The following is a 737014-nucleotide window of genomic DNA, read 5'->3' as shown; positions in this document are numbered from 1 at the left end:
CGCTCACGCGGAGCGTGAGCGCTGGCGGGTGGCTGCGCCACCCGCACAACCCTGGCGCTGCGCGCCAGGGTTGACGCTCCGTCCGCTGCGCTCCCGGAGCGGTGGGGCTACGCCCCAAAACTCCTGACTTCCGCTGCGCTCCAGTCAGGAGCCGGCGGGTCCGCTACGCTCCCCGCCCCCAACGGTCCTTCCGGCTGCGCCTCCAGAACCTGAAGGCCCGTTACACGGGCCTGGCTGGCTACGAGGGGAGGGGGTGCTCGTTCGTGTCGAGTTCCAGTGTAGCGGCTGCATCAGGCTGATGCAGCATGTAGCGTTGGCAGAAACATGGTAGAGGGTGGAGCGATGGCGATCAACAATGGTATTCCTGGAGGGATCACCCGCAGAGCTAGGTACTTTATTGGCTGCCATGGCTACTGGACTGGTCGTGGTGATATAGAGCGGTACAGGAGTCGATGGATGGAGCGCGGGGTCCCCGAAGCTCAGATCGATCGGGTGTCCGCCTTCGAGGCTGTCTGGGGTGGCCTGGTCCTTCCTCCTTCTCCTCACTACGACGGGGGGCCTCGGGCGTTCAGCGGAGATGTACCCGAGGGACCGGACCCTGACTGGCGCTTCGGAGCCGGCGCGCAGCGTACGGCTCTTCCCTACTCCTTCATGATCGGTCCGAACGGGGAGTTCGGGCTTCATGCCGGGAAGTGGGTGCCCTTGCACGCCAGCGTCGAAGGGTGGGTGGAAGCCCTCGCCCTGGCAGATCACGCCCGCAGGAGTGCGCGTACGACCACGACGTATACGGGTGCTGCTGTGGAGGACCTCGAACTGGACGGCTTCGAGGCCGTGCCAGAGATTGCCGGCCTCGCGGACACCTGGTGGCGCGGCGGCGACTCGCTGATCGCCATCTATCGAGGCGAAGCCGAGGTCATGGATGCGCCACAGTGCCTGACCGCCACTGTCTACGCCGGACTCGACGAATGGGGACTTCGAGGACGTGACGACGTAGACCATCTTTCGTCATAATCTCGCCCCCCTGAGAACCAGCACTGGAAAGGAAGCCGTAAATGCAGGGAATCTCACTCAGAGAACACCAGGTCGACCAGAAGTCGGCCTTCCGTGAATGGGTCAGATTCCCTGCAAGATCTTCTGTTCCCCCGGAGGGGGCACGGGGCACGATCGTGTCCGCGACCGGGTCGGGCAAGACGATCACAGCGGCCGCGTGCGCGCTGGAGTGCTTCTCCGGCCGGCGGATCCTGGTGACGGTGCCGACCCTGGACCTGCTCGTGCAGACCGCCCAGGCCTGGCGCCTGGTGGGCCACCGGGCGCCGATGGTCGCGGTGTGCTCGCTGGAGAACGACCCGGTGCTCAACTCGCTGAGGGTGCGCACCACCACCAACCCGATCCAGCTCGCCCTGTGGGCCGCGCACGGGCCGATCGTCGTGTTCGCCACATACGCCTCCCTAGTGGACCGCGAGGACCTCGACGCACCCGCGGGCCAGCGGAAGGTCCGCGGGCCGCTGGAGGCCGCTCTGGCGGGCGGCGAGCGGCTGTACGGGCAGCGCATGGACGGCTTCGACCTCGCGATCGTGGACGAGGCCCACGGAACCGCCGGTGATCTTGGTCGTCCGTGGGCGGCGATCCACGACAACCAGCGGATCCCCGCCGACTTCCGGCTCTATCTCACCGCCACCCCCCGCATCCTCGCCTCTCCCCAGCCGCGAAGGGGCGCGGACGGCCAGGAGCTGGAGCTCGCCAGCATGGCCGACGACCCGGACGGCACGTACGGGCCGTGGCTGGCCGAGCTCGGGCTCTCAGAGGCCATCGAGCGCGGCATCCTCGCCGGATTCGAGATCGACGTCCTGGAAATCCGCGACCCCACCCCCGCCCTCGGGGAATCCGAGGAGGCGCAGCGGGGCCGGCGCCTGGCCCTGTTGCAGACGGCGCTGCTGGAGCACGCGGCGAGGTGGAACCTGCGCACTGTGATGACGTTCCACCAGAAGGTCGAGGAGGCGGCGGCCTTTGCGGAGAAGCTGCCAGAGACAGCTGCGGAGCTGTACGCAGGCGACGCCTCCGGCGGGGCCCTGGCGGCTGCGGACCGGTTGCCGAAATCGTCGATCGACGCGGAGTTCTACGAGCTGGAGGCCGGCCGCCACGTCCCCCCGGACCGGGTGTGGTCAGCCTGGTTGTGCGGCGACCACCTCGTCTCCGAGCGGCGCGAGGTGCTGCGGCAGTTCGCCAATGGGATCAACGCGGCCGGGCGCCGGGTGCACCGGGCGTTCCTGGCGAGCGTTCGGGTGCTCGGGGAGGGCGTGGACATCACCGGCGAGCGCGGCGTGGAAGCAGTGTGCTTCGCCGACACCCGCGGCTCCCAGGTCGAGATCGTGCAGAACATCGGCCGGGCGCTCCGGCTCAACCGCGACGGCAGCACGAAGGTCGCCAGGATCATTGTGCCGGTGTTCCTGGAGCCCGGCGAGGACCCCACCGACATGGTCGCCAGCGCCTCGTTTCGCCCCCTTGTGGCCGTTCTCCAGGGCCTGCGCTCACATTCGGAACGCCTCGTCGAACAGCTTGCCAGCCGGGCGCTGAGCAGCGGGCAGCGGCACGTGCACGTGAAGCGGGACGAGGACGGGCGGATCATCGGCACCACGGCCGGAGGCGAGGGCGGGCAGGACGAGACCGAGGGCGCGGTGGAGTCGGCGCTGCTGCACTTCTCCACCCCGCGCGACGCCGCCACCATCGCTGCGTTCCTGCGCACCCGGGTCTACCGGCCGGAATCCCTGGTGTGGCTCGAGGGCTACCAAGCCCTCCTGCGTTGGCGCCAAGAGAACGGGATTACCGGCCTGTACGCGGTGCCGTACGACACCGAGACGACGGTGGGCGTCACCAAGGCGTTCCCTCTGGGGCGGTGGGTCCACCAGCAGCGGCGCGTGTACCGTGCGGGCGAACTCGGCGACCACCGCAAGACGCTGCTCGACGAAGCCGGAATGGTGTGGGAGCCCGGCGACGAAGCCTGGGAGAGCAAACTCGCCGCGCTGCGCTCCTTCCACCGCGCCCACGGCCACCTCGCCCCTAGGCGGCACGCTGTATGGGGCGACGCCGACAGTGAGCTGGTCCCGGTCGGGGAGCACATGGCCAACCTCCGCCGCAAGGACGGCCTCGGCAAGAACCCACAGCGTGCGGCAGCCCGTGCCGCCCAGCTCACCCAGATCGACCCGGACTGGAACTGCCTCTGGCCGCTGGACTGGCAACGCCACTACCGCGTCCTCGCCGACCTGGTCGACGCCGACGGGGCCGGCGTCCTTGCCGAAATCCAGCGCGGAGTGCTCTTCGAGGGGGATGACCTGGGCAGGTGGCTGCAGCGGCAGAAGCAGCCGAGTACGTGGGCGCAGCTGACCACCGAGCAGCAGGAGCGGCTGACAGCGCTGGGCGTACAGCCCGATGAAGCGCCGGCTCCCGCCCCGACGGCCAAGGGTACCGGGAAGGCATCAGCCTTCCAGCGAGGACTTGCGGCCCTCGCGCAATGGGTGGAGCGGGAGGGCGCGGACCGGCCGGTACCAAGGGGTCACGCCGAAGAAATCGCGGTCGTTGGCGAGGCCGAGCCGGTGCTTGTGAAGCTGGGCGTGTGGGTCTCGAACACGAAATCGAGGCGCGACAAGCTCACTCACGACCAGCTGAATGCACTGCGGGAGCTGGGCGTGAAGTGGGCATAGCCGCCCTGTCGCCGACGCAGGGGCCCTCTAGCCGATGCCAGCTACTGCTGTTCCGGGAATGCCGCAATCGGCGGTGAGGGGCGGGGAGTGTGGGAGAACTGACGTCATGGCCGCAGGGTGCCGGCCTTATCGGCTGGCCACTTGGAGGAGGCGGGCGTGGGGCATATCGAGCAGGGGCTGGAGCACGCGTTACGCACCTGGCCCGTTCCCTTGAGCACCGAGGCTCGCCTGCGGTTTCTGCTGGCAACGAATCGGTATTCCACCCGGAGGGTGGCCGTCGTGCTGGGGGTGTCGCAGCGCACTGTGCAGCGGTGGGTGACGAAGAAGCCCGGAGCGCGCCGCCTGCCGGGGGGCGATGCAGGACCGGGCGATCGAGGAAGCGGTCTTGGCGCGGTGGCAGCCCCGGATACGGGCTCGTCGGCGTGCCCAGGCCGAAGCGGAGGGCTTCGTCTTCCATACCCGGGCGCGATTCGGGTTCGCCGCGCCAGCAGGGTCCTCGGACGATCCGCGGGTGCGGTGCATCACCCAGTACCTGCCGGGAGAGGTAGCCCGGGAGTTGTTCGCCGCCCGGGACGCCGGCGCGGGCGAGCAGCAGCAGACGGTGATCCTGGCCCGCGCGCTGGGACATGCCTACTTTCGCGAATGGGGCCGCCGCGCCCACGGCTTACGCATCGCCTTCAGCGACATCGAGTTCGCCGACTTCTCGATCGGATGAGCTTGCACCTTCGAGCGAACACGTCAGGTGTTCAGCGTCGCGTGGTGGGCCTGGCGCGTCTGGCCGGCATCGCTTCGTACCTCTCAGCTTCCTGCCGCTCCTGCCAGTCCCACTCGACACGGCCGGCCGGGCCTTGGCGGCGGGCCGTGGGTGGCTGGGGTGGGCGCAGCCTGGCCGTCTCGGCCAGGCGCAGCAGGTGCGCACGGTCACCTGGCGCGGCGAGCAGTTCCTGGCCCTCGCCGGGTACGAGCCGGGCGAAGCAGGCCGCGGCCCGCAGGAAGATGCCCGCCCAGGGCGGTACGGGGTGGGTGGCGCAGCCGTCGGTGTAGCGGGCGCGGTCGTGCAGGGCGAGTGTGGCCGCAGCGTCGTCGTAGTCGCGGGGGCGGGCGGTGGCGAGTTGCTGGAGGGAGGCGCCGGTGAACAGCGCGGCGGCGACGGCCGCGGCCAGGCGAGGATGTGCGGTTGCTGTGCGAAGCCGGTGGGTGACTCGCTGGGCGGTGTGCGGGGTGAGTGGAGCGGGCGGTGGGCGGTGCCGGAAGACGATCGGGGGCGGCGTGCACGGGGCAGTGCAGGGGCGGGGCTGTCGTAGGAGATGAGGCGGTCCAGTGCGGGCAGGGTGAGCCACCGGCTGGCCGGCCAGGCGGGCTCGTCTGCCGGCGGGGGTTCGGCGATAGGCGTGCCGTAGTAGTGGCGGCGGGGCGGCTTCGAAGTCGGCGGTGACGGAGTAGTCGGCCGTGCGCAGGGCCTGGTGCAGAGCGGCGGGAAGGTGAGAGCGGTGGCAGATCGGGGTCAGGTGGATATCGGTGAGGGCTTGTAGCTGCAGGGGGCGCATCGTGCGGCGGGCGGGGGGGGTGAGGCGGTGGGCGCGCAGGACGGTCAGCCGGGTCACGGGCAGGGCGGCCATCCAGGCAGTGGCTGCCTGCCGGGCTGGCTGACGGCCGCCGGGAAAGCGGCCCGGGAGTAGGGGCGGTTTGCCTAGGGCGGCGAGAAGGTCGTGGGCGAGGCCGGTCTCGCTGGTGGTGCCCGGGCCGGGGTGCAGGGTGATCCGGCCGGACGGCGGATGGTGGGCGGCCAGGGCGGTGTGCGTGTAGATCACATCGTTGCCCGGGTCGATGACCACAGTGACGGGCGGCGGCGCGGCGAGGTGCGTGGCGGTGTGGTGTTCAGGCGAGGCGACTGAAGGCCCAGCGCAGCAGCTCCTGGTTCACGCGGGCGCGGCCGGTGCGGGTCAGGGCGGTGCGGGTGTGGGCGGTCAGTTGGGCCCAGGCGCGGAAGTTGCCGTGCGCGGCGTGGCTGTCAGCGAAGGTGATGTCCTCGGGATCGGCATCGGCCCGGATCGGGTGGAACAGGGGGATGACGTCGAGGACCTCGTTGGGGGTGAGGCGGGTGAAGTGCTGCCGGATGAAGATGCGGGAGGAGAGCATCGGTTCGCGGCGCAGCACGGTGTGGCAGCCTTCGCCGCCGACGAAGATGATCGCGAGCTGGGTGGCTGGTTCGTCCCATAGGTAGCGGAAGTATTCGAAGGCCTCGCCGCCCGCCCAGCCATCAGATCCTCTCAGGTTGCGATTCATGATCAGTTCACCATCCGCTGTCAAGCCTCTTAGGTGGCAGCCTGTTGTCTCCAGCTGCCCCCGATGCTGAGCGGCTTCGACCGCCTCACCGACGCCTGACTCGCCATCGTCGGTGGGGCCGACGCATCGTGGTCAGGGCGTGTCGCCGGAGTAGTAGAAGCGGCAGCTCACTCCAGGGCCCGGTGTGCGCGGCTCGCCGGGGCGCGGGTCGTACAGGGCGCGGCCGCCGGGCCACCGCGACAGCTCGGTGGACAGGGCCGCGCCGTCCTCGGCTTCCCCCGGCCGCCAGCCGGTGATGCCCAGCAGGAACCCGTCCAGCGGCCCGCCGACAGCACCGCGTACGTCCGGTGCGGCAGCGGGCCGGGGCCGGGGTGTCGTGGTCGTGGCCGTAGCCCCGGCCGCGCAGCAGCTGCTCATCGCCGTTCATCCCCAGCCTTGCAGCCACCACCGGCAACGCGGCCGGACGGCAGAGGCCCGGCACCTGGATGGAGGCCGGGCCCGCTGCCGTGCTCAGCGCGGCGTCGGCAGCGCGGCCAGGTTCCGGCGGTCCTCGCCGTGGCCGACGCCCCGCCACACCGGACGGTCGGGCCTCTACCGGGTCAGCAGGGCCGGGTCGTGGTCGCCACCATAATCCGGTAGTTCACACTCACCACGCGGCGAGCGCGGTCGCAGAACGCGGCCTCCCTCGTTGCCGGGGCGGCGCGCCGCCGGGCCGGGGCGAAGACGAACAGCACCGGCGGGAAGGGGCGGTGCAGGGTCGGTCCGGCGTAGGTCTCCTGCCAGTGGCTGCGCGGGACACGGGCGGCGTTGCCTCATCCGCTCGCCGGCGCGCCGCGGTAGGCGTCGTAGCGCTCCAGCTTGGCGAGCAGGCGAGCGTAGGACATCGTGCGGTCGATCTCCACGAACGCGTGGGAGCCATCGCTCAGGAGCACCGCGCCGTCGGGTATCAGGGGGCCGGCCGGCGTGGGATGGGCGACTTCTACCTGCCAGTCGGCAGGTCGGCCGTCTGCGCCTGGTGGAAGCAATGCCGGTGCCGACCAGGGCGAGGGCGTGCTCACGCAAGCCGGTCCGCGCGGCTGTGGCCACCCGCCGCCGCCAGCCGCGCGCATCCCGGGTGGCCCAGCCGGCCCTCGGCGGCAGCTCGCCGGAGGCGGCAGCTTCGGCCAGGCCCGCCGGGACGCAGTACCAGAAGCTGTGCTGGGCGCGGTGGACCCGAGCAACCAGGGCGTCCGCGCGGAGGTTGCGCAGCGCGCGGCGGAGATAGTCCGTTGCCTGGTGGTCGGCAGCAGCAACATCTTGAGCTGGCGGGGCATGGCCAGGCGCAGCCGGGCCATGATGCTGTACGCCTGATCGGCGTCGAGCGGAGTGATGGCGGCGCAGGAGCCGACGGCTACAGTCAGGCCGCCTGACTGCCCCGCCGCACGACTCGGACACCTCACCGCCACGTCATCCGGCGGAACCGCTGACAACCCGGGCCTACGGGCCGTGGCCACCGAAGACATACTGCCTGATGCGGCGCTAGACCGCGGTGAAGCCGCCGTCAGCGGCGACCACGGCTCCTGTGATGAAGCTGGAGCGCGGGGACGCCAGGAAGCACAGCACCTCGGCGATCTCTTCGGGCTGCGCAACTCGTCCCAGGGGCTGCGCCTCAGCGAAGGACGCCAGGTATGAGCGGCTGTCGGGGCGGATCGTGTCGAGGAAATCGGTCTCGATGACGCCTGCGGCAACGAGATTAGCGCGGATGCCCAGTGGCCCGCCCTCGACGGCGAGCACCTTGGTCAGTTGAGCCAGAGCGCCCTTCGACGCGCTGTAGGCGACGCCTTCGGGCAGGGCGACGGCGCCGGCGTAGGACCCGGTACTGACGATGGCACCGCCGCCGCGGTTCTTCATGACCCGAAATGCTTCACGGGCGCAGAAGAACGAGCCGCGGGCGTTGACCGCCATCACAGCGTCCCAGTCCTCGGCGGTGGTTTCGGTGATGGGCTTGTTCACAGTGCGTCCGGCGTTGTTCACCAGGATGTCCAGCCCTCCGAAGGTGTCCAGGGCCGATTGCACCGCGCGGGCGGCGGTCTCTTCCCGCGTGATGTCGCCGCGCATCGCGAATACGCCGGGAAACTCGTCCGGCAGCCTCATGATGTCGGGGCGTAGGTCCACGGCTACGACGCGGGCGCCGCGGACGTGGAGAAGCGCCACGGTCTCCTTGCCCACGCCGCGCGCGGCCCCGGTGACGAGAGCGGTCATCCCAGCGAACTCGGCGGATTCGGATGCTTCGGCGGACGCAGTTGCAGGTGTCATGGTGCGGTCCCTGGAGAAGGTGAGGTGAGTGCAGGCGCCGGTGCGGGCGGACCTGAGGTGCTGTGCAGTGGCGCGGTGAGCGGGCCAGGTAGGCCAGGCGGGCCAGGTAGGCCAGGTAGGCCAGGACGTTGACGCGGTCACGGGGTGCGGCGTTCACGGCAGGCCGTCGTGGCCGTCGTGGCCGTCGTGGCCGTCCTACGGCCGGGCTGTTCAGTGCGCGGTGAGGCCGCCGTCGACCACCAGCTCCGAGCCGGTGACGAACGAGGAGTCGTCGCAGGCCAGGAAGAGGATCGCGGAGGCAACCTCGTCGGCGCGGCCGGCTCGGCGCATGGGGGTGCGCCGGATGTCCGGCTGCCGGTCGCCCTGGTCGTCCAGGAGGTCCTGGATCATCGGCGTGGCGATCACCCCGGGATGCACCGAGTTGACCCGTACTCCCTGCCGGGCGTACTCGACCGCGGCGGTCTTGCTCAGCAGGCGCACGGCCCCCTTGGACGCCTGGTAGGCCGCAGCCGCGCCGCTTCCCACCAGGCCGAGTACGGACGAGGTATTGATCACCGAGGCGTTGCCGCTCGCACGCAGGAGCGGCATCGCCGCCTTCATGCCGAGCCAGGTGCCCTTCTGGTTCACGTCGATGACGCGGTCCCACGCCTCTTCCCGCGTGTCCTCGACACCTGGCCAGTCCAGGATGCCGGCGAGATTCACGAGCACGTCCAGCGTTCCGAACCGGTCGCGTACGACGGTGATCACTTCGTCCCACTCCCGCGCGGAGGAGACATCGAGGCGGGCAGCGACGACCTCTGCGCCGCGTGCCCCGATCCGCTGGGACAGGTCCCGCAGGGCCTTCGGCGACATCGGTGACCACCAGCCGGGCGCCTTCGCGGGCGAAGAGTTCGGCGGTCGCTGTGCCGAGGCCGCCGGTCGCGCCCGTGATCAGCGCGACCTTGCCGTCAAGTCGTTGTCCTGTCATGGATGTGATCCTTGGTTCTCATTGATGCTGACTGGCTGACTGGCTGACTGCTGTGCCGGGCTTCTTGGTCCGCCGACGGCGGCTTCGCCCCGGTGACCAGGGCGGCCGCGGCCCGGCCTCCTCTACGACGACTTCTGCTCCCGGTAGAGCACGAGGTGCTCGTGATAAAGCACTCCGTCCCGGATGTCGTCGGTGGCGGTGAACCCGGTGTCGTCGACGTAGTCCAGGTGGCTGCCGGTCACCGTGTACCGGCCGGTGTACGCGCTGCGCCGCTCGCCGCGGGCCTCTTCGTAGCGGCCGTCCCGCAGTAGCTCCTGACGGATGTGCCCGTCCGCGGTCACCCACGTTCCGACCACGCCGACCGTTCCGACCACGTCGACGTGGTCGCTCTCCACGGTCCCGGCCACGGCAAACTCCTCTCCTCGAACGGTGCGGTCCCTCCCGCTCCACCGAGTCTGGGCAGGTCAGCGGCCACCGACCAGGGCGCGTGCTGCCTGGGTGTGCCACACCCAGGCAGCACACCGGGCCGCCGCCTAGCCTGACCACATGGACGACAACCACCTGGGAGACTTCCTGCGCGCACGCCGCGCCGGCCTGCAGCCGCAGGACGTCGGCATGACCAGCTACGGAGCCCGCCGAGTCGCCGGCCTGCGCCGCGAGGAGGTCGCCGTCCTGGCCGGCGTGAACGCCGACTACTACACCCGCCTCGAACAAGGCCGCGAACGCAACCCCTCACCCCAGGTGGTCGACGCGCTCAGCCGCGCGCTGCGCCTCGACGCGGACGCCCGCGCGCACCTGTACCGGCTGGCCGGGGCCACGCCAGGCGAACGGCCCTCCGTCCACGCCGCCGAGCGGGTCAGCCCGGCACTGCGACAGCTGATGGACGGCTACCCGAACACTCCAGCGTTCGTCATGAGCCGGACCCTGGACCTCCTCGCCGTCAACGCCTTGGCCGATGCCCTCTACGCCCCGTTCGAGCCGGCGGACAACTTGGCCCGCATGACCTTCCTCGACCCCGCGGGCCGCACCTTCTACACGGACTGGGACCGGGCAGCACAGGCCACCGTCGCCAACCTTCGCGAGGCAACCGGATTCGACCCGGACAATCCACGGCTGCGCGAACTCGTCCGCACCCTCATCGAGCACAGCGCGGACTTCACCCGCCTCTGGCAGTCCCACACCGTGCGAGGCAAGACCCAGGACGCCAAACACTTCCTCCACCCAGAGGTCGGCCCGCTCACCCTCACCTACCAAGCATTCGACGTACGCGAGACGCCCGGCCAGCAGCTCGTCATCTACCACGCCGAACCAGGCAGCCCCAGCGCCCAGTCCCTCAATCTGCTCGGTTCCCTCCACGCCACCCGGCGCCGGCCCGACTCCGGCCCCATCGCTGACCAGCCGACGGAACGTGGAGACCAACGGCGATAGATCGGCTTCGCCGCCGCCTGTTTCCCAGGTGCCGACGCCGACAGCCGCCCGGAGCTGGAGGCCGCTGCGAAGCTCGCCGGGAGATCCGCTCCTGCGGCGTCGCCGTGACCCTCGCCGTCCACGAGCACAAGCGACCCGGCTGCGGGATCGAACTCGCCATGCTCGCCCTGCTCGCCCAGGAGCTGACGGCGAGTGATGTCGGGCTGGACTTCCTCGCCGAGGAGCTGAAGGGTCCGCACCACCCGTCCGGCATCGTGCTCACCGCGCTCGCCGCCATGTCCGGCCCCGTCACCCATCACCCGTCACCCGTCACCCGTCATGCGGACGCTCCCCGAACACCACGAGCAGACCGCCACCAAGGCGAGCCCGCCCCCCACTACCCTGCGGCTGGTGTCAGAGCTGGGACTTCAGAGCCTACTGGCGCAGGGTGTCCCGTTCGGTGCGGTCGGCGGTCAGCTCCCAGCGCAGCTTGGTGCCACCCAGTCGGCTACCTGGCGGACTCTACGTCGCAGGCGTCTTCCTCTGGTCCGCACGCTGATCCAACATGAAACCGCCTAGTACGCGAGCTGCCCGATGCCCCCGTCAACGCGCAGCACGGTCCCTGCGGTGTAGGCGGATTCGTCCGAGGCGAGATAGACCGCTGCCTTCGCCAGTTCGGTGGCGGTTCCCAGGCGATGGAGAGGCACGGTCCGCCGGAGTTCCTCGTAGAGGGCGGCCTGGCGCTCGGGGCCGAGGGGCGCGAACGCGTTGGTGATCGTCGGGCCCGGGCTCAGTCCGTTGACGCGGATCCCTCGGTCCTTCAGTTCATGGGTCAGCCCGCGCGTGTAGGAGAGCAGGCCCGCCTTGGCCGCGCCGTAGACCGTCGCGTTCTCGTGTCCGATGTACGCGGAGACCGAGCCGACGAGGATGACCGAGGACTGCTGGGAGAAAAGCGGTAACAGGTCCCTGATCAGGAAGAACGGCGACTTAAGATTGGTCGCGAGGAGCCTGTCGAACGCCTCCTCGGTCCATGCCTCGATCGGGAGGTGGGTGACGTCGGCGGCGTTGCTCATCAGGATGTCGAGCTTCGGCCATTCCTCCTGGAGCCGCGCCGCGAGCGCCGCCTGGCCGGGTACGTCGCCGGCGTCACTGGCGATGGTCAGCAGCGGGCCGTCCAATTGCCGGGCCGCCTCGTCCAGCTTTTCCTGAGAGCGGCCGGTGATGGCGACAGTCGCTCCCTCGGCGAGGAACTCGCGGGCCGTTTCGAGGCCGATGCCGCTCGTCCCCCCTGTGATCAGCGCGTGCTTTCCCGTAAGACGATCCATGGTTCTGTCCCTCCTCGGATCTCCTCGGATTGCGGTGCGGCCACCGTCAGCGGCCACGATCGCCCCTGTCATGCAACTGGCCCGGCCACTGACGACAAACGCGATCACGTGCGGCACCTCGGCCGGGTCGGAGATGCGCTCGAGTGCGGCGGCCAGGCTCATACCACCGATGTCCGGTCCCACCGCCGCGACCACCTTCGAGGTGCGCATCGGGCCCGGAGCGACGGCGCTGACCCGCACGTTCGACTCGGCGAATTCCGCCGCCCAGGTGCGGGTCAGCGATTCGAGCACCGCCTTGGTCGCGCCGTAGACGGTCATGCCCGGCATGCCGAGACCGGCCGCGGTGGATTGGACGTTGACGATGCTGCCACCGCCCGCGGCCATCTTCTCCGCGAGCAGAGCGGTGAGCAGGACGGGGCACGCACATTGACCGCGAAGGTGGCGTCGTAACTCGCGAAATCCTGCCCGGTGGCCGGGGAGAACGTCATGACGCTCGCGTTGTTGAGCAAGATGTCGACGGCTTCGGCAGCCGCGGCCAGCTGTCGCACGCCCGCCGAATCGGACACATCGGCAGCGACGAAACGCACCGTCCCGGCGGACTCGCCACCGACTGCGCGGAAGCCTTTTACGACCTGGGCACCGCGCTTCGGACCGGTGCCGGTCAGGGCCAGGTCGGCGCCGCCCGCGGCCAGCACCTTGGCCGTCGCGTGCCCGAGTCCGCCGATCGCGCCGGATCCGGTGACGAGTGCCGTCTTGCCTGCACATTCTTGCTTGCCTGCACATTCCATTGCTTCGCCCTTCGTGCCGGCCGGTGAGCGACTGACTTCTGTGCATCTGTTCAAGAAGTGATGCAACGGAAGCTACGACTTCTTGAACGCCAAGTCAAGAAGTCGTAGCATCGAGCGCGTGGCACGAACCGGACGCCCCCGCGAGTTCGACAAGGAACAGACGCTGGAGCGCGCACTCAGACTGTTCTGGTCCCGGGGATACGGGGCGACGTCGATCCAGGACCTGGTCGACGCGCTGGCGGTCGAGCGCGGCAGTCTCTACGGCGCATTCGGCGACAAGCGCCGCTTCTACCTCGAAGCCGTCAGGCTCTACTGGGAGGTGTACGAGCGGCACCTGATCGCCACGCTCGACACCAGTCCGCTCCTGCCTGCCCTGCGCAAGATCCTGACCCATCCCGCGCGGCTGGACGAACTGATCTCCGACGTGGGCGTGCCGCAGGGCTGCCTGGTCGGCAACACGACCGCCGAACTCGTCCCCCAGGACAGCGAAGCCACGGAGATCGTCACGCGCTCGTACCGCCGGTTCACCGAGATCGCCACCGACGCGCTCGGCCGCGCTCAGGCTGCCGGAGAGGTCACGGACAAGGCCCACCCCGCGGCCCAGGCCCAGATGCTGCTCTATCTGGTCCAAGGGCTCTCGCTCGTATCGAGGGCGGGGCTCGACAGAGCCTCGGCCCTGGCAGCGATCGATGCGGCGGTGGACGGGTTGCGGGCGTGACCGGACCTCGTGCGCGGCTGCAGCAGTCCAAGCGCCTGCACATCCGCTACGAGATACCCGCCGACCTGCGCCAGGAACTCCTCCAACTCGCCTGAACCATCACCTGCTTCCGATGGCTGCGCAGCGCCTTCTGAAACGATCAGTGAAGCCCCCGCCGGAGTAAGGAAGCTTTCCACGGTTCGATGAGCATCGGCCCTGACGCTACGCGACCCGTGCGGCTGCGACGCGAACAGCCTGCGCTTGTACGAGCACCACATGCCGCATTCCCGTTCATCACCGGCGACGGCGGAGCGCGACCGGTCGCCGACGCGTCGACGCAAGCGGGCGTTGACTCCAGACATCCCAGCGGCAATACCCCGGAGGCGTCGGGCCATGAAGGCGACGAGCCATGAGGCTCCCCCCGCAGCGCCCCCCCCTGTCCAGACCCCGCAGCGCCAACCCTGTCCAGGCCATCGGTCGCCTCGCGTCCGACCTGCTCAGGGCCGAGGCCCCGGACAACTCGGTTGACCGTCGAATTAACTGCAACTAGCTTGGTGACAGTTAGTCCGCGGCGACAGGAGCCGGAGATGGCGGGGCTCAGCAGCAGGAGCACGGTCGCGATTCACGCGCTTGCGATGCTGGCGCACCGGCGTGGAGGCTCGCTGACTTCAGCGGAGATCGCGGACAGTCTCGAAAGCAATCCCGTTCTCGTGCGGCGCATCCTCGGCCGCTTGCGAGACGCTCACCTGGTGCGGTCCGCCGAGGGGCGGGGCGGTGGCTGGTCCCTTGCCCGCAACCCGCGGGACATCACGCTTTATGACGCGTACGCCGCCGTGGAAGGGGCGCGGATCTTCTCGAGGCACCCCCATCCACCCAGTGGGGCATGCGTGATCGGCCGCAACATCGGCGATCTGCTCGACGTCGAGTTCCAGAACGCGGAGCGGGCTCTGGAGGAACAGCTCGGCCGGACGACGATCGCCGCCCTGCTGCAGCAGATACTGGCCTTCGACAACGAAGTGAGGGACCACTCCACAACGAAGCGAAGGACCACTCGACAACGAAGCGAGGGACCGCTGATTCAGCCGTGACGCATACACGCCCCGCGTCATGACGCACCCCTGACTGTAACTAGTGCAGTTGCAGTTCGTTCCGGGGTGTGGGACTTCAGGGCCTCCGGCTCCCGATGTCAGCGGCCGCACGATCCCTCTGCATGCACCCGGACTCGACCACCTACTCACAACGTGCCAGGAGTGAGAGCGATGCAAGCGATGCAGCAGAAAGCCGAAGCGATCGCGAGCGCCGAGGCTCGCAGTCCTGCGACCTACGACCTCGTGATCCGTCGCGCACGTGTCTTCGACGGCCGCCAGGCGCTCACCGGTCTGTACGACGTCGCCATCGACGGCGCAGAGATCGCTTCCGTCTCGGCCGAGCCGCTCAGAGGCAGACAGGAGGTGGATGCGGCCGGAGGATGGGTCATCCCGGGACTGATCGACACTCATGTCCACTTCTACGACGTGCGCGCGGTCTCCGATCCCGATTCGATGCGGACCTTCGAGGAGAACGAGCTTCCCGGAAGGCTCGGGCTGTTCCTCGACCACGGGGTCACCACCATCAAGTCGGTGGGCGATCCCACGGACGGAATCCTGGACACCCGGGCCAGAATCGCCGCAGGCACGCTGCGGGGCCCGCGGCTGTTGGCGACCGGTTGCGGTATCACCGGACGCGACGGGCATCCCGCCGCCACTGTCTTCAACGGCAACCCCTGGGCGCGCGAGCGCTTCACGGGAGAGGTCGACAGCGTGCAGGAGATCCGCGACCTGGTGCACCGTCTCGCTGACCGCAAGGTGGACGCGATCAAACTCCTGTCGGAAGGCGCGTGCGCACACTCCGGCGAGCCGAAATACTTCTGGCAGAATCCTGCCTTTACGGATGGTGTCGAGTTGGAACGGCTTCCCCTCGATCTCCTTCGGGCGGGTATCGAGACCGGGCACGAGCGGGGCCTTCGGGTCACCGTCCACACCACCCAGCAAGCCGCGGCACGCGAGGCGGTCGAGGCCGGGGCGGACGGCCTGGAGCACGGTGTCACCGTCGAACCCCTCACCGATCGCTCGCTCATCGACCTGATGCTCGAACACGGCATCACCTACACACCCACGCTCTGGATCGACGACGCCCACCCGGACGCCCGTGGCAATCTCCAGAAGGTCGCTGAGGCCGGCGTGCACATCGCGCTGGGCAGCGACACCTTCAGCGGCCGGGGCCTGTTCGGAGCCAACACTCTGGAAGAAGCCGAACTCATGGTGGCGGCCGGGATGACGCCCACCCAGGTGCTGGCCGCAGGCACCAGCGGCGCGGCGCGCCAGTGTGTCCGCCCCGACCTCGGCACGGTGGCCCCCGGCAAGCGCGCCGACCTGCTCGTGCTGAATGCCGATCCCACTGCGGACATCGGCAACCTTCGCGCCCTCCGCATGGTGATCCAGAACGGCGAGCTAGCCGTCGACAGGCGCCAGGCAGCGTCGTCCGGAATCACCGGGCGGGCCGAGAAAGGCGCCGCCCCGATATGAAGCCCGGCCAGGCGGGTGGTGGCGGTCTTCTCCTGGCGGCGGCGATGCCTCACCACTGTTTCAGCGGCTACCGCGTGGCGCCAGTTCTCGTTTCGGATGTCTCAGATCAGGCCCCGGTTCTCCTCTCAACGGCCCACCGCCTCACAGCGGATGACGGTCCCATGCGCTGACGTCATTTCTCGTGAACATTCGCAGGGCCGTCGGCCTCCAGCTGCTGCCCCAAGTGCCGGACACACGCTGCTGCGGAAAGTGAACGAAGCCGGCCGCCGGGAGCGATCGGCGGCGGCCCTCGGTTCCAAGGTGCTGTCCTGGCCGAATGACGGCCGGTGGGTGCGGTCAGGCGTCGCCGGTGTCGGTCGGTGTCGTCTCACCGAGCATGGCCAGGGTCAGCACGTTGCCGGAGATGCCCCAGCCGCCGTCGGCGACCTCTTCGACCAGCACCATGGTGTTGTTGCGGGCGCGCTCGCCGTAGATCTCGACGTACAGCTCGGTGGTGCGGGTGACGATCTCCTCCTTCTGCTCCGGGGTGAGGGTCTTCTCGGGGACCTTGAAGTTCGCGAAAGGCATGGCTGGTTGTTCCTTCTCTCAGTGGGGCGCTACAGGGAGCTGCCTGCGGTGAGCAGGCTGTCCAGTCCGATGCGGCGGAGGCAGTCGGCGCGGAGCCAGTCGGCGCGGAGGCGGTCGGCGACCCCGGAGACGACTTCGCTGCCGTCTCGGCCGGGGTCTGAGTGGGTGAGCAGCGGCCGAGTGCCTTACGCCATCGCGACCAGCCGCGCCTCGGCTTCAGCGACCTCGGTCACATCGGCGTCCGAAGGGATGAGCGCGGCCAGGCACTTGCCCGGATCGCCCCTCAGAGGTCGGTGACGCTGGTCGTGGACTTCCGCACGGTCGATGTCGGCGGGGCGTCTGCGTCGGCGAAGTGGTTGGTGTCGGTGGTGAACGCACCGAGCACCACGATCGTGGTCGATGCCGAACGGGAGCACCTCGGCGGCGTAGCTGACGACCAGGGCGTCCATCACGGCCTTGCCGGCGAAGTACGGGGCCAGGAACGGGGGCAGCCGCCGCGGGTGCTGGAGCTGCCGATCCACACCAGCAGCCCCGAGCCCTGCTCACACGACGACTTCGGCAGGGCAGCGCGCTTGGCGCGCGGGGCACCCAGGACGGGACGTTCACGTCGTACAGGTCCGCGAACTGCTCGGCAGTGAACGCCGCCTCGGCGGCGCCCAGGACCACGTGTCCGGCGTTGTGCTCGACCACGTCCAGCCGGTCGCGCTCGGCGACGATCCGGTCGACCGCGGCGTCGGCGGAGTCCTGGCAGGTGACGTCCAGCTCCACGGTATGCGCCTCGACCTGGTGGTCGGTGCCGTAGTGCGCCAGGCCGGCCACCGCGGTCACGTCACGGGTCGTGGTCCGGCGGATGCCCGCGTACACGGTGTGACCGGCGGGGGCCCGGACACGCACGGACAACGCCGCGATTCCGCTGGCGGCCTTGGTGACCAGGACGACCTTTCCGGCGTCGTCGTTCCTCATGACGGGGCCTCTCGTTGATCGATGGGGTGGCTGTGGGCGGTTCAGTACCGACTCCTGTCGTGAATGCGATCAGGCCGCGGTCTCGCCGTCGCCCTGCTGCGTCCTCAACGATCGGCCGGTCCCCCACCCCTAGCCAGGGCTGCGTTCACCCAGGGGATGCCACCCCCTGGCTACGGCCTGGCGCACGCGCGACCATGAAGGGGTGAACCTTCCAGAACTCGGCGCCTTCCTCAGGACACGCCGCGACCGCATCCGCCCCGCGGAAGTCGGTCTCCCCCAAGGCCCGCGCCGGCGCGTCCCCGGACTGCGCCGCGAAGAAGTCGCCCAGCTGGCAGGGCTGTCAGCCGACTACTACACCGAGCTGGAACGCGGCAGCGCACAGCACGGCGTGCAGCCCTCGGCCCAGACCCTGGCCGCCCTCGCCCGAGCCCTGCGCCTGACCGGCGACGAGCGCGACCATCTGTTTCACCTGGCCGAACGGCCGATCCCCCCGTCGGCACACGGACCGTCGGCACACGTGCAGCCCGCGCTTCTCGGACTCCTGGACCGGCTGTCCAACACCCCCGCGCGCGTCATCACCGACCTGCACGAAACCCTGGTGGAAAACGACCTGGCCCGGAACCTGCTCGGCACGTCCCCGGCACACCGCGGCCCGGCGGCGAGCTTCGTGTACCGCTGGTTCACCGACCCGCGAGCACGTGAGAGGTACCCGCCCGAGGACCACCCGCACCACTCCCGGGTGTTCGTGGCCGACCTCCAGGCAGCGGCCGCCCGGCGCGGCCGGGACGCGGAGGTCACGAAGATGATCGCTGTGCTACGCCGCCGCAGCCAGGAATTCGCAGCCCTCTGGGACACCCACGACGTCGCGGTGCGCCGCATGGACCACAAGAAGATCGTCCACCCCACGCTCGGCATCATCGAACTCGACTGCTACAACCTGCTCAGCGAGGACGGACGCCAACGCCTGCTGTGGTTCACCGCACCGCCCGGAAGCCCGGGAGCCGAGCAACTGGAACTGCTGTCCGTCATAGGAACCCAGGACCTGAGCGTCACCGAGGGCACGGCACCGGAGAGGCTGCCCGCGGCGGAATCCGGATCGCAGCGCTGACCCGCGCCGCCGAGGGCGGGCTGTCTTCCCGGCAAGGCGAGTGAGGTCGTCGATCGGGATCATGGGGTTGAGCTCAGGGGCGGTCGTCGTGACTGAAGCTGCCGCCCTCGCCGAGAACGCCAGTCTCCTTCCATCTGCAGTTTCTGCTCTCGCGGCGGCCTCTCAGCGGACCTGATCCAACTGCCTGAGTTCACCATCGATCCTGCGGGGCATCACGCCGGAGATCAGATTTTCCAGGGCATGCGGCATTGGTCCGAAGCTGGCGACCCAGGCCTCGACAAGGTAAATCTCACTGCCCTCATCGATACCGAGAAAGCATCGGCCGTGATCGAGCTCGCCGAGCGGGAAGAGACGTCTTCCCAAGGCGTCGCTCCACTCGGAGAACCGGTCGTCCTCTCCCCGAGCCAACTCCGGGTCCAGTACGAATGGCTCCCGGGCGCAGTTGATGCCCGGACCGCCGATGCTCACGGTCAGCCCCCCGAACTCCTGGAGAAACCTCTCCGCGGCGTCGTGCATGACGATACCGACCCCTTCGAACAGGGATCGCCAGTCGGCCGTGTCGACCCGCCTGCCCGCCATCCATCCCGAAGCCTCCAAGTCCTTACGCACCGCCGGCGGCCATTCGCTCATGACAGGCCCAGCTCTTCCACCTTGACCCACCAGGCGATCATCCCAGCTGGCAGCCCAGGAGAGAAGCGTGTGACCGCGGACCAGGTCCGGTACTCAAGGACCAAGCCAAGCCGCAGGGCAACACAGGGAGACCGGCTTATGCTCCTGGGATGCAGCTGCGGACCACGGCGGAGATCGACGGTGTTCTGACGGCGGCGTTCCCTCCTCGCTGGCCGATGAGGTGCGGGACGTCCTGGCGGTGATGCCGAGAAGTCGGTACCCGCACATACGGCCGTTCCGGGTCGAGGTGTCCGGGGAGACGGTCACCATCCCGTACCGGATCTACCACGACGAGCCGGTCTCCGGTGCGCAACGCTCGCTCACGGCGACCCAGCGGCTGATCCTGCACTGCCTGTACTCGCGCGACGGGGACGGGCGGGTCCGCCAGCGTCACCTGGAGCAGATCCTCGGCTCCAGCGAACCGTGGGCCGCCCCGTTCGTGGTGCAACTGGTCGGCGAGTACGTCCTGGAGATCCTGGAGGCGATCCGGTACGGCCTGCCCGACCTCGCCACTCCATGGTCTGCTTCGTGGAAGCTGTACGGGGATTTCCTCGCGCGCAACCCGGCCTTCTTCCGGCGGACCGAGCGTCGGGTGGTGAGCTACTGGTCCTGCCATCACCGACGTCAGTACCCGGTGTTCGGCGCGTACCCAGGCTGCCTGCTGCTGGAGGCGCTGCATGCCGCCGCTGCCGATCGCAGCGCCAGGCCGTGGCCCCGTCACGCGCCGCACCCGCTCACCGGACCGGGCCGGAGTTCGCCCTGTTCGCTTCAGAGCCAGTTCGACGTACTTGCGGACGTTCTGGGCGTTCTGGGGGTACGCGCGGTACTGCTCGGCGCTGGCGCGGTGCTCCTCGGCCAGGGACGGTTCGGCGGTCAACAACTCCTCGTACACCCCGGCCAGAGCGTCCTGGAGATCGGCGGCGGCGGTGTGGTTGGCGGCCAGCCGGAGCCAGCCGGAGTGGCCGGACGGGCCCTTGAGGGCCTCGTACTGCTCGTCAGCGCACCGGTCGTCGTCCCTCAGCTTCTCCCGGAGGACGTGCAACTCGCGGCCGCGGGTGCGCTGGTGCTCCTCGTAGGCGGTGGAGCCGGGGTGGCGGGCGGCGTCCAGACCGGCGGAGACCGCGTCGGGGGTGTCGAGGCTGAGCTTGGCGTACTGCCGGCCCATGCGTGTGCGGGGGTGGAGGAAGGCGGTGCCGTCGCAGACCTTCAGCTGCGGGAGCGTTCCGCGAGCTGTGCTGTCAGGACGAGGCTGACGGATTCGAGGGTCCGGGCGCGGCACCGCACCTCGGCGTAGACGACGGTCGCGGATTTCGCCGCGTCGTACGCGGTGGCTTTCAGGCCGTTCGCGCGCAGTCGTTCCCAGTGGGGGCTGCCGCAGTCGCGTCCCCGCTCCGAAAGTTTTCGAACTTCCTGTGCATGCTTGCATTATGCTCCTCCCTCATCTCATTCCACTCCTCGCAACGGTTAGCGTGAGGAGAGGCTTGACCAGCGAATACATACTCGCCAAGACCTCTTCTGGCTATAAAAGAGTTTCCGAAAGAATGTCGAAAGTGTTGACAGGCTCATGGCGCTTTACGAAAACTGTGGCCACCGAGCGACAGGAGGCCGTCGTTCCCTTCGCGTCATGTGACCGGGGATGGCGGTCGGTCGTTGCGGCACGACGACGGGTGACCCCCGCCGTGTTCCATGCAAGGCCGCGGGCAGCAGAAGCCGCCCCGCCCCACCAGCCTTCATCGGGAGGACGCATGCAGCAGGACAGCACGCAGCAGGACCAGATCCAGCAGAACCCCGCTCCCTTCAGCGGCTTGAGCCGACGAGGCTTCCTCGGCGGCGCCGGCGCCGTCGCGCTCGCCACCGCGTCCGGACTGCTGCTGCCCGGCACCGCCCACGCCGCCACCACCATCACCACCAACCAGACCGGCTACGACGGCATGTACTACTCGTTCTGGACCGACGGCGGCGGCTCCGTCTCCATGACGCTCAACGGCGGCGGCAGTTACAGCACCCGGTGGACCAACTGCGGCAACTTCGTCGCCGGCAAGGGCTGGAACACCGGCGGGCGCAGGACGGTCCGCTACACCGGCTACTTCAACCCGTCGGGCAACGGCTACGGCTGCCTCTACGGCTGGACGTCGAACCCGCTGGTGGAGTACTACATCGTCGACAACTGGGGCAGCTACCGACCCACCGGCGAGTACAGAGGCACTGTCTACAGCGACGGCGGCACGTACGACATCTACAAGACGACGCGGTACAACGCCCCCTCCGTCGAGGGCACCCGCACCTTCGACCAGTACTGGAGCGTCCGGCAGTCGAAGGTGACCAGCGGCTCCGGCACCATCACCACCGGCAACCACTTCGACGCCTGGGCGCGCGCGGGCATGAACATGGGCCAGTTCAAGTACTACATGATCATGGCCACCGAGGGTTACCAGAGCAGCGGAAGCTCCAACATCACGGTCAGCGGCTGACCTCTGTCCGGCGAACAACCGGCTGCGGGCCCGTCCTCGTGGCGGGTCCCGCAACCGTGGCGAACTCGCCACCGCGGGATGGGGTCGACCGGTTCGGCAACCAGCACCTCCACACAGCGATCGGCGACATCCCACCCCACGAGCACACGCCTTGTCCGCGATGTGGGTGCGGCTCTTCTGCAGTGATGATCGTGTAGTGAGGGCGGGCCTCTTCTATGGTGTGCACCGCGTGTTCAGTGATCCGGCTCGGAGGTGCCATGTCTCTGCAGATGAAGTTGTGTGCGATAACACTTGATTGCCCTGACCCGCTGGTTTTGGCCGCGTTCTATCAGCAGGCCACCGGGCTTGAGCCTCATCCGAAGTCCGACGCCGAGTTCGCCGGCTTGAATCGTGCGGACGGACTGTTTCTCGGCTTTCAGCGGGTCGACAACTTCCGAGCTCCTTGCTGGCCCGGTCAGACCGCTCCGCAGCAGATGCATATCGACTTCGAGGTCGAGGACCTGGACGGGGCCGAGTCCCGGCTGCTCGAGCTGGGCGCGAGCAAGCCGGATCATCAACCGGACGAGGGCAGGTTCCGTGTTCTCCTCGATCCGGCCGGTCATCCTTTCTGCCTGGTCAGACGCTGATGGATGCCGGCTTCGACACGTGCGTCGGCAGCAACGGCACCGCTGTGAAGCCTCCGGGCTCAGGCGGACAGGGGGTAACTGTCCTGGTCGGCGGAGCCGTGGTTGCGGTGGTGTTCGCGCGCGAGGTGACGGCGCCAGTACTGGGACTACCACCTCACCACCCGCAAGCATCACCGTGTCCACGAAGCCGCTGACCGGGGCCAGTACGCCTTCCTTGATCGTTCCAGTCGCTGAGAACGAGCCACACCCCGTGAGGAGTACGCCGACACATCCGGAACCGGGCCAGTCGGGACTCCTGATCTGCGCGCGGCTCGGCCTGCCTTACCGAGCGGGTCCGGCCCGGACGCTCCCGGAGATTCCGGGACCTTCTCTTCCGCCTCCGCCTCCGCCTCCGCCTCGCCCGTCCGGAGGTGACCGTTGCCTGGGCCGACTACACCTACGGTGGTGAACTCATCCCCTGGACGAAGTCCTTCCTCGGCATCGCGCTGCACACCGTCCCTCGCCGCGAGGACCAGGACGGCTTCGCCGTCCTGGCAAAGCGGTGGCGCGTCGAGCGCGCGATTTCGTGGATCATTTTGCGGGCCCGCCGACACGTGAGGGACCACGAACGGCTGATCTCCCACAGCGAGGCTCACCTCATCTGGACCATGATCACCCTCCTGGTCCGCCGTCATATCCGGCCGCCCCGGCCCCCCGCGCATCACCTCCCGACCTGCCGAGCGCACGACGGTAACCGTCAAGCCATCCCCGTTCGCCTTCGGACACGTCCGCAGTCGCACACGGTCCGCCTCGTCTCCGTCGCCCTGCCCTGACCCTGGTGCGGACGCCGCCGATTACTGCGACGGCGCCCGTGCTTCTGTCCGGTCACTCGTCTGATGTCACCACGGCCTACGGCGACGCCGCTCGCTGAGCAGTACTACGCAGGACGCCGTGGTCAGCAGCCCGCCGGCAAGGAAGGCGGCCCGTACGCCGACCAGTGCCAGGAGCAGTCCCCCGAGCGCGGCGCCGGCTGCGATACCGGCGTTGTAGGAAGCGGAGTTCGCCGCGAGAGCGATATCCGTACGGCCTGGCGCACAGTGCAGCATCTCGTTCTGGGTGGCCATGAACACCGGTCCGAGTGCGCCGCCCATCAGCACCAGGGACACCACCGCCGCCACCGGGTCGGCACCGACCATGTACAGGCCGAGCAGTCCCCCGGCCTGCGTGGCCACGGCCGCGACCAGGGCCGCGTGCGGAAAGCGGTCGAGCAGCGCCCCGGTGAGGGACACCCCGGCCAGACAGGTGACGCCGAAAGCCACGAGCAGGGCGTTGACCGTATTCGGGGAGAACCCACTCACGTCGCCCAGGAACTTCACGAGGTAGGTGAATCCCGCGAATGCCCCGGTGGCGGACAGGGCGCCGGCCACGAGCACGGTAGCGAACCGGCGGGCGTCGGGAGCGGTCCCGAAGGCGGCGCGCGACTTCTCCGGGCGTGTGGTCGGCAGGAGAGCGGCGATGATCACGAGCGAGACGGACCCCAGGCCCGCCGGCGTGGCGATCGGTACCGGCCAGGCGCTCTGCCGCCCCAGCCAGGCCCCGGCGGGCACACCGAGCACGAGGGCGAGCGATCCGGCGACGGACAGTGCCCCCACCACACGCCCCCGGACCTGGGGTGCGAACAGCCCTACCGCCACCGGGCCCATCACGGCCCAGAACAGGGCCTGCGCCAGCGCGGTCAGCAGCCGCGCCCCAAGAAGCAGCGGATAAGAGGGGGACAGCGCCGCGATCAGACTGGACACGACCAGCCCGGCCAACAGGCCGGTGAGGACATGACGCCGGGGCAACGACTGCGTGGCCCGAGCAAGCGGCAGAGACGCCACGGCCACCGTCACGCCGTAACCGGTGACCAGGAGACCGACCGCGGACGCGGACACCGCCATGTCCTCGGAGATGAGCTCCAGAAGGCCGACCGGCAGGTTCTCCGCGGTGTTGAAGGTGAAGGCGGCCAGCATCAGGGCCAGGAGCACCGCCCATCGGTGCCATGGAGCCGACGGTCCAGTGCTCCTGCGGTCCTGACCCGCCCCCACCCGTTGCCCTCGCCGCTTGGCACCGCTCATGGAGGTACCTCATCGGGATCGCCGGTTTCGCCGCAACCGGATTGATCCCGGGTTCAGACTCGCTCATGTGGCCGTGGTTGGTGTGATCATGGCGTCGGAGCCGTCTTGGACAGCCCCGTTCACCGGGCTGAGTCGGACTCGGCCCAGGCCCGGCAGTCGTTACGGTTGCCCGGCAGTGGCCGGTCGACCACGACCACCGGTCGGCTGTCGGCAGCGACGACTACCTGATGGTTCGTCAAATGCCGATCGGCGCGAAGGACGCCGTCGGCGAGACCGTGACGATCGCCGACGGCGGCTACCGCGGAACGGGGCTGGTCATCCCTCACCGCCGTCGCACGGGCGCGGAACTCCCCGGCTGGAGGCAGGCGCACAACAAGAGCCATTGACACGTCCGGGTCCGCGTCGAGCACGTCTTCGCCCGCATGAAGGCCTGGAAGACCTTGCGCGATCGCAGGCTCCGCGGTGACGGCGGTCCAGCACGCGATGCGCGGCATTGCCCGCCTGCACAACCTCAATCTCGCCGGATGAGCGAATCGGCCGCCGCGCGGTCGCTGCCATGAGCTGCCGGTGAACGAGTCGGTCCACACCGGTCCCAAGGTCACTTCACCTGCCTCCGGGCCTGCTTCACCTCGCGGTCAATGGCCCAGGCGTCGGCGACCGGCCCGAGGTGGCCGAGCTTGTCTGGATTGATCACTGAGCGAATGGTCCGGATCCGTCCGTCGAGCACCTCGAGGGCCAGGACGTGGAGCACCTTGCCGTCCCGGTCGCGGAAGACCGCGCCGGGCTGCCCGTTGATTTCGTGCGGCTCGAACGTCACGTCGATCCGGGCGAGCAGGGGGAAGACGGAGGCGAGCAGCCGGGCCACGTTCTCGGTGCCGCTGACGGCCTTGGCGAGCTGCGGGGCCTTGCCGCCGCCGTCCCCAACCAGCTGGACGTCGGCGGCCAGCAGCTTCCGCAGCCCGCCCACGTCACCATCTTTCAGTGCCTCGAAGAACCGCGCCGCCAGCTCCTGCCGCTCCTGACGGTCCGCCTCGAACCGTGGCCGCCCGGCCTGCATGTGCCGCCGTGCCCGTACCAGCAACTGCCGGCACGCCGCCTCCGAGCGCCCCACCGCCGCGGCCACCTCGTTGAACCCGAAACCGAACACCTCACGCAGCACGAACACCGACCGCTCCAGCGGGCTGAGCCGCTCCAGGAGCAGCAGCGCCGCCATCGACACCGAGTCGGCCAGCTCCGCCGAACGCACCGGATCCTGATACGGATCGCTGAGCAGCGGCTCGGGGAACCACGGGCCCACGTACTCCTCCCGCCTCACCCGCGCGGAGCGCAGCACGTCGATCGAGATCCGCGTCACCGTGGCCGACAGAAACGCCTTGGCCGACGCGACCTGGGTCGCCGAGCCGTCGAAGCGCAGCCACGTCTCCTGCACCGCGTCCTCGGCCTCCCCCACGCTGCCCAGAATCCGGTAGGCGATCGAGAACAGCAGCGGCCGCAGCTCCTCGAACTCCTCGACCTTGTTCACGACGAAACCCCTCCCCTGTGCCTTCCGGCCCAGCGCCACTCCCCGGCGCAGACATCCTCTGTGATCATCCGGACCACCGGTGGTCACGCCAACGCCACCGGGCCCAGGCTGCGGACCCGGGCTGCGGACCCGGGCCCGGAGTCCGCAGCCGGACCCCGAGCCAGTCGCTGATGCCGTTCAGTGGAACTGTCCGGGCTGATAGTTGCCGGCCGGCTGCTGGGTGATGATGTTCAGCCGGTTCACCGCATTCATGAAGGAGACCAGGACCACCAGGGCGGTGAGCTGTTCCTCGTCGTAGTGCTCGGCGGCGTACGACCACACCTCATCGCTGACGCCCCTGGCCGCATCCGCGACCCGGGTCCCTTCCTCCGCCAGTTCCAGCGCGGCACGCTCGGCCTCGGTGAAGACCGTGGCCTCCCGCCACGCCGCGACCAGGTTCAGCCGCACCGTGGTCTCGCCGGCAGCGGCGGCCTCCTTGGTGTGCATGTCCATGCAGACGGCGCAGCCGTTGATCTGACTCACGCGCAGTGCCACCAGCTCCTGCGTCGCGGCCGGCAGCGGCGAGTCCTTGAGCGCCTTGCCCGCCGACATGAAGTACTTCAGGGCCTTGCCGGCGGTCGGGTCGGCGAAGTAGTCCAGCCTCGCGTCCATGGTGTGCTCCTCTGTGGTCGTCAATGGCTACACCCCTGAGACGAGGTGGCCCGACGTCCTGTGACACGGACGGATGTGACCCGCGTCTCCCCGCCGTCGACGCCCGTCGGATGGCGAAGGACTCGCCGTCCACGGAGCTTCCATGGCTCGACCACGGCCGACGCACCGACGCACCAACGCACCGACTCACCGACTCACCGACATTCGAACGGTGCAGTTGAGCCCTCGGGCAGTGGCTGGGGCGAGGACATCGGGATGGCTGACGGGGCATCACTTGGAACGCTCAGTCACACCATCGATCTCCGCGGATACGCGAGCGAGCCCGGACCACATCGGTCCGGGCTCGCCGGCTGCTCGGGGCGCGGCTCCTACAGGTCGAACTCCAGGTGCTCGATGTCCGTGAACCGGACTTCTTCCAGGCTGCCGGCGCGGCGGCCGCTGTCCTGGAAGTACACCTCTTTGAGCGCTTCGGCCGCGATCTCCTTGAGCTGCTGCTCGCCGGCGCCGGCCTCCTGTGCGTCGAAGAGGCGGGCGGCGTACTGCGGCGGTAGGGCGACGGTCAGGTGGCGGATGCGGTCCTGGTCGGTGGTGCCGATGGGTGCGGTGTAGCCGAGGCGGGCGCGGGTGTCGATGACGATGCCGCCGGTGGTTGCCGCCTTTTGCCGGGCCTTGGCCCGGATCTGGGGCTGCCACCGCTTCTTCACCTCGCGCTCCAGGCGCGCGGCGAGGTCCGGGCGGGGCTTTTTGATCTGGTCCTTCACATACCGCTCCACGGTGCGCTGGGAGATCCGCAGCATCTGGGCGACCGCGCGGGTGCCCTTGAGCTGCTTGACCAGGTACCGCATCTGGGCGCCGGCCGACTTCGGCGCCGGGCGGGTGAACGCCTTCTGCACCGCCTGGTCCAGGCCGTCCCCGAATTCCTTGGCCATCGCCTACCTACTCCCCGTTGTCGACATTGGTGACGGTGCCGTCCTTGATGTACCGGGCGAGGTTGAGCTCGGGGGCGTTGAACTGCTCCCGTACGCCCTCGCCCCACAGCGTGGTCTGCGTGCCCTCGTGCTTGACCAGGCCGGGGTTCACGCCGAGCTTGAAGCCGCCGGGCAGCGGCTTGCCCTCGCGGTAGGGCAGGAAGTCCAGCGGCGATTCGCCGTTGACCGCGTACACGACGCAGTCGGAGAGGACCGCGACCGGGTACTGGCCGGTGAACGCCGCGTGCTTGACGATCTTGCGGTGGAGGTTGATCCGGGTACGGGAGATGACCGCCGCGCGGATGTCAGGGCGCCAGGTGGGCCGGGACAGCGCCCGCCACGGCTCACCCGGCCGCCAGCCCTCCCCGCGCGGGCGCTCGCGCAGCTTGCCCAGGCCGCCCTTGACCGTCGCCTTGATCGCGGACACCACGATCGCCAGCTCCGGGTCGCGGCCGCGGTAGCCCTCCATCGCCGCCAGGAAGTCCTCCGGCGACAGGTTCGCGTCGACGCCGAGGTCGGCCATCGTGGCGAGGTAGGCGTCGCGCAGCCGGGTGTACCAGCCGTCCAGGTAGCGGCCGTTCTCGTACCGGACGTACGCCTCCAGCGGGCGCACCTCATAACCCAGCTCCACCGCATAGGCGACGGTCGGGGTCGCGTACCAGGCCGGGCCCTCGGGGCGCTCGCCCTTCGGCGTGAACGGGCTGGGCAGCAGCGCGCTGTCCAGCTCTGCCCACTTGTCCTTGGCGACCTTCACGCGGGAGAGGTCGACGTGGGAGAGGTCGACCAGCCAGGAGCCGGGCAGCTTCGCATCGAAGACCGGGTTCGTGACGTGCGTGGGCGCGCCGAGGCCGACGGGCAGTCCGTTGGCGCCGGCGGCGAAGGCGAGGTTCACGTCGATGCCGACCAGGTTGCGGTGCAGGCATTCGTCGTCGGTCATCGGGCGCGCCCAGTCGTACGCCTCCTCGAAGAGCTTCTCGTCGGGGCCGCGGACGTGGAAGCGCGGCAGGGCCGCCAGGAGCGGGTGTCCGTCGGGGGCCTCGCACGGTGCGCAGTCCACCGGGTCCTTCCCCAGCGAGCCGGGGTTGTGCTCGGAGTGGCGGCGGCCGTCGGCATCCGGCTCGGAGGCGCGGGTCGGCGGGTGCAGCGCGGTCATCAGCTCCAGGCCGGTGACGGCGGTGGAGCCGCGCGGCGTCATCACCCGGGAGGCGTACGTCCCCAGGACGCGGGCGAGGTCGGCCGGCGGCAGCTGCCCGGCCTCGCCCCAGTGCCGGGAGTCCAGCGCGTGCCAGGAGGGAATGCACAGCTGCACACAGGCCCGCTCCGAGCCCTTGGCCGGGCGGTAGATCCGTGCCCACGGCCCGAACCCGCGCTTGGTCAGCTGCCACTCGGCGCGGGCCAGCTGCTTGATGACCTTGTGGCCTTCCGGGATCCGCCCAGCGAGCCGCTCCTCTTCGCTGAGGGCGGCCGGCAGGCCGTAGCGCTCCAGGGCGGACTCGGTGAGGACCAGCAGCGGATCGGCGTCCTTGCCCGGGCCGGACAGCTTGGGCTGCCCCAGCTTCGCCTCCTTGAGCGTCCAGTCGATCAGTGCCGGGAGGGATTTGGCGGGCACGTCCAGGACCAGGCCGCCGACGCAGTACGCCAGTACCTTCCCGTCCTCGACGTCGACGACCGCCAACGGCCCGTTCTCGAAGCGCGGGTCGGTGCTCGCCGGGGTGCTGACGGTGCTGGCCGGGGCCGCTTTCCGCGTCCCTGGGCGGCGGGAGGCCGACGTGCTCCTGGCGGTGCGCGCCGGACGCGCTGCGGCCTGCGGAGCAGCGGCAACGGGAGCGGGGGTGGAAGTGGAAGTGGGGGCGGAAGTGGGGGTGGGGGCGCTCTGGGCGGCCTCCTGTGCAGACTCGGCCGCGACCTCGGGGGCCGTGCCGGTGAACGACTCCGGTACCGCGGCCGCAGCGGCCGGCTCCTCCGTCGGGCCGGGGGCGGGGTAGAGCTCCGCGAGCTGCCTGAGCAGTCGCGCGTACGCCTCACGTTCCGGACCGCGCGGCTCGGTCGGCTTCTTGGCCGACTCCCAGCCGGACACCGTGGCCCGGCGCACATTCAGCGCACCGGCCACCTCGTCCAGCGTCAGGCCATGCGCCTGGCGCAGCCGCTTGCGCTCCGCCGCCGGCGGCAGCGGAGCGCGGGACGCGACCAGCGCGTCGACCGCGTCGAACAACTCGGACATGGAACACCTCCTGCTCCCACCCTATCTCAAGAAGCGTACCGTTCGCGCACGTTCACCGTACAGAAGGCGTACTAATCGCGTACGCACGAATGGGGAGTGGGCGCGGGAGCACATCACCGCCTTCGGAGGAGATCCGGAGCAGGTCACCGTCTTCGGCGAGTCGGCCGGCGCCGGATCCATCGCCGCCCTCATGGCCATGCCCCGGGCCCGGTCGCTGTTCCATAGGGCCATCGCCCAGAGCGTGCCAGGACCCTTCTTCTCGGTTGCGTTGGCCAAGGACGTCGCCGAGACCCTGGCCGGCGGGATCGGACCGCGTCCGACGGTGGCCGACTTGGCCGGCGTGGATCCGCGCAAGCTGGCCGAGGCCGGGGCCGCACTCGGCCCCGGATGCGTGAGTACGTCCACCGCTGGTCCCGTCGCCTGCACACCGACCGCGTTCTCCCCCGCCGACGACGGTGCGCTCGGCGCCTGCCACGGCCTGGACGTGCCTCTGACCTTCGGTGTTTATGGCGGCATCGGGGAAATGCTGATCGGTCCCACGCCGTCGCCCGAGGCCGGGGCATTGTCCGCCCGCTTCCGGTCCGCCTGGACCGCCTTCGCCACCACGGGAGATCCGGGCTGGCCCGCCTACAACAGCGGCCAGCGCCGCGTCCAACTCTTCGACACCGCGCCGACGGTCGCCACCTATCCGGAGGAGGCGTCGCGTCGGCTGTGGGAGCGACACGTCTTCGCCCCGCTTCCCTTGGTGACTCCGTAGCGGCGCGCGGCGGAACGTTCTGGGCAGAGCCGATATCACCGGAGGAAACGGCTGCGCGACGATGGATGCCCCGTACGGACCGGACGAAGTCGGCGAAGAGAAGCCTCACCAGCTCCAGGCGACTCCCGCAGATCACGCGATCACTCAGTGTGCCGAAACCCGTAGACTCATGAGAAGTGCCTCTGCCCTCGGTACCACCGGACCGTGCGCCCCGGAGTTGCCTGGACCAGCCGATCCAGCGGGACCGATCGCCACGCCAGGCCCTCGACGCATTCACCGTCCCGGCATCGGTAACTCACCAGAGCCCCTGCGTCGTCCATCACGCCCACCCCCAGCAACCCCCTGATGACCGAGGTGCCAGGGCGGTTTCCACGTCGGTGCCGGCCGCGCGCGGAGTCACGCGCTCGACCTGCAGATCTCGGATGAATCGGCAGGTGGACCGCGTCGAGGTGGGCCGGAGCCGTTGCGTGCCGGGGGTGAGCGGGGTGCCTGTGCACCGCCTACGATCCCTTCCTCAGCAACTCCGTCACCCGGGTCCTGCACACCAGCCGTACCCGGCCCGCCCCGAGTTGACGCGCCACCGCTTGTACCGGGCGGGGGCCTCGTCCTGGAGCGCCCCGAAGCATGCGCACCAGCTCCGCAGACACCAGCGCGCCCTCGGCGAACTGCGGGCCCCTTGGGTATAGGGCGTACCAGTTCCCGGCTGATGGACGTCATCTCCGACCCCGCCCACCACACCCGCAGTGCCGGCTTGTCCCGGGTGGGGGGTTTCGGGTACGGCAGCGGCTCCCCGTGCGCCGACGACAGCGCCTGAGCCTCGAGCGGGCATCCCCAACTCTGCTAGAGAGAGGGGGAGTTGAGCCGTGCAAGCAGCTGCGCGGCGGTGTTCTTGCCCGCGCTGCACCCCAATGGAGACCAGCGCGTACCCGCTGCCGGACCGACAGCGGTAGCTGGGCGGCGAACCGGTGCACCGCGGTGAGCAGCAGCTCATCCCCGCGGCGCTGCTGGGCGCCGGCGCGGAGGAATGTCCGGGATGATGAAAGGCTCCCGCAGCACAGCGAGGCACACATCAACTGGACCATCATCACCCTCGTGACCCGCCGCTTGACCCGTCCCACACCAGAGCCCCGATCGGCTCAGGTCGGCCCCGCCGATGCGGCCGGGCCGCCCCGGCCGATGAGGATCCGTCCGCGGTCCGACGCCATCCGGCTCGCTCCGACAGCCCTCAGCTGAGCACGACCCGGGGTTACGCCGCGCCACGTGCGCCATCCGGTCGCACTGACGGCTGTGGTGGCCGTCAGGTGCGGCTCGGTGTCGGCTCCGGCTTGGACAGAGGCGCTGCCGTGCGACGGGGGAGCAGGAACGGGGTCGCCAGTAGCAGCACGCCGGCCAGACCGATGGCCGTACGCGGGCCGAGCAGGCTCCCCAGCACGCCCCAGAGGGCCGTCAGTAGCGCGGTCGAGGCCTTGGTCGTCACCGTCCAAGCCGACAGCGTGCGGGCAACCCGGTGGGTTGCGGTGCACTCCAGACGGTAGGTGGCGTAGACGGGATTGAAGACCCCACAGCAGAAGATGAGCCCGAGCTCGACGCCGATCACCAGCAGCAGTCCACCGGTGCCCGGTCCCAGGAAGGCCAGGCCGATGGGCCAGATCGCGCGCAGGGCCCCGGTGACGACCAGGACCTGGTGCTGTCCGAACCGGCTGACGAGCGGGCGGGCCAGCCGCGAACCGAGCAGCCCACCGATCGAGGGCGCGGCGAAGGCAAGACCGTACTGCCACGGTGTGAACCCGAGTGGGCCGAGCATCAGCACGGCCAGCAGCGGCTGAGTGGCCATCACCAGCCCTTGAAAGAGGGCGGTGTGGAAAAAGAGCGGACGCAGCGTCGCGTCGGCGAGGATGTAGCGCCAGCCGTCGAGCAGAGTCCGGGCCCGCATGCGCGTGGCCTCCTGACGCTCGGGCCGCGGCTCGTGCCCGCCGATCGCGCGGATGCCCAGAGCCGAGAGCAGGTAGCTGACCGCGTCGGCCAGCACCGTCACCACCGGGCCGAAGAGCCCGATCGCCGCGCCACCCAGTGGCGGTCCAATGATCGTGGTCGTCCAAGTCGTGGACTCGAAGCGGGCATTGGCCACGAGCAGGTCCTCGGCCGGCAGCAGCGTCTTCAGGTACGCGCCGGAGGCTGCGCGGAAGGTGATGTCGGCCGCCGCGACGACGACCGAGACCAGCAGGAGCTGGAAGAAGGTGAGCGCGCCGAGCGTGTACGCGACGGGGATCGTCAGCAGCGCCGCGAACCGCATCAGGTCCATCGTGATCAGTACCGGCCGCTTGCGGCGGAACTCCACCCATGGGCCGAGCGGCACCGCTACGGCCGCGCCCACCGCAGCCCCCACGGAGGAGAGCACGGCGACCTCGGCCGGTCCGGCGTGCAGGACCTGGATGGCGATCAGCGGGAACGCGCCGAAAGCGAGCCAGGTGCCGAGCGCACTGGTCCCATACGCTCCCCACAGCCACCCGAACCGCCGCCCCAGCCGATGTCCCAGCAGACGTTTCATCCGGTGCCCGCTCGTCATGCCCGCCGCCCCTCGCCACTCACTCGCACAACCGATCCACGTCCGGAAGCATCAAAGCGAGCACCACGCCGGGGAGCAAACAACGGTAGGGCCGCCACCCACAACCCCGTGCTCTCGCTAACCAGCACACAGGGTCACTGATCAGGGGGTATGACACAGACTCCTACGTACGCCCAACGCTCGCGCGCACAGCCAGGCGCCCGCCGCAGAACAGCCACGCACGCAGCCACCTCCCCCAGAGCAACCGCACACGCAGCCAGGCAGCGCCCTGCTCCGGGTGATAGCCACCGGTACCCCACCGGCACCGGCCGGGTTGGTCAGGCACCGGTGACGACCCGCATGAAGACGACCGGTTCGGCCTGCTCGTTGAGGTAGGCGTACTTCTGGTCGCTGGCGATGACGGCGCTCTGTCCGGACGCCAGCACCTGCGGCCCGGCCTCCAGTGCCAGGGTCAGACGCCCGGCGAGAACGTGGTGGATCTCCTGTGCGCCGGGCCGGTCGGGCTCGGCGTCGTACTGCCCCCCGGGCGCCAGGGTCCAGCGCCACAGCTCAGCCCGTGGCTTCTGCGTCGCCCCCAGCAGGAGCGCCTGACTGCCGTCCGGAGCCTGCCACACGAGCGTCCCCGCCACCTCCGAACCAGCGCCGCCCGCACCCCTCCCCTCGCCCGCGCTCTCGGGCAGGGCCAGGGCGGCGAAGTCGGTGTCCAGAGCCTGGGCGACCCGGTCGACGGTGGCGAGGCTGGGATTCGCCTGGCCCAGCTCGATATCGGTGAGCATCCTGCGGCTGATTCCGCCGGCCTCGGCCAGCTGCTGCACGCTCCAGCCGCGCTGCTTGCGCAGCGCCCGGATGCGTCCGCCGATGCGGGTGACGAACTGCTGAGTGGTACTGCTGCCGGCCGACGCCTCACTGCCCATGGTGAGCAGTATAGTGCGCAGAAAACTTGCCCAAGGCGCCGGGTGAGCAATATATTGCTCGCCATGCGAGCGAGTGGTCAGCTCTCTCGAGGTCCCCGAACGCGCCCGTGCGCGGTGACCTCTCCGGCCTCGTCACACGGCGGTTCCCTCAGCCGCCCACCACAAGGAGATTCACCACGAGGAGATTCACCACGAGGAGATTCACCACGAGGAGATTCACCGCGAGGAGATTCACCGCAACGACATCCACCGCGACGAAACCCACCAGGTGACGTCTCCCGCGGCGATACCTGCCGCTGCCACGTCCACCACGACCACGACACGAAGGGGCAGCCCCGTTGAAGATCCGCGAGTTCGCAGTCGAGCAGTGGATGAACCAGTACGAGGAGACCTGCCGGTACAACCTGGCCGAGACCTGCGTCCGCTCCCTCACCACCGGCGAACTGCTGGAACTGTCCGGCCGGCGCGAGCAGGTGCTGGCCGAGCTGGCGGCCACCCCGCTCACCTACGGGCCGATCCCCGGCAGCCCGCGCCTGCGTGCGCTGGTCGCGGACCTTTATTCGGACCAGAGTCCGGACAACGTCCTGGTCACCCATGGTGCGATCGGCGCGAACGCGCTGGTGCACGCCGCCCTCGTCGGCCCCGGCGACCACGTGGTGACCGTGGTCCCCACCTACCAGCAGCACTACTCCATCCCGGACAGCTACGGCGCCCGCGTCGAGCACCTGCCACTGCGCGAGGGCAACGGATGGCTGCCCGACCTCGACGAGCTCGACCGCCTGGTCACCCCCGACACCAGACTCATCGCGGTCAACAATCCCAACAACCCCACCGGTGCGCTCATCGGCGAGGCCGGTCTGACCCGCATCGCCGAGATCGCCCGCCGGGCCGGTGCGTGGGTGCTGTGCGACGAGGTGTACCGGGGCGTCGACCAGGCCGGCGACGGGTTCACCGCCTCGATCGCCGATCTGTACGAACGCGGCATCTCCACCGGCAGCATGTCCAAGCCGTACTCCTTGGCCGGGCTGCGCCTGGGCTGGCTCGTCGGCCCCGCCGGCCTGCTGGAATCCGTCGCCGCACACCGCGACTACACCACCATCAGCGTCGGACGCATCGATGACCTGCTGGCCTGCGTCGCCCTGGAGAACAAGGACACCATCCTGGCCCGCTCCCACCGGATCACCCGCACCAACCTAGCCATCCTCGACGAGTGGGTCGGCAGCCGCACCGACATCCACTACGTGAAGCCGGCCTCCGGTACCACCGCACTCCTCCGCTACGACGCCCCCATCGGCTCCTACGAGTTCTGCACCCGCCTGCTCAAGGAGACCGGCGTCATGTTCACCCCCGGCGCCGCGTTCGACATCGAACACACCGTACGCATCGGTTTCGCCGACGACACCGACACCCTGCGCACCGGCCTCCACCTGACCGGCCAGTACCTCGACCAGCTATGACGCAGCTGTCCCTACAGCCAGCCCCGCTCGCGGGCGATCCGGGCGGCGACGTGGCGGTTCGCCGCGCCGAGTTTCATCGCGGCGGACGAGAGGTAGTTGCGGACCGTTCCGGCGGACAGCGAGGCCCGCGCGGCGATGTCGCCGACCGGTGCTCCGTTCTCGGCGTACGCCAGCAGTTCCGCCTCGCGGGGCGTCAGCGGGGACTCGCCGGCGGCGATGGCGTCGGCGGCCAGTTCCTGGTCGACGTAGCGGCCGCCCGCGCACACCGTGCGGATGATCTCCGCCAGCTGCTGTGCCGACACCGTCTTGGGTACGAAACCGCGCACGCCCGCGCTCAGCGCGCGTTTCAGCGCTCCGGGGTCCGCGTGGCTGGTGACGATCATCGAGGAGCACTCGGGGACGGCGTCGCGCAGCTGCGCGGCGACCGTGATGCCGTCCAGCCCCGGCATCTGGAGGTCGAGCACGGCCACGTCGGGGCGGTGCGCCCGGGCCATTGCCAGCGCTTCGTCGCCCGTTCCCGCCTCCGCGACGACGCTGACGTCGTCCTCCAGGGCGAGGAGGGAGGCGAGCGCGCCCCGGATGAGATGCTCGTCCTCCGCCAGCAGGACCCTGATCATTGGCCTTCCTCCAACGGGATGTGTGCAATCAGGCGGAAGTCGCCACCGGGAAGCCTCTCCGTGGTCAGTGTCCCGTTCAGCGCGGTCAGGCGTTCCTGCAGTCCGGACAGGCCCGTACCGGCACCGCCGCCGACGACAGGCGCGGCGTCGTTCTCCATCACCAGCGTCACCGCGCCCGTGCCTTCAGTGCCCGTGCCTTCAGTGCCCGTGCCTTCAGTGCCCGTGCCTTCGGTGCCCATGCCTTCGGTGCGCAGCGACACGGTGCAGCGCGAGGCGCCCTGCGCGTGGCGGAGCACGTTCGTGGTGCCCTCTCGCACCACCCAGCCGAGTGCGGCCTGTACGTCGTCGGGCAGCCGGGCTGCCGGCCCCTCCTCGATGCGGCAGGTGATGCCGGCCGCCTCCAGTACGGAGCGGGCGCCGACGAGCTCGGTGTGCAGGTCGGCGGTGCGGTACCCCCGTACCACCGATCGGATCTCCCGTTGGGATTCCTGCGCGATGCGCTGCACTTCCACCATCTGGTCGACCGCTTCGGGCCGGCCGCGCTGCGCCAGCTGCACCGCGAGTTCGCTCTTCAGGGCCACGACCGCGAGGTTGCGGCCCAGTACGTCATGGAGGTCGCGGCCGAAGCGCAGCCGCTCCTCCGCGACGGCCAGGCGTGCCTGCGTCTCGCGTGCCGCGGCCAGTTTCTCCACCAGCTGGACGCTCCAGCCGGTGAGCCGGAACGCCACGGCCATGAACGGCGCCATGAACACGGCGGCGCCGAGCACGAGCGCCAGCTCCGTTCCGGTGAGCCCCGCCGCCAGGCTGCCCGCCGCGGCGGAGACCGAGAACACCGCGATCAGCGTCGCTCCGGCGCGGACCGGCAGGGCCAGCGCGACAGGGCCGGCGTAGAACATCAGCAGCCACAACATGTAGGGCGCCAGACTCTTGCCGCCGATACGGCCGGTGGCCAGCAGCGCACATCCCAGGGCGGCCATGGCCACGGTCACGATCGTGTACAGCACCACCAGCCGGTCCGGCCGCGGACCCGCGGCGAGATAGTGGCGCAGGGCGGCGCGGGAGAGCAGCAACTGGGTCACGATGTGGGCCGCGGCCAGCACCGTCACGGATACGAGCGTGGCCGCCGCGGCATCCGTCTGCCCCACCCAGAGCGCCCACATGCCGACCCCGAAGACGGCGAAGTAGGCGAGGCTGCCGAGTGCGTAGCGGCGGTAGCGGTCGGGGCCGTCCGGGCCGCCGAGCCGTTCCACCCAGTCGTTCACGCTCATGGTCCCCATCCCTCGTCCCGGGACCGCTGTACTGTACTCAATGGCGCGGGCCCCAGCGGAACCACTGCCGCACGGCGAGCGCCGTCACACCTGTCCAGGCCAGTGCGGTGAGTACCGGACGGGCCTGGTCCGCGACGTCCAGGCCTCCGGTCCAGCCGCCCCGCAGAAGATCCATGACGGGCGAGAACGGCAGCCAGGCGCTGATGTCGGCCGCCACACCTGGCAGCACCTCACGCGGCAGGAACAGCCCCGAGCCGGCCATGCTCACCAGCATGAACGGTAGGAACGTCAGCTGCGCGCTCTCCGCCGTCCGGGTGAAGGACGCCGTCAGCGCAGCCCCGACCACGAGCATCGCCGCACCGGCCAGCAGGCCGAGGACCACCAGGTGCGGGGCCGCCGGTGCGGGGGCGTCCAGGACCGCCGTCAGGCCGACGGACAGAAGTACACACTGCACCAGCGCCAGCAGCAACGCCGGGAGCGCACCGCCGGCGAAGATCTCCCAGTCGCGCACCTCACCCGTGCGCAACCGCTTGAGTACGAGGCTCTCGCGCCGCGTGACGTACACGCCGACGAGGTTGGTGTAGACGGCGAAGAACAGCGCCATTCCCAGCGAGCCGGGCAACAGGACGGTCGCGAACGACAGGCCGGTACCGCCGAGGTCGAGGCTCTTGACCATGCCCCGCATCGAAACGGCCATGACGGCCGGCAGCAGCAGCGCGGTGAACAGCGCGGCCCGGCTGCGCACCAGCAGCGTCAGTTCCGCGCGGCCGAGGGCGCCCAGGCGCGCTACGAGGCCGCGCCGCGTGGACGAGGTGGCGGCGTTCCCGGCGGTGGGGGCGTCGGCCGCGCGAGTGGGGGCGGTCGTCATCATCGCGCCTCCTCGTTCTCCAGGCCCTGGGCGATCTCCATGAAGGCCTCCTCCAGTGATGCGGACCGGGCGTCGAGGGCGTGCAGTACGACCCCGGTGCGGCGGGCCCAGGTGAGCAGTTCGGTCGCGGTGCGCTGCAGGTCCCGGGTCTCCAGCCGCACCGTCCGGCCCACCGTCTCGTGCCGGGTCACACCCATCGGCGGCAGCGGCGGCAGGTCCCCCGGGAAGCGGCCGGCGGGCAGCGCGAAACTGATCCGGGACGGCCGTTCGGCCACCACGTCGGCGACCCGCCCGGTCGTGGCGATCAGTCCCTTATGCATGATCGCCAACCGGTCGGCGAGCTGCTCGGCCTCCTCCAGGTAGTGCGTCGTGAGCAGCACGGTCGTGCCCTGGCTCTTGAGCTCGCGGATCAGGTCCCACGTGTCGCGGCGGGACCGGGCGTCGAGGCCGGTGGTCGGCTCGTCGAGGAACAGCACCTCGGGCCGCCCGAGCAGCGCGAGCGAGAGATCGAGGCGGCGGCGTTCACCGCCGGAGAGCTGCTTGACCCGTACCTTGCGCCGGTCGCTCAGCCTGGTCAGTTCCAGGGCTTCGTCGGCGGGCCGGGCGCCACTGGTGCAGCCCGCCCACATCCGTACGGTCTCCAGGACCGTCAGTTCCGTCGGGAAGCCGCCTTCCTGGAGCATCACTCCGATACGAGGGCGGACCGCGGCGCGGTCGTGGAACGGGTCACGCCCCAGCACCCGGACGGTGCCGTCCGTGGGGAGGGCCTGGCCTTCCAGGAGTTCGAGTGTCGAGGTCTTACCGGCCCCGTTGGTTCCCAGGAGGGCGAACAGCTCCCCTGCGGCTACGGTGAAGTCGATGCCGCGCACGGCGTCGAAGCCCCCGTAGCTCCGCCTCAGGCCGACGGTTTCGATGACTGGGTCCATGTCCTCCACACTCCCGGCGGTGCAAAGATCGCGGCAGTGCGGTCTGTCATGCGTCCGCATGACATCTGTCATGGACTCGGGTGAACTCAGGTGGATTCGGGTGGCTCCTGCCACACGATCAGCAATCAGTGATCGGCAATCAGCGACCTGCGACCAGCGATCAGCGATCAGCGATCAGGACCAGCAGATCGCGGCAGTTCAGCGAGCAGCAGTCAGTAGCCGGCGGCCAGCAGTCAGCAGTCAGCAGGGAAGATTCACGGACAGGGTCACTGTGGCACCGTTCGCGCTGGCGGAGACCGAGAGACGGTCGGTGAGCCGGCTGACAAGCCCGAAGCCGCATCCCCACAGGCTTTTCCCGCACTCGTTCGCCCGGGAGGAAACGTTCTCCACGGCGCATACGGGACCTGAATCGCCGACCTGGCACTCAAGACGTCCATCGCTTTGCCGAAGGCGCAGCGTGCCACCGTCCCCGTGCTCGATGGCACTGGTGGCGACAGCATCCACGGCTACGACGAATTCTGCTCGCATCAGTTCGGCAAGCCCCGATTGCGCAGCGAAGAATTCGATGAGCAGCCGCAGGTGAGGCAGGTCGTCCAGAGTGAAGGACGTCGTGAAGAGGAGGTGGGAGGGGGGATCGCCGGGGGCGGGCGGTGTCATTTAGCTGCTCACCTCGTTCAGTACCAGGTGCGACAGGTGCTCGGCACCGACACGCCGTAGAAGATTCGCCTGCTGCGGCCGGCAGAGAATGCGAACAGGTTCGTGTCTGGATGCACTGCACGTCAGTCGCAGCAGGTCCTCAGCGCACGCCGCACTGAGGAACACCAGCCGGGACAGGTCGATGCCGATGCTCACCTGCCGGGGTTCAGCATCGCTGGGCAGTGCCTCGCGAAGGGCGATGTTGAACTGTTCTCGCGTGGCAACATCCGCCTCGCCCACCAGTCGTACGCCGTGCGGGGACGCGTCGGCGTGCAGCGTGCCCAGCCCCGGGAGGAGGCTGGTGGGGTGTGCGTGATGCATCGCCTCCAGCACTTCGGGGGCGAACCACCGCGTGTCATAGGCGCAGATCTCGGTGTACGGGCGATCGGTGAAGAGGTGATCGGCGTGGGTTTCGCGGTGCATCATCACATCGACATCGGCGCTCAGGTCGGGCACCCAGTGCATGTCGATGTACGTGCGCAGGCCCCGGTATCCCTCGTCGAGTGCCTGCTCGGTCTCTTCCTCGATGCGTTGCCACTGGCGCGCTGCGGTGAACTGTCCGTGGGGGTGGATGAGTGCCCGCATGCTGCTGACACTCAGTTGCCCACTTTTACGCGCCTCGGCCAGCAGTCGGCCCGGGGCCTCGATACGGGCCCACACCTCTTCCTCATCCAGCTGTGGAGCCGCGAAGATCACCACTTTCTCCTGCTGGGCCAGTCCCATCCACGCGAAGGTGGTGACGATGTCGCGGGCTGCATGATCGCTGCCGTAGCTGACGAAGGCGTGATCACCGGCGCTGAGCTGCTGCACCGGCAGCATGCCTGGATGCCCCCTGAGACCACCAGACATCTGTCGCCTCTCTGTCCTGTTTGCTGCACTGCTTCTCGGGCTGTCTCTCGAGCTGTTTCTCGGACTGTTTCTTGAGCTGCTTCTCGGTGGATGCGGTGGACAGTAGCGCCTGTTGCGCGGGGTGAGCGCGACGCGTCCATTTAGTTGGAGAATGGCAGCCAGTTCTATCCATCGACGTCTGAGGCGTGCACTGATGTGACCACAAACCTGACCGATCACGTACTGCCGGTCTGTCTCTGCTGACTGGGTGCGGTAGGGGCGACCCCGCGGCCGTGTACAACCGCGGTCGTGTACATGAGTACCGGATTGCCGTACTTCTCGCATGGATGCACAAGCCGCAGAAGAGGCACGACGCCGGCTGGCAGGGCGGGGTGCCGTCGAGGCCGGTGACGGGTGGGTCGACGCGAGCGAGCCAGGCCAGGGCCAACACCTCACCCACAACGAGATCGCACACTCCTGGGCCGGCGAGGTGTTCACCGACAAGTCCCTGGAGGCGGCCGAGCAGGTGCGGTTGGCCTTCGGGCTGGTAGATCTCCTCGACGAATACTGGGTGACGGCCGAGATCCGGCACGCGAGCCGCGGCGCGCAGGGGTCTTTCCCCGCCGACGTCCTGTGGGACTGCTACCGGCAACGGCTGGAGGCGGAGCAGGTCGCCGAGGCCATCACCTACTCGCTCCGGGTGGACTGGTTCGAGGACCGCGACACCGCGGGGACGGCCTTCGCCGAGGTGCTCGGGAACGGCGTCGACCACATCGTGGCGAAGGGGGCAGGTGCCTCGCTCCGCCGTGCCGACCGGGTTCTGGCGTGCTCGGGCCCTGTGCCCTGGCCCGTCAAGCGGCAGGCGTACGACACCGCCGCTCGGCTCCCGGCTCTGCACGAACCGCTGTTCAAGGGCTTGCTGACCAGCTACCACGATGTCTACGGCGACTTGGAGCCGGCAGCCGCACTCGCTCTCCTCGATCGCCTGCGCCTCCCGGCGGGCACCCCACACCTTGCGGAACTCCGCTTCGTACTCGCCGCAGGCCACACCAATCACCACCGCAGCCCCCGTGCCTGGGACGAAGCGGCGCAGGCCGCGACGGACTGAACGCGAACGGCGTCCGGACGGCAGAAGACGGCAGAGGACGGCAGAGGACGGCAGAGGACGGCAGAAGAGAATCAGTATCGCTCCCGCCTCGAACGCATGATCTCTATGCTGACGACATGGTCGACGTCGACGTACCTCTTTCAGCTCTCGAAGTCGCGATGGTGCAAGCAGGCACCCGTGCCGTGGACACCCTGCGCGACACCGCGGCCTTCGCACAGGGACTGGAGCGGCTGGGCTATCGCCGTATCTGGTACGCCGAGCATCATCACTCGCCCGCGATCGGCGCGTTCCCACCGGTGGTGCTGACCGCGCACGCTGCCGCTCTGACCTCGGTCATCCGTCTGGGGTCCGGCGGAGTACTGGCCCCCAACCACTCCCCCTCGCGCTGGCGGAGCAGTTCGGGACGCTGGCGGCCTTGCACGAGGACCGCATCGACCTGGGCATCGGTCGCGGCCCTGGCACCTTCGACGAAGCCACCGCACGGGCGCTTCGCCGTGGTGCCGGGCCGGCGACGGATGAGGAGTACCAGGGCGACGTGGCGGCGGTCCTGTCCTTTCTGGCCGACGACGTCGCGCTCGGTTCGCTGCCGGAGCCTTGGCTGCTGGCCTCCAGCACCGCGGGGGCGGCGCTCGCCGCGGAGCTCGGCCTGCCGGTCGCCGTCGCACACCACATCCGGCCGGACAACACCCTCGCGGTTCTGGAGCGTTACCGCGCCGCGTTCACCCCGTCCCGTTGGTGCGAGCGGCCCCGGGTGCTGCTGTGCGTGGAGGCGGTGTGTGCCGAGACGGAAGAGGAAGCCGTGTGGCGGGCCGGACCGATGAACGTCGTCAAAGCCGGGCTGCTCAAGGGGTTGAGTGAGACGCCCTTCCCCACGCCTGCGGACGCGGCCGCGCATCCCTTCACGGCGCGAGAGCGGAAGGCGCTGGCCGCCTTCCGTGCACAGCAGGCCGTCGGTACGCCCCAGTTCGTGGTCGGCCGGCTCAACGAACTGGTTGCGCAGACCGGAGCGGACGAACTGATGCTGACCACCCCCGTCCACGACCTCCGCGACCGCATTCGGTCCTACGCACTCATCAAGGCGCACGCTGAGTGCGAACCTCTCCCGTGAAGGCGCACCTCTCCCGGTGAAAAGGCCCGCCATCAGTAATGCGATGGGCTGTTGAACGCCCCGCCCAGGCGGCTGAACGGCTGAACTTGGTGCATTGGAGTGTTGGGCGTTCTTCGACACGCAACCGCTCGCAGCCGGTTCGTCCTTGGCAGGCACCGCCACGTGTGCCGAAATGGCCAGTGCCTTACAAGATCGAGGGACGGACAGCCATGCGTGCACAGCCCGGCAGCGCAGGACCCGGTGTCGCAGGAACTGGCAGCGCAGAACCGGGTGTCACGGAGCCGCTCGGTATCGCGGAGCCTGGTACCGCGGAATCGGGAGCGGGGCAGGACGAGCCGGTCGCGGTTGTCGGGGCTGCCTGCCGGTTCCCGGGGGAGGTCAGTTCGCTCACCTCGTTGTGGCGGTTGCTGATGGCACGTCGGGACACGGCGCGCGCGGTTCCCACGGAGCGGTGGGAGCAGGCGGAACTGGCCGGGCTGCCCGAGCAGGTGGCGTCCCGGCTGCGGTACGGATGTTTCCTCGACGACGACGTCTACGCCTACGAGCCGGAGTTCTTCGGGATCAATGCCCAGGAAGCACCCTGGGTGGATCCCGAGCACCGGTTGCTGTCCGAAGTGGTCTGGGAGGCCATCGAGCACGCCGGGATTCCGGCCCAGCGGCTGTCGGGCACGCCGACGGGCATGTTCTTCGGGATTTATCAGAAGGATTACCTGCTCCGCGTGCAGCGGCCCCTGGAAGAGGTCAACGCCTACGCCATGTACACGGGTTTCGACAGCATCGGCCCCGGGCGGGTGGGGTTCATGCTCGACCTGAAGGGCCCTCAGGTCGTCGTGGAGAGCGCCTGTGCCTCGGGGCTGGTCGCGGTGCACACCGCCTGTCAGAGCCTGCGGACCGGCGAGACGGACGTCGCACTGGCCGGGGCTTCGATGCTGACTCTGGGCCCGGAGGGGGTCACCGCTCCCGCGCTGTGGGGCGTGTTCTCCCCCACCGGCCGTTGTCACGCCTTCGACGCCGCCGCGGACGGCTACGTACGCGGCGAAGGCTGCGGTGTGGTCGTACTCAAGCGGTTGTCGGACGCGGTACGGCAGGGTGATCGGGTACTGGCCGTACTGCGCGGCACGGCGGTCAACCAGAACGGCCGGGGCACGCGGCTGAGCGCTCCGTCGGAGCCCGCGCAGATCGACCTCTACCGTCTGGCGCTGGAGCGCGCGGGCGTCGAGGCCGGTGACATCGGCATGGTGGAGGCGCACGGCCCGGGCACGGCGGTGGGTGACCCCATCGAGTTCAATGCGGTGGCAGCGGTGTACGGCAAGGGCCGGGACCGGTGCGCGCTGGGTTCGGTGAAGACGAACATCGGTCACACCGAACCGGTGTCGGGCGTGGCGGGCCTGCTGAAGGCCATCGCGTCCCTGCGGGAAGGCCTGGTGCCGGCGAGTCTGCACTTCCGCGACTGGAATCCGCAGATCGACCCCAGCGGCACCCGGCTGTTCGTGCCCACCGACACCACCGAGTGGCCGGTACGGAGCGGCGCCCGGCTGGCCGCCGTGTCCTCCTTCGGCATCAGCGGTACCAACGCCCATGTCGTCGTCGAGCAGCCTCCCGCCTCGCCTGCCGTACGGCGCCGCGCCACCCGCCCGGCGCCGTACGGCGGGCCGGCCCCGGTGCGCAACGATGACGCCGAGGAGTCGTTGCGCGTCTTCCCGCTGTCCGCCGGTACTCCGGTGGCGTTGCGGTCCGCGGCCGGCCGGCTGGCGCAGTGGCTGCGCGGGGAAGGGACGCGGGTCCCGTTGGGCGACGTGGCGCACACACTGGCGGTACGCCGTTCGCCCGCCCGGGAACGCGCCGCTGTCGTCGCGGCCGACCGTACGGAGCTGGTGGCGCGGCTGGAAGAGCTGGCGGCCGGAAGCGCGTCGCCTGCCGGGGTGGCGACCGGCCGGGCGGTGCCGGACGCCGGGCAGGGCGTGGTGTGGGTCTTCTCGGGGCACGGCTCGCAGTGGGCGGGTATGTGCCAGGGACTGCTGGACCGCGACCCGGAGTTCACCCGGGTCATCGACGCACTCGAACCGCTGGTCGCCGAGGAGTCCGGCTTCTCCCTGCGGGAGACCCTGTGCCGGCCGGAGGTGGTGACCGGGTTCGACCGGGTGCAGCCGGTGATCTTCGCCGTTCAGCTGGGTCTGGCGGCGATGTGGCGGTCCCACGGCGTCGAGCCGGCGGCCGTCATCGGCCACTCCATGGGTGAGGTGGCCGCCGCGGTGGCATCGGGCGCGCTGAGCGTCCGGGACGGGGTACGGGTCATCTGCCGGCGGTCGCGGCTGATCCTGCGGACCGCCGGGCAGGGCCTGATGGCCTCGGTCGCCCTGAGCCGTGCCGAGGTGGAACGGCTGCTGACCGAACAGGAAGTGCGGGGAGTGACCGTCGCGGTCGTCGCGTCTCCGGAGAACACCGTCATCGGCGGCGACGCCGACCGTATCCGCCGGCTCGCCGAGGAGTGGGACGCGCGCGGCGTGGGCATCCGCGTGGTCGAGGTGGACGTGGCCTCGCACACCGCGCACATGGATCCCGTCCTGCCCGACCTCGCCGACGCGCTCGCCGGTGTCACCGGAAGGACACCGGGCACGGCGTTCTACAGCACCGTCACCGACGATCCGCGCGACCACACCGCCTTCGACGCCGCGTACTGGTCGGACAATCTCCGCCGGGAGGTGCGCTTCGCCGACGCGGTGCAGGCAGCGGCCGAGGACGGGCACCGGCTGTTCGTGGAGATCGGTCCGCACCCGGTGCTGGCCCATCCGGTGCAGGCCACGCTCGCCGCGCACGGCCACGGCGACAGTGCGGTGGTGCCCTCCCTGCTGCGCGACACCGACGACGCGCCGGCGTTCCACACCCACGTGGCGGCGTTGCACTGCGCCGGCCACCCGCTGGACTGGGCCGAACGCTACGGCGACGGCTCCCTGGCCGACGTTCCGCCGACCACCTGGGAACGTACGCGGTACGTCGTCGACCCCTCCCCGCTGCGGCAGTCGGCCGGGACACCTCCCCTGCCCGGCTCCGGTGCGCACCCGCTCACCGGTCCGCACACCGCTGACCCCGACGGCGCGGGCCGGCACCTGTGGCAGACCCGTATCACCCCGACGACGCTGCCCTGGCTGGACACGCACCGCGTCAACGACGTCGTGGTGGTACCCGGCGCCGCGCTGTGCGAGATGGCCGTCGCCGCGGCCGCCGACCTGTACGCCTCCGGACCGCAGCGGCTGCGCGTCACCGGCATCGACCTGGAACGGCTGCTGCTGCCGGCCGGCGACGGCACGTCCGTCACCGCCACCGCCGAGGCGACAGGCCCGGACTCCGCCCGCTGGCGGGTGGTCAGCACGGCGTCCGACGGTACGAGCGTGCAACACGCTCAGGCGAGCCTGCACAGAACGCCCCGGGAGGAGTCCGTCCCGGAGGGCTGCGACCCGCGGTCCCTGCTGGCGCAGTTCCCGCACGCCGTGGACGCGGCCGACGTCTACCGGCAGATGCGCGAGGAGCGCGGCGTGCACCACGGCTCGCCGTTCCTCGGCCTCCAGGCTCTGTTCACGGACGGGGCAGCGGAGCAGTCGGCGACAGCGGAGCAGCCGGCGAAGGGCCCTGGCAGCCGGCTCCTGGCGCGCGTCCGCGTTCCCGACGAGGGGCGGGCCGGTGCGCAGGCGCTGCACTGCCACCCCGTCGCGCTGGACACCTGCCTCCAGGCCGTCGCCGGTGTCGTACTGCGTACCGGCACGGTGCCCGCCGGAGGCATCCTGCCACGGCGTATCGAGGCGCTACGGCTGTACGGAACGGTCCCGCTGAGCGGGTACTGCCTGGTCACCCTCCAGTGTGCGGACCGCGACCGGTACATCGCCGACTTCCGGCTGTGGGACGACGACGGGACGGTGGTCGCGGACGCCACCGGAGTGGAGTTCCACCACGTACCCGCCGAGAGCGCCGAGGAACGCTTCGCCCGCCGACTGCTCCGGACCTGCTGGGAGCCCTGTGAGCCCGGTGAGCCCGGTGAGCGTCCGGCGTCGACGGCGGTGACCGGTGGCTCATGGACGCTGCTGGTGGAGCCCGGACGTGAGGCGTACGCGACCGCGCTGAGCGAGGCGCTCGAGCAGCGGGGCGCCGCGGTGGACGTCCGGACGCTCCCCCTGGGCGAAGCCTCGGAGGACGCCCCCGCAACATCGGTGCCGCCCGAGCCCGGCGGACCGGCACCGCAGGCCGTGGTCTACCTGCCCGCGCCGGGCACGGCACCCGACGTCGCCTCGCCCGACGTCGCCTCGCCCGAGCGCCGGGCACGGGAGCAGGTCGCCCGCCTCGTGGAGACGGCCCGCCGGCTGGCGGGCGCGGGCGGCCCGGCGGCACCGCGCCTGTGGACCGTCACCTGCACCGCACAGCAGGTGGTGCCCGAGGACCGGCCGGACCTGGGACAGGCCGGTCTGCGCGGACTGGTACGGGTGCTGAGCTACGAGCACCCCGAACTGCACCCCAGCGTCCTGGACGTCGATACCGGTGCGCAGACGTCGGTCACCGATGGGCGGACGTCGGTTGAAGCAGTCGCTGCCGAGCTGCTGTCCTGCCCCGAGGAGCAGGACGAGATCGCCTACCGGTGCGGGACGCGCTACCTGGCCCGGCTGCGCAGCGCCCCGCTGGAGGAGCGGGAACGCCGCCGGAGCACGGTGGACCGCGGGCGCGACAGAGTGGCACTGCATCTCGCACGCGCCGGTGACCTGGACTCCTTCGAGCTCGTCGGCCGGCCACGCCGACGGCCCGGAGCGGGCGAGATCGAGGTCCGGGTCGACGCCACGAGCGTCAACTTCATCAACGTGCTCCAGGCCATGGGCGTCTACCAGCGCTTCGACGCCGGCGACGAGCACCAGGGCGGCACGGATGTCTGCGCGTTCGACGGTGCGGGCGTCGTCACCGCCGTCGGAGAGGGCGTCCGAGGAGTACGGGAGGGCGACCGCGTTGCCGCGATGTTCGTGGAGGGGGGCGAAGACGGGACCGGGAAGGGGACCGGGGCCGGGGCCCGGCCTGTTCTCATGTCCTCTTTCGCGACCGTCCGCGCCGACTGTGTCCTGCCGGTGCCGGACGCGGTGAGCACACACGACGCCGCCGCCCTGCCGTGCGCCTACCTCACGGCGTGGTACGGCCTGCGGCACCTGGCCCGGCTCCGGCCGGGAGAGAAGGTGCTCATCCACTCGGCGAGCGGCGGCACCGGACTGGCCGCACTGCACCTCGCGCGGGCGTGCGGCGCGGAGGTCCTGGCCACCGCGGGCACGGAGGCCAAGCGGGAGTACCTGCGCGGCCTCGGCGTCCGCCATGTCATGGACTCCCGCACCCTGGACTTCGCCGACCAGGTACGCGACCTCACCGACGGCCGTGGCGTCGACGTCGTACTCAATTCCCTCACCGGCCCGGCACAGGCCGCCGGCCTCGACCTGCTGGCACACCGGGGCCGGTTCCTCGAACTCGGCAAGCGGGACATCTACGCCAACACCCGCCTGGGTCTGCTGCCCTTCCGCCGCAACGTCACCTTCGCCGGCATCGACGTGCTGATGATGCTGCGGCAGGACCCTGACTTGCTCGCCGAGGGTTACCGTGAACTCACCGGCATGCTCGCGGACGGCACCCTGCCGCTGCTGCCTGTCACCGGCCACCCCGTCACCGAGGCGTCGTCGGCCTTTCACACCATGGCCTCCGCCCGGCACACCGGCAAACTCGTCCTCACCTGGCCCACCGAGGGCACCGACACTTTTCCCGTACGCCCCGAGGACGTCCCCGTCGTACGGCCTGACGCGAGTTACCTGGTCACCGGCGGGCTCGGCGGACTGGGACTGCTGGTCGCCCGGTGGCTGGCCGAACGCGGCGCCGCAGCCGTGGTACTCACCTCCCGCAGCTCCCCCACCGCGGCCGTCCGTACCGCCCTCGACACCCTCACCGCCGCCTTCGGTACCCGTGTCGAGGTCGTCAACGGCGACCTCGCCGAGCCCGGCGTCGCCGACACGCTCGTACGTGCCGCCGCGGACACGGGCCACCCGCTGCGCGGTGTCGTGCACGCCGCGGCGGTGGTCGAGGACGCCACCGTCGCCAATCTCTCCGCAGACCTTCTGGAGAAGGTCTGGCGCCCCAAGGTGACGGGGGCCTGGCTGCTCCACCACGCCGTCGCCCGGGCCGCCGGCGGAGCGGAGCTGGACTGGTGGGTCACCTTCTCCTCCGCCGCCTCCCTGCTGGGCAACCCCGGGCAGGGCGCGTACGCGGCCGCCAACGCCTGGCTGGACGAGTTCACTTCCTGGCGTCGGTCCCAGGGCCTCCCGGCCACCTGCATCAACTGGGGGCCGTGGGCGGAGGCCGGCCGCGGCACCGGGATGGCGGAACGCGGTTACGCCATGATCGCTCCCCAGGAGGGCATCACCGCCCTGGAACGCCTCCTCTCCCACGACCGCGACCGCACCGCCTACACTCCCCTCGACCTGTCGCGGTGGCTCGACTCCTATCCCGACACCGCCCGCACCTCCTTCTTCGCCGAACTGGCCGCTGCGACAGGGGGTGGTGCCGACTCCACCGGGGGCGCCGCCCGTAGTGCCCTGCTGGAGTCCCTGCGGGAGACCGACGATCCCCAGCGGCGTCAGCAACTGCTGCTGCCCCAGGTCGTCGAACACATCGCCGCGGTACTGCGGCTGGCAACCGACCGTTTCGACGCCAACACGTCCCTGGTCACGCTCGGCCTGGACTCGCTGATGGCCATCGCCCTGCGCAACCGCCTGCAGCGCGAACTGACCCTGGACATCCCCACCACGGTGATGTGGACCCACCCGACGGCCTCCGCCCTCACCCGCTACCTGCTGAACCGCCTGCACCCCGAGCGAACCGAGCAGGTCCGGCCGGCTGGGCAGGTCCAGCCGGCCGGGCAGGTCCAGCCGGCCGGGCAGGTCCAGCCGGCCGGGCGAGTTCAGCCGGCCGAGCAATCGGCCACCAGCAGCTGACAGTCCACACTCACCCGACCCACTCCCCCGTTTCACGCCCCCGTTTCGCCCGACCGCTAGGTGACCACCGTATGCCGCCTCCTGCCACCCACACCCCCACTCCCAGCCGTACGCCCCGCACATGGGACGTGATCGTCGTCGGCGCCGGCCCGGCCGGCGCCACCGCCGCTCGCGTCGCAGCCGAGAAGGGCAGCGAGACGCTGCTCCTGGAACGCGCCACCATCCCCCGCTACAAGGCCTGCGGCGGCGGCCTCATCGGGGCGGCCCTCGCCGCCCTGCCGCCCGGCCTGCCCCTGAAGGTGTACGACACGGCCGGACAGTTCACCTTCGCCCTCAACGGCCGCAAGGAACGCACCCTCACCTCCGCGTCTCCGACCTGCGCCATGGTCTACCGCAGCGAACTCGACGCGGCTCTCACCGAAGCCGCCTCCGCCGCGGGTGCCACGGTCCGGGACGACACCGCACTGGCCTCCCTGGAACAACAAGGTGACACCGTCATCGTACGGACCAACCGCGGCGACACCTTCCGTGCCCGGGCCGTCGTCGGCGCCGACGGCAGCGCCAGCAGGGTCGCCCGGTACGTGGGAGTGGAGTGCGCACAGGTCGACCTCGCCCTCGAGGTGGAAGCACCGATCGACGCACGGACGGCCGACCGGTGGCGGGGCCGTGTGCTGATGGAGTGGGGACCGCTGCCGGGCTCCTTCGCCTGGATCTTCCCCAAGGGGGACGTCCTCACCGCCGGAGTGGTGGCCGCCCGCGGCAACCCCGATGCCCTGCGCGCGTACAAGGAGGACTTCCTCACGCGCCATGAACTGCTCGCGCCCCGTCCTCTTCACGACACCGGTCACCTGACCCGGTGCCGCCGCCCCGACTCCCCACTGGCCCGCGGGCGCGTGCTGGTCGCCGGCGACGCCGCGGCTCTCGTCGACCACTGGTCCCGAGAAGGCATTTCCTACGCCCTGCGGTCGGGCGACCTCGCGGGACAGGCCGCCGCCCGCATCGTCTGCGCCGCCGGCAGGGAGGAAGCGAACACCGTCGCCGACCACTACGGACAGCAGATCAAGGACATCCTCGGCGTCGAGATGCGCGCCAGTGGCGCCCTGATGAACCTCTTCTCCCGCAACCCCGGCCTGGTACACACCGCTCTGACCCGGCTGCCCCCGGCGTGGCGTCGGCTCGACTCCTACATCGCCGGCCACACCAGCGTCGCCGGCATCATGACCACACCCCTCGCACGCACCGCCGCCGCACTGGGCAACCGGCTTCCGCACCGGTCGGCGCGACCCGTCGCGTGTGACACGCTCCCGGCCTGAGAGAAGCGGAGCGATTCAGTGGACAGCGGCCTGTTCGGGCTCCTCGGCGCCGGTGCGGAGCCCCCCGGTACTCGCTCGGCGCCGCGGAGCCCGGCGCTTCGGGGCCGTTCGTGACGGCATGGTGAGTACGGCGAGGCAGCCGACGACCAGGGCGATGCCGCCCCATCCCAGCAGGGGCAGCCGTTCACCGACGACCAGCACGGCCAGTACGGCGGCGACGGCGGGTTCCAGCAGGGAGAGCGTGGTCGCGGTGCTCGCGGGGACGTGCGCCGGCCCCCGGCCGAACAGGACGTAGCCGAGGAACATGGGCACCAGGGCCATGTACGCACCGACGGCCGTGTCCGACCAGGAGTCGAGGAGCGGGGCACCGGTGATCAGCAGTACGGGCACCAGCAGCACACCGCCCAGCCCGAAGACGCTGCCCATGGCCGCGCCGGCGGAGACACCGCGGCTGATCAGCCGGTGCGCCGCCCATGAGTACAAGGCGTACGTCAGCCCGGCTACCGGGCCCAGCCCCACACCGAACACGGTCGCCCATACGGAGCCGGAGCCGGGCGCCGCCGGAGTGTGCCGTGGCCGCTTCGGCCACGCACAACAGCACCGTCCCGGACGGTCCCAGGGCGGCGCCGAACATCCAACGGCGCGTCAGGCGGCGTCCTCCACGACACGTTCGATGAGGACCGAGGCGAGCGGGGCCGAGCCGATCGACACCACCGCGCCGGCAGCGACTCCGGCCAGGTGCATGGAGCTGTAGAACGCCAGGGGGTGGACCCCCACGGCCACCGCGCCGAGCAGCACCGCACCGCGTTGCGCGCGCAGCCTGGACGCTTCCCGTGCGATACGAGGGGCCGCTGCCAGGGCCTGCAGCAGCCCGCCCACTCCCATGGCGACGGCCCCGATGGCGAGGGGGCCCACCGCCCGCGCGAAGGTCGCCGCGGTACCGGTGGTACCCCACAGCACCGACGCCAGGGGGACACACAGCGATCCCGTGCCCACCGAGCCGGCCGCGTGACCGGAGGAGCGTCCGGAAGGCCGCGTCACAGCCGGTCCACCAGGTCCGCCGCCATCGCCCGCGCATGCTCCGGACGCGTACCCGTACCTTCGAGTCCGGCGCGCACCATCGCGCTGGGCAGCTCGGCAGCCGAGCCGGGAGGACGCACGTGCCGGCAGCTTCGGACTCCTGGCGAGCCCGCGTGCATGGAAAATCGAACACGTGGTCTAATTCGGGCCATGGCGCGAACCACCCCCTTCCTCCAGGACCTGATCGAGGCACAACGCGAGTGGAACCGCACCTACCAGGCACTCGCCGCGCGGCCGACGCACACCGCGGCGCTGCGCCACCGCCTGCAGCTGCTCTCCGCCCGCATCGCCGGCCATCCGTTCTGGACGGCCACCGAGCGGCGGTCGGCCGCCACCCGGGCGGAGCTGCGCCGCCAGGCCCGCGCGGCTGAGGAGCGGGAGGCGTAGCGGTGCGGGAGGAGATGAGCGAGCGGCAGGAGCGGGTGCTGGCGTGCATCCGGGGGTGGATCGTCGAGCACGGCGAGGCGCCGACGGTCCGGGAGATCGGCCGCCGGGTGGGGCTGTCGAGCCCGTCGTCGGTGCTGTACCAGCTGCGGCAACTGGAGGCCCGCGGCATGATCACGCGCACCGGACACAGCTGGCGCTCCTGCCGGCTGCGGTGACCGCCCGACACAGGCTCTCCACGCCCGTCCGACGCCTCCCCGAGGTGCGTATCCGCGACCAGCAGGTCAGCCGGCTGCGGGGCCGGGCGGCAGGTGGACGGTCATGATGAGGTGGCAGGTTTCCGCGCCCGTTCCGCGGTAGGCGTGGGAGGCGTCGCCGTCGAAGGTGGCGGTCTGCCCGGCTTCGACGATGTGCTCGGCGCCGTCGACGACCAGCACCATCCGGCCGGAGGTGACGCTGACGGTCTCCACCACTCCGGCCTGGTGAGGATGGCTGGGATATTCCTCGCCCGGCTCCAGTCGCCAGCGCCAGACCTCGACGGGGGCCGGGCCCGAGGTCGTCAGCATGAGCCGGGCCTCACTGCCGCCTTCGCCGGTCCAGAGCGGAGCCACGGTGTCGCCGGACACCACGCGGACGCGCCCTTCGGGCGGCCCCTGCATCAGGGCGGACACCGAGATGCCAAGGGTGTCGGCCAGCCGTACCAGGGTGGCCAGGTTGGGGTTGCCCTGGGCCTTCTCCAGCCCCACCAGCGCACCCTTGCTGACCTGGGCGCGCCGGCTGAGCTCGTCCAGGGACAGGCCCGCGCGGGCGCGGGCGGCCCTGACGTTGTTCGCGACCGTCCGCAGGGCTGCGGCTGCCTCGGCCACCTGATCACCTTCCTCGTTCCTCGCCACTGCACCGAACCATTCGAATGCACCACACGGTCGATCGGTTGATTCGTTCGGTCATTTCAATGTACCGTGCGGTCGTTCCGTTGAATGGTAAGGGATTGTGCTGTGATCGCTCTACTGCTGGCCCTCGGTAGCTCGCTCGCCTACGGGTGTGCCGATTTCCTCGGCGGGCTCGGCGCCCGGAAAGCCCACGTGCTGCGTACCGTGATGGTCGCCGCCCCTGCCAGCCTCGCGGTCGAACTGCTGCTGTGGCCCGTACTCGGCGCCTCCTTCAGCACCGCGGCCCTGAGCTGGGGCGCGGCATCCGGGGTCGCCTCGGCCGCCGCGTTCGCGCTGCTCTACAAGACGCTGGCGATCGGCCCGATGAACGTACTGTCGCCGGTGACCGCGCTGGTGTCCGCCGCGCTGCCCGTCGGGGTGGGCCTGCTGCAAGGTGAGCACCTCGCCACCGCCGGACTGGTGGGGCTGCCCCTCGCCCTGGTGGCGGTGGTACTGGTCAGCGCCGGGCACGGCGCGGGCTCCGCGCGGCCCTCCCGTACGGCGCTGCTGCTGGCCTTCGGCGCGGGCGCCGCCATCGCCCTCCAGCTCGTCTTCCTGCACCAGGCACCGTCCGACAGCGGAGTGGCCCCGCTGATCATCGGCAGGGCGGTCTCCTCTGCCGTCACGCTGGCCGCGGCGGGGCTGATGCGCCGCAAGCTGGGCCCCGAGCGGCCCGCGTACGCGATGTCGGCCGCCGCGGGTGTGCTGGACTCGGTGGCGAACCTGCTGTTCCTGCTCGCCGCCCGCAGCGGCGACCTCACCGTCGTCGCCGTGATCACGGCTCTCTACCCGGCCGGTACGGTCCTGCTCGCCCGCGGTGTACTCGCCGAACGCATCCACCGCGGCCAGCTCGTCGGCCTCGGCACCGCCGCGGTCGCCGTCAGCCTCCTGGCGTTGACCTGAGCGGTCCGCGCAGCATGCGGCCCACCCCGCAGCCGACCACCCGACCACCCGACCGCGTAAGGAGACCGACCAACATGTTCGTCCAGCCCCCGGAAGCCGGTCTCGACGAAGCCGAATGGCAGGCCTGGATCGCCGACGGCCACGACTCCGGACAGCTGACCGTCAATGGCCTGCCCGGCCACCCGCCCACCGACGGCCGGATGCTGCCCGGCAGCCGCGGTCCGTGCCTGGAGGTCACCGGCGCGGTGGCCAAGTTCACGTACGACGACCACGAACCCGTCGAGCACCGCACCACCGCCGCTGACCACCTCACCGCCCGCGGTCAGGGCCTCGACGTACCCACCGCACGCCGGCAACACCGCCGCCCGGACCGCACAGGCCCGTGGAAGTCCTGACCCCCGTACTCACACTCACGCGTCTCGACCTCCCGTACTCGCCAGAGCCCTCTCGTCCCCGCGCACTCATCAAGAAAGTGGACCGCCCCTATGTCCATCCCCCTCCCGATGCCCACCGTCCGCCTCACCCCCCGCCGTCGCAGACGCCTTCCCCCGACACCCTCATCGCCCTGGTCACCGCCACCGGCCTGCGTGGCCACGAACCCTGGCCCGACACCGTCACCGCCCTCCAGGACCTGGAGCAGCAACTCGCCGACGGCGCGTGGCATCCCGCCGACGAGACGGACCCCCGCATCGAGGCGTGGCACACCGCGTACCGCTCCTTCGGCACCAATCCCCGCCGCATCCGCCCCAGCGTCGACGCCCTCGGCCGTCGCTTCGCCAAGAAAGGCACGCTGCCGCGCATCAATCCGGCCGTCGACTCCTACAACGCCGTCTCCGTACGCCACGGCCTGCCCGCCGGCGCCTTCGACCTCGACCACGTCACCGGCGACATCGAGATCCGTCACGCGGACGGCACTGAATCCTTCACCCCACTCGGCGAACCCGAGACCACCGAGAACCCCAAGCACGGCGAGATCATCTACGCGGACACCACCGGCGTACTGACCCGCCACTGGAACCACCGCGACGCCCATCGCACCCGCGTCACCGAGGACTCCACTCATGTCGTCTTCGCCCTCGAGACCCTCCGCGCCACCCACGACGGCCACCTCCTCAAGTCCGCCGCGCACGACCTCCGGAGCCTGCTCACCCCGCACACCGACCGGACCACCGTGCACTACCTCAGCCCGGCCCACCCCCGAACCACCGCCTGAGCCCTCCGCAGTGCGTAGGGCAGTACACCGCGGGCGGTCGCGGCCGCCGTCACCGGCCTCCTGCTCAGCGGTTGCTCGAGCAGCGGCAGCACCGGCGCGGCGGAAGCGAAGGGCAGCGCAGCGGACAAGCAGTCGCCGAGTGCGAAGCCCGCGGGCGAGCAGCCGCTGATCGACCGTGCCGCCGGGTCCTGGAAGTCCCTCATCGAAGCCAAGGACGCCGACGACCTGGCCACCCTGCCCATCGAGGACGGCAAGGTGACCACCAAGGGACCGGAACTGGACTGCACGGGCACTCTGAAGCCGGACAAGAAGAAGGGCAAGGAGAAGGGCGAGGAGAAGAGCGGGGAAGCCGTTTCACTGACGCTCTCGTGCGAGGGTGGCAGCGATGGCGGGCGTGGCGTGGCGTGGCCTGGGCACCGTCGGGATGAAGGGCGAGGGCGCGCCGGCCATCAGCTGGGAAGGCCCTGAGGGAGGCTGGGGCGGCCCCATCGACTCCTTCCGCAGGGCCGGCTGAGACTCCCCCGCCCACACACATGCAGCAGCCGACGAAGTCGCCCCTGCGCGGGCGGCTTCGTCGGCTGTGGCGGACCGCCGTTCCTACGGGTCACCGTCGGCCCGTGTCTTCGCGCCCGAGGACGGAACGAACGCCGGCGGCCTCAGTCGACGACGAAGACGTCGAGTCCGACGCTGTCGGGGCGGCGTTCGCCGCGGGCGACGAAGATCCGCTCGTTGAGCCAGGCGAGCCGAGGCGCGGCTGTGGCGAAGGCGGGGACGCTGCGGAAGTAGACGCGTTCGGGCGGTACCGGCTCACCCCGGACGATCGCCGCGATGTCCTCGGGGGTGCCGGAGCGGATCCCGGTGTTACGGATCGAGATCCGCTCCCCCTGGTCGGTTTCCAGCGCGTACTGGGCGTCCAGTTCGGTCAGCGTCGCGCTGTGCAGTACCTGGTTGTCGGCGCCACCGGCCAGGACCCGGCCGTGCATCCGGGGCCCGTGGAAGGAGCCCCCGACGATGGGGACGAGTCGCCGGTGGCCGGTGGGCGCCGCACCGAGGTCGACCGGCGGGCCGACGGCGATCGACACATGGGCGAAGAAGGAGAGCGTCGGGGGCGCCGGTGTGGCGGTCACGGCGTCCTCAGTTGATGCGGTCGGCGAAGCCGGCGGGCAGATCGGCCGGGCCCACGGCGACGACGCCCTCGTCGTTCTCCCCGACGTACTCGAACAGGGTGATCTTCGCGAACTCCGGTACGACGTAGATCGGGTAGGTCGGGCCGGCGTCGCGGAAGGCGCGCATTTCGTCCAGGTGCTCGTTCTGGTACAGGACGGTCTTGCTGCCGTCCTCCTCGATCCAGTGCGGGAAGAAGATCGTGCCGTGCAGGACGCGCCGGCGGGGCAGCACGTTCACGACGACCGAGGTGCCCGTCGGCTCGTTCCACGAGACCTTGTAGGTGTCGTCGGCCAGCTGCACCAGGTCGACCTCCTGATCCTTGACCCAGCGGCCGCCGACCATGCCGGTGTGGATGCGGTAGTCGATCGTGGTGGCGTTCTTCACGTACATCTCGTACTTCCAGCCGTTGGCGTACGTGTAGATGAACCGGTGCCCCACGATGCCGGCCAGGTCCTGCGGCGGTACGGGGTTCTCGACGGTGGTGGTCATGGGGTCCTCCTCAGTGGTACGCGGCGGTCGCCCGTACGGCTCCCGCCGCTTTCGATTTTGCCACAAAACAGTTTTGCTGCAAAAGCATGCCGCGCGGCGGGCAGAATAGGACCATGGACAACAGCGCAGCAGACACCGGCCACGTCGCCATCGAACTCGGCAGGCTCCTCGGGCCCCTACGGCGCGCCGTACTGCGCGCCACCCGGAACGCCGAAGGCCTGCCCGACCTGCCCGAGGCGCAGATCGAACTGCTGCGCGCGCTGGCAGCGGCCCCCGAGGGGCTGGCTCCGCGCGAGGCGGCGGCCCGGCTGCGGATCGCACCGTCCACGGTGAGCAACCTGGTGCGCGCCATGACGGCGGCCGGCCTGGTGCAGCGGGTACCGCATCCGCACAACCTGCGCACCGTGACGCTCACGGCCTCCGCCGAAGCGCTCCGCCTGCTGGAGCGCTACGACAGCGCGAGCACGGCGACGCTGGCCCGGGCGAGCGACGAGCTACCGCCGACGGACCGGGCAGCGCTGACCGCGGCCCTGCCCGCCCTGAGCCGTCTGCTCCTGACTTTGCAGCAACAGGACCCGTCGGTGGCCCGACAGCCCGCCGCACGGGAAGGGCATGACATATCCACCGATTGACCTACGGGTTACCAGCAAATACGTGTGCGGCGACGGATGAGGAGCATGCTGTGGTTGTCGACTTGCCGGCGGAGTTACGCGAGCGCGGCACGAAGCTGGGAAAGGGTGTGGGATACGCCCTGAAGGTGCTGTGCGGGCAGCTCGCGGACAATCCCCTGCTGGGCAGCCCACTGGAAGACCCTTCCCACTATGTCGCGCACATCGACGGCGAGGTTTTCGAGGACTGCCCGCAGCTGGACGTGTTCTACGCCTACGGCCCTCCCGTGCTGGAGGCAGGGCGGGTACGGATTCAGCGCATCGAAGCGGCGCAGCCGAGCCGACTGCCCCAGCGGCACGAGGAGCACGAGAAGCACGAGGAGCACGAGAAGGAGCCGGGGTTCGATGCCCAGCAGGAAGAGCTGCAGGCACGCCAGGTGGCTGCTGCGTGGCACCGGATCGAGTGCCGGCTGCGGGAAAACGCCCCCGCTTCGTACGCTTCGCTCGAGCCGGGCGCGTCCGAGAGCGAGATCACGGCACTGGAAGAAGCGCTTGGCGTCCGGGTCCCGGCTGCGCTACGGGCGCTGTGGCGGCTGCGTGCGGGAGCGGCAGGGCCTGGACTGAGTGCAGTGTTCATGCTGGGGAATTGGGCGCCCATGCGGCTCGGCAGTGTGGCCGAGGTGTACCGACGTCAGATGGACTTTCAGCGGCACGAGGAAATGCTGGCCCAGCGGCGGGAGAACGGCGACGAGTTCACGCTGTGGAAGGCTGATTGGTTTCCCGTCTGCTCTTCGAGTGCGGAGGACTGTACGTACGGGCTGTATCTCAACGCCCGCACGGGTGAGGTATGCATGTGGGGGAAGTTCGGAGAACGTGATCCCGAGTACGCCTCACTGACCACCTACCTGGAAGAGATGGCAGACGCTCTTGAGGCCCCCTCTCTTGCCGGCCTCCCCCAGCCCGGACTGGTGAACGGCACCGCCCTGACGTGGGGACGGCCGTCCGCTCCTCTCGCAGGAGCGCTGTGGGAACCGCTGAGCGGCTGAAGCGCCCGCGCGGTGCCGCCCGTACACCCGCGTGGAGGGCAGCCAGGAGCACGCTTCAGGACGCGGTGCCCTTGGCGCGGAGGCGGAAGGCGGCCGGGGTTTCACCGGTTCGGCTTCTGAAGAACTTGGTGAAAACGGTCGGGTCAGGGAAACCGAGGCGTTCGCCGACGGCGGATGCGGTCAGCGTCGTGTGCACGAGCAGCCGTTTGGCTTCGAGCAGTACGCGGTCGTCGATGAACCGCTTCGCTCCGCAACCGGCGGCCACGCGAGTGGCGCGGGTGAGGGTGCGGACACTGTAGCCGAGCTGCCGTGCGTAGTCCTCCACCCGGTGTGTGCGGGCGAAGTCCCGTTCGACGGCCTGTTGGAAGCGGCGGAACGCATCGCTGTCGCTGCCCGATTCCTCGTCCTGGCCGTGCTGCAGGTGGGCCAGGCGCAGGAGGAGGACGGAGAGGAGATGACGTACGACCTCGATGTGCATCTCCAAGGGCAGCTCGGCCAGCCGTCCGTACTCGCTCTCCAGCAGGTCCAGTGTGCGTTGCAGGACATCCTGTGCGGCCTCCGGGGGATGCAACGGCTCGGTCCGCAGTGCGGGCCGGTCCACGCGGGCGGCTCCCGTGGCGGCCGCGCCGAGGAACCCGGGCTGGAAGAGGACGACGGTGCCTTCGGTCGTCGTCAGACCGGAGCGGAACTGGAGGATCTGCCCTGGACGTACCCACAGCCAGTCACCGTCGGTCACAGCATGGTCGGTGAAGTCCACGGAGCAGGTCAGCCGTCCGGAGCGCACGGCGATCAGGTGGTGGAAGGCCGGCCGCATGGGTGAGTAGGCGTCCACGTCATGGCCCCGGGCGCGGTTCGCCAGCGCGGCCAGGGCGAGGACCTCCGCTCCGGGCGGGGCTCCCGCGGTGGCGCGGAAGGGCACTTCCGTGATGCTTGCGTGTCTGTTTCTGTCCATAACGTGTCTTCAGGATACGGCTCGACATCGGGCAGAGGCACCTAGCGTGAAGTGCAGCGGAACCGGCCAGAGGGACTGAGGGAAGTCAGGGACTCGATTGCCTTCCGGAAAGGGAAGACCGAATCGGTCCACCTTTCCAGTCGACTTTCCCAGTCGACCTTTCCAGTCGGCCTTCCCAGTCGACCTTTCCTTTCCGTACCTCGGAGCCCCCGCACCGCAACGCACCGCGTCGCGCCGCAACGCGCCGCGTCGCAAGAGGCTTCATGGAGCCCCATGAGGCCCCATGAGGCCCCATACCGCTGAAGAGCTGAAGAAAGGCGCCACCCCATGGCCTATGACGACCTTCGCAGTTTCCTGGACACCCTGGACGAGGAAGGGCAGCTCCTTCGTGTCACCGAGGAGGTGATGCCGGAGCCGGACATCGCCGCGGCCGCGAACGCCGCGCCGCGTCTGGGCGACGCCGCCCCCGCCCTGTACTTCGACAACGTCAAGGGTTTCACCGACGCCCGCATCGCGATGAACGTGCACGGCTCCTGGGCCAATCACGCCCTCGCCCTGGGACTCCCGAAGGGCACCGGGACCAAGGAGCAGGTCGCCGAGTTCATCCGCCGCTGGGCCGACTTCCCGGTCGCGCCGGAGTGGCGGGCAGACCCGCTGTGGGCGGAGAACAGCCAGGAGGGCGATGACGTCGACATCTTCCAGGTGCTGCCGCTGATCCGCCTCAACGACGGTGACGGCGGCTTCTACATCGACAAGGCCGCGGTCGTCTCCAAGGATCCCGAGGACCCGGAGAACAGCGGCAAGCAGAACGTCGGCATCTACCGCATCGAGGTCAAGGGCAAGCGCAAGCTCGCCCTCCAGCCCGTGCCCATGCACGACATCGCCCAGCACCTGCGCAAGGCCGAGGAGCAGGGCGAGGACCTGCCCATCGCCATCACGCTCGGCAATGACCCGGTCATCTCCATCGTCGCGTCCACGCCCATGAAGTACGACCAGAACGAGTACGAGCTGGCCGGCGCGCTGCGCGGCGCCCCCGCCCCGATCGCCGAATCGCCACTGCACGGCCTGCCGGTGCCGTGGGGCTCCGAGGTGGTCATCGAGGGTGTCATCGAAGGCCGCAAGCGCGAGATCGAGGGCCCGTTCGGCGAGTTCACCGGCCACTACTCGGGCGGACGCAACATGACGGTGATCCGCATCGACAAGATTTCCTACCGCACGAACCCGATCTTCGAGCATCTGTACCTCGGTATGCCGTGGACCGAGATCGACTACCTGATGGCCGCCAACACCTGCGTGCCGCTGTACGAGCAGCTGAAGGCCGAGTTCCCCGAGGTGCAGGCGGTCAACGCCATGTACACCCACGGGCTGGTCGTCATCGTGTCGACGAAGAAGCGGTACGGGGGCTTCGCGAAGGCGGTCGGCATGCGCGTCCTGACTCTGCCGCACGGGCTCGGGTACGCGGCCACGGTGATCGTGGTGGACGAGGACGTCGACCCGTTCAACCTGCCCCAGGTGATGTGGGCGCTGTCCACGAAGATGAACCCGTCCGGAGACCTGATCACAGTCCCGAACCTCTCCGTCCTCGAACTCGCTCCGCAGGCCCAGTCCCCCGGCATCGTCGACAAGCTCGTCATCGACGCCACCACCCCTGTCGCGCCGGACAGGCGCGGCAACTACGGGAACCAGGTCCGTGACCTGCCCGAGGCCGCCGCATGGCTCACCAAGCTCCAGCAGCTCACCGCCAACCGCTGACCCGGCACCAGCTACTGATCCACCGTCACCCGTACCGAGGAACTCGAGGAACGACAACCGCCATGGCCGACATCACGATGTGCCCGCGCTGCGCCCACGAGACGATCGAGCAGCTCTTCGCCTCGCCCGTCCCCGGAGTGTGGGAGGTACTGCAATGCCGGCAGTGCCTCTACTGCTGGCGCACCAGCGAACCCGCCCGCCGCACCCGGCGCGAGGCCTACCCCGACAGCTTCAGGATGACCGCCGAGGACATCGACAACGCCTCCGAAGTACCGACCGTCCCACCGCTGCTCAAGCAGGTGTGACCCACTGGCGGAGGCAGGGAGAGAGACTCCCCGGAGTGCCGGTGGTCGGCCCCCGTCAGGAACACTCCCGTGTCACTCGTCGAGGGCCTCGCCCCATGGCGTCCGAATTGCGTACTCGCACAGCAGCAGAACCCCCACACCGTCGTCGTCCACCGTCGCCGTCGGCACCGCCGGTCACCCGTTGATTCCCTCCTCTCGGTACGGCTGCGGCTCCGTGACCCAGCCGGCCGCGAGGACGAGGCCTGAGAGGCGGTGTACGGCCAGGAAGCCGAAGGGGCGGTCGAAGGTGGCGTACACCTCGGTGGTCACGTACTTCTCCTCCGGGAGCCGGGCGCTGCCTGCCATCAGCGCCATGGCGGTCACCGCTGCGGACTTGAAGCCCTTCTCGGTGAAGGCCGCGGTGGCCGCCTGTCTGGCGGAGCCGATCGCCGTCGGCCGGTCGCTGATGCCGGGGAAGTGGCCCGCGGACCGGTCGGTCGCCGCGCTCAGCCCGAAGAGGCCGGCGTGGCTCGTCAGGTCGTGCTCGCCGAAGATGTCGAAGGCGACGGTGTTGACGTGGAGCTTCGGCGGAGTGGGGCGGAAGTGGCGCGCCTCGTGCACGGTGACGCCGGGTCCGGCCGTGCCGTACGGGAGTCGGCCGCCCGGTACGACGTGGTGCCGCCCGGCGAGGATGCCGACGCCTGCCTTCAGTACCTGGCCCGGGGGCATGGTCTCGTCACCGAGGAGCAGGTGCACGTCCATGCCGGCGGTGCCCACCACTCTGAGGTCGGTCACGTGTCCGGCAGGGGTGTCCGCCACGCCGACGCGGTCCAGCAGCGAGGTGGTGCGGTGCAGCCCGGCCAGCTCGCGGTCTTCCCACGGGCCCGAACGGGGACAGGCGTAACCGGCGGCGAAGGGACGTATCCACTCGGTCTCCATGACGAGCGCGCTCGCCAGTACCAGTTCGGTGTCCCTGCGCAAGGCGACCGGCATCTGCTTGACCAGCCCGCGGGTCCGTTCCGCCGCCCACCTGTCGAGCGCCTTCCGGTCGGACCTGAGCCAACCGGTCAAGTTGCGGTGGGCGTGCGGCGGCAGCCCCGCGAGCCATTCCGCTCGCGCCTTCAGCTTCCGGCTGGTCCACAGCCCCAGCGCCGCGTCCACTCCCCGGAGTTCGTCGAGCGCGACAAGGAACGTCCGCGCGGTGTGTGCCGCACGGTCGGCGGGCAGACCGACGGCCTCCGCCAACTGGTCGCGCGCCGTGCCGCTCGCGCCGTCGGCGAGGAAGGCGAGCAGCGGCCACACACCGGCCGCGGAGAGCACCGTGCCGCTCGCGACCGTCTCCGCCCATCGTGTTGTCAGGCCGTTGACCGCGCCGACGGTCTCGTCGATCACCTGCTTGTCCGCGTGTGTTGCCCGCACTCCGCCCCCGTTTCACACTGCGCCTGCCAGCTTGATCTCGATCCACACTAGCCGGGTACGAGGGCGGGGTCGGCAGCCGGACCCCGCCCGGTGGCGGGGGGGTGGCGGGGGGGCACGGGTGGTGCAGAAACCAGGACTTCCGCCTGCCTGACCCCGCCGGCGCGGCGGCCCCAGGCAGGCACCGTGTCAGGAACACCAGGTCAGGAGCACCGGATCAGGGACACCGAGTCAGGAAGCGGATGACGAGTCGGTGGTCACGTTGTCGCGTACGCGGAGGCGTTCGCCCAGGAGGCCGCCCAGCGCGGTGAGCAGGGCGATGGCCATCAGGAGAACGGCCGCGGGCCAGGAGGTGGCGCCGCCGGCAGCGTCCAGGAGGGCGGTGGCGAGGAAGGGCAGGAAGCCCGTCAGCGCGCCCGCGAGGTTGTAGGCCAGGGCCACGCCGCTGTAGCGCAGGTGCGGTGCGCCGGGAACACGTGCGGTCACCTGCGGCCGGTCGGCGGGTGGGGGATGTGCGTTCCGGGGATGTCCGGGTGCCGGGGCGTGGGCGCTGTGCGGAGCCGCCTGGGCCAGAAGGCGGGGGTGCGTGCGGCGTAGGCGCTCCACTCTTCACCGAATCGCCGTGCCACCTCACGTTCCTCGTTGCGGGCCAACCGGAGGTAAACGCCGACGAGGACCGGGAACATGATCAGGGTGGGGATGGTGGGCCACTGCAGCAGGAAGCCGGTCATGATGAGCAGGAAGCCGTCGTACTGGGGGTGCCGGACCTTGGCGTACGGGCCGGTGGTGGCCAGTTCGCCATTCCGGGCGGCGGTGTGCAGTACTTTCCAGGAGGCGGCGATCAGCCAGAATCCGCCGCCGATCGCGACATAGCTGGCCAGGTGGAAGGGGCTCAGGTGGGGGTCGCCGGTCCAGCCGACCAGGTCGTTCCACAGGTGTCCGCCGGCGTGTGTGTCCTCAAGGAGCGGGAAACGGTTGCCGAGCCAGCTGCCCAGCAGGTAGATGGTCAGCGGAGTGCCGTACATCTCGGTGAACAGTGCCGCCAGAAAGGCGGTGTAGGCGCCCATGGCCCGCCAGTCCCGCCTGGTCTTCGGGTGGAAGAAGCCGGCCGCGAACACCACGAACAGCAGGGTGTTGAACACCACCAGAGGCCACAGCCCGTATGCGGCATCGGCCATCATGTCCTCCTCGAACGAGCCGCGGACCGGCGGCGCCCGGGCGATGCGCGATGCCGATGAAGATCGCTCGCTGATCTCTCACGGGAGGGCTGCCGGAGGGCTGCCGGACGCTCGCCTGCGGTCGTTACAGATGCCTGGACCCTGCGGTCGCTACGGACGCCTGGCTTCGGGGCGCTGGTGCCGCCGGTCGGATTCACCCAGCGGATCGCTCCGGTCTCGGTCGACGTTGCGGGAGCTGCCGCCCTGGTCCTGATGGCCGTGCATGCCGCGCATCATGAGCAGCATCATCAGCGGGCAGACCAGGACGATGGCCAACACTGCGAGTGTGCTTGCGGGCACGCCGAGAGCGAGGGCTCCGACCATGAAGATGGCGAGTGCGATTGCGTACAAGCCGTAGGGCTTCTTGTTCTGCATCGTGGGCCTCCATCGTGGGCCTCCATCGTGGGCCTCCTCTGCGCAAGGGCGGCTGGTCCGGGGACCTGTGGGCCTTGCGTCCGGCTCCGTGGTCAGGTTTTGGTGAAGGGGCCGCCGGCGTGCCCGGAACGCAGCGTGGCCAGGCTGCGTTGGTACTGCTCTTCATCTATCTCGCCGCGGGCGAACCGCTCGGCGAGCAGCTGTTCGGGCGAAGGGGCAGCGGGGGCATGTGTGTGCTCGTGCGGCCGACTGAGAGCGCGGATGGCCAGGACAGCGACTGTGATGATCACTGCCCAGAAGACCAGCATGCCGGCCGACATCGCGAACCAGCCCCACCCGCTGACGTTGTGGTCGTACCAGAACATCATGGTGTGCCACCTCCTCCGGAGCACGAGCGCCTCGTTCCGGCCTGCTGCCGGTGGACGGGGCTCTTGCCACTCACGGTCTCTTACGCGCGGGCGCGCGCCCAGGGCCTGAGCGGTCCTGAGTGCCAGGCCGTTCGGCCCCTGCCAGGTAGGGGTAGCGGCGGACGAGGATGGGCAGCCACGCAGGGAGGCGGTCGCCGTGAGTGTCCCCGATCTTGTCGTCGTTGCCGCTGCGGTCGGCGCGGTCGCCGGCCTGGCATGGTTCTTCTTCGGACCGCGCCCTGCCCACACAGCTCTGGTGGCGGGCGGGGTGCAGCGCGTGGCCGTGACCGTGCGGGGCGGTTACCGCCCCGATCTCATCCGCGTCCGGCAGGGAATGCCGGTGGAGCTGGTCTTCGACCGGCAGGAGTCCGGGGAGTGCACCTCCCGGGTGGTCTTCCCCGACCTGCGCGTGAGCGCGGGGCTGCCCGCGTACGAGCGCACCACCGTGCGCCTGAGTCCCGATACGGCGGGGTCCTACGGCTTCGCGTGCGGAATGAACATGGTCCACGGCACGCTGCTGGTCGAACCGGAATCGACAGCACGAGCGCCGGCGCCTGCACCTGAACCGGTACCGGACGCCACCAGGGGCCGTTGCCGGCGGTGGCGGGGACCGGGTCCTCGCCGGGGACCGTACGCCGGACCGGCCCTCGGGCGGCGAGAACGCGGCCCAGGCGGAGGCGGCGGAAGCCGCCGAGCGCCGTGCCGAGATCCAAGACCTGGGCCGTCGGGTCACCATGGGAGCGGTGCTGACGCTGCCGGTGCTCTTCGCCGTCATGACGCACGAGCTGTTCGGTGCCGACTGGGTGCCCGGTTGGCTGCTGAACCACTGGCTGCAGCTGGCGCTGATCACCCCGGTGATGTTCTACACCGGCCGGCCGATCCACTCGACCGGCTGGCTGGCCCTACGGCATCGCGGCGCCGACATGAACTCCCTCATCACGCTTGGCACATCGGCCGCGTACGGATACAGCCTGCTGGTCACCCTCGCCCCCGGGCTGCTGCCGAGCGAGGTGCGTAAGGTGTACTTTCGAGGCGGTCGGGGTGATCCTCACCCTGATCCTGTTGGGCCGGTTGCTGGAGGCCCGTGCCGAGGCCGGTACCGGTGAGGCGATCCGCGCCCTGCTGGGGCTGCAGGCCCGCACCGCCCGGGTGGTCCGTGACGGTACCCAGGAGGAGATTCCGGTCGAGGACGTCGTGGTCGGCGACGAACTGGTGATCCGGCCCGGTGAGAAGGTGCCGGTCGTCGCCGCCGTGCTCTCCGGGTCCTCGCCGGTGGACGAGTCGATGGTCACCGGCGAGCCGATGCCGGTCATCAAGCGCGCCGGGGACACCGTCATCGGCGCGACCGTCAACGGCAGCGGTGCGCTGCGCGTGCGCGCGAGCAAGGTCGGTGCCGACACGATGCTGGCCCAGATCATCCGCCTCGTGCGGCAGGCGCAGGCGTCCAAAGCTCCCATCCAGCGGCTCGCCGACGCCGTGTCCGGCTACTTCGTGCCCGTCGTGATCGCCATCGCCGTCGCTGCTTTCGCTCTCTGGTACACCCTCGGCCCGCCGCCGGCCCTGACCCTCGCGCTGGTCTCCGCCGTCGCGGTGCTGATCATCGCCTGTCCGTGTGCGCTCGGACTCGCCACACCGCTGTCGGTGATGGTCGGCACCGGGAAGGGCGCCCGCGCCGGCATCCTCATCCGCTCCGCCGAGGCGCTGGAGACCGCCCACAAGCTGGACACCGTGGTCCTGGACAAGACCGGCACCGTCACCGCAGGGACCCCCGCGCTCACCGATGTGCACCCCGTCGACGGCTTCGGGAAGGACGAATTGCTGGCGCTGGTCGCCGCGGTCGAGGAGATGAGTGAGCACCCCCTCGCGACGGCGATCGTCGCCGGTGCACGGCAGCGGGGCCTGGCCCTGCCCGAGGCCGACGGGTTCGACTCCGTCACCGGCAAAGGGGTCAAGGCCACGGTGGACGGCCGTACCGTCCTGGTCGGCACCGCCCGACTGCTCGGCGACGCCGGGATCGCCCCTGGCGGCCTCGCCCCCGTCGCCAGCGGCCTGTCGGCCCAGGGCAAGACTCCGGTGTTCGCCGCTGTCGACGGCACACCGGCCGGAGTGCTGGCCGTGGCCGACACCGTCAAGGAGGACTCCGCCGCGGCCATCGCCGCACTGCGCCGGCTCGGCCTGGAGGTCGTCATCCTCACCGGTGACACCGCTCGCACCGCCGAGGCCATCGCCCGGCAGGTGGGCGTGGCACACGTGCTGGCCGAGGTGCTGCCACAGCACAAGGCGGACGAGATCCGCCGGCTGCAGCGCGAGGGCCGTACGGTGGGCATGGTCGGCGACGGCATCAACGACGCCCCGGCGCTGGCCGCCGCCGATGTCGGCCTCGCCATCGGCACCGGGACCGACGTCGCCGTTGAAGCCGCCGACATCACCCTCATCTCCGGCTCGTTGACCGGCGTGGTCACCGCCGTCCGGCTGTCGCGCGCCACCATGCGCAACATTCGCCAGAATCTGTTCTTCGCGCTCGCCTACAACGCCGTCGGCGTACCCGTCGCCGCCGGTGCCCTCTACCCGCTGTGGGGGATTCGCCTCAGCCCGATCCTCGCCGCCGCCGCGATGGCGCTCTCCTCGCTGTCGGTGGTCACCAACGCCTCCCGCCTGCGCCGCCGGCGCATCACCCAGCCGCCACCGGCGAACGGTGCCGATCAGGGAGGCGGCCCGCGCTGAACTCCGATCCGGCTCGGACCCGGTGCCGGCTCGGAGCCCACCGCGGGCCACACGGCCGATCTGCCGGCCCGGTCGCACCGGCTTGGCGGAGAAGTCCGGCGCCCTCTCCGCCGCACTGCCCCGCGCCATGCCTGTGACTGGTAACCACACGGATGACCGCACCGACCAACGTCGAAAACCGATGCAAGTGCCCGACTCGGTCGGCCATCCTCACCGCACCCTCGGTGCCCGATCGTCATGGTCAGGAACATGGCGTCGGAGTCCTGCCCAGAGGACTTCTCGAGTTTCTCCATGTCTTCCGTGCCGGTCAGCGGGCCGCCCAGGACGCGGAGGTCCCGGCACCGACTACTCGACCGCAACACAAACCTTCCGCACCTGCCTTGTGTCCGCCTTGCGCAACGGCCCGGTCGGCACTTGGTGGTTCCTCCGGAAGTACCCGTGCTGGAGACTCCGCCTCCGTCCAGGCCCACAGGCGACCCGGGAGAACGCCATCGCCCACATCACCGAAGCGCTCGAAGGTTCCGTCGCCCCAGAGCACAACGGCGGGTAAGGCGCTGCCGCGGCGGCTGAACCACGCCGCGGCAGCAGGACCTGTCAGTGATCGCCGCCGGATACCACGGCGAGACGCCTGGTGAAGGTTTCACCGCCGTCCTTCGATTCGTGGACCCCGCTCTGGGTGGCGGCGACGACGTGCTTGGCGTCGACGGCGGTGAGAGCCTGCGGCTGCCCGCCGGGGACCGTCGAGACCTTCTTCCAGGAGCGGCCCTCATCACGGCTGAGGCTGAGCGCACCGGAGGGGTCGATGCCGTACAGGGTGTCCGGGGCGGGCCAGGACACGAACGCCATGACGGGGGCCTTGCCATGGCGGAAGGTCTTACCGCCGTCGGTGCTCCTGGCCACCCCCTGCTCCGTGGTGGCCAGGACCGTGTCGGTGTCCTTGGGAGCAACCGCGATGTCGAGGGCCTGAAGGGTGCCGCGCTTCTCCCAGTTCACGCCGTCCTTGCTGGCACGCAGGAGGCCGCTCATGCTGTCGTAGCCGTAGAGGGTGCCGTCGGCGTAGTCGAGGGCGTGGAAGTCGACGTCGCCGCTGAGCGACGTGTCCTTCCAGGTCTTGCCGGCATCGGTGCTCTCGATGAGGCCGAGGTTGCCGGGTGCGTCGTCTCCGGGGGCCGGATGACCGCTGGCCACGAAGGTGCCGGCCTTGGTCACGGTGAAGCCCATGAAGTCGTCCTTGCGGTCGCCGACGAGTTGCGGGGCACCGTCCTTGCCCGGGGTGTAGATGCCTTGGTGAGTGGCGACGTGGAGCTTGCCGTCGGCCGGGTCGATGCCGAGGCCGTGGATGTGGCTGATCACGGTGGCGGAGGGCTCGTCTCCGCCGCTGTCAGCGCTGTCGTCGGAGCAGGCGCTGAGGGTGAGCGCGAGAGCCGCAGCGAATGCGGCCAGGGCAACAGGGCGCTTGTTCGGGCGCATGTTCATGGGAGGGTCCTGATGATCGTGTGGCCGCACCGGGTCGATGTGCGGCGAACCGGTGTCGGCAGGGGCGATGGGCCGGTGTCGGCGGAGCTGATGGCAAGAGCGACGGGTCGACCGCGGGCCGTCTCTGCAGAGGCCCGCGGTCGACTCGTGAACCGCTTGGTCAGAGCCGGTCGAGGATCTTGTTCAGCTGGTCGACCTCGGTGGACTGGGCCTTGACCACGTCACCGGCGAGCTTCTTCGCCGTGGTGTTCTTGCCGTTCTTCTGCTCGTCCTTGGCCATGTCGATCGCACCGTTGTGGTGGTCGATCATCATCTTGGCGAACATCTTGTCGAAGTCCGTGCCCTTGGCGGCCTTGAGCTCCTTCATGTCCTTGTCGGACATCATCCCGGACATGCCGGAGCCCTCGGAGCTCCCGGAGCCGTGGTCCATCCCGGGCATGCCGCTGTGATCCATGCCGCCGCTGGGCGACGTGGGCTCGCCCCACGCCTTGAGCCAGGACTTCATCTTCTCGATCTCGGGGCCCTGGGCCTTCTCGATCTCCCCGGCGAGGTCCTTGACCTCGGCGTCCTTGGCTCGGCCGTCGGCGAGCTGCGACATCTTCACGGCCTGCTCGTGATGGGGGATCATCATCTGCGCGAACATCACGTCCGCGTCGTTGAACGCGCCCGGTGCCGGGTTGCTCCCGGAGGTGACACTCGCCGAGGGGCTCTTGCTCCCGTGATCCATGCCGCTCATGTCGTCGTTGCCGCCACAGGCGGCGAGGAGCAACCCCGCGGCGGCAACGGTGCCGACCAGGGCGATACGGCGGGTTCGCGGACGGTGGATGCTTCGCTTGATGGCGTTCATGACAGGAAACCTCGTGCTTGTCTGTCGTTGCGAAATGGGTGGCGAACAGGCAATGCGGGCAGCGGAAAGCGCCCGCGATGGTGTTCGGCCTATATCCGCAGGACTGACAGGCGAGCGAGGACGGGTCTGCGCGGTGGCGGCTCGGGACGCAGGGCGGCCAGGAGACCGGCACGAAGCCGTACCAGCCAGTCCGTCCTGCGGCGGAGCGCCGCCCAGAGGAGGCCGGCCAGGACCCACGTGCCGAGCACGGCCACGCACAGCGAGGTCATGTCCATCGCCATGCCGGGGGTGTGCGAAGACGCCTTCGCGTCGTGGTCCGCGGCCTGCGGGGCAACGACGACTGTCGGTGTCGTAGCCGCATCCATGCCATGGTCCGGGTGGGCGCTCGCGACAACACCGTGCGCGGCCGCTCCCCTCTCCATGGGCGTACCGGTCCCGGAGGTGTCCTTCGGGTGACCCAGCGTGTGCATCACGAAGATCCCCAGCGCGAGCACGACGACGAGCAGCAGGTGCCCCCAGGCACCGGCCGCTTGCATCTTCCGGCTCACACGCACAGATATGACCTCCGGACCCGACCATACCGAAGGACTCCGGCCGGCTCCCTGCTGGTCGCCAGGTGTGCCGGCGGAAGAGGGCCAGGAGGCGGTCGAGGGGCTGGTCGAGAGTGGGGACGAGCAAGGCAGCTGGACGCGCCGGTCCAGGGGGGGAAGGAGGTCCAGGGGGGAAGGAGGTGCGGGCGCCTCCGTGATCCTCGGCATCGCGGGCGGCCAGGTGCTCGACCTGCTCGGCGGGCCGCTCGTCCGCTGGCTGGGGCGCCTCCCCGCCCGAACCGCGTACTACGCTCGCATAGTAGGCACCGGCTCGGGAAGGTGATCACGGTGACCCTGGGGGCACTGGAGAACGACGTCATGCAGGCGTGCTGGCGCGAGAAGCGCCCGATGTCCGTGCGTGAGGTGCTGGACGTGCTGAACGAAAGTCGTCCGCGGCCGCTCGCGTACACGACGGTGATGACCGTCATGACTCGCCTTGCCGAGAAGGGCATGCTCGACCGGTCGCGTCACGGCCGCGGGTACGAGTACACACCGGCCGTCGCCGACGAGGCTGCGCTCGCCGTACGAGAGGTGTTGCGCACGCACGGGGAGAGCGCGGTCGCGCACTTCGCGGCCGAGGCTTCCCTCGATCCGGAGCTGCGTGAGCGGCTGCGTCGGTTGCTGGCGGAGGCCCCATGACGGATACACCGCCGGTGCGCTGCGGCGGGGACAGGGCGTTCTGGCTGCTGGTCGTCTTCACCGTCGGGCTCTGCGCTGCGGTCACGTTCGTCACATGCTGTCTCGGGATGGCTCTCGCCTGGCAGATCGCGCACCGCGGAGTGGATACGCTGCAGCTCCGGACCGTTCTGGGCGGGAGCGGCGCTGCTCGCCCTGTCCGTCGGTGGCGCCGCCCGTTCGACCGGACGGCTGTGGCACGGGCTGCGCGCAAGCCGGCAACTGCGGCGCGCAGTGCAGGAACGGGTCGCGGCGCGCTCGCCGGACGAAGCCAGGGCGCTCGAGGCTGCGGCTCTCCGAGCGGGGCTGCAGAGTGAAGTGGACGTGTTCGACACCGCGGCGCCGTGCGCGTTCACGTATGGCCTGTTGCGTCCCAGGGTGGCCGTCAGCACCGGCACGCTGAGACACACCACGGTCCAGGAGCTGAGCTCGGTGCTCTGCCCCCTGACACAGTGGCTGCGCCCATGGCGTGTCACAAGCGCACGAAGCTCACCACGAGTACGGCCAGGGAGAGCAGGAGCATGCCGAGGCAGTTGATCCAGAACGCGGAGTTCAGGGCTCTCGCACGAAGGTGGGCGACGGCGGCCGCGAGGAAGTACACCACGATGGCCGCGGTGGTCGTCATGGCGACGCCGGGCACCCAGAGCCCGGCGAGGAGCCCCGCGACCGAGGCCAGCTTGGCCGTGGTCAGGGCCCACCACCAGTCGCGCGGGAACCGTACGCCTTCCAGGCAGTCGACTATGAACTTCGGCGGGCGCAGCATCATCACGGCGTCGCCGGCTTGCGTCACGAGCAGGACCAGGACCGGCCAGACCGGAGAGGGAAGTTCGGAGAGAGACATCGGGGATTACCTTTCCTGCGCGGTGGCGAACTCGGCTCGCACGCGCTCACGCGGTGACGAACTCAGCGGTGTGCCGGATTCTGGTTGCCGTCTGCTGGTGATCGGTGGTTCCCGCAGCGAGCAGCATCAGCTCGCCCAGGTAGCTGGTGAACATCACCTGCGCGCCGAGCCGGGCGCGGGCTTCCGGCATGCCCGCGTTCACCATCGCGGCGGTGAGATTGCCCTCGGTCAGCGTGCGCAGACCGCCGAGGGCCGCGTTCTCGGGTCGGCCTCGGGTCAGGGCCCGGAAGTACGCGCGCGCCAGTTCTTCGTGCTCGACGAACAGGTCGATGAACGGGTGGAAGTAACGGGACAGGTAATCGACCGCAGGAGTGGTGGACCCGGCCTCCGGGGGCGCGGGGATGCGGGCGGCGATGGCCTGGTCGTACACCAGGCTCAGCAGTGACTCCTTGTCCCCCACCGCCATCACGGCACCTACGGAGACGCCTGCCGCCGTGGCGATCTGACGCACCGTTGTGCCGTGGAAGCCGTGCTCCTGGAAGAGTCGTGCGGCAGCCTCTGTGACGCGGGCCGTAGTACGTCGTTTCTGTTCAGCACGAGTTGGCTGAACGCGTTCACCGAACATGTTCAGGATAGTAGAAGGCGCGGGTACGGCAACGCAACGGTGTGGGCTGGGCGGTTGCAGCGAACAGTCACGGCATGGTGGACCGTCTGCGAACGGCAAACGCGAATCGGGGGCCGGGCGTTCGAGGAGGGGCGTCGAATATCGGGTGCCGTGCCGTCGGCGGGGGTGCAGACTCGCTCCATGGCGGATATGGGTGCGTTCCGGGACGCGGTGAGTGACTGGGCGGCCGGTGGTCCCGGCGGGCCGGCGAGTGAACTGGCCGTGCGGCTGGGGGTGCGGACGGCGGTGCTGCTGGAAGGGCCGAGCGACCTCGCGGCCGTCGAGACACTGGCCGCACGGCGTGGCCGGGACCTGGCCACCGAGGGAGTGTGCGTCGTACCGATGGGCGGAGCGATGAGCGTCGGCCGTTACGCCTGCCTCCTCGGGCCGCCGGGCCTTGGCCTCCGCCTGGCCGGACTGTGCGACAAGGGAGAGCAGCGCTTCTACGAACGCGGCCTGGAGCGGGCAAGAGCGCCGCACCGGGACTTCTTCGTGTGCGTGGCGGACCTGGAGGACGAGCTCATCCGCGCACTGGGCACGGCAGGAGTCGAGGAGATCGTCCGGGCCGAGGGTGACCTCCGCCCCTGGCAGACCTTCCTGAACCAGCCCGCACAACACGGCCGATCCCGGCAACAGCAGTTGCGGCGCTTCCTCGGCACGAAGAAGGGCCGCAAGATCCGCTACGGCAGTCTTCTCGTCGAAGCCCTCGATCTCGACGACGTGCCGGACCCGCTCGACGATCTCCTCACGAGCCTGTGACCAGCAGAGATGCGAGGGTACGGATGGGGTGCGGGGAGTGGTGACGTGACGGCGCCCGGGCCGGGCCCCTGTTCCTGAGGGGCCCGGCCCGAGCGAACTGCTGTGCCCCGTAGGGGTGTTACTACGGCCGCACGAGGAGGATCGAGTTGATCGGCGTCAGGTCCTTGTCCACGTAGTACCCGGGCTGGATGTAGCCCTGGCAGTCCCCCGTGCCGTTGTAGCCCGTGCAGGTGCGAGCCGTCGCTCCCCCGGTCTGGTTGTTCAGGACGTAATGCTGCCCGACCTGGTTGCTCAGGTTGTGGGCCCCGTAGCTGTAGAAGACGAGCGACGGGCGGTCGCCGTTCCACCCGGCGTTCTGCGGGTAGACGCACACGGCTCCAGAAGGACAGCCGTGCAGGCTGGCGGCCGGGGCTGCGGTGGCGTTGGCCGCACCCACCGTGGCGAGTGCTCCCACGGCGAACGTCAGCGCAGCGGCCTTGGCGATCTTTCGCATTCTTCTCCCCCTTGTTCTCCCATGGCACGACATGCCGCAGAGACCGCCGATACACCGCCCGACGGGCTGCGTCACTGTCGCAACAAGAATGCTCCACGACATACCGCGCTCACATCATCCTTTTCCACCTTGAGCGAAATACCGGGCATAAGGGTTCGACTCGTGGTATTGCCGCGCTCCTCGCGAGCAAGAGTGCCGGGCGCAAGAGCGCCGGGCGCGATCACGAGGCGGGCTCCACCAGGCCCATCTCGTACGCGCGGATCACCGCCTGGGCGCGGTCGGCCAGCCGGAGCTTGGTGAAGATGCGGTTGATGTGGGTCTTCACCGTGTGGTTGCTGATCGTCAGGCGCTGGGCGATGTCCGCGTTGGACAGACCACGGGCGATGAGCGTCAGCACCTCGGCCTCCCGGGTGGTGAGCTCACCGGCGTCGCAGTGCGGCCGGGCCGCCGACGGGCGCTGGCGGACGAACTCCGTGATGAGGCGTTTGGTCACTTCAGGTGCCAGCAGGGCGTTGCCGGCAGCCACCACCCGTACCGCGTGCAGGAGTTCGGGAAAGGTGGCGTCCTTGAGCAGGAACCCGCTGGCTCCCGCGGACAGTGCGTCGTAGACGTAGGCGTCGAGATCGAAGGTGGTCAGCATCAGCGCCTTCGTCGCGGTGCCGGGCCGGGAGAGGATGATGCGGGCGGCCTCGATGCCGTTCATCGTGGGCATGCGGATGTCGAGCAGCGCGACGTCCGGCCGCAGCTCGTCGGCGAGCCGTACCGCCTCCGCGCCGTCCTCCGCCTCGCCGACGACCTCGATCTCCTCCTGCGTCGACAGCAGGTTGGCGATGGCCGTACGGACTATGGCCTGGTCGTCGGCGATGAGGACGCGGATCATGACGCGCCTCCGCTCGCCGCGCCGGCGGGCCGCCGTACGGGCAGCTCGGCGGCGACACGGAAACCGCCGCCCGGCTCCTGGCCCACGGTGAGCCGGCCGCCCAGGAGCGCGGCGCGCTCGCGCATGCCGGCGAGGCCGTGGCCCGGCACCGCCTCCGGGCGGGGCGCGGGCGCCGGCGCGCTGCCGTCGTCGGCGACGGACAGGTCCAGCCGGCCTGGGCGGTACTCCACGTCCACCATCGCGTGCGCGCCAGGGGCATGGCGGCGGACGTTGGTGAGCGCCTCCTGCACGATCCGATAGGCCGTCAGCTCCAGCGTCCCCGGCAGGTCACCGCGCGCCCCCGCGGTCCGCAGGGTGACGCTGCCGCCCGCCGCGCGGTGCTGCGCCATGAGGTGCTCCAGGTCGGCGAGTGACGGCTGCGGGGCGAGTTCCGCGCCACCGGCCAGGGACGCACCACCGGCCGGCTCCACGCCACCGCCTCGCTCCACGCCGCCGGCGAGTTCCGCGCCACCGCCCAGCCTCGCGCCACCGGCCAGGGACGCACCACCGGCCGGCTCCACACCGCCGCTTAGCCCTACGCCACCGGGGAGTTCCGCGGCACCGCCCAGCTTCGCACCGCCGGGAACTTGCGCGCCGCTGGCCAGGGCCGTACCGCTGGCCAGGTCCGCGCCGCCAGGCAGCTGCGGTTGCGCGGCACCGTACACGGCGGTGCCCGAGCGCAGGACGCCCAGCAGTTGTCGCAGCTCGGTCAGCGAGGAACGGGCCGAGGCGGCGATCTGCTGGAAGCCGTCGCGCGCCTGCGGGGAGAGGTCAGGCGTGGTGTAGGTGGCGCTCTCCGCCTGCAGCGCGATCACCGAGACGGAGTGGGCGACCACGTCGTGCAGTTCGCGGGCGATGACGGCACGTTCCTCGGCCACCGCCCGGCGGCGTTCCTCGGCGATCAGCCGGGCCTGTGCGGTGTCGCGTACCTTACGGGTCTCCTCCCGGCTGCGCAGCGCGTCGCCGAGGCTGACCGTGGCAACGATGGCCACCGCGATCATGAAGCCGTCGACGAAGTGCGTCGCGGTGAGGGCTTCCGGCCCGTACTGCCCGTAGTAGCCGCGCAGTATGCGCAGCCAGTTGACCAGGAACGCACCGGCCGCTCCGCACGCAGCGAGGACGAACGGGGCGGTCACCCGGTGCCTGGCGAGTGTGAAGAAGCCCAGGGAACCGGCCACGCACGCGGTCACCCACAGCTGGCCCCAGGTCAGCCAGCTCGCGAAGGAGCCGGCCACGGACACGTACGCGACGGCCGGGTGCGAGCGGCGCCATATCAACGGGACGGTGGCCGCGAAGGTGGCGGCCAGGATGACCGGTGACATGGCGTCCATGCGCCGGATCTCGGGGACGGCGAGGACGGTCAGCACCCCGCCCGTGACCCACGGGAAGAACGGGGAGGCGAACCATGCGCGCGGGGAGAGCCTCATGCCTCCATCCTCGGGCCGGCCGCCCGAGGCCGCGTCGTCGTCGAGGATGATCCAACGACACCGTGTAGTACCACGGGTTGACCGCAGAGAGCGGAGCCTGCTCCGACGCGCCGGACCCCCTCCGATCCCTAACGTCCTGGTCATGTTCTCCGCTTTCCGCCACCCGCCCCTTCCCACCGAGCGCCGCTGTTGGGCGCTGTGCGCGGGGTGCGCGCTGCTCATGGGCGCGGTGACCGACCTCGGACCGCACCGCGTATGGGCGTTCACGGCCGGCGCCGGCTACGCGGCCGCCGCGCTCGCCGCCGGCCGGTCCCGGCGCTCCGGAAGCGCGGTACCGGCGGCCCTGGCGGTGGTGGGGGCGGTGCTGCTGCCACTCGTCGTACTGGTCGCGGCGGACCGGGCACAACCGGAGGTCGCGGTCGTCGAACGCTCGGCGCGGCTGCTGCTGCACACCGGCAGCCCGTATCTCGCGAACGCCACCGACGTCGCCGACTACAACCCGTACCTGCCAGGCATGTCCGTCTTCGGCCTGCCCGCCGCGCTGCTGGGCCCCGGCCCGGCGACCGACGCCCGCTGGTACTTCACCGCCGTCTTCGCCGTGACCATGGCGGCTGCCCTGCGCATCGCCCGGCGCTCGGCGCCCGTCCCCGTACTCCTCATGTCCGCCTGCCCGCTCGTGGCGCTGCCGCTGGCCACGGGCGGCATAGACCTGCCGGTCGCTGCCCTGGCCTGCCTGGGACCGGCATTCGCCGGGCGAGGTGACGGCGGGCGCGCGGGCCTGGTCGTGGGCGCCGCGGCGGCCCTGAAGTGGACGGCCTGGCCGGCGGTACCGGTGGCGCTCGCGCTGCTCTCCGTACGGTACGGCCGGCGCCCCGCGCTGCACTGCGCAGGCAGCTGCCTCATCGTCCTGGCGGCCACGGTGGTGCCTGTCGCCCTCGCCGATCCAGCGGGACTGGCCGCCAACGCCGTGGCTTTCCCACTCGGCCTGACCGACGCGGTCTCCCCCGCCGCCAGCCCGCTCCCGGGCCATCTCCTCGCGGCCCACCTGCCCGGCGGCCGGCTCGTCGCGGTCGCCGCGCTCGTCGCCGCGGCGGTAGCCATGGCCGCCTCACTGGCCGTCGCCCCGCCACTCTCCACCCGAGCGGCGGCCGACCGGCTCGCGGTCGGCCTCGGCCTCGCCATCTGTCTCTTGCCTGCGACCCGGTTCGGCTATCTCCTCCTCCCCTTCGTCCTCGTGGCGTGGCTGCGGCTCGCGCAGCCGTCGTCGCCGTCGTCGCCGTCGCCGTCGCCGTCGCCGTCGCCGGAGCGGAACCGCCGGACGAAGCCCGTCCAGACCGCCGCTTCGACCTCCCGAAAGGCCTACGCGCATGCCCCGTACGCTCATCGTCACCAATGACTTCCCGCCCCGGCAGGGCGGCATCGAAACCTTCGTGCACGCCATGGCCGCCCGGTTCCCGCCCGGCGAGGTGCTCGTCTACGCCTCCGACGCACCCGGCAGCGCCGCCTTCGACGCCCGGCAGGCGTTCCCCGTCGCCCGCGACCGGTCGCGCACGCTGCTGCCGACGCCTCGCGTGGCGCGCAGAGCGGTGGCCCTGGCAAGGAAGTTCGACTGCGACAGTGTGTGGTTCGGGGCCGCGGCCCCGCTCGGGTTGCTGGCCGGTCGGCTGCGCCGCGAGACGGACGTACGGCGGATCGTCGCCACGACACACGGACACGAAGTGTGGTGGGCGCGCGCACCAGGGGCGCGAACGGCGCTGCGCCGCATAGCGGACACGGTCGACACCGTCACCTACCTCGGCCCCGCCACCCGCGGTCCCATCGCCGCCGCGCTCGGCCCACGCGTCGCGGACCGGATGGCGCGCCTGGCACCCGGCGTGGACGCGTCGGCATTCCACCCCGTCTCCGGCGGACACGAGCCCCCGGAAACCGGCATTGCTCCCCGACGCCCGGTCATTCTCTGCGCGGCCCGCCTGGTGCCGCGCAAGGGCCAGGACACCCTGATCCGCGCATTGCCGCAGGTCCGGCGAGCGATACCCGGCGCCGTCCTGCGCCTGGTAGGCGACGGCCCGTACGCCGAAGGGCTTCGCGAGCTGGCCGCCGTGGAGGGCGTCGCCGACGCCGTACTCATCGAAGGCGGCCGCGCACACGCCGAGATGCCCGCCACCTACGCGAGTGCGGACGTGTTCGCCATGCCGTGCCGCACCCGCCGCTTCGGCCTCGAGGTCGAAGGGCTCGGCATCGTGTTCCTGGAGGCAGCCGCCGCCGGTCTGCCGGTGCTCGCGGGCGACTCGGGCGGCGCGCCCGAGGCCGTACAGGACGGCGAGACCGGTTACGTCGTCAACGGCCGCGACGTCGATGCGGTCGCACAGCGCCTGACCCAGCTGCTCCAGGACCCGGAAACCGCCCGTGAAATGGGCGCGAAGGGCCGCGCCTGGGTACAGCGCCAATGGAGCTGGGACCATACGTACACCCAACTGTCGACGCTGCTCGGCCGAAAGTGAGAGGCCGTTCGATGTGGCCAGGAACGAACCAGGGAGTGAACATCGCCGATCCACGTGCGTGGCAGAACACCTTGTGGCGCGCATACGATACGCGCCGGCCGGGCGCACCTCGTTTCTCGCCCTGTGGCGGCCCGTATCACGCACGACGCTCACGGAAAACGAAATACGGGCATACGGCCATAAGGACTCACGGGCTTACGGGCTTACGGGCGCGCACGGACTCACGCAGGCACGGACGGACGGCCGCCGCTTCACCTTCCGTCGCCCCTGATGGCTCACGCGCGTCTGCCGGCGGGGCTGCCCGCAGACGGCATGATGGAATCATGCGAACTCGGCCTGTGCTGGTTTTTGATGGGGACTGTAGTTTCTGCACCTCCTCGGTGAGATTCATCGAGCGGCATCTTCGCCCCCGTTGCGCATCGATTCCGTGGCAGCGGGCTCCCTTGGCCTCCTTCGGTGTGCCACGTCGGCGGGCTGAGCACGAGGTGCTGTGGGTGACACCCACCAACGAGGTGCACGGTGGCGCGCAGGCCGTCGCCAAACTGCTGATGAGCGCGGGAAAAGGGTGGGCTGTGCTGGGAGCGACGCTCACCTTCCCACCGATGCGCTGGCTCGCTCGTGCCCTCTATCAGCTCATCGCGCACAACCGTCATCGGCTCCCAGGAGGTACTCCGGCCTGCGCCCTGCCCGCCGACCGGCGGTAGTACGCCGGCCGGAGTCGGACGGCACGGCAACGCCCTTCACGACAGCTCCTTGAGGAAGTACACGTCCTCGTGCCCGCCCGGAATGCCCGGAAGACGGCCGGTCTCGCGATAACCCTGCCGGGCGTAGAAATCTGGCGCCTGGAAGGAATACGAGGATACGGTCATCCGCGCGCAGCCGCGCCGACGGGCCTCGTCCTCCGCCGCCTGAAGCAGACGGGCGCCCCAACCTGCGTGCCGGTGGTCCTCATGGACCCACAGCAATTCGATGCTCCCCAGGTCTCCCCAAGTGCTGCCGGTAAGGCCGCCGATGGTCTCGCCGTCTGCAGCCGTGACCCGGACACTGAACTCCGTCTCCTCGACCACCCCCGTGACAGCGCTGTTGAACTCGGTCAGCCGCTCATCCAGCAGATCTTCCAATTCCTTGTCGGCATCGCCGGTGCGCAGGACGGGCTCATCGTTGGTCATTCCGCCAGTGTGGACCACGGACGGCGGCCAGGTCAGCTTGTTTACGTCACGCAGCGGTGCGGCCGCCACCACGTACCGGCCCTATGGGCGGGCGGAGCTCCCTCGTACACCGAATATGCGATGGGCGGGAGCCTAGGCGTTGACGAGTTGTTCGGCCTGGTCGGCCAGGTCGGCCAGGTGGTCTGCGTACAGGTCGAACCGGTCCGAGGGGGTGGGCGGGTCGCCGACCGGGCGAGCGACGTAGGCGGTGCGCAGGCCGAGGTGCTGCGCCGCGCGCAGGTCCCAGGCGTGGGCGGCGACCATCAGCAGCCGCTCCGGCGGTCGTCCCGAGACGGTCACGGCCAGCTGGTAGACAGCTGGGTCCGGCTTGTACGTTCGGACGTCTTCGGCGGACAGGGCCTGGTGCCAGCGCAGTCCGGCGTGGGCGTTGATCCCCAGCAGCGCCGTCCGGCTCGCGTTGGACAGTCCGATCAGCGGGAAGCGTCCGGCGAGCCGGGCGAGCCCGGCCACGGTGTCGGGCCACGGCGCGAGCCGGCGACCCGACGAAGCCAGCGCCGTCACGGCGGCCGGGTCGTCGATGCCGACGGCCTCAGCGACAAGCCGGGCGGCTTCCAGGTCAAGTCCGTCGCTGGGGAGAAAGGGCCGGGCGCCGTCGAGGATGCGGCGCTGCTCGCGGTCGATGTGCTGCTGCCACAGCGCCAGAAGTTGCTCGATCCTGGGATCGTCGAGCGAGGGGGCGAGTTCACGAATGCCGGCGCGGATCCCGGCCGGTTCGTCGACGAGCGTGCCGAGCACGTCGAACACCACGGCGTCGATGGCTACCTCTGGCATGGGAAGAGTCTCCTGTACGAAGCAGGCGTGAATGTAGCTGCTGGCTCAACGCGGCGGGAAGCGACCTGATTCCCGTCCCGCGCACGAGAACCACATGCGCTGGTCGCCCCGCTATCGGGCTCGGCCGATGTACTGCCCGGGTGTGGCGCACCCAGGCAGCACACGTCCTGGTCGGCGGTCTTCGACCTGCTCAGACTCGAAGCTCTGCCGGGCTCCATCGGAGCTGTACCAGCGCTCTCCTGGAAGGAAAAGCAGGCATGACACACGCAGCCAAGGTCGTGGCAGTAACCGGAGCAAGCAGTGGTATCGGAGAGGCGACCGCTCGTCGCCTTGCCGCCGATGGACACCGGCTGTTTCTCGGAGCGCGGCGCGCGGAGCGTCTTGAGGCGCTGGTCAAGGAGATCACCACGGCGGACGGCACTGCGGCGTTCCGGCGGCTGGATGTCACGGATGCCGCTGATGTACGGGACTTCGTGTCCGCTGCCCGCGAGCGCTACGGCCGGGTGGACGTGGTGGTCAACAACGCCGGAGTGATGCCGCTCTCGCCGCTGGAAGCGCTGAGGGTCGACGAGTGGAACCGGATGATCGACGTGAACGTGCGGGGTGTTCTGAACGGTATCGCGGCCGCTCTGCCCTCGATGCGCGCTCAGGGCGGCGGGCACTTCGTGAACATCGCCTCCGTCGGCGCGTACGAGGTGTCGCCCACCGCCGCTGTCTACTGCGCCACCAAGTTCGCCGTCCGCGCGATCTCCGAAGGGCTGCGCCAGGAGTCCGCCGGGGACATCCGGGTCACCCTCGTCTCCCCGGGGGTGACCGAGTCCGAGCTCGCCGACGGCATCTCCGACCCTGTGGCCGGTGAGGCCATGAAGACCTACCGCGCCGTAGCGCTGCCTGCCGCTGCCATCGCGGAGGCCATTGCGTACGCCGTTTCCCAGCCTCCGCAGGTCGATGTCAACGAGATCGTCGTCCGTCCCGCCGCAAGCGCGCAGTGACCGCGGTAGCGCCCACGTTTCCAGCAGCATGAGGCCGGAGCCGGTTCGACGTACCGTACGGGGCCGTCGCGTGCGTCGACGGCGTCGTGCCGCCTCGCATGCGGGAAGCGCGCCCTCACATATGGGCCCTCGCATGCGGGAGGCGCGCCTCTCATATGGGCCCTCACATATGGGCCCTCACATGTGGGCCCTCACATGTGGGAAGCGCGCCACAGGGTGTGTTCGCGCGAGACGGCGTCCTCGGCGTTCGCCACGAAGGTCGCCCATTCCGCCTCGGTGACCGGCCGTTGGGCGCGGAAGGCGATCGTCGCCAGCTCGTGCCGGGCGACGGCGTACGCGACGGCGAGGGTCTTGTGCTGCTTGGTCTGCACCCACGCGGTGCCGCCCGCGGCGACGGCCGCGCACACGCCGAGGAGGTCCACGTCGATGACGCCCGTCACCTTCGCGACACCTGCGCAGACCCCGAGCAGTTCGAGCACCGTGAGGGTGAGCGCCCAGGTGGTGCTTCTGCGCTCGTTCCACCGCGACTTGGTGCCGTACCACTCACGCTGGTTCTCGATACGCTCCCGCAGGTAGATCGCCCGGCGTTCGTCCAGGGACAGTTGTCGCACCCGCGTCATCTCCGTGGTGACCTGCTCAGGGGTGCCCTCGACGGGGACGAGCCAGGCGGCCTCGACGTCGGCCTCGATCTCCGTGAACCGGGTCAGCAGCAGCTCGGCAGCGGTTTCGGTCGGGGTCTCCTCGGTGCCCATCGGACTACCGCCGACCATGTAGCGCCAGGTGAGCGTCTTCGCCGACTCGGCGACCGCGCGCCCCTCGTACCAGATGCGGTCCGGGCGTTCCTTGAGCAGGTACACCTCGGTGACGACGGCCGCGCAGAAGGCCACCACTGACGCGGCGGCGGCGAGGTCAGCTCCGTTGACCTGCCAGCTGAACACGCCCAGCGCGGCCGCGGCGACCAGCGCCCCCAGCTGGCACTTGGTCGCACGCAGGTAACGCCGTTGCCCTTTGAGGGAGTTGGCGTCTGCTGCTCTGAAGAGCGCTGGAAAGTCCTGGTACTCAGGCATTGCTCCCCCGTTCGGTGGATTCACCGGTCCACCCGCTCGGCCGCCGAAGCCACATGATCGCAGACGGTGCACCTGCTGGGTGTCCGTGTCTGGGTGTCCCTGTCCCGCGAACTCTTCCAGTAGCGGGTCGAGGCGCGTCTTACGGCTTCGCCTCTCGTTCGAACTTTTCGCCGTTCCAGGTGAAGGTGCGCTCCAGCCGCAAGGAGGGGCAGCAGAAGGCGTCGTCAGGGGTGTAGGCGGCAAGGCTCAGGGTGACGGACCTGCCGGAGAAGGAGATGTCGCCCACCCTCGGTCCAGGGCCGTTCGCCTTCTCCTCGGCGCTGAGGAGTACCGCGATACGCTCGGGCGCTTCCGGGGACGAAGAGCCGTCGTACACCTCCAACTGCTGCGGGAACGTGGACGCTTGGTGGCGGCAGGTGAACGAGACGAAGGCGTCGGGCACTCCCGTACCGCGGACATCGGCGAACCAGGTGTTGAGGATCTCGATCCCTTCGTTGCCCGCGCCGGTGCAGTCGATGTCGTCGATGGCGGCGGCCCAGTCCGTGTCCGCCAGTGGTGTTCCCTCCGGCGTACCGGGCTCGTCCGGTGAGGTTTCCTTGCCCGGGGCCGTCGCGGAGCTCTGGCCGGAGCGGTTGCCGGCCTTCGAGGCGTCGCTCTCCTCGGAGCTGCCGCATCCGGCGATGAGCAGGCTTGCGAGGAGCGGGAGAAGTACGGAGAGGCACAACGGGAGTGAACGGCCCGGGGGCCGCCGGGCACTGGGGGCGTAGCGCGTCATGGTCTGCTCACCTCGATCGTGTGCGGCTGGATCGGTAGGACCGGATGGTCGCGGATGCGTGACGGGTCGGCGCAGGTTCGGACGGCGACACCGGTGGCGCCGGTCAGGGCAGGGGTGCTCCGGGTGCGGTGCAGTGCCGCGTCGACCAGTCGGCACAGGTCCCGTTCGGTGCTTCCCTGCCAGAGCCGTACCTCCCCGTCCGCGCCGCCGCTGACCAGCCGGGTGCCGTCCGGGGACCAGCTCAGCGACGTGACAGTCCCGTCGTGCGCCTTCTCCCGCAGCTGCGGTGGTACGTTGCGGCGCGGTTCCCACCAGCGGATCGTCCCTGCGCCGTCGCCCGCGGCCAGCCGCGTGGAGTCCGGGGACCAGGCGAGCGCCTCGACGGAGGCGTCACCGGACGTGCGGACGCCCGGCAGTGGAGTACCGGTCTCGCCGTTCCACAGACGGATGGTGCCGTCCACCCCGCCGACGGCGATCAGCTTGCCGTCCGGCGACCAGGCCATGCTGCGTGCCAGATGCCGGGAGGCCTTCGGGGCGGCGCCCCAGGGCTGTCCGCTCGCCGCGTCCCAGAGGTGCAGCGAGCCGTCCGGCAGTACGGCGGCCACGTGTCGGCTGTCGTGGGACCACGCCACGGAACGTACCGTCTGCTCAGTGTCCTCCGCCTCACCGTTCGCCTGTTCCCCGCCGCTCGACTGCGCGCCGCCGCTCGACTGCGCGCCGCCGCTCGTTCGTGTCTCGCTGCTCGACTGCGTGCCGCTGCTCGCCTGTGTCTCGCTGCTTGTCTGTGCCTCGCTGCTTGTCTGTGTCTCGCTGCCTGTCTGTGTCTCGCTGCTCGCGGTGGCGTCCCGCGGTTGTCGGCGCGTCGGTTTTCCGGTGGCGGCGTCCCAGATCCGGACCGTGCCGCGGCGCGTTCCCGAAGCGACGCGCGTACCGTCCGGGGACCAGGCGGCGGCGAGCGCGCCTCCGCTGCCCCACCAGTGCCCGTCGGTGGTCGCACCGCGGCCGTCGGCGCGTACGCCGCGGCGCGCCTCGGACACCGAACGTGGCAGCAGCCCGTCCTGACCGACCCTCAGCAGCTGGCGGCCTTTCGGATCCCATACGACGGCCATGACGTCGTCCCCCGGCCGCCGCGGCCGTTCCGGGCTGTCGAGGACGGGTCTGCCCGTACGGGGATCCCAGACCCACACGGTGCCGTCACCGCTGCCGCCGGCGATATGGCGGCCGTCCGGTGACCAGGCCACGGAGCGGATGGCCTCGGTGGGCCCGGACAGCCGGGCCTGGTCGGGCGACGGGGGCGCGACCTCCCATAGCCGCACCACTGACCTGGCCGGTCCGTTCCGGCCGTCCGAAGCGTCGCTGACGAACACGCCCGCCAGGGACCGGCCGTCGGGAGACCAGGCGAGCCCACCGGTGAGCAGGCGGTTGCTGTCCCGGCCGAGCGCCTCACCGACTGCTTCACCCGTGCCCGCATCCCACAGCCGGACGGTCCCGGCGAAGTCGGCCGCGGCCACCCGGGTGCCGTCGGGCGACCAGCTGATCTCCTTGACGCCGTCGCCGAGCCGCTCGGACGACGATGCCAGGACCTCGCCCGTCCGCCCGTCCCGCCACGTGATACGCCCGTCCCTGGTGCCGATGGCGATCCGGCGGCTGTCCGGCGACCAGGACGGCGCCAAGAGGTCGCGCCCCGCCCGCTCGGACCACAGGAGCCTGCCCCGCCGGACGTCCCGTATCTCGAAAGACTCCCAGGTACGGGAGTACAGGAACCGGCCGTCGGGCGACCAGGTCAGATCGTGGATCCTCTCCTCGGAGCGCGACGGGGGGCGCAGCCCCTTCTGGAGCAGTCGGCCGGTCCTGACGTTCCACAGGCTGATGCCCTCCCGTTGCGAGGCCACGGCAAGCGTGTCTCCCCGGGGTGAGAGCTGCATGTCGGAGACCGTGTGCTGCGGGGACTCCTCCGGCAGCACGTGCGGGCCCGCGGTGACTTCGCCGGAGACGTTGTCGCGTACGGCGTAGGCGGGCGGGCCCTCCACGGACCCTTTATGGGTCAGCAGCAGTGACCGGCCGTTCCCGCTCCACTGGACGGACAGGGGAGTCATCCGGTCGATCCTGAGCTCGGAGGGTTCCCGGTACGTGACGACGCTCCTGCCCTCCCGCACGTTCCAGTGGGCCACTCCCCCGGTCTCGTCGGCCAGCCACAGCCGCCTACCGTCCGGGGACCACCGCAGCGCGGGTTCGAAGACGGACCTCACGGGAACTTCGCCGACCAGTCGCGCCCGCCACGAGCCGAGGTCCCGTACGGCTGCCGTGAACGCGGCACGAGCCTCGGCGAGGGGCGGGGTGATGCGCTGTTCGGCCGCGATGGCGTAGGCGAGTGCCGTGTAGGGGTCGGTGGCGTTGCTGGACTGCGCCGCGTACTGGCGGACTTCGGCGAGCGCTGTCTGGTTCCGCGCCGTGTTCCGCTGCTGCACAGCGGTCACGGCGGCGAGTGCGGCGATCACGGCGAGTGCGGCCAGGACGGCGGTCGTCAGCAGCACGTGGCGCCGCGTCCTGCGGTGCTGGCGTACGTCCTCGCCGATCAGCCTGTCCTTGGCGACACCGTGCAGCGGGGCCGCCAGGGCAGCTACAGCGCTGCGGAACTCCGGGTCCCGCAGCGACAGTTCCGGCCTGGTACGGGCCCACCCCAGGAGTACCGCGTTGGGCTCCTCCCGGAAGCGGCCCGACAGACATCTCGGCAGCGCTGTCGTGCGCCGCCAGTCGAAATCGCCCTGGGCAGCGTCCCAGGCCATACCGGGCGGCTGACGGCTGCCGTCGGGCGGCGGGTCGGTGAGGACGATGACGAGGTTGTCGACGCCCCGGTGGGTGCACCAGTACTCGACCTCCTGCTCGACCCAGGGCGCCCGGGCCGACTGTTCGCAGGCCAGGAGGATGAAGAAGCGCGAATCGTCCATCGCTTCCTGGAGGGAGGTCCACAGCTGGGAGCTCGCGGCCAGGCTGCCCTCGTCCCGGAACACCCGCAGGGCACGCAGCCGGTACCACGGCTTGGCGAACGCGTGCAGACCGTGCTGGATACCGCGGGCCAGTTCACCGTCGGCGGCCCTGCTGTACGAGATGAAGGCGTCGTACGCGTACCGGCCGTCGGCCTCCCCCGGCACGGCAGGAAGCCGGTCGTCGGCGCCACGGCGTCCGTCGTCGGCGCCACGGCGTCCCTCGGCGACCACGGGACGTCCCTCGCCGGAGACAGGAAGTCCGTCGCTGGGTAATCGGCGTGGGACCAGGAAACGAGGTGCCTTCACCACGGTGCCGGACTCCCGGAAGCTGCTGTGTCCACCGATCAGTCAGGTGCTGCCGACAGATTGGCAGAGCGGGGCTGGAGGGGGAAGAGGCCGGCCTGAGGAGGCGGGCCCGAAAAAGCCCGCCTGCGGAGTTGCGGTGGAGGGCAGAGGCCGGGTCAGATCACGCGGAAGAGGTCGGCGGCGGCGTGGACATCGGTGAAGTCCTCGATGGAGCGGAGGTTGTCGCACAGGGCCTCCAGGACCGAGCCGGCTTCGGCGGCCCTCGGGGCTCCGATGGCCACGCCGAAGACGCGGAAGCCCAGCCGGTGCTTGGCGTCGTTCCAGCCGCGCATCCATTCCTCGGTGACGTCGCATTCGTCGTCGGTGAGCATCACGATGTCGCCGCGCGTGCGGGCGGCGTTGTCGTACTCCTCCTCCAGCAGATCCGCGGCGGCTGTCAGGGGCCTCTGGTAGCTGGTGCCGCCGCCGAGGAAGGCCTCCGCGAAGTCGAGGGTCCGGGCGATGCCGGCAGGTCCGTCGGCCGGGTGGGGCGGATGGGCCGGGTCGGCCGGGAAGCGGTGGATCTGGATCTTGTCGGCGGCGGAGAAGAGGATGCCGATGAAGTCGCGCCGCGCGTGGCGGGCCTGATCCAGCAGTGCCAGGGCACACGCCTTGGCCCACGCTTCCCGGGTGACTCCGCCGGGACCTGCCTCGTACATGGAATGCGAGGTGTCGACGCACGCGATGATGGCGCCCTGACCGGTGGTCTGCTCCCCCTGACTGTCGTAGAGCATCAGCTCTCCGGCGGCGTAGCGCGCGGCGAACACCGCACGCGTCTCGGGCAGGCCGAGGTTGGCCAGCTCGGAGGGGATCACGCGGGAGAGGTCATCGCCGAGCGTGACCCCGACCAGCTCGCCGGCGGCGTTCTCCACCTTACGGGCGCGCTCACCACTGGCCATCTGCCGGAAACGGCCGATCAGCTCGGCCCACTGAGCGAGTCGGCCGGTCCGCAGCCGTTCCGCGAGCCGGGCGCGCCGGTCGAACGGCATCCGCTCCAGCTCGCCGGAACCAACGCCCCATGCGCGCATCAGCGCGGCCTCTTCCCGCACGGTCCCGGCGGCCTTCGCCACCGCGTTCCGCGCGGTGGCACGGATACCGGGGGCCAACGCCGCGAGGGCCTGCGCGGCACCCTGAGCGGCCTGCTGCGCTGCGGCCTCGGCGCGCTCGGCGGCGGTGCCGTTCTCGTCGGCCGGGGGCGGCGCGGTGCCGTCCTTGTCGGATGCGTCGGACGCGTCGGCCGCGTCGGCCGCGTCGGCGGTCAGCTGGAGCGCCTCGCCTACGACGGTCGCCGCGCGGTCGGCGGCCTGCTGAGCCTTCTTCGCCTGCTCGGCCCGTTCCTGGGCGTCTCGGAAGCGTTCCAGCATCCGACGCAGCGCGGGGGCCTGGGCGAGTACGGCCATGGCGGCGGCGTAAGGGTCGCCGGCTGTCTCCCGGTGCAGTTCGGCGAATTCCGGTGACTCCACCAGCGCGGTGACGATCTCGTGGCTGACCAGCCGGGCGGGGTCCATCTCGGCGCGCCCGCGCAACCGTGGGGCGGCCTTGTAGGCGGCCAGGAACACATCGGTCAGAAGGTCGGTGGCGCAGGCGTACCGAGCGTTCAGCTCCTCGGCCAGCTCGCGCAGCCCGGCCGACTGCTCGTAGGTGTCGCGCCACGTGAGCTGGTCGAACCGGTCCGCGACCACGGCCGAGGCGTGCCGCTCGGGCGCGCCGGCGGCCGGCCCCAGCCACTTCCCTGCCCGGCCCGCCGGCTCGTCGAGCCCGCTCGGTGTCTTACGCATGGTCATGGTCATGCTCCCCCGGTGTTCAGAGCTGGGCCTGCACCGTGCTCGCGTCCACGCCGAGGGCCTCGGTGAGCACGCGGGCACGGACGGCGCGGTGGCGGCCGGTGACGCGGTCGATGGCGGCGGTGGAGCGGCCGGCGCCCGCTGCCTCCGCGCGCAGTTTCTCCAGCCGCTGCCCGGCCTTGGCGAGCTTACTGTGGGCATTCTTGATGACCCACTCGCTCAGCGCCTCGCGGGACTGCCCCGCCATGGCGTCGAGCTGGGCCTCCAGCTCCTCGATGGCGTCGGCCAGGTCGAGCGCCTCCTTGGCGTCGGGATTGACCAGTTGCAGCACCTCGCGTTCGACGGTGGGGCGTTCGGCGGGGGAATTCCACAGGACGTGGGTCAGCACCGACAGGTCGGACTCGGCGACCGCCGGACGGCCGTCGAGGTACGCGGACGCCTGGAGCAGGCCCACCGCCTGTCTCCAGCGGCGGTCGGAGGCGACGAGTTCCTTGCGCCGCAGGGCGGCCCGCAGCGTACACACCGCATCCACGATCGCGTCGGGGACGTCCACGGCCGGGACGGCGTCCGTCACGGCGTACTGCAACGCGGCCAGCTCGACGGTGGTCCGTGCCGGTGGCGCGGGGCGGCTGACGGCGGAGCGGACGAGCGCGGCGAAGTTCGACGGATCTTCCAGGTAGCCGACCTCGATCCGGACCAGCAGCCGGTCGTAGATCGCGGCCGAATCCTCCCCGCTGGGCAGTTCGTTGCTCGCCGTGATGGCTCCGATCAGGGGGCAGCGGATCGGCTCACCGCCGCTCTCGGGGTGGTAGATCCGCTCGTTGAGGTAACCCAGCGTCTCGTTCAGTGCCGCCGTGGAGCACTTGAAGATCTCGTCGATGAACGCGACGTGCGCGGTCGTGGCACGGCCGTCGTAGACCTGCCGGTACTCACCCCGGGCCAGCGCGGCGACGTCGACGGGGCCGAACATCCTCGTCGGCGCGGTGAACTTCGACAGCAGGATCTCCCAGTAGGCCGCCCCCTCGATCCGGCCCGTGAGCTCCCGGGCCATCTCGGACTTCGCCGTACCGGGCGGGCCGAGCACCAGCGAGTGCTGCCCTGCCAGGAGGGTCACCACCAGCGTCCGTATCACGTCGGCCCGCTCGTAGAAGCGGTCCGACAGCTCGTCGGTGATCATTCGCAGCCTCTTGGCCGTGTCCTGCGTGTGTGCGCCCATGTGTGACTCCTCCCCTGGTGTTCTGCTGAGTGGTCATCGACGGAGAACGGGTGACGTGGCGGGCCGCACTGCATAGGCTCGTGGTGTGCAGTGGCACCAGGTACTCGGCTTCGTCGCCGCAGTCACACCCCTCACGTTGATTCCCGGCACCAGTTTCACCCTCGTCACGCAGCAGGTGATCGCTGGGTCGCGGTCCGACGGTGTACGCGCCGCATTCGGCTCGGCGTGCGGGCTCCTGGTACACGCGGCGTTCGCCGCGATCGGCTTGTCAGCCGTGGTCATGTCGTCGGCTCAGGCGTTGACGGTAGTGAAGCTCCTGGGCGGCATCTATCTCATCTGGCTGGGCGTGACCACGTGGCGCTCGACGCGTCGAGACGCTGACCGAGGCGCTGACCGAGACGCTGACCGAGACGTTGGTAAAAGCGCTGAACGGACGGTACGGGGACGATGGCGCCTGCCCTGGACGCAGCTCGGGGGCTTCAGCCAGGGGCTGTGGTCCAACGTCCTCAACCCCAAGGCGGCTTCGGTCCATCTCACCCTGGTACCGCAGTTCCTCACGGCCGGCCGTCCCGTCGCACCGCAGATCGCGACGCTTGCGGTCGCGCACGTGGTCGTCGTCCTGGTGTGGTTGCTGTTCTGGACGTCTGTGGTCGCCGCCGCGCGCCCAACGATCGGCACTCCTCGGTTCCGCCGGGGGATGTGCCGTCTGGCGGGAGCCGTACTGATCGCCCTGGGTATCCGCACCGCGATCGCGAGCTGAGCGCGGCTCCCTGATCAATCAGGGTCCCTGCACGCCGCACGCCGCACGCCGCACGCCGCACGCCAGCGACGCGTTAGTCACGAGTTAGTCGATCATCAGCGGCGGCGGACAGAGTTGTCTCACACACGTCAACCACCCGCCCTTGGAGGAATGAATGTCGCGCAAGACCGCTCTCCGTCGCACTCGCACCGTTGCCGCCGCCTCACTGGTCGCCGCTGCCGCGTTCTCGCTCACCGCCTGCGGAGGCGGCGGGACCGGCACCGACGCCAAGGGAGGCTCGTCTCCGGCCGCCTCGACCAGCGACTCGGGCGGTTCCTCCGGCGGCTCCGGTGGTTCCTCCAGTGGCTCCGGCGGGTCCACGGAAGGAACCGGCGGATCCACGGGCGGCTCCAGCAAGGCCGTCGACACCAAGACGGGCAGCACCTCCGACAACTCTTCGTCGACGTCGGCGAGCCACTGCACCAGCGACCACCTCAAGGCCGCGTGGTCGAACTTCGAGGGCGGCCCGGACATGGAGTACGACGGGCAGCAGACCGCCCGGGTGGTGCTCACGAACACCGGCACCAGCGACTGCACCATGGCCGGCTTCCCCGGCGTCCAACTCCGGACCGCCCACGGCGAAACCTGGGACCTGCGGCGTACCAACGGCAAGCCGAAGCCGGTCCGGCTCGACGCCGGCGGGAAGGCCGTCGTCGACATCACCTTCCTGGCGTCGACCCGCGACGACGACCGGAAGTTCGCACCGGACCAGGTGGTCATCACCCCGCCGAACGAGCGCCGGAACATCGTGCTGGACTGGCCGTACGGCGGCGCGCTGCTGGACCAGTCGGCCGCCACCCGCCCGGGAACCTTCGTCGGCCCGGTCAACGCGCCGGAGGAGTGAGCGCGGGGCAGGCATCAGCGGGCGGGTCGGACCGGGCGGAAGCGGTGCCGCCGCCACCCCCTTGCTCTGTTATTACGTAATAACGTAATGTCAGAGGCCTGGCTGGCGAGCTCCTTCGAGAAGTCCGGGACCGGAGGGACTCGGCCGACACTACGACGGGGGAACCACCGCTCATGAACCGACGGGCCTTTCTCATCACAGCGACAGCGGCAGCGGCAGCGGGCCTGCCGCTGCTGCCCACACCCGCCGCCGCGCGCGGCGGTCTGCCCAGCCGGGTGCGGCATTACCTGGCCCGGGCGCTGGCCGCCGGCAGTCCGGGCGTGGTCTGCGGAGTGATACAGGGCGGGCGCAGGTACGTCGCGGGCGCCGGAAAGAGGAGCGCGGACGGCCCGGCGCCGGACAGCAGGACGGTGTTCCAGCTCGGGTCCATCAGCAAGACGCTCACCGCCACCGCCCTCGCGCATGCCGTATGCGCGGGTACGGCCCGCCTCGATGCGCCGCTCGTCCTGCCTGCCCGGTTCCGCATCCCGCGCAAGGGTCCCCGGCGGATCACACTGGGCGATCTGGCGACCCACACCTCCGGCCTGCCCTCGCTGCCGCCGAACCTTCTCAAGGGCGCGGATCCGCAGGACCCCTACGCTCACTACACGCTGGACGACCTGGCTGCCGGTCTGCGCGAGACCCAACTGAGCACCGAGCCGGGCAGCGTGTACGCGTACTCGAACCTGGGTTTCGGGCTGCTCGGCCAGGCGCTGGCGTTCGACGACGTCGACTCGATGCTGCGGCGGGACGTGGCGTCGCCGCTCCGGCTGACGGACACCACGACGAAGCTGCGGCCGGACATGGCGGCGCGTAAGGCCGTCGGTCATCTCGCCGGGGAGCCCGCGCCCGACTGGCACGACCACGTGCTCAGCGCCGCCGGCACCTCGATGTACAGCACCGCCGACGACATGCTGAGGTTTCTGGGGGCACAACTGCGCCCGAAGCACTCGCCGTTGCAGGCCGCGATCGAATTGACCCAGCGCCCCCGCTTCACCGACTCCGGCAGCGGACTGCGGATCGGGCTCGGCTGGCACCTCGCCCCACTGCCCACGGGCCGCACCATGACCTGGCACAACGGCGGCACCGGCGGATTCAGCAGCTGCGCCGCGTTCAGCCGGGAAAGCGGAACGGCGGTGGTGATGATGGTGAACACCTTCAGCCAGGAGAGTGCGACCGAAGCACGCCCGGTCGACGCGCTCACCTTCGAGCTGCTGAAGGAGCTCGACGCAGCCTGAGCCGCGCTGACGTACGTACTCATCGCGTCGTGGACGGCCACGGGGCCCAGCTCCTCGGCCGGAATCGGTACCCGGACGGTGGTCACGGTGCCGCTCTTGACGCTCATGCCTGCCCTTACGTGTCCGGGGTGGCGTGCAGAACACCCTGTGGCTGCCGTCACGGCACCCGTTCGCTTCACCCGGTGTCAATGAACCGAACACAGCGACAAGGCGAACACAGTGACAGGGCGCCGCGGTAAGGCGGCGCATGGAGGGCTGGCGGACAAAGGGAGACAGGCTGATTCGCGGCTTCGTGGTCGCCGGATGACACGTGTCCGTGCCCGATCCGGCGACCACGATCGCGTTGGTTCCCGTAGTCAGCAGTCAGGTGAAGAGCGCCGAGAGGTCGCCCCCGCAGTCGGCGTTCCGCTCGTCGCGGCTGCTACTTGATGTACTTGTAGCGGTAGGGCTCGAACTTCCCGTTGCCCGCGAAGTAGGGGTAGGGAACGGTGCGGTTCTTGACGCGCGGCGGGGTCTGCTCGTACGTCCAGTACCTGGTCTTGGCCGGGTTTGCCCACCCCGCGAAGATCACGACGTGCTTGCTCTTGTTGAGGAGCAGGTCGCCGATCTGGAGCTGGTCCTTGGTGATCTTCTCGGTGACAGCCGGGGAGGCCAGACCCTGGGTGTTGAAACCGGGCGTGGGCAGCTTCAGAGCCATCGAGGCGTAGCCGCTGGAGTCGGTGCGGTACTGCCTGCCCTGCGGGTCGGGGTAGGTGCGCTTCTGGCTGTAGGGCACCTGGCGATCGAACCAGAACTTCGTACGGGCCAGCACTTCGGCGCGGGTGATGGTGGGCGCCGCAGTAGGCAGGGACGTGTCGGGGGCGTCGGCGGCGTGCGCGCTGGGTGCGGCGAGCGTGGCGGCAGCCACGGCCAGCGCGACGAGCGCGGCCGAACGTCGGGTGATCAACAGATGCTCCCTGGGTCGGTGGACGAAAATTGTCGGTGGTCGATGACGAACCTTGGTGCTCAATGACGAACGCTGGTGCTCGGACAACGCTGGTGCTCGATGACGAGCGCTGGTGCTTGATGATGAACGCTGGTGCTCGAAGAACAGTTACGGACGGAGAACGGCGGGGCCCGGTGCATGACGGCCCGGCGGCCCCTGCCAGACGTGATCCTTCCTGTCTGCCGGACGCCACGTCAGTCAGAAATCCGTCATTCCGCCCCAGGCGCCGAGGCACGGAGCAAGGGGCTGAATACGGCTAACCTGTCACCTCGTGACCCGGATTCACCAACTCGTCGGCGCGGTCGGTTCGGCCGCGTGGGACGCGTCATGCGCTGCGTACTACGCGTCGATCGCGCAGGCCGACGAGAGCAGCGACAGCGGCGGCACCGTCCGGTATCGGCTCCGGCCGGAGGTCGGTGACGGCACGATCGAGGTGACGTCCTTGCGGAGCGGGTTCCACATCGTCCGTTACGACGTCGCGTTCGCCGGGGCCGGTGGGCACCAGGTCGGGTACGCCTTTCCGAGCGACCACTTCGAACTGGAGCACTGCGTGGACGGGCGCATGCACATCAGCGAGGCCCGTTCCGGCGACGGCGAGCTGCACGCCCGCTCGGTGTCGCTGAGCCCCCGGTGCGCCACCGAAGGCGTCGTCACACACGGCGACGGCGAGCGGTACCGAGCGGTGTCAATCAGCGGGACCTGGGCCAGGCTGGAGTCCTACCTCGGCGGTCTCGGTGTGGACGCTCTCCCCGGCAACCGACCGGATGGCGTCGCCCGCGAGCAGTATCTGGGCCGGTCCGCCGCGTTGCGTCCGGTGGCCGGCCCGCTGGCGGAGATTTTCCTGCACCGGCGATCGTCCCCGGGGCGCCCGCTGTTCCTGGAATCGCGGCTCGTGGCAGCGCTGGCCGCACTGGTCGACGGACTCGCGGTCAGCGCCCCGGCCGCAGAGGGCCGGGGCCCTGCTGACCGGGGCCCTGCTGACCGGGGCCCTGCTCTGGAGGACCACGAGGTGGCCGCGTTGCGCCGGGTCCCCGAGCTGCTCTGGCAGGAACGCCACGCGCCGCCGACGCTGGCCGATCTGGCCCGTGCGTCGTCGATGTCGGTCCGGCGGCTCGCCACCGGGTTCCGTGCCCTCTACGGGACGTCGGTGATGGATCACCACCGGCGTCGCTGCTTGGACCGGGCTGCCGCGTTGCTCGTCGAGACGGACTGGCCGGTGGCCCGGATCGGGCACGAGGTCGGCTACGCCTCGCCCAGCAACTTCGGCTACGCGTTCCGGCGCGACCGGGGCATCACCCCCGCCCGGTTCCGGCGGGCGCACTCCTGACGTGACGCCCGCCGCCCCGCGGCCTGACACTTGGTGTCTGTCATCCACCGCCCGTCGGCGAGAGCACCGCGCTCCACATTCCCGGGCCCGTCCCTCCACACCACAACGCGGCCCGGTCGCCCACGATGTGACGAGTTACAGGCACGCTCAGACGGAGACCGATGACCCGCACCGGAACGGGGCGACTCGTGGTCGTCCTCGGTGGGCTTTCGGCGGTATCGCCGTTCGCCACCGACATGTACATCCCTGGCTTTCCCGAGATCGTCACCTCGTTCGGCACCACGGGAACGGCTGTCCAGCTTTCCCTGACCGCCTGCCTCGTCGGGCTCGCCGTCGGTCAGGTCGTGCTCGGCCCGGTCAGCGACGCGGCAGGGCGAAGGCGCCTGCTCCTGGCCGGTTCCGGCACGTTCACCGTGTTGTCCTTGCTCTGTGCGCTCGCCCCGTCCATCGTCGTGTTCGACGTCGCCCGACTGCTGCAAGGGATCGCCGGCAGCGCGGGGCTCGTCATCGGACGGGCCGTCATCAGCGACCGCTTCAGCGGCAGCCACGCGGCCCGCCAACTGACGACGCTGAGCGTGATCGCGATGACCGCCCCGGTTCTGGCGCCGGTGACCGGAGGGCTCCTGCTCGGTATCGGCTCGTGGCGGCTGGTGTTCGTGGCACTGGCCGTGACCGGGCTGTTGTTGACGACCGCGGTCAGGGCGTGGGTCCCCGAATCGCTGCCTGCCGAGCGGCGCCGGACCGGTGGCCTGCGGGCCGTACTCGCCGCGACGGGCGGACTGCTGCGGCGGCGCGAACTGATCGGCTATCTGCTCGTCCTGGGCTGTGGACTGGCCGCCCTGTTCGCCTACATCACCGGCTCGCCCTTCGTCTTCCGGAACGTCTACGGCCTGTCCCCCGCCGGCTACGGCCTCGTCTTCGCCACGAACGCCGTCGGCACCGTAGCGGCCGGCGCGGTCTTCGGACGGCTGGCCGCGCGGGTACGTCTCAACTCGCTGCTCGTCATCGGCGTCATCGTGACCGTCGCCTCAGTGCTCACACTGGTGACTCTGCTCGTCCTCGGCATCAGCACGCTCCCCACCACCTGGGCCTGCCTGTTCGGCCTGACGACCGGATTCGGCATCCTGCTGCCTGCGTCGACCACCCTCGTACTCGCGGTCGGCAGGGATGCCCCCGGAGCCGCTTCCGGCCTGCTCGGCGGCGCCCAATTCGCGCTCGGTGCCGCGGCCGCACCGCTGCCCGGCGTCCTGGGTCCTACCACCGCCATGTCGACGGCCGTCGTCGTACTCGGCTTCGTGCTGCTCTCCGCGGCAGTGCTGATCATCCTCGCCCGGCCGTGGCAAGGACACGGCGAGCCGGCCGCCCCCGGGCCCGGGCGTCCGGCCGGAAACGATGCGGCGTGCCGCCACCGGGGGGAGCCGATGTGAGGGATCCTGTATGTACGTACAAGAGGTCCTGCATGTCCTGCATGCATCGTAAGAACCGTCCGAGGAGGCCCCGTGGCATTGACCCGTGAAGAACGCGAGCAGTTCCTGGCCGAGCCGCACGTCGGTGCTCTGTCGGTAGCGGCCGAGGAGGGACGCGCACCGCTCACCGTCCCGATCTGGTACCACTACGAGCCAGGTGGTGAGCTCTGGATCCTCACGGGACGGGACTCGCGCAAAGCGCAGCTGATCGGCGCCGCCGGCCGCTTCAGCATGATGGTGGACCGGGTGGCGCCCACCGTCCGGTACGTCTCCGTCGAAGGTCCGGTCGCCGCGGTGCAGCCGGGCACCCGTGAGGAGCACCTCAGGCTGGCTGCCCGGTACCTCCCCAAGGACAAGGCCGAGGCCTTCGTCGACTACGCGGAGCGGGAGCTGGGGCCCCACGTGATCATCCGCATGCGCCCCCACCACTGGGTCAGCTCCGACCTGGGCCAGGTGTAGGACCGGACCGGGTCAGGCGTAGGACCGTAGGACCGGGCCGGCGGAGGACCGTACGTCCGAACACGGCCCGGTCCCCCTCATCCGGCGTCGAAAAGCCGTTGCGCGTCGATGCGTTGCTGTGGGCCGATCCGTTGCTGTGCGGCGAGGGCCGCTGCCGGGAAGCGGGGGTCCGGGCGCAGTGCGTGCTCGCGCAGGCAGGCCTCGGTGAACTTGATGACGTGTTCGTCGCCGTGTGCCACCGCGCGTGCGGTCAGGTCGTCGAAGGGCGGCGCCTCGGTCTCCGTCGCCCTTCGTACGGCGTCGTCCTCTCCCCTGCGGTCCCTGGTGAAGGCCAGCAGAAGGGCGGTGTGCACCTGCCACAGCGCCGCGACGGACGGCTCGTGCTGTTCGAGCGGCAGATGCGGGAGGACGAGACGGACGGCCGCGGGCGCGGTGACGGCGTGGATCAGCGGTACGGGGAAGATCTCGTCATGGGCCAGGTAGACACCGGCGAACTCCGTGGTCATCTCGCTGAGCAGCCACTGCACATGGTCCGGTGCCACGAGTCCCAGGCCCTCGGAGTAGCCGGGCAGGGTGTCGAGCCGCTGCAAGCGTTCCTTCGCCACCGGCGGGGTCACCGCGACCTCACCGCGGAACCGCGGCAGCGCGGCGACCGCGCCGGCGATGTCGAGCTCACCACGTAGGTGCGGCCGTCCCGGCAACTGGGTGAACCGGGCGGCCCAGTAGGCCAGCCCCCGTGCCAGTTCGGCCAGTTGCAGGTGGGTGGGCTCCGGTACGGCAGCGAGACTGCGGACGGCGTGTGCCGTGCGGATGGCGCCATGCGTCAGGCCGGCGAGCAGCCCCGGCAGCAGCCTCGGCCACCAGCGGGCGAGCACGGTACGCCACGGAGCGTCGTCCAGTTCGCGGAGGAAGAGCTGTTCCCAGTCCCCCGCCCTGCCGAAGGCACCCAACGCCGGTCGCCAGGAGGCCTCGTCATGGGCGTCGAGGGCGAACCGGGGCGCAGGGGGCTCATGGTGCGGCATGGCGACGCGGTAGCTCTCGACCCAGGCCGCCACCTCGTCCGCGTGTCCGAGGGTGGCCAGCGCCTCGGCTCCCATCGGGCCGTGGTTGGCCAGGTCGCCCTGGGCTCCGCGTTCGTACCCGAGGTCGTCCATGCGCTCCAGCGCATCGTTCATCGCGTCTTCATAGCCGACTTTGGTCACGCCTGCTCGCCCTCCCGCCTGGCCGACACCTCAGCGGCCATGGACGCCACCTGGTCGCCCGCCGCGTCGAAGAGGCGGGACACACCGGAGCTGGTGAAGGACGCCTTCCGTTGCACCGCGTCCTGTTCGATGTCCACCCAGCCGGTCAGGCCGCTCTCGGCGCTGAAGACTTCGCGCGCCCGGTAGCTGAAGCGCGCCTCACCGGTCCGCGTCCAGGTGCCCTGACCGGTACTCACGGGGGTGGACAGCCGCATCGCTCCAGCCGTCTCGAAAACGAGCTGGGTCTCGACCGTCCTGCCCGCGAAGGTTACGGTGGCCGCCCACACGCCGTCCGGGACAACCGTTGCTTCTTCACTTGCTGGCATTCCCATGGCAATGAAGCTAACCGCGCGCCCGCTGCCCTGACATCCCCTGGAGCGCGCAGTTGACCGACTTCTGACATTTCTCTGACAGTCGCCTGAGAAAACGGCGATCTCTCTTGCGGAAACTGACGGAGGCGTGGGGTGTTCGGCGTTGCTGATGTCGGTTTTCCCGGGCAGGGTGAATTCTCATCAACGCTCCCGTCACCGCCGTCGGCACCGGTCGCGTGACGTGAAAGGAAATCATCATGCATACCCCAGGCCACTCCCGTACGACGCGTCCTGAGGATCCGCGTTCGTCGACGCGGGAACTTGAGGAATTACGTCGCACCATCCGCGAGGGCGATCCGGTCGCCACGGAGCGGCAGCGCGCGAAGGGAAAACTGACCGCCCGGGAGCGGATAGACCTCCTCCTCGACGAAGGGTCGTTCAACGAGGTGGAGCCGCTTCGACGGCACCGGGCGACCGGCTTCGGACTCGAACGGAAGAGGCCGCACACGGACGGCGTCATCACCGGATGGGGCACGGTGCACGGCCGGACGGTGTTCGTGTACGCGCACGACTTCCGTATTTTCGGTGGCGCGCTCGGCGAGGCACACGCCCAGAAGATTCACAAAATCATGGACCGGGCTCTCGCCGCGGGCGCGCCCCTGGTCTCCCTCAACGACGGTGCCGGCGCTCGCATCCAGGAGGGTGTCACGGCCCTGGCCGGCTACGGCGGGATCTTCCAGCGCAACACACGTGCTTCCGGCGTCATCCCGCAGATCAGCGTCATGCTCGGCCCGTGCGCCGGTGGCGCCGCCTACTCCCCCGCACTGACCGACTTCGTCTTCATGGTCCGCGAGACCGCGCAGATGTTCATCACGGGCCCGGACGTCGTCCAGGCCGTGACCGGCGAGAAGATCAGCCATAACGGTCTGGGCGGCGCCGATGTGCACTCCGAGACGTCGGGGGTATGCCACTTCGCGTACAACGAAGAGGAACAATGCCTCGAAGAGGTGCGTTACCTCCTCTCCCTGCTGCCGCAGAACAACCGGGAGAATCCTCCTGTGGCGCCGGCCGAATATCCGCCGGGCCGGAAGTGCGCGCAGCTCGCGGACATCGTCCCGGCCGACGGCAGCCGCCCGTACGACATGCGCAAGGTCATCGAGGAGATCGTCGACGACGGTGAGCACCTTGAGGTGCACGAACGCTGGGCGACCAACATCCTGTGCTCGCTCGCCCGGCTCGACGGCGAGACCGTCGGCATCGTCGCCAACCAGCCCCAGTCCCTCGCGGGCGTCCTCGACATCAACGCTTCGGAAAAGGCCGCGCGTTTCATTCAGATGTGTGACGCTTTCAACATTCCGCTCGTCACGCTGCTGGACGTGCCCGGTTTCCTCCCCGGCGTCGACCAGGAGCACGGCGGAATCATCCGGCGCGGCGCCAAGCTGCTCTACGCCTATTGCAACGCCACCGTGCCGCGTATCTCGGTCATCCTCCGCAAGGCGTACGGCGGTGCGTACATCGTCATGGACTCGCAGTCCGTCGGCGCCGACCTCACCTACGCCTGGCCGACCAACGAGATCGCCGTGATGGGTGCCGAAGGCGCGGCGAACGTGATTTTCCGCAAGCAGGTGGCGGAATCCGCCGACCCGGAAGCCACCCGCGCCCGCCTGGTCGAGGAGTACAAGGCGGAGTTGATGCATCCTTACTACGCCGCCGAACGCGGCTTGGTGGATGACGTCATCGCCCCGGCGGACACCCGCGACACCCTCGTCCGGGCCCTCGCCATGCTGCGGGAGAAACACGCCGAGCTGCCGGCGCGCAAGCACGGGAATCCGCCGCAGTGAGCGGGGGGACGACAGAAGAGGCCGCCCTCTGCGCCCTGTTCCGCATCGAGCGGGGCAGCGCGGATGACCATGAGCTGGCCGCCCTGGCCGTAGTTCTGCTGGCTCGCGTACGGGCGCGAGACAGCGCCCAGGGGGCACTGTTCGGGTCCGCCGGGACCTCCGGATCGTCCGAGTCCGCCGGGTCCGCCGGTGCGGCCCGTTGGCGTGCGCACGGTTTCACCGGCGCACGCAGCTGGCGATAGGCCCGCGTTCAACGGGCCTTCGCACCCTCCGGAGCTGCGCGTTTAACAGTGGCCTGACACTCAGCTGAAATGCACGGCAAAGGAACCGAGCCGTAGCTTGCACAACGTGTCCCAAACCTGAAATTCCTCGCCTTGTCCGTGTCCGGTGAGCCGCAGATGATGGAAACTCCGCCGACGCATCGCCGGGAATACCGAGCCCGCGTATCGGCGCCCCCGTCGTACGGTCAATTCGGGAAATCCCGGAGAAGAGGATTTATGCACAGCACATTGATCGTTGCCAGGATGAACGCCGACGCCGGTCCTGCCGTCGCCGAACTGTTCACCGGATTCGATGCGACCGAAATGCCGCACCGGATGGGCACCCGCCGGCGCCAGCTCTTCTCGTACCGGGGTCTCTACTTCCATCTGCAGGACTTCGACGGCGACAACGGCGGCGAGCTGATCGAACGGGCCAAGGCCGACCCCCGCTTCGTGCGGATCAGCGACGACCTCAAGCCGTACATCGAGGCGTACGACCCTGCGACGTGGCGCTCACCGGCCGATGCGATGGCCACCCGCTTCTACCACTGGGAGGCCGCCGAATGACCGGCCGGCGAGTCGTCATCACCGGGCTGGAGGTCCTCGCTCCCGGCGGGGCCGGTGCGAAGGCCTTCTGGCATCTGCTCAGCGAGGGACGTACGGCGACCCGGCGGATCACCTTCTTCGATCCCTCCCCCTTTCGGTCCCAGGTGGCTGCGGAGATCGACTTCGACCCCGAGGCGTACGGCCTGTCACCGCAGGAGATCCGGCGGATGGACCGGGCCGCTCAGTTCGCCGTGATCACGGCGCGCAGTGCAGTGCTCGACAGCGGAGCCGATCTCGATGCCTTCGACCCGTACCGCATCGGTGTCAGCATCGGGACGGCGGTCGGCGCCACCATGGGACTCGACGAGGAGTACCGGGTGGTCAGCGATGGCGGCCGGCGGCATCTGGTCGACCATGAGTACGCCGTTCCGCATCTGTACCACTACATGGTCCCCAGTTCCTTCGCGGCAGAAGTGGCGAGGACCGTCGGCGCTGAGGGGCCGAGCACCGTGGTGTCCACCGGCTGCACGTCCGGGATCGACTCGGTCGGCTACGCGGTGGAACTCCTCCGCGAGGGGAGTGCGGACCTCATGGTCGCGGGCTCCTCCGACGCCCCGATCTCCCCGATCACCATGGCCTGCTTCGACGCCATCAAGGCGACCACCCCGCGCAACGACGATCCCGGTACCGCCTCGCGGCCGTTCGACGGCACCCGCAACGGATTCGTCCTGGGCGAAGGGGCCGCCGTCTTCGTCCTGGAGGAGCTGGAGAGCGCCGTGCGGCGCGGTGCGCACATCTACGCCGAGATCGCGGGCTACGCCACGCGCAGCAACGCGTACCACATGACGGGGCTGCGTCCGGACGGGGTCGAGATGGCCGAGGCGATCCGTCTCGCCCTCGACGAAGCCCGGCTCGACGGCGAGGACATCGACTACATCAACGCGCACGGCTCGGGCACCAAGCAGAATGACCGCCACGAGACCGCGGCCTTCAAGAAGAGCCTGGGCGAGCACGCCTACGCCACGCCGGTGAGCTCCATCAAGTCGATGGTCGGTCACTCCCTCGGAGCGATCGGTTCCATCGAGATCGCGGCATCGGTGCTGGCCATGGAGAACAACGTCGTACCGCCCACGGCGAACCTGCACACGCCCGACCCGGAGTGCGATCTGGACTACGTGCCGGTCACCGCGCGGCCGCACGCCACCGATGCGGTACTGACCGTCGGCAGTGGTTTCGGTGGGTTCCAGAGCGCCATGGTGCTGACCCGGCCGGACAGGAGGACGAAGTGAGCGCCGTAGCGGTCGTGACGGGGCTGGGCACCGCCGCCCCCAACGGGCTGGGCACGTCGGACTACTGGTCCGCCACCCGGGCGGGGAAGAGCGGCATCGGCCGGGTGACACGCTTCGATCCGGACCGGTACCCGGCGAAGCTCGCCGGGGAGGTCCCCGGGTTCACGGCGGAGTCGTACCTGCCGGGCAAGCTGCTGCCCCAGACGGACCGGATGACCAGGCTGGCTCTGGTGGCCACGGACTGGGCACTCGCCGACGCGGGCATCCGGCCGAAAGATCTGCCCGCCTTCGACATGGGCGTCATCACCGCGAGTTCCGCCGGCGGCTTCGAGTTCGGCCAGGGTGAGCTGCAGAACCTGTGGAGCCGGGGCAGCCAGTACGTCAGCGCCTACCAGTCCTTCGCGTGGTTCTACGCGGTGAACAGCGGCCAGATCTCCATACGCAACGGCATGAAGGGGCCCAGCGGCGTCCTCGTCAGCGACCAGGCAGGCGGTCTGGACGCCGTCGCGCAGGCCCGTCGGCAGATCCGCAAGGGCACCGACCTCATCGTCAGCGGCTCCGTCGACGCCTCGATCTGCCCGTGGGGCTGGGTGGCCCAGTACACCTGCGGCCGGCTCAGTACGAGCGACGACCCCGCCACCGCGTACCGTCCCTTCGCCGCCACGGCGGCGGGGCACGTCGCCGGTGAGGGCGGGGCCATCCTCATCGTGGAACGCCTTGAAGCGGCACGCGACCGTGGGGCGGACATCTACGGCGCGATCGCCGGATACGGCGCCACGTTCGACCCGCGGCCGGACAGCGGCCGGGAGCCGGGGCTGCGCAAGGCGATCGGCCTGGCCCTGGCCGACGCACGGATCCGGCCCGAGGAGGTCGATGTGGTGTTCGCGGACGCCGCCGGGGTGCGCGAACTCGACCGCGTCGAGGCCGAGGCGATCACCAGTGTGTTCGGCCCGTACGGAGTCCCGGTCACCGCGCCCAAGACCATGACCGGCCGGCTCTGCTCCGGCGCCGCGCCGCTCGACATGGCGGCCGCTTTCCTCGCCATGTCGGACGGGCTGATACCACCGACCGTCAACGTCCGGCCCGCGGCCGAGTACCGCCTCGACCTGGTCGTCGACCGGCCCCGTGCCGCCGCGGTCCGCACCGCGCTGGTCCTGGCCCGCGGCTACGGCGGCTTCAACTCCGCCATGGTCCTGCGTGACCTCGACAGCCGGAACGGCCGTACCTGACCTCACATGACCGGACGCCGCCGGTCCCGGCGGACCCGTCCCGGTCCAGTACGAGAAAGGCGCCCTACGTGGCCACCACACAGTTCACCATCGGCGACCTCGAAGCCATCCTGCTGGCCGCGGCCGGCGACGAAGGCATCGAACTGTCCGCCAGCCTCGACGTGCTCTTCGAGGAACTCGGCTACGACTCGCTCGCGCTGCTGGAAGTGAGCAGCCGGATCGAGCGCGAGTACCACATCTCACTCGACGACACTCCGGTGACCGACATGGACACACCGCGCATGTTGATCGAGGCCGTCAACAGCCGGCTGACCGCAACGGCCTGAGCCGCCTCAGTACGTATACCGCTCCTGTTCCTCGCTCATCGGAAAGGACCACCATGTCGCAGCAGAACCAGCAGGTCGCACTCGTCACCGGCGCCACCAGCGGTATCGGCCTCGCCGTCGCCAGGCTCCTGGCCGGCCGGCACCATCAGGTGTTCATCGGGGCGCGCAGCGCGGAAGGCGTGGCCGCGACCGTGAAGCAGTTACGGGAGGAGGAGGGGCTCGACGTCGACGGCACCACCGTGGACGTCAGGTCCGACGACAGGGTCGACGACTTCGTGAAGGCCGCGGTCGAACGGTTCGGCACCATCGACGTACTGGTCAACAACGCCGGCCGCAGTGGCGGCGGCGTCACGGCCGACATCACCGGGGAGCTGTGGAACGACGTCATCGACACCAACCTCAACAGCGTCTTCCGGGTGACGCGAGCGGTGCTGAACACCGGGGGTATGCGGACCAAGGACCGCGGCCGCATCGTCAACATCGCTTCCACGGCAGGTAAGCAGGGCGTTGTCCTCGGTGCACCGTACTCGGCGTCGAAGCACGGTGTCGTCGGCTTCACCAAGGCGCTGGGCAATGAGCTGGCGCCGAGCGGGATCACCGTGAACGCCGTGTGCCCGGGGTACGTCGAGACGCCGATGGCGCAGCGTGTCCGGCGGGGTTACGCGGACGCGTACGGCGCGACCGAGGAAGCCATTCTGGAGAAGTTCCAGGCGAAGATCCCCCTCGGCCGTTATTCCACTCCCGAAGAGGTCGCGGGGCTCGTCGGCTATCTGGTGTCCGACACCGCCGCCTCCATCACCGCCCAGGCGCTGAACGTCTGCGGTGGTCTCGGCAACTTCTGACATTCGACCGATCCGACGACCGATCCGACCCAGGAGATTCACATGTCCGAGTCCACGCAGCGTGAGGTCGAGCACGACATTCACATCTCGGCCCCGGCGGCGGCCGTCTACCGTCTGCTGTCCGAGGTGGAGAACTGGCCGCGGATCTTCCCGCCGACCCTCTACGTCGACCACCTCGCCAAGGGCGACCGGCAGGAACGCATCCGTATCTGGGCCACCGCCAACGGCGAGGCCAAGAACTGGACGTCCCGCCGGACCCTGGACCCCGAGCACTTCCGCATCACCTTCCGCCAGGAGGTCTCCGCACCGCCGGTCGCTTCGATGGGCGGCATGTGGGTGATCGAGCCGGTGTCGGACGGCGAGTCGCGGGTGCGGCTGCTGCACTTCTACCGTGCGACGGACGACGACCCGCAAGGTCTGGCCTGGATCGACGAGGCCGTGGACCGCAACTCCCGCTCCGAACTCGCGGCGTTGAAGAGCAACGTCGAGTTCGTGCACAACGCCGAAGCCCTGACCTTCTCCTTCGAGGACACCCTGCGGATCAACGGCTCGGGGAAGGACGTCTACGACTTCCTCAACGAGGCGCACCTGTGGTCCGAGCGGCTGCCGCACGTGGCGAAGGTGCACCTGAAGGAGGACGTGCCCGGCCTCCAGCTCCTCGAGATGGAGACCCGGGCGAAGGACGGCTCCACCCACACCACCACCTCGTACCGCGTGACCTTCCCGTACCACAGGATCGTCTACAAGCAGGTGACGCTGCCCGCCCTGATGACGCTGCACACCGGCTGCTGGGAGATACGGGAGACCCCGGACGGTGTCACGACGTCGTCCCAGCACACCGTGATGCTCAACGCGGACAACATCGAGCGGGTCCTGGGAGCCGGGGCCACCGTCGACGACGCCCGGGACTACGTCCGCAACGCGCTGAGCACCAACAGCCGGGCGACTCTCGGGCACGCCAAGGAGTACGCCGAGAGCCGGCGCTGACGATGACGAAGACGACGGAACGCCTGGACACTCAAGTGATCGTCGTCGGAGCCGGGCCCGTGGGGCTCATGCTCGCCGGCGAGCTGCGCCTCGGGGGCGCCGACGTGACCGTACTGGAGCGGCGCCCCCGCATCACCGAGGAGTCGCGCGCCTCCACCCTGCACGCGCGCACCATGGAGATCTTCGACAGCCGTGGACTGCTGACGGCGCTCGGCACACCGCCGAACGAACGCCGGGGGCACTACGGCGGCATTCCGATGGACCTGACACTGCCCAGTACGTACCCCGGGCAGTGGAAGGTGCCGCAGTACCGGACCGAACGGCTGCTGCAGAACTGGGCGCTGACCCTCGGCGCCGACATCCGGCGCCGGTGGGAGGTGCGGGAGCTGACCGACGACGGCGACAGCGTCCAGGTCACCGCGGACACTCCGCAGGGCACCGCCCGGGTCCGCGGCGCCTACCTCGTCGCGTGCGACGGTGAGGACAGCACGGTGCGTACGCGTACCGGCGTCGGGTTCCCCGGCCGGAGCACCGCCCGTGAGCTGCTGCGCGCGGACGTGACCGGCCTGGACGTACCCGACCGGCGGTTCGAGCGCCTGCCGCACGGGCTGGCCATCGCCGCGCGCAACGCCGAAGGCGTCACCCGGATCATGGTGCACGAGTTCGGCCGTGGGCGGGCACCCCGCACCCACGCACCGGATTTCGCGGAAGTGTGTGACGTGTGGCACCGGGTCACCGGGGAGGACATCAGCCACGGCAAGGCGATCTGGGTGAACGCCTTCGGTGACGCCAACCGTCAGGTGACCGCTTACCGCCACGGGCGGGTGCTGTTCGCCGGAGACGCGGCCCACCAGCAGATGCCGGTGGGCGGCCAGGCACTGAACCTCGGCCTCCAGGACGCCGTCAACCTCGGCTGGAAACTGGCACTGCACGTGAACCACCGGGCACCGGTCGGCCTGCTCGACACGTACCACGACGAACGCCACGCGGTCGGCGCGCGGGTGCTGGCGAACGTCAGGGCGCAGTCCCTGCTGCTGCTCGGCGGCGCGAACGTGGCACCGCTCCGCACGCTGATGAGCGAGATGGTGTCCGTCGAGCGCAGCCGCACCCGCCTGGCGGGCCTGATCAGTGGCCTCGACATCCGCTACCCGGTCGGTGCCGGTGACGACCCCCTGCTCGGTGCCCGGCTGCCGGACACGGTCCTGACCGCGCCGAACGGGACCACCACCACGACAACGCTGCTCCGTACCGGCCGGGGCCTGCTCATCGGTTTCACGGGGGACCTGACGGCGCCGCTGTACGAGATCGCCGGCCGGTGGGCCGACCGCGTCATGACGGTACCGGCCCGTCCGGTGGCGGACGCCCCGCTGGCCGGGCGGGGTGCGGTGCTGGTCCGGCCGGACGGCCATGTGGCGTGGAGCGGCTCGGACCATGACGTCAGCCTCGCCACCGCCCTGCGACGCTGGTTCGGCCCGCCGGGCCGGGCCGCCGAGAACCAGACCCGAGGAGAGGTCTCGTGGACACGGATGTGATCGTCGTCGGTGCCGGGCCCACCGGGCTCATGCTCGCCGGCGAACTGCGCCTGGGTGGAGCCCGCGTGATCGTGATCGAGCGGCTGATCGAGCCCACCGGTCAGTCGCGCGGGCTGGGTTTCACGGCCCGCGCCATGGAGGTCTTCGACCAACGCGGCCTCCTGGCCCGCTTCGAGGGGCTGGAGACGAGCCCGCTCGGCCATTTCGGCGGGATCCGGTTCGACTACAGCGTGCTGGCGGACTCGCACTTCGGCGCCCGCGGAATTCCGCAGTCCAGAACGGAGGCGGTGCTGGAGAAGTGGGCGACCGAGCTGGGCGCGGAGCTCCGCCGCGGCTGGGAACTGCGGGAGCTGGCCGAGGAGGCCGACGGCATACGGGTCTCCGTGCGTACGCCCGGCGGCGAACGGTCGTTGCGCGCCGCCTACCTGGTGGGATGCGACGGCGGCCACAGCACCGTACGGAAGGCGGCCGGCTTCGACTTCCCGGGCACGCCCGCGACGCGTGCCATGTACCTCGCCGATGTCACCGGATGTGCCCTGCGCCCCCGGCCGCTCGGCGAGCGCCTGCCCAACGGCATGGTGATGGCGGCGCCCCTGGAGGAAGGGGTGGACCGCATCATCGTCTGCGAGCACGGCACTCCGGCCACCACCCACGACGAGTCGCCGGGCTTCGGCCATGTCGCCGACGCGTGGTACCGGATCACGGGTGAATCCCTCGCGGGCGGTGACACGCTGTGGGTCAGTTCGTTCACCGACACCACCCGCCAGGTCACCGCGTACCGGCGCGGGCGCGTCCTGCTCGCGGGGGACGCCGCGCACGTCCACCTTCCCGCGGGCGGCCAGGGCCTGAGCGTCGGGGTGCAGGACGCCGTCAACCTCGGCTGGAAGCTCGCCGCCGTCGTACGGGGCGGAGCGCCGGACGGACTGCTGGACAGCTACCACAGCGAACGGCACCCGGTCGGGAAGCGGCTCCTGATGAACACGCGTGCGCAGGGCATCGTGTTCCTGGGCGGAGCGGAGAGCGAGCCGCTGCGCGAACTGTTCACCGAGCTGCTGGCCCACGACGAGGTGAAACGGCATCTGTCCGGTGCCGTGAGCGGCCTGGACATCCGCTACGACGTCGGCTCCCGGCACCACGCACTGTCCGGCAGGCGGCTGCCTCCCCGCAGGCTCCGGACCCCTGGCGGCACTGTCACCACCACCGAACTGCTGCACACGGCGCACGGCGTGCTGCTCGACCTCACCGACGACCCGGAGCTGCGCGCGGCCGCCGACGGCTGGCGGGACCGCGTGAACGTCACGGTCGCCGTTCCCGAGGGCGGTGAGGCGTTCGCCGATGCCACAGCCGTCCTGGTCCGGCCCGACGGCTACATCGCATGGGCCGACGACGGCACGGACACCATCGGGGCGCTGACCGGCTCACTGCGCCGCTGGTTCGGCGCACCGGCCACCGTTGGAACGGTGCCGCAGCCGTGAGAGCCACCGCGCCCGGGCCGTCCCGGGGAGTACGCCGGATCAGCCTGGACGCCGGTGGAATCCGGCTGTCCGCGATGCTGAGCCGGCCGCCCGGCGCGCCGCGCGCGACCGTCGTCGCCCTGCACGGTGCCGGCATGACCTCCGGTTACTTCGACGGCCAGGCGCTCCCGGAGCTCTCCCTGCTGACTCTGGGAGCGCGCCTCGGCTTCGCGGTCCTCGCCGTGGACCGGCCCGGCTACGGCCGGACCGCGCCCCACTGTCCCGAAGGGCGGTCGCTGCACGAGCAGGCGGCCACCCTGGCGGCAGCGCTCCGGGATTTCCGCCGGCGGTTCCCGGCGGGCGAGGGCCACTTCCTCCTCGCCCATTCCTTCGGCGGGAAGCCGGCGCTGCTCATGGCCGCTGAGCACCCGGAGCCCGGACTGCTCGGCATCGACATCTCCGGGTGCGGCAGTCGGTACGCACCCGGAGCCCTCGACGCGGCGGGCGCCCGCGAGGGTTGGAGGCGGAGCTGGGGACCGCTACGTTTGTACCCACCGAACACCTTCACGGCCGGGCACGGCACCCTCGTCACCACCCCGGCGCGGGAACGGGCGGACCTCGCCCACTGGCCCGACGTGTTCCGCGCTGTCACGGCCCGCGTCCGGGTTCCCGTCCGTTTCACCTTCGCCGAACACGAGCCGTGGTGGTGCCACGACGAAGACACCCTTGCCGACCTGCGGTCACGGTTCAGCGCCGCACCGCACGTCCGCACCGAGCGGCAGTGGGGCGCGGGCCACAACATCAGTCTCGGTTTCGCGGCCCGCTCCTACCACCTGCGGTGCCTCGGGTTCGCAGAGGAATGCCTGATGCGCCGCACCGAGGCCGCGTGACGGCGTACGGCCTCTTCGCACCCGCTTCTGAGAACCGCATACAGGACGGAACCGCATACATGCCGACCGACACAGAACGGACACGGGTCGAACCCAGTGGGAAACGGGTGCGCGTGTACCTCCGCGGCCATCCGGTGGCCGACAGCATCCACCCGCTGCTGGTGTGGGAGAACCCCCACTACCCCACCTACTACTTCCCCCTCGCCGATGTCGCCCAGGACTCACTGAGCCCGGACGGGGACAGTACACACTCCTCCGGCCGTGGCGACGCCCAGGTCTGCACCGTCCATGCCGGCCCGGCCCGGGCACCGGGCGCCGCACGGCTCTACGGGAGCGCCTCGGACGAGCAGCTGCGCGACCACGTCCGCTTCGAGTGGGACGCCATGGGCGCATGGTTCGAGGAGGACGAAGAGGTCTTCGTCCATGCCCGGGACCCCTACACCCGGATCGACGTGCTGGCCAGCTCACGCCACCTGCGCGTCGAGGTCGACGGCAGCGTCGTTGCCGAGTCCACCCACGCCAGGCTGCTGTTCGAGACCGGGCTGCCGACCCGGTACTACCTGCCGAAGCCCGACATCCGGATGGACCTCCTCGAACCCACCGACACCGTCACCCGCTGCCCCTACAAAGGCACCGCCGAGTACTGGTCGATCCGCGTCGGTGACCAGCTCCGTACCGACCGCGCCTGGTCGTACCGGTCACCGCTGCCCGAGAGCCAGAAGGTCGCCGGCCTCGTCTCGTTCCACGGCGTGGACGTCTACGTCGACGGTGTACTGCAGGACCAGAGGCACCACCGGCCGGGTCCCTGACTCCCCCGCCCGGCGCCGGACGGCATTTCCGCGCCACTTCATACCGGTCCGTCGACAGCCGACGGTGGTTTGCGGCACCGTCGGCGTGCGGGCGAGAGGAAGGAGCATGCCATGACAGTGGTCGAATACCGGAGCAATGCGATCGTCGAGCTGATGCAGGTCAGTGAGCAGGACTGCGACGAACGCTGGCTGAAGAAGGCACTGCAGGCAGCAATCATGGTGGAACTGGCCACTATTCCTCCCTATGCCTGCGGACTGTGGTCGATCAAGGACCCGGCGAAGGACAGGAATGTCTTCAGCGCGATCCGGGAAATCCTCTTCGACGAGATGACCCACCTCGGACGGGTCGGCAACATCCTCAGCGCTCTCGGAGAGCAGCCCGTACTGGCGGACCCGAAGTCCGTACCGGAGTACCCCGGTGCGTTACCCGGTGGCGTACGGCCCGAGCTGACCGTCCAGCTCAGCGGGCTCGACAAGCCGGCACTGCGGATGTTCTCGGAGATCGAGAAGCCCGACCGGCCGCTCGCCGAGGCAGCCGCCATGGAGACCTACACGTCGATCGGCGCTTTCTACAGCAGGATCCGGGACGTCCTGCGCGCGAACAAGGACCTGTTCCGGGAGCCCGGGCCGCAGATCGACTACGACATGTCCGCCCGTGGCCTGGAGAATTCCGTGGAGCCCATCCGCGGCTGGGAACAGGCGGACCGCGCCATCGAAGCCATCATGCAGCAGGGCGAAGGCACGACCGCCTCACCCGAGAACCCGTTCCCCGGAAAGAAAGGGGAACTGGCGCACTACTACGTGTTCCTCGAGATCCACCAAGGCCGACGGCTGATCAACGTCGGGGAGAAGTGGGAATTCCGCGGCGAGGAGATTCCCATGCCCTCGGTGTATCCCATGGCCAAGGTGCCGAAGGGCGGCTGGGCGACGGACCGGAAGAACGCTCCCACCGGAGCCGTCAAGCTCATGGTCGAGGCGTTCAACGCGCACTACGGCGTGCTGCTGCGCTCGTTGGAGGCCGCCTGGCGCGAGCAGAACGACAGGGAACGGAACAGTCTGGTGCTGCGCGCCATCGCGTCCATGAGCAGCATGCGTGCCCTGGCACGCGTCCTGATGCAGCTGCCGCTGCCCGGCAACGCCAAGGCCACGTACGGCCCGGAGTTCCGCTACTCGACGCAGAATCCGTGAGGTGATGCCTCGGCCGGCCCCGCGCCGGCCGGGTCATTTCTTGATCTCGCAGATCACGGCGCCGGAGGTGAGGGAGGCGCCGACCTCGGCGGTCAGCCCCTTGACGGTGCCGGAGCGGTGCGCGTTCAGCGGCTGCTCCATCTTCATGGCCTCCAGGACGACGACCAGGTCGCCCTCCTTGACCTCCTGGCCCTCCTCCACCGCGACCTTGACGATGGTGCCCTGCATGGGGGAGGCGAGGGTGTCGCCGGAGGCGGCGGAGCCGGACTTCTTGGCGGCCTTGCGCTTGGGCTTGGCGCCGGCGGCGAGGCCGGTACGGGCCAGCGACATGCCGAGCGAGGAGGGCAGGGAGACCTCCAGGCGCTTGCCGCCGACCTCGACGACGACGGTCTCGCGGCCGCTCTCTTCCTCGGCCTCGTCCGCGCCCGGCGCCGCGAACGGCTTGATGTCGTTGACGAACTCGGTCTCGATCCAGCGGGTGTGGACCTGGAACGGGTCGGTGGAGCCGGTCAGCTCCGGCGCGAAGGCCGGGTCCTTGACCACCGTGCGGTGGAAGGGGAGGGCGGTGGCCATGCCCTCGACGGTGAACTCGTTCAGCGCGCGGGCGGCACGCTGCAGCGCCTGCTGCCGGGTGGCGCCGGTGACGATGAGCTTGGCCAGCAGGGAGTCCCAGGCCGGGCCGATCACGCTGCCGGACTCCACGCCGGCGTCCAGGCGGACGCCCGGGCCGGCCGGGGCCTCGAACTTCGTCACCGTGCCGGGGGCGGGCAGGAAGTTGCGGCCCGGGTCCTCGCCGTTGATGCGGAATTCGAAGGAGTGGCCGCGCACCGGCGGGTCGTCGTAGCCCAGTTCCTCGCCGTCGGCGATGCGGAACATCTCCCGCACCAGGTCCAGCCCGGTGACCTCCTCGGTGACCGGGTGCTCGACCTGCAGGCGGGTGTTGACCTCCAGGAAGGAGATGGTGCCGTCCTGGCCGACCAGGAACTCACAGGTGCCGGCGCCCTCGTAGCCGGCCTCCTTCAGGATCGCCTTGGAGGCGCGGTAGAGCTCGGCGTTCTGCTCGGCGGTCAGGAACGGCGCGGGGGCCTCCTCCACCAGCTTCTGGTGGCGGCGCTGCAGGGAGCAGTCGCGGGTGGAGACCACGACCACGTTGCCGTGCTTGTCGGCCAGGCACTGGGTCTCCACATGCCGCGGGCGGTCCAGGTAGCGCTCCACGAAGCACTCCCCGCGGCCGAAGGCGGCCACCGCCTCGCGGACGGCGGAGTCGTACAGCTCGGGGACCTCCTCCAGGGTGCGGGCGACCTTCAGGCCGCGGCCGCCGCCGCCGAAGGCGGCCTTGATGGCGATGGGCAGGCCGTGTTCCTCGGCGAAGGCCACGACCTCCTCGGCGCCGGAGACCGGGTCCTTGGTGCCGGCCACCAGCGGGGCGCCGGCGCGCTGGGCGATGTGCCGGGCGGCGACCTTGTCGCCCAGGTCGCGGATGGCCTGCGGCGGCGGGCCGATCCAGATCAGTCCCGCGTCCAGCACCGCCTGGGCGAACTCGGCGTTCTCGGAGAGGAAGCCGTAGCCGGGGTGGACGGCGTCCGCGCCGGAATCGGCCGCGGCCTGCAGGACCTTGGCGATGTCCAGGTAGCTGGTGGCAGGAGTGTCACCGCCCAGGGCGTATGCCTCATCCGCCGCGCGGACGTGCAGAGCGTCCCGGTCCGGGTCGGCGTAGACGGCTACGCTCCCGATCCCGGCGTCCTGGCATGCACGGGCGACGCGGACAGCGATTTCGCCACGGTTGGCGATGAGCACCTTGCGCACGATGGCTCCCTCCTGAGCGATGCGCACCTACGAGTTCCTCTCCGGCGCCCTCTGGGCACCGTGCCGTCACGCGAGGCGCAGGCGGAAGCCCACGCCTCGCACAGTGGTGATCCAGTCACTGCCGCCGAGCTTGCTGCGCAGGCTGCTCACATGGGTGTCCAAGGTCCGGCGGGACCACGAGCCGTGCCACACCGCCTGCATGAGCTGCTTCCGCGACACAACGGTGTGGGGGTGGCTGGCAAGGACGTGGAGCAGTTCGAACTCCTTGCACGTGAGCTCGACGGCCACGCCGTGCAGGGTCACCTGGCGCGCGTCCGCGTCGATGCGCAACGGTCCGTGGTGGATGACCCGGGTACTGGGCGGCCGCGGGCGCGCACGTCGCATGACGGCATCGATGCGCGCCATCAGTTCCAGGAAGTCGTACGGCTTGACCAGGTAGTCGTCCGCGCCTGCCCGAAGGCCGAGAACGCGGTCCAGGCCGCTCCCCCGTGCCGTGACGGCTATCACGGGGATGTCGTGCTGCGTACGGATGATGCGGCAGACCTCCAGGCCGTCCAGGTCAGGGAGTTCGAGGTCGAGCAGCAGCAGATCGGCCTCGTCGTAGACCCGCAGGGTCTCCGCCCCCGTACCGACGGTGCTGACCTCGTGTCCGTGTCGTTGGAGCCCTGTGACCAGGTGCTCCGCGTCTTGTTTGCGGTTCTCCGCGACGAGCACCCGCCATCGCCCGGCGGCGGTCGCCTGGTCGGACGGGTGCGGTGCTTCGTGGTCGATCTGGTGTACTGAACTCGGCATCGGATGTCCCCCTCATCCTTGATCTACCGGTACCGGCGGGCCCGCGGATAGGCGGCCCGTACCTGCCGCAGGGCCCATCGCATCCGGGGCACAGCCGTCTCCGGGTACTCCCCGTAGGCGCCGGCGAGCACGACGGCACAACCACGGGTGCCGTGGTGCTGACGGACCGCCTGCCGTATGGCTGTCTCCACCTCGTCCTTGGTCGGCTGGGAATCCACTGCCAACGCGCTGCTGAAGAGCGCCTCCGCCCTGGCGGCCGAAAGGAGGTCGTATGAGTCGGTCATCATGGTACTGCTCGCCCTCTTACGCGGTGCGAACGCGGTCCGGGCCACCGGCGGCCCGGCGCTGCGACGTCCTTGCCCCATCGTGCGTTCCGGCGTTGCAGAACCCGTTGCAGTGATCGTTACAGCGGCCGCTGAGCGGCCCGGCACGACATCGGACTCGCGTCACGAAGCCAGCACCCGCGGACTCTTCCGCCCGGTTCGGCAGGACGCCAAGTGGCTGATGACCGTATCCGCCAGCAGCGGAGTGTCGATGATGTTCAGGTGCCCACTGACCGGAATGCTGGCGGAAGCGACGTGCCCACCGGCCGTCGCACTGGAGATCGGTACCACGAGATCGGCTTTCCCCCCGATGAGCAGCCAGCGGACGCGGCCACCGGAATCGATGGGAGGCAGCTCGTCCAGGAGTGCGGACTTGAGGCGCATCTGCTTGGCGGCCGGGCCGAGACCGGCATACGCGAGCGGAGCACCGTGGTGCGGTGTCGCGATGGTGATGGCGCTCAACGCATCGGCGTCCGGACCGAGGAACTGCAACGCGTAGCGTATCGCCAGCCCGCCGAGGCTGTAACCGATGAGATGCACCCCACGCGTTCCGCTGCGCCGGGCGGCTGCGGACGCTTCCTCCGCGACCGTCTCGGCGATTTCCGGGACCCCCATCCTCAGCGAGTTGTACTGCACGACGGTGATGTTGTGATAACCGCGTTGCCGCAGGCGTACCAGCAGGCTCTCCCAGCACGCTGTGGTGGAGAGGTACCCCGGAACGAGCACGATCGGTGTCTGCCGGCTGTCCTCGGGCGGCCATGCGAGGTCACCGTCCTCCGGCCGGTCCGAGGGCCGGTTGTTCCGGCGCCGCCACGGTGCGGCTTTCAGTGTGGTCTGGAAGGCCGACGCCAGTGCCAGCACCGCCGCCTCGGCGGGCATCGATACCACGGCACGCACGCTCTGCTGCAAAAGCCCCGTTGCTTTCATACTGCTGTCCCCGTGCTCTGGTGCCAACATGTCGCCGGTCACCGCACTGCGGCTGCGGCGCCTTCATCCTGCTCCCGCGTGTTGCACCGTTCGCTGCAGTCGCCGCTGCAGCGAACGGTGCAGCGAGTACTGCAACCCGGAACGGCACCGTGGAATCCGCAAGCTTTCGCAGCGAGCACGAGCCACCGGCGAGCGCCGATGAGCCAGAGAGGAAGTGCCATGCGTGTCATCGGTCAGCAGCGGGACACCGAGCGTCGGTGGCTGCCCGCGGGCGATCCCCGGTCGTTGCCGAGGTTGGACTCCGAGGCGGCAGGCCGGAACGCGGCAGGCGAGGACGTGCAGGTCGTGTACAGCGCACGCGGCGACAAGTTCATGATCGTCCCCCGGTCGGAGGTGGCGGCATGACCGAGGGCAGGACCTCCGCTGAGCGCCAGGCGGTACTGCGCGCCTACGAACTCATCGTCGACGCGGGCGAAACGATGTCCCGGCACGGGGTGCCCGGGCACCGGTCGGCGGAAGTGAAAGCCGCGGCAGCCCGGATCGAGACCTTGGACGAGGCCCTGAGCAGAATCCGTGAGATCGGGAAGATGGCGGCGGCGGTGATCGCGGCTCAGGCGTAGCCGTCCGCCGGCAGCAGCACCGGTTCAGGCGTAGCCGCCCGCCGGCAGCAGGACCGGCTCAGGCCTCGCCCGGCATCTTCCCCGGCTGCGGAGGCTGGTCGCTGCTCTGTGTGCCGCGGCCGGGCTCCTCACCGGGCATCAGCCCCTTCGCCACGCCCTCGCCGGGCATGAGGCCGCTGCCGGCCTGTTCCCCGGGCATCGGTGTGGTGCTCTGCCCTTCGTCCGGCCCCGTGTCGGCGGGCGGTACCGGCGGGCTCTGCGGCCTTTCCCGTACCCGGCCGGTCAGCGCCGCTCGTTCTTCCTCGGGGGCTGCTGACAGGGCCGTTTTCCGGACGCCGGGGTCAGGGTCCTCGAGCAGGCCGGTGAGGACGGTGACGGCGGACCCGGCAGGCAGGTTCACCGCGGCGCTCGCTGCCGCCACCCGAACCGCCGGATCACCGCTCCGGGTGGCGGCCACGATGGCGTCCTGCCCCGCGTCGCCCTCCAGCAGACCGGCCGCGTACGCCGCCTTCGAGGCGAGCATCAGGTCATCGCCGTCGATCAGTGCTCGCAGATGGGGAAGGCTGTTGCCGCCGAGCCGTGCGGCGGCCTCGTAGTCCGGCTCCTCGGAGCTGAGGATCTTGCGCACGTCCTCCATGGAAACGCTCATCGCAGCCTCTCAGACGTACTGAATGAACGGGCTGTCCAGCATTATCTTGACCTCGTCGGCGACGAGGTCGGGAGGCGGGTTGGTGATGTCTATCGTCCCTTTGCCCATCATGAGGCGATTCTTGTTACTGACGTGGTAGAGGCCCAGCAGATGGCCGATCTCATGGGCGAGCGTCCATGGTGTCGCCTTCTGGACGACCACGGCACTGGGACGATTGGCGGGATGCGCCGCGCAGCCGTTGAACGGTGGTTTCGTGGAACGTACGAAGTAGACCACCATGTCTTTGCTGCTCGCGTCGGCGCGGTGGGCGAACAGCTTCTTCTGCTCGGCCGTGACCTCCGCCTCCCGGCACTTCCCGATGTCGATGTCGTCCAGCTCCGGCAGGGTGAGGTTCTCCGTCGTCACCAGTTGCACCGCGATCCCCACGGTCGCGAACACTTCCCGCGCCCGCGCGACGGCGTCGGCGACGGAGACGTCCGGCGCGGTGAGGACCTTGGCGTGCAGCCGCACCGTGGGCAGCGGCTGCCACCACTTGTGCCACACCGTGCTGTCGATGCCCGTGGCGCACACGTCGATGCGGTTCGCCCCCCAGCAGACGGCCGCGGGAGCGCTCGCGAGGAGACCTTTGCGGCTTTCCCATTCGGACCAGCCGTTCTTGAACGACTTGTGCCACAGCGCCGAATCAGCACCCCGCGCGAAAACGTCCAGCCGCCCGGACGACCAACTCGCCGCGGCAGGCGCACTCGTCAGCACCCCGCCCAGACTCTCCCACCCCGACCAACCGTCCTCGAACGACTTGTGCCACAGCGCCGAATCAGCACCCCGCGCGAAAACGTCCAGCCGCCCGGACGACCAACTCGCCGCGGCAGGCGCACTCGTCAGCACCCCGCCCAGACTCTCCCACCCCGACCAACCGTCTCCGTACGACTTGTGCCATATCGCCGAATCCGTGCCCCGCACAAATACGTCCAGCCGTCCGCTCTTCCTGCTCGCCACGGCAGGGCCGGAGGTAAGGACGCCACCGAGGCTCTCCCAGCCGGACCATTCGTTGTCGAACCACTTGTGCCACAACGCGAGGTCGGCGCCCCGGGCGAAAACGTCGATACGGTCGCGTCCCCAGGAAACCACCGCGGGCGCCGACGTCAGGACGCCACCCAGGCTTTCCCAGTCCGACCAGTCGCTGTCGAAGCATTTGTGCCACAGCGCCGCGTCCGTCCCCCGCGCGAAGACGTCGAGCCGCTCAGGGCCCCAGGACGACACTCCCGGGCCGCTTGTCAGTTTCCCTTCGAGGCTCTCCCAGCCCAGCCATGTCATGGCATTCTCCCTTGCTGAAGCGACCTCATGACGGGAGGCAGGAAAACGCTACTGGCCCGCCCCTCGGCGGATAACCACGGAATCAAGCCAGAGGCAGCAGATACGCCGGAAGAGCGGCGGCACATGAGCGTGTGGCGTCCGGTTCCCGTACGTACGAGCGCTGCGCCGCCATCGGCGCAGGAGGCGCGCCGGGCGCTACGCCTGCGACCGTATGGACCGGTCAGGCGGGCACCCATAACATGAGTTCTCCGAGGCTGAATCCGCGTGCGTCCCTCAACGTGTTGCTCTCAACTCGTTGCCTTTCAACTCGTTGCCTTTCAACTTGTCGCCTTTCAAGCTGTGCCACCGCCGCTGCCTTTTCTTCGTGCCGGATTCTCTTCTCGCCCAGGGGGACTTATGCGAGTAATTGTTCAGATGCGGCCCGAGCTGGATGTCATGCAAGCCGTCGTCGACCCCGCGGTCACCACTCCGCCGGCCGTTGACGTGGCGGGGTCGGTTCCCGGTTTCGCCGTGGATCCGGCCTTCGTGCCGGTGCCGATCGCCCGGCCGAAGCCCGCCACGCCTGGTGGTGATCCCCTGTCACTGGACCAGCCACTCGTGTTCTCCATGGCTCCGGAAGACGCGAGTGTCCTGGTGCGTGGCGAGATCCAGGACTACGACACCACCAGTCGCGTCGCCATGCTCGCGACGGCCCGGCCGGACATCGTCGGCCTGTCCTCCGACCCCGTCATCGCAACGATGCCGACATGTGGTGGGACTCCCCCGGTCGGCAACTGGCAGGACGTACAGCACGCCGTCGCCGAGCCCCTCAGGAAGGAAGGCCTGGACGGCCGGGACGTCCCCCTTGCCATCGTCGACAGCGGCATCAACGTCGCGCAGGTGGGCGAGGTGCTGGGCTCCCCCGTGACCGTCGACGCCGAGCACAGCTGGAAGCCGGCCGGGCTCGACGGAGACTTCGGCCGGTTCGCCGTGGACCACGGCACCATGTGTGCATTCGACTCGCTGGTGGTCGCGCCGCACGTCGACCTGCTCGACATTCCGGTGCTCTTCCCCCGGCGCCGGGGCGCCACCGCCATGGAAGGCCTGCTCTCCGACGCGATCGCGGCCTACGCGCACCTGCGGACGCTGCTGGAGGAGATGCCGCCCGAACAGCGCATGCTGGTCGTCAGCAACAGCTGGGGCTCCTACGACCCGAGCTGGGACTTCCCACCGGGTCACCCGGGCAACTACTCCGACAACCCCGCCCACCCGTTCAACCTCGCGGTGGCCGCCCTGGAGCAGGCCGGCGCCGACATCCTGTTCGCCGCGGGCAACTGCGGACGCGACTGCCCCGACCCGCGCTGCAAGTACGCCGACCGCCCCATCGGCGGCGCCAACTCGCACCCCGCCGTACTGTCCGTAGCGGGCGTGGACACCCGGAAGGCACGGGTCGGCTACTCCTCCCAAGGCCCCGGCCGGCTCACCCCGCGCAAGCCCGACGTCGCCACGTACACCCACTTCGCGGGCTCGCAGGCATTCGGCGCCACCAGTCCCGACTCGGGGACCTCGGCGGCCTGCCCGGTGGCCGCGGGCATCATCGCGGCCGTGCGCACCCAGTGGTCGGCCAAGAAGATCCCGCCCTCCCGGATGCGCACGCTGCTGCGCCGCACGGCCGACGATCTGGGCGTTGCGGGCTTCGACTACGAATGCGGCTACGGCATCATCAACACCACCGCCGTCACGGAGGCACTGCGCCGCCGCAGCCTGAGCAACGAGCGTTCGTAGGAGGCCCATGACTCCGGGAAGCCCTACCGTTCTCGTCACTGTGGCACTCCCGCCGCACACGACGCTCCATGGTGCCCAGCAGCGCTTCGGACTCGCCGACGCCGAGGTCGACCGGCAATACGGGCTGGTGTCCGTCGACCCGTCCCAGCAGCTCTACGCCCTGCTGGTCACCGAGGAGGCCGCGGAGCGGATCAGGGGGATGCCCGGCTTCCACGGCCCGTACGCCAATCCCAGGATCGAGCCCTTCGGCCCCTTCTCGTCCGATGCCGAGGAGCACAGTTCCGATGCCGAAGAACGCAACGGCGAGTGAGAGTATTCAGGGTACGGATCGCCGTGGCGAGGCGGGTAAGGCAAGTGCCACGGCCGTTTTCCCGTCGAGGAACACCAGCCCCATTTCCTGAAGGTCGCGCAGCATCATCTGGACGACTGCGGCGGAACGGTTGATGCCGAGGGCGCGCTGCGCGCCCGCCGCGGTGACGGGCCGGCGGCTGCAGGCCAGGTAGAGGTCGGCCATCGTGCCTTCGAAGGTGTACGTCCCCTCGTGCCCTTCATGCCTGCCGTCATAGATCTGGACGAAGTGCGGTGCCGACCAGTACGTCAGTACGGGCGGCCGTTCGCCCTGCCAGGCCGCGTTCCAAGCATCGACTTCCTGCCGGACTGCGGCATAGTCGGCGTCCGGCAGGGCGTCGGCCAGCTCGTAGTCGAAGAAGTAGGCGATCCGGTGGAGGTCGGCGTCCGGAGGATAGACGTACCGGTAGCTCTTCTCCGGCTGGTAATGGGACAGGAGCTCGTCCCGCTCTTCGTAGAGCGGGCTGAAGCGCTCCAGCCAGATCCGGCCGGCCCCTGATGGCGGCTGAAGGTGCAACAGGCGGGGTATGAGCGCCGCTTGGTCCTCGTAGTCCTTGCGTGTTTCGCCGGGGAACCCCCAGAGGAGATTCCAGGTCACTTCGATTCCGTAGTGCTGTGCCCAGCGCAGCAGGTTGATGTTCTGCGCGGCGCTGACTCCCTTGTGCATGAGCCGCAGCACGTGCGAGCTCAATGACTCCAGTCCGGGCTGGATGAGGGTCACACCGGCATCCGCCAGCAACTTGAGCTGAGACCGGTTCAGATTGGCCTTCACCTCGTAGAAGAGGTCGTAGCTCGCTCCGCTGTCGACGAGGGCAGGAAAGACCGTTCTCAGGTAATTCATGTCCAGGATGTTGTCCACGGCGTCGAAGCAGAAGCTGTGATGGCGACGCGCCAACTGAGCGAATTCGTCGAGTACCCGTTCCGGGGATTTCGCTCTGAACCGCATGCTCGTCGCGTTCAGCCCGCAGAACGTGCAGTGATGTTTTGCGCCCCACCAGCAGCCTCTGGCCGTCTCGACGGGTATGCGTACGCTTCGGCGGGCGGAGCGACGAAGCAGGCCCGTCTCCTCGGCGTGGCGGAAGTACTCGTCGTAGTCCGGCACCGGCAGGTCATCGAGCCGGTGCGTCGGGGGCAGCGGCGGCACGACGACGACATCGCCGCCGCCCTCCTTCCGGTAGGCCAGACCGGGGACGGTGCCGAGGTCGCCGCCGGCGGCGAGAGTATCCATCAGCTGGGGGAACGCGATGTCGCCTTCCCCGATGACGGCGGCGTCGACACAGCCTGCGGTCCGTACGAGTTCCGGTCCCATCTCCCCGTCGAAGTTCGCCCCGCCGAACAGGATGAACAACTCCGGATACCGGCTCTTCAGCCGTCGTGCCAGCGCGAAGGAGGCCGTGTTCTGCTGGAACGTCGAGGTGAATCCCACGAGGCGCATCTCGCCCCAGGGGAAGGCATCGACGAGCGAGTCGAGATAGTCCGGCACGTCCCGGTCTCGCGTCCGCAGCAGCTGCTCTCGCCAGTCCTTCTCCGCTTCACCACTCAGGGCGGCGAGTTCGGGACCGAACTCATCGAGCAGCTGGGCATCCGGGTCCGGGGCCGCATCGCCGAAAGCGGCGCGGGAGAAGAGCCATTCACCGATCATGCAGCCGCGATGCCCGGCGAGGGCACGGTAACGGTCCACACCGATGCGCGCGGCAAAATCGAGGTTGGCGTGGAAGGTGTGTACGGGGAAACCGTGTGCGTCGCCTATCGCCTTGAGCAGGCCGAGTTGGATCGACGGACAGTGGATGTCCATGAAGGGCATGGAGACGAGGACGGCAGGCCAAGGCGAACGCTGTACCCCTTCGCTGCCGCCGGTGCGGCCGGCCCTGTGCGGGTCGAGCATTCCGTCAAGGCGTCCGGTCGGTGGGCTCGTTCTTGCCTGCCGCCCGCATCCGGATAGGATCACCGATCTTGCTGTGACGCCTCGGCTTTTTCTTCCGCCCTCGCGAAGCCGGATCGAAGGCCTCGCCGGACTCGTCGACGGCGTTCGTCGCTTCCGCTTCGGCACCCGCGGTGAAGCTGCCTTCCTCCCGGACGTCCGCCGCTTCCGCGGCAAGATCGAGGACGTCGGCGAGCAGCATTTGCTTCTCAGCGGGAAGGCCGGCCGATATCGCCTCCAATTCATTGGCGATTAATTCTATGTCCGCACGGCTCACTGAACCTTCTGACATGATGACCTCCCGATGAACGACCTGTCACAGGTAGGCACTATCAGCGCCAGCTATTCTGCCGGGGACCCCTCCACGCGTCAAGAAGGGAATTTCTCTACGGCTTCGGACGCGCCAACTCAACGTACCGGGAATAGTACGGAATTTTTTGCGCCGGATGATTATCGATTATCCGCCGAGTTCATCCAGCTTGGTGCGCACCTGGGCGCCCTCCGGATGACCGAGTTCCTCCAGGATCACCAGAGCGCGCTGCCACGCGGCGCGGGCCGATGCGGCGTCTCCGACCTCGCTGTGGGCATCGCCCAGTGCGGACAGGGTGTCGGCCTCGTTGTACCGGTCACCCAATTCACGGTAGAGGTCGAGAGCGTGCTGATAGCACACGATTCCCTCTTGTGAGTGCCCGAGGTGATGGTGAATGTAGCCGAGGCTGTCCCAGGTCTCGGCCCGGCCGAGCCGGTCACCGATCACCTTCTGCAGGTCCAGCGCGCGCCGGCAGTACGTCAGAGCCTGCTCGCGGTCCCCCAGGTGGGCGTGGAACCAGCCGACCGCATTGAGCGCCTTGGCCTCGCCGGTGCGGTAGCCCGCGGCCTGGAACAACTCGAGGGACCGCTGCGCATGAATGAGCCCGTCGCGGTAGCTCGCCTGCCGGTCGAGGAGCAGGGCGAGGCTTCGGTAGGCGTACGCCTGGCCCGTGTAGTCGCCGAGTTCCCGGAACAACTCGACGGCCTGCCGGGCGTGGTCACGTGCTTCGTCGTGCCGGAGGAGCCGCGCATGGGCCATCACAAGGCTTCCGTGCGCGATCGCCTGCCCCTCCACGCTCACCTCGCGGCCGGCGGCCACCAGCGCCGTTTCCTGCACCATGGCTGCGTCGTGCCAGTGTCCCAGTCGGTCGAAGAACGGCATCAGAGCCCAGGCCAGCTGCCAGACGTGGGTGTCGAAGCCGCTGCTCTCGGCCTGACGGAGCACCGCGAGGAGGACGGGATGCTCGGTCACGAACCAGTCCAGCGCCTCGTGATGGTCCGCGAACCGCTCCGTGGTGACGGTGCCCCGCGCGGACAGCTTCAGGTAATCCTCCCGGTGCGGGTCGAGCAGCCAGCTTCCCTTGTAAGCGGTGTGCAGGTAGTAGTCGAAGACGCGGCGGAGCGCCGCCCTCCTGTCGTCTTCCGCGTCGTGGGTGCGGGTGAGGTCCGCGGCGTAGGCGCGCAGCAGATCGTGCAGGGTGAACCGGCCCAGCGTCCGCTCCGTGATCAGCTGGGCGCCGGCCAGTTCGGCCAGCAGCGGCCGTACCTTCCTGACCGGTACACCGGCCAAGTGGGCGGCCGGCAAGGGCGCGATGTCCGGACCCGGGTGCAGCCCGAGCAACCGGAAGAGCCGGGCTGCCGGTGCGGTGAGCTTCTCGTACGACCACGAGAACACGGCCCGGATGTTGGTGACGTCGTCCCCGCCGTCGAGGGAGTCCAGCCGGCCTTCGACGGCCTTGAGCTCCTTGGCCAGCGCGGCGAGCGGAAACTGAGGATGCATGGCGGCACGCGAGGCGACGATGGCCAGGGCGAGCGGTAATCGCGCGGTGAACGTGATGATGTCGTTCACCGCTTCCGGCTCCGCGGCGACCTGCTGCCGGCCGATGCGGTGGGCTAGCATGTCGCGCGCTTCCGCCGAGGACAGCAGATCGATGGTCACCGGGCGGGCGCCGTCCGTGGCCACCAGACTGGTGAGCTGGTTCCGGCTCGTCACCACGACGAAGCAGGACGAGGAGCCGGGGAGCAGGGGACGTACCTGTTCGGCGTCGTGAGCGTTCTCAAGAACGATCAGCATCCGCCGCCCCGCCAGCAGACTGCGGTAGAGCGCCGCCTGCCCGTCGGTGTCGATCGGCAGGCGCTTCGGGGGTACGGCCAGTGCGTCCAGGAATCCCCGGACCGCCTCAGCCGGTTTCATGGGCGTACCGGTCGGGTCGAAGCCCCGCAGATTCACGTACAGCTGCCCGTCAGGGAACCGGTCGCGGATCTCATGGGCCCAATAGTTGGCCAGGGCGGTCTTGCCGACTCCGGCGGCCCCTCCGATGGCGGTGATGACCACTGCGCCCGCGGTGTCGGCTCCTTCCTCCGGCAAGAGGGAGTTCAGGCGCGCCAGTACGTCGGTACGGCCGATGAAGTCCACGGTGCGGTGCGGTAACTGGGCCGGTACGACCGGCGCGTGCACCGTTTCCGCGGCGTGTGGTTCCGGTTCGGCTTCGACGGCCGGCGCGGGCTGCGGTTGCGGGGCGTCCAGGGCCGGGTCGGCCGTCAGCACCTGCTCGTGCAGGCCTTGCAGATAATTGCTGGGTTCGATGCCGAGTTCGTCCCTCAGCATGCGGCGTGCCTGCCGGAAGACGCTCAGGGCGTCCGCCCGGCTTCCGGACCGGTAGAGCGCCAGCATGAGCAGGCCGTGCGGTTTTTCCCGCAGTGGGTGGTCGGCGACGAGCTGCCGTAATTCACCGATCAGGTCGTGGTTGCTGCCGAGCGTCAGGTCCAGTTCGATGCGTTCCTCCAGCACACTGAGGTGCCGCTCGTCCAGTCGCTGACGCTCGGTGTCGAGCAGCGGGCTGACGAGTCCTTCGCACACGCGCCCCTGCCACAGTCGCAGCGCTCCGTGGAGTGCTTCGGCTGCCGCCGGCACGTCGCCTGCGGTGGCGGCGGCATGTGCATGCGTGACCTGTTGTTCGAACTGGTGCAGATCCAGTCGGCCGGCCGGCACGGACAGCTGGTAGCCGGCATCGGTCCAGGCGAGAAGGCGGGACGGCTCGCGAGGCGGGCGGTCGGGTTCGAGCACTCGCCGTAGTCCGGATGCGTGCCGCTGCAGTAGGTTCACTGCGTGCGCCGGCGGATCGGAACCCCAGACCGCATCCATCAGTTGGCCGTAATCCAACGGTCGGTTCGCGTTCAGCAGCAACACCGCGAGGACCACCCGCTGCTGCATCTGGCCAAGTCTCAGTTCGGTCCCGCCCCGCCGCACGCGCAGCGGGCCGAGCACCTCGAATCGCAGTGTGTCCGGCTCTGTCAGCTCGCTCATTCCCGCCCCCTGGACGCGAGACGACCCTGATCAGAAACGCGTCGGCCGAATCCGCTGCGCCTCGCCGGGCCGAAGCCCCTGCTACGCCCATCATGCTTCGCCCATCGTCCGCTGCGGTGGATTCTGCGCGTCCGCACGCACGGTGGAATGCGTGCATGAGCTTCGCAGCGGCCGGCCCGACCGGCCCCGCGAGCCTTCCGGGACGGCAAGCGAGAGATATGGTGGCCAATTCAACCGGTTTTCTGTCGCCTCTTCGGCCAGCTTCACCGTTCAGCGGCTGGCTGTCGACAGGTTTAAGGACGCATTCGGCTGTTTCGTCCGTACCGACCAACAAGTGTCGGCCATAGTGGTCAGTTGGCGATGTCTGGGCGCAAGCTACTCGGGAAGGTCACCGGCGGCTCACCAGGCCCGCCGGAGAGTCGAGCGCGTGGCCGAACGAGCAGAGGGGCGGACGCATGGCGGACGGCAGGGACGCGGTGGCAGCGGCGAAGCGGCCACGGTCGAGCGCGTCTTCGGGGGCGGGGGGACGTTCGCGTCATGCGGTGGTGATCGGGGGTGGCCTGGCGGGCCTGTTGTCCGCCCACGTCCTCACGCGTCACGCGGCGGAAGTCACCCTCGTCGAGCGCGACCGCTTGCCGGCGCAGGCGCCGGACCACCGCCCCGGCGTGCCGCAGGGCCGGCACCCCCACATCCTCCTCGAAAGCGGCCAGCAGGCGCTGGACAGCCTGCTGCCCGGGTTCTCCGGCCAGCTGCGGGCCGCGGGCTCGCCTCGCGTGGGGCTGCCCGCCGACATGGTGCAGTGGCAGGAACGCTGGTTCGCGCGACTGCCTGCCATGCAGACCATCTTCACCGGCTCGCGTGCCCAGCTGGAGCAGTTGGTGCGGGAGCGGGTGTTCGCCGACGCCGCGCTCCGCGTGCTCGACGGCACGGACGTCGTCGGTCTGACGGGAGATGCCGCGCGGGTCCACGGTGTCGTACTGCGCGAGCGCGGCAACGGCGCTCGGCGGGTGCTCGACGCTGACCTGGTGGTGGACGCCTCCGGGCGCGGCTCGCACGCCGACCGCTGGCTGACCGGGATCGGCGCTGAGCCTGCCGCGGAGGAGCGGCTGGACACCGGGCTCGCGTACGCCTCCCGCCTCTACCGCGACACCCGTGGTGAGCTCACGCGTGACGGCGTCGCGGGCCGGGAGGGCGGACGGAGCACCGACGCGTTGGCCTATTACGTGTTCCCCAGTCCGGCGCACCCCAACGGCGGCGGCATCCTGCCGGTGGAGGACGGCCGCCACCTGGCCATTCTCTTCGGGCTGCGCGGTGACGAACCGCCCACTGACGGGGAGGGGTTCCTCCGGTACGCCGCATCGCGTCTCCCGCACCCCTTCATCCATGACTGGCTGACGCATTCCGAACCGCTCTCCCCCGTTCACGGTTTCCGCAAGACCGCCAACGTCCGACGCCGCTACGACCGGCCGGGCCGTCGCCCGGCCGGTTTCCTCGCCGTCGGCGATGCGCTGTGCACCTTCAACCCGATCTACGGCCAGGGCATGGCCGTCGCCGCCCTGACCGCCGTGGCCCTGCGCGATGCCCTGGCGGACCCCCGCCGCACGCCGACGACGCTGCGCGTCCAGCGCGCACTGCTGAACGCCTCGCGGCAGGCGTGGGACATCTCGGCCGGGGCGGACAAGTCGATGCCGGGAGCGGTCGGAGACAGGGCCATGACCAGGACGCCGCTGGCTCAGCGCCCCGGCAACTGGTACCTCGGCCGAGTGCAGAGGCATTACGCCACCGAGCCCGTGGCCGCGGCCGCCTTCCGCTCGGTGCTCGACCTCTCGTCCCCGTTCACCGCGCTGTTCGCGCCCAGGGTCGCCCGTGCGGTGCTCCTGCGTCCGGCCCCTCCCGCACCGGCGGACCCACCACTGCACCGGCCCTCCGAGGACACCGGCTGAGCCCTCAGAGTCTGTGTCACAGTTCACCGACGTCACAGTTCACCGACGAGGACGAGGCAGTGCGCCCGCCGCGCCAACGACGTCCCGTTCGGCCTCGCCGCCTCCGTCCGGACCGAGAACGCGCGCCGCAGCCACCGCGTCGCCGCCCGTCTGGACTTCGGCACCGTCTGGGTCAACTCGCACCTCACACTGGCCGACGAGGTCCCCTGGGGCGGCTTCAAGGGTGCCGGCTACGGCCGTGACCTGTCGCCGTACGCCCTGGAGGACTACTCCCGCACCAAGCACGTGAGGCACCACCACGGCCGCTGACGCCGGCCGCCCGACCGCCCGACCGTCCGGCCGTCCGACCGTCCGACCGTCCGACCGCCAGGGCTCGGCACTGAGACGCGGGCCTGGTGGCCATGCATGCATGTGCCGGGGCCGGCCAGACGTACCACTGGACGTACGACGTCGTTGCGCACGACTACCGTGGTGCCATGGCGTTGCTGTCCCACCTCCACCACTTCAACCAGCGGCACCCATGGAGCCACAACGACCACTACGGCCCCTGGGTCGCCGCGCAGGTGACCGCGTCCGGGGCCCGCCACGTCCTCGACGTCGGGTGCGGCGCGGGGAATCTCGCCGCGTTGCTCCGCCGTCGCGTCGGCACCGTCACCGGGCTCGAACCCGACCCCCGGATGGCCCGCGCCGCGGCGGAACGCTTCGCGGACGATCCTGCCGTCACCATCGTCGAAGCCGGATTCACGGCACGCCCGCCTCAGCGGCGCTGGGACGCGGTCACCCTGGTCGCGGTCCTGCACCACCTGCCGCTCGTGCCCACCCTGCGGGAGCTGCGGGGCTGTCTCGTCCCGTGCGGGCGCCTCGTGATCGTCGGCTGCTACCGGGAGAACGGGCCGGCAGACCGGCTCGCCGCCCTGCCGGCCGCCCTCGCGAATCCCGTCATGGGGCTGGTCAAGCACCCCGCCCGCGCCGCTGCGCCACCCCTGCACATGACGGCGCCGGCCGCCGAACCGCAAGAGACCCTGAGCGACATCCGGGCCGCGGCCGCGCAGGAGCTGCCCGGCGCCCGGATTCGCCGTCGCCTGTTCTGGCGGTACACGCTGGTCTACGACGCGCCCGCCGCACACGGCCCGGCCGCCTCGGCCTGATCCCCGCTGGCACGGTCATCGGCCCGTCCGGCATCCCTAGCTCCCGGCCCCGGGGCATCGCCGTCTCCGTATCGGCTCTCTTTCTGCTGATCCTGCTGACGGTGCTGGTCCTCCTGATCGTGAGGTAACGCGGTACCGGCCGTACGGAGCCGGGGAACCACTCCGGCAATGCCGGTGATCAAGGCGGCCACCCCGTGCGTTAACGTGCTGTCGCATGGCCATGACGCACGCCGGGCCCACGGGGGACCCTCGCACGGAAGAAGCGGACCGTTGGGTGCCTCCCACCTCGGTCGAACACGCACTGCTGGCGGCCAAGTCGCGCGGCGACTGGTGGACATACCTCAAGGTGCTGATGACGGAGGAACTGTTCACCGTGCTCTTCAAGGAGGAGTACGACCAGTTGGGCGATGACGCCGCGACGCTGCTCCTCGGCGACCCGGCCGGCGGGCAGTCCGTACCGCTCTACACCCGCGGAATGCTGCCGAGGGAGGACGACCTCGTCGTCTGCAAAATGCCGTTCCCCATCTCGGCGACGGAGACCGCGGACGGTGCGTTCGCCGGGGTGTTCGTGAACCCGGGCAGCCCCTGTTCCCTGCACATCCCGTACCACGCCGAGAAGTTCCGCGAGTGGCGCCGCCTGATGCGCCGCGCCGAGGGCCGCGGCCATGACGACGACGAACTGTTCACCAAGCACACCGGTCCGCTGGCCGGCCCCTGGCGCACGGCCTCGCCTGCGGCGGCCATCTCGCCGTGCACAACCAGGTGCTGTGGAACGAGGTCGGCGAGGTCTACGACGACTACACCTGGGACGTCGAGTGCCTACGGGACTCCTGGGGCGTCACGGACCGGGACGGCTGGCAGGAGCAGCTCACGTACCTGCTGCGCGGTGAGAACAGCCCGCCGCACCCGGAGTTCGCGCTGCGGGTCCGCAACGCGCTCCTCGCACACCGGCCCGGCCGTCCGGTGGACCCGGAGGAGTGGCGCGGACTGGCCGTCGCCGAAGTGCGGGACAGGGGCGGCGACGAACGGGACGCCGCCGAAGTACGGGACGCCGTCGGCCGGATCCTCCGCTACGAGGGCCGTTTCCGGGCCGACGGCCTGCTCACGCCCGACGGTCCCGGCAGCGTCGTCACCTCGGCGCTCGCCTACGACTACGGGCGCGCGGTCAACTTCGCCCGCTGGGGCCTGGGGGCGCGCTACGCCGGACAGGAGGAGACCGAACAGGCGGTGATCCGTGCGGGCGAGCTGTCCCGCGCCGTGTACTCCTCCTGGGAGGGCTTCTCCGCCGGCTACATCCTCGGCCGCGCCCTCCGCTTCGACGAGGAGTCCTTCGGCCACATGTACGCCTCAGCGCTCAGTCCCCACGAAATCCTCACCACCCACCCCGAAAGCCCGTGGCGCAGCATCCCCTTCCGTCAGCCGTGATCCCCTTGCTGTGCCGCGATGCCCCGAGCGCCCAGCAACTGGTCGTGCTGACGAGCTCCTGACGAGGTCCTGACGAGGTCGTCTAGAAGATCAGGACCGGCTTGATGACCTGGCCGGTGGCGGCCGCCCGCGCGGCTTTCTCGATGTCGGCGAAGGGGAACCGCGTGATGAGCCGGTCGATCGGGAGCTTGCCTTCCTGATACAGGGCGGCCAGTTGCGGGACGGCCGTGGCGGGGTCGGCGTCGCCCTCGGTCACGCCGTGCAGGCGCAGCCCCTTCGTCATCACGGGGAGGGTGGGGAAGTCGGCGGTGCCGATGCCGACCAGGGCCAGCTCGCCCCGTCGGCGCAAGGAGGCGATGGCGTGGGAGATGACGGACGGTCGTCCGGTGGTGTCGATGGCGTGGTCCGGGTCCCCGTCGTTGGCCGCGCGCACGGCCGCCGCCACGTCTTCGCTCGCAGCGGGGTCGACGGATGCCGTGGCGCCCAGCTCCTCCGCCAGGGCGCGCCGTGCGGCGAGCGGTTCGACGACGGTCACATGGCAGCCCGCGGCGACGGCGGCCATGACGGCGCTCAAGCCGACGCTTCCGGCACCGAAGACGACGAGTGACGTGCCGGCCTCGGGCCGGAGGACATTGGTGACGGTACCGACACCGGTCTGCACACTGCACCCGAGGGGTGCCGCCACGGCGGGCGGCAGGTCGGCGGGGACCTTGACGGTGTTGCTCTCGTCGGTGAGTACGTAGGTCGCGAAGCTCGACTGTCCGAAGAAGCTGCCGAAGACCGGGCCGCCCTGGCCGGCGAGTGGGGTGCTGCCATCGGCCCGGGTGCCAGCGGCGTTCAGGGCGCCCGCGCTCAGGCAGTAGGCCGGGGCGCCTGCGTCGCACTGCGGGCAGGCACCGCAGCTGCGGTAGCTGAGACATACCGTGTCACCGGGCCGCACGGCGGTCACCGCTTCGCCCACGGCCTCGACGACCCCGGTGCCTTCGTGCCCGAAGACCATGGGCAAGCGCTGCTCGGGCCATATCTGCCGCATGCTCAGGTCGGTGTGACAGATGCCCGCGGCAGTGATCCTGACCAGGATCTCCTCCGGGCGGGGGCCTTCGAGGTCGAGATCGCGGACGGTGAAAGGACCGCCTTGGGTCTCCACTACTGCTGCCTGTATACGCACGTGCTTCCTTCGGTCGTGGGCCGGGTGTGGGGGTGTGGAGGGAGTGGGGACGGGGCGTGTTCGGGGAGGAATCGGCCGGCACTGCCACCAGCGTATTCGGATCATGAGCTGACCAGCGGCCGTTGATGTGGTTCCGCCGCTCCACGCGAGCCGGTTATCCGCTTGATCAAACGATCACGGGAGCCGTATGTTGCCGCCACAGTGCCGACGAACGCGACACCAGGGGGCCCGATGAACCGCGTGACGGTGAACGACGCCACGCTTTCCTACGACGACTTGGGCCCGGCGGACGGCATGCCGTTCGTACTGGTCCACGGGCATCCGTTCAACCGCACGCTGTGGACCCCGCAGGCCGAGGCGCTCGCGGCGGCCGGGTACCGGGTGATCACCCCCGATCTGCGCGGTTACGGGGACAGCAGTGTCACGCCCGGCAAGGTGCTCCTCTCCTGCTTCGCGGACGACATCGCCGGCCTCCTGGACCATCTCGGCATCGAGCGCGTGGTCATCGGCGGCGTGTCCATGGGAGGCCAGATCACCATGGAGTTCCACCGCCGCTACCCGCGACGGGTACGCGCGCTCCTCCTGTCCGACACCTCGTACTCCGCCGAGACGGCCGAGGGCAAGGAGTTCCGCAACAGCCTCGCCGACCGGCTGCTCGCCGAGGGCATGGACGGTTACGCGGGCGAGGTCATCGACAAGATGCTCGCCTCGTACAACGTCGCCGCCCTCCCCGACGTGGCCGCACGCGTGCTCGGCATGATGCGTGCCACCGATCCCCGGGGCGCCGCGGCCGCACTGCGTGGGCGGGCGGAGCGGCCCGACTATCGGGAGACCCTCGCCGCCGTCGTGGTTCCCACACTGATCGTGGTCGGCGCGGACGACGTCTACACTCCGGTCGCCGAGGCGGAGGCCATCGGCCGTCTCGTTCCGCACGCCACGCTCAGTGTCATCGAGGGCGCCGGGCACCTGCCCGGGGCCGAGCAGCCCGAGCGTTTCAACACCGTCCTGCTGGACTTCCTTCGTACGCGGGTGTCCACCCTGCACTGAGCGCCTGTGACAAACCGCGACCGGCCGCCGCGTGCGGACACTCGCATGCGGTGCCGCGCGTCGTTCGCGATCATGCCGAGATGGTGCACCCTCTCGAATCCCTGGTCATCCGGCACACGCACCGCCTGCCCGCCCCTTGCGGGCCAGCCGGGCAAGGTGATGTCGCGGCGCTGCGGTTCGACGCCGCGCTGATGTCCGTGGGCTTCCAGCTCTCGGCGGATCTGCTGGAGCGGCTGTCGGGGCTCTCCGAGGCGGCCGTCGCCGACACCGCCGTACGCACGCTGGACAGCGTCCGCGAGACCGTCGGCGACCACGTTGAGCACAACGTCTACTTCCTCGGCTTCCCGGCCGACGTGCCGGACACGTTCGACTTCTGGACGCGGTGCATCGCCGAGGCGCTCGCCGACGACGCCTCGCGTGAGGGCACCCTCGCGCAGCTCCGTACCGGTGTGGCCGACCTGCTGACCCTGCCCTCGTACGGCACGTATCCGCACACGTACGCCGAGATGCCGGCCGCGCACGAGGAGTTCGCGGAGCGGAAGCGCCGCATCGACGTCCTGGACGCCGAGACGCGGCGCCGCCTCCCGGAGCCGGGGCACCTGCTCATCGACCCCGGCATCCTCGATGTCGCGCTCCCGCTGAGCGGCCGGGCGACGACCGGCGGGTTCGGCGTACTGCCCCGTGGTTCCCTCTCCCCCGTCGACGGTGAACTGCTGCGCTTCTTCGTCCACTGGAAGCAGCGGAGCTGCCGCACCGACTACGACCTGTCGGCGGTGCTGCTCGACGCCGATCACGCGGCCGTCTGCCGGCTGTCGTACACCGCCCTGACGGAGGTCGGCGGCGAGCACTCCGGCGACGTCACGGAGGCGCCCGACGGCGCCTCGGAGTTCATCGACCCGCGGCTGGACACCGTGCGCGGCACCTTCATCGTGCCGCAGGTCAACATCTACGCGGGCGAGGGCTTCGAGGCGGTCGAGGAGTCGTTCTTCGGTTTCATGCTGCGCGATGCCGCGTAGCGGGGCCGTCCTTTCGAGGCCGCGCACCGTGCGGATGAAGTCGGAGTTGCGCGGGCCGGGCAGGGTCGCACTGCCATTGGCTTTCCTGCGCGGGAGCGACGGCCGTTGGCGTGCCAGGTGGCTCCCTCTGTACCTGCGGGGCGATCCGCACGCCAACCGGGTCGAGGAGAACCGGGTGTCGGTCGCCACGCTGCTGCGTGGCATCGTCGAGCGCGAGTACCGCACGGTCCGCCGCCTCACCGGTCTGCTGGCCGAGCGCGCCACGGCCACCACGCTGTGGGACGGTGTGACGGTGCCGGACGGCCCCGTCACGTACATCGGCATGCAGCGCCCGGACGGGCTGCACCCGGACTCCGTGACGGTCACCCCGGAGCATCCGCGTGCTCTGATCCCCGGCTGACCGTTGACGTTGTGTCTGGCGAGGCCATGGAAGGACTTCCTTCTCATTCCTCTTTGAACTAGTCCCTCCGCTCTCCTCGCCCTCGAGGTCACGCCGGGGTGCCGAGCGGTTTCGGCACCCCGGCGTCGTCGTTCCTTCCGCTCCTCGGGGCTGTCAGCTCGACTTCGGCAGAGCGTGTGCGAGGAGGATCTCCGCGGCTGCCCGTGCGTGCCGGCCGTAGTCCGCCTCACCGAGCACCATCGCGCGGCTGGCCGCTCCGTCCGCGAGGGTGACCAGTTGCTCGGCGAGTGCGGTGGGGTCGGCGGCGCCCAGTTCCGTCACCAGCGCGGTGACGAGGTGCACCATCAGCAGTTTCTGCTCGCGCGCGTACGAGTGGATCGCACTGTCCGGGTCGGGGAATTCCGCCGCGGCGTCGACGAACGGGCACCCGCGTACGGGACTCGCCTCCGGCGCCGGATGGTCGAACAGCCGGAGCAGGCGCTCCCGCGGGGGCAGGTCGTCGCGGGTGAGTACGCCCTCCAGTGTCCGTCCGGCGGCGGACAGCTCCCGCAAGTGGGCGATGACCAGGTCGCTCTTGGTCCGGAAATGGGCGTAGAGGGTGCGTTTGGACACCGGCGCCGCCTCCGCGACCTGCTCCATGCCGGTGGCGTTGATGCCCTGCTGCGCGAACAGCTGGGCGGCCGCCGCCAGGATGCGTTCGCGTCCGCCGCGTCCGCCGCGCCCTCGTCGTTCGGTCTCCGTAGTCGTCGCACTCACAGGGCAAGTATACGCGGGCGTTTACTTCCGGCGGGCCGGACGTTAGGGTCGGGACTCAAGTAAACGCTCTCGTTTACTTGACGTGCTGTCGTCGAGGAGTGATCCATGAGCCTGTGCCCGTCCCACCCCACTGAGCTGAGTGGCCATGCGGAGAAGCTGATCCGTGGCCGTCGAGCGACGCGTGCGTTCCGGCCCGAGGCCGTCCCCGAGGAGACGATGCGTGCGGTCTTCTCGCTGGCCGGCGCGGCACCGTCCAATTCCAACGCGCAGCCGTGGCAGGTCGAGGTGGTGAGCGGGGCGGTGCGTGACCGGCTGGCGGACGCGCTGGAGGCGGCACACGCCGAGGGGCGCACGTCGGTCGACTACGCGTACAGCGAGGACATGTACGCGGAGGTGCACCAGGACCGACGGGCCGCGTTCGGCGCCGAGCTCTACGGGGCGCTGGGCATCGGCCGCGACGACCGTGCGGCCCGTGCGGCCTACGATGCCGAGAGCCTGCGGTTCTACGGGGCACCGCACGTCGCGTTCCTGTTCGCCCCCGACAATGCCGGGGCCCGGCTGGCCGCGGATGTCGGCGCCTACATGCAGACACTGCTGCTGGCGATGACCGCGTACGGCGTGGACAGCTGCCCGCAGGGACTGCTGAGCTTCTATGCCGACACGGTACGCGGTGAACTCGGTGTCACCGGAGGAAAGCTACTGGTGGGGGTCTCCTTCGGCTACGCCGAAGCGACCGCTGCGGTCAACCGCCTCACGACCGGGCGGGCCACGCTGGAGGCGACCACGACGTTCCACGGCTGAGAGCCTGTGTCATCGCCCCGGCCTCGGCAGCCTCTTCCGGCCGACCTGTCCCGTATCAGTGGCAGTCCCCCGGAGCAATGACCGGAGCGGCCGTGGTCAGGTCGATCTCCGAGGGGAGTCCATGGCGTGAGGCGTGGCAGGGCCAAGGCGGAGCGGGCCGTCTCGGATGCGGCCGAACGGTTGCCGGCGGCCGGGACGTTGTTGCGGCGGCTGCCGGCGACCTCGGACGGCCGGGCGGCCTTCCGCACCGACCAGCATGGCAACGACCGGCCGTACCGCGAGCGTTGGGCGCACGACAAGGTGGTGCGCTGCACGCACGGAGTGAACTGCACCGGGTCGTGTTCGTGACAGGTGTACGTCAAGGACGGGCTGATCACCTGGGAGACGCAGGCGACCGACTACCCTTCGGCGGGCCCGGACCGGCCGGACTACGAGCCGCGCGGCTGTCCGCGCGGCGCGTCGTTCTCCTGGTACACGTACTCGCCGACCCGCGTGCGCTGTCCGCATGCCCGCGGTGTGCTGGTGGAGATGTTCCGGGAGGCGAAGCAGCGGCTGGGCGGCGACCCGGTGGCCGCCTGGACGGAGATCACCGGCGATCCGGACAAGCGGCGCCGGTACCAGGCGGCGCGCGGCAAGGGCGGCCTGGTACGGATCGGCTGGGACGAGGCGTGGGAGATCGCGGCGGCGGCCCATGTGCACACGCTGCGCGAGTACGGGCCCGACCGGATCGCGGGCTTCTCCCCCTTCCGGCGATGTCGATGGCCTCGCACGCCGTCGGGGCGCGGTTCCACGCGCTGATCGGCGCGCCTCGGCTTCCCCGTCCCACTTCGGCTCCGCCGCCCAGTTCGTCGGCAGGGCGAAGGTGCCGACGGGCTGTCCGAGCATCGGTTCGGCGGGCATCCGCAGCATCGTGAGTCACAATGCGCCGTCGCCTGACGTCAGGCGACCCACTACCACGGGATCCAGCCGGAACCACCCTGATGGGGGCATCTGTACCTGGGCAGGTCCCGCCAGGCAGTTCAGGTGGACAGCTTCCACGGGGTCCCGTTCCTCACCTGCCTGCGGTCCGCGCCGACCGACCCATCCGAGACGGAGCCGGCAACGGCTCGGCCATTACCCACGCCTGATCAGTCAACTCATGACGTCGCGCCACGAAGAGGCCGGGGCGACGCGGTCGTCGCGGCCGTGGATGAGCAGGGTGGGCGCGTCCGAACGCGCCTGGCACAGTTCGTGGCGAACACCGCCCTTGAGCCCCTGCGAGTGGCCGCCGCCGGGGCCGAAGGCCGTCGGCATCCGCCGGGCCGGTCGGAGTACGGTGCCTCGCCGCGCGGCCGGAACGGTCACCTTTTCCGCCCCGAACGGTCCCCAAAGACGGCCGGAACGGTCACCTCCCCCGGGTCGGAACGGTCACGGCCCTGGACCGAACAGTCACCCCCAACCGGAACGGTCCCGGCCGGAATGGGCCCCACCTCAGCTGGAAAGGTCGCCACGCCCGGTCGGAATGGCCTTCCGTTCCGGACCGAACAGTTTCCCGTACCGGGCCGAACAGTCCTCCGCCCCAGCCGGAACGGTCACCATAATCGGCACGAACGGTCGTCCGTGCCCGGACCGGACACCGGGCGGGATACCGGTGACGGCCATGAGCGAACAGAGGCACGAACCTTTCGTCGTCGGGTGTCCCGTTGCCTGCCGAATAATGCGCCGTGACCGCGTGTTCGCTTCAGTGCAATCCTTCGGTGCCCCGGCAGGTCACTGACCTTGTGCGGGAACTCGACCGCGGAGCAGGGGCGTTGGGGAGGCCGGAGGCCGCGTCATGCCTTCGGGAACCGTGAGGAGTCGGGAGGGCGGCGAGAGCGTGTACGCAGGCTCCAGGGGCAGCACCGGGTGGGCCCCGCGGTCGTCGTCGCCCTGCTCGCGCTTCCTTTTCCCGCGACAACCGCGGGGAGGGCTCCAACTGTTAGGTATCCTTCCGGATGCTGTGACCGGGTTGTACAGTATCCGCGGTTCCGACCGCCGGCATTCTTCCCGAAGTTCTTCCCCGACTGTCGAGCGCCACCCCCCGCTGCACAACGGAATACCTCCGGAGATTTCTTCGATCCGGACAAGGGAGGCTTTATGATGGGCGAAGCCTTGAGTCAAACGGATTGCATAACGGTCAGCCCCGACACGGAAAACATTCCCATCGCCCAATTACTACCTGGCGATTCCCCCAGACTCGGAGGTGAGGACAGGGAACGCATACTGCTCCTCGCCGAATCACCGGATCCGTTCCCTCCCGTCGTCGTCCATCGGCAGACGATGCGGGTCATCGACGGCATGCACCGGCTCAGAGCCACCGCCCTACGCGGTGACACGGTCATCGCTGTCCGCTTCTTCGAGGGCACGGAGCACGACGCGTTCGTGCTCGCTGTCCGGCTCAACGCCCGACACGGCCTGCCGTTGTCCCGCGGCGACCGCACGGCCGCGGCGACCCGCATCCTCACCACGCATCCGCAGTGGTCGGACCGGTCCATCGCGGCGGCCACCGGACTGGCGACGAAGACGGTCGCCCGCATCCGCCACCGTTCAACTGGGGACGTTCCCCAGTCGAACGCCCGTGTCGGCCGGGACGGCCGAGTGCGTCCGGTCGATCCGGCCGAAGGCAGAAGACGCGCCGCCCGAGTGATCGCCGCTCATCCCGGCGCCTCCCTGCGCCAGATATCCCGCGAAGCGGGCGTCTCCCTGGGTACCGCACGCGACGTGCGCAGACGCCTCGACAGCAATCAGGATCCGGTGCCTGAGCGGCGACGAGGACGCCCCGCGGAGGCCGCGCCGCGTCCGGTGAGCCCCGCTTCGCCGCTCGTCACCCATCGCTCACCCCTTTCCACCGCGGTACCGAACCGGGAGGAGCTCCCGGCGGGAACGTGCGAACGCACGGAGGTCGTACGGTCCACGCGGCCGGCCGGTCCGGGACGGCCTCCCGCAATCCCCATCTCGACCCTGGAGAAGCTGCGCAGGGACCCGTCGCTGCGCCACAGCGAGGTGGGGCGCGTGCTGTTGCGGCTTCTTGACACCAATTGCTCCGGCGCCACGGAACTGGACCGGGCGGCGGCCAGCGTACCCACCCATTGCGCGGAGGCCATTGCCGAGGCCGCCCGCGCGTGCGCGGCCGTCTGGAGCGAATTCGCCACGCAGGTGGAGGCCCGCGGCGACGTGGCGGATTGACCCGCCGCGGCCGACAGTACCGCCGCGCCGACGCCTTGAGTTCCTGCCTGCCCACGCGGCGGAAACGGGGCGTCGGCGCGGCGGGCGCTTTTTGGCGTACTGCGCACCCCGACCGGTTCTCGGCCGCCCATTCCTGTCCTGCCGTCGCGCCTTTGCCGCGCGAGGTGGAGGAAACGCACCGGCCCGCGTGCGGTCACCCGGCGGCCGGCCTCTCGTCGCCCGGAACACCGGGCGCGCCTCGGCGCGAGGTGGCGTCCTCCGCACCCACGGCATCTCCGCACACCCTGCTACCAGGCGAAATGACGCGGTTCACGTGGCGTTCCCTTGCTCCGCGCGCCGCCTTCCCCAGCGCGCACCCGGGCCTTCGACGCCGCGTACCGCAGCGGAGATGAGCGTCGCCCGCTGTTCAGATTCGTTTGCTTGACAGCTCTTTTGGGGCCACACCATGATGATTTCTGTTCGGAAACCATCCCGCTTGCCAGGGCGCCTCCGCCGAGGCACGGGCACTTTTTCCGCTTCTTACACCAACGGGGGACCACGCTCGCCGTTCCTCGTACGGGTCAATGGAGGGCGTCTTGCATGTCCGCAGATGAAGCGCTGGAACCGCTCGAATCGCTGCCCACGCTGTTCGAGCGAATCGTCTCACGACACGGTGACCGTACCGCGCTCGCCGAGGGACCGCCGAAGGGTGACTCGCTGACGTACGCGCGCCTGAACTCCCTGGCGAACCAAGCCGCCCGCGAACTGGCGCGCCGCGGCGTGGCACCGGGTGCGGCCGTCGGCCTGCATCTCGACCGGTCGGCCGGGCTGTACGTGGCCATGCTCGCGGTCCTCAAGGCGGGCGGCCACGTCGTGCCGCTCAACCCCTCGCATCCGCGCCAGATGATCGACCACATCGTCACCGAGGCCCGCGTCCGCCTGGTTGTCCACCAGGGTCCGGCAGCCGGCGACCGGGCACCCGACCCGTCCCGTTGGCCCGGCGTGGACGCTGTCACCGACGACGAACTACTGCGGTGCGCCGCGCAGTTGGCCGCACACAACCCTGAACCCGTAGCGGACCCGGAGGACACCGCCTTCGTGCTGTACACCTCCGGTTCCACCGGCAGGCCGAAGGGCACGCGCCTCGCGCACCGGGGACTTACGCGTCTCGCCCTCCCGGTGCCGGGCCTCTCCCTCACCGAGGAGGACTGCCTGCTGCAACAGGCCGCACCTTCCTTCGCCGCCTCGATGAACGAGGTCTGGCTGACGTTCCTCAACGGCGCGAAGCTCGCTGTCCTGCCGCCCGGCCTGCCCTCCCTCAGCGGCGTCCGGCAGGCCGTCGAGGAGCACGGCGTCACGGTGCTGAGCCTGCCGGGCGGACTGTTCAACCTGCTGGTCGACAACGAGCTGGAGGCGCTGGCGAAATTGCGGGCGGTATTCGTCAGCGGTGACTTCCCGTCACCGCGCCACCTGCGGCGCGCCGCCCGCGACACGTCCGCGAAGATCTTCAACGGTTACGGCTGCACGGAGAACTCCGCCATTTCGGCGCTGTTCCCGGTGGACCCCGAAGCCCTCAGCGACACCGGACCGGTGCCCGTGGGCAAGCCCCTGCCTCTCGTGGAGATGGCGGTGGTGGACGAACGGCTGGCACCCTGCGCGCCCGGTGAGCCCGGTGAACTGGTCATCTCCGGTGCGGGACTCGCCCTGGGGTACGTGGACGCCGCGCTCGGCGAGGGCAGGTTCCTCACCTCCCCGGACACCGGGGCGAGGCTGTACCGGACCGGGGACCGCGCCCGTACGACGCCCGAGGGCGACATCGTCGTGACCGGCCGGGGCGACGGCCAGGTCAAGGTGCGCGGTTACCGGGTGGAGACCGGTGCGGTGGAACTGGCGCTCAGGACGGTCGACGCGATCGACCAGGCCGTGGTCAAGCCGTTCCGCGACGACGACGGCGAGGCGCGCCTCGTCGCCTTCTACACCACCCGCACCGGCAAGGCCCTGGACGCCGTCACGCTGACCACGGCGCTCATGGCCGAACTGCCGGACTACATGGTCCCGTCGGCGTACCACCACCTCGACCGGATGCCGACCACCGTGAACGGAAAAACCGACCGTTCCGCGCTCAGCGAGCCGGACGACGTCAAGGAAAGGAAGCGTGCGAACCCCATGGCGAACCCGTTGGAAGGCGTGGTCCTGCAGGTCTGGCGGGACATCATCGGTGACTCGGAGGTGGCGGCGGATGACCCCTTCCTCGGCCACGGCGGCAACTCACTGCACTTCGTGCAACTCGCCTCGACCCTGGAGAAGGTGCTCGCCGTCAAGGTGAGCGCCGAGGAGATCTTCCGGCACGGGGACGTGCGCAAGCTCGCCGCTTACATCGAGGAGAAGCGCGCCTCCGGCCTGCCTCACTGACCGAGCGCACGCCCGGTCGCCCGGTTGCCCCGGCCGGCCGAGCGCTGCCCCGCCGCATTCCCGCTTCACTCAGACACCTGGAAGGCGCGACTTGATGGACACCATCCTGGAGGGTGTGGTCCTGCGGATCTGGCAGGACGTCACGGGCGATGCCGACAGCACGGTGGCCGCCCCCTTCACCGGGCACTCCTCCGCCTCGCCCGAGATCGTCCGGTTCGCGGAGACGCTGAGGGCGGTGTTCGCCCTCGACGTGACGCCGCACGAGGTGTTGCGCCACGGCGACGTGCGGGGGGTCGCGGCGCTCATCGAGCGGGAGCGCGCGGCACACGAGGCAGACACCACCGAGGTGGCGAACGGTGCCGACGGGGACACGGCCGCGACACCGGACGTGGCGTACGGGCCGGAGGGCTCGCTCCCTGCCTCGCACGGTCAGGCGGGCATCTGGTTCCTCGACCAGTTCTCCGCCAACCCCGCGGCGTACAACGCGCCCTTCGTGGTGCGGTTCAACGGCCCGGTGGACACCGAGCTCCTGCGGCAGAGCCTGCGCACGGTGGTGTCGCGGCACGAGGCCCTGCGTACGACCTTCGCCGTCGAGGACGGTGCTGTGCGCCAACACATCGCGGACACCGCCCGGTTCGACTTCTCGGTACGGGAGAGCCGGGACGAGGAGCGGTTGCGGGAACTGGTCCGCGAGGTCGCACGGACCCGGTTCGACCTGACGCAAGGGCCCCTGCTGCGGGTCTGCTGCGTACGCCATCACGACGGGACCACCCATGTAGTGTGCAACGTCCACCACATCGTCTTCGACGCGGCCTCGGCGGGCGTCTTCCTCACCGACTGGCTCAGTGCCTACCAGGAGGCGGCAACCGGTGCAGCGCCCGGCCCCACTCCGGAGCCCGCACAGTACCGGGAATTCGTCCGCCGGCAGCAGGCGACGCTCACCCCGGCCGTGCTGGAGGACCACCTCTCCTACTGGGAGGAACGGCTGCGTGGTCCGCTGCCCCTGCTGGACCTGCCGCTGGACCGGCCGCGGCCGGCCGTCGCCTCCCACGACGGCGAGGTGCTGCGGTTCGGCATCCCCCCACAGCTGTGCCGGCGGCTCCAGGCCCGGGCGGCGGAGGAGGGCGTCACACCGTTCATGCTGCTGATGAGCGCGTACTGCGTCTTCCTGCACGCATACACGCGGCAGGAGGACATCTGCATCGGCACGCCGGTCTCGCTGCGCGACACCGACGAGACCCGGCACGCCATCGGCTACTACGTCAACATGGTGCCCACCCGGCACCGGCTGGCCGACGGCATGACCGGCAGTGAGCTGTTCCGGCAGGTCGCGCGGGAGGTCACCGGGGCACTCGCGCACCGGGACGCGCCGTTCGACAAGGTGGTGGAGCGGGCGGACCCACAGCGCAGCCAGAGCTACTCCCCGCTGTTCCAGACGACGTTCGTCATGCCGAGTTCCGGTACCGGTTCCCTCGAGCGGCTCGGGCTCGACGTCGACCTGGACCTGTACGTGAGTCACAGCGCCAAGTACGACCTGACGCTGGTCGTGGAGCAGGACGGCGCGACCCTGCAGGGCATCTTCGAATTCGACACCGCGTTGTTCGACCGGGACACCGTGCGTGCGATGAGCCGTCACTTCCTGCACGTCCTCGACGCGCTGGTGGAGCGCCCCGGTGCCGCGATCGGCGGGATCGGGCTGCTCGACGAGGCCGACCGCCGGCAGCTGCTGGGCTGGTGCGACCGCACCGCCGAGACACGGGCCGACCGGACGGTGACCGAACTCTTCGAGGCCCAGGTGGCCCGTACGCCGGATGCGACGGCACTGGAGTGCGGAGGCACGTCACTGACGTACCGTCAGCTCAATGCGCGCGCCAATCGGACAGCCCGTGCACTGATCGCTCGTGGCGCCCGGCCCGGGCAGCGCGTCGCCCTCCATCTCGACCGTTCCGTCGACCAGATCGCCGGACTGCTGGGCGTGCTCAAGACCGGCGCCTCCTACGTGCCGCTCGACCCCCATTACCCCGCCGACCGCGTCACCTTCATGCTCCATGACGCCGACGTGCGGCTGGTGGTGACCGACGACGACGCGCCTCACCTGCCCGCGGAGGCGGACCGGTTCGTGATGGGCCGCGACGTGCCCTCCGGTCCGGAGCGACCCGAGGACGACCAGGACCTCGGCCGCCGCAAAGGCACCGACGACGAGATCTACGTCATCTACACCTCCGGCTCGACCGGCCTGCCCAAGGGCGTCGTCATCAACGACGGCACCATCGCCAACCTCGTCGCCGCGCAGACGGCGCTGTCCCCCTGCGGTGCGTGGACGCGGACGCTGCAGTACATGTCGCTGTCGTTCGACGTCTCGCTGATGGAAATCCTCGGCACCCTGTGCGCGGGCGGGACGCTCGTGCTGATACCGGAGGAACTGCGCACCGACCTGGACCGGCTGGCGGACTTCATCGCCCGCGAACGCATCGGCCGGATGTACCTGCCGTACATCGCCGTGCACCAGCTCGCGGCGGTCACCGCCAGGTCGGACCGGGTGCTCGACGGGCTGGTCGAGGTCGCCTCGGTGGGCGAACAGCTCACCGTGACACCGCAGATCCGCGAGTTCTTCACCCGTCATCCCCGCGCCCGGCTGCTCAACATGTACGGGCCCTCGGAAACCCACCTCGCCACCTCCCACACACTCTCCCGGCAGCCGGCGGACTGGCCGGACGCGCCGCCCATCGGCGCCGGCATCCCGGGCCTGAAGCTGCTCTGCCTGGACCAGCGGATGAATCTCGTGCCCGAAGGCGTTCCCGGTGAGCTGTACATCGGTGGTGACGTCATCTCTCCCGGGTACCACAACCGTCCCGAGGAGACCGAGGCCCGCTACCTTCCCGACCCCTTCGACCCGTCAGGGCGCGGCAGGCTGTACCGGACCGGCGACCTGGTGCGCGTCACGCGGAACCGGGAGTTCGAGTACCTGGGCAGGACGGACGGGCAGATCAAGATCCGCGGGTACCGCATCGAACCGGCCGAGGTCGAGTCGGCGCTCACCGCGCTCCCGTCCGTCACCGCTTCAGCCGTCGCCCCCATCGCCTACGGCCCCGGCGACACCCGGCTGGTGGGATTCGTGGTGACCGAAGAGCCCCTGGACGTCGCCACCGTGCGGCGTGGGCTCGGCGGCCGCCTGCCGGACTACATGCTCCCCTCCGCGCTGGTGCGTCTGGACCGCATTCCCAAGACCCCGAGCGGCAAGATCGACCGCAAGGCGCTCCCGTCGCTGTTCGTCACGGACGAGCCGTCCTCCACCCGGCGCGAACCGGCCACGGAGCGCGAGCGGGAGATCGCCCGCGTATGGGCGGACGTCCTCAAGACGGGCCAGGTCGGCGCGGACGACGACTTCTTCGCCCTCGGCGGGCACTCCATCCTCGCCACCGCGCTCATCTACCGTCTGCGGCAGGCCTACGGGGTCGATGTGCCGATGCGCACGCTCTTCGAAGACCCCACTGTCTCCGGCATGGCCGCCAGGATCGACCGGCTGCTGAACGGCGACGACGACGCGGGCCCGGCACTGTCCGTACCCGATCTCCTTTCCGATGCGATCCTGCCCGGTCATATCGGCGCCTCGGCGACGGCGGGTGCCCACGACACCATCGCGACGAGCGGGCCCCGGGAGGTCCTGCTGACCGGTGCCACCGGTTTCCTCGGCGGCTATCTGCTGCGCGAGCTGCTCACCGCCACGCCGTGCCGCGTGCACTGTCTGGTGCGCGCCACGGACGAACACGCCGCCTGGCAGCGCCTGCGGGCCACCGCGACGGCGTACGGCTTCGCGGACACCCTGACCCCGGACCGGGTGACGGCCGTCCCCGGTGACGTGTCCCGTACGCGGTTCGGTCTGGCCGACGACGCCTACGACGCCCTGGCGGCCGGCGTCGACACCGTCTACCACGCCGCGGCGCGCATCAACTTCGTAGCGCCCTACGCCTCGGTGAAGCCGGACAACGTGGGTGGCGTACTGAACGTACTGGAGTTCGCGACGCGCGGCGTGGTCAAGCCCGTGCACCACATGTCCACCCTGGCCGTGTTCTCCCCCGCCGGGCACCCGGGCGTCATCACCGAGGACTGCGTGCCGGAGGAGCACCAGGCACTGAGCATCGGCTACACCCAGAGCAAGTGGGTCGCCGAACGCCTCGCCCTGACCGCCGCCGAACGCGGTCTGCCGGTCACCGTTTACCGCATCGGACGCATCGGCGCCGACAGCGCCACCGGTGCCTGCCAGGCCGAAGACTTCCTGTGGCGCCAGATCAAGAGCTTCATCCAACTGGGCCGCGCCCCCGAACCCAAGAACGTCACCAGCGAACTGCTGCCGGTGGACTTCGTGGCGAAGGCGGTCGTCGCCCTCTCCCGGGACCACACCGCCACCGGCGGCGTACGGCACCTGTTCCACCCGGACGGTGTGCCGTTCGAGGTGATTCACACCGCGATCCGGGACAGTGGGTATCCGCTGCTGGACGTGGCAGCCGGCGAATGGGTGCGCGCCCTGGAGGACGCGGCGCTCACCACCGGCGACAACGCCCTGGCCGCCGCCGTACCGCTCCTGCGCGAAGGCGCGCTGGAACTCGGCGAGAACGTGTACGACAACGCGCACACCACGGCGCTGCTTCAGCGCGCCGGGCTGTGCTATCCGGAGATCTCGGCCGGCTACTTCCGGGCGATGATCTCGTACTTCCAGGTCACGGGTGAGCTGAGCAGCTGAGCGACGTGCTCGCGCCGCCCCCGCGCCCGGCTCATCCCCTACGACAAAGGCCCGTCATGGAAGCATTCCCTTATTTTCCCACCGCCGGTGCCGCCGTCCTGGACGCCACCGAGCGGCCGGCCGCGCAACAGCCGCAGTGGCCGGATCCCCTACAGCTGGCCGCGGCGCGGGAGGAGGTGCGGGCCGGCCCCGCCCTCGTCGGCTGGGACGGTGTGCGCCACCTCGGCGACCTGCTGGCCCGCGCCGCGACCGGAGAGTTCTGCATCCTCCAGGCGGGAGACTGCGCGGAGGACCCGGCCGAATGCGGCGCGGACGACGTGGTCCGCAAGGTCGAGATGCTCGACGTCCTGGCCGACATCATGCGGGTCGGGTCCGGGCGGCCGATGCTCACCGTGGGTCGCATGGCCGGGCAGTTCGCCAAGCCCCGCTCCCAGCCCTACGAGGAACACCGGGGCCACACGCTGCCGGTGTACCGCGGCACGATGGTCAACAGTCCCGAGCCCTACGCCGCGGCCAGGGTCCCCGATCCCCGCCGTCTCGTGCGCTGCCGCGACCTCGCCCGCAGTGTGCTGTCCGCCGTCGACGACCTCGGGCGCGGCGACGGGGCCGCGGACACCGAACGGATCTGGACGAGCCACGAGGCACTGGTTCTGGACTACGAGGTACCGCTGGTGCGGCCGGCCGGGGACGGCGGACACTACCTGGCTTCCACGCACTGGCCGTGGATCGGCGAGCGCACCCGGCAGCCCGACGGCGCGCACGTGCGGTTGCTCGCCTCGCTGCGTAACCCCGTGGCCTGCAAGGTGAGCGCCGACGCCACCGTGGACGAGGTGCTGCGGTTGTGCTCGGTGCTCGACCCCGGCCGCGCGCCGGGCCGGCTCACGTTCGTCGCCCGCTTCGGCGCGCGCAGGATCGAACGGCTGGAGCCGCTGGTACGGGCCGTGCGCGAGGCAGGGTATCCGGTGCTGTGGATGTGCGACCCCATGCACGGCAACACCACGCGCGGCGAGAACGGCCTGAAGGTCCGCAGGCTGGACGAAATCATGGACGAGATCCGGCTGTTCGTGTCCGTGGTCCAGGCGGGCGGCGGGGTCTGCGCCGGGCTGCACCTGGAGACCTCGCCGAACGAGATATCCGAGTGCGACGGCGCGGGCATCGTGCCCGGCCAGGGCGGCGCCTACCAGACCTTGTGCGATCCGCGGCTGAACCTCATGCAGGCCGTCGCCGCCTGCGCCCACTGGCAGCCCAGGAAATCCGCAGCGGAAACAGCGAAGGAGGACCGACTGTGCGACACCAAGCTCGACACGATGGGGTGACGCTCGTGACCGGTGCGGCCGGTGGTATGGGCGCCGCCGTGGCCGCCCGTCTGGCCGAGCGCGGTGACCGGGTGGCCCTGCTCGACCGCGACCACAAGGCGCTGGAGCCGGTCGCCGAGAAACTCGCCCATGGTGCGGCGCCCCGGCCCGGCCGCACCACACCGGACGGCGCCTGCTCTCTCCACGTCGCCGACGTCGCCTCGCGCGACCAGGTGGAGGAGGCCGTCCGCGCGGTGGAGGAGCACCAGGGACCGATCTCCGCACTGGTCAACGCGGCCGGCGTCCTGCACACCGGTGAGCTGACCGACTACGACGACGAGGCCTGGCACCACACCCTTGCGGTGAACACCACCGGCGTCTTCTACACCGGCCGCGCCGTGGCTCGCCGTATGAAGGAGCGCCGGTCCGGAGCCATCGTCACCATCGCCTCGAACGCCGCGCGGGTGCCACGGGCCCACATGGGGGCCTACGCGGCCTCCAAGGCGGCCTCGCAGATGCTGACTCTCTCCCTGGGGCTGGAGCTCGGCCCGCTGGGGATCCGCTGCAACGTGGTCGCCCCCGGGTCCACCGACACCCCGATGCTGCGTTCGATGTGGTCCGGTGACCAGGACCGCGCGGCCACGCTGGAAGGCGACCCTGCGGCCTTTCGGGTCGGCATACCGCTGGGCAAAGTGGCAGTGCCGGACGACATCGCCCACACGGTGGCGTTCCTGCTCTCACCTCAGGCGAGCCACATCACGCTCGCGACGGTGGCCGTCGACGGTGGCGCGGCGCTGGGTGCGGCATGACCACGACCACCGCCTCACAGGCCATCTCCGTGCAGTCGTACGCCATGCCCATGCCGGAACAGCTGCCCGCCGGCCGCGCGCACTGGCGGGTCAGCCCCGACCGCGCCGCGCTGCTCGTCCACGACATGCAGCGCTACTTCCTCGGCTTCTACGACCACACGACCGATCCCTACCGCTCCCTGCTGGCCAACACCACCGCGCTCAAGGCCGCCGCGGCCCGGCACCGGATGCCGGTGTTCTACACAGCGCAGCCCGGCTCGATGTCCGCGCGTGACCGCGGACTGCTGGCGGACGTGTGGGGCCCCGGCATGGACGCCACGCCGGAGCAGCGCTCCGTCGTGGCGGAACTGGCGCCTTCCCCCGGCGACACGGTACTGACCAAGTGGCGTTACAGCGCGTTCTTCCGCAGCGACCTGCTGGACCGGCTGCGCGCGGCGGGCCGCGACCAACTGGTGATCTGCGGGGTGTACGCGCACGTGGGCTGTCTCGCCACCGCGGTGGAGGCGTTCAGCCACGACATCGAGGTGTTCCTCGTCGGCGACGCGGTGGCCGACTTCGGCCCGGAGGAGCACCGCACGGCGCTGCGGCAGGCCGCGCGCACCTGCGCCGTGGTCCCGCCGGCCGGTGCGGTGCTGGACGCCCTGGAAAGCGGGGAGAGGACATGACCACTGCGTCGAGCCTCCCGGGCCCGGGCACTCCCTACGCGCTGCTGCACCGTCCCGGGAGCGGTGCCGGCGACCGGGTCGAGGTGCTGGTGGGTCCGATGCACGAGGCCCGGAGTCTGGATGAAGTGACGCTGGAAGGCGACGGCTGCGAACGGCTCGTGCTGATGCCGTACCGCCAGATCGCCGAACGCGGCTACGCCTGCCCGGACGACGGCGAACCACTGCTGGTGATGCAGGTGGCCGAGCACACCTCGGTCCCGCTCGCGGCACTGCTGGAGGACCTGCCCGGCCGGCCGCCCGCCCTCGGCCCGGTGGACTTCGACCGTGACGACGACGCCTACGCGCATACCGTCCAGCGGATCGTGGAGAACGAGATCGGCACGGGCGAGGGCGCCAACTTCGTGCTGGCCCGCAGCCTCAGGGCCCGCCTCGACGGGTTCGGCGACGGCACCGCTCGTGCCGTGCTGGGGCGGCTGCTGACCGGCGAGAGGGGCGCGTACTGGACCTTCCTCGTGTACACCGGCGACCGTTACCTGATCGGGAGCACCCCGGAACAGCACGTGCGTGTCGACGGCGACACCGTGCGGATGAATCCCATCAGCGGCACCTATCGCTACGGGGAGCAGGGGCCGGACGAGGACGGGCTGCTGACCTTCCTGAAGGACCCCAAGGAGGCCGACGAGCTGTACATGGTGGTCGACGAGGAACTGAAAATGATGGCCGAGCTGTGCCACGGCGGAGTGCGGGTGTCGGGACCCGCGCTGCGGCGGATGTCACGCGTCGCGCACACCGAGTACTTCCTCGAAGGCCGCTCCCGTCGCTCGTTCACCGACATCCTGCGCACGACGATGTTCGCCCCGACGGTGACGGGCAGCCCGCTGGAGAACGCCTGCCGGGTCATCTCTCGGTACGAGCCGGACGGGCGCGGTTACTACAGCGGCGTCATCGCGCTGGCCTCCACCGGCGAGGGCGGGGAACGCAGGCTCGACTCCGCCATCCTCATCAGGACCGCCGACATCCGCGCCGACGGAACGATGCGGCTGACGGCCGGGGCGACCGTGGTACGCGACTCCCGCCCGCACGCGGAGACCGCCGAGACCTCGGCCAAGGCGGCCTCCCTGCTGAGCCGGTTCACCGGTGTCGGCCAGGCCGGTCGCACGAGTCCCGTCGAGGCCCCGGTCGCGGGCACGGAGGTGTCCCCGGCGGTGGCGGAGGAGTTGCGCGCCAGGAACGCCGGCATGTCCGCCTTCTGGCTCGGCTCGCACGAGGGCCGACGCCGCGTGACGGACGACGACCCGCGCTCGGTGCTGATCGTCGACGGCGAGGACGCCTTCACCGCCATGCTGGGCTACCAGTTGCGCGCCCTGGGCAATCGGGTGTCGGTCGTCCCCTGGCATGCGGCCGCGGAACTGGCCGCCGGGCCGGCCACGGAGACCGGCCACGACCTCGTGCTGCTCGGCCCCGGGCCGGGCGATCCCACCGATGTGCGCGGGGAGAAGATCACCCGCCTGCGGGAGACCGCCCGTGCCCTGCTCGGCCGCCCCGGTCTGCCTGTGGCCGCCGTCTGCCTCGGGCACCAGTTGGTGTGCCACCTCCTGGGGGTCCCCCTCGTGCGGTTGCCGCGGCCCAACCAGGGCCGCAGACGCAAGGTGTGGCTGCACGGACGGTGGTACAGCGCGGGGTTCTACAACAGCTACACCGCCGTCACACCACAGGACGTCGTCGAAGAGACGGCCTTCGGCCGGGGCCCTGTGCGCATCGTGCACGGTACCGACGAGGAAGTGATCGGCCTGCGGGGCCGGAACCTGGCGACGCTCCAGTTCCATCCCGAGTCCTTCCTGACCGACGACGGGCCGGCCATCCTCCGCGCCCTGCTGGCCGACGCGCTGTCCACGGCCGACGACGCACCGCACCACACGTACGAGGAAGAGTTCGCCCATGGCAGCCGCTAGCAGCACGAGCACCGCGCACGGCACAGCACGGGAGGCGGTCTCCCCGCGCGCGCTCCGCACGTTTCTGGGCAATTTCGCCACCGGCGTCACGGTGGTGACCTACCGGCGGGGCGACTTCCTCAACGGCGCGACCGTCAACTCCTTCACCTCGGTCTCGCTGGACCCCCCGCTGGTCCTCGTCGCTCTGGACCGCCGTAGCCGCAGCGCCGCCCACGTGGCAGCGGGCCCGTACACCATCAACATCCTGGCCCACGGCCAGCGGGACCTGGCGATGCACTTCGCCGGCTCGACGGCTCCCGCCACCGTTCCGTGGATCGACGAGGACACCGAAGCCCCCCGGCTGGGCGGCGGCGTGGGACACCTGCGCTGCGAGCCGTGGCGCACCTATGACGGCGGCGACCACCTGCTGGTCGTGGGGCGGGTGCGGGAGTTCGCTGCCCACCGGGGCCGGCCGCTGTTGTTCTTCCGTGGCGCGTTCCCCGACCTCGCCGGACAGCCCACCGACACCGCCTGGGCCTGGTCGCTGGATGACCCCACCAGCGGACCGCAGTTCGCCGCCAACGACTAGACAGACCATGGAAAGGCAGACATGACAGCCGAACAGGTCCGACCCCAGGGGCCCCAGGCGGAGCAGCAGCCGCACGCCCCCGCCCGGATGCCGTACACGGGCGACGAGTACCTGGAGAGCATCCGCGACGGCCGGGAGATCTGGGCGTACGGCGAGCGGGTGGACGATGTGACCAAGCATGCGGCATTCCGCAACACCGCGCGCATGACGGCCCGCCTGTACGACGCCCTGCACGACCCGCAGCGCGCCTCCGTGCTCACCGCGCCGACCGACACCGGAAACGGCGGCTTCACCCACCGTTTCTTCCGGGTGCCACGCTCCGCGGCGGATCTGGTCGGCGACCGCGACGCCATTGCGGCCTGGGCGCGCATGAGTTACGGGTGGCTGGGCCGCAGCCCCGACTACAAGGCGGGATTCCTCGCCACCCTCGGCGTCGACCCCGACTACTACGGTGATTTCGCGGACAACGCCCGCCGCTGGTACACCGAGGCGCAGGAGCGGGTCAGTTACTGGAACCACGCGATCATCAATCCTCCGGTCGACCGTGGCAAGGCGCCCGACGAGGTGGGCGATGTGTTCGTGCACGTCGAGCAGGAGCGCGACGACGGCCTGATCGTCAGCGGCGCCAAGGTGGTCGCCACCGGGTCGGCCCTGACCCACTACAACTTCCTGGCGCACTACGGACTTCCCGTGCGCAAGCGGGAGTTCGCGCTGGTGTGCACGTTGCCCATGGATGCGCCGGGGGTGAAGCTCATCTGCCGGCCGTCGTACGCCATGGCGGCGGACCGGGTCGGCAGCCCCTTCGACTACCCGCTGTCGAGCAGGCTGGACGAGAACGACGCGATCTTCATCCTGGACAAGGTGAAGGTGCCGTGGGAGAACGTGTTCATCTACGGTGACCAGGCCAAGGCGGCGACGTTCCTGTCGGCGTCCGGGTTCATGCACCGGTCCACCTTCCACGGCGTCACCCGGCTCGCGGTCAAGCTGGACTTCCTGGCCGGGCTCCTGCTCAAGGGCGTCGAGATGACCGGCACCAAGGACTTCCGCGGCATCCAGACTCGGGTCGGCGAGGTGCTGGCCTGGCGGAACCTCTTCTGGGGACTGAGCGACGCCATGGCGCACAATCCCGACACCTGGCGGAACGGCTCGGTGATGCCCAACCTCGACTACGGCATGGCGTACCGCTGGTTCATGACCCTGGGGTATCCGCGGGTACGCGAAATCATCCACCAAGACCTGGGAAGTGCGCTGATCTATCTCAATTCGCACGCCAAGGATTTCCAGGAACCGGAACTGCGCCCGTATCTGGACAAGTATGTGCGGGGCTCCTCCGGTTCCGATGCGGTGGAGCGGGTCAAGCTGATGAAGCTGATCTGGGACTCCGTCGGGACGGAGTTCGCGGGCCGGCACGAGCTGTACGAGCGGAATTACTCGGGGAATCACGAGAATGTCCGCACGGAATTGCTGGTCGCCCAGCAGGCGTCCGGCCTCGTCGACCACTACAAGGGCTTCGCGGAGGAATGCATGGAGGAATACGACCTGAACGGCTGGCGGGTCGGCGATCTGCTCGACCCCGACGCCTGAGTGGCCGGGGCGAGCAAGCCGGAGGCGGTGCGGGTACCGGTTGCGGTACCCGCACCGCCTCCGGCGGTGTGCTGGTTCAGCCCGTGACGAGCACGTAGGTGAACCCGTCGTGCCCACGTACGCCCACCGTCTGCAGGGTCGTCGCGCTGACCCGCGGCTCAGCGGCGACCATCTCGTGGAACCGCCGCACTCCCTGCACGGCCGGGTTCGCACTGGCGGCGTCGGTCACCGCGCCCTCCAGGACGACGTTGTCCACGATGATCACGGTGCCCGGCCGGGACAACCGCAGTGACCAGGCGAAGTAGTCCGGAACGCCGGCCTTGTCGGCGTCGATGAAGACCATGTCGAACGGGCCGAGCCCCTCGGCCTCCAGGGCAGGCAGGGTGTCCAGAGCCTTGCCGGTCCTCAGGTCGACGCGGTCGGCCACCCCGGCGGCCTGGATGCGGGCCCACGCCTTCTTGGCGAAGTCCTCCTCGCGTTCGCAGGTCACCAGCAGCCCGTCCGGCGGCAGCGCCCGCGCCAGCCAGATGGTGCTGTAGCCGCCGAAGGTCCCGATCTCCAGGATCTTCGCCGCCTTGCCGGTACGCGCCAGCAGATGCAGGAATTTGCCCTGCGCGGGTGAGACAGCGATTTCCGGAAGCCCGGCCTCACGGCTGGCCCCGGCGGCGTCGCGCAGCGCCTCGTCCTGTGGCACCAAAAGGTCACTCGCGTAGATGTCGATGGCGGTCCACTGCTCTTCCATCGCAGCCCTCTCTTCGATCAGCTCCGGTGGTCAAATGGTCTACCGGACGGTGCCGTACGGATGCAATATGGACGCTTGAACCCCCTTGATTAACGAATGGAAATCACCGTAGTCTCCCCGTAGCCTTCCACCCCCTCGCAAGAGCGTTTCCTCGGCAAGCGAATCCCGGCAGGTGAATTCTTCCCTGCGATCCGACGAACGAGAGGACGAAAGTGCGGAACACCATCACGCGCGAGGCGTCGCCCGGCGCATCGCCCGAGCACGCCTTCCGGTTCCACCACATCGGCGTGCAGACCTCCGACCTGGAGAACTCGCTGGGCTGGTACCGGGAGTTCTTCGGCTGCGAGCAGAACTGGTCGCTGGAGAAGTTCTCCGACCTCACACGCAGCCGCCTTCCCGGCATCACCCGCCTCGTCGAACTGGCCGCGGGCGACCTGCGCATCCATGTCTTCGAGCGCGCCGCCGACGCCACGCCCGCCCCTGTGGCCGAGGTGCCGCAGTTCCAGCACCTGTGCCTGGCCACGAGGTCTCCGGAGGAGATGACGGAGTGGCGCGACCGCTGGCTGGAGCTGTACGAGTCCGGCCGCTACACGTTCGTGCGCGACGAGGGGCCGACCGACATCGTGGTGGACGAGGACGGCGTGCTGAGCCTCTACGTGCTGGACGTCAACGGCCTGGAGTACGAGTTCACCTACCTTCCGGAGGGTGTGGAATGAACACCGGAACCGGCACCGTCCTCACCGAACTGCCGGACCACGGGCGCTGGGACTTCGGGGACTTCCCCTATGGACTGGAGCCCCTGACCCTGCCGGAGCCCGGCAGCCTGGAGGCAGCGGACTCCGGCTCGGTACCGGCCGAGTTCACACTCACCTGCCGCCACATCGCCGCCATCGCCGCGGGCGGCGGGCCGGCGGAACGCGTCCAGCCCGCCGATTCCTCGGACCGTCTCTACTGGTTCCGCTGGATCACCGGCCACCAGGTGACGTTCATCCTGTGGCAGCTGCTCTCCCGCGAACTGGCGCGCCTGCCCGAGGAGGGACCGGAAAGGGACGCCGCGCTGAAGGCCATGACGCGGTACGTCCGGGGCTACTGTGCGATGCTGCTCTACACCGGCTCGATGCCCCGCACCGTCTACGGTGATGTCATCCGGCCCAGCATGTTCCTCCAGCACCCCGGATTCAGCGGCACCTGGGCGCCGGACCACAAGCCGGTCCAGGCCCTGTTCCGCGGCAAGAAGCTGCCGTGCGTGCGCGACTCCGCGGACCTGGCGCAGGCCGTCCACGTCTACCAGGTCATCCACGCCGGCATCGCCGCGCGCATGGTGCCCAGCGGCCGCTCCCTGCTCCAGGAAGCCTCGGTGCCCAGCGGAGTGCAGCACCCGGATGTCCTGGGCGTCGTCTACGACAACTACTTCCTGACGCTGCGCTCGCGCCCCTCCTCCCGCGACGTGGTGGCTCAACTGCTGCGCCGCCTGACCGCCATTGCCCTGGACGTCAAGGACAATGCTCTGTACCCGGACGGCCGGGAGGCGGGGTCCGAGTTGCCCGAAGAGCTGACCCGCCCCGAAGTCACCGGTCACGAACGTGACTTCTTGGCCATCCTCTCCGAGGTGGCCGAGGAGGCGACGGGTTCCCCGGCGCTGGCCTCGGACCGGTGACGATGCGTCACGGAATCGTCATCCTGCCCGAGAACCGGTGGCGGGACGCCGCCCCGAAGTGGCGTCTGGCGGAGGAGTACGGCTTTGACCACGCCTGGACCTACGACCATCTGATGTGGCGGTGGCTGCGCGAGGAGACCTGGTTCGGCTGCGTGCCGACACTGACCGCCGCCGCCACGGTCACCTCGCGCATCATGCTGGGCACCCTGGTCGCCACCCCCGCGTTCCGCCACCCGGTGACGCTGGCCAAGGAACTGATGGCGCTGGACGACGTGTCCGGGGGCCGGGTCATCTGCGGTACGGGGGCAGGGGCCGGCGGCTACGACGAACCGGCGCTGGGCGGACCGTCGTTGACGCCGGGCGAGCGAGCCGGCCGCTTCGCGGAGTTCGTGGAGCTGATTGACCTGCTGCTCCGGCAGCCGGAGACCACCTATCACGGCCACCACTACACCGCCGAGGCCGTGCACATGCGGCCGGGCTGCGTGCGGCAGCCCCGGATGCCACTGGCGGTGGCCGCCACCGGCCCGCGTGCGATGCGGCTCGCGGCCCGCTTCGCCGACACCTGGATCACCGCTGGACCGCCCGGACGCTTCGAGGCGACGCGCTACGACCGCATGCTTCCCGCACTCGAAAAGCAGGTCGACGGGTGGGAGAAGGCGTGCGCCGCGACCGGCCGCGATCCCGCCACTGCCCGCCGGCTGCTGGTCACGGGAGCGGCGGTCGGTGGCGTGCTGGACTCCGTCGAGGCGTTCCGGGACGCCACCGGAACCTTCGAGGAACTGGGTTTCACCGACATGGTGGTGCACTGGCCTCGCCCGTCGTTCCCGTACGAGGGAAGGCCGGAGGTACTGGAGGAGATCGCCCGGACCGTCCTGCTGCCGGGCCGCGACACGCCTGCCGGCGGACGTTCCCTGCCCCTGGGAGGGCCGCGTGCCTGACGTCGAGATCGTGAGTATGTTCGCCGACGGCCCCTCCTCCGGCGGGCTCCTGGCCGTCGTACCGGAGGCGACCGGGCTGACCGATCACCGGATGCAGTCGCTGGCGGCACGGACCGGCACGCCGGAAACGGTGTTCGTGCTGCCCGCCACCCACCCCTCGGCCGACTACCGCATCCGCGTGTTCACTCCGCAGGCGGAGTCCCCCTTCGGGGGGCATCCGAGCCTGGGCACCGCGGTGACGCTGGTCCGCCTCGGCCTCCTCGCGTCCGGCCCCGTGGTGCAGCAGTGCGGGGAGAAGCTGCTGTCCCTCACGGTGGACGACCACCACGGCACCATCGCCGCCGGGAACCCGCTGGAGAGCGCGGCCGTCGCCCCCGCCCCCCTGCTGGCCGCCGCCGGACTGCCCCGCTCCGCGCTGGCCGACGAGGGGCCGGGCCGTGCGGGCCGGGCGGGATTCGGCCCCCGCTTCCACTTCCTGCCCGTCCGCCCCGAGGCGCTGCACGAGGCCTCCCCCCACCCGGAGGCGCTGCTCGGCGCCGGGCTGAAGGACGTCTTCCTCCTGCACTGGGACGCCCGCCGACGACAGGCGGACGCCCGCATGTTCGCACCCGGGTACGGCATCCCCGAGGACCCGGCCTGCTCCTCCGCCGCGCTCGCGCTGGGCCTGTGGCTGCTGCACAACGGGCTGCTTCCGGCGGAGCCGGCGACGCACGAGTTCCAGGTGCGGCAGGGCGTAGGGACGGCGCGCCAGGCCCTGCTGACGTGCACGCTCACCACGTACGACGACGACGATCCGACGGCCACCGTCTCCGGCCAGGTCGTTCCCCTCGCACAAGGCACCGTCCCGTCCGCCGGCCGGAACCCTGCCGCCGACGCGGCCTCCTCCCACTGACCGAGGCACGGACGTACCGTCCGCACGCCGACCCGAGGAAAGGAACCTCATGCTCAGCCGACCCGAACTCAAGGGTGCCCGCGGAGCCGTCGCCGCCACCCACTGGCTCGCCGCCGCGGCCGGTATGGACATGCTGTCGCAGGGAGGGAATGCCTTCGACGCGGCCGTCGCCGCTGCCTTCGTCACCCAGGTGGTCGAGCCCCATCTCAACGGCCCGGCCGGGGACGTGCCGATCCTGGCCTACGATGCCCGCACCGCCCGTGTGGACGTGATCTGCGGGCAGGGACCGATGCCCCGGGCCGCCACCATCGAGGCGTTCCGCGACCAGGGGCTGGCGGCGATACCGGGCTCCGGGCTCCTGGCTGCCTGCGTGCCCGGCGCCTTCGGGGCGTGGATGCGGCTGCTGCGGGACCACGGACGGCTGACACCGGCGCAGGTGCTGGCCCCGGCCATCGGGTACGCCGAGAAGGGTTTCCCGATCCTGCCGAAGGCCGCGCAGATGATCGACGTGCTGGCGCCGCTGTTCCGCGAGGAGTGGACCGAGTCCGGCCGTACCTACCTGCGAGGCGGGAAGCCTCCCGCCGCCGGAGCGCGGACGACCAACCCCGAACTGGCCCGTACCTTCCGGCTGCTGGCCGAGGAGTCCCAGGCGGCAGGCGGTGGCCGTGAACGGCAGATCGAGGCCGCCGAGACCGCCTTCTACGAGGGCTTCGTGGCCGAGGCGATCGACAAGTTCGTCACCGGCACCCCGATGCTCGACGCCACCGGGCAGCGCCACGCCGGCCTGCTCACCGGTGACGACATGGCATCGTGGCGGGCGACGGTCGAAGCCCCCCTGGTCGGCGAGTACCGCGGCCACACGGTCCACAAGAGCGGCCCGTGGTCTCAGGGTCCTGTCTTCCTCCAACAACTCGCCCTGCTGGAGGGCTTCGACCTCTCCCGCACGGAGCCGGGGAGCGCCGACCACCTGCACACCGTGGTGGAGTGCGCGAAGCTGGCGTTCGCCGACCGGGAGGCGTGGTACGGCGACCCGGACCACACGGACGTACCGGTGGACATCCTGCTGAGTGCCGAGTACGCGGCCGCGCGCCGTGCGCTGGTCGAGGAACGGGCGTCGCTGGAGCTGCGGCCCGGCTCGCCCGGCGGCCGGATACCGGTCATGCCGCCGGTGTCGGGCCCCGCCGTGGCCGACGGCCCTGAGTGGCTGCGGCAGTTGGGCGACGGCATTCCCGCAATCGTCCAGTTGACCCAGGCCAAGGGCGACACCTGCTGCGTCAGCGCGACCGACAGCGAGGGCAACATGGTGGTCGCCACGCCCAGCGGCGGCTGGCTCAAGAGCTCCCCCGTAGTGCCGGGGCTGGGCTTTCCGCTGGGCACCCGGGGGCAGATGGCGAACCTGGTCCCCGGCCACCCCAACGCCGTCGCTCCCGGCAAGCGCCCACGCACCACTCTCTCCCCCACCCTGGTGCTGCGCGACGGTGAACCGTACATGGCGTTCGGCACGCCCGGTGGCGACCAGCAGGACCAGTGGACGCTGAACTTCTTCCTGCAGCACGTGGACTTCGGCTCGGGCGTACAGGAGGCGGTGGAGGCGCCGGCGTTCCACACCGACGCGGTGCCCTCCTCCTTCACCCCGCACGTCGCCACTCCGGGCAGCGTGGTGGTGGAGCACGGCTGCCCCGAGCGCGTCGTGGAAGAGCTGCGCTGGCGCGGCCACGTCGTGCGGATCGCCCCGGCGCGGTCGCTGGGCAAGGTCTGCGCAACCGGACGGGCGGCCGACGGGCTGGTCTTCGGTGCCGCGAGTCCGCGTGGCGAACAGGCGTACGCGGTAGCTCGCTGAACCAGCGGATGTTAACTTGGTTTCCAAAAAGAAACCATAGGGGTTCGCGGTCGGGCGGACGACCGCTCTCGGCAGGAGGACGATTTCATGGCGGGCCAGCGGAAGCGGCACACCGAAGACTGCATCATTCTCCAAGGTGCCCGGCAGAACAATCTCAAGAACGTGTCGCTCACCATTCCCAAAGGAGAGCTGACCGTCTTCACCGGGGTGTCCGGCTCCGGGAAGTCCTCCATCGTCTTCGGTACCGTCGCGGTGGAGTCCCAGCGCCAGCTCAACGAGACCTACAGCTGGTTCATCCGCAACCGCCTGCCGAAGTACGAGCGCCCGGATGCGGCCGTCATCAAGAATCTGTCCACCGCGATCGTGGTGGACCAGCGTCCGGTGGGCGGCAACTCGCGGTCCACGGTCGGCACGATGACCGAGGTCAACCCGGCACTGCGGGTGCTCTTCTCCCGCCACGGCAAGCCCTCGGCCGGAGAGTCCAGCGCCTATTCGTTCAATGACCCGCACGGTATGTGCCCGGAGTGCGAGGGCCTGGGCCGGGTCGCCCGGCTCGACCTCGGCCGGCTGCTGGACGAAGACCTGTCGCTCAACGAGGGGGCGATCCGCTCGCCGCTGTTCGCGGTGGGCGGCTTCCAGTGGCAGCTGTACGCGCAGTCGGGACTGTTCGACCCGGACAAACCGTTGCGGGAATTCAGCCAGCAGGACCGAGAGCTCCTGCTGTACGGCGAGGGATTCAAGGTCGAACGCCAGGGACGCAAACTCACCTACTCCAACGAGTACGAGGGAATCGTCGTCCGCTTCAACCGCCGTTATCTCAAAGGCGGCCTGGAAAGGCTCAAGGACAAGGAGCGGCAGGCGGTCGAAGCGGTCGTCGCGGCCGGAGCCTGCGAGGCGTGTGGAGGCGCCCGTCTCAACGAAGCGGCACGCGCATCGAAGATCAACGGGAAGAACATCGCCGACTACGCCGCGATGGAGATCGCCGACCTCATCCCGGAGCTGGAGAGCATCGACGTCCCGGCCGCCAAGCCCGTGGTGGACGCCGCGCTGTCCGTGCTGCGGCGTATCGAGTCGGTGGGCCTCGGCTACCTGAGCCTCGCCCGCGAGACCTCCACACTGTCCGGTGGTGAGGGCCAGCGGCTGAAAATCGTCCGCCACCTGGGCAGCAGCCTCACCGACCTGACGTACATCTTCGACGAGCCCAGCGTCGGGCTCCACCCACGCGACGTGCACCGGCTGAACGAACTGCTTCTCGCGCTCCGGGACAAAGGCAACACCGTGCTGGTCGTGGAGCACTCCCGCGACGTGATCGGCATCGCCGACCACGTGGTGGACATGGGGCCGGGCGCCGGCACCCACGGCGGCGAGGTGGTCTTCGAAGGCACCGCGGCCCAGCTGAGCAAGGCCGACACCATGACCGGACGCTGGCTGAGCCGCGAGACCGGGCTCAAGGAACGCGTCCGCACGCCGCGCGGCACACTCGCCACGAGGCGAACAAGCCTGCACAACCTCCAGGACCTGTCGGTGGACATCCCCGAAGGCGTCCTGACCGTGGTGACGGGCGTCGCCGGATCGGGCAAGAGTTCCTTCGTCCACGGCGCGCTGGTCCCGCAGTTCCCCGATGCCATCGTGATCGACCAGGAGGCGATCGGTTCCTCCTCCCGCTCGACGCCCGCCACCTACGTCAACATCATGGACACCGTGCGGAAGCTCTTCGCCAAGGCCACGCACACCGAACCGGGCATGTTCAGCTTCAACTCCGACGGGGCCTGCCCGGCCTGCCAGGGCCGGGGCGAGATCCAGAACGACCTGGCCTACATGGAGCCGGTGACCACCGTCTGCGAGCGGTGCGAGGGACGCCGCTACCGTGACGAGGTGTTGGACCTGCGCTTCAACGGCAAGAACATCGTGGAGACCCTCGCCCTGACCGTCGAGGAGGCGCTGGACTTCTTCACCGAGAAGCCCGTGGTCCGCCGGCTTGCGACCCTCAGCGACGTCGGCCTTCCCTACCTCACCCTCGGACAGCCGCTGTCCACGCTGTCCGGCGGTGAACGCCAGCGCATCAAACTCGCCGACCGGCTCAGGGAGACCTCAGGGCTGTTCGTCTTCGACGAGCCCACCACCGGTCTGCACATGGCCGACGTGGACCGGCTGATCGACCTCATCGACACCCTCGTCGACAAGGGCAACACGGTCGTCGTGGTCGAGCACGACCTCGACGTCGTCAAACGCGCGGACTGGATCATCGACATCGGACCCGGCGCGGGACGCGACGGCGGCCGCCTTGTCTTCGAGGGCACCCCGCGCCGGCTCCTCGACGCAGCGGACTCCCTCACCGCTGCCTACCTGAAGAAGGACCTCAGCCGAGCCGGCAGGTGACCGGATGGGCCGCTGCCGGCGTACGCATGCCGGCAGCGGCCCGGGAGCCACCTCGCGCTCGGCATCCGCTCATGCGCCGCACCGGCTCATACCCACACCGGTGCACGATTCGAAAGGACACCCACGAGAATGCCCCGAGGCACGCTCAAGCCGCGTCTGGCCGATGACCGGATGCGGTTCGGACTGATGTGGCTCAGCTCTCCCACGCCCACCACCACCTCCAAGGAGGTGGCGGACCGCAACCCCGACCCGTTCGACGTCGACGCCCAGATGGACCTGGCCCGCCGGGTGGAGGACGCCGGTTTCGACTACGTCTTCTTCGCGGACGGCTACATACCCCACGGCGAGAACAGCTGGCGCATCGGCCACGCCGAGCCCCACATGTCGGCGCCCGTCTTCGCACCGGTCGTCATGGCCGCCACCCGGCACATCGGCGTGGTCACCACCTTCCACACGCGCTACTTCCCCCCGGCGGTCATCGCGCGTATGGGCGCCAACCTCGATGTGCTCAGCGGAGGCCGCTGGGGCTGGAACATCGTCCCCGGCTGGAAACCCGACGAGCTGTCGCTGCTGGGCATCACCGTCCCCGACGCCAGCCACGAGACCCGCTACGCCACCACGGCCGAGGCGGTGGAGGCGGTCAAGCAGCTGTGGGCCGCACGCGGCGGGCAGGTCGACTTCGAGGGCGAGTACTTCCGGTTCAGCGGCAAGATGATCAGTCCGCATCCGCTGCAGGACCCGCCATGCCTGTTCAACGCGGGCGTCTCACCGGTGGCGCAGGAACTCATCGCCGACACCTGCGACTTCGCCTTCACTCCGCTGCCGGACGACTACGCCAAGATGCGGGCCATGGTGGAGGGCCTGGCGGAACGTACCGAGCGGCACGGCCGGTCCCCCCTGGAAGTCAACATGGCCGGAGCCACGGGCATCATCCTGGGCAGGTCCGACCGCGAGGCGCAGGAGAAGTACGACTGGGTGCGCGACTCCCTCGACATGGACTGCGCCCGCGACATCGCCACCGAGCTGATGGGCGGCAGCGAGACCTACAAGGCGAACTACGGAGGGGAATTCGACGACATCGCTCGCACCCTGGGCATCGCCTGCGGCAGCAAGGTGCTGGTGGGCTCACCGTCAACGGTGGCGGAACAGATCCTCGACATGCACCGGCAGACCGGCATCCGCGGCTTCATGTTCCTGCCGTCGCTGTACGCGGCGGAGGACATCGAACTGATCGGTCAGGTCTTCCCCTACCTGGAGAAGGCCGACGTCTGGACGCCGCCCGCGGAACGGGGCTGGAGCTGGTAGGAGACGCCGCCGGCACGTCCGGAGAAAGGCGGTGTGTTCGCCGGCTCCGCGCCGGGCTGCGCGCACACCGCCTCGGCGCGGCAGGTGCGGGACGGCTCGGCGGCCGGCCGCCGGCTCACAGATCGCGCAGCGGAAACGGCGGAGGCGCGGCGTTCAGGGCATTCGCCACCTTGCCGCACAGTTCGACGAAAGCGGCCTGCTCCGCCGCCGACAGGACATCTTCGACGACCCTGGCGTTCTCCCGTCGCCCTCGGGCGGCGCGGGCCAGAAACTGGTGGCCACAAAGCGTGATCGAGGTGGTCTGCTCGCGTTTGTCCTCGCTCTGAGCTGACTGCTCCACCAGTTCCTGGTCCTTGAGAATGCGCAGCGCTTTGGACATGGTCTGCCGGGAGACTCCGAGGGACTCACTCAACACCGAGGGCGTCATCGGCCCGCGGAGTCGCAGGAGTTCCAGCACGTCGTACTGCTGCCATGTCACGCGTTCGGGCGTGGCACGCGTCCTGCGGGCGACCAGCGAACACGTCAGGTAGGCCAGGGTGTCCTCGATCTCCGCCCGCAGACCGGGCCGCTGGACGGACGACTCGCCACTGGTCGTCATTCGCCTCACCTCTGATCTGCTCGATAACACGGAAACGGTGAATCGGGGTAAACGTATCACGATTTACTGGTTAGTTGAACGCGAGACGACGTCCCGCAGGAAACCACCTTGCCGGGGAGAGACCATGCGTCTTCCGGCCACCTCGCCTTGCGCCCTCGCTACACGGGCCAGATCTTGACGGAATTACGCCGTGGATGCAATGTGCTTTCCCAACAGAAATCATCGCTGCCTTTCCACGGGCAGCCGCACCGACCCGACGAATCCGAGCGAGGAGACCGCGTATGTGTCTCACTGCCACGCGGAGCCATGACCGATCACCGCACTACGCCCGGGCCGGTCGGTTCCGGCACGGGCGCGACGGGCGGAGGAGCACCGATGCGTGAACCCACACAGAGCGAGGTGCGCCACGCCCTGGACCAAGGGTTCGACGGACTCCGGCTGCCCGAGAAGGTCATCGTGGTGGGCGCGGGACTGGCCGGCCTGGGCAGCGCCTATGAACTGGCGCGGCAGGGCTGCGACGTCACGGTGCTGGAAGCCACCACCCGGGCGGGCGGACGCGCCTACACCGTGCGCGAGCCGTTCGCCGACGGCCTGTACGCCGAAGCGGGCGCCATGACGGTGACCCCGCACTGCCACTACGCGATGCACTACCTCAGTGAACTCGGTGTCGAGCTGGAGCCGTCCGACCTGCTCAACGCCAATTTCTCCTACTTCCTCCGTTCCCGGTTCATCCAGCCGGAGGCCGCCGACCTCGCGCGAAGCGGCCTGCCGCTCAGCGACAAGGAGAAGGGCCTGGACGTCGGCGCGATGATGGAGCGCTACGTGCGCTCGCTCAGCCGCGAACTCCAGCCGGACCTGGGCAGACCCCAGTGGACGCTCACGGACAGACTCGCCCCCTTCGACCGCCGCTCGGTGACGGAGGTACTGAAGGAACGCGGCGCCTCGGACGCGGCCATCACTCTGCTGGAACCGATGTTCCTGGAGATGCGGGGCGGCGACCTGGACACCGCATCCGCACTGTCCTGGCTTCGGTACGAGTCCAGCCCGCGCTCTCTCACCCTGGCCGACGAACGCTGGGCCAAGATCAAGGGCGGCACCGACCGCTTCCCCGCCGCGTTCGCGGAACACCTCAAGGGGCGCATCCACTACGCCAAGCCCGTCGTCCGGGTCACCCAGGACGACACCGCCGCGCGGGTGACGTTCGCCGACAACGGCGGCTTCCACACGATGACGGCCGACAGGGTCGTACTGACCGTACCGTTCAGCGCGATGCGGCGCATCGACCTGTCCAACGCCAGGCTCTCGCAGGCCAAGCACGCGGCCATCCGGCAGCTGCGGTACGCATCGATAGTGCGTGTCTACCTCCAGATGCGCAAACGCTTCTGGACCTCCGCGCGCACCAGCGTCTCCACTGACCTGCCCATCCGCTGGGTACGCGACGCCACCCCCCAGCTTCCCGGCCCGCGGGCCATACTGGAGGCTTTGATGTCGGGCTGGCGAGCGAAGGCGGTCACCGCGATGTCGCAGGAGGAGCGGCTGCGCTTCACCCTCGAAGAGGTCGACCGGATCTTCCCTGGTGCCAAGGACCACTTCGAGGTCGGCACCTCGGTGGCCTGGGACCAGGAACCCTTCGTCGAGGGCGCCTATCTCCTGCCGGAGGTGGGACACACCGCACTCATGCCCGCCATACGACGGCCGGAGGGACGGATCCACTTCGCCGGCGAGCACACCGCGTACGAGCCCAACGGTGGCTCCATGACCTACGCACTGGAATCCGCCGTCCGGGCCGTCCTCGAACTCAGCGCACCGGACACCCCGTGACGCGCCCCCCTGCGTCGTTCCTTTCGCGCCCGCCCTGGTTCCTGCGCCTGCGTCTACGCCGCCTGAGCAAGCACACCGGCACGCCCCGCCCGCAGCCCGGACGCCCCACATCAGACACCACCCCGTGGCTGGCCCTCAACGAGGCGTGGGAGCGCCGCCGGGGCCTGTGACCCGGCGCCGAACCGACGTTGCGGCCCGCCGCACGTCGGTCGGCCCGCGCCCCCTGTGGAGGCTCCGGCTCTCACGGGACACCGATCACCCGGAGCTCGGCTCGTTCAGTTGGGAGTTCGGGCAGTACGGCGGTGGTGCGCGCGGATGACCCCGTGGGGCCTGCCGCGCGCTCAGCCGCACGTGTCTCAGGCCAGGTGGAAGACCTCGGTCAGGGGGCGCATCGCCTGGTCCGGGCCGCCACCGTCCAGGTCCTCGAAGAAGCCGGCCATCTCGTGCTGCCAGCGGGCGTTGACCTCGGTGGCCTGCATGGCCCGCTGAGCGGCGGCGAAGTCCTCGGTCTCCAGGTAGCCGACGAGGAGGCCGTCCTCGCGGAGGAAGAGCGAGTAGTTGTGCCAGCCGGAAGCGGTGAGAGCCGCGAGCATGTCCGGCCAGACCTCCTCGTGCCGTCGCCGGTACTCCTCCAGACGGTCGGACCGGACTTTGAGCAGGAAACACACGCGCTGCATGGCCGCCACTCCCGTTTGAAAGGTTTCAGAACCGAGGGAACGGTAGGCCCTACCACTCAGGGCGTCAATCACTCGCCGCCACCTATGCCCGGATGAGGGCGTAACGGCTACTTCGCGCCACTCGTCGGCGCATCTCCATGTGACGTGCCTCTCACGGTCGCTTCCTGCTCACCCCTTGACGCCGTCCGGCATCGAGCCCATGTTCTTAATACGTTTCAAAGGCGGCGGTGCCTGGTGCCGGTCATCGCCGTCGGCCCCGCCCCTGGGACGAAGGAGTCCGCATGTCAGCCACGGAATCCCGTGAGAGACCACCTGTCGGTGACGACAGCAAGGTGACCAGGCAGCAGTGGAAGTGGACAGCGCTGGCCGGCATGGCCTCCTACCTGGACGCGGGTTCCATCGTCGCTCTCGGCTCGGGTCTCGCCCTCTTCAGGGAGGAGATGGGGCTCTCCGGCAGCGCGGTCGGCGTCCTCGCCGCCATCGGCCCGAACGCCATCGGCGCCGCGATCGGAGCCCTGATCGGCGGCCGGCTGGGCGACAAGCTGGGCCGCAAGCGGATCTACCAGTACGACCTGCTGGTCTACGCGGCGGCGATCCTGCTGATCGCCTTCGCGGTGAACCCGGTGATGCTCTTCGCCGGTACCTTCGTCGTCGGTGTCGCGGTCGGCGCCGACGTCCCCACGTCGCTCGCGCTGGTGGGCGAGCTCTCCCCGGCCAGGGCCCGGGGGAAGCTGATGGGGCTGACCCAGGTCACCTGGAACCTCGGCCCGGTGGTCGTCCTGCTGCTGGCCTTCGCGCTGGCTCCGCTGGGGCTGCTCGGCATCCGCATCGTCTTCCTGCACCTGTTCCTGGTCGCTCTCGTCACGTACGCCCTGAGGCGCGGCATGCGCGAGTCGGTCGCCTGGCAGGCCGCCGCCGAGAAGGCCAAGACCGTCCGGGTACGGGCCCGCGACCTGCTCACCGGCCGGCACCTCAAGGCGCTGCTGTGGACCGGCGGCATCTACCTGACCTGGAACCTGATGGCCGGCACCAACGGCATCTTCACCCCGTACATGGTGAAGACCCTCGGCGCCGGCAGCCAGGCCACCAGCGTCGCGCTGCAGTGCGGCGGCTTCCTGCTCGCCTGCGTCGGTACCGTCGCCCTCTACATGCGCTTCGCCGACCGCGGCCACCGGCACCGCAAGGTGATGTGGGTGACCGGCGCGCTCATGCAGATCGTCGCCTGGGGACTCTTCCTGGTCCTGCCGTTCACCGTGCCGGTGATCCTCCTGAACGTGCTGCTCTTCGGCATCGGCCAGACCATGGCGGGCGAGGGCTTCTACAAGACCGTCAGCCAGGAGCTGTTCCCGACCATGCTGCGCGGCACCGCGCAGGGCATCACCTTCGGCGTGGCCCGGGTCGCGCTCGGCATCTGGTCCTTCTTCGTGCCGGTACTGGCGGAGACCGGCATCGGTGTGGTGGCCGGGTTCCTCACCGCCTGCCTCGTCGTCTGCGGCGTCCTCGGTGTCTTCATGCCGAACACCACCGGCAAGTCCCTCGACGAGATCGAGGCCGAACGGGCCACCGTCCGCGGTTGACGCACCGCTCCGGCCGGTCCCCAGTCCATTCCGACCCTCGGAGGTACCATGTCCGACTCCGCCCTCGCGGCCGTGAAGGAAACCCTCAAGTCCCAGGTGATCGAGACCCCTTCGTGGGGCTACGGCAACTCCGGCACCCGCTTCAAGGTGTTCGCCCAGCCCGGCGTCCCGCGCGATCCGTACGAGAAGCTGGACGACGCGGCGCAGGTCCACCGGTACACCGGGATCGCCCCGGTCGTCTCGCTGCACATCCCGTGGGACCGTGTCGAGGACTATCAACGGCTCGCCGACCACGCCAGGGAACGCGGCGTGCGCATCGGCATGATCAACGCCAATGTCTTCCAGGACGACGACTACAAGCTGGGCTCGGTCACCCACCCGGACCCGAAGGTGCGCCGCAAGGCCACCGACCACCTGCTGGAGTGCGTCGACGTCATGGACGCGACCGGCTCCGACGCGCTGAAGCTGTGGTTCTCCGACGGCACCAACTACCCGGGCCAGGACGACATCACCGCCCGCCAGGACCGCCTCGCCGAGGCCCTGGCGGAGGTGTACGGGCGGCTCGGGGACGGGCAGCGGATGGTGCTGGAGTACAAGTTCTTCGAGCCCGCCTTCTACGCCACCGACGTGCCGGACTGGGGCACCTCCTACGCGCACTGCCTCAAGCTCGGTGAGAAGGCCACGGTCTGCGTCGACACCGGGCACCACGCACCGGGCACCAACATCGAGTTCATCGTCGCGTTCCTGCTGCGCGAGAAGAAGCTCGGCGCGTTCGACTTCAACTCCCGCTTCTTCGCGGACGACGACCTGATGGTGGGTGCCGCCGACCCGTTCCAGCTCTTCCGCATCCTGCACGAGGTCACCAAGAACGGCGGCCTCGACCCGGCCCGCGACGTACGGTTCATGCTCGACCAGTGCCACAACATCGAGGCCAAGATCCCGGCCGTGATCCGGTCCGTGATGAACGTGCAGGAGGCCACCGCGAAGGCCCTGCTGGTCGATCTGGAGGCGCTCTCCGCCGCCCAGCGCGAGGGCGATGTGCTGGCCGCCAACGCCGCCCTGATGGACGCGTACAACACCGACGTCCGTCCGCTGCTCGCCGAGGTGCGCGAGGAGATGGGCCTGGACGCCGACCCGTACCGCGCCTACCTCGCCTCCGGCAACCAGAAGCGCATCGCCGCCGAGCGCGTCGGCGGACAGCAGGCGGGCTGGGGCGCCTGACCCGCCCCGCCCGTACTCGCCCCACCCGCAGCCACCTCCCAGAAGCCCGCCAGAAGCCTCCCCGAAGGATCCGCAATGCCCGCTGCACACCCCGCAGTCGACGCCCTGCTGAAGCGCGCCCACACGCTCGGCTCGGACCCCCGCAACACCAACTACGCCGGCGGCAACGCCTCCGCCAAGGGCACCGTGACGGACCCGGTCACCGGCCGGGACGCGGAGCTCATGTGGGTCAAGGGGTCCGGCGGTGACCTCGGCACCCTCACCGAGTCCGGCCTCGCCGTGCTCCGCCTCGACCGGCTGCGCGCACTGACCGAGGTGTACCCGGGGGTGGCCCGCGAGGACGAGATGGTCGCCGCGTTCGACTACTGCCTGCACGGCAAGGGCGGCGCCGCACCGTCCATCGACACCGCCATGCACGGCCTCGTCGACGCCCCGCACGTCGACCACCTGCACCCGGACTCCGGTATCGCGCTGGCCTGCGCGGCGGACGGCGAGAAGCTGACCGCCGAGTGTTTCGGCGAGAAGGTCGTGTGGGTGCCGTGGCGCCGCCCCGGCTTCCAGCTCGGCCTGGACATCGCCGCCGTGAAGGAAGCCAACCCGCAGGCCGTCGGCGTCATCCTGGGCGGCCACGGCATCACCGCGTGGGGCGAGACCTCCGAGGAGTGCGAGACCAACGCACTGTGGATGATCCGCACCGCCGAGACGTTCCTCGCCGAGCGCGGCAGGCCCGAGCCCTTCGGCCCGCTGCTCGACGGTTACGGCCCGCTGCCCGAGGCCGAGCGCCGTGCCAAGGCCGCCGCACTCGCCCCGGTCGTCCGCGGCCTCACCTCGACCGACGCGCCGCAGGTCGGGCACTTCACCGACGCCGGTCCGGTGCTGGATTTCCTGGCCCGCGCCGAGCACCCGCGCCTGGCGGCGCTGGGCACCTCCTGCCCCGACCACTTCCTGCGCACCAAGGTCCGCCCGCTCGTCGTCGACCTGCCCGCCGACGCACCCGTCGACGACGTCGTCGCGCGGCTGACCGAGCTGCACGCGGCGTACCGCGAGGAGTACGCGGCCTACTACGCGCGGCACGCCGACGCCGGCTCCCCCGCGATGCGCGGCGCCGACCCGGCCATCGTGCTGGTGCCGGGCGTCGGCATGTTCTCGTTCGGCAGGAACAAGCAGACCGCCCGGGTCGCCGGCGAGTTCTACCTCAACGCCGTCAACGTGATGCGCGGCGCCGAGGCCGTCTCCTCCTACGCCCCCATCGAGGAGTCGGAGAAGTTCCGCATCGAGTACTGGGCGCTGGAGGAGGCCAAGCTCCAGCGGATGCCGAAGCCCAAGCCGCTCGCCACCCGTGTCGCGCTGGTGACCGGCGGCGGCTCCGGTATCGGCAAGGCCACCGCGCGCCGGCTGGCCGCCGAGGGCGCCTGTGTGGTCGTCGCCGACCTGAACGCCGAGGCGGCCGCGGCCGTCGCCGAGGAGCTGGGCGGCCCGGACACCGCGGTGGCGGTCACCGTCGACGTGACCGACGAGGAGCAGATCGTCGCCGCCTTCGCCGCGTCCGCGCTGGCCTTCGGCGGCGTGGACCTGGTCGTCAACAACGCGGGCATCTCACTGTCCAAGCCCCTGCTGGAGACCACGGCCCGCGACTGGGACCTCCAGCACGACATCATGGCCCGCGGCTCCTTCCTGGTCTCCCGCGAGGCGGCCCGCACCATGAAGGCGCAGGGCATGGGCGGTGACATCGTCTACATCGTGTCGAAGAACGGTGTGTTCGCCGGGCCGAACAACATCGCCTACTCGGCCACCAAGGCCGACCAGGCCCACCAGGTCCGGCTGCTCGCCGCCGAGCTGGGTGCGGACGGCATCCGGGTCAACGGCGTCAACCCCGACGGCGTCGTCCGCGGCTCCGGCATCTTCGCCGGCGGCTGGGGCGCGAAGCGCGCCGCGGTGTACGGGGTGGAGGAGGAGAAGCTCGGCGAGTACTACGCCCAGCGCACCCTGCTCAAGCGCGAGGTGCTCCCGGAGCACGTGGCCAACGCCGTCTTCGCGCTCACCGGCGGCGACCTCACCCACACCACCGGTCTGCACGTCCCGGTCGACGCCGGCGTCGCCGCCGCCTTCCTGCGCTGACCGACGACACGCCGGCCGACGACACGCTGACCGGGCGACACCGTTCCGCCGGCGACACCGTTCCGCCGGTGCCCCGTCGCGACGGGGCACCGGCGCCCTCTTATCGGAGATCCACCATGTCCGCCACCTTCGCCGCCGTCGACCTGGGCGCCACCAGCGGCCGGGTCATCACCGGCACCGTCGGCCCCGGAACCCTCGGCCTCACCGAGGTCCACCGCTTCTCCCACGCCCCGCTCCGCCTGCCCGACGGGCTGCACTGGGACATCACCGGCCTCTACGCGAACGTCCTCGCCGGTCTGCGCAAGGCGGGGCCGGGTATCGCCTCGATCGGCGTGGACACCTGGGCGGTGGACTACGGACTCCTGGACGCCGCGGGCGAGTTGCTCGGCCTGCCGTACAGCTACCGGGACGGGCGCACCGCGTCCGCCGTGGCGACGGTGCACTCGGTGGTTCCGCCGGCCGAGCTGTACGCCCGTACCGGGCTGCAGCACCTGCCGTTCAACACCGTCTTCCAGCTGGCGGCCGAGCGCGGCACGAGCCGCTGGTCCGCGGCACGGAAACTGCTGCTCCTGCCGGACCTGCTGACGTACTGGCTGACCGGCACGGTGGGCGCGGAGGAGACCAACGCCTCCACCACCGGCCTTTTCGACGCCGCCGCCGGCACCTGGTCCGATCCGCTCATCTCCCGCCTGGGGCTGGACCGTTCGCTCTTCCCGCCGCTGCGCCGGCCCGGTGACCGGGCCGGTACGCTGCTGCCGCACGTCGCGGAGGCGACCGGGCTCCCGGAGAGCACCCCGGTGGTGTCCGTCGCCTCGCACGACACGGCCTCCGCGGTGGCGGCCGTCCCGATCCAGGAGGACGGGGCCGCCTTCATCTCCTGCGGTACCTGGTCACTGGCCGGGCTGGAACTCGACGCGCCGGTGCTGACCGAGGAGTCCCGGGCCGCCAACTTCACCAACGAGCGCGGCGTCGACGGCACCACCCGCTACCTGCGCAACATCATGGGCATGTGGCTGCTGGAGGAGTGCCGCCGCGAGTGGGGCGGCACCGGCCTCGCCGCGCTGCTCGACGCGGCCGCCGAGGCCACGCCGTTCACCGCCCTGATCGATCCCGACGACCCGGTGTTCCTCGCCCCCGGCGACATGCCCGCACGGATCGCCGCCGCTCTGGAACGCACCGGGCAGCCGGTACCCCGGACGCGCGGCGGGATCGTGCGCTGCGTCCTGGAAAGCCTCGCCCTCGCCCACCGCCGTACGCTCCGGGAGGCCGCCGCCCTGGCCGGACGGCCGTTGCGCCGCATCCACCTGGTGGGCGGCGCGGCACGCAACGCGCTGTTGTGCCAGTGGACCGCCGATGCCACCGGGCTGCCGGTCACCGCGGGCCCGGCCGAGGCAACGGCGCTGGGCAACCTCCTCCTCCAGGCCCGGGCGCACGGTGTCGTCGACAGCCTCTCCGAGATGCGAGCCCTCGTCGCCGAGAACCTGTCGCCCGTGCGTTACGAGCCGCGCGACACCACCGCATGGGACCGCGCCGCCGAACGGCTCCCCCGTACCGCCTAGCCGAGTCCGTCGGCGGTCTTGCCGATCCACGCCCCGGGCGTCAGGATGCGGAGTCCGGCGAGCCCACGGCTCACTCGCCGTCCGTCCGCCCCGGAGGCCCCATGCGTCTGCGCCGCGCCGCCCTGACCCTGCTGTCCTTCTTCCTCGCGCTCGGTACGGCCCTCCTCCCGGAGACTCCGGCGTCGGCCGAGGCCCGGGCGGAGGCGGTCGCCGTGCCGTCCGGCACGGTGACCACCCCGGACGGCCGCGTCCGGTTCGCCGACCGGCAGGGGCGCATCCGCACGCTGCGCGGGCTCAACCTCGGCAAGACCGACACCGTGACGGAGAGGCGCGTCGCACGCCTGGCGGCCGAAGGGTTCACGCTGCTGCGGCTCAACATCCAATGGGAGAAGGTGGAGCCGCACCGCGGCCGTTACGACACCGCCTACCTCCGCTACCTGGACCGGGTGCTGGACCGGGCCGACCGGCACGGCGTGCTGGTGCTCGTCGACTGGCACCAGGACGTGTTCGGGCCGGCCTTCGGGCACAACGGCATTCCCGCCTGGGCCACCCGCACCGACGGCCTGCCCTTCGAGCCCGACCCCGACGACTGGTTCTCCGACTACTTCCAGCCCGCCGTCCAGGCCGCCTTCACCCACCTGTACGACGACCCGGACCTGCGTGCCGCGCAGGCCGAGGCGTACGCCCGGGTCGCCGCCACGCTGCGCGGGCACCGTTCGCTGCTGGGGTACGACCTGTTCAACGAGCCCTTCGGCCCGGTACCCGGCGACCCGACCGATCCGGCGAACCAGCTGGCCGCGTCCGTCGCGCTCGAGCAGGGCCGGCTGCCGGCGATGTACCGGCGGCTGATCCAGGCCGTACGGACCGTCGACCGCGACGCGTGGCTGTTCGTCGAGCCGACCGTCCTGGTCGGCCAGGGTGTGCCGACGAGCCTGCCCGGCTTCGCCGATCCGCGGCCCGGTGCCGGCCGCATCGGTTACGCCCCGCACTTCTACGACACGGCCGTGGAGTCCGGGGCGGACTGGGACCCGTCCGGCGGCTTCGTCGAACGGTACGAGGCGGCCGTCGGCGCCTACCCGGCGGCGCACCGGCTGCCCGTCCTGGTGGGCGAGTGGGGGCCGCCCCGGGCCACCACTCCCGGGAACGCTGAACTGATAAGGCGTCAGGTGAAGTCGATGCCGGGCTTCGCGTCGGGGTGGGCCATGTGGTACGACTGCGACGCGCCCGAAGGGGGCGGCTACTGCGTGCGCGGCACCGACGGCCGCCCGGCACCAGGAAAGGAGCCGGCGTTCGAGCCGTACGCACGGGCCGTCGCGGGGACCCCGGGGACCGAGTCGTACGACCCGGCGACCGGCGCGTACCGCCTCGCGCTCACCACCGGCCGGGTGACGCACCGGGCGTGGACGGAGATCACCCTGCCTGCCACGGCGTACCCGGACGGCGCCCGGGTCGCGGCGGACGGAGTACCGGGCGCCGTGGTACGCATCGCGGACGGCATCGCCCGGGTACGGCTGCCCGCCACGCGCCCGGGCACCCAGGTCACGGTCGTCGTGACACCCCGGCAGTGACCCTGCTCGGCGTCAGCGGAGACCGGCCGACGGGGGCTCCTCCGGGGCGGCGAGGACGACGGTGACGCCACGGTCCCTGAGGCCGGCGAGGACGGCCGGGTCCGCGCTGCTGTCGGTGATCAGGGTCCAGCCCGGCGGCAGGACGGCCCAGGCGTGGAACGGGCGGCGGCCCAGTTTTGCCGCGTGCGCGAGCACGTAGACATGGTCGGCGCGGCCCGCCATCAGCTCCTTGAGGCGGGTCTGCCGCAGGTCGGCCTCGCAGATGCCGTGGTCGGGCGAGACCCCGTCGGTGCCGAGGAAGACCCGGTCGAACGTCATGCGTTCCAGGGCCGCTTCGGTCAGCGGCCCGACGAAGCCCTGGCTGAGCGGGCGCAGCGTGCCGCCGAGGCATTCGACGTGCACCGTCTCGACGTCGGCCAGCTCCTGGAGCGCGGTCAGGCCGGTGGTGGCGACGGTCAGGTCCTTGGCGGTGCGCAGCTCGTGGGCGAAGGCGCCGACCGTCGACCCGGCGTCCAGCAGCAGGGTCTCGCCGGGGCGCACCTCCGCGGCGGCCCGGCGCGCGATGGCCCGCTTGGCCTCGAAGGCCTCGCCGGTGCGCTGCCGCAGCGACGCCTCGGGGTGCGCGGTCAGGGCCATCGCACCGCCGTACGTACGGGCGAGCCGGCCGTCGGCGGTCAGCTTCGCCAGGTCGCGGCGGATGGTGGACGCCGTCACCCCGAACAGCTGGGAGAGCTCTTCGACGCTGGCCAGCCCGGTGGTGGTGGCGAGGTGGACGATCCGGTCACGCCGGGCCGTCGATCCGATCGCAGACATCGGTCGTGTGTCCTTCGGTGTCCGTGGGGGGTTCGCGGGCCGGCCGGTCAGCGGGCCGGTGCGGATGACAGCTCGGCGGCCTGGCGCAGGGCCTCGACCATGCTACCGGGCTCCGCCCGGCCGGTGCCCGCGATGTCGAACGCGGTGCCGTGGTCGACGGAGGTGCGGATGACGGGGAGCCCGACGGTGATGTTGACGCCGGTTTCGATGCCGAGCACCTTGACCGGGCCGTGGCCCTGGTCGTGGTACATGGCGACGATCAGGTCGTAGTCGCCGCGCGAGGCGAGGAAGAAGGCGGTGTCGGCGGGGAGCGGGCCGCGCGCGTCGATGCCGTCGGCACGTACGGCCGCCAGCGCCGGGACGATCTTCGACTCCTCCTCGCCGTACCCGAAGAGGCCGTTCTCGCCCGCGTGCGGGTTGATGCCGCACACGCCGATGACCGGCTCGGCGATGCCGGAGCGCACCATGGCGTCGTGGCCGCGGCGTACGGTCCGCTCGACCAGGCCCGGCTCGATGCGGTGCACCGCGTCGATCAGCCCGATGTGGGTGGTGACGTGGATGACCTTCACCTTGGGCGTGGACAGCATCATCGACACCTCTTCGGTGCCGGTGAGGTGCGCGAGGAGTTCGGTGTGACCGGGGTAGAGGTGTCCGGCGGCGTGCAGGGCCTCCTTGTTCAGCGGTGCGGTGCAGATGCCGTGCACGTCGCCGCGGAGCGCGAGGTCGGCGGCGGTACGGACGTACTCGTAGGCCGCGTTGCCCGCTACGGCGGACAGCTTGCCCCAGGGCAGGTCGGCGGGGAGCAGACCGGGGTCGATGACGTGGAGGCGGCCGGGGGCGAAGTCGGCTTCGGCCGGGGTGTCGACGGTGACGATGTCGCAGGTGACGCCGAGGATGCCGGCCGCCAGGCGGAGGCGGCCCGCGTCGCCGACGACTACGGGGCGGCAGTCGCGCAGGGTGTCGGGGTGCAGCAGCGCCGGGACGATGACCTCCGGGCCGATGCCGGCACCGTCGCCCATGGTCACCGCGATGATCGGTAGCGGCCGGGCGGCGGCGCCGGTCTGCTCGGCGGGGGCGGCGGCGGGGCTTGCGTTCACGAGGGCTCTCCTTGCGGTACGGGCGGGGTGTGCGGCACGGTCCCGGCGGGAGGCCGGGCGACGGCGTGGTCCTGGTGCGGGGGCCGGGTGGCGGCGTGGCCGTGGTGGGGCCGGAGCGCGCGGGCTATCCGGAGCAGGGAGTCGGTACCGCCGTAGCTGCCGGGGCGGGTGACGACGGACCGGCCGTCGGCGGTGCGGGAGTGCACCGCGCCGTGATGGATCCGGCCGACGGGGCGGAGCAGGTCGATGCCGAGCGCGTCGAGGACCCGGCGAGCGGTCTCGCCACCGGTGAGGACGAGGTCGGCCGGGTGCGGTACGGCGGCCACGGCGCGGGCGAGAGCGGTGACGAGCCGGCGGGACGCGTCGTGGTGCAGGCCGCCGGACGGGTCGATGCCGACGACGGTGATGCCGTACGGGTCGACGCCGAGGGGCGGCGGGCCGCCGGGCCGGACGAGCGCGTCGGCGGACAACGCGAGGTGGCGCGCGCCGAGCGCCGTCAGTTGCGCGATCTGCGCACGCGCGGTGGGTTCGGCGGTACCGACGACGACGAGCAGGGGGCGGCCGGGGGTCGGGGCGGGTGTGGCGGGCGGCCGGTCCGTCACCCGGCCGCCGACCTGCCGCCCCACCGCCGCCGCGAGACCGCCGGTGCCCACCAGCCGTACGCCGGGCCCGAGTTGGATGGCGGCCGCGGCGATCGCGTCGAGGTCGGCGTCCGTCCCGGCGTCGCAGACGGGGTGGCGGCCGGCCGCGAGGACCGTACGGAGCCGGTCGGCCAGGTGCGGAAGGGGGGCGCGGACGTCGGCGAGGGGCACGACCGCGGTAGGGAGAGCGCCGAGCGCGTCCGCGACCGAGCGCGGGGCGGGCCGGGGCTCCGCGCGCCAGGCGTCCGTGCGGTGCAGCGGTACGCCGTCCAGGTGGACGATCCCGCCGCGCACCGTGCGGCCGTTGACCGGCAGGGCCGGTGCGATCACGGCGCCCGCTGCGCCCGCGGCGAACGCGGCCGTCTCGGCGGCGAGGTTGCCGCGCAGCAGGGAGTCGGTCTTCTTCAGCAGCACGCCGTCCGCGGGAAGCAGGACGGTGCGCAGGGCTTCGGTCACCGTGCGGGCGGCGTCCGCCGGGGGCAGCTGCCGGGTGTCGAGGTCGAGGACGGCCGCCTCGCCGTCGGCGGGCGGCCGGGCGCCGGCGGTGGTCAGGGCGATCCGGGCGCGCAGCCGCAGGACGGACGCGACCTCGGCGGCGCCGGACAGGTCGTCGGCGAGAGCGAGTACGCGGCACGGTGCCCGCCCGCGGCGGGAGTTGAGGGACACGGGGACCTCCTCGGGCGGCCCGGTGCGGGCGGCCTCGGTCGCCGATGATGGCACACGGTGCGCGAAATGCGCGAGACCCCTTGCGCGCAATGCGCAGCCGTGCCACCTTTCTCGGCGCGACACCTGTCGCCGCCCGTCGGACCGGGCGGCGGCACGAGCCGGTCGCCTCCCGCACGCGAGAAGGTCGAAGATGACCCGAACTCCCTTGAGTGCCCCCGTACCTACGGCGCTCGGCCGCCGCCTTCCCCCCAGCCGCCGCGCCGTGCTGCGCTGGGGCGCCCTCGGCGGCGCCGGCCTCGCCCTCGGCCCGCTGACCGCCTGCGCCGGGCCGACCGGCTCACCCGGGCCCGGCACCCTCACGCTCGGCCTCAACCGCTCGCTGGTGAGCCTGGACAACAAGCTCAACCAGTTCGACGCCGCGGTCACCGTCCAGCGCGCGGTCCGCCAGGCGCTCACCCGCATCGGTCCAGGGCTGAAACCGGAGCTCGTGCTCGCCGACCGGTTCGAGATGACCGGCCCGACGGCCTGGACCGTGCGGCTGCGCGAGGGCATCCGGTACTCGGACGGCAGCCCGGTCACGGTCCAGGACGTCGCCACGGCCCTGCGCATGTACGGCGAGGTCAACGGCTCCTTCCTGCGCACGCTCTTCCCCGAGCTGCCGACCGTCGAGGCGACCGGCGAGCGCACCTTCCGGCTGCACACCGAGCAGCCGCTGCCCGTACTGGACCGGCTGATGGCCAACATCCACATCACCCCGGCCCGCGCCAACCGCCCGGAGGAACTGCGGAGCGGCCTCGGCACCGGCCCGTACCGCGTGACCGCCGCCAACAGCGGCGCCGGCGAGTACACCCTCGCCCGCAACACCCGGTACTGGGGCAAGCGGCCGCCCGTCGACCAGGTCCGGGTCCGCTTCGTCCCCGAGGAGTCCGGCCGGGTGGTGGCCCTGCGCAGCGGCGAACTGGACGTCGTCGACACCCTCGCGCCCGACTCCGCCGAACAGCTCGCAGGCCTCCCCGGCGTGCACGTCGAGGAGAGCCCGGGCGTCCGCATGTGCCAGCTCTTCTTCAACTTCCGCAAGCCGAGGGGGCATCCGCTCGCCGACGCCCGGGTGCGGCACGCGCTCACCTACGCCGTCGACGGCGACTCGCTCGTCCGGGACGTTCTCACCGGCTCGGCGGAAGAGGCCGGCGGCGTCGTGCCGCTCGCGCTCGAAGGCGCGGTGCGCACCGGCTCGTACGTGCACGACCCCGGCAAGGCGCGGCAGCTGCTGCGGTCGCTGGGCGCCGAGGACCTGAGCATCAGGATCATCTGGGAGTCCGGGGAGTTCGCGGCCGACACCTCCGTCATGGAGGCGGTCCTGGACATGCTGCGGGACATCGGCGTACGGGCGTCCCTCCAGCAGTTCGAGCCCGGCGGCGACATCCTGAAGTGGCGCCAGGGCCGGGCCGGCGACTGGGACGTCATCGGCAACGGCTACGGCAGCCCCACCGGCCAGGCCCTCACCACCCTCCAGGGCATGTACGGCGGCACGGCCGAGGACGAGCGCACCCGCGACGCGTTCATGGGCTACGTCGTGCCGCGCGTCGAGCGGCAGCTGTCGGCCGCCGCCACCGAGGTCGACGCCACCGAGCGCACGCGCAAGCTCGCCACCGTCCAGCACGCGATCTGGGACACCTGGCCCGCGCTGTGGGGCTTCGCGCCGAAGACGCTGCTCGCCCGCCGGTCCCGGGTCCGTGGCCTGGCCGTCCAGCCGATCAACTCCTACGACCTGTCCGCCGTACGGCTGGAGGGCTGAGCCGTGCCGAAGTACCTCGCCCGCCGCATCGGGCAGAGCCTGCTCACCGTCTTCCTCACCCTGACCACCGTGTTCCTGCTCGTCCGGCTCGCACCCGGCGACCCCGCTTCCGCGTACGCCGGACCGAACGTCGCCACCGCCGACCTCGCCCGCATCCGCGCGCAGTTCGGGCTCGACGAGCCGCTGCTGCTCCAGTACGGCACCTTCCTGCGGGACCTGGTCACCGGGCAGCTCGGCACCAGTTACTCCTTCCACGCCCCCGCGCTGGACGTGGTCCTGGACCGCATGCCGTACACCGTCACGCTCGCGGTCGCCGCGATCTCCGTCACCGCCCTGACGGCCGTGCCGCTCGGCGTGTGGATGGCGCGCCGCGCCGACACCAAGCGCGAACTGGGCGCCAACGTCCTCACCGTCGCCGGGCAGTCCATGCCGGACTTCTGGACCGGCGTGATGCTGCTGACCGTCTTCGCCGTACTGCTGCCGGTGCTGCCCGCCTCCGGATTCACCACCTGGAGCGGTCTCGTCCTGCCCACGGTGACCGTCGCGGTCCTGCAACTGGCGCTGATATCCCGGCTGGTGCGCCGCGAGATGAGTACCGCGCTGGCCTCCCCGTACGTCACCGTGGCCCGCTCCCGCGGCGTCTCCGAACGCGCCCTCACGTGGCGGTACGCCCTGGCCAACTCCGGTGTGCCGCTGCTCACCGCGCTCGGCACCCGATTCGCCGCGCTGCTCAACGGCGTCGTGGTGGTCGAGGTCGTCTTCGGCTGGCCGGGCGTCGGCTCCCTCGTCGTCCGCGCCCTGGAGACCCGGGACTACCCGCTCATCCAGGCCACCGTCCTGGTCACCGCGAGCCTCGCAGTCCTCGTCCAACTCCTCGTCGACCTCGCCTACCCGCTGCTCGACCCGCGGGTACGCCTCGGAAAGGCAGCCTGAGCCATGACCACCGCCCTCGCCACGGGCCGTGCGGAAGAGCGGCCGAGCGCCGTCACCGCGCGCGACCTCGCCCGGGCCACCGCCACCCGGCAACGGCGCGGCGCCCGCGTCAAGCTGTGGGCCGGTGCCGTGTGCACCGCGCTCGTCGTGCTGCCCATCGTCCTCGCGGGCCTGCTGCCGCTGCCTGACGCCAACGCCCAGGACCTGACGGCGCGCCGGCTGCCGCCGCTCGCCGACGGGCACCTGTTCGGCACCGACCAGTTGGGCCGGGACCTGCTCTCACGGGTGCTGCACGGCGGACAGGTCTCGCTCGCGGTCGGCCTCCTCGCGGTCCTGGTCTCCGGCGTGATCGGCGTCGTGGCGGGCGCGGCGGCCGGGTACTTCGGCGGGCTGCTCGACACGGTGGTCTCGCGGCTGCTGGAGGCCCAGCTCGCACTGCCGCTGCTGATGATGCTCCTGCTGGTGGTCGCCCTGTTCGGGCCGTCGGTCACCGTCATCACCTGCGTCATCGCGGTCGCGCAGTGGCCGGAGGTGGCCCGGCTGACCCGCTCGCTGGTCCTCGTCGAACGCGAGAAACCGTACGTCGCCGCCGCCAAGGTCCTCGGGCTGCGCGGCCGTGCGGTACTCGCCCGGCACGTCCTGCCCAACATCGTCCGCCCGGCGAGCCTGGTGGTCCTGCTGCTGCTCGCGCAGGCCGTGCTGCTGGAGAGCGCCCTCAGCTTCCTCGGCGCCGGACCGCAGCGGCCGTTCGCGACGTGGGGCCGGATCATCTCCGACGGCCAGGACTACCTCACCACCTCGTGGTGGCTGGTCACGCTGCCGGGCCTGGTCATCGCACTGCTGGTGGTCGGGGTGAACCTGCTGGGCGACGGGCTGCGGGACCGGACGGGTGCGCCGCGCGCCCGCCGCGCGGGAAAGGAGGCCTGAGTGAGGCAAGCGGATACTCCCCTCCTCGACGTCGAGGAGCTCCAGATCGAACTGCTCACCGCGCGTGGCGTGGTGCGCGCCGTGGACGGGGTGAGCTTCACCGTCGGGCAGGGCGAGACCGTCACACTGATCGGCGAATCGGGGTCGGGGAAGTCCACCACCGCCATGGGCCTGCTGCGGCTGCTGCCCGAGGGGCTCGCGGTGCTGTCCGGCGGCGCCCGGATCGACGGCCGGGACGTGGTGGCCGATCCGGACGCGGCCCGCGCGGTGCGCGGCCGGACCGTGTCGCTGATCCCGCAGGACCCGATGACGGCACTCAGCCCGGTCCACACCATCGGCCGCCAGCTCGGCGACGCGCTGCGGCTGCGCCACCCGGGGCTGTCCCGTACCGAGGCCCGGGAGCGGGGCGTGGAGCTGCTGGAACGGGTGCGGATCGCCCGTCCGGAGACCCGCTGGAAGGCGTACCCGCACCAGTTCTCCGGCGGCATGCTGCAGCGCATCCTCATCGCGACGGCGCTCGCCGCCGAGCCGCGGCTGCTGGTCGCCGACGAGCCGACCTCCGCGCTGGACGCCACGGTGCAGGCGAGCGTGCTGGACCTGCTGCTGGAGCTCCAGGAGCGCACCGGCATCGGGATGCTGATGATCACCCATGACCTGGGGGTGGCGCGGATCGTCTCCGACCGCATCCACGTCATGAAGGCGGGCCGGTTCGTCGAGTCGGGCAGCGCCGAGCGGATCGCCACCCGGCCGGCCCATCCGTACACCCGCGACCTGCTCGCCGCCGTGCCCTCGCCCGGCCCGTGGGACGAGGACGGCGACGGCCGCACCGCATCCGACGCACTGGGAGTGGCCCCGTGAGCCCCGCGAGCCCCATGAACCCGGCGAGCCCCGTGACCGACCGCCCCCTGCTCTCCGTCGAGAACCTGGTCGTCGAGTACGCCACGCCGCGGGGCCCGTACCGGGCGGTGGACGACGTGAGCTTCGGCCTGCCGCGCGGCGGGTCGCTCGCGCTGGTCGGCGAGTCCGGCAGCGGCAAGTCCACCATCGCCCGCGCCCTCGTCCGCCTCCTGAAACCGGCGGCCGGGCGGATCGTCCTGGACGGCACCGACCTCGCGGCCCTGCCCGAACGCCGGCTGCGGCCGCTGCGCCGCCGGGTGCAGATGGTCTTCCAGGACCCGTACGGCTCGCTCGACCCGCACCTGACGGCCCAGCAGATCGTGGCCGAGCCACTGCGCCTCGCGGGCGTCACCGGCCGGGCCGAACGGGACCGCCAGGCCGCGGAGCTGCTGGACCGGGTGGGGCTGCCGTCCTCCGCGCTGCACCGCCGCCCGGCCGAGTTCTCCGGCGGCCAGCGCCAGCGCATCGGCATCGCGCGCGCCCTCGCCTCCCGCCCCGACCTGCTGGTGTGCGACGAGGCTACGTCCGCGCTCGACGTCTCCGTACAGGCCCAGGTGCTGCAACTGCTGCGCGACCTGCAGGCCGAGACCGGCATCGGCTACCTCGTCATCGCCCACCACCTCGGCGTCGTCCGCGAGATCAGCACCGACGTCGTCGTGCTGCGCGCCGGGCGGATCGAGGAGCGCGGCCGCACCGCCGACGTACTCGCCTCGCCCGCACAGCCCTACACCCGAGCGCTGCGCCGTGCCGCGCTCGACCCGCTCGCGATCCGCGGCGTCAAGCCCCGGGCACTGCTGGCTCCCGTACCGGAAGGAACCCGCCCGTGACCACCGGCACCACCCTGCCGAACGTTCCCGTCCCGCTGTCCCGGCTGGTGCTCGGCACCATGACCTTCGGCGACACCGTCGACCGCGCGGGCGCCGCCGCCATGCTGGACGCCGCACTCGACGCGGGCCTCACCGGCGTCGACACCGCCAACGGCTACGCGGGCGGGGAGAGCGAGCGCCTCCTCGGCGAGCTGCTGCCCGGCCGCCGCGACCGCATCGTCCTCGCGACCAAGGCCGGCATCCCGCACCCGGACCAGGGCGACCACCCGCCGCTGTCCGCCGCCGGGCTGCGGGCCGCGCTGGAGGGCAGCCTCAAGCGCCTCGGCACCGACCACGTCGACCTCTTCTACCTGCACCAGCCCGACCGTACGACGCCGCTCGCCGAAACCCTCGCCACCGTCGCGGAGTTCGCCGCCGAGGGGAAGATCCGCGCACTGGGCGTCTCCAACTACGCGGCGTGGCAGATCGCCGAGGTGTCCCGTACGGCCGACGCGGTGGGCGCGCCGCGCCCGGTCGTCGCGCAGCAGCTGCACAACCTCCTCGCCCGCCGTATCGAGGAGGAGTACGTCGAGTACGCGGCCACGACCGGGCTGCGCACCATGGTCTACAACCCGCTCGGCGGCGGGCTGCTCACCGGCCGCCACCGCTTCGAACAGCCCCCGGACTCCGGGCGGTTCGGCGACTCCCGGCTGGCCGCGATGTACCGGCAGCGGTACTGGGACGAGCGCCTCTTCGCCGCCGTGGCGCGGCTCACCCGCATCGCCGACGACGCCGGGCTGCCGCTCACCGAGCTCGCCCTGCGCTGGCTGCTCGCCCGCGACTCCACCGACGCACTGCTGCTCGGCGGCTCGAAAACCGAGCACCTGCGCGCCAACATCACCGCCGCCCAGGCCGGGCCGCTGCCCGCGGAGGTGGCGGCCGCCTGCGACGAGGTCGGCGCCGAACTGCGCGGCCCGATGCCCGCTTACCACCGCTGAATCCGACTGCCACCTGCACGAAGGAGCACCCATGACCACGCCCGGCACGCCCGCCGCCTTCGCCGCCGCCCTGCGCGCCCGCGCACAGCTCGTCGGCTACTGGTCCGTCCTGGACTCGCCGGTCTCCACCGAACGCCTCGCCCGCCTCGGCTACGACTACGTGGCCCTGGACGCCCAGCACGGCCTGATCGAGTACTCCGGGCTGCTTGCCTCCCTCACCGCCATCGACACCAAGGGCAGCAGCGCCGTCGGCCTGGTGCGCGTCGAGGCCAACGACCCCTCCGCCATCGGCAAGGCGCTCGACGCGGGCGCCGCCGGTGTCATCGTCCCGCTGATCGACACCGCGCAGGACGCCGCGGACGCGGTGAGCGCCGTGCGCTACCCCCCGCTGGGCGTCCGCTCGTACGGCCCGATGCGCTCCGGGCTGCGGATCGGCCCGAACCCGGCCGACGCGCACGAGCAGACCGTCGTCCTGGCGATGATCGAGACGGCCGACGGCCTCGCCGACGTCGCCGAGATCTGCGCCACGCCCGGCCTCGACGGTGTCTACATCGGACCGTCCGACCTGCGCATCGCGATCGGCGGTGCCACCTCGACCGACCCGTCGGTGGCCGACGAGTTCGAGGCCGCGCTGGTCACCGTGCGGGAGGCGGCCGCCGCTGCCGGGATCGCGGCGGGCATCCACACCCCGGACGGCGCGAGCACGGCCAAGCGGCTGGCCGAGGGCTTCACCTTCGCCACCGTCGCCTGCGACCTGGTGCACCTGGAGCAGATCGCGGGGCAGCACCTGGCGGCGGCGCGCTCCGCCGCGGAGACCCGGTGAGCGCCGCGAGCCCGGCCGGCCCGGCGCAGACGTCCCCGCCCGGCGCCGACGGCGTACTGCGCCCGGATCCCGCCGAGCCGGGCCGCGACGTGGCGCACCTGGCCGCGCCCGCCGCGCAGAACCACGCCGCGAACCTGACGGTGCTGCCCGGCGGCGACCTCGCCTGTGTGTGGTTCGGCGGTACGCAGGAGGGCGTCGCGGACATCTCGGTGTGGTGCGCCCGGCTGCGGCCCGGCGCCGACGCCTGGTCCGCGCCGGTACGGCTGTCCGACGACGCCACCCGCTCCGAGCAGAACCCGCTGCTCTTCCCCGCCCCGGGCGGCGAGCTGTGGCTGCTGCACACCGCCCAGCGGTCCGGTCATCAGGACACCGCCGAAGTACGGCTGCGGGTGAGCGGCGACGGCGGTACCACCTGGAGCCCGCCGCGCGTGCTGTTCCCGGCGACGGCCGAGGGCGGCGTCTTCGTCCGCCAGCCGGTGACCGTACTGCCGTCGGGGCGCTGGCTGCTGCCCGTGTTCCGCTGCGCCGCCGTACCGGGCCGCGCCTGGTCGGGTGACCGGGACACCAGCGCGGTGATGGTCAGCGACGACGGCGGGGCGAGCTGGCGGGAGCGGCCGGTGCCGGGCTCGACCGGCCTGGTCCACATGAACGTGCACCGGCTGCCGGACGGTTCGCTGCTCGGGCTGTTCCGCAGCCGACGCGCCGACGCCGTGCACCGGTCCGTCTCGTACGACGACGGCGAGACCTGGTCGCAGCCGGAGCCGCTGGCCGTACCCAACAACAACTCCTCGATCCAGTACCTGCCGCTGGCGGACGGGCGCCTCGCCCTCGTCCACAACCACAGCAGCGCGGCCGACGCCACCGCGCGGCGGGTGTCGCTGTACGACGAGATCGACGACGGCGGCGTACGGGCGCAGGCGCCGGACCAGGACGGCGGCGAGGCCACCGGGGACGCCTTCTGGGGCGCGCCCCGCGCGCCGCTCACCCTGAGCCTCTCCGCCGACGGCGGCCGCACCTGGCCCGTACGCCGCGACCTGGAGACCGGCGACGGCCACTGCCTCACCAACAACTCCCGCGACGGCCGCAACCGCGAGCTGTCCTATCCGTCGATCGCCCAGAAGCCCGACGGCACCCTGCACGTCGCCTACACCCACCACCGCCGCACCATCAAGCACCTGCGCCTGCGCCCCGTCTGGGCGGACCGGGAGATCCCCGTATGACCACCACACTCGTCACCACACCGACGTTCGCGCGCTACTCCCGCGAGCCGTGGGACCTCCTCGAAGCGGCCGGGGCCGGCCCGGTCCGCCCGTACGAGGACCGGGCCCTGCCCGCCGCCGAACTGCTCCGCCGCCTGCCCGAGGCCGACGCGCTCGTCGTCGGCATGGACGCCGTCACGGCGGAAGCCCTCGAAGCGGCCGGCGACCGGCTCAAGGTCGTCGCCAAGCACGGCGTCGGCACCGACACCATCGACGTGGCCGCCGCCCGCGCCCGCGGCATCGAGGTGGTCTGCGCGCCCGGCAGCAACTCCCGCGCCGTCGCGGAGTTCACCTTCGGCCTGATCCTGGCCGCGACGCGCGCCATCGTCCGCTCCCACCAGGGCGTGGCCGACGGGGAGTGGCCGAAGGTCTTCGGGCCCGAACTGTACGGGCGCACCCTGGCGGTCATCGGCTTCGGCCGCATCGGGCGGCTGCTCGCCGGTTACGCGGGCGCCTTCGGCATGACCGTGCTCGCCCACGATCCGTACGTGAGCGCGGCGGACATCACCGCGCGGGGCGCCACCCCGGCGGGTCTCGACGACTGCCTCGCCCGCGCGGACGTCGTCAGCCTGCACCTGCCCGCCGACCCGGACGCCGGGCCGCTCCTGGACCGGCGCGGGATCGCCGCCATGAAGCCGGGCGCGCTGCTGGTCAACGCCGCGCGGGGCGGGCTCGTCGACGAGGACGCGCTCGCCGTGGCACTCGAGGACGGGCGGCTCGGCGGGGCGGCGCTCGACGCCTTCGTGCACGAACCGCTGGCCGACAGCCCGTTGCGGGACGCGCCGAACGTACTGCTCACCTCGCACATGGCGGCCTGCGGCCACGAGGCCAACCGAGCCATGGGCCGCATGATCGCCGAGGACGTGGTCCGCGTCCTGGCGGGCGAGCCGGCCCTCCGTCCCGCCCCCTGATCTCCTTCCTCTCCTCTCTCCTCTCCCTTCCTCCCTCTCCCCTCTCCCCTCTCCCCTCTCCCCTCTCCCTCCCGGCCCGGTGCCGCTCCCGGGCCGCCTCACACGCTTAGGGACCCGTCATGTCGAAGACGACGACGCAGCCCCCGCCCGGGAACGCCTCCGCCGCGACCGCGCTCCCGGATCCGTACGCCCTGCGGGCCGAGGACGCCCGCGAGGCGCCGCGGTCCTTCACCGGCCGGCTGCGCCACCTCGGCCCCGGCTTCGTCCTGTCGGCCGCCGTGGTCGGCTCGGGCGAGCTCATCGTCACCACCTCGCTCGGCGCCAAGGCGGGCTTCGCACTGCTCTGGCTGGTGATCATCAGTACCGGTGTGAAGGTGTGGGTCCAGATGGAGCTGGCCCGCTGGACGATACTCAACGGCCGTACCGCGCTGGACGGCTTCCGGGACGTCGGTCCGCGCATCGGCCGGGTGAGCTGGATCAACTGGCTCTGGATCGGCATGGACTTCGCCAAGATGTTCCAGCGCGGCGGCATCATCGGCGGCACAGCGGCCGCCTGCTCCATCCTGTGGCCGATCACCGGCGAGGCCCTGAGCCTTCCCTCCCTCACCGCGTGGACGGTCCTCGTCACCGCGCTCTCGGTGACCCTGCTCAGCACCGGCAAGTACAGCATGGTCGAGCGGCTGTGCGTCGCCTCGGTCGTGGTCTTCACCCTCGCCACCGTCTCGCTGGCGCTCGGCCTGCCGCTCACCGAATTCGGTTACGGCGGGGACGAGTTGGCCACCGGCCTGAGCTTCCTCATCCCGGCCGGCACGGTAGGTGTGGCGCTCGCGATGTTCGGCATCACCGGCGTCGGCGCGGACGAGATGACGACGTACACCTACTGGTGCCTGGAGAAGGGGTACGCCCGCTGGACCGGCCCGGACGACGGCACCGAGGAGCGGGCGCGGCGCGCCGAGGGCTGGCTGAAGGTGATGCGGCTCGACGTGGCGGCGGGCTGGCTGGTGTGCACCCTGTGCACGCTGTCGTTCTACGTGATCGGCGCGGCCGTGCTGCATCCGCAGGGCCTGGTGCCCGAGGGCAACTCGATGATCACCACGCTGTCGCGCAGCTACACGGACACGATGGGCCCGTGGGCGGAGTACCTCTTCCTCGTCGGTGCCATCGCGGTCCTGCTCTCCACCCTGTTCGGCTCGACCGCCAGCGTGCCGCGGCTGTGGACCAACACACTCGGCCTGCTGGGCGTGCTCGACTGGCACGACGTGCGCGTACGCCGTCGCACCATCCGCGTCCTCACCTGCTGCCTGCCGCCGGTCTGGGCCGCGTCCTTCCTGTTCGTCCAGTCGCCGGTGCTGATGGTGCAGATCGGCGGGGTCGGCGGCGGGATCTTCCTGCTCGCGGTGGTGACCGCCGTCTGGCGGCTGCGGGCCACCGGCGTCGACCGGCGGTTCCGCGGCAGCGTCCGGCTGACGGTCGCGCTCGCCGTCAGCAGCGCGGCGATCGCCTTCCTCGGTGTGTACGGAGTCCTGGACACCCTCGGTATCGGCATCACCGGAGACTGACGAGCGGTGTGCCGGAACGGAGGCGGTCCATTTCGGCCTGCGTGACCGGCAGGACGGTGCCGTGCCGGGGGCGGGCGGGAAGGGCGTAGTCCTCGGACACGGTCCACCTGCCGGAGCCGAGGTCCGTGGTCTCGAAAGGCACGTAGCCGCGACCCCCGAACTCGTCGATGAACAGGTACCACTTGTCCTCGGTGTTGGACTTGAAAACGGTCGGTCCCTCACCACGGGAGACCCCGGGCTTCCCTTCCGCGCCCTTACCGATGCACTCGGCTACGAATTCCCAGTCCAGGTCCAGCAGACGGGTCGCTTTCTCCGCGATGAGGAACTTGCTGCACGGGCTCGACGAGCTGCTGTCCCGCTCGTCCTTGGTGAACCGGTGGAACGAACCGCCGTCCTTGATCACCGTGGAATCGATGACCGAATACCCCGGGTCCTTCCACACCTTCGGCTCGCTGAAGGTGTGGAAGTCCCGCGTGGTGGCGTACATCATCCGGTGGTAGGAGCTGCCCACGTGATCGCGATCGGCCTCGTCGTACAACTTCGAAGCCCAGAACACCACATAGGCGCCGATACCGTCGTCGTAGTACGCCTCCGGCGCCCAGGTGTTCCCGGCGGTGTCGGGCGAGACGCGGACGTGCCGCTGATCGGACCAGTGCACCAGATCGGTGGACTCCCACACCTCGATGTACTTGCTCCCGTGGCGCTGCGCCTCGTCCCAGTTCCCGTTGCCGTGCATCTTCAGGTCCGTGGCGATCAGGTAGAACTTGTCGCCCTCAGGGGACCGGATGATGAAGGGGTCCCGTACGCCCTTGTCGCCTTCCGTCGAAAAGAGGGCCGGCTTACCGCCGTTCAGCTCTTCCCAGTGGAGCGGATCATTGCCCTTACTGGCGGCGAAGTAGACCTGCTCCCCTTGTGCGGTGCCCTCACCGGTGAAATAGCTGAACATATAGCCCTTGAGCGGCTCCTTCGCCGGCAACGGCCGTACGGTCAGGTCGAAGCGGCGCTTGGTCTGCACGTGGCCGAGCCGGACCGTCGCCGTGAGCCGTACCTCCGCCGGCTCGTCGCCGTTGGCCGGCCGGGTGACCTCGCCGGTGGGCGTCACGGTCTTCCTGTCGGTCGACTGCCAGGACACTCTCGTCCGGTGCAGCCCCTCGGTCGGCAGATGCACATTGCCGCGTACGTCGTTCGCGTCCCGGACGAGCAGGGCGTCGGCGGCATCGGCCACTTTCCGCCGGTCGGCAGCCGGCCCCTGGGCATTTTCGGACACGTCCTGAGCATGGGACGTACCGTGCAGAGACATCGAACTGAGGAGAAGCATCGCGCAGCCGAATGCCACGGCAAGACGCCCTCCGTTCTCGGTCCGGCGGTGGGGCATGGCAATTCCTCTCGTCGCGGTCGGCCGACTGCCCTCACAGCCGGTTTCAAGAAGTGCGCTTTCGGCTCACCGTCGTCGTGCCTGAGCCGACCGGTCCGATGCGCAGCACATGTCCCGTGAGATCGCTCGACGGCGTCACGTTCACCCGCCCCCGGCCTCCGGGGGCCGTCGCCTCGGTCCGGTACGCCCCGGAGTCGGCAGCGCCGATTTCCACCTCCACCACGGCCGCGCTGTTCGGTGGCACGGTCACGCGCGTCTCATGAAGGGCACCCGCCCGGCGGACGGAAACCGAAACGGGACCTCGCACCGACGGAACCGTTCCCTCGGCCTCGGTCAGGGCGCCGGTCCGCGGCCGGATGCGGAACTCCGCTGCGCCCGGCCTGCTGACCTGGACGCCGAGCACATGGCGGGCGACCGCGTTGGCGGGCGCGGAAGCCCACGCGTGGGAGAAGGTCATATGGGGTTTCAGAGCGGGGTCCCACGCCTCGGTCACGATGGTGCTGGCGACGTACTGCCGGGACGGATCGGGCGAGGTGGCCGCCACGTAGAGGACGGCGGCGGCGATCTTCTTCTTGCCCGGGACGTACTCCTTGCGCAGAAGCGCCCAGGTGTCGTCGTCGGGCAGGGTGGCGCCGTCCGTCATGGTCTTCCCGGCAGGCGCCCAGATGAGCCGCGCCGCCCACTCGTCCTCGACCGATGTCGCGAGCAGCGCGGGCTGCGGCCAGGCGGACCGCTGGCCACCCCAACTGCGCACCCGCCACCAGTAGGCGGTCCGGGCCCTCAGCGGCGGACCGCCGTACGGCACGGCGGTGGAATCGGCGGCCGTCACCTTTCCCGAGTCCCACAGCACGTGGCCGTCGTCGAAGCCGTCCGGAGTGGTGGCGAGCTGCAGCCGGTAGGCGCGTTGTACGGTCCCGGCGCCGAGGTCCGGTACCTGCCAGCTGAAGCGCAGGTCATCCCCCGCGCTCACGCCGAGCCCCTGCGGCAGCAGATCGGCCAGCATGCCGGTGGGCGCGGACGGCTTACCACCTGCGGCATGGGTGACGCCCGCAGCCTGCGCGGGCCGGGACAGAACGGCCGAGGCGGCTGCGGCACCGCCCGGCTGAAGCAGTCGCCGTCGCGGCAGGTCTCGGGACATGAGGCACTCGCAACCGTGAAAGGTTTCAGTGGAGTTCTCGGGAGATTAGGTTCCGGCGATCGACCGGTCAAGATGTCGACCAGAATTTGGCGCGAGGAGAGAGCCTGGAGGGCAAGGGAGAGCATGGGAGGGCTAGCGACGGCCTGAAAGGTTTCACTCAAGGGTCGCGACTAAGGCGCGCACGCCGCCGGCCGGGTGCCGCAGGACTCCCGTACCACCACGTTCGGCCAGAGCTCGACCCGGTGCACCGGCCACTCCGTACCGACATCCGCGATCTTGGCCAACGCGAGTTGGGCGGCAAGCTTGCCGAGACGGTGCTTCTGCGGCCGCAACGCCGTCAGCGGAGGGTCGGACGCCGCTCCGATCTCGTCGTCGTAGGTCACTACGGCCAGGTCCCGCGGTACGTCGATACCGAGCTCCCGGCCCCGCTCGATCAGCCCGATGGCCTCACGGTCGGAATGCACCAGCAGCGCCCGTACGCCGAGCTCGCGGCAGCTCTCCAGGATGCCGGTGTACGTCTCGCCCCAGCCCGCGGCGCCGTAAGAAGGCACCTCAAGATCGAGACCCGCGTGAGAGGGCAGCCCCAGTACCTCCACCGCCTCCCGCCAGCCTGCCCGCAGCGCTGTGCTCGTCGGGCTCTGCCGGGTGGTGATCAACCCGATGCGGCCGTGCCCCAGCGCGACCAGGTGGCGTACGGCCAGGCCGGCGCCGAGGGCGTGGGCGGTCGTGGCGGCGTCCAGTGCGAGCGTGGCGAGTTCTTGAGGAGGCCGGCGCTCGACGAGGACGACCGGCAGGGCGAGCGACCCCAGCCGGCGCAACAGTTCCATGGCCGCGTCGCCGGTGGTCGTGGGCGCCACGAGCAGCGCCTGCACTCCGCGCTCCAGGAGTGCGTTGACCTGCCGCCTGTCCTCGGCCGGGTCGTCCCATCGCGAGGTCCGCATGACGAGCCGGCCGTCGGCGGCGGCCACGGCTGCGTGAGCGCCCTGGATGACCGGGGGCCAGTAGTACTCGACCGAGGGCACCACCATGCCCACCAGGGCGCCCGTCGCCATCGGCCCGTAGGCGCCGGGTACTTCCTCCCGCGCCTGCTGTGGCTGCGCCCGGTTCGGCAGGGCGATGCCGCCGTGCACCCGCTGCACCAGACCACGGTCGGCCAGCAGCGTCACGTCCCGGCGGACCGTCACCGCTGTGACACCCAGCTGCTCCACCAGATCCGCGAGCCGGACCATGCCGTGCTTCCGGACCGCGGCGAGGATGCGTTCGTGGCGCTGCGCTGCCAGCGGCATCGTTCGGGCCCTCCTCAACGCCTTGCCTCCCACGAGGCCCGGCAGTCACCTTCACATTATCGTTCCCGATCGAAAGGAGAGGTCTCGTCACACCTCGACAGGTTTCGTAGTTGATCGCTTCTGATCGATTCCTGCGGCGTCGATTCCCCTCCGGATCGCTCCCCTGATCCAATCCACTGAAGCAGTGAAGCAGTGAAGCGTGTCAGCACCCCGCTGAGGAGGAGTCGGAGCCGGATGGGTACGCAGCGAAGACTCGGACGGATGTCGCTCGCCGCGGCAGTCACCACGGCGCTGGCGGCCGGAGTGATCACCGCGCCCGCCGCCCACCCCGCGGACGATCCCGTGGAGATCGTGGTCAACGGCGACGACATACGCGCGGACAACGTGCACGGCTTGACCTACAAGGGCCTCGGCCTGCTCAGCTGCAACAGCACGAGCAACCTGCTGATGGACTACAAGGCGCAGCACCCGGACCGGTACTGGCAGCTCGTCAAGGTCCTGTTCGGCGGGAAGAACCCCCTGATCAACCACGTCAAGGTCGAGATGGGTTCAGACACGAACACCTCGACCGGCGCCGACCCGGCGACCATGCGCACGCCGGACGAACTCGCCGACGCGTCCCGTTCCCCGGGCTTTCAACTGGCCGCGGACGCCAAGACGGTGAACCCGGAACTCAAGGTCTCGATTCTCCGCTGGGTCATGCCCGAATGGGTCCAGAAGGAATGGGACAAGGGCACCGGCACCGACGAGATGTACCGGTGGTACAAGGAGACGATCCTCGACGCCTACGAGAAGTACGGGTACCTGGTCGACTACGTCGACCCGGACACGAACGAGACGCGGAATCCGGACGAGTCCTTCATCAAGTGGTACAAGAACGCGGTGCTGTCCGACACGGACTTCGCCGATCCGCGCTACAACATTCCACCGCACAAGCGGAAGCAGGTCGAGAAGGCGTACCACAGCATCAAAATCATCGCGTCCGACGAGAACAACACCCACCACATCGGACCGTCGGTGCTCAGCGACGAGGAACTCTTCGGCATCGTCGACGCGGTCGGCTACCACTACACCACCGAAGACCGGCGTGAGGGTGCCGAAGACAGCGACACGCACCTGCCCTACACCAAGCTGGCGACCGGTGCGAACAAGTACGAGCAGGACAAGGAGGTCTGGTACAGCGAAGGAACCGCCTCGTTCGGCTACACCGAATACCGCGTCAACAACACCGAAGGCCCGGAGGGAACCAGTACCGGCATCGGCGGCGTCCAGAGCGCGCTGGACCTCGCGAACCGCCTCGTCAAGGGCTACGCGAACTCGAAGAGGACGCACTACGTCTTCCAGCCGGCGGTCGGGTCCTTCTACGAAGGCGCGCAATACAGCCACAAGGAACTCGTCAGCGCCCGCGACCCGTGGTCGGGATACCTCCACTACGACGCGGCCATTCATGTCATGCAGCACTTCACCCAGTTCGCGAAGACCGGCTGGGAGAACGGCACGAACACCGCCGGGATCTGGCGCACCGTGCCGGAAGCCGGCTACAGCGGGGTGAGCGGTACCGTCGACATCGACGGCTCGAACGGGGCGCCCAGCTACATGACGCTCGCGGATCCGCGTAAGAAGGACTTCTCGACGGTCGTCGTCAACGACAGCGACCGGTCCAGGACCTACCGGATCAGAACCGAGAACATGCGGCTCGGGAACCCGGCCATGGAGATCTGGGAAACGCGTGGCACGGACGCGGGGAAGCCCTACGACGCCAACTTCAAGCACCTCGTCGACGAGATCCGCCCCGGCAGAGACGGCTACTACACCTACACGGTCAAGCCGAGATCGATCGTGACCCTGACGACGCTCGACAAGAGCCACGACAAGGCGGTGAAGCAGCGTCTGCCGAAGTCCGGCGAGCGCACGGTGCTCGACACCGACGGGACCGGGAAGACGCACCACACCCGCGACGATTTCCTCTACGCCGACGACTTCGGATACGAGGAGGAAGGCAAGGTCCGGGTCGGGACCGGCAACGGCACACGTCAGGTATCCCAGTCCTATCTGGCATCGCGTGGCGCTCAGCCCCGCTACATGGTCGACCGGACGGGCGCCTGGGAAGTCGGGAAGAACGCGAGCGGCGACAATGTGCTGTACCAGTACATGGACCAGTCCATGAAGGACACCGGCGCCTGGAACCGGAACACCCCGAACACGACGGTCGGCGACTTCCGCTGGCAGAACTACAAGGCCACGGTCGACGTCTCGTTCCCGGACCCGGCCGGCGGACTCGCGACCCTGGGCGTCCGCCAGCAGAAGGGCATGGCGACCAGCGACGCCGCCTACAGCGTCCGCATCGCCCCGAACGGCTCATGGACGTTTTCCGAGTACGGCAAGGCGATCAGAACAGGGCAGGTCGCAGCGTCCGATTCCTACCGCCTCGCCATCGAGGCGAAAGGCGCGACGATCACGGCCTACATCGACGGAAAACCCGTCCACACCTACCAGGACCCGACTCCGGAAACCGAAGGCCGCGTCACACTCGGGACCGACTTCCACAGAACCGCGTTCGACAACCTCAAGGTGGAGAAGGTCGACGGTTACACACCGTACTCCAGCGTCCAGTTCGACGACATGGACAGCTCGCTCACCTACGACGGAGCGTGGAGCAGGAAGAACGCATTCGGCGACGCGATGGACTGGTACCGCTCCACGTCGACGAGCAACGACGCCGGTGCGTCGGTCACCGTCCCGTTCACCGGCACCGGCATCGACGTCATCGGCGGCAACGACGGCAGCGCCGTCCTCGACATCCACGTCGACGGAAAGCTGCTCGCCAAGGACGCGAAAACCACCGCCACCGACAAGCGGCTCGCGACGTGTACGCTCCGCGGCCTGCCCGACGGCCCCCACACCGCGAAGTTCGTCCTCAAGTCCGGGAAACTCGTCCTCGACGCCTTCCACGCCACCTCCGCCGAGGTGTCCGGCACCGTGGACAGGACACCGATCCGCAGCCTTCTGAAGAAGATCGGCAACCCGTCGCGGGCCGACTACACGGCCGGCTCATGGGCCCTCTTCGCTCCCGCACTCTCCGCGGCGAAGGCCGCCGCAGCCGGACAGAGAGGCCTCGACACCATCGGCGTCGAGCACATCACCGCCAGGCTCAGCACGGCCTACGACCAGCTGGTCCCCAAGGGTGTCACCGCGAAGCCGTAGCGTCCCGACGGCGGCCGCCGGCACAAGGCGTGACCGGTCGCGCACGACACGCGACGGCCCGGGGAATCGGTAGCCGGCCCGGGCGGCGGCCACCGTGGCGTGACGGGGAGGCAGGTGTGCGGGTGGTTCGGGCGCGGGAGTACCGTCGGGTATGCCCCCCGGGCCGCGAAGTGAGGAGTTTGTTCACATCATGCCGTCATCCCCGACGCCGTTGCCGATGCCGTCCCCCGTGCCGTCTCGGCGGAGCCCGTCCCCACAGCAGGACCTGCAGGGACACCCGAACCGGACCGCACTGGTCGAGGACCTGATGCAGCGCTTCCCGCACATCCCGCGGGAAGCGGTGATCAAGGAGGATCTGCTCCGGGGCGGGATGGCCTTCGACGACTCGGCGCTCAGCGAGACCACCGACGAGGCGACCGGCGAGGTCAAGCCGAAGTCGTACTTCATCTTCTCCTTCGACCACCGGACCCTGCCCGAGCTGGGCGAGGCCGCGCTCCGGCGGCCGCCGGAGGAGGTCGTGCTCACCGGTGGCCCGTACGACCTGCGCCGCACCGTGGTCTCGGTACGGGTGAACCCGGACTCGCCCTACCGGGTCCAGGCGGGCGAGGACGGCGCCCTCGGGCTCTACCTGGACGGGAAGCGGATCGCGGACGTCGGCCTGCCGCCGATGCCGGACTACTACCGGCACACGCTGGCCAACGGCAAGTCCGTGATGGAGGTGGCGCCCACCATCCAGTGGGGCTACCTGATCTACCTGACGGTCTTCCGGGTCTGCCAGTACTTCGGCGCCAAGGAGGAGTGCCAGTACTGCGACATCAATCACAACTGGCGTCAGCACAAGGCCGCCGGGCGCCCGTACACGGGGGTGAAGCCCGTGGAGGAGGTGCTGGAGGCGCTCCAGATCATCTCCGACCACGACACCCTCGGCGCCTCCAGCGCCTACACCCTCACCGGTGGTTCGATCACCTCGAAGGTGCAGGGCATGGACGAGGCGGACTTCTACGGGATGTACGCCAAGGCCATCGAGGAGCGGTTCCCCGGCCGCTGGACCGGCAAGGTCGTCGCGCAGGCGCTGCCCAAGGACGACGTGAAGCGCTTCCACGACTACGGCATCCGCATCTACCACCCGAACTTCGAGGTGTGGGACAAGCGCCTCTTCGAGCTGTACTGCCCCGGCAAGGAACGGTACGTCGGCCGCGAGGAGTGGCACCGCCGCATCCTGGACTCGGCGGACGTCTTCGGGCCGCGCAACGTGATCCCGAACTTCGTCGCCGGCGTCGAGATGGCGGCACCGTACGGCTTCGACTCGGTGGACCAGGCGATCGCCTCCACTACCGAGGGCCTGGACTTCTTCATGTCCAACGGCATCACCCCGCGGTTCACCACCTGGTGCCCGGAGCCGACGACGCCCCTGGGCCGGAGCAACCCGCAGGGCGCGCCGCTGGAGTACCACATCCGGCTGCTGGACGCCTACCGCTCGGCGATGCAGCGGCACGGGCTGTCCTCGCCCCCCGGCTACGGACCGGCGGGCGCGGGCCGGGCGGTCTTCTCGGTCAGCTCCTTCATGGACACACTGCCCCCGGAGGAAGGCGCGCCGGTCTCCGGCGAATGATCTTCCGGTGATGGTCCGGACGGGCAGGCGCCAGGCAGGGCCGCTCCTACTGGTCGGCCGATGCCGGTACCAGTCCGTCCGCGACCAGGCCCGCGAGTACGGCTTCGCCGAGGGCGTGCACGGCGGACCGGGGCCGGACCATCACCGTGAACTCCTTGATGCGACCGTCCTCGGCGAAGTGCAGCAGGTCGATGCCGTGGATCTCCTTGCCGCCCGCCTTGGCGCGGAACAGCAGCACCTCCGACGGGGCGGTCGTGCCGTCGCTGCTGGTCTGCGCGGCGCCGGTGTACTCGCCGATGTAGCGGAATTCCTCGAACGTGCGCAGCAGAACGCCGAAGAGGCCCAGCACCATCGGCTTGCCGTCGAACGGTGTGAACTTCACCGGACTGTAGAACCTGACGTCGTCGGTGAACAGGTCGTCGAGAGCCGCAAGGTCGCGGTTGTCGACAGCGGCCCGGAAGCGGTCTGCGGTGGACGTGCTCATGCCCCACCCCTCCAGTCAGTAGCCAGTCATGGATATGACTATTCATTTTCATGACTACCATGGGTGGTGCACTCGGCAACAGAGGCACCGAGGCACGAAGGAGGCGGTCCGATGGCGCTGCGGCATGCCGTGCTGGCGGCACTGCTCGACGGCGAGCTCAGCGGTTACCAGCTGGCCAAGGCGTTCGACCTGGGCGTGGCGAACTTCTGGCACGCCCAGCCGCAGCAGCTGTACGCCGAACTGAACCGGCTGGAGAAGGACGGATCCATCGCGGGCCGCGAGGTCGTACAGGAATCCCGCCCCAACAAGCGCCTGTTCCACGTCACCGACGACGGTCTCGCGGAGCTGGAGCGCTTCGCCGCTGCCTCGGCGAAGCCGGCCTTCATCCGTGACGACCTGCTCGTCAAGGTCCAGGCGGCCGACCACGTCGACACCCAGACCCTGATCGCGCAGCTCACCGAGCGAGCCGCCTTCGCCCAGGCCAAGGCCGACCTGTTCGAGAAGATGCTGCGCACCATGCGGGGCGATGACCGCACGGAGGAGGAGTTCCTGCGCCACGGCGAGCGCATCGGCCCGTACCTGACCTGCTCCCGCGGCCTGGCCTTCGAACGGGGCAACCGCGACTGGTGCGCGCACACGATCGAGATCCTCCGACGGAGACAACAGGCCGACGCCCGGCACTGACCCGGCACTGATGCGGCACTGACCCGGCGGCCTGATTCGCCGCCGGGACGCGGGGCAAGCTTCTGGGCCAGGTCACGCTGGCTCGGCGGGCCGTGCGTCATCTCCGGGACGGCGGTTCCATCACCCTGACCGGAGGCACCTTCTCCGCTCCGCTGCCCGGCGGGTCGCTGGGAGCGCTCGTCAACGCTGGTCTGGAGGGATTCGTACGCAACGCGGCTGCTGAGCTCCCACGGGGGCTGCGTATCAACGTCATCAGTCCTGGGTGGATCAGGGAAACGCTGGAAAGCATGGGCGCGGACTCGGCGGACGGTACTCCCGTCTCCGAGGTGGCCCATGCGTACGTGGAGGCCGTGGAAGGCACCGCACAGGGGCAGACCATCCGCCCATGACCGCCGGACAGGACGGATCCGCCGACGGCGGACCGTCGTGTCGCGGAAGACCGCCTCGCCCACGGCCGCGTCCTGAACACGGCGGCCTGGCCGCGAAGCTACCCCTGTCTAGTCGGCCGGTGCCGGCGCTGCGCAGGCATCCACGATCGCCGCGGTGTCCCAGTAGAACGGGCGGACCTCGGTGATCCGCCCGTCCTTGATCCTGATCGTCTGCAGGATGGGGAAGGCGAGCTCCCGGCCGCTGGACCGGGCGCGCGCACGGACCTGCGTGAGAACCACCGAAGTCCCGCCGGTGGCGAGGAACTCCTGCGCCACCATCTCGAACGATTCCCACGCCGCACTCATCGCGAGGAAGAACCGCTCCATGCCCCCGTGCCCGTGCCAGGTCCCGCCGTAGGGCAGAGCGTCGGCCTGATGCAGCACGACGTCCGGCGCGAAGAACGGAGCAAGCAGGTCGAAGGAAGCCTCGCCGGGGCCGCCGGCCGCCAAGTACGCCGTCTCAGCCGCGTACATGCCGGTGAGGACGGTGACTGCATCGGTTGAGGAAGTAGTTGAGGAAATAGTTGAGGAAGTAGCTGGCATGCCGCCAGTGTGATCGCCGGTGACGCGTCACACTGGCGGCTATCGGACAGCGGCCTGGGACAGGGCAGCATCCTGCAGTGGCCCGCCGTCCGCCACCGCTTCCGGAGGGTCAGCGGCGGCTCCCGGAGGGCACTGTGAACTTCGCGGGGCCCGGCGGCAGTTCGACCGTGTACTGCCGCAGGTAGGTGTCCAGGTACGGTGAGCGGTCGCCGGCGGTGGGGATGTCGTCGGCCGGGTCGTCCAGGGCCAGTTCGAGTCGCGCGCCCTTGACCTTGATCGTCTCGCCGGAGGGCGTGTCGCGCCAGGAGCCGGTCTGGATGGAGCCGATCTCCACGGCCAGGACGTGCCCGGCCGCCAGGGTCCAGTCGGTCGCCTTCAGGTCGACGGACAGCCGGCCCGAGTCCAGGAGGGAGACCTGCTCGTCGAACATGACGGCGGTACCGTCCGGGGCGACGTCGTAGAGCTTGAGCATGACGTTGCCCTCGCCCCGGGCGGTCAGGGAGACTTCCGGGGTGCCGGTGACGCGCACGGCGTGTTCGAGCGGCCTGGACCACACGAAGAAGCTGGACGTGACCTCACCGGCCTTCTGACGCTCGGCCTGCTCCCTGGCCAGGCCCTTCGGGGCGGTCCTGTCGGTACGGGGCGCGTTCTCCATGTCCCACTCGCCGGACGGCGGTGCGAGGTGCTGCGGCACCGGCGCACCGGAGGCGGCCAGGGCCGCGTTCGCGGAGGCGCCGCCGTCGTCCACGTACGAGCCGCCGCCGAGCGGGAGTGTGACGTTCCGCTCCACGACCGGCCAGGTCTTCTGGGCGCGCCAGGCGCCGGTGGAGTCCTCGACGGAGTAGGCCGGGTAGCGGACCTTCGGCCTGGCGCCCTTCAGGTACTGGTCGTAGAAGGAGAGGGTTTCGTCGTACCAGCCCTCACGGCCCATGGACAGGCGCCCGTCGGGGGCGCGGTCGCCGCCGCGTACGTGCTCCCACTGGCCGACCCAGCCGCGCTCAGGCCCCTTGTGGTTGTCGAGGTATTCCTGCATCTCCTCGGGCTTGGTGTTGTTCTCGATGAAGCCCTGGGTGACGAACAGCGGGGTGTCGGTGCCCTCGGCCATCTTCGCCAGGTCACGGGAGGTCCAGTGCTCGTCCCACTGGTCGGCTATTCGGTACCCGGCCGAGTTCTCGGTCAGGCACTCGGGGTGGGCCTTCTCGTACTGGGAGTTGGCCAGGTAGCGCGCGTCGTCATCGGCCATCTGGCGGATCGTGGCGATGGAGTTGTAGGCGTTGGCGGTGCCGGTGACGTTCGGCCGCGGCACGCCGTTGGAGTAGATGTACTGGTACATGTCCCACACGGGCTCCTGCGCGACGACGGCCTTGAGCGCGCGCTGGTCCAGGTTGTTCCCGATGAGACCGGTCACGGCGTCGTAGGACTTGCCGTACATGCCCACCGCGCCGGTGGACCACGGCTGCTTCGCCGCCCAGTCGATCGCGGCCTTGACGTCGGCCTGCTCGCCGGGGCCTGCCCAGTCGAGGCAGCCGGTGGAGCCGCCGAAGCCGCGCAGGTCCACCATGACGAATGCGTAGCCGCGGTCGAAGAGGTCGGTGCCCTCGATGAAGTCCTGGAAGCGGGACGAGGGGCCGGTGTGCGTCCAGTCCTCGACATCGGTCTGTCCGGAGTGCCCGAAGTACGGGCCGACGGACAGGATGACGGGAACCTTCTGGCCCTTGCGCAGCCCCTCGGGCAGCAGGGCGTCGGCGTGCAGCTCGGTGCCGGAGTGGTCCGCCGACGGGAAGTAGTGCTGCGTCCAGACCGAGCCCTCCGGGACCCGGTCGTTCTCCTCGTGCGTGACGGGATCGGTGGCCGTGGCGACCGCCGCCGTCCGGGCCTGCGCTGTGGCCGGGGCGGTGAGAAGGCCGGTCATGGTGAGGGTGGTGACGAGTACCGAAGCGGCCCAGGTGGCCGCGTGACGTCTTTTCACATGCTCCTCCCGGAGTGGGCGGTACGGGATGGTGCAGGTGGTGCCGATCGGGCAGCGTGACGTGGCCGAGTGACCTGGCCGAGTGACCTGGCCGACGACGAGGGATCTTATGACCATCGTCAGGATTCGTCAGCAGAATCGGTCAGCTCGAACCGGCCCACCGGTCGGCTCCGATCAGCACACCGGTCAGCTCGGACCGGCCCTTCAGCATTCGATGACGTTGACGGCGAGTCCGCCCCGCGCCGTCTCCTTGTACTTGACCTTCATGTCGGCGCCGGTGTCCTTCATGGTCTTGATGACCTTGTCGAGGGAGACGTGGTGGCGGCCGTCGCCGCGCAGGGCCATGCGGGCGGCGGTGACGGCCTTGACCGAGGCCATGCCGTTGCGCTCGATGCACGGGATCTGCACCAGGCCGCCGACCGGGTCGCAGGTCAGGCCCAGGTTGTGTTCCATACCGATCTCCGCGGCGTTCTCCACCTGCTCGGGGGAGCCGCCCAGTACCTCCGCCAGGCCGCCGGCCGCCATCGAGCAGGCCGAGCCCACCTCGCCCTGGCAGCCGACCTCGGCGCCGGAGATGGAGGCGTTCTCCTTGAAGAGCATGCCGATGGCGCCCGCGGCCAGCAGGAAGCGGATCACGCCCTCCTCGTCCGCGCCGGGCACGAAGTTCCTGTAGTAGTGCAGGACGGCGGGGATGATGCCGGCCGCGCCGTTGGTGGGCGCGGTCACCACCCGGCCGCCGGCGGCGTTCTCCTCGTTCACCGCCATCGCGTACAGCGTGATCCACTCCATGGCGCGGGCCTGCGGGTCGCCTTCGGCGCGCAGTGCGCGGGCGGCGTTGGCGGCCCGGCGGCGGACCTTCAGCCCGCCGGGCAGGATGCCCTCGCGGCTGGTGCCGCGGGCCACGCAGGCCTGCATGACCTGCCAGATCTCCAGCAGTCCGGCGCGGATCTCTTCCTCGGTGCGCCAGGCTTTCTCGTTCTCCAGCATCAGCGCGGAGATGGACAGGCCGGTGTCGTGGGAGAGCCGCAGCAGTTCGTCGCCGGTGCGGAAGGGGTACTTCAGCACGGTGTCGTCGAGCTTGATGCGGTCGGCGCCGACCGCGTCCTCGTCCACGACGAAGCCGCCGCCGACGGAGTAGTAGGTCTTCTCCAGCAGCGGCGCGCCGTGCTCGTCGTAGGCGAACAGCGTCATGCCGTTGGCGTGGTACGGCAGCGAGCGGCGGCGGTGCAGGATCAGCTCGGTGGACTCGTCGAAGCCGATCTCGTGCGCATCGCCTATCTCGGCGTCCAGCAGCCGCAGCCGCTTGGTGCTGCGGATGCGCTCGACGTCCAGATCGGCCCGGACCACATCGACCGTGTGCGGCTCATTGCCCTCCAGGCCGAGCAGCACGGCCTTGGGGGTGCCGTGGCCGTGGCCGGTGGCGCCGAGCGAGCCGAACAGCTCGGCCCGCACCGATGTCGTCTGCGCGAGGAGGCCGTCCTGTTTCAGGCGGCCGACGAACATCCGTGCCGCGCGCATCGGGCCGACCGTGTGCGAGGACGACGGGCCGATGCCGATGGAGAACAGGTCGAAGACGCTGATTGCCACGCCATGCTCCGTGAGATTGAAGGGGCGTGCCGCCGTGTCACGGGCACGCTCCCGCGGGCGGGGGTGTCGGTTGCGGGCCGGGGTGACGGTCCGGGCCGCGGGGGCGAACCACACCGCCCGCTCCCCCAGCAGCCACTGGACCGCGAGGTCCTCGTACTCGTCCGCGTCGCCGAGCGCGACCACGTCGGCTTCGAGGGCGCCCTGGAGGAATGCCTGGGACAACGGCGGGCGGTCGTAAGGGAGATGGCGTTTTCCCCACGGCGTGGAGGTCGCCGCCACAGCCTGCTCCGCGCAGGGCGCGGAGCGGGCTCAGGCCGGCCGGCGAGGCCCCGGCCACGGTGATGCTCCTCATGCCGGCTCCGCGACCTCGACGTGGAGCAGCACGTGGCCGTCGGCCACGGAGACCTGGTGGGTGCGGACCGGCGCCTTCGCGGGCGGACAGGTCGGGAAGCCGGTCCGCAGGTCGAAGGAGGCCGTGTGCAGCGGGCATTCGACGAAGCAGCCCTCCAGCCAGCCGTCGGCCAGTGAGGCGTCCTGGTGCGTGCACGTGTCGTCGACGGCGTAGAACTCGCCCTCCTCGGTGTGGAACACCGCGATGGGAGCGGGCACGCCGTCGGTGACGCGCACGGACTCGCCGCGTGGCAGGTCTTCGATCCGGCACACCGTGATCATGGGGAACCTCCGGGGTGAGTGCGCCCGACAGGGATGAGGTCGTCGTCCGGGAGGGACTCCCGTTGGACCGTCGCGACCGTGTGGAAGCGAGAAGGGAGTACGCATCGCATCGCGCAACCGAACTCGCTATACGCAACATCGTTTCTCTCCTCGAGAGGTCTTGTCAAGCGAAATCCCCGTCCTCGACTCCTCGGCGCGCGACGGGATTTCACCCTCCGGTCCGGCCTTGACACAGAGCCGCGCTCACGTTTCCCTGTTGCGCATTAAGAGATGGGTAGCTCAATACGCAACATGGCACCAGGTCCCCACACAGTGGAGCGCCATCGATGACCTGCAAAGTTCTGATCGAGGACCTCGAAACGCAGCTGACCGGCCTCCGAAGAGGCCGGTCAGCTGCGCATCTCCGCCGTGCGGCGGCCAGGACGCCGTCAGGAACGGTCGGCACTGCCTCCCGTCACGTCGGCACGGCGCTCCCCGCCGGACCGCGCGGTCTGCTGGGGCTGCACACCGGGGAGGGCACTGGTCTCCGCCAGGGTGCGGCCTCGCGTCTCCTCGGCCCAGAGCACGGAGACCAGCCAGCCCACCAGGGTGATGCCGGCGCCGATCAGCATGGTCGGGCCGATACCCAGCCGGCTGAGGGAGATCGGCAGCAGATAGGTGCCGGCGGCGGCGCCCAGGCGGCTGATCGAGGTGGCCACACCGCCGGCGGTGGCCCGGATGCCGGTCGGGAAGAGCTCGTTGGGGTACGTCCACTCCAGCACCGTGGGCCCGCCGGAGAACAGGGCGTAGGCACAGAAACAGACGATGACCAGCGCGAACGGCACGGAGGAACCGCCGCCGAGCACTGCCAGCGGAACCGCCATCAGAGCGAACGACCAGATGATGACGGGACGGCGGCCGATGCGGTCCACCATGCGCAGCGCGGGGATACAGCCCAGGACGAACACGATGCTGATCAAGGCCGAGCCCAGGTTACCGGCGTTGCCCTCGCTCAGGCCGAAGGAGCCCAGGATGGTGGGGCCGAAGGTGAGCAGGGCGAACATCGGCGTGATCTGACACATGTAGAACAGTCCGCAGAACAGCGTCCGCCGCAGGTAGGTGCCCTGGAACAGGTCGCGGAACCGCTGCTGGACCACGGACTGCTCGGCCGCTGAGGCCGCGAGCAGTTCATCGACCGGAACGGTGTGGCCCAGCGCGCGTTTGATCGCTTTCTGGGCGTCGTCGGTACGGCCCTTGTTCACCAGCCACAGTGGCGATTCGGGCGTGCCGACGCGCAACAGCAGGATCAGGGCGCTGAGTACGGCACCGGAGGCGAGCATCCAGCGCCAGGTGCCGGCGCCGCCGAGCTCGGCCATGACGTAACCGACCACGTAGGCGGCCGCCGCGCCGACGTACCAGGCGAGGATGAGGACGCCGAGCAGCCGGCCGCGGTGTTTGTTCGGCACCCATTCGGCCAGCAAGGACGTGGCGATCGGATAGTCGGCGCCGATGGCGATGCCGAGGATGAAGCGCAGGATGACGAACTGCCAGGTCTCGGTGGCGAACACCGACAGTACGGATCCGCCGACCAGCACCGCCAGGTCGATGGTGTACATCGCCTCGCGGCCGAGTTTGTCGGTGACGGCACCGAAGCACAGGCCGCCGATGAAGATACCGACCAGGGCGGCCGCGCCGATGAGGCTCTCGTCAGCCGTGGTCAGGTGCAGCTCGTTACTCATGCCGATCAGCGCGACGCCGATGATGCTGAGCAGGTAGCCGTCCAGGAAAGGCCCGCCGGCGCAGGCCCAGGTGAGTTTTCGGTGGAACCGGTTCAGTGGCGCCTCGTCGATGGCACGGATCGACATGTGACCTCCCGGGCTGGGGGACTGTGGGCCGCGCGGCACGCACTCCGGGACAGCACCAGGCGGTGGATGCGTCCCCAGCACTGCTGAGGGGCATCCACCGTTCGCGGCACGGCATGGCACAGCGCCGTGCCGCGGTGACACGGGCTGACGAGCTGACCGAAGGCCGTCCTGGTGGCGCCGTCACGGGACGGGCTCACGCCTAAGCGTTCTGTTGCGCTCTGAGAACTCCGTTTCTGCCTACGCAACGGAACACTGAGACTTCGCCGTCGTCAAGACCGACCGCGGAAGCTCGTGCAACTCTCCCGTCGCCCCCTTGACAGCCCTTCCCGGCCATCCCATCCTGTTGCGCATTACGATGGAGGTTGCCTCATATGAAACAAGGAGGTGCGCGACGTCGTCGCCTTGAAGAAAGGTGCTCCCGTGTGAGGCCAGGACCGTCTGCCCCGCACGGGAGAATGGTGCCGACGGACCGGAGCAACATGAGGGGATCGATCGGCATGGAGCCAGCGAAGACACCGTTCCGCGGCAGTGGCGATCTGTTGGCCAGGATGGAGCGGAACCTGGCCGAGCACGCGTGTCACCTGCACCGGCCCATGCAGGGCGCGAGCGTCCTGGAGACCGACGATCTCCTGGTCGCCGACAGCGGCCTCGCCGACGACACGTTCAACATCGTCGCGGCGGCCCGGTTCACACCGGGCACCGCCCGGACTCGGATCGCCGAGACGGTACGCACGCTGGCCGCCACCGGCCGCCCCTTCTCCTGGTGGGTGGGGCCGGCCTCCGCACCGGCGGAGCTGTCCGCCCGCCTGGTGGCTGCCGGCCTGCCGGCCTCGGAACAAGAGACGGCCATGTGGGCCGAACTGCCGGACACCCTTCCCCCACCGCACGCGGACGGGCTGGAGATCCGCCCGGTGTCCACACCGCAGGAACTCTCCGACTACGCCACCGTGCTCGCGGCCAACTGGGATCCGCCCGCCGAAACCGTACGCCGCTTCTTCCGCCAGGCCGCTCCGCAGGCTCTCGCCCCCGACTGCCCGGCCCGCTACCTGGTCGGCTACGTCGCGGGCAGCGCGGTCTGCTCGGCCGAGGTCTTCCTCCACGCACAGGTCGCCGGGGTCTACAACATTTCCACCCTGACCACCCACCGCCGACGCGGCTACGGCGGTGCCATGACCCTCGCCGCCCTGCACACCGCCCGTCGCCGGAACCACCGCATCGCGGTCCTGCAGGCGTCAGCGGACGGCGAACCCGTCTACCACCGCCTGGGCTTCCGCTCCTGCGGCCGGTTCACCGAACACGCCGTCAATTCGTGACCGTGCGCACGCACAACCGCCCGCCGGCCACCTCCCCGGGCGGCCGGCGGGACGGGCGTAGTGCGGGATCAGCAGCTGAGGTTGCCGCCTGGTTCGACACCCAGGGCCTGGGTGAAGCGCCGGTAGTTGTCGATCCGGCTCTGGACCTGCCCCGGGTTCCCGCCGTTGCACTCCAGGCTGCCGTTGATGGCGCGGATGGTCTCGCCGAATCCGGCGCCGTTGACGATGGCGTCGTGCGGCGTCATGGTGCCGGGCCCCTTCTGGGTGTTCCAGTACCACAGGCCGGTCTTCCAGGCGACGGCCGCGTCGTTCTGCACCAGGTCGGGGTTGTTGAGCAGGTCGATGCCGAGGGCGTCGCCCGCCGTCTTGTAGTTGAAGTTCCAGCTGAGCTGGATGGGACCGCGGCCGTAGTACTTGTCGTTGCCGGCCGGGCAGCCGTAGGGCTGCGTGGTGTCGCAGTAGTGCGGGTAATTGGCCTCGTTCTGCTCGACGATGTGGACCAGCCCGCCGGTCTCGTGACTGACGTTGGCGAGGAAGGCGGCGGCCTCCTGCTTCTTCACCGTGTCGCTGCCGGTGTTGCTGAAGCCGGGGTACGCGCTGAGCGCGGCGGTGAGGCCGCTGTACGTGTAGAAGGGGTTCCGGTTCGGGAACATCTGGTTGAACTGGGCCTCGCTGACCACGAATTCCGCGGCAGCGACGGCCTTGTCGGTCTTGTCGGCCTTCTGGGCGGAGGCCGTCGGGGCGAGTGTCAGGGTGCAGAGAGCGGCGGCCGCGCTGGTGGCGGTCAGCAGTCCGAGTATGCGGCGATGCACGGTGTGACTCCTGCGGGGGTGAGGTGGGGGTGGCGGCGCACAGCGCCTGTCAGCCGCCGACGTTGACGTCGATGCAGGCGTAGAAGGCGTTGTCGGTGTCGGCCACGTTCCAGACGGCCAGCACCTTCTGCTTGCCGCTGAGGCCGCCGAAGTCGACCTGGTGGTTCACGACCTCGCCCGGCTTGGCGCCGCCGTCGTCGAACAGGGCGATCCGCCGGCCGCCGACGTAGTACTCCCAGGTGCTGGTCGAGTGGCGCGCGGTGAGCTTCCACGAGAACGTCGTGTTCTTCGGCACAGGCGTGACGGTCCAGCCCTTGCTGTCGTCGTCCAGCTCGGCGAACCGGCTGTTGCCGCCGCTGCAGCTGGTCAGGCCCTTGGGGCCCTCGACGCTCTGCGGCTCGTACGTGATGTCCCCGCAGGACACCGTGCCCGCGGCACACTGCGCCTGACGGCTGGGCGGGTCGGAGATGTAGCCGTGGGCACTCGCCGATCCGGCGGGGAGGCTCACGGCGAGGACGGGGGCGAGGGCGGCACCGATGAAGGCAGCCGTCTTCCTGGTGGCGTGCATGCGGAACTCCTTCACATCAGGCCTTCCCGGACACGCACGGCCGTGTGGGGAGACCGCATGCGACGGGCCGGCCTCTCGTTGGGTGGGGCCAAGAGGCGCGAAGGTAACGCGCTCTCACCGTCCACGCAGGTCAGGAGCGCTCCCAGGAACGGGAGCAACTCCCCTTTCGGAACGGCGAGTTCTTTGGACTAGACCATACAAGCGTCGGTCATGAGCGTGTCAAGGGTGTGACACGGCGGCGCCCGCGAGGCGGCGCGCCCCGGACGATAAGCGGCCCCTTATGAATGCCATGGCCATACGAATCAATGAACTCTGGCCGCGGGTTGCGGCGCCTGCCGATACTGAGGACGCAGCACCTCGGCTGTCATGCACACCCTCAGCCGGCATGCGCACTCTCAGCTGTCATGCCCACTCAAAGAAACGGGGAGAATCGTGAGCACGCGTAAGCGCCTCCACAGTCTGCTGGTCGCCGGTTTCCTGACCGGCGCGACCACACTCGTCACGGCCGCTGCCGCCGCCCCCGCCCAGGCGGCACCGCGCTTCGACTGCATGACCGAGACGCAGCTCAACGGCACCCGCGGCGCGGGCCGGTGCACCAACACCGGTACCGCGCCGGGCGATTTCCGCGTCCACGTCGTATGCGGCCTGGCCGTGGACCAGTACTCGAGCTGGGTGACCCTCGTGCCCGGCGAGCGGGCGCAGACCCAGGCCGACTGCCCGAGCAACCTCCCCGGGCAGGGGGTCGGACGGGTCACCGTCGAGTTCAGGTGACCACTGGCCCGAGCGCCTCCGGAGTGGTCGGTATCCTTGCTCCGACACCACCCGGAGGTGAAGGGACCCATGGCACGGCGACCGACCGTCACGAGCGTGCAGATCGCCCGTGAGGCGGGTGTGGCCCAGTCGACCGTGTCCCGCGTCCTCAACGGCGGGAGCGTGGCCCCCGAGACCCGGCGGCGGGTGCTCGAAGTGGTGGCCAAGTACGACTTCCAGCCCAGCCAGGCGGCGCGCAGCCTGGTGGGCGCCCGCTCGGGGCTCATCGGAGTGGTCATCCGGGATCTGACGAACCCGTTCTACCCGGTGATGGTCAAGGCGATGGAGCGGGTACTGCACGGGCAGGGCCTGCGCCTGTCGCTGGTGACGGACGTGATGACCGCCGAGGAGGGCCTGGCGCTGCTGCGGCGCGAGGGCGTGGACGGCGTGGTGTTCACCTCGGCCGTGCGGGACGACCCGCTGGCGCACCGCATCCGGGGACACGGGATTCCCCTCGTACTGTGCCACCGCACCCTCGAAGGTTTCCAGGCCGACCAGGTGGAGGCCGACAACGTCACGGCCGGCCGGCTGGCGGCCCAGCACCTGCTGGACCTGGGACACCGCCGCATCGCGATGGTGTGCGGCCTGTCGGGGGCGAGTACGGCGGAGCAACGCGGCCACGGCTTCCGGGAACGGGTGCGGGCCGGCGAGGACGTGACCCTGACCGAGACGGACGGGGCGTACGACTACGACACCGCCTACGACGCGGTGCGTGCACTGCTCTCCCGCGCCGAACCGCCCACCGCACTGTTCTGCCAGAACGACGTCATGGCGTACGCGGCGCTCAACGCTGCGGCGGCGGCGGGCGTGGCGGTGCCGCGCGAGCTGAGCGTGGTGGGCTGTGACGACGTGCCGCTGTCGGCGTGGGAACGCATCGACCTGACGACGGTGCGCCAGCCGCTGGAGCGCATCGCGCAGGTCGGCGTGGAACTGCTGCTGGAACGGCTGGCCGACCCGGACGCGGCGCCCCGCCACGAGATCCTGCCGGTGGAGTTCGTCGGGCGTTCCACCACCGCCCGGGCCTGATTCCCGAGGCCCGCAGCCCGCCTCCCCGGCCCGAAGAGCCGGAAACGGCCCTGGTCCGAAGAGCCGGACACCCACCCCTTGACCGCTCAGCGGTCCGTCTCGCATTCTTTGGATACGCATCCATTGGATACGTATCCAACGCGAGCAAGCGAGCAAAGGAGCTGGGCGTGTCCCGCACCATCAAGGCCGCCACCACCCCGTCCACCGCGCCCTCGGGTGACGACACCGTCGGGCGGACCGTCCGCGAGCTGATCGCCGACGTCCGGCGGCGCGGCGACGCAGCAGTGCGCGAGCTGTCGGCGCGCTTCGACCGCTGGGAGCCGGAGTCCTTCCGGCTCGGCGACGCGCAGATCGCCGAGCTCATCGGCACGCTCGACCCGCAGGTCATCGAGGACATCAAGACCGTCCAGGCCAACGTCCGCGGCTTCGCCGAGGCGCAGCGGGAGTCGATGTCGGAGATCGAGGTCGAGACCTCCCCCGGCGTGTTCCTCGGCCACCGGCACGTGCCGGTCCAGTCCGTCGGCGCGTACATCCCCGGCGGCCGGTACCCCCTCACCGCCTCCGCGCACATGACGATCGTGACCGCCAAGGCCGCCGGCGTGCCCCGCGTCGTCGCCTGCACCCCGCCGATCCGCGGCGAGATCCCCGCCGCCACCGTCGCCGCGATGCACCTGGCCGGCGCGGACGAGATCTACATCCTCGGCGGTGTCCAGGCGATCGCCGCGATGAGCGTCGGGACCGAGACGGTGGCGCCCGTCGACATGCTGGCGGGGCCGGGCAACGCCTACGTGGCGGAGGCCAAGCGCCAGCTGTTCGGTGAGGTCGGCATCGACCTGTTCGCCGGTCCCACGGAGATCCTGGTCGTGGCCGACGACTCCGCCGACCCGTTCGTCGTCGCCGTCGACCTGCTCTCGCAGGCCGAGCACGGTCCCGACTCCCCCGCCGTACTGGTGACCACCAGCGAGCGCGTGGCCACCGAGACGGCGCGGCACATCGAGGAGATCCTGCCCGGCATGCCGACCGGCGACATCGCCGGCCCGGCCTGGCGGGACCACGGCCAGATCATCCTGGCCGACGACCTCGACGAGGCGTACCGGGTCGCCGACGGCTTCGCCTACGAGCACGTGCAGATCCTCACCGAGAACCCGCGCGAGGCGCTGGACAAGATGCACGCCTACGGAGCGCTGTTCCTCGGCGAGGGCACCTGCGTCTCCTACGGTGACAAGGTGATCGGCACCAACCACGTGCTGCCGACGCGCGGCGCCGCCCGTTACACCGGCGGGCTGTGGGTGGGCATGTACCTGCGCACCGTCACCTACCAGGAGGTGCGCGACCCGCAGGCGTCGGCCGACCTCGGGGTGCTGTGCGGACGGGCGGCCCGCGTCGAGCTGTTCGAAGGCCATGCCCGCTCCGGCGATGTCCGGGCCGCCAAGTACGCCGGTGTCCCGCTGGACTGGACCGGCCACTTCCAGGCCGTCCGCGCCTGACGCCGCCGCCTCGCCCCACTCCCCCGATCAACGGAGATCCCATGGCCACCGCCGCCCACCTGACGCCGGAGCAGGTCCGCCGTCGCTCACTGCAGTCCGGCACCATCGGCGCGATCGTCGAGTGGTACGAGTACACGGTCTACGGAGTCACCGCCGCGCTCGTGTTCGGGCAGCTGTTCTTCCCGAACCTGCCGCCCGGCATCGGGCAGATCGTCTCGCTCGCCTCGTTCGGCGTGGGCTTCCTGGCCCGCCCGGCCGGCGCGTTCGTCGCCGGGCATCTCGGGGACCGGATCGGACGCAAGTCCACACTGATCCTGACGTTCTCGATCATGACGGTGGCGACCACGGCGATCGGTGTCATGCCGACCTATCAGCACATCGGCGTGACGGCACCGCTGCTGCTGTGCGCGCTGCGGCTGGCACAGGGCTTCGCGGTCGGCGGCGAGTGGGGCGGGGCGGCCGTCGTCGCCGTGGAGAACGCACCACGGGCCCGGCGCGGGTACTTCGGTTCCTGGCCGCAGATCGGGGTGTCGGCGGGCCTCCTCCTGGGCACGGCCGCGGTGTCCTTCGCGTCGTGGATCTCCGGCGACGCGTTCGAGGAGTGGGGCTGGCGGGTGCCGTTCCTGCTCAGCTTCCTGCTCGCGTCCGTCGGGTTCTTCATCCGGCTGCGTGCCTCCGAGAGTCCGGCCTTCCTCGCCGAGAAGGCCAAGAGGGAAGCCGAGCTGGAACGCCGTAAGGCACCCGCGGCGATCCTGTTCCGCGACCACCGCAAGCCCCTGCTGATCACCATCTTCGGCCGGTTCGCCGAGGCCGGGAACTACTACCTGTTCACCACCTTCATCCTGTCCTACGTCACCACCACGCTCGGCGCGCCGAAGAGTTACGGCCTGACGGCGTCGATGGTCGGCGCGGCGGTGAACATCGCGATGATCCCGGTGTTCGGAGCGCTGTCCGACCGCATCGGACGGGTACGGACCTTCCTCGCCGGCGGTGCGCTGATCGTGGTCACCACCTGGCCGGTCTTCGCGCTGGTGCACACCGGTCAGCTGTGGGCGATCGTGGCCGGGGTGGTGCTGTTCCTGGCCCTCGGGCACGCCATGGTCTACGCCCCGCTGCCCGCCCTGTACTGCGAGATGTTCCCCACCGCCGTGCGGTTCTCGGGCATCTCGATCGGGTACCAGATGGCGTCGGTCCTGCTTGCCGGCTTCACTCCGGCGCTGGCCGGCGCGATGGTCCTGTGGGCCGACGGCAGCCTGTGGATGGTGATCGCCTTCGCGATCGTGACCACGCTGATCGCGATGGCGGCGATCGCCTTCGCCCCCGACCGCCGCGACCGCGAACTCGACGAGATCGGCACCGCGCACGAGCGGAGTGCCGACACACTGGTCCGTGCCGGCTGATGCGCAGCGTACGACGAGGCCCGTAAGCTGCCGGACTTCACGGCACTGGACGCGGTGAAGACGAAGCACGCCTCGTGGCAGCACACCGTCGTGAGCGAAGGCTCGGCGTGGCACAGCTCCGCGGACCGATCGCCGCACGGACGGTACTCGACGACGTCACGCAGGCCCTCGTGGGCTGACCCCCGTGACGTGACCTGACCTGCGCGCTCGGGGCCGCGCACCGCGGTCCCGAGCGCGCAGGCACGCCGCGAACCCTGGTCAGGACGCGGCGATGAGCAGGTCGGAAGCCTTCTCGCCGACCATGATCGACGGGGCGTTGGTATTGCCCGAGGGAACGGACGGCATGATCGAGGCGTCCGCCACGCGCAGTCCCCGCACGCCGTGGACGCGCAGCTCGGGGTCCACGACGGCGAGGGTGTCCTGGCCCATCCGGCAGGTGCCGACCTGATGGTGGTACGTGCCGACCGCGCGCCGCACGTACTCCCGCAGGTCCTCCCGTGTGCGGGCCTCGGGGCCCGGGGCCACCTCCGCCTTGCGCCAGGCGTCGAAGGCGTGCTGGCCGCCGATCTCGCGGCACAGCTCCACGGCGTCGACCAGCGCTTCGAGGTCGTACCGGGCGGCGAGTACGTTCGGGTCCAGCAGCGGCGCCGCCTCCGGGTCGGCCGAGGCGAGCCGGAGCGTGCCGCGGGACAGCGGCCTGACGATGCCCGGGGCGATGGTGTAGCCGTGCTCCGGCACGGGGTACGACTCGGCGGGGTAGACCAGGTGCAGGAACAGCGGTTGCAGGTCGGGGCCAGGGCGGCGCGGGTCGGTCGAGGTGAACAGCTGGCTCTCCAGCAGGTTGCCCTTTCCGGGCGGCAGCGGGCGGGACGCCTCGTAGACGTTGCTGACGAGCAGGTGGTCGTGCAGGTTCTCGCCGACGCCCGGCAGGTCGACGGCGACGTCGACGCCGACCTCCCGCAGGTGTCCGGCGGGGCCTATGCCGGACAGCAGCAGGATCTGCGCCGAACCGATGACGCCACCGCTGAGCACGACCTCGGCGGCGGCGTGGGCGCGGTGCAGGCGGCCCTCCGCCGCGTACTCCACGCCGACCGCCCGGCCGCCGTCGAGCAGGACCCGGTGCACACGGGCGCCGGTGGTCACGGTCAGCGACGGGTGGTCCCTGACCGGTACGACGAAGCTCTGCCAGGCGCTCATGCGGCGGCCGTCACGGACGGTCGCGTGGTTGAAGCCGACGCCGGTCATCTTGTCGCCGTTGAAGTCGTCCGTCCGCTCGTGCCCGAGGGCGGTGGCCGCCTCCACGAAGGCGGTCGCGGTCGGGTGCGGCTCGGTGATCCTGCTGACGGGCAGCGGGCCGCCCTTGCCGTGCCACTCGCTCTCGCCGTCGACGTGGTCCTCGGAACGCTTGAACAGGGGCAGCACGCTGTCCCAGTCCCAGCCGGTGCACCCCTCGTAGGCCCATGCGTCGTAGTCGCTGCGGTGACCGCGGATGTAGATCATGCCGTTGAGCGAGCTCGATCCGCCCAGTACCTTGCCGCGCGGCCAGAACAGCGACCGGTTGTTCGCGTGCCGCTGCGGTACGGTCATCGCCGCCCAGTCCAGCGGTGACTGCAGCAGCAGCGGCCAGCCCTGCGGGCTGTGCACGCGCTCGTCGTCGTCGACCGGCCCGGCCTCCAGGACGTGGACCGAGCGGCCCGCGTCCAGCAGGCGCCGGACGATGACACTTCCTGCCGATCCGGCCCCGACGACCACGTAGTCGTGCTCGGTGCGCGGCTCCACCATGGCAATCCCCTCCCACCACGTCGTTGTCACTGCGGGAAACGGTAGAAGCAATCGCGCCGTGTGTGTCCCCAACCGGCGCATGAGCAACCGCCGTTGACCGCACGAGCGGTCGCCGCCCTGCGCCGCGGGCCGGTTCGGCGGGCGCCGGTCCGGCTCGGGCCGGGAATGCGGGCACCCTTCCTGTACCCGCTCCGGCCTGCGAGTCCTGCGGAAAGGTGCCCCGTGTGTTATGCATGAGTCATGCATGATGCAGCGCGTACGGCCAATCTCCTGGGGGCAGTGGCGCTCGCCGTCACCGACCGGGCGCTGACGGGTGCGACACGCGGTGCCGGCATGAGCAGCAGTGCCGCCGCCGCTCTGATCGTGCTGAAGACGGCGCCGGGGCTCGGCGTCACCGAACTCGGCCGGCGGGTGGGACTGACCCAGTCCGCCGCCGCGCGCATGGTCGACTCGCTCGAAGCGGACCGGCTCGTCGAGCGGCGGCCCGGTGCCGGACGCGTGGTGACGGTGACGCTCACCGCCGGCGGGCGGCGGGTCGCGCGGCAGCTGCTGGACGCGCGCGGCGCCCCGCTCGCCGGTGTCGTCGCCGCCCTGGACGAGGACGAGCAGGCGGCGCTGGCCCAGCTGCTCGGCAAGCTCCTCACCCGCCTGTACCAGGAGTCCGGCGACGCGGACCGGCTGTGCCGCCTGTGTGACCGCGCGAGCTGCGTGAAGGGGGCCGTCTGCCCCGTCGGACAGGCGGAACGGGACGCGCGCGAGGGCGGGTGAGCAGCGATGGGCGCCCTCCTCGCACTCGCCTCGGCGGTGTGTTACGGCATCGCCGACTTCACCGGCGGCCTGCTCTCCCGGCGCACGCACTTCGTCACGGTCGCCCTCGTCGGCCAGGCCGGCGGCCTGCTGCTCAGCGCGGTCGCCGCGGCGCTGGTACCGGCCACTTCCCCGCACCCGGCCGATCTGGCGTGGGGTGCGCTGTCCGGCGTCGGGACCGGCCTGGGCATGCTCTTCCTCTACCGCGGACTGGCCCGCGGGGCGATGAGCGTCGTGGTGCCGGTCAGCGCGGTCGGCGGGGTGGCCCTGCCGGTCCTCGTGGGCGTGGCCGTCCTGAACGACCGTCCCTCCGCCGTCTCCTGGCTCGGGACAGCCGTCGCCCTGCCCGCACTGTGGCTGGTGGGCCGTGCCCGCCCCGGGGACGGGCCGGTCGCACCCGCCGCGTCCGCCGCGGGGCTGGCCGCCGGCTGCGGTATCGCGTTGCAGTACCTCGCGCTGGCGCAGGCGGGCGACGGCAGCGGGCTCTGGCCCGTGGTGGCGGGGCGCGCCGCTGCCGTCGTCACCATCGCGCCGCTGGCCGCGGCCGCACCCGCACGGCTGCGTACGACCGTCCGCCGTGCTGCCGGAGCCGCCGCCACCGGCATGACCGCGAGCGCCGCGCTGGTCTTCTACCTGCTGGCCCTGCGCGAGCAGCTCGTCAGCATCGCCGTCGTCCTCTCCTCGCTCTACCCCGCGATCCCCGTGCTGCTCGGCGTCACCGTCCTGCGCGAACGGCTGACCCGTGCCCAGCTGACGGGCGTCACCGCGGCCGGCGCCGCCGTCGCCCTGCTCGCACTGGGCTGACTCCGGCACCCGCCACCCGGTCTTCCGTGTGGTCCGGGCCGCGTCTAGATTCACGCGCGTAAGTCCCACAGCCCCCTGACCATGGCGGAGGACCGGAACGATGACAGTGATCGCGCACCTCAGCGACATCCACGTGGACGGCGACGAGCGGAGTGTCCGGCGGACCCGTGCCGTCATGGCGTACCTGGAAGAGCTGCCGTACGACCTGGACGCGGTGCTGGTGACGGGGGACATCGCCGATCACGGGCTGCCGGACGAGTACGAGCGGGCGCGCGAGGCGCTGGTCTCCCGGCATCCGGTCATGGTCTGTCCCGGGAACCATGACGAACGCGCCGCGTTCCGGCAGTTCCTGCTCGGCCGCCCCGGGACGGCGGGGCCGGTCAACGAGGTGCGCCAGCTGCCCGGGGCCGTGATCGCCCTGTGCGACTCATCGGTCCCCGGCAAGGCCGAGGGATACCTCGAGGACGAGACCCTGACGTGGCTGGAGGACGTCCTGGACCGGGCACCCGACGGCGTACCCGTACTGGTCGGCTTCCACCACCCGCCCGTCCCGCTGCACGTCCCGTACGTCGACGGCATCCGGCAGTTCGGGGCCGGGCGGCTGGCCGCGGTAGCCGAACGCCACCCCGGACTGACGGCGTTCCTCTGCGGTCACGCGCACACCCCGGCAGCGACCACCTTCGCCGGACGGCCGCTGCTCGTGGCACCCGGGGTGACCTCCAGCATCCGGCTGCCGTGGGAGCGTCAGGACCACCCCGGGCACCACGTCCACCTGGACCAGCCGCCCGCGCTCGCCTTCCATGTGCTGGGCGAGGACGGGCGGCTGACGACGCATCACCGATGGGTCAGTGCGTGAGCGGTTGTTCCTGGGTGCCGGTGGTGCGGCCCAGGCCGCGCAGGGCGCGGTTGGTGAGGGCGTAGAGGATCAGGAGGCAGTAGAGCCCGCCGAAGATCGTGAGGGTGGCGGTCAGGCCCGCGTGGTCCGCCAGCCAGCCGGTGAGGAAGATGCCGAGCGGCGCGACGGCGAAGGCCATGGCCATCACGGCACCCCACACCCGGCCGAGCAGCGACTCCGGCGTGACCGCCGTGACGACCCCGGTGACCAGGGGGTTGATCGGGCCGCTGGCCAGGCCGATGGCGAAGGACACCAGCAGCATCAGCCAGAGCCCCGGTTGCGCGATCATGCACAGCCGGGCCAGGCACACCAGGCCGAAGCAGCCGACGAACGTGGCCCAGCGGTTGGTGAGCAGCCGGCGGCTGGCCGGGGCGTAGCCGAAGGAACCGGCGACCGCGCCGATGCCGTTGGCCGCGAGCAGCCATCCGACGAGGTCCGCGTCGTGCAGCACCTCACGGCTGTAGACCGGCAGCAGGACCGGGGTCAGGGCGTCGTCGAGGAAGTTGGTGACGACGACGACGCTGATGATGGCGCCCAGTACGGGGGTGCGCAGGATGAAGCGGCCGCCGTCCGTGACCTCACGCAGGAAGCCCGGACGCGGAGCCGGTTCCGCCCCGGCCTCCGGAGCCGGCTCCGCGCCTTCGGCCGGCTTCCCCCGCCCTCGGGGTACGGCCACGACGATGAGGAGTGCCGAGACCAGGAACGTCGCGGCGTCCACGTACAGCACCGCGGCCGGGCCGGTGAGCCCGGCCATCAGCGCGGCCGCCGGCGGGCCCACGACGTAGGCGACGCGCTGGGCGGAGTGGAAGAGGGAGTTGGCCGTCTCGGGGCGGGTCCCCGCGGCGTTCGTCACCTGCGGCAGCAGGGCGAGCCGCGCCGCGGCACCCGGGGCGTCGGCGAGGGTGCGCAGGAACAGCAGGGCCATCAGGACGGGCAGGGCGAGGCCGACCGAGCCGTGCAGTGCCGGGACCGCTGCCATGCACACACCGGCGGCCAGGTCGGCCGCCACGCTGGTGCGGCGGGGGCCGACCCGGTCGGTGACGACCCCGCCGGCCAGCCCCGCGATGATCATCGGCAGGGCGTTGGCGAACCCGGCGGCGCCCGCCTGGGTGGCGCTGCCGGAGATGTCCAGTACGTAGAGCGGCACCGCGACCAGGGTCATGGTGTTGCCGATCCAGGACAGGTAGTTCGCCGCCACCAGCGCGGTCAGCGGGCGCTTGGAGCCCGTCACGGGGTGTCCGGTGTCCGTGCTCATGCGGGACGTGCTCATACGGGACGTGCATCCTTCCGGCCGCGGGTGAGATCGGCGAGCATCTGGTTCACCGCGTCCAGCGGCATGCCGGCGGTGGTGGACGGCGCGCTTCCGCGGTGCCGCGCGAGCCGGCCGAATTCCTCCGCCGCCACTGCCGCCGCGGCGCGTACCGCATCGGCGTCGACCGCGTCGGGGCTGAACTTCCAGGTGAACGCGGCTTCATGAGCGTCCGTCTCGCAGACGACGGACACCGCGTGGTAGCGCGGGGCGTCCGCGTTCCCCGAAGGACCGACCTGCTCCTCGACGGCCAGCAGCGCTTCGCCGTCCCCCCGGTTCTCCCCGTCCGCCGCGCCGCTGAGCAGCGTGCCGACGTGGTTGAAGGACACCTCAGGGCGTCCCAGGGCGGCGACCTCGGCGCGTACCTCCGGGTCGTCGGACCAGCGCAGCGCCAAGTAGCCCGTGCCGCCTTCCGGTACGGCGTCCAGCGCCCGGCCCACCGCGTGGACGTGGCTCGCGGCGTCGCCGCCGAGGGGCAGCCGGACCGGGTGCACGGTGGCGTAGAAGCCGACGGACCGCAGCGGGTCCCAGCCGGCCACGGGCGGCAGTTCGCGGCCGGGGCCGATCACGTCGACGACGGCGTCCGCACCGCCGAACCAGGGGTGTACGGCACGGCCGACCGCGGTCAGCGCCTCGGTGTACCAGCCCGGTCCGTCCGCTCCGCCCGGCCCGGCGTCGCGCGGCGGGAGCGGGACCCGCACCCGGTGGGCGGTCTCCGCGCCGATCAGATCGGGGCCGCCGGTGCGGCAGCCCAGCGGCTTCAGGTCACGCAACTGCTCGCGCCAGTAGGGCAGTTGTTGGCGTACGTCGCGGGCCCGCTGGGCGGCGGCGACGGCGGAGGGGTGCCGCTCCTCCGGTACCGGGCGCTCCCCGCGGTAGGCCAGGGCGAGTTCCGTGGCCAGTACGTGCCAGGAGAGACCGTCGACGACCAGGTGGTGGGCGGTGAGGACCAGCCGGTCGGGCCGGCCGGGGATCAGGGAGACGGCGAAGAGCGGCCCGTCGCCCAGGTCGAACGCCTCGCGGTGGGCGGCGGCCACGTCGGCGGGCGCGGTGTCCGGTTCCTCGACGCGCCAGAGCCAGCGGTCCGCCGGTGCAGCGCGCCAGCCGCCGTCGTGGCGGTGGAAGACGGTGCACAGCCCGGGATGGGCCGCGACGACCCGCTTGGTCACGATCTTCATCCACTCCGGGTCCAGGCCACGGGCCGCGGTGAGGACCAGGCTGTGCGACCACAGTTCGGTGCGCGGCAGCCCGCCTTCGAGCAGGTCCTCCTGCTGGGGGCTGACCGCGCCGACGGCGTGCGCCGCGTCGTCCGGCGTGCCCGGGTCCCGGCGGGCGAGGCCGAGCTGGCCGCGGATGGTGGGGGCGTGGAAGATCTGCCGGGGGCCGATGTCGAAGCCGGCCGCGCGCAACGCGTGCGACAGCTGGATCACCTTCAGGGACGTGCCGCCGCTGTGGAAGAAGTTGTCGTCCGGGCCCACTTCCGTGCCGAGTACGTCGGCCCAGACGGCGGTGAGGGTACGCAGCTCCTCTGTCGGCGGTTCAGGCAGCGCCGCGGTGCGGTCCGCGGGCGCGGTGGCGGTGGCGGTGACGGCGGGCCGGGGCGCCTCCCGTACGCGCAGCGGCTCGTCGGGACGCTCGGTGAAGAGCTGGACGAGCGTGAGCAGGCGCCGGGTGAGCCGCTCCACGGTGGCGTCGGTGAACAGCTCGGTCCGGTACTCCAGCCGCCCGTACAGCCGGTCCCCAGCACGCCACCAGCCGACGGTGATGTCCATCGGCGAGACGCCGTCCTCGACCTCCGTACCGATCACCTCGGCGCCCGGCGCTTCGAGGACGGTGTCGTCGAAGTCGAGGACGAGGTGCATGGTCTGCAGCAGCGGGTAGTGGTCGAGGCTGCGTTCCGGCGAGGCCGCCTCGACGATCTCGCTGAAGGGCGTCTCGCGGTGGTCGGCGACGGCCGCCGACGCCTCCCGCACGGCCGCGAGGACCTGCGCCGGCGTCGGCTCCTGCGGCAGGCGGGCGCGGACCGGCACGTTGGTGAGCAGGAAGCCGATCAGGTCACTGGTCTCGGGTCTGCCGCGGGTGGCGCTGGGCAGCCCGACGACGATGTCGTGCAGCCCGGTCTCCTCGTGCAGCAGCGCGACGTACGCGGACAGCAGGGCGTCCGACAGGGTCACCCGCTGCTTGCGGCAGGCGGCGAGGAAGGCCGTGCTCACGTCCGGGTCGAGCAGGAAGTAGTGGTGCTTGCCCTCGTGCCCCGCGCCCGCCGGGGAGGCGTCGTAGGGCAGCGGGAGCCGCTCGGGCGCGCCGTCGAGGTGGTCCCGCCAGAACCGCCGGCAGCGGTCACGGTGGGGTCCCGTGAAACGGTCCCGCTGCCATTCGGCGAAGTCCCCGAACTGTACGGGGAGTTCGGGCACTCGGGCGGGCCGTCCTTCGAGTGCGGCCCGGTAGTGCTCCAGTAGTTCCCGGTTGAGGCGTACGTAGGACCACTGGTCGGTCGCCGAGTGGTGCATGGTTTCCACGATCTGGTACTCGTCGTCGGCGGTCCGCAGGACGAAGATGCGCAGCAGCCCGCCGCTCGCGAGATCGAAGGGCCGGCGCACCAGCGTACGGATGGTCTCGTGCAGCCGCTCGGGCTCCGCGCGCAGGTCGAAAGTGCGGACGGGCGAGCCGACGTCCTCGTGGACGCGCAGCAGGGGGGTGCCGTCGTGCACCTCGACGCTGGAGCGCAGCAGGTCGTGCCGGCGTACGACCGCCTCGGCAGCGGCCCGGAACGCGTCCTCGTCGAAGGCGCCCTTGAAGCGCATGCCGGCGCTGATGTTGTAGGTGTGCCGGCCCGGGTCGAGCTGGTCCAGGATCCAGATGCGCTCCTGGTCCAGGCCGAGTCGGGAGACGGTGCGGTCGCCGGTGCGCCGGGTGAGCGGCGGTTCCGGCTCGGGCCGGTCCTGGCCGCGTCCGCCGAGTCGCTGCCGGAGTGCCGCGCGCTGCTGCGGGGTCAGCCGGGCGAGGCGCTGGGACACCGAGTCCGGTGAGGTCATGGTCACGCGCTCCTGTCGCCGGAGTCGGAAGCGGGGTCGGGGCGGACGGCGGCTGCGGGCCCGGTGGGTGCGGGCCGTGCGGCGGACGCGGGCCCGGCGGCTTCGGGCAGCAGTCCGGCGAGTGCGGGCAGGCCTGCCAGTACGTCCTGGGCCGGCAGCCCGAAGTCGATCAGGCAGCCCACCTCGTCGGCGCCCGCCTCGGCCAGCCTGGCCAGTACGGCACGGGCCTTGTCCGGGCCGCCCAGCAGTGACGGGCCCGCCAGGTAGTCCTGGAAGGCCGCCTCCAGCAGTACCTCCTCCTCTCCCCCGCCCGTCTGGGAGCGGTAGGAGGAGAGGTAGGCGTGGAGGGCGGGCCGCAGCCGCTCCTCCAGGTCCGGCGCGTCGCTGACGTACGCGTGGGTCATCACGACCACGTCACCGTCGCCGGGGTGGCCTGCCGTGCGCCGGGCCTCCCGGTAGCGCAGGATGTTCTCCCGCAGCTGGTTGAGGGTCTGGCCGAGGAGCGCGGTCATCACTCCGTGGCCCGCGGTGCCGGCCGCCACGAAGGTGTCCGGGTTGCCGGCCGCGGTGATCCAGACGGGGAGTTCGGGCTGTACGGGCCGGGGCTGCGCGAGGACCTTCGCGGGTTCGCCGGCCGTGCTCGGGAACTCCACCGCCTCGCCCGCCCACAGCCGGCGCACCTGGTCAGCGGTGCGCAGCAGGACGTCCTTGCGCTCGTCGTACGGCGTGCGGGCGAGCACGAAGTCGTCGGGGTGCCAGCCGCTGGCGAAGGAGATGCCGGTCCGCCCGCCGGAGAGGTTGTCCACCACCGCCCATTCCTCGGCGATGCGCACCGGGTGGTGCAGCGGAGCGGCGACGCTGCCGGCCCGGATGCCCAGCCGGCGGGTCCGTACGGCGGCAGCGGCGGCGAGGACGGACGGGTTGGGGTGGGAGCCCCCGAAGTCGACGAAATGCCGTTCGGGGAACCACGCGGCGTGGAAGCCCTGCTCGTCGGCGAACTCGCAGGCCCGCAGCATCATGTCGTAGTAGTCGGGTGCGGCCAGCGCGCGGGCCTGCGGGAAGAAGTACAGGCTGAGCCGGGCGGGCGGGCCTTCGTACGTCTCCTGCGGTACGGCCTGGGCGCTGCCGCGCGCCCGCTCCTTCATGCGCCGCCGCAGCAGCTCGCGCTGCTCGGGGGTGAGCTGTCCGAGTCGTGCGTCGATCCCGCTCACGCGTTCCCCTCCTGCCGGCCGTCCGCCTCGATCTCCGCGAGCAGTTCCAGCAGCCCGCTGTCGTCACGTTCGTCGAGCAGTTCCTGCACCCGTGCGGCGAAGTCGCGGAAGGTGGAGTGCTCGTAGAGGTCCTGGAGGCGGACGTCGAGCAGCAGCTGGTCGCCGATGACCGTGATGAGCTGCGCGGCTTGCAGGGACGTGCCGCCCAGCTCGAAGAAGTTGTCCTCGGGGCGGATCGCGGGACCGCCGAAGGACTCCTGCCACAGGGCGGCGAGCAGCTCCGCCGCGCCTTGCGGAGCGCTTTCCGCGGCGGGCTCAGCAGCAGCCTCGGGAGCGGCGTCCGCGGCCGGCCCTGTGGGATCCGCGCCCGCCCAGTACGTGGTGTCGGCGAAGACGTACCCCGGTACCGGGCGGCCCGTGACCGGGGGCGCCACGAGGTCCGGCACGTCGCACCCCGCCGTCCATGCCGCGCCGAGCGCCGCCAGGTGCACGGCGGCCTCGTCACGCGAGCCGTCGCCGAGCAGTTCGGCGAGTACCGGTGCGTGCTCGGCGCCGCGGGTGGCCCGGCGCAGCTGGGCGGTGAAGGTGCGCCCCGGCCCGGCTTCGAGCACGAGGTCGGGAGCCGTGCCGAGGAGGGTGTCGACGGCGTCGGCGAACCGTACGGTGCTGCCCAGCTGCCGGCCCCAGTACGCGGGGTCGGTGGCCTCGGCGGCGGTCAGCGCCTTGCCCGTGACGTTGGAGAGCACCGTCGCACGGGGCGCGTGGCGGGTCAGCCGGCGGAGGAACGCGGTGAAGGACTCGGCCGCGTCCGCCATGGACCGGGAGTGGAAGGCGTGCGCGGTGGGCAGCCGCCGGGTCTTGACGCCGCGCTCGGCGCAGCGCCGTTCCGCCTCGGTGACGTGCTCGGCCGCGCCGCCGAGCACCACCGTGTCGGCGGCGTTGACGGCGCAGACGTCCACCGGCAGGCCCGCGCTGATCTCCCGTACCTGGTCCTCGCCGGCCCGGGCCGCGGTCATCACGCCGGCCGGTGCCTGGCCCATGAGGCGGCCGCGCTCGACGACGGCGGCCGCGCCGTCCGCCTCGGAGAAGACGCCGGCCCAGGTGGCGGCGGCGAGTTCGCCGACGCTGTGGCCGAGCAGGACCGAGGGCGTCACGCCGTGCCGTTGGAGGCCGCGCAGCAGGGCCAGTTCGAGGGTGAACAGCAGCGGCTGGACGACCGCGGTCCGCAGCCACCGCGGGTCGTCGGACGGCCAGTTCCAGCAGTCCTCCAGGTCCGGTCCGCCCTGCGCGCGGACGAGGTCGCGCAGCTCGCGCCAGTCCTGGGCGAATGCGGGGTCGGCGGCCTGGAGCGTACGGCCGGTACCGGCGAGGGAGACGCCCTGTCCCGGCAGGAGTACGGCGACGGACGGGCCGGTCACCGCCCGGCGGGTTGCCGCGGCCTTGTCCAGGGCGTCCGCCAGCGCGGCGCGCGCCGTGGCCTCGTCGCCGCCCTCGACGGCGGCTGCCCAGCGGTACGGGAGCCGGCGGCGGCCGTGCCACAGCGTGCCCAGGGTCTCGGTCAGCGGTGTTCCGCCGTCGCGTACCGCCGTGGCCAGCGCGGCCGCGGTGCGCCGCAGTGCGTCGGGGCTCGCGGCCGAGAGCACGGCCGGCCCCCGTCCCGGCCAGGCGGCGGGCTCGTCGGCGCGTGCCGGTTCGGCCAGGATCACGTGGGCGTTGGTGCCGCCCAGGCCGAAGGAGCTGACCGCGGCGTACCGGGGGCGGTCGGCGGGCCAGGGGGTGGCCTGGCGGGGCAGCCGGAAGCGTGCCGCGCCCAGGGCGGCGTCGGGGCCGTCCCCCGGCTGCTGGGGTACGGGCGGGATCGTCCCGTGCTGGACGGCGAGGGTGGCCTTGATCAGGCCGATGACGCCGGCCGCCGTGTCGGTGTGGCCGATGTTCGCCTTCACCGCGCCGAGCGCGCAGGGTCCGTCGCCGTCGCCGTAGGCCTGGGCCAGTGCGGAGAGCTCGACGCGGTCGCCCAGTTCCGTGCCGGTGCCGTGCGTCTCCACGTAGCCGATGTCGCCGGGCTTGCAGCCGGCGACGTCCAGTGCCTCCTGGATGCAGGCCGCCTGGCCGGCCGGGCTGGGTGCGACGAGGCTCATCCGGTCCGCGCCGTCGTTGTTGAGGGCGCTGCCCAGCAGTACAGCGCGGGTGCCGCGGGTTGCTTCCTCGGCCCTGCGGAGCACCACCACTCCGGCCCCGCTGGCGGGTACGGTGCCGCGGCTGCCCTCGGTGAACGGGCGGCAGCGGCCGTCGGGCGAGAGCACGTCGCCCTCCCGGAAGGTGTACCCCTCGTCCAGCGGCAGCTGGAGGGTGACGCCGCCGGCGAGGGCGATGTCGCATTCGTAGGTGAGCAGGCTGCGCATGGCGACGTGCACCGCGACCAGGGAGGTGGAGCACGCGGTCTGCACGGTCAGGGCCGGTCCGGTGAGGCCCAGCCGGAAGGCGAGCGAGGTGGCGAGGAAGTCCTTCTCGTTGCCCAGGGAGATCTGCTGGCGGCCGGCGGCGCGGCTCAGTGCGGGGTCGGTGTCGACGTAGCGGTGGCGGTAGCCGCTGTCCCCGCCGCCGAGGAAGACCCCGACCCGGCCCGGGTCGCGTTCGGTGTCGAGGCCCGCGTCCTCCAGGGCCTGCCAGGCGAGTTCGGTGATGATGCGCTGCTGCGGGTCGGTGACCGCCGCCTGAGTGGGCGTCAGGCCGAACAGTTCGGCGTCGAACTCGGCGGCCCGGTCGATCCGGCCCACTCCCAGGGTGCCGTCGTCGCGGACCCCCGGGAGGGCCACCCGGCCCTGCACGAGGTTGTCCCAGAAGGTGTGTGCGTCGGCGGCTCCGGGCACCCGGAGGGCGACTCCCACCACGGCGATGGCGCTGTCGAGTGCGTGCATGTGCTTCTGCCTCAATTCGTGGCGCGTGACGTGGCGGACGGTCCTGCGGGCTGCCGTCTCGCGCGCCAGGTGCTCAGGGCGCGGGAGCGGTCGCGGCCACGGGTGTCCCCCGTGGGCCGGGTGTCAGCGGCGGCCGTGCCGTGGCCGTCGAGGTGTGCCGCCAGGGTCCGCAGTGTGGTGTGTCGGAAGAGGTCCCCCACGGTCAGTCCGGGGTGGTCGGTCCGCAGTGCGGCCAGCACCCTGAGCATGCCGTTCGAGGTACCGCCCAGGTCGAAGAAGGTGGCGTCGGGGTCGGACACGGGAGCGCCGAGCACCCGCTCCCAGACCTGCCGCAGGCGCGTTCCGGTGCTGCCGGTCCGGGCCGTGGCCCCGCCGGGCGCGCCGGGCTGCGGCTCGGCCGCCCAGCGGGCCAGTGTGCCGCGGTCGAGCTTGCCGTTGGGCAGCTGCGGCAGCGCGGGCACGTGGTACCAGGCGACCGGCACCATGACCGGCGGGAGCCAGTCCTCGGCGTGGGCCCGCAGCGTGTCGAGCAGGTCGTGGGGCACGGGCCGCAGCGAAGCCTGCGGGGAGCCGGACTCCGGGGAGGCGGGTGCCCGGTCCGCGGCCTGACCGTCCGGCAGGAACGCCACGAGCTGGGTCGCCGCCGCGTTCGGGGCGACGGCGAGGTCGGGGACGCCGGGCGCGGAGCGCAAGGCCGCCTCGGCCTCCTCCAGTTCGACGCGCTGGCCCAGGATCTTGCACTGGCCGTCGCGCCGCCCCAGGAAGCGCAGCCCTCCGGGGTCGTCGAGCACGGCCAGGTCCCCGGTGTCGTAACCGCGCAGGCCGGCGTCGCCTCCGGTGGCGACGAACCGCTCCTCGGTGAGCTGCGGCCGCCGCCAGTACCCTTCGGCGACCCCGGCGCCGCCGATCACCAGCCGGCCGGGGCAGCCCGGCGGGAGCGCCCGGCCGAGCGCGTCCACCACGTGGCAGGACTCGCCGGGCAGCGGCAGACCGATGCGTACGGGGTCGCCGGACCGCACGCGCGAGACGGTGGACCAGACCGTGGTCTCGGTGGGGCCGTAGCAGTTGACCACGGGTCCGGGCACGAGCGCGGCCAGGTCGTCGGCGAGGTCCTGCGGGAGGGGTTCGCCGCCCACGAGCAGACCGCCGAGCCGGCCCAGCAGGGCGCGGCCGTCCGGGTCGCCGGTGAGGAGCCGGGCGACGGTGGGCGTGCACTGGTACAGCGCGCCGTCCGGCACTCCGGCGCCGGTCACCTGCCGGTGGCCGGTCACCAGCACCGTCCGGCCGCGCGTCAGGGGCCAGAAGAGTTCGAGCGCGCTGATGTCGAAGGAGAGGCTGGTACCCGCAACGGTGACCGCGGCGCCGGGCAGTTCCCGGTCGCAGGCGTCGAACAGGGCCGTCAGCTGCGCATGACCCACGACGACGCCCTTGGGCCGTCCCGTGGAGCCGGACGTGTAGATCAGGTATGCCCGGCCGGGTCCCGCGGCACCGGCAGCCGGCGGCTCCCCGGGCGGCCGGGAGCCGGTGAGCGCGGCCATGTCGAGCGCGGGGCGGCCCGGGAGGTCCCGCAGCGCCTGCGGCAGCGCGCGGTCCCCGAGGAGCGCTGCCAGGTCCGCGTCCTCGGCGACGTACCGCAGGCGTTCCTGCGGGTATTCCGGGTCCAGCGGCACGTACACGCCGCCGGCCTGCCATACGCCCAGGACCGCCGCGACGAGGTCCGTGCCGCGGGGCAGGCAGATGCCCACCCGGTCGCCGGACCGTACGCCGCTCCCGGCCAGCGCCCCGGCGACCGTGCCCGCGCGCTCCGCCAGCTCCGCGTAGCTCAGCGAGCCGTCGGCGCCGGTCACCGCGACCGCGTCCGGGGTGTCGCGGGCGTGCCGGAACACCAGCTCGTGCACGGGCGGATGCGACACCGGAGCGAGTTCCTGCCCCGCCAGGACGGACAGCTCGCGGCGCTCCTCATCGCCGAGCAGGTCGAGCGCGGCGAGCGGGCGTCCGGGGTCCCCGGCGGCCTGCTCCAGGAAGCGGACGACGTGGTCCAGCATGTGCGCCGCGCGGTCGGGCGGCAGGGCGCCGGACCGGTAGGCCACCTCCAGCCGCATGCGGCCGTCGGGGAGGTGGCACAGCGCCAGCCCGCAGTCGTACTCGGCCTCCTCGGCCAGCTGCTCGTTCACGCGCCAGCGCACGCCGCCCGCGGTCGTCTCCGGTACGGGGACGATCTCGGTGCACAGGACCTGCGCCAGCGGCTTGCGGTCCGGCCGGCGTACGGCACCCACGCTGTCGAGGATGTCCTCGAAGGGCAGCTCGGCCATCTCCAGCGCGTCCAGGAGCGCGTCGACGGTCCGGTCCACCGCCGTCGCGGTGTCCGCGCCGGAGAGGCGGAGGCGTACCGGGACGGTGTTCTGGAGACAGCCGATCCGCTGGTCGCCGCCGGTGCCCCGGCCGCTGACCGGGACGGCCACCACGACGTCGTCGCGGTCCAGGTACCAGCTCAGGACGGCGCACACCGCGGTGAGGAACTGGGCGAACGGGCCCGCCCCGGTCAGCTCGGCGCGCTCCTTGAGCCGGCCGGACAGCGCTTCCGGGAGGATGCGGTCGCGGATCTCCCGGCGGCGCCCGGAGCCGCGGACCGTCCACGGCGGTTCGGTGGTCTGCGGGCAGCCGTCCAGGTACTCCCGCCAGGCGGCCCGCAGTTCCTCGCGACGCGCCTCGCCGAGCGGCGCCGGGCCCTCGGCCGGAACGGGCGGTGCGGCGTCGGTGCCGTGGGCGTCCGTACCGTGGGCGTCCGGAACTTCGGCCGCGGCTTTCTCGTACGCGGTGCCCAGCGCGGTCAGCAGGATCGCCGTCGAATCGTCGTCGAAGACGGCGTGGTGCACGGCGATCAGGCAGTGGGTGCGGCCGGGACCGACGAACGCCCTGATCCGGCAGAGCGGGCCACGGCCGTGCACGAACGGTACGGCGAGCGCCGCGCGCTCCTTCTCGGCGAGGGCTTCGGGCTCCTCGGTCTCGACGACGGCCGTCTCGACCTCGTCGGCGTCGTGGACGTGCTGGACGAGTCCGTCGTCCTCCAGGTGCAGCGAGGTACGCAGCGCGGGGTGGGCCACCACGACGTGGCGCAGGGCGCGCCGCAGCCGTCCGGCGGCCACCGGCCCCTCGGCGGTGAGGTGTTTGACGAGGGTGCGGGCGGCGCCGCCGTCGGCCCCGTCGAGCAGGTAGAAGCGCAGCTGTCCCGGAGTGGCGGGGCGGCTCATACGGCGCCCTCCCGCGTGCGGGAGCGGACCAGTTCCGCCATCGCCGCCGGGGTCGCGTGGCGGACGATCTCGCGGAGCCGGAGGTCGGGGAGGCCGGCGTCGCGCAGCGCCGTCTTGAGGCGCAGGGCGACCAGCGAGGTGCCGCCCAGGGCGAAGAAGTTGTCGCCGGGGCCGACCGGTACGCCGAGCACCTGCTGCCAGACCTCGGTGATCCGGTCGAGTACGGCACCGTCGTCCGGCTCCTCGGGAGCCGCGTCCGTTTCCGGTCCGGCGGGGCTGCCGCCGGTACTCCCGGCGGTCCCCGGTGCGGGCAGCGCCGCCGTGTCGAGCTTGCCGTTGCCGGTGAGCGGGAGGGCCGGCAACGCGGTCAGCGTCGCGGGGACCATGTGCTCGGGCAGCCGGGCCGCCGCGCGGCGCAGGACGTCCTCGGCGGTGCCGCCGGGGGCGAGGACGGCGTAGGCGTCGAGCCGGGCCTCGGCCGTGCCCGCGCCGCCGACGACGACCGCGGCGGAGTGCACGGCGGGGTCTTCGAGGAGGACGCCGCGGATCTCGCCGAGTTCGATGCGGAAGCCACGGATCTTGACCTGGGCGTCGAGCCGGCCCAGGTGTTCCAGGGTCCCGTCGGGGAGGTAGCGGCCCCGGTCGCCGCTGCGGTACAGGCGTCCGCCGGGGCCGGTGGCGGGGTCGCCGGTGGTGAACCGTTCGGCCGTCAGCTCGGGCCGGCCGAGGTAGCCGAGCGCGACGCCCGCCCCGCCCACGTGGATCTCCCCCGGCACGCCGGGCGGCACCGGGCGTCCGGCGGGGTCCAGGACGTACAGGTCCCAGCCGGGCAGCGGCCGGCCGACCGCGCGGCTGCCGGCGAGGGCGTCCTCGCGGGTCATGGTGTGGCTGGTGCAGTGCACGGTCGTCTCCGTGATGCCGTACATGTTCTCCACCCGGGCGGTGGGGTAGCGGTCGAACCACGGCAGCAGTGCCGCGCTGTCCAGCGGCTCACCGCCGAAGACGAGGAGCCGTACGGTGAGTCCGCCGCGTGTCATGCGGTCGGTGGCCAGCAGCAGCCCGAACGCGGTCGGGGTCTGGCTGAGTACGGTGACCTCCTCCTCTTCCAGCAGCCGGTGGAACTCCTCCGGGTTGCGGGAGACCTCGTAGGGCACGACCACCAGCCGCCCGCCGGTCAGCAGGCAGCCCCAGATCTCCCAGACCGAGAAGTCGAAGGCGAAGGAGTGGAAGAGGGTCCACACGTCCGCCGGCCCCAGGTCCAGCGGTCCGCGGGTGGCGGTCAGCAGGGCCACGACGTTGCGGTGCGCGACGAGGACGCCCTTGGGCCGCCCCGTCGAGCCGGAGGTGTAGATCACGTAGGCCGGCGCTCCGGGGTCGACGGCGGGCAGCGCCACGTCCTCGTCCGGCGCGGTCCCGTGCACGCAGACCCATGTCGCGTACGGCCGCTCCCCCGGCGGCGGTTCCGCCGTGTCGCCGAGCACGACGGAGATCCCGGCGTCCTCGGTCATGAAGGCGAGCCGGGCCTCGGGGTAGGCCGGGTCCAGCGGGACGTACGCGGCGCCGGTCTTGAGCACCGCCAGCAGGGCGACCACCAGGTCGGCCGAGCGCGCCATGCGCACCCCGACCCGGTCCCCCGACGCCACCCCGGACGCGAGGAGCCGGCGGGCCACGGTGTCGGAGCGCGCGTCCAGTTCGGCGTAGCTGAGCGCCGTCTTCTCGTCGGTGACGGCGATGCGGTCGGGTGTCTGCGCCGCGCGCCGGGCGAACAGCTCGGGTACCGATACGGCTTCGGGCGCGAGGCGGGCGCCGCGTGCGGTTTCCAGGGCGGCACGCCGGTCGTCCGGGGCGAGGGTGTCCACCGACCCCAGGGGCGCGTCGGGGTGGTCGGCGAAGGCTTCGAGCACGGCGACGACCTGGCGGGCGAAGCGGGCGGCGGTGTCCGGGGAGAACCACCGGTGCTGGTACTGGATGAGCCCGCGGGCCTCGTCCGTCGCCTCCAGGTCGAGGGAGAGCAGCATCGGGAACTTGGCCACGCCGAGGTCGGGGGACGGATGCGGCACGGCGGTGAGGCCGGCGGCGTGCAACACCTGGGGCTGCCAGTACGGCGCGACGGCGACGTTGAGCGCGGCTGCCGCCGGTCCCGTGTCCCCGGCCGGGAGGACGTCGAAGAGCGGCAGGTCGGCGGTGCGGTAGGCGCCGAGTGCCCGGCGGTGGACCGCGCGCAGGTGGTCACCGACCGTGTGGTCGTCCGTGTGGTGGACGGGGACGGCGACGGTGGAGCTGAAGTAGCCGATGGTGTGCTGCTCGCGGACGGGCCGGCGGCTGACGAACGCGCCCACCAGCGCAGCCGGGGCCTGGCCGTTGTGGGCCCAGACCAGGCCGACGGCCGCGGTGAGCGCGGAGTAGCGGGTGACGCCGAGGCTCCGGGCCGTGGCGGTGAGCCGCTGCCACACGGCGGCGGGGACGGTGAACTCCGTCTGCGCGCCGTCGGCGTCGGCCGCGTCGCTGTCCCCGCAGCCCCACTCGGGTGCGCCCGCCGCCTCAAGGGCCGCGAGTTCCGCGCGCAGGTGCGCGGCGCGCCGGGCGCCGTCCCCGGCCGTTGCGGCGGCCGCCGTCGCCCATGCCGGGTAGTCGCCGGTCTGCGGGGTGCCGCCGTCGGAGAGCAGTGCGGCGACGAGTTCGTCCATGGACCTGTCGTCGACCGCGAGGTGGCTTGCGGTCAGGACGAGGTCGGCGCTGTCGTCGGCGCGGCGGAGGAGCGCGGCCCTGATGAGCGGTCCGCGCGTGAGGTCCAGGGGGCGCCGGCCCTCCTCGCGGATCATCCGCGTGGTGTCGGCTTCGGTGGCGTCGTCCGGTACCTTCTCGTCACGCCAGTCCGGCGCGGCGTCCGTGCGGGCCATGCGCAGCCCGGACGGGTCCTCGACGATGCGTGCGGAGAGCGCCGGGTGGGTGCGGACGAGCGTGCCGAAGCGGTCTCTGAGGCGCTCGGCGTCCCAGGCTCCGGTCAGGCGGTGGGCGACGACCACACTGTGCAGCTCGGGCCGTTCCGCGACGGAGTCGGCGAGGTGGATGCCCGTCTGGTGCGGGGTCAGCGGCCAGGAGGCCGGTGCGGGGCCCGTGCTCATCCGGCCACCCCCACCTGTTCGGTGACGCGTGCCCGGTACCGTGCGTAGCGCTCGGCGATCTCCGCGGCCCGGTCCTCCGCCTCGGCCAGCGGCAGTACGTCGCACGCGTAGCCCAGTTCCTCGGTCAGTACGCCCATCGAAGCGCTCTCGAAGACCACCGTGCCGTCCGGGCGGATCTCGGAGATGCCGTCGTGGCGCTGGCCCGAGAGGTTGATGGCGACGGCCTCCTCCTCGGTCATGCCGTCGGGCAGCAGTGTGCGGAAGGTGCCGGACTCGATGGCTACGGGGTAGCCGCCGACGAGACCGCCGGGGCCGGGGGCGTGCACCTCGGCGTCGCGTCCGTCGATGAGCGGTTCGAGGACGCTGAGCGCGGACGCCGCCGTCATCGCCTGCCCGGGCAGGCCTCCGGTACGGCGGTACTCGCCGGGCAGCCGCCGCAGCAGGTCGGGCACGTCCACCGTCGCGGTGACGTCGCGGCCCTCGCACAGGACGGCGAGCCCCATGCGCGCGGGGCCGCTGTCGCCGCGGCGCGAGAGGCGGTGCGAGACGTAGTGGTGCGCGACCAGGCGTACGTCCACGTCGGCGACGTGCCGGCCGAGCTGGGCAGCGGCCGCGGTGCGGATGCCCGGCACGTTGTTGGCGACGTTGCCGATGCCGAGGTGGGGCGAGAGGCCGACGGCGAAGAGCACCGGGTGCACGGCGTCGGGGTAGGAGGCGTTGACGACGACCGCTTCGCTGTCCGCCATCCGCACGGCTTCCATGGCCTTGAGCGTCGGCACCAGGTGCATGGGCAGCCAGGGCCCGTAGTTGGCGGCGTACAGCCGCTGGAAGGCGGCCTCGGGCAGCGCCGATATCTGCCACCACGACTGGTAGCTCGCCGCGAGGAAGAGCACGTCGGGGCGGAAGGCCGCGATCTGTTCGGCGGTGCGGGCCACGTCGGTCAGGTCGGTGAGGGCGTGGTCGACCCGGGGCGTGCGGCCGCGTTGCAGGCCGCAGAAGCGTGCCAGGTTGGCGGCGCGCAGGGTGACTTCCGCGTTCCTGCCGACGAGCCGGACGTGGCGTTCGCCCGTGGCGTGGGCGAGCTCGTGGAAGACCCGCCGTCCCAGGTCGCCGGCGCCCAGGACCATGATCTTGCGCATGTCGTTCACGCTGTGCCTCTGCTCTCTGCGAATCCGGTCCGGGACGGTGTGTGCCGCGCGGCGCGGACGAGGTCCGGCAGCGCCCGCATCTCGGAGAAGGTGACGACGCCTTCGCGGTGCGGACGTCCCGAGGGGTCGGCGGTGTACTGGAGTACGCGCATCCCCGCGGCCAGGGCCGCGTCGACGCCCACCCGGCTGTCCTCGATCACGACGCAGTCCGCCGGCCCCGCGCCGCACCGGGCCGCGGCCCACAGGAACAGCCGCGGGTCGGGCTTCCAGGCCCCCGCGTCGTAGGCGGAGAAGAGCCGGTCGCCGAAGTGGTGCAGCACCCCGGCGCCGCTGAGCCGCTTCTCGATGAGGTCGCGCGGGCTGTTGGAGGCCACGCACAGGGGGGCGTCCAGTGAGGTGAGCGCGTCGGCGACCCCGTCGATGGGGTCGAGCCGGTCCCCGATCAGCTCCTCGCAGCGGGCCCGTGCGAGGGTCATGGCGTCCGGTGGCGGCGGGGCTGACGCGAGGTCCGCCATGAGGTCGATGCACTCCTGCATCTTCTTGCCCGCGAAGAGTGCGTCGGCCTGGTCGGCGGAGATGCGGAGCCCCATCAGCTCGCCGACGTACGCCAGTCCGCCGTTCTCCGCGTACTGGGTGTCGACGAGGACCCCGTCCAGGTCGAAGACGACGAGTTCACTCATAGTCGATCCAGTCCACGTCCTCGATCGCGGCCACGGTGGCCGCCAGCTCCGCGTGGTCGGCGACGGTGCCGATGACGGCGGCCGCGTTGCTGCGCGAGCCGATGCGCCAGTCGACGGACTCGCCCGGTTCGGCGAGTACGGTCACGCGGTCCACGTGGGGCAGCTCACGCAGGGCCCGTACGTTGTGCACCGCCTTCACGCGGCGCGCTCCCATGGGCGGCACGATCAGGTAGTGGAAGGCGACGGGGTGCTCGGGGACCGTCGCGGTGACGGTGTACGGGCGGCCCAGGGCGGCCTTCACGGCGATGTCCGCCGGGTCCGTGGTGCCCGACCGCACCGCGAGGTCGTCGACCCAGGCGCCCAGCCGTCCGTTGACCTCGATGACGCGGGGCCCCTCTGCGGTCAGCTTGATCTCGACGTCGGCGACGCCGTGGATGTTGAGGGCGCGTACGGCACGGCAGGCGAGGTCGCGTACCGCCTGCACCTCCACTTCCGGGACGACGGAGTGGCCGCCGTAGCCGCCGCGTTCGCGGAACGGCGGGGCCAGGGCGAACTTGCTGGTCACGAAGACCGGCCGGACGTCGTCGCCGTCGGCGACGCAGTCCACGGCGATGTAGTCGCCCCACGGCGCCGCGGTGTCCCTGCCGATCAGCAGCTCTTCGAGCATGACGGCGGTCTCGGCGGGCCCGTCGTCGCGGCCTTCCAGTACGGCGGTCAGCATCGCCCGGCATTCGTCGGCGTCCGAGACGGCGACGGTGTTACGGCTGGATGCGCCGAGCACCGGTTTGACGATCGCCGGCAGGCCGACGTGCGCGATCGCGTCGTCCACGTCCTCCGGAGCCGTGACGGTACGGAAGCGGACACCGTCGATGCCCGCGCGCGCGAACCGTTCGCGCTGGCGGTCCTTCCGGGTGATGGCCGGGAGGTCGGCGGTCGGGTGGTAACGGAGTCCGAGTGCCGCCGCCAGCCGGGCGGTGTCGGCGATCCGGAATTCGCTGAAGGTGAGTATTCCGGCCGGTCGCAGACCGCGGAGTTCTTCGATGACCTCGCTCTCCGGGCGGCCGGCGGCGTTGACCACCGAACCCAGCCTTTCGAGTACCGGGATCATCTCCTGTGCATGGTCGGTATCTGCTGTGACGAATACGAGTCGGCAGTCGTTCCGGCGGGCCACCGCCGCCATTCGAAGTGGGGCGAGACTTCCTACGTCGTAGACGACGACAAGCGTGGATGCGTCGCTCAAGCGGTCAACCCTTCGGGAATTGTGGAGCTGCGGACAGTCACTCATGAGAAGAGCCGACGAAAAGGAGGCTGGAGCAGACCTTGCCTTGAGTCAACACCTCCGGACAACCGTCGATTTCCAGCCAGCAGGCCAAGTGTCCGGTCTGTCGCGGATTCCCACCGGCCCCCTACGGGAATGACACCCCACACCCCTTGTGACGTGCATCACATTGCACGAACGATCTCGCCCTGGCTACTGTCACCTCCGAAATCCGCGCTGCTCAGGGGAAGTTACGAGCTTCAACTACCCCACCACCGGCCCCGGAGCGCCTTGCGTTCCAGGCCTCACGAGCACGCCGGACTTCGCCGCTCACGCATGCAGTCATCGACAATGCATTCCTTGGGGGAAACTGCGGTGGTGTCTGAACATCCCCGGTCCGGCGGCGACGCCGACCCGGTCCTGGAGACCTGGAACGAAGCCCTCGGCGCGGGCGCCGACCCCGAATTGAGTTTCCTGGAGAACGGCGGGGACTCCTTTCTCGCGGTGAAACTCTCCACCGCCCTGTTCCAGGCGACCGGAGTCGAAATCGACTTCATCGACATCCTGGAAACAGACGGAGTCGACGGACTCCGGCGACTGCTCGACACAAAGGCCGAAGCCTCCTGAACCCGACGGCCCCCCGGCCCGGTGACACGGACGGCCGCTCGCCGCTGCGCATGATGTGTCTCCCCTATGCGGGCGCGGGCGCGGGCGTTTACCGGCACTGGCAGCAATCGTCACCGGCCGGACTCACCATCGTCCCCATTCAACTGCCCGGCCGTGAAGAGGAATTCACCCGGCCCTTCTACCGCTCCGTCCCGGAGGCGGCCGACGGAATCGCGGAGCGGATCCGGCAGGCCGCGGGCGCCGGCCCCTTCATCGTCTTCGGGCACAGCCTCGGCTCCCTACTCGCCTACGAAGCGACCCGGCGGCTCCTGGAGACCGGCGGACCCGTACCGCACCACCTCGTCGTGAGCGGCTCGGTCAGCCCGCGCCGGCGCCGCGCCCCGTGGCCGGCGACCGGCTCCGACGCCATGACGGTGGCGCGGCTGCGCGAGTTCACCGGGCAGCCCCTCGAAGCCCTGGACCACCCGGAGCTGCGCGAACTCCTGCTCCCCGCACTACGCGCCGACATCGCGCTGCTCACCGGGTACGCCCCCGCGGACCGGCCGCCCCTGCCGGTACCCCTCACCGCGCTCCGCGGCAGCGAGGACGCGACCGTACCGGTCGCCGACTGGCAGGACTGGCAGGCCTGCACCTCGGCGGAGTACCGGGCGGTGGAACTGCCCGGCGGTCATATGTACCTCAACGAATCCTGGCCGCTCGTCCTGCGGACCGTCTCAGACGTGCTGTGACGGTCCGCCGGGACGCAACGAAAGGAACCCTTCCGTGGCTGCGCCGGCTCCCTCGACCCTCCATGAGCTCTACGCCTCATCGGCCGCCCGCCATCCGCACCGCACCGCGCTGGAGGTGGGCGACGAGACCCTGACCTACGCGGAACTGGACCGGCTGGCGGACCGGCTGGCCGCGGAGATCGTCCGCAGCCACGGCGGCCGCCCGGCGACGGTGGGCCTGCTGGCCGCCCGCAGCCTCACGGCGTACGCGGGCTACCTCGCCGCCCTCCGCCTGGGGGCCGCCGCCGTCCCCATGAACCCCGCACACCCGCCCGCCCGGCTGCTGACCATCGTCAAGGACGGTGCCCTGGACATCGTCCTCACCGACGGCACCAGCGCACGCAAAGGCTCCTCGCAACCGGCGGACCTCGGCGTCCCCGTACTGACCGCGGACGGCGACCTCCTCACCCGCCTCCGCACGGAGACCAACACGCCCCCCGCCGGCTCGCAGGGCCGGCCGCCCCGCCCCGCCGACATCGCGTACATCCTCTACACCTCCGGCTCGACCGGGACCCCCCGTGGCGTCCCCATCCGGCACGCCAACATCGTGCCGTTCATCGACTGGGCGATATCCGACTGCGGATTCGGCCCGCAGGACCGCACCTCCCAGAACGTCGAGCTCACCTTCGACGTCGCCGTCTACGAACTCTTCGTCACCTGGGGAGCAGGCGGTGCGCTCGTCGTGCCCCGCCCCAACGACGTGGTCCAGCCCTCACGGTTCGTCACCGCGAAGCGCATCACGCACTGGTTCTGCGTACCGTCCGTCGGCAGCATCGCCGCCCGCACCGGATCGCTCGAACCGGATTCGATGCCGACCCTCACCAAGGTCATGTTCGGCGGGGAACGGCTCATCGCCACCCAGGCCGAGCAGTGGGCCGAGGCCGCGCCCCACGCCGAACTGCGCAACCTGTACGGGCCGACCGAGGTGAGCGTGGTCTGCGTCCAGAAGAACCTGGGCCGGCGGGGCGCACTGACGGCCGCGGGCGAGAACGGCACGATGCCCATCGGCGAGGTACTCCCCCACCTCGAACACGTCGTCCTCGGGGACGACGGCCGCCCGGCACCGACCGGAGAGCTGTGCGTCCGCGGCCCCCAGCGGTTCTCCGGATACCTCGACCCCGCCCACAACGCCGCCCGGTTCCTGGACTGGGCCCCCGACCGCGTCGCGACCGTACTGCCGGACGGTACGGCGCCCACCGACCGGCACTGGTACCGGACCGGCGACCTGGTCCACGAGGGGGACGGCGGCATCGTCTTCCTCGGCCGCATCGACGACCAGGTCAAGGTGCGCGGCCACCGCATCGAGGTGGGCGAGATCGAGTCCCAGCTCACCCGCCACCCGCACGTGACCGAGGCGGTCGTCGTGGCCCACGAGACGGCGGACAAATCCACCCTGGTCGCCTTCTACACAGGCACCGCCACCTCCCCCGCCGACCTGACGAAGTTCCTCCGCGACCGGCTCCCCGTCTACATGCTGCCCAGCCGCTTCCACCACCGCGCGGCCTTCCCCCTCAACACGAACGGCAAGATCGACCGCAGATCACTCCTCTGACGCCGGTCCCGCTGGAGGTCCTGGGACACGTGCTCCTGCTCCTCGGCGGACACGACACCACCGCCAACATGATCACCCTGGGCACGCTCCTCCTGCTGGAGCACCCGGACCAGCTCGCCGTCATCCGGGACACCGACGACCCCAAGGTGATCGCCGACGCGGTGACCGTCCGCGCCGGGGAGGGTGTCATCCTCCTCAGCGAACTCGCCAACCGGGACCCCCAGGCCTTCCCCGGCCCCGACACCCTGGACATCACTCGCAACGCCCGCGCCCACCTGGCCTTCGGCGCCGGCACCCACCACTGCGTAGGCCAGCCGCTGGCCCGGATGGAACTCCAGGTCCGCTACCCCACCCTCTTCCGCCGCGTCCCCACCCTGCGCCCCGCAGTCGACGTGGAGCAGATTCCCTTCAAGCACGACGCGGTCATCTACGGGGTGCACGAGCTGCCGGTTACCTGGTAGCGGCCGCCGCGTCCCAGAGGTCGCACAGGTGCTCGCTGTGGAGTGCCGAGGTCGGCGCGTTGCCGCCTGCCGAAGCGGTGCGCAGCGACAGGACGGTCCCGGGGCGGGTGCGCTGATCGGGCAGGTCCGGCTGACCGGCGGCGTGCGGGATGCCGGTGCGGATGAAGGACGTCCAGTAGGCAGTCATCTGGTCGGACAGAGCTCGCTGTTCGGCATTGAGCGGCGCGTCGTGGCCGAAGTGCTTGAACAGGTACTGCACCTCGTTGACATGGGTCGCGCCGAAGGCGAAGTCGGTGCCGAGGTCACGCAGCGACTCGAAGGGCGGCGACGTCCGGTCGGCGAACTCGTAGGCGTACACCGGGATACGTGTCCGGAGGCGTGCGTCGAGACGCAGGGCCGGGCAGGCCATCAGCTGGTCACCGACCGACGCACCGTACGCGAGCGTCGGCGTGGAGTACCGGTCCAGCGGGTACCGGGCGAGGGCCTTCTCGCCGGTCTCGGCCCCGAACGCCTTGCGCAGGGCCTGCGGGTACTGGGCCGCGGTGAGCGGTGTGCCGTTGGCGTCGTACGCACCGAAGGCGAAGAGCGTTCCTTCGTCACTGTTCGCCCCGTTGAGTACCGGGACCTGGGCGTAACGACCGTGCGCGAAGGCGGAAGCCGGCTGTTCGGGCAGGAAGGAACCGCCCGTCACGGGCCCCCAGTCGTGGCCTGCCTGAGCCTCGACGATCTCTTTCGCGGGCTTGCCTCGCAGGCATGCCACTGCGGTCGCCGGGTCATCGCAGCCGAGAGAAGCGGCGAAGGCCGTGCCGTCGGCGTTGGCGGCCCGGCGGTCACGGGCACCGCAGTCACCGTACGCACCGCTTTGGATGATCGCGCGGTGGAACAGTCCGCGGGCGGTGGGCGAGGCGAGATGGGTACAGACGGAGCGGCCGCCGGCCGACTCGCCCGCGATCGTCACCTGGTCCGGATCGCCGCCGAACCGGGCGATGTTGGCCCGCACCCAGCGCAGGGCTGCCTGCTGGTCCTGCATACCGAAGTTGCCGGAGGTCCGGTCCGCGGCCTCCCGGCCCAGGCCGGGCGTGGCGAGGAATCCCATGGCGCCGAGGCGGTAGTTGATGGTGACCGCGACGAGCCCGCCCTTGGCGGCGAAGGTGTCGGGGACGACGTCGGCGCCCGCGCCGCCGGTGAGCCCACCACCGTGGAACCACACCATGACCGGCAGCTTCCGCCCTTCGCGGGCTTCGTGGCCTTCGTGGCCTTCGTGGCCTTCGTGGCCTTCATGGGCGGAAGCGGTCGGTGTGTAGACGTTCAGGTTGAGGCAGTCCTCGGTGTACGTCGGGTCTTCGTAACCCGGGTCCCAGCTGCTGCTCTGGGCACAGCGGTGGCCGAACTCGGTGGCGTCGCGGACACCCGGCCAGGGCGTCACCGGCTTCGGGGCGCGCCACCGCAGTGGCCCGACGGGCGGGGCGGCGTACGGGATGCCGAGGAACTGGCGCCCGTCCGCGGTGGTTCTGCCCCGTACCGAACCCTGCTCGGTACGGACGACGCTGTCCGGTTGCCGTGCCGAGGCCGGGACCGCACCGGCCAGGGGCGCGGCACCGACGAGCATGGCGCCGGCCAGCAGCGGGGCCAATGCCCTGAGCATACGGATGGCTCTCACGTGTCCTCCTCGGTGGACCGTGGCGGCAACAGCCAGCCGCCCCTCTTCACTTCACGTCACTTCACGCCGCTTCACGTCACCACTCGTCACCAACTAGTGCGTCGACAAGCTATGAACACACCCCAGTCCAGTCAATAAGTTGAACGCAATCACCTTCCCTTCCACATTGCCCACAGGACTGCCCGAACGGCTCTCGACCGGCCACGGCTCACCGTGCGGGAATGACCGACTGTCACGGCACGCGCCAAGAGGGAGTCAACGTGATGGGACCTCAACACGGACAACCCGTCCACCCCGCAGCCCGGGGTGGCCGCGCTCCGGTCGCCGCGAGACCACAGCACGTCGCGAGGCCACAGCGTTCCGTCCCCTCGCCCCGCCCGGCGCTGCCCATCACGGTGACCACCGAAGGCGCCGGGAGCCACCTGGACACGGCTCAGATGGACGCGGCTCAGATGCTCGCCCTCCAACGCAGCGCGGGCAACGCCGCCGTGACGCAGCTGCTCAACCGCCGGCCGGAGACCGGCGCACTCGCTCTCCAGCGGGCCGGCGAGAACGACGCGGGCAGTCCCACCTACCGGCTCCACATTCAGGTCCGCAAGACGAGCAGGACCCATCGGGCGCAATACGTAGCGGGCGGCTTCGGACACGCGTGGGTGACCCTGTACACGAAATCAGGGGACGACACCTCGTACAAGACCTACGGATTCTTCCCGACGGAAGAAGTCAACGCCCGCAATGCCTTCAGGACGGTGCGCGGCGCGGTCCGCAAGAACTACGACAGTCCGGACGACGCCACCAGCAGGCTCGATGTGGAACTGACGGCCGCCCAGGTGGAGAAGTTCAAGGAGTACGTCACCCACAACTCCAATCACCCCTACAGCCTCGCATCGTACAACTGCACCACTTTTGCCCGCGGCGCCTTCAAGGCAGCCACCGGGAAGGAAGCACCCGGGATCGGACTTCCCCTGCTGGAGAACCCGAATGCCCTGCAGGACGCGATAAAGCGGATCAACCAGAAGCAAGGAAAACCCAGAAAGGGCGAAAGCATCTCGGATGCCACCCAGGCACCGAACAGCAGCGACAGCGAATCCGACTTCGACTCCGACCTGAACTGGGTCGGCGCGAGCGCCTTGGAAGGGAACCAGGCCCTGGAGCCGGCCCAGGCGCCCGCAGCGGCACCGGCGGTGCCCACCCCAGGACGGTTCGAGATCGACTGACCCGGCGGCCGACCGGACCGGCGGACTCGCTCCCGACGGGCCGTGGGACCACATGCGTTGCCGCGCCATCGCGACGGTAGGCATGCTCGGGGCTGTGAACACCACACACGCCCCCAGCAAGGCCACCGCCGACGCCACCATCGTCATGCCCGTCAGCGTGCGCGACCTGCTGCCCCGGGACCTGCCCGCGTGCACCTGGTCCGGCTCGGCAACCCACCTGCGCCACGTGGAGCGTGAGTTGGCCCGCGCTTCGGCGGGCGAGGTGGACTACCTGGCCGTCTGCACTCCTACGGACCTACCGGTGGCGATCGGCGGCATCGACTACCAGGTCACCGAAGGGGCCGGAACCTTGTGGCAGCTCGCCGTGCTCCCGGCACTCCAGTCCTGTGGCCTGGGATCACTGCTGATCCGAGCCGCCGAACAGCGGATCAGGAACCGCGGCCTGCGAAGGGCCGAATTGGCGGTGGAGGAGAACAACCCGCGGGCTCGCGCCCTGTACGAGCGCCTGGGCTACGTCGAGTACAGCCGCAGGCCGGATGCGTGGGACGAGGAAGCACCCGACGGGACGGTCCATCGCTACGAAACGATGTGTGCCCTCCTGCGAAAGGACCTGTGAGCGGAGCGGCAGAGCGGCACCCGCCACGCTCATCGGGCCGGTACCGAGCCGACGAGGCCGCCGTCGACGACGAGGTCCTGGCCCGTGATGTACGCGGCGTCGTCGGAAGCGAGGAAGGCGACGGCCGCGGCGACTTCGTCCGGATGACCGAGCGCGCCCAGTGCCACCTCGGCGGAGTTGCGGGCTTCCGCTTCCGGGTGGGTGTTGGCCCCGCGCCACATCGGTGTGTCGATGTAGCCGGGGCTGACGGAGTTGACGCGGATGCCGCGGGCGGCCAGGTCGGAGCCCATGGTGCGGGCGAGGTTGTGTACCGCCGCCTTGCTGGCGGAATAGACAGAGGCGACGGGCAGTCCGCGGTACAGGGTCCAGGAGGCGTTGATGACGACGGCGCCGCCCCGCGGCATCAGCCGCAACGCCTTCTGCACGGTGAAGAAGACACCTTTGAAGTTGACGTCGACCGTCCGGTCGAAGTCCTCCTCGGTGATCTCCGCGGTCGGCTTGAAGACGCCGACCCCGGCGTTGGCGAAGACCGCGTCCAGCGTGCCTCGCCAGGTCTCGATACGGCGCATCAGTGTGTCGAGGTCGGACAGGGAGGCCGCGTCGGCCCGCACGGCCAGGACGCGGTCCTCCACCGCGTCGAGCTGGGCGACCGCCGCGTCGAGGCGTGCGGTGTCGCGGCCGGTGATGACGACGTAGGCGCCCTCGTCCAGGAGCCGCCGCGCGGTGGCGAGCCCCATACCGCTGGTGCCGCCGGTGACCAGGACCGTCTTGTTCGTGAATCGCTGCATGCCAACGATCCTGAGGCGGTACGGGGAATGCCGGCAGTGTCACCTGATCCTGGGTCTGTCACCACCACCCTCGGCACTGACCAGCGACCGCGCGGCCGGTCGACGACACCACAGAGCCGTGCCGCGCCGTGCCGCGCCATGGCGCGTGGTGGTACGGCCTCACACGGCCTTACGAGGCGGTGACCGTGACCAGCTCGTCAGCGTCCAGCAGGTCGACCACGCGGCTCTCGGTCGGTGTCCCGCCCGCCGGTGTGTACAGCAGCAGCCGAGCGCCCGGCAGATCGGAGACGGGCAGCATCGTGTAGTCGAATGTCAGCTCTCCCGCTGAGGGGTGCACCAGTGACTTGGTGCCCTCGGTCGCGGCGCCCACCGGATGTTCTGCCCAGACGGCGGCGAAGGCGGGACTGACGGCACACATGTCCTCCGCGAGCCGGCCGAACTCCGGATCGTCCGGGTAGCGCGCGGCATCCGCGCGGAACAGGCCGACGATCTGCCGCGCCGCGTCCTCCCAGCCGCACAGCACGGCGCGGAAGTGCGCACCGGTGAAGAAGCTGACCAGACAACTGTGGTCGAACTCCCCGTACCCGAATACCAGTTGGGCCGCCCGGTTGACGGCGACCAGCTTCCAGTGCCGGTCGATGACGTACGCGGGCCGCGGCAGCCACCCGTCGACGACCCGGCGGATCCCCGCCGGGACGGCGCGGTCCGCTGGCGCGGCCTGGGGCGGATTCAGTCCGGCCAGCAGGTACAGGTGCTCGCGCTCGGCGGCGGCCAGGCGCAGTACTCGGGCGATGGCGTCCAGCACTTCGGCCGACACGTTGATGTCGCGCCCCTGCTCCAGCCACGTGTACCAGGAGACACCCACTCCCGCGAGTACCGCCACTTCCTCGCGCCGCAGCCCCGGTGTACGTCGACCGCTGCCCGCCGCCATACCCACGTCCGCGGGCGTCAGCCGCGCCCGCCGCGAGCGCAGAAACGCCCGTATCTCAGCACTACGCCGCTGCCGCGCCTCGGCGGACAGCTTCGATATCTCCATGCGGCCATGCTAAAACGCATGCCCCACTCCAGTTCGAGTCCGGCGGCCGGGTGGTCAGGTGGTCAGGCGGTCGGGCGGCCGGGCGGCCGGGCGGACGGTTGGGCAGTCGGTCGGGCGGCCGGTTGGGGCGGTCGGGCGGTTGCTCAGAGTGCGGCCGGTGCGGGGGCGGTGTCGGTCTCCCGCACGGAGACTGACGCAGCGGGCGGGGTGGGCGAGGCGGACAGAAAGCAATGTCCGAGCGGCCCGCCTCCGCCGTCCGATCGTGCACCGACCTCTGCCCTGGCGCCCCTGACCTGCCGGCTGCCGACCGCGTATGCAGGAGGGACGTCATCACTCGCGGAGAGGACCCCATGCGCGCCCGGGACACCAGCAAAGACCCTGACAGCAACACGTTCCGTCCCGTCAACCGGGCGCCGGACCGCACCAGCGCGTCGGGAACGGGTCGGTCCAGGCTCGGAGCCACGCCCTCGCAGTCGCTCCTCGCCCTGCAGCGGTCCGCCGGCAACGCTGCCGTCGCCCGCATGCTCCAGCGGGCGAACGAGGAGGAACACCACGAGCACAGCGCCGGCTGCGGTCACCAGCAGACCGAGTCGGCCCCCGCTCCCGTACAGCGCTCCGCCGTCCACGACGTACTCAGCAGCGGCGGACAGCCCATGGACCAAGCGGTACGCCAGGAGATGGAAGCCCGTCTCGGCGCCGACTTCTCCGATGTCCGCCTCCACACCGACAGCACTGCCCGGGCTTCCGCCGCCGAAGTGGGTGCCCGCGCCTACACCTCGGGCAATCACGTCGTCATCGGTGACGGCGGCGCCGACAAGCACACGCTCGCCCACGAGCTGACACACGTCATCCAGCAGCGCCAGGGGCCCGTTGCCGGTACCGACAACGGGGCCGGACTCAAGGTCTCCGACCCCTCCGACCGTTTCGAGCGCGAGGCCGAAGCCAACGCCACCCGGGTCATGGCCGCCCCCGTCCAGCGTGCCGTGGACAGCCGGCAACCCGGGGAATCGGCAGCGGACGGCCCGCAACACGCCGTTTCCCCTTCAGCTCAGTCGGCCGACGTTCAGCGCGCACCGAAGAACACCGGCTCATCGAAGCAGGGAGAGCACATCTTCAACGCGCTCAATTCGCTGGCTGACAATGTTCACAGCAAATTGAAGAGCATGCGGGATCAGCGGATCAAGGAACTCAACGATCAAGGCCGGAGTCTGAGCAAGGAGCAGCGGGGCCGGGCGCTTGCCCAGCAAGGGGCGAAGGGGAAGCTGGAAAGGCTGAAGGAGGAAGCGGCGAAGGCGGGGGTCAAGCGGGAGCACCCCCGGTTCCGTTCCGCGATGCAAGGAGCCGCGAAGGACGCGAGCGGTTCCGACCCCAACTCACTGAGGTACTCGGAACTGTCCCGCAACGTGCTGGCCGCCGTGGACACGTGCGGTACGAGGGACTGGAACGGCGGCGCGGCGATCAGGGCCTACAGTGGCGACGTGCTGGAGTCGATAATCATCGACCAGGATGCTCGAAGGCAGGCGCGGGACAATGAACTCCCGCCGAGCGACCGCAAGGAATTCGACAAGTGGTTCGCGGACACCAGGGCCTCGATGCATGCCCTGTTCGACGAAATCATCACCACGGCGGACGCCATGCACGACATGCTCCGCGTCACCCGCCGAGGCGCGGGCGGCTACCCCGACAGGGGGAAGCCGGGAGCGGAGGAGCTTTCCGACACGGACCTCGAGACAACAGCCAACTGAGCCGGCCATGAGGCTCTACCAGGACCTGATCAAGCGGGTTCGCCATGCGTCATTGACGTGTGAGGCTGCGTGTGGCGCCGGCTGCCACGGTGGTGGCGAACACCCAGCCCGCCGCCGTGAGGAGGAAGGCCAGCCACTGGTACGGCCCGGTGGGCGCGAACGCCTTCTCCTGGCCGAAGTCGACGACCGGGAGCAGCAGGTCGGCCGCGTACATCACAGCATTGAATTGCGGCGGTCACCAAGGGTAGGGGGTCGTCCCGTAACCGATCTTCTTTGCGGCGGGAGGCGGATGGCCACCGGCCGAGTTGTTCGCTCGGTCCGTGAGGGCGAGGTTGTGCGGGTGCGCGATGCCAAGCATCGCGTGGTGCACGCCATCGTCCTTGAGGCGGCCGTCACGCAGGCTCTTCCACCCCTTCATGCGGGCGAAGACGTGCTCCACTCGGAACCGTACCTGCTCGTGGAAGCAATTGTGTTCCTGTTTCCAGCCCGGGAGTGCGGCCTGACCCTGCGCCCGGCGGTGCGGCATCACGGCCCTCCGGGGAACAGGCCCCATGGCCGTCCGCGCACCGGCTCGTTGGTGACTTCTCGGCGTACCACCGTCATCAACGTGCGTGAGCAGCGCGGGCTCAGCCCGGTGAACGGGGCCGCCCAGGACGGCTCCGACACCGAGATCACGCCCACCACACCAAGATCATCTCATTCGTGAACAGGCGATCCGAAGGGGTGCGCTCCCGACGCGGTCCAACATCAACTCATCAGCCACCAGCTGATCATCAGTGTTTGACCTGGTTACAGTCCTTTCATGGCAAGCCACTCCCGGGACAGTAACGGCCACGACACGGCCGTGGTCGTCGCCCACGAGATATACGGGGTCAACGAGCACATCAGCGGCGTCGCCAAGATGCTCCGCCCGTACCGCTGCGATGTCTTCACACCCGGTTTCCTTCCATCGGGCGTCGTGTACGCCCGCGAAGACGAGTCCGAGGCATACCGACAATTCACGCGAACCCCAGGCGTGGCAGGCATGGGCAACGCACTCGCGCAGTACGCCGAGGGCCTTCGTGAGCGCTATCGCAGAGTGCTCTGCATCGGTTTCAGCGTCGGAGCCACCAGCACCTGGCTCGCCTCCGGGACCGGCGCCGTGGACGGCGCAGTGTGCTTCTACGGATCCCGGATCCGTGACCACCTGGACATTCAACCGACCGCCCCGTGCCTCGTGATCTTCGCCGAGCAGGAGCCCAGCTTCTCGGTGCCGGCAATCACCGAACGCCTGGTGGACCGGAAGGGTGTCGTGACGGAGGTGCACCCCTGTCGCCATGGCTTCTGCGATCCCGGCAGTCCTCACTACTCCGCCGTGCACAGCCGTCAGGCGTGGACCTCGGCCACCCGGTTCCTGGGACTATCTCGCTGACGAGGCAGACGCTCCTCCGGAAGACCCGCCCCGCACGACGCCGAACGGCCTGCAACAACTCAAGGATCAGTTATGGGACGACCCTTGATCACAGGGTCTCCAGTACCAGTCACAGGGGTTCTCCGGTCCGGATGACCTCATGTGCCAGTGCCACCAGGTCCGGAATGGCAGGGTGGCCTGGTCCGTCGCGCCAGACGATGACGACGGGGACAGCCGGTGCGTCCGAGAGCGGGCGGTGGACCAATGACGGGGGGTGTGGTTCCGCGGGGTGGCCGTCGTGGAGATGCCCACCGCGCGGTCCGCGGCGCTCGCGATGAGCCACTCGTCGGTGTTGGACACCTCGATGGCCGCGACCGGGCGGGCTGTCGCGCACGTGCGGGGGCCCGCTTCCCACGGCTGGACGGCCTGACGATCGCGATGGCAGTCGCCGCGCTGGTCAGTCTGCCGCTGGGCATCGGAACGTCGGTCGCGACGCTGTTCGGACCGGAGGTGCTCGGCCTGGGGCCGGCCATCGCGGTCATGAGCTCGGGGGTGCCCTACGCTCTGGAACTGCTCGCCCTGCGCCGACTGCCCGCGGCGACGATCGCCGTACTCACGAGTCTGGCGCCGGCCGTTGCTGCCCTGGCCGGTTTCCTGGTGCTGGGCCAGGGGCTGTCGCTGCCGCAGTGCGCCGCGGTCGCCATGGTGGTCGCGGCGAGCGCGGGAGCGGTACGCACGGGCAAGCGCTGAACCGTGGGGATGCGCCTGCACGCGCCGGTCGCCGCCAAAGAAATCCCGCCGAAGAAGTCGCCGCCGAGGAAGTCACCGCCTAGGAAGTCACCGCCGGAAAAGAAGAAGCGGGGCCGGAGCGTCCTTGGCAGGATGACTGCGCTTGGTTGTACCTGACCGACCAACCGACCGGAGGAGACCGAATGACCACGGGCCGTGCCATCACCTTGATCCGCTCCGACTCCCTGTCCGATGTCGCCGAGTATGCCTACGCGGCCACCGCCCCCGCCGGTTCGCGGCTCATCTTTCTTGCCGGCGCATGCCCGCTGAACGAGGACGGTTCGACAGCGGCGATCGGAGACTATGCGGGCCAAGCCGCGAAGGCCGTCGAGAACATGCAGACCGCCCTCGCCGCGGCCGGCGCGTCGATGTACGACGTCATCAGCACCCGGGTCCTCGTCGCGTCCTCCCGGCAGGAAGACCTGGTCAGCGCGTGGGAAGTGGTCCGCGACGCCTTCGGTGAACACGACGTACCCAGCACGTTGATGGGTGTCACCGTCCTCGGCTACGACGACCAGCTCGTCGAGATCGAAGCCGTCGCCGCCGTCCTCGATTCATAGCCGGATGAAGGGGGTGGTGAGGTGGGGTCTGGTGTGAGGGCTCACGCGTGCTCAGCCTGACGGAGATTGCCGAAGACCCAGTGATTCTGACGCGCCGTCTGAAGCCGCCTGGTGGCCGCGTGCTCGTCTTCCGGCCCCTCACGTGTGCCGACGCGGAGCGGCTGGCGGCCTTCCTCACGGCGTTGTCTCCCGAAACGCGGCGGCTCAGCACGTTCGACGGGTACGACCTCGCGGCGGCCCGGGAACTGTGCGACGCGATCGCGCGCTACGACAAACTCAGGTTGGTACTCGAGGAAGTACCGGCCCTCAAAGGTGCGTACGCGCCTGCCGGCAGGATCGTCGGCCTGCTGGAATTCAGCCTCGCGCTCACTGCGGCAGACATCGCGCGTTATCGGAAAGCGGGCATCCGCCTCACCGAGCGGACCGACTGCCGCTTCGGCCCCACTCTGGCCGACGACTACCAGGACAGGGGCGTCGGAACGCTCCTCCTCCCGCTCATCACGGAGGTCGCGCAGCTGCTCGGCAGGACGAGGATCATCCTCTGGGGCGGCGTCCTCACCCATAACCCCCGCGCCATTCGCTACTACGAGAAGAACGGCTTCCAGCCGGTCGGCTGCTTCAGCGGGGCTGACGGCTCTCCGTCACTCGACATGATCCTGGACCTGCGTTCGTCTCCGTAACCGGTCAACATCCCACGGCGACGCCAGCTGGTGACGGGCCGGTGAGGTACGGCTGCCAGCCAGACGCGTCAGAGGTCCCTGCGCATGCAGACACGGGGCCAGCGGTCCAGTCCGTGGGCGGCTTCCCGTCGCCGGATCTCCCGCAGGCCGGGGCCGATCCTGCTGTCGTCGAGGGGGTGGAAGCCGCAGCGCGTGTAGTAGGGCGCGTTCCACGGTACGTGGGTGAAGGTGGTGAGGGTCAGGGCAGGCACTCCGCCGGCCACAGCGTGACTGCCGAGATGGTCGAGCAGTGAGCGGCCGATGCCGCGGCGCGCGCTGTCCGGGTGCACCGAGACCTGCTCGACGTGAAGGTTGCCGTCGACGTGTTCGGCGATGAGATAGGCCACCGGAGTACCGGTCTCATCGGTGGCGACCCACGCCAGCCCTGCTCTCTCGTACCGAGCGAGTTCGTCGAGCGGGAGCGGCTGGTCATCGGCGATCTCCGGCATACCGATGTCACGGAAGCACCGCCCAGCGGCTCGCTCGATGTCTTGGAGGAGCGGCAGTTCGTCGATGTGGGCTGCTCGGATTCGCATCGGTCCATTGTCGTCGGTGAGTGAGTGAATGAGGGGGGGCGGGTGAGTGTGGTGAGTGTGAGTGGGTGAGTGTGGGCGGGTGAGTGGGGTGAGTGTGGGCGGGTGAGTGGGGGTGGGCGTTGGGCGGGGCTTCTCCATCTCTGGTTAGAGACGGTGATCGCCCTGTGGCCTGATGTCCGGGGTCCGGGCGTGACCATAGCCTGGATCCATCATGGAACGAACTGACGACCGGTTGTTCCCGGTCCTGCTGCTCGGTGCCCAGGTCGCGGTGTGGCCCGGGACTGCACTGGTGCTCGGTGCCACGCCGACCGCTGCGGAACTGCTCGCCGCCGCCTTGGTGGCAGGCCTGGTGACCGTCGTGCTCACGGCCCGCCGTACCCACCCCGTGCCGGTCCTCATCCTGGTCACCGCCGCCTGCGCGGTCGGCGCGGAGCCGCTGCCCGCGGGCGCGGTGGCCGTACTCGGTACGGCGGGGGTCACGTTGGCGCTGTTCTCGGTGGCCGCCGAGAGGGACACGACCACCGGATTGCTGTGCGTGGCAACGCTCGCCGTCTGGCAGCTCGTGCACGGCCTCACCCTGCACGGACTCGGCGGCGGCCAGGGTCTCGACCTCGTCCTCACCACTCTTCTCTACGCGGCTGCCACCGGTACGGGACTGTACCTGCGCCGAGTACGGGCCTCCCGACGAGCCGCCGAGCGGCGTCTGCGCCGGGCGGAGACCGACCGGCACCGGCTCCCGGCGGCTGAACGGCAGCGTATGGAGAGGGAGTTGCACGACGTCAGCGCCCATCACCTCACGGCGGTGGTCGTGACGGCGGAGGCGGCGCTCGGTCTGCGCGATCGCCGTCCCGAGCTGGCCGACGAGGCGGTGCGGTTCGCCGCCGAGACCGGCCGCGAGGTGACCAGGGCACTGAGCGCGGTCAGGTCCCCGGCGCCCTCCGCTGACGACCTTCCGGCGCCGGAAGAACGGCTCCGGGAACTCGTGGCCGGCTTCCGCGCCCTCGGCCAACCGGTAACTTTCGACATCCAGTCCCCACGGGACGGAACGGGCACGCCGAACGGAGGCGAACTGGAACAACAGGCCCAGCTGGAACAACAGGCCTGGCCGGAGCAACAGGCCCAGCCGGAGGAACAGGCCCGGCCGGAACAGCGGAAACGGCCGGTACATCGGGATCCGCTCGACAGCTCGGTTCTCAACAGCTCCGTCCTCAACAGCTCCGTCCTCAACAGCTCGGTCCTCGACAGCTCGGTCCTCGACAGCTCGGTCGGTGACGCCGTTTACGGCATCGTCCGCGAAGCGCTGACCAACGTGGTCCGCCACGCCTCCGGTGCGCCCACCGCCGTGCGATGCACCTACGACGACGCCCACACCGAAATCGTGGTGCGCAACGCAGCGCCGGACGCGTCCGCCGGCACCACCGGCACGCCACCGCGCGGTCAGGGCCTCGGCGGCGGGCGCGGCCAGAACTTCCTGCGCAGCCGGGCGCGGGAGCTGGGCGGCACGCTGACCAGCGGCCCGACGCCGGATGGCGGGTGGGAGGTGCGTGCGGTCCTGCCGACGCGGAGCGGGGCGTCGGCGGCACCGTTCGTGTCGCGGACGTACCGCCTCGCACAGTTCGTCGCGGCCGTAGGACTGTGCTTTCAGCCGCTGCTGCCGTTCCTCGTCATCCGGGAGAGTACGACACCCACCGGCCCCGGTGTCTCCGCGGGCGCGCTCTTCGCGCTGCTCGCAGCGGCGCAGGCGGTGATGCTGCTGTGCCTCCGCCGGGCCCCGTGGTCGGCACTGAGCGTGCTGCTGGTCCTCGCCGGGCTCTGGCCTGCGGCGATGGCCGTGAGCGGGTACGCGGGGCCGGTCGTCCTGCCACCGGCGCTGAGCATGCTCGCCACATGCGTGGGCCTCGCCATGGTGGCGGCCGGCACACCGAGTTTCGCCCTCGCCGCCGGCGTGGGCAGCGGCATGCAGCGGTGGGCCGTGCCGGTGGTGGCCGCCGCCGTACACGCGGCCGCGCTGCTCATCGCCGTACTCACTCGTGGTGTCGCCTTGCCCACCTGGGTGGCCGCCGGGGCGGCGCTGTCGGCCATGGCCGCCTGGGCTGTCGGCACCTGGTACGAGAAGAGGCGGCGAGCTGCCCTGGACACGCATGAGGGTCTTGTCGCAGCGTGGACGGAGGAGGCGGTACGGGACGCATGGGCCGAGCGTCGCCGTATCACCGTCGGGCTGGAGACCACCGTGCTGGCACGCACCGCCGAAGTGGTCGAGGAGGCAGAAGCGGGCCGGCTCGCGCAGACGGCGGAACGGGCGCGCGACGCCTTGGCCGCGATGCGGGCTCTGCTCGAAACGGTACGGCACGGAGAGCAGGCCGCCGAGCTCCGGCCGCAGCCCACGCTCCAGGCCCTTGACCTGCTGGTCGGCCAGTGGCGGGCCACCGGCCGCCAGGTGGAGGTGCGGCTCACGGACCGGGTGCCGCAGCGGCTGCCGACGGAGGTGGACATCGCCGCGTACCGTGCCGCCGAGACCGTGCTGGAGACGGGCGGCAACGACCAGCCCACCGTGCTTGTCATCGACGCCACGGACCACGTACTGACCCTCACCGCGACCGGAGTTTCCCAAGCCACCCGTCTCGCGGCACGCCGGCGCCTGGTGACGCGGGCCGCCGCCCTTGGCGGCACCTTGGCCACCGGGCAGCCGGGCACGGTCGTGTTGCGTCTGCCCCTGTCTCTCCCCGCGCCCCTCGGCCCCACCCCTCCCCCGCGTCCGTGCCTCTGACCTGCCGCCCCTGCACACCTACGCCCGTACCCGCCGCAACACCAGGAGAAGTCCCCATGTCCCTCACCGTGTTGGTAGTCGACGACCAGGCGGTCGTCCGGGCGGGGTTCGCCGCCGTCATCGACGCCGAGCCGGACATGACGGTCGTCGGAGAGGCCGGCGATGGCGCGGCCGCGGTGAGCCTTGCCGAACAGCTCGCACCGGACGTGATCGTCATGGACGTACGGATGCCGGGACTCGACGGCATCACCGCCACCCGGATTCTCACCGGACGCGACAGCCCTCCTCGGGTTCTCGTACTGACCACGTTCGACCTCGACGCCTACGTCTTCGACGCGTTGCGCGCCGGTGCGTCAGGGTTCCTGCTCAAGGACGTGCAGGCAGCCGAACTGCTGCACGGCATCCGGGTGGTGGCCGCTGGGGAGAGCGTCCTCGCCCCCTCCGCCACCCGTCGGCTCATCGGCCATTACGCCGCCGGCCGGCCCACCGGCCCGCGGGCCGGGAACGCCGCCGCGGTCCTGGACCAACTGACCGCACGGGAGCGCTCCGTCCTCACCCTGATCGCATCGGGCCTGAACAACGCCGAGATCGCCGCCGACCTCGACATCACCGTCGGCACCGTCAAATCCCATGTGAACGCGCTGTTGCGCAAGCTGGAGGTACGCGACCGGGTACAGGCGACGATCCTCGCGTACGACTTGGGCCTCGTCCACGTGACTCCACCGGAGACGTCCACGTGACTCCACCGGAGACGTCCACGTGACTCCACCGGAGACGTCCACCTGATCCACCCAACGCCCCGACGACCCAACGACCCAACGACCCGAGCAGATCAACCGACATTCGTCAGGACAGTGAATTCATGAACATGGACACGAATATGAACAACCCCAAGTCCGCATCCACCCACCCCGTCCTTCGCACGGTGCACGGTGCGCTCAGCAGCACTCTCGCCCGCGTCTACCTCGCCGTATGTGCGGTACTGCTCATCTGGGCCGTCGTGGTGAGTTACGGCGACAACCCCGACGCGTCCTTCGCCGGCGTCGTACCGCTCATCGCCACCGCACCGGTCAGCCTCATCCTGCTCGCGCTGCCGGACCACATCGCCATGGTGTTCCTCGCCGTCGGTCTCGGTGCGGTGGTGAACGCCGTGCTCATCGGTTGGTGCGCCCGCGCCCTGCGCCAGGGCCGCGGCGGCTCGAAGCCGAAGGCCTGAAGGCCGCGACAGGTCCGACAGGTCGACAGGTCCGATAGGCCTGACAGATCTCACAGATACAGATCTGCAGATCTGACAGAACTGACAGGACTGACAGAACTGACTGGCCGACCGCTCATCCCTGATCCTGCTCGACAAGGTCAAGCGTCCAGTTCTGTCCGATGAGATCATGACCGAAACTGTGATGGGGCTGCTCGTCGGCGAGGGTGAAACCGAAGCTCTGGTAGATCTTGCGCGCAGACGTCAGCACGTCGTTGGTCCACAACGTCACCTGCCGGTAGCCGGCCCGGCGTGCGAAGGTCAGGCACTCCTCGACGAGGCGAGTGCCGAGACCAAGGCCTCGGCCGGCCGGGGTGACGAGCAGAATGCGCAGCTTGGCCACTCTCGCCTCGTCGCCGGCCGTCACCAGGAAGATGCAGCCCACGCGCTCGCCGTCGACCTCGGCGATCCAGGCCGCTTCCCTGGCCGGGTCGTGTTTGGTGGCGTAGTCGGCCACGATCTCGGCCACGAGGGCCTCGAAGTCGGTGTTCCAGCCGTACTGCCGGTCGTACACCTCACCGTGGGCCATCACCACCCAGCCCAGGTCACCGGGGCGGTCGGCGCGGCGCACGGTCACCTGCCGCCGGGGTTCGTGCTGGGTCACGGTTACCTCCCCGCGATGCTGGTCCAGAAACACTGACACAAGTGTTTCAGTACCGTTAGGCTAGCTCCATGCCCCAGGAAGCGACAGTCCCGTCCGCACGGCAGGTCGAGCTGCTGGAGGCCGCGTACCGGTACGCACTCGACCACGGCCTTGCCGACCTGTCGCTGCGTCCGCTGGCCACGGCCATCGGCTCCAGCCCGCGGGTACTGATGTTCCTGTTCGGCAACAAGGACGGACTGGTGCGGGCGCTGCTGGCGCGTGCCCGCACCGATGAGCTGGCGATCCTGGACCGCCTCAGGGAGGCCGACCGGCCCATCGGCCTGGTTCCGGCGGTCGAGCAGGTCTGGACGTGGCTCGCTGCCGACGAGCATCGCCCGCTGCTGCGGCTGTGGGCCGAGGCGTACGCTCGCTCACTCGTCGAGCCCGGCGGCGCGTGGGCCGGCTTCGCCCGCTCGACCGTTGACGACTGGCTCGACGTCCTGGCCGCCTGTCAGCCGCAGCCCGAGAGGGACAGCGCGGCCGGCAGTACCCGCCGCACCCTGGCGCTGGCGGTACTCCGCGGCGCTCTGCTCGACCTGCTCGCCACCGACGACGAGCGTCGGACCACCGCCGCCGTCCGACACCAACTCACTCTGCTGAGCGCCTGTGTCATAACCCCTGATCAGTGACTATGTGTGACGGGTGGGCAAGTCCGGTCACTGATGGGTCAGTGCGGGGCGTGTTCGAATGCGGTGGGATGGTTCGGGCCCGTACGTGGGAGCTTCCGGTCGGCTCTGGTGGTCATGGGAGGTGAGGCGGAGCCTGGCGCTTTGTAGAGGCCGGACGCCTCCTTCCGTCGGCAAGGCGCCGGTCCGTGCTGAGGGTGAGTTCCGTGACCAGACGGTGGGAGGCGTGGCCTCGCTACGGCTCTTCACCGAAGAGGTCGCCCTGTCCTTCCACACCACCCGCGCGGGAGAAGGTGGTGGCCATCCACGACCTGGCCCAGGACGAGACGGTCGCGGCCCAGGTGACCTGCGACTTCCTGCGCCGGCCCGAGGTGGCGTCCAAGGCGATGCGCGCCCCGCAGGCCCGGGAGATGGTCAACGAAGCTCAGTTCGGCCAGGCCGAGCTCGTCGAGGACGACGAGAACAACGAGGACGACGAGGACGACGAGGACGACGAGGACGACGAGGACGACTTCGGCAACCCAGAAGAGGAGGGCCTGCTCGATGACCCGGCCACCATCGTCCGCGGGTTCCGCCGCTCGATCGAGTTCACCGGCGTGATCGGCATCTGCCAGGACTTCGTCGCCGGCGCCTGCCGTCTGGTTCCGCGGCTGCGCGGTCAGAAGTTCAGTTCAGAGAACGTCGCCCTGACCTGGTCGAGGTTCTTGTGAACGGTAGCCCGTTCATCATCTGAGAGTCGGCGGTCCCGCAGGCTGGGCACGATCCGGCCGGACGCGGCCACGAACCGCTGGCAGGTACCGACCAAGCCCAAGGCCCCATCACGTGCCCGAAGTGCTTGACCGCCGGCGCGATAGGCGACTCGCGCTCAGAGGGCTCCCGGGCCTGCCCGACCTGAGCGTGGTTGACCTGATGGCGGGCGGTGTCGTCCGTCATCGCCTGGAAGGCCACGTCCGGCCGACGCAGCAGGTCCGTGGCCACCAGCGTGGCCACCTGCTCGTCGGCGACCAGGTCGTGGACCGCGTCGACCTTCTCCTGCACCGTCTCCGGCTCAGGACCGTGGTAGCCCACTCGCCGCCGAACGGTCTCCGGCGTCCACCGACGAGAGCCGGTGCGCTCGTCCAGCGGCGGCTTGCGATCGCCTCGAAACGTTCCTACTCGCATGGGGAGAAAACACCCTCTGAGGCCGTATGGCTCTGCCTCGCCATACGTTCGAGGGATTTTCCGTATGGCAGGAGGGCGGGTGGTGGAAGCGGTGAAGGGCAACGGCGACGAAAAAACCTGCACTTTCAGAAGGAGCGACCAGGACCATGTTGTCTCGCCGGCTGGCGGGCTTGGCGGCCCTCAGCGTCTTTCCCTTCCGCCCCCCTGTCGGGGAACGCCCCGGCCCCCTCCGGTGAATCCTCTGGCTGCTTACTGCTGGGTGAACTACTACTGCGTGATCGAATGCGCCCCGGACAACGCCATTCCCCGTAGCAGTGATGCGGAGCCGCCCGGCAGAAACACTCGCCAGCCGGCTCGCGCGGGTGGTGGCTCCATGTTGAGGAACAAGCTAATGTCGCCCGTTCCGGCGGCACTTTTCCGGGACAAGTGATGCAGCCGTCAATCGGAGCAGCGCAGCAAGGCCCGTCAGCCAATCCCTACGTCGATTACCTGTGTCTGTCGGGACTGCTGGCGCTGCAAAGGCCGCTGTCTCCTGCCGCGCAGGGAGCGCAGTGGCGAGATGAGCACCTGTTCATCGTGGTGCACCAAACTGCGGAGTTGCTGCTCTCGCATGCCCTGATTGAACTGGCGTGGGTCCGTGATGAGGCCGACCGGGCCGACGGGCGGCAGTACGGCGTCGTCGTCGCTCTGGAGCGGGTGCGGGATGTGCTGGGACAGCTCGAGAGTCTCCTCGGGCTTTTCGACAGCCTCACGCCTGAAGGATTCCAAGCCTTTCGCCCCCTGCTCGGAGAGGCGAGCGCCGGTCAGTCCCTGCAATTCGCTGCGCTCCTTCAGCAGATCGACGCGCCGAACTGCGGCTTGGCCGCGCATGCCCTTACGACGGAAGTCACAGGCCTCTTGGAGCAACTACGCACGTCAACGACGCGCTGGAGGCTGCGGCATCTGCAACTTGTGGAGCGAATGATCGGCGATGCGCCAGGCACCGGCGGAACAACCGGTCTGGCCTACCTGCGCTCACGCATCAACACATAGCTGCTGGATCACCGCCTCAGGGACGGGTGAGTCAGCGGAACGGAAAGATTGCCCTCAGAACAGGAGATGTTATCGATGCGGCTGTGTATCGGTGTCGTGGCACCGTTGACAGGTCGGCTGGCACCGCTGGGCAAGCCCCTGTCCTTCGTTCTGCGGGCGCTGAAACCCCAACTGCGGCACATCTGTAACGGCGGCCACCGCTACGAGGTGTCCGTGGTCGTACGTGACAGCCGCTCCACCCCCGAAGCCGCCCGACAGGCCGTGCGCGACCTGGCCACTGTCGACGAGGCGCACATCGTGCTCTCCATGGCCGGAACCAAGGTGCTGCCGGCCGTCGCCGACACCTGTGAGGAGGTACAGGTGCCGTGCCTCTCGACGACGTTTCCCTGGCAGGCGTACGTCCACGCACGCGGCGCCGACCGCACACACCGCTTCAGATGGACCTACCACTTCGCCTGGGGCCTGGACGACATCGCCACCGTCTTCGCCCGCATGTGGGAGGGGATCGACGGCCGGCACGTGATCGGGTGTCTGTGGAACGACGATCTGCAGGGCCGGCTGCTGCGCAACGACCAGTACGGCTTCCGCCCGGTGACGTCCCCGCGCGGCCACACACTGGTCGACCTCGGCCCCTACCACGAACCGGCTGAGGACTTCCGGACGCAGGTGGACCGCATGCGAGAGCACGGCGCCGACGTGATCACCAGCGCCGCCACCGCCGCCGACCTGGCTCTCTTCCACCACCAGGCCCGCCTGGCGGGGCTGCGGCCCAAGCTGGTCACCTGCTCGCGCTGGCTGACCTACCCCCACACCCACACCACCCCCACCCAGGACGTACACGCCGAACTCGCCGACGCCCGTGTGGCCACCCTCGTCTATTGGAGTCCGGACCACCCCTACCACTCCAGTCTGAACGGCAGCACCTGCGCCGACCTCGCCCACGCCTACCAACAGGACACCGGCGAAGCCTGGCTGCAACCCCTCGGCCTCGCCCACGCTCTTGTCGAGACCGCCCACCACGCCCTCACCACCGCGGACGACCCCACCGACCGCGCAGCCATCGCCCGAGCCATCGCTACCACCCGCCTCGCCACCATTGCCGGAACCCTCGACTGGACACAGGGCCCGACGCCCAACATCGCTCTCCTGCCACTGACCGGCGGGCAGTGGCACGCGGACCCGCAAGGCCCCCGCCTGGTCATCGTCACCAACGCCGCGAACCCCGACATCCCGCTGACGGGCGACCTCACACCAACCTGGTAGGAGAACGTTCACCGATCCGCTGTCGAGCATGGCTTCCGCTCGTGAGCTTCCCACTCACCACAAGGAGGGCATGAAAGCGCGTCGGACTGGATGAGCGACAAGCCCAGTCATGAAGCCACTCGTACGCCCATACGCGCGAACAATGCACCTGGTGGGGTGAGAACGCGCGGTGTCCCTTCCCCTCTGCACAGCCCGACCGCTATCAAGGGACGGTGATCACGGCGGTGTCAGCCTCCCGACCTGCGACGTTCTATACAGCCAGTGGCACGGGCGCCCCCGCGTGACCTCTCCCGAACCCACGATTCTCATGGCGTTCAGATCCCCCTTACCACGACGATGCAACGACGTATCCGGGTCAGCAGAGCGAGGAGAGCATGCCTCCGTCCAAGCCGGAATCCCCCCGACCCCTGCACCCCACCACTGCCCTGGAGACCTTCGCGCGCTACGCCGATCGCGTCGCCTTCATCCACCGGGGCCGCGCGACTACGTATGGGGACGCCTTGAGCGAGGTCTACCGGCTGGCGCGGGCTCTGCGTGGCGTGGGCCTGCATCGCGGTGACTGCGTAGTCCTGCTGGCGGACAACCGGCCGCAGGCGGTGCTCTCCTCCCTGGCCTTCGCTCTGCTGGGATGCCGGCAGGTCCTCTTGGAGGCGGGGCTGGCCGTGGCTGAGCAGGTACACATGGTGCGTGACGCCCGTGCCGGCGCTCTGGTGTTCACGCCGGACTACGCGGCACGGGCCTCGGAGGTGGCGCGGCGAACGGAGCTCTCCCTGCTCCTCGGCTTGGGGCCGTCGAAAGAAGGGGCGGACCTCTTGGCCCAGTGCGCGTCCCTCTCCTCGATGCCGCTGCCCGCCGGCGGACGAGCCAGTGACATCGCACGCCTGGCCTACACGGGCGGCAGCACCGGTCGCTCGAAGGGCTGTTGCCACACTTTCCGCGCACTGAGCAGCCATTGGGTGTGGCAGCCCAGGTGCTGGTCTCCCCTCGTCTCGGCCGTGGCTGCCGCCGCGGAGCGGTATCTCGTCGTAAAACCTGGCACCGCTCCCGTCCGGACCGACTTCATGGCACTGCCTCTCTTGAGTGGCGGCACCGTCCACCTGCTCGACGCTTTCGAGCCGGGAGTGGTGCTGGGGGCTGTTGAGGAGCACCGCATCACCGCGATGCTCCTCAACACCGGTCAGCTGAACGAGCTGCTCGACCACCCACGGTCGGCCAGGACGGACCTGAGCAGTCTGCGCGCCGTCGTCGTCGCCGGTTCTGCCATCACGGCCCGCCGCATGCGGCAGGCGCTGGAGCGCTTCGGCCCAGCGCTGTATCAGGCATACGGGATGACCGAGGCAGGCCTGATCTCCATGATCGGCCCCGGTGAGCTCCTGGAAGGCCCCGGGGAACGGCTGCTGTCCGCCGGCCGCCCGCAACCGGGGGTCGCCCTTGAGATCCGGTCCGGTGACGGCAAGCGGCTGCCGGTGGGAGAGGCCGGCCACGTCTGGGTGCGCACGCCACAACTCATGACTGGCTATTGGCTGCACCCTGAGCTGGATGCCGAGGCGCTGCACGACGGCTGGTTGCGCACAGGGGACATCGGCCGCCTGGACGATGACGGATACCTGTTCCTGCTCGACCGGGACAAGGACATGGTCAACATCCGGGGAGTCAACTGCTACTCCCGCGAAGTCGAGGAGATCCTCACCCGTCACCCGGCGGTCCGGTCCGTAGCCGTCATCGGCGTGCCACATGAGCGGGACGGGGAGGCCGTCCACGCGGTGGTGGTGCTCGCCCCTGGCACCACCTGCCAGAAAGCCGAGTTGCGGAAACTCGTCGAGACGGAACTCGGCGCCCCTTATGCCCCTACGTCTGTGACCTTTGCCGGGACACTGCCCCTGACCCCAGCCGGAAAAGTGGACAAGAAGAAACTGCGGGCACCTTTCTGGACGGGACGGGAACGCCAGATCCACTGAAGCGTCCTCCAGGTTTCTCCCGAAGGTCCGACCGTCACCGCAGCGCGAGCCGGGGAGCAGAAACAGGCGCCCCGGTGGTGCCGGAGGGCGCGGCCCGAGGCGAGGGTCACGTTGCGATGGCGGGAAGGTGGCGATTCCCCCCTCTCGCCGAACAGCAACCGCAGGCAAGAACACCGCCCATCAGACATCCTTCCACCCACCGAATCGAGGCAGGCCAATGCCCGAGAGCACAGCTCCTCCGTGGTACCAGTTCGTGGATGAAGACATCAGGCACCGCACCCGGGCGACCGTCGGATTCACCAATGAGATCGCCAGCCGTCCCTACCCCATGGATGAACCGACCCTGCAAGGCTTTCGCGACCGTCACGCGCTGATCAGGAAATTTTACGAGACCACCCGTGACGTTTTCATGGCGAGCCTGCGTGACGAGGCCGATCCCGCCATCGCCGACTCGGTACTGTCCGGCCAGCCTTCTTGCCGCGGCAGGGAACACCATCTACGTCTTGCCGACAGCCAGTTGAGCACGCCACTCTTCTTCCGCACCGACGAAGCGGCCCCGGGAGCCATCATTGAGGTCCAGTGCCCGGGGTCCGGCTGGGAGATGGCGGAACAGCTTCACCGTGTGTACCAAGAGTTTCCCGGGGACTTCGGGAAGCCCAAGCACTTCCGCGGCCCGCTCCTCGGCCAGGTCGCCGAGTCCATGCGCCATCAGCTGGGCAGAGAACCGATCGTCCACCACCTCACGAACAACGCTTCACGCCCCCACGGAGTCGTCTACACCATCCAGGGCCTCAGGGAACGGGGAATTGACCACTTCGGCTGGGATTCCGTGCACTCAAGGGACTGCAATTTCGTTCGTGGTCACGACTTCTACGACGTGCGTTACAACAATTTCTTCGACCAGTGGTTGGAGGCCTGCGAGGGCGGAGCCTTGACGTTCGACCACCCGCCCACCCCGCTCTACGACAGCAAAGTCATCATGGCATGGCCCTTCTGGGCGACCACCCGCCAGTACTACCCGGATGAGGTTCGGGCACTGTTCCCTCACACGCACATCGTGACCCCGGAGGGTTTCCGCCTTGCGGACGGGACGTGGATCAGCGTTGAGGAATATTGCGCGATGGGGCGGAGCGCACGTGCCTACTACTTGAAATTCGCCGGCCATGACCCGAACCTCAACTGGGGAAGTCGTGCGGTCTTCCACTCGGGGAGCCAGTCCGGTGTTGCCGCCCGGCACTTGTTCGAACGGATCCTTGCCGACAGCAGGAAAGGCCGCCCTTGGGTGATCCAGGAGGCCCGTATGTATCCAGAATCGGCCACCGCCGTCACCCGTGCCGGGACCGAGCGGTCTCTCACCGCGTACACCAAGTTCAGCGGCTTCTATACCCCTGGCGGGCTCGCCGCCGTGATGGCCCTGCAGGCGCATTCGCGTAAGGTGCACGGCGCCGACCAGACAGTGGTCAGCATCGTCCACTGATGTGGCGGGCCAGTGGTCTTGTGGTGGTGGACCCGGGCTTTCAGCTCTGCCTCGATCACTGCTACCTGCCTTTCACACGGTGCGTCAGTTTCGGCGGCGAATGCGTCGAACATCCGTTGAAAGCCCCGGTACAGCGGGCCGTGCGGCATCTCCATCACCTTGTACGTCGCCGACTCGTGCCCTTTCCACCCGGCGTCGAAAGCGGAGACGAACAGGGTGGAGGCCAACCGCAGGATGCGCCAGGTCGGCAGCGTCCGGTGCCGATACACGCGCACCTCGCACGCCCCGGCCAGCTCGCGCAGCCGCGCCTCGGCCAGCCAGACACCGCCGGCCAGCGCCTCTCGGGGACTCCCCGATCTCCGCGGCCCGCATCGCCGGCGCGGGCGCCTCGGGGCTGAGCAGCAGCACCCGGATCCGCCGCTTCGGTGCGGCGGGGCGTGTCAGGGCCGGCCGGAGCAGGTGCTGCGTGGATCGCGGGCCGGAGCCGCGCGCGGTGAAGGAGCTCCACCGCTGCGCGTCAAACAGCGGACTGACCCTGAGCGAACTCAGCGACCGGCTCCGCTTCGCCACATCAGCTTGTCCTACCGTTCTGCTACCGGCTACCGGCTACCGGCTACCGGCTACCGGCTCAGTATGCGGCGTAGCCAGTTGACTCGGGCCTGGCGTGCGTCGCGGGAGACGGCGGCGCCGGGAACCATCTGGTCGAAGCCGTGGAACCCGCCCGCCCAGATGTGCAGTTCGGCGTCCCCGCCGGCCTGCCAGATGCGGGTGGCGTAGGTGACCGCCTCGTCGCGGAAGGTCTCGCCCGCGCCCGCGTCGATGAAGGCGGGGGCGAGGCCTGACAGGTCCGTTGACCGGGCAGGCGCGGCGTACGCGGGCACGTCTGCCGCCTCGTACGCCGTACCGAGCAGGCAAGCCCATCCGACGCCGTTGTCGTGCTGGTCCCACAGTCCGGTGCCCGCCATCTGCCGGGCGGACGGAGTGTCGTTACGGTCGTCGAGCATCGGGCACATCGCCAGCTGGCCGATGATCCTCGGGCCCTCGCGGTCACGCGTCATCAGCGCGAGGGCGGCGGTGAGGCCGCCACCCGCACTACCGCCGGCCACGACGATGCGTTCCGGGTCCCCACCGAGGTCCGCGGCGTGCCGGGCGACCCACAGCAGACCGGCGTAGCAGTCCTCGACACCGGCCGGGTAAGGGTGCTCGGGCGCGAGACGGTACTCGACGGAGACCACGACGAGCCCGAGCGGCTCGGCCCACTCGCGCAGGATGCCCTCCATGCCGGCGCGGTTACTGCCACCGATCATCCCGCCCCCGTGCAGGTGGTAGACGACTGGCGCACCGTCCGCCAGGCCGGTGGGGCGGGCGATGAGGAGGGAGACGTCCGGCGCCCCTTCGGGCCCGGGCACGCTCCGCTCGTACATCTCGAAGGCCCCGTCGGCGCGCAACTGGTCCAGGGTGGGGTCCGGAACCATCTCGGCCAGCCGCGCACGCCACCGGGGAACCATGGCGGGGGCCGACGGGAATGCGTCGCGCAGGTCGCCCATGCCGTCCAGCGCGGCGGAAAGTTCCGGGTCGAAGGGCGTGGGTGGCAGCTCGGTCGGCGGCAGCTCGGTCGGCGGCAGCTCGGTCGTTGGCAGTTCGGTCGGCGGTAGTTCGGTCGGCGGCAGCTCCTGCGGGGCGGTGTCGCGGGCGGTGTCGCGGTCGGTGGGTGGGGTGGTGCTCACGTACGTATCTCCTCTGGCGTCTCGGGGCGGACGGGCGGTGATGTGGGCTGACTGGGGTCAGGGAACGGTGTTGTACGAGTAGGGCGTAGGGGCAGGGCGTACAAGCAGGGCGCCCTGGCAGGGCGTCCGGGCAGGCGGCTCAGTCGGCGGCCGGCGGTGCCGTTTCCCATATCTCGCGGACCATGTCCGAGCTGATCTCCTCCAGTCGGTCGCCGACCAGCAACCAGCGGGTGATCCCCGCCGCTTCCAGGAACGGCAGGTCATGGCTGGCGATCACCAGCGCCCCTTCGAAGGACTGCAGGGCGCTGGTCAGTTGCCGCACGCTGGCCACGTCGAGGTTGTTCGTCGGCTCGTCGAGGAGCAGGAGCTGTGGGGCCGGGGCCGCAAGCATGGTCGCCGCCAGGGCGGCCCGGAAGCGTTCGCCGCCGGACAGGGTGCCCGCCGGCTGTTCGGCGCGTGCCCCCTTGAAGAGGAAGCGGGCGAGCTGGGAGCGGATGTGGTTGTCGGTGACGCCGGGTGCCGTACGGGCCACGTTCGCGGCGACGCTCAGCCCGTCGTCCAGTACGTCCAAACGCTGTGGCAGGAACCGCAAGGGTACGTGCGCTTTCGCCGTACCGGACAGCGGGGCGAGCTCGCCGGTGAGGGTGCGGAGCAGGGTGGTCTTTCCGGCTCCGTTGCGCCCGACGAGGGCGATGCGTTCGGGTCCGTGCACTTCGAGGGTGCCGGTGCGGAGCCTGCCGAACCGGGGCTGCAGCTCGTGCAGGCTCAGGACGGTCCGGCCGGCCGGTACCGCGGTGTGGGGCAGGTTCACCCGGATCTCGGCATCGTCGCGGAGTGCGTCCGCGGCCGCCTCGCGGCGTTCGCGTGCTTCCTGGAGGCGGTCTTCGTGCAGGTTGCAGAGCTTGTCGGCGGACTCCTGCGCCGACCGTTTGCGTTCCCCGGCCACGATCCTGGGGGCGCGTCGCCGGGCGTCCAGTTTCTTGCTCTGCCGCTGGCGGCGGGCCGCCTTGATCCGGGTCTCTTCCAGTTCGCGCTGCTGCCGGCGTACGTCCGCCTCGGCCGCCCGCAGTGTCCGCCCGGCCGCCTCCTGCTGGGTGGCCAGCGCCTCCTGGTACGCGGACCAGCCGCCCCCGTACCAGCTGACCGAGCCCGACCGCAGTTCGGCGGTACGGTCGACGCGTTCCAGCAGATCACGGTCGTGGCTGACCACGATCAGGGCGCCGGAGCGCCAGGAGTCCACGGCGTCGTAGAGGCGACGGCGCGCGAGCAGGTCGAGGTTGTTGGTCGGCTCGTCGAGCAGGAGGACGTCGGGTCGCTGCAGCAACAGGGCGGCCAGGCGGAGCAGTACGGTCTCGCCGCCGGACATCTCCCCCACCGTACGGTCCAGGTCGAGGTCGCTGAGCCCGAGTGAACCGAGTGTCGCCAGGGCTCGCTCCTCGACGTCCCAGTCGTCCCCGATCTTCTCGAAGTGTTCCTCGTCGACCTCGCCCGCCTCGATGGCGCGCAGGGCGGCACGCCGCTCGGCGATGCCCAGGGCCTGGTCGACGCGGAGTGCCGTGTCCAGGGTGATGTTCTGCGGCAGGTGAGCGAGGCGGCCGCCGACGGTCACCGTTCCCCGGGACGGGCGCAGCTCGCCGGCCAGCAGCCGCAGCAGTGTGGACTTGCCGGCGCCGTTGGCGCCGACGAGTCCGGTGCGGCCCCGGCCGACGGTGAGGGAAAGTCCGTCGAAGACGGTCGTGCCGTCCGGCCACTGGAAGGACAGGGCGGAGCAGGTGACGGCGGCTGCGTGGGGCGTAGTCGGTCCGGACATGTTGATTCTCGCAGTCGTACGCAGTGGATGGGGGCTACGTATGCGAGCACCACGCGGCGACCGAACCGGCGGGACGAGGGTGGGTACGGCTCTCCAGGTCCCGGGGGACTCCCCGAAGGGCGTCTCTCCCCGAAGGAGGTCTCTCTCCGAAGGACGTCTCTCCGAAGGGTGAGGGACAGCTCATGCACCGAGGTCGCATGCACGCGGGGTCACGGGCGGCGGGAAGGCCGACTACGGCGTGACGGCGTACGGCCGATGCCGTACCGCGTGATGATCGCGAACCTCAGATGCGCAACGTCCACCTCTATCGGAGACAACAGGACTCTGAAACTGTACATCACCTCTCGGCGAGACGTCGGTGTGTTCGGCGGCACGTCGGTGTGTTCGGCGAGACGTCGGCGTGCTGCCTCTCTCCCTCCCCCCGGTCGCCGCTGGGCGGAACCACCCGATCGTACGCATCTGTTCCCGATGGACCCGGGTACGCGCTCATTGCACGGGTCGGCTGCGCCTCAAGCGCTCGGGGGTCGACACGCCGTGCACGAGAGGATGACGACGGGGCCCGGTCCTCCCAGCCGGTGCCCCTTCGTCGTCCGATCGTCGGTCAATCGCGGGTCATACGAATGCGCCGTACACGGCCGAGGACATGACGGACGATGCCGTCGCGGTCATGGCGCCCTGAGGTGGTGGTCGGCACATCTGCTGGGCGTCTCGCTCGGCGGCGCCGTGGCGCAGCGCCTGGTCCTACGGCACCCCGACGCGTCCGGACGCTCACCACCATGGCCGCCGTACCCGGAAACGTGGCGGGCCTGCGCACCCTGCGCTACATACGCATGAGCACACTGGCGAAGTTCACGCGCCTGAGGTTTCCCGACACACGTGACGGAGCCATCGCGGCCGGCATCGCCGCCTCCCGTCTTCTCGCTTCGCCTCACCGCTCGTTCGACGAGACGGCGGCCCGCGAAGCCGCGGTGCGCAACGCCGACAGCGGCATGCACGGCAGGGAGGCCCAGCGCCGTCGGATCGGGGCGCAGTGGTACGGCCCGCCGATCAGTGCCATCACCCGGCCCACGCTCGTCCTTCACGGAGAGGACGACCCTCTCATCAAGCCCAGCGCGGGGAAGGCGATCGCATCCCGGGTCCACGACCAGTGTGCATGGCACAGCGTCGTCACCGAGATACGCGGCTTGGCGGACGACTCTCAGCAGAGGCATTGACCAGCTGTCGCCACGCGGCTACGTTGCCGAACGTATCGCTCGTTAGCAGACTGGTTGTTCAGTTATCGCCACGTCTCTCAGCGAGTGCCTCCTTCCGATCGCAGGAGCGCCTCTCATGCCTTCGCCCCCTTCGCTCCCTTCACGCTCCTCGCCCTCTTCCTCTGCCTCTGCCTCTTCCTCTTCGTCTTCGTCTCCGCATTCACCGCCGTCGTCGGCGTCGGCGCTCGACGGGGCCGGCGGCGGCCTCGAGGAGCCCGCGTTCGATCGGCGTCGCGCCTGGCTCGTCACCGCGCTGATCGTCACGTTCATGATCGTCAACTTCGCGGACAAGTCGGTACTGGGTCTGGCCGCCATCCCGATCATGGAAGAGCTGGACATCAGCAACAGCACATACGGGCTGATCTCCAGTTCCTACTCGATCCTGTTCAGCCTCTCGGGTCTGGTCGTCGGCTTCTTCTCCTCCCGTATCTCCAGCCGAGTCCTGCTGTTCACGATGTGCCTGGTCTGGGGGCTGGCGCAGCTGCCCGTCCTGATCGTGGCGGCCGTACCGGCACTGGTCGCCGGCCGCGTGCTGCTCGGCGCGGCCGAGGGCCCGGCGACGTCGATGTCGATGCACGCCCTGTACAAGTGGTTTCCGGCGGGGCGCCGCGGTCTGCCGTCGGCGCTGCAGATCAGTGGTGCCGCGCTCGGCACACTGATAGCCGCACCTGTGGTCACGTGGCTGATCACGGAGTTCGGGTGGCGCTCGGCCTTCGCCGTACTGGCGGCGACGAGCGTCGTCTGGAGCGCGGCATGGTGGTTCGCCGGACATGACGGGCCCTACGACCAGCCGCCTGCGCGCCAGCAAGGCAAGACCGCCGAGGCCGGAGCCAGAGCCGAAGCCGGAGCCAGAACCGACGCCAGAGCCAGAACCGAAACCGGAACCGCAGCCATGACCACGACCGGGGCCGGGGCCGGAATCGGGGCCGGAGTCGGGGCCGCTCGGGTCCCCTACCGGCGTCTTCTGCTGTGCGGCACGGTGGTGGGGAGCGTGGCCAGCGCGTTCGGGGCGTCATGGGCGCTGGGACTCAGCCATGCGTGGCTGCCGCCGTACCTCAGGACGGAACTGACGATGAGTCCGGCCACGGCGGCCTCGGTCATCAGCGCCGTGGCCGCTTTCAGCCTTGTGCTACTGCTGGTGCTGTCCCCCGTCGTCGACCGGCTGACCCGGCGGGGAGTGTCGCTTCGCTGGTCGAGCGGTGTGCCGCAGGGTGCGGCGGTGATCTGTGCCGGGGTCGCCATGGCGGTGTTCCCGTTCGTGGGGGTGCAGCAGGTGCAGTTGCTGCTCCTCGCGATCGCCTTCGGGGCGCACTCCATCGCTTTCCCACTGCACTACATGACGGTCGCAGCGGTGGTTCCCGCTCCCCAGCGGGGCGCGCTCTTCGGCATCGTCGCGGCCACCGGAACACTTCCCGGGCTGCTGGCCCCCTCCGTCACCGGCCACCTCCTGGACGGCGCGTCATCGGCGAGCGCCGGCTACACGCAGGCCTTCCTCCTGACGGCGGCCGTCATGGTGGTGTGCGGAGTGGTGGCCGTCTGCTGCATTCGGCCCGCACGCGACGCGCGACGCCTCAGGACCGAGGACTCAAACGGAGGACTCAAACGCAGGACTCAGGGCTGAGAACTGAGGATTCGAGGGCCACACCGCGTACCGCGCACCGCGCACCGCGCACGCGTACCCGTAAAGGTCATCCCTCCTGGCCAGGCGCAGGGAAGCCGCTGGCCCAGTAGCGGCCGCGCAGGGCCAGGTCCAGGAGCATGCGTACCACCTCTTCGGCGGGCATCGGCGGCGTGTCCTGTTCGGCCCACCACCGCAGCACGGCGACCTGCTCGCCCACCCAGACCCGGGCGAGGAGGTCGGCGTCGATACGGGGCTGGACACCGTTGCGCTCGGCACGGCCCTTGAACTCCTCCGCCGTCACCCGGGCGCAGGTGTCCATGAACATCTGCAGCGGCTTCCCGTCCCCTTCGCCCCGCAGGACGACGCGGTACAGATCACGTTCGTCGGCCGCGTGCCGCAGCATCTCCAGCAGCGGCTTGCCGGTGAAGCCGACCGCACTGTCCGAGATCACCGGCGCCAGGCGCTCGCCCAGCTGCTCCAGCAGGTCGGCGGTCACCCGGGCGAACAGGTCCTCCTTGCCCTTGAAGTGCGCATAGAAGGTGGCTCGCGCCACATCGGCACGCTCGGTGATGTCCTCCACGGTGAGGGCGTTGAATCCCCGTTCCAGCACCAGTTCCACCAATGCGGCACCGAGCGCCTTGCGGGTGCGCCTGGTCCGCCTGTCCTCGGCCATGTGGCCCCCTTCGCCGCACTGTCTCACCACGCTGTCGCACTGCACTGCCGTACAGCGCCGTCGCACTGCGCTGTCGTTCCGCGCGCACAGTCTAGATGGCTCTTGACAGCCAAGAAGATACAAAACAGTGTGTCCATTAACGGATGAGCTGTTTACCAATTGCCTGCGTGGCAAGGCTGGAGATCGCTGATGAACCTCGGCACCTACCTCACCCGAAGCGCCCGTTACTGGCCCGACGCCACCGCCCTCGTCTGCGGCGACCGCTCCTGGACGTACGAAGAGCTGGACGCCTCCACCGATCGGCTCGCCTCCGCGCTGATCGCACGCGGTCTCCGCCCCGGCGACGCGGTCGCCTCACTGGCGTGGAACCGGGGCGAGCTGGTCGAGGTCGAGTTCGCCCTCTACAAGGCCGGACTGATCCGCGCTCCGATCAACGCCCGTCTCGGGCGAAGCGAGATCGAGCACATCCTGCGCTACGCGCCCGTACGAGTCCTCGTGTTCGACGCGGCACACCGCGAGGACGCACTCGCCGCCATCGCGGCCGCGGGCACCGGCTGCCTGCCGGTGCTGCTGGACGAAACCACGGCTGACGGTGCGTTGCATACCGCCGTCACCGCATACGGGACCCTGCTCGCCGAAGCGGCCCCCTACCCGGCCGGCTCTGAGGCCGCACAGGGCACTGAGGGCGTGGCAGCCGCCGAGGCCGTCGATGTCGCGGAGGACTCCCCCTGCGTGCTGAACTTCACCTCCGGCTCGACCGGCGCCCTCAAGGCGGCGGTGCAGACCGTCGGCAACCGTCTGGCGAACATGCGCAAGTTGCTGATGAGTGACGAATCGCGCCCGCGGCCCGGTACGCGCTATCTGGCCTGCGGCCCGATCACACACGCCACGGGCATGTCCCTGCTGGCCGGTGTGTTCGGCGGATCGACGACGTACGTCCTGCCGTCCTGGAGCGCCGAGGCGTTCCTGGACACGGTGGAGAAGGAACGCATCACCACCACGTTCCTGGTGCCGGCCATGCTCAACATGGTGCTCGCCCACCCGGACGCCGCCGACCGGGACCTGTCCAGTCTCACCAGCGTGCGCGTGGGCGGAGCCCCCATTTCACCCCAACGGCTGCGGGACGCCGTGGAGTTCTTCGGCCCGGTCGTAGCACAGGGCTACGGGCTCGGGGAAACCACCAGCGTCGTGGCGGGCCTGAGCAGTCAGGAGATCGCGCATGCGGTGGCGCACGACCCCGAACTGCTGCAGTCCTGCGGGCGAGCCACGTACGACACCGAGATACGCGTGGTCGACGAGTCCGGCCGGCCGCTGCCGCCCCGTGAGGTCGGCGAGGTCATCGTACGCGGTCCCGACTGCGTGCGTGAGTACTGGCAGGAGCCGGAGCTGTCGGCGCAGACGTTCCGCAACGGCTGGGTCCACACCGGCGATCTCACCTGGATGCGCGAGGACGGCTACCTGTTCCTCGTCGACCGCAAGAAGGACATGATCATTTCCGGTGGGTTCAACATCTACTGCACCGAGGTCGAAGCCGCCCTGTACGAGCATCCCGGCGTCGAGGAGGTCTGCGTCATCGGCGTGCCCGACGAGAAGTGGGGTGAGGCCGTCAAGGCCGTCATCGTGCCCCGGCCCGGCAGCGCCCTGACCGCGGACGAGATCACCGCCTTCTGCGCCGAACGCCTCGACCGCTTCAAGAAGCCCAGGACCGTGGATTTCGTCGGCGAACTGCCCCACAACCGCAACGGCAAGCTCGACCGCAAGGCCGTCCGCGAACCGTTCTGGGCGGCCACCGCCCGCCGGGTGAACTGACCCACCACCCGCCGGGTGAACCGACCCGCCGAACGCCGGGTGAACCGACCCGCCGAACGCCGGGTGAACCGACCCGCCGAACGCCGTCTGACCGGGCCTCGCGCACCCACACCACACACGCGCGCGGGAAACCAGAACCACACTCCGCCGCTGTCTCGCCCTCCCCGCCCCTGCCTCGCCCCGCCCCGCCCACCAAGGAACCACCTCCATGACCTTCTCCCTGCGCCCCTCCTACGACGACCCACAGGTGGCCGCCCTCGTCGACCGGCTGCGCGACTACCTCGACGGCGAACTGGCCGACTACGAGCGCGAGCGCGGCATCACCCACGAAAGCCGCCTCACCCGCTCCGACCTCGAACCGGTCTGGCAGCGCAGCCGCGAACTGGGCTTCTACGGCATCCACCTGCCCGAGGAGTACGGCGGGCAGAACCTCTCCTACACCGCACTGGCCGCCCTCAAGGAAGAAATCGGTGCCGGGGGACGCGTGCTCGGCCACAGCGTGCTGGGCGACATGGGCGGACCGCTGCGTGCCGGGGACATCCTCCGGCACGCCACCGTGTACCAACTGGACGAGTACTTGCTGCCGTTGGTACGCGGCGAGCGCGCGTGCTGCTTCTCACTGACCGAGACCGACGCCGGCTCCGACGTACGCTCCATGCGCACCACGGCCGTCCGCGACGGCGACGGCTACCGTCTCACCGGGCACAAGGTCTTCAGCTCGGCGGGCCCCTTCGCGGACTTCGCCATCGTGGTGGCGCGGATGGCCGGCCAAGCAGGCGAGGAGGAAGTCGGTGGCGGTACCGCGACCGACGAGAAGGCGGGGGGCAAACCGTCCTTCTCCGCCTTCCTCGTCGACCTCGACAGTCCTGGATGCCGCGTCGTGGACGGTGCCACCCCCATGTCCGGCGAGCACATCGAGAGCGACATCGTCCTCGACAACTGCCACGTCCCGGCCCGGAACCTGCTCGGCGCGGAGGGCGAAGGCATGCGGATCGCGCTCGGCCGCGTCACCACCAACCGGCTCCTGCACTGCCCCACCGTCATCGGCGCCACCCGCCGCGCCCTCGCCCTCACACTCGACCGCACCCGCCACCGTCCGGTCGCCGGGGGCCGGCCGCTGCTGACACTGCAGGCCATTCAGCACAAGGTCGCCGACATGGCCACCGACCTCTACGCCGCCCGCGCCATGACCTACACCGCACTCGCCGCCCTCGACCAGGGCAACGACGTACGTACCGAGGCGTTCATGTGCAAGCTCTTCGTCGCCGAGGCCGCCTTCCGCATCCTCGACCAGGCCGTACAGATACACGGCAAGGAAGGTCTCACTCAGGGCAACGAGATCGAGTTCCTCTTCCGCAAGATCCGCATGTTCCGCGTCCTGACCGGCACCTCGGAAATCCAGCGCAATGGCATCGCCCACGGTCTCGCCGCCATGACGCCATAACATGACCGTCGCGTCCGCATCCCCGTCCGCCTGCCCATCCCTGTCCGCCTGCCCATCCCCGTCCGCCGCATCCCGGGGCCGCTCACACCTCGGTGCGCTCCACGGGAATCCACAGCTCGGCGTCCGCCTCGGTCGCGTCCTGCGAGAGGCGCGTACGCAGAATCTCGGGTCCCGGTCTGCTCCGGTACGGATTGGACGGGAACCACTCCGTGAACACGTCCCGCCACAGGTACTGGAGCGCCTGCGGGAACGGTCCGGAGCTCTCGAAGACCGCCCAGGTGCCCGCCGGAACGGTGAGTGCGTCAAGCCCCTCGGGCACGGCGGCTCCGGTCACCACGCCGTGGTAGTAGTCGAGTTCGGTGCCCTCCGCGCGGCTCGGGTCGAGGTTGTCGCTCACCCCGACGATCCCCTCCGGCTCCTGGTCCGACAGCGCGGCGACACTCCGTATCGTCTCCTTGTCGATGCTGCGGATGAAGTCCGCGATCGCCGGGTTCACCCCCTCGTGGACGAGGGGAACCCGGATCTTCTTCCCGACCACACGGAACTCCGGCTTCGCCACGACCCGGTACCGCATATCGCTACTCCCTTCCACGATGAGACGGAAGGACATCCGCGGCTGGGAGCGCAGCGTCGCACCGGCCTGCTCCCGCCGGGCCTCACCCGGTCCCACACCGTGCATGGATCGGAAGGCACGTGCGAACGCCTCCCCCGAGCCGTAGCCGTACCGCATGGCGATCTCCAGCAGCGTGCGCTCTCCGGCGAGCACCTCGGCACCCGCGACGGTGAGCCGCCTCCGCCGGATGTACTCCGACAGCGAGATCCCCGCCAGCGCGGAGAACAGCCGACGGAAGTGGTACTCCGACGTCACCGCGATCCGCGCCAGCTCGGCCACCTCGATCCGCTGATCGAGATGCGACTCGATGTGTTCCAGGGCCTCGTTCAGCCGCTCCAGCACCTCGGTCTCGCCTCCTTCCCTTACGTCCCTCACGGTAGGAACGCCGCCCGTGGTCGGACCCGACATCTCGTGCCCGGTTCGGTCAGGTCCTACAGTGATCGTAGCTAAACAACATAGCTACTTGCCTAATACTTTTAGGGAGGTGCATAATCGCTATCGGTACCGGTGCTGGTGCCGGCACCGGTACCAGCACCAGAGCCGATGTCGGTGTCGGTGTCGGTATGGCATTGCTGGATGAGAGGGCGGCTATGGTGCGTGCAGGACTGACCACGGAACGCCTGGCCCGGGCGGGTGCGGAACTGGCCGACGAGGTCGGCTTCGACCAGGTGACCGTCTCGGCGGTCGCCAGGCGGTTCGACGTCAAGGTCGCGAGTCTGTACTCGCATGTGAAGAACTCCCAGGACCTCAAGACCAAGATCGCTCTGCTCGCCCTGGAAGAGCTCGCCGACCGGGCCTCCGACGCGCTGGCCGGGCGGGCCGGCAAGGACGCGCTGATCGCCTTGGCCAATGTCTACCGCGACTACGCCCGGGAGCACCCCGGGCGCTATGCCGCGGCCCAGCTGAGGCTCGACCCGGCGACGGCCGCGGCCAGTGCCGGCGGACGGCATGCGCAGATGACGCGGGCGATCCTGCGCGGCTACGACCTGACGGAACCGGACCAGACGCACGCGGTACGACTGCTGGGCAGCGTCTTCCACGGCTACGTCACCCTGGAGCTGGGCGGCGGGTTCGATCACAGCGCTCCCGACTCGCAGGAGACCTGGACGCGCGTCCTGGACGGCCTCGACGCCCTGCTCCGCAACTGGCCGGCGGCCTGAAACAGGCCCCACACCCAGCACGCCAGTTCCCCGGTCCGGCCGCACCGCGTCCCCAGTAACCGGAACACGTCGATCAGTAAGCCGAACACATCGATCAACAGGTTGAGGCAATGCACTTCAAGGACCACTCCGAGGGCCACTCCGGGGACCATTCCAGGGACCACTCCGAGGGCCACGAGAATCACTCCGAGGGCCACTCCGAGAACAACTGGATCACCACACCCGTCACCGCTGACTTCCTGCGCGGCGCCATCGATGTGGAGCGCACCGAGCACGGCGTACTGCCGCACCGGCTGCCCGCCTGGGCCCGTGCCCAGAACACCGACGGGCAGTTGGCCATGGCCGAGACCCAGCCCTCGGGCGTACGGCTCGCCTTCCGTACCAGGGCCACCACCATCGAACTGGACGCGCTGCCCACCAAGCGGGCCTACGTGGGTGTCCCGGCCCGGCCCGACGGTGTGTACGAACTGCTCGTGGACGGCCGACCGGCCGGACGGGCCGGCGTGGCGGGCGGCAACATCCTGACCATCGACATGTCGGCCGGAACCGCGGAGACGAGGCCGGGGCCGGCCGGCAGCCTCCGCTTCGCCGGCCTGTCCGACGGCGCCAAGGACGTCGAGATCTGGCTGCCGCACAACGAGACCACCGAACTCATCGCGCTCCGCACCGACGCCCCCGTCGAGCCGGCGACGGACCGGGTGCGCAAGGTGTGGCTGCACCACGGCAGCTCGATCAGCCATGGCTCCGACGCCGCCGGCCCCACCACCACCTGGCCCGCACTCGCGGCGTCCCTCGGCGGTGTGGAACTGATCAACCTCGGGCTGGCCGGCAGCGCCATGCTCGACCCGTTCACGGCCCGCACGCTCCGGGACACCGCCGCCGACCTGATCAGCATCAAGATCGGCATCAACCTCGTCAACGCCGACGTGATGCGTCTGCGCGCCTTCGGCCCTGCCGTACACGGCTTCCTCGACACCGTCCGCGAAGGCCACCCCACCACACCGCTGCTGGTCGTCTCGCCCCTCCTGTGCCCCATCCACGAGGACACACCCGGCCCCAGCGTCCCGGACTTCAGCTCCGTCAGCGACGGGCGGCTGCGGTTCCGGGCGATGGGGGACCCGGCGGAGCGGGCGAGCGGGAAGCTGACCCTGGGCGTCATCCGGGACGAGCTGGCCCGGATCGTCGCGCAACGGGCGGCCGACGATCCGCACCTGTACTACCTCGACGGCCGTGACCTCTACGGTGCGGCCGACTTCGCCGAGCTGCCACTGCCCGACGACCTGCACCCGGACGCCGCCACGCACCGCCGCATCGGCGAACGCTTCGCCAAGCTCGCCTTCAGCGGCGACGGCGCGTTCGCGGACCGGAACCGAGGCCAGGACCAGGACCGGGACCAGGACCGGGACCAGGACCGGGACCGGAGCCGGACGTCCGCATCATGAGGCGCATCATGAGGCGCGGCGGTTGAGTACGGGACGGTTGAGTACGGGCAAGTTACCCGTACGGGCCAGTGTCTCCAGCTCGTCCAGCGCGCGGCGGGCCGCGGCCGCCGCGGCGGGATCGCGTTCCTCGATGCCGCTCGCCGCGAATTCGTCCTCGTCGAGGCGGAGTACGGTCGCACCGTCCGCCGACAGCCACAGGTCGAGGTCCAGGTCCTCGACCACGATGCCGTCCGGCCCGACGTGGGCGGGGCGGGTCACATCGCAGTACCAGCCCTTCACCGCACCCTCGCCGGTCCGCACCTCCTTGACGGCGTACCAGCGGTCGCGCCAGTAGTGCTCGGTGAAGACGTCTCCCGGCTCGAACCGTACGAAGCCGAAGTCCCTGACCCCCGCTCCTGCCCACGGCGCGCGCACGACGACACGCGTACCGTCATCGCTCACCACGGTGGCGGGGTAGCGCACCTTGGTCCGCTCCCCCTTCACCAGCCTGACCGACACTTCCCCGCCCACAGTCAACGTTCCGCCGCTCATAGTGCCTCCGCGCATGGTGCCTTCGTTCCGCCGCACAATCACACTCCGGCCGCAGTCTCTCCCGGAGACGGACCGGCGGACAGTGATTTCCGGGAGTGCCGGATAACGGGCCGCCCGTCGTGGCATCGCGCACGACCACCCCTCCACGGCCATAATCGGGCGGGGGTGAAGGCGAACGACCGGGCGGGTACGCAGGCGACGGGCGAGTCCGTGGTCCGTGGAAGGGAGACGGCCGTGCACGCGGGCGGAACGCAGGACACCGGTGGGCTGCGCTGCCTGGTGACCGGGGCCAGCGGGTACATCGGCGGGCGGCTCGTCCCCGAGCTGCTGGAAGCCGGTCATCAGGTGCGGTGCCTGGCCCGTACCCCGGGCAAGCTGCGCGACCACCCCTGGGCGCCCGACGCCGAGGTGGTCAAGGGCGATGTCACCGACCCGGCGTCGGTCGCCGCGGCGATGGAGGGCGTCGATGTCGCCTACTACCTGGTCCACTCGCTCGGCACCGGCTCCGAGTTCGAGGAGAAGGACCGGCGCGCGGCGCAGATCTTCGCGGAGCAGGCGCACACCGCTGGGATCCGGCGCATCGTCTACCTGGGCGGCCTGACGCCGCACGGTGTCCCGGAACACGAGCTGTCCCGGCATCTGCGCTCCCGCGCCCAGGTGGGCCGGATCTTCCTCGACGCACCGGTGCCCGCCACGGTGCTGCGGGCCGCGGTGATCATCGGGTCGGGGTCCGCCTCCTTCGAGATGCTGCGGTACCTGACCGAGCGGCTGCCGGCGATGGTCACCCCGAGCTGGGTGCGTACCCGCATCCAGCCGATCGGCGTCCGTGACGTGCTGCGCTACCTGGTGGGCTCGGCCCGGATGCCGGCCGAGGTGAACCGTACGTTCGACATCGGCGGCCCGGACGTCGTCACGTACCGGGAGATGATGCGCCGGTACGCCGCCGTGGCGAAACTGCGCCGCCGGCTGATCGTGCCCGTACCCATGCTCACTCCGCGCCTGTCCAGCCTGTGGGTCGGCATCGTCACCCCTGTGCCCGCCTCGATCGCGCGCCCGCTCACCGAGTCGCTGCGCCATGAGGTGGTGTGCCACGAGCACGACATCGCTCAGTACGTTCCGGACGTTCCCGATGGTCCTCCGGACGTTTCCGATGGTCCAGGGCAGCCGCTGCCGTTGCCGCTGCCACTGCCGTTCGACGAGGCGCTGGCGCTCGCGCTGCGGCGCGTGCGGGAGGCACAGGTCGTCACCCGCTGGTCGTCGGCCGCGGTGCCCGGCGCGCCGAGCGATCCGCTGCCCACCGACCCCGAGTGGGCGGGCGGCAGCCTCTACAAGGACGAGCGACAACTGGCCGTGGACGCACCGCGCGAAGCGCTGTGGCGGGTGATCGAGAGCATCGGCGGTGACAACGGCTGGTATTCCTTCCCCCTCGCCTGGGCGGTACGGGGATGGCTGGACCGTTTCGTCGGCGGCGTCGGCCTGCGGCGCGGGCGCCGCGACGCCGAACGGCTGCGTGCCGGTGACTCCCTCGACTTCTGGCGGGTGGAGGAGATCGAACCGGGACATCTGCTGCGCCTGCGCGCCGAAATGCGCCTCCCGGGGCTGGCCTGGCTGGAGATGTACGCCGAGGAGGGCGGCGACGGCCGTACGCGTTACCGGCAGCGCGCCCTGTTCCACCCCCGCGGCCTCTCCGGCCATGCGTACTGGTGGAGCGTGGCCCCCTTCCACTCCATCGTCTTCGGCGGCATGGCCCGCAACATCACCCAGGCCGCGGCCAAGGGCATGGGCGCTCGTAAAAAGGCGTGAGTGCGCGCGGAGGATGTAGTCGTCGCCTCTCGTGAGCAGGCCGCCCGCCGTTCGGTGAAGATCGCCAGGGGTGCAGAATGGGCCGCGTGCCGATGACGAACACGCCGGAGACGGCAACGATCGACGACGCCCGACCGGTCAGCCGTAGCCTGGCCCGCGCCTTCGTCGACGACCCGATGATGTGCTGGTTCTTCCTCGACGACTCCTCTCGCGAGGAGCAGTTGGGCCGTTACTTCACCACGCTCTTCACCCGGCAGTACGTGCGCCACGGCGTGTGCGAGCGCACCGGTGCGGCGGCCGCTTTCTGGGTTCCGCCGGAGGGGCAGGCGAATGCCGTACCTGACGCGGAGACCGTGCAGGAGCTGCAGGACATCCTCGGCGAGCGGGCGCTGCTGTTCCGTGACGCCGTCGAGACGGCGGCCGAACACACGCCGACGGAGCCGCACTGGTACCTGGCAGTGATCGGTGCCGACCCGGCCGCCCGGGGCCGGGGGCACGGGGCCGCCCTGCTGCGCTCGGGGCTGGCCAAGGCCGATGCGGCGGGACTGCCCGTCGCTCTGGAGTCTTCCACACCGGCCAATCTCCCCTTCTACGAACACTTCGGCTTCACCGTGCGCGAGGAGTTCCCACTGCCGGGAGGCGGTCCGGTGCTGTGGGCCATGCGGCGCGAGCCCCACACCCCGGCCGGCGCCTGAGCACCAGCCGGCGGGCCGCTGACACAGCCGGCCGGTCCCGTCAGAGCCGACGGGACCGGCCGTGTTTCACCGGGACGTCGGTACCGCGTCGAGGATCGTGTCGAGCATGGCGCGGGACTCCTGGAGGCTTTCGATCTGGCGTGTGATGCGGTCGCGTTCCTCGTCCAACTGGCCGATGAGGGTGGGGCAGGTCGGTACGAGACGGTCGTCGTGTTCCGTGATGCAGGGCAGTACCTGGGCGATGACCGAGGTGGGCAGGCCGGCGGCGAGCAGGCAGCGGATGCGGCGTACGGTCCCGACGTCCGCTTCGGCGTATTCCCGGTACCCACTGGGCAGCCGCCGGGGCGCCAGCAGGCCTTGCTGCTCGTAGTAGCGCAGCAGCCGTTCATGGACGCCGGTGCGGCGCACCATCTCCTTCATCTTCACCGGAAGGTGCCTCTCTCGCCGCGGCTGCGCTCTCCACACCGAGCCGGGAACTTGACTCTGACACTGATGTCGGAGTTTAGCGTCCTGGGCATGGCTTCTGAGCACGCAGTTATCGACCAAGTCATTGACCAGGACCTTGATGTGTACGTGCAGGGCGACGGGCCCGCCCTGTTGCTCGCCCACGGTGCGGGCGGTGGGATCGAAGGCAACTTCGGGCTCGTTCTGGACGATCTCGCCCGTGACCACACTCTCATCGGCCCCCACTACCCCGGGGCCGGCCGTTCCCCTGTCGCGACCGCACCGCTGGACCTGGACGATCTCGCCGACCGGCTGGTGGCCGCAGCGGTCTCGCGTGGGCACGAGAGGTTCGCCGTACTCGGTGAGTCGTTGGGCACCACGGTGGCCGTCCGGGCGGCGACCCGGCATCCGCACCGGGTGACCGCTCTCGTCCTCACCGCCGGGTTCCCTGTCGCCGATCCCGTACTGGCCTTCGCAGCCCAGTTGGTGAAAACACTCTGGACCGCGGGCGAACGGGAGGCCCTCGCGCGGTTCGCGTTCCTGGCGTGCGCTGCGGAGAGCCAACTCCAGGGGCTCTCCCCTGAGGATGTCGACGCCGCAGCCGCACAGGTGCTGGCCGCGATGCCGCCGGGGATGCGGGACCACTTCGACCTGGTGTCCCGCGTCGACGTACGTGCCGACCTGCCCCAGGTGCAGGCGCCCACCCTCGTGGTCGCGCCGCTCGGGGACCGGCTGGTGCTGCCCGGCAGTTCGCGGCGGCTGGCCGACGGGATTCCGGACGCCAGGCTCGTGGAGCTGCCGGGCGCGGGCCACATCCTGGCCGCCGAGGACCGGGTGACGTGGCTGCGGCACACGCGGGAACTCCTCGCCACTGTCGCGTCCCGCGGGTAGAAGGGCCATGCCCGGCCCCGGGAGGCGACGGCGGGTCCGGGCCCGCGGTCGCCTCCCGGGCAATCGGTGGTACGGCATCGGCGCGCGGCCTCGAACGGCCTCACGCGGGGGACGGTTCCTTGCGGCGGTCGCGTCGCAGGGAGTGGAGCGCGATGGCGAGGCCCGTCAGGGTGAGGGCCGCGCCGACGAGGGGAAGCGTGTGCACCCCGCCCGGTGCGGTGTCAATGACGCGGCCGCCGAGCCAGCCGGCGAACGCGGCGGCGACCTGGAAGGCGGAGGCGTTGACCGCTATGGCGAGCGTCGGTGCCGAGGTGGCCGTCGAGAGGACACGCGTCTGCATGCCGGGGGTGATCGCGAACGCCAGGGCGCCGACGGCGAAGGTCAGTACCGCCGCGAAGAACCGTACGTCGCCGGCCAGCCAGAACAGTGCCAAGCCGGCTGCCAGTGCGGCGAGCAGCCCGGCCAGCGACGGCATCAGGGCACGGTCCGAGAGCCAGCCGCCGAAGAAGTTACCGGCGACCGCGCCGACGCCGTAGACCAGGAGCAGCACGGGGATCGCGGCGTCGGCGAACCCGCTGACGTCGGTGAGCAAGGGTGCGATGAAGGTGAAGACGGCGACGACCCCGACGTTGCCCAACACGGTGAGGGCGATGGCGAGTTGGACGTCGCGCTGGGTGAACACCCGCAGTTCGCCGAGGACCGGTCCGGTGGCGGTGGCGGGCTGCGCGGGTACGAAGCGCCGGACGAGCAGCAGGGCGGCGGCGCTGCCGGCGGCGATGGCCAGGAAGGGCGCCCGCCAGTCGAAGTGCTGACCGATGAAGGTGCCGATCGGTGTGCCGAGGATCATTCCCAGGTTCATGCCCAGGGTCAGCTTCGCGACCATCGATGCCGCTCTGCCCGCGGCGGCCATGGTCACCGCGGTGGTGATGGCGACCGCGAAGAACGTCGCCACGACCAGGCCCGCGAGGAACCGCGACACGAGGAGGAGCGAGTAGTCCGGTGCGACGGACGACCCGAGGTTGCCGATGACCGAGACGACGATCAGGCCGAGCAGCAGTGGCTTGCGGGCGAACCGGGCGGTCAGCGCGGTCACGACCGGGCCGCCGACGATCATGCCGGCGGCGTAGGCGGTCACCAGCAGACCCGCCTCGGATATCGACACCGACAGGTCGGCGGCCACCTCCGGCAGGATGCCGGCGATCACGAACTCCCCCGTGGTGAAGCTGAAGACCACCAGCATGAGGGACACAACGGAAAGCGGCATGACGCACCCCCCAGTTGCATTTGATTCCAGCTCGAATAATGAAGGCTAGAACTACCATGACTCGAAGCACGGCCGCTACACTGGGCGCGTGACCAGCCAGCCGCACCGGACCAGCCGGCCGAACCGTCCGACAGACGTCCAGCTCGACCGCGACGTGTGCAAGCTGGTCCACCAGTTCGCACAGCGACTCGACACCCACGTCCGCCGCGTCGCCGGGAATTTGGACATCACGGCCACCCAGGTCGTCGCCCTCCGGGAACTGACCGAGCCGATCACCGCGCGCGAACTGGCCAACCGGATGGTCTGCGAGCCGTCCAACGTGACGTTCGTCCTCGACCGGCTGGAGCAGCAGGGCCTGCTGCGGCGCGAGCCGCACCCCTCGGACCGGCGCGCGAAGCAGATCGTCCTCACACCGGCGGGGCAGCGCTACCGGGAAGAGATCCTGCGACGGCTCAGCGACCACTCGCCGCTGGCCTCACTCACCGCGCCTCAGCAGGACACGTTGCGCGAGCTGCTCCGTACGCTCGTCACGCAGTCCTGAAACACCGGCGAGGACACCGCCGACCGGAGTTCGCGGATCATCGCCCGTACCGCCGCCGTCCCGGCGAGCTCGGGCGTGGTCACATAGCCGACGCCCCGGCGGGGCGGATGCGGTGCGAGGGAGGTGAGGGCGACCTCGGCGGGCGCGCCGGCCAGGGTCATCATGGGCATGATCGACATCCCCATGCCGCGCGCGATCATCGACAGCACCACGGTGTCGTCCTCGACCCGGATCGTGGCCGGCGGTATCCAGTCCTGCCCGGCCCACCACTCGCGGGTGTAGGAACCGCAGTTCTCGTCCCAGTCGATCAGCGGCAGCGTCCGGGGATCGGCGTCCGGGCGGCCCACCGGATGCGCCAGCGCGTACGGCTCCTCGAAGAGGCGGGCGCCGGAGAGGCCGAGCGGCGGGCCCGACGTGTCCAGAGTGGCGAGGCCCAGGTCGGCTCGCCCGTCGGCGACCTCGCCGGCCGTTCCCCGGCCGATCTCCCGTACGATCCGCACCTCGGGGGCGAGCCCGGGGTGGCGGGCCGCCAGTTTCTCCAGCACCGCGGGCAGCAGGTGGGCCGCCGCGCTGCGGAACGCCGCGATGCGCAGCGGGCCGGTGACTTCCCCGTCCCGCGTACCGCGCACCTCCTCCCCCATCGCCTCCATCAGCCGCACGATCCGCCGGGCGTAGGCGACCGCCCGCGTACCGGCGGCGGTGGCGCGGGCGCCGTGGCGGCCACGGTCGAAGAGGACGGCGCCGACCTTGCGCTCGCAGGTCCGTACGGCGTGGGAGACGGCGGACTGGGTCATGCCCAGGCTCGCGGCCGCGGCGGTGAAGCCGCCCGCACGATCGACGGCGATCAGGATGCGCAGCTCGTGCGGCGCGAGGTCGCTCATGCCGGGAGTATTCCATGAACAGCTTTCATGGAAGGTGTCGTTCCATCGATGCCGCCCCCTGCCGGGCGCGGCCACGGCTCCTTACGGTGAGCGCACCGCGGCCGATGACCACACATCCCGGTCCCTGCCGCTCCCCACCCACTCAGGAGTACGCGTGACCGGCACGACAGCCCGCTTCGTCCACCAGGTCTCCCGCCCCGACGGCTTCCCCATGCGGGAGGACTTCGCCTTCGTCGAGGAGCCCGTGCCCGCCCCCGCCCCCGGCGAGGCCCTGGTGGAGAACCTCTACCTCTCCGTCGACCCCTACATGCGAGAGCTCATGGACGGCGGCTGGGACCTGCACACGCCCCTGGAAGGCCGCTCCGTAGGACGCGTGGCCGTCTCCCGCGCCCCGGGTCTGGAGGAGGGCGCTCTCGTCTTCCACCGCCGGGGATGGCGTACCCATGCGCTGGTGACGCCGGGTGACGTACGCGTCCTGCCCAGCCACCGAGGCGTCCCCGCCCACACCTACCTGGGCCTTCTGGGCGGTACGGGCCTGACCGCCTACGTCGCGCTGACTCGTACGGTGCGGCTGCAGCCGGGCGAGAGCGTGTTCATCTCCGCGGCGGCGGGCGGGGTGGGCAGCGCGGCGGGCCAACTCGCCCGGCTGATGGGCGCGGGCCGGGTCATCGGCAGCGCCGGCTCGCCCGCCAAGGTCCGGCGGCTGACCGAGGAGTGGGGGTTCGACGCGGCCTTCGACTACCACGACGGGCCGGTCGGGGACCTGCTGGGCAAGGCCGCCCCGGACGGCATCGACGTCTACCTCGACAACGTCGGCGGCGATCACCTCGAAGGCGCCATCCAGGGGCTCCGTGAGTTCGGGCGGATAGCCTGGATCGGCGCGATCGCCCAGTACCACAACAGTGCCCAGCCGCCCGCCGCGCCGCGCAACCTCTACGACATCGTCGAGAAGAGCCTCCGCCTGGAGGGTGTCCTGGTACGCAACCACCGTGACGCACAAGGCGAGTTGGAGGAGTTCCTCGTACCGCACCTGCGGTCGGGACGCGTTGCGGACGTCCAGACCATGTCCCACGGCTTCGACAGCGTGGTGGATGCGTTCCTCGGCATGCTGGGCGGCGCCAACACGGGGAAGATGCTGGTGCGGGTGGCCGCGGAGTAGTGGAGCGGGGCAGGGCGCAGGGACTCTCCCGGCCTTCGCGCGGAACGGCTTGGAGTGGTCCGATGCCACTCGTCGAAGTCACCTACGCGCCGCACGTCCCTGAAGCAACGCTCCGCGAACTCGGCGCCGTACTGCCGCACCTGGTGTCCGTGGCGGTGGAGTGCCCGGAGGAGCCGTACGACGGCGACTTGCGGCCGGGCGATGTGGAGATCCGGTTCCGGCAGCTGGGGCCGCTGGACCGCAGTGGGCTGGACGTGGTGGTCGAGGTGCGGTCGAAGTGGTTCGAGAGCAGGGCCGCCGACCGCCAGCAGCGCACGGACCAGTTGCACGAGGGCATCGAAGCCGCGACAGGGCTCCGCGACTTCGGTGTCTATCTCTCGCTTCCCGTGGCCGCGTGGTCGCAGGGTGACTGAGGCGTCCGGGTACGGCGGATGCGCACTCGCGCCTTCATGCCGTCACTGTCCCCCCGCGCCGCCTGCGTCGACCTCGTACCGCTGACCGGTGCGGCAACGGCCCCACCGGCCGCCGGTATGCCCGGTGCGCCCGCCGGGAGCCGGGTGCCGGCGCCGAGGAGCGCCGGCTGCGCCAGGGCAACGCCCGCGCGAAGCTCTGGTGAGCACAGTGTCCGTGTGATCGCCGTGTGTCGCCGTATGTCGTCGTGCGAGGATTCGGCGAGCGTACGCGACCACTGCGGAGGGTGAGATGTTCGCGATTTCCCTGGGTGACGGAGCCGAGTTGCGGCCGCTGGAGCCGTGGCAGGCGGAAGAGTTCCTCGCCCATATGGACCGCGGTCGCGCATTCATCGGTCAGCACGTCGGGCTCCCGGACGCCGTGACCGACCTCGACTCCGCCCGGCGCTGGCTCCAGTCGTACGCCGACAAGGCCGCGGCCGACACCGGCCGGCTGTACGGCATCCGGCTCGACGGGCTGCTCGTCGGCGGCGTCCTCTTCCGGGTGTTCGACACCAACACCGGTACGTGCGAGGCCGGCTGCTGGCTGGAACCGGACGCCGCCGGGCGCGGACTGGTCACCCGCGCGGCACGCGTCATCATCGACTGGGCGGTCCGGGAGCGCGGGATGTACCGCGTGGAGTGGCACGTGTCCGCCGCGAACACACCGAGCATCAACGTGGCCAGGCGGCTCGGCATGAGCCGCGACGGAGTCCTGCGCGCGAACGACACCTACCGGGGAATGCGGCAGGACACCGAGGTGTGGTCGGTGCTGGCCCCCGAGTGGTGTGCCGCGTCCGGCTCCCGCTAGGGGACGTTGTCGGTGGGGCCGGTGCAGTTGGTGCCGTGCCACCGCTCGTAGGTGTGGGCGGCGTCGCACATTTTTCCGCCCGTACCGGTCGATGGTGGCCCGATCGTTTCCCTTCCAGGACACGTTCCGCGACGAGCGTGCCTCGGTCAGTGCATCGATGCGTAGTCTCTCGGGAACTCGCCATCGTTACACAACACCACGGCAGCCCCGTAGGCTGCTTGCAGCACCATCGCGAAATGGCCATGGTGGCCGGAAAGAAAGGCAGCGTCATGACTTCTACCGTCAGCACGCCGGGCAGCATCGAGAACACCACGGCTCTCCTGGAGGAGGAACTCCCCCGCCTGGAAGCACAGCAGCAGACACTGGAGCAGGAACTGGCGGCCGTCACCACGCGGTTGGACTCCGTGCGCACCGCACTGCAGGCCCTCCAGGCCCTGTCGTCCACCGGGGCCGTGCAGGCGCCGGCGTCGGCCACGGCCGGTACGGCAGCTGAGGACACGCCTGCGCCAGCGCCCCGCGAGGAGCCCGCCGCGGCCCCTCGTAAGGAGACCGAAGCGGCCGGTGAGCAGCCGGCGGAGCCCGCGGAGCCGACCGCTTCGCAGGCGGCGGAGGAGAAGGCCGCCCCCGCGACTCCCACCGTGCCGAAGGCGCGCAAGGCTCCCGGCAGCACCAGCCGGAAGAAGGCCGCGAAGGCACCGGCCGGGCAGGAGCGCAAGCGCCGTGCCGCCGGGAAGACCACGGCGGCTCAGCCCACCAAGGCCGCCGCGAAGGCCAAGGCGAAGGACACCGACACCACCGACGCCAAGGCCGCCGACGCGAAGACCGCCGACGCCAAGGCCGAGGGCAAGGCGAAGAAGAAGACGGCGGGCGCCTCGGCCAAGGACAACGGCGGGCTCACCGAGCAGGTCGTCAGCGCCCTCGCCGAGAGCGGCAGCAACCCCGTTCGCGCCCGGGACGTCGCCCAGGCCGTGGGCCGCGCCGACACCCCCGCCGCGATCAACGCCGTACGCAGCACCCTGGACCGCCTCGTCGCCACCTCCCGGGCCCAGCGCGCCGGCCGGGGCCTCTACAAGGCGGCCGGTAACTGAGTTCGCCCGGGAGGCACCTCTGAGGTCGCTTGTCACCGAACGCGCGGATCACACTGAACCGCGCGTTCAGGCATGAGCCGAAGGAGGTGTGACGGTCGCGCACGTGCCGGTGCGTGGCCTGCCGTCCGGGCTGCCGTCCGGGCTGTCGTCCGGGGAGGCGAAACTCCGTTGTCGCGCGGCGAGTGTGCGGCTTACGGTCCTGCTCATGCCGCCTCCGGTGGAAACAGATGAACAGTGGGACGCGGTGGTTCCGGACGAGACGGTGATGCGGGCCGGAGCGGCGGACCTCTGCGCACGCCTCGGACCGGCCGGTGCACTGCACCACTGGCGCGGACCGCACACCGCAGGCCGACCGTGACCGGCGCGTCGCGGAGATCGGCGAGGTCCTCGCCGTGCTTCCACTCCCTCGATGCGGCTCCTCCCCTCCGCGCCGTTCCCTGTTGCACACCGAGGTCATGCGGGAGCACTTTCTGGTCGATCCCGACGGATGGCGCCTGACCGGACTTCTCGACTTCGAACCGGCCATGATCGGTGACCGCGCGTACGGTTCGTCGGCTCGGCCTTCGAACCGGCCGTACTGCTCGCGTACACACTGCTGCACGTGTACCGCAACCTCCTGAGTGAGTGCTGTGCCTGAGCCAGTGCTGTCACCGCACGGCGCGGGAGGCCACCAGCTGGCGGACGCCCGAGCGGACCGCCCAGAAGAAGACGGTGGCGGCCACGGCGGCGACGGCGAGGGAGTCGTACGGGGCGGGGAGCAGCGCCGAGCCCTCGAAGGTGCCGAGCCAGGAGAGCACCGTCAGCGCGGCGAGGTAGGTGACCAGCCAGGCGCCGGAGCGGAGTTCGGTGGTGAGCGGGCGGTGGTGCGGCCCGGTGTCCTCGCTCCCCCGCACTCCCGTGCGGTGCATGGCCAGGAAGATGAGCAGACCGCCGAGTACCAGTGGCAGTGCCAGGCGGAGGTCGCCCCACCCCGACCAGTAGATGAACTCGGTGGCCACGACGAAGCTGAGCGGGGCGATCCAGCGCAGCCCGGGGACCCAGCCCGCGGCCCGGCCGCCCGGTTCGGCCCGGAAGACGGCGACGGCGACGGCGGACGCGGCGTAGATCAGCAGGTACATGTCCCCCATGACGCTGACGATGTCCTGCCAGCCGCCGAACGGCAGCAGGAACACCATGATGACGACCAGGTTGGCCGCCAGGGCGCGGCGTGGCACACCGAACCGCTTGTTGACCTTCATGAAGTACCGGGGGATGGTGCCGTTCTTGGCGAGCGCGTAGGTGTGCCGGGCGTCGAGCGCCACGCCCACGTAGGCCGAGCCGCCGGGTGAGAGCACCGCGTCGGCGTAGAGGAGGCTGGACAGCCAGTGCAGGTTGAGGATCAGGGCGAGCTGGCCGAACGGTGAGTCGAAGGACACCCCCTGCCAGCCGTCCCCGAGCAGCCGTTCGGGGACGGTGAAGAGGAAGGCCACTTGGAGGACCAGGTACATCAGGACGGCCAGGCCGATGCCGGTGAGTACCGCGGCGGGGATGGTGCGGCGCGGGTTGCGGGTCTCGCCCGAGAAGTCCAGCGGGGCCTGGAAGCCGTTGACGGAGTAGACGATGCCGCCGCCGGCCAGCGCGGTCAGGCAGGCGACGTAGCCGTACGGTGCGAAGCCGCCGTGGCCGGTGAGACGGCCTTCGTGCCAGCCGGAGGCGATCAGCGCGATGACGGTGACGACCGGCACGGCGATCTTGAACACCGAGACGAGGGTGTTGAGCCGGGCGAACAGGCGGACGGCGAACCAGTTCCCCGCCGTCAGCAGGACGCTGAGCCCGCCGGCCAGGGCCAGGCCGGAGAGGGTGAGGGTGTGGCCGTTGTAGATGCCCGGGAGGTAGTGCGCGGCGTACTGCATGATGGCGCTGATCTCGGCCGCGGTGCCGCCGACGGAGAGGAGCACCGACCAGCCGATGAGGGTGCCGACGAGGCGCCCGCCGGCGAACAGCGGCCAGCGCACCGTGCCGCCGCCCTCCGGCTGCGACGCGCCGAGCTCGATCATGACCAGTGCGACCAGTCCGCACAGCAGCCCGGCCAGCACCCAGGACAGCAGGGCCGCCGGGCCGGCCGTCTGTGCCGCGTACATCGCGGCGAACAGCCAGCCGGAGCCGACGATGTTGGAGAAGCCGATGCCGGTCAGCCCCCAGAAGCCCAGGTCGCGCCGTAGGCGGCGCTCCTGCGCCTGGACGCCCGTCGCGTCCTCCGCTGCGGCCCCGCCGGCTCCGCCCGCGGGAACCTGATGCCCCGTCACGCCCCTGGCCTCCTTGATCCGCACTGCTCGTGCGCCGGACCCTACTCGACACACGCCGAAGCGGAAGCATCCACTCCGACGCGCTGGCGCAGTAACGGCCCGGCAGACACGCGGGAGATCGCGGGGTGGCTACGGGCGCACCCGGGTTCGTACCCTCGGCTCATGCTCAGACTTGGATTCCCGGTCATCGGCGTGGTGGACCTGCCCCGCGCCGTGGAGTTCTGGACGTCGGCGCTGGACCTGGTGCCGACCGAGGAATGGGCGAGCGACACCTGGCGCACGCTGAACCACGCCGACGGGTCCGGCCACGCACTGGCACTGATGCGCAGCGAATCACCCGCCGAGCCCTACCCCCGGCTCCACCTCGACCTGTTCGTGGACACCGCCGCCGAGCAGAAGGCCGAGGTCGAAAGACTCATCGGGCTGGGAGCGACCAGGGTGGCCTGGGACCGGTACCCGCCCGATCCCGACTTCGTCGTCCTCGCCGATCCGGACGGCAACGCCTTCTGCGTCGTCGACCTGAGCAACGCGCCGAGCGGCGGTCACCTGCCGGACGAGTAGCCGGCCCGGCCGACGAAGGCAAGGGCGAGCGCCGCCGTGAGGAGTACCGCCGACAGCGTGGCCGAGGTGAAGAACGCCGCGGTGACCCACGAGGCGTTCGCTCCGGTGACCGTGCCGTCCTCGGCCACGCACGCCTTCTCCGGCGGGAAGCTCTGCGTGTGCAGGTCGGCGCAGAAGTTCTGCAGGTCCTCGTTCACCACGTTCGCGTTGAACCAGCACAGGGCCCAGGTGAGGAGGAAGAGGGCGAGCGCGATGGCGAACGCGCCCCACGGCCACATCGGACGCTCGCCCGGTAACGGCTGTATGTTCGGCATGGACGGGGAGCGTACAGGGTGGTCCCCTCACACCGGCTTCGTGGCCGCGTGGTCCACGGCCGCCGCGGCCAGCGCGCGGATGACCGGGTGCGGACGGGTACCGTCGCCCGCGAGTTCGGGCTGGAAGAGGGTGGCGAGGAAAAAGGGGTGTCCGGGAAGCTCGGCCATCCGCACTTCGCTCGTCCCGGCGCCTTTCCCCCGTCCGCCGCTCTCGTCGACACCACTCTCGTCGACATCGCTCTCGTCGACACCGCTCTCGTCGACACCGCTTACGTCGACGCCGCTTACGTCGACGCCGCTGAAGCGGAGGCCGTGCGCGCGGAGCGCGTCGAGGTAGGACGGGCTGGGCCCGTACGAGCAGCTGTACCGTTCGACGGTGCGCTCGGCCCCCAGGACGCGCTCGGCCAGCGATCCCGCCGCCACCTGGACCGCACCTTCGTGGCCCCGCAGGGAACAGGTCAGGGGGACGATCAGCAGGTCGTCGGCCTCGGGGTGGTTCTCCGCATGGCTGACGCCGGCGAGTCCGCAGACGTTCCGCGCGAATTCCAGCAGTGCGTGTTGGAAGCCGCCGCAGGTGCCCAGGAAAGGTATCCCCTGTTCACGTGCGGTGCGGACCGCCGCCAGCGCGCCGGCTTCACTGCGGTACGGGCTGCCGGGCACCAGCCAGACGGCGTCGAATCCGGCGAGCGCTTCGGTGGCTTCCGCGTCCGGGGTGGGGATCCAGTACGCGTCCAGGACGAGTTGGTCGCGCCGGGCCAGCGCGTCGAGGAGTGCGGGGATGCGGGTGTGGGCCAGGACACCGGCCGAGCGGTCACCCACCAGCGCGATGCGAGGTGTCGAAAAGGGCATGGCGACATCCTGGCCCAGGAGCCGAGTTCAGCACCAACGATGATCTCTGGTTCTTCCATCAGGAATACTGATGGCCATGGACCCGCACCTGCTCCGTACGTTCGTGACCGTTGCCCGCTGCGGGTCCTTCTCCGCGGCGGCCCGCGAGCTGGGGTACACCCAGTCGGCGGTCTCGCAGCACATCGCCGCGCTGGAGAGCGACCTCGGGGCGGTGCTGCTGGGGCGGCGGCCGGTCGCTCCGACCGGTGCCGGTGTCCGGTTGCTGGAGCACGCCGGGCCGTTGCTGCTGCGGCTGGACGCCGCCCGCGCGGACATCGCGCGGCTGACCGCCGCCCCCGCCGCCCGCATCGTCGTCGGTGTCTCGCCGCTCGCCATGACGTCGCGGCTCACCGAAGCACTGGCGACCGTGCGCCGACGGCACCCGCTGCTGGAGGTGACGGTGCGGGTGCTCGGCCGCGAGGCCGTCACCCGTGACGTGGCGACCGGGAGTGCGGACCTCGGCCTGGTCGACGGTGCGGCCGCGCCCAACGACCCACTGTTCCTCGCCGATGTCGGCCCGCTCGCGGCGGAGGTGGTCGCCGAAGAACCGTTGGCCGTCGCGCTGACCACGCGGCATCCGCTGGCCGGCCGCGACGGGCTGCGGCTGGCCGATCTCGCCGAGGCACGGTGGATCGACGCGCCCGACACCGCCGTGCCGCTCACACGGTTGCGCACCGCGAGCGGAACCGACGGCTACCGCGCGTCCCTGCGCTACGACGGTACGGACGTACGCGGGCTCCTGGACCTCACCGCCGGCGGACACGGTCTCGCGTTGCTGCCCCGGTCGGCGCTCGACGGCGTACCCGGCATCCGTGCGGTGCCGTTGTCGGTACCGCGCCTCCGCCACCGTGTGGAGGTCCTGCACAACGACGCGCCGGAAGGACCCGCCGCACTCCTCGCGACGGCCCTCCCCGCCGCGCTCACGCCGGCCGGCCAGGCCGGCCGAGCCGAAGCGCGCGGCGGGGAAGCGGGCTGATGACTCATACGGCCTCGGCGGGTACTGGCACGCGCGGGGTGCTCGGGGCGACCTCCAGAGTCAGGCCTCGTCCGTCGGGGGCGGGAGGAAGTCGTCGACGAAGTCCTCGCCGGCGAGTGCCGCGTCCACGCGGGAGCTGACGTACGCGCCGGTCAGCGGGCACTCCAGCGCATGGTCGGTGCGGCAGCCCAGCATGTGTTCCAGTACGGCGGCGGCCCGGGTGAGGCTGCGGATGCGGGCGAGCATGATGTCGCGCTGGGCGCTGATCATGGTGCTGCGGTCCGCCACACTGTCGCTCCCGACGACGGCGGCGGTGTCGGCCACCGACATCAGGCCGTCCTCGCGCCAGAGCTGTACGTAGGCGAGCCGTTCCAGGGCCGCCCGGTCGTAGTACCGCACGCGGCCGCGCCGCTCGGTGGAGTGCACCAGCCCGCACTCCTCGTAGTACCGCAGCGCGGAAACCGACAGGCCGAAAGCCTTTGCGACTTCGCTGATCGACCACGGTCCGGCGGACATCACCGCTCCCTTCGTCCGGTTGCCTTCACGGCTTGCGCTCACAGGCTGCACTCACAGCCTGCGCTCACAGCTTGCACTCAAGTGCGCTTGAGCGTGAACACTGAACCTTCGCCGGCTGCCGGCTGCCGGCTGCTGCTGAGTCGCTTCCGCCATCGCTCTCGTCGCTCAAGGGGTGCCCATGGCTGTTCCCTCCACCTCCTCCGCCGCCTCCTCCGCCGCCACCTCCTCCGCCGCCTCCTCAGTCACCGCGCAGTCCGGCGTACGTACCTCCGGCGTGCTGCTCGTGGTCGGCTTCGTGCTGCTCAGCCTCAATACGCGGGTCGCCTTCGGGCAGGTCGGCCCGCTCGCACCGGTCGCCGGGTTCAGCAGCGGAACCGTCACACTGCTCGGGCTGCTGCCACCCCTGTGCATGGGAGTCTTCGCCCCGCTCGGCGCGTGCGCCCGCCGGCGGTACGGAGCGGAGCGCGGGCTGTTGTGGGCGAGTGTCGTGCTGGTGGCCGGAGCGGCGCTGCGGATGGCGGGGCTGCCGGGGCTGATCGCCGGTACGGTCCTGGTCAGCGCCGCCACCGCCGTGGTGAACGTCCTGGTACCGGTGTGGGTGCACGCACGGTTCTCGCCTCGGCGCGTCGGCACGATGATGGGCGTCTACGCGCTGTCGATGGGCATCGGTTCGGCGGTGGTCGCCGCGCTCGTGGCACCGGTCGCGCAGGCCAGTGGCGCCTGGCAGCCGGCGATCGGGCTCGCCGTCGTACCCGCGCTGCTCGCGCTGGCCGGTATCGCCCCGCAGGCGCTGCGGCGTGCCCCCCGGCCCGCCCCCACGGCCGCGGCCCCCGGCGGCTCTCCGCGGCGGCCCGTCGCCCGCACCGCGCTCGGCTGGAGCCTGACGGCCTTCTTCGGCCTGCAGACGCTGATGTTCTACACGACCCTCGCCTGGCTCCCGTCCGTCCTGGTGGCGGCGGGCGTGAGCCGGACGGCCGCCGGAACCCACCAGGCCGTCTTCATCCTCGGCATCGCGGCGGGCGGATTCGCCGCCCCGGCGCTGGCCGCCCGCCGCGCGGACCAGCGGCCGCACATCGCCGGGGCCATCGCCGTGCCGCTCGCGGGTTTCGCCGGGTTGCTGCTGGCCCCGGTCGCCGCTCCCGCCCTGTGGGCGGCCGTCCTCGGTGTCGGGCTGGGCGCGGCGCAGTCCCTCGCCGGCGTGCTCTACGTACGCCGGGGCGTCGACCAGCAGCACGTCACCGCGCTCTCGGCCATGGCGCAGACCTGTGGGTACCTCGTGGCGGCCACCGGTCCCGCGCTCGCCGCCTGGCTGCACACCGCAACCGGCTCCTGGCAGGCGCTGCTCAGCGCGTTCCTCGGCGTACTGCTGCTGAACGCCGTGCTGAGCATGCGGGCCGGGCACGACCCCCTCTGAGCGGCGTGCGGTTGCCGACGGTCATGTCGCCCCCGACGTCAGCCCGTTGATCATGCGGTCGAGGAGCCGGTCGAAGACGGCGTCCGGGGACGCATCCGGGGTCGGGGCGTCGTGCGGGGCCGCGAGGGCGCGGGCGAGGCGGGGGGTACTTGCCTCCGGCGGTGACGCTCCTGAGGTGACGGGTCTGCGCGTCGAGGAGTTCGCCGGCGGTGCGGCCCGCGTCCTCGACCGCCCGCTCCTGGGCGAGTTCGTAGGAGACATGGCTGGCCACGAAGCCGGTGAGCAGGCTGAAGGTCTCCAGGCCCGTCCGGGCCTCCGGGTCGACGGGGGCGAGCACGGCGAGCGCGTACTCGATCACCGCGAGGGAGTTGGGGCCGAGCGTCCGGCGTACCGGGAGCGCCGCGGGCAGCCAGGGGTGACGGTGCATGAGCGCGCGTTGTTCGTGGGCGAGTCGCCGCAGGTCGGCGCGCCAGTCGCCGGACGGCTCCGGTGGCAGGCGATGGTCGCCGCTCACGTGGTCGATCATCAGCTCCAGCAGTGTCTCCTTGTTGGGGACATAGCTGTAGAGGGACATCGTTCCGGCCCCGATCCGGGCCGCGACGGCGCGCATCGTGACGGCGGCGAGCCCCTCGGCGTCGGCGAGGGCGACGGCCTCCGCGGTGATCGCGGTGCGGCTGTGCGCCGGCGGCCGTCCGCGGCGCGGGCGTTCGGCCTGCGACCAGAGCAGCTCCGGATCCACACCGGTACTGCGACCGGATGAGCCTGTACGGACCACGGCAATCTCCCCTTCCTGCTGGCGGCCATCCAATCATCGTCGCGGCACGCTGCTCTCCGCTATTCTCGTACGTAGTACGGGAATAGAAGTGAACACCGGCTCCTGCCACGGGAAACGAGGCCACGTGACACCGACCACGACGTACCGCCGCCCCGCCGCCGCCAAGAGACCTCCGCTGTCCGCCCGTGCGCTGCGGCGCACCATGAAGGGCCTGCCTCCGAAGCTGTACGACGTCGCGTACGAGCCCGGGCTCACCGTCCCGGCGGCCGACGGCAGCCCGCTGCTGACCGACCATTACTTCCCGCTCGCCGACGGGGACTTCCCCACCCTCCTGGTCCGCTCGCCGTACGGGCGGGGCCTGCCCTGGGCACCGATGTACGGCGTGCTCTTCGCCGAACAGGGCTTCCACGTCGTCCTGCAGAGCTGCCGCGGCACCGGCGGCTCGGGCGGCGAGGCCGCACTGTGGCAGCACGAGGCGGCCGACGGCCTGGCCACCGTCGAGTGGCTGCGCCGGCAGCCGTGGTTCTCCGGCGTCCTGGGGACGACCGGCCCCAGCTTCCTCGGCTACGTCCAGTGGGCGCTGGCCCTCGATCCGCCGCCGGAGCTGCGCGCGATGGTGGTGCAGGTCGGGCAGCACGACATGCACGGCTTCTACTACCCGTCGGGCACGTTCGCCCTGGAGAGCGCCCTCGTCTCCGCCGTGGGCCGGGTCTACAACCACCGCGGCGTGCCGAGCTTCACCCGTGCCGTCCTGCGGCTGGGGCGCCGGATCGGGAAGGTCGGCCGGGCCCTGCCCCTCGGGCAGGCGTACGTACCCGGGCTGGGCTGCCGGGTGCCGTTCCTGGAGGCGGCGATGGAGCATCCCGAGGCGGCCGACGCGCACTGGGCAGGGGCGGACGCGGGTGTCGCCGCCGAGCGGCTGACCGTGCCGACCGGCCTGATCACCGGCTGGCACGACGTGTTCCTCGACCAGACACTGCAGCAGTACGACAGGCTGCGCCGTGCCGGCTGCGACACCGCGCTCCTCATCGGGCCCTGGACGCACACCTCCGCGTTGCAGCGGGGCTGGCCCGAGGTCTTCGCCGAAAGCCTCGGCTGGCTGCGGGCCCATCTGTGCGACGACCCGTCCGGCCTGCGGTCGGCGGAAGTGCGCGTCCACGAGGGCGGTGCGCGGCGGACATGGCACGACCTGCCCGTCTGGCCCCCGGCCGCGACGGGCCGCCGCTGGCACCTCGGCGGCGACGGCACACTGACCGGCCCCGCCCCCGCGACGAGCAGCGGCGCAGGCGCCGAGGGCGACGCGTCGGCGTTGGCGTCCTTCCGTTACGACCCGGACGACCCGACGCCCTCGGTCGGCGGGCAGCTGCTGTCCGCGAAGGCCGGCTGTCAGGACAACACCGCACTGGAGGCGAGGGACGACGTACTGACCTTCACCACCGCACCGCTCACCGAGCCGCTGCGCATCATGGGCCCGGTCGGCGCGGAGCTCCGGGTGAGTACGGACACCGGTCACACCGACGTCTTCGCCCGGCTCTGCGACGTCGACGAGCGGGGCCGCTCGGCCAACGTCTGCGACGGACTGCGCCGGCTGTCACCGACCGGGGCCGAACCGGCCGACCGCACGGGCCCGGTGACCGTCACCGTTCCGATGAGTTCCACCGCGTACCGCTTCGCCGTCGGGCACCGGATACGCCTGCAGGTCAGCGGGGGCGCGCACCCCCGCTTCGCCCGCAACACCGGAACCGGTGAACCCCTGCCGACAGCCACCCGGCTCGTGCCGTCGGAGGTCACGCTCCACCGCCCCTCGGCGCTGCTGCTTCCCGTCACCGAGGACGAGGTGAGCCCCGATCACCGATAGCCGTACGCCGCCCAGTTGTCGAGGACGTGCTGTTGCACGCTTGCGGGGAAGGAGGTGCGGAACGAGGCGGTGGTGCCGTGGTGGGTGCCGCGGAACTGTTCCGGCCGGAGACAGCTGATCACCGCTTTGCCGCCGCGGCCCGAGGCCGCCTCCTCAGGGGTGAGGTAGGGCACCATGGGGATGCCGGGGGTCTCGGGGAAGCAGTACTCGTTCTCGCCGGGGCGGTAGCGGGTGGCCAGCGCCCAGACGACCTGGTCGATGTCGGTGATGTCGATGTCGTCGGCGACCAGGATCACCTTGGGCACCAGCCAGCCCGCGTGCGAGCCGAACAGCACCTCGGCCACCTCCGCCACCAGTTCGCGTTCGCCGATGCGCAGCCGTCCCAGCCGTTCGATGTCGACGGAGAGCACGATCCAGCAGGTGGCGGCCTCGTACGAGCACCAGGCGAGGTCGATGGGCAGGCCGGCCGAGCGGAGTACGTCGAGGGCGGCGGCCGAGATCATCGTGCCCCAGACGGTGTGGTTCTCCTCAGGGGGCAGACCGGCCGCGCAGACGGGCAGGACCGGGTCGTCGCGGTAGGTGACCGCCTCGACGTGGAAGACCGGCTGCTGCTTGCTCCGGCCGAAGGAGTAGCCGTGGTACTCCCCCATCGGCCCCTCGGGCGCCGTCTCCTCCGGGTCGATCCAGCCCTCCAGGACGATCTCGGCGTTGGCCGGGACGTACAGGTCGTGGGTCTCGGCCTTGACCACCTCCACCGGGCTGCCGGTCAGCGCGCCGACGTAACCGTCCTCGCTGACCCGCGCCGGCAGCGGCATCCCGGCGGCGGCGAGCGCAGCGGGCGGCGCGCCGAGGACCATGGCCCACGGCGTGCGCCGGCCCTGCTTCCGCCACATGTCGTGGACCATTCCGATGTGCTGCTGCGGCATCGCCGGACCGACCAGGGTGGTGCGGTCGTGCAGCATCGTGCGGGCGACCGACCAGCTGGTCCACGTCCCGTCGGGGCTGCGTACGACGTGGAACCCGTAGGTGCCGAAGTACCGGCCGCCGTCCTCCTGGTGCAGCAGTGGAACGGGGAACTGCTCAAGGTCGACGGCGTCGCCGGTGCGGACGTTCTCCTTGCACGGGCCGTCCTGCACGACGACCGGCGGCAGCGGGTCAGCGTGCATCGCGCCGATCAGTTTCTCCAGGATGTCGCGCGGTGTGCTGTCGCGCTCCAGGCCGAAGTGTGCCGCGAGCCTGCCGTACGCGCCCCGGCCTGCGCCGTCGCCCCGGCCGTGCGCGCTCAGGCCCGCCGGCGCGCCGAGGATGCGGAAGCCGGGCGCGGCCCCGGTGAGGTTGGTGAACAAGGGGGCGGGGGCCTTCGTCTCGTAGACCCGCCGGGTCACCGCGCCCACTTCGAGCACCGGGTCGACGGGCTGGTCGATCGATACGGCGTCGCCTGCCGCCAGCAGGCCGTCGAGGAAGTCGCGGAAGTTCAGCGCCGGGCCGTGTTGTGTCATGAACGGGGCCTTTCCGGTGGGTGATCGGATGTGGCTCCGACGCTAGGTACGGAAAATGCACTGGTCGGCACGGACTGAGGACAGAACATGAGCAGAAGCGGACACCTTGCCATCACGGAAGTCCGGTTCCCGGCCACCCCGGGCGGCCCGCCGGGGGTGGAGGTACTCGGCTTCTCCGAACTCGTCACCGCTGCCCGCAGCCGCGGGCTGGACGAGTACGCGCCCCTCCGGCCGGTCTTCCACCAGCTGATCACCGTGAAGTCCGGTGTGCTCCTGTGTTCCGTGGACTTCACGGAGTGCGTGGTGGAGGAGGGCGGCTGGGTGTGGGTGCGGCCGGGGCAGGTCCTGCAGTTCCGTTCCGACCTCGGGGCGGCGGACGGCACGGTCGTCCTCTTCCAGCCCAGCTTCCTCAGTACGGCCACGGCGGACACCGCCCGCGTCGACCAGCGCCCCTGGCAGCTGCCGCTGGTGCCCACGGGCGTCGCGAGCGGTCCCGTGCGGCAGACCCTGGAGATGCTGGAGAGCGAGTACCGCCGGCTGACGGACCTGCCGCTGGAGGTCCACGTCGAGGTGGTCCGGCACCTGCTGTCGATCCTCGTCCTGCGCCTGTCGCACCTGCCCGGCCACCGGCCTGCCCCGACGGCGGCCGGTACCGCGTTCCGCGACTTCCAGCAGGCCGTGGAACGCGACTTCACCCGCAGCCACCATGTGGCGGACTACGCGGCCGGGCTGGGCTACAGCGTGCGTACCCTCACCCGCGCCACCCGCGCCGCCGTCGGGTGCGGCGCGAAGCGGTTCATCGACGACCGCATCGTGCTGGAGGCCAAACGGCTGCTGCTGCACACCGATCTGTCCGCCGCCGCGGTGGGCGAACGGCTCGGCTTCCCGGGCGCCACGGTGTTCACCCGGTTCTTCCGGCAGCGGGCGGGCGAGACACCGGCGGCCTTCCGCCTGCGCGCTGCCGGGACACGGCCGACGACCGGCTGACGGGCACCGCTCACGCGGCCGTCGCCAGCCGGTGGAGGTGTTCCAGGGCGTCGAGGACGACGGTGCGCTGGTGCCAGGCCAGCCACCGGCCGGCCTGGTCGCCGATGCGGTCCAGGGCGCGGGCCTGGGCCGGGCCCAGCAGCTGGTGGGGACGCTCGTGATGACTGGACACCATGCCGAGACAGACCCCCCGGGCGGTGGTCAGCGGTGTGCTGTGCGCAGAGCGGCTGCCGGCCTGCATGATCTTGTAACGCGCCTCGTCGGAGAAGACCGGATCGGTGGCGACATCGGTGACCGTGACCCGTGTGACGTTGCGTGCCGCCAGTGCGCAGGAGGTGCCTTCCCTGCCCACGACGTCGAAGTAGTCGACGAACTCCTCGTTCAGGCCGTGGTGCTTCTCGATGCGCAGCCCTCCGGCGTGGCGGTCGGCGAGCTGCACGTTGCCCATCGGCGTGTCCGAGATCGTCAGGGTCTGGTGCAGCACGGCCGAGATCACCGCACTGCGGTTGGCGGACTCGGAGTTCACCTGCGGCAGCGCCGTCAGCTTCGGCGGGCGGGTCTTGATGCGGTCGGGGAACCAGCGCGCCGAGCCGTGCTCGGGCCGGGGCGCTTCGAGCAGCGCGGAGGCCAGGGAGCGCAGCTTGACGTTGTGCTGCTGCGAGGCGGCCTGGAGCAGCCTGAACGCCGCCTGCCCGTCGCGCAGCCGGTAGCGCTCCTGCAGCACCCCCTGCGCCTGCGCGATCAGTGGATGCGTACGCACCTTGGCCTGGAGGTCCCGCACCGTTCTGCGCAGCCGGTCGACCTCCTGCTGGGAAGGCTCCGCCGGCTCCGGGGCCTGCAAGGGGTCGCCGACGCCGGGTACGTGCTCCGGGAGATCGGGCACGCAGGCGGTGATGAGGTCGCGCACGGCCGGCAGCACGATCAGGCCGGAGTCGGCGGCTTCGTCGGCGGCCAGGGCCAGGGCGGCCTGCTCGGACGGGGCCACCACCATGAGGCGGATGCCCCGGTGGCCCAGTTCCCCCGCACACGTGGCCAGGGCGCGGGCCGCGCCGAGGGACATCTGCCGTACCTCCGAGAGATCGACCGCGACCGCCTCCGGCCCGCCGCTGGTCTCCCGGATCGCAGTGAAGAGGGGGTGGTCGGCGGATTCCAGGACGCCGTCGGCGCCCAGCATCTGGAGCCACCCCACGGCGGCGGGCAGGCGCACCACACCGGACCAGATCTCCCGTGCTGCCTCGCTCATACCGCCTCCAGATGCGACCGCCCGTTTCCTGCACGGCCTGGGGGCCGCCGACCCCAGTGGAACATCTCTCGCCGGAAACGTCGCCACCGGGCCGGAACCGGCATCGGCGCCGACGCACTTGTCACCGCCCGGCGTCCGGCCGCAGACTGTGCCACCGGACGGCCGGCACACGCGTCGGACCAGCGAAAACCACACAGAACAGCAAGTCCTGGAAGAAGCGCGCCAAGCACAGCGACCGTACCGCAGCAAGAGAAAACGGAGCACCGTGACGACGTCGATCACCGAAATAGAGACCCACGGCGTCGAGCGGATACCGGACGAGGACCGGTCAGCGCGTCCGCTGGACCTCTTCCGGCTGGCCTTCGGCGGCGCCAACACCTTCGCCACCTGTGTCCTCGGCGCCTTCCCCGTCCTCTTCGGCCTGTCGTTCCTGCAAGGGCTCGCGGCGACCGTGCTCGGCCTGGTCGCCGGGGCCGCACTGCTCGCCCCCATGGCACTGTTCGGCCCGGCCAACGGGACGAACAACGCCGTCTCCTCCTCCGCCCACCTGGGGGTGCACGGCCGGATCGTGGGCTCCTTCCTCTCCCTCCTCACCGCCGTCGCGTTCTTCTCGATCTCGGTGTGGTCCTCCGGTGACGCGCTCGTCGGCGGTGCGCACCGGCTCGCCGGCATCCCCGAGTCGGGGGTGAGCCACGGCCTGGCGTACGCGCTCTTCGGCGGGCTCGTCCTGGTGGTGTGCCTCTACGGCTTCCGCTTCATGCTGCTGGTCAACAAGGTTGCGGTGGTGGCGGCCTCGGCGATGTTCGTGCTCGGTGCCCTCGCGTTCGCCGGGGACTTCGATCCCGGTTACGCGGGTTCCTTCGCCTCGACCGCCGATCCGCTGTTCTGGCCCTCGTTCATCGGCGCCGCACTGATCGTGCTGTCCAACCCGGTCTCCTTCGGCGCGTTCCTCGGCGACTGGTCGCGTTACCTCCCCGCCGGCGTGCCGCGCCGCCGGGTCATGGGCGCGGCGTTCCTCGCCCAGCTGGCGACGCTGCTGCCCTTCGTCTTCGGCCTGGCCACCGCCTCCGTCATCGCCGAGCGGGCCGCGCGGTACGTCGACCCGGCGGCCCCCAACTACGTGGGCGGTCTGCTGGCCGTCTCGCCCGGCTGGTACTTCCTGCCGGTCTGCCTGATCGCCCTGATCGGCGGCCTGTCCACCGGTACCACCGCGCTCTACGGGACGGGGCTGGACTTCTCCAGTGTCTTCCCGCGCTTCAGCCGCGTGCAGGCCACGCTGTTCATCGGGGTGCTGTCGATCGCGTTCATCTTCGCCGGGCGCTTCGCGCTGAACCTCACCCGGTCCATCTCCACGTTCTCGACGCTGATCATCACCTGCACGGCGCCCTGGATGGTCGTGATGCTCCTCGGCTACGTCACCCGCCGTGGCTGGTACGACGCGGACGCCATCCAGGTCTTCAACCGCCGTCAGCGGGGCGGCCGTTACTGGTTCACGCACGGCTGGAACTGGCGCGCCATGTCCGCGTGGCTGGTGTCGGCGACCGTGGGGCTGCTCTTCACCGATCTGCCCGGTCAGTTCGTCGGCCCGCTCGGCGGCCTCGCCGGCGGCGCCGACATCTCCCTGCCGGTGGGTCTGGTCCTCGCCGCGGTGGTCTACCTCACCCTGCTCGCCGTCTTCCCCGAGCCGCGTGCGGTGTACGGGCCGGCCGGACCCCGGTTCGTCCGCGCGTCGGCCGCCGAGGTGCCGCCGATCACCGGCGGTCCGAAGGCGCCCGCCGACGTGCCGGCAACTGCCCGCTGAGCGGCCGCCGTACGGGATCGCGGCCGGACCGTGCCGGCGTACGGCGCGGCCCCTACACTCGGCGCCCATGATCACAACCACGACCACAGCGCCCGCCACTCCGACCGCCGGTCAACCGGCGCTGTTCGACACGATGTCGACCATGCGCGCCATGCGCCGGCTCAAGCCCGATCCCGTGCCCGACGAGCTGCTGGACCAGCTGATACAGGCGGCCGTCTGGGGCCCCAGCGGCGGCAACATGCAGCGTTACGAGTACGTCGTCGTGACCGATCCCGCCGTCATGGCACGGCTGGCACCACTGTGGAAGCGCTGTGTCGACGCCTATCTGGCCACCACGGGCAAGCACGCGCCCGAGGGGATGCCGGAGGCGGCGTACGGGCGGATGGTCGCCGCGATCGAGTACCAGCGCGACCACTTCGCCGAGACACCCGCGCTGATCATCCCCTGCTACCGCATGCCGGAGCTGCAGTCGGACGAGGCCGGGGTGCGGGCCTACGTGGCGGCGCTGGGCACGACCGCGGCGGCGGAGCTGGCGCAGACACAGGAGCGCTTCACGGCGCTCGCGGAGGGCTCATGCGTCTACCCGGGGATGCAGAACCTGCTGCTCGCCGCGCGCGGCCTGGGCCTGGCCGCCAACGTCACCATCTGGCACCTGATGCTGGAGGCGGAGTGGAAGCAGGCGCTGGGCATCCCCGAGGAGATGCGGACCTTCGCCGCGATCCCCGTGGGGTGGCCGAGGGGCAATTTCGGTCCGGTGCGGCGGCGCCCCGTCCCGGAGGTCGTCCACCGCAACGGCTGGTGAGGTGATCAGGCGCAGCTGCGAGCCGTCATGAGGGTGGCCCGGTTCACCCTCCGGCGGCTCGCACACCCTCCACTATTAGGTGTAGTATGCATCTATATGAGTGAGGTCAAGGCATGGTGCTCCGCCCTCCAGCACAGCTTCCGAGCGGCGCTGAAGGTGGAACGCGTACTTTCGGATCCCTGGGCGATCGGCCGGGCCGTGCTCGCGGTCGTCGCGGCATCGGTCATCGGATGGCTGCTGGACGACCCGCTGGCCTGGGCCATGATGACCGTCGGGACGTTCATCTGCGGCATCGGCACGCTGCTGGCCCCGATCCGGCACCGGGCGGTGAACGCGCTCGCCCTCGGCGCCGGGTTCACCCTCGCCACGCTGATCGGGGTGTACCTCCACCCGATGGGCTGGTGGTTCCTGATCGTGCTCGCCGTCGCGGCCTACGTCGCCGGCCTGTGGCGCGCCCTGGGCGTGGCCCCCGGCATCCGCGCCTGCCTGGTCACGATCGGCCTCATGATCACCGCGGACCTCTCCCCCGGCATCCCGGCCGGGCTGACGATGGTCCAGTGGATCGCGGCCGGCGCCGGCCTGGTGGTCCTCGTCCAGCTGCTGCCGCCGTACGGCCGGCGGCACCCGGCGCAGCGCAAGGCCGTGGCGGCCGTCTACCGGACCCTGGCGGACAGCGCCCGGGCCGGCGAGCCAGCGCCGTACCGCTCGTCGGCGCCCTTCACGGCGGCCCGCGCGGCCCTGGACCTGCTCCCCTCCTTCGCCCGCCCCGCCGCAGCGCCGCTCTACGGCCTCCTCGCCGAGGCGGAGGGCATCCGGCGCGCACTGCTGCTCATGCCGCGTGCGGGGCGCAAGGACAGCCTGCCGCGCGCGGCGATCGCCGACGCGCTCGACGCGGTCGCCCGTACGGTGCAGACCGCCCGGCGGCAGGACGCCGACGCGGAGGCCACGCGGCTGCCGGCCTCCTGGAGCGGCCCCGAGGCCGAGGCGCTGCGCGCCCGCCTCCGGGAGGCGGCGCGGCTGGCCGACCACTGGCTGGAGGCCCGCGGGCCCGAGGGTCTCGACCAGGTCCTGGACGCCTTTCCCGCCGAGAACGCGGTGCGTTCCGGGTGGCGCCGGCTGCGGGCCGAGCTGCGGCCCGGTGCCCCGCTGTTCCTGCACGCCATCCGGATCGCGGTCGGCACGGCCGCCGGTGAGGCGGCGGGCCGCGCGTTCGGCGACTTCTGGGGGCACGCCCTGCCCGACCACGGCTTCTGGGCGGCGCTCACCACGATGCTGGTGCTCTTCCCCGACTACGGGCACACCTTCGCCCGCGGCTGGGCCCGGCCGATCGGCTCGATCCTCGGCGGGCTCGCCGCATGGGTGGTACTGCTGCCCGGCGGCTGGAACGCCGGCTGGATCGTGGTGGTGGCGACGGTCCTCGCGGCGTGCGTCTTCCTCACCCTGCGGGTCGGCCAGCTCGTACTGAACTTCTTCATCACGGCGTGGATCGTCTTCCTGATCACCCGCCTCGGCTCGGCCGCCCACCTGGTCGAGTGGGGCCGCCCCGCCGACACCGTCGTGGGCGCGCTGCTTGGTCTGGTGGTCTTCCTGGCGATCCCGACGTACCACCACCACCGCACGCACGACCTGCTCGCCGACTGGCTGCGGGTGCAGCGGCGGCTGCTGCCGGCGCTGGTGACCGGGTACGCCGAGGCCGGCGCCGTGGACCCGGCGGAGATCGACGTGCTGCGCCGGCAGGCCCGGCAGGCCCGGGAACGGCTGGACGGGGCGATCACCAGCCTCGGCCACGAGCCGCGCAGCCACCGCTCCCGGTGGACCGCCGCCGAGCTGACCGGGATCCAGCGGTCGGTCTACGAGATCACCCAGTGCGCTTCGGTGCTCTACGACCGGCAGCCCGCCCGCACCGCCGACGCGGTACCGGAAACCGCCGAGTTCGCCGCCGTCCTCGACCACCATCTGGCCGGGCTGGCCGCGGTGGTCGCCGCGAAGGGCCGCCCGCACGAGGGTGAGCTGCGCGCCGCCTTCGACGCGACGGCCACCCGCAGCGGCCTCGCCGACCTGGTCGACCACGCCGCACCGGACGGGGTCGCGCACGCCCGCGGCCGGGCCCTCACGCTGTGCCTGCGTACCGTGACCGCCGTCGAGGAGCTCGTCTCCCGGCTGGCCGCGGACGGGGAGTCCGGCCGGGCGGCCGCTCCCCCGGCCGCCGGGCACGAAGGGCAGGCCCGCCTCCAGGGCGGCCGATTCCGGCCGATCTCACAGATGCAATCTGCCACTACAGCACGCGGCACAAGGAGCTGACCGACCGATGACCACCGGGCACGCACAGGAGCTCACCCAGCGGATCCAGGCCGCCGTCGCCGCACCGGCGACCGACGACGCCTTCGACGTCGAGGCCGCCTTCGCCGAGGTGCTGGCAGGCATCGGCATGAGCCCGGAGGACACCGGGGGCAAGGTCACCTTCCTCGGCGCCGACCCGGTCGTACCGAGCACCCTGCGGCTGGGCGGGGCCGCCGCCCTCGCGCTCGCGGCCAAGTCCGCCGCGATCGCCAAGCTGTGGCGGCTGCGCGGCGGTGCCGGGCAGGACATCGCCGTCGACCTGCGCAGCGCCCCGCACCGGCTGTGCCCGTTCTACGACCGCCGCTGGGAGCTGCTGAACGGCTATCCGCCGGCCTCCACCTCCAATGTGAACCAGGCGCTCGGCTTCTCCTTCTACCCCACCGCCGACGGGCGCTGGGTGATGCCGCTGAACCCCTACCCCGGCATCAAGACGGCCGCCCAGAAGCTGCTCGGCACCCCGGACGACCCGGACGCCGTGGCCGCGGCCATCGCCAAGTGGAACGCCGCCGACCTGGAGCAGGCCGCCGTCGAAGCCGGAGTCGTGCTGCCGGTGCTGCGCTCCCCGCTGGAGATGCTCGACGAGCCGCAGTACCGCGATCACCTCGCACACCTGCCGCTGGTCCAGATCGAGAAGATCGGCGACAGCCCGGCCGAGCCCCTGCCGGCGGGCGCCGAACAGCCCCTGTCGGGCATCCGGGCGCTGGGCATGGGGCATGTGATCGCCGGTGCGGGCGCGGGCCGCGCGCTGGCCCTGCACGGCGCCGACGTACTGAACATCTGGCGCCCGGGCGAGCACGAGCACGACGCGACGTACGCCACGGCGAACGTCGGCGTCCGCTCCGCCACCCTCGACCCGCGCTCCCCCGACGGCTCGGCGCGGCTGCGCGAACTGCTGGGCGGGGCCGACGTGTTCTACGCCAACCGCCGCCCCGGCTACCTGGAGAGCATCGGGCTGGGCCCGGAGCAGGCCGCGGCCGTCCGGCCCGGCATCGTGCACGCGACGGCCACCCTCAACGGGCCCACCGGGCCCTGGGCGGACCGGGTCGGCTTCGACCAGACGGCGGGCAGCCTGGTCGGCATGATGAACCTGGAGGGCGACGGCGAGCGGCCGGGCCTGCCGCCGATCCTGGTGGTCAACGACTACATCGTCTCCTGGCTGATGGCCGCCGGGGTCAGCGAGGCGCTGGCCCGCCGGGCACGCGAGGGCGGCAGCTACCGGGTGCACGTCTCGCTGACCCGCGCCGCGCTGTGGATCCTCAGCCTCGGCGTCTTCGACAAGGCGTACGCGACCGAGGTCGCCGGCACCGGCGAGCGCCATGCCTACCTCGACCCCGAGACGTTCACGGACGAGACCCCGCTCGGTACCTATCAGGGCGTCACCGATCAGGTCCGGATGTCCGGCACGCCGGGCCGCTACCCGTTCACCCTGGTGGCCCGGGGCTCGTGCCCTCCCGAGTGGGCCTGAGGCCCTTGGCGAGAACCGGTCCCAGCCGGAACGCACCGGGCTTCGCTCGCCTCCCAGTCGGTGAGCGGGGACCGGGCCGCCCGCCGTAGAGGCGTTGCCGGGCGGCCCGGCCCCGGACGTCTCGACGTGTGGGAGTGATGGGTGCATGGGGCTGACCAGCCAAGCGCTCGTATCCGCGGTGGCGGTGGCCGCCGTGCTCTGTGTGGTCCTCACGGTGTGGGGCTGGCCTCGGCTGGCCGGGCGCGGGCTCCGGCCCGTGCTGGGCCGGCTCGCCTCGATCGCCGTCACCCAGCTCGCGATCGTCTGCGCGCTGGCCCTGGGCGTCAACTCCGCTTTCGAGTTCTACGGCTCGTGGGACGAGCTGCTCGGACGCAACGAGCAGGCGCCGGTGTCGGTCATCCGGCACCACGGCCGGGACGTGGCCGCCGGGGTGCGGGGCGGGCTGGTGCAAGCGGCCGGGCCGCAGGGCCTGGACCGGGTGACGGGGCTGCCCGCGGGCCCGCCGGAGAAGGCCGGCAAGGTGGAGTCCGTACGGATCATGGGGCGCCGTACCAGGGTGGCGAATCCGGCCTTCGTCTATCTGCCGCCGCAGTACTTCCAACGCCAGTTCCACCGGCAGCGGTTCCCCGTCATCGTCGCGATCAGCGGCTATCCCGGCGGCATCATGAATCTCGCGCAGTACCTCCAGGTGCCGCAGACCGCGGGGCGGCTGATCGCGCGGCACGCGATGCAGCCGACCGTCGTGGTGATGATCCGACCGACCATCGCGCCGCCGCGGGACACCCAGTGCGTGGACGTGCCCGGCGGGCCGCAGGCCGAGACGTTCTTCACCAAGGACCTGCCGGACGCGCTGAAGTCGGCCTACCGCGTCGGCCACGACCCGAGCGCCTGGGGAGCCCTCGGCTACTCCTCCGGTGGCACCTGCGCCCTCGAACTCGCCCTGCGCAACCCCGGTGTCTACACCTCTGCGGTCGCCCTCTCCGCCGACTACCGGATCCGGGACGACCTGACCACCGGCAGTCTCTTCGGGTCCGGGCCGCGGGCGGCCCAGCGGCAGCGCGAGCACGACCTGTTCTGGCGGCTGGCGCACCGGCCGGTGCCGCGGATCTCCGTGCTGGTGGCCAGCAGCAGGCGGGGCGAGCCCGGTTACGCCGACACGATGCGGTTCGTGCGTGCGGCGAAACCGCCGATGACCGTGGACTCCATCGTCCTGCCCCGGGGCAGCCACCACTTCACGACCTGGCGGCAGGAGATCACTCCGGCGATGCGGTGGATGGGCGGCGAGCTGACCTTCCCGCAGGACGTGGCGCCCCGGCCGCGGAAGAGCGACCGGCCCTCGCGGTGACCCTTGACAACAGCATTGGTCTGAACCATTTTTAGCGCAGACACGGTGGCCGCCGTCTCCTGAACCGTCCCGGGACGCCTCCCGCGGACGCCTCCCTTTCCTGCAGCGGAGACAGCCATGCCCCGTACCGCAAGAGTCAGACCCGCCCGGCACAGACGGTGGCGCACCACCGTGCTCGCGGCCCTCGCGGCCGCCGCGTTCGCGGCGGGCGGCGTCCAGGCGGCCGCAGCGCCGGCGGCCGACGTCAACGTCGCCAAGAACTCCGGCTACGAGTCGGGCCTGACCAACTGGACCTGCTCGAACGGCAGCGGCACGACCGTCACGAGCCCCGTGCACGGTGGTACGAGCGCCCTGAAGGCCACCCCGGCCGGCTCCGACAACGCCAGGTGCTCCCAGACCGTGGCGGTCAAGCCCGGCTCGACGTACAAGCTCAGCGCGTACGTCCAGGGCGCGTACGTCTACCTCGGCGCATCGGGCACCGGTACCACCGACGTGTCGACCTGGACGCAGGGCGGTTCCGACTGGCAGCAGCTGAACACGAGCTTCACCACCGGGCCGAACACCACGTCCGTGACCGTCTACACGCACGGCTGGTACGGGCAGGCCGCCTACTTCGCCGACGACCTCAGCGTCTTCGGGCCCGACGGCGGAGGCGGCACCGACCCGGTGCCCGGCGTGCCCGCCACCCCGGCCGGCCTCACCGTCACCACCGTGACCTCCTCCTCGGTCGCGCTCTCCTGGAACGCCGCCAAGGACGCCACCGGCTACACCGTCTACCGCGACGGCACCAAGGTGCAGGCCGTCAGCGGCACCTCGGCGACGGTCACCGGCCTCAGCCCGGCCACCGCGTACCGCTTCCAGGTGGCGGCCACCAACGCGGCCGGTGAATCCGCCAAGTCGGCCCAGGTCACCGCCACCACGGCACCCGACGGCGGCTCCGGCGGCAACCCGGCGGTGCCCAAGCACGCGGTCACCGGCTACTGGCAGAACTTCAACAACGGCGCCGCCGTCCAGAAGATCAGCGACGTACCGGGCCAGTACGACATCATCGCCGTCTCCTTCGCCGACGCCACCAGCACGCCCGGTGCCGTCACCTTCAACCTCGACACCGCGGGCCTGAACGGCTACACCGTCGAGCAGTTCAAGGCCGACATCAAGGCCAAGCAGGCGGCCGGCAAGACGGTCGTCATCTCGGTCGGCGGCGAGAAGGGCACCGTCTCCGTCAACGACGCGGCCTCCGCCACGAACTTCGCGAACAGTGTGTACGCGCTGATGCGGGAGTACGGCTTCAACGGCGTCGACATCGACCTGGAGAACGGCCTCAACCCCACCTACATGACGCAGGCACTGCGCTCCCTGTCGCAGAAGGCGGGCAGCGGCCTCGTCATCACCATGGCACCGCAGACCATCGACATGCAGTCCACATCGGGCAGCTACTTCAGGACGGCGCTGAACATCAAGGACATCCTGACCGTCGTCAACATGCAGTACTACAACAGCGGCTCGATGCTCGGCTGCGACGGCAAGGTCTACAGCCAGGGCTCGGTGGACTTCCTGACCGCGCTGGCCTGCATCCAGCTCGAAGGCGGGCTGGACCCCTCGCAGGTCGGGATCGGCGTGCCCGCCTCCACGCGCGGGGCCGGCAGCGGCTACGTGGCACCGAGCGTCGTCAACGCCGCGCTGGACTGCCTCACCAAGGGCACCGGCTGCGGTACCTTCAAGCCCGCCAAGACCTACCCCACCCTGCGCGGCGCGATGACCTGGTCCACCAACTGGGACGCGACCAGCGGCAACGCCTGGTCCAACGCGGTCGGGCCGCACGTGCACGCACTGCCGTAGCGGCAGCCCGCACGGCGCCCGTACGAGAGCGGGCGAGGCGCCGTTCACCTGACCGTGACCCAGAGATCACCTTCCGTTCGCCCGGACGACACTCACCCCGTACGAAAGATCGGCGAGCATTCATGCGCAGTTCGTTGTGTCGAGGTGAGTGTCGCGTGTGGCGCCGTGAGGGGAACAGAAGTGCAGAGCCGACGTCGGGTCCGTAGGGCGCGTACGAGCCGATGGAGCACTCTGCTCGCCGGGGCCTGCGCGGGCACCCTGCTGCTCGCCGGGTGCGGGGCGCAGGCCACCGGTGACGCGGACGGCAGCCGCCGGGAAGCGGAGCCGGTGGCCGCCGACATCGACTGCGTGGGCCAGGGCAAGGTACGCGGCTCCGGCTCGACGGCGCAGCAGAACGCGATGGAGCACTGGATCGACGAGTACCAACGGGCCTGCCGCGGCACCCGGATCGCCTACAACCCGCTGGGGTCGGGGGCGGGCGTCGCGCAGTTCCAGCGGCGGGCGACGGCGTTCGGCGGCACCGACGGCGTGCTGAGCGACCAGGAGATCAAGTGGTCGCGGGACACCTGCCAGGGCGGCCGGGCCATCCATCTCCCGATGGTCGGCGGCCCGATCGCCATCGGGTTCAACCTGCCCGGCGTGGACCATCTGGTGCTGGACGCGCCGACCCTCGCGAAGATCTTCGATGCGCGCATCACCACCTGGGACGACCCGGCCGTCAAGAAGCTGAACCCCGGTACGGAGCTGCCCTCCCTGCCGATCCGGCCGATGCACCGCTCGGACGACTCCGGCACCACCCAGAACTTCCAGGACTACCTGGCCGGCGCGGCGCCCGGTGCCTGGCCGCACCCCGTCGACAAGTCGTGGCAGGGCAAGGGCGGCGGAGCCGGGAGCGGGTCCTCCCGCATCGCGTCGGAGGTGTCCTCCTCGCCCGGCACCATCGGCTACTTCGAGCTGTCCTTCGCCGCCTCCCGGAAGATCACCACGGTCAGCATCGGCACGGGCGCGGGCGAGCCGGTGGCACCCACCACGGAGACCGCCTCGGCCGGCATCGGCGCCGCGGAGATCGTCGGGGAGGGCAACGACAAGACGCTCGCCTTCGACTACGACGCGCCGAAGGCCGGCGCGTACCCCATCGTCCTGATGACCTACGAGATCGTCTGCGACAAGGGGAACCAGGCCGCTTCGCTGCCTGCGCTGAAGTCGTTCCTGAGCTACACCGCGGGCGCCGAGGGGCAGAAGCACCTCGCCGCGCTCCACTACGCCCCGCTCCCGGCCGCGGTCGCCAAGGAGGTCCGCCGGGCCGTCCGTACGCTGTCCTGAGACACCAGCTGTTCTGAGACATCAGCTGTCCTGGAACACCAGCTGTTCCGAAACACCAGGGGCGGCCCCGGCGGAGCCGCCCCTGGCAGTACTGTGCGGTGCGGTCGGACCGCGTGTGATCAGAAGCCGCAGTACACGCTGGAGCCGTAGTCGCTCAGCAGGTCATCGCGGACCCAGCCGGAGGTCCCCGTGCTGTCGTTTCTGAGGTACGTCCAGGTGTAGTCGCCGGCAACGGTGTAGCAGTGGTAGTCGAGGCGGTGTCCGGAGTAGGCGATGCCGCGGACGGCACAGCTGGTGCTGGAGCCGCTGCGCTGGTTGGCTCCGTCGGCCGTGGCGTTCCAGGCGCTGCTGTCCTTGTCGGCGGCGGTCTTGCCGCAGGAAGCGGCGGCGGTCGCCGGGGTGGCGAGGGTCATCGGGATGCAGGCGGCCACCGCCGCGATCACGGGCAGGGCGGCGGCGATTCGGCGCTTCATTCTTCCCCCAGAGATGTTTTGTTGTCGGCACCGTCCCGCGTGCCGGGTGGCTTCCGGGCGAGAGCAGTGACCACTGCATCGTGTGGGATGCACGTGGCGTTAGTACGATCCTGTTCTGAACATGGCGAAGAAAGCATTCCGCCCCGGAGCGTCCGATTTCGGGTGTCTGCGCGGCTGAAAACGCGCTACGGGAAGACAAATAGGCACAAGGCGTGAGGAGAGGCTTGTTGAGCGCTCGCATACTGGTCGCCGAGGACGACGTGAAACAGGCGCGCCTGATCCGGATCTACCTGGAGCGGGAGGGGAACGAGGTACAGACGGTCGGGGACGGCCGCGCCGCCATCGACCGGGCCCGCTCCTCCCGGCCCGACCTCATCGTGCTCGACGTGATGATGCCGGGCGTCGACGGGCTCGACGTCTGCCGCATTCTGCGGGCCGAGTCCCAGGTGCCCATCCTGCTCCTCACCGCGCGCACCACCGAGGAGGACATGCTGCTGGGCCTGGACCTCGGGGCCGACGACTACCTGACCAAGCCGTACAGCCCGCGGGAACTGACCGCCCGGGTCCGGGCGTTGTTACGGCGGGCGAAGGCGGCCGGGCATACGGAGCCCACCGTGCTGACGGTCGGGGACCTGGAGGTCGACACCGCCCGCTTCGAGGTGCGGATCTCCGGCGAGCCGGTGGTGCTGACCGGCAAGGAGTTCGCCATTCTGACCGTGCTCGCGGGCGAGCCCGGACGCGCTTTCACCCGGGCCCAGATCATCGACCGGGTCTTCGGCTTCGACCAGAACGTGCTGGAACGCACCGTCGACGCGCATGTGATGAACCTGCGGCGGAAGCTGGAGAAGGGCGGCCGCGAGGGCGCGCGGTACGTCGAGACCGTGTACGGACGGGGATACCGGCTGGCCGTGCCGCAGGGTGAGGAGCGGTGAGCTTCCGGCTGCGGGCGCTCGCCCTGCTGATGCTCGTCGCGATGGCCGCCACGGCCGCGACCGCCTGGCTGACCTGGCGTCAGGCGACCCGCCAGGCAGCCGATTCCGTCACCGCGGGACGGCAGGTGGTGTCCCGGATCACCGGTGAACTCCACGCGTACGGGTACGCGCACGGCACCTGGGAAGGGCTCTCCCCCACGGTGAGCCGGCTGGCGAAGGAGACCGGCCAGCGCATCTGGGTGGCCACGGAGGCCGACGAACTGCTCGCCGACTCCGACGCGCTCACCGGCCACGAGCCCCGCGCGGTGAGCCGGCAGCCCCCAGTCCTGGTCGACCCGCGCCCCACGCTGCGGCTGCCGACGGACAAGGTGCCACTGGCCTCCGTCAAGCGCACGGTCACCGCGATCGGCGAGTACCGGGCGGCCGCGGCCTACGCGGCCTGCCTGACCCGGGCCGGGGCGAAGGTGACGGCCCGGCCGGACAGCACCGGCGTCCCCCGGATCAGCACGGACCGGCCGCCGCCCGCGCAGTGCGAGGAGCCGGCCGCGGCCTCGGACCCGAAGGCGGCCCAGGACCATGCGGCGGTCCGCCCGTGCGAGTCCGAGCGGCGGTTCGCCGGCTGTCTGCAGCGGACCTTCGACGAGCGGGTCGGCACGGCGGCGCCGCCCCGGCTCCAGGTCCGCCTGGGCGTACGCGACGAGTCCCCGCCCACCCTGGCCGCCGCACCCACCGTCGCCGTCGCGGCCGGCGTGGCCCTCGCCGCCATCCTCGGCGCCCTCCTGCTCAGCAGGGCCGTCCTGCGTCCGGTCCGCGCCCTGACGCTGGCGGCCCGGGGCCTGGGGGAAGGCGAGCTGGGGCGACGCGTCCCGGTCTCCGGGCGGGACGAGATCGCCGAGCTGGGGCGTGCGTTCAACCGGATGGCCGACTCCCTCCAGGCCGGCGAGGCCCGCCAGCGCCGGATGACCGGCGACATCGCGCACGAGCTGCGCACCCCGCTCGCCAATCTGCGCGGCTACCTGGAGGCCCTGCGGGACGGCGTCGTGGAGCCGACGCCCGAACTCCTGGAATCCCTGCACGAGGAGGCGATGCTCCAGCAGCGCATCGTGGACGACCTGCAAGACCTGGCGCTGGCCGAGGCCGGTGCGCTCACCTACCACCGCACCGACGTCGAACTGGGCGAGCTGCTGGAGACCTGCCGTACCGCGCACCGCACGCAGGCCGAGAACGCCGGTGTCGCGCTGGAACTGGCGGCGCCGGAACGGGTGTACGCGGTCGCCGACGCCGACCGGCTGCGCCAGGTCGTCGGCAATCTCGTCGGGAACGCGCTGCGGGCCACGCCGCCGGGCGGCACCGTGACGCTGAGCGTGACCGGGCGCGGCGGTACGGCGGTCATCGAGGTGCGGGACACCGGGACGGGCATCCCCGCCGAGGACCTGCCGCACCTCTTCGACCGTTTCTGGCGCGCCGACGCGGCGCGGGGCCGCGCCACCGGCGGCAGTGGGCTGGGGCTGTCCATCGCCCGGCAGATCGTGACCGACCACGGGGGGACGATCGAGGTGGCGAGCACGGTCGGGGCCGGGACGGTCTTCACGGTCACGCTCGGCGGGGTGCCGGCGGTACCGGCGGACGCGGGCTGACGGGGGCCGGTGCGGCTCGGGGTCCGGCCCCCGTGTCAGGCGGCCGGACCCCGGCTCAGGACCCCGCGAGCGCGGTGGTGGGAGCGAGCCGGCCGGCCCGTACGGCCGGGTAGAGGCCGGCGATCGCCCCGATCAGCAGCGTGACGGCGATACCCGCGCCCGCTGCCCACACCGGTACCTCGGTCGGCCAGCCCCGTACGTACGCGTAGCCGGCGGTGATGACCGTGCCCAGCACCGTTCCGCCGAGGCCGCCCAGCGCGGACAGCAGCAGCGACTCGGCGACGAACTGGCCCCTGATCTGGCCGCTGGTGGCGCCCAGCGCCCGGCGCAGGCCGATCTCCGGGCGGCGTTCCAGCACCGAGATCACCATGGTGTTGCCGACCCCGACCCCGCCCACGAGCAGCGCGACCCCGCCGAGGCCGAGCAGCAGCCCGGTCAGCGCGGACTCGGTGGCCTCGCGCGCCGCGAGCGCGTCGGAGGGCCGGGAGACCAGCACCTCGTTCGGCTTCGCCGGGTTCGCGGTCGCCGCGAGGACGTCCCGCACCGCCGCCACCCGGTCGTCCCGGGCGCGTACGTAGACGGTCGACGGGTGGCCGTCGAAACGCAGGTACGTCCGTGCCGCCTGCCGGCCGACCAGCGCCGAGCTGTCGATCTCGGGCGCGAGCGGCGCCGGTTCCAACACGCCGACCAGCGAGAACCACGTGCCGCCCAGCCACAGCCGGGTGCCCGGGGTGTACGCGTCCAGCCGCCGGGCCGCCTGGGCGCCGAGCACCACCGCCGGGTACTCCTCGGTCGCCGACGCGAGCCACCGGCCCGTACGGACCTTCCCCCCGATCGCCGGCAGCAGTTCCGGCTCGGCGGCGGCCACCTGGACGCTGCTGGTCCGCCCCGGCGGCATGTGCTCATTGCGGTAGACCGCGGCACCGTCGACCGTGCCGACCGCCGCCACCTGCCGCACCGGGCCGATCCGCCGGATCATCGGTACCGCCTCCTCCGGCAGCCGGGTCTTCTTGCCGTCGGGGGTCTGTCCGGGCGCGACGCGCAGCATGTTGGTGCCGAGCGCGTCGAGCCTGCGGTCGACCTCCGCCCGGCTGGAGCTGGAGATGCCGACGACGGCGACCATCGCGGCCACTCCGATCGCGATGCCCAGCGCGGAGAGGAACACCCGCAGCGGGCGGGTACGCAGTCCGGTGCCGCCGAGCCGGAGGAGGTCGGCGGGGCTCAGCCGGGCGGGCCGCAGCGACGCGGCATGCCGGGCGCGGCTCATCGCGGCACCTCGCCGTGGGGAGCCGTACGTCCGCTGTCCGCGACGATCCGGCCGTCGCGCATCTCCACCCTCCGGTCGAACACCGCCGCCATCTCCCGGTCGTGCGTGATGACCACCACCGTCGTGCCGGCGGCGTGCAGGTCCCGCAGCAGCTCCAGCACCGCGGCTCCGGAGGCCGAGTCGAGGTTGCCGGTGGGCTCGTCGGCGAGCAGCAGGGCCGGTGCGCCGATCACCGCGCGGGCGACCGCGGCCCGCTGCCGCTCACCGCCGGAGAGCTGGTGCGGAAGGTGCCCGGTACGGTGGTCGAGCCCGACCCGGGCCAGCGCCTCCGCCGCCCTGCGCCGCCGCTCCCGCAGCGGCACGCCCGCGTACAGCAGCCCGTCGGCGACGGTGTCCAGTACGGGCACCCCCACGGCCAGGTGGAACTGCTGGAAGACGAAGCCGATGCGCTGCGCCCGTAGTGCGGAGACCTCCCGGTCGGACAGTTCGGCGACCGGGTGGCCGTCCACGGTGACCCGGCCGCCGGACGGCCGGTCGAGCGTGCCCATCAGATGCAGCATGGTCGACTTGCCCGAGCCGGAGTGGCCGACGACGCAGACCAGTTCGCCGTACTCGATGACCAGGTCCACGCCGTCGACGGCGGTGACGTGGCCGGGGTAGGTCTTCGAGACGGCGTCGAACTCGACGACGGGGGTACGGAGCCGGGCTTCGGCCGCGGCCGGTGTGCGGGTTGCCGAGGTCATTCGGGAATCCTCACCTTCATGCCCTCATGGACCTCGGGTCCGCTCACCTCGACCCGGCCGTCGGCGAACAGGCCGGTCTTGACGGGGACGAACCGGCCGGAGCCATCGGCGCCGTCCTCCGCACCGCCGCCGTCCGCGAGCTCCAGGCCGTGGCCGCCCTCGGCCAGGGCCACCAGCGCGGCGACCGGTACGGTCAGCACCCCCTTGCGCTGCTCGGCCACATAGCGGACGGTGACGGGGCCGCTCTCCATCCTGCCCAGCCCGTCCTGGTCCGCGAAGGTGATCACGACGGAGACGGTGGCCGCCTTGGCGCCCGAGCCGCCGCCGTCCGCGCCTTCGGCGTCGCCCTCGCCCGCGCCGGGCGCCGACGCGTCCTTGCCCACGCTGGCGACCTTGCCCTTCACGGCATGCCCGTCCGGCAGGTCCACCGTGACCTCGCTGCCGCGTTGCGCCCAGCCCGTCTCTGCGGCGGGGGCCTCCACCGTGACCATGCGGGAAGTACTGGTGTAGCTCAGCGGACTGCCGCCCGCCTCGGCCCCGACCCGTACGCCCGTGCCCGCGATCCGCACCGGGCCGGGCGCGTAGACGATGTCCCCGGCGGCGACCTTGCCGGTCTGCGGCACGCCGAGGTCCCGCTGCCAGCGCCGTACCGCGTCGGCGGTCAGCTGTGTGTACGTCTCGTCCACGGTGAAGCCCGCGTAGCCCAGTGCCCGCAGGTTGGTCTCGAACTGCTTGACGTCCATGCCGTGCAGGGGCGCCGGCTGACGCGCGGACGGGGGCCGGGGCAGCGTCGTGGGCTGCCGCTGGGCACCGCCCGCCTGGCCGGCCGCGGTGCCGGTGGGATCCTCGGGGTCGACGGCGCCGCCACCGCCGCCGTCGATGCTGTCACCGGCCGCGCCGCCGGTTCCCGTGCCGCCGCTGTCGTCGCTCGTGGCACCGCCGTCCTTGCCACTGCCGCCGGCCGGTTCCGCCGGCTCCGTCATGCCCAGGTCGCGGTACATGGGCAGGCTGCCGTAGAGGAGGGTGACCGGGCGGTCGTCGACGCGCAGCACCGACTCGCCGCGGCGTACCGTGCGGTCCGTCTCGGGCAGCCAGGTCACCGTGCCCTCCGCCTTGACCGGGAACGGCACCTCAGGCCCGTGGCCGAGCTGCCCGTCGATCTCGGTCTGGTCGGTGAGGGTGCCCCGGGTGACCGGTACGGTCCGGCCGCTCCTGCCCCGGTCCGCCTGACCGGCGTCCGGTCCGCCGCCGCCCAGCCCCAGGGCACCGACCGCGGTGACCCCGGCGACCAGGAGGATTCCGGCGCCCACGAGGACGGGGCCGCGTGCGCGCCGTCCGGTTCTCGGGCCGTCGGCACCGGCCGCCGCCTGCTCCTCGTCCGTGGCGGGCCGCTCCCCCGCCGCTTCCGTCTCTTCCTCGACGTTCACGGTTCGATGTCCCGTCAGCCCTTGGGGGTGGGTGCGTCGGACGGGATACCGATGATCGAGCCGCACTGCCGCGCGGCCCGCTTGGCGCCCGCCGACGTCGAGTCCCACTGGACGTCCCGGAAGTGGCCGTCCTCGCCCGTGTCGGGGAAGTCCGCGGCGCCGTGCTCCTGCATGCACGTGGCGTAGCGCCGGTTCTTCTCGATCTCTTCCTCGGAGAGCTCGGGCTGCTGTTCCTTCTGGACGCTCTCGGGAACGGGCAGGCTGAGGTCAGCACACTTCTCCTGTGCCTTCAGCGCCTTCTGGTCGCGCTTCCACTTGGCGTTGTCACCGAAGTCGACCTGCCCCTTGGCGTCGGGGTCCGGTACGTCGAGCCCTTCCTTCCGCAGGCACGCGACCCACTTGCGCTGTCCTTCGACGTACTCGGCCAGCTCGCTCGTGCCGCCCTTCGAAGTGCCGGCGCTGGGCTTGCCGTTCCCGGCGGACGCGATCTCGTCCCCCTCGTCCCCGCCGCCTCCGCACCCGGTCACCGTCAGCGCCACCACCGACACCGCACCGACCAGCAACCGTCCCCCGAACCACCGACGCGACGCCATCCCTGCGCTCCTCACCCCTCGGTCACGCCCGGCACACCGCGGCCGGACGCCGACGAAGGTAGAGCGGCACCTATGAAGGACCGATGAAGAAGCCGTCAAGAACTTCTCCGGTCCCCGCCGCCCTTCCGCCGGCCGCGGGGGCGGCTCGACAGCGGTACGGGGGCCGGCCAGGCGGTTGATGAGGAAGCCCGGGGCCGTGAGGACGGGCACCGCGAGCATGATGGTGGCGAGTTCGGCGGGGGTGCGGAGCAGTCCGAGGCCGACGGTGAGGGTGGGGGCGCCGGCGGTCAGGACCCGCCGCCGGTCGACGTGCGTGACCTGGGGCCGCATCCTGCGGTACGCACTGCCCGTGCGCTGACGCCGCCCGGGCGCCGCCCGCTCGCCCGTCCGCCTTCGGATGCATCGGCCATCTATTGAGCTATGCTGAAGAAATGTCCTACGGCGAAGAGGGCTCCCACGGTGAAGGGCTCGATCACGCAGCCGTCGAGCTGCGCAACAGCCTGATGCGCATCGCGCGCCGCCTCCGGGCGCAGCGTCCGCCCGGCGAGCTGACGCTCGGCGCGATGGCCGTACTGGGGCGGCTGGACCGCGACGGGCCGGCGACCGCGAGCGAGCTGGCCGCGGCGGAGCGCGTCACCCCGCAGTCGATGGCGCGCCCGGTGGCCAGACTCGTGGACCTGGGGCTGGTCGAGCGGCGCCCCGACCCGGCCGACGGGCGGCAGACGCTGCTGCACCCGACCGGCCGCGGCGTGGAGTTCCTCCGGGCCGACCGGGAGCGCCGGGACGTCTGGCTGGCCCGCGCGATGGCGACGCACCTGAACGACGTGGAACGCGACCTGCTCCGGCTGACCACCCGTCTGCTGGACCGCCTGGCCACCGCCCCCGACGACGCGGAGCCCGAGCCCCCGGACCGAAGCAGCGGCCCTCCGCCCCCCTCCCCCACGCGCCCCGAGAAGGACCACCCCGGTGCCCCCCTCCAGTGAGAAGTCCCCCGCTCCCCGTTCGTCGCGCGACGAGGTAGCCAGCACTGCTGAAGACCAGCCCGGCCGAGGCGGAGACAGCACCGCATCCCGGGCCCGGCCGCAGCTGCCGCAGCGCATGGTCGGCCCCATCGCCTTCGGCACGATCCTGCAGCCGCTGAACTCCTCGATGATCGCGGTGGCCCTGGTCGGCATCCAGGCGCACTTCGGAGCCGGGCACGCCACCGCCTGGCTGGTCTCCGGCCTCTACCTCGCCACCGCCGTGGCAGCTCCCGCCGCCGGCCGGCTCGCCGACACGCTCGGCCCGCGCAAGGTGTCGCTCGCCGGGCTCGTGCTGGTCGCGCTCGCCTCGCTCGCCGCCCCCTTCGCCCCGTCCGTCGGCGTACTGGTCGCCTGCCGCGTCGTCATCGGCATCGGCACCGCGGCCCAGTACCCGTGCGGGCTGGCCATGGTCCGCCGCGCCGCCGACCGGATGCGCGCGGATTCGCACAACGCGCTGGCGGCGCTGACGGTCTGCTCCCAGGTGATGGTCGCGCTCGGCCCGACGTTGGGCGGTGTACTGGTCGGCGGCTTCGGCTGGTCCGGCATCTTCTGGGCCAACGTGCCGCTGACGGTGATCGGCGCGACCGCCATCCTGCTGTGGGCCCCCGCCGACCCCGTACGCGGGACCAAGGCGCTGCGGCGCACCGTGGCGGAGCTGGACCTGCCCGGGATGCTGCTCTTCGTGGCCGCGATGGGCCTGCTGATGTACTGGCTGCTGTCGCTCGCGGAGACGCCGTACTGGTGGGCGCTGGGCGGGGCGGTGCTCGCCGGGCTGTGCACGGTGTGGCGCTCGCTGCGCGCGCCGGTGCCCTTCCTGGATCTGCGGCTGCTCTCGAACCGCGCGCTGTCCTTCACCTACGTACGGACCATCGCCACCTACACCGCGTACTACGGCATCTTCTACGGCCTGCCGCAGTGGCTGGAGGAGTCCCGGGATTTGGGCGCGTCCGGGACCGGCTTGGTGATGCTGCCGCTCGCGCTGATGGGCATCGTCTCCACGCTCACCGCCACGCGGGTGCAGAAGCGGCGCGGGCCCGGTCCGCTGCTGCTCATCGGTTCGGTGGTGCTCGCGGTGGGCGGGCTGCTGCTGACGCTGCCCACGCACGCCTCCCCGGTCTGGCTGCTGGTGGTGCTGTGCCTGGTGCTCGGCATCCCCAACGGATACAACTCGATGGCCAACCAGAACGCGGTCTACGAGGCCGCGCCCGCCGGACAGGCCGGCGCGGCGGGCGGGCTGTACCGCACCGCGCAGTACGTCGGCGCCAACCTCGCCTCGGCGATGCTCGCGCTGCTCATCGGCGCCCACTCCACCGACGGCGGGCTGCACCACACCGGGCTGGCGATCGCCGCGATCAGCGCCTGCCTCGCCGTCGCCGCGCTGGTGCGGATGCGGCGCGGCCGGGCGGGGCGCGTCAGTCCAGCGGCAGGCGCATGATCGTCAGGTCCAGCCAGCGGCCGAACTTGATACCGACCTCGCGCACCGTGCCGACGGTCTCGAAGCCGAACCGTTCGTGCAGGCGGATCGAGGCGGCGTTGCCGGCCTCGATGTCGGCGATCATGACGTGGTAGCCGGCCTGCCGCGCCGCCGGGACGAGGACGGTCAGCAGTGCGGAGCCGATCCCCAGGCCGTGCCGGTCCGTGCGGACGTAGACGGAGTTCTCCGCCGAGTGCCGGTAGCCCTCCAGCGCGCGCCAGGGCCCGTACACCGCGAACCCGACGACCTCGCCCGCGTACTCGGCCACGAACGCCGCGCCCCGCTCCAGGTACGCGGCGAACCAGGCGGCGCCCTCCGCCGTCGTCAGGGGCGTCTCGGTCCACAGGGCGGTCGAGTTCTTGACCGCGTCGTTACGGATGCCGAGCACGGCCTCCAGATCGCCGGGCCGCGCCGCGCGTACCGCCGCCGCGGCGGGCGCCGCTCCCGTCCCCGGTACCGCCACCCCGTTCTCATATATTGGATCCATGTCCAATATGGTAGATCCACTGGTGGCACGCATCGGAGCGCGGGTTCGCGGCGAACGGGAACGGCGCGGGTGGACGCTGGCCCAGCTGGCCGACGCCTCCGGCGTCTCACGGGCGATGATCAACCGGATCGAGCGCGGCGAGAGCAGCCCGACCGCCGTCGTCCTCGGCAAGCTGTCCGGCGCCTTCCGGATCAGCGTCTCGTCGCTGATGGCGATGGCGGAGGGGACGGCGGACGGACCGGACGGCGGTACGGACGGGGGCGCGGCGGCCGAGGGGGCGGGCGGCCGTACGGGCGGCATCGCCGAGTGGCGCGACCCGGCCACCGGGTACGGCCGGCGGCAGATCTCCGGGCCCCGGTTCCCCGCCGACATCGCGGAGATCCGGCTGCCCGCCGGCGCCCGCATCCCGTACCCGGCCGAGACGTTCGCCTTCGTCCGGCAGATCGTCTGGGTGCTCGACGGCCGGCTGACGTTCCACGAGGGCGACGCGGTGCACGGGCTCGAAGCCGGCGACCGGCTCGAACTCGGCGCCCCGGCACCGTGCGCCTTCGTCAACGACAGCGCGGAGGAGTGCCGTTACGCGGTGATCCGGGTGCGTTCCGAGGAGCCCTGAGCCGAGGCCGGCGTGGCACTCGGCGTGCGCCCGGCCGAGAGGAGCACGCGCGTGAGGACGCCCGCGAGCAGGCCCCAGAAGGCCGATCCGATGCCCAGCAGGGTCACGCCGGACGCCGTGGCGAGGAAGGTGACCACGGCCGCTTCCCGCGCCGCCGGGTCGGCGACGGCGGTGGACAGCGAGCTGGTGACGGTGCCGAGCAGTCCGATGCCGGCGATGCCGAGCACCAGGGCGTGCGGCATGGCGGCGAGCAGGGACGCCACCGTGGCACCGAGGACGCCGACGCAGAGGTAGAAGATGCCGGCCCAGACGCCGGCGACGTAGCGCCTGCGGCGGTCGGGGTGCGCCTCCTCGCCGGCGCAGATGGCCGCGGTGATCGCCGCGAGGTTGAGGCCGTACGCGCCGAACGGCGCCAGCAGGAAGTTCGCGGTACCGGTCCAGGTCATGAGCGGCGAGACCGGTACGTCGTAGCCCGCACCGCGGAGGACCGCGACGCCGGGCAGGTTCTGCGAGGCCATGGTGACCACGAACAGCGGGACGCCGACGCTGACGAGGACCTTCCAGTCGAAGTCCGGCGTGACGAACACGGGCGTGGCCACGGAGAGCCGTATCCGGCCGGGGTGCCAGCCGCCCGTGAAGAGCGTGGCGACGACGCCGGCGGCCAGGGCGAGCAGTACGGCGTAGCGGGGCAGCAGCCGGCGGCCCAGCAGGTACGCGACGAACATCGGGAAGGCCACGGCGAAGCTGCTGTGCATGGTGGTGAAGAGGCCGGTGCCGAACTGGAAGAGCACTCCGGCCAGCAGCGCCGCCGCCAGCGGTACGGGGATGCGGTTCATGGCGCGCGCGAACCAGCCGGTGACCCCGCTGACCAGGATGAGCAGTGCGGAGAAGAGGAAGGCGCCGACGGCCTGCGCCATGGAGACCCCGCTGAGGCCGGTGGTCAGGAGCGCGGCGCCCGGGGTGGACCAGGCGGTCACCACGGGCGCGCGGTAGCGCACGGACAGGCCGATGCAGGTGCAGGCGAGCCCCACGCCGAGGGCGAGCATCCAGGAGGAGATCTCGCGGGAGTCGGCGCCGGCCGCCTTGGCCGCGGTGAAGACGAGAGCGGCCGAGCTGGTGACGCCGACCAGCACCGCGATCAGTCCGGCGACCACTGCCGAGGGCGGGGCGGCAGCGCGTATTCGAGCCATCAGGGACATCGCTTCCAGGGTTCTGTGCCAGGCTGTTCTGTTTACGGAACGTTCTGTTCACGGAACAGTAGAGAGTAGGCTGGTCACCCGTCAACGGCCTCCCGGACACGGGCGCCGGCACGGGTGAAGAGGAGCGGAGGGTATGGGCCTGAACGACGAGGTGGGGCGCCGGCTCCGGGAGCTCCGCCAGCAGCAACGCCTGTCCCTCTCCGAACTGGCCCGGCGCTCCGGCGTCGGCAAGGGAACGCTCTCCGAACTGGAGGGCGGGCAGCGCAACCCCACCCTGGAGACCCTCTACGCCCTCACCACCGCACTGAACAGCCCGCTCAGCGCCGTCCTCAGCGACCACCCCCGGCACGCCTTCCAGGCACAGGACGAGGGCGTCTCGGGCAGCGCCGTCACCGCGGCCCTCATCGAGCGCTTCGAGGAGCCTCCGGCCGCCACCGACATCTTCCGCATCCGCATCGCCGCCGGCAGCGTCCAGGAGTCGGCCGCGCACATCACGGACACGTCGGAGAGCCTGATGGTGCTGACCGGTACGGCGGTGGTGGGCGACCCGGCGGAGCCGCAGACGGCGGGGCCGGGCGAGTACGCGCACTGGCGCGCCGACACCCCGCACCTCTACAGCGCCCCGGACGGCGACGTGCACGGCATCCTCTTCGTCCGCTACCCGCACGCGGCGCCGGTCCGCAGCACCTGACCTGCGGTACCGCGGCCCCGCCGCAGAGCGGTGGGGCGTGCGCGGTTAACGTGACGGCATGGAACTCATAGGTGAGATAACCGCCGACCGCCCGCTGCTCGTCGTCGCCCTCAAGGAGGAGGCGCAGTTCCTCGGGGCCGGTCTTCCGGTCCTGCTCACCGGCATGGGCAAGGTCAACGCGGCGACCGCGCTGGCCACCGTACTGGCACGCGGCACCCTCCCCTCGGGCATCGTCAACCTGGGCACGGCCGGCGCGCTGCGCCCGGGGCTGCGGGGCACCCACGTCATCAGCTCCGTGATCCAGCACGACCTGGACAGCGAACTGCTGGCCACGCTGACGGGCGAGATCACGGGCGCGCCCCTGGACCTGGCCGACGCGGGCGGACCGGTGCTCGCCACGGGCGACTCCTTCATCGCCGACGACGCGGCCCGTGACCGGCTGGCGGCGCGGGCCGCGCTGGTGGACATGGAGGGATACGCGCTGGCGCACGTCGCGCTCCAGGCCGACGTGCCGGTGCGCCTCGTCAAGCACGTCAGCGACGAGGCGGGGGACGGCGCCGACCGGACGTGGCAGGAAACGGTGGCGGCCTGCGCCCGCGAACTGGCCGCCTGGGCGGCGGAGAACATCCCGGCACACACCTGAGGCGCCCCGGCGCGCCTTCCCGGGCGGATGTGACGAAGGCCACGCAAGAAAGCGGATGGTGACTCCGGTTCGCCGTTGTTCCGGACTGTGGAACGTCGCCTGCCTGCGGCGTTCTGCCACCGCTTCCCGACCGAGGAGAACCGACGTGACATCCAGTGACCCCGCCGCCCGGGCGGCTCAGGTGCTCTCCCGCCCCTTCGCACTGGGCGGGCTCACCGTGCCCAACCGCATCGCCATGGCGCCGATGACCCGCGAGTTCTCGCCGGGCGGCGTCCCGGGCGCCGACGTCGCTGACTACTACGCGCGCCGGGCCGCCGGCGGCGTCGGCCTGATCATCACCGAGGGTACGTACGTCGACCACCCGGCCGCCGGCACCAGCGGCGCCGTCCCCCGCTTCCACGGCGAGGACGCGCTCGGCGGCTGGCAGCGGGTGGTGGAGTCGGTGCACGCGGCGGGCGGCACGATCATGCCGCAGCTGTGGCACGTCGGCATGGCCCGGGAAGCGGGCGCACCGCCCTTCCCCGACGCCCCGCCGTCCGGCCCGTCCGGCCTCGCCCTCGACGGCACGCCGTCCGGGCACACCATGACGCAGCAGGACCTCGACGACGTGATCGCGGCGTTCGCCGAGGCGGCGCGCGCGGCCGAGCGCATCGGCTTCGACGGGATCGAGCTGCACGGTGCGCACGGCTACCTCATCGACCAGTTCCTGTGGGCGGGCACCAACCGGCGCACCGACGCCTACGGCGGCGACCTGGTGGCGCGTACCCGTTTCGCCGCCGAGATCGTCGCGGCCTGCCGGGAAGCGGTCTCGGCCGACTTCCCGATCCTCTTCCGGATGTCGCAGTGGAAGATGAACAACTACGAGGCCCGCCTCGCCGACACCCCGGAGGAGCTGGACTCCGTCGTCGCGCCGCTCACCGCCGCCGGCGTGAGCGCCTTCCACGCCTCGACGCGCCGCTACTGGCTGCCGGAGTTCGAGGACTCCGACCTCAACCTCGCCGGGTGGGTCAAGAAGCTCTCCGGCCGCCCGACGGTGACCGTCGGCTCCGTCGGCCTCGACAACGAGTTCATCCAGGCGTTCAAGGGCGAGCAGGCCGGCGTCACCGGCATCGACCGCCTGCTGGACCGCATGGAGCGCGACGAGTTCGACCTCGTGGCCGTGGGCCGGGCGCTCCTCGGCGACCCGGAGTGGGCCGCCAAGATCTTCGAAGGCCGTACCGACGAGCTCGTACCGTTCGACGCCTCGATGCTGCGCACGCTGAGCTGAGCGCCTGCGATGGAGCCTTCGGGCCCGTCCCCTCACCGGTCGGCGAGCGATGCCCCGGCGGGGACGGGCAGGGAGGCGAGCAGGTGGCGGCGGGCCTGGTGGCCCTCGGTGGTGGGCCACAGCGGGTAGACGTGGATCTGCCCCTCGGCCTCGGCGAGGTCCACCTCGACGCCCTCGGCCGTCGCCCGGTCACGGAAGCGGCGGGCGTCGGCGATGAGGATGTCGCGGGTACCGGCGAACACCGTCGTACGCGGCAGGTCCGCCAGGCTGCCGTTCAGCGGGCTCACCCAGGGGTGGGCGAGTTCCAGGTCGCCGGCCCACAGCGAGCCGCAGTACCGCAGCGCCTCGGTCGCCAGCATGGGATCGTGCGGCTGCACCTCCGCGATGTCCGGGTTGCCCGTCGCGGCGTCCAGCCAGGGCGAGATCAGCACCAGCTCGTCCGGCGGGGTGCCGCCGGTGTCCCGCAGCCGCTGCGCCAGCGTCACGGCCAGCCCGCCGCCCGCCGAGTCGCCCATGAAGACGGTGGGGAGCCCGCCGTCCGCGGTGAGCCGGCCCGCCAGTGCGGTGAGGTCGGGGATGACCGTGGAGGCCGTACCGCGCGGCGCGAGCGGGTGCACCGGGACGGTCACGCGTGCCGCCCCGCTGGTCGCGAGCTGCTCGATCAGGTTCCAGTGGTTGTCGCCGATCTCCTCGATGTAGGCACCGCCGTGGAGGTACATGACCTGGACACGCGCGGCGCCGTCCCGCGGGACGACCTCGTAGCAGGGCCATCCGTGCCGGAAGTGGGCGGTCACCCGGCAGTGCCGGTCCAGCCGCTTGGGCGGCCCGAAGGCGGCGGGCCGGCGCTGCTGCCGCTCGACCTTCCGCCGGACCTCGTCCACATCGCGGTACCCCATCTTGTGCCCCAACGCCGACGCGACGAGCAGCAGGGCTCGGCTGCTCAAGCTGGGCACGGCGCCACCTCCCTCTTCACGTGTGACTCGCGATCCTTCGTGCACAGACGCGTTCCACACAGCGCGGCCGGGAAACCGGTCGCCGGGGGCCTGGCATCCGTTCAGGACTCCAGAGGCTCCTCGGTCCGGGTGTCCTCCGGGAGGGTCACCAGCCAGTGGGTGTCCTGACGGGGGCGGAGGTAGCAGGCCCAGTACAGGGTCGCCGCGGCCATGATGCCGCCGGTCCACAGCAGGTACTGCGTCTCCTGCCGGCTGAGGATGTAGACGAGGACCACGATCAGCAGCAGCGGCACCGCCGGCCACAGCGGCATCCGCCAGGCGGCCGTCTTCTGGTGCACCCCGCGCCGGGCGGCGAGCGCCGCGACCGCGACGAGCAGGTACATGCCCGAGACGGAGACACCGGTGACGCCGTAGAGCGTGTCGAGGTCGACGAAGCACAGGGCCGCGCCAGGCAGGCCGACGACCAGGGTCGCGACCCATGGGGAGCCGAAGCGGCCGAGCCGGGACAGCGCGTCGTTGACCGGCTGGGGCCAGGCCTTGTCACGCGCTGAGGCGAACAGCACCCGGGAATTCTGGATGACCATGACAATCCCGGCGTTGATGATCGCCAGGGCGACACACAGGCTGACGAAGGTGCCGACCGCCGAGTTGCTCCACGCGGTGACCATGGTGCTGATGTCGCCGGAGGTCAGCGCCTCGATGTCCGGGGCGCCGAGGGTGATGGCGATGACCGGTACGAGGATGACGGCGGCCGATATCGCCAGCGTGGCCAGCACGGTGCGGGCGACGTTGCGGCGCGGGTCCGCCAGCTCCTCCGAGAGGTAGACCGCGGTGGAGAAGCCCTGGGTCACGAAGAGGGCGATGGCCAGGCCGGAGACGACGAGCAGGGCGGTGACGGGGCCCGGGGCGCCGTCCGGCCCTGCGACGGTGCCGTGCAGCAGGGCGGCGCCGCCGCGCTCGGTGTGCGCGAAGCCGAGGACCGCGACGACACCCGCCGCGATGACTTCGAGGACCAGGAAGATGCCGGTGATCCAGGCGTTCGCGCGCAGGTCGAGCAGGCCGGCGAGGGTGGCGAGCAGCATCACCGCGGCACCGGCGACCGGGGCCGGGACGTGCACCACGGGGGCGAGGTAGTCGGCCGTACCCATGGCGATCACCGGCGGCACGATCATCACGACCAGCAGCGACAGGACGAACACCAGCCAGCCGGCCAGCCGCCCGGTCAGCGTCGAGACCATGGCGTACTCGCCGCCCGCACTCGGGATCAGGGTGCCCAGCTCGGAGTAGCAGAACGCCACCGCGATGCAGAGAACGGAACCGATCGCGATGGTCAGGGCGGTGGCCGTGCCCAGATCGGCGAAGAGGTCGGGCACCACGACGAAGAGCGTGGAGGCGGGCGTGACGCAGGACAGGGTCAGCAGCGTGCCGCCGACGACGCCGATCGAACGCTTGAGGGTACGCGCACCGTCCGGGGCGGAGGCGTCGGCGGGCGGGCCCGCGGCACCGGCGTTGCCGGCAGCGGGTGCGTCGAGGCGGTCGCCTGCGGGTGGCTGGCTGAGGATGTCGGTCATGGAGCGGTTCCGATCGACTGGGCGTGGCGTGTGCTGGCGGGAGCGTTATCGCCTCCGTGGACGGCTGTGTCGTGCGTTCGCCGGGCTCCCGGCGGACATGGAAGCCCGACGAGATCCGGAGCGTCAACCCTCTTTCGCGTGCGGAATTCGTCGCCCACTGGAGACCTGGTTGCGCTTTCCGCAATACGCGACAGCGGCTGACGTTTGCGGTGTCGACAGCGGAGCCGCACGGCAACCTTCGAATCTGCGGCCACTCCGACCAGAATTCCTGAGATACGCAGGCAATCCGCGGTCCAAGACGTGCTTGGACCGCGCCCGGACACACGACTACGGGAACCGCAGACCGGCCACCCCGATCAATTCCCCAGGTCAGGCACGTTCCCCGCGCATGGCCATGACCGCCCCGCCCGCCGTCAGGAGATGCCGCTCAGCTTGTCGCGGACCCTGTCCATGATCTTGGCGGGGAGGGTGGCGTAGCCCTGGAAGGAGAGGTCCTGCTGGCCCTCGGCGCCGGCGCTGTACGTGAGGAAGGCTTTGGTGGCCGGCCAGGTCGCCGCCTTGTTTCCCTTGTCGCAGACGATCTCGTACGTGACCATCGCGATCGGGTACGCGCCTGCGGCCTTGGTCGTGTGGTCCAGGGCGAGGACCAGGTCGCCTCCGGAGCCGGTGGTCTTCGCGCCCGCGAGCGCCTTCGACGCGTTGACGACGGTGGCGTGGACCGGCGCGGAAGCGCCGGTGTCGATCGCGGCGGTGGAGAGCGACCGCTGGATCGCGGAGGCGAGTTCCACGTACCCGATGGCGCCGCGGGTCTTCTTCACCTCGGCGGCCAGCTCCGACGAACCGTCGGCGGACGCCCCGCCCTTGGCCGGCCACCGCTGGCTGTGCGGGTGCGGCCAGGCGTCCGGAGTGGCGGCGTGCAGGTAAGCGGTGAGGTTGTCGGTCGTACCGGAGGCGTCGGAGCGGTGCACCGTCTTGATCGGGGTGGCGGGCAGGTCGGCCTTCGGGTTCAGCTCGGCGATCGCCGGATCGTTCCACTTCGTGATCTTCGCGTCGAAGATCCGGGCGAGGGTGGGGGCATCCAGTACGAGCTCGTCGACGCCCGGCAGGTGGTATCCGATCGCGATCGGGCCGCCGAGCATCGGCAGGTGGACCGCGCGGCCGCCGTCCGCACAGGTCTTCTTGGAGCGGGCGAGCTGCGCGGGGCGCAGCGCGGAGTCCGAGCCGGCGAAAGCGGTGCGGCCGGCCAGGAAGTCGGCCTGTCCGGCGCCGGACCCGGAGTCCTCGTAGTCGATCCGGGTGTCCTTGCAGGCCTTCTGGTAGTTCCTGATCCAGAACCGCATGGCGTTGTGCTGCGCGGTCGAGCCGGAGGCCCGCACCGTGGCGGCCTTGCCGCACCGCACGGCGCCGCCGGACGAGGCGGTACGGGAGCCGGCAGCGCTGGGCCCTGACGCGCTGGAGGACTCACCGGATGCCGGGGAGTCGTCGGAACCGCAGGACGCGAGGGCCAGTACACCCGAGAGGGCCGCCACTCCGGCGGCGAGGGGGCGCAGGCCCCGGTGGCGCTGTGCTGTCACGGTCGTGCACTCCTAGGGAGCTCGGCGAGGCATTGCGGTGGGGAACGGCGGGAACGGCGGCATCGGGCCGGGCGCGGGAGCTGGCCCGGCGGGATGAGTACGGCGGGGTCAGGACGGCGGGGCCGGGAGGGGGTGCGCGGCGAGGGCGCGGGCCGTGTGGACCAGGTTGGCGGCCATGGCGCGGGCGGTGGAGGCGGACCAGTCGTGGCCGCGGGCCTCGTCGAGGTAGTCGGGGCCCGGACCGGGGCCGAGGTGCCAGTAGGTCCAGCTCTGGCCGGGGATCGTGTAGCCGATGTCGACCAGCGCGCCGTTGATCTCGCTGATGACGTGGTGGGCGCCGTCCTCGTTACCCGTCACGACGACGCCGGCCACGCGGTTGAAGGCGACGGGGCGGTCCTGCTCGTCGGTCTCGCCGAGCATCGCGTCCATGCGTTCCAGCACCCGCTGCGCCACGGAGGAGGGGCGGCCCAGCCAGGTCGGCGAGGCGATGATCAGGATCTGTGCGTCCACGATCTTCTCGCGCACCGAGGGCCAGTCGTCGCCCTCCCCCATGTCGCTCTCGACGCCGGGGCGGAGGTCCAGGTCGACGGCCCGGACCGTGCGCGAGGTGACGCCGTACGTGTCCAGGGCCTTGACCACGACGTCGGCGAGGGCTTCGGTGTTCGACGGCTGAGGGGAGGGTTTGAGGGTGCAGTTGATCACAAGGGCGCGCATGGTGCGTCTGTACCCCGGTGCGGCGCCGGCCTCCGGGGCGGGGCGGGGTCTTCACCCGCACGGCCCGTGCCCGGATCTTGACATTCGGGATAACCGGAAGCAGCATTTCCCCGTTGAGTGAACGAAAGTTCACTCTGCGAACGACTCGAACGAGGGCGATCCGCACCGCCCGCCCCCACTTCCCCCGCCCGCCGGCAATAAAGGATCATTGACCCCATGGCCAGCACCCGTGAACTGTTCATCGGCGGCAAGGACGTGCCCGCCGCCTCCGGACGTACCGCCGAGGACATCAGCCCCTTCACCGGCGAGGTGTACGCGACCGTCGCCGCCGGCGGACCCGAGGACGTCACGCGGGCCGTGGACGCCGCGGAGGCGGCCTTCCCCGCGTGGGCCGCGCTGGCGCCGTTCGCCCGCCGGGCGATCTTCCTCAAGGCGGCCGACCTGCTCGACGCCAAGGGCGAGCAGGCCGTGGAGCTGATGGCGGAGGAGGTCGGCGGCACCGCCCCCTGGGCCCACTTCAACGTCGCGCTCGCCGCCAACGTACTGCGCGAGGCCGCCGCCGCGATCACCGCGCCGCGCGGCGAGGTGCTCAGCACCCAGGAGACCGGCGCGCTCGGCATGGCGATACGCGAACCGCTCGGCGTCGTCGCGGCGTTCGCCCCCTGGAACGCGCCGCTGATCCTCGGCGTCCGCGCGGTCGCCGCGCCGCTCGCCGCCGGCAACACCGTCGTGGTCAAGCCGAGCGAGGACGCGCCGCTGGCCTGCGGGCTGTTCGTCGCCGACGTACTGCGCGAGGCGGGGCTCCCGGACGGGGTGCTGAACGTGGTCACCAACGCGCCCGAGGACGCGGCCGTCGTCGCCGAGACGCTGATCGCCGACACCCGCGTACGGGCCGTCAACTTCACCGGTTCGACCGGCGTCGGCCGGATCATCGGCACCCACGCGGCCCGGCACCTCAAGCCGGCCGTGCTGGAGCTCGGCGGCAAGAACGCGATCCTCGTCCTGGACGACGCGGACGTGGACTACGCGGTCGACGCCGTCACCTTCGGCGTGTTCATGAACGCGGGGCAGATCTGCATGTCCGGCGACCGCATCCTGGTGCACGAGAGCCTCGCCGAGGAGTTCACGCGGAAGTTCACGGCGAAGGTCGCGGCGCTTCCCACGGGTGACCCGCGCGAGCCGCACACCGTCGTCGGGCCGCTGGTCAGCGCGGCCGCGGCGGAGCGCGTCGCGGCGCTGGTGAAGGACGCGGCCGACAAGGGCGCGACGGTGCTGACGGGCGGCGGGGCGCCGGACGGCGCGGTGCACCCGGCGACCGTGCTGACCGGCGTCACCAAGGACATGGACCTCTACTACGGCGAGGCGTTCGGGCCGGTCTGCGTCATCGAGACGTTCGCCGACGACGCGGCGGCCATCGCCCTCGCCAACGACACCGAGAACGGCCTGACCTGCGGCATCATCACCGAGAACGCCACGCACGGGCTGACCGTCGCGCGCGGCATCCGCACCGGCATCGTGCACGTCAACGACCAGTCCGTCGGCGACGAGCCGCAGGCACCGTTCGGCGGCGTCAAGGACTCCGGCTACGGCCGGTTCGGCGGCCGCTGGGGCATCGAGGCCTTCTCCAGCACCCGCTGGGTCACCGTCGCGACGCAGCAGGCGCACTACCCCTTCTGACCTGGGGTCGACGTTTCCGGGCCGGCAGCCGACACCTAGGGCCGCGCTGTCGGGACCGGCTGGAGTGCGGGCCAGCGAGCGAGCATGCGTCGGCGCATGCCGGTGCTGAGGCGGCCCAGGCCGCTGAGGGAGGTGTGGTCGGCGGTCATCCGGCTGACGACGCCGAGCCGGTGGACGAGTCGTTGCCGGGCCGTCGCCGTGCCCCATTTCCAGTCCCGGTCCGGAATGCGTGCCAGGTGGTCCGTGCTCTCGCGGCGTGCCCGCTCGACCAGCGCGTCACCGCGGAGCAGCCAGCCGGCGCACGCGTCGGTGAGGCTGCCCTGCGCCTCGGCACCGGTCGCGGTGCGCCATGCCGTGCGGTACGCGTGCTCCGCCCGTTCCAGCAGCGGGGCCGGTGCCGAAGTGACACACCAGCAGGTCGGGAAGCCGATGCGCAGGTAGGCCAGCTCCGTCACACCGCTGCCCAGTGAAGCCTGCTCCAAGTCGATGAATCCGACTCCCGTGGTGGTGTGGAGGTCGTTTCCGGGACAGGGGTCACCGTGGAGGAGGGCGGCACGGCCGGGTACCTGGGCGAGCCGGTTCACGAGGGCATGGAGTTCGTCGGTGACACCGGGCTTGACGGGAACCTGGAGTGCCGCGGCCAGCCCGAGGAAAGAGGCGATGTCGGCCTGGTTCGGGCCCTGCCACCGGGGCAGTACGCCGGCGTCCTCCGGGCGGGCCGTGGCATGCAGCCGCGCCAGTGCGGCTGCATAGTCGACGATCCAGTCGCCGGCCGGGCGCCGGTGATCCAGATGCTCCAGCACCAGCACCCGCTCGCCGGGATCGGTGGCGAGCAGGGCCGGTACGACGGGCGTTTCGGCGCGGGCGGCGATCCGCAGGGCGGCCACCTCGCGGGCATATCGCTCGTCGGCATCGGGGCCGTCGACGATCTGTTTCACCACCGCCGTCGTCTCCGGCAGCTCGACACGCCACACACGCGAGCGCGGGCTGCTGTCCAGTCTGCGAGCGCGCCGGGGCAGCCCCAGCTCGGCCCGTAACTTCTCCCCGAACCTCGGTCGCAACCACATGGGCTCATCGTTCCATGCGGCGGCACGGGCTCGGGGGTCCGTCACCGTCAGGCCCGTACCCCGGGGGAGCTGTCGAGGGGTGCGGGGCGGTCGCCGCCCCGCACCCCTCGCGCGAGCGGGACCAGCGCGATGGCCGCGGCGCCGAGGAGGCCGGCCGCGGCGAAGGCGGTGAAGCCCCAGGTCTGGCTGCCGGTGGTGGCGAGGATGCCGATGAGCCAGGGGCCGAAGGCGGCGCCCGTCCGGCCGACACCGGTGACCATGCCGAGCCCTGCGGCGCGTTCGCTGTCGCGGTAGACGGTGTCGGTGACGGCGTAGACCATGACCTGCGCGCTGAAGAGCCAGACACCGGTGAGGGCGACGACGGCGTACGTGACGCCGAGCGGCAGGTGCGACTTCAGGAGCAGCGCGCCGGCCGCGGTGAGGGCGAACCAGAGCGCGGAGATCCGTACGGCGCCGAAGCGGTCGGCGGCGCGGCCCGCGACGAACATGCCGACGATGCCGCCGCCGTTGATCACCATCAGGAAGGTGACGGAGGAGCTGAGGCCGTAGCCGGAGTCGCGCATCATCTGGGGCAGCCAGGTGGACACGCCGTACACCAGGACCAGGCCGCAGAAGGAGGCCAGCCACAGCAGGAGGGTGGCCCAGCGGGATTCCGGGCGGAAGAGGGCACGGACGGCGGCCAGCCGCCCCTTGGCGCCGGCGGCCGGGGCCTGGACGGCGGTGGGCCGCGGCAGGCGGTAGCGGTCGGCGACGGCGTCGGCGCGTGCGCGGTCGCCGCGGGCGAGGAGCACGCCGGGCGACTCGGGGAGGTACTTCAGGAGCAGGGGCACGGCGATGACGGCGGGCAGCACCCCGGCCCAGAAGACGGCCCGCCAGCCCGCCGCGGGGGCGAGCCCGAGGCCGATGCCGGTCGCCGCCATGCCGCCCGCGTGGTACGAGGACATCAGCAGGCCGGTGGTGAGGGCCGCGCGGCCCGGCGGCGCGAACTCCAGGACCATGGCGAGGGCGAGCGGCGTGAGGCCGCCGAGGCCGATGCCCGCGACGAACCGGCCGGCGCCGAAGACGGCCGGGCCCGCGGCGACGGCGCAGACCGCGGAGCCGAGGGAGAAGAGCACGACGCTGGCGACGAGCGTGGGGCGGCGGCCGAGCCAGTCGGTGACGTTGCCGGCGGCGAGCGCGCCGAAGAACATGCCGAAGGCCGTCCAGCTGCCGATCGAGCCGGCGCTCGCCGGGGTGAGGCCGAGACCGGGGTCGTCCAGCATGTGCGGCATGACGGCGCCGTAGATGTTGACGTCCATCCCGTCGAAGAAGACCGCCAGCCAGCAGAGCGCCAGGACCGGGAAGACCGTGCGGAAGGTGTGCGGCGGGCGGTCGGAGGACGGGCGGCCTGGCCCGGACATGCCGGAGGAAGTCATGGGTGTCCCTGGAGTCTGTGCGGCTCTGGCGTCCGCAGCAACGCGGTCGTTCCGTACGGCTCGTGCAGGGCGTGCACACCGGCACGCCGTTCGCCAGGTGAAATCTCATTCACCAGGTGAGTGGCATGAGTGTCAGGGCCCGCCCGGCGGCTGTCAATGGCCGGCCGTGAGCAGACCGGCGACCGTGGCGCGCAGCCACTCCACCGCGGGCGCGGGAAGCGTCCTGCGGTACGTGTAGAGCGCGACCTCGGCGGTGGGGATGCCGAAGGGCAGGGTGAAGGTACGCACCGGCGCCGCACGGGTGAAGGAGCGTACGGCGCGGCTCGGCACGACCGCCAGGTACCCGGTACGCGCGACCAGTTCGGGCAGCACGGCGAAGTGCGGTACGTGGGCCACGATGTCGCGCGGGTGGCCGAGCCGGGCCAGCACCTGGTCGGCGTCGGCATGGCCGGCCGCGGCCGCGACGGCGATGTGCCGCTCGGCCAGGTACTCCCCCAACTCCGGCCGGTCGCCGATGCGCGGGTGGTCCTCCGCGCACAGCCCGACGTAGCGCTCCTGGAACAGCGGGTCGCGGCGGAGGTCGGCCGCGTCGATGCGGGGTGTGCAGATCACCGCGTCGGCCCGGCCCTGGCGCAGCTCCTGGGCGGCGGCTGCAAAGTCCAGCGGGGCGACCTCCATCCGGCAGTGCGGCGCGCGGGTCTCCAGCTCCGCGAGCACGGCCGGGAGCAGGATCAGTTCGCCGAGGTCGGTGGCGCAGAGCCGGAAGGTGCGCCGGGAGGTCAGCGGGTCGAAGGCGGCCGTGCCGGACACGGTCTCCGTGATCACCTCCAGCGCCTGGCGCAGCCGTGGGTACATCCGCTCCGCGGTCTCCGTCGGGCGCAGTCCGTCGGCGGACCGGACGAACAGCTCGTCACCGAAGTGCCGGCGCAGCCGCCGCAGGGCGTGGCTGGCCGAGGGCTGGGTGAGGAAGAGGGCCTGCGCGGTCCGGGTGACGCTCCGGGTCTCGTAGAGCAGCACGAAGGTCTTCACGAGGTTGAGGTCCAGGTCCGTCACGGCGCAGACCCTAGGGCACGGCAGCGGCCCCGCATAGATGCCGTCTATGCGGGCATCGACAGCAGTCATTGGACCTATGGGGTACGGCCTCCCTACCGTGCGGCGGGTCACCCCCGCAGGAACGGAGAACCGATGGCCACGGTGAGCGAAGCGACGTACGCGCTGCTGAGGGCGCACGGACTGACGACGGTCTTCGGCAATCCGGGGTCGAACGAGCTGCCGTTCCTCGCCGGCATGCCGGCGGACTTCCGGTACGTCCTCGGACTGCACGAGGGAGCGGTGCTGGCGATGGCCGACGGGTACGCGCAGGCCAGCGGCGCGGCGGCGTTCGTGAACCTGCACGCGGCGGCCGGTACCGGCAACGCGATGGGCATGCTCACCAACTCCGTGTACGCGCACAGCCCGTTGGTGATCACCGCGGGCCAGCAGGTCCGCTCGACGATCGGCCAGGAAGTCATGCTGGCCAGCGTGGACGCGGCGGCGCTGCCGAAGCCGCTGGTGAAGTGGGCGTGCGAGCCGTCCTGCGCGGCGGACGTGCCGCGTGCCCTGAGCCAGGCGATCCATCTGGCGAACCTGCCGGCCAAGGGCCCGGTGTACGTGTCGGTGCCGTACGACGACTGGGCACAGGAAGCTCCTGAAGGAGTCGCCCACCTGACGGGGCGTCGGACAGCCGCGGCCGGGGCGCTGAGCGGCGCGCAGTTCGACGGACTTGTGGCGGCCCTGGACGGCGCTGCGGACCCGGTGCTGGTGCTGGGCCCCGAGGTCGACGCGGAGGAGGCCAACGCCGACGCCGTACGGCTGGCGGAGCAGCTGAGCGCCCCGGTCTGGATCGCGCCCTCGGCGTCCCGCTGCCCGTTCCCCACCCGGCATCCCGCCTTCCGGGGCGTGCTGCCCGCGGCCGTGCGGGGCGTCAGCGACGCGCTGGCGGGGCACGACGTGATCCTGGTGGCCGGGGCGCCGGTGTTCCGGTACCACCAGTTCGTGCCCGGTGCCTACCTGCCCGCGGGCGCCCGGCTGATCCAGCTGACCGGCGACCCGGGCGAGGCCGCGCGGGCGCCGATGGGCGAGGCTCTGGTGGGCGGGGTGCGGGACGCGCTGGCGCGGCTGGCCGGCGCGGTGACCGGCGGGCGGCGCCCGGCGCTGCCGCCGCTGCCGGACTTCCGGCCCGCGCCCACGGCCGTCTCCGGGGACCGGCTGCACCCGGAGGAGCTGTTCGCGCTGTTGCGCCGGACCGCTCCCGAGGACGCGGTGTACGTGACGGAGTCCACCTCCACCACCGGGGCCTTCTGGGCCCAGATGGACCTGTCCCGGCCGGGCAGTTACTTCTTCCCGGCCTCCGGCGGCCTGGGCTTCGGGCTGCCGGCCGCCGTCGGCGCCCAACTGGCGCACGCCGAGCGGCAGGTGATCGGGCTGATCGGGGACGGCTCCGCGAACTACGGCATCACGGCGCTGTGGACCGCGGCCCGGTACGGCATCCCGGTGATCATCGTGATCCTCAACAACGGGACGTACGGAGCGCTGCGCTGGTTCTCCAAGGTGCTGGACTCCGGCGAGACACCGGGCATGGACGTGCCCGGCATCGACTTCGTCCAGCTCGCCGGGGGTTACGGCGTCGCCGCGACCGCGGTGCGGACCGGCGACGCCTTCGTACGCGCCCTGAAGGACGCGCTCGGCAGCCGCCGGCCCGCGGTGATCGAGGTGGCGACCGAACTCACCGAGCCGTGAGACCGGCCGCCACGGTGGGGCTCACGCCGTGACCGTCGCCGGGGCGGTTTCCTCCTTCCGCCGGCTCGCCAGTGCCTCCATGCGGGTGATCAGCGGCGGCAGGAGCGACGAGCCCGCCGTCGCCGCGCCGGCGGCGGACAGTGCGATCGTCCAGGCGACCGGCCCGAGCGGGGTGCAGCCGAAGAAGTGGCTGAGGCCCGGGGTCTGCACGACGGCCGCGAGCGCGGCCATCGAGCCGACGGCGGACGCCACGACCGACCGGTCCCGGCCGCCGATCATCAGGGTCTGGCCGAGCTGGGTGGCGACCAGCGCCGTGAGCGCGACCGTACGGGCCCGGGCCTGGCGGCCGGTGAGACGCGCCGCGAGCCAGCCGGCGGCGGCGCCGGTCGCCGTGGCGAGCGCCCGCTGCGCCGTCTCGTCGGTCAGCGCCGCGCCCAGCGACGCCTCCGGCCCCTCGCGCAGGAGCCGCACGGCGGCATCGGGGTGCGGCGCCCGGACGGCCAGGGCGATGGCCGGGAGCAGGTCGGTGAAGAGGTTGACCAGCAGGAGTTGACGCGCCGTCAGTGGCGAGGTGCCGGAGACGGTGGCGCCGAGGACGGTGAAGGCGATCTCGCCGAGGTTGCCGCCGACGAGCATGGCGAGCGACTGCCGTACCGAGGCCCACATGGCGCGGCCCTCGATCAGCACGGCGAGGATGGTCTCCAGCCGGTCGTCGGTGACCACCAGGTCGGCCGCGGCCCGCGCCGCCGGGGTGCCCCGGCCGCCGAGCGCGATGCCGACGTCGGCGATCCGGATGGCGGGCGCGTCGTTGGCGCCGTCCCCGGTCATGGCGACCGTACGGCCCAGGCGCTGGAAGGCCTGGACGACGCGTACCTTGTGCACCGGTGTGCTGCGGGCGACGACGCCCACGTCCGGCAGCACCTTGTCCAGCGCCGCGTCGTCCAGTCCGTCCAGTTCGGCGCCGGTGACCACACGGTGGCCGTTGATGAGGCCGAGTTCCTTGGCGATGGACTCGGCGGTCTGCGGGTGGTCACCGGTGATCATGACGATGTGCACCCCGGCGTCCGCGAGTTCGCGCACGGAGTCGGCGGCGGTGCCGCGCACCTGGTCGGAGAAGGCGAGGAAGCCCAGGAAGCCGAGCTTGCCGACGGTCTCGTCGGTGAGCTTCCCTTCCTCCGTGGGGTCCTTGCGCAGGCGGCGCTCGGCGACCGCGAGGACGCGGTGTCCCTCGGCGGCCAGCTTCTCGCCCTCGGCGAGGAGTTCCTCGCGGTCGGCGGGGTCCAGTTTGCGCCCCGCCTGGCTCGTGCACCGCTGGATCACCTCCTCGGGCGCGCCCTTCACCGACAGCACCCACTCCTTGCCGCTCCGGCCGACCGCCGCGTGGTAACCGCGGCTCGGCTCGAACTGCAACTGCGCGGAGCGCTTCCAGCCGGGCGCCGAGCGGGTGCGGTGCACGCCGGCCTCCTCGGCGCCGGCGACCACCGCGTTGTCGGTGACATGGGCCAGCGGCTGCTTACGGCGCCGCCGGGGCGTGGCGCGCAGCCCGGCCGCCAGGACGTCCTGCTGCTCGGTGCCGAGGCGTTCCACGGCGAGGCTGCGCCCTGCCGCCGAGACGGCGGTGAGCGAGATCTGCCCGTGGGTCAGGGTGCCGGTCTTGTCGAAGCACAGCACGTCCGTACGGCCGACCGCCTCGATGGTGCGGGGGTCGCGGACGAGGACGCCTTGGGCCGACAGCCGCCGCGCTGCGGCCAGTTGGGCGGCCGAGACCAGGAAGGGCAGCCCCTCGGGCACGCTGGCCACCGCGAGGCCGACACCGGCACCGACGGTCTCGCGTGCCGGGCGGCCGCGCATCAGGCCGACGGCCATCAGGGTGCCGGCCGCGCCGAGCGCCACCGGCATGGTGGTGCGGGTGATCTGCGCGAGGCGGCGCTCCACGCCGACCGGCGCGGCGGCGCCCCGCCCGGCCTGCGCGCCGCGGCCCGCCTCGGTGGCCGCGCCGGTGGCGACGACCACGGCACGCGCCCGCCCCGCCGCCACGGTGGTCCCCTCGTACGCCATGGACGTACGGTCGGCCAGGTCAGCGGCGAGGACGGGGGCGACGTCCTTGGCCACCGGCAGCGACTCGCCGGTCAGCGCCGACTCGTCCGCCTCCATGCCGCGGGCGGTGAGGAGCCGGCAGTCGGCGGGTACGACGTCGCCGGCGGTCAGCGCGACCACGTCACCGGCCACCAGTTCCTCGGAGGGCAGCTGGCGTTCCTCACCGTCCCGCAGTGCGGTGGCCATCACGGCGGAGCGCCGGTGCAGGTCGGCGACGGCCCGGTCGGCCAGGTGCCGCTGGACGCCGCCGATGCAGCCGGACAGCAGGGTGACGCCGACGATGATGTACGCGTCCAGCAGTGCCCCGACCCCGGCCGACAGGGCGGCGCCGCCGAGCAGTACCGGCGTGAGCGGATTGGCGGTCTCGGTGGCGACCGCCCGGAGCAGCGAGGGCTGCTGGACATGTTCGTCCGTCGTCCTGGTGCGGCTGCGGACCTGACGGCTGGTCAGGCCGTCCTCGGTGCCACCGGTCATGCCCAGCACGGTGTCCGGGGTCATGGCGTGCCAGGGGCGGCGCGCCGGTATCCGGGGGCCGTTGACGCGCAGGGCCTGCGCCGCCGACCACACGCCCTGTGCCATGCCGAGCGTCGCGGCCACGTTGACGGCGAGCAGGCTGCGCGCGGTCATCCCCCGCTTCCGGCGTCCGGCGAGCGTCGTCACCATGCCGACCACGGCCGCCGCCTGGGCCAGCCGGACGCCGCGCTGCGAGACCGGACGTGCGGCGCCGCACGCCGCCAGCACCACACCGACCTGCGTGAGGTCGTCCCCCACGTACACGTCGGCGCCCCACGGGAGCACCCCGTCCCGGCCGGTGACGCCGACGCCCACGTCGGCGGCGGTGAGTGCGGACCGGTCCCCGGAGGCCAGCAGGACGCCCGTACCGTCGCGCTGCAGGTCCCGGACGGAGGCGGCCAGCCGGTCGCCGCCGGGCACCGTGCCGTGCGCGTCGGAGAGCGCGACGTGGGAGGTGTGCGGGCCCGCGGTCATGAGGGTCAGGCCGTGCCGGCGGGCCGCCGTGACCAGGCCCTCGGCGGCCTCGTGCAGTTCGGGCACCACGGCGACCAGCGCGCAGAGCCGGCCCTGGTGGGCGAGCGCCAGGATGTGCTCGGCGCCGCCGCGGCGCAGCCGTTGCGCCGCGTCCGCCACGGCCGCCACGTCCGGCCCGTCCTTCTCCTCGCGGTCCTTCGGCAGGTGCGGCGCCAGCGTCCAGTCGTCCTCCTCGTGCGCCGCCGTGGGCCGGCGGCCGTCGAAGAGCCGGTACGCGGTCGCCGCGAGGTCGCCGGTGGAGCGCTCCTCGTCCAGCGGTACGAGGTCGGCGAGGAGGTGGCCGCCCGTCAGCAGGGCCTCGGTGTCCAGGACGACGGTGTGCACCCGGTCCAGGCGGCGCAGCGCCCCGGGGTCGGCCACGAGGCTGCCGCGCTGGGACAGGCCCCGGCCGAGGGTGCTTGCGAAGGCCTCCCGGGCCGTCCAGGGCGGCTTGGGCAGGGCGGCCACGGCCGCGCTCGCCGCGGGCGTGGCCTTGCGGGTCACCGCGAACGTGCCGGTGAAGACCGTGCCGGCCACCCAGCCGGCCCGGCGCGCGTACCGCTCGACCGGCCCCTCCCGCAGCGCCACCTCGCGCGGCGCGGTGGGCACCGCTGCGGCGCGGGCGTGCTGCTCGGTCCCGGTGACGCGGGGCTCCGCCGCCTGCCACGCCTCGCGGTGGGCGACCGTCTCGGCCAGCCGCAGGGTGTGCCGTACGGCGTCCACGCCCAGTCCGGTGAAGCCTCCGGAGCCGGCCTGGGCGAGCGCGCTCAGCCCGGCGAGCACCACGTCGACGTTGCGGGAGCCGACCACGGCCGTCACCTTGCGGCGCAGCGCCGGCTGGGTGTCGATGACGGTGACCAGCGCGGAGAGGCCGACCGGCAGCGGGGTGCGCTGCGAGAGCCGGACGGCGGTCGCGACCGGTACCGCGGCCGCCTGGAGGGCGAGGGAGAGGGCGGCGCGCTGGATGTCGCCGGGCGCCGCCGGATGCTCGGGCAGCGGGCCGGTCAGCCCGTGCTCCTCCTCGACCGCCTCGGCCGCTTCGGCCAGCGCCTGTGCCGTGCCGAGGTCGGCTGCGCCCTCCGCCACCAGTTCCACCACGGCGTGTCCCAGTGCGGCGTTGACCGCGGCCCACCTGACGGCGGGCAGCGCGGCGAGCCGCTGTTCGAGGGCGGCCGTCGCCGCCGTTGCCGTTGCCTCTTCCGCCTCCCGCAGTCCGCGTACCGCGATGTGTGCCCGTTCACCGTTGATCCGCGTGCGTGGCCGCGCCGTCGCGCCGAGCGCGCTCACCGCGGTCCCCACCACCGTCCGCGCGATGCCGATCCCCGGAACCTTCACCGTCCGCCACCCGCCTCCTGGCACCCGGTCCCCCGAAGCCGGTGCCCGCCCGCTTCGTTCCGATGCCCCGTCGCGTCCTCGACGCGCGAGAATGGAGTACGCACAGCACACCGTACTCGGGCCAAACGAGGAGTTGGGATGCCCAGTACAGCTGAAAGCACGCGGAAAACCGCTGCGAAACGGACGGCACCGCAAGAGCCCACCGAGGATACGCACGTGCACCGCAGCAAGCAGGGCCTGAGCGTGCACACCCTCGATGTCCGCGCACCGCTGCACGTCCCGTACTTCACACCCGGGGACGTGGTGAACAACGCGCGGACGGCCACCGAATGGCTGCCGCCCCTGCCACCTGCCAGGGAGTTCTGGTACTACGGCGGTCTGGGCGCGCTCGCCATCGCCGGCGCGCTGGAGTGGCCGGTCGCGCTCGCCGTCGGCGGCGCCACCGTCCTGTTACGGCGCTCCGGACAGCAGGAATCGGCCGAACGGCGGGAGCCGGTGGAGGAAAGTGCCTCCGAGCAGGCCGCACAGTCCGCCAAGAAGCGGGACTGACAACGGAGAAAGGGGGAGGGAAAGAGCCGCCGGACAGACCGGCGCCGGGCCCGGTTCCGCAGGGAGCCGGGCCCGGCACCGTCTCCCGGCGGAGTGGGTGCCGCGCGGGGTGCGTAGCCGCCGGCCGCCTCACATCTTGCGGGTGTCGCGCGGTTCGGCGTACGGCTCCTCGTCCCGCGGATGACCGGCTTCCATGGCGCGGCTCCGCTCCATCTCGGCGTTGAACTCCAGGCCGAGCAGGATGGCGAGGTTGGAGATCCACAGCCAGACCAGGAAGATGATGATCCCGGCGAGGCTGCCGTAGGTCTTGTTGTAGCTGGCGAAGTTGGCGACGTAGAGGGCGAAGAGCGCCGAGGCGACCAGCCAGAGCAGAATGGCCAGCAGGCTGCCGGGGGTGACCCAGCGGAACCGGCGCCGGACGTTGGGCGCCGCCCAGTACAGCAGCGCGATGATGAAGCTGATCAGAATCACCATCACCGGCCACTTGGCGATGTTCCAGACCGTGACGGCCGTGCTGCCGAGCCCCAGGACGTCACCCGCCTTCTGGGCCAGCGATCCGGTGAACACCACGGCCACGCTGATGACCGCGAGCAGGACGACGGTCACGACGGTGATCAGGAAGCGGGTCGGCAGGATCTTCCAGGCCGGCCGGCCCTCCTCGATGTCGTACACGGCGTTCGCGGCGCGCATGAAGGCGGCGATGTAGCCGGAGGCCGACCACAGGGCGATCACGATGCCGATGACCAGGGCGATGCCGGCCTTGCCGCCGCTGCCCTGCATCTGCTTGAGCATGCTCGTGATGACGTCGCGGGCGGCGCCCGGGGCGAACTTGCCGACGTTGTCGATCATCGGCTGGATCGTCCCGCTGCCCATCAGGCCCAGGATCGACACCAGCGCCAGCGCGGCCGGGAAGATCGCGAGCACGCCGTAGTAGGTGAGGGCGGCGGCCAGGTCGGTGAGGTTGTCCTTCTTGAATTCCTTCGCGGTGCGTTTGAACACCGCCTTGTACGACTGTTTGGGCAGGTCACCGGGTCCCTTGGGCACCCCGGCGCTCGCCCCGCCGCCGTCGTTCGCGTCTCCCTGAGGCCCTCGCATGGGTCCAGCACCTTCCGAAGCGGATGATCGGACCCCCAGCCTCACCCGGCCCACCGGGGGCACGCGCGGCGGACTGGTCCGTATGGAGCCCCGGCGCACGGCCCGTGCGGGACGGCTCAGGGCAGGATCGAGTCGACGTACCCGCCGTCCACCCGGACCGCGCCGCCGGTGGTCGCCGACGCCTGGTCCGAGCTGAGGTAGACGACCATGTGGGCGATCTCCTCGGGCTCGATCAGCCGCTGGAGCAGCGACTGCGGACGGTGCTCGCGCATGAAGACCCGCTGCGCCTCGTCCCACGGGAGGTCGCGGTCGACCAGCTCGTACACGAAGTCCTCGACGCCGCCGGTGTGCGTCGGCCCGGCGATGACGGAGTTGACCGTGACGCCCGTGCCGGCCGCCTGTTTCGCGAAGCCGCGGCTCACCGCGAGGATCGCGGTCTTCGACATGCCGTAGTGGATCATCTCGGCGGGGATCACCACGGCCGAGTCGCTGGCGATGTACTGGATACGGCCCCAGCCGCGCCCGGTCATCCCGGGCAGGTACGTACGGGTGAGCCGGACCGCCGCCAGGACGTTCACCTCGAAGTAGCGCCGCCACTCCGCGTCGCTGATCTCCATCGGGTCCTTCGCGCCGAAGATGCCGAGATTGTTGACGAGGATGTCCACGTCCGGCAGCGTGTCCGCCAACCGGGCGGTGCCCTCCTCCGTCGTCACATCGGCGGCGGCCGCGGCGAACCGGCCGCCGGGCACCTCCTGGCCGAGCCGGGCGACGGCCTCGTCGACCCGGGCGGCGTTCCGCCCGTTGACCCCGACCAGGGCGCCCGCGCGGGCGAGCCCCGCGGCGATCGCCGCGCCGATTCCCTGGGTCGAGCCGGTGACCAGCGCCGTCCGTCCTGACAGGTCGAGCTGCATCGCATTCGCTCCGTTTCCTGGCCCGTCTCCACAGCTGCCGCCCCCGGCCAGCAGGCTGCCACGTACCACCCCCGCCCACACGCAACGGCACGAAAGGTGTTTCCCCATGTCTTCGGCATCCGCGCCCGTCCCCGGCGCCCCGCACTCCGGCCGCTTCGTCGTCGTCACCGGCGGGCCCGGCGCCGGGAAGAGCACGCTCATCGACCGGCTGGCGGAACGCGGGTACGCCCGGTCGGAAGAGGCGGGGCGCGGCGTGATCCGGGACCAGACGGCCATCGGCGGGCGTGGCCTGCCCTGGACCGACCCGGCGCTCTTCGCCGAGCTGATGCTCGGCTGGGAGCTGCGTTCGTACCGGCTCGCCGCGGCGCACGGGGCACCGTCCGCCGGGCCCGTCTTCTTCGACCGCGGAGTGCCCGACATCGTCGGCTACCTGCGTGTGCAGGGGCTTCCCGTACCGGCCCACGTGCACGCCGCCGCGCGGACGTACCGGTACCACCACCGGGTGTTCCTCGCGCCCTTCTGGCCGGAGATCTACGCGGCGGACGCGGAGCGCAAGCAGTCCCCCGAGGAGGCCGAGCGGACGTACCTGGCCATGGTCGAGGCGTACACGGAGTACGGGTACGAGCTGGTCGAACTGGAGCGGGCGCCGGTCGAGGAGCGGGTGCGGTCCGTGCTGCGGTCGGTGGAGGACGCCCGGAAGGGCGCGTGACACAGGGCCGCTGCCGGGAACCGGTACGGGGACCGGGACACGGAGCCCGGCACCCACCAGGAAGGAGCGACCGCATGGCCACCACGGGCGAGGTACGGGCAGGGCCTGCGCCGAGGAGCCTCCGGCTGCCGGGGATCGTACTGGGCGTGGGCCTCGGCGGATTCGTCGACGGCATCCTGCTGCATCAGCTCCTGCAGTGGCACCACATGCTGACCAGCACCAACACCGACCGGATCGGCCTGAAGTACTACTCGCCGCACTCGGTGTCCGGGCTGGAGATGAACACCGTGTGGGACGGCATCTTCCACACCGTCTGCTGGCTCGCGGTGCTCATCGGCCTGGCACTGCTGTACTCCCGCGTCACGCACGGCCGGCGGCGCGTGTGGACGTCGCGGGTGCTGTGGGGCTGGATCCTGGCGGGCTGGGGCATCTTCAACCTCGTCGAAGGGCTGCTGGACCACCAGATCCTCGGCATCCACCACGTGCACGGCGGGCCCTACCAGGTCTGGTGGGACATCGGCTTCCTGGTCCTGGGGGCGCTGCTGCTCCTCGGGGGCTGGGCGCTCCAGCGCGGCGGCCGGGCCTTCGACCCCGAGCGGGGCGCCTGATGGGTGGTCACGAGCACCTGATGCACGAGCACCGCACCGGGGGCGCGCATCCGCTGCCGGGCGGCCCGCTGCCGACCGTGCTCGCCGTCGCCCTGCTGGCCGTGCTCGCCGCCGGCTATCTGCTGCTCGTACGGCGGGCCGCCCGGCGGCACCCCGGCAGGACCTGGAGCCGTTGGCGCACCGCGAGCTTCCTCACCGGGTGCGCACTGGCGGCCGGGGCGCTGCTGCCGCCGCTGGGGGCCTTCGCGCACGGGGACTTCCGCGGCCACATGGCCCAGCACCTGCTGATCGGCATGTACGCGCCGCTCGCACTGGTCCTCGGCGCGCCGGTGACGCTGCTGCTGCGGACGCTGCCGCCCGCCCGTGCCCGGCGGCTGACCGGCCTGCTGCACAGCCGCCCGCTCCGGTTCCTCGCCCATCCGGTCACCGCGCTGCTGCTGAGCACCGGCTCGCTCGCCGTCCTGTACGGCACGCCGCTGTACGACGTGACCGCGGCGCACCCCGCGCTGCACTGGCTGGTGCACACGCACTTCCTGCTCTCCGGGTGCCTGTTCGCCTGGGTCGTCGCGGGGCCCGACCCCGCTCCGGCACGGCCGGGGGTACCGGCCCGGCTGGTCCTCCTGGGCGTGGCGGTCGCCCTCCACGCGACGTTCTCCCAACTCCTCTACGGCGGCTTCCTCATCGGCGTGCACGCACCGGTCGACCAGGTGCGGGGCGGCGCGCAGCTCATGTACTACGGCGGCGACATCGCCGAGCTGCTGCTGGCCGGCGCGCTGGTCGCCACCTGGCGCCCGGCCCGCGGCCCACACCGGCGGACCGCCGCACGCCTTAGCCCGACCGAGTCACTTTCCTCACCGTAGCCGGCGGTCCTTCGGTGCGCCCCGCCGTCCGCCGCGTCCGACTCTGGACCATGGTGCGGGTCCAGGCCCAGGCGTACGCCCCGGGACTCCGGGGAGCGAGGAGATCAGCAGATGGCTGACCTGTACATCGACGGTGAGTGGACGGGGGCGGCGGCGGGCGGCCGGCGTGACGTGGTCAATCCGTTCGACGCCTCCGTGGTGCGGACCGTCGACGACGCGGACGGGACGGACGTCGACCGGGCGGTGCGGGCGGCCCGGCGGGCGTTCGACGACGGCGAGTGGGCGAGCGCCCCGACCCGGCTCCGCGCCGACGTGCTGCACCGCGTGTACGAGCTGCTGCTGCGCGACCTGGAGGACATCGCCCGCACCGAGACCCAGGACACCGGCAAGACCATCGCCGAGTCCCGGCTCGACATCGAGGACATCGCGAACGCCTTCCGCTACTTCGCCGAGATCGCCGACAAGGACGGCGGGCGGGTGGTGGACGTCGGCCCGGACGTGCTGAGCCGGGTGGTGTACCAGCCGGTCGGGGTGTGCGCGCTGATCGCGCCGTGGAACTACCCGCTGCTCCAGGCCACCTGGAAGGTGGCTCCGGCGCTCGCGGCGGGCAACACCTTCGTGCTGAAGCCGAGCGAGACGACGCCGCTGACGACCGTCACCCTCTTCCGGCTGCTGGAGGAGGCGGGGACGCCGCCCGGGGTGGCCAACCTCGTCCTCGGCCCCGGCGCCACGGTGGGTGCGGCGATGACCCAGCACCCGGACGTGGACATGGTGTCCTTCACCGGCGGGCTGGCGACCGGCCGTACGATCATGGCGGGCGCCGCGGCCGACGTGAAGAACGTGGCGCTGGAGCTGGGCGGCAAGAACCCCAATGTGATCTTCGAGGACGCCGACTTCGACGCGGCGGTGGACTACGCGCTGGACGGGGCCTTCCTCCACTCCGGCCAGGTCTGTTCGGCCGGGTCGCGGCTCATCGTGCAGGAGGGCCTGCACGACCGGTTCGTCGAGGCCCTGGCCGACCGGGCGCGGCGCATCCGGCTCGGCAACGGCATGGACGAGGAGACCGAGAGCGGTCCGCTCAGCTCCCCCGAGCACCGCGAGAAGGTCGAGGGCTACCTGGAGGTCGCGCGCTCCGAGGGCGCGCGGCTGGTGTGCGGCGGACGCCGCCCCGACGCCCCCGAGCTCTCCCGCGGCTTCTTCGTGCTGCCGACGATCTACGCCGACTGCGACCGGTCGATGCGGATCGTGCAGGAGGAGGTGTTCGGCCCGGTGGTGACGGTCGAGCGGTTCCGCGACGAGGAGGACGCGGTACGGCTCGCCAACGACACCAAGTACGGGCTGGCGGGCGCGGTGTGGACCAGTGACGCGAGCCGGGCGCAGCGGGTGGCGCAGCGGCTGCGGCACGGCACGGTGTGGATCAACGATTTCCATCCGTACGTGCCGCAGGCCGAGTGGGGCGGCTTCGGTCACTCCGGCGTCGGGCGCGAGCTGGGACCGACGGGGCTGCGCGAGTACCAGGAGGCCAAGCACATCTACCAGAACCTCCGGCCGGCTCCCTCCGGCTGGTTCAAGGGCTGAGGCGGACGCGGTGACCGGAGGGACCGAGGAGCGGGGCATGGGAGACGGTACGGAGTTCGACTACGTCATCGTGGGCGGCGGAACGGCGGGCTGTGTCCTGGCGGCGCGGCTGACCGAGGACCCGGACTGCCGGGTGTGCGTGGTCGAGGGCGGGCCCAGTGACGTGGGCGACGAGAAGATCCTGCGGCTGCGCAACTGGATCAATCTGCTGGACTCGGAGTACGACTACGGCTACACGACCGTGGAGCAGCCGCGCGGCAACTCGCACATCCTGCACTCGCGTGCGCGCGTCCTCGGCGGCTGTTCCTCGCACAACACCCTGATCAGCTTCCTGCCGCTGCCGGAGGACATGGACGAGTGGGCGGCGCTGGGCTGTACCGGCTGGGACGCCGCGACGGTCCTGCCGTACCGCGACCGGCTCCAGAACCGCATCGTCCCGGTGGCCGAACAGGACCGCAATCCGATCGCGAAGGACTTCGTGACGGCGGCGGCGTCGGCGCTGGGCGTGCCGGTGGTCGACGACTTCAACGCCCGGCCGTTCGCCGACGGGGTGGGGTTCTTCTCGCTGGCGTACGAGGCGGAGAACAACAAGCGCTCGTCGGCGTCGGTGGCGTACCTGCACCCGGTCCTGGACCGGCCGAACCTCACGCTGAAGCTGGAGACCTGGGCGTACGAGGTGGTACCGGCCGGGAACGGCCGGATGACCTGCGTGCGGGTGCGGTCCGCCGACGGCACGGAGACGACGCTGCGGGCGCAGCGCGAGCTGCTGCTGTGCGCGGGCGCGATCGACACGCCGCGGCTGCTGATGCTGTCCGGCATCGGCCCGGCGGACCAGCTGCGCGAGCTGGGCATCGAGGTACGGGCCGACCTCCCCGGTGTGGGCCAGAACCTGCTGGACCACCCGGAGTCGGTGATCATCTGGGAGACGGCGGGGCCGCTGCCGCCCAACTCGGCGATGGACTCCGATGCCGGGCTCTTCCTCCGCCGCGACCCGGACGGCGGACCACGGCCCGACCTGATGTTCCACTTCTACCAGGTGCCGTTCAGTGTCAACACGGAGCGGCTGGGCTATCCGCCGGTCGAGCACGGCGTGTGCATGACGCCGAACGTGCCGCGCGCCCGGTCGGTGGGCCGGATGTGGCTGCGCAGCGCGGACCCGGCGGAGAAGCCCGCCCTGGACTTCCGGTACTTCACCGACCCGGAGGGCCATGACGAGAAGACGATCGTGGACGGGCTGAAGGTGGCGCGCGAGGTGGCGGCGACGGCGCCGCTGCGGGACTGGCTGAAGCGGGAGGTGGCGCCGGGTCCGGACGTGACGTCGGACGCGGAGCTGTCGGAGTACGGGCGGCGTGCCGCGCACACCGTCTACCACCCGGCGGGCACCTGCAAGATGGGCGGCGACGGCGATCCGGCGGCCGTACTCGATCCACAGCTGCGGGTGCGCGGCGTGGACGGCCTCCGGGTCGTGGACGCCTCCCTCTTCCCGACGATGCCGACGATCAACCCGATGGTGACGGTGCTGCTGGCGGCCGAGCGGGCCGCCGACCTGATCCGGGTCGCGGGCGGAGGCGGCCGGTGATGGCCTCGGCGAGCACACCGGCGGGCGGCGCCGACGGCAGCCGCGGCGGGAACGGGGCGTCGGACGGGCACCCGGCGGAGACCGCCGACGGCTCCGTCGCCGGCTCGGAGTTCCGCAAGGACATGGGCCCGTGGGCGAACTTCGCGCTCGGTTTCACGTACCTCTCCCCCGTCGTCAGTACGTACACCCTCTTCGCCACCGCGCTCGGCGAGGGCGGCCCGCCGATGGTGTGGGCGTTCGTCCTGGCCGGCTGCGGACAGTTCCTGGTCGCGCTGGTCTTCGGCGAGGTCGTGGCGCAGTTCCCCATCGCGGGCGGGGTCTATCCGTGGGCCCGGCACCTGTGGGGCAAGCGCTGGGCGTGGATGACCGGCTGGGTCTACATGTGGGCGCTGCTGGTCACGATCACCTCGGTGGCGTACGGCGCGGGCCCCTACATCGCCCTGCTCATCGGCTTCGAACCCACGGTCCACACCACCGTCCTGTGCACGGTGGTCCTCATCATCATCGCCGTACTCATCAACTACGCCGGCACGAAGGCCCTCTCGGCGGCTGCCGTGATCGGCTTCGGCGCCGAGCTGATCGGCGCGCTGATCGTCGGCATCTACCTGCTGGCCACCCACCGCGAGCACAACCTCGGCGTCCTCTTCGACACGTACGGCACCGAGGGCGACGGCAGCTACCTGCCGGTCTTCCTCGCGGCCGCGATCATCGGCTTCTACCAGTACTACGGCTTCGAGGCGTGCGGCGACACCGCCGAGGAGGTCGCGCACCCGGGCCGGGTGATCCCCAAGGCGATGCGCCGCACGATCTACGTGGGCGGCGCGGCGGCCACGTTCACGTGCCTGTCCCTGCTGCTCTCCGTCACCGACTACCGCGCGGTGATCTCCGGCAAGGACACCGACCCCGTCGTCCACCTGCTGTACGACGCGCTGGGCGAATTCGGCGCCCGCCTCGTGATGGCCGTGGTCCTCATCTCCTTCCTCTCCTGCACGATCAGCCTGCAGGCGGCGGCCGGCCGCCTCATCTACTCGTACGCCCGCGACCAGATGATCGTGGGGCACCGGCTGCTGCGGAAGTTCTCGCACGCCAGGGCCGTGCCGGGCTGGGCGCTGCTGGTGTCGGCCGTCATTCCGACGATCATCGCCTTCGGGTCACTGGTGTCGGCGGACGCGCTCACCAAGATCGTGTCCTTCGCGATCCTGGGCATCTACGGTGCGTTCCAGATGGTGGTGCTCGCCGCCCTGCGCGCCCGCCTGAAGGGCTGGAAGCCCTCCGGCGAGTACCGGCTCGGCCGCTGGGGCCTGCTGGTGAACGCCGGAGCGCTGGCCTACGGCATCTTCGCCATCGTCAACATCTGCTGGGCCCGCACGCCGGAGGCCCCCTGGTACGACAACTACATCGTGCTGCTCTGCGGCGGCATCGTCGTCCTGGCCGGCGTCCTCTACATGTTCACCACCCACCACTACGGCCGCAGCGACGCGCCGTGCGGGGACGCGATCCCCGAGTCGCGGCGCTGATCCGGCTACGGCGCCGCGCCGGCGCCGTAGTCGGGCAGCCCGACCGTACTGCTGGCCCTCTGCCCCGCCCTGAGCATCCGGTCCATCAGGAAGCGCCGGGAGAGCAGGGCGTTACGGAGCCGCAGCCCGGTGGCGGTACGCGGCGCGAGGAACGGCCCGGTGCGGTCACCGCCCTTCTGGCACCCTTCCGCGTACGGCCGCATCCGGCGCTCGTACCGCGCGAAGGCGGCGCGGTGATCGCCACCGGCCCGGGCCAGCTCGCCGGCAAGGACGTACGCGGCGACCAGTGCGGTGCCCGTGCCCATGCCGCCGAGCGTGGCACCGCACGCGGCGTCCCCGACGAGCCCGACGCGCCCCTTGGACCAGGTGGGCACATCAGCCCGGCTGACGGAGTCGAAGTACAGCTCGGGCGCGGCGCGCAGGGACGCCAGCAGCCGCGGCACGTGCCAGCCGAGGCCGGTGAAGGCGTCGGTGACCAGTGCCTTCTGCTGCTCGGCCGAGTGCCGGTCGTAGGGCAGCTCGGGCGCGGCGAAGACGAACATCGCACCGGCCCGCGCCGGGTCGCGGTGGTCGGCGCCGACCGAGGCGAGCCGCCCCGGGACGTTGTGACCAACCACCCCCTCCCCGGCCGCCGGCCCCAGGTCGTTGGGGAGTTGCCAGCTGGCGGCGTAATACCCGAGATGCCGCACATACCGCCCCTCCGGGCCGAAGGCGAGCCGCCGGACGGTCGAGTGCAGCCCGTCGGCGCCGATCACCAGGCCGAACTCGCGGGCCGGACCGTTGCGGAAGGTCACCCGTACACCCGGGCCGGTCTCGTCGATCCCGGTGATCGTGTCGCCGAAGACGTACTCCGTCCCGGGAGCACTGCGTTCGTACAGCACTCGGGCCAGGTCCCCACGCAGCACCTCCAGCTCGCCGCCCATGAACTCGGCAGGCAGGCGCAGCAGTTGACGCCCCCGTTCGTCGACGAAGCGGATCGGGGTGCCGCCCGTCCGCAGCCGCCGCAACTCGGGCAGCAGCCCCATGCGGCGAAGCACGGTCAGCTGCGTCTCCCCGCGGAAGTCCACGGGCTGCCCGCCCGCACGCAGGGCGGGGGCTACTTCGACGACGGTGGGCCGGAAACCGTGGCGGGCCAGCCAGTAGGCCAGCGCGGGCCCGGCGACGCTCGCACCGGAGATCAGGACGGTTCCGTGGTGCGGCATCGGCGACATGACTCTCCCCGTTCATCATCCGTGTCCGTCGGACACAGTTCTTACTGTGTACCATGGACGCAATTACACGGGAAGCAGCGGGACGAGCCACGGGAGCGGGGACGCGCATGTCCGAGGGCACACACGGCGGCGACGGCGACGGCCGAGAAGCCCGGCACACCGCGACCGCGCGGCTGCTGTGGGCACCCCGGCCGCAGCCCGCGCGGGGGCCGCGGCCGACGCTGGACCTGCCGGGCATCGCGCGGGCCGGCGTCGCGGTCGCCGATGCCGAAGGCCTGGCCGCCGTGTCCATGCAACGGGTCGCCGCGCAGCTGGGCGTGACGAAGATGGCGCTCTACCGGTACGTGCCGGGCAAGGCCGAGCTGATCGCGCTGATGGTCGACGCGGCGCTCGCACCGCTGCCGGCCGAGGACGAGCCGCGCCCCGGCTGGCGGGGGCGGCTGACCGCCTGGGCGCACCACCTGCTCGACGGCTTCGGCCGGCATCCCTGGCTGCTGGAGGCGACGGTCGGACCGCGGGTGCTGGGCCCGGCGGAACTGGCCTGGACGGAACGGGCGGTCGCCGCGCTGGACGGCACACCGCTCACCGGTGCCGAACGCTTGGACGCCGCCGTCCTGCTGACGGGCCACGTCCGCACCCTCGCCCAACAAGGCCGCGCCGCGGGCCCGGAGGGCAACGCCGAAGCACAACTGCACGCCCTGCTGGGCGGCATACTCCGCGACCACGCCGCACGCTTCCCCGCGGTGACCGCCGCCTTCAGCGCCGCGGCGGCCGAACCGGCCACGGCCCAGGACCAGGCCTGGGAATTCGGCCTCCACCGCATCTTGGACGGCCTGGAGAAACTGATCGCGGAACGGTCGTGAGGGAACGCGGGGCGGCCGCGGGGTTCAGCCGACCCCGTCGCCGGGTGCCACCGGGTGCGCCTCCAGCCCCGGAGCGGCCAGCAGCTCGGCGATCAACGCCCGGGACCCGCCGACGTAGGTGCTGACCAGGTCCACATCGCCGCCCAGGCACCAGGCGCGGTCCTGCGGCCACCACAGGTCGGGCAGCTCGTCGAACGCGTCGCACGACACCGGTGAGACGGCATCGGCGAGCGTCCCCGAGAGCAGCACCTCCCGCCTGCCCGGCGTCTCGAAGCAACGGACCCGGCTGAAGTCCCGCCGCCCGTACCCCTCCCACAAACCGAACCAGCACCGCTCCGGGGTCTCGGTGTGCCGGGCGAGTATCGGGATCAGGGTCCGGGCCACGTCCGGTGGGGTCGGGCCCTCTGCCGGATGCTCGTCCCAGACATCGGGCAGGCCGTACTCGGAGGCGTTCTGGTAGAAGGGCTCCGCCCCGATCAGCTCGTGCCACTTCGTGCCCGGCGCCACCTCGCGCCCGTAGGCGGCAGCCACCGCCGCCCACCGCACCGGCCGTTCGTACAGCGACGCCGGATGCAGCACCCTGGCGTAGCCGGCGAATCCAGGTGCGGCGACGCCCGCCACCGTCCCGAAGTCGCCGTGGCCCGGGGCACGCTCGGTGAGCCAGCGGGCCGGCCCGAGGTCAGCGGCCTGCACGCGCAGGCGTCCGTACCGTTCGGGAGCAGGTGTCCGGAGCGACGGGCGGAAGTCATTCATCCCGCACAGTCTGCCCGAGCCGCTACCGTGGGCGCATGCCGCACGCCTCCGCGCTCCTCGTCATCGACATGCAGAACGCCCTGATGCCCCTCGCGTACCGGGCCGCCGAAACCGTCGCCACGATCGCGGGGCTCCGCGAGCGGGCCAGGGCCGCGGGCGTACCGGTCGTGACGGTCCAGCACCAGGGCGGCGGGATGGAGGCGGGCACCGAGGGATGGCGCATCGTGCCTGAACTCGCGTTCGGTGCCGACGATTCGGTGGTCCATAAGAACAGTGCTGACGGGTTCCTCGACACCGATCTCGACAAGACACTGCGCGCGCTGGGCGCCACCGAGGTGGTCGTCACCGGATTCGCGACCGAGATCTGCGTGGACACCACGGCACGGCAGGCGCTGAGCCACCGCTACGACCTGGTGCTGGTCGCGGACGGGCACACCACGTCCGAACGGCCTGCCACCACCGGCGCGTTCGCCGCGTCGGCACAGTCGATCGCGCACCACAACGAGATCTTCCGGCACCTGGACTTCCCCGGGCGGCGCATCCGGGTGCTGCCCGCGTCCGAAGTCGACTTCGCCGCGCCGTAGGCAGCAACCGGTCACCGCGGGCCTGGCGACAGCGACGAACGACAAGCGGTGAGCGGTGACCGGTGACGGTGATGATTCGCCTGACTCAGCCGGAACTGCTTCTCTTCCGGACCCACGCGCGCCGTCATCTCATCGCCCGCAGCCCCGTGCGCGGTCGCACGGTGACTGCCGGCCGCACACCGCCCTCGCCACCGCGTATCCCACGCCCGCGGCCAGCGTTGCCGTCAAAAGGCGGCGGCCCGCGGTGCGGCGGGCGCCGGACCAGCCGCCGTGGACGGCGCCGCCGGGCAGCGGGTGGGGGACGGTGCCCGCGGTGTCGGGGGCCGGGTCGGTGCGGGAGAGGTGGGCGCGGTTCATCTGGTAGGCCAGGGCCTTCTCCGTCAGGCGGGGGAAGAGCTTGGTCTGGCAGGCCAGGACTGCGGCGGCGGGGCCGACGTAGGCCTCGCGGCGGGGGGAGCGGGCCAGGCGGAGGATGGTGCGGGCCGCCCGTTCGGGGGTGTAGACCGGGGCCATCGGAAGGACCTTGCGGCCGGAGTAGTTGGCGGCGCTCCGGAAGAACGGCGTGTCCATGGTGGCGGGCAGCACCGTGCAGACGTGGACGTCCCGGTGGCCCTCCAGCCACAGTTCCTGGCGGAGACTGGCGCTCAGCGACCGGACGGCGGCCTTCGCCAGCGCGTACGGCGCGTTGTAGGGGACCGGGGAGACGCCGACGACGGAGGAGACGTTGATCAGGGTGCCGCTGCCCTGCCGGCGCATCGCGGTGAGCGCGGCGCGGGCCCCGTACACGTAACCCATCACATCGGTGTCGATCACCTTGCGGCAGACGTCCGCCGGGATCTCGTCGAGCGCGCCGAAGGCGGCGACGGCGGCGTTGTTGAGCCAGACGTCGATCCGGCCGAAGGCGGCGACGGCCTCTTCGGCCAGCCGGTCCACGGCGGCGGCGTCGGTCACGTCGGTGGGGACGGGGAGGGCGCGGCCCTTGCCGTGCTCGCGGCACCGGCGGGCGACCTCGTTCAGTTCCTCGGCGCGCCGGGCGGCCAGCACGACGTGCCAGCCGCGGGCGGCGAACGCCTCGGCGCTCGCCCGGCCGACGCCGCTGGACGCCCCGGTGATCACCACGACGCCGCCCTCACCCTGGGCCACCATGGCCGCCTCCTCCATACGTACGGCCGCGGACCGAGCCGCGGTGGTTGTCGGGGCCATCAAGTACCCGGATGGTCATAATGCACACATAACGGGGCACCCGTCAGCGTGAGCAGCGAGCTGTCACCGCCGGCCCCGCCGGCTGATCCGGATGGAGTACCCATGGCCGTACGGCACCAGCTCATCGCCCGGAAGCCGCCCGCCGTGTGGGCGGTGCTGTCGGACTGCCGCCGTTACGGCGAATGGGTCGTCGGCCCCTCCGACTCCGAAGCGCTGGACGGCAGCTGGCCGGAGGTCGGCGCGGCCATCCGCTACAAGCTCCGGCTGGGCCTCCTGGAGCTGGACGGGCAGACGGTCGTGCGGCGGCACGAGCCACCCCGGGCGCTGGAGCTGGAGGCGCTCTGCGACCCGTTCGGCTCGGCCCGGATCGCGCTGGACATCCGCCCCTGGGGTGAGGAGACGCTGGTCATCGTCGACGAGCACCCGCTGCGCGGCTTCGGCGGGCTGGTGCACAACTTCGCCCTGGACGCACTGCTGCAGCTGCGCCACCGCAACATGCTCAAGCGGCTGGCGAAGGTGGTCGAGGACCTGCCGCCGGATGCCGACTCCGGGGATGCCGGGCTCGGTCCGGGCTCCGAGTGCCCGGCGGGGCGGTGACATGACCGACGCGGTGGTGATCGGGGCGGGGCCCAACGGGCTGGTGGCCGCCAATCTTCTCGCCGACGCGGGGTGGAGCGTCACGGTGCTGGAGGCGCAGCCGGAGCCCGGCGGCGCCGTCCGCAGCGACCACGGCGTCCATCCCGAGTACGTCAGCGACGTCTTCAGCGCGTTCTACCCGCTCGCGGCGGCCTCGCCGATCGTGCGCGGACTGGAGCTGCAGCGGGACGGCCTGCGCTGGAGCCATGCCCCGCACGTCCTCGCGCATCCGCTGCCCGACGGGCGGTGCGCCGTCCTCGACCGGAACCGGGCGGTGACCGCGGACGGCCTGGAGGACTTCGGGACCGGGGACGGCGAGGCGTGGGTGCACCTATGCCGCATCTGGGACCGGCTGGGCCAGGACATCATGCACGCGCTGTTCACGCCGTTCCCGCCGGTACGCGCCACGGCCCGGCTGGCGGTCCGGCTGCGCGGCGCGGGCGGGCTGCGGCTGGCCCGCAGTCTGGTGCTGCCGGTACGCCGACTGGGTGAGGAGGAGTTCCGGGGCGAGGGGGGCGGCTGCTGCTGGCGGGCAACGCGCTCCACGCGGACCTGGCCCCGGAGGCGGCGGGCAGCGGCGGGTACGGCTGGCTGCTGACGATGCTGGGCCAGGCGGTCGGCTTCCCGGTGCCGGTCGGCGGGGCGGGCGCGCTGACGGAGGCGCTGGTGAGACGGCTGGCCAGGCGGGGCGTCACCGTACGGTGCGGGGAGCCGGTGACCGAGGTCGTGGTGCGCGGCGGCCGGGCGGTGGGGGTCCGGACGGCGGGCGGCGACCGGGTCCGTGCGGACCGGGCGGTACTGGCGGACGTGCCCGCGCCGGTCCTCTACCGCGAACTGGTCGGCGCGGGACACCTCCCGGCGCGGATCTTCGACGATCTGCGCCGTTTCCAGTGGGACTTCGGTACGTTCAAGGTCGACTGGGCGCTGGACGGCCGGGTGCCGTGGTCGGCACCGGAGGCCGCGCGGGCCGGCACGGTCCATGTGGCGGACGATGTGGACGCGCTGACCCGGTTCGCCGCGCAGCTCGCCATGGGGTTGGTGCCGGACCGGCCGTTCGCGCTGCTGGGGCAGATGACGACGGCGGACGCCAGCCGCTCACCGGCCGGTACGGAGTCGGCGTGGGCGTACACGCACGTACCGCAGACGGTGAAGGGTGACGCCGGTCCTGACGGTCTGACGGGCAGTTGGGACGCGGGCGAGCGGGAGAAGCTGGCCGACCGCATCGAGGAGCAGGTGGAGCGGTTCGCACCGGGTTTCCGCGGCCGGATCCGGGCCCGCCGCATCCTCGCCCCGCCCACGCTCCAGGCGGCGGACGCCAATCTGCACGGCGGTGCGATCAACGGCGGTACGGCCAGCATGCACCAGCAGCTGTTCTTCCGGCCGCTGCCCGGGACCGGCCGCCCGGAGACCCCGGTACCCGGCCTCTACCTGGCCTCCGCCTCGGCGCACCCCGGCGGCGGCGTCCACGGCGCCCCCGGCGCGAACGCGGCCCGCGCCGCCCTCCGCGCGGGCGGCCGCGCCCGCGTACTGGCCACCGCGCAGAGCGCCTTGTCCCGGCGGGGCCGCGGGGGGTGAGAAGGGGCGTACGTAACGGCGTCCCGGATGCCGTGCCGGATACCGGACGCCGTTCGTGCTGGAGAACTCCGTTGCTGCAGGGGTCTTGTCCCGGCGCGCGGGCGGGCCTAGTGTCGCCAGCCGGTAAGCGCTTTCTATCCGAGGGAGCTCTCACGGCATGCCCGTTGCGGAACCGGCCTCCGAGCCGTCACCCACCGGCACCACCCCCTCCTTTCCCGTCCGTGCCGCGGTCGTCGGCACCGGCGGCATCGTCACCGGGAGCCATCTGCCCGCACTGCGCGCGCTGCACGGCCGCGTACGGCTGGTGGCCGCCGTCGACACCGATCCGGCGCGGCTCGCCGCCTTCCGCGACCAGGCGGGCGACGACGTGAACGGCTACGGCGGCCTCGACGAGATGCTCGCCGCCGAACGCCCGGGGCTCGTCCTCCTCGGCACCCCGCCCGCCCTGCACGCCGGACAGACCCGGGCCGCGCTGCGGGCCGGTGCCTGGGTGCTGTGCGAGAAGCCGCTGTGCCTGTCGCTCGCCGAGTACGACGCGATCGCGGCGGCGGAGGGGGCCGAGGAGGACGGCCCCGGGGGCCCGTACGCCTCCGTCGTCTTCCAGCACCGGTACGGGTCGGGCGCGGTGCACGCGCGCGAGCTGCTGCGCTCCGGGGAGCTGGGGCGGCCGCTGGTCGCGCACTGCCAGACCACCTGGTACCGGGACCGGGCGTACTACTCCGTTCCCTGGCGCGGCCGGTGGGCCACCGAGGGCGGCGGACCGACCATGGGCCACGGCATCCACCAGATGGACCTGCTGCTGCACCTGCTGGGCGACTGGGCCGAGGTACGTGCGATGGCGGGCCGGCTGGTGCACGACGTGGAGAGCGAGGACGTCTCCACGGCGCTGGTCCGCTTCGCCGACGGGACGATGGCGACGGTGGTGAACAGCGTGCTCAGCCCCGACGAGGTGAGCCGCATCCGTATCGACTGCGCCGACGCCACGGTGGAGCTGACGCACCTGTACGGGCACTCCAACGACGACTGGGCGTACACCGCGGCACCACACGCCCGCGAGGACGCGCAGCGCACCACCCACTGGCGCACCCCCGCCGCCGACGTGCCCAGCTCGCACGCCGCGCAGCTCGAAGGGTTCCTCGACGCCATGGAGAAGGGCGTACGCCCGCCCGGCAGTGGCACCGAGGCCCGCCGCACGCTGGAATTCCTCGCCGCGCTCTACAAGTCGGCGTTCACCGGGCGGCCGGTGCGCGCGGGCGAGATCGGCCCGGACGACCCGTACTACCACGCCATGCACGGCAACCACCCCGACTGGGCACCGAAGGAGCAGTGACCGCAGCATGAGCGCAGTACCGAGCACCACGACGACACCGCTCACCGTCACCCACACCCACGGCGAGCGCGTCCGGGTGGCCGCCGGTGGGACCGAGCTGTTGTCCTACGTCTACGCCCCGGACCCGGAGGCCTTCGAGTCCCGCAAGCCGTACGTACACCCGCTGCGTACCCTTTCCGGTCGGCTGGTCAGCGGCTACCGGCCGCACGACCACCGCTGGCACAAGGGCCTGCAGATGACCGCCAGCCATCTCTCCGGGCAGAACTTCTGGGGCGGCAACTCCTACGTCCACGGCCAGGGTTACCTGCCGCTGCACGAGCGCGTCGGGTCGATGCGGCACGACGGCTTCGACTCCTTCGAGGCGGACGCGGACCGGCTGACCTTCGGCGAGTCGCTGACCTGGGTGGAGAACGGGGGTGCCGAGTGGGCGCGGGAGCGGCGTACGGTCGCGGTGCACTCGGCCGACGCCGAGGCGGGCGCGTACGCGATCGACTGGTCGATCCACCTCACCAACATCCGTGACGAGGCACTGCACTTCGGGTCGCCGACGACGGCGGGCCGGGAGATGGCGGGCTACACCGGGCTGCACTGGCGGGGGCCGCGCGACTTCACGGGCGGGCAGGTGCTCACCCCGGCCGGGCCCAGCACGGACGAGGAGACGATGGGTACGCCCGCGGCCGAGCAGCCGTGGATCGCCTTCGTCGGCACGCACGACGACGTGGACGCGCAGTCCACGCTGGTCTTCGCGCACGCGCCGGAGAACGCGGACGCGGTGCACGCCTCGCACTGGTTCGTCCGTTCCGAGCCGACGCCGACGGTGGCGTTCTCCTGGGCGTTCTTCGAGGAGTTCGCGCTGGAGCCGGGCGAGTCCTTCGCGTACCGGTACCGGGTGCTGGTGGCCGACGGCGCGTGGGACCCGCACCGCATCGAGGGCCGTCTGAAGTCGCTGGCCTGGTGAGGGAGGGAGCCGGTCATGGTCATGGACGCACCGCTGCCGGGCGGCATCGGTCTGTCGCACATCGGCGCCTATGAGTGGGAGGCCGCCGACGGCGTGTGCGGGGGCAGCCCGCATCTGCACCTCGCCTGCACGGAGGCGTACGTCGTCACCGGCGGCCGGGGCGCCGTCCAGACGCTGAGCGTCGCGGACGGCTACCGGGAGACGCCGCTGGAGCCCGGTGTCCTCGCGTGGTTCACACCGGGGACGGTGCACCGCATGGTCAACGAGGACGGGCTGCGGGTGACGGTCCTGATGCAGAACGGCGGGCTGCCGGAGGCGGGGGACGCGGTCTTCACCTTCCCTGCCGAGGTGCTGGCCGACGCCGAGACGTACGCCGCGGCCGCCGCGCTGCCCGCGAAGGAGGGGCCCGCGGCGGAGGCGGCGGCCCGGAAGCGGCGGGACCTCGCCGTCGAGGGGTACCGGACGCTGCGTACGGCCCTGGCGGACGGTGACGACGGGCCGCTGCGCGCCTTCCACGAGGCGGCGGCCCGGCTCGTCGCGCCGAAGATCGCGGACTGGCGGGCCCGGTGGCGCGAAGGGGCGCTGGCCGCGGCCGAGCGCACCGGGACGCAGCTCGACGCCCTCGCGAAGGGGGACGCGGCGCACCTGGCTGACGGCGGGGTGCGGGCCGCGGGCCCGACCCGGCGCGGCGGCTACGGCATGTGCGGCCGCCGCGACGAGTACGAACTGCCCGGCACGACGCTCCCCTACTACGGGGAGTGAGCCGTGCGGCGTCCCAGAACTCTCGCGGCCGTTGCGCTCGCCCTCTGTCTGGCCCTCGCGGGCTGCGGCGGCGGTGGTGGTTCCGCCACCGCCGCCGGCGGCAAGGTCACGCTCCGCTTCACCTGGTGGGGCAACGCGGACCGGGCAGCCCGTACCGAGAAGGCCGTCGCCGCCTTCGAGAAGGCGCACCCCGACATCGACATCCAGACGTCCTACTCCACCTACGAGTCCTACAAGCAGAAGCTCGCCACCCAGGCGGCGGGCGGCGACGTGCCCGACCTGATCCAGCTGGACTACCGGCAGATCAGCCAGTACGCGGGCTCCGAGGTGCTGCTGGACCTCGGCACCCAGCGCAAGACCCTGCCCACGAAGGAGATGGATTCCGGGCTGCTGAAGACCGGGCAGGTGGACGGTGTGCAGTACGCGCTGCCGATGGGCGTCGGCACCCAGGCCATGGCGTACGACAAGGAGGCCTGGAAGAAGGCCGGGCTGCACACCCCGAAGGCGGGCTGGACCTGGGACGACTGGGCGGAGGCGCTGCGGAGGCTGAAGGCCGCCGGGTACGAGCGGCCCATGACGGACCCCGGTTCGATGGAGGACTGGTTCGAGGTCTGGCTGCGCGGGCAGGGCAAACGGCTGTACGGCACCGACGGGCAGGCCGCTTTCCGTGCGGCGGACCTGGCGCGCTTCTGGTCCTTCACCTCGAAGCTGCGCAAGGAGGGGCTGGTCAGCAGGGCCGAGGACACCACGCAGATGGCGGGCTCGGTCGAGGACTCCCCGATGGGACGCAAGCGGGCGGTCGCCGAGTTCAACTGGGACGCGCCGTCCGCCGGTTACGAGGCGCTGTACGGGGACCGGCTGGCGCTCGCGCCGATGCCCGCGGGCCCGGACGGCACCCCCGGCCAGTACTACAAGCCGTCGATGCTCCTCGGGATCGCGGCGGACAGCGCGCATCCGCGCGAGGCGGCCCGCTTCATCGACTTCCTGCTCAACTCCGACCAGGCCGCCGACATCCTCGGCGTGGACCGCGGCACCCCGGTCAACGGCCGCCAGCGGACCCGCGTCCTGCCGGCGGTCACCGGCTTCCAGCAGCAGGTCGCCGGGCTCCAGGAGTCCCTGCAGGGCAAGCTGAAGGACCCGCCGGCCGCGCCGCCGCGCGGCGACAACGGCCTGCAGTCGACCTTCCAGCGCGACTACGACCAGGTGTCCTTCGAGCAGGCGGCACCCCGGGAGGTCGCCGAGGACTTCCTGACCGAGGCACGGACGGAGCTGAGGCCGTGAGCACGCGAGCGATGGACCGGGCCGCGGTCCCACTCCCCCGGCAGCGCACGGCCCCCACCGGGCAGGCGCGGAAACGGCGGCCGAAGCGGGAACGGGAGGGCGCCGCCTGGGTGTTCCTCTCCCCCTGGGTACTGGGCGCCGCCGTCCTCACCCTCCTCCCCATGGCGGTCTCCCTCTACCTCTCCTTCACCGACTACGACCTCTTCGACCCGCCGTCCTGGGTGGGCCTGCGCAACTACACGCAGATGTTCACCGAGGACCCGCGGCTGCTCCGCTCGGTCCTGAACACCCTGCTGTACGTCGTGGTGGCCGTACCGCTGCAACTCGCGCTGGCGCTGGCGGTGGCGGTCGCACTGAAGTCGATGAAACGCGGCAAGGGCTTCTACCGGTCGGCGTTCTACGCCCCGTCGCTGCTCGGCGCGTCCATGAGCATCGCGCTGGTGTGGCGGGCGCTCTTCAACGACGGCGGCACCGTCGACAACCTCCTCGGCTCCCTCGGCATCCACACCGGCGGCTGGGTCAACCGGCCCGGCTGGGCGCTGCTGTCCGTGGCGCTGCTGACGGTGTGGCAGTTCGGCGCGCCCATGGTCATCTTCCTGGCCGGGCTGCAGCAGATACCGAAGGAGCTGTACGAGGCGGCGTCGGTGGACGGCGCGGGCCGGTGGCGGCAGTTCCTCTCGATCACCCTGCCGATGCTGTCCCCGGTGCTCTTCTTCAACCTGGTGCTGCAGACCATCCAGGCGTTCCAGGTGTTCACCCCGGCGTTCGCGGTGAGCGGCGGCCGGGGCGGCCCCGCCGACTCGACCCTCTTCTACACGCTCTACCTCTACGACCGCGGCTTCACCGCCTCGCACATGGGCTACGCCTCCGCGATGGCGTGGGTGCTGCTGATCGCCATCGCAATCGTCACCGCGGTGCTCTTCCGCACCTCGCGCTCCTGGGTCTTCTACGCGAACGAGGAGGGCCGCTGATGACCTTCGCGCCTGCCGTTGTGCGCGCCAACCGGCCGCGCATCGCGCTCCACATCGCCTGTCTCCTCGTCCTGCTCGTGATGCTCTACCCGCTGGGCTGGCTGGTCGCGACGTCCTTCAAACCGGCCGACGAGGTGCTCGCCAGCCTCGCGCTGCTGCCGTCCCGGCTGGCCACCGAGAACTACACGACGGCCGCGGCCGGCATCCAGGGCGTGAGCCTGCTGAAGCTCTTCGGCAACTCGCTGACCATCTCGATCGGTGCCGTGCTGGGCAACGTCCTCAGCTGCTCGCTCGCCGCGTACGCCTTCGCGCGGCTGCGGTTCCGGATGCGCGGGCCGCTGTTCGCCTTCATGATCGCCACGATCATGCTGCCGCACCACGCGGTGCTCATCCCGCAGTACATCGTCTTCAACCAGCTCGGCATGGTGAACACCTTCTGGCCGATGGTGCTGCCGAAGTTCCTGGCCACGGACGCGTTCTTCGTCTTCCTCATCGTGCAGTTCATGCGGGGGCTGCCGCGCGAGCTGGAGGAGGCGGCGAAGATCGACGGCTGCGGTCCGTTCCGTACGTTCGCCCGGGTGGTGCTGCCGCTCACCCGGCCCGCGCTGATCACCACCGCGATCTTCACCTTCATCTGGGCCTGGAACGACTTCTTCACCCAGCTCATCTACCTCTTCGAGCCGGGCAAGTACACGCTCACGCTCGCGCTGCGCACCTTCGTGGACACCTCCAGCCAGTCCGCTTACGGCCCGATGTTCGCGATGTCGGTCTTCGCGCTGCTCCCGATCGTGCTGTTCTTCCTCGCCTTCCAGCGGTTCCTGGTGGAAGGCATGGCCAACTCGGGGGTCAAGGGATGAGCGTCCCGACGGACACGGTGTCCGGGCGGCGGGAGCCCGGCGAGCTGTTCGGCCCGCGCTTCGAGCTGTTCGCCGACGTCCTCGCGCTCGGGCTCTGCACGGCGGTGGCCTGTCTGCCACTGGTGACCGTACCGGCCGCGCTGGCCACGGCCTGCACGCTGCTGCGGCGGCGCCAGCGGTACGCCGAACCGTGCACGGCGGGGCGCTACGTCCGCGCCCTGCGCGCCCGGCGGTGGCGCGCCGACCTGACCGCCGGCGGGCTGCTCCTCGCCTTCGGCGCGCTGTTCGCGGCGGACGCGGCGCTGGCCGCCGCGGGGCTGCCGGGGGCCGTACCGTTCGCGCTGTTCCTGGCGGCCGTGGGCACGGCACTGGCGGTGGCCGGGCTGCGCGCCAGCGCGCGGGAGGAGGCGGCCGCCGACTGGCGCGCGGCGCTACGGGCCGCCGCCCTGCGCACCGTGCGCGACCTGCCCGGTTCCGCCCTGGTCCTGCTCGCGCTGGCGACGGCCGCCGTCTGTGCCTGGGTGCTGCCGCCGCTCCTCTTCCTGGTCCCGGGGCCGCTGGCGGCGGCGCTGACGGCGGTGGAGCGCCGGTCGGGCGGCTGAGCCGCGTGCCCCGCGCCGTCAGGGCACCGGTACGTGTTCCGGCAGCAGGCCCGCGGCCCGTAGTTCCGCCCACAAGGCGGACGGTACCGGGCGGCGCAGCAGGTCAGCGGCGTCGGCGGCCTCGGCCGGAGAGCGGGCGCCGACGAGGACGCTCGCGACGGCCGGGTGGCCGAAGGGGAAGCGCAGGGCCGCGGCCCGCAGCGGTACGCCGTGCCGTTCGGTGACGGCCTTCAGGCACAGGGCGCGGTCCAGTACGGGGCGGGCCGCGGGCGCGTAGTCGTAGGTCGCGCCGGGGCGCGGGTCGGCGAGCAGGCCCGAGTTGAAGACGCCGCCGATGACGACGCTCCGGCCGCGTGCCGCCGCTTCCGGGAGCACCGCGTCCAGGCCCGAGTGGTCGAGCAGGGTGTAGCGGCCCGCGAGCAGTACCGCGTCGACGTCGGTGTCGCGGAGGAAGCGGGTGAGCATGGCGGTCTGGTTCATGCCCGCGCCGATCGCCCCCACGACGCCCTCGGCGCGGAGCCGTTCCAGCGCCGGGTAGCCTTCCCCGAACGCCTGCTCCGCGTGCTCGTCGGGGTCGTGCAGATAGGCGATGTCGATCCGGTCCAGGCCGAGCCGGCACAGACTCTCCTCGATGCTGCGCCGGACGCCGTCCGCACTGAAGTCCCAGACGCGGTGGTGCGTGGCGGGCACGGCGAACCCGTTGCCGAGGTCGTCACCGTCCGCGCTGCCGGGGCGCAGCAGCCTGCCGACCTTGGTGGAGAGCACGTACTCCGCGCGCGGCCGGCCGCGCAGCGCGGCACCGAGCCGTCGCTCGGAGAGGCCGAGTCCGTAGTGCGGGGCGGTGTCGAAGGCGCGGATGCCGGCCTCCCAGGCGGCGTCCACGGTGGCGGCGGCCTGGTCGGGACCGACGGCGGTGTAGAGGTTGCCGAGGGGCGCCGCGCCGAAGGACAGCGCGGTGACGGGGACGCCGCTGCGGCCGAGGGGGCGGCGGTGTTCCGGTGGCACCTCCCCCGGTCGGCCGGTCACCGCTGTGCTTCCGGGCGCAGCCGCAGGCCCGCCATGCCGCCGTCGACGGCGAGCGCTGTACCGGTGACGGATGCGGCGGCGGGTGACGCCAGGTAGGCGATGGCGGCGGCGACTTCCTCGGCGGTGACCAGGCGGCCCATGGGCTGGCGGGCGTTGAGCGCGGCGCGTTCGGCCTCCGGGTCGTCGGCCGCGTCCAGCAGCCGCCCGACCCACGGGGTGTCGGCGGTGCCGGGGTTGACGCAGTTGACGCGGATGCCCTCGCGGACGTGGTCGGCGGCCATGGCGAGGGTGAGTGAGAGCACGGCGCCCTTGGAGGCCGAGTACAGGGCACGCTGCGGCAGGCCCGCGGTGGCGGCGATGGAGCAGGTGTTGACGATCGCGGCGTGCGCCGACTCCCGGAGGTACGGGAGGGCCGCACGGCTGGTGCGGACGATCCCGAGCACGTTGACGTCCAGGACGCGGTGCCACTCGGCGTCGGTGTGGTCCTCGACCGTGCCGGCGGCGCCGATGCCGGCGTTGTTGACCAGGATGTCGAGGCCGCCCAGGTCGCTCGCCGCCGCCCGGACGGCCTCGCGTACCGAGTCGTCGTCGCTGACGTCGGCGCGATGGCCGGTCAGCGGTTCCCCGATCTTGTCGGGGGTGAGGTCCAGTACGGCCACGCGGGCGCCGCGCGCGGCGAGCAGCTGGGCGGTGGCCAGGCCGATGCCCGAGGCACCGCCGGTGACCAGTGCCGAGAGGCCGCTCATGTCGTTCATGCCTGCTGCTCCTTGGGGTCGTCGGGTGTGCTGTGGTGCGTGCCGCGCGGTCGGGATACATCGGATGTCTAGGTCCGGCGACGTGAACATACGGCCCCGCCGAGCCGCCACACAAGAGGTCATCCGGGGTGCAGGCCGTACACGCGCCGGGCGGTGCCGCCGAGTACGGCCTCGCGTTCGGTGGTGGTGCAGCCGGCGAGGAGCTCGTCGGTGAGGGCGCGGACCGCGGCGTAGCCGCCGGCGAGTTCGCACACCGGCCAGTCCGAGCCGAACAGCACCCGGTCGGCGCCGAAGGCCGCGAGTACGTGGTCGGCGTACGGCCGCAGCTGCTCCGCCGTCCAGGTGTGCCACGGCGCCTCGGTGACCAGTCCGGACAGCTTGCACACGGTGTTCGGGCAGGCCGCGGCCTCGGTGATCCAGGCGGCCCAGGGGTCCCACTCCCCCGCCGCGATGCCCGGCTTCCCGGCGTGGTCGAGCACGAACCGCACCTCGTCCAGCCCGCGCACGCACTCCAGCGCGGCCTGCCGCTGCGGCGCCCGTACCAGGACGTCGTAGGCCAGGCCGCGGGCGCCGAGGGCGGCGAGCGAGCGCCGGACGTCGGCGCGTACCAGCCAGCGCGGGTCGGGCTCGTCCTCGGCCTGGTGCCGCACGCCGACCAGCAACGGGTCCTCGGGCAGCGGGAGTTCGGGTGCGGTGAGGTCGGCCCAGCCGACGACGCCCGCGATCAGGCCGTCCGACGCGCGTGCCGTGGCGAGGAAGGCGGCGGTCTCCTCGGCGGTGGCCACGGTCTGCACGAGGACGGTGGCGGTCACGCCGTGCGCCGTCGTCTCCTTCCGGAGGTCGTCCAGGGCGTAGGGGCGGTGGATCGGCGCGTGGGCTGTCGGGTCCAGCCAGGGATAGGCACGTACGGCCGGATCCCAGAGGTGGTGGTGCGCGTCGATCACTGCTTCCTCCCGGAACGGGCCGGTGCCACGTGCCTCGTGCGGCCGGTGAACTCGTCCTGCGGTACGGGGATACCGGATACCTCCGGGGAGCCCGGATGACAATAGGTCGGACCTCTTGACGATGGATGGGGTGCACACCATTGTCGCCCTCGGACCCGGCCCGTCCGTGTCCTTCCCGTCGGCCGCCACTCTCGGAGGTCACCCGTGGCACAGGTCCAGTCCCCCACCGGAGCCGCCCCGCAGGGCGGCGAGAAGGTGCCCCGGCGGGTGCACCGGATCGCCGTGCTCGGCGGCCTCTCCGGCCTCCTGTACGGCTACGACTCCGGGGCCATGTCCGGGGCGCTGCAGCCGCTGACCGACCGCTTCGGCCTGGACGCCACCGGCCAGGGCCTGGTCACCAGCCTCCTGTTGCTCGGCGCGCTGCCCGCCATCGTCGGCGGCTCGCTCGCGGCCCGCCGCTTCGACCGCCGCCATCTGCTGGTCCTGGCGGGCGTCATCTTCGTCGCCGGCTCGGTCGCCTGCGGCCTGGCGCCCGACGCCGGGACGCTGATGGCCGCGCGGTTCGTGCTCGGCTTCGCCGTCGGCCTGGCCAACATGTTCGGCCTGATCTACCTCAGCGAACTGGCGCCCAAGCACCTGCGCGGCCGGATCACCGCGCTCTACCAGCTCGCCGTCAACGTCGGCATCCTCCTCGCCTACGCGGTCGGTGACGCCCTGTCGGCGGCCGCCGCGTGGGAGTGGATGCTCGGCCTGGGCGCGGTGCCCGCCGTGGTCTTCCTCGTCGGGATGGTCCTCAGCCCGGCCGGCCCGCGCTGGCTGATGACGCACGGGCGGGAGGCGGAGGCCCGCGGCGTGCTGCGGCGGCTGCGCGCGACGCCGGAGAGCGCGGAGGCCGAGGTCACCGAGATCCGCGAGAGCCTGGCTCAGCAGCACGCCGGGCTCCGGGAACTGGCCGGTACCTACCGCCCCGCGCTGCGCATCACCCTGATCCTGACCTTCTTCCAGGTCTTCACCGGCATCAACGCGGTCGTCTACTACGCGCCCGTCATCTTCTCCCACCTCACCGACGGCAACGGCGCCCAGGCGGGGACGATCGCCAACTACGGCGTCGGCGCCGCGCTGGTCCTCTCCACCGCGGCGTCGCTGCCCTTCATCGAACGCCTGGGCAGGGTGAAGCTGCTGACCGTCTCACTGGCGGCGCAGGTGCCTCCCATGGTGGCGCTCGCCCTCTTCCCCGACGTGTCCGTCCTCGCCGTCGTCTGCGTCTTCGTCTACACCTTCGCGTTCGGGTCCGGGCTCGGGCCGGTGTTCTGGCTGTACTGCCCCGAGGTGCTGCCGCTGCGCGCCCGCGCGCTCGGCATGGGTGTGATCACCTTCACCCAGTACCTGCTCAACTTCGCCTTCGCGCTGACCTTCCCCGACGTGCTGAAGGCCATCGGCAGCACCGTCTTCGGCATCTTCGCCGTGCTGTCCGCGCTCGCCACGTGGTACGTCGCCCGGCGCGTCCCCGAGACCGCGGGGCGTTCCCTGGAGGAGATCGAGCAGTACTGGCAGCGCCGCCCGGCCTGAACCGCTCGCGCACGTCCGTCCACCACACCCCCCACGGAGGACCACGATGAGCCCGTCCCGGAGAACGATCCTCGCCATGGGCGCCGCGCTGCCCGCCTCCGCGTTCCTCTCCCGGGCCGCGGTGGCGGCCGGCACCACGGGCACCGCCGCGGCCGGCGGCAGCACGCCCGCGCCGGTCATTCCCGTCTCGCCCGGTGACAGCGCCGAACAGATCCTCGCCAAGGCAGCACACGTCGTCCCCACACCCCACCAGCTCGCCTGGCAGCGCCACGAGCTGACCGTCTTCACGCACTACGGCATGAACACCTTCACGGACCGCGAGTGGGGTTCGGGGTGCGAGGACCCGGCGTGGTTCGCACCGGAGCGGGTGGACGTGGCGCAGTGGATGCGCGCGTACCGCGCGGCGGGGGCGCAGCTCGTGATGCTCACCGCCAAGCACCACGACGGCTTCGTCCTCTACCCGACGCGCTACACCCGGCACTCCGTCGCGGCGAGCCCCTGGCGGGGCGACATCCTCGGCGCGTACGTCCGCGAGGCACGCGCCGCCGGGCTGAAGGTCGGCGTCTACCTCTCCCCCGCCGACGGCGCCGAGCTGCCGCACGCCTGGCACGCCGGCTGGGTGACGAAGATCCGCGCCAAACAGCAGGCCGGCGAGCCGCTCAGCATCGAGGAGCAGGCCACCCTGGAGGACGGCGACCGCAGCCCGAGCGGGCACGGCCGGTACGGCAACGGCAGCGCCCGCACCCCACGCACCCTCCCCACCCTCGTCGACGGCGACGACCGTGCCCGGGCCGTCGCCAGGGGCGAGCTGCCGACGTTCGACGTCACGGTCGACGACTACGCCGCGTACTACCTCAACCAGGTCTACGAACTCTTCACCCAGTACGGCCCGATCGACGAACTCTGGCTGGACGGTGCCAACCCGTGGGCCGACGCCGGTATCAGCCAGGAGTACGACTTCGCCACCTTCTACGAGATCATCGGGAAGCTCTCCCCGGAGACCGTGGTCTTCAAGGCACCGTGCGGCATCCGCTGGATCGGCAACGAGCAGGGCGTCGCCCGCGAGTCGGAGTGGAGCGTACTGCCCGTCACCGGCGACGGCATCCGCATGCAGATACCCGGCGGTGAGTCCGGCGACGACCTCGGCTCCCGCGAACGGCTCACCGGCAATCCGGACGTGACGTCGCTGCGGTGGTCCCCCGGCGAGGCGGACGTCTCGCTCCGTCCCGGCTGGTACCACCACCCCGAGCAGCGCCCCAAGACCGCGAGCCAGCTGGTCTCGCTGTACGAGAAGTCCGTCGGACGCAACGCCGTCCTGCTGCTCAACGTGCCGCCCGCCAAGGACGGCCGGGTGGACGCCGCCGACGTCACCGCGCTGACGTCCTTCCGCCGCGCGCTGGACCGTACGTACGGCACCAACCTGCTCGCCGGGGCGCGCGGCCGGACCGCCGCCGCGCTCACCGACCCCGGCCTCACCTCGGGCTGGTCGCCGGCCGGCGGCGCGGTCACCGGCTCGCTGGAACTGACGCTGCCGCAGGCCGCCGCGTTCGACCGCGTCCGGCTGGGCGAGGACATCACCCGGGGGCAGCGCGTCGAGGAGTGCGCCGTCGACGTGTGGGGCGGCACGGGCTGGCGGGAGGCGGCGGCTGCCACCACGATCGGGTACAGCCGCATTCTTGTCCTGTCCTCGCCGGTGACGGCCCGGCGCATACGGGTACGCATCACGGCGGCGCGGGCCACGCCACGGCTGGCGTTCCTGGGCCTCTACCGGAGCGGCGGGACGGACTGACGGCCCGTCGGCCGACGACGAGACGGAGGGCCGGGATGGACGGGACGACGCCTGCCGAGCTGGCCGAGCGGTACGGTCTGCGGCCACTGCCCACCGAGGGCGGACTGTTCCGCCGTACGTGGGCGGGGCCCCCGGACGCCACCGGGCGTCCGGCCGGCACGGCCATCATGGTGCTGCTCACCACGGCGGACGACGGCTTCTCCGCGATGCACCGGCTGCCCCTCGACGAGGTCTGGCACTGCTACCGGGGCGACCCCGCCGAGCTGCTGCTCCTCGGCCCCGACGGCGCCGATCAGGTGGTGCGGCTCGGCGGGGACGGCGGCGAGGTGCAGACCGTGGTGCCCGCGGGTACATGGATGGGCGCCCGGGTGATCCCGGGCGGGCGCTGGTCGCTGTGCGGTACGACGATGGCGCCCGGTTTCCTGCCCAGCGATTACGAAGGCGGCGACGTGGACGTCCTCACCAGGCAGTACCCCCGGCAGGCGGACCGGATCCGGGCCCTGTGCCGGCCCGGCGCCCCGCTGCGGATGCCGGACGGCACGCGGGATGCGGCCGACGATGCCTGAGGCAGAGGCAGAGGCAGAGACGGAGGCGACGGGGGCGGGCTGTCTGGCCGGGCGGGTCGCCCTGGTCACCGGGGCCGGCGGGCTGATCGGCGGCGGGATCGCCCGGCGGCTCGCGCGGGCCGGCGCGGCCGTGGTGGCCCACTTCCACCGGAGCGCGCGGCAGGCCGAGGAGCTGGTCGAGGAGATCACCGGAGCGGGCGGCAGCGCCCTCGCCGTACCGGCCGACCTGACGCGGGAGGAGGAGTGCCACCGGCTGGTCGGCGCGGCGGCCTCCTGGCGCGGGCGGCTGGACGTCCTGGTCAACAACGCCGGGATCCAGCCGGTGCAGCCACTCGCGGAGCTGACGGCGGCCGACTGGCGGCGGGTCTCCGAGGCCGACATGACAAGCGCGTTCTGCTGCACCCAGGCCGCGGTGGCGGCGATGACGCGGGGCGGCTCGGTCGTCCACATCGCCTCGATCGAGGGGTCCCGGCCCGCGCCGGGCCATGCGCACTACAGCGCGGCGAAGGCCGCCCTGATCATGTTCGCCCGCTCGGCCGCGCTGGAGTACGGTCCGCTCGGCATCCGTGTGAACACCGTCTCGCCCGGTCTGATCGACCGTCCGGGTCTCGCCGCCGACTGGCCCGAGGGCGTCGACCGGTGGACCCGCGCGGCACCGCTCACGCGGCTGGGCCGTCCTGAGGACATCGGCGACGCCTGCGTGTTCCTCGCCTCGGACGCGGCCTCCTGGATCAGCGGCACCGATCTGGTCGTGGACGGCGGCGTCAGTGCCCGTCCGACGTGGTGACGCCCTCCTTGGCCGCCCCGTCCTCCTCCGGCTCGTCGAGGTCGCAGCCGTGATCGCAGATCAGGTCGACGACGGAGCTCAGCAGTTCGGATGTGTTGTCCGAGCGCCAGACCAGGTGGAAGCGGTGTTCGGGGCCCGGTTCGGCCAGCGGCAGTACGGCGACGCCGGGGCAGGCCACGTTGGCGGGGTCGGAGACGTCGGCGGGGTGGGCGTGCACCAGCCCCGATGCCGTGCCGGCCGCCACCAGTGAGAGCAGCTGCTCCTGTTCGCGCAGCCGGTGGTGCTGCCACACCGGGGCGACTCCGTGGTCGGCGAAGAAGCGTACGGTCGCGTCGTGCACGCCGGGCGCGGTGTCCCGCTCGTTGATCAGGAAGGGCATGCCTTCGAAGGCACCGAGCGGCACGGGGACCTGCTTGGTGAGCGGGCCGGGTGCGGGGACCGCCACGTGGTCGTCGCGGTACCTGCCGACGATCAGGGACGACGTGCCCTGCGGCGGCAGCGGGTCGCGGACCAGGGCCAGGCCGAGGTCGCCCCGTACGACCGCGTCCAGGGCCTGGAGGCTCCACATCGGGACGGCCACCACGGCCACGTCGGCCCGTTCCCGCGCCACCTTGCCGATCAGCGCGTCGACGAGCCGGGCCGCGCCCGGTGCGCAGCCGACGCGCAGCTCGCCCAGGCGGGCGGCGCGCAGGTCCCGCGCGGTGTCCGTGACGTCGGCCGCCGCGGCGAGGGCGCGGCGGGCGGCGGGCAGCAGCTCGGCGCCCGCTGCGGCGAGCGTGACCCGGCCGCTCGTCCGGTCGAACAGTACGAGGCCCAGTTCACGCTCCAGGTCCCGGATCCGCCGGCGTACGGCGGCGGGTGCCACATGCAGCCGGGCCGCCGCGCGGCCGTAGTGCAAGTCCTCGGCCACCAGGGCGAAATACCGCAGATCGCACAGTTCCACGTGCCGCTCCTCACCTCGTCGGGCCAACGGGTACCCGCGCCGGTCCGGTGTGCACCGGACCGGCCGCGGCAGAGCTGACTGGAAGCGCTGATCAGTCGTCGTCCTCGTCGTCCCACTCACCGGTCTGGACGAGCGAGGCGTGCGTGCCCGCGCCGGTGCTCTGCGCGCCGTGGTGGCTCGACGTCGCGTTCTGGTAGCCGGAGTCGGTGGACGCGATCTTGCTGTTCAGGAATTCGTCGCTGTCCGCGGCGGCGGTGCCACCGGCCATCAGCACGAGAGCAGCGACCGGGCCGACGACAGCGGTCACGCGCTTCACAGTGCGGTTCATCTTCGATGCCTCCATTGGATTCCACGGAGAGGCGACTCCTTCCGCCGCCTCGCGATCGATGAGTAACCGCACGTATTCAGTTGCACACCTTGCGTCACCTGAATGGCACGCACCAGTTTCCGGAGGCACCCCATTGTGCTAATCGCGCTGCTGCATGCTCTGCAGCGAAGCGACCAGTGCATCCACCTCCCGCGGTGTGTTGTAGAGGGCGAGCGAGGCACGTACCGCGCTCTCCAGGCCGTAGTGGCGCAGGGCGGGCTGGGCGCAGTGGTGGCCGGCGCGGACGGCGATGCCGTCCTGGTCCAGGCACTCGGCGACCGTCGCCGGGTCGTACCCGGCGACCGTGAAGGTGAGGACGGAGATCCGCTCCGGGGCCGAGCCGAGCAGCCGCAGTCCGGGGACGGTGGCCAGGGACCGTACGGCGTACTCCGTCAGGGCCTTCTCGTACGCCTCGACGGCGGGGCGGTCCAGGGACGTGAGCCAGTCGATCGCGGCGTGCAGGCCGATGGCGCCGGCGATGTTGCCGGTGCCGGCCTCGAGAAGGTGCGGCACGGCGGCGAAGGTCGTCCGGCCGAAGTCGACCGAGTCGATCATGTTGCCGCCGCCCTGCCACGGCCGCATGGCCGTCAGCACCTCCGGCTTGCCGTACAGCGCGCCGATGCCGGTGGGGCCGAACAGCTTGTGCCCCGAGAAGGCGTAGAAGTCGGCGTCCAGCGCCTGGACGTCCACCGGGAAGTGCGCGACCGACTGGGCGCCGTCGACCAGCACCCTGGCGCCGTAGCGGTGGGCCAGGGCGGTCATCTCCCGTACCGCGGGAATGGTGCCGAGCACGTTCGACGCGTGGCTCAGCGCCACGAGCTGGGTGCGGTAGGAGAGCAGGTCCGCGAAGGCGTCCTGGTCGATCCGGCCGTCCGGCAGCAGCGGTACGGGGACCACCCGGGCGCGCCGCTCCTTGGCGATCAGCTGCCAGGGCACGATGTTGGAGTGGTGCTCCAGGGCGGGGACCAGGATCTCGTCGCCGGCGCCGAGGTTGGCCCGGCCCCAGGTCTGCGCGACGAGGTTGACCGCCTCGGTCGTGCCGCGGACGAAGACGATGCTGTCCGGGGAGGCCGCGCCGAGGAACGCGGCGACGGCCGCGCGGCTCCCCTCGTACGCCTCGGTCGCCTCGCGGGCCATGGAGTGGGCGCCGCGGTGGATGTTGGAGTTGGCGGAGGCGTAGTAGGCGGCGAGCGTCTCGATGACCTGGCGCGGCTTCTGAGTGGTGGCGCCGTTGTCGAGCCAGACCAGCGGATGGCCGTTGACCGTCCGGTGCAGCACCGGGAAGTCCCGCCGCACGGTCTCGGGATCGAAGCCGGCCCCCGTGGGCATCTCGGGGGGCGGCAGGGTCTCAGGAGTAGTCATGGTACTTGGACACCTCGACGTTCTGGAGCACGGCGATGGCGTCCTCCACCAGGACCGCGGTGTTGAAGTAGGCGGTCATCAGGTAGGAGGTGATCGCCCGCTTGTCGGTGCCCATGTTCCGCATGGACAGGCCCGGTTCGACCTCGTCGGGCACCTCCGAGGGGCGCAGCCCGACCACGCCCTGCTCGGCCTCCCCCGCCCTGATGAGCAGGATCTCGGTGGTGCCGGCCGCCGCGCCGGCCCCGTTGCCGAACCCGACCTTGTCCGAGGGCAGCAGCGGTACGCCGCGCCAGGTCAGCAGCGGGCTGCCGAAGCGGGTGTCCATGACCGGGGGCACGCCCCGGCGGGTACATTCCCGGCCGAACGCCGCGATCGCCTTGGGGTGGGCGATGAAGTAACCCGGCTGCTTCCAGACCTTGGTGAGGAGTTCGTCGAGGTCGTCGGGGGTGGGCGCGCCGGTCCGCGTCTGGACCCGCTGGCCCGGGCTGACGTTGTGGAACAGACCGAACTCGGGGTGGTTGAGCATCAGGGCCTCCTGGCGCTCGCGCAGCGCCTGGATGGTCAGGTCGGCCTGGGCCCGCACCTGGTCGTTGGGTTCGTTGTAGAGGTCGGAGACCCGGGTGTGGACGCGCAGCACGGTCTGGGCGACGGTCATGTGGTATTCGCGCGGCGCGTCCTCGTACTCCACGTACGTGCCGGGCAGTTCGGGCTCGCCCACGTGGCCGCCGGAGAGCTGGATGGGGGCCTCCTTGCCCGCGAGGGGCGCGCCTCCCTCGCTGTACGCGGTGACGGCGGCGCACAGCGCTTCGTCACGGTCGGACAGGCGCCCGAGGACGGCCCGGTCGAGGCACAGCGCGACGCCCGGGGTGAGCGCCTTGACCTGGTACGGCATGGGCTCGCCGCGGGTCCAGGCGTCGAGGTCGAAGAACTGCCCGTCGCCGATCACCTCCAGGACGGTCTCGTCGCCGTAGCGGGTGGTCACGCGCTTCTCGGCGCGGCCGAGCGCGAGCACCCACAGACGGTCGCAGGAGGCTCCCTCGTCGACGAGTGACTGGCCCGCTTCGAAGGTGACTTCGGTGAACCCGCGGGCCAGCTCCTCCAGCAGGGCCGGGTCGGACTCGCGCAGGTAGGGGACTTCCCGCAGGTCCTCGCTGAGCACGTGGCGGTTGCCCTCGTGGTCCGTGTCGACGGTGATCCGGTCGTCACCGAGCAGGAAGGTGCGGCGCCGGTTGACGCGGAAGACACCGGAGTCGACGTCCACCCAGGGCAGGGCGCGGAGCAGGTAGCGCGGGGTGATCCCGCGCATCTGGGGCCTGGTCTTGGTCGTCGTGGCGAGTTGCCGTGCGGCATCCGGGCTGAGGCTGAGGCGGTCGTTCATGGGGACTCCTGGAAGTCGGAAGTCGGTGGGGGGTTGCCCCGAACGGAAGTCCCGGCCTCCGATCCGGCTCCGACCGGGACGGGGCGATCGTCACGGTGGACACTCGCCGCCCACAAGAAGGCACCGCACCCGCCCGGTCCGGAAACGATCGGCCAGCTCTTTATGCCGATTGGTCCGGAATGCAACTATTATTCGGAGAGCGCCGCGTGACCTGCGCACCGGCCCACGTACCGGCCCGGACCGCACCCCGTCGGCGCCCCGCGCGCCCACGCCCCCGGCCGCCGGGAACGGCTTGATGACGTCCGTACGGCCGTCCTCACCAGTCGGCGTCGTCGAGCACCAGACGGCCCGCCTTGCGGTACTCGCGGCGGGCGCCGTCCAGCAGGTCGGCGTTGCTCACCGGGCCGCCGCGCCCGGCCGCCGCGTAGGCCGCGGTGACGACCGCGCTGCGGATCGCGCCGCCGGCCAGCTCGAACTCCGCGGCGCACGGGCCCGGGTCGATGTCCTCGGCGCAGGGGACGTGCGAGAGGCTGTGCCGCCACAGGGCGAGACGCTGGTCAGGGGCGGGGAACGGGAAGTCGACGATCAGGTCCAGCCGGCGGGTGAACGCCTCGTCGATGTTGGCGCGCAGGTTGGTGGTGAGCAGCGCGATGCCGTCGAAGGACTCCAGCCGCTGGAGCAGGTAGGCGCTCTCCATGTTCGCGTACCGGTCGCCGGCCTCCTTGACCTCCGACCGCTTGCCGAACACGGCGTCGGCCTCGTCGAAGAGCAGCACGGCGTCGGTACGGTCGGCCTCGGCGAAGATCCGTTCCAGGTTCTTCTCGGTCTCCCCTACGTACTTGTCGACGACGGAGGAGAGCTGGACGACGTAGAGGTCCAGCCCCAGGTCGGCGGCGACCACCTCGGCGGAGAGCGTCTTGCCGGTACCGGAGTCACCCGCGAACAGCGCCAGTACGCCGCGGCCTCGGCCGCCGCCCGCGCTCAGCCGCCAGTCGCCGAGCACCCGGTCGCGGTGGCGGGCCCGCCGGGTCAGTTCGTGCAGGGCGGCCAGCTGGGTGCCGGGGAGGACGAGATCGTCCCAGCCGACGTCGGGACGGATGCGGCGGGCGTGCTGCTCCAGCCCCGAGGCGGACTGCCGGCGGGCGGCGAGCCGCAGGTGCTCCGCGGTCAGCGGGGTGCCGTCGAACTCCGCCAGCGCCAGCGCCGCCCGCGCGGCCCGGCGGACACCGGCGTCGCCGAGCCGGTAGGCGGCGACGACCGGTGCGAGGTCGAAGTCCGGTCCGGCGGCCGGGCTGTCGGACGCGGCGGCGTCGGAGGCGGCGTCGGATGCGGGGTCTTCCGGTGCGGCGCCCGACGCGGCGGCGAGGGCGGCCGTCCAGGCCGCCACGTCACCCGCGCGCTGCCGGGGCACGTCCAGGACGAGCGGGTCACGGCCGCCCTCGGACCACCGGGGGTCGTACGGCCGGGTGTCGGCCAGGAGCACGGTGACGTCGTCCGCCGCCAGCGCGCGCAGCAGGGCGCGCGGCTGCTCGGGCAGGGGGGACACGACGATCGCGTGGCCGGTCAGCCGCGCCTCCCGCAGCAGTTCCGGATACGGCGCCCCCTCCCCCGGCGTGAGGTGGAGCGCGCCGAGCCCGGCGGCGCGCAGCGCGGCAGCGGCACAGGCCGGCCCGTCGCCGCCGCGGTGTTCACGCAGGTACACCGTGAGCGGACCGCGCGCCAGCCGCTCGGCCAGCTTGCGGGAGAACGGTCCGGGACCGGGCCCGGCGACGGACGTCCGTACGCTGCCCGCGAGTTCCGCGTCCGGTGTGCCGTCGCCCAGGAGATGGGCCAGGACCCGGTCGGGGACGCGCAGGCCGCGGCTGAGGAAGGGCCGTTCCGGCTCCTCCACGGTGAGCAGGCCCAGGGCCTGGAGCGGCGCGGACGGGTGGAAGCGGGCGCGTGCCGCCGCGGTGTGCACGGGCACCCCGCACAGCTCCAGCGCCAGCCCGGTGGTGGCCCGGCGGCGGCTCACGTCGTCGTTGAGGTAGCCGTAGAGCGGCTCGAAGGCGCGGTCGAGGTCGGGGGCGAGGGCGATGAGCAGGATGCGGGTGTCCAGGGCGGTCAGGCCCAGGCGTTCGGCCAGCTCCCGCAGGCTGTCACCGGCCCCGGTCTCCTCGGGGTCCAGGGCTCCCGCCGGGGCCTGCGGGTCCGGTTCGGTGCCCCGCTCCGGCGCCGGTTCCGCTCCGGCGCTCAGCAGCCGCCGTACCGACTCCTCGGACAGGTACAGCCCGCGCAGCGGGTCGTCGGCGGTCGGGTCGGCGGCGCGACGCCGGTCGACGAGGAGTGCCACCCGCTCGCGCAGCCGGGCGAGCCGGGCGAGCAGCGGATCGGCGGACGGGCCCGGCGCCGTACCGGGCGAGAGGTCGGGCGTGCTCACTGTGCGGCCCCTCCGGTGGCCAGGTGGCCGGGGCGGTGCCGGCGTTCGGCGTTGTCGTCGAGGGTGCCGTCGACGGCACGGACGCGTACCCCGGCGCCTTCGGTGACCGGCGGTCCGGCGTCGTACTCGGGGTACGCGGGGAACGGCACGGTGATGACGACGTCGAGGGACGGCTTCAGTTCACCGCCGAGCGCGGACCAGACGTCGGCGAGCGAACGGGCCTCGGTGTGCGGGCCCGCGACGGTGAGGGGGACGGTCAGGCCGAGGTTCGCGAGCGAGCCGGTCAGCTGGCCGGGGGCGAGCGTCTCGTGCGGCAGGAGGGTGGCCAGCACCGCGGAGAGCAGCCGGTGTTCGTCCTCCGGGCGCTTGGTCCAGGCGGTGACGAGGTAGGCGAGCCGGAACCAGCGCGGCGGCTGCCGCCGGGTGCGTACCACTCCCTGGTCGTCGCGGACCGGTACCGTGCCGCGCTGCCGCCGGCCGACGTCCTCGCGGATGTCGTAGAGGTAGGCGTCGACGGCCGGGGCGTTGCGCCGCGCCGCCCATTCCCGGGTCGGCGCGTCGAAGGCGATCTCGACGCCGGAACCGGCCAGCGCACCCCCGTTCAGCAGCCCCTTGAGTACCTCGTCCACCTCGTGGATCACGGTCGTGCCCTTCACTTGCCGCGTGTCGTCGTACTCGGCTCATCCTCGCCCGCGCGGGGCGGTCCCGGGAGCCGTTCCGGTGCCGCTCACGGGGCACCCAACGGTGCCCCGGGGGCCCTTGACGGGCGTCCGATCCGTCAGATGTAGCCTTCACGGAGAGCAAATGCCACGGCATGGGCCCGATTGCGAAGGTGCAGCCGGGTCGTCAGGCCGTGCATCACGTTTTTGACGGTGCGTTCGGAGTACGAGAGCTTGCCAGCGATCTCACCGGTGCCCAGGCCCTCGGCGACCAGCCGGAGCACGTCGACCTCACGCGCGGTGAGGCCGGAAGCGGGGAAGTCGGCCGGTCCTGCCGTGCTGCGCTGCATGCTGCCTATCTGGGTGATCAGCCGTCCGAGCAGGTCGGACGGGAGGTCACCCTCGCCACGGGAAGCGGCGAGTATCGCCTTGAGGAGCCGGTGCCCGGTGGCCTCACGCCGCCAGACGATCGTGCCGACACCGCACTCGATCACCTGGAGCAGCTCCGCTTCCCGGATCAACTCGGTAACCAGAACGGCCCGGGAGCCGTCTGTCCGTATGAGCCTGCGCAACCGCGTCAGTGCCGTTTCGTCCAGTTTCTCGGTGAGCAGTACCGCCACCGTGCCGTCCGGAGGGGGAGCCGTCGTGTCGTCGAGGAGTTCGACTTCCGGTTGCGCTCGCAACTGGCTCACGGCTCCCGCGTGGGAGAGCGGATCCGATGCGTGGACGACGACCGGCACCCGGGTCCGAACGTGCACAACGATTCCCTTACGTGCTTGTCCTGCGGTACGTACGCGACTTCGGGTACGCGGCGTTCTGTGTGCGTACGCCCTCCGGCCGCCTGTCCTTCCGCGAAGGGCACGCTCCGTGAGCGGCACGCACACCCGACAGCCTTCCGCCGGCACTGTCCGGGCCGCAATCGTGGCTGACCACGAGAGGAACCACGAGATCAGCGGCGGTCGGTGCCCGTGACCACGCTCCTCGAACGCGAAACCGCGCTCGCCCTGCTATCGGCCGAGGCCGAGCGCGCCCGGGCCGGAAGCGGACGGCTGGTGCTGTTCCGGGGGCCCACCGGGACCGGCCGCAGTGCCTTACTGGACGCCGCCGCCCGGCACGGTGCGGGCAACGGGATGCGGGTGCTGCGGGCCGACTGTTCCGCCGAGGGCGCCGGCACCGCGTTCGGCACCGTACTGCGCCTGCTCGATCCGCCGCCGTGCGCGGGGCTGGACGACGACGTCCACCGGCCGTCGCGCCACGACGGGCTGCCGGCCCGGCTGTGGCGGCTGCTCCGCTCGTACGCGGCCGCTTCGCCGCTGCTGCTGACCGTGGACGACGTGCACCTCGCCGACTCCGCCTCCCGGCGCTGGCTGGCCGAGGCCGCCCGCCGGCTCTCCGAACTGCCCGTACTGCTGGTGGCGAGCGAGCGGGTCCAGTACGACATCGCGCCGCCCGGCCACGGCCTGGCCCACGCCCTGTCGCCCGCACTGGTACGGGCGCACGCACCCGCCCCGCTGAGCCCCGCCGCCGCGGCGGCACTGGTCCGCGAGGCCTTCGGCGCCGACGCGTCGGACGCCTGGGTCGACGGCTGTGTCCGCGCGGGGGCCGGCCTGCCGCTGCTGCTGCGCGCCCTGCTGGACGACCTGCGCGCCGTGGTGCCGGACGGCGGCCGGGACGGGGTGGCGCTGCCCGAAAGCTGTGCCGACCTCTACCCGGGCGCGTACGCCGCCGCCGTGCTGTGGTGGCTGGACAGCGCCGGTCCCGAGACCGCCGCCGTGGCCCGCGCCCTGGCCGAGCTGGAGGCGACGGGCGAGGCGCACACGCAGGTCACCGACGAGCTGCTGGCCGAGGTGAGCGGCGCCGGGGTGGCCCGGGTGTCCGGCTGGATCACCGCGATGACCCGGCTGGGTCTGCTGCGCCGCGATCCCGGGCACGGCGGCCCGGTCTTCGCCCACCCCCTGCTGCGCGGGGCGCTGCTGGACGGCCGGCCGGAGGAGGACCGGCTCGCGGTGCACCGCCGGGCGGCGGCGTACCGGTACCGCCGTGGCGACCGCGCCGAGGCGGTCGCCAGGCACCTGCTGCGGGCGCACCCGCCCGGCGTGGAGTGGGTCACCGACGTGCTGCTGGACGCGGCCCAGGAGGCGGCCGGCGCGGGCCGGGACGGTGACGCCGCCGCCTACCTGCGCGGCGCGCTGGACACGCCGATGCCCCGCGAGCGCCGCGCCGCGGTGCTCACCCGCCTCGGCGCGCTGGAGTTCACCACCGTACGGTCGGCGGGGATTCCGCGGCTGACCGAGGCGCTGCGCCTCCAGCAGGGGCCGAAGGACCGGGTGCTGACGGCGCTCGGGCTCGGCACCGCGCTCGTCCACCGGGGCGAGGCACGGGCCGCCTTCGACGTACTGCGGGGCCTGGACGACCAGGACGACCCGGTGCTGGCCCGTACGGTGCAGACGGCTGCCGCGCTCCTCTCCGACCACGACCGGGACATCCGGCGCGAGGTCCACCAGCGGCTGCGGGAGACCGCCGAGCGGCGGCCCGGACTGCTCAGCCCGGCCGTGCGGACGCTGCTGGTGCGGTACGAGGCCGCCGCGGGGCTGCTGTCGGCCGAGGCGGCCATGCGGCAGGTGCGGGAGCTCGTCGCCGTGCCCGAGGACCGGCTGCTGCTGCCGTACCGGATGAGCGCGGCCTCCACCGTCGCGCAGTGGGCGGACGCGCTGGAGGACGCCGACCGGTTCGTACGGGACGGCCTGACCGAACGCCTCTCGCCGCTGCACCCGGCCCACCACGCCCTCCTCAACACCCGTGCCGACACCGCCGCAGCGCGCGGCCGGTTCACGACGGCGGAGTTCCCCGACCGACGGCCGGCCGGGGTGCCGGCGGGCCGCGCCGCGCCGACCAACTACCGGGCGCACGCCGTCATCTCGCTCGTGCGCGCCGGGCGGACGGCCGACGCCCGGCGGATCGTGTCCGACGTCCACGTCGACGAGGAGACCGACGGCTGGCAGCTGAACCGCTTCCTCTACGCCCGTGGCGTGCTGCGCGCCGCCGAGGGGGATCATATGGCGGCGCTGGACGACTTCCTCGACTGCGGGCGGCGGCAGACCGCCCGGGACATCCTCAGCCCGTCCGTCTCCGCCTGGCGTTCGGCCGCCGCCGAGTGCCACCTCGCGCTCGGCCGGCCGCAGGAGGCGCTGCCGCTCGCCGAGGAGGAGTACCGGCTGGCCGCCGTATGGGGCACCCCCCGCGTACTGGGCCGGGCACTGCGCGTCCTGGGCGCCGCCACCGGCGGGCGGCACGGCCTGGAACTGACCGGACAGGCCGTCACCGTGCTGCGGGACGGCGCTCCGGAGCCCGACCCGGACGCCGGGTACGCGGCGGCGGACGGCGCGCCCGCCCGCGCCCTGGACATCGAGCTCGTCCCGGCGCTGATCACGCACGGCCGGCAGCTCGCTGCCGCCGGGCAGCCGCGCCGGGCCCGCTCATTGCTGCGGGAGGCCGCCGCCACCGCCGACCGGATGGGGGCCGGCCGGCCCCTCGCCGAGGCCGAACAGGCCCTGCGCGACAGCGGCGCCCGCCGCGGGCCCGCCCGGCACACCGGCGCCGACGCCCTCACCGACAGCGAACGCCGCATCGCGACGCTGGCCGCCGACGGCCGCTCCAACGCCGAGATCGGCGCACTGCTGCACCTCGCCCGCCGGACCGTGGAGACCCACCTGACCAGCACCTACCGCAAACTGGGCATACGGCGCCGCACAGAACTCCGGGCGGCGCTGGACGGCGACGGCACCGACCCCTCCGACGACCGGCACGCGGGCTAGGGTCTTTCGTTCGGATCAGGCCGGATCAGGGAGCGGGGTCCGGGGCCGTGCATCGCAAGGCGGCGGAGGGCGTCATGGCGGAGCCATGGCAACCGACGACAACGCGGCGAGGTGCGGTGCCAGGGCCCGCGAGCCCTGCGCGATCCGAACGAGCGGCCCTGGGGCCCCTGGGGGCTCCCCCGGCCTCAGGACACCGACTGGTGGGACCGCCCGAAGAACTCGATCTCGGCGAAGGTGACCTGCTTGTCCGAGGCGACGTTGTACGAGGAGCGCACGACGAACCGGACGGAGCTGACCTCGCCGACGCGGAACGGGATCTGCTGCGGGCCGCTGGACTGGTCCAGGACGAGGTGACGGGTGAAGTGGTGCCCCTTCGACGTGGTCACGAGCGCGTCGACCCGGTGCGGGAGGGCCTGCTTGGTCAGGTCGGCGGGGCGCGCCGAGACGCCGGGGGTGATCATCAGGTCGAGCAGCCGGACCGGCTGGTCGAACCGGGCCTCGATCCACTCCCCCTCGCCCGACTGCGAGACGCCCGGTCCCCACCAGGTGTTGTTGAACTTGTCGAACGCCAGCTTCTCGCTGTGGCCGTCGAAGGACCGGGACGCGGCGTACGCGTCCGGGGCGACCTGCGCCCGCTTGGCGAAGTGGTCACGTACGGCGTCCACCGCGGTACCGATGTTGAAGAGCGCGGTGACCACCAGGCCGACCACGATCAGGCCGACGAGCCAGCTCAGGACGCGGCCCAGGTCCCGGCGGAGGCGCGGCCGGGAACCGGCCCACGGCGCCGGCCGGTTGTGGCGGTCGAACATCCGGCGCCACCAGGGCAGCCGGGCCGGGCCCTCCTGGCGGGCGGCGAGCGACATGGCGCAGCGGCGGCAGAAGTGGCGGTCGGGGCGGTTGCCGGTGGAGCACCACGGGCAGGGCGTGCCGCCCTCCTCGCCGGGTTCGGTGAGCGGGCCCTGCGCCACGGGGCGGGCCGCTTCCGGCCGGCCGGGCAGCACCGGCGCCACGGACGGCGCCGACACCCGCTGCTCGGGGTCGGCGACCGGTACGAGCAGCGCCCTGGCCCGCTCGTCGGCCGTTGCGGCGTCCGCCTGCGCGCGGTCGACCGGGACGGTCGGGGCGGTGTCGGGGTTCGCGGTGCCGGGTGTCGCGGGGTTCGCGGCCGCGGCGCCCTCGGGGGTTGCGGTGTTCTCGGGCGCCGTGCTCTCCCGGGAGGCGGCGGCCGCGGGCGCGGCGGTGTCCCCGGCCGGGACCGGGTTCTGCGGGGCCGTCGTCTCCTCGGGTCCGGCGGTGTCCCGGGGCACGGCGGTGTCCCGGGGCGCGGCGGTGCCGGCGCTCCCGGCGGGGGCGGCGGACGGGCCCGCGGTGCCCGTGTCGATCTTCGGCGGCTTCCAGCCCAGTACCGTGCCGCAGCCGTCGCAGAAGGTCTGGCCCGGCGCCGTACGCGTACCGCACTCGGGGCAGCCCGCCGGCCGGCCGCCGTCGGCGGAGGAGGCGGAGTTGTGGTCGGTCACCTGTCGGATGTCCTTTCGGCTGCGGTCACCTGGACCGTGTAGGGCATGTGCGCGGGGCGGGCGGCGGCGACGAGCCGCTCCAGCCGGTGTTCGTCGTGCGGTCCCGGGTCGGGGAGCCGGAGTTTCACGTGCAGGCTCGGGCGGCGTCCGCCGGGGAACGGGCCGAGGGGCCGGGCGTCCCAGGTGGCGCCACCGCTCTCGGCGATCTCCGGTGTGACGCCGAAGGTGAGCCGGACCGCCTCCTCCAGGCCGCGGCGGGTGCCGCGGATACGGTGCAGGCGTACGGCGGCGGCGACCGCGGCACGCAGCTGTGCCGGGTCCTCGGGCAGGTCCGGGCCGCCGTCGGGCGCGGCGCCGACCCACTCACCGAGCCAGCGGGTGAAGTCGGCCGGCGCGAGCGAGGGCGTGAAGTAGGCGTCCAGGCAGTCCAGGACGTTGTGGATGGGGGCGAGCACCTCGTCCAGCCCGGCGACGAAGCGCTGGGCGAGGTCGTCCTCGGCGAAGACGGCGGGCAGCATGGCGCCCAGCGGCGCGGACGAGCCGAGCCCGTCGACCGACCCCCTCATGACGCGTCCCCGATCACCCGGACGCGGTGGTCGAAGGAGAAGACCAGCGCGGACGGCTCCAGCGGGATGCGGTCGGTGGCGTCGCCGCGCTTGCCGGTGAGCGGGTCGGCGGGGTGCAGCAGCACCTCGTCGACGAGTTCGACGCCGGGCACCCGCTGGAGGACCGCGAAGACCTCGCCGGCCTGCACCGGCCGCCCGAAGGGCCAGCCGGTGCCGTGCGCGCCGCCGGTCAGCGGGTCCAGGTGGCGGTAGAGCGCGTCGTGGGCCTCGCGCCGGACCCGGTCGGTGTCGGTGCCGCGGAAGGCGTGCAGCGTCGCGACGACGGTGACGCCCTGGTAGTACGGCGGGCCCACGGCGAGCCGGGTGCCGATCAGCCGCCGGTCGTCGAGGTACCGGGTGATCCTGCTGAGCAGCGCGTCGTTGGGCACGAGCTGCTCGAAGCGGAGCCGGCCGCCCGGGTCGGGCACGGCCTGCGGGATGACCAGGACGCGTACGGCGTGTGCGCCGTGCTCGTCCGGTTCGGCGGCCAGGCAGGTGATGCGGGCGGTCTCGGGCGCGGCGCGGCGGGCCAGTTCCTCGTAGTCGCGCAGGGTGACCGCGCGGTCCTGGGCGCTCAGCGCGATGGGCGCGCGGACCTTCGCCTCCTCCACGGTCTCGCCCTCGACGCCGCCGCTCGCCGCCTCGCGGTTGGTGACCTCGGCGACGTACGGGACGGAGTCGCGCAGCACCTGGATGGCGCCGCGGGCCACGTTGCCGGCCTTGCCGCCGCCGGTGCGGTAGCGGCGGGCGCGGATGACGGCTCCCTTGGGCGGCACGGCGCCGTACTGGCGGAGGCTGCCGTCGGGTTCGCGTACGGCGGGGCCGAAGGCGATCTCGCCGGTGGCGGCGTCGAGGGTGACGTGCCGGTCGTCCGGGCCTGAGGCGGCGAAGTGGCCGACGACCTGCCAGTCGGTCCAGCCGTCGCGCTCGGCGATCTGGAGGTGCAGCGGGGGTACGTCGCCGACGACGGGCGCGTGGGCGAGCCGCAGCCGCTGGCCGGGCAGCCCGGTGGCCTCGCCGAGGAGTTCGTCGCGGACGGTGTCGGCGTGCACGGCGCGGGTGGTGCCGCCGATGGTGAACGCCTCGGCGGCGCGGATGGTGGGCGAGACGGTGTAGAAGGGCTGTCCTGCGGCGGGGTCGGTGACCCGGCAGCGCAGCCAGCCGGCCTCGCGCCGGGCGGTGCGGGACAGTACGTGGCCGCCGGGGACGTGCAGGACGACCTCGCCGGGGCGGTTCAGACCGCCGGTGGTGTCCCGCTCGACCTCGCAGGCCGCCCAGCCGTCCGCGGTCCACGCCTCCCAGACCAGCGGGGGCTGCCGGGGGTCGACGCCGACGCCGTCGACCCGGCTCTCCAGGGCCAGCACGACGGCGCAGTGGGGTACGGCGGCGCTGAGCCCGAACAGCATCCGGTCGCCGGGCTGCGGGGCCTCGGCGAAGCAGTTCACGTCCTTGGCCTCGACGAGATCGGTGGTCCGCTCGGTCACCTCACCGCCCTGCGGATGGACCACGAGGTGCGACAACTCGCTCGGTACGACGATGAGGTCACGCTCGGTGGCGAAGACGGCCGCCTCCTCGCTCTCGGTACGCGCGGTGGCGACCTCGGTCCCGGCGGCCAGCCGTACGGGCTGCTCCTGGGGCGCCGAGAGCCAGAACGTCACGTCGGCCCGCGCGGCGGACGGCGGGAAGAGCGTGATGCCGAGCAGGTCCAGGAAGGCCAGGTGGTTCTTCTCCGGTACCCGGTTGAGCCGGTAGACGACCTGGTCGGCCATGTGCGCGACCGTCTCCACGAGCGTCACGCCGGGGTCGGAGACGTTGTGGTCGGTCCACTCCGGGGCGCGCTGCTGGATGTAGCGCTTGGCGTCGTCGACGAACTGCTGGAAGCGGCGGTCGTCGAGGTTCGGGGAGGGCAGGGCCATCAGCGGTCGCTTCCAATGTGCTCGTCGGACGTACGGGGGAGGTTGCCGGGCGCGCCGGCCGGGTCGGCGGAGCCGGCACCGGCCGGCTCGTCGTGCGAGGGGATGACGTAGAACGGGAAGACCAGGCTGCGCGGGTTGTTGGTGCCGCGGATCGAATACCGCACGTCGATGTAGAGCACGCCCTGGTCGTCGCCCGCCGTCACGGTGACGTCGTCCACCTCGATGCGCGGCTCCCAGCGGTCCAGGGTGGCGTACACCTCGTGCTGGATGCGGCCCGCCGTGGCCTCGTTGACCGGTGCGAAGACCATGTCGTGGATGGCGCAGCCGAATTCGGGCCGCATCGGGCGCTCGCCCGGCGCGGTGGCCAGTACGAGCCGCATGGCCTCCTCGATCTCGCGCTCGCCGCTGACCAGGGCGATACCGCCCGTGGGGCTGATGCGCAGCGGGAACGACCAGCCGGACCCGACGAACTGATCGGCCATCAGTGGGCCACCTGCCTTCTCTCTTCCGCGACGTTCCCGGTGATCCGCTCGGCCGTCACGGGAGCGGATACGGCTTGTTGTTGACCAGCACGACGCCCTGGAGCAGGAGCGTGGCGGCACGGATGCCGACGTTGGCGACGGAGTTGACCTGGATGGTGCCGCCGGCGCTGACCGTCGCGGCGCCCAGCGCCTTGAGGCTCAGCGCGCCCATCGCGTCCACGTTGACCGCCCCGGCGAGGGACTTGAGGTTGACCAGTCCCCGGCCCTGCATGGTGAGCATGCCGCCGCTCTTGATGGTCAGATTGCGGCGGGCGCTCAGGTCCAGGTCGGTGCCCGCCTCCACGGACACCGACCGGCTGCCCTTGATGGTGACGTTGCCGGAGCTGTTGATGGTGATCTCGGTGTTCGTACGGTCCAGGTTGACCGTCAGCTTGTCGTCGCCGGTGCTCAGCCGTACGCCGCGCTTGCCGCCGGTGCGCTGGTCGAGCAGGTCGATGCGGTTGCCGCTGCGGTCGGCGACGGTACGCCGGGTGATGGTGCCCTTCGTGCCGTCGTACAGCGGCACGTCCACCGGGTCCGGCTTGTCCCGCCCGTTGTAGAGCCCGCCGATCACATACGGATGGTCCAGGGTCCCCCGGTCGAACGCGACCAGCACCTCGTCCCCCACGTCGGGCGTGATGACGCCCCCGCCCTTCACGCCGCCGAACTGCACGGTCCGCGCCCAGTCGCTGGTGTACTTGTCGTCCAGCCAGGGGAAACGCAGCTTGACCCGTCCCTGCTTGAGCGGGTCCTTCACGTCCGTGACCAGGGCGTTGGCGACGCTGGGCAGCCGGGCCTGCATGCTCGTGCCGCCGGACGCGAGGCCGTACAGGGACCGCCACTGCCGGCCGCTGACGGTCAGCAGCGTCTCGTAGTGCCGGCCGTCGCCGAAGGAGTGGCGGGCCGCGGTCACCGTGTACTTGCCCTCGAAGGGCTCCCCCACGTCGGCCAGCGCGACCGGCTCACCGGGCCGCAGCTTGGGATTGCCGCGCACCGTCACCTCCAGCTCGGCGAAGGCCCCGGTCACGTCGTCGGCGACGGCCTGCGCGGCGAACCGGACCTGGGCCTGGGTGTCGAGCGGCGTGTCGGTCTCCACGAGCGTGGCGGCGCCGAACGCCGAGGCGGCCCGGCCCGGGGTGGTCCCGATCGCCACGCCGGGAGTGGTGGCGGCGGTCGCCCGCCCGACCAGGTCACGCTTGGTCGTCACGTCCCACCCCCGCGCCTCCACCGAACTGACCTGGTCGGCGGAGGTGACCGCGGCCCGGCAGCGCAGGATGTCCACGCCCGCCTCCAGCACGAACGGGCTCTTCTCGCTCGGCGTGCTCACCGGAGGCGCGCCGGACGCCGGGTCGGCCTTGACGAACTGCAGCTCGCCCTTGGAGCTCAGCGACAGCACCCGCTCGCTCTCGTCCGCCAGCCGGCACGCGAAGTCCCAGTCGGTGACGTTGGCCTGGGTGAGGAACTCGTACTTGGCGGTGGTGGCGTCGATCCGGCCGACCGGCACCCGGTCCTGGCCCGCCAGCTTGCGGACGATGTCGGAAGCCGTCATGGAGCGGTAGCCGGCCACCCGGCGCTGCCGCAGCATCCGGTGCCCGAGGTCGTAACCGCGTACGACGGTGAAGGTGCCGGTCCCGTCGTAATCCGACTCCAGCCCCGTCACCTCGCCCGTGAGCAGCACGGACTGCGCGCCCTGCCCGTCGGCGACCGGCGCCAGCTCGACCTCGGTACCGATCTTGATGCCCGCCTCGCCGAGCAGCTTCCGCTTCGGGTCGCGGAACGTCAGCTGGAAGGCGCCGGGCACCCCGGCCCCGAAGTCGACCCAGCCCGCGACGAGCAGCCGGGCGTGCTGGGGCTGCAGCGGCGCGCCGCCGACCTTGACGTGGAAGACGTTGGAGTAACCGATCTGGGTCATCAGGAGCCGACCTCTTCAGCGGCGGGAAGCACCAGTTCGGTCCCCGGCCGCAGCTGTGCGGGATTGTCGATGTCGTTGGCCTCGGCGATGATGCGCCAGGCGGTGGCGTCCCCGTACTCGCGGAAGGCGAGGAACTGCAGCGAGTCGCCCGCCACCACGCGGTGCACGCGGCGCGCGGTGAGCGCGCCGGAGGTGGGGTTCTGGCCCGCCGTCCGGCTCGGGATCTCGTGCAGCTGCACCTGGCAGGTGGCGCGGATCGGCACACCGGTGGTCCCGAAGAGGGTGTACTGCGCCTCCACGGCACTCACGTACGCGGTGAACCGGGCCGTGGAGAACGACCCCCACTCGAACACCACCCACGGCGTCGACGGCTGCTTCGCCGCGATGCTCGCCGCGGTCACCTCACAGCACGAGAACAGCGCCTCCACGTTCTTCCGCACCTCGTTGCTGTCCGGCTCCCCCGACCGGTCCAGGAACACCTCCACCGTCATCTCGCGCGGCGCGGCCCCCATGAACTCCGGGAGCGCACCGTCACGTACGGCGGCGGTCGGCGTCGTCTTCCACTCGGCGCGGCGGCTGAGCGCGAGCTGCGCCGGGTTGAAGTCGAAGTGGAAGGTGGTGATCAGCCCGCCGGGCTTGGTGCTGTACCCGAGCGGCGGCTGGTGGATGGCGAGCGTCGCCCGCACCAGGCTCTTGCCCGCACCGCCCTTTCCCCTGCCCGCCATCTACGCCGCCCCCGCGTCCGTGAAGCCGTGGTGCGCGATCTCCAGCGTCTCGGTCGCGACGGCCGGGCTGGCCGGGTCCAGGGACGGCCCCCGCCAGCTCACGGGCAGCACGTCGAGCAGCCCCCAGCGCGCGACGACCGAACCGTCCGCGCGCAGCGCGGCGATCTGCGCGGTGGGCCGCACCACGCCGCTGGTGACGGAGGAGACCCAGGCGGCCACCTTCGCGGTGTCCGGCGTGAGCGGCCGGGTCAGCGTGATGTGCGAGAAGCTCACGCGCGAGGGCAGTTGCCAGACGAACCCGTTGTTGCCGCCCTCCTGCCGCTGCTCGATCTCCACCTCGGAGGAAAGCCCCTCGCACCCGTTGAAGTCGCCCAGGCTCTCACCGTCGATGGTCAGGTTGAAGAAGATCGTTGAACCGGGGTCCTGGTCCTGAGGCATCGGGGTGGGCCTTCCTGGTGCTGCTCATCGGGTTCTGCGGGTCGGGTGGGGACGGTTGTCGGGTATCGGGTTCCGGGAGGGGACGGTCAGCGTCGGGGGTCGCGCAGCCTCCCGATCCGCTCGCGGTCCATACGCAGTTCGGTACGCAGGAGCCGGGTCAGCGGCCCGATGAGCCGGTGCGTCAGCTCATCGACCTGCCCGTCCGTCAGCTCCCGGGCATCGAACCCGCCACCTTCCTGCCGCGGCTCACCAGCCGGCTGCCCCGCGGCGCCGCCTCCCTGACGGCCGCCCACCTGACGCGACGTGCTGCCGCCCCGCTGCTGCCGCGACGTACCGCCACCACGCCGCGACGACCCGCCGCCGGGGCGGTGCCCTCCGGCTCGCTGGATGGCGGGGGTAGAGGCGGAATTGGACGCGGGGGCGGGCGTGGACGATGGCTGGGGTGTGGGGGGTGCCGGTGCCTGTGCCGATGCCTGTGCGTGTGCCGGTGGCGGTGGTGCCGGCGATGCCTGCGCCGTCCCTGCCGTATGCGTCGTCCGCACCGTCTGCGCCGTACGTGCCGTACGTGCCGTACGTGCCGTACGTGCCGTACGTGCCGTCCGCTGGACCGGCTGCGCCGGACCGGCGGGGGGTACGGGCGCCGCGGTGGCGGACGGCGCCGCGGACGGCGTACGGAACGGCGGCCCGGCCGGAGGCGTCGTCGGTCGCGGGACGGCGACCGGTGCCACGTGGGGTGCCGTGGGAGGCGTCGCGGAGGCACGCTGCACCGGGAGCTGCATCGGCAGCGACGGCACCGGCTTCGCCAGCGGTACGGCTCGTTCGCCCACCTGCTGCGCCGCCGATGGCCGAGGTACGGTCAGGCGTTGGGCCGCTGCGGAAGCCGGGCCAGAGCTCTCCTCGGCAGCGGCAGTCGCAGCCGCAGCCGGAACGGCACGCTGGACCGCGGTGCCTGTGCCTACCTCGCCGCCCACTGCCTTGACCACCTTCCTCGGTTCGCTCCCCCTCGTCCCCGCCGTACCGCTCCCCGTGGGGATACGGCGCAGCGCGACCGGCGCGGCCGGGGCGGGAGTCGGGGTCAGGGCCGGGGCCGGGGCCGGGCCCGCGGGGCGTACCGGCTGAGACGCGGAAGTAGTGGGCAGCGGGCCGGCGGGCCCCGCCCCCAGGAGCGGAGCCTCCGCCATCGCCCGCTGGACGGCCGGAGCGTCAGCCGCGTCCGCCGTCACCGCTGAGCGCGGGGCAGCCACTGGGTGCGTCCCGGTCACCGGAGCCGTCACAGGAGCCGTCACCGGAGCCCCGAGTCCCGGCCGACGCGCGGGTACGGGAGCCGATACGGGCTCAGGGCCGGGTGCAGCGGACGCCGCGGGCCGCGTGGGACGCGGGCCGGCGGGCGGCGTGGCGGCCGCGTTCGAAGCCGCTCCCCCGCTCCGCTTGACCGGACTGCCGAGCCCGGCGCTCCGCTGCACGGCAGGCGTGCTCGGCTCGCTCGGCGTGCTCGGCGCGCTCGGCGTGCCGGCCGACTGTACGCCGGTCTCGTTCACCGGCACGGAGCCGGAAGCCTGCTCGCTCCGCGCAGCCGGTCGCCGCTCCGACGTACCGTCCGTCGCCGACCGCTGCACCGCTGCCTTGCCGGACACCAATGGCCGCTGCTGCTCCGGGCCCTGGGCCGACTCGCGCCGCGCCTCGGCCGTGGGTACCGGCCGGGGCACGGTCCCGCTTCCGTCGTCCGACACCGACCGCCGCACAGCCGCGCCCTTGGCCTCGGCCGCTCGCTGCACCGCTGCGCCCTCCGGCGCCGCCGACCGCCGCCGCACGGTCGCGCTCTTCTCCGCCCCGGACGACCGCTGAACCGCTCCAGACTCCGACGCTGACGGCTGCTGAACCGCTCCAGACTCCGACGCTGACGGCTGCTGAACCGCTCCACGCTCCGACCCGGACGACCGCTGGACCACTCCAGACTCCGACCCGGACGACCGCTGGGCCGTTCCACGCTCAGCTGTGGACGGTCGCTGGGCCGTTCCACGCTCAGCCGTGGACGGCCGCCCGACGTCCGATGTACCGCCCGACGCCGACGACGGCCCGCTGGCCGGCGCACCGCCCGATTCCGACGACCGGAGCGGCTCACCGATCGGCACCGCCCGTCGCTGCACAGCAGGACCGGACGCCGGCTCACTCCGCGTCTCACCCGAACGCACCGGCCGAGCCGCAGGCCCGCTCCCAGCCTCCGGCATCCCCCGCTGCACCACGGTGCTTTCCGGCGCCGCCGACCGCTGCGCCGCTCCCCGCTCAGTCGCGGACGACCGACCGCTGACCGGTGCGTCATCCGAGGCCGACGGGCGGCCGATCGGTGCGCCGCCCGAAGCCGACGGCCGGGCCGGGCCGCTGTCCGACACCGACGGCCGCTGCACAGCAGGGCCGGACGCCGGCTCATGCCGTGCCCCGGCCGTGGGGGCCGGGCCAGGCACAGGCCCGCTCTCCGGGACCGGGCCGGACACCGGCTCCGGCGCCCGCCCGGAAGTCGGAGTCGGCTCCGTGCCGGGCCCGCCGCCCGAGGCCGGCTTCCGCTCACTCGGGGCGGTCCGGGACGATGCCGCGGCCGGTACGTCCGTCGGTACGGCGGCCGGTACAGCGGCCGGTGCCGCTGACGGCAGTACCCGCCGCTGTACGGGGCCGGGCGTCGCCGCCTTGGTCAGTGACGCCGTGCCACGTACCGGGACCGACACGGGAGTCGGAGCCGACGCCGGAATCGGGCCCCCGGCGCTCGCGCCCCCCGCAGGCCTCACGACCGGCACTGCCGGACCGGTCCCTCGGGTCGACCCAACCTCCCCAACCGCAGGCGCACCCAGCGCCGGACTCGCTACAGGCCGCGCCGGACTCGCTACAGGCCGCGCCGAACTCGCGTCAGGTCCCGTAGGCCTGACCGGCACCACCCGCGGGCCCCTGGCCCGCTGGACCGAGGGCGGCGTGGCGGTGGGGGCGAGCGCAGGTGCCGGGGAGGCGAAGGCGCCGCCGCCCGGGGCGCCGGCCTCCGGGTTCTGCGCCCCCTGGGGCCACTGCGGCCCCTCCGGTTCGGGGCGGGCGACCGGAAGGGACAGCGCCGGATCGCCCAGGCCGGGGACGGACCGGACCGCGGGGGTCAGGGCGTCCCGGATCAGACCGGTCGGCGCGCTGTCCAGGACGGCGTGCGAGAGCGTGCCCATGAAGCCGGGGTTCTGGAAGGACGCCAGCGTGCCGGCGAAGTCCGGCGCCGACACCGTGTGGCGGTCCGGGCGCGACAGGGCACGCTGGATCGGCGGCAGGCCGGAGGGGCCCGTCGCCCCCACGGCCTCACCGGCAGCGGCCGGACCCCCGCCCCGCACATCGGCGGCAGGCGCCGGACCGGCCGTGGCCGCACCCGCGCCCGCGTCCGCCGCGTCGCCCCCGGCGGCACCCGTGCCGTCCTCCCGGCTCCGCCGGAACCGGTCGAGCATTCCCATCAGCGTTCCGCCTCCGCGCGCGTCACCAGCATGGCGATCTGCTCGACGTAACGGCGGCGGTCCCGGTGTTCGAGGTCCAGGATCTCCTCCAGGCTCCAGTGGAAGTGGTAGGCGATGTACGCGATCTCCTCATGCATGCGGTCGGTCGCGTACGTCACGATTCCCCCAGGCGGCTCCCGCCGAGTTCGACCTCGAACGGCTGCTCGCAGTGCGGGCAGGACACCCCGGCCCGGGTGTGGCCCTCGGCGTTGATCTGCCGGTAGAAGTCCTGCAGGAAGGCGAGGTCGGAGGCGAACATGTTCTCCACCACCCCGTCGTGCACCAGCGGCAGCGTCCCCAGCCGGGTGATGACCCGGCCGAGCAGTACCACCGAGAGGTAGGCGGGGTTCTCCTGCACCCGCAGGTCCCGCAGCGGTACGAGTTCGTCCTTGGCGGTCGCCAGGCGCATCACTCCGTGCCGGTGCACGGTCCCGGACTCGTCGACGTAGCCGCGCGGCAGCTCGAAGGCGAACTCGGTGCTCAGGGCGGGCTGTGGGGCCACCGCGGGGGCGGCCGGGGCCGCCGGAGCGGCGACCGCGGCCCCGGCCGCCTCCGCCGCGGCTTCCGGCCCGGCCTCGGGGCCGGAAGCCACCGGTACCGCCGCGGCCGGCGGCCTGGGAGCGGTACGGCGCATTACTCGATGACCAGTTCTTCGAACGTGATGGTCACGGTCTCGGTGAGCGCGGACGCCTCGCCGGCCTTGACGGTGCTGGTGTCGACCTTGCTGCACCAGGCGTTGCGCATGTTGTACCGCTTGACCGGGTTGTTCTGGTAATCCATCACCATGATCGTGGCGTTCTTGCGGGCCGTGGCCATGACGCCCGCCACGGACTCGGTGATCCACTGGTTGAACGCCGCCGACTGGGTCATGCCGCGCACGACCGTGCAGGTGCCCGCCTTCTTCACGCCGGGCAGCTTCTTCGTGACGGGCTTGCCCTGCGCGGAGACCTGCTGGTACTCGATGACGTCCTGCTCGATGGTCAGGCCGCTGACCTCCTGGAGGTACTCGACCATCACACCGTCGATCTGGAGGCCGAAATTGTGTGAGGTGAGCGCGTCACCTGGCTGGAGACTCATGAACTGTCGGGTGTCCTTTGCTGATTACTGACCGACGGGAGAGAAGGCGAGGGAGGGGAGGGCGACCGGCGGCCGCCCTCGCCGCTACTCCTCCAGCTCGCCGCTGCCGCTGGAGAACTGGGCCAGGCGGAAGATCACGAATTCCGCCGGCTTGACGGGCGCGATGCCGATCTCGCAGATGACCCGGCCGAGGTCCACCGACTCCTGCGGGTTGGTCTCGGCGTCACACTTGACGTAGAACGCCTCCTCCGGCCGGGAGCCGAAGAGGGCGCCCTCGCGCCACTCCGTGACGAGGAAGGCGGAGACGTTACGCCGGATGCGGGCCCACAGCTGCTGGTCGTTCGGCTCGAACACCACCCACTGGGTGCCGATCAGGATCGACTCCTCCAGGTAGTTGAAGTACCGGCGGATGTTCAGGTAGCGCCAGGCCGGGTCGGAGGAGAGGGTGCGGGCGCCCCAGACGCGGATGCCGCGGCCGGGGAAGGCGCGGATGCAGTTGACGCCGATCGGGTTGAGCAGGTCCTGCTCGCCGCGGGTGATCTGCATCTCCAGGTCGACGGCGCCGCGGACGATCTCGTTGGCGGGTGCCTTGTGCACGCCGCGCTCGGAGTCGTTGCGGGCCCAGATGCCGGAGATGTGGCCGCTCGGCGGGACGATCTTCGACTCGCCGGTGGCCGGGTCGAAGACCTTGATCCACGGGTAGTAGAGCGCCGCGTACTTGGAGTCGTAGCCGGCGGTCTCCTGGCGCCAGACGCGGATGCCGCGGGCGTTCAGGCCGGGCGGCGGGTCGATGACGGCGACCCGGTCGCCCATCAGCTCGCAGTGCGCGATCAGGCCGAGCTGGACGGCCTTGACGGCCTCCAGGTCGATCGCGCCGCGCTGGTAGGCGGCCATCAGGTCGGGCACGGCCACCATCGAGATCTCGTCGACCGCTTCCAGGCCGCCGAAGCCGGTGCGGTCGGCGGAGTCGCCGAGGTACTCGGCGGGGCCCGGGTGGCCGGCGGGCGCGGTGGCGGGGGCCGGGGCTGCGGGCGCGGGAGCCGGGGCCGGCAGGGCCACGGTCTGGTTCTCGGGCCGGGCCAGCTGCGCCGCGGGCGCCGCCTCCTGGACGGAGATCAGCTTGGAGCGGTCCTTGACCTGCGTGACGACGTAGTTGCGGCCGCCCTTCTTGGCGGTGACGTCGAAGGTCTCGGCGGCCTTGCCGCCGTCCTTGACGACCAGCCGGAAGCGCTCGGCCGGGCCCTCGCCCTCGGCGTCCGTGACCTCGACGGAGAGTCCGTCGCCGCTGCCGGGCGCCAGGGCCGCGACCTTGAACGTGCCGAGCTGCTGCGGCTCGCCGGGCGGCAGCGCCGCGGGGGCCGCGGCCTCCTGGCCGGCGGCGGGCGCCTGGCCGTTCTCGCCGCCCGGAGCCCCGCCCACGCGCACGACGTAGGCGGCGCTGCCGCCGTTGTTGAAGAAGCCGTAGACGGAATGCGCGAGGTAGTACCCGTCGGTGAACTCACCGAACTCGGCGACGTACTGGGTCCAGTTGGTGACCAGCGTCGGCTTGTTCAGCGGTCCGCTCGGCGCGAGTCCGACGAAGGCCGCGACGGAGGTGCCCACTCCCTCGATCGGGCGAGAGCCGCCGGCCACCTCCTCGACATAAACGCCTGGTGACAGGTACGACGACATGCTTCGCTCTCCTCGGGGTACTGGACACAGGATCCGGAATTCACCCTCCGGGACCACTGACGGCCAGGTGAACGTCCTCCGGTACCTACCTCGGGGCATCCCGCGTGCCCGAGGGGGCAACCGTGCGCACCCCGGCGGTGCGCCTCCGTGCCGCTCCCGGCGCCCCGGGACGCCCGGCCGCCGGGCCGATGGGGCAGCCGACGCCGCGCGTTCGGGCACCACCCCTGCCCTCTGGCCTCATGACCTGCGGCGGGTCCTCCCGTAGCGTCGCGGGCGTGAGCATCTGGACCTCCCTCGAGCCCTCGTCCGCCACCGTGGATCCCGGCAGCACCGCCTCTGTACGGCTGAGACTCCGCAACACCGGAGACGTGGTCGACGAGTACCGCTTCGTGCCGGTCGGTGACATCGCGCCGTACGTGACCGTGGAACCAGCGTCGGTACGGCTGTACCCGGGGACCACAGGGACGGTGGAACTGACGTTCGCCCCGCCGCGCACCCCCGACGCCACCGCGGGGCCGAACCCGTTCGGTGTGCAGGTCATACCCACCGAACACCCCGACGCCACCACCGTCATCGAGGGCAACCTCACCATCACGCCCTTCACGGAGATCCGGGCCGAGATGGTCCCGCACACCGTCAAGGGCCGGTTCCGGGGCCGCCCGAAGCTGGCCGTGGACAACCTCGGCAACACCAAGCTCACCGCGTCGATCACGGGCGCCGACCGCAGCGACGAGCTGTCGTACGAGATCCGGCCGTCGAACGTGCAGATCGAGCCCGGCCGCGCCGCCTTCGTGGACGCCGTGCTCAAGCCCCGGCAGATCACCTGGGGCGGACACAAGCAGCAGCGGCCGTTCAGCCTGGCGGTGCGGCGCTCGGGCAGCGAGCCGGTGGAGGTCGACGGCACGTACGTACAGCGCAGCGTCTTCCCCTACTGGCTGATGACGGTGCTCGGGCTGCTGCTCGCGCTCACCATCACCGGGCTCATCCTCTGGTTCGCCTACAAGCCTTCCGTCACCAGCCTCGCCCAGGAGAAGCCGCAGGACGCCGCCGCCACCCTGCCGAAGGAGACACCGGCCCAGCCCACGCAGGAGCCGTCCCAGGAGCCGGAGAAGCCGGCGGAGGAGGGGCAGCCGGAGAAGCCCGCACAGCAGGAGCCGGAGAACAAGCCCGCGGGCGGGGGCGGGGGCGGCGACCAGAACAACGGCATGCCGGCGAACACCGTGCGGGTGCTCATCAAGAACTGGACGAACCACACCTGCGCCGACATCCCCACCGCCCAGGGCCGCGTCGACGGCCCCGTGCACCAGGCGGCGTGCAACAGCTCCACCAACGACAACCAGCTGTGGAACCTCGACAAGAGGAGTGACGACGGCGGTCCGAACGGCGCGCCCCTGTTCCTCATCCGGAACGACAAGGACGGGCTCTGCATGGACCTGCCCGACTACGGCGGCGCCCGTCCCGCGACGCGGGTGACGGAGTACAAGTGCAACGGCACGAACGACGACAACCAGCTGTGGTGGGTGGAGAAGAAGGGCGACAACCGCTTCTGGGTCCGCAACTTCAAGAGCGACAACATGTGCCTGGACTCGCAGGTGGCGGACAGTGACGACCGGAACCTGAGCATCTTCCCGTGCCAGGACGAGGCCCGGAACAACCACCAGTGGGCCTTCACGCTCAACTGACCGCGCGCCCCGGCACCACGTACGGCTACACGTGGTGCCGGGTGTAGTGCTCCGCGATCTCGTCGCTGGTCGTCAGCCAGACGCCGGGGTGACCGGCGACGTGTTCCAGCGCCTGGTCCAGGTACTTGTGCCGGAACGGCTGGCCGATGACGAAGGGGTGCAGCGCCAGCGCCATCACCCGGCCGCTGTCCGCCGAGTCCTCGTACAGCTGGTCCAGCTGGTCCTTGACGATCTGCACGAAGTCCGGCCCGCTGAGGCTCTTCCCGACGAACAGGCTGATGTCGTTCAGCTCGACGGAGTACGGCACGCTCAGCATCCCCGGCACGTTCAGCCGGTACGGCTGGTCGTCGTTGGTCCAGTCGAGCACATAGCCGAGACCGAGCTCGGCCAGCAGCTCCGGGGTCCGGAAGGTCTCGGTGAGGGCCGGCCCCATCCAGCCGCGCGGACGCCGCCCGGTGGCCTTCTCGATGGTGGTCACCACCTCGGTGAGGTAGGCGCGTTCTTCTTCCGGGCTCATGCCGGCCTGGAAGATGGAGTTGTTCCTGCCGTGCGCCAGCCAGGCCCAGTTCCGGTCCAGGCCTGCCCGCACGATCTGCGGGTAGCGGTCCGTCACATCGGAGTTGAGCAGCACGCTGGCCCGCAGCCCGTGCCGGTCAAGGCTCTTCAGCAGCCGCCAGAACCCCACCCGGGGGCCGTAGTCGCGCCAGCCGTAGTTGAGCGGGTCCGGCGTCAGCCCCGCGGTACCCGCAAAGGTACTCGTCGAGGGCCGGTCCACCTGGTAGTGCTCGATGTTCAGCCCCACGTAGAAGGCGACCCGCGCACCTCCCGGCCAGCGGATCGGCTCCCGCTCGACGATCGGACTGTAGTCGTACAGCTGGTTGTCCATCACTCGCTCCTCGTCTCCCCGGCCTTCGATGGCCCGTGACCATGCTCGAACCTGACACTGATGTCAGGTCAAGGGAGACAGGCATGTGAGGTGGGACATGACTCAGCGGACCGCCACGAGGACGTAGTCCGTGCTGCACTGCCAGACCGTGCCCGTCTCCTGGAAGCCTGCCTCGCGGAGGAGGGTGCGGTGGCGGGGCAGGGTGAGGCCGTTGTGGCGGTTGCGCGGCGGGCGGTGCTCGCGGCGGCGGGCGGCGAACAGGCCCGCCAGCTCGGGGTCCCGGGCGGCCGCCGTCCACCAGGAGTCCCACTCCTCGTGGGCCGTCGTGCCCAGCCGTTCGGCCCTGCGCCGCCCGACGTGCCGGGCGATCCGGGCCGTCGTGCTGCCGTCCGGGTGGAGCATGTCGCTGTTGACGAGGACGCCGCCCGGCCGCAGCAGCGCGGCCAGGTCCTCGTACGTGCGCCGCAGCGCGTCCTCGGAGAGGCAGTGCAGGGCGGTGGTGGAGACGGCGGCGTCCAGCGGTCCCGGCAGTGCCAGCGCTCCGGTCCAGCCGGGTTCGCCGAGGGCCGCCCGGACGAAGCGGGCGGCGTGCGCGTGGTGGGTGCGGCCCAGTTCGAGCAGCAGCGGGTCGCTGTCCACGGCCACGACATCGGCGTACGGCAGCCGTCCCGCCAGCCGTGCGGCCAGTGATCCCGGGCCGCAGCCGAGGTCCGCGACGACCGGCCGGGGCCGCCCGGCGAGTACGTGCTCGACCACGTCGGCGACCACCGTGAACCGCTCCTCGCGGTCGATCGCGTACCGCTGTTGCTGGCGCTCCCAGCGCTCCACCCATCGCTCGGCCGTCGCCGTGCCCAGTCCCATCGGGGCCGTGCCACCTTCACCGTCTCGCACCGTCTTCCGGACCGGTCCGAAGATACAGGTGAAAATGGTTCCCCTTGGCGCAACTCACTGGAGGGTGGTCAGGACCGCGAGCAGCCGGTCGATCTCCTCCGGGGTGTTGTAGACGTGCAGGCTCACCCGTACCGCGTGTTCGCGCTCGCCCGCGCTGCCCTGGCAGAGGCTGTCGGAGCGGACCATGAAGCCGTGGCTGAAGAGGACGAAGCCCAGGTCGCCGGAGCCGATGCCGCGGTGGCGGAAGGTGACGATGCCGTGCCGTCCCGGTACGTCCGAGTCGGCCGCCAGGCTGCGCCGGCAGCCGAGCACCTCGTACGCGGGCAGTCGGCGCAGGCCGTCGGTGAGCCGGGCGGCCAGCGCGCGGGTCCACCGCGCGATGCGGTCCGTGCCCGCGGCGTCCAGCCAGTCCAGCGCCGCCCGCAGGCTCGCGGCCCCGGTGGTGTCGGGGCTGCCGTCCCAGCCGCCGGGGGCGAAGCGGGGGCCGCGTGCGTTACGGGCCCAGACCGCCCCCGAGCCCGGCAGCGCCAGGGCCTTGTGGCCGGAGAAGGCCAGGAAGTCCACGTCGAGTTCGGCGAGGGAGACGGGGAGGTGGCCGACGCTCTGCGCGGCGTCCAGGCAGATCACCGCGTCCGGGCCCACCGCCCGGCGGATCCGGTGGACGTTCATGTCGCCGCCGTAGACGTGGTGGACGTGGGTGGCCGCGATGAAGCGGGTGCGCGGCGTGACCAGTTCGGCGAGGGCCGCCGGGTCGTAGTCGCCGGAGCCCGCCTGGTACGGCATCGGGCGGACGCGGACGCGGGTGCCCTGCCGGGCCAGCAGGTCGCGGGCCTCCAGCCAGGGCGCGATGTTTGCCTGGTGGTCGGCGAACGGCACGACGATCTCGTCCTGGTCGGCGAGCAGTCCGGTGAGCCAGTCGCGGGCGACGGTGCGCAGCCCTTCGGTGGTACCGCTGACCAGATGCACGCCGGAGCGGTCCGGCTCCGGGTCGGCCAGGAACTCCTTGATCCGGTCCCGGGTCTCCCGCATGAGCGCGGTCGTGCGGTTGGCCCACGTGTAGGTGGCCCGCCCGGCGTTGGCGTTGCTGGTGGTGAGGTAGGTGTGGACGGCGTCCAGGACGGCGCGCGGCTTCTGCGCGGTCGCCGCGCTGTCCAGGTACACCAGCTCCGGGTGCCCGGTGAGGATCGGGAACTGGACGCGGAGCGCGGCGTGCCACTCGCGCAGCTCTTCCAGGGCCGCGGAGGCCGGTGCGCCGGTGGCGGTCACGGCGCCCTCACTCCCGTACGAGCGGGGCGCCCGCGTCGCGCCAGGCGATGATGCCGCCGGCCAGGCTGCGTACGTCGGGGTGGCCCATGCGGGTCAGCAGCGCGGCGTACCGGGCTGACTGCTCCCCCACCGGGCAGGCCAGCAGCACGGGCCGGCTCTTGCTGAACGGCAGGCCGCCCTGGAGGAGTTCGGCGAACAGCTCGTCGACGATGTTCACCGAGCCGTCGATGTGCAGCGCGGCGTACGAGAAGGGGCTGCGCAGGTCGACGACGAGGGGCTCGTCCTGGGCGATCCACCGCTCGGCGTCCTCGGTGCCGATGCCGGTGGCGGCCGCGGCCTCCGCTTCGGTGAGGGTGGCGAGGGAGTTGCGGTGGGCCGGGCGGCCCAGGAGGTCGGGCCGCCGCTGGCGTACGTAGCTCAGGTAGCTCTCGATCCGGTCGCACACGATGAACACCGCGGTCCGGCGCTCCGTCAGCTCCGCGTCGAGGGTGCGCAGGTGGCGTACGGCCCCGGTGTAGGCGGCGCCGCCGGTCGGCCCGGCCGGCATCCCGCACCGCCGGGCCAGCGTCACCATGCCCTCGATGGCTTCGTCCGCGGTGACGGTCTCGATCGTGTCGTACGTGGCCGGGTCGAACAGACCGACTCCCTGGACCTCGTCGATGGTGCGGATGCCGGGGATGAAGTCGGCCTTGTGCGCCACGAGCCCGAGGACGTGCACGCCGGGGTCGTGCTCGCGCAGCACGCGGGCGACGCCGCTGGAGGAGCCCGCGGTGCCCACGCACGCGACGAAGTGGTCCGGTGCCCGGCCGTCCAGGTCGGCGACGATCTCGGGGCCGGTACCGGCCGCGTGGGCCTCGGTGTTGCGCGCGTTGTAGTACTGGTCGGTGTAGACGTAGCCGTCGGCCGACCCGGTGAGCTCCTGGTGGAAGAGGGTCAGCGGGTCGTCGGTACTGGTGGGGTCGAGGCACTCCGTCTGTCCGGGCAGTTCCTCGACCTCGGCGCCGAGCAACAGCAGCAGGTCCCTCATCTCGGGGACCCTGATCCGGTTGGTGACGGTCTTGAACGGGACGCCGTACAGCCCGGCGAGCAGGGACAGGGCCTTTGCGGTGTTCCCGCTGGACAGTTCCACGACGGTGCGGTGGCCGTCCGCCGCGGCCGTCAGTCCGGGCCGGACCATGTGCCATGCGGCCCGGTCCTTGACCGATCCGAAGGGGTTCAGCATCTCCAGCTTGGCGTACAGGTCGATGTGGCGCAGGCCGTGCACGGCCGGATCGACGCGTACCAGCGGGGTGTCGCCGATGGCGTCGGTGATGCTGTCGAGTCTCATGCGCCTCCTCCTGCCGGTGTGCCGTGGTGTCGCGGGTGGTGTGCCTGCTGGGCGACCGGCCAGTACTCCTCGTCCAGGCACCAGCGCCACGGAACCTCGCCGTGCCCGTCGTCCTGCCCGTCCTGCCGTTCCCGGCCGTCCCGCCGCTCCCGCGCGCCGTCCCGGCCGTCCTGCCAGACGGCGGCCTTGCGGGCGACGGGCTGCCGCTGCGCCTCCCCGGCCCGGAAGTCCATGCAGTACCCGGCGGTGTTCGCGAAGGCCAGCAGGTCGCCGGGGCACGGCGGGTACGGCAGGAAGACCGTCCGCCGCGTGATCATGTCGGCTTCCAGGCACAGGTTGCCGGCGAGGTGGACCCCGACCGGTCCGCCCGCGGCCGGCGCCCGCCTGCCGTCGGCCGGTACGACGACCGGGTCCATCAGGACGCCGTGCTCCTCCAGTGCCACGTCGGTGGCGTTGGCCGCCAGCCGCACCACCCGCTCACCCGCCCCCGTCCGGCGCACCTCCAGGACCCGCGCCAGCGTGAGCCCGCACTGGTCGGCCAGGGCCCGCCCCGGTTCGACGTACAGGTCGCACAGGCCCTCCAGGAGCAGCGTGGCGAGCCGCGTGCCCAGGGCGGGCGCGGGCTGGGTCAGCAGCGCGTCGAGGTACTTCTCAGCGGCGACGGGGCGGTGCGCCGGGTAGAGGGCGAGGGACCCGCGCAGCGTTCCGGCCTCGTGCCACAGGCCGTAGCCGTGCCGGCGCCAGGTCAGGGCTGGGCGCCGGCCCATGACCGCCCGGGTCAGCTCGGTCGTGTACCGCTCCCACTGCTCGCCGTCCGCGAGGTAGCTGACGCCGAAGCCGCCCCCGATGTCGATGATCCGGGGGTTCAGCCCGCGGCCTCGGCACTCGTCCATCGCCCGGACGCAGCCTTCGAGGGCCACGGCCTTCTCGGCGAGGCTGGTGGTGTCGAGGTGGTAGCCGACGCCGGCCAGGCGTAACTCGTCCGGGTACCGCTCCAGTGTGGTGAGCAGTCCGCCCAGCTCCCCCGCCGGTGTTCCGAACCTGCTCGGCCGGGTGAGCAGCCGGGTGCCCTCGGAGGCGAACCCCGAGAGCCGGAGCAGCACCCCGGCGGGCGGCAGGCCGTACTGCCGGACCAGGGCGGCGAGTTCGTCCAGCTCCGCCTGTCCGTCGACGTGCACGAGGACGCCGGTCCGGGCGGCCAGCCACAGGAACTCGGGGTCCTTCGGACCGGTGGCCATGATCCGGTCCGGGGTGAAGCCGGCGCCGAGCGCGTGCTGCAGTTCGCCGAGCGAGGCGGCGTCCAGTCCGGCGTCCGTGGCGGCGAGCCGCCGCACCAGGGCGCTGGAGCGGTTGGCCTTGTGCGCGAAGAAGACCTGGCCGGACAGCCGGTGCGTGCGGTAGACGTCGCGGAAGTGGGTGAGGTTGTCGGCGATCTGGTCCGGCAGCACCACGTTGAGCGGCGATCCCAGCCCGCCGACGAGCGCGTGCAGGAACCGGCCGGACCGCAGCAACGACGTGAGTCGAGGCGTCAGCCGTGGCTCCAGGTACAAGGGGACGCCCATCCCGAGGCTCCTCCTGATGCGGACCGCTACGCGCCCGCTCCGTCCGGCGGCAGCGGGCCGCCGGCAGCAACTGCGACAGTTTTCCGCCGAACCCATTTCCCGGCTGCGCTCGCCCTACGCCCCTCGCCGGGCCGGGCCCCGCGCACGACTACCGCGTCCACGCGGCCGGGCCGCCGCCCGGTCCCCGGCCCGGCCGTACCGCCCGCCCTGGGTGCGATGTGCCGGCCGTCCTCCGTCGCCGCGCCGCGGGGCCGGCCGGGCGGTCAGCGCGATCTCATGCCCGGCCTGGACGCGGCGGCGGCGTCCGGCGTACCGGTCCTACCGCCGCCCGCCGACGGGCGCTCCCCCGCGCCGGGCATTCGCGGCTGGGCCTGGGCGCCACACACTCCGACGGAACGGACATCAGCGGTAAAATGTGGTGACTGATCTAGCATTCTGGACAGATTGCGCTCTGCTTATCAAATGGCGCAAAAGTCACCACACAGCACGGCGGATCAGGAGGAAGTCATGGCGACGGCCACGCACACCACCCACCAGGGCCACACCCACCAGCACGGAGCCGGCTGCGGGCATGTCGCCGTCCCGCACGGCGACCACACCGACTACGTGCACGACGGCTGTCTGCACCGCACCCACCAGGACCACGTCGACGAGTGCGAGCCCGCCGGGCACACCGAGCACCAGGAACACACCCACCAGCACCAGGAGGGCTGCGGCCACGTCGCGGTCCCGCACGGCGACCACATGGACTACATCCACGACGGCCACCGGCACGCCCCGCACAACGGTCACTGGGACGACCACTGACCGTCCGCCCCCGGTGCGGGAGCCGGGAGCGGGCGGCCGGTCAGGTCAGGTCACCGTCAGCTCGACCTTGGCATCGGCGGCCGAGCTGGTGCCCACGTAGAGATCGAAGGCGCCCGGCTCCAGCGTGAACCGGCCCCGGGTGTCGTTGGTCCAGAAGCCCAGGTCCTCGGCCCCGAGACGGAAGCGCACGGTGGTGTGCCCGCCCGGCTCCAGGGTCACCCGGCGGAAGCCGCGGAGCTTGCGTACCGGCTGGGTGAGGGAGGCGGCCTTGTCGTGGACGTACAGCTGCACGACCTCGTCACCGGCCCGCTTCCCGGTGTTCCGCACGGAGACGGAGACCTCCAGCGTGTCGCCCTTGCGCAGGGCCTGCGCCGCGACGCGTGAACGGCTGAGCTTCGGCTCGCCCAGGGCGAAGTCCGTGTAACTGAGTCCGAAGCCGAACGGGAACTGCGGCCCGTCGGGCAGGTCAAGGTACTTCGAGGTGTACTTGTTGTCCGGGTCGTACGGGCGTCCCGTGGACTCGTGGTTGTAGTGGATCGGGATCTGGCCGACCGTACGGGGGAAGGAGACCGGGAGCTTCCCGCCGGGATTCACGGTGCCGAAGAGGACGTCCGCGATCGCGTGCCCGGCCTCGGTGCCCGGGTGCCAGGCCTCCAGCACGGCGGGGGCCTTGTCCAGCCAGCTGCCCACGGTCAGCGGGCGGCCGTTGACGAGCACCACCACGAACGGTCTGCCGGTGGCCGCGACCGCCTCGATCAGCTTCTCCTGCGCGCCCGGCAGCGAGATGTCGCTGCGGGCCGCCGCCTCGCCGCTGATCGACGGGGGTTCGCCGACCACGACCACGGTCACGTCGGCGGCCTTGGCGGCGGCGGCCGCCTCGGCGATGCCGCTGGTGTCCTCGCCCTCGGCGTCCACGCCCTGCGCGTACGTGACCTTCGCCTGCGGGGCGGCTTTCTTCACCGCGTCCAGCACCTTCACGGCGGGGAACTTCTTCTGCGAGGCCGGGATCACCCAGGTGCCCAGGAGATCGCCCGAGTCCGCGAACGGGCCGACCACCGCGATCGAGGAGGCCTTGGCCGACAGCGGCAGCACCGACTTCTCGTTCTTGAGCAGCACCATGGAACGGGCCGCTGCCGCACGGGCCGCCTTGCGGGCCGCGGCGGACGGCTCCGCGATCTCGTCCCGCTGCTCGACGTACGGGCGGTCGAAGAGGCCGAGCTGGAACTTCAGCTGCAGCACACGGTAGACGGCGTCGTCCAGCCGGCTCTGCTCGATCTTCCCGGCGCGCAGCAGCTTCTTGCCGTTCTCGACGAAGTGGGTGCTGGTCATCTCCATGTCGACGCCGGCGTTCAGCGACAGCCGCGCCGCGTCCGCGCCGTCCTCGGCGAAGCCGTGCGCGATCAGCTCCTGGACGCCGGTGAAGTCACTGACCACCAGCCCGTCGAAGCCCCACTCCCGCTTGAGGATCTCGGTGAGGGTGTGGGTGTTGCCGTGCGCGGGGACGCCGCTGATGGTGTTGAAGGACGCCATCACGGTCACCGCGCCGGCGTCCAGCGCGGCCTTGAACGGCGGCAGGTAGAGGTTGCGCAGCCGGGACTCGGAGACGTCGACCGTGTTGTAGTCGCGGCCGCCCTCCGCTCCGCCGTACGCGACGAAGTGCTTGGCGCAGGCGGCCAGCCGGTCCTTGTCCTTGAGGCTGTCGCGCCTGCGGTCCTTGCCGTCGCCGCCCTGGTACGCCCGTACCTTGGCCGCGGCGAAGTGCGAGGTGAGGTACGGGTCCTCGCCGCAGCCCTCCGCGATGCGGCCCCAGCGCGGCTCGTGGGTGACGTCCATCATGGGCGCGAAGGTCCAGTGCACGCCGTTGGAGCGGGCTTCCTTGGCGGAGACCTCGGCGTCCGACGCGGTGACCTCCGGGTCGAAGCTCGCCGCCTGGCCGAGCGGGACCGGGAAGTTGGTCCACATGCCGTGGATCACGTCGAGGCCGAAGACCAGCGGGATGCCGAGCCGGGACTCCTCCACGGCGATCTTCTGCAGTGCGTTGGTGGTCTTCGCGCCGAAGATGCTGAAGACGGAGCCGAGCATGCCCTTGCGGGCGGCGTCCTCGACCGCCTTGGTCTCGCCGCCGCCGGGCCCGGTGTCCCAGGTCCAGGGCAGCTGCTGAAGCTGGCCGAACTTCTCGTCGACGGTCATCCGGCCCAGCAGTTCCCTGATCTTCCGGTCGTACGGTCCCGAGGCGCGGGGGCCGTCCGCCGCGGCGGCCGTCCCTCCTGCGGCCGGAGCGGCGGCCTGCGCGCTCCCCGCCCCGAGGAGCCCGCCGGCAACGGCCGTCCCGCCGGCCGCACTCAGAAGCGTGCGTCGTCGCATCCCCTGCATGAGTTCACCTTTTCGGCAACGGGCAGGCTCCATCGCCCGCCCTGAATTCAGAAGGTGAATGGACGTTAAAATCTGGTGACGGACGGGTCAAGGGTTGCGACAGAGGCGGCCGTGGCGTGTCAGAAGTCGAACAGACTCAGGTCCTCGGCAGCCGAGCGGAAGACCCGCGCCGGATCCCCCACGAGCCGCCGGTCCGCAAGGTCCAGCACGCCGCACACACTGGCCACCTCGGCGGCCACCTCGCCGTCGGCCCGCACGATCCGCTGCTCGATCCGGTAGGTCTTCCCCTCGCCCCAGACGAATGCGCAGTCCACCGTCACCTCGTCCCCGGCGCGCAGCTCACGCCGGAACCGCACGGTGGTCTCCAGGTTCACCGGGCCGACGCCCTGGTCGAGCAGGTCGGACTGGCGGATGCCGGCCGCCTGGAGCAAGGACCACCGGGCGTGCTCGGCGTACTGCATGTACACGCTGGAGTTGAGGTGCCCCTGCGCATCGGTCTCGTACCCGCGCACGGTGATCTCCACGGCGAACGGCGTTCCCATCGTCTCCCCCATCCTCTGCCGGCCGGTCCGGCCGGACCGGCAGAGGAGCCTACCGCTCCGTCACTCGTCGGACAGTTCGAGGTTCGGGACGCGCCAGGCCGCGATCACGAAAGCGAGCAGGGTCACCGCCGCGCCCGTCAGGAAGACGACGCGCATGGCGGCGACGTAGCCCTCCAGGAAGGGCAGCGCCAGGCGCGGGTCCAGGGTGTGGAGGAAGGCGGAGTCCTCCAGGTCGAGGCCGCCGTGCGGGCGCAGTACGCCGCTCAGCGCGCGGGCGTTGTCGGGCTCCTCGGCCAGTCGGCGCAGGGCCGGGTGGCGGAACGCCTCGTCGAGCCGTTCGCCGATCCGCGAGCCGGCCAGCGAGAAGAGGACCGACAGGAACGCGGCGGCGCCGACCGTGCCGCCGTTGGAGCGGAAGAAGTTCACCGAGGCGGTCGCGGCGCCCATGTCCGTACGGGGCACCTCGGACTGGGCCAGCGTGGTCATGGTCTGCATCGCCGCGCCCAGTCCCGCACCCATGAAGAGCATGCCGATCGCGACGTACCAGAGCGGGCTGTCGGCCTGGAGCGTGGCGTAGACGAGCATGGCGGCGGTGAAGCAGCCGACGCCCGTCACCAGGTGCACCTTCAGGCGTCCGGTACGGGAGATCAGCCGGCCGACGGTGAGGGTGACGGCGACGTTGGCGACCGTGGTGGGCAGCATCGCCAGGCCCGCCGCCATCGGGCTCATGCCCTGGGCGAGCTGGAGGTACAGCGGCAGCGTCGTCATCGCACCGAACATGCCGATGCCGACGATGAAGTGGAGGAGCGTGCCGAGGCGGAAGCTGCGGACGCGGAAGAGGCGGAGCGGCAGCAGCGCCGCCTCGCCCATGCGCCGCTCGATCAGTACGAAGGCGGCGAGTCCGGCCGCGCCGGTGACGTACAGGGCGAGGGCCGGCGGTGAGGCCCAGCCCCAGCTGCGGCCCTGCTCGGCGACGACGAGCAGGGGGACGACGCCGAGGGCCAGGGTCAGGGCGCCGCCGTAGTCCAGTCGGTGCCGTACCGGCCGGTGCGGCACCCGGCGCAGCACGCGCGTGATGACGGCGAGGGCGAGCGCGGCCAGCGGCACGTTGACCAGGAAGATCCAGCGCCAGCCGGTGATGCCGAGCAGGCTGCCGCTGCCCGCGAAGACGCCGCCGACGACGGGCCCGACGATGCTGGACCCGGCGAAGACGGCCATGAACCAGCCCTGGTAACGGCCCCGTTCGCGCGGCGAGGTGATATCCGCGATCACGGTCATGGCGAGGGACATCAGTCCGCCGCCGCCCAGCCCCTGGACCGCCCGGAACACGGCGAGCTGGTGGATGGACGCGGCGCAGCCGCACAGCAGTGATCCGGCGGCGAAGAGCACGATCGCGACGAGGTAGACCGGCCGCCGGCCGTGGATGTCGGACAGCTTGCCGTACAGCGGGGTGGCGATGGTGCCGGTGACGAGGTAAGCCGTGGTCACCCAGGCCTGGGCGGTGAGTCCGTGCAGGTCGTCGGCGATGGTGCGGAGCGCTGAGGAGACCACGGTCTGGTCCAGCGCGCCGAGGAACATCCCGAGCATCAGGCCGGACAGGACGATGACGACCTCGCGGTGCGACAGCCGCGCGGGCGGACCGGCCTCGTCGGCCGGTCCGTCCGCGGGCCGCGGCTCCTGCTTGCGGAGCGCGTCCGAAGAACTCACGCGTGGTCTCCGACGAGCCTCTCCAGGTCGGCCACCGCGTGCTCGATCTCCGGCAGGGTCAGCATCGCCAGCCGTGCCCGGCGGGCCGTGGCGGCGGCACCGGAGTCGGCCAGCACCGCGCGGCAGACCGCGGCGATGCCGTCCGGGGTGCGGTCGGTGATCTCCCGGCCGAGCCCCAGCTCCTCGACGCGCTGCGCGTTGGGGCCCTGGTCGCCGAACTGCGGCAGCACCGCCAGCGGCGTACCGGTACGCATCGCCTCACGGATGCTGTTGAAGCCGCCGTGGGTGAGGAACAGGTCGACGCACTCCAGCAGCAGCGGCTGCGGCAGCCGCTCGGTGAGGTGGACGTGCGGGGGCAGCTCCGTGGTGTCCACCGGTATGCCCGAGGTCGCGACGACCACGGTGCACTCGTCCAGCTTCGCCGCCGCCTCGACGATGCTCTGCAGCGTCTTGACGGGGTCCGGGAACTCGAACGGCAGCTCCGGGGGCTGCTCCTCGCCCTGCTCCTTCCGCTGCTGGAGCATCGGCAGCGCCGTGCCGATGGCGGCCCACACCAGCGGCCGGTCGGTGGGCAGCTCGGCGACCCACGGGGGCAGGACGGAGCTCCGGTCGACCTCCACCGTCTGCCGGTACGACCAGGGTCCTGGCAGGTGCCGGGCGAAGGAGAAGGAGGCCGGCACGTAGTCGATGCGCCCGTGCGGGACGACCGACAGCGGGCTCTCCTGGGCGGGCAGCCCGAACTCTTCGCGCAGCGTGTTGAGGCCGGGGTGGATCTCCTCCGGGTTCAGCATGTTGCTGGATCCGGAGGGGGTGGGCAGCTGGGGGATGCCCAGTTCTTCGGCGATGAGCACCGAGCCGAGGTCCATGCCGTCGCGCAGGATGAGCTGGGGTGCGAACTCGCGGACCAGGGGCAGCATGATCTCCCGGAGCTTCCTGGCCATCGGCCCGGAGAGCACCTGGACCATGAAGCGCATCATGGCGGCCTGCTGCTGCTCGGGGTCGGGCTCCCCGGCCCCGGCGCCGGGCGCGTCCCCGCCCAGGTCGAACTCCTCGTCCATGAACAGCTGCGGCGTGAAGGTCGGCATGCAGGTGATGACGGTGAGGTCGTCATCGCGGAAGAGCGGCGCGACCTCCTCGGTGGTCGCCACCCGTACCTCGTGTCCGGCGGCGGCGAGGGCCCGCAGCAGGGGCAGCTGGGCGCGTCCGTGTGAGGGACTGCCGATGGTGGTGCACAGGACTCGCATCAAGAGACCTTTCGGGTCGGTCTGTCGTGGGGTGGGGGCCGGGCGCGCTGCGGTGGTCAGCCCGCCATCGTGTACGGGCTGCCGATGCTCTGCCGGACGAGCCCGGCGCGGTCCAGCCGGTCCTGGTCGAGGAAGTTGCGGAAGTCGTGGACGATGCGGCCGTCGAGGCGTTCGGCGACCTTGTCCCAGTCCAGTTCCAGGAACTCCGGCCACTCGGTGAGCACGAGGCAGGCGTCGGCCCCGTCCGCGGCGGCCAGCGGGTCGTCGGTGAGGGTGAGCAGGTCGCTGAGGTCGGGCCGGGTCTCGCACAGTGCGGGGTCGTAGGCGTACAGCTCGGCGCCGCGCTCCCGCAGCTGCCGCGCGATGGCCAGCGCCGGCGAGTCCCGCAGGTCGGAGGTGCCGGCCTTGAAGGCCAGGCCGTACAGGGCCAGCCGCACGCCCGCCAGCGAGCCGTCGCCGCGTGAGGACTGTGCCGCGACGCGCTCGACGAGGCGCCGCTGGTGCTCGACGTTGGTCTCGATGGTGGCGCGCAGCAGCGGGAAGTCGATCCCGGCCGCCTCGCAGACGGACAGCAGGGCGTGGGTGTCCTTGGGCAGGCAGGAGCCGCCCCAGCCGGGTCCGGGCTGGAGGAAGGCGCTGCCGATGCGCGGATCGTGGCCGATGCCCGCGGTCACGTCGCCGATGTCGGCGCCGAAGCGCTCGCACAGCGTCGCCAGGTTGTTGGCGAAGGACAGCTTCATGGCGAGGAAGAAGTTCGCCGCGTACTTGGCGAGTTCGGCGCTGGCGGCGTCGGTGACCACCAGCGGCGCTTCCAGGTCGGCGTACAGCTCGGCGACCCGCCGCGCGGCCTCGGCCTCCGCTCCCCCGACCACGATGCGGTCCGGGTGCAGGAAGTCGTGCACGGCGCGGCCCTCGCGGAGGAACTCCGGGTTGCTGACCACGGTCACGTCCGGCCGGCCGAGCAGCGCGGCGACCCGTTCCGACGTGCCCACCGGCACCGTCGACTTGTTGACGACGACCGCGCCGTGCGGCAGCTCGGTACGGATCTCACCGGCGACGGCCTCGACGGCGGCCAGGTCGGCCGCGCCGCCCGCGCCCATCGGCGTCGGCAGGCACAGGAAGACCACGTCGGCGTCGCGGACGGCGGCCGGGGTGTCGCCCACGAACGCGAGGCGGTCCGATTCCAGCCCCTCCTCGACGAGTTCCGGCAGCCCCGGTTCCAGGATGTCGACCTCGGCCCGGCGGAGCCGCTCGACCTTGCCCGGGTCGGCGTCCGCGCACACCACCCGGTGCCCGAGCGAGGCCAGGCAGGCCCCGGTGGTCAGCCCTACGTAACCGGTACCGATGACGGCGACGCGTCTCTCAGTCACTGATAATCACCTTTTCGAATGATCGTCTGAGGCCGACCTTATGACACGCGCCCCACAGGCGGTCAACGATTGATGACAACGACCGATGACTTCCGGACACGGTCCGGATCCAGGACCATGTGCTGCTGAACGACGAGCCGAAGAAGGTACGAACACGTGGACGGATCGACAGCGAAGGCGAAGGCGGAGACCGGCGAGCAGCCCGCGCGGGCGCGCAAACACAGTGCGGCCGGGACGCGCAGCGCCCTGATGACGGCGGCGTCCCTGCGCTTCGGCAGGTACGGCTACGACGGCGCCAGCATCCGGGACATCGCCAAGGACGCCGGGGTGGACGCCGCCCTGGTGTACCGCTATTTCGGCTCCAAGGAAGCCCTGTTCGCCGCGGCGTCCATGGACACCGCGATCTTCGACCCGCTGCTGGAGGTGCCGCTCGACGAGGTCGCCGGCTGGGTCTGCGACTTCGTCACCAGCGGCCCGCCGGACGAGGAGGTACCGCACCCGGTGCTGTCCGTGCTGCGCTCCTCCAGCCGCGAGGACGCCGTCCGGCACTTCCGCGACAAGGTGGCCGAGGTCTTCTCGGGCCGGTTCGCCGAACGCCTGGAGGGGCCCGACGCGGAGCTGCGCGCCGAACTGCTCGCCGCGTGGCTCCTCGGCACGAGCCTGATGCGGAAGGCGTTCCGCACCCCGGCACTGGACTCCGCTTCGGACGCCGCGCTGCACACCCATCTCCGTGCAGGCATCGCCCGCCTGCTCCAGCCGGAACAGCGCGGCTGCGGGTGCGACTGCTCCTGCTCCTGCCCCTGCCCCTGCGGGATCTGACTCCCCTCCCCCTTTCCCATCACACGGGTCACGGCCGGACCAACGGCCGTGACCCGTCCGTGTTTTCGGTACGTCGCCGCCCCCCTCGCACCTTCCCCCGCCCTCCATAGTTCTGGTGATCTTCGAGGCCCAGATGGCCGACCCGTCCCCCGGCAACGAGCGCCAGGTGATCCGGGACTGCGTCGAACAGGCGGTGTACGCCGAGCCAATGGGCTTTGACCGGATCTGGGCGGTCGAGCACCACTCACTGACGCAGTACGCGCACATGAGCGCCTCCGAGGCCTGCCTCTCCTGGGTGGCCGCGAAGACCTTCCGCATCCGGATCGGCCAGCCTGTTCGTCCCGCACGACGTGACCGGAGCGGCCGGCCGGCAGCGGGTCGTCACGGCAGCGCTGGACACCTTCGGCCGGATCAACGCACTGGTGAAGAACGCGGCCCTGTGGCGCACCGCGCCGATCGAGGAGGAGACCGAGGAGAACCTGCAGCGGCTGCTCCAGGTGAATCTCGTCGGCCCGTTCCTCGGCGTCCAGGCCGTCGCGCCGGCGAATCGTCGCACCGGACGGACGGGTGCTGCCCCCGGCCGGCCCGGCGAGGTGGTCTCCCGCGGCTATCACGTCATGGCCGGCTACCTCGAGGCCCCGAGGCCACCGCGCGCGCCGTCGACCCCGACGGCGGCTGGCTGCACACCGGTGACGTCGGCGTACTGGACGAGCACGGCTACCTGTCCCTCATCGACCGGCTCAAGGACATGTACGTCGTCGGCGCTTCAACGCCTACCCGGCGGAGGTGGAGAACGCCCTCGGCGCACACCCCGGCATCGCCGAGGTCGCCGTCGTGGGAGCCCCGGACGAGCGGCTCGGCGAGGTCGGTGTCGCCTTCGTCGTCCCCGTCCACGCGCAGGAGCCGCCCACCCCGGCAGCCCTCACCGCCTGGGCCCGGGAGCGCCTCGCCAACTTCACGGTGCCACGCCGCTTCCACCTCGTACCGGAACTCCCGTGCAACGCGAGCGGCAAGGTCCTCAAGACCGAACTGCGCCGCGCGGCCCGCGACGGCCCCGCACCGGAAGCGGAACCGGCTGACACCCGGCGGACCCAGCGGAACTGACGCCCGGCGGGCCTAGCGGAATTCGTCCGCGTGCTCCTCCGCCCAGGACCGGAACGTACGCGCCGGCGCCCCGGTGAGGTCTTCCACCGTCGAGGTGATCACGTGTGATGCGGGCCGCGTCTCCGCGCTCGCCAGCAGGGCTTCCACGAGAGCGGGCGGCCTGCCGTCGGCGAGCATCTGCTCCCGCGCGACCTGCACCGGAACCGGCTCGAAGCGCGCCGGGAGGCCGGTCGCCTCCCCGATGAGCCGGACCTGGTCGGTCCTGCTCAGCACCTCCGGTCCGGTCAGCACGTACGTCGCCCCCGCGTGGCCGTCGTCGAGCAGCGCTCGCGCCGCCACTGCCGCGACGTCCCGCTCGTGGACCACCGCGGTGGCCGCGATGCCGGGACCGCGGACGACACGCGTGCTGCGGATCTGTCCGGCCCAGCCGCGTGCGTTGGAGGCGATGGTGTCCGCGCGCAGCACCGTCCATTCCAGGCCGGACCGCTGCACCAGCCGCTCCATGTCGGCGTGGAGCTGGTTGATCGGGTCGGTCTGCCGTCCGGCGTCCTCGCGCACTCCCGACGAGGAGAGGTGGACGACGCGGCGGGCGTGGCGGGCGACGGCGTCCAGCACGGCGGGGGCGCCCTCGGTCGTCAGGAAGGGCCAGACGAGGAACACGGCGTCGCTCCCGGCCAGTGCTCCCGCCAGCGTGTCCGGCGCGGACAGGTCTCCGGCCACGACCTCGGCGCCGTCCGGCAGTGCGGCCGTTGCGGGGTTGCGTGCCAGTGCGCGCACGGTGGCGCCGTCGGCCAGGAGCTGCCGGACGACCTGTCCGCCGACGTTGCCGGTCGCGCCGGTCACGAGTATCTCGTTCATGATCAGGTCAGCCCCGGCCGGCCCCGGGGTATTCCGCGCCCTCGACGCACCGCCGCTCACCTGCGGCACCGGTCCTATACTCACGCCCGTGACCGAGTCCACCGCACCCTTCGACCCCGCTGAACTGCCGCCCACCAGCTGGGCCGTACTGGGGCTGCTCTCCTTCGGCGAGGAGCTGTCCGGGTACGACCTGAAGAAGTGGGCCGATGCGAGCCTGCAGTTCTTCTACTGGAGCCCGTCGGCCAGCCAGGTCTACGGCGAGCTCAAGCGCCTGGAGAAGCACGGTTACGTCACGTCCCGGACGGTGTCCCAGGAGGACGGAGTCCGCGGCAAGCGGATGTACAGCATCACCCCGAGCGGCAAGGAGGCCGCCGCCCGGTGGGTGAGCGAGGCCCCGGTGGAGCCTCCCGTACTCAAGCACGGTGTGATGCTGCGGCTGTGGCTCGGCCACATGACGGAGCCGGACCAGCTGCGCGGCGTCCTCGAGCAACACCGCGCGTACGCCGAGAAGATGAGCCGCCGGGCCCGTGCCACGGCCGAGGGTTCCGCCAAGGAGCAGTCCTGGGCGTACACCGAGCTCGTCCTGCGGTGGTCGGAGAAGTACTACGAGGCCGAGCGCGAGTTCGCCGAATCGGCGCTGCGTGACCTCGACGAGGTGGCCGCGACGGTACGCGCGGCCGAGGAGCCGGCATCCGGCGCTGACCGGCCCGGGCGCGGCGAGAAGGCCGACTGACGTCTCCGTCGCGGCTCCGGCGGCATTGACATTTCGCCTAGGCGTATTTCTCATCGTCATACTTCGCCAGCTTGCTGCCGGCTCGACCGCGACGAGGTGAGAGCACACGTGCCGTTGGACCCCGTGGCCAAAGCGATCATCGACCTGACCGAGGCGCACTTCCCTCGCCTGGGCACGGAGGTGCTGGACGCGGCCGAGGCACGCCGCATCCTCGCGGCCCAGCCGCCCCCTCAGCGGCGCCCGTTCCGGTGGCCCGGGTCGAGGACCGGCGGCTGCCCGGCCCGGCCGGCGCCCCCGAGGTCCCGCCGGTACGCCTGTACTGGCCGCGCGTCCCCGACGGCACTCCGCTGCCCGTGGTCGTGTTCTGCCACGGCGGCGGCTTCGTGATCTGTGACCTGGACTCGCACGACCGGATGTGCCGGGAGGCGGCCAACGCCACCGGGGCGCTGGTCGTCTCCGTGGACTACCGGCGGGCACCCGAGCACCGGTTCCCGGCCGCCGCCGAGGACGCCTACGCGGTGCTGAGCTGGGCCGCCGCACACGCCCCTGAGGTGGGCGGCGCCCCCGGCCGCATCGCGGTGGCCGGCGACAGCGCGGGCGGCAACCTCGCCGCGGTGCTCCCGCTGATGGCCCGGGACCGGGGCGGCCCGATGCCCGTCTTCCAGCTGCTGGTCTACCCGATGCCCGACCCCGCCCAGAACACCCCGTCCTACCGGGAGAACGCCCACGGGTACTTCGTCACCGCCGACCATCTGCGCTGGTACTGGCAGCAGTACCTGGGCGGGCGGGCCGACGGCGGCGCCCCTCCCGACGCCTGCGGGAGGCGGGCGTCGCGGTGGACGTCCGGCGCTACGACGGGGTCTTCCACGGGTTCTTCGGCATGGCGGACGCGCTGCCCGCCGCCGCCGAGGCGAACGGCGCGGCGTACTCCGCACTGCGCGCCGCACTGCACCGCTGACCGGGTGAGGCCCGCCGCACCGGAGCCTGCGCCGGTAGCGCTGATCCAGGAGCCCGCTCATGCCGCATTCGCACCCCGCCGACCTCGTCCTCACCGGCGGCCTACCTCACCGCCTGCGGCTGCGCCTCCGACAACAGCGGCATCTCCTTCATCGAGCCGGAAGCGCTGCGCCGTTACGTCACCGAGCTCGACGCGCACGGCTTCCAGGTGCACTTCCACGCGCTGGGCGACCGCGCCGTCCGCGAATCCCTCGACGCCGTCGCGGCGGCGCGCGCGGCCAACGGCTGGACCGACAACCGCCCGCACCTCGCCCACCTCCAGATCGTCCACCCCGACGACGTGCCCCGCTTCCGCCGGCTCGGCGCCACCGCCAACATCCAGGCGCTCTGGGCCGCCCATGAGCCGCAGATGGACGACCTCACCATTCCGTTCCTCGGCGCCGAACGGGCCGCCCTCCAGTACCCCTTCGGCGACCTGCTCCGCTCCGGCGCCACGCTCGCCGCCGGCAGCGACTGGCCGGTCAGCAGTCCCGACCCGATGGCCGCACTGCACACCACCGTCCACCGCCGCCGGCCGGACGCCGGTCCCGACAGCCCGGCCTTCCTCCCCGAGCAGCGCCTCGGCCTCGGCGCCGCGCTCGCCGCGTACACCGCAGGCAGCGCCTACGTGAACCACCTCGACGACACCGGCACGGTCCGGGCCGGCCACCTCGCCGTCCTCGCCGTCCTCGCCGTCCTCGCCGTCCTCGACCGCGACCCCTTCGAGGACCCTGCCGGGGACATCGCCGCGACACGGGTCCTGCAGACGTATGTCGGCGGCGTACGCGTGTACGCCGCCGACGACGCCTGAGGACCGTGCCCCCTGAGCGCCGTGCCTTCCTGAGAACCGTGCTTCAGGGACGCCCGGCGCGCGGGACCTCCTCCCCCGGCGGCACCGGCCCCGGAGGCGTGCCGTCGCCGAAGGGCCGGCCGCCCAGCTGCTCGCGGTGGTGCGGGGTCAGCCAGCCGGCGAGGTCGGGGCCGCGGGGCACGACCTGCGTCGGGTTGATCCCCGTGTGCACCTGGTAGTAGTGCCGCTTGATGTGGTCGAAGTCGACGGTGTCCCCGAACCCGGGCGTCTGGTACAGGTCGCGCACGTACGCCCAGAGCACCGGGTCCTCGGCCAGCTTGTACCGGTTGCACTTGAAGTGGCCGTGGTAGACGGCGTCGAACCGCACCAGCGTGGTGAAGAGCCGGATGTCCGCCTCGGTGATGGTGTCCCCGACCAGGTAGCGGCGGTCGGACAGCCGCCAGGACAAGTACTCCAGGCGCCGGAAGACGTCCTCGTACGCCTCCTCGTACTCGCGCTGCCCGGTCGCGAAGCCGGCCCGGTACACACCGTTGTTGACGTCCCGGTAGACGCCGTCCATGACCTCGTCGATCTCGTCGCGCAGCGGCTCCGGGTACAGATCGGGCGCGCCCGGCCGGTGCAGCGCGGTCCACTCGGTCGCGAGGTCGAGGGTGATCTGCTGGAAGTCGTTGGTCACGAGCTTCCCGCTGGGCACGTCCACGACGGCGGGCACGCTGACGCCACCGGGGTAACCGGTCTCGCGCGCGTCGTACGCCTCACTGAGGTAGCGGATGCCCAGTACCGGGTCGCGGCCGTCCGGGTCCAGGGTGAAGCGCCAGCTGCGGTCGTCCTGGATCGGGTCGACGACGGCGAGCGACAGCGCGTCCTCCAGGCCGAGCAGCCGCCGGGAGACCAGGGCGCGGCTGGCCCAGGGGCAGGCGCGGCTGGCCACCAGGCGGTAGCGGCCGGCCTCGACGGGCCAGCCGTCCCGGCCGTCGGCGGTGACGCGGTCGGCGAAGTGACTCCTGGACCGCTTGAAGGACTTTCTGCCGTACTCCGTGTTGCCGTCGTCCTTGGGTGTGCTCCCGTGCTCCTCGTCGGCTGTGCTGGTGTCGGCGGAACGGTGCGTGGTCATCGCCGTCCGTCTCCCTCCCGTGTGCGGGTGGCCGGTTTCCGCTGGGAGGGTTCCCGCCATGATCCGTTCCTCACCACGCGTCAGCCGCCCGGGGCAAGGGCGGGCCGGCCGGCGGCGGTGCCGATGATGACCGTCGCGTACTCCTCCTCCGAGGAGACCACGCGTGGCGCCAGGCCGCTGCGGCGGAACACCTCGGCCGCCGACGGGGCCTGGCGTTCGCTCGTCTCGACGAGGAGGTGGCCGCCCGGCGCCAGCCAGTACGGCGCGGCGGCCGTCACCCGCCGCAGGATGTCCAGTCCGTCGGCCCCGCCGTCCAGGGCCGCCAGCGGCTCGTGCTCCCGGGCCTCCGGCGGCAGCAGGCCGACCTCGTCCGTGGGGACGTAGGGGACGTTGGCGACGAGCACGTCGATGCGGCCGCGCACCGTTTCCGGGAGGGCTTCGAACAGGTCGCCCTCGTGGACCTCGCCGACCGTGCGGGGGATGTTGCGGCGGGCGCAGCGGACCGCGGCCGGGTCGATGTCCGCGGCGTACAGCTCCACGCCGGGGTCCGGTACGGCGGCGGCCAGCGCGGCCCCCACCGCCCCGGAACCGCAGCACAGGTCGACCACCAGCGGACGGGTGGCCGGGGCAGCGGTGTCCGCGAGCGCGGCGGTGGCGAGCGCGACGGCCTGCCCGGCGAGGAATTCGGTGCGGCGGCGGGGCACGAAGACACCGGGGGCCACGGTCACCCGCAGGCCACAGAACTCCGCCCAGCCCAGTACCTGTTCCAGTGGCAGGCCGGCGGCGCGCCGTTCCACCATGGCGTCGAGCTGGGCGGGGCTGCCGGCCGTGGCGAGCAGCAGGTCCGCCTCGTCCTCGGCGAAGACCGAACCGGTCTCCCGGAGGCGGCTGACGGCGGCGGAACGGAGGGAGCGTATACGGGGAGAAGCGGGGAGCGACATGGGAAGCCTTTCACGTGCCTGGCGGACGCCGGGCACGCCTCCCCTTCCGGTCGCTACGGCGAGGGCGCCGCGGGGACCGCGCGGATGCGAGCGGGGAGGACCCGGCCTGTCACAGCGGAAATGGGTCTCACCTCCTCGGTCCTGGTCCAGCACGATCACTGGAGGCGCCAAGAGTACCCGACGCGGGGCCGTCCGCCCGGCGAATTCCGGCCGCCCCGGCGGGACCTGACGGGCGGACACGGTGGAAGGCACGGTGGAAGGGGTGACCGGCGGGCCGCGCAGCCTCCGTGCACGGGGTCTGGGTGGCGTGGTGGTACGGCGGCCCGCCGGCCCGGTCTCCGATGTCGGCCGGCCGACACTGTGAGACACAGTGTCACCACTGCCCACGTACACCCGTCGCCATACCAGGGGACGTACCCGCCCCCCCCGGATACCGGGGGACGTACTCGCCCCGGTCCCCCGGTCCCCCGGTCCCCCGGTCCCCCGGTGCACCGTCCCGTGCGGACATGCGGGGCCGGTGACCAGTGACCAGAATGGAAGTGCCGGGACCTGCGGCGCGCCCGGCGCCGCGCCGGCCGTCCGGCATGGGAGGTACCTTCATGACCACTGCCGGAGACATCATGCACCCCGGCGCCCAGTGGATCCCCGAGGACGCGACCCTGGACCGCGCGGCGCAGCTGATGCGGGAGCTCGATGTGGGCGCCCTGCCGATCAGCAACGCGGACGAGCGGCTGTGCGGCATCCTCACCGACCGCGACATCGTGGTCGGCTGCGTGGCCATGGGACACGATCCGGCCCAGGTCACCGCGCACGAGATGGCCAAGGGCACGCCCCGTTGGATCGACGCGGACGCCGACGTCAGCGAGGTGCTGGAGGAGATGCGGGGACACCAGATCCGCCGTCTCCCGGTGATCCAGAACAAACGGCTGGTCGGCATGATCAGCGAGGCCGATCTGGCCGGTCATCTCACCGACGACCAGATGGCCGACTGGGCCGAGAGCATCACGGCGCAGCGCTGAGTGCCTGTGCCGTAGCCCCTGGCCGGGCGCCCGCACGGCGATCAGCCGTGCTGATCGTTCGCCTCCGCCTACTCCGTCGGCGTGGGCCCGCACCGCGGGCCCACGCCCCTTTCTCTTCCCGGTGCCGGCGGTCTTGCCGGTACGCACGGCACGACCGGGCCCGATGGGCGTACGGTGGTCCCTGGCGCGGGAAGGTCGCGCGAGGAGGTCGGCCGTGGACGCAACGCTGAAGACGGTGATCGGCGGAGAGCTGGTGGAGCTGCCCGGCACCATCGCCGGTATCCGGGCCGTCCTCGACGAGGAGCAGGCGCGCGCGTTCGACCAGGAGATCCCGCACGTCCCGGCCGCCGAGCTGCCCGCCCGGCTGGCCCGCTGGGCCATGGGCGGCACCGGCGCCGACCGGGAGGACCAGGAGCTCTTCGAGCGCCTGGAGCGCGGCGAGGACATCGGTGCCGTGCCGGCCGACGACAGCCGGCCGGAGGTGGCGTGAGCCGCCGTCGCCTGCAGTACGCGCCGCCGGCCGACCAGGCCCGCGATGCCATGGAGACCGCGTTACGGACCCGCTTCGACGCGGGTATGCGCCGGCTCGCCGACGATCCGTACGGACACGGCTCCGCGGCGATCGACAAGGAGCGGGAGCGGCGGGAGGCGACCGTCGCGGGAGTCGTGATCCGCTACTACGTGAGCGAGAGCGTACTGACGGTCACGGTCGTGCGCATCGTCTACTTCTGACTCTTCTCGTCTACTTCTGACTCTTCTCGTCTGCTGCTGGCTCCCCTTGTCTGCTGCTGACTCCCGGCCGCCGCCCGGATCACCCCCGGTAGGCGCACCCTCCCCCGCCCGCCAGCAGCCGTTCCACCTCGTCGTGTGCCGAGTCGACGATGCGCATGACGGCCTGCGCGGCGTCGGCGGGGCGGCCCTCGGCGACCGCTTCGGCGACCTCCTGGTGGCGGCGGACGGCGGTGGTGTCGAGGTCGGCCGGCATCAGGGCCAGGTCCCGGCGGGCGACCAGCAACTCCTCGGTCACTTCGGCGAGCTGGGCGAACATGCCGTTGCCGGACGCGGTGAGCAGCGCGCGGTGGAAGGCCGCGTCCGCCGCGACGAAGGCCGCGCGGTCACCGGCCCGGGCGGCGTCCGCCATCGCGGCGGCGTGCCCGGTCAGCGCGTCGCGGGCCGCGGACGCCGCACCGGAAGCGGCGAGCGCGGCGGCGGACGGTTCGACGGCGGCCCGCAGTTCGGCCAGCTCGCGCAGCTGGGCCTCGCGCCGGGGCGAGGCCAGCCGCCAGCGGATGATCTGCGGGTCGTACAGGTTCCACTCGGCGAGCGGGCGCACGGTGATACCCACGCGGGGCCGGCTGGTGACCACGCGCCGGGACTCCAGCACGCGGACGGCCTCGCGCGCCACCGTGCGCGAGACGCCGTACCGTTCCTGGATGTCCTCCAGGCGCAGGACCTCTCCCGCGCGGATCTCGTCCGCGGCGAGGGACCGGCCGATGCGGTCGACCACCTGTCCGTGCAGGCCCTGAAGTTCCACGCCGCTCCCCGGTCCTCTCGTGCACATCGGTGCTCGTGTGCGTCGGTACGGGGCGGCCGGCTGCCGCCCCGCCGATTGTCACACCTCCGGCGGCCCTCTCCGGTGCGGGGTCAGAACGCCTGGCGGGGCGGGGTGGAGTCACTGGCGCCGCGCAGGAAGTCCAGGTCGACGCCGGTGTCCGCCTGGGTGACGTGCCGGTCGTAGAGGTAGCTCCAGCCGCGTTCGGCGGGCGGCCGCCGCGGCTGCCAGTCGGCCCGGCGGCGCTCCAGTTCGGCGTCCTCGACCAGTACGTCGAGCCGGCGCGCGGGGACGTCCAGGCGCACCTGGTCACCGGTGCGGACGAGGGCGAGCGGGCCGCCGACGGCCGCCTCGGGGGCGACGTGCAGGACGCACGTCCCGTACGCGGTGCCGGACATCCGGGCGTCGGAGATCCGCACCATGTCGCGGACGCCCGCGTCGAGCAGCTTCTTGGGCAGCTGCACGTTGCCGACCTCGGGCATGCCGGGGTAGCCCTTCGGTCCGGTGTTGCGGACGACGAGGACGGTGTCGGCGGTGACGTCGAGGTCCGGGTCCTCGGCGACGGCGAGGTACTCCTCCAGCGAGTCGAAGACCAGCGCGGGCCCGGTGTGGCTGAGCAGCTTCGGGTCGGCGGCGGACTGCTTGACGACGGCGCCGCCGGGGGCGAGGTTGCCGCGCAGTACGGCCGTGCCGTTGCCGGCCGGCTGCACGGGGCGGTCGAGCGGGCGGATCACCTCGCGGTCGTGCACCTCGGCGCCGGCGCAGTTGTCGACCAGGCTGCGCCCGGTGACCGTGACGGTGTCGTGGTGCAGATGGTCCCGCAGGTCGTTGATGAGGGCCGGGAGTCCGCCCGCGTAGGCGAACTCCTCCATCAGGAAGCGGCCGGACGGCATCAGGTCGATGAGCAGCGGGAGTTCGGCGCCGAGCCGGTCGAAGTCGTCCAGGGCCAGCGGTACGCCGAGGCGCCCGGCGAGGGCGAGGAGGTGGAGGACGGCGTTGGTGGAGCCGCCGATGGCGGCGTTGACGCGGATGGCGTTCTCGAAGGCGGCGCGGGTCATGATGCGCTGCGGGGTGAGATCGCTGCCCGCCAGCGCGACGGCGCGGACGCCGGTCTCCTCGGCGAGGGTGCCGCGGCGGGAGTCGACGGCGGGCAGTCCGGAGCCGCCCGTGACCATCATGCCGAGTGCTTCGGTGAGGCAGGCCATGGTGGAGGCGGTGCCCATGGTCATGCAGTGGCCCGCGCTGCGGTTCAGGGAGCTCTCGAACTCGGTGAACTCGTCCTGGGTGATGGTGCCCGCGCGCAGCTCCTCGGTCATCCGCCACACGTCCGTACCGGAGCCGACGTGCCGGCCCCGGAAGCGGCCGTTGAGCATGGGCCCGCCGGTGAAGACGATCGCGGGGACGCCCGCGCTCGCGGCGCCCATGAGGGCGGCGGGGGTGGTCTTGTCGCAGCCGGTGAGCAGGACGACGGCGTCCATCGGGTTGGCGCGGATCTGCTCCTCGATCTCCATGGCGGCGAGGTTGCGGTAGAGCATGGTGGTCGGCCGCATGATCGGCTCGCCCAGTGACATCGCGGGGAATTCCAGCGGGAAGCCGCCGGCCTGGAGCACGCCGCGCTTGACGGCGTCCGCGATGAGCTGGAGGTGGCCGTTGCACGGGTTCAGTTCGGAGTAGGTGTTGCAGATGCCGATGACCGGGCGGCCGTCGAAGTTGTGTCCGCCGCGGCCCATGCCGCGCAGGGCGTGCCGGGTGATGAAGCCGTTCTTGCCCCCGTCCCCGAACCAGGCGCGGGAGCGGAGCGGTGCGGCGGCACCGGCGGGCTGTTGCCGGTCGTTCACGGTCATGTGAAGTCCTTCCGACGCGGTACGGGGCGGCAGCGGGCCGAGCCGCGCCCTTACCGCCCTCCCAATGGTGCTATGAAAGCACGAACGACCCCGCCGCCGTCCAGACCTCGTCAGCCGTGCATCGCACCGCGGACTAGGCCGGGGGCCGTGCCAAGTGCCGGACCCAGACGTTGGGTTCGACGTAGACCGCATGGTTCTGGGCGGTGTCGCAGTGGACCGGGGTCAGGGCGCCGGGGACCTCGGTGCCGCCGTCGCGGTCGAAGGGGAGGCCGGTCCACCGCCGCCACTGGTCCAGGGAGCCGCTGACCGTCATCGAGGCGGGCGCGATCTTCTCGATGGTGCCGCCGGCCTTGACGTGGACGCGGAGCCAGGGATCGGCGGGCAGGCCGTCGGCACGCCGAAGGCGGATGTAGTCGGCCATGGGGACGCGGGGGTGCAGATGCTTGGCGTTCGGGCGGACCGGGGCCAGGAGCTCGTCGTGGCCCTGGCTGCCGACCGCGTCACGCAGCGCTGCCAGCATGCGGTAGGACAGGCCGCGGCCGAGGTACTCGGTGTCCACCGTGATCTCCAGCGCGCTGACCGTGGTGGGCGCGTGCCCCCACCGCCGGTCGTCGAAGGCCCACACCAGTACGCGGTCCCACCCCTGGTCCGGCGTCTCCTCCCGGCCGTCGAGCTCGGCGTTGAAGGGCACGCTGAGCCCTCGCGCGACGACCCGGTCGCCGTCCGTCGCCACCACGCAGTACTGCGGGAAGTCCGCGACGACGCGGCTCAGCAGGGCCTCCACGATCGGTTCGTGCGAGGTGAACTCCGGCCAGCTGTCGGCTATCTCGTAGATCCGGGTGCTCAGCGAAGGGCGCTCGGCGAGCGGGGTGATCCGGATGCGGTCGGTGTCTGTCACAGCGCGCACTTTCCCACAGGAGCACGGCCTCGACCACGCGTTTTTGCCTCGGCACCCACGTACTCGCCTTTCGGACGCCGAGGGCCGCGCCCGGATGGCCGGGGACGTGTCCCGGGCCGCCGCCGACGGCTGGGCGCACCCCCGCGGCGAGACGCTGTCATCGTCCGCACCACGGCCGCCGGCTTCTCCCAGCGGCCGGCCCGATGCACCCGAGCACCCCCTGCCACCAGGTCCGATGCATACCGGCCGTTCGAGGGCAGCTTCACGACACGCTCGCGCGAAAACTCATAGAGTATCAATTCACGTCATATTCTCCTGTTCTGTGCAGAAGCGTGACGACGTGGTCGTGTCAGGCATGGTCCGGGAGGCGGCGGCATGCCCCCCGCCCTCTGTTCGGGGAGCACGCCGGCTGAAGGTGTGCTTCCTCCTCTTCAACCTCTACGGCATCGGCGGCACCATCCGCTCCACCGTCAACCTCTCCGGGGCGCTGGCGGAGGCCGGGCACGACGTCGAGATCGTCTCGATGATCCGGTCCCGGTCGGCGCCGGCCCTCGCCGTCCACCCACGCGTACGGGTCCGGCCGCTGGTCGAGACCCGCAGGGACCAGCCCGGCTTCGACCCGGCGCACGACCCGAAGGGCAACCCCTCACGCGTCTACCCCGCCTGCGACGGGCCGTACAAGCTGTGCAGTGCTCTGGTCGACGAACGGATCGAGGCCTACCTCCGCGACACCGACGCGGACGTGATCATCGGCACCCGGCCCGGCGTCAACGTCTACCTGGCGCGCTTCGGGCCCGCCCGCGCGCTGCTCGTCGGGCAGGAACACCTGACCCACGACATGCACCGGCCGGAGGTGCGGACGGCGCAGAACGCGGCGGTGGCGCACCTGGACGCGTTCGTCACGGTCTCCCGGCAGGACGCCCGGATCTACCGCGAGGCGCTGCCGGGCATCGCCACGGAGATCCGCTGCATCCCCAACGCCGTACCGCAACCGGACGTCTGCCCCTCCTCCGGGCGGAACAAGCTCGTGGTCGCGGCCGGCCGGCTCATCCGGATCAAGAACTACCGGCTGCTGATCGACGCCTTCGCGCGCGTCGTGGAGCAGCGCCCGGACTGGCGGCTGCGGCTGTACGGGCGCGGCCCCGAGGCACGGGCGCTGCGGGCCCGTATCCACGCACTGGGCCTGAGCGAACAGGTGACGATGATGGGCGCGCACGCCCCGATCGAGCCGGAGTGGGCCAAGGGGTCGATCGCCGCGGTCTCCTCGGACGGTGAGTCGTTCGGCATGACGATCGTGGAGGCGATGCACGCCGGGCTGCCGGTGGTGGCCACGGACTGCCCGTTCGGCCCCGGGGAGATCATCTCCGACGGGGTCGACGGGCTGCTGGTCCAGCCGGGGAACGCCGACGAGTTCGCGGCCGCGCTGCTGGAACTGATCGCGGACGACGAGCGGCGGGCCGCGATGGCCGCCGCCGCCCGGACCAAGGCACTGGACTACGCGCCGTCCGCCATCGCGCTCGCCTACGTGAAGCTCTTCGAGGACCTCGCGGCGCGGACCGGCAAGGGCGGCGGCCACCCGGCGGCGCGGCAGAAACCCGCCGGGTCGCATGCGCTGGGCGGGCACGTCCGCGCGGCAGGGCGGGGCCGGCTGCTGCGCGCCGGCAGGCAGCTCGCCGGGCGCGCGGTGCGCCCCCTCCTGCGACGGCCGGTGACCGCCGTACCGCTGCTCGGAGTGGTGCGGCGGATCTCCCCCGCCGCGGCCGCGCGGGCCGACGGTACGGCGCGCACACTGCGCCCCACGGCGCGCTGCGCGGTGGCCGAGGACGGCGCCCTGGAGCTGACCTTCCCCGCCACGGGGTTGACCGGCCCCGCCGATCTGGTACTGCGCCGCCGCAATTCCGCGGAAGAGGTACGGGTCCCGTTGCCGCCGCCCGGCCGGGAGGGCCGCGGCGGCCCGTACCGGATCCGGCTGCGGCTGGCCCCGCTGCCGCTCGCCGAGGGGCACTGGGAGGTGTGGGTGCGGCGGCGCGCGGACGGAACGCAGCGGCACGTGCGCTCCACGATGGTCGAGCGGGCCGCGCTGGTCGGCCGGCTCCCCGAGGTCACCGATGACGCCGTGCGGTCCTGCATCCCGTACGCCACCGACACCGGGCGGCTGGTGCTGCGCACCTGGCGGCGGCCCGCGCACGCGGAGGCGGTGTGGGTCGCGGTCGGGCCGTCGGTCACGTACGTCGAGGCGGAGCTGCTGGGCGCGGTGCTGTCGCCGGACTCGGTGGTGACGGCGACGCGCCGCGGCGAGCGTCCCACGGTGCTGCGGCTGCCCGCGACGGGCCTGGGCGCGGACCGGTTCTGCTGCCTGCTGCCGCACGAGGACTTCACCGGCCGGGTGGCCGGCACGGCGCCGGGGGACCGGGAGTTCTGGGACCTGCGGCTGGTGCTGCCGGGCGGCGTCGCCGTACGGATCGGGCGGATCGGCGGGGACATCGTCGCCCGGAAGGACATCGACAGCCACCCGTCGGCGTACCGGGGCGAGGGCGCGGCCCGCGCGCGGGTCCGCCCGTACTTCACCGACTCCAACGACCTGGCCCTCGTGGCCGCGCCGGCCCCGGCACCGGACACCGCGGCCGTCCCCGCGCGCCTGCCCCGGTGCGAGCATCTGCAGAACGGCTGAGCGCCTGTGCTCTCACCCCGGCAGGCGCCCGGCGCGCGACGGTCCCGGGCCGGGGCCCGGCCGGCGGGGGCGGCCCGCCGGCGTGCCTCATCGTGCGGGCGGCAGCGTCCGGGCCGCGCCGGCGAAGACGGACCAGGTCACCGGACGGGCGGCGAAGGGGCCGAAGGAGCGGACGCGCGGGCTCGGGGCGCTGCGGCGGCGGGCGGTGCGGTGCCCGGTGCCGCCGGCCGCCTCGGAGCGCCGGTCCTCGGGCGTGGCCGGGAAGGGCGCCCCGAACACACCGTGCCAGACGCGGATCGCACCGGCGTGGTCGCCGCTCCGTTCCCGGTGGCGGGCCTCGGCCGCCTGCTCGGCGAGCGCGGCCAGTACGTCGGCGCGGGCGCGGCGCTGCTCGTCGGTCCAGTCGGCGGTCAGGTCGGCGGACCCGGTGGGGTCCAGGACGGGGCCGGTGACGGCCTGGGCGGCGTGCGCGAGCGCGGTGGCGATCGCGTCGTCGTGCTGCCGCGGGCCGGAGACCGCTTCGTACGCGAGGGCCTCCCACAGCAGCCCGCGCGTCTCGCGCAGCGCCGGGTGACCGTTCCTTAACGCCTTGAGCATCCGGACCTGGTGGACGAAGCGGCCGTCGGTGGCGTGGTCGTGCCGGCCTATGACGCGGTTGAGCGTGCGGACCGTCGAGCGCTCCCAGGAGTCCCGCTCCCAGTTGGCGGTGAGCAGGTCGGTGCAGCGCGGGTCGGCCAGGGCCGGGGTCAGGCCGAAGGTGACGTCCAGGTCGGCGAAGGTGACCTGAAGTGCGCGGGACGTGCGGTCCTCGTCGCCGAACCGGGAGCCGGGGAACGCCTCGGTGACCGCGTCGCAGAGCATCGCCATGGCGTCGGCGGCGCCGCCGGGGCGCTTGACGAGGCGGGCGAAGCGCCGGTGGAAGACCATGACCATCCCGACGTCGTCCAGCGGGGCGATGCGGGTCTTGCGGGCGAAACTGCCCTGCAGGCAGCTGCTCTCGATCAGGGCCGCGTTCTTCAGCGCCGCGGTGATCTGGCGGTGCCGGCGCCGGGCCCTCTCGTAGCGCCCGGGTTCCAGGGCGAGGGCCTGGTCGAAGTCGCCGAAGGCGGTCCTGGCGTTGTACGTCATCGCGCGGGGCTCGTTTCTCTCGACATCAGCGGGACGAGGGGGCATTCCGGTTGGGCGCCGACGGCCGGGCCGACGGCGTCCGGGGAGGAGCGAGCGTAGCGGGGAATCGTTTCAGCGGAAGGGGTCGAACGTGTCACATCATGCATGGGAAAAATCGTTCCTCTCCGCATCCGGCCGACGACCGGGCAGACCGCCGCAGTTGCCTCGCGCCACTCCATGCCACTTCCGCACAACAGGTTCCGGTTCCCCGCGCGCACGCCGGTCCGCCCGGACGGCCGCGCGCCCCGCCGAACGGTGTGGCACTCCATTCAACTACGCATATATCTGCCGTGGAGCACCGCGAAACAGCTCGTCCTGATCGATGATGAACCTAAATCCCCTTTCTCCGACCGAAGCCGACAGCGCGCATTTCACGCCCTGTTGCCATCGCGACCACATCGGACAGACGACTCGAGTCATCCGGCATATGCCACAGGCATGAAATGACAGCTCCTCCCGTACGGCGTCGGCAGCGTTCAGTCCGTCAGGTCCTCGGCCAGCAGGTCCATCAGGAGCGCGTCGTGCCAGGTGCCGTCGGGTCCGCGCTCGTACCGGCGCATGATCCCGACCGGCTGGAAGCCCACCTTCCGGTAACTGCGGATGGCCGCCTCGTTGTCCGCCGCCGGATCGATCGCGATCCGGTGATGACCACGCTCCGTCAACAGGTGGCGGGCCAGCGTGCGCACGGCGTCGGTGCCCAGCCCCCGGCCGTGCAGCACGGACGTCAGATAGATGTCGATATTCGCATGCCGATAGTCCGGATCCGACTCCTGCGACCACTGGATCGCGCCAATGATCCGGCCTTCGTTCTCGATCGCGTACGAGTACTCACCGGGCGCGGCGAGGTCTTCGGCGACCGCCGCCGCCAGGTCCTCCCCGCCGCGCCACCGCGCGTACACCGCGGGTTCGGCCCGGATCGCTGCCAGGGCGGGGATGTCGTCCGCTGTGGCGGGACGCAGCACCACGTCGGCGCCGTACAGAGTCGTCTGCATACGCCATGACGCTAGCGGCCGGGCACCGGCGGCGCACCGGTGCCCGGCCGCCGCGATCTCCGGAGCGGGGCGGCCTGGTCGGCGCTCCGGGCCGCGTGCCGCTCCCGCAGCGCGGTCTTGAGCACCTTGCCCGCCGCCGACACCGGCAACGCGTCGGTGAAGTGCACCTCGCGCACCCGCTGGTACGGCGCGACGCGCTCGGCGACGTACGCCATCAGCTCCTCGGCGGTCGCCGTCGCGCCGTTCCGCAGCACCACGTAGGCGGCGGGTATCTCACCCGCGTCCGCTGCGGGCACGCCGATCACCGCGGCCGCCGCCACCGCGGGATGCCCGGCCAGCACGTCTTCGAGGTGCAGCGGATAGACGTTGTACCCCTTGTAGAGGAGCATGTCCTTGACGCGCCCCGACAGGAAGAGGTGGCCCCGCTCGTCCAGCCGCCCGATGTCGCCGGTACGCAGCCAGCCGTCGGTGTACTGCGCGGCGGTGAGTTCCGGGTGCCCCTCGTAGCCGTCGGTGACCTGCGGGCCGCGTGCCCACAGCTCGCCGGTCTCCCCCACCGGCAGTTCGCGCGCCGGGTCGAGCAGGTCGCGGACGGACAGCTCGGTGTCGGGGAGCGCGATGCCGACCGTGCCGTGCGGAGTCTCAGCCGCGGCGTCCATCGGCCACATGGTCAGCGCCATCGTGGCCTCGGTGAGCCCGTACCCCTCGGTGAACAGGGCCTCCGGGAAGAGTGCGGCGAGCCGCCGCCGGGTCTCGGGGTCCATGGGCGCGGCCCCGGAGTTGACGTTGCGTACACACTTCAGGCGGCGGCCGGCGCTCGCCGGGGAGGCCAGCAGGGCGCGGTACATCGTGGGCGAGCCGCCGACCGACCCCACCTGGTGCGCTTCGATGTCGTCCAGGTAGCGCCGGGGGTCGAAGCGGGTGTGCAGCACGGCCGTGGTACCGATGACGGTGTGGGCCACCATCCCGATCAGGCCCATCGCGTGGAAGAGCGGGGCGACGGCGAGCGTCGACTCGGCTCCGTGCAGGGAGTGGTGCGGCGTCGCGGCCGCCTCGTCGCGTACCACGCCGAGCACTCCGCCGTCGTCGTACAGCCGCCCGGCCGCCCGTACCCACACGGTCTGGGCCGCGTTGGCGATCACATTGCGGTGCAGCACGCGGACGGCCTTCGAGCGGCCGGTGGTGCCCCCGGTGAACGCCAGGTGCGCGGGCTCGTCCGGGTTACGGCGTACGGGCTCGGCCCTGCCGTACGCGAGGAGGTCGTCGGCCGCGAGGACGGTACGGCCCGCCGGCGGCTCGGGGGCAGCGCTCCGGCCGCGGTCGGTGCTCGGTCCGGGCACGACGGCGGTGAAGCGCACGCCCGGCGCGTCGGCGGCGTACACGGACGGCAGCGCACCCGCGTACGCGATCACCGCGCGGGCCTCCGAGTCGGCGAGCTGCGCGGCGAGCGGGGCGGCCGGCTGGGCGGGGTTGGCCGGGCTGACGACCGCACCGGCCAGCAGCGTGCCCCAGTACGCCACCGGGAACCACGGGCAGTTGGGGATCATCAGCAGCACGGTCTCCCCCGGCGCGATGCCGTGCTCACGCAGTCCGCGCGCGCATCTCAGCGCCCGGTCGTACAGCTCGGCGTAGGTCAGGCTCTCCTGACCGTCGGTCAGCGCGAGCCGGTCGGGGTAGCGCCGCGCGGCCCCGGCGAGCACGGCTCCGGCGGGCAGGGACGGGTAGGCCAGTACGGTTCGCGGCACGGTGCGACTCCTCAGGGGTGTCGTTCTCTGCGGGCGGCGACTACGGGCGGTTCCTCGGGTGGTGTCGGGGGCGCTGCGGGACGGTCCGGCGCCGGGGACGGTGCGGCGGGGCGCTGCCGGGGCCTGTCCGGTGTCCGGTCCGGACATGGGAGCGCGGCGGGCTCAGCGGACTCAGCTGGCTCAGCGGCCGGTCCAGCATGGCTGGCTCAGCGGCCGATCCAGCGTGGCGGGCTCAGCGACCGGTCCAGCCCGGCTGCTTCAACAGCCGGTCCAGCGTGGCGGGCTCAGCGGCCCGTCCAGCGTGGCGGGCGCTTCTCGGCGAAGGCGCGGGCGCCTTCCTTGGCGTCCTGTGACGCGAAGACCGGCTCGACGAGGGCGCGCTGCCGGTCCGCGGCCTCCCCCGCCGGCCAGGCCGGCGCGCCCGCGATCACCTGCTTGGAGACCTGGACGGCGAGCGGCCCGTTGGCGGCGACCTCGCGGGCCAGCTCCAGCGCGCCGGACAGCGCCCCGCCCGGCGCGGTGAGCCGGTTGACCAGCCCGTACGCGTGCGCCTTCGGGGCGGGCAGGAAGCCACCGGTCAGGGCGAGTTCCATGGCGACCTGGTACGGGACCCGCTGCGGCAGCCGCAGCAGTCCGCCGGCCGCGGCGACCAGCCCGCGCTTGACCTCCGGCAGCCCGAACCGGGCGTTCTCGGCGGCCACCACCAGGTCGCAGGCGAGGACCACCTCGCAGCCGCCCGCCAGCGCGTACCCCTCGACCGCGGCGATCAGCGGCTTCCGGGGCGGCGCTTCGGTGATCCCGGCGAAGCCGCGGCCCTCGATGCCGGGACGCTCGCCGGCCAGGAATCCCTTGAGGTCCATGCCGGCGCAGAAGGTGCCGCCGGCACCGGTGATGATGCCGACGGCGAGGTCGTCCCGGGCGTCCAGCTCGTCCAGGGCCGCGGCGACGCCTTCGGAGACGGCCCGGGTCACCGCGTTGCGGGCCTCCGGACGGTCGAGCGTGATGACGGCGATGCCGTCGGCGTACTCGGTGCGGACCACATCGGACATGACGGCTCCTGACAGGGCGGCGGACACGGAGATCACACACAGGCGGACGATCAGTCGAACGATCGTTAAGCTAAGGCGGCGCGCCCGGACCTGTCCAGATCCCGTCAGAAGGCCCCAAAAACCTTCACCCGGCCACGATTCCGCTGCGGCCCCTCTTCAGACGAGAGCATCATCTCCCCTGCCCCGCCCGATGGTTGGCCTGTAAACTTAACGCTCGTTCGCCGTCGTTCGGGCACATCGAAGGGACCGGACTCCTGTGACAGCCGACGCAACAGCCGACGCAACAGTCGAGATCACCGGCACCGTGCAGTGGCGGGCCTGGCAGGACGGGGTGCTGCCGCCCGTCGAACGCGTCCGGGACGGCCTGTGGTCCCTCCCCGTCCCGATCCCCGACAACCCACTGCGCTACGTCCTGGTCTACGCCCTCGAACTCCGCGACGGCCTCGCCCTGATCGACGCGGGCTGGGACGCCGACATCTCCTGGCAGGCCCTCAACGACGGCCTGGCGAGCACCGGGCACGACGTACGCGACGTCCGGGCCGTCCTCGTCACCCACCACCACGCCGACCACCTGGGCCTGGCCGGCCGGGTCCGCGAGGCCTCGGGCGCGTACGTCGCCCTGCACGAGCTGGACGCCCGTACGGCCGGCCCGGAGCTGGACACGTACGACAAGTGGCGGCGCGGCTACGTCGGCCACCTCACCCGGCACGGCATGCCGGCCAGCGACGCCGACGCCACCGCCGACGCGGTCGATGCCGACCGGATGCTCCGCGCCCCGCGCCCGGACGTCCTCCTCCAGGACGGCGAGCGCATCCGCCTCCCCGGCCTGGACCTGCGGGTCGTCTGGACGCCCGGCCACAGCCCCGGCCACTCCTGCTTCCACTGGCCCGACCGGCAGCTGCTGTTCTCCGGTGACCATGTACTGCCCCGGATCACGCCCTCGATCGGCTACCTCCTGCAGAGCGCCGGCGACCCCCTCGCGGACTTCCTGCGCTCGCTGGACAAGCTGACCGGTTACGACGTCGCCGAGGTGCTGCCCGCGCACGAGTACCGCTTCCGGCAGCTGGACCAGCGGCTCGCGCACATCGCCCGGCACCACACCGAGCGCCTCGCGGAGACCCTGGCCGCGGTCACCGCGCACCCCGGCGCCACCGCCTGGGAGCTGGCAGCCCACCTCAAGTGGTCCCGCAGCTGGGCGCAGTTCGGCCGCCGGCAGCGCCGCTTCGCCCTCGCGGAGACCCTGGCCCACCTCAAACTCCTCAGCAACCGCGGCGAGATCGCCGAACACCCCGCCACCCCGGAACAACCGGTCACCTGGACCCCGGCCTGACCACCGACGGCCTGCACGCAGCCCCCGTCGCGGAACCCCGAATCAGCAATCCAAGGTCCGCCCGCTCAGCCTCCACCCGAGCCTCAACAGCCCAGGTGGGCTTGGTGGGTTGTCGGGGTCTGTCACTGATCCGAGTGAGGCCGAATGTGCCGGGGCGTTGCGGGCCAACGGCACGTACAACTGGGACCTGACCAAGGGAACCCGCTACTGCGCGGTCTCCCGCGAGGGGCGCACCGCCTATCTGCGCGCTGTCGCAGTCCCGGCTGAGGGAACCATTCGCCTCGAAGTCACCGTATGGGAAATCCCGGACTGATCTCAGGACGGGCAGGATTCATCGGAGCCGGCGAAGTCGTACGCCGCCCAGTCGGTGAGCGTGCGATAACCGAGGCGCTGGTAGAGGGCGTTGCTCGCGGGGTTGGACAGGTCCGCGAACAGGACGACGTCCTTCGCACCGGCGGCCACCGCGGCCCGGCTCACCTCCGCGGTCACGGCGCCCGCGTAGCGGCGACCGCGGAGGTGAGCCGGGGTGTAGACGATGTCCACCTGGACCTGGCCGCCGATCATCGGGTTCATGCCCGCGACGGAGACAGGAGTGCCGTCGGGGGTTTCCCAGAGCGTGTAGCGCTTGTCGGCGAAGCGCGTGCCGGCCCAGGATTCGGCGTCGATGGATACTGCCTCCCCGACGGCCTTGGCGAACTCGCCGCACCAGAACATCGCTTGCTCGAGGTCCTGCTCGCCCAGGACGCGGCCCCGGCCCGCCGGCATCGGCTCCGGCGGGGTCAGCCTGCCGAGGCGGTAGAGCCGCAGTCGCGTGTCGCGGAGTTTCGGTGTCGCGCCGGTGTGCCGCCGCCAGGCCTCGGCGAAAGCGGTGGCTGTGCTGTGGTCCGCGCTGACGCGGGCAAGGGAGTACCCGCGGGCGGCCAGGTGCGCGGCGAGGGAGTCGGCCTGCTCGGGCGTGAGCGGGGAGAGCCCCAGAGCACGGGGCGGGAGGCGGTAGAAGGTGGCGCACACCTCGCCCGCTCGCTCCAGCAGGCCGAAGACGGGGGCTTCGGCGCCGAACGACTCCGCCCCACGCTTCCGTACCCTCTCGGCCCACGTCAGCTGCATGACGTGCAGGCCGGGCCGCGAGCACAGGAAGTCTCCGGCTCGGGCGAGGAAGTCGTCGACGTCTTCGGTGAGGTACCAGCCATCCGGGCGCATGCTGCATGGTCCCCCATCCGGTAGCAGTGCTCAACGGTCTCCGCCAGGTGCGATGGCGGGGCCTGACATCGCTCGACAGGGCCGCTGATCGAGGTGTTCCGTCGTGCGCCCCGGGCTCAGAAACCGGCTCTCACCGGCCCTCACCGGCCCTCAGAGGAGCTCCAGCACCGTCGCGTTGGCCATGCCGCCGCCCTCGCACATGGCCTGGAGGCCGTAGCGGATGCCGTGGTCACGCATGTGGTGGACGAGGGTGGTCATCAGGCGGGCGCCGGAGCCGCCGAGCGGGTGGCCGAGGGCGATGGCGCCGCCGTTGGGGTTGAGCCGGTCGTGGTCGGCGCCGATGGTGCGCTGCCAGCCCAGCGACACCGACGCGAACGCCTCGTTGATCTCGAAGGCACCGATGTCGCCGATCGACAGGCCGGAACGCTTCAGCGCCTTCTCCGTCGCCGGGATCGGGCCCTTGAGCATGGTGACCGGGTCGACGCCGGCCAGTACGGCCGTGTGGATCCGTGCCATCGGGGCCCAGCCGTGCTGCCGGGCGGTCTCGCCGGTGGTGATCAGCAGGGCGGCCGAGCCGTCGGATATCTGCGAGGCGTTCCCCGCGGAGATGACGCCGTCCTCCTTGAACGGGGTGCTGAGACCGGCCAGTTTCTCCAGGCTGCCGCCGCGGCGTACGCCCTCGTCGGTGTCGAAGACCCGCTCCCCACCGTTGCCGTCCGGGACGGTGACCGGAGCGATCTGTCCCGTGAAGCGGCCCTCGTCGATGGCGCGGGCTGCCTTCGCGTGCGAGTCGAGCGCGTGCTGGTCCAGCTCCGTACGGGACAGCCCGAACTCCTCGGCGATCATCTCGGCGCCGATGCCCTGGTGGAAGCGGACATGGCCGTAGCGCTCGGCGACCAGCGGCCCGTACGGCCTGCCGTACTCGTCCCCGGCCCGCGCGGCCCCCATCGGGACCCGCGACATCGCCTCGACACCGCCCGCCACCGCGATGTCGTACTGCCCCGCGATGACGCCCGCGGCGGCCTGGTGCACGGCCTGCTGCGAGGAGCCGCACTGCCGGTCGACGGTCAGGCCCGGCACCGACTCGGGCCAGCCGGCCGCGAGCACGGCGTACCGGCCGATGCAGCCCGCCTGCTCGCCGACCTGGGAGACACAGCCCCAGACCACGTCGTCGACCAGGGCCGGGTCCAGGCCGGTGCGCCGGGCCAGCGCGTTCAGGACGTGTGCGGACAGGTCGACGGGGTGGACGCCGGAGAGGGCACCGCCCGGCTTGCCCTTGCCGATAGGGGTACGTACGGCGTCGACGATGACGGCGTCGCGCATGGGAAAGCTCCGTCCTGACGAAGAGAGGGGAAGGGTCTGGTCGAGCGGCTACTCGGGGGACATACGGATCGCGCCGTCCAGCCGGATGACCTCGCCGTTCAGCATCGGGTTGGCGATGATCGCCTCGGCGAGCTGTGCGTACTCGTCCGCCGTGCCGAGCCGCTGCGGGTGCGGCACCTGCTTGCCCAGCGCCTCCCTGACGTGCTCCGGCGCGCGGCCGAGCAGCGGGGTGTCGAAGAGGCCGGGCGCGATGGTCATCACCCGGATCGCACGCGCCGCGAGGTCGCGGGCGAGCGGCAGCGTCATGCCGACGATGCCGCCCTTGGAGGCGGAGTACGCGTGCTGGCCGATCTGTCCTTCGTACGCGGCGACGGAGGCGGTGTTGATGATGACGCCGCGCTCGCCGTCGGCCGGCTCGGTCCGGGCCATCTCGGCGGCGGCCAGGCCCAGGCCCGAGGCGCCGCCGGTGACGACGGCGGAGATTCCGGTGGTCTGCATGGGGTGCCTTTCGCCAGGGGGACACGGGCCGGGTGCTGCGGCGGGTCAGAGACCCAGCGACTTGGCGATGATCGTCTTCATGACCTCGTTGGTGCCGCCGTAGATGCGCGAGACCCGGGTGTCGGCGTACAGCCGCGCGATCGGGTACTCGGTCATGTAGCCGTAACCGCCGTGCAGCTGGAGGCATTTGTCGATGACCCGGTCGGCGGCCTCGGTGCAGAACAGCTTGGCCTTGGCGGCGTCGGCGACGGTCAGCTCCCCCGCGTCGTTCAGCTCCAGCGCCCGGTCGGCGAAGGTCTGCGCGGCCTCGGTCTCGGCGGCGCACTCCGCGAGCACGAATTTGGTGTTCTGGAAGGAGGCGACGCTCTTCCCGAACACGGTGCGCTCCTTGACGTACTCGGTCGCGAAGCGCACGGCGGCAGCGGCCGCGGCGGTGCTGCCCAGCGCGATGGTCAGCCGCTCCTGCGGGAGGTTGTGGGTCAGGTAGGTGAAGCCCTGGCCCTCCTCGCCCAGCAGGTTCTCCGCCGGTACCCGCACGTCGGTGAAGGAGAGTTCGGCGGTGTCGGAGGACTTCAGGCCGATCTTGTCCAGCTTGCGGCCGACGGCGAAGCCCTCGCTCGCGGATTCCACGCACAGGATGGACAGGCCGGTCCTGCGGTTGTCCGCGTCGGGCGGTGCGGTGCGGCAGACCACGAGGACGAGGTCGGCGAGGGCGCCGCCGGTGATGAAGGTCTTGGCGCCGTTGAGGACGTAGTGGCTGCCGTCGGCGGAGAGCCGGGCGGTGGTCCGCATGCCGGCCAGGTCCGAGCCGGTACCGGGCTCGGTCATGGCGATGGCGGTCATCATGTCGCCGGAGGCGAAGCCGGGCAGCCAGCGGCGCTTCTGCTCCTCGGTGGCGTACGCGAGCAGGTACGGCAGGATGAGGTTGGCGTGCACGGAGTGGCCGCCGAAGGAGACCCCGGCGCGGGCGGTCTCCTCCATCACGACCGCGTTGAACTTGAAGCTCGCCGCGCCCCCGCCGCCGTACTCCTCGGGCACCTGGACGCCGAGCACCCCCAGCTCGCCGAGGCGGCGGTAGAAGTTCCGGTCGGGGTGGCCCTGTTGCTCCCAGGCAGGGAAGACGGGCACGACTTCCTTGGTGATGAAGCTCCGCAGGGTCTCCCGGAACGCCTCGTGGTCCTCGTCGAACACCGTCCGCTGCACCGCACGGTCCCTTTCGTCGCACTCTGCAGCGTGCCCGCACTCCGAGCGCGCTCCCCACTGACGAACGATCGTTAAGTTACGGCTGCACGGAAATCCTGTCCAGGGAGCGGAAGGAGCTCGCGGTATCACGTCACCCCGGACCGCGGCGGCAGCTGCCCACCCGGCACACCAGTTGTACGGTCGTCACCGGTCTCACACGCGTGCACACGAGGCTCCGCAGCCCCGGATGACGCCCGCGCCGGCGTGCCGCACTCCGCAGAGAACGCCGCTGGTCGGCATGGGTGGGGCGGCGCCTGACAGCCGCGCGCCGGCCGGCGGCCCGGGAGCCGCCGACTGCGCCGAGGCCGACCGATCCGCCGGGAAGTCGACGCAAAGAGACCGCTAAAGGTCCGAGACCGATCGCCCGGTCCGCGCCCGCCCGGGGCTCACCAGAGCCATCTCTCCAGGAACTCGACCCAGATGTAGCCGACGACGCCGTCGAAGGCCGGCGGGTCGATGGCCTTCAGCTGGACGGCCAGCCGGCCCAGCTCGGCCACGGCGGCGCTCTCGTCGCCGTGCGGATCGTTGAGCACCGCCGAGCGGCTGACGTGCAGGCCGTAGTGGTGCAGCGTACGCAGCCACAGCTCTATCGAGGAGTTGGCGAACCACGCCTCGCCGTCCGGCAGGACGTAGTACACCGCTCCGGAGTCGGGATCGACACCGAATGCCCAGGTCAGCGCGGGTGAACGGCTGCCGTGTGCATTCTGCGTCAGCCGGTACAGCAGCCGGCCGTCACGGGTGCGCAGCTGCGGTTCGGGCTCCTCCTGGAAACACGCCGTACCGATGAGGCTGTCCACCACCGGTATCCCGGTGGTCACCAGTAACGCCTTCTGCCGCTCCGGTATCCGCCACCCCGCCACGGCGTCCGGATCGGCCCGGACGACGTGCCCGGCACCGGCCCACGCCACCAGCTCTTCATATTTAGGCACAGGAGCCCCTCCCCCCACGGCTGACCGCACGCGGCGGGACTCTACCGGGAACAACCGTCCGGCGAGTCGGACATCTGACCACTGGGCACGGCGCGAAGGAGCAGATTGGGGCGGGAAAGAGAGTTGAACGGTCGTTAAGCAGGGTCGCCGTGACGGGTCAGCGAGGCCGGCGCAGCAGGCCGCCCGCCGGCCGGTACTCGACCAGGACGAGCGCCAACTCGACGTACCTGTCGGCGAGTTCGTCCACGCCGACATCACCGCCCGCGTGGTACCACTGAGCCACCGCGTTGCACATGGCGATCACTCCGCGCCGGGCGTCCTCCGGGTGCGGCGTACGGAAAACCCCCTGCGACACGCCCGCGTCGACCACTTCGCGGAACAGCCGCGAGCCGTCGTACTGCCGCTGCCGCGCCTCTTTCAGCCGGTCCTCGGACAGGTGACGCCACTCGGTGAGCAGCAGACTGCTCTCCAGCCGGCGTTCGGCGCGGTAGCGCACGGTGGCCCGGACCAGCGCCGCCAGCCGCTCCCCCGCGTCCTCGCCCGCCCGCGCCAGCTCCTCGTCGCAGGTGGCGAAGTACTGTCTGCTGCTCTCGTGCAGCAGCGCGTGCAGCAGCTCCTGCTTGCCGGAGTAGTAGTGGTACATCGCGGAGAGGCTGACACCGGCCCGCCGGGCGATGGCGCGGATGGACGCGGCGCCGTACCCGCGTCCGGCGAACTCGTGCCGGGCCGCGTCGAGAATGGCCCGCTGGCCGGCAGGCTGTACCGTCACCGTCGCCCCCTCCTGACGATACTTAACGAACGTTGCCTCAGTGTACGGGCGGCGAGGGGCTCGCCGAACGCGGCGGAGCGCCGCCCGGTCGCTGCCGGGCGGCGCTCCGTCGGTCTTCCCCCGTGTCAGTCCTTGACGGGCTGTCCGGAGAGGCGTTCGACGCCGCGGAGGAGGGCTGAGTGGTCCAGGCCGCCGTCGCCCTGGGCGCGCAGCGAGGCCACCAGGTTGGCGACGACCGCGCCGACGGGCAGGGCCGCGCCGACGTTGCGGGCGGCGTCGGTGACGATGCCCATGTCCTTGTGGTGCAGGTCGATGCGGAAGCCGGGCTGGAAGTCGCGGTTCTTGAAGTTGTCCTTCTTGCGGGTCAGGACGGTGGAGCCGGCCAGTCCCCCGTTGAGGACGTCCAGCGCGGCACCGAGGTCCACGCCGGACTTCTCCAGGAAGACCACGGCTTCGGCGCAGGCCTGGATGTTGACGGCGACGATGAGCTGGTTGGCGGCCTTGACGGTCTGGCCGGCGCCGTGCGGGCCGCACAGCACGATGGTCTTGCCCAGGGCCTCCAGCAGCGGCTTGGCGGCGTCGAAGTCGGCCTGCTCGCCGCCGACCATGATGGAGAGGACGGCCTCGATGGCGCCGGCCTCGCCGCCGGAGACGGGGGCGTCCAGGACGCGGAGGTTCTTCTCGGCGGCGGCGCGGGCGAGGTCGATGGAGGTCTGCGGGGTGATCGAGGACATGTCGATCAGCAGCGCGCCGGCCTTGGCGTTTTCCAGGATGCCGTCGGGGCCGTAGGCGACGGCCTCGACCTGCGGGGAGGCGGGGACCATGGTGACGACGACGTCGGCGTCCCTGACGGCCTCGGCGATGGAGGCGGCCGCGGTGCCGCCGGCCTTGGCGAGCCGGTCGAGCTTGTCCTGCTCCAGGGTGTAGCCGGTGACGGAGTAGCCGGCCTTGATCAGGTTCTCCGCCATCGGGGAGCCCATGATGCCCAGACCGATCCACGCGACCTTGGGGAGAGCGCTCATTGGAGTAGGAGGTCCTTTCGCGATACGAGGTGTTGAGGTGGTGAAGTGGTGACGGTGCGGGAGGTGGCGGGGCTCAGGCGCCGCGCAGCCAGCCGAAGGACTCGTGGCTCGGGCGGTCGCCGGGCTTGTACTCCAGCCCGACCCAGCCGTCGTAACCGGCCTTCTTCAGGCGGCCGAGCAGGTCGGTGAAGTCCAGCTCGCCGGTGCCGGGCGCGCCGCGGCCGGGGTTGTCGGCGATCTGCACGTGCCCGGTCTTGTCCGTGTACGTGTCGATGACCTCGTTGAGGTCCTCGCCGTTCATGGCCAGGTGGTACAGGTCCATCAGGAACTTGGCGTTGCCCAGCCCGGTGGCCGCGTTGACCTTGTCGACGACCTCGATGGCCTTGGGCGCCGAGACGATCGGGCAGCGCGGCGACTCGGGCTGGTTCAGCGCCTCGATGAGGATCGTCGCCCCGATGCGGTCAGCGGCGCGGGCGGCGAGCACGAGGTTCTCCAGCGCGAGGGTGTCCTGGACCTGTGGGTCCACGCCCTCGACGCGGTTGCCGTAGAGCGCGTTGAGCGACTTGCAGCCCATCGTGCGGGCGAACTCGACGGCGACGTCGATGTTCGCGCGGAACTTGTCCGACTCCTCGCCGGGGACCGACAGCGCGCCGCGGTCCGGGCCGGGCAGCTGCCCGGCGTAGAAGTTGAGGCCGGTCAGCCGGGTGCCGGCGTCGTTGAGCGCGTCCCGCAGCGCGTCCAGCTCGGACTGCTCGGGTACGGGAGCGTCGACCCACGGCCACCACAGCTCGACCGCGGAGAACCCGGCGGCGGCCGCCGCGGCGGGCCGCTCCAGCAGCGGCAGCTCGGTGAAGAGGATCGAGATGTTGACGGTGAAACGGGTGTCGGTGAAGCCCATGAGGGGTGGGTTCCTTCCGGTCTGAACGGTACGGAGGCGTACGGGCGCGGGCCTCCCGCCCACGGGTGCGGCGGGAGGCCCGCTGCCGTCAGCTCTTGAGCGGCGCGATCGCGCTCGGCGCGTGCCACGGCTCGGTGGCCAGCTCCTCGAACTCCTTGACGTCGCTGATGTCGGCCGTCGTGCTCATCGAGATGTTGGTGATCCGCTCCAGGATCGCCTCGACGACGACCGGCACGCGGTGCTCGGCGGCGAGCTTCTTGGCCTGCTCGAAGGCGGCGCCCAGCTCGTTCGGGTCGGTGACCCGGATCGCCTTGCAGCCCAGGCCCTCGGCGACCTTGACGTGGTCCACGCCGTAGATGCCCAGCTCCGGCGAGTTGATGTTCTCGAACTCCAGGTTGACCTGGAAGTTGATGTCCAGGCCGAGCTGCGCCTGACGGATCAGGCCCAGGTAGGAGTTGTTGACGAGGACGTGGACGTACGGGATGCGGTGCTGGGCGCCGACCGCCAGCTCCTCGATCATGAACTGGAAGTCGTAGTCGCCGGAGAGCGCGACGACCTGCGCGTCCGGGTCGGCGGTGGCGACACCGAGCGCGGCGGGGACGGTCCAGCCCAGCGGGCCCGCCTGGCCGCAGTTGATCCAGTGGCGCGGCTTGTAGACGTGCAGCATCTGCGCGCCGGCGATCTGGGAGAGGCCGATGGTGGTGACGTACCGGGTCTCGGGCCCGAACGCCTTGTTCATCTCCTCGTAGACCCGCTGCGGCTTCATCGGGATGTCGTCGAAGTGGGTACGGCGCTGCAGCGTGGCCTTGCGCTCCTGGGTGGAGGCGGCCCACTCGCCGCGGTCCGGCAGCTTGCCCGCGGCCTTCATCTCCTTCGCCACCTCGACGAAGAGCTCCAGCGCCGCCTTGGCGTCGGAGGCGATGCCGTAGTCGGGGGCGAAGATCTTGCCGATCTGGGTGGGCTCGACGTCGACGTGGATGAACTTCCGGCCCTTGCGGTACACGTCCATCTTGTAACCGGTGTGGCGGTTGGCCCAGCGGTTGCCGATGCCGAGGACGAAGTCGGACGCGAGGAAGTTCTCGTTGCCGTAGCGGTGCGAGGTCTGCAGACCCACCATGCCGGCGTTGAGCTCGTGGTCGTCGGGGAGGACACCCCAGCCCATCAGCGTCGGGATGACCGGGATGCCGGTCAGCTCGGCGAACTCGACGAACAGGTCGGAGGCGTCGGCGTTGATGACGCCGCCGCCCGCGATCAGCACGGGGCGCTCGGCCTCGTTCAGCATCGAGAGGGCCTTCTCGATCTGGGCGCGGGTCGCGGCGGGCTTGTAGACGGGCAGCGGCTCGTACGTCTCGGGGTCGAACTCGATCTCCGTCTGCTGGACGTCGATCGGCAGGTCGATCAGGACCGGGCCGGGCCGCCCGGAGCGCATCAGGTGGAAGGCCTGCTGGAAGACGCCGGGGACCTGGGCGGCCTCCAGGACCGTGGTCGCGGCCTTGGTGACCGGCTTGGCGATCGAGGCGATGTCGACGGCCTGGAAGTCCTCCTTGTGGATCACATGGGTCGGCGCCTGGCCGGTGATGCACAGGATCGGGATCGAGTCACCGATCGCGGAGTAGAGGCCGGTGATCATGTCGGTACCGGCAGGCCCTGACGTACCGATGCAGACACCGATGTTGCCGGGGTTCGTACGGGTGTACCCCTCGGCCATGTGGGACGCGCCCTCGACGTGGCGGGCGAGCGTGTGCTGGATGCCGCCGCCGGCCTTCATGGCCGCGTAGAAGGGGTTGATCGCCGCACCCGGCACGCCGAAGGCGTTCGTCACGCCCTCGCGCTTGAGGATCTCCACTGCCGCACGCGCGGCGGTCATACGAGGCATCGAGTACTCCTGCGTCGTCATCGGCCTGTCGGGACGCGGACACGCTCCGGCCCAAGGCCCGGAACTCGCTGTTTCCGCATCACGGAAATATTGTTTTGCTTTATGGAAGACGAAAGTAGAGCGCGTCGCGGCAGGCGTCAAGAGCGGTCTCAGGACGAGGACCGCAGGGCAGTCACGGTGATCACCGCGCCGCACTCCGTGTACGTCCCCGTACCGGACCCGCCGTGCCCGAAAGACGTGAGCGATGCCAACAATCCCTGACACACCAGACTTTGCCGACGAGGAGTTCGACGCGGTCCCGGTTTTCGGCGGGGCCGCCGGTTTCCAGGAGGAGGCCGGTTTCCAGGAAGCCCCGGACTTCGGCGCCGTCGCCCGGGACCGCGCGCAGCAGCACGAGGTGATCCAGGAAGCGGTACGGCGGGGAAAGGTGGCACCCGACATCGCCGGGGCTCTCACCGACCCGCAGACCGGCGACTGGCTGCTGTTCCACGGCTTCGAGGTCGTGCCCGACCTTGCGGCACTGCGCGGCCCCGACGCCGGCCCGGTAGACGTCCCCGCCCACCTCACCGACCGGAAACTGCCGGCGCGTATCAACGTCTCCGAGCCCTGGTACTGCACGCTGCTGTACCGCAAACTCCTGCTGAAGGCTCGGCCGCCGACCAGGCACGGCTGTTCAGCCGGCACCGGCTGCGGCAGCTGTGGCCGAGCGGCTGGGCCCGGCCTAGATCCTGCACGTATGGGAGACCTGTTTCCCCGAACTTCGCAGCGCCGTCCAGGCCCGGGCCCGGCTTTGCAGAAGAAACCCAAGATTGCCGTCGCGCGGGCGGTCCTGTCGGCGTGCGGGGACGAGGGGTACGGCGTCGCGGGCGAACAAATCGACGCGGCACCCCCCGATCGGACAGCAACATCTGCGTGGCCCACGGGTCTGCCCGGTCCCTGCTGCGGCTGCAGGCAGCCGACCCGGCGCCGCCCCCTGAGCAACGGTCGGCGGAGCACTCCGTGAGGCACGACCTCGGGGGCAACCGCGTCTGAAGCACTCGAGAACTCGGCCCCTCCGCAGCGAGGAAGGGCGATGACGAGCCCGGGAGACACCGCCCCATCTCCTGCAGGACAGCAGTCCGATCACGGCTCGCCTGAGTGATGGCGACCTGCTTCGCCTCATCCCGCATAGCCGGAGCACGGTCGGATCGTGCCTCGGCAACACCAAGGGAACCCAGGCAGTGAGTCAGCCCGATCAGCGGGAGAGGCCGGGCCGTTCGATCACTGTTCGATGCCATGCGGCTGATGGCCCGTCTAAGTGGGCGGGCATAAAATTTGCCGTGGAATTCCCCGGAAATGCCGTGAGGGTAGGGATGGATCCTCTGACGATGGCCGCGGGGTCGGCGCTGGTGGGAGCGATGGCGACCGATGCGTGGAAGCAGGTCCGGGACGGTGTGGTGGCCTTGTGGCGGCGGGTGCACCCGGAGCGGGCCGAGGAGATCGGCCGCGACTTGGAAGTGCTGCGTGGGCAGGTCCTCCAGGCTCGCGAGGCTGAGGATGCCGACACCGAACAGGCCCTGGAGGGAATGTGGCGGGTGCAGTTGCAGAAACTGCTGCAACAGGATCCGCACGCGGCCGATGAGGTGCGGCGGCTACTGGACGACCGGCTCACTCCCACCCTTGCTCCGTCGGAGCGCGATCGGGTCTACTCCGTCATCCAGCACCAGACCGTCCGGGGTGGCTCGGGCATCCAAGTCGGACGCGATTACCACCAGGGCAACGCCTCGCCCCCAAAAGCCTGACCACCCCAGGCGTGCTGCCCGCTGCGTACGTGAAGCAAGGCCTGTGGCAGTCCGGCGGAACATCACTGACAGCCGGGAGGGACATCAGTCAGAGCACCGTGGTGGAGGCACCGGCCCCTGATCGCCCGGTGGTCACGCACGGCCTGCCCCCCGATGTCGCAGGCTACACCGGCCGAGTGAGGGAACTGGAGTATCTGCTGGTCGCGGCGGCGCCGGGACGGGTGGTGAACATCCACACTGTGGACGGGATGCCGGGCATCGGCAAGACCGCCCTGGTCACTCACGCCGCACACCGGCTCGCCGACCGGTTCCCGGACGGGCAGTTCTTCCACGACCTGCACGCTCACACCCCTGGCCAGACCCCCGCCGAGCCCATCGACGTCCTGGCCATGCTGCTGACCGACCTGGGCATCGACCCCCGCAACCTTCCCGCGACCCTGGAGGGGCGCTCCGCTCTGTGGCGCGACCGCCTCACCGGCAAGAAGGTGCTGCTGGTCCTCGACGACGCCGCCGGGCATGCCCAGATCACCCCGCTTCTGCCCAGCAGCCCCGGCAGTCTGACGCTGGTCACCAGCCGCACCCGTCTGATCGCCCTGGACGGCGCCCACCCCCTGTCCCTGGACTCCCTCGAACCCGGCGACGCCGCAGCCCTGTTCACCCGCCTGGCCCACCGCGTCCCGACAGGCAGCGAGAGGGAAGCGGTGGACGAGACGGTGCGACTGTGCGGGTACCTGCCGCTGGCCATCGCCCTGCTCGCCGGACGCCTCCGCTCGAAACACAAGTGGTCCATTGCCGAGTTCGCCACCGAGTTCGCCGCCACCCGGGACCGCCTGGGCGAACTCGCCGGCGGTGACCGTGCGGTCTATACCGCCTTCACCCTCTCCTACCACGACCTCACCCCCGGCCAGCAGCGGCTCTTCCGCCGCATCGGCCTCCACCCCGGCCCCGACATCGATATCTACGCCGCAGCCGCTCTCGGCAACACGCCCCTCTCCGAGACCCGCCACCACCTGGAAGCCCTCTACACCCACCACCTCCTCGACGAGGCCGCTCCCGGCCGCTACCAGCCACACGACCTCCTGCGCGCCTACGCACGCGCCCTCAGCACCGACACCGACCCCGCCGACGACCGTGCCCGGTCCCTGAGCCAACTCCTGGACTACTACCAGCACACCGCCCAGGCCGCCGACCGTCACTTGAGCCGCACTACCCGTCATGCCCCACCCGCCACCCGCGCACCAGTGGCCATCCCGCCCCTTCCCGGACGAGCTAGCGCCCTGGAGTGGATGCGTACCGAACGCACCAATCTGCTCGCCTGCCTCGACACCCTGGCCCCCGATCAAGCCACACGCCGGATCCACCTGACCGCGGCCATGGCCTCCTTCCTCCGACACGAAGGCCCCTGGCCTCAGGCCGCCACCCTCCATCAGCACGCCGCCACCACCGCTCGCCACCACCGCGACCGACACAGCCTGGCCAACGCACTCCGTGATCTCGGCATCGTGCGGCGTCTGACCGACGACTACGAGAAGGCGGCCGACCTTCTGCGACAGGCCGGGGCTCTGTACCGGGACCTCGGTGACCGGCTCGGCCTGGCCGACACCCTCCGCGATCTCGGTACCGTGAGGCGATTGACCGGTGACTACGCGGCGGCGGCCGACCTTCTGCAACAGGCCCGGGGCCTGTACCAGGGCCAGGAGGGCCGGCTCGGCCTGGGCTACACCCTCCGCGATCTCGGCATCGTCCGTTACCTGACCGGCGACTACGCGGCAGCGGCCGACCTTCTGCAACAGGCCCGGAGTCTGTTCCAGGACCTCGGTGACCAGCTCGGCCTGGCCGACACCCTCAACGATCTCGGCATCGTGCGGTATCTGACCGACGACTACGGGGCGGCGGCCGATCTCCTGCAGCAGGCCCGGGGCCTGTACCAGGACCTCGGAAGCCGACTCGGCCTGGCCGACGCTCTTCGTGATCTCGGCGTCGTACGGTACCTGACCGGCGACTATGGTGCGGCGGCTGATCTTCTGCAGCAGGCCCGAGGGCTGTTTGAGGACCTCGGTGACCGGCTCGGCCTGGCCGAGGTGATGAACAGCCTGGGGACGTTCTCCGCTGTGTCCGGAGAGCCCCGAGCAGGGCGTATGCGACATCGACAGGCCTTGAGACTGGCCCGGGAGATACACAGTCCGCTGGAAGAAGCCCGAGCCTTGGAAGGGTCGGCCCGTTGCCTGGTCCACACCGGCGACCGCGCGGCAGCGATGGACGAGCTCCACCAGGCCATCGGTATCTACCGGCGCATCGGAGCAGCCGAAGCCGAGTCCGCCGCCGCATACCTGGCACTCCTGAAGGCGGAACACGCGGAGTAGGCCACGAAAGGGCCCAGACCTGTCAAGGCCGGGGCCCTTCTCGTTGTGTGCTCTACGCGTACTCTGCTGCAGCAGTCCGTTACCGGATCGGCATCCCCGCCAGCGTCCGTGCGATCACCAGTCGCTGGATCTCGCTCGTGCCCTCGAAGATCGTGTAGATCGCGGCGTCGCGGTGCATGCGCTCGACCGGGTACTCGCGGGTGAAGCCGTTGCCGCCGAGGATCTGGATGGCCTGGGCGGTGACCTTCTTGGCGGTCTCACTCGCGAAGAGCTTGGACTGGGAACCCTCGGCGGCGGTGAAGGGCTTGCCGTTCACCGCCATCCAGGAGGCGCGCCAGACCAGCAGCCGGGCCGCGTCGATCGACGTCCGCATGTCGGCGAGCTGGAAGGCGACGCCCTGGTTGTCGATGATCGGGCGGCCGAACTGCTCGCGGGTCTTCGCGTATTCGAGGGCCTCCTCGTACGCGGCGCGGGCGGTGCCGACGGCCATCGCGCCGACCGCCGGGCGGGAGGCCTCGAAGGTGGCCATCGCGGCGTTCTTCACGCGCTCGCCGCCGCTCTTCGCACGCTCCCGGGCGCGGGCCAGCCGCTCGTCCAGCTTGTCCTTGCCGCCGAGCAGGCAGCTGCCGGGGATGCGTACGTTGTCGAGCACGACCTCGGCGGTGTGCGAGGCGCGGATGCCGTGCTTCTGGAACTTCTGGCCCTGGGAGAGGCCCGGGGTGTCCGGCGGGATGATGAAGGAGGCGTGGCCCTTGGAGCCGAGCTCGGGGTCGACGACCGCGACGACGACGTGGACGTTGGCGATGCCGCCGTTGGTGGCCCAGGTCTTGGTGCCGTTGAGCACCCACTCGTCCTTGGCCTCGTCGTAGACGGCGCGGGTGCGCATCGAGGCGACGTCGGAGCCGGCGTCGGGCTCGGAGGAGCAGAAGGCGGCGACCTTCACGTCGTTGACGTCGCCGTACATCTGCGGGATCCAGGTGCCGATCTGCTCCTCGGTGCCGTTGGCGAGGACGCCGACGGCGGCCAGGCCGGTGCCGACGATCGACAGGGCGATGCCCGCGTCGCCCCAGAACAGCTCCTCCATGGCCATGGGAATGCCGAGGCCGGTGGGGTCGAAGTACTGCTGGGCGTAGAAGTCGAGGGAGTAGATTCCGATCTTGGCCGCTTCCTGGATGACGGGCCAGGGGGTCTCCTCGCGCTCGTCCCACTCGGCGGCTGCGGGGCGCATGACGTCCGCGGCGAACCCGTGGATCCAGTCCCGGACTTCCTTCTGCTCGTCGTTGAGCTCCATGGTGAACTCGGCCATGACCCCTCCAGCAGTGCGTTACTTGCGGTAACAGCAGTCTGTTACTCACGAGTAAGGGATGTCAACCTCAACGACCGATATCTCCCGTCCGATGGCAGGGTGTTACGTTGCGCGAACAGCACGAATTCACCAGGGCGGGGAGCCGGACGATGGAAATGACACAGGAGAGCCGCCGTACGGCCAGTGAGCGCCGACGACGCGAGCTGCTGGAGGCCGCGGACCGGGTGGTCCTCCGCGACGGCCCGGAGGCGTCGATGAACGCGATCGCGGCCGAGGCCGGGATCACCAAGCCGATCCTCTACCGGCACTTCGGCGACAAGGGCGGCCTCTACCGCGCACTCGCCGTACGCCACACCGACGCCCTCCTCGCCGGTCTGCGAGCCGCGCTGGACTCCCCCGTACCACGGAGGGACCGGGTCGAGGCCACGCTCGACACCTACCTCGCGGCGATCGAGGCCCGGCCGCAGGTCTACCGCTTCCTGATGCATCCGTCCGACGAGGGCCAGACCGCCGACCGCGGCTTCGACGTCGGCCGGCACTCCGCTCCCCTGCTGCGCCGCCTCGGCGAGGAGCTGGCGCAGGTCATCGCCGAGCGGGTGGACCTCGGCCCGGCCGGCGGCGAGCTGGCGCGGGTCTGGGGCCACGGCATCGTCGGGATGATGCACGCGGCCGGCGACTGGTGGCTACGGGAGCAGCCGTGTTCGCGAGCGCAATTGGTACAGCATCTCGCGGACCTCTTGTGGGGCCGGCTCGCGGCAGCGGGCGACCGGCCGGGCGGGCCCGGGTTCTAGAGCCCTTCTGGCGGCTCTTGAACCTATCCGATGGCTGTCATGGGTGTGGCCGGCTGGGTGGCAGGCGCCTCACAAGGCAATTCGCGTTGCGCGGATGATCTCCCCGACAGCCGATCAAGAGCCATCAGAAACGACCTAGGGCGGGGCCGGGCCGGCCCCGGAGGTGACGTTTCGGCTCTCGAGCCCCCCTCGTACCGGGAACGCTCCAGCAGCTGACGTGGTGCCCGACCCGCCCAGGAGGTTGCCCGACCCGCCCAAAATCCGTGCTACGCGCGCCCCGGAGCCCACGGCGCCTTGGCCGCCGCCCGCAGTGCGCGGCGGCGGCGCAGGCCGGTGAGGTGATCGACGTAGAGCCCGCCGTCCAGATGGTCGCACTCGTGCTGCAGGCAGCGGGCGAAGAAACCGGTACCGGCGATCCGGCAGGGCTCCCCGTCCAGCGTGACGCCCTCGACCACCGCCTCGTCGTGGCGCGGCGTACCCGCCTCGATGCCGGGCAGCGACAGGCACCCCTCGGGGCCGCGGACGAGCTCGCCGCCCACCGACACCAGCCGCGGATTGATGACGTGCCCCAGGTGACGGACGTCCTCGTCGTCCGGGCAGTCGTACACGAACACCCGCCGGTCCACGCCGATCTGATTCGCGGCGAGGCCGACCCCGCGGGCCGCGTACATCGTCGCGAACATGTCCTCCACCAGCCGCGCCAGCGCCGGCCCGAAGTCGGTGACCTCCTCGCACGGAGCGTGCAGGGTCGGATCGCCGAGCAGCCGCATGGGACGGACGCGGCCGGAACTGCCGGGGAGGGAGCGGTTTCGCATGACGGAAAGGGTACGTTCCGGCCGACGACCAGCGGCGTTCCGGTCCCGGCCGACGGGCACGCCGCCCCGTCCGGAACACTGCCGCGCCGGTAACCTTCACACTTCCCCACGGGTGGTCTGGTTCGGGCTCCGGCGTGGAAATCGATAGGCTGATCCCCAACCACAGCCTCCCGGCCGGCCGGGCCGGTACGGAGGGGCGTTCCACCGGCGGCCCCAGGGGGCATGAGGGCGCCGGATGCAAGGAGGAACCAGAACGATGGCAGGCAACACGGACCCGCTGTCGCCGCGGGCCAGGCTGGCCGTGACGGCGGGCAGGGCCGCGGCGGCGGCGTCGCGCGCGGTGGGCCGCGGCAGCGGCTCGGTGATCGGTGGCAAGGTCGCCCTCAGGCTCGACCCCGACCTGCTGGCCCGGCTCGCGACCCACCTGGACGTGGTCCTGGTGTCCGCGACCAACGGCAAGACCACCACCACGCGGCTGATCGCGGAGGCGCTGCGGGCCAGCGGTCCCGTGGTCTCCAACGCACTCGGCGCGAACATGCCGGCCGGCATCACCTCGGCGCTCGCCGGGGGTTCGGACGCGAAGTACGGCGTCATCGAGGTCGACGAGAAGTACCTCGCGGGCGTCGCCCGGGACGTCACCCCCAAGGCCATCGCGCTGCTCAACCTTTCGCGTGACCAGCTCGACCGCGCCGCCGAGACCCGCATGCTGGCGGAGAAGTGGCGCGAGGGCCTGGCGGGTTCCAAGGCGCTCGTCGTCGCCAACGCCGACGACCCGCTGATCGTCTGGGCCGCCTCCTCGTCCGCCAACGTCGTCTGGGTCGCCGCCGGCCAGGAGTGGAAGGACGACGCCTGGTCCTGCCCGTCCTGCGGCGGCGTGATGCAGCGCCCCGGCGACGACTGGTTCTGCGGCGAGTGCGGCTTCCGCCGCCCGACGCCGAGCTGGGCGCTCTCCGGCGACCACGTCCTGGACCCGCACGGCTCCGCCTGGCCGATCAAGCTCCAGCTGCCAGGGCGTGCCAACAAGGCCAACGCCACGACCTCGGCCGCAGTGGCCGCCGCGTTCGGTGTGCCCCCGCAGGTCGCCCTGGAGCGGATGTACTCCGTCCAGGCCGTCGCCGGCCGGTACGACGTGGTCTCCTTCATTCAGCGCGAACTGCGGCTGCTGCTGGCGAAGAACCCGGCCGGCTGGCTGGAGACGTTCTCGCTGATCGACCCGCCGCCCACCCCGGTGATCCTGTCCGTCAACGCCCGCGGCGCCGACGGCACGGACACCTCCTGGCTCTGGGACGTCGACTACACCCGGCTCGCCGGCCACCCGATCTTCGTGATCGGCGACCGCAAGCTGGACCTGGCCGTCCGGCTGGAGGTCGCGGGCCTGGACTTCCAGGTGTGCGAGAACGTCGACGAGGCCGTACGGCAGGCACCGCCCGGCCGTATCGAGGTCATCGCGAACTACACCGCCTTCCAGGACCTGCGCCGCCGCGTGGGCAACTGACCGGATCCGCAACGGACAAGGACGAGCAAGCATGAGTGAGAACAGCCTGCGTCTGGTGTGGATCTACCCGGACCTGCTGAGCACGTACGGGGACCAGGGCAACGCACTGGTGGTGGAGCGCCGGGCGCGGCAGCGCCGGCTGGACGTCCAGCGCCTGGACGTCCGCTCCGACCAGCAGATCCCCACCTCGGGCGACATCTACCTGATCGGCGGCGGCGAGGACCGGCCGCAGCGGCTGGCGGCCGAGCGGCTGCGCCGGGACGGCGGCCTGAACCGGGCGGTCGCCAACGGCGCGATCGTCTTCTCGGTCTGCGCCGGGTACCAGATCCTGGGCCACGAGTTCATCAACGACCTGGGCGAGCGCGAGCAGGGCCTCGGGCTGCTGGACGTGGTGAGCACCCGCGGCGAGGGCGAGCGGTGCGTCGGCGACGTACTGGCCGACATCGACCCGCAGCTCAACCTCCCGCCGCTGACCGGCTTCGAGAACCACCAGGGCGTCACGCACCTCGGCCAGACCGCCCGGCCGTTCGCGAAGGTACGGTTCGGCAACGGCAACGGCGTGGGTGACGGCTACGAGGGCGCGTGGAACGACACGGTCTTCGGTACGTACATGCACGGCCCGGTGATGGCCCGTAATCCGCACATCGCCGACCTGCTGATCAAGCTGGCGCTGGACGTGAACGCGCTGCCGCCGGTGAACGACCACTGGTACGAGGCGCTGCGCCAGGAGCGGATCGCGGCGGCGACGCAGCCGGCGTAGGACGCTTACGGGACAACGTTTCGGCACGCGGCCCCCCTTGCCATATCAACGGGCAAGGGGGGTTCGGCGTGCCCGGGTGGGGCGTGTGGGAAGACCTGAGGCGCTCAGGTGTGGCCGGGATCGGCGCATGTGAGGGGCCGCTTTCCCGTAGTGCGGGCAGGCGCTACGGAGGGGTGCGCCGCGCTTGTAGGGTGTGCGCATCCAACCGGACGACGGGGTCCGGGCATCCGGTTGAATCGCAGAGGGTTTCTACGAGCAATGCGTATTGGTGTACTCACCTCCGGAGGCGACTGCCCCGGTCTGAACGCCGTCATCCGCTCCGTCGTGCACCGCGCCGTCGCCGACCACGGCGACGACGTCATCGGCTTCGTCGACGGCTGGCGCGGCCTGCTGGAGTGCGACTACCGCAAGCTCGACCTGGACGCGGTAGGCGGCATCCTGGCCCGTGGCGGCACCATCCTCGGCTCTTCCCGCGTCCAGCCGGCCCATCTGCGGGACGGTGTCGAGCGGGCCCGCGGCCACGTCGCCGACCTCGGCCTCGACGCCATCATCCCGATCGGCGGCGAGGGCACGCTCAAGGCGGCGCGGCTGCTGTCGGACGCCGGGCTGCCGATCGTCGGCGTACCGAAGACGATCGACAACGACATCGCGTCGACCGACCTGACCTTCGGGTTCGACACGGCGGTGGGCGTGGCGACCGAGGCGCTGGACCGCCTCAAGACCACCGCCGAGTCGCATCAGCGGGTGCTGATCGTCGAGGTCATGGGCCGGCACACCGGGTGGATCGCGCTGCACTCCGGCATGGCGGCCGGTGCGCACGCCATCGTCGTGCCCGAGCGGCCCTTCGACATCGAGGAGCTGACGCAGCGGGTCGCGGCACGCTTCGACGCGGGCAAGAAGTTCGCGATCGTCGTCGTGGCGGAGGGTGCGAAGCCGCGCGCCGGCTCGATGGACTTCGAGGTCGGCGGCAAGGACGTGTACGGGCACGAGCGCTTCGCCGGCGTCGCCCGGCAGCTGGCCGACGAGCTGGAGGGCCGGCTCGGCAAGGAGGCCCGTGCGGTGATCCTGGGCCATGTGCAGCGCGGCGGTACGCCGACCGCGTACGACCGTGTGCTCGCGACCCGCTTCGGGTGGCACGCGGTGGAGGCGGCGCACCGCGGCGACTTCGGGATGATGACGGCGCTGCGCGGCACGGACATCACGCTGGTGCCGCTGGCCGAGGCCGTCGAGACGCTGAAGACCGTCCCGGGCGACCGGTACGCGGAAGCGGAGACCGTCCTCTAGGCCCGGCAGCTCCTCCGTGTTTCCGGCCCGCGCCCCGTATCTCCGGCCGCTCCTCCGCGGCTTCCCCGGCTCGCCCGGGCGAGTAGTTGTGCGGCGTACGGGCGGCCCCCGGCCGTGGTCCGTGCCGGGGGCCGCTCTAGGCTGGTCACGGAGCATTGGTGCGAATCAGGAGCGAGCGGATGGATCACAGCGGGCACGGCATGATGATGGATCTGCCGCCGTTCACGCTGGGGCGCGGGCTGGAGTTCGGCGGCGACGCCTTCTTCCTCGTCGGGTGCCTGCTGGGGCTGGCGCTGTACGGCTGGGCCGTACTGCGGCTGCGGCGGCGCGGTGACAGCTGGCCGGTGAGCCGGACCGTGGCCTGGGCCGTGGGCGTGCTGACCGTCGCGCTGGTGATGTGCACGAAGCTCAACGACTACGGCATGGTCATCTTCAGCGTCCACATGGTGCAGCACATGGTGATCAGCATGCTGTCGCCGATCCTGCTGCTGCTCGGCGCGCCGGTGACGCTGACCCTGCGGGCGCTGCCGACCGCGGGCCGGGGCCGTAAGGGCCCGCGCGAGCTGCTGGTGGCGCTGCTGCACAGCCGGTACATGCGGATCATCACGCATCCGGTGTTCACGATCCCGCTGTTCATCGCGAGCCTGTACGTGCTCTACTTCACGCCGCTGTTCGACTTCCTCATGGAGTCGCGGGCCGGACACATCGCGATGATGGTGCACTTCCTGGCCGTCGGCCTGGTCTTCTTCTGGCCGATCATGGGGGTGGACCCGGGTCCGCACCGTCCCGGTTACGTGATGCGGATGCTGGAGCTGTTCGCGGGCATGCCGTTCCACGCGTTCTTCGGCATCGCGCTGATGATGGCGTCGGAGACGATGGTGAAGACGTTCGCGAACCCGCCGGCCTCGCTGGGGGTCGACGCGCTGTCGGACCAGCAGGCGGCGGGCGGTATCGCCTGGGCGTTCAGTGAGATCCCGTCGGTGCTGGTGCTGATCGCGCTGGTCTTCCAGTGGTACACGACGGAGAAGCGGCAGTCGGTGCGGAAGGACCGGGCCGCCGACCGGGACGGCGACAAGGAGCTGGCGGCGTACAACGCCTATCTCGCGTCGCTGAACGCGCGAAGCCAGGGCAGCCAGGGCTGAGAGCCGCCTGGTCCGGACACCGGGCGAGGGCGGTGAGAGCTGGCGGTACGGGCCGCGGCCGGGGAACATGTCCCCAAGGCCGCGGCCCGTGGCATATCCGCGTGCGGGCCGCCGTGAGGAGGGTCCACGATGCCCGGATCGGCTAAGGCAATGGCGGGGTGCACGGTGGGCGGGCTGGTCCTGGCCACGGCGTACACGGTGGCGCTGGGCAGCAGCGGCTGGCTCTGGTTCGCGTGGGTGGTGCTGGCCCTGGTGACGATCGGCGTGCTGACCGGCAAGCGGTGGTGAGCCCTTCCGAGCCCCTGCACGGCCTGCCGCGGGGTCTGCGGATGCACGGGCCTGCCGCGGGGCCGCGGACCGGCTAGGCGCACCGCACGGTGGCCTGGAGCGTGGTGGGCTGGAGGAGCAGGCCGACGCGCGGGGCCGGGTCGGCGGGGGCGACGTCGAGGTGGCAGCGCTGGGCGAGGGTGGCGAGCAGCAGGGCGGCTTCGACCTGGGCGAAGCGGGCGCCGAGGCAGGTGCGCTGGCCGCCGCCGAAGGGGTACCAGGCGTGGTCCGGTACGGGGTCGGGCGCGTCGGGGTCCCAGCGTTCGGGGCGGAACCGGGTGGGCTCGGGGAACCAGCGGGGATCGCGGTGGGTGGTCCACTGGCTGCACCAGACGACGGTGCCGGGCGGGATGCGGATGCCGGCGAGGGTGGCGCCGTCGCGGGCGACGGCGGGGATGATCCAGCCGGGCGGGTAGAGCCGGAGGGACTCCTTGATGATCTGCCGGGTCCAGCGGAGGTTGTCGTAGTCGTCGATGGTGGGCGGACGGCCGGCGAGGACCTGGGCGAGTTCCGCGGTCAGCCGTTCGCGGACCTCCGGCGCGCCTGACAGCAGGTAGAAGGTCCAGGTCAGGGCGGTCGAGGTGGTTTCGTGTCCGGCGGCCCACAGGGTGGTGGCCTCGTCGCGGACCTCTTTGGCGGTCAGCGGGCGGCCTTCTTCGTCGCGGGCGGCGAGGAGCCTGCTGAGCAGGTCGTGGCGTTCCTCGGTGTCGCCGTGCCGCTGCCGGGCGCGGATGAGGCGGTGCACTTCGGCGTCGATGGTGGCGACGGCCCGCAGGAAGCGGCGCCGGCTCGGGGTGGGGGCCCAGCCCGGCAAGAAGAGGCTCATGTTGCGCAGCTCGGCACCGATGCCGTGTTCGGCCTCGGCCATGGCCGCGCTGAGCGCCCGGGTCCGCTCGCCTTCCGCCAGGTCGTTGCCGAAGAGGGTGCGCAGCACGATGCGCTGGGTGATCAGGTTCATCTGGCCGCGCAGGTCGATGCGGTCACCGTCCTGCCATGCGTCGGCCGCGGTCCGCGCGCACTCGACCATGTCCGAGGCGTAGGCGCGGACCTGTCGCGGGCGGACGGTGGGCTGGACCAGGGAGCGCTTGCGGCGCCAGTCGCTGCCCTTGCTGAGGATGACGCTGGTGCCGACGAGCTGTTTCAAGGCCCAGCCGACCTCCAGCAGCTCGAAGGCGTGTTCCCGGGCGGCCAGGAATTCCGCGATGTGCGCGGGGTGGAAGAGGAACAGGCTGCGTTTCGGCCCGAGGGACCAGGTCACCGCGTCCCCGAAGTCGTCCCGCAGCCGTTCGAGGAAGCCCAGGGGGTCTCTCCCGAAGGCCGGGAGGTTGCCGAGCAGGGGCAGGCCGCGCGGTCCGGGGACGGGCTCCAGGGGGACGGGGGACACGGGCATGGAGGGCTCCCGGGGTACTTCGGAAGGCGAGCGGGTACGCGCGGCGGCCGGCGTCGGCCACACTCTTCCAGGGTCAGCCGTTCCTGCGCAGTACGTGCTGCTCGAAACGGGTGAACTCGTCCTCCAGCCGGTGCTGCAGCCGTGCCTTGGGGCCGGTGGCCGGGTGGCCGGCCACGCGGTTCCGGGGGCCGGGGCCGGGCAGGAAGGCTTCCGCCAGGGAGGTACGGGCGAGGTCCTTCAGCTCGGCGTAGGTCAGCCGGTAGGTGGTGGCGGCGCGCTGGTATTCGTGGCTGATGTCGGTACGGGAGATGCCGGGGTCGTCGGTGGCGAGCGTGACGGGCACGCCGGCCCGGCGGTAGCGCGGGAAGGGGTGGTCGTCGCCGGTGACGCCGAGGATCTGGGCGTTGCTGGTCAGCGGCGATTCCAGGGCGATGCCGTGGTGGGCCATGGTGCGGAGCAGTTCTTCCGCGCCGTCCTCGTGTGCCAGGTCCACGCCGTGTCCGATGCGCTCGGCGTGGCCGGTGTGCACGGCTTCCCTGATGTGGAAGCGCAGGTCCGCGGGCTTGACGAGGCCGGGGGTGAGTTCGCCGGCGTGCAGGGTGATGTGGGCCTTCGGGTAGACGCCGTGCAGGTGGTCCAGCATCCGCATGTGGAGCCGGTAGTCGCGCAGGGCGGTCTCGTCGTCCTCGGGGGCGACGAGGTTGACCGCGACGAAGCGGTGGTCGCGTTCGGCCAGCCGCATGCCGAGCGCCAGCTGCGTGAAGACCTGCTCGGGCGGGGCGGTGCGGGTGGCCTGGGAGATGAACCGGAAGGTGACGTGGCAGCCGGGCGCGGGCTTGTCGGTGTCGCAGTGTGCGGTGCGGCGGAAGTCGGCGGTGGCCTTGTCGGCCTCCTGCTGGGCGTGGCGTACGGCGCGGTCCAGCTTGCCGTCGGCCACCAGGGAGGCGTGCATGCGGGAGAGGTCGGCGTCGTAGCCGGCTCGGGCGGCCAGGCGGCGGGCTTCGCCGCCGGCCGGGGTGACCATGGTCTCCAGGTACGACTGGTGGTGCGCGGCGGCGGTGTCGGTCACGTCCGCCAGCAGCTCCCCGGTGTGCCGCCAGGTGACCTCGCCGAACTTGCCGAAGGCGGCGAAGAAGTGGTCGTGTCCGGATTCGCCGGGCGGGAAGTCCTGCATCGACCAGGCGCGGATCAGATGCTGCCGGAAGGCGGGGTCGGTGCGGGTGTCGGCGGCGGGCCGGGTGCCCGGGCCGCAGGGCGCGGGGCCGGCGGTGTCGGTGCGCCGGTCGATGCACAGGCCGTCCTCTGCGGCGAGCCGGACGAGCAGTTCGGTGGAGGCCGCGCCGGAGAGGTGGTTGTGCAGGTCGCCGCCCTTGGGGAGGGCCTTCATGAAAGCGCGTAGCTCCTGCGGCCGGTCCCGGACGCTGTTCAGGTAGGCGTTGACGCGCTGTTCGGCGGGGGTCACCGGCCTGCTGACGGGTGGTGGTACCGCGGCGGCGTCCGATGCGGGCGGCAGGGCGGCGGCGCCGAGGGAGGCGGCACCGAGGAGGGCCAGTACGGGGCGGAGGCCGGGGCGGCGGCGGGGTGCGGAGGCGCTCCTGCGGAGCCGGTTACCGAAGATCACGCTGCATTGTCGGCAGCGGGGGCGTCCGGACGGGAGCTGACAGGCCGCTCAGGGGGCGAGGCCACCCGGTCGGGGCAGCGGAGCGGCGCGCCGGTGACACAGGCCGTGGGCACGGCCGTACGCGGTGGGCACGGCCGTACGCGGTGGGCACGGTCACGGGACGGCGGGCTGCCGGCCCGTGGCCGTGCGTGACCGTGCCGTGCGGTCGCTCAGGCTCCCGAGACGGTCGTCAGCTCGCGTTCCTCCTCGCGTCCGCGGCCGGTCTCCCGGGCGGTGAAGGGGCACTGCCAGTCGGCGGGCTTGGGACGGCCGGAGTAACGGCGGGCCTCGGAAAGCTGCTCGTACTCGTACAGATTGGGATTGATATCGCCCTGCAGCTTGATGTCCTGCTTGCGTATCTTGTCCGCGAGCCGGTCCCACATCCCGGCGCCCTTGATGCTGGCGAACTGCTCGTGGGAATTGAAGGCCAGCATCGGGAAGGGAGGCCGGCGGCCCCATCGGCGGTGGGTCTCGTGCAGACCTATCACGAAGAAGGGATGGCCGGCCACGGAGAACGCGAACTCGCCGGACTGCGGATCGGACGAATAGCCCTCGGCCCAGCGATGGCTTTCCGCGTCCTGTTCGTGGAGCAGCTGGAGCTGTTGCCAGAGAAGCTCTTCGAAGCGCAGCTCATCGACTCCGCGAGGTTCCTCGAAGGTCGCGATGAAGCTGGTGAACGTCCGGGCGCTCCAGTCCGCCGCGCCGACGAATTCCGCGAGGTCGAGCGCCATCAGCCGGGCGGATTCCTCGGTACCCATCCGGTCGTAGTGCCGGTGTGTGATACCGCCCCGGCGCCAGGCCGAACGGCCCGCCAGGCAGGCGAACCGCTCCCCCAGGATGAACTCCTCGACCTCGCCACGCGCATCCGCCGTCATGGCCAGCCTTCCTTCCAATTACGTGCCTCCTCACAGGGAGATCGTTCCGTCGTGCGTACGAAAGCGCCCATCCCGTGCCGGCGGCTCCCGGATCCGCGGGCGGCGGCAGCCGTCACCGCACGCGGGCAGGACCGAGTCCGCTGGAGAACGGGGAATGGTCGCTGAGTGATTGTGACGGCCAAAGGCCGGTCAATGAAAATCCGCGGGGAAATTCCTGCCGACGATTCGCTCACATCTCGGGACGACCACGGCGTTTCACGGACGGTGAGCGGACGAGTGGGACGTGCCGTACAAATGGGTGGTCGTCCGCCGCCGGGCCGCGGCACGGGGCAGACGTTCCGTGGAGGAGTCGACGGCGGGGATCCGTGGAACCCGTGGACGCGTTCCGGACCGAGCGAGAAGGAGAGGCGCGGCATGACCGAGTACGAACGTGCGCGCACGATGCAGGCGCTGCCCGAGCAGGTCTTCGAGCAGGTGGGCGATGTGGCGCGGCTCGATGCCTGGCTGCCTGCCGACCTGCACGTACAGGAGGAGGAACTCCCGGCGGTGACGGTGCACGAGGACCGTACCGGGGAGGACGCGTCCGCCCTGTTCCGGGCCGAGGCCGACCAGCAGCGGGTGGAGTGGGGCACCCGGGAGAACGGCAGCTACGCGGGGTGGCTGCAGGTGTCCGGCATCGGCAGCGGGGCGAGCGAGGTGACCATTCACCTGTCGTTCTTCGAGAAGAGCCACGACCCGGGCGAAGCGGTGGTGCACACCGCACTGGACCGGAGCCTGGAGCGTCTGGAGGAACAGGTCCGGTCGACGGCGAACGGGAGGGACGGCTCCCGGTAGCCCCCTCCCCCGAGAGAGACCCTTCGTCCGCATCAGGAGGACCGTCATGGCCACGAACCCGGCATCCGCCCGGCCCGCCACCCCCGTCGCCGTGATCACCGGCGCCGACTCCGGCATCGGTCGCGCCACCGCCGTACGCCTCGCCGGACACGGCATGGACATCGGCATCACCTGGCACAGCGACCGGGCCGGCGCCGAGGCGACGGCCGAGGAAGTCCGCGCCAAGGGCCGGACCGCGGAGATCGCGCAGCTGGACCTCACGGACCTGCCCGCGGCCGCCGGGACCGTCGACCGGCTCGCCGAGCGGCTGGGCAGGCTCGACGTCCTGGTCAACAACGCCGGCACCGGCACCGCCACGCCGTTCCTGGACATCGGCCACGAGACGTTCCAGCAGGTGGTCGACACCGATCTCACCGGCCCGTTCCTCTGCTCCCAGCTCGCCGCCCGGCGCATGATCGAGCAGGGCGACGGCGGCAGGATCGTCAACGTCACCAGCGTGCACGAGCACCAGCCCCGGGTCGGCGCGGCCCCGTACTGCGCGGCCAAGGGCGGCCTGGGCCTGCTGACGCAGGTCATGGCCCTGGAGCTGGCCGAGCACGGCATCACCGTGAACGCCGTGGCGCCCGGCGAGATCGCCACCCCGATGACCGGCCAGGAGGACGAGGACGTCATGGCCAAGAGCCGGCCCGGCGTCCCGCTGGGCCGGCCGGGCGACGCCCGCGAGGTGGCCGCCGTGATCGCTTTCCTCGCCGGGCCGGACGCGTCGTACGTCACGGGCGCGTCCTGGGCCGTCGACGGCGGCATGCTGCGCATGGGGCCCCAGGCCGGCTCCCACCTCCAGGACGACAGCTGGCGCCGCCCCTGAAGCGCACAGGGCGGCGGCCGGTGGTCACGTGGCGCTGCGCTCGCTCTCGCTCTGGAGCTCGCGCTCGACGGCGCGGTTGCGGGCGTCGTCCGGCTGCCCCGCCGCGCTGCCGGGACGGCCCGCTCTGAGCAGCTCGCGCCACCGTTCGGGGCTCCAGTCGGCCGGCCGGGTCGTGGCGAGGAAGTGCTCCACCGTGGCCAGGAAGCGGGCCGGGTCCGCGGTGAAGGGGAAGTGCCCGGCGTCCTCGAAGACCTCCAGGCGGCTGCCGGGCATCGCGGCGTGCGCGCGCTGGGCGTGCCGTACGGGTATCACGCCGTCCCGCGCCCCCCACAGGAGGAGCGTCGGCATGCCCTCGGCGAGGTAGCACCGGTCCAGCATGGTGACGGCCTGGCCGCGCCAGTCGACCACCGCCCGCAGGCTGCGTACGAACGCGTTGCGGGAGGCCGCGTCCGGCAGCGCGTCGACCAGCCGCGCCAGGACCCGCGCGTCCTGGCCGAGGTCCGTGCCGAGGCCCTTGAGGAGCCCGAGGACCAGCCGGGCCTGGCAGCGCATGCCCGGCAGGCCGAGTACCGCGAGCAGTGCGGCCGCCACCGGCATCGACACGATCCGCAGGACGGCTGTCACCTCCCGCCCCACGCCGCCCGCGCTGACCAGCACCAGACGCTCGGTGCGCTCCGGGAACTGGTACGCGAACTGCATGGCCACCCCGCCCCCGAGCGAGTGTCCGATGAGGGTCGCCCGGTCGATGCCCAGCACGCCCAGCAGGTCGCGGACGCCGTTGGCGTAGGCGGCCACCGAGTAGTCGGCCCGTGGCTTGTCCGAGGCGCCGTGGCCGAGCAGGTCCGGGGCGATCACCGTGTGGTTCCGGGCCAGCGCCGGGAGGACGCCCGCCCAGGTCGCCGAGGAGTCGCCGATGCCGTGGAGGAGGACGAGGGCGGGCCCCTGGCCCGCGTAGCGGTAGGCACGGCGGTAACCGTGCACCACGTGGTAGCGCAGCTCCACGCCGTCGTCCACGGCGGCGTGCAGTCGCCCCGCACGGGGCGGACGCGGTCCGATGGCCACGGGCGCACCTTCCCAGGCAGGCCGACAGGGTCCGCGTACGAGCGTAGGAGCTGTCGCGCCCCGGCACCGTTACCGGAGCGTTTCGCGCACGCTAAGACGCTTGCTCCGAGTCGCCGCCGGCCGTGCGGCCCGGTACGCACGGCGTGATACTGGGCAGTGCGCCCGGGCAGCGGAAGCCACGGGATGACGTACGGACCGGAGAGCGGGGGCGTCGGGAGCGAGGTGAGCACGGGTGGGCGGACTGCCGTGGGTGATGAGCGACCCCCTGACCAACCACGGAACGGCCTTCACCCGGGAGGAGCGTGACCGGCACGATCTGGTGGGACGGCTGCCGGACGGCGTGCTCACCCTGGACCAGCAGGCCCGGCGCGCGTACGACCAGTTGCGGCGGCAGCCCACCGACCTGGCCGCGAACATCTACCTGGAGCAGCTGCACGACCGCAACGAGGTGCTCTACCAGCGGTTGCTGACGGACCACCTGGAAGAGCTGCTGCCCATCGTCTACGACCCGACGGTGGGCCAGGCGATCAAGGATTACAGCCATGAGTACCGGCGCCCGCGAGGGGTGTTCCTGTCCATCGACCGTCCACAGGACATCCGCCGTTCGTTCGAGGCGCTGGACCTGTCGGCGGACGACGTGGACATGGTCGTGGTGACGGATGCCGAGCAGATCCTGGGCATCGGCGACTGGGGCGTGCACGGCATCCAGATCTCGGTAGGCAAGCTCGCGATCTACACGGCAGCGGCGGGCATCGATCCGGGACGCTGCCTCCCGGTGGTGCTCGACGTCGGCACCGACAACGAGACGCTGCTCAACGACCCGCTCTACCTCGGCGTCCGGCACAGCCGGGTCCGGGGCGAGCGGTACGACCGGTTCGTGGCCGACTACGTGCGGACCGTCTCCGAGCTGTACCCGCACGCCCTGCTGCACTTCGAGGACTTCGGGGCCGGCAACGCCCGGCGCATCCTGGAGACCTACGGCGAGCGCCACCGCCTGTTCAACGACGACATGCAGGGCACCGGCGCCATCACGCTCGCGGCGGTGTCGTCCGCGCTGGACGTCACCGGCGCCGCGTTCCGCGACCAGCGGGTCGTGGTGTTCGGCGCCGGCACGGCGGGCGTCGGCATCGCCGACCAGCTGCGCGCGGCCATGGTCCGCGACGGCCTGGACGAGGACACGGCGACCCGGCGGTTCTGGCTCGTCGACAAGCCGGGGCTGCTGCGGGACGGCATGCCGGACCTCCGCGACTACCAGCGCGGCTACGCCCGCCCCGCCGCCGAGGCCGACGGCTGGACCGACGACGGCCACATCGGCCTGCTGACGACCGTACGGAACGTCCGCCCGACGATCCTGGTGGGCACCTCGACCGTCCGGGGCGCCTTCACCCGCGAGGTGGTGACGGCCATGGCGGAACACGTCGACCGGCCCGTCGTCCTCCCCCTCTCCAACCCCACCGAGCGGATCGAAGCGCTCCCCTCCGACCTGCTGGCCTGGACGGACGGCAAGGCGCTCACCGCGGTCGGCGTCCCGGTCGAGCCCGTGGAGGCCGGCGGCGTGCGCCATGTCATCGGGCAGGCTAACAACGCCCTCGTCTACCCCGGCCTCGGTCTGGGCGTCATCGTCTCGCGTGCCGCACGCGTCACCCCCGGCATGCTGCGGGCCGCCGCCGAAGCCGTCGCGGGGCAGGTGACGACGGGCGAACCGGGCGCCCCGCTGCTGCCGGAGGTGGCGAACCTGCGGGCCTCTTCGGCGACGGTCGCGGTGGCGGTGGTCCGCGCGGCCGCCGAGGACGGGGTGGCCGCCGTCGTACCCGAGGACCCCGTACAGGCCGTGCAGGACGCCATGTGGCAGCCGGAGTACGCCCCGCTGCCCGATGCGTCCGGCCGGTGACGCCGGGGGCTTTCAGGAGGCGGAGCGCAGCCAGTCGTCGAAGCGGGTCGCGGCGAGTTCGGCGCGGCCGTCGTCGGGGACGAGGCTGCGCTCCGACAGTTCCGAACCGAAGTAGGGGGCGTGCGGGTCGGTGACGACCGTGCGCGGGTCGTGCCATGCGCGCAGCGCGTCGGCGACGAGCGCATCGAAGCGGAACTGCTGGGGCCCGGCCACCTCGACGGTGCCCTTCAGCGGGGCCTCCACGGCGGTCCTGGCCACCGCTTCGGCGACGTCGTCGGCCGCCATGGGCTGGATGAGCACGTGCGGCAGGCGCACGGTGTCACCGTCGGTGGCGGAGTCGGCGATGCCCTTGACGAACTCGTAGAACTGCGTCGCCCGGACGATCGAGTACGGCACCGGTCCCCGCTTGATCAGCTGCTCCTGTGCCACCTTCGCCCGGAAGTAGCCGTTGTCGGGCAGGCCTTCGATGCCGACGATCGACAGTGCCAGGTGGTGTCCGACGCCCGCCGCCTCCTCGGCGGCCAGCAGGTTGCGGGTGGAGGTCGTGAAGAAGTCCAGTACCGCCGACTCCTCGAAGGAGGGCGAGTTGGACACGTCCACGACCGCCTGGGCTCCGGCCAGCGCGTCGGTGAGGCCCTCCCCGGTGAGGGTGTTGACGCCCGTGCCCGGCGAGGCGGCCACCGCCTCGTGCCCGCGGCCGCCCAGCTTGCCGACCACTTTGCTGCCGACGAGGCCGGTGCCTCCGATGACCACGATCTTCACGTCGGGTACTCCTTGCGTGCGTCAGGACGGCCGGGGCGCGCGCAGGTGTGCGCGCCGCTTCAGTTCGTCCTCGTCGACCAGGACGAGCATGGGCTTCTCCGGCACGCAGAGCATGGTGACGAGGAAGCGCAGGCGCGAGTCGGTGCGGTGGTTGGCGTCCTGGTAGTGGATGACGTCCCCGCCGGGCTCCCAGAACGTCTCCCCGGCGCGGACGATCCGCTCCGGTTCGCCCTCCAGCTCGAAGCGCATCTCGCCCTCCAGTACGTAGCCGAAGGCCGGCCCGGAGTGGCGGTGCGGCGGAGTACCCGGGTCGCCGGGCGGGTACTCGATCCGTACGGTCATCACGTGCGCGCCCTGCGGGATGGCGGGCGGAACGGCCTCCTGCAGCACGGTGAGCGCGGTCTTCCAGGCCTCGGAGTGCGGCTGCTCGTTCGCGTCGGGCATGGCGGGTCTCCTCCTGCGCTGCCGGTGGGCGACGCCGCTCCTGCGCTGCCGGCTGGCGACGCCGCATGACGGGGCGTCAGCGCGCCGGCTGCTGGTGGGGCACGTCCGGCAGGAGTCCCATTGTTCAGCGCCCCGGCAGGCCCGGTGAGCGCCGATCCGGACACATCCCCGCGGCGGCTCAGTCCTTGCGGCCCGTCGCGGCGACCGTGACGCCCAGTCCGATCATGGCGAGCCCGCCCGCCCCGCCGACCGCGGCGAGCCGCCGCGGGGAACGCGCGAACCAGCTCCGCGCCGCGGCGGCGCCCAGCCCCCACACGCTGTCCGAGGCCACCGCGATGAGGTTGAAGACCAGCCCGAGCAGCAGCATCTGCACCACGACATGGCCCTGGCCGCGGTCCACGAACTGCGGCAGCACGGCGGCGAAGAACACGATCGTCTTGGGATTGGCCACACCGACCGCGAACCCCTCCCACAATGTGCGCAGACCGCCGTGCGCGGGCCCGTCACCGGCGAACGCGGCCTGCAGCGACCGGCGTTGCCGTACCGCCTTGACGCCGAGATACACCAGGTACGCGGCGCCCACGAGTTTCAGCGCGGTGAACGCGAGGACCGAACGCTCCACGACCGTTCCCACCCCGAGTGCCACGGCGACGACGAGCACGTACGCTCCGAGCGTGTTCCCCACGACGGTGGTCAGCGCGGCGCGGCGCCCGTGCGCCAGCGCCCGCCCGATCACGAACAGCACACTGGGTCCGGGAACCACGATCAGCAGGAACGACATGAGCGCAAACGCGAGAAGCCGGTCGGCCGGCACGACGAATCCCATGGCGGCCATATAACCAGTACGGCCACCGGACGGGTAGCGGACCCCGCGCAGAGTCCCTGCTCGCCGCCGTTCATGAGCGGGGTCCCTACTCGCCGCCGTTCATGATCTGGATCAGGTTGCCGCAGGTGTCGTCCAGGACCGCGGTGGTGACCGGGCCCATCTCCAGCGGCTCCTGGGTGAAGCGCACCCCGAGCCCGCGCAGCCGCTCGAACTCCGCCTGTACGTCGTCCACGGCGAAGGCGGTGGCCGGGATGCCGTCCTCGACCAGCGCCGTCTTGTACGGCCGCACCGCGGGGTGCTCGGAGGGCTCCAGCACCAGCTCGGTACCGTCAGGAACCTCCGGTGAGACCACGGTCAGCCACCGGAACCCCTCACCCAGCGGAACGTCGTGCTTCTTCACGAAGCCCAGCACATCGGTGTAGAAGCGCAGGGCCTTCTCCTGGTCGTCGACGAAGACGCTGGTCAGATGGATCCTCATGGGGTGCTCTCCGGTGCGTCGGGCCTGAGCCACCGGGTCGCGATGCGCTCAAGGGGTTCGGTGTTCAGGTCATGGAACTTGTAGCGGCCCTCGCGTCGGGACACGACCAGGCCCGCGGATTCGAGTACGGCGAGGTGCTGGCTGATCGCCTGGCGGGACATCCCCAGCCCGTGCTTGTTCACCAGCCGCGCGCATATCTCGAACAGGGTCTGGCCGTCCCGTTCGACCAGTTCGTCAAGAATGCGCCGACGGGTGGGGTCGGCCAGCGCCTTGAAGACATCCTCCGCCATGCACCCCACCATAGGCAAGTAGCGACTTGCCTAACAAGCCGGACGCCCGGCCGGGAAGATGCGGTCCAGGTGGTGGTCCAGGACGGCGACGGCGGACTGCGGGGTGCGCTGGCCGACGAGGACACTGGTGCCGAGCCCGGCGGACATGGCGAGCAGTGAGACCGCCTCCAGCCGCGGATCCAGGTCCGCCCGCGTGAGCTGTGCGTCGTACGCCTGCTGGAGCAGGCCGGTCAGCACGTCCTCCGCCGCGTCCGGATTTTTCAGGTACGGCTGGGCGGCGAGCGCTTCGTCGGTCACCGCCAGCACGGCGTACGAGGTGTGGAGGAGGTGGAAGGTGCGGCTCTCCTCATCGGTCGGCAGCGCGGCCTTCAGCAGCGCCTCGACCGTCGCCCGCGGCCCGGCGCCCTCCCCGGCGGCCCGGACCCGGGCGGCGACCCGTACGCCGAACCCGTCGACCAGCTGCCGCAATCCGTGGAGCAGCAGTTTCTCCTTGGTCTCGAAGTAGTACTGCACCAGCCGCAGGGACACCCCCGCCTCCGCGGCCACCTCGCGCATCCCCACGGCGTGCAGTCCGCGCCGCCCGGCGACCCGCACGAGCGCCTCGGCGATCTCGGCCCGCCGTACATCGTGATCCACCCGCTTGGGCACAGCCGCGCCTCCGCTCACTATCGGTCCTTGCACTCGGGCAGCCCGAGGGCTGCCATTTGATGGTACGCCTGTACCATTTTGATGGTACGGTCGTATCACCAAGATTCCGCACTTCCGGAGGTGGCCGACCGTGCCCGAGACCACGACCCGTACCCGGAGAGACGTCGGCCGTTACGTGAGCGACGCCGCGCGCGAGCGCTACTTCGCCGCCTGCGAGGCCGTCTACGCCATGGGAGCGACGGCCCGGGCGGAGAGGGACGTGGAAACGAGCGCCGGCACCACGCACGTCTACCGGTACGACCCCACGGACCCCGCCGCCCTGACCCGCACCCCGATCGTCCTCGTGCACGGGGCAGGCAGCTGCTCCGCCATGTGGTACCCCAACACCCCCGCACTCAGCGCCGCACGCACCGTCTACGCGATCGACACCCCGGGCGACCCGGGCCGCAGCGTGCAGCGCGCACCCCTCCACGAGCCGGAGCGGGCCGCCCAGTGGCTGGACGAGACGCTGGCCGGCCTCGGCCTGGACCGTGTGCATCTGGTCGGCGCCTCCTACGGCGGCTGGCTCGCCCTGAACCAGGCCCACCGCGAGCCCCGCCGCCTCGCCTCGGTCACCCTGCTCGACCCCGGCGGCCTGGAGAAGGTCGGACTGCGCTTCTTCGCCTGGATCTTCGCGAGCCTGCTCGCGACCTCCGCGCCCAAGGCGCTCCGTCCGCGGCTGGCCGCCTGGCTGGAGCAGCCGGTCCTCGTCGTGCCCGAACTACGCGCGATGATCAGAGCCGGTGTCCGCGCCTACCGCGTACGCCGCCCCGCACCCCGTCCCCTCACCGAGGACGAACTGCGCACCCTCCGTACCCCGCTCCACCTGCTGCTCGGCAAGAGGAGCCGCCTCGTGCACCCGCGGCGGCAGGCCGAGCGGGTCCCGCGCCTGGTGCCGGGAGCCCGTGCCGAGATCATCGCGGACACCGGCCACGGGCCGCAGATCGATCACGCGGAACAGCTCAACGCGCGCATGCTCGCGTTCATGAGCTCGGTGGACTGACACCCAGGGGGCGGGCAACCGGCGTGCGTCCGAGGTGACTTGTCCGAGAGCGCTCTCACCAACTTATTGACAGGCTCGCGCCAAGAGCGCTTCACTTCCCGAAGGCAAGGCAGGTCCGGACCAGGCAGGTCCGAACTGCCCCCCGCACCGGTCGGCGTGCTTCGCGCCCCTCGCGTGGCCGATCCCGTTCGGCCACGCCCCCCTCCCCGCCCCCACACCGAGGGAGCCAGATGTCCATACGCGTGTCCCTGCGAAAACACCGGCGCTTCGTCCGCAGCACAGCCCTCGCCGTCGCCGCACTCACCGCGACGCTGAGCTGGGCCCCCGGCTCCGCCACCGCGGCGGTCCCGCCGGCTCCGGCCGCGTCGGCCCAGGCCGTGACCTTCGAGGACAACTTCGACGGCCCCGCCGGGTCAGCCGTCGACGGCGGCAAGTGGCAGGTGGAGACCGGCGACAACGTCAACAACCACGAGCGCCAGTACTACACCGCCGGCAACGCCAACGCCGCCCTCAACGGCCAGGGCCAGCTGGTCATCACCGCACGCAAGGAGAACCCGAACAACTACCAGTGCTGGTACGGCCGTTGTGAGTACACCTCGGCCCGGCTGAACACCTCGGGCCGCTTCACCGCGCAGTACGGCCACGTCGAGGCCCGGATGAAGGTGCCGCGCGGCCAGGGCATGTGGCCGGCGTTCTGGATGCTCGGCAACGACCTCGGCCAGGTCGGCTGGCCCGACAGCGGCGAGATCGACATCATGGAGAACGTCGGCTTCGAACCGGGCACGGTGCACGGCACCCTGCACGGCCCCGGCTACTCCGGCAGCGGCGGCATCGGCGCCGGATACACCCTCCCCAACGGGCAGGCCTTCGCCGACGCCTTCCACACCTTCGCCGTCGACTGGGCCCCCGACTCCATCACCTGGTCCGTGGACGGCAACGTCTACCAGCGCCGCACCCCCGCCGACCTCGGCGGCAAGCAGTGGGTGTTCAACAAGCCGTTCTTCCTCATCCTCAACCTCGCCGTCGGCGGCTACTGGCCGGGCGACCCCGACGGGTCGACCTCCTTCCCCCAGCAGCTCGTCGTCGACCACGTCAAGGTCACCACCTCCGACAGCGCGGGCACCACCGGCACCTTCCGCGGACTGTCCGGCAAGTGCCTGGACGTGGCCGGCGCCAACACCGCCAACGGCACGACCGTGCAGCTCGCCAACTGCAACGGCAACGCCGCGCAGCGCTGGACGACGGGCAGCGACAGCACCGTACGGGCGCTCGGCAAGTGCCTCGACGCCGCCGGTGCCGGCACCGCGGACGGCACCCGCGTACAGCTGTGGGACTGCAACGGCACGGGCGCACAGCGGTGGTCGTACAACGCGTCCACCAACGACCTGGTCAACCTCCCGGCCAACAAGTGCCTGGACGTCGTCGGCAACAACGGGGCCGACGGCACACCGACGCAGATCTGGACGTGCACGGGCGCCGCGAACCAGAAGTGGTCGCTGGTCACGTGAGCGAGCCGAAGCGCCGCCGTGTACGACTGTTGAAGGCAGTGGTACACGGCGGCGCGTCGGCGTACGGGCGTCACAGCTCCGGCATCAGGACACTGTCGACGAGGTGGACCGTGGCGTTGGCGGTGGGCACGTTGCCGCAGACGACCTTGGAGCTGTCGTTGACCGTGTAGTCCGTACCGGAGCCGGAGGTGGTGAGCCGGCTCTTCTGCAGGGTGGGGTACGAACCGTTCTCCAGTTGCGCGGGAGTGAGCTGCCGGCCGACGACGTGGTAGGTCAGGATCTGGGTGAGCATCTCCTTGTCGTCGAGGACCTTGTCGAGCTGGGCCTTGGGAATCTTGTCGAACGCGTCGTTGGTGGGCGCGAACACCGTGATGTTCTCGGCGTTGTTGAGCGTGTCGACCAGGCCGGCCTTCCGGACCGCGGTGACCAGGGTGGACAGGGCCGGGTTGTGGGAGGCGGCAGTGGCGACCGGGTCCGCGGCCATGCCGTCGAAACTGCCCTTGCCGTCCTTGGGCACGGAGGAACAGGCGGGGCCGAAGGGACCCGACATCGCGTTCGTGCCGCCGCCGGTGCCGGACTTCTCCGGTGCGGAGCTGCTGCCGGAGGCCGGCTGGGACGTACCACCGTCCTCGCCGGCGCAGGCGGCCAGTGACAGTGGCAGTGCGACGGCGGCGGTGAGGGCGAGGGCGGCGCGGCGTACGGCGGTGGTGTTCATGAGCTTCTCCTGACGGTGCGTCACTGGAATGGGTCGGTGAGAGGGAGTCGGTTCGTTGCGAGGAACTGGGTTCAGGTCACGGTGACCACCACCGAGTGCCGGCCGGTGGCCCCGTCCGGGACGGTGCGGGCGCGCTTGCCGGTCTGGGTGTAGCCGGTACGGTCCGTCGCGCGGACTTCGAGAGTGTGGGTGCCGGGCCGGGCCGGCCATTCCCACAGCCACTGGCGCCAGGTGTCGCGCGGCCCCTCGGTGGCCAGCCGGGCGTCCTGCCAGGGGCCGCCGTCGACGCGTGCCTCCACCCGCGCGATGCCCTTGTGCTGGGCCCACGCGACACCGGCCACCGCGACCGTGCCGGCCGCGACCGTGGCGAAGGGTTTCGGAGTGTCGATGCGGGACTGGGTCTTGACGGGGGCCTGGCGCGCCCAGCCCCGCTTGACCCAGTAGCTGTCGTACGCGTCGAACGTGGTCAGTTCGATGTCCTGGATCCACTTGCAGGCGGACACGTAGCCGTAGAGGCCGGGGACGAGCATGCGGACCGGGAAGCCGTGCGCGAACGGCAGCGGCTCGCCGTTCATGCCGACAGCGAGCATCGCGTCGCGGCCGTCCAGCACCGTCTCCACCGGGCTCCCGATGGTCATGCCGTCCGCCGAGCGGGCGACGAGCTGGTCGGCCGGACCGCCCCGGGACGGCGGCCGTACGCCCGCTTCGCGCAGCAGTGCCGCCAGGGGCGCGCCCAGCCATCGGGCGGAGCCGACGTACGGGCCGCCGACCTCGTTGGACACGCACGTCATGGTGATGTCGCGGGCGATGAGGTCCCGGCGCAGCAGGTCCCGGAAGTCCAGCGTCAGGGGTGTGGTGACGCCCTTGCCGTGGATGCGCAGCCGCCAGCGGCCGGCGTCCAGGCGCGGGACGGTCAGTGCGGTGTCGACGCGGTAGAAGTCACGGGTGGGGGTGGTGAAGGGGGTCAGTCCGGGCAGCCGCTGGTCCACTCCCCGTGGCAGCTTCGGCGCGGGCGAGGCGGGTGCGGGCAGCCGGACCGCGGCGCGGGAGGCCTCGGCGTCGGCGGCCGTGCCCGAGTCCAGGTGGCGTCCCAGCACTCCGGCTGCGGTGGAGACGGCCGCCACGGCCCCCGCACCGACCAGGAACTGCCGGCGCGCCGGGTGGCCGGGGGGCTCGGCACGGCCGGAGTCGTCGGGACGGTGCCGCCCCGCCGGCAGCCGTCCGGCGAGCCAGTACAGCACCCCGGCTCCGACTGCCGCGCCCACCGACGAAGGGAGCGCGTCGACGGCGCCCGTCGAGTCGGGCCTGCCGGTCGCGGCGAGCACCCCGACGGCGCCGAGGACCAGCACGCCGAGGGAGGCGGTACGCCGTACGCGGGTGGCGAGTACGCCCAGTGCCACGGCGAACAGCGCGAGCGTGACCAGGATGCCGAGCTGCAGGACGAGCTTGTCGTCGGTGCCGAAGCGGCGGATCGCCCAGTCCTTCACCGGCGCCGGTGTGCGGTCGATGACCGCACCGCCCACCGCGGTGACCGGGCCCGCCCCGGGCCGTACGGCCACGGCGACCAGCTCGGCCACCGCCAGCGCCGAGCAACCGGCCAGCAGTCCGCTCGTCGCCGCGGCGGCGGTCCGGGTGGCTGTGCTTCCTCGTGTGCTCACACCCCGTATTCGGAGCCGGCGGTCAGCGGGATTGGTCGGTCCGCCGGGCCGCGCTCACCGCGCGGTGTTCACCAGGCAGTGTTCATCTCGCGGTGTACCACGTCTTTCATCTCGCGGTGCATCACGCCGTGTTCACCACTCCGAAGGGTCCGGGCCCGCCGTGCCGCCGGAGAATCGCTCCGCCACCACCGGTGGCAGCGGCGTCCGGCCCAAGAGGCCCGTGACCAGGGAGACGGTGAGGCGGTGCCAGTCGCCTGCCCTGCGCAGCATCGGATGGTCGCCGCCCCGCATCACCACCGTGGACGGCAGGGCACCCGCTTCGGCCGCCCGCGCGGCGAACTGCCAGGAGGCGCGGGGGTCGGTCGTCCGGTCACGGTCACCGTGCACGAGGACGAGGCGGCGGCCGCGCAGCTGCGCCACCGGCTCGTGCTCGGGGCACCACGGGGCGAGGGCCACGACGGACCGGACCATCGGGTGCCCGGCGGCCCGCAGCGCCGCGCGCCCGCCCATGGAGTGCCCCACCAGCACGACGGGCACCTCCCCCACCCGCCGGCCCAGCTCGTCCACCGCGCGCCGGGCGTCCCGCGCCGCGTCCTCCCGGTCACCGTTCCAGCCGCGGTGGCGGTACCGCACCTCCCCCACGAACACCTCGCCCCCGGCCGTCGCCCGCTCGATCCCCCGGGTGAAGGGGCGCATGCGGGCAGCGGCCAGGTTCCAGCGCCGGGGCGCGCCGAGCCCGTCGACGCTCCCGCCGTGCAGTACCAGCACCGCGGCGTCCACCGTCCGTGCCGCGGCGGCACGTGTCACCAGCGCGGAGCCCACGCCGCACGCACCCGTTTCCTCGCCCATCGTCGCCTCGTCTCGCTCTTCGCCAACTGTCGGCGACACCTGCCCGCGATGCATCCTCCTCAAGCAGGAAACCGCAGCAGTCCGACCGGCGCCGAGGTGGGCTGCCGGGAGCCGCCGGCGGGCTCGACGGTGAGGCCCATGCCCGAGGCCTCGCCCACGGGGCCTTCCAGCAGCGCGGAGTGGGCGCCGGTGCCGCCGCCCGCACCCATCAGACCGGCGGACCGCATCCTGCCGCCGTCGTCGAACCACAGCTGGTACACCTTGCCTTCGGGCAGTCCGGGCAGCCCCGAGGCGAGGAACGCCGCCCGGTCCCGGGCGCGGGACACCACCACCGTGCCGGTCGCCCCGCCCTTGAGCCGGGCCGTGGTGACCTCGGCGTCCGGCGCGGTGAACACGGCGTCGATCCGGTCGGCCCGCTCCTCGGCCTGCTGCGCCCGGCTGCGTGCGTCCTGCGCCGCCTGGTGCTGCCACACGGCGATCCCGCCGAACGCCGCGCTGGCGGCCACGCAGGCCGCCAGCGCGAAGCGCGACAGCGGACGGTGCCACCGTCGGACGGCGCGCGACGCGCCCCGCGGGGGCTCCTGACGCACGGTGCCGATCCGCTGCAGGACCCGGTCCTTCATCTCCGGCGGCGGGGCCTCCGCGACGGCGAGCCCGAGCCGTTCGGCGGTCGCGGAGAACTCCCGCACCTCCTGCGCGCACGCCTCGCACACGGCGAGGTGCCGCTCGAACTCGGCCCGTTCCGCCGGCGGCAGCGCGTGCAGTACGTACGCTCCGCTCGCGGTGTGCAGATCGGCGCCGGTCATACGCTCACCCCCAGGCAGTCACGGAGCCGGATCAGGCCGTCGCGCAGCCGCGTCTTCACCGTGCCCAGCGGCAGCGTCAGCAGCTGGGCGACCTCGCGGTACGTCAGGCCCTGGTAGTACGCGAGGGTCACCGATTCCCGCTGCAGTTCGGTGAGGGCGCCCAGGCACCGGCGTACCCGTTGCCGTTCCCAGCGGCTCTCGACCTGCTCGGTCACCTCGTCGTAGGCGGGAGTGTGCGCCAGCAGCGCCGCCCGGTGCTCGCGTGCGGTCTCGGCCTGTGCCGCCCGTACCCGGTCCACGGCACGCCGGTGGGCCAGCGTCAGCACCCATGTCATCGCCCGGCCCTTGTCGGGGCGGAAGCGGGCCGCGCAGCGCCAGACCTCGATGAGCACTTCCTGGGCGACCTCCTCGGACTGGGCCGGGTCGCGGAGTACGCGCCGGACGAGACCCAGCACCGGCCCGCTCACCCGGTCGTACACCGCGTCGAAGGCCTCCTGGTCACCGCCTGCGACCCGGTTCAGCAGCACCTCCAGTTCGGGTCCGGTGGGCTCGGCCGGCGAGGCGGCGGGAGTGTCGGCGGACCTCATGCGGCTCCTCTCGTGCGCTGACGGATCCGGACGTACGCATCCGGCCCCTTATCCCGGGGCAGAGGTGATTCGGAGCCGACGCGCCAGGGGATTGGTCCGCCCGCGGAGTTTTCCCGGAGAGGACTGTAACTACTAGTATGTACGTTCGCAGGGCGGGCCCGGCGGCCCTCGCTCGCCCTGCCCGCCTCCCACCCACCATCCCAGGAGAGCTCATGCCACTGGTCCGTATCGACGCGATGGGTACCGACGGCGAACGGCTCGACGCGCTCGGCCGCGCGGTGCACGACGCCCTGGTCGAGACGGTCGGCTTCCCGTCCGACGACCGGTTCCAGATCCTGACCGGTCACGACGGCACCCGCAGCACACTGCGCTACGACGACTACCTCGGCGTGCACCGCGACGACGGCATCGTGTACGTCGCGATCACCATGCGCTCAGGCCGCACCCCCGCGCAGAAGCAGGCGCTGTACCGGCGGATCGCCGAACTCGCCCACGCGTACGCGGGAACCGAGCCGAGGAACGTGTTCGTCACCGTCACCGAGAACGGGCCGGCCGACTGGTCCCTCGGCAACGGCGAAGCGCAGTACGTCACTTCGGGGTGAGGGTGCCGGACGCGGGCGGGGCCCGGGTGCGGTAGGAGCGGCCGAGTCCGGGGCCGAGGACGACCGTGTGCCCCAGCGCTCATGCCAAGGACATACCGCAGGGTTCGGTGGGTGCCGAAGCGTCCGCGGCGATAATCGGGCACATGGGAACTCAGCGGGTACACGCGGCAGGCCCCGACCTCGCTTCCGTGGCCAGGCTGCTGGCCGACGGCACGCGCGCCGGCTTCTGCCTGGCCTTGCTGGACGGCCGGGCCTGGACGGCCAAGGAGCTGGCACGGCACATGGGGGTGGCCGCCTCGACCGCCACCGAGCACCTGAACGCACTGGTGCACGGGAAGCTGCTCGCCGAGGAACGGCAGGGTCGCCACCGGTACGTACGGCTGGCCGACGCCCAAGTCGCCGAGCTGATCGAGAGCCTGGCCGCGATGGCGGCCGGCCAGGCCCCGCCGCCCCCGACGTTGTCGGCGGCCGGCCGCCGGCAGGCCCTCGCCCACGCCCGTACGTGTTACGACCATCTCGCGGGCACCCTCGGGGTCGCGATCACCGACGCGATGACCGAGCGCACCTTCCTGAGCTGGGACCAGGGGCTCAGCCTCACCGGCACCGGGACGGCCTGGCTCGGCGAACTCGGGATCACCGTCCCGACGGGCACCCGCCGGCCGTCGGTACGGTCGTGCCTGGACTGGACCGAGCGCCGCCCCCATCTGGCGGGCGCGGTCGGCGCCGCCCTGTGCCGTCACGCGTTCGACGCGGGCTGGCTCACCCGCATCGGCACGACGCGTGCCGTGGCGGTGACGGCCGAGGGGCGGCACACCCTGCGGGACCTGCTCGGCCTGTCCGACGGCCTCCTCCGGGCACGCACCGGGGATCAGGACGCGTCGGCCACCCATCCGCGCAGCATGGACTCCATCACCGCCAGGTAGCGGTCGGTGCGCCGGCGGCCGAGGACGAACGGGTTCGGCCCGCCGGGGTCCGCGCGCAGCTGCTCGGCACGCTGGAGGCCGTGGTCGTTGGGGTGGTTGGAGAGTTCCACGTCGGCGCCCGCCCGGCGTGTGTGCTGCCGGAAGGAGCGCAGGGACGCGAGGTAGGTGCGGAGTTCGGTGAGTGTGGTGGGCGGATTGGTGCCGCCCCACATCATGGCCGTGTGGCGGGTGCGGCCGGACCGTACCGGGAAGACGGGCGAGACGGTGCCCGGGGTGTGACCCGGGGTGCAGTGCAGCCGGATCGTCGTGCCGCCGAGCGTGAGCCGTTGGCCGTCCTCGATCTCCAGGTCCCGGGCGGGAGCGTGCGCGGGATCGGTACGGGCGACGAGGTCCCAGTCGGCCGGCGTCATCAGTACGCGTGTGCCGTAGCGGTCGGCGAGGTACTGGGCGCCCCCGATGTGGTCCCCGTGGCCGTGGGTGGCGATGACGTACTTGATGGTCTCCGGGCGGGCGCCCAGTTCGCGCAGCCCGCCGACGATGACGCGCTCGGCCTCCTCCGGGGAGGTGAGCGCGTCGATCAGTACGATCCCGTCGCCGGTCAGCACCGCCATCGCGGAGACCCAGCCCGTGCTCAGGAAGGCGAGGTCGTCGAAGAGCTTCAGCGGGGCCGGTGCGGGCGGGCGGGGGAACTCACCGCGGTCCGGGGCCAGCGCCGCCGCGATCGCACGCAGGACGGGGTCGTTCCCGGCCAGCCTGCGGGCGCGGTCGAAGTGCGCCTGCGCGTCGTCCCCGGTGGCCGCCGCGAGGGCCGACGGCGCGAGACCGAACGAGCCGGCACCGGCAGCGATTCCGAGGGCCGCGAGCCGCCCGAAACGACGCCGGGAGAGCGCGCTGCCGGCTGTTCCGTCCTGACGGTGTGAAGGCGTCATGGGCATTCTCCTGAGGACCGTCATGGCACACGAGTCGAAACGCGACCACGATACGTCAACCCCCGCGCCCGATGCGGGAGTTCAGGAGCGGGCGGCCGAGCAGCACCCTCAGGGCCGTGGGTCGGTCCGGGACCAGCGGGGGCGGGCGTCGGGGCCGCGGCGGCCGGCGACGGATGCGCAGCGGGGGCAGACGCGTCGGACGCGGTCGGCGGCTCCGCCGGATTCGGGGAGGATGTCGGGCCAGCCGACGTGGGGGAACCGTGCCAGCTGGGAGCGGCTGAGCGAGAGACCGCAGACGGTCTGGTTCAGGCCCTGCTCCCAGGCGTGCACCTCGCCCGCAGGCAGCCGGCGGCCGTCCTCCTCGTCCACCCACTGCCCCGATGCCGCGACCGCGTACCGCTTCGCCGCTGCCATGTGTGGCCGGTCCTCCTCCCGTGGCGCCCCTCGCCGGAGGGGGACCACCTCGCGCCGAGGGCGCGGCTCCCTCCGGAGGTCCGGCGGGAGCCGCGCCCCGGGGCATCGTCCGTTCGTTCACCGGTGCCCGTCAGCGGGTGACGACATGCCGCTCATCGGGGACGCAGTGCGTCATGGTGAGCCCTGAGACGTCCCGCGGCGGGTTGTCGCCGAGGTGGGACAGCCGCTTGCGGTCCTCCTCCGTCAGGTCCTGGCTGGCCAGCGGCTCCAGGTGGGCGACGTCCTGCGGGCCGATGCCGAGTCCCTTGCCGACCCGGAGGCCCAGGTCGTTCTCGACCAGCAGGAAGTGCCACACCATCCGCTCCTGGACCTTGCGGTCGGCCTGGGAGATGAGGTTGATGAAGTTGTTGACCAGCTCGTCGCGCTCCCAGTCCTCCATGAGGCAGTACCGCTGGCCCGCCTGGAGGTAGTCGTTGGTGCGCGGGATGCGCTTGCGGGTGAGGCGGCCCCGGATCTCCGGGCCCTGCTCGTCGTGGGTCGGGTACTGGCCCTCGTGCAGCCCGCCGGTGATCGACGGCTCGTAGTTGACCTCCGGGTTCTCCCCGTGCTGGTCCTGCTCGTACGCCATCAGGCCGTCCCGCTGGTTGGTGCGGACCTTGGCGTTCTTGGCGCGGTTGACCGGCAGCTGGAGGTAGTTCGGGCCGACGCGGTACCGCTGGGTGTCGCTGTACGAGAAGGTCCGCCCGACGAGCATCTTGTCGTCGGAGAAGTCCAGGCCGTCGACGAGGACGCCGGTGCCGAAGGAGATCTGCTCGTTCTCGGCGAAGTAGTTGTCCGGCATGCGGTTCAGCACCATCCGGCCCACGGGCTTCGGCGGGAAGTCCTGCTCCGGCCAGGTCTTGGTGTCGTCCAGCGGATCGAAGTCCAGCTCGGGGTGATCGTGGTCGTCCATCATCTGGACGACCAGCTCCCACTCGGGGTGGTCGCCGCGCCGGACCGCCTCGTACAGGTCCTTGGTCGCGTGGCCGAGCTCCCCGGCCTGTACGTTGGCCGCGTCCTCCTCGGTCATGCTGCGCACGCCCTGCTTGGGCAGCCAGTGGTACTTGACCAGGACGGTCCTGCCCTCGTCGTTCACCCACTTGTAGGTGTTGACGCCGAAGCCCTGCATGTGGCGGTAGTCGGCGGGGATGCCGCGGGGGCTGAAGAGGTTGACGAGCATGTGCATCGACTCGGGGGTCTGCGACATGAAGTCGAAGATCCGGGCCGGCTTCTGCTCGTGCGTCACCGGGTCGGGCTTGAGGGCGTGGATGACGTCGGGGAACTTGATCGCGTCCCGGATGAAGAACACGCCCAGATTGTTGCCGACCAGGTCCCAGTTGCCGTCCTCGGTGTAGAACTTCACGGCGAAGCCACGCGGGTCGCGGGCGGCTTCGGACGAGTCCCGGCCGCCGATGACGGTGGAGAACCGCACTGCCACGTCGGTGCGCTTGCCGCGCTCCTGGAACAGCTTGGCCCGCGTATAGCGGCCGATGGGCTCGTCGCCCCACTTCCCGTAGCTCTCGAAGTAGCCGTAGGCAGTCACCCCGCGGGCGTGTACGACCCGTTCGGGGATGCGCTCGCGGTCGAAGTGACTGATCTTCTCCAGGAACTGGTAGTTCTCCAGAGTGGCCGGTCCTCGCGCACCGACCGTCCGCTGATTCTGGTTGTCGTAGACCGGGTGGCCCTGACGATTGGTGAGTACGGGGCGGTCGTCGCCGGGGGCGGACCCCTGGCTTGCTACATCTGTCACTGCTCTTCCTTCAGCACTCGAAGGCGCTCGGTCCGCGCCGTAGGGATAGCGCTCGGGAGAACAGGGGTACCCATTCGGGCGGCATTAGTGCAGAAGTTCACCTTTTTGGCCTGCATCCGGTCGGCCCAGCGTCTGCCAGGCGTCAGGAACAGGGCGGTTCGGCCGGCGTCCCCTCCCGGAGGAGTTCCCGGGTGCGGGCCGGAGGTGCGGCGGGCGCATGCCGGTGTCAGACCCGTATGGCCGGATCTCCCTCATTCCGGGTCTGTTCCTTTGCCCGCCATGAGTCCGGAATGGAACTGTGAAACCGGAAGGTGTCACGGACGTGGTGCCGGTCACCCGTGCACACACCTACACTTCTGACCCTCACAACGCAGCTGACCTGCAAAAACAACGGTGTTGAGCAGGGTCGGCAGGAGGAGGGGGAAGGCGTGTTCTACCAGGTGCTCAAGTACGTGGTCCTGGGGCCGCTGTTGCGGGTGGTCTTCCGGCCCAGAGTGGAAGGGCTGGAGCACATACCCGAGGACGGAGCGGCGATCATCGCCGGCAATCATCTGTCCTTCGCCGACCATTTCGTGATGCCCGCGATCGTGCCGCGCAGAGTCACCTTCCTGGCCAAGTCCGAGTACTTCACGGGTCCCGGTCTCAAAGGGCGGCTGACCGCGGCCTTCTTCCGGGGCGTCGGGCAGATTCCGGTGGACCGGTCCGGCGGCAAGGCGTCGCGCGCCGCGATCAGGTCCGGCGTGAACGTGCTCCGCAAGGGCCGGCTGCTGGGCATCTACCCCGAGGGCACGCGCTCGCACGACGGGCGGCTCTACAAGGGCCGCACCGGCGTCGCGGCGATGGCCCTGGAAGCCGGGGTGCCGGTGGTGCCGTGCGCGGTGATCGGCACGTTCGAGGCCCAGCCCGCCGGGCGGCGGCTGCCGCGCGCCATCCGCGTCACGATCCGCTTCGGGGAGCCGATGGATTTCTCCCGGTACGCGGACCTGACGTCGGAGCACGCCGCGCTGCGCGCCGTCACCGACGAGATCATGTACGAGATCATGAAGCTGTCGGGGCAGGAGTACGTCGACATGTACGCACCCGACGCCAAGGCCGCCCAGCAGCAGGCGCACCGCCATCCGCAGCAGGACGAGCAGGACGCGGGCCGTTAATTGCGTCGCGGCGGGCGCGCCGCTCCTTCTAGCCTCGTCGATCATGAACGACGGACGACGCATAAGGACGGGGGACGGAGCGCGATGAGTGCCCGGCTGCGCGGTATGGCGCAGGAGACGGAGGAGATCGTCGCGACGGGTTCGTACGTGGCGCCCGGCGGGCGCAGGTGGGAGATCGGCGCGGCGGTGGCCCGCGCGCGGGCGGGGACGCGGCTGTACGGGCCGGAGCCGGTGGCCGTCGCGCCGTCTCCGGCCGGCGCCGACGGCAGCACGGCGTTCGAGGTGACGGACGAGGGCAGCCTCGCGGCCGGGCTGCGGCTCGCGGCGGCCGCGCGGGAGGGCGGGTACGGGCCGGTCGCGATCCTGAACTTCGCCTCGGCGCGCAACCCCGGCGGCGGTTACCTCAACGGCGCGCAGGCGCAGGAGGAAGCGGTGTGCCGGGGCTCGGCCCTCTACAGCTGTCTGCGGGAGGTGCCGGAGTTCTACGCCGCGCACCGGGCCGAGCCCAGCCCCTTCTACAGCGACCGGGTGATCCTCTCCCCCGGCGTGCCGGTCTTCCGGGACGACCGCGGGCGGCTGCTCGTCGAGCCGTACGAGGCGGGCTTCCTGACCTCGGCCGCGCCGAACGCCGGGGTGATCGCGCAACGGCGGCCCGGCGAGGTCGCGGCCGTACCGGGCGCGCTGGCCACGCGGGCCGAGCGGGTGCTGGAGGTCGCGGCGGCGAGCGGACACCGCGCGCTGGTGCTGGGCGCCTGGGGCTGCGGCGTCTTCCGGAACCGCCCGGCCGACGTGGCGGCCGCGTTCGCCGCGCCGCTGCTCCCCGGCGGCCGCTTCCACGGCCGTTTCCGCCGTGTCGTCTTCGCGGTGCTGGACCGCCGTACGCCGTCCCCGGTCCGGCAGCCGTTCTCGGACGTCTTCGCCTGAGGAGGGGCAGGGCACATGCGGACGGGGCGCCCGGGAAGGTCTCCCGGGCGCCCCGTCCCAGGTACGCCGTGCCGTTCCGTCGCTGCCGGTTACGGCTTCGGCGTGGCGTGCGGCGCGCACGTCACGTCCTTGGCGCCGGTCCTGCCGTCCACGAAGTACGCGTCGACGCGGTCGTTGATGCAGGGGTTGACCTGGCCGGTGACGCCGTGCGAGCCGGCGTCCTTCTCGGTGATCAGGCGCGAGCCCGCCAGGCGGCGGTGCAGCTCGACCGCGCCCTCGTACGGGGTCGCGGCGTCCCGCTCGCTCTGCACGATCAGCACGCTGGGCAGGCCCTTGCCGGTCTTGACGTTCACCGGGGTCTGCTGCTTCTCCGGCCACGTGGCGCAGGGCAGGTTCATCCAGGCGTTGGACCACGTCATGAACGGGGCCTGCTGGTGGATGCGGGTGTTGTCGCGGTCCCAGCGCTGCCAGCTCGTGGGCCACTTGGCGTCGTTGCACTCCACGGCCGTGTAGACCGCGTTGCCGTTCTCCGCGGAGATGTTGCCGGCCTTGTCGCTCATGTCGGGCGCGGCGTTCTCGATCAGCGGCTTCTCGTCACCGGCGACGTACGCGCTCCAGGCCTTGGCGACCGGCGCCCACATGGAGTCGTAGTACGGCGCGTTCTGGAAGAATCCGGTGAGCTCGGCCGGGCCGACCTGGCCGCCGAGCGGGGACTTCTTCGCGGCCGCGCGCAGCTTCTCCCACTGCGCCTGGACCTTCTCGGGGGTGTCGCCGATGTGGTAGGTCGCGTCGTTCTTCGCGACCCACTTCTTCCAGTCGCCCCAGCGGGTCTCGAAGGCGATGTCCTGGTCGAGGTTGGCCTGGTACCAGATCTTCTCGCGCGAGGGGTTCACGACGGAGTCGACGACCATCCGGCGCACGTGGCCGGGGAAGAGCGTGGCGTAGACGGCGCCGATGTACGTGCCGTAGGAGACACCGAGGTAGTTGAGCTTCTTGTCGCCCAGGGCCGCGCGGATGACGTCCAGGTCACGGACGGTGTTCGGCGTCGTCAGGTACTTGAGCAGGTCGCCGCTGCGCTCCTTGCAGCCGTCGGCGTACTCCGCGGCGAGCTTGCGCTGGGCCCGCTTGTCGGCCTCGCTGTCCGGCACCGGGTCGGCCTTGGGGGCCTTGACGAACTCCTGCGGATCCGCGCAGGAGATGGGGGCCGAGTGGCCGACGCCGCGCGGGTCGAAGCCGACGAAGTCGTAGGCCTTCGCCATCTTGGCGTAGATCGGGTTTTTGGTGGTCACCCGGGTCGGGAAGCGGAGACCTGAGCCGCCGGGGCCGCCGGGGTTGTAGACCAGGGAGCCCTGGCGCTCGTCCTTGGTGCCGGTGCTCCTGGCCCGGTCCACCGCGATCTTGATCTTCTTGCCGTCGGGCTTGGCGTAGTCGACCGGCACGGTCACGAACCCGCACTGGATCGGGGCGTCCAGGCCCCAGTCCTTCGGACAGGTCTGCCAGTCGATGCCCGCCTTCGCGGCGCGGGCCGCGGCGGCCTTGACGCCGCGGTCCTCGGCGGAGCCCTTCTGGTGCTGCACGCCGGCGCTGGCGGGCGTGGCGGCGATGGCGCCGGCTATGAGCGCGCCGGCCACCAGGCTTCCGGCGGCGCCGAGCGCTGCTGTACGTCTCACGTGGATGTTCCCCCTGCATGGTGCGCCACTCGTGGCGGCGATGATCACAGAGCTGCAGGGGGATCCTGTCTCGTACGTCCGTCCGATGAAAAGACCGGACGGCTATTTCTTTACCAACCCGTAGGAATCCCGGCCGCGTCGAGGAGCCGCCGGACGGCCAGGGCGTCCGGCGCGACGGCGGTGACCAGAGCGGCGGGGCCGGCGAGCGGAGTGACCACGGCCTGGCCCGCGCCGTCCGGCGCCTCCAGGGCCCGTACCGGTACGGGCTCCTCCTCGTACGCCGGATCGACGACGAGCAGCTGGCCGACGGCACGGTGACCGGCGAGCACCGCGGCCGAGTCCCAGCCGGGCACCCCGGGTCCGTACGCCGTCTCCTGGTCCAGCAGGACCCGGCCGGCGCGCCGGACCGTCAGCCGGGCCACGAGCCGGCCGGTGTCCTCACCGGCCCGGCCGAGCACCTGCTCCTCGCGCAGCACCAGCCGGGCGGTGGGCGCGAGGTCGACGGTGGTGGTCTGGATCAGGTCGCTGCCGGCCGCCGTGATCAGCGGCTCGGGCAGCCAGTCCAGCCGGGCCCCGTCGGCCACGTCCAGCGCCACGTCGTAGCGGGCCGTTCCCGGGTGGTGGCCGGGCAGCGCGAGGGTCGCGGCGGCTGCCGTGACCCGCAGGTCGCTGCCGGGGCCTGCGGCCGCCTCGATGCGCAGGTGGTCGCCGCCCACGGGCGCGCTCATGGCGCCGACCACGCAGACCCGCGCGGCCCCGTCGTGCGAGGCCAGCCGGCGCAGGGCCAGCGGGCCGTCGCCGTCCAGCACCGGCAGCCGGGAGACCCCGGACGGCGCGGCGGCCGCGGTGATACGGGCGGTGGCACGCAGCTGGCGGGGGGCCGGCGGTACGGCGGCGGGCGCTTCCTCAGCGGGCGCGACCGGCGCGGGCGGGGGCGGCGCGAGGGTCATGCCGGGCCCGCTGTCCACTCGGCGAGGCGCTCGCGGACCCAGTCGGCGACCGGGGCCACGCCGTTCTCGGACCTGATCGCGGTGAAGACGACGGGGAGTTCGCCGCGCTGCGCCTTGGCGTCCCGCGCCATGCTCTCCAGGTCGGAGCCGACGTACGGGGCGAGGTCGGTCTTGTTGACGACGAGCAGGTCGGCGGTGGTGACGCCGGGGCCGCCCTTGCGCGGGATGTCGTCGCCGCCGGCCACGTCGATCACGAAGATCTGGAAGTCGACCAGGCCCTTGGAGAAGGTGGCGGTGAGGTTGTCGCCGCCGGACTCCACGAGGATGAGGTCGAGCGGGCCGCCCTCCGCGGTGGCCAACGTGTCCTCCAGGTCCTCGACGGCCTCCAGATTGGCGGAGATGTCGTCTCGGATGGCGGTGTGCGGGCAGGCGCCGGTCTCCACGGCGGTGATCCGCTCGGGCGGCAGCACCGCTTCACGGAGCAGGAATTCGGCGTCCTCGCGCGTGTAGATGTCGTTGGTGACGACGGCGATGGAGAGGGTGTCGCGCAGGGCGCGGCACAGCGCCGCCACCGTGGCGGTCTTCCCGGAGCCCACCGGGCCGCCGAGGCCGATGCGTACGGCGCGGCGGGTGCCGTCGGGGCGCTTCGGGGCGGCGGCGCTGTAGGTGTGGCGGTGGGGGAACTTCTCGTCGAGGTCGTGGTCGAGATGCATGGCGACTCCGTGTGGTGCGGGTGGTGTGTGGTGCGGCGGGTGGCGGCTCGTCCCCCGCGTGGTCAGGAGGCGAACAGCCGTACCGGCCAGGCGGCGTGCTGCTCGGCGGTGATGTCCAGCAGCGGCGCCGACCGGGCGGGCAGCGCGGCGGTGCCTTCCAGCGGGACGCGCGCCGCTGCCGCGGTGGCCTCGGCCACCACCGCGTCCATGGCGGGGGCGAGGCGCGCGAGGACCGCCGTCGCGTCGAACGGGTCCAGGCTCAGCAGGCGGACGACGGCGGTCGCCGGGCCGCTCACCGTCTCGTACACGACGGCGTACGCGGCGTCCTCCGGCGACAGGCCCGCCGAGCGTGCGGCGAGCCCGAGCACGACCGGCTGGTGCGCGCCCTTGGGGCGGGCCGCGGCGAGCGCGTCCAGCTCGGGCGAGGGCCAGGTCGCGCGGGCCGCGCGCATCATCTGGCGGCCGAGCTTACGCGCGACGGTACGCAGCGCCGGTACGGGCGTACGGGCGTCCGCCGCGTCGTCCAGGGCGAGCGGGTCGGCGCCGGCGGCGGCCGCGGCGGCCAGTCCGGCGGCGACCAGTCCGGCGGTGTGCAGCCGGCCGCGGCAGAACGACTCCAGCGTTCCCGCGTCCGTGACCCGGCCCGCGGCCACGGCCGGTTCGGCGCCGCCGGAGTGCGCGTGTCCGCCGGCGGGGAAGCGGCCGTCGGCCAGGACCAGGAGTGCGGCGCGGCTCATCGTTCCCGGTCCTTCGTCGGTGGTGCGGCAGCGGTGCTCATCAGAACAGGAAGTACCGCTGGGCCATGGGCAGTTCGGCGGCGGGGGCGGGCTCGACCACCTCGTCGTCGATGGTCACCGTGAAGGTGTCGGGATCGACCACGACCTTCGGCAGCGCGTCGTTGTTGCGCATGGACGCCTTGCTGACCTGGCGGGTGGAGCGGATCGCCGTCAGCTCCTTGGCGATGCCCAGCCGGCCGGCCAGCCCGTCCTCGACCGCCTGCTCGGAGACGAAGTTGAGCGAGTTCGCGCCGGGCGCCTTGCCCATCGCGCCGAACATCGGGCGCGGCAGCACGGGCTGCGGGGTGGGGATCGACGCGTTGGCGTCGCCGACCTGCGCGTACGCGATCTGGCCGCCCTTGATGACCAGCCGCGGTTTGACACCGAAGAACGCCGGGTCCCACAGCACGAGGTCGGCGAGCTTGCCGGTCTCGACGGAGCCGACGACGTGGTCGACGCCCTGGGCGATCGCCGGGTTGATGGTGTACTTCGCGACGTACCGCCGTACCCGGTTGTTGTCCGCGGCGAAGTCGCCTTCCAGCGCGCCGCGGCGCTTCTTCATCACGTGCGCGGTCTGCCAGGTGCGCATCACGACCTCGCCGATGCGGCCCATGGCCTGCGCGTCGGACGACATCATCGAGATGGCGCCCATGTCGTGCAGGAAGTCCTCGGCCGCGATGGTCGAGGGCCGGATACGGGACTCGGCGAAGGCCAGGTCCTCGGGGACCGCGGGGTTCAGGTGGTGGCAGACCATCAGCATGTCGAGGTGTTCCTCGACGGTGTTGACGGTGTGCGGCCGGGTCGGGTTGGTCGAGGCGGGCAGGACGTTCGGCTCCGACACCATGGCGATCATGTCGGGGGCGTGGCCGCCGCCGGCGCCCTCGACGTGGAAGGCGTGGATCGAGCGGCCGGCGATGGCGGCGATGGTGTCGCCGAGGAAGCCGGCCTCGTTCAGGGTGTCGGTGTGGATCGCGAGCTGGGCTCCGCTCTCCTCGCAGACGTTCAGGCAGGCGTCCAGTACGGCCGGGGTGGCGCCCCAGTCCTCATGGATCTTGAAGCCCAGTACGCCGGCCCGCAGCTGGTCGCGCATGGATGCGGCCGACATGGTGTTGCCCTTGCCGAGCAGGCCGACGTTGACGGGAAAGGCGTCCATGGCCTCGAAGAGCCGGGCGACGTGCCAGGCACCGGGGGTGATGGTGGTGGCCTTGCTGCCCTCCGCCGGGCCGGTACCGCCGCCGATCATCGTGGTGACGCCGGAGGCCAGCGCCTCGGTCGCCTGCTCGGGACAGATGAAGTGCACGTGGGTGTCGATGGCGCCGGCGGTGAGGATCTTCCCCTGCCCGGCGATGATCTCGGTCTCCGGGCCGATGACCAGGTCGGGGTGGACGCCGTCCATGGTGTCGGGGTTGCCGGCCTTGCCGAGGCCCACGATCCGGCCGTCGCGGATGCCGACGTCGGCCTTGACGATGCCCCAGTGGTCGATGACGATCACGCCGGTGATCACGGTGTCCGGCGCGCCGTCCGCGCGGGAGAGCCGGGACTGGCCCATCGACTCGCGGAGGACCTTGCCGCCGCCGAAGACGGCCTCGTCACCGCTGCGCCCGGGGCCGCCGGACCGGTCCTCGCTGATCTCGATCAGCAGGTCGGTGTCGGCCAGCCGCACCAGGTCGCCCGCGGTCGGGCCGAAGAGGTCGGCGTACGCGGCGCGGGAAAGTTCAGCCATCGAGGGTGCCTCCGGTCTCGCCACGCAGGCCCGCGACGATCCGCTTGCCCCCGAGGGGCACGAGTTCGACCTCGGTGGGGATACCGGGTTCGAAGCGCACCGCCGATCCGGCGGCGACGTTCAGACGCTTGCCGTGCGCGGCCGCACGGTCGAAGTCGAGGCCGGGGTTGGCCTCGGCGAAGTGGTAGTGGGAGCCGACCTGCACGGGGCGGTCGGCGATGTTGAGGACGGTCATGCGCGTGACGGGGAGGCCTTCGTTGAGGCGTACCGGCTCGTCCGCGTAGACGATCTGTCCCGGGATCATCTTCGGCTCTCCCCTGGGTCAGCTGATGGGGTCGTGGACGGTGACGAGCTTGGTGCCGTCCGGGAAGGTCGCCTCGACCTGGACGTCGTGGATCATCTCGGGGACGCCCTCCATGACGTCGTCCCGGGTGAGGACCTTGCGCCCGGAGGACATGAGCTCGGCGACCGTACGGCCGTCGCGTGCGCCTTCCAGGATGTGCACGGTCAGCAGGGCAATGGCTTCGGGGTGGTTGAGCCGTACGCCGCGGGCCCGGCGCTTTTCGGCAACGTCCGCCGCGACATGAATCATCAGCCGTTCTTGTTCATGCGGGGTCAGTTGCATATTCCACCTCACAAATCTTGCGCCGGGACCGCATCGGCCCAGGTCACGGGCGTAGACACACCCGTATAAATAGATGTATCACACACTCAACAAAGGAAGGGCAAACTGATCTCCAGGTAAGTTCCATGAAACGGCGCGGACTTCGCAGGCTAGCTTCGCTCGATGTCGGACGCGTTAACCCGGTGAATCCCTTGTTAAATCTGGGGACCGGGCCCCTCGGGCGCATTTCCCGCCCGCCTCACACTTCCCTCGAAAGAGACAAAACAGACCGGCGCTCCGCTGCCCGGAACAGTGCGTTCGTTATGCGCTCTTGACTGCCCATCGACAAGTCACGATGCTCATCTCCGCGCGCTCGCACGCCCCACGCGTCGCGAAAGCGCTCGTACACAACAGCAAGCTCCGCAACACCACCCCCCACACCAGCATCGGAGCCACATCGTGACCCGTTCCGTACGAATACGCCGGGCCGTCCTGGCGGCAGGCGCCTGCACCGCCGTCGCCGCCACCCTCCTCGCCGCGGCCGGCGCCCAGGCCGGCACCGCCCCGCTCGCCGCGCCGGACATCCCCGTCTCCGCCGTCAAGGCCGACCTGGACCAGCTCCAGTCCATCGCCGACGCCAACGGCGGCAACCGCGCCCACGGGCAGCCCGGCTACAAGGCGTCCCTGGACCACATCAAGGGCAAGCTGGACGAGGCCGGGTTCACCACCCAGGTCCAGGAGTTCAGCGCGAACGGCACCAAGGGGTACAACCTCATCGCCGACTGGCCCGGCGGGGACGAGAGCAGGACGGTGATGGCCGGTGCCCACCTGGACTCCGTCGACGAAGGCCCGGGCATCAACGACAACGGCTCCGGCTCGGCCGGCATCCTCGAAGTCGCCCTCGCGGTCGCCAAGGCGGACCTCGAGCCCGCCAAGCACCTGCGGTTCGGCTGGTGGGGCGCCGAGGAGCTCGGCCTGGTCGGCTCGTCGCACTACGTCGACAACCTGTCCCAGGCCGACCGCGGGAAGTTCGACTCCTACCTCAACTTCGACATGATCGGCTCACCCAACCCCGGCTACTTCGTCTACGACGACGACCCGCGGCTGGAGAAGGTCTTCAAGGACTGGTACGCGGGCAAGGACATCGCCACCGAGATCGAGACCGAGGGCGACGGCCGCTCCGACCACGCGGCGTTCAAGGACGCGGGCATCCCCGTCGGCGGCCTCTTCTCCGGCGCCGACTACCGGAAGACCGCGGAGCAGGCCAAGAACTGGGGCGGCACGGCGGGCGAGCCGTTCGACCCCTGCTACCACCGGTCCTGCGACACGACGAAGAACATCGACGACAAGGCGCTCGACACCAACACCGACGCCATCGCCCACGCGGTCTGGGAGCTCAGCTCCTGACGCCCGCTCACCCGCGGGGCGTGTCCAGCCGCTGACCCCCGCTCACTTCTCGTGGCCCGGTCGCCGATCCCCGGCGGCCGGGCCGCGGTGCTCCGCGGCGATGCCGAACCGGCGGCGTTCGCCCGCAGCGGACGAGGGCAGCGGCCGCACCGTCGAGACGGTGCTGATCACCTCTTCCTCGGCGGCCGCTTCGGCGCGGTCGAGCTCTTCCAGACGCCGCAGGTCAGCGGCCGACACCAGGGCCGCCAGCGGCTTGCCGTGACGCGTGACGACCACGCGCTCGGAGCCGTAGACGACGCGGTTGATCAGATCCGCGAGCTCCGCCCGGGCTTGCGTCACCGGAATTTCGTAGGCCATGCTCCCCATTCTAACGGGATGTACGTCCTGTACATTTTTTACAAACGAACAGAGGAGGAGCCCTCATGCTCGAACCCACGGCCCGCTACGTCCTCCCGGAGTTCACCGAGCGCACGACACAGGGCATCCGCACGCTCGACCCGTACTCCAAGCTGCTCGACGAGCGCATCGTCTTCCTCGGCACCCCCATCGACGACACCGCGGCCAACGACGTGATGGCGCAGCTGATCCACCTCGAACACGCCGCCCCCGAGCAGGCCATCTCCCTCTACATCAACTCCCCCGGCGGCTCGTTCACCGCGATGACCGCGATCTACGACACGATGCAGTTCGTCACCAGCCCCGTCGAGACGGTCTGCCTCGGCCAGGCCGCCTCCGCCGCCGCCGTGCTGCTCGCCGCCGGCCACCCCGGCCGCCGCCTCGCCCTCCCCGGCGCCCGCGTCCTCATCCACCAGCCGGCCTTCGGCGAACCGGTCGAGGGCCAGATCACCGACCTGGACCTGCAGGCCCGCGAACTGCTCCGCACCCGTGCCCTGCTGGAGGAGCTGCTCACCCGGCACACCGGCCGGACGCGCGAGCAGATCAGCGCCGACATCGAACGCGACAAGATCCTCGACGCCCAGGAGGCGGTGGCGTACGGGCTGATCGACGGCCTCACCCGCGGCCGCAAGGCATCGGCCGCCGGGCCCGCCGGCGCGGCTCCCGGTACGAGGTGAGGTGATGGCCGCCCTCCCTCCCGAGCTGCCGCCGCTGCCCGCGCTGACCCGGGCCGAAGGCGCGTTCGTCGACAGCTACCTCCAGGTCCTGGACCTGCTGGGGCGGATCAACCCGGTCCGCGGCGACGGCACGTACCGGGGCCTGCGGGCAGCTCAGGCCCTGGTCGGCCAGGCCGCCGCGCTGCGGGACGCACTGGCCCTGATGCACGAGCGCGGCGAGACGGAGCTCCACGCCGGCACCCTCACCCGTGCGCTGCGCGTGCTGGACGGGGAGCGGCGGGCCGGTCTCGTCGCCGTGCCGCCGCCTCCTGAGGAATGACGGGACGACTCCGTTCCGAAGGAGTCCGGGGCTCCGATCGGGCTACCGCCGATGGGGTACTCCTGCGTGCGGATGATGTGCGGTACGACTTGCGCGTCCTGTCGACGTGTCGGCTTGCGGGCCGTACGACAGTGCCGGTACGGGGGTGCGTACGACGCTCGGTCCGCTGGACGCAGTGCACCTGTCCACCCGAATGGATCAAGCGTGACGACCCTCACAGCGGACATGTTCCGCTCTTGAACCACCGCTGCTCTGCGGAACGATCCCTCCGACGACAAGCCCCCGCCGCAGCGGCGGGGCGGTCCGGGCGGACGCCTAATCCTGCCGCCGTACCCGGGCGTCTGGTCGATACACCTGGACCGGCAGGAGCGGAGGACCCGAGCACGACGGGGCCACCGGTGGCCGGCCGCCGACGCGGCCGGTCCGGAGGCTCCTTGGGGTGAAGCCGGTGCCGCCGCCGCGCCTCGCGGCGGCGCGCACGGCCGGGCATCTTCGCCTGCCCGAACCCGACAGGTCTTCCTTCGCAGGCGGCTGACGAAGGAGTGCGCATGACTGCGCGCGATCATCATCCTGCTCTTGGTGTGCCTGCCCTGGCGTCCCGTGCCGCGGCGGTTTCGGTGCTCACGCTGGCGCTGGTAGGGGGCGTCGGGCCGGCCCCCGGCGGTACGCCGGACGCCGCGGCGGCGTCCGCCTCGGGCGCCGGTAAGACGGCGCTGCGGGTAGCGGCGTCGAAGGCGGGTGCGCCGTACCAGTGGGGGGCCACGGGCCCGCACCGGTTCGACTGCTCGGGGCTGACGCAGTACGCGTTCAAGCGGGCGGGCAAGCGGCTGCCACGTACGGCGCATGCCCAGTACCGGCACGTGCGGCACATCAAAAAGTCGTCGCGGAAGCGGGGTGACCTGGTCTTCTTCCACGGCGGAGGGACGGTGTACCACGTGGGCATCTACGCGGGCGAGGGGCGCATGTGGAATGCGCCCAAGCCGGGGGCCTCGGTACGGACGGACCGGATCTGGAGCCGCGCCGTCTCGTACGGGCGCCCGTAGGAACGCGGGACGCCCCGGGCGGCTCATCTCCTCCTCAGGTGCGGACCGGTCGTGACCGATCGCCTTCGCCCCTGAGGCCGGGGGCTGGGCCGCCCCTGGGCACCGACTCCCCCCTTCCCGCACAGCGAGGCCACCGCACTAACCTCCGTGCATGATCCATGACTTGGGCCGCACGCTCCGGGCCGCCGCCGGTGGTGACTTCCCGGCCGCCGACGGGACCGTCGCCGTACTGCCACCCCCGTCGCCACGCGACAACGGCGTCCTCTCGTTCTCGGGGTGCGCCGTCGTGTTCGCCGATGTCTCCCCCGTCTGGGTGCACTCGCACCTCACCCCGGGAGACCTCGCCGGCCCCCTGAGCCCGGCGTTCCTGGCCGCGCTCGCGACCCGTACCGGCCGTGAGGTCGAGAACGTCGACATGCTGACGGCCGCCCAACCGCTGCCGGGCCCGCCCCCGTTGGCACTGCGGGAGACCCGGGACCCGGCGCACCCCCGTATCGCACGGGCGTTGCGCCACCGCGACGACGTGCGAGCGTGGACCGCCGTCGAAGACGGCAACGGCACTCTCGTGATCGGCCGTGGCGTCGCCGGCCGGTGGGAGGTGGCCGTGGAGGTGCCCGAGACGGCACGCGGTCTCGGCCTCGGCCGGCGGCTCGCGGCGGCCGCCCGCCATCTCGTACCGCCCGGCGAGCCCGTGTGGGCCCAGGTCGCCCCGGCGAACGCCGCCAGTGTGCGGGCGCTGCTCGCGGCGGGCTTCACCCCCGTCGGCGCCGAGGCGCTGCTCCAGCGCCGCCCGTACTGAAGCCGGGCACCGGCCCCGGGACGCGCGGGGAGGCGAATGATCTCGGCCGCATCGGAACCGGCCCGGGTCACCTGCCGATCCGCCGTGCGGCGGCATGCGTGGGGGCCGGCCAAGGCAGCGCGGCCCAGACCGTCTTGCCGCCGCTCTCCGTCGGTTCGACGGTGATCTTTCCGCCGACTTCCGCGACGAGGGTCCGGATGATGACGAGACCGCGGCCGTTGTCCTGCTGGACGGCGGCGGGCAGGCGGCGCGGCATGCGGGGGTGGCCGTCCGTGACGCCGATGCGCAGGACTTCGTGCCGGTCGAGCTGGAGGAGCACGGTGAAGGACGGGGACCGGCCGTAGGTATGGACCACGGCGTTCGTGGTCAGCTCGGAGACGATCAGCAGCACGGTGTCGAGGAGTTCGGCGCCGCCGGTGCCGTCCGCGCCGCCGACCCCCTCCGCGCCGCCCACGCCACCCGCGCCCGCCACGCCACCTGTGTCGTCCCACTCCGTGAGGACTCCAGTAACGTATCTGCGCGCCGTAGGTACGGACTCCGGCGCGCTCGGCAGGGTCAGTGATGCTTCCTGGTGATCTGCCATCGCCGCGCCGTCCCTTTCCCGCTCGAGGCCGTCTTACCGCTGGGCAGGGGCATGATCGGGTCCGAAAATCGGCCCCGTGCCGCTGCTTTGCGCCAGACTGCCACTCATGCTGCCCCCGCCGTGAGCCATCCACCAAGATATGCATATATCTGTCGCCCGAAGCGGTGAACTCTACGACGCGAGACCGTATTTGGGCGGCACACTGACGCATCGGTGTCAGTTATGACGAGTCGCGGTTATCCGTGAGGAGGGTTCATGCACCACGGTCCCGCAGTGCGCCGTCGCAAGCTCGGTGCGGAGTTGAGGCGCCGTCGGAATCTGGCCGGGCTCACGAGCGGCGAGGCCGCCCGTCTCGTGGGCTGGCACCAGTCGAAGGTCAGCCGGATCGAAACCGGCCGGAGCGGAGTACGTCCGGCCGACGTGGAACGGCTCCTGGACGCGTACGAGGTGCGCGACGAGGAGTCCCGTGCGCTGCTGGCCGCGCTGTGCGGCCAGGACGCGGGCGGCGGGAGCGGAGGGGACGCCGGGCGCGGCTGGTGGCACACCTACCGCGACCTGCTGCCGCCTGCATACCGCGACTTCATCAGCCTGGAGGCCGGCGCCTCGCACGCGAGGACGCTGGAGACGACGGTGGTACCGGGCCTGCTGCAGACCCCGGACTACGCGCGGGCCGTCACGCGGGCCGCGCTGGCCGACCTGCCGCAGAGCAGAATCGATGCACTGGTCGATGTCCGCATGGAGCGTCAGAACGTGCTGGACGGGGACGCTCCACTGAATCTTTCGGCCGTGTTGGACGAGGCCGTACTACGCCGTCCGGCGGGTGGTCCGGAGGTGATGAAGGCCCAATTGCGGCATCTGCTACAGGTCATGGAATCACCGCACGTGCGCCTGCAGGTGCTGCCGTTTGCCGCCGGTGTCCACATCGGCATCACCGGCCCTTTCGTTATCTTCTCCTTTCCGCTCATTGCTGACTTGGATGTGGTGGTTCTCGACCATTTGACGAGTAGCCTCTACCTCGAACGCAAAGAGGACCTCAGGGCGTACAGCGATGCATTCGACACGCTGCGGGGGCACGCCCTCTCATGCGAGGAATCATCGGCTTTGATTGCCCGGATCGCAGATGCCTGACGGCCTGGTCCGGGCGCGTTGAGGAGGCTCCACATGACGGCATCGCCGCGGTACGTACCCGCCAGCACCGCCCTTGCGGGCGCGTGCTGGGTGCGCAGCACGCGCAGCACGGGAATGAACAACTGCGTCGAGACCGCCCGGGTCAACGGTGAAACTCTCGCCGTGCGCGACTCGAAGGACATTTCGGGACCCGCGTTGCTGTTCGCGGTCCCCGCATGGCGGGCTTTTGTCGACGCCCTGCACACCGGTCAGCCCATAAAGGAGGGCTGATTCGGACACCTTCGAGGAACCGGTTCAAGAATAAAATTCGAGGACCGGTTCCGGGGAAATAGTTCAAGCGGTCGGCGCGGTCGAAAGGATCGCGCCGACCGCTTCGTCCATCTGCTGCTCGGTCAGATCCCCGCGGGCGGTCAGCCGGAGCCGCGAAATGCCGTCGGGAACGGACGGCGGGCGGAAACAGCCGACCGCCAGACCCGCCGCACGGCAGTCGGCGGCCCACTGCACGGCCTGCTCGGGCGAGGGGGCCCGTACGGAGACCACGGCGGCGTCCGGGAGGACCGCGGACAGCCCGGCGGCCGTCAGGCGGCGGTGGAGTTCGCGGGCCACGGCACGGGCCCGGTCCGCGCGCCGCGGCTCACGGCGGAGCAGCCGGAGCGCGGCGAGCGCGCCCCCGGCGGCCGCGGGCGCCAGGCCGGTGTCGAAGATGAACGTACGGGCCGTGTTGACCAGGTGCTCGATGACCTTCGCCGGGCCGAGCACCGCGCCGCCCTGACTGCCCAGGGACTTGGAGAGCGTCATGGTGGCGACCACGTCCCGGTCGCCCGCCAGGCCGGCGGCCCACAACGCGCCGCGGCCGCCCTCGCCGAGGACCCCCAGCCCGTGCGCGTCGTCCACCAGCAGCGCCGCACCGTGGGCGCGGCAGGCGGTGGCGTACGCAGCCAGCGGGGCCGCGTCGCCGTCCACGGAGAACACCGAGTCGGAGACCACGACGGCGCGGCCCTCGTGGTCCGGTTCGGCGCGTGCGGCGTCCAGCGTCTTGTGCACGGCCTCGGGGTCGCTGTGCGGGACCACGGCCGTACGGGCGCGGGAGAGGCGGCAGCCGTCGATGAGCGAGGCGTGGTTCCCGGCGTCGGAGACCACCAGCGAGCCGCGTGCCGTGAGGGCGGTGACGGCCGCGAGGTTGGCCGCGTAGCCCGAGGAAAGGACCAGGGCGGCTTCGAAACCGCAGTATTCGGCCAGTTCGGATTCGAGCCGGGCGTGCAGTTCGGTGGTACCGGTCACCAGCCGGGAGCCGGTCGCGCCCGCGCCCCAGCGGTGCGCGGCGGCCGCGGCGGCCCGGGTGACCTCGGGGTGCCGGGCGAGACCGAGGTAGTCGTTGCTCGCCAGATCCAGGAGAGCCGAGTCGGCCGGGCGCGGGTTCAGGGTCCGTACGAGCCCGGCCCTGCGGCGCTTCTCGCGTGCTTCGTCGATCCAGGAGAAGGGGTCGTCACCGGACGGGACGACGGCGGGGTCGGCAGGCATCGGCATCCTCGGGTTTGTTGGCTGTCGATAGACGTTAGCGGTCGTTACGCCTGCCTACGGTGTGGCAATACACACACCGCCATCCAGCGGCGTTGTGGGAATCCTCCTTGGCCCCGGGCGGTGGCGTAGGACAGGATCTTCGCCATGGACCTGCTGAACACTCTGGTGGAGAAGGGTCTGCGGCGCGAGACGCCGACCCGCGAAGAGGCACTCGCCGTACTGGCGACATCCGATGACGAGCTGCTCGACGTCGTGGCGGCGGCGGGCAAGGTCCGCCGCCAGTGGTTCGGGCGACGGGTGAAGCTCAACTATCTGGTCAACCTGAAGTCGGGCCTGTGCCCGGAGGACTGTTCCTACTGCTCCCAGCGGCTGGGATCCAAGGCGGAGATCCTCAAGTACACCTGGCTCAAGCCCGAAGAGGCGTCCAGGGCGGCAGCCGCCGGTGTCGCGGGCGGCGCGAAGCGCGTGTGCCTGGTGGCCAGTGGCCGCGGGCCGACGGACAAGGACGTGGACCGGGTCTCGGAGACGATCTCGGCCATCAAGGAGCAGAACGAGGGCGTGGAGGTCTGTGCCTGTCTGGGGCTGCTCTCCGACGGCCAGGCGTCACGGCTGCGGGACGCGGGCGCCGACGCGTACAACCACAACCTCAACACGTCCGAGGCGACGTACGGCCGGATCACCACGACCCATACCTACGCCGACCGGGTCTCGACCGTGCAGCAGGCCCAGGCGGCCGGCATGTCGGCGTGCTCCGGCCTGATCGCCGGCATGGGCGAGACCGACGAGGACCTGGTCGACGTGGTCTTCTCGCTGCGCGAGCTGGACCCGGACTCGGTACCGGTCAACTTCCTGATCCCCTTCGAGGGCACCCCGCTCGCCAAGGAGTGGAACCTCACCCCGCAGCGCGCGCTGCGCATCCTGGCGATGGTCCGCTTCGTCTGCCCGGACGTCGAGGTACGCCTCGCCGGCGGCCGCGAGGTCCACCTGCGCACCCTCCAGCCCCTCGCGCTGCACCTGGCCAACTCCATCTTCCTGGGTGACTACCTCACCAGTGAGGGCCAGGCCGGCAAGGACGACCTGGCGATGATCGCGGACGCCGGGTTCGAGGTGGAGGGCACGGACACCACGACGCTGCCCGCGCACCGCGCCGACGCGCTCGCCGCGGCCGGCTGCGGCAGCCACGCCGAGGACACCGCGGGCGGCTGCGGCGGACACGGTGGTGGCGGCGGCTGCGCGCCGTGCGGCGACACCGCTCCCGAACCGGCCGCCGCCGGGCCCGAGCCGGTCGCCGCCGGCGCGGTGCCGGAGGCGCGGGACGCCGACGGTGCCCGTACCGACCTGGTCGCGGTGCGCCGCCGGGGCGCCGGCACCGACCTGCCGCCCAATGCCTGAGCCGGAACCGATGACCGAGCGCGACCTGCTGGCCCTGGACCGGCAGCACGTGTGGCACCCGTACGGCCCGATGCCCGGCAAGGACGATCCGCTGGTGATCGAGTCCGCCGCCGGGGTCCGGCTGCGCACCGCCGGACCGGTCCAGGGCCACACCGAGCTGGTCGACGGCATGTCGTCCTGGTGGTCGGCGATCCACGGCTACAACCACCCGGTGCTCAACGAGGCCGCGCGCGGCCAGTTGGACCGGATGAGCCATGTGATGTTCGGCGGGCTCACGCACGAGCCCGCCGTCCGGCTGGCGAAGCGGCTCGCCGGCATCGCGCCGGGCGACCTGGAGCACGTCTTCCTGTGCGACTCCGGGTCCGTCTCGGTCGAGGTCGCCGCCAAGATGTGCCTGCAGTACTGGCGTTCGCTCGGCCGCCCGGCCAAGCAACGGCTGCTGACCTGGCGCGGCGGCTACCACGGTGACACCTGGCATCCGATGTCGGTGTGCGATCCGGACGGCGGGATGCACGACCTGTGGTCGGGCGTCCTGCCCCGGCAGGTCTTCGCCGACGAGCCGCCGGCCGGGTTCGACGCGCCCCTGGACAAGGCGTACGCGGACCACCTGCGGGAGCTGATCGGCCGCCATGCCGACGAACTCGCCGCGGTGATCGTGGAGCCGGTCGTGCAGGGCGCGGGCGGCATGCGCTTCCACTCCCCCGCGTACCTGCGGGTGCTGCGCGAGGCGTGCGACGCGCACGACGTGCTGCTCGTCCTCGATGAGATCGCGACGGGCTTCGGCCGTACCGGTGAGCTGTTCGCGGCCGGGCACGCGGGCGTCGTACCGGACGTGATGTGCGTCGGCAAGGCGCTGACGGGCGGCTATCTGACCATGGCGGCGACGCTGTGCACGCCGCGGGTGGCGGACGGGATCTCCCGGGGCGAGGTGCCGGTGCTCGCGCACGGGCCGACGTTCATGGCGAACCCGCTGGCCGCCGCGGTCGCCAACGCCTCGCTGGACGTGCTGCTGACGCAGGACTGGCGCCAGGAGATCAAGCGGATCGAGGCCGGACTGCGCGACGGACTGGAACAGGCCCGTACGATCCCGGGCGTTCGGGACGTACGGGTGCTGGGCGCCATCGGTGTCGTCCAGCTCGACCACCCGGTCGACATGACGGCCGCGACCCGGGCCGCGGTCGGGGAGGGCGTCTGGCTGCGCCCGTTCCGCGACCTGATCTACACGATGCCGCCGTACATCACCGGCGACGAGGACATCGCCCGCATCTGCGCCGCGGTGTGCCGCGCCGCGCGCGAGGGCTGAGGAGGAACGCGTAGGTATGTCGGTGCTGTTCATCACGGGCACGGGCACGGAGATCGGCAAGACGGTCACCACCGCCGCCGTCGCCGCCGCCGAGCTGGCACGCGGTCGGTCGGTCGCGGTGCTCAAGGCCGCCCAGACCGGCGTGGCAGCGGGCGAGCCGGGGGATGCGGCGGAGGTCGCGCGGCTCGCAGGCTCCGGCGTCACCACCGCCGAACTCGCCCGGTACCCCGAGCCGCTGGCGCCCGCGACGGCGGCCCGCCGCGCCGGGCTGCCGCCGGTACGTCCGCACGAGGTCGCCGAGGCGGCGGAGAAGCTGGCCGCCGAGCACGACGTGGTGCTGGTGGAGGGCGCCGGCGGGCTGCTCGTCCGGTTCGACGAGACCGGCGCGACACTGGCCGACGCGGCGAAGCTGCTCGGCGCGCCGGTGCTGATGGTCGCGCAGGCGGGGCTCGGCACGCTCAACGCCACGGCGCTGACGGCGCTCGCGCTGCGTACGGCGGGCATCGAGACGCCTGGTGTGGTCATCGGCAGCTGGCCGGCCGAACCGGATCTGGCCTCGCGCTGCAACGTGGAGGATCTGCCGGACGTGGCCGGGGCACCGCTGCTCGGCCTTGTGCCGGCCGGGTCGGGAGCTCTGCCCCCTGCGCGGTTCCGGGCGCATGCGCCGTCCTGGCTGGCGCCGCGGCTGGGCGGGACCTGGCACAGCTAGCGGTACGAAGAAGGGGGCACCGGCCGTGAGCCGGTGCCCCCTTCGCGTACGCGCGGGTCAATCGAGCTCCGCGCCCTTCCGCTCCGGAATCAGCAGCATCGCCGCCATGTCCAGCACGTAGATGACGGCCAGCAGGCCGATCGCCTTCTGGAAGCCGTACGACGTGGCGACCAGGGCGACCACCAACGGGGCCAGGCCGCCGATGCCGCGGCCGACGTTGAAGAGGACGTTCTGCGCGGTGGCGCGGGCGTGCGTCGGGTACAGCTCGGCGATGAGCGCGCCGTAGCCGCCGGTCATGCCGTTGACGAACGCGCCCATCACGGCGCCACCGATGAGGAGCGCGGTGGGGGTGGAGAGCGTCGCGTACGCCAGGACCGTGACGACCGAGCCCGCCTGGAAGATCCAGAAGGTGGGGCGGCGGCCGATGCGGTCGGCGAGGTGGCCGAAGGCCAGGATGCCGCAGGCCATGCCGACGACGGTGACGGCGGTCCAGGCGCCGGACCGGGTGAGGCTGTAGCCGAACTGCTGGGAGAGGTAGCTCGGCAGCCAGGTCATGATGCCGTAGTAGCCGAAGTTCTGTACCGAGGTCAGGACGAGGACGCCGAGGGTGGCGCGGCGCGCTGCGGGGGTGGCGACCAGGGAGCGGAGCGGCGCGGTGGCCGGGCGCTCGGCGGTCTTCGCCGCGGTGAAGGCGGCGGGCTCGTGCATGGTGCGGCGGAAGAGGAAGGCCGCGACGGCGGGCAGCACACCGAGGGCGAAGAGCGCGCGCCAGCCCCAGGCCTCGATGACGGGCGCGGAGACCAGGGCCGCGGCCAGGACGCCGGTCTGCCAGCCGAGGCCGACGTAGGAGGTGCCGCGGGCGCGCTTGCGGCTGGGGAACGCCTCCGCGGCGAGTGCCATGCCGATGCCGAATTCACCGCCGATGCCCATGCCGGCGATGAAGCGGGCGGCGGCGAGCTGGGGGAAGTCCTGGGCGACGGCGGTGAGCCCGGTGAAGACGGCGAAGAGGATGATCGACCAGGTCAGGACGCGGATGCGGCCGAGGCGGTCGGAGAGTACGCCGAAGAGCAGGCCGCCGACGACGCAGCCGATGAGGGTGATGGTGGTGAGCGAGCCGGCCTGGGTGGGGTCCAGGTGGAGCCCGGCGGTGATCGCGGAGAGCGCGAAGCTGAGGATGAGGAGGTCGAAGCCCTCCAGGCCGTAGCCGACGGCGGAGGCGAGCACCGCCTTGCGGGCGTAGGTGTCGGGTCGGGTGGCGGTCGGTTCCGTGGCCACGTCCGCGGGTGGGTGGGGCATGCGTCCTGGTCCTGCTCTTCCGTCCGTACGGGTTGGTGCTGGGCGTACGTCGGGTGGGCAGGCGTGCGACGGGGAAACTCGGCCGCGGGCCCCGCGCCGACGCGGCCGAGACGCCATTCTAGGACGGGGCGGACGGGGCCTCCGATGCCAGGTACACCTGTGCCAGGTACACACGGGAAGGGCGAGGCATGTCGCTGCGCAACAGAGGACACCGGACCGCCGTGCACCATCCGCTCTTCGCTCGTGCCTACGTACGGCTCGGGCCGCTCGCCGACGTGCACGGCGGGGTACGGCCGCTCCGCCGTGAGCTGCTGGCCGGGCTGTCCGGGCGGGTCATCGAGATCGGCGCGGGCGGCGGGATGAACTTCGCGCACTATCCGGGGACGGTCTCGGAGGTGGTGGCGATCGAGCCGGAGGCGGTGCTGCGGCAGGCGGCGCGTACGGAGGCCGTGCGCGCCGAGGTGCCGGTGGACGTGGTGCCGGCGGTCGCCGAGGCGCTGCCGGTGAAGAGCGAGGCGTTCGACGCGGCGGTGGTGGCGCTGGTGCTGTGTTCGGTGCGCGACGTGCCGCGGGCGCTCGCGGAGCTGCGGCGGGTGCTGCGGCCGGGTGCGGAGGTGCGCTTCCTGGAGCACGTACGGGCCGAGGGGCGCGGGCTGCGTGTGGTGCAGCGGGCGGCGGACCGTACGGTGTGGCCGCTGCTGAACGGCGGCTGTCACACGGCGCGGGACTCGCTGGCGGCGCTCGGCGCGGCCGGGTTCACGGTGGAGCGGCACCGGAGGCTGCGGGTACCGCCGCGCGGCATGACGCTGCCGTCGTCACCGGTGGTGCTGGGCACGGCGCGGCGTCCGGAGACGGTGGCGTAGGGGCCGTCTCCGGACGCCGGCCGCGTCAGCGGACCGGTCAGTGGACCTCACCGGCCAGGCCGGCCCGCCGCATGGGGGCGTTGCGTACGGTCGCGCACGGCACCTGCGCCCGCGGAGCCCTGATGCCGCGCTGTACGGCGAGTGCGTCGGCCGCGCGGACCCGTGCCACCGAGCCCCGCTGGAAGACCAGCACCACGGCCGGTCCTCCCCCTGCCCGCACATCCGCTCTAACGGACTGGACCTGCCGCCAGCGGCCCTGAATGAGCACCAGGTCGCCCTGCCTCACCTGAAGCGCCTTCACCGCACCATCACAGCCCACATTTCTTTCCCACCCCATCCGTGTGCGGCAGTCCGCTCGGTACCGTCCCCTCCCCAGGGACGGTTTCGGTCCTGCCTGATTTGGTCCGGTAACTCTGTCGGCTCGTTCGCTTTCGCGCATACTCCGATCCGGTCACATTGCCGACCCTTGGGTATACGCGCGTTGCGTGCGCATGTGCGTTTGCTGGTGCGGTGGGTGCGGGCGGGCGCGGGGCGCTCTCGTGGCACTGGGTGCCACATACCGTCCGAGCAGGGCGCGCGCTCCCCTCTGCCAGGCAAAAGTGCAATATTGCATTCGTAGGGGCGGGTGCATGGATGCGCGTCCGCGCGGGTGCACGCCGCTTCGATGGCAGTGCGTGCCACCCCGGTCACGCCCCGCGACGACGCGGTGACCGGCCCGTTGACCTCGGCCTCCGAACCAGCGCTGCGGAACCGCCGGGAACCGCCCTCCGTACCGCACTTGGGCTGATCACGGGCCTGTCGGCACGGAAGCGGCCATCGGGGCGGAAGGCACGGGGTGACGGCCGGATCAGGGCGGTGCGTGGCGTACGACACTGCCTCCGACCGGCCGTTACCCGTCCGTAGGGGCCGTTCCGGGTGCGGGCGATTCCCCTGGCCGGTGACGTAGTTCACGCAGCAGTGCGAGGACGGCACGTTCCGCCGGGGACAGCAGCCGGTCCGACACACTGCTTCACCCCCTCGGGCCCCCGGACGTCCGCGCGCGGCATGTCCTCCAGCGCCCAGTCGGCCGGCACCTGTTCCTGGAGGCTGCGGGTCCGCGAGCCGGGCTCGCGGAGGCGCGGGTCCACGAGCGGTCCACGAGGGTGACGCGCAGCGGCTGTTCGAGCCTGCGTGCCCGCCGGACAGGGGCGCGACCGGGCCGTCCGTACCGTCCAGGGCCGCCGGCTGCCACAGGGTGGCGGGGTGCAAGGATCACGCCATGCCCAAGGACACCAACTTCACCCTCGTACAGCTCCGTTACTTCCTCGCCGCCGCGGAGCTCGGCAGCATGACGGCCGCCGCGCAGCGGATCAGCGTGTCGCAGTCGGCGATCTCCACCGCGGTGACGCACCTGGAGCGGGAGCTGGGGGTGCAGCTGCTGATCCGGCACCATGCCAAGGGCCTGTCGCTGACCCGGGCCGGTGAGCGTTTCCTGCACGAGCTGCGCGGCTTCCTCACGCACGCCGAGGACCTGACGGAGACGGCGCGCAGTCTGGGCACGGAGCTGGTGGGTGAGCTGGCGGTGGGGTGTTTCCAGACGCTGGCGCCGTTCTGTCTGCCGCGGCTGCTGCGGGAGTTCGGGGACGCGCACCCGGCGGTGCGGGTGCAGGTCACCGAGGGCGACATCAGAGCGGTCCAGCACGATCTGCGCCACGGCAGATGTGAGTTGGCGCTCCTGTACGACCTGGGGCTCGACCCGGACATCGAGCGGGAGGTGCTGGCGGTGGCGCCGCCGTACGCGCTGGTGCCGCCGGACCACCCGCTGGCGGGGGCGGGGGCTGTCCGGCTGGCGGATCTGGCGGCGGAGCCGATGATCCTGCTCGATCTGCCGTTGAGCCGGGACTACTTCCGCTCGCTGTTCCTCAAGACGGGGGTCGAACCGAAGGTGCGGCACCGCAGTACGAGTTACGAGACGGTGCGCGCGATGGTGGCGGCGGGGCACGGATTCGCGCTGCTGAACCAGCGGCCGGTGCACGACGTGACGTACGACGGCGGGCGGGCGGCGGCGCTGCGGCTGACCGATCCGCTGCCGGCGCTGCCGGTGGTCCTCGCGCGGCTGTCGGGGGTCCGGCCGACGGCCCGCGCCCAGGCGTTCTCGGCCGTGTGCCGGACGGCGCTGGGGGCCTGACCTGCCCCGGAGAGGCGCGCGCTGCCCCCGCACCGGGGAGTTCGGCGTCGCCGTCTCCTCGTCCTCGCCCGCCGTCGCCGCGCGCTGCGCCTACGTACGGGCCGGGGCCGGCGCCGCCTGCTCGCAGAACGTGACGGACCCGCGGCTGGGTCCCGAACTGCTGGACGCGCTGGCGGTCGGGACGGACGCGGAGACCGCGGTGGCGCGGCTCGCCCAGGCCGTACGGCACGTGGAATGGCGCCAGTTGACGGCCGTCGGGGCTGCCGGCGAGCCCGCCGCCTTCTCCGGTGACCGCACGCTCGGGGTGCACGCACAGGCCGTCGGCCCGGACGCGGTCGCGGCGGGCAATCTGCTCGCCGATCCAGGGGTGCCCGCCGCGATGCTGGCCGCCTTCGCCGCCGAGCCCGCTGCCCCGCTGGCACAGCGGCTGGTGGACGCGCTGTCCGCGGGCGCGGCGGCGGGCGGTGAGGCCGGTCCGGTGCACTCGGCGGGGCTGCTGGTCGCAGGCCAGGTGCCGTGGCCGGTCACCGACCTGCGGGTGGACTGGACGGACGGCGATCCGGTCGCGGAGCTGGCGGCGCTGTGGAAACGGTGGGAGCCGCAGGCGGCGGACTACGTGCGGCGCGCGCTGGATCCGGCGGCGGCGCCCGGGTACGGCGTGCCGGGTGATCCCGCGTGAGCGGCACGGAGGTCGCCGCCCACACCGCCGCCCACACCGCCGTGCGCGAAGCCGTCGCCGCCTCCGCCGATGGCCTGCTGGCCCTGAGCCACCGCATCCACGCCCACCCCGAGGTCGCCTGGGAGGAGGAGCGGGCCGCCGACTGGACCGCTTCGGCCCTCTCCGGCCTGGGCTACCGGGTGACGCCCGGAATCTGCGGCCTGCCGACCGCGTTCGCCGCGACGACCGGCTCGGGACCGCTGCACCTGGCGCTCTGTGCGGAGTACGACGCGCTGCCGGGCCTGGGGCACGCCTGCGGGCACAACGTCATCGCGGCCTCGGCGGTGGGCGCCGCGGCCGGGCTGGCCCGGGTCGCCGACGATCTCGGGCTGACCGTGACGGTGCTGGGCACGCCGGCCGAGGAGGGCGGCGGCGGGAAGATCCTGATGCTGGAGCGCGGCGCCTTCGACGGGATGCACGCGGCGATGATGGTGCACCCGGGCCCGGTGGACGTGGCGGAGGCGGAGCCGTACGCGGTGGCGCATCTGCGGATCGACTACGAGGGCCGGGCCGCACACGCCGCCGCCTATCCGGAGCAGGGGCGCAACGCCGCGGACGCGTTCACCGTCGCGCAGGTGGCGATCGGCCTGCTGCGCCAGCAGCTCCCCCACTCCGTGCGGGTGCACGGGATGCTCACCCGCGGCGGCGAGGCGCCCAACGCGATCCCCGAGCACACCACCGGGCGGTGGTACGTCCGGGCCGGTTCGCTGGAGGAGCTGGCCGCCGTGCGGCCGCGCGTCGAGCGGTGCTTCGAGGCGGGCGCGCTGGCGGCCGGGTGCGAGCTGTCGGTGACGCACGAGAGCCCGCCGTACGCGGAGTTCCGTACGGACACGGAGATGCTGGGGCTGTACCGGGCGCACGCGGAGGCGGTCGGGCGGACGTTCACACCGCCGTCCGCGCCCGAGGCGCGGATGAACCAGGCCTCGACCGACATGGGCAATGTCTCGCGGGTGCTGCCGGCGATCCATCCGTACCTCGGCATCGGGTCGCTGCCCGCAGTCAACCACCAGAAGGAGTTCGCGGCGCACTGCGTCACGCCGGAGGCCGACCGCGCCGTGCTGGACGGTGCGACGGCGCTGGCGCTGACGGCGGTGTCGCCGGCGTCGGACCCCCGGCAGCGGGAGCGGCTCACAGCCGCGCGCACCCCGTGACCGTACGGGCGAAGCGGAGGACCGCGTCGTACGCCGTGGCGTGGTCCACCGCCGGGTTGCGGCTGAAGAGGTGCAGGCCGTACCCGTCCTCCAGCGCGACCAGGTCGCGTGCGACCTCGGCGGGCGTTCCGGTGAGCTCGAAGTCCCCTGATGCGACGCCGAGTTCGAGCGCGGTCGTGTAGAGCGCGACCTCGCGCGCGTACAGCGACGCCATCAGGGGTGGCGTGCGGCCGGCTGCGGTCGGCGAGGCCGTGCAGTTCGTACAGCAGCTTGTGCACCCCGCCTTCCCTCAGGAGGGCGGGCCGTACGTCTGGGTGAAGCTGGCGTTCGGGCGCACCGCCGCGGCGCTCACCACGCTGTTCTACTGGGTCACCAATCCGGTGTGGCTCGGCGGTTCGCTCGTGTTCATCGCGGCGGAGTCCTGGGACGGCTTCGTCCTCCCGCTCGGCTCCGGGACGGTGGCGGACTACGCGTTCAAGCTGCCTTCGCGTACGTCGGATTCGAGGCGCCGAACGCGGCGGGCGACGAGATGCACGACCCGCAGCGGGACGTACCGGTCTCCATCGGGATCTCCGGGCTGATCGCCGCGTGCTGCTACCTCCTGCCGGTGCTGGCGATCCTGTCGGCGGCGCCGGCCGGGCAGGTGACCGGCATCGGCGGGTTCATGGACGCGGCCCGGCTGGTCTTCGGCGTGTACGGGGACCGGAGCGGGCCGCTGCTGACCACGGCCGCCGTGCTGTTCGTCTTCGCACTGCTCACCCAGGGCAGCGCATGGATGATCGTCAGCGACCGGATGCAGGCGATGACGGCGGCCGACGGCGGTTCTTCAGCCGCGGCCTCGGCGCGTTCCACCCGCGGCTCGGTACTCCGGTACGGATGAACCTGCTCTCCGGGATCACCGCGACGCTCTTCATGGTGGCCGCGATGAACCTGGCGGCCGGGGACACCGCGGCGGTCTTCGGCGTCGTGCTGACGGTCGCGATCACGACGCTGCTGCTGTCGTACCTCGTCATCGTGCCGGCGCTGATCCGGCTGCGGCTCCACCGCCCTGAGGTGCCGCGCCCGTACCGTGTGCCGTTCGGCAGCCGTGGGTTCGTGACGTACGCGGCGGTCGTGTACGCCTGGATCGTCCTGGGGTCCTGGGTGGCGCTGTTCCCCGGCACCCTGAAGCGGCTGTTCGGCCTGGGCTACGACTTCCGGGACGCCTGGGGCGTCTCGCGCCTCACCTTCGAGGCGTTCACCCTGGGCACCGTTGTGTTGCTGTTGGTCGTCGGCGGGCTCGGTCTGCGGGGCCGGCGCAGGGGTCAGTAGGCGTCGCTCCGCCACAGCTTGTCCGGGTCGTCGCCTGCGGCGTCGAGGACGAGCTGTGCGTCACGGCGGCCCAGCTCGATGGCTTCGTCGATGAATTCCGGCTCGAAGAGGAGGTAGCTGAGCAGTTCGCCCCTGCTGCGTCCCGGCCCGAGGAGGAAGGCGAGCAGGGTGAGGTCGAGGTTGGTCAGCCGGCGGGTGCCGCGGAAGTACGTGTCGAGGACGTAGGCCGCGCGCTCGCCGAGCTGCCCCGACTGGCCGGGGGACGGACCGCCGAAGAGGTACTCGACGACCTCGTAGTGGCGGCCGCGCGGGCTGACACCCGTGCCGCCGGATTTCACCAGCTCGTCGACCTTGCCGAGGGTGCGGGTGTCCTCGATCATCCGGTCGCCCAGCACACCGTTCATGACCTGCGCGAAGACGTCCAGGACGGACGGCGCCGACTCGCCCCTCCCGTGGGTGCGGGGCAGGTACCGCAGCGGCGTGGCGGCGATGATCACCACTCGGCGCACGCCGAGCGAGATGGCCGGCTTGATGGGCGCGTTGAGCCGTACCCCGCCGTCCATGTACCAGCCGTCGGCCCCTTCGATGTGCACGGGCGGGAAGGCCACCGGGATCGCGGCGGAGGCCAGTACGTGCTCCTCGTTGAGGACGGTCCGGGTGTAGTCCACCGCCCGGTCGGCATCGCTCTCGGGCAGCGCGGCGGTCAGCGGCCCCTCGGTGAAGATCTCGGTCCGGCCGCTGTGGCAGGCGGTGGTGGCCACCGCCACGGCCTGCACCGTGCCGTTGAGCATGTTGCTGTGCAGCTGGTGCCAGCCCAGCTTCTTGCGCAGGGTCTCCCGCAGCGGGCCGGTGTCGAGGAGCCCGGACAGCGGCGGGCCGGCCGGATTGAGGAGACCGGTGAGGTACTGCCGCAGGACGACCGGTACGGCCCTGGGCAGAAAAGCCGTGAAGACCTGGTCCTTCGTTATTCCGCGCCAGGCCTTGAGCGCCTCGTCGGCGGCCTGTTGCGCGGGCAGGTGGGCGAGCGAGGCGAAGAGCACCGCATTGAGGGCTCCGGCACTGGTGCCGACGAACACATCGGGCCGCTGCTGGTATTCGGCGAGTTTCGGCAGCAGCGTCGCCAGCATTCCCGCCTCGTAGGCGCCCCGGGCGCCGCCCCCGGCCAGTACGACACCCACAGAGGCGCCGCCGGGCGGATTCCCGGAATTCTCGTCGCTCATCACAACTCCCCCTCGCGGAGACGGCCGGCAGGACGATCGCACTATCACCGGGCGGCACCGCACAACGGAGGAACCGGCCATGCCGCCCGGGCCAGGGGCGGTAGAGGAATTCCGGTGGTTCCGCCCCGGACGCCCCGAACGCCCCGGTGTTCCCTGGTGGGGCAGGGCGGCACGACCGGCCGCCGACGGCCGTGCTCGTGGCCACCGCCGACCACGCATGAACGCCAAGAGCGACGCCGCCGTGGAAACCCACGTGGTTTTCCTCGCCGAGCTCGGCATCCTGGACGACCCCCTGGTCAACGGAGACGGAGTGCTCACCGAACAGGTGCTGGACGTGCTGGACGTGCTGGACGCGGTGTACCTCGCGGCGTACGCGGCCGGGCAGTTCCTGTGGGGCATGTGGGCGGGCCACTCCGGGCCACGGGTGGTGTTCGGCGGCGCGATGGTGGCCAGGGGCCGGCGCATTCCGCCGACTGGGCACCGTTGTGCAAGCACATGGGCAGCTTCTTCCCGGCGCGGCGGCACGGGAGCGCGGCCGGGGGCTGGGCGTCTGAGCAGCAACGCCGCCTTCGATCATGGACTATCCGGCCGGCTTCGCGCCCCTCCCGAACGCCGGGATCACCGAACGTTGGTCGGGGCTTCTCCCCCTCCCTGCGGGACGGCCGTACGGAGCTCGTGGCCGACCCGGAGCCCGGCGTCACGGCGGTCAACGGCGTCGGCGGGGCCGGTATGACGCCGCCCTTCGGCCTCGCGGCGGAGACCGTGGCGGCCCACTGAGACACGTGAGCCAGATCACCCTTTCGCCATGGAATGCCCGACCCACCCGGTTTGCTGACATACGTGCGGCTGCTGGTGGGACAGTGTCCCCGGGCCTCACCTATTGCCCGTGGGGAAGATCGTTCGGCTGAAGCCCCACGGAGCCTTTCGCCGAGAGGCGACCGCCACCAGCAGCCCACCCGGACCGCCCCGGCCGGCCTCCCCCGACCGGCCGGGGCTTTCTCCTGCCGTCGGCTCCCTCGACGCCAAGGCGCGGGACCGGGAGGCGGTGAGGATCGTGCCGGACTTGCCGTACTTCACGGAGTTGGCGATGCGGGCCGTGTCGACCACCGGGCAGGTCTGCGAGGCGGGGTCGTCGCCGGGCCCGACCTTCATGTCCGCGACCCGGCCGACCAGCCGGTCGAGGAAGGCGTCCCGCACGCGCACGTCGGCGAGGGCCCGGCTGGTGGCACTGCGCCGCTGTCCCGCCTGCCCGAAAGCGCCGTGCACGACGGCGTCGACCGCCCCGTCCAGGTCGACGTCCGCCAGTACGATCACGGCGTTCCTGCCGCCCAGTTCGAGCTGGTGCGCAGCAGCCGGTGGGCGGCCGCGGCGTGGATGGCGGTGCCTACGGGGAGCGCCGCCGCCGCGGCGTCCACCGCACGGTCCGCGTCGTCGCCGCCGGACTCGGTGAACTCCCCGATCCGGTCGGTCAGGTCGGCCGGGTTGAGGTGGGTCCTGGTCCACCCGGATTCGGCCGGCTCCACCGGCCGTCGATGGAATTGCGCAGGTGGTGTGCTGCCACGGGGTTGTCAACGGAAGAGTGTGTCATGCCCCGTCCCTTCGCCGGACATCTGCGGAGGCTGCTGTGACGTGCCCGGTTGCAGGTGCCGTCAGGCTGTCCCGGTGAACGTACGGGCACCGGCCGGGAATGGTGAACGGCCCCGACAGCGCTGCCCTGTCTGGCACTGTGACGACGGGCGGGCGCGGCACCACGATTGCGGAGCGCGTCCCCCTCGGGCAGGTGCGCGGCTCGCGGCGGCGGGTGCGCGCGGCCCGCTGACAACAGAAGACCACAGGAGGTCCGATGACCCGTCCGTTCCGCTTCGGCGTCAACACGCTTGCGATCGCCTCCGCCGACGAGTGGCGGAAGAGGTGCCGGCAGGCCGAGTCGATCGGCTACGACGTGCTGCTGGTACCGGACCATCTGGGCATGCCGGCGCCGTTCCCCGCGCTCGTGGCGGCGGCCGAGGCCACCGAGCGGCCGCGGGTGGGCACCTTCGTACTGAACACCGGCTTCTGGAATCCGGCGCTGCTGGCCCGCGAGGTGGCGACCACCGACGCACTCACGGGCGGCCGCCTCGAACTCGGCCTGGGTACCGGGTACGTGAAGGCCGAGCACGAGTCGGCCGCGATCCCCTGGGGCAGCCCGGGGCAGCGGGTCGACCAGCTGAGCCGCACGATCGGGACACTGGACCGGCTGCTGGGCGACCCGGAGCACGTGCCGCACGCCGTGCAGACGCCGCGCCCGCCGCTGCTGATCGGCGGCAACGGTCCGCGGATGATGCGGCTGACGGCGAAGCACGCGGACATCGCGGCGTTCCAGGGCGGCCGCCAGGCGCCCGGCAAGCCGGAGGGCACGCTGGAGCTGGCCTCCGCCGAGGACCTGGACGCGACGGTCGCCACGTACCAGGAGGCGGCGGCGGGCCGTGCGGCACCGGCCGAGCTGAACATGCTGGTACAGCGCGTGGTGATCACCAACGACCGCCGCGCCGCGGCCCGTGAGTTCGCCGCGTACGGCCTCGGTCTGGACGTGGATCAGCTGCTGGACGCGCCGACGCTGCTGTTCGGCACGGTGCGGCAGATCGCCGACCAGCTCCGCGAGCGCCGGGAGCGGTACGGCTTCTCCTACATCACGGTCCTGGACGCGGCCCTGGAGACGTTCGCGCCGGTCATCGAGGAGCTGCGGGGCAGCTGAGGACGCGGTGCCGCGCTCCGCCGTAGGGAACACCGCACGAGTGCTGGAGCGAGCCGTCCGGGACACGTCCGGCCGCCACCGCGAAGAGTGGCCGGATGCCGCCCGGCGAACAGGGTGTTTCCGCCTCCCCCCGGCGGGGCGGCGGTCCGGCCGTTACCACCGCTTTCGGTGGTGACGGCCCGGCGCCCGGGCGGCGGCGGCCGACGGAAAGGTTGGACACCCTTTCGCGTGCGCAGGAGGATCGGCGAAAAACCGCCTCCGAGGAGAAGCCATGGCGAAGGGTCCGCAACGCTATCCCGGTGCGTCCACCAGGTACTGGTTCCAGAACAAATTCCCAGGAAATGACCAGGAGGTCAATACGATCGTTCTGCACACCACAGAAGGCACTTCGGTGCCTTCCTACGCCGGCGGATCACAGGCCCCGAATTTTACCCTTCTGCCGGATCTGCAGCGCAAACAGATCGTCGCTTACCAGCACTTCGACTTCGACCGCTCCAGCCGGGCCCTCACCAACAAGCCCGGCGGCGTACAGACGAACACCCTCAACGTCACGCAGGTGGAACTGGTGGGCACCTGCGACCCCGCGGCACACGACAGGTGGACCAAGGCGGGCCGTGCACACGTCTACTGGCCGCAGGCGCCCGGCTGGGCGCTCGAAGGCCTGGCGGGCCTGCTCCTGTGGGCCCACCGGGAACACGGGGTGCCCTTGACGGGGCCGTCCTCCTGGAAGCCCTACCCGCATTCCTACGGAACCACCAGAAGCCGTATGACGGCTTCGCAATGGAACGATTTCCGGGGCATCTGCGGCCATCAGCACGTGCCGGAGAACGACCACGGCGATCCGGGATCGCTGGACTTCCGGCGCATCCTGGAAATAGCCCGGAAGAAGGCCGGAATCACCACCTGACCCCTCGGAGCACATCGTGGCCACATGGATCTGGGCCCGCGTCGGACAGACCGAGTCACGCGATATTCCGGACAGCGTGCGCGTCGTACAGGACTGTTTACTGAAGGAATTCCCGGACGCCGATCTCGGCGCCGAGCGCGGCGCTTTCTGGGGCGGACGGACAAAGAAAGCGTACGGCCGCTGGCAGCGGCGGCTGGGATTCTCCGGGGCGGACGCGGACGGGATTCCCGGAAAACACTCCCTGACCGAGCTGGCCAAGAAGCACGGAATCGAGATACGCGGCAGGTTCGCCGAGGACAGCATCGAGCAGATCAGCACCGACCGGATCGACTTCTCCGGGCGCGGCAGCTGGGCCTCGGGCCGCGCCGCGTGCGAGCAGCACATCCGCAAGGCGTTGCGCATCATGGGCCTGCCCGATCGGTACTGGCTGCCGGGCCTGCTGACGATCGCCTCGCGCGAGAGCTCCTACAACGCGCCGGGGCGGCAGGTGAACACCACCGACAGCAATGCCAGGAACGTGCCCGAACTGTTCGGCGGACGCAACGCGCCGGACGGCTTCAAGGGCATGTGTTCGCGGGGCATGGTCCAGACCGTCCCGCAGACCTTCGCCCGCTACCACGCCGCGGGGACCAGCCGGAAGATCTACGATCCGGTGTCCTCGGCGGCCGCAGCGAGCAACTACATCATGGCGCGGTACAAGGTGGCGCGGGACGGCCACGACCTCGCCGCGAAGGTACGGCAGGCCAACCCCAGGAAGTCTCCGGGAAATTTCTGACGCCGCCGGCCCCGGACGCCGTCCCGACCGGTGGAATCCTGTGGCCCCCGGGCGGTGTCCGGTGGTGGGATGCGGGCATGAATGATCTTCGTATCCGTGCCGCACTCCCCGCCGAGCTCGATGCCGTACTGGCCTTCTGGAAGCTGGCCGCCGAGGGCACCAGCATCAGCGACGACCGGAACGGCGTGGCCCGGCTGGTCGACCGCGACCCCGAGGCGCTGCTGCTGGCCGAGCGGGACGGCGAACTGGTCGGCACGGTGATCGCCGGTTTCGACGGCTGGCGCTGTCACCTGTACCGGCTCGCGGTGCACCCGGAGCGGCGCCGGCAGGGCATCGGGCGTGCACTGCTGGTGGCGGCCGAGGAGCGGTTCGCGGCGCTGGGCGGGCGGCGCGCCGACGCGATGGTGCTCGACCGCAACGAGCTCGCGCACCAGGCGTGGCAGGCGTCCGGGTACGCGCCCGAGCCGCAGTGGAGCCGCTGGGTGCGGCACCTGGAACGGCCGGGGACGCCCGTCGGCTCCCCCGGCCCGGACACCGACGCGGATGCCAGGGCCGAGGCGTAAGGCGGACGGACCGGGGGTGCGCGGCGCGTTGACCGCTCCGGTCCGCCGGCCCGGCCGACGATGCTGGGCATGATCGATGTGATGGCACAGACACCGGTGACCCCCGACGGCCGGCTGGGCAGGGCCGAGGAGCATCCGGGGCACGCCGACCGCTCGTACGTCCGGCGGCGGGACCGTATCGCCGCCCTGGCCACGGGCCACCGGGTCGGCGCGCCCTCCCCGCTCGTGGAGTACACCGAGGAGGAGCACGCGACCTGGCGGTCCGTACTGGCCGCGCTGGCCGACGCCCAGCGGGGGCGGGTGTGCCGGGCGGTGGCCGAGGCCCGGGAGCGGGCGCCCGTGCCGGAGGGCCGGGTACCGCAGCACGCCGAGGTCGGCGACCGCCTGTACGAACTGACGGGCTTCCGGTTCACGCTGGCCGGGGGCATCGTCCCCAACGCGCGGTTCCTCGGTTCGATGGCCGACGGCTACTTCCACGCCGTGCAGTACGTCCGGCATCCGGCGATGCCCCTCTACACCTTCGAGCCGGATGTCATCCACGACATGCTCGGCCACGGCACGCATCTCAGCGATCCGTGGTTCGCCGAGCTGTACCGCACGGTGGGCCGGGCCGCGTCCCGCGTCACGTCCGACGACGCGCTGGACCTGATCAGCCGGGTGTACTGGTACAGCCTGGAGTACGGCGTCGTCCACGAGGGCGGGCGGCCGACGGCGTACGGGGCCGCTTTGCTGTCGTCGTACGGCGAGCTGCGCCGTTTCGACCGGGCCGACATCCGGCCCTGGAACCTCGCCGACATCGCCTCGCGTCCGTACCAGGTCGCCGGCTACCAGCCCGTCCTGTTCGCCGTGGAGTCGCTCGGCCACCTGTCGGAGACGCTGCACGGCTTCCTCGACGGCTTCGACGAGTCCACCCGGGACCGTCTGGGGCTGCCGCCCTTGGAGCGCCGGGGTTTCACGGGCCGTCCGGCCCCGGAACGGCGCTCCGCCCGCGAGGGCGGTCCGCACGGGTGATCAAGCGCCTTTTTTGCCGGTCCTTTACTATGGATAGTCCCCTCGCTGCTGGATACACGGAATCCGCGGCACTCCCTCGAGAAAGGTGTGAGCGTCCGGCCATGGGCGACCCTCCTAGTGGTAGTCGACATAGCGCGAACCTCCCGGCCCTGTCCGATCATGGGACGGAGGTGACCCGATGACCGAGCTGCTTCTGCTGGCCGTGGCGCTTCTGCTGACCCTGGCCTGTGGTGTCTTCGTCGCGGCCGAGTTCTCGCTGACGACCGTCGAGCGCAGCGATCTGGAACGTGCCGCCGAGCGCGGGGAGCGCGGCGCGGACAGCGCCCTGAAGGCCGTACGCGGCCTGACCTTCCAGCTCTCCGGTGCCCAGCTGGGCATCACGGTGACCGGCCTGATCATCGGCATGCTCGCCAAGTCCTCCATCGCCGCGCTGCTCGCCGGTCCCCTGGAGGCCATGGGGCTGTCGCGCTCGGCGGGCGAGAGCATCGCACTGGTCCTCGGTACGGCCATCTCCACGGTCGTCCTGATGGTCATCGGTGAGCTGGTCCCGAAGAACTGGGCGATCTCCAGCCCGCTGCCCATCGCCAAGCGGGTGGCCACCCTGCAGCGCGGCTTCAGTGCCGCGTTCAAGCCGCTGATCGGCCATCTGAACAACACCGCCAACCGTGTGGTGCGCCGGATGGGCCTGGAGCCGGCCGAGGAGCTGGCGTCCGCGCGCGGCCCGCAGGAGCTGGTGGCGCTCGCCCGGCACTCCGCCAAGGAGGGCGCGCTGGAGGCGGACACGGCCGAGCTGTTCGTCCGTACGCTGAACCTCGCCGACCTGACGGCGGAGAACGTCATGACGCCGCGGGTGCAGGTCACGGCCCTGGACGTGCAGTGCACGGCCGAGGACGTCGCCAACGCCACCCGCGCCACCGGCCTGTCCCGCTTCCCGGTCTACCGCTCCAGCCTGGACAGCATCGTCGGCGTCGCGCACATCAAGGACGTGCTCGCGATACCGGCCGCGCGGCGCCCCCGGCAACCCGTCGCGGAGATGCTCCGCGAGCCGCTGCTGGTACCGGAGACGCTGCCGGTCAACGAGCTGCTGGACCGGCTCTCCGGCAAGCGCACGATGGCCGTGGTGATCGACGAGTACGGCGGTACGGCCGGCGTCGCGACGCTGGAGGACATCGTCGAGGAGGTCGTCGGCGAGGTCGCCGACGAGCACGACCCGCAGGAGACGCCCGACCTGGCACCGGCCGGCGTGGACGAGGACGGCCGGACGCTGTACGACGCGGACGGCGCGGCCCGCGCCGACCAGCTGGAGCGGATCGGCCTGCGGATGCCGGAGGGCCCGTACGAGACGCTGGCCGGACTCATCGCCACGGAGCTGGGCCGCATCCCCGGGCAGGGTGACGAGCTGACCGTCGCCGGGTGGCGGCTGGACGTCGTGGACGCGTCGGGCCACCGTGCGGCGCGCGTGCTGCTGCACGCACCAGCGGCCGGTGACGCGCACGACGCGCGTACGCACGAGGAGGCCGCCCGATGACCGCGCTGCAGCTCTTCATCGGCCTGCTCACGCTGGTCGTCAACGCGTTCTTCGTCGGCGCCGAGTTCGCCCTGATCTCCGTGCGCCGCAGCCAGATCGAGCCGTACGCCGAGCAGGGCGACCGCCGGGCGCGCAGCGTCCTGTGGGGCCTGCAGCACGTCTCGGCGCTGATGGCCGCCGCCCAGCTGGGCATCACGCTGTGCACCCTGGTGCTGGGCGCGGTCGCCGAGCCGGCCATCGCCCACCTGCTGGAGCCGCTGTTCCATGTCACGGGCGTACCGGAGGCCCTGGTCCACCCGGTGTCGTTCGTGATCGCACTGGCCCTGGCCACGTATCTGCACATGCTCTTCGGCGAGATGGTGCCGAAGAACATCGCACTGGCCGCGCCGGTACGGAGCGCGCTGCTGCTGGGGCCGCCGCTGGTGGCGATGGCGCGGGCGCTGCGCCCGGTGATCTTCACGGTCAATTCGTTCGCGAACGGGCTGCTGAAGCTGTTGCGGGTGGAGGCCAAGGACGAGGTCGCCGCGACCTTCTCCGACGCCCAGCTGGCCAAGATGGTGGAGGACTCCTCCGACGCCGGCCTGCTGGACGACCGGGGCGCCGAGCGGCTGCGGGACGCGCTGGAGCTGGGCCGCCGCCCGGTACGGGACGTGGTCCTGCCCCTGGAGAAGGTGGTGTACGCCCGGCTGGGCGTCACGCCCGAGGGGCTGGAGGACCTGGCGGCGCGGTCCGGTTTCTCCCGCTTCCCCGTCGTCGACGACTCCCGCCGCATCCTGGGCTATCTGCATGTGAAGGACGCGCTGGACGCGATGCCGCGGGACCTGCCGTTCCAGGTGTCCTCGATGCGGCCGATCGCCCGGGTGCGGGCGGCGACGCCGCTGGACGACGTGCTGACCGCGATGCGCGGCTCGCGCACCCACCTCGCCGCCGTGATCGGCGACGACGGGCGGCTGGCCGGCCTGGTCACCATGGAGGACGTGCTGCGGGAGCTGGTGCTCCAGCAGCGGCCCGCGGCGTAACGGCGGCGGCCGCCCGGTTCCGGCGGCAGCCGCGGCGCGAGCGATCCTGTACTGCGTATAGGATCGCTCGCGCCATGGAGATGAGTGCTCAGTACACCAGTTTTGTCGCGGTCGGGGATTCCTTCACCGAGGGGATGTCGGACGCGCTGCCGGACGGCTCGTACCGCGGCTGGGCGGACCTGCTCGCCGCGCGCCTCGCCGCCCGCACGCCCGGCTTCCGGTACGCCAACCTCGCGGTGCGCGGCAAGCTGATCGGGCAGATCGCCGAGGACCAGGCGCCGGCGGCCGCCGCCATGGGCGCGGACCTGGTCACGCTGGTGGGCGGCCTGAACGACGTACTGCGCCCGAAGTGCGACGTGGCACGGGTGTGCGCACTCCTGGAGGAGGCCGCCGCGCGGCTGGCGCCCAGCTGCAAGCAGCTGGTGCTCATGCGCAGCCCGGGCCGCCAGGGCCCGGTGCTGGAACGGTTCCGCCCGCGCATGGAGATCCTCTTCGACCACATCGACGACGTGGCGCGGCGGCACGGCGCACTCGTGGTGGACCTCTACGGCTCGGCGTCGCTCGGCGACCCGCGGCTGTGGGCGGACGACCGGCTGCACCTGACGGCCGAGGGCCACGAGCGGGTCGCCGAGGCCGTCTGGCAGGCGCTCGGCCTACCGCCGGAGGCGGAGTGGGACGCGCCGCTGCCGCCGCCGGTGCCCCCGGGCTGGGTGGCCCGGCGCACGGCGGACGCCCGCTTCGCGCGCACCCATCTGCTGCCGTGGATCGGCCGCCGCCTCACCGGCCGGTCGAGCGGCGACGGCAGGCCACCGAAGCGCCCGGAACTGCTTCCGTACGAGCCCGGCGGCCCGTCCGCGTCGTGACGGGCCGCCGGGCCGGTCCGGCCTGGCCCCACCCGGCCCGGTTCGGCCTGGCCCCACCCGGCCTGGTTCGGCCTGGCCCCACCCGGCCTGGTTCGGCCTGGCCCCACCCGGTCCGGCCTCGGCAGAGTTATCGCAAAATGCGTTAACACCGGGGCCTTCCCGTGTTAGAAAAAGCCCATGACCGTCACCGCCCCGTACGACGTCCCCGAGAGCATGCGCGCCGCCGTGCTGGTCGCGCCGAAGCAGCTGGAGATCCAGGAGCGGCCCGTGCCCAGGCCGGGCCCCGGGCAGGTGCTCGTACGCGTCGAAGCCGTCGGCGTGTGCGGCTCCGACGTGCACTACTACGAACACGGGCGGATCGGCGACTTCGTCGTCCGCTCCCCCATGGTCCTCGGGCACGAACCGGGCGGCACCGTCGTCGCGCTCGGGCCCGGCGCCCGGCGGCACACCCCCGGACAGCCGGTCTCCATCGAGCCGGGCGTGCCGTGCGGCCGCTGCGCCCAGTGCCGGCACGGCCGGTACAACCTCTGCCCCGACGTGTCGTTCTACGCCACGCCGCCGGTGGACGGGGCGCTGTGCGAGTACGTGGCCGTCGACGAGGACTTCGCGCATCCGGTGCCGGAATCGCTGGGCGCGGAGGGCGCGGCACTGCTGGAACCGCTGTCCGTAGGCGTGTGGGCCGCCCGGAAGGGGCGGGTCGCGCCCGGATCGCGGGTGCTGGTGACCGGGGCCGGGCCCATCGGGCTGGTCGCGCTGCAGACCGCGCGGGCCTTCGGAGCGAGCGAGGTCGTGGTCACGGACGTGGCGCCGGAGCGGCTCGCCGTCGCGCAGGAGCTGGGTGCCACCGCGACCGTGGACGTGCGCGAGACCCGGCTCGCCGACACCGGGTACGAGCCGGACGTGCTGCTGGAGTGCTCGGGCGCGCCGGCCGCCGCCGAGGAGGGCCTGCGCACGCTCGGCCGGGCGGGGCGCGCGGTGCTGGTCGGGATGGGCGGGGACACCATCCCGCTGCCGCTCGCGCATGTGCAGAACTTCGAGATCGAGCTCACCGGCACCTTCCGGTACGCCAACACCTGGCCGACGGCCATCTCCCTGGCCGCGTCCGGCGAGGTGGACCTGGCCCGGCTGGTCACGCACCGGTACGGGCTCCAGGACAGCGAGGCGGCGCTCACTTCGGGCGCGGCCGACCCGACGGCGATCAAGGCCGTGGTGCGGCCGCAGACCGGCTGACGGCACGCCCGGACGGACGAGGGAAGGAGGACCGGGGTGCCCGCCAGAGCACGGCTGTCGCAGGCGGCCGTCGAGGAGCGCCGGCAGGACGTGCTCCGGTACGTCGCCGAGCGGGGCGAGATCCGCATCGACGATCTCGCGGCGCACTTCGGCCTCAGCCTGATGACCATGCACCGCGACCTGGACGATCTCGCGGGGCGCGGTCTGCTCCGCAAGGAGCGCGGGCGCGCGGTCGCCTTCCCGGCCCTGACCATGGAGACCGCCACCCGCTTCAGGGAGGGCGCGAACCGCGAGGTCAAGGCCGCCCTGTGCGCCGCCGCCGCGGAGCGGATCCGGCCCGGCAGCACCCTGCTGATCGACGACTCCACCACGCTGTACCCGCTGGCCGGCCTTCTGGCGGAGATCGACGGTCTCACCGTCGTCACCAATTCGGTGGGGCTGGCGCAGCGGCTGTCCGGCGCCTCCGGGACCGATGTCACACTGCTCGGCGGTCGGTACCAGGGGGACTTCAACTCCTGCACGGGGCGCGAGGTGACGCGGGCGCTGTCCCGGATCCACGCGGATCTGGCGCTGATGTCGGCGACGGCGGTGCACGGCGGCCGGCTCTTCCACCCGCTGCCGGAGTTCGTCAAGGTGAAGGAGGCGATGCTGGCCGCGGCCGCGAGCAGCCTGCTGCTCGCCGACCACGCCAAGTTCGGCAAGACCGCGACGTACTGCTACGGGGACGCCACGCTGTACGACGCGGTGCTCACCGACACCGGTACGGACGAGCGGGAGACGGCGGCCGTCCGGGAGCTCGGGGTGCCGCTGACGGTCGTGCCGGTGGGCTTGTAGCAAGCCACAATGCGGACCGTGGCGCTGGCCTGCGCGAACGAACAGTAGAATCGGCTCACGTGACTGCAAAGCCCCGCATCCCCAATGTCCTGGCCGGCCGCTACGCCTCCACCGAGCTGGCCGTCCTGTGGTCCCCCGAGTACAAGGTCAAGCTGGAGCGGAAGCTGTGGCTCGCCGTGCTCCGCGCGCAGAAGGACCTCGGCGTTGAGGTGCCCGAGCAGGCCCTCGCCGACTACGAGCGAGTCCTGGACGATGTCGACCTGGCCTCCATCGCCGAGCGTGAGAAGGTCACCCGGCACGACGTGAAGGCCCGGATCGAGGAGTTCAACGCCCTCGCCGGCCACGAGCAGGTCCACAAGGGGATGACCTCCCGCGACCTGACCGAGAACGTCGAGCAGCTCCAGGTCCGCCTCTCGCTGGAGCTGATGCGGGACCGTACCGTCGCCGTCCTCGCCCGGCTCGGCAAGCTGGCCGGCGAGCACGCCGAGCTGGTCATGGCCGGCCGCTCGCACAACGTCGCCGCGCAGGCCACCACCCTCGGCAAGCGCTTCGCCACGGCCGCCGACGAACTGCTCGTCGCCTACGCGCGCCTGGAGGACCTCCTCTCCCGCTACCCGCTGCGCGGCATCAAGGGCCCCGTCGGCACCGCGCAGGACATGCTCGACCTGCTCGGCGGCGACGCCGGCAAGCTCGCCGAGCTGGAGCAGCGGATCGCCGGCCACCTCGGCTTCGCGCAGAACTTCACCTCCGTCGGCCAGGTCTACCCCCGCTCGCTCGACTACGACGTGGTCACCTCCCTGGTGCAGCTGGCCGCAGCGCCCTCCTCGCTCGCCAAGACCATCCGGCTGATGGCAGGCAACGAGCTGGTCACCGAGGGCTTCAAGCCCGGCCAGGTCGGCTCCTCGGCGATGCCGCACAAGATGAACACCCGCTCCTGCGAGCGCGTCAACGGCCTGATGGTCATCCTGCGGGGCTACGCCTCGATGGCCGGTGAGCTCTCCGGCGACCAGTGGAACGAGGGCGACGTGTCCTGCTCCGTGGTCCGCCGCGTCGCACTGCCGGACGCCTTCTTCGCGCTGGACGGCCTGCTGGAGACCTTCCTGACCGTCCTGGACGAGTTCGGCGCCTTCCCCGCCGTCGTCGCCCGCGAGCTGGACCGCTACCTCCCCTTCCTCGCCACGACGAAGGTCCTCATGGGTGCCGTACGCGCCGGCGTGGGCCGCGAGGTCGCGCACGAGGCGATCAAGGAGAACGCCGTGGCCGCCGCGCTCGCCATGCGCGAGCAGGGCGCCGAGCGCAACGAGCTGCTGGACAAGCTCGCCGCCGACGAGCGCATCCCGCTCGACCGTGCCCAGCTGGCCGAGGCGATGGCCGACAAGCTGTCCTTCACGGGCGCCGCCGCCGACCAGGTGGCGGCCGTGGTCGCACGCATCGAGGAGATCGCCAAGGCGCACCCCGAGGCCGCGGCCTACACGCCCGGCTCCATCCTCTGACCCTCCGACCGATCGGAGCGCCGTGCCGCGTTTCACCCCCGAAGAGCTGGAAGCCGCTCGCGGCCGCCTCGTCCCGGACGTGGCAGCGCCTGGACTCCGGGTGCTCTTCTGCGGTATCAACCCGGGCTTGATGTCGGCCGCGACCGGCCACCATTTCGCCCGGCCCGGCAACCGATTCTGGCCGACGCTGCACGCCGCCGGGTTCACCCCCCGGCGGCTGCTGCCGGCCGAGGAGCAGGAGCTGCTGCGGTACGGCGTGGGCATCACCAACGTCGTGCAGCGGGCCACCGCCCGCGCCGACGAACTGACGCCGGAGGAATTCGAGGAAGGCGGCCGCCGGCTGGAGGAGAAGGTGCGCCGGCTGCGCCCTGCGTGGCTGGCGGTCGCCGGGGTCACCGCCTACCGCGCGGCCTTCGGCGACAAGCATGCCAAGGTCGGGCCGCAGGAGCGGACCATCGGCGGCGCCCGGATCTGGGTACTGCCCAACCCCAGCGGGCTGAACGCTCACTGGAACCCCACCACCCTGGCGGAGGAGTACGGCCGGCTCCGCGAGGCGGCGTTCGCCGAGGCGTGACCGCCCTGCCGGGGCAGCGGCGGCCCCGCACCGCTGCCCGGCCACACCGCCGCCACCAGCTCGTACGGCAGGAACTCGGCGGCCCTTCCCACCCCGGTGGCCACCCGGCACTCCCCCACCGCCCACACGTGCACCGTCGCGGTCAGCGCGGACAGGTCCGCCAGCGGCGGCCACTCCGGTACCCCCATCGCCGACCGCTCCAGATGGGTTGTCAGGTCCAGCACGCCGGGCGGCCCCCAGCGTAAGGACAGCACGCCGTCCAGCGCCGCCCGTTCCGCTTCGCACTCCGCCGCGACGGCCCGCTCGTCCGCCGGATCGGCGTCCCAGAACTCCTCACTCACGCGGAGCCTGAGCACGCGGCCGGCGTCGCCGGGCGCGGCGAGCGCGGCGTCGATCGCGGACAGGTGCACGGACAGGTGACCGGAAATCTGTTGCCTCGTCATGTCACCAGTAAAGACCCAGGGTCTGACAATTGGCCGTCACAGGCCGTGACCAGCGGACTTCGGGGCTCGCCGCAGGCCGTCCGACCGGTTACGATCCCGCAGACACGCGAGGCTAGGGAGACGGACGTTGGGGCGGCTCACCGGCGGGGATCCCTCTCTGCTGCGGCGGATCAACTCCGCCGTGGTGCTGCACGCGCTGCGCGCCGCCGACTCCTCCACCCTGACCCAGCTGGTACAGCTCACCGGCCTGTCCCGGCCGACCGTCGAAGGCGTCGTGGAAGGGCTCATCGAGACGGGGCTGGTCGTCGAGGCGCCCGCCGACGAGGGCGCGGCGCGGCGGCAGGGCCGGCCCGCGCGCCGGTTCCGCTTCCGCGCCGAGGCCGGGCACCTGCTGGGTATCGAGATCGGCTCGCACCGGGTCTCGGCGCTGCTGTCCGACCTGTGCGGGCGGGTGCTGGGCTCGGTCCAGCACGACGTGGACGAGGCCACCCCGGCCGACCGGCGGCTGGCGTGCGTCCGGAACACGGTCGCCGACCTGCTGCTGCGAGCGGGCGTGGCCCGCGACTCGCTGCGCGCGGTGGGCGTCGCGGGCCCCGGCATCGTGGAGGCCGACGGCAGGGTGACGCTGGGTACCGCGCTGCCGGGCTGGACGGGCCTGCCGCTGGGGGAACGGCTGCGCAAGTCCTTCCGCTGCCCGGTTCTGGTGGAGAACGACGCCAACGCGGCGGTTGTCGCCGAGCATTGGAAGGGTGCTGCGGCCGGCTCGGACGACGTGGTGTTCGTGCTGGCCGGGCTGAGCCCGGGAGCGGGTTCGCTGATCGGCGGGCGGCTACACCGCGGCTTCGGCGGGGCGGCCGGGGAGATCGGCGCGCTGCATCTGCTGGGGCGCGAGGCGACGCCCGAGACGCTGCTGTCGACGACCGGCGAACCGCTGCATCCGCTGGACGAGGCGCAGGTCGCACAGGTGTTCACGCTGGCGCGCGAGGGCGACGCACGCGCCCGGGACGCCGTACAGCGCTTCCTCCAGCGCCTGGTCCACGACGTCGCCGCGCTGGTCCTCGCCCTCGACCCGGAGATCGTCGTCATCGGCGGCTGGGCGGCCGGCCTGGACGGCGTACTGGAGCCGCTGCGCGCGGAACTGTCCCGCTACTGCCTCCGCCCGCCGCAGGTCACGCTGTCGGCCCTGGGCGAGGCGGTGGTGGCGACCGGCGCCCTGCGCCTCGCCCTCGACCACGTGGAGGAACAGCTCTTCGCGGTCGAGGGCACGGTCACGGCACGGCGCTGACCGGCACCCGGGAACCCACTCCCCGCGTGGCCGGGCGCCGAACGGGCGATGACCGAGGTGTCCGGCGGACTGGTCCGACGAGGGCCCTGGCGGGTTCGCCGAGGCCGAGCCCGGCAGGTTCGACCACGAGGACGAGCTCACGTACGCGGAGGAGCGGACTTCGCAATGAAGGGGCAGGTGACGGCGTCGGCTCCGAAGGGCGGGGCGTCCGTCGGTAGCGCGGGCCGGCATGTAACGGCGTCCGGGTGGAAGACCGTCGATCCGATGGCGAGAGAGGCGGGGGCGCGACCGGCGGTGGCCACTGAACGGCAGAACTACCGCACCACTTCGTAGAACAGTTCGTAGTGCGCATCGTCAGCGTTGAAGAAGGCCCGCTGCTCGCCGGAATCGTTCTCTCGCGCGACCCACGTCCCCAAGTAGTCATCGGGGTCGGAGTCGTCTTTTTCGTACAACTCGATAGTTGCCGTAGAAGTGAACGGCTCATCCACGTTCACTTCGCGCCACTGATTGTCATTTATCCTGGTCGGGCCCCAAACGTGGCGGCCATTGACCACCAGGTATGCGTGATCTGCGCCCCAGTTATCCTCTGTCTCGAAACAGCGAAGATTCCTCAGTTTCAATGTAGGCACGTCCGTTCCTCTCCACTTGCAACCGGTGGCAGAGCTGAGCACCATGCTCCAGGAATGGAAGAACAAGTGCTCCCTGTTTCTTCGAAGGGGGAGAGTCCCTCACCCGGGAAGTGCCTCTGACGCCGCAGGGGGCGAGAACCTTGACAATCCCCATTGCCCCCGGCCAGAGGCACTTCTTTCGCTTACCTGATCACCTGATCACCTGATCACCTGTCAGACAACACGCTTCATGCAACCGATGCCAGGTCAGCACCAGCCGAAGCACTGCCGCCAGACTTGTTTGCCTGCTGCCCGGACTACGACGCAGGCGCCGGTAGGGACGCCGAAGCGGGTGCAGATGTCCACACAGGCTTCCGCAAACGTGCCGTCGGGCAGGTCGACCGGCACGCAAATGTTGCCCGCGAACGGCACCTTCAGGCATACCTTTTTCCCCTCGGACCTCAGTGCCACGCAGCCGGCACTGACAGCGGCCGGGCCGGCCTGCGCAACCGCCTCGGGAGTCAGCATGTCGGCGGACTGCAGGTCAACCCCTTCAAAGGGGCTCCGTGCCAGAGCCAAGGCCTTATCGATGTTCTCCTGGGGGAATTCGATGTACTCGGGCATTGGTCACCCTCCTGTCTTGAGGTGGTGGATCGGCAATGTCGGTGGGACACCGCCACGGGTGTTACGAGACGGCCCATTGCTCCATCGCTGCCACGGGAAGGCTTTGGGCTACAACCGCACCCGATACGGTTGCGCTTGATCTCAGGTCGTTACAGGTGCCGAATTCGCCAATGCCGGTCCACAACTTCAAGCTCCGACGTTTCGCGGCAAACGGCATCAACTGCAGTTTGCTGAATATATGCTCGCCGCATTGAAAACTGCACTTCACTGCGCGACGGTAACAGGACAAGGGAATTGTCCCGCTTCTGTCTGGATTCTGGGGCGTGAGGGGGTTTAAGGTAATGCCTGTAAGTAGCTACGCCTCACCTGGCGTTGTACCGGTGCAAGGGATGCTGCGAGGATCGACTGGAGCGGCTCCAGTGCCTCAGGCAGGCAGGAATCCTGCGTGACGTCTACGTCTGTCCAGTAGACGCGAAACAGTGACTCCTCACACGAAGAAAGTCAGTGAGGAACATGACGGAAGAAAAGTATGAAACTTATCAGGCGCGAGCGGACGCATCGCGCGCTCAGGAAATCGCTGCGACGACTTCACCGTTCACGATCGAAGTCCGGTTCCTCGGCGGCCTGACCGCTTCTCAACGGTCTTCGTTCGCTACAGCTGCCGATCGCTGGACGAAAGTGATCGTAGGGGATCTCCCCAGCGTCACAGTCGACAACGAGAATATCGATGACGTCCTGATCCTGGCTCAGGGAGTTTCTCTTGACGGAGCCGGTAAGGTTCTGGGGCAAGCAGGCCCTACGCACATCCGCCCTCCAGGAATCGGTGCCGCGTCACTTCTCCCTGCGAAAGGGATCATGTCCTTCGACACTGCCGACCTCGCGAGCATGGAGGCAAACGGCTTGTTGAATGACCTCATTGCCCATGAGATGGGTCATGTATTGGGCGTCGGCACACTCTGGAACTCGAAATCGCTACTGAAAGGGATCGGCACGTCGAACCCCACCTTTGTGGGTGCCGGCGCGATGCAGGAATACGGCGTGCTCCGCGGCGACGGAACGCCGACACGAGTCCCGGTGGAAAACACTGGCGGCCCCGGAACTCGCGAAAGCCACTGGCGAGAGGCTGTCTTCCGCAACGAACTGATGACAGGCTTCATCGGTAACATGGTCAATCCACTCAGCAGGCTCACTGCAGCGAGCCTTGACGACCTTGGCTATCAAGCCGATCGCAGTGCCGCACAATCGTACGAGCTTCCGAACCTGCTCATGCTCGCCGAGGCCGGCGAACTCGTAGCACATGTCGCACCCATCGGCGCCGGCACTGTGCTGCCCGTCATTCCCCAGGTCCTGCCGCGCGAGAGCTTGCAGAACCAGTCGACACAGCCCTGACCACAGATGGCGAGGCAACGCCCGCCGAGGGCGACCAGGGCGCGGTGCTGCCGCTGATCCCCTGACTCAGCCAGAAGGCCGCTGGGGCCGCATCGCCGGCCGGTGCGCCCCCGGACCGTTCTCCCTGCTGTTCGAGGACGGGTGCCGCTACACCCCGTCGCCGCAGCACGCCCGCGACGGCACACTGCACGACCACCTGGTCTCGCCGGCCGACTGACCGATCCACCTACCTCGCCCCGGTTGCTGCGGGACGGGGCGGGGCGGATCAGCCGGGGAGTACGGCGAGCGTGTCGTGGTCGCCGAAGGTGAGACGGCAGGTGTCGGCGCGGTAGGTGGAGACCGCGACGGCGGTGGTGCGGCCGCCGGTCACGTACCGGGTGGTGACGACCAGGACGGGGGCGCCGGGCAGCCGGTCCAGCAGCTTGGCGTCCTCGGCGCGGGCCGAGCCCAGCTCCACGGCGCGCTCCTCGCCGTCCAGTGCGAGCAGTTGCAGTTCCTGGAGGACGGCACGGGCGCGGGCGACCGGCCCGGCGGCGGCGTCCGCGACGAGGCCGGGGACGGACTCGGCCGGTACGTAGAGCAGTTCGGCCGCGACCGGCTGGCCGTGGTCGACCCGCGTACGCCGCACGACGTGCACCGTGTCCCCCGCGCCGGCACCCAGCGCATCGGCGACGGCGGGCGGGAGGGCCGCGCCGTCCACGGCGGCCGCGTCGGCCGGCTGCCAGGCGTCGCCGGGCGCGCCGGGCCAGCTGTGCCCTGAACGGTCCACGGGCACGCCCATGCGGGGCGGGGCGACCGTGGTGCCGACGCCGCGGCGGCGCTGCAGCCGGCCTTCCAGTTCGAGCTGTTCGAGCGCCTGCCGGAGCGTCGCCCGCGCGACCCCGAAGCGCGCCGCCAGGTCCCGTTCGTTCGGCAGGATCTCGCCGACCGCGAACTCCGAGTCGAGCGCGTCACTGAGCACGGTCTTGAGGTGCCAGTACTTCGGTTCCTGCGCCGTGTCGAGCTGCGTGGTCCCCACCCTGTCCTCCGCAATCGCCGTGTCCCCGGTCCGTCTCCAGGGGCCTCCCCGGTGTCTCCCGGGTTATGAGCGCTTCTTTATTAAAGGTTGTTGAAGTATGCCTGTGACGATATGGGCGGCCCCACCCTTGGTCAAGACCAATGGGCTATCCGATGCCGTTGCGTGACCGAGTCAACACGGTCGGAGACGGCGGCCGGGCGCGCCGCGCCTGGGGGCATCGGTTCGGTTTCGGCGGGTACGGTCCCCGGCATGCTTGCCGTGCTGCACACCTCTCCCGTCCATGTCCCTGTGTTCGACGCGCTGCGCGACAGCGAGGCGCCCGCGCTGAAGCTCCGTCACCTCGTGCATCCGGAACTGCTGGACCGGGCGCGGGAGGCCGGCCCCGAGGCGGTGGCCGACGACGTACGGGGCGCCCTCGCGGCGGCCGTGGCGGAGGGCGCGACGGCCGCGTTGTGCACGTGTTCCACGATCGGTGGCGTCGCCGAGGCGGCCGGTGCGGAGTTCGACGTACCGGTGCTCCGCGCGGACCGGCCGATGGCCGCGGCCGCGGTGGCGGGCGGTGAGCGGATCACCGTCCTCGCGACGGTGGCGAGCACCTTGGAGCCGACGGTCGCACTCATCGAGGAGGAGGCGGAGCGCGCCGGGCGGCGGGTCGTGGTCCGTACGCATCTGGTGCCGGACGCCTTCGCGCTCTTCGAGGCGGACGACCACGAGGCATACCTCACCGCGGTGGCCGATGCCGTGCGGGAGGCGGACACCGACGGCAGCGCGGTGACCGTGGACGAGGCGGTGGACGACGCGGCGGACGCCGGAGCGCCCAAGAGCGCGCACGTCATCGTGCTCGCGCAGGCGTCGATGGCGCCGGCGGCCGAGTGTGCGGACGTCCGTACGGAGGTACTGACCAGCCCACGCAGCGGCCTGCGCGCGGCGGCGCGGGCGGCGGGCGTCGTGCCGCGCTAGGGTCTTCCGTCCGGATCAGGAACGGGCAGCCCTGGGCGCCGGCGGGCGTCAGGCGGTGGGGGCCGCCCCCACCGCCGCCAGCTTGTCGGGGTTGCGGACGATGTAGACCGTCTGGATGCGGCCGTCCACCACGTCGAGCTGGAAGACCGTGTCGACCCGCTCCCCTTCCCGCGCCACCAGCGCGACCCCGCCGTTGAGCGCAGCGAAGCCGAACCGCAGCTCGGTCTGCGGGTTGCTCGCCACGGCCACCAGGAAGCGGGCGACCTTGTCGGCGGTCTCGATGACGCGCAGCGGTGCCTTCGCCTTGCCGCCGCTGTCGCCGACCAGCCGTACGTCCTCGGCGAGCAGGCCGATCAGTCCCTGGAGGTCGTCGCCGGCCGCGGCGGCGAGGAACCGCTCGGTCAGGTCCCGCTGCCGCTCGGGGTCGACTTCGAAGCGCGGCTTGCGTTCCTCCACGTGACGCCGGGCGCGCCCTGCCAGTTGGCGCACGGCGGCCTCGCCGCGCTCCAGTACGGCGGCGATCTCCGCGTACGGATAGCCGAACGCCTCGCGCAGCACGAAGACGGCCCGCTCCAGCGGCGAGAGCGACTCCATGACGACGAGCACGGCGAACGTCACGGACTCGGTGAAGACGGCACGGTCCGCGCTGTCCGGCACGGCCCCGCCGAAGTCGGTCGCGACGGGCTCGGGGAGCCACGGCCCCACGTACGCCTCGCGCCGGGCCTGGACCTGGCGCAGCCGGTCGATCGCGAGCCGGGTGGTGACGCGTACGAGGTAGGCGCGCGGCTCGCGCACCGCTTCGTGGTCGGCGGCCGACCAGCGCAGCCACGCCTCCTGGACGACGTCCTCGGCGTCGGCCGCCCGGCCGAGCATGCGGTAGGCGACGCCCTGGAGGACGGGGCGGTGTTCTTCGAAGACATCGGTCGCGGCATCCGTGAGCACGCCCCCATCCCAGCGGGGCGGCCGCGCATTGTCCAGCGGATACCGCACAGTTGCGCGATCGTGGCGCCGCGTCGGCGGTGCGCCCGGCCCCGCCCTCCCGCGACGCATTCACGTTCGCCCGCTACCGCCCGGTAATTATTGCTGACATGGTGTCTATCGGGCCGCCCCCACGTACGGCCCCGTACGGCCCCCGCAGACGCACCCACCCCAGCGGCTTCCCCTCCCCCCGAAGGAGTCCCCATGACGACCGCCACGGCCTCCTCCCTGCACGTCTCCCCCGACGGCCGTCCGCCGTTCTCGGTCGCGTACGAGCGCAAGGGCGCCGGCGAGCCGGTCGTGCTGCTGCACGGCATCGGCCACCACTACCAGGCCTGGGAGCCGGTGTTCAGCGTCCTGGCCGCCTCGCACGACGTGATCGCGCTGGACCTTCCGGGCTTCGGCGCGTCCCCCGCGCTGCCCGACGGCGTGCCGTACGGCTTGACGTCGGTGGTCCCGCTGCTCACGGACGCCTTCGCGGCGCTGGGCGTCGAACGGCCGCACGTGGTGGGCAACTCGCTCGGCGGACTGCTCGCGCTGGAGCTGGGCCTGGCCGGGGCCGCACGGTCGGTGACGGCTCTGTCCCCGGCGGGGTTCTGGACCGAGGCCGAACGCCGGTACGCCTTCGGTGTCCTGCTCGGCATGCGGGCCGGCGCGAAGGCGCTGCCCCAGCCGGTGGTCGAGGCGCTGGCCCGCTCGGCGGCCGGCCGCGCCGCGCTGACCAGCTCCATATACGCGCGCCCCGCGCGCCGTTCGCCGGCCGCGGTGGCGGCCGAGACGCGGGCGCTGCGGGAGGCGCCCGGCTTCACCGCGACGCTCGCCGCCGGCCGCGGCCCCGGTGTGCTCTTCCAGCACGACATCCCGGACCTCCCCGTGACCATAGGCTGGGGCGACCGCGACCGGCTGCTCCTGCCCCGCCAGGGCCTGCGGGCCAAGCGCGTGATCCCCGGCGCCCGCCTCATACGCCTCCCCGGCTGCGGCCACGTCCCCATGAACGACGACCCGGCCCTGGTGGCCCGCGTCATCCTGGACACGGTGGCCCCGGCGGGGGTGTGAACGGGGCGTTACCCACGCGGCGCGGGAGCCGCCCCCGCGCACTCGGCGGCGGGTTCCTCCCTGAGGGGCTGGGCGGGCGCCTCGGGGCGGTGCCCGGCCGGTGTCCGTACCGTCACCGTCCGCCGGACCAGATCCGGTACCAGCGTCACGAGGCCCGTCGCGGCCAGCGCCGCCCCCAGCCACATCGGGGCCCGGAGGCCGAAGGAGCCGATGGCCAGGCCGCCGAGCGAGGAGCCGGTCATGACACCGAAGGTGATGAACGAGGAGTGCACGGTGTTGACCATCGGCCCGGCGTTCCCGGCCCGCTGTACGCGGGTGACCAGCGCGGGGTTCATGGTCACGCCGACCAGGCCGATGCCCAGCACGCACACCACGGCGGGGACGGGGAGACCGGCGAACAGGGCGAAGCCGGTGAGGAACAGCAGGTTCAGGAACAGGCCGGTCAGCAGGACGGGCAGTGCGTGACGGTCGGCGAGGCGGCCGACGACCGTGTTGCCGATGACGGTGGCGGCGCCGTACGCGATCAGCACCAGTGGGATCGTCCCGGTGGCGAACCCGGTGAGCCCGGTCAGGACGGGGTTGAGGTAGCTGAACGCCGCGAAGGTCGCGCCGATGACGAACGTGCTGGTCGAGAGGGTCAGCCAGAGCCGGGACCGCCGGAAGACGGCCAGTTCGGCGCGGAAGCCCCCGCTCTGCTCGGCGCCCTCCGTACGCGGGACGCCGACCAGGGTGGCGACGGCCGCGAGCACGGTGAGCCCGGATATCGCCCAGAACGCCGCGCGCCAGCCGAAGTGTTCGCCGATCAGCGTGGACAGGGGCAGGCCGAGCAGCGTGCCGAGCATCAGGCCGTTGAGCGCGACGGAGACGGCCCGGCCGCGGACCTCCGGGCGGGTCAGCTGCGCGCACATCGAAATGGCGACGCCGAAGAAGGCCTGTGCGGCGATGCCGGTCACGATGCGGGCGGCCGTCATGACCGGGTAGCCGGATGCGGTGGCCGCCAGTACGTTGCCGGCCAGGAAGACCGCGAACAGCACGGCGAGCGCGCGCTTCCGGGGCAGCTTCAGCAGGGCCACGGTGAGGAACGGGCCGCCCAGGGCCATGGCCGCCGCGAAGGCGGTGATGAGGTAGCCGATCTGCGGGACGGTCGCGTCCAGGCCCGCCGCCATCTGCGGCATCAGGCCGGCGACCACGAACTCACTGGTCACCATGGCGAAGATGCCGAGGGCGAGGACGTATACGGCACGAGGCACGGGTGTGCTCCTTCGTCGCGTCGTGAGGTGAGCGGACATAGTTATGGATAGGTCAGTACAGAACTTGGGCAGAGCGGGTCCGCCCCGCAGGGCGGGAGCCGGGCGCACCGTCAGGGCGTCACGGCGTCAGGGCCGTCAGCGCATCAGGACGTCAGGGCATCACGGCGTCAGGGCCGTCAGCGCCGTCTCCGCGATGGACTCCAGGGCCGCGCGGTCCGCGCCGCCCTGGCCTGCGACCCGCATGCCGCCGATCACCGCGCTGACGAAGCGGGCGAGCGCGTCGGCGTCGCGCGTCGTGGCGATCCCGCCGTCCCGCTGCCCCGCCTCGATGACGATCCGGAGCGCCACCAGCCGGCGTTCCGTGTCGCGGGCGAGCATCCGGGCGGCTTCGGTGTCCCGGCCGGCCAGCTCCACGGTGGTGTTGACGGTGAGACAGCCGGGGCTGCGGCCGTCACTCCGATTCCCCATGTCGTCCGCGATGATCACGTCGAAGAGGGCGCGGAGGCGGTCGAGCGGCAGCCGGTCCTGGTCCTCCAGGATGGCGAGCTGGCGGGACGTCATCGTGTCGATGTAGCGCGCCAGCGACCGCGCGAAGAGGTCGTGTTTACTGCGGAAGGTGTTGTAGATGCTGCTGCGGCCCAGGCCGGTGGCTTCGCACAGGTCCTGGGTCGAGGTGGCTTCGTAGCCGTTCGCCCAGAAGGTGCGCATCGCCGCGTCCAGGGCCCGCTCCTCGTCGAACATCCGCGGTCGGGCCATGGAAGGACCGTAGCAGGTTTTGGAACGTGCGGTGCAATACCCGTAGGCGCGGCAGCAGGACCGGACAGCGGCGCCGCGGTCCTCGAACGGCGCCGTGATCCTGGCCTTCGCCCCTCCGGCTTGCGACCATGGGCCGGTTCCGCGCTTCCGTACCGCCGTCATCCGGTTGTTCACCGTGCGTTCGGCTGCGGGGCATCGGGCACCGGTACGAACGGGACGTCATCGAGGACGATCGGACCACGGGAGGATCCACATGGCGCAGGGAGCGGCGGCGGACGGCAGAGCGATCGGGCGGCGTTCGGTGCTGTACGGGGCGGCGGCCGCGTCCGCCGGGTTCGCGCTGCCCGCGATCGGCTGCGCGGCTCCGGCCCAGGCACGCGACGGGCGGCCGAGCGCCGGCTGGGGCGTGCAGGTGGGCGACGTGACGACCGGTTCGGGGCTGGTGTGGGTACGGTCGGACCGGCCCGCGCGGATGACCGTGGAGACGGCGGCGACCGAGTCGTTCCGCAACGCGCGGACCTGGCGCGGCCCGGTGGTCGGCGCGGGCACGGACTTCACCGGGGTCACGTCGCTGCGCGGCCTGCCGCCCGGCGAGCAGATCCACTACCGGGTCACGCTCGCCGATCCCGACGATCCCCGGCGGACGGGCGAGCCGGTGACCGGTACGTTCCGTACGGCGCCGGTGAAGCGGCGCGAGGACGTGCGGTTCCACTGGTCCGGAGACCTCGCCGGGCAGGGCTGGGGCATCAACCCCGACCGCGGCGGTTACCGGATCTACGAGGAGATGCGGCGCCGGAACCCGGACTTCTTCCTGTGCAGCGGCGACAACATCTACGCCGACGGACCGATCACGGCCAGTGTGACGCTGCCGGACGGGCGGATCTGGCGGAACGTGACCACCGAGGAGAAGTCGAAGGTCGCCGAGACGCTGGCGGAGTTCCGCGGCGCCTTCCGGTACAACCTGCTGGACGACAACCTGCGGCGGTTCAACGCGCAGGTGCCCACGATCACCCAGTGGGACGACCACGAGGTGCGCAACAACTGGTATCCGGGGCAGATCCTGGACGACGACCGGTACCAGGTGAAGGACGTGGACGTGCTGGCCGCGCGCTCCCTGCGGGCGTTCGGCGAGTACTTCCCGATCCGCACGCTGCGCCCGGACGGGCAGGGGCGGGTGTACCGGGTGGTCCGTCACGGGCCGCTGCTGGACGTGTTCGTGCTGGACATGCGGACGTACCGGAACGCCAACTCCGACGGACGGCAGACGGAGGACGCGCAGGGCATCCTGGGCGCCGAGCAGTTGCGGTGGCTCAAGCGGGAGCTGTCGCGGTCGCGGGCGGTGTGGAAGGTGATCGCGTCCGACATGCCGCTGGGGCTGGTCGTGCCGGACGGCAAGACCCGCTTCGAGGCGGTGGCGCAGGGCGATCCGGGGCAGCCGCTGGGGCGGGAGCTGCAGATCGCGGAGGTGCTGCGGCACATCAAGCACCGGCGGATCACGGGCACGGTGTGGCTGACGGCGGACGTCCACTACACCTCGGCGCAGCACTACGACCCGTCGCGGGCGGCGTTCAAGGACTTCGAGCCCTTCTGGGAGTTCGTCTCCGGGCCGCTGAACGCGGGCGGGTTCCCGGCGGTGAAGCTGGACGGCACGTTCGGGCCCGAGCAGCGGTTCGTGAAGGCGCCGGACCGGGCGAACACCTCACCGGCCGAGACACCGCAGTACTTCGGTGAGGTCGACATCGACGGCGGGAGCGGGGAGCTGACGGTGCGGCTGCGGCAGGACAGCGGTGAGGTGCTGTTCAGCCAGACCTTGCAACCTGGGTGAGTCGGACAGTAGAGGCGATTGCGTCCTTTACCTGGCGGACACAAGTCGTTCGTGATCATGCAACACCGGTCGGTGATGCTGGGGTGCATGACTGAGAAAACCGAGTACCGCACTGCCCGCCGTTCGATGTGGCGGCGGGCCGCCGACCGCCTCGTCACCGGCCTCACCCTGAGCAGGTCACGTCGCCATGAACACGCGCCGCCGCCGGGCGATACCGGCGCCGCGGCGTCGTCGGCCCCCGTTCTCGCCGAGGGCGCGGGGCTCCCCGAGACGACGCTGTGGCGCATGCGGACGACCGTACGGGACGAGCCGGGCAGTCTGGCCGCGCTGTGCCAGGCGCTGGCCGCGCACCGGGTGGACATCCTGAGCCTGCAGACCCACCCGCTGTCGGACGGCACGGTGGACGAGTTCCTGCTGCGGGTGCCGGGCACCCCGGAGCGGCGTGTGCTGGTGGGCGCGGTGTCCGCGGCGGGCGGCCGGGACACCTGGCTGGAACGTGCCGATGCCCATGATCTGGTCGACGCGCCGGCCCGTATGCTGTCCCTGGCCACCCGTACGGCCCTGGACTCCGCTGAACTTCCTCTGGCGCTGCGGCAGTTGCTGGGCCGCTGCACCATCCGTTCGGTACCCGCGCGCACGCTGAAGGGCGAGCCGTTGGCCGAACGGGTGCCGGCCGAAGGCGTTCTCGAGGACCACATCATGAAGTTCCGCGACCCGTCCGGGGGTTCGATCACCATCGAGCGGCCTCAGCTGCCCTTCACCCCGACCGAGTTCGCGCGGGTACGGGCGCTGGTGGAGCTGGACGCGCGGCTGGGCCGGCGGGTCCCGGAGCGCCGCGACACCCTCACCCTCCCCGAGGGCAGCCCCCTCACCGTACGCCGCGCCGACACCTCCGACCTCGCGGCGGCCCGCGAGATGCACGACCGCTGCTCGGAGCGGACGCTGGCGCTGCGCTACCACGGGCCGGTGCACGACGCCGACGGCTACCTCGACCACCTGCTGGGCCCGCGGCACGGCCGCACACTGGCCGTGGAGACCGCGTCCGGGCGGCTGGTGGCGCTGGGTCACCTGCTGTGGGACGGCGACGAGACCGAGGTGGCGCTGCTGGTGGAGGACGCGTGGCAGCGCCGCGGCATCGGCGCCGAGCTGCTGGAGCGGCTGGTCGCCATGGCCGCCGAGGCGGGCTGCGAGAGCGTGTACGCGATCACGCAGGCGTCCAACACCGGGATGGTGGCGGCCATGCGGGGCCTGGGGCTGCCGCTGGACTACCAGGTCGAGGAGGGCACGCTGGTGATCACGGCCCGGCCGGCGGGGCTGCGGCGCCGGCCGCTGCCGGTACCCGCCGACCGGGAGACCGCCGGACGGGAGACGGCCCACCGCTGAGCGCCGCATCGAGGTCCCGCCACAGGTCCTCGACGTCCTCCAGGCCCACCGACATCCGCAGCAGCCGTTCGGAGATGCCGCCGGTCGCGCGGTCGGCGGCGTCGACGATGCGGTGGCTGATCGAGGCCGGGTGCTGGAGGAGCGTGTCGACGCTGCCGAGGCTGACCGCCGGGGTGATCAGACGCACCCCGGCGATCACGTCGTGCGGGTCCCCGCACACCTCGAACGCGACCATCGCGCCGCCGAGCTTCGGGTAGTGCGCCCGGGCCACCTCCGGGTGGCCGGCGAGCCGCCGGGCCAGCTCGGCCGCGGTGGCGGACGCGGCCCGCATCCGTACGGGCAGGGTGGCCAGTCCGCGCAGCAGCAGGTAGCCGGCGAGCGGGTGCAGCACGCCGCCGGTGGTGAACCGCACCTGGCGCAGCCGCCGCGCGAACTCCTCGTCGCAGGCCACCACGCCGCCCAGCACGTCGCCGTGACCGCCGAGGTACTTGGTCGCGCTGTGCAGCACCAGCCGCGCACCGGCCTCGGCGGGGCGTTGCAGTACGGGCGTGGCGAAGGTGTTGTCGGCCAGCAGCGGTACGGAGCCGCAGGCGCGCGCGACGGCCGCGAGGTCGGTCTCGGCGAGCGTGGGGTTGGCCGGGCTCTCGACCATGACCAGGCCGGTGTCGGGCCGGAGCGCGTCGGCGACGCCGGCCGGGTCGGTCCAGGTCACCTCCGTACCGAGCAGCCCGCCGGTCAGCAGGTGGTCGCTGCAGCCGTACAGGGGGCGTACGGCGACGACATGGCGCAGGCCTTCGGCGTGCCGGACCAGGAGACAGGCGGTGAGGGCGGCCATGCCGCTGGCGAAGGCGACGGCGGACTCGGTGCCTTCGAGGCGGGCGAGCGCGGCCTCGAAGCGGGCGACGGTGGGGTTGCCGAGCCGGCCGTAGACGGGCGGCCCCTCGAACTCGGCCCCGGTGGCGGCGAACGCGTCGAGGCGGGCGGCCTCGGCACGGCTGTCCGCCGAGGGATAGGTGGTGGACAGGTCGAGCGGGGCCGCGTGCAGTCCTTGGGCGGCGAGGTCCTCGCGGCCGGCGTGCACGGCTTCGGTGGCGAGGGCACGGAGCGGCGCGCCGGCGGGCGCGGGGCCGGGGGTGGCACGGGGGACGGCGGTGGTGGCGGCGCGGTCCGGGCGCGCGGGTGAGTGGGTCATGGCATGATGCTGGTCGGGCGCCCTGACCGGATGGTCAACTTCCGTGTTACGTTCGGGACATGGCCGACTCTGTGCGTCTCGATCCGGTGGACCTGGAGATTTTACGCCTGCTGCAGAACGACGCCCGGACCACGTACCGCGAGCTGGCCGCGTCGGTCGGCGTCGCGCCGTCGACCTGTCTGGACCGGGTGACCCGGCTGCGGCGCAGCGGCGTGATCCTCGGACACGAACTGCGGCTGGACCCCGCGAAACTGGGCCGCGGCCTGCAGGCGCTGCTGTCGGTGCAGGTGCGTCCGCACCGCCGCGAGCTGGTCGGCCCGTTCGTGGAGCGCATCCGCTCACTGCCGGAGGCGCTCTCCCTCTTCCACCTCACCGGGCCCGAGGACTACCTCGTCCACGTCGCCGTACGGGATGCCGCCGATCTCCAGCGGCTGGTACTGGACGAGTTCACGGCCCGCCGCGAGGTGGCCCGGGTCGAGACCCGGCTGGTCTTCCAGCGCTGGACGTGCGGCCCGCTGCTGCCGCCGGCGGACGCGGCCGGCTGAACACACCGGACGAGCGCACGCCCACGCCGCTACATCACCGAGCCGGGCGGCGCGATGACCAGCCTGAGGTGCAGGCGGGCGGCCCTGAGGCCGGTGTGGACAGGGAGGCTCGGGCGGAGCAGGACGAGGCTGCCGCTCATGGAGCGCAGCGCGCTCTGCACGCCGAGGAGGGTGTAGAGGCCGGCGTTGTCGCAGGCCGTGACGCCGGCGAGGTCCAGCCGGAGGTGCCGTGTGCCGCCCGCCATGACCGCCGCGGTGGCGTCGCACAGCGCGGTGACGCTTTCTCCGTCGAGCACGCCCACCACGGCCAGTTTCGCCAAGGTGGGCGAGCCGGCGGGGACCGGCCACCGTTCGATGCGTACGCGCCTGTCGGTCCGGGTCTTGAGAAGCATCCCGGCCGCCTCCCTTCAGCCGACTCATCCGTCCACCGGTCATCCGGTCATCCATAATCCGTTCACACCGGTTCAGGGCCCATAGTGACGCGGTGCGGGCGTCCACACGACCCGTCGATCGAAACCGACCGAAGAATTCCGTCACAGACCGTGACCGTGGCACCGGCATGTGCCCCGGCCACGGTCACACGGCGTACGCACACCGGACCGCGAGCCGGGCGCGGCCCGGCTACGGCCGCGGCTCCTCGCCCAGCTCCTCGCGCGTGGCCTCGATGAGCAGCCTGGCCTCGTCCTCCCGCTCGTCGTAACGCTCGGGGTACGCGGAGACCTGGACCCGCTGGGCGAGTTGACCCGCCGTGAGGTCCGGATCGTCCTCGTCCTCCTCGATGGCCCGCTCGAAGAACCGGTGTGACGCGTAGTTGACGTTCATGCACTGCTCGGCCGTGCCCCAGTCCATGCTGGGGCGCTGCTGGAACACGCCGACCGAGTCGAGGTGGCCGTGGTCGAGGTTCTCCATGCCCGATTCGACGAGCGCGGCCTCGAAGGCGGCGAGCACGGCCTTGGGCGATGCTTCCAGTTCCTGTCCGACCAGGTAGACCACTGCGGCCACTTCCTGGTCCGGGCTGCCCGTCGCGGGGCCGGGCGGCGGTCCTTGCGGCGCCGGCTGCGGCACGTTCCCCTCCTGCCGTTGCTGTGGTGACGCGTCTCCTGCCGTTGCTGCGGTGACGTCCGTTTCAGCCTCGGGGACGCGGCAGCACCGCGGCAAGACCGCCCCTTGCCAAAACATCACAGGAAGTGTGTGATGTTGCGCGGTGATCGAGTGCGCGTCGGAGGAAGGCACACCGTGGTGCGGCAGAGTCGTGGGTCCGAGGCCGAGGTCGAGCGGCGCCGCCGCCGGGTGCTCCAGCAGGTCATCGACGAGGGCTCCGTACGGATCACCGCGCTCGCCGAGACGCTGCGGGTCAGCACCATGACCGTGCATCGCGACCTGGCCGACCTGGAGTCCCGGCGGCTGCTGGAGAAGCGCCGCGGCCGGGCCGTCGCGCTGCCCACCGTCACGGTGGAGACCGCGACCCGCTTCCGCGAGTACCAGCAGGCCGCGGCGAAGGAGGCGTTCGCCGAACTGCTGGCCCGGGAGGTCAGCCCCGGCGACACGGTGCTGATGGACTGCGGGACCACCCTCTTCCCGCTCGCCCGCAGGCTCGGCCGCATCGAGCGGCTGACCGTCGTCACCAACTCCTTGCGGGTCGCCTCGCTGATCGGCGCTGCGGGCGCGCCCGGCACGGAGGCCGTCCTGCTCGGCGGCCACTACCGCCCCGACTTCGAGGCCTGCGCCGGTACGGACACCCTCCGCCACCTCGGCCGCGTCCGCGCCGCCGTCGCCTTCTCCTCCCCCACCGCCGTCGACCGTGCCCGGCTCTTCCATCCGGTCCAGGAGTGGGCGGACATGAAGGCCGCCCTGCGGGAGGCGGCCGGGCGCAGCGTGCTGGCGGTGGACCACACCAAGTTCGGCCGGACCGCCACCCATGGGTACGGGGACGCGTCCGGGTACGACCTGGTGGTCACCGACACCGCGACGCCGGAGGACCAGATCGCCGCCATCGAGCGGCTGGGCGTACCGGTGCGCGTGGTCCCACCGGCCGGACCCGCCGCCACCGACACCGCCACCGATGCCGATACCGAGACCGACACCGACTGACCGTCAGCCGCGACGTCCCCTTCCTGAGAGGCAGTTCACCATGCGTGCCGTCGTCATCCAGACCCCCGGTTCCTTCTCCGTCGAGACGGTCGCCGATCCGGCGCCGGGCCCCGGCGAGGTCGTCGTCGAGGTGGCCGCCGTCGGCATCTGCGGTACCGATCTGCACATCGTGGAGGGCGAGTTCGCGCCGACGCCGTACCCGATCGTTCCCGGACACGAGTTCACCGGGGAGGTGGTGGCGCTCGGCGCGGAGGTGAACGGGGTGCGCGAGGGTGACCGGGTCGCGGTCGACCCCTCGTTGTTCTGCGGCTCCTGTCACTTCTGCAGCATCGGCCGGGGCAACCTCTGCGAGCGCTGGGGTGCGATCGGGGACACCGTGGACGGTGCGATGGCCCAGTACGTCAAGGTGCCGGCGGCCAACTGCTACCGCCTGCCGGAGAGCGTGGACCTCGCGCAGGGCACCTTGATCGAGCCGCTGTCCTGCGCGGTGCACGGCTTCGACGTCCTGCCGCGGGACCTGGGCGCGCACTATCTCCTCTACGGCGCGGGCACGATGGGCCTGATGATGCTGCAGCTCGCGCGGCGGGCCGGGGCCGCTTCGGTGTCGGTCGTGGACATCAACACCGAGCGGCTGAAGGTGGCGGAGCAGCTGGGGGCCGATGCGGTGGCCACCGGGGCCGATGCGCTGGACCGGCCGCAGGGCTGGGAGATCGTCATCGACTGCACGGGCGTGGTGCCGGTGATCGAGGACGCGCTCACGCGGGTGCGGCGCGGCGGTACGTTCCAGCAGTTCGGTGTGGCGCCCTCGGACGCCATGGCGAAGATCTCGCCGTTCCGCATCTACCACGACGAGATCACCGTGGTCGGGTCCATGGCGGTGGTGCACAGCTTCGGGCGTGCCGTGGAGCTGATGGGCAAGGGGGCGCTGGACGCCGACACGATGATCACGCACTCCTACGGCCTGGACGAGTTCGGCGCGGCACTGGAGACCTTCCGGCGGGGCACCGGCCGGAAGATCCAGCTCCGGCCCGCGTCCTAGTGGTCGGGGGCGGCTTGCGGGGCCGTCTCCGGGGTCTTCATCGGGCGGTCTCCGCAGGGGCGGGTCCACCAACCGCCCTCGCCGTGCGTCAGGCCCGGCAGCCGGCGTTCGACGGTGTGCCGGCTGCGGGCCGGGATCGCGCCCCTGACCAGCCAGGCGGCCGCGCTGTCGGGGGCCGTCTCCGTGATGTCGGCGCCGAGCGCCGTCAGGCAGGCGGTGACGGCGGGCAGCGCGTCCGCCGGCACGTCCGCCTCGAAGGCGTGGTACGGCTCGTGAACCCGCGTACCGGCTCGTTCCAGTGCGCGGGCCAGTACCAGTGGCGTCAGCCCGCGGAAGTCGGCGGCCGTGCTGACCGGGCCGACGAAGCCCGAGCGGGTGAGGGTGACGGTGCAGTCGGTGACCGCCCAGCCGTACGGGCCGTGGCGCAGCGCGGCGTACACGGACTCCTCGACGGCACAGTGGAACGCGCGCGGCAGGGCGCCGAGTTCGGTCTCGTACCGGAACACGGCGCCGGTGCCGTGCGGCGCGGGGTCGACACGCAGCCCGACGGTGGCCCAGAAGCCGCTGGGGGCCGGGGCGCGGTGGCCCAGCTCCTCGACGGCCTCGCCCGTTCCGACGGGCCGTTCGCGGCACACCACCCGGCTCGGCTCGAAGACGGCGTCGATGCCGTACTCGTCCGCCAGCGCGGCCGCGATGATCTCCTTCTGCATCTCGCCGTGGAGCAGTACGGAGGTGGTGCCGTCCGGTTCGGCGGCGGCGTGGATGAGCGGGTCCTGCTCGGCCAGCCGCTGCAGGGCGGTGTGCAGCCGGGCCGCCGCGCCGGGGTCCGGGTCGCGGGGCCGGACGACGGTACGGAGGGTGGGGGCCGGGAAGTGTGACCGGTGTGCGTCGCCGTCCGGGGTGCCGAGGCTGTCGCCGACCCGGATGCCGGCCACTCCCCTGACCTTCGCGATGTTGCCCGGGGTCAGCCGGTGGCCGGTGCCGTCCGCCGCGCCGACCACCTCCAGTGCGGTGATCCGGCCGGTGTACGTGTACGGGGTGCCGTCCGGCTCCCGGCGGTGAAGGGTCACGCGTTGCCGCGCCGCCAGCTCGCCGGAGTACAGCCGTACGAAGGCGCTCTTGGGTCCGGAGGGGGAGCGTTCGACGGCGAAGACCGTGCCCCGCGGGGCCTGTGGCGCGGCCGTTCGCGGTGCGGCGGCGGGCGGCAGCAGGCCGGTGATGCCGTCGATGAGCGCCGCGATGCCCTGGCCGCTCAGCGCCGATCCGAAGTACACGGGGTGCGCGAGCCCCTGGGCGGTGCGGTCGGCCAGCGCGCTGCGCAGCTCGTCGGGCGACGGGTACGGCCCGTCCACGACCCGGGCCAGCAGTGCGTCGTCGGTCTCGGCGAGCGTCTCGGCCACCCGGGTGCGGAAGTCCGGGTCGTCGAGCGAGCACGGAACCGTGCGGGCGGCGCGTGTGCCGATGCCGTGTACCGCCGTCATGGGCACCGGGTACGGGGTCAGCTTGCGGCGGACGTCGGCGAGCAGGCTCTCACAGCGGGCGCCGGCCCGGTCGGTCTTGTTGACGAAGAGGAGGGTGGGCAGCCGCATCTCGCGCAGGGTGCGCATCAGGACACGGGTGTGCGCCTGGACTCCTTCGACGGCGGAGAGGACCAGGACGGCGCCGTCGAGCACGGCGAGGGCGCGCTCCACCTCGGCGACGAAGTCGGCGTGCCCGGGGGTGTCGATGACGTTGACCTGGGTGGCGCCGACGGTGAAGGAGACGACGGCGGAGCGGACGGTGATGCCGCGCTGCCGTTCGACGGTGCCGGTGTCGGTGCGGGTGGTGCCGTCGTCGACGCTGCCGAGCCGGCCGATGGCGCCGGTGTCGTAGAGCAGCCGCTCGGTGAGGCTGGTCTTACCCGCGTCGACGTGCGCGAGGATGCCGATGTTCAGGGTGCGCCGGATGGCGCTGGGGGTGTGCGGGGTGTGCTGAGTACGCATGGGTGCCGAATCCCTCGATGACCGTCCGACAGGGGCGCTGGGTCGTGTCGAGGAATCGGCGCATCGCATGCTCCTGTCCGTTGGTCCGGTCCGGCCTGGCTTCGGTCGGCGGGCTCATCATGCCGGTACCGGTGTGCGCCGCGGCAACCGGTTTTTCTCGGTCACCGCAGTGGGTGCGGTCTCTCCGGGGTGACCGACGCCTCATTATGCAACATGTTGCACAACCGGCTCCGCTGGTCTAGAAACGATGCTCGACGGCACTGTGCGCGCGAGGAGACACCGGATGAGCCCGTACCCCCACCTGCTGAGCCCGCTCGACCTGGGGTTCACCACCCTGCCCAACCGAGTCCTGATGGGCTCGATGCACGTCGGCCTGGAGGAGGCACCGGGCGGGTTCGAGAGGATGGCGGCGTTCTACGCCGAGCGGGCCCGCGGCGGCGTCGGCCTCATCGTCACCGGCGGCGTCTCCCCCAACGAGCAGGGCCGCACCATGGACGGCGGCGCCAAGCTCACCACCGAGGCGGAGGCCGCGCAGCACGCGCAGGTGACCGAGGCGGTGCACCGCGAGGGCGGGAAGATCGCGATGCAGATCCTGCACACCGGGCGGTACGCGTTCAGCGAGGACCTGGTGGCGCCCAGCGCGCTCCAGGCACCCATCAATCCCTTCACCCCACGCGCCCTCACCGACGACGAGGTCGAGCAGACCGTCGAGGACTACGTACGCGCTGCCGAGCTCGCGCGGCAGGCCGGGTACGACGGCGTGGAGATCATGGGCTCGGAGGGCTACCTCATCAACGAGTTCATCGCCGCGCCGACCAACCGGCGCACCGACCGCTGGGGCGGCTCCTACGAGAACCGCATCCGCTTCCCCGTCGAGATCGTGCGGCGCACCCGCGAGCGCGTCGGACCGGACTTCATCCTGATCTACCGGCTGTCGATGCTCGACCTGGTGCCCGGCGGCTCGACGTACGACGAGGTCGTCCAGCTCGCCAAGGAGGTCGAGGCGGCCGGCGCCACGATCATCAACACCGGCATCGGCTGGCACGAGGCCCGCATCCCGACCATCGCCACGTCCGTCCCGCGCGGCGCCTTCTCCTGGGTCACCCAGAAGGTCATGGGCGCGGTGTCCGTACCGCTGGTCACCACCAACCGCATCAACACCCCGGAGGTCGCGGAGCGGCTGCTCGCCGAGGGCCGGGCCGACATGGTCTCGATGGCCCGCCCGTTCCTCGCCGACCCGGACTTCGTCGCCAAGGCCCGGGAGGGCCGCGCGGACGCGATCAACACCTGCATCGGCTGCAACCAGGCCTGCCTGGACCACATCTTCTCCGGGCAGATCACCTCCTGCCTGGTGAACCCGCGGGCCTGCCACGAGACCGAGCTGAGCCTGTCCCCCACCCGGCGCCGCAAGGAGCTGGCCGTGGTCGGCGCGGGCCCGGCGGGCCTGGCGTTCGCGGTGTCGGCGGCCGAGCGCGGGCACGGCGTGACGCTGTTCGACGCCGCCGACGAGATCGGCGGGCAGCTGAACGTCGCCCGCCGCATCCCGGGCAAGGAGGAATTCGACGAGACGCTGCGGTACTTCCGTACGCGGCTGGCAGAGCTGAAGGTCGACGTGCGGCTGGGCGCGGCCGTGACCGCCGAGGACCTGGGCGCGGGCGGGTACGACGAGATCGTGGTCGCGGCCGGTGTCACGCCGCGCACCCCGGACATCCCCGGCATCGGCCACCCCAGCGTGGTCAGCTACCTCGACGTGCTCACCGGCCGGGTCGAGGCCGGGCGGACCGTGGCGGTCGTCGGCGCCGGCGGCATCGGCTTCGACGTGGCGGAGTTCCTGACCGACGGCGGCGAGCAGGCGAGCCTGGACCCGGCGGCGTTCTTCGCGCAGTGGGGCGTGGACACCGCGTACGAGGAGCGCGGCGGACTCAAGGCCCCGGTCCGTACGCCCGCTGCCCGCACGGTCCACCTCGTCCAGCGCAAGACCAGCAAGGTCGGCGCGGGCCTGGGCAGGACGACGGGCTGGATCCACCGTACGGAGCTGCGGCACCGCGGCGTGACGATGACGGCGGGCGCCACCTACGAGCGGATCGACGACGAGGGGCTGCACCTCACCGTCGGCGGCGAGAAGACCGTCCTCGCGGCCGACACGATCGTGCTCTGCGCCGGCCAGGAGCCGCGCCGCGAGCTGTACGACGCGCTGGTGGCGGCCGGACACACCGCGCACGTCATCGGCGGCGCCGACGTGGCCGCGGAGCTGGACGCCAAGCGCGCCATCCTCCAGGGCACGCGGCTGGCCGCCGACATCTGACCGCGGCCTAGGATGCGGGTACCGGTGGTGGGGCACCTCCGCCGGTACCGCACCCCGCGCAGCGCACCGCCCGCACCCTGGAAGGCCGCCATGTCCCTCCCGCACGCGATCCTCACGGCCCTGCTGGAAAAGCCGTCGTCGGGGCTGGAGCTGACGCGGCGGTTCGACCGGTCCATCCGCTACTTCTGGTCAGCGACCCACCAGCAGATCTACCGCGAGCTGCGGAAGCTGGAGGAGGGCGGGCTGATCCACGCCCTCCCGCGGGCCCAGCCCGCGCGCGGCCAGAAGCGGGAGTACGAGGTGCTGCCGGCCGGCCGCCAGGCGCTCACCGAGTGGGTCGCCGAGCGGCAGGAGCCACGGGCCATGCGCGACCCGCTGCTGCTGCGGCTGCGGGCCGCCGCGGTCGTCGGCGCGACCGGTCTGACGGCGGAGTTCCGCCGCCATCTCGCGCTGCACGAGCAGCAGTTGGCGGAGTACCACGAGATCGAGGCGCGCGACTTCCCGCCGGAGAAGACGGCGGAGGCGGACCGGCTCCAGCATCTCGTCCTGCGCGCCGGCATCGCCCAGGAGACCTTCTGGGTCCAGTGGCTGACCGAGTCGCTCACCGAACTGGAAGCGCTGGAGAGCCGGCGCGAAGCGCGCTGATCAGTCCGGTCCGCCCCGCTTGACGAGCTGGGCGGCGATGACGTTGCGCTGGATCTCGTTGGTGCCCTCGCCGACGATCATCAGCGGCGCGTCGCGGAAGTAGCGTTCGACGTCGTACTCGGTCGAGTAGCCGTAACCGCCGTGGATGCGCACCGCGTCGAGGGCGATCTCCATGGCGGCCTCGGAGGCGAAGAGCTTGGCCATGCCGGCCTCCATGTCGACCCGGCGCCCGGCGTCCGCCTCGCGGGCCGCGTGCAGGGTGAGCTGGCGGGCCGCGGTGAGCTTGGTGGCCATGTCGGCGAGGTGGTTGCCGACGGACTGGTGCTGCCAGATGGGCTTGCCGAAGGACTCGCGCTGCTGGGCGTACGCGAGGGAGTCCTCCAGCGCGGCCCGGCCGACGCCCAACGCCCGCGCCGCGACCTGGAGGCGGCCGGTCTCCAGGCCCTTCATCATCTGGGCGAAGCCCTTGCCCTCGGTGCCGCCGAGCACGGCGTCGGGGGCCGCCCGGTGGTCCTCGAAGGACAGCTCGCAGCTCTCCACGCCCTTGTAGCCGAGCTTGGGCAGGTCGCGGGAGACGGTGAGGCCCGGCCCGTGTTCGACGAGGAGAATGGAGATGCCGCGGTGGGCCGGGGTGGCGTCCGGGTCGGTCTTGCAGAGCAGGGCGATCAGCTGGGAGCGGCGGGAGTTGGTGATCCAGGTCTTGGTGCCGTTGACGAGGTAGCCCTGGTCGTCCTTGCGGGCTGTGGTGCGCATGGCCTGGAGGTCGGAGCCGCCGCCCGGTTCGGTGAGGGCCATGGTGGCGCGGATCTCGCCGGTCGCCATCTTCGGCAGGTAGCGCCGCTTCTGCTCCTCGGTGCCGAAGTGCAGCAGCAGTTTGGCGACGACGGTGTGGCCGCCCATCGCGCCGGCCAGGCTCATCCAGCCGCGCGCCAGCTCCTCGGTGACCAGGACGTAGCAGGGGGTGGAGACCTGGGTGCCGCCGTACTCCTCGGGGACGGCGAGCCCGTAGATGCCGAGCTCCTTCATCTTCCCGATGAGCGCTTCGGGGTAGGTGTTGGCGTGCTCCAGCTCCTGCACGACGGGCTTGACGTCCTTGGTCACGAAGTCGTGGACGGTCTCGACCACGAAGCGCTCGTCCTCGGGGAGGGTGTCCAGTGTGCTCATGCGGGATCCTGGTTCCTTCGGTGAGTCCGGGGGTCAGATGACGGAGTCGGCGCGGAGGGCGGCGAGGTCGTCGGGGGTGCGGCCGAGTGCGGTGAGGATCGCGTCGGTGTGTTCGCCGACGTCCGGTACGGGGCCCATGCGGGCGGTGAGTCCGGCGAGGTCGGCGGGTGGCAGGAGAGCCTGCACGGTGGCGCCGGGGACGGCGACCTCGCGCCAGCGGTCCCGGCCTTCGAGGACCGGGTGGGCCAGGAACTCCGCCACCGAGTTGACCCCGGCGTTGGCGATCCCGAGCTCGTCCAGGGCCTTCATGATGTCGGCCGCGTCGGAGCGGGCGAAGCGTTCGGCGACGACGGCGTCGAGCTCGCCGCGGTGGGCGACGCGTGCCGGTCCGGTGGCGAACCGGGGGTCCTCGGTCAGCTCGGGCCGGCCGAGGAAGCCGGCGCAGAGCGCGGCCCATTCGCGTTCGTTCTGGATGGAGAAGAGCACGTCCTTGCCGTCGGCCGCGGTGTAGGCGCCGTACGGGGCGATGGTGGCGTGCTGGGTGCCCACGCGCGGCGGCTGGCTGCCGCTGTGCCGGGTGTAGTACGCGGGCTGGCTCATCCACTCCGAGAGCGCTTCGAAGAGGGAGACCTCCACGGGACGCGCGGTCCCGGTGGTGGCGCGGGCGAAGAGAGCGGCGAGGATGCCGCTGTAGGCGTACATGCCGGCGGAGATGTCGGCGACGGAGACCCCGACCCGGGCGGCCTCGTCGGCGCTGCCGGTGAGCGAGACCAGGCCGGTCTGGCACTGGACGAGCAGGTCGTACGCCTTGCGGTCGGCCCACGGTCCGGTGGTGCCGTACCCGGAGACGGTGCAGGGGATCAGCTGCGGGTAGCGGGCGGTGAGCGCGTCGGTGCCGAGGCCGAGGCGCGCCGCGGCGCCGGGCGCGAGGTTCTGGACGAACACGTCGGCTCCGGCGAGGAGTTCATGCAGGATCTCCCGGCCCCGCTCGGCCTTGAGGTCGAGCGTGAGGGATTCCTTGGCGCGGTTCAGCCAGACGAAATAGCTGGAATGGCCGTGCACGGTGGTGTCGTAGCGGCGGGCGAAGTCGCCGTCACCGGGCCGTTCTATCTTGATGACGCGGGCGCCGAGGTCGGCGAGCTGGCGGGTGGCGAAGGGGGCCGCCACCGCCTGCTCGACGCTGACGACGGTGATGCCTTCGAGGGGGAGCTGCTGGTGCGGCATCAGGCCTCCTTCTCGGCGGGGGTGGTGGGGCTGGTGGCGGCGGGGAAGGCGGTACGCATCAGCTCCGCCGCGCGCTCCCAGGTGAGGCCGGCGAGCAGGTCCGGTACGTCGGGGCCGCAGGCGGCGAACTTGTCGCGCAGCTCGGCGTCGGAGGGCGGGCGCTGCGGGGAACCGGGCGGCAGGGCCAGCTCGGCGTGGACGGCCGTGCCGTCGGCGAAGTCGAGCCGGAGGGCGACCTCGCCGTCGAGGAGGGTGGTGGTCCCGCCGGGCCGCCGGTCGACGGTGACCTGGCCCATGAGCTGCTGCGCGGCGGGGCGGCCGACCGCCTCGTCGGTGAAGCTGCCGAAGCCGGGATAGTCGTCGAGGAGGGCGGTGGCGACCGCGTACGGCAGGGAGAACTTGCCCTCCAGGCCGGTGGCGGGCCGGTCGTGGATCAGCGGGTGGACGGTGCCGGCGGGGGTGGTGACGGTGACGCCGGTGAGTGCGCCGTGCACCCGGTCGCGGACCTCGCGCAGCGCGGCGATCGGCCGCTGCATGGCGTAGCAGCAGGGGAACATCTTGATCGCCAGGCCGCCGGGGACGGCGGGGGCCGCGGGGAAGTCGGTGGCGGGGGTGCCGCCGACGCGCTCCAGCCAGGCGTCCAGGGCGCGGGGGTCGGCGGTGGCGCCGGCCTGGGCGAGCCGGGCGGCGCGTACCCCGGCGTCCGCGGCGAAGCCGGCCTGGAGGGACTTGCTGTGGGTGCCGAAGGCCTCCTGGACGCCGCCGGCCGCGGGGACCGCGAGCGCCATGGCGGTGGCGAGCCGGCCGGGGTCCAGGCCGAGGGCGACGCCTGCCGCGACGGCGGCGGCCGGGGCGCCGGCGGTGCAGGTCGCGTGCCAGCCGGCCGCGTAGTGGTCCCAGCCGAGCATGGCGCCGAGCCGGGCCATGACGCCGGCGCCCGCGAGGTAGGCGCGCGCTCCGCCGCCGGCGGCGAGTACGGCCGGGACGGTGACGACGGAGAGGTGCGTGGTGCTCCCGATGTGCAGGTCGTCGAAGTCCAGCACGTGTGCCATGGCCGCCCAGCGGGCCGCGTCCGGGAGCGGCGCGGCGACCGGGCGGAGCGGGTGGGTGCGGGCGGCCAGGGCGACGGCGACGGTGTCGGCCAGCGCACGGTCGGCGAGCGCGCGGTCGTCGGGGTCTGCCCGGTGGTCGTGTGCCCACCGGGCGAGGGCTCGGGCGGCGGTCATGCGGTCCCCTCCGTGGTGCGGCGTCCGCCGGCCGTACGGTCGGCGACTCCTCTGCCGAGGATTTGTACGGCCAAATAATCGCGGTGTCAACGGTGCCTCCTCATCCGATCGACGCAGCAGCCACGGGTCTTGACGCCACCGTGTGCCGGACCACAGAATGCCGACGCCGCACGCCGAGTCTCTTTGTGCGTAAATATTCCGTACATGACCGCGCTGAATGGCCGCCCGTTTCCGGGCCTTTGGAGGTAGGCCAGTACCGATCCCGTCCCCGCCCCGCACGACAGGAGCCCCCATGACCGGCGCCCCCGCCGACACCCCGGCCGCCGACTTCCGCGTCCTGGAAGAGACCGCCCGCACCTGGCGCCCGGCCGGCACCAGCACCACCGACGTCCTCGACCCCGCGCCGGTCGCCGCGCTCTCCGCGGTACTGGACCTGCCGGAACCGGTGGCCACCGCCGGACAGCCGCTGCCGCCGCTGTGGCACTGGCTGCACTTCTTGACCTGGCCCCGCCGGAGCGAGCTGGGCCCGGACGGGCACCTGCGCGACGGCCACTTCCTGCCCCCGCTGCCCGAGCGGCGCCGGATGTTCGCGGGCGGCCGCCTGGAGGTCCGTACCCCGCTGACCGTCGGCCGGCCGGCCGAGCAGACCAGCAGGGTGGTCGAGGTGGCGGCCAAGAAGGGCCGCACCGGCGGGCTGCTGTTCGTCACCGCCCGCAGCGAGTTCCGCCAGGACGGTGACGTACGGGTGACGGAGGAACAGGACATCGTCTACCGCAGCGGCGGCGGCGCGCCCGTACCGGACCGGATCACCCTCGACGCCGGCGCCGAGCCGCACAGCGACGCGCCGTGGCAGCTGCCGTGGAGCACCGACCCCGCCGTCCTCTTCCGCGTCAGCGCGCTGACCGCCAACGCGCATCGCATCCACTACGACGAGCCCTACGTCACCGGCGTCGAGGGCTATCCGGGCCTGGTCGTCCACGGCCCGCTGCTGGTGCTCCAGATGCTGGAGCTGGTCCGCCGCCACGCGCCCGGACGCACCGTGCGCACCCTCTCCTACCGGCTCCGGCAGCCCGCGTTCTGCGGCGAGCGGCTGTTGTCCTGCGGCACGCCGTACGAGGCGGACGGCGAGGCGGGCGTGCGGCTGTGGGTCGCGGGGCCGCGTGCCGCGGAGCACGCCACGGCGGAGGTGACGTTCGCATGACCGCCGCCGGCGCCCCTTCGTACACGCGTACCCTCGCCGCCGCCCGCAGCCTGCTCTTCGTCCCCGGCCACCGCTCCGACCGCTACGCCAAGGCGGCAGCGGCGGGCGCCGACGGGGTGGTCGTGGACCTGGAGGACGCCGTCGCGCCGGACGCCAAGGACGCCGCGCGGGACGCCGTGGCCGAATGGCTCGCGGGCGGCGCCCGGGCGGTGGTACGGATCAATGCTCCGGGCACCGAGTGGTACGCGGCCGACCTCGCGATGGCCGCCGCGCACGGCGCACCCGTGATGCTGCCCAAGGCCGAGGACCCGGCCGCACTGGAGTCGGCCGCCGCCCGGACGGGCGGCGGTCCGCTGCTCGCGCTGGTGGAGACCGCGGCCGGGGTGGAGAACGCCGCCGCGCTGTGCCGCGTCCCGGGCGTCGTACGGGCCGCCTTCGGCAGCATCGACCTCGCGGCGCAGCTCGGGGTGGACCCCGACGACCGGCCGGCCCTGGCGTACGCGCGCTCGCGGCTGGTCTGCGCCTCGGCGGCGGCCGGGCTCGCGCCGCCGCTCGACGGTGTCACCACCGGTCTCGCGGCCGACGGGCCGCCGGCCTCGGACGTGGCGTACGCCCGCCGGCTGGGCTTCGGCGGCAAGCTCTGCATCCATCCGCGTCAACTCGGCGCCGTGCACGAAGGGTTCACTCCGTCGGCGGCCGAGCGGGAGTGGGCGCACCGGGTACTGGCGGCGGAGGGGCCGGTCGCGGTGGTCGACGGGCGGATGGTGGACCGGCCCGTACTGGAGCGGGCCCGGCGCATACTGGCGGCGGACCGCGGCTGAGTACGGCGGCGGCCCGCGGACGCCCGGCCCACCGGCACGCGGGGCGGCCCGGCGTTCCGCCCGCGGTCCGGCCGCCGGGCCGTCCCACAGGTGACCTGGGTGTTCCGCGGCCGATAAGCTGGCCGTTCCCTGCTTGTACCGACGGCGACGAGGATGTGATGGCCAACAAGCCGGCCCGTGCGCGGACCGCTTACCAGCAGCTGGCGGACGACCTGCGCACGGACCTCGCGGGCGACCGGTACCCCAAGGGGGTGCGGCTGCCGACCGAGGCGGAGCTGGCCGAGACGTACCAGGTCAGCCGGCAGACGGTGCGCCGCGCCTTCCACGACCTGGTCGCCGAGGGCCTGGTGTACCGGGTGCCCGGGCGCGGCACGTTCGCCGCGCCGCGTGACGGCCGCTACCTCCGCAGGTTCGGTTCGGTCGACGATCTGATGGGCCTGTCCCTGGACACCACCATGCAGCTGTCCAGCCCGCTGCGGCGGCGGGTGGACATCGACGCGGCCGGGCGGCTGCGGCTGGACAGCGACATGGTGCACACCCTCGCCTTCCGGCGGTTCCACGACGACGTGCCGTTCTGCCACACCACGGTGTGGCTGCCGCCGGACGTCGGCGAGACGCTGACCGATGTGGACCAGCTCACCGAGACCGGCGCGCGCAGTACGTTCACCATCATCGGGCTGCTGGACGACCGGCTGGAGTCGCCGATCACGGAGGCCGAGCAGTCCATCACGGTGGCATCGGCCCCGGCCGCCGTCGCCGAGGAACTGGCGTGCGAGCCGCACCACCCGCTGCTGCGCATCGACCGGCTCTACACGACGTCCGAAGGCCGCCGCGTCGAGCTGGCCATCAGCTACTTCCTGCCCGAGCAGTACTCCTACCGGGTGCGGCTGCGCCGCTGATCCGGGCCCCGGCGGTCAAGGCGCGGCGGGTGGGCGGTCGTTCAGGATCCGCTGGAAGAGCCGGACGTCCTGCCACTCGCCGTTGATGTGGAGGTACCGCGGCGCGACCCCGTAGGGCTCGAAGCCGCACTTCTCCAGGACGCGCTGCGAGCCGGTGTTGTGCAGCAGCGTGCCCGCTTCGAGGCGGTGCAGCCCGGCCTGCTCGTCGGCGTACCGGGCGACCGCCTCGACGGCCGCGCTCGCCAGCCCCTTCCCGGCGTGGTCGACGTCGATCCAGTAGCCGAGCTTCCCGCTGCAGGACGGGCCGTGACGGATGCCGGACAGGGTGATCACGCCGACGATCCGGGGGCCGTCCGTCAGCACCCACAGCGCCGTCCGGCCGGTTTCCTGCTCCGCCAACTGTTCCCTCAGCCGGTCGCGTTGGCCCTCGACGGTGTAGAAGTCCTCGCCCCGACGCGGGTCCCAGGGGCGCAGGTGCTCACGGTTGTGCAGGTACGCCGCGAGCAGCGCTTCGGCGTCGTCCTCCGCGGCCGGCCGCAGCACGACACCGCCCGGCAGCACACTCGTGTCACTGACCATGCCGGTCACCGTAACTCCGCCGCGCCTCAGGCCGGATCCCCCGGTGCGGAGGTGCCGAGCACCGTGGCGGTGAAGCCCGCCAGCTGTGCCCGCAGGGTGTCGCGCGGCACGGCCTCCTTGCCGGCCAGGTGCTCGACGAGGTCGGCGCGGGTGGCGGCGAGGAGGGCGTGGGCGGTGAAGTCGCTGTCGGGGCGGCCGGGAAGCCGGTCCAGCGTGGCCCGCAGCAGGGTGTGCCAGCGCTCGTAGTGCTCCGCCTGGTACGGGCTGTCGCTGCCGGTCCCTTCCAGGGCCAGCGCGAGGTGGCGGTTGTCGAGCTTGAAGCAGAGGAGCGCGTCGAGCAGGGCGGGGACGCGCCGCAGCGGCGGGGTCTCGGGGCCGAGTGGCGGCGGGCCCGTTTCGACGGCTTCCTCGACGGGTTGGAGCCGTGCCGCGTAGAGCGCCCGGATGAGGCCGACGCGGTCGCCGAAGGCGCGGAAGAGCGTGCCCTTGCCGACGCCGGCCGCTGCCGCGATGTCGGCCATGGTGACGTCGTCGGGGCTTGCGCAGCGGGTGAAGAGGGTGTCGGCGGCCGCGAGGACGGCGGCCCTGTTGCGGGCTGCGTCCTTGCGGGGCTTGCGTTCCGGCACGCGGCTCCTCCTTTACAAAGCGGACCACGGGTCCGTATCTTTCATAACCGGACCCCGGGTCCGCATTCTAGGAGATCTTCGGGACGAGAGGACACCCATGTCCGCACACATGTCACCGGCGGAGCTGTACCGCCACAGCCTGCGCCTGCTGCTCGACAAGGACATCGCCGCCTGGACCGGCCTGTGGGCCGAGGACGGCGTCATGGAGTTCCCCTTCGCGCCCGAGGGGTGGCCCCGGCGCCTGGAGGGCAAGGAGGCCGTCGCCGCCTACATGCGCCACTACCCCGGCCACATCGACCTGCACGACTTCCCCGACCTGCGGATCCACCGGACCGAGGACCCGGAGACCATCGTGGTCGAGATGCGCGGCGTGGGCCGCCTGGTGAAGACCGGCAAGCCCTTCGACATGACGTACATCGCCGTCGTCACCGTCCGGGAGGGACGCATCAGCTCCTACCGCGACTACTGGAATCCGCTCGCCGTGCTGGAGCCCGGCGCCGACTTCGCGGGGAGCACCCGATGACCACCACCGGCACCACCCTGGTCATCGGCGCCACCGGCACCACCGGCAGCCGTACCGCCGCGCGACTGGCCGCCGCCGGCCACCGCGTCAAGGCCGCGAGCCGACGCGGCACCCCGGTCGCGGGCGCGGAGCCGGTCCGCTTCGACTGGTACGACCCGGCCACGCACGCCGCGGCGCTCGACGGTGCCGACCGTCTCTACCTCGTACCGCCCGTGGGCGACGCCGGCCCGGCAGCGGTCGTGCTGCCCTTCCTCCGGCAGGCCCGCGCCGCCGGTGTCCGCCGCGCCGTGCTGCTCAGCTCCTCGGCCATCCCCGAGGGCGGTCCGGCGGTGGGAGCCGTGCACCAGGCGCTGCCCGGCCTGTTCGACGAGTGGGCGGTGCTGCGGCCCTCCTGGTTCATGCAGAACTTCACCGGCGCGCACGCCCACGCCGACAGCATCCGGGAGCACGGCACCCTTTTCACCGCCGCCGGGGACGGCCGGGTCGGCTTCGTCGACGCCGACGACATCGCCGCCGTCGCCGTGCGCGCCCTCACCGATCACCGCGCACCTGATACCGACCTGATCCTCACCGGACCGGAAGCGCTCAGTTACGACGACATCGCCACGATCATGACCGAGGTCAGCGGGCGGCCCGTGGTCCACCGCCGGCTGAGCCACGACCAACTGTGCGCTCACCTCGCGGCACACGTGCCGCCGGAGTTCGCCGCGCTGCTGGCCGGCCTGGACCGCGCCGTCGCCCGGGGCGCCGAGGACCGTACCACCGATGCCGTCCAGCGCCTCACCGGCCGCCCGCCCCACGGCTTCCGCGAGGTCGCGGAACGGGAGTGGGCGCGCGGCCGGTGACGGGCTCTCAGCCCAGCGGGACGTCCAGCACGGCCTTGCGGTGGCTGAACGTGGCGATGGAGTGCGGGCCGTGGTAGGCGCCCATGCCGCTCTCGCCGACCCCGCCGAAGGGCAGGTCGGGGACGCGGAGGTGGGCCATGGGCATACCGAAGCCGAGCCCGCCGGAGGAGGTTTCCGTGGCCAGCCGGCGGCGGGTGGTCTCGTTCTCGGTGAAACCGTAGAGCGCCAGCGGCTTGTCGCGGTCGTTGATGAACGCGATGGCCTCGTCCAGATCGGCGACCTCGACGATCGGCAGCACCGGGCCGAAGATCTCCTCCTGCATGACCGGGGAGTCAGGGGTGACGTCGGCCAGTACCGTCGGCGCGATGTACTTCTGTTCCCGGTCGTGGCCGCCGCCGGTGACGGTCCGGCCGGAGTCGAGCAGGCCGGTGAGCCGGTCGAAGTGACGGTGGTTGATGATCCGGCCGTACGCGGGCGAGGCCGCCGGGTCGGTGCCGTACAGCTCCTCGACGGCCTCGGCGAGCGCGGCCTGGAGGGCCTTGGAGGTCTCCGGGTCGGTCAGCACGTAGTCGGGCGCGACACAGGTCTGGCCTGCGTTCTGGAACTTGGCGCGGGCCAGCCGCTGCGCCGTGCGCGTCACGTCGGCGTCCCGGTCGACGAACGCCGGGGACTTGCCGCCCAGTTCGAGCGTGACGGGCGTGAGGTGCTCGGCGGCGGCACGCATCACGATCCGGCCGACCGTGCCGTTGCCGGTGTAGAAGATGTGGTCGAAGCGCTGGGCGAGCAGTTCGGTGGTCTCCGGTACGCCGCCCTCGACCACGGCGACCGCGTCGTTGTCGAGGTACTCCGGCAGCAGCCGGGCCAGCAGCGCCGAGGTGGCCGGGGCGAGCTCGCTGGGCTTGGCGACGACGGTGTTGCCCGCCGCGAGCGCGCCCGCGACGGGGACCAGCAGCAGCTGGGCCGGGTAGTTCCAGGGGGCGATGACCAGCACGACGCCCAGCGGGTCGTACCGGGTGCCCGCCGTGCTGCCGGCCGGGAAGCCTTCGGCGGACAGGGCGACCGGCGCGGGCCTCAGCCACTCCTCCAGGTGTTCCAGGGTGTGGTCGATCTCGCGGATCGGGAAGTCCACCTCGGCGGCGAACGCCTCGGCCTCGCTCTTGCCCAGGTCGGCGTGGAGCGCTGCGGCGAGGTCGGCGCGGTGTTCGGTGAGCAGCGTACGGAGCTTCCAGAGCTGCTGCGCGCGCCACTCCAGGGAGCGGGTGCGGCCGCCGCGGAAGGTGGCACGCAGCCGGGCGACGAGGTCGGCGGGGGCCTCGGCGGCGGCGTCAGCGGTGGCTGCGGCGGGCGCTTCGGCAAGGGTGGCTGGTGAGCCGGTCATGCGGTGCTCGTTTCGTTCAAGGTGTCGCGTGCGATCGTCCATGCACAGCGTCGGAGCGGAGGCATTCATTCCGGCTATGCCGGGAAAGGCCCGGAATCAGCCCAGGGCCTTGGCCATCTCGGTGGCGAGCGGGGCCGAGGAGGCGGGGTTCTGGCCGGTGTAGAGGTTCCGGTCGGCGATGACGTGCGGCGCCCACGGCTCGCCCTCGCGGAAGTCCGTCCCCAGCTCCACCAGCCGGTCCTGGAGCAGCCACGGCGCCTTGTCGGCGAACCCGGCCTGCGCTTCCTCGGCGTTGGTGAAGGCGGTGAGGCGGTACCCGGCGAACGGCGAGGTCCCGTCGGCGCCGCGCGTGGCGAGCAGCGCCGCCGGGCCGTGACAGACGATGCCCAGCGGCCGGCCCGACGCCAGCGCCTCGGTCAGCACCCGGCCCGAGTCCTCATCGGCCGCGAGGTCCTCCATCGGGCCGTGCCCGCCGGGGTAGAAGACGGCCGCGTAGCCCGCCACGTCGATCTGCTCCAGCTTGACCGGGCTGCGCAGCGGGTCCATCGACTGGAGCGCGGCGGCGACCGCGTCCGCGCCCGCCTGGCCCCCGTTCGCCTCCGGCGCGAGGCTGGCCGGGTCCAGCGTCGGCAGCACACCGCCGGGCGTGGCGACCACGACCTCGTGCCCGGCCTCGGTGAAGACCTGGTACGGAGCCACCACCTCTTCGCCCCAGAAGCCGGTGGGGTGCCGGGTGCCGTCGGCCAGCGTCCAGTGGTCGGCGCCGGTCAGCACGAAAAGGATCTTCGCCATGTCGGTCCTCCGGTTCCTTCGGTTGCGCGGGAGGCGTGCCTGCTGCCCCGAACGTAACGGCTGCGCGCTGCCCGCGCCGTCCAGCGCGCCGGGGCCTCCGGCGCCCGCATTCCCGGCCGTCCGCCGGCTATGCCTGCTCCCTCGGCTACGCCTTCTCCATCCGGCCGCGGCGCGGCGCGGGCGGCTGCACGGGCGGCTGCACGGGCGGCGCCGCCGGCTCCGGGTCCGTGGTGCCCGGCCGCTCCTCGTCCGGCGCGCCCTCCCGCTCCCGGTCCATCTCGTGCCACTCGGGGCGCAGCCCCGCCAGGTTGGTGGCGAGGAAGTACGCCGCGCCGCCCACCGCCAGGACCGGTACCAGCCCGGCGCAGCCCACCGCCGCACCGGCCACCAGAGCGCCGAGCGGGATGCCGGCCCAGGCCAGCGAGTCGCCGAGCGCACCCACCCGGCCGAGCAGCCGGCGCGGAATCCGTTCCCAGACGACCGCGCCCAGGATCGGGTTGAGGAAGCCGGACCCGAAGCCGGAGAGCGCGTACACGGCCACCACCGCCCACACCGGTACGTCCACGGCCAGGATCACGAAGCGGGGCGCGCCCGCGAGCAGGAAGCCGGTGAAGAAGACCAGGCGGCGGCGGAGCCGGTGCGCCACGACCGCGGCGACCAGGCTGCCGGCCACCGCCGTGAGCCCCGTCGCGGCCGTCATCAGGCCGATCGCGGACGGCCCGTACCCGGTCTCCTTCGCCCAGATCGGCAGCAGCACGGAATTGCGGGCCGCGTCGAGGAAGTTGGTGAAGCCGACGGTGCAGATGATGATGAGCAGCAGCGGCTGGCCGCGCAGATAGGCGGGGCCCTCGGCGAACCGCTGCCAGTAGCCCGGACCGGGCCCGCCGGCCACGGCTCCGGGGGCCGTCGGGTCGGTGCCCGTACCGTCGTCGGCGCCGCCCATCCCGCGCGGCAGCGCCAGGGCGACGATCACCGAGCCGAGCGCGAACGTCGCCGCGTTGACGAGCAGTCCGGCCAGCGGCCCGAGCACGGCGACCAGGACGCCGCCCGCGCCGGGGCCCACCGTGGAGGCGAGCCGTTCGACGACGCCGAGGAGGCCGGTGGCCCGCTCGATGGGGACCGCCGACAGTGCGGCGGCCTCCGGGATCATGACCTCTTTGGCCAGGTCGCCGGGGCCGCGCGCGCCGCCGATCACCGCGACCATGACGAGCAGCAGCCAGAAGTCCAGCAGTCCGAGTGCGTGCAGCGCCGGTACCGCCGCGACGCCCGCGGCGCTGGCCACGTCCGTCGTCCACGAGATCACCCGTGCTCCGGCCCGGTCGACCAGCGGCCCGGTCAGCGCCTTGATCAGGACGTACGGCGCCATCTCGCAGAACGCGACCAGGCCGGTCTGGGCCGCGCTGCCGGTGGTGACCAGGACGAACCAGGGCAGCGCGATGGCCGACACGCGGGTTCCGGTCTGCGACACGGCGGCCGCCGCCAGCAGCCCCGCCAGCGGCCGCATCCGGGCGCCGGCCGCCGCCCGTCTCCCGTCCGGCATCCGTCTGCTCCCGGCCGGCCGCTCACCCGTGGGTACTCTCGCCACCCCGCCCCCGTTCCCTCCGCGCGCCGTCGCGCGCCCCCGCTGTTCTGGTGCCTTCGGGTTTCCTATACCGCCCGCGGCGCCCGCGCGGCAGTACTCGCTCCCCGCGTCCTCCCCCGCTCCGGCGCGCGATGTGCGCGAGAATCACGGGATGGCTGATACACCGCGCATGAACACCGCCCCCCTGCCCGCTCCGCTGCTCGTCCGTACGGGCGGCGAGCGCGAGGTCCTGGAGGCGTTCCTGGACTTCCACCGCTCGACGCTCAGGGAGAAGGTGCACGGGCTGGCCGACGAGGCGGCGCGGCGCCGGCTCGTGCCCTCGGAGACCACCCTCGCCGGGCTGGTCAAGCACCTGACACTGGTCGAGCGGTCCTGGTTCCCCGCGCTGCTGGCCGACGACGAGGTGCCGGCGCAGGACGGGCACACGGGCGGCTGGGAGGTGACCCCCGAGGAGTCCTTGGACGCGTTGCTGGCGGAGTACGACGCGGCGTGCGCACGGTCCCGTGAAGCAGCCGCGGCCTTCCCTCTGGAACACGTCGTTCCGCATCCGCAGATCGGCGAGATATCGCTGCGTTGGATCTACGTCCACATGATCGAGGAGACCGCCCGGCACGCCGGTCACGCGGACATCCTCCGGGAACAGACGGACGGCGCGACGGGCGGCTAGACCGGAGGGCGGGCGTCCGGACCGGGGTGGCGGGCGTCCAGGGCGGAGCGGCGGGCGTCCGGGCCGGGCCCGCTGCGGCGTCCGGTAGCCTGAAATTGAGTGCATAACCCATTCACGTACGTGCCGTACGGGCGGCGCGCCGTACGGCAGCCGCCGTGCGGAGCGCCGCCCGCGCCCCGACCGGAGCTCTCCCATGCGCCTGCTGCTGATCCGTCACGGTCAGACCCCCTCCAACGTCGGCCACCTCCTGGACACGACCGTCCCCGGGCCCGGCCTGACCGAGCTGGGCGAGCAGCAGGCGGCGGCGCTCCCGGAGCGGCTGGCCGACGAGAAGATCGACGTGCTCTACGCCTCGACCCTGGTGCGGACGCAGCTGACCGCGGCGCCGCTCGCGCAGGCTCGCGGCCTGGAGGTGGCGATCCGGGACGGCATCCGCGAGATCACCGCGGGCGACCTGGAGATGCGCGGCGACGCGGCCTCCAACGACCAGTACCAGCGCGTGGCGTTCTCCTGGCCGGCGGGCAAGCCGGAGCTGCGGATGCCCGGCGGCGAGAACGGCGTGGAGATGCTGGCGCGGTACGACGCGGTGATCGAGGAGATAGCCGCGTCGGGCGCCGAGGCGGCCGCGGTGGTCAGCCACGGCGCGGCGATCCGTACCTGGTCAGCGGCGCGCGCCCGCAACCTGGACGCGGACTTCGCCATCGCCCACCCGCTGCCGAACACCGCGGTCGTCGTCCTGGAGGGCTCCCCCGCCGCGGGCTGGACGGCCGTGACGTGGTCGGACCTGGACATCCCCGCCGAGGGACCGCAGCCGGGCCACTGAGTTCCGCCCGCCCCTCCCGCCCCCTCAGGAGAACAGGCTGTCGCCCACCCACAGGATGAGTGCGCAGCCGGCGGCCAGGGCCAGCATGAGGAGGCCGAACTCGACCCACGCGGCGACCGGGAGACGTGACGGCGGCTGCGGCCTGGCGGGAACGACCGGGCAGCACTTCGAGCAGTGCGGTGGCACCGATACGGCCATGGCGCACAGGATCCTGCGTACCGAGGTACCGCACAAGGGGCGCGAACTGCATCTACGGCGCCTGTAGGCACACTCCGGGCCATACCGCGCTACGACAGGCCCCGAATGGGGGGTTTCAATGATAAATCACCCATTTGCGGCTTTCTTGGGCTTGATACGTACTGTGAGGCTGGAAGGACTCACGGTGACCGTCCCCAACGACCCCAGGAGAGCATCCCCATGGTCCTGTCCGTCTCCGGCGTTGTCCTGCTCGGCATCATCGTCTTCCTCTTCTTCCGCAAGGACGGCCTGAAGGTCACCCACGCCCTCGTCTGCGCGCTGTTCGGCTTCTACCTCGCGGGCACCGCCATCGCCCCCGGGATCAAGGCCGGCGGCGCCCGGCTCGCCGGGCTGATCAGCGGGCTGAACGTCTGAGCCCGCGGCGCGAGCCGTCCCGCACCCACCTTCCAGGAGACCTTCCGTGCCCCGGCGTCCACTGCCCAGCATCCTGAGCAACCGCGTTCCCCTCGCCCGCGGCCGCGACTTCGCGCGCACCGCGGCCGACGGCGCCTCCGACGTGTTCCACCCGCTGTTCGTCATCGGCCGCGGCCTGCGCAGGCTGATCGGGGCCGGCCGGAAGCGGTGGTCGGCGACGCCGCGGGAACGCCGCGGCCCGGCGCTGTGCATGACCGCCATGGGCCTGGCATCGCTCGCCCTCGTGCCGTACGGGCCGCTGCTCGCCCTCATCTCGCTGATGGCGGCGGCGGCCTGGGCGGGCCGGGAGCGGACCCCGGCGGACGCCGGGCCGACCGAGGCCGAGGCCGGGCGGCTGCGCGCGCTGTACGAGGCACTGGTGCCGTACCTCAGCTTCGAGGGCGACCCGAACCCGCTGTACGTGCACGACGGCGACTGGACCGCCGCCTTCTCCGAGTACGAGTTCGACGAGGACGGGCGGCTCTCGCAGCTCCGCCTGAAGTACCCGGTGTACTTCACCGACGCGGAGGCCCCGTCCCGGGCCCGCATCGAGCAGGTGCTGCTCGCGAAGTCGGGCCGCGGCCGGGAGTACCACTTCGCGTGGGACCAGGAGGCCAACCAGCTCCTCCTGACCGTGCTGCCCGCGCTGCCGACCGACATCGCGGCCCAGCGCTTCGTGACCACGCCGGGCGAGACCGTGCTCGGCTTCACCGACGTGGGCGCCGTCCAGCGCACCGTGCCGGTGGCGGCGGCGGACGAGGAGGCCGAGCCCCGGGACGTCCCGCCGGTGGTCTGGCGGACCGGTCCGCGCTCCACCGAGTCCCATCTGCTGGCTCTGGGCCGCCCCGGCAGCGGCACCACGACCCTGCTGCGGTCCGTCGCGCTGCAGGCCATCGACCACGGTGACGTGCTGGTCATCGACGGCAGCGGAGCCGGCGAGTACGCGTTCCTGCTGGGCCGGCCCGCCGTGCTCGGCGTGGAGTGCGGGCTCAGCGGCGCGCTCGCCACGCTGGAGTGGGCGGCCCACGAGACGGAGCGGCGGCTGATCGCCGCGAACCGTGCGCGGCAGGCCGGGCTGCCGGTCCCCGACGACATCCGCCGGCCGCTGTGGATCATCCTCGACCGGCCGGCCGCGCTGACCCACCTCGCCGCCGCCGAGGGCCGCGAGGACCCGCAGCGCCTCCTCCAGGTCCCGCTGCGCCACGGGCGCGCGGCGAACGTCACGGTGGCCGTCGCCGACCACTTCGAGGGCGCGGAACTGCTGAGCGATCCGGTACGCGCCCACACCCGCGCGCGCGTCGTGCTCGGGCCCACCTCCCCCGAGGACGTACGCGCCGTGCTGGGCGCCGCCCCGGAGACCACGCCCGCCGACCAGGTACCGCCGGGGCGCGGCTACGCCCGGCTCGGTTCGGGGCCGGTCCTCCGCCTTCAAGTGCCCGCCACGCCCGACCCGTCCGACGACGCCACGAGCGAGTACCACCGGCAGGCCGTCCTGGCGCTGCTGCCGGAGCGTACGACGCCCCTCGGCTCCGTCCCGGCGGCCGCGTCCCCGCCCGCCGGGACGGACTTCGGCTACCGCGCCGGCACCGCCTCCGAGGCGGTGTAGCCGACCGCCCTCAGGGGCACCCCGCCTCCGGGCGGCCACCGGTGACGCGCTCCGCCGGAGGCCGCCCGGACCTCTTCCCCCGCATTCCCGCAGACACCGGGCCGGGTCGCGGACGCAGCCTCTCAGGCCACGAAGGAGTGCGCCGGGTCCGAGTCGACGGACTGCCCCGTGGCCACGAGGTGCGCCGCGCCGGCCAGCCGGGAGGCGGCCTGGTCGGCCACCGCGCCGCTGACCGTGAAAGGGAGCCGCACGAAGCCCTCGAAGGCGCCGTCCACACCGAAGCGCGGGCCCGACGGGACGCGTACGCCCAGCCGCTCCCCCGCCTCCGCGATGCGCGAGCCGGACAGGCCGCCCGTACGCGCCCAGAGGGTGAGACCGCCGCTGGGGACGCTGAACTCCCAGTCGGGCAGGTGGCGCCGGACCGCGTCGACGATCGCGTCCCGGTTCTCGCGCGCCTGGTCCCGCCGGATCTCGACCGCCTCCTCCCAGCCGCCGCCCTCCAGCAGCGAGGTGATCGCGAGCTGTTCGAGGACCGGGGAGCCGAGGTCGGCGTAGGCGCGGGCGGCGACCAGGCTGCGGATGATGTCGGGCGCCGCACGCACCCAGCCGATGCGCATGCCGGCCCAGAACGCCTTGCTCGCCGAGCCCACGGTGATCACCGAGCTGCCGGACGGGTCGAACGAGCAGACGGCGGGCGGCACTTCGACACCGGGGTCGAGACACAGCTCGGTCATGGTCTCGTCGACGACCAGGACCGTGCCGGCCGAGCGCGCCGCGGCGACCAGTCCGCGCCGCTGCTCCTCCGTGGCGAGCGAGCCGGTGGGGTTGTGGAAGTCGGCGACGACGTACGCCATACGGGGCGCGGCGTCCCGCATCACCTGGCGCCAGGCCGGGACGTCCCAGCCGGCGAGCCGCTCGGCCAGCGCCACCGGGACGAGCCGGGCCCCGGCGTCCCGCATCAGCTGCAGGATGTTCGCGTACGAGGGCGAGTCGACGGCCACCCGCTCTCCGGGGCGGGTGATCAGGCGGCAGATCGCGGCTACGGCGCCCATCGCGCCCGTGGTGACCATGATCTGCTCGGGCATGGTGGGGATGCCGCGGGCGGTGTAGCGGTCGGCGAGGGCCTGGCGGAGCGTGGGCAGACCGGCCGGGTAGTCGCCGTGCGTGTGGGCGTGCAGCGGCAGCTCCGCCATGACGCCCTGGACGGCGCGGGTGAGCCAGGGCTCGGGCGCGGGCAGCGCGGCGCACCCCAGGTCGATCATCGAGCCCGCCGCCTCCGGGGGCAGCGGCTCCAGGCCCCGGGTGGGCAGCGGGTTGCCGGCCGGTACGGAGGTCCAGCTGCCCGAGCCGCGCCGGGACTCCAGGAAGCCCTCCGCGCGCAGCGCTTCGTAGGCGGCGGCGACGGTGGTCCGGCTCACCGAGAGGGCCGCGGCCAGCTCGCGTTCGGCGGGCAGCCGGGCGGCCACGGGGATGCGGCCTTCCAGCACCAGGAGGCGGACGCCGTCGGCGAGGGCCCGGTAGGCGGGGATGCGGCGGCCGCCGACCGCCGCCGAGGCGGCGCGGTCGTCCTGCGACCGTACGAGGCGGGCGAGTTGGGCCGCGCCCACCGCTGAAGTCCACTGGGCCATCTCGACCAGTCCACCTTTCCCGAATTGGCCCTGGTACCGGGCCATCGGCCCGCAACAGGCTGACATCCGACAGTCCAATTCTGCCAGGAGGGGGAAACATTGTCCGCGAAGGGGTCGGAAAACGGGCCAGGAGGGCGCCATCTGCCACGGCGGCTGCTCCAGCTGTACGCCGGTCTCACGGCCTACGGCGTCAGCATGGGCCTGATGGTGCGCGCGGGGCTGGGCCTGGAGCCGTGGAGCGTGCTGAACCAGGGCATCTCCGAGCACACGGGCCTGACGATCGGCACGGTCACGATCGTCTCCGGTGCGCTGATCCTGCTGCTGTGGGTCCCTCTGCGGCAGCGCGTGGGACTGGGCACGGTCTCCAACGTGATCCTCCTGGGGCTGGTCATGGACGGGACGATGGCCCTGGTGCCCGCGTACTCCGCACCGGCCGTCCGTATCCCGATGCTGGCCCTCGCGGTCACCCTGAACGGCGCGGCGACCGGCCTCTACCTCTCCGCGCGCTTCGGGCCCGGCCCACGGGACGGCCTGATGACCGGACTGCACCTGCGCACCGGCCGTCCGATCCGCCTCGTCCGTACGTGCATCGAGGTCACGGTCCTCGCGGCGGGCTTCGCACTGGGCGGCTCGGTCGGCGTGGGCACCGTCGTGTACGCGCTGGCCATCGGCCCGATGGCGCAGTTCTTCCTGCGGATCTTCGCGATCAAGGGCCTGGAGGAACCGTCCCGGGTGGTCGCCGGGAAGAGCGCACCGGAGCAGGCGCCCGCGGCACCTGAAGAGCGGCCGACGGCGCGGGAGACCGCCCCGGGCTGCGGGTCCTGAGCCGGGCCCCGCTCCCCCTCGGTACGGGCGGCCCGCCATACTTCCCGCGTGACCGCACTGCTCCCGCGCCCTCGCCACCCGTACCTCGACCACCCGGCGCCGCTCGCCTTCGCGCACCGGGGCGGCGCCGCCGACGGCCTGGAGAACACCGCGCTCGCCTTCCGCCGCGCCGTGGCGGGCGGCTACCGCTACCTGGAGACCGATGTGCACGCCACGTCGGACGGCCGCCTGGTGGCGTTCCACGACGCCACCCTGGACCGGGTCACCGACGCCCGCGGCCGCATCGGGGCACTGCCCTGGCGGGCCGTACGGCAGGCCAGGGTGGCGGGCCGGGAGCCGCTGCCGCTCTTCGAGGAGCTGCTGGAGGAGTTCCCCGAGGCGCGCTGGAACGTGGACGTGAAGGCGGAGCCGGCGCTGCGCCCGCTGCTGGACCTGCTGCGCCGTACGGGGGCGTGGGACCGGGTGTGCGTGGGCTCGTTCTCGGAGGACCGGGTGGGCCGGGCACAGCGGCTGGCGGGCGGCCGGCTGGCCACGTCGCTGGGTACCCGTGGGGTGGCGGGGCTGCGGCTGCGCTCCTACGGGCGGAGCCTGCCGCTGGACCGGCTGCTGGGGGCCGCGGTGCGGCGCAGCGCGGTGTGCGTACAGGTACCGGAGCGGCACGCGGGACTCCGGGTGGTGGACCGGCTCTTCCTCCGGGCCGCGCGCCAGCTCGGCCTGCAGGTGCATGTGTGGACGGTGAACGATGCGCGGCGGATGGCGGATCTGTTGGACCTCGGCGTGGATGGCATCATGACCGATCACATAGACACGCTGCGGGATGTGCTGACCGCGCGGGGCGCTTGGACCTGACCTACCGGCGCCGGTACCGCGACCGTTTCCGCCGCCGCGGCGGGAACGCAAGGGGGAACGGGTGGGTGTGGACATCGCCGTGGAAGCGGCAGAGCCGAGAGACGGCGCGGACCGGCGGCGCGAGCAGCGCGGCTGGTACTGGTACGACTGGGCGAACAGCGTCTACTCGACGACCGTCCTGACGGTGTTCCTCGGGCCGTACCTGACGTCCGTGGCCAAGGCGGCGGCGGACGCAGAGGGATTCGTCCACCCGCTGGGCATACCGGTACGGGCGGGGTCGTTCTACGCGTACTCGGTATCGGCATCGCTGCTGCTGTCGGTACTGGTGATGCCGCTGGCGGCCGCCCTGGCCGACCGCAGCGGACGCAAGAAGCCGCTGCTGGGCGGCTGCGCGTACGTGGGCGCCGCGGCGACGACCGGGATGTTCTTCCTGGACGGCGACCGCTATCTGCTCGGCGGCGCGCTGCTGATCGTCGCGAACGTGTCGTTCGTGATCTCGATGATGGTCTACAACTCCTACCTGCCCCAGATCGCGGGACCGGAGGAGCGGGACGCGGTGTCCTCCCGGGGCTGGGCCTTCGGGTACGTGGCGGGCGCGCTGGTCCTGGTGGCCGACCTGGTGCTGTACGCGGGCCACGCCTCCTTCGGGCTCTCCCAGGAGAGCGCCATCCGGATCTGCCTGGCCTCGGCGGGGCTGTGGTGGGCGGTGTTCACGGTGGTGCCGCTGCGGCGGCTCCGGGACCGGCTCCCGGTCCGGTCGGCGGCGTCCCCGGCCCCGCCCCTGGGCAGCAGTCTGCGGCAGCTCCGGGAGACGCTGCGCGACCTGCGCCGGCACCCGCTGACGCTGAGCTTCCTGCTCGCGTACCTGGTGTACAACGACGGCGTACAGACCGTGATCACCCAGGCGTCGGTGTTCGGCTCCGAGGAACTGGGCCTGGACCAGACGACGCTGATCGTGGCCGTACTGCTGGTGCAGGCGCTCGCGGCGGCGGGCGCGGTGCTGATGGGCCGGCTGGCCCGGCGGCACGGCGCCAAACGGACGATTCTCGGGTCACTGGTGGCCTGGACGGCCGTGATCGTCGCGGGGTACTTCCTGCCCGCACGGGAGCCCGTGTGGTTCTTCTGCCTGGCCGTGGCGATCGGGCTGGTGCTGGGCGGCAGCCAGGCGCTCTCGCGCTCGCTGTACTCGCATCTGATCCCGCGCGGAAAAGAGGCCGAATACTTCGCCGCCTACGAGATCAGCGACCGGGGCGTGAGCTGGCTGGGCCCGCTGGTCTTCGGGGTCGCGTACCAAGTGACGGGCAGCTACCGGGACGCGATCATCTCGCTGGCGGCGTTCTTCTTGATCGGATTTGTCCTGCTCAGCCGCGTGCCGGTGCGGCGCGCCGCGGCTGCCGCGGGGAATCGCGTACCGGACCTGATTTAGGGAAGCGGGGTGCGGGCCGGTAGTGTACGCCTTTGGCTCACCAGGCGGACCGTTACTGCGCGCTGAACTTCGGACAGCCGCGGGTGACATCTGCTGCCAGATGTGACAAACCGGGCGTTGGTGGGTACAACAAGGGGCGGCACGACGGGCGACGCATGTGCGGGTTACGGGAATCTTCACCGCCGACCGGACGTTGACCGGATGACGACGACAGCGACACCTGTCCTGTGGGCGACAAAGCCCGGGAGGCACGATTCATGAGTGAGCGAGCTCTTCGCGGCACGCGACTTGTGGTGACCAGCTACGAGACCGACCGCGGCATCGACCTGGCCCCGCGCCAGGCGGTGGAGTACGCATGCGAGAAGGGACATCGCTTCGAGATGCCCTTCTCGGTAGAGGCCGAGATTCCGTCGGAGTGGGAGTGCAAGGTTTGCGGCGCTCCCGCACTTCTGGTGGATGGCGATGGCCCTGAGGAGAAGAAGGGCAAGCCCGCGCGTACGCACTGGGACATGCTCATGGAGCGGCGCACCCGCGAGGAGCTGGAGGAGGTGCTGGCCGAGAGGCTGGCCGTCCTGCGCTCCGGCACCATGAACATCGCCGTGCATCCGCGCGACAGCAACAAGAAGTCCGCCTGACGGCGGACGGCGTGACGAGGGCCGGGACTCCTGCTGCAGCAGGAGTCCCGGCCCTCGTCACGTTCGGTCCTCAGCGGGGCAGCGGCGGGTCCTGGCGCGGCGCGGCCGGCGGCTCGTCGTCGCGGATGACCTCGCCCTGGACGACCTTCCCGTCCGGAGCGTGCATACGTGCCTGCTGGAAGGCGTCTCCGAAGGAGCCGGGGGTGTGGCGCGCCTGGCGCTCCAGCAGCCGCTCCACGCGCCGCTGGAGCAGTTTCCTGGTGGGCGGGAAGAGGCACAGCAGCCCCGCCGCGTCCGAGACCAGCCCGGGGCACATCAGGAGCAGTCCGCCGAGCATCGGCAGGATGTTGCCGCCGCTCCGCTCGGGGGCCGGCTTCTCGGGATGGGCGCCGGGCTGCTGGAAGGCCCCGGCCAGGTTCTTCCAGGCGCGCCGGCCGGCCCGCTTGATGACGTAACCGCCGAGCACCACGCCGGCCACCAGCAGGAGAAAGACCGTCAGTCCCCCCGCCGCCTCACCGACCAGGGTGAGCAGCCAGATCTCCAGGACGGCCCATACGGCGATGCCGAGCGGGACCAAACGGCGGGCGCGGGAGCGCTGGGGCGGACGGGAACGCGGTGGCGTGGTGGCGGACGTCATGTCATCAAGTGTGCCTAATGCTGCGGGGTTCGCGACGGCCCCCTCGCCGTGGGCAGGGCCCCTCCCTCTCCCCGAACCAGCGGATGGGACCCCCTCCCCCGCCACCACCGCACACCCCCAAGCTAGCCCCGCCCCGCCCCTCCCCCCCGGGTTGTCCACAGGCCTTCTTCAGTTGCCCTTCCTGCCGCGCAGCCTGTCCAGGCGGGAGCCGACGCCCCAGGCCGTGACCCGCCACAGGGCCTCCACGACGATGTCGCGGCTCATCTTGCTGTCGCCCCGCTCCCGTTCGACGAAGGTGATGGGCACCTCGACGACGTGGTAGCCGGCCTCGACGGCCCGGCGGGCCAGGTCGACCTGGAAGCAGTACCCCTGGGAGGCGACCTCGTCCAGGCCCAGCCCCTGCAGCGTCTCCCTGCGGAAGGCCCGGAAGCCGCCGGTGACGTCCCGGATCGGTACGTCGAGCAGCAGCCGGGAGTAGGTGCTGCCGCCGCGGGAGAGGAATTCACGGTACTTGGGCCAGTTGACCACCCGGCCGCCGGGCAGCCAGCGCGACCCCAGTACGAGGTCGGCGCCCTTGAGGGCGGTCAGCAGCCGGGGCAGCTCCTCGGGCTGGTGCGAACCGTCGGCGTCCATCTCCACCAGGACGTCGTAGCCGTGCTCGATGCCCCACTGGAAACCGGCGAGGTAGGCGGCGCCCAGGCCCTCCTTGCCCTGACGGTGCAGGACGTGCACGTGGTCGTCCCCGGCCGCCAGTTCGTCGGCGAGCTTGCCGGTGCCGTCCGGGCTGTTGTCGTCCGCGACCAGTACGTGCGCGTCGGGCACCCCGGCACGGACCCGGTCGACGACCGGCTTGATGTTCTCCGCCTCGTTGTACGTCGGAATGATCACCAAGATGTCGCCCAGCGGTCCGTACCGCCGCTGCCCGCCGTCCTGTCGGCCGTCTGTCACTGCTGCCCCTTCTCGTCCTTCGTACGCCCGCGCCGGCCGAGCACGAACGCGGCAGCGCAGGACAGAAGGCCCACCATAGCGATCACCCATTCCGGAGACGCGCCGACGCGGTCGGCGACCGTCTTTTCCTCCCGTAGCGGAAGGCTCGCGCCGACCACGCCCTGGGTGAATTCGGGGATGCGGTGGGTGACTTCGCCGTCCGGGGCGACGACGGCGCTGATGCCGCTGGTGGCGGCGGTGACGACGGCGCGGCCGTGCTCGACGGCGCGCAGCCGGGACATCGCGAGCTGCTGCTCGGGCTGGCCGGTGCGCCCGTAGGTGGCGTTGTTGGTCTGCACGATCAGGGCGCGCGCTCCGGCGTTCACGGTGTCGTGGACGATCTCGTCGTACGCCACCTCGAAGCAGATGACGTCGCCCAGCTTCGCGCCCGCCATGTTCAGCACGCCGGCGTGGTCGCCGGGGTAGAAGTCGCGCGGCACCCGCTGGAGGCGGGTGATGACCTTGCTGAGCTGGTCCCGGAAGGGCACGTACTCGCCGAAGGGCACCGGATGCTGCTTGGTGTACGAGGCGCCGGGGCCGGTCTTCGGGTCCCAGACGATGCCCTCGTTGAAGACGTAGCCGGGCTTGCTGGGGTGGTCCACGAGGGCGCCGACCAGGACCGGTACGCCGATCGCCCGTACCGCTTCGTCGATGCGGGCCTTCGCCTCCGGGTACTGGAACGGGTCCAGGTCGGAGGAGTTCTCCGGCCAGATGACGAGGTCGGGCTTCTTCGCCCGGCCGGCCTTCACGTCGGCGGCCAGCTTCTCGGTGGCCGTGGCGTGGTTGTCCAGGATCTGCATGGGGCGGCCGAGGAAGTCCATGCCGGGCTGCTGGACGTTGCCCTGGACGACGGCGATGTTCACGTGGTCGGTGGCGTCGGTCGGCACGGGGACGGCGTACCCGGCGACCGTGACGGCCGCGGCCAGCCCGAAGGCCTCCAGCGCGGGGACGGCCCGGCGCAGCCGCGTGCCGCTGCCCTCGGCCTTGCCGCGCAGGCCCCGGAGGGTCACGGCGACCGCGGCGAGCAGCGTGCCGGCGAGGGCGACGGCGAAGGTCACCAGGGGTGCGCCGCCGAGCGCGGCGAGCGGGGTGAAGGGCGTACCGGTGTGGGCGAAGGCGAGCCGGCCCCAGGGGAAGCCGCCGAAGGGCACCCGGTCGCGGGCCCATTCCTGGGCGACCCACAGGCAGGCCGCCCACAGGGGCCAGGCCTTCAGGCGGGAGGTGACGGCGAGTCCGGCACCGAGCAGGGCCACGAAGACGGCCTCGGCGAAGGAGAGGCCGACGACGGCGTCCCAGCCGATCACGTGCAGCCATTTCAGCAGCAGGAAGAAGAACGGCCAGCCGAACGCGAGACCGGTCCAGGCCGCCTGACGGGCCGTACGGCCGCGGGTGAGGAGGCTGAACGCCGCCACGGCGACGAGCGACAGCGGCCACAGGTCGTACGGCGGGAAGGCCAGCCCGAGGGCGAGTCCGGCGAGCACGGCCAGCGCCGTGCGGGGGGTCTCGCGGCGTACGAGGGCGCCGAGGCGGCGCAGGCGTCCGGGGCGGCGTTCTGCGGCGTCGGGCGCCTCGGCGGCCGCGGAGGTGCCGTCGCCGGCGGGGCCGTCCTTGCCAGGGCCCTGGGCGGGGCCCGGCGCGGCTTCGGCGGTGGTTTCGGAGCCCGATGGCACGGTCTCGGCCTTCCTGCAGGTCGTGCGGTGGTGAGGCGACGGTACAACGGGGCGCGGGGTGGCGGGACGCCGGTGGCCGGTACGGGTACGCGCGGTCGCTCTCGGTGAGCGTCGCGGTGGTGTGCGTACGGAGCGCAAGGGTGTGCGTACGGAGCGGGGGGCTCGGTACGGGGGCGGGGTGTGGGGTGGGGCGGATCCGCGGTGCGGATCGGGGCCCGGCGCCCTTCGGGCCGACCTGGGGCCCGCTGGCTGCGGGTCGACCGAGAGCCGTTGTCTACTGAGCGTCCGGGCCCCACCCGGGTCGCACCCTCCCCGAGCTCTTGACGAGCAGGGGGTACCCCCTCCCGGCTGAAGCCTGTCCGTCGCTTCCGTGCCGCAGGGGTGGACCTGGCTCCCAGTTGTGGTGCGCCGGTGCGGCGCACCACCCCATGGCCCAGCTGCGTTCGACGACTGCGCGGAGGTCTGCCGGTCGGACGTCCTTGTGGTGGACTCGGCCGAACCTACCGGCCGACGGCGCCCTGCTGTCAACAGCTGTTCTACCTGCGTCGTTTTTGCGTTCAACCAGGTCAGTGCCGAACTGCCGCAGGTAGGGCGAGTACTCGCCGGGCACGGCGCCCGGCGGCACTCGCCACGGGAGGTTCACTCGTTCGGCCGCTGGAAGACCGTCCGGCCGCCGACGACCGTCCGCAGGCACTGCGGCAGCTCCCGGCCGGGGGTGAGATCGGGCAGGCCCGGGGTGCCGGAGCGGGGGTCGGTGGACCAGCGCTCGACGCGCTCGTCGGGGGCCTGGACGATCAGCTCGCCGGTGCGCCAGATCGCGTAGTCGGCGGGCGCGCCCGGTACCAGTACGCCTGCGTCGTCGCGGCCGACGGCCCGCCAGCCGCCCCGGGTGTGCGCGGTGAACGCGGCGCGTGCGGAGATGCCGTGCTCGGGGGTGCGGTGGAAGACGGCGGCGCGGATCGTGCCCCAGGGGTCGAGCGGGGTGACGGGGCTGTCGGAGCCGAGCGCGAGCGGCACGCCGGCCTTGAGGAGGGCGGCGTACGGGTTGAGGGTGCGGGCCCGGTCGGCGCCGAGGCGGGTGGCGTACATGCCGTCGGGGCCGCCCCAGAGTGCGTCGAAGGCGGGCTGTACGGAGGCGGTCAGGGCGAGTTCGGCGAAGCCGGCGACGGTGTCGGGGGTGAGCATCTCGCAGTGCTCGATGCGGTGCCGGGCGGCGCGTACGCGGTCCAGGCCGACGCGTCCGGCGGCCGCGCGTACGCCGTTCACCACGGCGTCGAGCCCGGCGTCGCCGATGGCGTGGAAGCCTGCCTGGAGGCCGGCTTCGGTGCAGGCGGCGACGTGTGCGGCGACGGTGTCGGCGTCGAGCAGGGCGTTGCCGGAGTGTGCGGCGTCGGCGTACGGGCTGCACAGGTGCGCGGTGTGCGAGCCGAGTGAGCCGTCGGCGAAGAGGTCGCCTGCCGCGCCGACGGCGCCCAGTTCCCTGATCCGCTCCGCGTCCTTTGCGGTGGTGACGAGTTCGCCCCAGTAGCCGACGACGCGCGGCCCGTCGCCCTCGGCGGCCCGGGCGAGCAGTGCGACGAGGTCGTCCTCGCCGGAGATGTCAGGGCCTGCGCATTCGTGGACGGTGCCGATGCCGAGGGACGCGGCGTGTGCGAGCGCTGCGGCCTGCGCGGCGGCGCGCTGAGCCGGGGTGACGGTGTCGTACGCCGCCTCGCGCACGGCGTGGTGGGCGTCGGCGGTGAGCGGCCCCGCGGGGTCGAAACCGGCGCGTTCGCGCAGGCCGGGGACGAGGTCCTGGAGTGCGGTGGTGACCACGGCGGAGTGCACGTCGATGCGGCTGAGGTAGAGCGGGCGGCCGCCGGCGGCCGCGTCCAGCTCGGTGCGGGACGGGGGGCGGCCTTCGGGCCAGGCGGTGGCGTCCCAGCCGTGGCCGAGGAGGACGCGGTCGGCGGGACGGTCGGCGGCGAAGGAGCGGATGCGCTCCAGGGCGTCCGCGAGGGAGCGGGTGCCGCTGAGGTCCAGGCCGGTCAGCGCGAGGCCCGTGGCGGTGGTGTGCACATGTGCGTCAGTGAACGCGGGGGTGACGAGCGCGCCGTGGAGGTCGATCACCTCGTCGACTCCGTCGGCGAAGGAGTCGGCGGCGCCCTCCGAGCCGACCCAGGCGACCGATCCGCCTTCGACGACCATGGCGGTGGCGAAGGGGTCGGCGGGGCTGTGGACCTCGCCGCCGCGCAGCAGGACGGTGCGGTCGGGGGCCGGTACGGATGTGCGTTCACTCATACCGGACAGTTTCGCCCCTGCGCGTGCGCGGCGGTCGCGCGGGGTGGGCGCGGCGTGGCCGTATCCGTGCGGCCCCGCCCCCGCGCCCCTGTCCCGCGGTTCGGTTCAGATGCGGGGCGGCCGGGCTTCGTACGGCGTGGACAGCACCACGGTCGTGCGCGTCGAGACGCCGGCCAGCGTGCGGATGCGGGTGAGCAGGTGCTCCAGGTCCAGGGGTGCCGCGACCCGGACCTTGAGGATGTAGTTCTCGTCGCCCGCGACGCTGTGGCAGGCCTCCAGCTCGGGGACCTCGGCCAGCCGCTCGGCGATGTCGTCCGGGGCGCTGGGGTCGAAGGGTTTGACCGAGATGAAGGCGGTCAGCGGCAGCCCCACCGCTTCGGGGTCGACGATGGCGGCATAGCCGCGGATCACGCCGCGCTGCTCCAGTCTGCGCACGCGCTGATGCACCGCCGAGGTGGACAGGCCGGTGGCCTTGCCCAGGTCGGTGTAGCTCATCCGCCCGTCCTTGACGAGCAGATCCACGATTTGTCGGTCCAGCTCCTCCACACGATCAACCTACTGTGCCGGGGCGCTGTGGCGCAGCTCGCGCCGGATCGTGGACACCGCGCGCCCCCTCTGTGACGAACGCCACACTCGTCACCCCGTGTCCGGAGCGAAGCTGAGATTATGCACGGGAGAGGCAGGGAAATGCTCGTGGTGGTCGAGGCCGCCCGAGACAGGAAGATGGCGGTTACTCGCAGCCCACCCGAGGGGGATGGACATCATGCGACGCCCGAAGCAGGAATCCACGCTGGAGCACACCGCCGCCCAGGAGGGCGACAGTTTCCGCGACGACGACTTCCACGACGCCTTTGACACCGTCGAGCTCTACCGGGTCAGCTGCCCGGACTGCGCACAGCCGATCGCGCTGCTCGCCGACGAGGACACGCTGCCCGAGCACGCGGTCTGCTCCTCGCCGTGGAACCCCTTCGGCCTGACGGTCTGCCAGGGTTCCGGCCGTGCCGTGTCCGAGACGGCCTCGGCGGACGACGCGCTGGCCCCCCAGGAGCAGGACAGCGGCATGCTCCTGACCCTCCCGGAGGGCCTGAACTGGCGCACCCAGCCGTTCTCCCACGTGGGCGGCCCCGGCTCCCGGCCGGTGCGGATCCCCGTGATGCGCCGGCGTCTCTGATCCGCCCCGGCGCGCGACATCACCGTGCGAGTGAGCCGTACGACTCACTCGCACACCTTTTGCCTCCGGTACGCCCCGGCCGTTCGCCCGGCCCGCGCGTGCCGTACCGTCAGCGGCCCTCCGGACCCGTCAGCTGCCGTGCGATGACCATGCGCTGGATCTGGTTCGTGCCTTCCACGATCTGCAGGACCTTCGCCTCGCGCATGTAGCGCTCGACCGGGAAGTCGGCGGTGTAGCCGTATCCGCCGAGGAGCTGGACCGCGTCGGTGGTGATGCGCATCGCCGCGTCCGTGCAGAAGAGCTTGGCCATGGCCGCTTCCTTGGTGAAGGGGCGGCCTTCGTCCCGCAGCCGGGCCGCGGTGAGGTAGAGCGCCCGCCCGGCCGCCAGTTGGGTGGCCATGTCGGCGACCATGAACCGCAGGCCCTGGAAGTCGGCGAGCGGGCGGCCGAACTGACGGCGTGTCGCGACGTACGCCAGCGCCTCGTCCAGTGCCGCCTGGGCCACCCCCACGGCACACGCGGCGATCCCGAGCCGGCCGGAGTCGAGCGCGGCGAGCGCGATGGCGAACCCCTGGCCCTCCTCGCCGATCCGGCGCGCGTCCCCGATCCGCACCCCGTCGAAGTGCAGCTGCGCGGTGGGGGATCCCTTCATGCCCATCTTGCGCTCGGGCGGCGCCGCGCTCAGCCCCTCGGCGTCTCCGGGGACCAGGAACGCGGTGATGCCGTGCGCCCCCGATCCGCCGGTGCGGGCGAGGACGGTGTAGAAGTCGGCGATGCCGCCGTGGGTGGTCCAGGCCTTGGTGCCGTCGAGGATCCAGGTGTCCCCGGCGCGCGTGGCGCGGGTGGTGAGGGACGCGGCGTCCGAACCCGCGGCGGGCTCGGAGAGGCAGTAGGCGCCGAGCAGTCCGCCGCCGAGCATCGCGGGGAGGTGCTCGGCGCGCTGCTCCTTGGTGCCGTACGCGGCGAGCGCGTGGCAGGCGAGGGTGTGCACGCTGACGCCGAGGCCGACGGTGAGCCGGGCCGCGGCCAGTTCCTCCAGGACCTGGAGGTAGACCTCGTAGGGCTGGCCGCCCCCGCCGAACTCCTCCGCGTACGCGAGGCCCAGCAGGCCCGACTCCGAGAGCAGGGTGAACAGTTCGCGGGGGAAGCGCCCCGCCTCCTCCTCCGCCGCCGCCCGGGGCGCGATCTCGCGCGCGGCCAGGTCGCGTACGAGCGTCATCAGCTGGCGGGCTTCGTCGGTGGGCAGCCTGCGGTCCACGGGTCCGGGGCCGTACTCGGTCATGGCGGCGCTCTCCTCCCTGTCGGGCGATACGGCAGCACGCCGCCCGGGTGGTGCGGCGCGGCCGGTTGCCACTGCCGCGGTGATGATCCCTCTCCGGATCGCGGAAGGCGACGACCTGCGGCGGTGGCGCAGGGAGTATGCCCGGTACGGCGGTGTCCGTCACCGGTTGATCGTCTTCTTCCGGCGGCCGTCCGGCGGCCGTCGGGCGTTCAGCAAATTGGTCCAAACCATTGACCGAGTTGGTCTAGTCCTTCTACCTTCTCACCCGACGCTCCACGCGTTCGGCGCCACTGCGGACGCAGGTCACAGCACTTCCCCCTCGATGGACCCCCACTCCGAGGAGCAACCATGCTCAGACCGCACAAGAAGCGCCTCCCGCACAGACTCGTCGCGGTCGCCGCGGGCCTCTGCACGGCGGCGCTGGCCGCCGGCGGGCTCGCCGGGACCGCCACCGCCGCCACCGCCGACTCCGCCGCGGCGAAGCCCGCCGCCGCCACGAAGGCCGCCGCACAGCCCGCGTCGGCGGGCGCAGGGACCAAGGCCGCCGGGAACAAGGTGGTCGGCTACTTCACCAACTGGGGCGTCTACCAGCGCAATTACCACGTCAAGAACATCGAGACCTCCGGCTCGGCGAACAAGCTGACGCACATCAACTACGCCTTCGGCAACGTCACCGGCGGCAAGTGCGCGATCGGTGACGCCTACGCCGACTACGACAAGGCGTACACCGCCGACCAGAGCGTCGACGGCAAGGCCGACACCTGGGAGAACGGCGCGCTGCGCGGCAACTTCAACCAGCTGCGCAAGCTGAAGAAGCTGCACCCGGACCTGAAGGTGATCTGGTCCTTCGGCGGCTGGACCTGGTCCGGCGGGTTCGCCGAGGCCGCCAGGAACCCGGCGGCGTTCGCGCAGTCCTGCTACGACCTGGTCGAGGACAAGCGCTGGGCGGACGTCTTCGACGGCATCGACATCGACTGGGAGTACCCCAACGCCTGCGGCCTGACCTGCGACACCAGCGGCCGCACCGCCTTCACGAACCTGATGAAGGCACTGCGCGCGAAGTTCGGCAGCTCCAACCTGGTGACCGCGGCGATCACCGCCGACGCCTCCGCCGGCGGCAAGATCGACGCGGCCGACTACGCGGGCGCAGCGCAGTACGTCGACTGGTACAACCCCATGACGTACGACTACTTCGGCGCCTGGGACGCGAAGGGCCCGACGGCCCCGCACTCCCCGCTGACCTCGTACACCGGCATCCCCAAGGCCGGCTTCAACACCGCCGACACCACCAAGAAGCTCAAGGGGCTGGGCATCCCGGCCGACAAGCTGCTGCTGGGCATCGGCTTCTACGGGCGCGGCTGGTCCGGCGTCACCCAGAGCGCGCCGGGCGGCACCGCGACCGGCGCGGCCCCGGGCAAGTACGAGGCGGGCATCGAGGACTACAAGGACCTCAAGGGCCGCTGCCCGGCGACCGGCAAGGTCGGTGGCACGGCGTACGCCAAGTGCGGTGACCAGTGGTGGAGTTACGACACTCCGGAGACCATCGGCACGAAGATGAACTTCAAGAACGAGCAGGGCATGGGCGGCACGTTCTTCTGGGAGCTGAGCGGGGACACCGCGACCGGTGAGCTGATCAAGGCGATCAGGTAGTACCCGGACGAGCACCACGTCGGGCGGGAGGCCACAGGCCTCCCGCCCTTCGCCGTGCAGCACTGTTGACGCACCGTCAACAACGGCCCTACTCTCACGTCGTTCCCTTCGTTACCACAGGTAACTGCACGTCAGCGCTGTGACCCAACGCCATATGCCATGACCGAGCGCTCCTCGGGGAGGAAGCAGTGGGCAGGAATCAGCGGGCCGTTCCGGAAGGCCGCACGTCCTGGAGGAAGAGCGCGGCCGTGGCCGTACCGGCCGTGCTGGCCGTCGGAGCGCTGGCGACCGTGATGGCGCAGGGCGTGCTCGCCGCGTCCTTCGCCGTCTCCGGGTCCCACTTCCAGGTCTCCTCCAGCAAGTTGACCAGTGACGGACTGGCCTCGTACGTGCACACCGACCGGTCGGCCGACGGTACGGGACACCCGGTGGCCCTGCTCGGCATCGGCGCGGCGCAGCTCACCGACATCTGCCAGGCGGCCCAGGTCAAGACGCCGCTGGGCCCGGTGGTCTTCAAGCTCACCGCGGGCGGGGACGCGGGGCCCGTCACCGCGGACAACCTGGTCATCGACGGCGAGGACCTGGTCGGCGACGCGCGCTTCGGCACCGCACAGATCGGCCGGGACGCCTCGACACTGGACGAGGTACCGGGCATCCGCGGCCCGAAGGGCAAGTTCGGCCTCCAGGCCGGTGACATCGAGGTGGCGGGCGTGCGGTCGCACGCCTGGTCGGCCACCGGCGGGAACTTCCGCCTCAAGGGCCTGAAGCTGGGCGTCGGCCTGGGCGGCGAGAAGTGCTTCTGAGACCGCCCCGGTGGCCGGCCCGGGCGGCGGAGGGGGCCGCCACGACGGAGGAGACCGAGGCGGGCGCCGCTCCCCCACCCGGCCGTACGGGCCCGCGCTCCGCCCTCGCCGTGGCGCTCCCGGTGGCCCTGCTGGCCACGCTCGGCACACCCGCCACCGAGGCGCGGGCCGCCGGGCCCGGCATCCCCGCACCCGCCGCCGTCCCCACCGTCACGACCAGCCGGTTCGCTCCCAAGGGCTTCACGCTGGCCGGGGTCGAGGACGTGCCCACCGCGCGCGGCCCGGTCCGGGCGATGGTGCTGAAGATGACGGCCGCCTCGCTCACCGACTACCGCCTGTTCACCCGGGACGGCGGCGACGAGCTGGGGCTGGGGGCGAAGACGCTGGAGCTCAGCGGTGACGTCACGCTCTACCTGACGAAGTTCAGCGGCTGTGTGGAAGGGGTGCTCTGCCTGACCTTCACGCCCGACCGGCTGCCCGTGCCGCCGCTGGTGCCGCCCTTCGTGTACCTGACCGACGTCTCGGCGGAGCAGGCCCTGGTCACCTCGGACGTGATCACCGCGGACGGACTGCGGCTGCGCGCGGACGCACCGGTACCACCGGCCGCCTGAGCGCCGCCTGAGCCGCCTCCCGGGTACGGCCCACCGTGCGTTCGTCACGGACGGTCCGTGCGTCTTTCCCGCCCATCACGTGACGGACGGTGCTGTTGCGCTCCCGGCAACTCTGCGATCGTCGCAGATAGGTGGTGCCGCAGCGGTGTCCGCACAACGGTCCGTCGCTCCGGTGCCACGCGCGGCGACACACTTCAGGGGCCGACGCTCCGGGACCGGAGGGTTCAGTGGACAAACGGTACGAGGTCTACTGCCTCATGGACCCCCGCTTCTACGACGCACCGGCCCACGCCGGCAGCGGGGACACCGCATTCCCGCAGGCGCTGCGGCCGGCTCCGGACGGCTGGCGCCGCGCGGAGCTGGACGACTGGCTCGTCCTGCGCCCCGACGGCGGCACGCTCCCCGCGCAGGGCTGGAAGATCCACGTCTCGGCGTGCCTGGACAACGCCGCTGACATCCTCACCACGGTCTGGGAGTACTGCGTCCCGCGCCGGATCGCCTTCAAGTTCCTGCCGGACCGGGACACGCTGCTGCTCGCCAACGCCAAGTACGCGCACCGGGGTTCGAGCGGCAAGTTCGTGACGGTCTACCCGGCGGACGAGGCGGAGCTGGCACGCGTCCTCACCGAGCTGGGCACGCTGCTCGACGGCCGGGCGGGCCCGTACATCCTCAGCGACCTGCGCTGGGGCGACGGCCCGCTGTACGTCCGGTACGGGGCCTTCGCCGAGCGGTACTGCGTCTCGGCGGACGGCGAGATCGAGCCGGCCGTCGAGGACGGCGAGGGGCGGCTGGTGCCGGACGTCCGCGGGCCCGCCTTCCAGGTGCCCGACTGGGTGGAGCTGCCCGCGTTCCTCGCCCCGCACCTCGCCCGGCGCGGCGGTGGCGCCGCCCTCGCCGACCTGCCCTACCGCTTCGAGAGCGCCCTGCACTTCTCGAACGGCGGCGGCATCTACGCGGGCACGGACATGCGTACCGGTGACCGCGTGGTGCTCAAGGAGGCACGCCCGTACGCGGGGCTGACGCCGGACGGCCGGGACGCGGTCGCCCGTCAGCGGCGCGAGCGGGAGATGCTGGCGCGGCTGCGGGGCCTGGACTGCGTACCCGCCCTGCACGACCACTTCGAGCAGGGCGGCCACCACTTCCTGGTCGAGGAGTTCATCGAGGGGACCGAGCTCAACGACCTGTTCGTCGACCGGTATCCGCTCACCCTCGCGCGGTCTGACGAGGCCGCGACGGCCGACTACGCCTCCTGGGCCCTCGGCGTGTACGACCGTGTGGCGCGGGCCGTCGGCGAGGTCCATGCGCGGGGTGTGGTCCTCGGCGACCTCCAGCCGTCGAACGTCATCGTCCGCCCGGACGGCAGTGTGGTCCTCATCGACCTCGAAGGAGCGGCGGACGAGGCCGAGGAGCGGCGGCAGGCCCTCGGCGCCCAGGGCTTCACGGCGCCGCGCGCACTGCGCGGCACCGCCGTCGACGACTACGCCCTGGCCTGCCTGAAGCTCTTCCTCTTCCTGCCGCTGACCGGCCTGCTCACCCTGGCGCCCGGCAAAGCGGGGCAGCTCGCCCGGGAAGCGGCCCGGACGTTCCCCGTCCCCGACGGGTTCTTCGACGGGGCGGTGCGCCTCCTCACCGGGGCCGGCGGGACGCCCGCCGGCGCGGAGCCCGAACCGCTGCTGCGGCCGGACCGCGCGGGCTGGGCCGAGGCACGCGACGCGCTGGCGGGCGCGGTCCTCGCCGCGGCCACGCCCACGCGGGACGACCGGCTCTTCCCCGGCGACATCGAGCAGTTCGCCTCGCCGGGCGGCGGCCTGGGCGTGGCGTACGGTGCGGCGGGAGTCCTGTACGCGCTGGACGTGACGGGCGCCGGGCGCCATCCCGGCCACGAGGAGTGGCTGATCCGGCATGCCCTGCGCCCGGTGCCGGGCACCCTGCTCGGCCTGTACGACGGGCTGCACGGCGTCGCGTACGTCCTGGACCGTCTCGGGTACCGGCACGAGGCGCTGATGCTCCTCGACCGGTGCGCGGGCGAGCAGTGGCACCGGCTCGGCCTCGACCTCCAGGGCGGGCTGTCCGGCATCGGCCTGAACCTCCTCCACTTCGCCGCTGCCACCGGCGATCCGGCCCTGCGGGACGCGGCCGCCGAGGCGGTGGACGCCGTGGCCGCCCGGCTGGGCCCCGCCGACGCCGTGCCGGAGGTGAGCGGCGGCGGGCATCCGTACGCCGGCCTGCTGCGCGGCTCGTCCGGCCCCGCGCTGCTGTTGCTGCGGTGGTACGAGCACACCGGCGAAGCCGAATTCCTCGATCTCGCCGCGACGGCACTGCGGCAGGACCTGCGCCGGTGCCTGATCCGGGACGAGGACGGCGTCATGGAGGTCGACGAGGGCTGGCGGACGATGCCCTACCTCGCGGACGGCAGCGTCGGCATCGGCCTCGCCCTGGACGACTACCTGGCACACCGGGAGAACGAGGGCTTCACCGCGGCCGCCGCGGCGATCCGCCGCGCCGCCGAGGGACGCTTCTACGTCGAACCGGGCCTGTTCGACGGCCTGGCCGGCATGATCCTCCACCTCAGCCGCGGGTACCCCGCCGGCACCGCGGCCGCGCGTGACCCGGTCGTCGGTGACCAGATACGCCGGCTGGCCCGGTACGCCGTGGTCCACGAAGGCGGTCTCGCCTTCCCCGGCGAGGAGCTGCTGCGCCTCTCCACGGACCTGGCCACCGGCAGCGCCGGAGTGCTGCTGGCGCTCGGTGCCGCCCTGCACGACGTTCCCGTGCGGCTGCCCTTCCTGGCGCCGCCGCCCGTCCGGCACGCCGGACACCCCGAGCCATTCCGTCCCCGTCCCCATGGAGAAGAAGTGCGGAGGTGAAACGACATGACGATCCTTGACCTGCAGACCATGGAAACCGCTCACCACGGTGGGAGGCCGAGAAGGAGCGGTGCCAGCAAGTACTGCGGCGGCACCAGCCGGCTCAGTCTGCTGCTCTGCTGAACGCCGCAGGGGCGAGGACGTGACACACACGTCCCCGCCCCTTCGTGTATCCGTACCAGGAGTGGGCCATGGACCGACGCGCCGCCGACCGCCTGCTGCTGGCGACAGCGCGGCGGGGCGGGCCCTGGGTGCCCGCCATGCTGGCGACGTCGCTGCTGCTCGCCGGGGTGTACACCGTGCTGCCCGCCCTCATGGGCCGTACCGTCGACGCCGTGCTCAGCGGCGGCCACACCGCCGGCTGGCTCTCCCTCAGCATCGCGGCGATCACCGTCCTCATGGTCTGCGACCTGCTGGACGACCTCGTGGGAAAGCTGGCCGAAGCCCGTTCCACGGCCTGGCTCCGTCACGCCCTCCTCCGGCACGTCCTCGGTCTCGGCACCCGTGCCACGCGCCGCTTCACCGCCGGCGACCTGGTCAGCCGGCTGGTGGGCAACTCGGCGCGCACCGGGCAGGTGGCGTCGACGCTGGTCTGGGCCGTGATGGACCTGGTGCCCCCGGTCGGCGCGGTCGTCGCGCTGGCCCTCATCGACCCCTGGCTGTGCCTCACCTTCCTGGTAGGACTGCCGGTCGTGCTGTCCCTGGTACGGACGTTCGTGCGCGACGCCTCCGGCCTCAACGAGCGCTACTACGCGGCGCAGGGCCGGGTGGCCGCCCGGCTCGTGGACGCCCTGACCGGCATCCGCACGATCACCGCGGCCGGGACCGTGGACCGCGAGGCGGGCCGGGTCCTCGGCCCGCTGCCGGAGCTGCGCCGGCACGGCGCCGGGATGTGGCAGGCCCTCGCGCGGGTCTCGGCGCGGGAGGCCCTGGTCATCCCCCTGCTGGAGGTCGCCGTGCTGGCGGTCGCCGGTCTGGAGCTCGCGCGCGGCCGCATCACGCCGGGGCAGGTGCTCGCGGCCGGCGAGTACGTCGTGCTGGCCACCGGCATCAGCTCCCTGGTGTCCGCGGCGAGCCGGCTCGCACTGGCCCGGGCGACCGCCGGCCGGGTCGCCGAGGTGCTCGCCGAGCCCCCGGTGGCGTACGGCGTCACGCGCCTTCCCGACGGGCCCGGGACGCTGGAGTTCCGGGGCGTCACCGTGCGGGGCGCGGGCGGCGACGGACGGGGCCCGGGCGGCCCGGTCCTGGAGGACGTGTGGCTGACCGTTCCCGGCGGGGCGCTGGTCGCGGTCGTGGGCCGGTCCGGGTCGGGCAAGTCCCTGCTGGCGGCGCTGGCCGGGCGGCTCGCCGACCCGGACGAGGGCGAGGTGCTGCTGGACGGCGTGCCGCTGCGGGATCTCAGCAGGTCCGCGCTGCGCGGGGCCGTGGCGTACGGCTTCGAGCGGCCGGTGCTGCTCGGCGGGACGTTCGCCGAGGCGATCGGCATGGGGCCGCGGCCTGCCGGTACCGACGAGGTGGTGCGGCAGGCCACGGCGGCGCGGGCCGACGGCTTCCTCCGACGGCTGCCCCAGGGATACCGGACGTGTCCGGCGGACGCCCCGCTCTCCGGCGGCGAGACGCAGCGGGTCGGGCTGGCCCGGGCGTTCGTGCAGGCCGGGCGGGTGCTGGTGCTGGACGACGTCGCCGCCAGCCTCGACACCGTGACCGAGCACCACGTCAGTCAGGTCCTCACCGGCGCCCTGGCGGGGCGTACCCGGCTCGTCGTGACCCACCGGGCGTCCACCGCGGCGCGCGCCGACCGGGTGGTGTGGCTGGACGGGGGCGGGGTCCGCGGGCAGGGCACCCACCGCGCGCTCTGGTCGCGGCCGGAGTACCGGGCCGCGTTCCAGCCCGACCCGCCCGTGAGCCCTGATGCGGCCGCGAGGGCCGGGGGCACGGCGTGACGGGCGCGGCCGGGCTGCTGCGGTCGTCGCTGCGCCGGCGGCGCGGGGAATTCGTCCGGCTCGCCGGGTGGTCGCTGGTGCAGGCCGTGCCGGCGTTCCTTTCGGGGTGGGTGGTGGCCCGCGCGGTGGACGACGGCTTCCTCGCCGGCCGGGCCGGGACGGGCTTCGCCTGGCTGGGGGTGCTGGCGGTCGCGGTGGGGGTCGGTGCGTGGGCGACGCGGCACGCGACGCTCGGGCTCGCGGCCGTCGTCGAGCCGCTCCGGGACGAGCTGGTCACGCTGGCGACGTCGGGCACGCTGCGCCGGTCGGCGCGGTCCGGCCGGCCGGCCGACACCGGTGGCGTGGCGCGGCTGACCGAACAGGTGGAGATCGCCCGCGAGGCGTACGGCGCTGTGGTGATGTTCGTGCAGGGGTTCGCCGCCTCCTCGGTGGGGGCGCTGCTCGGCCTGGCGGCCCTGGATCCCGCGCTCCTGCTGTTCGTGCTGCCGCCGCTCCTCGTGGGCCTGGGGCTGTTCGCGGGGGCGCTGCGGGCGATGGCCGCGCGGCAGCGGGACGTGGCGCTGGCGGACGAGCGCGTCGCCGGGGCGGCGAGCGAGGTGACCGGCGGGCTGCGGGACGTGGTGGCGTGCGGCGCCGAGGACGTCGTACGGGAGCGGGCGGGGCAGCACATCGACGCCTCGGCGCTGGCCACCCGGGCGCTGGCGCGGATGACGGCCGTGCGGACCGCTTCGCTGGCCGTCGGCGGCTGGCTGCCGCTCGTCCTCGTGCTGGCCGGCGCGCCGTGGCTGGTGCAGCGGGGGGTGACGGCGGGTGCGGTGCTGGGCGCGGTGACGTACGTGTCGCAGGGGCTCCAGCCCGCGTTGCAGGGGCTCGTCCAGGGTGTCGGCGACAGCGGGCTGTGGCTGCTGGTGACGCTCGGCCGGATCGCGGAGGCGGCCGGGGGCCCGCCGGTGGAGTCCGCTGCCCGGGCGGGCGGGCGTCCCCTGGACGCGGGGGTGGAGCTGCGCGGCGTGACGTTCGGCTACGCGCGGTCCGCCGAACCGGTGATCGACGGGCTGGACCTCGCGCTGCGGCCGGGTGAGCACCTGGCCGTCGTGGGGCCGAGCGGCGCGGGGAAGTCGACGTTCACCGCGCTGGTGGCCGGAGTGCTCACGCCCCGGTCCGGCGGCATCCGGCTGGGCGGCGTACCGGTCGGGAGCCTCGACGGGGGGACGGCCCGGCACCGGGTACTGATCCCGCAGGAGGCGTACGTCTTCGCGGGGTCGCTGTGGGAGAACCTCACCTATCTGGCGCCGGACGTGCCGACGGCGGCGGTGGACGCGGCGGTGGACGAGGTCGGCGCCCGGCCGCTGGTGGACCGGCTGGGCGGTTACGGCGCGCAGGTGGACCGGGAGGGGCTGTCGGCCGGGGAACGTCAGCTGGTGGCCCTCGTACGCTCCTACCTGCCGCCCGCGGAGCTGGTCCTGCTGGACGAGGCGACCTGCCATCTCGATCCGGCAGCCGAGGCGCGTGCGGAGGAGGCGTTCGCCCGCCGCCCGGGCACGCTGATCGTGTGCGCCCACCGGATCAGTTCGGCGCTGCGGGCCGACCGGATCCTGGTGCTGGACGGTGCGCGGTCCGCCCTCGGCACGCACGAGGAGCTGATGGCGGGGTCGGCGCTCTACCGGGACCTGGTGGGGCACTGGGAGGAGGGCGCGGGCGACGGGAGTCCGGGGCTCAGAGCCAGCCCGACTCCCGGGCGATCCGGATGGCGTCGATCCGGTTCCGCGCCCCGACCTTCCGAGTGATCGCCGAGAGGTGGTTGCGGATCGTCCCCACGGACAGCGACAGCCGGTCGGCGATCTCCCGCCCGGGCGTACCGGCCGCGGCGAGCCGCAGGACTTCCCGCTCCCGCTGCGTCAGCGGGTCCTGCGCCGCGTCGAGCACCAGCAGCGCCAGCCCCGGATCGATGTAGCGCTGGCCCCCGACCACCTTGCGGATGCCCTCGACGAGCCGGTCCGAGGGCGCGTCCTTCCCGATGAGGCCGGGCGGCCGCAGGGCCAGTACGCTGCGCAGCCGTTCCAGCGTCGGGGACCCGGCCACCAGCAGCGTCCGGCATTCGGGGAGCCGCTCGCACAGGGTGCCCGCGGCGGCGAGCACCTCGTCCTGGTGGCTGTCGACGTCGATGACGACGACATCGGGGCGGTAGGACAGTGCCCGCGCGAGGACCTGGCCGTCTCCCCCGGCCTGGGCGACGACCTCGATGTCCGCTTCGCGGGTCAGGAGTGCGGCGAGCGCTCCGCGCATGAGCCCGTTGTCCTCGACGAGAAGAACACGGATCACTGTCACTCCCTGGTATCGGACCTGCCCCCGCGGCCCCCTGAGAAATTATCTCCGGCTCTGTCGGCATTTGCCCGGTCGGCGAGCCGCTCCCATGGAGGTATCCGCGAAATTTCCGGAAGGGCGGAACCTCTTGGCGGGTCCGGCCGTTGTACCGAGTGAGGCCCCGCATCATCCCCCGTGTGCGGGGCCTCACCAATGCCCGCCGCCCCCCTGCCGGTAGCCGGGCGCGGCCTCCTAGGCGTCGTCCTCGACCAGGCGTTCCAGCATGGTCTGGAAGTCCTCGTCGACGACCACCCGCAGCCCTTCCCCGTCCGGTTCACTCAGCCGGGTCATCGTGCCCTGCCGCCACCAGAACACGTTCGGGGTGATCGCGCCCGCCGAGTCCTCGTGCCCGGCCGCGGCGAACTGCGCCATCGCCTGGAGCGCCGGGATGACCTGGGCGTCATGGATGCGGTGGAAGGCCAGCTGGTGCCGGAAGGGCAGCGCCACCAGCGCGCCGTCCGGGGTCAGCGGCGCCCCGGTCAGCCGCTCCGCCAGCTCGTCGAGGACGAGGACCCGGCTGGCGGTGAAGAAGGAGTCGCCGAGCACCACTTCGAAGGCCGAGCCGTCACCGCGGCGGACCGTCTCGTGCCCTTCGACGGGCAGCGCCCGCAGGTTGTTCAGCGCCCGGATGCGCAGCTCGGCGACGTCCCCGATGTCCAGCAGCGAGTCCTCGCCGAGCATCTGCACGGCCTCGGGGAGATCGAGCGCGAGCACCTCGCGCAGGCCGGGGGCGAGCGGACGGGCGTACCGGAAGGCGTCGGAGGCGGGGAGGGAGTCCTCGGCGACGACGCGCGGGTAGAGCCGGGCCCGGATCTCGTCCTCGGGCAGCGTCTCCAGCGGCTGCGGGCCGTCCATCGTACGGAGGACCTTGCCGACGTGGTCCCGGACGAGCGCGGGCCAGGCGCGCTCACCGCGGCGGTCGCGGTGGCAGACGGCGGCGAGGTTGCCGAGGCCGAACTGCCGGCCCGCCGAATCGGTGACCATGCCGGCGTACACCGTCACCTCCAGGCCCTGCTCGGCGAAGGCCGACCGCACCTGGCCGCGGAAGAACCCGCCCTCCCGGTCGGAGAAGAATCCGAACTCCCCGTCGCGCGGGGTGTCGCGCGGGTCCCTCTTCGGTCCGCGGCGGAACAGGCCCATCTCTTCCTCTTCCTCCCGGCGACAGCCACGAATGCGCCGATGGTAGCCGCCCGCCGGTCCTCCCTCGACCGCGCGTGACGCCGTCCGGAGCACGTACCGGAACCCCTCCTCCGGCCATCGTCACGAGCGGAATACGGGCTTCGGGATGCGCGGCGGGCAGCGGGGAGACAGCCTGGGGGTATGACCACACATCCACCGGTGATCGTGTATCCGCCCGCCGCCGGTGGGCGGCGGGTGACCATCCACGGCCAGATCGTGGGGCTCGCCCACGGCCGCGGGGACGTCGCGGAGTTCCTGCGCCGGGCCGGGCTGTCCGACGCCGCGGAGATCCCGCTGGCCGATCCCGCACTCATCGAGTGGCGGGGCGGCGACCTGGACTACTGGCCGCGGGACGAGTGATCGGCGGCGCGCGTACGGAGCGGGTCCAGGCGTTCGCGGACCCACAGTTCCACGTCGCCCACGTGGCGGCTGGCCGCGGTGAACGCCGCCAGGCTGTCGTGCGCGCGCAGCGCCGCGTAGATGTCCATGTGCTGCTGGTGGGTCCAGGAGATGACGTCCGACTTGACCAGGGCACGCCAGATGCGGGCTCTGGCGGTGCGCTGGGTGACGGAGGAGACCAGGGACGTCAGCGTGCGGTTTCCGGCCGCGGCGACGATGTCCGCGTGGAAGGCGAGGTCCTCGCGGACCAGTTCCTCCGGGTCCTGGAGGGTCCGCATCCGTTCGATGCGCTCCAGCAGCCCGTCCAGCGCGGCGTCGTCGATACGGGTCGCCGCCAGTGCGGTGGCGCCGGGCTCCAGGACCTTGCGGCACTCCAGCATCTCGTCCAGGCCGGTGTCCTGGGCCAGGTCCAGGAAGCTGCCTAGGGCGCTGAGGAGCCGCTCGGGGTGCAGGTCGGTGACGAAGGTGCCGTCCCCGCGCCGGACGTCCAGCACCCCCGCCATGGCCAGCGCGCGGACCGCCTCGCGGAGCGAGGGGCGGGACAGCTCCAGCTCGGCGGCGAGCACCGCCTCCGGGGGGAGGCGGTGACCGGGCGCGAACTCGCCGCTCTCGATGCGCTTGCGCAGCCGGCCGATCGCCTCGTCGACGACGCTGCCGCCGCCGGCGCCGGTCCCGTCGCCGCGGCCCGGCCGCTCTCTCTTGGTGGGCATGGACGTCAGGATGCCACCCGGCCGCCGCCGCTCCAGACCGGGCCGTCCGGGTAGCGGTACTCCGCGAGCGTCTCGCGGCGGATCCGCGCGCTGTAGCCGGGTGCTTCGGGGACGAGGTAGCGCGAGCCGCGGATGCGGACCGGGTCGTGGAAGTGCTCGTGGAGGTGGTCGACGTACTCGATGACGCGGTTCTCCATGGAGCCGCTGACCGCGATGTAGTCGAACACCGACAGGTGCTGGACGAGTTCGCACAGGCCGACGCCGCCGGCGTGCGGGCAGACCGGTACGCCGTGCGCGGCGGCCAGCAGCAGGGCCGCGACCGCCTCGTTGACGCCGCCGAGCCGGCAGGCGTCGATCTGGCAGATGCCGAGGGCGCCGGCCTGGAGGAACTGCTTGAACATCACGGCGTTGTGGGCGTGTTCGCCGGTGGCGACGTGGGTGGGGCCGATCTGCCGGGCGATGGCGGCGTGGCCGAGCACGTCGTCGGGGCTGGTGGGCTCCTCGAACCACCAGATGTCGAACTCCGCCAGCGCCTTGGCCCAGGCGATCGCCTCGTCGACGCCGAGGGTCTGGTTGGCGTCGATCATCAGCCGGCGGTCCGGGCCGATGATGTCGCGGGCGATGCGGCAGCGCCGGACGTCGTCCTGGAGGTCGGCGCCGACCTTGAGCTTGACGGAGTCCCAGCCCGCGTCGACGGCCTCCTGGCAGAGCCGGGCGAGCTTGGCGTCGTCGTAGCCGAGCCAGCCGGCGCTGGTGGTGTAGGCGGGGTAGCCGTGTTCCCGAACGTGCGCCTCGCGTTCGGCCCGGCCCGCGGCCTTCTCCTCCAGCATGGCGAGCGCGTCCTCGGGGGTGAGCGCGTCCTTGAGGTACCGCCAGTCCACCAGGTCGACGATCTGCCGGGGCGTCATGTCGGCGAGCAGCTTCCAGACGGGCTTGCCGGCCTGCTTGGCGGCCAGGTCCCAGGCGGCGTTGACGACGGCGGCGGTGCCGAGGTGGATGGCGCCCTTGTCGGGGCCGAGCCAGCGCAGCTGGCTGTCGCCGAGCAGGTGGCGGGAGAAGCCGCCGAGATCGCCGGTGATCTCCTCGACGGTCATGCCGACGGCCCGTTCGGCGATCGCACGGGCCGCGTGGACGGCGAGGTCGTTGCCGCGGCCGATGGTGAAGGTGAAGCCGTGGCCCTCGGGGGTGTCCGCGCCTTCGGTCTTCAGGACGACGTACGCGGCCGAGTAGTCGGGGGCCTCGTTCATGGCGTCCGAGCCGTCGAGCTCCCGCGAGGTGGGGAAACGGAGATCAGTGGTCTCGACGGAGACGATACGGGCGGTCATCGGCGCTCACTCCTGTACGGGTGCGTCGGGTGAGGGGCGCTGCGGCGCAGCGCGACCAAGATGTCAGATGTCTTCATGCCCGACCAGATGTTTCGCCAAGAAAAATTGCCGGTGTGCGGAGTATTGCCCGAGCGGCATGCGGCTCGTACGGTCCAGCGGTCAGATGTCTCCCTCAGGAGGTCAGATGAACGCGGACACCGTGCGCCGGAAAGTGGCCAGGCGCCTGCTCCCACCCCTCTTCCTGATGTTCGTGCTCAGCTTCCTCGACCGCACGAACGTCGCGCTGGTCAAGACCCACCTGGCCACCGACGCCGGGATCGACGCGGCCGCCTACGGCTTCGGCGCCGGTGTCTTCTTCGTCGGCTACGCGCTGCTCGGCGTGCCCTCCAACCTGGTGCTGCACCGCTGGGGCGCCCGCCGCTGGCTCGCCGTGCTGATGTTCGTGTGGGGCCTGCTGTCCTGCGCGATGGCGCTGACCGCCAGCCCCACCGGCTTCTACGTGCTGCGCTTCCTGCTCGGCGCCGCCGAGGCGGGCTTCTTCCCCGGCGTGATCCTCTACCTCACATACTGGTTCCCGGCCGCCGACCGGGGGAAGGCGACCGGCATGTTCCAGTCCGCCGTGGCCGTCTCCAGCATCATCGGCAACCCGCTCGGCGGCTACCTCATCGGGCTGCACGGCATGGCCGGACTGGACGGCTGGCAGTGGATGTTCCTGCTGGAGGGCGCGCCGACGGTGCTCCTGGCGCTCGCCGTGCCGTGGCTGCTCACCGACCGCCCCGAGGACGCGCGCTGGCTGACCGACGAGGAGAAGGCGCTGCTGACCGCGCAGATCGAGGCGGACCGCCCGGCGGCGGACGCGCATCCGCCCCGCCGTATCCGCGAGATCGTCGGCGACAGTCGCGTACTGCGCCTGATGTTCGTGTACTTCGCCATCCAGATCGGCGTCTACGGGGTCACCTTCTGGCTGCCCGCGCTGGTCGGCCGGATCGACGGCCTGGACGACGTCGGCATCGGCTTCGTCTCGGCCCTGCCCTGGGTGTGCGCGCTGCTGGGCGTGCTGGTCCTGCCCTGGCTCTCGGACCGCAGCGGCAACCGGCGCGGCCCGCTCCGGCTCGCGCTGGTCCTCACCGCGGCCGGTCTCGTCGGCGGGGCGCTGCTGCCGCCGGTCCCCGCGGTGGCGGCCCTGTGCGTCGCGGCGTTCGGCTTCCTCGGCGCCCAGCCGGTCTTCTGGACCGTGCCGCCGACGATCCTCACCGGCGTCCAGATGGCCGGCACCATCGCGCTGATCTCCGGCTTCGGCAACCTCGGCGGCTTCCTCGGCCCGTACGTCATGGGCGTCACCGAGTCGGCCACCGGCTCCGGCACCAACGGCCTCCACGTCATCACGCTGATCGTCGCCGCCGGCGCGGCGGTCGTCACCGGCTTCCGCTGGGCCGGCCTCCGCACCTCCCCCACCACCCACCCGGACACCGACCAGGAGGAGACCACCGATGACCCGCATCGTGCGCTTCGTTGACACCACGGGTGCGGTCCGCACCGGGCTCGCGGACGGCAGCGGCGCGATCCGCGCCGTCCCCGGGGCACCCCGCCTCGCGGACCTGTTGCACCGCACCGCCGCCGAACTCCGCGCACTGGTCGAGGAGACGGCGGCACGCGAGCCGGACGCCACCGGGACGGAGGTGCTCCTGCTGCCGCCGGTGGACGGGCTGACGGAGGTGTGGGCGGCGGGCGTGACGTACGAGCGCTCGCGGGAGGCGCGGATCGCGGAGAGCACCGAGCAGTCGGTGTACGAGCGGATCTACGACGCCGGGCGTCCCGAGCTGTTCTTCAAGTCCGTGCCCTGGCGCGTGGTGACCGACGGCGAACCGGTCGCCGTACGGGACGACTCCGCGCTGAACGTACCGGAACCGGAGCTCGCGCTCGTCCTGAACCGGCACGCCGAGACCGTGGGCTACCTCGTCGCCGACGACGTCAGCTCCCGCTCCATCGAGGGCGAGAATCCGCTGTACCTCCCACAGGCCAAGATCTACGCCGGGAGTACGGCGCTCTCGCCGGGCATCGTGCCCGCATGGGAGATCGCCGACCCGTCGGCCCTGAAGATCACCATGACCGTGCACCGGGGCGGCGGGGCCGCTTACGAGGCCACGACCTCCACCGCCGCCTTCCACCGCACCCCGCAGGACCTGGTACGCCATCTCTTCCACGGCCAGCCGTTCCCGGACGGCGCGGTGCTCTCGACCGGGACGGGCATCGTGCCGGAGCTGGACTTCACGCTGCGGGAAGGCGACCTGGTGGAGATCGTCATCGACGGCGTGGGCCGGCTGGCCAACCCGGTCCGCACCGGCCGGGCCGCGCTGGACTGGCTGACCGAGGCGCTCACCGACCCGTGGGTCCGGCTGACGCACCGCACCAGGTGAGCACGGCCGGTACGGGCACCACCGTCCGTACCGGGCGGGGCGGCTCCCCGGTCAGGCCGTCGTCCGGGCCGGGAGCACCGCCTGCGTCTGGGTGGTCCTGGCGATGTGCCGGCCGTGGTCGTCGTGCAGGTCGGTCTCCACGACGATGCTGGTCCGGCCGGCGTGCAGCGGGCGCGCCGTCGCCCGGACCGAGCCCTCACGCACGGCACGCAGGAAGTTGGTCTTGGACTCCAGCGTCGTGGTGGTGGCGTCCGGCGGCAGGTTGAGGAAGGCGCAGACCGCGCCGACGGAGTCGGCCAGGGTCATCAGCGCCCCGCCGTGCAGGGCACCGCCGAGCGTCGTCAGCGCGGCCGAGTGGTCCAGGTGCCCTTCGACGGCGGCGGGTCCGGCCGAGTCGATCCGGACGCCCAGGGTGACGGCGAGCGGCATGGACTCCAGCAGCTGGTCCGTGGTGTACGCGGGCCGGGTGGTCATGACATCGGGCTCCAGACTCCAGGTTCCAGGGCTTCGTCTCACCGGGCGGTCGCCCACACCGGACGGTCAGATGGTAACTGCCGGCGGTCCGGAACGGTCTTGCCCTTCCGCGAACTCCCGGTGTGCGGTGGCGAATTGGAGCTCTCCGGTCACCGCGTCCCGCCCGCCGAGCCACAGGCCGAGCGCTTCGGCCGTGCCCCGCACCTCGGGGCCGCGGCCGAGCGCGGGCACGCCCGCGGTGGTGGGCACCACGCGGTGGCGCAGCAGGCGCCGGTTGTGTTCGAAGCTGAGCAGGACGCCTTCCTGGTAGACGGCGCGCTCCACCGCGCGCGGCAGGCGGCGGCTGCGGCCGAGTCCGCGCAGTACGTCCTGGTGGTGGACGGCGAGGTCGCCGAGGAGGAAGGCGGCGGCGCAGCGGCCGAAGAGGGAGGGACGTGCGGCCCAGCGACGGCCGGCCGCCGTCAGTTCGGCCCGGCTCAGCTCCCGGCCCCTGCGTACCTGTGCGGAGTTGGCCCGGTCGATCCACAGTCCCTTGGCGAGGTAGTCGCCGAGCCGGTCCGTGCCGGTCACGTGGGCGAGGACGTCGCGCGGCGCCCAGCCGGCGCACAGCGTCCGCGCGCCCTCGAACTCCGCGTCGGTGAGGCTCTCGATCGTGTCGAGGAAGCGGGCGCGCTCCCGGCGCAGGTCGTCCTCTGCGGGCAGGTGCACCGTCGTCCTCGCTTCCGTGGTCCGCCAGCGGTCCCCGCCATGGTGCGGGTCGCCGCTGACCGGTGGCTGACGGTCCGCTGACATCGCGGGCCGACCTCGGACGCAACCTCGGTACCGCGGTTGGCTCATGTTCATCCGCACCGATTCACCCAGCTTGAGCGGGAATTGGCAAACCCTCTAGTGTGCGCACGGTCCGGAAGCACGGCACCCCCACGCTCTCTCGCCACGGAGAAGGTCCATGCACCCTTCCGACCCCTGTCCCCGACGCGCCGAACCGCCCTTCTTCCGCCTCCTGGGCCCCCTGGAGGTGGGCCACGGACCATGCCCGCTGCCCCTGCGCGCGGCACGGCAGAAGCTGATCCTCGCCACCCTGCTGCTGAGTGCCGGGCGCGTCGTACCGGTGGCCGGACTGATCGAAGCGGTCTGGGCGGAACGGCCGCCGGCCACCGCGCGCAGCCAGATCCACATCTGCATCTCCCAGCTGCGCCACAAGCTGGCCGACGCGGCACAGGACGGCCGCCGGATCGAGACCCGTACGCACGGCTACGTCCTGCACACCGACCCCGGTGACCTGGACGTGGACGTGTTCCGGGAGGAGGTGGCGGCCGCCGATCTGGCGGCGGCACGGGGCTGCGGGGAGCAGGCCGCCGAGCTGTACCGTGCCGCGCTCGGCCTGTGGCGCGGGCCCGCGCTGTCCGGACTGCAGGGTGCCGCGGTGGGCAGGGCGGCGGCGCAGCTGGAGGAGGAGCGGATCGCGGCGGCCGAGAAGCGCATCGAGCTGGAGCTGCGGCTGGGCCGGCACCGGGCGCTGGTCCACGAACTGACCGGCCTGGTGGGCGAGCACCCGCTGAACGAGCGGCTGAGCGGCTATCTGATGACGGCGCTGTACCGGTCGGGCCGGCAGGCCGAGGCGCTGGCCTCCTACCAGCGGGCCCGGCACCACCTCGTGGCCGAACTGGGCCTGGAACCGGGCCGGGAGCTGCGCGCGCTGGAACGGGCCATCCTCCGCCAGGACGACATCCCGGTGCTGTAGGCAGCCGCAGGTAGGCAGCCACAGGCGAGGGCGGCCCGGCCGGTCCGCCGGGCCGCCCCGCTAGGCTGCGGCCACCGCGAGGACCGCGTTCTGGCCCCCGAAGCCGATGGAGTGGGTGAGGGCCAGGCCGACGCTGCGGCGGGTGGGGGCGGTGGCGAGGTCGAGGTCGACGGCCGGGTCCGGCCGGTCGAGGTTGGCGGTCGGCGGCACCAGGCCGTGTTCCACGGTCAGGACGGTGTACGCGGCCTCCACCGCACCGGCAGCGCCGATCAGGTGGCCGGTGACGCCCTTGGTGGAGGTCACCAGCGGACCGCCCGGGAGCACCCGGCGCACCACGCGGGCCTCGGTGCGGTCGTTGAGCGGGGTGGCCGTGCCGTGGGCGTTGACGTGCGCCACCGCGTCCGGGGACGCGTCGGCGTCGGCGAGCGCCGCCCGCATCGCGGCCTCGATGCCCCGGCCTTCGGGGTGCGGGGCCGTGATGTGGTGCGCGTCGGCGGTACCCCCGTGACCGACGATACGGGCGCGTACGCGTGCCCCGCGGGCCCGCGCGTGCTCGGGGCGCTCCAGTACCAGCAGTCCGGCGCCCTCCCCCGTCACGAAGCCGTCCCGGTCCGCGTCGAAGGGGCGGGACGCGCCCGACGGGTCGTGGTGGCGCCGGGAGAGGGCGCCCATCTGGGCGAAGCCGGCGACGGTCAGCGGGGTGACGGGGGCCTCGGCCCCGCCGGCCAGCACGACGTCGCAGCGGCCGAGCGCGAGCAGGTCCCTGGCCACACCGATGGCGGCGGTGCCCGAGGTGCAGGCGGTGCTCACCACGAGGTTGGGACCGCGGGCGCCGCACTCGATCGCCACCTGGCCCGCCAGCATGCCGGCCGGATGCATCGCCAGCAGCAGGGGCGAGACCCACTCGGCGCCCTCCTCGCGCAGCACCTGGTGCTCGCGCTCCAGGGTGGCGGGTCCGCCGAGTCCGCAGCCGAGCACCACGCCGACCCGTGCGCCGTCCCAGCCGGCCGGGTCCAGGCCGGCGTCGGCGAGCGCCTCGCGCGCGGCCACCAGCGCGAACTGGACGCAGCGGTCCAGCCGGTGGGCCCGGCGCGCCCCGAGGAGCGCGGCCGGGTCGAAGTCCGGCACCCGGCAGGAGAGCCGTACCGGTACGCCGTCGAGCTCCGGGTCCAGGGCGGCGGCGGGCTTGGGCGCGCAGAGCGTCTCCCAGTTCGGTGCGGTGCCGATGCCCGCCGGGCTGACCAGCCCGATGCCGGTGACGGCCGCCTCAGCGCCGGGCATCAGAGGGCCGCCCCCTGCTCCTCCATGAGCCGGACGATGTCGCCGACGGTGCCGGCCTGGGCGAGGGTGTCGTCACTGATCTTGATGCCGAGTTCCTTGTCCAGGACGAGGGAGAGCTCGACGACGGCCAGGGAGTCCAGCTCGATGGCCTCGGGCGTGGCCTCCATGGTGATCAGGTCGGCCGGCACCTGGAGCTTGCCGGCGAGGATCTCCTTCAGCTGCTCGAACACGGTCGCTCCTCGGAAGTCGTGGGCGGATGGGGTTTCGTGGGCGGATGGGGATTTGTGGGCGGGTGGGGAGCCGTGCGCGCCGGAAGTCCCGGCGGCGCCGCGCCGCTGTCAGTGGCAGGGGGTCACGTCCGGCCACACCAGGGTGGTGGCGCCCCAGGTGAGGCCGCCGCCGAAGGCGGTCAGCAGGAGCCGGTGGCCGGGCAGGAGCCCACCGTCCCGTGCGCTGTCGGCCAGCAGCAGGGGGACGGAGGCGGCGGCGGTGTTGCCGGTGTCGGCGATGTTGCTGAGCTGCCGCTCGGCGGGGATGTCGAGTTCGGCGCCGAGCGCGGCCAGGATGCGGGCGTTGGCCTGGTGCGCTGCGAGCCGGTCGACGTCGCCGCTCTTCCAGCCCGCGGCTTCCAGTGCGGTGCGTGAGGCGTCCGACATCCGCTCCACGGCCTGCCGGAAGACCTCCCGGCCGCGCATGCGGAAGTACGCGCTGCCGGGCGCCGGCGGGTGGCCGCTCTGCCGTTCCCGGGAGCCGCCGCCGGCGATCTTGAGCAGTTCGCCACGGGTGCCGTCGCTGCCGAGGACGACGCGGCCGACCGCGCCCGGCTCGTCCGGCCTGCCCGCGCGCAGCACCACCGCACCCGCCCCGTCGGCCAGGAGCGCCGCCACCGAACGGTCCTCCGGGTCGACGACCGTGGTCAGCACCTCGGCGCCGATGAGCAGGACGCGTTCCGCGACGCGCCCGGCGATCATTCCGGAGGCGACGCCGAGCCCGTAGACGAACCCGGAGCACATCGCACCGATGTCGAAGGCCGCCACGTCACCGAGGCCCAGCCGTGCGGCGACCTCCGGCGCGGTGGCCGGCGCCTGATGATCCGGCGTCATGGTGGCCACCAGCACCGCGTCCACCGTGGGCGAGCCCGCGGAGCGCAAAGCCCGCCGGCCGGCCGCCACCGCCAGGTCGGAGGTGGCCGTGCCGCGCGGGGCGACACGGCGCCGGGCGATGCCGGTCCGGGAACGGATCCACTCGTCCGTCGTGTCCAGGCGGGCGCTGAGGTCGTCGTTGGTCAGCACGCCGGGCGGCACGTGGCCGCCCACTCCGGCCACGACCGCGGCGGGCACGCCGGCCCGGGTCAGCTGGTCACCGTTCACCGCGCCCCCTCAGCCCTCTCCGCCCAGTACCGCGACGGCCTCCGGGAGCCCCATGTGGACCAGCCGGACCCCGGCCATCTCGTCCGTCCAGCGCCCGGCCGTCTCGTACCGCTCCTCGGGGGTGGTGTCGAGCAGCCGGCGACCGGGCCAGACCTCGTGGTCGCCGACCACGTCGGCGTGTTGCCGCATGCCCTCCTGGAAGAGCTCCTCGCGGGCCAGGACGTACTCGGCGTCGGGCAGCTCGTCCCACAGCTTCCGGCCCTCGCGCAGGATGTCCAGCAGCCGCGGCCGGTACTCGGGGTGCGCTGCAAGGTGGTCGCGGAGGATCGAACTGCCGACGGTGAGGTGGCGGATCTCGTCGATGGCGGCGCCGCGGGCGATCTCCCCGGCGGCCGGGTCGAGCGGGTCCCACTTGCGCTCGCTGAGTTCGGCGGCGGGCGCGAGGACGCCTTCGACGATGAGGGTGAAGACGGCCACGCCGCCCGCGAAGTCGGCCCGGTCGCGGACGACTTCCAGGCAGTACTCCTCGATCGGGCGGAGCACCCGCGTGCGGTAGTCGGCGGCCATCTCGTCGATGTCCTGTACCAACGTCCGCGCGGGGTGGCCGAGTTCGACCAGGTGCTCGCGGAAGACCCGGGCGTGCCGGGCCTCGTCCAGCAGCTGCGTGGCGTAGAACTCCAGCTCGGCGATGCCGGGGGCGTTGGCGACGTAATGACCGAGTGCCCGGGTGGCCATCTCCTCGGCCACCGAACGGAAGCCGAGTTCCAGGGTGAGGGCCTCGCGCAGCGGGCCCGGCTCCTTCATGTACGCGGGGACCGGCGCGTCGTCGGCGTGTCCGGTGACCGCGCGGCCGCGCAGGGTGCCCTGGGCGACGTGGCGGAGCCAGTACGCGAGGTCGCACTGCTGCGCGGTGAGGTCGAGGGTCTTGGCCCCGTCGAGGAGTCCGGGCGCCGTGTCCCAGTCCGCTGCGGGTGTGGCGGCGTCAGTCATCGCTGCGTGTCCTCCTGTGGTGGGTGCGGACCGGCCCGCCGGCCGGCGCCGGGACGGCCGCGGGGGCCGGGACCCTGGTGCCCGCCGCGCGGGGGCGCAGGGCGTCGGCCAGCCGCCGGTACAGCGGCTCGGGCACGGGCTCGAAAGGCAGGGCGAAGGGCTTGAGGAAGTTGCCGAACAGGCCGCGGTCGCCGCACAGGTGCAGCGGCAGCGCCAGCAGGGCCCACTCGGGGCGCACCAGCCAGCACCACAGCGCGGCGACGGCGCCCGCCGTGATCAGGCTGTGCATGGTGTTGTAGAGGACGTAGTAGACCTTGGGAATGCGCCGGTCGGGGCTGCGGCGGTAGGCGAGCGCACCGGGCAGGTAGCCGATGACGTCGATGTACGCGAAGAGGAGCAGCGCCGGGAGCCAGCGGATCTCGTCGAAGTGCAGCACGATCAGCACGACCGTCGCGGCGAGCCCGGCCAGGTACTCGGCCCGGTGCAGCAGGAAGGTGGTGCGGGTCTCGAAGGGGTTGGCCTGGTCCACCGTTCTCACTCCCCCGTGCCGGCGGCCCGGCCCGTACCGGACACCGCCGCCGCGCCGGTCCCGGCGCCGAGCCGGACGCCGGGGAACATGCCGGTGACCGCCCAGGCGATGGTCTCCTCGATGACGCGCGCGGCGATCGGGTCGAGGATGCCGGCCATGCTGGGGATGCCGAAGCAGAAGTCCGCGTCGAAGCGGAGGGCGCAGTCCGGTCCGGTCTGCCGGAGCAGCCAGGTGCCGGACAGCTGGTCGAAGTCGCCGTCGGTCTGCCGGAAGGCGATGCGCAGCCCGTCCCGGTCGTACTCCTCGCGCTCCGTCCAGCGCAGCAGCCCGCTGCGGAAGTACAGTTCCCAGCTGGAGCTGCCGCCGGGCCGCGGCGGTCCTTCGTGGACCACGGCGGAGCGTACGTGCGGGGTCAGTTCGGGGTAGCGCTCGAAGTGCAGGACGGCATCGAAGACGTCCTCCGCCGGGACGTCGGGGATGAGCGCTTCCACGGTCACGTGCCGCATGTCTGCTACCGCCTTTCCGGCATCCGGGCAGCGTGCTCGACCAGGTCGCGGGTGGCCGCGTCGAAGGCGGCCAGCAGATGGTCCACGTCCGCGTCGGTGAGCACGGCGGGCGGGGTGAACCGCACCACGTTGCTGCCGTTCATCGAGTGGTTGGCCACCACGCCGTGGTTGAAGAGTTCGATCAGCAGCTCGCCCGCGAGACCCGCCTCCACCAGCTCGACCCCGATGAGCAGCCCGCGGCCGCGTACCTCGGTGACCAGCCCCGGGACGTTGCGCGCGGCGATCTCGATGAGCGGCGGCAGCAGCCGGGCACCGAGCGCCGCGGCACGCGCGACGAGGTCGTCCTCCTGTACGGCGCGGACCGCGCCCTGTACGGCGGCCATGAGGAGCGGGGCGCCGGAGAACGTGCCGGTGTGGAGGTAGGGGTCCTTGTCGAACGGGCGGAAGGCCTCGGGGGTGGCGATCGCCGCCGAGACCGGGACGACGCCGCCGCCCAGTGCCTTGCCCGCGACCAGCACGTCGGGCACCACCCCGGCCGCGTCCGCGCCCCACCACGTGCCCAGCCGGCCCAGGCCGGTCTGCACCTCGTCCAGGACGAGGAACCCGCCGTACGCGCGGCACAGTGCGGCGACGTCGCGGAGGTAGCCGTCCGGCGGGAGGACCACGCCGCCCTCACCCTGCACCGGCTCGACGATCACGCAGACCTCGCCGGGCCGTTCGGCCAGCTCCTTCTCCATCAGGTCGGCGTCCCCGTACGGGACGTGGGTGACGCCGTCCAGCAGGGGGCGGAACGGCTCCCGGTAGACGTCCTTGCCGGAGACCGACAGGGCGCCGAGCGTCTTGCCGTGGTAGCCCATGTGCGTGGCGACGACGTGCCGCCTGCCGTTCGCGCGGGCCAGCTTCAGCGCGGTCTCGACCGCCTCGGTGCCGGAGAGCGAGAAGTGCACGCGGTCCAGGCCGGGCGGGGTGACCGCGGTCAGTGCCGCGGCGGCGCGCGCGACGGCCGGCTCCAGGAGGATGCGGGTGGCGACCGGGTGCACGTCGAGCTGGCGGCGTACCTCCGCCATGACGAGGGGATGCTTCGCGCCCATCAGGAACACGCCGTACCCGCCGCAGTTCAGGTACCGCCCGCCGTCGCCGGTGGTGAGCCAGGCGCCGGACGAGGCGACCTCCGTCCGGCCGCCGAACAGTTCGGCCACGGTCGCGCGGCCCTTGCTCAGGTGGGCCCGGTACAGGCGGAGGGTCTCCGCGTCCGTACCGGGTCCGCTTTCCGCCGCAGCACTCACGGGAGTCGCTCCTCCAGGATGTCGTCGGCCGGACCGGTGCGCCGGACGGGCCGGGCGGTGCGCGGGAGGGACCCGTCCGGCGACCGGTGGGACTGCGCCGTCACAGTGGCACGGACGCCTGACGGATCGCTGACGGCCGCCTGATCCCCGGCTGCCGGGTCCAGCGCGGCGGCCGTCCACGCGGCCAGTTCGGCGGCGCTCATCTCCGGCAGGCGGGGCAGTGCGTCGGCGACGCGGGCGGGCCCGCCGAGCGCCCGGAACTTCTCCCGTACCAGCTCGGCGTGGTGCGCGTGGGTGTGCGGGCCCGCCGCGCCGTAGGGGATCAGCAGCTCGCGTACGGCGGTGCGGCCGTCGGTGAGGCGGACCGTCACCCGCGCGCCGGTGGCCTTGGTCGCGGACGTGAAGTCCGCTGCGGGCGTGCCCGGTTCGCCCGCCGTGCGGACCAGGTCCTCGCCGCCGAACTCGCGCAGCCACGCCGTGCCCGCCGGGCCCGCCCGGCGCAGCGCCTCGCCGAACGGTGCCTCGGAGGCGAGGAGCGCACGGGTCAGGCCGGGGTCGTGGCACAGCCGTACCTTTCCGGCCACCGCCCGGCGTACCGGGTCGTCGGCGGCCGGCGGTTCCAGGTCGGCGACGGTCAGCCGCCCGGTGAGCAGTGCGGTGGCCACCGGGTACGCGACGTCCAGGACCAGGGCGCCGAGCGGCCGGCGCGGCCCGTCGAGGTAGCGGCGGGCCCGCCGTGCGGCGAGCACCGTGTAGAGGGACGCCGCGACGTGTACGTCGTCGACGAGGGTGGCGAGCTGCGCCGCGTCCGGGGCGCCCAGGTCGTAATGGAGGTCCAGCGCGCAGTCCACGGCCGCGTCGATGCCGGGTCCGCCGGGGTGCAGCTTGTACGAGAACGTCTCGGTGTGCCAGCGGGTCCCGAGCCCCGCGGTGACCTCTTCGGGCAGCGGTACGGTCGCGAACCGGCGGAGGAAGCCGTCGGGGTGCTCCAGCAGGTCGGGCTGGCCGCCGAGCCCGGCGGCGGCCGCGTCGCAGGCGTCCAGCCCGGTGCGGACCGGGCCGAAGGCGTTGAGCACCCGGGCGTCGCCCGCGAGGAAGGCGTGCATCAGGGGCCAGGGCGGCTGCGCGTACGCGAGGCCGAGCGCGTCCGTCCAGCGGTGCGCCGGGGCGCGCTCGCAGTGCAGCCGCCCGGCGACCGCGCCCGCGAGGTGGGCGTGCAGCGCGGTCTGGCCGCGCAGCGGTCCCAGCGTGGCGGCGGCGGTGATGCGGGCCGCGCATTCGTTGGCGGCGACGACGGCGGTGAGCAGCGCGCGGCCGTCCAGCCCCCGGGCGTGGGCGTAGGCGAGGGGCACCGCGACGGTGGAGTTCGACAGGTGTCCCGCGTACGCCGTGTCGTCGAGGTTCAGGAAGGAGCCGAGGCCGGCGAGGACGCTCGCGGCCTGCCGCGGGTCGCGCTGGAGGGGCGGCCCGAAGGCCGCCGTCAGGCGCCGGCCGAGCGGATGAGCGGCGCCCGCGCGGACGGCGCCGAGCTGGGACAGCACCTGGCTGGCGGCGCGGCGCAGCACGCGTTCGGGTACCGCGTCGGGGGTGAGCCGCGCGGCCCAGCCGCCGACCTCTGCCAGCAGGGACATCGCGGCTCACCCGCCCTGCCGGGCGCGGTGCGCGGCCCAGACCGGCAGGGCGCCCGGCACCACCTCGAAGGTGGCGGTGGCCGCGATGGTGTCGCGCAGCTCGCCGTCGTGTTCCAGGACGAGCCGTTCGCCGTCCAGCCGCTCCAGGACGATGCGCCGGCCACGGCCGTAGGCGGTGTCCGGCAGGTCCAGGTGGCTGCCGTCGCGGGCCAGCCGGGGCAGCAGCGCGGGGTCGGTCCGGCCGCCGACGACGCAGACGTCCAGCAGGCCGTCGTCCGGCTCGGAGCGGGGCAGCAGGAGGTACTGCCCGGCGCGGTAGCGCCCGCCGCCGACGCCGGCGAGGACGGTGGGGCCCTCGGCGAGCACCGCGCCGTCGACGGTGACCCGGCCGGGGTAGGGGCGGTAGCGGGCCGCGGTGTCGGCCAGCAGGCGGGCGTAGCGTTCCCGGCCCGCGCCGGGGCCCCGACTGCCGCCGCCCGGCGCGCCGTTCGCCGTCGTACCGTCCGCTGCCGCGCGGGCGGCGAGGATCTCGGCGCCCAGTCCCGTGCAGGAGCCGAGGAAGACGTGCGCACCGGTCTCGGCCAGCCGCGCGAGGTCGGTGCGGCGTACCGCGGCGCGCCCTGCCAGCACCATGGCGACCGCGTCCTGCCAGGGCCGGTCGTCCCAGAACATGCGGTAGCCGGAGTTGGCGCTGCCGGCGGGGATCATGAGCAGTGCGGCGCGGGGGCCGTCGTCCTGGCCGAGCAGCCCCTCGGCGGTCTCGTGCGCGGTGCCGTCCCCGCCCACCGCCACCACCAGTTGGGGTCCGTGCCCGGCGGGCCCTCCGGTCAGTGCGCGGCGTACCGCGGCCGTGGCGTCACCCGGTCCTGTGGTGCGGTGCACCGTCACCGCATCGAGCCGTTCGCGGCAGCGGGCGGCCAGCTCCTCGACCAGTTCCGGGGAGTGGCCGCCGGCCGCCGGGTTGGCCACGATGAGGGCGCTCGACGGAAAGAGAAAGGGATTCACGGAAAGGAGACTGGCCCAGCGCACTGACCGGGCCCTGACCTCTCCCTGACCGATTCCTGATATTCCGCTGACACCGCACTGACCGCGGCTCCATTTCCGTTCCGCGGCCCGGGAATTACTTGTCGCGGCCGTCCCGCACTGCTCTACTCGGAGATCGGCCCGTCCACTGCGCAGGCTCGGAGGAATGCACGTATGACCACCGAATCGGTCCCGGGCGCTCTGACTCACCACGCCATCAGCACATTTACCGGCTCCGCGAATCCGAGCGCTTTTCTGGCACTCAACGAGGGGAACAGCCATTTCACCGTCCCCGGTGTGGACGGCGTGATCGTCTACCGGCGTTCGGGACGCTGCCTGGTCCAGTTCGGCGGGCCTTTCGCACCCGCTGAGGACTACTCCCGGCTGCTCGCCGCGTTCACCGGGTACGCGCGCCGTAAACGGCTGCGGCTGGTGGGCATCCAGCTCCAGCACGCCGACGCCGTGCGGTACGCGGCGGAGGGCTTCACCGTCAACCAGATCGGCGCGTCCTACGCGGTGGACCTGGCCTCGTTCAGCCTGCGCGGCTCCCGCTTCGTACGGCTCCGGAACAAGATCTCGCGGGCCCGGCGCAGCGGCCTGACCGTGCGGGAGGCCACCGCGGACGAGTGGGACGGCGCGCTGCGGGAGCTGGACGCGTGCTGGCTCGCCGGCAAGGGGAAGCACGCCAGGCCGCTGGAGTTCCTGGTGGGCCAGCACGGCGGCGCGGGGCGCCGGCACCGCCGGCTGTTCGTCGGCACCATCGACGGCCGGCTGGCCGGTTACATCTCGTACTCGCCCGTCTACGGGAACCGTCCGGGCCGGCTGCACGATCTGAGCCGGCGCCGCCCCGACGGGCCGCCGGGGGTGGCGGAGGCCATCAACAGCCATGCGATCGAGGTGTTCCGGGGTGAGGGCGTGCGCTGGCTGCACTTCGGCTTCACCCCGTTCACCGGGCTCGCCCGCGAGCATGAGGTGTCCGGTCACAGCCCGGCGTTCCGGTGGCTGGTGGGCAAGCTGTGGGAGCGCGGCGAGGCCGTCTACCCCGCGCGCAGCCAGCTCGCCTACAAGGAGAAGTGGGCGCCGGACACGGTGTTCCCGGAGTACATCGCCTTCCGCGGACGGGCCTCCCTCAGGTCGCTGACCCACGTCTTCCGGGCGGCCAACGCGCTGTAGCCGTGCGCCGCCACCGACATCCCAGGAGGCCATCCGGCATGACCTACGTATCCCCGTACCGTTCCGGCGCGCTGCCCGGTGCGCCGTTCAACGAGCTGTTCCACCGGGTCAGGGGCGCGGGGCTGCTCGCGCTGCGGCCCCGGCACTACGTCTGCCGGCTGGCGCTGAACGCGGTGCTGTTCGGCGCCGGACTGGCGGCGTTCGTCCTCGTCGGCGACTCCTGGTACCAGCTGGCCGTCGCCGCGTATCTGGCGCTGTTCTCCGTGCAGTGCGCTTTCATGGGCCATGACGCGGGGCACAAGGCGATGTTCCGCGACAAGCGGGCGGCGGCCGCGGTGGGGCTGGTCCATCTGAACCTCGTCAACGGGATCAGCTACGGGTGGTGGGTGGGCCACCACAACCGTCACCACAGTCACCCGAACCACATCGACCGCGATCCCGACATCGCCCGGCGCACGGCCGTGTTCCACGTCAAGCAGTACGCGAAGCGGACCGCGCGGCAGCGGTTCGTCGTGCGCCACCAGGCGGTGCTCTTCTTCGTGCTGCTCGTCCTGGAGGCGTACAAGATCCAGAAGACCTCGGTGCTGGCGGTCGCCCGCGGGGTGATGCGCCGCCCCCTGCTGGAGGGCTTCCTGCTGGCGGCCCGGGCGGTCGTCTTCCTGGGCGCCCTGCTGCTGGTGCTGCCGCCGCTGAAGGCCCTGGCGTTCCTCCTGGTCCACCAGGCGCTGACCGGGGTGTACCTGGGGCTGGTCTTCGCGCCGAACCACAAGGGCATGGCGGTCCGTGAGGGCGAGGAGGAGTCCCTGGACTGGCTGGAGCGGCAGGTGCTGACGTCCCGCAACGTCCGCCCCTCCCCGCTGACGGACTTCCTCTACGGGGGTCTGAACTACCAGATAGAGCACCACCTCTTCCCGGCGATGCCGCGCCAGAACCTCGGCCGGTGCCGCAAGATCGTGCGCACGTACTGCGCGGCGCACGGCCTGCCGTACCGGGAGCTGGGGTTCGCCGCCTCCTACCGGGAGGTCGCCGTCTTCCTGCACGAGGTCAGCGCCCCGATGCGGGCGGACCACGAGCGGGCGGGGCGGCACCGCCGGGCCGCCTGAGAAGCCCGCGGCCGCCCTCCGGAGGACGGCGGGCGGCCGTCGTGCGCGTACGGCACCGAAGAGGTCAGCCGCGCGAGGGCACCCGGGCCGCGCGCACCGCCGAGACCGGGCCGCGGTCCAGCCCCGGGTCCTGGACCAGGATGGCGTGCTCCACCCGGCGCAGCGACGGGGACGGGTCCACGCCGAGCTGCTCGACCAGGCACTGCCAGGTCTGCCGGCAGGTGTCCAGCGCCTCCGCCTGCCGGCCCGAGCGGTAGAGCGCGACCATGAGCTGCTCGCAGAAGCGTTCGCGCAGGGGGTCGGCCAGGTGGGCCTCGCGCAGCTCCGCGAGGACCGCGGCGTGCCGGCCCAGCAGCAGCTCGCTGTCGAACAGCGTCTCCAGGGCCCGCAGCCGGTGCTCCTCGTAGCGCGCGGCGGCGGCCTTCCCGAGCGGCCCGCCGGGGCTGCCGCCGCAGACGGCGCCGCGCCAGAGGCGCAGCGCGCCGCGCAGCAGCGTGACCGTCTCCTCGGGTGCCTCGGCGCGCAGCCGTTCGGCCCGCGCCGCGCTCTCCATGAAGGTCGTGGCGTCCAGCCGGGCGCCGTCCATGAGGAGCTGATAGCCGTACGGCAGGCAGACCAGGCGTGGTGTGGTGCGCCCCGGCTCGATCGTCCTGAGTTTCTTGCGGAGCCGGCTGGCGTGCGCCTGGAGGGCGTTGGCCGCACCCGCCGGAGCCGACTCCGCCCACAGTTCGGCCATCAGCGTCGCACTGGACACCGCCTTTCCCTCGCTCACCAGCAGGGCCTGCAGCAGCATCCGCTGAAAACCGCCGGCCACCGTGACACGGCCTTCCGGGGAGAGCATTTCCAAGCCACCGAGAATGCGGAACTCGACCATGTCAGGACGCTATACCGTCCGGCTATCGTCCGGCTTTCCGGTCGGTATCGGTTTCCCTCTCCGGTGAAACCCGCTGGATGTGCCGGGAGAAATCCGTCGCGACGGCGAGGGCGTGCTCCGTGAGGTAGAAATGGCCTCCCGGGAATTCGCTGGCCCCGAGGAACGAGGGGGTACGGGAGTTCCACTCGGCGAGCCCGCCGGGCTCCAGCGTCGGGTCGGTGCTGCCGCCGTACGCGACGACCGGGCAGCCGACCCGGGCGCCGTCGTCGCGGTAGTCGGCGACCAGGGCGAGGTCGGCGCGGACCGCGGGCAGGATCAGCGCGAGCAGTTCCGGGTCGGTGCCGGTCTCCGCCGGCAGCACGCCGAAGCGCCGGATCGCCGCGGCGAACTCCCCGTCCGGCAGCGGCAGCAGCGCGTCGACCGGCCGGAACCGCTCGGGCGCCCAGCCGGACGCGCCGAGCAGCGCGGGTCCCGTGCCGCCGGCCGCCGCGAGCGCCACGGCCAGCCGGTAGCCGAGCAGCGCCCCCAGACTGTGCCCGAAGAACGCGTACGGGCGGTCGTCCAGCTCTGCTTCGATCGCTTCGTGCAACGCCTCGACCAGCGGTTCCGTCCGCCGGTAGGGCGTCTCGGCGTGGCGTTCGCCGCGGCCCGGCAGCTGGACGACCCGCACCTCGACGCCGGGGAGCAGCGCCGCCCAGTGGCGGTAGAACGCGGCACTGCCCCCGGCGTGCGGGAAGAAGAACAGCTGCCGTGCCGCGTCCGCGCGGGGTTCCGCCGTGTGGAACCAGCGGCCCGGCCGCGTCATCCCGCGCCCCCTTCCCCCGCTTCCCGCATCCGGTCGGTGAAGTCCGTGTCCGGGACGACGCTCGCGCGGGCCTGAGCGGCCGTACGGCCCTCCGCGTCCAGCACGCGGGCGTTGGCGACCATGCGGCGCCGGCCCGGGTGGACGAGTTCGGCGTGCACCGTGCAGGTGTCGCCGGGCCGCACCGCCCGCAGGAAGTCGATGTCCAGGCTGAGCGTGACCATCGGGTACGCGTGGTCCCCGTGGCTCATCGCGGCGGCGCAGCAGGCGTCGTCCAGCACCATGGCGAGGTACCCGGCGTGCACCCCGCTCCCGGCGAAGTTGGCGAGCTCCCGCGGGGGCCGCCAGGTCTCCTCGACCGCGCCCTGCCGCGCTCCGGTCACCCGCAGCCCCAGCAGGCCGTGGTGGGCGCCGTGCGGCACCCTTCCGTCGGCCAGGGCCTGCAGCATCTGTGCCCCGGTCAGTTGGTCCCAGAGCGCGAGCATCGCGCTCTCCATCGTCTCCGGCATGTCCGGCATCGTCCCATCAGGCCAGTACGAGCGGGGCGCCGCCGAAGTAACCGAGCAGCGGTTCGGCGGTGCTGGTGCGGGACGGCGGGTGGAAGGCCAGCGGGCGGACGGCGGCGGCGAGCAGCGCGCCTTCCGGGGAGCGGATGAAGTCCATGCCGCCGAGGAGTTCGAGGGCCAGGTCGGCGGCGCCGGACAGGGCCTCCTGGACCGCGAACCGGGCGACGAGCACGGCGGCGACCGCTTCCTCGCCCGCCAGGTCGCCGTCGCGGACCCCGCGGGCCGTGCCTTCCAGGAGCAGGTACGCCGATTCGGCGCGGACCGCGAGCGCGGCCCGGTCGGTGACGCTGCCACGGGCGTGTTCCAGTACGCGCTGGACGAGTGCGGCGGCGGCGCCGGAGTACCCGGCGGAGATGAGCAGTTCGAACCAGACGAACCCGGCGCTCTGCATCTCGGAGAGCCGGTCGCGGCCCTCGCCGTCGGCCGTGGTGCGCAGCACCAGTTCCTCGGGCACGAACACGTCCGCGAGCCGGACCTCGTCGCTCTCGGCGGCGGCGAGCGCGCCGCTGCCCCAGAAGGGGTGCACGGTGATGCCGGGCGAGCCGGCGGCGACCAGTGCGACGGCCAGTTCGGGCCGTCCGTCGGCGCCGGGCACGGTGACGCTCGCGGTGAGCAGGTCCATCGAGCGGGACAGGCTGCACGGCTTCTTGGCGCCGTTGAGGAGGTAGCCGCCGTCGACGGGGCGGGCGGAGACCGCGGGGGCCAGGATGTTCTGCTGCGTGCGGCCCTCGGCCCAGCCGGACGCCATCAGCTTCCGGCCGGGCACGATGCCGGCCAGCAGGTCACGCTGGGCGGCGGTGAGCCCGTCCGGGCGGCCGGCCAGGGAGTACAGCATCGCGGCCGTGAAGTGGTGCATGGTCGCGGCGGCGGCGAGGGAGGGCGAGTACGAGCCGAGGGCCCGCTGGACGCGTACGGCGTCCACGGGGTCGGCGCCGCGGCCGCCGAAGGCGGCGGGCACCAGCAGCGCGGAGCCGCCGTGCTCGCGGAAGAGCGGGACGACCGGGCTGCCGACCTGTTCCCGGTCCATGAGGTCGGTCTCCTCCAGGGCCTTGCCGAGGCCCGGGTGGTACTGCTCGCAGGTGGTGCGGGCGGATTCCAGGGAGCGCATGGAGGTCACCTTTCGCCGAAGACCGCCCGGCGCGGGCTGACGCCGGAACTGATGCCGACGCCCTGCAGGTGCGAGGTGGTCAGCATGGGGTAGTTGGCCTCGCCGTGCACGCCGCCGGTCAGACCGGTACCGCCGTGGCTGGGCAGGCAGGGCAGGAAGCCGATGTGCGAGTCGTTGACCTTGAGCAGTCCGCCGTTCCCCACCCGCCGTACGAAGGCGTCCACGACGGAGGTGCTGCGGGTCCACAGGGAGTTGCGCAGGCCGTAGGCGTTGGCGTTCAGGAAGTCGAGGAACCGGTCGAGCAGTGCCTCGTCGGCGGCCGGTTCGGCGACGACGACCGGCAGCAGCGGGAAGAACGTCTCGCGGCGCACCATCTCCAGCTTTCGGGCACCGGCGAGGCCGTCGACGCGGACGACGGTCGGCTCCAGGAACACCCCGGTCTCCGACCGGGTGCCGTCGGCCTCCGTACGGTGCCCGCCGCACACCAGCTCGGCCCCGGACTTCAGTGCCTCGTCGAGCAGGGCGAAGAACCGCTCGCTGCGCCGTACCGGAGAGAGCAGGACGTCCTCGTCCCCCGGGTGGCCCGGCCGGATGTCGCGGGCCTTGGCCGTCACCTCCGTGAGGAGCGCGTCGGCGATGTCGGGGTGGGCGAGGACGTAGTTGGGAACCATGCAGATCTGGCCCGAGCCGTAGAACGCCTCGGTGACGGCCTCGGCGGCGAGCGGCAGGTCGGCGTCCTTCCAGACCACGATGCCGTCGTTGCCCGCGAGTTCGAGGATCGGCTTCTTGCCGGCGGCGGTGCAGCGCAGCTGGAAGCGGAGCCCCTCCTCGCTGCCGCCGATGTAGAAGACGTCGTCCACCAGCGGGCTCTCCAGCCACCGTTCGAGGGTGCGGCCGGGATTGCCGCAGACGGCTCCCAGGGCGCCGGGCGGCGCGCCGGCGTCGACGAGGGCGGGCGCGGCGAGTTCGCGCAGCAGGTACATGGTGCTGAGCGCGATGCTGCGCGGCGCGCGGACCACGACGGCGTTGCCGGCCATCAGCATCAGGACGGCGAGCGCCGCGCTGGGCGCGGGCGCGTTCTGCGGCGGGTTCAGGCACACGACGCCGTCGGGCTGCCGGTGCACGAGGAGGCGGCGCCCGGCGTGCCGGAACTCGGTGTGCATGCACTGCCGGTACCAGGCGCAGCTCTCCTCGCCGTACAGCTCCAGCAGGCCGCCGAGCTGCCAGCGGGCGAGCCGCAGCGGGGTGCCCTCGGCGACCATCAGGTCGAGGAGTTCCGCGCCGTGCCGCGCCAGCCGCTCGCGGAAGAGCGGCCCGAGGGCCATCCGCCGGTCCAGTGGTACGGCGGCCCATGCGGGAGCCGCGGCGGACGCGGCCTTGAGCGCGGCGTCGATGCCCGCGTCGCCCGCGACGGCGACCCGGCCCACCACGTACGGGTGCTGGGCGGCCTCGGAGCGGGGATCCGGTGAGCGTTCCAGCGCGCGTTTCAGGCCGACGCTGGTGAAGACGTCCGCCAGCAGCGAGCCGGCGCTGACGGTGTAGACCCAGCCGTCGCCTTCGACGTCCCGTCCTCCGATGTACGAGGAGTAGCTGAGCAGCGGCCGTTCGCGGTGCTGCGGCGCGGCTGCCGCGCCGGCCGGTGCGGTGGTGCTGCGGGGAGAGTGCCCCACGGTGCCTCCAACAGTGGTGAGGGTCACGGGCCGACCGGCAGGGGGCGCCAGTGCGGCGCCGAGGAGCCGCGCGGCACGAGCACCGGGTCGTCGTGACCGGCGGGCGTCTCGCTCAGGTGGACGGGCGGGACGGGGTGCCGCACCTCGCCCAGCGGGGTGGTGCGGGTCTCCCACTCGGGGGCCGGCGGGACGGCGTCCTCGCCGAGCGCCGCGGTCAGCTCCGGGTCCCAGCTGCCCAGCTCCCAGCACCAGTTGGCGACCCCGGCGAGCGAGACGCGCACGGCGTAGCTGCCGCCTTCGGTGGCGCGGCGGACGGTGGCGGCCATGATGCCGGCGGCCGCGAGGTAGGAGGCGACGTAGTCGCAGAGGATGCGGCCGGGTGGCAGCTTCGGGGTGCCGCCGCCTTCGCGCAGGCTGATACCGGTGAACGCCTGCGCCTGCTGGTCGAATCCGCCGCGCTCCCGCCACGGACCGGTGTGCCCGTAGGCGCTGAGCGAGCAGTGGATGATGCCGGGGCGGGCCTCCGCGCATTCCTCAGCGGTGAGCCCGAGCCGTTCGGCCTTCGCCGGGCGGTGGTTGTGGACGAAGACGTCCGCTGCCCGCAGCAGCCGGTCGAAGGTGGCGCGGCCCGCGGTACCGGCGTGCAGGTCCAGGCGCGCTGAGCGCATGCCGGCCGCCGACTCGTGCCAGACGGCGTCGTGCTCGAAGGAGTCCGGTTCGCACACGTGCAGCACGTCGGCGCCGTACTCGGCCAGCGTCCGCCCGGTCGCGGTGCCCGCCAGGATGTGGGTGTACTGCAGGCAGCGCAGCGAGGACAGCGGCCGCGGCCCGGTCGGCAGCGGCACGGCGGGCCCGTCGGCGATCCGCTCCACCGCGACCGGCGGCTCGGCCAGCACGGCGCGGCCCTGCGGGTGGGCGAGGAATTCCTCCCTGGTACGGGCGATGGCGAAGGGCACGGCCCGTTCGGCCGCGGCCTCTTCCAGGGCTTCCGCTTCCCAGCGGCGTACCGCGGCGGCGACGTGCTCCCTGGTGTGCGCGCAGTCCAGGAGGTCGAGCAGGGTGTCGCGGGTGCGCGGGTAGCAGGCGATGGGGATGACCCAGCGGTCGTCGGCGGTGCGGTAGAAGTCCCATACCGCGGGGGCCAGTCCGGTGCGGCCGGCCAGCGAACCCATGCTGGAGAAGTAGCCGTTGAGCGTCGTGCCGCCGCCCAGGAACGGGGACATGCAGTGCAGTCCCCGGCCCAGGTGCAGCGACAGGTGCTGGGCGCGGCCGGTGCGCAGCTGCCAGATCTGCGCGGCGCCGACGGCCGAGGCGAGCAGCGGCACCCCGATCGCGGCGGACATGCGGAGCGGGCTTTTGACGTACGGGTGGCAGCCGGTCACGGTCAGGCCGCTCACCGCGGATTCCCGGCCCAGGCCGATCATTTTCAGTGTGCTGTCCAGTTCCCTGGTGAAGTCGAACCGGTCCCCCATCATTTCCTCGATTCTTCGCCGGAAGGCGTGTTCTCGGGTGTGGGCCAGCCGAGTCTGCCATTGCCTGCGGACCGCTGGAACACATGGTCAGCGGGGTGTCAGCGCCCTGTCAGCCCGCTTTGCTTGACTGCCGACCATGGCGGACTCCGACGACATTCACCTGCTGCCCCGCTCCGAGCGCCGGGAGGCGCTGGAAGCAATCCTGTCCAGGGAGTTCAAAGCCTGCCTCCTGATGGCCGAGGAGGAGGAATTCCCGCGCGAGGAGAACTTCTTCGACCTCGGCGTCACGTCACTGCGCGTCATGGAGCTGAAGCAGCGGCTGGAGACCCTGCTGCGCTGCGAGATCAGCTCCAACGTGCTGTTCAACAGCCCCAACCTGGCGAGGCTCGCGGAGCATCTGGCCACCGACGTCCTGCCCGGCCTCTTCGACGAACCGGTCCGCTGAGGGAAGGAACCAGCCATGCCAGAAACACCCGGATCCGCCGGGGAGAAGGACCGCCGGGAGTCGACCGAGCCGATCGCCGTCGTCGGGATGGGCCTGCGCTTCCCCGGCGGGAGTGAAACGCCCGAGGAATTCGCGGAGTTCCTGCGCGCCGGACGGTCGGCCGAGGGCCCGGCCCCGGAGGACCGCTGGATCAGCGAGTCGGCGGGAATTCCGGAGGGGAATTTCCTCGACGGGCTCGACCGGTTCGACGCGAAATTCTTCAAGATATCGCCGAAGGAAGCCCCGTACATCGACCCGCAGCAGCGGCTGGTGCTGGAGACGGCCTGGCAGGCGCTGGAGGACGCCAACATCGACCCCATGAGCCTGCGTGACACCGACACCGGGGTCTACATGGGCGTGATGTCGATGGACTACATCGTGGAGACCGTCGCCGTCCCGGACCGCGAGCTGTCCGGGGCCCTGGTGCCCGGCAACGCGCACAGCGCGGTGTCGGGCCGGCTGTCGTACTTCCTGGGGCTGCGCGGCCCCTGCATGAGCGTGGACACCGCCTGCTCCTCGTCGCTCACCACCGCGCACCTGGCGGCCCAGGGGCTGCGTCGCGGGGAGTGCGACCTCGTCCTGTGCGGCGGCGTCAACGCCGTCCACCACCCGCTGATCCAGAACACCCTGCACCAAGCCGGGATGCTCGGCTCGGACGGCCGCTGCAAGACCTTCGACGAGAGCGCGGACGGGTACAGCCGCGGCGAGGGCTGCGGCGTGCTGGTGCTCAAGCGGCTCTCCGACGCGCTGCGCGACCAGGACCGCGTCCTCGGCCTGCTGCGCGGCTCCGCCGTGCGCGCGGACGGCGAGAGCGCGGGCCTGACCGCGCCCAACGGCATCGCCCAGCAGGCGGTCATGCGGGCCGCGATCGCCGACGCCGGGCTGGCCCCGGAGGACATCAGTTACGTCGAGGCGCACGGCACGGGCACCCCCCTGGGCGACCCCGTCGAACTCGGCTCGATCAGCGACACCTTCGCCGCTTCCCACAGCACGGCCGGGCCGGTCGTGGTCGGCTCGGTGAAGACCAACGTCGGGCACCTGGAGTCGGCGGCGGGCGTCTGCGGCATCGTCAAGGTGCTGCTCCAGATGCGGGAGGGCGTCTTCTACCCGCACCTGCACCTCACCACCCCGTCGCCGCGCATCCCCTGGGACAGCTGCCCGGTGACCGTGCCGACCGGGCTCACGCCGTGGCCCGCCGACGGCCCGCGGCGCGCCCTGGTCAACGGCTTCGGCATCGCCGGCACCCTCGGCTGCGTGGTCGTGGAGGAGCCGCCGACCCCGCCCCGTACGGAGACGCCGGCGGCGGACGGGGAGCCGCACGTCCTCACCCTGTCGGCCAAGAGCGCCCCGGCGCTGCGCCGCCAGGCCGAGCGGTACCGGCAGTACCTCGCGGCGCGTCCCGACGTGTCCGTCGCCGCGCTGTGCCGCACCGCCGCGCTCGGGCGGGCACACCTCCCCGTACGCCGCGCCGGGGTCGTCCGGGACCGCGCCGGAATGGCGAAGCTGCTGGACGGATGGGCCGCGCGCGACGGCGGGCCGGACGGCGGCAGCGGTGCTCCCGGCGTACGCAAGGTGGCGTTCCTCTTCACCGGGCAGGGCAGCCAGTACCCGGGCATGGGCCGGGCCCTGTACGCACGGCACCCGGTCTTCCGGGAGCACCTGGACGCCTGCGACCGGCTCTTCGCGCCGCACCTCGGCCGGTCGGTGCGGGACCTGGTGACCGGCGACGCCGCCGACGGGGACGCGGTCCACGCCACCGTGCACACCCAGCCCGCCCTGTTCGCGCTGGAGTACGCGCTGGCGCGGCTGTGGCTGTCCTGGGGCGTGCGCCCGAACGTCCTGATCGGCCACAGCATCGGGGAGATCGCGGCGGCGGCCGTCGCCGGGGTGTTCTCCCTGGAAGACGCGGTGGCGCTGGTCGCGGCGCGGGCCAGGCTGATGCAGTCCGTCACCGCGCCCGGCGGCATGGCCCAGGTGGCGGCCGCGCCCGAGGAGCTCGCGCCGCTGCTCGACGGGCACCCCGACCTCGCCGTCGCCTGCCGCAACGCGCCCCGGCAGTGCGTGCTCTCCGGCGCCCGCGCGGCGCTGGACGAGGTGTGCGCGCGGCTGCGCGACGCCGGGCACGAGGTACGGGAGCTGCCGGTCTCGCACGCCTTCCACTCGCCGCTGATGGCCGAGGTGACGGACGCCTTCCGGCACGAGCTGAAGGACATCACCTTCCACGAGCCGCGGCTGACGCTGGTCTCGAACGTCACCGGGCGCGTCGCCAGGCCCGGGGAGCTGACCACGCCGGAGTACTGGGTACGGCACATCGGCGCGCCGGTGGACTTCGCCGGCGGCATGGAGACGGTGGCCGGGCGCGGCGGCCACGCATGCGTGGAGATCGGCCCCGGCTCGACGCTCACCTCCCTCGCGCGGCAGTGCGTGCCGGCCGGTGACCACCTGTGGCTGGGCGGCCCGAAGCGGGGGGAAGCGGACGGCGACGCGGTGCTGACCGCCCTCGCCCGGCTGTACGCCGCGGGCTTCCCGGTGTCCTGGGCGGGCGTGCACGGTGGTGCGGCCGACCGGCCCGTCACCCTGCCCACGTACCCCTTCGAACGGAAGCCGTACTGGCTGCCCGCTCCCCGCGGCCGCGACCGGGGCCGGGCCCCGGCCGCTGCCGGGGCGCAGCATCACCCGCTGCTGGGCGAGGAGGTCACCACCGACGAGCAACGGGCGGACGGAGTACGGGAGTTCGCGGCGCGGGTGGATTCCGGGCATCCGGCGTACCTCGCGGACCACGTCATCATGGGACAGGTCGTCCTGCCCGGCGCGGCCTATCTGGAGGTGCTGCTCGCGCTCCAGGACGCGGTGTACGGCGAGACCTGCCGGCCGGTGACGGACGTGGCGATCCTGGAGCCCGTCTTCCTGGCCGCCGACCGGACCGCCGAGCTGCGTACCCGGCTGCGGTTCCGGGAGGACGGCACGGCGGCCGCCGAGATCGTGACGCGGGTGGCGGGCCGGGACGGCGACTTCGAACGGTGCCACGCCACGGCGGTCCTCGGCCTGCCCGCCGCGCCCGGTACGGCGCTGAGCAGGGCCGGGACGGAGCTGTGCGCGTCGGCGGCGGCCGCGGGCGACCCGGCGGCCACGGTCGGCGAAGCGGACCTGTACGCCGGGATGTCCGCCGCGGGGGTGGACTACGGACCGGAGTTCCGCAGGCTGCTGCGGGCCGCGCGGTACGGCGGGCAGCTCGCGGTGAGCACGCTGCGGGGCGTACGACCCGGTGCCGCCGAGCAGCTGTCACCGGCGCTGCTGGACAGTTCGCTGCACGGTCTGGCGGTCCTCGACGACGCCGGGGAGACGTATCTGCCGGTGCGGTTCGGGCGGCTGCGGCTGTTCAAGAAGCCGCGCGCCGCGGAGCTGCGTACGGTGGCCAGGCTCGTCCCCGGGCCGCCGGAGGCCGCACGGGACGTGGACGTGTCCGCCGACCTCGTGGTGCTGGAGGGCGACCGGCCGGTCTTCGAGCTGACCGGGCTCGGCCTGAAGCGGGTGGCCCACTCCGCGGCCGGCGGTGGGCGCCCCGCGCACGCCTTCCACGAACCGCGCTGGGTCAAGCGCTCCCTGACCGGTCCGGGCCGGGCGGCGGGGGCCGGGGAGCCGCGCCGCGTGCTGGTCCTGAACCGGACGGCGGACGAGTTCGCGGCACCGGCGGCACGGACCGCGGAGACCGGTACGGAACTGGCGTACGCCGCCGGGGCCGACGTGCTGGCCGAGTACCTGGCCGACCGGTGGCCCACGGACGTGTGCTGGTTCTGGCGTCCTGGCGAGGGCGACGGCACGGCCGCGCTCCGTGCCGAGTGCCGGCGCAACTACCGTGACCTGCTCGCGGTGCTCGGCGAACTGGAGCGCGCGGGCTTCGGCCACGGCGGGCGCCTGTGGCTGGTCACCGAGGGCGCCCAGCTGCTGCCGGACGACGAGCCGCAGAGCGCGGGACCGTCGGCGGCCGCCACCCTGTGGGGGTTCGGCCAGGCGCTGTGGCACGAGTACCCGGGCTACCGCGTCACCCTGGTCGACCTGCCCGCCAGGAGCGGCGGGACCGGCGCGGACCTCGCCGGGCCGCTGCTGGCCGAGTGGTCGGGGCGCGACGCCGGGGAGTTCCAGGTGGCGTACCGGGCCGGGGCCCGGCACGTGCGGCGGCTGTACCCGCTCGACGCCGCCGGGCGGCAGGACGCCCCCGTCCGGCTCGCGATCCAGGAGTACGGCTCCCTCGCCGGGGTGCGGCCGGAGCCTGCCCAGGCGGTGCCGCCCGTGGGCGACCGGATCCAGGTGGCGGTGCACGCCGCGGGGCTGAACTTCAAGGACGTGCTCAACGTGCTGGGCCTGCTCCGGCGGCACGCCGAGGAGGCGGGCGTCGCCTACCAGCCGCAGCCGCTCGGCTTCGAATGCGCGGGGACGGTGGTGGCTGCGGGCCCTGACGCGGCCTTCGGGCCCGGTGACGAGGTGATCGTCAACGCGCTGGGCTGCATGAGCAGCACGCTGACCGTGTCCTCGGAGCTGGCGGTGCGCAAGCCGGACCGGATCACCATGGCCGAGGCGGCCGGAGTGCCGTCCGTCTTCGTCACCGCGCACCACGCGCTGCACCACCTCGCCGGGCTGAAGCCGGGCGACCGGGTGCTGATCCACGCCGCGGCGGGCGGGGTCGGGCAGGCCGCCGTGCAGCTCGCCCAGCAGGCCGGGGCCGAGGTGTTCGCCACGGCCAGTCCCGGCAAGTGGCCGCTGCTGCGCGACCGGGGCATCCGCCACGTCATGAACTCCCGGACCCTGGACTTCGCCGACGAGGTGCTGGCCGCCACCGGTGGCGAGGGCGTGGACCTCGTACTGAACAGCCTGAACAAGGAGTTCATCCCGGCGGGCCTGCGCTGCCTCGCCGAGGGCGGGCGGTTCGTGGAGCTGGGCAAGGTGGGTGCCTGGAGCCCGGAGCAGGTGGCCGAGGTACGCCCCGACGTGGTGTACCACCACTTCGACCTCGGTGAACGGCCCGAGGCCGAGGCACGGGAGCACACCCGACAGATACTGCGGGCCGTCGTCGAGCAGATCGCCGACGGACGGCTCCGCCCCGTGCCCGCCACCGCCTACTCGCTCGACGAGGTGGAGGAGGCCTTCTCGGTGCTCAGCCAGGGCACCAGTACCGGAAAGCTGGTGCTGCGGTTCGCCGCGGACCGGCCCCGTCCCGCGCGGCCGCTGACGGTGGCGCCCGACCGTACGTATCTCGTCACCGGCGGGCTGGGCGGGCTCGGGCTGGTGACCGCCCGGAAGCTCGCCGACCTGGGCGCGCGCCACCTGGCGCTCGTCGGCCGCACCGGGCTGCCCGCCGCGGAGGCGGCGGAGCTCGCGGCCGGGCTCGGCAAGGACGTCGAGGTCACCGTCCTGCGCGCGGACATCGCCGAGCCGGCCGACGTCGCACGGATCACCGCCGAGCTGAAGCAGTCGCCGTATCCGGTGGCCGGCATCGTGCACGCGGCGGGCGTCCTGAACGACATGCCCGTCTCGGCGCTGACCTGGGAGGACATGGAGACGGTCCTGCGGCCCAAGGTCTACGGCACCTGGCTGCTGCACGAGGCGGCGGCGTCCTTCCCCGAGCTGGACTTCTTCGTCGGCTACTCCTCCGTCGCCGCCGTGCTCGGCGGCCCCGCGCAGGCCAACTACGCGGCGGGCAACGCCTATCTGGACGGCCTGCTGCGCTGGCGCGCGGGCCAGGGCCTCCCCGGGCTGTCCGTCAACTGGGGACCGTGGTCCGAGGTCGGCATGTCGGCCCGGCTGGCCGCGCCGCTCGCCCGGCGCCTCCAGGACCAGGGCGTCGCGTTCCTGAACCCGGCGGACGGCATGCACGCGCTGGTCACCCTGGCCGGCGGCACTGCGCCGCAGGTCGTCGCCGCCGCCTGCGACTGGGACCGGTACGCGGCGGGCCGGAGCCGCCCCACAGCCTGTACCGGCACCTCGTACGGGAATCGGGCGGCGGGGCCCGGCCGGGTCTCGACGCCGAGCACCTGCTGACGCTGCCCGCCGAGGAGCGCAGGGCGGCACTCAACACGTACCTGCGGGGCCGGATCGCCGACATGCTGCACTTCGACGGCACGGACGACGTGGCGCCGGACGCGGTCTTCCTGGAGCTGGGGCTGGACTCGCTCGCCGCGGTGGAGCTGAAGAACGCCCTGGAGACCGCGTTGCGCGTGCCGCTGCCCGCCTCGGTCACGTTCGACCACCCCTCCGTGGACCGGCTCACCGACTTCCTCGACCGGCAGCTGGGCTGAAAGGGCGATGAGGATGCAGGACGACACGCTCGTACGTGCCCGGCGGACGGTCCGGCCGCGGACGCTGGACGCGGTCGCGGCCCGGCAGGCCGCCGACCGCGCCGGCCACCCGGCGGTGCTGTGCGAGGGCCGGACGCTCACGTACGGACAGCTCCACCAGGAGAGCGACCGCACCGCGCACGCGCTGCGCGCGGCCGGCCTCGGTCCGGGCTCCCGGGTGGCCTACCTCGGCAAGGAGTCCGAGCACTTCTACGAGATCGCGCTGGCCTGCGCCAAGAGCGGCGCCGTGCTGGTGCCGGTCAACTGGCGGCTGACCCGTGAGGAGATCGCGCACATCCTGCGCGACTCCGGCACCGAGCTGCTCTTCGCCGAGCGCGAGCGGCTGGCCGTCGCCGGGGAGCTCGGCGCGGTCCTGCCGGAGCTGTGTGCGGTGGTGCCACTGGACTCCGCCGAGGGCCGCGGCTCGGGCTTCCTGGCCTGGAAGGCCGGCCGCCCGTCCGGCGGTCGCCTGTCCGGCCCCGCGCCCGCCCCCGACGACGCCGTGGCACAGATCTACACCAGCGGCACCACGGGGCTGCCCAAGGGCGTGGTACTGGCCCACCGCGCCTTCTTCGGCGTCGACGAGGCGCTGGTGCGGCACGGCTGCGACTGGGTGGACTGGCGGCCGGGTGACCGGTGCCTGATCGGCATGCCGGGCTTCCACATCGGCGGCCTGTCCTACGCGATGCAGGGCTTCGTCGCGGGGGCCACGATGGTCAGCATGCCGGCGTTCGTCCCCGGTGACGTGCTCCGGCAGATCGGCGAACTCGGCATCACCCAGGGCCTGCTGACGCCCGCCATGCTCCAGATGCTGCTGGCCGAGCCGGGCGCCGGGCCCGCCGCCTTCCGCTCCGTACGGAAGGTGGTCTACGGCGGCGCGCCGATCTCCGAACCGCTCCTGCGGCGCTGTCTGGAGACGATGGGCTGCGAGTTCGCGCAGATCTACGGCAGCACCGAGACGGGGAACTTCGCGGCCTGCCTGCCGCCCGGTGACCACGTGCCCGGCAGTCCGCGGCTGGCGGCGGCCGGGCGGGCCTACCCCGGCATCGACCTGCGGATCACCGGGGAGGACGGCCGGGAGCTGCCGCCCGGTGCCGTCGGCGAGGTCTGGGTCCGCAGCCCCGCGCGCATGCTGGGCTATCACCGGCAGCCTGCGGCCACCCGCGAGACGGTACGGGACGGCTGGGTCCGCATGGGGGACGCGGGCCGGCTCGACGCCGACGGCTATCTCTTCCTCAGCGACCGGATCGACGACACGGTCATCATCGGCGGCGAGAACGTCTATCCGACCGAGATCGAGCACGCGCTCGCCGCGCATCCCGCGGTGGCCGAGGCGGCCGTCGTGGGCGTGCCGGACGAACGCTGGGGCGAGGCCCTGCACGCGTACGTCGTGCTGCGGCCGGACGGCCGGGCCACCCCGCGTGAGCTGATGCGGTTCCTGCGGGGCCGGCTCGCCGACTTCAAGATCCCCGCGGTCTACGAGTTCCTGGCCGAGCTGCCGCGCAACCCCAACGGCAAGGTGCTGCGCCGTGCCCTGCGGGACCCGCTGTGGCAGGGCCGGGAACGCAAGGTCAATTGACGGTACGTCAGGTCGGGAGGCAACGGATGAGCACCGGGGAACGGACGGACGGACGGCGGCCGCTGGTCGGTGTCCTGCTGCCGACGCGGGAGGCGGCGATCAACGGTGACCACACCGTGGCACCGCTGCTGGACTTCGCCCGCGAGGCGGAACGGCTCGGTTACGACTCGGTGTGGACGGGGGACTCGCTGCTGGCCCGGCCCCGACTGGACCCGGTGGTGGTACTGGCCGCGGCGGCGGCCGTCACCACCCGGGTCACGCTGGGCACGGCGGCCTTCACCGCGGCCCTGCGGCACCCACTGCTCGGCGCGCACCAGCTGGCGAGCCTGGACCGGGCGGCCGCGGGGCGTCTGATCGCCGGGCTCGGCGCGGGCTTCCCGGTGCCGGAGACGGCCGCGGAGTTCGCCGCGGTGGACGTGGCGTACACCGGGCGCTTCGCGCGGCTGGACGCGACGGTCCGGCGGTGGCGGGAGGTGTGGCGCGGCGGCGCGCCGGCCGCTGACGGGCCGCCCGGTTCCTTCGGCCGGCTGCCCACCCCGTCCTCGCCCGCCGGTCCCCCGCTCTGGCTGGCGGGCAGCGACACCCCGCGGGTGCTGGCGCGGACGGCGGAACTGTACGACGGATGGCTGCCGTTCCTGCCGGACGCGGGCGCCTACGCACGGGCCTGGGAGCGGATCGGTGAGCTGGCCGCTGAGCGGGGGCGCCCGGCGGACGCCGTCACGCCGGGCCTGTACGCGACGGTGGCGGTCGATCCGGACCGGGCTGCGGCGCGCAAGCAGCTGGACGCCTACACCCAGGCGTACTACGGGCGCTCGCTGGAGCAGATGGCGGAGTTCCAGGCGTTCGGGTACGGCAGCGCGCAGGAGTGCGCGGAGTGGCTCGGCGGGTACGTGCGGGCCGGTGCGCGCCATGTGATCCTGCGCATCGGGTCGCTGGACCCGGGGGCGCAGCGTGATCAGCTGGCCGAGGCGGCGCGGGAACTGGTGCCCGCGCTGCACGCGGGCACCTGATCCTCCTTGCGGGGTGCGTCAGGGGGCCGGCTTCGGCTGCGGCGCCGCCGCCGGGGCGGCCTCCTTGGTCTTGTCCGGCTTCGCCGGTGCGAGCGCGCGCAGCACCTCGCGCATGGCGAACGGCGAGTAGACGACGGCGTTGTGCTCGCTGAGGTCGGCGACGCACAGGTCCTGGAGGAGGACGTTGCGGACGTCCGGGCCCCGGAGCCAGCACGAGGTGTAGGGCGTGACCACTTCGTCGTACTTGGTCGCGATGACGGTGTAGCGCACTCCTTCGACGGTGTCGGGGCCGTCGTTGAGCTTGTTCATGAAGTCGCTGCCCTTGTGCTGCTCGGTGAGCGCGGGCATGACCATGTTGGTGAGCTCGATGGACATCGGGTACTGCTTCATGAGCGCGGCGATGCCGTTGCCGGTGGTGCCGTGGTTGTTCGGGGCCAGCCCGATCAGGTGGTGCACCTTGGCGGCGCCGCCGAGGTACTTGAGGTAGTAGCGCGGGAGCATGCCGCCCTGCGAGTGGCCGATGATGTCGACCTTCTCCGCGCCGGTGGCCGCCAGTACGCGTTCCACGAAGGCGGCCAGTTCCTCCGCCGACTCCTCCATGGAGGCGAGGCCGTGCATCACGGGGATGCGGGGGTCGGCCCCGTAGTCGAGCCGGAAGACGCTGTATCCGGCGGCGGCGAGGACAGGGGCGACGGTCAGCCAGTAGGTCTCGGCGTTGCCGAACGTGCCGTGGACGAGGACGACCGGCCGCGGGTGGTCCTCGTCGGGGCGGGCCGACCAGTCGTCGATGCCCGGCGAGCGGTTCAGCGCGGTGGCCGCCTGTGTGGTGATGGCGGCGGCCTGGGCGAGGGCCAGTCCGTCGGCCATCTTGCCGGTCACGCTCTGGGTGACCGCCTCGAGCGGGTTGGTGAACGGTAATTTGGGACCTTTTCCTGTGGGGAACATCGGTAACCCTCCCGGCATGACGGGAACACCCATTCCGACCCGAATAGTCGGCTGGGCCCCGTTATGTCGCCTCACGCTACCGCTCCGGTGGCCGTCTGCTCCCGTCCCGTTTCTCCCGGGGGCCGGTATCCCGCCACGCCGGAAATCCGCCGTCCGCGCCGCCCGCGGCCGCGAGGACGGCGTCGGCGGCGTCCGCCCGGAACAGGGCCCGGCCCGCGGCGGTACGGGCCTGCCGGACCGGGCCGTCGGGAGCCAGCTCGCCGAGGGCCCGCAGCAGCTCCGCCGGGTCGCCGGCAAGGCTCGACAGCCCCGCTGCGGCCATCCGGCGGGCGCCTGCCGCGCCGTGCCCGGGGATCGGCCGGTAGCTGACCACCGGGAGGCCGGCCGCCAGGGCCTGTGCCGCGGTCTGTCCCGCCGCGTTCTCCACCAGCGCCCCGGCCGCCGCCATCAGGGCCGGTACGTCCGCCACCCAGCCGAGCGCGACGGCCCCGGGCACCCGGCCGATCCGCCGCCGCAGCGCCCGGCTCCGGCCGCACATCACCACCGGGAGGTAGCCGCCGTCGCGGAGCAGCGCGGCCGTGCGCGCCAGGTGCGAGGCGACGCCCCAGGCGCCGCTGCTGAGCAGGACGGGGGTACGGCCCGGGGCCCGCACCGCGAAGCGGCGGGCGAAGGCGGCGGTACGGGCGGGGGCCGGGGCGGCGTGGAACGCGGCGGGCACCACGGGGCCGACCTGCTCGGCGCCGCGCCCGCCGAGCAGGCTGATGTCCTGCGCGGTCTGCCGGGTCGGGCAGAGGTGCAGGTCGTTGGCGGGGTGCAGCCACTGGCGGTGGACGGCGAAGTCGGTGAGCACCACGATGCTCGGGCAGCGCAGCGCGCCGGCCTCCCGGAGCCGGCCGCTGACCTGTGCGGCCAGGTGGAAGGTGGCGAGGACGGCGTCGGGCCGTTCGCCGTCCAGGCGCCGCCGCAAAGCGCGGGCGGCGGGGGCGACGACGGGCGAGGTGTCGGGGCCCGGGCGGCCGGTGGCGGACGCCGGCCGGGGGACGAAGTAGGCGCGGTAGATCGCCTCGTAGAGCGCGGGCGCGTGGCGGATCGTGGCGGCGTAGAAGCCGCGCAGGGCGGCGCCGGCCCCGGCCGGCAGCAGGTCCAGGACGTCGAGGGTGGCGACGCGGTGGCCGCGGCCGGTCAGCCGGTGGGCGAGCTCTCCGGCCACCGCGTGGTGGCCGGCTCCCATGCCGGCGCTGAGGATGACGAATCGTCCGCCCATGTGCCCACGCCCCCGGTCCGGATGCCATTCCCGAGCATTTCGCAACGTACGCGACCATACTGGACGGCATGCGCATCGACCGTCCTCCGCCGGGGCCCGCCGCGTGGCAGGCGACGGCAGCGGCCGCGACAGCGGTGGCCACGCTGCACATCGGACCGGCCGGCACCTGGCTGCCTCCCGTACGGCGCCTCCTCTTCCCCCGCCTGGACGGGCAGGGGCCTCCGGACCACATCGCCCTCACCTTCGACGACGGCCCCGACCGCGCGAGCACGCCGCACTTCCTCGACGCGCTGGAGGGTCTGGGCGTCCGGGCGACCTTCTTCCTCCTGGGCTCCGAACTGACCGCGGCACCCGAGACGGCGCGTGAGCTGGTGTCCCGCGGACACGAAGTGGGGCTGCACGGGTGGGACCACCGCCGGCCGTGGTGGCCGGGGCCGGTGCGCGAACTGCGCGATCTGCGCCGGGCCGTCCGCGCGGTCACGGACGTCTGCGGCGTCCGGCCACGGTGGTACCGGCCGCCGTACGGCATCCTCACCGGCGGCCGCTGGGCGGCGGCGCACCGCCTGGGGCTGCGGACGGTGCTGTGGTCGGCGTGGGGCCGGGACTGGGTGGCGGGCGCGTCCGCGGAAACGATCGTGCGCACCGTGGAGCGCCGTCTGGAGGGCGGCGCGACCGTCCTGCTGCACGACAGCGACCGGACGTCGGCGCCCGGTTCCTGGCGCGCCACGCTCCAGGCCCTGCCCGTACTGGTGCAGCACTGCCGCCGGCAGGGCCTCACCGTGGGCCCGCTGCGTGACCACGGGGCCGACGACACGGAGCGGTGACCCCTGTGACGGCAATTGCCCGGATCATCACGAACGTCGTGTCATGCTGGTCAGAAAGTCGGAGCCTGCGTCCGGCCCGGCACGGGTCAGGGCACAGGCGCTGAGGGTGAGTACCGTCCCGGAGGAGGTCTCCTGTGGAAGCCACGGGACCACTGCCGCACACTCCTGTGCTCCCCGAGGGCCGGCCCGGACACCACGGCCCCGCCCGGCCGGTGCACCGGAACAAGGCTCCGGTGGCGCTGATCACCGGCGCCTCCTCGGGCATCGGCGCCGCCGTCGCCGCCCGGTTCGCCGCCGAAGGCGGCTGGCAGCTGCTGCTGAACGGCCGTGACGAGACCCGACTCGGACAGGTCGCGGCCCGCTGCGCTGCCACGCCGCTGCCCTGCGACCTGAGCGAACCGGCCGGCTGCGGACAGCTCGTCGACGCCGCCTTCGACGTGGCGGGCGGGGTGGACGTCCTCGTCGCCGGGGCCGGCATCGGCTGGGCCGGCCCGTTCACCACCATGCCGCCCGCCGCGATCGACGAGGTACTGGCGGTGGACCTGGCCGCCGTCGTGCACCTCACCCGCCGGGTGCTTCCGCACATAGTGCAGCGCGACCGCGGTCACCTGCTCTTCGTGGGATCGATCGCGGGAGCCGTGGGGGTACGCGAGGAAGCCGTCTACTCGGCGGCCAAGGCGGCGGTCGCGGCCTTCGCCGAGAGCCTGCGGTACGAACTGGCCGGTACCGGCGTACAGGTGTCGGTGGTGGTACCCGGCGCCGTGAACACCCCGTTCTTCGCCCGCAGGGGGGCGCCCTACCAGCGCTCCCGGCCCCGGCCGATCCCCGCGGCGCGCGTCGCCGACGCCGTCTGGGACGCGGTGGCGCACGGGCGCAGCGAGGTCTTCGTCCCCGGCTGGCTCCAGCTCCCCGCCCGCGTCAAGGGCCTCGCCCCCGCTCTCTTCCGGCGGCTGGCCACGCGTTTCGCCTGAGGGACCGACCGCTCCGTCCGCCCCGGACGGCCGAGGAAGGACGTCGTGCTGAGCTACCTCCTGGCCGTGCTCGCCGCCTGCGCCAACGCGGCCGCCTCGGTGCTGCAGCGGCGCGCCAGCCGCGGCCTGCCACGTGAGGACAGTCTGCGGCCGCGGCTGATCCTGCACCTGCTGAGCCGCCCGGTGTGGTTCGCCGGTTTCCTCTGCGTGATCCTCGGCTTCGTCCTCCAGGCGGCGGCGCTGGCCACGGGCAGCCTGTCGGTCGTCCAGCCCATCCTCGTCGTCGAGCTGCCGGTCACTCTGGTGCTGGCGTCGTGGGTGTTCCACACCCGCCTGCACCACCGCGAGTGGCTGTCCATCGTGGGGATGACCGTGGGGCTGGCCGCCCTGCTGTACTTCCTCTCCCCCGCCGCCGGGGCGGGCGAGGAGGCCGGCTGGGAGGCCTGGACGGTGGGCGTCAGCGCCAACCTGCTGGTCGTCGTCGCCGCCGTGGAGTGGGGCCGCCGCGCGGCCCCCGCCCTCCCCAGCGGCGGCAGCCGCCGCGCCGCCGCCTTCGGCGTGGCGGCCGGCTGCCAGTTCGGCCTGACGGCCGCGTTCATGAAGGGCGCGATGAGCCACGGGGAGGACGGCATCGGCGCGGTGCTCGCGACCTGGCAGCTGTACGCCATGGTCGCGGCCGGCATCCTCGCGATGTTCCTCCTCCAGTCGGCGCTGCACGCCGGCAACCTGCTCGCCGCCCAGCCAGGACTGACCCTCTCCGACCCGATCGTGGCCATCCTGTGGGGCAGCTTCGCCTTCGCCGAGCACGTCCGCGGCGGCTGGTACGTCGTACCGGCCGTGGCGGGCGGTCTGCTGATGGCCTTCTCCGCGCTCGTACTGACCCGTTCCCCGCTGCTCAAGGGGGAGGAGGCGCTGATCGAAGCGGACCGCATGTCACCGGCCGGGCCTCCGCCACCGGCCCGGTGAGCGCGATCGCACACAGGGAGTCACCGCATGATCTACCTCTTCGGTGTGCTCGCGGCGTGCCTGCTCGGACTGGGCTTCGTCCTCCAGCAGCACGCGGCGCGCGAGGCGCCGCTGTCCGACATGCTCAGCTTCCGGCTGCTGCTGGACCTGATGAAGGTGCCGCTGTGGCTCGCGGGGATCGGCTGCATGGTCGCCGGGCAGATCTTCAGCGTGCTCGCGCTGAGCCGCGGCGACCTGTCCCGGGTCGAACCGCTGCTGGCCACCAACCTGCTCTTCGCCATGGTGCTGGCGCGGTGGCTCAGCGGGGAGCGGCTGGGCCGGTCGGGCTGGGCGGGGGTGCTCCTGCTGAGCGGCGGCGTGACGGCCTTCATCATCGCCGGGAGCCCGCACAGCGGCCCCGACGACACCGGCTCGCTGCGGCACTGGCTGGTCTTCGGCGGCGTCCTCGCCCTCGCCCTGCTCCTCGTGCTGACCGCCCGTCACGTACGGCTCGTGGCGGAGCCCCCGCTGCTGGCCGCGGCGGCCGGCGTGCTGTACGGCCTCCAGGACGCGCTGACCCGGGTCTCCAGTTCGATCGCCGAGGAACACGGCATCGGCCGGCTGCTGGTGAGCTGGGAGCCGTACCTGATCGTGGTGCTGGCCGTGACCGGGCTGATGCTCGTGCAGAGCGCGTTCGAGGCGGGCCCGCTGCGCATGTCGCTGCCCGCGCTCACCGCCGCCGAACCGCTCGCCGGCATCGCCTGCGGCATCGGCTTCCTCGGCGACCGCATCCGGATCACCCCCGAAGCACTGGCGGGCGAGTTGGCCGGCCTGGCGGCGGTGGTGACCGGCGTCTTCCTCCTCGGCCGCCACCCCGCCATGCCGACCGGCTGCCACCGGGAAACGGAGGATGGCACGCCGGACGATGACTAGGCCACGGCCGCGGCCATTCTGCGTACCGCCTCCGTCAGCACCTCCGGTGAGGTCGCCAGGTTCAGCCGGGCGTGGCCCGCGCCGCCGGTGCCGAAGTCGGTACCGGGGCTGAGGGCGACCCGGCCGCGCGCCAGGAAGACCGCGGCCGGATCGTCCCCCAGGCCGAGGTCCCGGCAGTCCAGCCAGGCCAGGTAGGTGGCCTCGGCCGGTGCGTACCGCACCGCCGGCAGCTCGGCGGCCAGCAGGTCCGCCAGCAGCCTGCGGTTCTCGTCCAGCCCGGCGAGCAGCGCGTCCAGCCAGTCGCCGGCGTCCCGCAGCGCCGCGGTGTGGGCCAGCACGCCCAGGTGACTGGGGCCGTGGCCGACCTCCTCGGGCAGCCGGGCGAGGTCGGCGGCGGCCGCCGGGCCCGCGACGGCGAGGGCCGCCTTGAGGCCGGCGAGGTTCCAGCCCTTGGAGGCGGACATCAGGGACAGCCCGTCCGCCGCGCCCGGCACGCTCAGGTACGGCACGAAGGTGGTCCCGTCGGCCACCACCGGCGCGTGTATCTCGTCCGCCACGACCCGGACGCCGTACCGGGCGGCCAGCCCGGCCACCGCGGCCAGTTCCGCCGCCGTGTGCAGCGTGCCGGTCGGGTTGTGCGGGCTGCACAGCAGGAACGCGGCGCGCCGCCCGCCCGCGGCCGCGGTGCGGAAGGCGCGCTCCAGCGCATCGGGGTCGATCCGGTGGTCGGGGCCGAGCGGCGCCTCCACGACCGTCCGGCCCGCGCTGCCGATGAACTGGTAGAACGGCGGGTAGACCGGGCAGTTGACGACCACGGCGTCGCCCGGCCCCGTGGTCAGCTTCAGCATCTCCACCACGCCGAGCATCACGTCCGGCACGAGCGCCGTGCGCTCCACGGCGAGCCCGTCCCACCGCCATCTCTTGGCCGCGAACTCCGCCAGCGCCTCGGCGTACGCCGTCCCCGCCGGGTAGCCGGTGTCGCCGAGCGCGACCGCGTCCGTGACCGCCCGGGCGACCGGCCCGGCCAGCGGTACGTCCATCTCCGCCACCCACAGGGGCAGCACGTCGTCCGGGTACGTACGCCATTTCATGCTCGTCCGCCGGCGCAGCTGGTCGAGGGTGAGGCGGCGCAGCGGGTTCGCTTCGGCGGTTGCTTCGGATGCGGCACGCGGAATGCTGTCCATGCGCCCCAAAGATAGGCCGCTTGTCGCATTTTCCCCATGGGGCGGGAGGTGGTGGGCCGGCCGGCTCAGCCCTCGCGCAGCTCCAGCGTGCAGCACTTCACGCTGCCGCCGGCCTTGAGGAGTTCGGTGAGGTCCACGCCTATCGGCTCGAACCCGCGCTCGCGCAGTCCCGCGACGAGTCCGGTCGCCGGCTCCGGCAGCAGCACATGGCGGCCGTCGGAGAACGCGTTGAGGCCGAACACCTCCGCGTCCTCGGCCGTCGCGAGCAGCGCGTCGGGGAACAGCTCGCGCAGCACGGCCCGGCTGCCCGGCGTGAACGCCTCGGGGTAGTACATGATCTCGTCGTCGGAGAGCACGGCCAGCGCGGTGTCCAGGTGGTAGAAGCGCGGGTCGACCAGCGTCAGGCCGGTGACCGGCACGCCGAAGAACTCCTGGGCCTCGGCGTGCGAGCGGGGGTCGGTGCGGAAGCCGGTACCGGCCAGGAGGCGGCGGCCCGCCAGCAGGTAGTCGCCCTCCCCCTCGTTGACGTGCGCGGGCCAGTACGTCTCGGTGAAGCCGTTCGCGCGCAGCCAGGAGAGGTACAGCGGGCCCTCGGCGGTGCGCTCCTCGTGCCGGAAGCGGGCACCCAGCACCTTGCCGTCCACGACGGTGGCGCCGTTGGCCGCGAAGACCATGTCGGGCAGCCCGCCGGCGGGCTCGATGACCTCCACGGTGTGGCCCAGCTCCCGGTACAGGGCGCGCAGCCGTTCCCACTGGGCGAGGGCGAGCCCGCCGTCGACCGGCTTCGCCGGCTCCATCCAGGGGTTGATCGAGTACGTGACGTCGAAGTGGCGCGGCGGGCACATCAGAAGACGGCGCGGAACGGCGGTGCGGGACGGGACGGAGCCGGTGCGGTGCATGTCGTCGTGTTCCTCTTCCGGTTGTCGGGTTCGGAGTCTCGGTGTGCGGGGTGTGCACGGGGTGACGGGCGCGGGAACCGGGGATGCCGGTGGGGTGCCGCGTGTCCGGCACGGGACGTTACGGAGTGCGCACGTGCCCGGTCAGGCCCTTTCGTCAGGGCGGGCACAGCACTTTCGTCAGGCCCCTTCCGGCCGGTCAGGCGGTAGCGTGTGCCCCGACCGAGGGGGAGATCATGATTCGAGTGCTGCTGGCGGACGACGAGGCGATGATCCGGGCCGGTATCCGGGCGATCCTCGGCGCTGCGGAGGACATCGAGGTCGTCGCGGAGGCGTCCGACGGGCACGAGGCCGTCGCGCTCACCCTGCAGCACCGCCCCGACCTGTGCCTGGTCGACATCCGGATGCCGCGCCTGGACGGCCTGCAGGCCGCCGCCGAACTGCAGCGGGTGGCGCCGGGGACAGCGGTGGTCATGCTGACCACGTTCTCCGAGGACGAGTACATCGCGGACGCGCTCGCCTCCGGCGCCGCCGGCTTCCTGCTGAAGTCCGGCGACCCGCGTGAGCTGATCGCCGGTGTCCACGCGGTCGCGGAGGGCGGCGCCTGCCTCTCCCCCGCCGTTGCGCGCCGGGTGATCAGCCGGTTCGGCTCCGGCCGGCTCGGCAAGCAGGCCGGCGCGCAGGCCCGGATCGAGGGACTGACCGGCCGCGAGCGGGAGGTACTGGCCCTGGTCGGTGCCGGGCTGTCGAACGCCGAGATCGCCGGCCGCCTGCACGTCGTCGAGGGCACGGTGAAGGCCTACGTCAGCCAGATCCTCACCCGGCTCGACGTCAAGAACCGCGTGCAGGCCGCGATCCTGGCGTACGAGGCCGGGCTCGTGCACGAGCACTGAGCGGGCGGCACCGGACCCATGACAAGGTTCGCTCGCGTGCGGGGCGCGCACGGCCGGCTTCCCCGTCTCTACGATCTTCTGCTGTGGCTGGTGGTGACCACCCCGCCGGCCGTGGCTGTCTTCGTGTTCCCCCTCGGGCAACCACTGTGCGTAGCGATCGCCTCGGTACCGCTGCTCGCCGTGGCCGTACCGCTCGGCCGCCGCCGGCCGCTGGCCGGGCTCGGCGTGCCGGTGGTGCTGGGCCTCGCGCACAGCGTGGAGCTGCTCAGCCCGCTGTACTGGCCCGCGCTCGCGGCCTTCGCCTTCCTGGCCGGACGGCGTACGGCGGAGCTCCGTCCGGCGCTGTGGTTCTTCGCCGCGGTCGCGGTGGCCGGGCTGCCGCTGTGCACCGTCATCGGCCGCGACCCGTGGGGCTGGCCGACGCTGCTGCTCACCCTGCTCGGCACCGCGATGCTGCCGTGGCTGCTCGGCCGGCTCCGGCGGCAGTACGCCGAACTGGTCGGCAGCGGCTGGCGGCTGGCCGACCGGATGGAGCGCGAGCAGCAGGCGGTCGCCGACCGTGCGCGCATGCGTGAGCGGGCCCGGATCGCCGGGGACATGCACGACTCGCTCGGCCACGAACTGACGCTGATCGCCGTGCGCGCGGGCGCCCTCGAGGTCGACCCCTCGCTCGACGACCGGCAGCAGGCGGCCGTCGGCGAGCTGCGGGCGGCGGCGGGTGCCGCCACCGAGAAGCTGCGGGAGATCATCGGCGTGCTGCGGGCCGACGACGAGGGGGCGCCCGTCGTCCCGGCCGAGGAGTCCGTCGAAGCGCTGGTGGAACGGGCCAGGGCCGCCGGGGTCGACATCCGCCTGGAGCGCACCGGGGACCCGGCCGGTCTGCCGCCCATGGTGGGGCTCGCCGTGCACCGTGTGGTCCAGGAGTCGCTGACGAACGCGGCCAAGCACGCACCGGGCGCCGCCACGCACGTACGCATCGACCGCACGGCCGGCACCGTGTCCGTCACGGTGGCCAACGCCCCGGCCGGCGCGCCGCTGCCCGGTGCGGCTTCGGGCGGCGCCGGGCTGGTGGGGCTGGACGAGCGGGTCCGGCTGGCGGGCGGCACGCTGCGCGCGGGGCCGACGCCCGAGGGCGGCTTCGAGGTCGCGGCCGAACTGCCGGCCGTCGCGGGGACGGCGCCGCGCAGTGCCGGCGCCGGGGCACACCTCACCACCTCGGCGCGGGAGTTGGCGCGTGCCCGGCTGCGGGTACGGCGGCGGCTGGCGCAGACGGTCGTGGCGCCACTGGCGGTCCTGGCCGGCATCTTCCTCCTCATGATCCCGGTCAGCCTGGCCAGCTCGTCCTTCTCGGTACTGGACCGCGCGGCGTACGACCGGCTGCGAGTGGGTGACGGCCAGCAGGCCGTGGCGGACCGGCTGCCGGTCTTCACCCGGGACGGGCCACCGGACGACGCGCCGCCCACGCCCCGCGGCCAGCGGTGCGTCTACTACAGCACGGCGGTGCTGGCTTCCGACGCGTACCGGCTCTGCTACGCACGCGGCAGGCTGGCCGGCAAGTCGGTGGTGGGTAAGGAGAAGTGAGCGTGCGGGGCGGCGTTCCGCAGGGAACGCCACCGCCCGGTCCTGGTACCTGAACAAAGGAGAGAACCGCATGGACGACCAGCAGATACTCGTTCTGGACGGCACCGGGCGCGACCGCCACGCCGAGGACGCCGCGTTACGCGCCCGCGGCCCCGTCGCACGCGTGGACGTCCTCGGCGTACCGGCCTGGGCGGTCACCGACCCCGCACTGCTCAAGCGGCTGCTGACCGACTCGCGGGTGTCCAAGGACGCCCGCCGGCACTGGCCGCTCTTCCCCGACGAGATCGTCGGCAAGTGGCCGCTGGCCCTGTGGGTGGCCGTGGAGAACATGTTCACCGCGTACGGCGCCGACCACCGCCGGCTGCGCCGCCTGGTCGGCCCGGCCTTCACCGCGCGTCGCATACAGGCGCTGCGCGCACGCATCCAGGAGGTGACGGACGGGCTGCTCGACGAGCTCGCCACCACGCCGCCCGGCACACCGGCGGACCTGCGCGCACGCTTCGCCTACCCGCTGCCCATCCAGGTCATCGGCCATCTCATGGGGCTGCCCGAGGACACGCTCGGCTCCTTCCGGGACGTCGTCGACGCGGTCTTCTCCACCAACCTCACCCCGGAGGAGGCCACGGCCAACACCGAGAAGCTGTACGGCCTGCTGGCCGGCCTCGTCGCCGCCAAGCGGGCGGAGCCCGCCGACGACCTCACCTCGACGCTGATCGCCTCCCGCGACGTCGAGGGCGACGGCTCCCGCCTCAGCGAACGGGAGCTGCTCGACACGCTGCTGCTCGTCATCAGCGCGGGTTACGAGACCACCGTCAACCTCCTCGACCAGGCCATCACCGCGCTGCTCAGCCACCCCGACCAGCTCGCCGCCGTACGGGCCGGGCGGGTGGGCTGGCAGACCGTGGTCGAGGAGACGCTCCGCTGGGAGGCCCCGGTCGCCCAGCTGCCGATGCGCTACGCCACCGAGGACATCCCCCTCCCGACGGGGCAGACCATCAAGGCGGGTGAGGCGATCCTCGCCTCGTACGCGGCGGCCGGCCGCCATCCCGCCCTGCACGGCCCCACCGCCGGGGAGTTCGACCTCGCCCGCCCGAGCACCGAGCACCTGGCCTTCGGGCACGGGGTCCACTTCTGCCTGGGCGCGCCCCTCGCCCGGCTGGAGGCCGAGACCGCGCTGAGCGGGCTCTTCGCGCGCTTCCCCGACATGGCTTTCGCCGTCCCGCCGCACGAGCTGCGGCCCCAGGCATCCTTCATCAGCAACGGCCACCGGGAGCTGCCCGTGTTCCTCCGGCCCGGCGGTGTCTCGTGACCGTTGCCGGGTACGCGGGGCGTCCGAGCCATCTTCACGGGCCCGCCGTTTGGCCGACCACGACAGGCGCACAGGGCCGCGGGGCATGCCCCGTCGGCAACCCGGCTGGTCCGGGAGCGGCCGCGGACCGCCGCTGACGGGGGGTGTGGGAGGGGTCGTTCCGGACCCGGACGGTGCCGGCGGCGGCGTACGTGTCCGAGTCATAGTCATGGCGCGGGGCGGGTACGCGATCCTGACAGGGAGCCGCCACGTTGCGGTGCGCACGGTGCGCGGTATTGCCGGAGGAGGCACAGGAGCCGACCACGTGCGCCACCATCCATGCCGGTCGGATGGCCCTTTCCCGCTCTCTTCACGTCCGTAAGGATGATCATGGGTCGCGAACAGCTACTGGCCGACGTCTTCGTGGACCTGACCGACGCCTGCCCGGGCGAGGAATTCGACCGGACCGGGTACCTGCGGCGGTTCGCCAACCGGTGCGTAGAGCTGCTGGACGTCTCGGCCGCCGCCGTGCTGTGCGCGCCACCCGGCGAGAAGCTCGTGCCGGTCGCCGCGAGCGGAACCGATCCGGCCCTCGCCGGTCTGCTGGCCACCGCGCCGCTGGAAGGGCCGGCGCGGGAGAGCCACCGCACCGCCTCCTCGGTCGTCCCGGTGGACCTCCTGGGCACCGGTGTGCGCTGGCCCCATTTCACCGGGGAGGCCCGCACGGCGGGGTACCGCTTCGCCGGCGCGGTGCCGCTGCTGCGACGGGACCGGGCCACCGGCAGTCTGCTGCTGCTCCGTACCGGCTCCGCGCCCGTGCCCGAGACGGACATGCGGCTGGGGGAGGCCCTGGCGCGCGTGGTGGCCATCGCCCTGGCGCACCAGGAGACGCTGGCCAACTACCGCAAGGTCAACGAACAGCTGCGTACCGCCCTCCAGAGCCGTGTCGTCATCGAACAGGCCAAGGGGTTCCTCGCCCATCGCATGGGGGTGAGCGTGGAGGAGGCCTTCGAGGCGATGCGCGGTCACGCCCGCCGCCACAGCCGGCGCCTCCGGGAGGTGGCCCGGGACGTCCTCGAGCAGGCGCTCGTCCCCGACACTTGACCGGTCGCGGGGCCTCCCCCTCCCACGGACGGCGCAATGCCCCGGCCGCTTCCGCACGGTGCCGTATACCGGCTGTACCGAACGGGAAGCGGAAAGGGAGTGGCGTCGTGGGGACGCAGACCGAACGTCCGGACCAGGTGATGGTCCGGGAGCACCCCCGCCGGACAAGAGGCGCGGTGGTGGTGACGTGGCTGACGACCACGGACCACAAGAAAATCGGTTCCCTCTATATGGTGACGGCCTTCGTCTTCTTCATGATCGGCGGGCTGCTGGCGCTGTCCATGCGGGCCGAGCTGGCCCGCCCGGGGTTGCAGATCCTCTCCAACGAGCAGTTCAACCAGGCGTTCACCATGCACGGCACCATCATGATGCTGATGTTCGCCACGCCGCTGTTCTCCGGCTTCGCCAATGCCATCATGCCGTTGCAGATCGGCTCGCCGGACGTCGCCTTCCCGCGGCTGAACATGCTGTCCTACTGGCTCTTCCTCTTCGGTTCCCTGATCGCGGTGGGCTCGTTCCTGACGCCGAACGGCGCGGCCGACTTCGGCTGGTTCGCCTACACGCCGCTGTCCGACGCCACCCGTACTCCCGGCGTCGGCGGGGACATGTGGGTGATGGGTCTGGCGCTCTCCGGGTTCGGCACCATCCTGGGGGCCGTCAACTTCATCACCACCATCATCTGCATGCGCATGCCCGGCATGACGATGTTCCGGATGCCGATCTTCACCTGGAACGTGCTGCTCACCAGCGTCCTGGTGCTGCTGGCCTTCCCCGTGCTCGCCGCCACCCTGCTGGCCCTGGCCGCCGACCGGAAGTTCGGAGCCCACATCTACGACCCGGCCAACGGCGGCGCCCTGCTCTACCAGCATCTTTTCTGGTTCTTCGGACACCCCGAGGTCTACATCATCGCGCTGCCGTTCTTCGGCGTGATCAGCGAGATCATCCCGGTGTTCGCCCGCAAGCCCATCTTCGGGTACGTCGGCCTGGTCGCTGCCACCATCTCGATCACCGGCCTGTCGATCACCGTCTGGGCGCACCACATGTTCGTCACCGGCGCCGTCCTGCTGCCGTTCTTCTCGTTCATGTCGTTCCTGATCGCGGTGCCGACCGGGGTGAAGTTCTTCAACTGGATCGGCACGATGTGGCGCGGCTCCCTGTCGATCGAGACCCCCATGCTCTGGTCGCTGGGCTTCCTCGTCACCTTCCTGTTCGGCGGGCTGACCGGCGTCATCCTCGCCTCGCCACCGATGGACTTCCACGTGAGTGACAGCTACTTCGTCGTCGCGCACTTCCACTACGTGGTGTTCGGCACGGTCGTCTTCGCGATGTTCGGCGGGTTCCACTACTGGTGGCCCAAGTTCACCGGCACGATGCTGGACGAGCGGCTGGGGAAGATCCACTTCTGGACGCTCTTCGTGGGCTTCCACACCACCTTCCTCGTCCAGCACTGGCTGGGCGCCGAAGGCATGCCCCGCCGCTACGCCGACTACCTCTCGGCCGACGGCTTCACCGTGCTCAACACGGTCTCCTCCATCGGCGCGCTGCTGCTCGGCATCTCCACGCTGCCGTTCCTCTACAACGTCTGGAAGACCGCCAAGTACGCGCCGAGAATCACCGTCGACGACCCCTGGGGCTTCGGCCGCTCCCTGGAGTGGGCGACGTCCTGCCCGCCGCCCCGGCACAACTTCTGCACGCTGCCCCGGGTCCGCTCCGAATCCCCCGCCTTCGACCTGCACCACCCCGATGTCGCCATGCTGGACGAGGCGGAGGCCACCGGGCGCCGGGACATGATCGACGAGGACCCGGACACCTCGCTGCGCGGCGGGAAGAAGAAGTGACGCCGAAGCACGGCCCGGACGAGCGCGCGGCCGAGGCGGGCCTCGACCGGCTGGAGGGCTACCTGCTGTGCTGGACGGAGGCCGAGCGGGCCAGGAGCGAGGCAGCGGTGTTCGCCGACGGGATGCCCTGGCTGACCACCGCCCAGCGCGAGGAGGTGATCACCCGGTACACCGACGACCGCGTCGTCCTGACCCGCCGCTACCTCGAACGGGTCCGCGACCGGAGCGGGGAGCTGCGGGAGGAGTACGAGATGCGGTACCGGCAGCTGCGTCACCGGCTGGTGTGCGTATCGGTGGCGGTCACGCTGTCCGCCTGCGTGCTGTTCGGCTGCGTGGCGGCCGGTCTGCCGGCCACCGGCCGGTGAGAGGCGCTCAGGAGTCCGGCGCTGCCGGGCGCAGCTTCCGCTCGATCCACGCGACGCCGAACTCGACGACGTCCCCGGCCTCGAAGAGATGGCTCTCGGCCGCGCCGACCAGCCCGTGGCTGCCGAGCCCCGCGGCGATCATGTCCCGGGCGATGACCTCGAACGGCCACTGCCCCTCGGGGACGACCGCGGAGTAGTCGAAGGCCCCGTCCTCCGAGTCGATGTCGTGGAAGCGCCGCCAGACCCGCTCGCCGTCCACCATGACCGGCTGTTCGTAGTCCACGAACCGCTTGCCCGGCGCGTCGGCGAGCGCCTCGGCGTGGTGCAGCAGCGTGAGGGAGTCCAGCGGCGCGCCCAGGAGCAGGACCCGGCCGCCCATGGCGACCAGCCGGGCCAGCGGACTGCCGGGGCCGTGCGGGTCGTCCCACGGGTGGTCGGCCATCAGTTCCGTCGCCGCCGCGCCGAGTGCGGCGAAGCTCGCGTCGGGGTGCCGGCTGCGGACGGCTCCCGGCCGGCGGCGCAGGGCCTCCGGCAGCCGTCCGAAGGAGTGGTCCGCCTCGCTGAGGTCGGGGTCGTACGCGGGGTGTTCGGCACGCAGCGCGTCCTGCCAGGCCTGCGGCCAGTCGGTGAAGTCGTAGGGCGGGGCGTCGTTCCAGCCGCAGGTGACCATCAAGGTGCCGCGCTCCCCCACGACATCGGCGAGGGCGCCGATGACCGTCCCGGGTCCGCCCGCGACGTAACCGAGTGCGGACAGCCGGGTGTGGAACATGACGAGATCGCCGTCGGTGAGGCCGAGGGCGGTCAGGTCACGGCGGAGACGGCCACGCGTCACGGGGCCGTCGGAGCGTGCGAGCAGGGCCAGTTCGTCCATGGCGGTGAATATATCCGCCCGGGAGACTCCGGTCATACGATCGCCTCATGTCACCGGATCTGCATATTGTCGCTGAATCGGGTGCACCTTGACGGGTGAATATTACGCCGGACGGCGCAGGGGCAGGATTCCGACGGTGATTGTTCTCCGTGAAAGGAAAGGCATATGCGCCGAGCCGGTTCCGTTCTCACCCTCCTCGCCGCTGCACTTCTCACGACGGCGGTGACAGCAGCTCCGGCGGCCGCGGCCCAGGGCGAGGTCATCGTTTTCCAGACCGAAGTCAGTCCGACGACCACCTACGAAAATCCGGCCGGCTGCATCAAATTGCCGCTCGACTCCCACGTACTGGTCAATCGCACCGACGCACCCGTCCAGGTGTACGCGGACCCCTTCTGCATGACACCGAGTTTCACCGTACAGCCGGGATTCGGCTCGCATCTCGCGGCGGGCACCGGGAGTTTCTCCGTCTGACCCGCCGAACAGCCGTCGCGAACAGGGGGAAGACTGATGACTGCCGATCTCGCCGTGATCGGACTGGGGCACGTCGGGCTGCCGCTCGCGCGTGCCGCGTGCGCCGCGGGGCTGACCACCCTCGGGTACGACGTCTCCGACGCCGTGGTCACCGGCCTCAACGGAGGGCGTTCGCACGTCGGCGGGGTGCGGGACGGGGACGTCGCCGCCATGCGCGCGGCGGGCTTCAGCGCCACGTCCGACGCCGCGGCGCTCCGCCGGGCCGACACGGTCGTGATCTGCGTGCCCACGGGCCTCGGCGCGGACGGCACCCCGGATCTCTCCGCGGTGCGCGCCGCGTCGCGGGCCGTGGCCCGCTGCCTGCGGCCGGGCATGCTCGTCGTCCTGGAGTCCACGAGCTACCCGGGCACCACGGAGGAGGTCGTCCGGCCGGTCCTGGAAGGCAGCAGCGGCCTGCGGGCCGGTGCCGACTTCCACCTCGCGTACTCACCCCAGCGCATCGACCCGGGCAACCGCAGGTTCGGGGTGCGCAACACCCCGAAGGTGGTGAGCGGCTGCACTCCGCTGTGCGCCAAACACGCGGTCGCCTTCTACGGCCGGTTCGTGGAGACGCTGGTGGTCTCGCGCGGCACGCGCGAGGCCGAGATGGCCAAGCTGCTGGAGAACACCTACCGGTACGTCAACATCGCCCTCGTCGACGAAGTCGCGCTGTACTGCGACCGGACGGGCATCGACGTGTGGGACGTGCTGTACTGCGCCGGTACCAAGCCCTTCGGGTTCGCGCCGTTCCGGCCCGGGGCCGGCGTGGGCGGCCACTGCATACCGGTCGATCCCCGCTACCTCGCGGCGAAGGCCGGTGCCGAGGGCTTCTCCTTCCGCATGCTGGCCGCGGCCCACGAGGTGCTGTCGCGGATGCCGGCGCACGTCGTCGGCCGGGCCGCCGGGCTCCTCGACGAGCTGGGGACGCCGCCGGACCGGGCGTCGGTGGTCCTGCTCGGCGTGGCGTACAAGCCCGACGTGGCCGATGCCAGGGAATCCCCGGCGGGACCGGTGGCGAGCGGACTCCGGGCCCGCGGCGTATCGGTTCGCTACCACGATCCGCATGTCCCGGAATTCACCGTGGACGGCGTTCCGCTGGCCCGCGTGGAGTCTTTGCCGGAGGCTCTGGAAGGCGCGGATCTGGCAATTCTCCTGCAGGACCACAGCTGTTACGACATGACGACACTGACCCGCGCGGAATGTGCCTTGCTGGACACCCGCGGAAAGGCCGCCGGGCCCCGGGTCACGCTGCTCTGACGGAATTCCGCCGGAGCTCCTCGACTTGCCGGCCTTCGGGGAAGGAAGGCCGCGCGAGGCGGCACCGGCCACCCGGTACGGCGCCGCTGAGAAACGGCACGACTGAGGAAAGGACACCGCACATGGCTACTCCCGTCGCGAACGAGCGGCTGCAGAAGCGCTTCGAGAAGTGGGACTCGGACGGCAACGGAATCCTGGAATGGCGGGACTTCGAGCAGGAGGCCGCGAAGATCACGCAGAACTTCGGGTCCGAAGCCGACTCCGCGGAGGGCAGGACGCTGAAGGAGGCCTTCCGCAGCCTCTTCGACCACCTCACGCAGGCGGCCGGGGCGCCCTCGAACGGCCCGCTCACCAAGGACCAGTTCCTGAGCGTCACGCAGAACCTGATCTTCGAGGGCGGCGAGGCCGACTTCAACCGCGCGCTCGGCCCGGTCGTCAAGGGCATCATCGGCCTCTGCGACAAGAACGCCGACGGGCAGATCAACGCCGGTGAGTTCGAGGCCTGGCTGGCCGGGATCGGCGTGGACCGCTCGGCCGCCCAGGAGGCGTTCCGCAAGGTCGACACCGACAACAACGGTGAGCTGTCGCTCGACGAGCTGCTCGCCGCGGTGCGCAAGTACCACTTCGGTCAGCTGGACGTCGAGCTGCTGGGCTGACGCCGGGCACCGACCCGTAAGGGCGCGGCCGGTGGCCCCGGGAGGGGCCGCCGGCCGCGCCGTGTCGTGTCCGGCACCGGTGACGGCCGGTCAGGGTGCCGCGGCGCTCGCCTGGGTGAAGGCGACCGGGAGCTCGGGGCACAGCTCCAGGTCGCCCCCGGTGAGGAGCCGGCCGGTACCGATCAGGATGTTGTAGTGGTTCGGGAAGTGGCAGGCGTCGAAGCCGAGGACGGTGCCGATGCACAGGCCGTCGAGCCAGACGTCGTCCCCGCGGTCGATCACTCCGGCGCACGTCAGCTCCACGAAGCCGAGGAAGCCGACCCGGTCGACGCGCGCCCCGGGACCGAGGTCCCGCTGGTCGGTGGTGACCAGTTCGTGCACCTCACCGCGGCGCATGCAGCGGCTCGCGTGCGGTTCGAGCGTCATGCCGCGGTCCGTGCGGCGGTGCAGCAGGACCTTGACCAGGTCGCCCCGCACGGAGCGCTTGACGCCGTTCTCGTCGGACATCCGGCCGCTCACCGTCGTCCCCTCTCCGCCGTCGTGGCCCGTTCCGTACGGTAGCTCGCCGCCACCAGTTCCAGCGCGGCGAGACCGTCGTCGGTCCCGGTGTCCCCCGGCGCACGTGCCGTGGCGAAGTCCGCCAGGATGCCGGCGTACTCGTGCCACAGCGACGCCTTGAAGCCCGGGTGCCGGGCCAGCATGTCCGTGCCGCGTACGGTCCCGTCCGTCAGCCGTACCTCGATGTCCTTGACCTCACCGGGGTACGACCAGTCCAGTTCGACCGTGGCGGTGGCCCCGCCCGCCGCCCGCAGCGCGACGACCGCCTGCCGGTCGGTGCCGTGGCCGTCCCGGGTGATCTCCGCGCCGCTGACCTCCACGTCGCCGAGGAGGAGCCGTACGAGGTCGAAGGCGTTGGGCCCGTTGTCGGCCACGCAGCCACCGCCGCAGCGCCGGGGGTCGAGGTACCAGGTGTCGCCCGCGATGTGGTCCTCGATGCGTTCGAGGTAGCGGACCCGGACCGAGGCGACGGGGGCCCGGGCGGCGGCCAGGTCGCGCCGGAGCCGCCGTACGCCGTCGTTGTAGCGGCGGTGGAACGCGGTGAAGAGCGGGGTCCCCCGCTCGCGGGCCAGTGCGGTCAGCTCGCGTCCCTCCGCCGCGTGCAGCGCGAGCGGCTTCTCGACGCAGACCGGGACGCCGGCACGCAGCGCGTCCCGGCAGATCCCGGCGTGCGCGTGGTTCGGCACGGCGACGACGACGGCGTCCAGTGCGGGGTCCGCCAGGAGCGCGCGGTGCCCCGTGTGGCAGGGGACATGGCCGCGGTACGGACGCAGCGCGTCCTCCCGCGCGTCGCACACGGCCGCCAGGGTCCAGCCGGGCAGCCGGCCGATCGCGGCGAGGTAGTACCGGGAGACGGCGCCGAGTCCGATCACGCCGATGCGGCGGGCCGTCATCGGGCACCTCCATCCGCCGGGGCGAGGACACCGAGGGCGGTGAGCTCTTCGTGGAGGTGTGCCGGGAGAGGGATGCCCTCACGGCGGCGCGTGCGCGCGCGTTCCGCCTCCCACCAGCCCGGGTACCGTACGGGCCGGTCCTCCTGCACGGGCGGGCAGGCCAGCAGCGTGCCGAAGAGCCCACGGGCCGCGCCGGCGAAGTCCCCGTCCGGGCGTAGCTTCTCCGGCGCGACGGCGAGGGCGAAGAAGCCGATGTCGTCGTCGCTGCCGTGCGGCCGGCCGTTCCCCTGGAGCGCCTCCGGTGCCGGCCCGACCGCGGCGCCCGGCAGCAGCGCGGCCAGCAGCTCGACGGCGAGGCCGAGTCCGTAGCCCTTGTAGGCGCCGGTCTCCGGAGCACCGCCGAGCCAGCGCAGGTGGGCCTCGCCGCGGTCGAAGGCGCCGGGGTCGGTGCGCGGCCTGCCCGCCGCGTCCGCCAGCCAGCCTTCGGGGACCGGCTCGCCGCGGCGGGCCGCGGTGCGGATCCGGCCCGTGGGCACGACCGTGGTGCTCATGTCGAGGACGAAGGGGTGGTCGCCGAGGGCGGGCGCCGCGACGCTGAGCGGGTTGGTGCCGAGCATGGCGAGGGTGCCGTCCGGCGGGCGGGCGATGCGCTGTCCGCCGCAGTTGCCCGCGAGCACGCCGATCATGCCGCGTTCCGCCGCGCGGGTGGTGTGGAAGCCGGCGCAGCCGAAGTGGGTGGCGTTGCGTACCGCGACCATGCCGATGCCGTACAGGCCGGCCCGTTCGACGGCGAGGTCCATCGCCTCGGCCGCCGCCCAAAGGCCCAGGGCGCGGCGGGAGTCGAGGACGACGCAGGCGCCGAGGTCGGTGAGTGGCGCGGGCTCGGCGGCGGGATCGGCCCGTCCGCTCTCCAGGAGCGGGAGGTAGAGGCGGCCGAGGTTGAAGACGCCGTGGGAGTCGAGCCCGGTGAGGTCCCCGTAGCAGAGGGCGGTGGCGGCCGTACGGGCACGCCGGTGCGGAATTCCGTAGGAGGCGAAGAGGGTGGTGACGGCGGAGCGCAGTACGTCGTGGTCGACGGGGGCCGGCGGCGGTGCCTGGTGCTGTCGTGGCAGGGTCATACGGGACTCCCTTGCTGGGCCGCGGGGCGGTCCCCGCGCCGGGCGGTGTGCCGGGCGAAGGTGGTGAGCACCGCGGACACCGTGGCGGCGAATGCTTCGAGGTCGGCGAGGTCGGCGAACTCTCCTTGCGCGTGTGCGTGGTTGGCGTCGAGGGAGCCGGGGCCGAGGACGGCGGTGAAGGTGCCGGGCAGTTCCGCCGCCCAGAGGGCGTCGCAGGTGAACGCCGGCTCGTCCGCGGGCCATCGGTCCACGCCCGCCTCCGCGAGCAGCGCCTCGGCCCACGGGTCGGCGCCGTCCAGGCAGGGCAGGCCGCGCTTGTCCCACTCCAGCCGGGTGATCCGGGCCGCTTCGGCGGCCGTGCGGCCGAACTCGCGGGTGCCGGCGAAGCGTGCCGTGAAGGCGCGCAGGCCCCGGTCGACGGCCTCGGCCACCGCGCGCTCCAGGAACGCGCCGTCGGCGGTGCGGGCGTACGAGAGGTTGAGGAGCAGGTGTCCGCTGCCGTGGACGCGGTTGTGGTGGTGCCCGGTGTGCAGCCCGGCGACGCAGACCCGGCCGTCCGGCAGCACGTCGTCCAGGACGGTGGCCAGGTGCTGGGCGAGGAAGCCGAGGAGGACGGTGGCGTTGTGCCCGGCGTCGGGGCGGTCGTCGATCGCGTCCCGGCCGCCGACGGTGATCCGTGCCGTCATCGAGGCCGTGGCCCTCGGGAGGTACCGCAGCCCGGTCGGTTCGCAGAAGAGGTTGAGGCGTCCGTAGTACCCGGCTTCGAGCAGCGGCCGCGTCCCGTACGTGCCCATCGCGCCGCCCTCCTCCCCGGCGACGGCCTGCACGAGGACGGCGGTGTCGCGGCCGAGCGAGGGCTCTGCCGCCGCCGCGGCACGTACCCCTGCCAGCAGGGCCACCGCCGGGCCCTTGGCGTCCGCGGCGCCGCGCCCGGTGAAGCGGCGCCCGTCGAACGTCACCGGTTCCTGTCCGGCGACCGTGTCGAGGTGCACGTTGCACATGACGGTCGACGCGGTCGGCAGGGCGGGCCCCAGGCGCAGCACGAGGCTGGGCTGTGCGGCGAGGAAGCCCGCGTCGTCCGCGGCGCGGCGGACGGCGGCGGGCACGTCGGCGCGGGCGACGCAGGCGGCGGGCGGCACGGCGTGGTGGACGACCCGCATGCCGGACTCCTCGGCCGCGCGCGCGTACTCGTGCTGGGCCTCCCACAGCCGGGCGGGGCCGTCCTCGGGCCCGGCCTCCAGCGGCCCGGCGGTCGGGGTCCGCAGCAGCCGCCGGAGCAGCTCGTGGTCGGCGGGTCCGAGCAGGGTGCGGCCGGTCATTCGCGGGCTCCTTCCGGGACGGCGGCCGGCCTCGCGTACGGGGCCAGGCGGGCCAGTACGCGTTCGAGGCGCCGCCCGGCGCCGACGAAGAGGGCCATCGCGTCGTCCCGTGTGCGCAGCCCTTCGTGGGGCCGGACCGCGAGGTGCGGTTCGAGGGAGAGGGAGCCGCCGTAGCCGGTCTCCAGGAGCAGCCGCAGGCAGTCGGCGACGCGGGCCCGGCCGTCACCGGGCAGGGTGTACGCCACCGTGCCGTCCGGCGTCCGTACGGCGTCCTTGACGTGTACGTGGGCGACGTGCGGCAGCACCTTCTCCAGGGTGCCGAAGGCGTCGTAGCCGTGCGCGACGCCGTTCCCGGTGTCGAAGAGGAGTCGCAGCGCGGGGCTGCCGACCTCCCGTACCAGGCGCAGCATGCGGTCGGCGCGGTCGCCGGCCCAGCCCGCGCAGTTCTCGTGCAGCAGGGTCAGGCCGTGCTGCTCGGCCCGGTCGGCGAGGCGGCCGACGCGGTCGATGGCCCGCGCGGCCCATTCGGACTCGGTGAGCCCGGCGTTCGGGTAGGACATGATCCGGACGTACCGGCAGTCCAGGGCGGCGCACTGCTCGGCCAGCGCTTCCAGTTCGGCGAGGTCGTCGTCGAAGGGGCCGGTGACCGGGCGGGCCCAGTTGCCGATCCGGGAGGCCAGGCAGACCACGTCGAGCCCGGCGTCCCGGACCCGGCCGGTGAGGGTGCGGAACGTCCGGGCGTCGAGGTCGGCCACGGCCACGCCGTCGACGGTACGCAGCTCCAGCGCGCCCCAATCGAGCCGGCCGAGCGCGGCGAGCTGTCCGTCGAGGCCGCGGGCCGCCTCGTCGCCGAGGCCGGCCAGCCGGTGCCGGGGGAAGGCGGGTTCACCGCACATGGGGTTCCTCCGTGGTCGGGGCGTCCGGGGTCTCCCCCGCGGTCGTGCGGTGCGCGGCACGGCAGTGGTCCTTCGCCGCGCACAGCAGGCGGACCACGTCGTACGGAACCGTGGAGTGGTTCCGCCGGCCCGCGGCGAAGTCCTGGTAGGTGCGCAGCATGAAGGCCGTGAGCGCGTCGTCGCGGAAGATGCGGGGGCCGTACGGGTCGTCCGGGATGAGGAGGTGGGCATGGTCGTCGTGCTCGCTGAGCGGGTAGTGGCCGGTGACCGTGCCGTGCTCGAACCGCAGGGTGACGCTGCGCTCCTGGACGGGCGAGGCGAGGTCGGAGACGATCTCCGTCCGCACGTGGGAGTGGTGCTGGAGGGTGAGCCGGGCGCCGCCCATGAAGTGGCGTACGCCGGTCTGGCAGCGCAGGTCGCTCCAGTCCGCGTCCACGAGGTCGGCGGGCCCGGCCAGGTCGAGGGCGACGCCGAGGGAGTGCGGGATCTCGACGTCGAAGGCGGTCGGATGGCCTTCCAGGGTGAGCGTGCGCAGGAAGCGCGGTTTGTGCTGGGCGAAGGACATGTGGCGCAGGGCGCCGAGCGGGCGGTCCCGTACCAGCCGGCGCAGCCGGCGGGTGAGCCCGGCGGCCAGCCAGTGGCTCATCACGACCAGGTCGAGGTCGTGGTGGCGGCACAGCCGGACGATGCCGTCGAGCTCCGTGCGGTCGGCCGCGAGCGGTTTCTCGACCAGGAACCGGCGGAAGCCGAGTGCGGACAGTTCGGTGAGGACGGGCATCCGTGACCGCGGTGACGTGCAGACGTGGACGACCGTGTGCGACGGGGTGACGAGCCGGGCCGCCCCGGCGAGGGAGCGGGTCACCGTCACTCCGGTCAGGCCGCTGCCGGCCTCCGGCCGGGGATCGCAGGCGACCAACGGGCCGTCGGCCAGCGGGGTTTCGGGTAAGGAGGCCAGGCGCGACAGAGCCTTCACGTGGAGTCCGGCTCCGGAACGGCCCAGCCCGATCACGAGGGGCTGCAGCATCTTCCTCCCAATGCGGTGCGCGGCGTGCGCGCCGTTCATCGGACAAGCGAATGCTGCGTGCCCCCATAAGACGAGTCAAGAAATATGAAGAGGACTTACCGCAAAGTGTGAATATGACAAGGGAAGGGTGTCGATTGCGGCGAACGGGGGATCCTCACCCTTGCGGAAAACCGCCGAATGCGTCCCAGGGGGTGGTCGAGGTATCTCTCGGCATGGATCGCCGCGGTACGACCGACGACAGCGCGGCATCCTCTCAAGTGCATTGTCATACAGTCCCATTCTTCTCACAGGCGGCGACATTCGCCCGGCTGTGGCCATTGGTCGAGCGCCGGGTGAACGAGGTCTTCGACAACGGGAAATTCTCGCACGGCCGTCAGGTGGCGGAACTGGAAAAGGCGCTGGCGCAGTTCACGGGGGCCCGTCATGTGATCGGAGTGAACAGCGGGACGGACGCGCTGGTACTGCTGCTGCGGGCCTGCGGAATCCGCCCCGGCGACGGCGTCCTGGTACCGGCGTACTCCTTCGCGGCCACCGCCACCTCCGTGGTACTGGCGGGCGGCCGGCCGCAGTTCGTCGACATCGACCCCGTCAGCTACGCCATGGACCCCGCGGCGCTGGCCGCCGCCGTCTCCCCCGCCAGCCGCTTCGTGTTGCCCGCTCATCTCTTCCATCAGATGGCGGACATGGCGGCACTGACCACCGTCGCCGCACGTCACGGGCTGGTGCTGGTGGAGGACAGCGCCGAGGCGATCGGCATGCGGCAGCGCGGGGTCCACGCGGGGCTGCACGGCGCGGGCGGGGTGCTGTCGTTCTTCCCGAGCAAGACGCTCGGCGCCCTCGGCGACGCCGGAGCCGTGCTCACCGACGACCCGGGGACGGCGGAGCTGGTCTCCGGCCTGCGCCACCACGGCCGGCTGGGCCGCACCCTCGACGACTTCCCCGCGATCTCCACCCGGAGCGCGCTGCCCGGGGTGAACAGCAAGATGGACGACATCCAGGCAGCCGTGCTGCTGGCCAAGCTGACCCGGCTGGAAGCAGACATCCGGCGCCGCGGCGAACTGGCCGCGGCCTACCGGGAACGGCTCCAGGAAATTCCCGGCATCCGGCGGCTGCCCGAGGTGATCGACCGCGGACCGGGTTCCTCCGCTGTCTTCTACGTCTACCTGATCGAGGCCGAGCGCCGGGACGAACTGGTCCGGCATCTCACCCGGCACGGCATCGGTACCGAGGTGTATTACCCGATCCCCTTGCATCTCCAGCCCTGCTTCGCGGAAATGGGCCATTCCCGGGGGGACTTCCCGAATGCGGAGGCGGCGAGCGAGCACGCCGTGGCGCTGCCTTTCCACCCGGACCTTTCCGAGCGGCAGCTCGACCGCGTCTGCGGGACGATCCGCGCCTTCTACCGCGGGCGGCCGGAATGACCCCCCGGTCGCATATTCCGTTCTTCCCGCCGGACCTGTTCGAGGCCGACCGTACGGTGCTGCTCGACCTCCTCCTGGAGCTCGGCCTGGCACCGGAGCAGCGTTTCGTCCTCGGCGAGCACACCCGGAGGTTCGAGCGGCTGCTCCAGGAGTCCCTCGGCGCGGCGGACGTGGTCGCGTGCGGCAGCGGAACCTCGGCGCTGGACCTGGCGCTCAGCGCGGTGGACGTGGGCCCGGGTGACGAGGTGGTGGTACCGGCCTTCGGCTGCGCCCCGCTCGCCGCCTCCGTCGTCCACCTGGGCGCCACACCGGTCTTCGCCGACGTCGATCCGTACACGATGGTCGCCGACCCGGCGGAAGTCGAGCGGCGGATCACCGGGCGCACCAAGGCGGTCATGCCGGCCCATGTCTTCTCCGTCATGGCCGACATGCCGCGCTTCACCGACCTGGCGCGCAGGCACGGGGTCCGGCTGATCGAGGACTCGGCGGTCGCGCAGGGGGCGGTGCTCGACGGCACGCCCGCCGGTCTGTGGGGCGAGGCCGGGGTGTTCTCGTTCGTGCAGGTGAAGTCCTTCGGGATGCCCGGCGAGGGCGGCGTGGTGGTGACCCGGGACGCGGGCATCGGGCAGCGCGTCCGGATGCTGCGCAACCACGGCCAGGACGGCAGTCGCCGCTTCCTGCACCACGTCATCGGGCGGAACAGCAGGTTCGACGAGATCCAGGCGGCCTTCCAGACCCACCGGTTCAGCGGGCTGCCGCGGCGGCTGGCGCGGCGCGCCGCCGTCGCGGAGTACTACACCGAGCGGTTCGCGCCGCTGGCCGAGCGGGGCGTCCGCCCGCCGCCCGCCGGCAAGGACGGCCGCTGCTACTACGTCTACACGGTGCTGGCGGACCGGCGGCAGGCGCTGGAGCGGCACCTCCGGGAGCGCGGGATCGACTGCCACGCGTACTACCCCCTGCCGCTGCCACTGCAGCCGGCGTTCGCGGCGTTCGCCGCGCCCGGGGACCGCTGGCCACACGCCGAGAGCGCGGGCCGGCGTGCGCTGTCACTGCCCGTGCACCCCCAACTGACCGATGCGGACGTCGAGTACATCGCCGACGCCGTGTGCGCGTTCGCGGGCGACTGAGCAGAAGGAGCTTCCAGCAGATGGCCCACCACGACTTCCAGGCCGGGCTGCGGACGGCCGCCGCCGGCGGCGCCGGGCACCGGCTCCGCAGCTACGCCCGGCTGGGCAAACTCGACGTCTTCGACTACTACCTCAGCATCCTGGTGGTACTGGCCGCCGTGCTGCTGCCCGTCGCGCGGTTCACTCCGGCCACGGCCACGATGCTCGTGCTGTTCCTGCTCGGCCAGGTGTGCGTGATCATGGCGATGGTCGCCCTGGACGACGTGACCGGCTTCCGGGACGGCAGCGACACCGCCAACTACGGCCCGGACGACCCGCTCCGCAACAAGCTGCGCAAGCCCCTGGTGGCGGGCACCCTGACAGAGCGTCAGGCGCTGAACTTCGCCTGGGCCACGGCGGTGGCCGGCGCGGCCCTGTGGGCGGGCGCCGTGGCCGTCGCACCGCACCGGCCGCTGTGGGCGCTGGTGCTGACGGCTGCCCTGTTCGTGGTGTCCCTCCAGTACTCCTACGGCCTGAAGATCAGCTACTGCGGTTTCCAGGAGGCGTTCCTCGTCGCGCTGGGCGTGGTGCTGGTGGTGGCGCCGTACGGCCTCGCCGCGGGCCACTTCTCGGGGTTCCTCCTCGTCCAGGGCGTGCTCTTCGGCTTCGGGCCGCTGATGTTCGGGGTGTACTCCAACACCAACGACGTCGAGGGCGACCGCGCCGTCGGCCGGCCGACCGTGGCGGCCCTGGTGTCGGAGCGCGGCAACGCGGTGTTCATCGGCTGCCTGTCGGCGGCGGAGTTCCTGCTCGGCGCGGCCGCCTCGGCCACCGGCATCGCACCGTGGTGGTTCGTGCTCCTGATGCTCCCGGCGTCGGCGCTGCGGGCGAAGCAGTTCGTCACCGGCTTCGTCCGCGGCGACATCATGCGGGCCCGGAGGACGGGGTTCGCGGTGCACCGCCTCGGCGTGGCACTCCTGGTGCTCGCGAACGTCCTCGTGGGCACGGGGGCCGCCGCATGACTCCGGACCTGGACGTGGCCGTGATCGGGGCCGGCATCGCCGGCCTGACCACCGCGCACGAGTTACGACGGGCCGGGCTGACGGTCCGTGTGTACGAGAAGCAGCGGTACGTCGGCGGCCGGATGCACTGCTTCCGGCACGACGGCTGGACCGTGGACGAGGGCGCCGAACAACTCCCCCGGCACGGCTACCGCGCGACCTGGGAGCTGATCGACCGCCTGGGAGTACCGCACGGTGACGTACCGCGGATCGGCGGCCGGCCGGCGGTGTGGCGCGCAGGGAAGGCACGGACGGGCCTGGCGGAGCCGTCGGCCCTCCTCACCGGCGCCGGGCTCGGCCCGCGCGGCCGGCTGGACCTGGCCCGCCTGCTGGCCTGGCTCGCGCGCCACCGCGAGGAGTTCGACGCCGACCACCCGGAGCGCACCCCGCTGGGCACGGCCACCCTCCGGGAGCTGGCCGGGCGCTACCACCCCGATCTCCACGACTACCTCCTCCAGCCGGTCGCCGGCTGCTTCTTCGGCTGGGACACCGCGCGCTCCGCGGCGGCCCCGCTGCTGAGCCTGCTGCGGGACGTGGGCCCGCCCACGAGCTGGCGCACGTACGCGGACGGGATGGACCTGCTCGCCCGGAAGCTCGCCGAAGGGCTGGACGTCGTCACCGGGAGCGAGGTGCACGAGGTCGTCGCCGACAAGGACTCGGCGGGCCTGCGGACCGACGGCGGGATCGTCACGGCACGCGCCGCCGTGCTGTGCGTACCGGCGCCGGTCGCCGCCCGGCTGCACGCCAACCCCGCACCGGACGAGGCCGCCTTCCTCTCGGCGTGCACGTTCACGCCGACGCTGAAGGTCAGCTGTCTGCTGGACCGGCCGCTCAGGCCCGCGGCCCGCGAGCCGCTGTACCTCCTCCTCACGCCGGACGCGGAGGACAGCACCCTCTCCGGCATCCTCGCGGACCACGTCAAGCACCCGGCGCGGGCCCCCGCAGGCAAGGGGCTGCTGACCCTCATGGCGGACGCCCGCACCGTCCCCGAGCTGCTCACCGCGCCGGACCGGGAGGTCGTCGAACGCCTCACCGGAGCGGCCCGGCGCTACGTACCGGGCCTGGAGCGGGCCGGCATGCGCAACTTCGTGCACGCCTTCCGGCACGGCCTGCCGGAGGCCACCCCCGCGGCGCTGCGGTGCCGCCCGCGCTTCATGGCCCGTGTCACCGGGCCCGTGGAGTACGCCGGCGACTGGGTGATGCTGCGGCCGTCCTCCGAGGGGGCCGTGCGCGCGGGGGCGCTCGCCGCGTCCCGGGTCCTCAGCCGGCTGCGCGGCCCCCGCCCGGACATCCCGACCGACCGGAAGGGGACTCGTGAAACCGCATGACATGGGGGTTCTGTTCGACGAGTGCGCCGAGCGGGGCCACGACACGGTGGTCGGGCTGGACCGGCCGTTCGACATCGCGCCGGAGGCCGGTACGGCCCACTCCGTCGCCGGACTGGCGGCACTGGTCCAGGACATGGCGGGCCGGCTGGCCGCCGCCGGGGCCCGTCCCGGGGACCGGATCGCGATCGTCAAGGACAACCACTGGGACTACGACCTGCTGGCCTGCGCCGCCGTACGCATCGGGGCCCTGCCCGCGCAGCTCTCCGGGCAGCTCCCCGCCTTGTCCCTGAGGCTGCTCCTCGAACGCCTCGCCCCGGCCCTGCTCGTGACCTCTTCGGGCCTGCTGGAACGCTGCCGTGCCGAAGGCGCCGACCTGCTGCCGGCCGCGGGCGCCTGCGTCGTGCTGGACGGCGAGTCACCCGGCGCCCTCGCCCTCGAATCCCTCCAGGGGCACCCCGCGCCCGGCCCCCGCCGCAGGCACGACGACGAGCCCCTGGTCATCAACCACACCTCGGGCACCACGGGCGTACCCAAGCTGGTGGTGCACTCGACCCGCACGATCATCGGGAAGCTGGCCCGGTTCGAGACCGTGCGCTATCCGAGGATCGGCGTACGGCGCGGCGACACGCTCCTCAACGCGAGCGCGTTCGCGCACGGCAGGACGTTCTGCTGGACCGCGAGTGTGCTGTGCCTGGCCCCGCGGCGGATCACCATCGTCACGGGCCAGGACCCGGACGCCGCCGACCCGCTGCTGCGGGCGCATCCGCCGACGGTCGTCGAGGCGCTCCCCGCGTCGTTCGTACGCTTCCGGCCGCTGACCGCGCGCCTGGACAACCCCTTCCGTCAGGTCCGGCTCTTCATCAGCACGTACGACGCCGTGCATCCGCCCACCCTCCGTGCCTATCTGCGGGCGAGCGGCCACCGCGGCCCGCTGTGGATGCAGGGCTGGGGCCAGACCGAGACCGGCCCGCTGACGTTCCGCTTCCACACCCGCCGCTCCGTGTCGGACGGCGCGGACCGCGGTGCGGCGCGCAACCTCGGCCGCCCCGTCCCGTTCAAGACCCGGCTGCGCGTGGTCGACGCCGAGACGCTCGCCCCCCTGCCGCGCGGCCGGGAGGGTCTGGTGCTGGCGAGGACCGCCGCGCGCGGACTCACGTACGTCGGCGAGGACGGCCGCTGGGCGGCGAAACAGCACGGCAGGTGGTGGAACACCGGTGACGTCGGCATCCGTCACCGCGGCGGCAGCGTCCGGCTGCTCGACCGCGAGGTCGACCGCACTCCGCTGCTGAGCTGCCTGGAGACGGAAGACGTCCTGGAGGACCGGCTGCCGCAGGTCCTGGAGTGCGTACTGCTCGCCACTCCCGGCGAGGCTCCGCTGCCCGTCGTGGTCACCGAGGACGGCACGCTGGACCCGAAGCGCTGGCAGGAGGCGGTGGCCGGCCTCCCGGCGCTGCGCCCGCCGACCGTCCTCACCTGGGACGAGGTCCCCCGTACGGGCACGGGCAAGGTGCGCCGCGGCGCACTGCGGCGCCGGCTCACCGGCCGTACCGACACCTGCGGCTCCGGCAGATGGACCTGAACTTCCGCGCTGCACTGCCGAGTTGACTGCGAGGAGGAACGAGCCGATGCACCGCAGAGAGGCGGGGAGCGCACTGCGCCAGCCCCCGGACACCGTCCCTGGTTACGTCTTCGACAACGACAGCACGCACAGTCAGGAGCAGCACCGCTGCCTGGCCGCCGCGTACGACCCGGTGACCCTCCCGCGGCTGGCCGCGACGGGCGTCGGCGACGGCTGGCGGTGCCTGGAAATCGGTTCGGGCGGCGGCAGTGTGGCGCGCTGGCTCGCCGCCCGCGTCGCCCCGTCCGGCGAGGTCACGGCCACCGACGTCAAGCCGCACCACATCCCGGAGACGCCCCGCCTGACCGTACTGCGGCACGACGTGGTCACCGACCCGCTGCCCGAAGCGGCCTACGACCTCGTCGTGGCCCGCCTCGTCCTGCAGCACCTCCCGGAGCGGCGCGCCGTGCTCGACAAACTGGTACGCGCCCTCAAACCGGGCGGCGTGCTGCAGATCGACGAGTTCGACACCTCCTACGAACCGCCCCTGCTCACCCCGGACGCCCGCGCCGCCGAGCTGTACGCCCACTTCCTGCGGGCCAAGGCCGCCGCGATGCGGGCCGGCGGCGGCGACCCGCACTGGGGGCGGGAGGTGCCCGCGGCCATGCGGGCCGCCGGACTCGTCGGCATCGACCCGCGGCCCCACATCGAGGTCCGGCACGCCCGGTCAGCGGGCCTCCGGCTCCAGCTGCACCACACCTACCACCTGCGCGACAAGCTGCTCGCCGCGGGCCTGACCAAGCGTCAGCTGGAAGAGGTCAGGGCCCTCATGCGCGACCCGTCCTTCCGCGCCGCTTCCAGCATCCTGTACTCGACGCAGGGCCGCCGTCCGCGGCCGGAGGCCGGTTCATGACCGGGTCGGCGCCGCTCGGCGAGGCCGCGGTCGCGGAACGTGTCGCGGCGCGCGCCCTGGACCTCACGGACGCACCCCGGGCCGACCAGGCCACGTACGACATCGACTGGGCGGGCCCGGTCGCCCTGCCGCTGTCCGACGAACGGTCCGTCCAGGCGGCCTGCGGCATCATGCACGTGCACGGCCGCGCGGCCGGCCGGCCGGCGCCGCTCGCCGTGGACTACGCGTCGGCGGTGGCCGGCGTGCTGGCCGCGCAGGGCGCCCTCGCCGTCCTGATCGCACGGTCCCGGGGGCTCACGCTGCGGTGCGCCCGCACCTCGGTCGCCCAGGCCGCGCTGCTCGCCGTGACCCAGTACCTCGCCGCCGCGACCGCCGGCGACGGCCCGCCCGAGCCCCTCGAACCGGGTGACGGCGCCTGGACCACGTCGGACGGGGTGCTCTTCGAGTTCGAGACCCTGGACCCGCACCGCTGGCTGGACTTCTGGCAGCTGCTCGGCGCGCCCTCCGCCGACATCAGCCGCGGCTGGCTCCCCTTCCAGCAGCGCTTCGGCACGGCCACGTGCCCGTTGCCCGTCTCCTTGCACGAGGCGGTGGCGCGGGTGCCGTACCAGGCCGTACGGCACGCGGCCGGCCGGGCGGGCGTCAGCGTGCTGCCCGTCCGCGAGGAGCCGTTCCCGCCGATGGGCGTCCGGCCGTGGACCCGGTCACCGTTCCCGGAACGGGCGGCCACCCGGCCACGCCCCGCCGCCGGACAGCCGCTCGACGGCCTGCGGGTCGTGGAGTCGACGCGGCGGGTGCAGGGCCCGCTCGCCGGGCACGTCCTCCGCATGCTGGGCGCACAGGTCATGCGCGTCGAGCCGCCGGGCGGCGACCCCATGCGCGGCATCCCGCCGATCGCGGGCACCTGCTCGGCCCGGTTCAGCGCGCTCAACGCGGAGAAGACCGTGGCGGAGATCGACATCACGACCGACGCCGGCCGGCGCGAGGTCCACGACCTGGTCGCCCGCGCCGATGTGTTCCTGCACAACTGGGCACCGGGCAAGGCGGCGCAGCTGCGCCTGGACTCCGACGACCTGCGCCGCACCCGCCCCGGCCTGGTGTACGCCTGGGCGTCCGGCTGGGGCGACGCGCTCGGGCCCGCGCCGCCGGTCGGCACCGACTATCTGGTGCAGGCCCGCAGCGGCCTGGCCGCCGCGCTCCGCCCCGCCGACGAGGCGCCGGTGCCCTCCCTGATGACGCTCACCGACATCCTCGGCGGACTGGTCTGTGCGCAGGGCGTACTGGCGGCGCTGCTCACCCGTATCCGTACGGGCCACGGCGGACGCGTCGACTCCTCGCTGCTCTCCGCCGCCGCGGTGATCCCCCGCCGCCGGCGACGGGTCGAATGGACCCCGCTGGACCGTCCCCTGCGGACCGCTGACGGCTATCTCGCGCTGGGGCCCGAAGCCCGTGCCCGGCCCGAGCGGGTCGCACGGGTCACCGGCCCCGGCCCCTCGGCGGACCTCACCGCGACGCTCCTCCGCTTCCGGCTGCATCCGTCGGGCTACTGGTCGCCGCGGCTCCGGGAGGCGGGCCTGACCGCGACGCCGGTCTGCACCGACCTGCGGGACCTGGTACGCACCCGGGCCTTCCGCCGGGCCCTCGCGACCGCCGAGCACGCGTTCCCGCGCGCACCATGGGAGTTCACATGACGACCACGGAGTCCCCGACGGCCGTATGGACATCGCGGGACGGGATCACCATCCGCGACCTGGTACCGGCGCGCGACCGCCGCGCCTGGGCCGCCCGGGGCCTCTGCCCGGACCGCGACCTGTACTCCCTCTTCACCGAGCACGTCCGCCGGCATCCCGCCCGGGAAGCCGTCGTCGACTCGGCGGGCGTGCTGGACTACGCGGCGCTCGCCGCCCGGGTGCGGCTCGTCGCGGCCGCGTTCGCCGCTGCCGGGCTGGGCGAACGGGACATCGTCGCGCTGCGTCTGCCCAACGGGCGGGACGCGGTGGCGGCCGAGCTGGCGGTGGCCGCGATCGGCGCGGTGTCCCTGCCGTACCCGCCCGGCCGCGGCACCCGGGACACGCTCAGCCTGCTGCACCGCTCCCGCGCCCGCGGCGCCGTCCTCGCCTCTCCGGCGGACATCGCACTGCGCGGTCAACTCCCGTACCTACGGGCAGTGTTCAGTACCCGTGCCGCCATCCCAGGAGCCATCCCGCTCCCCTCCCCCGCCGACGACGATCGCGGGAACGCGTCTCCCGAGGCGTGGAGTTCGCCCTCCCCCCACCCCGAATCACCCGCCCGCATCCTGGTCTCCTCGGGGTCCGAGACCGAGCCGAAGATGGTTGCCTACTCGCACAACGCGCTGGCCGGCGGCCGGGCCACGTACGTCAGGGCCCTGCACACGGACGGCACCCCGCCCCGCCACCTGGTACTCGTCCCGCTCGCCTCGTCCTTCGGCTCCTGCGGTACGCCGGTCACGGTCGCCGCGCTCGGCGGCACCCTCCTCGTCCAGGAGTCCTTCGACCCGGCCGAAGCGCTTCGCATGATCACCGAGCATCGCCCGACACACGTCCTCGGCGTACCGACCATGCTCCGCCGCCTCGCCGACCACCCGCCACTCCCGGGAGAGGACCTCACCGGCCTGCGGGCGGTCGTCTCCAGCGGCGCCGCCCTTCCGCCGGCCACCGCCGAGGCCTGCCGCCGGCGGTTCGCCCGCCCGGTCATCGCCGTGTACGGCTCCTCCGACGGCGTCAACTGCCACACCGCGGCGACCGGCCTCGCCCCCGGAACCGGCACCGGCCGCCCCGACCCCGCGGTGGCGGCCATCCGCGTCACCGACGCGCACGGCGACACCCTCCCGCCGGGACAGCCGGGCGAGATCTGCGCCCGGGGCCCGATGACCCCGCTGTCCTACGTCGCGAGCCCGGACCTCGACGCCCGCTACCGCACCGCCACCGGCTGGGTCCGCACCGGCGACCGCGGACTGCTGGACGCCGAGGGCCGGCTGCACGTACTCGGCCGCCTCCGTCAGCTCGTCGTGCGCGGCGGCTACAACATCAGCCCCGCCGAGGTGGAGCGGGAGGTGGCCGCCCACCCCGCCGTCGCCGAGGTCGCCTGCGTCCCCGTACCGGACCCCGACCTGGGCGAGCGGCTGTGCGCCTGCGTCCGCCGGATCCCCGGAGCGCCCCCGCTGACGCTGCGGGAGCTCACCGCCTTCCTGGAGGAGGACCGCGGCCTGGAACGCCGCAAGCTCCCCGAACTCCTCCTGACCGTCGGCGAGATGCCCCTCGGCCCGACCGGCAAGATCTGCCGCCGCACGCTGACGGCCCGCGCGGCGCGGCTGCCGGCCCCGGCGCGGGCCCGCTGAGGCCGGGCCGTCACTCCCACACGACGACGTTGCGGCGTACCGGGACGGAGCCGGTGTCCTTGGCGAAGAGCTCGGGAGACCGGGCCCGGACGCGCTCGACGTCGTCGAAGACGGCCCGGAGGTGGGTGCGCATGGCCGAGCGGACCAGTGCGGCGTCGCCCGCGAGGACCGCCTCGAAGATCTCGGTGTGCTGGGCGGCGAACCCCTCCGGCGAGGCGGTCTCGTAGAGGCCGAGCCGGCGGGCCCGGTCGAGGTGGCCCTTGGCGGAGACCACGGTGGCCCAGGCGCTGCCGTGTCCGCTCAGCCGCAGCAGGGCGTGGTGGAAGGCCTCGTCGAGCGCGAAGAACTCCTCCAGGCCCAGGCCCGGCTTCCGCTGCGCGGCGAGGTTGCCGCGCAGCTCCTCGACCAGCTCGGGGTCGAGCTCGGCCGGGAGGTCGTCGAGCGCGGCGAGCTCCACGGCTTCCCGCAGGAACTGCGCGTCGGCCACCTTGGCCGGGTCGACACGCGAGACGAACGATCCGACCTGCGGGAAGATCTGCACCAGCCCCTCCTGGGACAGGAGGATCAGGCTTTCCCTGACCGGGGTCCGGCTCACCCCGAGGGACGCCGCGAGTTCGTTCTCGGACAGCGCCGCACCCGGCGGGAGCTCAAGGGTCAGAACCTTGCGGCGCAGCGTCTCGTAGACGGCGCGGCGGCTGGTTCGCTGCCGGTTCGATCGGGCCATGCGCTCATCGTATCGGGGTGTGCGGCGCCTGCCGCCCCGCAGGTCGATCGATGTTTCGAAAGTATTGCGCACCTGTACGACCAGTGCTTGTATACCAGTGCTGGTCGATCAGCCGTCCGGGTGACGTACGCCGTACGCCCCAGGCCGGCGTGGTCCGCCGGTCACGGTGCGTATCCCGAAGGAGCAAGATTTCTGTGAGCAAGATCGAGCGTGCCGAGGTGTTCGTCGCCTCACCGGGGCGGACCTTCGTCACCCTGCGCATCACCACGTCGGACGGCGTGACCGGCCTGGGCGACGCCACCCTGAACGGCCGCGAGCTGGCCGTGGCGAGCTACCTGCAGGACCACCTCGTACCACTGCTCATCGGCAAGGACCCGGCCCGCATCGAGGACCTGTGGCAGTACCTCTACCGGGGCGCGTACTGGCGCCGCGGCCCGGTGACCATGACCGCGATCGCCGCCGTCGACACCGCCCTGTGGGACATCAAGGGCAAGGTCGCGGGCCTGCCGGTCTACCAGCTGCTCGGCGGCCGCTCCCGCGACGGCGTCATGGTCTACGGGCACGCCAGCGGCACGGACACCGCGGCCCTCCTCGACGACGTCGACCGCTTCCTCGGCCTCGGCTACCAGGCCGTGCGCGCCCAGGCCGCCGTCCCCGACGTCGGCGGGACGTACGGCGTGCGCAAGGGCAAGGTCTACGAGCCGGCCGCCACCGCGCTCCCCGAGGAGCAGCCCTGGGACACCGAGGCGTACCTCCGCTTCGCGCCCACCTACCTGGAGGCGGTCCGCGAGCGCTTCGGCTTCGGCTTCCACCTGCTGCACGACGTCCACCACCGGCTCACCCCGATCGAGGCGGCCCGCTTCGGCAAGCAGGTCGAGGACTGCCGGCTGTTCTGGATGGAGGACCCGACGCCGGCCGAGAACCAGGAGGCGTTCCGGCTCGTCCGGCAGCACACGACCACGCCCGTCGCGGTGGGCGAGGTGCTGACCTCCATCTGGGACGTCCAGCACCTGATCACCGAGCAGCTCATCGACTACGTCCGCACCAGCGTCGTGCACGCCGGCGGCATCACCCACCTGCGCCGCATCTTCGACCTGGCCGCGCTCTACCAGGTGCGGACCGGCTCGCACGGCGCGACGGACCTCTCCCCTGTCACCCTCGCCGCCGCCGTCCACCTCGACACCGCGGTCCCCAACTTCGGCATCCAGGAGTACATGGAGCACGCGGACGAGACGGGCGAGGTCTTCCGCAGCGGGGTGACGTTCGCCGACGGCATGCTGCACGTGTCCGAGGAGCCAGGCCTGGGCGTCGAGTACGACGAGAAGGCGGCCGAGCGCTTCCCGTGCCAGGCCCGCTACCTGCCCGTCGCCCGCCGCCTCGACGGCTCGGTGCACGACTGGTGACCGCCATGACCACCCCCTCCCTGAGCCTGGCCGCCCTCGACCGCGTCCCGTCGGACCTGCGGCCGCCCGTCGACCCCCGCGAACTCCGCCCGCGCCTCGTCCACTTCGGCCTCGGCGCCTTCCACCGGGCGCACCAGGCCCGCTACACGGAGAACGCCGCGGCGCGCTCCGGCGAACCGTGGGGCATCGCCGCCGTCGCCCCGCGCTCGGCCCGGACCGCGGCGGCACTGCGGGCCCAGGACTGCCTCTACTCGCTGACCGAGCTGCGCCCGGCGGACACCGTCACCCGGGTGTCCGGGGCGCTCGTCGAGGCCCTGGCCATGCGGCCCGCCGCCGCGCGGCTCGACGCGCTGCTCACCGCGCCCGGCACCACGGTGCTGACCCTGACCATCACCGAGAAGGGCTACCACCGCCGCGCGGACACCGGCGCGCTGGACACCACGGCACCGGAGATCGCCGCCGACCTCGCGGCGCGGGACACGGCGGCGCTCACCACCGTCATCGGCCGGATCGCCGCGGGCCTCGCCGCGCGCATGCGCGCCGGCGGTGCCCCGGTGTCCGTCGTGTCCTGCGACAACATGGCGGCCAACGGTGCCGCGCTCGGCCGCGTCGTACGCGACTTCGTCGCCGCCGCGCCGTGGCCGGACCGGCAGGCCGTACTCGACTGGATGGCCGCCTCGGTCGCGTTCCCCTCGACGATCGTGGACCGCATCGTGCCCGCGGCCACCGAGGCGGACCGGCGGGCCGCACGGGCCGCGCTGGGCGTGCACGACGCCCTGCCGGTGGTCGGCGAACCGTACCGGCAGTGGGTCCTGGAGGACTCCTTCGCCGGCCCGCGGCCCCCGTGGCAGCTGGACGGCGCCCTGTTCGTGCCCGACGTCGTGCCGTACCAGCTCACCAAGTTGCGGCTGCTCAACGGCTCCCACTCGGCGCTGGCCTACCTCGGCGCCGCGGCGGGCAGGACGACCGTCGCGGACGCGCTGGCCACCGGCTGGGGCGAGCGGCTGGTACGGGCCCTGTGTGCCGAGATCGCGCCGACGCTGCCCGCCGGCGGCCCCGATCCGGCGGCGTACGCCGAGGACCTGGTCCAGCGGTTCGGCAATCCCGGCGTACGGCACCAGCTGCGGCAGATCGGCTCGGACGGCTCCCTGAAGATCCCCGAACGGTGGCTCGACGCCCTGCGTACGCTGCGCTCCTCCGGCGCCGCCACCCCCGTGCTCGAACTCGCCCTGGCGGCCTGGGCGAACGCCACCCGTCCCGCCGACGACGGCGGCCAGCTCTTCGGTACGACCGACCCCGCGGCCCCGGCCCTCGGCCGCTGCTGGCACGAAGGCACCGGCCCCGAGGACACCGTCCGCCGGCTGCTCCTCGTGCTCGGCGCCACCGACCTGACCGAGGACGCCGGCCTGGTCACCGCCGTCGCCGACCGGCTCCCCGCCCTGCGCGCCGGCCGCGTCGAGATCTGACCGGCACCGAGCACCGGCCCACCCGCAAACGCCCCCGCACCGAGGCCGGCCCATCCCGGATCACCCCCCGCACCACGCGCCCCGTCCCCGCCCGCTCCCGCACGGCCAGAGAACAACGGAGTTCCTCATGACGGACACGACACACATGGAGCCGACGAGCCCCGCGAGACGAACCACCCGCGACCTCACCAGGGCAGCCGTATCCGGCTGGCTCGGCACCGCCATGGAGTTCATGGACTTCCAGCTCTACTCGCTGGCGGCCGCCATCGTCTTCAACAAGATCTTCTTCCCCGACGTCAGCCCCGCGATCGGCCTCATCGCCGCCATGGCGACCTACGGTGTCGGCTACGTCGCCCGGCTCGCCGGCGCCCTCTACTTCGGGCGGATGGGCGACCGCATGGGACGCAAGAAGGTCCTCTTCCTCACCATCCTGCTGATGGGCGCGTCGACCACACTGATCGGCGTGCTGCCCACGTACCAGATGATCGGCATCCTCGCGCCGATCCTGCTGGTCGTCCTGCGGCTCGTGCAGGGCTTCGGGGCCGGTGCCGAGATCGCCGGGGCCACGGTCATGCTCGCCGAGTACGCGCCCGCCAGGCGCCGCGGCCTGATCTCCTCCCTCGTCTCGCTCGGCACCAACTCCGGCACCCTGGCCGCCTCCGGCCTGTGGGCGGTGCTGCTCGCCGTGCTGAGCGAGGACCAACTGGTCAGCTGGGGCTGGCGGCTGCCCTTCCTGCTGAGCTTCGCCCTCATGCTCTTCGCGGTCTGGCTGCGCCGTAACCTCAAGGAGAGCCCGGTGTTCGAGGAGCGGGCCGACGTCGTGGACGGTGTCGCGATGTCCCGCGCCGAGGTCGCCTCCGCGGTCGAGAACAAGGCCGTCGAGGAGCGCCAGGAGAGCGTCCTGGAAGCCGGCATCCGGCAGCGCAAGGGCAAGGCCTTCTTCCTCTCGCTCGGCCTCCGCTTCGGCCAGGCCGGCAACTCGGGCCTCGTACAGACCTTCCTCGTCGGCTACATCGCCACCACGCTGGGCGCCGACCGGTCCGTGCCGACCGACGCCCTCGTCTGGGGCTCGCTGCTGGGCTTCGCCACCGTGCCGCTGATCGGCCTGCTCGGCGACCGCTTCGGCCGCCGCCCGCTCTACCTCGCGCTCACCGTGGCGACCGTCGTGCTGGCGTTCCCGGTGATGCTGCTCATCGCCTCCGGCAGCACGGCCGGAATCATGGCCGGCATGATCATCGGGCTCAACGTCGGCGTCCTGGGCCTGTTCTCGCTGGAGAGCGTCACGATGGCCGAGCTGTTCGGCGCGCGGACCCGCTTCACCCAGCTCGCGCTGGCCAAGGAGATCGGCGGCATCCTCGCCACCGCCATCGGCCCCGTGGTCGCGGCCACCCTCACCGCGGTCACCGGCAGCTGGTGGCCCGTCGCCGCGATGCTGATCGTCTACTCGCTCATCACCCTTGTCTCCATCGTCCTCGCCCCCGAGACACGCGGGCGTGACCTGGTGCGTCTGGAGGACGCCGTATGAAGTCAGTTGTCGTGCACGGCCCCGGTGACCTGCGGATCGACGAACGTCCCGACCCCGTCCCGGGCCCGGGTGAAGTCCTCCTGGCCATGGAGTGGGGCGGCATCTGCGGCTCCGACATCGGCTACTGGAAGCACGGCGGGACCGGTACCGCCGTCCTCAAGGACCCGCTGGTGCTCGGGCACGAGGTGGCCGGCCGGATCGCAGCGCTCGGCAAGGACGTCATCGGTCTGTCGGAGGGGCAGCCGGTCACCGTCCACCCGGCGACGCCGGTCGGCGACGAGCCGCTGCCCCAGCGGCTCGCCGGCCGGACGAACCTCCACCCCCGCGTCCGCTACTTCGGGTCGGCGGCCCTCCACCCGCACACCGACGGCGGGTTCAGCGAGTACCGGGTGGTGCGCGCGGCACAGGTGCGGCCCCTGCCGGACAACGTGACCACCGAACACGGCGCGCTGGCCGAGCCGTTGGCGGTCGCCCTGCACGCCGTGCACCGCGCCGGGGACCTCGGCGGGAAGACGGTGCTGGTCAACGGGTCCGGGCCGATCGGCTCGCTGGTGGTGGCCGCAGCGAAGCACCGCGGAGCCGCCGCGGTGCTCGCCGCCGACCTGTCCGCCGCGTCCCTCACGGTGGCGCGGGCCATGGGCGCGGACGAGACCTTCGACCTCGGCCGGGGCGTGGCGCTCCCGCAGGACGTGGAGCTGGTCTTCGAGGCCTCCGGCGCCCCGGCCGCGCTCGGCCCGGTCCTCCGCGCGACCGCGCGCGGCGGCACGCTCGTCCAGGTCGGCAACCTCCCCGGCGCCGCGGCCCCCGCCGCCCTCGGCGACCTCGTCACCCGCGAGATCACCTGGGTCGGCTCGTACCGCTTCGCCGAGGAGATCGACGACGCGCTCCAGGCCCTGCACCAGGGCCTGGACGTGTCGCCGGTCATCAGCCACCGCTTCGGCCTGGCGGAGGCGGAGCGGGCCCTGGCCGTCGCCGCCGACCGCACGAGCGGCAGCAGCAAGGTCATGCTGCGCCTGGGCCCTCCGGATCCGGAGTAGGGGCCGGTTCGGGGCCGGCGGCGGAACGCGGGCCGGGGACTCGCGCGGCCGGGCGCGGCATGGCGTGGATGAGGGCGAGCACCGTCGGAACGGGCATGATCAGCACCACCCCGACGGTGCAGGCGGCCACCGCTTCGGGGACCGGGTTCCATGCGCTGACCGGTGTGCTGGTGGTGACTCCTATGGCCGCCGTGCCCAGTACGGCGTAGGAGACGGCGCAGGTGAAGGCGATCGGCAGTTCGCCCCGCGCCGGCGTCGCCGGCTCTCCGGCCCGGCGTGCCTCCCGCCGCTGCCGCCGCCACACCGTCGTGATCATCGCGGCCCCCACCAGCAGTACGTACAGGGGCGAGACCCACGAGGCCCACCAGGGGGTGGGCCGCCCGGCGAACACCACGTTGACGTAGTCGTGGGCCGCGGTCGACAACAGGAGCACCGTCAGCACCGTGATGCCGTACACGGATCTGCGGAGCAGTCTCTCCAGTGCCTGCATGGCCTCCGGATGCCCGTCGGCCGCAGGATCCCCGGTCGCCGCGCCCTCCTGGACCTCGGTGTACGAGGCGAGCAGCCAGGACATCCCGCTGATCACGGCGACGGCGCCGACGACCAGCATGCCGCTGGCTATGAGGGACTCGGTCCACACCCGGCCGCACGCCGCCTCCGCGACATCTCCGGTGAGCAGCGAGAAGGCATAGCTGTCGAGCGCCAGGACGATGAATCCGGCGATGAATAATCGAAGCGTGGCGGTCCGGAGCGGGCTCGTCCTGCGTTCGGTGAGGATCATGACGAATCCCGCGAACACGAAGCCCGCCAGGACGCCCGCGAGCTGCGAGTTGGCGGGCGCCGACGCCACAGCGCTCCAGCCCGTCCCCGCGCAGGCGCCGTCCGGCGCGCTCACCTCCGGCGGAGCCACCGCTCCGACGGTCGTACTTGTCACATCATCGGCAACGAGATGCCGAGCGGACAGGTTACGGCCCGCCCCGCGCGGGGCGGGCCGTAACCTGCTGACCTGCTGGGATCAGCGCACGTCGACGCAGTCACCGGTGGAGGTGACGGCCGGGGTGGTGGAGGTGCCGGCGAAGCTGTACCGCCAGCAGGTGTCGGTGGTCGCGGTCCGGGTGGTCTTCACCTGGCCGCCGGCCGAACCACTGCCGGAGGTGTACGTCTTCAGCGTGGTGTACGTGCTCCCGCTCGCGGGGCGCGACTGCAGCTTCACCGGCTGCTTGGTGTAGCCCGCGTACGTGGACGTGTCCCAGTTGGCGCGGGTCAGCGAACCGGTGATGGTGATGGTCCGGCCCTTGGCGACCGGCTCGGGCGAGGCGTTGGCGGTGAGCTTGGAGTAGCGCTGCATCCGGAAGGACTTGACGTTGTCCTGCTGCACGAAGTCCGCGTCCTCGCCCTGCGCCAGCGCCCACACCTTCCAGGTGCCCGCCGCGTTGTTGTTCAGGTGGTACTGCGGGTCGATCGTGAAGGTCTGCTTGCACTTGGCGGTGGTGGCCGAGGTCGCCGTGCAGGTGGCGCTTTCCTCGTTCGGGGTGACGCCGGTGTCGATGTCGTCGAAGGTGGCGCCGCCGTGCCACAGGATGGCGGTGGCGGAGGCGATCCCCGAGGCGTCGGTCGCGGTGAAGCTGACCGTCACCGTCTTGGTGTTGGTGGTGCCCAGGACCACGTCCTTGCCGCCGTTGACGACGACGTTCGAGATCGCGGTGTCACCGTACTGCTCGTCAGCGGCGGACCGCAGACCGAACGGCGCGGCCTTCTGCTTCGCCGAGGCGGCCTGCTGCACGGCGGCCTCGTGCGCGGTCCGGGCGGCCGTGGCGGCGTCACCCGTGCCGGCGTCGGCCTGGGCGGCCGGTACCACGAGAGCAGTGAGGGCCAGAGCGCCGCTCACGGCGGCGACAGTGGCGCGTCTATGCATGTGTTCCCCAAGTGGAGGAGGGGCCTCGGAGGCGGCTGCGCTCCGAGGCCCGGAGCTTCCAGGAGTCTGTTGACCCGCCGGTGAAGATCACCCGGCAACCCGAAAGGTTGTACGACCGAGGAGAAAAAGCTGAATTTTTTACGAACAGTCGCTGAAGGCCGCGGCGTTCTCGCGCACCCACTGGGCGAAGGTACGCGCCGGTCTGCCCGTCACCTGCTCCACCGTGGGCAGCACCGTGCGGCCGGCCGCCGGCGGATCGGTCCGCATCTCGAGGAAGAACTCGATGTCCTCGTCCGCGTAACCGGCCCGCCGCCACTGCCCGACGATCTCGTCCCTGGAGAGCTCGACGTACCGCACGTCACGGCCGAGCGCCCCGGCGAGCGTACGCACCTTCTCCGGCGGCGTCAGCGCTTCGGGGCCGGTCAGCCAGTACTCCTGGCCCGCGTGGCCGTCCGTGGTCAGCGCGACGGCCGCCACGGCGGCGATGTCCGCCTCGTGCACCATGGCGCTCCTGGCCTCCGGGAACCCCTCACGGACGACACCCTCCGTCGAGACCGACTCCGCCCACTCGAGGGCGTTGGACATGAACTCCACCGGACAGAGGTGCGTCCACTGCAGCCCCCACGCCCGCCCGCCGGCCTCGACGGCCTGCTCCAGCGGGTTCTTCTCCAGGTCCCCCCTGAGCACCGTCATTCTGCGCACGCCCGCCTTCCGGGCCAGGTCCACGATCTCCGCACCGTTGGTGAGCGGGGCGAAGTCCGCAGCGTCGAAACCGATCAGGTGGGCGGCGGTCACCTCCTCGAAGGCCGGCGCCAGGCTCGCGGCGTCCGTCAGGTTGCCGGCCACCACCTCGGTGCCGGCGGGGAGGTTCGCCCTGCCCGGATCCCGGGTGAGCGCGCGCACCCGGTGTCCGGAGGCGAGCAGCTGCTCGACGAGCGGGCGGCCGACGTTGCCCGTGGCGCCGGCGACAAGAATGGTCATGGGGGTCTCCTTCCGTCCCGCGCCGAACGCTAGGAGCAATCGCGGTCACCTCCTGTCCGCCGTTGATGCGAAGCTCTCGTCATGCTGGAAACCTCCGCCCGGCTGCTCCGGCTGCTCGGGCTGTTACAGACACGGCGGGACCGGTCGGGCACGGAGCTCTCCGAGCGGCTCGGCGTCAGCGAGCGCACGGTGCGCCGCGACGTCGAGAAGCTGCGCACGCTGGGGTACCCGATCCATGCGGCCGGCGGCGTCGGCGGCGGTTACCGACTGGGGTCCGGGGCGTCGCTGCCACCGCTGCTCCTCGACGACGAGGAGGCGATCGCGGTGGCGGTCGGGCTGCGCACGGCGGCCTCGGGCGCGGTCACCGGCATCGCCGAGACGTCCGTACGGGCGCTCGCGAAGCTGGACCAGGTACTGCCGTCCCGGCTGCGTCGCCAGGTCAGCACGCTCAGCGCGGCATTGGTGACGATGCCCGTGCCGGGCAGCACGGTCGATCCCGCGGCGCTGAGCGCGATCGCGTCGGCGGTGCGCGACCACGAACGGCTGCGGTTCGACTACGTCTCCCACGGCGGGGAACGGTCGGTGCGCGACGTGGAGCCGTACCGGCTGGTCCACGACGCGCGGCGGTGGTACCTCTTCGCATGGGACACGCAGCGCGCGGACTGGCGGCGGTTCCGGGTCGACCGGCTGGAGCTCCGCGTGCCCACCGGCCCCCGGTTCGACCCGCGGGAGCTGCCCGCCGAGGATCTGGCCGGTTACTTCGCGACGGGCGGGAGCACCGACCGGTTCCGCTACCGGGCGGTGCTCAGAATGCGCGGACCGGCGGTGCGGGTGGCCGATGAGGTGCCGCCCGCCCTCGGAGTGGTGGAACCCCTCGACGAGGAGACGTGTCTGCTGCGCATCGGCTCGGACGACCTGGACCATCTGGCCGTCTGGGTGGCCGCCTTCGGCTTCGACTTCGAGGTCCTGGACCCGCCCGAACTGGTGGACCGCCTCCGGACACTGTCGGCACGCCTCGGCCGGGCTGCCTGGCCGGAGACCGGCGCGCGCGAGGCAGCGGACGAGGGATGCGCTCGGTGCCGGCGAGGAGGATGAACCAGGTGCCCCATGAACCAGGACGGCGGGGCACCCAGAGGTCCGTACTCCCGCCCTCCTACGACGTGGCGGGCGTCCAGTCGCCGAGCCAGTCGGCGATCTCGTGGTCGGCCGCCTGCTGGTCCGTCAGCTGCGGCCGGTCCGTACCGGCCGGGCCCGCGCCCGGCCCTGTGTTGGCGTACTCGGCGAAGCGGTCGTCCTTCCAGGAGAAGCCGCCCATGTCCGTCCACGGCGCCGTCCGGATCGCGGCGCTGAGCCGGGTGTCGCGGACGACGGTCTGCGGGTCGAGGGAGGCGTCACCGCCCGCGTGCCAGGGCCGCCCGAGGTAGTGGCTGCGCTCGCCGACGCCGCCCTCGACGACCGAGCCGGTGATGAGGAAGCCCTTGTTACCGGCGGCCGTGGACGGCGCGGTGACGTACCCGGCCGACGTCCCGTCCCAGCGCTTCTTCAAGCGGAGGACGGACCGGTCGAGGACGGCGGTGGCCCGGCCGAAGACGAAGTCGACGTTGCCGACGACGGTGGACCGGTCGACGTGGACGCGGCCGCGCCTGTCCTTCGCCGCGGTGTCCAGGAGCAGTGTGTCCTGGTCGCCCTCGACGACGATCTGCCGGAGGACCACCTTGTCGGCCGCGGTGCGCAGGGCGACGGCCTGGTGTCCTTCCTGGCCCTGGTGGGCGGCCTCGTCGAAGTCGTTGGTGACGGTGAGGTTCCGGGCCTGGAAGTCGTCCGCCTCCACGGCGAGGGTGGCGCTGCCCGAGGTGCCGTACGTGCCGCCGCCCGGCTTGGCCGTGCCCGCCGACCGGCCCTCGACGATCCGCACGTCCGCCGCGGCCGCCCCGGTGCCCTGGATCGTGACGTGCGGCTTGGTGGACGGGACCTTCACCGCCTCGCGGTACGTGCCCGGCTTGACGGCGATGACGACCCGCGAGGTGTTGCCGGAGGGCACCGCGTCCACGGCGGCCTGCACGGTGCGGTACTGCCCGCTGCCGTCCTTGGCGACGGTCAGGGTGGTGGCAGCGGCGGTCGCCCCGGTGCCCGGCGTGGCGCGCGGCCCGGAGCCGGACCTGACGAGGGCGGGCACGTCGGCGGCGCGGTCGAGCGTGTACGGGTAGTACGTCTTCGGGTCGAAGGCCGTGCCCCCGCTCTCGTTGCGGCCCTCGGTGTCCTTGAAGACGTTGCCGCGCTGTACGAGCGAGGCGGTGCCGTCCTTGATGACGGGGTCGGTGACGCCTTCGAAGTAGCTGTTCTCCAGCACCATGCGGGTCCGGCCGCGGGCGTAGTTCCCGTACGAGGACGTGATGTCGGTGCCCGGCTCGTCCTGGAGGTAGTTGTTGTAGAGGTGCGCGTGCGCGGCGTTGTCCGTCGACGGATTGCGCTGCTCGGTCTCGCGGAACCAGTTGTGGTGGACGGTGAGGTCGGCCGTGACGTTGTCGGTCCAGCCGATGCCGAAGGCCTTGTTGTGGTTCTCCAGCCGGTTCCAGGACACCGTCAGGTAGGTGGTGTCCTTGCGGCTGTCGATCAGTCCGTCCGCCATGTGCCGCAGGTCGTTGTGGTCGATCCACACGTGGTGCGCGCCGTCCATCTGCACGGCGTCCCAGTCGTGGTCCTTGTCGTTCCAGGTCCCGGCGTAGGAGTCGCGGATCGTGAGGTTGCGAATGATCACGTTGTGGACGCCCTGGCCGAGGAAGAAGCCGCCGCCGACGATCTCGCCGGAGGTTCCCGCCCCCACGATCGTCTTGTCGGAGGCGACCTTGATCTCCTTGCCCTTGGGGTCCATGGTGATCGCGCCGTCGACGACGATGACGTACGGCTCGGTGGCGGTGGCGTACTTCTCCAGCTCGGCGAGCGACCGTACGGTGACGGTCCGCCCGTCCCGGCCGCCGTACGTGCCGTCCTGCCCGAGCGCGTCGACGGAGGCGAAACCGTCCGCCGCCTCCGCGGCCCACGCGGGCGCCGCCGCGGCGGACACCCGCCCGGTACCGCCGGCGCCCTCGGCTCCGGACGCCCCGAAGGCACCGCCGTAGGCGAGTCCCGCGGCGACGACGACACCCAGCGGCGCGCCCAGCCGTACGGCCGTCCGGCCGCCCGTTCCGCGCCGTCGGTGCTGCCCTTGCTGCCCGTACCGGGCAGGAGAAGTCCTGTCGTGAGCTGACGTCATCTTCCGCTCTCTCCCGAAGTCGTTCCGTGCGGACCTTCGGGCGGTGGTCGCCGGCGGCGCGGGAAAGGTTGCCGGGCGAGCGGAAGCAGTTCGTCAGCCGGAGCGGGCCTCGTCGGCCGTCACGACGACGCGCGGGGCACGTCCGGCGACACGCGGGGCGCAGCTAGAACGGCATGCGGCCGCGGGCGCGCCGGCCGGCCGAGCCGCTGCGCCCCACCGCCTTGGAACTGCTGCGGAAGGGCATGCTGAGAACGCGGCCCAGGAAGCCCGGGGCCTTGCCGCCGGCGCGTGACCCGGCGTGCAGCGTGCGCTGGGTACCGCGTTCGGGGCGGCGGGACAGCCGGGGCACCAGGAAGGCCAGGGCTGCCAGAAGCACACATACGGCGACAATGCCGATCACCATGAAGTCTCCTTGGTCGAGGCGTATGTCCCGTCTGCCCCGCCTGACCCGGGCTATGCGGTCGCGGGCACCGCGCGGTGCCCGGTTCCGGCCACCGTCCGGACCGCGCCCAGGGCTGTCCTATAGTGCCGCGCATGCCCAGAACGCACAGCTGCCGCACCGCCGCACGCCCAGGCACCGGGCGGGCCACGCCATGACGTTGAACCAGCTGAAGGCGTTCGCCGAGGCCGAGCGGCTCGGTTCGTTCACCGCCGCGGCCGCCGCCATGGAGATCGCGCAGGCCTCCGTGTCGGAGCTCGTGCGCCGCCTCGAAGAGGAACTGGACGCCGTCCTGTTCGTCCGCGGCAGCCGCCGGCTCACCCTCACCGCCGCCGGGCAGGAACTGCTGCCGTACGCACAGGAGACGCTGCGGGCGGCGGACAGCGGCGCGAAGGCCGTGCGCTCCCTCGGGTCGCTGGGCGGCGGCACGGCCACGTTCGGTGTCCTGCGCAACGCCGACTACTACCTGCTCGCCAACCTCGCGCAGACCTTCCACGCCCGGTACCCCGCCGTGCGGGTACGGCTGGTGGGGCAGAACTCCGCCGAGACCGCCCACGCGGTCGCCGCCGGAAAGATCGAGGCCGGCCTGGTGGTGCTGCCGATCGACGACGAGGGCCTGGTCGTCCGGCCGCTCATGCGGGACGAGGTCTGCTACGTCACCGCGGACCCCGAGCGCGCCGCGGCCCCCGTGACCATCGAGGCCTTCGCCGCCGCGCCGCTCGTGCTGTACGACGCGCACTACGGCTGGCAGGACCCGACCCGGCGGCAGATCGCCGAGCGTGCCCAGCTGGCCGGCGTACGCGTGGAACCGCTGATGGAACTGGAGCGCGTCGAGGCCGCGCTGAAGCTCACGGCCGCCGGGGTGGGCGACACGATCGCCAGCCGCGCGGTGATCGACAGTCCCGGTTTCCCGGCGGGGCTGCACACGGTGCCCTTCGCCGAGCCGCTGTACGACACGATCGCCCTGGTCAGGCGGCGAGGGCATGCACTGTCGCGGGCCACCCGGGAACTCGCCCGGCTTGCCGAGGACACGATCCGCGAGCTGCGAGGCGAAGGCCAAGGGGTGCCCGTAGCGCCGTAGCGCAGCCATAGGGCAACCCTGTGGGAAGCCCAGGAATCACTCCTCTGGTCCTGTGTCTGGGGCGCGTCTACCGTCCCTGACATGCAGATCACGCAGCACGAAGCACAAGCCCTCGCCCCGTTCCAGTGGCTCAAGAAGCCGGCCGTCGACGGTCCTCCCGCACAGCGCGACCCCAAGGTCGTCGAGCGCGTCTCGGAGATGCTCTCCACCATCGAGCGCAAGGGCCTCGACGCCGTCCGCGCTTACGCCGAGGAGCTCGACGGCTGGTCCGGCGACCTGGAGATCGGCGCGGAGGAGCTGAAGAAGTCGGGTGACGCCCTGCCGCCCGACGTCCGCACGGCGCTGGAGATGGGCTACGAGCGGACGCACCGCTTCGCCTCCGCCCAGCGCGAGCACCTGACCGACTTCGAGATCGAGCTCGCGCCCGGCGTGCGGGGCGGCCAGCGCTACGTCCCGGTCACCCGGGTCGGCGGCTACCTCCCGGCCGGCCGCTTCCCCCTGCTGGCCAGCGCCTTCATGACCGTCGGTGTCGCCAAGGCGGCCGGGGTGCCCACGGTCGTGGCGTGCACCCCGCCGTCGGGTGAGCACGGCGCCCACCCGGCCGTGCTGTACGGCGCGTACCTGTCCCAGGCCGACCGGGTCTTCGCGGTCGGCGGCGTGCAGGCGCTCGGCGCGATGGCCTTCGGGCTGCTGGGCGAGGCCCCCGTCGACATGCTCGTGGGCGCCGGCAACGCCTTCGTCACCGAGGCCAAGCGGCAGCTCTTCGGCCAGGTCGGCATCGACCTGCTGGCCGGCCCCTCCGAGGTGGCCGTCATCGCCGACGCCACCGCGGACCCGGAGTGGGTCGCCGCCGATCTGCTCGGCCAGGCCGAGCACGGGCCGAACTCGCCGGCCGCGCTGATCACCACCTCCGAGGAGCTGGGCCGCAAGGTCGTCGCCGAGATCGACCGGCAGCTCGAAACGCTCACCACCCGGGAGATCGCCGGCGCCGCCTGGCGCGACTACGGCTCGGTCATCGTCGTACGCGACGCCGAGGAGGCCGTCGCCGTGTCCGACGTGCTCGGCCCCGAGCACCTGGAGATCCAGACCGCGGACGACGACTTCTACCTCCGGAAGCTGACCAACTACGGCTCGCTGTTCCTCGGCCCGTGGAGCACGGTGGCCTACTCCGACAAGGGCATCGCCGGCACCAACCACGTCCTGCCGACCGGCAAGACGGCCCGCTACAACGCCGGGCTCTCGGTCTCCCGCTTCCTCAAGCCGCTGACCTACCAGCGGGCCGCCGAGGAGGGCACGGCGGCGCTGGCCCCCGCCGTCGAGCGGATCTCCGCCTTCGAGGGCCTCGCCGCCCACGGAGCCACCGCCACCCTGCGCATCGACCGGATCGGACGGCGTTCCGACGCCTTCGACGCCGTCCCCAAGGCCCTGCGCGACCAGCTCTAGAGGCCCTGGCCTGGTCCGCCCCGCCTCTTCGCCGGCCAGGGAGGCGGGGCCCGTCCCACCCCGAGGAAGACCCATGCCACACGAGTCACCCGTACCACCGCCGTCCGGCCGCCCCGGCAGAGAAGAGCTCACCCAGGGGCTCAAGGGCCGCCAGATCACGATGATCTCCCTCGGCGGCGTGATCGGAGCCGGGCTGTTCGTCGGTTCGTCCACCGCCGTCGCCACCGCGGGCCCGGCCGTCCTCATCTCGTTCCTGGCCGCCGCTGCGCTGGTGGTCCTGGTCATGCAGATGCTCGGCGAGATGGCCGTCGCCCACCCCGACACCGGCTCCTTCTCCACCTATGCCGACCGGGCCCTGGGGCGCTGGGCCGGTTTCGCCATCGGCTGGCTCTACTGGTGGTTCTACGTCCTCGTCATCCCCATCGAAGCCATCGCCGCGGGCGAGATCCTCGGCGGGATGGCCGGAGTGCCCAGCTGGATACCCGCGTTCGCGGTGATCGCCGTACTGGCCGGCACCAATCTGCTCGCCGTCCGCAACTACGGCGAGTTCGAGTACTGGTTCGCCCTGCTGAAGGTCGTCGCGATCGTGGGCTTCCTCGTCCTCGGCGCCCTCGCGATATTCGGGCTGCTGCCCGGCTCCGGCACCAGCGGCGTATCCCACCTCTGGAGCAACGGCGGCTTCGCTCCCCAGGGCGGGATCGCCGTCCTCGCCGGCCTGCTCACCGCGATGTTCAGCTTCCAGGGCAGCGAGATCGTCACCATCGCCGCCGCCGAGTCGGAGGAGCCGAAGAAGAACATCAAGAAGGCCATCAGGGCCGTCGTCCGGCGCCTCGGCCTCTTCTACGTCGGTTCGGTCCTCATCGTGGTCAGCCTGGTGCCCTGGAACGCCGAAGGCCTGGCCGCCGGCTCCTACCAGGCCGTGCTGGAACGCATGAACATCCCGGGCGCACGCCAGATCATGGACGTGGTCGTCGTCATCGCGGTCTGCAGCTGCCTGAACTCGGCCGTCTACACCGCCTCCCGCATGGCCTTCTCCCTCGCCAAGCGGAAGGACGCCCCGGCCGCGTTCGCCGTCGTCTCCCGCGGCGGTGTGCCCCGCAACGCGGTCGCGGCATCCACCGTCGTCGGCATCGCCGCGGTGCTCGCCAACTATCTCCTGCCGGCGGTCTTCGCCTACCTGATCGCGTCCAGCGGCGCCATCGCGCTGATGATGTACCTGGTCATCGCGGTCACCCAGTACGCCACCCGACGCCGGCGGAGCGAACCGGCCGAGGCGCGGATGTGGCTGTTCCCTTACCTCACGGTGGTGACCATCGTCTTCATCGCGGGAGTACTGCTCCTCATGGCGGTCCTCCCCGGCCACCGCCTCGAACTCTGGCTCTCGTTCGGCCTCGCCGCGGTCCTCGTCACCGTGGGCGTCCGGCTGCAGCGCAAGCAGGGCGGCGGGCAGGAGCACGAGGAACGTGCGCGTACGCTGCCCGCGGTCAAGTAAGGCGCGCGTGCGTGGCCCGCGGGACGAACTCGGTCGGCAGGACGAGGCGTTCCCCGGCGGCATCGGCCTCGCCGGTGATCCGGCGCACCAGCAGACGTGCCGCCTGCCGGGCCAGTTCGCGCAGGTCGTGGCGGACCGTGGTGAGCCGGAAGACCTCCCAGTCCGCCATCGGGAGGTCGTCGAAGCCGATCACGGTCAGGTCGTCCGGCACCCGCAGCCCGGCCGCGATGGCCGCGTTCAGCACGCCGATGGCGACCACGTCGTTGCCGCAGAACACGGCCGTGGGCGGCTCGTCGGTGGCCAGCAGCCCGGGGAGTGCCCGGTATCCGGTGTCGTACTCGAAGGCGCCGCGTACGACCCGGCTGTCCGGCAGTCCTATCCCCGACTCGGCCAGCGCCAGCCGGAAGCCGAGCTCGCGGTCCCGGCCGGTGGTCGTGTCGGGCGAACCGAAGATGCCCGCGATGCGGCGGTGTCCCAGCTCGGCGAGGACCCCGGCCACCAGCCGGCCGCCGCCCTCGTTGTCCACGACGGACGCGTAGTCGCCCGGCTGCCCGGTGTCGCGGTTGAGGAACACGTACGGGACGCCGCGGCGGTCCAGCTGGGCCGGCAGCCGTGACCCGGTGGTCGCGGTCGCCAGGACCACCCCGTCCAGCGACTGGTCGAGGAGGTTCTCGCCCGCCACCGCCTCGTCGGACCGCTCGGTGATCAGCATCATCCGGTAACCGAGGGCCTGGAGTTCGTCGTGCAGCGGGGCGACGACGTGCGGGTAGAAGGGGTTCGTCAGGTCCGTGACGATCACGCCGACGCGGCGCGTCGAGCGGGTGGACAGGGTCCGTCCGGCCTCGCTGGGCACGTAGTTCAACGCCTCGGCGGCCCGCCGGACCTTCTCGCGGGTGGCCGCCGACACCCGGTGGTCGTCACGGAGCGCCCGGGACACCGTGGCCTGCGACACGCCCGCCAGTCTCGCCACGTCGTGGCTCGTGATCGCCATCGGTCGTCCTCATCCCCTCGCCCGGTGCGCGTTACTCGCCTGCACGGCCATGAGTATACGTCTGCACTCCATTTCGGTTCGGGCTCTTGACAGCCTCAGAAGCAGACCTGTCAGATCTATGCATACGTATTCCAAACAAGGGAGCGCACGTGTCCGACACCGTCGTGTCCACCACGGAACTGGAGCGCCGGACGATCCGCCGCGGCGACTTCGTCTCCTGCAACCAGGCGTTCATCGACTGCCGCACCCCGGGCTCGGACCGGAAGGAGAACTACGCCATGATCGGGCCCGGCGTCTCGCAGTCCTCCGGGCAGTACGTCAACCTCCGCCTGCCGCACGGCTTCCAGATCGGCGCGGCGGCCATGCCGCACGGCATCACGAACAACCTCCACCTGCACTACACGGCCGAGGTGTTCGTCTGCACCGAGGGCGAGTACCTGCTGCGCTGGGGCGCCGACGGCACCGAGGGCGAACTGACGCTCCGGGCGGGCGACGTGGCGTCCGTCCCCACCTGGATCTTCCGCGGCTTCACCAACACCGGCCCGGACGACGGCTGGATGTTCACCGTGCTCGGCATGGACGACACCGGCGGCATCATCTGGGGCCCCACGGTGCTGCGCGAGGCAGAGGGCCACGGCCTCTACCTCACGGCCGACAACAAACTCCTCGACACGGTCGCCGGCGACGAGATCCCCGAGGGCACCGAGCTGACCCAGCCGATGGCGCAGGAGTACATCGACCGGCTGCGCAGTTACAGCCCCGAGCAGATGAAGCGACGCGTCGCCGCCGCCGACGAGCTGGTCTGGTCCGACCGGCCGTTCCTCGACAGCACGCTGCCGGGCGGCGGAGCGCGGCTGAGCTGCGTCATCGGCTACGGCATGACCGAGGACCCGCACCAGGAGCCCCGCATCTTCAACCCGCACGGGCACAACGCCGCCTGGCTGCGCGCCGAGCCGGGCCAGGGCGTCTCGCTGCACCGCCAGCACGAAACCCAGACGCTGATCGTCAAGGACGGGCTCTGGGAGATCACACTGAACCGCGCGGACCCGGTCTCGGTACGCCTCGGCCCGCGCGACATCCTCTCCGTTCCCGAGGGCGCCTGGCGCACCCTGCGGAACGTGGGCGACACGGAAGGCGACCTCCTGATCGTCAACGGCGGCGACGGGCGGGTGCGCCTGGAGTGGGACGAGGAGGTCGTCAAGGCCGCGGCCGACGCCGGGCTGGGCATCGACCACAACGGCTACGTCGCCCCGTACGCGCTGCTCCCCCGCTCCGCGCGACGCTGATGTCCGCCGCACTCCCCGACGGTGCGCCCGGCCCGCTGCCCCTCGTGGTGGTCCCCGGCATGCTGTGCGACCACGGCCTCTGGTCCGACGTGGCGTTCCCCGAGCACCACCGGGTCCACCACGTCGCACTGACGCGGCCCGACATCGGCGGGCAGGCCGAGGACGTGCTGTCCGCCGTCCCCGGGCCGTTCGTCCTCGTGGGGCTCAGCCTCGGGGCGATCGTCGGCTTCGAGGTGCTGCGCCGGGCGCCCGGCCGGGTCGCGGGGTTCTGCGCGATGTCGACCAACGCGGGGGCCCCGCGCCCGGAGCAGTACGCCGCCTGGCGCGCCATGGCCGGGCTGATCGCCGAGGGGCGGTTCGAGGAGGTCGTGGAGCAGACCCTGCCGGGCATGTTCGATGTGTCCGAGCCGCCCGGCGACCTGGAGGACCGCTACCGGCGGATGGCCCACAGGGTCGGCCCGGACGCCGCCGGTGCCCAGCTCGCCGCCCAGGCCACCCGCTCGGACGCGTACGACACACTGCGCACCGTCCGCTGCCCCATGACCGTCCTGTACGGCACGCGGGACGCACTCTGCCCGCCGGACTTCCACCGTGCGATCGCCGGGGCCGTGCCGGACGCCCGGCTGACCGCGGTCCCCGGGGCCGGGCATCTGCTGCCGGTACAGCGGCCCCGGCCCGTCTCCGCCGCGCTGCACGAGCTGGTCGCGGCGGCGGAACGTACACCGTCCCACGTCCCCGCACACCCCGCTTCCTGAACACCGCTCCCCCTTCCGCACTCGCTCCGAGGAGAGTCCCCCATGCCACCTCATCCCACGTCACCCGACCACGCGGACGAAGTGCCCGCGGCGCCGCTGGCCGGACGCACCGCACTCGTCAGCGGTGGCGGCAGCGGGCTCGGCGCCGCCATCACACGGGCGCTGCTGTCCGACGGCGCGCGAGTGGTGATCACCGGCCGCGACGAGCAGACCCTCAAGGAGACCGCGACGCGGCTCGGCCCGGACGTCACCCACCGGGTCTGCGACGTGTCCGACCCCTCCGACGTGGCGGCGCTCGCCGCAAGCCTCGCCGACGAGGAGATCTCGGTCCTCGTCAACAACGCGGGTATCGCGGGACCGGTGGCCCCGCTGACCGACATCCCGGCGGACGACTGGGACGAGGTCTTCGCCGTCAACGTCCGCGGGGTGTTCCTGATGTGCCGCGCCTTCCTGCCCGCCATGACGGCGCGGGGCGCGGGGGACGTCATCAACATCGCCTCGGTGTCGGGGAAGCGGCCGCTGCTGCGGCGCACCCCCTACTGCGCGTCGAAGATGGCGGTCATCGGCCTCACCACGACGCTGGCGGGCGAGGTGGGCCCGCTGGGCGTCACGGTGAACTCCCTCTCCCCCGGCCCGGTCGCGGGCCCGCGGATGGAGCGCAACTTCCGCCTGGAGGCGGCGCGGACCGGCAGCAGTTACGAGGAGGCGGAAGCGGCCTTCGTGTCCCGGTCGGCCCTCGGCCGGATGGTCACCGGGGAAGAGGTGGGCGCGGCCGTGACGGCGATGCTGCGGATGCCGGGCCTGTGCGGTGCCGACATCGACCTGTCGGCGGGGATGGTGGCGCGATGACGGCCGGCGCGGCGGGACGCCCCTCCCTCAAACGGCGGCTGGCCGCGGGCGAACGTCTTTATGGCGCACTGCTCCGGCTCCCGTCGGAGACGCTGGTGGAGATGGTGGGGGTCGCCGGCCTGGACTACGTGGTCATCGACTGCGAACACGGCCCGGCCGACATGACGGCACTCCAGCACCACCTCACCGCCGCTGCCGCGCAGGGCATCGACGTACTCGTCCGGGTCGGTACCGCGGAGCCCGCGCTCGCCCTGCGCTGCCTGGATCTGGGGGCCGCGGGCATCATCCACCCGCACATCGACAGCGCGGCGGACGCCCGGCGGGCGGTCGCGGGGGACCGCTATCCCCCGCTGGGGGAACGGGGCTTCGCCACGTACAGCAGGGCGGGCCGGTTCGGCACGGTGACCGCGGCCGAACATCTCGCCGCCGCCGAGGAGACCCTGGTCGTGGCGATGATCGAGACGGCGCGGGGCTGTTCGGCGGCCGACGGCATCGCCGCGACGGAAGGCGTCGACGCGATCCTGGTCGGCCCGGCCGACCTCGCCGTGGACTGCGGGTTCCCTCCCGAGGAGGCACTGCGGGAGCTCATCGCCACGGCTCACGGGGCCGCACACGACGCCGGCCGCGCGGTCATGTCCATCGTTCCCGACCTGGCCGGCGCCAGGGCCGCCGAGCAGGCGGGCGCGCAGTTGGTGCTCTACAACATGGCGGCCGTCCTGATGCACACCTTCCGGTCCCTCACGGCGCCCGGCACCGGGCCCGGAAAACCCGGCAGCTGACCCGCGTCCCACCTGTTGACGTCCCCCACCGCCCTCTTCAGGGTCCCCACAGTTCATACGTATGCATATTCCCTGACCCCCTCACTCACCGCGCGAACGGAGAAGCCATGTCCGCTGTAGCGCCACCCACAGCCGCCGGCGAAAGAGAAGCCGCCGACCCCGAGACGCGGAAGGCGATACGCCGGGCCATCGGCGCGGGAAGTATCGGCAACTTCGTCGAGCAGTTCGACTACGGGCTCTACGGCTACCTGGCCCCGGTCCTCGCCCCCGCCTTCTTCCCCGGCAGCGACCCGGCGGTCGCGGTGCTGAGCACCTACGCGATCATCGCGATCGCGTGCCTGTTCCGCCCGCTGGGCGGCACCCTGGTCGGCCGGTGGGGAGACCGGGCGGGCCGCAAGAAGACGCTGCTGTGGACCATCGTGGTCATGGGCGTGACCACCGCCATGATCGGCGCGCTGCCCACGTACCACCAGATCGGTTTCCTCGCGCCGGCCCTGCTCCTGCTCCTCCGCGTCGTCCAGGGCATGGTGTCCGGCGGCGAGTACGTCGGTGCGGTGGCCTTCATCGTGGAATGGGCGGAGCCCAAGCGGCGCGCGTACTACGCTTCGTACGCCTCGAACAGCTGCTTCTTCGGCATCCTCGCCGGAGCCGGCACCGCGGCCCTGACCAGCGCGGTGTTCGAAGGGGCCGCCCTGGACTCCTACGGCTGGCGCATCCCGTTCCTCCTCGCGCTCCCCCTCAGCGCGGTCGGGATCTGGCTGCGCAGGCGCATCGACGAGACGCCCGAGTTCGTCCGCGCCACGGAGGACGGCACCCACGTCGTCAAGGCACCGGTCCGGGAGGCGCTGCGCTCGCAGTGGCGGCCGATCCTCGCCTTCTGCGGCGTCAGTGTGATGCTGGCGATCCTGTCCTACAGCTGGGTCACCTTCTACCCCGAGTACCTGACCGGGACGCTGGGGATGCCCCGCTGGATGGCTCTGGTCTCCAACGCCGTGTCGGTGGCGGTCCTCATCCCGCTATTGCCGCTCGCCGGCATCCTCTCGGACCGGATCGGCCGCAAGCCGATGCTGATCATGGGGGCCGTCGCATGCATCGTGCTGGTTCCCCTGGCCTTCCGCGTCGGCGAACAGGCCACTCTCGGCGCCGCGATCGCGAGCCAACTGATCTACATCATCCCGGAGTTCTTCCTGACCGGTATCGTCACGGTCTGCACCGCGGAACTGTTCGCCACCCGCACCCGGTTCAGCGCCGGCGCCATCGCGTACAACAGCTCGTTCTCCGTCTTCATGGGCATCACGCCCTTCGTCGCCGCCCTCCTGGTCACCAGCTTCGACACGATCTACGCCGTGTGGGTCTACCTCGCCGCGGCGGCGGTACTGGCCCTGGTCGTGATCACCACCTTCATGACGGAGACGTACCGGAGCCCCCTCGGCGCCGACAAGTTCGCCCGCTGACCACTCCCTCGGAAACACTGCACCGCCCCCATCGCGCACCGCCATCGCGCATACGCCAACACCGTGCGTACGCCAACACCGTGCGTACGCCAACACCGTGCGTACGCCAACACCGTGCGTACGCCAACTATGTAGTGCATACGCATACACACCTACATCGGAAAAGGGAGAACCCCATGCCGCTGGACCCCGTCGCCTACCACCCGTACCAGGACCCCGACGACTTCATCCGTGAGGTCACCGACCGCATCTGGGTCGACCGGGACGTGTCGTACATCGTCGACAACTACGAGCCGGACTCGATCGTCCACGCGAGCCTCGGCACCGTCGTGGGCCGCGACGGTGTGATCGAGGGCAGCACGATGCGGATGGGCAGCACGCCCCAGCACGTCGGCCAGGCCGAGGACGTGGTGTGGGAGGCGCGGGGCAACGACGCCTTCCTCAGCTCGCACCTGGTCTTCTCCGCCGACGAGCACCTCGTGAACGGGAAGATCATCCCCATCCGCAAGCGTACGGTCGCCAACTGCCTCTACCGCAGGGGCCGGATGGTCGAGGAGTGGGTCGTGCGCGACGAGCTCGCCGACTGCCTGCAGCGCGGAGAGGACCCGGACGAGGCGGCCCGCGCCCTGCGCTTCCAGGGCTGGACCGGCTCGATGCTGGAGGCGCCGCCGAAGGACGTACTCCTGGAAGGCGTGAGCGGCCCTCGTCCGGACGACTACCGGCCCGAGTGCGAGCTGGTCCTCGAATTCATCGACGAGGTCTGGACCCAGCGCCGGCTGCAGAAGGTCGACGACTTCATGGTGCGGGACCTCTTCCTGCACACGATCGGCGACCGGACCGTCATCCGCCCCGACCGCTACCAGGCCGATCTGCTGTCGACCGTCGCACCGTTCCCCGACGCCCGGTTCGAAGTGCGGGACATCCAGACCAACTACGCCGAGCGTTACGCCGGTCTGCGGGTCGCCGTCCTGTGGACCATGCACGGCACCTACCGCGGCACCCCCGCCTTCGGCCCGCTGACGGACCAGCCGGTCACCCTGCTCGGCGTCTCCCAGTTCCTGATCCAGGGCGGCCGCATCGTGCGGGAGTTCCGCGTCTACGACGAGATCGCCCTGCGGGCCCAGATCAACAGCACCCGCGGCGACGGCCCCGCCGTCGAAGCCAACATCTACTGACCCGCCCCACTCCACCCCCTCGCCCGAGAAGGGGCCCCCGTCAACCCGGGGCCCCTTTTTCGGCGTGTACCGGCGCGGAGCGCACAGCAGCGGCGCGTGCACGCGCACCGCGCGCCGGTTGCAACTGTGACGGAAGGGGTAGTTGTTGTTCTGGTGGACGCTGCGAGGGACCGGATCTATCAGTTCCGAAAGATTTTGCAGATGCGCGTGAACATTCGGGGGCCGTTTCCGATTGGCTGATGAGTGAGGGCCGCAACGGCTCTGAGTGCCAACGGGGGTGGGCACTCTCCAGCGTCTTGGAGGGACACCAAAAGGTGGATCTTGAAATGGCCGCCCACGCACTGACGTGGGCAGTCACGGCACGGGTGATCGCAGCCGACGCACGCAGAGCAGGTAAGCGTCTGCTGGGCGCGAGCGTACGGATCGGCGCCGCCCACATCGCCGCCCAGCAGCAGGACCGTGTCCACGGAACCGACCGCCGGCAGCCGCGGGAGGGATCCAAGTGACCGACCGGCCCAACCCCTGGGGCGACACCGCAGGCGGCGACCGCTTCTCCGCGGTACTCCCGCTCGATCTCACGGCGTTCTACCTGCAGCACCACAAGGCCTACCTCCGCTACGCCCACCTGCAGCTGGACAGCCGCGCCGAAGCCGAGGACGTCGTCGACGAGGTGTTCGCCGAGCTGGCCGACACCTGGCACGAGGTACTGCGCGAGCCCAGCGTGGAGGCCTATGCCATGGCCACTCTCAGGGAGTTCCTCACCAAACGGCTGGCCGCCAAAGGGCGCGAGGTGCCCTTCGTCGCCACCGCGGCCTTCGCCGCCGTCCGCGACGCCTCCCGGGTCCGGCTGACCGCGCTCGAATCGAACCTGGGACTGTACTCGGCGATCGCCCGCCTGCCCGAACGCCACTACGACGTCATCGTGTTGTGTTTCGTGCTCGGTTACCCACCGAAGAAGGTCGCCCACATCATGGGCATCTCCCCCGCCACCGTCCGCTCGCACGTCCACGGAGCGCGCCGCCGCCTCGCCCGCTACCTGGGGTTCGACTGGGAACCGACCGAGGAGGAAAAGGTATGAGCCGGAAGGACAACAGGACGGCCCTCGACCGGGCCCTCGACCGGGCCCTTGACCGGGCCGAGGTCCTGACCGACGAGTACGACGATTACGACACGCAGGCCGCGCTGAACCGCATCGCCCGCCGCGTGGTGTGGCGCAAGGCCACCACCATGGAGCACCGCGCCCGCCGGGCCCGCCACTCCAGCGGCCGCCCGGAAGACCGCGAAGCCCCCAGTCCCGCCATGTCCGCGGCGCTGCACACCCGCGCCGCCGCCCACCTCGGCTCCCTCTCCTCCCGTGTCGTCCGCGACCCCGCGGCCATCGCCGCGATGGCCCTGCTCGTCGATGACCCGGCGCGCATCGAGCCGGCCGGCGCACTCGCCTTCGCCTGCCTGCTCTACCTCGCCGACCGGCACGAAGCCGCGATGTTCTGGTGGCAGTTCGCCGCCGGCGCCGACTCCGCGACCGCCGCCCGCTGCCTGTACCTGCACCACCTCCAGTACGCCGAACCCGAATCCGCCCTCCACTGGCACCACCAGGCCGTCGCCCTGTACGACAAGGAGATCGACCCGATGCTCACCGAACGCCCCGCCCTCCTGGCCCCCGCCCCGGACCTGATGTTCGCCACCGGGCAGCTCGACGTCGTCGTCGAAGTCAAGCGCTGCACCCGGCAGCACCGCGCCTACGAAGCCAGATGGTGGGTCTTCACCACCTCCCTCACCGACGCGGTACTCCGCCTGGAGACCGACTCCGACGACGACTTCGGCGCCATCCCCAAGCCCGACCCGGACCTGGCCGCCGAACTCGAGGACGCCACCACGGCCTAGGTGTTCTGTCCGGCGGATCATGTGGCCGTCCCGAATTCGGCTCGTCGGCATGGACATGGGACGAGGGGATCCGACGAACTCGGAACGGGCGCGGCTGCGCCCCCGTCTACCGAAGGCTGGTGAGCGGGGCGGACGTTGGACGAGCCATCGCAGGGTGCTGAACGGGATCCTCTTCCGACAGCGCACCGGGATGCCGTGGCGGGATCTGCCTGCGCGGTTCGGCAAGTGAAAGACCGTGTACGAGAGGCACAGACACTGGTCAGCGGACGGCACGTGGGACAAGAACCATGCGGCCGTCCTGGCTGACGCGGATGCCGAGGGCCGCATCGACCGGTCCATGGTAAGCGTGGATTCCACCACCTGCCGGGCCCACCAGCACGCCGCCGGAGCACGCAAGAAAACACCGCGGGTACCGGGAAAAGACGCACGCCCCGGCAGCACCGCCCCGACGAGGGACTCGGACGCTCCCGGGCAGCCACACCTGCAAAATCCACCTCGCCGGAGAAGGCGGGCGCCGCCCCTGGGCTTGCTGGTCACTCCGGGCCAGTGGGGCGACGCCCCGCATCTCGTCCCCGTCATGGAACGCATCCGTGTCGGCCGGCCCGGTGGCGGGCGCCCGCGCACCCGTCCCGGACCACCTCGGCGGCGACAAGGCCTACTCCTCCCGGCGTAACCGCCGCTACCTGCGCAGACGGCAGATCAAGCACACCATCCCCGGGCCGAAGAACCCGCGGGCCAATCGCCAGCGCCGCGGCAGTAAGGGCGGACGGCCCGTCAGTTTCGACAAGACGGTTCACAAGCGCAGAAACGACGTCGAGCGGACGATCAACACGCTCAAGAGCTTCCGCGCCGTGGCCACGAGGTTCGCCAAGCGTGTCCATGTCTTTCAGCGCACCGCGATCGTCACAGCTATCCGGCTCTGACTCCGGGGGTAGATCCATTATCGCGGTCCGCGGAGGTACCTGTCACCGTTCTCCGGAATGATCTTTACATCCGTTTCGCACATCTAGGCTTGCGGACGGACACAAAAGAATGGCCGACCTGGGAGTTGAGGGTGGCGTACGACGTTGCCGCGCTGGCGGTGGAACTCACGGAGATGGCTGCGGTCGATCACGAGTCCGCAGTCCGCGCGAACAGCGATGACCCCGCCGAGCAGCTGGCGTGGCGGCGGCTGACCGCTCGGCACGGTGACCGGCTGGGCGAGATCATGGAGGAGTACGGCTGGCCGACGGCGGAACTGGTCGGCGAGGAGGCCGCACGCGCGGCGTGGCTGATCGCTCAGCACGCCGACCGGCAGCTCGACGTTCAGCGTCGTGCCCTCCAGTTGATGCACCAGGCGGTGTCGGCAGGCTCGGCCAGCCCACGCGAGCTGGCCTTCCTACGCGACCGCACGATGGTCAATGAGGGCCGCAAGCAGGTCTACGGAACTCAGATCGCCGGCGTGCAGGACGGGGCGCCGGTTCCGTGGCCCTGTGAAGAACCCGAGCGCATGGACGAACTCCGTGCAGAAGTCGGCATCGAGCCCTTCGACGAGTACGTCGCCAAGTTCTCCATGGCCTGACGACCCTTCCCGGTCGCGTCCGGTGGATCACTGCCCGGGCTCACGTGCCGCGGCCAATGATCCGCCGGACAGGCCCTGGGCCTGTCCGGCGGATCATGTGAGTTCCTCGGCAGCACCGCCCCGACGAGGGACTCGGACGCTCCCGGGGCGGCCACACCTGCGAAACCCACCTCGCCGGTGAAGGCGGGCCTCCGCGTACCCGCCCGATCACCTCGGCGGCGACAAGGCCTATTCCTCTCGCCGAAACCGCCGCTACCTGCGACGACGCCATATCCAACACACCATCCCCGCGCCGAAGAACCAGCGAGCCCAACGACGAGGCCGAGGCAGCACCGGCGGCCGACCCACCGGCTTCGACAAGACGATCTACAAGAGGAGGAATGAAGTCGAGCGGGCGATCAACGGCCTCGAGAACTCCAGAGCCGTGGCCACCGGATACGACAAACGCGCCTACGTCTTCCACGGCACCGTCACCGTCACCGTCGACTCGTTCCGACTCCGGCTTCGCCCGTGATCAGCCGGACAGGCCTTGATCCACTCGCACCGAACCCCAGGACACGACGGCATCGCGGCTGCCACCATACGATGCCAAAGCCCCGCGCCGAGTCAGTCGCCGGCTGCCTTACGGGCATCGTGAGCCCGCCCCGCGATGACCGCGCCGATCACGACGGCCAGTACGTACACGGTGATGCTCGCGGCGAAGCCTCCCGGCAGCCAGCCCAGCAGGCCGGCGTTGTCGTGGTCGACGAGCTGGCGGATTGCGCCCTGGGCTCCGAGGACGAGCAGCGCCATGCCGAGCGCCTGGTAGAGGCCGTATTTCATGGGGATCCCCCGGTCTGATCGCGGTTTACCATGCACTTGCACTGTAAACCGACGGTGCCCGGTTTTACAATGCGTTCGCATGGTGAAGGTGGCGAGGAAGGCGGCGGTACCGTGCCGAAGATCGTGGATCACGAAGCGCGCAGGACGCGCCTCGTCGAGGCCGTCTGGTCACTGGCCGTGCGCGGCGGCATCGAGCAGGTGTCGCTGCGCAAGGTGGCCGGGGAAGCGGGCGTCTCCATGGGCCAGATCCAGCACTACTACTCCTCGATGCAGGCCCTGGTCCGCGACGCCCTCGACCGGGCCGTACGGGCCGTGAACGCCACCATCGAGAACGCGGTCACCGCCGCCGACACGACCAGCCCGGAGGCCGTCCTCCGCGCCTGCCTGTACGCCCTGATCAGCCCGGCCGACGAGAGCACGCGGCTGATGCGCTTCGCGCTGGCGGCCGCGGGCCGGGCGGTCTCCGATCCGACGATGGCCAAGGTCCTGGCGCCGGGCGACGACGAGCTGCTCACCTTCACCGCCGGCCTCATCACGGCAGCCCGGGAGGAGCGGGGCAGCGAGCCGCGCGGCGAGGAACGTACCGACGCCGACATCTGCTGGTCCCTCGCCACCAGCCTCGGTGTGGACATCGCCCTCGGCTACCGCACCCCGGAAGCCGCCGAACGCGTCCTCGACCACCACATCGAGCAGGTCCTCCGCTAAGGCCTGACCAGAAACGATCACCGGAGTGGTGCTGATCGTCCTCCCACCGATGGGATGTGACGACACATCTACTTCTTCATCCCGTCGGCCACCGCCCGCCCCAGTCTGCTCGGCCTGCCGTTCACGCGCTGGTCGGTGCGGAAACTCGCCGTCTGCCTGCGCAGAGCCCCGGGACGGTGTGTACGCATCCGCCGGGAGACCCTGCGGTGCCTGCTCATCCGACACCAGATCACCCTTCAACGGACCAAGACGTGGAAGGAGCCCACCGACCCGGACAAGGACGCCGAGCTGGACCGGATCGAGTACGCCTCCACGAGCGCCCCGGCCGCGCCTTCGCCTTCGCCTTCGCCTTCGCCTTCGCCTTCGACGAGTTCGTCCCACTCGGCATCCGTCCGACCGCCGGGGCCTGCTGGGCCAGGCAGGGCAAGCCCGACCGGCTCCCGGCCACCTTCCCCGCACCCACGGAGTGCGCTACTTCCATGGCTGCTACTCGGTCGGCGACGACACGCTCTGGGGTGTCAACCGGCGTGGCAAGGGCGCCGATCACAGTCTCGCCGCGTTCAAGAGCATCCAGGCTGCCCGCCCGGACGGAGCTCCCCTCTACGTCATCCTCGACGACCTCTCCGCCCACAGAGGCAGCAAGATCCGCCGGTGGGCGGCCAGAAACAAGGTCGGGCTCTGCTGCACGCCGACCAACGCGTCCTGGGCCGACCCGATCGAGGCGCACTCCGGGCCGCTGCGACAGTTCACCCTCGTCAACTCCCACCACCCCGACCACACCGTCCAAACCCGCGCGCTCCACCTCTACCTGCACTGAACGCAACCAGAACGCCTGCCACCCCGGCGTCCTGGCCGCCCAGCGCGCGAACGCGCCCGTATCCGCAGCCCCCCGTCAGGACTATCCGGGCTTGCGGGCCAGCAGGCAGGCGTGCGGTCTGTTCACCCGTCCGCCGGGCTCCTGCTCCAGCCTCGCGGTGACGACGAGTCCGGCCTGCTCCAGCAGGCCGATCATGCGGTTCAGGGGCAGGAGATACGACTCGTAGGACACCGGACGGCCATAGCCCTGGGTCGGCTGCAGCCGTTCATCGCCGACATAGTCTCCCCAGAGCAGGTAGCCGCCGGGCGCGAGCGTGCGGTGGAACTCGGCGAACACCGCCGGCAGCCACTGCGGGGGCGTGTGGTGGGTGGAGTACCAGGCCAGTATGCCGCCGAGCTCGTCGTCCCTCATCTCCAGCGCGGTCATCGAGCCGGCGGTGAACCGCAGGTTCGGATAGGCGTGCCGGGCCAGCCCGATCATCTTCGGTGACAGATCGACGCCGAAGGCGGACACTCCCAGCCCGGCCAGATGCGCCGTCACGCGGCCGGGGCCGCATCCCAGGTCCGCGACCGGCCCCCGACCGGCCGTCCGCACGAGCTCGGCGAACCCCGCCAGCATCGCGCGTGACAGCGGGTCCATCGCGGCTGGAGGCGGGACGCGTTCGACGTAATCGGCGGCGACCGTGTCGTACGACTCGCGGACGGCGGTCAGAAAGGAGGGCTCAGCCATGCGGGCGACCCTAGACCGGAGAACTGACAGGCCGTGTCACGACCTTGAGTTGACCTGCGCGACATCCACCACCGTAGACACTCGGCCATCACACCACTCCGGTGATCGTTTCCGGTCAGCGCACTGGCGCGCCGGCCACTCCACCCCCCGGAGTGCATTGACCGTACTCTCTGGTGACCGGTGGTCGGCGGCCTTGTCGGCGCAGCGGCTGACCGCGTCGCCTCCCGGTCGTAGGTCAGCATGACCTCGGTCTCCGAGGGACCGGGCGGCGCAAGGCCGTGACGCCGGAACCTGCCGCCGGCCTCGCCCGGATCACCAGGGCTCCGGACGCTCCCGGGCGGGAGTATTCGATGGCGGGCCGCGGCTTCCGGCTGACAGGCTGTGGGCATGAGTCCCGAGTGCAATGGCGTATCCAGTGTTTCCTGGCTGGGCGACCCGATCGACGCGCGTGCGAGGTTCGGTCCGGAGCTCAGGTCGCTGCTCGATACCCTGCGCGGTCTGGCACCCACCGACTGGAGCAGGACGGCAGCCGGGCGCTGGACGGTGCACGACGTCGCCGCACATCTCCTCGGCGACTACTACGGCCGCCTGGGCCACGGCTACCGGAACGGCTTCGCCGAGGGCGAGACGCTCGAGGCGTTCATCCACCGCACGAATCAGGAATGGGTCGAGCTGCACGCCGATGACAGCCCTGCTTCGCTCATCGACGCCCTGGCAGCGGCAGGTACCCAGCTCGCCCGGCGATTCGCCACAGCCGACCTTGACGCGGCCGCTCTGGGCGTGTCGTGGGCAGGAGTCGATCCCGCGCCGGCGTGGCTGGACATCGCCCGGGAGTTCACCGAGTACTGGACTCACCGGCAGCAGATCCGCCACGCCGTCGGCTGTGGCACCGACCCGGAGCCGTGTGCCCTGGCCATGGTCCTCGATACCTTCATGCGCGCCCTGCCCCACACGCTCCGCCGCACGTCAGCACCGCTCGGGGCGCAGGTCCAGGTGATCGCCGAGGGCCCCGCCGGCGGGCGCTGGACGGCGACCGCCACCGCGGACCGGTGGTCGTTGGCCGAAGCGCCGACCGGCCGGCCGGCCGCAGCCGTACTGCTGGACACAGAGACCGTCTGGCGATTGTGCACGCGGAACATCGATCCTGCAGGTGCTCTGGCCCGCGCCCATGTGCAGGGGGACCGTCGGCTCGCCGAAGCCGCGTGCCGGATCGTGTCCATCGTCTATTGACGACTGCTGACGACTGCTGACGACGCCGGCCTGACCTCGGGAATCGTGACGGGGCGGACCGACACGGTCCTCCGACCTGCCGATCCGCCTCGACCCTCTGGGGAGAATCCGCCCTGACTCCTCGCTGTCAGAGGCGCTGCCACAAGGCCGGTACGGCCGGGGGCTGCCAGCCGGGCTGGGCCTGGTGGTCCTGGAGGCAGCGGTAGGTGGCGCCGCCGTAGGTCACTGTGTCGCCCGCGCGGTAGACCGTACCCGCCGACCAGGTGCCGCCCGGGTCCACAGGGTCACCCGGGTCACCCGGGTCGCCGGGCCCGCTGCCGCTCGTCTTCAGGGTGAGGCCGTAGCTCTGCAGGATCGGGTTGACGGGCTGGAAGTAGGTGGTCCCGCCGCTCGTGCAGTTGCCGGATCCGCCTGAGGTGACGCCCTGGGCCTGGCTGCCGGAGAGGAAGGAGCCGCCCGAGTCACCGGGTTCGGCGCACACCGAGGTACGGGTGACGCCGCTGACGGTGCCCTCCTGGTAGGTCACGCTCGTGTTCAGCTGCTGGACCGTGCCGCAGTGCCAGCCGGTGGTCGAGCCGGAACGGCACACCGAGGCACCCACCATGGCCTGTGTGGACCCGGCGACCTGTACGCCCGCACCGTTGACGTACGGGGTCGCCGTCCAGTTGGCATTGGTGGCCACCCACGCCATGTCGTTGCCCGGGAAGACCGACGCCTGGAAGGTGCCCTGAGCCACCCGGTTGGAACCGGTGGTGGCGGTGCCGGCCCGGCCGCAGTGGCCTGCCGTGACGAATCCCTGCTGGGTGCCGCGGGTGACGGGGAAGCCGATCGAGCACCGGCCGCCGCTGCCCATGTAGTAGGCGTCGCCGCCGCGCAGATCGTACAGGGACCGGGGACGCTCGGCGGTCTTCACGGTTCGCACGAGAGCCGGGTCGACCCCGGCCGCCGCCAGCAGGGGACGTACGGCCGCCGGCCGCACCGCCTGCACCACGAGGGAGTTGGACGGGACGTCGACGTACCAGACCGGGGTGTCGGCGGTCGCGTGCCGGGCCGCGGCGCGGTCCAGCCGGACCTTGGCCGCGTCCAGCGAGGCCAGCGAATGGTGCACGACGGCCGCCCGCGCCCCGCGGGCCCGTATCGCCGGTACATCGCGTGCGTCGGTCGTCGCCACCGTGAGCGTGCCGGACTCGGCGCCCCGCACCCAGGCGCCGGCGAAGTCCGCGCCCAGGTCCGCGCGGAGCCGGCCCGCCGTGGCCCCTGCTTCCGCCTCGTTCACCAGTCGGTGTGCTGCCTGCTGCCGGTCCAGATCCAGGTCCCGCTCCATCGCGTGCAGCAGGGCGGCCGGAGCGTCGGCGGTACGCAGTGTCTGCGCGGCGGTGGGCAGAGTCTGCACGGCAGTGTGCAATTTCTGCGCGGCGGTGGGCGTGCCCGGGGCGACCTCATGGCCACGCGCGCTCGCCGATCCGCTGAGCCCGGCCATCAGCAGCGTGCCCGCGGCCGCCAGTGCGGCGCAGGCGGCTGCGGCAGGTCTTGGGAGCATGGGACTCTCCTCGGGTGTCGGTGGGGTGCCGATACCGTAGGGAAGGCCGATCGGACCGCATAAGGTGTCAGCTGACCCCCTGTCCCGGTGTTATGGGACGCGCTGGCCGCAAGGGCCGGTCAGCCGTACCCGGGCGTCTGCCCCGTGCTTTCGCCTGGTGCCGCGAGCCGTTCAGCGAGCCGTTCCGCGAGCCGTTCCTCGAGCCAGGGCCGGTAACTGTCGCTGCCTTCCGCCGTCCTGGCATGCGCGGCGCGCGCCTCGGCCAGCACGGTGGCCGTGGTGTCCGGCTGCTGAAGGGTGGGATGCCAGCCGAGCACGTGCCGCCACAGCAGTGGAGTGCCGGCGAGCGGCCGGGTGGTGACGCCGGGTGTCGTCGGGAACGAGGCCCGGCACAGTCCCACCGCCCGCCCGACCTGTACCAGGTGCACGCAGGACGCGGTATCCGTCTCGTACATGCGCCGGGGGCTGAACCCGGCCCGGGCACAGGCCGCGGTGAAGCAGTCGGCGAAGCAGCCGTCACCGGGCACGCAGGCCCATTCCTCACGGGCCAGTGCGGACAGCCCGACTTCGGCGCACGAGGCCAGCGGATGGCTGCTGGGCAGCATCACGAAGACGGGGTCCACCGCGATCTCCCGCCAGGCCAGCCGCGTGGCGTCGGGTGGAGCGGTGGAACCGCAGGTGCCGGCCAGCACGAAGTCCAGCCGGCCCTCGGCCAGCAGCACGGCCAGTTCCCGTTCGGACCACGTCACGTACGTGGTCACCGCCGCGTCGGGTACGGCCTGCGCCAGCCGGTCCAGCAGCGCGCCGAGGAGCGGACCGTGCGTGCCGCCGAGCCGCAGCCGCTCCGGTCCGCGCCACGTGCGGGCGAACCTGACGGCCTCCTGCTGCAGTTCGCTCACCGCCGGCAGCACGATCCGGGTGCGCTCCAGCACCAGTTCGCCCAGCGCGGTGACCCGCACGCCGCGCCGCCCCCGCTCGAACAGCGCGCCGCCCAGGGCCGCTTCGATCCGTCTGAGTTGTGCGCTCAGTGCGGGCTGCGCGAGTCCGAGCACCGTGGCGGCCTTGGTGAGACTGCCTTCTTCCGCGATCGTTCGGATGGTTCTCAGATGTCGTAATTCCAGCTCCATGAGGGGATGTTGCGGTGCTGAGAGAAGGAGGGCAAGAGACAGGTACGGACCAATAGGCGGTCCGGATGCGGACCAGGAAGGCCGAAGGCGGTGTTCGCGGCCGTACCGCTGTGGGAACGTGACCCACCGAACACCATTGGTCTGTACCTAGACCTACACCTACACCAGAACCCGCACCTGCCCCCGCACCCGCACCCGCACCCGCACCCGCACCCGCACCGAGGAGAAGTGATGCGCAGCACCACTGTCCTGCGAGGCACGCCCTGCATCGCACCGCCGCCAGGAGAGCCGCCCCTGCACAGGCTGGAGTTACCCGGACCCGGCGCGGCACCGTTCGCCGCGGGCTCCTTCGAGGAGATGGGCCCGCTGTCGTGGACCGACCACCCGCACCGCCACACCTTCTACGAAATCATCCATGTCACCGCGGGTTCGGGCGCTCACGTCATCGACTTCGCCCGGTGGCCGGTGCGACCACCGCACCTGGCCGTGATCCTGCCCGGGCAGATCCACCACTGGCAGGGCGACCGTGACGTCGACGGGACACTCGCGCTGTTCACCGAGGACTTCCTGGTGGACCACCCCGGTGACCGCGACGTGCTGCGGCAGCTCGCACGCACCAGCTGGTTCGCCCTGGACGACGAGGACGACACGCGGATCGGCCGGCTGATGGCCGACCTGGCCGCGGAGCACCGGCAGCGCGCTGCCGGGCACGAGTCGGTGTCGCGGGCCCTGCTGCACGTCCTCGTCGTACGCGCCGCGCGACTGCCGGAGCACCGCGGCGGTACCGGACCGTCGCAGGTCACCGGCTCGGCGGCGACGCCCGGCTCGGCGGCGACGCCCGGCCCGGCGGGGGCGGTCGGCCCAGCGGGGCCAGTCGGCGCGGACCGGGCCGCCGTTACCCGGCCCGGGGCGCTGGCCGAGGCCTTCACCCGGCTGACGGCCCGGCGAGAGGCGGTGGCCTGGTCGGTGCGCGAGTGCGCCGAACGGCTCGGGGTGTCCCCCGGCCACCTCACCCAGGCCGTGCGCGCGGCCACCGGCCGCAGCCCGGGCCGGCTGCTGATCGCGGCCCGCGTGTACCAGGCCCAGCAGCTGCTCGCCCACACCGAGCTGCCGGTACGGCAGGTCGCCGCCCGCATCGGATTCGCCGACCCCGCCTACTTCTGCCGGTTCTTCCGGCGGGAGACCGGCAGCAGCCCCGGCGACTTCCGAAAACACCACAGACGCCACCACCAGTCCCTCGCGACGGCGCAGCCACCCGCCTAGCTTCGTTACCGATCCGACGGCCCCCACCCAAGGAGCAGGTATGGACAGCGCAGGTATGGACAACGCGGGTATGGACAGCGCAGGTATGGACAGCGCAGGTATGGACAGCGAGAGACCGTCCCCGTCCGCCGAGTCGCCCCGGCTCGTGCGCCGCAAGACCCTCCTGCGGACGGCGCTCGCGGCCGGTGCCGCGATACCGGTCGCCCTCATCGGCGGCCCGGCCCTGGCCCGCACCCTCAGCTCCACCGGCACCGCACCGCCCCTCACTCCACAATGCGACGACGGCGACGACCCCACGCCCGAGCAGATGGAGGGACCGTACTTCAAACCCCACTCCCCCCAGCGCACCGATCTGCTGGAGCCCGGCATGCCCGGTACCCGGCTGACCGTGAGCGGCTACGTCTTCGGCGGCGCCTGCCTTCCCGTCTCCCGCGCCCTGCTCGACTTCTGGCAGGCGGACGACAACGGCGGCTACGACAACACCGGCTTCCGGCTGCGCGGTCACCAGTACACCGACTCCCGCGGCGCGTTCACCCTGACCACCATCGTCCCGGGGCTCTACCCCGGCCGTACCCGGCACCTCCACGTCAAAGTGCAGGCCCCCGGCCGCCCGGTCCTCACGACACAGCTGTACTTCCCCAACGAACCACGCAACAACACCGACATGCTCTTCGACGCCCGCCTGCTGATGAACGTGCGCAACGGCAACGGCGGCCGTGAGGCGGCCTTCGACTTCGTGCTGGACGTCCCGCAGGACCCCGGCCCGTCACCCACCAGCCCTCCCCCGTCGGGCGGAACATGGGCCACGGGCACCGCATACCAGGCCGGGGACCGGGTGACGCACGCGGGCCGCGCCTATGTGTGCCTTCAGGCCCATACGGCCCAGTCCGGCTGGGAGCCCCCGACGACCCCGGCCCTGTGGCGAGCCGTCTGAACAGGGGTACCGCCGGTGCTGCGCGGGAAGCTCCGCGGGGCGCCCGCAGCACCGGCTCGGCTCCGCCCTGCCGGGCGGATACAGGCCGCTGCCCTCAGTCGATACAGAACTCGTTGCCCTCGATGTCCAGCATCGGGATGCACGAATCATTACCGTCGTACAGCGTGCGTACGTGTACTGCGCCGAGCGGGATCAGTCGTGCGCATTCGGCCTCAAGGACGGCGAGGCGTTCTTCCCCCACGAGTCCGGTGCCGACCCGCACGTCAAGATGCACCCGGTTCTTGGCGGCCTTCCCTTCGGGGACGCGCTGGAAGTACAGCCGCGGGCCCACGCCTGAGGGATCTATGCAGGCGAACCAGGAATCCCGCTGCTCAGGTGGCTGCGAAAGCTTGTAATCATCCCAAGTGGCGAATCCCTCCGGCGGCGGCGGTACGACGTACCCCAGCACCTCGCACCAGAAGCGAGCCAGCCGCTCAGGTTCTGCGCAGTCAAAGGTGACCTGGAACTTCTTGATCTCTGCCATCGACGCACCATACCCAGGGGACTTGGGACGCCGCCGCTCATTTTCCCAGGGCGACGGATGAAGCGAGCGATCCCGGCTGCGATGACGAGGGTGACCTCGATGACAGTGGGTCAGCATCAGGACAAACCGAAGCCTGCCTCGATGATCCCCGCAACGCCCTACAATGGCGCGTATATGCAGGTCAGAACAGATTCTCCCGCCAGTCCGCAGGTCGGCTCTGTGGCCGCGCCCCACTGGCCCGTTCAAAAGTCATGTAACCACGCCGAGGGAGCCGCTACGCACCGTAGTCGCAGGCTTGTGTGACGTTTTGCAAATAGATCTCGTCGTTCGGATTCGACCCCACCCCGTTCGGGTGTCGTCCCTCACCCCCGGCGCAACGGCAAGCAGTCCGGGGCGCTGCACCGGCAGTGAATGGACTTCCTGCTGCTGGCGCCGGACCGCTCCCGTATCGTGATCGAGATCGTGATCGAGATCGTGATCGAGATCGAGGTCAAGGTCGAGATCGAGGTCGAGGTCGAGATCGAGGTCGAGGTCGAGGTCGAGATCGACGGAGTGCAGCACTACGGCCGCCAGAACCCGCCCGATGGCCAAGGGCTGGTCACCTGGACCGCTGTGCCGCGGCTGTACTCCGAGATGGTTGCCGAGGACCGCCGGCTCCGCCTTGCCGGATACCAGATCTACCGCTTCGGCGGCTGGGAGTTCACCGTGTCGGGCGGCGATCAGCTCCGCACGGGCCCTCTCCACCGAACTCCTCGCACGACACGAGAAGCCGGCGCTGTAAGCAGAGGGACCGTCACGCGGCCCCGGCGTGCTGATCTGCGCGCCGAGATCCCTTGTCCGCCGTGCTGCAGCGCGCGTCGGCCCTGCCCGTGACCGATTGCCGCGGAGGCAGTGCGGGCATGGCGAAGGGAACACGTGATCGAAATGGAGCCATGTTGTCCGTGCGCTTCCCTCAGGACCTGATCGAGCCCGCTTCCTCCGCATCCCTGTCCGTGAGCGCCACGGCCGCACCCCGGCGGGCGAAGAGCTCCGCGATGCCGCGTCCAATGGCGCGCGTCCCGTCGGTCACTACGACGGTGCGGTGCGGGCTCAGGCCTTTCGGCGGTCGCCCCGGTCATCACAGGGCAGGTGGGTGCCGGGGGCGTCGGCGTGGAAGTCACGAGCGGCTTGGTGTTCGACGTCGGCGATGGCGGTGGAGCTGACGGAGATGACTCCGCCGAACGGTCTCTCGGCGTCGTGGACGAGCAGCAGGGTGGCGGTGAGCAGGGCCGTCGCCATGGTGAGGGTGACGAGCTGGGGTCGGTTGCGGCGTCTGGGGATGCACAGGGCCAGGGAGATGACGGTGAGGGAGAGCAGGACGAGCATGAACCAGTAGATTGCCGTGGGGATCGCTGCCGTCGACTCCGCCAGGCGTGCCTGGCGGGCCTTGGACCGCGCTTCGTCCGCCGACACGAGCATGCCGAAGCTGCTTTGGTCCGGTCCGATGTCGTGGAAGGTCTGGCGCAGATCGGCGGTCCAGATGCTGGGCACCGCCGAGCCCTTGCCGTGCGACATGGTCGGCCACTCGAAGTGGCGTACCGCCCGGGCGTAGCAGGCGGCATCGGCCTCCACTCGGCGGCGCTGTGCGTCGTCGGGGACGAAGCCGGCCATCTCCACGAGGTGGTCCACCGCGTTGGCCTCGTTCTGCACGGCGTCTTGCGCCTTGTGGAAGGAGGTGGCGGCGGTGGCCAGGACGAAGGCGAGGATCAGCACGGTCAGTGTCTGTACCGGGCTCATCAGGTCCTTCACGGACAATCCGGCATCGTCGGCGTCGGTGTCCCGGCGGCGCAGGAAGTGATGGGCGATGATACCGAGGAGCAGGGCTACAGCGGCCACCACGATGGTGACGGTCATAAGTACGTCTCCGGGAGCGGGGTCAGGGCTCGACGTCGGCGGTCTCTTCTTCCCGTCCATAGCCGGATGGGGGCGACCGGCATGCGGGTCCGCCCACCCGGCCACCTGTACGAGCGACGCTCTTGGGCCCCCTGGGGGTACCGGTGTCCACACGCGACGCCGCGAGCGCACGGACGTGGGCGTCAAGGCCGCGCTGGGACACGCAGTGGTACGCCGCCGACGCCGACTCGGCCCCCGGCCTGCTGCCTGTACCTGCGACATCCAGCGCCGGATGGGCTCCGCATAGCGGACTCGCGACTCGGACAGATGGTGTCCAGTCCGGAAGACGCCTCAGGCAACCGCCCGCTGCCCGCAGCAGCTCTCACCGCGTAGGTACCCTCCCCCCTCGCCCCGATCAAAAGCCCCTCGCTCGGCACATTCCTCAACGGCTTCGTCACCCGGCCGCCGAACGTCACGGACGCGTCATTCACCACGCCGGCCAGAGGGTCATGTGCGGTGGGGACGGGTGTCGGTACCGTGTGGGAGCCGCCGCACCTCTCGGGCTGTCAGGGGCAGGCAGACCAATTGCACCGCGCTGAAGGCAAGTCGCTCCGCGCGGTCGCGTGTACGCACAAGCAGCTTCTTGAACCGGATCCCGGAGGTTTCGGGCGAGCCGAGGGGCGCCAGGCAGCAGAGGCCGCCTCCCTCCAGCGCCCGGGTGTGGCGGATGGGTGCGTGTACGGCGAAAGTGCTCAGCAGCTCCTGCACGATCACAGCCGCCGCTGCCCGGGAGAAGCGCTCGGCGGGGCACTTCCGTCGCCCCCGGCCGAAGCCCACGAAGCCGCCGTCGGCGCGGTTGCGCTGTTCCCATCTCTCCGGGGCGAACGTGTCCGGTTCCGTGTGGCCCATGCGCTGATGCCGACCGATGTCCACCAGGAGCTGAGTCCCGCTCGGGATCGTCACCGTCGGGCTCAAGCAAACCTCGTCCACCACGAGGCGTTGGATCGTGGCGTGCAAGGGGTAAAGCCGCAGTGTTTCCGAGAGGACGTGGTCGAGGTAGCGGGTGTCGCGCTGGATGACCCGCTCGACGATGTGTGCGTGCCGGGATGCGGCGAGCACGGTATGGCAGACGCATTCGGAGAGCTGGATGACCCCGGTGTGGAAGAACACGCCTTGAAGGTGTTTTGCCCTGGAGTCCGTGTCCAGCGTGCTGTCGCGGCCGAAGATGCCGGGGCACCCGCCGCACTCGGTCACCTTGGCGCGCAACAGGCCGAGCAGTTCCAGCCTGGCGGAGATGTTCGTCGAGTGCCGCAGTCCCTTGGAGATCCTCATGGAGTCACGGGCGGAACGGTCGATCAGTGCGACGTGTTCCTGTGACGGCACGTCCCCGAAAATCAGTTCGAACATGATGCGGGAGGTGACGGGAACGGCAAGGTCCATGAGCCGCAGCACACGGCTTGTGGCGTCGGCGTGCCAGACGTCCTTCAGGACCTGCTGGGTGCATCTGTGGGCCAGGGCTGCGATCTCCTGGTGCGGGACGGAGAGGGCGTGAAAGGTCGCCTTGGCCAGCTCCGCGTAGCGGGGGTGATCGGGGTCGATGTTCTCCTGGTGTTCGTTCGCCGGTCTGTGGAAGTAGAGGATGGCGCGGCGCGCGTGGGTGAGTCCGCGGTGGCTTGCGGACTTGTGGGCGAAGAGCTTTTCCAGGAGATGCCCGTGGATGTCCTGGTCGGGGATTCGGATCGTCGACACATCGGCCGGGTCGTCACCTTTGGCGAGCAAGCGGGACCTGTAGAGCGCGCCAAGGCGTGGCTTCGCGGCAATGGCTGTCACCACGGTGGCGGAAGCGGCCGGTGGGATCGCCATCAGCAGGAACAGAAAGACGTTCATGTGGGCTCCGTGGAGGGGAAGCGAGACTTGCACGTGTCCGTTGCCTGGCGGCAGATCGCCACCGGAGAGCCGCACCGAAGGCATGCGCAGTGCGGCAGGTCACGGCGGGAGCGGGACGTGGGCCCCTGTGGCGACAGCCCCTCCCGGCGTCCTGCTGGTCGGCGTTTTCCAGTTCTTCTCGGCGGAAGCACCGGATTCGGTCGGCTCCGGCCTTCAGAACGGCCAGGCAGCCGGTGAATTTTTCTCAGTCTGCAGTGATCTGCTGACGGACCCGGTCTTTGCGGACCTTGCCCAGAGGAGTCCGCGGCAGTGTGGACACGATCGCCAGGCATGCCGGCAGGTACCACTCGGTCATGTTCCGGGCACGCAGGAACGCGAGGAGTTCATGAAGCGAGGGCGGGGTGCCGCGGGGGACCACCACGGCACAGGCGACCTCATGCCCCTCGGCGTCGGGCACGCCGACGATGGCCACCTCGGCCACTCGAGGGTGATCCAGCAGCTCACCTTCCACCTCGGCCACCGGGATCACATAGCCCCAGCCGATCCGGTCGGCCGCACGCGACAGATAGCGCAGATTGCCGTGCCCGTCGGCTTGGACCAGGTCGCCTGTGTCGTACCACCCCTCGTCGTGCGCCGGGCTCCACAGAAGTCGCCGTGTGCGCAGGTCGAACGTGCCGCGGCACAGGCCGGGGCCGCGCACGTGCAGCCGGCCGGCCGGTGGGCCCGTGGTCTCGGTCAATCGGATCTGCATGCTCGGCACGGGGCTGCCGAGGCTTCGTTCGGCCGAGTCCGCGGCATCTTCCGGGCGGGTCGCCGTGACCGTGCCGGACTCCGTCATGCCGTAGATGTTGACCACCCGTGGGCACAGTGCGGTGCGGACGTCCGCGGCAACCGGTGCCGGCAGTGGCGCGGCGATGCTGACCACCTGTTTCAGCTCGCGCAGGTCCCGCGGTTGAAGCCGCTGGGCGTGGGCCAGCTCGCCGAGGCTCCGTGGCGCCGCGACCAGGCAGTTCACGCCGTGTTGTGCCAGCAGATCCAGCCACGCCCCAGGATCGCGCGTGTCGGTGAACACCGAGGGCCGGCCTGTCGCGAGCGGCGCCAGGAGATTGAACGTCAACGCGACCGCATGCGTCAGTTGGGAAACGACGGCTGTCACGCAGTTTTCCGGCATGCGCGCCAGCGCTGCTCGAAGGGCGGCGTATCTGGTGTTGTGGGTGTGGAGTACGGCCTTGGGCCGGCCGGTTGTCCCGGAGGTACAGAGCACCTGGCATACGTCGTCGGCGCGCACTGTCGGGCGTTCGGCGGCGGACAGCGGTACGGCGGACGCGGCATCGCGCAGGAGCGCATCGAGGCTGACGAGGCTCGCGGGCCCGCGCCCGCGGGGATCACCGTCGTCCACGGTGACCAAGAGGCCGGCCTGGGTACTGACCATCGTCACTTCCCGGTCACGAGCGCCGGTGGCCGGTGTCAGGGAGACAGCCGCTACCCCCACCCGGCCACACGCCAGCCACAACGCACCAGCCTCCCACCAGTTCGGCAGTTGCAAGGCCACCACCTGCCCCGGACGCACTCCCCGCGCCCACAGCACAGCAGCGATCTGCTCGACGCGCCGGGCGAGCTCACCGAAGGTGACCGTCACCGTCCCGCCGAGCAGTGTGCGGACGTTGACGTACACAGGACGGTCAGCCGCGGTGCGCGCCATGGCCTCCAGGTCGTCCAGGAACGTACCGTGACGCCACCAGCCTCGCGCGCGGTAGGCGGCAGCCTGAGCCGGCAGTCCTGGCAACGACCTGATCAGCTCGCTCATGGGCTTCCCGATGAGAAGGCGGCAGCGCACAGGCGCCGACCTGCTGGCATTGGCAGATACCATACTGCCGCAAAACCACCGTAAGTGAGCAGAAACCACCATTGGCCACCAAAGAGGTGACTCCGTGCGCCTCATCGATCCTGTTGTGGCTGGACACCCCATCCAGCACCGTCGCACAGGCGGCATTCCGATTCCCGCCGCCGCGCTCCTCCAGACCATGGCTGACCGCTGCGGTCAACTGGCCGCCGGTCTACAGGTCATGGGCTGGTGTCAGCCGAGTGGAGGCTACGGCTTCTGGCCCAGGATCTCCTCGCCGCCCTCCCGGCCCACGAGCGGCCCCAAATGCTGGCCACGATGGCCGCTACCCCCGACGGCGCGATCCTGGCCGCCCGGATTCTCCACCGCTACAGCCGCCCCCCTCGACCGGCACTCGGGCTGGGCCCTGGCAGGGTCGGCTGACGGCTTCACCAAACCTGGCAGGTGGTCAGCAAAGTCAGCATCGGGTCAGCGTTGGTCCGCACAGAGACGGCCAGAGATGGTCACACCCGCAACTCGGGCTCTACCCGACACAGTGGGCCTGACCAGCGAAAATGCTGGTCAGAAGCCACCGGACCGGAGATACTGCGACCTGCCTCGGGCGATCCCCCGCGTCGCCCGAAGCAGGCAGCTTGACCGGATACCTCGCGGGGTGCGCGCGATGTCCGGAGACTCGCTGAGTATATTGGCCGAGAGCCAGTCAACGCAGGAGTTACAGGATGTCCCCCCGCAGCGCATCGGTCAACGAAGAATTGCGGCGGCGTTCCCGGGAGCGGTTGCTGCAGGCGACGGTAGAGCTGGTGGGCGAGCGCGGGTACGAAGCGACGACGCTGGGGGCCATCGCGGACCGGGCCGGGTCGGCGCGTGGCCTGATCTCGTACTACTTCCCCGGTAAGCGGCAGTTGCTGCAGTCCGCCGTGCACCGGCTGATGCACATGTCGCTGGACGCCGGGCTGAGCCGGGAGCCGTATCCGGACGGGCCCGACGCGGGGCGGGAGCTGCTCGCGCGGGCGATCGACGTGATCCTGGGGCTGGCTCAGGAACGGCCCACGCTGATGCGGACGCACATGGCGGGCATCCTGACGGCCGAGGGGTTCATCCAGTGCCCCGAGCAGCAGCGGCTCGCGCAGTTGCTGCGGGAGACGGTCGTACGGTACGGGTCGGCGGACCCTGACACCGATTACCCGCTGCTGCGCGCGCTGTTGATGGGGGCGGTGGTGGCCGTACTGCTGCCCGGGGCGCCGATGCCGGTCAGCCGGCTGCGCGGCGAGCTGTTCCAGCGGTACGGCCTGGACTGGCGGCTCGGGTCACCCCCGGACGGGGAGGCGCCGCCGACGGCGGGCCCGCTCTTGGAGCCGGGCCCGCCGCTGACGGCGCAGCTGCCGCCGCAGCGGGGTATTCACCCGGAGGGGGAAATGCCCGCAGGTCAGCGGTAGTCGGGTTGCGTCTGGACGTTCAGTTCGGACAGGCGGACCGAGCGTGCGCTGTCGGTGCGGCGGTCGTCGATCTTCAGGACGTCGAAGCCCTTGGCCATGTCGTTGGAGTAGATGTGGCCGTTGTAGTAGTACGCGGACCAGGAGCCGCCGCCGACGAGGGTGTCGGCGGAGAGCGGACCGCGCTCGAAGTAACCGATCTCCTTGGGCCGGGCGGAGTCGGTGAAGTCCCAGACGGACACGCCGCCCTGGTACCACGCCTGGACCATGATGTCGCGGCCCTTGGCCGGGATGAGCGAGCCGTTGTGCGCGACGCAGTTCTCGGTGTCGGCCTGGTGGCGCGGGATCTTGTAGTAGCTGCGGAAGACCAGCTTGCGGTGGTCGCCCTTGCCGACGATGTCGTAGATGCCGTCGGCGCCGCGGTTCGGGCCGATCTCGGCGTTGCAGGTGGCGGCCCCGCCGCCGCCCAGTTCGTCGGTGAAGACCACCTTCCTGCCGCTCTCGTTGAACGTGGCCGAGTGCCAGAAGGCGAAGTTCACGTTGTCCTGGACGCGGTCGATGACCTTGGGCGCGGCCGGGTCCTTGATGTCCAGCAGGATGCCGTCACCCATGCACGCACCGGCCGCCAGCTTCAGCTTCGGGAAGGTGGTGATGTCGTGGCAGCCCGTGGTCTTGGAGACGCCGGGGTTGGTGGCGCCGCCGGGGTTGCCGCCGTCGGGGAAGAGCACGGGGAAGTCGACGACCGCGGCCTTCTCGGGCGCCGAGCGCGGCACCTTGATGACCGAGATGCCGTCGTGCGGCGGCCGGCAGTCCGGGAAGGCCTCGCTGGGTGAGTAGGAGGAGACGTAGACGTAGACGTTCTTGCGGTCGGGCGCGAGGGTGTGGGTGTGCGAGCCGCAGGCGGTCTCGACGGCGGCGACGTACTGCGGGTTGCGCTTGTCGCTGATGTCGAAGATCTTCATGCCCTCCCAGGAGGACTTCTCGGTCGCGGGCTGCGTGGTGCTGCTGCAGGAGTCGTCGCTGCGCGAGGAGTCGGTGGAGAGGAACAGCAGGTCACCGGAGACGGAGACGTCGTTCTGCGCGCCGGGGCAGAGGACCTGGCTCACGGTGCGGGGTGCGCTGGGCCGGGAGATGTCGTAGATCGCGAAACCGTCGTAGTTGCCGGCGAACGCGTACTTGCCCTGGAAGGCGAGGTCCGAGTTGGTGCTCTTCAGCGCGGTCTTGGGGATGTTGGCGAGGTGCCGGACGTTGTCGCTGTGGACGATCTCGTCCACGCCGGGTATCTCACCGTTCTTGATGGCCTCCTTGGTGTCGGCCCGCTGACCGCTGCTCACCTCCCGCTGTACGGACGGGGTGTCGCCCGGGTCGGGGGTGGCGGCGGCCGGTCCGGCCGCGAACAGCGAGGCGACCAGGCCGCAGGCGGCGACGGCCGCGCGGAGGTGTCCGCGGCGTCCGAGGCGCCGTAGCGCGCGTGGTCTTCGTACGGTGGGTCTGTGCGTCGACGACGTCACAGCGTCCTCCCTTGAGTCCGTCCGGGTGGGAACGGTTGTTCTGGGCCTGAGTCCGGCCCTGGGTAGTATCGCGCTGCTCATGTACATCTCAATAGGCCGCAATGAAGATGTCATGTGGGCCGCGTGGTCCCCGAACGGTCCGGCCGAGAACAGGAGTTCCACCGTGAAGCGTTCCAGGAGAGTCGCCGTCGCAATCGTCGCGGCCGCAGCCGCCGCGGTCCTCGGGGCGGGCGGGTGTTCGGCGGGCGGCGAGCGGGCGGACGCGGCCGCCGGTGACGCCGGGCAGCAGGTCATCGCGCCGGGGAAGCCCGGCGAACCGGCCCGTACCCTCTCCGCCGACGAGGCCCGCAAGGAAGCCGGCGACGACTCCCCGAACTCCGCCGACTTCGCGTACGTACAGATGATGATCACGCATCACCGGCAGGCCCTGGTGATGACTGAGCTGGCGGAGAAGCACGCCGGGTCGGACGCGGTGGAGCGGATCGCCGACCGGATCGACGCGGCGCAGCGGCCCGAGATCGACATGATGAAGGGCTGGCTGAAGAGCCATGGCGGGCCGCGCGGGGAGCAGGACGACGAGGGGCACGGTGAACATGGGGAGCACTCCGTCGCGATGCCCGGCATGGCGACCAAGGCCCAGCTCGACACGTTGCGCGCCGCCCGCGGCAAGGGTTTCGACGAGCTCTTCCTCACGCTGATGATCACCCATCACCAGGGCGCGGTGACCATGGCGACGGACCTGCTCTCCGACGGCAACGACGTCCGGGTGGAGGAGATGGCCACCGACGTCATCGCCCAGCAGACGGCCGAGATCGAGCGGATGCGGAAGCTGGCGCCGTAGCCACGGGCCCGTGCCGTGGCCACGGGCTCCCGGGCCACCGCACGTGCCCTGCCCCTGCGGCAGGCGGGGCGGTACAGGGCACGTGTTTCGGTTCGTTCCCGCGGGGTTTTGCGCCACACCAGGGGGCACAACCGCGCGGCACACTCCCCTCGCCCGCACAGCGGTGCGATCCTGGAGGCATCCCGCGGAAGGGGCTCCCCAGTGCTTCGTGTCGCAGTGATCGGATCGGGACCGAGCGGGGTCTACACCGCTCAGGCTCTCGTCCAGCAGCAGGCCGTCCCGGATGTCGAGGTGTACGTCCTGGACCGGTTGCCATGCCCGTACGGTCTCGTCCGGTACGGCGTGGCACCTGACCACGAGAAGATCAAGACCTTGCAGCACACGCTCCGGACCGTGCTGGAGCATCCACAGGTCCATTTCCTCGGCCACGTGGACGTCGGCACCGGCGGGCTGGACCACGCGGAGCTGCGCCGCATCTTCCACGCGGTGGTCTACTGCGTGGGCGCCGCCACCGACCGGCGGCTCGGCATCCCGGGCGAGGAGCTGCCGGGCAGCCGCTCGGCCACGGAGTTCGTGTCCTGGTACAGCGCGCATCCGGACGCGGCGGCGGCCGGCGGCTTCGCGCTCGGCGGGGCGTCGGCCGTGGTCATCGGCGTGGGCAACGTCGCCGTCGACGTGGCGCGGATCCTCGCCCGCGCGGCCGGTGACCTGGTACCGACGGACGTACCGCAGCCCGCCCTCGAAGCGCTCGCGGGCAGTGGGGTGCGTGACGTCTGGATGGTGGGGCGGCGCGGCCCCACCCAGGCGAAGTTCACCACGAAGGAGCTGCGGGAGCTGGGCGCGCTGCCCGGCGCCGATGTGGTCGTGCGCCCCGACGAGCTGGCGATGGACCCGGCGTGCGGTGCCGATCCGGGTGCGCTGCCGGCCGTCGTACGCCGGAACGTGGACGTGCTGCGGGAGTGGTCGCAGCGGCCGGTACCGCCGTCGGACAGTCCGCAGCGCCGCATCCACCTGCGGTTCTACCTGCGCCCCGCCGAGCTGCTCGGCGATGCGCACGGCGGGGTGCGCGCCGTGCGGTTCGAGCGGACCGCACCGGACGGGCACGGCGGGGTGCGCGGCACCGGGCAGTACGAGGACATCCAGGCGGGGCTGGTGCTGCGCTCGGTGGGGTACCGGGGCGTGGCGCAGCCGGGGCTGCCGTTCGACACGGACACGGGGACGGTGCCGAACGTGGCGGGGCGGGTGGTACGCGACGGCACGCCCTGTCCGGGTGAGTACGTGGCCGGGTGGATCAAGCGCGGGCCGACCGGGGTGATCGGTACGAACCGGCCGTGCGCGAAGCAGACCGTCGGCTCGCTGCTCGAAGACGCGCCGGGGCTGGCCGGGCGTGAACTGCCGGGCGATCCGGTGGCGGCGCTGCGGCGGGCCGGGCAGCGGCCGGTGCCGTGGCCGGGCTGGCTGGGCATCGAGGCGGCGGAGGCGGCGCTGGGTCAGGAGCTGGGCCGTACGACGGTGAAGATCCCGGACTGGGACGGCCTGCTGGAGGCGGCGCGGGCGGGACGCTGAGGAGCGCGCTCAGGGGTACTGCCCGCCCCGGGCCGCGCCGTCTACCGCCGCGCCTCTCCGGGCGTTCCGTACGCCCGGTCCGGCCCGCCCAGCCGTACCAGGCCGGCGCGGTCCGCGATCACTGCGGCCTGGACGCGGTTGAGGCCGCCGAGCTTCGCCAGCAGCGCGCTGACGTGGTCCTTGATCGTGCCGTGTGCGAGGTGGAGGCGGAGCGCGATCTCGCCGTTGGACAGGCCCTCGCCGACCAGCGCGAGGACCTGCCGTTCGCGGTCGGTGAGGCCGCCCACGCTGCGCGCGGCGGCCGCGTCGGGCCGGCCGCCGAGGTAGCCGCCGATCACGGCCGGGGTGACGCCGGGCGCGAGTACCCGGCCGCCGTCGGCCAGCACCCGTACCGCGTGCACCAGTTGTTCCGGCGCGGTGTCCTTCAGAAGGAAGCCGACGGCGCCCTCGTGCAGCGCGGCGCCGAGGTACTCCTCGCCGTCGAAGGTGGTCAGCATGGCGGTCCTGGGGGGATCGGGCAGCTCGCGCAGCCCGCGCAGGACGGTGAGCCCGTCCACGTCCGGCATGCGGATGTCCAGCAGCAGTACGTCCGGGCGGTGGGCCAGCAGCATGGCCCGCGCCTCGCCGCCGCCGCAGTCGGCGACCACCTCGATGTCCGGCGCCGAGCCGAGGATCAGCCGCAGCCCGGAGCGGACCAGCTCCTCGTCGTCCACGACCGCGACCCGAATCACCCGAGCTCCTCGTCCCCGCTGTGCGCTGCCCGCCGCCCCTTCGGGCGGCGCCTCCCGATGACCGAGGTTACGGCAGGTAAGGGGCGCGGAAGCGGCACCTGAAGAGGAGATCGGGGGGATGTGCCCCCGCCGGTCGGCGGGGCGCACGTCGGCCTCTGCGACGAGCACTCCCCCAGCGCCGCGCGCCGCGGACCCCGTTCCTCCCTCGAGGAGTGCCAGGACCTCAGGACGGGCTGGTCACACCTGCTACGGCCGCATCCGCGCCGGCGCTGACACCGGCGGCCTCCTGGCGCCGGGCCGCGGCCAGCACGGTGTCCAGCAGTCCAGGGAAGCGCTCCGCCAGGTCGTCCCACCGCAGGGCGTTCATCTTGGCCGTGCCGCGGTACGTCTGGGTGATCACGCCGTGTTCGCGCAGCACCCGGAAGTGGTGGGTGAGCGTGGACTTGCTGACCGGCACGTCGAAGACCGAGCAGGAGCACTCCCCTTCGGCGTCGGCCAGGACCCGCACGATCCCGAGCCGCACGGGGTCGGCAAGCGCGTGCAGCACGTCCTCCAGCCGGATGGCGTCGCGGCTCGGGTGCGCCAGCACGCGCGGGCCGCCCCCGGAGGGCGTGGACATGGCGGCGGGCGGCATGACGGCTCCTGTCGTTCGGTGCTCCCGGACGGACGGCGAATCACCGTGGTACGAGAACCATCGTAGTTCGACGCCGCCCGGACCGCCAGGGACTCCGTCCGGCCGCACCGCATCCTCACCGAGCCGGGCCTGGACCCGGTCGTCCCGGGCGCGGGGCGGCTGCCCGCCGGGGGCCGGGCGCTACGCCGTACTGGTGCGCCGCTGCCACCAGTGGCGGCGCCTGGGGTGGACGGCGCGGCCGAGGCGGCGGCCGAGCAGGACGTAGCCGAGCAGCGCGCCGGTGGTGTTGAGGATGACGTCGTCGATGTCGAAGGCGCGCCCGGTGACCAGGGCGCCCTGCACCAGTTCGACCAGCAGCATCACCACGGCGGTGACCGCGACCACCCGCAGCAGCCCGCGGGTCCTGGGCGCCACGACCGGCAGCAGCAGCCCGAAGGGCACTCCGAGCAGGATGTTCCCGCCGAGCTGCTTGACGGTGTCGACGAACGCGAGCTGTCCGAGGTAGTCGCGCAGGGTGTCGCCGGGCCGCAGATTGGTGTGCGCGAGCGCCTCGGAGGCCGCCGACGGCTGGAGGGTCAACCGCGCCAGTACGGCCCCGAACGCCACCATGACGGCGAACGCCAGCAGCATCACCAACGCCCGGGCGGGCGGCGGGAGTGGTGCCCCGCCGCCCGTAACCGGCCGGCCGCGTTTCTCCTTCCTGGCATTGCTGCACCGAAGTGACCGCGCTGACCGCGCCATGAGGACCCCTCGCTTCAGGTGGACCTGCTGGAGTTGGTCTGTACGACGCTTCGGTTACCCGTGTGGCGGCAGGGCATGCGCGTCCTCACGGGGCGTGGGGGTCTCCCCGGGCGCTTCGGATGCTTCGGGCGCTTCGGACGGGACGTCCGGTGCCGATGTGGTGGTTTTGCGGGACGTGATGCCGAAGAGCGGCAGCAGCCCGGTCCGGGCGCGGTTGACCACGGGTGCCGCCCAGCGTGCGGTCAGCGGCCCGAGGATGACCATGATGAGTACGTAGGCGGTGGCGATCGGTCCGATCCGCGGCTCCACGGCGGTGGTGAGCCCGGCGATGACGACGGAGAACTCGCCGCGCGCCACCAGCGCACCGCCCGCGCGCAGCCGTCCGTTCGGCCCGATGCCGGCGCGGCGGGCCGCGTACCAGCCCGTGAGGACCTTGGTCACCGTGGTCACGGCGGCGAGCAGCAGCGCCGGCAGGAGGACCGGCGGGATGGCCGTCGGGTCGGTGGACAGGCCGAAGAAGACGAAGAAGATGGCGGCGAAGAGGTCCCGCAGCGGCATGAGGAGCTTGCGCGCGCCCTCCGCGACCTCACCGGAGAGGGCGATGCCGACGAGGAAGGCGCCGACGGCGGCGGAGACCTGGAGTTCCTGGGCGATGCCCGCGACGAGCACGGTCAGCCCGAGGACGACGAGGAGCAGCATCTCCGGGTTGTCGGAGGACACCCAGCGGCTGATCACGCGGCCGTGCCGGAGCGCGAGGTAGAGGACGAGGCCGACGGCGCCGAGGGCGATGAGGAGCGTGACGCTGCCGCCGGCGAGGCCGACGCCGGCCAGCAGGGCGGTGAGCAGCGGCAGGTAGACCGCCATGGAGAGGTCTTCGAGGACCAGGACGCCGAGGATGACGGGGGTCTCGCGGTTGCCGAGCCGGTTGAGGTCGGTGAGGACCTTGGCGATGACGCCGGAGGAGGAGATCCAGGTGACGCCGGCCAGCGCCACGGCGGCGACCGGGCCCCAGCCGAGCAGCAGCGCCGCGACGGCGCCCGGTACGGCGTTCAGCAGGAAGTCGACGGCGCCGGAGGGGTACTGCGTCCTGAGGCTGGTGACCAGTTCCGAGGCGCTGTATTCGAGGCCGAGCAGGAGCAGCAGCAGGATGACGCCGATCTCGGCGCCGACGCCGACGAACTCCTCGCTGGCGTTGAGCGGCAGCAGACCGCCGTGCCCGAAGGCGAGCCCGGCGAGGAGGTAGAGGGGTATGGGCGAGAGCCCGACCCGGCCGGCCAGCCGGCCGAGGAGGCCGAGGACGAGGATGACGGCGCCGAACTCCACGAGCAGTGCGGTGGTCTCGTGCATGGTCAGCCTCCGGCGATGATCTCGGCGAGGGCGTCGACGCCCTCTCGGGTGCCGACCGCGACGAGGGTGTCGCCGATGGCGAATCGGAAATCGGGGCCCGGGGACGGGTGGGCGCTGGTGCGGCGCAGCACCGCGACGATGGACGCGCCGGTACGGGTGCGGGCCTGGGTGTCACCGAGCAGCCGGCCGCCGTACGGGGAACGGTTGCCGATCTGGATGTGCTCGGTGACCAGGTCGATGCCGTCGGTGCGGACGGCGTCCAGCGGCACCGGGTCTATCAGGTGCGCGAGCGCCGTCGCCTCCTCCCGTTCCAGGGGTACCGAGGAGCGGCAGGTATCGGGGTCATCGGCGTCGTAGAAACCGATGAAGCGGCGTCCGTCGTGGTGCACCACCACGGAAAGGCGCTGTCCGGCGTGGGTGGTGAAGTCGTACCGCGTGCCGACGCCCGGCAGCGAAGTGCGTCGCGTCCCCATCGTGTCCTCCCCGGATGCCGCGCCGGGAGCGCCAGTGACGCGGGCCGGACGCGATCTCCTTTACCTGGCCATTACGCTTTACCCCATCATTACAGATGCTTGGCGGGTACACGTGGCCGGACGGGGAGCGCGGCCTCAGCCGGCGGGCATGTGCCAGGGCTGCTCCGGCAGCGGACTGCCGGTCTCGATCAGGGACTTGAGGTTGGAGAGCACCGCGGCCCAGCCGCCGGCCGCCGCCTCGCGCTCGGCCTCGTCGGCCAGGTTCTCGTGGGTCACGGTGAGCCGGACGATCCCGCCGTAGGGCTCGATGTCGAAGGTGACCCTGGACGGGCCGCCGGCCGGCTCCTCGCCCGGCTCGGCCCAGGTGGTGACCAGCCGCCGCGGCGGGGAGCTCTCGACGACCATCCCGACGACGTCGGCGATGCCCGAGCCGTCCGTACGCCGGTGCTCCCAGGGGGAGCCGGTCGCCCAGTCGGAGACGTTGCTGTGGCCCCAGTACGCGGCCGTCAGCTCGGGGTCGGTCAGGGCGTGCCAGACCCGGTCCGGCGTGCTCTCGATGTAGGTGACGTAGACAAAGGTCGGTCGGTCGTTCATGGCGTCCTCGGCTCGTCGTTTCACCGCACTGAGGGCCCGCAGCCGCGGGCGCTCGAACTTGTCGATCCACCGCTCCTGGATCTCCTGGAGCGGTACGGGATTGAGGTAGTGGAGCTTCTCCCGGCCGCGCCGGACCGTGCTGACCAGACGGGCGTCCTCCAGCACGGAGAGGTGCTGGGTGGCCGACTGGCGGGTCATCGCGAGCCGGTCGCACAGCTCTCCCAGTGTCTGCCCGTTCCGCTCGTGCAGCAGGTCCAGCAGGTACCGGCGGGTCCGGTCGGCGAGGGCCTTGAAGACCTGGTCGGTGTCGGCGGCCGGCGCGCGCTCCTCGTCTCCACTCACGCCGCCGACGTTAGGCAGGCAATTACCTGCATGTCAATCGCGGCACGTCCCACGACAGCCGGCCCCCGCGACGGATGCGCGGGGGCCGGCGCGCACGGAACCGGTCCCGGTGGACGTCCTCGCGGCTCAGGCCTCGGCCGCGATCCAGGCGATGTGCCAGCCGTTCTTGGCGGCGTACGCGGGGTCGATGGGCTGCCGGTCCACCCGGCGCACGTAGACGCGGAAACCGGTCGGGGTGGCGTTGTAGACCGTGTTGCCGCCCGTGGTCATCCACATACGGTCGTCACCGGTGAGGGCCGGGATGTATACGGGGGTGCTGGTGAACCCCCCTTCCGAAGTGTCGACATCGATGTACACGCCGTCACCGTTACGGTCGGGATAGTTTTTCCATCCCTCGCCGGGCACGGTCTTACCGGAAACGAGCTTGCCGTTTTTCATGTCGGCTCCCGTCACGTCATGTACAGCTCACGCGGCCCTGGCGGCCGCCGTTCCGAGTCTGGATGGAGCCACGGCCCGCGCAAGGCGCTTCGGGGGAATATGGCCGGATGTGAAACGCACGGTACCGGGCTCGTCCTGAATGGCCGGAATGGCCGTTGACCGGGGACTTCCGGGCTGCGGGGGTTGACAGCCGAGGGCAGCCTCAAGAGTGTGGTTATCAGCCTCTGGCGGCCCCGAATCGGTTCATCGGCGCATGAGGAGACCGCGATCCGGGCCTCGCGGCGGTCCTTTCCGCAAGGCGGCTTCGCCCCTGCGGAGAAAGACCTCGACTTCGGGCAGTGCGGCCTGCCCGGCATACGCGCCGACTGAATTGCTTTCCCCGATGCGATGCCCGTACGGGCATCATCCGGAATCGGTCGGAGGTGCCCTGTGCATTCTTCCTCACAGCGTTCTCCGGGTTCTCCGGATTATGAGTTCCGGCCTCCTGACGACTGGTCCGATTTCGCCGGCGTGGTGGGTCTGGCCTACGGCGGGTACGACCATTCGCCGGACCACCGCGCGGTCGTCGCCGAGCTGCTGGAGCCCAAGCGCTCGCTGCTCGCCCGCACGGCGGACGGGCCCTGCGCCACGCTGGCCGGCTACTCCCTGGAGATGACGCTGCCCGGCGCCGGACCGAGCCCGGTGTTCGGCCTCGGCTACGTGGCCGTCTCCCCCGCGCACCGGCGGCGCGGCCTGATGCGCGAACTGGTCCGGCGCACCCTCACCGACCTGCACACGGCCCGGGCCGAGCCGGTCGCGGTCCTGAACTCCACCGAGCCGGGCATCTACGGCCGCCTCGGCTTCGGCACGGCCAGCCAGGCCGTCAGCCTCGCCGTCCCCGTGGAGGCGCGGGAGCTGGCCGAGATCCCGGCGGACGGCGGTCCCCCGCTCACCCTGGACGTCACCTCCCCCGCCGAGGCCGAGGCCGCCGTCGCGGCGGTGTGCCGCGGCTGCCTGGGCGAGCGCCCCGGGATGCTCCGCCGGGAGGGTGCCTGGCTGCGCCGTTCCCTCGCCGACCCGCCGGCCGACCGCGGCGGCGCCGGACGCCTGCTGTGCATGCTGGCGACGGACGGCACGGGCCCGCGCGGCTACGCCCTCTACCGGCTCACCGCCGGCTGGACCCGCTCCTACCCCCGGTACACCGTCTCCGTCCACGACCTGGGCGCGACCGACCCGGCCGGCTACGCCTTGCTCTGGCGGGCACTGCTGGACATCGATCTCGGCGGCACCGTCACCGCGAACGCCCGCCCGGTCGACGACCCGGTGCTGGCCCTGCTCACCGACCCGCGCAGCGCCGCGCCCACCGTGCGCGACCAGCTGTACGCCCGCGCCGTCGACGTCGACCGCGCGCTGGCCGGCCGCGGCTACGCCGTCGAGACCGAGCTCGTACTGGAGGTGAGCGATCCGCTCTGCCCCTGGAACGAAGGGCGGTGGCGGCTCATCACGGGCCCCGCGGAAGCCGACTGCGTCCGCACCCGCGCGGCCGCCGACCTGGCACTCACGGCGCGGGAGCTGGGCAGCCTGCTGCTGGGCGGCGGCTCCGTCACCCAGCTCGCGCTGGCCGGCCGGGTGACGGAACTGCGCCCCGGCGCGGTCCGCGCCGCCGCGGCCGCCTTCCGCCACGACCCGGCACCGTTCTGCCCCGTCGTCTTCTGACGCGCCGCACGCGACAGGCCGCCCCACCCCGCCGACCTTCACGGAGCCCTTCATGCCCGGTCCCGGATATGCCTTCTTCGGGGACGAAGAACGCGCGAACGTCCAGCAGGTACTGAACGCGTGGTCCCGCTCCACCGCAGCGCACTCCTACCCGCTCGGCGAGATCACCCAGACGCGGCTGTTCGAGCAGGAGGCCGCGCGCCGCCTGGCGAGCCCGTACTGCCTGTCCGTCAACAGCGGTACCTCCGCGCTGGTCACGGCGCTGGCGGCGCTGGACATCGGGCCCGGCGACGAGGTCGTCGTGCCCGGGTACCTCTACGTCGCCTCGGTCGCCGCGATCGTCCACAGCGGGGCCACGCCCGTGGTGGCGGAGATCGACGAGACGCTGACCCTGGACCCGGAGGACGTACGGTCCCGGATCACCCCGCGCACCAAGGCGCTGATGCCGATTCACATGCTCGGCGCCCCCTGCGACATGGACGCGCTGCGGGACCTCGCGGACGAGCTGGGGCTGCTGGTGCTGGAGGACGCGGCGCAGGCGTGCGGCGGGACGTACCGCGGGCGGCCCCTGGGCTCCTTCGGCCAGGCAGGGGCGTTCTCGCTCAACATGTTCAAGGTGGTCACGGCCTGCGACGGCGGGTTCCTGCTCACCCCCGACGAACACACCTTCCAGCGGGCCTACGGCTTCCACGACCACGGCTGGTTCCCGTACCGCGCCGAGGAGGGGCCCGGCGACCGGATGCTGGGCCTGAACCTGCGGATGACCGAACTGACGGCGGCCGTCGCCCGCGCCCAGCTGGCCCGCCTGGACACCGTGCTGGCCCGCACCCGGGCCCAGCGGGACGCGCTGGCCGCCCTCATCCCCGTACGGGACGGTCTGGTCCGCCGTCCGTCGCACGACCCGGCGGGCGACTGCGCGACCGTGCTGGTCCACCTCTTCGAGGAGCGGGCCGCGGCCGAGGCGGTGGCGAAACGGCTGGGCACCAGGACGCTGCTGCACTCGCCCAAGCACTACTACGGCGGGCTGCCGGAGCTGCGCGCGCTGGCCGCGGGCGACACCCGGTCCTGCCCGTCCCGGCGCCCGGAACCCGCCTGGCCGCGCCAGGACTTCCGGCCCGGCGCGCTGCCCCGCACCGACGACGTCCTGGGCCGCGCGGTCGCCCTGACCGTGGGCCTGTCCGACAGCTACCTGGGCGCCGACGCGGGCGTCGACGTGTTCAGCGGCCCCGACGAGATCGCCGCAGCCGCCGAACGCTTCCGTGCGACGGCCGACGAGGTACTGGGCTGACGCACGACGGGCACCGGCCCGGCCCCACGTCCCGGCCGGTGCCCCGCACGTACGTGAGGAGACGACATGACCTCGATCCCCTTCCCGGCGGTACCGGGGAATCCGCGTACCTCCGGCGCGTCCGGCACGTCCGGCGCCTCCGGTGCGGAGGGCGGCCGGCCGCCGCTGATCAGTGTGGTGGTGCCGTGTTACGACGAGGAGGCGGTGCTGGACCGGACCCACCGGCGGCTCACCGCCGCGCTGGGCCGCCTCCCGGACTGCGCCCACGAGGTGGTCTACGTCGACGACGGCAGCAAGGACGGCACCTGGTACACGCTGACCTCCCTCGCCGGCGGGGACCCCGCGGTCCGGCTCGTCCGGCTGACCCGGAACTTCGGCCACCAGCAGGCGATACTCGCCGGACTGCGCGCCGCGGCCGGGGACGCGGTGATCACCATGGACGCCGACCTCCAGGACCCGCCCGAGCTCATCCCCGAGCTGGTCGAACGGTGGCGCGCCGGCTGGTCGGTGGTGTCGGCCCGGCGGACCGCACGGGCCGGGGAGAGCCGCTTCAAGGTGGTCACCGCGCACGTCTACTACCGGCTGCTGGCCGCCCTCGCGGACCAGCCGGTGGCGCTGGACACCGGCGACTTCCGGCTGCTGGACCGGTCCGTCGTGCGGCTGCTCACCGAACTGCCCGAAGGGGAACCGTACTTGCGGGGCTCGGTGTGCTGGGCGGGGTTCCCGGAGACGAGCGTGGCGTACGAGCGGCCGGCGCGCCCGGCCGGCCGCTCGAAGTACTCGCTGCGGAAGATGGCCGACCTCTCCCGCCGCGGCCTGGTGTCCTGCTCCCCCGCGCCCGCCCGGATGCCGGCCGTCGTCGGCCTCACCTGGCTGGGCGGCGCGGCCATGACCGCCGCCGTACGCCGCCACCGGCTGCCGCTGGCGGCCTGGACGTTCGGCTGCGAGGCGGTGCTGCTCGGGCTGCTCGGCGAGTACCTGCGGCTGGTCCACCGCGAACTGCGCGGCCGCCCGCCGTACGTCCTGCTGGAGCGCCACCCGCCGCAGACCGGCACCCCGGCGGCCCCGGAGGTGCCGGAGGACGGGACCGTACGGCCGCTCACGCCCCGCGTCCGGACGGCGCGATGAGCGCCGCGCCCGGGGACGGGTGGGACGTCGTCGTGGTCGGTGCCGGGTTCACCGGGCTCGCGGCGGCGCACGAGCTGGGCCGGGCGGGGCTGCGCTGCCTGGTCCTGGAGGCCGGCGACCGGGTGGGCGGGCTCGCGGGCACCTTCACGGTCGGCGGGCGGCAGCTGGAGCGCTTCTACCACCACTGGTTCGCCTCCGACACCGACGTCTTCCGGCTCTGCGCCGAGCTGGGCTGCGGCGGTCTCGTCGAGCGGCACGCGGGCCGTACCGGCTTCTACCACGCGGGCGGCATCCACCGGCTGTCCACGCCGCTGGACGTGGCGCGGTTCGCGCCGCTGCCCGTCGTGGACCGGTTCCGGCTCGCCCGGTCGGTGCTGCGGGCCGGCCGGGTCCGGCACTGGCGGGAGCTGGAGGCGCTGACGGCCGAGGAGTGGCTGGTGCGGCTGGCCGGGCGGCGGGTGTACGACCGGGTCTGGCGGCCGCTGCTGGCGGGCAAGTTCGGGGAGTACGCGCCCGAGGTCGGCGCGACCTGGATGTGGACCAAGCTGCACCTGCGCGGCGGCAGCCGCAGCCGCGCGGGGCGCGAGGTGCTGTACTACCTGCGCGGCGGCTGCGGCGCGCTGCTGGCCGCCTGGCTGCCGGAGCTGGCCCGGCTGGGGGTGCGGATCCGTACGTCCTGCCCGGTCACGGAGGTACTGGCCGGGCCGGGCGGGGTGACCGGCGTACGGGCCGGCGGCACGCGGTACGCGGCGCGGCGGGTGCTGGTGACCACGGCGCCCGGCCCCGCCGCCGCGCTCCTCGCCGGGCAGGACGATGCCCACCCGGCCGTGCCGGGCCTGCGGCGGCAGCTCGCGGCGGTCCGGTACCTGGCCAACATCTGCCTGGTGCTGGAGAACGACCGGCCGCTGTCGGACACCTACTGGCTCAACGTCAGCGACCCCGGCTTCCCCTACGTCGGCGTCATCGAGCACACCAACCTCGACCCGGCGTGGCACTACGGGGGACGCCACGTGGTCTACCTGTCGAAGTACCTGCCGGCCGGTGCGGGGCTGTACCGGATGCCGGACGACCAGGTGTACCGCTACAGCCTGCTGCACCTGCGCCGGATGTTCCCCGCGTTCCGGGAGGAGTGGGTGCGCCGGTACCACGTGTGGCGCGCGGAGCACGCCCAGCCGGTGATCACCCGGCACTACTCGCGGACCGTCCCCGCCACCGAGAGCCCCGTACCGGGTCTCTACCTGGCCGGCATGGCCCAGGTGTTCCCCGAGGACCGGGGCACCAACTACGCCCTCCGGGGCGGGCAGCGGGCCGGCCGGCTGATCGCCGACCGCGTCCGGGCGGCGGCCCGGCCCGCGCACCCCGCCCCGCTCACCACGGGAGCGGCCCATGACTGACCTCTTCACCGCCGAGGACTGCCTGCACATGACGCCTCGTCAGGTGCACGGCCTCTACCGCCGTTACGTCAGCCGCAGCCAGGTGTCGCTGCTCGGCTCCTTCGGCTTCGGGCACGACCTGGCCGAGCGTGCCGAGGGGTGCTGGATCACCCTGCGCGACGGGCGGCGGATCCTGGACTTCACCGGCGGCATCGGCGTGCTGAACCACGGGCACAACCACCCGCGGATCCTCGCGGCGCGCCGCCGGTTCGCCGAACGCCAGGCGATGGAGGTGCACAAGAACTTCCTCTCGCCCTACGTCGCCGCGCTCTCCCACAACCTCGCGCAGCTGCTGCCCGGCGACCTGAACATCGGCTACTTCCCGAACTCCGGGGCCGAGGCGGTCGAGGGCGCGGTGAAGCTGGCGTACAAGTACCACCGCGGCCGCCGCGGCACCGTCCTCCACTCCGACATCGCCTTCCACGGCAAGCTGCTCGGCGCGGGCAGCCTCACCGCCTCGCCGGAGGTGACGTTCCCCTATCCCGGCCTGCCGGGCACCGACGCCTTCGCCTACGACGACCTCGCCTCCTTCGTCCTCGCGCTGGAGCGGCACACCACGGGGGACGGCGGCAGCGATGTGTACGCGGTGGTGCTGGAGCCGTTCAGCGCCTCCGGGCTGCGCGAGTGCTCCGGGGAGTTCCTGCGCGAGGTGCGGCGGCTGTGCACCGAGCGGGACATCGTGCTCGTCTTCGACGAGGTCTACACCGGCTGGGGCAGGACGGGGACACTGTTCCACTTCATGCGCCATCCGGGGCTCGTCCCCGACGTGCTCACCACCTCCAAGTCCTTCGGCGGCGGCAAGGCGTCCATCTCCGGCTACATCGCGCGCGAGCCGCTGTTCCGGGCCGCGTACGACAACCTCACCGACGCCACCCTGCACAGCACCACCTACTACGGCTTCGGCGAGGAGACCGTCACCGCACTGGAGGCGGTCGCGATCGCGGTCGAGGACGACTATCCCGGGCGTGCGGTGCGGATCGGCGAGCAGCTGTCCGCCGGCCTGGCCCGGATCGCGGCGCGGCATCCGGGCCTGGTCGCGGGCGCGGCCGGGCGGGGCGCGCTGCACGGCGTGTTCCTGCGGGCCGGCCATCCAGCGCTGGACCGGGTGCTGCGGCTGCTGCCCGGCTCCTTCGCGCGGGACCCGCGGCTGCGGCTGAAGCTGATCACCGCGGCCGTGATCGCCGCGCTGTACCGGGAGCACGACGTGCTGACGTTCTACGGCTCCAACCACGGCCTGCCGCTGATCGTCTCGCCGCCGCTGGTGGCCGGGGACAAGGAGGTCGAGGTGTTCCTGGCGGCGCTGGACGCCGTACTGGACCAGGGCGCGCCCCGCCTGCTGGCGGCGTTCGCCAGGGACAAGGCGGTCCGGCGATGAGTGCCGCGTCCGTGGAGCGGGCGCTGACGGCGAGCGGGCTGCCCGCGGTGTGGGCCGCGCGCCATCCCGTACTGCGGGACCGCGCGGTCCTGGCGCGCGCCACTGCCCATGTCGCGGGCAGTCTGCGGGCCGGGCCGCGCCCGTACCTGGCCGCCGCCCGGCTCGTCCTGCGCCTCGTGCCGCTCGCGTTCCTCCTGGCCACCGGGCGGCGGGTGACCAGGTGCGACGGGGAGTCGCTGGCATACGGGAGCGAGCGGCTGGCGCGGCTGCGGGGGGTCGGGCCGCTGCTGCGGGCCGCCGAGGCGCTGGCCCTGTACGGCGGGCTGGACGGCGGCCCCGACCGTCTGGTGCCGGGCGCGGACCCGCTTCCGCCCGTGCCGCCCTCCGTCCCGACGGGAGTCACGCCATGAGCGGCCGTACGCCGCGCACCGTCGAGTGCGACGCGCTGGTCATCGGCTCGGGAGCGGGCGGGGCCGTGGCAGCGCTGGAACTGGCCCGGGCGGGCCGCCACCCGCGGGTGCTGGAGGAAGGCCCGCGGGTGTCCACCGCCGAGCTCGCCGCCCTGCCGCCGGCCGACAGCCTGCGCCGGCTGTACCGCAACGCGGGCCTCACCCCCGTCTTCGGCCGCCCCGTCATCCCCTACGGCGAGGGCCGCTGCGTGGGCGGCACGACCGTGGTCAACGGCGGGCTGCTGTGGGAGCCGCCGGCCGGGCTGCTGGACCGGTGGGCGGAGACCCGCGGCACCGACGGCTACCGTCTCCGCCATCTCGCCGGGCACCTCAGCGAGATCTCCCGCCGGCTGGCCGTGGACGCGCAGCGGCACGGTGCGGGCAACGAGGACTCCCGGCTGCTGGCGGCGGCCGCCGAGGGCCTGGGCTGGGGCTGGACGCTCGCCCGACGCGCGGCACCAGGCTGCGCGCACCGCAACCGCTGCCCCACGGGCTGCCCGTCCGGCGCCAAGCGGACCATGGCGACGACCTATCTGCCGGAAGCCGAGCGGTACGGCGCCCGTATCGAGCCGGGCGTACGCGTCGTACGGCTGGACCACGACGGCGGTACGGTGCACACCGTACGGGCGGTGGGGCCGGACGGCGCACCGGTGCGGTACCGGCCGCGTACGGTCTTCCTGGCCGCCGGGGCCGTCGGGAGCGCGGCGCTCCTCCAGCGCAGCGGCATCCACCGCCGGACGGCGGGCCGCGGCATGGCCTTCCACGTGAACCTGCGGCTGCCCGCCCGCTTCGGCTCGCCGCTCCATGCCGAGCGGGGCACCATCTTCACCGCCCAGGTGGGCGAGTTCAGCGGGCTGGGCATTCACGTCATGGCCGCCAACCTCACGCCCGGTTCGCTGGCGGCGGCGCTCGTGCGGCAGGGCCCCGCGGTGGTCGACGCGCTCCTGGCCGACCTCGCGCGGGTGGCGGTCTTCACGGTGCAGGTGCGGATGACGGGCCGGGTACGGATCGGCCGGCTCCCCGGCGCGGGGACCGTGCTGCGGCACCGGCTCGCCGCGCACGACGTGGACCTGCTGCGCTTCGCGCTGGTGCGCGCGGCACGGCTGCTGTTCCGGGCCGGGGCCGTGGAGCTGTACCCGCCGGCGCCCGGCGTGCTGGGCTCGGCCCGGGCCGCCGAGGAGTTCGCGCGGCGGACCGATCCGCGCGGCTGGGACCTGGTGTCCGTGCACGCGATGGCGTCGTGCCCGATGGGGCCCGCCGGGAGCGGCGGGGTGTGCGGCCCGGACGGCCGCCCGTACGGCTTCCGCAATCTGCGGCTGTGCGACGCCGCCGTGCTGCCTGGTCCGACCGGTGTCAGCCCGCAGGGCACGATCATGGCCTTCGCGCACGAGATCGCCGCCCGGTACCTCACCCCACCCGCCACAGGGCCTGCAAGGAGGCAGCGATGAACGCCACGTACCCGCCGGAGCCGCCGGGTCTGCTGCGCCCCGACGGGCCCGAGGTGGACTGCGACATCGCGGTCATCGGGGCCGGTATGGGCGGCGCGACCCTGGCCTACGCGCTGCGGGACTCCGGCGCCCGGGTCCTCGTCGTCGAGCGCGGCGACTTCCTGCCCCGGGAGGCGGCGAACTGGTCGCCGCACGCGGTCTTCACCGAGAAGCGGTACCGCAACGCCGAGCCGTGGTACGACGCCGACACCGGACGGCGCTTCCAGCCGGGCGTCCACTACTACGTCGGCGGCAACACCAAGGTCTTCGGCGCGACCCTGCCGCGGTTCCGAGAGGCCGACTTCGGGCCTGTGGAGCACGCGGAGGGCGTCTCGCGGGCCTGGCCGTTCCCGTACGCGGAGCTGGAGCCGTACTACGCGGCGGCCGAGCGGCTCTACCGGGTGCACGGCACGGCGGGACAGGACCCCACCGAGCCCTGGCGCTCCGCCGGCTTCCCGTACCCCGCGGTGCCGCACGAGCCGGCCGTCGCCGAGCTGGCCGACGCGCTGCGCGCCCAGGGCCTGGCCCCCTTCGACCTGCCCACCGGCATCGACCTGCGGCCGGGCGGGGCCTGCGTGCGCTGCGCCACCTGTGACGGTTTCCCCTGCCTGCTGGGCGCCAAGAGCGATGCGGACGTGTGCGCGCTGCGGCCCGCGCTGGCCTCGGGAAACGTGTCCCTGCTCACCCGCACCGTCGTGACCGGGCTGCTGACGGACGCGCCGGGGCGGCGGGTGACCGCGGCCGCCGCCCGGCACGCCGGCACGGAGCTCCGCATCCGCGCCGACCGCTACGTACTGGCCTGCGGCGCGGTGAACACGGCGGCGCTGCTGCTGCGTTCGCGTAACCGGCGGCCCGAAGGTGAGGCGAACTCCTCCGGGCAGGTCGGCCGCAACTACATGGTGCACAACAGCACCTTCCTCGTCGCCGTCGATCCCCGCCGCCCCAGCGAGACGGTGTTCCAGAAGACCCTGGGCCTGAACGACTGGTACCTGGCGAACGGCGCGCACGGCCCGCTGGGCAACGTCCAGACCCTCGGCAAACTCCAGCCCGCCACCGCCCGGGGGCTCCACCCCCGGCTGCCCGGCCCGGCGCTGGGCTTCCTCACCCGGCACAGCGTCGACCTCTACCTCACCAGCGAGGACCTGCCGGCGCCCGGCAACCGCGTCACGGTCGGCCCGGACGGCGCGATCCGGGTCGGCCGGCGGCCGGTGAACCTCACGCCCCACCGCGAACTGGTGCGCAGGACCGCCCGGATGATGCGCAGGGCCGGGTACCCGCTGGTGTCGGCGCGGCACATGGGCATCGACGTCACCTCGCACCAGTGCGGTACCGCGGTCGCCGGCACCGACCCGGCCACCAGCGTCGTCGACCCGGACTGCAAGGCACACGACCTGGCCAACCTGTGGATCGCCGACAGCTCGTGGTTCCCGTCGTCGGCGGCCGTCAACCCCGGACTGACCATCGCCGCCAACGCGCTGCGTGTCGCGGAGAAGGGAGGACTCCGATGAGCGCCCCGCCCCTCCAGGACCTGTACTGGCCGCCGGTACGGCCGTTCCAGGGGCTGGACCCGGAGCTGGCCCGGTTCCTGAGCGCGCCGCCCGATGTCCAGGCGGAGCGGCTGGCCCGGCTCCGCACCGACCCCGAGGCGCACGGCAGGTTCCTGCACGAACACCTGGCCACGCTCTGCTCCCGGTCCCTGGGCTACCGCGACGGACCGGCCAACGGCTCCCGTGACGACGACCTGGAGATCGCGCTGTTCGCGGCGCGCACGCGACTGGAACGCGAACTGATCGACGTCTGGGCCACGCCGGCGCCGGTACCCGAACCGGACGGGCAGGAGGCGGCCGCCGACCACCTGGACGCGCTGGCCGCCGACAACACCGGCGTCTGCCACCCGCTCTTCCGCTACCTGGCCGAGGACGCCACCCGCGCGCAGATCGAGTACTTCGTACGGTGCGAGCTGATCCGCAACGAAGTCGTGGACGACGAGGTCGCGCTGCTGGTCGTGGGCCTCCAGGGCCGGCAGAAGGCGGTCGCGGCCGCCAACCTGTGGGACGAGTGCGGCCGCGGCCGGCTGGAGAACTTCCACACCTACTGGCTGCGCCGCCAGCTCGGCTCCGCCGCCGGCTGGGAGGAACTGGCCCGGTACCGCGACGCGCACCCGTGGTTCGCCAAGATCACCTCCAATCTGTTCACCGCGCTGCTCACCCGCCCGTCCCGCACCCAGGCCGCCTACGGCTGCTTCTTCGTCTTCGAGAGCTGGGTCGAGCCGCACTTCCGGCAGCTGCTGGCCGGCATGGACCGGGTGGGCCTGCACGACGAGGACACCCGCCTCTACTTCACCGCACACACCCGCATCGACCCCCGGCACAGCGAGGAACTCTCCGCGGGGCTGCGCGACCAGCGCCCCCGGCTGACGCCCGCCGAGATCTGCCAGGTACTGCGCGGCGCCCACCTGGCCGTCGACGCGGGTACCCGGCAGTACGACCGGCTGCTGCGCCACCTCGAACGGTGGCGCGGCCCGGGAGCGGGGTAAGGGACCGGAAGGCATGCATCCCGTTAAATGGTGACGTGCCGTCACGTGATCAGGAGGCGTCGTGAACCGTACGGACGGCGAGGCGCCGGTGGCCGGTACCGGCCGGGTGCTCGGCCTGGACATCGGCGGCACCGTCCTCAAGTCGGCGCTGGTCGCCCCGGACGGCACGGTCACCGCCGAACGCCGCACCGCCACCCGCCCGGCCGACGGCCCGGACGCCGTGCTGACGGCCGTGCTGGACCATGCCGAGCGGGCCGTCGCCGAGGCGCGGGCCGCCGGCATCACGGTCCGGGCGGCGGGCATCGCCTCCTGCGGGCTGGTCGACGAGGACGCCGGCACGGTGATGTTCTCCTCGGTCGTCAAGTGGCAGGACGTCCCGCTGCGGCGGCTGGTCGCGGAGCGGCTGGGGCTGCCCGTGGTGCTCGGGCACGACGTGCGCTCCGGCGGCGTCGCCGAGGCCCGGCTCGGCGCGGGCCGGGGCCACCCCGTCGTCCTCTTCGTCCCCGTCGGCACCGGCGTCGGCGGCGCCGTGCTGCTCGACGGCCTGCCCTTCCCGGGCAGCCACTGGCGCTCGGCGGAGCTGGGCCATCTGGTGCTGCGGCCCGGCGGTGAACCGTGCGGCTGCGGGCAGCACGGCTGCCTGGACACGCTCGCGGGCGGCGCCGCGATCGCCCGGCGGTACGCGGCGGCGTGCGGGACGGCGGCCGGCGGCGCGGGGCCCGCGGTGACCGCGGCCGAGGTGGCGCGCCGGGCGGGCGCGGGCGATCCGGCCGCGGCGCGGGTGTGGGACGAGGCGGCGGACGCCATGGCCGAGGGACTGCTGGCGGCCGTGACGCTCTTCGACCCCGGCGTGCTGGTCCTGGGCGGCGGCGTCAGCCAGGCGGGCGACCAGCTGCTGGTGCCGTTGCGGCGCCACCTGGAGCGCCGGGTCGCCTTCCAGGTCCTGCCCGACATCGTGTGTGCGGCGCTCGGGGAGCGCGCGGGCCGCGTCGGCGCCGGTCTGCTCGCCTGGGACCTGCTGCGGGCCGCGCGTACCACCGCGACCGGGAGCACGTCCCCCGCCGGCTCCCTTCCCTGAGCCGGCCGGGCGGGCCCGTCCCGGCCCCCGCCCGGCCCGGCCCCCGCCCGGTTCGTCGAAGGCCGCACCATCGACCGGCGTCCTCCCCCAGATCCGCCGTCGTCCTCTTCGGCTTCGCCGTCGTCGTCGTGCACATCAACTCGATGAACCTCTACGGCACGGCACGGCGCTGTGCCTGGTGACCGCGGTCCAGACGTTCCGGCACCGCCGGCTGCCGGGCCGCGCCACCCGGACCGCCCTGATCGCCGCGCCGCCGGCCGTGAGCCTGACGCCGGCGCCGGCGTTCCAGGGCGTCTTCCTGGCCTCCTACACGGACTTCCTCCTGCACCGGACCGGTCGCGCACGCCCTGGGCGGTGCGGACCTGGCCTGGGCCGTCGGCCTGACCACGGCGGCCGGCGGGGACTGGGCGGTGACGCGGCTCCGCGCGCGACGCCGGCCGGACGAGGCACCCGTCGCACCGCCCGTCACCGCCGGTCCGGGGAGCACGCCAGGACGGCGGCCTTGTAGGCGGCACGGAACTTTCCGTTCACGCCATTGACTCTCCCCACCCCCCTCCCTACTGTTCCGGCGAATCGCTTCGACGGCCGTTGTCGAAACGGTTCGATTCGCCGGTCCGGGGGACGCGGCAGCGAGGAGAGCGGGATGGTCAAGATCACGGACGTGGCGCGGCGCGCCGGGGTGTCGCCGAGCACGGTGTCGTACGTGCTCAGCGGGAAGCGGTCCATCTCGGCCGCCACCCGGCACCGTGTCGAGGAGAGCATCCGCGAGCTCGGGTACCGTCCGCACGCCGGGGCACGGGCGCTGGCCAGCAGCCGGTCCAACGTGGTGGCGCTCGTGATGCCGCTGCGCAGCGGCATCCATGTGCCCGTGCAGATGCAGTTCGCGGCGTCCGTCGTCACCACGGCACGCGCGCACGACCACGACGTGCTGCTGCTGACCCAGGAAGAGGGCGAGGACGGGCTGCGCCGAGTGGCGGACAGCGCGCTGGTGGACGCGCTCGTCGTGATGGACGTCCAGCTGCACGACGCCCGTGTCCCGCTGCTCCGCTCCCTGGGGCTGCCGTCGGTCCTCATCGGCTTCCCCGCCGAGGCCGACGGGCTGACCTGCATCGATCTGGACTTCACGGCCACCGGCGAGGAGTGCGTCGGCCATCTGGCCCGGCTCGGGCACCGCAGTGTGGCGCTGCTGGGCTCGCCGCCGGAGGTGTACGTGCGCGGTACCGGCTTCGCGCGGCGGACGGCGGCGGGCTTCACGGCCGCCGCACACCGGTACGGCATGTCCTCGGCCGTGCTGCCGTGCGCGCCCGGCGCGCAGGCCGCGCGCGAAACGGTCGACCGGCTGCTGCGCGAGCACCCGGACCTGACGGGGGTCGTGGTGCACAACGAGCCGGCGCTCGGCCCGCTGCTGGAGGCGTTCCGTGCGGCCGGGCTGCGCGTACCGGAGGACCTGTCGGTGATCGCGCTGTGTCCGGACGAGCTCGCCGAAGGGGCCGCGGTCCCGCTCACCTCCGTCGCCATTCCCGCCGCCGAGGTGGGCGCGGGCTCCGTCGAACTGCTCATGGCGAAGCTGGCCGGCCGGGAGGTGCCCGATGCGACCTTGCTGCCGCCGCGGCTGACCGAGCGGGCGAGCACCGCGCCTCGTACGCGTACCACCTGACGGCGGCCGGCCACCGCCGGCCGGCCCCGGTCTCGCACCTCACTGGCACCACGCACCGTTCATCGAAGCGCTTCGACTCGAAGGAGCCCAGTGAATCCCCAGGGTCTTTCCCGACGTGACGTGCTCGCCCTCGGCCTGGCGGCCGCTCCCCTGGCCGCCGGCCTGGACCTGGCGGGAGCCGCTCCCGCGGCCGCCCGGCCCCGGACCGGCGCGAGCACCGGCCACCCCTTCCGGAACCCGGAACTCCCCCTCGCGGAACGGGTCGGCGATCTGCTCCGCCGGCTGACGCGGGATGAGAAGATCTCCCTGCTGCACCAGTACCAGCCGGGCATCCCACGGCTCGGCATACGGCCGTTCCGCACCGGCACCGAGGCGCTGCACGGGGTCGCCTGGCTCGGCCCGGCCACCGTCTTCCCGCAGGCCGTCGGCCTCGCCGCCACCTGGAACCCCGCACTGATCGGCCGGGTGGGCGCGGCCGTCGGCGACGAGGCACGCGGCTTCCAGCACGAGCGGCCCGAGGGCTGGGGGCTGAACCTGTGGGCGCCGGTGGTCAACCTGCTGCGCGACCCGCGCTGGGGCCGCAACGAGGAGGGCTACAGCGAGGACCCGTATCTGACCGGCGTCATCTCCACCGCCTACGGCAAGGGCCTCCAGGGCGACGACCCGGTCCGTCTGAAGACGGCGCCCACCATCAAGCACTACCTGGCCAACAACACCGAGACCCGCCGGACCACCTCCGACTCGGTCCTCCGCCCGCGCGTCCTGAAGGAGTACGACGAGGCGGCGTTCCGTCCGGCCCTCACCGCCGATGCCGTGACCGGTGTGATGTCCGCCTACAACCTCATCAACGGCCGTCCCGCGACGGTCCATCCGGGCCTGAACGACACCGTGCGCAAGTGGGCGAAGCAGGAGCTGTTCAACGTCACGGACGCGGACGCGCCCAACAACCTGCTCCCCGGCAGCCAGGACTACTACCCCACCCTGGCGGCGGGTGACGCCGCCGCGCTCCGGGCCGGTATCGACAGCTTCACCACCGACAGCGCGGCCCCCGCCAAGACCGTCAAGGCGCTCGGCACGGCCCTGGCGGAGGGGCTGATCGACGAGTCCGACCTCGACACGGCCGTCCGGCACCTGCTCGGCATCCGGTTCCGGCTCGGCGAGTTCGACCCCGACGGCGGCCCGTACGCGAGAATCGGCAGATCGGTCATCGACAGCCCGGCGCACCGCGCGCTCGCCCGCGAGACCGCCCGCGAGGCGGTGGTCCTGCTGAAGAACGACCACGCGACGCTGCCGCTGGACGCGCGGACCGTCAGGAAGGTCGCCGTGGTCGGTCCGCTGGCCGACACCCTCTACACCGACTGGTACTCGGGAACGCTCCCGTACGAGGTCACCCCGCTCAAGGGCGTCAGGGAGCGGCTCGGCTCCGCCGGGACGGTCACCACCAGCGAAGGCGTGGACCGGGTGGCGTTCCGCAACACGGCGACGGGCGCGTACCTCACCGCGGGCAGTGGCGAGCGCGGAGCCGTGCTCACGGAGACGGGCGGCAGTCCGGGCGACACCGGACGGTACGACGTCTTCGACTGGGGCCAGGGCGTGGTGACACTGCGCAGCGTGGCCAACGGCAAGTACGTCGGCTACGACGGGACGGCGTTCCGCAACGACCAGGCGCAGCCCAACGGCTGGTACGTCCAGCAGCAGTTCGTCCTGGAGGAGCCGGCGGACGGTGCCGGTACCCGGCTGGTCCGTTACGCCGGGTACGAGACGGCGGCCGACTGGTTCGGCGACAAGAAGTACCTCAGGGCCGGTGACGACGGCACCCTGCGGCTGGCCACCCGGGAGGACGCCTCCCGGTACGAGGTGGAAGTCGTGCGCGACGGGATCGCCGACGCGGTCGAGGCGGTACGCGGCGCCGACGCCGCGGTCGTGGTGATCGGCAGCATGCCGTGCATCAACGGCCGTGAGGACCACGACCGTACGGACATGGGGCTCGCCCCGGCACAGTCCGCGCTGGCCGAGGCCGTACGCGCGGCCAGTCCCCGTACCGTCGTCGTCCTGGAGACCAGCTATCCGGTGACGGCCGGACCGGAGCAGCGGCACGTCCCGGCGGTCGTGTGGACCACGCACGCGGGTCAGGAGACCGGACACGCCGTGGCCGACGTGCTGTTCGGCGACCACAATCCGGCCGGGCGGCTCACCCAGACCTGGTACCGCTCCGAGGACGACCTGCCGGACCTGCTGGACTACGACATCATCGCCTCGGACCGCACCTACCTCTACTTCCGGGGCGATCCGCTGTACCCCTTCGGACACGGCCTGTCCTACACCACGTTCCGCTACGGCCGGCCGGAGCTCTCCGCGCGCCGGGTGGGCGGGGACGGCACGGTCACCGTCTCCGTACGGGTGACCAACACCGGCGAGCGGGACGGCGACGAGGTCGTACAGCTCTACACCCACCAGCGGACCTCGCGCGACAAACAGCCGCTGAAGCGGCTCCGCGGCTTCGCCCGCGTCCATGTGAAGGCGGGCCGGAGCACGACCGTACGGCTGCCGCTGCGCGCCGCCGACCTCGCCCACTGGGACGTCACCCGCGGCCGCTGGGTCGTGGAGAGCAGCGTCCACGACGTGCTGGTGGGCGCGTCGTCGCGGGACATCAGGGGGCGTACGACGCTCCGCGTCGACGGCGAGACGATCCCGCCCCGGGACCTGGCCAGGACCACCCGCGCCGCCGACTTCGACGACTACCGGGGCGTCCGGATCGTCGACGAGAGCAAGGCGCGCGGGGACGCGGTCGGCGCCACCGGGGACGGTGACTGGATCGTCTTCCGCGACGCCGAACTGGGCGCCGGGGCACAGACGTTCACCGCGCGCGTCGCGAAGGCGGACAGCGGCGGCGGGACCGTACGAGTACGGCTCGGCGCGCCGGACGGGCCGGTCGCCGGGACGGCTTCGGTCCCCAGCACCGGCGACCGGTACACATACCGCACCGTCACCGCGCGGCTGCGCGGCGCCCGCGGCCGGCACGACGTCTACCTGGTCTTCTCGGACGCGATGCGGCTGAGCACCTTCTCGCTGCGCTGACGCGCCTGCCCACCTCGCACCGCCGTCGCACTTCCCAGAGCCGCCCTCGAACGGAGCTGACCCATGCACTCCCGCGCAGCAAGACCCGTGCTCGCCGTGGTCACGGCGGGCGCAGCGGTCGCGCTCGGTCTCACCGGGTGCGCCGCGGCACCGGACCCCGGCACGGTCACCGTGCTCAACTCGGCCACCGACACCGCCGAACACACCAAGAACCAGAAGTTCTTCGACCGCTGCGCCCGGCCGCTGGGGCTGCGCGTGGAGCAGCTCAGCGTCCCCGCAGACCAGGTGGCCTCCAAGGCGCTGCGGATGGCCTCGTCCCGTTCGCTCCCCGACATCCTGGAGCTGGACGGTTCCGAGCTGCCGCAGTTCGCGCTGACCGGCGGTCTGCGGCCGCTGGCCGACCTCGGCGTGGCCACCTCCGGCTTCTCCCGCAGCGCCGTCTCCCTCGGCTCGTACCAGGGCACCCGGTACGGTGTGGCGCGCTCGGCCAATTCGCTGGCGCTGTACTACAACCCCGACCTGCTGGCGAAGGCCGGCGTCGAGCCGCCCCGCACCTGGGCGGAGCTGCGTACGGCGGCGCGCAAGCTCACCGGGGACGGCACCTACGGCCTGGCCTTCAGCGCCAGTCCGGACGCCGACGGGGTCTACCAGTTCCTGCCGTTCTTCTGGTCCTCGGGCGGTGACGAGGCCCGGCTCGGTGACGGCGGCGGCGCGAAGGCGCTGGGGCTGTGGAAGCAGCTGGTGGCGGACCGGTCCGTGTCCAAGGCCGTCGTCAACTGGAACCAGCAGGACGTCAACGACCAGTTCGTCGCGGGCCGCGCCGCCATGATGATCAACGGACCGTGGCAGGTGCCGGTGCTCGACGCGCAGAAGAAGACTCGCTGGGCGGTCGCCTCGATCCCGGTGCCGGAAGCGGGCGGCACGGCCGTCGCGCCCATCGGCGGCACCGTCATGACCGTACCGAAGAGCGACACCCCGGACCGCGAGCGGAACGCCGCGAAGATCCTCGACTGCCTCAACACCCCGCGGAATCAACTCGACTGGGGCAAGGCGACCAACAACGTACCGACCCGCACCGCCGCCGCCAGGACGTACGCGGAGCAGAATCCCGAGCTCGCCCCGTTCGCCGAGCTGGTCGCCACCGCCCGGTCCCGCACGGCCCGGGTCGGCACCCGGTGGCCGGCCGTGGGGGACGCGCTCGCGGGCGCCTTCCAGTCCGTACTGACCGGCCGGAGCAGCCCGGAAGCGGCCCTGCGCCGCGCCCAGCAGCAGGCCTCGACGGGGAAGTGAGACACCGGCCATGACCACTCTCACCCGGCGCCCCGCGCTCCTCCGCTGGCTCTTCATCGCGCCCGCGCTCATCTACATGGCGGCCTTCTTCGGCTACCCGCTGGTCCGCAATCTGCTGATGAGCTTCCAGCACTACACGCCCACCACCTACTTCACCGGCGAGGCCCCCTTCAACGGCCTCGACAACTGGCGTGCGGTACTCGCCGATCCGCTCTTCACCGACGCGCTGTGGCACACCGCGCTGTTCACGGCCGGGTCACTGCTCGGCCAGTTCACCATCGGCCTCGCGCTGGCCGTCTTCTTCTCCCGGCGGTTCCGCCTCGCCGGGCTCGTCCGGGCCGTCCTGCTGCTGCCCTGGCTGGTGCCCATGGTGGTGTCCGCCGTCGTGTGGCGGCGCATCCTCGACCAGGAGCACGGTGTCCTCAACACCTTCCTCCAGGCCGTCGGCCTGACCGACGGCGGGGTGCCGTGGCTGAGCAGTCCGAGCGTGGCGCTGCTGTCCGCCGTCCTGGTCAACATCTGGATCGGCATCCCGTTCAACATGGTCATCCTCTACGGCGGCCTCCAGGAGATACCGCGCGAGCTGTACGAGGCGGCCGCGCTGGACGGCGCGCGCCCCTGGCGGGCGTTCCGCTCCCTCACCCTGCCGATGCTGCGGCCGGTGATCACGGTGGTCCTCGTCCTCGGCTTCATGTCCACGGTCAAGATCCTGGACCTGATCCTGGCCCTCACGGCGGGCGGCCCCGCCGACGCCACCCAGACCCTGGGCACCGTCACCTATCAGCTGTCCTTCCTGCGCCTCGACTTCGGCCAGGGCGCCGTCGTGGGCACCGTCCTCATCCTGGTCAGCGCGGTCTTCGCCGTGCTGTACCTGCGCGCGAACCGCGCCGACTTCGGCAAGGGGAAGTGATCTCGAAGTGCTCCCGACACCTGCTCGCCGGCTGCGCGGCGCCTGGAACACCGCCGCAGCGCTGCTGATACTCGCCGTGCTGCTCTTCCCGGTCTACTGGATGCTGAACACCGCACTCCAGCCCGCGTCGGGCATCGCGGTCGACTGGTTCCCGAGCGATCCCGGCCTGACGAGCTTCCGGCTCGCGCTGGAGAGCCAGGGCCGTTCGATGCTCACCAGCCTGGCCGTCGCGCTCGGTGCCGTCGCCGTCTGTCTCGCGCTGGCGGCGCCCGCCGCGTACGGGCTGGCGCAGTCCGCGCTGCGCGGCGGCCGCAGCGTCGTCTTCACCACGCTCATCACGCAGATGGTGCCGGGCATCGTCATCGCCAACGCCCTCTACAGCGCGTACGCCGAGCTGGGGCTGGTCAACTCCTACCTCGGGCTGATCCTGGCCGACGCCTCGCTCGGGCTGCCGTTCTCCATCGTGCTGCTGCGTGCGTTCATGGTGTCCCTCCCCGGTGAGGTGATCGAGGCGGCACTGGTCGACGGCGCGAACCGCTTCACCGCCTTCGTCCGCATCGTGCTCCCGATGAGCCGCAACGCCCTCATCACGGCCGGGCTGTTCACCTTCCTCTTCGCCTGGTCGGACTTCATGTTCGCGCTGACCCTCAACACCACCGACGACGTCAAGCCGGTCACGCTCGGCATCTACCAGTTCGTCGGCGCCCACGTCAGCGACTGGGGCGCGGTCATGGCGACGGCCGTGCTGTCCGCCGTACCCGCCGCGGTCCTGCTCGTCGTCGCACAGAAGTACATCGCCGCGGGCATCGCCGGCGGCTCCGTCAAGTAGCCAACGCGCCGTACCGGAAAGGCTGTTCATCTGATGAAGTTCACCGACGGCTACTGGCTGATGCGGGACGGCGTCGATGCGTCGTACGCCACCGAGATCACCGGCACCCGGGCAGCGGACGACCGCTTCACCCTCTACGCCGCCGTACGCCACGTCCGGCACCGCGGCGACACGCTCAACGCCCCCCTGCTGACCGTGGAGTGCTTCTCGCCCGCCGAAGGCGTCATCGGCGTCCGCGCCACCCACCACGCCGGCACCGCCGACCGCGGCCCCCACTTCACCCTGCGCACGGCGCCGGACAGCACACCCGCCGGCAAGGTGCACCGCGACGGCACCGTGCTCGAACTGACCACCGGAGGGCTGTCGTTGCGAGTCGACACAGCGGCCCCGTACCGGCTCGACTTCACCGCCGACGGCCGCCCCCTCACCACCGCCGGGGCGCGCGGCACCGGGTTCGCCACGACCCCCGACGGCGCCCACCACTCCCTCGCCCAGCTCTCCCTCGGCGTCGGCGAGCTGGTGTACGGGCTGGGCGAGCGCTTCACACCGTTCACCCGCAACGGGCAGCGGGTGGACATCTGGCAGGCGGACGGCGGCACCGCCAGCGAACAGGCCTACAAGAACGTCCCGTTCCACCTCACCAACCGCGGCTACGGCGTCTTCGTCAACCACCCTGGCCAGGTCTCCTACGAGGTGGGCTCCGAGGCGGTCGGCCAGGTCCAGTTCAGCGTCGAGGACCAGAGCCTGGAGTACTACGTCGTCCACGGCCCGTCGCCGAAGGAGGTACTGGACCGCTACACCGCGCTGACCGGCCGCCCCGCGCTGCCGCCCGCGTGGTCGTTCGGGCTGTGGCTGTCCACCTCCTTCACCACCTCCTACGACGAGGACACCGTCACCCGCTTCGTACGCGGCATGGCCGAGCGCGACATCCCCCTCGGCGTCTTCCACTTCGACTGCTTCTGGATGCGCGCGTACCAGTGGTGCGACTTCACCTGGGACCCGGCGGTCTTCCCCGACCCGGAAGGAATGCTGCGGCGCCTCAAGGACCAGGGCCTGCGCATCTGCGTGTGGATCAACCCGTACATCGCCCAGAAGTCCCCCCTCTTCGAGGAGGCCGCCCGCCTCGGGTACCTGGTCCGCAGGCCGGACGGCAGTGTCTGGCAGTGGGACATGTGGCAGGCCGGCATGGGCCTGGTCGACTTCACCCACCCCGGGGCGCGCGAGTGGTACGCGGACAAGCTGCGCGGGCTGCTCGGGCAGGGCGTCGACTGCTTCAAGACCGACTTCGGGGAGCGCATCCCCACCGATGTCGTCTGGCACGACGGAGCCGACCCGGCCCGGATGCACAACTACTACACCCACCTCTACAACCGCACGGTCTTCGAGACGCTCACCGCCGAGCGCGGCGCGGACGAGGCCGTGCTCTTCGCGCGCTCCGCGACCGCCGGCGGCCAGCAGTTCCCCGTGCACTGGGGCGGCGACTGCGAGTCCACCTTCGGCGCCATGGCCGAGTCGCTGCGCGGCGGCCTCTCCCTGGGCCTCTCCGGCTTCGGCTTCTGGAGCCACGACATCGGCGGCTTCGAAGGCACGCCGAGCCCCGAGGTCTTCAAGCGCTGGGTGCAGTTCGGTCTGCTGTCCTCGCACAGCCGGCTGCACGGCAGCACCTCGTACCGCGTGCCGTGGGACTACGACGAGGAAGCCGTCGCCGTCACCCGCGACTTCACCCGGCTCAAGCACCGGCTGATGCCGTACCTCTTCCACGCGGCCCGGCAGGCGGCGGAGCACGGTACGCCGGTGATGCGCGCGATGCTGCTGGACTTCCCCGGCGACCCGGCCTGCCACACCCTCGACCGGCAGTACATGCTCGGCGACGACCTGCTGGTGGCGCCGGTCCTCAGCGCCGACGGCACCGTGGAGTACTACGTGCCGGACGGGGAGTGGACCCACCTGCTCTCCGGCGAGCGGGTATCCGGACCGGGCTGGCGGCGCGAGACCTACGGCTTCGACAGCCTGCCCCTGCTCGCCCGGCCCGGCTCCGTCATCCCCTTCGGCAGCACGTCCGACACCGCCGTCAGCGACTGGCGGCACGACGTGACCCTGCGCGTGCACCGGCTCCGTGACGGCGAGACGGTGACCACCAGGGTCCCGGCCCCGGACGGCGCACCCGACGCGGTGTTCCGCACCCACAGGGACGGCCCGCGCGTCACCGTCCGGGCCACCGGGGCCCCCGGCCCCTGGCACGTGCTCCTCACCCAGACCGGCACCTTCCTGACGGCCCCGCCCGGAACCCCGGAACTGTCCGCACGACTCGACGCGGACGACTGAGCCGAGGGCGGCAACCTCCCTCCGGCGAGCAGCGACCAGAGGGTGTACGGCGGTACAGCGCGACTCCCCCACAGCACAGGAAGGGTCTTCCCATGGCACACCGCAGCCCGCGCCCCGGCACCCGGCTCCCGCTGGCCCTCGCCGCGGCCTTCACCGCCCTGCTCGGCTTCGCCGCGGCCCCGGCCCAGGCCGCCACCTGGTCCTCCTCGGAGCCGTTCGGCTCGTACACCACCCCTGACGGCTACACGCTCTACAACAACGTCTGGGGATCGGGCGCCGGTTCCCAGACGATCCGGGCCGAGTCCGCCTCGGAGTGGGAGGTGACGGCCGACCACCCGGCCACCTCCGGCGTGAAGTCCTACCCCAACGCGAAGAAGGTCATCAACAAACCGCTCAGCAGCATCACCTCGCTGACCAGCTCGTACGACGTGAGCGTGCCGGCGTCCGGCGCGTACAGCACCGCGTACGACATCTGGGACAGCGACTACGACCACGAGGTCATGCTCTGGGTCAACCACACCGGCGCCGTCGGCCCGATCGGCACCGAACAGGCCACCGTCACCCTCGGCGGCGCCACCTGGAAGGTCTACAAGGGCGACAACGGCGCGAACCAGGTGTACTCGTTCCTGCGCACCTCCGACTCCTCGGCGGGCACGGTCGACCTGCTGCCCGTCCTGCGGTGGATCCAGCAGCAGGGCTGGTGGGGCGACGAGACCATCGGCGACGTCCAGTTCGGCTACGAGATCACCTCGTCCCCGGGCGGCCTGGACTTCGCGACCCGTTCCTTCCGCGTCACCGGCGGCTAGCGGCTTCGTCAGCTCTGCCGGCCGGTCCGTCAGCCGGCGGTCCGCGGCGGGGCCGGGAGTGTGGCGTGCACCCGGAACCCGCCGTCGGGCCGGGGGCCGCTCTCGATGTCGCCACCGGCCAGACGTACCCGCTCGGCGAGGCCGATCAGGCCGTGTCCGCCGCTGGGCAGCAGGGGCCCGGCGCCGTCGGGGGCCGCTTCGGCCGGGCGGCCCGCCGGGCCGTTGGTGACGCTCACGCTGAGCGTCCCGGACCCGTAGGCCACGCGGACGTCCGTGGCCGCGCCGGGCGCATGCTTGTGCACGTTCGTCAGCGCTTCCTGCACGACGCGGTAAGCGGCCCGCTCGACGGGTTCGGCGAGCGGCCGGGGCTCGCCCTCGCTGTGCAGCGTGACGGGCAGCCCGGCGGCACGTGAGCTGTCGGCCAGCGCGGCGACCCGGCTGACGGCAGCGGTAGCAGGAGTTGCCGCGGCGTCGCCGTCCCCGTCCGTTGTCCCTGCGCCTGCTCCTGCCCCGCCTCCGTCCGCGTCCGCGGTCTCGGGGCCGCCCTTGAGCAGGCCCAGCATCTCGCGCAGCTCCGTGAGCGCCTGCCGGCCGGCCGTCTGGATGATCTGCGCGGCCTCGGCCGTCACCTTCGGGTCGTGCGCCACGGTGGCCAGCGCGTTGGCGTGCACCACGATCAGGCTCACCTGGTGCGAGACGACGTCGTGCATCTCACCGGCGATCCGCTGGCGCTCCTCGGCCCGTGCGGCCTCCGCGAGGAGCCGCTGCTCCCGTTCGGCGCGCTCGGCCCGTTCCACCAGCCCGGCGAGCACCGCCCGCCGCTCCCCCACGTACAGCCCCAGGAGCAGCGGCACGAGGACCGCGAGCACGAAGTTGACCAGGAAACCGCCGGCCAGCATGCGCGGATGCGTCCAGGCCTCGGCCTTCCAGGGGATGACCAGCAGGAGTCCGGCCCCGGCCGTCGCCCAGGCCGTCCGGCGGCTGTGCGGTCCGCGGTACGCGCCTTCGGCGTAGTAGGCGAAGGGCTGGACGAAGGACGAGACCTGGAAGGCCTTCGCAACGAGCGCGACCGCCAGTGTGACCTCGGGAAGCCGGCGCCGCACCAGGAGGGGCAGCGCGCCCAGGGCGGCGAGCAGCAGGTTGGCCCACGGTGCGGCCGGTCCGAGGTACGGGTTCTTCACGCTGTTCCAGACCGACAGCCCCAGGACGGCCACCGTGATGACCACGTCCACGACGGCCGGCGACCGCAACGGGAACCGCCGGGAGCGGTCCGACGCGGACATCCGAGGGCTCTCCGGCACGACGAGCCAGGAGCGGACGGAGCGCCGGAAGTGCTGGTTGTGGCTGCTGCTACTCACCCGGCGAGGATAGGCGGCTCACCGGTCCGATGTCCCTCGGACCACGGTCCGCCAGCGGCGGCGTGCCCGGAGGAAGCTCGACCAGTCCTGGTAGCCGAGCTGCCGGGCGATCTCGTAGCGCGGGACCGAGGGGTCGCGGAGCAGGGTCTCGGCGAGGCCGCGCCGCACCTCGTCGAGGATCGCCCGGAAGGTCGTGCCCTCGTTCTCCAGGTGCCGCCGCAGGGTCCTGGGGGCGTAGTGCAGCTGCTCGGCGACCTCCTCCAGGCTGGTGGCGAGCGAGTCCTGGCCGAGCAGCTGGGCGCGGACCCTGGCCGAGACGCCGGTGCGGTGCAGGCGCTCCGCCCGGACCCGCTCACACTGCTCGGCCATGACGAGCGCGGTGTGCGGGTTCGCCATCGGCGGCACCTGGTCGAGGTACCGCACGTCGAAGACCAGCTCGGTACGGGGACGGCCGAAGCGCACCGGGACCCGGTAATGGTCCCGGTACACCGCGCGCCGCCGGGTCTCGCCGATCTCGTGCGCCAGCCTGATCTCGCGCAGGGGCACCTGGCCCGGCCCCGGGAAGACCTCGCGCTGGAGCTGGACGGTGGCGGCCACGTCCCGCTCGACGACGAACCGCCGGATGTCCTCGGGCACGTCATCGGACGCCATCCCCAGTACGTACTGCCCCGGCTCCCTGACGTGGGCCGACATCGTCGAGAAGGCGAAGGTGAGCGGCATGTACCGCAAGCCGTACCGGAGGGTCTCCCGCACCGACGAGCACGCCGCGAGCAGATAGCCGAAGTAGCCGTACGCGGTGAGGTGGTAGCACCGCCCGAGCTCGGTGCCCAGTCCGGCCCGGTCGTCGAACGCGGTGAGCAGGTTACGGATCACCACGATCTCCTGCTGCGCCTCGATCAGCCCGTCCGGGTCGGCCAGCCGCCACGGGTCGATGCGGGACCCGCGCAGCAGCGTGCCGAGACCGGCTCCCTGCCGGACGGCCCACTCGCACAGGATCGATACGCCGACCATCGTCCGCGGGTGGTCCCAGGAAGCCCCGGTTCTCCCGGCCGCGGGCCTTTCATGAGCCGTCGTCATCGTCGTCCCCCTCACTGCGGGGCGTCGCGCACGCACCGGCACCGGGGCGGTGGCCGGAACTGCCGAGTTCTGGCCCCGACTGCCCTGCCGTTGAGCGGCATCCGACCTTACCGTGGTGCGCCATGAGCCCGTGAGCCCGCAAGCGCGTGAACCCGTGAGCCCGTAACACGCGCGACCGACGAGAAGGCACCGGAAGCCGAAGCCGAGGACCCGTAAGCCGAGACCCGTAAACCGAAGCCCCCTAAGCCGGAGACGCGTAAGCCGAAGACCCATGAGCCGAGAACCGAAGAAGGTGAGGGTGTCATGCCGCTGGAACCCGTGTCCCACGCATTCCTGGCCCAGCTGGCCGCGGCCGGTGGCCCGGCGGCCCACGAGTCGACACCGGCGATCGCCCGGATGAGCGGGCCGGTACTCGCCGGTCTGAGCGGCCGGGGCCCGGAGGTCGGAGCCGTCCGGAACCACAGACTCGACGGCAAGGGGGGCCGGTTCCGGATCCGCGTACTGGAGCCCGAGGGCGTGCCGCAGGCGATCATCGTCTACTTCCACGGCGGCGGCTGGGTGCTCGGCGACATCGACCTGCAGTACGACCACGTGGGCCGCCGGCTGGCGAACATGACCCGGTCGACCGTGGTGCTCGTCAACTACCGCAAGGCCCCCGAGCACCCCTTCCCGACCGCGCTCGAGGACAGTTGGACCGGCCTGGAGTGGGTGGCCGGGCACGCCGCGGAACTGGCTCCCGAGGGCGTGCCACTGATCGTCGCCGGCGACAGCGCGGGCGGGAACATCAGCGCGGTGATGACGCTGTGGGCACGCGACAAGGCGGGGCCGAAGATCGACTACCAGATCCTCGTCTACCCCGTGACCGACTGCGACCTGAACACGGACTCCTGCCTCGCGCCCGAGAACCAGCTGATGCTCAGCCGGGACACCATGGTGTGGTTCTGGGACCACTACCTCGCGGACGAGGAGGCGCGCACGCACCCGGACGCGTCACCGCTCCGCGCCGCAAGCCACGCGTGGCTGCCCCCGGCGCTGGTGTACGTCGCCCAGTACGACCCCTTGCACGACGAAGGGGTCGCGTACGCGAAGGCGTTGCGGGACGCCGGGGTGCGGGTCACGCTCGCGGAGGCCGAGGGGCAGATGCACGCGTACTTCCAGATGGCGAACATCCTGCCCGGTCAGGACGAGGGCATGAAGGTCGTCGCCGACCACATCAACCGCTTCGTCGCCTCGTTCGCCAAGGAAGGCGCCCGCCATGCCTGATCACCACGTCATGTCTGCGCCCCACTCCACGTCCCGACACCACGACGTCCTCATCATCGGTGCCGGATTCGCCGGCCTCTACCAGCTGTACCGGCTGCGCCGCCTCGGGTTCGACGCCCGGATCATCGAGGCCGGCGACGACGTCGGCGGCACCTGGTACTGGAACCGCTACCCGGGCGCCCGCTGCGACATCGAGTCGATCGAGTACTCGTACTCCTTCGATCCGGAGCTCCAGCAGGAGTGGAACTGGAGCGAGCGGTACGCGGCCCAGCCGGAGCTGCTGTCCTACGCGCGGCACGTCGCGCACCGGTACGGCCTGCGCGAGGACATCACCTTCGGCACCCGCGTCGAACGGCTGGACTGGGACGAGGACACGCACCGCTGGACGGTGACGACGGACGACGGTACGTCCCGGACGGCGCAGTACGTGATCGCGGCGACCGGGTGCCTCTCGGTACCGTCCCGGCCGGTGTTCGAAGGGCTGGACGACTTCTCGGGCGAGGTGTACTGGACGTCCCGCTGGCCGCACGAGGACGTCGACCTGGCGGGCAAGCGCGTCGCCGTCATCGGCACCGGTTCGTCCGGCGTGCAGACGATCACCGCGATCGCCCCGGCCGTCGCGGAACTCACGGTCTTCCAGCGCACACCGAGCTTCGCCGTACCGGCGCACAACGGGCCGAACGAGGAACGCCTGGCGGCTGCCAGGAAGCGCTACCCCGAGATCCGGGAGCACAGCCGGATGTCGCGTACCGGATTCGGCTGCCCGGAGGGCATGCGGTCCCTGGCGGAGGCCGACGCCGAGGAAGCCCGGCGCGAGTTCGACAAGCGGTGGGCCGACGGCGGCCTGTGCTTCTCCAGCGCGTTCACGGACATCCTCAGGGACGCCGGCGCCAACGAGATCGCCGCGGAGTACGTACGCGGCCGGATCCGCGAGAAGGTCAGGGACCCGGAGCTGGCCGAGAAGCTGTCGCCGCGTACGTACCCGATCGCCAGCAAGCGGATGTGCGTCGACACCGGCTACTTCGAGGTCTACAACCAGCCCCACGTGTCGCTGGTCGACCTCAACGTGCAGCCGATCCGGCGCGTCACCGAGCGCGGGATCGTCGTGGGCGAGGCGGGGCGCGAGCGCACGTACGCGTTCGACGTCATCATCCTCGCCACGGGCTTCGACGCGATGACCGGTGCGCTGCGCGCCATGGACATCCGCGGCGCCGCCGGAACCCTGCGCGAGAAGTGGGCCCACGGCCCGCGCACGTATCTCGGCCTGATGTCGGCCGGCTTCCCGAACCTGTTCATGGTCACCGGCCCGCAGAGCCCGTCGGTGCTGTCCAACATGCTGACCTCGATCGAGTACCACGTCGACTGGATCACGCGCGCGCTGGAGCACCTGCGCGAGCACGGGCTGAACCGTATGGAGGCGGCGCCCGAGGCCGAGGACAACTGGGTGAACACCACCAACGACCTCGCGGCCCTCACCCTCATGCCCCAGGCCGCCTCCTGGTACATGGGCGCCAACATCCCCGGCAAACAACGCGTCTTCATGCCCTTCATCGGCGGCGTCGGCACGTACAGGCAAATAGGCGACGGAGTGGCGGTGGCCCACTACCACGGATTCGAACTGACCTGAGCCACGGGAACCGCGCCTGTTCCAGGGCGGTTCGGCACCGCCGATGTCATCGATGACGCCGGTGTCGCCGGTGTCGTCGGTGTCGCCGGTGTCGCCGGTGTCGCCGGTGTCGCCGAGGGCATCGAAGCGGTCGTCCAGCCGTGCGGCCAGCTCCCGTACCGGCAGATCGCGCAGGCGGGCCGCGGTAAGCGCTGGTCTTCACCTCGAACGTCGATACATCATCGAGAACGCTGCCTCGGCCGTCTTCCGAAGTGTGCCGGCAAGACACGGACGGACGAGCACGACGAAGGGGGCCGGCACCGGAGTGGTGTCGGCCCCCTCTACGCGGCCCCTGGCCGCAGGGATGGTCGGAAGTGTCAGACCGCGCGGTGGTACGGCTGCGCGACGTGCGGAGTGGCGCCCAGCTCACGCGCGGCCAGCTGCGCGAAGTACGGCGTACGCAGCAGTTCCCGGCCGATCAGCACGGCGTCGGCTTCCCCGTCCGCGACGATCTTCTCCGCCTGCTGCGCCTCGGTGATCAGACCGACGGCGCCCACCGGCAGCCCGGTCTCCTCCTTGACCCGCGTGGCGAACGGCACCTGGTAGTTCGGCGCCGCCTCGATCTTCGCGTCCGGCGCGTTACCGCCGGTGGAGGTGTCCAGCAGGTCGACACCGTGCGCCTTCAACTCGGCAGCGAACCGAACGGTCTCGTCGGCGGTCCAGCCGGTACGCC

At 71.8% G+C, this 737014-nt stretch carries 654 protein-coding genes and 30 pseudogenes (1 of these 684 running past the window's edge); 370 read left to right on the top strand and 314 right to left on the bottom strand.

The features are described from left to right. Nucleotides 1–651 precede the first annotated feature (651 nt). The 4 genes and pseudogenes from AAC944_RS36450 to tpg (AAC944_RS36435) all read left to right on the top strand — a co-directional run bounded on the left by AAC944_RS36450 (nucleotide 652) and on the right by tpg (AAC944_RS36435) (nucleotide 4413). Nucleotides 652–1011 (top strand): hypothetical protein, encoded by a 360-nt coding sequence (locus AAC944_RS36450; RefSeq protein ID WP_368396715.1) that lies wholly within the window; start codon nucleotides 652–654, stop codon nucleotides 1009–1011. A gap of 41 nt (nucleotides 1012–1052) precedes the next feature. Then, complete coding sequence (locus tag AAC944_RS36445) at nucleotides 1053–3698, top strand: DEAD/DEAH box helicase (RefSeq protein WP_030625396.1); 2646 nt, start codon at nucleotides 1053–1055, stop codon at nucleotides 3696–3698. A 117-nt stretch (nucleotides 3699–3815) separates the two neighbouring features. Then, nucleotides 3816–4004 (top strand): annotated as a pseudogene (locus AAC944_RS36440) (hypothetical protein); the annotation flags it as partial. Nucleotides 4005–4053: 49 nt separating this feature from the next. Further along, the gene (gene tpg, locus AAC944_RS36435; protein ID WP_368396714.1) at nucleotides 4054–4413 is read left to right on the top strand and encodes a telomere-protecting terminal protein Tpg; all 360 of its coding nucleotides are present in this window, start codon (nucleotides 4054–4056) and stop codon (nucleotides 4411–4413) included. 31 nt (nucleotides 4414–4444) lie between these two features. Here the strand turns inward: tpg (AAC944_RS36435) and AAC944_RS36430 are convergent, their stop codons facing one another. The 4 genes and pseudogenes from AAC944_RS36430 to AAC944_RS36415 form a co-directional block, all read right to left on the bottom strand. Further along, the gene (locus AAC944_RS36430) at nucleotides 4445–5533 is read right to left on the bottom strand and encodes a hypothetical protein (protein ID WP_368396713.1); all 1089 of its coding nucleotides are present in this window, start codon (nucleotides 5531–5533) and stop codon (nucleotides 4445–4447) included. Between the two features lie 43 nt (nucleotides 5534–5576). Then, nucleotides 5577–5984, bottom strand: coding sequence for a hypothetical protein (locus tag AAC944_RS36425; RefSeq protein ID WP_368396711.1), 408 nt, complete (start codon nucleotides 5982–5984; stop codon nucleotides 5577–5579). Between the two features lie 132 nt (nucleotides 5985–6116). Further along, nucleotides 6117–6411, bottom strand: a pseudogene (locus tag AAC944_RS36420) (hypothetical protein). Nucleotides 6412–6796: 385 nt separating this feature from the next. Then, a complete protein-coding gene (locus AAC944_RS36415; RefSeq protein ID WP_368396708.1) occupies nucleotides 6797–7093 on the bottom strand; it encodes a replication-relaxation family protein in 297 nt (98 codons plus the stop codon). 97 nt (nucleotides 7094–7190) lie between these two features. Here AAC944_RS36415 and AAC944_RS36410 point away from each other — a divergent pair, with 97 nt between their 5' ends. Next, the gene (locus tag AAC944_RS36410) at nucleotides 7191–7334 is read left to right on the top strand and encodes a hypothetical protein (RefSeq protein ID WP_368396706.1); all 144 of its coding nucleotides are present in this window, start codon (nucleotides 7191–7193) and stop codon (nucleotides 7332–7334) included. Between the two features lie 168 nt (nucleotides 7335–7502). Here AAC944_RS36410 and AAC944_RS36405 read toward each other — a convergent pair whose 3' ends face one another. The 3 genes and pseudogenes from AAC944_RS36405 to AAC944_RS36395 form a co-directional block, all read right to left on the bottom strand. Continuing rightward, nucleotides 7503–8279 carry an SDR family NAD(P)-dependent oxidoreductase gene (locus AAC944_RS36405; protein ID WP_030625402.1) on the bottom strand — a complete coding sequence of 259 codons (777 nt, stop codon included), beginning with the start codon at nucleotides 8277–8279 and terminating at the stop codon, nucleotides 7503–7505. 210 nt (nucleotides 8280–8489) lie between these two features. After that, nucleotides 8490–9246 (bottom strand): annotated as a pseudogene (locus tag AAC944_RS36400) (SDR family NAD(P)-dependent oxidoreductase). Between the two features lie 122 nt (nucleotides 9247–9368). Beyond that, on the bottom strand, nucleotides 9369–9653 hold the full coding sequence (locus AAC944_RS36395) for an Atu4866 domain-containing protein (protein WP_037773708.1): 285 nt from the start codon (nucleotides 9651–9653) through the stop codon (nucleotides 9369–9371). Between the two features lie 139 nt (nucleotides 9654–9792). On the opposite strand from AAC944_RS36395, the gene AAC944_RS36390 reads away from it, so the two are divergent. Beyond that, entirely contained in the window at nucleotides 9793–10674 is an 882-nt protein-coding gene (locus AAC944_RS36390; RefSeq protein WP_030625411.1) for a helix-turn-helix transcriptional regulator, read from the top strand. A 554-nt stretch (nucleotides 10675–11228) separates the two neighbouring features. Here the strand turns inward: AAC944_RS36390 and AAC944_RS36385 are convergent. Together AAC944_RS36385 and AAC944_RS36380 are read right to left on the bottom strand one after the other, a co-directional pair. Then, nucleotides 11229–11978 (bottom strand): SDR family oxidoreductase, encoded by a 750-nt coding sequence (locus AAC944_RS36385; RefSeq protein ID WP_030625414.1) that lies wholly within the window; start codon nucleotides 11976–11978, stop codon nucleotides 11229–11231. A gap of 96 nt (nucleotides 11979–12074) precedes the next feature. Beyond that, nucleotides 12075–12766: pseudogene (locus tag AAC944_RS36380) on the bottom strand (SDR family NAD(P)-dependent oxidoreductase); the annotation flags it as partial. 118 nt (nucleotides 12767–12884) lie between these two features. Between AAC944_RS36380 and AAC944_RS36375 the strand changes: the two are divergent. The 3 genes and pseudogenes from AAC944_RS36375 to AAC944_RS36365 all read left to right on the top strand — a co-directional run bounded on the left by AAC944_RS36375 (nucleotide 12885) and on the right by AAC944_RS36365 (nucleotide 16027). Beyond that, a complete protein-coding gene (locus tag AAC944_RS36375; RefSeq protein WP_030622438.1) occupies nucleotides 12885–13484 on the top strand; it encodes a TetR/AcrR family transcriptional regulator in 600 nt (199 codons plus the stop codon). 566 nt (nucleotides 13485–14050) lie between these two features. After that, nucleotides 14051–14491, top strand: a pseudogene (locus tag AAC944_RS36370) (Rrf2 family transcriptional regulator); the annotation flags it as partial. Between the two features lie 231 nt (nucleotides 14492–14722). Beyond that, a complete protein-coding gene (locus AAC944_RS36365; RefSeq protein WP_368396705.1) occupies nucleotides 14723–16027 on the top strand; it encodes an amidohydrolase family protein in 1305 nt (434 codons plus the stop codon). 336 nt (nucleotides 16028–16363) lie between these two features. On the opposite strand, the gene AAC944_RS36360 is transcribed toward AAC944_RS36365, so the two are convergent. The 3 genes and pseudogenes from AAC944_RS36360 to AAC944_RS36350 all read right to left on the bottom strand — a co-directional run. Continuing rightward, on the bottom strand, nucleotides 16364–16594 hold the full coding sequence (locus AAC944_RS36360; protein WP_030622431.1) for a tautomerase family protein: 231 nt from the start codon (nucleotides 16592–16594) through the stop codon (nucleotides 16364–16366). A 185-nt stretch (nucleotides 16595–16779) separates the two neighbouring features. Beyond that, nucleotides 16780–17115 carry a hypothetical protein gene (locus AAC944_RS36355; RefSeq protein ID WP_368397357.1) on the bottom strand — a complete coding sequence of 112 codons (336 nt, stop codon included), beginning with the start codon at nucleotides 17113–17115 and terminating at the stop codon, nucleotides 16780–16782. 94 nt (nucleotides 17116–17209) lie between these two features. Beyond that, nucleotides 17210–17557, bottom strand: a pseudogene (locus AAC944_RS36350) (SDR family NAD(P)-dependent oxidoreductase); the annotation flags it as partial. A 202-nt stretch (nucleotides 17558–17759) separates the two neighbouring features. On the opposite strand from AAC944_RS36350, the gene AAC944_RS36345 reads away from it, so the two are divergent. Then, nucleotides 17760–18665 carry a helix-turn-helix transcriptional regulator gene (locus tag AAC944_RS36345; protein ID WP_030622428.1) on the top strand — a complete coding sequence of 302 codons (906 nt, stop codon included), beginning with the start codon at nucleotides 17760–17762 and terminating at the stop codon, nucleotides 18663–18665. A 162-nt stretch (nucleotides 18666–18827) separates the two neighbouring features. On the opposite strand, the gene AAC944_RS36340 is transcribed toward AAC944_RS36345, so the two are convergent. Beyond that, nucleotides 18828–19295 (bottom strand): SUKH-3 domain-containing protein, encoded by a 468-nt coding sequence (locus tag AAC944_RS36340; RefSeq protein WP_063760012.1) that lies wholly within the window; start codon nucleotides 19293–19295, stop codon nucleotides 18828–18830. Between the two features lie 136 nt (nucleotides 19296–19431). Then, nucleotides 19432–20499, bottom strand: coding sequence for a hypothetical protein (locus AAC944_RS36335; RefSeq protein ID WP_196943275.1), 1068 nt, complete (start codon nucleotides 20497–20499; stop codon nucleotides 19432–19434). A gap of 580 nt (nucleotides 20500–21079) precedes the next feature. On the opposite strand from AAC944_RS36335, the gene AAC944_RS36330 reads away from it, so the two are divergent. The 3 genes from AAC944_RS36330 (at nucleotide 21080) to AAC944_RS36570 (ending at nucleotide 23243) form a co-directional block, all read left to right on the top strand. Then, on the top strand, nucleotides 21080–21805 hold the full coding sequence (locus AAC944_RS36330) for a glycoside hydrolase family 11 protein (protein WP_030622421.1): 726 nt from the start codon (nucleotides 21080–21082) through the stop codon (nucleotides 21803–21805). Between the two features lie 257 nt (nucleotides 21806–22062). After that, a complete protein-coding gene (locus AAC944_RS36325; protein ID WP_030622418.1) occupies nucleotides 22063–22431 on the top strand; it encodes a VOC family protein in 369 nt (122 codons plus the stop codon). 410 nt (nucleotides 22432–22841) lie between these two features. Further along, nucleotides 22842–23243 (top strand): transposase, encoded by a 402-nt coding sequence (locus AAC944_RS36570; RefSeq protein WP_051872287.1) that lies wholly within the window; start codon nucleotides 22842–22844, stop codon nucleotides 23241–23243. 66 nt (nucleotides 23244–23309) lie between these two features. Here the strand turns inward: AAC944_RS36570 and AAC944_RS36315 are convergent, their stop codons facing one another. Together AAC944_RS36315 and AAC944_RS36310 are read right to left on the bottom strand one after the other, a co-directional pair. Continuing rightward, nucleotides 23310–24422, bottom strand: coding sequence for an MFS transporter (locus AAC944_RS36315; protein WP_196943286.1), 1113 nt, complete (start codon nucleotides 24420–24422; stop codon nucleotides 23310–23312). Nucleotides 24423–24661: 239 nt separating this feature from the next. Further along, nucleotides 24662–24772: pseudogene (locus tag AAC944_RS36310) on the bottom strand (IS5/IS1182 family transposase); the annotation flags it as partial. A 3-nt stretch (nucleotides 24773–24775) separates the two neighbouring features. Between AAC944_RS36310 and AAC944_RS36305 the strand changes: the two are divergent. Next, nucleotides 24776–25055: pseudogene (locus AAC944_RS36305) on the top strand (transposase family protein); the annotation flags it as partial. Nucleotides 25056–25125: 70 nt separating this feature from the next. On the opposite strand, the gene AAC944_RS36300 reads toward AAC944_RS36305, so the two are convergent. From AAC944_RS36300 to tap, 4 genes are all read right to left on the bottom strand, one after another. Then, nucleotides 25126–26049 (bottom strand): RNA polymerase sigma-70 factor, encoded by a 924-nt coding sequence (locus AAC944_RS36300; protein WP_030622411.1) that lies wholly within the window; start codon nucleotides 26047–26049, stop codon nucleotides 25126–25128. A gap of 177 nt (nucleotides 26050–26226) precedes the next feature. After that, the gene (locus AAC944_RS36295; protein WP_030622409.1) at nucleotides 26227–26700 is read right to left on the bottom strand and encodes a carboxymuconolactone decarboxylase family protein; all 474 of its coding nucleotides are present in this window, start codon (nucleotides 26698–26700) and stop codon (nucleotides 26227–26229) included. Between the two features lie 368 nt (nucleotides 26701–27068). Beyond that, nucleotides 27069–27629: a telomere-protecting terminal protein Tpg gene (gene tpg / locus AAC944_RS36290; protein WP_030622407.1), complete on the bottom strand. Its 561-nt coding sequence runs from the start codon at nucleotides 27627–27629 to the stop codon at nucleotides 27069–27071. 7 nt (nucleotides 27630–27636) lie between these two features. After that, nucleotides 27637–29889 (bottom strand): telomere-associated protein Tap, encoded by a 2253-nt coding sequence (gene tap, locus AAC944_RS36285; protein WP_030622406.1) that lies wholly within the window; start codon nucleotides 29887–29889, stop codon nucleotides 27637–27639. Here tap and AAC944_RS36280 point away from each other — a divergent pair. After that, entirely contained in the window at nucleotides 29888–30646 is a 759-nt protein-coding gene (locus AAC944_RS36280) for a carboxylesterase family protein (protein WP_078888892.1), read from the top strand. The two genes, tap and AAC944_RS36280, sit on opposite strands and share 2 nt — an antisense overlap. Nucleotides 30647–31943: 1297 nt before the next feature. On the opposite strand, the gene AAC944_RS36270 is transcribed toward AAC944_RS36280, so the two are convergent. Beyond that, complete coding sequence (locus AAC944_RS36270; RefSeq protein ID WP_030622401.1) at nucleotides 31944–33212, bottom strand: MFS transporter; 1269 nt, start codon at nucleotides 33210–33212, stop codon at nucleotides 31944–31946. A 317-nt stretch (nucleotides 33213–33529) separates the two neighbouring features. Next, entirely contained in the window at nucleotides 33530–34126 is a 597-nt protein-coding gene (locus AAC944_RS36265) for a helix-turn-helix domain-containing protein (RefSeq protein ID WP_030622399.1), read from the bottom strand. Between the two features lie 338 nt (nucleotides 34127–34464). On the opposite strand from AAC944_RS36265, the gene AAC944_RS36260 reads away from it, so the two are divergent. Further along, nucleotides 34465–35583 carry an aminotransferase gene (locus AAC944_RS36260; RefSeq protein WP_030622396.1) on the top strand — a complete coding sequence of 373 codons (1119 nt, stop codon included), beginning with the start codon at nucleotides 34465–34467 and terminating at the stop codon, nucleotides 35581–35583. An 11-nt stretch (nucleotides 35584–35594) separates the two neighbouring features. Here the strand turns inward: AAC944_RS36260 and AAC944_RS36255 are convergent, their stop codons facing one another. The 6 genes from AAC944_RS36255 to AAC944_RS36230 all read right to left on the bottom strand — a co-directional run bounded on the left by AAC944_RS36255 (nucleotide 35595) and on the right by AAC944_RS36230 (nucleotide 40777). After that, nucleotides 35595–36200: a response regulator transcription factor gene (locus tag AAC944_RS36255; protein ID WP_030622394.1), complete on the bottom strand. Its 606-nt coding sequence runs from the start codon at nucleotides 36198–36200 to the stop codon at nucleotides 35595–35597. Then, nucleotides 36197–37468, bottom strand: a complete 1272-nt coding sequence (locus tag AAC944_RS36250) for a sensor histidine kinase (protein WP_037773196.1) — start codon at nucleotides 37466–37468, stop codon at nucleotides 36197–36199. The genes AAC944_RS36255 and AAC944_RS36250 overlap by 4 nt, the downstream gene beginning before the upstream one ends. A gap of 37 nt (nucleotides 37469–37505) precedes the next feature. After that, on the bottom strand, nucleotides 37506–38339 hold the full coding sequence (locus tag AAC944_RS36245) for an ABC transporter permease (RefSeq protein WP_030622389.1): 834 nt from the start codon (nucleotides 38337–38339) through the stop codon (nucleotides 37506–37508). Beyond that, the gene (locus tag AAC944_RS36240) at nucleotides 38336–39262 is read right to left on the bottom strand and encodes an ABC transporter ATP-binding protein (protein WP_037773194.1); all 927 of its coding nucleotides are present in this window, start codon (nucleotides 39260–39262) and stop codon (nucleotides 38336–38338) included. The genes AAC944_RS36245 and AAC944_RS36240 overlap by 4 nt, the downstream gene beginning before the upstream one ends. A 240-nt stretch (nucleotides 39263–39502) precedes the next feature. Beyond that, nucleotides 39503–39919 (bottom strand): ATP-binding protein, encoded by a 417-nt coding sequence (locus tag AAC944_RS36235; protein WP_051872284.1) that lies wholly within the window; start codon nucleotides 39917–39919, stop codon nucleotides 39503–39505. Next, nucleotides 39920–40777 carry an MEDS domain-containing protein gene (locus tag AAC944_RS36230; protein ID WP_368396702.1) on the bottom strand — a complete coding sequence of 286 codons (858 nt, stop codon included), beginning with the start codon at nucleotides 40775–40777 and terminating at the stop codon, nucleotides 39920–39922. Nucleotides 40778–41129: 352 nt separating this feature from the next. On the opposite strand from AAC944_RS36230, the gene AAC944_RS36225 reads away from it, so the two are divergent. The 4 genes and pseudogenes from AAC944_RS36225 (at nucleotide 41130) to AAC944_RS36210 (ending at nucleotide 51316) form a co-directional block, all read left to right on the top strand. Continuing rightward, nucleotides 41130–41894, top strand: coding sequence for a hypothetical protein (locus tag AAC944_RS36225; protein WP_030622379.1), 765 nt, complete (start codon nucleotides 41130–41132; stop codon nucleotides 41892–41894). Between the two features lie 158 nt (nucleotides 41895–42052). Further along, nucleotides 42053–43002 (top strand): annotated as a pseudogene (locus tag AAC944_RS36220) (MsnO8 family LLM class oxidoreductase). A gap of 38 nt (nucleotides 43003–43040) precedes the next feature. Further along, entirely contained in the window at nucleotides 43041–50003 is a 6963-nt protein-coding gene (locus tag AAC944_RS36215; protein ID WP_078888891.1) for an SDR family NAD(P)-dependent oxidoreductase, read from the top strand. 71 nt (nucleotides 50004–50074) lie between these two features. Continuing rightward, complete coding sequence (locus AAC944_RS36210) at nucleotides 50075–51316, top strand: geranylgeranyl reductase family protein (protein ID WP_051872281.1); 1242 nt, start codon at nucleotides 50075–50077, stop codon at nucleotides 51314–51316. 15 nt (nucleotides 51317–51331) lie between these two features. Here AAC944_RS36210 and AAC944_RS36205 read toward each other — a convergent pair whose 3' ends face one another. The 3 genes from AAC944_RS36205 to AAC944_RS36195 form a co-directional block, all read right to left on the bottom strand. After that, nucleotides 51332–51835 (bottom strand): EamA family transporter, encoded by a 504-nt coding sequence (locus AAC944_RS36205; protein WP_368396700.1) that lies wholly within the window; start codon nucleotides 51833–51835, stop codon nucleotides 51332–51334. 126 nt (nucleotides 51836–51961) lie between these two features. Then, a complete protein-coding gene (locus AAC944_RS36200) occupies nucleotides 51962–52357 on the bottom strand; it encodes an EamA family transporter (RefSeq protein ID WP_368396698.1) in 396 nt (131 codons plus the stop codon). Beyond that, nucleotides 52354–52476 (bottom strand): hypothetical protein, encoded by a 123-nt coding sequence (locus AAC944_RS36195; RefSeq protein ID WP_368396697.1) that lies wholly within the window; start codon nucleotides 52474–52476, stop codon nucleotides 52354–52356. The genes AAC944_RS36200 and AAC944_RS36195 overlap by 4 nt, the downstream gene beginning before the upstream one ends. Before the next feature lie 70 nt (nucleotides 52477–52546). On the opposite strand from AAC944_RS36195, the gene AAC944_RS36190 reads away from it, so the two are divergent. Both AAC944_RS36190 and AAC944_RS36185 read left to right on the top strand, forming a co-directional pair. Continuing rightward, complete coding sequence (locus AAC944_RS36190; RefSeq protein WP_030622368.1) at nucleotides 52547–52783, top strand: DUF8825 domain-containing protein; 237 nt, start codon at nucleotides 52547–52549, stop codon at nucleotides 52781–52783. A 14-nt stretch (nucleotides 52784–52797) separates the two neighbouring features. Beyond that, nucleotides 52798–52998 (top strand): LexA family protein, encoded by a 201-nt coding sequence (locus AAC944_RS36185; protein WP_030622367.1) that lies wholly within the window; start codon nucleotides 52798–52800, stop codon nucleotides 52996–52998. Between the two features lie 66 nt (nucleotides 52999–53064). Here the strand turns inward: AAC944_RS36185 and AAC944_RS36180 are convergent, their stop codons facing one another. Continuing rightward, nucleotides 53065–53646: a helix-turn-helix domain-containing protein gene (locus AAC944_RS36180; protein WP_030622365.1), complete on the bottom strand. Its 582-nt coding sequence runs from the start codon at nucleotides 53644–53646 to the stop codon at nucleotides 53065–53067. 129 nt (nucleotides 53647–53775) lie between these two features. On the opposite strand from AAC944_RS36180, the gene AAC944_RS36175 reads away from it, so the two are divergent. The 4 genes and pseudogenes from AAC944_RS36175 (at nucleotide 53776) to AAC944_RS36160 (ending at nucleotide 56339) form a co-directional block, all read left to right on the top strand. Beyond that, entirely contained in the window at nucleotides 53776–54612 is an 837-nt protein-coding gene (locus AAC944_RS36175; protein ID WP_030622362.1) for an EamA family transporter, read from the top strand. Between the two features lie 74 nt (nucleotides 54613–54686). Continuing rightward, on the top strand, nucleotides 54687–55007 hold the full coding sequence (locus AAC944_RS36170) for a hypothetical protein (RefSeq protein ID WP_030622361.1): 321 nt from the start codon (nucleotides 54687–54689) through the stop codon (nucleotides 55005–55007). 130 nt (nucleotides 55008–55137) lie between these two features. Further along, nucleotides 55138–55825 (top strand): annotated as a pseudogene (locus AAC944_RS36165) (B3/B4 domain-containing protein); the annotation flags it as partial. Nucleotides 55826–56201: 376 nt separating this feature from the next. Next, nucleotides 56202–56339, top strand: coding sequence for a hypothetical protein (locus AAC944_RS36160; protein ID WP_196943271.1), 138 nt, complete (start codon nucleotides 56202–56204; stop codon nucleotides 56337–56339). 142 nt (nucleotides 56340–56481) lie between these two features. On the opposite strand, the gene AAC944_RS36155 is transcribed toward AAC944_RS36160, so the two are convergent. Together AAC944_RS36155 and AAC944_RS36150 are read right to left on the bottom strand one after the other, a co-directional pair. After that, nucleotides 56482–56952, bottom strand: a complete 471-nt coding sequence (locus AAC944_RS36155) for a DUF3237 domain-containing protein (protein WP_030622355.1) — start codon at nucleotides 56950–56952, stop codon at nucleotides 56482–56484. A gap of 7 nt (nucleotides 56953–56959) precedes the next feature. Continuing rightward, nucleotides 56960–57481 carry a phenolic acid decarboxylase gene (locus tag AAC944_RS36150; RefSeq protein WP_030622353.1) on the bottom strand — a complete coding sequence of 174 codons (522 nt, stop codon included), beginning with the start codon at nucleotides 57479–57481 and terminating at the stop codon, nucleotides 56960–56962. Nucleotides 57482–57594: 113 nt separating this feature from the next. On the opposite strand from AAC944_RS36150, the gene AAC944_RS36145 reads away from it, so the two are divergent. Continuing rightward, complete coding sequence (locus tag AAC944_RS36145; RefSeq protein ID WP_051872280.1) at nucleotides 57595–58113, top strand: MarR family winged helix-turn-helix transcriptional regulator; 519 nt, start codon at nucleotides 57595–57597, stop codon at nucleotides 58111–58113. Nucleotides 58114–58163: 50 nt separating this feature from the next. Further along, nucleotides 58164–59135 (top strand): SMI1/KNR4 family protein, encoded by a 972-nt coding sequence (locus AAC944_RS36140; protein ID WP_368396696.1) that lies wholly within the window; start codon nucleotides 58164–58166, stop codon nucleotides 59133–59135. 55 nt (nucleotides 59136–59190) lie between these two features. On the opposite strand, the gene AAC944_RS36135 is transcribed toward AAC944_RS36140, so the two are convergent. Further along, nucleotides 59191–60087 carry a helix-turn-helix transcriptional regulator gene (locus AAC944_RS36135; protein WP_030622347.1) on the bottom strand — a complete coding sequence of 299 codons (897 nt, stop codon included), beginning with the start codon at nucleotides 60085–60087 and terminating at the stop codon, nucleotides 59191–59193. A gap of 327 nt (nucleotides 60088–60414) precedes the next feature. On the opposite strand from AAC944_RS36135, the gene AAC944_RS36130 reads away from it, so the two are divergent. Together AAC944_RS36130 and AAC944_RS36125 are read left to right on the top strand one after the other, a co-directional pair. Beyond that, nucleotides 60415–61839: a non-oxidative hydroxyarylic acid decarboxylases subunit C gene (locus tag AAC944_RS36130; RefSeq protein WP_030622343.1), complete on the top strand. Its 1425-nt coding sequence runs from the start codon at nucleotides 60415–60417 to the stop codon at nucleotides 61837–61839. A gap of 62 nt (nucleotides 61840–61901) precedes the next feature. Continuing rightward, a complete protein-coding gene (locus tag AAC944_RS36125; protein ID WP_030622341.1) occupies nucleotides 61902–62144 on the top strand; it encodes a non-oxidative hydroxyarylic acid decarboxylases subunit D in 243 nt (80 codons plus the stop codon). A gap of 174 nt (nucleotides 62145–62318) precedes the next feature. Here AAC944_RS36125 and AAC944_RS36120 read toward each other — a convergent pair whose 3' ends face one another. The 5 genes from AAC944_RS36120 to AAC944_RS36100 form a co-directional block, all read right to left on the bottom strand. Further along, entirely contained in the window at nucleotides 62319–63542 is a 1224-nt protein-coding gene (locus tag AAC944_RS36120) for a serpin family protein (protein ID WP_368396695.1), read from the bottom strand. A 228-nt stretch (nucleotides 63543–63770) separates the two neighbouring features. Next, on the bottom strand, nucleotides 63771–64025 hold the full coding sequence (locus tag AAC944_RS36115; RefSeq protein ID WP_030622337.1) for a hypothetical protein: 255 nt from the start codon (nucleotides 64023–64025) through the stop codon (nucleotides 63771–63773). Beyond that, a complete protein-coding gene (locus AAC944_RS36110; protein WP_037773212.1) occupies nucleotides 64022–64717 on the bottom strand; it encodes a methyltransferase family protein in 696 nt (231 codons plus the stop codon). The genes AAC944_RS36115 and AAC944_RS36110 overlap by 4 nt, the downstream gene beginning before the upstream one ends. A 150-nt stretch (nucleotides 64718–64867) precedes the next feature. Then, nucleotides 64868–65131: a DUF2933 domain-containing protein gene (locus tag AAC944_RS36105; RefSeq protein WP_037773191.1), complete on the bottom strand. Its 264-nt coding sequence runs from the start codon at nucleotides 65129–65131 to the stop codon at nucleotides 64868–64870. 92 nt (nucleotides 65132–65223) lie between these two features. Further along, nucleotides 65224–65499 carry an SHOCT domain-containing protein gene (locus AAC944_RS36100; RefSeq protein ID WP_196943269.1) on the bottom strand — a complete coding sequence of 92 codons (276 nt, stop codon included), beginning with the start codon at nucleotides 65497–65499 and terminating at the stop codon, nucleotides 65224–65226. 196 nt (nucleotides 65500–65695) lie between these two features. Between AAC944_RS36100 and AAC944_RS36095 the strand changes: the two are divergent. From AAC944_RS36095 to AAC944_RS36085, 3 genes and pseudogenes are all read left to right on the top strand, one after another. Next, a pseudogene (locus AAC944_RS36095) lies at nucleotides 65696–66001 on the top strand (cupredoxin domain-containing protein); the annotation flags it as partial. 280 nt (nucleotides 66002–66281) lie between these two features. Next, nucleotides 66282–66644, top strand: a complete 363-nt coding sequence (locus AAC944_RS36090) for a hypothetical protein (protein WP_368397356.1) — start codon at nucleotides 66282–66284, stop codon at nucleotides 66642–66644. Continuing rightward, nucleotides 66580–68262: a copper-translocating P-type ATPase gene (locus AAC944_RS36085; RefSeq protein WP_368396693.1), complete on the top strand. Its 1683-nt coding sequence runs from the start codon at nucleotides 66580–66582 to the stop codon at nucleotides 68260–68262. The genes AAC944_RS36090 and AAC944_RS36085 overlap by 65 nt, the downstream gene beginning before the upstream one ends. 594 nt (nucleotides 68263–68856) lie before the next feature. Here AAC944_RS36085 and AAC944_RS36080 read toward each other — a convergent pair. The 3 genes from AAC944_RS36080 to AAC944_RS36070 all read right to left on the bottom strand — a co-directional run bounded on the left by AAC944_RS36080 (nucleotide 68857) and on the right by AAC944_RS36070 (nucleotide 71133). After that, complete coding sequence (locus AAC944_RS36080) at nucleotides 68857–69738, bottom strand: F510_1955 family glycosylhydrolase (RefSeq protein ID WP_030622328.1); 882 nt, start codon at nucleotides 69736–69738, stop codon at nucleotides 68857–68859. A gap of 160 nt (nucleotides 69739–69898) precedes the next feature. Beyond that, the gene (locus AAC944_RS36075) at nucleotides 69899–70585 is read right to left on the bottom strand and encodes a DUF305 domain-containing protein (RefSeq protein ID WP_030622325.1); all 687 of its coding nucleotides are present in this window, start codon (nucleotides 70583–70585) and stop codon (nucleotides 69899–69901) included. Nucleotides 70586–70674: 89 nt separating this feature from the next. After that, complete coding sequence (locus AAC944_RS36070) at nucleotides 70675–71133, bottom strand: hypothetical protein (RefSeq protein WP_368396692.1); 459 nt, start codon at nucleotides 71131–71133, stop codon at nucleotides 70675–70677. Between the two features lie 196 nt (nucleotides 71134–71329). Between AAC944_RS36070 and AAC944_RS36620 the strand changes: the two genes are divergently transcribed. Together AAC944_RS36620 and AAC944_RS36065 are read left to right on the top strand one after the other, a co-directional pair. Continuing rightward, on the top strand, nucleotides 71330–71458 hold the full coding sequence (locus AAC944_RS36620) for a hypothetical protein (RefSeq protein ID WP_490368280.1): 129 nt from the start codon (nucleotides 71330–71332) through the stop codon (nucleotides 71456–71458). Nucleotides 71459–71463: 5 nt separating this feature from the next. Next, on the top strand, nucleotides 71464–71814 hold the full coding sequence (locus tag AAC944_RS36065; RefSeq protein WP_368396691.1) for a BlaI/MecI/CopY family transcriptional regulator: 351 nt from the start codon (nucleotides 71464–71466) through the stop codon (nucleotides 71812–71814). A gap of 508 nt (nucleotides 71815–72322) precedes the next feature. Here AAC944_RS36065 and AAC944_RS36060 read toward each other — a convergent pair. Together AAC944_RS36060 and AAC944_RS36055 are read right to left on the bottom strand one after the other, a co-directional pair. Next, nucleotides 72323–72691 carry a DoxX family protein gene (locus tag AAC944_RS36060; protein WP_030622320.1) on the bottom strand — a complete coding sequence of 123 codons (369 nt, stop codon included), beginning with the start codon at nucleotides 72689–72691 and terminating at the stop codon, nucleotides 72323–72325. Nucleotides 72692–72737: 46 nt separating this feature from the next. Further along, nucleotides 72738–73316, bottom strand: a complete 579-nt coding sequence (locus AAC944_RS36055) for a TetR/AcrR family transcriptional regulator (protein ID WP_030622318.1) — start codon at nucleotides 73314–73316, stop codon at nucleotides 72738–72740. A gap of 180 nt (nucleotides 73317–73496) precedes the next feature. On the opposite strand from AAC944_RS36055, the gene AAC944_RS36050 reads away from it, so the two are divergent. Further along, on the top strand, nucleotides 73497–74114 hold the full coding sequence (locus AAC944_RS36050) for a TOPRIM nucleotidyl transferase/hydrolase domain-containing protein (protein WP_030622314.1): 618 nt from the start codon (nucleotides 73497–73499) through the stop codon (nucleotides 74112–74114). A 121-nt stretch (nucleotides 74115–74235) separates the two neighbouring features. On the opposite strand, the gene AAC944_RS36045 is transcribed toward AAC944_RS36050, so the two are convergent. The 3 genes from AAC944_RS36045 to AAC944_RS36035 all read right to left on the bottom strand — a co-directional run bounded on the left by AAC944_RS36045 (nucleotide 74236) and on the right by AAC944_RS36035 (nucleotide 76953). Then, a complete protein-coding gene (locus AAC944_RS36045; RefSeq protein ID WP_030622313.1) occupies nucleotides 74236–74607 on the bottom strand; it encodes a hypothetical protein in 372 nt (123 codons plus the stop codon). Nucleotides 74608–74827: 220 nt separating this feature from the next. Next, on the bottom strand, nucleotides 74828–75487 hold the full coding sequence (locus tag AAC944_RS36040) for a response regulator (protein WP_030622311.1): 660 nt from the start codon (nucleotides 75485–75487) through the stop codon (nucleotides 74828–74830). Continuing rightward, nucleotides 75484–76953: a sensor histidine kinase gene (locus AAC944_RS36035; RefSeq protein WP_051872279.1), complete on the bottom strand. Its 1470-nt coding sequence runs from the start codon at nucleotides 76951–76953 to the stop codon at nucleotides 75484–75486. Before AAC944_RS36035 ends, AAC944_RS36040 begins: the two co-directional genes overlap by 4 nt. Before the next feature lie 142 nt (nucleotides 76954–77095). Between AAC944_RS36035 and AAC944_RS36030 the strand changes: the two genes are divergently transcribed. From AAC944_RS36030 to AAC944_RS36020, 3 genes are all read left to right on the top strand, one after another. Continuing rightward, nucleotides 77096–78349, top strand: coding sequence for a glycosyltransferase 87 family protein (locus AAC944_RS36030; protein ID WP_196943267.1), 1254 nt, complete (start codon nucleotides 77096–77098; stop codon nucleotides 78347–78349). After that, nucleotides 78321–79454, top strand: a complete 1134-nt coding sequence (locus AAC944_RS36025) for a glycosyltransferase family 4 protein (RefSeq protein ID WP_030622304.1) — start codon at nucleotides 78321–78323, stop codon at nucleotides 79452–79454. The genes AAC944_RS36030 and AAC944_RS36025 overlap by 29 nt, the downstream gene beginning before the upstream one ends. A gap of 323 nt (nucleotides 79455–79777) precedes the next feature. Further along, nucleotides 79778–80158 carry a thiol-disulfide oxidoreductase DCC family protein gene (locus AAC944_RS36020; RefSeq protein ID WP_078888888.1) on the top strand — a complete coding sequence of 127 codons (381 nt, stop codon included), beginning with the start codon at nucleotides 79778–79780 and terminating at the stop codon, nucleotides 80156–80158. A gap of 36 nt (nucleotides 80159–80194) precedes the next feature. Here AAC944_RS36020 and AAC944_RS36015 read toward each other — a convergent pair whose 3' ends face one another. Both AAC944_RS36015 and AAC944_RS36010 read right to left on the bottom strand, forming a co-directional pair. Beyond that, on the bottom strand, nucleotides 80195–80623 hold the full coding sequence (locus tag AAC944_RS36015) for a GNAT family N-acetyltransferase (RefSeq protein WP_030622301.1): 429 nt from the start codon (nucleotides 80621–80623) through the stop codon (nucleotides 80195–80197). Nucleotides 80624–80755: 132 nt separating this feature from the next. Further along, on the bottom strand, nucleotides 80756–81454 hold the full coding sequence (locus AAC944_RS36010) for a haloacid dehalogenase type II (RefSeq protein WP_030622299.1): 699 nt from the start codon (nucleotides 81452–81454) through the stop codon (nucleotides 80756–80758). A 257-nt stretch (nucleotides 81455–81711) separates the two neighbouring features. Here AAC944_RS36010 and AAC944_RS36005 point away from each other — a divergent pair, with 257 nt between their 5' ends. Next, a complete protein-coding gene (locus AAC944_RS36005) occupies nucleotides 81712–82446 on the top strand; it encodes an SDR family oxidoreductase (RefSeq protein ID WP_030622296.1) in 735 nt (244 codons plus the stop codon). 191 nt (nucleotides 82447–82637) lie between these two features. On the opposite strand, the gene AAC944_RS36000 is transcribed toward AAC944_RS36005, so the two are convergent. From AAC944_RS36000 to AAC944_RS35980, 5 genes are all read right to left on the bottom strand, one after another. Continuing rightward, nucleotides 82638–83513 (bottom strand): DUF4231 domain-containing protein, encoded by an 876-nt coding sequence (locus AAC944_RS36000; protein ID WP_030622294.1) that lies wholly within the window; start codon nucleotides 83511–83513, stop codon nucleotides 82638–82640. A gap of 139 nt (nucleotides 83514–83652) precedes the next feature. Next, a complete protein-coding gene (locus tag AAC944_RS35995) occupies nucleotides 83653–84288 on the bottom strand; it encodes a hypothetical protein (protein ID WP_030622291.1) in 636 nt (211 codons plus the stop codon). Continuing rightward, a complete protein-coding gene (locus tag AAC944_RS35990; protein ID WP_030622289.1) occupies nucleotides 84285–87506 on the bottom strand; it encodes a WD40 domain-containing protein in 3222 nt (1073 codons plus the stop codon). Before AAC944_RS35990 ends, AAC944_RS35995 begins: the two co-directional genes overlap by 4 nt. 230 nt (nucleotides 87507–87736) lie before the next feature. Further along, entirely contained in the window at nucleotides 87737–89398 is a 1662-nt protein-coding gene (locus AAC944_RS35985; protein ID WP_030622287.1) for a VWA domain-containing protein, read from the bottom strand. Between the two features lie 25 nt (nucleotides 89399–89423). Beyond that, nucleotides 89424–90620 (bottom strand): AAA family ATPase, encoded by a 1197-nt coding sequence (locus tag AAC944_RS35980; protein ID WP_030622284.1) that lies wholly within the window; start codon nucleotides 90618–90620, stop codon nucleotides 89424–89426. Nucleotides 90621–90705: 85 nt separating this feature from the next. Here AAC944_RS35980 and AAC944_RS35975 point away from each other — a divergent pair, with 85 nt between their 5' ends. The 3 genes from AAC944_RS35975 (at nucleotide 90706) to AAC944_RS35965 (ending at nucleotide 93540) form a co-directional block, all read left to right on the top strand. Then, nucleotides 90706–91380 carry a LysE family translocator gene (locus AAC944_RS35975; protein ID WP_030622282.1) on the top strand — a complete coding sequence of 225 codons (675 nt, stop codon included), beginning with the start codon at nucleotides 90706–90708 and terminating at the stop codon, nucleotides 91378–91380. Nucleotides 91381–91534: 154 nt separating this feature from the next. Further along, entirely contained in the window at nucleotides 91535–92263 is a 729-nt protein-coding gene (locus tag AAC944_RS35970; RefSeq protein WP_030622279.1) for a DUF4232 domain-containing protein, read from the top strand. 173 nt (nucleotides 92264–92436) lie between these two features. Next, nucleotides 92437–93540 (top strand): serine hydrolase domain-containing protein, encoded by a 1104-nt coding sequence (locus AAC944_RS35965; RefSeq protein WP_030622277.1) that lies wholly within the window; start codon nucleotides 92437–92439, stop codon nucleotides 93538–93540. 421 nt (nucleotides 93541–93961) lie between these two features. Here AAC944_RS35965 and AAC944_RS35960 read toward each other — a convergent pair whose 3' ends face one another. Then, entirely contained in the window at nucleotides 93962–94486 is a 525-nt protein-coding gene (locus AAC944_RS35960) for a hypothetical protein (RefSeq protein WP_030622274.1), read from the bottom strand. A gap of 310 nt (nucleotides 94487–94796) precedes the next feature. Here AAC944_RS35960 and AAC944_RS35955 point away from each other — a divergent pair, with 310 nt between their 5' ends. The 3 genes from AAC944_RS35955 (at nucleotide 94797) to AAC944_RS35945 (ending at nucleotide 97777) form a co-directional block, all read left to right on the top strand. Continuing rightward, nucleotides 94797–95852 (top strand): helix-turn-helix transcriptional regulator, encoded by a 1056-nt coding sequence (locus tag AAC944_RS35955; protein ID WP_030622272.1) that lies wholly within the window; start codon nucleotides 94797–94799, stop codon nucleotides 95850–95852. A gap of 161 nt (nucleotides 95853–96013) precedes the next feature. After that, nucleotides 96014–97279 (top strand): multidrug effflux MFS transporter, encoded by a 1266-nt coding sequence (locus AAC944_RS35950; RefSeq protein ID WP_051872278.1) that lies wholly within the window; start codon nucleotides 96014–96016, stop codon nucleotides 97277–97279. A gap of 72 nt (nucleotides 97280–97351) precedes the next feature. Then, nucleotides 97352–97777: a pyridoxamine 5'-phosphate oxidase family protein gene (locus AAC944_RS35945; protein ID WP_030622268.1), complete on the top strand. Its 426-nt coding sequence runs from the start codon at nucleotides 97352–97354 to the stop codon at nucleotides 97775–97777. A gap of 77 nt (nucleotides 97778–97854) precedes the next feature. Here the strand turns inward: AAC944_RS35945 and AAC944_RS35940 are convergent, their stop codons facing one another. Together AAC944_RS35940 and AAC944_RS35935 are read right to left on the bottom strand one after the other, a co-directional pair. Further along, a complete protein-coding gene (locus AAC944_RS35940) occupies nucleotides 97855–98952 on the bottom strand; it encodes a questin oxidase family protein (RefSeq protein WP_368396688.1) in 1098 nt (365 codons plus the stop codon). A gap of 23 nt (nucleotides 98953–98975) precedes the next feature. Next, a complete protein-coding gene (locus AAC944_RS35935; protein WP_196943262.1) occupies nucleotides 98976–99350 on the bottom strand; it encodes a hypothetical protein in 375 nt (124 codons plus the stop codon). A gap of 236 nt (nucleotides 99351–99586) precedes the next feature. Here AAC944_RS35935 and AAC944_RS35930 point away from each other — a divergent pair, with 236 nt between their 5' ends. From AAC944_RS35930 to AAC944_RS35870, 13 genes are all read left to right on the top strand, one after another. After that, nucleotides 99587–101170 carry an acyl-CoA carboxylase subunit beta gene (locus AAC944_RS35930; RefSeq protein ID WP_051872277.1) on the top strand — a complete coding sequence of 528 codons (1584 nt, stop codon included), beginning with the start codon at nucleotides 99587–99589 and terminating at the stop codon, nucleotides 101168–101170. After that, nucleotides 101167–101412 carry an acyl-CoA carboxylase epsilon subunit gene (locus tag AAC944_RS35925; RefSeq protein ID WP_107054235.1) on the top strand — a complete coding sequence of 82 codons (246 nt, stop codon included), beginning with the start codon at nucleotides 101167–101169 and terminating at the stop codon, nucleotides 101410–101412. The genes AAC944_RS35930 and AAC944_RS35925 overlap by 4 nt, the downstream gene beginning before the upstream one ends. Nucleotides 101413–101667: 255 nt before the next feature. Beyond that, nucleotides 101668–101997, top strand: coding sequence for a TcmI family type II polyketide cyclase (locus AAC944_RS35920; RefSeq protein WP_030622262.1), 330 nt, complete (start codon nucleotides 101668–101670; stop codon nucleotides 101995–101997). After that, nucleotides 101994–103265 (top strand): beta-ketoacyl-[acyl-carrier-protein] synthase family protein, encoded by a 1272-nt coding sequence (locus tag AAC944_RS35915; RefSeq protein ID WP_030622259.1) that lies wholly within the window; start codon nucleotides 101994–101996, stop codon nucleotides 103263–103265. Before AAC944_RS35920 ends, AAC944_RS35915 begins: the two co-directional genes overlap by 4 nt. Next, complete coding sequence (locus AAC944_RS35910) at nucleotides 103262–104494, top strand: ketosynthase chain-length factor (RefSeq protein WP_030622258.1); 1233 nt, start codon at nucleotides 103262–103264, stop codon at nucleotides 104492–104494. Before AAC944_RS35915 ends, AAC944_RS35910 begins: the two co-directional genes overlap by 4 nt. A gap of 68 nt (nucleotides 104495–104562) precedes the next feature. Next, nucleotides 104563–104820: an acyl carrier protein gene (locus AAC944_RS35905; RefSeq protein WP_030622256.1), complete on the top strand. Its 258-nt coding sequence runs from the start codon at nucleotides 104563–104565 to the stop codon at nucleotides 104818–104820. A 53-nt stretch (nucleotides 104821–104873) separates the two neighbouring features. Then, nucleotides 104874–105662, top strand: coding sequence for a 3-oxoacyl-ACP reductase FabG (fabG, locus tag AAC944_RS35900; protein WP_030622253.1), 789 nt, complete (start codon nucleotides 104874–104876; stop codon nucleotides 105660–105662). A gap of 42 nt (nucleotides 105663–105704) precedes the next feature. Next, a complete protein-coding gene (locus AAC944_RS35895) occupies nucleotides 105705–106649 on the top strand; it encodes an aromatase/cyclase (protein ID WP_030622251.1) in 945 nt (314 codons plus the stop codon). Between the two features lie 2 nt (nucleotides 106650–106651). After that, nucleotides 106652–108181 (top strand): FAD-dependent monooxygenase, encoded by a 1530-nt coding sequence (locus AAC944_RS35890; protein ID WP_051872276.1) that lies wholly within the window; start codon nucleotides 106652–106654, stop codon nucleotides 108179–108181. Further along, nucleotides 108166–109656: an FAD-dependent monooxygenase gene (locus AAC944_RS35885; protein ID WP_030622246.1), complete on the top strand. Its 1491-nt coding sequence runs from the start codon at nucleotides 108166–108168 to the stop codon at nucleotides 109654–109656. Before AAC944_RS35890 ends, AAC944_RS35885 begins: the two co-directional genes overlap by 16 nt. After that, nucleotides 109653–110525: an alpha/beta hydrolase gene (locus tag AAC944_RS35880; RefSeq protein WP_030622244.1), complete on the top strand. Its 873-nt coding sequence runs from the start codon at nucleotides 109653–109655 to the stop codon at nucleotides 110523–110525. Before AAC944_RS35885 ends, AAC944_RS35880 begins: the two co-directional genes overlap by 4 nt. A 59-nt stretch (nucleotides 110526–110584) precedes the next feature. Beyond that, nucleotides 110585–111334: a DUF427 domain-containing protein gene (locus AAC944_RS35875; RefSeq protein ID WP_030622241.1), complete on the top strand. Its 750-nt coding sequence runs from the start codon at nucleotides 110585–110587 to the stop codon at nucleotides 111332–111334. A gap of 111 nt (nucleotides 111335–111445) precedes the next feature. Then, nucleotides 111446–112522 carry a ferritin-like domain-containing protein gene (locus AAC944_RS35870; RefSeq protein WP_030622240.1) on the top strand — a complete coding sequence of 359 codons (1077 nt, stop codon included), beginning with the start codon at nucleotides 111446–111448 and terminating at the stop codon, nucleotides 112520–112522. 33 nt (nucleotides 112523–112555) lie between these two features. Here the strand turns inward: AAC944_RS35870 and AAC944_RS35865 are convergent, their stop codons facing one another. The 4 genes from AAC944_RS35865 to AAC944_RS35850 form a co-directional block, all read right to left on the bottom strand. Further along, nucleotides 112556–114328, bottom strand: coding sequence for an acetyl/propionyl/methylcrotonyl-CoA carboxylase subunit alpha (locus tag AAC944_RS35865; RefSeq protein ID WP_368397347.1), 1773 nt, complete (start codon nucleotides 114326–114328; stop codon nucleotides 112556–112558). Between the two features lie 66 nt (nucleotides 114329–114394). Next, nucleotides 114395–115120, bottom strand: a complete 726-nt coding sequence (locus tag AAC944_RS35860) for a response regulator transcription factor (RefSeq protein WP_051872348.1) — start codon at nucleotides 115118–115120, stop codon at nucleotides 114395–114397. Between the two features lie 23 nt (nucleotides 115121–115143). Next, nucleotides 115144–115404 carry a hypothetical protein gene (locus AAC944_RS35855; RefSeq protein WP_196943323.1) on the bottom strand — a complete coding sequence of 87 codons (261 nt, stop codon included), beginning with the start codon at nucleotides 115402–115404 and terminating at the stop codon, nucleotides 115144–115146. Nucleotides 115405–115566: 162 nt separating this feature from the next. Further along, nucleotides 115567–116370, bottom strand: coding sequence for an alpha/beta hydrolase (locus AAC944_RS35850; RefSeq protein WP_196943321.1), 804 nt, complete (start codon nucleotides 116368–116370; stop codon nucleotides 115567–115569). Between the two features lie 219 nt (nucleotides 116371–116589). On the opposite strand from AAC944_RS35850, the gene AAC944_RS35845 reads away from it, so the two are divergent. Continuing rightward, nucleotides 116590–116775: a hypothetical protein gene (locus AAC944_RS35845; protein WP_030623060.1), complete on the top strand. Its 186-nt coding sequence runs from the start codon at nucleotides 116590–116592 to the stop codon at nucleotides 116773–116775. Next, on the top strand, nucleotides 116772–116990 hold the full coding sequence (locus tag AAC944_RS35840) for a hypothetical protein (protein ID WP_030623058.1): 219 nt from the start codon (nucleotides 116772–116774) through the stop codon (nucleotides 116988–116990). The genes AAC944_RS35845 and AAC944_RS35840 overlap by 4 nt, the downstream gene beginning before the upstream one ends. A gap of 58 nt (nucleotides 116991–117048) precedes the next feature. On the opposite strand, the gene AAC944_RS35835 is transcribed toward AAC944_RS35840, so the two are convergent. The 3 genes and pseudogenes from AAC944_RS35835 to AAC944_RS36610 form a co-directional block, all read right to left on the bottom strand. Then, nucleotides 117049–117639, bottom strand: a complete 591-nt coding sequence (locus AAC944_RS35835; RefSeq protein WP_107054248.1) for a HEAT repeat domain-containing protein — start codon at nucleotides 117637–117639, stop codon at nucleotides 117049–117051. A gap of 9 nt (nucleotides 117640–117648) precedes the next feature. Then, on the bottom strand, nucleotides 117649–118149 hold the full coding sequence (locus AAC944_RS36615) for a zinc-dependent metalloprotease family protein (RefSeq protein WP_490368286.1): 501 nt from the start codon (nucleotides 118147–118149) through the stop codon (nucleotides 117649–117651). A 27-nt stretch (nucleotides 118150–118176) separates the two neighbouring features. After that, nucleotides 118177–118971 (bottom strand): annotated as a pseudogene (locus tag AAC944_RS36610) (PLL family lectin); the annotation flags it as partial. Nucleotides 118972–119349: 378 nt separating this feature from the next. On the opposite strand from AAC944_RS36610, the gene AAC944_RS35825 reads away from it, so the two are divergent. Next, the gene (locus tag AAC944_RS35825) at nucleotides 119350–120717 is read left to right on the top strand and encodes a S8 family serine peptidase (RefSeq protein WP_030623054.1); all 1368 of its coding nucleotides are present in this window, start codon (nucleotides 119350–119352) and stop codon (nucleotides 120715–120717) included. A 40-nt stretch (nucleotides 120718–120757) separates the two neighbouring features. Continuing rightward, nucleotides 120758–121027: a hypothetical protein gene (locus AAC944_RS35820; protein ID WP_196943319.1), complete on the top strand. Its 270-nt coding sequence runs from the start codon at nucleotides 120758–120760 to the stop codon at nucleotides 121025–121027. Nucleotides 121028–121033: 6 nt separating this feature from the next. Here the strand turns inward: AAC944_RS35820 and AAC944_RS35815 are convergent, their stop codons facing one another. The 3 genes from AAC944_RS35815 to AAC944_RS35805 all read right to left on the bottom strand — a co-directional run bounded on the left by AAC944_RS35815 (nucleotide 121034) and on the right by AAC944_RS35805 (nucleotide 126323). Then, nucleotides 121034–122950 carry a RiPP maturation radical SAM C-methyltransferase gene (locus AAC944_RS35815; protein WP_078888936.1) on the bottom strand — a complete coding sequence of 639 codons (1917 nt, stop codon included), beginning with the start codon at nucleotides 122948–122950 and terminating at the stop codon, nucleotides 121034–121036. 4 nt (nucleotides 122951–122954) lie between these two features. Next, nucleotides 122955–123263: a hypothetical protein gene (locus AAC944_RS35810; RefSeq protein WP_196943318.1), complete on the bottom strand. Its 309-nt coding sequence runs from the start codon at nucleotides 123261–123263 to the stop codon at nucleotides 122955–122957. Between the two features lie 180 nt (nucleotides 123264–123443). Continuing rightward, nucleotides 123444–126323 carry an AfsR/SARP family transcriptional regulator gene (locus AAC944_RS35805; RefSeq protein ID WP_030623050.1) on the bottom strand — a complete coding sequence of 960 codons (2880 nt, stop codon included), beginning with the start codon at nucleotides 126321–126323 and terminating at the stop codon, nucleotides 123444–123446. Nucleotides 126324–126778: 455 nt separating this feature from the next. Between AAC944_RS35805 and AAC944_RS35800 the strand changes: the two genes are divergently transcribed. From AAC944_RS35800 to AAC944_RS35785, 4 genes and pseudogenes are all read left to right on the top strand, one after another. Continuing rightward, complete coding sequence (locus tag AAC944_RS35800) at nucleotides 126779–128266, top strand: FAD-dependent oxidoreductase (protein WP_078888935.1); 1488 nt, start codon at nucleotides 126779–126781, stop codon at nucleotides 128264–128266. Between the two features lie 66 nt (nucleotides 128267–128332). Further along, nucleotides 128333–128575, top strand: a pseudogene (locus tag AAC944_RS35795) (aldehyde dehydrogenase family protein); the annotation flags it as partial. Between the two features lie 167 nt (nucleotides 128576–128742). Next, nucleotides 128743–129414, top strand: coding sequence for a class I SAM-dependent methyltransferase (locus AAC944_RS35790; protein ID WP_030623047.1), 672 nt, complete (start codon nucleotides 128743–128745; stop codon nucleotides 129412–129414). Nucleotides 129415–130164: 750 nt separating this feature from the next. Beyond that, nucleotides 130165–130839 (top strand): DUF1266 domain-containing protein, encoded by a 675-nt coding sequence (locus tag AAC944_RS35785; protein ID WP_368396678.1) that lies wholly within the window; start codon nucleotides 130165–130167, stop codon nucleotides 130837–130839. An 82-nt stretch (nucleotides 130840–130921) separates the two neighbouring features. Here AAC944_RS35785 and AAC944_RS35780 read toward each other — a convergent pair whose 3' ends face one another. Continuing rightward, the gene (locus tag AAC944_RS35780; protein ID WP_030623043.1) at nucleotides 130922–132007 is read right to left on the bottom strand and encodes an NAD(P)-dependent alcohol dehydrogenase; all 1086 of its coding nucleotides are present in this window, start codon (nucleotides 132005–132007) and stop codon (nucleotides 130922–130924) included. Nucleotides 132008–132238: 231 nt separating this feature from the next. Here AAC944_RS35780 and AAC944_RS35775 point away from each other — a divergent pair, with 231 nt between their 5' ends. After that, on the top strand, nucleotides 132239–133054 hold the full coding sequence (locus tag AAC944_RS35775; protein ID WP_030623041.1) for an alpha/beta fold hydrolase: 816 nt from the start codon (nucleotides 132239–132241) through the stop codon (nucleotides 133052–133054). Nucleotides 133055–133134: 80 nt separating this feature from the next. Next, a pseudogene (locus AAC944_RS35770) lies at nucleotides 133135–134470 on the top strand (TerD family protein). A 153-nt stretch (nucleotides 134471–134623) separates the two neighbouring features. On the opposite strand, the gene AAC944_RS35765 reads toward AAC944_RS35770, so the two are convergent. After that, on the bottom strand, nucleotides 134624–135226 hold the full coding sequence (locus AAC944_RS35765; RefSeq protein ID WP_030623039.1) for a TetR/AcrR family transcriptional regulator: 603 nt from the start codon (nucleotides 135224–135226) through the stop codon (nucleotides 134624–134626). 105 nt (nucleotides 135227–135331) lie between these two features. Between AAC944_RS35765 and AAC944_RS35760 the strand changes: the two genes are divergently transcribed. Both AAC944_RS35760 and AAC944_RS35755 read left to right on the top strand, forming a co-directional pair. Further along, on the top strand, nucleotides 135332–136027 hold the full coding sequence (locus AAC944_RS35760) for a nitroreductase (RefSeq protein WP_030623037.1): 696 nt from the start codon (nucleotides 135332–135334) through the stop codon (nucleotides 136025–136027). 210 nt (nucleotides 136028–136237) lie between these two features. After that, nucleotides 136238–136842 (top strand): annotated as a pseudogene (locus AAC944_RS35755) (molybdopterin-dependent oxidoreductase); the annotation flags it as partial. A gap of 316 nt (nucleotides 136843–137158) precedes the next feature. Here AAC944_RS35755 and AAC944_RS35745 read toward each other — a convergent pair. Beyond that, nucleotides 137159–137320 carry a hypothetical protein gene (locus AAC944_RS35745; RefSeq protein ID WP_196943317.1) on the bottom strand — a complete coding sequence of 54 codons (162 nt, stop codon included), beginning with the start codon at nucleotides 137318–137320 and terminating at the stop codon, nucleotides 137159–137161. A gap of 822 nt (nucleotides 137321–138142) precedes the next feature. Here AAC944_RS35745 and AAC944_RS35740 point away from each other — a divergent pair. From AAC944_RS35740 to AAC944_RS35700, 9 genes are all read left to right on the top strand, one after another. Further along, nucleotides 138143–139231 carry a ParB N-terminal domain-containing protein gene (locus AAC944_RS35740; protein ID WP_078888932.1) on the top strand — a complete coding sequence of 363 codons (1089 nt, stop codon included), beginning with the start codon at nucleotides 138143–138145 and terminating at the stop codon, nucleotides 139229–139231. Nucleotides 139232–139810: 579 nt separating this feature from the next. Beyond that, on the top strand, nucleotides 139811–141622 hold the full coding sequence (locus AAC944_RS35735; RefSeq protein WP_051872341.1) for a non-ribosomal peptide synthetase: 1812 nt from the start codon (nucleotides 139811–139813) through the stop codon (nucleotides 141620–141622). 94 nt (nucleotides 141623–141716) lie between these two features. Beyond that, complete coding sequence (locus AAC944_RS35730) at nucleotides 141717–146363, top strand: non-ribosomal peptide synthetase (RefSeq protein WP_051872340.1); 4647 nt, start codon at nucleotides 141717–141719, stop codon at nucleotides 146361–146363. A 56-nt stretch (nucleotides 146364–146419) separates the two neighbouring features. Then, nucleotides 146420–147679 carry a 3-deoxy-7-phosphoheptulonate synthase gene (locus AAC944_RS35725; protein ID WP_063760022.1) on the top strand — a complete coding sequence of 420 codons (1260 nt, stop codon included), beginning with the start codon at nucleotides 146420–146422 and terminating at the stop codon, nucleotides 147677–147679. Further along, complete coding sequence (locus AAC944_RS35720) at nucleotides 147676–148467, top strand: 2,3-dihydro-2,3-dihydroxybenzoate dehydrogenase (protein WP_490368279.1); 792 nt, start codon at nucleotides 147676–147678, stop codon at nucleotides 148465–148467. The genes AAC944_RS35725 and AAC944_RS35720 overlap by 4 nt, the downstream gene beginning before the upstream one ends. Next, a complete protein-coding gene (locus tag AAC944_RS35715; protein WP_078888931.1) occupies nucleotides 148464–149132 on the top strand; it encodes an isochorismatase family protein in 669 nt (222 codons plus the stop codon). Before AAC944_RS35720 ends, AAC944_RS35715 begins: the two co-directional genes overlap by 4 nt. Further along, complete coding sequence (locus tag AAC944_RS35710) at nucleotides 149129–151084, top strand: chorismate-binding protein (RefSeq protein WP_051872339.1); 1956 nt, start codon at nucleotides 149129–149131, stop codon at nucleotides 151082–151084. Before AAC944_RS35715 ends, AAC944_RS35710 begins: the two co-directional genes overlap by 4 nt. Next, nucleotides 151071–151652, top strand: a complete 582-nt coding sequence (locus AAC944_RS35705; protein WP_051872338.1) for a flavin reductase family protein — start codon at nucleotides 151071–151073, stop codon at nucleotides 151650–151652. Before AAC944_RS35710 ends, AAC944_RS35705 begins: the two co-directional genes overlap by 14 nt. Before the next feature lie 21 nt (nucleotides 151653–151673). Next, entirely contained in the window at nucleotides 151674–153236 is a 1563-nt protein-coding gene (locus tag AAC944_RS35700; protein ID WP_078888930.1) for a 4-hydroxyphenylacetate 3-hydroxylase family protein, read from the top strand. 76 nt (nucleotides 153237–153312) lie between these two features. Here AAC944_RS35700 and AAC944_RS35695 read toward each other — a convergent pair whose 3' ends face one another. Beyond that, complete coding sequence (locus AAC944_RS35695; protein ID WP_030623013.1) at nucleotides 153313–153978, bottom strand: O-methyltransferase; 666 nt, start codon at nucleotides 153976–153978, stop codon at nucleotides 153313–153315. 212 nt (nucleotides 153979–154190) lie between these two features. Here AAC944_RS35695 and AAC944_RS35690 point away from each other — a divergent pair, with 212 nt between their 5' ends. The 7 genes from AAC944_RS35690 (at nucleotide 154191) to AAC944_RS35660 (ending at nucleotide 162989) form a co-directional block, all read left to right on the top strand. Continuing rightward, nucleotides 154191–154694 carry a VOC family protein gene (locus tag AAC944_RS35690; RefSeq protein ID WP_368396673.1) on the top strand — a complete coding sequence of 168 codons (504 nt, stop codon included), beginning with the start codon at nucleotides 154191–154193 and terminating at the stop codon, nucleotides 154692–154694. Continuing rightward, nucleotides 154691–155635 carry a 3-methyl-L-tyrosine peroxygenase-related protein gene (locus AAC944_RS35685; RefSeq protein WP_051872337.1) on the top strand — a complete coding sequence of 315 codons (945 nt, stop codon included), beginning with the start codon at nucleotides 154691–154693 and terminating at the stop codon, nucleotides 155633–155635. The genes AAC944_RS35690 and AAC944_RS35685 overlap by 4 nt, the downstream gene beginning before the upstream one ends. Nucleotides 155636–155637: 2 nt before the next feature. Then, nucleotides 155638–156573, top strand: coding sequence for an LLM class flavin-dependent oxidoreductase (locus AAC944_RS35680; protein ID WP_051872351.1), 936 nt, complete (start codon nucleotides 155638–155640; stop codon nucleotides 156571–156573). Further along, entirely contained in the window at nucleotides 156566–157465 is a 900-nt protein-coding gene (locus AAC944_RS35675) for a PhzF family phenazine biosynthesis protein (protein ID WP_051872336.1), read from the top strand. The genes AAC944_RS35680 and AAC944_RS35675 overlap by 8 nt, the downstream gene beginning before the upstream one ends. A gap of 49 nt (nucleotides 157466–157514) precedes the next feature. Beyond that, nucleotides 157515–159305 (top strand): gamma-glutamyltransferase family protein, encoded by a 1791-nt coding sequence (locus AAC944_RS35670; RefSeq protein WP_030623003.1) that lies wholly within the window; start codon nucleotides 157515–157517, stop codon nucleotides 159303–159305. Nucleotides 159306–159392: 87 nt separating this feature from the next. Beyond that, nucleotides 159393–161684, top strand: a complete 2292-nt coding sequence (locus AAC944_RS35665) for an ATP-binding cassette domain-containing protein (RefSeq protein WP_030623001.1) — start codon at nucleotides 159393–159395, stop codon at nucleotides 161682–161684. A gap of 129 nt (nucleotides 161685–161813) precedes the next feature. Further along, a complete protein-coding gene (locus AAC944_RS35660) occupies nucleotides 161814–162989 on the top strand; it encodes an LLM class flavin-dependent oxidoreductase (RefSeq protein WP_051872335.1) in 1176 nt (391 codons plus the stop codon). A gap of 115 nt (nucleotides 162990–163104) precedes the next feature. Here AAC944_RS35660 and AAC944_RS35655 read toward each other — a convergent pair whose 3' ends face one another. Continuing rightward, nucleotides 163105–163587 carry a MarR family winged helix-turn-helix transcriptional regulator gene (locus AAC944_RS35655; protein WP_051872334.1) on the bottom strand — a complete coding sequence of 161 codons (483 nt, stop codon included), beginning with the start codon at nucleotides 163585–163587 and terminating at the stop codon, nucleotides 163105–163107. 375 nt (nucleotides 163588–163962) lie between these two features. On the opposite strand from AAC944_RS35655, the gene AAC944_RS35650 reads away from it, so the two are divergent. Beyond that, a complete protein-coding gene (locus tag AAC944_RS35650) occupies nucleotides 163963–165408 on the top strand; it encodes a flavin monoamine oxidase family protein (protein ID WP_030622995.1) in 1446 nt (481 codons plus the stop codon). Nucleotides 165409–165764: 356 nt separating this feature from the next. On the opposite strand, the gene AAC944_RS35645 is transcribed toward AAC944_RS35650, so the two are convergent. Next, nucleotides 165765–166085: an L-rhamnose mutarotase gene (locus AAC944_RS35645; protein ID WP_030622993.1), complete on the bottom strand. Its 321-nt coding sequence runs from the start codon at nucleotides 166083–166085 to the stop codon at nucleotides 165765–165767. Nucleotides 166086–166366: 281 nt separating this feature from the next. Between AAC944_RS35645 and AAC944_RS35640 the strand changes: the two genes are divergently transcribed. The 5 genes from AAC944_RS35640 (at nucleotide 166367) to AAC944_RS35620 (ending at nucleotide 174128) form a co-directional block, all read left to right on the top strand. Continuing rightward, entirely contained in the window at nucleotides 166367–167662 is a 1296-nt protein-coding gene (locus AAC944_RS35640; RefSeq protein ID WP_030622991.1) for an MFS transporter, read from the top strand. Nucleotides 167663–167710: 48 nt separating this feature from the next. Beyond that, nucleotides 167711–168883 carry an L-rhamnose isomerase gene (gene rhaI, locus AAC944_RS35635; protein WP_030622989.1) on the top strand — a complete coding sequence of 391 codons (1173 nt, stop codon included), beginning with the start codon at nucleotides 167711–167713 and terminating at the stop codon, nucleotides 168881–168883. A 75-nt stretch (nucleotides 168884–168958) separates the two neighbouring features. Beyond that, complete coding sequence (locus tag AAC944_RS35630) at nucleotides 168959–171001, top strand: bifunctional rhamnulose-1-phosphate aldolase/short-chain dehydrogenase (protein WP_030622988.1); 2043 nt, start codon at nucleotides 168959–168961, stop codon at nucleotides 170999–171001. A 116-nt stretch (nucleotides 171002–171117) separates the two neighbouring features. Further along, a complete protein-coding gene (locus tag AAC944_RS35625; protein ID WP_030622986.1) occupies nucleotides 171118–172560 on the top strand; it encodes a rhamnulokinase in 1443 nt (480 codons plus the stop codon). Between the two features lie 101 nt (nucleotides 172561–172661). Then, nucleotides 172662–174128: a cellulase family glycosylhydrolase gene (locus tag AAC944_RS35620; protein WP_030622984.1), complete on the top strand. Its 1467-nt coding sequence runs from the start codon at nucleotides 172662–172664 to the stop codon at nucleotides 174126–174128. Nucleotides 174129–174140: 12 nt separating this feature from the next. On the opposite strand, the gene AAC944_RS35615 is transcribed toward AAC944_RS35620, so the two are convergent. The 3 genes from AAC944_RS35615 to AAC944_RS35605 are packed head-to-tail and all read right to left on the bottom strand — an operon-like array spanning nucleotide 174141 to nucleotide 177345. Next, entirely contained in the window at nucleotides 174141–174941 is an 801-nt protein-coding gene (locus AAC944_RS35615) for a DeoR/GlpR family DNA-binding transcription regulator (protein WP_037773329.1), read from the bottom strand. 47 nt (nucleotides 174942–174988) lie between these two features. Further along, nucleotides 174989–176038, bottom strand: coding sequence for a 4-hydroxythreonine-4-phosphate dehydrogenase PdxA (gene pdxA / locus AAC944_RS35610; protein WP_030622981.1), 1050 nt, complete (start codon nucleotides 176036–176038; stop codon nucleotides 174989–174991). Continuing rightward, nucleotides 176035–177345: a four-carbon acid sugar kinase family protein gene (locus tag AAC944_RS35605; protein WP_063760021.1), complete on the bottom strand. Its 1311-nt coding sequence runs from the start codon at nucleotides 177343–177345 to the stop codon at nucleotides 176035–176037. The genes pdxA and AAC944_RS35605 overlap by 4 nt, the downstream gene beginning before the upstream one ends. 190 nt (nucleotides 177346–177535) lie before the next feature. Between AAC944_RS35605 and AAC944_RS35600 the strand changes: the two genes are divergently transcribed. The 10 genes from AAC944_RS35600 (at nucleotide 177536) to AAC944_RS35555 (ending at nucleotide 188253) form a co-directional block, all read left to right on the top strand. Continuing rightward, a complete protein-coding gene (locus AAC944_RS35600) occupies nucleotides 177536–179140 on the top strand; it encodes an ABC transporter substrate-binding protein (protein ID WP_051872333.1) in 1605 nt (534 codons plus the stop codon). Nucleotides 179141–179143: 3 nt separating this feature from the next. Then, nucleotides 179144–180073, top strand: a complete 930-nt coding sequence (locus AAC944_RS35595) for an ABC transporter permease (RefSeq protein ID WP_030622974.1) — start codon at nucleotides 179144–179146, stop codon at nucleotides 180071–180073. A 3-nt stretch (nucleotides 180074–180076) separates the two neighbouring features. Then, a complete protein-coding gene (locus tag AAC944_RS35590) occupies nucleotides 180077–181000 on the top strand; it encodes an ABC transporter permease (protein ID WP_030622972.1) in 924 nt (307 codons plus the stop codon). After that, the gene (locus tag AAC944_RS35585; RefSeq protein ID WP_051872332.1) at nucleotides 181001–181858 is read left to right on the top strand and encodes an ABC transporter ATP-binding protein; all 858 of its coding nucleotides are present in this window, start codon (nucleotides 181001–181003) and stop codon (nucleotides 181856–181858) included. Continuing rightward, nucleotides 181855–182724, top strand: coding sequence for an ABC transporter ATP-binding protein (locus tag AAC944_RS35580; RefSeq protein ID WP_368396672.1), 870 nt, complete (start codon nucleotides 181855–181857; stop codon nucleotides 182722–182724). Before AAC944_RS35585 ends, AAC944_RS35580 begins: the two co-directional genes overlap by 4 nt. Then, nucleotides 182721–183701, top strand: a complete 981-nt coding sequence (locus AAC944_RS35575; RefSeq protein ID WP_030622966.1) for an aldo/keto reductase — start codon at nucleotides 182721–182723, stop codon at nucleotides 183699–183701. Before AAC944_RS35580 ends, AAC944_RS35575 begins: the two co-directional genes overlap by 4 nt. Nucleotides 183702–183732: 31 nt before the next feature. Beyond that, nucleotides 183733–184524 carry an HpcH/HpaI aldolase family protein gene (locus AAC944_RS35570; protein ID WP_030622964.1) on the top strand — a complete coding sequence of 264 codons (792 nt, stop codon included), beginning with the start codon at nucleotides 183733–183735 and terminating at the stop codon, nucleotides 184522–184524. After that, nucleotides 184521–185744, top strand: coding sequence for a sialidase family protein (locus AAC944_RS35565; RefSeq protein WP_051872330.1), 1224 nt, complete (start codon nucleotides 184521–184523; stop codon nucleotides 185742–185744). Before AAC944_RS35570 ends, AAC944_RS35565 begins: the two co-directional genes overlap by 4 nt. Continuing rightward, a complete protein-coding gene (locus AAC944_RS35560; protein ID WP_030622960.1) occupies nucleotides 185741–186694 on the top strand; it encodes a phosphoglycerate dehydrogenase in 954 nt (317 codons plus the stop codon). Before AAC944_RS35565 ends, AAC944_RS35560 begins: the two co-directional genes overlap by 4 nt. A 119-nt stretch (nucleotides 186695–186813) precedes the next feature. Then, complete coding sequence (locus AAC944_RS35555) at nucleotides 186814–188253, top strand: Nramp family divalent metal transporter (RefSeq protein ID WP_030622958.1); 1440 nt, start codon at nucleotides 186814–186816, stop codon at nucleotides 188251–188253. 19 nt (nucleotides 188254–188272) lie between these two features. Here the strand turns inward: AAC944_RS35555 and AAC944_RS35550 are convergent. From AAC944_RS35550 to AAC944_RS35540, 3 genes and pseudogenes are all read right to left on the bottom strand, one after another. Then, nucleotides 188273–189490, bottom strand: a pseudogene (locus AAC944_RS35550) (immunoglobulin-like domain-containing protein); the annotation flags it as partial. A gap of 184 nt (nucleotides 189491–189674) precedes the next feature. Beyond that, on the bottom strand, nucleotides 189675–190766 hold the full coding sequence (locus AAC944_RS35545; RefSeq protein WP_078888928.1) for a glycoside hydrolase family 78 protein: 1092 nt from the start codon (nucleotides 190764–190766) through the stop codon (nucleotides 189675–189677). A 170-nt stretch (nucleotides 190767–190936) separates the two neighbouring features. Next, nucleotides 190937–192052, bottom strand: a complete 1116-nt coding sequence (locus tag AAC944_RS35540; RefSeq protein WP_030622953.1) for a substrate-binding domain-containing protein — start codon at nucleotides 192050–192052, stop codon at nucleotides 190937–190939. 234 nt (nucleotides 192053–192286) lie between these two features. Here AAC944_RS35540 and AAC944_RS35535 point away from each other — a divergent pair, with 234 nt between their 5' ends. Together AAC944_RS35535 and AAC944_RS35530 are read left to right on the top strand one after the other, a co-directional pair. Continuing rightward, entirely contained in the window at nucleotides 192287–195256 is a 2970-nt protein-coding gene (locus AAC944_RS35535) for a glycoside hydrolase family 30 protein (protein ID WP_030622951.1), read from the top strand. A gap of 307 nt (nucleotides 195257–195563) precedes the next feature. Beyond that, nucleotides 195564–196868: a radical SAM protein gene (locus tag AAC944_RS35530; RefSeq protein WP_030622949.1), complete on the top strand. Its 1305-nt coding sequence runs from the start codon at nucleotides 195564–195566 to the stop codon at nucleotides 196866–196868. A 46-nt stretch (nucleotides 196869–196914) separates the two neighbouring features. Here AAC944_RS35530 and AAC944_RS35525 read toward each other — a convergent pair whose 3' ends face one another. Next, on the bottom strand, nucleotides 196915–197352 hold the full coding sequence (locus AAC944_RS35525; protein ID WP_030622947.1) for a nuclear transport factor 2 family protein: 438 nt from the start codon (nucleotides 197350–197352) through the stop codon (nucleotides 196915–196917). A gap of 111 nt (nucleotides 197353–197463) precedes the next feature. Here AAC944_RS35525 and AAC944_RS35520 point away from each other — a divergent pair, with 111 nt between their 5' ends. Both AAC944_RS35520 and AAC944_RS35515 read left to right on the top strand, forming a co-directional pair. Beyond that, a complete protein-coding gene (locus tag AAC944_RS35520) occupies nucleotides 197464–198036 on the top strand; it encodes a PadR family transcriptional regulator (protein WP_030622946.1) in 573 nt (190 codons plus the stop codon). Nucleotides 198037–198071: 35 nt separating this feature from the next. Further along, nucleotides 198072–198425 (top strand): annotated as a pseudogene (locus tag AAC944_RS35515) (SDR family oxidoreductase); the annotation flags it as partial. 108 nt (nucleotides 198426–198533) lie between these two features. Here the strand turns inward: AAC944_RS35515 and AAC944_RS35510 are convergent. From AAC944_RS35510 to AAC944_RS35490, 5 genes are all read right to left on the bottom strand, one after another. Continuing rightward, nucleotides 198534–198938 carry a nuclear transport factor 2 family protein gene (locus AAC944_RS35510; RefSeq protein WP_368396671.1) on the bottom strand — a complete coding sequence of 135 codons (405 nt, stop codon included), beginning with the start codon at nucleotides 198936–198938 and terminating at the stop codon, nucleotides 198534–198536. 178 nt (nucleotides 198939–199116) lie between these two features. Continuing rightward, nucleotides 199117–200919 carry a CocE/NonD family hydrolase gene (locus tag AAC944_RS35505; protein WP_438272844.1) on the bottom strand — a complete coding sequence of 601 codons (1803 nt, stop codon included), beginning with the start codon at nucleotides 200917–200919 and terminating at the stop codon, nucleotides 199117–199119. Between the two features lie 261 nt (nucleotides 200920–201180). Further along, nucleotides 201181–202563: an L-serine ammonia-lyase gene (locus tag AAC944_RS35500; protein ID WP_368397346.1), complete on the bottom strand. Its 1383-nt coding sequence runs from the start codon at nucleotides 202561–202563 to the stop codon at nucleotides 201181–201183. Nucleotides 202564–202911: 348 nt separating this feature from the next. After that, nucleotides 202912–203235: a bifunctional 3-phenylpropionate/cinnamic acid dioxygenase ferredoxin subunit gene (locus tag AAC944_RS35495; protein WP_030614001.1), complete on the bottom strand. Its 324-nt coding sequence runs from the start codon at nucleotides 203233–203235 to the stop codon at nucleotides 202912–202914. Nucleotides 203236–203663: 428 nt separating this feature from the next. Then, on the bottom strand, nucleotides 203664–205079 hold the full coding sequence (locus AAC944_RS35490) for an MFS transporter (protein WP_051871711.1): 1416 nt from the start codon (nucleotides 205077–205079) through the stop codon (nucleotides 203664–203666). Between the two features lie 548 nt (nucleotides 205080–205627). Here AAC944_RS35490 and AAC944_RS35485 point away from each other — a divergent pair. After that, on the top strand, nucleotides 205628–206392 hold the full coding sequence (locus AAC944_RS35485) for a GNAT family N-acetyltransferase (protein WP_030613995.1): 765 nt from the start codon (nucleotides 205628–205630) through the stop codon (nucleotides 206390–206392). A gap of 68 nt (nucleotides 206393–206460) precedes the next feature. On the opposite strand, the gene AAC944_RS35480 is transcribed toward AAC944_RS35485, so the two are convergent. Further along, entirely contained in the window at nucleotides 206461–207204 is a 744-nt protein-coding gene (locus tag AAC944_RS35480; RefSeq protein ID WP_030613992.1) for a chitinase, read from the bottom strand. 49 nt (nucleotides 207205–207253) lie between these two features. Further along, nucleotides 207254–207772 carry a lytic polysaccharide monooxygenase auxiliary activity family 9 protein gene (locus AAC944_RS35475; protein ID WP_030613989.1) on the bottom strand — a complete coding sequence of 173 codons (519 nt, stop codon included), beginning with the start codon at nucleotides 207770–207772 and terminating at the stop codon, nucleotides 207254–207256. A gap of 432 nt (nucleotides 207773–208204) precedes the next feature. On the opposite strand from AAC944_RS35475, the gene AAC944_RS35470 reads away from it, so the two are divergent. The 4 genes from AAC944_RS35470 to AAC944_RS35455 all read left to right on the top strand — a co-directional run bounded on the left by AAC944_RS35470 (nucleotide 208205) and on the right by AAC944_RS35455 (nucleotide 212495). Beyond that, nucleotides 208205–208543 (top strand): hypothetical protein, encoded by a 339-nt coding sequence (locus tag AAC944_RS35470; RefSeq protein ID WP_051871710.1) that lies wholly within the window; start codon nucleotides 208205–208207, stop codon nucleotides 208541–208543. A gap of 69 nt (nucleotides 208544–208612) precedes the next feature. After that, the gene (locus tag AAC944_RS35465) at nucleotides 208613–209608 is read left to right on the top strand and encodes a LacI family DNA-binding transcriptional regulator (protein ID WP_030613981.1); all 996 of its coding nucleotides are present in this window, start codon (nucleotides 208613–208615) and stop codon (nucleotides 209606–209608) included. A gap of 167 nt (nucleotides 209609–209775) precedes the next feature. Continuing rightward, nucleotides 209776–211095: a histidinol dehydrogenase gene (gene hisD / locus AAC944_RS35460; protein WP_030613977.1), complete on the top strand. Its 1320-nt coding sequence runs from the start codon at nucleotides 209776–209778 to the stop codon at nucleotides 211093–211095. 41 nt (nucleotides 211096–211136) lie between these two features. Beyond that, complete coding sequence (locus tag AAC944_RS35455) at nucleotides 211137–212495, top strand: MFS transporter (RefSeq protein WP_051871709.1); 1359 nt, start codon at nucleotides 211137–211139, stop codon at nucleotides 212493–212495. Nucleotides 212496–212753: 258 nt separating this feature from the next. Here the strand turns inward: AAC944_RS35455 and AAC944_RS35450 are convergent, their stop codons facing one another. After that, nucleotides 212754–214277, bottom strand: coding sequence for a GMC family oxidoreductase (locus AAC944_RS35450; RefSeq protein ID WP_030613972.1), 1524 nt, complete (start codon nucleotides 214275–214277; stop codon nucleotides 212754–212756). Between the two features lie 240 nt (nucleotides 214278–214517). Between AAC944_RS35450 and AAC944_RS35445 the strand changes: the two genes are divergently transcribed. The 3 genes from AAC944_RS35445 to AAC944_RS35435 all read left to right on the top strand — a co-directional run bounded on the left by AAC944_RS35445 (nucleotide 214518) and on the right by AAC944_RS35435 (nucleotide 216744). Further along, nucleotides 214518–215045, top strand: coding sequence for a MarR family winged helix-turn-helix transcriptional regulator (locus AAC944_RS35445; protein WP_030613970.1), 528 nt, complete (start codon nucleotides 214518–214520; stop codon nucleotides 215043–215045). Between the two features lie 6 nt (nucleotides 215046–215051). Beyond that, nucleotides 215052–215888, top strand: coding sequence for an EamA family transporter (locus AAC944_RS35440; protein WP_030613967.1), 837 nt, complete (start codon nucleotides 215052–215054; stop codon nucleotides 215886–215888). Between the two features lie 100 nt (nucleotides 215889–215988). Continuing rightward, a complete protein-coding gene (locus AAC944_RS35435; protein WP_030613964.1) occupies nucleotides 215989–216744 on the top strand; it encodes a metallophosphoesterase in 756 nt (251 codons plus the stop codon). Here AAC944_RS35435 and AAC944_RS35430 read toward each other — a convergent pair. Genes AAC944_RS35430 through AAC944_RS35390 form a run of 9 tightly spaced genes read right to left on the bottom strand, consistent with a single transcriptional unit; the run spans nucleotide 216734 to nucleotide 234568 of the window. Beyond that, nucleotides 216734–218053 carry an MFS transporter gene (locus tag AAC944_RS35430; RefSeq protein WP_051871708.1) on the bottom strand — a complete coding sequence of 440 codons (1320 nt, stop codon included), beginning with the start codon at nucleotides 218051–218053 and terminating at the stop codon, nucleotides 216734–216736. The genes AAC944_RS35435 and AAC944_RS35430 overlap by 11 nt on opposite strands. Then, complete coding sequence (locus AAC944_RS35425; RefSeq protein WP_030613958.1) at nucleotides 218050–221127, bottom strand: condensation domain-containing protein; 3078 nt, start codon at nucleotides 221125–221127, stop codon at nucleotides 218050–218052. Before AAC944_RS35425 ends, AAC944_RS35430 begins: the two co-directional genes overlap by 4 nt. 2 nt (nucleotides 221128–221129) lie before the next feature. Then, nucleotides 221130–222338, bottom strand: coding sequence for a MupA/Atu3671 family FMN-dependent luciferase-like monooxygenase (locus AAC944_RS35420; RefSeq protein ID WP_051871707.1), 1209 nt, complete (start codon nucleotides 222336–222338; stop codon nucleotides 221130–221132). After that, a complete protein-coding gene (locus tag AAC944_RS35415; RefSeq protein WP_037772063.1) occupies nucleotides 222335–225256 on the bottom strand; it encodes a type I polyketide synthase in 2922 nt (973 codons plus the stop codon). The genes AAC944_RS35420 and AAC944_RS35415 overlap by 4 nt, the downstream gene beginning before the upstream one ends. Nucleotides 225257–225267: 11 nt before the next feature. Beyond that, complete coding sequence (locus AAC944_RS35410; protein ID WP_030613941.1) at nucleotides 225268–228507, bottom strand: non-ribosomal peptide synthetase; 3240 nt, start codon at nucleotides 228505–228507, stop codon at nucleotides 225268–225270. Further along, nucleotides 228504–231632 carry a non-ribosomal peptide synthetase gene (locus tag AAC944_RS35405; protein WP_051871706.1) on the bottom strand — a complete coding sequence of 1043 codons (3129 nt, stop codon included), beginning with the start codon at nucleotides 231630–231632 and terminating at the stop codon, nucleotides 228504–228506. Before AAC944_RS35405 ends, AAC944_RS35410 begins: the two co-directional genes overlap by 4 nt. Next, on the bottom strand, nucleotides 231629–232771 hold the full coding sequence (locus AAC944_RS35400) for an SDR family oxidoreductase (protein ID WP_037772128.1): 1143 nt from the start codon (nucleotides 232769–232771) through the stop codon (nucleotides 231629–231631). Before AAC944_RS35400 ends, AAC944_RS35405 begins: the two co-directional genes overlap by 4 nt. Nucleotides 232772–232776: 5 nt before the next feature. After that, the gene (locus AAC944_RS35395) at nucleotides 232777–233460 is read right to left on the bottom strand and encodes an HAD family hydrolase (RefSeq protein ID WP_051871704.1); all 684 of its coding nucleotides are present in this window, start codon (nucleotides 233458–233460) and stop codon (nucleotides 232777–232779) included. After that, nucleotides 233453–234568: an ATP-grasp domain-containing protein gene (locus AAC944_RS35390; RefSeq protein ID WP_051871703.1), complete on the bottom strand. Its 1116-nt coding sequence runs from the start codon at nucleotides 234566–234568 to the stop codon at nucleotides 233453–233455. Before AAC944_RS35390 ends, AAC944_RS35395 begins: the two co-directional genes overlap by 8 nt. Before the next feature lie 528 nt (nucleotides 234569–235096). Between AAC944_RS35390 and AAC944_RS35385 the strand changes: the two genes are divergently transcribed. The 4 genes and pseudogenes from AAC944_RS35385 to AAC944_RS35370 all read left to right on the top strand — a co-directional run. Then, nucleotides 235097–235345 (top strand): acyl carrier protein, encoded by a 249-nt coding sequence (locus tag AAC944_RS35385; protein WP_196942977.1) that lies wholly within the window; start codon nucleotides 235097–235099, stop codon nucleotides 235343–235345. A gap of 53 nt (nucleotides 235346–235398) precedes the next feature. Then, nucleotides 235399–236073 (top strand): thioesterase II family protein, encoded by a 675-nt coding sequence (locus AAC944_RS35380; RefSeq protein WP_030613926.1) that lies wholly within the window; start codon nucleotides 235399–235401, stop codon nucleotides 236071–236073. Between the two features lie 34 nt (nucleotides 236074–236107). Continuing rightward, nucleotides 236108–237664 (top strand): amino acid adenylation domain-containing protein, encoded by a 1557-nt coding sequence (locus AAC944_RS35375; RefSeq protein ID WP_030613925.1) that lies wholly within the window; start codon nucleotides 236108–236110, stop codon nucleotides 237662–237664. A 29-nt stretch (nucleotides 237665–237693) separates the two neighbouring features. Then, nucleotides 237694–238125 (top strand): annotated as a pseudogene (locus tag AAC944_RS35370) (cytochrome P450); the annotation flags it as partial. Here the strand turns inward: AAC944_RS35370 and AAC944_RS35365 are convergent. Beyond that, a complete protein-coding gene (locus AAC944_RS35365) occupies nucleotides 238115–239785 on the bottom strand; it encodes a carboxylesterase/lipase family protein (protein ID WP_368396670.1) in 1671 nt (556 codons plus the stop codon). The pseudogene AAC944_RS35370 and the gene AAC944_RS35365 overlap by 11 nt on opposite strands. A gap of 395 nt (nucleotides 239786–240180) precedes the next feature. On the opposite strand from AAC944_RS35365, the gene AAC944_RS35360 reads away from it, so the two are divergent. Together AAC944_RS35360 and AAC944_RS35355 are read left to right on the top strand one after the other, a co-directional pair. Further along, nucleotides 240181–241002 carry a hypothetical protein gene (locus tag AAC944_RS35360; protein WP_196942975.1) on the top strand — a complete coding sequence of 274 codons (822 nt, stop codon included), beginning with the start codon at nucleotides 240181–240183 and terminating at the stop codon, nucleotides 241000–241002. An 82-nt stretch (nucleotides 241003–241084) separates the two neighbouring features. After that, nucleotides 241085–241618 (top strand): GNAT family N-acetyltransferase, encoded by a 534-nt coding sequence (locus AAC944_RS35355; RefSeq protein WP_030613917.1) that lies wholly within the window; start codon nucleotides 241085–241087, stop codon nucleotides 241616–241618. Nucleotides 241619–241647: 29 nt separating this feature from the next. On the opposite strand, the gene AAC944_RS35350 is transcribed toward AAC944_RS35355, so the two are convergent. Beyond that, entirely contained in the window at nucleotides 241648–242406 is a 759-nt protein-coding gene (locus AAC944_RS35350; RefSeq protein ID WP_030613915.1) for an SDR family NAD(P)-dependent oxidoreductase, read from the bottom strand. Between the two features lie 169 nt (nucleotides 242407–242575). Then, nucleotides 242576–243442 carry a helix-turn-helix transcriptional regulator gene (locus AAC944_RS35345; RefSeq protein ID WP_037772059.1) on the bottom strand — a complete coding sequence of 289 codons (867 nt, stop codon included), beginning with the start codon at nucleotides 243440–243442 and terminating at the stop codon, nucleotides 242576–242578. A 350-nt stretch (nucleotides 243443–243792) separates the two neighbouring features. On the opposite strand from AAC944_RS35345, the gene AAC944_RS35340 reads away from it, so the two are divergent. Continuing rightward, entirely contained in the window at nucleotides 243793–245187 is a 1395-nt protein-coding gene (locus tag AAC944_RS35340; RefSeq protein WP_078888531.1) for an eCIS core domain-containing protein, read from the top strand. A gap of 49 nt (nucleotides 245188–245236) precedes the next feature. Here the strand turns inward: AAC944_RS35340 and AAC944_RS35335 are convergent, their stop codons facing one another. After that, nucleotides 245237–245401 (bottom strand): hypothetical protein, encoded by a 165-nt coding sequence (locus AAC944_RS35335; protein ID WP_196942973.1) that lies wholly within the window; start codon nucleotides 245399–245401, stop codon nucleotides 245237–245239. A gap of 108 nt (nucleotides 245402–245509) precedes the next feature. Next, nucleotides 245510–245716: pseudogene (locus AAC944_RS35330) on the bottom strand (IS5/IS1182 family transposase); the annotation flags it as partial. Nucleotides 245717–246031: 315 nt separating this feature from the next. Here AAC944_RS35330 and AAC944_RS35325 point away from each other — a divergent pair. From AAC944_RS35325 to AAC944_RS35310, 4 genes and pseudogenes are all read left to right on the top strand, one after another. Continuing rightward, complete coding sequence (locus AAC944_RS35325; protein WP_490368278.1) at nucleotides 246032–246598, top strand: dienelactone hydrolase family protein; 567 nt, start codon at nucleotides 246032–246034, stop codon at nucleotides 246596–246598. A gap of 369 nt (nucleotides 246599–246967) precedes the next feature. Beyond that, nucleotides 246968–247327, top strand: a pseudogene (locus AAC944_RS35320) (EamA family transporter); the annotation flags it as partial. Nucleotides 247328–247509: 182 nt separating this feature from the next. Further along, complete coding sequence (locus tag AAC944_RS35315) at nucleotides 247510–247926, top strand: RidA family protein (RefSeq protein WP_030613905.1); 417 nt, start codon at nucleotides 247510–247512, stop codon at nucleotides 247924–247926. Between the two features lie 47 nt (nucleotides 247927–247973). Further along, a complete protein-coding gene (locus tag AAC944_RS35310) occupies nucleotides 247974–248606 on the top strand; it encodes a GNAT family N-acetyltransferase (protein WP_030613903.1) in 633 nt (210 codons plus the stop codon). A gap of 68 nt (nucleotides 248607–248674) precedes the next feature. Here the strand turns inward: AAC944_RS35310 and AAC944_RS35305 are convergent, their stop codons facing one another. After that, nucleotides 248675–249181, bottom strand: coding sequence for a GNAT family N-acetyltransferase (locus tag AAC944_RS35305; protein WP_030613901.1), 507 nt, complete (start codon nucleotides 249179–249181; stop codon nucleotides 248675–248677). Nucleotides 249182–249392: 211 nt separating this feature from the next. Between AAC944_RS35305 and AAC944_RS35300 the strand changes: the two genes are divergently transcribed. From AAC944_RS35300 to AAC944_RS35290, 3 genes are all read left to right on the top strand, one after another. Further along, nucleotides 249393–251948 carry a sensor histidine kinase gene (locus AAC944_RS35300; protein ID WP_051871701.1) on the top strand — a complete coding sequence of 852 codons (2556 nt, stop codon included), beginning with the start codon at nucleotides 249393–249395 and terminating at the stop codon, nucleotides 251946–251948. Between the two features lie 56 nt (nucleotides 251949–252004). After that, a complete protein-coding gene (locus AAC944_RS35295; protein ID WP_030613898.1) occupies nucleotides 252005–252688 on the top strand; it encodes a response regulator in 684 nt (227 codons plus the stop codon). 122 nt (nucleotides 252689–252810) lie between these two features. Then, a complete protein-coding gene (locus AAC944_RS35290) occupies nucleotides 252811–253164 on the top strand; it encodes an SCO4225 family membrane protein (RefSeq protein WP_368396667.1) in 354 nt (117 codons plus the stop codon). A 115-nt stretch (nucleotides 253165–253279) separates the two neighbouring features. On the opposite strand, the gene AAC944_RS35285 is transcribed toward AAC944_RS35290, so the two are convergent. Beyond that, the gene (locus tag AAC944_RS35285; protein WP_368397343.1) at nucleotides 253280–253834 is read right to left on the bottom strand and encodes a GNAT family N-acetyltransferase; all 555 of its coding nucleotides are present in this window, start codon (nucleotides 253832–253834) and stop codon (nucleotides 253280–253282) included. Nucleotides 253835–253875: 41 nt separating this feature from the next. Between AAC944_RS35285 and AAC944_RS35280 the strand changes: the two genes are divergently transcribed. Both AAC944_RS35280 and AAC944_RS35275 read left to right on the top strand, forming a co-directional pair. Beyond that, complete coding sequence (locus tag AAC944_RS35280) at nucleotides 253876–254475, top strand: TetR/AcrR family transcriptional regulator (RefSeq protein WP_030613892.1); 600 nt, start codon at nucleotides 253876–253878, stop codon at nucleotides 254473–254475. Between the two features lie 293 nt (nucleotides 254476–254768). Next, nucleotides 254769–255182, top strand: coding sequence for a DUF6192 family protein (locus AAC944_RS35275; protein WP_030613890.1), 414 nt, complete (start codon nucleotides 254769–254771; stop codon nucleotides 255180–255182). Here AAC944_RS35275 and AAC944_RS35270 read toward each other — a convergent pair. Beyond that, nucleotides 255131–255253, bottom strand: coding sequence for a DUF6192 family protein (locus AAC944_RS35270; RefSeq protein ID WP_368396666.1), 123 nt, complete (start codon nucleotides 255251–255253; stop codon nucleotides 255131–255133). The genes AAC944_RS35275 and AAC944_RS35270 overlap by 52 nt on opposite strands. 98 nt (nucleotides 255254–255351) lie before the next feature. Next, nucleotides 255352–255633: pseudogene (locus AAC944_RS35265) on the bottom strand (DUF6192 family protein); the annotation flags it as partial. Between the two features lie 429 nt (nucleotides 255634–256062). On the opposite strand from AAC944_RS35265, the gene AAC944_RS35260 reads away from it, so the two are divergent. The 4 genes from AAC944_RS35260 to AAC944_RS35245 all read left to right on the top strand — a co-directional run bounded on the left by AAC944_RS35260 (nucleotide 256063) and on the right by AAC944_RS35245 (nucleotide 261363). Further along, nucleotides 256063–256665 (top strand): tryptophan 2,3-dioxygenase family protein, encoded by a 603-nt coding sequence (locus AAC944_RS35260; protein ID WP_078888530.1) that lies wholly within the window; start codon nucleotides 256063–256065, stop codon nucleotides 256663–256665. A gap of 66 nt (nucleotides 256666–256731) precedes the next feature. Continuing rightward, nucleotides 256732–257928 carry an ABC transporter substrate-binding protein gene (locus AAC944_RS35255; RefSeq protein WP_037772057.1) on the top strand — a complete coding sequence of 399 codons (1197 nt, stop codon included), beginning with the start codon at nucleotides 256732–256734 and terminating at the stop codon, nucleotides 257926–257928. A 374-nt stretch (nucleotides 257929–258302) separates the two neighbouring features. Then, nucleotides 258303–259886 carry an AMP-binding protein gene (locus AAC944_RS35250; protein WP_051871700.1) on the top strand — a complete coding sequence of 528 codons (1584 nt, stop codon included), beginning with the start codon at nucleotides 258303–258305 and terminating at the stop codon, nucleotides 259884–259886. A 253-nt stretch (nucleotides 259887–260139) separates the two neighbouring features. Beyond that, nucleotides 260140–261363, top strand: coding sequence for a hypothetical protein (locus tag AAC944_RS35245; RefSeq protein ID WP_368396665.1), 1224 nt, complete (start codon nucleotides 260140–260142; stop codon nucleotides 261361–261363). 620 nt (nucleotides 261364–261983) lie between these two features. Here the strand turns inward: AAC944_RS35245 and AAC944_RS35240 are convergent. Together AAC944_RS35240 and AAC944_RS35235 are read right to left on the bottom strand one after the other, a co-directional pair. Next, nucleotides 261984–262910: an alpha/beta hydrolase gene (locus AAC944_RS35240; RefSeq protein ID WP_051871721.1), complete on the bottom strand. Its 927-nt coding sequence runs from the start codon at nucleotides 262908–262910 to the stop codon at nucleotides 261984–261986. Between the two features lie 319 nt (nucleotides 262911–263229). Next, nucleotides 263230–264900, bottom strand: coding sequence for an ABC-F family ATP-binding cassette domain-containing protein (locus AAC944_RS35235; protein ID WP_030613875.1), 1671 nt, complete (start codon nucleotides 264898–264900; stop codon nucleotides 263230–263232). Between the two features lie 776 nt (nucleotides 264901–265676). Between AAC944_RS35235 and AAC944_RS35230 the strand changes: the two genes are divergently transcribed. Continuing rightward, complete coding sequence (locus AAC944_RS35230; protein WP_438272773.1) at nucleotides 265677–266114, top strand: alpha/beta fold hydrolase; 438 nt, start codon at nucleotides 265677–265679, stop codon at nucleotides 266112–266114. A 42-nt stretch (nucleotides 266115–266156) separates the two neighbouring features. On the opposite strand, the gene AAC944_RS35225 is transcribed toward AAC944_RS35230, so the two are convergent. Then, a complete protein-coding gene (locus tag AAC944_RS35225; protein ID WP_368396664.1) occupies nucleotides 266157–266423 on the bottom strand; it encodes a hypothetical protein in 267 nt (88 codons plus the stop codon). Here AAC944_RS35225 and AAC944_RS35220 point away from each other — a divergent pair. After that, nucleotides 266422–267774 (top strand): MFS transporter, encoded by a 1353-nt coding sequence (locus AAC944_RS35220; protein WP_368396663.1) that lies wholly within the window; start codon nucleotides 266422–266424, stop codon nucleotides 267772–267774. The genes AAC944_RS35225 and AAC944_RS35220 overlap by 2 nt on opposite strands. A 67-nt stretch (nucleotides 267775–267841) precedes the next feature. Here AAC944_RS35220 and AAC944_RS35215 read toward each other — a convergent pair whose 3' ends face one another. Then, nucleotides 267842–268447, bottom strand: a complete 606-nt coding sequence (locus AAC944_RS35215; protein WP_030613866.1) for a TetR/AcrR family transcriptional regulator — start codon at nucleotides 268445–268447, stop codon at nucleotides 267842–267844. Nucleotides 268448–268636: 189 nt separating this feature from the next. Here AAC944_RS35215 and AAC944_RS35210 point away from each other — a divergent pair, with 189 nt between their 5' ends. Both AAC944_RS35210 and AAC944_RS35205 read left to right on the top strand, forming a co-directional pair. Beyond that, nucleotides 268637–270256 carry an AMP-binding protein gene (locus AAC944_RS35210; protein ID WP_030613863.1) on the top strand — a complete coding sequence of 540 codons (1620 nt, stop codon included), beginning with the start codon at nucleotides 268637–268639 and terminating at the stop codon, nucleotides 270254–270256. 208 nt (nucleotides 270257–270464) lie between these two features. Beyond that, nucleotides 270465–271700 (top strand): acyl-CoA dehydrogenase family protein, encoded by a 1236-nt coding sequence (locus AAC944_RS35205; protein WP_030613861.1) that lies wholly within the window; start codon nucleotides 270465–270467, stop codon nucleotides 271698–271700. 82 nt (nucleotides 271701–271782) lie between these two features. On the opposite strand, the gene AAC944_RS35200 is transcribed toward AAC944_RS35205, so the two are convergent. Further along, nucleotides 271783–272655 (bottom strand): AraC family transcriptional regulator, encoded by an 873-nt coding sequence (locus AAC944_RS35200; RefSeq protein ID WP_030613859.1) that lies wholly within the window; start codon nucleotides 272653–272655, stop codon nucleotides 271783–271785. A gap of 248 nt (nucleotides 272656–272903) precedes the next feature. On the opposite strand from AAC944_RS35200, the gene AAC944_RS35195 reads away from it, so the two are divergent. Both AAC944_RS35195 and AAC944_RS35190 read left to right on the top strand, forming a co-directional pair. Continuing rightward, nucleotides 272904–273473: a TetR/AcrR family transcriptional regulator gene (locus AAC944_RS35195; protein ID WP_030613856.1), complete on the top strand. Its 570-nt coding sequence runs from the start codon at nucleotides 272904–272906 to the stop codon at nucleotides 273471–273473. A 110-nt stretch (nucleotides 273474–273583) separates the two neighbouring features. Further along, complete coding sequence (locus AAC944_RS35190; protein WP_078888527.1) at nucleotides 273584–274915, top strand: GDSL-type esterase/lipase family protein; 1332 nt, start codon at nucleotides 273584–273586, stop codon at nucleotides 274913–274915. A 6-nt stretch (nucleotides 274916–274921) separates the two neighbouring features. On the opposite strand, the gene AAC944_RS35185 is transcribed toward AAC944_RS35190, so the two are convergent. Further along, the gene (locus AAC944_RS35185) at nucleotides 274922–275446 is read right to left on the bottom strand and encodes a ribonuclease FAU-1 family protein (RefSeq protein ID WP_030613850.1); all 525 of its coding nucleotides are present in this window, start codon (nucleotides 275444–275446) and stop codon (nucleotides 274922–274924) included. Between the two features lie 234 nt (nucleotides 275447–275680). Here AAC944_RS35185 and AAC944_RS35180 point away from each other — a divergent pair, with 234 nt between their 5' ends. Beyond that, complete coding sequence (locus AAC944_RS35180) at nucleotides 275681–277249, top strand: SDR family oxidoreductase (RefSeq protein ID WP_030613847.1); 1569 nt, start codon at nucleotides 275681–275683, stop codon at nucleotides 277247–277249. 77 nt (nucleotides 277250–277326) lie between these two features. Continuing rightward, nucleotides 277327–277944 carry a GNAT family N-acetyltransferase gene (locus AAC944_RS35175; protein WP_030613844.1) on the top strand — a complete coding sequence of 206 codons (618 nt, stop codon included), beginning with the start codon at nucleotides 277327–277329 and terminating at the stop codon, nucleotides 277942–277944. Between the two features lie 66 nt (nucleotides 277945–278010). Here AAC944_RS35175 and AAC944_RS35170 read toward each other — a convergent pair whose 3' ends face one another. After that, nucleotides 278011–278370: a MerR family transcriptional regulator gene (locus tag AAC944_RS35170; protein WP_030613841.1), complete on the bottom strand. Its 360-nt coding sequence runs from the start codon at nucleotides 278368–278370 to the stop codon at nucleotides 278011–278013. Nucleotides 278371–278460: 90 nt separating this feature from the next. On the opposite strand from AAC944_RS35170, the gene AAC944_RS35165 reads away from it, so the two are divergent. Continuing rightward, nucleotides 278461–279279, top strand: a complete 819-nt coding sequence (locus tag AAC944_RS35165) for an alpha/beta fold hydrolase (RefSeq protein WP_051871719.1) — start codon at nucleotides 278461–278463, stop codon at nucleotides 279277–279279. Between the two features lie 100 nt (nucleotides 279280–279379). Here AAC944_RS35165 and AAC944_RS35160 read toward each other — a convergent pair whose 3' ends face one another. After that, the gene (locus AAC944_RS35160; RefSeq protein WP_030613835.1) at nucleotides 279380–280543 is read right to left on the bottom strand and encodes an MFS transporter; all 1164 of its coding nucleotides are present in this window, start codon (nucleotides 280541–280543) and stop codon (nucleotides 279380–279382) included. An 88-nt stretch (nucleotides 280544–280631) separates the two neighbouring features. On the opposite strand from AAC944_RS35160, the gene AAC944_RS35155 reads away from it, so the two are divergent. Further along, on the top strand, nucleotides 280632–281084 hold the full coding sequence (locus AAC944_RS35155) for a MarR family winged helix-turn-helix transcriptional regulator (protein WP_037772055.1): 453 nt from the start codon (nucleotides 280632–280634) through the stop codon (nucleotides 281082–281084). Here AAC944_RS35155 and AAC944_RS35150 read toward each other — a convergent pair. Continuing rightward, on the bottom strand, nucleotides 281033–281965 hold the full coding sequence (locus tag AAC944_RS35150; protein ID WP_051871698.1) for a LysR family transcriptional regulator: 933 nt from the start codon (nucleotides 281963–281965) through the stop codon (nucleotides 281033–281035). The two genes, AAC944_RS35155 and AAC944_RS35150, sit on opposite strands and share 52 nt — an antisense overlap. Before the next feature lie 154 nt (nucleotides 281966–282119). Between AAC944_RS35150 and AAC944_RS35145 the strand changes: the two genes are divergently transcribed. The 5 genes from AAC944_RS35145 (at nucleotide 282120) to AAC944_RS35125 (ending at nucleotide 286092) form a co-directional block, all read left to right on the top strand. Further along, nucleotides 282120–283124: a zinc-binding dehydrogenase gene (locus AAC944_RS35145; RefSeq protein ID WP_030613824.1), complete on the top strand. Its 1005-nt coding sequence runs from the start codon at nucleotides 282120–282122 to the stop codon at nucleotides 283122–283124. A 62-nt stretch (nucleotides 283125–283186) separates the two neighbouring features. Continuing rightward, a complete protein-coding gene (locus AAC944_RS35140; RefSeq protein ID WP_030613821.1) occupies nucleotides 283187–283537 on the top strand; it encodes a hypothetical protein in 351 nt (116 codons plus the stop codon). A gap of 289 nt (nucleotides 283538–283826) precedes the next feature. Further along, nucleotides 283827–284384 carry a GNAT family N-acetyltransferase gene (locus AAC944_RS35135; protein WP_030613803.1) on the top strand — a complete coding sequence of 186 codons (558 nt, stop codon included), beginning with the start codon at nucleotides 283827–283829 and terminating at the stop codon, nucleotides 284382–284384. Between the two features lie 269 nt (nucleotides 284385–284653). Beyond that, on the top strand, nucleotides 284654–285472 hold the full coding sequence (locus tag AAC944_RS35130; protein WP_030613800.1) for a hypothetical protein: 819 nt from the start codon (nucleotides 284654–284656) through the stop codon (nucleotides 285470–285472). Nucleotides 285473–285783: 311 nt separating this feature from the next. Next, nucleotides 285784–286092 (top strand): phosphotransferase, encoded by a 309-nt coding sequence (locus AAC944_RS35125; RefSeq protein WP_368396660.1) that lies wholly within the window; start codon nucleotides 285784–285786, stop codon nucleotides 286090–286092. A gap of 27 nt (nucleotides 286093–286119) precedes the next feature. Here the strand turns inward: AAC944_RS35125 and AAC944_RS35120 are convergent, their stop codons facing one another. Continuing rightward, nucleotides 286120–287757 (bottom strand): APC family permease, encoded by a 1638-nt coding sequence (locus AAC944_RS35120; RefSeq protein ID WP_078888525.1) that lies wholly within the window; start codon nucleotides 287755–287757, stop codon nucleotides 286120–286122. A gap of 162 nt (nucleotides 287758–287919) precedes the next feature. On the opposite strand from AAC944_RS35120, the gene AAC944_RS35115 reads away from it, so the two are divergent. Beyond that, nucleotides 287920–288318: a VOC family protein gene (locus AAC944_RS35115; protein ID WP_030613794.1), complete on the top strand. Its 399-nt coding sequence runs from the start codon at nucleotides 287920–287922 to the stop codon at nucleotides 288316–288318. On the opposite strand, the gene AAC944_RS35110 is transcribed toward AAC944_RS35115, so the two are convergent. Both AAC944_RS35110 and AAC944_RS35105 read right to left on the bottom strand, forming a co-directional pair. After that, complete coding sequence (locus tag AAC944_RS35110) at nucleotides 288300–288632, bottom strand: hypothetical protein (RefSeq protein WP_196942971.1); 333 nt, start codon at nucleotides 288630–288632, stop codon at nucleotides 288300–288302. The two genes, AAC944_RS35115 and AAC944_RS35110, sit on opposite strands and share 19 nt — an antisense overlap. A gap of 27 nt (nucleotides 288633–288659) precedes the next feature. Continuing rightward, nucleotides 288660–289481 (bottom strand): glutamine amidotransferase-related protein, encoded by an 822-nt coding sequence (locus AAC944_RS35105; RefSeq protein WP_037772052.1) that lies wholly within the window; start codon nucleotides 289479–289481, stop codon nucleotides 288660–288662. Between the two features lie 76 nt (nucleotides 289482–289557). Here AAC944_RS35105 and AAC944_RS35100 point away from each other — a divergent pair, with 76 nt between their 5' ends. Continuing rightward, a complete protein-coding gene (locus AAC944_RS35100; protein ID WP_051871717.1) occupies nucleotides 289558–290496 on the top strand; it encodes a LysR family transcriptional regulator in 939 nt (312 codons plus the stop codon). Nucleotides 290497–290556: 60 nt separating this feature from the next. On the opposite strand, the gene AAC944_RS35095 is transcribed toward AAC944_RS35100, so the two are convergent. Continuing rightward, the gene (locus AAC944_RS35095) at nucleotides 290557–291012 is read right to left on the bottom strand and encodes a MerR family transcriptional regulator (RefSeq protein ID WP_030613780.1); all 456 of its coding nucleotides are present in this window, start codon (nucleotides 291010–291012) and stop codon (nucleotides 290557–290559) included. Between the two features lie 178 nt (nucleotides 291013–291190). Here AAC944_RS35095 and AAC944_RS35090 point away from each other — a divergent pair, with 178 nt between their 5' ends. Beyond that, on the top strand, nucleotides 291191–292426 hold the full coding sequence (locus AAC944_RS35090; RefSeq protein WP_051871696.1) for an MFS transporter: 1236 nt from the start codon (nucleotides 291191–291193) through the stop codon (nucleotides 292424–292426). A 21-nt stretch (nucleotides 292427–292447) separates the two neighbouring features. Here the strand turns inward: AAC944_RS35090 and AAC944_RS35085 are convergent. After that, nucleotides 292448–293165: pseudogene (locus AAC944_RS35085) on the bottom strand (TetR/AcrR family transcriptional regulator). A 238-nt stretch (nucleotides 293166–293403) separates the two neighbouring features. On the opposite strand from AAC944_RS35085, the gene AAC944_RS35080 reads away from it, so the two are divergent. Beyond that, on the top strand, nucleotides 293404–295059 hold the full coding sequence (locus tag AAC944_RS35080) for a CocE/NonD family hydrolase (RefSeq protein ID WP_037772099.1): 1656 nt from the start codon (nucleotides 293404–293406) through the stop codon (nucleotides 295057–295059). Here the strand turns inward: AAC944_RS35080 and AAC944_RS35075 are convergent. Then, a complete protein-coding gene (locus AAC944_RS35075) occupies nucleotides 295050–296558 on the bottom strand; it encodes a UbiD family decarboxylase (protein WP_030613756.1) in 1509 nt (502 codons plus the stop codon). The two genes, AAC944_RS35080 and AAC944_RS35075, sit on opposite strands and share 10 nt — an antisense overlap. An 87-nt stretch (nucleotides 296559–296645) precedes the next feature. On the opposite strand from AAC944_RS35075, the gene AAC944_RS35070 reads away from it, so the two are divergent. Continuing rightward, the gene (locus AAC944_RS35070; protein ID WP_030613754.1) at nucleotides 296646–297545 is read left to right on the top strand and encodes a helix-turn-helix domain-containing protein; all 900 of its coding nucleotides are present in this window, start codon (nucleotides 296646–296648) and stop codon (nucleotides 297543–297545) included. A gap of 10 nt (nucleotides 297546–297555) precedes the next feature. On the opposite strand, the gene AAC944_RS35065 is transcribed toward AAC944_RS35070, so the two are convergent. Next, entirely contained in the window at nucleotides 297556–298788 is a 1233-nt protein-coding gene (locus tag AAC944_RS35065; RefSeq protein WP_030613751.1) for an ANTAR domain-containing protein, read from the bottom strand. Between the two features lie 265 nt (nucleotides 298789–299053). Between AAC944_RS35065 and AAC944_RS35060 the strand changes: the two genes are divergently transcribed. The 7 genes from AAC944_RS35060 (at nucleotide 299054) to pstS (AAC944_RS35030) (ending at nucleotide 309703) form a co-directional block, all read left to right on the top strand. Further along, entirely contained in the window at nucleotides 299054–300589 is a 1536-nt protein-coding gene (locus tag AAC944_RS35060) for a purine-cytosine permease family protein (protein WP_030613748.1), read from the top strand. Between the two features lie 67 nt (nucleotides 300590–300656). Beyond that, nucleotides 300657–301391 carry a nitroreductase family protein gene (locus AAC944_RS35055; protein WP_030613745.1) on the top strand — a complete coding sequence of 245 codons (735 nt, stop codon included), beginning with the start codon at nucleotides 300657–300659 and terminating at the stop codon, nucleotides 301389–301391. 96 nt (nucleotides 301392–301487) lie between these two features. Then, a complete protein-coding gene (locus tag AAC944_RS35050; protein ID WP_030613743.1) occupies nucleotides 301488–303692 on the top strand; it encodes an FUSC family protein in 2205 nt (734 codons plus the stop codon). Nucleotides 303693–303699: 7 nt separating this feature from the next. Further along, nucleotides 303700–305196 (top strand): CoA transferase, encoded by a 1497-nt coding sequence (locus tag AAC944_RS35045; protein ID WP_030613740.1) that lies wholly within the window; start codon nucleotides 303700–303702, stop codon nucleotides 305194–305196. Between the two features lie 145 nt (nucleotides 305197–305341). Next, nucleotides 305342–306541 (top strand): alpha/beta hydrolase, encoded by a 1200-nt coding sequence (locus AAC944_RS35040; protein ID WP_030613737.1) that lies wholly within the window; start codon nucleotides 305342–305344, stop codon nucleotides 306539–306541. Nucleotides 306542–306658: 117 nt separating this feature from the next. Next, a complete protein-coding gene (locus AAC944_RS35035; protein ID WP_030613733.1) occupies nucleotides 306659–308380 on the top strand; it encodes a chitinase in 1722 nt (573 codons plus the stop codon). A gap of 180 nt (nucleotides 308381–308560) precedes the next feature. Beyond that, entirely contained in the window at nucleotides 308561–309703 is a 1143-nt protein-coding gene (gene pstS / locus AAC944_RS35030; protein WP_030613731.1) for a phosphate ABC transporter substrate-binding protein PstS, read from the top strand. Nucleotides 309704–309822: 119 nt separating this feature from the next. Here the strand turns inward: pstS (AAC944_RS35030) and AAC944_RS35025 are convergent, their stop codons facing one another. Next, complete coding sequence (locus AAC944_RS35025) at nucleotides 309823–310176, bottom strand: SH3 domain-containing protein (protein WP_030613728.1); 354 nt, start codon at nucleotides 310174–310176, stop codon at nucleotides 309823–309825. Nucleotides 310177–310403: 227 nt separating this feature from the next. Between AAC944_RS35025 and AAC944_RS35020 the strand changes: the two genes are divergently transcribed. Further along, nucleotides 310404–311108 (top strand): response regulator transcription factor, encoded by a 705-nt coding sequence (locus AAC944_RS35020; RefSeq protein WP_030613723.1) that lies wholly within the window; start codon nucleotides 310404–310406, stop codon nucleotides 311106–311108. Continuing rightward, nucleotides 311105–312745: a sensor histidine kinase gene (locus AAC944_RS35015; RefSeq protein ID WP_030613720.1), complete on the top strand. Its 1641-nt coding sequence runs from the start codon at nucleotides 311105–311107 to the stop codon at nucleotides 312743–312745. The genes AAC944_RS35020 and AAC944_RS35015 overlap by 4 nt, the downstream gene beginning before the upstream one ends. Before the next feature lie 55 nt (nucleotides 312746–312800). On the opposite strand, the gene AAC944_RS35010 is transcribed toward AAC944_RS35015, so the two are convergent. Genes AAC944_RS35010 through AAC944_RS34995 form a run of 4 tightly spaced genes read right to left on the bottom strand, consistent with a single transcriptional unit; the run spans nucleotide 312801 to nucleotide 316775 of the window. After that, nucleotides 312801–314012, bottom strand: a complete 1212-nt coding sequence (locus AAC944_RS35010) for an ABC transporter permease (RefSeq protein WP_030613717.1) — start codon at nucleotides 314010–314012, stop codon at nucleotides 312801–312803. Then, complete coding sequence (locus tag AAC944_RS35005; protein WP_051871695.1) at nucleotides 314009–314755, bottom strand: ABC transporter ATP-binding protein; 747 nt, start codon at nucleotides 314753–314755, stop codon at nucleotides 314009–314011. The genes AAC944_RS35010 and AAC944_RS35005 overlap by 4 nt, the downstream gene beginning before the upstream one ends. Next, the gene (locus AAC944_RS35000; protein WP_051871694.1) at nucleotides 314752–316182 is read right to left on the bottom strand and encodes a peptidoglycan-binding protein; all 1431 of its coding nucleotides are present in this window, start codon (nucleotides 316180–316182) and stop codon (nucleotides 314752–314754) included. The genes AAC944_RS35005 and AAC944_RS35000 overlap by 4 nt, the downstream gene beginning before the upstream one ends. 14 nt (nucleotides 316183–316196) lie before the next feature. Then, nucleotides 316197–316775, bottom strand: a complete 579-nt coding sequence (locus tag AAC944_RS34995; protein ID WP_030613709.1) for a hypothetical protein — start codon at nucleotides 316773–316775, stop codon at nucleotides 316197–316199. Between the two features lie 431 nt (nucleotides 316776–317206). Here AAC944_RS34995 and AAC944_RS34990 point away from each other — a divergent pair, with 431 nt between their 5' ends. Together AAC944_RS34990 and AAC944_RS34985 are read left to right on the top strand one after the other, a co-directional pair. Next, the gene (locus tag AAC944_RS34990) at nucleotides 317207–317758 is read left to right on the top strand and encodes a MarR family winged helix-turn-helix transcriptional regulator (protein ID WP_063759926.1); all 552 of its coding nucleotides are present in this window, start codon (nucleotides 317207–317209) and stop codon (nucleotides 317756–317758) included. Nucleotides 317759–317873: 115 nt separating this feature from the next. Further along, nucleotides 317874–319232, top strand: coding sequence for an MFS transporter (locus tag AAC944_RS34985; protein ID WP_030613704.1), 1359 nt, complete (start codon nucleotides 317874–317876; stop codon nucleotides 319230–319232). Here the strand turns inward: AAC944_RS34985 and AAC944_RS34980 are convergent. Further along, on the bottom strand, nucleotides 319210–319758 hold the full coding sequence (locus AAC944_RS34980) for a GNAT family N-acetyltransferase (RefSeq protein WP_078888523.1): 549 nt from the start codon (nucleotides 319756–319758) through the stop codon (nucleotides 319210–319212). The two genes, AAC944_RS34985 and AAC944_RS34980, sit on opposite strands and share 23 nt — an antisense overlap. Nucleotides 319759–319765: 7 nt before the next feature. Between AAC944_RS34980 and AAC944_RS34975 the strand changes: the two genes are divergently transcribed. Beyond that, nucleotides 319766–320371, top strand: coding sequence for a helix-turn-helix domain-containing protein (locus tag AAC944_RS34975; protein ID WP_030613698.1), 606 nt, complete (start codon nucleotides 319766–319768; stop codon nucleotides 320369–320371). Here the strand turns inward: AAC944_RS34975 and AAC944_RS34970 are convergent. After that, a complete protein-coding gene (locus AAC944_RS34970) occupies nucleotides 320335–321570 on the bottom strand; it encodes a benzoate/H(+) symporter BenE family transporter (RefSeq protein WP_037772046.1) in 1236 nt (411 codons plus the stop codon). The genes AAC944_RS34975 and AAC944_RS34970 overlap by 37 nt on opposite strands. A gap of 133 nt (nucleotides 321571–321703) precedes the next feature. Here AAC944_RS34970 and AAC944_RS34965 point away from each other — a divergent pair, with 133 nt between their 5' ends. The 3 genes from AAC944_RS34965 to AAC944_RS34955 all read left to right on the top strand — a co-directional run bounded on the left by AAC944_RS34965 (nucleotide 321704) and on the right by AAC944_RS34955 (nucleotide 324171). Further along, nucleotides 321704–322261 (top strand): helix-turn-helix domain-containing protein, encoded by a 558-nt coding sequence (locus tag AAC944_RS34965; protein WP_030613678.1) that lies wholly within the window; start codon nucleotides 321704–321706, stop codon nucleotides 322259–322261. A gap of 58 nt (nucleotides 322262–322319) precedes the next feature. Continuing rightward, a complete protein-coding gene (locus AAC944_RS34960) occupies nucleotides 322320–322904 on the top strand; it encodes a nucleosidase (protein WP_030613676.1) in 585 nt (194 codons plus the stop codon). Nucleotides 322905–323049: 145 nt separating this feature from the next. Then, nucleotides 323050–324171: an NADH:flavin oxidoreductase gene (locus AAC944_RS34955; RefSeq protein WP_030613673.1), complete on the top strand. Its 1122-nt coding sequence runs from the start codon at nucleotides 323050–323052 to the stop codon at nucleotides 324169–324171. A gap of 32 nt (nucleotides 324172–324203) precedes the next feature. Here the strand turns inward: AAC944_RS34955 and AAC944_RS34950 are convergent, their stop codons facing one another. From AAC944_RS34950 to AAC944_RS34935, 4 genes are all read right to left on the bottom strand, one after another. Further along, a complete protein-coding gene (locus AAC944_RS34950; protein WP_368396659.1) occupies nucleotides 324204–325115 on the bottom strand; it encodes an alpha/beta hydrolase fold domain-containing protein in 912 nt (303 codons plus the stop codon). A gap of 110 nt (nucleotides 325116–325225) precedes the next feature. After that, nucleotides 325226–326695 (bottom strand): APC family permease, encoded by a 1470-nt coding sequence (locus AAC944_RS34945; RefSeq protein ID WP_030613667.1) that lies wholly within the window; start codon nucleotides 326693–326695, stop codon nucleotides 325226–325228. Nucleotides 326696–327108: 413 nt separating this feature from the next. Then, nucleotides 327109–328269 (bottom strand): phosphate ABC transporter substrate-binding protein PstS, encoded by a 1161-nt coding sequence (pstS, locus tag AAC944_RS34940; protein ID WP_051871692.1) that lies wholly within the window; start codon nucleotides 328267–328269, stop codon nucleotides 327109–327111. Between the two features lie 108 nt (nucleotides 328270–328377). Further along, on the bottom strand, nucleotides 328378–328983 hold the full coding sequence (locus AAC944_RS34935) for a flavodoxin family protein (RefSeq protein WP_030613661.1): 606 nt from the start codon (nucleotides 328981–328983) through the stop codon (nucleotides 328378–328380). A gap of 216 nt (nucleotides 328984–329199) precedes the next feature. On the opposite strand from AAC944_RS34935, the gene AAC944_RS34930 reads away from it, so the two are divergent. Beyond that, nucleotides 329200–330660, top strand: coding sequence for an aldehyde dehydrogenase family protein (locus tag AAC944_RS34930; protein ID WP_030613659.1), 1461 nt, complete (start codon nucleotides 329200–329202; stop codon nucleotides 330658–330660). 35 nt (nucleotides 330661–330695) lie between these two features. On the opposite strand, the gene AAC944_RS34925 is transcribed toward AAC944_RS34930, so the two are convergent. From AAC944_RS34925 to AAC944_RS34915, 3 genes are all read right to left on the bottom strand, one after another. Next, nucleotides 330696–331727, bottom strand: coding sequence for an aminoglycoside phosphotransferase family protein (locus tag AAC944_RS34925; RefSeq protein ID WP_030613655.1), 1032 nt, complete (start codon nucleotides 331725–331727; stop codon nucleotides 330696–330698). Between the two features lie 47 nt (nucleotides 331728–331774). Further along, nucleotides 331775–333142 (bottom strand): MFS transporter, encoded by a 1368-nt coding sequence (locus AAC944_RS34920; protein ID WP_030613652.1) that lies wholly within the window; start codon nucleotides 333140–333142, stop codon nucleotides 331775–331777. Between the two features lie 153 nt (nucleotides 333143–333295). Then, nucleotides 333296–334195 (bottom strand): LysR family transcriptional regulator, encoded by a 900-nt coding sequence (locus tag AAC944_RS34915; RefSeq protein ID WP_030613649.1) that lies wholly within the window; start codon nucleotides 334193–334195, stop codon nucleotides 333296–333298. A 132-nt stretch (nucleotides 334196–334327) separates the two neighbouring features. Between AAC944_RS34915 and mdlC the strand changes: the two genes are divergently transcribed. Further along, the gene (gene mdlC / locus AAC944_RS34910; RefSeq protein WP_030613645.1) at nucleotides 334328–335920 is read left to right on the top strand and encodes a benzoylformate decarboxylase; all 1593 of its coding nucleotides are present in this window, start codon (nucleotides 334328–334330) and stop codon (nucleotides 335918–335920) included. 21 nt (nucleotides 335921–335941) lie between these two features. On the opposite strand, the gene AAC944_RS34905 is transcribed toward mdlC, so the two are convergent. Then, on the bottom strand, nucleotides 335942–340378 hold the full coding sequence (locus AAC944_RS34905) for an HAD-IC family P-type ATPase (RefSeq protein ID WP_051871691.1): 4437 nt from the start codon (nucleotides 340376–340378) through the stop codon (nucleotides 335942–335944). A gap of 216 nt (nucleotides 340379–340594) precedes the next feature. On the opposite strand from AAC944_RS34905, the gene AAC944_RS34900 reads away from it, so the two are divergent. Further along, nucleotides 340595–340927, top strand: a complete 333-nt coding sequence (locus AAC944_RS34900; protein ID WP_030613640.1) for a hypothetical protein — start codon at nucleotides 340595–340597, stop codon at nucleotides 340925–340927. Between the two features lie 129 nt (nucleotides 340928–341056). Here AAC944_RS34900 and AAC944_RS34895 read toward each other — a convergent pair whose 3' ends face one another. Both AAC944_RS34895 and AAC944_RS34890 read right to left on the bottom strand, forming a co-directional pair. Beyond that, nucleotides 341057–342022 (bottom strand): YihY/virulence factor BrkB family protein, encoded by a 966-nt coding sequence (locus tag AAC944_RS34895; protein ID WP_078888521.1) that lies wholly within the window; start codon nucleotides 342020–342022, stop codon nucleotides 341057–341059. A gap of 116 nt (nucleotides 342023–342138) precedes the next feature. Further along, the gene (locus tag AAC944_RS34890; protein WP_030613635.1) at nucleotides 342139–342933 is read right to left on the bottom strand and encodes an SDR family NAD(P)-dependent oxidoreductase; all 795 of its coding nucleotides are present in this window, start codon (nucleotides 342931–342933) and stop codon (nucleotides 342139–342141) included. A gap of 106 nt (nucleotides 342934–343039) precedes the next feature. On the opposite strand from AAC944_RS34890, the gene AAC944_RS34885 reads away from it, so the two are divergent. The 6 genes from AAC944_RS34885 (at nucleotide 343040) to AAC944_RS34860 (ending at nucleotide 349784) form a co-directional block, all read left to right on the top strand. Then, a complete protein-coding gene (locus AAC944_RS34885) occupies nucleotides 343040–343642 on the top strand; it encodes an AAA family ATPase (RefSeq protein WP_030613632.1) in 603 nt (200 codons plus the stop codon). 74 nt (nucleotides 343643–343716) lie between these two features. Next, nucleotides 343717–344250 (top strand): DUF2243 domain-containing protein, encoded by a 534-nt coding sequence (locus tag AAC944_RS34880; RefSeq protein WP_030613629.1) that lies wholly within the window; start codon nucleotides 343717–343719, stop codon nucleotides 344248–344250. Further along, nucleotides 344250–345110 carry a cytochrome c oxidase assembly protein gene (locus AAC944_RS34875; RefSeq protein ID WP_037772044.1) on the top strand — a complete coding sequence of 287 codons (861 nt, stop codon included), beginning with the start codon at nucleotides 344250–344252 and terminating at the stop codon, nucleotides 345108–345110. The genes AAC944_RS34880 and AAC944_RS34875 overlap by 1 nt, the downstream gene beginning before the upstream one ends. 111 nt (nucleotides 345111–345221) lie before the next feature. Beyond that, nucleotides 345222–346688, top strand: a complete 1467-nt coding sequence (locus tag AAC944_RS34870) for an aldehyde dehydrogenase family protein (RefSeq protein ID WP_030613622.1) — start codon at nucleotides 345222–345224, stop codon at nucleotides 346686–346688. Nucleotides 346689–346725: 37 nt separating this feature from the next. After that, the gene (locus AAC944_RS34865) at nucleotides 346726–348267 is read left to right on the top strand and encodes a GMC family oxidoreductase (protein WP_030613620.1); all 1542 of its coding nucleotides are present in this window, start codon (nucleotides 346726–346728) and stop codon (nucleotides 348265–348267) included. Further along, complete coding sequence (locus tag AAC944_RS34860) at nucleotides 348267–349784, top strand: APC family permease (protein WP_037772042.1); 1518 nt, start codon at nucleotides 348267–348269, stop codon at nucleotides 349782–349784. The genes AAC944_RS34865 and AAC944_RS34860 overlap by 1 nt, the downstream gene beginning before the upstream one ends. A 5-nt stretch (nucleotides 349785–349789) precedes the next feature. Here AAC944_RS34860 and AAC944_RS34855 read toward each other — a convergent pair whose 3' ends face one another. Next, nucleotides 349790–350995: an FAD-dependent monooxygenase gene (locus AAC944_RS34855; RefSeq protein ID WP_438272772.1), complete on the bottom strand. Its 1206-nt coding sequence runs from the start codon at nucleotides 350993–350995 to the stop codon at nucleotides 349790–349792. A gap of 107 nt (nucleotides 350996–351102) precedes the next feature. On the opposite strand from AAC944_RS34855, the gene AAC944_RS34850 reads away from it, so the two are divergent. Then, complete coding sequence (locus AAC944_RS34850; RefSeq protein WP_051871690.1) at nucleotides 351103–351858, top strand: TetR/AcrR family transcriptional regulator; 756 nt, start codon at nucleotides 351103–351105, stop codon at nucleotides 351856–351858. Between the two features lie 24 nt (nucleotides 351859–351882). Here the strand turns inward: AAC944_RS34850 and AAC944_RS34845 are convergent, their stop codons facing one another. Beyond that, nucleotides 351883–352611: a hypothetical protein gene (locus AAC944_RS34845; protein WP_030613608.1), complete on the bottom strand. Its 729-nt coding sequence runs from the start codon at nucleotides 352609–352611 to the stop codon at nucleotides 351883–351885. 35 nt (nucleotides 352612–352646) lie between these two features. On the opposite strand from AAC944_RS34845, the gene AAC944_RS34840 reads away from it, so the two are divergent. Beyond that, nucleotides 352647–353195 (top strand): cysteine hydrolase family protein, encoded by a 549-nt coding sequence (locus tag AAC944_RS34840; protein WP_030613604.1) that lies wholly within the window; start codon nucleotides 352647–352649, stop codon nucleotides 353193–353195. A gap of 129 nt (nucleotides 353196–353324) precedes the next feature. Here AAC944_RS34840 and AAC944_RS34835 read toward each other — a convergent pair whose 3' ends face one another. Next, nucleotides 353325–354341, bottom strand: a complete 1017-nt coding sequence (locus tag AAC944_RS34835) for an SDR family oxidoreductase (RefSeq protein ID WP_037772040.1) — start codon at nucleotides 354339–354341, stop codon at nucleotides 353325–353327. A 159-nt stretch (nucleotides 354342–354500) separates the two neighbouring features. Here AAC944_RS34835 and AAC944_RS34830 point away from each other — a divergent pair, with 159 nt between their 5' ends. The 9 genes and pseudogenes from AAC944_RS34830 (at nucleotide 354501) to AAC944_RS34790 (ending at nucleotide 363370) form a co-directional block, all read left to right on the top strand. Beyond that, nucleotides 354501–354995, top strand: coding sequence for an SRPBCC family protein (locus AAC944_RS34830; protein WP_030613599.1), 495 nt, complete (start codon nucleotides 354501–354503; stop codon nucleotides 354993–354995). A 1-nt stretch (nucleotide 354996) separates the two neighbouring features. Further along, a pseudogene (locus tag AAC944_RS34825) lies at nucleotides 354997–356609 on the top strand (phytoene desaturase family protein). Between the two features lie 157 nt (nucleotides 356610–356766). After that, a complete protein-coding gene (locus tag AAC944_RS34820; protein ID WP_078888520.1) occupies nucleotides 356767–357939 on the top strand; it encodes a Gfo/Idh/MocA family protein in 1173 nt (390 codons plus the stop codon). A 7-nt stretch (nucleotides 357940–357946) separates the two neighbouring features. After that, nucleotides 357947–358897: a DUF6807 domain-containing protein gene (locus tag AAC944_RS34815; protein ID WP_030613591.1), complete on the top strand. Its 951-nt coding sequence runs from the start codon at nucleotides 357947–357949 to the stop codon at nucleotides 358895–358897. A gap of 15 nt (nucleotides 358898–358912) precedes the next feature. Further along, a complete protein-coding gene (locus AAC944_RS34810) occupies nucleotides 358913–359659 on the top strand; it encodes a cupin (protein ID WP_030613589.1) in 747 nt (248 codons plus the stop codon). A 3-nt stretch (nucleotides 359660–359662) separates the two neighbouring features. After that, entirely contained in the window at nucleotides 359663–360940 is a 1278-nt protein-coding gene (locus AAC944_RS34805; protein ID WP_030613587.1) for an ABC transporter substrate-binding protein, read from the top strand. A gap of 11 nt (nucleotides 360941–360951) precedes the next feature. Next, a complete protein-coding gene (locus AAC944_RS34800; RefSeq protein WP_030613584.1) occupies nucleotides 360952–361911 on the top strand; it encodes a carbohydrate ABC transporter permease in 960 nt (319 codons plus the stop codon). Continuing rightward, nucleotides 361911–362768 (top strand): carbohydrate ABC transporter permease, encoded by an 858-nt coding sequence (locus AAC944_RS34795; RefSeq protein WP_030613582.1) that lies wholly within the window; start codon nucleotides 361911–361913, stop codon nucleotides 362766–362768. Before AAC944_RS34800 ends, AAC944_RS34795 begins: the two co-directional genes overlap by 1 nt. Continuing rightward, nucleotides 362765–363370 (top strand): hypothetical protein, encoded by a 606-nt coding sequence (locus AAC944_RS34790; RefSeq protein ID WP_037772038.1) that lies wholly within the window; start codon nucleotides 362765–362767, stop codon nucleotides 363368–363370. Before AAC944_RS34795 ends, AAC944_RS34790 begins: the two co-directional genes overlap by 4 nt. Before the next feature lie 18 nt (nucleotides 363371–363388). On the opposite strand, the gene AAC944_RS34785 is transcribed toward AAC944_RS34790, so the two are convergent. The 3 genes from AAC944_RS34785 to AAC944_RS34775 all read right to left on the bottom strand — a co-directional run bounded on the left by AAC944_RS34785 (nucleotide 363389) and on the right by AAC944_RS34775 (nucleotide 366095). Next, nucleotides 363389–364396: an aldo/keto reductase gene (locus tag AAC944_RS34785; protein WP_368396658.1), complete on the bottom strand. Its 1008-nt coding sequence runs from the start codon at nucleotides 364394–364396 to the stop codon at nucleotides 363389–363391. Continuing rightward, on the bottom strand, nucleotides 364393–365151 hold the full coding sequence (locus AAC944_RS34780; protein WP_030613577.1) for an SDR family NAD(P)-dependent oxidoreductase: 759 nt from the start codon (nucleotides 365149–365151) through the stop codon (nucleotides 364393–364395). Before AAC944_RS34780 ends, AAC944_RS34785 begins: the two co-directional genes overlap by 4 nt. Before the next feature lie 119 nt (nucleotides 365152–365270). Beyond that, the gene (locus AAC944_RS34775) at nucleotides 365271–366095 is read right to left on the bottom strand and encodes an amidohydrolase family protein (RefSeq protein WP_030613575.1); all 825 of its coding nucleotides are present in this window, start codon (nucleotides 366093–366095) and stop codon (nucleotides 365271–365273) included. A 204-nt stretch (nucleotides 366096–366299) separates the two neighbouring features. Between AAC944_RS34775 and AAC944_RS34770 the strand changes: the two genes are divergently transcribed. The 4 genes from AAC944_RS34770 to AAC944_RS34755 are packed head-to-tail and all read left to right on the top strand — an operon-like array spanning nucleotide 366300 to nucleotide 370806. Beyond that, nucleotides 366300–367664: a sugar porter family MFS transporter gene (locus tag AAC944_RS34770; RefSeq protein ID WP_037772036.1), complete on the top strand. Its 1365-nt coding sequence runs from the start codon at nucleotides 366300–366302 to the stop codon at nucleotides 367662–367664. A 46-nt stretch (nucleotides 367665–367710) separates the two neighbouring features. Further along, the gene (locus tag AAC944_RS34765; protein ID WP_037772035.1) at nucleotides 367711–369453 is read left to right on the top strand and encodes an alpha-L-fucosidase; all 1743 of its coding nucleotides are present in this window, start codon (nucleotides 367711–367713) and stop codon (nucleotides 369451–369453) included. Between the two features lie 35 nt (nucleotides 369454–369488). Further along, complete coding sequence (locus AAC944_RS34760) at nucleotides 369489–370019, top strand: cupin domain-containing protein (RefSeq protein ID WP_030613568.1); 531 nt, start codon at nucleotides 369489–369491, stop codon at nucleotides 370017–370019. Continuing rightward, complete coding sequence (locus AAC944_RS34755) at nucleotides 370012–370806, top strand: SDR family NAD(P)-dependent oxidoreductase (RefSeq protein ID WP_107054131.1); 795 nt, start codon at nucleotides 370012–370014, stop codon at nucleotides 370804–370806. Before AAC944_RS34760 ends, AAC944_RS34755 begins: the two co-directional genes overlap by 8 nt. Here AAC944_RS34755 and AAC944_RS34750 read toward each other — a convergent pair. The 7 genes from AAC944_RS34750 to AAC944_RS34720 all read right to left on the bottom strand — a co-directional run bounded on the left by AAC944_RS34750 (nucleotide 370784) and on the right by AAC944_RS34720 (nucleotide 378698). After that, a complete protein-coding gene (locus AAC944_RS34750) occupies nucleotides 370784–371749 on the bottom strand; it encodes a LysR family transcriptional regulator (RefSeq protein ID WP_051871689.1) in 966 nt (321 codons plus the stop codon). The two genes, AAC944_RS34755 and AAC944_RS34750, sit on opposite strands and share 23 nt — an antisense overlap. A gap of 91 nt (nucleotides 371750–371840) precedes the next feature. Beyond that, on the bottom strand, nucleotides 371841–372077 hold the full coding sequence (locus tag AAC944_RS34745) for a hypothetical protein (RefSeq protein WP_196942969.1): 237 nt from the start codon (nucleotides 372075–372077) through the stop codon (nucleotides 371841–371843). A 138-nt stretch (nucleotides 372078–372215) separates the two neighbouring features. Next, the gene (locus AAC944_RS34740) at nucleotides 372216–373478 is read right to left on the bottom strand and encodes a SufS family cysteine desulfurase (RefSeq protein ID WP_078888516.1); all 1263 of its coding nucleotides are present in this window, start codon (nucleotides 373476–373478) and stop codon (nucleotides 372216–372218) included. Continuing rightward, entirely contained in the window at nucleotides 373465–374856 is a 1392-nt protein-coding gene (locus AAC944_RS34735) for a family 2B encapsulin nanocompartment shell protein (RefSeq protein ID WP_030613558.1), read from the bottom strand. The genes AAC944_RS34740 and AAC944_RS34735 overlap by 14 nt, the downstream gene beginning before the upstream one ends. A gap of 316 nt (nucleotides 374857–375172) precedes the next feature. Next, nucleotides 375173–377275 (bottom strand): ATP-binding protein, encoded by a 2103-nt coding sequence (locus AAC944_RS34730; RefSeq protein ID WP_030613556.1) that lies wholly within the window; start codon nucleotides 377273–377275, stop codon nucleotides 375173–375175. Then, a complete protein-coding gene (locus AAC944_RS34725; protein ID WP_030613553.1) occupies nucleotides 377272–377916 on the bottom strand; it encodes a Pvc16 family protein in 645 nt (214 codons plus the stop codon). The genes AAC944_RS34730 and AAC944_RS34725 overlap by 4 nt, the downstream gene beginning before the upstream one ends. 137 nt (nucleotides 377917–378053) lie before the next feature. Then, the gene (locus tag AAC944_RS34720; protein WP_030613550.1) at nucleotides 378054–378698 is read right to left on the bottom strand and encodes a helix-turn-helix transcriptional regulator; all 645 of its coding nucleotides are present in this window, start codon (nucleotides 378696–378698) and stop codon (nucleotides 378054–378056) included. Nucleotides 378699–378902: 204 nt separating this feature from the next. Here AAC944_RS34720 and AAC944_RS34715 point away from each other — a divergent pair, with 204 nt between their 5' ends. Continuing rightward, nucleotides 378903–381749 carry an AAA family ATPase gene (locus tag AAC944_RS34715; protein WP_368396657.1) on the top strand — a complete coding sequence of 949 codons (2847 nt, stop codon included), beginning with the start codon at nucleotides 378903–378905 and terminating at the stop codon, nucleotides 381747–381749. 185 nt (nucleotides 381750–381934) lie between these two features. Here AAC944_RS34715 and AAC944_RS34710 read toward each other — a convergent pair whose 3' ends face one another. The 7 genes from AAC944_RS34710 to AAC944_RS34680 are packed head-to-tail and all read right to left on the bottom strand — an operon-like array spanning nucleotide 381935 to nucleotide 389383. Continuing rightward, complete coding sequence (locus tag AAC944_RS34710) at nucleotides 381935–383266, bottom strand: zinc ribbon domain-containing protein (protein WP_030613544.1); 1332 nt, start codon at nucleotides 383264–383266, stop codon at nucleotides 381935–381937. Beyond that, nucleotides 383263–383832, bottom strand: a complete 570-nt coding sequence (locus AAC944_RS34705; protein WP_030613540.1) for a phage tail protein — start codon at nucleotides 383830–383832, stop codon at nucleotides 383263–383265. The genes AAC944_RS34710 and AAC944_RS34705 overlap by 4 nt, the downstream gene beginning before the upstream one ends. Next, the gene (locus AAC944_RS34700) at nucleotides 383829–385787 is read right to left on the bottom strand and encodes a putative baseplate assembly protein (RefSeq protein WP_030613537.1); all 1959 of its coding nucleotides are present in this window, start codon (nucleotides 385785–385787) and stop codon (nucleotides 383829–383831) included. Before AAC944_RS34700 ends, AAC944_RS34705 begins: the two co-directional genes overlap by 4 nt. Beyond that, the gene (locus AAC944_RS34695) at nucleotides 385787–386269 is read right to left on the bottom strand and encodes a GPW/gp25 family protein (RefSeq protein ID WP_037772032.1); all 483 of its coding nucleotides are present in this window, start codon (nucleotides 386267–386269) and stop codon (nucleotides 385787–385789) included. Before AAC944_RS34695 ends, AAC944_RS34700 begins: the two co-directional genes overlap by 1 nt. Nucleotides 386270–386324: 55 nt before the next feature. Then, nucleotides 386325–388220: a VgrG-related protein gene (locus tag AAC944_RS34690; RefSeq protein WP_030613532.1), complete on the bottom strand. Its 1896-nt coding sequence runs from the start codon at nucleotides 388218–388220 to the stop codon at nucleotides 386325–386327. Next, the gene (locus tag AAC944_RS34685) at nucleotides 388220–388945 is read right to left on the bottom strand and encodes a CIS tube protein (protein WP_030613528.1); all 726 of its coding nucleotides are present in this window, start codon (nucleotides 388943–388945) and stop codon (nucleotides 388220–388222) included. The genes AAC944_RS34690 and AAC944_RS34685 overlap by 1 nt, the downstream gene beginning before the upstream one ends. Next, nucleotides 388946–389383, bottom strand: coding sequence for a phage tail protein (locus AAC944_RS34680; protein WP_030613525.1), 438 nt, complete (start codon nucleotides 389381–389383; stop codon nucleotides 388946–388948). Nucleotides 389384–390811: 1428 nt separating this feature from the next. On the opposite strand from AAC944_RS34680, the gene AAC944_RS34670 reads away from it, so the two are divergent. Further along, on the top strand, nucleotides 390812–391228 hold the full coding sequence (locus AAC944_RS34670) for a hypothetical protein (RefSeq protein WP_196942966.1): 417 nt from the start codon (nucleotides 390812–390814) through the stop codon (nucleotides 391226–391228). A gap of 1627 nt (nucleotides 391229–392855) precedes the next feature. On the opposite strand, the gene AAC944_RS34665 is transcribed toward AAC944_RS34670, so the two are convergent. The 4 genes from AAC944_RS34665 to AAC944_RS34650 all read right to left on the bottom strand — a co-directional run bounded on the left by AAC944_RS34665 (nucleotide 392856) and on the right by AAC944_RS34650 (nucleotide 395643). Then, the gene (locus tag AAC944_RS34665; RefSeq protein ID WP_196942965.1) at nucleotides 392856–393014 is read right to left on the bottom strand and encodes a DUF6760 family protein; all 159 of its coding nucleotides are present in this window, start codon (nucleotides 393012–393014) and stop codon (nucleotides 392856–392858) included. After that, nucleotides 393011–393529 carry a hypothetical protein gene (locus AAC944_RS34660; protein ID WP_030613519.1) on the bottom strand — a complete coding sequence of 173 codons (519 nt, stop codon included), beginning with the start codon at nucleotides 393527–393529 and terminating at the stop codon, nucleotides 393011–393013. The genes AAC944_RS34665 and AAC944_RS34660 overlap by 4 nt, the downstream gene beginning before the upstream one ends. Then, nucleotides 393529–393972: a phage tail protein gene (locus tag AAC944_RS34655; RefSeq protein WP_030613516.1), complete on the bottom strand. Its 444-nt coding sequence runs from the start codon at nucleotides 393970–393972 to the stop codon at nucleotides 393529–393531. The genes AAC944_RS34660 and AAC944_RS34655 overlap by 1 nt, the downstream gene beginning before the upstream one ends. Before the next feature lie 84 nt (nucleotides 393973–394056). Continuing rightward, nucleotides 394057–395643 carry a phage tail sheath family protein gene (locus AAC944_RS34650; protein WP_030613514.1) on the bottom strand — a complete coding sequence of 529 codons (1587 nt, stop codon included), beginning with the start codon at nucleotides 395641–395643 and terminating at the stop codon, nucleotides 394057–394059. Between the two features lie 275 nt (nucleotides 395644–395918). On the opposite strand from AAC944_RS34650, the gene AAC944_RS34645 reads away from it, so the two are divergent. Continuing rightward, entirely contained in the window at nucleotides 395919–397325 is a 1407-nt protein-coding gene (locus AAC944_RS34645) for a ricin-type beta-trefoil lectin domain protein (protein ID WP_030613511.1), read from the top strand. Nucleotides 397326–397350: 25 nt separating this feature from the next. Here the strand turns inward: AAC944_RS34645 and AAC944_RS34640 are convergent, their stop codons facing one another. The 5 genes from AAC944_RS34640 to AAC944_RS34620 form a co-directional block, all read right to left on the bottom strand. Continuing rightward, nucleotides 397351–398211: a polysaccharide deacetylase family protein gene (locus AAC944_RS34640; RefSeq protein WP_030613508.1), complete on the bottom strand. Its 861-nt coding sequence runs from the start codon at nucleotides 398209–398211 to the stop codon at nucleotides 397351–397353. A 102-nt stretch (nucleotides 398212–398313) separates the two neighbouring features. Beyond that, on the bottom strand, nucleotides 398314–399072 hold the full coding sequence (locus AAC944_RS34635) for a class I SAM-dependent methyltransferase (protein ID WP_030613505.1): 759 nt from the start codon (nucleotides 399070–399072) through the stop codon (nucleotides 398314–398316). 84 nt (nucleotides 399073–399156) lie between these two features. Next, a complete protein-coding gene (locus AAC944_RS34630) occupies nucleotides 399157–400368 on the bottom strand; it encodes an aminotransferase class V-fold PLP-dependent enzyme (protein ID WP_030613503.1) in 1212 nt (403 codons plus the stop codon). 7 nt (nucleotides 400369–400375) lie between these two features. Next, nucleotides 400376–401695, bottom strand: a complete 1320-nt coding sequence (locus tag AAC944_RS34625; RefSeq protein WP_030613501.1) for a pyridoxal-phosphate dependent enzyme — start codon at nucleotides 401693–401695, stop codon at nucleotides 400376–400378. Next, a complete protein-coding gene (locus AAC944_RS34620) occupies nucleotides 401692–403257 on the bottom strand; it encodes a Y4yA family PLP-dependent enzyme (RefSeq protein ID WP_078888514.1) in 1566 nt (521 codons plus the stop codon). Before AAC944_RS34620 ends, AAC944_RS34625 begins: the two co-directional genes overlap by 4 nt. A gap of 507 nt (nucleotides 403258–403764) precedes the next feature. Between AAC944_RS34620 and AAC944_RS34615 the strand changes: the two genes are divergently transcribed. Then, a complete protein-coding gene (locus tag AAC944_RS34615; protein ID WP_030613495.1) occupies nucleotides 403765–404064 on the top strand; it encodes a hypothetical protein in 300 nt (99 codons plus the stop codon). A 45-nt stretch (nucleotides 404065–404109) separates the two neighbouring features. Here AAC944_RS34615 and AAC944_RS34610 read toward each other — a convergent pair whose 3' ends face one another. The 5 genes from AAC944_RS34610 to AAC944_RS34590 form a co-directional block, all read right to left on the bottom strand. Continuing rightward, on the bottom strand, nucleotides 404110–406437 hold the full coding sequence (locus AAC944_RS34610) for a glycoside hydrolase family 3 N-terminal domain-containing protein (RefSeq protein WP_030613493.1): 2328 nt from the start codon (nucleotides 406435–406437) through the stop codon (nucleotides 404110–404112). A 119-nt stretch (nucleotides 406438–406556) separates the two neighbouring features. Then, a complete protein-coding gene (locus AAC944_RS34605) occupies nucleotides 406557–406979 on the bottom strand; it encodes an acyl-CoA thioesterase (RefSeq protein WP_030613491.1) in 423 nt (140 codons plus the stop codon). A 60-nt stretch (nucleotides 406980–407039) separates the two neighbouring features. Continuing rightward, nucleotides 407040–408686 (bottom strand): MDR family MFS transporter, encoded by a 1647-nt coding sequence (locus AAC944_RS34600; RefSeq protein WP_368396656.1) that lies wholly within the window; start codon nucleotides 408684–408686, stop codon nucleotides 407040–407042. Further along, on the bottom strand, nucleotides 408683–409930 hold the full coding sequence (locus AAC944_RS34595) for a glycosyltransferase (protein WP_030613486.1): 1248 nt from the start codon (nucleotides 409928–409930) through the stop codon (nucleotides 408683–408685). Before AAC944_RS34595 ends, AAC944_RS34600 begins: the two co-directional genes overlap by 4 nt. A gap of 56 nt (nucleotides 409931–409986) precedes the next feature. After that, on the bottom strand, nucleotides 409987–411300 hold the full coding sequence (locus tag AAC944_RS34590; RefSeq protein WP_030613485.1) for a UDP-glucose dehydrogenase family protein: 1314 nt from the start codon (nucleotides 411298–411300) through the stop codon (nucleotides 409987–409989). A 156-nt stretch (nucleotides 411301–411456) separates the two neighbouring features. Here AAC944_RS34590 and AAC944_RS34585 point away from each other — a divergent pair, with 156 nt between their 5' ends. The 4 genes and pseudogenes from AAC944_RS34585 (at nucleotide 411457) to AAC944_RS34570 (ending at nucleotide 413223) form a co-directional block, all read left to right on the top strand. Then, nucleotides 411457–412119, top strand: coding sequence for a TetR/AcrR family transcriptional regulator (locus AAC944_RS34585; RefSeq protein ID WP_051871687.1), 663 nt, complete (start codon nucleotides 411457–411459; stop codon nucleotides 412117–412119). Nucleotides 412120–412252: 133 nt separating this feature from the next. Continuing rightward, nucleotides 412253–412456: pseudogene (locus tag AAC944_RS34580) on the top strand (LLM class flavin-dependent oxidoreductase); the annotation flags it as partial. Nucleotides 412457–412469: 13 nt separating this feature from the next. Further along, nucleotides 412470–412676: pseudogene (locus AAC944_RS34575) on the top strand (SDR family oxidoreductase); the annotation flags it as partial. A 229-nt stretch (nucleotides 412677–412905) separates the two neighbouring features. Continuing rightward, the gene (locus tag AAC944_RS34570) at nucleotides 412906–413223 is read left to right on the top strand and encodes an AMP-binding enzyme (protein WP_030613483.1); all 318 of its coding nucleotides are present in this window, start codon (nucleotides 412906–412908) and stop codon (nucleotides 413221–413223) included. Between the two features lie 12 nt (nucleotides 413224–413235). Here AAC944_RS34570 and AAC944_RS34565 read toward each other — a convergent pair whose 3' ends face one another. Continuing rightward, entirely contained in the window at nucleotides 413236–414081 is an 846-nt protein-coding gene (locus tag AAC944_RS34565) for an NAD(P)H-binding protein (protein WP_030613481.1), read from the bottom strand. A gap of 88 nt (nucleotides 414082–414169) precedes the next feature. Between AAC944_RS34565 and AAC944_RS34560 the strand changes: the two genes are divergently transcribed. The 4 genes and pseudogenes from AAC944_RS34560 to AAC944_RS34545 all read left to right on the top strand — a co-directional run. Continuing rightward, a complete protein-coding gene (locus tag AAC944_RS34560; protein WP_030613479.1) occupies nucleotides 414170–414814 on the top strand; it encodes a helix-turn-helix transcriptional regulator in 645 nt (214 codons plus the stop codon). 248 nt (nucleotides 414815–415062) lie between these two features. Next, nucleotides 415063–415548, top strand: a pseudogene (locus AAC944_RS34555) (alpha/beta hydrolase); the annotation flags it as partial. 101 nt (nucleotides 415549–415649) lie between these two features. After that, nucleotides 415650–415772, top strand: a complete 123-nt coding sequence (locus AAC944_RS34550; RefSeq protein ID WP_368396655.1) for a hypothetical protein — start codon at nucleotides 415650–415652, stop codon at nucleotides 415770–415772. A gap of 99 nt (nucleotides 415773–415871) precedes the next feature. Further along, nucleotides 415872–416621 (top strand): annotated as a pseudogene (locus AAC944_RS34545) (amidohydrolase family protein); the annotation flags it as partial. Nucleotides 416622–416664: 43 nt separating this feature from the next. On the opposite strand, the gene AAC944_RS34540 reads toward AAC944_RS34545, so the two are convergent. Further along, nucleotides 416665–417735, bottom strand: coding sequence for a glutathione S-transferase family protein (locus AAC944_RS34540; RefSeq protein ID WP_030613473.1), 1071 nt, complete (start codon nucleotides 417733–417735; stop codon nucleotides 416665–416667). An 80-nt stretch (nucleotides 417736–417815) separates the two neighbouring features. Beyond that, nucleotides 417816–418676 carry a putative protein N(5)-glutamine methyltransferase gene (locus AAC944_RS34535; RefSeq protein WP_030613470.1) on the bottom strand — a complete coding sequence of 287 codons (861 nt, stop codon included), beginning with the start codon at nucleotides 418674–418676 and terminating at the stop codon, nucleotides 417816–417818. 599 nt (nucleotides 418677–419275) lie between these two features. On the opposite strand from AAC944_RS34535, the gene AAC944_RS34530 reads away from it, so the two are divergent. The 3 genes from AAC944_RS34530 (at nucleotide 419276) to AAC944_RS34520 (ending at nucleotide 420427) form a co-directional block, all read left to right on the top strand. Next, complete coding sequence (locus tag AAC944_RS34530) at nucleotides 419276–419695, top strand: CBS domain-containing protein (RefSeq protein ID WP_030613467.1); 420 nt, start codon at nucleotides 419276–419278, stop codon at nucleotides 419693–419695. Nucleotides 419696–419909: 214 nt separating this feature from the next. Next, nucleotides 419910–420185 (top strand): hypothetical protein, encoded by a 276-nt coding sequence (locus AAC944_RS34525; RefSeq protein WP_051871686.1) that lies wholly within the window; start codon nucleotides 419910–419912, stop codon nucleotides 420183–420185. Between the two features lie 50 nt (nucleotides 420186–420235). Next, a complete protein-coding gene (locus AAC944_RS34520) occupies nucleotides 420236–420427 on the top strand; it encodes a hypothetical protein (RefSeq protein ID WP_051871712.1) in 192 nt (63 codons plus the stop codon). Between the two features lie 79 nt (nucleotides 420428–420506). On the opposite strand, the gene AAC944_RS34515 is transcribed toward AAC944_RS34520, so the two are convergent. From AAC944_RS34515 to AAC944_RS34505, 3 genes are all read right to left on the bottom strand, one after another. After that, nucleotides 420507–421229 (bottom strand): FadR/GntR family transcriptional regulator, encoded by a 723-nt coding sequence (locus AAC944_RS34515; protein ID WP_030613458.1) that lies wholly within the window; start codon nucleotides 421227–421229, stop codon nucleotides 420507–420509. 110 nt (nucleotides 421230–421339) lie between these two features. Further along, complete coding sequence (locus AAC944_RS34510; protein WP_037772028.1) at nucleotides 421340–423091, bottom strand: IlvD/Edd family dehydratase; 1752 nt, start codon at nucleotides 423089–423091, stop codon at nucleotides 421340–421342. A 133-nt stretch (nucleotides 423092–423224) separates the two neighbouring features. Beyond that, nucleotides 423225–423989: a hypothetical protein gene (locus AAC944_RS34505; protein WP_037772027.1), complete on the bottom strand. Its 765-nt coding sequence runs from the start codon at nucleotides 423987–423989 to the stop codon at nucleotides 423225–423227. 415 nt (nucleotides 423990–424404) lie between these two features. Between AAC944_RS34505 and AAC944_RS34500 the strand changes: the two genes are divergently transcribed. Then, a complete protein-coding gene (locus AAC944_RS34500) occupies nucleotides 424405–426660 on the top strand; it encodes a glycosyltransferase (RefSeq protein ID WP_051871684.1) in 2256 nt (751 codons plus the stop codon). A gap of 87 nt (nucleotides 426661–426747) precedes the next feature. On the opposite strand, the gene AAC944_RS34495 is transcribed toward AAC944_RS34500, so the two are convergent. The 4 genes from AAC944_RS34495 to AAC944_RS34480 form a co-directional block, all read right to left on the bottom strand. After that, nucleotides 426748–427788, bottom strand: coding sequence for an SMODS domain-containing nucleotidyltransferase (locus AAC944_RS34495; protein WP_030613447.1), 1041 nt, complete (start codon nucleotides 427786–427788; stop codon nucleotides 426748–426750). A 515-nt stretch (nucleotides 427789–428303) separates the two neighbouring features. Next, nucleotides 428304–428819: a GNAT family N-acetyltransferase gene (locus AAC944_RS34490; protein WP_030613445.1), complete on the bottom strand. Its 516-nt coding sequence runs from the start codon at nucleotides 428817–428819 to the stop codon at nucleotides 428304–428306. 11 nt (nucleotides 428820–428830) lie between these two features. Then, nucleotides 428831–430564 (bottom strand): class I adenylate-forming enzyme family protein, encoded by a 1734-nt coding sequence (locus AAC944_RS34485; protein ID WP_063759922.1) that lies wholly within the window; start codon nucleotides 430562–430564, stop codon nucleotides 428831–428833. A gap of 284 nt (nucleotides 430565–430848) precedes the next feature. After that, complete coding sequence (locus AAC944_RS34480) at nucleotides 430849–431613, bottom strand: crotonase/enoyl-CoA hydratase family protein (protein ID WP_030613442.1); 765 nt, start codon at nucleotides 431611–431613, stop codon at nucleotides 430849–430851. Nucleotides 431614–431869: 256 nt separating this feature from the next. Between AAC944_RS34480 and AAC944_RS34475 the strand changes: the two genes are divergently transcribed. Next, nucleotides 431870–432943: an MBL fold metallo-hydrolase gene (locus tag AAC944_RS34475; RefSeq protein ID WP_196942961.1), complete on the top strand. Its 1074-nt coding sequence runs from the start codon at nucleotides 431870–431872 to the stop codon at nucleotides 432941–432943. Nucleotides 432944–433258: 315 nt separating this feature from the next. Here the strand turns inward: AAC944_RS34475 and AAC944_RS34470 are convergent, their stop codons facing one another. The 9 genes from AAC944_RS34470 to gcl all read right to left on the bottom strand — a co-directional run bounded on the left by AAC944_RS34470 (nucleotide 433259) and on the right by gcl (nucleotide 442700). Beyond that, nucleotides 433259–434143: a GNAT family N-acetyltransferase gene (locus tag AAC944_RS34470; protein WP_030613437.1), complete on the bottom strand. Its 885-nt coding sequence runs from the start codon at nucleotides 434141–434143 to the stop codon at nucleotides 433259–433261. A gap of 150 nt (nucleotides 434144–434293) precedes the next feature. Continuing rightward, a complete protein-coding gene (locus AAC944_RS34465; protein WP_030613434.1) occupies nucleotides 434294–435466 on the bottom strand; it encodes a thiolase family protein in 1173 nt (390 codons plus the stop codon). 48 nt (nucleotides 435467–435514) lie between these two features. Beyond that, complete coding sequence (locus AAC944_RS34460) at nucleotides 435515–435964, bottom strand: SDR family NAD(P)-dependent oxidoreductase (protein WP_078888509.1); 450 nt, start codon at nucleotides 435962–435964, stop codon at nucleotides 435515–435517. A gap of 45 nt (nucleotides 435965–436009) precedes the next feature. Next, entirely contained in the window at nucleotides 436010–437167 is a 1158-nt protein-coding gene (locus AAC944_RS34455) for an acyl-CoA dehydrogenase family protein (RefSeq protein WP_030613428.1), read from the bottom strand. A gap of 425 nt (nucleotides 437168–437592) precedes the next feature. Then, nucleotides 437593–438135, bottom strand: a complete 543-nt coding sequence (locus tag AAC944_RS34450; protein WP_030613425.1) for an SUKH-4 family immunity protein — start codon at nucleotides 438133–438135, stop codon at nucleotides 437593–437595. Nucleotides 438136–438292: 157 nt separating this feature from the next. Next, nucleotides 438293–438904: a TetR/AcrR family transcriptional regulator gene (locus AAC944_RS34445; RefSeq protein WP_037772024.1), complete on the bottom strand. Its 612-nt coding sequence runs from the start codon at nucleotides 438902–438904 to the stop codon at nucleotides 438293–438295. 125 nt (nucleotides 438905–439029) lie between these two features. Beyond that, nucleotides 439030–439926 (bottom strand): 2-hydroxy-3-oxopropionate reductase, encoded by an 897-nt coding sequence (locus AAC944_RS34440; RefSeq protein ID WP_368396654.1) that lies wholly within the window; start codon nucleotides 439924–439926, stop codon nucleotides 439030–439032. A 73-nt stretch (nucleotides 439927–439999) separates the two neighbouring features. Beyond that, nucleotides 440000–440824: a TIM barrel protein gene (locus AAC944_RS34435; RefSeq protein ID WP_368396653.1), complete on the bottom strand. Its 825-nt coding sequence runs from the start codon at nucleotides 440822–440824 to the stop codon at nucleotides 440000–440002. A gap of 88 nt (nucleotides 440825–440912) precedes the next feature. Further along, nucleotides 440913–442700: a glyoxylate carboligase gene (gcl, locus tag AAC944_RS34430; protein ID WP_030608233.1), complete on the bottom strand. Its 1788-nt coding sequence runs from the start codon at nucleotides 442698–442700 to the stop codon at nucleotides 440913–440915. 244 nt (nucleotides 442701–442944) lie between these two features. Between gcl and AAC944_RS34425 the strand changes: the two genes are divergently transcribed. The 3 genes from AAC944_RS34425 to AAC944_RS34415 all read left to right on the top strand — a co-directional run bounded on the left by AAC944_RS34425 (nucleotide 442945) and on the right by AAC944_RS34415 (nucleotide 446844). Beyond that, nucleotides 442945–443703 carry a hypothetical protein gene (locus AAC944_RS34425; RefSeq protein WP_030608236.1) on the top strand — a complete coding sequence of 253 codons (759 nt, stop codon included), beginning with the start codon at nucleotides 442945–442947 and terminating at the stop codon, nucleotides 443701–443703. 349 nt (nucleotides 443704–444052) lie between these two features. Next, nucleotides 444053–444481: a hypothetical protein gene (locus AAC944_RS34420; protein WP_030608239.1), complete on the top strand. Its 429-nt coding sequence runs from the start codon at nucleotides 444053–444055 to the stop codon at nucleotides 444479–444481. 176 nt (nucleotides 444482–444657) lie between these two features. Then, complete coding sequence (locus AAC944_RS34415) at nucleotides 444658–446844, top strand: ATP-binding protein (protein WP_196942766.1); 2187 nt, start codon at nucleotides 444658–444660, stop codon at nucleotides 446842–446844. A gap of 79 nt (nucleotides 446845–446923) precedes the next feature. Here the strand turns inward: AAC944_RS34415 and AAC944_RS34410 are convergent, their stop codons facing one another. Next, a complete protein-coding gene (locus AAC944_RS34410; RefSeq protein ID WP_030608244.1) occupies nucleotides 446924–448150 on the bottom strand; it encodes an acyl-CoA dehydrogenase family protein in 1227 nt (408 codons plus the stop codon). Between the two features lie 149 nt (nucleotides 448151–448299). On the opposite strand from AAC944_RS34410, the gene AAC944_RS34405 reads away from it, so the two are divergent. Then, complete coding sequence (locus tag AAC944_RS34405; RefSeq protein WP_030608246.1) at nucleotides 448300–448941, top strand: TetR/AcrR family transcriptional regulator; 642 nt, start codon at nucleotides 448300–448302, stop codon at nucleotides 448939–448941. Between the two features lie 266 nt (nucleotides 448942–449207). Here the strand turns inward: AAC944_RS34405 and def are convergent, their stop codons facing one another. After that, nucleotides 449208–449756, bottom strand: a complete 549-nt coding sequence (gene def, locus AAC944_RS34400; protein ID WP_030608248.1) for a peptide deformylase — start codon at nucleotides 449754–449756, stop codon at nucleotides 449208–449210. Between the two features lie 256 nt (nucleotides 449757–450012). Between def and AAC944_RS34395 the strand changes: the two genes are divergently transcribed. The 5 genes from AAC944_RS34395 (at nucleotide 450013) to AAC944_RS34375 (ending at nucleotide 454725) form a co-directional block, all read left to right on the top strand. Next, nucleotides 450013–451251 carry a MurT ligase domain-containing protein gene (locus AAC944_RS34395; RefSeq protein ID WP_030608249.1) on the top strand — a complete coding sequence of 413 codons (1239 nt, stop codon included), beginning with the start codon at nucleotides 450013–450015 and terminating at the stop codon, nucleotides 451249–451251. 31 nt (nucleotides 451252–451282) lie between these two features. Continuing rightward, on the top strand, nucleotides 451283–452011 hold the full coding sequence (locus tag AAC944_RS34390) for a type 1 glutamine amidotransferase (protein ID WP_030608251.1): 729 nt from the start codon (nucleotides 451283–451285) through the stop codon (nucleotides 452009–452011). Nucleotides 452012–452269: 258 nt separating this feature from the next. Next, nucleotides 452270–453295 (top strand): 6-phosphofructokinase, encoded by a 1026-nt coding sequence (locus AAC944_RS34385; protein ID WP_030608253.1) that lies wholly within the window; start codon nucleotides 452270–452272, stop codon nucleotides 453293–453295. Between the two features lie 179 nt (nucleotides 453296–453474). Continuing rightward, nucleotides 453475–454437, top strand: a complete 963-nt coding sequence (locus AAC944_RS34380; RefSeq protein ID WP_030608256.1) for a cytochrome c oxidase assembly protein — start codon at nucleotides 453475–453477, stop codon at nucleotides 454435–454437. A gap of 129 nt (nucleotides 454438–454566) precedes the next feature. Next, on the top strand, nucleotides 454567–454725 hold the full coding sequence (locus AAC944_RS34375) for a hypothetical protein (protein WP_030608258.1): 159 nt from the start codon (nucleotides 454567–454569) through the stop codon (nucleotides 454723–454725). A gap of 73 nt (nucleotides 454726–454798) precedes the next feature. On the opposite strand, the gene AAC944_RS34370 is transcribed toward AAC944_RS34375, so the two are convergent. The 3 genes from AAC944_RS34370 to gntA form a co-directional block, all read right to left on the bottom strand. Further along, nucleotides 454799–456154 (bottom strand): cytochrome P450, encoded by a 1356-nt coding sequence (locus AAC944_RS34370; RefSeq protein WP_030608261.1) that lies wholly within the window; start codon nucleotides 456152–456154, stop codon nucleotides 454799–454801. A gap of 73 nt (nucleotides 456155–456227) precedes the next feature. After that, nucleotides 456228–457775, bottom strand: coding sequence for an adenosine deaminase family protein (locus tag AAC944_RS34365; RefSeq protein ID WP_368396652.1), 1548 nt, complete (start codon nucleotides 457773–457775; stop codon nucleotides 456228–456230). Nucleotides 457776–457984: 209 nt separating this feature from the next. After that, nucleotides 457985–458689 carry a guanitoxin biosynthesis heme-dependent pre-guanitoxin N-hydroxylase GntA gene (gene gntA, locus AAC944_RS34360; protein WP_030608267.1) on the bottom strand — a complete coding sequence of 235 codons (705 nt, stop codon included), beginning with the start codon at nucleotides 458687–458689 and terminating at the stop codon, nucleotides 457985–457987. Between the two features lie 414 nt (nucleotides 458690–459103). On the opposite strand from gntA, the gene AAC944_RS34355 reads away from it, so the two are divergent. Further along, nucleotides 459104–459523 carry an SRPBCC family protein gene (locus AAC944_RS34355; protein ID WP_030608270.1) on the top strand — a complete coding sequence of 140 codons (420 nt, stop codon included), beginning with the start codon at nucleotides 459104–459106 and terminating at the stop codon, nucleotides 459521–459523. A 46-nt stretch (nucleotides 459524–459569) separates the two neighbouring features. Further along, nucleotides 459570–460388 (top strand): SDR family oxidoreductase, encoded by an 819-nt coding sequence (locus AAC944_RS34350; RefSeq protein WP_051871387.1) that lies wholly within the window; start codon nucleotides 459570–459572, stop codon nucleotides 460386–460388. A gap of 24 nt (nucleotides 460389–460412) precedes the next feature. On the opposite strand, the gene AAC944_RS34345 is transcribed toward AAC944_RS34350, so the two are convergent. Then, on the bottom strand, nucleotides 460413–461450 hold the full coding sequence (locus AAC944_RS34345; RefSeq protein ID WP_030608276.1) for an alpha/beta fold hydrolase: 1038 nt from the start codon (nucleotides 461448–461450) through the stop codon (nucleotides 460413–460415). A gap of 253 nt (nucleotides 461451–461703) precedes the next feature. Between AAC944_RS34345 and AAC944_RS34340 the strand changes: the two genes are divergently transcribed. Next, on the top strand, nucleotides 461704–463341 hold the full coding sequence (locus AAC944_RS34340; protein WP_030608279.1) for an NAD-dependent malic enzyme: 1638 nt from the start codon (nucleotides 461704–461706) through the stop codon (nucleotides 463339–463341). A 12-nt stretch (nucleotides 463342–463353) separates the two neighbouring features. Here AAC944_RS34340 and AAC944_RS34335 read toward each other — a convergent pair whose 3' ends face one another. The 6 genes from AAC944_RS34335 to AAC944_RS34310 form a co-directional block, all read right to left on the bottom strand. After that, nucleotides 463354–464103 carry an SDR family oxidoreductase gene (locus AAC944_RS34335; RefSeq protein ID WP_030608282.1) on the bottom strand — a complete coding sequence of 250 codons (750 nt, stop codon included), beginning with the start codon at nucleotides 464101–464103 and terminating at the stop codon, nucleotides 463354–463356. Between the two features lie 21 nt (nucleotides 464104–464124). Continuing rightward, nucleotides 464125–464547, bottom strand: coding sequence for a cupin domain-containing protein (locus tag AAC944_RS34330; protein WP_030608285.1), 423 nt, complete (start codon nucleotides 464545–464547; stop codon nucleotides 464125–464127). A 178-nt stretch (nucleotides 464548–464725) separates the two neighbouring features. Beyond that, a complete protein-coding gene (locus tag AAC944_RS34325; RefSeq protein ID WP_030608288.1) occupies nucleotides 464726–465373 on the bottom strand; it encodes a LysE family translocator in 648 nt (215 codons plus the stop codon). An 85-nt stretch (nucleotides 465374–465458) separates the two neighbouring features. Continuing rightward, nucleotides 465459–465851, bottom strand: coding sequence for a VOC family protein (locus AAC944_RS34320; RefSeq protein ID WP_030608291.1), 393 nt, complete (start codon nucleotides 465849–465851; stop codon nucleotides 465459–465461). Then, complete coding sequence (locus AAC944_RS34315; RefSeq protein WP_030608294.1) at nucleotides 465848–466141, bottom strand: ArsR/SmtB family transcription factor; 294 nt, start codon at nucleotides 466139–466141, stop codon at nucleotides 465848–465850. Before AAC944_RS34315 ends, AAC944_RS34320 begins: the two co-directional genes overlap by 4 nt. 30 nt (nucleotides 466142–466171) lie before the next feature. Next, nucleotides 466172–466789 (bottom strand): TetR/AcrR family transcriptional regulator, encoded by a 618-nt coding sequence (locus AAC944_RS34310; protein WP_030608297.1) that lies wholly within the window; start codon nucleotides 466787–466789, stop codon nucleotides 466172–466174. A 130-nt stretch (nucleotides 466790–466919) separates the two neighbouring features. Between AAC944_RS34310 and AAC944_RS34305 the strand changes: the two genes are divergently transcribed. Both AAC944_RS34305 and AAC944_RS34300 read left to right on the top strand, forming a co-directional pair. Beyond that, entirely contained in the window at nucleotides 466920–467831 is a 912-nt protein-coding gene (locus AAC944_RS34305; protein WP_030608301.1) for an alpha/beta fold hydrolase, read from the top strand. Between the two features lie 230 nt (nucleotides 467832–468061). Continuing rightward, nucleotides 468062–469339 (top strand): ricin-type beta-trefoil lectin domain protein, encoded by a 1278-nt coding sequence (locus tag AAC944_RS34300; protein ID WP_030608305.1) that lies wholly within the window; start codon nucleotides 468062–468064, stop codon nucleotides 469337–469339. 70 nt (nucleotides 469340–469409) lie between these two features. Here AAC944_RS34300 and AAC944_RS34295 read toward each other — a convergent pair whose 3' ends face one another. From AAC944_RS34295 to AAC944_RS34275, 5 genes are all read right to left on the bottom strand, one after another. Beyond that, nucleotides 469410–470054, bottom strand: coding sequence for a fasciclin domain-containing protein (locus AAC944_RS34295; protein ID WP_030608308.1), 645 nt, complete (start codon nucleotides 470052–470054; stop codon nucleotides 469410–469412). A 71-nt stretch (nucleotides 470055–470125) separates the two neighbouring features. Further along, entirely contained in the window at nucleotides 470126–471712 is a 1587-nt protein-coding gene (locus AAC944_RS34290) for a molybdopterin-dependent oxidoreductase (protein WP_438272771.1), read from the bottom strand. Nucleotides 471713–471844: 132 nt separating this feature from the next. Beyond that, nucleotides 471845–472561 (bottom strand): alpha/beta hydrolase, encoded by a 717-nt coding sequence (locus tag AAC944_RS34285; protein WP_196942768.1) that lies wholly within the window; start codon nucleotides 472559–472561, stop codon nucleotides 471845–471847. A 59-nt stretch (nucleotides 472562–472620) separates the two neighbouring features. Next, nucleotides 472621–473367 (bottom strand): anti-sigma factor, encoded by a 747-nt coding sequence (locus tag AAC944_RS34280; RefSeq protein ID WP_030608318.1) that lies wholly within the window; start codon nucleotides 473365–473367, stop codon nucleotides 472621–472623. After that, nucleotides 473364–473954, bottom strand: coding sequence for a sigma-70 family RNA polymerase sigma factor (locus AAC944_RS34275; protein ID WP_030608320.1), 591 nt, complete (start codon nucleotides 473952–473954; stop codon nucleotides 473364–473366). The genes AAC944_RS34280 and AAC944_RS34275 overlap by 4 nt, the downstream gene beginning before the upstream one ends. Nucleotides 473955–474166: 212 nt before the next feature. Between AAC944_RS34275 and AAC944_RS34270 the strand changes: the two genes are divergently transcribed. Both AAC944_RS34270 and AAC944_RS34265 read left to right on the top strand, forming a co-directional pair. Continuing rightward, complete coding sequence (locus tag AAC944_RS34270) at nucleotides 474167–474556, top strand: tautomerase family protein (RefSeq protein WP_030608323.1); 390 nt, start codon at nucleotides 474167–474169, stop codon at nucleotides 474554–474556. A gap of 143 nt (nucleotides 474557–474699) precedes the next feature. Beyond that, nucleotides 474700–475479: an ArsR/SmtB family transcription factor gene (locus AAC944_RS34265; RefSeq protein ID WP_078888299.1), complete on the top strand. Its 780-nt coding sequence runs from the start codon at nucleotides 474700–474702 to the stop codon at nucleotides 475477–475479. On the opposite strand, the gene AAC944_RS34260 is transcribed toward AAC944_RS34265, so the two are convergent. From AAC944_RS34260 to AAC944_RS34250, 3 genes are all read right to left on the bottom strand, one after another. After that, nucleotides 475425–476408, bottom strand: coding sequence for an MBL fold metallo-hydrolase (locus AAC944_RS34260; protein WP_030608328.1), 984 nt, complete (start codon nucleotides 476406–476408; stop codon nucleotides 475425–475427). The genes AAC944_RS34265 and AAC944_RS34260 overlap by 55 nt on opposite strands. A gap of 108 nt (nucleotides 476409–476516) precedes the next feature. Further along, nucleotides 476517–476822, bottom strand: coding sequence for a hypothetical protein (locus AAC944_RS34255; protein ID WP_030608330.1), 306 nt, complete (start codon nucleotides 476820–476822; stop codon nucleotides 476517–476519). Between the two features lie 130 nt (nucleotides 476823–476952). Then, the gene (locus tag AAC944_RS34250) at nucleotides 476953–478611 is read right to left on the bottom strand and encodes a catalase (RefSeq protein ID WP_030608333.1); all 1659 of its coding nucleotides are present in this window, start codon (nucleotides 478609–478611) and stop codon (nucleotides 476953–476955) included. Between the two features lie 428 nt (nucleotides 478612–479039). Between AAC944_RS34250 and AAC944_RS34245 the strand changes: the two genes are divergently transcribed. Further along, on the top strand, nucleotides 479040–479762 hold the full coding sequence (locus AAC944_RS34245) for a lysophospholipid acyltransferase family protein (protein ID WP_030608336.1): 723 nt from the start codon (nucleotides 479040–479042) through the stop codon (nucleotides 479760–479762). Between the two features lie 84 nt (nucleotides 479763–479846). Next, entirely contained in the window at nucleotides 479847–480686 is an 840-nt protein-coding gene (locus AAC944_RS34240) for a TIGR02452 family protein (protein WP_030608338.1), read from the top strand. Between the two features lie 89 nt (nucleotides 480687–480775). On the opposite strand, the gene AAC944_RS34235 is transcribed toward AAC944_RS34240, so the two are convergent. The 7 genes from AAC944_RS34235 to AAC944_RS34205 form a co-directional block, all read right to left on the bottom strand. Further along, nucleotides 480776–482356: an alpha/beta hydrolase gene (locus AAC944_RS34235; RefSeq protein WP_030608341.1), complete on the bottom strand. Its 1581-nt coding sequence runs from the start codon at nucleotides 482354–482356 to the stop codon at nucleotides 480776–480778. A gap of 110 nt (nucleotides 482357–482466) precedes the next feature. Continuing rightward, a complete protein-coding gene (locus AAC944_RS34230) occupies nucleotides 482467–483306 on the bottom strand; it encodes an urease accessory protein UreD (RefSeq protein ID WP_030608344.1) in 840 nt (279 codons plus the stop codon). After that, a complete protein-coding gene (gene ureG / locus AAC944_RS34225; RefSeq protein ID WP_030608347.1) occupies nucleotides 483303–484019 on the bottom strand; it encodes an urease accessory protein UreG in 717 nt (238 codons plus the stop codon). Before ureG ends, AAC944_RS34230 begins: the two co-directional genes overlap by 4 nt. A 62-nt stretch (nucleotides 484020–484081) precedes the next feature. Then, the gene (locus AAC944_RS34220) at nucleotides 484082–484756 is read right to left on the bottom strand and encodes an urease accessory protein UreF (RefSeq protein WP_030608350.1); all 675 of its coding nucleotides are present in this window, start codon (nucleotides 484754–484756) and stop codon (nucleotides 484082–484084) included. Nucleotides 484757–484796: 40 nt separating this feature from the next. Further along, on the bottom strand, nucleotides 484797–486518 hold the full coding sequence (locus tag AAC944_RS34215) for an urease subunit alpha (protein ID WP_030608353.1): 1722 nt from the start codon (nucleotides 486516–486518) through the stop codon (nucleotides 484797–484799). Beyond that, nucleotides 486511–486822, bottom strand: a complete 312-nt coding sequence (locus AAC944_RS34210) for an urease subunit beta (protein ID WP_030608356.1) — start codon at nucleotides 486820–486822, stop codon at nucleotides 486511–486513. The genes AAC944_RS34215 and AAC944_RS34210 overlap by 8 nt, the downstream gene beginning before the upstream one ends. Nucleotides 486823–486840: 18 nt before the next feature. Next, on the bottom strand, nucleotides 486841–487143 hold the full coding sequence (locus AAC944_RS34205) for an urease subunit gamma (RefSeq protein ID WP_030608360.1): 303 nt from the start codon (nucleotides 487141–487143) through the stop codon (nucleotides 486841–486843). Between the two features lie 438 nt (nucleotides 487144–487581). On the opposite strand from AAC944_RS34205, the gene AAC944_RS34200 reads away from it, so the two are divergent. Next, nucleotides 487582–488529: a M28 family metallopeptidase gene (locus AAC944_RS34200; protein WP_030608362.1), complete on the top strand. Its 948-nt coding sequence runs from the start codon at nucleotides 487582–487584 to the stop codon at nucleotides 488527–488529. Between the two features lie 42 nt (nucleotides 488530–488571). On the opposite strand, the gene AAC944_RS34195 is transcribed toward AAC944_RS34200, so the two are convergent. Next, nucleotides 488572–488886 (bottom strand): type II toxin-antitoxin system Phd/YefM family antitoxin, encoded by a 315-nt coding sequence (locus AAC944_RS34195; protein WP_030608367.1) that lies wholly within the window; start codon nucleotides 488884–488886, stop codon nucleotides 488572–488574. A 65-nt stretch (nucleotides 488887–488951) separates the two neighbouring features. On the opposite strand from AAC944_RS34195, the gene AAC944_RS34190 reads away from it, so the two are divergent. From AAC944_RS34190 to AAC944_RS34175, 4 genes are all read left to right on the top strand, one after another. Next, nucleotides 488952–489602: an ATP-dependent Clp protease proteolytic subunit gene (locus AAC944_RS34190; RefSeq protein WP_030608370.1), complete on the top strand. Its 651-nt coding sequence runs from the start codon at nucleotides 488952–488954 to the stop codon at nucleotides 489600–489602. A 4-nt stretch (nucleotides 489603–489606) separates the two neighbouring features. Next, the gene (locus AAC944_RS34185; protein WP_030608373.1) at nucleotides 489607–489921 is read left to right on the top strand and encodes a hypothetical protein; all 315 of its coding nucleotides are present in this window, start codon (nucleotides 489607–489609) and stop codon (nucleotides 489919–489921) included. Nucleotides 489922–490469: 548 nt separating this feature from the next. Next, nucleotides 490470–490964 carry a C40 family peptidase gene (locus AAC944_RS34180; protein ID WP_030608377.1) on the top strand — a complete coding sequence of 165 codons (495 nt, stop codon included), beginning with the start codon at nucleotides 490470–490472 and terminating at the stop codon, nucleotides 490962–490964. A 151-nt stretch (nucleotides 490965–491115) separates the two neighbouring features. Continuing rightward, complete coding sequence (locus tag AAC944_RS34175) at nucleotides 491116–491763, top strand: GNAT family N-acetyltransferase (RefSeq protein ID WP_030608379.1); 648 nt, start codon at nucleotides 491116–491118, stop codon at nucleotides 491761–491763. Between the two features lie 67 nt (nucleotides 491764–491830). On the opposite strand, the gene AAC944_RS34170 is transcribed toward AAC944_RS34175, so the two are convergent. Next, the gene (locus AAC944_RS34170; protein WP_030608381.1) at nucleotides 491831–492346 is read right to left on the bottom strand and encodes an ATP-binding protein; all 516 of its coding nucleotides are present in this window, start codon (nucleotides 492344–492346) and stop codon (nucleotides 491831–491833) included. 255 nt (nucleotides 492347–492601) lie between these two features. Here AAC944_RS34170 and AAC944_RS34165 point away from each other — a divergent pair, with 255 nt between their 5' ends. Next, on the top strand, nucleotides 492602–493474 hold the full coding sequence (locus tag AAC944_RS34165) for a helix-turn-helix domain-containing protein (protein WP_030608383.1): 873 nt from the start codon (nucleotides 492602–492604) through the stop codon (nucleotides 493472–493474). A gap of 33 nt (nucleotides 493475–493507) precedes the next feature. Then, complete coding sequence (locus AAC944_RS34160) at nucleotides 493508–493744, top strand: DUF397 domain-containing protein (protein ID WP_030608388.1); 237 nt, start codon at nucleotides 493508–493510, stop codon at nucleotides 493742–493744. 63 nt (nucleotides 493745–493807) lie between these two features. On the opposite strand, the gene AAC944_RS34155 is transcribed toward AAC944_RS34160, so the two are convergent. Beyond that, nucleotides 493808–494995, bottom strand: a complete 1188-nt coding sequence (locus tag AAC944_RS34155) for an 8-amino-7-oxononanoate synthase (RefSeq protein WP_030608390.1) — start codon at nucleotides 494993–494995, stop codon at nucleotides 493808–493810. Between the two features lie 144 nt (nucleotides 494996–495139). On the opposite strand from AAC944_RS34155, the gene bioB reads away from it, so the two are divergent. From bioB to bioD, 3 genes are read left to right on the top strand one after another with little or no spacing between them, the layout of a single operon-like run. Further along, entirely contained in the window at nucleotides 495140–496387 is a 1248-nt protein-coding gene (gene bioB / locus AAC944_RS34150; protein WP_030608392.1) for a biotin synthase BioB, read from the top strand. After that, a complete protein-coding gene (locus AAC944_RS34145; protein WP_030608394.1) occupies nucleotides 496380–497690 on the top strand; it encodes an adenosylmethionine--8-amino-7-oxononanoate transaminase in 1311 nt (436 codons plus the stop codon). Before bioB ends, AAC944_RS34145 begins: the two co-directional genes overlap by 8 nt. Before the next feature lie 16 nt (nucleotides 497691–497706). Beyond that, nucleotides 497707–498399, top strand: coding sequence for a dethiobiotin synthase (bioD, locus tag AAC944_RS34140; protein ID WP_030608396.1), 693 nt, complete (start codon nucleotides 497707–497709; stop codon nucleotides 498397–498399). A gap of 57 nt (nucleotides 498400–498456) precedes the next feature. On the opposite strand, the gene AAC944_RS34135 is transcribed toward bioD, so the two are convergent. After that, nucleotides 498457–499695, bottom strand: coding sequence for an MFS transporter (locus AAC944_RS34135; protein WP_030608398.1), 1239 nt, complete (start codon nucleotides 499693–499695; stop codon nucleotides 498457–498459). Between the two features lie 188 nt (nucleotides 499696–499883). On the opposite strand from AAC944_RS34135, the gene AAC944_RS34130 reads away from it, so the two are divergent. Then, nucleotides 499884–500558: a class I SAM-dependent methyltransferase gene (locus AAC944_RS34130; RefSeq protein WP_030608401.1), complete on the top strand. Its 675-nt coding sequence runs from the start codon at nucleotides 499884–499886 to the stop codon at nucleotides 500556–500558. Between the two features lie 37 nt (nucleotides 500559–500595). On the opposite strand, the gene AAC944_RS34125 is transcribed toward AAC944_RS34130, so the two are convergent. After that, nucleotides 500596–500754 (bottom strand): hypothetical protein, encoded by a 159-nt coding sequence (locus AAC944_RS34125; RefSeq protein ID WP_196942772.1) that lies wholly within the window; start codon nucleotides 500752–500754, stop codon nucleotides 500596–500598. Nucleotides 500755–501816: 1062 nt separating this feature from the next. On the opposite strand from AAC944_RS34125, the gene AAC944_RS34120 reads away from it, so the two are divergent. Genes AAC944_RS34120 through AAC944_RS34110 form a run of 3 tightly spaced genes read left to right on the top strand, consistent with a single transcriptional unit; the run spans nucleotide 501817 to nucleotide 504594 of the window. Continuing rightward, nucleotides 501817–502725 carry a LysR family transcriptional regulator gene (locus AAC944_RS34120; RefSeq protein ID WP_030608404.1) on the top strand — a complete coding sequence of 303 codons (909 nt, stop codon included), beginning with the start codon at nucleotides 501817–501819 and terminating at the stop codon, nucleotides 502723–502725. Nucleotide 502726: 1 nt separating this feature from the next. After that, nucleotides 502727–503404 (top strand): DUF1028 domain-containing protein, encoded by a 678-nt coding sequence (locus AAC944_RS34115; protein WP_030608408.1) that lies wholly within the window; start codon nucleotides 502727–502729, stop codon nucleotides 503402–503404. Further along, the gene (locus AAC944_RS34110) at nucleotides 503401–504594 is read left to right on the top strand and encodes a M20 family metallopeptidase (protein ID WP_037771313.1); all 1194 of its coding nucleotides are present in this window, start codon (nucleotides 503401–503403) and stop codon (nucleotides 504592–504594) included. Before AAC944_RS34115 ends, AAC944_RS34110 begins: the two co-directional genes overlap by 4 nt. On the opposite strand, the gene AAC944_RS34105 is transcribed toward AAC944_RS34110, so the two are convergent. Continuing rightward, the gene (locus AAC944_RS34105) at nucleotides 504572–504808 is read right to left on the bottom strand and encodes a hypothetical protein (RefSeq protein ID WP_051871388.1); all 237 of its coding nucleotides are present in this window, start codon (nucleotides 504806–504808) and stop codon (nucleotides 504572–504574) included. The two genes, AAC944_RS34110 and AAC944_RS34105, sit on opposite strands and share 23 nt — an antisense overlap. Before the next feature lie 37 nt (nucleotides 504809–504845). On the opposite strand from AAC944_RS34105, the gene AAC944_RS34100 reads away from it, so the two are divergent. The 3 genes from AAC944_RS34100 to AAC944_RS34090 are packed head-to-tail and all read left to right on the top strand — an operon-like array spanning nucleotide 504846 to nucleotide 505905. Beyond that, nucleotides 504846–505175: a hypothetical protein gene (locus AAC944_RS34100; RefSeq protein WP_368396650.1), complete on the top strand. Its 330-nt coding sequence runs from the start codon at nucleotides 504846–504848 to the stop codon at nucleotides 505173–505175. Beyond that, entirely contained in the window at nucleotides 505124–505474 is a 351-nt protein-coding gene (locus AAC944_RS34095) for an amino acid permease (RefSeq protein WP_051871390.1), read from the top strand. The genes AAC944_RS34100 and AAC944_RS34095 overlap by 52 nt, the downstream gene beginning before the upstream one ends. After that, nucleotides 505471–505905, top strand: a complete 435-nt coding sequence (locus tag AAC944_RS34090; protein ID WP_051871391.1) for a hypothetical protein — start codon at nucleotides 505471–505473, stop codon at nucleotides 505903–505905. The genes AAC944_RS34095 and AAC944_RS34090 overlap by 4 nt, the downstream gene beginning before the upstream one ends. On the opposite strand, the gene AAC944_RS34085 is transcribed toward AAC944_RS34090, so the two are convergent. The 3 genes from AAC944_RS34085 to AAC944_RS34075 all read right to left on the bottom strand — a co-directional run bounded on the left by AAC944_RS34085 (nucleotide 505899) and on the right by AAC944_RS34075 (nucleotide 508648). After that, the gene (locus AAC944_RS34085; protein ID WP_051871392.1) at nucleotides 505899–507125 is read right to left on the bottom strand and encodes a patatin-like phospholipase family protein; all 1227 of its coding nucleotides are present in this window, start codon (nucleotides 507123–507125) and stop codon (nucleotides 505899–505901) included. The two genes, AAC944_RS34090 and AAC944_RS34085, sit on opposite strands and share 7 nt — an antisense overlap. Nucleotides 507126–507998: 873 nt before the next feature. Further along, on the bottom strand, nucleotides 507999–508439 hold the full coding sequence (locus AAC944_RS34080) for an aldehyde dehydrogenase family protein (protein WP_030608420.1): 441 nt from the start codon (nucleotides 508437–508439) through the stop codon (nucleotides 507999–508001). Then, nucleotides 508436–508648: a hypothetical protein gene (locus AAC944_RS34075; protein WP_030608423.1), complete on the bottom strand. Its 213-nt coding sequence runs from the start codon at nucleotides 508646–508648 to the stop codon at nucleotides 508436–508438. The genes AAC944_RS34080 and AAC944_RS34075 overlap by 4 nt, the downstream gene beginning before the upstream one ends. A gap of 320 nt (nucleotides 508649–508968) precedes the next feature. Between AAC944_RS34075 and AAC944_RS34070 the strand changes: the two genes are divergently transcribed. From AAC944_RS34070 to mug, 12 genes are all read left to right on the top strand, one after another. Further along, the gene (locus AAC944_RS34070) at nucleotides 508969–509859 is read left to right on the top strand and encodes an LLM class F420-dependent oxidoreductase (protein ID WP_030608426.1); all 891 of its coding nucleotides are present in this window, start codon (nucleotides 508969–508971) and stop codon (nucleotides 509857–509859) included. A 271-nt stretch (nucleotides 509860–510130) separates the two neighbouring features. Next, nucleotides 510131–510766: a hypothetical protein gene (locus tag AAC944_RS34065; RefSeq protein WP_030608429.1), complete on the top strand. Its 636-nt coding sequence runs from the start codon at nucleotides 510131–510133 to the stop codon at nucleotides 510764–510766. Nucleotides 510767–510782: 16 nt separating this feature from the next. After that, nucleotides 510783–511541, top strand: a complete 759-nt coding sequence (locus AAC944_RS34060) for a transglycosylase SLT domain-containing protein (RefSeq protein WP_196942774.1) — start codon at nucleotides 510783–510785, stop codon at nucleotides 511539–511541. 77 nt (nucleotides 511542–511618) lie between these two features. Beyond that, nucleotides 511619–512104 carry a GNAT family N-acetyltransferase gene (locus tag AAC944_RS34055; protein ID WP_078888302.1) on the top strand — a complete coding sequence of 162 codons (486 nt, stop codon included), beginning with the start codon at nucleotides 511619–511621 and terminating at the stop codon, nucleotides 512102–512104. A gap of 81 nt (nucleotides 512105–512185) precedes the next feature. Further along, entirely contained in the window at nucleotides 512186–513115 is a 930-nt protein-coding gene (locus tag AAC944_RS34050; protein ID WP_368396649.1) for a phenylalanine 4-monooxygenase, read from the top strand. Nucleotides 513116–513293: 178 nt separating this feature from the next. Next, nucleotides 513294–514643 carry a hemolysin family protein gene (locus AAC944_RS34045; protein WP_030608441.1) on the top strand — a complete coding sequence of 450 codons (1350 nt, stop codon included), beginning with the start codon at nucleotides 513294–513296 and terminating at the stop codon, nucleotides 514641–514643. After that, a complete protein-coding gene (locus AAC944_RS34040; RefSeq protein ID WP_030608445.1) occupies nucleotides 514640–515662 on the top strand; it encodes a hemolysin family protein in 1023 nt (340 codons plus the stop codon). The genes AAC944_RS34045 and AAC944_RS34040 overlap by 4 nt, the downstream gene beginning before the upstream one ends. A gap of 74 nt (nucleotides 515663–515736) precedes the next feature. After that, entirely contained in the window at nucleotides 515737–516525 is a 789-nt protein-coding gene (locus tag AAC944_RS34035) for an SGNH/GDSL hydrolase family protein (RefSeq protein ID WP_030608448.1), read from the top strand. Nucleotides 516526–516702: 177 nt separating this feature from the next. After that, complete coding sequence (locus AAC944_RS34030; protein ID WP_030608451.1) at nucleotides 516703–517755, top strand: NAD(P)-dependent alcohol dehydrogenase; 1053 nt, start codon at nucleotides 516703–516705, stop codon at nucleotides 517753–517755. A 36-nt stretch (nucleotides 517756–517791) separates the two neighbouring features. After that, nucleotides 517792–518589: a DeoR/GlpR family DNA-binding transcription regulator gene (locus AAC944_RS34025; RefSeq protein ID WP_030608454.1), complete on the top strand. Its 798-nt coding sequence runs from the start codon at nucleotides 517792–517794 to the stop codon at nucleotides 518587–518589. Between the two features lie 59 nt (nucleotides 518590–518648). Beyond that, entirely contained in the window at nucleotides 518649–520082 is a 1434-nt protein-coding gene (gene purB / locus AAC944_RS34020) for an adenylosuccinate lyase (protein ID WP_030608458.1), read from the top strand. Between the two features lie 22 nt (nucleotides 520083–520104). Further along, nucleotides 520105–520656 (top strand): G/U mismatch-specific DNA glycosylase, encoded by a 552-nt coding sequence (gene mug / locus AAC944_RS34015; protein WP_030608461.1) that lies wholly within the window; start codon nucleotides 520105–520107, stop codon nucleotides 520654–520656. On the opposite strand, the gene AAC944_RS34010 is transcribed toward mug, so the two are convergent. Next, nucleotides 520587–521099: a hypothetical protein gene (locus AAC944_RS34010; RefSeq protein WP_196942776.1), complete on the bottom strand. Its 513-nt coding sequence runs from the start codon at nucleotides 521097–521099 to the stop codon at nucleotides 520587–520589. The two genes, mug and AAC944_RS34010, sit on opposite strands and share 70 nt — an antisense overlap. A gap of 127 nt (nucleotides 521100–521226) precedes the next feature. Between AAC944_RS34010 and AAC944_RS34005 the strand changes: the two genes are divergently transcribed. Continuing rightward, nucleotides 521227–522384 carry an ROK family transcriptional regulator gene (locus tag AAC944_RS34005; protein ID WP_030608467.1) on the top strand — a complete coding sequence of 386 codons (1158 nt, stop codon included), beginning with the start codon at nucleotides 521227–521229 and terminating at the stop codon, nucleotides 522382–522384. A 314-nt stretch (nucleotides 522385–522698) separates the two neighbouring features. Here the strand turns inward: AAC944_RS34005 and AAC944_RS34000 are convergent, their stop codons facing one another. Further along, on the bottom strand, nucleotides 522699–523013 hold the full coding sequence (locus tag AAC944_RS34000) for a hypothetical protein (RefSeq protein WP_196942778.1): 315 nt from the start codon (nucleotides 523011–523013) through the stop codon (nucleotides 522699–522701). Between the two features lie 246 nt (nucleotides 523014–523259). Beyond that, nucleotides 523260–523616: a hypothetical protein gene (locus tag AAC944_RS33995; RefSeq protein WP_030608472.1), complete on the bottom strand. Its 357-nt coding sequence runs from the start codon at nucleotides 523614–523616 to the stop codon at nucleotides 523260–523262. A 513-nt stretch (nucleotides 523617–524129) separates the two neighbouring features. Here AAC944_RS33995 and AAC944_RS33990 point away from each other — a divergent pair. After that, complete coding sequence (locus AAC944_RS33990; RefSeq protein ID WP_030608475.1) at nucleotides 524130–525005, top strand: leishmanolysin-related zinc metalloendopeptidase; 876 nt, start codon at nucleotides 524130–524132, stop codon at nucleotides 525003–525005. 265 nt (nucleotides 525006–525270) lie between these two features. Here the strand turns inward: AAC944_RS33990 and AAC944_RS33985 are convergent, their stop codons facing one another. Then, nucleotides 525271–526023, bottom strand: coding sequence for a GntR family transcriptional regulator (locus tag AAC944_RS33985; protein ID WP_030608477.1), 753 nt, complete (start codon nucleotides 526021–526023; stop codon nucleotides 525271–525273). Between the two features lie 249 nt (nucleotides 526024–526272). Between AAC944_RS33985 and AAC944_RS33980 the strand changes: the two genes are divergently transcribed. Then, on the top strand, nucleotides 526273–526983 hold the full coding sequence (locus tag AAC944_RS33980) for a hypothetical protein (RefSeq protein WP_030608480.1): 711 nt from the start codon (nucleotides 526273–526275) through the stop codon (nucleotides 526981–526983). 48 nt (nucleotides 526984–527031) lie between these two features. On the opposite strand, the gene AAC944_RS33975 is transcribed toward AAC944_RS33980, so the two are convergent. After that, nucleotides 527032–527925 carry an RNA polymerase sigma-70 factor gene (locus tag AAC944_RS33975; RefSeq protein WP_030608483.1) on the bottom strand — a complete coding sequence of 298 codons (894 nt, stop codon included), beginning with the start codon at nucleotides 527923–527925 and terminating at the stop codon, nucleotides 527032–527034. A gap of 240 nt (nucleotides 527926–528165) precedes the next feature. Here AAC944_RS33975 and AAC944_RS33970 point away from each other — a divergent pair, with 240 nt between their 5' ends. After that, nucleotides 528166–529017: an alpha/beta fold hydrolase gene (locus AAC944_RS33970; protein WP_030608486.1), complete on the top strand. Its 852-nt coding sequence runs from the start codon at nucleotides 528166–528168 to the stop codon at nucleotides 529015–529017. 8 nt (nucleotides 529018–529025) lie between these two features. On the opposite strand, the gene AAC944_RS33965 is transcribed toward AAC944_RS33970, so the two are convergent. Together AAC944_RS33965 and AAC944_RS33960 are read right to left on the bottom strand one after the other, a co-directional pair. Then, nucleotides 529026–530267, bottom strand: coding sequence for an MFS transporter (locus tag AAC944_RS33965; RefSeq protein WP_030608489.1), 1242 nt, complete (start codon nucleotides 530265–530267; stop codon nucleotides 529026–529028). Between the two features lie 159 nt (nucleotides 530268–530426). Next, nucleotides 530427–531023, bottom strand: a complete 597-nt coding sequence (locus AAC944_RS33960; RefSeq protein ID WP_030608492.1) for a TetR/AcrR family transcriptional regulator — start codon at nucleotides 531021–531023, stop codon at nucleotides 530427–530429. A 253-nt stretch (nucleotides 531024–531276) separates the two neighbouring features. Here AAC944_RS33960 and AAC944_RS33955 point away from each other — a divergent pair, with 253 nt between their 5' ends. Then, nucleotides 531277–532848 (top strand): alkaline phosphatase D family protein, encoded by a 1572-nt coding sequence (locus AAC944_RS33955; protein ID WP_030608496.1) that lies wholly within the window; start codon nucleotides 531277–531279, stop codon nucleotides 532846–532848. Between the two features lie 126 nt (nucleotides 532849–532974). Continuing rightward, nucleotides 532975–534231, top strand: a complete 1257-nt coding sequence (locus AAC944_RS33950; protein ID WP_368397341.1) for a GNAT family N-acetyltransferase — start codon at nucleotides 532975–532977, stop codon at nucleotides 534229–534231. Here AAC944_RS33950 and AAC944_RS33945 read toward each other — a convergent pair. After that, nucleotides 534143–535423 (bottom strand): trans-sulfuration enzyme family protein, encoded by a 1281-nt coding sequence (locus AAC944_RS33945; protein WP_078888304.1) that lies wholly within the window; start codon nucleotides 535421–535423, stop codon nucleotides 534143–534145. The genes AAC944_RS33950 and AAC944_RS33945 overlap by 89 nt on opposite strands. A gap of 59 nt (nucleotides 535424–535482) precedes the next feature. Between AAC944_RS33945 and AAC944_RS33940 the strand changes: the two genes are divergently transcribed. After that, nucleotides 535483–535968, top strand: a complete 486-nt coding sequence (locus AAC944_RS33940; protein ID WP_030608516.1) for an Lrp/AsnC family transcriptional regulator — start codon at nucleotides 535483–535485, stop codon at nucleotides 535966–535968. 29 nt (nucleotides 535969–535997) lie between these two features. Here AAC944_RS33940 and AAC944_RS33935 read toward each other — a convergent pair whose 3' ends face one another. Both AAC944_RS33935 and AAC944_RS33930 read right to left on the bottom strand, forming a co-directional pair. Beyond that, nucleotides 535998–536360, bottom strand: a complete 363-nt coding sequence (locus tag AAC944_RS33935) for an STAS domain-containing protein (RefSeq protein WP_030608519.1) — start codon at nucleotides 536358–536360, stop codon at nucleotides 535998–536000. Nucleotides 536361–536589: 229 nt separating this feature from the next. Further along, nucleotides 536590–537033, bottom strand: coding sequence for a hypothetical protein (locus tag AAC944_RS33930; RefSeq protein ID WP_196942780.1), 444 nt, complete (start codon nucleotides 537031–537033; stop codon nucleotides 536590–536592). Between the two features lie 171 nt (nucleotides 537034–537204). Here AAC944_RS33930 and AAC944_RS33925 point away from each other — a divergent pair, with 171 nt between their 5' ends. Continuing rightward, on the top strand, nucleotides 537205–538059 hold the full coding sequence (locus AAC944_RS33925; protein WP_368396648.1) for a DeoR/GlpR family DNA-binding transcription regulator: 855 nt from the start codon (nucleotides 537205–537207) through the stop codon (nucleotides 538057–538059). 40 nt (nucleotides 538060–538099) lie between these two features. Continuing rightward, nucleotides 538100–539098, top strand: a complete 999-nt coding sequence (locus tag AAC944_RS33920) for a zinc-dependent alcohol dehydrogenase family protein (protein ID WP_030608530.1) — start codon at nucleotides 538100–538102, stop codon at nucleotides 539096–539098. Here the strand turns inward: AAC944_RS33920 and otr(A) are convergent. Continuing rightward, nucleotides 539095–541080, bottom strand: a complete 1986-nt coding sequence (otr(A), locus tag AAC944_RS33915; RefSeq protein WP_037771319.1) for a tetracycline resistance ribosomal protection protein Otr(A) — start codon at nucleotides 541078–541080, stop codon at nucleotides 539095–539097. The genes AAC944_RS33920 and otr(A) overlap by 4 nt on opposite strands. A gap of 283 nt (nucleotides 541081–541363) precedes the next feature. Here otr(A) and AAC944_RS33910 point away from each other — a divergent pair, with 283 nt between their 5' ends. Both AAC944_RS33910 and AAC944_RS33905 read left to right on the top strand, forming a co-directional pair. Continuing rightward, nucleotides 541364–543385 (top strand): oxidoreductase, encoded by a 2022-nt coding sequence (locus AAC944_RS33910; protein ID WP_030608536.1) that lies wholly within the window; start codon nucleotides 541364–541366, stop codon nucleotides 543383–543385. A gap of 90 nt (nucleotides 543386–543475) precedes the next feature. Continuing rightward, nucleotides 543476–544030 (top strand): PadR family transcriptional regulator, encoded by a 555-nt coding sequence (locus AAC944_RS33905; protein WP_030608539.1) that lies wholly within the window; start codon nucleotides 543476–543478, stop codon nucleotides 544028–544030. On the opposite strand, the gene AAC944_RS33900 is transcribed toward AAC944_RS33905, so the two are convergent. The 3 genes from AAC944_RS33900 to AAC944_RS33890 are packed head-to-tail and all read right to left on the bottom strand — an operon-like array spanning nucleotide 544031 to nucleotide 547644. Then, complete coding sequence (locus tag AAC944_RS33900) at nucleotides 544031–545194, bottom strand: acyl-CoA dehydrogenase family protein (protein ID WP_030608541.1); 1164 nt, start codon at nucleotides 545192–545194, stop codon at nucleotides 544031–544033. A 33-nt stretch (nucleotides 545195–545227) separates the two neighbouring features. Then, nucleotides 545228–546418: a CaiB/BaiF CoA transferase family protein gene (locus AAC944_RS33895; protein WP_030608544.1), complete on the bottom strand. Its 1191-nt coding sequence runs from the start codon at nucleotides 546416–546418 to the stop codon at nucleotides 545228–545230. After that, a complete protein-coding gene (locus AAC944_RS33890; RefSeq protein ID WP_051871398.1) occupies nucleotides 546418–547644 on the bottom strand; it encodes an MmgE/PrpD family protein in 1227 nt (408 codons plus the stop codon). The genes AAC944_RS33895 and AAC944_RS33890 overlap by 1 nt, the downstream gene beginning before the upstream one ends. Nucleotides 547645–547936: 292 nt before the next feature. On the opposite strand from AAC944_RS33890, the gene AAC944_RS33885 reads away from it, so the two are divergent. The 3 genes from AAC944_RS33885 to AAC944_RS33875 all read left to right on the top strand — a co-directional run bounded on the left by AAC944_RS33885 (nucleotide 547937) and on the right by AAC944_RS33875 (nucleotide 550565). Next, nucleotides 547937–548845, top strand: coding sequence for an HTD2 family dehydratase (locus tag AAC944_RS33885; RefSeq protein WP_030608551.1), 909 nt, complete (start codon nucleotides 547937–547939; stop codon nucleotides 548843–548845). Then, nucleotides 548842–549666, top strand: a complete 825-nt coding sequence (locus tag AAC944_RS33880; protein WP_030608554.1) for an HpcH/HpaI aldolase/citrate lyase family protein — start codon at nucleotides 548842–548844, stop codon at nucleotides 549664–549666. Before AAC944_RS33885 ends, AAC944_RS33880 begins: the two co-directional genes overlap by 4 nt. Before the next feature lie 158 nt (nucleotides 549667–549824). Beyond that, nucleotides 549825–550565 carry a GntR family transcriptional regulator gene (locus tag AAC944_RS33875; protein WP_030608556.1) on the top strand — a complete coding sequence of 247 codons (741 nt, stop codon included), beginning with the start codon at nucleotides 549825–549827 and terminating at the stop codon, nucleotides 550563–550565. Nucleotides 550566–550580: 15 nt separating this feature from the next. On the opposite strand, the gene AAC944_RS33870 is transcribed toward AAC944_RS33875, so the two are convergent. Beyond that, nucleotides 550581–551144, bottom strand: coding sequence for a GNAT family N-acetyltransferase (locus tag AAC944_RS33870; RefSeq protein ID WP_030608558.1), 564 nt, complete (start codon nucleotides 551142–551144; stop codon nucleotides 550581–550583). 26 nt (nucleotides 551145–551170) lie between these two features. Beyond that, nucleotides 551171–551770: a TetR/AcrR family transcriptional regulator gene (locus tag AAC944_RS33865; RefSeq protein WP_030608560.1), complete on the bottom strand. Its 600-nt coding sequence runs from the start codon at nucleotides 551768–551770 to the stop codon at nucleotides 551171–551173. Between the two features lie 97 nt (nucleotides 551771–551867). Here AAC944_RS33865 and AAC944_RS33860 point away from each other — a divergent pair, with 97 nt between their 5' ends. Both AAC944_RS33860 and AAC944_RS33855 read left to right on the top strand, forming a co-directional pair. Further along, entirely contained in the window at nucleotides 551868–552293 is a 426-nt protein-coding gene (locus AAC944_RS33860; protein WP_030608562.1) for a nuclear transport factor 2 family protein, read from the top strand. Further along, on the top strand, nucleotides 552290–553138 hold the full coding sequence (locus AAC944_RS33855) for an NAD(P)H-binding protein (protein ID WP_030608564.1): 849 nt from the start codon (nucleotides 552290–552292) through the stop codon (nucleotides 553136–553138). The genes AAC944_RS33860 and AAC944_RS33855 overlap by 4 nt, the downstream gene beginning before the upstream one ends. 7 nt (nucleotides 553139–553145) lie before the next feature. On the opposite strand, the gene AAC944_RS33850 is transcribed toward AAC944_RS33855, so the two are convergent. The 3 genes from AAC944_RS33850 to AAC944_RS33840 form a co-directional block, all read right to left on the bottom strand. After that, nucleotides 553146–554516: an aldehyde dehydrogenase family protein gene (locus tag AAC944_RS33850; RefSeq protein ID WP_051871399.1), complete on the bottom strand. Its 1371-nt coding sequence runs from the start codon at nucleotides 554514–554516 to the stop codon at nucleotides 553146–553148. 96 nt (nucleotides 554517–554612) lie between these two features. Then, nucleotides 554613–555308, bottom strand: a complete 696-nt coding sequence (locus AAC944_RS33845) for a type 1 glutamine amidotransferase domain-containing protein (protein ID WP_030608569.1) — start codon at nucleotides 555306–555308, stop codon at nucleotides 554613–554615. A 145-nt stretch (nucleotides 555309–555453) separates the two neighbouring features. After that, nucleotides 555454–556848, bottom strand: coding sequence for an MFS transporter (locus AAC944_RS33840; RefSeq protein WP_078888306.1), 1395 nt, complete (start codon nucleotides 556846–556848; stop codon nucleotides 555454–555456). Nucleotides 556849–557059: 211 nt separating this feature from the next. Between AAC944_RS33840 and AAC944_RS33835 the strand changes: the two genes are divergently transcribed. Next, the gene (locus AAC944_RS33835) at nucleotides 557060–557557 is read left to right on the top strand and encodes a DinB family protein (protein ID WP_030608573.1); all 498 of its coding nucleotides are present in this window, start codon (nucleotides 557060–557062) and stop codon (nucleotides 557555–557557) included. Nucleotides 557558–557750: 193 nt separating this feature from the next. Further along, entirely contained in the window at nucleotides 557751–558380 is a 630-nt protein-coding gene (locus AAC944_RS33830; RefSeq protein ID WP_030608575.1) for a histidine phosphatase family protein, read from the top strand. Between the two features lie 24 nt (nucleotides 558381–558404). Here the strand turns inward: AAC944_RS33830 and AAC944_RS33825 are convergent, their stop codons facing one another. Beyond that, nucleotides 558405–558578, bottom strand: a complete 174-nt coding sequence (locus AAC944_RS33825; RefSeq protein ID WP_196942782.1) for a hypothetical protein — start codon at nucleotides 558576–558578, stop codon at nucleotides 558405–558407. 219 nt (nucleotides 558579–558797) lie between these two features. Between AAC944_RS33825 and AAC944_RS33820 the strand changes: the two genes are divergently transcribed. Together AAC944_RS33820 and AAC944_RS33815 are read left to right on the top strand one after the other, a co-directional pair. After that, entirely contained in the window at nucleotides 558798–558992 is a 195-nt protein-coding gene (locus AAC944_RS33820; protein WP_030608576.1) for a hypothetical protein, read from the top strand. Between the two features lie 46 nt (nucleotides 558993–559038). Continuing rightward, nucleotides 559039–560637 (top strand): ATP-binding protein, encoded by a 1599-nt coding sequence (locus tag AAC944_RS33815; protein ID WP_368396647.1) that lies wholly within the window; start codon nucleotides 559039–559041, stop codon nucleotides 560635–560637. A gap of 122 nt (nucleotides 560638–560759) precedes the next feature. On the opposite strand, the gene AAC944_RS33810 is transcribed toward AAC944_RS33815, so the two are convergent. Further along, on the bottom strand, nucleotides 560760–562265 hold the full coding sequence (locus tag AAC944_RS33810; RefSeq protein ID WP_030608579.1) for an SCO1417 family PLP biosynthesis transcription factor: 1506 nt from the start codon (nucleotides 562263–562265) through the stop codon (nucleotides 560760–560762). A gap of 99 nt (nucleotides 562266–562364) precedes the next feature. Here AAC944_RS33810 and yczE point away from each other — a divergent pair, with 99 nt between their 5' ends. The 4 genes from yczE (at nucleotide 562365) to AAC944_RS33790 (ending at nucleotide 566000) form a co-directional block, all read left to right on the top strand. After that, nucleotides 562365–563090: a membrane protein YczE gene (gene yczE / locus AAC944_RS33805; protein WP_051871401.1), complete on the top strand. Its 726-nt coding sequence runs from the start codon at nucleotides 562365–562367 to the stop codon at nucleotides 563088–563090. A 48-nt stretch (nucleotides 563091–563138) separates the two neighbouring features. Then, a complete protein-coding gene (locus AAC944_RS33800) occupies nucleotides 563139–563939 on the top strand; it encodes a glycerophosphodiester phosphodiesterase family protein (protein WP_030608583.1) in 801 nt (266 codons plus the stop codon). A gap of 61 nt (nucleotides 563940–564000) precedes the next feature. Next, nucleotides 564001–565365, top strand: coding sequence for an MFS transporter (locus AAC944_RS33795; protein ID WP_368396646.1), 1365 nt, complete (start codon nucleotides 564001–564003; stop codon nucleotides 565363–565365). Nucleotides 565366–565622: 257 nt separating this feature from the next. Next, a complete protein-coding gene (locus AAC944_RS33790; RefSeq protein ID WP_030261439.1) occupies nucleotides 565623–566000 on the top strand; it encodes an RNA polymerase-binding protein RbpA in 378 nt (125 codons plus the stop codon). Nucleotides 566001–566070: 70 nt separating this feature from the next. On the opposite strand, the gene fxsA is transcribed toward AAC944_RS33790, so the two are convergent. The 5 genes from fxsA to AAC944_RS33765 form a co-directional block, all read right to left on the bottom strand. Next, nucleotides 566071–566637, bottom strand: a complete 567-nt coding sequence (fxsA, locus tag AAC944_RS33785) for an FxsA family membrane protein (protein WP_030608586.1) — start codon at nucleotides 566635–566637, stop codon at nucleotides 566071–566073. A gap of 168 nt (nucleotides 566638–566805) precedes the next feature. After that, the gene (locus AAC944_RS33780; protein ID WP_030608588.1) at nucleotides 566806–567585 is read right to left on the bottom strand and encodes a polyprenol monophosphomannose synthase; all 780 of its coding nucleotides are present in this window, start codon (nucleotides 567583–567585) and stop codon (nucleotides 566806–566808) included. Next, the gene (gene lnt, locus AAC944_RS33775; protein WP_030608591.1) at nucleotides 567582–569294 is read right to left on the bottom strand and encodes an apolipoprotein N-acyltransferase; all 1713 of its coding nucleotides are present in this window, start codon (nucleotides 569292–569294) and stop codon (nucleotides 567582–567584) included. The genes AAC944_RS33780 and lnt overlap by 4 nt, the downstream gene beginning before the upstream one ends. Before the next feature lie 639 nt (nucleotides 569295–569933). After that, nucleotides 569934–571574, bottom strand: a complete 1641-nt coding sequence (locus tag AAC944_RS33770; protein WP_030608593.1) for an amidohydrolase — start codon at nucleotides 571572–571574, stop codon at nucleotides 569934–569936. Between the two features lie 105 nt (nucleotides 571575–571679). Beyond that, nucleotides 571680–572120 carry an Lrp/AsnC family transcriptional regulator gene (locus AAC944_RS33765; protein WP_030608595.1) on the bottom strand — a complete coding sequence of 147 codons (441 nt, stop codon included), beginning with the start codon at nucleotides 572118–572120 and terminating at the stop codon, nucleotides 571680–571682. A 208-nt stretch (nucleotides 572121–572328) separates the two neighbouring features. On the opposite strand from AAC944_RS33765, the gene AAC944_RS33760 reads away from it, so the two are divergent. Then, nucleotides 572329–572745 carry a hypothetical protein gene (locus AAC944_RS33760; RefSeq protein ID WP_030608597.1) on the top strand — a complete coding sequence of 139 codons (417 nt, stop codon included), beginning with the start codon at nucleotides 572329–572331 and terminating at the stop codon, nucleotides 572743–572745. A gap of 109 nt (nucleotides 572746–572854) precedes the next feature. Here AAC944_RS33760 and AAC944_RS33755 read toward each other — a convergent pair whose 3' ends face one another. Beyond that, the gene (locus AAC944_RS33755) at nucleotides 572855–574027 is read right to left on the bottom strand and encodes an acyl-CoA dehydrogenase family protein (RefSeq protein WP_030608600.1); all 1173 of its coding nucleotides are present in this window, start codon (nucleotides 574025–574027) and stop codon (nucleotides 572855–572857) included. Nucleotides 574028–574375: 348 nt separating this feature from the next. Between AAC944_RS33755 and AAC944_RS33750 the strand changes: the two genes are divergently transcribed. The 7 genes from AAC944_RS33750 (at nucleotide 574376) to AAC944_RS33720 (ending at nucleotide 583688) form a co-directional block, all read left to right on the top strand. Beyond that, entirely contained in the window at nucleotides 574376–575677 is a 1302-nt protein-coding gene (locus tag AAC944_RS33750) for a glycoside hydrolase family 18 protein (RefSeq protein ID WP_030608602.1), read from the top strand. Nucleotides 575678–575925: 248 nt separating this feature from the next. Beyond that, entirely contained in the window at nucleotides 575926–576480 is a 555-nt protein-coding gene (locus AAC944_RS33745; protein WP_051871402.1) for a DUF6230 family protein, read from the top strand. Next, nucleotides 576471–577091, top strand: coding sequence for a hypothetical protein (locus AAC944_RS33740; protein ID WP_368396644.1), 621 nt, complete (start codon nucleotides 576471–576473; stop codon nucleotides 577089–577091). The genes AAC944_RS33745 and AAC944_RS33740 overlap by 10 nt, the downstream gene beginning before the upstream one ends. A 227-nt stretch (nucleotides 577092–577318) precedes the next feature. After that, a complete protein-coding gene (gene lanKC, locus AAC944_RS33735) occupies nucleotides 577319–579958 on the top strand; it encodes a class III lanthionine synthetase LanKC (protein WP_051871403.1) in 2640 nt (879 codons plus the stop codon). A 6-nt stretch (nucleotides 579959–579964) separates the two neighbouring features. After that, nucleotides 579965–580081 (top strand): SapB/AmfS family lanthipeptide, encoded by a 117-nt coding sequence (locus tag AAC944_RS33730; protein WP_107054063.1) that lies wholly within the window; start codon nucleotides 579965–579967, stop codon nucleotides 580079–580081. A gap of 68 nt (nucleotides 580082–580149) precedes the next feature. Beyond that, entirely contained in the window at nucleotides 580150–581901 is a 1752-nt protein-coding gene (locus tag AAC944_RS33725) for an ABC transporter ATP-binding protein (protein ID WP_037771320.1), read from the top strand. Beyond that, nucleotides 581898–583688 (top strand): ATP-binding cassette domain-containing protein, encoded by a 1791-nt coding sequence (locus AAC944_RS33720; protein ID WP_063759869.1) that lies wholly within the window; start codon nucleotides 581898–581900, stop codon nucleotides 583686–583688. The genes AAC944_RS33725 and AAC944_RS33720 overlap by 4 nt, the downstream gene beginning before the upstream one ends. On the opposite strand, the gene AAC944_RS33715 is transcribed toward AAC944_RS33720, so the two are convergent. Both AAC944_RS33715 and AAC944_RS33710 read right to left on the bottom strand, forming a co-directional pair. Further along, on the bottom strand, nucleotides 583618–584223 hold the full coding sequence (locus AAC944_RS33715; RefSeq protein ID WP_030608615.1) for a response regulator transcription factor: 606 nt from the start codon (nucleotides 584221–584223) through the stop codon (nucleotides 583618–583620). The two genes, AAC944_RS33720 and AAC944_RS33715, sit on opposite strands and share 71 nt — an antisense overlap. Nucleotides 584224–584457: 234 nt before the next feature. Continuing rightward, entirely contained in the window at nucleotides 584458–585405 is a 948-nt protein-coding gene (locus AAC944_RS33710) for a hypothetical protein (protein ID WP_030608617.1), read from the bottom strand. A 180-nt stretch (nucleotides 585406–585585) separates the two neighbouring features. Between AAC944_RS33710 and AAC944_RS33705 the strand changes: the two genes are divergently transcribed. Further along, complete coding sequence (locus AAC944_RS33705) at nucleotides 585586–585804, top strand: hypothetical protein (RefSeq protein WP_030608619.1); 219 nt, start codon at nucleotides 585586–585588, stop codon at nucleotides 585802–585804. Here AAC944_RS33705 and AAC944_RS33700 read toward each other — a convergent pair. Both AAC944_RS33700 and AAC944_RS33695 read right to left on the bottom strand, forming a co-directional pair. Beyond that, the gene (locus AAC944_RS33700; RefSeq protein WP_051871404.1) at nucleotides 585783–586553 is read right to left on the bottom strand and encodes a FadR/GntR family transcriptional regulator; all 771 of its coding nucleotides are present in this window, start codon (nucleotides 586551–586553) and stop codon (nucleotides 585783–585785) included. The two genes, AAC944_RS33705 and AAC944_RS33700, sit on opposite strands and share 22 nt — an antisense overlap. Nucleotides 586554–586558: 5 nt before the next feature. Continuing rightward, a complete protein-coding gene (locus tag AAC944_RS33695) occupies nucleotides 586559–587878 on the bottom strand; it encodes an enolase C-terminal domain-like protein (RefSeq protein ID WP_030608624.1) in 1320 nt (439 codons plus the stop codon). Between the two features lie 184 nt (nucleotides 587879–588062). Between AAC944_RS33695 and AAC944_RS33690 the strand changes: the two genes are divergently transcribed. Both AAC944_RS33690 and AAC944_RS33685 read left to right on the top strand, forming a co-directional pair. Continuing rightward, nucleotides 588063–589394, top strand: a complete 1332-nt coding sequence (locus AAC944_RS33690; RefSeq protein WP_051871405.1) for an MFS transporter — start codon at nucleotides 588063–588065, stop codon at nucleotides 589392–589394. Further along, nucleotides 589369–590295 (top strand): fumarylacetoacetate hydrolase family protein, encoded by a 927-nt coding sequence (locus AAC944_RS33685; protein ID WP_030608630.1) that lies wholly within the window; start codon nucleotides 589369–589371, stop codon nucleotides 590293–590295. Before AAC944_RS33690 ends, AAC944_RS33685 begins: the two co-directional genes overlap by 26 nt. A 51-nt stretch (nucleotides 590296–590346) precedes the next feature. Here the strand turns inward: AAC944_RS33685 and AAC944_RS33680 are convergent, their stop codons facing one another. Both AAC944_RS33680 and AAC944_RS33675 read right to left on the bottom strand, forming a co-directional pair. Then, entirely contained in the window at nucleotides 590347–590769 is a 423-nt protein-coding gene (locus AAC944_RS33680) for a PaaI family thioesterase (protein WP_030608633.1), read from the bottom strand. A 66-nt stretch (nucleotides 590770–590835) separates the two neighbouring features. Next, nucleotides 590836–591561, bottom strand: coding sequence for a maleylpyruvate isomerase family mycothiol-dependent enzyme (locus tag AAC944_RS33675; protein WP_078888308.1), 726 nt, complete (start codon nucleotides 591559–591561; stop codon nucleotides 590836–590838). Nucleotides 591562–591715: 154 nt separating this feature from the next. Here AAC944_RS33675 and AAC944_RS33670 point away from each other — a divergent pair, with 154 nt between their 5' ends. Then, nucleotides 591716–592510, top strand: a complete 795-nt coding sequence (locus tag AAC944_RS33670; RefSeq protein WP_030608639.1) for an AfsR/SARP family transcriptional regulator — start codon at nucleotides 591716–591718, stop codon at nucleotides 592508–592510. Between the two features lie 60 nt (nucleotides 592511–592570). On the opposite strand, the gene AAC944_RS33665 is transcribed toward AAC944_RS33670, so the two are convergent. The 9 genes from AAC944_RS33665 to AAC944_RS33625 all read right to left on the bottom strand — a co-directional run bounded on the left by AAC944_RS33665 (nucleotide 592571) and on the right by AAC944_RS33625 (nucleotide 601108). Then, the gene (locus AAC944_RS33665) at nucleotides 592571–593791 is read right to left on the bottom strand and encodes a beta-ketoacyl-[acyl-carrier-protein] synthase family protein (protein ID WP_030608642.1); all 1221 of its coding nucleotides are present in this window, start codon (nucleotides 593789–593791) and stop codon (nucleotides 592571–592573) included. Continuing rightward, nucleotides 593791–594021, bottom strand: coding sequence for an acyl carrier protein (locus AAC944_RS33660; RefSeq protein ID WP_030608646.1), 231 nt, complete (start codon nucleotides 594019–594021; stop codon nucleotides 593791–593793). Before AAC944_RS33660 ends, AAC944_RS33665 begins: the two co-directional genes overlap by 1 nt. Nucleotides 594022–594129: 108 nt before the next feature. Beyond that, a complete protein-coding gene (locus tag AAC944_RS33655) occupies nucleotides 594130–595161 on the bottom strand; it encodes a beta-ketoacyl-ACP synthase III (RefSeq protein ID WP_368396643.1) in 1032 nt (343 codons plus the stop codon). 9 nt (nucleotides 595162–595170) lie between these two features. Beyond that, nucleotides 595171–596151, bottom strand: a complete 981-nt coding sequence (locus tag AAC944_RS33650; RefSeq protein WP_030608652.1) for a ferritin family protein — start codon at nucleotides 596149–596151, stop codon at nucleotides 595171–595173. Further along, nucleotides 596144–596680 carry a hypothetical protein gene (locus AAC944_RS33645; protein WP_051871407.1) on the bottom strand — a complete coding sequence of 179 codons (537 nt, stop codon included), beginning with the start codon at nucleotides 596678–596680 and terminating at the stop codon, nucleotides 596144–596146. The genes AAC944_RS33650 and AAC944_RS33645 overlap by 8 nt, the downstream gene beginning before the upstream one ends. Before the next feature lie 5 nt (nucleotides 596681–596685). Then, on the bottom strand, nucleotides 596686–597186 hold the full coding sequence (locus AAC944_RS33640) for a type II toxin-antitoxin system RatA family toxin (RefSeq protein ID WP_051871408.1): 501 nt from the start codon (nucleotides 597184–597186) through the stop codon (nucleotides 596686–596688). Between the two features lie 5 nt (nucleotides 597187–597191). Beyond that, nucleotides 597192–598472 carry an aspartate aminotransferase family protein gene (locus AAC944_RS33635; RefSeq protein ID WP_030608661.1) on the bottom strand — a complete coding sequence of 427 codons (1281 nt, stop codon included), beginning with the start codon at nucleotides 598470–598472 and terminating at the stop codon, nucleotides 597192–597194. Next, nucleotides 598469–600103: an MmgE/PrpD family protein gene (locus AAC944_RS33630; RefSeq protein WP_063759870.1), complete on the bottom strand. Its 1635-nt coding sequence runs from the start codon at nucleotides 600101–600103 to the stop codon at nucleotides 598469–598471. Before AAC944_RS33630 ends, AAC944_RS33635 begins: the two co-directional genes overlap by 4 nt. Nucleotides 600104–600109: 6 nt before the next feature. Then, nucleotides 600110–601108, bottom strand: coding sequence for a diacylglycerol/lipid kinase family protein (locus AAC944_RS33625; RefSeq protein WP_030608667.1), 999 nt, complete (start codon nucleotides 601106–601108; stop codon nucleotides 600110–600112). 192 nt (nucleotides 601109–601300) lie between these two features. Here AAC944_RS33625 and AAC944_RS33620 point away from each other — a divergent pair, with 192 nt between their 5' ends. Further along, nucleotides 601301–602299 carry a bifunctional lysylphosphatidylglycerol flippase/synthetase MprF gene (locus AAC944_RS33620; RefSeq protein ID WP_030609440.1) on the top strand — a complete coding sequence of 333 codons (999 nt, stop codon included), beginning with the start codon at nucleotides 601301–601303 and terminating at the stop codon, nucleotides 602297–602299. A gap of 38 nt (nucleotides 602300–602337) precedes the next feature. Beyond that, entirely contained in the window at nucleotides 602338–603402 is a 1065-nt protein-coding gene (locus tag AAC944_RS33615) for a fatty acid desaturase family protein (RefSeq protein WP_051871409.1), read from the top strand. A gap of 64 nt (nucleotides 603403–603466) precedes the next feature. Here the strand turns inward: AAC944_RS33615 and AAC944_RS33610 are convergent, their stop codons facing one another. The 6 genes from AAC944_RS33610 to AAC944_RS33585 are packed head-to-tail and all read right to left on the bottom strand — an operon-like array spanning nucleotide 603467 to nucleotide 609897. Then, nucleotides 603467–604276: an AfsR/SARP family transcriptional regulator gene (locus AAC944_RS33610; protein WP_030608674.1), complete on the bottom strand. Its 810-nt coding sequence runs from the start codon at nucleotides 604274–604276 to the stop codon at nucleotides 603467–603469. 22 nt (nucleotides 604277–604298) lie between these two features. Beyond that, nucleotides 604299–605081: a thioesterase II family protein gene (locus AAC944_RS33605; protein ID WP_030608677.1), complete on the bottom strand. Its 783-nt coding sequence runs from the start codon at nucleotides 605079–605081 to the stop codon at nucleotides 604299–604301. Next, the gene (locus AAC944_RS33600; RefSeq protein WP_063759880.1) at nucleotides 605078–605587 is read right to left on the bottom strand and encodes a PaaI family thioesterase; all 510 of its coding nucleotides are present in this window, start codon (nucleotides 605585–605587) and stop codon (nucleotides 605078–605080) included. Before AAC944_RS33600 ends, AAC944_RS33605 begins: the two co-directional genes overlap by 4 nt. Nucleotides 605588–605603: 16 nt before the next feature. Further along, entirely contained in the window at nucleotides 605604–606752 is a 1149-nt protein-coding gene (locus AAC944_RS33595) for an acyl-CoA dehydrogenase family protein (RefSeq protein ID WP_030608683.1), read from the bottom strand. A gap of 5 nt (nucleotides 606753–606757) precedes the next feature. Continuing rightward, nucleotides 606758–608422, bottom strand: coding sequence for an aldehyde dehydrogenase family protein (locus AAC944_RS33590; protein WP_051871411.1), 1665 nt, complete (start codon nucleotides 608420–608422; stop codon nucleotides 606758–606760). Nucleotides 608423–608445: 23 nt separating this feature from the next. Then, on the bottom strand, nucleotides 608446–609897 hold the full coding sequence (locus tag AAC944_RS33585) for a CoA transferase (RefSeq protein WP_107054064.1): 1452 nt from the start codon (nucleotides 609895–609897) through the stop codon (nucleotides 608446–608448). A gap of 133 nt (nucleotides 609898–610030) precedes the next feature. Here AAC944_RS33585 and AAC944_RS33580 point away from each other — a divergent pair, with 133 nt between their 5' ends. Genes AAC944_RS33580 through AAC944_RS33560 form a run of 5 tightly spaced genes read left to right on the top strand, consistent with a single transcriptional unit; the run spans nucleotide 610031 to nucleotide 619299 of the window. Next, complete coding sequence (locus AAC944_RS33580; RefSeq protein ID WP_030608692.1) at nucleotides 610031–610339, top strand: acyl carrier protein; 309 nt, start codon at nucleotides 610031–610033, stop codon at nucleotides 610337–610339. 15 nt (nucleotides 610340–610354) lie between these two features. After that, nucleotides 610355–616414: an SDR family NAD(P)-dependent oxidoreductase gene (locus AAC944_RS33575; protein WP_368396642.1), complete on the top strand. Its 6060-nt coding sequence runs from the start codon at nucleotides 610355–610357 to the stop codon at nucleotides 616412–616414. Beyond that, nucleotides 616300–616671: an acyl carrier protein gene (locus AAC944_RS36565; protein WP_438272843.1), complete on the top strand. Its 372-nt coding sequence runs from the start codon at nucleotides 616300–616302 to the stop codon at nucleotides 616669–616671. The genes AAC944_RS33575 and AAC944_RS36565 overlap by 115 nt, the downstream gene beginning before the upstream one ends. 13 nt (nucleotides 616672–616684) lie before the next feature. Next, a complete protein-coding gene (locus tag AAC944_RS33565) occupies nucleotides 616685–618289 on the top strand; it encodes a long-chain-fatty-acid--CoA ligase (RefSeq protein WP_051871413.1) in 1605 nt (534 codons plus the stop codon). Nucleotides 618290–618315: 26 nt separating this feature from the next. Next, on the top strand, nucleotides 618316–619299 hold the full coding sequence (locus AAC944_RS33560; RefSeq protein ID WP_030608699.1) for an LLM class flavin-dependent oxidoreductase: 984 nt from the start codon (nucleotides 618316–618318) through the stop codon (nucleotides 619297–619299). 18 nt (nucleotides 619300–619317) lie between these two features. Here the strand turns inward: AAC944_RS33560 and AAC944_RS33555 are convergent, their stop codons facing one another. Together AAC944_RS33555 and AAC944_RS33550 are read right to left on the bottom strand one after the other, a co-directional pair. Beyond that, the gene (locus AAC944_RS33555) at nucleotides 619318–620244 is read right to left on the bottom strand and encodes an esterase/lipase family protein (RefSeq protein ID WP_438272770.1); all 927 of its coding nucleotides are present in this window, start codon (nucleotides 620242–620244) and stop codon (nucleotides 619318–619320) included. 76 nt (nucleotides 620245–620320) lie between these two features. Further along, a complete protein-coding gene (locus tag AAC944_RS33550) occupies nucleotides 620321–621508 on the bottom strand; it encodes an MGDG synthase family glycosyltransferase (protein ID WP_063759871.1) in 1188 nt (395 codons plus the stop codon). Nucleotides 621509–621576: 68 nt separating this feature from the next. On the opposite strand from AAC944_RS33550, the gene AAC944_RS33545 reads away from it, so the two are divergent. The 4 genes from AAC944_RS33545 to AAC944_RS33530 all read left to right on the top strand — a co-directional run bounded on the left by AAC944_RS33545 (nucleotide 621577) and on the right by AAC944_RS33530 (nucleotide 625181). Further along, the gene (locus tag AAC944_RS33545) at nucleotides 621577–622332 is read left to right on the top strand and encodes a polysaccharide deacetylase family protein (protein WP_078888309.1); all 756 of its coding nucleotides are present in this window, start codon (nucleotides 621577–621579) and stop codon (nucleotides 622330–622332) included. A 134-nt stretch (nucleotides 622333–622466) separates the two neighbouring features. Beyond that, the gene (locus tag AAC944_RS33540) at nucleotides 622467–623303 is read left to right on the top strand and encodes an SDR family NAD(P)-dependent oxidoreductase (protein WP_438272769.1); all 837 of its coding nucleotides are present in this window, start codon (nucleotides 622467–622469) and stop codon (nucleotides 623301–623303) included. A 45-nt stretch (nucleotides 623304–623348) separates the two neighbouring features. Continuing rightward, complete coding sequence (locus tag AAC944_RS33535; protein ID WP_037771323.1) at nucleotides 623349–624269, top strand: DMT family transporter; 921 nt, start codon at nucleotides 623349–623351, stop codon at nucleotides 624267–624269. A gap of 27 nt (nucleotides 624270–624296) precedes the next feature. Then, nucleotides 624297–625181 carry a DMT family transporter gene (locus AAC944_RS33530; protein WP_051871415.1) on the top strand — a complete coding sequence of 295 codons (885 nt, stop codon included), beginning with the start codon at nucleotides 624297–624299 and terminating at the stop codon, nucleotides 625179–625181. Here AAC944_RS33530 and AAC944_RS33525 read toward each other — a convergent pair. Next, nucleotides 625178–626365: a MalY/PatB family protein gene (locus AAC944_RS33525; protein WP_030608717.1), complete on the bottom strand. Its 1188-nt coding sequence runs from the start codon at nucleotides 626363–626365 to the stop codon at nucleotides 625178–625180. The two genes, AAC944_RS33530 and AAC944_RS33525, sit on opposite strands and share 4 nt — an antisense overlap. Nucleotides 626366–626430: 65 nt before the next feature. Further along, on the bottom strand, nucleotides 626431–627264 hold the full coding sequence (gene ddaH / locus AAC944_RS33520; protein ID WP_030608719.1) for a dimethylargininase: 834 nt from the start codon (nucleotides 627262–627264) through the stop codon (nucleotides 626431–626433). 233 nt (nucleotides 627265–627497) lie between these two features. Between ddaH and AAC944_RS33515 the strand changes: the two genes are divergently transcribed. The 6 genes from AAC944_RS33515 to AAC944_RS33490 all read left to right on the top strand — a co-directional run bounded on the left by AAC944_RS33515 (nucleotide 627498) and on the right by AAC944_RS33490 (nucleotide 634330). Beyond that, the gene (locus AAC944_RS33515) at nucleotides 627498–628154 is read left to right on the top strand and encodes a response regulator (RefSeq protein WP_030608722.1); all 657 of its coding nucleotides are present in this window, start codon (nucleotides 627498–627500) and stop codon (nucleotides 628152–628154) included. A 36-nt stretch (nucleotides 628155–628190) separates the two neighbouring features. After that, on the top strand, nucleotides 628191–629735 hold the full coding sequence (locus AAC944_RS33510) for a sensor histidine kinase (protein WP_030608725.1): 1545 nt from the start codon (nucleotides 628191–628193) through the stop codon (nucleotides 629733–629735). Between the two features lie 70 nt (nucleotides 629736–629805). Then, nucleotides 629806–631044: a cytochrome P450 family protein gene (locus AAC944_RS33505; protein WP_030608728.1), complete on the top strand. Its 1239-nt coding sequence runs from the start codon at nucleotides 629806–629808 to the stop codon at nucleotides 631042–631044. A gap of 369 nt (nucleotides 631045–631413) precedes the next feature. Further along, nucleotides 631414–632127 (top strand): ANTAR domain-containing protein, encoded by a 714-nt coding sequence (locus AAC944_RS33500; protein WP_063759872.1) that lies wholly within the window; start codon nucleotides 631414–631416, stop codon nucleotides 632125–632127. 140 nt (nucleotides 632128–632267) lie between these two features. Next, nucleotides 632268–633965, top strand: a complete 1698-nt coding sequence (ctaD, locus tag AAC944_RS33495) for an aa3-type cytochrome oxidase subunit I (RefSeq protein WP_051871468.1) — start codon at nucleotides 632268–632270, stop codon at nucleotides 633963–633965. Further along, on the top strand, nucleotides 633962–634330 hold the full coding sequence (locus tag AAC944_RS33490) for a hypothetical protein (protein ID WP_051871417.1): 369 nt from the start codon (nucleotides 633962–633964) through the stop codon (nucleotides 634328–634330). The genes ctaD and AAC944_RS33490 overlap by 4 nt, the downstream gene beginning before the upstream one ends. A 7-nt stretch (nucleotides 634331–634337) precedes the next feature. Here the strand turns inward: AAC944_RS33490 and aac(3) are convergent, their stop codons facing one another. Beyond that, nucleotides 634338–635201 (bottom strand): aminoglycoside 3-N-acetyltransferase, encoded by an 864-nt coding sequence (gene aac(3) / locus AAC944_RS33485; RefSeq protein WP_030608742.1) that lies wholly within the window; start codon nucleotides 635199–635201, stop codon nucleotides 634338–634340. A 165-nt stretch (nucleotides 635202–635366) separates the two neighbouring features. On the opposite strand from aac(3), the gene AAC944_RS33480 reads away from it, so the two are divergent. From AAC944_RS33480 to AAC944_RS33470, 3 genes are all read left to right on the top strand, one after another. Next, the gene (locus AAC944_RS33480; RefSeq protein WP_030608744.1) at nucleotides 635367–635672 is read left to right on the top strand and encodes a hypothetical protein; all 306 of its coding nucleotides are present in this window, start codon (nucleotides 635367–635369) and stop codon (nucleotides 635670–635672) included. A 36-nt stretch (nucleotides 635673–635708) separates the two neighbouring features. After that, nucleotides 635709–636968 carry a nucleotide sugar dehydrogenase gene (locus AAC944_RS33475; protein ID WP_030608747.1) on the top strand — a complete coding sequence of 420 codons (1260 nt, stop codon included), beginning with the start codon at nucleotides 635709–635711 and terminating at the stop codon, nucleotides 636966–636968. Nucleotides 636969–637090: 122 nt separating this feature from the next. Then, nucleotides 637091–637624, top strand: a complete 534-nt coding sequence (locus tag AAC944_RS33470) for an EF-hand domain-containing protein (RefSeq protein ID WP_030608748.1) — start codon at nucleotides 637091–637093, stop codon at nucleotides 637622–637624. A gap of 90 nt (nucleotides 637625–637714) precedes the next feature. Here the strand turns inward: AAC944_RS33470 and AAC944_RS33465 are convergent, their stop codons facing one another. The 6 genes from AAC944_RS33465 to AAC944_RS33440 are packed head-to-tail and all read right to left on the bottom strand — an operon-like array spanning nucleotide 637715 to nucleotide 643432. Then, nucleotides 637715–638131, bottom strand: a complete 417-nt coding sequence (locus AAC944_RS33465) for a DUF6917 domain-containing protein (protein ID WP_030608751.1) — start codon at nucleotides 638129–638131, stop codon at nucleotides 637715–637717. An 8-nt stretch (nucleotides 638132–638139) separates the two neighbouring features. Then, nucleotides 638140–639075, bottom strand: a complete 936-nt coding sequence (locus tag AAC944_RS33460; protein WP_030608754.1) for a Gfo/Idh/MocA family protein — start codon at nucleotides 639073–639075, stop codon at nucleotides 638140–638142. Continuing rightward, nucleotides 639072–640193, bottom strand: coding sequence for an Ldh family oxidoreductase (locus tag AAC944_RS33455; RefSeq protein WP_030608758.1), 1122 nt, complete (start codon nucleotides 640191–640193; stop codon nucleotides 639072–639074). Before AAC944_RS33455 ends, AAC944_RS33460 begins: the two co-directional genes overlap by 4 nt. Further along, complete coding sequence (locus AAC944_RS33450; RefSeq protein WP_030608761.1) at nucleotides 640190–641512, bottom strand: M20/M25/M40 family metallo-hydrolase; 1323 nt, start codon at nucleotides 641510–641512, stop codon at nucleotides 640190–640192. Before AAC944_RS33450 ends, AAC944_RS33455 begins: the two co-directional genes overlap by 4 nt. Further along, nucleotides 641509–642408, bottom strand: a complete 900-nt coding sequence (locus AAC944_RS33445) for a sugar phosphate isomerase/epimerase family protein (RefSeq protein WP_037771326.1) — start codon at nucleotides 642406–642408, stop codon at nucleotides 641509–641511. The genes AAC944_RS33450 and AAC944_RS33445 overlap by 4 nt, the downstream gene beginning before the upstream one ends. Then, the gene (locus tag AAC944_RS33440) at nucleotides 642398–643432 is read right to left on the bottom strand and encodes a Gfo/Idh/MocA family oxidoreductase (protein ID WP_030608767.1); all 1035 of its coding nucleotides are present in this window, start codon (nucleotides 643430–643432) and stop codon (nucleotides 642398–642400) included. Before AAC944_RS33440 ends, AAC944_RS33445 begins: the two co-directional genes overlap by 11 nt. Before the next feature lie 212 nt (nucleotides 643433–643644). Between AAC944_RS33440 and AAC944_RS33435 the strand changes: the two genes are divergently transcribed. From AAC944_RS33435 to AAC944_RS33400, 8 genes are read left to right on the top strand one after another with little or no spacing between them, the layout of a single operon-like run. Further along, complete coding sequence (locus AAC944_RS33435) at nucleotides 643645–644853, top strand: DegT/DnrJ/EryC1/StrS family aminotransferase (RefSeq protein ID WP_051871418.1); 1209 nt, start codon at nucleotides 643645–643647, stop codon at nucleotides 644851–644853. Continuing rightward, a complete protein-coding gene (locus AAC944_RS33430; RefSeq protein ID WP_030608773.1) occupies nucleotides 644850–645980 on the top strand; it encodes a DegT/DnrJ/EryC1/StrS family aminotransferase in 1131 nt (376 codons plus the stop codon). The genes AAC944_RS33435 and AAC944_RS33430 overlap by 4 nt, the downstream gene beginning before the upstream one ends. A gap of 20 nt (nucleotides 645981–646000) precedes the next feature. Further along, complete coding sequence (locus tag AAC944_RS33425; protein WP_037771330.1) at nucleotides 646001–646981, top strand: UbiA family prenyltransferase; 981 nt, start codon at nucleotides 646001–646003, stop codon at nucleotides 646979–646981. Continuing rightward, nucleotides 646978–648348 (top strand): protoporphyrinogen/coproporphyrinogen oxidase, encoded by a 1371-nt coding sequence (locus AAC944_RS33420; protein WP_030608778.1) that lies wholly within the window; start codon nucleotides 646978–646980, stop codon nucleotides 648346–648348. Before AAC944_RS33425 ends, AAC944_RS33420 begins: the two co-directional genes overlap by 4 nt. Before the next feature lies 1 nt (nucleotide 648349). After that, entirely contained in the window at nucleotides 648350–649927 is a 1578-nt protein-coding gene (locus AAC944_RS33415) for an AMP-binding protein (RefSeq protein ID WP_030608781.1), read from the top strand. Nucleotides 649928–649973: 46 nt separating this feature from the next. Continuing rightward, a complete protein-coding gene (locus tag AAC944_RS33410) occupies nucleotides 649974–650819 on the top strand; it encodes a class I SAM-dependent methyltransferase (protein ID WP_051871419.1) in 846 nt (281 codons plus the stop codon). Continuing rightward, nucleotides 650816–652510 (top strand): CoA transferase, encoded by a 1695-nt coding sequence (locus AAC944_RS33405; protein ID WP_030608788.1) that lies wholly within the window; start codon nucleotides 650816–650818, stop codon nucleotides 652508–652510. Before AAC944_RS33410 ends, AAC944_RS33405 begins: the two co-directional genes overlap by 4 nt. After that, nucleotides 652507–654177: a class I adenylate-forming enzyme family protein gene (locus tag AAC944_RS33400; RefSeq protein ID WP_037771332.1), complete on the top strand. Its 1671-nt coding sequence runs from the start codon at nucleotides 652507–652509 to the stop codon at nucleotides 654175–654177. The genes AAC944_RS33405 and AAC944_RS33400 overlap by 4 nt, the downstream gene beginning before the upstream one ends. Nucleotides 654178–654187: 10 nt before the next feature. On the opposite strand, the gene AAC944_RS33395 is transcribed toward AAC944_RS33400, so the two are convergent. Then, nucleotides 654188–654901 (bottom strand): GntR family transcriptional regulator, encoded by a 714-nt coding sequence (locus AAC944_RS33395; RefSeq protein WP_030608794.1) that lies wholly within the window; start codon nucleotides 654899–654901, stop codon nucleotides 654188–654190. Between the two features lie 194 nt (nucleotides 654902–655095). Here AAC944_RS33395 and manD point away from each other — a divergent pair, with 194 nt between their 5' ends. The 4 genes from manD (at nucleotide 655096) to AAC944_RS33375 (ending at nucleotide 660332) form a co-directional block, all read left to right on the top strand. Further along, on the top strand, nucleotides 655096–656304 hold the full coding sequence (gene manD, locus AAC944_RS33390) for a D-mannonate dehydratase ManD (protein ID WP_030608798.1): 1209 nt from the start codon (nucleotides 655096–655098) through the stop codon (nucleotides 656302–656304). 5 nt (nucleotides 656305–656309) lie between these two features. Continuing rightward, nucleotides 656310–657770 carry a mannitol dehydrogenase family protein gene (locus tag AAC944_RS33385; protein WP_030608800.1) on the top strand — a complete coding sequence of 487 codons (1461 nt, stop codon included), beginning with the start codon at nucleotides 656310–656312 and terminating at the stop codon, nucleotides 657768–657770. Between the two features lie 127 nt (nucleotides 657771–657897). Further along, a complete protein-coding gene (locus AAC944_RS33380) occupies nucleotides 657898–659295 on the top strand; it encodes an MFS transporter (protein ID WP_030608802.1) in 1398 nt (465 codons plus the stop codon). Then, nucleotides 659292–660332 carry an L-idonate 5-dehydrogenase gene (locus AAC944_RS33375; RefSeq protein WP_030608804.1) on the top strand — a complete coding sequence of 347 codons (1041 nt, stop codon included), beginning with the start codon at nucleotides 659292–659294 and terminating at the stop codon, nucleotides 660330–660332. The genes AAC944_RS33380 and AAC944_RS33375 overlap by 4 nt, the downstream gene beginning before the upstream one ends. Here the strand turns inward: AAC944_RS33375 and AAC944_RS33370 are convergent. The 3 genes from AAC944_RS33370 to AAC944_RS33360 all read right to left on the bottom strand — a co-directional run bounded on the left by AAC944_RS33370 (nucleotide 660298) and on the right by AAC944_RS33360 (nucleotide 663228). Then, a complete protein-coding gene (locus tag AAC944_RS33370; RefSeq protein WP_196942786.1) occupies nucleotides 660298–661242 on the bottom strand; it encodes a hypothetical protein in 945 nt (314 codons plus the stop codon). The two genes, AAC944_RS33375 and AAC944_RS33370, sit on opposite strands and share 35 nt — an antisense overlap. Before the next feature lie 105 nt (nucleotides 661243–661347). Beyond that, nucleotides 661348–662247, bottom strand: a complete 900-nt coding sequence (locus AAC944_RS33365; protein ID WP_030608808.1) for a DUF5707 domain-containing protein — start codon at nucleotides 662245–662247, stop codon at nucleotides 661348–661350. A gap of 138 nt (nucleotides 662248–662385) precedes the next feature. Then, nucleotides 662386–663228 carry an SDR family oxidoreductase gene (locus tag AAC944_RS33360; protein ID WP_030608810.1) on the bottom strand — a complete coding sequence of 281 codons (843 nt, stop codon included), beginning with the start codon at nucleotides 663226–663228 and terminating at the stop codon, nucleotides 662386–662388. 81 nt (nucleotides 663229–663309) lie between these two features. On the opposite strand from AAC944_RS33360, the gene AAC944_RS33355 reads away from it, so the two are divergent. Beyond that, a complete protein-coding gene (locus AAC944_RS33355; RefSeq protein WP_051871421.1) occupies nucleotides 663310–664323 on the top strand; it encodes a helix-turn-helix transcriptional regulator in 1014 nt (337 codons plus the stop codon). 58 nt (nucleotides 664324–664381) lie between these two features. On the opposite strand, the gene AAC944_RS33350 is transcribed toward AAC944_RS33355, so the two are convergent. Together AAC944_RS33350 and AAC944_RS33345 are read right to left on the bottom strand one after the other, a co-directional pair. Then, on the bottom strand, nucleotides 664382–666481 hold the full coding sequence (locus AAC944_RS33350) for a pectinesterase family protein (RefSeq protein WP_037771333.1): 2100 nt from the start codon (nucleotides 666479–666481) through the stop codon (nucleotides 664382–664384). 163 nt (nucleotides 666482–666644) lie between these two features. Beyond that, nucleotides 666645–666884 (bottom strand): DUF6411 family protein, encoded by a 240-nt coding sequence (locus AAC944_RS33345; RefSeq protein ID WP_030608817.1) that lies wholly within the window; start codon nucleotides 666882–666884, stop codon nucleotides 666645–666647. 190 nt (nucleotides 666885–667074) lie between these two features. Between AAC944_RS33345 and AAC944_RS33340 the strand changes: the two genes are divergently transcribed. From AAC944_RS33340 to AAC944_RS33330, 3 genes are all read left to right on the top strand, one after another. Next, nucleotides 667075–668001, top strand: coding sequence for a LysR family transcriptional regulator (locus AAC944_RS33340; RefSeq protein ID WP_030608820.1), 927 nt, complete (start codon nucleotides 667075–667077; stop codon nucleotides 667999–668001). An 81-nt stretch (nucleotides 668002–668082) separates the two neighbouring features. Beyond that, complete coding sequence (hisD, locus tag AAC944_RS33335) at nucleotides 668083–669444, top strand: histidinol dehydrogenase (protein WP_030608822.1); 1362 nt, start codon at nucleotides 668083–668085, stop codon at nucleotides 669442–669444. Between the two features lie 73 nt (nucleotides 669445–669517). Next, nucleotides 669518–670936: an amino acid permease gene (locus AAC944_RS33330; RefSeq protein ID WP_051871422.1), complete on the top strand. Its 1419-nt coding sequence runs from the start codon at nucleotides 669518–669520 to the stop codon at nucleotides 670934–670936. On the opposite strand, the gene AAC944_RS33325 is transcribed toward AAC944_RS33330, so the two are convergent. Continuing rightward, a complete protein-coding gene (locus tag AAC944_RS33325; RefSeq protein WP_030608827.1) occupies nucleotides 670929–671927 on the bottom strand; it encodes a LacI family DNA-binding transcriptional regulator in 999 nt (332 codons plus the stop codon). The two genes, AAC944_RS33330 and AAC944_RS33325, sit on opposite strands and share 8 nt — an antisense overlap. Nucleotides 671928–672076: 149 nt before the next feature. Between AAC944_RS33325 and AAC944_RS33320 the strand changes: the two genes are divergently transcribed. The 12 genes and pseudogenes from AAC944_RS33320 to AAC944_RS33265 form a co-directional block, all read left to right on the top strand. After that, on the top strand, nucleotides 672077–673213 hold the full coding sequence (locus AAC944_RS33320) for a cupin domain-containing protein (protein ID WP_030608831.1): 1137 nt from the start codon (nucleotides 672077–672079) through the stop codon (nucleotides 673211–673213). Further along, nucleotides 673213–673968: an alpha/beta fold hydrolase gene (locus AAC944_RS33315; protein ID WP_051871423.1), complete on the top strand. Its 756-nt coding sequence runs from the start codon at nucleotides 673213–673215 to the stop codon at nucleotides 673966–673968. Before AAC944_RS33320 ends, AAC944_RS33315 begins: the two co-directional genes overlap by 1 nt. A 42-nt stretch (nucleotides 673969–674010) precedes the next feature. Beyond that, the gene (locus AAC944_RS33310) at nucleotides 674011–674817 is read left to right on the top strand and encodes an SDR family NAD(P)-dependent oxidoreductase (RefSeq protein ID WP_051871424.1); all 807 of its coding nucleotides are present in this window, start codon (nucleotides 674011–674013) and stop codon (nucleotides 674815–674817) included. Beyond that, nucleotides 674814–675596, top strand: a complete 783-nt coding sequence (locus tag AAC944_RS33305) for an HpcH/HpaI aldolase family protein (RefSeq protein ID WP_051871425.1) — start codon at nucleotides 674814–674816, stop codon at nucleotides 675594–675596. Before AAC944_RS33310 ends, AAC944_RS33305 begins: the two co-directional genes overlap by 4 nt. 107 nt (nucleotides 675597–675703) lie before the next feature. Continuing rightward, nucleotides 675704–677050, top strand: coding sequence for an MFS transporter (locus AAC944_RS33300; RefSeq protein WP_030608844.1), 1347 nt, complete (start codon nucleotides 675704–675706; stop codon nucleotides 677048–677050). 176 nt (nucleotides 677051–677226) lie between these two features. Then, nucleotides 677227–678225 (top strand): nuclear transport factor 2 family protein, encoded by a 999-nt coding sequence (locus AAC944_RS33295; protein WP_030608847.1) that lies wholly within the window; start codon nucleotides 677227–677229, stop codon nucleotides 678223–678225. 326 nt (nucleotides 678226–678551) lie between these two features. After that, nucleotides 678552–678731, top strand: coding sequence for a hypothetical protein (locus AAC944_RS33290; protein WP_030608850.1), 180 nt, complete (start codon nucleotides 678552–678554; stop codon nucleotides 678729–678731). Beyond that, entirely contained in the window at nucleotides 678728–679303 is a 576-nt protein-coding gene (locus AAC944_RS33285) for an RNA polymerase sigma factor (RefSeq protein WP_051871426.1), read from the top strand. The genes AAC944_RS33290 and AAC944_RS33285 overlap by 4 nt, the downstream gene beginning before the upstream one ends. Further along, the gene (locus AAC944_RS33280; RefSeq protein ID WP_051871427.1) at nucleotides 679300–680109 is read left to right on the top strand and encodes a hypothetical protein; all 810 of its coding nucleotides are present in this window, start codon (nucleotides 679300–679302) and stop codon (nucleotides 680107–680109) included. Before AAC944_RS33285 ends, AAC944_RS33280 begins: the two co-directional genes overlap by 4 nt. Nucleotides 680110–680164: 55 nt before the next feature. Beyond that, nucleotides 680165–681032, top strand: a pseudogene (locus tag AAC944_RS33275) (IS5 family transposase). Between the two features lie 131 nt (nucleotides 681033–681163). Next, nucleotides 681164–681670: a DUF6624 domain-containing protein gene (locus AAC944_RS33270; RefSeq protein WP_030608860.1), complete on the top strand. Its 507-nt coding sequence runs from the start codon at nucleotides 681164–681166 to the stop codon at nucleotides 681668–681670. 104 nt (nucleotides 681671–681774) lie between these two features. Continuing rightward, a pseudogene (locus AAC944_RS33265) lies at nucleotides 681775–682184 on the top strand (transposase family protein); the annotation flags it as partial. 92 nt (nucleotides 682185–682276) lie between these two features. Here AAC944_RS33265 and AAC944_RS33260 read toward each other — a convergent pair. Then, entirely contained in the window at nucleotides 682277–682492 is a 216-nt protein-coding gene (locus tag AAC944_RS33260) for a hypothetical protein (protein ID WP_030608864.1), read from the bottom strand. 111 nt (nucleotides 682493–682603) lie between these two features. Between AAC944_RS33260 and AAC944_RS33255 the strand changes: the two genes are divergently transcribed. Both AAC944_RS33255 and AAC944_RS33250 read left to right on the top strand, forming a co-directional pair. Further along, nucleotides 682604–683197, top strand: coding sequence for a TetR/AcrR family transcriptional regulator (locus AAC944_RS33255; RefSeq protein WP_030608867.1), 594 nt, complete (start codon nucleotides 682604–682606; stop codon nucleotides 683195–683197). Between the two features lie 72 nt (nucleotides 683198–683269). Continuing rightward, nucleotides 683270–684083 (top strand): annotated as a pseudogene (locus tag AAC944_RS33250) (transposase); the annotation flags it as partial. A gap of 12 nt (nucleotides 684084–684095) precedes the next feature. On the opposite strand, the gene AAC944_RS33245 reads toward AAC944_RS33250, so the two are convergent. Next, a complete protein-coding gene (locus AAC944_RS33245) occupies nucleotides 684096–684743 on the bottom strand; it encodes a class I SAM-dependent methyltransferase (protein ID WP_030608869.1) in 648 nt (215 codons plus the stop codon). Nucleotides 684744–685130: 387 nt separating this feature from the next. Here AAC944_RS33245 and AAC944_RS33240 point away from each other — a divergent pair, with 387 nt between their 5' ends. Further along, nucleotides 685131–685973: a maleylpyruvate isomerase family mycothiol-dependent enzyme gene (locus tag AAC944_RS33240; RefSeq protein WP_030608872.1), complete on the top strand. Its 843-nt coding sequence runs from the start codon at nucleotides 685131–685133 to the stop codon at nucleotides 685971–685973. 127 nt (nucleotides 685974–686100) lie between these two features. Here AAC944_RS33240 and AAC944_RS33235 read toward each other — a convergent pair whose 3' ends face one another. Then, a complete protein-coding gene (locus AAC944_RS33235) occupies nucleotides 686101–687513 on the bottom strand; it encodes an alpha-lytic protease prodomain-containing protein (protein WP_030608875.1) in 1413 nt (470 codons plus the stop codon). A 119-nt stretch (nucleotides 687514–687632) separates the two neighbouring features. Further along, a complete protein-coding gene (locus AAC944_RS33230; RefSeq protein ID WP_078888310.1) occupies nucleotides 687633–688640 on the bottom strand; it encodes a LysR family transcriptional regulator in 1008 nt (335 codons plus the stop codon). 231 nt (nucleotides 688641–688871) lie between these two features. Between AAC944_RS33230 and AAC944_RS33225 the strand changes: the two genes are divergently transcribed. Both AAC944_RS33225 and AAC944_RS33220 read left to right on the top strand, forming a co-directional pair. After that, a complete protein-coding gene (locus AAC944_RS33225) occupies nucleotides 688872–689903 on the top strand; it encodes an AraC family transcriptional regulator (RefSeq protein WP_030608881.1) in 1032 nt (343 codons plus the stop codon). 100 nt (nucleotides 689904–690003) lie between these two features. Continuing rightward, on the top strand, nucleotides 690004–690837 hold the full coding sequence (locus AAC944_RS33220; protein ID WP_107054073.1) for a dioxygenase family protein: 834 nt from the start codon (nucleotides 690004–690006) through the stop codon (nucleotides 690835–690837). A 94-nt stretch (nucleotides 690838–690931) separates the two neighbouring features. Here the strand turns inward: AAC944_RS33220 and AAC944_RS33215 are convergent, their stop codons facing one another. Beyond that, on the bottom strand, nucleotides 690932–691360 hold the full coding sequence (locus tag AAC944_RS33215) for a VOC family protein (protein ID WP_030608887.1): 429 nt from the start codon (nucleotides 691358–691360) through the stop codon (nucleotides 690932–690934). Between the two features lie 411 nt (nucleotides 691361–691771). On the opposite strand from AAC944_RS33215, the gene AAC944_RS33210 reads away from it, so the two are divergent. Continuing rightward, a complete protein-coding gene (locus AAC944_RS33210; protein ID WP_030608890.1) occupies nucleotides 691772–692233 on the top strand; it encodes a hypothetical protein in 462 nt (153 codons plus the stop codon). 216 nt (nucleotides 692234–692449) lie between these two features. Here the strand turns inward: AAC944_RS33210 and AAC944_RS33205 are convergent, their stop codons facing one another. The 3 genes from AAC944_RS33205 to AAC944_RS33195 all read right to left on the bottom strand — a co-directional run bounded on the left by AAC944_RS33205 (nucleotide 692450) and on the right by AAC944_RS33195 (nucleotide 696926). Continuing rightward, on the bottom strand, nucleotides 692450–693253 hold the full coding sequence (locus AAC944_RS33205; protein ID WP_030608893.1) for a bestrophin-like domain: 804 nt from the start codon (nucleotides 693251–693253) through the stop codon (nucleotides 692450–692452). A gap of 486 nt (nucleotides 693254–693739) precedes the next feature. Beyond that, nucleotides 693740–695119, bottom strand: coding sequence for a cytochrome P450 (locus AAC944_RS33200; RefSeq protein WP_030608896.1), 1380 nt, complete (start codon nucleotides 695117–695119; stop codon nucleotides 693740–693742). Nucleotides 695120–695363: 244 nt separating this feature from the next. Further along, complete coding sequence (locus AAC944_RS33195) at nucleotides 695364–696926, bottom strand: AMP-binding protein (RefSeq protein WP_030608898.1); 1563 nt, start codon at nucleotides 696924–696926, stop codon at nucleotides 695364–695366. Nucleotides 696927–697681: 755 nt separating this feature from the next. Here AAC944_RS33195 and AAC944_RS33190 point away from each other — a divergent pair. Beyond that, nucleotides 697682–698398, top strand: coding sequence for a TetR/AcrR family transcriptional regulator (locus AAC944_RS33190; RefSeq protein ID WP_051871429.1), 717 nt, complete (start codon nucleotides 697682–697684; stop codon nucleotides 698396–698398). Here AAC944_RS33190 and AAC944_RS33185 read toward each other — a convergent pair. Next, nucleotides 698389–699807, bottom strand: a complete 1419-nt coding sequence (locus AAC944_RS33185) for an LVIVD repeat-containing protein (RefSeq protein ID WP_037771412.1) — start codon at nucleotides 699805–699807, stop codon at nucleotides 698389–698391. The two genes, AAC944_RS33190 and AAC944_RS33185, sit on opposite strands and share 10 nt — an antisense overlap. Before the next feature lie 211 nt (nucleotides 699808–700018). Between AAC944_RS33185 and AAC944_RS33180 the strand changes: the two genes are divergently transcribed. Both AAC944_RS33180 and AAC944_RS33175 read left to right on the top strand, forming a co-directional pair. Beyond that, nucleotides 700019–700747 carry a DUF305 domain-containing protein gene (locus tag AAC944_RS33180; RefSeq protein ID WP_051871430.1) on the top strand — a complete coding sequence of 243 codons (729 nt, stop codon included), beginning with the start codon at nucleotides 700019–700021 and terminating at the stop codon, nucleotides 700745–700747. Nucleotides 700748–700948: 201 nt separating this feature from the next. Next, on the top strand, nucleotides 700949–702313 hold the full coding sequence (locus AAC944_RS33175; RefSeq protein ID WP_030608907.1) for an FAD-dependent oxidoreductase: 1365 nt from the start codon (nucleotides 700949–700951) through the stop codon (nucleotides 702311–702313). Between the two features lie 41 nt (nucleotides 702314–702354). On the opposite strand, the gene AAC944_RS33170 is transcribed toward AAC944_RS33175, so the two are convergent. The 7 genes from AAC944_RS33170 to AAC944_RS33140 all read right to left on the bottom strand — a co-directional run bounded on the left by AAC944_RS33170 (nucleotide 702355) and on the right by AAC944_RS33140 (nucleotide 707613). After that, on the bottom strand, nucleotides 702355–703044 hold the full coding sequence (locus tag AAC944_RS33170) for a response regulator (RefSeq protein WP_030608909.1): 690 nt from the start codon (nucleotides 703042–703044) through the stop codon (nucleotides 702355–702357). Nucleotides 703045–703267: 223 nt separating this feature from the next. Continuing rightward, the gene (locus tag AAC944_RS33165; protein WP_051871431.1) at nucleotides 703268–703678 is read right to left on the bottom strand and encodes an ArsR/SmtB family transcription factor; all 411 of its coding nucleotides are present in this window, start codon (nucleotides 703676–703678) and stop codon (nucleotides 703268–703270) included. A 180-nt stretch (nucleotides 703679–703858) separates the two neighbouring features. After that, entirely contained in the window at nucleotides 703859–704419 is a 561-nt protein-coding gene (locus AAC944_RS33160; RefSeq protein ID WP_196942790.1) for a VanZ family protein, read from the bottom strand. A gap of 54 nt (nucleotides 704420–704473) precedes the next feature. Beyond that, entirely contained in the window at nucleotides 704474–705766 is a 1293-nt protein-coding gene (locus AAC944_RS33155; protein ID WP_078888313.1) for a cation:proton antiporter, read from the bottom strand. Between the two features lie 2 nt (nucleotides 705767–705768). Then, a complete protein-coding gene (locus tag AAC944_RS33150) occupies nucleotides 705769–706239 on the bottom strand; it encodes a cation:proton antiporter regulatory subunit (protein WP_030608919.1) in 471 nt (156 codons plus the stop codon). 135 nt (nucleotides 706240–706374) lie between these two features. Next, nucleotides 706375–707175, bottom strand: coding sequence for an ArsR/SmtB family transcription factor (locus tag AAC944_RS33145; RefSeq protein ID WP_030608922.1), 801 nt, complete (start codon nucleotides 707173–707175; stop codon nucleotides 706375–706377). 126 nt (nucleotides 707176–707301) lie between these two features. Next, nucleotides 707302–707613, bottom strand: coding sequence for a hypothetical protein (locus AAC944_RS33140; protein ID WP_030608925.1), 312 nt, complete (start codon nucleotides 707611–707613; stop codon nucleotides 707302–707304). 387 nt (nucleotides 707614–708000) lie between these two features. Here AAC944_RS33140 and AAC944_RS33135 point away from each other — a divergent pair, with 387 nt between their 5' ends. From AAC944_RS33135 to AAC944_RS33055, 17 genes are all read left to right on the top strand, one after another. Further along, entirely contained in the window at nucleotides 708001–709308 is a 1308-nt protein-coding gene (locus AAC944_RS33135) for a GNAT family N-acetyltransferase (RefSeq protein WP_078888314.1), read from the top strand. Nucleotides 709309–709360: 52 nt separating this feature from the next. After that, a complete protein-coding gene (locus AAC944_RS33130; RefSeq protein ID WP_030608932.1) occupies nucleotides 709361–710596 on the top strand; it encodes a DegT/DnrJ/EryC1/StrS family aminotransferase in 1236 nt (411 codons plus the stop codon). A gap of 66 nt (nucleotides 710597–710662) precedes the next feature. Further along, nucleotides 710663–711724 (top strand): glycosyltransferase family 2 protein, encoded by a 1062-nt coding sequence (locus AAC944_RS33125; RefSeq protein ID WP_051871433.1) that lies wholly within the window; start codon nucleotides 710663–710665, stop codon nucleotides 711722–711724. After that, nucleotides 711721–713118 carry an NAD(P)/FAD-dependent oxidoreductase gene (locus AAC944_RS33120; protein ID WP_051871434.1) on the top strand — a complete coding sequence of 466 codons (1398 nt, stop codon included), beginning with the start codon at nucleotides 711721–711723 and terminating at the stop codon, nucleotides 713116–713118. The genes AAC944_RS33125 and AAC944_RS33120 overlap by 4 nt, the downstream gene beginning before the upstream one ends. After that, nucleotides 713111–714532: an aspartate aminotransferase family protein gene (locus tag AAC944_RS33115; RefSeq protein WP_030608942.1), complete on the top strand. Its 1422-nt coding sequence runs from the start codon at nucleotides 713111–713113 to the stop codon at nucleotides 714530–714532. The genes AAC944_RS33120 and AAC944_RS33115 overlap by 8 nt, the downstream gene beginning before the upstream one ends. Further along, entirely contained in the window at nucleotides 714529–714942 is a 414-nt protein-coding gene (locus AAC944_RS33110; protein WP_030608944.1) for a hypothetical protein, read from the top strand. The genes AAC944_RS33115 and AAC944_RS33110 overlap by 4 nt, the downstream gene beginning before the upstream one ends. Next, nucleotides 714939–716429 (top strand): GMC family oxidoreductase N-terminal domain-containing protein, encoded by a 1491-nt coding sequence (locus AAC944_RS33105; protein WP_030608947.1) that lies wholly within the window; start codon nucleotides 714939–714941, stop codon nucleotides 716427–716429. The genes AAC944_RS33110 and AAC944_RS33105 overlap by 4 nt, the downstream gene beginning before the upstream one ends. Then, the gene (locus AAC944_RS33100; protein WP_030608950.1) at nucleotides 716426–717976 is read left to right on the top strand and encodes an FAD-dependent oxidoreductase; all 1551 of its coding nucleotides are present in this window, start codon (nucleotides 716426–716428) and stop codon (nucleotides 717974–717976) included. Before AAC944_RS33105 ends, AAC944_RS33100 begins: the two co-directional genes overlap by 4 nt. Next, nucleotides 717973–719004 carry an iron-containing redox enzyme family protein gene (locus AAC944_RS33095; protein WP_078888315.1) on the top strand — a complete coding sequence of 344 codons (1032 nt, stop codon included), beginning with the start codon at nucleotides 717973–717975 and terminating at the stop codon, nucleotides 719002–719004. Before AAC944_RS33100 ends, AAC944_RS33095 begins: the two co-directional genes overlap by 4 nt. A 61-nt stretch (nucleotides 719005–719065) precedes the next feature. Further along, nucleotides 719066–720082: an ROK family protein gene (locus AAC944_RS33090; RefSeq protein ID WP_368396639.1), complete on the top strand. Its 1017-nt coding sequence runs from the start codon at nucleotides 719066–719068 to the stop codon at nucleotides 720080–720082. 643 nt (nucleotides 720083–720725) lie between these two features. Next, a complete protein-coding gene (locus AAC944_RS33085) occupies nucleotides 720726–721739 on the top strand; it encodes a LacI family DNA-binding transcriptional regulator (protein ID WP_030608957.1) in 1014 nt (337 codons plus the stop codon). 90 nt (nucleotides 721740–721829) lie between these two features. Next, nucleotides 721830–724817 carry a glycoside hydrolase family 3 protein gene (locus AAC944_RS33080; protein WP_030608959.1) on the top strand — a complete coding sequence of 996 codons (2988 nt, stop codon included), beginning with the start codon at nucleotides 721830–721832 and terminating at the stop codon, nucleotides 724815–724817. A 63-nt stretch (nucleotides 724818–724880) separates the two neighbouring features. Further along, complete coding sequence (locus AAC944_RS33075; RefSeq protein WP_030608961.1) at nucleotides 724881–726107, top strand: extracellular solute-binding protein; 1227 nt, start codon at nucleotides 724881–724883, stop codon at nucleotides 726105–726107. 10 nt (nucleotides 726108–726117) lie between these two features. After that, nucleotides 726118–727017: a carbohydrate ABC transporter permease gene (locus AAC944_RS33070; RefSeq protein ID WP_037771336.1), complete on the top strand. Its 900-nt coding sequence runs from the start codon at nucleotides 726118–726120 to the stop codon at nucleotides 727015–727017. Nucleotides 727018–727024: 7 nt separating this feature from the next. Next, the gene (locus tag AAC944_RS33065) at nucleotides 727025–727846 is read left to right on the top strand and encodes a carbohydrate ABC transporter permease (RefSeq protein WP_030608965.1); all 822 of its coding nucleotides are present in this window, start codon (nucleotides 727025–727027) and stop codon (nucleotides 727844–727846) included. A 33-nt stretch (nucleotides 727847–727879) separates the two neighbouring features. After that, nucleotides 727880–730171 (top strand): alpha-xylosidase, encoded by a 2292-nt coding sequence (gene yicI, locus AAC944_RS33060; protein WP_051871435.1) that lies wholly within the window; start codon nucleotides 727880–727882, stop codon nucleotides 730169–730171. 92 nt (nucleotides 730172–730263) lie between these two features. Further along, complete coding sequence (locus AAC944_RS33055; protein ID WP_030608969.1) at nucleotides 730264–730977, top strand: GH12 family glycosyl hydrolase domain-containing protein; 714 nt, start codon at nucleotides 730264–730266, stop codon at nucleotides 730975–730977. A gap of 29 nt (nucleotides 730978–731006) precedes the next feature. Here AAC944_RS33055 and AAC944_RS33050 read toward each other — a convergent pair whose 3' ends face one another. Together AAC944_RS33050 and AAC944_RS33045 are read right to left on the bottom strand one after the other, a co-directional pair. Further along, a complete protein-coding gene (locus AAC944_RS33050; RefSeq protein WP_051871436.1) occupies nucleotides 731007–732335 on the bottom strand; it encodes a sensor histidine kinase in 1329 nt (442 codons plus the stop codon). An 18-nt stretch (nucleotides 732336–732353) separates the two neighbouring features. Then, complete coding sequence (locus AAC944_RS33045) at nucleotides 732354–733346, bottom strand: AraC family transcriptional regulator (RefSeq protein ID WP_196942792.1); 993 nt, start codon at nucleotides 733344–733346, stop codon at nucleotides 732354–732356. Nucleotides 733347–733715: 369 nt separating this feature from the next. On the opposite strand from AAC944_RS33045, the gene AAC944_RS33040 reads away from it, so the two are divergent. Further along, a complete protein-coding gene (locus AAC944_RS33040; protein WP_030608975.1) occupies nucleotides 733716–734675 on the top strand; it encodes an alpha/beta hydrolase in 960 nt (319 codons plus the stop codon). Further along, a complete protein-coding gene (locus AAC944_RS33035; RefSeq protein ID WP_368396636.1) occupies nucleotides 734668–736302 on the top strand; it encodes a flavin-containing monooxygenase in 1635 nt (544 codons plus the stop codon). Before AAC944_RS33040 ends, AAC944_RS33035 begins: the two co-directional genes overlap by 8 nt. Before the next feature lie 356 nt (nucleotides 736303–736658). Here the strand turns inward: AAC944_RS33035 and AAC944_RS33030 are convergent, their stop codons facing one another. Next, nucleotides 736659–737014, bottom strand: partial view of an NADH:flavin oxidoreductase/NADH oxidase gene (locus AAC944_RS33030; protein ID WP_030608981.1) — the end only. 748 nt of this gene lie beyond the right edge of the window; the window shows 356 of its 1104 coding nt (coding positions 749–1104); its start codon lies beyond the right edge, outside the window — the gene reads right to left on this strand; its stop codon occupies nucleotides 736659–736661.

Origin of the sequence: Streptomyces sclerotialus (assembly GCF_040907265.1) — a bacterium.
GTDB lineage: Bacteria > Actinomycetota > Actinomycetes > Streptomycetales > Streptomycetaceae > Streptomyces > Streptomyces sclerotialus.
Note: the sequence above shows the minus strand (reverse complement) of the source record. Positions and strands in the feature narration are given on the sequence as shown.

Coding starts and splice junctions, on each gene's coding strand:
- AAC944_RS33755 (WP_030608600.1), bottom strand. CDS start 574,027: ATGACCGAGTACGGCCCCGGACCCGTGGACCGCAGGCTGCCCACCGAC.
- AAC944_RS35165 (WP_051871719.1), top strand. CDS start 278,461: ATGGCTTCTGAGCACGCAGTTATCGACCAAGTCATTGACCAGGACCTT.
- AAC944_RS33120 (WP_051871434.1), top strand. CDS start 711,721: ATGAGCGCCGCGCCCGGGGACGGGTGGGACGTCGTCGTGGTCGGTGCC.
- AAC944_RS34460 (WP_078888509.1), bottom strand. CDS start 435,964: ATGCAGACCACCGGAATCTCCGCCGTCGTCACCGGCGGCGCCTCGGGC.
- AAC944_RS35075 (WP_030613756.1), bottom strand. CDS start 296,558: ATGACACAACACGGCCCGGCGCTGAACTTCCGCGACTTCCTCGACGGC.
- AAC944_RS33575 (WP_368396642.1), top strand. CDS start 610,355: ATGCCAGAAACACCCGGATCCGCCGGGGAGAAGGACCGCCGGGAGTCG.
- AAC944_RS34420 (WP_030608239.1), top strand. CDS start 444,053: ATGGATCCTCTGACGATGGCCGCGGGGTCGGCGCTGGTGGGAGCGATG.
- AAC944_RS35250 (WP_051871700.1), top strand. CDS start 258,303: ATGCCTCCGTCCAAGCCGGAATCCCCCCGACCCCTGCACCCCACCACT.
- AAC944_RS33470 (WP_030608748.1), top strand. CDS start 637,091: ATGGCTACTCCCGTCGCGAACGAGCGGCTGCAGAAGCGCTTCGAGAAG.
- AAC944_RS33940 (WP_030608516.1), top strand. CDS start 535,483: ATGGCCGACTCTGTGCGTCTCGATCCGGTGGACCTGGAGATTTTACGC.
- AAC944_RS34935 (WP_030613661.1), bottom strand. CDS start 328,983: ATGCGCGCCCTTGTGATCAACTGCACCCTCAAACCCTCCCCTCAGCCG.
- AAC944_RS33165 (WP_051871431.1), bottom strand. CDS start 703,678: ATGCCGCCCGCCGCCATGTCCACGCCCTCCGGGGGCGGCCCGCGCGTG.
- AAC944_RS35615 (WP_037773329.1), bottom strand. CDS start 174,941: ATGTCTGCGATCGGATCGACGGCCCGGCGTGACCGGATCGTCCACCTC.
- AAC944_RS35715 (WP_078888931.1), top strand. CDS start 148,464: ATGACCACGACCACCGCCTCACAGGCCATCTCCGTGCAGTCGTACGCC.
- AAC944_RS36100 (WP_196943269.1), bottom strand. CDS start 65,499: ATGATGTTCTGGTACGACCACAACGTCAGCGGGTGGGGCTGGTTCGCG.
- AAC944_RS34325 (WP_030608288.1), bottom strand. CDS start 465,373: ATGGGATTCGTCGTGCCGGCCGACCGGCTTCTCGCGTTTGCGCTCATG.
- AAC944_RS33525 (WP_030608717.1), bottom strand. CDS start 626,365: ATGGACAGCATTCCGCGTGCCGCATCCGAAGCAACCGCCGAAGCGAAC.
- AAC944_RS35390 (WP_051871703.1), bottom strand. CDS start 234,568: ATGATCCCGGTACTCGAAAGGCTGGGTTCGGTGGTCAACGCCGCCGGC.
- AAC944_RS35840 (WP_030623058.1), top strand. CDS start 116,772: ATGACCGAGGGCAGGACCTCCGCTGAGCGCCAGGCGGTACTGCGCGCC.
- AAC944_RS35560 (WP_030622960.1), top strand. CDS start 185,741: ATGACCACCACACTCGTCACCACACCGACGTTCGCGCGCTACTCCCGC.
- AAC944_RS34425 (WP_030608236.1), top strand. CDS start 442,945: ATGCCAACAATCCCTGACACACCAGACTTTGCCGACGAGGAGTTCGAC.
- AAC944_RS33350 (WP_037771333.1), bottom strand. CDS start 666,481: ATGACGTCAGCTCACGACAGGACTTCTCCTGCCCGGTACGGGCAGCAA.
- AAC944_RS33690 (WP_051871405.1), top strand. CDS start 588,063: ATGAACGCGGACACCGTGCGCCGGAAAGTGGCCAGGCGCCTGCTCCCA.
- AAC944_RS33345 (WP_030608817.1), bottom strand. CDS start 666,884: ATGGTGATCGGCATTGTCGCCGTATGTGTGCTTCTGGCAGCCCTGGCC.
- AAC944_RS36325 (WP_030622418.1), top strand. CDS start 22,063: ATGTCTCTGCAGATGAAGTTGTGTGCGATAACACTTGATTGCCCTGAC.
- AAC944_RS34185 (WP_030608373.1), top strand. CDS start 489,607: ATGGCCGCCCTCCCTCCCGAGCTGCCGCCGCTGCCCGCGCTGACCCGG.
- AAC944_RS35065 (WP_030613751.1), bottom strand. CDS start 298,788: ATGAGCGAGGCAGCACGGGAGATCTGGTCCGGTGTGGTGCGCCTGCCC.
- AAC944_RS33515 (WP_030608722.1), top strand. CDS start 627,498: ATGATTCGAGTGCTGCTGGCGGACGACGAGGCGATGATCCGGGCCGGT.
- AAC944_RS33665 (WP_030608642.1), bottom strand. CDS start 593,791: ATGCCCGGCGCTGAGGCGGCCGTCACCGGCATCGGGCTGGTCAGCCCG.
- AAC944_RS33365 (WP_030608808.1), bottom strand. CDS start 662,247: ATGCATAGACGCGCCACTGTCGCCGCCGTGAGCGGCGCTCTGGCCCTC.
- AAC944_RS33035 (WP_368396636.1), top strand. CDS start 734,668: ATGCCTGATCACCACGTCATGTCTGCGCCCCACTCCACGTCCCGACAC.
- AAC944_RS33830 (WP_030608575.1), top strand. CDS start 557,751: ATGCGCCTGCTGCTGATCCGTCACGGTCAGACCCCCTCCAACGTCGGC.
- AAC944_RS35775 (WP_030623041.1), top strand. CDS start 132,239: ATGAACCGCGTGACGGTGAACGACGCCACGCTTTCCTACGACGACTTG.
- AAC944_RS33225 (WP_030608881.1), top strand. CDS start 688,872: ATGCGCAGCACCACTGTCCTGCGAGGCACGCCCTGCATCGCACCGCCG.
- AAC944_RS35630 (WP_030622988.1), top strand. CDS start 168,959: ATGCCCGCTGCACACCCCGCAGTCGACGCCCTGCTGAAGCGCGCCCAC.
- AAC944_RS35800 (WP_078888935.1), top strand. CDS start 126,779: ATGGCGGACGGCAGGGACGCGGTGGCAGCGGCGAAGCGGCCACGGTCG.
- AAC944_RS34845 (WP_030613608.1), bottom strand. CDS start 352,611: ATGAATGACTTCCGCCCGTCGCTCCGGACACCTGCTCCCGAACGGTAC.
- AAC944_RS34135 (WP_030608398.1), bottom strand. CDS start 499,695: ATGCCCCACCCACCCGCGGACGTGGCCACGGAACCGACCGCCACCCGA.
- ctaD (WP_051871468.1), top strand. CDS start 632,268: ATGGTCCGGGAGCACCCCCGCCGGACAAGAGGCGCGGTGGTGGTGACG.
- AAC944_RS33260 (WP_030608864.1), bottom strand. CDS start 682,492: ATGAAATACGGCCTCTACCAGGCGCTCGGCATGGCGCTGCTCGTCCTC.
- AAC944_RS34090 (WP_051871391.1), top strand. CDS start 505,471: ATGAACCTGCTCTCCGGGATCACCGCGACGCTCTTCATGGTGGCCGCG.
- AAC944_RS33770 (WP_030608593.1), bottom strand. CDS start 571,574: ATGAGTGAACGCACATCCGTACCGGCCCCCGACCGCACCGTCCTGCTG.
- AAC944_RS33835 (WP_030608573.1), top strand. CDS start 557,060: ATGAACACCGCCCCCCTGCCCGCTCCGCTGCTCGTCCGTACGGGCGGC.
- AAC944_RS36405 (WP_030625402.1), bottom strand. CDS start 8,279: ATGACACCTGCAACTGCGTCCGCCGAAGCATCCGAATCCGCCGAGTTC.
- AAC944_RS33500 (WP_063759872.1), top strand. CDS start 631,414: ATGGGTCGCGAACAGCTACTGGCCGACGTCTTCGTGGACCTGACCGAC.
- AAC944_RS35845 (WP_030623060.1), top strand. CDS start 116,590: ATGCGTGTCATCGGTCAGCAGCGGGACACCGAGCGTCGGTGGCTGCCC.
- AAC944_RS34625 (WP_030613501.1), bottom strand. CDS start 401,695: ATGAGACTCGACAGCATCACCGACGCCATCGGCGACACCCCGCTGGTA.
- AAC944_RS35230 (WP_438272773.1), top strand. CDS start 265,677: ATGGCCGCCGTACCCGGAAACGTGGCGGGCCTGCGCACCCTGCGCTAC.
- AAC944_RS33900 (WP_030608541.1), bottom strand. CDS start 545,194: ATGAGCACACTGGACACCCTCCCCGAGGACGAGCGCTTCGTGGTCGAG.
- AAC944_RS33280 (WP_051871427.1), top strand. CDS start 679,300: ATGAGCCGGAAGGACAACAGGACGGCCCTCGACCGGGCCCTCGACCGG.
- AAC944_RS34470 (WP_030613437.1), bottom strand. CDS start 434,143: ATGCGCCCGGATGGCTGGTACCTCACCGAAGACGTCGACGACTTCCTC.
- AAC944_RS35625 (WP_030622986.1), top strand. CDS start 171,118: ATGTCCGCCACCTTCGCCGCCGTCGACCTGGGCGCCACCAGCGGCCGG.
- AAC944_RS33055 (WP_030608969.1), top strand. CDS start 730,264: ATGGCACACCGCAGCCCGCGCCCCGGCACCCGGCTCCCGCTGGCCCTC.
- AAC944_RS33850 (WP_051871399.1), bottom strand. CDS start 554,516: ATGACCGGCTCACCAGCCACCCTTGCCGAAGCGCCCGCCGCAGCCACC.
- AAC944_RS33845 (WP_030608569.1), bottom strand. CDS start 555,308: ATGGCGAAGATCCTTTTCGTGCTGACCGGCGCCGACCACTGGACGCTG.
- AAC944_RS35255 (WP_037772057.1), top strand. CDS start 256,732: ATGTTATCGATGCGGCTGTGTATCGGTGTCGTGGCACCGTTGACAGGT.
- AAC944_RS33505 (WP_030608728.1), top strand. CDS start 629,806: ATGGACGACCAGCAGATACTCGTTCTGGACGGCACCGGGCGCGACCGC.
- AAC944_RS33230 (WP_078888310.1), bottom strand. CDS start 688,640: ATGGAGCTGGAATTACGACATCTGAGAACCATCCGAACGATCGCGGAA.
- tpg (WP_030622407.1), bottom strand. CDS start 27,629: ATGGCCAAGGAATTCGGGGACGGCCTGGACCAGGCGGTGCAGAAGGCG.
- AAC944_RS33395 (WP_030608794.1), bottom strand. CDS start 654,901: ATGGCCCGATCGAACCGGCAGCGAACCAGCCGCCGCGCCGTCTACGAG.
- AAC944_RS36230 (WP_368396702.1), bottom strand. CDS start 40,777: ATGCTGCCGGTGCAGCAGCTCAGCGCCGGTGATCACGCCTTCGTCAGC.
- AAC944_RS34595 (WP_030613486.1), bottom strand. CDS start 409,930: ATGCGAGTCCTGTGCACCACCATCGGCAGTCCCTCACACGGACGCGCC.
- AAC944_RS34970 (WP_037772046.1), bottom strand. CDS start 321,570: ATGTCCCTGATGGCTCGAATACGCGCTGCCGCCCCGCCCTCGGCAGTG.
- AAC944_RS33205 (WP_030608893.1), bottom strand. CDS start 693,253: ATGACCGTCACCATCGTGGTGGCCGCTGTAGCCCTGCTCCTCGGTATC.
- AAC944_RS35485 (WP_030613995.1), top strand. CDS start 205,628: ATGGAGCGGAACCTGGCCGAGCACGCGTGTCACCTGCACCGGCCCATG.
- AAC944_RS35430 (WP_051871708.1), bottom strand. CDS start 218,053: ATGAGCACGTCCCGCATGAGCACGGACACCGGACACCCCGTGACGGGC.
- AAC944_RS33180 (WP_051871430.1), top strand. CDS start 700,019: ATGTGGGCCGCGTGGTCCCCGAACGGTCCGGCCGAGAACAGGAGTTCC.
- AAC944_RS33440 (WP_030608767.1), bottom strand. CDS start 643,432: ATGCTGCAGCCCCTCGTGATCGGGCTGGGCCGTTCCGGAGCCGGACTC.
- AAC944_RS33340 (WP_030608820.1), top strand. CDS start 667,075: ATGACGTTGAACCAGCTGAAGGCGTTCGCCGAGGCCGAGCGGCTCGGT.
- AAC944_RS34705 (WP_030613540.1), bottom strand. CDS start 383,832: ATGAGGGGGTCGGTCGACGGGCTCGGCTCGTCCGCGCCGCTGGGCGCC.
- AAC944_RS34240 (WP_030608338.1), top strand. CDS start 479,847: ATGAGTGCCCGGCTGCGCGGTATGGCGCAGGAGACGGAGGAGATCGTC.
- AAC944_RS36265 (WP_030622399.1), bottom strand. CDS start 34,126: ATGGGCAGTGAGGCGTCGGCCGGCAGCAGTACCACTCAGCAGTTCGTC.
- AAC944_RS33085 (WP_030608957.1), top strand. CDS start 720,726: ATGGTCAAGATCACGGACGTGGCGCGGCGCGCCGGGGTGTCGCCGAGC.
- AAC944_RS36015 (WP_030622301.1), bottom strand. CDS start 80,623: ATGACCAACGATGAGCCCGTCCTGCGCACCGGCGATGCCGACAAGGAA.
- AAC944_RS33460 (WP_030608754.1), bottom strand. CDS start 639,075: ATGACGGCCCGCCGCATCGGCGTGATCGGACTCGGCGCCGTCTCCCGG.
- AAC944_RS35685 (WP_051872337.1), top strand. CDS start 154,691: ATGAACACCGGAACCGGCACCGTCCTCACCGAACTGCCGGACCACGGG.
- AAC944_RS33825 (WP_196942782.1), bottom strand. CDS start 558,578: ATGGCCGTATCGGTGCCACCGCACTGCTCGAAGTGCTGCCCGGTCGTT.
- AAC944_RS35525 (WP_030622947.1), bottom strand. CDS start 197,352: ATGAGCACGTCCACCGCAGACCGCTTCCGGGCCGCTGTCGACAACCGC.
- AAC944_RS36280 (WP_078888892.1), top strand. CDS start 29,888: ATGGAACACCTCCTGCTCCCACCCTATCTCAAGAAGCGTACCGTTCGC.
- AAC944_RS34855 (WP_438272772.1), bottom strand. CDS start 350,995: ATGTCGCCGATGCCGCACCACGGAACCGTCCTGATCTCCGGTGCGAGC.
- AAC944_RS34680 (WP_030613525.1), bottom strand. CDS start 389,383: ATGCCTCAGGACCAGGACCCCGGTTCAACGATCTTCTTCAACCTGACC.
- AAC944_RS35735 (WP_051872341.1), top strand. CDS start 139,811: ATGTCCGCAGATGAAGCGCTGGAACCGCTCGAATCGCTGCCCACGCTG.
- AAC944_RS35140 (WP_030613821.1), top strand. CDS start 283,187: ATGCCACTCGTCGAAGTCACCTACGCGCCGCACGTCCCTGAAGCAACG.
- AAC944_RS35490 (WP_051871711.1), bottom strand. CDS start 205,079: ATGTCGATCCGTGCCATCGACGAGGCGCCACTGAACCGGTTCCACCGA.
- AAC944_RS33855 (WP_030608564.1), top strand. CDS start 552,290: ATGACCACCACCGGCACCACCCTGGTCATCGGCGCCACCGGCACCACC.
- AAC944_RS35040 (WP_030613737.1), top strand. CDS start 305,342: ATGGGGCTGACCAGCCAAGCGCTCGTATCCGCGGTGGCGGTGGCCGCC.
- AAC944_RS35855 (WP_196943323.1), bottom strand. CDS start 115,404: ATGACCGACTCATACGACCTCCTTTCGGCCGCCAGGGCGGAGGCGCTC.
- AAC944_RS35700 (WP_078888930.1), top strand. CDS start 151,674: ATGACAGCCGAACAGGTCCGACCCCAGGGGCCCCAGGCGGAGCAGCAG.
- AAC944_RS35940 (WP_368396688.1), bottom strand. CDS start 98,952: ATGAACGATGCGCTGGAGCGCATGGACGACCTCGGGTACGAACGCGGA.
- AAC944_RS35450 (WP_030613972.1), bottom strand. CDS start 214,277: ATGGTGGAGCCGCGCACCGAGCACGACTACGTGGTCGTCGGGGCCGGA.
- AAC944_RS35890 (WP_051872276.1), top strand. CDS start 106,652: ATGACGAAGACGACGGAACGCCTGGACACTCAAGTGATCGTCGTCGGA.
- AAC944_RS35130 (WP_030613800.1), top strand. CDS start 284,654: ATGACTTCTACCGTCAGCACGCCGGGCAGCATCGAGAACACCACGGCT.
- AAC944_RS33315 (WP_051871423.1), top strand. CDS start 673,213: ATGTCCGCCGCACTCCCCGACGGTGCGCCCGGCCCGCTGCCCCTCGTG.
- AAC944_RS36050 (WP_030622314.1), top strand. CDS start 73,497: ATGGCGGATATGGGTGCGTTCCGGGACGCGGTGAGTGACTGGGCGGCC.
- AAC944_RS33560 (WP_030608699.1), top strand. CDS start 618,316: ATGAGCACCGGGGAACGGACGGACGGACGGCGGCCGCTGGTCGGTGTC.
- AAC944_RS36335 (WP_196943275.1), bottom strand. CDS start 20,499: ATGGGCCGGCAGTACGCCAAGCTCAGCCTCGACACCCCCGACGCGGTC.
- AAC944_RS33405 (WP_030608788.1), top strand. CDS start 650,816: ATGACCGGGTCGGCGCCGCTCGGCGAGGCCGCGGTCGCGGAACGTGTC.
- AAC944_RS34435 (WP_368396653.1), bottom strand. CDS start 440,824: ATGGGCTTCACCGACACCCGTTTCACCGTCAACATCTCGATCCTCTTC.
- AAC944_RS36240 (WP_037773194.1), bottom strand. CDS start 39,262: ATGGACCCAGTCATCGAAACCGTCGGCCTGAGGCGGAGCTACGGGGGC.
- AAC944_RS34130 (WP_030608401.1), top strand. CDS start 499,884: ATGTCGCTGCGCAACAGAGGACACCGGACCGCCGTGCACCATCCGCTC.
- AAC944_RS33585 (WP_107054064.1), bottom strand. CDS start 609,897: ATGATGGGGGACCGGTTCGACTTCACCAGGGAACTGGACAGCACACTG.
- AAC944_RS33480 (WP_030608744.1), top strand. CDS start 635,367: ATGCGCCGAGCCGGTTCCGTTCTCACCCTCCTCGCCGCTGCACTTCTC.
- AAC944_RS33305 (WP_051871425.1), top strand. CDS start 674,814: ATGACGGCCGGCGCGGCGGGACGCCCCTCCCTCAAACGGCGGCTGGCC.
- AAC944_RS35645 (WP_030622993.1), bottom strand. CDS start 166,085: ATGCAGCGCGTGTGTTTCCTGCTCAAAGTCCGGTCCGACCGTCTGGAG.
- AAC944_RS35315 (WP_030613905.1), top strand. CDS start 247,510: ATGACCACGGGCCGTGCCATCACCTTGATCCGCTCCGACTCCCTGTCC.
- AAC944_RS34945 (WP_030613667.1), bottom strand. CDS start 326,695: ATGACCGACATCCTCAGCCAGCCACCCGCAGGCGACCGCCTCGACGCA.
- AAC944_RS35790 (WP_030623047.1), top strand. CDS start 128,743: ATGGCGTTGCTGTCCCACCTCCACCACTTCAACCAGCGGCACCCATGG.
- AAC944_RS33840 (WP_078888306.1), bottom strand. CDS start 556,848: ATGCCGGACGGGAGACGGGCGGCGGCCGGCGCCCGGATGCGGCCGCTG.
- AAC944_RS34275 (WP_030608320.1), bottom strand. CDS start 473,954: ATGAGGTCCGCCGACACTCCCGCCGCCTCGCCGGCCGAGCCCACCGGA.
- AAC944_RS34850 (WP_051871690.1), top strand. CDS start 351,103: ATGTCCGAGGGCACACACGGCGGCGACGGCGACGGCCGAGAAGCCCGG.
- AAC944_RS34170 (WP_030608381.1), bottom strand. CDS start 492,346: ATGGCAGATCACCAGGAAGCATCACTGACCCTGCCGAGCGCGCCGGAG.
- AAC944_RS35110 (WP_196942971.1), bottom strand. CDS start 288,632: ATGCCGAACATACAGCCGTTACCGGGCGAGCGTCCGATGTGGCCGTGG.
- AAC944_RS34930 (WP_030613659.1), top strand. CDS start 329,200: ATGGCCAGCACCCGTGAACTGTTCATCGGCGGCAAGGACGTGCCCGCC.
- AAC944_RS35875 (WP_030622241.1), top strand. CDS start 110,585: ATGCCGACCGACACAGAACGGACACGGGTCGAACCCAGTGGGAAACGG.
- AAC944_RS33375 (WP_030608804.1), top strand. CDS start 659,292: ATGAAGTCAGTTGTCGTGCACGGCCCCGGTGACCTGCGGATCGACGAA.
- AAC944_RS33400 (WP_037771332.1), top strand. CDS start 652,507: ATGACGACCACGGAGTCCCCGACGGCCGTATGGACATCGCGGGACGGG.
- AAC944_RS33235 (WP_030608875.1), bottom strand. CDS start 687,513: ATGCTCCCAAGACCTGCCGCAGCCGCCTGCGCCGCACTGGCGGCCGCG.
- AAC944_RS33580 (WP_030608692.1), top strand. CDS start 610,031: ATGGCGGACTCCGACGACATTCACCTGCTGCCCCGCTCCGAGCGCCGG.
- AAC944_RS36250 (WP_037773196.1), bottom strand. CDS start 37,468: ATGAGCGTGAACGACTGGGTGGAACGGCTCGGCGGCCCGGACGGCCCC.
- AAC944_RS35215 (WP_030613866.1), bottom strand. CDS start 268,447: ATGGCCGAGGACAGGCGGACCAGGCGCACCCGCAAGGCGCTCGGTGCC.
- AAC944_RS34620 (WP_078888514.1), bottom strand. CDS start 403,257: ATGGGCGTCCCCTTGTACCTGGAGCCACGGCTGACGCCTCGACTCACG.
- AAC944_RS35530 (WP_030622949.1), top strand. CDS start 195,564: ATGCAGCGCTTCCCGCACATCCCGCGGGAAGCGGTGATCAAGGAGGAT.
- AAC944_RS36055 (WP_030622318.1), bottom strand. CDS start 73,316: ATGTTCGGTGAACGCGTTCAGCCAACTCGTGCTGAACAGAAACGACGT.
- AAC944_RS35455 (WP_051871709.1), top strand. CDS start 211,137: ATGGCCACCGCCGCCCACCTGACGCCGGAGCAGGTCCGCCGTCGCTCA.
- AAC944_RS33870 (WP_030608558.1), bottom strand. CDS start 551,144: ATGGTCAGTGACACGAGTGTGCTGCCGGGCGGTGTCGTGCTGCGGCCG.
- AAC944_RS36105 (WP_037773191.1), bottom strand. CDS start 65,131: ATGCAGAACAAGAAGCCCTACGGCTTGTACGCAATCGCACTCGCCATC.
- AAC944_RS35825 (WP_030623054.1), top strand. CDS start 119,350: ATGCGAGTAATTGTTCAGATGCGGCCCGAGCTGGATGTCATGCAAGCC.
- AAC944_RS35665 (WP_030623001.1), top strand. CDS start 159,393: ATGGCGGGCCAGCGGAAGCGGCACACCGAAGACTGCATCATTCTCCAA.
- AAC944_RS35590 (WP_030622972.1), top strand. CDS start 180,077: ATGACCACCGCCCTCGCCACGGGCCGTGCGGAAGAGCGGCCGAGCGCC.
- AAC944_RS36060 (WP_030622320.1), bottom strand. CDS start 72,691: ATGTCTCTCTCCGAACTTCCCTCTCCGGTCTGGCCGGTCCTGGTCCTG.
- AAC944_RS33990 (WP_030608475.1), top strand. CDS start 524,130: ATGACGGAAGAAAAGTATGAAACTTATCAGGCGCGAGCGGACGCATCG.
- AAC944_RS33860 (WP_030608562.1), top strand. CDS start 551,868: ATGTCCGCACACATGTCACCGGCGGAGCTGTACCGCCACAGCCTGCGC.
- AAC944_RS36360 (WP_030622431.1), bottom strand. CDS start 16,594: ATGCCTTTCGCGAACTTCAAGGTCCCCGAGAAGACCCTCACCCCGGAG.
- AAC944_RS36190 (WP_030622368.1), top strand. CDS start 52,547: ATGGCGCGAACCACCCCCTTCCTCCAGGACCTGATCGAGGCACAACGC.
- AAC944_RS36110 (WP_037773212.1), bottom strand. CDS start 64,717: ATGGCCGATGCCGCATACGGGCTGTGGCCTCTGGTGGTGTTCAACACC.
- AAC944_RS34065 (WP_030608429.1), top strand. CDS start 510,131: ATGGCGAAGGGTCCGCAACGCTATCCCGGTGCGTCCACCAGGTACTGG.
- AAC944_RS34695 (WP_037772032.1), bottom strand. CDS start 386,269: ATGGCCGATCAGTTCGTCGGGTCCGGCTGGTCGTTCCCGCTGCGCATC.
- AAC944_RS35995 (WP_030622291.1), bottom strand. CDS start 84,288: ATGACGCGCTACGCCCCCAGTGCCCGGCGGCCCCCGGGCCGTTCACTC.
- AAC944_RS34520 (WP_051871712.1), top strand. CDS start 420,236: ATGGAGACCGCGTTACGGACCCGCTTCGACGCGGGTATGCGCCGGCTC.
- AAC944_RS33565 (WP_051871413.1), top strand. CDS start 616,685: ATGCAGGACGACACGCTCGTACGTGCCCGGCGGACGGTCCGGCCGCGG.
- AAC944_RS34920 (WP_030613652.1), bottom strand. CDS start 333,142: ATGACTTCCTCCGGCATGTCCGGGCCAGGCCGCCCGTCCTCCGACCGC.
- AAC944_RS35335 (WP_196942973.1), bottom strand. CDS start 245,401: ATGTACGCGGCCGACCTGCTGCTCCCGGTCGTCGACTTCGGCCAGGAG.
- AAC944_RS34895 (WP_078888521.1), bottom strand. CDS start 342,022: ATGCGAGGGCCTCAGGGAGACGCGAACGACGGCGGCGGGGCGAGCGCC.
- AAC944_RS33680 (WP_030608633.1), bottom strand. CDS start 590,769: ATGACCACCCGGCCCGCGTACACCACGGACCAGCTGCTGGAGTCCATG.
- AAC944_RS34870 (WP_030613622.1), top strand. CDS start 345,222: ATGGCTGACCTGTACATCGACGGTGAGTGGACGGGGGCGGCGGCGGGC.
- AAC944_RS33630 (WP_063759870.1), bottom strand. CDS start 600,103: ATGTCCCTGCTGGCAGAGGTCGGCGGCTGGGCCGCGCGGCTCACCCCC.
- AAC944_RS33555 (WP_438272770.1), bottom strand. CDS start 620,244: ATGTTCCCCACAGGAAAAGGTCCCAAATTACCGTTCACCAACCCGCTC.
- AAC944_RS34745 (WP_196942969.1), bottom strand. CDS start 372,077: ATGAACCGCACTGTGAAGCGCGTGACCGCTGTCGTCGGCCCGGTCGCT.
- AAC944_RS33160 (WP_196942790.1), bottom strand. CDS start 704,419: ATGGCGCGGTCAGCGCGGTCACTTCGGTGCAGCAATGCCAGGAAGGAG.
- AAC944_RS36295 (WP_030622409.1), bottom strand. CDS start 26,700: ATGGACGCGAGGCTGGACTACTTCGCCGACCCGACCGCCGGCAAGGCC.
- AAC944_RS35380 (WP_030613926.1), top strand. CDS start 235,399: ATGTGTCTCCCCTATGCGGGCGCGGGCGCGGGCGTTTACCGGCACTGG.
- AAC944_RS36215 (WP_078888891.1), top strand. CDS start 43,041: ATGCGATGGGCTGTTGAACGCCCCGCCCAGGCGGCTGAACGGCTGAAC.
- AAC944_RS34070 (WP_030608426.1), top strand. CDS start 508,969: ATGACCCGTCCGTTCCGCTTCGGCGTCAACACGCTTGCGATCGCCTCC.
- AAC944_RS34835 (WP_037772040.1), bottom strand. CDS start 354,341: ATGGTGGCCCAGGGTGAGGGCGGCGTCGTGGTGATCACCGGGGCGTCC.
- AAC944_RS33155 (WP_078888313.1), bottom strand. CDS start 705,766: ATGCACGAGACCACCGCACTGCTCGTGGAGTTCGGCGCCGTCATCCTC.
- AAC944_RS35305 (WP_030613901.1), bottom strand. CDS start 249,181: ATGCGAATCCGAGCAGCCCACATCGACGAACTGCCGCTCCTCCAAGAC.
- AAC944_RS34410 (WP_030608244.1), bottom strand. CDS start 448,150: ATGGCCGAGTTCACCATGGAGCTCAACGACGAGCAGAAGGAAGTCCGG.
- AAC944_RS36125 (WP_030622341.1), top strand. CDS start 61,902: ATGGCCGACATCACGATGTGCCCGCGCTGCGCCCACGAGACGATCGAG.
- AAC944_RS34395 (WP_030608249.1), top strand. CDS start 450,013: ATGGCAGGCAACACGGACCCGCTGTCGCCGCGGGCCAGGCTGGCCGTG.
- AAC944_RS34760 (WP_030613568.1), top strand. CDS start 369,489: ATGGACGGGACGACGCCTGCCGAGCTGGCCGAGCGGTACGGTCTGCGG.
- AAC944_RS36150 (WP_030622353.1), bottom strand. CDS start 57,481: ATGACCACCACCGTCGAGAACCCCGTACCGCCGCAGGACCTGGCCGGC.
- AAC944_RS34180 (WP_030608377.1), top strand. CDS start 490,470: ATGACTGCGCGCGATCATCATCCTGCTCTTGGTGTGCCTGCCCTGGCG.
- AAC944_RS36235 (WP_051872284.1), bottom strand. CDS start 39,919: ATGACACCGCCCGCCCCCGGCGATCCCCCCTCCCACCTCCTCTTCACG.
- AAC944_RS33115 (WP_030608942.1), top strand. CDS start 713,111: ATGACTGACCTCTTCACCGCCGAGGACTGCCTGCACATGACGCCTCGT.
- AAC944_RS34990 (WP_063759926.1), top strand. CDS start 317,207: ATGTCCTACGGCGAAGAGGGCTCCCACGGTGAAGGGCTCGATCACGCA.
- AAC944_RS33195 (WP_030608898.1), bottom strand. CDS start 696,926: ATGAGCGAGCTGATCAGGTCGTTGCCAGGACTGCCGGCTCAGGCTGCC.
- AAC944_RS34265 (WP_078888299.1), top strand. CDS start 474,700: ATGGGAACTCAGCGGGTACACGCGGCAGGCCCCGACCTCGCTTCCGTG.
- mdlC (WP_030613645.1), top strand. CDS start 334,328: ATGGCCACGGTGAGCGAAGCGACGTACGCGCTGCTGAGGGCGCACGGA.
- AAC944_RS34690 (WP_030613532.1), bottom strand. CDS start 388,220: ATGACCCAGATCGGTTACTCCAACGTCTTCCACGTCAAGGTCGGCGGC.
- AAC944_RS34820 (WP_078888520.1), top strand. CDS start 356,767: ATGCCCGTTGCGGAACCGGCCTCCGAGCCGTCACCCACCGGCACCACC.
- AAC944_RS34040 (WP_030608445.1), top strand. CDS start 514,640: ATGACCGCGCTGCAGCTCTTCATCGGCCTGCTCACGCTGGTCGTCAAC.
- AAC944_RS36130 (WP_030622343.1), top strand. CDS start 60,415: ATGGCCTATGACGACCTTCGCAGTTTCCTGGACACCCTGGACGAGGAA.
- AAC944_RS34800 (WP_030613584.1), top strand. CDS start 360,952: ATGGACCGGGCCGCGGTCCCACTCCCCCGGCAGCGCACGGCCCCCACC.
- AAC944_RS33105 (WP_030608947.1), top strand. CDS start 714,939: ATGAGCGGCCGTACGCCGCGCACCGTCGAGTGCGACGCGCTGGTCATC.
- AAC944_RS35280 (WP_030613892.1), top strand. CDS start 253,876: ATGCCCCAGGAAGCGACAGTCCCGTCCGCACGGCAGGTCGAGCTGCTG.
- AAC944_RS36035 (WP_051872279.1), bottom strand. CDS start 76,953: ATGAGGCTCTCCCCGCGCGCATGGTTCGCCTCCCCGTTCTTCCCGTGG.
- AAC944_RS35210 (WP_030613863.1), top strand. CDS start 268,637: ATGAACCTCGGCACCTACCTCACCCGAAGCGCCCGTTACTGGCCCGAC.
- AAC944_RS36135 (WP_030622347.1), bottom strand. CDS start 60,087: ATGGACAGAAACAGACACGCAAGCATCACGGAAGTGCCCTTCCGCGCC.
- AAC944_RS33210 (WP_030608890.1), top strand. CDS start 691,772: ATGGACTTCCTGCTGCTGGCGCCGGACCGCTCCCGTATCGTGATCGAG.
- AAC944_RS34045 (WP_030608441.1), top strand. CDS start 513,294: ATGACCGAGCTGCTTCTGCTGGCCGTGGCGCTTCTGCTGACCCTGGCC.
- AAC944_RS34030 (WP_030608451.1), top strand. CDS start 516,703: ATGACCGTCACCGCCCCGTACGACGTCCCCGAGAGCATGCGCGCCGCC.
- AAC944_RS35025 (WP_030613728.1), bottom strand. CDS start 310,176: ATGAAGCGCCGAATCGCCGCCGCCCTGCCCGTGATCGCGGCGGTGGCC.
- AAC944_RS34885 (WP_030613632.1), top strand. CDS start 343,040: ATGTCTTCGGCATCCGCGCCCGTCCCCGGCGCCCCGCACTCCGGCCGC.
- AAC944_RS33730 (WP_107054063.1), top strand. CDS start 579,965: ATGACGATCCTTGACCTGCAGACCATGGAAACCGCTCACCACGGTGGG.
- AAC944_RS35805 (WP_030623050.1), bottom strand. CDS start 126,323: ATGAGCGAGCTGACAGAGCCGGACACACTGCGATTCGAGGTGCTCGGC.
- AAC944_RS33410 (WP_051871419.1), top strand. CDS start 649,974: ATGCACCGCAGAGAGGCGGGGAGCGCACTGCGCCAGCCCCCGGACACC.
- AAC944_RS35935 (WP_196943262.1), bottom strand. CDS start 99,350: ATGGGAATGCCAGCAAGTGAAGAAGCAACGGTTGTCCCGGACGGCGTG.
- AAC944_RS33430 (WP_030608773.1), top strand. CDS start 644,850: ATGACCCCCCGGTCGCATATTCCGTTCTTCCCGCCGGACCTGTTCGAG.
- AAC944_RS34380 (WP_030608256.1), top strand. CDS start 453,475: ATGGATCACAGCGGGCACGGCATGATGATGGATCTGCCGCCGTTCACG.
- AAC944_RS34175 (WP_030608379.1), top strand. CDS start 491,116: ATGATCCATGACTTGGGCCGCACGCTCCGGGCCGCCGCCGGTGGTGAC.
- AAC944_RS34610 (WP_030613493.1), bottom strand. CDS start 406,437: ATGCAGGGGATGCGACGACGCACGCTTCTGAGTGCGGCCGGCGGGACG.
- AAC944_RS35640 (WP_030622991.1), top strand. CDS start 166,367: ATGTCAGCCACGGAATCCCGTGAGAGACCACCTGTCGGTGACGACAGC.
- AAC944_RS33070 (WP_037771336.1), top strand. CDS start 726,118: ATGACCACTCTCACCCGGCGCCCCGCGCTCCTCCGCTGGCTCTTCATC.
- fxsA (WP_030608586.1), bottom strand. CDS start 566,637: ATGACGTCCGCCACCACGCCACCGCGTTCCCGTCCGCCCCAGCGCTCC.
- AAC944_RS36425 (WP_368396711.1), bottom strand. CDS start 5,984: ATGAATCGCAACCTGAGAGGATCTGATGGCTGGGCGGGCGGCGAGGCC.
- AAC944_RS35930 (WP_051872277.1), top strand. CDS start 99,587: ATGCATACCCCAGGCCACTCCCGTACGACGCGTCCTGAGGATCCGCGT.
- AAC944_RS34735 (WP_030613558.1), bottom strand. CDS start 374,856: ATGAACGACCGCCTCAGCCTCAGCCCGGATGCCGCACGGCAACTCGCC.
- AAC944_RS35495 (WP_030614001.1), bottom strand. CDS start 203,235: ATGATCACGGTGTGCCGGATCGAAGACCTGCCACGCGGCGAGTCCGTG.
- AAC944_RS34405 (WP_030608246.1), top strand. CDS start 448,300: ATGGAAATGACACAGGAGAGCCGCCGTACGGCCAGTGAGCGCCGACGA.
- AAC944_RS35815 (WP_078888936.1), bottom strand. CDS start 122,950: ATGCTCGACCCGCACAGGGCCGGCCGCACCGGCGGCAGCGAAGGGGTA.
- AAC944_RS35510 (WP_368396671.1), bottom strand. CDS start 198,938: ATGTACGCGGCTGAGACGGCGTACTTGGCGGCCGGCGGCCCCGGCGAG.
- AAC944_RS34755 (WP_107054131.1), top strand. CDS start 370,012: ATGCCTGAGGCAGAGGCAGAGGCAGAGACGGAGGCGACGGGGGCGGGC.
- AAC944_RS35045 (WP_030613740.1), top strand. CDS start 303,700: ATGACCACCGGGCACGCACAGGAGCTCACCCAGCGGATCCAGGCCGCC.
- AAC944_RS34535 (WP_030613470.1), bottom strand. CDS start 418,676: ATGTCGCTCCCCGCTTCTCCCCGTATACGCTCCCTCCGTTCCGCCGCC.
- AAC944_RS36210 (WP_051872281.1), top strand. CDS start 50,075: ATGCCGCCTCCTGCCACCCACACCCCCACTCCCAGCCGTACGCCCCGC.
- AAC944_RS35415 (WP_037772063.1), bottom strand. CDS start 225,256: ATGCACGCACTCGACAGCGCCATCGCCGTGGTGGGAGTCGCCCTCCGG.
- AAC944_RS35920 (WP_030622262.1), top strand. CDS start 101,668: ATGCACAGCACATTGATCGTTGCCAGGATGAACGCCGACGCCGGTCCT.
- AAC944_RS35050 (WP_030613743.1), top strand. CDS start 301,488: ATGAGTGAGGTCAAGGCATGGTGCTCCGCCCTCCAGCACAGCTTCCGA.
- AAC944_RS33820 (WP_030608576.1), top strand. CDS start 558,798: ATGGTCCTGTCCGTCTCCGGCGTTGTCCTGCTCGGCATCATCGTCTTC.
- AAC944_RS33935 (WP_030608519.1), bottom strand. CDS start 536,360: ATGCTTCTCAAGACCCGGACCGACAGGCGCGTACGCATCGAACGGTGG.
- fabG (WP_030622253.1), top strand. CDS start 104,874: ATGTCGCAGCAGAACCAGCAGGTCGCACTCGTCACCGGCGCCACCAGC.
- AAC944_RS34145 (WP_030608394.1), top strand. CDS start 496,380: ATGCCTGAGCCGGAACCGATGACCGAGCGCGACCTGCTGGCCCTGGAC.
- AAC944_RS35870 (WP_030622240.1), top strand. CDS start 111,446: ATGACAGTGGTCGAATACCGGAGCAATGCGATCGTCGAGCTGATGCAG.
- hisD (WP_030608822.1), top strand. CDS start 668,083: ATGCAGATCACGCAGCACGAAGCACAAGCCCTCGCCCCGTTCCAGTGG.
- AAC944_RS35225 (WP_368396664.1), bottom strand. CDS start 266,423: ATGAACGTGACGATCAGCGCGGTGACGAGCCAGGCGCGACGCCGATCG.
- AAC944_RS33890 (WP_051871398.1), bottom strand. CDS start 547,644: ATGACCGCCGCCCGAGCCCTCGCCCGGTGGGCACACGACCACCGGGCA.
- ureG (WP_030608347.1), bottom strand. CDS start 484,019: ATGCATCTCGACCACGACCTCGACGAGAAGTTCCCCCACCGCCACACC.
- AAC944_RS34655 (WP_030613516.1), bottom strand. CDS start 393,972: ATGAGTCTCCAGCCAGGTGACGCGCTCACCTCACACAATTTCGGCCTC.
- AAC944_RS35850 (WP_196943321.1), bottom strand. CDS start 116,370: ATGAAAGCAACGGGGCTTTTGCAGCAGAGCGTGCGTGCCGTGGTATCG.
- AAC944_RS34865 (WP_030613620.1), top strand. CDS start 346,726: ATGGGAGACGGTACGGAGTTCGACTACGTCATCGTGGGCGGCGGAACG.
- AAC944_RS35095 (WP_030613780.1), bottom strand. CDS start 291,012: ATGTCCGCCGGACCGTGGTCGATCAGCGAAGTCGCAAAGGCTTTCGGC.
- def (WP_030608248.1), bottom strand. CDS start 449,756: ATGCGAAACCGCTCCCTCCCCGGCAGTTCCGGCCGCGTCCGTCCCATG.
- AAC944_RS33045 (WP_196942792.1), bottom strand. CDS start 733,346: ATGGTCGGCGTATCGATCCTGTGCGAGTGGGCCGTCCGGCAGGGAGCC.
- AAC944_RS36270 (WP_030622401.1), bottom strand. CDS start 33,212: ATGACGAGCGGGCACCGGATGAAACGTCTGCTGGGACATCGGCTGGGG.
- AAC944_RS33215 (WP_030608887.1), bottom strand. CDS start 691,360: ATGGCAGAGATCAAGAAGTTCCAGGTCACCTTTGACTGCGCAGAACCT.
- AAC944_RS35355 (WP_030613917.1), top strand. CDS start 241,085: ATGCTCGGGGCTGTGAACACCACACACGCCCCCAGCAAGGCCACCGCC.
- AAC944_RS35970 (WP_030622279.1), top strand. CDS start 91,535: ATGTCGCGCAAGACCGCTCTCCGTCGCACTCGCACCGTTGCCGCCGCC.
- AAC944_RS33950 (WP_368397341.1), top strand. CDS start 532,975: ATGTGGCGGCGGGCCGCCGACCGCCTCGTCACCGGCCTCACCCTGAGC.
- AAC944_RS33695 (WP_030608624.1), bottom strand. CDS start 587,878: ATGACCGCCCGTATCGTCTCCGTCGAGACCACTGATCTCCGTTTCCCC.
- AAC944_RS33955 (WP_030608496.1), top strand. CDS start 531,277: ATGGCGCAGGGAGCGGCGGCGGACGGCAGAGCGATCGGGCGGCGTTCG.
- AAC944_RS34385 (WP_030608253.1), top strand. CDS start 452,270: ATGCGTATTGGTGTACTCACCTCCGGAGGCGACTGCCCCGGTCTGAAC.
- AAC944_RS33675 (WP_078888308.1), bottom strand. CDS start 591,561: ATGTCAGCGGACCGTCAGCCACCGGTCAGCGGCGACCCGCACCATGGC.
- ddaH (WP_030608719.1), bottom strand. CDS start 627,264: ATGCACCGCACCGGCTCCGTCCCGTCCCGCACCGCCGTTCCGCGCCGT.
- AAC944_RS33530 (WP_051871415.1), top strand. CDS start 624,297: ATGATCTACCTCTTCGGTGTGCTCGCGGCGTGCCTGCTCGGACTGGGC.
- AAC944_RS36185 (WP_030622367.1), top strand. CDS start 52,798: ATGAGCGAGCGGCAGGAGCGGGTGCTGGCGTGCATCCGGGGGTGGATC.
- AAC944_RS33150 (WP_030608919.1), bottom strand. CDS start 706,239: ATGGGGACGCGACGCACTTCGCTGCCGGGCGTCGGCACGCGGTACGAC.
- AAC944_RS35915 (WP_030622259.1), top strand. CDS start 101,994: ATGACCGGCCGGCGAGTCGTCATCACCGGGCTGGAGGTCCTCGCTCCC.
- AAC944_RS35300 (WP_051871701.1), top strand. CDS start 249,393: ATGGAACGAACTGACGACCGGTTGTTCCCGGTCCTGCTGCTCGGTGCC.
- AAC944_RS34495 (WP_030613447.1), bottom strand. CDS start 427,788: ATGACGTACAACGCCAGGACCGCCTTCGGCGACTTCGACCAGGCCCTC.
- AAC944_RS35980 (WP_030622284.1), bottom strand. CDS start 90,620: ATGGGCGCACACACGCAGGACACGGCCAAGAGGCTGCGAATGATCACC.
- AAC944_RS36225 (WP_030622379.1), top strand. CDS start 41,130: ATGGATGCACAAGCCGCAGAAGAGGCACGACGCCGGCTGGCAGGGCGG.
- AAC944_RS33980 (WP_030608480.1), top strand. CDS start 526,273: ATGCTTGCCGTGCTGCACACCTCTCCCGTCCATGTCCCTGTGTTCGAC.
- AAC944_RS34035 (WP_030608448.1), top strand. CDS start 515,737: ATGGAGATGAGTGCTCAGTACACCAGTTTTGTCGCGGTCGGGGATTCC.
- AAC944_RS34995 (WP_030613709.1), bottom strand. CDS start 316,775: ATGGCGTCGCGTCGGTGGTTCGGGGGACGGTTGCTGGTCGGTGCGGTG.
- AAC944_RS34810 (WP_030613589.1), top strand. CDS start 358,913: ATGGTCATGGACGCACCGCTGCCGGGCGGCATCGGTCTGTCGCACATC.
- AAC944_RS34510 (WP_037772028.1), bottom strand. CDS start 423,091: ATGACCGTGAACGACCGGCAACAGCCCGCCGGTGCCGCCGCACCGCTC.
- AAC944_RS33615 (WP_051871409.1), top strand. CDS start 602,338: ATGACCTACGTATCCCCGTACCGTTCCGGCGCGCTGCCCGGTGCGCCG.
- AAC944_RS34965 (WP_030613678.1), top strand. CDS start 321,704: ATGGGCCTGAACGACGAGGTGGGGCGCCGGCTCCGGGAGCTCCGCCAG.
- AAC944_RS33385 (WP_030608800.1), top strand. CDS start 656,310: ATGACCACCCCCTCCCTGAGCCTGGCCGCCCTCGACCGCGTCCCGTCG.
- AAC944_RS35425 (WP_030613958.1), bottom strand. CDS start 221,127: ATGACCTCACCGGACTCGGTGTCCCAGCGCCTCGCCCGGCTGACCCCG.
- AAC944_RS34390 (WP_030608251.1), top strand. CDS start 451,283: ATGAGTGAGAACAGCCTGCGTCTGGTGTGGATCTACCCGGACCTGCTG.
- AAC944_RS34230 (WP_030608344.1), bottom strand. CDS start 483,306: ATGACCCTCGCGCCGCCCCCGCCCGCGCCGGTCGCGCCCGCTGAGGAA.
- AAC944_RS35175 (WP_030613844.1), top strand. CDS start 277,327: ATGGGCCGCGTGCCGATGACGAACACGCCGGAGACGGCAACGATCGAC.
- AAC944_RS33100 (WP_030608950.1), top strand. CDS start 716,426: ATGAACGCCACGTACCCGCCGGAGCCGCCGGGTCTGCTGCGCCCCGAC.
- AAC944_RS34195 (WP_030608367.1), bottom strand. CDS start 488,886: ATGGCCTACGAAATTCCGGTGACGCAAGCCCGGGCGGAGCTCGCGGAT.
- bioD (WP_030608396.1), top strand. CDS start 497,707: ATGTCGGTGCTGTTCATCACGGGCACGGGCACGGAGATCGGCAAGACG.
- AAC944_RS34105 (WP_051871388.1), bottom strand. CDS start 504,808: ATGGCGTCGCTGTACGCGCGCGAGGTCGCGCTCTACACGACCGCGCTC.
- AAC944_RS34700 (WP_030613537.1), bottom strand. CDS start 385,787: ATGGCCCTGCCCTCCCCGAACCTCGACGACCGCCGCTTCCAGCAGTTC.
- AAC944_RS33620 (WP_030609440.1), top strand. CDS start 601,301: ATGACCACCGAATCGGTCCCGGGCGCTCTGACTCACCACGCCATCAGC.
- AAC944_RS35705 (WP_051872338.1), top strand. CDS start 151,071: ATGGCAGCCGCTAGCAGCACGAGCACCGCGCACGGCACAGCACGGGAG.
- AAC944_RS33670 (WP_030608639.1), top strand. CDS start 591,716: ATGCACCCTTCCGACCCCTGTCCCCGACGCGCCGAACCGCCCTTCTTC.
- AAC944_RS33995 (WP_030608472.1), bottom strand. CDS start 523,616: ATGCCCGAGTACATCGAATTCCCCCAGGAGAACATCGATAAGGCCTTG.
- AAC944_RS36010 (WP_030622299.1), bottom strand. CDS start 81,454: ATGCCAGAGGTAGCCATCGACGCCGTGGTGTTCGACGTGCTCGGCACG.
- AAC944_RS34280 (WP_030608318.1), bottom strand. CDS start 473,367: ATGACCGGCGCCGATCTGCACACCGCGAGCGGAGCGTACGTACTGCAC.
- AAC944_RS33640 (WP_051871408.1), bottom strand. CDS start 597,186: ATGCGGCACGTGACCGTGGAAGCGCTCATCCCCGACGTCCCGGCGGAG.
- AAC944_RS35725 (WP_063760022.1), top strand. CDS start 146,420: ATGGAAGCATTCCCTTATTTTCCCACCGCCGGTGCCGCCGTCCTGGAC.
- AAC944_RS35520 (WP_030622946.1), top strand. CDS start 197,464: ATGGCGCTGCGGCATGCCGTGCTGGCGGCACTGCTCGACGGCGAGCTC.
- AAC944_RS34530 (WP_030613467.1), top strand. CDS start 419,276: ATGACCACTGCCGGAGACATCATGCACCCCGGCGCCCAGTGGATCCCC.
- AAC944_RS36450 (WP_368396715.1), top strand. CDS start 652: ATGATCGGTCCGAACGGGGAGTTCGGGCTTCATGCCGGGAAGTGGGTG.
- AAC944_RS35535 (WP_030622951.1), top strand. CDS start 192,287: ATGGGTACGCAGCGAAGACTCGGACGGATGTCGCTCGCCGCGGCAGTC.
- AAC944_RS34480 (WP_030613442.1), bottom strand. CDS start 431,613: ATGTCCGATGTGGTCCGCACCGAGTACGCCGACGGCATCGCCGTCATC.
- AAC944_RS35660 (WP_051872335.1), top strand. CDS start 161,814: ATGCCCCGAGGCACGCTCAAGCCGCGTCTGGCCGATGACCGGATGCGG.
- AAC944_RS35010 (WP_030613717.1), bottom strand. CDS start 314,012: ATGAGCCGCGCCCGGCATGCCGCGTCGCTGCGGCCCGCCCGGCTGAGC.
- AAC944_RS34540 (WP_030613473.1), bottom strand. CDS start 417,735: ATGACCACGCACCGTTCCGCCGACACCAGCACAGCCGACGAGGAGCAC.
- AAC944_RS34765 (WP_037772035.1), top strand. CDS start 367,711: ATGAGCCCGTCCCGGAGAACGATCCTCGCCATGGGCGCCGCGCTGCCC.
- gcl (WP_030608233.1), bottom strand. CDS start 442,700: ATGCCTCGTATGACCGCCGCGCGTGCGGCAGTGGAGATCCTCAAGCGC.
- AAC944_RS36390 (WP_030625411.1), top strand. CDS start 9,793: ATGGACGACAACCACCTGGGAGACTTCCTGCGCGCACGCCGCGCCGGC.
- AAC944_RS34795 (WP_030613582.1), top strand. CDS start 361,911: ATGACCTTCGCGCCTGCCGTTGTGCGCGCCAACCGGCCGCGCATCGCG.
- AAC944_RS35760 (WP_030623037.1), top strand. CDS start 135,332: ATGAGCCTGTGCCCGTCCCACCCCACTGAGCTGAGTGGCCATGCGGAG.
- AAC944_RS36330 (WP_030622421.1), top strand. CDS start 21,080: ATGCAGCAGGACAGCACGCAGCAGGACCAGATCCAGCAGAACCCCGCT.
- gntA (WP_030608267.1), bottom strand. CDS start 458,689: ATGACGGCGGATGCGCGTGGCGAGGTCGAGGAGTTCATCCTGGGGGAG.
- AAC944_RS35395 (WP_051871704.1), bottom strand. CDS start 233,460: ATGAGTGAACTCGTCGTCTTCGACCTGGACGGGGTCCTCGTCGACACC.
- AAC944_RS35860 (WP_051872348.1), bottom strand. CDS start 115,120: ATGCCGAGTTCAGTACACCAGATCGACCACGAAGCACCGCACCCGTCC.
- AAC944_RS36080 (WP_030622328.1), bottom strand. CDS start 69,738: ATGAACATGCGCCCGAACAAGCGCCCTGTTGCCCTGGCCGCATTCGCT.
- AAC944_RS33380 (WP_030608802.1), top strand. CDS start 657,898: ATGACGGACACGACACACATGGAGCCGACGAGCCCCGCGAGACGAACC.
- AAC944_RS34220 (WP_030608350.1), bottom strand. CDS start 484,756: ATGAGCCGCGCCGCACTCCTGGTCCTGGCCGACGGCCGCTTCCCCGCC.
- AAC944_RS33355 (WP_051871421.1), top strand. CDS start 663,310: ATGCTGGAAACCTCCGCCCGGCTGCTCCGGCTGCTCGGGCTGTTACAG.
- AAC944_RS33190 (WP_051871429.1), top strand. CDS start 697,682: ATGTCCCCCCGCAGCGCATCGGTCAACGAAGAATTGCGGCGGCGTTCC.
- AAC944_RS34860 (WP_037772042.1), top strand. CDS start 348,267: ATGGCCTCGGCGAGCACACCGGCGGGCGGCGCCGACGGCAGCCGCGGC.
- AAC944_RS34120 (WP_030608404.1), top strand. CDS start 501,817: ATGCCCAAGGACACCAACTTCACCCTCGTACAGCTCCGTTACTTCCTC.
- AAC944_RS35730 (WP_051872340.1), top strand. CDS start 141,717: ATGGACACCATCCTGGAGGGTGTGGTCCTGCGGATCTGGCAGGACGTC.
- AAC944_RS33700 (WP_051871404.1), bottom strand. CDS start 586,553: ATGCCCACCAAGAGAGAGCGGCCGGGCCGCGGCGACGGGACCGGCGCC.
- AAC944_RS33465 (WP_030608751.1), bottom strand. CDS start 638,131: ATGTCCGACGAGAACGGCGTCAAGCGCTCCGTGCGGGGCGACCTGGTC.
- AAC944_RS35965 (WP_030622277.1), top strand. CDS start 92,437: ATGAACCGACGGGCCTTTCTCATCACAGCGACAGCGGCAGCGGCAGCG.
- AAC944_RS33550 (WP_063759871.1), bottom strand. CDS start 621,508: ATGGGCGGACGATTCGTCATCCTCAGCGCCGGCATGGGAGCCGGCCAC.
- AAC944_RS34370 (WP_030608261.1), bottom strand. CDS start 456,154: ATGCCCGTGTCCCCCGTCCCCCTGGAGCCCGTCCCCGGACCGCGCGGC.
- AAC944_RS33650 (WP_030608652.1), bottom strand. CDS start 596,151: ATGACTGACGCCGCCACACCCGCAGCGGACTGGGACACGGCGCCCGGA.
- AAC944_RS33425 (WP_037771330.1), top strand. CDS start 646,001: ATGGCCCACCACGACTTCCAGGCCGGGCTGCGGACGGCCGCCGCCGGC.
- AAC944_RS35545 (WP_078888928.1), bottom strand. CDS start 190,766: ATGTCCCGAGACCTGCCGCGACGGCGACTGCTTCAGCCGGGCGGTGCC.
- AAC944_RS34565 (WP_030613481.1), bottom strand. CDS start 414,081: ATGAACGAGATACTCGTGACCGGCGCGACCGGCAACGTCGGCGGACAG.
- AAC944_RS34615 (WP_030613495.1), top strand. CDS start 403,765: ATGGCGACGGCCACGCACACCACCCACCAGGGCCACACCCACCAGCAC.
- AAC944_RS34270 (WP_030608323.1), top strand. CDS start 474,167: ATGCCACTGGTCCGTATCGACGCGATGGGTACCGACGGCGAACGGCTC.
- AAC944_RS34010 (WP_196942776.1), bottom strand. CDS start 521,099: ATGACGAGGCAACAGATTTCCGGTCACCTGTCCGTGCACCTGTCCGCG.
- AAC944_RS35670 (WP_030623003.1), top strand. CDS start 157,515: ATGCTCAGCCGACCCGAACTCAAGGGTGCCCGCGGAGCCGTCGCCGCC.
- AAC944_RS33760 (WP_030608597.1), top strand. CDS start 572,329: ATGGACATCATGCGACGCCCGAAGCAGGAATCCACGCTGGAGCACACC.
- AAC944_RS34215 (WP_030608353.1), bottom strand. CDS start 486,518: ATGGCTGAACTTTCCCGCGCCGCGTACGCCGACCTCTTCGGCCCGACC.
- AAC944_RS33725 (WP_037771320.1), top strand. CDS start 580,150: ATGGACCGACGCGCCGCCGACCGCCTGCTGCTGGCGACAGCGCGGCGG.
- AAC944_RS35475 (WP_030613989.1), bottom strand. CDS start 207,772: ATGCACGCCACCAGGAAGACGGCTGCCTTCATCGGTGCCGCCCTCGCC.
- AAC944_RS36315 (WP_196943286.1), bottom strand. CDS start 24,422: ATGCTGGCCGCCTTCACCTTCAACACCGCGGAGAACCTGCCGGTCGGC.
- AAC944_RS34815 (WP_030613591.1), top strand. CDS start 357,947: ATGAGCGCAGTACCGAGCACCACGACGACACCGCTCACCGTCACCCAC.
- yicI (WP_051871435.1), top strand. CDS start 727,880: ATGAAGTTCACCGACGGCTACTGGCTGATGCGGGACGGCGTCGATGCG.
- AAC944_RS34890 (WP_030613635.1), bottom strand. CDS start 342,933: ATGCAGCTCGACCTGTCAGGACGGACGGCGCTGGTCACCGGCTCGACC.
- AAC944_RS35680 (WP_051872351.1), top strand. CDS start 155,638: ATGCGTCACGGAATCGTCATCCTGCCCGAGAACCGGTGGCGGGACGCC.
- AAC944_RS34300 (WP_030608305.1), top strand. CDS start 468,062: ATGTCCATACGCGTGTCCCTGCGAAAACACCGGCGCTTCGTCCGCAGC.
- AAC944_RS33905 (WP_030608539.1), top strand. CDS start 543,476: ATGTCCCTCCCGCACGCGATCCTCACGGCCCTGCTGGAAAAGCCGTCG.
- AAC944_RS35600 (WP_051872333.1), top strand. CDS start 177,536: ATGACCCGAACTCCCTTGAGTGCCCCCGTACCTACGGCGCTCGGCCGC.
- AAC944_RS34660 (WP_030613519.1), bottom strand. CDS start 393,529: ATGCGCCGTACCGCTCCCAGGCCGCCGGCCGCGGCGGTACCGGTGGCT.
- AAC944_RS34055 (WP_078888302.1), top strand. CDS start 511,619: ATGAATGATCTTCGTATCCGTGCCGCACTCCCCGCCGAGCTCGATGCC.
- AAC944_RS34925 (WP_030613655.1), bottom strand. CDS start 331,727: ATGTGGTTGCGACCGAGGTTCGGGGAGAAGTTACGGGCCGAGCTGGGG.
- AAC944_RS34880 (WP_030613629.1), top strand. CDS start 343,717: ATGGCCACCACGGGCGAGGTACGGGCAGGGCCTGCGCCGAGGAGCCTC.
- AAC944_RS33360 (WP_030608810.1), bottom strand. CDS start 663,228: ATGACCATTCTTGTCGCCGGCGCCACGGGCAACGTCGGCCGCCCGCTC.
- AAC944_RS33945 (WP_078888304.1), bottom strand. CDS start 535,423: ATGACCCACTCACCCGCGCGCCCGGACCGCGCCGCCACCACCGCCGTC.
- AAC944_RS33545 (WP_078888309.1), top strand. CDS start 621,577: ATGCGCATCGACCGTCCTCCGCCGGGGCCCGCCGCGTGGCAGGCGACG.
- AAC944_RS35080 (WP_037772099.1), top strand. CDS start 293,404: ATGAAGGGCCTGCCTCCGAAGCTGTACGACGTCGCGTACGAGCCCGGG.
- AAC944_RS35100 (WP_051871717.1), top strand. CDS start 289,558: ATGGACCCGCACCTGCTCCGTACGTTCGTGACCGTTGCCCGCTGCGGG.
- AAC944_RS35340 (WP_078888531.1), top strand. CDS start 243,793: ATGCGCGCCCGGGACACCAGCAAAGACCCTGACAGCAACACGTTCCGT.
- AAC944_RS36020 (WP_078888888.1), top strand. CDS start 79,778: ATGCGAACTCGGCCTGTGCTGGTTTTTGATGGGGACTGTAGTTTCTGC.
- AAC944_RS34985 (WP_030613704.1), top strand. CDS start 317,874: ATGGTCGGCCCCATCGCCTTCGGCACGATCCTGCAGCCGCTGAACTCC.
- AAC944_RS35410 (WP_030613941.1), bottom strand. CDS start 228,507: ATGAGCCGCCCCGCCACTCCGGGACAGCTGCGCTTCTACCTGCTCGAC.
- AAC944_RS35400 (WP_037772128.1), bottom strand. CDS start 232,771: ATGCGCAAGATCATGGTCCTGGGCGCCGGCGACCTGGGACGGCGGGTC.
- AAC944_RS36025 (WP_030622304.1), top strand. CDS start 78,321: ATGCCCCGTACGCTCATCGTCACCAATGACTTCCCGCCCCGGCAGGGC.
- AAC944_RS33910 (WP_030608536.1), top strand. CDS start 541,364: ATGAGCCCGTACCCCCACCTGCTGAGCCCGCTCGACCTGGGGTTCACC.
- AAC944_RS33310 (WP_051871424.1), top strand. CDS start 674,011: ATGCCACCTCATCCCACGTCACCCGACCACGCGGACGAAGTGCCCGCG.
- AAC944_RS35105 (WP_037772052.1), bottom strand. CDS start 289,481: ATGCCCTTTTCGACACCTCGCATCGCGCTGGTGGGTGACCGCTCGGCC.
- AAC944_RS33325 (WP_030608827.1), bottom strand. CDS start 671,927: ATGGCGATCACGAGCCACGACGTGGCGAGACTGGCGGGCGTGTCGCAG.
- AAC944_RS35570 (WP_030622964.1), top strand. CDS start 183,733: ATGACCACGCCCGGCACGCCCGCCGCCTTCGCCGCCGCCCTGCGCGCC.
- AAC944_RS34295 (WP_030608308.1), bottom strand. CDS start 470,054: ATGAACACCACCGCCGTACGCCGCGCCGCCCTCGCCCTCACCGCCGCC.
- AAC944_RS35895 (WP_030622251.1), top strand. CDS start 105,705: ATGTCCGAGTCCACGCAGCGTGAGGTCGAGCACGACATTCACATCTCG.
- AAC944_RS35005 (WP_051871695.1), bottom strand. CDS start 314,755: ATGACCTCGGCAACCCGCACACCGGCCGCGGCCGAAGCCCGGCTCCGT.
- AAC944_RS36170 (WP_030622361.1), top strand. CDS start 54,687: ATGTTCGTCCAGCCCCCGGAAGCCGGTCTCGACGAAGCCGAATGGCAG.
- AAC944_RS36245 (WP_030622389.1), bottom strand. CDS start 38,339: ATGATGACGACCGCCCCCACTCGCGCGGCCGACGCCCCCACCGCCGGG.
- AAC944_RS33200 (WP_030608896.1), bottom strand. CDS start 695,119: ATGAACGTCTTTCTGTTCCTGCTGATGGCGATCCCACCGGCCGCTTCC.
- AAC944_RS34465 (WP_030613434.1), bottom strand. CDS start 435,466: ATGCGCGACGCCGTCATCGTCGACGCCGTACGTACCCCTATCGGCAAG.
- AAC944_RS33810 (WP_030608579.1), bottom strand. CDS start 562,265: ATGGCCCAGTGGACTTCAGCGGTGGGCGCGGCCCAACTCGCCCGCCTC.
- AAC944_RS33130 (WP_030608932.1), top strand. CDS start 709,361: ATGCCCGGTCCCGGATATGCCTTCTTCGGGGACGAAGAACGCGCGAAC.
- AAC944_RS33605 (WP_030608677.1), bottom strand. CDS start 605,081: ATGACGCGGCCGGGCCGCTGGTTCCACACGGCGGAACCCCGCGCGGAC.
- AAC944_RS35620 (WP_030622984.1), top strand. CDS start 172,662: ATGCGTCTGCGCCGCGCCGCCCTGACCCTGCTGTCCTTCTTCCTCGCG.
- AAC944_RS36415 (WP_368396708.1), bottom strand. CDS start 7,093: ATGCGCGCGGCTGGCGGCGGCGGGTGGCCACAGCCGCGCGGACCGGCT.
- AAC944_RS35745 (WP_196943317.1), bottom strand. CDS start 137,320: ATGCCGACGGCCTTCGGCCCCGGCGGCGGCCACTCGCAGGGGCTCAAG.
- AAC944_RS35540 (WP_030622953.1), bottom strand. CDS start 192,052: ATGCCGCTGGCAGCGCAGCGCCACGAACGCATCCTCGCCGCGGTCCGG.
- AAC944_RS35345 (WP_037772059.1), bottom strand. CDS start 243,442: ATGGAGATATCGAAGCTGTCCGCCGAGGCGCGGCAGCGGCGTAGTGCT.
- AAC944_RS33415 (WP_030608781.1), top strand. CDS start 648,350: ATGGGGGTTCTGTTCGACGAGTGCGCCGAGCGGGGCCACGACACGGTG.
- AAC944_RS34740 (WP_078888516.1), bottom strand. CDS start 373,478: ATGACTACTCCTGAGACCCTGCCGCCCCCCGAGATGCCCACGGGGGCC.
- AAC944_RS35445 (WP_030613970.1), top strand. CDS start 214,518: ATGCATGATGCAGCGCGTACGGCCAATCTCCTGGGGGCAGTGGCGCTC.
- AAC944_RS33875 (WP_030608556.1), top strand. CDS start 549,825: ATGGCCAACAAGCCGGCCCGTGCGCGGACCGCTTACCAGCAGCTGGCG.
- AAC944_RS35465 (WP_030613981.1), top strand. CDS start 208,613: ATGGCACGGCGACCGACCGTCACGAGCGTGCAGATCGCCCGTGAGGCG.
- AAC944_RS36000 (WP_030622294.1), bottom strand. CDS start 83,513: ATGCCTGAGTACCAGGACTTTCCAGCGCTCTTCAGAGCAGCAGACGCC.
- AAC944_RS34155 (WP_030608390.1), bottom strand. CDS start 494,995: ATGCCTGCCGACCCCGCCGTCGTCCCGTCCGGTGACGACCCCTTCTCC.
- AAC944_RS34490 (WP_030613445.1), bottom strand. CDS start 428,819: ATGCAGACGACTCTGTACGGCGCCGACGTGGTGCTGCGTCCCGCCACA.
- AAC944_RS33895 (WP_030608544.1), bottom strand. CDS start 546,418: ATGCCGCACCAGCAGCTCCCCCTCGAAGGCATCACCGTCGTCAGCGTC.
- AAC944_RS35655 (WP_051872334.1), bottom strand. CDS start 163,587: ATGACGACCAGTGGCGAGTCGTCCGTCCAGCGGCCCGGTCTGCGGGCG.
- AAC944_RS36040 (WP_030622311.1), bottom strand. CDS start 75,487: ATGATCCGCGTCCTCATCGCCGACGACCAGGCCATAGTCCGTACGGCC.
- AAC944_RS35740 (WP_078888932.1), top strand. CDS start 138,143: ATGATGGGCGAAGCCTTGAGTCAAACGGATTGCATAACGGTCAGCCCC.
- AAC944_RS33750 (WP_030608602.1), top strand. CDS start 574,376: ATGCTCAGACCGCACAAGAAGCGCCTCCCGCACAGACTCGTCGCGGTC.
- AAC944_RS34165 (WP_030608383.1), top strand. CDS start 492,602: ATGCACCACGGTCCCGCAGTGCGCCGTCGCAAGCTCGGTGCGGAGTTG.
- AAC944_RS34190 (WP_030608370.1), top strand. CDS start 488,952: ATGCTCGAACCCACGGCCCGCTACGTCCTCCCGGAGTTCACCGAGCGC.
- AAC944_RS34260 (WP_030608328.1), bottom strand. CDS start 476,408: ATGACGCCTTCACACCGTCAGGACGGAACAGCCGGCAGCGCGCTCTCC.
- AAC944_RS34980 (WP_078888523.1), bottom strand. CDS start 319,758: ATGGATCCAATATATGAGAACGGGGTGGCGGTACCGGGGACGGGAGCG.
- AAC944_RS33970 (WP_030608486.1), top strand. CDS start 528,166: ATGACGACCGCCACGGCCTCCTCCCTGCACGTCTCCCCCGACGGCCGT.
- AAC944_RS35835 (WP_107054248.1), bottom strand. CDS start 117,639: ATGAGCGTTTCCATGGAGGACGTGCGCAAGATCCTCAGCTCCGAGGAG.
- AAC944_RS33135 (WP_078888314.1), top strand. CDS start 708,001: ATGCCCGTACGGGCATCATCCGGAATCGGTCGGAGGTGCCCTGTGCAT.
- AAC944_RS34640 (WP_030613508.1), bottom strand. CDS start 398,211: ATGGACAACCAGCTGTACGACTACAGTCCGATCGTCGAGCGGGAGCCG.
- AAC944_RS33095 (WP_078888315.1), top strand. CDS start 717,973: ATGAGCGCCCCGCCCCTCCAGGACCTGTACTGGCCGCCGGTACGGCCG.
- AAC944_RS35150 (WP_051871698.1), bottom strand. CDS start 281,965: ATGAGCGACCTCGCGCCGCACGAGCTGCGCATCCTGATCGCCGTCGAT.
- AAC944_RS35295 (WP_030613898.1), top strand. CDS start 252,005: ATGTCCCTCACCGTGTTGGTAGTCGACGACCAGGCGGTCGTCCGGGCG.
- AAC944_RS34780 (WP_030613577.1), bottom strand. CDS start 365,151: ATGAACGACATGAGCGGCCTCTCGGCACTGGTCACCGGCGGTGCCTCG.
- AAC944_RS36365 (WP_368396705.1), top strand. CDS start 14,723: ATGCAAGCGATGCAGCAGAAAGCCGAAGCGATCGCGAGCGCCGAGGCT.
- AAC944_RS34350 (WP_051871387.1), top strand. CDS start 459,570: ATGGCCACGAACCCGGCATCCGCCCGGCCCGCCACCCCCGTCGCCGTG.
- AAC944_RS34355 (WP_030608270.1), top strand. CDS start 459,104: ATGACCGAGTACGAACGTGCGCGCACGATGCAGGCGCTGCCCGAGCAG.
- AAC944_RS35195 (WP_030613856.1), top strand. CDS start 272,904: ATGGTGCGTGCAGGACTGACCACGGAACGCCTGGCCCGGGCGGGTGCG.
- AAC944_RS33290 (WP_030608850.1), top strand. CDS start 678,552: ATGGCCGCCCACGCACTGACGTGGGCAGTCACGGCACGGGTGATCGCA.
- AAC944_RS34315 (WP_030608294.1), bottom strand. CDS start 466,141: ATGGCGGAGGATGTCTTCAAGGCGCTGGCCGACCCCACCCGTCGGCGC.
- AAC944_RS35220 (WP_368396663.1), top strand. CDS start 266,422: ATGATCGTCAACTTCGCGGACAAGTCGGTACTGGGTCTGGCCGCCATC.
- AAC944_RS35090 (WP_051871696.1), top strand. CDS start 291,191: ATGGCTGTTCCCTCCACCTCCTCCGCCGCCTCCTCCGCCGCCACCTCC.
- AAC944_RS35350 (WP_030613915.1), bottom strand. CDS start 242,406: ATGCAGCGATTCACGAACAAGACGGTCCTGGTCACCGGCGGCACCAGC.
- AAC944_RS34685 (WP_030613528.1), bottom strand. CDS start 388,945: ATGGCGGGCAGGGGAAAGGGCGGTGCGGGCAAGAGCCTGGTGCGGGCG.
- AAC944_RS33300 (WP_030608844.1), top strand. CDS start 675,704: ATGTCCGCTGTAGCGCCACCCACAGCCGCCGGCGAAAGAGAAGCCGCC.
- AAC944_RS35235 (WP_030613875.1), bottom strand. CDS start 264,900: ATGTCCGGACCGACTACGCCCCACGCAGCCGCCGTCACCTGCTCCGCC.
- AAC944_RS33595 (WP_030608683.1), bottom strand. CDS start 606,752: ATGCGCTCCCTGGAATCCGCCCGCACCACCTGCGAGCAGTACCACCCG.
- AAC944_RS34320 (WP_030608291.1), bottom strand. CDS start 465,851: ATGAGGATCCATCTGACCAGCGTCTTCGTCGACGACCAGGAGAAGGCC.
- AAC944_RS33330 (WP_051871422.1), top strand. CDS start 669,518: ATGCCACACGAGTCACCCGTACCACCGCCGTCCGGCCGCCCCGGCAGA.
- AAC944_RS33420 (WP_030608778.1), top strand. CDS start 646,978: ATGACTCCGGACCTGGACGTGGCCGTGATCGGGGCCGGCATCGCCGGC.
- AAC944_RS34255 (WP_030608330.1), bottom strand. CDS start 476,822: ATGGCAGCGGCGAAGCGGTACGCGGTCGCGGCATCGGGGCAGTGGGTG.
- AAC944_RS33450 (WP_030608761.1), bottom strand. CDS start 641,512: ATGACCGGCCGCACCCTGCTCGGACCCGCCGACCACGAGCTGCTCCGG.
- AAC944_RS36385 (WP_030625414.1), bottom strand. CDS start 11,978: ATGGATCGTCTTACGGGAAAGCACGCGCTGATCACAGGGGGGACGAGC.
- AAC944_RS35055 (WP_030613745.1), top strand. CDS start 300,657: ATGATCACAACCACGACCACAGCGCCCGCCACTCCGACCGCCGGTCAA.
- AAC944_RS35435 (WP_030613964.1), top strand. CDS start 215,989: ATGACAGTGATCGCGCACCTCAGCGACATCCACGTGGACGGCGACGAG.
- AAC944_RS35440 (WP_030613967.1), top strand. CDS start 215,052: ATGGGCGCCCTCCTCGCACTCGCCTCGGCGGTGTGTTACGGCATCGCC.
- AAC944_RS33245 (WP_030608869.1), bottom strand. CDS start 684,743: ATGGCTGAGCCCTCCTTTCTGACCGCCGTCCGCGAGTCGTACGACACG.
- AAC944_RS34830 (WP_030613599.1), top strand. CDS start 354,501: ATGGCCGTACGGCACCAGCTCATCGCCCGGAAGCCGCCCGCCGTGTGG.
- AAC944_RS33220 (WP_107054073.1), top strand. CDS start 690,004: ATGGACAGCGAGAGACCGTCCCCGTCCGCCGAGTCGCCCCGGCTCGTG.
- AAC944_RS35115 (WP_030613794.1), top strand. CDS start 287,920: ATGCTCAGACTTGGATTCCCGGTCATCGGCGTGGTGGACCTGCCCCGC.
- AAC944_RS36005 (WP_030622296.1), top strand. CDS start 81,712: ATGACACACGCAGCCAAGGTCGTGGCAGTAACCGGAGCAAGCAGTGGT.
- AAC944_RS33885 (WP_030608551.1), top strand. CDS start 547,937: ATGACCGGCGCCCCCGCCGACACCCCGGCCGCCGACTTCCGCGTCCTG.
- AAC944_RS35135 (WP_030613803.1), top strand. CDS start 283,827: ATGTTCGCGATTTCCCTGGGTGACGGAGCCGAGTTGCGGCCGCTGGAG.
- AAC944_RS33125 (WP_051871433.1), top strand. CDS start 710,663: ATGACCTCGATCCCCTTCCCGGCGGTACCGGGGAATCCGCGTACCTCC.
- AAC944_RS33790 (WP_030261439.1), top strand. CDS start 565,623: ATGAGTGAGCGAGCTCTTCGCGGCACGCGACTTGTGGTGACCAGCTAC.
- AAC944_RS34875 (WP_037772044.1), top strand. CDS start 344,250: ATGGGTGGTCACGAGCACCTGATGCACGAGCACCGCACCGGGGGCGCG.
- AAC944_RS34440 (WP_368396654.1), bottom strand. CDS start 439,926: ATGAGCGCTCTCCCCAAGGTCGCGTGGATCGGTCTGGGCATCATGGGC.
- AAC944_RS33435 (WP_051871418.1), top strand. CDS start 643,645: ATGGATCGCCGCGGTACGACCGACGACAGCGCGGCATCCTCTCAAGTG.
- AAC944_RS33040 (WP_030608975.1), top strand. CDS start 733,716: ATGCCGCTGGAACCCGTGTCCCACGCATTCCTGGCCCAGCTGGCCGCG.
- AAC944_RS36045 (WP_030622313.1), bottom strand. CDS start 74,607: ATGCGAAAGATCGCCAAGGCCGCTGCGCTGACGTTCGCCGTGGGAGCA.
- AAC944_RS34205 (WP_030608360.1), bottom strand. CDS start 487,143: ATGCAACTGACCCCGCATGAACAAGAACGGCTGATGATTCATGTCGCG.
- AAC944_RS35555 (WP_030622958.1), top strand. CDS start 186,814: ATGTCGAAGACGACGACGCAGCCCCCGCCCGGGAACGCCTCCGCCGCG.
- AAC944_RS34050 (WP_368396649.1), top strand. CDS start 512,186: ATGGCACAGACACCGGTGACCCCCGACGGCCGGCTGGGCAGGGCCGAG.
- AAC944_RS33445 (WP_037771326.1), bottom strand. CDS start 642,408: ATGTGCGGTGAACCCGCCTTCCCCCGGCACCGGCTGGCCGGCCTCGGC.
- AAC944_RS35290 (WP_368396667.1), top strand. CDS start 252,811: ATGAACATGGACACGAATATGAACAACCCCAAGTCCGCATCCACCCAC.
- AAC944_RS34095 (WP_051871390.1), top strand. CDS start 505,124: ATGCACGACCCGCAGCGGGACGTACCGGTCTCCATCGGGATCTCCGGG.
- rhaI (WP_030622989.1), top strand. CDS start 167,711: ATGTCCGACTCCGCCCTCGCGGCCGTGAAGGAAACCCTCAAGTCCCAG.
- AAC944_RS36030 (WP_196943267.1), top strand. CDS start 77,096: ATGTTCTCCGCTTTCCGCCACCCGCCCCTTCCCACCGAGCGCCGCTGT.
- AAC944_RS33140 (WP_030608925.1), bottom strand. CDS start 707,613: ATGAAAAACGGCAAGCTCGTTTCCGGTAAGACCGTGCCCGGCGAGGGA.
- AAC944_RS34650 (WP_030613514.1), bottom strand. CDS start 395,643: ATGTCGTCGTACCTGTCACCAGGCGTTTATGTCGAGGAGGTGGCCGGC.
- AAC944_RS34085 (WP_051871392.1), bottom strand. CDS start 507,125: ATGAGCGACGAGAATTCCGGGAATCCGCCCGGCGGCGCCTCTGTGGGT.
- AAC944_RS34210 (WP_030608356.1), bottom strand. CDS start 486,822: ATGATCCCGGGACAGATCGTCTACGCGGACGAGCCGGTACGCCTCAAC.
- AAC944_RS36145 (WP_051872280.1), top strand. CDS start 57,595: ATGGACAACAGCGCAGCAGACACCGGCCACGTCGCCATCGAACTCGGC.
- AAC944_RS33475 (WP_030608747.1), top strand. CDS start 635,709: ATGACTGCCGATCTCGCCGTGATCGGACTGGGGCACGTCGGGCTGCCG.
- AAC944_RS33600 (WP_063759880.1), bottom strand. CDS start 605,587: ATGCCGGAGACGATGGAGAGCGCGATGCTCGCGCTCTGGGACCAACTG.
- bioB (WP_030608392.1), top strand. CDS start 495,140: ATGGACCTGCTGAACACTCTGGTGGAGAAGGGTCTGCGGCGCGAGACG.
- AAC944_RS34840 (WP_030613604.1), top strand. CDS start 352,647: ATGCCGCACGCCTCCGCGCTCCTCGTCATCGACATGCAGAACGCCCTG.
- AAC944_RS35405 (WP_051871706.1), bottom strand. CDS start 231,632: ATGAGCACGGGCCCCGCACCGGCCTCCTGGCCGCTGACCCCGCACCAG.
- AAC944_RS35650 (WP_030622995.1), top strand. CDS start 163,963: ATGCGTGAACCCACACAGAGCGAGGTGCGCCACGCCCTGGACCAAGGG.
- AAC944_RS33110 (WP_030608944.1), top strand. CDS start 714,529: ATGAGTGCCGCGTCCGTGGAGCGGGCGCTGACGGCGAGCGGGCTGCCC.
- AAC944_RS34635 (WP_030613505.1), bottom strand. CDS start 399,072: ATGGGACTGGGCACGGCGACGGCCGAGCGATGGGTGGAGCGCTGGGAG.
- AAC944_RS33705 (WP_030608619.1), top strand. CDS start 585,586: ATGACCACACATCCACCGGTGATCGTGTATCCGCCCGCCGCCGGTGGG.
- AAC944_RS34975 (WP_030613698.1), top strand. CDS start 319,766: ATGGTAGATCCACTGGTGGCACGCATCGGAGCGCGGGTTCGCGGCGAA.
- AAC944_RS33610 (WP_030608674.1), bottom strand. CDS start 604,276: ATGGTCGAGTTCCGCATTCTCGGTGGCTTGGAAATGCTCTCCCCGGAA.
- AAC944_RS34605 (WP_030613491.1), bottom strand. CDS start 406,979: ATGGGAACGCCGTTCGCCGTGGAGATCACCGTGCGCGGGTACGAGACC.
- AAC944_RS35240 (WP_051871721.1), bottom strand. CDS start 262,910: ATGGGCGACCTGCGCGACGCATTCCCGTCGGCCCCCGCCATGGTTCCC.
- AAC944_RS33880 (WP_030608554.1), top strand. CDS start 548,842: ATGACCGCCGCCGGCGCCCCTTCGTACACGCGTACCCTCGCCGCCGCC.
- AAC944_RS35070 (WP_030613754.1), top strand. CDS start 296,646: ATGAGCAGAAGCGGACACCTTGCCATCACGGAAGTCCGGTTCCCGGCC.
- AAC944_RS35260 (WP_078888530.1), top strand. CDS start 256,063: ATGCAGCCGTCAATCGGAGCAGCGCAGCAAGGCCCGTCAGCCAATCCC.
- AAC944_RS35185 (WP_030613850.1), bottom strand. CDS start 275,446: ATGAGCGGCGGAACGTTGACTGTGGGCGGGGAAGTGTCGGTCAGGCTG.
- AAC944_RS35160 (WP_030613835.1), bottom strand. CDS start 280,543: ATGCCGCTTTCCGTTGTGTCCCTCATGCTGGTGGTCTTCAGCTTCACC.
- tpg (WP_368396714.1), top strand. CDS start 4,054: ATGCAGGACCGGGCGATCGAGGAAGCGGTCTTGGCGCGGTGGCAGCCC.
- AAC944_RS33685 (WP_030608630.1), top strand. CDS start 589,369: ATGACCCGCATCGTGCGCTTCGTTGACACCACGGGTGCGGTCCGCACC.
- AAC944_RS34160 (WP_030608388.1), top strand. CDS start 493,508: ATGACGGCATCGCCGCGGTACGTACCCGCCAGCACCGCCCTTGCGGGC.
- AAC944_RS34790 (WP_037772038.1), top strand. CDS start 362,765: ATGAGCGTCCCGACGGACACGGTGTCCGGGCGGCGGGAGCCCGGCGAG.
- AAC944_RS35205 (WP_030613861.1), top strand. CDS start 270,465: ATGACCTTCTCCCTGCGCCCCTCCTACGACGACCCACAGGTGGCCGCC.
- AAC944_RS36340 (WP_063760012.1), bottom strand. CDS start 19,295: ATGAGCGAATGGCCGCCGGCGGTGCGTAAGGACTTGGAGGCTTCGGGA.
- AAC944_RS36075 (WP_030622325.1), bottom strand. CDS start 70,585: ATGAACGCCATCAAGCGAAGCATCCACCGTCCGCGAACCCGCCGTATC.
- AAC944_RS33960 (WP_030608492.1), bottom strand. CDS start 531,023: ATGGCCCGACCGCGGATGTTCGACGAGGAGCGGGCCCTGGACGCGGCG.
- AAC944_RS34375 (WP_030608258.1), top strand. CDS start 454,567: ATGCCCGGATCGGCTAAGGCAATGGCGGGGTGCACGGTGGGCGGGCTG.
- AAC944_RS33295 (WP_030608847.1), top strand. CDS start 677,227: ATGCCGCTGGACCCCGTCGCCTACCACCCGTACCAGGACCCCGACGAC.
- AAC944_RS36445 (WP_030625396.1), top strand. CDS start 1,053: ATGCAGGGAATCTCACTCAGAGAACACCAGGTCGACCAGAAGTCGGCC.
- AAC944_RS33240 (WP_030608872.1), top strand. CDS start 685,131: ATGAGTCCCGAGTGCAATGGCGTATCCAGTGTTTCCTGGCTGGGCGAC.
- AAC944_RS35985 (WP_030622287.1), bottom strand. CDS start 89,398: ATGCGTAAGACACCGAGCGGGCTCGACGAGCCGGCGGGCCGGGCAGGG.
- AAC944_RS33455 (WP_030608758.1), bottom strand. CDS start 640,193: ATGACCCTGCCACGACAGCACCAGGCACCGCCGCCGGCCCCCGTCGAC.
- AAC944_RS34340 (WP_030608279.1), top strand. CDS start 461,704: ATGAGCGACCCCCTGACCAACCACGGAACGGCCTTCACCCGGGAGGAG.
- AAC944_RS35710 (WP_051872339.1), top strand. CDS start 149,129: ATGACCACTGCGTCGAGCCTCCCGGGCCCGGGCACTCCCTACGCGCTG.
- AAC944_RS33920 (WP_030608530.1), top strand. CDS start 538,100: ATGCGTGCCGTCGTCATCCAGACCCCCGGTTCCTTCTCCGTCGAGACG.
- AAC944_RS35190 (WP_078888527.1), top strand. CDS start 273,584: ATGCACTTCAAGGACCACTCCGAGGGCCACTCCGGGGACCATTCCAGG.
- AAC944_RS33075 (WP_030608961.1), top strand. CDS start 724,881: ATGCACTCCCGCGCAGCAAGACCCGTGCTCGCCGTGGTCACGGCGGGC.
- AAC944_RS33710 (WP_030608617.1), bottom strand. CDS start 585,405: ATGGGCCTGTTCCGCCGCGGACCGAAGAGGGACCCGCGCGACACCCCG.
- tap (WP_030622406.1), bottom strand. CDS start 29,889: ATGTCCGAGTTGTTCGACGCGGTCGACGCGCTGGTCGCGTCCCGCGCT.
- AAC944_RS34960 (WP_030613676.1), top strand. CDS start 322,320: ATGGAACTCATAGGTGAGATAACCGCCGACCGCCCGCTGCTCGTCGTC.
- AAC944_RS36255 (WP_030622394.1), bottom strand. CDS start 36,200: ATGATCAGGGTCCTGCTGGCGGAGGACGAGCATCTCATCCGGGGCGCG.
- AAC944_RS35505 (WP_438272844.1), bottom strand. CDS start 200,919: ATGACCGGCCTTCTCACCGCCCCGGCCACAGCGCAGGCCCGGACGGCG.
- AAC944_RS35695 (WP_030623013.1), bottom strand. CDS start 153,978: ATGGAAGAGCAGTGGACCGCCATCGACATCTACGCGAGTGACCTTTTG.
- AAC944_RS35950 (WP_051872278.1), top strand. CDS start 96,014: ATGACCCGCACCGGAACGGGGCGACTCGTGGTCGTCCTCGGTGGGCTT.
- AAC944_RS35035 (WP_030613733.1), top strand. CDS start 306,659: ATGCCCCGTACCGCAAGAGTCAGACCCGCCCGGCACAGACGGTGGCGC.
- AAC944_RS34330 (WP_030608285.1), bottom strand. CDS start 464,547: ATGCCCGACGCGAACGAGCAGCCGCACTCCGAGGCCTGGAAGACCGCG.
- AAC944_RS34285 (WP_196942768.1), bottom strand. CDS start 472,561: ATGGGCGAGGAAACGGGTGCGTGCGGCGTGGGCTCCGCGCTGGTGACA.